The 913240-nt window shown below is 62.8% G+C and carries 862 protein-coding genes, 6 tRNA genes, 3 other RNA genes, 5 pseudogenes, 1 riboswitch and 1 other annotated feature (2 of these 878 running past the window's edge); of the genes and pseudogenes, 420 read left to right on the forward strand and 456 right to left on the reverse strand.

Features of this window, described 5'->3' with window-relative positions; translation table 11 throughout:
• Positions 1–203: the 3' portion of a hypothetical protein gene (locus tag ELX51_RS09370; RefSeq protein ID WP_127753262.1), read on the forward strand. The gene continues 16 nt to the left of window position 1, outside the view; the window shows 203 of its 219 coding nt (coding positions 17–219); the start codon falls outside the window, past its left edge; it ends in the stop codon at positions 201–203.
• A 605-nt stretch (positions 204–808) separates the two neighbouring features.
• On the opposite strand, the gene ELX51_RS09375 is transcribed toward ELX51_RS09370, so the two are convergent.
• Entirely contained in the window at positions 809–1114 is a 306-nt protein-coding gene (locus ELX51_RS09375; protein WP_127753263.1) for a hypothetical protein, read from the reverse strand.
• Between the two features lie 238 nt (positions 1115–1352).
• On the opposite strand from ELX51_RS09375, the gene ELX51_RS09380 reads away from it, so the two are divergent.
• On the forward strand, positions 1353–1592 hold the full coding sequence (locus ELX51_RS09380; RefSeq protein ID WP_127753264.1) for a hypothetical protein: 240 nt from the start codon (positions 1353–1355) through the stop codon (positions 1590–1592).
• Here ELX51_RS09380 and ELX51_RS09385 read toward each other — a convergent pair.
• A complete protein-coding gene (locus tag ELX51_RS09385; protein WP_127753265.1) occupies positions 1513–2313 on the reverse strand; it encodes a Crp/Fnr family transcriptional regulator in 801 nt (266 codons plus the stop codon). The genes ELX51_RS09380 and ELX51_RS09385 overlap by 80 nt on opposite strands.
• A 490-nt stretch (positions 2314–2803) precedes the next feature.
• Here ELX51_RS09385 and ELX51_RS09390 point away from each other — a divergent pair, with 490 nt between their 5' ends.
• The 4 genes from ELX51_RS09390 (at position 2804) to ELX51_RS09405 (ending at position 5639) form a co-directional block, all read left to right on the forward strand.
• The gene (locus tag ELX51_RS09390) at positions 2804–3172 is read left to right on the forward strand and encodes a response regulator (protein ID WP_127753266.1); all 369 of its coding nucleotides are present in this window, start codon (positions 2804–2806) and stop codon (positions 3170–3172) included.
• An 831-nt stretch (positions 3173–4003) separates the two neighbouring features.
• Entirely contained in the window at positions 4004–4405 is a 402-nt protein-coding gene (locus ELX51_RS09395; protein ID WP_127753267.1) for a host attachment protein, read from the forward strand.
• Positions 4402–4767, forward strand: coding sequence for a cytochrome c (locus tag ELX51_RS09400; protein ID WP_127753268.1), 366 nt, complete (start codon positions 4402–4404; stop codon positions 4765–4767). The genes ELX51_RS09395 and ELX51_RS09400 overlap by 4 nt, the downstream gene beginning before the upstream one ends.
• A gap of 641 nt (positions 4768–5408) precedes the next feature.
• Positions 5409–5639, forward strand: coding sequence for a hypothetical protein (locus ELX51_RS09405; protein ID WP_127753269.1), 231 nt, complete (start codon positions 5409–5411; stop codon positions 5637–5639).
• A gap of 73 nt (positions 5640–5712) precedes the next feature.
• Here ELX51_RS09405 and ELX51_RS09410 read toward each other — a convergent pair whose 3' ends face one another.
• Positions 5713–6471, reverse strand: a complete 759-nt coding sequence (locus ELX51_RS09410) for a BTAD domain-containing putative transcriptional regulator (protein ID WP_127753270.1) — start codon at positions 6469–6471, stop codon at positions 5713–5715.
• 364 nt (positions 6472–6835) lie between these two features.
• The gene (locus ELX51_RS09415; protein WP_127753271.1) at positions 6836–7084 is read right to left on the reverse strand and encodes a hypothetical protein; all 249 of its coding nucleotides are present in this window, start codon (positions 7082–7084) and stop codon (positions 6836–6838) included.
• A gap of 137 nt (positions 7085–7221) precedes the next feature.
• On the opposite strand from ELX51_RS09415, the gene ELX51_RS09420 reads away from it, so the two are divergent.
• Positions 7222–7572, forward strand: a complete 351-nt coding sequence (locus ELX51_RS09420) for a hypothetical protein (RefSeq protein ID WP_127753272.1) — start codon at positions 7222–7224, stop codon at positions 7570–7572.
• Here the strand turns inward: ELX51_RS09420 and ELX51_RS09425 are convergent.
• From ELX51_RS09425 to ELX51_RS09455, 7 genes are all read right to left on the reverse strand, one after another.
• Complete coding sequence (locus tag ELX51_RS09425) at positions 7556–9019, reverse strand: hypothetical protein (protein ID WP_164854818.1); 1464 nt, start codon at positions 9017–9019, stop codon at positions 7556–7558. The genes ELX51_RS09420 and ELX51_RS09425 overlap by 17 nt on opposite strands.
• Entirely contained in the window at positions 9016–9480 is a 465-nt protein-coding gene (locus tag ELX51_RS09430; RefSeq protein WP_127753274.1) for a hypothetical protein, read from the reverse strand. Before ELX51_RS09430 ends, ELX51_RS09425 begins: the two co-directional genes overlap by 4 nt.
• A 133-nt stretch (positions 9481–9613) precedes the next feature.
• Complete coding sequence (locus tag ELX51_RS09435) at positions 9614–10840, reverse strand: helix-turn-helix transcriptional regulator (RefSeq protein ID WP_127753275.1); 1227 nt, start codon at positions 10838–10840, stop codon at positions 9614–9616.
• Positions 10841–11247: 407 nt separating this feature from the next.
• Complete coding sequence (locus ELX51_RS09440; RefSeq protein WP_164854819.1) at positions 11248–12282, reverse strand: glycoside hydrolase family 43 protein; 1035 nt, start codon at positions 12280–12282, stop codon at positions 11248–11250.
• Positions 12283–13117: 835 nt separating this feature from the next.
• Positions 13118–14194 (reverse strand): helix-turn-helix transcriptional regulator, encoded by a 1077-nt coding sequence (locus ELX51_RS09445; protein ID WP_164854820.1) that lies wholly within the window; start codon positions 14192–14194, stop codon positions 13118–13120.
• Between the two features lie 189 nt (positions 14195–14383).
• Positions 14384–15472, reverse strand: coding sequence for a helix-turn-helix transcriptional regulator (locus tag ELX51_RS09450; RefSeq protein ID WP_127753278.1), 1089 nt, complete (start codon positions 15470–15472; stop codon positions 14384–14386).
• Between the two features lie 192 nt (positions 15473–15664).
• Positions 15665–16030 carry a LuxR C-terminal-related transcriptional regulator gene (locus ELX51_RS09455; RefSeq protein ID WP_127753279.1) on the reverse strand — a complete coding sequence of 122 codons (366 nt, stop codon included), beginning with the start codon at positions 16028–16030 and terminating at the stop codon, positions 15665–15667.
• Positions 16031–16250: 220 nt separating this feature from the next.
• Between ELX51_RS09455 and ELX51_RS09460 the strand changes: the two genes are divergently transcribed.
• Positions 16251–16616, forward strand: a complete 366-nt coding sequence (locus ELX51_RS09460) for a type ISP restriction/modification enzyme (RefSeq protein ID WP_127753280.1) — start codon at positions 16251–16253, stop codon at positions 16614–16616.
• Between the two features lie 677 nt (positions 16617–17293).
• On the opposite strand, the gene ELX51_RS20140 is transcribed toward ELX51_RS09460, so the two are convergent.
• The 3 genes from ELX51_RS20140 to ELX51_RS09470 all read right to left on the reverse strand — a co-directional run bounded on the left by ELX51_RS20140 (position 17294) and on the right by ELX51_RS09470 (position 19071).
• Positions 17294–17695 (reverse strand): EamA family transporter, encoded by a 402-nt coding sequence (locus ELX51_RS20140; protein ID WP_206524717.1) that lies wholly within the window; start codon positions 17693–17695, stop codon positions 17294–17296.
• 61 nt (positions 17696–17756) lie between these two features.
• Entirely contained in the window at positions 17757–18137 is a 381-nt protein-coding gene (locus ELX51_RS20145) for a hypothetical protein (protein WP_206524718.1), read from the reverse strand.
• A 49-nt stretch (positions 18138–18186) separates the two neighbouring features.
• Positions 18187–19071, reverse strand: a complete 885-nt coding sequence (locus tag ELX51_RS09470) for an aminoglycoside phosphotransferase family protein (protein WP_127753281.1) — start codon at positions 19069–19071, stop codon at positions 18187–18189.
• Positions 19072–19485: 414 nt separating this feature from the next.
• Here ELX51_RS09470 and ELX51_RS09475 point away from each other — a divergent pair, with 414 nt between their 5' ends.
• The 6 genes from ELX51_RS09475 (at position 19486) to ELX51_RS09500 (ending at position 23730) form a co-directional block, all read left to right on the forward strand.
• Positions 19486–20238 carry a FadR/GntR family transcriptional regulator gene (locus ELX51_RS09475; protein ID WP_127755233.1) on the forward strand — a complete coding sequence of 251 codons (753 nt, stop codon included), beginning with the start codon at positions 19486–19488 and terminating at the stop codon, positions 20236–20238.
• 10 nt (positions 20239–20248) lie between these two features.
• On the forward strand, positions 20249–20695 hold the full coding sequence (rpiB, locus tag ELX51_RS09480; protein WP_127753282.1) for a ribose 5-phosphate isomerase B: 447 nt from the start codon (positions 20249–20251) through the stop codon (positions 20693–20695).
• Positions 20696–20795: 100 nt separating this feature from the next.
• A complete protein-coding gene (locus ELX51_RS09485; RefSeq protein WP_127753283.1) occupies positions 20796–21473 on the forward strand; it encodes an amino acid ABC transporter permease in 678 nt (225 codons plus the stop codon).
• Between the two features lie 13 nt (positions 21474–21486).
• Entirely contained in the window at positions 21487–22128 is a 642-nt protein-coding gene (locus tag ELX51_RS09490) for an amino acid ABC transporter permease (protein WP_127753284.1), read from the forward strand.
• A 46-nt stretch (positions 22129–22174) separates the two neighbouring features.
• Positions 22175–22900: an amino acid ABC transporter ATP-binding protein gene (locus ELX51_RS09495; RefSeq protein ID WP_127753285.1), complete on the forward strand. Its 726-nt coding sequence runs from the start codon at positions 22175–22177 to the stop codon at positions 22898–22900.
• Positions 22901–22932: 32 nt separating this feature from the next.
• Positions 22933–23730: a transporter substrate-binding domain-containing protein gene (locus tag ELX51_RS09500; protein WP_127753286.1), complete on the forward strand. Its 798-nt coding sequence runs from the start codon at positions 22933–22935 to the stop codon at positions 23728–23730.
• A gap of 310 nt (positions 23731–24040) precedes the next feature.
• Here ELX51_RS09500 and ELX51_RS09505 read toward each other — a convergent pair whose 3' ends face one another.
• From ELX51_RS09505 to ELX51_RS09510, 3 genes are all read right to left on the reverse strand, one after another.
• Complete coding sequence (locus tag ELX51_RS09505) at positions 24041–24292, reverse strand: hypothetical protein (protein ID WP_127753287.1); 252 nt, start codon at positions 24290–24292, stop codon at positions 24041–24043.
• 86 nt (positions 24293–24378) lie between these two features.
• A complete protein-coding gene (locus ELX51_RS20405; protein WP_282567576.1) occupies positions 24379–24504 on the reverse strand; it encodes a hypothetical protein in 126 nt (41 codons plus the stop codon).
• Positions 24505–24513: 9 nt separating this feature from the next.
• Positions 24514–24873: a DUF4238 domain-containing protein gene (locus tag ELX51_RS09510; RefSeq protein WP_282567577.1), complete on the reverse strand. Its 360-nt coding sequence runs from the start codon at positions 24871–24873 to the stop codon at positions 24514–24516.
• Between ELX51_RS09510 and ELX51_RS09515 the strand changes: the two genes are divergently transcribed.
• Entirely contained in the window at positions 24814–25050 is a 237-nt protein-coding gene (locus tag ELX51_RS09515; RefSeq protein WP_127753289.1) for a hypothetical protein, read from the forward strand. The genes ELX51_RS09510 and ELX51_RS09515 overlap by 60 nt on opposite strands.
• Complete coding sequence (locus ELX51_RS09520) at positions 25047–25985, forward strand: hypothetical protein (protein WP_127753290.1); 939 nt, start codon at positions 25047–25049, stop codon at positions 25983–25985. Before ELX51_RS09515 ends, ELX51_RS09520 begins: the two co-directional genes overlap by 4 nt.
• 229 nt (positions 25986–26214) lie before the next feature.
• On the opposite strand, the gene ELX51_RS09525 is transcribed toward ELX51_RS09520, so the two are convergent.
• A complete protein-coding gene (locus ELX51_RS09525; protein ID WP_127753291.1) occupies positions 26215–27129 on the reverse strand; it encodes a LysR family transcriptional regulator in 915 nt (304 codons plus the stop codon).
• On the opposite strand from ELX51_RS09525, the gene atzF reads away from it, so the two are divergent.
• From atzF to ELX51_RS09560, 7 genes are read left to right on the forward strand one after another with little or no spacing between them, the layout of a single operon-like run.
• Positions 27116–29119, forward strand: a complete 2004-nt coding sequence (atzF, locus tag ELX51_RS09530) for an allophanate hydrolase (RefSeq protein ID WP_248305299.1) — start codon at positions 27116–27118, stop codon at positions 29117–29119. The two genes, ELX51_RS09525 and atzF, sit on opposite strands and share 14 nt — an antisense overlap.
• On the forward strand, positions 29116–30078 hold the full coding sequence (locus tag ELX51_RS09535) for an NrtA/SsuA/CpmA family ABC transporter substrate-binding protein (RefSeq protein ID WP_127753293.1): 963 nt from the start codon (positions 29116–29118) through the stop codon (positions 30076–30078). Before atzF ends, ELX51_RS09535 begins: the two co-directional genes overlap by 4 nt.
• A gap of 3 nt (positions 30079–30081) precedes the next feature.
• Positions 30082–30933: an ABC transporter permease gene (locus ELX51_RS09540; protein ID WP_127753294.1), complete on the forward strand. Its 852-nt coding sequence runs from the start codon at positions 30082–30084 to the stop codon at positions 30931–30933.
• Entirely contained in the window at positions 30926–31705 is a 780-nt protein-coding gene (locus tag ELX51_RS09545; RefSeq protein WP_127753295.1) for an ABC transporter ATP-binding protein, read from the forward strand. The genes ELX51_RS09540 and ELX51_RS09545 overlap by 8 nt, the downstream gene beginning before the upstream one ends.
• 47 nt (positions 31706–31752) lie before the next feature.
• On the forward strand, positions 31753–32565 hold the full coding sequence (locus ELX51_RS09550; protein WP_127753296.1) for an alpha/beta hydrolase: 813 nt from the start codon (positions 31753–31755) through the stop codon (positions 32563–32565).
• Between the two features lie 35 nt (positions 32566–32600).
• The gene (locus ELX51_RS09555; protein WP_248305300.1) at positions 32601–33590 is read left to right on the forward strand and encodes an asparaginase; all 990 of its coding nucleotides are present in this window, start codon (positions 32601–32603) and stop codon (positions 33588–33590) included.
• Between the two features lie 10 nt (positions 33591–33600).
• Positions 33601–34509 (forward strand): polysaccharide deacetylase family protein, encoded by a 909-nt coding sequence (locus ELX51_RS09560; RefSeq protein ID WP_127753297.1) that lies wholly within the window; start codon positions 33601–33603, stop codon positions 34507–34509.
• Between the two features lie 533 nt (positions 34510–35042).
• On the opposite strand, the gene ELX51_RS20015 is transcribed toward ELX51_RS09560, so the two are convergent.
• The gene (locus ELX51_RS20015; RefSeq protein ID WP_164854821.1) at positions 35043–35180 is read right to left on the reverse strand and encodes a hypothetical protein; all 138 of its coding nucleotides are present in this window, start codon (positions 35178–35180) and stop codon (positions 35043–35045) included.
• A 178-nt stretch (positions 35181–35358) separates the two neighbouring features.
• On the opposite strand from ELX51_RS20015, the gene ELX51_RS09565 reads away from it, so the two are divergent.
• Both ELX51_RS09565 and ELX51_RS09570 read left to right on the forward strand, forming a co-directional pair.
• Positions 35359–35919 (forward strand): hypothetical protein, encoded by a 561-nt coding sequence (locus ELX51_RS09565; RefSeq protein WP_127753298.1) that lies wholly within the window; start codon positions 35359–35361, stop codon positions 35917–35919.
• A 501-nt stretch (positions 35920–36420) separates the two neighbouring features.
• A complete protein-coding gene (locus ELX51_RS09570) occupies positions 36421–36999 on the forward strand; it encodes an alkylhydroperoxidase (RefSeq protein ID WP_127753299.1) in 579 nt (192 codons plus the stop codon).
• A 161-nt stretch (positions 37000–37160) separates the two neighbouring features.
• Here the strand turns inward: ELX51_RS09570 and ELX51_RS20020 are convergent, their stop codons facing one another.
• Complete coding sequence (locus ELX51_RS20020; protein ID WP_164854822.1) at positions 37161–37304, reverse strand: hypothetical protein; 144 nt, start codon at positions 37302–37304, stop codon at positions 37161–37163.
• Between the two features lie 1164 nt (positions 37305–38468).
• Here ELX51_RS20020 and ELX51_RS09580 point away from each other — a divergent pair.
• Both ELX51_RS09580 and ELX51_RS09585 read left to right on the forward strand, forming a co-directional pair.
• Positions 38469–38756, forward strand: coding sequence for a GIY-YIG nuclease family protein (locus ELX51_RS09580; protein ID WP_127753301.1), 288 nt, complete (start codon positions 38469–38471; stop codon positions 38754–38756).
• A 1004-nt stretch (positions 38757–39760) separates the two neighbouring features.
• Positions 39761–41002 carry an MFS transporter gene (locus ELX51_RS09585; protein ID WP_127753302.1) on the forward strand — a complete coding sequence of 414 codons (1242 nt, stop codon included), beginning with the start codon at positions 39761–39763 and terminating at the stop codon, positions 41000–41002.
• Between the two features lie 49 nt (positions 41003–41051).
• Here the strand turns inward: ELX51_RS09585 and ELX51_RS09590 are convergent, their stop codons facing one another.
• The 4 genes from ELX51_RS09590 to ELX51_RS09605 form a co-directional block, all read right to left on the reverse strand.
• Positions 41052–43553 (reverse strand): FtsX-like permease family protein, encoded by a 2502-nt coding sequence (locus ELX51_RS09590; protein WP_164854823.1) that lies wholly within the window; start codon positions 43551–43553, stop codon positions 41052–41054.
• Positions 43554–43591: 38 nt separating this feature from the next.
• Positions 43592–44323 (reverse strand): ABC transporter ATP-binding protein, encoded by a 732-nt coding sequence (locus tag ELX51_RS09595; RefSeq protein ID WP_206524719.1) that lies wholly within the window; start codon positions 44321–44323, stop codon positions 43592–43594.
• 100 nt (positions 44324–44423) lie between these two features.
• Positions 44424–44942 carry a hypothetical protein gene (locus ELX51_RS09600; protein WP_127753304.1) on the reverse strand — a complete coding sequence of 173 codons (519 nt, stop codon included), beginning with the start codon at positions 44940–44942 and terminating at the stop codon, positions 44424–44426.
• 197 nt (positions 44943–45139) lie between these two features.
• The gene (locus ELX51_RS09605) at positions 45140–46618 is read right to left on the reverse strand and encodes an alanine/glycine:cation symporter family protein (RefSeq protein ID WP_127753305.1); all 1479 of its coding nucleotides are present in this window, start codon (positions 46616–46618) and stop codon (positions 45140–45142) included.
• 404 nt (positions 46619–47022) lie between these two features.
• On the opposite strand from ELX51_RS09605, the gene ELX51_RS09610 reads away from it, so the two are divergent.
• Complete coding sequence (locus tag ELX51_RS09610) at positions 47023–47448, forward strand: heme-binding protein (protein ID WP_127753306.1); 426 nt, start codon at positions 47023–47025, stop codon at positions 47446–47448.
• A 40-nt stretch (positions 47449–47488) separates the two neighbouring features.
• On the opposite strand, the gene ELX51_RS09615 is transcribed toward ELX51_RS09610, so the two are convergent.
• Positions 47489–48490, reverse strand: coding sequence for a helix-turn-helix domain-containing protein (locus ELX51_RS09615; RefSeq protein WP_127753307.1), 1002 nt, complete (start codon positions 48488–48490; stop codon positions 47489–47491).
• Between the two features lie 83 nt (positions 48491–48573).
• Between ELX51_RS09615 and ELX51_RS09620 the strand changes: the two genes are divergently transcribed.
• From ELX51_RS09620 to ELX51_RS09640, 5 genes are all read left to right on the forward strand, one after another.
• The gene (locus tag ELX51_RS09620; protein ID WP_127753308.1) at positions 48574–50667 is read left to right on the forward strand and encodes an ABC transporter substrate-binding protein; all 2094 of its coding nucleotides are present in this window, start codon (positions 48574–48576) and stop codon (positions 50665–50667) included.
• A gap of 67 nt (positions 50668–50734) precedes the next feature.
• Complete coding sequence (locus tag ELX51_RS09625; protein ID WP_127753309.1) at positions 50735–51739, forward strand: ABC transporter permease; 1005 nt, start codon at positions 50735–50737, stop codon at positions 51737–51739.
• Positions 51739–52929, forward strand: coding sequence for an ABC transporter permease (locus ELX51_RS09630; protein WP_127753310.1), 1191 nt, complete (start codon positions 51739–51741; stop codon positions 52927–52929). Before ELX51_RS09625 ends, ELX51_RS09630 begins: the two co-directional genes overlap by 1 nt.
• 10 nt (positions 52930–52939) lie before the next feature.
• A complete protein-coding gene (locus ELX51_RS09635; RefSeq protein ID WP_127753311.1) occupies positions 52940–54607 on the forward strand; it encodes an ABC transporter ATP-binding protein in 1668 nt (555 codons plus the stop codon).
• A 12-nt stretch (positions 54608–54619) separates the two neighbouring features.
• The gene (locus ELX51_RS09640; protein ID WP_127753312.1) at positions 54620–55990 is read left to right on the forward strand and encodes an alpha-glucosidase/alpha-galactosidase; all 1371 of its coding nucleotides are present in this window, start codon (positions 54620–54622) and stop codon (positions 55988–55990) included.
• 76 nt (positions 55991–56066) lie between these two features.
• Here the strand turns inward: ELX51_RS09640 and ELX51_RS09645 are convergent, their stop codons facing one another.
• A complete protein-coding gene (locus ELX51_RS09645; protein ID WP_127753313.1) occupies positions 56067–57521 on the reverse strand; it encodes an alpha-glucosidase/alpha-galactosidase in 1455 nt (484 codons plus the stop codon).
• A 103-nt stretch (positions 57522–57624) separates the two neighbouring features.
• On the opposite strand from ELX51_RS09645, the gene ELX51_RS09650 reads away from it, so the two are divergent.
• Positions 57625–58497, forward strand: a complete 873-nt coding sequence (locus ELX51_RS09650) for an AraC family transcriptional regulator (protein WP_164854825.1) — start codon at positions 57625–57627, stop codon at positions 58495–58497.
• Here the strand turns inward: ELX51_RS09650 and ugpC (ELX51_RS09655) are convergent.
• From ugpC (ELX51_RS09655) to ELX51_RS09675, 5 genes are all read right to left on the reverse strand, one after another.
• On the reverse strand, positions 58494–59549 hold the full coding sequence (gene ugpC, locus ELX51_RS09655; RefSeq protein WP_127753315.1) for a sn-glycerol-3-phosphate ABC transporter ATP-binding protein UgpC: 1056 nt from the start codon (positions 59547–59549) through the stop codon (positions 58494–58496). The two genes, ELX51_RS09650 and ugpC (ELX51_RS09655), sit on opposite strands and share 4 nt — an antisense overlap.
• Positions 59550–59609: 60 nt before the next feature.
• On the reverse strand, positions 59610–62810 hold the full coding sequence (locus tag ELX51_RS09660; RefSeq protein ID WP_127753316.1) for a glycoside hydrolase family 38 C-terminal domain-containing protein: 3201 nt from the start codon (positions 62808–62810) through the stop codon (positions 59610–59612).
• The gene (locus ELX51_RS09665; protein ID WP_127753317.1) at positions 62807–63622 is read right to left on the reverse strand and encodes a carbohydrate ABC transporter permease; all 816 of its coding nucleotides are present in this window, start codon (positions 63620–63622) and stop codon (positions 62807–62809) included. The genes ELX51_RS09660 and ELX51_RS09665 overlap by 4 nt, the downstream gene beginning before the upstream one ends.
• A complete protein-coding gene (locus ELX51_RS09670; protein WP_127753318.1) occupies positions 63622–64512 on the reverse strand; it encodes a sugar ABC transporter permease in 891 nt (296 codons plus the stop codon). The genes ELX51_RS09665 and ELX51_RS09670 overlap by 1 nt, the downstream gene beginning before the upstream one ends.
• A 105-nt stretch (positions 64513–64617) precedes the next feature.
• Positions 64618–65934, reverse strand: a complete 1317-nt coding sequence (locus tag ELX51_RS09675; RefSeq protein WP_127753319.1) for an extracellular solute-binding protein — start codon at positions 65932–65934, stop codon at positions 64618–64620.
• Between the two features lie 279 nt (positions 65935–66213).
• On the opposite strand from ELX51_RS09675, the gene ELX51_RS09680 reads away from it, so the two are divergent.
• Entirely contained in the window at positions 66214–67290 is a 1077-nt protein-coding gene (locus ELX51_RS09680; protein WP_127753320.1) for a LacI family transcriptional regulator, read from the forward strand.
• Here the strand turns inward: ELX51_RS09680 and ELX51_RS09685 are convergent.
• The gene (locus ELX51_RS09685; RefSeq protein ID WP_127753321.1) at positions 67285–68079 is read right to left on the reverse strand and encodes a helix-turn-helix transcriptional regulator; all 795 of its coding nucleotides are present in this window, start codon (positions 68077–68079) and stop codon (positions 67285–67287) included. The two genes, ELX51_RS09680 and ELX51_RS09685, sit on opposite strands and share 6 nt — an antisense overlap.
• Before the next feature lie 129 nt (positions 68080–68208).
• Here ELX51_RS09685 and ELX51_RS09690 point away from each other — a divergent pair, with 129 nt between their 5' ends.
• Both ELX51_RS09690 and ELX51_RS09695 read left to right on the forward strand, forming a co-directional pair.
• Entirely contained in the window at positions 68209–68598 is a 390-nt protein-coding gene (locus tag ELX51_RS09690; RefSeq protein WP_127753322.1) for a hypothetical protein, read from the forward strand.
• A 184-nt stretch (positions 68599–68782) separates the two neighbouring features.
• Positions 68783–69133, forward strand: a complete 351-nt coding sequence (locus ELX51_RS09695; RefSeq protein ID WP_127753323.1) for a hypothetical protein — start codon at positions 68783–68785, stop codon at positions 69131–69133.
• A 12-nt stretch (positions 69134–69145) separates the two neighbouring features.
• Here ELX51_RS09695 and ELX51_RS09700 read toward each other — a convergent pair whose 3' ends face one another.
• On the reverse strand, positions 69146–69637 hold the full coding sequence (locus tag ELX51_RS09700) for a hypothetical protein (protein ID WP_127753324.1): 492 nt from the start codon (positions 69635–69637) through the stop codon (positions 69146–69148).
• Positions 69638–70250: 613 nt separating this feature from the next.
• Positions 70251–70733: a transcription elongation factor GreA gene (greA, locus tag ELX51_RS09705; RefSeq protein WP_127753325.1), complete on the reverse strand. Its 483-nt coding sequence runs from the start codon at positions 70731–70733 to the stop codon at positions 70251–70253.
• A gap of 280 nt (positions 70734–71013) precedes the next feature.
• On the opposite strand from greA (ELX51_RS09705), the gene ELX51_RS09710 reads away from it, so the two are divergent.
• Together ELX51_RS09710 and ELX51_RS09715 are read left to right on the forward strand one after the other, a co-directional pair.
• Complete coding sequence (locus tag ELX51_RS09710; protein ID WP_127753326.1) at positions 71014–71955, forward strand: LysR family transcriptional regulator; 942 nt, start codon at positions 71014–71016, stop codon at positions 71953–71955.
• A 131-nt stretch (positions 71956–72086) separates the two neighbouring features.
• Positions 72087–72449 carry a hypothetical protein gene (locus tag ELX51_RS09715; RefSeq protein ID WP_127753327.1) on the forward strand — a complete coding sequence of 121 codons (363 nt, stop codon included), beginning with the start codon at positions 72087–72089 and terminating at the stop codon, positions 72447–72449.
• 244 nt (positions 72450–72693) lie between these two features.
• Here ELX51_RS09715 and ELX51_RS09720 read toward each other — a convergent pair whose 3' ends face one another.
• Positions 72694–73812 carry a Gfo/Idh/MocA family oxidoreductase gene (locus ELX51_RS09720; protein ID WP_127753328.1) on the reverse strand — a complete coding sequence of 373 codons (1119 nt, stop codon included), beginning with the start codon at positions 73810–73812 and terminating at the stop codon, positions 72694–72696.
• Between the two features lie 116 nt (positions 73813–73928).
• On the opposite strand from ELX51_RS09720, the gene ELX51_RS09725 reads away from it, so the two are divergent.
• The 6 genes from ELX51_RS09725 (at position 73929) to iolB (ending at position 80912) form a co-directional block, all read left to right on the forward strand.
• Positions 73929–74771 (forward strand): MurR/RpiR family transcriptional regulator, encoded by an 843-nt coding sequence (locus tag ELX51_RS09725; protein WP_127753329.1) that lies wholly within the window; start codon positions 73929–73931, stop codon positions 74769–74771.
• Between the two features lie 150 nt (positions 74772–74921).
• The gene (iolC, locus tag ELX51_RS09730; protein ID WP_164854826.1) at positions 74922–76859 is read left to right on the forward strand and encodes a 5-dehydro-2-deoxygluconokinase; all 1938 of its coding nucleotides are present in this window, start codon (positions 74922–74924) and stop codon (positions 76857–76859) included.
• A gap of 81 nt (positions 76860–76940) precedes the next feature.
• Positions 76941–78788: a 3D-(3,5/4)-trihydroxycyclohexane-1,2-dione acylhydrolase (decyclizing) gene (iolD, locus tag ELX51_RS09735; RefSeq protein ID WP_127753330.1), complete on the forward strand. Its 1848-nt coding sequence runs from the start codon at positions 76941–76943 to the stop codon at positions 78786–78788.
• 161 nt (positions 78789–78949) lie between these two features.
• The gene (gene iolE / locus ELX51_RS09740) at positions 78950–79879 is read left to right on the forward strand and encodes a myo-inosose-2 dehydratase (protein ID WP_127753331.1); all 930 of its coding nucleotides are present in this window, start codon (positions 78950–78952) and stop codon (positions 79877–79879) included.
• A 36-nt stretch (positions 79880–79915) separates the two neighbouring features.
• Positions 79916–80167 (forward strand): hypothetical protein, encoded by a 252-nt coding sequence (locus ELX51_RS09745; RefSeq protein WP_127753332.1) that lies wholly within the window; start codon positions 79916–79918, stop codon positions 80165–80167.
• Positions 80112–80912 (forward strand): 5-deoxy-glucuronate isomerase, encoded by an 801-nt coding sequence (iolB, locus tag ELX51_RS09750; protein WP_127753333.1) that lies wholly within the window; start codon positions 80112–80114, stop codon positions 80910–80912. Before ELX51_RS09745 ends, iolB begins: the two co-directional genes overlap by 56 nt.
• 3 nt (positions 80913–80915) lie before the next feature.
• On the opposite strand, the gene iolG is transcribed toward iolB, so the two are convergent.
• The 12 genes from iolG to ELX51_RS09810 form a co-directional block, all read right to left on the reverse strand.
• Positions 80916–81926 carry an inositol 2-dehydrogenase gene (iolG, locus tag ELX51_RS09755; protein WP_127753334.1) on the reverse strand — a complete coding sequence of 337 codons (1011 nt, stop codon included), beginning with the start codon at positions 81924–81926 and terminating at the stop codon, positions 80916–80918.
• A gap of 162 nt (positions 81927–82088) precedes the next feature.
• A complete protein-coding gene (locus tag ELX51_RS09760) occupies positions 82089–83105 on the reverse strand; it encodes an ABC transporter permease (protein ID WP_127753335.1) in 1017 nt (338 codons plus the stop codon).
• A 38-nt stretch (positions 83106–83143) separates the two neighbouring features.
• Positions 83144–84682, reverse strand: coding sequence for a sugar ABC transporter ATP-binding protein (locus ELX51_RS09765; protein ID WP_127753336.1), 1539 nt, complete (start codon positions 84680–84682; stop codon positions 83144–83146).
• A gap of 51 nt (positions 84683–84733) precedes the next feature.
• Positions 84734–85672 (reverse strand): sugar ABC transporter substrate-binding protein, encoded by a 939-nt coding sequence (locus ELX51_RS09770; RefSeq protein ID WP_127755237.1) that lies wholly within the window; start codon positions 85670–85672, stop codon positions 84734–84736.
• Positions 85673–85729: 57 nt separating this feature from the next.
• Positions 85730–86683, reverse strand: a complete 954-nt coding sequence (locus ELX51_RS09775; protein ID WP_127753337.1) for a sugar ABC transporter substrate-binding protein — start codon at positions 86681–86683, stop codon at positions 85730–85732.
• A gap of 391 nt (positions 86684–87074) precedes the next feature.
• Entirely contained in the window at positions 87075–88145 is a 1071-nt protein-coding gene (locus ELX51_RS09780; protein ID WP_127753338.1) for a Gfo/Idh/MocA family oxidoreductase, read from the reverse strand.
• Positions 88142–88996, reverse strand: a complete 855-nt coding sequence (locus ELX51_RS09785) for a sugar phosphate isomerase/epimerase (RefSeq protein ID WP_127753339.1) — start codon at positions 88994–88996, stop codon at positions 88142–88144. The genes ELX51_RS09780 and ELX51_RS09785 overlap by 4 nt, the downstream gene beginning before the upstream one ends.
• A gap of 5 nt (positions 88997–89001) precedes the next feature.
• Positions 89002–90408: a CehA/McbA family metallohydrolase gene (locus ELX51_RS09790; RefSeq protein ID WP_248305301.1), complete on the reverse strand. Its 1407-nt coding sequence runs from the start codon at positions 90406–90408 to the stop codon at positions 89002–89004.
• A complete protein-coding gene (locus tag ELX51_RS09795; protein WP_127753340.1) occupies positions 90405–91517 on the reverse strand; it encodes an ABC transporter ATP-binding protein in 1113 nt (370 codons plus the stop codon). Before ELX51_RS09795 ends, ELX51_RS09790 begins: the two co-directional genes overlap by 4 nt.
• Positions 91518–91522: 5 nt before the next feature.
• The gene (locus tag ELX51_RS09800) at positions 91523–92353 is read right to left on the reverse strand and encodes a carbohydrate ABC transporter permease (RefSeq protein WP_127753341.1); all 831 of its coding nucleotides are present in this window, start codon (positions 92351–92353) and stop codon (positions 91523–91525) included.
• Between the two features lie 2 nt (positions 92354–92355).
• On the reverse strand, positions 92356–93297 hold the full coding sequence (locus ELX51_RS09805) for a sugar ABC transporter permease (protein ID WP_127753342.1): 942 nt from the start codon (positions 93295–93297) through the stop codon (positions 92356–92358).
• 178 nt (positions 93298–93475) lie between these two features.
• Positions 93476–94825 carry an extracellular solute-binding protein gene (locus ELX51_RS09810; protein ID WP_127753343.1) on the reverse strand — a complete coding sequence of 450 codons (1350 nt, stop codon included), beginning with the start codon at positions 94823–94825 and terminating at the stop codon, positions 93476–93478.
• Positions 94826–95139: 314 nt separating this feature from the next.
• Between ELX51_RS09810 and ELX51_RS09815 the strand changes: the two genes are divergently transcribed.
• The 9 genes from ELX51_RS09815 to ELX51_RS09855 all read left to right on the forward strand — a co-directional run bounded on the left by ELX51_RS09815 (position 95140) and on the right by ELX51_RS09855 (position 105093).
• Positions 95140–96180 carry a LacI family DNA-binding transcriptional regulator gene (locus ELX51_RS09815; protein ID WP_248305302.1) on the forward strand — a complete coding sequence of 347 codons (1041 nt, stop codon included), beginning with the start codon at positions 95140–95142 and terminating at the stop codon, positions 96178–96180.
• Between the two features lie 5 nt (positions 96181–96185).
• The gene (locus tag ELX51_RS09820; RefSeq protein WP_127753344.1) at positions 96186–98108 is read left to right on the forward strand and encodes a DUF5054 domain-containing protein; all 1923 of its coding nucleotides are present in this window, start codon (positions 96186–96188) and stop codon (positions 98106–98108) included.
• 104 nt (positions 98109–98212) lie between these two features.
• Positions 98213–99223: a substrate-binding domain-containing protein gene (locus ELX51_RS09825; protein WP_127753345.1), complete on the forward strand. Its 1011-nt coding sequence runs from the start codon at positions 98213–98215 to the stop codon at positions 99221–99223.
• A gap of 329 nt (positions 99224–99552) precedes the next feature.
• Positions 99553–100704, forward strand: a complete 1152-nt coding sequence (locus ELX51_RS09830; RefSeq protein WP_127753346.1) for an extracellular solute-binding protein — start codon at positions 99553–99555, stop codon at positions 100702–100704.
• Positions 100705–100730: 26 nt separating this feature from the next.
• On the forward strand, positions 100731–101579 hold the full coding sequence (locus tag ELX51_RS09835; RefSeq protein ID WP_127755240.1) for an ABC transporter permease subunit: 849 nt from the start codon (positions 100731–100733) through the stop codon (positions 101577–101579).
• Between the two features lies 1 nt (position 101580).
• Positions 101581–102399 carry an ABC transporter permease subunit gene (locus ELX51_RS09840; protein ID WP_127753347.1) on the forward strand — a complete coding sequence of 273 codons (819 nt, stop codon included), beginning with the start codon at positions 101581–101583 and terminating at the stop codon, positions 102397–102399.
• A 9-nt stretch (positions 102400–102408) separates the two neighbouring features.
• On the forward strand, positions 102409–103443 hold the full coding sequence (locus ELX51_RS09845; protein ID WP_127753348.1) for an ABC transporter ATP-binding protein: 1035 nt from the start codon (positions 102409–102411) through the stop codon (positions 103441–103443).
• Position 103444: 1 nt separating this feature from the next.
• Positions 103445–104281, forward strand: a complete 837-nt coding sequence (locus ELX51_RS09850) for a glycerophosphodiester phosphodiesterase family protein (RefSeq protein WP_127753349.1) — start codon at positions 103445–103447, stop codon at positions 104279–104281.
• Positions 104278–105093 carry an inositol monophosphatase family protein gene (locus tag ELX51_RS09855; protein ID WP_127753350.1) on the forward strand — a complete coding sequence of 272 codons (816 nt, stop codon included), beginning with the start codon at positions 104278–104280 and terminating at the stop codon, positions 105091–105093. The genes ELX51_RS09850 and ELX51_RS09855 overlap by 4 nt, the downstream gene beginning before the upstream one ends.
• Before the next feature lie 94 nt (positions 105094–105187).
• On the opposite strand, the gene ELX51_RS09860 is transcribed toward ELX51_RS09855, so the two are convergent.
• Positions 105188–106774, reverse strand: a complete 1587-nt coding sequence (locus ELX51_RS09860; protein WP_127753351.1) for a GMC family oxidoreductase — start codon at positions 106772–106774, stop codon at positions 105188–105190.
• Between the two features lie 219 nt (positions 106775–106993).
• Between ELX51_RS09860 and ELX51_RS09865 the strand changes: the two genes are divergently transcribed.
• On the forward strand, positions 106994–107902 hold the full coding sequence (locus ELX51_RS09865; protein ID WP_127753352.1) for a glycosyltransferase: 909 nt from the start codon (positions 106994–106996) through the stop codon (positions 107900–107902).
• A 156-nt stretch (positions 107903–108058) separates the two neighbouring features.
• Complete coding sequence (locus tag ELX51_RS09870) at positions 108059–109267, forward strand: hypothetical protein (RefSeq protein WP_127753353.1); 1209 nt, start codon at positions 108059–108061, stop codon at positions 109265–109267.
• Between the two features lie 17 nt (positions 109268–109284).
• Here the strand turns inward: ELX51_RS09870 and ELX51_RS09875 are convergent, their stop codons facing one another.
• Genes ELX51_RS09875 through ELX51_RS09890 form a run of 4 tightly spaced genes read right to left on the reverse strand, consistent with a single transcriptional unit; the run spans position 109285 to position 118526 of the window.
• Entirely contained in the window at positions 109285–110679 is a 1395-nt protein-coding gene (locus tag ELX51_RS09875; protein ID WP_127753354.1) for an HlyD family type I secretion periplasmic adaptor subunit, read from the reverse strand.
• Entirely contained in the window at positions 110676–112826 is a 2151-nt protein-coding gene (locus ELX51_RS09880) for a peptidase domain-containing ABC transporter (protein WP_127753355.1), read from the reverse strand. The genes ELX51_RS09875 and ELX51_RS09880 overlap by 4 nt, the downstream gene beginning before the upstream one ends.
• 15 nt (positions 112827–112841) lie before the next feature.
• Entirely contained in the window at positions 112842–113153 is a 312-nt protein-coding gene (locus tag ELX51_RS09885) for a hypothetical protein (RefSeq protein WP_206524720.1), read from the reverse strand.
• 27 nt (positions 113154–113180) lie between these two features.
• Complete coding sequence (locus ELX51_RS09890) at positions 113181–118526, reverse strand: DUF4082 domain-containing protein (RefSeq protein WP_164854827.1); 5346 nt, start codon at positions 118524–118526, stop codon at positions 113181–113183.
• Between the two features lie 618 nt (positions 118527–119144).
• Between ELX51_RS09890 and ELX51_RS09895 the strand changes: the two genes are divergently transcribed.
• Positions 119145–120452, forward strand: coding sequence for a glycosyltransferase family 4 protein (locus ELX51_RS09895; protein ID WP_127753357.1), 1308 nt, complete (start codon positions 119145–119147; stop codon positions 120450–120452).
• Here the strand turns inward: ELX51_RS09895 and ELX51_RS09900 are convergent.
• Complete coding sequence (locus tag ELX51_RS09900) at positions 120409–121341, reverse strand: glycosyltransferase family 2 protein (RefSeq protein WP_127753358.1); 933 nt, start codon at positions 121339–121341, stop codon at positions 120409–120411. The genes ELX51_RS09895 and ELX51_RS09900 overlap by 44 nt on opposite strands.
• A 285-nt stretch (positions 121342–121626) precedes the next feature.
• On the opposite strand from ELX51_RS09900, the gene ELX51_RS09905 reads away from it, so the two are divergent.
• Positions 121627–122517, forward strand: a complete 891-nt coding sequence (locus ELX51_RS09905; RefSeq protein WP_127753359.1) for a glycosyltransferase family 2 protein — start codon at positions 121627–121629, stop codon at positions 122515–122517.
• On the opposite strand, the gene ELX51_RS09910 is transcribed toward ELX51_RS09905, so the two are convergent.
• Both ELX51_RS09910 and ELX51_RS09915 read right to left on the reverse strand, forming a co-directional pair.
• A complete protein-coding gene (locus ELX51_RS09910) occupies positions 122514–123752 on the reverse strand; it encodes a glycosyltransferase family 4 protein (RefSeq protein ID WP_127753360.1) in 1239 nt (412 codons plus the stop codon). The genes ELX51_RS09905 and ELX51_RS09910 overlap by 4 nt on opposite strands.
• The gene (locus tag ELX51_RS09915) at positions 123752–125119 is read right to left on the reverse strand and encodes an O-antigen ligase family protein (RefSeq protein WP_164854828.1); all 1368 of its coding nucleotides are present in this window, start codon (positions 125117–125119) and stop codon (positions 123752–123754) included. Before ELX51_RS09915 ends, ELX51_RS09910 begins: the two co-directional genes overlap by 1 nt.
• A 361-nt stretch (positions 125120–125480) precedes the next feature.
• On the opposite strand from ELX51_RS09915, the gene ELX51_RS09920 reads away from it, so the two are divergent.
• From ELX51_RS09920 to wecC, 4 genes are all read left to right on the forward strand, one after another.
• Positions 125481–126386 carry an FkbM family methyltransferase gene (locus ELX51_RS09920; RefSeq protein WP_164854829.1) on the forward strand — a complete coding sequence of 302 codons (906 nt, stop codon included), beginning with the start codon at positions 125481–125483 and terminating at the stop codon, positions 126384–126386.
• Between the two features lie 360 nt (positions 126387–126746).
• Positions 126747–128588: a M10 family metallopeptidase C-terminal domain-containing protein gene (locus ELX51_RS09925; RefSeq protein ID WP_164854830.1), complete on the forward strand. Its 1842-nt coding sequence runs from the start codon at positions 126747–126749 to the stop codon at positions 128586–128588.
• A gap of 268 nt (positions 128589–128856) precedes the next feature.
• Complete coding sequence (locus ELX51_RS09930) at positions 128857–129708, forward strand: WecB/TagA/CpsF family glycosyltransferase (RefSeq protein WP_127753364.1); 852 nt, start codon at positions 128857–128859, stop codon at positions 129706–129708.
• A gap of 26 nt (positions 129709–129734) precedes the next feature.
• Positions 129735–130994, forward strand: coding sequence for a UDP-N-acetyl-D-mannosamine dehydrogenase (wecC, locus tag ELX51_RS09935; RefSeq protein WP_164854831.1), 1260 nt, complete (start codon positions 129735–129737; stop codon positions 130992–130994).
• Here wecC and wecB read toward each other — a convergent pair.
• The gene (gene wecB, locus ELX51_RS09940) at positions 130967–132145 is read right to left on the reverse strand and encodes a UDP-N-acetylglucosamine 2-epimerase (non-hydrolyzing) (protein ID WP_127753365.1); all 1179 of its coding nucleotides are present in this window, start codon (positions 132143–132145) and stop codon (positions 130967–130969) included. The two genes, wecC and wecB, sit on opposite strands and share 28 nt — an antisense overlap.
• A gap of 460 nt (positions 132146–132605) precedes the next feature.
• Here wecB and ELX51_RS09945 point away from each other — a divergent pair, with 460 nt between their 5' ends.
• Positions 132606–133289, forward strand: a complete 684-nt coding sequence (locus tag ELX51_RS09945) for a sugar transferase (RefSeq protein WP_206524721.1) — start codon at positions 132606–132608, stop codon at positions 133287–133289.
• A gap of 13 nt (positions 133290–133302) precedes the next feature.
• Here ELX51_RS09945 and ELX51_RS09950 read toward each other — a convergent pair whose 3' ends face one another.
• Positions 133303–134613 carry an SLBB domain-containing protein gene (locus ELX51_RS09950; RefSeq protein ID WP_127753367.1) on the reverse strand — a complete coding sequence of 437 codons (1311 nt, stop codon included), beginning with the start codon at positions 134611–134613 and terminating at the stop codon, positions 133303–133305.
• 193 nt (positions 134614–134806) lie between these two features.
• Between ELX51_RS09950 and ELX51_RS09955 the strand changes: the two genes are divergently transcribed.
• The 8 genes from ELX51_RS09955 to ELX51_RS09990 all read left to right on the forward strand — a co-directional run bounded on the left by ELX51_RS09955 (position 134807) and on the right by ELX51_RS09990 (position 143015).
• Positions 134807–136357, forward strand: coding sequence for a Wzz/FepE/Etk N-terminal domain-containing protein (locus ELX51_RS09955; protein WP_127753368.1), 1551 nt, complete (start codon positions 134807–134809; stop codon positions 136355–136357).
• The gene (locus ELX51_RS09960; protein ID WP_127753369.1) at positions 136354–137133 is read left to right on the forward strand and encodes a CpsD/CapB family tyrosine-protein kinase; all 780 of its coding nucleotides are present in this window, start codon (positions 136354–136356) and stop codon (positions 137131–137133) included. The genes ELX51_RS09955 and ELX51_RS09960 overlap by 4 nt, the downstream gene beginning before the upstream one ends.
• A 386-nt stretch (positions 137134–137519) precedes the next feature.
• Entirely contained in the window at positions 137520–138020 is a 501-nt protein-coding gene (locus ELX51_RS09965) for an acyltransferase (RefSeq protein ID WP_127753370.1), read from the forward strand.
• Positions 138017–139054, forward strand: a complete 1038-nt coding sequence (locus tag ELX51_RS09970; protein ID WP_127753371.1) for a Gfo/Idh/MocA family oxidoreductase — start codon at positions 138017–138019, stop codon at positions 139052–139054. Before ELX51_RS09965 ends, ELX51_RS09970 begins: the two co-directional genes overlap by 4 nt.
• Positions 139051–140154, forward strand: coding sequence for a DegT/DnrJ/EryC1/StrS family aminotransferase (locus ELX51_RS09975; RefSeq protein WP_127753372.1), 1104 nt, complete (start codon positions 139051–139053; stop codon positions 140152–140154). Before ELX51_RS09970 ends, ELX51_RS09975 begins: the two co-directional genes overlap by 4 nt.
• Positions 140144–140860, forward strand: a complete 717-nt coding sequence (locus tag ELX51_RS09980; RefSeq protein WP_127755242.1) for an acyltransferase — start codon at positions 140144–140146, stop codon at positions 140858–140860. Before ELX51_RS09975 ends, ELX51_RS09980 begins: the two co-directional genes overlap by 11 nt.
• Positions 140860–141834, forward strand: a complete 975-nt coding sequence (locus ELX51_RS09985; protein WP_127753373.1) for an NAD-dependent epimerase/dehydratase family protein — start codon at positions 140860–140862, stop codon at positions 141832–141834. Before ELX51_RS09980 ends, ELX51_RS09985 begins: the two co-directional genes overlap by 1 nt.
• Positions 141831–143015 carry a DegT/DnrJ/EryC1/StrS family aminotransferase gene (locus ELX51_RS09990; RefSeq protein ID WP_127753374.1) on the forward strand — a complete coding sequence of 395 codons (1185 nt, stop codon included), beginning with the start codon at positions 141831–141833 and terminating at the stop codon, positions 143013–143015. Before ELX51_RS09985 ends, ELX51_RS09990 begins: the two co-directional genes overlap by 4 nt.
• Here the strand turns inward: ELX51_RS09990 and ELX51_RS09995 are convergent.
• Positions 143012–144565 (reverse strand): O-antigen translocase, encoded by a 1554-nt coding sequence (locus ELX51_RS09995; protein ID WP_127753375.1) that lies wholly within the window; start codon positions 144563–144565, stop codon positions 143012–143014. The genes ELX51_RS09990 and ELX51_RS09995 overlap by 4 nt on opposite strands.
• A 900-nt stretch (positions 144566–145465) precedes the next feature.
• Between ELX51_RS09995 and ELX51_RS10000 the strand changes: the two genes are divergently transcribed.
• Both ELX51_RS10000 and ELX51_RS10005 read left to right on the forward strand, forming a co-directional pair.
• Positions 145466–146260, forward strand: coding sequence for a response regulator transcription factor (locus ELX51_RS10000; protein ID WP_127753376.1), 795 nt, complete (start codon positions 145466–145468; stop codon positions 146258–146260).
• A gap of 359 nt (positions 146261–146619) precedes the next feature.
• Complete coding sequence (locus ELX51_RS10005; protein ID WP_164854832.1) at positions 146620–147228, forward strand: BTAD domain-containing putative transcriptional regulator; 609 nt, start codon at positions 146620–146622, stop codon at positions 147226–147228.
• On the opposite strand, the gene lhgO is transcribed toward ELX51_RS10005, so the two are convergent.
• Positions 147225–148421, reverse strand: a complete 1197-nt coding sequence (gene lhgO, locus ELX51_RS10010) for an L-2-hydroxyglutarate oxidase (RefSeq protein ID WP_127753378.1) — start codon at positions 148419–148421, stop codon at positions 147225–147227. The genes ELX51_RS10005 and lhgO overlap by 4 nt on opposite strands.
• A gap of 221 nt (positions 148422–148642) precedes the next feature.
• Here lhgO and ELX51_RS10015 point away from each other — a divergent pair, with 221 nt between their 5' ends.
• On the forward strand, positions 148643–149239 hold the full coding sequence (locus ELX51_RS10015; protein ID WP_127753379.1) for an NAD(P)-binding domain-containing protein: 597 nt from the start codon (positions 148643–148645) through the stop codon (positions 149237–149239).
• 8 nt (positions 149240–149247) lie between these two features.
• On the opposite strand, the gene ELX51_RS10020 is transcribed toward ELX51_RS10015, so the two are convergent.
• On the reverse strand, positions 149248–149835 hold the full coding sequence (locus ELX51_RS10020) for an SOS response-associated peptidase (protein ID WP_127755243.1): 588 nt from the start codon (positions 149833–149835) through the stop codon (positions 149248–149250).
• 132 nt (positions 149836–149967) lie between these two features.
• On the opposite strand from ELX51_RS10020, the gene ELX51_RS10025 reads away from it, so the two are divergent.
• Together ELX51_RS10025 and ELX51_RS10030 are read left to right on the forward strand one after the other, a co-directional pair.
• On the forward strand, positions 149968–150273 hold the full coding sequence (locus tag ELX51_RS10025) for a hypothetical protein (RefSeq protein WP_127753380.1): 306 nt from the start codon (positions 149968–149970) through the stop codon (positions 150271–150273).
• Between the two features lie 483 nt (positions 150274–150756).
• Positions 150757–151974: an MFS transporter gene (locus tag ELX51_RS10030; RefSeq protein WP_127753381.1), complete on the forward strand. Its 1218-nt coding sequence runs from the start codon at positions 150757–150759 to the stop codon at positions 151972–151974.
• 5 nt (positions 151975–151979) lie between these two features.
• Here the strand turns inward: ELX51_RS10030 and ELX51_RS10035 are convergent, their stop codons facing one another.
• From ELX51_RS10035 to ELX51_RS10045, 3 genes are all read right to left on the reverse strand, one after another.
• The gene (locus ELX51_RS10035; protein WP_127753382.1) at positions 151980–152543 is read right to left on the reverse strand and encodes an NAD(P)H-dependent oxidoreductase; all 564 of its coding nucleotides are present in this window, start codon (positions 152541–152543) and stop codon (positions 151980–151982) included.
• Between the two features lie 85 nt (positions 152544–152628).
• Positions 152629–153138, reverse strand: coding sequence for a transcriptional regulator (locus tag ELX51_RS10040; RefSeq protein ID WP_127753383.1), 510 nt, complete (start codon positions 153136–153138; stop codon positions 152629–152631).
• A 3-nt stretch (positions 153139–153141) separates the two neighbouring features.
• The gene (locus tag ELX51_RS10045; RefSeq protein WP_127753384.1) at positions 153142–154440 is read right to left on the reverse strand and encodes a mechanosensitive ion channel domain-containing protein; all 1299 of its coding nucleotides are present in this window, start codon (positions 154438–154440) and stop codon (positions 153142–153144) included.
• A 108-nt stretch (positions 154441–154548) separates the two neighbouring features.
• On the opposite strand from ELX51_RS10045, the gene uvsE reads away from it, so the two are divergent.
• Positions 154549–155586 carry a UV DNA damage repair endonuclease UvsE gene (uvsE, locus tag ELX51_RS10050; protein WP_127753385.1) on the forward strand — a complete coding sequence of 346 codons (1038 nt, stop codon included), beginning with the start codon at positions 154549–154551 and terminating at the stop codon, positions 155584–155586.
• Positions 155587–155603: 17 nt separating this feature from the next.
• On the opposite strand, the gene ELX51_RS10055 is transcribed toward uvsE, so the two are convergent.
• Both ELX51_RS10055 and ELX51_RS10060 read right to left on the reverse strand, forming a co-directional pair.
• Positions 155604–155900 carry a hypothetical protein gene (locus ELX51_RS10055; RefSeq protein WP_127753386.1) on the reverse strand — a complete coding sequence of 99 codons (297 nt, stop codon included), beginning with the start codon at positions 155898–155900 and terminating at the stop codon, positions 155604–155606.
• Between the two features lie 88 nt (positions 155901–155988).
• Positions 155989–156333 carry a hypothetical protein gene (locus ELX51_RS10060; RefSeq protein WP_127753387.1) on the reverse strand — a complete coding sequence of 115 codons (345 nt, stop codon included), beginning with the start codon at positions 156331–156333 and terminating at the stop codon, positions 155989–155991.
• A gap of 162 nt (positions 156334–156495) precedes the next feature.
• On the opposite strand from ELX51_RS10060, the gene ELX51_RS10065 reads away from it, so the two are divergent.
• Both ELX51_RS10065 and ELX51_RS10070 read left to right on the forward strand, forming a co-directional pair.
• Entirely contained in the window at positions 156496–156807 is a 312-nt protein-coding gene (locus tag ELX51_RS10065) for a hypothetical protein (RefSeq protein ID WP_127753388.1), read from the forward strand.
• Positions 156808–157019: 212 nt separating this feature from the next.
• Positions 157020–157373 (forward strand): annotated as a pseudogene (locus ELX51_RS10070) (cell wall hydrolase); the annotation flags it as partial.
• A 9-nt stretch (positions 157374–157382) separates the two neighbouring features.
• On the opposite strand, the gene ELX51_RS10075 reads toward ELX51_RS10070, so the two are convergent.
• From ELX51_RS10075 to ELX51_RS10085, 3 genes are all read right to left on the reverse strand, one after another.
• Positions 157383–157970 carry a DUF2076 domain-containing protein gene (locus ELX51_RS10075; protein WP_127753390.1) on the reverse strand — a complete coding sequence of 196 codons (588 nt, stop codon included), beginning with the start codon at positions 157968–157970 and terminating at the stop codon, positions 157383–157385.
• A gap of 80 nt (positions 157971–158050) precedes the next feature.
• Positions 158051–158716 carry an exopolysaccharide biosynthesis protein gene (locus tag ELX51_RS10080; protein ID WP_127753391.1) on the reverse strand — a complete coding sequence of 222 codons (666 nt, stop codon included), beginning with the start codon at positions 158714–158716 and terminating at the stop codon, positions 158051–158053.
• Positions 158717–158816: 100 nt separating this feature from the next.
• Positions 158817–159557, reverse strand: coding sequence for a glycosyltransferase family 2 protein (locus tag ELX51_RS10085; protein ID WP_127753392.1), 741 nt, complete (start codon positions 159555–159557; stop codon positions 158817–158819).
• 130 nt (positions 159558–159687) lie between these two features.
• On the opposite strand from ELX51_RS10085, the gene ELX51_RS10090 reads away from it, so the two are divergent.
• The gene (locus ELX51_RS10090) at positions 159688–160224 is read left to right on the forward strand and encodes a hypothetical protein (RefSeq protein ID WP_127753393.1); all 537 of its coding nucleotides are present in this window, start codon (positions 159688–159690) and stop codon (positions 160222–160224) included.
• A 106-nt stretch (positions 160225–160330) separates the two neighbouring features.
• Positions 160331–160951, forward strand: coding sequence for a transglutaminase-like cysteine peptidase (locus ELX51_RS10095; protein ID WP_248305087.1), 621 nt, complete (start codon positions 160331–160333; stop codon positions 160949–160951).
• Between the two features lie 73 nt (positions 160952–161024).
• Here the strand turns inward: ELX51_RS10095 and ELX51_RS10100 are convergent, their stop codons facing one another.
• On the reverse strand, positions 161025–161342 hold the full coding sequence (locus ELX51_RS10100; RefSeq protein WP_127753394.1) for a hypothetical protein: 318 nt from the start codon (positions 161340–161342) through the stop codon (positions 161025–161027).
• 141 nt (positions 161343–161483) lie between these two features.
• On the opposite strand from ELX51_RS10100, the gene ELX51_RS10105 reads away from it, so the two are divergent.
• Positions 161484–162140 (forward strand): hypothetical protein, encoded by a 657-nt coding sequence (locus tag ELX51_RS10105; protein WP_206524609.1) that lies wholly within the window; start codon positions 161484–161486, stop codon positions 162138–162140.
• 5 nt (positions 162141–162145) lie between these two features.
• On the opposite strand, the gene ELX51_RS10110 is transcribed toward ELX51_RS10105, so the two are convergent.
• The 3 genes from ELX51_RS10110 to ELX51_RS10120 form a co-directional block, all read right to left on the reverse strand.
• Positions 162146–162364 (reverse strand): DUF3126 family protein, encoded by a 219-nt coding sequence (locus ELX51_RS10110; protein ID WP_127753396.1) that lies wholly within the window; start codon positions 162362–162364, stop codon positions 162146–162148.
• Between the two features lie 98 nt (positions 162365–162462).
• Entirely contained in the window at positions 162463–163290 is an 828-nt protein-coding gene (gene cysE, locus ELX51_RS10115; RefSeq protein WP_248305088.1) for a serine O-acetyltransferase, read from the reverse strand.
• Between the two features lie 79 nt (positions 163291–163369).
• Positions 163370–164140 (reverse strand): alpha/beta hydrolase, encoded by a 771-nt coding sequence (locus ELX51_RS10120; RefSeq protein WP_127753398.1) that lies wholly within the window; start codon positions 164138–164140, stop codon positions 163370–163372.
• Between the two features lie 143 nt (positions 164141–164283).
• Here ELX51_RS10120 and ELX51_RS10125 point away from each other — a divergent pair, with 143 nt between their 5' ends.
• From ELX51_RS10125 to ELX51_RS10140, 4 genes are all read left to right on the forward strand, one after another.
• On the forward strand, positions 164284–164529 hold the full coding sequence (locus tag ELX51_RS10125; RefSeq protein ID WP_127753399.1) for a zinc-finger domain-containing protein: 246 nt from the start codon (positions 164284–164286) through the stop codon (positions 164527–164529).
• A 21-nt stretch (positions 164530–164550) separates the two neighbouring features.
• A complete protein-coding gene (locus ELX51_RS10130; RefSeq protein ID WP_127753400.1) occupies positions 164551–165744 on the forward strand; it encodes an FAD-dependent monooxygenase in 1194 nt (397 codons plus the stop codon).
• Between the two features lie 125 nt (positions 165745–165869).
• Positions 165870–167180, forward strand: coding sequence for a TCR/Tet family MFS transporter (locus tag ELX51_RS10135; RefSeq protein ID WP_127753401.1), 1311 nt, complete (start codon positions 165870–165872; stop codon positions 167178–167180).
• 3 nt (positions 167181–167183) lie between these two features.
• Positions 167184–167666 carry a GNAT family N-acetyltransferase gene (locus ELX51_RS10140; RefSeq protein WP_127753402.1) on the forward strand — a complete coding sequence of 161 codons (483 nt, stop codon included), beginning with the start codon at positions 167184–167186 and terminating at the stop codon, positions 167664–167666.
• Between the two features lie 56 nt (positions 167667–167722).
• Here ELX51_RS10140 and gndA read toward each other — a convergent pair whose 3' ends face one another.
• A complete protein-coding gene (gene gndA / locus ELX51_RS10145) occupies positions 167723–169168 on the reverse strand; it encodes an NADP-dependent phosphogluconate dehydrogenase (RefSeq protein WP_127753403.1) in 1446 nt (481 codons plus the stop codon).
• 201 nt (positions 169169–169369) lie between these two features.
• On the opposite strand from gndA, the gene ELX51_RS10150 reads away from it, so the two are divergent.
• Both ELX51_RS10150 and ELX51_RS10155 read left to right on the forward strand, forming a co-directional pair.
• Positions 169370–170140, forward strand: a complete 771-nt coding sequence (locus ELX51_RS10150) for an SDR family oxidoreductase (RefSeq protein ID WP_248305089.1) — start codon at positions 169370–169372, stop codon at positions 170138–170140.
• Positions 170109–170669, forward strand: a complete 561-nt coding sequence (locus ELX51_RS10155; protein WP_127753404.1) for a gluconokinase — start codon at positions 170109–170111, stop codon at positions 170667–170669. Before ELX51_RS10150 ends, ELX51_RS10155 begins: the two co-directional genes overlap by 32 nt.
• A gap of 51 nt (positions 170670–170720) precedes the next feature.
• Here ELX51_RS10155 and ELX51_RS10160 read toward each other — a convergent pair whose 3' ends face one another.
• The 4 genes from ELX51_RS10160 to ELX51_RS10175 form a co-directional block, all read right to left on the reverse strand.
• Entirely contained in the window at positions 170721–172205 is a 1485-nt protein-coding gene (locus ELX51_RS10160; RefSeq protein ID WP_127753405.1) for a SulP family inorganic anion transporter, read from the reverse strand.
• Positions 172206–172264: 59 nt separating this feature from the next.
• Positions 172265–172320 (reverse strand) — a sequence feature (sul1 is cis-regulatory element that is thought to sense ions involved in sulfur or methionine metabolism; They are found in Alphaproteobacteria).
• Between the two features lie 104 nt (positions 172321–172424).
• Positions 172425–172877, reverse strand: a complete 453-nt coding sequence (locus ELX51_RS10165; protein WP_127753406.1) for a CYTH domain-containing protein — start codon at positions 172875–172877, stop codon at positions 172425–172427.
• 1 nt (position 172878) lies between these two features.
• Positions 172879–173751, reverse strand: a complete 873-nt coding sequence (locus ELX51_RS10170) for a CHAD domain-containing protein (protein WP_164854833.1) — start codon at positions 173749–173751, stop codon at positions 172879–172881.
• A gap of 165 nt (positions 173752–173916) precedes the next feature.
• Positions 173917–174099 (reverse strand): CsbD family protein, encoded by a 183-nt coding sequence (locus tag ELX51_RS10175; RefSeq protein ID WP_127753408.1) that lies wholly within the window; start codon positions 174097–174099, stop codon positions 173917–173919.
• Between the two features lie 123 nt (positions 174100–174222).
• On the opposite strand from ELX51_RS10175, the gene ELX51_RS10180 reads away from it, so the two are divergent.
• A complete protein-coding gene (locus tag ELX51_RS10180) occupies positions 174223–174882 on the forward strand; it encodes an RluA family pseudouridine synthase (protein WP_206524740.1) in 660 nt (219 codons plus the stop codon).
• On the opposite strand, the gene ELX51_RS10185 is transcribed toward ELX51_RS10180, so the two are convergent.
• The 5 genes from ELX51_RS10185 to ELX51_RS10205 all read right to left on the reverse strand — a co-directional run bounded on the left by ELX51_RS10185 (position 174861) and on the right by ELX51_RS10205 (position 177019).
• The gene (locus tag ELX51_RS10185; RefSeq protein ID WP_127753410.1) at positions 174861–175163 is read right to left on the reverse strand and encodes a hypothetical protein; all 303 of its coding nucleotides are present in this window, start codon (positions 175161–175163) and stop codon (positions 174861–174863) included. The genes ELX51_RS10180 and ELX51_RS10185 overlap by 22 nt on opposite strands.
• A gap of 2 nt (positions 175164–175165) precedes the next feature.
• Positions 175166–175543 carry a Rid family hydrolase gene (locus ELX51_RS10190; RefSeq protein WP_127753411.1) on the reverse strand — a complete coding sequence of 126 codons (378 nt, stop codon included), beginning with the start codon at positions 175541–175543 and terminating at the stop codon, positions 175166–175168.
• A 13-nt stretch (positions 175544–175556) separates the two neighbouring features.
• Positions 175557–175642: transfer RNA gene (locus tag ELX51_RS10195), tRNA-Leu, on the reverse strand.
• Positions 175643–175673: 31 nt separating this feature from the next.
• The gene (gpt, locus tag ELX51_RS10200; RefSeq protein WP_127753412.1) at positions 175674–176171 is read right to left on the reverse strand and encodes a xanthine phosphoribosyltransferase; all 498 of its coding nucleotides are present in this window, start codon (positions 176169–176171) and stop codon (positions 175674–175676) included.
• An 80-nt stretch (positions 176172–176251) separates the two neighbouring features.
• The gene (locus ELX51_RS10205) at positions 176252–177019 is read right to left on the reverse strand and encodes a molybdopterin-binding protein (RefSeq protein ID WP_127753413.1); all 768 of its coding nucleotides are present in this window, start codon (positions 177017–177019) and stop codon (positions 176252–176254) included.
• Between the two features lie 132 nt (positions 177020–177151).
• Here ELX51_RS10205 and map point away from each other — a divergent pair, with 132 nt between their 5' ends.
• Together map and radC are read left to right on the forward strand one after the other, a co-directional pair.
• Positions 177152–177988, forward strand: coding sequence for a type I methionyl aminopeptidase (gene map / locus ELX51_RS10210; protein ID WP_127755246.1), 837 nt, complete (start codon positions 177152–177154; stop codon positions 177986–177988).
• Positions 177985–178767, forward strand: a complete 783-nt coding sequence (gene radC, locus ELX51_RS10215; protein ID WP_127753414.1) for a DNA repair protein RadC — start codon at positions 177985–177987, stop codon at positions 178765–178767. The genes map and radC overlap by 4 nt, the downstream gene beginning before the upstream one ends.
• A 2-nt stretch (positions 178768–178769) precedes the next feature.
• On the opposite strand, the gene ELX51_RS10220 is transcribed toward radC, so the two are convergent.
• On the reverse strand, positions 178770–179504 hold the full coding sequence (locus ELX51_RS10220; RefSeq protein WP_348983113.1) for a cytochrome c biogenesis protein CcdA: 735 nt from the start codon (positions 179502–179504) through the stop codon (positions 178770–178772).
• 170 nt (positions 179505–179674) lie between these two features.
• On the opposite strand from ELX51_RS10220, the gene rpe reads away from it, so the two are divergent.
• From rpe to ELX51_RS10240, 4 genes are read left to right on the forward strand one after another with little or no spacing between them, the layout of a single operon-like run.
• Positions 179675–180352 (forward strand): ribulose-phosphate 3-epimerase, encoded by a 678-nt coding sequence (rpe, locus tag ELX51_RS10225; protein ID WP_127753415.1) that lies wholly within the window; start codon positions 179675–179677, stop codon positions 180350–180352.
• The gene (gene fosX, locus ELX51_RS10230) at positions 180345–180797 is read left to right on the forward strand and encodes a FosX/FosE/FosI family fosfomycin resistance hydrolase (protein ID WP_282567552.1); all 453 of its coding nucleotides are present in this window, start codon (positions 180345–180347) and stop codon (positions 180795–180797) included. Before rpe ends, fosX begins: the two co-directional genes overlap by 8 nt.
• The gene (purB, locus tag ELX51_RS10235; RefSeq protein WP_127753417.1) at positions 180794–182131 is read left to right on the forward strand and encodes an adenylosuccinate lyase; all 1338 of its coding nucleotides are present in this window, start codon (positions 180794–180796) and stop codon (positions 182129–182131) included. The genes fosX and purB overlap by 4 nt, the downstream gene beginning before the upstream one ends.
• Positions 182128–182685, forward strand: a complete 558-nt coding sequence (locus ELX51_RS10240; RefSeq protein ID WP_127753418.1) for an alpha/beta fold hydrolase — start codon at positions 182128–182130, stop codon at positions 182683–182685. The genes purB and ELX51_RS10240 overlap by 4 nt, the downstream gene beginning before the upstream one ends.
• A gap of 50 nt (positions 182686–182735) precedes the next feature.
• Here the strand turns inward: ELX51_RS10240 and ELX51_RS10245 are convergent, their stop codons facing one another.
• Positions 182736–183059: a DUF1476 domain-containing protein gene (locus ELX51_RS10245; protein ID WP_127753419.1), complete on the reverse strand. Its 324-nt coding sequence runs from the start codon at positions 183057–183059 to the stop codon at positions 182736–182738.
• A 231-nt stretch (positions 183060–183290) separates the two neighbouring features.
• Between ELX51_RS10245 and purC the strand changes: the two genes are divergently transcribed.
• The 8 genes from purC (at position 183291) to grxD (ending at position 189781) form a co-directional block, all read left to right on the forward strand.
• On the forward strand, positions 183291–184055 hold the full coding sequence (purC, locus tag ELX51_RS10250) for a phosphoribosylaminoimidazolesuccinocarboxamide synthase (RefSeq protein ID WP_127753420.1): 765 nt from the start codon (positions 183291–183293) through the stop codon (positions 184053–184055).
• Between the two features lie 21 nt (positions 184056–184076).
• Positions 184077–184319, forward strand: coding sequence for a phosphoribosylformylglycinamidine synthase subunit PurS (gene purS, locus ELX51_RS10255; RefSeq protein WP_127753421.1), 243 nt, complete (start codon positions 184077–184079; stop codon positions 184317–184319).
• A gap of 276 nt (positions 184320–184595) precedes the next feature.
• Positions 184596–185675: an acyltransferase family protein gene (locus ELX51_RS10260; RefSeq protein WP_127753422.1), complete on the forward strand. Its 1080-nt coding sequence runs from the start codon at positions 184596–184598 to the stop codon at positions 185673–185675.
• An 86-nt stretch (positions 185676–185761) separates the two neighbouring features.
• Positions 185762–186430 carry a phosphoribosylformylglycinamidine synthase subunit PurQ gene (gene purQ, locus ELX51_RS10265; protein ID WP_127753423.1) on the forward strand — a complete coding sequence of 223 codons (669 nt, stop codon included), beginning with the start codon at positions 185762–185764 and terminating at the stop codon, positions 186428–186430.
• 31 nt (positions 186431–186461) lie between these two features.
• Positions 186462–188711 (forward strand): phosphoribosylformylglycinamidine synthase subunit PurL, encoded by a 2250-nt coding sequence (purL, locus tag ELX51_RS10270; RefSeq protein ID WP_127753424.1) that lies wholly within the window; start codon positions 186462–186464, stop codon positions 188709–188711.
• Between the two features lie 70 nt (positions 188712–188781).
• A complete protein-coding gene (locus tag ELX51_RS10275) occupies positions 188782–189018 on the forward strand; it encodes a BolA family transcriptional regulator (protein WP_127753425.1) in 237 nt (78 codons plus the stop codon).
• Positions 189019–189023: 5 nt separating this feature from the next.
• Positions 189024–189341, forward strand: a complete 318-nt coding sequence (locus ELX51_RS10280) for a DUF6665 family protein (protein WP_127753426.1) — start codon at positions 189024–189026, stop codon at positions 189339–189341.
• Positions 189342–189445: 104 nt separating this feature from the next.
• Positions 189446–189781 carry a Grx4 family monothiol glutaredoxin gene (gene grxD, locus ELX51_RS10285; protein WP_127753427.1) on the forward strand — a complete coding sequence of 112 codons (336 nt, stop codon included), beginning with the start codon at positions 189446–189448 and terminating at the stop codon, positions 189779–189781.
• Positions 189782–189831: 50 nt separating this feature from the next.
• Here grxD and ELX51_RS10290 read toward each other — a convergent pair whose 3' ends face one another.
• Positions 189832–190116: a Dabb family protein gene (locus ELX51_RS10290; RefSeq protein WP_127753428.1), complete on the reverse strand. Its 285-nt coding sequence runs from the start codon at positions 190114–190116 to the stop codon at positions 189832–189834.
• 151 nt (positions 190117–190267) lie between these two features.
• Between ELX51_RS10290 and ELX51_RS10295 the strand changes: the two genes are divergently transcribed.
• The gene (locus tag ELX51_RS10295) at positions 190268–191482 is read left to right on the forward strand and encodes an MFS transporter (RefSeq protein WP_127753429.1); all 1215 of its coding nucleotides are present in this window, start codon (positions 190268–190270) and stop codon (positions 191480–191482) included.
• Positions 191483–191608: 126 nt separating this feature from the next.
• Positions 191609–192856, forward strand: coding sequence for a multidrug effflux MFS transporter (locus ELX51_RS10300; protein WP_127753430.1), 1248 nt, complete (start codon positions 191609–191611; stop codon positions 192854–192856).
• Positions 192857–192872: 16 nt separating this feature from the next.
• On the opposite strand, the gene ELX51_RS10305 is transcribed toward ELX51_RS10300, so the two are convergent.
• Together ELX51_RS10305 and ttcA are read right to left on the reverse strand one after the other, a co-directional pair.
• Entirely contained in the window at positions 192873–193691 is an 819-nt protein-coding gene (locus ELX51_RS10305) for an inositol monophosphatase family protein (RefSeq protein WP_248305090.1), read from the reverse strand.
• 2 nt (positions 193692–193693) lie between these two features.
• Positions 193694–194560, reverse strand: a complete 867-nt coding sequence (gene ttcA / locus ELX51_RS10310) for a tRNA 2-thiocytidine(32) synthetase TtcA (protein WP_127755248.1) — start codon at positions 194558–194560, stop codon at positions 193694–193696.
• A gap of 167 nt (positions 194561–194727) precedes the next feature.
• Here ttcA and ELX51_RS10315 point away from each other — a divergent pair, with 167 nt between their 5' ends.
• Positions 194728–196110, forward strand: coding sequence for an SbmA/BacA-like family transporter (locus tag ELX51_RS10315; RefSeq protein ID WP_127753432.1), 1383 nt, complete (start codon positions 194728–194730; stop codon positions 196108–196110).
• 186 nt (positions 196111–196296) lie between these two features.
• On the opposite strand, the gene rpsD is transcribed toward ELX51_RS10315, so the two are convergent.
• From rpsD to ELX51_RS10340, 5 genes are all read right to left on the reverse strand, one after another.
• Positions 196297–196914: a 30S ribosomal protein S4 gene (gene rpsD / locus ELX51_RS10320; RefSeq protein WP_127753433.1), complete on the reverse strand. Its 618-nt coding sequence runs from the start codon at positions 196912–196914 to the stop codon at positions 196297–196299.
• Positions 196915–197090: 176 nt separating this feature from the next.
• Positions 197091–198362, reverse strand: a complete 1272-nt coding sequence (locus tag ELX51_RS10325; protein ID WP_127753434.1) for an MFS transporter — start codon at positions 198360–198362, stop codon at positions 197091–197093.
• A gap of 74 nt (positions 198363–198436) precedes the next feature.
• Positions 198437–199240, reverse strand: a complete 804-nt coding sequence (locus ELX51_RS10330) for an RNA methyltransferase (protein ID WP_127753435.1) — start codon at positions 199238–199240, stop codon at positions 198437–198439.
• A 103-nt stretch (positions 199241–199343) separates the two neighbouring features.
• Entirely contained in the window at positions 199344–199940 is a 597-nt protein-coding gene (locus ELX51_RS10335; protein WP_164854834.1) for a GNAT family protein, read from the reverse strand.
• Between the two features lie 96 nt (positions 199941–200036).
• Positions 200037–200612: a GNAT family protein gene (locus ELX51_RS10340; RefSeq protein WP_127753437.1), complete on the reverse strand. Its 576-nt coding sequence runs from the start codon at positions 200610–200612 to the stop codon at positions 200037–200039.
• Positions 200613–200711: 99 nt separating this feature from the next.
• Here ELX51_RS10340 and ELX51_RS10345 point away from each other — a divergent pair, with 99 nt between their 5' ends.
• The 5 genes from ELX51_RS10345 (at position 200712) to ELX51_RS10365 (ending at position 206103) form a co-directional block, all read left to right on the forward strand.
• Positions 200712–201152, forward strand: a complete 441-nt coding sequence (locus ELX51_RS10345) for a GFA family protein (protein ID WP_127753438.1) — start codon at positions 200712–200714, stop codon at positions 201150–201152.
• A gap of 120 nt (positions 201153–201272) precedes the next feature.
• On the forward strand, positions 201273–202484 hold the full coding sequence (locus ELX51_RS10350; RefSeq protein ID WP_127753439.1) for an NADP-dependent isocitrate dehydrogenase: 1212 nt from the start codon (positions 201273–201275) through the stop codon (positions 202482–202484).
• 79 nt (positions 202485–202563) lie between these two features.
• Positions 202564–203199: an exopolysaccharide biosynthesis protein gene (locus ELX51_RS10355; protein WP_127753440.1), complete on the forward strand. Its 636-nt coding sequence runs from the start codon at positions 202564–202566 to the stop codon at positions 203197–203199.
• Positions 203200–203255: 56 nt separating this feature from the next.
• Positions 203256–205007 (forward strand): alpha/beta-hydrolase family protein, encoded by a 1752-nt coding sequence (locus tag ELX51_RS10360; protein ID WP_248305091.1) that lies wholly within the window; start codon positions 203256–203258, stop codon positions 205005–205007.
• A gap of 112 nt (positions 205008–205119) precedes the next feature.
• Positions 205120–206103 carry a Tim44 domain-containing protein gene (locus ELX51_RS10365; RefSeq protein WP_127753441.1) on the forward strand — a complete coding sequence of 328 codons (984 nt, stop codon included), beginning with the start codon at positions 205120–205122 and terminating at the stop codon, positions 206101–206103.
• A 77-nt stretch (positions 206104–206180) separates the two neighbouring features.
• Here the strand turns inward: ELX51_RS10365 and alaS are convergent, their stop codons facing one another.
• On the reverse strand, positions 206181–208820 hold the full coding sequence (gene alaS, locus ELX51_RS10370; RefSeq protein ID WP_127753442.1) for an alanine--tRNA ligase: 2640 nt from the start codon (positions 208818–208820) through the stop codon (positions 206181–206183).
• A 289-nt stretch (positions 208821–209109) separates the two neighbouring features.
• Positions 209110–210183: a recombinase RecA gene (recA, locus tag ELX51_RS10375; protein WP_127753443.1), complete on the reverse strand. Its 1074-nt coding sequence runs from the start codon at positions 210181–210183 to the stop codon at positions 209110–209112.
• Positions 210184–210465: 282 nt separating this feature from the next.
• Between recA and araD1 the strand changes: the two genes are divergently transcribed.
• The gene (gene araD1 / locus ELX51_RS10380) at positions 210466–211461 is read left to right on the forward strand and encodes an AraD1 family protein (protein ID WP_127753444.1); all 996 of its coding nucleotides are present in this window, start codon (positions 210466–210468) and stop codon (positions 211459–211461) included.
• Positions 211462–211471: 10 nt separating this feature from the next.
• Here the strand turns inward: araD1 and ELX51_RS10385 are convergent, their stop codons facing one another.
• The 8 genes from ELX51_RS10385 to flgB all read right to left on the reverse strand — a co-directional run bounded on the left by ELX51_RS10385 (position 211472) and on the right by flgB (position 218047).
• The gene (locus tag ELX51_RS10385; RefSeq protein ID WP_127753445.1) at positions 211472–211867 is read right to left on the reverse strand and encodes a DUF2237 domain-containing protein; all 396 of its coding nucleotides are present in this window, start codon (positions 211865–211867) and stop codon (positions 211472–211474) included.
• Complete coding sequence (locus tag ELX51_RS10390; RefSeq protein ID WP_127753446.1) at positions 211864–214437, reverse strand: PAS domain-containing sensor histidine kinase; 2574 nt, start codon at positions 214435–214437, stop codon at positions 211864–211866. Before ELX51_RS10390 ends, ELX51_RS10385 begins: the two co-directional genes overlap by 4 nt.
• Positions 214438–214644: 207 nt before the next feature.
• Entirely contained in the window at positions 214645–215730 is a 1086-nt protein-coding gene (gene flhB / locus ELX51_RS10395) for a flagellar biosynthesis protein FlhB (protein WP_127753447.1), read from the reverse strand.
• Positions 215731–215740: 10 nt separating this feature from the next.
• On the reverse strand, positions 215741–216508 hold the full coding sequence (gene fliR / locus ELX51_RS10400) for a flagellar biosynthetic protein FliR (RefSeq protein WP_248305092.1): 768 nt from the start codon (positions 216506–216508) through the stop codon (positions 215741–215743).
• 1 nt (position 216509) lies between these two features.
• A complete protein-coding gene (gene fliQ / locus ELX51_RS10405; RefSeq protein ID WP_127753448.1) occupies positions 216510–216776 on the reverse strand; it encodes a flagellar biosynthesis protein FliQ in 267 nt (88 codons plus the stop codon).
• A gap of 91 nt (positions 216777–216867) precedes the next feature.
• Complete coding sequence (gene fliE / locus ELX51_RS10410; protein ID WP_127753449.1) at positions 216868–217191, reverse strand: flagellar hook-basal body complex protein FliE; 324 nt, start codon at positions 217189–217191, stop codon at positions 216868–216870.
• Positions 217192–217220: 29 nt separating this feature from the next.
• Positions 217221–217631 (reverse strand): flagellar basal body rod protein FlgC, encoded by a 411-nt coding sequence (flgC, locus tag ELX51_RS10415; protein ID WP_127753450.1) that lies wholly within the window; start codon positions 217629–217631, stop codon positions 217221–217223.
• A 14-nt stretch (positions 217632–217645) separates the two neighbouring features.
• Entirely contained in the window at positions 217646–218047 is a 402-nt protein-coding gene (gene flgB, locus ELX51_RS10420; RefSeq protein WP_127753451.1) for a flagellar basal body rod protein FlgB, read from the reverse strand.
• Positions 218048–218216: 169 nt separating this feature from the next.
• Between flgB and ELX51_RS20305 the strand changes: the two genes are divergently transcribed.
• The gene (locus tag ELX51_RS20305) at positions 218217–218882 is read left to right on the forward strand and encodes a flagellar biosynthetic protein FliO (protein WP_164854835.1); all 666 of its coding nucleotides are present in this window, start codon (positions 218217–218219) and stop codon (positions 218880–218882) included.
• 67 nt (positions 218883–218949) lie between these two features.
• Positions 218950–219642 (forward strand): flagellar type III secretion system pore protein FliP, encoded by a 693-nt coding sequence (gene fliP, locus ELX51_RS20310; protein ID WP_248305336.1) that lies wholly within the window; start codon positions 218950–218952, stop codon positions 219640–219642.
• A 3-nt stretch (positions 219643–219645) separates the two neighbouring features.
• Here fliP and ELX51_RS10435 read toward each other — a convergent pair whose 3' ends face one another.
• From ELX51_RS10435 to ELX51_RS10455, 5 genes are all read right to left on the reverse strand, one after another.
• Positions 219646–222936, reverse strand: coding sequence for a hypothetical protein (locus ELX51_RS10435; RefSeq protein ID WP_127753453.1), 3291 nt, complete (start codon positions 222934–222936; stop codon positions 219646–219648).
• A gap of 180 nt (positions 222937–223116) precedes the next feature.
• Positions 223117–224154, reverse strand: coding sequence for a hypothetical protein (locus ELX51_RS10440; RefSeq protein WP_127753454.1), 1038 nt, complete (start codon positions 224152–224154; stop codon positions 223117–223119).
• Positions 224151–224600, reverse strand: coding sequence for a DUF6468 domain-containing protein (locus ELX51_RS10445; protein WP_206524612.1), 450 nt, complete (start codon positions 224598–224600; stop codon positions 224151–224153). The genes ELX51_RS10440 and ELX51_RS10445 overlap by 4 nt, the downstream gene beginning before the upstream one ends.
• Positions 224597–225682 (reverse strand): flagellar motor switch protein FliM, encoded by a 1086-nt coding sequence (gene fliM, locus ELX51_RS10450; RefSeq protein WP_127753456.1) that lies wholly within the window; start codon positions 225680–225682, stop codon positions 224597–224599. The genes ELX51_RS10445 and fliM overlap by 4 nt, the downstream gene beginning before the upstream one ends.
• Positions 225682–226176 carry a flagellar basal body-associated FliL family protein gene (locus ELX51_RS10455; RefSeq protein ID WP_127753457.1) on the reverse strand — a complete coding sequence of 165 codons (495 nt, stop codon included), beginning with the start codon at positions 226174–226176 and terminating at the stop codon, positions 225682–225684. Before ELX51_RS10455 ends, fliM begins: the two co-directional genes overlap by 1 nt.
• Before the next feature lie 281 nt (positions 226177–226457).
• Between ELX51_RS10455 and flgF the strand changes: the two genes are divergently transcribed.
• From flgF to ELX51_RS10485, 6 genes are all read left to right on the forward strand, one after another.
• Entirely contained in the window at positions 226458–227195 is a 738-nt protein-coding gene (gene flgF / locus ELX51_RS10460) for a flagellar basal-body rod protein FlgF (protein WP_127755252.1), read from the forward strand.
• 16 nt (positions 227196–227211) lie between these two features.
• Positions 227212–227997, forward strand: coding sequence for a flagellar basal-body rod protein FlgG (gene flgG / locus ELX51_RS10465; protein ID WP_127753458.1), 786 nt, complete (start codon positions 227212–227214; stop codon positions 227995–227997).
• An 11-nt stretch (positions 227998–228008) separates the two neighbouring features.
• On the forward strand, positions 228009–228950 hold the full coding sequence (gene flgA / locus ELX51_RS20410; RefSeq protein WP_127753459.1) for a flagellar basal body P-ring formation chaperone FlgA: 942 nt from the start codon (positions 228009–228011) through the stop codon (positions 228948–228950).
• Positions 228951–228973: 23 nt separating this feature from the next.
• Positions 228974–229711 carry a flagellar basal body L-ring protein FlgH gene (gene flgH / locus ELX51_RS10475; protein ID WP_127753460.1) on the forward strand — a complete coding sequence of 246 codons (738 nt, stop codon included), beginning with the start codon at positions 228974–228976 and terminating at the stop codon, positions 229709–229711.
• A 221-nt stretch (positions 229712–229932) separates the two neighbouring features.
• On the forward strand, positions 229933–230616 hold the full coding sequence (locus tag ELX51_RS10480) for an HAD family hydrolase (RefSeq protein WP_127753461.1): 684 nt from the start codon (positions 229933–229935) through the stop codon (positions 230614–230616).
• A gap of 42 nt (positions 230617–230658) precedes the next feature.
• Complete coding sequence (locus tag ELX51_RS10485) at positions 230659–232143, forward strand: cation:proton antiporter (RefSeq protein ID WP_127753462.1); 1485 nt, start codon at positions 230659–230661, stop codon at positions 232141–232143.
• 99 nt (positions 232144–232242) lie between these two features.
• Here the strand turns inward: ELX51_RS10485 and ELX51_RS10490 are convergent, their stop codons facing one another.
• Positions 232243–232863 (reverse strand): methyltransferase domain-containing protein, encoded by a 621-nt coding sequence (locus tag ELX51_RS10490; RefSeq protein ID WP_127753463.1) that lies wholly within the window; start codon positions 232861–232863, stop codon positions 232243–232245.
• A gap of 291 nt (positions 232864–233154) precedes the next feature.
• Between ELX51_RS10490 and ELX51_RS10495 the strand changes: the two genes are divergently transcribed.
• Positions 233155–233634, forward strand: a complete 480-nt coding sequence (locus ELX51_RS10495) for a VOC family protein (protein WP_127753464.1) — start codon at positions 233155–233157, stop codon at positions 233632–233634.
• A gap of 144 nt (positions 233635–233778) precedes the next feature.
• On the opposite strand, the gene ELX51_RS10500 is transcribed toward ELX51_RS10495, so the two are convergent.
• Entirely contained in the window at positions 233779–234081 is a 303-nt protein-coding gene (locus ELX51_RS10500; RefSeq protein ID WP_127753465.1) for a hypothetical protein, read from the reverse strand.
• 196 nt (positions 234082–234277) lie between these two features.
• On the opposite strand from ELX51_RS10500, the gene ELX51_RS10505 reads away from it, so the two are divergent.
• The gene (locus ELX51_RS10505; protein ID WP_127753466.1) at positions 234278–235768 is read left to right on the forward strand and encodes a carboxypeptidase M32; all 1491 of its coding nucleotides are present in this window, start codon (positions 234278–234280) and stop codon (positions 235766–235768) included.
• A gap of 72 nt (positions 235769–235840) precedes the next feature.
• Here the strand turns inward: ELX51_RS10505 and dksA are convergent, their stop codons facing one another.
• A complete protein-coding gene (gene dksA / locus ELX51_RS10510; protein ID WP_127753467.1) occupies positions 235841–236260 on the reverse strand; it encodes an RNA polymerase-binding protein DksA in 420 nt (139 codons plus the stop codon).
• A 159-nt stretch (positions 236261–236419) separates the two neighbouring features.
• Positions 236420–236833: a flagellar assembly protein FliX gene (locus ELX51_RS10515; RefSeq protein ID WP_127753468.1), complete on the reverse strand. Its 414-nt coding sequence runs from the start codon at positions 236831–236833 to the stop codon at positions 236420–236422.
• A gap of 268 nt (positions 236834–237101) precedes the next feature.
• On the opposite strand from ELX51_RS10515, the gene ELX51_RS10520 reads away from it, so the two are divergent.
• The 7 genes from ELX51_RS10520 to flaF all read left to right on the forward strand — a co-directional run bounded on the left by ELX51_RS10520 (position 237102) and on the right by flaF (position 243121).
• Positions 237102–238178 (forward strand): flagellar basal body P-ring protein FlgI, encoded by a 1077-nt coding sequence (locus ELX51_RS10520; protein WP_127755253.1) that lies wholly within the window; start codon positions 237102–237104, stop codon positions 238176–238178.
• Positions 238178–238498, forward strand: coding sequence for a rod-binding protein (locus tag ELX51_RS10525; protein WP_127753469.1), 321 nt, complete (start codon positions 238178–238180; stop codon positions 238496–238498). Before ELX51_RS10520 ends, ELX51_RS10525 begins: the two co-directional genes overlap by 1 nt.
• Positions 238495–238962 carry a flagellar protein FlgN gene (locus ELX51_RS10530; protein ID WP_127753470.1) on the forward strand — a complete coding sequence of 156 codons (468 nt, stop codon included), beginning with the start codon at positions 238495–238497 and terminating at the stop codon, positions 238960–238962. The genes ELX51_RS10525 and ELX51_RS10530 overlap by 4 nt, the downstream gene beginning before the upstream one ends.
• A gap of 246 nt (positions 238963–239208) precedes the next feature.
• Entirely contained in the window at positions 239209–240363 is a 1155-nt protein-coding gene (locus tag ELX51_RS10535) for a flagellin hook IN motif-containing protein (protein WP_127753471.1), read from the forward strand.
• Positions 240364–241090: 727 nt separating this feature from the next.
• On the forward strand, positions 241091–242266 hold the full coding sequence (locus ELX51_RS10540; RefSeq protein ID WP_127753472.1) for a flagellin: 1176 nt from the start codon (positions 241091–241093) through the stop codon (positions 242264–242266).
• A 113-nt stretch (positions 242267–242379) separates the two neighbouring features.
• The gene (flbT, locus tag ELX51_RS10545) at positions 242380–242805 is read left to right on the forward strand and encodes a flagellar biosynthesis repressor FlbT (protein WP_127753473.1); all 426 of its coding nucleotides are present in this window, start codon (positions 242380–242382) and stop codon (positions 242803–242805) included.
• A complete protein-coding gene (gene flaF / locus ELX51_RS10550) occupies positions 242756–243121 on the forward strand; it encodes a flagellar biosynthesis regulator FlaF (protein WP_127753474.1) in 366 nt (121 codons plus the stop codon). Before flbT ends, flaF begins: the two co-directional genes overlap by 50 nt.
• Before the next feature lie 68 nt (positions 243122–243189).
• On the opposite strand, the gene ELX51_RS10555 is transcribed toward flaF, so the two are convergent.
• From ELX51_RS10555 to ELX51_RS10565, 3 genes are all read right to left on the reverse strand, one after another.
• Positions 243190–244800, reverse strand: coding sequence for a hypothetical protein (locus ELX51_RS10555; protein WP_127753475.1), 1611 nt, complete (start codon positions 244798–244800; stop codon positions 243190–243192).
• A gap of 12 nt (positions 244801–244812) precedes the next feature.
• Positions 244813–246657 carry a flagellar hook-associated protein FlgK gene (gene flgK / locus ELX51_RS10560; RefSeq protein WP_127753476.1) on the reverse strand — a complete coding sequence of 615 codons (1845 nt, stop codon included), beginning with the start codon at positions 246655–246657 and terminating at the stop codon, positions 244813–244815.
• A gap of 63 nt (positions 246658–246720) precedes the next feature.
• The gene (locus tag ELX51_RS10565) at positions 246721–248043 is read right to left on the reverse strand and encodes a flagellar hook-basal body complex protein (RefSeq protein ID WP_127753477.1); all 1323 of its coding nucleotides are present in this window, start codon (positions 248041–248043) and stop codon (positions 246721–246723) included.
• A 242-nt stretch (positions 248044–248285) separates the two neighbouring features.
• On the opposite strand from ELX51_RS10565, the gene ELX51_RS10570 reads away from it, so the two are divergent.
• Positions 248286–249152, forward strand: coding sequence for an ATPase (locus ELX51_RS10570; protein ID WP_127753478.1), 867 nt, complete (start codon positions 248286–248288; stop codon positions 249150–249152).
• Between the two features lie 67 nt (positions 249153–249219).
• A complete protein-coding gene (gene metA, locus ELX51_RS10575; RefSeq protein ID WP_127753479.1) occupies positions 249220–250140 on the forward strand; it encodes a homoserine O-succinyltransferase in 921 nt (306 codons plus the stop codon).
• 41 nt (positions 250141–250181) lie between these two features.
• On the opposite strand, the gene ELX51_RS10580 is transcribed toward metA, so the two are convergent.
• Positions 250182–252161, reverse strand: coding sequence for a PhoX family phosphatase (locus tag ELX51_RS10580; RefSeq protein ID WP_127753480.1), 1980 nt, complete (start codon positions 252159–252161; stop codon positions 250182–250184).
• Between the two features lie 191 nt (positions 252162–252352).
• On the opposite strand from ELX51_RS10580, the gene ELX51_RS10585 reads away from it, so the two are divergent.
• Both ELX51_RS10585 and ELX51_RS10590 read left to right on the forward strand, forming a co-directional pair.
• A complete protein-coding gene (locus tag ELX51_RS10585) occupies positions 252353–253801 on the forward strand; it encodes a YcjX family protein (RefSeq protein ID WP_127753481.1) in 1449 nt (482 codons plus the stop codon).
• Positions 253798–254808 (forward strand): TIGR01620 family protein, encoded by a 1011-nt coding sequence (locus ELX51_RS10590; RefSeq protein ID WP_127753482.1) that lies wholly within the window; start codon positions 253798–253800, stop codon positions 254806–254808. Before ELX51_RS10585 ends, ELX51_RS10590 begins: the two co-directional genes overlap by 4 nt.
• Position 254809: 1 nt before the next feature.
• Here ELX51_RS10590 and ELX51_RS10595 read toward each other — a convergent pair whose 3' ends face one another.
• The 11 genes from ELX51_RS10595 to ELX51_RS10645 form a co-directional block, all read right to left on the reverse strand.
• Positions 254810–255574, reverse strand: a complete 765-nt coding sequence (locus ELX51_RS10595; protein ID WP_127753483.1) for an EAL domain-containing protein — start codon at positions 255572–255574, stop codon at positions 254810–254812.
• 81 nt (positions 255575–255655) lie between these two features.
• Positions 255656–255976, reverse strand: a complete 321-nt coding sequence (locus ELX51_RS10600) for a 2Fe-2S iron-sulfur cluster-binding protein (protein ID WP_127753484.1) — start codon at positions 255974–255976, stop codon at positions 255656–255658.
• A complete protein-coding gene (locus ELX51_RS10605; protein ID WP_127753485.1) occupies positions 255976–257004 on the reverse strand; it encodes an NAD(P)/FAD-dependent oxidoreductase in 1029 nt (342 codons plus the stop codon). The genes ELX51_RS10600 and ELX51_RS10605 overlap by 1 nt, the downstream gene beginning before the upstream one ends.
• Before the next feature lie 143 nt (positions 257005–257147).
• Positions 257148–258422, reverse strand: a complete 1275-nt coding sequence (locus tag ELX51_RS10610; protein WP_127753486.1) for a phosphoadenylyl-sulfate reductase — start codon at positions 258420–258422, stop codon at positions 257148–257150.
• The gene (locus ELX51_RS10615) at positions 258409–260067 is read right to left on the reverse strand and encodes a nitrite/sulfite reductase (RefSeq protein WP_127753487.1); all 1659 of its coding nucleotides are present in this window, start codon (positions 260065–260067) and stop codon (positions 258409–258411) included. Before ELX51_RS10615 ends, ELX51_RS10610 begins: the two co-directional genes overlap by 14 nt.
• Positions 260054–260377, reverse strand: a complete 324-nt coding sequence (locus ELX51_RS10620) for a DUF2849 domain-containing protein (RefSeq protein WP_164854836.1) — start codon at positions 260375–260377, stop codon at positions 260054–260056. The genes ELX51_RS10615 and ELX51_RS10620 overlap by 14 nt, the downstream gene beginning before the upstream one ends.
• A gap of 2 nt (positions 260378–260379) precedes the next feature.
• The gene (gene cysG / locus ELX51_RS10625; RefSeq protein WP_127753489.1) at positions 260380–261774 is read right to left on the reverse strand and encodes a siroheme synthase CysG; all 1395 of its coding nucleotides are present in this window, start codon (positions 261772–261774) and stop codon (positions 260380–260382) included.
• Positions 261775–261961: 187 nt separating this feature from the next.
• Positions 261962–262282, reverse strand: coding sequence for a 2Fe-2S iron-sulfur cluster-binding protein (locus ELX51_RS10630; RefSeq protein WP_127753490.1), 321 nt, complete (start codon positions 262280–262282; stop codon positions 261962–261964).
• Positions 262279–263484 (reverse strand): SAM-dependent methyltransferase, encoded by a 1206-nt coding sequence (locus tag ELX51_RS10635; RefSeq protein ID WP_127753491.1) that lies wholly within the window; start codon positions 263482–263484, stop codon positions 262279–262281. The genes ELX51_RS10630 and ELX51_RS10635 overlap by 4 nt, the downstream gene beginning before the upstream one ends.
• Positions 263481–265088: a peptide chain release factor 3 gene (locus tag ELX51_RS10640; RefSeq protein ID WP_127753492.1), complete on the reverse strand. Its 1608-nt coding sequence runs from the start codon at positions 265086–265088 to the stop codon at positions 263481–263483. Before ELX51_RS10640 ends, ELX51_RS10635 begins: the two co-directional genes overlap by 4 nt.
• 182 nt (positions 265089–265270) lie before the next feature.
• A complete protein-coding gene (locus tag ELX51_RS10645; protein ID WP_127753493.1) occupies positions 265271–265663 on the reverse strand; it encodes an Hpt domain-containing protein in 393 nt (130 codons plus the stop codon).
• Positions 265664–266007: 344 nt separating this feature from the next.
• Here ELX51_RS10645 and ELX51_RS10650 point away from each other — a divergent pair, with 344 nt between their 5' ends.
• Positions 266008–272694: a hypothetical protein gene (locus ELX51_RS10650; RefSeq protein WP_127753494.1), complete on the forward strand. Its 6687-nt coding sequence runs from the start codon at positions 266008–266010 to the stop codon at positions 272692–272694.
• A gap of 231 nt (positions 272695–272925) precedes the next feature.
• Here the strand turns inward: ELX51_RS10650 and ELX51_RS10655 are convergent, their stop codons facing one another.
• The 4 genes from ELX51_RS10655 to acs form a co-directional block, all read right to left on the reverse strand.
• Positions 272926–274116, reverse strand: coding sequence for an MFS transporter (locus ELX51_RS10655; RefSeq protein WP_127753495.1), 1191 nt, complete (start codon positions 274114–274116; stop codon positions 272926–272928).
• Between the two features lie 113 nt (positions 274117–274229).
• A complete protein-coding gene (locus ELX51_RS10660; RefSeq protein WP_127753496.1) occupies positions 274230–275024 on the reverse strand; it encodes a UDP-2,3-diacylglucosamine diphosphatase in 795 nt (264 codons plus the stop codon).
• A gap of 76 nt (positions 275025–275100) precedes the next feature.
• Complete coding sequence (locus ELX51_RS10665) at positions 275101–276198, reverse strand: glycoside hydrolase family 3 N-terminal domain-containing protein (protein WP_127753497.1); 1098 nt, start codon at positions 276196–276198, stop codon at positions 275101–275103.
• A gap of 185 nt (positions 276199–276383) precedes the next feature.
• Positions 276384–278339, reverse strand: a complete 1956-nt coding sequence (acs, locus tag ELX51_RS10670; RefSeq protein WP_127753498.1) for an acetate--CoA ligase — start codon at positions 278337–278339, stop codon at positions 276384–276386.
• A gap of 147 nt (positions 278340–278486) precedes the next feature.
• On the opposite strand from acs, the gene ELX51_RS10675 reads away from it, so the two are divergent.
• A complete protein-coding gene (locus ELX51_RS10675; RefSeq protein WP_127753499.1) occupies positions 278487–279101 on the forward strand; it encodes a GNAT family N-acetyltransferase in 615 nt (204 codons plus the stop codon).
• 11 nt (positions 279102–279112) lie between these two features.
• Here the strand turns inward: ELX51_RS10675 and ELX51_RS10680 are convergent, their stop codons facing one another.
• From ELX51_RS10680 to ELX51_RS20025, 6 genes are all read right to left on the reverse strand, one after another.
• Positions 279113–280438 carry a polysaccharide biosynthesis C-terminal domain-containing protein gene (locus ELX51_RS10680; RefSeq protein WP_127753500.1) on the reverse strand — a complete coding sequence of 442 codons (1326 nt, stop codon included), beginning with the start codon at positions 280436–280438 and terminating at the stop codon, positions 279113–279115.
• Positions 280435–281613 (reverse strand): GNAT family N-acetyltransferase, encoded by a 1179-nt coding sequence (locus ELX51_RS10685; RefSeq protein ID WP_127753501.1) that lies wholly within the window; start codon positions 281611–281613, stop codon positions 280435–280437. The genes ELX51_RS10680 and ELX51_RS10685 overlap by 4 nt, the downstream gene beginning before the upstream one ends.
• Before the next feature lie 109 nt (positions 281614–281722).
• The gene (locus ELX51_RS10690) at positions 281723–282412 is read right to left on the reverse strand and encodes a YjbE family putative metal transport protein (RefSeq protein WP_127753502.1); all 690 of its coding nucleotides are present in this window, start codon (positions 282410–282412) and stop codon (positions 281723–281725) included.
• A 109-nt stretch (positions 282413–282521) separates the two neighbouring features.
• Positions 282522–284006, reverse strand: a complete 1485-nt coding sequence (locus ELX51_RS10695) for a PAS domain-containing protein (RefSeq protein WP_164854837.1) — start codon at positions 284004–284006, stop codon at positions 282522–282524.
• Between the two features lie 213 nt (positions 284007–284219).
• The gene (locus ELX51_RS10700; RefSeq protein ID WP_127753504.1) at positions 284220–285110 is read right to left on the reverse strand and encodes an NAD(P)-dependent oxidoreductase; all 891 of its coding nucleotides are present in this window, start codon (positions 285108–285110) and stop codon (positions 284220–284222) included.
• A gap of 347 nt (positions 285111–285457) precedes the next feature.
• On the reverse strand, positions 285458–285604 hold the full coding sequence (locus ELX51_RS20025) for a hypothetical protein (RefSeq protein WP_164854838.1): 147 nt from the start codon (positions 285602–285604) through the stop codon (positions 285458–285460).
• A 247-nt stretch (positions 285605–285851) separates the two neighbouring features.
• Here ELX51_RS20025 and ELX51_RS20030 point away from each other — a divergent pair, with 247 nt between their 5' ends.
• On the forward strand, positions 285852–286007 hold the full coding sequence (locus ELX51_RS20030; protein WP_164854676.1) for a hypothetical protein: 156 nt from the start codon (positions 285852–285854) through the stop codon (positions 286005–286007).
• A 68-nt stretch (positions 286008–286075) separates the two neighbouring features.
• Here the strand turns inward: ELX51_RS20030 and ELX51_RS10705 are convergent, their stop codons facing one another.
• Both ELX51_RS10705 and ELX51_RS10710 read right to left on the reverse strand, forming a co-directional pair.
• Complete coding sequence (locus tag ELX51_RS10705; RefSeq protein WP_127753505.1) at positions 286076–287062, reverse strand: SDR family oxidoreductase; 987 nt, start codon at positions 287060–287062, stop codon at positions 286076–286078.
• Positions 287063–287214: 152 nt separating this feature from the next.
• A tRNA-Lys gene (locus tag ELX51_RS10710) sits at positions 287215–287290 on the reverse strand.
• Positions 287291–287474: 184 nt separating this feature from the next.
• Between ELX51_RS10710 and ELX51_RS10715 the strand changes: the two genes are divergently transcribed.
• Positions 287475–288263, forward strand: a complete 789-nt coding sequence (locus ELX51_RS10715) for a mechanosensitive ion channel domain-containing protein (RefSeq protein WP_127753506.1) — start codon at positions 287475–287477, stop codon at positions 288261–288263.
• Positions 288264–288278: 15 nt separating this feature from the next.
• On the opposite strand, the gene ELX51_RS10720 is transcribed toward ELX51_RS10715, so the two are convergent.
• The 14 genes from ELX51_RS10720 to ELX51_RS10780 all read right to left on the reverse strand — a co-directional run bounded on the left by ELX51_RS10720 (position 288279) and on the right by ELX51_RS10780 (position 299732).
• Entirely contained in the window at positions 288279–288479 is a 201-nt protein-coding gene (locus ELX51_RS10720; RefSeq protein WP_127753507.1) for a hypothetical protein, read from the reverse strand.
• A 228-nt stretch (positions 288480–288707) separates the two neighbouring features.
• On the reverse strand, positions 288708–289706 hold the full coding sequence (locus tag ELX51_RS10725) for an endonuclease/exonuclease/phosphatase family protein (protein ID WP_127753508.1): 999 nt from the start codon (positions 289704–289706) through the stop codon (positions 288708–288710).
• 61 nt (positions 289707–289767) lie between these two features.
• Positions 289768–291330, reverse strand: coding sequence for a 2-isopropylmalate synthase (locus ELX51_RS10730; protein WP_127753509.1), 1563 nt, complete (start codon positions 291328–291330; stop codon positions 289768–289770).
• A gap of 113 nt (positions 291331–291443) precedes the next feature.
• Positions 291444–291566: a hypothetical protein gene (locus tag ELX51_RS20415; protein ID WP_282567553.1), complete on the reverse strand. Its 123-nt coding sequence runs from the start codon at positions 291564–291566 to the stop codon at positions 291444–291446.
• Positions 291567–291660: 94 nt separating this feature from the next.
• Complete coding sequence (locus ELX51_RS10735; RefSeq protein ID WP_127753510.1) at positions 291661–292554, reverse strand: PhzF family phenazine biosynthesis protein; 894 nt, start codon at positions 292552–292554, stop codon at positions 291661–291663.
• A gap of 60 nt (positions 292555–292614) precedes the next feature.
• The gene (locus tag ELX51_RS10740) at positions 292615–293106 is read right to left on the reverse strand and encodes a heme-degrading domain-containing protein (protein WP_127753511.1); all 492 of its coding nucleotides are present in this window, start codon (positions 293104–293106) and stop codon (positions 292615–292617) included.
• A 3-nt stretch (positions 293107–293109) separates the two neighbouring features.
• Entirely contained in the window at positions 293110–293574 is a 465-nt protein-coding gene (locus ELX51_RS10745) for a GFA family protein (RefSeq protein WP_127753512.1), read from the reverse strand.
• A 99-nt stretch (positions 293575–293673) separates the two neighbouring features.
• On the reverse strand, positions 293674–294693 hold the full coding sequence (gene ilvC, locus ELX51_RS10750; RefSeq protein WP_127753513.1) for a ketol-acid reductoisomerase: 1020 nt from the start codon (positions 294691–294693) through the stop codon (positions 293674–293676).
• Between the two features lie 14 nt (positions 294694–294707).
• On the reverse strand, positions 294708–295355 hold the full coding sequence (locus ELX51_RS10755) for a TetR/AcrR family transcriptional regulator (protein ID WP_127753514.1): 648 nt from the start codon (positions 295353–295355) through the stop codon (positions 294708–294710).
• A 325-nt stretch (positions 295356–295680) separates the two neighbouring features.
• The gene (locus ELX51_RS10760) at positions 295681–296436 is read right to left on the reverse strand and encodes an amino acid ABC transporter ATP-binding protein (RefSeq protein WP_127753515.1); all 756 of its coding nucleotides are present in this window, start codon (positions 296434–296436) and stop codon (positions 295681–295683) included.
• Between the two features lie 34 nt (positions 296437–296470).
• Positions 296471–297271, reverse strand: coding sequence for a transporter substrate-binding domain-containing protein (locus tag ELX51_RS10765; protein WP_127753516.1), 801 nt, complete (start codon positions 297269–297271; stop codon positions 296471–296473).
• 32 nt (positions 297272–297303) lie between these two features.
• Complete coding sequence (locus ELX51_RS10770; RefSeq protein ID WP_127753517.1) at positions 297304–297960, reverse strand: amino acid ABC transporter permease; 657 nt, start codon at positions 297958–297960, stop codon at positions 297304–297306.
• A 9-nt stretch (positions 297961–297969) separates the two neighbouring features.
• Positions 297970–298641, reverse strand: a complete 672-nt coding sequence (locus tag ELX51_RS10775; RefSeq protein WP_127753518.1) for an amino acid ABC transporter permease — start codon at positions 298639–298641, stop codon at positions 297970–297972.
• 68 nt (positions 298642–298709) lie between these two features.
• Positions 298710–299732 (reverse strand): LacI family DNA-binding transcriptional regulator, encoded by a 1023-nt coding sequence (locus ELX51_RS10780; protein WP_248305093.1) that lies wholly within the window; start codon positions 299730–299732, stop codon positions 298710–298712.
• 236 nt (positions 299733–299968) lie between these two features.
• Between ELX51_RS10780 and ELX51_RS10785 the strand changes: the two genes are divergently transcribed.
• Together ELX51_RS10785 and ELX51_RS10790 are read left to right on the forward strand one after the other, a co-directional pair.
• A complete protein-coding gene (locus tag ELX51_RS10785; protein WP_127753520.1) occupies positions 299969–301108 on the forward strand; it encodes an NADH:flavin oxidoreductase/NADH oxidase in 1140 nt (379 codons plus the stop codon).
• A gap of 76 nt (positions 301109–301184) precedes the next feature.
• Entirely contained in the window at positions 301185–301619 is a 435-nt protein-coding gene (locus ELX51_RS10790) for a hypothetical protein (protein WP_127753521.1), read from the forward strand.
• Between the two features lie 3 nt (positions 301620–301622).
• On the opposite strand, the gene ELX51_RS10795 is transcribed toward ELX51_RS10790, so the two are convergent.
• The 9 genes from ELX51_RS10795 to ELX51_RS10835 all read right to left on the reverse strand — a co-directional run bounded on the left by ELX51_RS10795 (position 301623) and on the right by ELX51_RS10835 (position 309905).
• The gene (locus ELX51_RS10795) at positions 301623–303464 is read right to left on the reverse strand and encodes a potassium transporter Kup (RefSeq protein ID WP_248305338.1); all 1842 of its coding nucleotides are present in this window, start codon (positions 303462–303464) and stop codon (positions 301623–301625) included.
• Between the two features lie 241 nt (positions 303465–303705).
• Positions 303706–304323 (reverse strand): NADPH-dependent FMN reductase, encoded by a 618-nt coding sequence (locus ELX51_RS10800; protein WP_127753523.1) that lies wholly within the window; start codon positions 304321–304323, stop codon positions 303706–303708.
• 236 nt (positions 304324–304559) lie between these two features.
• A complete protein-coding gene (locus tag ELX51_RS10805) occupies positions 304560–305303 on the reverse strand; it encodes a pyridoxine 5'-phosphate synthase (RefSeq protein WP_127753524.1) in 744 nt (247 codons plus the stop codon).
• 85 nt (positions 305304–305388) lie between these two features.
• Positions 305389–305943 carry an acetolactate synthase small subunit gene (gene ilvN / locus ELX51_RS10810; RefSeq protein WP_127753525.1) on the reverse strand — a complete coding sequence of 185 codons (555 nt, stop codon included), beginning with the start codon at positions 305941–305943 and terminating at the stop codon, positions 305389–305391.
• A gap of 147 nt (positions 305944–306090) precedes the next feature.
• Positions 306091–307860 carry an acetolactate synthase 3 large subunit gene (locus ELX51_RS10815; RefSeq protein ID WP_127753526.1) on the reverse strand — a complete coding sequence of 590 codons (1770 nt, stop codon included), beginning with the start codon at positions 307858–307860 and terminating at the stop codon, positions 306091–306093.
• A 318-nt stretch (positions 307861–308178) separates the two neighbouring features.
• Positions 308179–308391, reverse strand: coding sequence for a cold-shock protein (locus ELX51_RS10820; RefSeq protein WP_127753527.1), 213 nt, complete (start codon positions 308389–308391; stop codon positions 308179–308181).
• 285 nt (positions 308392–308676) lie between these two features.
• Complete coding sequence (locus ELX51_RS10825) at positions 308677–308892, reverse strand: cold-shock protein (RefSeq protein WP_127753528.1); 216 nt, start codon at positions 308890–308892, stop codon at positions 308677–308679.
• Positions 308893–309176: 284 nt separating this feature from the next.
• Positions 309177–309449: a glycine zipper domain-containing protein gene (locus ELX51_RS10830; RefSeq protein WP_127753529.1), complete on the reverse strand. Its 273-nt coding sequence runs from the start codon at positions 309447–309449 to the stop codon at positions 309177–309179.
• Positions 309450–309521: 72 nt separating this feature from the next.
• Positions 309522–309905: a DUF423 domain-containing protein gene (locus ELX51_RS10835; RefSeq protein ID WP_248305094.1), complete on the reverse strand. Its 384-nt coding sequence runs from the start codon at positions 309903–309905 to the stop codon at positions 309522–309524.
• A gap of 70 nt (positions 309906–309975) precedes the next feature.
• Between ELX51_RS10835 and ELX51_RS10840 the strand changes: the two genes are divergently transcribed.
• A complete protein-coding gene (locus tag ELX51_RS10840; protein WP_127753530.1) occupies positions 309976–311388 on the forward strand; it encodes an MATE family efflux transporter in 1413 nt (470 codons plus the stop codon).
• 58 nt (positions 311389–311446) lie between these two features.
• Here the strand turns inward: ELX51_RS10840 and miaA are convergent, their stop codons facing one another.
• On the reverse strand, positions 311447–312331 hold the full coding sequence (gene miaA, locus ELX51_RS10845) for a tRNA (adenosine(37)-N6)-dimethylallyltransferase MiaA (protein WP_127753531.1): 885 nt from the start codon (positions 312329–312331) through the stop codon (positions 311447–311449).
• A gap of 24 nt (positions 312332–312355) precedes the next feature.
• On the opposite strand from miaA, the gene serB reads away from it, so the two are divergent.
• Complete coding sequence (serB, locus tag ELX51_RS10850; RefSeq protein WP_127753532.1) at positions 312356–313228, forward strand: phosphoserine phosphatase SerB; 873 nt, start codon at positions 312356–312358, stop codon at positions 313226–313228.
• A gap of 71 nt (positions 313229–313299) precedes the next feature.
• On the opposite strand, the gene ELX51_RS10855 is transcribed toward serB, so the two are convergent.
• The 6 genes from ELX51_RS10855 to ELX51_RS10880 all read right to left on the reverse strand — a co-directional run bounded on the left by ELX51_RS10855 (position 313300) and on the right by ELX51_RS10880 (position 318523).
• Complete coding sequence (locus ELX51_RS10855) at positions 313300–314439, reverse strand: protease modulator HflC (RefSeq protein ID WP_127753533.1); 1140 nt, start codon at positions 314437–314439, stop codon at positions 313300–313302.
• 3 nt (positions 314440–314442) lie between these two features.
• The gene (gene hflK / locus ELX51_RS10860) at positions 314443–315576 is read right to left on the reverse strand and encodes an FtsH protease activity modulator HflK (protein ID WP_127755255.1); all 1134 of its coding nucleotides are present in this window, start codon (positions 315574–315576) and stop codon (positions 314443–314445) included.
• 77 nt (positions 315577–315653) lie between these two features.
• Positions 315654–316163, reverse strand: coding sequence for a dihydrofolate reductase (locus ELX51_RS10865; RefSeq protein ID WP_127753534.1), 510 nt, complete (start codon positions 316161–316163; stop codon positions 315654–315656).
• Positions 316160–316639, reverse strand: coding sequence for a GNAT family N-acetyltransferase (locus tag ELX51_RS10870; RefSeq protein ID WP_127753535.1), 480 nt, complete (start codon positions 316637–316639; stop codon positions 316160–316162). The genes ELX51_RS10865 and ELX51_RS10870 overlap by 4 nt, the downstream gene beginning before the upstream one ends.
• The gene (locus ELX51_RS10875; RefSeq protein WP_127753536.1) at positions 316636–317640 is read right to left on the reverse strand and encodes a DUF4424 domain-containing protein; all 1005 of its coding nucleotides are present in this window, start codon (positions 317638–317640) and stop codon (positions 316636–316638) included. The genes ELX51_RS10870 and ELX51_RS10875 overlap by 4 nt, the downstream gene beginning before the upstream one ends.
• A gap of 88 nt (positions 317641–317728) precedes the next feature.
• Entirely contained in the window at positions 317729–318523 is a 795-nt protein-coding gene (locus tag ELX51_RS10880) for a thymidylate synthase (protein ID WP_127753537.1), read from the reverse strand.
• Positions 318524–318811: 288 nt separating this feature from the next.
• Here ELX51_RS10880 and ELX51_RS10885 point away from each other — a divergent pair, with 288 nt between their 5' ends.
• On the forward strand, positions 318812–319012 hold the full coding sequence (locus ELX51_RS10885; protein WP_127753538.1) for a YdeI/OmpD-associated family protein: 201 nt from the start codon (positions 318812–318814) through the stop codon (positions 319010–319012).
• Here ELX51_RS10885 and ELX51_RS10890 read toward each other — a convergent pair.
• Complete coding sequence (locus ELX51_RS10890; RefSeq protein WP_127753539.1) at positions 319009–319824, reverse strand: transglutaminase family protein; 816 nt, start codon at positions 319822–319824, stop codon at positions 319009–319011. The genes ELX51_RS10885 and ELX51_RS10890 overlap by 4 nt on opposite strands.
• A 90-nt stretch (positions 319825–319914) precedes the next feature.
• Between ELX51_RS10890 and ssrA the strand changes: the two genes are divergently transcribed.
• The 3 genes from ssrA (at position 319915) to ELX51_RS10905 (ending at position 321095) form a co-directional block, all read left to right on the forward strand.
• Positions 319915–320273: a transfer-messenger RNA gene (ssrA, locus tag ELX51_RS10895) on the forward strand.
• 106 nt (positions 320274–320379) lie between these two features.
• Positions 320380–320868: an SspB family protein gene (locus ELX51_RS10900; RefSeq protein WP_127753540.1), complete on the forward strand. Its 489-nt coding sequence runs from the start codon at positions 320380–320382 to the stop codon at positions 320866–320868.
• A gap of 8 nt (positions 320869–320876) precedes the next feature.
• Entirely contained in the window at positions 320877–321095 is a 219-nt protein-coding gene (locus ELX51_RS10905) for a ribbon-helix-helix domain-containing protein (RefSeq protein WP_206524614.1), read from the forward strand.
• Here the strand turns inward: ELX51_RS10905 and ELX51_RS10910 are convergent.
• Positions 321092–324742, reverse strand: coding sequence for an AsmA-like C-terminal region-containing protein (locus ELX51_RS10910; protein ID WP_127753542.1), 3651 nt, complete (start codon positions 324740–324742; stop codon positions 321092–321094). The genes ELX51_RS10905 and ELX51_RS10910 overlap by 4 nt on opposite strands.
• Positions 324743–325052: 310 nt before the next feature.
• On the opposite strand from ELX51_RS10910, the gene ELX51_RS10915 reads away from it, so the two are divergent.
• Positions 325053–327389: a UvrD-helicase domain-containing protein gene (locus tag ELX51_RS10915; RefSeq protein WP_248305095.1), complete on the forward strand. Its 2337-nt coding sequence runs from the start codon at positions 325053–325055 to the stop codon at positions 327387–327389.
• A 5-nt stretch (positions 327390–327394) separates the two neighbouring features.
• Complete coding sequence (locus ELX51_RS10920) at positions 327395–327712, forward strand: heavy metal-binding domain-containing protein (RefSeq protein WP_127753544.1); 318 nt, start codon at positions 327395–327397, stop codon at positions 327710–327712.
• Here ELX51_RS10920 and ELX51_RS10925 read toward each other — a convergent pair.
• Complete coding sequence (locus ELX51_RS10925) at positions 327709–328026, reverse strand: putative quinol monooxygenase (RefSeq protein ID WP_127753545.1); 318 nt, start codon at positions 328024–328026, stop codon at positions 327709–327711. The two genes, ELX51_RS10920 and ELX51_RS10925, sit on opposite strands and share 4 nt — an antisense overlap.
• A gap of 63 nt (positions 328027–328089) precedes the next feature.
• Between ELX51_RS10925 and ELX51_RS10930 the strand changes: the two genes are divergently transcribed.
• A complete protein-coding gene (locus ELX51_RS10930; protein ID WP_127753546.1) occupies positions 328090–328959 on the forward strand; it encodes a 50S ribosomal protein L11 methyltransferase in 870 nt (289 codons plus the stop codon).
• A 95-nt stretch (positions 328960–329054) separates the two neighbouring features.
• On the opposite strand, the gene ELX51_RS20420 is transcribed toward ELX51_RS10930, so the two are convergent.
• The gene (locus ELX51_RS20420; RefSeq protein WP_282567554.1) at positions 329055–329186 is read right to left on the reverse strand and encodes a hypothetical protein; all 132 of its coding nucleotides are present in this window, start codon (positions 329184–329186) and stop codon (positions 329055–329057) included.
• A gap of 216 nt (positions 329187–329402) precedes the next feature.
• On the opposite strand from ELX51_RS20420, the gene ELX51_RS10935 reads away from it, so the two are divergent.
• On the forward strand, positions 329403–331235 hold the full coding sequence (locus ELX51_RS10935; protein WP_127753547.1) for an aminopeptidase P family protein: 1833 nt from the start codon (positions 329403–329405) through the stop codon (positions 331233–331235).
• A 482-nt stretch (positions 331236–331717) separates the two neighbouring features.
• On the opposite strand, the gene ELX51_RS10940 is transcribed toward ELX51_RS10935, so the two are convergent.
• The 3 genes from ELX51_RS10940 to ELX51_RS10950 all read right to left on the reverse strand — a co-directional run bounded on the left by ELX51_RS10940 (position 331718) and on the right by ELX51_RS10950 (position 335490).
• Positions 331718–332179, reverse strand: coding sequence for a DUF3828 domain-containing protein (locus tag ELX51_RS10940; RefSeq protein ID WP_164854839.1), 462 nt, complete (start codon positions 332177–332179; stop codon positions 331718–331720).
• 85 nt (positions 332180–332264) lie between these two features.
• The gene (gene ligA / locus ELX51_RS10945) at positions 332265–334424 is read right to left on the reverse strand and encodes an NAD-dependent DNA ligase LigA (protein ID WP_127753549.1); all 2160 of its coding nucleotides are present in this window, start codon (positions 334422–334424) and stop codon (positions 332265–332267) included.
• Positions 334425–334482: 58 nt separating this feature from the next.
• A complete protein-coding gene (locus tag ELX51_RS10950; protein ID WP_127753550.1) occupies positions 334483–335490 on the reverse strand; it encodes a LacI family DNA-binding transcriptional regulator in 1008 nt (335 codons plus the stop codon).
• A gap of 172 nt (positions 335491–335662) precedes the next feature.
• Between ELX51_RS10950 and ELX51_RS10955 the strand changes: the two genes are divergently transcribed.
• From ELX51_RS10955 to ELX51_RS10990, 8 genes are all read left to right on the forward strand, one after another.
• Positions 335663–337591, forward strand: coding sequence for an ABC transporter substrate-binding protein (locus ELX51_RS10955; protein ID WP_127753551.1), 1929 nt, complete (start codon positions 335663–335665; stop codon positions 337589–337591).
• 80 nt (positions 337592–337671) lie between these two features.
• Positions 337672–339780, forward strand: coding sequence for a family 10 glycosylhydrolase (locus ELX51_RS10960; protein ID WP_127753552.1), 2109 nt, complete (start codon positions 337672–337674; stop codon positions 339778–339780).
• A gap of 13 nt (positions 339781–339793) precedes the next feature.
• The gene (locus tag ELX51_RS10965) at positions 339794–340780 is read left to right on the forward strand and encodes an ABC transporter permease (RefSeq protein ID WP_127753553.1); all 987 of its coding nucleotides are present in this window, start codon (positions 339794–339796) and stop codon (positions 340778–340780) included.
• Positions 340780–341952: an ABC transporter permease gene (locus ELX51_RS10970; RefSeq protein ID WP_127753554.1), complete on the forward strand. Its 1173-nt coding sequence runs from the start codon at positions 340780–340782 to the stop codon at positions 341950–341952. The genes ELX51_RS10965 and ELX51_RS10970 overlap by 1 nt, the downstream gene beginning before the upstream one ends.
• A gap of 3 nt (positions 341953–341955) precedes the next feature.
• Complete coding sequence (locus ELX51_RS10975) at positions 341956–343695, forward strand: ABC transporter ATP-binding protein (protein ID WP_127753555.1); 1740 nt, start codon at positions 341956–341958, stop codon at positions 343693–343695.
• A 12-nt stretch (positions 343696–343707) separates the two neighbouring features.
• Positions 343708–344484, forward strand: coding sequence for a hydroxypyruvate isomerase (hyi, locus tag ELX51_RS10980; RefSeq protein ID WP_127753556.1), 777 nt, complete (start codon positions 343708–343710; stop codon positions 344482–344484).
• Between the two features lie 10 nt (positions 344485–344494).
• Entirely contained in the window at positions 344495–345370 is an 876-nt protein-coding gene (locus ELX51_RS10985) for a 2-hydroxy-3-oxopropionate reductase (protein WP_127753557.1), read from the forward strand.
• Between the two features lie 78 nt (positions 345371–345448).
• On the forward strand, positions 345449–347578 hold the full coding sequence (locus tag ELX51_RS10990) for a beta-galactosidase (RefSeq protein ID WP_127753558.1): 2130 nt from the start codon (positions 345449–345451) through the stop codon (positions 347576–347578).
• Between the two features lie 60 nt (positions 347579–347638).
• Here the strand turns inward: ELX51_RS10990 and recN are convergent, their stop codons facing one another.
• The 16 genes from recN to rsmH form a co-directional block, all read right to left on the reverse strand.
• Entirely contained in the window at positions 347639–349309 is a 1671-nt protein-coding gene (recN, locus tag ELX51_RS10995; protein WP_127753559.1) for a DNA repair protein RecN, read from the reverse strand.
• Between the two features lie 117 nt (positions 349310–349426).
• A complete protein-coding gene (locus tag ELX51_RS11000; RefSeq protein WP_127753560.1) occupies positions 349427–350272 on the reverse strand; it encodes an outer membrane protein assembly factor BamD in 846 nt (281 codons plus the stop codon).
• Positions 350273–350355: 83 nt separating this feature from the next.
• Complete coding sequence (gene lpxC / locus ELX51_RS11005) at positions 350356–351312, reverse strand: UDP-3-O-acyl-N-acetylglucosamine deacetylase (protein WP_127753561.1); 957 nt, start codon at positions 351310–351312, stop codon at positions 350356–350358.
• Positions 351313–351418: 106 nt separating this feature from the next.
• Positions 351419–353080, reverse strand: a complete 1662-nt coding sequence (gene ftsZ, locus ELX51_RS11010; RefSeq protein ID WP_127753562.1) for a cell division protein FtsZ — start codon at positions 353078–353080, stop codon at positions 351419–351421.
• Positions 353081–353649: 569 nt separating this feature from the next.
• The gene (gene ftsA, locus ELX51_RS11015; protein ID WP_127753563.1) at positions 353650–354963 is read right to left on the reverse strand and encodes a cell division protein FtsA; all 1314 of its coding nucleotides are present in this window, start codon (positions 354961–354963) and stop codon (positions 353650–353652) included.
• Complete coding sequence (locus ELX51_RS11020) at positions 354960–355847, reverse strand: cell division protein FtsQ/DivIB (protein WP_127753564.1); 888 nt, start codon at positions 355845–355847, stop codon at positions 354960–354962. The genes ftsA and ELX51_RS11020 overlap by 4 nt, the downstream gene beginning before the upstream one ends.
• Positions 355835–356758, reverse strand: coding sequence for a D-alanine--D-alanine ligase (locus ELX51_RS11025; protein WP_164854840.1), 924 nt, complete (start codon positions 356756–356758; stop codon positions 355835–355837). Before ELX51_RS11025 ends, ELX51_RS11020 begins: the two co-directional genes overlap by 13 nt.
• 34 nt (positions 356759–356792) lie before the next feature.
• Positions 356793–358211, reverse strand: a complete 1419-nt coding sequence (gene murC, locus ELX51_RS11030; protein ID WP_127753566.1) for a UDP-N-acetylmuramate--L-alanine ligase — start codon at positions 358209–358211, stop codon at positions 356793–356795.
• Complete coding sequence (gene murG, locus ELX51_RS11035) at positions 358208–359323, reverse strand: undecaprenyldiphospho-muramoylpentapeptide beta-N-acetylglucosaminyltransferase (RefSeq protein ID WP_127753567.1); 1116 nt, start codon at positions 359321–359323, stop codon at positions 358208–358210. The genes murC and murG overlap by 4 nt, the downstream gene beginning before the upstream one ends.
• Positions 359320–360480: a putative peptidoglycan glycosyltransferase FtsW gene (locus tag ELX51_RS11040; protein ID WP_127755256.1), complete on the reverse strand. Its 1161-nt coding sequence runs from the start codon at positions 360478–360480 to the stop codon at positions 359320–359322. The genes murG and ELX51_RS11040 overlap by 4 nt, the downstream gene beginning before the upstream one ends.
• Positions 360481–360608: 128 nt before the next feature.
• Positions 360609–361694, reverse strand: coding sequence for a phospho-N-acetylmuramoyl-pentapeptide-transferase (gene mraY, locus ELX51_RS11045; protein ID WP_127753568.1), 1086 nt, complete (start codon positions 361692–361694; stop codon positions 360609–360611).
• 28 nt (positions 361695–361722) lie between these two features.
• The gene (gene murF, locus ELX51_RS11050) at positions 361723–363117 is read right to left on the reverse strand and encodes a UDP-N-acetylmuramoyl-tripeptide--D-alanyl-D-alanine ligase (RefSeq protein WP_206524615.1); all 1395 of its coding nucleotides are present in this window, start codon (positions 363115–363117) and stop codon (positions 361723–361725) included.
• Positions 363117–364565, reverse strand: coding sequence for a UDP-N-acetylmuramoyl-L-alanyl-D-glutamate--2,6-diaminopimelate ligase (locus ELX51_RS11055; RefSeq protein WP_248305096.1), 1449 nt, complete (start codon positions 364563–364565; stop codon positions 363117–363119). Before ELX51_RS11055 ends, murF begins: the two co-directional genes overlap by 1 nt.
• A 24-nt stretch (positions 364566–364589) precedes the next feature.
• Positions 364590–366299: a penicillin-binding protein 2 gene (locus ELX51_RS11060; RefSeq protein WP_127753570.1), complete on the reverse strand. Its 1710-nt coding sequence runs from the start codon at positions 366297–366299 to the stop codon at positions 364590–364592.
• Entirely contained in the window at positions 366299–366682 is a 384-nt protein-coding gene (locus ELX51_RS11065) for a hypothetical protein (protein ID WP_127753571.1), read from the reverse strand. Before ELX51_RS11065 ends, ELX51_RS11060 begins: the two co-directional genes overlap by 1 nt.
• Entirely contained in the window at positions 366679–367680 is a 1002-nt protein-coding gene (rsmH, locus tag ELX51_RS11070; protein WP_248305097.1) for a 16S rRNA (cytosine(1402)-N(4))-methyltransferase RsmH, read from the reverse strand. The genes ELX51_RS11065 and rsmH overlap by 4 nt, the downstream gene beginning before the upstream one ends.
• A gap of 219 nt (positions 367681–367899) precedes the next feature.
• Here rsmH and ELX51_RS11075 point away from each other — a divergent pair, with 219 nt between their 5' ends.
• Genes ELX51_RS11075 through ELX51_RS11085 form a run of 3 tightly spaced genes read left to right on the forward strand, consistent with a single transcriptional unit; the run spans position 367900 to position 370874 of the window.
• The gene (locus tag ELX51_RS11075) at positions 367900–369393 is read left to right on the forward strand and encodes a CHASE3 domain-containing protein (protein WP_127753572.1); all 1494 of its coding nucleotides are present in this window, start codon (positions 367900–367902) and stop codon (positions 369391–369393) included.
• The gene (locus tag ELX51_RS11080; protein ID WP_127753573.1) at positions 369390–369833 is read left to right on the forward strand and encodes a response regulator; all 444 of its coding nucleotides are present in this window, start codon (positions 369390–369392) and stop codon (positions 369831–369833) included. The genes ELX51_RS11075 and ELX51_RS11080 overlap by 4 nt, the downstream gene beginning before the upstream one ends.
• 3 nt (positions 369834–369836) lie before the next feature.
• Positions 369837–370874 carry a histidine kinase dimerization/phosphoacceptor domain -containing protein gene (locus ELX51_RS11085; RefSeq protein WP_127753574.1) on the forward strand — a complete coding sequence of 346 codons (1038 nt, stop codon included), beginning with the start codon at positions 369837–369839 and terminating at the stop codon, positions 370872–370874.
• 2 nt (positions 370875–370876) lie between these two features.
• On the opposite strand, the gene rnpB is transcribed toward ELX51_RS11085, so the two are convergent.
• From rnpB to ELX51_RS11120, 7 genes are all read right to left on the reverse strand, one after another.
• Positions 370877–371269, reverse strand: an RNA gene (rnpB, locus tag ELX51_RS11090) — RNase P RNA component class A.
• A gap of 33 nt (positions 371270–371302) precedes the next feature.
• Positions 371303–372058, reverse strand: a complete 756-nt coding sequence (locus ELX51_RS11095) for a DnaJ family molecular chaperone (protein ID WP_127753575.1) — start codon at positions 372056–372058, stop codon at positions 371303–371305.
• A gap of 107 nt (positions 372059–372165) precedes the next feature.
• Complete coding sequence (locus ELX51_RS11100; RefSeq protein ID WP_127753576.1) at positions 372166–373011, reverse strand: hypothetical protein; 846 nt, start codon at positions 373009–373011, stop codon at positions 372166–372168.
• 157 nt (positions 373012–373168) lie between these two features.
• A complete protein-coding gene (metF, locus tag ELX51_RS11105) occupies positions 373169–374065 on the reverse strand; it encodes a methylenetetrahydrofolate reductase [NAD(P)H] (protein ID WP_127753577.1) in 897 nt (298 codons plus the stop codon).
• 17 nt (positions 374066–374082) lie between these two features.
• Complete coding sequence (locus ELX51_RS11110) at positions 374083–375027, reverse strand: metalloregulator ArsR/SmtB family transcription factor (RefSeq protein ID WP_127753578.1); 945 nt, start codon at positions 375025–375027, stop codon at positions 374083–374085.
• A 64-nt stretch (positions 375028–375091) separates the two neighbouring features.
• Positions 375092–376216 carry a DUF2336 domain-containing protein gene (locus ELX51_RS11115; protein ID WP_127753579.1) on the reverse strand — a complete coding sequence of 375 codons (1125 nt, stop codon included), beginning with the start codon at positions 376214–376216 and terminating at the stop codon, positions 375092–375094.
• Between the two features lie 149 nt (positions 376217–376365).
• A complete protein-coding gene (locus ELX51_RS11120; RefSeq protein WP_127753580.1) occupies positions 376366–377886 on the reverse strand; it encodes a catalase in 1521 nt (506 codons plus the stop codon).
• Positions 377887–378008: 122 nt separating this feature from the next.
• On the opposite strand from ELX51_RS11120, the gene ELX51_RS11125 reads away from it, so the two are divergent.
• On the forward strand, positions 378009–378965 hold the full coding sequence (locus tag ELX51_RS11125; protein ID WP_127753581.1) for a hydrogen peroxide-inducible genes activator: 957 nt from the start codon (positions 378009–378011) through the stop codon (positions 378963–378965).
• On the opposite strand, the gene rarD is transcribed toward ELX51_RS11125, so the two are convergent.
• The 3 genes from rarD to ettA form a co-directional block, all read right to left on the reverse strand.
• Positions 378907–379854, reverse strand: coding sequence for an EamA family transporter RarD (gene rarD / locus ELX51_RS11130; protein WP_127753582.1), 948 nt, complete (start codon positions 379852–379854; stop codon positions 378907–378909). The genes ELX51_RS11125 and rarD overlap by 59 nt on opposite strands.
• Positions 379855–379935: 81 nt before the next feature.
• Positions 379936–380775 (reverse strand): alpha/beta hydrolase, encoded by an 840-nt coding sequence (locus ELX51_RS11135; protein WP_127753583.1) that lies wholly within the window; start codon positions 380773–380775, stop codon positions 379936–379938.
• Between the two features lie 8 nt (positions 380776–380783).
• Positions 380784–382439 (reverse strand): energy-dependent translational throttle protein EttA, encoded by a 1656-nt coding sequence (gene ettA / locus ELX51_RS11140; protein ID WP_127753584.1) that lies wholly within the window; start codon positions 382437–382439, stop codon positions 380784–380786.
• Positions 382440–382635: 196 nt separating this feature from the next.
• Between ettA and ELX51_RS11145 the strand changes: the two genes are divergently transcribed.
• Positions 382636–384270 (forward strand): alpha-amylase family protein, encoded by a 1635-nt coding sequence (locus tag ELX51_RS11145; protein ID WP_127753585.1) that lies wholly within the window; start codon positions 382636–382638, stop codon positions 384268–384270.
• Positions 384271–384328: 58 nt separating this feature from the next.
• The gene (locus ELX51_RS11150; protein WP_127753586.1) at positions 384329–384859 is read left to right on the forward strand and encodes a superoxide dismutase family protein; all 531 of its coding nucleotides are present in this window, start codon (positions 384329–384331) and stop codon (positions 384857–384859) included.
• Positions 384860–384894: 35 nt separating this feature from the next.
• On the opposite strand, the gene ELX51_RS11155 is transcribed toward ELX51_RS11150, so the two are convergent.
• The 3 genes from ELX51_RS11155 to ELX51_RS11165 form a co-directional block, all read right to left on the reverse strand.
• Positions 384895–385713, reverse strand: a complete 819-nt coding sequence (locus tag ELX51_RS11155) for an ABC transporter permease (RefSeq protein ID WP_127753587.1) — start codon at positions 385711–385713, stop codon at positions 384895–384897.
• The gene (locus tag ELX51_RS11160) at positions 385710–386465 is read right to left on the reverse strand and encodes an ABC transporter ATP-binding protein (RefSeq protein ID WP_127755259.1); all 756 of its coding nucleotides are present in this window, start codon (positions 386463–386465) and stop codon (positions 385710–385712) included. Before ELX51_RS11160 ends, ELX51_RS11155 begins: the two co-directional genes overlap by 4 nt.
• Positions 386466–386555: 90 nt before the next feature.
• Positions 386556–387590 carry an ABC transporter substrate-binding protein gene (locus tag ELX51_RS11165; protein WP_127753588.1) on the reverse strand — a complete coding sequence of 345 codons (1035 nt, stop codon included), beginning with the start codon at positions 387588–387590 and terminating at the stop codon, positions 386556–386558.
• Between the two features lie 577 nt (positions 387591–388167).
• On the opposite strand from ELX51_RS11165, the gene urtA reads away from it, so the two are divergent.
• From urtA to urtE, 5 genes are all read left to right on the forward strand, one after another.
• Complete coding sequence (gene urtA / locus ELX51_RS11170; RefSeq protein ID WP_127753589.1) at positions 388168–389472, forward strand: urea ABC transporter substrate-binding protein; 1305 nt, start codon at positions 388168–388170, stop codon at positions 389470–389472.
• A 65-nt stretch (positions 389473–389537) separates the two neighbouring features.
• Positions 389538–391250, forward strand: coding sequence for an urea ABC transporter permease subunit UrtB (gene urtB, locus ELX51_RS11175; RefSeq protein WP_248305098.1), 1713 nt, complete (start codon positions 389538–389540; stop codon positions 391248–391250).
• A 196-nt stretch (positions 391251–391446) separates the two neighbouring features.
• Complete coding sequence (gene urtC, locus ELX51_RS11180; protein WP_127753590.1) at positions 391447–392622, forward strand: urea ABC transporter permease subunit UrtC; 1176 nt, start codon at positions 391447–391449, stop codon at positions 392620–392622.
• A 3-nt stretch (positions 392623–392625) separates the two neighbouring features.
• Positions 392626–393375, forward strand: a complete 750-nt coding sequence (gene urtD, locus ELX51_RS11185; RefSeq protein ID WP_127753591.1) for an urea ABC transporter ATP-binding protein UrtD — start codon at positions 392626–392628, stop codon at positions 393373–393375.
• A gap of 2 nt (positions 393376–393377) precedes the next feature.
• A complete protein-coding gene (gene urtE, locus ELX51_RS11190) occupies positions 393378–394079 on the forward strand; it encodes an urea ABC transporter ATP-binding subunit UrtE (protein ID WP_127753592.1) in 702 nt (233 codons plus the stop codon).
• A gap of 48 nt (positions 394080–394127) precedes the next feature.
• Here the strand turns inward: urtE and ELX51_RS11195 are convergent, their stop codons facing one another.
• A complete protein-coding gene (locus ELX51_RS11195; protein ID WP_127753593.1) occupies positions 394128–394481 on the reverse strand; it encodes a hypothetical protein in 354 nt (117 codons plus the stop codon).
• Between the two features lie 97 nt (positions 394482–394578).
• Between ELX51_RS11195 and ELX51_RS11200 the strand changes: the two genes are divergently transcribed.
• From ELX51_RS11200 to ELX51_RS11255, 12 genes are all read left to right on the forward strand, one after another.
• On the forward strand, positions 394579–395424 hold the full coding sequence (locus tag ELX51_RS11200; protein WP_127753594.1) for an urease accessory protein UreD: 846 nt from the start codon (positions 394579–394581) through the stop codon (positions 395422–395424).
• Positions 395425–395432: 8 nt separating this feature from the next.
• Positions 395433–395735 carry an urease subunit gamma gene (locus ELX51_RS11205; RefSeq protein WP_127753595.1) on the forward strand — a complete coding sequence of 101 codons (303 nt, stop codon included), beginning with the start codon at positions 395433–395435 and terminating at the stop codon, positions 395733–395735.
• A 42-nt stretch (positions 395736–395777) separates the two neighbouring features.
• Positions 395778–396083, forward strand: coding sequence for an urease subunit beta (locus ELX51_RS11210; RefSeq protein ID WP_127753596.1), 306 nt, complete (start codon positions 395778–395780; stop codon positions 396081–396083).
• Complete coding sequence (locus tag ELX51_RS11215) at positions 396080–396490, forward strand: hypothetical protein (RefSeq protein ID WP_127753597.1); 411 nt, start codon at positions 396080–396082, stop codon at positions 396488–396490. Before ELX51_RS11210 ends, ELX51_RS11215 begins: the two co-directional genes overlap by 4 nt.
• 43 nt (positions 396491–396533) lie before the next feature.
• Positions 396534–398243, forward strand: a complete 1710-nt coding sequence (gene ureC, locus ELX51_RS11220) for an urease subunit alpha (protein WP_127753598.1) — start codon at positions 396534–396536, stop codon at positions 398241–398243.
• 85 nt (positions 398244–398328) lie between these two features.
• Positions 398329–398787, forward strand: a complete 459-nt coding sequence (locus ELX51_RS11225; RefSeq protein WP_127753599.1) for a DUF4126 family protein — start codon at positions 398329–398331, stop codon at positions 398785–398787.
• Between the two features lie 66 nt (positions 398788–398853).
• The gene (locus tag ELX51_RS11230) at positions 398854–399240 is read left to right on the forward strand and encodes an MliC family protein (RefSeq protein ID WP_127753600.1); all 387 of its coding nucleotides are present in this window, start codon (positions 398854–398856) and stop codon (positions 399238–399240) included.
• Positions 399241–399268: 28 nt separating this feature from the next.
• Positions 399269–399733, forward strand: coding sequence for an urease accessory protein UreE (locus ELX51_RS11235; protein WP_127753601.1), 465 nt, complete (start codon positions 399269–399271; stop codon positions 399731–399733).
• Entirely contained in the window at positions 399730–400389 is a 660-nt protein-coding gene (locus tag ELX51_RS11240; protein ID WP_127753602.1) for an urease accessory UreF family protein, read from the forward strand. Before ELX51_RS11235 ends, ELX51_RS11240 begins: the two co-directional genes overlap by 4 nt.
• Entirely contained in the window at positions 400386–400817 is a 432-nt protein-coding gene (locus tag ELX51_RS11245) for a DUF3995 domain-containing protein (RefSeq protein ID WP_127753603.1), read from the forward strand. The genes ELX51_RS11240 and ELX51_RS11245 overlap by 4 nt, the downstream gene beginning before the upstream one ends.
• Positions 400814–401449: an urease accessory protein UreG gene (gene ureG / locus ELX51_RS11250; protein WP_127753604.1), complete on the forward strand. Its 636-nt coding sequence runs from the start codon at positions 400814–400816 to the stop codon at positions 401447–401449. The genes ELX51_RS11245 and ureG overlap by 4 nt, the downstream gene beginning before the upstream one ends.
• A 2-nt stretch (positions 401450–401451) precedes the next feature.
• Positions 401452–401916, forward strand: a complete 465-nt coding sequence (locus tag ELX51_RS11255) for a GNAT family N-acetyltransferase (protein WP_127753605.1) — start codon at positions 401452–401454, stop codon at positions 401914–401916.
• On the opposite strand, the gene ELX51_RS11260 is transcribed toward ELX51_RS11255, so the two are convergent.
• The 8 genes from ELX51_RS11260 to ELX51_RS11295 all read right to left on the reverse strand — a co-directional run bounded on the left by ELX51_RS11260 (position 401913) and on the right by ELX51_RS11295 (position 415732).
• Positions 401913–402644: a metallophosphoesterase gene (locus tag ELX51_RS11260; protein WP_127753606.1), complete on the reverse strand. Its 732-nt coding sequence runs from the start codon at positions 402642–402644 to the stop codon at positions 401913–401915. The genes ELX51_RS11255 and ELX51_RS11260 overlap by 4 nt on opposite strands.
• Positions 402622–404658, reverse strand: a complete 2037-nt coding sequence (gene glgX, locus ELX51_RS11265) for a glycogen debranching protein GlgX (protein ID WP_248305099.1) — start codon at positions 404656–404658, stop codon at positions 402622–402624. Before glgX ends, ELX51_RS11260 begins: the two co-directional genes overlap by 23 nt.
• Positions 404645–406282: an alpha-D-glucose phosphate-specific phosphoglucomutase gene (locus ELX51_RS11270; protein WP_206524616.1), complete on the reverse strand. Its 1638-nt coding sequence runs from the start codon at positions 406280–406282 to the stop codon at positions 404645–404647. The genes glgX and ELX51_RS11270 overlap by 14 nt, the downstream gene beginning before the upstream one ends.
• The gene (gene glgA / locus ELX51_RS11275) at positions 406260–407717 is read right to left on the reverse strand and encodes a glycogen synthase GlgA (RefSeq protein ID WP_164854955.1); all 1458 of its coding nucleotides are present in this window, start codon (positions 407715–407717) and stop codon (positions 406260–406262) included. Before glgA ends, ELX51_RS11270 begins: the two co-directional genes overlap by 23 nt.
• A complete protein-coding gene (glgC, locus tag ELX51_RS11280) occupies positions 407717–408988 on the reverse strand; it encodes a glucose-1-phosphate adenylyltransferase (protein ID WP_127753609.1) in 1272 nt (423 codons plus the stop codon). The genes glgA and glgC overlap by 1 nt, the downstream gene beginning before the upstream one ends.
• 56 nt (positions 408989–409044) lie before the next feature.
• The gene (gene glgB, locus ELX51_RS11285) at positions 409045–411240 is read right to left on the reverse strand and encodes a 1,4-alpha-glucan branching protein GlgB (protein ID WP_248305100.1); all 2196 of its coding nucleotides are present in this window, start codon (positions 411238–411240) and stop codon (positions 409045–409047) included.
• Positions 411241–411327: 87 nt separating this feature from the next.
• A complete protein-coding gene (locus tag ELX51_RS11290) occupies positions 411328–413805 on the reverse strand; it encodes a glycogen/starch/alpha-glucan phosphorylase (RefSeq protein ID WP_127753610.1) in 2478 nt (825 codons plus the stop codon).
• 91 nt (positions 413806–413896) lie between these two features.
• Positions 413897–415732 carry a monovalent cation:proton antiporter-2 (CPA2) family protein gene (locus tag ELX51_RS11295; RefSeq protein ID WP_127755263.1) on the reverse strand — a complete coding sequence of 612 codons (1836 nt, stop codon included), beginning with the start codon at positions 415730–415732 and terminating at the stop codon, positions 413897–413899.
• A 190-nt stretch (positions 415733–415922) separates the two neighbouring features.
• Between ELX51_RS11295 and ELX51_RS11300 the strand changes: the two genes are divergently transcribed.
• From ELX51_RS11300 to ELX51_RS11310, 3 genes are all read left to right on the forward strand, one after another.
• Positions 415923–416864 carry a nucleoside hydrolase gene (locus tag ELX51_RS11300; RefSeq protein ID WP_127753611.1) on the forward strand — a complete coding sequence of 314 codons (942 nt, stop codon included), beginning with the start codon at positions 415923–415925 and terminating at the stop codon, positions 416862–416864.
• A gap of 90 nt (positions 416865–416954) precedes the next feature.
• Entirely contained in the window at positions 416955–417161 is a 207-nt protein-coding gene (locus ELX51_RS11305) for a hypothetical protein (protein ID WP_127753612.1), read from the forward strand.
• A 100-nt stretch (positions 417162–417261) separates the two neighbouring features.
• Positions 417262–417337, forward strand: a tRNA-Ile gene (locus ELX51_RS11310).
• A gap of 20 nt (positions 417338–417357) precedes the next feature.
• Here ELX51_RS11310 and ELX51_RS11315 read toward each other — a convergent pair.
• The 4 genes from ELX51_RS11315 to ELX51_RS11330 all read right to left on the reverse strand — a co-directional run bounded on the left by ELX51_RS11315 (position 417358) and on the right by ELX51_RS11330 (position 420847).
• Positions 417358–418434, reverse strand: coding sequence for an AI-2E family transporter (locus ELX51_RS11315; RefSeq protein WP_127753613.1), 1077 nt, complete (start codon positions 418432–418434; stop codon positions 417358–417360).
• A gap of 248 nt (positions 418435–418682) precedes the next feature.
• The gene (locus tag ELX51_RS11320) at positions 418683–419696 is read right to left on the reverse strand and encodes a bile acid:sodium symporter family protein (protein WP_127753614.1); all 1014 of its coding nucleotides are present in this window, start codon (positions 419694–419696) and stop codon (positions 418683–418685) included.
• A gap of 61 nt (positions 419697–419757) precedes the next feature.
• Complete coding sequence (locus ELX51_RS11325) at positions 419758–420147, reverse strand: nuclear transport factor 2 family protein (protein ID WP_127753615.1); 390 nt, start codon at positions 420145–420147, stop codon at positions 419758–419760.
• Between the two features lie 13 nt (positions 420148–420160).
• Positions 420161–420847 (reverse strand): GntR family transcriptional regulator, encoded by a 687-nt coding sequence (locus tag ELX51_RS11330; RefSeq protein WP_127753616.1) that lies wholly within the window; start codon positions 420845–420847, stop codon positions 420161–420163.
• A gap of 214 nt (positions 420848–421061) precedes the next feature.
• Here ELX51_RS11330 and ELX51_RS11335 point away from each other — a divergent pair, with 214 nt between their 5' ends.
• The 10 genes and pseudogenes from ELX51_RS11335 to ELX51_RS11370 all read left to right on the forward strand — a co-directional run bounded on the left by ELX51_RS11335 (position 421062) and on the right by ELX51_RS11370 (position 431656).
• Positions 421062–422894, forward strand: a complete 1833-nt coding sequence (locus ELX51_RS11335; protein ID WP_127753617.1) for a gamma-glutamyltransferase family protein — start codon at positions 421062–421064, stop codon at positions 422892–422894.
• Between the two features lie 33 nt (positions 422895–422927).
• Complete coding sequence (locus ELX51_RS11340) at positions 422928–424448, forward strand: ABC transporter substrate-binding protein (RefSeq protein ID WP_127753618.1); 1521 nt, start codon at positions 422928–422930, stop codon at positions 424446–424448.
• A gap of 21 nt (positions 424449–424469) precedes the next feature.
• Positions 424470–425510 carry an ABC transporter ATP-binding protein gene (locus tag ELX51_RS11345; RefSeq protein ID WP_127753619.1) on the forward strand — a complete coding sequence of 347 codons (1041 nt, stop codon included), beginning with the start codon at positions 424470–424472 and terminating at the stop codon, positions 425508–425510.
• Complete coding sequence (locus ELX51_RS11350; protein WP_127753620.1) at positions 425507–426625, forward strand: oligopeptide/dipeptide ABC transporter ATP-binding protein; 1119 nt, start codon at positions 425507–425509, stop codon at positions 426623–426625. The genes ELX51_RS11345 and ELX51_RS11350 overlap by 4 nt, the downstream gene beginning before the upstream one ends.
• Before the next feature lie 3 nt (positions 426626–426628).
• A complete protein-coding gene (locus tag ELX51_RS11355) occupies positions 426629–427570 on the forward strand; it encodes an ABC transporter permease (RefSeq protein WP_127753621.1) in 942 nt (313 codons plus the stop codon).
• Positions 427571–427581: 11 nt separating this feature from the next.
• On the forward strand, positions 427582–428454 hold the full coding sequence (locus ELX51_RS11360) for an ABC transporter permease (protein WP_127755264.1): 873 nt from the start codon (positions 427582–427584) through the stop codon (positions 428452–428454).
• A 71-nt stretch (positions 428455–428525) separates the two neighbouring features.
• Positions 428526–428672 carry a hypothetical protein gene (locus ELX51_RS20035; protein WP_164854843.1) on the forward strand — a complete coding sequence of 49 codons (147 nt, stop codon included), beginning with the start codon at positions 428526–428528 and terminating at the stop codon, positions 428670–428672.
• A 59-nt stretch (positions 428673–428731) separates the two neighbouring features.
• Positions 428732–429744, forward strand: a pseudogene (gene rsgA / locus ELX51_RS11365) (ribosome small subunit-dependent GTPase A); the annotation flags it as partial.
• A gap of 139 nt (positions 429745–429883) precedes the next feature.
• Positions 429884–430045 (forward strand): hypothetical protein, encoded by a 162-nt coding sequence (locus ELX51_RS20040; protein WP_164854844.1) that lies wholly within the window; start codon positions 429884–429886, stop codon positions 430043–430045.
• 165 nt (positions 430046–430210) lie between these two features.
• Positions 430211–431656, forward strand: coding sequence for a hypothetical protein (locus ELX51_RS11370; protein ID WP_127753623.1), 1446 nt, complete (start codon positions 430211–430213; stop codon positions 431654–431656).
• A 72-nt stretch (positions 431657–431728) separates the two neighbouring features.
• Here the strand turns inward: ELX51_RS11370 and ELX51_RS11375 are convergent, their stop codons facing one another.
• The 8 genes from ELX51_RS11375 to ELX51_RS11410 form a co-directional block, all read right to left on the reverse strand.
• Positions 431729–432685 (reverse strand): nucleoside hydrolase, encoded by a 957-nt coding sequence (locus ELX51_RS11375; protein ID WP_127753624.1) that lies wholly within the window; start codon positions 432683–432685, stop codon positions 431729–431731.
• A 217-nt stretch (positions 432686–432902) separates the two neighbouring features.
• Complete coding sequence (locus ELX51_RS11380) at positions 432903–433847, reverse strand: isoaspartyl peptidase/L-asparaginase (protein ID WP_127753625.1); 945 nt, start codon at positions 433845–433847, stop codon at positions 432903–432905.
• Between the two features lie 3 nt (positions 433848–433850).
• Positions 433851–435371 carry a carboxypeptidase M32 gene (locus ELX51_RS11385; protein ID WP_127753626.1) on the reverse strand — a complete coding sequence of 507 codons (1521 nt, stop codon included), beginning with the start codon at positions 435369–435371 and terminating at the stop codon, positions 433851–433853.
• 5 nt (positions 435372–435376) lie between these two features.
• Positions 435377–436387, reverse strand: coding sequence for an ABC transporter ATP-binding protein (locus ELX51_RS11390; RefSeq protein ID WP_127753627.1), 1011 nt, complete (start codon positions 436385–436387; stop codon positions 435377–435379).
• Complete coding sequence (locus tag ELX51_RS11395; protein ID WP_127753628.1) at positions 436384–437358, reverse strand: ABC transporter ATP-binding protein; 975 nt, start codon at positions 437356–437358, stop codon at positions 436384–436386. The genes ELX51_RS11390 and ELX51_RS11395 overlap by 4 nt, the downstream gene beginning before the upstream one ends.
• On the reverse strand, positions 437355–438254 hold the full coding sequence (locus ELX51_RS11400; protein ID WP_206524744.1) for an ABC transporter permease: 900 nt from the start codon (positions 438252–438254) through the stop codon (positions 437355–437357). Before ELX51_RS11400 ends, ELX51_RS11395 begins: the two co-directional genes overlap by 4 nt.
• Before the next feature lie 2 nt (positions 438255–438256).
• Positions 438257–439228: an ABC transporter permease gene (locus tag ELX51_RS11405; RefSeq protein WP_282567555.1), complete on the reverse strand. Its 972-nt coding sequence runs from the start codon at positions 439226–439228 to the stop codon at positions 438257–438259.
• A 93-nt stretch (positions 439229–439321) separates the two neighbouring features.
• The gene (locus tag ELX51_RS11410; RefSeq protein WP_127753630.1) at positions 439322–440902 is read right to left on the reverse strand and encodes an ABC transporter substrate-binding protein; all 1581 of its coding nucleotides are present in this window, start codon (positions 440900–440902) and stop codon (positions 439322–439324) included.
• A gap of 89 nt (positions 440903–440991) precedes the next feature.
• Between ELX51_RS11410 and ELX51_RS11415 the strand changes: the two genes are divergently transcribed.
• The 4 genes from ELX51_RS11415 to ELX51_RS11430 are packed head-to-tail and all read left to right on the forward strand — an operon-like array spanning position 440992 to position 444513.
• A complete protein-coding gene (locus tag ELX51_RS11415; RefSeq protein ID WP_127753631.1) occupies positions 440992–442056 on the forward strand; it encodes a GntR family transcriptional regulator in 1065 nt (354 codons plus the stop codon).
• Positions 442053–442754 (forward strand): creatininase family protein, encoded by a 702-nt coding sequence (locus ELX51_RS11420; protein WP_127753632.1) that lies wholly within the window; start codon positions 442053–442055, stop codon positions 442752–442754. Before ELX51_RS11415 ends, ELX51_RS11420 begins: the two co-directional genes overlap by 4 nt.
• Positions 442751–443767, forward strand: a complete 1017-nt coding sequence (locus ELX51_RS11425; protein WP_127753633.1) for a 2-dehydropantoate 2-reductase — start codon at positions 442751–442753, stop codon at positions 443765–443767. Before ELX51_RS11420 ends, ELX51_RS11425 begins: the two co-directional genes overlap by 4 nt.
• On the forward strand, positions 443758–444513 hold the full coding sequence (locus tag ELX51_RS11430; protein WP_127753634.1) for an SDR family NAD(P)-dependent oxidoreductase: 756 nt from the start codon (positions 443758–443760) through the stop codon (positions 444511–444513). The genes ELX51_RS11425 and ELX51_RS11430 overlap by 10 nt, the downstream gene beginning before the upstream one ends.
• Positions 444514–444576: 63 nt before the next feature.
• Here the strand turns inward: ELX51_RS11430 and ELX51_RS20045 are convergent, their stop codons facing one another.
• Positions 444577–444720, reverse strand: a complete 144-nt coding sequence (locus tag ELX51_RS20045) for a hypothetical protein (RefSeq protein ID WP_164854846.1) — start codon at positions 444718–444720, stop codon at positions 444577–444579.
• A gap of 317 nt (positions 444721–445037) precedes the next feature.
• Here ELX51_RS20045 and ELX51_RS11435 point away from each other — a divergent pair, with 317 nt between their 5' ends.
• From ELX51_RS11435 to ELX51_RS11465, 7 genes are all read left to right on the forward strand, one after another.
• Positions 445038–446060, forward strand: coding sequence for a substrate-binding domain-containing protein (locus ELX51_RS11435; RefSeq protein WP_127753635.1), 1023 nt, complete (start codon positions 445038–445040; stop codon positions 446058–446060).
• 57 nt (positions 446061–446117) lie between these two features.
• Positions 446118–447494 carry a phosphate ABC transporter permease subunit PstC gene (pstC, locus tag ELX51_RS11440; protein WP_127753636.1) on the forward strand — a complete coding sequence of 459 codons (1377 nt, stop codon included), beginning with the start codon at positions 446118–446120 and terminating at the stop codon, positions 447492–447494.
• A gap of 1 nt (position 447495) precedes the next feature.
• A complete protein-coding gene (pstA, locus tag ELX51_RS11445) occupies positions 447496–448863 on the forward strand; it encodes a phosphate ABC transporter permease PstA (protein ID WP_127753637.1) in 1368 nt (455 codons plus the stop codon).
• An 82-nt stretch (positions 448864–448945) separates the two neighbouring features.
• On the forward strand, positions 448946–449728 hold the full coding sequence (pstB, locus tag ELX51_RS11450) for a phosphate ABC transporter ATP-binding protein PstB (protein ID WP_127755266.1): 783 nt from the start codon (positions 448946–448948) through the stop codon (positions 449726–449728).
• 28 nt (positions 449729–449756) lie between these two features.
• A complete protein-coding gene (gene phoU, locus ELX51_RS11455; protein WP_127753638.1) occupies positions 449757–450464 on the forward strand; it encodes a phosphate signaling complex protein PhoU in 708 nt (235 codons plus the stop codon).
• 96 nt (positions 450465–450560) lie between these two features.
• Positions 450561–451262, forward strand: coding sequence for a phosphate regulon transcriptional regulator PhoB (phoB, locus tag ELX51_RS11460; protein ID WP_127753639.1), 702 nt, complete (start codon positions 450561–450563; stop codon positions 451260–451262).
• 105 nt (positions 451263–451367) lie between these two features.
• Complete coding sequence (locus ELX51_RS11465) at positions 451368–452558, forward strand: GNAT family N-acetyltransferase (protein ID WP_127753640.1); 1191 nt, start codon at positions 451368–451370, stop codon at positions 452556–452558.
• 6 nt (positions 452559–452564) lie between these two features.
• Here ELX51_RS11465 and ELX51_RS11470 read toward each other — a convergent pair whose 3' ends face one another.
• A complete protein-coding gene (locus ELX51_RS11470; RefSeq protein ID WP_164854847.1) occupies positions 452565–453887 on the reverse strand; it encodes a Wzz/FepE/Etk N-terminal domain-containing protein in 1323 nt (440 codons plus the stop codon).
• Positions 453888–454099: 212 nt separating this feature from the next.
• On the opposite strand from ELX51_RS11470, the gene ELX51_RS11475 reads away from it, so the two are divergent.
• On the forward strand, positions 454100–455335 hold the full coding sequence (locus ELX51_RS11475) for a hypothetical protein (protein ID WP_127753642.1): 1236 nt from the start codon (positions 454100–454102) through the stop codon (positions 455333–455335).
• A 21-nt stretch (positions 455336–455356) separates the two neighbouring features.
• Here the strand turns inward: ELX51_RS11475 and ELX51_RS11480 are convergent, their stop codons facing one another.
• Positions 455357–456646 carry an O-antigen ligase family protein gene (locus tag ELX51_RS11480; RefSeq protein WP_127753643.1) on the reverse strand — a complete coding sequence of 430 codons (1290 nt, stop codon included), beginning with the start codon at positions 456644–456646 and terminating at the stop codon, positions 455357–455359.
• Positions 456647–456814: 168 nt separating this feature from the next.
• Between ELX51_RS11480 and ELX51_RS11485 the strand changes: the two genes are divergently transcribed.
• Positions 456815–458143 (forward strand): TIGR03808 family TAT-translocated repetitive protein, encoded by a 1329-nt coding sequence (locus tag ELX51_RS11485; protein WP_127753644.1) that lies wholly within the window; start codon positions 456815–456817, stop codon positions 458141–458143.
• Between the two features lie 6 nt (positions 458144–458149).
• On the opposite strand, the gene ELX51_RS11490 is transcribed toward ELX51_RS11485, so the two are convergent.
• From ELX51_RS11490 to ELX51_RS11500, 3 genes are read right to left on the reverse strand one after another with little or no spacing between them, the layout of a single operon-like run.
• On the reverse strand, positions 458150–458638 hold the full coding sequence (locus tag ELX51_RS11490) for a cupin domain-containing protein (RefSeq protein ID WP_127753645.1): 489 nt from the start codon (positions 458636–458638) through the stop codon (positions 458150–458152).
• A 20-nt stretch (positions 458639–458658) separates the two neighbouring features.
• On the reverse strand, positions 458659–460098 hold the full coding sequence (locus ELX51_RS11495; RefSeq protein ID WP_127753646.1) for an aldehyde dehydrogenase family protein: 1440 nt from the start codon (positions 460096–460098) through the stop codon (positions 458659–458661).
• A gap of 24 nt (positions 460099–460122) precedes the next feature.
• A complete protein-coding gene (locus ELX51_RS11500; protein WP_127753647.1) occupies positions 460123–461274 on the reverse strand; it encodes a fumarylacetoacetate hydrolase family protein in 1152 nt (383 codons plus the stop codon).
• A 186-nt stretch (positions 461275–461460) separates the two neighbouring features.
• On the opposite strand from ELX51_RS11500, the gene ELX51_RS11505 reads away from it, so the two are divergent.
• On the forward strand, positions 461461–462177 hold the full coding sequence (locus tag ELX51_RS11505) for an SIMPL domain-containing protein (RefSeq protein WP_127753648.1): 717 nt from the start codon (positions 461461–461463) through the stop codon (positions 462175–462177).
• A 73-nt stretch (positions 462178–462250) separates the two neighbouring features.
• Here ELX51_RS11505 and ELX51_RS11510 read toward each other — a convergent pair whose 3' ends face one another.
• Both ELX51_RS11510 and ELX51_RS11515 read right to left on the reverse strand, forming a co-directional pair.
• Positions 462251–463081 carry a sulfite exporter TauE/SafE family protein gene (locus ELX51_RS11510; protein ID WP_127753649.1) on the reverse strand — a complete coding sequence of 277 codons (831 nt, stop codon included), beginning with the start codon at positions 463079–463081 and terminating at the stop codon, positions 462251–462253.
• Positions 463081–463503: a secondary thiamine-phosphate synthase enzyme YjbQ gene (locus ELX51_RS11515; RefSeq protein ID WP_127753650.1), complete on the reverse strand. Its 423-nt coding sequence runs from the start codon at positions 463501–463503 to the stop codon at positions 463081–463083. The genes ELX51_RS11510 and ELX51_RS11515 overlap by 1 nt, the downstream gene beginning before the upstream one ends.
• Positions 463504–463755: 252 nt before the next feature.
• Here ELX51_RS11515 and ELX51_RS11520 point away from each other — a divergent pair, with 252 nt between their 5' ends.
• From ELX51_RS11520 to ELX51_RS11530, 3 genes are all read left to right on the forward strand, one after another.
• Positions 463756–465780, forward strand: a complete 2025-nt coding sequence (locus ELX51_RS11520) for an OmpA family protein (protein WP_127753651.1) — start codon at positions 463756–463758, stop codon at positions 465778–465780.
• A 165-nt stretch (positions 465781–465945) separates the two neighbouring features.
• On the forward strand, positions 465946–466278 hold the full coding sequence (locus ELX51_RS20320) for a hypothetical protein (RefSeq protein ID WP_127753652.1): 333 nt from the start codon (positions 465946–465948) through the stop codon (positions 466276–466278).
• 177 nt (positions 466279–466455) lie between these two features.
• Positions 466456–467505, forward strand: coding sequence for an LLM class flavin-dependent oxidoreductase (locus ELX51_RS11530; protein ID WP_127753653.1), 1050 nt, complete (start codon positions 466456–466458; stop codon positions 467503–467505).
• Positions 467506–467516: 11 nt separating this feature from the next.
• On the opposite strand, the gene ELX51_RS11535 is transcribed toward ELX51_RS11530, so the two are convergent.
• The 6 genes from ELX51_RS11535 to ELX51_RS11560 all read right to left on the reverse strand — a co-directional run bounded on the left by ELX51_RS11535 (position 467517) and on the right by ELX51_RS11560 (position 473295).
• Entirely contained in the window at positions 467517–467738 is a 222-nt protein-coding gene (locus ELX51_RS11535) for a hypothetical protein (RefSeq protein WP_127753654.1), read from the reverse strand.
• Between the two features lie 78 nt (positions 467739–467816).
• Positions 467817–468110 carry an HlyU family transcriptional regulator gene (locus ELX51_RS11540; protein WP_127753655.1) on the reverse strand — a complete coding sequence of 98 codons (294 nt, stop codon included), beginning with the start codon at positions 468108–468110 and terminating at the stop codon, positions 467817–467819.
• An 11-nt stretch (positions 468111–468121) separates the two neighbouring features.
• On the reverse strand, positions 468122–468415 hold the full coding sequence (locus ELX51_RS11545) for a DUF2442 domain-containing protein (RefSeq protein ID WP_127753656.1): 294 nt from the start codon (positions 468413–468415) through the stop codon (positions 468122–468124).
• 60 nt (positions 468416–468475) lie between these two features.
• Positions 468476–470551, reverse strand: a complete 2076-nt coding sequence (rpoD, locus tag ELX51_RS11550; protein WP_127753657.1) for an RNA polymerase sigma factor RpoD — start codon at positions 470549–470551, stop codon at positions 468476–468478.
• 178 nt (positions 470552–470729) lie between these two features.
• Positions 470730–472673 (reverse strand): DNA primase, encoded by a 1944-nt coding sequence (gene dnaG / locus ELX51_RS11555; RefSeq protein ID WP_127753658.1) that lies wholly within the window; start codon positions 472671–472673, stop codon positions 470730–470732.
• Positions 472674–472731: 58 nt separating this feature from the next.
• Positions 472732–473295, reverse strand: a complete 564-nt coding sequence (locus tag ELX51_RS11560) for a DUF308 domain-containing protein (protein WP_164854848.1) — start codon at positions 473293–473295, stop codon at positions 472732–472734.
• Between the two features lie 170 nt (positions 473296–473465).
• Between ELX51_RS11560 and ELX51_RS11565 the strand changes: the two genes are divergently transcribed.
• Positions 473466–474650, forward strand: a complete 1185-nt coding sequence (locus ELX51_RS11565) for an MFS transporter (RefSeq protein WP_127753660.1) — start codon at positions 473466–473468, stop codon at positions 474648–474650.
• Between the two features lie 117 nt (positions 474651–474767).
• On the opposite strand, the gene ELX51_RS11570 is transcribed toward ELX51_RS11565, so the two are convergent.
• The gene (locus ELX51_RS11570; protein WP_127753661.1) at positions 474768–475220 is read right to left on the reverse strand and encodes a GatB/YqeY domain-containing protein; all 453 of its coding nucleotides are present in this window, start codon (positions 475218–475220) and stop codon (positions 474768–474770) included.
• 135 nt (positions 475221–475355) lie between these two features.
• Between ELX51_RS11570 and carA the strand changes: the two genes are divergently transcribed.
• The 3 genes from carA to ELX51_RS11585 are packed head-to-tail and all read left to right on the forward strand — an operon-like array spanning position 475356 to position 477623.
• Positions 475356–476561 carry a glutamine-hydrolyzing carbamoyl-phosphate synthase small subunit gene (carA, locus tag ELX51_RS11575; protein ID WP_127753662.1) on the forward strand — a complete coding sequence of 402 codons (1206 nt, stop codon included), beginning with the start codon at positions 475356–475358 and terminating at the stop codon, positions 476559–476561.
• Between the two features lie 37 nt (positions 476562–476598).
• Positions 476599–477315 (forward strand): AzlC family ABC transporter permease, encoded by a 717-nt coding sequence (locus tag ELX51_RS11580; RefSeq protein ID WP_127753663.1) that lies wholly within the window; start codon positions 476599–476601, stop codon positions 477313–477315.
• On the forward strand, positions 477315–477623 hold the full coding sequence (locus tag ELX51_RS11585) for an AzlD family protein (protein ID WP_127753664.1): 309 nt from the start codon (positions 477315–477317) through the stop codon (positions 477621–477623). The genes ELX51_RS11580 and ELX51_RS11585 overlap by 1 nt, the downstream gene beginning before the upstream one ends.
• 13 nt (positions 477624–477636) lie before the next feature.
• Here ELX51_RS11585 and ELX51_RS11590 read toward each other — a convergent pair whose 3' ends face one another.
• Positions 477637–478164 (reverse strand): cupin domain-containing protein, encoded by a 528-nt coding sequence (locus ELX51_RS11590; RefSeq protein WP_248305102.1) that lies wholly within the window; start codon positions 478162–478164, stop codon positions 477637–477639.
• Positions 478137–479066: a neutral zinc metallopeptidase gene (locus tag ELX51_RS11595; protein ID WP_127753665.1), complete on the reverse strand. Its 930-nt coding sequence runs from the start codon at positions 479064–479066 to the stop codon at positions 478137–478139. The genes ELX51_RS11590 and ELX51_RS11595 overlap by 28 nt, the downstream gene beginning before the upstream one ends.
• Before the next feature lie 224 nt (positions 479067–479290).
• Between ELX51_RS11595 and ELX51_RS11600 the strand changes: the two are divergent.
• Positions 479291–481269: pseudogene (locus ELX51_RS11600) on the forward strand (bifunctional 2',3'-cyclic-nucleotide 2'-phosphodiesterase/3'-nucleotidase).
• A 58-nt stretch (positions 481270–481327) separates the two neighbouring features.
• Here ELX51_RS11600 and ELX51_RS11605 read toward each other — a convergent pair.
• A complete protein-coding gene (locus ELX51_RS11605; RefSeq protein WP_127753666.1) occupies positions 481328–481531 on the reverse strand; it encodes a hypothetical protein in 204 nt (67 codons plus the stop codon).
• A gap of 60 nt (positions 481532–481591) precedes the next feature.
• Positions 481592–481984, reverse strand: a complete 393-nt coding sequence (locus ELX51_RS20485) for a hypothetical protein (RefSeq protein WP_348983114.1) — start codon at positions 481982–481984, stop codon at positions 481592–481594.
• 153 nt (positions 481985–482137) lie between these two features.
• Here ELX51_RS20485 and ELX51_RS11615 point away from each other — a divergent pair, with 153 nt between their 5' ends.
• A complete protein-coding gene (locus tag ELX51_RS11615; RefSeq protein WP_127753667.1) occupies positions 482138–482896 on the forward strand; it encodes an ABC transporter ATP-binding protein in 759 nt (252 codons plus the stop codon).
• Positions 482893–484425: a permease gene (locus tag ELX51_RS11620; protein ID WP_127753668.1), complete on the forward strand. Its 1533-nt coding sequence runs from the start codon at positions 482893–482895 to the stop codon at positions 484423–484425. The genes ELX51_RS11615 and ELX51_RS11620 overlap by 4 nt, the downstream gene beginning before the upstream one ends.
• 3 nt (positions 484426–484428) lie before the next feature.
• Here the strand turns inward: ELX51_RS11620 and ELX51_RS11625 are convergent, their stop codons facing one another.
• On the reverse strand, positions 484429–485265 hold the full coding sequence (locus ELX51_RS11625) for an aldo/keto reductase (RefSeq protein ID WP_127753669.1): 837 nt from the start codon (positions 485263–485265) through the stop codon (positions 484429–484431).
• 97 nt (positions 485266–485362) lie between these two features.
• On the reverse strand, positions 485363–485656 hold the full coding sequence (locus ELX51_RS11630) for a hypothetical protein (protein WP_127753670.1): 294 nt from the start codon (positions 485654–485656) through the stop codon (positions 485363–485365).
• Between the two features lie 144 nt (positions 485657–485800).
• Between ELX51_RS11630 and ELX51_RS11635 the strand changes: the two genes are divergently transcribed.
• The gene (locus ELX51_RS11635) at positions 485801–486199 is read left to right on the forward strand and encodes a DUF2382 domain-containing protein (protein ID WP_127753671.1); all 399 of its coding nucleotides are present in this window, start codon (positions 485801–485803) and stop codon (positions 486197–486199) included.
• Positions 486200–487216 (forward strand): YsnF/AvaK domain-containing protein, encoded by a 1017-nt coding sequence (locus ELX51_RS11640; RefSeq protein WP_127753672.1) that lies wholly within the window; start codon positions 486200–486202, stop codon positions 487214–487216.
• A gap of 101 nt (positions 487217–487317) precedes the next feature.
• Here ELX51_RS11640 and ELX51_RS11645 read toward each other — a convergent pair whose 3' ends face one another.
• A complete protein-coding gene (locus tag ELX51_RS11645) occupies positions 487318–487563 on the reverse strand; it encodes a hypothetical protein (protein WP_127753673.1) in 246 nt (81 codons plus the stop codon).
• 300 nt (positions 487564–487863) lie between these two features.
• Here ELX51_RS11645 and clpS point away from each other — a divergent pair, with 300 nt between their 5' ends.
• Positions 487864–488175, forward strand: a complete 312-nt coding sequence (gene clpS, locus ELX51_RS11650) for an ATP-dependent Clp protease adapter ClpS (protein WP_127753674.1) — start codon at positions 487864–487866, stop codon at positions 488173–488175.
• Positions 488176–488177: 2 nt separating this feature from the next.
• Positions 488178–488459 (forward strand): DUF2277 domain-containing protein, encoded by a 282-nt coding sequence (locus tag ELX51_RS11655; protein WP_127753675.1) that lies wholly within the window; start codon positions 488178–488180, stop codon positions 488457–488459.
• On the opposite strand, the gene ELX51_RS11660 is transcribed toward ELX51_RS11655, so the two are convergent.
• A complete protein-coding gene (locus tag ELX51_RS11660) occupies positions 488456–489370 on the reverse strand; it encodes a flagellar motor protein MotB (RefSeq protein WP_127753676.1) in 915 nt (304 codons plus the stop codon). The genes ELX51_RS11655 and ELX51_RS11660 overlap by 4 nt on opposite strands.
• Before the next feature lie 12 nt (positions 489371–489382).
• Positions 489383–490243 (reverse strand): flagellar motor stator protein MotA, encoded by an 861-nt coding sequence (gene motA, locus ELX51_RS11665; RefSeq protein ID WP_127753677.1) that lies wholly within the window; start codon positions 490241–490243, stop codon positions 489383–489385.
• A 472-nt stretch (positions 490244–490715) separates the two neighbouring features.
• On the opposite strand from motA, the gene carB reads away from it, so the two are divergent.
• The 3 genes from carB to ELX51_RS11680 all read left to right on the forward strand — a co-directional run bounded on the left by carB (position 490716) and on the right by ELX51_RS11680 (position 495836).
• Positions 490716–494027, forward strand: a complete 3312-nt coding sequence (carB, locus tag ELX51_RS11670) for a carbamoyl-phosphate synthase large subunit (RefSeq protein WP_127753678.1) — start codon at positions 490716–490718, stop codon at positions 494025–494027.
• A 75-nt stretch (positions 494028–494102) separates the two neighbouring features.
• A complete protein-coding gene (locus ELX51_RS11675) occupies positions 494103–494870 on the forward strand; it encodes an AAA family ATPase (protein WP_127753679.1) in 768 nt (255 codons plus the stop codon).
• A gap of 177 nt (positions 494871–495047) precedes the next feature.
• The gene (locus ELX51_RS11680; RefSeq protein WP_127753680.1) at positions 495048–495836 is read left to right on the forward strand and encodes a phytanoyl-CoA dioxygenase family protein; all 789 of its coding nucleotides are present in this window, start codon (positions 495048–495050) and stop codon (positions 495834–495836) included.
• 40 nt (positions 495837–495876) lie between these two features.
• Here the strand turns inward: ELX51_RS11680 and ltaE are convergent, their stop codons facing one another.
• Together ltaE and ELX51_RS11690 are read right to left on the reverse strand one after the other, a co-directional pair.
• Positions 495877–496896, reverse strand: coding sequence for a low-specificity L-threonine aldolase (gene ltaE, locus ELX51_RS11685; protein WP_127753681.1), 1020 nt, complete (start codon positions 496894–496896; stop codon positions 495877–495879).
• Positions 496893–497843, reverse strand: a complete 951-nt coding sequence (locus ELX51_RS11690; RefSeq protein ID WP_248305103.1) for a methyltransferase — start codon at positions 497841–497843, stop codon at positions 496893–496895. Before ELX51_RS11690 ends, ltaE begins: the two co-directional genes overlap by 4 nt.
• Positions 497844–498310: 467 nt before the next feature.
• Here ELX51_RS11690 and ELX51_RS11695 point away from each other — a divergent pair, with 467 nt between their 5' ends.
• From ELX51_RS11695 to ELX51_RS11710, 4 genes are all read left to right on the forward strand, one after another.
• Positions 498311–498520: a cold-shock protein gene (locus ELX51_RS11695; RefSeq protein ID WP_127753682.1), complete on the forward strand. Its 210-nt coding sequence runs from the start codon at positions 498311–498313 to the stop codon at positions 498518–498520.
• Between the two features lie 443 nt (positions 498521–498963).
• The gene (gene greA, locus ELX51_RS11700) at positions 498964–499437 is read left to right on the forward strand and encodes a transcription elongation factor GreA (RefSeq protein WP_127753683.1); all 474 of its coding nucleotides are present in this window, start codon (positions 498964–498966) and stop codon (positions 499435–499437) included.
• A gap of 155 nt (positions 499438–499592) precedes the next feature.
• Entirely contained in the window at positions 499593–500543 is a 951-nt protein-coding gene (gene trxB, locus ELX51_RS11705) for a thioredoxin-disulfide reductase (RefSeq protein ID WP_127753684.1), read from the forward strand.
• Between the two features lie 29 nt (positions 500544–500572).
• Positions 500573–501469, forward strand: coding sequence for a LysR family transcriptional regulator (locus ELX51_RS11710; RefSeq protein WP_127753685.1), 897 nt, complete (start codon positions 500573–500575; stop codon positions 501467–501469).
• An 874-nt stretch (positions 501470–502343) separates the two neighbouring features.
• Here ELX51_RS11710 and ELX51_RS11715 read toward each other — a convergent pair.
• The 3 genes from ELX51_RS11715 to ELX51_RS11725 all read right to left on the reverse strand — a co-directional run bounded on the left by ELX51_RS11715 (position 502344) and on the right by ELX51_RS11725 (position 505667).
• Positions 502344–503546 carry a pyridoxal phosphate-dependent aminotransferase gene (locus ELX51_RS11715; protein ID WP_127753686.1) on the reverse strand — a complete coding sequence of 401 codons (1203 nt, stop codon included), beginning with the start codon at positions 503544–503546 and terminating at the stop codon, positions 502344–502346.
• A 56-nt stretch (positions 503547–503602) separates the two neighbouring features.
• Entirely contained in the window at positions 503603–504661 is a 1059-nt protein-coding gene (locus ELX51_RS11720; protein WP_127753687.1) for a LacI family DNA-binding transcriptional regulator, read from the reverse strand.
• Positions 504662–505085: 424 nt separating this feature from the next.
• A complete protein-coding gene (locus ELX51_RS11725) occupies positions 505086–505667 on the reverse strand; it encodes an NAD(P)H-dependent oxidoreductase (protein ID WP_127753688.1) in 582 nt (193 codons plus the stop codon).
• A 188-nt stretch (positions 505668–505855) separates the two neighbouring features.
• Here ELX51_RS11725 and ELX51_RS11730 point away from each other — a divergent pair, with 188 nt between their 5' ends.
• The 9 genes from ELX51_RS11730 (at position 505856) to ELX51_RS11770 (ending at position 512113) form a co-directional block, all read left to right on the forward strand.
• Positions 505856–506230 carry a helix-turn-helix domain-containing protein gene (locus tag ELX51_RS11730; RefSeq protein ID WP_127753689.1) on the forward strand — a complete coding sequence of 125 codons (375 nt, stop codon included), beginning with the start codon at positions 505856–505858 and terminating at the stop codon, positions 506228–506230.
• 58 nt (positions 506231–506288) lie between these two features.
• A complete protein-coding gene (locus ELX51_RS11735) occupies positions 506289–506666 on the forward strand; it encodes a hypothetical protein (RefSeq protein WP_127753690.1) in 378 nt (125 codons plus the stop codon).
• Between the two features lie 176 nt (positions 506667–506842).
• Complete coding sequence (locus ELX51_RS11740; RefSeq protein WP_127753691.1) at positions 506843–507703, forward strand: Spy/CpxP family protein refolding chaperone; 861 nt, start codon at positions 506843–506845, stop codon at positions 507701–507703.
• Between the two features lie 131 nt (positions 507704–507834).
• Entirely contained in the window at positions 507835–508740 is a 906-nt protein-coding gene (locus ELX51_RS11745) for a DMT family transporter (protein ID WP_127753692.1), read from the forward strand.
• A gap of 113 nt (positions 508741–508853) precedes the next feature.
• Positions 508854–509453: a thymidine kinase gene (locus ELX51_RS11750; RefSeq protein WP_127753693.1), complete on the forward strand. Its 600-nt coding sequence runs from the start codon at positions 508854–508856 to the stop codon at positions 509451–509453.
• A complete protein-coding gene (locus ELX51_RS11755; RefSeq protein ID WP_127753694.1) occupies positions 509450–509845 on the forward strand; it encodes an acyl-CoA thioesterase in 396 nt (131 codons plus the stop codon). The genes ELX51_RS11750 and ELX51_RS11755 overlap by 4 nt, the downstream gene beginning before the upstream one ends.
• A gap of 96 nt (positions 509846–509941) precedes the next feature.
• Positions 509942–510589, forward strand: a complete 648-nt coding sequence (locus ELX51_RS11760; RefSeq protein ID WP_127753695.1) for an SH3 domain-containing protein — start codon at positions 509942–509944, stop codon at positions 510587–510589.
• Positions 510590–510725: 136 nt separating this feature from the next.
• Positions 510726–511397 carry an SH3 domain-containing protein gene (locus tag ELX51_RS11765; protein ID WP_127753696.1) on the forward strand — a complete coding sequence of 224 codons (672 nt, stop codon included), beginning with the start codon at positions 510726–510728 and terminating at the stop codon, positions 511395–511397.
• A 134-nt stretch (positions 511398–511531) separates the two neighbouring features.
• A complete protein-coding gene (locus ELX51_RS11770; protein ID WP_127753697.1) occupies positions 511532–512113 on the forward strand; it encodes an SH3 domain-containing protein in 582 nt (193 codons plus the stop codon).
• A gap of 240 nt (positions 512114–512353) precedes the next feature.
• On the opposite strand, the gene ELX51_RS11775 is transcribed toward ELX51_RS11770, so the two are convergent.
• Positions 512354–512911, reverse strand: a complete 558-nt coding sequence (locus tag ELX51_RS11775) for a DUF1003 domain-containing protein (RefSeq protein ID WP_127753698.1) — start codon at positions 512909–512911, stop codon at positions 512354–512356.
• Between the two features lie 456 nt (positions 512912–513367).
• Between ELX51_RS11775 and uvrB the strand changes: the two genes are divergently transcribed.
• Together uvrB and ELX51_RS11785 are read left to right on the forward strand one after the other, a co-directional pair.
• A complete protein-coding gene (gene uvrB, locus ELX51_RS11780; protein ID WP_127755269.1) occupies positions 513368–515782 on the forward strand; it encodes an excinuclease ABC subunit UvrB in 2415 nt (804 codons plus the stop codon).
• Positions 515783–516405: 623 nt separating this feature from the next.
• Positions 516406–516762 (forward strand): DUF1801 domain-containing protein, encoded by a 357-nt coding sequence (locus ELX51_RS11785; protein WP_127753699.1) that lies wholly within the window; start codon positions 516406–516408, stop codon positions 516760–516762.
• 21 nt (positions 516763–516783) lie between these two features.
• Here ELX51_RS11785 and ELX51_RS11790 read toward each other — a convergent pair whose 3' ends face one another.
• Positions 516784–517725, reverse strand: coding sequence for a hypothetical protein (locus ELX51_RS11790; protein WP_127753700.1), 942 nt, complete (start codon positions 517723–517725; stop codon positions 516784–516786).
• Complete coding sequence (locus ELX51_RS11795; protein WP_127753701.1) at positions 517691–518626, reverse strand: HD domain-containing protein; 936 nt, start codon at positions 518624–518626, stop codon at positions 517691–517693. Before ELX51_RS11795 ends, ELX51_RS11790 begins: the two co-directional genes overlap by 35 nt.
• Positions 518627–518993: 367 nt before the next feature.
• Here ELX51_RS11795 and ELX51_RS11800 point away from each other — a divergent pair, with 367 nt between their 5' ends.
• Entirely contained in the window at positions 518994–519341 is a 348-nt protein-coding gene (locus ELX51_RS11800) for a hypothetical protein (RefSeq protein ID WP_127753702.1), read from the forward strand.
• Between the two features lie 506 nt (positions 519342–519847).
• A complete protein-coding gene (locus ELX51_RS11805) occupies positions 519848–520354 on the forward strand; it encodes a pyridoxamine 5'-phosphate oxidase family protein (RefSeq protein WP_127753703.1) in 507 nt (168 codons plus the stop codon).
• Positions 520355–520548: 194 nt separating this feature from the next.
• Here the strand turns inward: ELX51_RS11805 and hemH are convergent, their stop codons facing one another.
• From hemH to ELX51_RS11820, 3 genes are all read right to left on the reverse strand, one after another.
• Positions 520549–521571, reverse strand: a complete 1023-nt coding sequence (gene hemH / locus ELX51_RS11810) for a ferrochelatase (protein WP_127753704.1) — start codon at positions 521569–521571, stop codon at positions 520549–520551.
• A gap of 78 nt (positions 521572–521649) precedes the next feature.
• On the reverse strand, positions 521650–523302 hold the full coding sequence (locus ELX51_RS11815) for a DUF1007 family protein (protein ID WP_127753705.1): 1653 nt from the start codon (positions 523300–523302) through the stop codon (positions 521650–521652).
• Complete coding sequence (locus tag ELX51_RS11820; RefSeq protein ID WP_127753706.1) at positions 523295–524194, reverse strand: LysR family transcriptional regulator; 900 nt, start codon at positions 524192–524194, stop codon at positions 523295–523297. The genes ELX51_RS11815 and ELX51_RS11820 overlap by 8 nt, the downstream gene beginning before the upstream one ends.
• 146 nt (positions 524195–524340) lie before the next feature.
• On the opposite strand from ELX51_RS11820, the gene ELX51_RS11825 reads away from it, so the two are divergent.
• On the forward strand, positions 524341–524763 hold the full coding sequence (locus tag ELX51_RS11825; RefSeq protein ID WP_127753707.1) for a MarR family winged helix-turn-helix transcriptional regulator: 423 nt from the start codon (positions 524341–524343) through the stop codon (positions 524761–524763).
• Positions 524764–524861: 98 nt separating this feature from the next.
• On the forward strand, positions 524862–525317 hold the full coding sequence (locus tag ELX51_RS11830; RefSeq protein WP_164854849.1) for an SH3 domain-containing protein: 456 nt from the start codon (positions 524862–524864) through the stop codon (positions 525315–525317).
• Between the two features lie 34 nt (positions 525318–525351).
• Here ELX51_RS11830 and ELX51_RS11835 read toward each other — a convergent pair whose 3' ends face one another.
• The 3 genes from ELX51_RS11835 to ELX51_RS11845 are packed head-to-tail and all read right to left on the reverse strand — an operon-like array spanning position 525352 to position 526731.
• Entirely contained in the window at positions 525352–525534 is a 183-nt protein-coding gene (locus ELX51_RS11835) for a hypothetical protein (protein WP_127753709.1), read from the reverse strand.
• A complete protein-coding gene (locus tag ELX51_RS11840; RefSeq protein WP_127753710.1) occupies positions 525522–525794 on the reverse strand; it encodes a hypothetical protein in 273 nt (90 codons plus the stop codon). Before ELX51_RS11840 ends, ELX51_RS11835 begins: the two co-directional genes overlap by 13 nt.
• A 16-nt stretch (positions 525795–525810) precedes the next feature.
• Positions 525811–526731, reverse strand: a complete 921-nt coding sequence (locus ELX51_RS11845) for a DMT family transporter (RefSeq protein ID WP_164854850.1) — start codon at positions 526729–526731, stop codon at positions 525811–525813.
• Positions 526732–526943: 212 nt separating this feature from the next.
• Between ELX51_RS11845 and ELX51_RS11850 the strand changes: the two genes are divergently transcribed.
• The 6 genes from ELX51_RS11850 (at position 526944) to ELX51_RS11875 (ending at position 532307) form a co-directional block, all read left to right on the forward strand.
• Positions 526944–527723, forward strand: coding sequence for an SDR family oxidoreductase (locus tag ELX51_RS11850; RefSeq protein WP_127753712.1), 780 nt, complete (start codon positions 526944–526946; stop codon positions 527721–527723).
• Positions 527720–529615, forward strand: a complete 1896-nt coding sequence (gene uvrC, locus ELX51_RS11855; protein WP_127753713.1) for an excinuclease ABC subunit UvrC — start codon at positions 527720–527722, stop codon at positions 529613–529615. The genes ELX51_RS11850 and uvrC overlap by 4 nt, the downstream gene beginning before the upstream one ends.
• A 246-nt stretch (positions 529616–529861) precedes the next feature.
• Entirely contained in the window at positions 529862–530935 is a 1074-nt protein-coding gene (locus ELX51_RS11860; RefSeq protein WP_127753714.1) for a 3-deoxy-7-phosphoheptulonate synthase, read from the forward strand.
• 99 nt (positions 530936–531034) lie between these two features.
• Positions 531035–531601: a CDP-diacylglycerol--glycerol-3-phosphate 3-phosphatidyltransferase gene (gene pgsA, locus ELX51_RS11865; protein WP_127753715.1), complete on the forward strand. Its 567-nt coding sequence runs from the start codon at positions 531035–531037 to the stop codon at positions 531599–531601.
• Positions 531598–531849, forward strand: a complete 252-nt coding sequence (locus ELX51_RS11870) for a MoaD/ThiS family protein (RefSeq protein ID WP_127753716.1) — start codon at positions 531598–531600, stop codon at positions 531847–531849. The genes pgsA and ELX51_RS11870 overlap by 4 nt, the downstream gene beginning before the upstream one ends.
• 2 nt (positions 531850–531851) lie before the next feature.
• Positions 531852–532307 (forward strand): molybdenum cofactor biosynthesis protein MoaE, encoded by a 456-nt coding sequence (locus tag ELX51_RS11875; protein ID WP_127753717.1) that lies wholly within the window; start codon positions 531852–531854, stop codon positions 532305–532307.
• Between the two features lie 42 nt (positions 532308–532349).
• Here the strand turns inward: ELX51_RS11875 and ELX51_RS11880 are convergent, their stop codons facing one another.
• Positions 532350–533240 carry a branched-chain amino acid aminotransferase gene (locus ELX51_RS11880; RefSeq protein WP_127753718.1) on the reverse strand — a complete coding sequence of 297 codons (891 nt, stop codon included), beginning with the start codon at positions 533238–533240 and terminating at the stop codon, positions 532350–532352.
• A 220-nt stretch (positions 533241–533460) separates the two neighbouring features.
• On the opposite strand from ELX51_RS11880, the gene ELX51_RS11885 reads away from it, so the two are divergent.
• Positions 533461–533898 (forward strand): MarR family transcriptional regulator, encoded by a 438-nt coding sequence (locus tag ELX51_RS11885; protein WP_127755270.1) that lies wholly within the window; start codon positions 533461–533463, stop codon positions 533896–533898.
• 22 nt (positions 533899–533920) lie between these two features.
• On the opposite strand, the gene proC is transcribed toward ELX51_RS11885, so the two are convergent.
• The 3 genes from proC to ELX51_RS11900 form a co-directional block, all read right to left on the reverse strand.
• Positions 533921–534745, reverse strand: coding sequence for a pyrroline-5-carboxylate reductase (proC, locus tag ELX51_RS11890; RefSeq protein WP_127753719.1), 825 nt, complete (start codon positions 534743–534745; stop codon positions 533921–533923).
• Positions 534742–535242: a YbjN domain-containing protein gene (locus ELX51_RS11895; protein WP_127753720.1), complete on the reverse strand. Its 501-nt coding sequence runs from the start codon at positions 535240–535242 to the stop codon at positions 534742–534744. Before ELX51_RS11895 ends, proC begins: the two co-directional genes overlap by 4 nt.
• Positions 535243–535531: 289 nt before the next feature.
• Positions 535532–535792, reverse strand: a complete 261-nt coding sequence (locus ELX51_RS11900) for an accessory factor UbiK family protein (protein ID WP_127753721.1) — start codon at positions 535790–535792, stop codon at positions 535532–535534.
• An 89-nt stretch (positions 535793–535881) separates the two neighbouring features.
• On the opposite strand from ELX51_RS11900, the gene lgt reads away from it, so the two are divergent.
• From lgt to pth, 6 genes are all read left to right on the forward strand, one after another.
• Complete coding sequence (gene lgt, locus ELX51_RS11905; RefSeq protein ID WP_248305341.1) at positions 535882–536727, forward strand: prolipoprotein diacylglyceryl transferase; 846 nt, start codon at positions 535882–535884, stop codon at positions 536725–536727.
• Complete coding sequence (locus ELX51_RS11910; protein ID WP_127753722.1) at positions 536717–537799, forward strand: SAM-dependent methyltransferase; 1083 nt, start codon at positions 536717–536719, stop codon at positions 537797–537799. The genes lgt and ELX51_RS11910 overlap by 11 nt, the downstream gene beginning before the upstream one ends.
• Positions 537796–538560 carry a peptidoglycan editing factor PgeF gene (gene pgeF / locus ELX51_RS11915; RefSeq protein WP_127753723.1) on the forward strand — a complete coding sequence of 255 codons (765 nt, stop codon included), beginning with the start codon at positions 537796–537798 and terminating at the stop codon, positions 538558–538560. Before ELX51_RS11910 ends, pgeF begins: the two co-directional genes overlap by 4 nt.
• A gap of 116 nt (positions 538561–538676) precedes the next feature.
• Entirely contained in the window at positions 538677–539609 is a 933-nt protein-coding gene (locus ELX51_RS11920; RefSeq protein ID WP_127753724.1) for a ribose-phosphate pyrophosphokinase, read from the forward strand.
• Positions 539610–539920: 311 nt separating this feature from the next.
• Positions 539921–540541: a 50S ribosomal protein L25/general stress protein Ctc gene (locus tag ELX51_RS11925; RefSeq protein ID WP_127753725.1), complete on the forward strand. Its 621-nt coding sequence runs from the start codon at positions 539921–539923 to the stop codon at positions 540539–540541.
• Positions 540542–540612: 71 nt separating this feature from the next.
• The gene (pth, locus tag ELX51_RS11930) at positions 540613–541326 is read left to right on the forward strand and encodes an aminoacyl-tRNA hydrolase (protein WP_127753726.1); all 714 of its coding nucleotides are present in this window, start codon (positions 540613–540615) and stop codon (positions 541324–541326) included.
• 13 nt (positions 541327–541339) lie between these two features.
• On the opposite strand, the gene ELX51_RS11935 is transcribed toward pth, so the two are convergent.
• On the reverse strand, positions 541340–542032 hold the full coding sequence (locus ELX51_RS11935; RefSeq protein WP_127753727.1) for an alpha/beta fold hydrolase: 693 nt from the start codon (positions 542030–542032) through the stop codon (positions 541340–541342).
• Between the two features lie 146 nt (positions 542033–542178).
• Here ELX51_RS11935 and ychF point away from each other — a divergent pair, with 146 nt between their 5' ends.
• The 7 genes from ychF to ELX51_RS11970 all read left to right on the forward strand — a co-directional run bounded on the left by ychF (position 542179) and on the right by ELX51_RS11970 (position 546927).
• Complete coding sequence (gene ychF / locus ELX51_RS11940) at positions 542179–543276, forward strand: redox-regulated ATPase YchF (protein ID WP_127753728.1); 1098 nt, start codon at positions 542179–542181, stop codon at positions 543274–543276.
• Between the two features lie 125 nt (positions 543277–543401).
• Positions 543402–543881, forward strand: coding sequence for a MaoC/PaaZ C-terminal domain-containing protein (locus ELX51_RS11945; protein ID WP_206524617.1), 480 nt, complete (start codon positions 543402–543404; stop codon positions 543879–543881).
• Positions 543878–544435: a MaoC/PaaZ C-terminal domain-containing protein gene (locus ELX51_RS11950; RefSeq protein ID WP_127753729.1), complete on the forward strand. Its 558-nt coding sequence runs from the start codon at positions 543878–543880 to the stop codon at positions 544433–544435. Before ELX51_RS11945 ends, ELX51_RS11950 begins: the two co-directional genes overlap by 4 nt.
• Before the next feature lie 31 nt (positions 544436–544466).
• Positions 544467–544811 (forward strand): hypothetical protein, encoded by a 345-nt coding sequence (locus ELX51_RS11955; protein ID WP_127753730.1) that lies wholly within the window; start codon positions 544467–544469, stop codon positions 544809–544811.
• A gap of 145 nt (positions 544812–544956) precedes the next feature.
• On the forward strand, positions 544957–545976 hold the full coding sequence (locus ELX51_RS11960) for a TerC family protein (RefSeq protein ID WP_127753731.1): 1020 nt from the start codon (positions 544957–544959) through the stop codon (positions 545974–545976).
• Between the two features lie 92 nt (positions 545977–546068).
• The gene (locus tag ELX51_RS11965) at positions 546069–546461 is read left to right on the forward strand and encodes a VOC family protein (protein ID WP_127753732.1); all 393 of its coding nucleotides are present in this window, start codon (positions 546069–546071) and stop codon (positions 546459–546461) included.
• Positions 546462–546528: 67 nt separating this feature from the next.
• Positions 546529–546927 carry an aldehyde-activating protein gene (locus ELX51_RS11970; protein ID WP_127753733.1) on the forward strand — a complete coding sequence of 133 codons (399 nt, stop codon included), beginning with the start codon at positions 546529–546531 and terminating at the stop codon, positions 546925–546927.
• On the opposite strand, the gene ELX51_RS11975 is transcribed toward ELX51_RS11970, so the two are convergent.
• The 5 genes from ELX51_RS11975 to petA form a co-directional block, all read right to left on the reverse strand.
• Positions 546928–547461, reverse strand: a complete 534-nt coding sequence (locus tag ELX51_RS11975; protein ID WP_127753734.1) for an adenine phosphoribosyltransferase — start codon at positions 547459–547461, stop codon at positions 546928–546930.
• A gap of 24 nt (positions 547462–547485) precedes the next feature.
• Positions 547486–547680, reverse strand: coding sequence for a hypothetical protein (locus ELX51_RS11980; protein ID WP_127753735.1), 195 nt, complete (start codon positions 547678–547680; stop codon positions 547486–547488).
• 138 nt (positions 547681–547818) lie between these two features.
• Positions 547819–548670: a cytochrome c1 gene (locus ELX51_RS11985; RefSeq protein WP_127753736.1), complete on the reverse strand. Its 852-nt coding sequence runs from the start codon at positions 548668–548670 to the stop codon at positions 547819–547821.
• 17 nt (positions 548671–548687) lie between these two features.
• Positions 548688–549938 (reverse strand): cytochrome b/b6, encoded by a 1251-nt coding sequence (locus tag ELX51_RS11990; protein ID WP_127753737.1) that lies wholly within the window; start codon positions 549936–549938, stop codon positions 548688–548690.
• A 14-nt stretch (positions 549939–549952) separates the two neighbouring features.
• Positions 549953–550477 carry a ubiquinol-cytochrome c reductase iron-sulfur subunit gene (petA, locus tag ELX51_RS11995; protein ID WP_127753738.1) on the reverse strand — a complete coding sequence of 175 codons (525 nt, stop codon included), beginning with the start codon at positions 550475–550477 and terminating at the stop codon, positions 549953–549955.
• A 204-nt stretch (positions 550478–550681) separates the two neighbouring features.
• On the opposite strand from petA, the gene ELX51_RS12000 reads away from it, so the two are divergent.
• Positions 550682–551185 (forward strand): tRNA (cytidine(34)-2'-O)-methyltransferase, encoded by a 504-nt coding sequence (locus ELX51_RS12000; RefSeq protein WP_248305104.1) that lies wholly within the window; start codon positions 550682–550684, stop codon positions 551183–551185.
• A complete protein-coding gene (gene hemF / locus ELX51_RS12005) occupies positions 551182–552075 on the forward strand; it encodes an oxygen-dependent coproporphyrinogen oxidase (protein WP_127753739.1) in 894 nt (297 codons plus the stop codon). The genes ELX51_RS12000 and hemF overlap by 4 nt, the downstream gene beginning before the upstream one ends.
• 33 nt (positions 552076–552108) lie before the next feature.
• On the opposite strand, the gene ELX51_RS12010 is transcribed toward hemF, so the two are convergent.
• The 3 genes from ELX51_RS12010 to ELX51_RS12020 form a co-directional block, all read right to left on the reverse strand.
• Positions 552109–553296, reverse strand: coding sequence for a CCA tRNA nucleotidyltransferase (locus ELX51_RS12010; protein WP_127753740.1), 1188 nt, complete (start codon positions 553294–553296; stop codon positions 552109–552111).
• Positions 553293–553913 (reverse strand): CoA pyrophosphatase, encoded by a 621-nt coding sequence (locus ELX51_RS12015; protein ID WP_127753741.1) that lies wholly within the window; start codon positions 553911–553913, stop codon positions 553293–553295. Before ELX51_RS12015 ends, ELX51_RS12010 begins: the two co-directional genes overlap by 4 nt.
• 89 nt (positions 553914–554002) lie before the next feature.
• Complete coding sequence (locus tag ELX51_RS12020; protein ID WP_127753742.1) at positions 554003–554545, reverse strand: N-acetyltransferase; 543 nt, start codon at positions 554543–554545, stop codon at positions 554003–554005.
• Positions 554546–554898: 353 nt separating this feature from the next.
• On the opposite strand from ELX51_RS12020, the gene ELX51_RS12025 reads away from it, so the two are divergent.
• Positions 554899–555858: a glutathione S-transferase family protein gene (locus ELX51_RS12025; protein ID WP_127753743.1), complete on the forward strand. Its 960-nt coding sequence runs from the start codon at positions 554899–554901 to the stop codon at positions 555856–555858.
• A 3-nt stretch (positions 555859–555861) separates the two neighbouring features.
• On the opposite strand, the gene ELX51_RS12030 is transcribed toward ELX51_RS12025, so the two are convergent.
• The gene (locus tag ELX51_RS12030; RefSeq protein ID WP_127753744.1) at positions 555862–556338 is read right to left on the reverse strand and encodes an NUDIX domain-containing protein; all 477 of its coding nucleotides are present in this window, start codon (positions 556336–556338) and stop codon (positions 555862–555864) included.
• A 110-nt stretch (positions 556339–556448) separates the two neighbouring features.
• Between ELX51_RS12030 and ELX51_RS12035 the strand changes: the two genes are divergently transcribed.
• The 3 genes from ELX51_RS12035 to murD all read left to right on the forward strand — a co-directional run bounded on the left by ELX51_RS12035 (position 556449) and on the right by murD (position 560039).
• Entirely contained in the window at positions 556449–557339 is an 891-nt protein-coding gene (locus tag ELX51_RS12035) for a metallophosphoesterase (RefSeq protein WP_127753745.1), read from the forward strand.
• An 80-nt stretch (positions 557340–557419) separates the two neighbouring features.
• Entirely contained in the window at positions 557420–558754 is a 1335-nt protein-coding gene (locus ELX51_RS12040; RefSeq protein WP_127753746.1) for an endonuclease domain-containing protein, read from the forward strand.
• On the forward strand, positions 558744–560039 hold the full coding sequence (gene murD / locus ELX51_RS12045; protein WP_127753747.1) for a UDP-N-acetylmuramoyl-L-alanine--D-glutamate ligase: 1296 nt from the start codon (positions 558744–558746) through the stop codon (positions 560037–560039). The genes ELX51_RS12040 and murD overlap by 11 nt, the downstream gene beginning before the upstream one ends.
• Before the next feature lie 10 nt (positions 560040–560049).
• On the opposite strand, the gene ELX51_RS12050 is transcribed toward murD, so the two are convergent.
• From ELX51_RS12050 to ELX51_RS20050, 4 genes are all read right to left on the reverse strand, one after another.
• A complete protein-coding gene (locus ELX51_RS12050; protein ID WP_127753748.1) occupies positions 560050–560586 on the reverse strand; it encodes an MgtC/SapB family protein in 537 nt (178 codons plus the stop codon).
• Positions 560587–560629: 43 nt separating this feature from the next.
• Entirely contained in the window at positions 560630–561682 is a 1053-nt protein-coding gene (locus tag ELX51_RS12055; protein WP_127753749.1) for an NAD(P)-dependent alcohol dehydrogenase, read from the reverse strand.
• Positions 561683–561760: 78 nt separating this feature from the next.
• Positions 561761–562759 carry a DNA topoisomerase IB gene (locus ELX51_RS12060; RefSeq protein ID WP_127753750.1) on the reverse strand — a complete coding sequence of 333 codons (999 nt, stop codon included), beginning with the start codon at positions 562757–562759 and terminating at the stop codon, positions 561761–561763.
• A 7-nt stretch (positions 562760–562766) separates the two neighbouring features.
• Entirely contained in the window at positions 562767–562925 is a 159-nt protein-coding gene (locus tag ELX51_RS20050; RefSeq protein WP_164854851.1) for a hypothetical protein, read from the reverse strand.
• A gap of 129 nt (positions 562926–563054) precedes the next feature.
• On the opposite strand from ELX51_RS20050, the gene ade reads away from it, so the two are divergent.
• Both ade and ELX51_RS12070 read left to right on the forward strand, forming a co-directional pair.
• Positions 563055–564764: an adenine deaminase gene (gene ade / locus ELX51_RS12065; protein WP_127753751.1), complete on the forward strand. Its 1710-nt coding sequence runs from the start codon at positions 563055–563057 to the stop codon at positions 564762–564764.
• 2 nt (positions 564765–564766) lie between these two features.
• Positions 564767–566401, forward strand: coding sequence for a CocE/NonD family hydrolase (locus tag ELX51_RS12070; protein WP_127753752.1), 1635 nt, complete (start codon positions 564767–564769; stop codon positions 566399–566401).
• A 1-nt stretch (position 566402) separates the two neighbouring features.
• Here the strand turns inward: ELX51_RS12070 and ELX51_RS12075 are convergent, their stop codons facing one another.
• The 11 genes from ELX51_RS12075 to uraH all read right to left on the reverse strand — a co-directional run bounded on the left by ELX51_RS12075 (position 566403) and on the right by uraH (position 581184).
• The gene (locus tag ELX51_RS12075; RefSeq protein ID WP_127753753.1) at positions 566403–568574 is read right to left on the reverse strand and encodes a malate synthase G; all 2172 of its coding nucleotides are present in this window, start codon (positions 568572–568574) and stop codon (positions 566403–566405) included.
• A 35-nt stretch (positions 568575–568609) separates the two neighbouring features.
• The gene (gene guaD, locus ELX51_RS12080) at positions 568610–569926 is read right to left on the reverse strand and encodes a guanine deaminase (RefSeq protein WP_127753754.1); all 1317 of its coding nucleotides are present in this window, start codon (positions 569924–569926) and stop codon (positions 568610–568612) included.
• A complete protein-coding gene (locus tag ELX51_RS12085) occupies positions 569923–571149 on the reverse strand; it encodes a urate hydroxylase PuuD (RefSeq protein WP_127753755.1) in 1227 nt (408 codons plus the stop codon). The genes guaD and ELX51_RS12085 overlap by 4 nt, the downstream gene beginning before the upstream one ends.
• Before the next feature lie 248 nt (positions 571150–571397).
• A complete protein-coding gene (locus tag ELX51_RS12090) occupies positions 571398–572483 on the reverse strand; it encodes a BMP family ABC transporter substrate-binding protein (protein WP_127753756.1) in 1086 nt (361 codons plus the stop codon).
• A gap of 49 nt (positions 572484–572532) precedes the next feature.
• Positions 572533–573456 carry an ABC transporter permease gene (locus ELX51_RS12095; RefSeq protein ID WP_127753757.1) on the reverse strand — a complete coding sequence of 308 codons (924 nt, stop codon included), beginning with the start codon at positions 573454–573456 and terminating at the stop codon, positions 572533–572535.
• Positions 573456–574538: an ABC transporter permease gene (locus ELX51_RS12100; protein WP_127753758.1), complete on the reverse strand. Its 1083-nt coding sequence runs from the start codon at positions 574536–574538 to the stop codon at positions 573456–573458. The genes ELX51_RS12095 and ELX51_RS12100 overlap by 1 nt, the downstream gene beginning before the upstream one ends.
• On the reverse strand, positions 574522–576054 hold the full coding sequence (locus tag ELX51_RS12105; protein ID WP_127753759.1) for an ABC transporter ATP-binding protein: 1533 nt from the start codon (positions 576052–576054) through the stop codon (positions 574522–574524). Before ELX51_RS12105 ends, ELX51_RS12100 begins: the two co-directional genes overlap by 17 nt.
• A gap of 1 nt (position 576055) precedes the next feature.
• A complete protein-coding gene (gene xdhC, locus ELX51_RS12110) occupies positions 576056–576919 on the reverse strand; it encodes a xanthine dehydrogenase accessory protein XdhC (RefSeq protein WP_127753760.1) in 864 nt (287 codons plus the stop codon).
• A 115-nt stretch (positions 576920–577034) separates the two neighbouring features.
• Positions 577035–579362 carry a xanthine dehydrogenase molybdopterin binding subunit gene (gene xdhB / locus ELX51_RS12115; protein ID WP_127753761.1) on the reverse strand — a complete coding sequence of 776 codons (2328 nt, stop codon included), beginning with the start codon at positions 579360–579362 and terminating at the stop codon, positions 577035–577037.
• Positions 579362–580828 (reverse strand): xanthine dehydrogenase small subunit, encoded by a 1467-nt coding sequence (xdhA, locus tag ELX51_RS12120; protein ID WP_127753762.1) that lies wholly within the window; start codon positions 580826–580828, stop codon positions 579362–579364. Before xdhA ends, xdhB begins: the two co-directional genes overlap by 1 nt.
• Positions 580828–581184 carry a hydroxyisourate hydrolase gene (uraH, locus tag ELX51_RS12125; protein ID WP_127753763.1) on the reverse strand — a complete coding sequence of 119 codons (357 nt, stop codon included), beginning with the start codon at positions 581182–581184 and terminating at the stop codon, positions 580828–580830. Before uraH ends, xdhA begins: the two co-directional genes overlap by 1 nt.
• A gap of 155 nt (positions 581185–581339) precedes the next feature.
• Here uraH and puuE point away from each other — a divergent pair, with 155 nt between their 5' ends.
• Positions 581340–582758, forward strand: a complete 1419-nt coding sequence (puuE, locus tag ELX51_RS12130; protein ID WP_127753764.1) for an allantoinase PuuE — start codon at positions 581340–581342, stop codon at positions 582756–582758.
• Positions 582759–582977: 219 nt separating this feature from the next.
• Here the strand turns inward: puuE and ELX51_RS12135 are convergent, their stop codons facing one another.
• Positions 582978–583745 carry an FkbM family methyltransferase gene (locus tag ELX51_RS12135; RefSeq protein WP_164854852.1) on the reverse strand — a complete coding sequence of 256 codons (768 nt, stop codon included), beginning with the start codon at positions 583743–583745 and terminating at the stop codon, positions 582978–582980.
• 449 nt (positions 583746–584194) lie between these two features.
• Here ELX51_RS12135 and ELX51_RS12140 point away from each other — a divergent pair, with 449 nt between their 5' ends.
• The 5 genes from ELX51_RS12140 (at position 584195) to ELX51_RS12160 (ending at position 588512) form a co-directional block, all read left to right on the forward strand.
• On the forward strand, positions 584195–585013 hold the full coding sequence (locus ELX51_RS12140; protein WP_127753766.1) for a bifunctional allantoicase/(S)-ureidoglycine aminohydrolase: 819 nt from the start codon (positions 584195–584197) through the stop codon (positions 585011–585013).
• Positions 585014–585017: 4 nt separating this feature from the next.
• Positions 585018–585518 carry an ureidoglycolate lyase gene (locus ELX51_RS12145; protein ID WP_127753767.1) on the forward strand — a complete coding sequence of 167 codons (501 nt, stop codon included), beginning with the start codon at positions 585018–585020 and terminating at the stop codon, positions 585516–585518.
• Between the two features lie 78 nt (positions 585519–585596).
• Complete coding sequence (locus ELX51_RS12150) at positions 585597–586115, forward strand: hypothetical protein (RefSeq protein ID WP_127753768.1); 519 nt, start codon at positions 585597–585599, stop codon at positions 586113–586115.
• A 185-nt stretch (positions 586116–586300) separates the two neighbouring features.
• The gene (gene otsB, locus ELX51_RS12155) at positions 586301–587077 is read left to right on the forward strand and encodes a trehalose-phosphatase (protein WP_206524618.1); all 777 of its coding nucleotides are present in this window, start codon (positions 586301–586303) and stop codon (positions 587075–587077) included.
• Positions 587078–587105: 28 nt separating this feature from the next.
• A complete protein-coding gene (locus ELX51_RS12160; RefSeq protein ID WP_127753769.1) occupies positions 587106–588512 on the forward strand; it encodes a trehalose-6-phosphate synthase in 1407 nt (468 codons plus the stop codon).
• A 63-nt stretch (positions 588513–588575) separates the two neighbouring features.
• Here ELX51_RS12160 and ELX51_RS12165 read toward each other — a convergent pair whose 3' ends face one another.
• The 4 genes from ELX51_RS12165 to ELX51_RS12180 all read right to left on the reverse strand — a co-directional run bounded on the left by ELX51_RS12165 (position 588576) and on the right by ELX51_RS12180 (position 592766).
• On the reverse strand, positions 588576–590066 hold the full coding sequence (locus tag ELX51_RS12165) for a DEAD/DEAH box helicase (protein ID WP_248305105.1): 1491 nt from the start codon (positions 590064–590066) through the stop codon (positions 588576–588578).
• Positions 590067–590390: 324 nt separating this feature from the next.
• Entirely contained in the window at positions 590391–591182 is a 792-nt protein-coding gene (locus tag ELX51_RS12170; RefSeq protein WP_127753771.1) for a molybdopterin-dependent oxidoreductase, read from the reverse strand.
• A complete protein-coding gene (locus ELX51_RS12175) occupies positions 591179–591997 on the reverse strand; it encodes a cytochrome b/b6 domain-containing protein (protein ID WP_206524746.1) in 819 nt (272 codons plus the stop codon). Before ELX51_RS12175 ends, ELX51_RS12170 begins: the two co-directional genes overlap by 4 nt.
• A gap of 118 nt (positions 591998–592115) precedes the next feature.
• Positions 592116–592766, reverse strand: coding sequence for a ThuA domain-containing protein (locus ELX51_RS12180; protein ID WP_127753773.1), 651 nt, complete (start codon positions 592764–592766; stop codon positions 592116–592118).
• A 364-nt stretch (positions 592767–593130) separates the two neighbouring features.
• Between ELX51_RS12180 and ELX51_RS12185 the strand changes: the two genes are divergently transcribed.
• Positions 593131–594741, forward strand: a complete 1611-nt coding sequence (locus tag ELX51_RS12185) for a bifunctional metallophosphatase/5'-nucleotidase (protein ID WP_127753774.1) — start codon at positions 593131–593133, stop codon at positions 594739–594741.
• Between the two features lie 61 nt (positions 594742–594802).
• Here ELX51_RS12185 and ELX51_RS12190 read toward each other — a convergent pair whose 3' ends face one another.
• From ELX51_RS12190 to ELX51_RS12215, 6 genes are all read right to left on the reverse strand, one after another.
• Entirely contained in the window at positions 594803–595054 is a 252-nt protein-coding gene (locus ELX51_RS12190; protein WP_127753775.1) for a GlsB/YeaQ/YmgE family stress response membrane protein, read from the reverse strand.
• Positions 595055–595141: 87 nt separating this feature from the next.
• A complete protein-coding gene (locus ELX51_RS12195) occupies positions 595142–595924 on the reverse strand; it encodes a ThuA domain-containing protein (RefSeq protein WP_127753776.1) in 783 nt (260 codons plus the stop codon).
• Between the two features lie 185 nt (positions 595925–596109).
• Positions 596110–597117, reverse strand: coding sequence for an ABC transporter ATP-binding protein (locus ELX51_RS12200; RefSeq protein WP_127753777.1), 1008 nt, complete (start codon positions 597115–597117; stop codon positions 596110–596112).
• Positions 597118–597129: 12 nt separating this feature from the next.
• A complete protein-coding gene (locus ELX51_RS12205; RefSeq protein WP_127753778.1) occupies positions 597130–597978 on the reverse strand; it encodes a carbohydrate ABC transporter permease in 849 nt (282 codons plus the stop codon).
• Positions 597978–598895, reverse strand: coding sequence for a sugar ABC transporter permease (locus ELX51_RS12210; RefSeq protein ID WP_248305342.1), 918 nt, complete (start codon positions 598893–598895; stop codon positions 597978–597980). Before ELX51_RS12210 ends, ELX51_RS12205 begins: the two co-directional genes overlap by 1 nt.
• Positions 598896–599047: 152 nt before the next feature.
• Complete coding sequence (locus ELX51_RS12215; protein WP_127755275.1) at positions 599048–600298, reverse strand: ABC transporter substrate-binding protein; 1251 nt, start codon at positions 600296–600298, stop codon at positions 599048–599050.
• Positions 600299–600671: 373 nt separating this feature from the next.
• Here ELX51_RS12215 and sseA point away from each other — a divergent pair, with 373 nt between their 5' ends.
• From sseA to ELX51_RS12230, 3 genes are all read left to right on the forward strand, one after another.
• Positions 600672–601502 (forward strand): 3-mercaptopyruvate sulfurtransferase, encoded by an 831-nt coding sequence (gene sseA / locus ELX51_RS12220; RefSeq protein WP_127753780.1) that lies wholly within the window; start codon positions 600672–600674, stop codon positions 601500–601502.
• 122 nt (positions 601503–601624) lie between these two features.
• Positions 601625–602884 (forward strand): efflux RND transporter periplasmic adaptor subunit, encoded by a 1260-nt coding sequence (locus tag ELX51_RS12225; RefSeq protein WP_248305106.1) that lies wholly within the window; start codon positions 601625–601627, stop codon positions 602882–602884.
• Positions 602885–602897: 13 nt separating this feature from the next.
• Positions 602898–606032: an efflux RND transporter permease subunit gene (locus ELX51_RS12230; protein WP_127753782.1), complete on the forward strand. Its 3135-nt coding sequence runs from the start codon at positions 602898–602900 to the stop codon at positions 606030–606032.
• 440 nt (positions 606033–606472) lie between these two features.
• On the opposite strand, the gene mmsB is transcribed toward ELX51_RS12230, so the two are convergent.
• The 4 genes from mmsB to chvE (ELX51_RS12250) all read right to left on the reverse strand — a co-directional run bounded on the left by mmsB (position 606473) and on the right by chvE (ELX51_RS12250) (position 611601).
• Positions 606473–607699: a multiple monosaccharide ABC transporter permease gene (mmsB, locus tag ELX51_RS12235; protein ID WP_127753783.1), complete on the reverse strand. Its 1227-nt coding sequence runs from the start codon at positions 607697–607699 to the stop codon at positions 606473–606475.
• Complete coding sequence (gene mmsA / locus ELX51_RS12240) at positions 607696–609228, reverse strand: multiple monosaccharide ABC transporter ATP-binding protein (RefSeq protein ID WP_127753784.1); 1533 nt, start codon at positions 609226–609228, stop codon at positions 607696–607698. Before mmsA ends, mmsB begins: the two co-directional genes overlap by 4 nt.
• A 123-nt stretch (positions 609229–609351) precedes the next feature.
• Positions 609352–610416 (reverse strand): multiple monosaccharide ABC transporter substrate-binding protein, encoded by a 1065-nt coding sequence (gene chvE, locus ELX51_RS12245; protein ID WP_164854956.1) that lies wholly within the window; start codon positions 610414–610416, stop codon positions 609352–609354.
• Between the two features lie 111 nt (positions 610417–610527).
• Positions 610528–611601, reverse strand: a complete 1074-nt coding sequence (gene chvE / locus ELX51_RS12250) for a multiple monosaccharide ABC transporter substrate-binding protein (protein WP_172123906.1) — start codon at positions 611599–611601, stop codon at positions 610528–610530.
• A gap of 409 nt (positions 611602–612010) precedes the next feature.
• Here chvE (ELX51_RS12250) and ELX51_RS12255 point away from each other — a divergent pair, with 409 nt between their 5' ends.
• The 6 genes from ELX51_RS12255 to ELX51_RS12275 all read left to right on the forward strand — a co-directional run bounded on the left by ELX51_RS12255 (position 612011) and on the right by ELX51_RS12275 (position 617862).
• Positions 612011–612778, forward strand: coding sequence for a FadR/GntR family transcriptional regulator (locus ELX51_RS12255; RefSeq protein WP_127753787.1), 768 nt, complete (start codon positions 612011–612013; stop codon positions 612776–612778).
• A 113-nt stretch (positions 612779–612891) separates the two neighbouring features.
• Complete coding sequence (locus tag ELX51_RS12260) at positions 612892–616245, forward strand: transglutaminase family protein (protein ID WP_127753788.1); 3354 nt, start codon at positions 612892–612894, stop codon at positions 616243–616245.
• Between the two features lie 219 nt (positions 616246–616464).
• Positions 616465–616632 carry a hypothetical protein gene (locus ELX51_RS20055; protein WP_164854853.1) on the forward strand — a complete coding sequence of 56 codons (168 nt, stop codon included), beginning with the start codon at positions 616465–616467 and terminating at the stop codon, positions 616630–616632.
• 47 nt (positions 616633–616679) lie between these two features.
• Positions 616680–616838, forward strand: coding sequence for a DUF3309 family protein (locus ELX51_RS12265; protein ID WP_127753789.1), 159 nt, complete (start codon positions 616680–616682; stop codon positions 616836–616838).
• Between the two features lie 201 nt (positions 616839–617039).
• Positions 617040–617417, forward strand: a complete 378-nt coding sequence (locus tag ELX51_RS12270; RefSeq protein ID WP_164854854.1) for a DUF883 family protein — start codon at positions 617040–617042, stop codon at positions 617415–617417.
• A gap of 4 nt (positions 617418–617421) precedes the next feature.
• Positions 617422–617862, forward strand: a complete 441-nt coding sequence (locus ELX51_RS12275; protein WP_127753791.1) for a hypothetical protein — start codon at positions 617422–617424, stop codon at positions 617860–617862.
• Between the two features lie 31 nt (positions 617863–617893).
• Here ELX51_RS12275 and ELX51_RS12280 read toward each other — a convergent pair whose 3' ends face one another.
• The 4 genes from ELX51_RS12280 to ELX51_RS12295 form a co-directional block, all read right to left on the reverse strand.
• The gene (locus ELX51_RS12280) at positions 617894–619342 is read right to left on the reverse strand and encodes an HWE histidine kinase domain-containing protein (protein ID WP_164854855.1); all 1449 of its coding nucleotides are present in this window, start codon (positions 619340–619342) and stop codon (positions 617894–617896) included.
• Between the two features lie 174 nt (positions 619343–619516).
• The gene (locus ELX51_RS12285; protein ID WP_127753793.1) at positions 619517–620434 is read right to left on the reverse strand and encodes a diacylglycerol kinase family protein; all 918 of its coding nucleotides are present in this window, start codon (positions 620432–620434) and stop codon (positions 619517–619519) included.
• An 11-nt stretch (positions 620435–620445) separates the two neighbouring features.
• Positions 620446–621840 carry a CHASE3 domain-containing protein gene (locus ELX51_RS12290; protein WP_127753794.1) on the reverse strand — a complete coding sequence of 465 codons (1395 nt, stop codon included), beginning with the start codon at positions 621838–621840 and terminating at the stop codon, positions 620446–620448.
• Positions 621841–621920: 80 nt separating this feature from the next.
• Entirely contained in the window at positions 621921–622613 is a 693-nt protein-coding gene (locus ELX51_RS12295) for a Crp/Fnr family transcriptional regulator (protein WP_127755276.1), read from the reverse strand.
• Positions 622614–622802: 189 nt separating this feature from the next.
• On the opposite strand from ELX51_RS12295, the gene ELX51_RS12300 reads away from it, so the two are divergent.
• The gene (locus ELX51_RS12300) at positions 622803–623171 is read left to right on the forward strand and encodes a hypothetical protein (protein ID WP_127753795.1); all 369 of its coding nucleotides are present in this window, start codon (positions 622803–622805) and stop codon (positions 623169–623171) included.
• Here ELX51_RS12300 and ELX51_RS12305 read toward each other — a convergent pair.
• Together ELX51_RS12305 and ELX51_RS12310 are read right to left on the reverse strand one after the other, a co-directional pair.
• Positions 623168–623722 (reverse strand): RNA polymerase sigma factor, encoded by a 555-nt coding sequence (locus tag ELX51_RS12305; protein WP_127755277.1) that lies wholly within the window; start codon positions 623720–623722, stop codon positions 623168–623170. The genes ELX51_RS12300 and ELX51_RS12305 overlap by 4 nt on opposite strands.
• Positions 623723–623726: 4 nt before the next feature.
• A complete protein-coding gene (locus tag ELX51_RS12310) occupies positions 623727–623927 on the reverse strand; it encodes a NepR family anti-sigma factor (protein WP_348983115.1) in 201 nt (66 codons plus the stop codon).
• A gap of 165 nt (positions 623928–624092) precedes the next feature.
• Here ELX51_RS12310 and ELX51_RS12315 point away from each other — a divergent pair, with 165 nt between their 5' ends.
• The 8 genes from ELX51_RS12315 (at position 624093) to ELX51_RS12350 (ending at position 630723) form a co-directional block, all read left to right on the forward strand.
• A complete protein-coding gene (locus ELX51_RS12315) occupies positions 624093–624887 on the forward strand; it encodes a response regulator (protein WP_127753797.1) in 795 nt (264 codons plus the stop codon).
• Between the two features lie 114 nt (positions 624888–625001).
• Positions 625002–625166 (forward strand): DUF1328 family protein, encoded by a 165-nt coding sequence (locus ELX51_RS12320; protein WP_127753798.1) that lies wholly within the window; start codon positions 625002–625004, stop codon positions 625164–625166.
• A 92-nt stretch (positions 625167–625258) separates the two neighbouring features.
• Positions 625259–626236 (forward strand): PAS domain-containing sensor histidine kinase, encoded by a 978-nt coding sequence (locus ELX51_RS12325; RefSeq protein WP_127753799.1) that lies wholly within the window; start codon positions 625259–625261, stop codon positions 626234–626236.
• 141 nt (positions 626237–626377) lie between these two features.
• Positions 626378–627172 (forward strand): amino acid ABC transporter ATP-binding protein, encoded by a 795-nt coding sequence (locus tag ELX51_RS12330; RefSeq protein ID WP_127753800.1) that lies wholly within the window; start codon positions 626378–626380, stop codon positions 627170–627172.
• Between the two features lie 29 nt (positions 627173–627201).
• Entirely contained in the window at positions 627202–627954 is a 753-nt protein-coding gene (locus ELX51_RS12335; protein ID WP_127753801.1) for a transporter substrate-binding domain-containing protein, read from the forward strand.
• Between the two features lie 75 nt (positions 627955–628029).
• Complete coding sequence (locus ELX51_RS12340; RefSeq protein WP_127753802.1) at positions 628030–628842, forward strand: ABC transporter permease subunit; 813 nt, start codon at positions 628030–628032, stop codon at positions 628840–628842.
• Positions 628842–629576 carry an ABC transporter permease subunit gene (locus tag ELX51_RS12345; RefSeq protein ID WP_127753803.1) on the forward strand — a complete coding sequence of 245 codons (735 nt, stop codon included), beginning with the start codon at positions 628842–628844 and terminating at the stop codon, positions 629574–629576. The genes ELX51_RS12340 and ELX51_RS12345 overlap by 1 nt, the downstream gene beginning before the upstream one ends.
• 4 nt (positions 629577–629580) lie before the next feature.
• Entirely contained in the window at positions 629581–630723 is a 1143-nt protein-coding gene (locus tag ELX51_RS12350; RefSeq protein WP_127753804.1) for a succinylglutamate desuccinylase/aspartoacylase family protein, read from the forward strand.
• On the opposite strand, the gene uxuA is transcribed toward ELX51_RS12350, so the two are convergent.
• From uxuA to ELX51_RS12415, 13 genes are all read right to left on the reverse strand, one after another.
• Positions 630720–631940 (reverse strand): mannonate dehydratase, encoded by a 1221-nt coding sequence (gene uxuA, locus ELX51_RS12355; protein ID WP_127753805.1) that lies wholly within the window; start codon positions 631938–631940, stop codon positions 630720–630722. The two genes, ELX51_RS12350 and uxuA, sit on opposite strands and share 4 nt — an antisense overlap.
• A 65-nt stretch (positions 631941–632005) precedes the next feature.
• Entirely contained in the window at positions 632006–632620 is a 615-nt protein-coding gene (locus ELX51_RS12360) for a trimeric intracellular cation channel family protein (protein ID WP_127753806.1), read from the reverse strand.
• 90 nt (positions 632621–632710) lie between these two features.
• Positions 632711–634117 (reverse strand): dihydrolipoyl dehydrogenase, encoded by a 1407-nt coding sequence (gene lpdA / locus ELX51_RS12365; RefSeq protein WP_127753807.1) that lies wholly within the window; start codon positions 634115–634117, stop codon positions 632711–632713.
• A gap of 197 nt (positions 634118–634314) precedes the next feature.
• Positions 634315–634779, reverse strand: coding sequence for a hypothetical protein (locus tag ELX51_RS12370; RefSeq protein WP_127753808.1), 465 nt, complete (start codon positions 634777–634779; stop codon positions 634315–634317).
• Between the two features lie 154 nt (positions 634780–634933).
• Entirely contained in the window at positions 634934–636214 is a 1281-nt protein-coding gene (odhB, locus tag ELX51_RS12375) for a 2-oxoglutarate dehydrogenase complex dihydrolipoyllysine-residue succinyltransferase (protein ID WP_127753809.1), read from the reverse strand.
• Positions 636215–636224: 10 nt separating this feature from the next.
• Entirely contained in the window at positions 636225–639227 is a 3003-nt protein-coding gene (locus ELX51_RS12380; RefSeq protein ID WP_127753810.1) for a 2-oxoglutarate dehydrogenase E1 component, read from the reverse strand.
• 210 nt (positions 639228–639437) lie between these two features.
• A complete protein-coding gene (sucD, locus tag ELX51_RS12385; RefSeq protein ID WP_127753811.1) occupies positions 639438–640346 on the reverse strand; it encodes a succinate--CoA ligase subunit alpha in 909 nt (302 codons plus the stop codon).
• A gap of 33 nt (positions 640347–640379) precedes the next feature.
• Positions 640380–641576 (reverse strand): ADP-forming succinate--CoA ligase subunit beta, encoded by a 1197-nt coding sequence (sucC, locus tag ELX51_RS12390; RefSeq protein ID WP_127753812.1) that lies wholly within the window; start codon positions 641574–641576, stop codon positions 640380–640382.
• 162 nt (positions 641577–641738) lie between these two features.
• Positions 641739–642701: a malate dehydrogenase gene (gene mdh / locus ELX51_RS12395; RefSeq protein ID WP_127753813.1), complete on the reverse strand. Its 963-nt coding sequence runs from the start codon at positions 642699–642701 to the stop codon at positions 641739–641741.
• An 88-nt stretch (positions 642702–642789) separates the two neighbouring features.
• Positions 642790–643269: a hypothetical protein gene (locus tag ELX51_RS12400; RefSeq protein ID WP_127753814.1), complete on the reverse strand. Its 480-nt coding sequence runs from the start codon at positions 643267–643269 to the stop codon at positions 642790–642792.
• 13 nt (positions 643270–643282) lie between these two features.
• The gene (gene zapE, locus ELX51_RS12405) at positions 643283–644395 is read right to left on the reverse strand and encodes a cell division protein ZapE (RefSeq protein WP_164854856.1); all 1113 of its coding nucleotides are present in this window, start codon (positions 644393–644395) and stop codon (positions 643283–643285) included.
• A gap of 56 nt (positions 644396–644451) precedes the next feature.
• Positions 644452–645096, reverse strand: a complete 645-nt coding sequence (locus ELX51_RS12410) for an AprI/Inh family metalloprotease inhibitor (RefSeq protein ID WP_127753816.1) — start codon at positions 645094–645096, stop codon at positions 644452–644454.
• A gap of 119 nt (positions 645097–645215) precedes the next feature.
• Positions 645216–645443, reverse strand: a complete 228-nt coding sequence (locus tag ELX51_RS12415; RefSeq protein WP_127753817.1) for a hypothetical protein — start codon at positions 645441–645443, stop codon at positions 645216–645218.
• 214 nt (positions 645444–645657) lie between these two features.
• Between ELX51_RS12415 and ELX51_RS12420 the strand changes: the two genes are divergently transcribed.
• The 4 genes from ELX51_RS12420 to ELX51_RS12435 all read left to right on the forward strand — a co-directional run bounded on the left by ELX51_RS12420 (position 645658) and on the right by ELX51_RS12435 (position 651688).
• Positions 645658–646761: a microcin C ABC transporter permease YejB gene (locus ELX51_RS12420; protein WP_127753818.1), complete on the forward strand. Its 1104-nt coding sequence runs from the start codon at positions 645658–645660 to the stop codon at positions 646759–646761.
• 5 nt (positions 646762–646766) lie between these two features.
• A complete protein-coding gene (locus ELX51_RS12425) occupies positions 646767–647900 on the forward strand; it encodes an ABC transporter permease (RefSeq protein ID WP_348983116.1) in 1134 nt (377 codons plus the stop codon).
• Positions 647901–648159: 259 nt separating this feature from the next.
• Positions 648160–649785, forward strand: a complete 1626-nt coding sequence (locus ELX51_RS12430; RefSeq protein WP_127753820.1) for an ABC transporter ATP-binding protein — start codon at positions 648160–648162, stop codon at positions 649783–649785.
• 52 nt (positions 649786–649837) lie between these two features.
• The gene (locus ELX51_RS12435) at positions 649838–651688 is read left to right on the forward strand and encodes an extracellular solute-binding protein (protein WP_127753821.1); all 1851 of its coding nucleotides are present in this window, start codon (positions 649838–649840) and stop codon (positions 651686–651688) included.
• Between the two features lie 291 nt (positions 651689–651979).
• Here ELX51_RS12435 and ELX51_RS12440 read toward each other — a convergent pair whose 3' ends face one another.
• Both ELX51_RS12440 and ELX51_RS12445 read right to left on the reverse strand, forming a co-directional pair.
• Positions 651980–656311, reverse strand: a complete 4332-nt coding sequence (locus ELX51_RS12440) for a translocation/assembly module TamB domain-containing protein (protein WP_127753822.1) — start codon at positions 656309–656311, stop codon at positions 651980–651982.
• Positions 656311–658296 (reverse strand): autotransporter assembly complex family protein, encoded by a 1986-nt coding sequence (locus ELX51_RS12445; RefSeq protein ID WP_127753823.1) that lies wholly within the window; start codon positions 658294–658296, stop codon positions 656311–656313. The genes ELX51_RS12440 and ELX51_RS12445 overlap by 1 nt, the downstream gene beginning before the upstream one ends.
• Before the next feature lie 243 nt (positions 658297–658539).
• Here ELX51_RS12445 and ELX51_RS12450 point away from each other — a divergent pair, with 243 nt between their 5' ends.
• The 5 genes from ELX51_RS12450 to ELX51_RS12470 all read left to right on the forward strand — a co-directional run bounded on the left by ELX51_RS12450 (position 658540) and on the right by ELX51_RS12470 (position 663901).
• Positions 658540–659316 (forward strand): SDR family NAD(P)-dependent oxidoreductase, encoded by a 777-nt coding sequence (locus ELX51_RS12450; RefSeq protein ID WP_127753824.1) that lies wholly within the window; start codon positions 658540–658542, stop codon positions 659314–659316.
• A gap of 71 nt (positions 659317–659387) precedes the next feature.
• Positions 659388–660284 (forward strand): aromatic ring-hydroxylating dioxygenase subunit alpha, encoded by an 897-nt coding sequence (locus tag ELX51_RS12455; protein ID WP_127753825.1) that lies wholly within the window; start codon positions 659388–659390, stop codon positions 660282–660284.
• A 47-nt stretch (positions 660285–660331) separates the two neighbouring features.
• A complete protein-coding gene (locus ELX51_RS12460) occupies positions 660332–660826 on the forward strand; it encodes a DUF1801 domain-containing protein (protein WP_127753826.1) in 495 nt (164 codons plus the stop codon).
• Positions 660827–661321: 495 nt separating this feature from the next.
• Positions 661322–663085 carry a Rieske 2Fe-2S domain-containing protein gene (locus tag ELX51_RS12465; RefSeq protein ID WP_127753827.1) on the forward strand — a complete coding sequence of 588 codons (1764 nt, stop codon included), beginning with the start codon at positions 661322–661324 and terminating at the stop codon, positions 663083–663085.
• A 159-nt stretch (positions 663086–663244) separates the two neighbouring features.
• On the forward strand, positions 663245–663901 hold the full coding sequence (locus ELX51_RS12470) for a glutathione S-transferase family protein (RefSeq protein ID WP_127753828.1): 657 nt from the start codon (positions 663245–663247) through the stop codon (positions 663899–663901).
• 103 nt (positions 663902–664004) lie between these two features.
• On the opposite strand, the gene ELX51_RS12475 is transcribed toward ELX51_RS12470, so the two are convergent.
• Genes ELX51_RS12475 through epmA form a run of 3 tightly spaced genes read right to left on the reverse strand, consistent with a single transcriptional unit; the run spans position 664005 to position 666407 of the window.
• On the reverse strand, positions 664005–664286 hold the full coding sequence (locus ELX51_RS12475; RefSeq protein ID WP_127753829.1) for a hypothetical protein: 282 nt from the start codon (positions 664284–664286) through the stop codon (positions 664005–664007).
• Positions 664287–664305: 19 nt separating this feature from the next.
• On the reverse strand, positions 664306–665355 hold the full coding sequence (locus ELX51_RS12480; RefSeq protein WP_127753830.1) for a lysine-2,3-aminomutase-like protein: 1050 nt from the start codon (positions 665353–665355) through the stop codon (positions 664306–664308).
• Complete coding sequence (gene epmA / locus ELX51_RS12485) at positions 665352–666407, reverse strand: EF-P lysine aminoacylase EpmA (RefSeq protein ID WP_206524748.1); 1056 nt, start codon at positions 666405–666407, stop codon at positions 665352–665354. Before epmA ends, ELX51_RS12480 begins: the two co-directional genes overlap by 4 nt.
• 155 nt (positions 666408–666562) lie before the next feature.
• Here epmA and efp (ELX51_RS12490) point away from each other — a divergent pair, with 155 nt between their 5' ends.
• Positions 666563–667132, forward strand: a complete 570-nt coding sequence (gene efp / locus ELX51_RS12490; RefSeq protein WP_127753832.1) for an elongation factor P — start codon at positions 666563–666565, stop codon at positions 667130–667132.
• A 53-nt stretch (positions 667133–667185) separates the two neighbouring features.
• Here efp (ELX51_RS12490) and ELX51_RS12495 read toward each other — a convergent pair whose 3' ends face one another.
• Together ELX51_RS12495 and ELX51_RS12500 are read right to left on the reverse strand one after the other, a co-directional pair.
• Positions 667186–667413: a DUF2934 domain-containing protein gene (locus ELX51_RS12495; protein WP_127753833.1), complete on the reverse strand. Its 228-nt coding sequence runs from the start codon at positions 667411–667413 to the stop codon at positions 667186–667188.
• A gap of 179 nt (positions 667414–667592) precedes the next feature.
• Positions 667593–668318 carry a Crp/Fnr family transcriptional regulator gene (locus ELX51_RS12500; protein ID WP_127753834.1) on the reverse strand — a complete coding sequence of 242 codons (726 nt, stop codon included), beginning with the start codon at positions 668316–668318 and terminating at the stop codon, positions 667593–667595.
• Positions 668319–668424: 106 nt separating this feature from the next.
• Here ELX51_RS12500 and ELX51_RS12505 point away from each other — a divergent pair, with 106 nt between their 5' ends.
• From ELX51_RS12505 to ELX51_RS12530, 6 genes are all read left to right on the forward strand, one after another.
• Positions 668425–669204 carry an SDR family oxidoreductase gene (locus tag ELX51_RS12505; RefSeq protein WP_127753835.1) on the forward strand — a complete coding sequence of 260 codons (780 nt, stop codon included), beginning with the start codon at positions 668425–668427 and terminating at the stop codon, positions 669202–669204.
• A 290-nt stretch (positions 669205–669494) separates the two neighbouring features.
• Positions 669495–670805, forward strand: coding sequence for a sugar ABC transporter substrate-binding protein (locus ELX51_RS12510; RefSeq protein ID WP_127753836.1), 1311 nt, complete (start codon positions 669495–669497; stop codon positions 670803–670805).
• Positions 670806–671004: 199 nt separating this feature from the next.
• Positions 671005–671877 carry a sugar ABC transporter permease gene (locus ELX51_RS12515; RefSeq protein ID WP_127753837.1) on the forward strand — a complete coding sequence of 291 codons (873 nt, stop codon included), beginning with the start codon at positions 671005–671007 and terminating at the stop codon, positions 671875–671877.
• A 179-nt stretch (positions 671878–672056) separates the two neighbouring features.
• Positions 672057–672887: a carbohydrate ABC transporter permease gene (locus ELX51_RS12520; protein WP_127753838.1), complete on the forward strand. Its 831-nt coding sequence runs from the start codon at positions 672057–672059 to the stop codon at positions 672885–672887.
• 176 nt (positions 672888–673063) lie between these two features.
• Entirely contained in the window at positions 673064–674068 is a 1005-nt protein-coding gene (locus tag ELX51_RS12525) for an ABC transporter ATP-binding protein (protein WP_127753839.1), read from the forward strand.
• Between the two features lie 143 nt (positions 674069–674211).
• A complete protein-coding gene (locus ELX51_RS12530) occupies positions 674212–675687 on the forward strand; it encodes a mannitol dehydrogenase family protein (protein ID WP_127753840.1) in 1476 nt (491 codons plus the stop codon).
• Between the two features lie 67 nt (positions 675688–675754).
• Here ELX51_RS12530 and ELX51_RS20060 read toward each other — a convergent pair whose 3' ends face one another.
• Positions 675755–676243: a DUF4142 domain-containing protein gene (locus ELX51_RS20060; RefSeq protein ID WP_164854857.1), complete on the reverse strand. Its 489-nt coding sequence runs from the start codon at positions 676241–676243 to the stop codon at positions 675755–675757.
• Between the two features lie 300 nt (positions 676244–676543).
• Here ELX51_RS20060 and ELX51_RS12540 point away from each other — a divergent pair, with 300 nt between their 5' ends.
• The gene (locus tag ELX51_RS12540; protein WP_127753842.1) at positions 676544–676984 is read left to right on the forward strand and encodes a potassium channel family protein; all 441 of its coding nucleotides are present in this window, start codon (positions 676544–676546) and stop codon (positions 676982–676984) included.
• Between the two features lie 31 nt (positions 676985–677015).
• On the opposite strand, the gene ELX51_RS12545 is transcribed toward ELX51_RS12540, so the two are convergent.
• The 9 genes from ELX51_RS12545 to ELX51_RS12585 form a co-directional block, all read right to left on the reverse strand.
• The gene (locus ELX51_RS12545; RefSeq protein ID WP_127753843.1) at positions 677016–678254 is read right to left on the reverse strand and encodes an amidohydrolase family protein; all 1239 of its coding nucleotides are present in this window, start codon (positions 678252–678254) and stop codon (positions 677016–677018) included.
• Positions 678255–678269: 15 nt separating this feature from the next.
• On the reverse strand, positions 678270–679244 hold the full coding sequence (locus ELX51_RS12550) for an oligopeptide/dipeptide ABC transporter ATP-binding protein (protein WP_127753844.1): 975 nt from the start codon (positions 679242–679244) through the stop codon (positions 678270–678272).
• Positions 679237–680241, reverse strand: coding sequence for an ABC transporter ATP-binding protein (locus tag ELX51_RS12555; RefSeq protein ID WP_127753845.1), 1005 nt, complete (start codon positions 680239–680241; stop codon positions 679237–679239). Before ELX51_RS12555 ends, ELX51_RS12550 begins: the two co-directional genes overlap by 8 nt.
• Before the next feature lie 37 nt (positions 680242–680278).
• Complete coding sequence (locus tag ELX51_RS12560; protein WP_127753846.1) at positions 680279–681223, reverse strand: succinylglutamate desuccinylase/aspartoacylase family protein; 945 nt, start codon at positions 681221–681223, stop codon at positions 680279–680281.
• A 30-nt stretch (positions 681224–681253) separates the two neighbouring features.
• A complete protein-coding gene (locus tag ELX51_RS12565; protein ID WP_127753847.1) occupies positions 681254–682096 on the reverse strand; it encodes an ABC transporter permease in 843 nt (280 codons plus the stop codon).
• A gap of 4 nt (positions 682097–682100) precedes the next feature.
• Positions 682101–683081, reverse strand: a complete 981-nt coding sequence (locus ELX51_RS12570) for an ABC transporter permease (protein ID WP_127753848.1) — start codon at positions 683079–683081, stop codon at positions 682101–682103.
• 11 nt (positions 683082–683092) lie between these two features.
• A complete protein-coding gene (locus ELX51_RS12575; RefSeq protein WP_127753849.1) occupies positions 683093–684265 on the reverse strand; it encodes a Xaa-Pro peptidase family protein in 1173 nt (390 codons plus the stop codon).
• A gap of 64 nt (positions 684266–684329) precedes the next feature.
• Complete coding sequence (locus tag ELX51_RS12580; protein ID WP_127753850.1) at positions 684330–685868, reverse strand: ABC transporter substrate-binding protein; 1539 nt, start codon at positions 685866–685868, stop codon at positions 684330–684332.
• A gap of 42 nt (positions 685869–685910) precedes the next feature.
• Positions 685911–686945 (reverse strand): GntR family transcriptional regulator, encoded by a 1035-nt coding sequence (locus ELX51_RS12585; protein ID WP_127753851.1) that lies wholly within the window; start codon positions 686943–686945, stop codon positions 685911–685913.
• A 215-nt stretch (positions 686946–687160) separates the two neighbouring features.
• Between ELX51_RS12585 and ELX51_RS12590 the strand changes: the two genes are divergently transcribed.
• Positions 687161–688141 carry an aldo/keto reductase gene (locus ELX51_RS12590; RefSeq protein WP_127753852.1) on the forward strand — a complete coding sequence of 327 codons (981 nt, stop codon included), beginning with the start codon at positions 687161–687163 and terminating at the stop codon, positions 688139–688141.
• Between the two features lie 29 nt (positions 688142–688170).
• Positions 688171–689337 (forward strand): hypothetical protein, encoded by a 1167-nt coding sequence (locus tag ELX51_RS12595; RefSeq protein ID WP_127753853.1) that lies wholly within the window; start codon positions 688171–688173, stop codon positions 689335–689337.
• A gap of 120 nt (positions 689338–689457) precedes the next feature.
• Here the strand turns inward: ELX51_RS12595 and ELX51_RS12600 are convergent, their stop codons facing one another.
• The gene (locus tag ELX51_RS12600) at positions 689458–689925 is read right to left on the reverse strand and encodes an Lrp/AsnC ligand binding domain-containing protein (RefSeq protein ID WP_248305107.1); all 468 of its coding nucleotides are present in this window, start codon (positions 689923–689925) and stop codon (positions 689458–689460) included.
• 151 nt (positions 689926–690076) lie between these two features.
• Between ELX51_RS12600 and putA the strand changes: the two genes are divergently transcribed.
• Positions 690077–693469: a bifunctional proline dehydrogenase/L-glutamate gamma-semialdehyde dehydrogenase PutA gene (gene putA / locus ELX51_RS12605; RefSeq protein WP_127753854.1), complete on the forward strand. Its 3393-nt coding sequence runs from the start codon at positions 690077–690079 to the stop codon at positions 693467–693469.
• 65 nt (positions 693470–693534) lie between these two features.
• Here the strand turns inward: putA and ELX51_RS12610 are convergent, their stop codons facing one another.
• The 8 genes from ELX51_RS12610 to ELX51_RS12645 form a co-directional block, all read right to left on the reverse strand.
• Positions 693535–693882, reverse strand: a complete 348-nt coding sequence (locus ELX51_RS12610; RefSeq protein ID WP_127753855.1) for a RidA family protein — start codon at positions 693880–693882, stop codon at positions 693535–693537.
• The gene (locus ELX51_RS12615; protein WP_127753856.1) at positions 693879–694847 is read right to left on the reverse strand and encodes an ornithine cyclodeaminase family protein; all 969 of its coding nucleotides are present in this window, start codon (positions 694845–694847) and stop codon (positions 693879–693881) included. The genes ELX51_RS12610 and ELX51_RS12615 overlap by 4 nt, the downstream gene beginning before the upstream one ends.
• The gene (ugpC, locus tag ELX51_RS12620; protein ID WP_127753857.1) at positions 694847–695941 is read right to left on the reverse strand and encodes a sn-glycerol-3-phosphate ABC transporter ATP-binding protein UgpC; all 1095 of its coding nucleotides are present in this window, start codon (positions 695939–695941) and stop codon (positions 694847–694849) included. Before ugpC (ELX51_RS12620) ends, ELX51_RS12615 begins: the two co-directional genes overlap by 1 nt.
• A 22-nt stretch (positions 695942–695963) precedes the next feature.
• On the reverse strand, positions 695964–697322 hold the full coding sequence (locus ELX51_RS12625; protein ID WP_127753858.1) for a M24 family metallopeptidase: 1359 nt from the start codon (positions 697320–697322) through the stop codon (positions 695964–695966).
• Positions 697323–697336: 14 nt separating this feature from the next.
• Entirely contained in the window at positions 697337–698545 is a 1209-nt protein-coding gene (locus ELX51_RS12630) for an ROK family transcriptional regulator (RefSeq protein WP_127753859.1), read from the reverse strand.
• A 50-nt stretch (positions 698546–698595) separates the two neighbouring features.
• The gene (locus ELX51_RS12635; RefSeq protein WP_127753860.1) at positions 698596–699423 is read right to left on the reverse strand and encodes a carbohydrate ABC transporter permease; all 828 of its coding nucleotides are present in this window, start codon (positions 699421–699423) and stop codon (positions 698596–698598) included.
• On the reverse strand, positions 699420–700319 hold the full coding sequence (locus ELX51_RS12640) for a sugar ABC transporter permease (protein ID WP_127753861.1): 900 nt from the start codon (positions 700317–700319) through the stop codon (positions 699420–699422). The genes ELX51_RS12635 and ELX51_RS12640 overlap by 4 nt, the downstream gene beginning before the upstream one ends.
• 82 nt (positions 700320–700401) lie before the next feature.
• Positions 700402–701667, reverse strand: coding sequence for an ABC transporter substrate-binding protein (locus tag ELX51_RS12645; RefSeq protein ID WP_127753862.1), 1266 nt, complete (start codon positions 701665–701667; stop codon positions 700402–700404).
• Positions 701668–702034: 367 nt separating this feature from the next.
• On the opposite strand from ELX51_RS12645, the gene ELX51_RS12650 reads away from it, so the two are divergent.
• The 4 genes from ELX51_RS12650 to ELX51_RS12665 all read left to right on the forward strand — a co-directional run bounded on the left by ELX51_RS12650 (position 702035) and on the right by ELX51_RS12665 (position 707659).
• Positions 702035–704380, forward strand: coding sequence for a molybdopterin-dependent oxidoreductase (locus tag ELX51_RS12650; RefSeq protein ID WP_248305108.1), 2346 nt, complete (start codon positions 702035–702037; stop codon positions 704378–704380).
• Between the two features lie 3 nt (positions 704381–704383).
• Positions 704384–705142: a TIM barrel protein gene (locus ELX51_RS12655; protein ID WP_127753863.1), complete on the forward strand. Its 759-nt coding sequence runs from the start codon at positions 704384–704386 to the stop codon at positions 705140–705142.
• A 30-nt stretch (positions 705143–705172) separates the two neighbouring features.
• The gene (locus ELX51_RS12660) at positions 705173–706303 is read left to right on the forward strand and encodes a M20/M25/M40 family metallo-hydrolase (protein ID WP_127753864.1); all 1131 of its coding nucleotides are present in this window, start codon (positions 705173–705175) and stop codon (positions 706301–706303) included.
• 174 nt (positions 706304–706477) lie between these two features.
• Positions 706478–707659, forward strand: a complete 1182-nt coding sequence (locus ELX51_RS12665; protein WP_127753865.1) for a GAF domain-containing sensor histidine kinase — start codon at positions 706478–706480, stop codon at positions 707657–707659.
• Between the two features lie 14 nt (positions 707660–707673).
• Here ELX51_RS12665 and ELX51_RS12670 read toward each other — a convergent pair whose 3' ends face one another.
• The 3 genes from ELX51_RS12670 to ELX51_RS12680 all read right to left on the reverse strand — a co-directional run bounded on the left by ELX51_RS12670 (position 707674) and on the right by ELX51_RS12680 (position 710150).
• Positions 707674–708447, reverse strand: coding sequence for an SDR family NAD(P)-dependent oxidoreductase (locus ELX51_RS12670; protein WP_127753866.1), 774 nt, complete (start codon positions 708445–708447; stop codon positions 707674–707676).
• Positions 708425–708922 carry a 2,4'-dihydroxyacetophenone dioxygenase family protein gene (locus ELX51_RS12675; RefSeq protein WP_164854858.1) on the reverse strand — a complete coding sequence of 166 codons (498 nt, stop codon included), beginning with the start codon at positions 708920–708922 and terminating at the stop codon, positions 708425–708427. The genes ELX51_RS12670 and ELX51_RS12675 overlap by 23 nt, the downstream gene beginning before the upstream one ends.
• A gap of 76 nt (positions 708923–708998) precedes the next feature.
• On the reverse strand, positions 708999–710150 hold the full coding sequence (locus ELX51_RS12680; RefSeq protein WP_127753867.1) for an iron-containing alcohol dehydrogenase: 1152 nt from the start codon (positions 710148–710150) through the stop codon (positions 708999–709001).
• 304 nt (positions 710151–710454) lie between these two features.
• On the opposite strand from ELX51_RS12680, the gene ELX51_RS12685 reads away from it, so the two are divergent.
• The gene (locus ELX51_RS12685) at positions 710455–711453 is read left to right on the forward strand and encodes a Gfo/Idh/MocA family oxidoreductase (RefSeq protein ID WP_248305109.1); all 999 of its coding nucleotides are present in this window, start codon (positions 710455–710457) and stop codon (positions 711451–711453) included.
• Positions 711454–711517: 64 nt separating this feature from the next.
• On the opposite strand, the gene ELX51_RS12690 is transcribed toward ELX51_RS12685, so the two are convergent.
• The 9 genes from ELX51_RS12690 to ELX51_RS12730 all read right to left on the reverse strand — a co-directional run bounded on the left by ELX51_RS12690 (position 711518) and on the right by ELX51_RS12730 (position 721246).
• Positions 711518–711892 carry a VOC family protein gene (locus ELX51_RS12690; protein ID WP_127753869.1) on the reverse strand — a complete coding sequence of 125 codons (375 nt, stop codon included), beginning with the start codon at positions 711890–711892 and terminating at the stop codon, positions 711518–711520.
• Between the two features lie 46 nt (positions 711893–711938).
• On the reverse strand, positions 711939–712643 hold the full coding sequence (locus tag ELX51_RS12695) for a YafY family protein (RefSeq protein WP_127753870.1): 705 nt from the start codon (positions 712641–712643) through the stop codon (positions 711939–711941).
• An 87-nt stretch (positions 712644–712730) separates the two neighbouring features.
• Positions 712731–713657 carry an ABC transporter ATP-binding protein gene (locus ELX51_RS12700; RefSeq protein WP_127753871.1) on the reverse strand — a complete coding sequence of 309 codons (927 nt, stop codon included), beginning with the start codon at positions 713655–713657 and terminating at the stop codon, positions 712731–712733.
• The gene (locus ELX51_RS12705) at positions 713654–714682 is read right to left on the reverse strand and encodes an ABC transporter ATP-binding protein (protein WP_127753872.1); all 1029 of its coding nucleotides are present in this window, start codon (positions 714680–714682) and stop codon (positions 713654–713656) included. Before ELX51_RS12705 ends, ELX51_RS12700 begins: the two co-directional genes overlap by 4 nt.
• 2 nt (positions 714683–714684) lie before the next feature.
• On the reverse strand, positions 714685–715542 hold the full coding sequence (locus ELX51_RS12710; RefSeq protein WP_127753873.1) for an ABC transporter permease: 858 nt from the start codon (positions 715540–715542) through the stop codon (positions 714685–714687).
• A gap of 6 nt (positions 715543–715548) precedes the next feature.
• Positions 715549–716553, reverse strand: coding sequence for an ABC transporter permease (locus ELX51_RS12715; RefSeq protein WP_127753874.1), 1005 nt, complete (start codon positions 716551–716553; stop codon positions 715549–715551).
• A 142-nt stretch (positions 716554–716695) separates the two neighbouring features.
• Complete coding sequence (locus ELX51_RS12720) at positions 716696–718603, reverse strand: ABC transporter substrate-binding protein (protein WP_127753875.1); 1908 nt, start codon at positions 718601–718603, stop codon at positions 716696–716698.
• 103 nt (positions 718604–718706) lie between these two features.
• On the reverse strand, positions 718707–720227 hold the full coding sequence (locus ELX51_RS12725; RefSeq protein WP_127753876.1) for an alpha-N-arabinofuranosidase: 1521 nt from the start codon (positions 720225–720227) through the stop codon (positions 718707–718709).
• A gap of 95 nt (positions 720228–720322) precedes the next feature.
• Complete coding sequence (locus tag ELX51_RS12730) at positions 720323–721246, reverse strand: helix-turn-helix domain-containing protein (protein WP_127753877.1); 924 nt, start codon at positions 721244–721246, stop codon at positions 720323–720325.
• 313 nt (positions 721247–721559) lie between these two features.
• Here ELX51_RS12730 and ELX51_RS12740 point away from each other — a divergent pair.
• The 3 genes and pseudogenes from ELX51_RS12740 to ELX51_RS12750 all read left to right on the forward strand — a co-directional run.
• Positions 721560–721895, forward strand: a pseudogene (locus tag ELX51_RS12740) (L,D-transpeptidase); the annotation flags it as partial.
• A gap of 72 nt (positions 721896–721967) precedes the next feature.
• On the forward strand, positions 721968–722519 hold the full coding sequence (locus tag ELX51_RS12745) for a recombinase family protein (RefSeq protein ID WP_127753879.1): 552 nt from the start codon (positions 721968–721970) through the stop codon (positions 722517–722519).
• Positions 722520–722607: 88 nt separating this feature from the next.
• On the forward strand, positions 722608–723651 hold the full coding sequence (locus ELX51_RS12750) for a PAS domain-containing protein (RefSeq protein WP_127753880.1): 1044 nt from the start codon (positions 722608–722610) through the stop codon (positions 723649–723651).
• 418 nt (positions 723652–724069) lie between these two features.
• Here ELX51_RS12750 and ELX51_RS12755 read toward each other — a convergent pair whose 3' ends face one another.
• A complete protein-coding gene (locus ELX51_RS12755; protein ID WP_282567556.1) occupies positions 724070–724990 on the reverse strand; it encodes a LysR family transcriptional regulator in 921 nt (306 codons plus the stop codon).
• Positions 724991–725156: 166 nt separating this feature from the next.
• Between ELX51_RS12755 and ELX51_RS12760 the strand changes: the two genes are divergently transcribed.
• From ELX51_RS12760 to ELX51_RS12800, 9 genes are all read left to right on the forward strand, one after another.
• A complete protein-coding gene (locus tag ELX51_RS12760) occupies positions 725157–726725 on the forward strand; it encodes an ABC transporter substrate-binding protein (RefSeq protein ID WP_127753882.1) in 1569 nt (522 codons plus the stop codon).
• Between the two features lie 26 nt (positions 726726–726751).
• The gene (locus ELX51_RS12765; RefSeq protein ID WP_127753883.1) at positions 726752–727723 is read left to right on the forward strand and encodes an ABC transporter permease; all 972 of its coding nucleotides are present in this window, start codon (positions 726752–726754) and stop codon (positions 727721–727723) included.
• Positions 727724–727770: 47 nt separating this feature from the next.
• Positions 727771–728628, forward strand: coding sequence for an ABC transporter permease (locus tag ELX51_RS12770; protein WP_248305111.1), 858 nt, complete (start codon positions 727771–727773; stop codon positions 728626–728628).
• Entirely contained in the window at positions 728625–730331 is a 1707-nt protein-coding gene (locus ELX51_RS12775; RefSeq protein ID WP_127753885.1) for an ABC transporter ATP-binding protein, read from the forward strand. The genes ELX51_RS12770 and ELX51_RS12775 overlap by 4 nt, the downstream gene beginning before the upstream one ends.
• A gap of 4 nt (positions 730332–730335) precedes the next feature.
• The gene (locus ELX51_RS12780; protein ID WP_127753886.1) at positions 730336–731784 is read left to right on the forward strand and encodes an amidohydrolase family protein; all 1449 of its coding nucleotides are present in this window, start codon (positions 730336–730338) and stop codon (positions 731782–731784) included.
• Between the two features lie 150 nt (positions 731785–731934).
• The gene (locus ELX51_RS12785) at positions 731935–732597 is read left to right on the forward strand and encodes an aspartate/glutamate racemase family protein (protein WP_127753887.1); all 663 of its coding nucleotides are present in this window, start codon (positions 731935–731937) and stop codon (positions 732595–732597) included.
• A gap of 1 nt (position 732598) precedes the next feature.
• Positions 732599–733954 (forward strand): amidohydrolase family protein, encoded by a 1356-nt coding sequence (locus ELX51_RS12790; RefSeq protein ID WP_127753888.1) that lies wholly within the window; start codon positions 732599–732601, stop codon positions 733952–733954.
• A 12-nt stretch (positions 733955–733966) separates the two neighbouring features.
• Positions 733967–734893, forward strand: coding sequence for a dihydrodipicolinate synthase family protein (locus ELX51_RS12795; protein ID WP_127753889.1), 927 nt, complete (start codon positions 733967–733969; stop codon positions 734891–734893).
• Positions 734893–735621 carry an SDR family oxidoreductase gene (locus ELX51_RS12800; RefSeq protein WP_127753890.1) on the forward strand — a complete coding sequence of 243 codons (729 nt, stop codon included), beginning with the start codon at positions 734893–734895 and terminating at the stop codon, positions 735619–735621. Before ELX51_RS12795 ends, ELX51_RS12800 begins: the two co-directional genes overlap by 1 nt.
• Before the next feature lie 826 nt (positions 735622–736447).
• Here the strand turns inward: ELX51_RS12800 and ELX51_RS12805 are convergent.
• Both ELX51_RS12805 and ELX51_RS12810 read right to left on the reverse strand, forming a co-directional pair.
• On the reverse strand, positions 736448–737122 hold the full coding sequence (locus ELX51_RS12805; RefSeq protein WP_127753891.1) for a hemolysin III family protein: 675 nt from the start codon (positions 737120–737122) through the stop codon (positions 736448–736450).
• Positions 737123–737205: 83 nt separating this feature from the next.
• Positions 737206–738216 carry a sensor histidine kinase gene (locus ELX51_RS12810; RefSeq protein WP_127753892.1) on the reverse strand — a complete coding sequence of 337 codons (1011 nt, stop codon included), beginning with the start codon at positions 738214–738216 and terminating at the stop codon, positions 737206–737208.
• Positions 738217–738850: 634 nt separating this feature from the next.
• Between ELX51_RS12810 and ELX51_RS12815 the strand changes: the two genes are divergently transcribed.
• Positions 738851–739105: a hypothetical protein gene (locus tag ELX51_RS12815; RefSeq protein WP_127753893.1), complete on the forward strand. Its 255-nt coding sequence runs from the start codon at positions 738851–738853 to the stop codon at positions 739103–739105.
• A gap of 527 nt (positions 739106–739632) precedes the next feature.
• On the opposite strand, the gene ELX51_RS12820 is transcribed toward ELX51_RS12815, so the two are convergent.
• The 3 genes from ELX51_RS12820 to ELX51_RS12830 form a co-directional block, all read right to left on the reverse strand.
• Positions 739633–741309, reverse strand: coding sequence for a PAS domain-containing hybrid sensor histidine kinase/response regulator (locus tag ELX51_RS12820; RefSeq protein WP_248305113.1), 1677 nt, complete (start codon positions 741307–741309; stop codon positions 739633–739635).
• Positions 741302–742090 (reverse strand): alpha/beta hydrolase, encoded by a 789-nt coding sequence (locus ELX51_RS12825; protein WP_127753894.1) that lies wholly within the window; start codon positions 742088–742090, stop codon positions 741302–741304. Before ELX51_RS12825 ends, ELX51_RS12820 begins: the two co-directional genes overlap by 8 nt.
• 813 nt (positions 742091–742903) lie before the next feature.
• The gene (locus ELX51_RS12830; protein ID WP_248305114.1) at positions 742904–743542 is read right to left on the reverse strand and encodes a hypothetical protein; all 639 of its coding nucleotides are present in this window, start codon (positions 743540–743542) and stop codon (positions 742904–742906) included.
• A gap of 662 nt (positions 743543–744204) precedes the next feature.
• On the opposite strand from ELX51_RS12830, the gene ELX51_RS12835 reads away from it, so the two are divergent.
• Entirely contained in the window at positions 744205–745188 is a 984-nt protein-coding gene (locus ELX51_RS12835; RefSeq protein ID WP_248305345.1) for an MBL fold metallo-hydrolase, read from the forward strand.
• Positions 745189–745434: 246 nt separating this feature from the next.
• Here the strand turns inward: ELX51_RS12835 and ELX51_RS12840 are convergent, their stop codons facing one another.
• Positions 745435–745818: a nuclear transport factor 2 family protein gene (locus ELX51_RS12840; RefSeq protein WP_127753896.1), complete on the reverse strand. Its 384-nt coding sequence runs from the start codon at positions 745816–745818 to the stop codon at positions 745435–745437.
• Positions 745819–745937: 119 nt separating this feature from the next.
• On the opposite strand from ELX51_RS12840, the gene ELX51_RS12845 reads away from it, so the two are divergent.
• The 9 genes and pseudogenes from ELX51_RS12845 to ELX51_RS12885 all read left to right on the forward strand — a co-directional run bounded on the left by ELX51_RS12845 (position 745938) and on the right by ELX51_RS12885 (position 751729).
• On the forward strand, positions 745938–746282 hold the full coding sequence (locus ELX51_RS12845) for a helix-turn-helix domain-containing protein (RefSeq protein ID WP_127755232.1): 345 nt from the start codon (positions 745938–745940) through the stop codon (positions 746280–746282).
• A gap of 626 nt (positions 746283–746908) precedes the next feature.
• Positions 746909–747700 (forward strand): annotated as a pseudogene (locus ELX51_RS12850) (transposase); the annotation flags it as partial.
• A 17-nt stretch (positions 747701–747717) separates the two neighbouring features.
• A complete protein-coding gene (locus tag ELX51_RS12855) occupies positions 747718–748014 on the forward strand; it encodes a hypothetical protein (RefSeq protein ID WP_127753898.1) in 297 nt (98 codons plus the stop codon).
• Positions 748015–748062: 48 nt separating this feature from the next.
• The gene (locus ELX51_RS12860) at positions 748063–748431 is read left to right on the forward strand and encodes a hypothetical protein (protein ID WP_127753899.1); all 369 of its coding nucleotides are present in this window, start codon (positions 748063–748065) and stop codon (positions 748429–748431) included.
• Between the two features lie 102 nt (positions 748432–748533).
• Entirely contained in the window at positions 748534–750108 is a 1575-nt protein-coding gene (locus ELX51_RS12865) for an AAA family ATPase (RefSeq protein ID WP_127753900.1), read from the forward strand.
• Positions 750108–750320 (forward strand): hypothetical protein, encoded by a 213-nt coding sequence (locus tag ELX51_RS12870; protein ID WP_127753901.1) that lies wholly within the window; start codon positions 750108–750110, stop codon positions 750318–750320. Before ELX51_RS12865 ends, ELX51_RS12870 begins: the two co-directional genes overlap by 1 nt.
• Positions 750320–750559: a hypothetical protein gene (locus ELX51_RS12875; protein WP_127753902.1), complete on the forward strand. Its 240-nt coding sequence runs from the start codon at positions 750320–750322 to the stop codon at positions 750557–750559. Before ELX51_RS12870 ends, ELX51_RS12875 begins: the two co-directional genes overlap by 1 nt.
• Positions 750552–751151 carry a hypothetical protein gene (locus ELX51_RS12880; protein WP_127753903.1) on the forward strand — a complete coding sequence of 200 codons (600 nt, stop codon included), beginning with the start codon at positions 750552–750554 and terminating at the stop codon, positions 751149–751151. The genes ELX51_RS12875 and ELX51_RS12880 overlap by 8 nt, the downstream gene beginning before the upstream one ends.
• The gene (locus tag ELX51_RS12885; RefSeq protein ID WP_127753904.1) at positions 751148–751729 is read left to right on the forward strand and encodes a hypothetical protein; all 582 of its coding nucleotides are present in this window, start codon (positions 751148–751150) and stop codon (positions 751727–751729) included. Before ELX51_RS12880 ends, ELX51_RS12885 begins: the two co-directional genes overlap by 4 nt.
• 47 nt (positions 751730–751776) lie before the next feature.
• Here the strand turns inward: ELX51_RS12885 and ELX51_RS12890 are convergent, their stop codons facing one another.
• The 4 genes from ELX51_RS12890 to ELX51_RS20065 are packed head-to-tail and all read right to left on the reverse strand — an operon-like array spanning position 751777 to position 752833.
• Positions 751777–751971 carry a hypothetical protein gene (locus tag ELX51_RS12890; RefSeq protein WP_127753905.1) on the reverse strand — a complete coding sequence of 65 codons (195 nt, stop codon included), beginning with the start codon at positions 751969–751971 and terminating at the stop codon, positions 751777–751779.
• 2 nt (positions 751972–751973) lie between these two features.
• The gene (locus ELX51_RS12895; RefSeq protein WP_206524620.1) at positions 751974–752267 is read right to left on the reverse strand and encodes a hypothetical protein; all 294 of its coding nucleotides are present in this window, start codon (positions 752265–752267) and stop codon (positions 751974–751976) included.
• On the reverse strand, positions 752264–752653 hold the full coding sequence (locus ELX51_RS12900; protein WP_127753906.1) for a hypothetical protein: 390 nt from the start codon (positions 752651–752653) through the stop codon (positions 752264–752266). The genes ELX51_RS12895 and ELX51_RS12900 overlap by 4 nt, the downstream gene beginning before the upstream one ends.
• 3 nt (positions 752654–752656) lie before the next feature.
• Positions 752657–752833 carry a hypothetical protein gene (locus ELX51_RS20065; protein WP_164854861.1) on the reverse strand — a complete coding sequence of 59 codons (177 nt, stop codon included), beginning with the start codon at positions 752831–752833 and terminating at the stop codon, positions 752657–752659.
• A gap of 158 nt (positions 752834–752991) precedes the next feature.
• On the opposite strand from ELX51_RS20065, the gene ELX51_RS12905 reads away from it, so the two are divergent.
• The 3 genes from ELX51_RS12905 to ELX51_RS12915 are packed head-to-tail and all read left to right on the forward strand — an operon-like array spanning position 752992 to position 754404.
• Positions 752992–753216, forward strand: a complete 225-nt coding sequence (locus ELX51_RS12905; RefSeq protein ID WP_127753907.1) for a hypothetical protein — start codon at positions 752992–752994, stop codon at positions 753214–753216.
• Between the two features lie 49 nt (positions 753217–753265).
• Positions 753266–754093 (forward strand): metallophosphoesterase, encoded by an 828-nt coding sequence (locus ELX51_RS12910; protein ID WP_127753908.1) that lies wholly within the window; start codon positions 753266–753268, stop codon positions 754091–754093.
• The gene (locus ELX51_RS12915; RefSeq protein WP_127753909.1) at positions 754093–754404 is read left to right on the forward strand and encodes a hypothetical protein; all 312 of its coding nucleotides are present in this window, start codon (positions 754093–754095) and stop codon (positions 754402–754404) included. The genes ELX51_RS12910 and ELX51_RS12915 overlap by 1 nt, the downstream gene beginning before the upstream one ends.
• 1745 nt (positions 754405–756149) lie before the next feature.
• On the opposite strand, the gene ELX51_RS12925 is transcribed toward ELX51_RS12915, so the two are convergent.
• The 3 genes from ELX51_RS12925 to ELX51_RS12935 form a co-directional block, all read right to left on the reverse strand.
• A tRNA-Met gene (locus ELX51_RS12925) sits at positions 756150–756226 on the reverse strand.
• 59 nt (positions 756227–756285) lie between these two features.
• A complete protein-coding gene (locus ELX51_RS12930) occupies positions 756286–757761 on the reverse strand; it encodes a UdgX family uracil-DNA binding protein (protein WP_127753910.1) in 1476 nt (491 codons plus the stop codon).
• The gene (locus ELX51_RS12935; RefSeq protein ID WP_127753911.1) at positions 757758–758996 is read right to left on the reverse strand and encodes a putative DNA modification/repair radical SAM protein; all 1239 of its coding nucleotides are present in this window, start codon (positions 758994–758996) and stop codon (positions 757758–757760) included. The genes ELX51_RS12930 and ELX51_RS12935 overlap by 4 nt, the downstream gene beginning before the upstream one ends.
• A gap of 244 nt (positions 758997–759240) precedes the next feature.
• Here ELX51_RS12935 and ELX51_RS12940 point away from each other — a divergent pair, with 244 nt between their 5' ends.
• Together ELX51_RS12940 and ELX51_RS12945 are read left to right on the forward strand one after the other, a co-directional pair.
• The gene (locus ELX51_RS12940) at positions 759241–760191 is read left to right on the forward strand and encodes a ring-cleaving dioxygenase (RefSeq protein ID WP_127753912.1); all 951 of its coding nucleotides are present in this window, start codon (positions 759241–759243) and stop codon (positions 760189–760191) included.
• Between the two features lie 157 nt (positions 760192–760348).
• Positions 760349–760555, forward strand: coding sequence for a hypothetical protein (locus ELX51_RS12945; RefSeq protein WP_127753913.1), 207 nt, complete (start codon positions 760349–760351; stop codon positions 760553–760555).
• Here ELX51_RS12945 and mnmA read toward each other — a convergent pair.
• Complete coding sequence (gene mnmA, locus ELX51_RS12950) at positions 760552–761703, reverse strand: tRNA 2-thiouridine(34) synthase MnmA (RefSeq protein ID WP_127753914.1); 1152 nt, start codon at positions 761701–761703, stop codon at positions 760552–760554. The genes ELX51_RS12945 and mnmA overlap by 4 nt on opposite strands.
• 249 nt (positions 761704–761952) lie before the next feature.
• Here mnmA and ELX51_RS12955 point away from each other — a divergent pair, with 249 nt between their 5' ends.
• The 3 genes from ELX51_RS12955 to ELX51_RS12965 all read left to right on the forward strand — a co-directional run bounded on the left by ELX51_RS12955 (position 761953) and on the right by ELX51_RS12965 (position 764454).
• Entirely contained in the window at positions 761953–763359 is a 1407-nt protein-coding gene (locus tag ELX51_RS12955; RefSeq protein ID WP_127753915.1) for a flagellar hook-length control protein FliK, read from the forward strand.
• A 9-nt stretch (positions 763360–763368) separates the two neighbouring features.
• The gene (locus tag ELX51_RS12960; protein ID WP_127753916.1) at positions 763369–764037 is read left to right on the forward strand and encodes a flagellar hook assembly protein FlgD; all 669 of its coding nucleotides are present in this window, start codon (positions 763369–763371) and stop codon (positions 764035–764037) included.
• 138 nt (positions 764038–764175) lie between these two features.
• Positions 764176–764454 (forward strand): DUF1153 domain-containing protein, encoded by a 279-nt coding sequence (locus ELX51_RS12965; protein ID WP_035102845.1) that lies wholly within the window; start codon positions 764176–764178, stop codon positions 764452–764454.
• Positions 764455–764649: 195 nt separating this feature from the next.
• On the opposite strand, the gene ELX51_RS12970 is transcribed toward ELX51_RS12965, so the two are convergent.
• Positions 764650–765078 carry a glutathione S-transferase N-terminal domain-containing protein gene (locus tag ELX51_RS12970; protein WP_206524621.1) on the reverse strand — a complete coding sequence of 143 codons (429 nt, stop codon included), beginning with the start codon at positions 765076–765078 and terminating at the stop codon, positions 764650–764652.
• 137 nt (positions 765079–765215) lie between these two features.
• Here ELX51_RS12970 and fliF point away from each other — a divergent pair, with 137 nt between their 5' ends.
• The 11 genes from fliF (at position 765216) to ELX51_RS13025 (ending at position 776231) form a co-directional block, all read left to right on the forward strand.
• The gene (fliF, locus tag ELX51_RS12975) at positions 765216–766844 is read left to right on the forward strand and encodes a flagellar basal-body MS-ring/collar protein FliF (RefSeq protein ID WP_127753917.1); all 1629 of its coding nucleotides are present in this window, start codon (positions 765216–765218) and stop codon (positions 766842–766844) included.
• Positions 766845–766895: 51 nt separating this feature from the next.
• Positions 766896–767930 carry a flagellar motor switch protein FliG gene (gene fliG, locus ELX51_RS12980; protein ID WP_127755283.1) on the forward strand — a complete coding sequence of 345 codons (1035 nt, stop codon included), beginning with the start codon at positions 766896–766898 and terminating at the stop codon, positions 767928–767930.
• 4 nt (positions 767931–767934) lie between these two features.
• A complete protein-coding gene (locus ELX51_RS12985) occupies positions 767935–768591 on the forward strand; it encodes a FliH/SctL family protein (RefSeq protein ID WP_127753918.1) in 657 nt (218 codons plus the stop codon).
• Positions 768592–768629: 38 nt separating this feature from the next.
• Positions 768630–768923, forward strand: a complete 294-nt coding sequence (gene fliN / locus ELX51_RS12990; RefSeq protein ID WP_248305347.1) for a flagellar motor switch protein FliN — start codon at positions 768630–768632, stop codon at positions 768921–768923.
• A gap of 12 nt (positions 768924–768935) precedes the next feature.
• On the forward strand, positions 768936–770303 hold the full coding sequence (locus ELX51_RS12995; RefSeq protein ID WP_127753920.1) for a sigma-54 dependent transcriptional regulator: 1368 nt from the start codon (positions 768936–768938) through the stop codon (positions 770301–770303).
• 8 nt (positions 770304–770311) lie between these two features.
• Positions 770312–770506: a hypothetical protein gene (locus ELX51_RS13000; RefSeq protein WP_127753921.1), complete on the forward strand. Its 195-nt coding sequence runs from the start codon at positions 770312–770314 to the stop codon at positions 770504–770506.
• Positions 770503–772641 carry a flagellar biosynthesis protein FlhA gene (flhA, locus tag ELX51_RS13005; protein WP_127753922.1) on the forward strand — a complete coding sequence of 713 codons (2139 nt, stop codon included), beginning with the start codon at positions 770503–770505 and terminating at the stop codon, positions 772639–772641. The genes ELX51_RS13000 and flhA overlap by 4 nt, the downstream gene beginning before the upstream one ends.
• A gap of 85 nt (positions 772642–772726) precedes the next feature.
• Positions 772727–773791 carry a putative zinc-binding peptidase gene (locus tag ELX51_RS13010; RefSeq protein WP_127753923.1) on the forward strand — a complete coding sequence of 355 codons (1065 nt, stop codon included), beginning with the start codon at positions 772727–772729 and terminating at the stop codon, positions 773789–773791.
• A gap of 44 nt (positions 773792–773835) precedes the next feature.
• Positions 773836–774297: a GNAT family N-acetyltransferase gene (locus tag ELX51_RS13015; RefSeq protein WP_127753924.1), complete on the forward strand. Its 462-nt coding sequence runs from the start codon at positions 773836–773838 to the stop codon at positions 774295–774297.
• Between the two features lie 275 nt (positions 774298–774572).
• Positions 774573–775220, forward strand: a complete 648-nt coding sequence (locus ELX51_RS13020) for a PRC-barrel domain-containing protein (RefSeq protein ID WP_164854862.1) — start codon at positions 774573–774575, stop codon at positions 775218–775220.
• A gap of 75 nt (positions 775221–775295) precedes the next feature.
• Positions 775296–776231, forward strand: coding sequence for a PRC-barrel domain-containing protein (locus tag ELX51_RS13025; protein WP_127753926.1), 936 nt, complete (start codon positions 775296–775298; stop codon positions 776229–776231).
• A 9-nt stretch (positions 776232–776240) separates the two neighbouring features.
• Here ELX51_RS13025 and fliJ read toward each other — a convergent pair whose 3' ends face one another.
• Together fliJ and fliI are read right to left on the reverse strand one after the other, a co-directional pair.
• Complete coding sequence (gene fliJ / locus ELX51_RS13030) at positions 776241–776651, reverse strand: flagellar export protein FliJ (protein ID WP_127753927.1); 411 nt, start codon at positions 776649–776651, stop codon at positions 776241–776243.
• Positions 776652–776699: 48 nt separating this feature from the next.
• Positions 776700–778028 (reverse strand): flagellar protein export ATPase FliI, encoded by a 1329-nt coding sequence (gene fliI / locus ELX51_RS13035; RefSeq protein ID WP_127753928.1) that lies wholly within the window; start codon positions 778026–778028, stop codon positions 776700–776702.
• Between the two features lie 431 nt (positions 778029–778459).
• On the opposite strand from fliI, the gene ctrA reads away from it, so the two are divergent.
• Both ctrA and ELX51_RS13045 read left to right on the forward strand, forming a co-directional pair.
• Positions 778460–779164 (forward strand): response regulator transcription factor CtrA, encoded by a 705-nt coding sequence (gene ctrA / locus ELX51_RS13040; RefSeq protein WP_127753929.1) that lies wholly within the window; start codon positions 778460–778462, stop codon positions 779162–779164.
• 110 nt (positions 779165–779274) lie between these two features.
• A complete protein-coding gene (locus ELX51_RS13045) occupies positions 779275–780435 on the forward strand; it encodes a hypothetical protein (protein ID WP_127753930.1) in 1161 nt (386 codons plus the stop codon).
• A 62-nt stretch (positions 780436–780497) separates the two neighbouring features.
• Here the strand turns inward: ELX51_RS13045 and ELX51_RS13050 are convergent, their stop codons facing one another.
• The 3 genes from ELX51_RS13050 to ELX51_RS13060 all read right to left on the reverse strand — a co-directional run bounded on the left by ELX51_RS13050 (position 780498) and on the right by ELX51_RS13060 (position 782163).
• Entirely contained in the window at positions 780498–780881 is a 384-nt protein-coding gene (locus ELX51_RS13050; protein WP_127753931.1) for a response regulator, read from the reverse strand.
• Between the two features lie 51 nt (positions 780882–780932).
• Positions 780933–781637 (reverse strand): histidine phosphotransferase family protein, encoded by a 705-nt coding sequence (locus ELX51_RS13055; protein ID WP_127753932.1) that lies wholly within the window; start codon positions 781635–781637, stop codon positions 780933–780935.
• 67 nt (positions 781638–781704) lie between these two features.
• A complete protein-coding gene (locus ELX51_RS13060) occupies positions 781705–782163 on the reverse strand; it encodes a YHS domain-containing (seleno)protein (RefSeq protein ID WP_248305115.1) in 459 nt (152 codons plus the stop codon).
• A gap of 136 nt (positions 782164–782299) precedes the next feature.
• Here ELX51_RS13060 and ELX51_RS13065 point away from each other — a divergent pair, with 136 nt between their 5' ends.
• Both ELX51_RS13065 and ELX51_RS13070 read left to right on the forward strand, forming a co-directional pair.
• Positions 782300–782866: a DUF1134 domain-containing protein gene (locus ELX51_RS13065; protein ID WP_127753934.1), complete on the forward strand. Its 567-nt coding sequence runs from the start codon at positions 782300–782302 to the stop codon at positions 782864–782866.
• A gap of 167 nt (positions 782867–783033) precedes the next feature.
• Positions 783034–784017, forward strand: a complete 984-nt coding sequence (locus ELX51_RS13070) for a hypothetical protein (RefSeq protein ID WP_127753935.1) — start codon at positions 783034–783036, stop codon at positions 784015–784017.
• Here the strand turns inward: ELX51_RS13070 and ELX51_RS13075 are convergent.
• Positions 784014–784379 (reverse strand): DUF6476 family protein, encoded by a 366-nt coding sequence (locus tag ELX51_RS13075; RefSeq protein ID WP_127753936.1) that lies wholly within the window; start codon positions 784377–784379, stop codon positions 784014–784016. The genes ELX51_RS13070 and ELX51_RS13075 overlap by 4 nt on opposite strands.
• Here ELX51_RS13075 and ELX51_RS13080 point away from each other — a divergent pair.
• Positions 784378–785406, forward strand: a complete 1029-nt coding sequence (locus tag ELX51_RS13080; protein ID WP_127753937.1) for an RluA family pseudouridine synthase — start codon at positions 784378–784380, stop codon at positions 785404–785406. The two genes, ELX51_RS13075 and ELX51_RS13080, sit on opposite strands and share 2 nt — an antisense overlap.
• A 222-nt stretch (positions 785407–785628) precedes the next feature.
• A complete protein-coding gene (gene rpoH / locus ELX51_RS13085) occupies positions 785629–786504 on the forward strand; it encodes an RNA polymerase sigma factor RpoH (protein WP_127753938.1) in 876 nt (291 codons plus the stop codon).
• A 582-nt stretch (positions 786505–787086) separates the two neighbouring features.
• Here the strand turns inward: rpoH and ELX51_RS13090 are convergent.
• On the reverse strand, positions 787087–787788 hold the full coding sequence (locus ELX51_RS13090) for a thiamine diphosphokinase (protein WP_127753939.1): 702 nt from the start codon (positions 787786–787788) through the stop codon (positions 787087–787089).
• Positions 787789–787813: 25 nt separating this feature from the next.
• A riboswitch (TPP riboswitch) is annotated at positions 787814–787914 on the forward strand.
• A 57-nt stretch (positions 787915–787971) separates the two neighbouring features.
• Here ELX51_RS13090 and thiB point away from each other — a divergent pair.
• From thiB to ELX51_RS13105, 3 genes are all read left to right on the forward strand, one after another.
• Positions 787972–788988: a thiamine ABC transporter substrate binding subunit gene (gene thiB, locus ELX51_RS13095; RefSeq protein ID WP_127753940.1), complete on the forward strand. Its 1017-nt coding sequence runs from the start codon at positions 787972–787974 to the stop codon at positions 788986–788988.
• A gap of 226 nt (positions 788989–789214) precedes the next feature.
• On the forward strand, positions 789215–790801 hold the full coding sequence (locus ELX51_RS13100; protein WP_127753941.1) for a hypothetical protein: 1587 nt from the start codon (positions 789215–789217) through the stop codon (positions 790799–790801).
• Positions 790788–791426 carry an ATP-binding cassette domain-containing protein gene (locus ELX51_RS13105; RefSeq protein ID WP_206524623.1) on the forward strand — a complete coding sequence of 213 codons (639 nt, stop codon included), beginning with the start codon at positions 790788–790790 and terminating at the stop codon, positions 791424–791426. The genes ELX51_RS13100 and ELX51_RS13105 overlap by 14 nt, the downstream gene beginning before the upstream one ends.
• A gap of 22 nt (positions 791427–791448) precedes the next feature.
• On the opposite strand, the gene ELX51_RS13110 is transcribed toward ELX51_RS13105, so the two are convergent.
• The 3 genes from ELX51_RS13110 to ELX51_RS13120 all read right to left on the reverse strand — a co-directional run bounded on the left by ELX51_RS13110 (position 791449) and on the right by ELX51_RS13120 (position 795583).
• Complete coding sequence (locus tag ELX51_RS13110; RefSeq protein WP_127753943.1) at positions 791449–791874, reverse strand: VOC family protein; 426 nt, start codon at positions 791872–791874, stop codon at positions 791449–791451.
• 203 nt (positions 791875–792077) lie between these two features.
• Positions 792078–794246, reverse strand: coding sequence for a hypothetical protein (locus ELX51_RS20070; protein ID WP_164854863.1), 2169 nt, complete (start codon positions 794244–794246; stop codon positions 792078–792080).
• Positions 794247–794293: 47 nt separating this feature from the next.
• Complete coding sequence (locus ELX51_RS13120; protein WP_127753944.1) at positions 794294–795583, reverse strand: adenylosuccinate synthase; 1290 nt, start codon at positions 795581–795583, stop codon at positions 794294–794296.
• Between the two features lie 133 nt (positions 795584–795716).
• On the opposite strand from ELX51_RS13120, the gene ELX51_RS13125 reads away from it, so the two are divergent.
• Positions 795717–796667: a DMT family transporter gene (locus tag ELX51_RS13125; protein WP_127753945.1), complete on the forward strand. Its 951-nt coding sequence runs from the start codon at positions 795717–795719 to the stop codon at positions 796665–796667.
• Between the two features lie 61 nt (positions 796668–796728).
• Here ELX51_RS13125 and serA read toward each other — a convergent pair whose 3' ends face one another.
• Positions 796729–798312, reverse strand: a complete 1584-nt coding sequence (gene serA, locus ELX51_RS13130) for a phosphoglycerate dehydrogenase (protein ID WP_127753946.1) — start codon at positions 798310–798312, stop codon at positions 796729–796731.
• 154 nt (positions 798313–798466) lie between these two features.
• A complete protein-coding gene (locus ELX51_RS13135) occupies positions 798467–799642 on the reverse strand; it encodes a phosphoserine transaminase (RefSeq protein ID WP_127755284.1) in 1176 nt (391 codons plus the stop codon).
• A 340-nt stretch (positions 799643–799982) separates the two neighbouring features.
• On the opposite strand from ELX51_RS13135, the gene ELX51_RS13140 reads away from it, so the two are divergent.
• Positions 799983–801329, forward strand: a complete 1347-nt coding sequence (locus ELX51_RS13140; RefSeq protein ID WP_127753947.1) for an MFS transporter — start codon at positions 799983–799985, stop codon at positions 801327–801329.
• A 178-nt stretch (positions 801330–801507) separates the two neighbouring features.
• Here ELX51_RS13140 and ELX51_RS13145 read toward each other — a convergent pair whose 3' ends face one another.
• The 14 genes from ELX51_RS13145 to ruvC all read right to left on the reverse strand — a co-directional run bounded on the left by ELX51_RS13145 (position 801508) and on the right by ruvC (position 815851).
• Complete coding sequence (locus tag ELX51_RS13145; protein WP_127753948.1) at positions 801508–802251, reverse strand: hypothetical protein; 744 nt, start codon at positions 802249–802251, stop codon at positions 801508–801510.
• Between the two features lie 175 nt (positions 802252–802426).
• Positions 802427–803770 carry a phosphoglucosamine mutase gene (gene glmM, locus ELX51_RS13150; RefSeq protein WP_127753949.1) on the reverse strand — a complete coding sequence of 448 codons (1344 nt, stop codon included), beginning with the start codon at positions 803768–803770 and terminating at the stop codon, positions 802427–802429.
• Positions 803771–803899: 129 nt separating this feature from the next.
• Positions 803900–805831 carry an ATP-dependent zinc metalloprotease FtsH gene (gene ftsH, locus ELX51_RS13155; protein ID WP_127753950.1) on the reverse strand — a complete coding sequence of 644 codons (1932 nt, stop codon included), beginning with the start codon at positions 805829–805831 and terminating at the stop codon, positions 803900–803902.
• Between the two features lie 170 nt (positions 805832–806001).
• On the reverse strand, positions 806002–807279 hold the full coding sequence (tilS, locus tag ELX51_RS13160) for a tRNA lysidine(34) synthetase TilS (protein ID WP_127753951.1): 1278 nt from the start codon (positions 807277–807279) through the stop codon (positions 806002–806004).
• On the reverse strand, positions 807264–808229 hold the full coding sequence (gene ybgF, locus ELX51_RS13165; RefSeq protein WP_127753952.1) for a tol-pal system protein YbgF: 966 nt from the start codon (positions 808227–808229) through the stop codon (positions 807264–807266). The genes tilS and ybgF overlap by 16 nt, the downstream gene beginning before the upstream one ends.
• 174 nt (positions 808230–808403) lie before the next feature.
• The gene (pal, locus tag ELX51_RS13170) at positions 808404–808901 is read right to left on the reverse strand and encodes a peptidoglycan-associated lipoprotein Pal (RefSeq protein WP_127753953.1); all 498 of its coding nucleotides are present in this window, start codon (positions 808899–808901) and stop codon (positions 808404–808406) included.
• 229 nt (positions 808902–809130) lie between these two features.
• Positions 809131–810441 carry a Tol-Pal system beta propeller repeat protein TolB gene (gene tolB, locus ELX51_RS13175; protein WP_248305116.1) on the reverse strand — a complete coding sequence of 437 codons (1311 nt, stop codon included), beginning with the start codon at positions 810439–810441 and terminating at the stop codon, positions 809131–809133.
• A 61-nt stretch (positions 810442–810502) separates the two neighbouring features.
• Positions 810503–811804, reverse strand: coding sequence for a hypothetical protein (locus ELX51_RS20155; protein WP_206524624.1), 1302 nt, complete (start codon positions 811802–811804; stop codon positions 810503–810505).
• A gap of 8 nt (positions 811805–811812) precedes the next feature.
• Positions 811813–812253: a protein TolR gene (gene tolR, locus ELX51_RS13185; RefSeq protein WP_127753955.1), complete on the reverse strand. Its 441-nt coding sequence runs from the start codon at positions 812251–812253 to the stop codon at positions 811813–811815.
• A gap of 1 nt (position 812254) precedes the next feature.
• Positions 812255–812956, reverse strand: coding sequence for a protein TolQ (tolQ, locus tag ELX51_RS13190; protein ID WP_127755285.1), 702 nt, complete (start codon positions 812954–812956; stop codon positions 812255–812257).
• A gap of 210 nt (positions 812957–813166) precedes the next feature.
• Positions 813167–813559, reverse strand: coding sequence for a tol-pal system-associated acyl-CoA thioesterase (gene ybgC / locus ELX51_RS13195; RefSeq protein ID WP_127753956.1), 393 nt, complete (start codon positions 813557–813559; stop codon positions 813167–813169).
• A gap of 33 nt (positions 813560–813592) precedes the next feature.
• On the reverse strand, positions 813593–814591 hold the full coding sequence (ruvB, locus tag ELX51_RS13200; RefSeq protein WP_248305348.1) for a Holliday junction branch migration DNA helicase RuvB: 999 nt from the start codon (positions 814589–814591) through the stop codon (positions 813593–813595).
• A gap of 139 nt (positions 814592–814730) precedes the next feature.
• Positions 814731–815348: a Holliday junction branch migration protein RuvA gene (ruvA, locus tag ELX51_RS13205; protein WP_127753958.1), complete on the reverse strand. Its 618-nt coding sequence runs from the start codon at positions 815346–815348 to the stop codon at positions 814731–814733.
• Positions 815345–815851, reverse strand: coding sequence for a crossover junction endodeoxyribonuclease RuvC (gene ruvC, locus ELX51_RS13210; RefSeq protein ID WP_127753959.1), 507 nt, complete (start codon positions 815849–815851; stop codon positions 815345–815347). Before ruvC ends, ruvA begins: the two co-directional genes overlap by 4 nt.
• A gap of 311 nt (positions 815852–816162) precedes the next feature.
• Here ruvC and ELX51_RS13215 point away from each other — a divergent pair, with 311 nt between their 5' ends.
• A complete protein-coding gene (locus ELX51_RS13215) occupies positions 816163–816954 on the forward strand; it encodes a GGDEF domain-containing protein (protein ID WP_127753960.1) in 792 nt (263 codons plus the stop codon).
• Positions 816955–816970: 16 nt separating this feature from the next.
• Here ELX51_RS13215 and ELX51_RS13220 read toward each other — a convergent pair whose 3' ends face one another.
• From ELX51_RS13220 to ssrS, 4 genes are all read right to left on the reverse strand, one after another.
• Positions 816971–817717, reverse strand: a complete 747-nt coding sequence (locus ELX51_RS13220) for a YebC/PmpR family DNA-binding transcriptional regulator (protein ID WP_127753961.1) — start codon at positions 817715–817717, stop codon at positions 816971–816973.
• 72 nt (positions 817718–817789) lie between these two features.
• A complete protein-coding gene (locus ELX51_RS13225; protein WP_127753962.1) occupies positions 817790–818605 on the reverse strand; it encodes a TIGR00282 family metallophosphoesterase in 816 nt (271 codons plus the stop codon).
• On the reverse strand, positions 818605–819189 hold the full coding sequence (locus ELX51_RS13230) for a 5-formyltetrahydrofolate cyclo-ligase (protein ID WP_127753963.1): 585 nt from the start codon (positions 819187–819189) through the stop codon (positions 818605–818607). Before ELX51_RS13230 ends, ELX51_RS13225 begins: the two co-directional genes overlap by 1 nt.
• 27 nt (positions 819190–819216) lie before the next feature.
• Positions 819217–819375: non-coding RNA, 6S RNA (gene ssrS / locus ELX51_RS13235), on the reverse strand.
• Between the two features lie 192 nt (positions 819376–819567).
• Here ssrS and ELX51_RS13240 point away from each other — a divergent pair.
• A complete protein-coding gene (locus ELX51_RS13240) occupies positions 819568–820533 on the forward strand; it encodes a lytic transglycosylase domain-containing protein (protein WP_164854864.1) in 966 nt (321 codons plus the stop codon).
• A 2-nt stretch (positions 820534–820535) separates the two neighbouring features.
• On the opposite strand, the gene ELX51_RS20425 is transcribed toward ELX51_RS13240, so the two are convergent.
• Positions 820536–820913: a cell division protein ZapA gene (locus tag ELX51_RS20425; RefSeq protein ID WP_127753965.1), complete on the reverse strand. Its 378-nt coding sequence runs from the start codon at positions 820911–820913 to the stop codon at positions 820536–820538.
• A 3-nt stretch (positions 820914–820916) separates the two neighbouring features.
• A complete protein-coding gene (locus ELX51_RS13250) occupies positions 820917–821204 on the reverse strand; it encodes a DUF4164 family protein (RefSeq protein ID WP_127753966.1) in 288 nt (95 codons plus the stop codon).
• Between the two features lie 191 nt (positions 821205–821395).
• Here ELX51_RS13250 and tkt point away from each other — a divergent pair, with 191 nt between their 5' ends.
• The 9 genes from tkt to ELX51_RS13295 all read left to right on the forward strand — a co-directional run bounded on the left by tkt (position 821396) and on the right by ELX51_RS13295 (position 831102).
• On the forward strand, positions 821396–823375 hold the full coding sequence (tkt, locus tag ELX51_RS13255) for a transketolase (protein WP_127753967.1): 1980 nt from the start codon (positions 821396–821398) through the stop codon (positions 823373–823375).
• Between the two features lie 45 nt (positions 823376–823420).
• A complete protein-coding gene (gene gap / locus ELX51_RS13260; protein ID WP_127753968.1) occupies positions 823421–824428 on the forward strand; it encodes a type I glyceraldehyde-3-phosphate dehydrogenase in 1008 nt (335 codons plus the stop codon).
• A gap of 132 nt (positions 824429–824560) precedes the next feature.
• Positions 824561–825097 carry a putative glycolipid-binding domain-containing protein gene (locus ELX51_RS13265; RefSeq protein WP_164854865.1) on the forward strand — a complete coding sequence of 179 codons (537 nt, stop codon included), beginning with the start codon at positions 824561–824563 and terminating at the stop codon, positions 825095–825097.
• Between the two features lie 73 nt (positions 825098–825170).
• A complete protein-coding gene (locus ELX51_RS13270; RefSeq protein ID WP_127753970.1) occupies positions 825171–826373 on the forward strand; it encodes a phosphoglycerate kinase in 1203 nt (400 codons plus the stop codon).
• 123 nt (positions 826374–826496) lie between these two features.
• The gene (locus tag ELX51_RS13275; protein ID WP_127755286.1) at positions 826497–827522 is read left to right on the forward strand and encodes a class I fructose-bisphosphate aldolase; all 1026 of its coding nucleotides are present in this window, start codon (positions 826497–826499) and stop codon (positions 827520–827522) included.
• Positions 827523–827688: 166 nt separating this feature from the next.
• Entirely contained in the window at positions 827689–828291 is a 603-nt protein-coding gene (locus ELX51_RS13280; protein ID WP_164854866.1) for a thiamine phosphate synthase, read from the forward strand.
• On the forward strand, positions 828288–829622 hold the full coding sequence (locus ELX51_RS13285; protein ID WP_164854867.1) for a tetratricopeptide repeat protein: 1335 nt from the start codon (positions 828288–828290) through the stop codon (positions 829620–829622). Before ELX51_RS13280 ends, ELX51_RS13285 begins: the two co-directional genes overlap by 4 nt.
• 115 nt (positions 829623–829737) lie before the next feature.
• Entirely contained in the window at positions 829738–830304 is a 567-nt protein-coding gene (gene efp, locus ELX51_RS13290; protein ID WP_127753973.1) for an elongation factor P, read from the forward strand.
• 3 nt (positions 830305–830307) lie between these two features.
• On the forward strand, positions 830308–831102 hold the full coding sequence (locus tag ELX51_RS13295) for an inositol monophosphatase family protein (protein ID WP_127753974.1): 795 nt from the start codon (positions 830308–830310) through the stop codon (positions 831100–831102).
• A gap of 11 nt (positions 831103–831113) precedes the next feature.
• Here ELX51_RS13295 and ELX51_RS13300 read toward each other — a convergent pair whose 3' ends face one another.
• Positions 831114–832178, reverse strand: a complete 1065-nt coding sequence (locus ELX51_RS13300) for a sensor histidine kinase (RefSeq protein WP_127753975.1) — start codon at positions 832176–832178, stop codon at positions 831114–831116.
• The gene (locus ELX51_RS13305) at positions 832162–833664 is read right to left on the reverse strand and encodes an ATPase domain-containing protein (protein WP_127753976.1); all 1503 of its coding nucleotides are present in this window, start codon (positions 833662–833664) and stop codon (positions 832162–832164) included. Before ELX51_RS13305 ends, ELX51_RS13300 begins: the two co-directional genes overlap by 17 nt.
• A gap of 251 nt (positions 833665–833915) precedes the next feature.
• On the opposite strand from ELX51_RS13305, the gene ELX51_RS13310 reads away from it, so the two are divergent.
• The 3 genes from ELX51_RS13310 to ELX51_RS13320 all read left to right on the forward strand — a co-directional run bounded on the left by ELX51_RS13310 (position 833916) and on the right by ELX51_RS13320 (position 837402).
• A complete protein-coding gene (locus ELX51_RS13310; RefSeq protein ID WP_127753977.1) occupies positions 833916–835220 on the forward strand; it encodes a cation:proton antiporter in 1305 nt (434 codons plus the stop codon).
• A gap of 160 nt (positions 835221–835380) precedes the next feature.
• Positions 835381–836373 (forward strand): flagellar motor protein MotA, encoded by a 993-nt coding sequence (locus tag ELX51_RS13315; protein WP_127753978.1) that lies wholly within the window; start codon positions 835381–835383, stop codon positions 836371–836373.
• Between the two features lie 3 nt (positions 836374–836376).
• Positions 836377–837402, forward strand: a complete 1026-nt coding sequence (locus tag ELX51_RS13320) for a peptidoglycan -binding protein (RefSeq protein ID WP_127753979.1) — start codon at positions 836377–836379, stop codon at positions 837400–837402.
• A 156-nt stretch (positions 837403–837558) separates the two neighbouring features.
• Here the strand turns inward: ELX51_RS13320 and ELX51_RS13325 are convergent, their stop codons facing one another.
• Both ELX51_RS13325 and ELX51_RS13330 read right to left on the reverse strand, forming a co-directional pair.
• On the reverse strand, positions 837559–837819 hold the full coding sequence (locus tag ELX51_RS13325) for a PilZ domain-containing protein (RefSeq protein WP_127753980.1): 261 nt from the start codon (positions 837817–837819) through the stop codon (positions 837559–837561).
• A 127-nt stretch (positions 837820–837946) separates the two neighbouring features.
• Positions 837947–839749: an ABC transporter transmembrane domain-containing protein gene (locus tag ELX51_RS13330; RefSeq protein ID WP_127753981.1), complete on the reverse strand. Its 1803-nt coding sequence runs from the start codon at positions 839747–839749 to the stop codon at positions 837947–837949.
• A gap of 214 nt (positions 839750–839963) precedes the next feature.
• Between ELX51_RS13330 and rpmE the strand changes: the two genes are divergently transcribed.
• Both rpmE and ELX51_RS13340 read left to right on the forward strand, forming a co-directional pair.
• Complete coding sequence (rpmE, locus tag ELX51_RS13335; RefSeq protein ID WP_127753982.1) at positions 839964–840185, forward strand: 50S ribosomal protein L31; 222 nt, start codon at positions 839964–839966, stop codon at positions 840183–840185.
• Between the two features lie 78 nt (positions 840186–840263).
• Positions 840264–840581, forward strand: coding sequence for a YnfA family protein (locus ELX51_RS13340; protein WP_127753983.1), 318 nt, complete (start codon positions 840264–840266; stop codon positions 840579–840581).
• A gap of 3 nt (positions 840582–840584) precedes the next feature.
• Here the strand turns inward: ELX51_RS13340 and ELX51_RS13345 are convergent, their stop codons facing one another.
• Both ELX51_RS13345 and ELX51_RS13350 read right to left on the reverse strand, forming a co-directional pair.
• Positions 840585–841103 (reverse strand): DUF1465 family protein, encoded by a 519-nt coding sequence (locus tag ELX51_RS13345; protein ID WP_127753984.1) that lies wholly within the window; start codon positions 841101–841103, stop codon positions 840585–840587.
• 277 nt (positions 841104–841380) lie between these two features.
• Entirely contained in the window at positions 841381–841563 is a 183-nt protein-coding gene (locus ELX51_RS13350; protein WP_127753985.1) for a DUF1192 domain-containing protein, read from the reverse strand.
• A 79-nt stretch (positions 841564–841642) separates the two neighbouring features.
• On the opposite strand from ELX51_RS13350, the gene ELX51_RS13355 reads away from it, so the two are divergent.
• The 3 genes from ELX51_RS13355 to ELX51_RS13365 all read left to right on the forward strand — a co-directional run bounded on the left by ELX51_RS13355 (position 841643) and on the right by ELX51_RS13365 (position 844297).
• Positions 841643–842665, forward strand: a complete 1023-nt coding sequence (locus ELX51_RS13355; RefSeq protein ID WP_127753986.1) for an NAD(P)H-quinone oxidoreductase — start codon at positions 841643–841645, stop codon at positions 842663–842665.
• Positions 842666–842779: 114 nt separating this feature from the next.
• Positions 842780–843508, forward strand: coding sequence for a cell cycle transcriptional regulator TrcR (locus ELX51_RS13360; RefSeq protein ID WP_127753987.1), 729 nt, complete (start codon positions 842780–842782; stop codon positions 843506–843508).
• A 27-nt stretch (positions 843509–843535) separates the two neighbouring features.
• Entirely contained in the window at positions 843536–844297 is a 762-nt protein-coding gene (locus ELX51_RS13365) for a sulfite exporter TauE/SafE family protein (protein ID WP_127753988.1), read from the forward strand.
• A 66-nt stretch (positions 844298–844363) separates the two neighbouring features.
• Here ELX51_RS13365 and ELX51_RS13370 read toward each other — a convergent pair whose 3' ends face one another.
• The gene (locus ELX51_RS13370; RefSeq protein WP_127753989.1) at positions 844364–844537 is read right to left on the reverse strand and encodes a YdcH family protein; all 174 of its coding nucleotides are present in this window, start codon (positions 844535–844537) and stop codon (positions 844364–844366) included.
• Between the two features lie 154 nt (positions 844538–844691).
• Between ELX51_RS13370 and ELX51_RS13375 the strand changes: the two genes are divergently transcribed.
• The 4 genes from ELX51_RS13375 to rpsU all read left to right on the forward strand — a co-directional run bounded on the left by ELX51_RS13375 (position 844692) and on the right by rpsU (position 847007).
• Complete coding sequence (locus ELX51_RS13375; protein WP_127753990.1) at positions 844692–844907, forward strand: DUF465 domain-containing protein; 216 nt, start codon at positions 844692–844694, stop codon at positions 844905–844907.
• 75 nt (positions 844908–844982) lie between these two features.
• A complete protein-coding gene (purE, locus tag ELX51_RS13380; protein ID WP_127753991.1) occupies positions 844983–845477 on the forward strand; it encodes a 5-(carboxyamino)imidazole ribonucleotide mutase in 495 nt (164 codons plus the stop codon).
• Between the two features lie 3 nt (positions 845478–845480).
• The gene (locus ELX51_RS13385) at positions 845481–846575 is read left to right on the forward strand and encodes a 5-(carboxyamino)imidazole ribonucleotide synthase (RefSeq protein ID WP_127753992.1); all 1095 of its coding nucleotides are present in this window, start codon (positions 845481–845483) and stop codon (positions 846573–846575) included.
• 156 nt (positions 846576–846731) lie between these two features.
• Positions 846732–847007: a 30S ribosomal protein S21 gene (rpsU, locus tag ELX51_RS13390; protein ID WP_127753993.1), complete on the forward strand. Its 276-nt coding sequence runs from the start codon at positions 846732–846734 to the stop codon at positions 847005–847007.
• A gap of 71 nt (positions 847008–847078) precedes the next feature.
• On the opposite strand, the gene ELX51_RS13395 is transcribed toward rpsU, so the two are convergent.
• The 3 genes from ELX51_RS13395 to ELX51_RS13405 form a co-directional block, all read right to left on the reverse strand.
• The gene (locus tag ELX51_RS13395; RefSeq protein WP_127753994.1) at positions 847079–847900 is read right to left on the reverse strand and encodes an alpha/beta hydrolase; all 822 of its coding nucleotides are present in this window, start codon (positions 847898–847900) and stop codon (positions 847079–847081) included.
• Positions 847901–848539 carry a DsbA family oxidoreductase gene (locus ELX51_RS13400; protein ID WP_127753995.1) on the reverse strand — a complete coding sequence of 213 codons (639 nt, stop codon included), beginning with the start codon at positions 848537–848539 and terminating at the stop codon, positions 847901–847903.
• A gap of 82 nt (positions 848540–848621) precedes the next feature.
• Entirely contained in the window at positions 848622–849164 is a 543-nt protein-coding gene (locus ELX51_RS13405) for a tryptophan-rich sensory protein (protein ID WP_127753996.1), read from the reverse strand.
• A 143-nt stretch (positions 849165–849307) separates the two neighbouring features.
• Here ELX51_RS13405 and ELX51_RS13410 point away from each other — a divergent pair, with 143 nt between their 5' ends.
• A complete protein-coding gene (locus ELX51_RS13410; RefSeq protein ID WP_127753997.1) occupies positions 849308–849523 on the forward strand; it encodes a SlyX family protein in 216 nt (71 codons plus the stop codon).
• A gap of 13 nt (positions 849524–849536) precedes the next feature.
• Here the strand turns inward: ELX51_RS13410 and ELX51_RS13415 are convergent, their stop codons facing one another.
• Positions 849537–849713 (reverse strand): aa3-type cytochrome c oxidase subunit IV, encoded by a 177-nt coding sequence (locus ELX51_RS13415; protein WP_127753998.1) that lies wholly within the window; start codon positions 849711–849713, stop codon positions 849537–849539.
• Between the two features lie 41 nt (positions 849714–849754).
• A complete protein-coding gene (locus tag ELX51_RS13420; RefSeq protein WP_127753999.1) occupies positions 849755–851563 on the reverse strand; it encodes a M3 family oligoendopeptidase in 1809 nt (602 codons plus the stop codon).
• A gap of 204 nt (positions 851564–851767) precedes the next feature.
• On the opposite strand from ELX51_RS13420, the gene ELX51_RS13425 reads away from it, so the two are divergent.
• From ELX51_RS13425 to dxs, 4 genes are all read left to right on the forward strand, one after another.
• Positions 851768–853252 (forward strand): sigma-54 dependent transcriptional regulator, encoded by a 1485-nt coding sequence (locus ELX51_RS13425; RefSeq protein ID WP_127754000.1) that lies wholly within the window; start codon positions 851768–851770, stop codon positions 853250–853252.
• Between the two features lie 220 nt (positions 853253–853472).
• On the forward strand, positions 853473–855158 hold the full coding sequence (locus ELX51_RS13430) for a L,D-transpeptidase family protein (RefSeq protein WP_127754001.1): 1686 nt from the start codon (positions 853473–853475) through the stop codon (positions 855156–855158).
• A 264-nt stretch (positions 855159–855422) separates the two neighbouring features.
• A complete protein-coding gene (locus ELX51_RS13435; RefSeq protein ID WP_248305117.1) occupies positions 855423–857108 on the forward strand; it encodes a DUF882 domain-containing protein in 1686 nt (561 codons plus the stop codon).
• Between the two features lie 123 nt (positions 857109–857231).
• Positions 857232–859169, forward strand: a complete 1938-nt coding sequence (gene dxs / locus ELX51_RS13440) for a 1-deoxy-D-xylulose-5-phosphate synthase (RefSeq protein ID WP_127754003.1) — start codon at positions 857232–857234, stop codon at positions 859167–859169.
• A 49-nt stretch (positions 859170–859218) separates the two neighbouring features.
• Here the strand turns inward: dxs and ELX51_RS13445 are convergent, their stop codons facing one another.
• The gene (locus ELX51_RS13445; RefSeq protein ID WP_127754004.1) at positions 859219–859479 is read right to left on the reverse strand and encodes a DUF2312 domain-containing protein; all 261 of its coding nucleotides are present in this window, start codon (positions 859477–859479) and stop codon (positions 859219–859221) included.
• Positions 859480–859702: 223 nt separating this feature from the next.
• Between ELX51_RS13445 and ELX51_RS13450 the strand changes: the two genes are divergently transcribed.
• Both ELX51_RS13450 and pyk read left to right on the forward strand, forming a co-directional pair.
• Positions 859703–860323, forward strand: coding sequence for a DUF1036 domain-containing protein (locus ELX51_RS13450; protein ID WP_248305118.1), 621 nt, complete (start codon positions 859703–859705; stop codon positions 860321–860323).
• Between the two features lie 20 nt (positions 860324–860343).
• Positions 860344–861780, forward strand: coding sequence for a pyruvate kinase (pyk, locus tag ELX51_RS13455; protein ID WP_127754006.1), 1437 nt, complete (start codon positions 860344–860346; stop codon positions 861778–861780).
• Between the two features lie 218 nt (positions 861781–861998).
• Here pyk and corA read toward each other — a convergent pair whose 3' ends face one another.
• Positions 861999–862970, reverse strand: coding sequence for a magnesium/cobalt transporter CorA (gene corA / locus ELX51_RS13460; protein WP_127754007.1), 972 nt, complete (start codon positions 862968–862970; stop codon positions 861999–862001).
• A gap of 231 nt (positions 862971–863201) precedes the next feature.
• Here corA and ELX51_RS13465 point away from each other — a divergent pair, with 231 nt between their 5' ends.
• Entirely contained in the window at positions 863202–863858 is a 657-nt protein-coding gene (locus tag ELX51_RS13465; protein ID WP_127754008.1) for a glutathione S-transferase family protein, read from the forward strand.
• Between the two features lie 88 nt (positions 863859–863946).
• On the opposite strand, the gene ykgO is transcribed toward ELX51_RS13465, so the two are convergent.
• The 10 genes from ykgO to ELX51_RS13510 form a co-directional block, all read right to left on the reverse strand.
• Complete coding sequence (ykgO, locus tag ELX51_RS13470; protein WP_046139985.1) at positions 863947–864072, reverse strand: type B 50S ribosomal protein L36; 126 nt, start codon at positions 864070–864072, stop codon at positions 863947–863949.
• A gap of 172 nt (positions 864073–864244) precedes the next feature.
• Complete coding sequence (locus ELX51_RS13475) at positions 864245–865264, reverse strand: dipeptide ABC transporter ATP-binding protein (protein WP_127754009.1); 1020 nt, start codon at positions 865262–865264, stop codon at positions 864245–864247.
• Positions 865264–866247, reverse strand: coding sequence for an ABC transporter ATP-binding protein (locus ELX51_RS13480; RefSeq protein WP_127754010.1), 984 nt, complete (start codon positions 866245–866247; stop codon positions 865264–865266). Before ELX51_RS13480 ends, ELX51_RS13475 begins: the two co-directional genes overlap by 1 nt.
• Before the next feature lie 48 nt (positions 866248–866295).
• On the reverse strand, positions 866296–867210 hold the full coding sequence (locus tag ELX51_RS13485; RefSeq protein WP_127754011.1) for an ABC transporter permease subunit: 915 nt from the start codon (positions 867208–867210) through the stop codon (positions 866296–866298).
• A complete protein-coding gene (locus ELX51_RS13490) occupies positions 867210–868133 on the reverse strand; it encodes an ABC transporter permease subunit (RefSeq protein ID WP_127754012.1) in 924 nt (307 codons plus the stop codon). Before ELX51_RS13490 ends, ELX51_RS13485 begins: the two co-directional genes overlap by 1 nt.
• 91 nt (positions 868134–868224) lie before the next feature.
• Positions 868225–869841, reverse strand: a complete 1617-nt coding sequence (locus ELX51_RS13495) for a peptide ABC transporter substrate-binding protein (protein WP_127754013.1) — start codon at positions 869839–869841, stop codon at positions 868225–868227.
• A gap of 255 nt (positions 869842–870096) precedes the next feature.
• Positions 870097–870255, reverse strand: coding sequence for a hypothetical protein (locus tag ELX51_RS20075; RefSeq protein ID WP_164854869.1), 159 nt, complete (start codon positions 870253–870255; stop codon positions 870097–870099).
• Positions 870252–871535 (reverse strand): acetyl-CoA C-acetyltransferase, encoded by a 1284-nt coding sequence (locus ELX51_RS13500; protein WP_127754014.1) that lies wholly within the window; start codon positions 871533–871535, stop codon positions 870252–870254. The genes ELX51_RS20075 and ELX51_RS13500 overlap by 4 nt, the downstream gene beginning before the upstream one ends.
• 21 nt (positions 871536–871556) lie before the next feature.
• The gene (locus tag ELX51_RS13505; protein ID WP_248305119.1) at positions 871557–873539 is read right to left on the reverse strand and encodes a 3-hydroxyacyl-CoA dehydrogenase NAD-binding domain-containing protein; all 1983 of its coding nucleotides are present in this window, start codon (positions 873537–873539) and stop codon (positions 871557–871559) included.
• Positions 873536–875995: an acyl-CoA dehydrogenase gene (locus ELX51_RS13510; protein WP_127754015.1), complete on the reverse strand. Its 2460-nt coding sequence runs from the start codon at positions 875993–875995 to the stop codon at positions 873536–873538. Before ELX51_RS13510 ends, ELX51_RS13505 begins: the two co-directional genes overlap by 4 nt.
• A gap of 244 nt (positions 875996–876239) precedes the next feature.
• Between ELX51_RS13510 and ELX51_RS13515 the strand changes: the two genes are divergently transcribed.
• Genes ELX51_RS13515 through ELX51_RS13530 form a run of 4 tightly spaced genes read left to right on the forward strand, consistent with a single transcriptional unit; the run spans position 876240 to position 878911 of the window.
• Complete coding sequence (locus tag ELX51_RS13515) at positions 876240–877961, forward strand: long-chain fatty acid--CoA ligase (RefSeq protein WP_127754016.1); 1722 nt, start codon at positions 876240–876242, stop codon at positions 877959–877961.
• Positions 877958–878347 (forward strand): MerR family transcriptional regulator, encoded by a 390-nt coding sequence (locus tag ELX51_RS13520; protein ID WP_127754017.1) that lies wholly within the window; start codon positions 877958–877960, stop codon positions 878345–878347. The genes ELX51_RS13515 and ELX51_RS13520 overlap by 4 nt, the downstream gene beginning before the upstream one ends.
• 49 nt (positions 878348–878396) lie before the next feature.
• Complete coding sequence (locus ELX51_RS13525; protein WP_127754018.1) at positions 878397–878651, forward strand: type II toxin-antitoxin system Phd/YefM family antitoxin; 255 nt, start codon at positions 878397–878399, stop codon at positions 878649–878651.
• The gene (locus ELX51_RS13530; RefSeq protein ID WP_127754019.1) at positions 878648–878911 is read left to right on the forward strand and encodes a Txe/YoeB family addiction module toxin; all 264 of its coding nucleotides are present in this window, start codon (positions 878648–878650) and stop codon (positions 878909–878911) included. The genes ELX51_RS13525 and ELX51_RS13530 overlap by 4 nt, the downstream gene beginning before the upstream one ends.
• 13 nt (positions 878912–878924) lie before the next feature.
• On the opposite strand, the gene ELX51_RS13535 is transcribed toward ELX51_RS13530, so the two are convergent.
• The 7 genes from ELX51_RS13535 to ELX51_RS13565 form a co-directional block, all read right to left on the reverse strand.
• Positions 878925–879221, reverse strand: coding sequence for a UvrB/UvrC motif-containing protein (locus ELX51_RS13535; protein WP_127754020.1), 297 nt, complete (start codon positions 879219–879221; stop codon positions 878925–878927).
• Positions 879222–879307: 86 nt separating this feature from the next.
• Positions 879308–880885, reverse strand: a complete 1578-nt coding sequence (locus tag ELX51_RS13540) for a cisplatin damage response ATP-dependent DNA ligase (RefSeq protein ID WP_127754021.1) — start codon at positions 880883–880885, stop codon at positions 879308–879310.
• Positions 880882–881883, reverse strand: a complete 1002-nt coding sequence (locus tag ELX51_RS13545) for a ligase-associated DNA damage response exonuclease (protein WP_127754022.1) — start codon at positions 881881–881883, stop codon at positions 880882–880884. Before ELX51_RS13545 ends, ELX51_RS13540 begins: the two co-directional genes overlap by 4 nt.
• Positions 881884–881916: 33 nt before the next feature.
• A complete protein-coding gene (locus ELX51_RS13550; protein ID WP_127754023.1) occupies positions 881917–882618 on the reverse strand; it encodes an exopolysaccharide biosynthesis protein in 702 nt (233 codons plus the stop codon).
• A 35-nt stretch (positions 882619–882653) separates the two neighbouring features.
• Entirely contained in the window at positions 882654–885563 is a 2910-nt protein-coding gene (locus tag ELX51_RS13555; protein WP_127754024.1) for an insulinase family protein, read from the reverse strand.
• Positions 885564–885712: 149 nt separating this feature from the next.
• Entirely contained in the window at positions 885713–886687 is a 975-nt protein-coding gene (locus tag ELX51_RS13560) for an aldo/keto reductase (RefSeq protein ID WP_127754025.1), read from the reverse strand.
• Positions 886688–886788: 101 nt separating this feature from the next.
• Positions 886789–887469, reverse strand: coding sequence for a GntR family transcriptional regulator (locus tag ELX51_RS13565; RefSeq protein ID WP_206524627.1), 681 nt, complete (start codon positions 887467–887469; stop codon positions 886789–886791).
• A 176-nt stretch (positions 887470–887645) separates the two neighbouring features.
• Between ELX51_RS13565 and ELX51_RS13570 the strand changes: the two genes are divergently transcribed.
• Both ELX51_RS13570 and ELX51_RS13575 read left to right on the forward strand, forming a co-directional pair.
• On the forward strand, positions 887646–888926 hold the full coding sequence (locus ELX51_RS13570) for a Gfo/Idh/MocA family oxidoreductase (RefSeq protein WP_127754027.1): 1281 nt from the start codon (positions 887646–887648) through the stop codon (positions 888924–888926).
• Between the two features lie 133 nt (positions 888927–889059).
• Positions 889060–890574: an ATP-binding protein gene (locus ELX51_RS13575; protein WP_127754028.1), complete on the forward strand. Its 1515-nt coding sequence runs from the start codon at positions 889060–889062 to the stop codon at positions 890572–890574.
• 430 nt (positions 890575–891004) lie between these two features.
• On the opposite strand, the gene ELX51_RS13580 is transcribed toward ELX51_RS13575, so the two are convergent.
• The 3 genes from ELX51_RS13580 to ELX51_RS13590 form a co-directional block, all read right to left on the reverse strand.
• Positions 891005–891877 (reverse strand): aldose 1-epimerase family protein, encoded by an 873-nt coding sequence (locus ELX51_RS13580; RefSeq protein WP_127754029.1) that lies wholly within the window; start codon positions 891875–891877, stop codon positions 891005–891007.
• Between the two features lie 12 nt (positions 891878–891889).
• Entirely contained in the window at positions 891890–892837 is a 948-nt protein-coding gene (locus ELX51_RS13585) for a DUF72 domain-containing protein (protein ID WP_127754030.1), read from the reverse strand.
• A gap of 137 nt (positions 892838–892974) precedes the next feature.
• Positions 892975–893343 (reverse strand): DoxX family protein, encoded by a 369-nt coding sequence (locus tag ELX51_RS13590; RefSeq protein WP_127754031.1) that lies wholly within the window; start codon positions 893341–893343, stop codon positions 892975–892977.
• A 132-nt stretch (positions 893344–893475) separates the two neighbouring features.
• Here ELX51_RS13590 and hrpB point away from each other — a divergent pair, with 132 nt between their 5' ends.
• Positions 893476–895935 (forward strand): ATP-dependent helicase HrpB, encoded by a 2460-nt coding sequence (gene hrpB / locus ELX51_RS13595; RefSeq protein WP_127754032.1) that lies wholly within the window; start codon positions 893476–893478, stop codon positions 895933–895935.
• A gap of 180 nt (positions 895936–896115) precedes the next feature.
• Here the strand turns inward: hrpB and msrB are convergent, their stop codons facing one another.
• The 5 genes from msrB to ELX51_RS13620 form a co-directional block, all read right to left on the reverse strand.
• The gene (msrB, locus tag ELX51_RS13600; protein WP_127754033.1) at positions 896116–896520 is read right to left on the reverse strand and encodes a peptide-methionine (R)-S-oxide reductase MsrB; all 405 of its coding nucleotides are present in this window, start codon (positions 896518–896520) and stop codon (positions 896116–896118) included.
• 89 nt (positions 896521–896609) lie between these two features.
• The gene (locus tag ELX51_RS13605; RefSeq protein WP_127754034.1) at positions 896610–897179 is read right to left on the reverse strand and encodes a pyridoxamine 5'-phosphate oxidase family protein; all 570 of its coding nucleotides are present in this window, start codon (positions 897177–897179) and stop codon (positions 896610–896612) included.
• A 460-nt stretch (positions 897180–897639) separates the two neighbouring features.
• Positions 897640–897714: transfer RNA gene (locus ELX51_RS13610), tRNA-Val, on the reverse strand.
• A gap of 28 nt (positions 897715–897742) precedes the next feature.
• Positions 897743–897817: transfer RNA gene (locus ELX51_RS13615), tRNA-Val, on the reverse strand.
• 210 nt (positions 897818–898027) lie between these two features.
• Positions 898028–898387 (reverse strand): response regulator, encoded by a 360-nt coding sequence (locus tag ELX51_RS13620; protein ID WP_127754035.1) that lies wholly within the window; start codon positions 898385–898387, stop codon positions 898028–898030.
• A 196-nt stretch (positions 898388–898583) separates the two neighbouring features.
• Between ELX51_RS13620 and ELX51_RS13625 the strand changes: the two genes are divergently transcribed.
• Positions 898584–899480: an N-formylglutamate amidohydrolase gene (locus ELX51_RS13625; RefSeq protein ID WP_127754036.1), complete on the forward strand. Its 897-nt coding sequence runs from the start codon at positions 898584–898586 to the stop codon at positions 899478–899480.
• 29 nt (positions 899481–899509) lie between these two features.
• Here the strand turns inward: ELX51_RS13625 and ELX51_RS13630 are convergent, their stop codons facing one another.
• The 3 genes from ELX51_RS13630 to ELX51_RS13640 all read right to left on the reverse strand — a co-directional run bounded on the left by ELX51_RS13630 (position 899510) and on the right by ELX51_RS13640 (position 902010).
• Positions 899510–900442 carry a DMT family transporter gene (locus tag ELX51_RS13630; RefSeq protein WP_127754037.1) on the reverse strand — a complete coding sequence of 311 codons (933 nt, stop codon included), beginning with the start codon at positions 900440–900442 and terminating at the stop codon, positions 899510–899512.
• Positions 900443–900548: 106 nt separating this feature from the next.
• Entirely contained in the window at positions 900549–901394 is an 846-nt protein-coding gene (locus tag ELX51_RS13635; RefSeq protein ID WP_127754038.1) for an AraC family transcriptional regulator, read from the reverse strand.
• A 127-nt stretch (positions 901395–901521) separates the two neighbouring features.
• Positions 901522–902010, reverse strand: coding sequence for an MgtC/SapB family protein (locus ELX51_RS13640; RefSeq protein ID WP_127754039.1), 489 nt, complete (start codon positions 902008–902010; stop codon positions 901522–901524).
• Positions 902011–902281: 271 nt separating this feature from the next.
• Between ELX51_RS13640 and ELX51_RS13645 the strand changes: the two genes are divergently transcribed.
• Complete coding sequence (locus tag ELX51_RS13645) at positions 902282–903193, forward strand: GNAT family N-acetyltransferase (RefSeq protein ID WP_127754040.1); 912 nt, start codon at positions 902282–902284, stop codon at positions 903191–903193.
• Positions 903194–903368: 175 nt separating this feature from the next.
• Here the strand turns inward: ELX51_RS13645 and ELX51_RS13650 are convergent, their stop codons facing one another.
• Complete coding sequence (locus ELX51_RS13650; RefSeq protein WP_164854870.1) at positions 903369–904283, reverse strand: LysR family transcriptional regulator; 915 nt, start codon at positions 904281–904283, stop codon at positions 903369–903371.
• A 141-nt stretch (positions 904284–904424) separates the two neighbouring features.
• Between ELX51_RS13650 and ELX51_RS13655 the strand changes: the two genes are divergently transcribed.
• From ELX51_RS13655 to hisN, 3 genes are all read left to right on the forward strand, one after another.
• Positions 904425–905174, forward strand: a complete 750-nt coding sequence (locus tag ELX51_RS13655; protein WP_127755289.1) for a glucose 1-dehydrogenase — start codon at positions 904425–904427, stop codon at positions 905172–905174.
• Between the two features lie 56 nt (positions 905175–905230).
• Complete coding sequence (locus ELX51_RS13660; protein ID WP_127754041.1) at positions 905231–905902, forward strand: glutathione S-transferase family protein; 672 nt, start codon at positions 905231–905233, stop codon at positions 905900–905902.
• Between the two features lie 187 nt (positions 905903–906089).
• Positions 906090–906878: a histidinol-phosphatase gene (gene hisN, locus ELX51_RS13665; protein WP_127754042.1), complete on the forward strand. Its 789-nt coding sequence runs from the start codon at positions 906090–906092 to the stop codon at positions 906876–906878.
• Positions 906879–906896: 18 nt separating this feature from the next.
• On the opposite strand, the gene ELX51_RS13670 is transcribed toward hisN, so the two are convergent.
• The gene (locus ELX51_RS13670; RefSeq protein WP_164854871.1) at positions 906897–907868 is read right to left on the reverse strand and encodes an alpha/beta hydrolase; all 972 of its coding nucleotides are present in this window, start codon (positions 907866–907868) and stop codon (positions 906897–906899) included.
• A gap of 444 nt (positions 907869–908312) precedes the next feature.
• On the opposite strand from ELX51_RS13670, the gene ELX51_RS13675 reads away from it, so the two are divergent.
• The 3 genes from ELX51_RS13675 to gltB all read left to right on the forward strand — a co-directional run.
• Positions 908313–908774 (forward strand): Hsp20 family protein, encoded by a 462-nt coding sequence (locus ELX51_RS13675; protein WP_127754044.1) that lies wholly within the window; start codon positions 908313–908315, stop codon positions 908772–908774.
• 144 nt (positions 908775–908918) lie between these two features.
• Positions 908919–909392, forward strand: coding sequence for a DNA starvation/stationary phase protection protein Dps (gene dps, locus ELX51_RS13680; protein WP_127754045.1), 474 nt, complete (start codon positions 908919–908921; stop codon positions 909390–909392).
• A gap of 579 nt (positions 909393–909971) precedes the next feature.
• Positions 909972–913240, forward strand: the 5' portion of a protein-coding gene (gltB, locus tag ELX51_RS13685; RefSeq protein WP_348983132.1) for a glutamate synthase large subunit. The gene runs 1417 nt beyond the window's last position; the window shows 3269 of its 4686 coding nt (coding positions 1–3269); its start codon is at positions 909972–909974; its stop codon lies beyond the right edge, outside the window.

Here is a 913240-nt window from a genome sequence, read left to right on the forward strand (position 1 = left end):
CGGATCAAGACGTCGTCTCGAAGCTGGAAAAACTGCGTGAAGCGTTGCCCACCTGGGTGATCAGCACAGTAGAACTAGTCGAGCTAGCGGAAAATGCAGAGCGCGCTGCCGTGCACTCCAACCCCGAAACACTGGACCGCTCGCGTAAGCTCATCGTTGAAGTTGCTGAGTGGCAGCAAAAATTGATTGATTGGCAGGGCTGAACCTGTCCCCTCGGCTCAAGGCTGAGCTGCGCATCCTCAAGGCGACGCTGGATGCCTCTATGGATGAGGCCAATGCGGCTGCCGCTGAGTTGAACGTGTAGGCCCCAAGGCACTACTTGGACTCAGCAGTGATCTCGCCAATGGCGCGGCCTGCTGCGGTGATGGACAGCACACCGAAGCGACGAGCCGGGCACAGTTTTCAATGTCTGTCAGGCTGACCACCAAGGTTGCCTGCTGTCATCAGCAAGCGAGAGTGCTCGCTATGTGGTTCAGGATGGCGCATGATTTTCCATCTGCCGGCATTCCGAACACAGCTTTGGCTAGCTGCATCAAAGCCAGATAGAGGTGCTCCTTGCATTCGACCTACCGCGGCCACGCTGTCGTGCTTACCAAGGATGCCGGCTTCACAGCCCACATCATCGAGCAGTCGAGCTTAAACCCCTTTCCGACAAGTGTGTGGGCCAGCGAGATAGAGGGCAAAGAGGTCTGTCATGCGCGCGCAAGAGCTCTGGTTGACCTCTATCTGGATCAGCCCACCTGATAGATCTTCGGCGCAGGCGCAGTATGGTCAAACTGCGCTCACCGCCTTTCAGTTGAGTGGCCCTTCACCCCACCTCAGGCGAGCTAACCCCGCCTGGAAACCCCAGCTGAGCCTGCAGGGACCGGATCAGGCGCTCGGCCTCTGAGGCGACGAACTGACGCTCGGCATCGCTGTGCAAGCCCGCCGTGAACAGCTCCTCCTGGTAGCCCAGGGCCATTTCCTTGCGCCCCACTTCAACGACCTGGGCCAGCTCCTCCGGGCGAAGTCTCAACGCTAACTCGAGGGCCGCCATCGAGGCCCGCTCCAGCACGGCGATGCGGGCCCGCAAGCGCAACAGCTCCATACGCTCGGCAGATATGTCTTGGTTCATTCGGTTTCTCTTTCGTGTGGCCGCGATCGCTCGGGACCAAAAAAGTCGGCGCATGAGCGCGTAACCTGGATCAATTCAAGGCGTGTGAGCCCGGTTAGATGGCGGCGCAACACTACAAACCAGTTAGTGCTCGAACTCAGCAGTGGGCTTAGGCATTATGCGGGCATCGCCGACCTGTTGAACCGCGCGTCGGCGGCCGAGAGACACATGCGCTCCCGCCTAGGAAGGAGAGCGCGCCATGCCGATGTATTTTTTCGATATCGCCAACGGTGAAACCCGGATCAGGGACGACCTCGGCTCTGAACTTACCGACGATCAGGCGGCCCGCAACGAAGCCTCGTTGACTTTGGCAGAGCTGGCCAAGGACTATATCCCGGGCGGCGCCCCGCAAAAGAACATCACCATGTGGGTAAGGAACGAGCAGGACAAAGCCGTGTTACAGCTCTCTCTAAGCTTCGCCATGCAAGCGCTCGACTGAGGATGCGCCAAACGCAAAGTGCGTTTGCCCGCCTATATTCCTTTTCAGGCAAGCCATAGGCAGCCGACGCGAACTCCTCCATGGCCTCACGGCGGCGTATCGTGACGTAGCCGCGTTCGGCACAAATGAAGCCATTGCCTTCGAGCACATGCAGCGCGGTAGTGACGCTGGGCCGGCGGACGGCCAGCGTCGTGGCCATGATGTCGTGAGTGAGCGCCATCTCGTAGCTGTCGGAACGGTCGTGGCACATCAACAGCCACCGAGCGAGCCGCTCATCAATTTGATGGACGGCGTTGGAGAGAGCCGTAAATGCGGTCTGCACACGCAACGCTTGAACGTAGCGTAGCAGCGGCAGCTGAATGGCCGGGCGCTCGGCAATCGCCGCCAGCAAGTCCTGCTGCTTTATTCTGTGCCCGGCACCCGGGTTCTGCATGAACACCTCGTGATTTTTGTGGTCAGAGCCGAGCACCGCTTCCAACGGGCTAAAGCCGTCCCGGCCAAAAAGCCCGATCTCGGCTTGATGCCCTTCTGATGACACGACCACCGAGCCGATCCCGGAAGACGGGAAATAAACGAAGTCTATGGCTTGGTCGGCCTGCGCAATGCCGAACCGCACGGGCAGATCGACAGGCTCCAGGTGCGGACTGAGCCGTGCAAAATCGTCGGCAGCTAAAAGCGCGAGGAGGTGATTGGACGTGTTGGATTGGTTGAGGCGGGACATAGCTCTCCTCCCATTCAGGGGCAAGAGCAATTGAGTCTCCCAGCCGTCCGCGCCCGGAAACCCGGCGAACGATGAGCCAGCAATAGCATGCTTTGCCACCTGGCCGAACTTGGTACGATGGCAGACGGAAGCGCATCACGCGCTGGGTTGGTTTCCGGATCGATAACATTTCGCCAAGAACAGGCATTCCGCTCTCGCTCACGATCTGAAGAAGGTGCGCATATCGGTATCGGCATAAAACCGGCCGATCCTCGGGCCCCAACCGAACTGTTTGAGAGTGTTAGCTACCTGCTGATCCGAGCAAAGAGGCTGGTCGACAATTATCTGACCTGAATGCTTCAGCATCAGGATTATGCCTAGCAGCCCGCCACAAGGATTTATCGCTGCATAAGTACTCAGCCGCAGGAGGAGGCCTCAAATCAAATTGGATCGATCGGCAAGGCCGGGACGTTCAGCCTTGAAGCACCATTGAGGTGCAAGGATTTCCTAAATGAATGGCCCGATTACCCGCATGAATATAGTGGACGCTCTGCAGGACGACGGGTTCAAGATTCATGAGGTGCCGAATGCAGAAGAGGCTCTGAAGGCCTTGGACGTGCAATTAGGTGTCGACTGCCTGCTGACGGATGTAGACCTGGGCGCGGGGTTGAACGGACTGCGCTTGGCTAGCGAGGTTCGCACCCGGTATCCGTCGGTTGAGATCGTCGTCGTGTCGGGGCAATTGCGGTCGATGCCGCCTGGCGTGCCCGACGGCCGATTCTTCATCAAGCCTTACGACCCTGCAGCGATCGCTAAAACGCTTCGTGAAATGGTTCTAGCTAGACGCAATCGCGCGCGTGGCAATTCGCGATGTTCCTAGCCATGTGACTAGGGACCTGCCGCGATGTCGGCGGTTACTCGGCCACCTGCGATAATCGAGAGAATGCCGTCCAGCATTGAGGGTTATGGGAGTCGAGGATCAGCACCGATCCGCCGTCTTGGAACCGGTGTGCAGGCGCAGGACATATACGGGATAGCCTAACGTCCGCGGGGTGTTTTCTTAATTCAGCAGGTCGCCTGCGGTAATCCAGTCACCTATAGTATAGGCAGGATGAAGGATGCTGCCCATGTACAACGACGCACTTTATGCGGGGAACTGGCGAGACATCCCCGTCGATGCGACGGAGATGTCTGTTTGGTCGGCATCAATGCTCCAAAGCAGCGGGTTCCTAACGATAGGCAAAGTAGCCGACGCTTCGGACGAGGCGCTCCTGTCGATCTCACCGCTTGTCCGGGTACACCTGGCTGAGATCAGGGAAGTAATCCGTGAGTGTCAGAGTGGAGGCTACATTCCGCCGCAATGGATGGTTGAATAGTTCAGGGCCGGGCACGGGAAACCAAACTGCTGTTTGCTTGCATTTCAATGGGGTAGAGCTGCAACTTCAAGAGTTCCGTTACCTCAAGCCGATTTGGTTGTTGAGCCCACCTATCCGCATCACGTCCAGGTATGACTTGGTCGCGGGGGCACTTACCCTACCAACCAACCAGGCGCATTGGTTTCCACATAAGGGGGCGTTTCTTGATGTATGGAAGCCCCCCACCTTAATGGCGCCGTGCTTCGAGCGCTTATTGGCGAGGGTGCGACCCAAGGCAGTACTCTGGTGTGCCTCGGGCCCGATCTTTCCCTTCCCTGCCATTTCGGAGAATTCCAATGATACTACCCAAGGGTACGACGATTGCTGTTGCAGACGGGGAGAAGCTGAACCTGTTCCGCAACTCGGGGGATGAGGCCGAACTGAAGCTCACCCGCTCCGAGCACTCGCAGGTGGACGACGATGCACAAGGGAGCGGCTCGCGCCAGAACAGCTCTGGCAATCCGGATCAAAGCCAAGCCAGCGAAGACGGCTTTTCGGCCGGCATCGTAGCGCTGCTCAACAAAGCCGTGCTCGGCGGCCAGATTGACGGCCTCGTTGTCATCGCAGCGCCGCGGGCACTGGGAGAGATGCGCAAGCACTACCACAAGGCGCTTAGTGCCAAGCTTCTTGGCGAGATCTCCAAAGATCTGACGGGCCACTCGATGGGCGACGTCGAAACTGCGATTCAAGCGGCATGAATATCCCCACACGCTTGAGGCCGGGCCTAGCAGCCCTGATCATTCTCGGTTGCGCGGCCAGCGCCATAGCTGCCCAGGAATATGACCCAGTCGAGGAGGGTCATGCGCTGGCAACGATGTACTGCATGGATTGTCATGCCACCGAGACCGCCGGCGAAAGCCCCTTTGCCACCGCCCCACGATTCCGGGACCTGCATCTGCGCTATGACGTTGAGCTTCTCAGCGAAGCGCTGGTGGAGGGCATCGTAACTGCGCACCCCGAGATGCCACAGTTCGAGTTCGATCCTGCTCAAGCAGCGGCAATTGTTGCGTACTTGAAGTCTTTGAAACCAGGAACACCGCCTGGCGCAATCAGGCGTTGAGGTTGGATACAGTCCAGAACGTGCGTGCGCAGGACGATGCCGTGACAGCCCGATCCCGCTCCCGCGCTGACTAGGCTAAGGTGTGCAATAATCCTCTGTTTTGATGATGGCTCAGCGCAGCACACCTTCAGTGTCCTCACAGAAGTATGTTCCGGTTGAAAGGACTGACACGCTGATCGGTTCGAGCGCGGTGTATGCCACCGTCTTGAATGCTGCGGCCGGGTCAATGTCGTCTGCTTCGTCATAGGCGGAATATGGCGAATACAAGCGGGAAAGCGGTAACCAGTGCGAACATTGCCAGGTCGTGTAACGGCAATAGCCTGATTGCTGCCGGACCGTGGCGCGAATAGCCTACGTCGTCACATCGTCCGGGCCGTATCCCACTCTGCGAATGTTGATACGACCAACTACTGAACGAACACGTCCATTGGCAGCTTTCAAGCGCCGCGCCTTCTGTAACGAACGTCCGGCAAGCCGTGTTCGGGGTTTTATCCATGTGTGGGGTGAGCGGCGTCCAATATGGCCCCCAAAGGATTGTTTGAGCAGACTGCCCGTCCCGGAGTGAGGATGGGTGGCATCTACATGGCCCCCGGAGCGCTCCACTCGTTTGGGGCCGGAACAACCAAGTTTGAGGACCAATCATGGCAACCAAAATGATCGACAAGGTAGCTTTGGCACTTTTCGCCAGTGACGGCTTGAAGCTCGCATCTGGAGAAATTACTCTTCAGCAATCTTGGGACATGTCACCCCAACTGCATGTGACTTATCGGGAGCGGGCCATCGTTTTTCTGAAGGTGATGGGCGAACAGATGCTGGAGCTGGCTGAAGCCGAGATCTCGGCACTGGACAAGCAAAGGAGGGCCGCGACCTAGTCGAGGGCACATGGCGAGTTTTTCGAAAACTCGCCTTCTCCACACCGCAGACGGTCCACGAGTTGGAATAGGTTCAGTCGTTCAGGCTCCGGCCGGTCAGTTCCTGATAGAGCCGCACGGTTGCGTCATCGGGACCTACCCCGAGTTCGTCGTGGAGCTGCTTGCTGCAGGCGTTGTAGAGCTGCTTGACGAGCGAGAATTGCCCTTTCGCAGCCGCGTCAGACATCAGGGACCGGTGGGCGCCTTCATGACAGGGGTCCAGCCGCAGCAACCTGGACGCGCAATAGCGGCGTTCCTGCGGGGTGAGTCCGGTCTCGTCCTGCAGGGCCTGTGACAACGCCTTGTTGAAGTCCCCGAACAACGCGGCGCGCTGGAGCGCCAGCCACTCCTCAAACCCGCTGCCGGCCGATCCGGGCGAAACCAGCAGTTCGGCATGATAGATCTCGCACATCCGCAAGCACCCTTTCGGGCTGGGACTGGCCGCGAGATCCAGAAACTCGGCAAGATCGATATAGATGTTCTGGCCGGGGTTGAGCCAGACCGTTTGGGTATCAGCCGAGAGCAACTCAAAGTCGTAGTCTTGCTGGAACTTGCGAATGCGCCCCATATTTTGGCGGATGTCCGCGTTGGCGCGCTCGGAGCCGTTGTCGGACCAGATCAGATCACGGATACGCCCCCTCGACACGGGATTACCCCGCCCCTCGAGCAACACATAAACCAATACCCGCAGCAGATTGAGCGGTGGGGTCGCCAACTTTCCGGACGATCGGACATGGTAATCGCCGAAGACAAAAATCGATACCGGTGCGGTCGCGTCGTATAGCGCCGACATGCTTCCCCTTTCAAAGTCCCGCGTGCGGTCCGGGTAAAGTCTGTGGAACGAAGCCGTTGGCGCGGCAATTGACCGTCGTCACTACGCTTGTCCTCGCGACCAACAGCACTGCCGCCGACTCGACGTGCATTGGTCTCATTGCCTCGCTCGAACAAAGCAGATGCATTCACCGCTGTCACCATTCCATGCGGCAACGCAGCAATGCAGTCTTGATCGGCAGGCGAGCCACCACCGAGCCACACGCGCCCGAAAGATATGATTTCATCAGCAATGATCGCGGGTAAGTCGCTACTCGACGCAGGGGCGTCGGCAACTATATGCATGGCATGTCTTTGCCGGCTCGAGCAGGAATGCCAACAACGGCTCAGTGGGCTTCCTTCAGTCGCGAGATCGAAACCGACAGCGTCAGCCTGGCAACCTCCCTGCCGCTCTCCTCCCGGAGCGTCAGGGCCAATGTGGCCGGAGGCGTTATTCCGGGCAGGAAATCGCGCCCACTTTCGGCCAGAAACAGCAATGCCTCATTGACCGCCTCCTGGTCGTTCGGCAACTCGCTTCCTTCAGTATCCTCGAAAGGTGCACCGCCATTGGCGAGATCGAAGTGGTATCGCGGCATAGGAGCACCAGGGTTGGCAAAGAAGGGCAATGCGCCAGTGCACAGGTAGTTTGGCCGGCCTGATTTATGTATGGCGAGCGCCGGGTAGAGCGCGTCCGCTTGCCGGGAACTAAGCTTTCCCGCTCGGCGGACCTTCGATGCGTAACCGATTGCATCTGTGCGGCGAGCATGGTGGCAGTCTCGGTCTTGAGGCCGCGTCATCGGAATTTGTCGAGTTGATCGCGCAGTTCATTGTACTGCGTGGCCAAGTCGGCGCGGACTGCATTGCCCTTGATCACGGCATTGCTGATCGAGGAGCCGGCGCCGCTCTCCATCGCCAAAGGCTGCGTCGAGATGTTCTCGATTCGCAGCTTGCCATTATCGTTGGTTGCGCGGACAGCGCCTTCGAGCGCACCGCCGGTTTCCGCCGCCTTGTTGATCGCTGCCGTGTTTCAGCGGTGGCTCTGCAGACATTGATCCTGACGGCAGGGCTTATCGGCCGGGGTTGAGTTTGTCCGTGACCGTGAACGCAAAATGAAAGGCTGGCAGATCTTCGCCTGGGTGATCAGCAGCAAAAGTGAGTTGGGGAACGCGATAGTTGTTGGGCTGAGTTTCGGTGCCTTTGTAGATGCCGGGATAGACGTCGATGTAGTGAGGTCCGGGCTCGCCTGACGCTGTCAGGTAGATGGTCAGATCGCCGCTGCTGTTGAATGCGCACACGTAGCCCAGGTACGTATTGTCGTAGGTCACATGATAGATGTTGGCCGTTTCGCTCCAGCCGCCGCCCTTGATGTGCACCTTGAATGTCGTTCCAGCGGGCCCGCTTGCAACATCGAGAGGGAGGGCCGTGGGCGTGATCCAGTGCCGGCCGGTCTGCCGATCTGCTCCTGTGGCTAGTACCAATTCGTGTGCACCACCAAGATCATCCGGGGTGTCGAACGCAAATGACGCCCTGCCCTTCTCATCCGCTATGGCAGTGCCGATGGGTTTGAACTCAGTGGTCCAGCCGTTTTGCACCACTCGATTTCCGACCAGGGTTCCCCACTCAAGTTGGTAGCTTTTCCCGGGCTGCAGTGACGTAGCCTGAACGCTCACCGGCTGGCCCACACCGGTAAAGGCCGGCGTGACTGTGAAATCGCCGGGCTCAGGTAAACCCCGCACCGCTGCGAGGGTTTGCTGATCCAGAGGAGGTGGCAGAACCGGTTTCCCACGCGTGAGCTCGAACTCAGCACGCGGGCGCACCCGGTCCGGATAAGGGTTTTGTTCGGGATTAAGATAGGGGTAGGTGAACCCAGCATGCACCAGCCGAAGCACTTGTGTGCCAACAGCGCCGGTTGCAGGAATGGTGAAGTTGGCGGTTCCCGAAGTGGTTACGGAGGATAGCCAGCCTGTGAAGCTGTTTCCATAGACGAGGGTCCAGCTGTTTTCGAGGTAACGCCAACCCAGACCATGAACTTCGACATTGATGGGTGTCCCGAGGGGTCCACTTTCCGGAGAAAGCGTCATCGTGAGATCCACGCTGTAACCAGTCTGGTTGATCAGCCGGCGATCCTGCTGCAGCGTGATGTCATGAAGAAATCCGAAATCATCCGGAGTGATAAAGCTTTTCGAGAAGCGTCCGTCAGCATCGCTCGTGACAGCTGCTATAAGGTAGCCTTTGGGTGTAAACTCACGTCCCTTGTAGAGCCCCTCCTCGACCATCCACGATCCCTCTACTGTGTTCCAGACCAGGTCAAAGTTCTCGCCCGGGGGCAATCCTTCGCCATAGACCGTCACAACAGTTCCGGCAGGTCCATGGGTAGGCACCGAAGACATCGCCCCGATGAACCCGTGCGAGGCTTCTGCGATCGGTCGTTCCGCTCCAAGCTCAATCGCTGCCGGCGCAGGTGCTGCAATGGAACCGGTCGTCAGGATTATTGCGGCGGAGATCGCCGTGATCCAACCGCGGAACATCATTGCGCTGCAACAATGGTGAGCTGGGAAGGTGGTGCCTCGAACGGGGTAAATGTGACGACTTCGCCATCAAGGCTGGTCGCTACGACCTTGTAGGGATGACTGCCCGTGGGATAATCGGCAGGGATGGTCCAGGCGTAAGTCCAGTAGTAACCGGCAGCTTGCTTGGGAGGGTGCGGGCCGAACTTCGGCGCAAATTCGGAACCGTCTGGCATGACGACAACCAGCCTCTCAAGGCCACCATCCACTATCGGCTCCCCGGTTTCGGTGTCCGTGACGCGGACGCGAAAGATTACCTTGTCCTCTGGCTTGAACCGGCTCATCAGGACGCAAGGGCCACTGAGGACCGTATCTGCCTGGATAGCCAATGGAAGCGGGCCGGCGTGAACTGTGCCGGGGTAAACGGCTGCCATCACACCTGTTGCAGCAAGGACGGCGACTGGAAGTTTATCGGAAATTCTCACGGCAGCGTCCTTACCTGAGTGGTTTCAGCGGAGGCGTAGAGAAGGCGGGCGGGTCGCAAATGGGCGACCAACCAAGCTGAGTTTGCACATCGTCGATGATCTGGCGTCGGTCGAATGACCGATGAGCCCATTCTTAGTTGCTATGGTGCAAGGGGCTTTGGTGCCCTGCAACCAGCTTGACCAAGTCGGCCTGTCGCTTGCTGCCCGTTTTCTCGAACAAATGTTCCAGATGCGTTTGCACCGTGCGGCGGGTGACACCCAGCCTTGTAGCGATATGCTCCAGCCCACCATGATCAACAATCTCGGCCAGCACGCGGCACTCTGCCGGGGTGAATTTATAGAGCTTGGTGGCTGCCGATATTGCCGATCCTACATCGATGCTTGTCTCCCGAACGAAGACAGCGGCTACCGCGGCGGTACTCATGCCAACCTGTCGACGGGCGCCAGACGTGAGAGGAAGCAGGTGCGTAGCGTATGGCTCGCCGTTCGCGCCCGAAATAGATAAGGCAACCCGCTCAACGCTGCTTTCCAGCTTGGAATTCAGAACAGCGTTGAGCGCACGCCGCAGTTCGATCTGGGAAGGCTGATGAGTTGCTGCCAAGCTCTTTCCAATAAGGCCCAGCGGCTGCCCGGCAGCCAGAATCTCGCGACCACTCTGGTTGGAATGAACCAGCTCACCTGCCGCATTGAGGAAGAACACGCTGGTAGACAACGCATCCATGGCTTCCACAAAGGCGTCGGGCCGAAGATCGTGCTGATCAAGCAGTTTGCTGATCAATAGAGCGCGGCGAAAGTGTGGAAGGATGAGCCTCATCCGCCACGCACAGCTATCGTCCGCAAGCCCATCTTCGTGCCGGCGAATGCATGTCAGAGCCGCAACTCCAGAGGCGGATTTGTCTAACGTAGCACCAATCAGATCGATAAAGCCCTGCGGCGCCACCCACTCTCGGTAGTAGGTCGATGCGAGTACCTCCGGCCACAAGACGGAGTGGGAACCAATGAAGACACCACCGATCCTGGACCGAAAGACCCAACTGTTTAGTGGGTCCAGATGGAAATAGCGGTCCCTGTAGCTTTCCCAGCACCCAGGACCATACCCCCAGTGAACACTCAGACCAAAGGTTCCGAGCAGATCGGCGCTCAGCACCGCCCCAGCAGAGCATCGAAGAAACCGGCACGCCTGCTGCAGCGCTTCTATCCATGTTGCCCGCTCGATGGCGGCATCATAGACTGTATCAAGAAGTGCCGAGAGTTCTTCGGCATCGGAGTTGGACAGCGACATCGCATCGCCGGCGCCGTCCATTCCGGCCGACAGCGGACGTCTCTCAGCCGAATCCGCAGCTACAAATTTGGCAGTCATGAGCTTTCCTTCAGGTCGGGCATTCTCCAACTATGAAAAGCGATAAACGCGCCTGAACTCGGATCGGCTGAACCAGTATTTGCCTGCTTGTCACCGGTGGCAAGTGATTACCTGGGTAGCAGCTCCGATACGGCTAGTGGGCTCGGAACCTGGCATTCAAGTTCGCCGCCACCTTTTCATGCAGAGACCAGCAGGTACAATCGGGAACGCAAGCTGCTCAACCATGATGACAGTCCACGGACCGTCAGGTGAGTATTTACGTCCGCTCTTGGCGGTTGATCTTGCCCCCTTCTTACGTCCGAGATGGGATCGGTTGCTGCCGCTGGTGACCTCGCCTCAATCGTTCCTCTCACGGCCGCTTCGGCCGAAGAAAAAATTTCCCGAGGGCCAGCTGCGCGCCCTCGATCTTACTGGGACCGTTCGGAGAAGCTGAGGCTCCAACCGGGGTCGGCACCGTAGGAGACGTTGGGTACCCAGCGGAAGGTGCCGACGAACCATTCGCGGGCGGCCCAGAAGTTGTCCGGGGTCTTCATCGCGGGGACGCCGTGGTAGAGGAATGCGACAGCGGCACTTGCGTTGGTGGCCCCCAAAGGGCTGCCATGGGGCAGGACAAAGGTGTGGTGACCGACGCCCTTTGCTTCTCTGGCCAGGGTTCCGTTTTCGGCGAGGGTCTCCGGGTTTGCGCCGAACAGGCACCCGGCGGGCTCTTCCCAACTGTGGGGGTCAAGTGGGTCGCCGTGGGCCTTGAGGCGCAGATCGGAAATACAGTAATCGGCTCCCCAAGAGCCGTTGGCCGAATAGACGATGTGCAGCTGACCCGCCGGATCAATGATGGGTTGTGGGCCTTCGTTGATCGAGGGAGTGTCGCCGGCAATGTTCTCGTAAGCTCGATCTGGTGAGGAGATCGTTGCTCGAGGGGATTGCACTTGGCCCCGTTCACTCATCGGCGCCAGAAAGATGTCTTGCTGCACATCGGTGTCACCTTGCCAGCCCGACCAGACGTAGTAATTGGTGCCCTCATAGGTGAACGGCAGGCCGTCAATCGACCATCTATCCTCCGGGAGCGCGATCTCGACCGCATGGCTGTAGCCAGCGAGGGGGTCGCTAGATCGGATGACAAACATGCGATGGTCGCTGCCGATCCCGGCGGCGAAGTGCACTTCGTATTGGCCGCCCCGGAAGACCATTTCGGGAGCCCAGACTTCACCGAGGCGTTCACGATCGCTCCAGATGCGCACTGGTTTGGCTTCCGCGAGTGCGGCAAGACTGGGCGCGCTGCGCACCAGCAAGGTGCGGCCAGCGCGCGACTCGACCGAGACGAAACCGTCTTCGGTCTGAATGACGCTGGGGTCGGCGCCATTGATGCCCAAGGGATATGAAGATACGGGTGCGGTAAGGCCCAACACCATGACCGATGCCGTTAGGGATAGCTTGAGTGTCATTATAAGCTCCAACCGCCCGGGTAGCAGGGTTGTTTGGACCAAACCTGAGCTGATCACGATTATAGCTATTCGCTGGCCGCAGCCTATTCCCTTTAACCCTGGAAGGATCCTTTGGGCTGCGGCTGCTTCCGGCCAATCGCAGATCCGCGGCAAACGTCTGACATGGGGCGGGAGCCGCCGGTCAGCATCGCGCCCCATTCTTGCCGTTCCGAAGAGAGCAGCTATGCCCTAAAAGCCGCCGGCCATAAGCGGGGGGAGTAGGGCGCCTGCAATTTCCCCTCGGCAACGGCAAGCGCCCGCCTCAAAGGAGTGCGGTCCCGAGGCCACACCAGCACAGCCTATCCCGACCCACTTCGGCGGGCTTTTCTTTGGTCAACATCTAGGGTCGTGCCGAAAAAGAGCCCCAGCGAGGGAGTCACCGGGGCTCAAGGGGATACAGGGGACAATCTGCACCTGCACGATGGCAGGGCACACGCGACGGTCCGCGGATTAACGCAGCTGCTCAAGGCTCGATGGCGAGGCACTTTCTACCCGCCAGGCTGCACAGCGAATAACCGTTACGCCTAACTTCGGCCCGCACCCTTCTAGAGCTGCCACCGAGTATCCCTTCACGCGCAGGGACAGTGGCGATCTGCTGCCAGGGGGCGCCTTGCAGGTGTGGAGGGATGATGTGTCTTTGCCCCCTGGGCACGACAAGCAGCGTGGGCGGATCGCCTGGCTGACCTCGAAATACGAGCACGTCTAGTTGCATTTGAAGCCCCCGCCTCGTTGACGCTACCAGCACGCGCTTCCCTGCACGCGCACCGCGGTGCCTGAGCTGCTCGACCTGCAATGCTCAGTCTGCTGAACTGCTTGGATAGCCACTAACGCCCTTGAGCAAGGCGATCAGTTGCCCCTGCTGATTGGTCCCGGTCTTTCTAAAGATCTGCGCCAGATGAGTGCGCACGGTCGAAAGTGAAACACGGCGCTGAGATGCGACTTCGTTGAGCGTCAGCCCCGATGACAAGTCGGTTGCCACACCAGCTTCGGCGGCCGACAGATCAAATAGCCCTCGCAGGACCGCGTTGGACGGCACATTGCCTGTCACTGAATACCCCGTGACTGCAACCATTGCCGCGCCGCTATCGAATATGTCGCTGGCCGAGCGTTGCAGGGGAATGACATGGATCACCAGTGCTGACCCCGTGTGCTGGCGCCTCATTGGGAACGACCGCACCTCTGGATGGACGTGATCAAACGGGCCAGGCAGGGCTGCTTGCAGCAATCGGTCGGTCTGGCGGTCCTTAGCAACGAGGCGGCCGAACGCGGCGGCTCGCAACACATCGCCAAGCTCCTCAAACAGCGCATTGGACGCCAGGACGACGCCCGAAGACGTAACCACGCTGGCCGGAATGCCTAGAGCGTTCATGCCTATGACATTGGTCTGAGCTCGCTCGAGCTTCAGCCGCGTCGCCAGGAAGCTCGCCCGTGCCAGGTGGGGGCGGAAGCTGTCAAGTAGAGCGATTTCTTCCGCACTGAAGTCAGCCAAGCCGCTGCGGCGCTCGAAGGTAAACAGCGCCATTTCGCCGTCGGGCATGTCGACCACGCTTCCAACCTGCCAGTCAGCGCCAATCTTGATCAAATGGGGGTCGCCATTGCGTTCGTCATCGTACAAAAAAGGGGTACGCTCAAGGAAGCCGGCATGATTAAGGTTGCGCAGACGTTGTACGGGACGGTTGTCGTACCAGAGCGGGCTAGAGGCGAACTCTGCCACAGTATCCACAATGTTGGGCGTCGCCGCGAACAGTGGTGGCAGGCTTTTATCGATCAGCAACAGCGCGCCTGAATGGGCACCGCTGACACTGGCAATTTCGCCTAATACCTCGGACCACAGTTCGGGCACGAAGGCCGCCTCGTAGATTTTATCGATCACGCGTACGGGTCCCCCCTCAGGCAAGCGCATGCCGTCTACTGGCACCATCATTCTTCGCCATTCTCCTGTGCGTAACCAACCTCAAGCGATGAGATGCTGCGGCAGAGTGACCGGACAGAACTGGGGGCGCATCATCCATATAGATGAGATTTTGGCACCGCGGTGCCTGGGCTGCTCGACCTGCAATGCTCAGTCTGCTGAACTGCTTGGATAGCCACTAACGCCCTTGAGCAAGGCGATCAGTTGCCCCTGCTGATTGGTCCCGGTCTTTCTAAAGATCTGCGCCAGATGAGTGCGCACGGTCGAAAGTGAAACACGGCGCTGAGATGCGACTTCGTTGAGCGTCAGCCCCGATGATAAGTCGGTTGCCACACCAGCTTCGGCGGCCGACAGATCAAATAGCCCTCGCAGGACCGAGTTGGACGGCACATTGCCTGTCACTGAATACCCCGTGACTGCAACCATTGCCGCGCCGCTATCGAATATGTCGCTGGCCGAGCGTTGCAGGGGAATGACATGGATCACCAGTGCTGACCCCGTGTGCTGGCGCCTCATTGGGAACGACCGCACCTCTGGATGGACGTGATCAAACGGGCCAGGCAGGGCTGCTTGCAGCAATCGGTCGGTCTGGCGGTCCTTAGCAACGAGGCGGCCGAACGCGGCGGGTCGCAACACATCGCCAAGCTCCTCAAACAGCGCATTGGACGCCAGGACGACGCCCGAAGACGTAACCACGCTGGCCGGAATGCCTAGAGCGTTCATGCCTATGACATTGGTCTGAGCTCGCTCGAGCTTCAGCCGCGTCGCCAGGAAGCTCGCCCGTGCCAGGTGGGGGCGGAAGCTGTCAAGTAGAGCGATTTCTTCCGCACTGAAGTCAGCCAAGCCGCTGCGGCGCTCGAAGGTAAACAGCGCCATTTCGCCGTCCGGCATGTCGACCACGCTTCCAACCTGCCAGTCAGCGCCAATCTTGATCATGTTGGTGTGGTGAGGGTTGTCGCCATTGCGTTCGTCATCGTGCCAAAAATGGGCACGCTCAAGGAAGCCGGCATGATTAAGGCTGCGCAGACGTTGTGCGGGACGGTTGTCGTACCAGAGCGGGTTAGAGGCGAACTCTGCCACAGTATCCACAATGTTGGGCGTCGCCGCGAACAGTGGTGGCAGCTTTTTATCGATCAGCAACAGCGCGCCTGAATGGGCACCGCTGACACTGGCAATTTCGCCTAACACCTTGGACCACAGTTCGGGCACGAAGGCCGCTTCGTAGATTTTATCGATCACGCGCACGGGTCCTACCCCTCAAAGCAAGCGCAGGGCCGTCACTGGCACCACCATTCTTCGCCATTCTCCTGTTCGTAGCCAACCTCAAGCGATGAGATGCTGCGGCAGAGTGACCGGACAGAACTGGGGGCGCATCATCCATATAGATGAGATTTTGGCACCGCGGTGCCTGGGCTGCTCGACCTGCAATGCTCAGTCTGCTGAACTGCTTGGATAGCCACTAACGCCCTTGAGCAAGGCGATCAGTTGCCCCTGCTGATTGGTCCCGGTCTTTCTAAAGATCTGCGCCAGATGAGTGCGCACGGTCGAAAGTGAAACACGGCGCTGAGATGCGACTTCGTTGAGCGGCAGCCCCGATGACAAGTCGGTTGCCACACCAGCTTCGGCGGCCGACAGATCAAATAGCCCTCGCAGGACCGCGTTGGACGGCACATTGCCTGTCACTGAATACCCCGTGACTGCAACCATTGCCGCGCCGCTATCGAATATGTCGCTGGCCGAGCGTTGCAGGGGAATGACATGGATCACCAGTGCTGACCCCGTGTGCTGGTGCCTCATTGGGAACGACCGCACCTCTGGATGGACGTGATCAAACGGGCCAGGCAGGGCTGCTTGCAGCAATCGGTCGGTCTGGCGGTCCCTAGCAACGAGGCGGCCGAACGCGGCGGGTCGGACCGACACCCGGAGAAAGGTATTCCCAGATCGCGGCAAATGGAAGATCCGTGACTGGACAGCCACGGAAGCCGCAGCGCTGTCGACCGGTTACACCACGGTTGGCATGAGCGACGAGCGTGGCGCGGAAGTTCTCGGTCGTGCCGTGGACGTGTATCTGAACGATGCTACGTTCTGGCGGGGCGTACCTGAGGCCGTGTGGAATTACCACATCGGCGGCTATCAAATCCTCAAAAAATGGCTGTCCTACCGCGAAGAAACAATCTTGGGCCGGCCATTGGTGAAAGACGAAGCGCGTGAATTCACAGCGATGGTGAGGAGGATTAGCGCCATCGTCCTGATGACTGACGTGTTGGATTCCAACTACATGGCGGTCCGCGACGCTTCTATCGCACTGTCCACCGCCAATCCGGTGTCTGTGCCTCAGATTGAAGATCCTCAGGCGACCGGCGCTGAGAGCGCGCCAATATAAATCGGCGAACAACCAGACGCCAGCGCTCAAGCAACAGCGGGCGGCATTACATCACTTGCCATCTTCCTCGCCGGTACGGACACTGAGATTTCGCGGGCTGGCTTGTACCCAGCATTAATCTTGCGTGGCCCCAGATTATCGAGTTAAGAATGGTTTACGATGTACTGATTGGCCCGTGAGCTGTCAGTGCTTCGCCGCGCTGTCCCGAACGTTCCCTGTTCGAAGGCCCGCGCGCAACGCGGCAGGGTGATGTTCCCCCCGATGCACTCAGAATGCCGGACCAGTCGGCGCGGTCTTACAGGATCGCTTGTATCACGGCAGTTGTGCTGAGAAGTTAGAGACCGCTGTCCATGCTTCCGATTTATAAGCTGTCGGTCCGCTAACGGCCCCTACCCTGCTCTTCGGAACGCGAACCCCGCTTAGCGGCAATGGGGTGGAGAGCAGCCCTCCCGCCATCGCGCACTTCGGCAACTCGTCTTCTGAGGCATTGGCTTTAAGTGGCTGTTGTGGCTTGGCCCAACAAGCAGTCCGTCCTCGTCGCCTACGACAGTGGATGCCTTCTCTTTCTCTGAAGCCCGGCGGACAACAGCGTGTCCCTTTGCTACCGGATCCGGCAAGGTGCCAGCTCGAAGGCGGAAAGCACGCTACTGATAGTGATTACTCACAACCGGCCGAGCTCAAAGTTTGTAGCGGGTCAGCCAAACGCCGCAGGCGATCATGCCGGCGGAAACGAAACGCCAGGCACCGTAGCCCTCCTTCAGCACGAATGTCGAAATCAGGGCTGCGAACAGCACGCTCGTTTCCCGAAGCGCCGACACCGCGCCGATGGGCGCCAGTGCCATTGCCCATATGATCATCCAATAGGATACGACCTGCATGCTGCCCGCCAGCATTGAGGACTTCCACTGGTGTTTCAGGACTGCCGTGATTTCCCTGGATTTCCGGGGCCAGGCAATCGGGAAGGTCAGCAATCCATCGCCGATGGTAAGCCAGACCGCGAAGCCCATCACCGAACCTACTTGCCGGGCCCCAAGGCCGTCCACCAGGGTGTAGGACGCAATGCAGAGCCCGGTGAGCAAGGCCAGGGAACCGCCCGGCGGTCCGGGGTCGAGCCATCGTTGCGATCGAGGGAAAGGGCCATCACCCCCGCCGAGAGAAAAGCACGCCGAACAGGGCAGGTGTGGCGAGAGCTTCTCCGGCAAATACCGCGGCACCCAGCGTGACCAAAAGCGGAGCCGAGCCGCGCGAGATCGGGTACACCTTCCCCAAGTCCCCATGCTGATAGGCAAAGGGGAGCGCAAAATGATAGGCGGCGTGGAGTACGATCGCCAGGCCCAACAAAGGCCAGCTCGCCGGGTCGGGAAGGGCGACGAACGGAACGACCAGTGCAGAGACGAGTGCCCCCATGAGGGTGACCGTGGCCATCGAAGCGATCTTGTCGCCGCTGACCTTGATCAGCGCATTCCAGCCGGCGTTGAGGGCGGCTGCGAAGATCACGACGAGGGCGATTTCCGTGCTCATGAGAATATATGTACATGGCCGACGGGCGTGTCACTCCTTGAGCGCGGACCTAGACCAGCAACCCCAGCCTTGAAAGCGTCAGTCGTGATTGACGGCAGAGTGCTTCATTCTTGCCACCCCGATAGTAACTCAGGGCAATAACCGCGCCATATAGGGCCCAGCCCTGCGACCGCAGCCAATCGCTCTCATCAAGATTGAGCCTGTTCCGGAACACGTCACGAGCCGAAGGGTCGACCCAGAACCATGCTGTCGCATAGTCGGCGGCAGGATCGCCCACGGCGGATAGTCCCCAATCGATCACGCCCCGCAAAACACCATCTCGGACGATCAGGTTGTCAGCCTTCAGATCACCGTGTAGCCAAACTGCCTTTCCCAGTAACTCTGCGGTGCAGGCCTCGTCCCAAAGAGCATGGGCGCGACGAGCCGCTATCTCGTCGGCAACGATGTCAATTGCTGGCCGGATAGCCTCGGTCAGCTCGCCAAGCACGATCCCCCGCCTGCTGTTACGCTCGCCAGCCGGTGGCGCGCCGTTGGTGTCCTTCAAGTGCAGTGCCTGGAGGAAATCGGCCAGGCTGGTAGCCGCCCCCTGCCAGTCAGCCACACAATCGGGGGACGCCACCTCACCTTCCATCCAGTTGAAGTTGCCGAAGTCGAAACCACGTTCTGACCAGCCGCGAAATTGCAGCACCGGCACTTCGAGGGGTAAGCCTTGAAGATGCGGAAGCCAGTCAAGTTCCTTTGAAAGAATGGCCACCGCAGAAGGTCGCCGCGGCAACCTGATCGCCAGGTTGTCGCCAAGCCGGAAGATGGCGTTGTCCGTTCCGGACGAGGCGATGCGGCGAACCGGCAGGTTCGCCCATTGGGGCGCCTGTGCTCTGAGCAAGCCACACACAAATGCATCGTCAATGGAGATTTCGTCGGGATGTGGTGTCATTCGCCCCCTCTTGACGCTCACCCCAAGGACCCTACCGATGAGCACGCCAGGACAAGCTAACGCAACTGCAAAACCGGGTCACCGAATTGCTACTGAGGCTGGCGCGCCTGACCGGCCCGTAGGATCGTGTAACGGGCTTGCTTCCTCAATGGACTGCGTCACTTAGGGGGAACGGACGCGAGTCAATCTTGGGCGGTGGACAGACCAGGTTTAGGTCCATTTACGCCGGTTCTTGTAGGAATGCTTCCGCATGAAACACCACAGTGCGCGATAGCTGCCATTCGACCCCCATCAGTAAGGACCCACATTGGGTTAGTTCCTGCCTTCGTGGAAAGCTGCAAGTACTGGCCGTTGACGAACATGGCCGCATTCTGTAACGGTGGTCATACCACGGTATGGACAAAACTCGCGGCGATGTCGATTACGAGAGAAGCGCCTGAGCAGACCAGCGGCTATGATCGCATTGTGGGCTTTTTGCGGGAGCAACTGCTCTCCGGGGAGCTCAAGACCGGCGACATTCTTTTGCCCGAGCGGGAGCTCGCGGTGCGGCTTGGTGTCAGTCGTCCGGTGCTGCGCGAGGCATTGCGCGCGCTCGCTATGATTGGGGCCGTGGAGATCCGGCACGGCGTCGGCACGGTGGTCAGAAAGCCCGACGTGTCCACGCTGGGCGATTTCTTCACCTTCGCCCTGGCCCAGCAGGCCGATGTCATCGATGACATCATGGAGGCGCGCGTCGCCATAGAGCATCACGCCATTCGCCTGGCCTGTGATCGCGCGACTCAGAACGATCTCGATCGCATTGCGCAGTGCCTGACGCAGATCGTGGAAACCATCAACGATCCCGAGGCCGGTGGGCAGGCGGACTTCGATTTCCACGAGGCCATTGTCCGGGCCGCGCGCTCGCCCACCCTGACCAGTCTTTATACATCCATCGCGACGCTGATGCGGCGCTCGCATCTGGATCGCCGCAAGCAGATTACTTCGGTGGATGGGTTCGAGAGCTTCCTCGTTGATCATCACCGTCTGATCTACGAGGCAATCGTTCAGCGCGACCCTGCCAAGGCCGACGATTTGCTCCGTCGCCATTTTCAAATCGGCGGCGAGTTCCGTCGCCGCGCCGCAGACGCGCAGATCTCCGCGCTGCCGTCTTTTAACCGACCTGTCTAAGGGGCACCGAGTGCATATTATTATTGGTAGTGACCACGCTGGCTTTCGTCTCAAGCAAGAGCTTCTCCCCGAGCTCAACAAGTCGGGTATCGAGATCGAAGACGTCGGCAGCTTTGATCCTGACCCCGTCGATTTTCCCGATATTGCCTGGGCGGTTTGCCAGAAGGTGCGCTCCACGCCGGGTAGCCGTGGCCTTCTGGTGTGCGGCACCGGTGTTGGCGCCGTGATCGCAGCCAACAAGATCAAGGGAATCCGTGCCGCGGTCTGCCATGATGCCCATTCGGCCCACCAGTCGGTCGAGCACGACGATGTCAACGTCATGTGCCTGGGCGCCCAGATCGTCGGCCCCTGGTTGGCGATCGATCTGATCAACGCCTTCCTTGCGGCAGAATTTGTCACCGACCCCGATTTCGTGCGTCGCGTCGACAAGCTTGCGGCACTCGAACAGACCGAGTGAGCGCTTAACCACGCGCACCAGGCGGTGCACGGCACAGAGGCTGGTTTGCCAATGCGCGCCAGACCCCGGCTGGCGCCGCCTGATCAGCCCAGGAATTCTAATGTCGATCAACTTTCTCCCGATCTTTGCAAGCTGGCAGATGCTGCTCGACGGTGCCTGGCTGACAGTGCAATTGGCTGTGGCGACCACGATCACCGGTTTTCTCATTGGAACGCTGTGCGCCATTGCGCGCCGGTCGAGCTACAAAGCAGCGGCTACCATCGCAGCCATCTATGTTGAGGCCATCCGCAACACGCCCTTCGTGGTGCAGATTTTCCTCGTTTATTTCGGGCTGTCGACTCTCGGCTTCAAGTTCTCCGCAGTCACCGTCGCCATCGTGGCCCTGACGATCAATGTTGGCGCCTACACCGCCGAGATCATGCGCGCCGGCTTTGAATCCATCCACAAGGGTCAGTGGGAAGCTGCCGAAACGCTGGGGCTCAACAAGGCACAGCAATATTGGCATGTCGCGCTGCGCCCCGCGATGGAGCGGGTTTATCCCTCGCTCTCGAGCCAGTTCATTCTGCTGATGCTGGCTTCATCGGTGACCTCCCAGATTTCGGCCGAGGAGCTGACTGCGGCCGCCAATTTCATCCAGTCCGAGACCTATCGGCCCTTTGAAGCCTATGTGACCATCGCAGTGATCTATGTCGCGCTCTCGCTCGTAATGCGCGTCGCCTTCCTCTTCGTCGGCAAAGCCCTGTTCCCGCGCCAGCGCCGGCTTGGCACCCATCTTTAGGAGGAAGATCCGCATGACGTCCTCTTTCAATCCTGGCCACTTCAAGTTTCTGCTCGATGGCGCGTTCTGGACCCTGGTCCTGTCGCTGATGGCGTTTGTCGGCGGGGGGCTGATCGGGTTTGCCGTAGCGCTGGCCCGCATCTCGCCGCTCAAGACGGTCAGATACCTGGCCACCGGCTATGTGCAGCTGGTTCAGGGCACGCCGCTGCTGGTGATCATGTTCGTCACCTATTTCGGCCTGCCCCAGCTCGGCATTTCGGTGGCGCCCATGGTGGCAGCCGGCTTGTCGATGACCATCTATGTTAGCGCCTATCTTGGCGAAATCTGGCGCGGCTCGATCCAGTCCGTTCCCAAGGCGCAGTGGGAAGCCGCGGAGTGCCTGGCACTCAACCGGACCGAACGCATGTTCAAGGTTATCCTGCCACAAGCCGTGCGCATCGCCATTCCACCGACGGTCGGCTTTTCCGTGCAGATCGTCAAGAACACCTCCCTGGCCTATGTGGTTGGCTTTGTTGAGCTCACCCGCGCCGGCCAGTTGATCAACAACTCCATTTTCCAGCCGCTGCCCGTCTATCTGAGTGTGGCAGCACTCTATTTCTGCCTGTGCTTCCCGATTTCGGCGCTGAGCCGCCGATTGGAAAAGCGCCTGGCCTAAACAATCTGGCGTCGGCCGAGAGGTCGCAAAAGCCATGGAGGCAAACATGCCGATCGTCATTCTGGACGATGTGAAGAAAAGTTTCGGCTCGGTGGACGTCCTGCGTGGCGTTTCTTTTGCGGTCGAGAAGGGGCAGGTCCTTGCGCTGATTGGCGCCAGCGGCTCGGGCAAGAGCACGGCCTTGCGCTGCATTGACCGGCTCGAGACCATCGATTCGGGCCGCATCGAGGTGTGCGGGCACCGTTTGGAAAACCCCAAGCTCAGCCTGCGCGACCTGCGCCTCGACGTTGGGATCGTCTTTCAGAGCTACAACCTCTTCCCGCATTTGACCATCGAGCAGAACATCATGCTTGGGCCCACCACGGTCAAGAAGCTCAAAAAGGCCGATGCCCGCGAGATCGCTCGCGACGTGCTCACCAAGGTCGGCCTCGAGCATAAGGCCAATGACTTTCCCGAACAGCTCTCAGGGGGGCAGCAGCAGCGTGCCGCCATCGCCCGCTCCCTGGCCATGCAACCGCAGGTCATGTTGTTCGACGAAGTCACCTCCGCGCTCGACCCAAAATTGACCGGTGAGGTGCTGCGCGTGATCGAAAGCCTCGCCGACAGTGGCATGACCATGATCATGGTCACCCACGAGATGAACTTCGCCCGCAAGATCGCGGACAAGGTGGTGTTCATGCACCAGGGCCTTGTTCACGAGCAAGGCGACGCGTCGATCCTGTCCAAGCCCGAAACCGCTGCGCTCCAGGACTTCGTCTCCAACGAGCTTTGAGTGCGGCGTCAACAACTACCAGGAGGAAAACTATGTTGAATTTGAAGACCTTTACTGTCTCGGCCATGATGGTCGGCGCGTTTTTGGCCGGCGCCATGCCCGCGCATGCCGACTTGCTCGAGGACATCATGGCGGCGGGCAATATCCGCATTTCGACCGATCTGGCCATGGTCCCATCGGGCATGCTCGACGGCGCGATGACCCCGATCGGCTCGGACGTGGAGACCGCCCAGCTGCTCGCCGCCGACTGGGGGCTCGAGCTGGAGATCATCTCCACCACCGGCGCCACGCGCATCCCCAATCTGCAGACTAACAAGGCCGATATCGTGATTTCGACCTTGTCGGTGACCGATCAGCGCAAGGAAGTCATCGACTTCTCGCGGCCATATGCGGCCGTGATCTCGGTTGTCGGCGCGCCTGCCGCAACCGAAATCACCGACTGGGAAGATCTGCGTGGCACCCCCATCAGCGTCGTGCGCGGCACCACCCAAGACAGTGAGCTGACGGCGATGGCCGGGGAAAAGGGCATCGAGGTCGTTCGCTACGAAGACGACGCCACGCTTGTGACCGCAGCGATCAGCGGCCAGGCTGCCGCTGTGGCGACCTCAGCGACCGTGGTCAACCAGATCAAGCAACGCAATACCGAGCTCTCCTTTGAGCCAAAGGTGACGATCCGTACCCTCGACGTGGCGATTGGCGTACGCAAGGGCGAAGAGGCGCTCGTGGCCAAGCTCAACGAGTGGATTTCCGCCAACATGGCCAATGGCAAGCTCAACGAAATCTACCTCAAGTACCACGGCTCTCCGCTGCCTGAAGAACTCCAGCAGTAGAAGACGCAGTTGCGGTGGCATCCCATTGCCACCGCAACTGCAGCAAAGATTGGTACACAACCCAGCCAGCACGAACTGAAACGCTCTGGGCTTCCATCCGCATCGTTGGACTTTTTTCCGTAGCCCGATAATTACGGAGGCCGGTGTGCTGGGCGGCCAGATGGAGCACCTGGCAGTCGCCGAACCGGCATTCGACCAGATCCTCGTCTGTCCTGGCCCGATTGGGAAGGCAGCTATAGAAGATGGCGAGCCACCACAGGGTGGGACAGACAGTGCTAGCGTATTCGCGCGCCCCGTACGCAAGTGACAATCAGAACGAAGCTTGCTCCGGCCCTAAAGAGCCCAAGAGTTCAGAAACCCCGCGGCAGAAGCGCCCCATTTCAGCCATTTTGGATACCTTTTCCATTTCCTGAAAGCGGTCGTCCGGCCACATCGTGGCAACGTCACAACGGTGGTGGGAAGCTGCGGTAGGCGGCAAAAGCAATGCTTCCAGCTCTCTGAACAACTCGCTCGCGTACTGCGGTGAGATTGTGCGCCCAAAAATGTCGGTCAAACGCATCATGAGTGAGGACGGCACCAGGATGCCCGCCGACTCAGCATCACCTCGCGCGCATTCGGCCTAACCATCCACCTCAGCACGCCAAACGGTCACTTCGCAGCCGCCAACCCGGCAACGTAGGCGTTCTCCTGCTTCGCCACCATATCGGCAGTGATCCGGGGCTGCGGCGTCTTGCCGAACCGGTTCTCGACGAAGCGGATGTTGGCATCGTTCACGCCGTAGACTTATTTAACCGCGCTCTCGACCGTGTTCTTGTTGACCTCGGCCGCAAGCACCCTCGGCGCTGATGCCCAGAGGCCGTTGATGACGTCCGGATCATGGCTGGCGACGAATAGCCGCCTAGGTCCGATCGGCAGCGCTAGGTGCCCGCCCTTCTGCGCCAGCCCGTTAGTGCGGATCACAGGCCGGTCCGACGTCAGGAGCGGGTAGAAATGCGGTGGGAAAGTGTATATCCGCCAGATCATGCTGTTGATCCTCTCCCCGACGGCCGGGTGATCGACTAGGGAAAAGAAGATCTCAAACAGGTGCTGCTCGACCTCAACCTCGGGATGAACGTCGGCATGTCGATGTCGGGGCCGTCGCATGACTTTATCCTGGGCCGAATGTTTGAGTTCATCACCAGCGATGCCTTCGACGACATCGCCAAGGAAGACCCTTCCGGCGTGCCGCGAGACATCGCGGACTGGATCACCGACGACGAACTGCTCAAGGTCTATGCCGAGATGAAATACCGGGCATCGAACTGCGGGCTTCTTTCATGACGGACTACGAATACGACCTTGCCTTTAGCTTCACTTTTCAGGACGAAGGCGTCGCCACCCAGCTGAACGACCTGCTGGCGCCGAAGATGAAAACCTTCATCTATTACGATCGCCAGAAGGAACTTGCCGGCACAGACGGGCAGGAAACCTTCAGCGCCGTCTATGGCGCCAAGGCGCGCTGCGTTGCCATCCTCTACCGGCCGGAATGGGGCACCACGCGCTGGACCCGCGTCGAGATGGACGCGATCAAGCACCGCTACCTGAACGACGGGTGGAATTTCGCGACGTTCATCGCCACGGTCGACAACCCGGTCATGCCACCATGGTTGCCACAGCAGCGGCTCTACGCCAGCTTGCCGCGGTTCGGCGTCGCTTCTGCCGCGGCCGTCCTCGAGGCCCGGGTGACGGAGCAAGGCGGGCAGCCCAATGAGGAGTCAGTCATCGATCGGGCGGCCCGGTTCAAGCGCGAGCAGGAATTCCGTGACGAGGCGGGGCAGTTTCAGAGAAGCGAGCGAGGAGTGCAGGCTGCCAGGGTAGCGTTCGCCGAGTTCTCGGAGGCGCTGGAGGCCGCCGTGGCAGCCTTGAAACCGTCGATCCCCCAGATCGCTTTCCAGGAGTCGCAAGGCTACCGGATCGTCCAGGGACTCTATCCGACGAACATGATCGCGAACTTCCGCACTCGCTACGCGAACGCCCTCGACGAAGCCAATATGGAAATCAAGCTCTACAAGGGCTTTCCCGACATTCCCGGCTATCGAGGCTCGATCAGCCAGGCCAGCACGCTTAGAAGCATGAAGCTGCAGTATCGGCTCGTCGGGCCCGGTAGGATGGCCTACGTCACGGCTGACGCCAAGGCCCTGGAATTCTCCCCGACGCAGCTCGCCGAGGTGGCGTTAAAGTTCTACATGGACGTGGCAGAAAAGCAGAAGGCCTAGAGGCCGTAGCCGGTTCTTAATGGGCGAAGCCGAAACATTTGTCCGCTTTGGACCCGACTCAGCCACCGTCCCATTTGGACGTCGAACGCCCGCTCTGGATAGACGACCACTAAGCTGTCGGTCCGGAGGCAGCCCAAACTCGTCACCGGCCACTTAGGTGGCCAGTGTCTGCTTTTGACCGCTTCGAATAAAAGCGGACAGACTGCTGTCGGCCCCGCTTTAGACAAGCTTAGTCAGGTCGTCTCCTGCCGCCGTATCGCGTGTGCAGGCTACCTGAAATCTGGTCGACGAACTTGGAGGCAGCGACGGACAGCGATCGTCCCCGCAACTGGCCCAGCACCAATTGGGTCAGCGGCATGTCCCGGTGATCGATCTCGCGCGCCACAAGGTTGCTGTTTCCCTGAGGGATGCCCGGCCGTATCTGAAAGGAAATGACCTGCTCGCTTCCAGCATAGCTGCGCAGGACCTCGAATGAGTCGGACTCGACCACGGTATTGACCGGCAAGGCGGCGCGAACAATGGCGCCCTGCAACAGGTGCCGGATGGCCAGCGAAGGGCCGGGCATTGCGATTGGATATTGGAGGCATTCCCGCAATCGCAGGGTCCGGGCCGCGGCCAGGGGATGGTCCTTACTCATCAGGGCGCATAGCGGCTGGTGGATAACCAGCAGCGGCTGGAACTCTGGCGCCGGCGGCGGGGCGATCACCAGCGCGACATCGGCCTCGAAGGCGGTAACCGCTTCGACGGCGTGGATATGGTCGCGTACCAGCACCGAAAAAGAGACGAGCGCGTGCTGCGCCCGATAGACCGCAATTTCGTGGGGGATGAGATCGTGGGCGAAGGCCTGGCTGGAAGCGATGGTCACATGACCGCGGCGGATCCCTGAAAGATCAGCGATCTGCGAGCGCAACCGCTCGAAATCGGAGAGCTGCGCCCGGATGTGGCGCACGACCAGTTCGCCGGCCGCATTGAGCCGCATGCCTTGCGGCATGCGCTCGAAAACGGGCGTGCCCAGTTCGGCCTCGAAGTCCTGGATACGGCGGGTCAAAGCCGATGGCGTGATTGACAGGCGCTCGGCGCTTCGGCGGATCGAGCCGCTGCCGGCCACATCGTCAATGCATTGCAGTGTCTTGAGGTGCTTCATCTGGATTCGCCTTTGGCGTCGTGTTGACGATTACGCAACATGGCGGTCGGAAAATAGCAATAGACGGCAACGGCATGGGCGCTACGGTAGGGTCAGCAAACCGACAGGGACCGCCGCCTTGACCAGTCTCGCAACATCTTCACTTGCGGCTTTTTCTGAAATCTCTGAACAGGTTGCCGCGTACCGCGCCGGTCGCGACGTCTTCCGCGATCTCGATGCCACCCTTGACGCCGTAGAAGTCGAAGGGCTTCCCGTTTGGATTTCCGTGATGCCGCGCCACCAGGCGCATACATTGCTGGCAGCGGCAAAGGCTCGGCTCGATGCCGGCGCGTACATGCCGCTGTTCGGCATCCCGTTCGGGGTCAAGGACAACATTGATGTTGCGGGTCTCGAGACCACCGCCGGGTGCCCGCAGTTCGCCTATAAGCCCCAGGCATCCGCTTTCGTGGTCGACCGCCTGATCGAGGCCGGGGCGATCCCCGTTGGCAAGACCAATCTCGACCAATTCGCGACCGGGCTGAATGGGACGCGGTCGCCTTTTGGCATTCCGTCCTGCGCCTTCGACGCAGGCTATGTATCCGGCGGCTCGAGCTCAGGTTCGGCAGTCGCGGTTGCCAAAGGCTTGGTGCCCTTTGCGCTGGGTACCGATACGGCCGGATCAGGGCGGGTGCCGGCCGGTTTCAACAATATTGTGGGCCTGAAGCCGAGCAAGGGTCTGATCAGCACCCGGGGTGTGCTGCCGGCATGCCGCACGGTGGACTGCGTATCGATCCTGGCCTGCACGGCGCAAGATGCACTGAGCGTCCTGCACGTGGTAGCGGTGCCCGATGGCCAGGATGCCTATTCCCGGACGAGCAGCCAAGCCCTGACGGCCACCAGCGTGAACGGCTTCCGCTTTGGTATATTGAACATGACCGTTCGGGCGCGATGCGCGCAGGATGTGGTGGCGCGATATGAGGCCGCCATCGCCAGCCTTGAAGGTCTGGGCGGGGCGCCGGTCATGATCGACTACGCGCCATTCGAGGAAGCCGCCTCGCTGCTCTATGCCGGCCCTTGGGTCGCCGAGCGCTACGCTGCGATCAGCGACTTTGCCCAGAGCCAGCCTGAGAGCATTCATCCCGTCGTACGCGAGATCGTGACATCGGGCACCCAGTATTCCGCAGTCGATGCCTTCACCGCGCAATACCGCCTGGCGGACCTGGCGCTGAAGGTCCGCACGGCGCTGGATAATGTCGATTTTCTGCTGGTCCCCACGGCGCCCGAGCACCCGACGATCGATGACATGCTGGCTGCCCCGGTGGCCCTGAATTCCAAACTAGGCCTATTCACCAATTTCGTGAACCTGCTGGACATGGCGGCAATCTCCGTTCCGTTCGGCCGGGGCGACAAGGGGCTGCCTGTCGGCGTCACCCTTATTGGCCCGCAGTTCAGCGACGGCATGCTTGCCACAATGGGCGACCGTCTCCAGCGCACCGATCCCGCGGCAAGGCTCGGCGCCGGCTCGACCGCTCTCACGCAGTCCAGCGCTGTCGTTCCTGTGATCAACGAGCAGGAAAGCATTCGCCTGGCGGTTGTGGGCGCGCATCTGCAGGGCCAGCCGCTCAACAAGCAGCTGACCGAGCGCGGCGCGAGACTGATCCTCACCACGCGCACGGCAAACGGCTACAGCCTCTATGCGCTGCCAAATTCGACGCCCGCCAAGCCAGGCCTGTCGCGCGATGGCGGGCCTGGCGGTATTGAAATCGAGCTCTGGGACGTGCCGGCGCGGGAATTCGGCAGCTTCGTTGCCGCCATTCCCAGCCCGCTCGGCATCGGCTCGGTGGAGACCGAGGACGGCGAGGTGGTCAAGGGCTTCATCTGTGAACACTACGCCCTCGCCGGTGCCGAGAACATTACTGCATATGGCGGCTGGCGAGGCTATCTCGCAGCCAGCTCGGCCAGTCAGAACAACCCCACAACCGCCTTTGCCGCCCAGGAGTACAGGCTATGATGAACAGACGCAAATTTCTCGCGACTACCGCCGCCAGTGCCGTTGCCACCGCCCTCATGCCCATGCCCTTCGTGCGGGCACAATCGGAGACGGTGATCAAGATGGGCGCGCTCAAGCTCATCCATTCCATCGCGCCGCACTTCTACGACCAGTTCACCCCAGCCGGCTACAAGGTCGAGGTCATTCCCTTCGAAAGCCCAACCGAGGGCAAGAACGCCGTCGTCACCAAGTCGGTCGATTTCGGCATGTTCGGCATTGCGGCCGCAACGCTGGGTGCAGCGGCAGGCGAGCCGATCGTCGTCATCGGCGGCGCCTGCAACAAGGGTATGGGTGTGGTGGCTGGCAAGGACAGCCCCATTGCGAGCATCGCCGACCTCAAGGGCATGCGGGTGGCGATCTGGCCCGGCTCGACACAGGAGGTTTTCATCCTCGAGCGCCTGCGCATGGAGGGGCTCTCGATCACCGACATTACCCCGGTGCGCATCTCGTTCAGCGAAATGCACCTGGCGCTGGCGCGTGGCGACATCGACGCCTATGTCGGCGCCGAGCCGGCGCCGGGCGTCAGCCTGGCCTCGGGCGTTGGCAAGATCGTCGAATATCCCTATGGCACCGAGATGGGCGCGCTCAACATGATCTTCGGCGCCCATAGCGATACGCTCGCCGAACGCCCCGAATTGGCCAGTGTCATTCTCGACATTCATCGTCAGGCCTCCGAATACGCCATGGCCAACCCCGAGGCGATGGTCGAAATGGCGGTCATGAAGCTGGGGCAGCAGCGCGACGCCATCGAGCTGTCGGCACCCAATGTCGAGCTGACCTGGTATTTTGGCGAGACCGAACTGAACCAGTCCAAGATCTACGCCCAGCACATGGTCGAACTTAACCAGATACAGGCGCTCCCCGATTTTGAGACGCTTTTTGACACTCGCTTCGTCGAGGAACTCAAGCAGAAGGTCTAAGCCATGAGCATTGCGGCCGACCGGACCACCACCCCGCCCGCCGCTGCGGCTCCTCGGAGGCAATCTGCCTTCGAGGGGTCCCGGCTCCGCGGACCCGCTTTGGCGTTGATCCTGCCACTGCTGCTGCTGGCGGCCTGGCACCTGGCAACGACAGGCGAGGGCTATAGTCTCATTCCCCCGCCCTCGGCGGTGGCGATCGCCTTCTATGACCTGGCCGTCGGGGGCGTGCGCAATGACCTGTTCAGCGGCACGCTGCTGAATCACGTCATTGCCTCGGTGTCCCGTGTCTATGGTGGCTTCTTCCTCGCCGTCATCGTCGCGCTGCCGCTTGGGCTGATGATCGGCCGCATCCCGACGGTACGGCAGATGTTCGACCCCATGCTGCAGATCCTGCGGCCAATACCAGTGACAGCTTGGCTGCCCCTAGCCATGATCATTTTCGGTATCGGGCCGACCTCGGCAATCTTCCTCGTCTTCCTAGGCGCCTTCTATCCGATCCTGATCAATACCGTGTTCGGCGTGCGCTCCGTCGAGTTGCGGCTGTTCGAGGCGGCCAGCATGCTCGGCTGCACCCCATCGGCCCAATTCACCAAGGTGGTGCTGCCGGCGGCTCTGCCGGCGATCTTCACCGGCCTGCGCCTGGGGCTCGGCTTTGCCTGGATGATCATCGTCATCGGCGAAATGACCGGTGTCTCGGTCGGACTGGGCGCCATCATCATGGAAGCGCGCCAGCTGTCGCGCACTGAGATCGTCATCTGCGGCATGATTGCGATCGGCGTGGCCGGTTTTATTTCCGACCGCATCATCCTGATGATCGGCCGCAAGCTTTTGTCCTGGAGTCCCAACCATGTCTAGCGCGACCCCTCCCATTCTTTCGCTGCGCAATGTCGGCAAGACCTTTGACGTGCAGGGCCGTCGCATCGAGGCGCTGCGGGACGCCAATCTGGACGTGATGCGCGGCGAGTTCGTCTGCCTCATCGGGGCCTCGGGCTGCGGCAAGTCGACCCTGCTGCGCATCGTGGCCGGCTTTGAGAGCGCCACCAGCGGCGAGGCGCTGATGTGGGGCAGGCCGATCAAGGGGCCGGACCCCACGCGCGGCATGGTGTTCCAGGATTATGGGCTGTTTCCCTGGCTCACGGTGCGGGACAATATCGGCTTCGGTCCCGCCTCGCGCGGCCGGCCCAGAAAGGAAATCAAGGAGACTGTCGATCATTTCATCGATCTGGTCGGGCTCGCCCGCTTTGCCGATGTCTATCCGCACCAGTTGTCGGGTGGCATGAAGCAGCGCGTGGCCATCGCCCGCGTGCTGGCCAATCAGGCCGAAATGGTGCTGATGGACGAGCCCTTCGGGGCGCTGGACGCCATGACGCGTGAACGGCTGCAGGACGAACTGCTTGAGCTGTGGGAGCGCACCAAGCTGACGGTGCTGTTCGTGACCCACTCCATCGAGGAGGCCATCGTGCTGTCCAACCGGGTCATCGTTATGAGCGCCGGGCCAGGCCGCATCGACAGCGACATCGCCATAGACCTGCAACGCCCCCGCGACGTTGCCGGAGCCGAGTTCAACGCCTTGCGCCGCTCGCTGGCGGGCAACCTGCATAGCCACCACGCCAAGGTTGCGGCGTGACCTCGAGCAGAACGGCATTGCAGGCGGCGCCACCGCTATGGCGGGACATGGACAGAGCCGAACTGGACCGCGCCTATGACAATACCGGCGCGGTCAGCACCAGTGCGGCGATGCTGGCGGACTGGACCCGGCGGAGTGTAGCGCTTCAGGCCCGGCTGCCCGAGCTGATTGGCCTGCCCTACGGTCCGCGCCAGCGCAATAGAATGGACGTCTTCCGCTCCGGCGCTGCCCATGCGCCGCTGCTGGTCTTCATCCATGGCGGCTATTGGCAGCGCAATTCCAAGGATGTGTTTTCCTGTATGGCCGAAGGCGTATTGGCGGCGGGCATCGATGTGGCGGTGCCCGGCTATACGCTGGCGCCGGCCGCGGGCCTCGGCCAGATCATGGACGAAATTGCCGCGGCGCTTGCCTGGCTGCGCCAGGAAGGCCCGGCCCGGGGCCTTGCGACCGGACGGTTGATCGTCTCGGGATGGTCGGCCGGCGGGCAACTGGCAGCGAGCGCCATGGCGCTGCCGCAGGTCGATGCGGGACTGGCCATTTCGGGCATATTCGATCTGGAGCCGATCCGGCTGGGCACGCTCAATGACAAACTGGGCCTGACCCCTGCCGAGGTGCAGCAGCTGAGCCCCGTCCACACCATCCCGTCGCGGGCAGGGCGGCTGGTGATGGCCTATGGCACGGCTGAATTGCCCGAGCTGCAGCGCCAATCGGTTGATTACGCGCAGGCCTGGCATTCGGCGGGCCATAACGGCACTCTGCTGCCCGTGGCAGGGGACGACCACTTCTCCATACTGGAGCAACTGGCGCAACCTGGTGGCGCCCTTGCCAAACAGGTGGTCAAGTTGGTTAGACGGGCCTGATAGGGCGCGGACTGCATGAAACGAAGGACGGAACTTTGACTAATGCCAGTTTGCCGCGCGTCCATGTGATCGTCCTGGGCGGCACCATCACCATGATGCCCGAGCCACAGGGCGGGATCGTGCCGGCGCTGGACGGGGCCATGCTGATCGCCGCGGTGCCGCGGCTGGCCGATATTGCCGCGATCACCGTGGAGACGCCGTTTCTGGTGCCGGGCGCGTCGCTGAGCTTTGCCCAGCTGCGGCAGGTGTCGCAGCTCATTGCTGGGGCCATTGCCTCGGGCGCGCAGGGCGTGGTGGTGGTCCAGGGCACCGACACGATCGATGAAACCGCCTTTTTGCTGGGTCTGGCACATTCCGCAGACGCGCCGCTAGTAATCACGGGGGCCATGCGCGGCGCCTCTGCGCCGGGTGCTGACGGCCCGGCAAACCTGCTCGCCGCCATCAGCGTTGCCGCCGCCGAGACGGCCCGGAGACTGGGCGCCCTGGTGGTGCTCAACGACGAAATCCACGCCGCCGCGCTGGTTGAAAAATCGCACAAGGGCCTGCCATCGGCCTTTACCAGCCCCTCGGCTGGACCGCTCGGCGCGGTGATCGAAGAGCACGTGCGCATCCTGCTCCGACCGCAGCGCCCTGATGCGCTCGGCGTGATGCCGGAATTGGCGCGGGTCGCGATGCTCAAGCCGGGCCTGGGCGATGAGGGCGATCTCATCGAGGCGATCGCCGCGCTTGGCTATGGCGGCCTCGTTGTCGAGGGCATGGGCGCTGGGCATGTGCCGGCGGCGCTGCTGCCAGGCTTGGCAGTGCTACCAGCGACCCTGCCCATCGTACTGGCGTCGCGCGTGCCGGCCGGTCCGGTTTTCGAGAACACCTATGGCTTTGCCGGTTCCGAGCGCGACCTGATCGCCCGGGGGCTCATTCCCGCCGGCCTGCTCAGTGCCCCCAAGGCGCGACTGTTGTTGGCTTTCCTTGTGGCGCAGGGGCGCGACCGCGCCGCCGTCGCCCAAATTTTCCGCCACTATGCCTGAGACCAAAGCCATGACCGAACCTGTCATCGACCCCGCCATCATCCGTGGCCGCCTCGACTATTCCCCCATCGTAGACCGGCCCAAGTTGCGCCTGCCCAGGGGGGAGCGCATCGCCGTCTGGACCATTGTCAATGTCGAGAACTGGTCGCCCGCCGGCCCCATGCCGCGGGCGGTGCTGCCGCCACCCATGGGACAGCCGCTGCTGCCCGATGTGCCGAACTGGGCCTGGCATGAATATGGCATGCGGGTGGGCTTCTGGCGGCTTCTTGAGGTGCTGGGCAGGCGCAATCTGCGCGCCAGCTTTGCCGTCAACGGTTCGGCCTGCACTGTCTACGAAGCAGCCTGCCGCGCCGCGCATGCAGCGGGCTGGGATTTCATCGGCCACGGCTTCGTGCAGCGGCCGATGCACCGCGTCGAAGACCAGGCCAAGGCCATCAGCGACACCATTGCGGCGATCACGGCCTTGACCGGCGCGCCGCCGCGCGGTTGGGAAAGTCCGGGGCTGACCGAAACCCTCGACACGCTCGATCTGCTGGCGGACGCGGGCATCGAATATGTCTGTGACTGGTGCCTCGATGATCAGCCCGTGACGCTCAAGACCACATCGGGCCCAATTACCTCGGTGCCCTACACAGTCGAGATCAACGATGTGGTTATGTCCGCGGTGCAGGGGCACCGCTCCGACGAGATCTACAAACGCGGCGTCGACCAGTTCGACCGGCTCTATCTCGAGGGAAGCGAGAATCCAAGGGTGATGGCCATTTCCATCCACCCCTATCTGACCGGGGCGCCGCACCGCATCAAATATCTCGAGATGCTCTACGACTATATTCTGGGCCACGAGGGGGTGGCGATGCTGACGGGCTCAGAAATTCTCGACTGGTTCAAGACCCAAAATACAAGCGACCAATTACCTTAGGGTTCACAGGCAGGTACCTCGCGCACTTAGCGCTATCGCCCGCAGTTCGACGCCGGAGTAACTGACGTGACTGTCAGATATTCCCTCAGTTGAGACGAAAGCAGCCATTCCGCTTCCGGCCCCCATTCGAGCCGCTAGTTGCCGCGCCTACGGAATGGCTGCTTTCGACAATCCAGTCACAATAGCCGACGGTCAGCATACGGCCCCTACCCTGCCCTTCGATATAGCCACCTGTAGTCAGTTTCGGAGCCATCACAGCGACCTTGGATCGTTGGTTCTGGATGGCCCCTCCAGACCAAGCGGCAGCGGGCACTGCGATCTGGGCGTGAATGGCAAAATCATCATCCTCGCCCTAGACAAGCGGCTTCAACACAGCCGCGCCGTCCTCACCAGTTGGATGATCTTGGGAAAAGCCTCTGTGACGACCGGCCAACCGTTCGACGCCGATCACAACCCCGCGTGGACGGCCTGGAGATAGCACCGAGCCCGCAACATTTGGAGGATGCCGCCTTTGAGAATGGAGGCGATTGGGCTCATCCCGGCACGGTGCCTTTGTTGTGCAATCCGGGCCAGCGATCCGCCATGTCATGGGCGATCAACAGATGAAGCCCCTTGTAGATGCCGAGCATTGCGGAGACCCGGGTGACTTGATCCTGCCTGAGGGCTTGCACTTACCCTCCTGCTTCATGCGCTCCCAGGTGCCCCTTTGACACGTCGAGAAGCGCCGCGGCCTGCAGAGCCGTAGGCCCCCATTGTGTCAATCAGCCGCTTGAAGGCTTTCAAGCAACCCTCGGCAGCCTCGCGCGATTAAACTCGCTCGAAATTTCTGCCGGTCCATTGCCGCAGGTATTGGAAAAGATCGATCTCGAGCGTTGCACGCCTCGCTCAGTGGCGACCTCTCCACCAAACAACCTCAGGCGCTTCGCAGATATCATTACGGGAATGCTGGCTTCTGATAAGGTGCCCATGCTCGTGGAACACCCGGCGCTTAGTAGGCAGCTCAGAGTGTCAATAAGGCACATTAATCTTGTTACTTTCTTTTTTCCGAGCGATGCTTCTGCACTAGTATTTTCAGTGAGTGAAGCGATGCCGAAGGACAAACAACTGCCAATCTCCAGATTCGCGCGTCCGAACAAGGCGGTTTGGCTTGATGGCTGCCTGCCGGGCGTCATCCTCAAAGTGGATGGCGAGTTTTGCTTGGTAAGGTCAAAGACAATGAACGAAGAGGGTTTGGAGTCGTGGGGCGAGCCATTTTGGGTGGAAGCCTACACCGGCCCCCTCTTGGGCACTCCACCCCGAGGTGAAGCCGAGACATGGCTGTCCGAAGTCGCTGCCCTCGCGCCAGCGCCTCATCCACCACGGCCGGCCAGCAAAAGAGCTAAAGAAGCGCAGGCCGACATGTTCTGGTAGTCTTTCTTGAGCGCCACGGTATGACGAGAGGTGCTCTTGATTGACATTCCGAGGCCGCGGACTGATCCCGATACATGCTGCATCGAGTGGACCACGAACCTGCAGAAGGAAAGAGGAAACCACGGCTACTCTGCCTCCCGGCGCCGCGGCGTCAGCCTTGCCGCCCTTTGTGCCTCGCGCGCCATCATCACGCCCCCGGGGTAGAGGACATCGGTGCGCGCAGGGCTGGAGGTGGAGATTCCGCAAGAGGACGCCTTTAACGATGGGCTCGTACTCGACGCTCTGCGTGACAGCTTTATCAAGCGCACCGCATGCTGATCGCGACTACGGCCCTTCTGCTCACTTCTTTGCCCGCCTGCGCTCAGCCGAAGCCCGTGCGTCAGCAGCCGGCATCCTACAACGAACAGCTGAGGCAACTTTCGACAACCCCTTTGCCACATCGTCCCAGGAGAACTCATCCACGAGAGAATACAGCAGCATACACTAGCCAAGGAGGAGACGATGTTTATACGGACTGTGGAGCCGGACGAGGCCGAGGGCGAAGTGGCATCGATCTATGCGAACGAAGTCGCGTCAACTGGACGCGTTATGCAGGCAACCCAATGTTGGTCGGCCAGACCTGACATTCTGCCGCCGGTTGAGCATTTGCTGCACCAGATCCGGGACGGGTTCTCTCTGGGGCTGATCAACTTCCGCCTTATCACCTTGATAACGGCCAAGCACGTGCCTTCGAGCTATTGCTCTCACGTCTATTTCAAAGCGCTCTCGGCGATGATCGGGCGCGAGCAGACGCTGGCGGTGCATCGCGACTACCGAAACGCCGGGCTGACAGAACAAGAAGTAGCCATGTTGGCCTATGCCGAGCAGATCACGATCAATGCTTCGCACATAACCCAAAGCAATATTGACGCGCTGCGCGCCGTCGGTCTGAGCGACCTCAACATCGCCGACATCGCCCTGGCCGCCTCGTTCCGGAACTTCGTAAGCCGCTACTTCGACGCTGTTGGGGCCAAAGCCGAGCCAGAGTTTCTGGACGGGGACTCCAACGTTCGCAACGAGTTGTCGGTCGGCGGTCGCTGACGGAGACGCCTAACCGCCCCGTTGCCGCCGTTCAGCAAGTCCGATCAAGCTCCTGAAAGCGGCTGTTCTGGTTCGGCGCCCGGGAACGGCTTCTTGCTGGGAAAGCGGACTGGCTGCTGGCGGTGCGCAGTCGCGGAAACCGGACACCGCTTTTCTCGCCATTATCTCAGCGGTTCGGCCACCTTTGTCGCAAGCAGTTCAATACCCTTTGTGACCATGCCAAAGGGCTGGCCCCCAATTTCGATCTGGCCGACATAGCGTGAAGCGCCGGTGACTTCAGCGAGCGCCGAAAACTTGTCGAGCACCTTTTGAATCGAGCCACCAACGTGAGTGCCTTCGGGCGTGAGTATCTAGGATAGGTGGGGTGGTATCTGCCCCCTCAACATCGGATCCTAGGGCAGAACTTTGTGCGACTCCGGACCAGAACTTTGTGCGACAGATTTCTGCGGTGCAGAAAGCGATCAACATTCAAAGGGATGCCAGGACCCTAGGGCAGAACTTTGCGACATTCACCAATTGGCCCGACCTCCTCCGGTCGGGCCAATCTCGTAAGGAGAACAAAACGAGACTCATTTCCTAAGAATCAAAAAGGCCGAGGCGGCAACCTCGACCTTTGATCCGCGCAACCACCTGTGCGGCTCGCGTGGAGGCAATCTGAGTTGGAATCCAAACTGCAGGTTCACCCTGCACGGTTAGCTCGGATCTGTCGATAGAGCCGGACAACATTTGGCACATAAGGATTGTCCTCATGCCTAAACGTGTAACCGTAACCAGTGAGACCCCTTCTGGTCGCAACCAACGCTTCCATGATCCACAACGCCGCGTGGAGATGACTCGCCCCCAGTTCGTGCGCGAGATCAAACAGGGGCACTATCCAGATTATCACGTGCGAAGAGTGAATGGGACATCGACACCAGCGTCGAACCCTGATCGCAGTTCCAAGAACAACTTGGGGTAGAAGGAGCGGGAGGGGTAACCCTCCCGTATCCTTGCGTTGGAAAACACGTTTAATATCCGTTTCTAATAAGCGCTATTCTCTCCCAGCCCTCATGGTGAGGTGCGAAGCGCAGCGCAGCCTCGAACCACGAGGGCGCGGCCCCGATGCCGTCCACAGCACCCACCGCGATTCCAGCAAGCCGCCCTGTCCCTCGAGGCCGCTACGCGGCACCTCAGGATGAGGGCTGCCGCAAGGGCGGGGAAAACCGACGCCCCCAGAACCGATCTCCCACCCAGCATTACCGCCCCCTAGCCCTCATGGTGAGGCGCGAAGCGCAGCGCAGCCTCGAACCACGAGGGCGCAGCCCCCATGCCGTCCATAGCACCACCGCGATTTCAGCAAGCCGCCCCCGTCCTTCGAGGCCGCTGCGCGGCACCTCAGGATGAGGGCTCCCAACACGCCTTGGTAATGGCCGCGCAAGCCCCTTGCACCCACCCCGTTTCCGCCCCAGCATCAGGCTCCGGAGGGCATCATGGAAGTCACCGTTTACCTGCTGCGCTGCTCGGATGGCTCCTTTTACACCCGCCTCACCAAAAAGCCGGTCGAACAGCGGGTTTGGGAACACAATGAGGGGCTCACTGAAGGCTACACCAAAAGCCGCCGCCCCGTGGAACTGGTGTTCACCGAAACCTATGAGCGGATCGTCGATGCCATCGAGCGCGAGCGGCAGATCAAGGGCTGGAGCCGGCGCAAGAAGGAAGCGCTGATCAGGTATGATTATGAGGCACTGCCTGCTCTGGCCAGCCGCAAGGAGCGGTGATTGCGGTCCTCGCCCTTCGAGGCTGCTGCGCGGCACCTCAGGATGAGGGCTCATCGAGATCCCGCAACCGACCAGATCCATCCGGAGCCCTCATGGTGAGGTGCGCAGCGCAGCGCAGCCTCGAACCACGAGGGCGGCCATCACCACCCCCACAAACTTATCCCCGCCCCCGAAAACCTCAGGCACAATCCCCTTGTTCCCGGGCAAGCTGCGCGGTCGCGACGAACGGTCGGTGCGGGAATATCGGATGAGTTTGGGGTCGCCCAAGCTCCTTCGGGACGAGGATGATCCGGGACCGATTTCATCGCACGGTCCATGAAGCCTCAGGGCTTCTGGCGTTTGGCACGGGTCTAGCCACGGACGGTCCTCACCGAAGAGTCTCCGATGGAGCATGGGGCGAAGCTTGCTTCACCTTCTACCCTTTTGCCGGACGACCGGCACCGAGGCGAACTTCGCCCCATGTCGCAGTTCTTGCTGCGATGCCCGCCTGCCCATACCCGCACGGCCCAAGGCCGGTGCGGCTTCAGGCGCATCCAGCAGCCGATGGGGCCTGCGAGGCCTTTGGCTCAACCCCCTGGCAGATGCCGATCGAGGTCCAGCCGCCCTCGCACTGCGTACCGTCACGGCCCGGCTCAACCAAACACTGATGCTGGCGCCCTCCAGGGTCGTCATCACCTCCATGATCGCGATCGGGGGTGCGGCCGCTGGTTTCCCGGTCAACCGCATTGTGCCGGTTGCCAATAGCAGCTTCCTTGCCGATAACCTCGCTGCCGCAAAGCTGCTGGAAATCGCTGCTATCGCGCTCCCTGCGGTGAAACAATGGTGCCGGCAGCACCAAGGCCATCGAACAGCAGGATGCCGGTTGGATTGCGAATAATCCTCACCTGGTTCCGCTTACTCGGGCGAGGCCGCACGGCATCAACCAACTGGTCGCGAGCCGGTCTGGCTTGGGACCGCTTCTGCGGTTCCGGGTTTTCACATTGGCACAAGGGCCGGAGAAACACATGCTGCGATCCATTCGCCCAATCCTGCCGGTGCTGGCCAGCGTCGCCATCCTCATGCTGGGCAATGGGGCGCTCAGCACCCTGATTGGCCTGCGCATGACCAATACCGGGGCAAGCTCGCTCGCTGTGGGCGCCGTGACGGCCGCGTTCTTTGCCGGCCTGACCTTTGGCTCGCTGCAGTGCTTCCGCTTCATCAAGCAGGCGGGCCATATCCGCGCCTTCGCGGCATTCGCCTCGGTCTATTCCGCCGCCTCGCTCGGCCACGCCCTCTCGGACAATCTCATCCTGTGGGCGGCCTTGCGCTTTGCCGAAGGCGTGTGCCTTGCCGGCATCTATATGTGCATCGAGAGTTGGCTCAATGCCGAAGCCAGCAACAAGACGCGCGGCCTGATCGTGTCGTCCTACATGGTCACGCTCTACGCGGCGATGGCTGCAGGCCAGCAATTACTGAACCTCAATGCGGCCGGCAGCCCACTCTTGTTCATGATCATCTCGATCCTGCTTTCGCTGTCGCTGGTGCCGGTCTGCCTGACCCGCTCGGCGCCCCCGTCGCTGCCTGATGTCAGCTCCTTCAGCCTGCGCGCCCTCTACCAAGCCTCTCCACTGGGGTTGGTTGGCGTGTTCCTCAGCGGCGGCGTGATCGGGGCCATCTATGGCCTCGCGCCCGTCTATGCGGCCTCGACGGGCCTCGGCATGACGGGGACGGCAACCTTCATGACCGTGCTGATCGCCGGGGGCGTGCTGTTGCAATTTCCCTTGGGCAAACTCTCCGACGCCTTCGACCGACGCACCATCATCATCGGTGTATGCGGGGCCCTGGCGCTCTTGAGCATTGCGATGCTCACCTCCGGCTATGGCAGCTGGATGTTCCTGCTTTCTACCCTGTTGTTTGGCGGCATTTCCTTCAGCATCTATCCGCTCTGCCTCGCCCACGCCAACGACCACGTCGCCAGTGCCGATCTGGTGGCGGCGAGCGGCGGGCTGATCCTGCTCAATTCCGTGGGTTCGATCCTCGGTCCGCTGATCGCATCGTTCAGCATGTCGCTATTCGGACCCGATGGGCTCTTCATCTTTTCCGCTGCCATGGGTCTCGCAGCTGGCGGCTTTGGCATCTGGCGCACCCGGATCCGACCGTCCCCGCAAGCCAGCGACCAGGCCATATTCCGACCCATCCCCCAGACTACCCCGGTGGTCGCACCCCTCCATGCCGACGCTGAGGCGCCGGGAAAACCGGCAAACTAGAAAAACCCATCAGGAGATCGAGTAGGTCCCGCCCCAAGGGCGACGCCGGCTACAACTCGCGCAGCAGCCGGGCCGGTGCAGCCGTGGTGGCGCGCAGCAAGGTTGCTGCCCCCAATGCGCCGGTAAGCGCAATGCTGGCGATCACGACGCTGAACAGCGTGGCCGCCTCGGCGGTAAATTCCACATCAGTCAACAGCCGGCTGACGAGCCAGCCCAGGCCAAGTCCCACCACCATTGCGGGGATTGCCGCCAGCAGCCCCAGCACAAGATACTGCACCAGCGCCGTGGTCAGGATGGTTGGCCGGGCCTTGCCCAGCATCTTGTTGATCACGGCATCAGCCTCCCGCTGCTTGAGGCCGGTCGCAATGCTGCCCAGCACTACCAGCAGCCCATTACCGACCGCCAATCCACCCACCAGCAAGGCGGCAAAGGAAAGTTGCTGCAGCGCGTCCGTCACCTGCTTGAGCGTTTCACCCACTGGGATGAAGTTCACGTCCGGCAAGGTGCTGGCAAGCGCGCGCTCCACTGGCTCCTCGGCGCCGGGTGCCGCCGTCACCGCGGCAAACAGCGTCGTTGGATACTCCTCCAGCACCCCGGGCGAGAAGGTGGCGAGAAAGTCGATGCCGCCCTGCCAGGAATAATCGCGGAAGCTCGCGACCGTAACAGTGATCGGTTCGCCGAATATGCTGAAGGTCAGCTCGTCGCCAATGTCGACACCAAGCCCCTCCCGCAGGCTCCGGTGCAGCGAAACCAGGCCGGGCCCTTCATAGTTCGCCGGCCACCACTCGCCCGCCGTCACCACCGAGGAGGTCGGCAAGGCATCGCGATAGGTCAGGGGCACTTCGCCCGACAGCAGGAACGTGGCTTCGGGGCCGCGCGGCCGCAGCGTGTCCACGGGCTCACCAGCCACCTCGGCCAGTGCGCCGCGGAGCATGGGGGTCGCCACGACAGCTTCGATCCCAGCCGTGGTTGCCCGCATGACCTCGAGATCTTCCATCTCGTCAGGGAACAGGTCTGAGGCCACCAGCGTGGGGACATCAAAGGCCGAAGCGCCGAGGAACTCCTGGCGCAGATTGCCCTGCAGCACGAGGACGATGATCAGCATGGTCAGCGTCATGCCTACCGCCGTCACGATCGAGGCGGCCGCCGTTTGCGACACTCCAATGGACCGCACGGCATGGCGCAGCACCTGCCCCGGGATTTCGGGCAGCCCGGCAATCGTCGCCCGTACCGCGCGGACAAAGAGCTGGAACAGCACCACCGAGAGCGCACTCGCCACGGCGAAGGCCGCGACCAGCAGTGCATCGCCGGTGATCAGATAAGCCAGCCAGAAGAGGCCGATACCGGCGATGATCATCGGCAGGCCCTGCGGCATGCGCAACAGATCGGTCCACTTGGCGCTGCCAACGTCCAGGCCCTTGGCGCGGAACAGCAGGATGGGCCGGATCGCCTGCGTGCGCTGCAGCGGCTGGTAGGAAAACGCGAAGGCCGTCAAGATACCGGCCGCCGCCGCAACCAGCAGCGGTTGCGGATTGATGCTCGGCCGCAGGCCGATACCCATGGCTTCGCCCACATAAGGCAGCACGAAATAAGCAACACTGCCGCCAATGGCGATGCCAGCCAACACGCCAACCAGCGCCAGCGCGCCCACTTGGGACAGGAAGTGCACCAACACCCGGTTGTGCGTCGCCCCAATACTGCGCAGCACCGCAATCACCTGGGTGCGCTCGGCGATATAAGCCTGCATGCTGGTCCAGACGCTGACGCCCCCGATCAGCAGCGAACCCAACCCGACAATCATCAGGAAGCGCATGAACTGGTCGTAATAGCGCACCATGTCGCCCAGCCCGTCGCGCGCCGTACGAATGGTCCAGCCGGTATCAGCCAGTGCCGTAGCGATCTCCCCCTGCACCGCTTCGGCGTCACCCTCATTGAGCAGCAGCTTGTAGCGATACCATACGCCCAAACCCGGCAGCGGCGAGGTCCGATCCGATACGGTGGCAAAAGCATCGGTCGAGATCAGCGTCGTCAGGCCCAGCTTAAAGCCGCGCACCGCCGCATCGGGCAATCTCGACAAGGTGCCGCGCGCCTCGAACTCGGTGCCCCCGAGCTGGAAGCGATCACCGACGCCGATCCCCAATTGGTCCAGCATCACCGCGTCAACCAGCGCGCCGAACGCACCGTCCTGCTCGCTCAAAAATTCGTTGGCGGCGGCATTCCCCAACTCCGGGCTGACCACATGCCCCACCAGCGGATACCCCTCGCCAGCCGCCACCAGGTCGACAAAGGCGTCGGCTTCAGCCCCCTTGGCGCGCAGATTGGTGTCAACAATCGGCGCAATCCGGCCGAACTGGCGCATCGCGTCAAGTTCCTCGGGGGTAGCGGGGCGATCGGCCCGCGACAACTCCAGATCACCGCCCATTAGTTCGGCGGCGCTGCGGTCCATCGCCTCGGTGATGCTGGCGCCGATCGAGCCAACCCCGCCAATCAGCGCGGTACCGATAGCAAGGCACGCGACCAGCAGCACGAAGCGGCGAAGATCGCCGCGCATATCCAGCAACCCAACCCGGATGGCTCGCAACAAAGAGGTCATCGAGCCGCCGTGGTTTCGGTAAGGTGTCCCTGGCTCATGGTCAGCACCCGGTCGGCGCGCGCCGCGAGTTTGGGATCATGGGTGACCAGCACCACGGCGGTTTGATTCTTGCGGGCGAGACCGAACATCAGCTCGATCACCACTTCGCCGGTCTTCTCGTCAAGATTGCCAGTGGGCTCATCGGCCAGCAACAGGGGCGGATTGGCGATCATAGCGCGAGCAAGGCCAACGCGCTGCTGTTCGCCCCCCGAAAGTGCGGACGGCCGATGATCCGCCCGCCCGCCCAAGCCAACCGCTTCAAGCGCCTCAGCGGCGCGACGGCGCACCTCTGGCAGGGCCAGTTCAGGCGCGGCGATTTCCAGCGCCAGTCCGACATTCTCGATCGCGGTCAGCGATGGAATAAGATGGAAGCTCTGGAATACGATACCCAGGGAGCCCCTGCGGAACCGGGCAAGCTCGTCCTCGCCCATCGTGCCAAGGTCGGTGCCGCGCACCAGGATCTTGCCTGAAGTTGCCCGGTCCAGCCCCGCCAGCAGCATCAGCAGCGAAGTCTTGCCGCTGCCTGACGCGCCGACAATGGCGACCACCTCGGCGGGCCGGACCACCAGGTTAACATCGTGCAAAATGCTGAGCGGCCGGGACGCGACATTGAGCGTGTAACCAACGTCATGCCCCTCGATGACGTTTTGGTCCTGTCGGGCCAGGGCATTGCTCCCCATCTCATTCATTGATTCAATCCAACTCTGGCCATCACGAGGCCAGGCCAGACTGCCACGGATCTGTTCCGAGGAACAGAGCCGCAGCGTCGCGTCACCTGTCTGTCTTGAACTAGCGGTTGAAGGGGACCTGGGCGGTAAGCACCTCGCCCGAATTGTTGAATTCGACCTCGAAGTCCACCCTCACCTGATCATTCTTCAAGATGATCGTAGCGCCGATTCGCACGTCGCTGCCGCCGCGATCCTTCTGCTGCTCACGCAGGTTGAAGGTGATGTCGCTGCCCCGCTGCTGGCCAACAGCCGTGCCGGTAAAGCCGGCATTGGAGCTCATCGCCGCTTCGTAGCGGTCGGCCTGCCCGTTATAGGCGATGGTGCCGCTCACCGACAGCGTCGAGCGCGCCAGATTGCAGCGGCCCGAATAGTTGATCTTGCCGGCATTGCCTCTGGTGATGTTCAGCCGGCAGCGCAGCGCCTCGGGCTCGTCCCCGCCCACCAAAGCACCGTTGCCGCGCCAGTCACCCGTGTAGGATGCAAGCAGTGCCATGTTGGATTCGGCCGCGCTGGCCGGCGCGAGCATGGAGCCAATTTGCAACAAAGCGGCCAGGGCTGCGGTCACTACGTATTTTTTCATCGTCCAGATCATCTCTCAAAGGAACGCATGCAAACGCATGGTTTCGCGCTCGGATGCACTATGCCTATCAATTCATAAGATAAGCAATGAAACAGCGTTAAGGGTTCCCCCGCAGGTACACGAATCCGACACCGCGACAACGCGCCCCACCCTTGAAGCCGCTGTGGCGCCCTCCAGCAACAATGCCAATTTTGCCCCTAGGCCCCCAAGGCAGGCGGGTTGGCCGCCGGCTGCGCCCTGCCCTGTGATTCCTCTTTGGCATAGGGCCAGGCCGTGGGGTCGATATCGAGATCGCTGAAATTTTCGGGCCGGAATACTGGACGCTCGACCCCTTGCTTTAGCTGGGCGCGGAAGTCGTTGAGAATGCGCAGCGCCACCGGGAACAGCATCATGATTGCCATGAGATTGACCAGAGCCAGGACCCCCATCAACGGGTCCGAAAAAAAGAACACGGCCGTGGCCGCCGGTGCCGAGGCGCCCAGAAACACGACAAGAACAATGCCAACCCGAAGAGCGTGCAGTGCCGCATCGTTCCCCGTGATCACCTTGAGGGCGGTTTCACCCAGATAGTAATTGTAGATGATCGAGCTGAACGCAAACAGCAGGATCGCAAAGGTCAGCAGATATTGCGACCATCCACCCAGCTGACTGACGAGCGACTGCTGCGTCAGCACCACCCCGTCCACTCCCTCGACGCCGGGCACATAAACCGGGCTCAGCAGAATGATGAAGGCGGTGCAGGAACAAACGATGATGGTGTCGATGAACACCGAAAAGGACTGCGTGATCCCCTGGCTGATCGGGTGCCTGACATCCGCGGTTGCCGCGACATTGGGCGCCGAACCGAGGCCCGCCTCGTTGGAAAACAAGCCCCGACGCAGCCCCTGCGCCAGCGCCGCGCCGACGCCACCACCCACAACCTCCTCCAAGCCGAAGGCATTGGCAAAGATCGACCACAGCACCCCCGGCAGCGCCGTGATGTTGAGGGCGATCACCAATAGGGCCATCCCGATATAGGCAACGGCCATGATCGGGATGATCACATCGGCGACCTTGGCGATGCGGCGAATGCCGCCATAAACGATAAGCCCGGTCACCACGGCGAGGAAGGCGCCGGTCCAGATCCGGTCGATGCCAAGGCTGTCATTGGCCGCGCCGGCAAAGGTATTGCCCTGGAATGCATTGAACCCGAGCCCAAACGCCGCCAGGAGGCAAACGGCATACACCACTGCCAACCACCGGTACTGCGCCCCCAGCCCATGAATGATGTAAGCGGCCGGGCCACCCCGATAGGTGCCATCGCCATTGGCGCGCTTATAGAGCTGCGCCAGTGAGGATTCGACGAGACTCGTCGCCATTCCCAGCAGGGCCACGGCCCACATCCAGAATACCGCCCCCGGGCCGCCCAGTGTGATCGCCACCGCCACCCCGGCAATATTTCCGCCGCCGACCCGGCCGCCCACCGAAACCAGCAGGGCTTCCCGCGCACTGATCGCATTAGGATCCCCGCTCTGGTTCTTGGACGACAGCACCCGGAACATGCGCCCGAAATACTCGATCTGCACAAACCCGCTCATGACGGTGATGAAGCCGCCAAAGATGATGAGGATGGGGATCAGCGACCACCCCCAGGTGAACTCTTCGATGAGACTGAACAGCTGATTGAGAAGGTCCACGATTCCTATCCTCCACTGGGTTGGTCGAGGTGCTGGCCTTCAGCCCAGGTCCAAGCTGGGCAAACGGGTGAGACCCTAAGGTTTACGCGCGGCGGGCGGAAACGAAGCCGAAACCGGCGCAAGTTTGTCCAACCATGGTTTCCGCTTCCATTCGTGCACCGGTTGGGAATGGTGCCAACCGGCTCGGCAGGCCGGCCCCTTATTTCTCCCCGCGCCGAAAACCTCAGGCACAATCCCCCTTGCTCCCGCACAAGCTGCGCCGTCGCAACGAACGGTGGGCAGAGGATATCGGATGAGTTTGGGGAAACATCGACACGTCGCCGGCTCTCTCGCGCTACAGGGGTGCGCGCGCAACACCGCCGTGCTAGGCCACAGCCGCTTGTGAACCCGACACTGGAACCGCCATGCTGACCATCACCCGCCTCGATATCACCGACGCCCACACCATCCTCGCCGGCGCCCGCGCCAAGGCTGAATCGATCGGCGTGCCGATGTGCATTGCCGTTACCGATGAAAGCGGCAATCTGATCGCCTTTGAGCGAATGGATGGCGGCAAGATCACCAGCATCACCATTGCCATCGATAAATCCTTCACCGCCTCGGCGGCCAAGAAGGCGACGCACGAATATGGCGCGGCCAGCCAGCCCGGCGCTCCCGCCTATGGCATCGGTTCAGCTATCGGTGGCCGCTTGATGGTGGTCGGCGGTGGCCTGCCCGTCCTCGTTGATGGCGCTGTGGTGGGCGGCATTGGCGTCAGCTCCGGCACCCCCGCGCAGGACACCGAGGTCGCCCAGGCCGGCATCGACCACTTCACCGCCTCGCTGCAATAACTAACGCTTCGGGGCGGCTGCTTGCGGCCGCCCTCCTCGTTCAGCCCGCGATAGTGTGCCGGCGCAACTGACTTGGTGTCATGCCATAGGCCTTGCGGAAATGCTCATAGAACTGGGTTTGGCTGCTGAAGCCGGATTGAAAGGCGACATTGGCCACCGATAGACTGCCCGCGAACAACAGCGAGCGGGCGCGGATCAGGCGCATGCGGATGACAAATTTCTGCACCGAGATGTGCATCACCTTGCTGAAGAGATTGGTCGCATAGTTCGGGTGCAGCCCTACCACCTCGGCAATATCTTCGGCGCTGAGCGGATCGGTGATATTTTCAACGATGTGGCGCACCATGCGGACCACATAGCGCACCGGCGAGCCGGTTCGCGTCCGGGTGCCTGATGCCTCGACCCAGGCTGGCAGCAACGTTTCCCAACCCGTGATCGCTGCGCGGCGGAACATGGTGCCGATTTCCGACCGCACAATATCGCTGCGCAGCGCGTTGCCGCTCCGATAATCCTGGTGCCAGCGCTCAAGGGTTTCGAGCCCGATGCAATCGGGCAGCAGCTGAATGACACCGCCCCCCATCAAGGTTTCCGTCAAACGCCCGAGTCGCGGCATTTCCAGGAAAGTATCCATTGGCAGGTAGATGTTGAGTTGCCGCCCTCTGAGCGCGGCTGCACTCAAACCAATCGTGCGGTGGGGAATACCCGCCCAGAACGCTGCCAGTCGTCCCGCACCCAAGGTCACGGGCCCGCCGTCGAACTGGTACTCCATGGTGCCGTTGGTCAGCCAGTTGAACTCGATATGCCCATGGCTATGCGGTTGCGCCATCAGCTGCGGGGCGAACGAGCGGATGCCGAAGCGGCCAAAGGCCTTGCCAGAGGAGTAGAAATTTCGATCCGGCCGAGGCGTCGGACGCGGCGCGCGTTCGCGCGCCACCACAGTTCCGATCCCGTCTACCTCAGCCATCTTATCCATGGATATCTTAGAAACCCGGAATAGGTCTCTATCATTCCGGATTGCATGGACGCTGGCAAGGCGTACCATTTCAGCCCGAGGGTAGGATTGAAACCGGAAGGGAGTGTCCGGCTTCGGCAATCAAAGCCGACCTACTGCTCTGGGAGGTTTCGATGAGAACACACGCAAGGGCCCTTGGCGGGGCCGGATTGCTGCTGGGCGTTTCGGTGCTGGCAGCGCAGGCTCAAACTGTTGCACCCACAACGCCGCCCGAGCCACCAAAGTTCGATGCTCAGCAGGTCCCCACCTTTGTCGGCATCAAGGACATTCTCGAATTCCGGGCCTTGCCCGAATACCATGAGCCCGACTTCGTCAAGGACTTCGTAGACGCCGGCAAGCTGCCGCCGGTGGCCGAGCGTCTGCCCAAGGAGCCGCTGGTCTACAAAACCGCCAACATGCCCGATGGTGTAGGGGTCTATGGCGATGTGATCCGCCATGTCGTGGGCGGCCGACCCGAGGGCTGGAACTACAGCGCCGGCCAGACGCAGGGCTGGGGCGGCATTGATATCGCTCTGTCGGAATGCCTCACTCGGACCGGCCCGCTGTTCCAGGTCCGGGCTGAAGAACTCGAGCCCTTGCCGAACCTCGCGAAAAGCTGGGAATGGTCCGAAAACGGACACGAGCTGACCATGCACCTTATCGAAGGGGCGAAATGGTCCGACGGCGACCCCTTCGATGCGGAAGACATCATGTTCTACTGGAACGACGTTTTGGCGGACCCCCAGGTCACCCCGCTCAACGGCGCTTCGCCCGAAACCTTTGGCGTCGGCACCACACTGGAGAAAGTGGACGACTACACGGTCAAATGGACCTTCAAGGCCGAGCGCCCCACGCAATATCTCTACTCCATGGCTTACGGCAATTTCTGCCCCGGCCCGAGCCACATTCTGAAGGCCGAACATCCCGCCCACAAGGACGGCCCCACCTATAACGAGTTCGAAAATGCCTTCCCGCCCGAATATCTCAACATGCCTACGATGGGCGGCTGGGTGCCGGTGGAATATCGCGCGGACGACATCATCGTCCTGCGCCGCAACCCTTACTACTGGAAGGTCGACGAGAACGGCAATCAGCTGCCCTATCTCGATGAGATGCAGTATCGCCTGTCCACCTGGGCCGATCGCGACGTTCAGGCCGTGGCCGGTTCGGGCGACCTTTCCAATCTCGAGCAGCCCGAAAGCTTTGTGGAAGCGCTGCGCCGCTCCGCCGAGGAAACCGCGCCCGCCCGCCTAGCTTTCGGTGCCCGCACCATCTCCTATTCGATTTATCCCAACCTCTCGGGCAATGGCTGGGGCGAACCAGATGCCCGCAGCCAGGCCGTCCGCGAGCTCAATCGCAATCTCGACTTCCGCAAGGCCGTCACCTATGCGCTGGATCGCTCGGCGTTGGGCGAAGCGCTGGTCAAGGGCCCCTTCACCTCGCCTTATCCGGGCGGGCTGATGGTGCCGACCAGCTATTACGACAAGGACTCCACAGTCTACTATCCGTACTCGCTGGAAGACGCCAAGGCGCTGCTGGAAAAGATTGGGCTCGCCGACACCGACGGCAATGGCTTTGTCAACTTCCCCGCCGATGTGCTGGGCGGTGCCGATGTCGAGATCACCATGCTCTCGACGGTCGACTACCAGACCGACAAGAGCCTAGCCGAAGGCGTCATCGCCCAGATGGAACGGCTGGGACTCCGCGTCATCTCGATGGCGCAGGCCGGCAATCAGCGCGACGCCAATGAACCAGCCGGCAAGTTCGACTGGACCCTGCGCCGCAACGAGTCCGAGCTGATCACGGTGGTGCAGAACACCCAGGATCTGGCGCCGACGGGCCCCCAGATCAGCACCGGTCACCGCGCCGGGCCCGACGGAACGCTCGACCTCCTGCCGTTCGAACAGGAGATGGTCGACACCATCAACGCCTTTGTCGGGACGGCCGATCCGGCCGAGCGCATCGAGCTGATGAAGACCTATCAGCGCCTTTACACCGAGAACGTGTTTGGCATTGGCCTGACCCAGTATCCGGGTGCGCTGATCATCAACAAGCGCTTCGCCAATGTGCCGGCGGGCACCCCCATCCTCCAGTTCAACTGGGCCGAGGACGGGCTGATCCGCGAGCGTCTCTATGTGCCGGCAGACCGGCAGTCGGACGCCCAGCTGCATCCCGACACGCTTCCGGGTGCACCTGGCCAGGGCAATGGCCCCATCACCAGCAACTAAGCTGGTCGCATAGGCGAGGGGCTTGGGCCCCTCGTCATCCCCGGACCAAAGAATAAAGGCGGCCCAGATGATCCGTTTCCTCTTGTCGCGTATCCTGTCGGCCATCCCGATCCTGCTCCTCTTGAGCATCGTGACTTTCGCCATCATCCAGGCGCCGCCCGGCGACTATGGTGACTATATCCGCTCCATGGCCATGAATCAGGGTGGTGCATCCTTTGAGGCCGCCAATGCCCAGGCCGAAGCGTATCGGGCCGCCAATGGCCTGAACGACCCCCTCCACATCCAATATTTCCGCTGGCTCTACGGCATCCTGACCCGTTTCGATTTCGGCCATTCGCTCTACTTCAACAAGCCCGTGGGCGCGGTTGTCGCCGAGCGCCTGCCCGCCACCATCCTTCTGGCCCTGACCTGCCACATCCTCGCATCGGTGATCGGCATCAGCCTCGGCATCGTGGCCGCGACCCGTCAGTATTCCTGGATCGACACCCTTTTCGGCTTCATCTCGTTTCTCGGCATGACGATCCCGCGTTTCCTGCTGGCGATCATCATTCTCTACCTCCTCGTCTTCCGCATGGGCGTGCAGGATGTCGGCAACTTCTTCTCGCCGCGTTATGGCGGTGCACCCTGGAGCTGGGACAAGTTCGTCGACTTGATCAAGCATGTCTGGCCGGTGATCGCGATCGCGACTTTTGGCGGCCTCGCCTACAATATGCGAGTAATGCGGGCCAATCTCTTGGACGTGCTCAACGCCCAATATGTGGAAACCGCACGCGCCAAGGGCCTCAGCCACGGCGCCGTGGTGATGAAGCATGCAGTCCCCAATGCCCTCCATCCCCTCGTTGCTTATCAGGGCGTGGTGCTGCCCTATATGCTGACCGGCGAGATCGAAGTCGCCATCGTCTTCGGGCTCGCGACCGTGGGCCCCGCCATCACCGGCTCGATGGCCGTGGGCGATGTCTGGGTCACCGCCACCTTCATGCTGGTGCTGGCCACCACGCTGATCATCGGCAACATCATCTCCGACATGCTGCTGGCCCTGCTTGATCCGCGCATCCGGCTGGGAGGCGCCTGATGGAACGCGAACTCGTGGCCCAATCCATCCCCCTGCCCGCCCAGCCCGGCACCGCTGCGCCAACCCCCGCCACCGAAGCTGTGGCCGACGGCGGCGCGATTCCCCAGCGTTACGCCAAGAGTGAGAGCTATCGCAGCCTCGTATGGCGGCGCTTCCGCCGTTCGGTCATGGGCATGATCGGGCTCGTCCTCGTCGTACTGCTGCTGCTGGTGGCGGTGTTTGCCGATTTCTTTGCGCCGCTCGATCCAAAGCAGGCCAATATCGGTTTCGCCCCGCCCGATACGCTCAGCTTCATGCGTGCCGATGGCAGCTTCTCGCTGCTACCGGTCGTTTATCAGCTGAGCGAAGGCGAAGAGCTCGACCCCATCACCTTCCAGCCCATCATCGGGCCCGACTACGACAATCCCATCGAGCTCGGCTTTTTCGTCAAGGGCTATCCCTACCATCTGCTTTGGGTCATCCCCGCCGATATCCACTTCTTTGGCGCCACCGATCCAACGCGGACCGTCCACCTGCTCGGCACCGACAAGTTCGGCCGCGACATCCTCTCGCGCGGCATTGTCGGCTCGCGCATTTCGCTCACCATCGCTCTTGTCGTCACTGCCCTGACGACGGTGATCGGCACGCTGGTCGGCATCACCTCGGGCTATCTTGGCGGGCGGTTTGATAGCTGGACGCAAAAGTTCGTCGAGTTCGTCCTCGCCTTCCCCCAGCTGCCACTCTACCTCGCGCTCACCTCGCTCATCCCCATTACCGCCCCGTCCAATGTGTTCATCGCCTTCGTCATCGGCGTCATGGCCGTGCTGGGTTGGGCGCAACTGAGCCGCGAAGTGCGCTCCAAGACGCTCTCCCTCGCGCGGATTGATTATGTGCGGGCCGCCATCGCGGTCGGCGCCGGCGACGGGCGGATCATCACCCGCCATATCCTGCCCAACGTGCTCAGCCACGTCATCGTCGCCGTGACCCTTTCGGTGCCGACCGTGGTGCTGCTCGAAAGCTTCCTTGGCTTCCTCGGCTTTGCGGTCAAGCCGCCCCTGATCTCCTGGGGCCTCATGCTGCAGGACACCGGCTCATTTTCGGTCATCGGCTCCTATCCATGGATCCTGTCGCCCGTGATCTTCGTGCTGATCACCGTTTTTGCCTTCAACGCGCTGGGCGATGGCCTGCGCGATGCCGTCGACCCCTATTGAGAGCCAAGCCATGACCAACACCACTCAAGGGCCTGTCTCCCTCACCCGCCACGACCATGGCAACCATGAGCGCGAACTGATCCTCGATGCGCGCAATATCGGGGTCGATTTCAAGGTCGAAGGCGGCGTCGTCCATGCGGTCAAGGATGTATCCTTCCAGCTCCACAAGGGCGAAACCATCGCCCTTGTCGGGGAGTCCGGCTCGGGCAAATCGGTCACCGCCCGCACCTTGATGAAGCTCTTGACCAAGCGGGCGACCATCCTGCCCGCAACCCGCATTACCCTGGCGGGCAAGGATGTGGTCGCCATGAGCGAGCACGCCATGCGCAAGCTGCGCGGCAACGACGTCGCCATGATCTTTCAGGAGCCGATGAGCTCGCTCAATCCGGTTTATACGATCGGCCAGCAGCTGTGCGAGGTGCTGCACTTGCACAACTGGATATCCCGGGCCGAGGCGATGCAGCGCGCCGAAAAGCTGCTCGAGGAAGTGCAGATCCCCGAGCCGCGCGCGCGCCTCAACAACTATCCGCACCAGCTTTCTGGCGGACAGCGCCAGCGCGTGATGATCGCCATGGCGCTCGCCAACCGGCCCGAGGTGCTCATCGCCGATGAGCCCACGACCGCCCTTGATGTGACGGTGCAGGCGCAGATCCTTAACCTGCTCAAGGACCTCAAGGACAAGTACGGCATGGCGGTGATCCTGATCACCCATGACCTGACCGTGGTCCGCCAGTTCAGCGACTATGTCTATGTGATGCAGAACGGCCGGGTGCAGGAGCACAACACCACCGAAGCGCTGTTCGCCGATCCGCAGCACCCCTATACCCGGCACCTCCTCGCCTCCGAGCCCAAGGGCACCGCCCTGCCCCTTGCCGAAGGCCGCCAGACGCTGCTCGAGGGCCGCGACGTCAAGGTCAGCTTCACGCTCAAGCGTGGCGGCTTCTTCAAGCCCGATTTCTTCGAGCTCAAGGCCGTCGACAACCTCGACATCCGCCTCGCCCGCCACGAAACCCTGGGCATCGTTGGAGAATCGGGTTCAGGCAAAACCACTTTCGGACAGGCCTTGATCCGGCTCATCAACAACCAGGGCGGCGAGATCTACTTTGACGGCCAGCCCATCCACGACAAGGACCGTACCGCCATGCGGCCGCTGCGCAGCCGCATGCAGATCGTCTTCCAGGACCCGTTCGCCAGCCTCAATCCGCGCATGTCGATCCGGCAGATCATCGAGGAAGGGCTGATCGTCAACAAGATCGGCGCCAATGGCGCCGAGCGGCTCGATCGCGTGCGCCAGGCGCTGCAGGATGCGGGCATGCCCGATGGCATTCTCAACCGCTTCCCCCACGAGTTCTCGGGCGGCCAGCGCCAGCGCATCGCCATCGCCCGCGCCATCGCGCTCGAGCCCGAGTTCATCCTCCTCGACGAGCCGACCTCGGCGCTTGACCTATCGGTGCAGGCCCAGATCATCGACCTCCTCCGCAAACTGCAGGACGAAAAGGGCCTCTCCTATCTCTTCATCAGCCACGACCTCAAAGTCGTGCGGGCCCTCTGCCACCGCGTCCTGGTCATGCAGCATGGCAAGATCATTGAGCAAGGCCCCGTCGCCGAAGTTCTTTCCAATCCTCAAACCGAATACACGGCCCGCCTGTTGCGCGCCGCGTTCGACATTGCCGCCTAGGAGCATTCAGTTATGGCAAATCCCAAGATCACCTTTATCGGCGCGGGCTCATCGGTGTTCATGAAGAACATCGTGGGCGATATTCTCCAGCGCCCCGCCCTTGCCGGCGCCACCATCCGGCTGATGGACATCAATCCCACGCGCCTCACCGAAAGCGAGATCATCGCCAGCAAGCTGATCGCGACCCTTGGCGTGCCCGCAACCGTCGAGACCTATTCCAACCAGCGCCAGGCGCTTGATGGCACCAATTTCGTGGTGGTCTGCTTCCAAATCGGCGGCTACGAACCCTCCACCGTCATCGATTTCGACGTGCCCAAGAAGTACAATCTGCGCCAGACCATCGCCGACACGCTCGGGGTCGGCGGCATCATGCGCGGCCTGCGTACCGTGCCCCATCTCTGGAGCATCTGCGAGGACATGCTGCAGGTCGCGCCCGACGCGGTGATGCTTCAATACGTCAACCCCATGGCCATCAACACCTGGGCCATCGCCGAGAAATACCCGGCCATCAAGCAGGTCGGCTTGTGCCATTCCGTACAAGGCACCGCCATGGAACTGGCCCACGACCTCGACATCCCCTACGAGGAAATCCGCTACCGCTCGGCCGGCATCAACCACATGGCCTTCTTCCTCAACTTCGAGCACCGCCTGCCCGACGGCTCCTACCAGGACCTTTATCCCGCGCTGCTCAAAGCCTATGCCGAAGGCCGTGCGCCCAAGCCCAGCAGCTGGAACCCGCGCCAGAACAACAAGGTGCGCTATGAGATGCTGACCCGGCTCGGCTATTTCGTCACCGAAAGCAGCGAGCACTTTGCCGAATACACCCCCTATTTCATCAAAGAGGGCCGCGAGGACCTGATCGAGAAGTTCGGTGTGCCGCTCGATGAATATCCCAAGCGCTGCATCGAGCAGATCGCGCGCTGGAAGAAGACCTCGGAGGATTACAAGAAGGCCGACCGCATCGAGGTCAAGCCGTCCAAGGAATATGCTTCCTCCATCGTCAACTCGGTTTGGACCGGCGAGCCTTCGGTGATCTACGGCAATCTGCGCAACAATGGCGTCATCACCAACCTGCCCAACAATGCGGCGGTAGAAGTGCCGTGCCTCGTCGACGACAATGGCCTGCAGCCCACCTATATCGGCGATCTGCCCCCGCAGCTCACCGCGCTCATCCGCACCAACATCAACGTGCAGGAGCTGACCGTCGCCGCCCTGATGACCGAAAACCGCGAGCACATCTACCATGCGGCCATGATGGATCCCCACACCGCGGCCGAGCTCGACCTCGACCAGATCTGGAACCTCGTCGATGATCTGACCGAAGCTCATGGCGACATGCTGCCCCAATGGGCCCGCGGCCCTCGCAAGCAGCGCGTGGCCTAGCCGCGCGCGTTCCAAGCTCCCAAGCAAAAACGGGGCGCCCCAGGCGCCCCGTTTTCTTGTCTTCGGCTATTTCTGCCTAGTGGTGTCCACCCACCACTTCACGCAGCTCTTCCACTGAGCGCACCTGCTTGCGCGCCGCGCCATTCCAGTCTCGCGTCTTGACCGTGGACTTCGCCGCCCGCTCGGCCGCCGCCGGCACCGCATCGGCATATTGCGGCAGCCACCGCGCCTGGGCCACAACCATCTCGTCGACCATGGCCCAGACTTCGTCGGGCGTGCAGATTGCGCCCACCAGCGGGTCGTGCAGCACCGCCAGCTTGAGCGTATCGATATTCCCGGTCATCGCCGCTTCCACCGACAAGCGCTGCACCGAAATCGACACTGAACAGGTCGCCGCGCAGGCCGTTGGCAGCGTGATGCCCTCGATCATGTTGATGCCGAACCGATCGACATAGCCGGGGCTCTCGATGATCGCGTCGGCCGGCAGATTGGTGATGATGCCATTGTTGCGCCGGTTGAAGTGCCCGCGATAAGCGCGGCCGGTTTCTTTGGCCTCGATGATATAGCTGGCATGTTCGCTGGTGCGCTTGTGCTCGGATAGGGGCTTGTTGGCCTGCTCCTTGAACATCGGGAAGTCCGTTTCAAACCAGTTCCGGCGCTCGGTGGAATAGCGCAGATAGCCGCCGGTTTCCCCGTGAATCCAGTCGCTCATGTCGATCCAGCGGCCGATCTCCTCGGGGCGCTTGCGATACCAGGGCAGGTATTCGCTCAGATGCCCGTTGCTCTCGGTGGAATACACCCCGAAGCGCTTGAGCACGTCGATGCGCACCTTTTCCTGCTTGGAATACACCGGATGCGCCTCGAACCCGGCGATCAGCTCATCCGCCTCGATCTTGCGCCCCTTGGCACGGATGTCGATGTACCAGGTCTGGTGATTGATGCCCGAGCAGACATAGTCGAGCTCGTCGTCGCGCACCCCCAGCACCTTAGCGATCTGGTGCGCCCCATGCTGCACGCCGTGGCAGAGCCCCACCACGTCGACGCCGCCGTACAGATCTGCCGCCCAGGTGTTCATTGCCATCGGGTTGGCATAGTTGAGGAACAGCGCGCCGGGCTCGGCCACTTCCCGGATGTCCTTGCAGAAGTCAAGGATCACCGGGATGTTGCGCTGCCCGTAAAGAATGCCGCCGGCGCAAATCGTATCGCCGACGCACTGATCCACCCCGTATTTGAGCGGAATGGAGATATCGGTCGAAAAGGCCTCGAGCCCGCCCACGCGCACGCAGCTCATCACATAGCGCGCACCGCTGATCGCTTCGCGACGATCGGTTGTGGCCGTGACCTTAGCGGGCATCCGGTTGACCGCAACGATCGTCTCGATCACCTGCCTGACCATGTCGAGATTGTGCGGGTTGATGTCAGTGAGCGCGAACTCGCAATCCACGAATTCAGGCACCTTGAGCAGGTCCGAGATCAAGGTCTTGGTAAAGCCGATCGAGCCGGCCCCGATAACGGTGACTTTAAACGACAAACTGGTTCTCCCCACGCCTGTTGCGGCAATTGCCTTGGTCCTAGTGCTAGCCTCGGCTGCCGCGCCGATGCTAGAGAAAGGTTGTGCCGAACAGGGTAATTTTGTGCTCACCGACCTCGTCTCTCACGGCTTTGACATCCGCCTGCTGCGCCTGCCGAAGAGCTCGGTGCCATTGCATTGCATGGCCGTCAGCGCAGGCTATGAACAGCGGCGCAACGAGGTGTATTCCTGGGACGGTTTACAGCGTGGCACCGCGCCGTTCCTCGTCATTCAGCACACGCTTGTGGGCGAAGGCCGGCTCGATTTTGCCGGCGTGCAGCACCGGCTGGTGCCGGGGCAAACCATGGTTCTGTCCATGCCCCATGCCCACCGCTATTGGCTCGAGCGCGGCGGCCACTGGGAGTATTTCTGGATGGTGCTCAACGGGCGCGAGGCGCTGCGTCTCGTGCGGCAGGTGATCGATGCCCGCGGCCCCGTCGTCACCCTCCCCGACATCATCATCGATCGCCTGGCCGGCGCCTGCCTCGCCTTGATGGCCCAGCCCGACCTCACCCCCGGCGAAGCCTCGAGCGCCGCCTATGCCGGCCTTGCCGCTCTTCATGACGGCGTCTTTGGCGCCAGCGCGGCACCGGAGGAAACCCTGCCGCTGGCGCTGGCGCGGGTCGTCGCTTATGTGGAAACCCATCTCGCCGACCCGCTCAATGTCGGGCGCCTCGCGGCTATCGCCGAAATGAGCCGCAGCCATTTCGTGCGCCAGTTCAGCGCTGTCGTCGGCATCGCCCCGGCCGACTTCGTGCTGCAGCGGCGCCTCGAGCGCATCGAGCGGCTGCTGCTTGCCACCGATATGAGCGTGGTCAGCATTGCCCGGGCCCATGGCTTTGCCGATGCCAATTACCTGGCCAAAGTGTTCCGCAAGAAGCGCGGGGTCTCGCCCCTGCAGTATCGCGCCGACGGCCGGGCCGCGGCCGGCACCTAGCTCCGCAGCGCTCGCCCGGTTTCATCGAACAGATGCAGCGAGCCTGGCGGCACGGCCATGTGGATGGGCTGGTTGGGTGCAAGCTCGGGCGCCCCCTCGAGCTTTATGGTGATGAGGTCCCCACTGGGCAGCTCGACATAAGCCAGCGCATATTCACCGAACTGCTCGATCAGCGACAGAGTGCCACTGAGGTCCGCGTCTCCGGCACTCGCCAGCGCCAGATGCTCGGGCCGGATTCCGATGGTGCGGATATTGGCTTGGCCTTCGAGCCGCTGCCGCAGCCGCGGCGAGCTGGCCAGCAAAGCATTGGCGCCGTCCTTGAGGTCGATGAAGTTCATGCGCTGGTTGGCAATAAAGCCGGCCACGAAGGTGTTGACCGGATTGCGATAGAGCTCAAGCGGCGTGCCTACCTGCTCGATCCGCCCGGCATTGAGCACGACGATCCGATCAGCCAGCGTCATCGCCTCGACCTGGTCGTGGGTGACGTAGATCATCGTGGCATCGAGCGCCCCATGGAGCTTGGCGATCTCGATGCGGGTCTGGGCCCGCAACGAGGCGTCGAGATTGGAGAGCGGTTCGTCAAAGAGGAACACCTGCGGCGCCCGCACAATCGCCCGGCCGATCGCCACGCGCTGGCGCTGCCCGCCCGACAGGGCCTTGGGCATGCGGTCGAGATAGGTCTCGATCTGGAGAATGCGCGCGGCCTCACGTACGCGCCGATCCATTTCCTCCTTGGGCGTCTTGGCCAGCCGCAGTCCGAAGGCCATGTTGTCATAGACATTCATATGCGGATAAAGCGCGTAGCTCTGGAACACCATGGCGATGCCGCGCTGGGGCGAGGGAACGTTGTTGACCACCCTGCCCCCAATCGAAATTTCCCCGCCCGAGATCGGCTCGAGCCCGGCGATCATGCGCAGAAGCGTAGACTTGCCGCAGCCGGAGGGCCCGACAAACACCACGAACTCTCCCGAACCGATCTCGAGGTCAACGCCGTGGATGACCTCGACAGCGCCATAGGACTTGCGGATGCCACGCAGGGAAACCTCGGCCATTTTCCTCTCCAATGTCTGGTTGGCCGCCCCTCAGCGAGAGGAGGAGCGGCACGGCTTGGTTCAGGTCTCGATCAAAAGAGTTGCGACTTCGAAGGGGCGTAGCGAGAGGCTCACGCTGCTGCCGTTCACTTCAAGCGGGGTGACATCGCCTTCCTCCATCAGATTGACCATCCGCACCGATTTCACCGCCACCCCGAAGGTGATCTTGGCCTCGGCGCGCATATTGGCGTGCTCGAACACCCGCAGCACGATGGCATCAGATTTTTCCGCCTTCTTGACCGTTTCGAGCGTGACATTGGCCTGGTCTACAGTGGCAAAGCTGAAGCTGTTCAGCGACCCTGCAGCGGCTGCCGCCGGCGTGAGGTCGCCCACCACCGCCACCGGATTGTTGAAGCGCTCGGCCGCCCGATGCACATCCGCCAGATCGGCGACGCCATCATGGATGAACAGCGCATAGCGTAGCCGGTGCTCGCCCAGATCCGCCCCGGGATCGGGGAAGGTCGAACCGCGCACTAGCGTCAGCCGGACCGATTGCTCAAGGCAATCATAGGCATATTTGCAGTCATTGAGCAGCGCGACGCCCCAGTCGGCTTCGCTCAAGTCCACCCAACGATGCATGGAGGCCTCGAACCGCGCCTTGTCCCAAGAGGTGTTGCGGTGGGTCGGCCGCTTGACATGGCCAAACTGGATTTCCGAGCGGATCTCCGAGGTGTTGAGATCGAACGGGAATTGCGCCTTGAGAACGGTCTGGCGTTCCTGCCAGTCGATGAAGGTATCGAACTCGATCTGGCGCGCCCCGGCCGCAAGCGAGATCACCTGTATCACCCTGGACGCTTGATATTGCCGCTCCACCCGGATGGCGGCGCGGTGCGGCCCGGTTTCCACCACGCTGATCGTGCAGGGGTCATCGGCGAGCGGCCAGAACTGTTCCTCGAAATAGCGGTCTATGTCCCAGGCGTCCCATTCCATGGGCTTGTCTTCATAAGCAATGAGCCGATTGGCCGATTGCCCCGGTGCCAGCGCTTCCCGGTTGCGCGTCTTGTCGAAGACCGAGGTGATTTCGCCTCGTCTGTCGAAGCTTACGCGCAGCACTTCGTTTTCGAGATGGGTTTCAGAGACTGAGACGGCCGAACTGGTGTCCGCCGCCCCGCCCCCGACCAGTTGGGCATCCGCCCAGCCCAGTGACGGCAGCGCTGCCGCCGGAGCAATCGCTTCGCTGCTGCCATCGGCGCGGGTGATGGCCTGCACCGGGTGCGCGCCACCCGCCGTGGCCAGCGCCAGTCCGTCGAGCCCCGCGCCGGAGCCCAGATTGACGAGGCCCGAGCGCGTTTGTCCGGTGAAGTTGAATAACCGCAGCTGCCCGGCACCGCCGCCCCCCAGCGCATTGGCCGCGGCGTGCCACGGGCCGTTGCGCGAGCCAAGCGTGGAAAAGATCTGGCCGTATTCATTGTCGCTGTCGACATAGACCTCGGGAATCGACGTCCCCGGCAGGATGTCGTGGAACTGGTTGATCAGCACCAGTTCCCAGAACTCGGCGAGCGTTTCCGCCGGATAGGCAGCGCCGGTGTGCAGCATGGCCATGGCACCGAGGAATTCCAGCTCGCGCAGCATGCGCTCGGCGCGGCGGTTATTGGCCTTGTTCTTGGCGACCGAGGTCAGCGTGCCGCGGTGATATTGCAGGTAAAGCTCGCCATTCCAGGTCGGAAAGCGGGAGCCAACCGCGTCCATGCGCTGCCCCAGTCGCTCGAGAAACGGCACGATGCCTTCGAGCTTGACCCTAGGTGCGCCGGGAATACCGCGCTGCAGGCGAATACCGCGTTCGATCATCGCCCGGGTGGGGCCGCCCCCGCCATCGCCATAGCCATAGGACATCACGACTTCATTGTGGACCGCCTTGGGCTCATAGCGCTTCCAGGCGCCCATGGTCTCGCTGACCGACAAATCGCCATTATAGGTGGTGTAGATCGCCTCGGACTCAAAGCGCTGCGCCGTGATCAGCTGCGCCTTGGTCACCGTCCCGTCGATCCCGCGCCAGAAAAAGCTATCATAGGGGTGCCGGTCGGTGTCGTTCCAGCTGAGCTTGGAGGTGACGAAATATTTCAGCCCCGACTTGTCCATGATCTGGGGCAGGTTCGCCGAATAGCCGAAGGTGTCGGGCAGCCAGACGGTCTTCGGGTCGACGCCGAAATGGTCGAGGTGAAAACGGCGCCCGCGCATGATCTGGCGCACCAGGCTTTCGCCCGAAACGATGTTGACGTCGGGCTCCACCCACATGGCGCCTTCGATCTCGAACTGTCCCGATTTCACCTTGGCGAGCATCCGCTCCCACAGCTCGGGATAATCGCGCTTGAGGAAGTCGAAGAGCACCGACTGGTTATACATGAAGACGAATTCAGGATATTCCTCCATCAGGTTGAGCACCGTCGCGAAGGACCGCCCCGTCTTGTCGCGGGTGTGCATGACGCGCCACAGCCAGCCCACATCGAGATGGGTCGAGCCCACCGCCGTGATCTGCGGCTGCACTTCGGTATCGACGATATCGTAGATCTCGGCCGCGATCTTTTCCGCATCACCCAGGGATGCCGCAAAGGCTTCTGTGTGCGCGCCGCGACGGTCCAGCACCCTTAGGGCCCGGTCCACGGTCGCGAGGATCGCGTGACGGCGTGGATCGGACTGCGGCAGCCGGATGGCGACGTCGAGCGGCGTTTGCAGGTCGTAGTAGAGCTTTTCGGCGCGCTCGTTGCGCAGGAAGAACTCCACGCCAAGGCCCACCAGCGGCCGATCGAAAAAAGTGAAGGCATTGACGAGGAGCGTGTGTACGCTGCCTCGCCGCGCGTTACGCTCGATCACCAACTCGGTGTGGTTGCCATCGAGCGCCTGGGCAATCCTGCCATCGAGATAGGCGAGGCATTGCGGATCGGTGGAACCGGGCCGGCTCTGCCATTGCGAGGTGAAGGCAAGCACGAGCGTTTGCCCCGCCGCCGCCTCGGGTACGACCACTTCGGCAGCAAACCAGGTGTGGCCCTGCTTTTTTGCCCAGACCGAGCGCGGCCCGAACGGCTCCCAGGCCCGCCAGTCTGCAGTGAACGCCTGCTCAGCGGCCATGTCGGCATGCTGCACATGCCACTGAAACGGCGCGTCGGGGATCGGGGTCAGGATCTTTTGCTGCAGGTCGGCGCACAGCCGCAGCAGCTTACCCTCCATCTTGAGATCATCGTCGCCCAGGCCGAGCTTTGATGCGAGGGGATTGGAATAGGTCATCCTTTAACTCCGACACCGGCGAACCCTGTGTTCATGTTCCGCCGCAACAGGAAATACACGCCGACCGCCGGCGCCGCGTAGATGATGGAAAAGGCCGTGAGGAACCCGTAATTGATTGCCCCCTGCTGGCCGAACGCCGCATACAGCCCGACCGACATGGGGAAGGCGTCCTGCACGCGGGCAAAGATCAGGGGCAGCAAGAACTCGTTCCAGGCGCCCGTGAAGCTATAGAACCACACCACCGCGATCCCGGCCCTCGACATGGGCAGGACGACCTTGCTGACGATCTGCAACAGCGAGGCGCCTTCGACATAGGCGGCCTCCTCAAGCTCGATGGGTACGGTGTCAAAGAAGTTCTTGAGCAGCAGCAGCGTGAACGGCAGGTTGAGGATGGTCAGCGCGATGATCACCCCGAGCTGGTTGAGCAGCCCGCTCCGCTGCGCCGCAAAATAGAGCGGCACCAGCACGCCAGCCGAAGGCAGCATACGCAGCAGCACCAAGGTCCACAAAAAGGCATTCCGCCCCGGAATGCGCAGCCGCGACAGCGGGTAAGCCGCGGCGATGCCGACCAGCACGCTCAGCGTAGCCGTCCCGGCGGCGATCAGCATCGAATTCAGGAACTGCTTGCCCGCATTGCCGCTGACCGCCTGGGCAAAGTTCTCGAGCCCCACGGAGCGGGGTATTTCGAGCTGGCCCGTCGACAGTGGGTTGAAAGCATTGAGTACGAGCCAGGAAAATGGGCTGACCCAGATCACCGCCACAAAGGCCAGGGCGATCGCGGTCAGGCGGGACTGGGCGAGGTTGCCTTCCATCACTTCGGCTCCCGCAACAGCCGCAGATAGAACAGCGACAGCACACCCACGATCACCAGCATTGCCACGGAAATGGCGCTGCCAAAGCCCAGATTACCGCGCGAAAAACTCTGGTTGTAAAGGAAGATCGCCAGCGTCTGGGTTTGTGTGCCCGGCCCGCCCCCGGTCATGGCGAAGATCAGCGGGAAGTAAGTGAAGGTCCAGATGGTGATGAACAGCATATTGGTGGCGATATGGGGCCGGATGATCGGCAGCATGACGAGCCAGATACGCTGGAACGGCGTGGCCCCATCGACCTTGGCTGCCTCCACCACTTCGCGCGACACCGAATCCAGCGCGGCCGAAAACAGCAGGTAGGACCACGCCGTGCCCTTCCAGATATTGGCGATGATCACCACGGGCAGCGCATACTGATTGATGAAGTTGACCGGTGGGAAGCCCAGCGGCACGATGATGAGCTGGTTGATGAGCCCGGTCTGCGAAGTCGTGGCCGACCACAGGAATGCCGCGACGATATCGGGCAAAAGCCAGCCCAGCATGATGCAGGCTTCCACCACGCTGCGCAGCGTCGAGCGTGAGCCGCGTAAGCTGGCCGCCAGCAGAAAGCCGAGGACGGACTGGCCAACAATGGCGGAAAAAAACACGAAGATCACCGTGGTCCAGAGCGACTCCAGAAACCCCCGGCGCGTGAACAGGCGCTCATAATTTTCCCAACCGACCCAACTCCATTCCACGGCCTTGCGGCCCACCAGAGCGAGGTCGGTAAAACTGAAGGCAAACGCCCAGGCGGTGAAATACAGCAGCGCCCCGATCAGGACCGCAGCTGGCAGCAGTCCCAGGGCCAGGACAAAGAGATTGCTGGTGAGCCAGGGATTGGCCTGGTTTTTCATGGATGGGTTCTCACTCGCTGGTCGAGTGTTCCAATGGCCGCGGCAAGCCTTCCCGGCCGGCGACACCCGGAAAGATCCTGGGTGCCGCCGCTCCGGGAGGAAAGCCTACTCGTAGGTGATGACGTTTTCTTCGCCGAACTCGTCCACCAGCGCGTCGTGATATTCCGCGATCACATCTTCCACCGCAGCACCATCGAGAATATCGGCCGTCGCCTGCTGCACCAAAGCAGAGACGGTCTGGTAGCCCGGCACTGTGTCGCGACCGGTCGTGTCAGCGGCCAGCTGGGTCGCCGCCGCCAGGAACGCATCTTCCTTGTATTCGGGGGAATCCGAAATGTCGGTGCGCACCGCCATGCGGTGGTTGGCCAGCGTCCAGGCCTTGAAATTCTCTTCGTCGAAGATCGCCGTGACCAGCTGGAAGGCCATATCCTTGTCGGCGGCATTGGCGTTGATCCCGAGCGTCCAGCCGCCAGAAATATTAGTGGTCGCCTTCGTGCCGGGCTCGCCCGAGCCGGGCCAGGGCGTCCAGCCGACCTGCGCGTCCCGCTCCTCGCGGCTGGGGGGATTGTTGCAGTCCCAGAGGCACGCATCCTCCCACGAGCCCGACGCGTGAATCCCGAGCTTGTCGTCCGCCAGCGCCTGGCGAACCGCCGCCGAGATATCGGTTGCATAGTTGAGATCGGCCGGGTTCAGCTCGTCCTCGACATAGACCCGGTGGTAAAGATCGAAGGTGCGGCGCAGGCCGGGGCTGTCGCCGATCCACTGATTGGTTTCGCGGTTCAGCAGCCGGTTGCGATCCCCCTCGGGCACATCGGCGCCCAGCAGCGCCATGTAAACGCCCTGCATGGTGGCAGCTTCCGCCTGTTTCGTGCCTGCGGGCAGTTGGAACGGATACTGCACGCCCGCATCTTTGAGCTTTTGCGCGGCTTCAAGGACCTCTGCCCAGCTCTTTGGCTGCCACGGCACGGGTATGCCCGCCTTTTCGAAATTGGACTTGTCGTACCAAAGCATGCGCACATCGGTATCGGTGGGCAGCGCATAAAGCTCGCCCTGATAGGATGCGACTTCCAGCAGCCCCGGCAGGTAATACTGGAACTGGTCCCAGCCGGCCGCGAGCGGGCCAAGCGGCGCGAGATAGCCCGCCGAAGCCAGCTCGCTGACCATGAAGCTGTCGATCAGGTTGACGTCGGCCGCCGTGCCCGCGCTCAGGTCCAGTGCAATGCGCTGGTCATAGCCCTGCCCCGGCAGCTTGATGGCATTCACCGTTTCCCCGGTTTCCGCCTCGAAATCCTTGATCCCTTCCTCGATGAGGGACGCAAAGGATTCCATATACATGATGGAGATTTCGGCATGCGCCGGGATTGCAGCGCTCGTCAGCAGCGACAGCGTTATCGCCGTGGTCAGATAACCTCGTTTGAGCATCAACTCCTCCTCATCTGCTCGCGCCACCTCTTGCGGGCGGCTCGTGCCAGAACCTCCATTCCGGCAGGGTTACCAAGCCATAGTTTCTGCAACGTTGCAAACGGATTTACCGAATCGAGCGGGCCAGCTGCGAACAACCGCTGCAATCCCCCGTAAGCACAATGATTTAGGTTCAGACTGATCTTCCGCCCGCCGGAGCAACAATCCCTGCATCGTTGCAATGTGAAGAATTGGCTTCCCGAGAGCGCTGGTGTAGAACAGCGCCTCGGGAAGAGATCGATGAGCAGCAAAAAGAGCTTGGACAGTGCCCGGAGCACTGGCACGGGCCAGCGTGTAACCCTCCGCACCATCGCCGAAGTCACGGGGCTGAGCCTGTCAACCGTGTCGCTGTCGCTGCGCGGCGGCACAACGCTGCGGCCGGAAACGCGCGACAAGGTCAATGAAGTCGCCCGCTCGCTCGGCTACATCCCCGACCGCGCCGGCGTGCGCCTGCGCACCGGCAAGACCAATGTGATTGCCCTCGTGCTCGACGGGGCGGAAGACGCGATCGATTTCGCCCGCCAGATGATCCAGGGTATCGGCCAGTCTATCAAGGGCACGCGCTACCACCTGACGGTGATCCCCGAGTTCGACCGGCACTCGTCGGCCGACACCATCCGCTATGTGCTCGACAACCGCACTGCCGACGGCGTGATCCTGACCCATACCGGCCCGCGCGACCCGCGCGTGCAGATGCTGATGGATGCAGGTTTTCCCTTTGTCAGCCACGGGCGGACCGAGTTCCACACGCCCCACCCCTATCACGATTTCCATTCCGAAGTGTTCGCCGCCATGGCAGTGGAGCGTCTGGCGCAAAAGGGCTGTCGGCGCATCATGCTGGCGGCCGGCGACGATAGTACGATGAACCACCACAACATCGTCACGGCGTTCAACAAGGCCGCTGGCCGAGCTGGGCTCGAAACCAGCCTGCTGGAAAACACGCAAGGGTTGCCGCCATCCGCGTTGCGGCGCTTGGCGCTGGATCTGGCACAAGGCCCGGAGCGCCCCCATGGCATCATCTGCGACAGCGAGTTGCGCACGATTTCTCTGGTGGCCGGTTTGCAGGATGGTGGCCTTCTTCCTGGCCGGGACATCCACCTGGTTTACAAGCAAACCTCTGGGATCCTGCCCACCCTGTTCCCGGCCATCGACAGCATCCGCGAGGACGTGTTTTCGGCCGGCGAGGAGCTTACCCGACTGCTGCTGCAGCGTATTGCGGGCGCCGAGATCAACACCCTGCAAACGCTGGCCGAACCGGTCCCGCATTGGCGCAGCCAAGAACCTTCGTCGGCGCTTACTGCACCGCAGGACCTATAGATCGGCGAGCCGCATCACCTCCGCCGTGTGCGGGTCAGCCGGGAAAAAGGTCTCGATCGTCAGTTCTGACAGGGTGATATCGAGCGCCGACCCGAAGATCGTGGTGGTCGAAAGGAACGACAACACGCCCTGTGGGCTGGCAAGCCGAAGCGGAACCGCTATGGGGTGACCACCTGCGAGCTTCCCCGAGTGGGGCTCCGCCTTGGCGGGCACCGGAAAGGATTGGATCTCGTCCAGCAATGCCACCAGCTCTTGGTCGCCGGTGAGTTCGATCTGCTGGATCAGCCGTTGGACGATATGGGCTTTCCAATGCCGATAATTGATGATCCGCGCTGCTAGACCCAGCGGATGCAGGCTCAGCCGCAACACATTGACTGGTGCTTGCGCTAGACTAGCGTCGGCGCCGTCCATGAGCCGCAACGCCGGCTCGTTTGCCAGCAGCAGGTTCCAGTGTCGGTCAAGGGCAAGCGCCGGGTGCGGGCGGTGGCCATCGAGGATGGATTGCACCGCCTGGCGGGCCGCCGCCATCTCGATGTGGTCGATGCTTTGCTCCCGATAGCTCGGCGCATGGCCTGCCGCCACGAGGAGAGCATTGCGCTCGCGCAAAGGCACGCTCATCTGCTCGGAAAGCCGCAGCACCATGTCGCTGCTGGGGCGCGAACGACCCGATTCGAGAAAGCTGAGATGCCGTTGTGAGATCCCCGCTTCCAGGGCCAGTTCAAGCTGGCTCATCCTGCGGCGGCGGCGCCAGCCCGCAATAAGTTCACCAATGCTGAGGGTATCGGTCATACTCATGCGCCCTGAGTAGCGGTGCGGTCATCTTGTGCCGATTACCTGGCACGTAATCGACCTCAGCACACATCAATAGCAGATTTTCCTCACCGGCCGTGCTGGCCGGCTCAACCGAGGACCAATCCGATGCCAAATCTATCGCTTCGTCGTCTGCTGTTCATTGATGCGGCAACTTGCACCGCAATGGCTTTGCTGTTGCTCGCTGGCTCAGGGCCGTTATCGAGGCTGACCGCCATCCCGTCCGGCTTCCTGTTCTATGCCGGCATGCTGCTGCTTCCCATCGCCATCTTCATGGCCATCACCGCCCGCCGCCAGCACCCGGCGAACTGGGCAACCAACTTCATCATCTTGGGCAACATTGCTTGGGTAGTCGCCAGCATCGCCCTGCCCTTCGCTGGTCTCTTCACCCCCAGCGCATTGGGCTGGACTTTTCTCCTCGTCCAGGCCGCGATCGTTCTCATGCTGGCGCTGCTGGAACGTCGCGCCGCAGCGGAAATCCCCGTTTTTGCCGCGTGACGGGGGAATGGACGATCGAACCGAGGAAAATGCTGGCCGCCCGGACCAACCTGAAACCACGTCCGGGTGGCCACTGCTCGGGGTGCCAGGAAAGGCCGGACCCAAGCCCCGCATCGCCGCTAGCGACACGCGCGCGCCGAACGGCTAAGCTAACCCGTGTAACGCCAGAACCAGGAGCCTCCCGATGCCCCGCTTTCTCGCCCTTTACACCATGCAGCCCGATAACGTCGTCCGCTTCCGCGCCCTCCCGAGGGCCGAACAGGACGCCATTGATGCCAAAGGCGTCGCGCAATGGACGGAATGGGAGAGCCGCAACGCCGCTCATATCCCCGACCGCGGCGGCATGGTCGGCAAGACCCTGCGCGTTTCCAGCTCAGGAACCGCGCCCGCCACCAACGCGGTCTGCGGCTATCTCACGGTGGAAGCACCAACCATCGAGGACGCTGCGCGCCTCTTTGAAAACCATCCCCATTTTAGCGTGTTTCCCGGCGATAGCGTCGATATCATGCCCTTCGTGACTGAGCCGCCTGCATAGGATCGCCCGGCCTTAGCTACATTTAGCCAGCACCTTGGCGATGGCGCCCGAGGAACCCTTGGCGCCAAAGACATTGGTGTCGAATACGTCGAGCCCACTGCCGGCCGGCCGCACATAGGCGACCCGGATACGATCGCGCGCGCCTTGCGCGATCTTGGCCCACTGGCGCGCTACGGGGCCGCGGACGATCACTGAGGAGCCATCGGAATGCACCAGCGGCATGTCCTGGGCAAAGCTGGTGCCGGCCCCACCAGTAACTTTGCTGCCCTCGGCCGGGTCCGGAGTAATGGCGAGGCTTAGGGCCGTGCTGCCGGCAACCGCCGCGTCGGGCTTGCGCACCCAAAAGCCCATGGCTAGCTGGCCGCCACGGCAGGCGAACTGGAACTGGGCATCGCCATTATCGAACCAGGCAATGGGAACATTGCCCCCTTCATATTTCCATTCGGCAGCACCAGCGGAGGTCACCAGCAACAGGCCGAGGACGGCGAAAAGGGCTTTGCGCATGCGTTATTCCTGGTGGGACAATTGCCACCACTCCTCCCCGAAACTGGCTAATTTTCCCTTTCACCCGCGCCTCGCAGCGCTCGGGCACGCTCACAAGCCTGAAACGGGATGACAAACCGAGCGCGCGCAAGCGGCCGAGTAAACACGGAGCCGGAGCCCTCATGGTGAGGTGCGTAGCGAAGCGCAGCCTCGAACCACGAGGGCGGCCATCACCGCCCCCCATAAACTTATCCCCGCCCCCGAAAACCTCAGGCACAATCCCCCTTGTTCCCGGGCAAGCTGCGCGGTCGCGACGAACGGTCGGTGCGGGAATATCGGATGGGTTTGGGGTCGCCCAAGCTCCTTCGGGACGAGGATGATCCGGGACCGATTTCATCCCCCGGTCCATGAAGCCTCAGGGCTTCTGGCGTTTGGCACGGGTCTAGCCACGGACGGTCCTCACCGAAGAGTCTCCGATAGAGCATGGGGCGAAGCTTGCTTCACCTTCCATTTCCCGCCGGACGACCGGCACCGAGGCGAACTTCGCCCCATGTCGCAGCCCTCGCTGCGACGCCCGCCTGCCCCATACCCGCACGGCCCAAGGCCGGTGCGGCTTCAGCTGCAGCTTGCCGGCTTATGCGATGTCCACGATCTCGAGTTCTTGCGCGCCCAGGTTAGCCGCATCGCCTACGGCCTTGCCCATCAGCGCCGCGGCGATCGGCGAAGCGTAGGAGATGGAGCCGGCCTTCGGGTCGGCCTCGTCTTCCCCCACGATGCGATAAGTCTGCACCCGCCCGTCATCGCGCTGAAAGGTCACCGTGCTGCCAAACAGCACCCTATCGGTGCCTGCCGGCTCGGGCATCACCTGCGCAGTGCGCACCCGTTCGGTGAAATAACGCAGGTCTCGCAGGGGGCCGGCCCCTTCGCGCCGCTTTTCATCGGTGTCCTCGATCGCCATGGCAGCTTCATAGGCGGCGCGCGCTGCCTCCAGCTGCGCCTGCAGCGCCGTCAATCCCGCTTCGGTCACGAGATTGGGCCCAGCCGGGATCGGGCGATCCGGCAGCATGGTTTCCGCCGCCGTTTGCGCACTGTCTTCCTTGGTAAAGGCTACGCTCACTCGCATTCCTCCCTGCGGCGTTGGCTCTCTGCATCCCTAAGGCCATAACGCCGATCGCCGGCGCTTGGCAATCAACCCGCCGGGGTCCAGCCGCTGCCACCGCGGCTAACAGCATATTGGCAACAATTGTTGCGCGGAAGAAATCCACGTGGCACCCAAACCGTGACACACTGCGCCCTCGCGGCCGAACCTGCCTCCACCTGGCTCCGCGAGCCGCCCGGCCGCCCGGCCGCCGGGCAGGCGGTTTAGAGAGTCTCGGCGAGATGGACACATGCATACAATGCTCGATCTGAACGATCTCTACTTCTTCCACTCCGTTGCCACCCATGGCGGCTTCACCGCTGCCGGCCGAGCTACGGGCACGCCCAAGGCAACGTTGAGCAAGCGCGTAGCCCAGCTCGAAGCCCAGCTCGGCGTACGCCTGCTGGAGCGCACCACGCGTCACTTACGGCTCACCGAAGTCGGCCGCGCCGTCTTCGAGCAGGCGGAAACCATGTTGGCCGGTGCCGAAGGCGCCCAGGCCGTCGCCGCGCAAGCTCAGACCGAGCCCAACGGCATCGTCCGTCTCAGCTGTCCCCAGGCCCTGCTTGATGAACTGATCAACGAGCTCCTCCCCGAATTCCTCGCCCGTTATTCGCGGGTTCGCGTGCAGGTCAAGGTCATCGACCGGGCTGCCGATCTGGTCGAGGACGGCGTCGATGTCGCCATTCGGGCCCGTTCGAGCCTGGATTCCGACCCCAACTTGATCGTGCGCCGTCTTGGGCAGGCCCGGGGCGTCCTTGTCGCCAGCCCCGCCTTGGTAGAAGCGGTGCGTCACCCCATCACTATCGATACCCTGTCGCAGCTGCCCACCTTATCCTCTCTCAACGTCCACGAGGAGGTAGACTGGCTTTTAACCGGGCCCGATGGCGAAACCCGCCAGATCCGCAGTCGACCGCGCTTGATGTGCAGCAGCTTTGTTGTTCTGCGCACCAGCGCCATTGCCGGCCTGGGCGTCACTGTCTTGCCTGAATATGCCGCGGCCCCCGCCTTTGCCCGCGGCGAATTGGTGCATTTGCTTCCCGGCTGGTACACGCCGGATGGCATCGTTCATGCCGTTTTTTCGTCACGCAAAGGTCTTGTTCCGGCTGTAAGGGTCTTGCTGGATTACCTCGCCGGCGCAGTACCCGAGCGGCTCGCCACCTGCGAGCGATTGGCCGATCAGGCCAACGCGGCAGCCTGACAGGAGCCCCCGGCTCCCACCAGCTGATTGTCTCTGTAGAGAAACAAAGCTTCTACATTCCACGTCTTATTCGGGGACCATGGTCGACCTAGCTATCAGTCACACGGAAATTCAAACGAAAGGATTCTTCCATGTCACTGAAAATCAGCCTCGTCGCCCTCGCTCTCCTCGCTACAGCACCCGTCACCATGGCCGCTGAAAGCCTGGTTGAGACCCGCGAAATCAACGGCCGCACCATCAACGAGATCACCTCGGTTCTGGCGCACCGCGACATCGACGCCACCAGCGTCGAGCAGTGGGGCGACGCCATCCGCGTGCAGGCAGTCAACCCTGATGGCAGCCACTATGTCGTGCTCGTTGATCGCTATACGCTCAGCCCACTCGGCAGCACCAACGCTGTTGGCACCAATCTCGATGTAGGCGCTAGCGCACCAGCGGCCCGCACCTCTTCGACTTTCGCTCCCGCATCGCTGTCGCTCAACACCGACGACTAAGTGGCGACTGACTAACGCTTCGACCCGGGGCGACCAAGCCCTGGGCCCTAGCTGCGTTCAACCATCCCGACCTTGCGCTCCGACCGATTTTCGGCCAGAGCGCTGACCCTCTTCCCCCTCAGCCCATCGTCAGCCGCTGGAATCCAGCGCCATCCTTGCGGCACCTCCGCCGCGTGGCGGCGACCGCAGCTTCCTCGCCGAAATCGTGGAACGCGAACGCGCCGCCTTCTGACCGGCCCCGTCTCTAGTCGATCTCCACCCAGCGCTGCTCGCGATGCGACTGACCCATCGCATGCACCGCCTGCTCGATCTGCAGCCCACTCTCGAAATCGATCACCCGCGCCGGCTCGCCGGCAATCGCCCGCAGCAATTCGTGGCATTCGATGATCTTGAGATCGTTGAATCCCAATGTATGCCCTGCCGCCGGCACGAAGCGGTCATAAGGCGGATGCCGCGGTCCCGACAGGATGGTGCGGAACCCCTGCTCGCTTGGCTTGTCGCTCGTCACATAAAGCTGCAGCTCGTTGAGCCGCTCCTGGTCATAGGCGATGCTGCCCTTGCTGCCAAAGATCTGCAGCGCGATCCGCCCCTTGCGCCCCCACGCGGTGCGGCTCAGCGCCATGAGGCCGCTGATCTCGGGCCCGAGTTCAAACAGAATACTGCTGACATCCCAGTTCTCGACACTGCGCCGCCCGCCCTCGCGGTTGGGCCGGTCAGGATAGGGCTTGCTGAGATTGGCGAACACCCGGCTGGGCAGGCCGAACAGCACCTGCAGGAGGCTGAGCGGATGCACCCCGAAATCGTCGATCGCGCCATAGCCCGCCGCCAGCTCGTTCTTCCAGAAGAACGGCGCCTCGGGATCAGCCATGAAATCCTCGTCCATCTCCAGCCGGACATGATTGACCGTGCCAATCGTGCCCTCGGCGAGGATCGCCCCGATCTGCCGGATCATGGGATTTTGAATATAGTTGTAGCCCAGCACCGCTGTCTTGCCTGAGGCCCGGGCCGCCGCGGTCATCCGCTCGGCATCGGCCAGCGTCACCGCCATCGGCTTTTCGCACCACACATGCTTGCCCGCTTCGAGCGCCGCCACCGCCATCTCCGCGTGAAACGCATTGGGCGTGGTGATCGACACCACCTCGACATCGGGGTCGGTCACGAGTACGCGCCAATCCACGGTTGAGCGCTCGAACCCGAACTCCTCGGCCCGGCGCGCCGCCAATCCCGCATCCACCTCTGCCAGATGCACCAGGCGCGGCCGCGGCCGATCGCCGAACACCGCCTTGACGCCGGTCCATGCCAGCGCATGGCATTTGCCCATATAGCCGGTGCCGATCAGGCCCACACCAATCGAATTATCCATCACGTCCTCCCTCGTGTTAAAATGGATAATCGAGCTTGGGGTGATCGGGAATAGGGCTCGCGCCTTGTGCCGTCCGGGGCTTTGAGGATTATGGGAGGGGAACCGGGATTTCGCCGATGACTGACGCCGCTGCCAAGCCCCTCACCCCTGCCGACTACGATGCCCTGCGCGCCACCATTCTCGAGCGCAAGAACGAGCTGCCCAAGCGGCTGACCCAGGTAGCCGCCTATGCCCTCGACAATCCCGACGAGATCGCCTTCGGTACCGCCGCCAGCATCGCCCTCTCGGCCGATGTCCAACCCTCGACCCTGGTGCGCTTCGCCCAGCATTTCGGCTTTGACGGCTTTTCCGGCCTGCAACAGCTCTTTCGCGCCCGCCTGCGCGAACGCACCTCATCCTATGAGGAGCGCCTGCGCACCCTCGAGCAGGACGGGACGGCGCGGGCGGAGAGCACCAATATCTTCAACGGCTTTTTGGCGGCGGCACACCGCTCCATTGATGCCATCGGCGCCGCTGTCGATCCGGACAGCTTTGAGCGGGCGGTAACGCTGCTGGCCAGGGCCGACACCATCTACCTCATCGCCAAGCGCCGCTCCTACCCCATCAGCAGCTACATGGCCTATGCCTTCGGCAAGCTGCGCGTAAGCTGCCAACTCGTGGGCACCGCCAATGGGATGGATGACGACCTTCTCGCCATGGCCACCCCCCGCGACGCCGCTTTTGCGGTGAGTTTTTCGCCCTACGCGCCCGAAAGCGCCGCCCAGGCGCGCACCCTCGCGGCGCGAGATATCCCCGTTGTTTCCCTCACCGACTCCGCCTTTTCGCCCCTCGCGGAATGCTCGCGCGAATGGTTCGAAGTGGTGGAAGCCGACCATGCCGGGTTCCGCTCCCTTTCCGCGAGCATGGCCTTTGCCATGGCCCTGACCGTCAGCATCGCCGAACAGCGCCGCCGCGCCTAACCACCGCGATCTTGGGCATCCGCATGGAGGCCCCAGCCCCCTCGATTGGAACGGCAGTTCCATGTTGACGCAGCGCAGAACCCATGTTTCAAAAGGTCAAGCAGCACGCTGCATGACTGCAAATCGGCCAAGCCGAATGGGAGGATCGCTGTGAGGAGTTCAAACCCCAGCACCGGGGATAAGCCCCTCGACGTCATCACCATTGGGCGCGCCTCCGTTGACCTCTATGGCCAGCAGATCGGCACCCGCCTCGAAGACATTGGCAGCTTCGCTAAATCCGTCGGCGGCTGCCCCGCCAATATCGCCGTCGGCACCGCGCGGCTGGGGCTTAAATCGGCGCTGATCACCCGCGTCGGCAACGAACAGATGGGCCGCTTCATCCGCGAACAGCTCGAACGCGAAGGCGTGCAGACCGCCGGCGTTCATACCGATCCCGAGCGCCTCACCGCTCTGGTGCTGCTGTCGGTGGAAGCCGAGGGCGTCTCGCCCATGATCTTTTACCGCACCGATTGCGCGGACATGGCGCTGTCCGAGGACGATATCGACGAAAGCTTCATCGCTTCGGCTGGCGCCGTGATCGTCACCGGCACCCATTTCTCCCGCCCCCACAGCGAAGCGGCCCAGAAAAAGGCCATCCGCCTCGCCAAGGCCCATGGCGCCCGCGTCGGCTTCGATATCGATTACCGCCCCAATCTCTGGGGCCTGGCCGGGCATGAAGCGGGCTTCTCGCGCTATGTCGCCTCGGATGTTGTCAGCGAAAAATACAAGAGCGTCTTGCCCGATTGCGACCTGATCGTGGGCACCGAGGAAGAAGTGCTGATCGCCTCGGGCGAGGCCGATCTGCCGGCGGCCCTACGCACCATCCGCACCCTTTCGGATGCCACGATCGTCCTCAAGCGCGGCCCCATGGGCTGCATCGTTTATGACGGCCCCATCCCCGACAACCTCGAGGATGGCATTGTCGGCAAGGGCTTCCCCATCGAGGTCTACAATGTCCTGGGGGCCGGCGATGCCTTCATGAGCGGCTGGCTCCGCGGCTGGCTGCGCGGCGAGGATCATGCCACCAGCGCCACCTGGGCCAATGCCTGCGGCGCATTTGCGGTGTCGCGCCTCCTCTGCTCGCCCGAATATCCCAGCTGGGCCGAGCTCAACCACTTCCTCGCCAAGGGCAGCAGCGAACGCGCCCTGCGCAAGGATGCCGAGCTCAACCACATCCATTGGGCCACGACCGGCCGCCGCCAGATCCCCAGCCTCATGGCCCTGGCCATCGATCACCGCAGCCAGCTCGAGGATCTTGCCGGCGGCGATCCGCAAAAACTGGCCCGCATCCCCGCCTTCAAGGCCCTGGCCGTCAAGGCCGCTGCCGCAATCGCTGGGGGTCGCCCGGGCTTTGGCATGCTGCTCGACGACAAATATGGCCGCGATGCCCTGTTCGCCGCAGCCGCCCTGCCCGACTTCTGGATTGGCCGCCCCGTCGAGCTGCCCGGCTCCCGGCCCCTGCGCTTCGAGTTCAGCCAGGACCTTGGCTCGCGCCTCGTGGATTGGCCAGTCGACCACTGCCTCAAGGTGCTCTGCTTTTATCACCCCGACGACCCCGCCGATCTCAAGCGTGACCAGATCGACAAGCTGCGCACCGCCTACGAGGCCGCCCGCAAGGTCGGACGCGACATTCTGGTTGAGATCATTGCCGGCAAGCACGGCCCCATCGCCGACGACACGATCAGCCGCGCCATGAGCGAGATCTATGCCGCCGGCGTCAAGCCCGACTGGTGGAAGCTCGAAACCCAGAAGAGCACCGTGGCCTGGTCTGCCATCGACGCAGTGATCGAGGGCAATGACCCTTATTGTCGAGGCGTGGTGCTGCTGGGCCTTGAAGCGCCGCACGATGTGCTGGAAGCTGGCTTCTCGACGGCTCGCAATTCGCGCTGGGTCAAAGGCTTTGCGGTGGGCCGCACCATCTTCGCCGACGCCGCCAGACAATGGCTCGCCGGCACCATGAGCGACGAGGAGGCAGTCGCCGACATGGCTCAGCGGTTCGGCGCGCTGGTAGAGGTATGGGAGCGGCTGGGCGAAAGCCGGGCGGCTTGAGGTGGCCGGCTGAAGGCATCAGGCTGCCGAGTTGACCCCAAGGGGCACCACATTGCAGACGCAAGAACCGAGACAAAGATCATGAGCCAGCAAACTGTTCGACTAACCATGGCCCAGGCCGTGGCCCGGTTCCTGACCAAGCAGATGACGGTGGTCGACGGGGAAACCGTGCCCATCTTCGGCGGTGTGTTCGCCATTTTCGGACACGGCAATGTCGCCGGGATCGGCGAGGCGCTCTATGGCGTCCGCGACACCTTGCCGACCTATCGCGGCCAGAACGAGCAGGGCATGGCTCATGCCGCCATTGGCTTTGCCAAGGCGAGTTTTCGCCGCCGCTTCATGGCTGTCACGAGCTCCATCGGCCCGGGCGCGCTCAACATGGTCACGGCTGCCGCCCTTGCCCATGTCAATCGTCTGCCGCTGCTGCTCCTGCCCGGCGATGTCTTTGCCAATCGCCTCCCCGATCCCGTGCTGCAGCAGGTCGAAAACTGGGGCGACGGCACGACTTCGGCCAATGACTGCTTCCGCCCGGTGAGCCGCTATTTCGATCGCATCACCCGCCCCGAGCAGATCATTCCCGCCCTGCGCCGCGCCATGCAGGTGCTGACCGATCCGGCCGAATGCGGCCCGGTGACTCTCAGCCTCTGCCAGGATGTGCAGGCCGAGGCCTACGATTACCCAGAGAGCTTTTTTGCCGAAAAGATCTGGACCATCCGCCGCATCATGCCCGATGGCGACGAGTTCGCCCAGGCCGCCACGGCGCTGCTGCACGCAAAAAAGCCGGTGATCATCTCGGGCGGCGGCACGCTCTATTCGCTAGCCACCGACACCCTGCGCAACTTCGCCGAACGCTATGGCGTGCCGGTGATGGAAACCCAGTCAGGCAAATCGAGCCTCCCCCACGATCATCCCCTCAACATGGGCTCGGTCGGCGTCACCGGCAGTTCCGCGTCCAACAAGCTCGCCGAAGAAGCCGATGTGGTGCTTGCCGTCGGCACGCGGCTGCAGGATTTCACCACCGGCTCCTGGGCCCTGTTCAAGAACCCCGATCTCAAGATCATCGGCCTCAATGTGCAGCCCTTCGATGCGCAAAAGCACGCCGCTCTGCCGCTCGTCGCCGATGCCCGAGCGGGCCTCGAGGCGCTCAATGCCGCCCTTACCGGCTGGCAGGCCGATCCCGAATGGACCGACAGGGCCCACGCCGAAAAGGACGAATGGCTCACGGCCGCCGACGCCGTTACCGCCGTGACCAATGCCGAGCTGCCCTCCGACGCCCAGGTGATCGGCGCCGTGCAGCGGGCTCGCCCCGGCGCCACCCTGGTCTGTGCCTCGGGCGGCCTGCCCGGCGAATTGCACAAGCTCTGGAAGGCCGAAGGCCCCGGCAGCTACCACATGGAATATGGCTTTTCGACCATGGGCTACGAGATCGCCGGCGGCCTCGGCGTGAAGCTCGCCCGCCCGAAGGACGACGTGGTCGTCATGCTGGGCGATGGCAGCTACATGATGCTCAATTCCGAGATCGTCAGCGCCATTATGCTGGGCGCCAAGCTTACGATCGTGCTGCTCGACAATGCCGGCTTTGGCTGCATCAATCGGCTGCAGATGGCCACCGGCGGCGCCAACTTCAACAATCTCCTCAAGGACACCCGGCACACCACCCTGCCCAATATCGACTTTGCCGCTCATGCCGCTGCGATGGGGGCCGTCTCGCGCAAGGTGGCCTCGATCAGCGAGTTGGAAGCGGCGCTGCAGGAAACCGAAACCTCCACCCAGACCACGGTGATCGTCATCGACACCGATCCCCTGATCGCCACCGAAGCGGGCGGGCACTGGTGGGACGTGGCCGTGCCCGAAGTTAGCGATCGCCCCCAGGTCAACGCCGCCCGCGAAGCCTATGTGGTAGCGCTCAAAGCCCAGCAGGTGGGCTAGGTGCCACGTCGTCGCGGTTCGAGGCTCGCGAAGAGTTCGCCCCGTACAACGAGGACCATCGGAAGCTCGTACCAACTCCGCGCCCCAGTAGCCCTCATGGTGAGGCGGGAGCGCAGCGACCCTCGAACCACGAGGGCGTGGCAGCAAAGAAGGCAAAAACCATGAAAGCCAAGCTTGGCATGTCCCCCATCGCCTGGTGGAACGACGACCTCGCCGAACTCAGCGATGACGTGTCGCTAGAGGAATGCCTGCGCCAGTCGCGTTCGGCGGGCTTTACCGGCATGGAAAAAGGCCGCCGCTTCCCCGAAGACCCCGCCACCATGCTGCCCATCCTGCGGGCCGCCGATGTCACGCTCTGCGGCGGCTGGTTTTCCGGCACCCTCGTCGACGAGGAACTGGCCGCCAACCAGGATCGCATCGCCCCCATGATCGAGCTCTTCAAGGCGGTGGGCGCACCCTGCATTGTTTATGGCGAAGTCGGACGCTCCATCCAGGGCGACCGCTCCAAGCCGCTCGCCGCCAAGCCCCGCCTGTCCGATGATGAAATGAGGGCCTATGCCGCCCGGGTCACCCGCTTTGGCGAATGGTGCGCCGACCAGGGCATGCCCCTGAGCTACCATCACCACATGGCCGCGGTGGTTGAAACGGAGGCCGAACTCGACGCCTTCATGCGCCATTCCGGCCCCGGCATTCCGCTGCTGCTCGATGCCGGCCATCTGGCCTTTGCCGGCGGCGATGTGCTGCGCGCCATCGAAAACCACCACGCCCGCATCAATCATGTCCACGTCAAGGATGTCCGCCTCGACGTCATCAATTCGCTTGATCGCTCGCGCCAGTCCTTCCTCGATGCCGTAGCCCTTGGCGCCTTCACCGTGCCGGGCGATGGCTCGCTCGACTTCGGCGCCATCGTGCAGCGCTTGGCCGATTACGGTTATGAAGGCTGGTTCGTGGTCGAAGCCGAGCAGGACCCGCGCCAGAACCCGCCACTGCGGATGGCGCAAATTGGTCATGCCGAACTTATGCGCGTCATGACCGCCGCGGGTTACACTGTAGAAACACAAGGCTTTCCCAACGGGCAGGCTTTTTCGTAAGAAAAAGGGGGGAGTTCCCCCGCAGGAGGCTCGCGCGTGGCGCTTAAATCCAACGACATTTCCTGGTTCCAGCCCCTCTGGCGCCGCGTGGCCGTCGCGGTCTTTCTGGTGATCTGGTGCGTCTGGGAATGGTTTTGGAACCAGGAGCCGTTCTGGGGTGTGCTGGTCGGTGCCGCCTTGGCCTACTTCCTCTACAATTACTTCTACGCCTTCCCCAAGCAGGAGCCCGGCAATGAGCCAGAGCAGTCTACGCGTCCGCCCGATGGCCAAGACGGGCCTGGTGCATGATGTAACCCCCGCTTCGGCGGGCTGGAGCCATGTCGGTTTCGCCCTCCACAAGCTCGAGGTCGGCCAGGTGGCGGGCGGCGAGGCGGGCATCAACGAACTCTGCCTCGTCTTCGTCAGCGGCAAGGCCCGCGTTTCGGTGGATGGGGTCGATCTGGGGGAACTCGGCGAGCGCATGTCGCCCTTCGAGGGCGCACCCTGGGCCGTTTACCTGCCGATGGGCAGCGAATGGGTGGTGGACGCGACCACCCCGCTCGAACTGGCGGTCTGCTCGGCCCCCGGCGGCGGCGCTTACACCGCCCAGGTGATCGAGCCGGGCCGGCATCCCCGCATCACCCGCGGCAAGGGCGCCAATGTCCGGCATGTCTACAACATCATGCCCGAGGATGACGGCGCGGCTAACGCGCTGCTGGTGGTCGAAGTGATCACCCCACAGGGCAACACCTCGTCCTACCCGCCCCACAAGCATGACACGGACAATCTCCCTCATGAAAGCCAGCTGGAGGAGACCTATTTCCACCGGCTCAACCCGCCCCAGGGCTTTGCCATGCAGCGGGTTTACACCGACGATCGCAGCCTTGATGAAGCGCTGGTGATCGAGGATGGCGACGTCACGCTCGTGCCGCGCGGCTACCATCCTGTGGCGACCACCGCTGGCTACGACCTTTATTATCTCAACGTCATGGCCGGGCCCAAGCGCATCTGGAAATTCCACAATGCGCCTGAGCATGAGTGGCTGCTGAAATAGCGCTTAGCTGTTGGGCATAATTTCAGTGAGCTTGACCGTGCGGCCCTCCCGCACGGATCGGAGCGCCGCATCGGCCAGCGCCAGCGCGATCAGCCCATCGAGTCCGCTTGGCGACGCCGGTGCCTTGGCTTGCACCGCATCGATAAAGGCCTCGATTTCGCGCGCATAGGCTTCGGTATAGCGCGTCATGAAGAAGTCGTGCAGCGGCGGGCGGGTATAGCCCGAGGCATTGGCGACCTCGATCGACACTGGACGCTGGTTCTCAGCCGCCACCGACCCCTTGGAGCCATGCACCTCAATGCGCTGGTCATAGCCATAGGTGGCGCGCCGGGAGTTGGAGATCGTGGCGTGCTTGCCCGTGGCGGTCTGCAGCATCACCGAAACGCTGTCGAAATCACCGGCCTCTCCGATAGCCGGATCGACCAGCACGGAGGCCTGCGCGGTAACGCTCTCGATCTCTTCGCCCAGCAGGAACCGCGCCATGTCGAAATCATGGATCGTCATGTCGCGGAAAATGCCGCCAGAGCGCTTGATGTAATCGACCGGCGGCGCCCCGGGATCGCGCGACACGATAGTGACCATCTCCACCTGCCCGATCTCGTGCCGGTCGATCACCTCCTTGACCGCGGTGAAGTGCGGGTCGAACCTGCGGTTGAAGCCCACCATCAGCGTCGCGCCTTCCGCATCCACCACGGATAGGCATGCCCGCACCCGAGCCACATCGAGATCGATCGGCTTCTCGCAAAAGATCGCCTTGCCCGCACGAGCAAACTGCTCGATCAGATCGGCATGAGTGTCGGTGGGCGTGCAGATCACCACCGCATCGATATCGGCGGCGTTGAGGATCTGCTCGGTGCTGCGGATCTCGGCGCCATAAACCCCCGCCAGATCGGTGGCAGCCTGCGGGAAGGCGTCGGCCACCGCCACCAGTTGCGCCTGGGAATTGGCAGTGATCGCCTTGGCATGCACCTTGCCAATGCGGCCAGCACCCAGCAGGCCGAAACGAACCGTCATGTGTAGTCTCCGAAATATGCGCCAGGCTCCTGGCGCGGCTGGTTCAACTCTGCTCGACGCGTCCCCCGGCCATGCGCCGCGGTCGATGCCGAGATTTCAGGATGCCACCGGATGAAACCAGCGGCATCGTGATGGAAGTGGAGCTGGCGCGCTGCGCCAATCCTAGACTTTCTTGCGCTTGCGCTGGCGATATTGGTCGGCCACCACGGCCGCAACGATGATCATGCCCTTGATGATCTCCTGGTAGTAGGCGTCGATGCGCAAAAAGGTGAATCCCGACGTCATCGTCCCGAGGATAATCGTACCGATCACCGTGCCGGTGATCCGCCCCTGCCCGCCCGCCAGCGACGTGCCGCCGATCACGGCGGCAGCGATGGCATCGAGTTCATACATCACCCCCATGCCCGACTGCGCTGTTTGCGCCCGGGCCGCGGTGACAAGGCCCGCGAGCCCCGCCAGCATGCCGGCAATGGCATAAACCTTGATGAGGTGGCGCTCGATATCGATGCCGGATACGCGCGCCGCCTGCGGGTTGGCGCCAATGGCATAGGTGAACTTGCCGTAGCGCGTATAGCGCAGCGCGATGTGGAAGATCAGCGCCACCCCCAAAAAGATCAGCACCGGCCAGATCCCGAAGCCGATCGAGGTGAACTCTGGCGTAAGCCCCGAAACCGGCTGCCCCTTGGTGTACCATTTGGCGACACCCCGCGCCGAAACCATCATACCAAGCGTGGCAATAAAGGGCGGGATCTTGGTGAAGGCGATCAGCGAGCCATTGATCACCCCGGCCAGCGTGCCGATCGCCAGCCCGATCAGGATCGGCACCACGACGGGAAGGCTGACCAGCCCCGGATAAACTGGCCGCGCCCAATCGGCGCTCTGGGCAAAGCTCGCGGCAATCATCGCTGTCATGCCCACCACCGAGCCAGAGCTCAAATCGATGCCGCCGGTGATGATCACCTGGGTGACGCCCACCGCGATGATCCCCACCACCGAAACCTGCAGGATCATGATGGTGAGGCGCTGCTGATTGAGCAGGAAGGATTGGCCGATAAATATCCAGCCCAAGGCTTCAAAGGTGAGGGCAATGCCCAGAAGAACCAGCAGGATCGAGAGTTCCGTTGGCAAGCGGCGCCGGCGGACCCGCGGCGGGGCCATGGTATCGGATGTGATGGTCATGGCTCAGGTCCTCCCTGCGGCCGTGTTGCAGTAATCACTCATCGCGCGGCCAGGTCCATGATCTTGACCTGATCGGCCTCGGCGCGATCGAGGATCCCGGTGACGCGCCCCTGATGCATCACCATGATGCGGTCGCTCATGCCCAGTACCTCCGGCAGCTCGGAGGAAATCATGATCACGGCCACGCCCTGCCGCGCTAGTTGCGTCACGAGCCGGTGGATCTCGGCCTTGGCCCCCACATCGATGCCGCGGGTCGGCTCATCGAGGATCAGGATCTTGGGTCCGGTCAACAGCCAACGCCCGATCAGCACTTTTTGCTGGTTGCCTCCCGACAGATTCTCCACCTGCTCCTCAAGGCTCGGCGCCTTGATCCGCAACTTGGCACTCATCTCCTCGCAGGCGCGGCTGAGCGGCCCTTGCTGCACAAAGCCTGCGCGGGTGAACCTGTCTTGGATCACCGCCAGCTGCATGTTCTCCTGAATGTCGAGCATTAGCAGGCAGCCCGTCTCCTTGCGATCCTCGGTGATCAGCGCCATGCCATGATGGATCGCGACCGTGGGCGAGGTGACATCCAGTTGCTCTCCCCGCACCTCGATCGTGCCCGCAGTGGCCGGCGTGATGCCAAAGATCGTTTCGGCGACATTGGAGCGCCCCGAACCCACAAGGCCCGCAATGCCCAGGATTTCCCCGGCATGCACGTCGAACGAAATGTCGGCGAACACCCCCTCGAGCGCGAGGTCCTTGACCGAAATCACCACCTCCCCGATCGGCACCTCCTCCTTGGGGAAGAGCTGGGTGATCTCGCGGCCCACCATCATGCGGATGATCTCGTCGCGCGTGACCTCTGCCGCAGGATGGGTGCCGATATAGCGTCCGTCCCGGAACACCGAAACCTCGTCGGCGATCTCGAAAAGCTCGCTCATCTTGTGGGTGATGTAGACAATGCCCTTTCCGTCGCGGCGGAGGTCGCGTATGATCGCAAACAGATGCGCCACTTCCGTTTCGGTCAGGGCCGAAGTGGGCTCGTCCATGATCAGAACATCGCTCTCATAGGAGACTGCCTTGGCGATCTCGACCATCTGGCGGCTGGCCACGGTGAGGCTCGAAACCTGCACTTCTGGGTCGATGTCGATATGGAGCCGATCAAACAGCTCCTGCGTCCGCCGGTTGAGTACGCGATGGTCAACCAGCCCGAAGCGGTTGAGCGGCTCGCGCCGGATCCAGATATTCTCGGCCACCGTCATATAGGGCATCAGGTTGAGTTCCTGATGGATCATGGCAATGCCGTTCTCTAGCGCATCGAGCGGGGACTTGAGCCGGATCTCTTGCCCCCGCAGCCGCACCGAGCCACTATCGGGCGTGTAGATCCCGGCAATGATTTTCATCAGCGTCGACTTGCCCGCCCCATTCTCCCCCATCAGCGCATGCACCGTGCCGCGCCGCAGGTGCAACGACACGTCGTCCAGCGCCACCACCCCCGGGAACTCCTTGCGGGCATGGGCAATCTCCAGAAGGAACGGCGAATTGGGCACCGCCCCGCTCTCGCGAACGGCGCGCATCGTCTGCGGACTAACCATCGCCCCGCCTCCCTTGCTCAGGGTCGCTTCCCCTCCGACGGGAAGCTAAGCCTAGTTTTTGTTCTGGTACTCGGCCATGTTTTCGGGCGTGACGAGTTCAAACGGCACCCAAATTTTCTGTTCAGTCGCCTCACCGCGTGCCAAGGCAATGGCCGCGTCCACGGAGGCGGCCCCTTGCGCCTGGGCGTTCTGGAACACGGTCACATCAAGATCGCCCGCCGCCATCGCGGCCAATCCATCTGGCGTCGCGTCCACGCCCGCAACTACAACTCCATCCATGTCACGACCTACTGACTTCAGCGCCTGGATCGCGCCGATCGCCATCTCGTCATTGTTGGCGATAACCGCATCGAACTCCATGGAGGAGGATAGCCAGTTGGTCATCAGATTGGCCGCTTCCAGGCGATCCCAATTGGCGGTTTGCTCCTCGAGCACGCTCATCCCCTTGCAGTCGTCCGTTGCGATGACGTCGTGCACGTCCTTAGTGCGCTGAAGGGCGGAGTGGTTATTAAGCGGCCCCATAAGGATCAGCACATTGCCGCTGCCCCCCAAGAGTTGGCACACTTCGCGGGTCTGCAGGGTGCCCGAGTCCACCTCATTTGAGCCTACGAAGGCGCCCTTCTCCGGCAGGGCATCAATGTCGGCTGGTGGGTGGTTGGCATAGACAATGGGGATGCCGGCGGCGTCCGCCAGGGCACTCATACCCGGCGTACTCTCAGCGTCCACCGCCGCGATGATGATGGCATCAACCCCCGATGCAATGAAATTGCTAACCTGGTTAAGCTGGGTGCTGGGATCATTGACGGCATCTTCCACCTGGAGCGTGACGTCACCCAGTTCGGCGGCACGCGCTTCCATGCCGTTGCGAAGCAGGGTCAAGAAGGTGCTATCAAACCTCGCCATGGACACGCCAATATTCTCGGCATGGGCGGGTAGCACCAAGGACAAGGGCAGCGCGCTCAGAGCCAGAAGTACAGAATTCAGTTTCATCATGATGTCCCGAACCAATGATGTTAATGGCGCACCGAAGCGGTGCGCCAAGGAGGATCAGTTCTTGTTCTGGTACTCGGCCAGATTGTCAGGCGTCACGAGTTCAAACGGAATCCAGACCTCCCGCTCAACCTCTTCGCCCCGGGCCAAAGCGAGGGCCGCATCGAGCGCCCCCTGGCCCTGTCCGGCGGCGTTCTGGAACACGGTGACATCGAGATCCCCGGCCTCCATAGCGGCCAGGCCATCCTGGGTCGCGTCCACCCCGCCCACGATCATGGCGTCCATGTCGGTACCGGCGGCTTTGAGGGCCTGGATTGCGCCAATGGCCATCTCGTCATTATTGGCGATGACCGCGTCGAACTGGATGCCCGCCGAAAGCCAGTTCGTCATGAGATCGGCCCCCTGCTGGCGTGACCAGTTGGCAGTCTGCTCTTCCACAACCGTCATGAACGAGCATTCGTCCGCGGCAATCACATCATGCACATCCTGCGTGCGCTGCCGGGCCGCCTGGTTGGACAGCTCGCCCATCATCACCACGACATTGGCCTCCGTTTTGCCGGCCTCCTTGAGCAACCGGCAAACTTCCTTGGTCTCGAGGGTCCCGGAATCCACCTCGTTGGACGCAACGAAAGCCTGGTTCTCGGGCAGCGCATCGAGGTTCACCGGCTGCCGGTTCACATAAACCAGCGGAATGCCCGCATCGACTGCGAGCTGGGACATGGGAGCCGTCGCATCCGTATCCACCGCATTGACGATGATGGCGTCGACGCCTGATGCGATGAAATTCTGGATCTGGCTCATCTGCTTGGAAACGTCGCTCTGGGCGTCCTCCACTTGCAGTTCAACCCCCTCCAGCGTCGTTGCATAATCAGCCATGCCATTGCGCAGCACGGTCAGGAAATTGTCGTCGAAAGCAGCCATGCTGACACCCACGGTTTCAGCATGGGCAGCACCGGCAAATCCGGTCGACAGCATGGTCGTGGCCAGTGCGGCCAGCGCGATCTTGTTCATGTCCTCGTCTCCTCCACAGAGCAGGCGTCCGGTCTCGCCCCTTTGTTCCGGATGTCCCTTTGCGGGAATTGAAATCCCCGACGTTCACGACCTCGAGCCGGCCCGCCCCTCCATCATGGAAACCTGCGAGGCGCCCGGGGAACAGCAGGCATCGAGCCGCGCCTCCACGGCACTAGCCCAAAGCCCTGCAAGCCGCGGCCGCGGCACAAATATGTGGTTGATTGCGAACTGGGACGCCACAACGGAACTCCCCCTCAACCGGGGCTCTTCGTGGCCCATTCATCCGGCTGAGTTGAGGAAATCCCGGTTCTGCTGCTTTGTCAACGCGGAACATACATTCCAAACTACCCAGCGGCCCCCGGGTGCCGCTGGCGGCAAGCCGCCGCGTCGTCTAGCGCCGGAAGTGCTGCCCGACTTCCCGGAACAGCCTGAGATCTTCGAGCGAATCCTCCAGTCCGGTGCGCGGAGGCTGGCCGGTGCGGACGCTATCAAGAAACGCATTGAGCTCGATCCGGAACGGATCCTCATAAACGGGGCCGATGATCTCCGTCGCCGTTTCCGTGTCCGAGGAAGTGGTGATCTCGAGCCGCGTGGGCAAGTTGCGGATATAGGGCGTGTCGTAGTTGAGCTTGAAGTGCTGAGTCTGTGTCAGCACCTCAATGCCGGCATCAAAGCGCGAGACATCATCGATCACGGCCTCATAAAGCGCGGTGAAGTGGCCATAGTCAAACAGGGCGATCACCGTTTCGCCCTTGTGCTGGGTGGCATAACGCACGCCCTTGGGCGGGCCCAACAGATCTCGCATGGCGGAAAAGCTGTGTGAAGAAAGGCCAGTCAGCACCTGATAGGCGCGCAGAGCTTCGGGCGGGCACTCTTCGCCCATAACCGATCGGAGCATGGCTTGCGTGCTAGCCCGACCTTGCGCGATCACCTCGGCCGGAACGTCACTGGGCCGGAACACATTGCGGGTCTGGCCCACAAAGAACGGTGCCTCGCGGATGATATCGCGCACCCGCACATGCCGGATGGCCGCCAGGGGCGGACGGCGCCGTTTGAGTTCGAGAAACGGACGCGAGAACCGGCGCATGTAACCGACAAAGACGATCTGCCCGTCGCGGCGCGGCACCGACAGGATCGGCTCCAACTGTTCCACCGTCAGGCAGGCCGGCTTTTCCACAAAGACATGCTTGCCCGACCGAATGGATTTTTCCAGCAGCTCGGCATGGAGATGATCGGGCGTGAGGATAAAGACGGCATCGACAGACGGATCGGCAATCAGCGCGTCAGCCGTGCTGTGTCGCGAGGGGACACCGTAGCGGGTGGCAATATAGTCGAGAAGGCTCAGCGAAACATCGCTGATTGCAGTGATGGCGAAGCGCTGGTCATCGGCGAGGAGCGGCAGGTGCATAAGCTGGGCGACTTCCCCCAACCCGATCAGCCCGACCTTGAGTGGAGTGGTCATTCCCCAATCCCTTTCACAAACGCAAGATTGCGCGCGGCTAGCTGCACTGGCGTTTCGGCGGCGTTAGCGGCAACATCCTGTTCCACCACAACGGGTCCGGCGAAATTGCCCGCTTGGAGGAAAGCCATCACGCCGGCGATATCGACAACGCCATCGGGCAGCGGACACATGATGCCGGCGCCGTAGGAATCCGCGATCGAAAGCTCTCCAGCAAGCATCCAGCCCCGCACGACGGGGTCGACGTTCTTGAGATGCATATAGGCGATGCGGGGGAAGACCTTTTCCATATAGGCGAGCGGGTCCTGCGCCCAAAAGGCGTGATGGCCGGTGTCGAAGCAAAGGTCAATCTCGGTGTCGTGCAGCAGCCGGTCGATTTGATCCTCCCGCTCCACTGCGGTGCCGACATGTGGATGAAAGCTGAGCTTGAGGCCGAACTCACCCTCGACCAGCTGTTGGGCATCCCGGACCATGCCAATCAGCCCGTGCCAAGCCGGCGCATCAAGCACACCCTCCTGCCCTTCAGGATACCAATTGCTTTCATCCATGATCACGAGGTGCCGTGCGCCAAGCTTGGCAAGCAGGTCCGACAATTCGCGCAGGGTTTGGGTGAACTGCGCAGCAGTCGTGGCATCGCCAAAAGTGTGCACATGGGTGGCGCCGATCAGCGTCAGCTGGCGTTTGGCCAACTCATCGTTGAGCAGGGCGGCGTCCTTTGGCAAAAAGCCAAACGGCCCCAGCTCGGTCCCGGCATAGCCAGCCTCTGCCACTTCATCGAGATATTGCTGCCAGGTGTAGCGGTTGCCGGTGGGATAGTTGATGCCCCAGGAACAAGGGGCGTTGCCGATAAGCATGGTGTTCAAGACCTGAGATAGATGGGATTGCTGAGGGCACGACGAATGGGTTGATCGAGCAGATCCGCCCCCTTGAGCTGCCAGGGCAGTTCGCGGCCCTCGAGCGCGGCGGTGAACTGGTCAACAAGGGCCGCACGGCTCGCCCCGGCGATGATTTCCGCCCGAACGAATTTTTGTGGCGCAGACAGTGCGACAGTGGTGCGCCAGTCGTCGCTGGTGATCTCGGTGCGGGCGACACGGCCGGCGGCGTCGATCAGCACCAGTTCATCGCCCGCGGCGCCACTGACGCGGACGTCGATGGCAGCAAGGCTGGCGGCGGTGCCACCCATCGCGACGGGGCCGGCGCTGATCTCAAGATGCGGGCCGCTCGGGCTTTCAGTGACATAGCCGTGGCCCGACCTCATCGCGGCCAGAACAGCGTCTTCGCTGAGTTGGGGCAGCCAAAGCACCGTGGTCGGACGCGCCAGCACTAGGGGACCCTCCGGCAGCAGGCGGTCCGGCTGGTGGAAGTCCGACCCGCCTATAGCCGAGAGCTTGAGGCCGGAGGCGAGCCGCTGCTGGTAGCGCTCCAGCGCGATCCAGTTCCAGGCCAGCCAGGTCGATTGCCACACTTCCTGGCAATCGGCGGCGGGAAATTCGTAGTCCCAGGGAATGGTGGGCTTGTCGTGGTTGATCGACAACAGCCCGCCACGTCGGTGCACCAGGTCAGCCAGCACATGCGCGTCGGCTGGCGCCGTCATGCGAAAGTCGATCCAGTCATCCACGCCAAAAACATTGGCGTGCCCCACGGCGGTGGTCACCTCCATGGCGCGCACAAAGATGAGGTCTGTCGAGGATTGCGGGTGAAAATAGCGGCGCTGGCTGATCGTGTTGTGGTCGGCAACCGCGAGGAAGTCGAGCCCGGCCTGCCGGGCGGCTGCATGGAGCAGTTCGGGCGCGCCGCGGGCGTCGGAATGGAAGGTGTGGCAATGCAGATCCCCCTTGTACCATCCGGCCCCTTCCCGCACGGGCGAGGTTCGGGCGGGCTGCGGCGCGAGCTTACGGGGCGTAGCATCGAGACTGATCGTGACGCTGACCTGCGCACCTTCGGGCGGAACCTTGTAGAGCCCAAGGACGATGTTCCAGGTGCCGGGCTGGATCTCGCCGTGGATATAACCGGGCGTGGCATCATCGGTGGCGATGAAGAAGCTCTCACGCGCCCCGCCGCTCCAGCCGCGAAAGCCCTCTTGGGTGGGATAGCCAGTGTCACGCGGATCAAAGGCGCCGAGATCAATGACGCAGTCCTCGGCCTTGGGGTAAACCAGGGTCACGTCGATGCGCGTTATTCCCTCGGGTACTTCAAAGGGAAGATAGAAATAGGGGTTCCGAGCCTGCTCGGCCGGGGTGACCCGGGCAATGATGGTCTGGCTCACGCCGGATTCTCCCCCGCAGCGGGAATACGGTTCTGGGCGCCGTCGAACAAATGCACATGCTCCAGCGAGAAGCCGAGGGTGACCATTTCATCAAGGTTCAGGTGCTCGTCGGTGAAGATGCGAGCCGTAGCACGCACCCCTTGCCCGCGATCAACGGTGACGAGGCTTTCCGGACCCATATTCTCGTTGGCGAACAAGGGCGCCGTGATGGTGTTGGCGCTGCCAGGAGTTGCAATGCCGAGATGCTCAGGGCGAACGCCCAAGGTGAGCTTGGGACCCTGTGCCAGCGCCTTGCCAATGGCGTCGCTCATCGGCAAGGCGGCGATCGTCAGACCATCGGCCGAGAGGCGCAGCATGCCGTCGCCGTGCATGCTCTCGACCTCGATCAGGTTCATCGGCGGATTGCCGACGAAGTTGGCCACGAAAGTGGTGGCAGGCCGCCGGTAGATCTCGATCGGTGGGGCGTATTGCACGATACGGCCGGCGTCCATGACGGCGATACGGGTGGCCAGCGCCATCGCCTCGGCCTGGTCGTGGGTCACGTAAACGGCGGTGATGCCCATGTCGCGCTGCAGGTGATTGAGAAAGCCACGGGCTTCGAGGCGCAGCTTGGCGTCGAGGTTGGAAAGCGGCTCGTCGAACAGATAAACCTTGGCCGGATACACCAGCGCCCGCGCGAGCGAAGTGCGCTGCTGCTGTCCGCCGGAAATCTGGCTCGGCAGCCGGTCGAGCAGCTGGCCGATCTTGAGCACATCGGCCACTTCCTTGGCGCGCCCGTGCCGGTTGGCAACGGACTCGCCGCGCACCTTGAGTGGATAGGCGATGTTGTCGGCCAAGTTCATATGCGGATAAAGCGCGTAGTCCTGGAACACCATGGCGATGTTGCGGTCCTTGGGGTGGAGGCCCGTTACCTCCTCGCCACCGATCAGGATCTGGCCGGAGCTCGGGGTTTCAAGTCCCGCAATCATGCGCAGCGAAGTTGTTTTACCGCAGCCGGACGGCCCGAGCAGGCAGACGAACTCGCCATCCCCGATATCGAAGCTGACATCGCTCACGGCATTGAACTCGCCGAAGCGCTTGGTGATGTTCTTGAACTGGACTGATGCCATGTAACCTAAGCCTTGATGCCGCCAAAGAACCGGAAGCCGAACCTCCAGCTGACAAAGAGATAAAGCGCGATCACCGGCAGCGAGTAGATCAGCGAATAGGCCGCCAACAGCGTCACGATGGGCGTGCCGGCCTCCGAATAGAACGAATAGATCGCGACCGATGCGGGCATGTTGCTGTCACTGCGCAAGAGGATGAAGGGGATCAGAAACGAGCCCCAGATATTGACGAAGCTCCACACCACAATGACCACAATCCCCGGCCGGATCACCGGCAGCGCCACATCGAAAAAGGCCTGCACGGGGGATGCGCCCGCCACCATCGCGCTTTCCTCATAGGACTTGGGGATGGAGTCGATGAAGTCGCGCAGGATGAACATCGCGGTCGGCAGCAAGCCACCGGCAAAAGTCAGGATGACAGCCAGATGCGTGTCCATGAGCCCGGCGGCCGAGATGATGAGGAAGATGGGCACCATCGCTGCCGATCCCGACACCACCGAGGAGAACAGCAGCAAAATATAGGTGACAGCGCCCTTGCCCGGGATGGATGAGCGGCTCAGGGCATAAGCGGCAAGCGTTGCCGCGGCACCCACCAGGATCACGCCACCGACTGCCTGGATGAAACTGTTCCAGAGCGCCTGCACCGCATAGGAATTGCCGAACACCGTGAAGAAGTTCGACAGTGTCCAGGGGGCCGGCACGGCCAGCCCCAGCTCGGCCCGGGCATTGAAGGGCGCAAACAGGAACCAGAGCAGCGGCAGCGCGAAGATGACGCCGATCAGCGCGGCCAACGCCGAAAACGCGATGCGACCGACAAAGGCGGGAATGGTGAGGCCCATGCTCAGCGCACCTTTTTCTTGCGGCCGATGCTGAGATAGATCAGCGCAAAAGCCAGGTTGATCAGCATCATGATCACGCCGACGGCCGCACCCTTGCCGAACTGGAAGTCCTGGAAGGCGACCCGGTAATTGTAGATGGACACCAGCTCCGTCCGATAACTCGGCCCGCCATTGGTGAGCAGAAATGGCGTGAAGGTATTGAACGTCCACATGGTGATGAGGATGAGATCGGTGACAATATGACCGTGGATCAGCGGCAGCCCGATATCGCGGAACTTTTGCCAGCTCGAAGCACCCGCCACATCGGCCGCCTGGAAGTAGCTGGGCGGGATCGATGAAAAGGCCGAGCTGAACAGCATCATCGAGAAGGCCGCGCCGCGCCAGGTATTGAAGGCAACGATCACCCAGAACGGCTGCTGAAGGAGGAAGTCGCCCGGCGGCAGGCCAACGCCTTCAAGGATCATGTTCAGCGTGCCCTGGTCGCGATCGAGAAACGCGAACCAGGCAAAGCCGATGACAACCTCGGGCAATATCCAGGCGGCAATGACGAAGGTTTCGGTGATGCGCTTGACCCAGGGCGGCACGGTCTGGATCAGCCAGGCCAGCAGCAGGCCAAGCAAAGCCTGGCCGAGCAGCGCCGAGGCGAGCACGAACTGCGTCGTCAGGATCAGCGAGAAACCGAACTGCCCGCGCTGAAAGAAGGTCGCCGGATCAAACAGGGTGAGATAGTTGCCGAGACCAACAAACTCCGGGTTGAGCGCCGTGCGCCCCAGGAGCGTTCGGTTGGTGAATGAAACAAAGATCACCCAGAAGAAGGGCACGATCACGAACACCGACACCAGGATCCCTGCCGGCGTAAGGAACGCCGCTCCCGCCCAGTTCGACAAAAGGGCGAAATTGCGGGGCTTGCGCTTGCGGGGAGCTGCGGTGGTCTCGGTGGTCATGCTGGCCCCGCGTAGTCAGAAGTCAAACTAGAGCTCGGCCGCTCTGGCCTGAGGATGAGAGGCTGGCACAAACCCTGTTGCGCTGACCGGCTGGTTCGAGGCTTTGCCCGGGCAAAGCACCTCACGGTGTGAGAGCAGGCGCGCCGGATTGCTCCCGCGCGCCCAGCGCCTGGGAGGGCTAGAGCAGACTGACGGTGTTTTCCTCGCCGACGATCGCAATGACCGCCGACCCGTATTGAGCCATTGCATCCTCGGGCGAGAGTTCGCCCGAAACCACCGCTTCGGTCATGCGCTGGATCTCAGCCGACACCGCATTGTAGTTGGGATCGTTTGGGCGTGCGGTGGTCAGCGGCAGGAGCGCCTGGCTGGTTTCCGTCAGGAATGGATTATTGGGAATCTCAACATCGGTACGCGCGGTGATCCGCGGCTGTATCGCCTGGAAGGCGGCTAGCTGCTCGGGCTCGTTCATGAACGACAGGAACGCCCATGCCTCGGCGGGTGCATCAGTTGCCGGGTTGATGACAAACCCGGTACCGCCTGAGATGGTGACAAAATCCTGCCCGCGAATGCCAGCGCCGGGCGCCTTGGCCGGGATCTTGGCCCACCCGAGGACGGCATCACGATCAGGCACTGCGAACTCGGAGCCCTCGGGGGTCACGGAGCGATAGAAATAGTCGCCCTCAAACAACAGCGCCGTTACGCCGTCGCGGAAATTGGCAAAGGAGCGGTTCCGCCCATCGGCCAGGAGTTGGGCGCGCTGCTCACCCAATTGCTCATCGACATAGATGGTCTTGTAAAGGTTGAGCGTATCGAGAATGCCCTGGCTGGCAACAATGAACTTGCCGCTCTCGTCGGTAACACCCTCGCCGGTGCCGAGCAGCGCCAGCCAATAGCCCTGCATCGTGGTGGCCTCGCCCATGGCAACGCCGGCGTTGAGTTGAATGGGGAAGCTATCCGGCTTGACCTGCTTGATAGCTCGTGCTGCCGCCAGAATGTCGTCCCAGGAGGCGGGCTGCCAGTTCTCTGCATCGATCCCCGCTTCGCTCAGGATATCCTTTCGCGTATAAAGCATACGCACATCGGTCCCCAGCGGGATGCCGTAATAATCGCCCTGATATGCCATCAGCGCACGCGATCCCTCCGAAAGCGCCGCCCAGCCCGTCCAACTATCGACCGCTTCACCGGCGACCGCGTTCAATGGCTTGAGCAAGCCGCCTTCCACAAAGGAGGGGATCAGGAAGCCATCGAAGGCAGAGACATCGGGACCTGCGCCGGTCGAGAAATCCAGCGCCAGCTGCTGGGTGAGCTGCGCGTCCTCGCCGCCGAACTGATTGAGCCGGACATCGACGTCGGGATGCGCCGCTTCAAAAGCCGGGATGACGCTGTTTTCGATCCACTCGGCCGTGCCGCTGTTAACGCCACCAATCACGCAACGGCAGGTGACATCGAGATCAACGGCAAAAGCCGGAATAGCCGTGGCTGCTGCCCCGGCCACACCAAGCGCAACTGCACGCCAACGATTGCTCATTGCAAAACCTCCCATGTGGTGGCTCCGAATTCTCCGGTAGCCCTATATTGGCCGGGGCGTCGGACAGTACCTGTGCTCTACCAGCCCAGCGAGAATGAACACGTTATCACAGAACGTCAATGCGGAGATTCGCAGCCCCGTTTGCGGCCCCATTGAGCCCCGGCAGCCCAGATGGCATGTATTGGTGACGTTCCAGTGACGATTACCGACGAAAAGCCAGCTCGTGCTCAATGGGCTATTCTTGACAGATCGACGCGCTGCGCCCAGAGGTTTGTACACGCTTTCATCTTTTTGGCAGATGACGGGAGGCGCGTTTGAACGAATTAGGTGGGGCCCTTCGCGGCAGGGCGACTGCGGAAATGGTCGCAGCGCGCGCCAATGTTTCGCGGGTTGCCGTGTCCCGCGCCTTTAATCCCCATGCGTCGCTTAAGCCCGCCAAGCGCGAACTGATCCTGCGCATCGCCAAGGAGTTGGACTACACTCCCGACCGAGCTGCCCGTGCGCTGGTCAGCGGGCGCTCCCACCTAGTTGGCATCATCGTGCCCGACGTCTACGCCTATTGGGAAAGCCAGGAGATTGACGCGCTGACCACTGCACTGCAGCACGAGGGTTTTGCCACCCTCCTGTTCAAGACGCGCACCGACTACTCCATGGACGAGCAGCTGCTGGCCACGATGCGGGGCCACAACCCAGATTCCGTGATTGCCTTCGTCGAGAATGTCAAGCCGAGCACCTTGGCCCGGTTCATGGGCCGCGCGGTGCCCATTTATGTGCACTATCCCGCGCCCGGTGCCGCCGACCAGCCCAGCAGCGGCCCTATGCATGACCGGCTCAACGTGTTGCACTGGGATGGGATCGATCAGGCGGTTGCCCTGCTGCAGGGTTATGGTGCGCGGCGCATCGCCTATCTTTCGGGAGCGCGCGGATCTCGCGCCAACGCGTCGCGGCAGCACACCCTCGAACAGGTGATGGCGCGACGCGGCCTGCCTCCACCAGTCGTGATCAAGGGCGACTATAGCTATGACACCGCCTACCAGGCCACGGTGAACTTCTTTCGCGTTCGCGACAGCGCGGATGCGATTTTCGCCGCCAACGATGTCGGCGCCTTCGGGGTTATCGATGCGCTGCGTCATGAACTCGGTTTGCGCGTGCCTCAGGACGTCAAGGTCGTAGGCTTTGACGACATCGCCCAGTCCCATTGGAAAAGCTACAACCTGACCACGGTCAAGTTCGACCTAGACGAGCGGGTCAGTGCCCTGGTGCGTCTGATTCTGCGCCGCCTTAACGAGCCCGACGCTGCGGGGTTTCACGAAACCCTAAACACCAGGCTCATCGTGCGCGGCACGGTTGGCTGAACTCCATGGCCAAACATATCCACCTGATCTTCAAGACCCATCTCGATATCGGCTTTACCGACCACGCCGCGCGGGTTCGCGAGCAATATCATGAGCAGTTCATTCCGCAGGCGATCCGGACGAGCGAGCACTTTTTTGCCGAAAATCCCGTCCATCCCACATTTATTTGGACCACGGGCGCCTGGCTTATCTGGGATCACCTCCATTCTCAGGACGCCGAGCGTGTCAGGCGCTTGGAGCGAGCCATCGGGCGCGGGTTGATCACCTGGCACGCCCTGCCCTTCACTACCCATACCGAGCTCATGTCGCCAGCCTTGTTCCAAGCCGGGCTATCCTATTCCGAGGAACTGGACCGCCGCTTCGGCCGCACCACCACGGCGGCCAAGATGACCGATGTGCCGGGACATACGCTGGGCATGGTCCCGCTGCTCGCGGCCGCCGGGGTGCGCTTCCTGCATCTCGGGGTTAATACCGCGAGCCCCGTTCCCGACGTGCCGCCGATTTTCCGCTGGCGCGCCTCAAGCGGCGCGGAAATCGTCGTGATGTATCAAGGCTCCTATGGCGCCACCGACTTTCCCGCCGGAGAAGAGGTCGGGCTCAGCTTTGCCCACACCGCCGACAATATCGGGCCCCAAAGCGTGCCGCAGACGGTAGAAGCGCTCCGCCACATCCAGCACGCCAATCCAGGTGCAGCCATTGCCGCCTCGACCCTGGATGCCTTTGGCGAGTTGATGTGGGACCGGCGAGACAGCTTTCCCGTAGTGACCGAGGAGATCGGCGATAGCTGGATCCATGGCACGGCGAGCGACCCGCATAAGCTGGCGCGTTTTCGCGCTCTGCAGCGGCTTCATGACGGCTGGATTGGCGAACCGACGACCGAGCGCCGCGCCTTTGGCCGCGGCCTCGCCATGGTGGCGGAACATACCTGGGGCGTCGACATCAAGACCTATCTGCGCAACGAAACGGCCTGGGACCGGGTCGACTTCGAGCGCGCACGCGCAACTGACTATCGCTTCAGCTATACCGAGCAATCCTGGGCCGAGCAGCGCGCTTATCTCGATGCCGCACTGGCAGAGCTCCAGCCCATCGATCGGGAGATCGCCGAAGCGGCACTTGCAGAAACATTGCCGGTCACTGCGCCGGTGCCAGATGCAACAGGCGACCGCATCAGCGATGCCGGCTGGGTCGCGGATCTAGATCCAGTCACCGGCGGGATTCGAGCGCTGCTATCGCCCGCTGGCTCGCGCATTGAGGGGCAAAACGGGCTCCTGCTCGGCTATAGCCACGAAAGCTATGACTGGGCGGCGTTGCAGGAGCACCTCGACAGCTATCTTCAGCATCGCGAAATCTGGGCCATTCTCGACCACGACAAGCCCGGCCTGCAAACCGCCAGGACTGCGCGCACCGCCAGCTTCGTCCCAAGCCTGGTTGGGGTAGCGGGCGTCAGCACGGCCATGGCCACCCTGCCCCCCCAAGCTCATGCCGAACTCGGCGCGCCGGGTCAGTGCGAAATTGCGCTACATGGTCTCGGCGAGCGGCAGGTTGAGATCCGCCTCATCTTGCGCAACAAGCCGGCCAACCGCATGCCCGAAGCTGGCTTCCTCCAGTTCAGCCCTGCAGGCCTCAGCAACTGGTACCTGTGCAAGCTGGGACTCTGGCACGACTCGAAGGCCATCGTCCGCAGGGGCGGCGGTCAGCTTCAAGCGGCGGAGGCGGTTCGGGCCAAGGGTGCAATTGGCGAGATTACGTTTGACCTGCTCGACGCCGCCCTCGTCGCCCCGGTCGGCTCGCCCTTCTTGCCGTTCCAGCCAGCTGTGCCAGATTTTTCTGCCGGACTGCGGGTCAATCTCTATAACAACAAATGGGGCACCAATTTCCCAATGTGGTGGGAAGGCGATGCGCTCTTCCGCTTCGTGCTGACCCTCTGAGCGGCTTGCCCGCCGCGATCGCAGCACTGCGGAACACCCTCCCATCTTGACGTCCATTGTGTTCTCCCGGCTAATCGCGCCGCCCGAGCAGGATGGCGCACACCATGAGCGACAGACCCAGAACCTTCGTCACAGCCCAGATGGTGGCGGAGCGCGCCGGCGTCTCCCGTTCGGCGGTGTCGCGCACCTTCACGGACGGCGCCAGCGTATCGGAAGCCACCCGCCGCAAGGTGCTCGATGCAGCGAGCGCCCTTGGCTACCACGTCAACCACCTTGCCCGCGGCCTGCGCGAAAACAGCAATATCGTCTGCTTGGTCGTCGCCAATCTCACCACCCCTATCCGCGCCCGCCTCGTCGATGTGCTGACCCGCAGGCTGCAGGCGGTGGGCAAGATCATCATGATCATCAACACCGAAACCGATCAGGAAAGCGCGGCGCAAGCCTTGCGCCAAACGCTCAACTACCGCGCCGATGCTACGGTGGTGCTATCCGGCACGCCCCCCGCGAGCCTGATCGAGACTTGCCTTGCCAACGGCCAGCAGGTGATTCTGATCAACCGCGACGAGCGGCTGGTTGGTAGCTCCAATCTGGGCGTCGACAACGCCATGGCGGGCGCCGAGGCGCAGTACCTGCTGCAGCGCGCGGGCTGCCTGCGCCTTGCGGTTGTCACCTCCAACACCCGCACGGCGAGTCTGGTGGAACGGCAGCGTGCATTTGTTGCGGCCGCGACAGCTGCCGGCATGGCCGTAGCCGCCACCGAGGTCGGCCCTTCCAGCTATGCCGAAGGACAGCTGGCAGCCCGGCGGCTGTTTGGCCGCTCCCAGGCTCCGGACGGTGTTTTTTGCGTAACCGACCTCTTTGCGCTGGGGTTCATGGACGCCGCACGCCAGGAATTTGCCTTGCGCATTCCGCAAGACCTGTGTGTCATCGGTTTCGACGATATCGAGCAGGCCGGTTGGGCATCCTACAACCTGACCACCTTCTCCCAGCCGCTAGAGCTGATCGCCGATGAAGTCGTGGCACTGCTGCAGCAGCCCGACAATGCGGACTCGACGCGAAGGGTGATCGAGCCGATGCCGATCTGGCGCCGCTCGGTTCGTCCGGGCGCGCCCTAGCGGCATCCTTGCACACGTGCGCAACGCGCATGTTTGTCATTAAAGCGTTATGCAACCGCGCTAGACACACCGACGAAAAATGTTCGCTGCTGCACTTGTGTGCAGTCGTATTTCGGTGTTGTCTTGGCCCCAGCATATGTCTCGCCGGCCGGCAAAACCCAGCACCAGATTGGGTCGGCCTCGTCGATGCGCATGCGCGGGAGGAGCCCATGGGGCGAACGAGCCGGCGCCGATCCGGTTCGTTGTTTGGCCAAGAGCCGCCATCCGCCTCCGCGATCGGCACGGAAAGCGCGGCGATCCGCCCCGGATCGCCTCATGGGAGAAGCACAATGAAACGCCGCACCTTCATGATCTCAGCTGCCGGCGCCGCAGCCGGAATGGCCGTCCTGCCCCGCATGTCCTTCGCCGCCGAAGGCACGATCGACTGGTACACGAGCTCGGATCAGAACATTCTCGACTTCTGGACCAATGTAGTGAAGCCCGCTTTCGAAGCGGCCAATCCGGGCACCACGCTCAACCTGGTGGACGGCGGGGACAATGCGGGCCTCCAGTCCATCGCCGAGCGCGGCCTCGCTGCCATGAGCTCGAACGCCGACCCCCAGGCAGATTTCTTCGAAGGTTTTGACTCGCGGCAACCGGTCGGCGCCTTGGAACAAGGTCTGTGGGTCGACTTCGAGCAGGCGGGGCTGTCCAACTACTCCAAGCTTAATCCGCTCGGCATCGACATCCCCACCAATTTGCCCTACCGCGGCTCGCAGGTGCTGCTGGCCTACGACACCACCAAGCTTGATCCCGCCAACGCGCCCAAGACCTGGCCGGACCTGATGGCTTGGATCAAAGCCAATCCGGGCCAGTTCATCTATAATCGCCCCAACAAGGGCGGTTCGGGTCTTAATTTCGTGCGGCGGGCTGTGCTCGAGGCCAATGGCCAGGATCTCAGCAAGTTTACGGTCGATAATGCCACGCCCGAAAACACCGCGGCCATGCTGCCCGCGGCATGGGAAATCCTCAAGGATATTGCCCCGTCGCTGTTCGACCAGGGTGCGTATACATCCGGCAATACCCAATCGCTGCAGCTGCTCGGGCAGGCTGCCGTAACCATGATCCCGGCGTGGTCCGATCAGGTGCTCAAGGCCATCGAACAAGGGGTGCTCCCAGAAACCACGGGCCTGGTGCAGTTGCAGGATCTTGGACTGCCCGGCGGCTTCTCGCGCATCACCATTCTCTCCAATGGCGTCAACAAGGATGCGGCGATCAAGCTGGCTGATTTCGTTCTGAGCGAAGAAATCCAGTCGGCAGTTCTGACCGAACTCGGCGGCTTTCCCGGCGTATCTTGGGACTATGTAGCGTCTGATCTGCGCGAGCGCTTCGCCGACATCATCCCCAGCTCCATCCCGGTTTTCCCCAGCGGCCCCTGGGAAGTTGCTATCAATGATGGCTGGTATCGCACGGTGGCGCCAAACGTGGACCCCGCCTCGTGACCGCAATCGACGCGGGCCGACCGGTTATGCCCGCTTCGCCAGAACGCAGGAGGCCGGTCGGCCTCCTGCTCGTCGCCGTGCCGGTGCTGCTGGTTCTCTGGCTCGTGATCTGGCCCATCATCTCGGCCGTGATCACCACCATCTGGTTGAGGACACCCGAGGGGACCCAGTTCTCGCTCGAGACCTACCGCTTCTTTTTTTCAGACGGCTACAGCCTATCAAACCTGTCGGTCACGCTGTGGACCACTGGCGTCTGCGCCATTTTGCTGCTCGTCATCTGCCTGCCGATCGCGCTCTACCTGCGCTTCTCCGACAGCAAGGTAGCGGCCTATGTGCAGGGCCTCGCCATCTTTCCCATGTTCGTGCCCTCGATCATCCTGAGCTTCGCGCTGATCCGCGTTCTTGGCCCCAATGGCACCGTAGACTTGCTGCTTAATGCGATTAGCCTGCCCAAAATCCGCTCCCCCTATCTAACGCCATGGGGACCCGTGATCGGCCTCGTCTGGGACAATATCCCGCTGACCGTTCTGATCCTGCTATCGGGTCTCGGCAATGTGTCCAATCAATCGATCGAGGCCGCAAGAGACGTCGGCGCCGGCCGCTTCGCGCTGCTTTGGCATATCATTCTGCCGCGTATCACCAATTCCATCCTGGTCGCCATCTCCTTTGCCGTGCTGGGCATCTTCTCGGCCTTCACCCTGCCCTACATCCTGGGCCCAGCGGCGCCCGAAATGATGGGCCCCTTCATGCAGCGCACCTTCCGCGACCTTTATGATCCAACCAGTGCCATTACCCAGGCCGTCGTGACCTTCGGGTTCTGCATCGTGTTCGGTCTTTTCTATGTGCGCTCGGTCGCCAAGAACAGGACGCCCTAGCATGGCCACTCTTGTGCATCGCCGCGTCGACTGGACCGGCATCATCCTGGCCGTTGTTTTAACGCTAGCTATCGTGTTCCCGCTGCTCGTGGTGGGCACCTGGGCCTTCACCAATGTGTGGCGCTATCCTTCGGTGATCCCGCAGGAGTTCGGTCTCCGCTTCTGGGGGCAGACCTTGGGCCGCGCCGATGTCTGGACCTCCATCACGATGAGCCTGACCCTGGCGACCACGGTCACGCTGATCTCGGCTGCCATCTGCCTGCCGGCCGCCTTTGCCTTCGCCCGGTTGGAGTTTCCCGGCCGGGACCTCCTGTTCTTCTCGTTTCTCGCCGGCCACGCCTTCCCCAAATTTGGCCTCCTCGTCGCCATTGCCGGCATTTTCCTGCAGCTCAATCTTATCGGCACCTTTTGGGGCGTGGTGCTGATCCAGCTCGTGGGCACCTTGTTGTTCATGATCTGGATTCCGGTGGCGGCATTCCAATCCGTGGACCGGCGCATGGAAGAAGCGGCGCGCGACGTCGGTGCCGGGCCGTTCCGGGTGTTCTGGTCTATCACCCTGCCCCAGGCCGGCCCGACCATCGCAGCGGCAATCCTCCTCAGCTTTGTAGGCACCTTCTATGAAACCGAAGGCGCCTGGCTGATCGGCGCGCCGCAGGTGCGCACCCTGCCGGTGCTGATGATCTCCTTCATCAACAACCAGCCGGTGATCCAATTTGGCGCGGTGCTGTCCGTGCTGCTTTGGGTGCCAAGTTTCATTGCCCTGCTGTTTGCCCGCCGGGTTGTCAATTCCGGTTCGTTCGCCCGCGGCTTCGGCGGCTAGGAAAAACTGATGTCCGTTCTCGAGATCAAAGACGTATCCAAAATTTTTGGCGGCGCCGTCAGCGCCGTGGACAGCTTCTCGCTTGATGTGGCCGATGGCGAACTTGTGTGCCTGCTCGGCCCCTCCGGCTCCGGCAAATCCACCCTGCTGCGCATGGTGGGCGGGTTCGAGCGCCCCACCAGCGGCCACATGACCATTGATGGCGAAGACATCACCCATGTGCCCGCCGAAAAGCGCCCCACCGGCATGGTATTCCAGAGCCACGCGCTTTGGACCCATATGAACGTGTTCAAGAACCTCGCCTTCGGACTAAAGCTGCGCAAAGTGGCTCCGGATGAGATCAAGCGGCGTGTCGAGGCCGTGCTCGATCTCGTGGGCCTCTCCGGCTACGGCACCCGCCATGTCGCCAAGCTTTCGGGCGGACAGCAGCAACGCGTAGCGCTGGCCCGCTCGCTGGTACTTGAACCCAAGATCCTGCTGCTGGACGAGCCTTTTGCCAGCCTCGACCAGCACTTGCGCGAACGCCTTCGCGAGGAGGTGCGCGACATCCAGCAGCGCCTCAAGATTACGACGCTGTTCGTCACCCACGGCCAGGACGAGGCGCTCTCCATGGCCGACCGCATCGTAGTAATGCGCGATGGTCGCACCGAACAGATCGACCGGCCGGATGTGGTTTATCGTGATCCGCAGACGCCCTTCGTCGCTGGTTTCATCGGCACCATGAATTTGGTGGAAGGCGAGGTGCGCAACGGCAGTTTCAGCCATGCCGGTCTGACAGTGCCGCTGCCTATCTCTGACGGTGCGGCAATCCTCGCCGTACGGCCTGAAGCACTCGACTTGGAAGCTTCAGAGGATGCTCCAGCCAAGGTGCACCGCGTCACTGATTTTGGCACCCACGGCCTGGTGGACCTGGCGCTGCCTGACGGCACTCGCCTCAAAGCGATGGTGTCCCACCCCGACCTGTTCAAGACCGGACAAGGCGCTCATCTCCGGCCGCGGGCCATAATGGCCTATCGCGACGATCGGCAGGTCTTTCGGAGCTGAAATGACTGATCCACTCTATATCGAGCGGAACGGCCACCGCACTTGGCTGAAGTGGCATAGGGCACGCCGCCGGGTTTCCGACCCGGTGTTTACCGGCCCCCGCATTCTCGAAGCCATGCGGCTGGGCGCCAGCGTGGAGGTTGACCTGGTCGTTCACGCCGACCACGGCTTTGCCATCCTCCACAACGCAACTCTCGAAGCGGAAACAACTGGCGCCGGACGGGTGCGCGAAACCGGTGCCGCGATGTTGCGCGGTCTGCACTTGCGGGACAATCAGGGCACACCATTACCTGACCGGGTGATGCTGCTGGAGGACCTCTGCCAGCTGTTGCAGCGCAATCCTCCCCACCCCGACGGTCTGCTGCAGCTGGACTTCAAGGAAGATTTTTCGGCACTGCATCCGCAGACGGTGGCAAACTTTGCTGCAGGCGTTGCGCCGGTAGCCGGTTCATTGATCCTTTCGGGGGGCGACGCGGCGGCGATCGAGGTCCTCGCCCAAGCGGCGCCGGGTCTCCGCACCGGCTACGACCCCTGCTACGGGGAGTCGCTGGCACGACTGCGCGCTACCGGCGACTACCGGAGCTTCATTGCCGACGCGTTCGCGGCCGCTCCGAAAGCCGAGATGATCTACTTGGCCTATGAGATCGTCTTGTCCGCGCGAGCCGCGGGCTTTGACATCATCGCGCCCATCCACGCCGCGGGGCGCCGGATCGATGCCTGGACCATTCGCCAGATCACCCCCGAAACCCTCACCCAGGTTGACAAGCTCCTTGAGCTCAAGGTTGACCAGATCACAACCGACGACCCGGAGGGGCTGCTCGCGGCTCTCGCACGATGATCACGGATTACAGCAAGATACTCGACGAAATGGTTGCCACAGCCCGCGAAGCGGGAGCCTTGACCCTGGAGCACTTCAAGAATTTTCGCGACCTTGAGGTCGGCATCAAGGGTCCGGGTGACTTCGTTTCCGATGCGGATCGAGAGTCCGAGCAACTGATCCGCAAGCGCCTTTTTGCCATCAATCCCGATTGGAGCCTGACGGGAGAAGAGTTTGCCCCGGTCGAAGGCGCGGACCCCGAGCACCGCTGGCTGGTTGACCCCATCGATGGCACCACCAACTTCATTTTCGGCCAGCACTACACCATCACCATCGCCTTGCGGCGGGGCAACGAGACCGTCTGTGGCCTCGTCTATAATCCGGTCTCGGACGAGATGTTCACGGCCACCAAGGGTGGCGGCGCCTGGCTCAATGGCGAACGCCTCTATGTCAGCCGCTCCACTGACATAGGCCTTATGTGCGTCGGCACCGGCCTGCCCACCCCAGGGCTGCAGCTTTACCCTGGGGCCTACGAGCGGCTCGATGCCATCCGCGCCGAGATCGGCGCCGTACGCGTTGTCGGCAGCGCGGCCAATTCCTGCGCCTATGTGGCGTGCGGGCGCCTCACCGGTTATTTCGAGGAAACCGGCTTTGTCGATACGGCGGCCGGTATTCTCCTTGTGGAGGAAGCGGGTGGTGTCGTCACCGACTGGTGGGGTCGCGGCCCCGACCTATTCGAGCGCACCGGCGCGCTTATCGTTGCGAACGCTGCAACCCACGCCCACCTGCTCCAGCACCTCAGCGCCGTGCCAACAAAGAATCCAGTTGTGTGAGGATCCGGTCGCCTCCGCAGCAAGCTCTTACGCGGTACTGCTGATCCGTTAGACAAGCCGAACCACCCGGACCTGCCTCGTCTCTTGTCGACATCTAAGCGCCGATCAACAGGTAGGAATCGGCAAGCCATAGCGCTAATTGCATGATGGTGAAGGTTGGATTGGCGCTGCCCGCGGTTGGAAACACCGAGGCGCTGGCAACCGCAACATTGGGCACGTGGTGGCAGCGAAGATCGGGGCCAACCACCGAGGTCGCTGGGTTGGTTCCCATGCGCGTAGAGCCAGACGGGTGGGCGCAGGCTTCGACAGTTTCGATGATCTGGCCATCCGGGCTGTTGACGCCGGGAGCCCAGATCAATGGGCAGAGATTATCCAGACCCGCTCGGGACCAATAGGTCCTGAGCCTGCGCGCGGCCGAGCGGAAGGTCCGTTCGTCTGTAGGTAGCACCTTCCAGTGCAGCAAAGCTTTGCGCACCCCCAACTGGTCGGTTTTCTCCGATAGGGAGATGCGGTTCCCGGGGTCGGGCAGTTGCTCGACCAGCGCCATGAGGCGCAAATCCACCGCGGGCGGCACATAAAGCTGCTTGTGCCAGAAGCGCCAGAACCCGCTTTTGGCGATCAGGCCGACATCCCGAACTGCCGTGCCGATCTGGCGTGGTTCCACTTGCTGTCGTTGCACGCCCTTGGCGATACTCTTGATCGCCGCCATGCCACTATTGCCCATATCCATGGCAACATAGATGAAACCGCTTGAAACCTGGTCTTCGCGCTGGGCGCTGCCGGATAGCTCAAGATGCAAGTCGCGGCGGATACCCCGAACGAAGCGGCAACTCAGCAGATGATTGGTAAGGTCGGCACGCGTACGATCCACCAACGCAACTTCCGCTTTCAAATGATCCTGGAAGTAGCGCCCCAAGGCGTCAGTTCGCTCGAAGGCGCGATTGCCGCTGGCCGCGTCAAGCAGCAGCAGCAGTCGTGTGGACTCGATGGTGCCGGCTGCGAGGGCGAATTCCTCGGCGCGCACGGTAAGCTCGTGCCCGTAAAGGCTCTTGGCGGTGATAGCGCGCAGCTTCCCAGCCTCGGTATCCAGATCGAAACCACACACCGTCGCGTTAAGCCAGACCGTAATGTTGGGATTGGATCGGATCTCCCGTCCCAGGATCGAGATGATGTTGCAGCGCTTGAACGTGGGGCATTTCGCCCAACGGGTCATGAAATCCTCACCAGTATCGATAAGCAGGCCCGCCGAACCCGGCGCTCTCGTATCGAGCTCATCAAAAGAATCGTGGCCGACACCAAACAACGCTTCCAGCTCTTGCTGGTAGCGTCTCAGGATGTGCGGGGCCACCGGCCACTCGGGCTGGTCGACATGTTCGCGAGCGCCCTGATCGAACCCCGCAATGGGGATCATCCGCCCGCCCCAGCGTGACGACGAGCCTCCAAGGCCGCGGTAGCGGCCCGTCATGGCACGGCCATACCCCCCACCCGCGTCATCAATGTCGTTGAGCTCGTGGATAGCGGGATCAAACGCGACGGTGCCGCTTTCAACGACAATGACTTTCCTGTTGTGCTGGGCAAGTCGTGTGGCCAGCAGCAATCCCGCAATGCCGGCTCCGACCACGCAAAACGGTGCGCTATGGCTTTGGCCACTGAGCTCCCTTGCGAGGTCCCGGATTGGCATGACGTTGATCCTCCCGCCCAGTATTACATTTGACCCAAATCCTATCGGTGGCTCGCGCTTCTGTGATCTGAACACATCGGGGCGTCAGGCCAGCCTTCTTAGTTAGCCAGGCCCGCGATGGGATTATTGCTGCACAAATCTGGTCGGACCACAGTGAGTGCCTAGGGGCAATCGAGGCGAAGCAACAACGCTTCCCCCGCTTGGTGAGGGGGCATCAAGATGGCTAATCCACCGCTCGTCAGCATCATCATTCCACATCTCAACGAACCCGATCTGCCGGCATGCCTGCATTCCTTGGCCCGGCAGGCAGGCAGGGGCATTACGTTCGAGATCATCGTGGTCGATAATGGCTCGCGCGACCTGCCGCGTGCTGCGGTCTCTGCCGTTCCGCAAGCCCGTCTAGTGGTCCAACCTATCCCGGGACCAGGCCCGGCCCGCAATCTGGGTGTGGCGGAAGCCGCCGGTGAGATCCTGGCCTTCATCGATGCGGACTGCGTCGCCGCGCCAAACTGGCTGGCGGCAATCGTAGCCTGGTTTCAGCACCACCCCGAAACTGACATTGTGGGGGGTGACATCCGGATCAGGCCGACCGATCCCGACCAACTCACGGCGATCGAAGCCTACGAGAATATCTTCAGCTACCGCGCTCGCGAATATGTCGAACGGCATGGCTTCGCGGCCACCGGCAATATGGCCGTGCGCGCCAAGATATTCCCCAAGGTCGGGCTCTTTGGGGGCATCGGCACCATGGAAGACACCGAGTGGGGTCAGCGCGCCACCGCCATGGGCCACGGCATCGCCTTTGTCGGGGATGCTCGCGTCTATACCCCCTCCTGCAAGTGCTTCAGCGAGCTGGCTCGCCGCTGGGACCGCCATGTGGCCCATGAATTCAAAGCGGCCAGCGGAACCCAGGGTCGGATCAAATGGCTGGCCAGGAGTGCCATGATTGCCGCCTCGCCTGCCTTGGAGGTGGTACGAATCTGGCGCTCCGATCGTGCCGGCAGTTTGCGCGAACGTGTCCTGGCGCTCAGATGCGTGACCCAGGTCCGGCTTTATCGCGCCGGCCGGATGCTGCGCCTGATCTGGAACGACAACGCCGCAAGCATGGTGAACATGTGGAATCGCTAGGGCGAAGCTCCCTCAGCACCGCGGGGCGCTAGTCCGCCCGGGTGATCCTGCCCTCTTCAAACTGCACCATAAGAGCGAAGTGCGCACCACCACCCCCCATGCAAGATTCAGATTCTGGCGGACCCCATGCAAAGCGCGCGCAGGGAAATCAAGGGTATGAACATGTTGCAGGATTTCGGCTCCAACCCTAGTTCCAAGCGAGTGCGAGGACCTGAGTTCGATCGCATTCTACAGCTCGAAGAAGAATATCCCCGGGCGCGCGAACGCCTGCCCAGGCTGTGCAGCCTGGCGGTTGACGGCCTGCGGCACATGGCGCTGCCAAACATGCGGTTTCCCCACACGATGCGCAGCACCGACGCGAGGAAGGCTGCCGCACCCCGCCCCGAGGGCGACAATCTGCGCTACACGATCAATGTTGCCCAAGGTCTGGCCTGGATGCCCGAAACGGTGCAGCGGGGCGTGCTGCATGGGCATAGCGCGAGGGAACTCGCGCAGTCCTGCATTGACCGTGCCGCCCAATCGCGCGAGCCCGGAGCCGTCGCACTGGCTGCGTGGGCTGCAGCGGAAACTGCGGGGATCTTTGCCCGGAACCTCTACGATATCCTTGTCGAGATCCTTGCTGAAAGCGAGAGCGTCGAGTTGGTGCCATGTGCCTGGGCGCTCACCGCCGCAATTGCTGGCCAGCACTTGGGAGATACGAGGCGCGTCAAGGACTTGGCCTGGATCATGTTGCGTGACGCCCAGTCGCCCAGCGGAGTGTTTCCCCATGTTACCCCGGTCTCGGCCGGTGGCTGGGTGCGTGGCCATGTGGGCTCTTTCGCCGATCAGGTGTATCCCATCCAGGCCATGGCCCGCCTCGGCTATGCCGACGACAACATAGCCGCTCTACGGGCCGCTGATGCCTGCGCTGCTAGGATTGTCGAGTTGCAAGGCAGCGCCGGCCAATGGTGGTGGCACTACGATACGCGTGATGGCAGCGTAGTTGAGGGCTATCCGGTGTATAGTGTGCACCAGCATGCCATGGCCCCAATGGCCCTGCTCGATCTGCTGGATGCCGGCGGACAGGATCACCGCGCCGCCATCGTCAAGGGCCTGGGTTGGCTGGATGATCATCCCGAAACGGACCAGCCGATGATCTCGGAACAGCACAGCGTGATCTGGCGCAAGGTTGCCAGGACCGAGCCCCCTAAGCTGGCCCGTCGGATCGCCGCCGGCACCACGGCGCTCAAAAAGGGTTGGCACCTACCTGGCCTCGACGCAGTGCTGCGGCCCGGCAAGATCGATTACGAATGCCGGCCATATGAATTTGGCTGGTTGCTTTACGCTTGGCGCTCGCGGGCTGTGGTGCAGGACTTGCACCCCTGAACTGACGCGCCCGCCGCTTAGGGTTCATGCAGGCTTTCATCGATGCCGCGCATCAGGGGATAAAGGAAATAGGAGATCACGCTCCGCTCCCCCGCGTGGATCTCGGCTGAAACCGTCATGCCCGGGAGCAAGCGGAAATCGGCCGGCGTCTGCCGCAGCTTTTCTTGGCTCAGACCGATGCGCACCCGATAAAACGCCGTGCCGCCCGCCGGATCCTCGCCGGGCTGCTTGGCAAAAGAGTTTTCGCTGATCGAGGTCACTGTGCCCGCAACTGTCCCATGTTCCTGGAAGGGGAAGGCATCGAACTTGATCCGTGCCGCATCGCCAAGGGCCAGATGCCCGATGTCATTGCTGGGCACAGCCACTTCAACCTCAAGCGCAACATTGAGCGGCACCAGGGTAACCAGCGGCTCGGCGGCTTGCACCACTGAAGCCTGGGAGCGTTGCGCCACCTCCAGCACCGCGGCATCCGCTGGCGCCAGCAGATGGGACATGGCAGCGCGTAAGGTCACTTTGCGCACTTCCTCGTTGATTCCCGCCTGCTTCTCCTCTAGCTCAACCAGCGCTTCCAAGGTCTGGCGCCGGTAATCCTCGACGAAGTTCTGCCGCTCGGCCTGCACCTGCTGAAGCCCGTGCAGAGCTTCGGCATATTGCCCTTGCACCTGAGTGAGCGTTACTTCGAGCTCCAGCCCGAGATCACGGCTCTGCAGAAATGCCAGCCGCGAACCATTCCCGCTATCCGCCAGCGTAGAATGCATATCTTGGATTTCGCGCAAACCGCCCAGGCGCCTGCGCAGCGTTACTTCCTGCGCCTTTGCCGCCTGCATCAGCGCCTCGCCATGGGCAATCTGCGCGTCAAAATCGGCCAACCTGGCTTCGAAGGCGGCCCGCCGCTGCCGGGCCAATTCCGCCTGCATCTGCGCCTCGGGAGAAGCGTGGAGCGGTGGCGCATAAACCGCTCCTGACAGCTCAGCCTCCATGCGGGCGATTTGGGCCACAAAGCCCGCGAGCTTGGCTTGCAATTGACTGGCATCGGCATCGGCAAAGGTCGGATCAAGGGTAGCGAGCAGTTGACCTTTGCGCACCACATCGCCAGGCTTGACCGCGATCGACTGGACAATGGAGGTTTCAAAGGGTTGCACTACCAGGGTCGGTTGGCTGGTGGTCAGCTTGCCCGGCGCGACAACAATCTGGTCGATCCGCGACACGCTGGCCCAGAAAACACCAGCACCAATCGCGGTGGCGACGAGGTAAAGCGTCAGCCGGGCCGTGATCGGCGGACGGCGTTCTTCGAGCGCAATCGCGTCGGTTTGGAAATCCCGGATCGCCGGCGCGGTTCCTGGCTCCACGAGTTTGAGTTCGGGCCTGCCGGTGGGCCTGAGCCGCGCGGGGTCCTTTTCAACGGCACTCATCCGACGAGCTTCATCTGCTGGTTCCACAAATGGCGATAGGTGGTGCAGCGCGAAACCAATTGGCTATGGGGTCCCACATCCACCAGCCGCCCGCGGTCGATAACAAGGATTGCATCGGCATCGGTGAGCATGGAGAGCCGGTGCGAAACGATGATCACGGTGCGCCCCGCGGCGATGCCCTTGATGCTCTGCTTGACGATCGCCTCGCTTTCAGGATCCAACGCGCTGGTCGCCTCGTCGAGGATCAGGATACGCGGATTGGTGACGAGGGCTCGTGCGATCGAGAGCCGCTGGCGCTGGCCGCCCGAAAGATTCTCTGCCCCCTCCTCGATCAAGGTGTCGTAACCGCGCGAGAGCTGCTCGATGAACTCGACGGCGCCTGCGAGTCTGGCTGCATCCACCACCTCCTCAAAGGTCGCATCCGGCTTGGCTGCCGCGATGTTGTCGCGCACCGTGCCACGGAACAGGAAATTGTCCTGCAGCACCACACCGACGCTGCGGCGGAGATGGTTGAGGTCCAGTTCGCGCAAGTCATGGCCGCCGATGCGGATCACCCCTTGCTGAGCCGGATAGAGGCCCTGGATCAGTCGGGTGACGGTGCTCTTGCCACTGCCGCTGCGCCCCACCACCCCCATGATCGTATTGCCCGGCACGGCAAAGCTGATTTCGTTGAGCGCAAAGGGCCCGTCGTCACGATAACGGAACGAGACATCCTGGAATTCCACCGCGCCCTCTAATTCGGGGCGCAGTCCTTCCGTGCTGCCGCTGCGCTCCACCTTCTCGTTCATCACCTCGCCCAGCATGCGCACCGACAGCGCCACCTCCTGGTACTCGTGCACCATGGTGACGATCTGCACTAAGGGTCCTGAAACGCGGCCAGCCAGCATGTTAAAAGCGATCAGCGCGCCCACGCTCATCGCGCCATCAAACACCAGAAGCGCGCCAACACTGATGATCGCGACCGCCATCAGCTTTTCCAGCAGCCCGGTGACGGCCTGCGCCGAGATCGAGATAGTCTCGACTTTAAAACGGGTGTTGATGGTCTGGGCTGACCGGTCATCCCAAACCCGCCGCTGTAGCGGCTCCATGGCGAGGGACTTGAGAGTTCGCATGCCGTGCATGGTCTCCACCAAGAGGCCCTGGCGTTCACCCTCCGCGGCGTAAAGCGCTGCCAGCCGCTTGCGAAAGGGCGCCACCAGCAGCGCCACCACCAGCGCGATCAGGGCACTGAATCCGAGCACGATCAGGGAAAGTTGCACGCTATACATCAGCAGAACGGGGATGAAGACCAACAGCGACAGCGTGTCGAGCATGGTCAGAAACAGCCTGCCGGTGAGAAATTCCCGAATGCGGCTGGATTGCTGCATGTGCTTGACCAGAACGCCTGCCGAGGAGCGTTCGAAGAAGTTGATTGGCAGATCGAGCATGTGCCGGAAGGTGCGGGTTGCCACCCGAATATCGATCCGGTTGGTGGCGTAGATCAGCAGGTAGCGGCGCAGGAACACGAACACCGCCTCAAACACCAGCGCCACACCAATCCCGATGGCGAGCACGATCAGCGTTGAATAGCTCTGGTGCACCAGCACCTTGTCGATCACGAGCTGGAAAAAGACCGGCGTGGCCAGTCCCAGCGCATAAAGAAACAAGGCGGCGATCGCGACATCGATGAACAACCGTTTCTGATGCAAAATTTCAGGGACGAACCACGCAAAGCCAAAGGGTTGCTCAGGATCGGCAATGGCATAGCTGCGCTTGACCAGCAGCAACTCGCCATTCCACCGCCTAGCGAACTGCTCGAGCTTGACCACGATCATCCCGCCCGGAGTATTCGCTAGGGGGTCGAATATGCGCAGCACCACGGCGCCGGTTTCATCCTGCTGGGCCCCCAGGATCGACACCCAATTGCCGTTCCCGAGCCGAGCCAGCGCCGGGTAAGCCTGCCCCAAGCGCAAGATGGTGGCGGGCTTGGCCTTGATGCGGCGCGCCCGCAGCCCTGACTCCCGCGCCATGCGCAGCATCAGGTCAAAGCCTATGCCTTCGGCGCCGATCGCATGCTCGGCCACCAGCCGCCCACCGTTGCCATCGAGGCCATGGTGGCGCAAAGCCGCGGCAAGGCATTCCGGGCCAGTTTGAACAAACGCCTGCATGGCAACGGGAACCGGCTAGGAGTCGAAATTGGGTGAGGCGCTTTGCTGGCTGTTGCCGTTTGCCCTGGGCGGATTCACCGGAATGACATTGCTCGGTTCATTGCGTCGAATGGCGCCGGCCTCGATCAGTCCGTTCATGGCGTTTTGCAGCACCTCGAAACTGTTGGCAAACCCCTCTAACGACATGACGATGCGCTGCCGGTGTTCTGGTATCGGCTGGCCGCCCGTATCGCGCATGGTTGCGGAAAGGCTGACCAAATCGATCCGCACCACCGTCCCCGTGACGGTGATCTCCCCGATGGCATCTGCATAGAGTTCGCCTTGCATGACTGCTTCCCTGACTTTAGTTCTGGCTCATGAGGCCAGTGCGTTGAAGATCACATCGACATGGTAGTTTGTGGCGTTGTAGCTGCCGTTGGGGAAGGCGCTGGTCCCGCCATAGGCGAACAGACCATTGCCGCCGCTGGAGGCGCTTGACGGTGCAGTCAGCGGCCCGGAGGTTACCGGGGAGGCGAGGCCAAATGGCGTGGCCGAGTAGTTGCCATTGGTGTGGTAGGAAACGACATAGGTGGTGTTCGCCTCAATGGCGATCGGGGTGGCAAAGGAGGCTGTCTGCCAGCCGCTGGCGGTCTCGTTCTGGAAGATCACGCTGCCCTTTGACTGGCCGTCGGCAGTCCAAAGCGCGCCCGTGTGCAGCCCGGTATTTTGGGGCCCCTTGTAGAACTTGATCCCGCTCACCACGCCGGCCACCGAACTGGTGAACTTCATTCCAAGTTGAACCGGACTAGGATCATTGACGGTCACCGTTACGGGCGTCGCCGTTTCGGGGAACAGCGAGATCCCCGTCGCCGCCGGAGCTACCGTTACCGCCACGTGGGCCGAAGCCGTCCCGCCACGCCCGTCAGCCACAGTATACGAGAACCCTGCCGGACCTGCGTAATCCGCTGCTGGTGTAAAGGTGACCAGCTTGGTCTGTGGATCGAATACCACCGTGCCATTGCTGGCGCCGCTCACGCCGGTGATCGTGAGCGTATCGCCATCGCTATCGCTGTCATTGGCCAACAAGGACGCGGCCGTGACCTGCATCGCAGCATTGAGCTGCGTGGTGAGGCCAGCATCGTTGACTGCAACCGGCGCGGTGTTGGCGCCCTGCTGATAAAACACGTCCACCCAGTAATTGGTCGCGTTCAGGCTACGGTCGGGTGGGGTATTTGTGTTCTCATAGGAGAACAGCCCGTTGAGACTCCCCGGACTGCTCTGCGGCGCAGTGAGCAGCCCATTTGTTGTAGCAGTGTTGAAGTAACCGGGGCTGGCCGAGTAATGGCCGTTCGGTGCGCGATAGGAAACGATGTAGCTGGCGCCGGCGGAGATCGCGATGGGCGTGCTGAAATTGGCCGATTGCCACCCAGATGCCGTCTCGTTTTCAAAGACGACAGTGCCCATCACGGCACCAGTGCTGGACCATAAAGTGCCGGTATGGGTCCCCGTATTCTGTGGGCCCTTGTAGAAGCGCATCCCCGAAATAAAGCCGCTGGATGCAGCGGTGAACCGCATGCCCAATTCCACTGATCGCGCCTCATTTACGCTGACCGTTGCCGGCGTGACGTTATCGGCAAAGACGTTGCTGCCTACCACTGGCTCGGTGACGGCCACGCCCACGGAAGCTGACGCGGTTCCCCCACGGCCGTCCGAGACTGCATAATTGAAACTCGCCTGCCCGGCATACCCGGCATTGGGTGTGAAGGTCACGACATTGGTCTGTGCATTAAAGCCCACGGCACCGTTCACCGCACCACTGACGCCCGTGATGGTCAGCGGGTCTCCGTCCGGGTCATTGTCATTGGCAAGGAGGGTCGGGGCGGCGATCTGGAGCACCTGCCCCCGCCCCGTGACCATCCCCGTGTCATTGGCGGCCACGGGAGCACGATTGACGGGTGGCGTTACGGTCACGGCCACACTTGCGCTGGCTGTCCCGCCCTCCCCATCCGCTACCGTGTAGCTAAAGGACGCCGCGCCGGAAAAGCCGCTGGTGGGGGTAAAGACGATCGTGTTGGTCTGGACGTTGAACACGGCCGTGCCATTGTTGGACCCGCTAATGCCCGTAACGGTCAGCGGGTCACCGTCGGGATCGGTGTCATTGGCGAGGAGGGTCGCGGCATTGATCGTTAGCGCCGTATTGACGACCGTGTTGAAGCCGCTATCGTCGCCCGGGACAGGGTCCCGGTTGAGCTGAACGGCTGACTCGAACAGCACGTCCACCCAGTAGTTCGTTCCCTTGAAGCTACTGGTCGGTATGAGGTTGTCGGCGCCGTAAGTGAAAACGCCGTTGCCTGCTGCTGGCGCCGTAAGCGGGCCGTTGCTCTGGGGCGCGGTGAAATAATTCGACGTCGTGGCGTAGCCTCCATTGCTTTGGAAGCTGGCGACATAGGTCGTGCCGGCGGTGATCTGAACCGGATTGCTGAAGAGAACCGTCTGCCAGCCACTGGCCGTTTCGTTCACAAAGGTTGCCGTGGCCAGTTGCTTGCCGGTGCTGCTCCAAAGCGTGCCGGTATGCGTGCCGGTATCGGTAGCGCTCTTGTAGTACTTGATCCCGGTGATTGCCCCGGCCGCGGAAGCCACGAACTTGATGCCCAGATTGACCTCTGACTGGTCCGTTCCGCTCACAACGGCCGGGGCCGCCCCTGGCGCAAACAGCGAGGTAGTGGAAAGTGTCGGCACCACCACCATGTTGACCTGCGCCGAACCGGTGCCACCGCGCCCATCCGACACCGAATACCCAAACGAGGCTTCACCGACAAAGCCTGGCGTGGGGGTGAAAGTCAGGGTCTGCGCGTTAGCGTCGAAGACCACCGAACCGCCTGAGGCCGCCCCAGCCCCGATAATGGTGAGTGGATCATTGTTGGGGTCGGCATCGTTCGCCAGCAGTGTCGAGGCGAGAAACGTAATCGGCCGATCACGGAGCACCGGGAAGCCGTCGTCGTTCTGTGGCGCGGGCGGATCATTGGGCGTGGGAACACCGCTATAAACGACATCTACCCAGTAATTGGTGTTGGACTGCGTAACTGGAGCTACGTCTGAGTTGCCGTAGCTGAAGACCCCGCTGGTCGATGTCAGCCCTCCACGCGTTTTGGGCGTGGCAAAATGGTTGGTGGTTGCCGCATAGCCCCCGCGGGTGGACAAGCTCGCCACATAGGTGGTCCCCGCCGTGATGGAAACGGGCGAGTCGAAGATCACCGTTTGCCAGCCGCTCGCTGTCTCCGCCGTGAAAGTAGCCTTAGCCAACCGAACGTCGCCGGGACCCCACAAAGTGCCGATATGCTCGCCGGCATTGCCCATGCCCTTGTAATAGCGGATTCCCACTATGCTGCCCGAAGTGGCAGCGCTGAAGCGCACGCCGACATTGACCGGGTTAGGATCGCGGTTGAGCGGGTTGGCCGGAAGATCATTGGGCCCGAACAGGTGACCGGTGCCACCCTGGTCGACATTGACGGTCACCCCGGCAGTTGGCGTTTCCAGATTGATGCTGTCATCCACCGCGCGCGTACGGATGGTATAGTTGCCTCCCGAAATGGGCGTCCAGCTATAGGTCCAGTTTGTGGTGCCGCTGGCCCGGTGCCACGAGGTGCCGCCATTGGTCGAAACCTCGACCACGGCCACACTCCCCCCGCCGGCATCACTTGCCGTGCCGGTGATCGTCACTGTTTGGGCAGCAGTCAGCTGGCCCGTTGCCGTTGGCGACGTGATCGTTGTCGTGGGCGCCAGATCATCTTCGCTCTCGGAAGCGGCAACCAGGCTTTCCATCAGGGTGGCCGGTTGCACCCCCATCTCGGCGAACAGGTTGACCATGGCCTGTTGCACATTGGGGTCGGTCGGGGTCGCTTCGTTGTCGTGGTGGCTGTCGAGGCCCCAGGACCAGTAAACCGTGCCGGCACTAAACACCAAGGCCCCGCTGGGCGCCCGATACATGGTCAGGCTGTGGGACGCCGTTCCCGAGCCAACCGCACTGCCATAGTCCAGCAGCAGGCTTTCGACGTCCACAGTAGTGGATGACAGCGGCACCAAGCCCGCTGGCCGGAAACCGTTGTCGAGATCGGAATTCCACTCATAACCGAGCAGGTTCTTGGTGAGCGTATAAACCTCGCCCGGCTCCAGATCGGCAACCTCCGTATTGCTCCAAAAGCGCAGGTTGGACATGTCATAGGGTATGTCGATGGCGTCCAGCCGATAGGAATCGACGGTGAAGATCGTGCCCGTTAGCGCGTTCTCGGGCTTGCCGGAGCCAAGCACCGGGTCCCGCCAGGTGGACGTGGTTCCCTCTGCGTCCGTATTAGCGTTGTCCCAGCGCTCTTTATAGGAGACCAGCGTCTTGTATGGCGTATTGGTGCCATCGATGCTGTTTTCCCAGCGGGTCTCCCAATAAACGTCATTGCCGCTCCAGAACGACAGATTGACGCCCGCATCGCGTGCCGCCTCGACATTGGCCCGCTGCTCGCTCGACCAATATTCGTCGTGGCCGACGGTGAGGAAGATCTCGCCATTAAGCAGCTGGGCTGCGTCCGAGGCGGTGTCGATCCCAGAAATGTAATCGACGTCATAGCCGTTCTGCTCGAGAAAGCGGATCGCGGCATATTCCGCGCCAAACACATAGTTCTGCGGGCCGGACGAGAAACCACCATCGCGTGAAATAATCGGCCGGTTATAGCTGACCGCACTCGCACGACCCGCCCGGCCGCCGGCTTCAATGCCGCCATAAAGGTTGTAGCCGCCCCACCAGTTGTAGGCCTGCCAGGTCGTGTCAGAAGTCTGGAAGGTTATGTCGCTCGGAGCATCATCATCGCGCACGATGAAGGGGATCATGTTTTCCCCGCCTGAGCCGTCAAACCGCGTCAGCTTGGCGAAATACACGCCTGAAACGGCGTCGTCCGGGATTTCCCACGAGGCTGATACTGACCAGTTGCCCGCATCAACCAGCTTGGTTTCCTCATCCTTGTAGGGGATCGGCTGCATCACCGGGGCGGCCAAGTCCCGGTCGATGCTGTCCATCAGCCGGGCACCCGCCCCGCCATAATAGCCAAGCCGGTAGATATCGATCCGGTAGTCAGTCGAATCGGTGTTGATCTTGAAGTCGACGGTTTCGCCATGATTGCTGGTGAACTGCGCCGCAAAACCCTCGATCGAGGCATCGGCCTTGCCAATCATCCACTCGCTCTCGGGCGTACCCTCTTCCAGGTTTTCCAGCACAATGGCGTTGGGCGGGGGCGCGCCAGGGAGATCGGAAGGAGCCGCCGACGGATCCAGCCCAATTCCGGGCGATCCCCGCGGCGGCGTAGGGGCGGCAATCTCATCGGATGGCTCAAGCAGGATCAGCGTATTGGGCGAATAACCGGTCGGCAGCCCACTGCTGGCCGTCGGCCCACCGGTGCGCACCGAACACATGGTGCAGGCCCGTCCGGTACAGGATCCGCAGGGGGTCGTCGCAGCAGCGTTCAGCCAGCTGCCGCGCCAGTCGGGGCTGGCCGCTCCCGCCGGCGTCAATGTGGGGGTCGCTGCAACAGTCGCCGTTTCGGCGCTGACCTTGAGGGCTGCAGGTGTCGCTGCGCTCGACTTGTCTTCCCGGCCCAAGTTGGCACTGGCTGCAGTTGCCTGGGCAAGATCGGGCGCGCTGCCCGTCGGCAGTTCCACCGAGCCGGCTGCAGCCATGGCCACTGCTGCCGGCGGCAACATAGGTGTTGGCTTACTCGCGGAACTGTCCCGGGCGGACGGAGCTAAGTTGGACGGGGACACCTCGGCACTTGGCAGCAGAATGGGCTTTCCCGCTTGGGAAAAATACGTTTCCTTATCGGTATTTGCACCGAGGTTTTGAAGTCTGTTCGGTCGATGCTGCATCGCGCCGGACGCGGCAGTTCCGACGGAGCTCGCGGCATTGCCCGCCCGGTAGCTGGTGCTTGCGCGTTCGCCTGCCTTGAATCGGGAAACCGGGCTGCCGAACATTGCGCTGCCGCCCGACGCACCCTGGTAACGGGCCGTCGACTGGCTGCCGCCGTTGCTGCGATAGGATTTCATGTCAGCCCGCCAAATGCTTGAAGACCATGAAAATTGCATGCGTGGCCGTAAGCCGAAATCAACCGAAGGATTGCTCGCGCCTAGCTCACATTGCAGCCTGATCCGGAAAGATACGCAGGTTGCACCACGCAGGTCCGCTCGGAGCGGCGCCACTACTCCTAGCCCGTTCCGGTGATTGCATCGCCGCCCGCACTATTCCTAGCATCGGCTGTTCGACCGAGCTCCGCTTGAGGGGCCGTTAGCAGGAGCACCGCCTTGAAGATTCTGGTCTTTGCGCACAAGCTCGAGGTCGGCGGCACCCAGGTTAACGCCATCGAGTTAGCCGCCCAGATGCGCGATGCGCATGGCCACGATGTCGTGCTTTTCGCCGTGCCCGGTCCCATGGTCGCGCTCGTCGAGGACAAGGGGCTTCGCTATATCCCCGCCCCGACCGGCGCCGGTTATTCCCCTAGGCGGATGCGAGCGTTATATCGGCTAGCCCAAGCCGAGCACCTCGACCTCATCCATGTCTGGGATGCACCGCAATACCTGGAAGCGATGTTTGCCGTCCACCTTTGGACGCGGGTGCCCATGGTGGTCACCTCCATGGCCATGGTGGTGAACAACGAGTTCCCCCGGCACATCCGGACTACTTTCGGGACGCCCGACCTCGTGGCCCAGGCTGTGCGCTCCGGCCGCCGGGCAAGCCCGCTCTTGCCGCCGGTGGATACCGACTTCAACCAGCCCGACCCCGCGCAAGGCCAGGACTTTCGCGAACGCCACTCCTTCTCGGAGAGCGACATTGTTCTCGTCACCGTCAGCCGTCTTGTGCACTGGATGAAAGCCGAAAGTCTGCGGGATACGATCGAGGCCGTCCGCAGCCTAGGTCACGATCTGCCCCTGCACTTCGTGATCGTTGGTGACGGCACCGCCCGCCCCGAGATCGAAGCGCTATCCGAAGAGGTCAACCGCGAACTCGGCCGCACCGCCGTGCATGTGATCGGCCCGATGCTCGATCCCCGTCCCGCCTATGCTGCGGCTGACATCGTCATCGGCATGGGCGGATCCGCTTTGCGTGGCATGGCTTTCGCCAAGCCGGTTATCGTAGTGGGCGAACAGGGGTTCTCCGGCGCTTTCACGCCCGAAACGGCACCGAGTTTCCTCCAGATGGGCATCTATGGCCTTGGCGACGGCCAGTCCGGCCGCGCGCAACTAACCCGGCATATCGCCGAGCTTGCGGCCGCCCCCGAACGTCTTGCCGAACTGGGCGCGTTCGGCCGAGCCTTTGTCACCCGCAATTTCAGCCTGGCCCAGGTCGCGAGCGATCTGCACCAACTCATGGCCGATTGCGTCGTCGCACAGCCGAGCTTTGGGCAATTTGCGGCCGACATGACGCGCACAACCGCGCTGTTCGTCGCGCATCGGCTTCTTCCCTATCAATGGCGCGCCCGGCTCAGCTGGGCCAAGTCCAGGCACCGCCAGCAACTGCTAACCTCCGTCCAGTTCCGGGGGCAGGCTTCGGCGACCCTCGACTTGCCGACTAACCCGACTGCACCAAGCCAAGGCGCTGGCCCGCCAGCGTAACCCCGCCGCGGAGTTTCCGGCTCAAGCTTTCAAGAACCGTCATCGTGCTGGGCGGATAATGAGCAATGCTGGCCAGCAACAGGCGCCGCGCCATTCTGGGTTTGCCGGTCTTGAACAGGACGCGGGCCGCGTTACGCATGATGGCAGCCTTTTGCCGCGGATAACGCTGCAGCAGTTGCTTGTTGTTCTTGGCGATCAGCAACTCGCCCAGCATCTGGCGGCGCGAGTTCATCGAGATGCTGTCACCCGACACAAACCCTAGCACTGCGGCGTCTGTATGCTCGAAAATCTTGGTGTGCTGCGCCAGCCGAACCGCAAATTCCCAATCCTCATTGGCCCGGGCCCGCTCATCGAACCAAGGGCCTGGCGGCATGCAGTCGGCCCGGAACAGCGCGCACTGAACGCTTAGCCGGTTCTCATCGAGCAGGCGGCCCACCTGGTCACCAACTGCGGGCAATCGCCCCTTGGGCGAGGGCGTCACCGAAACATAGCCCGGCCCGTAACGGAGCCGGTCATCCCGTCCATAATAGATCTTGGGGCCCGTAACCGCACCGAACTCGGCTTCAAGCCCTGCCAACAGCACAAGCTGCCCCTCGAGTTTGCCCGGCAGCCACAGATCATCGCTATCCTGAAAGGCGATGAACGCGCCGCGCGCTTCGGCAATCCCGCTATTGCGCGCCGCTCCGGCGCCGCCATTGACCGGCCGGCGAACCAGCCGCACCCGTGGGTCATCGATCTGCTGCACCAGCGCCGCGATATCCTGGGTAGAGGCGTCGTCTACGACGATGACTTCGAGATCCTGGAACGACTGGGTCAACACCGAACCCATCGCGCTGGGCAAACTATGGGCTCGATTGAAGGTCGGCAGGATAACCGAGATGAGTGGCATGAATGCGCTCTGCTTGATCTTCGGCGCGACCCAACTCGGCCGCGCGTCTCCGTGCTGGCGACAGTAAGGAGTTCACCCCCGCTAGGGAGGCTACCCAAAGGACAGCTGACCCAAACCATTGGGCGTAACCCACGGTGCCGCCTACATCGAACCACGGATCGATGTTGACGCTTCACCCTGATTGCTGAGGTGAAAAACCGTTGGAGACCAACAAGGATAACAACCAGTTCCGACCCTTGCTGTCATGGCGCGGACACTGGACTTGCGTTTAACGGAGACACTGAATTGAACGCGATCGCTGAACCGGCCGAGCGGCTGGCCATCATCATAGTGGCCTACAACAGTGCCGATGCCCTGCCCGGCTTGCTCGACTCGATCCAGCAGCACCGCACCGAAGTCGCACGACTGGACGTTGTTGTGATCGACAACGATTCCCACGATGACTCCGTCGCCATTTCCCAGGCCCATCCTGTGGGTGCTATTGTCGTGCCAACCCGCCGCAATGGCGGCTATGCGGCCGGCATCAATATCGGTGCGGCCCTGGCCGGACCTGAGGCGCACCTGCTGATCCTCAACCCGGACACCAGGCTCCAGCCTGGCACCATGCGCCTCTTGCTCGAGCGTATCGCCGATCCGCGGATTGGGGTTGCCGTGCCCAAGCTGCTCCACGACGACGGCACCCTCGCCGCTTCGCTGCGGCGCGAGCCCTCGGTGATCACCGCCTGGTCCGACGCTTTGGTCGGCACCGCCGTTGCTGCCCGCATGGGCTTGGGTGAAATCGTCGCCAGCAAGGACCTTTATGAAAAGGGCGGGGAAATCGAATGGGCCAGCGGCGCCGCCTTGCTGGTCTCGGCCGAGGCGCGCCGCGCCGTCGGTGAATGGGACGAGTCCTTCTTTCTTTACAGCGAAGAGGTCGATTATCTCCGCCGCGTCCGGGTCGCAGGCTTTACCCCGGCCTATGTCGCGCAAGCCCATGTCACCCATAAGGGCGGCGCCTATCATGAGAGCACCTATCTCTCGGCGCTGATGACCACGAACCGCATCCGCTACTTCCGCCGCCATCATGGTCCGCTGGCCACTTGGGCCTTCCGGATGGCGCTGATTGTGGGCTCCACCATGCGCACGCCCCTTGGCCGCGGCCACCGTGCCGCCCTGCGTGCCGCCCTAGCCGGCTAGCTGGAACCGGCCAGCCGCACGCTTAACTGCCCGGCCTCGAGCTCGTCATAGATCGCCTCGATCCGCGCGATACGGGCGGACCACAGGCCAGTTGCCTTGACGTGGTGGTAGGCCGCCTGCCCCATCCGCGCGCGCTGCTCGGGATCGCCGGCCAGCTGCCGAATCGCAGCGGCAACTTCCCGGGCCAGGTTCTCGGGCGTGCTCGCCTGCAGCCGGATCGCACATTGGGGCGAGACCGCGTTCCCCGGCCCTCCTCGGTCCACCACGATCAAGGGCAGCGAATAGGACATGGCTTCCAACGCCACATTGCCACCAGGTTCGCGATAGCTTGGAAATACGAACAGATCAGCATTGCGATAGAAGGCGTCGAGCTCGGCCCTGGCCTGCCAGCCATGAAAGGTAATGCGGCTGGACACACCCATCTCCCCCGCCAGTGCCTCGCAAATCGGCTGCTCGGGGCCCGTGCCCACCACGTCTAGCGTCACCGCAACGTCACTCAGCAACTGCATGGCCCGGACAATGTCGCGCACGCCTTTGGTGCGCACCAGCCGCCCCACAAACAGCAGCTTGACGGTGGACCCCCGGTCCGTCCGGACAATTGGTTCGGGCACCTGCTCAAGGGCCGTTTCGCTCATGAACTCGAGCCGCTTCAACGACAACTCCGCCAGCGTCTCGCCCACATAGGGTGCAATGCCCAGCACGCAATCGGCACTTTCATAAGAGGCGCGCAGCAACGGATCGAACTGCAGGCGATACCGGTCCATCCCCCGCAGTCGCATGAACCAGGGATTGCTGCCTTCTTCCTCCGCAAAGCCAGGCGGCGACGCCAGCGCACCCCCAACGGGGCCGATCACCAGCGGAATGCCCAGCCCCGCCGCTGGCGACGGATAGCGCATGGCCACCGGCGTTGGCTGATGGGCGACATCGAACTGCTCCCCCCGTGCCAGTGCCGTTTTGATCCAGCGGCGCGCGCGAAAATAGAACGGTACATAACTCGGCTTGAGCATGCTGTTGAGCCGCTCGGCACGGGTGAACAGCGCCATTTCCGGCCACTCGATCACCCGCAGCCCCGGCAACTGCTCGGCCGCAGGGCGAGCATTGCGCTTGTGATAGGTCAGCAGCGTCACCTCTGCCCGCTCCGCTAGCCGTGACGCCCACTGGAACGCAACCCAGGCTTCACCGACATCCGCGCCATCGCAAGTTGGCGCAACCAGCAACAATTTGCGACGACCCATCACGCTCTCCCGACCCCTCGCTGGGGAGGCGGCTCCGGACGGCCGTCTCTTGTTATCGACGGGCGAGCCGGCCGGGGATCACGCGGTGCCCGGCCCTCGCGAGCCGGCGCCACCGCCTCGACGCGGCTTCCCTCAGGCACATCCATCAGCCACAGCCCGCTGCCCATCAAAAACATGAACAAGACATAGGTCGCGTTCCAGTAGTGAACGGTCCACCCGACCACAAAGAACCCGGCCATGCAGATGAGGTATCCCATCCGATAGGAATACTCCCTGGGCGGCAAATTGCGCTTGCGGCCAACACCGATCGTGCTGCCCAGGAAAGCCATGAACATCATCAAGCTGGCGGGGATTCCGAACACGATGGCGGGATAGAGCCAGAACATGTCGATGCTCTGCGTCATCCAGGACGGGTGGTCCCACATCCCATAGCCGACGCCGAACCAGGGATGGTTCAGGGCCGATTCCGAGCCGAAATTCCAGATCAGGACGCGGTAATAGGCGGACTCCCCATCGAGCGCGATGGTGGACAGCAGCACATTGGGCAGCGGCCGCTTGGCGAAAAGCTCGATGGCGAGGAGCGCAAGGCCGATCATTACAAGCAAAATCGTCCAGCGTGCCTTGAAGGGCCGCAACACCCACCCCCACAACAGCAACAAGATTTGCGCAACGAGCCCACTCATCGGCCCGGCTGACAGCGAGGTGAAGGAGGTGAGCGCCACAAGGAAGGCGGTGCCCCAGCGGCGCCAAACCGGCCGCTCGTAACCCAAGACTGTAAAGCTGAGGGCCAGCGCGCTTCCGGTGCAGACACCAAAAAGGATCGGGTGATCAAGAACCGACTGCACCCGCTCCAGCCCCAGCCGCCCCGGCATCCTGAACTCGTTGATCGACGACATCACGGAAGAAAAGGTCCGCAACAGGATGTTCTGGCCTGTCACCGTTTCAATCAAAGCAAAGGGCAGCAGGAGGAGAATGGCGGTAACCAGTACCGCGCACATGCGGCGAAATTCCTCGGCAGTCCGGATCAGGGTTCGGGCAAGGAAATAGCTGCCCACCGTTTCCATGCCCTGCACGCCGCCGGACTGGAATCCCACATCGCCACCATGATTGACCCCAAGGCTGATCGCGCCCCAAAGCGCATATCCAAGCACGGCAAAATCGGGGAGACGTACCGGCCCCGCCCTGCCGCTCGCCCACAGCCACAAACAAGGAATGGCCGTCAGCAGCAGCAGGAGCCGGTAAGGGCTGATAACCAGCGCCCCCACATGGAACAGCCAGGGCACGAACAAGGAGAATAGCAGCACCGGAACCAGTGGGTTCAGACCCTTGACGCGATCTGCCAACGGGGGTGCTTCCCTCGCGCTCATGCGCGCGCCCTGATTTCGGGTTGCAGTGGACCGAAGCCCACTTGCGGTTCGCCCGGCCCCGGCAATTGCGACTTGTTCCATCAACCCTACCAGCAAGTCCCGGTCAGCCCCCGTCTTGCTGCAGACTAGAGAACCGCGTGACGCTCTCAACTACATCCTTCGGATCAGGCCCTCCTCCCGTGACAGCCTTGATTGGCTAATGCGGGCCGCCTTGTCCTCCTGAATGCTCGCACCTGGGACGCCTAGCATCTGCCGGCGCCGAACAAACTCGAGCAAGCGGAGGAACAAAGTGAACGTAAACAACCGTCTTGCATCGATGCTGGCTAGCTCCCGGTCGCACGCCCACAAGCTTGGCTGGGGCATGCGTTCGGTAGGGATCACGGCCACGCTCCGGGGGGCTGTGCGCTCCACCCTTCTCCATCTGCAGCGCCCGCAACACGCCCAGATCAAGCTCGCCTCCGGCCCCGTCATTGAGTTCGATTATCCCAGCCAGGTTCCCACGGCGCTCGTCATGTTCGGTGACCTGATCGATCCCGAATTCGCATTCCTGCGCCGCATTGCCCGGACAGACTGGATCGTCGCCGATATCGGCGCCGCTATCGGGCAGTTCGCGTTGTTTGCCGGCTGTCTGCCAGTTGCTTGCGTCCATGCCTTTGAGCCGAGCGGGGCCAATATCCGCACCCTGCAGCGCAACATCGAGCGCAATCGGCTCGCTGACCGCGTCCATATCCATCAGCTGGCGCTCGGTGAAGCCGAATATGAGGCGGTATTCGAAACCACTGACCACACCTGGGTCAGCCGTCTGGCCCAAAGCTCCGGCCATTCGGGGGCCGTAGAGCAAACCGAGACGGTGCAGGTGCGCACCCTCGCGGGAGAGCTCGAGCACCTCGGCGTTGACCATCTCTCCCTACTTAAGATCAACGTGGCTGGCTTTGAAACCGCTGTTCTAGCCGGCGCCGAACCGCTGCTCAGGCGCGGCGGCGCCGACATTCTGGTGCTGCTCCTCGGTCTCGCATCGCTGCCAGAATATGCCAAACTTGCGGGCTGGGGTTACCGCTTTTTCTACTTCCATCCGCGCGAAGCGGCCCTCTATGAGGTCACCCAGTTCGATGCTGCTGCCGTTCTCGATCATCGTCCCTGGCCAGCTCGCCACATCATCGCCATCCATAATGCGGCTCTGGCACGTGGCCTGATCGGCGACTTGGCCGTCAGAAAGCCCCATGCTGCCCCGGCAGCTCCCGAACCACGTGAGTTGGAGCTTTCATAATCCTTGCCTGTACTTAGATAGTACTCGGCAAGAAACAGAACGAATCAGGATCAACAAGCCCCTTCCACCATCAAATCTCACGGAAGATGTTGCATACCTGCATCATCTCAGTTGAATCCATATACTTTCCCGCCAACAACCTGGCCGAGTATTCCTCCAAATGGGGCAGCTCTTCGACCACCGCCAGTTCGAGAAAACGGAATGTCGATCAACGGATTGCCTGGAAAAACGTGACGCCGGCGCGTTTGGCATGTGGCAGCACTATGGCGGATCATCCCGATGGGAACACCAACTGGTCCCATTCCGCCGTCACCTAATACCGCGCATCCAAACGGGGGTGCGGTAATTCAGGAGACGTACATGCCCTTGGATCTCACAAGGACGCTGCAAGGCTTCCCTGACGCGGACAGCACCGGCGTTCGGTCAGGCGTGAATCTTAAACAGGTCGGCGGGTTCACCGTCACCGAGGACAACGCGGTGATCAGTGGGCTCGATATTCGCGGCACTCTGACCATCGAAGCAAAGAACGTCACCATCGTAGACTGCCGCATTGTCGGCAACAGCTACAACGGCATCATCTCGCAGCGAAACGACGTAACCGTCGAGCACTGTGACATTGTGGGCGGCACCAACGGGATCTCCGGGTCGGGGACCTTCCGCTACAACGACATTTCCCAAGTTGACAACGGCATCAACGTTTATTCGCCCAGCGTGATCGAGCACAACTACATCCACGATCTGGAGGGCGGTCCCGACGCTCACTACGATGGGATCGAGATCAATGGTGGCGGCGGTTCAGCCGAGCAGACCATCATCCGCCACAACACGATCATCAATGATCACGGCCAAACCTCCGCGATCATGATCGACAACTACTTTGGCGGTGTCGGCAATATCCTTATCGACAACAACTACCTGACTGGTGGTGGCTACACCATCTACTCCGATGGCCGGTTCACCGACGAGCAGATCAGCGGCGTGCAGATCACCAACAACGTTCTCGGCGAAGGTCAATGGGGCTACTACGCCTTCTTCGAGAACCGCCCCCAAGTGTCCGGCAATACCGAGATCGGCGACCTTTGGCCACTGCCCGACTCTGGCGGAGCTCCCAACGAGCCGGCTCCTCAGCCACAGCCACAGCCGCAGCCTGATCCACAGCCCGATCCTGATCCTCAGCCCCAGCAGCCCGGTGGAACCGGCACTGATGCCGCCGACACCATCACGGGGGATGGCGCTGCCAATGTGCTGGATGGCAGGGCCGGCAATGACGTCATCAATGGCGCCGGTGGCAACGACACCATCATCGGTGGTCTGGGCCGTGACACTCTGACCGGCGGCGCTGGCAATGATCTCTTCGTCTTCAAGAACGTCGCCGAAATGGGCCGTAGTGCCTTTAGCCGGGACGTCATTACCGACTTCACTCTGGGGCAGGACAAGATCGATCTGTCAGCCCTAGACGGCAATAATCAGTTGGCAGGCAAGCAGGGCTTCACCTGGCTTGCCCAGGACAATGCCAGCTTCACCGGTCGTGCCGGTGAATTGGCCTGGCACACAGAGGCGGGCGCGAACCGAACGGTGATCCAGGGCGACACCAATGGCGACCGTATTCATGACTTCGAAATCCAGCTCAGCGGCATCGTCAAGCTTAGCGCCAGCGATATTGCCGGGCTGGCCAGCGGGACCACCCCTTCCCCCGCTCCTGAAGTGCCACCCGCCACTGTTATTTCCGGCACCTCCCGCAGCGACAATCTGGTTGGCGACGACGGCGCCAATTCTATCGACGGGCGCGGCGGCAATGACACGATAGATGCTCGGGGTGGTGCCGACACCATCATCGGTGGCTGGGGCTGGGATACCATGACTGGGCGCGGAGGAGATGACACCTTCGTCTTCCGCACCGCGGCGGAGACGGGCTCCTATGTCGGCTCGCGTGACGTCATCACCGACTTCGAGGCCGGTCGGGACACGATCGACCTGTCCAGCCTGGACGCTGACCCCAATGTCGATGGCATCCAGAGCTTCTCCTTTCTGGCCCGGAATGGCGCCAGCTTCACCGGCACACGCGGGGAAATCGCCTGGCACACCGAGCCGGGGCAGAACCGCACCGTTGTCCAGGGCGATGTAAACGGAGATGGACGGCATGATTTCGAAATCGAACTCAGCGGCACCGTCCAGCTGACCGCAAACGACTTCCTGTTCTAGTCCCTGCATCACCCCGTGAGGGCCGGCGTCAACCTCGTCGGCCCTCAGGCTTAGCAACTATGGTTATCGCTGCACTGCGCGGTCTGCCCGAGCCCTCAAAAGCTAGCGAGAACGAACTATCGACAAGCCCCGGCTACCTCCGCCCTCCGTCCGACCGCTCCCCGCCTAGGCCCACTAGCTTAAACTCCCGCAAAATGGGTTTATTGCGACCCCGTCAGCGACGCACCTAGGCTCCCTGCAGCAGAAGAAATCTGCCAGAGGAGCCTCCATGCACCAGGGAGTTCATTCACCCCATGGGCGGCCAGATGGCCCCTCACAGGGGCGAGCCGTCCCGGATCGCCGCCTGCTGTTTGGCGTGCAGCTTGATGCCGTGTGCATGGAGCAGGCGGTGGATCGTTGCCGCGAAGCAATGCTCACCGGCAAGCCCCTGCTGATCGGCGTCGTCAATGCCGCCAAGATCGTCAACATGCAGCGCGACCCGCAGCTCCAGGAAGCCGTGCTCGATTGCGACATGGTGCTGGCCGATGGCCAGTCCGTCGTCTGGGCCAGCAAGCTGCTGCGCCGGCCCCTGCCCGAGCGCGTCGCCGGCATCGATCTCTTCGAACAATTGCTCGATATGGCCCACCGTGAAAGCCGCAGCGTTTACCTGCTAGGCGCCAAGCCGCAGGTACTCGCCGCCCTCGTTCGCCAGATCGTCACGCGTTGGCCAGGATTGCGGATCGCTGGAAGCCAGCATGGCTATTACGCCGAGGCGCAGGTCGAGGATGTAGCAGCCCAGATCAGCGCCTCGGGAGCCGATATGCTGTTTTTGGGCATGGCCTCGCCGCGCAAGGAAATCTTCCTCAAGCGCTTCCGGCACGAGCTGGGCGTGCCGATCCTGCACGGGGTCGGCGGTTCTTTCGACGTAATGGCCGGCCTCACCAAGCGCGCTCCGCGCAGCTGGCAGCGGCTCGGCCTCGAATGGGCCTACCGCCTGCTCCAGGAGCCCGGCCGCATGTGGAAGCGCTATCTCGTCACCAACACTGCCTTTGTCGCCCTGACCCTGCGCGAAGCTTTGCGCCCGGCCGGCGCCCTTTCCCCCACACCGCCAGCTGCGCCGCCGCCGCGCACCCCGGCTTGATGTCTGCGGCTCACAGGATCGAACTCATGTTGAACGAAGTCTTCAGCGGCACGCTGGCCGTAATCGGGATGGGCTATATCGGCCTGCCCACCGCTACCGTTCTCGCCACCCGGGGCATCCAGGTCATCGGCGTGGACGTCAATCCGCGCATCGCGGAAGCGATTTCGCGCGGTGAAACCCCCTTTATCGAGCCCGACCTGGCCGTCGCGGTAAGCGGCGCGGTCGCGATGGGTCGCCTGTCCATGTCGCGCGAGATCCCTGAGGCGGATGCCTTCATCATCGCCGTGCCCACCCCCTTCAACCCCGATCACACCGCCGATCTTTCCTATGTCCAGGCGGCGGCCGAGCAGGTCGCGCTCAAGCTGCGCCCCGGCAATATTGTGGTGCTCGAATCCACCAGCCCGCCCGGCACCACCGAAAAGGTCAGCCGTTGGATCGGTGCGGTCCGGCCCGATCTCAAGATGCCCCATATTGTTGGGGGCAGCGCCGATGTTTACGTCGCCCACTGCCCCGAGCGGGTGCTGCCGGGCCGCATCATGATCGAGATGATCACCAATAATCGCGTTGTTGGCGGACTAACCACCACTTGTGCCATCAAGGCGGCCAGCATCTACCGGATCTTTTCCCAAGGTGAGATCCTCCTCACCGACGCCGCCAGTGCTGAAATGGCCAAGCTGGTGGAAAACGCCTACCGCGACGTCAACATCGCCTTTGCCAATGAGCTCTCCCTGATCACCGAGCACCTGCGGCTCGATGTGTGGGAGGTCATTCGCCTTGCCAACCAGCATCCCCGGGTCAACGTCCTGTCACCCGGACCCGGTGTTGGCGGCCACTGCATCCCGGTTGATCCCTGGTTCATCGTCGCGGCTGCACCGGATACCGCCAGACTTATCCGCACGGCGCGCGAAGTGAACGACCACAAGCCCCACCATGTCGCCAATCAGGTCATCGCCAAGGCCCAGCGCTTCCGCACGCCCTCCATTGCCTGCCTTGGGCTCACCTTCAAAGCCAACGTGGATGACGTCAGGGAAAGCCCGGCCATCGATGTGGTGGGCTTGATCGCCAACGCCCTGCCGGAGGTCGAGATCATGGTGGCCGATCCCTATGTCAGCGATCTCCCACCCAAACTGCACAGCAATGCCAATCTGCGGCTGGTGCCCGCCGGGCAGGCGGTGGACGAGGCCGATATCATCGTGCTTCTCGTCGAGCACGATGCCTTCAAGGCGCTACGTCACAACCGGCACAACGGCAAGGTGGTTTACGACACCCGCGGTGCCTGGGCCTGAGCGGCATCGAGGCTGGGAGCGAAATCGACCGGCCGCTCAGCCACGAGGCCGAAATAATGCGCAATGGCCTTCACGCAACGATCTGAGGCATGGCCGTCGCCGTAAGGGTTGACGGCCTTTGCCATCGCATCATAGGCGGCCCGGTCGGTGAGCAACCGGCTCACCTCGTCAAAGATGCGGTTCTCATTGGTGCCAACCAGCTTGACCGTTCCCGCCAGCACAGCTTCAGGTCGCTCGGTGGTTGCCCGCATCACCAGCACCGGCTTGCCAAGGCTGGGCGCCTCCTCCTGCACGCCCCCGCTATCGGTCAACACAATATCCGAGGCCTGCATCGCGCCCACGAAGTCGCTATAGCCTAGCGGCTCGGTGATGAGCACGTTCTCCAGATGCTGCAGGTGCGGCAGCAGGATCTCGCGCACAGCCGGGTTCAAATGCACCGGCAGCAACAGCTGGATGTCGGGGAACGCCTGCGCGAGGCGCGCCATGGCGCGTGCTGCCTGCGCCATTGGTTCCCCCCAGGACTCGCGCCGATGGGCGGTGATCAGCACGGTGCGGCGCCCTTGTAGCTTGAGCAGGTCCGGATTTGCCGGAGGCAGCTGGAGCGCCGCCACTTCCAGCAGCGCATCAATCACCGTATTGCCCGTCACGGCAACCGCGCTCGGCGAAATCGCCTCTGCTACGAGGTTCTGCCGCGATGTCGCCGTGGGTGCCAGATGCAGCTCGGCGATCCGGGACACCATGGTCCGGTTCACCTCCTCGGGGAACGGATTGTAGTTGTTGTGCGTCCGCAGGCCCGCCTCCAGATGGATCACCGGCACCCGCTGGTAGAATGCCGCAAGCGCAGCGGCAAAGCAGGTGGTGGTATCTCCCTGCACCAGCACTGCGTCTGGTTGCTCCTCGGCAATAATGGCAGAAACCCCTTCCAGGGCTCGGCAGGTGATTCCCGTCAGCAACTGGCGCTCCGTGATGATGTTGAGATCATGCTTGGGGACGATGCCGAACAAGGCATTGACCTGGTCGAGCATCTGCCGATGCTGCCCCGTTACCGCAACCACCGGCTCGACCAGCCCCGACTCCGCCAGCGCCGCCACCAGCGGGGCCATCTTTATCGCCTCGGGTCGGGTTCCATAGGCCACCAGTATCTTGGGCATGATCTTGTCCTCGTCCACGCCCCGGTCGGGCGCGGAAAGACGCTAGGGCGCGGCTGCCACGATCGGCATAATCACATCAACCTAGTGGGCGGCTCGGCAAGCACGCTTGCTCCCTCCACGGTATGTCGCGGCAATCAATTAGATAGGTCGGCCGCCAGCGGCAGGCGGAAATGGCCTAGGCCGAGCCGCACCCGTAACTCCTTGAGGGTACTTAAACCTACGGAAACCCTCGCAATTATTGATACGCGGCCGACTTCACCTAAGGCGCTCGGAGCTTGGTGGGGTTCCTCTCTGCGACAGCTTAATCCCCTCGGCGAGTTTTGCCCCCGTGTGGGAGGTCCTAACGTCGCAACACGCAGGAACTGCATCCGCATGAGCTTTGGCGGCAACAACTGCCCCGGCTGCCGCCACTCGCCAACATCGGCATCTGGCGCCTGCCATGCAACAAGCGAGGCCTATGATGTTTGACAGTTTCGTCGGCAAGCCGGCCAAGCCCGGTGCCGGTGTCGCCCCCAGCAAGCGCCGGCTCGCCCTCGCCCGCCGCTTCTATCAACCGACCAAGCGCCTAAGCGATCTGGTGTTGGTGCTGGTGTTTGGACCACTGTTCTTGCCGCTTATCGCGATGCTCGCCCTGCTGGTGCGCCTTGATGGAGGGCCGTCAATTTATCGCCAGCCGCGCCTGGGGCGCCACGGTCGCGTGTTTCGGCTCGTCAAGCTTCGCACCATGGTGGTGGATGCCGATGCCGCGCTGGCCCGGCATCTCGAGAGCGATCCAGCAGCACGCGCCGAATGGGCGGCAACGCAAAAACTGCGCCGCGATCCGCGGCTGACACCCATTGGCGGCTTCCTCCGCCGCTATTCGCTCGATGAGCTGCCCCAGCTCTGGAATGTGCTGATCGGGGAAATGAGTCTTGTCGGCCCGCGTCCCATGCTGCCCTCCCAACGCCCACTTTATCACGGCACCGCTTATTTCGACATGCTGCCGGGCCTGACCGGCCTTTGGCAGATCAGCGAGCGCAATGACTGCTCCTTTGCCGCCCGGGCCGATTACGACACGCGCTACGGGCAAATAGCCTCAATCGGCACTGATTTCCGCATCCTTTGGCGCACGGTTGAAGTCGTGTTCCGCGGCACCGGTTGCTAGGCTGCCGCCTTTCCTAGGGAATGATGGCGAGGTCCACCGGGGCCGCCGTGCCGCCGGGCGTCTGCGCTGGTGATCGTCCCGGTAGTTGCACCTCCAGCGCTACCCGCACCAGGTCTCCCGGCACCAACACGCTGGCTTCACTGGCGTCCAGCGACACTGTTTGCTCCCCTTCCTGGCGCAATATGGAATAGCTGATCCCCGTTTTCGCCGTCTGGGCCAGCGTGGCGTTGGCGTCGAAATCCATCGATTGGCGCAGCATGCGCATCGTTGCTGTTTGGTTGAGCATCAGCTTTTCCAGCGTCGCCTGCTGTTCTTGCAATTGCGCCGCAGCATAGGATTGCTGCTCGTCCTGCAGCTTGGCCAAGTCCCGCTCGGATCGGTTGAGATTTTCCCGCGCCGACATCGTGGCAATGACATTGTCGAGCTTGTCCGAGCGCAGATCATCAAGGATACGCTCCGCATCGGTCAGCCGCGCCACCGTGGAAGCACCTGCGGCCAGCAGCGTCTTGAGCGAATCCACCTGCTGTTGCGCCCGCTCGATCTGCTGATCGATTGCGCCCGACTTTTGCTCCAGCGCATCGATTTCGGCTTTGTAAAGTACGGCCAGCTGCTCCAGCCCGATCTGCTGTCGCAACAACTCGTTGGTGTGCGCATCAAAGATGCGCCGCTCCTGCTCCATGATCTCGGCCACCACCGGGTCGGCAGAGTTGAGCATGGGGTCGAACGTGATCTCAGGCTCGCGGGCAAATTCGGCCTTGAGCCGCGCCAACCGCGTCGTGGTGCGCAGGATATCCCGGTTGTAACCCTCAAGGTCCCATTGCAGCTTGATGGTTTCGGACAAACCCGAGGCCCCTTCGATCCGCTGCTCGCCCCCTGCCAGCGCCATGGCCTGGATCACCGTCATGCCGGGGCGATAGCTGTATGCGCCCGGCGCTTCGACATTGCCCACCACATAAACCGGCGGATATTCCAGCACCTGCACCGACGCATTGGGGGCATCGAGGAGCCCCAGCTCGGTTTGCAGCAACTCGCCGATGCGCGTGCCAAGATCCTCCGCGCTCAGGCCCGAGACATCCATGGAGCCCAGCGTAGGGACCGCTAGCGAGCCATCGGGCCCGATCACGAACTCTCCGCTCACTGCGTCCCAGCGCTTGTAGTCGCCCGTTGCCGCAACAAACTGCACCACACTGATCCTGAGCTTGGTCAGCGGGGCAAGTGGCGCCGGCGCCGCCATCGCGGCGGAGGCGAGCGAAACGCCCGCCAGCAACACCGCCAGGCGCATCCTGCGCCGTATCACCAGCGAGAAATCGTGCAAGTTCAACATGGTGGGCCCCGCTCCAGCAGCATTGCCTGATCGTATCGCGAGGCGGGGGCAAAAGAACCAGCTAGAGCGGCTTAGCTCCAGCGGCCTATCTTATTCCCGGTCTCACCCGTGTTGGCGATGGAGCCGCTGATGAGTCGCGCTCTAGGTTCGTCGCCAGACAATTTTGGCTGAGGCGCCGCTGCAGACCGGTCGGGTGAGTGACGTGAATGCACTGAGCAATATCGACTTCAGATTTTATCTATCCCTCTTTATGCGGCGCTTGCCGCTTTTCCTGATCGTCCTGGTGATCGCGACAAGCGCCGGCGTGATCGCCACCGTGTTGCGCCCCATCGTCTTTCAGGCGACCGCTCGCATTCTTGTTGAATCCCCGCAGATCCCGGCAGAACTCGCCAAGTCCACCGTGCCTACCGGCGCGGCCGAGCAGTTCCAGATCATTCAGCAGCACGTGCTTTCGCGCGACAATCTGCTCGCGCTCGCCGACCGACTGGCGCTCTATCAGGGCCGCCCACCAATGTCGCGCGCCGAAACCTATGACGATCTGATCCGGCGCCTCGAAATCGCGCCCACCCATATTGAAAGCGGTACCGGAGCTGTTGCCACCGTATTCCGGATAGCCTTCAAGGCGGGTGACCCTGATAGCGCCGCGAACTTCGTCAATACACTCGTGACCCAGATCCTCGACAAGGACATCCAGCTGCGCACCGGTCGCGCCACCGACACCGTCACCTTTTTCGATGGCGAAGCGGCCCGGCTTGATCAGGCCCTGCGCGAAGCGGACAGCAGGATACTTGCCTTTAAGAACGAGCACATCGACGCGCTGCCCGACAGCCTCGACTTCCGCCGCGAGCAGCAAACCGTTGAGCAGCGACGCCTTTTGGTTTTGGCGCAGGAGGAATCAATGCTGCGCAAGCAGCGAACAGACCTCGAATCCCGCCCGCTGGAACTTGGCGTGATGCCGACTTCCCCGGTAGAGCAGAACCTCCAGGCGCTACGCCAATCGCTGGTGCAGCAGCAGGCGCTGTTTGCCGAAGACAGCCCGACCATCAAGGGACTGCGTGGCCGTATCGCCGCCATCGAGGGCGATCTTGCCGGAGCCAGCTCTCAACCCGGCTCCGACCGCCCCACCAACGCGCGCCAGTTCCAGATCGCTGACATTACCGACCGGCTCGCCGCCATCGCTCAGGAGCGCGAGCAGGTCCAGCGCAAGATCGCCGATCTCAGCGCCTCCATCGCCCGCACCCCGAGCAATGAAACCCGGCTCAATTCGCTCCTGCGCGATCATCATAACCTGCAGGCGCAATACGACCTGGCTGTAGCGCGCCTCGCCGAAGCATCCACGGGCAAGCAGATCGAACTGCTGCTAAAGGGCGAACGGCTTTCCTTGATCGAAAGCGCGGTCCCGCCGCGTAACTTCCAAGGATTTGGCACCCGCATGCTGCTGTTCGCCAGCCTCATTGTCGGCGTGCTGGCCGGTCTTGTCGCCGTGGTCGTGCCGGAGTTCTTCAACCGTCGCATCCGCCGCCCAGCCGAGCTAACATCCCGCTTGCAGATCGTGCCCTATATCACTGTTCCGTATATCGAACGGCGTATTTTTGATCATCGGCGCCTTGCAATCAGCGTCGCGGCGACTCTCACCATTCCCGTGGTGCTCCTGGTTGCCGGCATCTATCTTTCTCCGCACAAGAACATCATTGGCCAGACCCAGGCCGCGACTGCCTCACCCTTGCCGGGAGTTCAGCCATGACCATCGAAGCCGAACCCCACGCCGCCGCCGCGACGACTTTCCCGCTAAAGCCCACGGGCGCCAGTTCCCTTGCCTGGTCGCAACTGACCGATCTGCCAGTGGACCCGCGCTGGCTCACCAAGCAGAAGATCGTTTCCTTCCAGCGCCGGCACAAGGCTGCTCTCGCCTTTGACATCTTGCGCACCAAACTGCTCAAGGCCGCCCGCGAGCAGGGCTGGAAAACCCTGGGCATCACCTCGCCCGATGCTGGCTGCGGCAAGGCGACCATTGCGGCCAACTTGGCGATCAGCCTGACTAAGCACGAGCAGGTCCGCGTCGCACTTGTGGATCTCGACCTGCGCCGGCCAGGCATCGCCCAGATCTTTGCCCATAAGAGCCGCTACAGCACTGAGGAGTTCCTCCGCGGCGAATGCCTGCCCGAAGACTTCCTGGTCCGCGTCGGCGACAATCTGGCCATTGGCGCCAGCTCGGACCAAACGGGCTACCCCGCCGAACTGCTGCACGGCCCCGGTGCAGCCCAAATGCTCGAACGCTTGCGCCTGGGACTGGGCGCCGACATGCTCATCTTCAACCTGCCTTCGATGCTGGAAAGCGATGACTGCCTGGGGCTCTTGCCCCAAGTGGAAGCCGCACTGCTGGTGGTTGGCGCCGACCACAGTACCGTCGATGATATTGATGTATGCGAGCGGGAGCTGCGCGCCCAAACCCGCATGCTCGGCGTCGTGCTCAACAAGTGCCGCTACGCCTTCGACCAGAACGTCAACTTCCAGCTTTAGCGCAGTCCCGGCCCTGCCGGACCGCGGCCCCGCGCCCCGCCGCGGCTCGTTTGACGCGCCCCCCCCATCGTTTCCCATCCACATCTCGAACAAGGTGCGGCTTGCTACGTCCACGGCAGGGTTCCACGGCGACCCATAACTATCCCGACGGGAGTGCCCCGCTCAAAGGACGGGTGCGGACCTCGGCAATAAATCCTTAAGCTTACGGGGCACGCGCCTACGAATAGCCCCGGCGGCGATTTTAGCTCGCTGCCCGGAAAGGCAGCTAACTCGCTAGCTCGATTAGCAAATTGCCCATCGTTCGGGGATCGCTAGCTTGGCAGAAAGTCGAGCACTGCGGCCAGCAAACACTGCCTTCACCCGCTCGCCATCTCAGGGGTAACCACATGCTGACGCGCGTCCAGCTCGAAGACGGGGTAATCATCCGACAACCCGATCTGGTCAATCTTTACGACTGCTCCATTGGTGCCGGCACCCGCATCGGCGCTTTTGTCGAGATTCAGAAAAACGCGGTCGTGGGCCGCAACTGCAAGATCTCGAGCCACAGCTTCCTCTGCGAAGGCGTCACCATCGATGACGGCGTGTTCATCGGCCACGGCGTGATGTTCACCAATGATCTCTTCCCCCGGGCCACCACCGCCACCGGCGAGCCGCAGGAAGGCGATGACTGGACGGTCGTACCCACCTTCGTGCGGCGCAACGCCTCCATCGGCAGCAATGCCACCATTCTCGCCGGCATCACCATTGGGGAAGGCGCCATGGTCGGCGCCGGCGCCGTGGTGACCCGCGATGTTCCCGGCGGAGCGGTGGTGGCGGGCGTGCCTGCGCGCCCCCTCGCCGCCTCCGCCCAACCGGCCCAACAGGATAACGGAAGGCTGCAACAATGATCGGCGTCGGCGTTATTGGCTATGGCTATTGGGGTCCCAACCTCGTTCGCAACTTCTCGGATATCCCCAGTGTCGATCTGCGCTGGGTATGCGACCTGCAGACCGAGAGGCTGGCCCGCCTGCGCCTGCGCTATCCGGCGGTCAGCATCACGGAAGATCTCAACGATGTGCTCTCCGATCCCAAGGTGGATGCCGTAGCTATCGCCACCCCCGTTTCCACCCATTTCGATCTGGCCATGCGTGCCCTGCGCGCCGGCAAGAGCGTCTTTGTCGAAAAGCCGATCACCGCCACCGCCGAACAGGCGGAGCGCCTCATCGAGGAAGCCGACCGGCGCGGCCTCGTCGTCGCGGTCGATCACACCTTCATCCACACCGGCGCCGTCAAGAAGCTTCGCGAGGTCATCCAGAAGGACCTGGGCCAAGTCTACTACTACGACTCCGTCCGCGTGAATCTTGGGCTCTTCCAGCACGATGTCAGCGTGGTCTGGGACCTCGCGGTCCACGATCTCTCGATCATGGATTACGTGCTGGGCGTACAGCCCCGTGCCGTTTCAGCCACTGGCATCGCCCATATCGCCGGCTCACCCGAAAACATGGCCTATCTCAACCTGCATTTCGACACGACGCTGATGGCCCATATCCACGTTAACTGGTTGGCCCCGGTCAAGGTGCGCCGAACCCTGGTGGGCGGCAGCAACAAGATGGTGGTCTACGACGATCTCGAGCCCAGCGAGAAGATCAAGGTCTATGACAGCGGCATCACGCTCGACCCCATGGCCCCTCGCGCCGGCGAGCAAAAGCAGCAGATGCGCATTGGCTACCGCGCGGGCGACATGTTCGCCCCCAAGCTCGACATCACCGAGGCGCTTGGCTCCGAACTCGCCGAATTCATCGCCTGCGTACAGCGCGGCACCAGCCCTACTGCGGATGGTGTCGCGGGCCTGCGCGTCGTCCGCATTCTTGAAGCTGCAACCCGCTCCATGGCGCAAGGCGGGACTGTGATCGAACTTGCCCCCCAACGAGTGCTGGCATGATCCCTTTTCTCAACCTGCGCGCGCAATACGCCGCCATTCAGCCCCAGATCGAAGCCGCCGCTCTTGGCGTCCTGCGCTCCACCCATTATGTGCTGGGCGCCGAGGTGGAGGCGTTCGAGGAAGAGTTCGCCGCCTATTGCGGCACCCGCCACGCCATCGCGGTCAATACCGGCACCAGCGCTCTGCAGTTGGCGCTGCTCGCCGCCGGCATCAAGGCCGGCGACGAAGTGATCACCACCCCGTTCACCTTCGTGGCCACCGCCGCCGCCATCCGCTATATCGGCGCCCGCCCGGTCTTTGTGGATATCGATCCACGCACCTTCTGCATCGATCCCAATCTCATCGAGCGGGCGATTACGCCCCGCACCCGCGCGATCATGCCGGTCCATCTCTACGGCCAGATGGCCGATATGGACGCCATCGGCATGGTCGCCGCCAAGCATGGCCTCGCGGTCATCGAGGACGCTTGTCAGGCCCACGGCGCCACCACCGAGGGACAACGCGCCGGCAGCTTTGGCCTTTCCGGCTGCTTCAGCTTTTATCCTGGCAAGAACCTTGGCGCCTGCGGCGAAGGCGGCATCGTTGTCACCAGCAATGACCAGCAGGCCCGTCTCATCCGGATGCTGCGCGACTGGGGCCAGGACCGGCGCTATCACCACGTGCTCGAAGGCTACAACTTCCGCATGGATTCCATTCAGGGCGCGGTGCTGCGCGTAAAACTGCGCGAGCTCGAGAACTGGACCGAAGCGCGCCGGGCCTGCGCCGGCGAATACAAGCAGCTGCTGGCCGGCGGGCCGGTAGAGCTCCCCTACGAAGCGCCGGGCCGCCGCCATGTCTGGCACATCTTCGCCATCCGCACGCGCGACCGCGATGGCCTGCGCGAGATGCTGGCCCGCGATGGCGTGGAAACCGGGCTGCATTACCCCGTCCCGGTGCATCTGCAGCCCAGCTATGTCGATCTGGGCCACGCGCCCGGCGACTTCCCCCAGGCCGAGGCGGCCGCCGCCACCGTCCTGTCCTTGCCCATCTACCCCGAACTCAGCACCCAGGAAGTCGAGATCATCTCCGATCTGGTGCGTCAGGATGCCTATGTCCATTGAAATGGTGGATACCCCGCGCATCGCCCGCTCGGTGCATGGCCGCCGCGAGATTGAGCCCGGTCCCACCTTTGAAGACGGCATGGTCGGCTGGCTGCGCCAGCACTACCCGGCCTCAGCCGTACGCGACCTTTATGGCCGCTTCGCCGTTGGCGATGGCGACCTCGACGCCTTGATGCGCCAATTTGTCTGGCGCAGCGCTGCCAGGCGCTGCGGGCCGGGGCTGCAGGTCGGCAGTCAGGCCGGCTTCAAGCATATCGAGACCTTCGAGATTGGCGCCAATGTCTTCATCGGCGCTGGCGCCTACATCCAGGGCCGGTTCGATGGCACCTGCATCATTGGCGACAAGGTCTGGATCGGCCCCCAGGCCTATTTCGACGCTCGCAATCTCGTCATCGGCGATTATGTCGGCTGGGGCCCCGGCGCCAAGCTGCTGGGTTCCCAACATACCGGCCTGCCCGTTTCCGAGCCCATCATCGCCACCGATCTCGACATCCGCCCCGTGCGCGTCGGCGCCGGCGCCGATATCGGCACCAATGCCACCATATTGCCCGGTGTCACCATCGGCGAAGGCGCCATCATCGGCGCCGGTGCCGTGGTCACCCACGATATTCCCGCCTATGCGGTCGCCGCCGGTGTCCCCGCGCGCGTGCTGCGCTGGCGCAAGGACGACGACATCGTCCAAAACCCCAATCAAGGAGCGTCCTGATGCAAGGCAAACGGGTTCTGATCACGGGCGGAGCCGGCCTTATCGGCTCCCATATTGCCGATCTGGTCGCCGACCAATCTCCCGCCGAGATCGTCATCCTCGACAATTTCGTGCGCGGCCGTATGGAAAACCTTGCTGCAGCGCAAGCCAAGGCGCCCATCCGGATCATCGAGGGCGACATCCGCGACATCGCCCTGGTCCATGCCAGCATGGCGGGGATCGACACGCTCTTTCACCAGTCCGCCATCCGCATCACCCAATGCGCCGAAGACCCGCGGCTCGCCCATGATGTGCTGGCGACCGGTACCTTCAACGTCCTCGAAGCCGCCGTCGCCGCCAAGGTGAGCAAGGTCGTCGCCGCCTCCTCCGCCTCGGTGCTCGGCGCAGCCGATCAGTTCCCCACCACCGAGCTGCACCACCCCTACAACAACCGCACCATCTATGGCGCCGCCAAAACCTACAACGAAGCGCTGCTGCGCAGCTTCAACGAGATGTATGGCCTGCCCTATGTCGCGCTGCGCTATTTCAACGTCTACGGCCCGCGCATGGATGTCTATGGCGCCTATACCGAGGTGCTGATCCGCTGGATGGAGCGCATCGCCAATGGCCTGCCGCCCATCATCATGGGCGATGGCACCCAGACCATGGATTTCGTACATGTGCGCGATATCGCCCGCGCCAATGTTCTGGCCGCCGCAGCGCCCGCCAGCGATACCGTCTACAACGTAGCGAGCGGCACTGAAACGAGCCTCGCCGAGCTGGCCCGCACCCTCCTCGATGTCATGGGCTCGTCCTTGGCGCCAATCCATGAACCCGCCCGCAAGGTCAATCCCGTGGCCCGCCGCCTCGCTTCAACCGAGAAAGCGGCCCGCGAGCTGGGCTTCACCGCCGAAATCTCGATGAAGGAAGGCCTGCGCGATCTCGTCGCCTGGTGGCAGGCGAGCCGCGGCCTTGTCAGGAGCGATGTAGCATGACCGCCATTCGCCCCCAGCTTCCCGTCGCCAAGCCCGTGCTCGATGAACGCGAGGTCGAAGCCGCCCGCCGCGTGATCCTGTCCGGCTGGGTGACCCAGGGCCCCGAAGTCGCCCAGTTCGAACAGGAGTTCGCCGCCTATGTTGGCGCCCCCCATGCCTGTGCCCTCTCCAACTGCACCACGGCGCTGCACCTGGCGCTCATGGCCGTTGGCGTCGCCGCCGGCGACGAGGTGATCACCGTCAGCCATTCATTCATCGCCACCGCCAACGCCGTCCGCTATTGCGGCGCGACCCCGGTCTTTGTCGACATCGCGCCCGGCACCTTCAACATCGATCCCGATCGCATCGCCGCCGCCATCACGCCGCGCACCCGCGCCATCCTCGTCGTGCACCAGCTCGGCATGCCTTGCGATCTCGCTGCGATCCTCGCCATTGCCCGTGAGCATAATCTCAAGGTGGTCGAAGACGCCGCCTGCGCCACCGGTAGCGAAATCCTCTGGAACGGATCTTGGGAGCGGATCGGCCGCCCGCATGGCGACGTCGCCTGCTTTTCCTTCCATCCCCGCAAGGTGGTGACCACCGGCGACGGCGGCATGCTGACATCAGCCAACCCCGACTATGACCGGGCCTTCCGCCATTTGCGCCAACATGCCATGTCGGTGCCCGACACCGTCCGCCACGGCGCCCGCCAGGTGATCTTCGAGAGCTATACCGAGGTCGGATACAACTACCGCATGACGGACCTGCAGGCCGCAATTGGCCGCGTCCAGCTCGAGCGTCTCCCAGGCATCATCGCTGATCGCCGGCGTCTTGCGGCTCTCTACACAAGCTTGCTCTCGCCCATCCCCGGTCTGCAACCACCGGTTGAACCAGCCTGGACGCGCAGTAACTGGCAGAGCTATTGCGTCACCCTGCCCACCCATGCCGATCAGTTGGCTGTTATGCAGGCCCTGCTCGATCGCGGCATCTCTGCCCGGCGCGCCGTGATGAACTCCCATCTCGAGCCCGCCTATGCCGGCAAGAACCTCCATCGGCAGGCCGGCTCGCTCGAGCACTCCGAGCAGGCCCAGCGCACCGGGATCATGCTGCCGCTCTTTGCGCAGATGAGTGAAGACGATGTTCGCTTCGTTGTTGCGGAACTCGCCCAGGTTCTCGAGCAGGTTCCCGAACTCGCGTCCTAAACTCCATCAACAGCCGACGCGACCCGCGTCGGCTTCATCCCCAGAGCCAGCCGCACCACTTGGGGCAGCCAGTCGGGAACCCAGCGTTGCGGCACCAGCGCGATTAACTGGCTGAGCGCATACCAACTGGCCCCAGCCGTTGCGACCACCGCCACGGCAAAGCCGGCCCAGAACGGCAGCAGCTCTACGGCCGCCAGCACCAGCCCTGTGAGCCCGACAAAAACCGCCCCCAGCACCAGGTTCTCGCGCGACCAGCGAAAGCCGTAGAGTCCCTGCACCAACCCATAGATCAGCAGGCCGTGCCAGAGATAAAGCCCAACAAAGGCGATGCCGGCACCCGCCAAGCCAACCAGATCCAGCAACAGCCAGGTCAACCCGACCTGCACCGTTGCCGCCGCGAGCTCCGTCCAGAAGAAGATCTGCTGCTTGCCCTTGGCGAGGATAATGAACCCCATCGGCCAGGCTACCACGCGCAACAGCATCCCGAGACAAAACCAGCGTAGCAACGGCACCGCGCCTGCAAACTCTGCTGAGTAAAACACCGCCATCACCAGCGGAGCCAGCGCCAGCGTTGCTAGCAGTCCAGGTCCCGCGAGGAGGAGACTAACCCGCGCCTGCTCGTTGACCATGCGTGTGCTGGCGACCTGGTCATCGGCAACCGCCGACAGGCGCGGGTAAAAGTCGGTGCCCATCGCCTGAAGGATGAAGCCCACATAAATGCCCCCCAGCGCCCAGGCCGCCTGGTAGTTGCCGGCGGCATCCACGCCCAGTTCCTGCACCACAAGGATCCGGATAAGAAAGGCCGATCCGGCCATCAGCAACCCGCTAGCCATGAAGGCAAAGCCCAGCATCAACAGCCCCCGGGCCTCGGCACTAAACTCAGGCAGCGAAAGGCTGACCTTAGGCAGAGTGATTTTGCGGCAATACCACAGCGCCGCAATCCAGGTGGTCGCCGCCACCGCAATCAGCGACGGCACAATGCCGGCCTCCCCGAGCCAATATACCAGCGGAACCGCCACGACCGTGTTGAGCACCGCACCCACCACCGTCATCCTCGCTAGATCCCCGATGCGGCGACTGCCTTGGATGATCGCCATCGGTGCGCCCGCGAGGATCCGCAGCAGCACCGCTACACTCACCAGCATCACCGCGCCCGCATGCGCCGCCGTTCCAAAGGACAAGGTGGCGATCGGAACCGCAAAACCGATCAGCAAAACCATCCCGAGTACACCCAGCAGCAACGAAGCGCGGGCCAGCACTTTGGCCACGCGTGCAACCTTGAGTGCGTCCCCGGTCCCGCTGGCGAGTGCCACCTGCCGCACCCCGCTGGCCTGGATGCCCAACCCGGCAATGCTCGAGCCGAGGTCAATGATCACGTTGAACAGCCCGAACAGCCCCACGCCTGCAGGGCCCAGAAGCACAGCAAGCACTTTGAGACGCACTACGGACATGAGGATATTGATGACCGATGACCCTCCAATGAGGGAGGTTGATTTCAGAATCGCTCCATATCGGGTTTGCGCCCGATCATCCTCACTTGTATCGCTCACCACGGTTCCTGAAATATGCTGCCTTGTCCCATCAGGATTGCCGCCGCCAAGGCCAATGGGCAATCGCCCGAACTTGTGGTGTCGCGGCAATCGCTAGCCCAGAGGATCGGCCGTGCGCCGGTCTGCTAAAACATGTGGACTAGTGGGCCTGCTTCCATACCACCCGCGAGCGAACACTGCGTCGCATCAACTGTCAGTAGCCGCGCAGCCGGCCGCCACATGCCGTCCCAAACTGAGACACTCCCCGCCACATGCGAAGCAGCGGTCCGTCAGTCATCCTGACCTTTCTAGAGAGTTCAATCCATAATTTACTTGCTCATTGATCGCCCAAATCCAGCGGAAGCAAGCAATTTACAAGAAAAGCAGAGATATGATGATTCTTGTCGCCAATATTTTTCCTGTGGCAATTCAGCCGCATCTTGCGCGCAATCTCGCCGACCGCGACGGGGAGACGGGCCGAAAAGCGCCCGCCCAGTAGGAGGTTGTAACAAGCCTTTAACCCTATGGCTCCTCGCCTACCAAGATAACGGCCCACTGGGGAGTTGCCGGAACTCGGCTGCCCGAGCAAACTACTCCGCTTCACGGAACCAGCCTAATTATCTGAAAATGCAAGGGATTGTTCAAGAACGCCAGTTCGGCCCCGCCCCGTGCACAAGAAAATCTCACCCAGTTTGACTCGCTTCGAAGAACTCCCGCCGGAACCCAATGCAACTCCCCGGAGCGTTTTTCGGCTACTATTTGGGCCTACTGGCCTTACCGCACCCAAAATAATCAACTGCCGAGATACTTGCGCTCGTCTGGCTGAAGATCCGAGCTTTGTCACGGCTGTGTCACGACGGGTATGTTCCTTGGGAGCGTCCTAAGTTAAATAGGACTAAAAAATCATCAGTTGGGGCAATCATGTTGGAAGTCATCAACCACAAGGAAGAAGGCATCTATGCCTTCTGGCACACGACCCCGTCGCGCGATGCAGAGGGCCGGGACGGAATTCTCATCCTGGCGAACACTGGCGTGACATTCCAGAGTCTGCTCAAGGCCGCTCAGCAGTGCTTCTTGCGCGTCGGGGTAACCCTATCGAGTCAGCTGCCTGAGGACGCCACGGTTCCATACAAGCCGCGGCTGATCCTGCTGGACGCTCTCGCCTTTCGCAATATACCGGGCATGATCTCGCAATGCCGCGAGCGCTACCCGGACTCGCCCATAGCGCTTTTGGTCGAGAATGGCTGGAGCGAGGATCCGGCGCTGCGTGCTGTTGTGGCCGAACGCGCGATCCAGGGCCTCGTGCCCTTCAACCTCCAGATCAATGTCTGGCTAGCTGCAATCTGGCTCCTGCTTAATGGTGGCGAGTATTTTCCGAGCGTCGCCTCCCCTCGCTCAGCCGCGCGCGGCTTTCTGACCCGCCGCAGTCCCTCGAGTGGCCCGGAAGGAGCCACGGGCAGCGACACCGTTGGGGTACTGTCCAACCGGGAAGCCGAAGTGCTTGAGCTGATGTCCGACGGCTATCAGAACAAGATCATCGCGGCCAAGATGGAGCTGTCCGAGCACACGGTGAAAGTGCACGTGCACAACATCATCCGTAAGCTAAAGGTGCATAACCGCACCCAGGCAGCGGCTGTGTTTCGCTCGTTTGATCGACGACCGGGCTATGACACCCCACCAGCCGGCACCATGCCCGCTATCGTACGGACGCTATGAAGGGGCGTTAAAAACCCCTAGCGTGAGTAAATTGAAGTCCAGGCGGCCACGGACAGCAACACCAGTCAATCCGCGCAAACCACTACAATAATAGACTGACTGTTGCCGCGACCCATCCGCTACGATCACCGTCGTAAGGAGGGCCGACGAGTTAGGCGTGTCATACTTGCTAAACTACAGATCGTAAGCCGGAACCCGGGGGGGATATCATGTATGTGATAGACGGCCGAACGGCACAGGTGTCGATTTTTACCTTCGGGAATTGCCATGTGCAATCTTCGGGCAGGTTGATCAATCCACCGTTCAACTTGCTGCGAATTTTGGTCTACATCCTGCTTGAAGGACACGGAAAACCGGTTGTGCGACGGCGTATCGGCGATCTGATCTGGTCGGACAATGGCTCCGAACAGGCCAATGCCGATATCCGCCAAACGGTGGCGCGTATCCGCAAGTTCCAGGACGACAACAACTTCGAGTTGTTTTCTGCCGATCAACAGATGGCCTGGCTTAATCTGGACCAGAACATCTATATCGACTTGGCCGAATTCTTGGATATCGCCGCCAATCCCACCTCCAAGGGCTGCGTGCGGATGTGCGAGATCTATCGGGGGGAACTGCTGGAATCCCTGCGCTCGGCGGGCGAAGGGTTCGAGGAGTGGCTGGCCTTTCAGCGAACTGCCCTGCGTTACGAATTCATCAGTGCGGTCTCCCAGGCCATCGAGCTCGACACCGATCTAACGGCTCAGGAGCGCCATGCCTGTGCCACCCGCTTGCTACAGATCGACCCATATCATGAGGGCGCCCACCGCGCCTTGATGTATGACGCGGCTGCCAAGGGCCAGTTCTCGTTCGTCAAGCAACTCTTCAATGATTGCAGCAAGCGGCTGCGGGAGGAGCTGGGTGTAGGGCCCGATGACGAAACAGTACGGCTTTACCGCGAACTGATCAGCAGAAGCCCTACCGCCTAGTTCGCCGCTTCGAGCACTTCGCGCGCGATGTGATCGCCGATCGGCAGGGCCGATGTTGCCGCGGGAGATGGTGCATTGCACACATGCAGCATGCGCTCCCCCCGCAGCAGCAGGAAATCCTGCACCATGGTCCCGTCGCGCCGCACCGCCTGCGCCCTGATGCCCGCCGGCATCGGGGTCAGGTCTTGGAGGGTGAGCGACGGGCAGTACTTGCGGCACGCCTCCAGATAGCGCCGCCGGAACAGGCTATTGGCCATTTCCTCGGCGCCCGCCCGAAAATGGCGGCCCATCGTGCGCCAGAACCCCGGAAACCCCACCGCTGCCGCGATGTCGGGCAGGGAGACCGCGCCCTTGTTGTAGCCCTCGCGCGCCAGGCCCAGCACCGCATTGGGCCCTACGCTCACCCCACCGCCGATCATCGGCGTCAGGTGAATGCCCAGAAACGGCAAATCGGGGTCGGGCACTGGATAGATCATGGCCCTCACCACCTGGTCGCGCTGGCTGGCGAGCCGGTAGTATTCCCCGCGAAACGGCACGATGGCAAAGTCTACCTCAAGGCCCGCCATGCGCGCCACCCGGTCCGATTGCAGCCCGGCGCAGGCGACCAACTGCCCGGCCGTGAACGGCACGCCTTCCGCTGACAACTCCACCCAGCGGCCGCGCGCCTGAATATAGTCCGCCGTTGTCGATAACCGGATCTCGGCCCCCGCTTCCGCCAGCTCGACCGCCAGCGCCGCAAGGATCTGCTTGTAGTCGACAATGGCCGAACTCCTGACCAGCAGGGCGCTCAGGCCGGTGATATTGGGCTCGATCGCCTCAATGCCAGCGCGGTCGAGCAGCTCCACCGCAATCCCGTTTTCCTCCGCCCGCTGGTGCAGCTTGGCCAGCCGCTCCACCTCAAGTGCATTGGTCGCCACGATCAGCTTTCCGCGTTCCTCAAAGGCAATGCCCTGCTCGCGGCAATATTGCTTGGTCCGCGCCATACCCTCCTTGCACAGCCGGGCCTTGAGGCTCCCCGGCGCATAATAAATGCCCGAATGGATCACCCCCGAATTGCGACCTGTCTGGTGCTGCCCGAGGCTGGCTTCCTTTTCCAGCAACACCAGCGTAGCGCCTGGCCGCTTGGCCAACAGCGCCTTGGCCGTCGCCAGGCCGACAATGCCGCCCCCGATCACACAGAAATCGTAATGCATGCTGCTCGGTCCGCTTTGGCGCGCGATCGCTCGAGGAGGGATGCTCACCACTACGCTCATCCTCGCTTGCCCGCCAAGCCAATCATAGTGATTGCCCGGTTAATCCCGAGCCGGCGCCGCGATGAACCCATCGCGCCGGCTCCGCGTTTATCGCCCTTGCCGACCGCTCACGCCGATCCCATTGTCGGTGCTATCCGGCTCATGCCCCCTGGAGGTTGCCCATGCGTATCGCCGTATTTGGAACTGGTGAGGTCGGTTCGGCCGTTGCCGGCAAGCTCAAATCCCTCGGCCATGACGTCGTGTTCGGTTCGCGCCATCCTCGCGCCGCTCAGCATGGCATCCCCGTCCTCAGCCATTCGGAGGCGGCCGCACACGGCGAATGGGTGGTCAATGCCCTTCACGGCGAAGACGCCATGGCGATCCTGCCGCCCCTGCCCCTTGCCGGCAAGCTCCTAATCGATATCGGCAACTTCCAATCCGTCATCACGGGCCCCCTCACCCATACGCTGGGCGAAAGCTTGCAGGAGGCGCTGCCCGACACCCGTGTGGTCAAGACGCTCAACTTCGTCAGCGCCCAACTGATGGGGGCCCCCGAACGCCTGTCGGCGCCCCACACTATGTTTATTGCGGCCAATGACGCAGGAGCCCGCGCCGCAGTCACCGAACTGCTGCAGGATTTCGGCTGGCGCGACATCCTGGCTCTGGGCGACTTGACGGCCTGCCGGGCCATGGAAAGCCTCGCGCCCATGTGGATCCGGCTCTACGAGACCCTTGGCCATGTTTATTTCAATATCGCCATAGTCCGCGATCCCGTCTGAACGGGGCGCTACTCCGCCCCTTTTCGCACCACCTCTACCTGGAGCGAGCCTGCGGGCAACGGCGCCAGCAGTTCCGCTTCCGGCCGTGTCAGGAACAGCCAGGCTGCCCAGTCCTTGGGCCGCAACACGCAAATTTGCCGGTCATGGATCGGTGCGATGTCGGGGCCGGGCTCTGTGGTGAGCATGGTAAAGCTCAGCGCCCCGTCTTCCGCCTCGCTCCACAACCCGGCAATTCCCATCACGGGCGAGTCGCGCAGCGCAAAACGGTACTTGGTCTTGGGATATTTGCTGCCGGTGAATTCAAAGAACCCCGACAGTACCACCACGCAGCGCCGCGAATCCGCAAAATGCCGGCCATCGGATTTGAAGTTGAACACGGGCCCCGCCTTGGGCCGCGGCGGCGGAAAGCCGAAGCGCATCAGCACCAGTTCCACCCCGTTGCCTGCGGCGCGCAGCACCGGCCCCTCATCGCCGATGCGGATATCATCGGCCCGGATCAGCGCCGCTTCGGGCTCCCCCGCTACGCCCACCTCCAGCGCCGCAATCGCCCGCGCATAGTCCGCCTGGCTGACATGTTGTTCATAGTCGTTGCACATGGCCATGAGCAAACCACGCCGCCTTAACGGGTTCAACTTTTCTGCGCGGCCGTGCTGCCCCTCAAGGGCTGAAACCCTTCAAAACCGGGCCCTCCATCACCATATAAGTGGCTGAAAACCGGAGCTAAAAGGATGTTTAACGAAACCACGTTTCGGCGCCATGCCGAAGAAACCTTGGCCTTGTCAGCCAGGCTCAAGCAGGTCCGGCGCCTGTTCAAGACGGAAGGTGGTCACCTCACCAATGCCGGCCGCGCCATTGTCGCCGAGGGCCTCAAGCAGGGCATGACCACCGCCGATCTGGCCGAACTGCTCGAGGTCAATCCAGCCGTGGTGCGTTACCATGCCCGCCAGCTCGGCCACGCCCTCCAGGGTGAACTGCGCCTGCGCCCGGCCCGCCGCGATCCCGCCCAACCCCAGCGCCTGCTCCAAGCAAGCTGACCCGTTCGCTCGATCTGGGCTGGCCCGTCGGCTCCCGGCAAGCGGGGCCGCCCGCTCAACTTATCCCCGGTGCCAAAAGCTCGGTTATTGTTGCCCCATCTTCATGCGCAACTGCGCGGTCGCGACGAACGGTCGGCATGGGGAGGCCGGATGGCATGGGGGTCGCTCCATGTCCTGTGGTTTAAAGGATGATCTGTGACCCGATTTGAGCCCCCGGGTTTTTCTTTCGGCACGGGCTTAAGCCGAGGACGGTCCTTTCCATAGAGTCTCCGGGATAGCATGGGGCAAGGCTTGCTTCACCTATACCTTTTGCCGGACGACCGGCACCGAGGCGATCCTTGCCCCATGTCGCAGCCGCTGGCCCTTGGCCGAGCGGAGATTTGGCACGTCCGCATTCCCGCCCCGCAAATAAATTGATCGCCATTGTCGCGCCCCCGCGGCCCCAATCGTCTATAATCAGGCAAAAGCTTGGAGGAGCAGGCGATGGAGCGTGGTTATGGTTGGGTGATCGTCGGCGCCGGCGCCGTGATCACCTGTGTGGCGGCGGGCTCGATGTTTGCCCTGCCCGTTTATCTGCAGCCCATTGCCGATGACACCGGCTGGAGCCGCGCCGGCATCTCGCTGGCCATGACCATGGGCTTTCTCGTCATGGGTGTAGCCGGCTTTGCCTGGGGCACGGTCACCGACCGCATCGGGGCCCGTCCGGTTGTGCTGCTCGCCTCCTGCATCCTGGGCTTCGGGCTCCTCGTCGCCAGCCGCGCCCCCAATCTCCTGGTCTTCCAGCTGGCCTATGGCGGGGTCATGGGCGCCTCGATCGGCGCCTTCTTCGCGCCCATCATGGCCACGACGATCGGCTGGTTCAATCAGAACCGCGGCCTTGCCGTCGCGCTGGTGTCGATCGGCGGCGGCGTGGCGCCCATGGTCGTCACCCCGCTCGCCAGCGTGCTCATCACCGCCTATGGCTGGCGCTCGGCCATGCTGCTCACCGCCATTGTTGCCTGGGCCATTCTCCTGCCCACAGCCCTGCTGATCCGCCGCGCTCCGGCCGAAGCCCCCGCTTCCGAGCCAACTCAAAACGCTACCAGCACAGCGCCCAAGGGCTCGATCGGCACCGTCCTGCGCACCCCGCAATTCGTCGTCCTCGCCGGCACCTTCTTCCTCTGCTGTGCCGCCCATTCCGGCCCCATCTTCCACACCGTCTCCTACGCCATGCTCTGCGGCGCCTCCTCCCTCGCTGCCGCCAGCATCTATAGCGTAGAGGGTCTGGCGGGCCTCTTTGGGCGCCTCATCTTCGGTCTCCTCGCCGACCGGCTCGGCGTCAAGCGCATCATCATCGGCGGCCTCTTGCTTCAGGCAGCCGGCATCTACACCTATATCTATGTGACGCAGATCACCGATTTCTACATGCTCGCCGCCGTGCTCGGCCTCGCCTATGGCGGCGTCATGCCTCTCTATGCCGTGCTGGCCCGCGACTACTTCCCCGCCCATGTCATGGGCACGGTTCTGGGCGGCATCACCATGACCTCCAGCATCGGCATGGCCTTCGGGCCCATTGGCGGCGGCTGGATCTTCGATACCTTCGGCGATTACCACTGGCTCTATATCGCCTCCGCCCTGATCGGGCTTGCAGCGGCAGCCGTCGCCCTCGCCTTCCCGCGACCGAGCCAACCCTCCGGGCGCCTCGAGCCGATGCCGGCCTGAGGGAGCTAAACGGCGCGGCGCACCTGCTCGAGATATTTCTCCCGCTGCGCCGCGCTCGACGTCTTGATGCCGCCGAATCGGGTGACCTTGACCGGCCTGATCCCGCAAAACTGCAGCACCGCGTTCTTGACCGTCGCCACATCGCTGTTGCGATAAGCCAGCAGCAGATAGATCGAGGGCCCGTCCGAAGTGGTGAAGAGCTGCGCGTCGCGCCCCTTCAGCAGCTTGTCCCAGAAAGGGTCATTCTCGTGGTAGCTGAAGGCCTGCCCCGGCAGGATCGCTCGGTCGAAAAAGCCCTTGAGCAGCGCCGGCACCGATCCCCACCACACCGGATAAAACAGCACGATCCGTTCGCACCATTCGATATTCTCTTGCGCGGCCTTGAGGTCGGGCTCCAGCTCCTGGATCACTTCATAGCCATGCCAGAGAACGGGGTCGAACTTGAGCTCGCCCAAATTATGCCGGCGCACCTCATGCCCCTTGGCCTCGGCGGCAGCTTGGTAGGCATCGGCGAGCGCTCCATTGAAACTCTCCGCATCGGGGTGTCCGAGAACAAGATAGATGCGCATGGCGGCCCTCCGATCTTTGGCACTGCCCGATCCTGCCGGGCCGTCTGCTTCCAGTGTTGACCAGCCAACTCCCTCACGCAACCGCTCAGGCCTCGCCCAGCACCTTGCGCCATATCTGCCATTCGCGCCGGGCATCCTCCTGCGCCCGGTGGGCCACTGGCTGACTGGCCGCTTCCGCCCGCGCCGCTTCGATCACCGCCTGTGCCTCATCGGGCCCCAGTCCTCGACTTGCCGCGGCCTCAGCAAAGGCCAGGTCCGTTGCTTCCAGCCGCACCAGATGCCGTGGATGCCCTGCCGCTCGCAGCAACATGCTTAGCCAATGCCCATCCCAGGATGGGGCGCTGGCAAACACGCGGTTGCCATCCCAAAGCTGCAGCACCCGCTCGCAGGCTTCCGTCGCCTCAACACCCTTATCCACCAGCTCTTCCCGCGTGATATGATGGATAGCCTCGGCACCCGGATCCCAATCGGTCCATCCCGGTGCCGGTTTGATCAGGAGGCTTTCGCCGCTGCCGTCTTCCCGCACCCAGCCCACTTCGATCGGATAGCTCTGTTTTTCCAGCGATGATGCCTCGAAGTCGAGAAATACGAGCACGAGTTACACTTCCTTTTCGAGGCGCAACGGGGTTTTGAACCGCACATCCTGCTGCGGGAACGGGATCTCGATCCCTTCCACCTTGAACGCGTCCCACAGCGCCAGCAGCACTTGCCCGCGCACATTGGTCAGCCCGTTTTGTGGGTCGTTGATCCAGAACCGCAATTTGAAGTCCAGCGACGATGCTCCGAATGCGGTCATCCAGCACACCGGCTCCTTGAAGGCGCTCACCCGCTCGACCCCCCGGGCAGCGGCAATGGCCACGGCCGTGACATGATGGGGATCGGATTCGTAACTGACGCCGAACTCCACATCGATGCGCACATTCTGGTCCGAATAGCTCCAGTTGATCACCTGCTGGGTAATGAAATCCTCGTTCGGGATCAGGTATTTGCGCCCATCCCGCGTCACCACCGACACAAAGCGTGCCCGCAATTCGGTGATCCAGCCAAAGGTCTCGCCCACCTCGATCGTGTCGCCCGGCTTCACCGAGCGATCAAGGAGGATCAGGATGCCAGAGATGAAGTTGGACACGACCTTCTGCAGGCCAAAGCCGATGCCAACACCGACAGCGCCCGAAATCACGGTCAGGGCCGTCAGGTCCACCCCGGTCGCTGTGAGCGCAAAGGCGCCCGCCCCGATCACCAGCACAATGCGGATCAGCTTGGACAACAGCACCTTGCCCGAAGCCGACATATCATCGGCGCGCGCAATCCGGCCCTCGATCACATGGCTGATAAACAGCGCCAGCCACACGACCCCCGTGACCACCAGTGCCGCGCGGATCACCAGCAGCGCCGAAATGCGCACCTCGCCGATGCTGAACGCCAGATGGTCGAGCGCTTGAGCCACGGGCGTGCCGATCCCTAGCACCAGCACGGCCACATAGATCCAGCCGATCGCCGCCACCACCTGGGCCAAACTCCGATTGCGGATCAGCCGCGTGAGCACCGAAAGCACCAGCCAGGCCGCCGACAGCAGCAGCACGCTCGCTAGCAGTGCATCGGGAACATCGGCGGCGATCATGCTGAGGCGCATCACGAACAGGGCGACCACAAACACCACCCAGCGCGAGCGCCGGATCGTGGCAATCACCAGTCGCAGCAAGTCGGGGTTGCCCTTTATGCTCCGGCCCCAGCGCTCCAGCCGCCGCTCCAGCGCCTTGCCGGCAAACCTCGCGATCACCCAAGCCAGGGCGATGAGCACCGCCTGCAGCAGCGTCCACTCGTTCCAGTAGAGCCCAAGGAAATCGCGCACCCAGCGCTCAACTGCGTTTCCCCACTGCGCCCATTGCTGCGGCATCGTGCCTGGTCCCTCGCCTGCCAGCTTAACGAGGCAGCCGGTGAATGGTTGTCATCCGTCAAGGGAACGCGCCGCCGGGCGCGGCATTCCCTTCTCCGGAGGTACCGGATGGACAATTTCCCGATGCGCTTGGGCGTACCCGTCAAGATCATGGGCAAGCCCGATCTTAAGAGCAACGATGCCCGGCGCGCCCAGAACGCCCCGCATCTCAAAGTCTCGCTGGGGTACCTCGACGCCATCTTCGATTATCTGGTGGGTCACGGCATTCACATGTACCGCATGAGTTCGGACCTGGCCCCCTATGCCACCCACCCCGACATGCCGCTCTTTCATTCCATGGTGGCCGACAGCCGCGCCGAGCTTGGCGCCACCGGCGCCAAGGCCCGCCAGCTGGGGCTGCGCCTGTCCTTCCATCCCAGTCAGTTCGTGGTCCTCAACAGCCCCGATCCGGAGCTCGTGCGCAAAAGCGTCTGGGACCTGACCTCCCAGGCCGAAATGCTCGATGCCATGGAGCTTGGTCCCGAGGCCGTGCTGGTGATCCATGTCGGCGGCGTTTACGACGACAAGGAGGCCGCCCGCACCCGTTGGGTGGAAACCTGGAAGAGCCTGCCCGAGCCGGTGCAGCGCCGCCTCGTGCTCGAACACGACGACCTGCGTTTCTCGGCGGCCGACGTCTTATGGATCCACCAGCATACCGGCGTGCGGCTGATCTTTGACCACCAGCATTTCTGGTGCCTCAATCCCGAACATGCCGGCCTGCGCGAAACGCTCACTGCCATTCTGCGCACCTGGCCAGATGGCGTGCGCCCAAAGGTGCACTTCTCCTCCCCCCGCACCGAGATGCGACAATTGCCGCGCAAGGACAAGAAAACGGGGAAAACCACCATGGTCAATGCCGCGCCGGTCTGGACGGGTCACGCCGATTTCGTCAACCCCTTTGAGTTCGCCACCTTTATGCGCACGGCGGCCGGGCTCGACTTTGACGTAATGCTGGAAGCCAAGGTCAAGGACCTCGCGCTGATCCGCCTCCGCCCGGACTTGATCCGCTACGCGCCCGATGTGGCCGAGCGCTTCGGTCTCGTCCAAGCCCTCCAGGCACAACTCGACAGCGAGCAGTCAAGCCTGCTCGAACTCGATCCAGCCTAACAAGGGACTCGAAGGCTTCAGCGCCAGTGCTGGGGCCAATACACGTCATCCCGATAGTCGGCCGGGATCGGCGCCAGCCGGCAGATCGCTGCGGTGGCCAGGTTGATCTGGTCTTCTATCTGCCGGATCTCGGGTGGCATCTGCCGTCCGGTCACAAATGCCCGCCGGCGCCATTCATCGATCCGCAAGAGGCGCAAGCGGCGCTCGGCTTCTGCCTCGACATCCTCGGCAAACACCGCATCGCTTGCCACCGGCCGCCGGGCCTTGGCAGGTCTTGTCCAGGCTGCTTCGAACACTGCTTCCGAATTGCGCATCACGACCTTCAGTCTGGCAGCGTTCCAGTGCTGCCCGTCCCGCAGATTGCGATGCGAAGGTTACAAATCTGCAAACGCTGGGCGGTAACTATTGGGGCGGGGTCTCGTGGTTCTGCGCCGCCTTGCGGTCGCGCCGCTTGCGCCGCCAAGTCGTCCATTTACGCGTGCCAGTCACAATCACGGCGTTCACCGGCCCCCGCAAAAACGGCAGATCGATCGCCAGCAGCAGCAAGCCCAGCGGCAGCATCCAGGCCCCCAGCACCGGCAGAAAGCTGAAGACGCCGCCAAGGATCAACAACACCCCAAGGGGGATCCGCACCAGTCGCGCTCCGGGCCGTCGAAGCCATTCCAGAGCCCTTGCGGCAAAATTGGGCACGCGCCGCTCCAACTTGTCGAACTGGCGAAACAGGCGAGCCTTGCTCTTGCCGGACATTGGGGCGTTCCTCTGATGTAAACGCCATATCGTGACGCCGCTCACGCAATCCAAGGGCAGCCCCTGCGGTTCCCTCCTCAGGGTCTGCAAAAAGCGCTGGCGGAACCCCAATCTTTCCCCGGTGTTGTGCAATCAGTTAAAACCACGGCGGAGCGTCACCCCATGGCCAATGTAACCGAGCATGCCCTGTCCCGCATCGAAGACCTTACCCGCCAACTGGCGCATCTGCGCAAGGAGCTTTCCGGTCGTGTCGCCCCTGCCCGCAAGGCGGGCTCGCATGCTTTGCACGATGCGCAGCATCAGGCGGCCGAACTGGCGCAGGATCTGGGTGAGTATGGTTCTGCAGCCGCCCATCTGCTTGGCCGCCAGGCCCGCCACGCCGGCAAAGCGATCAAGAATGACCCTGTACCACTGGTGGTGGCGCTTGGCACCTTCGTGCTGCTGTCGTCCCTCTTTGCGCGGCGTCGCCGCTGAGGAGGGCACGGTTAACCGGCACTTAACCGCGTTTGGCAGACTTTCCTTAAATATGTTCCGGCATTTTCGGTCTGGCATGCTTTTGTGCCACACACCGGAGTCCGCCGATGCGCGCTGCCACCAGAACCATTCTGCGCCTCGTCGCCGTAACCGTAGCCGCCTCAACTCTGGGCGGCTGCAGTTTTTTGGGCATGAGCTTCGGCACTGCCCGGCTCAGCGAAAAAGAATGCCTGATGCGCGCGATGTATTTCGAGTCCAACCGCTCGAGCTCTGAAGGCATGCTGGCGGTTGGTACCGTGGTAATGAACCGGGTCAATGACCCCCGCTATCCCAAGTCGGTCTGTGGCGTCGTCGGCCAACCCAAGCAATTCGCCCAGGGCGTGCTCAGCCGGAAGATGACGGACTCCGGCGCGATCCTGGCCGCCCAAACGGCCGACCAGGTCATGCGGGGAGCCCGCCACCCCGGGGTGCGGGGCGCCAAGCACTTCCACACCGCCGGGCTGCGCTTCCCCTACAACAACATGCACTATGTGCTCGAAGCGGGCGGCAACGAGTTCTACGAGAAGTACTGACTCCTAGAATTCGCCGCCAATATCGAAGTCGGAGTCGTCACCGCCTCCAAAATCCTGCTCAGCATCTTGCTCGCTGCCGTTATCCCCGCCCGGCTCATCGGCGTTAAGCTCTCCGGCGTGAGCATCGCCCGAAAACATCCCGGCAATCGCACTGCCCAGCAAAACGCCACCGGTTATGCCAAGCGCCGTTTGCGCGGCGCCGGCCAGAAAGCCGCCGCCCCCGCCCATCCCTGGGCTGCGGCGCTCCTGGTAGTCACCACTGTCGCGTCGGCCCCAAGGCCCCTGCCGATTGTTTTGCGGCCCACTAGGTCGGTTTGCGTCGCCAAACACGCCGCCGAGAAACCCGCCGCCCGAACCGCGCTGCGCCTGTGCCAATTCAGCTTCCAGTTGCTCGATGCGCTCCTGGGCGCCTTCCAGGGCGCGCTCCTGCACGATGATGGTTTGCGCCATGTAGTAGGGCGAAGCCGGCGCTTCGGTCAGCCGCTGCCGGATCAGCATTTCGGCTTCCCGGTCCCGGGGCGGGCTGTTGCGCGCCACCTGCTCGATGCGCTCGAACAAGCCGTCAATCGCGTAGCGGTCTTCGGAGTTCATGCTGACTCTCCCTTTCTGGATCAACAGGGAGGAAATGGTCACGCCGGGCAAGCGTTGCAACCATGCGACAAAGCGATGCCTCAGGCGCCGAAGCTGAACCCGAACACATGGCCGAGCACGAACAAGGCGCTCCACAGCAATGCCAGCGTAACGCCCCAAACAATCACCACCGCCGCGACGGCGCAGAACATGCCGATGAGGATCCACACCCCATCCCGTTGCAACACGCCCAGCGACAACACACAAATGGTGAAAGCCGGCAGCATATTTCCCAGTGGGATGGGCAAGAAGAGGATGATGGACAACAATAGGCACACAGCACCAACCACATATTCCGCCGGTGGTCGGGCCAGCATCTGCAGCCGTGGTCGCATCAGGCGTTCCGCCTTGCCGAGCCACGGCGCCGCCAGATTGGCCACCTTCTCGAACTCGGTGCGGGACAAGGAGCGATTGGTGATCACCTTGGGCAGCCATGGCCGCTGGCCGAGCATGAGCTGGAACGCCAGGAAAATCAGCGGAGCCCCGAGCACCGCGGAGACACCGGGAGGCACCGGGATGGCATTGGGAACCGCGAACAGGAACATCAGTGCCCCGCTCGCCCGATGCTGCAGAGCTTGCAGCAGATCCCCGATGGAGATCCGCTCACGTTCCGCATTCTGGGCGATGCCAAGCAGGATTGCAGATAATGGTTCCGGCGCGTCGGGCGCGGGATCTGCAGCTATTTCGATGGTCCGATCCTGGGTTATGGCATTCGCCTTTCGCTTGGGTCCGAACCCATACTGTCCCGCCCAAAATCAAAACGCCAGTGGCTTGTCAGCCGTAGGCCGATTTCTGCTTGGGTGGCAGTTAATTGCGGCGAATGTCGTTGTAGTCCTTGGTCACCGGCTTGCCCCGGAAGGTCACCCAGAAAAAGTTCAGCGTATAGGTGCCCGCGGTGCGGAACACGCCTTCCTTTTCCAGCCGCCGGCCCGATGTCTTCATCTTGAGGGCGAAGGTCCATTTCACGCCACCAACCTTGGACAAGCGCACCGCCACGTCGGTATCCTCGCCAAAGAACTGGATCGAGCGGTCATAACCGCCGACCTGGGCCCAGGCAGCCCGCTTAAACACGAAATTGCCGCCCTGCACCACCGATCCAACGCGCAGGATGAAGCGATTAACGATGTAGATGAGGTAGGTCAGCCCATAAAAGGCATTCACGAGTGCGCGGTTGAACCAGCTCATGTCGTAATAGATATAGGGCCCACTAAGGCAGACAAGCTTGGGGTCTTTGCCGAATTCGCGCAGCACCGTATCGATCCAGCCCTCGGGCACCATCGTATCGCTGTCGATATTGGCAATCAGTTCGGCGTTCGTGGCGTTGAAGCCAGCATCGCGTGCATTGACAAGACCCTTTTTGGGCTCATCCACCACGCGCACCGTGGGGAAGCTGCGCGCGATCTCGCCGGTGCGGTCGGTCGAGGCATTATTGACCACGATGATTTCGGCATCGGCACCGGAGCGGGCAATCTCCGCCACCACCGATTCCAGGCACTTACCGATCAGCGCTTCTTCGTTATAGGCCGGAATAACAAAGGCCAACTTCATGGACATGCCCCTTTTTGCGCACTGGCGCCGGGCCTTGGATTAGCCGCTGCCGTGCGCCAGAGCAACAAGCACCGCTGCCGCAGCAATGCTCGCTGCTGGTTTGCCCACCAAAAGCGGCTATGTTGACCTCATGACCCGCTTCGCGCCCGCCATTGCCCTCCTGCTTGTTACCGGCAGCACGATCCTGATCTCCGGCGCCCTTGCCGATGGCCGGGGTGATTGGCACGGCTATGCGTGGCAGAGCATCAAGGTGGCCGACTGCGTTCCGCAGCCCACCGGCACTCTCGCCTGCCCGCACTTTCACGAAAAGTGGGATTGGAAACGCGACCAATGGGTCGATATCACCATCACGCTTGATCGGGACCGCCAAACCCTGCATCTGCGCCAGCAGCTGAGCGACAATGACCGGCGCGACACCGACTATGTCTGCGTCACCGCCGTGGTGGTCGACGCCGAAGGCCACAACCTGGCTGTGCATCACCAGAACTGGCTGATACACGGTGGACAAAGCCGCGCAGCCGATTTCACCTATGCCAGCCCGCGTCTGCCGACGGCCACCAGCATCCAGATCGGCTCCAAGCAATGCCGCGACGGGGCCGGCCAGGACGACGATGCTTATGCCACCGTGCTGGCCCGCCTGGCCGAAGCACCAGGCCCTCATGGTTAACCAGTCCCTGCTTCAATCGATAAAACTCGCATAAAAACTACTCGGCAGTTTTCGGACCGGTGCAAGCGGCGCCTTCTAGTTTGGTCTCCATCGAGGAGATCACGCAATGCACCGCACCAAAATGGCTCTAGTTTCAGCCTTGCTCACCCTGGCCTTCGGCCTGGGAGCGGTGCCCGCCCAGGCGCTCGATCTCACCAATGTTGCTTATGTGCAAACCGCCACCGCTCCAACGAGCATCCCGGTCGGCCATGCCGAGTTCTGTGCCTCACGCCCCGCCGAGTGCAGGCCCAACACCGAAGTGGTCGCTGCCATGCCGTTGACCCCGGCGCGCTGGCAGCAGCTGCTCGATGTGAACACCAACATCAACACCACGATTGTTCCGGTCACTGACGAGATCCTCTACCAAGTCAGCGAATTCTGGACCTACCCCAATGGCTATGGTGACTGCGAAGACTTCGCCCTCGCCAAGCGCCGCGACCTGATCAAGGCCGGCTGGCCCGCCAGCACGCTGCTGATCACTGTGGTTCGGGAAGCCAACGGCAACGGCCATGCCGTTCTCACCGTCCGCACCGATCGTGGTGACCTTGTGCTGGACAATCAGGACGGCGATGTGCGGCTGTGGAGCGAAACGCCCTATCAGTTCATCAAGCGCCAGGCGCAGGACAATCCGGGTCAGTGGGTGGACATGATCGACAGCCGCGAAATGATCATCGCCGCCGTCAACTAGCCCCGGCAACAGCCAACAAAAGGGCCCGCTTCAGCCGTGAAGCGGGCCTTCGTAATTCAATCTACTTGTCCCGTCAGAACCGGACGGCGACGTAGATGCTCATGAACAACAACCCCGTCACGAACGCCCAACCAAAGGCAACCATCGCCCCTACCAGCGCCGAGCCGACAGAGATATGGCCGCTGTCGCGCTCAAGGCCCATCTGCAACATGATATAGGGGCCGCACACAAAGCTCATCACCAGATGTCCCAGCGACACCGGCAATGTTGGGCCATCGACGCGAAGCAGCGCCTGCTCCCGCGCCAGCCATTGATAAAGGTGGGTACCGGCGCCGGCCACGCACAGCCCCACCCCAATTATGAACCCTGCCAGCAGCAATTCACTCGACATGTTTCGTGTCCCGCCCGGACCGGGCCAAGCCCCGGTCATTAACCTTCCATTAAGCATATTGCGCGTCCAATGCGCTGTCACCCCGATCCTTAACACCTGGTTAATGCTGTCCACATGCAAACACGCTCAGCCTCGACCGCCATGTCCCAGGCCCCCTCGGTGGCCTATAATCTTGCCGGGATCGCGGTTCTGGTCTTGTTGCTGGCGGTAGGCGCGGCCTATCTGCTCGACGGCTTCACCAGGGCTTCTGCACCCGCCCAGCCGAGCCTTGCTGACGGGAATACGATTCGTCAGACCATTTCAGGACGTGAACTCACCATACCGGCGTCATGGTTCCGTTACGGGGAGCCAGTTCACGGTGGCTTTACCGACCAGATCGATCTGCGGGTGATGTTTGCGCCCCAAGGCGCGGGCAAAGCCTTGCCCGTCGACATTTCTCTGGTGCCCCGCAGTCGCGCTCGCACCAGCAGCACCTTGCTGGACGCAGTCTATCTGCACCAGTTCGGGGATGACACACTAGCGGGGGTTCCGGGTCTTGTCGGCAAGCCCCTGGGGATGGGTCAGGGCTATATGGGGGAAAGCGTCTGGTATGACGCGCTCTCGCCCAACCCATTCGTAGCCAAATGCGCCGAGCCGGTGGAAGCGGGTACACCGCCCCGCTGCCTGCGCACGGTTTATCTCGGGTCCGGCATCGCTGCCGTCTATGCATTTGACGCCACGATCCTTGGATCGTGGCGCCTGTTCGATGCGGAAATGCGGCGCTGGCTCGAGCCGATCGGCGCCTGGCAGAACGGCTAAAAAACCTAGTTCACTTCATCCAGGTCGATATCGAGGATCGACATGTTGAAGATATAGGATTTGTCGCCGTCTTCGTCGTCGGCATGGATCAGCCCGATCGACTCATCGCCGATAAACACCTCAACGGAGTCGTTGAGCTTGGGACGCGGGCGCACGTCGATATTCTTGTTGCCGAACTTGGTTTGCAGGAACTTCTGCAGCTTGATGATCTCGGGATGGTTCACGGGCGTGGTGTCCTGCTGATTGGTGTTGGCCGCAATCTAGTCAGGAGACAAACGCGCACAACCCCGCCTGGTGGCATTTTAGCGGTAACAATCGCCACTCAGGCGTTGAGGTCGTGGACCAGCACCACCTGATCCATCACCAGCGCCGGCTGAGCGCACCCCGCTTCTCCAATGATCTTTGCCGGCACTCCGGCCACGGTGACGCGCGGCGGCACTTCCTTGAGCACCACAGATCCGGCGCCGATTCGCGAACAATCGCCGATCTTGATATTGCCCAACACCTTGGCGCCGGCGCCAATCAGCACACCATTGCCAATCTTGGGGTGTCGGTCTTGGTCCGACTTGCCCGTGCCGCCCAGCGTCACGTTCTGCAGCATTGAGACATTGTCGCCGATGACCGCGGTCTCCCCGATCACGAGGCCCGTACCGTGGTCCAGCATAATCCCCTGCCCAATCACCACGGCTGGGTTGATGTCCACCTGGAACACCTGGCTCGCCCGGCTCTGCAGATAAAGCGCGAAATCGCGCCGCCCGGATTCGAACATCGCATGGGCAAAGCGATGGGTCTGAATCGCTTGGTAGCCCTTGAAGAACAATAGGGGCTCCACCGCCCGATGGCAGGCTGGATCGCGCTCGAGCGTGGCGGCAAGGTCCACGCGCGCCGCTTGTCCTATTTCAGGATGGTCAGCCAGAACTTCGCCAAAGGCCTGCCGGATCAGGTCGGCCGAAACATCATCATGGTCGAGCCGCGCCGCCAGCCGATGCGCCAGCGCCTGCTCGAAGCTATCGTGGTTGAGCACAGCGGAGAGCGCCAGGTTTGCCAGCGAGGGTTCATTGGCTGCAATCTGCCGGGCACCGGCGCGCACCGCTTCCCAAACGGGATCGACGATTTGCAGGTCAGCAGACTTCTTGGCGTTGCTGGTCACGGCCGCAGCTCCGTTCATCGGGAAGTGCCGATATAGGTCATTTCATTCTACAAGACAAAGCCCCAGCCGCGCTTTTGGTTCACGAACCTTGCTGAGCCGGGAAAGTCCTCCCCAGAAATTCTAGCGCGGCGGCCTTGAACTTGGTGTCACCCGTCGCTCGCATATGGTCGCGTCGGGGAATCACGAAGGCCTCGCCCTGCGGCAGCAACGCCGCCAGCTCATCGGGGGAACCCGCCATCTCATCGGCCTCCCCCACCGCCACTAGCACCGGCACCGGAATCCGTCGCACATCGGCACGCGCCATCGGTTGCCGCGAGGTTTCCATGCAGGCGGCCAATGCCTCGCGATCGGACTTGGTGTGGTCGGCAAAGATGCGGAACTGGCGCGCAGTCGGATGCGTCAGCCCGGTAAGGCTCGGCGCTGTCAGGCCCGCGATGATGTCACTGCTATCGGTCAGCCCATTGATGAGGTTCATTCCCATGCCCCCGAGCACTAGCGCAGCCACCCGCTCTTCATGCTCAAACGCCATGAACGCTGCCACCCGCGCACCCATCGAGTAGCCCAGCACCGCCGCCTGTCCGATGCCGAGATGGTCCAGCAGCGCCACAGCATCGCGCACCATCGCGGTGGGATAGTAAGCCTCCGGATCATGCGGCCGGTCCGACTCGCCATGCCCGCGATTATCGATGGTGATGGCTTGGTATCCGGCTCCGGTCAGGGTCTCGACCCAGCCGGTGTCCACCCAGTTCACCTTGCCGCTCGAGGCAAAGCCATGGATGCACAATATGGGGGGACCTTCTCCATAGCTGGCATAGGCAAGGCTCAGGCCATCCGATTCAAAGCGTGGCAAGTTCGCATCCTCTTGAGCTGATTGCCGTCCGGTTTTGCGGCATCGGCGCGTTAAAGCAAGCCCAAAGGCGGGCCGCCGTCGCCCTTTTCTTGTTGCTTGCCTTGCACTATGGTCCGGCCACTCCAATCACTCCGGGTCTGACCATGGCACACGGCACCACGCCTCACTTCCACAACACTGATGGCCTTGCCCAGATTGAGATAGGTGCCAAGGAGTTCCAGTGCATCGGCGCCCTGCCCCCGTTTGACCATCCCCATATCTACCTCGATATGGGCAAGGACGACGACGTTGTCTGCCCCTATTGCTCAACGCACTATGTGTACAGCGCGACCCTGCCCGCCGGCACTGCCATCCCTCCCACTGCCGTTTATCGGACCGATGTGATCTGAGGCATCGGCACGTTACCGATCATGCCAGCTTCTGGCCGCACATTCTTCATCGCCGGTGCCGGCATCGCCGGGCTGACCCTGGCACTCGCTCTCGCCAAGTTCGGTGCCCATGTGGTGATGCTGGAGCGCAGCGCTCGGCTGTCGGAATTTGGCGCGGGCCTCCAGATCAGCCCAAATGCGCGGCGCGTGCTCGACCGGCTCGGTCTGAAGGAAGCCATCGGGGCGCGCAGCTTCGAGCCCGCCGGGATCGATGTTTACCCCTTTGGTCGCCTCGATCCGCTCGTCACCATGGAGCTCGGGCCCCAGATGGAAGAGCGGTTCGACGCCGCCTATAGCGTGATGCACCGTGCCGATCTCGCCGAAACGCTCTATGAAGCCTCCCGCCGCTTCGCCAATATCGATGTGATGTTCGGTGTCGGCAACTGGAGCGCTCAGGCCACCCAAGCTGGCGTCACCGTCACGATCGAGGAAGCCGGCGGCCAAACCAGAACCTTGCGCGGCGCCGCTCTGGTTGGCGCCGATGGCGTTCATTCGCGCACCCGCACGCAACTCCTCGATGGTCCACCCGCAGCCTTCTCGGGCCGCATTGCCTGGCGCACGCTCCTGCCGCTCGACGCCCTTGCCGGGCAAATTGCGCGGGACCGGGTCTCCGTCCTCTTCGGGCCTCGCTTGCATCTGGTGTGTTATCCGCTGCCCCATCGTGGCGTCATCAATCTGGCGCTCTTCACCCAGCATCGCAATGACCAGGACGCCCCCCACCCGACGCTCTCGTTCAAGCCGTCGCGCAGTCCTCGGCTGCAGGCCATAGTTGACCGTGCGGGGGATAGCTGGACCCCGTGGCCGCTCTATACTGTCTCGACGGATAGCTGGCACCGTGGACCCATCGGACTGCTAGGTGATGCCGCTCACGCCATGGTCCCCTTCCAGGCGCAGGGCGCGGCCATGGGTATCGAGGACGCAGCAACGCTCGCGCCCCTACTCATGGAGAGCAGTGATTCCGCGCAGGCCTTTGCGCGCTACGAGGCGGTTCGCCAGCCCCGCGTCGAACGCGTGGCCGACCTGTCCCGCAGCAATGGGCGTATCTTTCACCTACCCTGGCCGTTATCGACCGCCCGCAATCTCGGCATTCGCCTGCAGGGACGCCGCGGTCACCTTCGGCGCCTGGCTTGGCTTTATGATTATGATACCGATGCGCCACAGCCTCGCCGCAGATAGCGCGCTATTGACCGCCATGGTGCGATTTCTTCGCTCCACTTCTGCTGCCCTGCCCTTGCGTTGGGGAGCCTGCCTGTGTCAACTGCAAGCCGTTTCTACAATAATTTCAATGGGAGCGCCCGCTCATGCAAACCGCGATCCGCTCCCGCCTGACCCTTACCTGCATCCTCGTTACCATCCTTCTGGATATGATCGGCGTCGGCATCATCGTGCCCGTGCTGCCCGAGCTGCTTGAGGAACTGACAGGCGGCGGTGTCGCGCAGGCGGCGGTCATCGGCGGCTATCTTGTGTTCGCTTATGCGTTCATGCAGTTCGTGTTTTCGCCCGTGCTCGGCAATCTGTCCGACCGCTACGGGCGCCGACCAGTCTTGCTGTGTTCCCTGCTCGGCCTCACCTTCGATTACCTGATGATGAGCATCGCGCCGTTCGTCTGGTATTTGTTTATCGGCCGGATCATTGCCGGTATCGCGGGAGCAGCGCTTGCCACCGCAACCGCCTATATGGCCGACATCACTCCGCCCCATAAACGGACCCAGCGCTTCGGCTTGATCGGCGCAGCCTTCGGCCTCGGCTTTATTATCGGCCCGGTGATTGGCGGCGAATTGGGTGAAATCGGGCCCCGCGTTCCTTTCTACGCTGCAGCCGGCCTGGCCTTTGCCAATTTCCTGTTCGGCCTGCTGGTCCTCCCCGAAAGCCTGCCCAAGGCTTCGCGCCGCAAGTTCGACATTCGCCGCGCCAACCCATTCGGCGCGGTTGCTGCTCTGCGCAAATACCCCGCCGTGCTGTGGCTGCTGGCCGTTCTCTTCTTCCTGCAGCTGACCACCCAGGCGCTGCCCAATGTGTTCCCCTATTACGCTGTGGATATGTTCAACTTCACATCGTCTTCTATCGGCCGCACGCTGGGCGCATTCGGGGTCGGTTTCGCTATCAGCCAGGCTGTCCTGGCAGCGCCTTTGTCGAAACGCATCGGTGAACCTGCGGTCGGTATTATCGGGCTATTGGCAGCAGCAACGGCCTTTGCCGGCATCGCTTTTTCAGCGGATGTCTACCAGCTCTATCTGTTCATCGCCGTCGGAACGATCAGCGGGCTCGCCCCACCTGCCATCAACGGCGTGCTGTCGCGGCAGGTCCCAGACAATTCCCAGGGTGAACTACAAGGTGCGGTCAATGCCGCCAGCTCCCTCGCCACGATTATCGGTCCTCTGGCCGCCACGCAGATCTTTTCCTACTACACCAGCGCACCGGAATCCGGACACTACTTCCCCGGCGCTCCGTTCGTCGCCAGCGGCATCGCCGTGCTCGTAGCCTTGGTGCTTTTTGGCGTTGCCGCGTGGCGTTTCGAACTCAGCCATCGCCCGAGCGTGGCTAACCACCCCGTTGTTCCCGAAATGGCGCCGCCCGGCCAGCTGCGCACCCCGCCTCTGGACGAGAAATAACCAATGCGGATTCGCCCGGCCGTTGAGGGTGACCGTTCGGCGGTCCTCGCCATCGTTGCGCCGGTCCTCCGGGCCGGCGAAACCTACGCCATGCCTCGTGACCTCGATGACGAGCAGGTGCTGGCATATTGGTTCAGCCCCGCCCATCATGTCTTCGTGGCTGAGGACAACAATGCCCTGCTGGGCACCTATTACCTTAAACCCAACCAGCTCGGCCCCGGCGCCCATGTCGCCAACTGCGGTTACATGACCGCCGCTGCCGCCCAGGGGCGCGGCGTTGCGAGGGCAATGGGCACGCACTCGATTGAGCAGGCGGGCGCCCGCGGCTTCCGGGCCATCCAGTTCAATCATGTGGTCTCCACCAACCAGCGCGCTGTGGCCCTCTGGCAGTCACTCGGCTTCGCCATAGTCGGCACACTGCCGAAAGCGTTCAACCATCCCGTCCACGGCTTTGTGGACAGCTACGTAATGTTCAGGACGCTCTAGGCAACGAAAAAGGGCCCCGCCTCAGCGGAGCCCGGTGCCTGCTGTGTCTTTGGGTCTCAGCCGCCGATCACCGGCTTGAGCGCTGCGATCTCGAGGGTTGACGGCCACTTGGCATGCAGGTTCGAGCCACGTCCCTCGATCTCGAACCCATGCGCACCAAAGAAATCGCGCTGCCCCTGAATCAAATTGGCCGTGCCCTGAGCCTGGCGATAGCTGTCGAAATAGCTCAGCGCCGCCGAAAGGCAGACCAGCGGGAATTCTCCCACAGCGCCCGCCGCCACCACCTTGCGCAGCGACGGATGGGCTTCCTTCATCAACTCGACAAAGTCTGGCACCACCAGCAGATTGGTGTTGCCCCCTTTGGCATAGGCCGCCGACATCTGGTCGAGGAAGCGAGAACGAATGATGCAGCCGGCGCGCCAGATCTTGGCGATAGTCGCCAGCGGCAGCGCCCAGCCATTTTCCTCGGAAGCCTTGGCGATCACCGCAAAGCCCTGCGCATAGGAGACGATCTTGCCTGCCAGCAGCGCCTGCTCCAGCTCGGCCAGCGTCACCTCGGTCTTGGTGCGGTTCGGCTTGCCGTAGATCGCTTCGGCCGCGACGCGCTCATCTTTGCGCGCCGAAATCGAGCGGGCTGCCACGGCGCCCTCGATGGCGGTTGCCGGCACGCCCATCTGCTGGGCGGCAATGGCCGACCAAACACCGGTGCCCTTCTGCCCCGCCTTGTCGAGAATCAACTCGACCAGCGGCTGCCCGGTCTGCTCGTCAATGGCGGCCAGCACATGCCCGGTGATCTCGATCAGGTAGGAATTGAGCGGACCCTTGTTCCACTCCTTGAACACATCGGCGCATTCACCGGGGCTCATGCCTAGCCCATCGCGCATCACGCCATAGACTTCGGCGATCATCTGCATGTCGCCATATTCGATGCCGTTGTGGATGGTCTTGACGAAGTGGCCCGCGCCGCCTTCACCCAGATAGGCGCAGCAGCTTTCGCCGTTGAACTGGGCAGCGATCGCCGTCAGCACCGCCTCGGCATTATGCCACTGCTGCTCGGAACCACCCACCATGATCGAAGGACCATGGCGCGCGCCCTCTTCACCGCCCGAAACGCCAACGCCGAGATAGCCGATATTCTTGGGCTTGAGATAATCGAATCGCCGTTGGGTATCGGTGAACAGCGAATTGCCGCATTCGATGATCGCATCGCCCTCTTCGAGATAAGGCAGCAGGTGTTCGATCATCTCGTCCACCGGCGCACCGGCCTTGACCATGATGATGATCGAGCGCGGCCGCTTGATGGAGGCGATGAACTCGGCAATATCGGCCTTGGCGATCACATTGCCGACCAGACCCTGCTCAGTTGCCATGGCAACAAAGTTATCGATTCGAGACGCAGTGCGATTGTGAACGGCAACGGTATAGCCTTTTTCGGCGATGTTGAGCGCCAGGTTCGAGCCCATCACTGCCAGCCCGATAAGGCCGATATCCGCTGTCGACATGCAAACAGTCCTTCTAAGAAAATGCGTCGCCATTCATGCGCGGGAATGCTTGCCCCGCGCGGCGGCGAACCTGACCACAAACGGACCATCGACGGAAGGCCCTGTCGGGGCATATTTTACGCCTAAAAGCCTCATGTATGGAAGGCGCCATTGCCTCGCGCCGTTCGCCCCCTTAGGTTTGCGCAAGTTTAGGGGATCACCGTGCCATCTTCGTCTCTGTTCAGCCTTGCGGGAAAGCGGGCTCTTGTCACTGGCTCAAGTCGCGGCCTTGGGCTCGCCATGGCCACCGCCCTGGCCCAGGCTGGCGCCGCCGTGATCCTCAACGCCCGCGACGCGACGGCGCTCGGCCAGGCTGCCGCTGACCTGGCGGCGACCGGCGCCACCGTCAACGCCGTGGCCTTCGATGTCACTAGCATCGAGAGCGTCCAGGAGGCCGTGGCCTACTGCGAAGCCGAGCTCGGCCCCATCGACATCCTCATCAACAATGCCGGCATCCAGATTCGCGGCCCGCTGGATGATTTCCCGCTCGACGGGTTCGAAGCCATGCTGGCCACCCATGTCACCGCGACCTTTGCAGTCAGCAAGACGGTGGCCAAGCATATGATTGCGCGCCGCCAGGGCAAGATCATCAATATCTGCTCGATCCTGACCAATGTCGCCCGGCCCAATGTTGCCCCTTATGGCGCCGCCAAGGCGGCCATTGCCAATTTGACTCGCGGCATGGCGGCAGACTGGGCTCGCCATGGTCTCAATATCAACGCCATTGCCCCGGGCTACTTCATGACCGAACTCAACGAGGCGCTGATAGCCGATCCTCAGTTCAATCGCTGGGTCGAAACCCGCACCCCCATGGGCCGTTGGGGCGAAGTTGCCGAACTTGGACCGCCCGCGGTATTTCTCGCTTCCGACGCAGCCAGCTTCATCAATGGACACATTCTCTATGTCGACGGCGCCTTCTCAGCCACGGTCTAACGCCCGCATCATCATCGTTATGGGGGTCAGTTCCTCGGGCAAGTCCACCACGGGCCAGTCCATCGCCCGGCGCCTCCATACGCCATTCCTCGATGGCGACGGCTATCATCCGCCCGCCAATGTGGAAAAAATGCGCGCCGGCATTCCGCTTGTCGATGAGGATCGCTGGCCCTGGCTTCAGCGGCTCGCTCAAGCCCTGCACGAGGCCGCGGACAAGAAGGGTGCAGCAGTCGGCGCCTGCTCCTCGCTCAAGCGGGCCTATCGCGACTACCTGCTCGAGCAGGCGGGCGAGCCGATCCTGTTCGTCTACCTCCAGGGCGACCGACAGGTGATCGGCGAACGCATGGCGCGGCGCCAGCACGAATACATGCCGGCCACCCTGCTCGACAGCCAGTTCGCCACCCTGGAAGAGCCCGATCCCGCCACCGAGAACGTGCTCGTCGTGCCTGTTACCGACAGTGTGGAAAAGATCACCACCACGGTGACCAAGACGCTCGAACACCTCAAGACCTTCAAGCGCTGGCAATAAGCCGCGTTCGGCTAAAAGGAATGCCCCGCTGCAAGGCGGGGCACCGAACCGTCAATGGCCCAGCATGCGTTCCATCGCACCGGGCTGGTCATGCTCGGCGAACTTGTCCATGATCGTGGCGCTCGCCTCATTCATGCCGACCAGTTCGACTTCTGCTCCATTCCGGCGCAGCTTCAGCACCGCCATGTCGATCGCCCCAACTCCGGTCAGGTCCCAGATATGAGCGCGGCTGACATCGATTCGCGCCCGCGCGAGCTTCTCCTTGAAGTCGAACGCGGCGAGGAAATCGTCAGCTGACGCAAAGAAGAGCTGCCCCTCAACGAGATAGCGGCGTTCCTGCCCGTCAGGCGACAGGGTCGAGCTCACCCGGAAAAATTGCGCGACCTTCCAGGCGAAAAAGATCCCCGACAGCAGCACGCCCACCCCCACCCCGAAGGCTAGGTTGTGAGTCCAGAGCACCGTTATCACCGTCGCCAGCATCACGATGCTCGACCGCCGCGGATGGGAGCGCAGATTGTTGAGCGAGGCCCAGCTGAACGTGCCGACCGAAACCATGATCATGATGGCCACGAGCGCCGGCATGGGGATGAGCCCCACCACATCGCCCAGCACCAGCAGCAAGAACAGCAGGAACGCACCGGCCACGAAGGTCGACAGCCGCCCGCGTCCACCCGAGCGGACATTGATCACTGACTGCCCGATCATCGCGCAACCCGCCATGCCGCCAAATAGGCCCGAAGCAATATTGGCGAGGCCCTGCCCCACCGACTCGCGGTTCTTGTCGCTGGTGGTGTCGGTCATCCCATCAACGATGGAGGCGGTCAGCAGGCTTTCCAGCAGCCCCACAGCAGCTACCCCGGCCGAGTACGGCAGGATGATCCACAAGGTCTCGAGCGTCAGCGGCACATTGGGCAGCAACAGGCTGGGCAGTGCGGACGGCAACTCGCCAAGATTGGCGACGGTGCGTACATCAACTCCCAGCGCCAGCGACACCGCCGTCAGCACGAGGATGCACACTAGCGGCGATGGAATGGCTTTGGTCACCCGCGGAAACAGGTAAATGATCGCCAGCCCCGCCGCAATCATCGCATAGGTCTGCCACGACACCCCCATCAGCTCGGGTAGCTGTGCCATGAAGATCAGGATTGCCAGCGCATTGACGAAGCCCGTCATCACCGAGCGCGACACGAACTTCATCAGATACCCGACCCGGGCGTAGCCCGCGAGGATCTGGAGCATGCCGGCCAGCAGCGTGGCCGCCAGCAGATAGTCCAGCCCGTGCTCGCGTACCAGCGTTCCCATGAGCACGGCTGTTGCGGCCGTGGCGGCGGAGATCATGGCGGGTCGCCCCCCGGCAAAGGAGATGACGATGGCGATCACCACGGAGGCATAAAGCCCAACCTTGGGGTCTACCCCCGCGATGATCGAAAAGCCGATCGCCTCGGGAATAAGGGCAAGAGCGACAACAATGCCCGCAAGCACATCGCCACGGATGTTGGAAAGCCAGTCACGGCGCAGAGTTTGGGTAAAAGTCATGATGGTCCAGGCTGCGCTGGCCCTGTCGCAAGGCGAACAAGGCAAAGCAGTTCTTGCTGGATTGTCTGGCGGATCGGCGGCCAGAAGAGCCACCCGGATTTGCACCGGGTCCGATGAATGCTGCGCTTGTGCAGAAGTCGCCAGCAAAAATCAAGCCGCCGGCAGCACCCGCTCTGCGCTTAAGCGAGCACCCGCCAACAACGCCCGTCCACCATTGAGCTAGCTGCGTGCCAGTGTCGCATTATAGTAGCGCTCGTCATCGCTGACTTCTTTGCCAACCCAGCCCGGCAGGGCAATCTTCTGGTCGTCGCTGTCGAGCTCGATCTCGGCCAACACCAGCCCCTGGTGTCGCCCCTCGAACACGTCAACTTCCCAGGTCAGCCCGTCATGGGGCACGTGGTAGCGTCGCTTTTCCAGCACCTGCGGCTGCGCCATCAGCAGCAGCTCGCGCGCGTCCTCGATCGGGATGGGGTACTCATATTCCGGCCGCACGAGGCCCGCGACCTTGCCCTTGAGCGTGATGACCGCCTCGCGGTCGTCGAAACTGCGCACCCGCACCGTGGCCTTGGCATTGGTCGACAAATAACCCTGCCGGATAAGTCGCCCCTCGTCGGCCAGGCTGCGCCACTCGTCCGATCGCACGAGGAACTTGCGTTCGATCTCTTGCCCCACCTCAATGCCCCTTCTTGGCCAACGCCCAATATTGCCCCAGCCGGCCCACCAGCGCACCCGGCTTTTCCGCGCCCAGTTGGCGGCCAAGGGCAATCGCTTCCTGCCCAAGATGATCGCGCCGTTGCCGGATCGTGATCAGGATCGAGGGCACGCTTGGATCCGAAAGCCCGCCGACAAAGTCCTCGAGAACCGTGAGGTCATGGTGGCTCCCCAAGGTGGTTTCGAGCTCGGCAACCCCTGCCCGATAGGGCTTGGTCATGGCTGGGGCACAGGCACTGAGCAGGCTCAGATGATGCCAGAAATACTTGGCCGCCTTGCGCCATTCGTGAAACTGCACGGGATCGTCGCTGGTAGCAGCCGCTTCCATGCCCTGGCGCATCCGCCGGTAGTTGTCATGCAGACCCTGGGCCAGACTATCGAAGCCATGCCCGCGCACGCTCCAATTGGGAATGCGCTCGCGTAAAGCCACGAACCGCGCACTGAACTCATCGGCAAGGGCTTCCGGGTCGCCCTGCTCGCCAGCCGCCTCATTATTGGCCTGCAGCAAGGCCCGCACCGCGCTGATCGGTAGATTAATGTCGTCTTCCCGCAGGCTTTCCAGCGTCTTGATCATCACCGCCGCATCGCGGTTCCCCGCCAGACCATTAGCGGCCTCGCGCACTGCGGCATTCTCCTGGGCGAAATGCTTGAACCTGGGCTTGATCAGGCGCAGCAGCCCACGCAGCTTCTTGCAGCGCTTGCGCAGCGAGTGAATCGTCTCGTCAGGATCGGAAAGGTCCTTGGCCTCCGCGAGCGCAGCTTCCACCTGCTCCAGTGCAATACGGCGAACGCCGGCACCGGCTCCCTCTTCGCGTGGTTGAAACTTGAAACCCAAGACTGCGCTCCTTTGCTTGATTGCAGGATCAAGCACGACCCCACTGTCATAGTTCCACAGCCGGCAATGCCGCGAGCAGACCCTTTGACGACCTCTCACCGCGTGCCGCAAAACAGTAGAGGCCGCCCAATGGGCGGCCTCTGAAATTCGTTACGGCAAAACGTGCTACTTTTTAAGCATGTCCCGGGCGGCTTCTTTCACCTCGCCGACCTTCTGCTGGACTTTGCCCTGCGTCTTGTCAGCCTTGCCTTCGGCCTGGAGACGTTCGTCGCCAGTCAGCCCGCCAACGGCGTCCTTGATCGCGCCCTTGGCCTGGTTACCGGCGCCCTTTGCTTCGTCTTTATGCATCGAAAGCTCCTTTGGTTGGTGTTGTTTAATAAACGGTACGCCGCCCACATGGTTCCGCAATGCGCTGTCCTGTCGGCTATGCCTGCACCTCAGGACCTGCTAGATCGCGCCATGCCCGGTCCAATGCCCACCCTCCTCAACTACCACCCGCCCGTCGAGCCCTATCTGTCGGTTATCCATGTGGATGACGACATCTTGGTGCTCGATAAACCGAGCGGCTTGCTCAGCGTGCCGGGCAAAGACCCATCCTTGTGGGACTGCCTAGAGTACCGGGCGCGTCAAACCTGGCCGACCGCCGGCATGTGCCATCGCCTCGACAAGGACACGTCCGGCGTTCTCGTGATGGCGCTCAACAAGCGCGCCCATGGCCGTATCGGCTCGCAGTTTGAGCACCGGCAAACCAAGAAGAGCTATGTTGCGCGCGTGAGCGGCTTCATCGAAGCCGATACCGGCCTGGTTGACCTGCCGCTCGCCACGGATTGGGACAACAAGCCGCGCCAGCGTGTCGACCATGAGAATGGCCGGCCGGCGCAAACCGAATGGACCGTGCTGGAGCGCGAAGCCGCGGCCACCCGGGTGCGCCTGCATCCACTGACCGGCCGCACCCACCAGCTGCGGGTTCACATGATGGCCGTCGGCCACGTAATCTTGGGAGATGCGTTCTACGCCGGCCCGGAAGATTTCGCCGCCGCCGATCGCCTGCAACTGCACGCCGCGGAACTGGGCTTCACCCATCCCACCACCGGCGAGTTCATTCTGTTTCAGGCACCCGTGCCGTTCTGATCCCCACCCAGATAGCGCAGCTGGATGCGGTGAAACAGATGGCCCGGCTTCATGCTGTCGAGCCAGCGCCGGAACGCATCGAGATCGGCAAAGCCCGCCCGCTGCGCATCGGCGAGGGTCACGTTGGCCGGGTCCATCTCATCCATCGCGTCGATGGAAAGGATGCCAATCTTGGTCTTGAGCGTGCCGCCGGCCCGGACGGTCGGCCGGCTCCAGCGCCGAAACACCAAGTCGACCTTGCCAGCCTTGATGTCCTCGAGCAGTTCGCGTTTGAGCAGCACGGCTAGCTCAGCACTGCAGTAGCAAGGAGCTCGACGCGCAAGCCCTCGGCGAGCAGTTCCTTGACCACCACCGTCGCGCGCACGGGATAAGGCGGCTGGAAGTGCCGGACATAGGCGTGGTTCATGCCTGCCGCATCGGCCTTGTCGATCAGAAACACCTGCACCTGCACGATATCGGCCAGTGTGCCCCCTGCCGCTCGCATGGCGATCTCGAGATTGCCGATGGCGCGCTCGGTTTGCACCTCGATATCGCCGCTGACGATTTCACCGGTTGCCGGGTCTTCAGCCACGGCCACAAGCCAAATCTGTTTGCCGGCGCGTACCGCATCGTTCACGGGAGCCGAAGAAGGCGCAATGCCGGTTTCAATTCGTTCAAACATGACTGTCCAGTTCTGGTGCGGGCGGCGGGACTCGAACCCGCACGGGGATACCCCCTCCGGATTTTAAGTCCGGTGTGTCTACCATTCCACCACGCCCGCGTTCGGGTTCCAGCAGTGCCGAAACTCGTGCTTAGTCGGTGCCGCCGCTGATCGGGGCGACATAGGCCACGTCCAGATCCCACGGGAAGAAGATCCAGGTGTCCTGGCTGACTTCAGTGATGAAAGTATCAACCAGCTCGCGGCCCATCGGCTTGGCATAAACGGTCGCAAAATGCGCCCCTGGCAGCATGTCGCGCACGGCGCGCGCCGTATTGCCGGTATCCACCAGGTCGTCCACAATCAGCACCTTGCCGCCGCCCTGCGCCATCTCGATGATCTGCGGCGCAATGGGCTTGAGCACCTTCACCGAACCCTTGTTCTGGTGATCGTAGGATTTCACCGAAACCGATTCCACCACACGGATATTGAGTTCGCGCGCCGCAATGGTCGCTGGCACCAGCCCGCCACGAGCGATGGCCACCACCGCGTCGAAATTCCCCATCCCCATCAGGCGCCATGCCAGGGCGCGACTATCCCGATGGAACTGGTCCCAGGTGACGGGGAAATTCTTCTGGTAAGGGTTGCTCAAATCGATCTCCATACGCATCCGAGGCCAGGGAGGCGCTCGAAAGCCGTCGCTTCCTTAGCAAACCTGGGGTGCAACGCCAATCAGTCTTGCGGCGCGTCCACACCCGCGGCGCGATGTGCCGCATCCACCATGGCGCGCACTTTCTCGGTCGCCTCAGCCAGCCTTTGCGCATCCGACGAGCGCAGCACCAGCTCGGTCATCACCCGGCCATGCCCCATCTGCGGATAGGAGCCCATCTTCACATCGGGATACTGCGCCTGCAATTCGCCCAAGGGTCCACCAACCGTACCCTCGCCCACCGCCGCCCGCACCGTCTCCGACAAGACGCGCTTGCCGCCCTGGAGCGTCGGCGCCAAAGCCTCGAGCATGGCGCGCATGATGATCGGCACCCCTGCCATCACATGCACATTGCCGATGCGGAATCCTGGCGCGGCGCTCACGCTGTTGACGATGAGGTCGGCGCCCTCGGGAATGCGCGCCATGCGCAGCCGCGCTTCGTTGACCTCGGTCCCGGTTTCGCGCCAGCGCGCTTCGAGCATCGCTCGGGCATCGGGGTTGATCGGCAGCGCGACCCCGAAAGCCTTGGCGATGGCATCGGCGGTGATATCGTCATGCGTCGGCCCGATGCCGCCGGTCGTGAACACGTAGGTGTAGCGCGAGCGCAGCGCGTTCACCGCCGCAATGATGTCGTCGGTGTCATCGCTGACCACCCGCACTTCCTTGAGCTCGATCCCCAGATCGGTGCAGAAATCGGCGGTCGCGCCGATATTGACGTCCTTGGTGCGGCCCGAAAGAATCTCATCGCCAATCACCAGAAGCCCGGCGGTCACGGAAGCTGCGCTCGACATGGGAAATCAACCTGTTATTGCCCCCCAGCAATGCCCCGCGCCATCAGGTGCGTCAAGCCAACACGCAGTGAGCGTTGGCTCTTCCAATCACCCGATTGGACGATTATCTTTGCCCCTTAGCCGGAGAGCATGATGATTACCTATGTCGATGCCGAAACCAAGGGCCGCCGCACGCCAGGCGTTATTCCGCTGCACGGACCGGAAGGCTTTGAGGGCATGCGCAAGGCCGGCCAGCTGACCGCGCGCGCCCTCGACATTCTCACCGAATATGTCGAGCCGGGCGTGCCCACCGCCACGCTCGACCGCATTGCCTATGAGTTCGCGCGCGACAATGGCGCGATGCCCGCAACCCTGTTCTACAAGGGCTTCCGCCACTCGCTGTGCACCTCCATCAACCATGTCGTGTGCCACGGCATTCCCGATGAGCGCCCGCTCAAGGAAGGCGACATCGTCAATATTGACCTGACGCTGATTGTGGACGGTTGGTACGGCGATTCCAGCCGCATGTATCCGGTGGGCGAAATTTCGCGCAAGGCCGAGCGGCTAATCGAAGTCACCTATCAAAGCCTTGAAGCTGGCCTTGCGGCCGCCAAGCCGGGCAACACCACCGGCGATATCGGCGCTGCCATCCAGACCCTGGCAGAAGGCGAGCGCACCAGCGTGGTGCGCGACTTCGTGGGGCATGGCGTTGGCAAGCTCTTTCACGACGAGCCCAATATCCTCCATTTCGGCCAGCCCGGCACCGGTGTGCCCCTCAAGCCCGGCATGATCTTCACCATCGAGCCGATGCTCAATCTGGGCCGGCCGCACGTCAAGATTCTCTCCGATGGCTGGACCGCGGTCACCCGCGACCGCACCCTGTCCTCGCAATGCGAGCACTCCATTGGCATCACCGAAACCGGACATGAGATTTTCACGACCTCCCCGGCCGGCCTGTTCAATCCTCTGGCCGCACGACAAGCCGCATGACCAAGAGGCGGGGCGAGGAGTTCGACGAAGCCAGTTTCCTAGTCGCCGACACTCCTGCCCCCAACGATCAGGCTTCGGTGGCTCCTGCCAAAAGTGGCGCGCCCACGTCCGATCACTCTGGTCATCGCAAACGACTGAGGGACCGTTTTCTCAAAGTCGGGGGCGATGCCTTCGAGGACTACGAACTGCTGGAGCTGGCCCTGCACCTGGTCATCCCGCAAAAGGACACCAAGCCGCTGGCAAAGCAGTTGCTGAAGGAGTTCGGGTCTTTTTCGGGCGTGTTCGCTGCCAGCGAAGCGCGCCTGCGCAACATTGACGGGCTTGGAGAAACCTCGGTGGCCAATCTCAAGGTCATCCAGGCCGTCGCCGCCCGTTTCGGCCGCGACCGGATCGCCGTGGAAAAGCCGATCCTGTCCTCTTGGTCCCAGCTGATCGACTACTGCACCACCCAGATGGCCTTCGAGAGCATCGAGCAGTTCCGCATCCTCTTCCTCGACAAAAAGAACCGGCTGATTGCCGACGAGGTGCAGCAAACCGGCACCGTCGATCACACTCCGGTCTACCCGCGCGAAGTGATCAAGCGCTCGCTCGAACTAGGCGCCACGGCGCTGATCTTGCTCCACAACCACCCGTCGGGCGACCCGTCGCCCTCTTCGGCCGATGTGCGCATGACCCGCGAAATCGCGGATATAGCCAAGCCGCTCGGCATCACGCTGCACGACCATCTCGTGATCGGCAAGAACGGCCACGCCTCGCTGCGCGCGCTCAAGCTGATCTGAGCCTAGCCGAAGGTCGCCAGCACCGGGAAGGTCTCGAGAAACCAGAACGAGATGCGGGTGAAATTGCCCGTGAGGAACAGCACCCCGGTCACGATCAGCAAAGCGCCCATCACCCGCTCCACTGTGTGCAGGTGCTTCTTGAAGCCGTTAAAGAACGTCAGGAACGGCCCGATAGCAATGCCGGCCAGGAAAAACGGCACACCGAGTCCAAGAGAATATAGCCCGAGCAGCGATGCGCCCTCCCAGGCCGTGTCCCGGCTCGCCGCCACAGACAGCACTGCAGCCAGCACCGGCCCAATACACGGGGTCCATCCGATCGCAAAGGCTAGGCCCAACAGGAACCCGCCCAGCGGACCGCTGGCAACGCCCGGCCCCTGATGGCGCACCTGCCGATCCAGCAAGGCGATCCGGTACACGCCCAGGAAATGCAGCCCCATGGCGATGATCAGGAGGCCGGCCAGCGGCGTGAGGATCGGCAACGCCTGCCGGAACACCTGCCCAAACGCCGTGGCGGTGGCGCCCAGCGCAATGAACACGACGCTAAACCCAAGGATGAAAAACACCGAAGTGCCCATCACCCGCCGCTGCAGCGCCCCCGCGCCACCCTCTTCGGCCCGCAGCTGGTCGAAACTGGCGCCGCTCATATAGGTCAGATAGGGCGGAACAAGCGGCAGCACGCATGGACTGAGAAAACTCAGCACCCCGGCGCCAAACACCATCGGCAGCGAAAACTCCACAACACAGCTCCGTTGATCGCGACCCTGTGTAGCGCGTCACCCGCACAAAGCAACCGCCACACCGCCGCATCGCCCCCTTGTGAAACCCGCGCCCGCACCACGCACTGCCTTGTCGGCGTCGTGCCCCTTATGTAGAGCAAAGGCTTCTCCTGCGGCAAAAGGCCAGCCTCATGACCCAACCCATCCGCATCGCTCCGTCCATCCTCTCGGCAGACTTTGCCCGGCTGGGCGAGGAAATCAGCGCCATCGATACGGCGGGGGCGGACTATATCCATGTGGATGTGATGGACGGCCATTTCGTGCCCAACATCTCCTTTGGCCCCACCGTCATGGCTGCCATGCGTGCCCGCACCAAAAAGCCCTTCGACGTGCATCTGATGATCTCGCCGGTGGATGTTTATCTGCCCGCCTTTGCTGCGGCCGGAGCCGATATCATCACCGTCCATGCCGAAGCGGGCCCGCATCTTCATCGCACGCTCCAGGCCATTCGTGGCCTTGGTGTAAAAGCAGGGGTTGCGATCAATCCCGGCACTCCGGTATCAGCCATTGAGCCCGTGCTCGACGATGTCGACCTGGTTCTTGTGATGAGCGTCAATCCCGGCTTTGGCGGGCAAAGCTTTATTCCCTCCACGCTTTCCCGCCTGCGCCAGGCCCGTGCCCTTATCGCCGGCCGCCCGATTGATTTGGAAGTGGATGGCGGCATTTCCGCCAACAATGCCCGCGCCGTGGCCGAAGCGGGCGCCAATGTCTTTGTTGCCGGTTCCTCCATCTATGGCGGCAACGATCCCTCCACCTATGCCGCGCGCATTGCCGCCATCCGCGACGCGGCCACAACACTCAGTGTCTGATCCGCGGCCCCAGGGCCTGAGCCATCTGACCTTCATCGTGGCCGACCTGGACCGGATGGAAACCGTTCTCACCCAGGTGCTCGGGGCGAGAAAGATCTACGACAGCGGCAGCACGACGTTTTCACTCTCGCCCGAGCGCTTCTTCCTGCTGGGCGATGACGAACTCTGGATCGCCATCATGCAGGGCGAGCCCCTGCCCGCCCGCAGTTACAATCATGTCGCCTTCAAGATCGCGGAAGCCGACCTCGAGCTTTACCGCGAGCGCATCCTCTCACTTGGCCTCGAGCTGCGCGAGAGTCGCCCCCGCCTTGCTGAAGAAGGCCGATCGCTTTATTTCCACGATCACGACAATCACCTGTTCGAACTTCATACCGGAACGCTGTCGGAACGCCTGACGCGCTACCGGGCCGTGCCGCCCGCTCAAACTCAAGGTCCAGATCAATGATCCCTCGCTATTCCCGTCCCGAAATGGTCGCCATCTGGTCCGCCGAAACGCGCTTTTCCATCTGGTTTGAGATCGAGGCGCACGCGACCACCAAGCTCGCTGAACTTGGCGTCGTGCCCAAGGAAGCCGCCCAGCGCATCTGGGACGTGATGAATGCCCGCAAGGCCGAGCATGGCGATTACGCCTTCGACGTCGCCCGGATCGATGAAATCGAGCGCACCACCAAGCACGACGTCATCGCTTTCCTCACCCACCTCTCCGAGATTGTCGGCCCCGAAGCCCGCTTCGTGCATCAGGGTATGACCTCGTCCGATATCCTCGACACAACGCTCTCGGTCCAGCTTGCCCGCGCCGCCGACCTGCTGATCGCCGATGTCGACGCGCTTTTGGCCGCCCTCAAGCGCCGCGCCCTTGAGCACAAGCACACCATAACCATCGGCCGCTCGCACGGCATCCACGCCGAACCCACGACCTTCGGCGTCAAGCTGGCCGAAGCTTATGCCGAATTCACCCGTAACCGGCAGCGTCTCGTTCACGCCCGCGAGGAGATCGCCACGGCCGCCATTTCGGGCGCGATCGGCACCTTCGCCAATATCGATCCCTCGGTTGAGCAATATGTCGCCGACAAACTCGGCCTCGCTATCGAGCCGGTGTCCACCCAGGTGATTCCGCGTGACCGCCACGCCATGTTCTTCGCGACCTTGGGCGTCGTCGCCTCCTCGATCGAACGGGTCGCCGTCGAGATCCGGCATCTCCAGCGCACCGAAGTGCTCGAGGCAGAGGAATATTTCTCGCCGGGCCAGAAGGGCTCCTCGGCCATGCCGCACAAGCGCAATCCGGTGCTGACCGAGAACCTGACCGGTCTTGCCCGACTGGTGCGCGGCATGGTCACCCCCGCGCTCGAAAACGTCGCCCTCTGGCATGAGCGCGACATTTCGCACTCCTCGGTCGAGCGCATGATTGGCCCTGACGCTACCGTCACCCTCGATTTTGCCCTCGCACGCCTCACCGGCGTCATCGACAAGCTTGTGGTCTATCCCGAGAATATGCGCCGCAATCTCGACCTGCTCGGCGGCCTGCATAACTCCCAGCGCGTGCTGCTGGCCCTCACCCAGGCCGGCTACTCGCGCGAGGACAGCTATGCCGCCGTCCAGCGCAACGCCATGCAGGTCTGGGAAATGCGGGGCGACCGCACCGGGCAGTTTGCACGCAACCTAAAGGCCGACCCGGCCGTCTCCCTGTCTGACGAGCAGATCGACGCCATGTTTGACGATGCCTATCACCTCAAGCATGTCGACACGATCTTTGCCCGGGTATTTGGGGAAACGGCATGAAGCTGTCCGAAGCTGACATTCTGATCATTCCGGGCCTGGGCGGCTCCCCGTCCGGTCACTGGCAGCAACGCTGGGCCGAGCGCATGGCCAATGCCGCCATTGTCGAGCAAGCCGATTGGGACGAGCCTGACCCCGACGACTGGATTTCGACGATCGAGCAGGCCGTGTTGATGGCGACCCGGCCCGTTGTGCTGGTTGCCCATTCCCTGGGCGTGCTTGCCGCCGTGGGCGCTGCCGGCCGCTTGACCGACACCAAGGTGCGCGGCGCCTTCCTCGTAGCGCCGCCCGATGTCGAACTGCATCCCGATGCGCCCGAAGCGGCGATTGCCTTCCGCCCGATCCCGCGCGACCCGCTGCCCTTCCCCTCGCTGATGGTTGCGTCCACCAACGACCCCTATTGCACGGTCGAGCGCGCCGTGGAGTTCTCGACCTGCTGGGGCTCGGAATTTCACGAAGCAGGCGAAGCGGGTCACATCAACCTCGACTCGGGGCATGGCCCCTGGCCTGAGGGGCTTTTGATGTTCACCCGCCTGATGCAGCGCATCCGCCAATAAAAAGCCCGCGGACATGATCCGCGGGTTCTCCGTTAAACAGCTAAGCCAGTTCAGCCCTCGGCTGCAATCTGCTCGCTGGCCGTCTGCTTGAGCTGGGCCATCTTCTGGCGAATCACGTCGTCACCAATGTTCAGCCCCTTGGCCTTGAGGTCGCCCGACACTTTGCGGAACACGTCCTCGTCGCCCGCTTCGGCGAAATCGGCCGCGACCACTTCCGCCGCATAGCTCTTGGCTTCATCCGCGGGCAGACTCATCAGTTCCGCCGCCCAGATACCCAGCAACTTGTTGCGGCGCGCTTCTGCCTTGAACTGCTTTTCAGCGTCAAAGGCGAACTTGGTTTCCTCGCCCCGCCGACGATCTTCGAATCCGCTCATGCAACACTCCGATTGCTTGGCCGGCCCTCCCTTTGGGGCGGCTTTCCGCCCCGACATAGGGCGTCGGCGCGGTCAAATCAACGCTTGCCCCCATGCTGCACCAATCCACCTGCGGCCTGCCGACACCGCAGCCCACAGGTGGCTGACTCGAAATAGCTTGCATTTTTGCGCGGTTCTGGCGCATGAAGCGGCCCATTCCTCCCCTTCCCCTTCATCGCTATTGGACCCCTCATGACCCGTCGGCGCAGAATCTATGAAGGCAAGGCCAAGATTCTTTTCGAAGGCCCCGAGCCCGGGACCCTGGTTCAGTATTTCAAGGACGATGCCACCGCTGGCAATGGCGCCAAGCACGACGTCATTGACGGCAAGGGCGTGCTGAACAACCGCATCAGCGAGTTCATCTTCACCAAGCTCAATGGCCTTGGCATTCCCACGCACTTCCTTCGCCGCATCAACATGCGCGAACAGCTGATCAAGGAAGTCGAGATCATCCCGCTCGAGATCATCGTGCGCAACTACGCCGCTGGCTCGCTGGTCAAGCGTCTCGGCCTTGAGCCCGGCACGCAGCTGCCCCGTTCCATCATCGAGTTCTGCTACAAGGACGACGCCCTGGGCGACCCCATGGTCTCTGAAGAGCACATCACGGCTTTTGGCTGGGCCACCCCCGCCGAGCTCGACGACATCATGTCGCTCGCGATCCGCGTCAACGACTTCCTGACCGGTCTTTTCATGGGCGTCGGCATCCAGCTGGTCGATTTCAAGATCGAGTGCGGTCGTCTCTATGAAGGCGACATGATGCGCATCGTTCTGGCCGACGAGATTTCGCCCGATAGCTGCCGTCTCTGGGACATCAAGACCCGCAACAAGCTCGACAAGGATCGCTTCCGCGAAGACCTTGGCGGCCTCGTCGAGTCGTACCGGGAAGTAGCGCAGCGTCTCGGCATCTTGGTGGAAACCGAGAATGCGCTGACCACCGGCCCTCGGCTGGTCCAGTAACTACTCGTTTAGGACAACACCATGAAAGCCCGCGTCACCGTTACGCTCAAGCCAGGCGTCCTCGACCCGCAAGGTCAGGCAATTGAAGGATCTTTGGCCAGCCTGGGCTTTGCAGGTGTTGCATCTGTGCGACAGGGCAAGGTGTTTGATATCGAGCTGCACGGAACCGAGGAGTCGGACGTGCGTTTTCAGATCAACAGCATGTGTGAACGCCTGCTGGCGAACACCGTGATCGAAAACTACGCCGTCGAAATTCTCGATTAACGCCTTTGTTGTATTTTTATATTCGCGCCGTTCTTGGGGGCGCAGGACCATATTGCCATGCTTAAAACCGTTTCCCTCTCGGTCATGTTCTTCGCCACTCTCGGCCTGATGTTTGCGGCCTACGCTTCGGTTCCGGTCTGAAGCTCCCAAGCGTCCCGGCCCGTTCACCTGCCCTTCACCGGAGCAGCTGACAGCGCGTTAATCTTGTTCCAAGCTCAAGCGTCACTTCACCTCCGTTCAACCCTATAAGGGGCTCGAACTGGCGCGGAGTGAACCATGAGCGAGAGCAAGCAACGCCTGGATTGGGTCGATACTGCCAAAGGCATTTCGATCCTTTTGGTGGTGATGATGCACTCGGCGATCGGGGTCGGTGAAGTCACCAACCAGGTCAGCTATCTGCATTGGATCATTGCTTGGGCCTCGCCATTCCGTATGCCCGAGTTCTTCTTGATCTCGGGCCTATTCCTTTCTCAGGTCATTGATCGCGACTGGCGGCGCTATGCCGACCGGCGTGTGGTCCATTATCTTTACTTTTACGCGCTCTGGGCCGTGATCCACCTCCTGTTCAAGGAAGCGGTTGGCGCCGGCCATCCGGTTACGGCCATGACCCATATGCTCTGGGCCATTGTCGAGCCCTATGGCGTGCTGTGGTTCATTTACATGCTCGCCGCCTTCAGCGCCGTGGCCAAGCTACTCCACAACGCCAGGGCGCCCCATTGGCTTGTGCTCATCGGCGCCGCTCTGCTCCAACTCGTCCATGTTCAGACCGGCTGGTATCTGCTCGACCAGTTCGCTGAGCACTTCATCTATTTCTATTCCGGCTACGTCTTCGCACCGGTCGTGTTCCGGCTGGTTGCCTGGGCGCAGGACCATGTCGTCCAGACCTTGGCTGGCCTCTCGCTTTGGGCACTGCTCGAAACACTGCTGGTGTTCTCGCCAGGTTATCGGGTTCTGCCCATGACCATCCATATGGGCCTGTCGACTGCCCCGGGCATTCACCTGGCGCTGGCGCTTGCCGGCTCTGTCGCCCTTTGCGTTGTTGCGGGCCTGGTGTCCAAGCTTGCGTTCATGGATTGGCTGCGCTGGCTCGGAGCTCAGTCCATAGTGGTCTACCTGGCCTTCGCCCTGCCCATGGCCGCGACCCGCATCTTGCTTGTCAGAGTCGGATTCACCAATGCTGATCTGATCAGCACCCTGGTGATGGCCAGTGCCGTCCTTACGCCCTTGGTCCTGTTCTGGCTGATCCAGCGGGCCGGACGCGGCCGCTGGCTATTCGAACGCCCGGCTTGGGCGCGTCTGCCCGGCACGCCGGGTGCGCGAATCGGCACAACTGCCGTGCGGACGCCAGCGGAATAGGCGCTCACCGGCTCTTGCCCCTTGCCTTTTGCGACAAGAGACACGACAAGGTCCCGCATAATCCCTAGCTCGCGAGGACCCCGCCGATGAAGGCCGCTGTCATCATCTTTCCAGGGCTTAACCGCGACCGAGATATGGTTGCTGCGCTCACCAAGATTTCCGGCCGCGCGCCAACGACGGTCTGGCACGGAGAACGTGACCTTCCCGAAGCCGACCTGATCGTCATTCCCGGCGGTTTCTCCTACGGCGACTATTTGCGTTGTGGCGCTATTGCTGCCCGCTCCCCCATCATGGACGCAGTGCGCGAACGCGCCGCCGATGGCGTTCGCATCCTGGGCGTCTGCAACGGCTTTCAGATCCTGACCGAAGCCGGTCTCCTGCCCGGCGCCCTCATGCGCAACACCTCGCTCAAATTCGTCTGCCGTGAGGTGAAGCTGCAGGTGGCTAACGCCGACACGCCCTTTACCCGGCTGTACGAGCAAGGTCAGGTCGTCCGTTGCCCCGTGGCGCATCACGATGGCAACTACTTCGCCGATGCTCAGACCATCGAGCGGCTCGAGGGCGAAGGCCGGGTGGCCTTCCGCTATGCCGACGGCACCAACCCCAATGGCTCGATCAACGACATCGCCGGCATCCTCAGCGAGAACAAGAATGTTCTCGGGCTGATGCCGCATCCGGAAAACCTTATCGAGCTCGCCCATGGCGGCGATGATGGCCGCGCGCTCTTTGCCAGCGCCCTTGATCTCGTCGCCTGACCACCGCCGCTCCCAGCCGGACAGTTCACCCATGCCCTACGACAATCACATCGCCATTACGCCAGAACTCGTCGCCGACCATGGCCTCAAGCCTGACGAGTTCGACAAGATTGTCGGCCTGATTGGCCGGCAGCCGACCTACACTGAACTGGGCATCTTCTCGGCCATGTGGAACGAGCACTGCTCCTACAAATCCTCGAAGAAGTGGCTCAAGACCCTGCCCACCACCGGCGCCCGCGTCATCCAGGGTCCGGGCGAGAACGCTGGCGTGGTTGATATCGGCGACGGCCAGGCGGTCGTCTTCAAAATGGAGTCGCACAACCATCCGAGCTTCATCGAGCCCTATCAGGGTGCCGGCACCGGCATGGGCGGCATCTTGCGTGACGTCTTCACCATGGGTGCCCGTCCTGTTGCCGCCATGAACGCGCTGCGCTTCGGCGCGCCCGACCACGAAAAAACCCGCCATTTGGTGTCCGGCGTCGTCGCCGGCATCGGCGGTTACGGCAATGCCTTTGGCGTGCCCACCGTGGGGGGCGAGGTCGAGTTCGACCAGCGCTACAACGGCAATATCCTCGTCAACGCCTTCGCCGCTGGCCTGGCCGATACCGACAAGATCTTCTACTCCAAGGCGGAAGGCGTCGGCCTTCCCGTGGTTTATCTCGGCGCCAAGACGGGCCGCGATGGTGTTGGCGGCGCCACCATGGCTTCCGCCGAGTTCGGGGACGACATCGAGCAGAAGCGCCCCACCGTCCAGGTCGGCGACCCCTTTACCGAAAAGCGGCTGCTGGAAGCCTGCCTCGAGCTCATGGCCACCGGCGCCGTCATCGCCATTCAAGACATGGGTGCGGCCGGGCTGACCTGCTCGGCCGTGGAAATGGGCGCCAAGGGCGATCTCGGAATCGAGCTGAACCTCGATATGGTTCCGGTCCGCGAAACCGAAATGACGCCCTATGAGATGATGCTCTCCGAGTCCCAGGAGCGCATGCTGATGGTGCTGCATCCGGCCAAGGAAGCCGAAGCACGCGCCGTGTTCCAGAAATGGGAACTCGATTTCGCGACCGTGGGCAAGACCACCGACGATCTGCGCTTCCGCGTCATGTGGCGCGGCGAGGAAGTCGCCAATCTCCCCATCAAGGATCTCGGCGACGAAGCTCCCGAATATGATCGCCCCTGGATCGAGCCGGCCCGGTCCGCACCGCTCGCTGCAAACGACGTCCCGCAGATGGATGTCGCCGACGCTCTCCTCAAGCTGATGGGCGGCCACCAGATCGCCTCGCGCCGCTGGGTCTATGAGCAATATGACACTCTCATTGGCGGCAACTCGCTCCAGCGTCCCGGCGGCGATGCCGGCGTCATCCGCGTCGATGGCCATCCTGCCAAGGCGCTCGCCTTCTCGTCCGACGTCACCCCCCGCTATTGCGAGGCCGATCCCTTTGAAGGCGGCAAGCAGGCTGTGGCCGAGTGCTGGCGCAACCTGACCGCTACCGGCGCCGAGCCCCTGGCCGCCACCGACAACCTCAATTTCGGCAATCCCGAACGCCCTGAAATCATGGGCCAGCTGGTCGGCGCCATCAAGGGCATCGGTGAGGCCTGCCGCGTGCTCGAATTTCCGATCGTCTCGGGCAATGTCTCGCTTTACAACGAAACCAATGGCCGAGGCATCCTTCCCACCCCCACCATCGGCGGCGTCGGCCTGATCGATGATTGGTCGAAGATGGCCCGCACCGGCTTTGCGGCCGCTGGCGAGGTCATCCTCCTCGTGGGCGCCCCGCCGCAGCGTGGCACCCATCTCGGGCAGTCCATCTATCTGCGCGATCTCTTTGGCCGTGCCGATGGCGCTCCGCCGCCGGTCGACCTCGCCCACGAGAAGCGCACCGGAGATTTCGTGCGCAAGCTCATCCGCTCGGGCATCGCCACTGCCGTGCATGACCTCTCCGACGGCGGCCTTGCCGTGGGGCTAGCGGAAATGGCCGTAGCCTCCGGCATCGGCGCTACAGTCGTCGACCTCGAGGACCAGGACCCCATTCTGCAATACTTTGCCGAAGATCAGGGGCGCTACCTTGTCACCGTGAACCTGGACCCGCAGGGCGAGGACCTGGCCGATCTCTGGGCCGAGGCCCAGGCGCTCGGCATTTTTGCACCCTGGATCGGCTCGACCGGCGGCACGGACCTTGTCCTCGGCGCCGCCCGCCCCCTTCCCGTGGCGCAGCTGAAGTCGGCGCATGACGACTGGTTCCCCAGCTTCATGTCGGGCATGGCTGCCGACAATGCCGGCCATTGAAGCGCCTCGGCGACCATGCAATATCAAAGTGACCGGCCACGTCGCCGGCGACCTATGACGGAGTAGCGCTATGCCAATGGACGCAATCGAGATCGAGCGCCGAATCAAGGCCGCGCTGCCCGATGCCGAAATCGACATTCGCGATCTGGCCGGCGACGGCGATCACTACGCCGCCACTGTCGTGTCCACCGCGTTTAAGGGCAAATCGCGCGTGCAGCAGCACCAGATCGTTTATCAGGCGATTGGCGGCGACATGGGCGGTGCCCTCCACGCTTTGGCGCTGCAAACCAGCGCCCCGCCCGAGTAAGCACCATGTCGCTGCGCGACTCGCTCGATCTCATCCGCATGGTCCGCCCGGAAGCGGGCACATCGGCAATCGAGCACGAGATTGTTGCCGAGCGCGCGTCATCGCTCGGCAGCGCCGAAGCCCGGGTGATAGCGGCAATGGCAGCGCTCGCCGAGCCCGACTCGAACCGCCAGCAATGTCTTGAAACTGCCCGCCAGGCGGTCTGGGCCTACTTCGTTCAGCGTGAACTCATCGGCTTCCGTAGTCACAATGATGTCATCCGCGAACTCAAGATCACGCCCGAAGTGCTCGTCGGACTGGGCGCGGCGCCCTCTCGCCGCTAGAGCCGCGTGATTTCGCTGCCACTGTTCTCGACACCGCTGGGACGATGACCTATTTATCTACCAACAATGTCCGCTTTTCGGAGCGTGCAAGCGAGAGAGCAGCCATGACCGACATCAACGCCTTCATCACCGACAAGGTAACCAACAACGACGTGTTCCTCTTCATGAAGGGGTCGCCCGATTTCCCGCAATGCGGTTTTTCTGGCCAGGTCGTTCAGATTCTCAACTATCTCGGCGTTGAATATGGCAGCGCCAATGTGCTGGAAAGCGCCGAACTGCGCGACGGCATCAAGGCCTTCACCAACTGGCCGACCATTCCCCAGCTCTATGTAAAGGGCGAGTTTGTCGGCGGCGCCGACATCGTGCGCGAGATGTTCCAGGCTGGTGAACTGCAGTCCCATTTCGAACAGGCCGGCATCCCGGTCAAGCAAACCGCCTGATCGCGACCACTCAGACAACGACGCCGGCCCTTGCGGCCGGCGTTTTTGTTTCAAACCTCAATATCGGCCGAAAAGCGCAACTCGCGCATCGGCTGCACCTTGCGGGTTGTTTCCGCATAGGTCGGATGCGCCTTGTAGGCTGCCAGTGCAGCGGCATCGGCGAACTCGGCATAAACCACGACGTCGATCTCATTGGAGATTTGGTCGACCTTGCTGTTGCGGCGCACCTCGAAATGGGACGAGTGCGGGATAGTGCCCAGCAGCTCAAGGCCCTGGCAGATCGCCTCGACCTTGTCGGGTGATGGGGCGGTGAAGAATATGATGTGGCGGATCAAGGCAAACGGCTCCTGCGCGAAGCGCGTGTTGTTCCCGCCAGCGCGGCAGCGGTCAACCCCATCACCCAAATTCATCGAAGTCATTCCGCATTATCGCTTTGCGACATAGGACCGCAGGCGTAGACAGGATTGTCTTTCTTGGATTCCTGCCATGCCCAGCAGCCTTCGCCCCGCCGTACCTCTGCTTGCGCTGATCATCTGCGGCTGCCTCATCGCCGCGATTGGCAACGGCGTTCGCACCAGCTTCGGGCTTTTTACGCTGCCCATCTCCACCGATCTGGGCCTCACCCGCGAAGGCTATGGCATGGCCATGGCGATCCAGAACCTGGCCTGGGGCATAGCCCAACCCTTTGCGGGCGCTTGGGCCGATCGCTACGGCACCGGTCGCACCCTGGCCGGCGGCGCCGCCATCTACGCCTTGGGCGTAATTCTCATGGCCTTCTCTCCCACGGCCAGTCTGCTCACCGTCACCGGCGGCGTCATCACCGGAGTTGGCATTGCCGTATCATCCTTCAGCGTCGTCATGGTCGCCTTCGGCCGGTCCGTCCCGCAGGAAAAGCGCACCCTGATCTTCGGCGTCGCCACTGCCGCCTCGTCCTTCGGCCAGTTTATCTTTGCCCCGATCAGCCAGGGCTTCATCAACAGCTTTGGCTGGCACACCGCCCTTATCTATCTCGGCATGATGCTCGTGCTCATCATCCCCTTGAGCTACGCCCTGCGCGGTCGCACCGAGAACCCGGTCGGCCATGCCGACCTGCGATTCATGCAGGCGCTGGCGCGCGCTTGGGGACATGGCTCATACCGCCTTCTCGTCATCGGCTTCTTTGTCTGCGGCTTTCATCTGGCGTTCATCAACGTTCATATGCCCGCCTATTTGGTGCAATGCGGCCTCTCTCCCGAGGTCGGCAGCTGGACCATTGCCGTTATCGGCCTCTTCAACATCGTCGGCTCGCTCCTCTCCGGCTATCTCGGTAGCCGCCTGCCCAAACAGATGCTGCTCGCCAGCATCTACTTCCTGCGCGCAGTGGCTATCGCCGTGTTCCTGCTAGTCCCCGTCTCCGAATGGACCGCTTATGCCTTCGCCGCCACCATGGGCGTCCTCTGGCTCTCCACCGTCCCGCTGACCGCCGGGCTCGTGACCCTGTTCTTTGGCGCCCGCTACATGGGCATGCTCTACGGAGTCGCCTTTTTCAGCCATCAGGTCGGCTCCTTCGTGGGCGTCTGGCTGGGCGGCTATGTCTATGACGTGACCGGCTCCTACAGCCTGGTCTGGTATCTGGGCATAGTTCTCGGCCTGGCATCGGCCGCCATTCACCTTCCCATCAACGAAAAAGTCGACGTAAAATTCGCCCCGCAACCCGCCTGACCTGACCTGACCTAAAAGGCGCTGCCACCATCGCCTTTTAACGATATAGCCGGTTGCCAAATTGGGCTTCCGGGTTCATGGTCCGACACATCGTGTCGCGTCCGGCGGCAGCTCGAGATCCAGAACATGTCCAAACATTTGACCCGGGTGCTTTCCCGTCCGGAATTTATTGCGCTGATGGCAGCGATGATGTCGCTCAATGCCCTCGCTATCGATGTCATGCTCCCCGCTCTGCCGTATATGGGCGAAGCCCTTGGCATCAGCAGCGAAAACGAGCGTCAATTCGTCGTCTCGGTTTACATGTTCGGCTTCGGTGCCGCGCAGCTGGCTTTCGGCCCGCTGTCTGATCGATTCGGCCGTCGCGCGCCGCTCCTGCTCGGCATTATCCTTTATATCGTTGCGGTGGTCGCCGCAGCCTTCTCGCCCAATTTCGCCACCCTGCTGATTCTGCGCTTCGTGCAGGGAATTGGCGCCGCCGGCACCCGCGTCATCACCACCTCCCTGGTGCGCGACCTTTATTCCGGCCGCGCCATGGCCGAGGTCATGTCCCTGACTTTTATGGTCTTCATGGCCATCCCGGTTATCGCGCCCGGCATCGGGCAGATCCTGCTGCTGACCGGCCCCTGGCAGACCATCTTCATCTTCATGGGCGTGCTGGCCACGATCTTCGGCATTTGGGGCTATTTCCGCCTGCCCGAAACCCTACCGCTCGACAAGCGCCGCCCGCTGACCTTCGGCTCGGTGGTGGATGGCTTTCGCATCGTGTTCACGAACCGCGTGGCGTTCTCCTATGGCCTTGCCGGCATGTTCCTGTTTGCGGCGCTGTTTGGCTTCATCAGCTCCTCCCAGCAGATCTATGTCGACATCTATGGCCTGGGCGTCTACTTCCCCGTCGCCTTTGCCGCTATTGCCGGCCTGATGGCCGTGTCGTCCTTCACCAATTCCAAGATCGTGCGCCGCTTCGGCATGCGCCGGCTCTCTCACGGCGCGGTGCTGGTCTACACCCTGGTGAGCGGCGTCTGGGTTGTCCTCGCGGTCACCGGCAACCTGCCGCTCTGGCTGTTCCTCACCTGCCTCGCCATCATCATGTTCTGCTTTGGCTGGGCCGCCTCCAACATGAACTCGCTGTCCATGGAGCCGCTCGGCGCCGTCGCGGGTACCGCTTCCTCGGTCTTTGGCTTCATCCAGACCGTGGGTGGCGTGATCATCGGCGGCTATATCGGCCAGCACTTCGATGGCACCGTCGTGCCGGTGGCCGTCGGCTACTTCACCATGGGCTGCCTCGCCATCGCCTGCATCCTCGTGGCCGAACGCGGCAAGCTGTTCCGCACCGAGAACGGCCCCATTGCGGCCGATCTCTCCGCCGCCCACTAGGCCCCGCTGCTGCGGCTCAGAACGTGAAAACGTTGCGCCGCAGCTGCTCCCAGCTTTCCTTGTCGATGGCGGCCAAGAGCCCGCCCTCGATATGGTGCGGACGGTAGGCCGAGCCATCCATCCGCGCCACATAGCCGCCGGCCTCCTGCGCCATCAGCGCACCCCCTAGGTGGTCCCAGGGCATCAGCTTGTTGTAGCTCACGAACTGCGAATGCCCCGACACAAAGGTGCGGTATTCATGCCCAGCCACGCGGTAATGCGAGACGAGCCGCACCTTGGCGAAGTTCTGCAAGATCTCGACCTTCTTGCCCGGCGGCACAAAGGCAATGGAAGCGGTGCCCACCATCTCGGGCAACGGCAAGGGTGGGGCAACATGCAGGCGTCTGCCGCTGCCGTCGGGCCGGCGCAGCCAGGTGCCGCCGCCCTGTTCCGCCAGCATCCAGTCATCCCCCATCGGGTCGTAGATGATCCCGGCAACCGTTTCGCCGCCCACGACCACCGCCACCATCACGGCAAACAGCGGCAAGCCAGCTGCGTAGTTGGCAGTCCCATCAATCGGGTCAACAACCACAGCCAGCTCCGCATCGGCGAGCGCCCTGAGCAGTTGCGGGTCGGCGGCCACCGATTCTTCGCCGACAAACAGCGCCGATGGCATTTTCCGGCTGATCTCGGCCTTGATGAACTGCTCGGCAGCCAGATCGGCCGCGGTCACCAGGTCGATGGCCTCGGTCTTGACCTGAATGTCGATATCCTCAAGCCGCCGGAACCGGGGGAGGATCTCAGCCTTGGCCGCCCCGCGCAGCACGCCGGCAAGCCACTCGATATCGATGTTCACGATTAGCTTCTCCGTTCGGCCAGACCGGCAAAGTCAAACAACCGCGGATCGAGCATATGACTGGGATTGATGTTGCCTAGCGCACGGATCATCACGTCCTTGCGCCCCGGCATGCGTTTTTCGATATCGGCAAGCATGGCCTTCATCGCATTGCGCTCCAGCCCATCCTGCGACCCGCAAAGGTCACAGGGAATGATGGGAAACTGCATCTGCTCGGCAAAGCGCGCTAAGTCGTCCTCGGCGCAATAAATCAGCGGCCGCAGCACTTCCACATTGCCGTCATCGTTCAACAGGCGCGGCGGCATGGCCGCGAGCTTGCCGCCATGGAAGAGATTCATGAAGAAGGTTTCGAGGCTATCGTCGCGGTGGTGCCCCAGCACCAGCGCCGAACAGCCCTCCTCGCGCGCAATGCGATAAAGATTGCCGCGTCGCAGCCGCGAACAAAGCGAACAATAGGTCGCGCCCGCCGGCAGCTTGTCGGTGACAATTGAATAGGTGTCTTTGTATTCGATCCGGTGCTCGATCCCGAGCCCACTGAGAAACTCAGGCAGGATGTGCTTGGGAAAATTGGGCTGTCCCTGGTCGAGATTGCACGCCAGCAGCTCCACCGGCAGCAGCCCGCGCCATTTCAGATCCAGCAGCAACGCCAGCAAGCCATAGCTGTCCTTGCCGCCCGACAGCGCCACCAGCCAACGCTCGCCCGGCCGCACCATCGCGAACTTCTCGAGCGCCTCGCGCGTATTGCGGATCAGCCGCTTGCGCAGCTTGTTGAATTCCACGCTGCGCGGGGCATCGGCATAGATGGGATGCGCGCCGCTTTCCGCCGCATCTGTCTCGGGCGTGGCAAGATCGTCCATCACCGCACTCATGGTGTAACTCTCGTTGAACAACGTGTCCTGCTGATAGCCCTATGGGACGCGGAGGGGAAGGAAAACCGGACTTCGCTATCCTTACCAAAGCTTAATTTCGCTTTCTTGCATTCGCCCAAACTCGGCGGCTAGATGCGGCGATATTCTCGGCACCAAGGAGTCGCGCGGTGTTTCGGTCCTTTTTCCCCGTTCCAAAAATCTTCTTCAGTTCAGCGGCCTTATGGCTGCTGGCATCAGTGCTGTTGTGGTTCTCCATCGGGGAACCATTGCGCGCCGTGATCAGCATTGACCGGTTCACCCATCCAGTGATGGCGGCCACCGTCTCCGATCAGCCCACCACCACCGACCAGCCGGTGCCTGATCCTGCCGCGGGAGCCGAGCAAACCAATCCTAATGCTCCCGCTTCCACCGAGAGCGAAGCTCCGGTCACTCCCAATCCAGCGGCAGCTGCCGCCGAAGGTGCCAGCCTCAATTTCCTGACGGCCGAGCGGGTATGGCTCTACCAATACGTTGTTATGGTGGCGCTGGTTTTCTGCGTCTTCTGGTACTTCTACAAGCGCAATGAGTGGTACTGGTGGTCGGTGGTTTCTTCCGCTGTCATCCTGCTGGTCATCTACTTCCAGGTGCAGGTGCAGGCCTTCGTCAATGAATGGTCGGGCTCGTTCTTCAACACCATCCAGCTGGCATTGACGCAGCCGGGATCAGTAACACCCGACCAGCTTTACGGACTGACCTGGACCATCATCCTCGTCACCATCCCCAATGTGCTCGTCGCCGTCGCGCTGGCCTTCTACACGTCCCATTACGTGTTCCGCTGGCGCAAGGCCATGAACTTCTACTACATGACTTACTGGCCCGAGATCCGGCACACCGAAGGGGCGGCACAGCGCGTTCAGGAAGATACAATGCGCTTCGCCTCGATCATGGAGGATCTGGGCACCGCGTTCTTCGATTCACTGATTACGCTAGTCGTCTTTCTGCCACTGCTCTGGAGCCTTTCTGCCAATATCAGCGAGCTGCCGATCTTTGGCGCCGCGCCAGGTGGCCTAGTCTGGGTGGCTCTGCTGGGTGCTGCAGCGGGCACGGCGCTGCTGGCGCTCGTCGGAATAAAGTTGCCGGGCCTCAACTTCGCCAACCAGCGTGTCGAAGCAGCCTACCGCAAAGAGCTGGTCTTCGGCGAAGACCATGCTGATCGTGCCCAACCCCCGACGATCCGTCACCTCTTCGCCGATGTGCAGAGGAACTACTTCCGCCTGTATTTTCACTACACCTACTTCAACCTTGCCAGGTACGGGTACACCAACATGGTCGGCTATGTGCCGCTCCTCGTCATGGCGCCTTCCATCCTTGCCGGCACACTCACGATGGGCCTCTACCAGCAGATCCAGATCGCCTTCGGACAGGTTTTCAGCTCCTTCCAGTTCTTCGCGCGCGCCTGGACGGTAATTGTGGAGCTACAATCGGTTGTCATGCGACTGCGCAAGTTCGAAAGCTACATCCCCCAGGATCAGGAACCGATAAAGGTTAGCCTCAGCGGCGCCTCCGCCTAGCAACCGCCTCGCCGGACGCAATGAAGGGCCGCTCATGGAGCGGCCCTTCTTCTTTGGTACGAGTTCCGATCACCACATCAAGACGCGCCGCTCTGCCCGGTGACCATCCCCCACGCCCCCGCAGCCCACAAACAAAAAAGGGCCGCTCCGAAGAGCGGCCCTTTCACATTCAAAACTCTGGTTCGCTTAGCGCGAGTAGAATTCCACCACCAGATTTGGCTCCATCTGCACCGGATAGGGCACATCCGACAGGGCCGGCACGCGAACATAGGTCGCGGTCATCTTGTTGTGGTCGACTTCCACATAGTCGGGCACATCACGCTCAGCCAACTGGATGGCTTCGAGCAGAACGGTGAGCTGCTTGGAGCGCTCGCGCACTTCGATCTTGTCGCCAACCTTGACCTGGTAGGATGGGATGTTGACGCGCTTGCCATTGACCATCACATGGCCATGGTTGACGAACTGGCGGGCAGCAAACGGGGTTGCCACGAACTTGGCACGATAGACGATCGCGTCCAGGCGCGACTCGAGCAGGCCAATGAGGTTCTCGCCGGTGTCGCCCTTGACGCGGGCAGCTTCGTTGTAGAGCTTCTTGAACGACTTCTCGGTGATCGAGGCATAGTAGCCCTTCAGCTTCTGCTTGGCGCGCAGCTGCAGACCATAATCGCTCAGCTTGCCCTTGCGGCGTTGGCCGTGCTGGCCGGGGCCATAGGCACGGGCATTAAGCGGGCTCGACGGACGACCCCAGATATTTTCGCCAAGACGGCGGTCAATCTTGTGCTTGGCAGAAATGCGCTTCGACATCGCGTATCCTTTCATGAAACGTCGAAATGGATCGCGCCCTCCTCTGCCTGCCGGTGAACCGACAGGCTGACAGACCTCTGATGAAAGAAGATCCCGGGTGCGCCTAGGGGCCCGAAGGCCGCAATAGGTGGCCGGTTGATAAAAGGGGCCAGCGGCAAAGTCAAGCCGGCCGGCCTCTAAGGGGTCGACAGCGGCTCGGCCACGCCATCCCTGACCATCTTGCGGTCAAGTGTATCCTGCTTGCGCAGCCCGGGAAACACCCGGCTCCAGATCGCCGCGACCGCCATGGCGCCCACGCCACCCACCACCACCGCGCAAACCGGCCCAATGAAATGGGCGACTGTTCCGGCTCGAAATTCGCCAAGCTCGTTGGACGCACCGATAAACACGGAATTGACCGCATTAACGCGTCCGCGCACCTCTTCAGGCGTCCAGAGCTGCATGATGGTCTCGCGGATGGTCACGCTCACCATATCCGAGGCGCCCACCAGCATCAGTGCTCCAATCGACAGCCACACATTGCTCGATAGCCCGAACACCGTCGTGAACAAACCAAACAGCGCCACGAACACGAACAGCATCTTGCCGGCATGATGCCGGATGGGGAATCGCGTCAGCGTCAACGCCATCAACAGCGCGCCAACGCCGGGCGACGCCCGCAAAATGCCGAACTCCACCGGCCCACCATGCAGTATCTCTTCAGTGAAGGCCGGCAGCAAGGCCACTGCCCCGCCCATCAGCACGGCGAACATGTCGAGCGAAATGGCGCCCAGTACCACCTTGTTGCTCAGGATATAACGGAACCCGCCAAAGATCGTCTCAAGGCTGGTCGCCTGCTGCGATTGGCGCTGCTGCGGCTTGGGGATCAGCAGCACACAACCGCTGGCTACCAGCAACAGCACGCCCGCGGTGCCAAACGCAACGACCGGACTCAGGGCATACAGCACACCACCAATCGAGGGTCCCATGATCGCCGCAAACTGCCAAGCCGAAGCATTGACCGTAATCGCATTGCTCAGGGCTTCAGGGGGCACCAGGTTTGGGGCCAGCGACTGGGCTGCCGGGCTCCAGAAGGCGCGGGCGGTGCCCAGCACTACTAGGATGGCAAAGATCGGCCAAACCTCATGCTCCTGCGCATTCACCAGCATGAGAAAACCGAGCGCGCAACCCAGCTCCACGGCCAGACACACTGCCATGATCATCCGGCGGTTGAACCGGTCCGCCGCTAGGCCCGTCACCAGCATCAACACCAGAGCCGGCATAAACAAGCAAAGGCCCACCAGCCCGAGCAGGAAATAATCGCCGGTGATCGCAAAGATCTGCCAGGCGATGGATACAGACATGATCTGGACAGCAAAGCTAACCAGCAGCGTGGTCAGCCAAAAGAAGCGGAAGCCGGTGTAACTGAAAGCGAGGCGGGATTTATCATGCGGTGCGGGCGTGCTCATCATTTGCCCATGGCATGCCGATAAACGCTCGTCAAAGCCTCAAACACACCCGAACTCAGACCGACCCCCGATTTCTAGCTTTTGTCACTTTCGCGCGGCTGTCGGTTTGGATTGGGACGCTGATGACGCCGGTCGATCGAGGAGATCACGCCGCGTAGCGTGCGAATTTCCTGGCTGGTGAACTTGCCACGCTCGAGCATGGTGCGCAGATTGTTGACCACTGTGGGCCGCTTGTCCGGTGCGGTAAAGAACCCCGATTGGTCGAGCGTCGCTTCCAGGTGCCCGAACAAGCCAACCAACTCTTCGCGCGGCGCAACCTGCGCCAGGTTATCATCGAATGGCAACGTGGTTCCGGCGGCGCTGTGGCGGCGCCATTCATAGGCCAGCAGCAACACGGCCTGCGCGATGTTAAGCGAAGCAAAGGCAGGCTCCACCGGCAAGGTCACGATGGCATCGGCCAAGGCCACCTCGTCATTGAGCAACCCCCAGCGCTCACGCCCGAACAGAAGGCCGGCACCACGACCACCACCGATATGGCTGGCCATCCGTTGCGCTGCCTCGTCGGGGCCGATCACCGCCTTCTGCAAGTCGCGCGAGCGGGCCGTCGTGGCATAAACCAGGGTGAGGTCGCTGATCGCCGCTTCAAGCGTATCGAACACCCGCACCCGTTCGAGCACATGATCGGCACGGGAAGCAGCGTTCACCGCCTTCTCATTAGGCCAGCCGTCGCGCGGCCGCACCAGCCGCAGGTCCCACAGCCCGAAATTAGCCATGGCCCGAGCGGCCGTGCCAATGTTCTCGCCCAGCTGCGGCTCGCACAGGATAATGGCCGGTGAGGGCGCCAGGGTGATGGGAATGGATGAATCGGTGCCGGCCATGATGCCCCTTCTCGCTATTAGCCGCACTTAGCCGAGCGCCACCACAAACGCAAACGGCGCCCCGCTGGAGCGCCGTCCTGAATTCGAGATATCCAAGTGCGGTTTAGGCAACGCGATGGCGGATCGGCAGTTCCTTGACCTTGCTGGAGCGGTTCCATTCCCGGTCGAGAATGGCGAAATGCAGTTCTTCGTCCCACTCGCCCTGGAACAGCGCATGCTCGCGGTAATGCGCTTCGAGGCGCAGGCCGAGCTTTTGCATCAGCTTGATGGAATTGTGGTTGCGCCCGTCACACCGGACAAATACCCGGTGGATGTGGAACCGCTCGAAAGCGAGATCGAACATGGCGCCCAGCGCTTCGGCGGCATAGCCCTGTCCCGAATAGCTGGGATTGATGCAGAAGCGAACTTCGCCCTGCCCCGATGTTGCGTCCTGCCAATTCAGCGAAACATGGCCGATGACCTTCTTGTCGCCCTTGCGCACCATGGCCAGGGTCAGCGTGTCGCCAGGCCGCTGCAGGCTCACATGTCCCCGCAGGACGTTAAGCGCATCGGCAACATCGGCCTCATCGCGCGTTCGGCTGAACACATAGCGCTGCATGGATGGAAGGGTATGATAGGCCGCGAGATCCGCAAGGTCGGCGCGCTCGAAGGTCCGCAGCATCAACCGATCTGTTTGCAAGGGCAAAGATGGTGACGACATGATGGCGAACCTCCCCAATAGATACTGACCGATCATGAACGGATCACGTCAGCGGGAAGTTCCAGCACTAGCGCAAGTTAGTTGAAGATGCTGGGACTAGGTCTGGGGCGTGTTCCGGCTCAGCCACTCGCCCTGCAAAATAGCGTAAATGAACTCTTCATCCCACACACCTTTGGTGACGGCGTGCTCGCGGAAATGCGCTTCCCGCCGCATGCCCAGGCGCTCCATGAGATGGAACGATGGCGCATTCTCGGCTGCGCAGCGGGCAATCACCCGATGCAGATTTGCCTGCCTGAACGCCAGGTCCAGCATCGCGCCCGCCGCTTCCGTGCCATAGCCCTGCCCGTGATAGTCCGGGTGCAGGATCCAGCCCACTTCCCCTTGTTGGCTGTCGACGCTCCGCCAGATCAGCGAAACTTCGCCGATCAGTTCGCCGGTGCCGGGCAGTTCCACCCCGAGAACGATTTTGTCGCCCTCGTCGATCAGCGTGGTTTGCGCGATCCGCTGCTGCACCGCCAGTGCGCATTCCTCCCGGCTGAGTGCCGAGTCGAACAGAAACCGCGCCACGTCATCGCGCTGCCGATAGGCAAACACGGCATCAACATCGCCGCGTGTAAACGGGCGCAAACGCAGCCGCTTGGTTTCCATCGGATAGGTCGGATAAAGCGCCATGCGTCCTCCTGGCGGAAGCCACTCATTGTTGCGGTTCGGGAGAATCAAGGCAAGGCCATTGCTCTTGTTCCTCGCCAACCTGCATGGCAGCCTGCCTCCATGAGCAAACAAGACCGAGTGTCGGTGAACGTGAACGCCAATTGCGCCTGCGGGGCGCTGACCATGGCCATCGCCGGTCCGGTCGGCTCCATGTTCATGTGCGCTTGCCTACATTGCCAGCAGGCGAGCGGCACGGGTCATTCGACCGTGGCCCTCGTGTCTGAGCAACACCTGATCGTCTCCGGGCAAGCCGGCAGTTTCTCGCGGCCAAGTGCGTCGGGCGCAACCTTCACCCGTCACTTCTGTCCCCATTGCGGCACGCCGCTTTATGGCCAGTCCTCCCGCGCTCCATCCGTGCGCTTGGTCGCGGCAGGCTTTTTCGTCGGCGACAACGCTTGGTTTGTGCCCAATCAACTGATCTTCGCCCGCACCCACCAGGGCTGGGACGCGGTTGCCGATCACCTTCCACAGCACAAGACCTACCGCCCTTCGCCCGCCTGAACCTGCCCGCCTTGGGCAAGAGGCCTTGCCGAGCCAGTCTTTGCGCTTTTCCCCTGCAATGCTATAGGGGCGCCAACACGGCTGTGGGCCGACAGGCAGGACACCAAGGGAGAACTCTTCATGAGCAAGATCAAAGTCGCCAATCCGGTCGTCGATCTCGACGGCGATGAGATGACGCGCATCATCTGGCAGGCGATCAAGGACAAGCTCATCCACCCCTATCTCGATCTGCCGATCGAATATTACGATCTCAGCGTCGAAAGCCGCGACGCCACCAACGACCAGATCACGATCGATGCCGCCAAGGCGATCCAGAAGTACGGCGTCGGCATCAAATGCGCCACCATCACCCCCGATGAGCAGCGCGTCGAGGAATTCAAGCTCAAGAAGATGTGGAAGTCGCCCAACGGCACCATCCGCAACATCCTGGGCGGCGTGATCTTCCGCGAGCCGATCATCTGCCAGAACGTGCCGCGCCTCGTCCCCGGCTGGACCCAGCCGATCATCGTGGGCCGCCACGCCTTTGGCGATCAGTACCGCGCCACCGACTTCACCTTCCCCGGCAAGGGCACGCTGACCATCAAGTTCACTGGCGAAGACGGCCAGGTGATCGAGCACGAAGTGTTCCAGTCGCCCGGCGCTGGCGTTGCCATGGCCATGTACAACCTGGACGATTCCATCCGCGACTTCGCTTATTCCAGCTTCAACTACGCGCTGGCCCGCGGCGTGCCGTGCTATCTCTCGACCAAGAACACCATCCTCAAGGCCTATGACGGCCGCTTCAAGGACATCTTCCAGGAAATCTACGAAGCCGAGTTCAAGGAAAAGTTCGAAGCCGCCAAGATCTGGTACGAGCACCGCCTGATCGACGACATGGTCGCCTCGGCACTCAAGTGGTCCGGCGGCTATGTCTGGGCGTGCAAGAACTATGACGGCGATGTGCAGTCCGACATCGTGGCCCAGGGCTTTGGCTCGCTCGGTCTGATGACCTCGGTTCTGGCCACCCCCGATGGCAAGATCGTCGAAGCCGAAGCTGCCCACGGGACCGTGACGCGTCACTACCGCCAGCATCAGCAGGGCAAGGAAACCTCAACCAACTCCACCGCCTCCATCTTTGCCTGGACGCGTGGCCTGGCTCATCGCGCCAAGCTCGATGACAACGAAGCCCTCGCCAAGTTCGCCGCGACCCTCGAAAAGGTCACCGTCGACACCATCGAAGAAGGCAAGATGACCAAGGACCTTTCCCTGCTCGTCGGCCCGGATCAGCCATGGCTGTCGACCATCGGCTTCCTCGATGCCATCGATCAGAACCTGCAGAAGGCCATGGCCTGAGCGACCTCGAGAGAGTAATGCGAGCGGCGCCCCTGGGCGCCGTTTTGCTTTTGCGCCTTTCGCGCCGGCCTGAATAGCAATGCCCCTTTCTCCGCACGCCAGCCCGGTTGAACTCCAGCTCGATGCCATGCGGCAGGCCCTGCACCTGTCTGCCAGCGGCCAAGCGCCGGAACTGACCTTTTCGGGCCTCATCCAGGTTCTTGGCGTCAACAGCCACACTCTCATCATCTTCGTTTTCAGCCTGCTCAACATGATCCCGGGTGCCCCAGGCTATGGCGGGTTGGTGGCACTGGCCATGTTTGGGTTTGCCATGGCCATGCTGCTGGGCCGCCCCGTGCGCCTGCCGCGTTTTGTGGGTGACCGGCGCGTCCCTGTTAAGCTCCTGCTCAAACTGCTGGCCGGTTTGCTGCGCTATTCGCGCGCATTGGCGCGCATCTCCTTTCCCCGCTTCCGAGCCCTGGTTGGAACAGGAACGGGTCGCCCCTTCGCCCTCATCGTCATGGTGCTGTGCCTGCCCATGGTGGTCCCTATCCCCTTTATGAACGCCATCCCCAATGTCGGGGTCGCGGTAATGTGCCTGTCCCGGTTGAACCGCGACGGTTTGGGCCTCATCATCGGCGTCCTCATCGGGGCAGTCGGCTTCCTGGTCGATGCGTGGGTGATCTGGACGGTGATTTCGCTCGGTTTTTCTGCCGGCGGTTTTCTGAGGGGGTAGTGCATTGGGCGCCTGGTTGTTGGCATTTCGGGCTCCAGCGCTCCCGTGGAATGGCCATGCGCGCACCTGCCGCTAGCGCCTGGCGCATGCAGCGTCTCCTGCCGCGCCTCCTCCTGGCGCTGGATCGCTTGCCCACGGGCGGCGTGCTAGTCGGAGTGTTGTTCTTTGCCCTTTCCCTCACGCCTTCGCTGCTGCCTCGTCACTTCGTGCTGCAGGGTATTCTGAGCGGCTGCGTCTTTGCTGCCGGCTACGGCATCGGCGTGTTTGGCGAGTGGCTGTGGACCTTCATGGAACTGAGCATCCCGGGTCGCGCCCGCGCGCGCCGGATCAAGCTGATCGCCCTTTTGGTCTGCACGCTCACGGCCATTGTTTTTCTGTGGCTATCCACCGGTTGGCAAAACTCCATCCGCGAGGTCATGGGCATGGCCCCCGTTCATTCCACCCAGCCCGTACGCGTTGCCGCGATTGCGGCTCTTCCCGCGGCCCTGCTGATCGGCATCGGCACCGCCATCGTGCGCTTCGTGCGGGCCGTGGCCAATTGGCTGGCCCGCATCCTGCCGCGCCGGGTGGCGCTGGTTGGCGGCATGCTCATCGTCGGCGTCGTGACCAGCCTCTTTGTCAACGGCATCGTGGTGCGCGGCGTTCTTTATGCTGCCGATCAGTTCTATGGCGAACTGGATGCCCTCGCGGGCCAATATGAAGAGCCCCCGGCCGATCCCCTGCGTTCGGGCAGCGCCGGCTCCCTCATTGACTGGGACACGATCGGGCTCGACGCCCGGGTTTACGTCCAGTCCGGTCCCACGGCCGCCGATATCCAAGCCCTGATCGGGCGCCCAGCCAAGAGCCCGCTTCGGGTTTATGTTGGGCTCCGTTCGGCCGAAACGGTGGACCAGCGGGCCCAGCTTGCCCTTGCAGAAATGGAGCGGATCGGCGCCTTTGATCGCTCGGTGCTGGTGCTGATCATGCCCGTGGGCACGGGCTGGGTTGATCCCCCCGCAATCGACACGCTCGAAATTTTGCATGCCGGGGACGTCGCGAGCGTGGCGCTGCAATATTCATATCTCACCAGTTGGCTCTCGCTCCTTGCCGAACCTGATGTTGGCACGGCTTCGGCCCAGGCGCTGTTCAACGCGGTTTACGATTACTGGACCGAGTTGCCCCCCGACACCCGGCCCAGGCTTTATCTGCATGGTCTGAGCCTGGGTGCCTATGCGTCACAAGCCTCCGCCACCCTTTACGACGTGCTGGCCGATCCGTTCCAGGGCGCGCTTTGGGCCGGCCCGCCCTTCGCCAGCCCCTCCTGGCGCAATGCCACCGCGAACCGCCAGGCCGGCACTCCGGAATGGCTGCCGCGCTTCAACGACAGTTCCATCATCCGCTTTACCAACCAGAGCAATGCCCTCGACATTCCCGGTGCCAGCTGGGGTCCCATGCGCCTGGTTTACCTGCAATATGCCAGCGACCCCATTGTCTTCTTCGAACCCCAGGTGCTGTATCGTCCGCCCGAATGGCTGACCAGCAATCGGCCGCCCGACGTCTCGCGCCAGCTCACCTGGTACCCAGTCGTCACCTTCCTGCAGCTCGCGCTCGACATGGCCCTGGCCCAAACCTCGCCCGTTGGGTTCGGCCATGTTTACGCGCCCCAGCATTATCTTGATGCCTGGCTCGCCATCACCGATCCCCCAAATTGGGACGCTCCAAATCTGCAGCGACTGCGCGACCGGCTCACGCGCTCCGGCGGGGCACAGGATATCGGCCCCGGCTGGTTCCGGGATAAAGCGCCTGTTGTAACATCCGCTGTGCCTTGAGCGACGTAGCCGCCTAAGGCAACTTTCCCGCACTCTCATGGCTTTCAGGGGATGCAATTGCCTGGCCCTGCCCCCATATAGGCCTCAAGTTCAGTCCGAGGAGATTTTCCTGATGTTCATCGCCCGCCGCTTCCGGCTAGCCAGCGCGTTTGCCGCACTTGTTGTCGCATTCTCGATGGCCGCTGTGGATACCGCGGACGCGCGCGCCCGTGGCAGCTTTGGCAGCCGCGGCACCCGCACCTTCCAGTCGGCGCCTCCAACCAACACGGCACCCAACACCGTAGCCCCTATCCAGCGCTCCACCACGCCCGCACAGCAGGCACGACCCAACGCTAACGCCCAGAACCCTGCCGCCGCCCAGCAGCGTGGCGGATTCCTGGGCGGCCTTGGTGGCTCCCTGTTCCGTGGCTTGATGCTTGGCGGCTTGCTCGGTTTGCTCTTTGGCGCTGGCTTTGGCGGCATTGGCGGCTTGTTCAGCCTGCTCTTCCAGGTTCTCCTGATCGGCGGCGTCGTCTGGCTTGTAATGCGCCTGGTCCGCGGCGGCGGCGCGCGCCGTCCGGCCATGGCCGGCGGGCCCGACAACACCAACCGCACGGGCTTTGAGAACTTCGGCCGCAATCTTGGCGGCCTGGGTGGCTCGGGTGCCGGCAATGCCACCCGCCCCTCGCGCGCTCGCCCGGCCAATCCGGACGAGCTGGGCGTTGGCCAGCGGGACCTCGATAGCTTCGAGCAGATGCTGGGTCAGGTTCAGACTGCCTATGGCGCCGAGGACTATGAAACCCTGCGTCGCCTGACCACGCCCGAAATGATGGGCTACCTGGCCGAACAAATGGCTGCCAACGCCACCCGCGGCCTGCACAACCAGCTTGCCGACATCAAGCTGCTCCAGGGTGACATTGCCGAAAGCTGGCGCGAGGATAACAGCGATTACGCCACCGCTGCCTTGCGCTACAGCCTGCGCGACTGGACCGTGGAACGCGCCACTGATCGGGTCGTCGAGGGCAACCCTGCCGAACCCACCGAGGCCACCGAGCTCTGGACCTTTATCCGCCCGCGGGGCGGCGACTGGAAGCTCTCGGCGATCCAGGAAGCTTAAACGCCTCGCTACAACCAAACAAAAAGGCCCGCCTCCAGCTCAGGAGGCGGGCCTTTCCTTTTGTCTCTAGCCTTGGTCTAGAGCAGCGCGCGGATAGCGGCCAGTGCTTCTTCGGCCTTGCTGCCATCCGGACCACCGGCCTGCGCCATGTCGGGACGACCGCCGCCGCCCTGCCCGCCCATGGCAGCGGATCCCGCCCGTACCAGATCCACGGCCGAAGCCTTGCCGATCAGATCCTCGGTGATTCCGACCGCCAGTCCGGCTTTGCCGTCTTCGGCCAAGCCGATGATCGCAACAACGCCCGAGCCAACCTGCTTTTTGGTCTGGTCAACCAACCCGCGCAGATCCTTTGGCTGCAAGCCGTCGACGATCCGGCCGATAAAGGGCGTGCCGTTGATCGCTTCCACCTCACTGCCCCCGGCGGCGCCGCCGCCCATGGCCAGCTTCTGCTTGGCATCGCTGAGCGCCCGCTCGGAGCGCTTGAGCTGCTCCTGCAGCGCCGCGATACGCTCAAGCACATCCTGGCTGCCGGCACGCAGCATTCCCGCTGCAGTCTCAACAATGGCAACATGGGTATTGCCCCGATGGCGCGCCGCATTGCCTGTCAGCGCCTCGATGCGACGCACGCCGGCGCCCACGGCACTTTCAGCCACCACCGACACGAGCCCAATATCGCCGGTGCGCCTGACATGGGTGCCCCCGCACAGCTCCACCGACCACCCGAGGCTGTTGCCCGTCGGCTCGCCCATCGAGACCACGCGCACTTCGTCGCCATATTTCTCGCCGAACAGCGCGCGGGCGCCCGAATCCTTGGCTTCCTCGACTCCCATCAGCCGCGTTTCGACCGGCGTGTTTTGCAGGATAATGGCATTGGCCAGGTCCTCGACCTCCGCTAACTCCAGCGGGCTCATGGCCTTGGTATGCACAAAGTCGAAGCGCAGCCGATCCGGCGAAACCAGCGAGCCCTTTTGAGCAACATGGTCGCCCAGCACGATCCGCAGTGCTTCATGCAGCAGATGGGTCGCGGAGTGATTGGCACGAATGGCCGAACGGCGAGCGTGGTCAACCACGAGTTCGAGGGCCTGCCCCACGCGCAGCGCTCCAGTCTCGACCTTCACCTTGTGCGCGAACACACCATGGTACTTTTGCGTGTCGGTGACCACAACGCTGACGCCATCACCATGCATGGAGCCGGCATCGCCAACCTGCCCGCCGCTCTCGCCATAGAACGGGGTTTGGTTGAGTACCACATAACCTTCTTGCCCGGCCTCAAGCCGATCGATCTCGGCCCCGTCGCGCAGCAATGCGGTGACTTCCCCTTCGGCCGTTTCGGTTTCGTAGCCCAGAAACTCCGTGGGCCCAAGCCGATCAGCCAGCCCGTACCAGACCGCGCCGGTGGCCGCCTCGCCCGAGCCTGACCAGCTCCGGCGCGCTTCTGCCTTTTGCTGGGCCATTGCGGCATCAAAGCCGGCTTGGTCCACAGCAATGCCGCGCGCTCGCAACGCATCCTGGGTAAGATCGAGCGGGAACCCATAGGTGTCATAAAGCTTGAACGCGGTGGCGCCGTTCAGCGTATCGCCTTCGGCGAGAGTGCTCGTTTCATCCGAGAGAATCTGCAGGCCCCGTCCAAGGGTCTTAAGGAAGCGCCCCTCCTCCAGCCGAACCGTTTCGCTGATCATGGCCTCCCCGCGCGACAGCTCGGGATAAGCTTGGCCCATTTCGCGCACCAGCGCTGGAACGAGCTTATGGATCACCGGCTCTTCAGCACCGAGCAGCGTGGCATGGCGCATTGCGCGCCGCATGATCCGGCGCAGCACATAGCCACGTCCTTCATTAGACGGCAGCACGCCTTCGGCGATCAGGAACGACATCGAGCGCAGGTGATCGGCGATCACCCGCAGGCTGCGGTTACCCTCGCCCTCGACCTCGGTGCCGATCGCCGAGGCAGCAGCCCCGATCAGCGCCTTGAACAGGTCGATATCATAATTGTCGTGCACACCCTGCATCACGGCGGCAATACGCTCAAGGCCCATGCCAGTGTCGATTGACGGGCGTGGCAATGGTGTGCGCGAGCCGTCGGCATGCTGCTCGAACTGCATGAACACGAGGTTCCAGATCTCGATCCAGCGATCGCCATCTTCATCCGGCGAGCCGGGAGGGCCGCCCCAGACCTTGTCGCCATGGTCGTAGAAGATCTCCGAGCACGGCCCGCACGGGCCTGTGTCGCCCATCTGCCAAAAGTTGGACTTGGCGCCCAGCCGCACAATCCGGTCCTCCCCGATCCCGGCGATCTTCTTCCATAGCTCCATGGCCTGGTCGTCGTCCTCGTAGACGGTAACCATCAGCCGGTCCTTGGGAAGACCCCAGTCCTTGGTCAGCAAGGTCCAGGCCAGTTCGATGGCGTGGTCCTTGAAGTAATCGCCAAAGGAGAAATTCCCCAGCATCTCAAAAAAGGTGTGGTGCCGGGCGGTAAAGCCGACATTGTCCAGATCGTTGTGCTTGCCGCCGGCGCGCACGCACTTTTGCGCCGAAGTAGCGGTCGTATAGGGGCGCTTCTCGAGACCGGTGAAGACGTTCTTGAACTGCACCATGCCGGCATTGGTGAACATCAATGTGGGATCATTGCGCGGTACTAACGGGCTCGACGGAACCGCCTCGTGACCATTCCGGGCAAAAAAGTCGATAAAACTCGAGCGGAGATCGTTTACGCTGGTCATAGAATGGCTTTCATGGCGGATTGGCGCCCCGTGGACGCCGCAAGACTTTGGCTGGCTTTCTAGCCCGTGCGGCGCAGCGCTGTCCAGCATCGGTGCGCCCCGCTTGCGGCTAGGTATGGGGACGCCGGCCAGAGGGCTCCATGAGCATAGCCATGCCCGATATAAACGATTCTAGATTGCGTTGGCGGCGGCTGTGTCTCGCCTGCTTGCAGCCGGGCGTCTGCCGTTCAGACTCAAAAGAAAAGGCACCGCTCTCGCGATGCCTTTCTTCACCCTGCATGGGAACTGCTTATTCGTCGCTGTCGGCAGCGTCGTCACCGCCCGATACCAGCAGTACTTCTCCGAGCAGGCCCGAGCTTTCGCGCACGCCCTGCTCGATAGTTGCCGCAGCCGCCGGATTGTCCTTGAGGAATTGGCGCGCATTCTCACGCCCCTGCCCCATGCGTTGGCTGTCATAGGAGAACCAGGCGCCCGACTTTTCCACCACGCCGCTCTTGACCCCAAGATCGAGCAACTCGCCAGTCTTGGAGATACCTTCGCCATACATGATGTCGAATTCAACCTGGCGGAACGGCGGGGCCAGCTTGTTCTTGACCACCTTGACGCGGGTCTGGTTGCCCACGATCTCCTCGCGGTCCTTGATGGCGCCGATCCGGCGAATGTCGAGCCGCACCGAGGCATAGAATTTGAGCGCATTGCCGCCGGTCGTGGTTTCGGGCGAACCATACATCACGCCAATCTTCATGCGGATCTGGTTGATGAAGATCACCAGGCACTTGGATTTGGAAATCGACGAGGTCAGCTTGCGCATGGCCTGGCTCATCAACCGGGCCTGCAGCCCCGGCAGCGAGTCGCCCATTTCGCCTTCAAGCTCGGCCCGCGGCGTCAATGCCGCTACCGAATCAACCACCAGCACATCGATCGCGCCCGAGCGTACCAGCGTGTCGGTGATTTCGAGCGCCTGTTCGCCAGCGTCAGGCTGGGAGATCAGCAGATCATCCACATTGACGCCCAGCTTGCGGGCATAGATCGGATCGAGCGCGTGCTCGGCATCCACAAAAGCGCAAACACCACCCTTGCGCTGCGCCTCGGCAATCACATGCAGCGCCAACGTGGTCTTGCCTGAGCTTTCCGGCCCGAAAATTTCAACGATGCGGCCCTTGGGCAGGCCACCAATTCCGAGGGCGATATCAAGGCCGAGCGAGCCGGTCGATATTGCCTCAACCTCGATCGAGGCAGCCTCGCCAAGGCGCATGATCGAGCCCTTGCCGAAATTGCGCTCGATTTGGCTCAGCGCCGCGGCGAGAGCCTTGTCCTTGTCCATTGATCCACCTTCAACGATCCGAAGCGGGGTATTTGCCATACGAGTCTCTCCTTATTCCACGCTCCGGGACCGGGCGCAACGCGCTGCTTTCCGGAAGATCAATCCACGAGAAGTGCCCTCTTGTTCTCATTTTGTTCCGATCCTGTCAAGGCGATTTCTGGCGCCCCTTGCAACAAAAGAACCGCAGTCCCTGGACCGCAGCCCTTCTGTGCCCAGATGGAACTCTGACCGGCACGCGGCGCGCAAAAGAGCTTGCCGGGCCGGCCCGGGTTGCGCTTTATGCACGGGACGACCGCAACGGGCAATTGAGGAGCAAACCCCGTGAATCTCATCCAGTTTTTCGATCAATCGGGCGCCCGCGCCGTGGCCGCAGTAGAGGGTGACATCGCCCGCCGGGTCAACACCACCACCAGCGTTTATGAGCTCGCCACAACCGCCCTCGCCCAAGGCACGGGTCTTGCGGCGCTCGTTGCCCAGCGTGGGCTTGGCGACGCCGTCAATCGGCACGACATCCTGGCTGAAGGGCGCATGCTCGCGCCAATCGATCATCCCGATCCGGCCCATCTTTATATCACCGGCACCGGGCTGACCCATCTGGGCTCGGCCGCCACGCGCGATGCCATGCACAAGGGCAACGCCGCCAAGCAAGCCGAACAGCTGACCGATTCCATGAAGATGTTCCAGATGGGCCTTGAAGGGGGCAAGCCTGAAGGCGGCGCCCGGGGCGTCCAGCCGGAATGGTTCTACAAGGGCAATGGCACGACCGTGGTCAATCCCGGTCACCCCATTCCGTCCCCGTCCTTTGCCCGCGATGCTGGCGAAGAGCCCGAGATCGCCGGCATCTACCTGATCGACGCCAATGGCCAGCCCCGCCGCCTCGGTTTCGCGCTGGCCAATGAATTTTCGGATCATGTGACGGAACGGGTCAACTATCTCTATCTCGCCCATTCCAAGCTGCGAGCCTGCGCCTTTGGTCCCGAGCTGCGGGTGGGTGATCTACCCGACCATATCGAAGGCATGTCGCGCATTTATCGCGATGGTGCGGTGATCTGGGAAAAGCCGTTCCTGTCGGGCGAGGCCAATATGAGCCACACCATCGCCAATCTGGAATATCACCACTTCAAATATGGCCTGTTCCGCCAGCCTGGCGACGTGCATGTGCATATGTTCGGCACGGCGACGCTCAGCTTTGCGGACAACATCGTCACTCAGCACAATGACGTATTCGAGATCGAGGAAAGCCAGTTCGGCGCTCCCCTGCGCAATCCCGTCCGGATCGAGGACGAGCATCCGCTGATCATCGGCGATCTCTACTAGGGGGAGCCGCTCAATTCAAATCGCGTGCATGAGCCTTGAGATCAGCAAGGCTCAGCCCGTCCAGCACCGCTTCATTGGTTGAGTGCATGAAGACGCGGGGCGCCTGCCCTGCTTCCAGCGCCTGTGCCCACCGCTCGGCCAGAAGGCACCAGCGGTCTCCCGCCTTGAGGCCGGGAAAGCCCCATTCGGGGCGGGGCGTGGACAGATCATTGCCCGCGCCTTTGGAGTAGGCGAGAAAGGCTTCGCTCGCCTCGATGCAGACCAGATGCCGGGCCACGCCGTCTGGGCCCGCGGCACAATAGCCGCTGCGGAAGAACCCCGTCAGCGGACTGGTGGAGCAGGGCTCGAGCGGTTCGCCGAGCACATTGCGCTCCCCCGCCCCTTCACCGAAATTGCGCGCGTTCACTGCGCCTGGCCTTCGTCCAGCTTTTGCAGCACCTCTTTGACCTTGGAATTGATCTGGTCAAGCGAATAAGGCTTGGGCAGGAACTCGACGCTCTGGTCATCCTCGATATCGCGGCGCACGCTTTCCTCGGCATAACCCGACACAAAGATCACCTTGAGCCGCGGCATGGTCTTGCGCACATGCTTGAGCAGCGTCGGCCCATCCATCTCGGGCATCACCACGTCCGAAATCATCAGATCGATCTTGAACTCGAGCTCTTCGAGCACTTCAAGGGCTTCTTCGCCGCCATCGGCCTCGAACACCTCGTAGCCGGTCGCTCGCAATGCGCGCGCGGAGAATGCCCGCACGCTTTCCTCGTCCTCAACCAACAGGATACGCTCTTCGCCGGTCAGGTCCCGCACCGGCGCCGCCGCCGCGGCCACCTTCGCCGTTGCCTCGATCTCGGAGGGCACATAGCGCGGCAGGAAGATTTTGAACGTGGTGCCAACCCCGACGGTCGAGACCGGATAGATGTAACCTTCGGTCTGCTTGATAATGCCGTAGACCGTCGACAACCCCAGCCCCGTGCCCTTGCCCAGCTCCTTGGTGGTGAAAAAGGGCTCGAAGATCTTGGTGAGCACTTCCTGGGTCATCCCGGTGCCGGTGTCCTGCACTTCGATCAACACATAATCGGCCGCCACCATGCCATCGAACTGCATGGCCTCGGCCTCGGCGCGGCTGACATTGCTGGTGCGAATGGTGATCGAACCACCATCGGGCATGGCGTCGCGCGCATTGACCACAAGGTTGATCACCACCTGTTCGAGCTGGACGACATCGGCGCGCACCGGCCAGATATTGCGGCCGTGATCAACGCCCAGCGTGTTCTTGTCCCCGATCATCCGCTTGAGCAGCACGGTCAGATCGTCAACAATCAGCGGCAGCTCAAGCACTTGCGGCCGCAGAGTTTGCCGTCGCGAGAACGCCAGCAACTGCCGTGTCAGCCCCGCTGCACGGTTGGCGTTCTGCTTGATCTGCATCAGTTCGCTGAACGATGGATCGCCCGGCTTATGCTTGAGCAGCAGCAGATCGGAAAAGCCGATGATTGCGGTCAGCAAGTTGTTGAAATCATGCGCAACGCCGCCGGCGAGCTGTCCCACGGCCTGCATCTTCTGGCTTTGGGCAAACTGCGCCTCAAGCTTGCGCTGGTCGGTCATGTCGAGGGCATAGACATTGACCTGCTCGGGCGAGCCCGACAGGGTTTCAGAGCCCGATAGATAAAGCCGCACGGCGTGCTCGCCTTCCGCGCTCAGCAACGCATCCACCGGCTCCACTGCCGAGCGATGCGCCGAAGCATCGGCGATGGCGCGCGCAAAACGGTCGCGGCTGCCTTGGCCGATCAGGTCGATCAGCGGCTGCATTTCAAGGCTCTTTTCCTCACCCGACCAATGGAAGATGCGCCCAAATGGGGCATTGGTGCGGATAATCCGCCCTTCGCTGTCGAGCGTCGCGATTGCAAATGGCGTATCGTTGAAAAAGCGCGAGAACCGGATTTCCGCCGCCCGCAACGCTTCCTCGGTATCGGGCGCGCTGGTCATGTCGAGCACCAGGGTGCGCGTTTCGCCCAGTTCACCGTCGGCCATGCGAGCCGCGCGATGCAGGAGACGCACCGGCAATGTTGTGCCGTTGCGGCGCACCAGGTCGATATCGATGATCTCGGTGCGGATTTCCCCGTCACCGCGACCACGCATCAACAACGTCGCGCCATCGCCATGCACCACGTCGCGCAGACTGAGCTGGCCGGCATTGAATTCAGCCAGATCGTAACCCAGCCAGTCGGCAAGGGTTGAGTTCAGATACTGGATCCGCCCACGCGCATCAGCCGAGAAAAAGCCCGCCGGCGAATGATCGAGATAATCGATCGCGCGCTGCAGATCGCGGAAAGCGCTTTCATTATTGTCGCGGTCGCGGGTGATGTCCTCGACCGTCCAGATCACCTTGGGCTTGGATTCGCCTTCGGTGACCGGCAATGGCCGCACTCCAACCCGGTACCAGAAGGCGCGATTGCTTTCGGCCTGGGACCCCCCCAGCCCCCCGATCAGGCGGATATCCTCCACCGCGCTGCGCCCGTCCTTGGCCGCGCGCGACAGGCGGTAAATCGCTTCGCTGGCATCGGATTGTCCGGCAAACAAGCGCGGCACGCCCACCGGAACCCCATTGTTGAGCGCCCCCGCAAAGCTGCCATAGTGCGCATTCACATAGGAAATGCGCCCATCCCGATCCGCCACCACCGCGCCAAAGGGCAGGCTGTCGACGATCGCGTGGGACGTGGTGCGCCGCTCCTCATTACCGGCAAAGCGGAACAGGCCCGCAGCCAGTCCAAACAGGCAGAACACGCCGACCACTGCCAGCATGCCCACAAAGGTCATCACCAGATCAAGCGGCACGTGATCACCGAACATCGCGTAGCCCACCGCCAGCGCCACCAGCGCCAGTCCCAGTGCCACAACGCGCCAGAGCCCGTATCCGCCCCGCCCCGAATCCACCAGCGGCTCGGGATAATTGTCATCCCGGATCGGCGTGACGGCCATGTTCAAGCTCCTAGGTCTTCGGTCGCAAGGCTTTCGGACCGCTTCGCATGGTCTGGCACAGAGCCAGCTTACCAAGGCAATGCTTGGCTTTCGTTCGCAACGCAAGCGCGTACACCATCTGGCCGCCCGAATCAGGTGCCCAGAAAGGTTTAGCAAATGGTCTGCCGCGGGGGGAGATATTGCTTGTTATCAACAGGCTTGCCAGCCTCAGCGTGTTGGCCGCCACCCTGTGCTGGGGCGCAATCGCATCACGAAGCCGATCACCTCCGCGACGGCCTTGAAGTGCTCGGCCGGAATGGGCTCATCGACTTCGACGCTCGCGAACAATGCCCGAGCTAGCGGCGGGTTCTCTACAATCGGCACATTGTGCTCGCCGGCCAGCGTGCGGATGCGCAGGGCCACCGCGTCAGCGCCCTTGGCAACGCAAAGCGGCGCTCGCATCGAGCGATCATATTTCAGCGCTACTGCAAAGTGCGTCGGATTGGTGACCACCACCGTGGCGTCAGGCACCGCGGCCATCATGCGCTTGCGCGAGCGCTCCTGGCGCAGTTGGCGGATGCGGCCCTTGACGTGCGGGTCGCCTTCCATCTGCTTGTATTCGTCCTTGGTTTCCTGGAGCGTCATCATCTGGCGCGTCCACCATTTGCGGCGCACATAAACATAATCCGCCATGGCGATCAGCGTCACTACGGCCAGCGTCGCACCGAACACCTTGAGCCCGATATCCTGGAAGAATTGCAGGATCAGCAGCGGGTCGGCCGTCATCATCGTGTCGAGCCGGTCGCGCTCGGGCCAAACGACACCCACCAGCACCGCTCCCACCAGTCCCAGCTTGACCAGCCCCTTGAGGAAGTTGACCAGCGCTTCCCCCGAAAACAGCCGCTTGAACCCCGCCAGCGGCGAAATCTTGGACAGTTTGGGCGTGATTGGCTCGGCCGAAAACAGGAACCGATGCTGCACCAGATTGGCCACAACAGCGCAGAACGACAAGATCAGCAGCGGCACCATGATCGTGCCGACAAGCGCCAGCGCCAGCCCGTTGAAGAACGAGCCGAATGCGGGACCACCCAGCTCGTACCGATCGGCATTGGTGAGCAGCGTTTTGAGCGACCCCATCAAGCTGGCGCTGGTGGATGGCCCAAGCAGCGCAAACACCGCCGCCGAGCCCGCCAGCATGAACCAGGTGGTCACCTCCTGGCTCTTGGCCACGTCACCCTTTTTGTGCGCGTCCTCGAGCTTTTTGGCGGAAGGGTCTTCGGTTTTGCTGGATTTTTCGGGCGCCTCGTCCGACATCTGCCCGGCCCTAGCCCCGCCACATCGCCAGATGCTGCTCGAAGGCGCTGATATACCAGCCCATCATCATGGTCAGCAGCAAGGCAAAGAGGATCAATCCGACCATCACATTGGCGGGCATCAATACGAAAAACACCTGCAGCGCCGGCATCAAGCGCGCCAGGATCCCCGCCCCCAGGTTGAACACGAGCCCAAATACAATAAACGGCGCCGACATCTGCACCCCGACCGTGAACGCCCCGCTCACCGTGCGGATCGCCAGTTGCGCCGCATCCTCCCACATCAGCGGATCGGTCGGGCTGAACAGGGTGTAGCTGTCATAGGTCGCGGCCAGCGCCACATGATGCAAATCGGTGGCAAAGATCAGCGCCACGCCCACAAAAGAGAGAAAGGTGCCGAACACCGCGCCCTGGATGCCGCCCTGGGTAGGGTCGGCCGTCTGCGCCATGCTCATACCGGCATTGAAAGCCACGATCGCGCCCGCCACCTGCGTCGCCATCACCGTGATCCGGGCGATCGCGCCCAGGATAAGCCCAACCGCCAGTTCATGAAACAGCAACGGCACGATGCCCATGATCCCTGTCGGCAGCGGCGGCATCTGCCCGGCCAGGAGCGGGTACAGCACCAGCGTAAACGCCAGCGCAAAACTGAGCCGCATCCGCGCCGGGATGGTTTGCTCCCCCAGCCCCGGCATCAGCATCAGAATGGCCCCGATCCGGGCAAACAGCAGCAGGTACACAAAGGCCATGTTGGGCAGCCAGTTGAGCGCGAGAGACACCTCAACCGCCCACGATGATCATGTCGACGACCCGAGACATATAGGCCCCCATCTGCGCGCCCGCGAATGGCAGGGTCAGCAGCATGGTGATGAAGATCGCAATGATCTTGGGCACGAACACCAGGGTCTGCTCCTGGATCTGCGTCAGCGCCTGGAACAACGCGATCACCACGCCCACCAGAAGCCCGACGATCATCATCGGCGCCGAAACAATGATCAGCGTCCAGATCCCATCGGTGGCAATGTCGAGAACTTCAGCGCCGGTCATCGCTCTCTCGGGTCAGCGGCGAATCATGGCTCGCCCAAGCTGATCATAAGCCAGCTCGGTCGCTTCTGCTCAGCTTACCCTTGGTGCCGGCCTAGATCGGCATCCGCATGATTTCTTCATAAGCCGAAATCACCCGGTCACGTACCGCTACCATGCTTTCGATCGCGATTTCCGTCTGCGAGATGGCTGTCACCATGTCCACCGGATTGGCTTTGCCATTGACCATGTCGATGGCCATCTGGTCCGAGGCTCGGCCGGTCTCCACCACGCCCTGGACGCTTTGCGCCAGCATCTGCGCAAAGTCCGGCGCGCCCGCCCCCTTGGCGAGCAGGTCGGTGCCGGGCTTGGCGGCCTGGCTGATCAGGCGCGAAGCATTGCCGTAGGCGGCGGTGGCGGCATTGAACGGGATGGCCATGGGTGAACTTCTTGCTGAAGGGAAAAGAACTAGCCGCGCAGGATGTCGAGCGTGCGCCCGAGCATCTGGCGGGTCACGGAAACGACGTTCAGATTGGCTTCATAGGTGCGCTGGGCCTCGCGCATATCCATGCTTTCGATCAACGGGTCGACATTGGGATATTGCACATAGCCGCTCTCGTCGGCGGCCGGATGGCCTGGCTCATAGCGGCTGTTGAAATCGCTCATGTCATAGGCAAGCTTGCCCACTTCCACGATGCGTGCCCCCGTCTCGTTGTCGAGCCCCACTTCAAAGGTGGGCACTCGCCGACGATAAGGCTCGTCCCCCGGCGCCTTGCCAGCCGAATCGGTGTTGGCAAGGTTTTCCGCGATGACGCGCATCCGCGCGGTCTGGGCATGCAGCCCCGTGGCGGCAATGCGGAGCGAGGCGTTGAAATCCATGAACCCTGATACTCCTAAGCCGATTTGCCGAGCGCGGTGCGAATGATCTTGATGCTCTTCTGGTAGAGCGAGGTGGCTGCCTGGTAATCCATCAGATTGGTGGTCACCTTCATCATCTCGTCTTCCAGCGTCACCCCGTTGCCTTCCGGCGTGATCTCGAAATTGGCCATGCGCTGGGCGCCAAAGCCCCCATTGCTGCTTGAAACGCTGAAATGGGTGGGCTGCGTCGCCGAAGTGACAATGCTGGCGGATGAGCTGGGACCCTGCGCCCCGAATTCGAACTGCGCTAAATCGCGGCCGCGATAGCCCGGCGTTTCCGCATTGGCAACGTTCTCGGCCAATAAGCCTTGACGGGCTTGGTGCCAGCGCATTTTGTCGGTCAAGGCATTAAAGACCGGCAGATCCATCAGGCCCATGGCCAGCAAACCCTTTAGGTGGGAGCGATGGGCAATTCTTGCCGGGTCTATGGTTAACGTCGCGTTAATCTGATTGTCGTCATAGCTCGTGCGGCCTCGTATTCGCTGCGATTGCAGCGTTTACTCGGCAAGAATTACCGCCGGCATAGCGGTTTGGAGGAGAATGATCATGGGTTTCATCACCAGCATACTGGGCGACTCGGGAGCAACGCTCCTTACCGCCCTGTTCGCCCTGGGCGCGGTGCTGGTCCTGATCGTGCTTGCGGTATGGCTGCTCAAGTTCGTGTTTACCGCCACCGGCAAGCCTGCGCGCGCCGGCCGCGGCCCACGTCTGGGTGTGGTGGAAACCCTGCAGCTCGATGGCCGGCGCCAATTGCTCCTCGTTCGCCGCGACAATGTCGAACATCTCGTGCTGACCGGCGGCACCCAGGACCTGCTGCTTGAAGCGGATATCCCGGTTGATGACCTTCCGACGCCGACGCGTCGTCCGGTCCCCGTGGTCCCCTCCCGCCGCACCCGGCCCGCGCCGGCGCCGCAGGCGGCCGCACCGGCAGTTGCTTCCCCCCCGGCGGCACCTGCTCCGGTGGCTCCTGTTGCAGCACCGCCCCCTTCCGCCATCGAGCGTTTGCGCGATTTCGGCCGGGGCACTCAGCCCAAGCCAGTTTCCTTGCGCCACACCGGCCTGCTCAAGCCCGGCAGCAACGGCGACAATCACCCGGCGCATAACCCCGACAATTCGGCTGCGCACCCGCTCGACTCAGCTAAAGAGAACACTGGGGCGAAGAGCAGGGAAAACGCGGAGAGTGTCGGCGGCACCACCAAAGGCGATCGATAACCCGCAGCCAGGCCGGCGGCGGTTGCGCGCCGCTCATCTTCTTCCCCTCGCCAGCATCATCTTGCTGCTGGCGCCAAGCCTGGCATTTGGCCAGGACGTCAACATTGATTTCGGCGACGATGCCAGCCTGACCGAGCGTGCCGTTCAGCTGATCGGCCTCGTCACGATTCTCGCGCTGGCGCCCTCTATCCTCGTCATGGTGACGAGCTTCACCCGCATCGTCGTAGTGCTGTCGCTGCTGCGGACAGCCATTGGCCTGCAAACCGCTCCACCCAATTCGGTGATGGTGTCGCTAGCCCTGTTCCTCACCATCTTTGTCATGCAGCCAACGCTGCAGCAGACCTATGACCTGGGTATTGCTCCCCTCATTGCCGGGGAGATTGAAGCCCCCGAGGCCTTTGAGCTGGGCAGCGCCCCCATCCATGCGTTCATGCGCGCCAATGTGCGCGACAAGGATCTCGAGCTCTTCTACGACCTGACCGAAGCCGAACCTCCTGCTGATCCCGAAGCGATCTCGCTCCAGCTCCTGATCCCCGCCTTCATGATCTCCGAGTTGCGGCGCGCCTTCGAGATCGGCTTTCTGCTTTTCCTGCCCTTTGTCATCATCGACATGGTCGTAGCGTCGGTGCTGATGTCCATGGGCATGATGATGCTGCCGCCCGTGGTGATCTCGCTGCCCTTCAAGCTGATCTTTTTCGTTTTGGTGGACGGTTGGTATCTGGTCGCCGGATCGCTGGTGCGCAGCTTTGTCAGCGGCTAGTGCCTAGTTCGCCGATGCAAGATCCCCATCGGCCTTGCTTGCCGCCAGCGGCGTCAAGGCGCCGTCCTTGCCATAGAATTCACGATAGGACGCAAGAAACGCATTAAGGCCATCGAGACCGGCCACCTCATTGGCCACGCTCTTGAACTCAAGGCTCGAGGCGGTGATCGGCCCGGTGACGAAGTCGAACATCGGCCATTCCGGGGTCTTGACCAGCCGCTCGGCAAACTTCTCGCGCAAGCGCAACAGGCCGCTATTGTCATTGGCCAGCACAAAGCCCACGGCCGCCTTGATCAGGTCCATCCGCGCCGGCTGGCTCAGCGGCTCGCTAACGCCTGCCTGCCCGTACATGGTTTCCAGCAACCCGCTGGCCTGGCTGTAGCGCTTGGCCCGCCATTGGGCATCCACCCGCAACAGGTCGGCATCGCGCCCATCCATGTCGCTCAGCAATTGCAGCGCCAGCTCGTTGCGTCCGCCGTCGATCATCGCCCGAGCTTCGAGCAGCCGTCGCTGCCGCGCCAGCCCGGCCGGCAGGTCCGGTAAGCGTGAGGCGTTGAGCACGCGCAAGGCGTCCTGCGGCCGCCGGTCCGCCAGGTAGATTACCGCCAGGTCAGCGGCCACCTGCGTCTGCGCCACCCCACGGAGGCGGTTCTCCAGCTGATACTGCAACAGCTCGGCGGCCTGGGCTAGAAGATCAACCCCCACCAGCCGGCGCGCCAGCTTGCGGATCATCTCGTCACCGCGCGCGCCCGGCGGCGTCAACTGCGGGAAGTCGTAAAACAATCCCAGCGCATCCACCGGCCCGAGCTTGTCGGCCTGTCCATCCAGGAACAATTCCTCGAATACCTGCTGCGCCCGATCGCCCAGCGCATTGATCGAGGAATCAGCGCCATGCTGGGCCACCGCCTGCTTTACCGCTTCAAACCCCGAGCGATATTCGCCCGACCGGAAGTAAAGGTCGGCCAGCAGCTTTTGCATTTCCGCTTCCAGCGCATTGCCGCGCCACATCAGCGCCTCAGCGGCCAAAGTGTGCGTTGCCTTTTCGAGGTTGAGTGTCCCCTTTCCATCCAACAGCAGCAAGGTGCGGTAAACCGCCTCGGCCCGGGTAGGCCGGAAATCGGCAGCAATCACCTGGCCATAGGCATCGATCGCTTCTTCCACCGCCCCGCCTTCTTCCAGGAGGCGCGCCGTCAGCAGATGGTAGCGGCTCGACTCCTCCGCGCTCAACTCGGCCGGGGTAACCTTGTCCAGCAACTGTTCTGCGAATGTGCGATCGCCGGTTTGCAAGCTCGCCCCGCTGGCGGCGAGCAGGAATCGATTGCGCGCCCATTGCGGGTAGCTCGCAAGCACGCCCTGCGCCTCCCGCGCATCCTGCCGAGCGCCCTGATAGTCGGCGAGATCAGCCCGCGCAATGGTGCGCCAAAACAGGGCATCCACATCCCCGTTGAACGCCGGCGCATTGAGCACCTTCAGCGCATCCGCCGATCGCGAGGCCACCGTATTGGCGATGACCTCTGTCATGCCGATCCGGCGGGTCAGTTCTTCCGCACTGGCTTTACCCGCCACGGTGCGCAACACGCCGAGCGCCTCATGGGCAAACCGGTTGGCGACAAGATATTGCGCCAGATCCAGCCGCGCTGCGTCGCGCTGCTGCCCTTCGGCCGCCGCGGCCGCGCGCATCAGCTCTTGGCGCCGCTCGATGAAGCCGTTCGGATCGCTTTGTTCCAGCGCCGCCAAATCGATGAACCGGTTCCGCGCGCCATCTCCCGCGCCCTGGCCTGCACCCCGTGGGGCATCATAGGCGGAAACACTCAGCCCACGCGCCGCCGAGATCACCGCCAGCTGCTCTTCGATCTTGACGCCCAGATCGCCGGCTTCGGGCTTGATCACCAGCCCATGCACGCTGCGCAGCGCCGAAAATTCCACGTAATCGAGCAGCCGGGTGATGCCGCGGGCCGGCGGATAAGCTGTCACCACCTGTAGGGTATCGCCCACCAGCGGGTCGCGGAACTCGTGCACGCGAGCGGGCCGCAACACATCGGCCACCATCTCGAACGAACCGGCATTATCACGCCGTCTCGTCAGCTGCATCGGCTGGGTCGGGGTCAAAACCACATCGCCCAGCGAGAGCACCCAGGCCATGCCTTCCGAGCCAAGCGTTGCCAGCCGATCCTGCGCCAGATCGATCCGCACCACCTGCGTATCCGCAGCCGGCACCACGCTGAACTCTTGGGCGATGGTGTCGAGTTCGGGCGACTGGGTTGGCGCAGCAATGCCAGCCACCGTGTCAAACATTAGCCAGACAGTGTCGCCGCGCCGAAACACTGCTGCCGGCGTTTCCTGCTCAAACGGAAACACCACCCGCACCGTGGAGCCCAGCACGCTGGCAAACGGCGTCACGACCGCTGCGGGATTTGCCGGATAGCGGGTTTGCTCGCTGCCGGCTGCGGCATGTTCCGTCCCATGCGCCTCCGCCTCGGCATGTGTTACCTCAGCGACAACATCTTCAGCATCAAGGCTGGGCAGCCCCTGCCCCGCCAGATCCACATCAAGCACATATTGCCGGTCCGAGTTCTGGTAAAAGCGCGGTACGACGCCCTTGGCAAACTGCATTTGCACCGACGACCCATCAGGCGTGACCACGTTATCTGCTGCTACGATCTCGGCCGGCAGGTCGACCAGCAGATCGCGCAGATCCACCGGCACCGGCCATTCAAAGGCGATCAGCCCGTGCTCGCCCTCGGGCAGGTATTGGCCAGAGGTGGGCACGTTCCAGTCGAACTGCAGGCGCAGAAAGGTCGGGTTGCGCCCCACCCGAACGCTGGGCGTGGCTCCAAGCTCGGCCGCCTGCCGCGCCTTGCGCTCCTGCTCGGTCTCGATGGCTTCGAGGCGAGCACGCTCCGCCAGTTCATCGAGCACCTCCTGCGGCAGCGCCGGCGGCATGCCCTGCCAATCGGCCGGCAACAGATCGATAAACAGCTTTTCGCCCGCTTCAGTGCGATTGAAATTGAAGCTCGACCTCAACCCGACCCGCAAGCCGCGCCCATTGGCATCGAGCCGGGCAATGGACAGATATTGCGGCAGCGTCGTGCCTACATCGGGCAGCACGAGTTGCACCGCTTCATCGAACTCAACCGACAGGACGCCATTTTCAACGCGCAGCTTGTGCCCTGGCAGATCGTCACGGCCAGGAAAGCTCAGCACCAGCCGGGCATAGCCCTCTTCGGCGGTGGCAAAGAGCTGCCCCTGCTCCTGGGCCGCCGCGGGGATGGCCAGCGTGGCTAGCCACAACACGCCGACCAACCCGCACAAAATCTTCTGTTTGCCGCTCTTCACCAACTGCCTACCGCACCCAGCCGCGCGGTTCCGGCAAGGCTTGCAACCACCGAACCCACGCAGGCGACACATCAGAGCGCCACCCTAGCTCCTTCGGCTTAACACCCGCTTACGCAACCGCCGCGCAGTGTGCAGGCGCTACTGCCCCACAATCTGCGGCAGTTGCGACAGGTCATTGGCTGTCATCTGCCCGGCAGGCTGGTCCGCCAGATCGGCCATGCGGACGGTGAGCTCCTGCGCTCGCGCCGGCTCCATTGCCGCCAGGATGGGCGCCATCTTGCGTGGGCTCATGATCTTGGCGACCCGCAGCAGCACTTCCATCTCGAGCGTATTGAAGATCTTGGCGGCGTCCTTGGGCTTCATGGCCTCATACATCGCCACGATCCCGGCAAACTGCCCGGTTTCCAGCTTCTCGCGCTGGTCGACCAGAGCCGTGATCTGCGCTTCCATGGCCTGGAGCGTTCCCTGGCGTTCTTCAAGTCGCTTTTCGGCGGCATCCACCAGCGCCTGCCGCATCGCCAGCTCTTCGGCATAGGCATCAAGCTCGCCGCGCCGCCCCGACAGGCGCTCCAGCAGCGCGGCTTGAGCGGCAGATGCGCCGTCGGGGCCCGTGAGAGGTACCTTGTTGCCCTGCGCGTCGAACTGCATGGGAACAGCGTCCCCGCCCGTGTCGCATTCGGTGCTGAGCAGGCTCTCGGCGAGCGGATTGGCAGTGCCATGCCCGTCACCAGCAGTTTCCGCCGGCTCACTTTCTCCATGCGTCGCTGTGGTCACCGCTTCTGCGCAACTGGTTTCCGCCGCCACTGTGGCACCATGCTCGGCTTCAACAGCATGCTCGGCTTCGGCAGCGTGCTCGGCAGGCGCACCATGCTCGGCCGCAGGTGCCGACGGCGCACCGTGGCCCCCAGCCGCGCCCGAAGATCCGAGCACGGGTGCGGGATCAGCCATGGTGGGGCTGGCATCGCTCATTGTGGGTTCGCTCAGCATTGCGCCGGCCTCCCCCGCTCCGGAGGTCTCTGCAGGAGCGCCATGCCCGCCCGAACTGCCACCACCGGCAGCAAGCGCTGGCATCGGCCCAAGCACATATGAACCGTTGAACACCAGTCCAGCGGTCTTGAGCACCAGCAGCGACGAAATCGCTACCACGAGGACGGGCAGCAGGCGGATCGATTTCACGCCGCGTTCTCCCGCTCGCGCTGCCGCGCTTGCAGCTGCGCCAATGCTGATTGCAGCTTGCTTGGCTGCTCGGCCATCTGGACGGATGCCGCCGGCTCTGCAGGACTTGCCGCCCGGGCCGCCGTGGTGATCTTGACGATGCGCTCCATCAGCGCCGTACCGGCACTTACATGATTGGCGAGTTCGATCCCGAAGCGCTCGGCTTCCTCGAGCCGGGTGTTCAGCGTCACATCGGCCTCGACCGCGGTGGCTTTGAGCTCCTTGATCGCCTGGTTGGCCAGATTGGTCGCCCCCACCAGGTCCGAAATCATCTGCCGCAATACATCGCGATCGGCATGGAGCCGCTTCAGGCGGCCGTTCAGTACGACGCAATAACCGATGGTTAGCGCCAGCAGCACCGCCACGGCGCCTTCGATCACCAGCCCCAAAGAAAATCCAGCCATCATCGCCCTTCCCCCACTTCGCCCAGCGCTTCAAATTCTGCCATCGTCACCTTGGGCGGGTTGAGCGGCCGGGTCACCCGCACCGAAACATGGCTGCCAATATGGCCCATGATCGCTTCGGTCAGCTCCACCCCGCCGCACCGCAGCAAAATAGGATCGGTAGGCGCACGCTCGAACATCACCGTGTCTCCCGCCTTGAGCGCCAGCATGCGCGACAGCGGCAGCTGCTGTTCATGCAGAACGGCATCGATCTCGACTTCGGCGGCATAGATTTCCGTCGCCAGATGCCCTTCCCAGATCGGGTCGCGGCCGAATTTTTCGCCCATGAACATCTGCAGCAATTGCTCGCGGATCGGCTCGATCGTGGCATAGGGCAACAGGATCTCGATCTTGCCGCCCCGCTCCTCCATTTCGATGCTGAGCTCGATCAGGATCGCCGCATTGGCGGGGCGCGAGATTGCAGCAAAGCGCGGATTGGTTTCCATCCGCTCCAGCTTGAAATTGACCTGGGTCAGCGGCTCAAACGCGCGGTGGGTATCATCAAGGATCACCTCGATCATGCGCCGCGCCAGCGCCAGCTCAATTGTCGTATAGGGTCGCCCGTCGACCCGTACCGGGCTGGTCACGCGGCGGCCACCCAGCAGCACATCGATCATGGAATAGATGAGGCCCGAGTCCACGGTCAGCAGGCCATAATTCTCCCATTCCTCAGCCTTGATCACCGAAAGGATCGCCGGCAGGGGAATGGAATTGATGTAGTCCCCGAACCGCACCGAGGAAATGGCGTCCAGCGTCACTTCCACATTGTCGGACGTAAAATTGCGCAGCGACGTCGTCATCAACCGCACGAGACGGTCGAACACGATTTCGAGCATCGGCAAGCGTTCATAGCTCACCAGCGCCGAATTGATCAGCGCCTGAACGCCCGTGACTTCCACGTCACCCTTGGCGGCTGGCTCAAAGCCAGGGCCCGCTACGGCGGAGCCCCCGTTTCGAGATGCTTCCCTGACCCCGTTTGCCATCACCGCAGTTTCGAGTTCATCGAGCGGCCATTCTTCAGCGAGTTTGTCGTCGTCGCTCGCCATCACTGCACCAGGATTTCTTTGAACAGCACGCTGTCCACCTGGGCGGGATAGATCGCAACATTGACCCGCCGCAGCAATTCTTCCTTCAGCCGGTAAATTCCCGCCGATCCTTCAAGATCGCTGCGCCGCAACTCACGCAGATAAACTTGAAAGGCATCGACCACCTTGGCCATGCGAGGCTGGATCTCGACCATCACCGCTTCGCTCGCCACTTCCAGCGCCACGCTCAGCTTCATGAAGGCGGGAGCAGCCTCGCCTTCGGAGTTGAGGTTCACCGTCATCGGGGGCAAGTTGAAGATGAAACTTGGGGCAGCCGCTTCGGCATGCGCGGTCTCGCCGTGCCCCGCGGCACTGGCGCTCGCGCTGCCAGCCGACAGGAACATGTAGAGCCCGGCGCCTGCGAGCAGCACCACGGCTGCTGCTGCGCCAATAATCATCAGCTTGCGCGATTTCTTGGGGGCCACGGCCTCACCGGCTTCTGCTTCTGCGGCCATGCTTGTTCTGTGCTCGGACTCGGAAAAAACCGGAGGAATCCGGCTCCGCTCCAGCTAAGGGCGAGATGGTTAACGAGCCGTTACCATTAGCGCTCGGGCGGCAGATTTTGCCGGGCAGCTTTTGCCGCACGCCCTGCGCTTCCCGCAAGCATTGCCGGACATCCGTTCTTCTACCTTTTTGAATTCTAACGACAAACTGGAATGGCATGGTTCTCGCAAGGTAAACAACGAGACCAAGGCTTGGGGAAGCGGCGGTCTCGTAACCGATGGGGATCGGAATGATCGAGAATGCGCAACTGATCAGCCTGTCACGGCAGATCGCCTTGCAGCGGCAGATGAATGTGGTGGCCAACAACATGGCCAACATCAACACCACAGGCTTCAAGGCCGAGAACATCCTGTTCGAGCAATACAAGATGCCGGTGGCCAGCAACCGCGACTTTCCGCGGGGCGACCAGACCCTCTCCTATGTGCAGGATTGGGCCACCATGCACGATCTGTCCGCCGGTGCCACGGTGCAGACCGGCAACGAACTCGATCTCGCCCTTAGTGGCGACGGCTTTTTTGCCGTGCAAACCCCGGCCGGCGAACGCTGGACCCGCTCGGGCTCCTTTGCCATCGACAACACCGGCACTCTCGTTGATCTGAACGGCAACCCCGTCCTCGGTGAAGGCGGTCCCATCCAGTTCGGCCCCGAGGAAACCGGCGTCTCGGTGGCCACCGATGGCTCGGTCACCTCCAGCGCTGGCGCCAAGGGTCAGCTCCGTCTCGTGGAATTCGCCAATGCCCAGCAGCTGACGCGGGACGGCGCCAATCTGTTCAACGGTGGCACACCCGTTCCCGCCACCGGCACCAGGGTAATGCAAGGCTTTATCGAACGCTCCAATGTCTCGGGCGTAGCCGAAATGGCCGAAATGATCCGCGTCACCCGCGCCTATGAATCCGTCGTGTCCTTGACCCAGAAGCAGGATGAGCTGCGCCGCTCCGCCATCCAGCGCCTGGGCGACACCAACGCTTGAACCTGAGGAACCCGCCATGAAAGCGCTTTATATCGCATCCACCGGCATGAGTGCCCAGGAACGCAACGTCGAAGTCATCTCCAACAACATCGCCAATATGCGCACCACCGGCTACAAGCGCGCGCGTGCCGAGTTCCAGGATCTGCTCTACCAGCAGTATAACCGCGCCGGCTCGCAGACCTCCGCTCAGGGCACCATGATCCCGGCCGGCCTTGAGATCGGCTCGGGCGTGCGGACTGTCGCCACCCCCCGCGTCATGAGCCAGGGCACCGTCACGCCGACCGATCGCGAGTTGGACCTGGCCGTGCGCGGCGAAGGCTTCTTCATGGTCCAGCTACCCGATGGCCGCATGGGCTATACCCGCGACGGCTCGTTTGAGCGCAGCCCCGATGGCACCCTGGTCAACTCGAGCGGCTACCAGCTCGAGCCGGGCATCGCCATTCCCGACAACGCCAATTCGGTATCCATCTCTGCCGATGGTACGGTCGAAGCCTTTATCGGCACCGCCGCCACCCCCACCCAGCTGGGCCAGCTCCAGCTCGCCCGCTTCGTCAACAAGTCGGGCCTGGAATCAGCCGGCGACAACCTGTTCACCGAAACCGCCGCCAGCGGCCCGGCCCAGATCGGCACTGCCAACAGCGAAGGCATGGGCAATCTGCTCCAGGGCAATCTGGAAATGGCCAACGTCAATTCCGTCACTGAAATCGCCGACCTGATCGCCGCTCAGCGCGCCTATGAGATGAACGCCCGCGTCATCTCCGGCGCCGATGAGATGATGCAGGCCACGAGCCAGCTGCGTTAAGGAGCCGCCCCATGATCCGTCCCATCCTCGCCCTCATGGCCACCGCCCTCCTTGCCACTACGGCTTTTGCCGCCCCGGTGCTGCGCAACGAGGTTGTGGTCGCGGCCCCCATCGTCACCGTGGGCGACATGTTCGCCGATGCCGGTTCAGTTGCCGAACAGCCTCTGTTCCGCGCCCCCCAGCCCGGCACCAGCGGCCAGGTTTCCCTCGCCGAAGTCACCGCCGCCGCAACCCGCGCCGGCCTTGTCGCCTTCCAGAACAATGGCGCCCTCTCTGTCCGCGTCAGCCGCGCCGCCGCCACGGTCGACGAAGCCGTCTTGACCGACCTGCTCACCCGCGAACTGCAGACCCGCGGCATCGCCGCTGCGGGCACCTCAGCCGAAATCCTTTTCAGCACCCCCGCCCCCACCCTCGCCGCTGAAGCGGTGGATGAGCCGGCCCGCATCGAAAGCCTGCGCTACCTGCCCGCAAGCGGCGCCTTTACCGCCCGCTTCGCCATTGCCGGCCACCCCGCTCCCCTCGATCTGGCCGGCTCGATCGAACTTCTGGTCGAGGCTCCCCACCTCGCCGCCAATCTCGCCGCCGGCACGGTCCTCACCTCAGCCGATATCGTGATGCGCCCGATCCCCGCCCATTACGCCGTAAGCCTCGGGGTGGCGCAGCCCGATCAACTCGTGGGCATGCAGCTCAATCGGCAAAGCCGCCAGGGCATGATCCTCAAGCCTGCCGATGTAACCAAGCCACTGACCGTCGCGCGCAACGATCTCGTCACCATCTATTTCCGCCGCGGCGCCATGACCCTGACCGTCAAGGGCCAGGCCGTCACCGGTGCCGCCGCCGGCGCACCCCTCCAGGTGCTCAACCTCATGTCCAACCGCGTGCTGAGCGCCACCGTGCTGTCCCCCGGCGCGGTGGAAGTGAGCGCCGACCCCCTTACCCTTGCCGGCCTTTGATCCGCCGCTTCAGGAACCCTGCTATGAACCGCTTCAAACTCACTGCCATCCTGATGCTGGCTGCCGCCCTTGCCGGCTGCAACACCACCGACCGGCTCGCCAATATCGGCAATCCCCCGCCGCTGACCGCCATCGAGGACCCCACCACCGTCGCTGGCTACCAACCCGTGCGCATGCCCATGCCCGCGGCGATCGCCGATACCTACCAGGCCAATTCGCTCTACCGCACCTCGGCCAAGGGCTTTTTCAAGGATGAGCGCGCCCACCGCATCGGCGACATCCTCACTGTCATCGTCACCATTGATGACAGCGCCAAGATCGCCAACAACACCCAGCGCAGCCGCAATTCCACCAACACCGCAGGCATGGGCGGCATCTTCGGCACGGCCGTCACCTCTGTCACGGGGGGCGCCATCGACCCATCGGCCGCGGTGGACTTCACCTCGGGCCTCAAGGATGCCGGCAATGGCTCGGTCAACCGGTCGGAATCGCTCGAAACCTCGGTCGCGGCTGTGGTCACGCAGGTGCTCCCCAACGGCAATCTTGTGATCGAGGGTCGCCAAGAAGTGCGCGTCAATTTCGAAGTGCGGGACCTCGTCGTTGCCGGCATCGTGCGCCCCTCCGATATCCAGGCCAACAACACCATCCCCTCCACCAAGATCGCCGAAGCGCGCATCGCTTATGGCGGCCGCGGCCAGATCACCGACGTCCAGCAGCCCCGCTATGGCCAGCAGGTGATGGACGCCATCCTGCCCTTCTAAAGCCACTCCGCGGCCAAGCAGCGCGCGGACCAGCAAACCCCTGCCGCAATCCCCCTTTTTGTGCGGCCGGGGCTTCCCCAAGGCGCAGCCCTCCCCAGGCTGCGCCTTTCGCTTGCCCGCCGGCTCAGCCGCCCCGATCACATCACCTGGGTTGCCGGCGTTAATAAAGGGGCAACCTTAGCGGCCAGCCTCCGTTGGATGTCTCCCCCTGGAGCACCCCAATGCCCAAAGCCGTGATCTTCGACGTCGATGGCACTTTGATCGATTCCAACGACCTGCATACCGAATGCTGGCTTGAAGCCTTCCGGCATTTCGGTCTCCATTTCACCTTCGACCAGGTCCGCGGCCAGATCGGCAAAGGGGGCGACCAGCTCCTGCCAGCCCTGCTCCCGCCCCAAACCTTTCAACAACAAGGGGAGGCCATCTCCGAGTTTCGAAACGACCTGTTCAAGCGCAACTACCTGGCGCAGGTCCGTCCATTTCCCGGCGTCAAGGCGCTGTTCGAGCGCATTCACGGGGACGGCGCGGTGATCGTGCTCGCATCCTCCGGCCTCAAGGTCGAGGTGGACCAGCATGTCGAGATGCTCGGCATCGGCGCCCTCATTTCTTCCGCCACCACCGCCGATGATGCCCAAAGCTCCAAGCCCTCGCCCGACATCTTTGAGGCAGCGCTCAAGCGTCTCCCGGCAGACGCTCGCAATGACGTCTGGGTGGTCGGTGACACGCCCTATGATGCGCAGGCCGCTGGCAAGGCCGGGTTGCGCACCATCGGTCTGATGTGCGGCGGTTTTCCCGAAGCCGTCCTCCGGGACGCCGGGTGCCTCGCTATCTTCGAGAGCCCCGAACATCTGCTCGCCAACTACGACACTTCGCCCCTCGCCAAGCTCGCTCCTGCCTACGCCTGACCTGACCTGACCTGACCACCAATAACCAGCAAGGGGGCGCCGTTGAACGTCTATCAATTCGCCGCTCTCATCCTCGCCGCAATCGGCCCGGTGCTGGCGTTGAGCGGTTATCTCAAGGCGCCCGCCTCGGTGGTTCTCTTCGCTCTTGGTGTTGCTTCCGCCTTTCTGCCCGGCCTGCCCCAGGTCAATCTCGATGCCGATCTGGCGCTGACCTTATTCCTGCCGCTGCTGGTTTACGCCTCTACCCTGCGTGTTTCCTGGCATTTGCTGCGCTTCACCTTTGTGCCAGGCGTCCTGCTCGGCGGCGCGCAGATCCTCGTCACAGTTGTGCTGGTGGTCGGCGCCGCCAAGCTGCTGCTGCCCGGCCTGTCCTGGCCCGCCGCGCTGTTCTTGGGGGTCATTGCCTCGATATTTGATACCCAGCTGTTTCACGAAGCCAAGGGGCGTCCTCGCGTGCCGCGCGCCATCGCCGACGTCCTCAAGGCGCGCGAACTCGTTTCGCGCGTCTTCATCCTCGGCACCCTCGCGCTGGCCGGAGAAGCATTGAACGCCGGGGAGATCACGGCTTCGGGCATCGCCTTCAACTATCTCTTCGACATCCCCGCCGGCATTGTGCTCGGCTGCGCTATTGGCTACGCCATTGTCTGGCTCCGCCGCCGCGTCGACCCTGCCCCGGTGGAAATTGCCGTTTCCATCGCCGCCCCATACATCGCCGCTCTCTTGGCCGAACTCCTCGGCATCTCCGGCGTAGCGGCAATCACCGCTACGGCCCTCGTGATCTCGGCTGAACGGATCAATCGCCACACCGGCGCGACGGTATCATCGGCGGAGTCGCGCATCAGTTCGGTCGCCTTTTGGGAACAGGCGAGCCTGATGGTCTCGAGCGTCCTGTTCTTTCTCGCCGGCAGAGCCCTCCCCGAAGCGCTTGCAAGCCTGGAAAGCTGGTCCATCTCCATGCTGGTTCTGGTCACCAGCGTCCTTCTCGCGATTACCCTCGCCGTTCAGTTCGCCGCATCGCTCCCCGCCGTGCTGATCGAACCCATCGCTGGGGCCTTGCAGGCCCGCAAAGGCCGGCCCGCACTGGGGCTGCAGACCGCCGGCGTCATGGCCTGGGCCTCGACGCGCTCGGTGATCGCCCTGATCATCGCACTCTCCATCCCCGCCCAAACCGAAGCGGGCGCCCCGTTCCCCGAGCGCAATCTGATTGTCGTGATCGCCGCCTTCCTGGTGATCGGCTCCCTTGTCCTTCAGGGCCTCACCCTCAAGCCGGTCGTGGTGCGTGCCGACCTCGTGGATGAGGGCGAGGAAGAAGGCGAGGTAGACCTCGCTCGCGCCACCATCCGCCGGGCTGCAGAATCCGGCGATCCCGACGAGCCGCACCGGCCGGCCCGCCAGGCGCTTCTGGCCCTGCGCGTTGACAACCGCATCGGCGACGAGGTTCTCACCCGCATGCTGCGCGAAACCGATCTCGACGCTCGCGCTTCCGAAGAAAACGTTCTCCCCGGCGCTGGCCCGCCGAACCCCTGATAGGGGCGAGCCACCACCCATCGCACGCGCCAGCTTCCATGGGGCGCTCGGCGGGGGAACAATCTCGGAACCCTGCGCCCGAACGCCTTGGCGGGTCCCCTACGCAGCCCGCTTGCGCATCACCACCACATTGTCGAGCACCTCAGCGGTTTCCCCATGCGGGCCCTTCGCCTGACGCGCCGGCGCGCCAATAAAAATTGGCTCCCAGTTCTCATCCAGTTCGAGCGACGCGAGCGTTTCCTCAACCGTGCTGAAGGGTGTGGTGCTTTTGAACGACCACGGCGCGGCGGTGGAATGCTCGACAAGGAGGAACACTCCCCTCGGGGCGACGGCCGCGGCCGCTCGCCGTAGCACCTCGGCGCGCGGAAAGGCGATCGGCGACTGGAAGTAAAGCGCCGTCACCAGCTCGAACTCCCCGGCCGGAAAGCTCTCGGCCAAGTCATGCCGCTCCCAGCGCACTCGGTCGCTCACCCCGGCACCCTTGGCCCGCTCCGCCGCAACGCCCAAAGCTGTGGCCGAAATATCCACTCCCGTGGCCTGCCAGCCTCGACTGGCAAGCCAGATCACGTCATCCCCGCGTGAGCAACCCAGGTCCAGTGCTCGCCCGGCCGGCAGATCGGCGGCATATTCCACGAGCTTGGCTGTTGGCCGCCCGTTCGGTGTCCCGGTCATGTTCTGATAGCGCTGTTCCCAGAACTGTTCGGAAGTTTGGTTTGTCATGGTTCATGTCCTCGGTTGACCCAGGCGGTGCTCGGCAGCTAGCCACAAGCTCGTCCGCAGCTGCAGCTCACGCAACTATACTGGTTGCATAATTCTCGCAACAATGAAAGTTGCAGACTGGGTAAAGCTGCGCCTGCCCGGATCTGGGCACAAATCGAGCAGCGGATGTCGGCAGGGCCGCGGGTCGGCCGTCAAGTGACCGCCACCCGGTTGCGCCTTGAGCCTTAGGGCTGCAAGCTAATGCTCTTGAGCAGACCAACCGACAAAAGCTGAACTTCAGGAGGAACTGCCATGGCCACGGCCAAGAACACTCTTTGCCTTTGGTACAACAACGACGCGGAAGACGCCGCACGCTTCTATGCAGCGACCTTCCCCGATAGCGAGGTCACCGCTGTCCACCGGGCCCCGAGCGACTATCCTTCAGGCAAGGCCGGGGACGTGCTCACCGTGCAATTCACCGTCTGCGGCATCCCCTGCATCGGGCTCAATGGCGGGGACATCTTCACCCACAGCGAAGCCTTCTCGTTCCAGATCGCTACCGACGATCAGGAAGAAACTGATCGTTACTGGAACGCCATCGTCGGCAATGGCGGCGAGGAAAGCCAATGCGGCTGGTGCAGGGACAAATGGGGCCTCTCCTGGCAGATCACCCCGCGCATTCTCACCGACGCAATGGCGCGCGGCGGTGGGGAAGCCAAGCGCGCCTTCGAGGCGATGATGCCGATGCGCAAGATCGATATCGCCGGGATCGAAGCCGCCATCCGCGGCTAAGCACCGGATAGTCGCCACCTCGCGCCCGCCGCGCAGTTCTGCTTCCCCTCCCCCTCAGGGGGAGGGGTAAGGGGTGGGCTCCCTCACCTCGTCAGCGGACCCTGACATACGAAAATCTGGTGCTCCGAGGCTGACCCTATGCCCCTACCTCGCGCATCGTCGCATGGCGCGCGTGGCATTTCCCGCAGCCGTCACATAAGCCTCCAGCGACTTTTCAAGCTCCGCTCGTGCCGCGTCCAGTTCCACCATTGCCTGCCGCTCTACGCCCCTGAACCGGGTCAGCACGTTAAGATTCTCTGTCCGCTGCAGCCCCTCCAGCAGCACGCCCATCTGCGTGGTCATCGCGGCCAGCGGCTCCTGCATGGCCCGGCAATTGGTTTTGCTGGACTGGGCGGCCGCAGCCGAATTCATCGCGAGAACCAGAAGCAAGCTGATCCACATCCGCATGGCTTTTCCTTTCAGATCGCGTGGCGCCGCTGGCAGTCGAGCTGGGACGCCGGTGAAGTGAATCTAGGCTAGCACAGCCCCGGGCGCCAACCATGCAGTGGCACGGCTCGGCTCGATCCTATTCTGTGTTCCAGCACAGGCGCTTGCCCGCGCTTCTGGCTTGTGAAACATCTGGTTGCGACCTTGGGGAGCCATCATGTCCTTTGAAAAACTCGATCAACTCGGCCGCCGTCTGGAAGCGCTTGAGCATGCCCTGTCCATTCTTGGCGCCGATGAAGCGACGCATATGGCCGTCGGCGGCGGCGAAAAACGCGCCGAAGCCATGGCAAACCTTGCCGGCATGTACCACGCCCAATCCACCGCTCCAGAGATCGCCGAGTGGATCGAGGCCGCGCAGCCCCATACCGAGGACCAGCAACTCGCCTTGGCCGAATTCAGGCGGCAATATCTCAACGCCACCTGCCTGCCCACCGAGTTTGTTGAGCGCAAGACTGCCGCGACCATGCGCTCCGAACAGCTCTGGCGCGAACTGCGCGCGGTGGGGGACTGGGACAGCTACCTGCCAGCCCTGGAAGGCGTTGTGGAACTGGTGCGCGAAGAAGCGCGGCTGCGTGCCGATGCCCTGAAGCTCGCCCCCTATGACGCCCTGATGGAACAATATGACCCGGGCAACCGCACCGCGACTCTCAATCCGGTCTTTGCCGACCTCAAGACCTTCCTCAAGGAGTTCGTGCCCGAAGCTCTGGAAGTGCAGGAGCGGCGCCACCAGCGCCGCCCACGCAGGGACCTGAACGGCCCCTACCCCATCGAGCATCAGCGCGAACTTGGCCTCGCCGCCATGCGCGCGGTCGGCTTTGATTTCACCCATGGCTCGCTTGCCGTTTCGCACCACCCCTTCTGCGGCGGCGTACCCACCGATGTGCGCATGACCACCCGCTACCGCACGGACGATTTCCTGTCCTCGCTGATGGGCGTGCTGCACGAAACCGGCCATGCCCTTTACGAACAAGGCCTGCCAAAGGAATGGTCGCATTGGCCCCTCGGCAAGGCGCGCGGCATGGGCATCCACGAAAGCCAATCGCTCTTTGTGGAGATGCAACTGGCCCGTAGTCCCGAGTTCTGGCATTTCATGCTGCCCCTGGTGCAACTGCATCTGGGGCGGAATGCGCTGCCCGGCTGGGACATCGAGGACGTGCTGAGCGAGGTCAACCATGTCGAGCGCGGCTATATCCGCGTCGACGCCGATGAGGTGACCTACCCCCTCCACGTCATCCTCCGCTACGAGTTGGAGCAGGATCTTGTGGCGGGCAAACTCGAGGTCAGCCAGATCCCCGAGGCCTGGGACGCCAAGATGACCGAATATCTCGGCATCTCCACCATCAACGATCCCAAGGACGGCCCCATGCAGGATGTGCATTGGCCAGGCGGCGCCTTTGGCTATTTCCCCAGTTATACCTTGGGGGCCATGATCGCCGCCCAGCAATGGGCGGCTCTCGAGAAGGCCCAGCCCAATCTGCGTGACAGCGTGCGCAAGGGCGATTTCACCGGCATCAATGCCTGGCGCGCCGAGCAGATCTGGAGTCAGGGCTCGCGCTGGTCCACGCCCGACCTGATTACCCGCGCCACCGGCGAGCCCCTGAACCCGGCTTATTTCAAGGCCCATCTGCGCCGCCGCTACGGCGACTGATCGTCTTCCCCAAGAACAGAAACAACAAAGCCCGCATCGCTGCGGGCTTCTTGTTGTCTCTTGGCTCTTTGCTTACTCGTCGCGATAAACCTTTTCGCGCCGCTCATGCATTTCCTGGGCTTCCAGGCTCAGCGTCGCGATCGGGCGCGCGTCAAGTCGGGCGAGCCCGATCGGATCCCCGGTTTCCTCGCAATAGCCGTAGGTGCCATCATCGATCCGCTTGAGCGCCGCATCGATCTTGGCGATCAGCTTGCGCTGCCGGTCCCGCGTCCGCAACTCCAGCGAGCGATCGCTTTCGGAAGAGGCACGGTCGGCCATGTCGGGATGGTTCTGGCTTTCCTCCTGGAGATTCTCCAGGGTTTCGCGGCTTTCGCGAAGAATATCTTCCTTCCAGGCATTAAGCTTGGCTCGAAAGTAATCCCGTTGGCGTGGGTTCATGAACGGCTCATCGTCACTGGGCCGGTATGCGATTACGTCAACCCCCGAGTTCATCAGCAGACTCAACTCCAATGCGCCCTTTATTTGCGCCTCTATAGTGCAGCTATTTAAACCCTGCAAGATGGACACGGCGCAGTGATTGACTGGGGCAATGATTGTTGAACCGCCGCTTTCATCAATGCCGCACGGGGTTTTACTGATCTCAGCTTGCGCTCAAGGGAAGCGGCCGAACTTCGCCAATTCCACCCGCACTCGAAGTTCGATGTCGTCCAGCACCCCCTCCAGCCCCGGCTCGGACTGGCCACGCTCTTCCGCGATCATGCTCATCAATTGGTCCAGCCGGTTGGCGCTCACTTGCCCGACGAGGAGATCGGCCTTGATCGCCTCCATCTGGTCCAGCATGGAAGCGCCGCGCCGCACCGCCTTGCGTCGTCCCTGGGTCGGATCTTCCACCGCCTGCAACGCCAGCAACGCACTCAGGCTCGCCGTGGGCGCCGTGCCGGCAACTTGTCCGGCCTGCCGCGGCGCCTCTGTACCGGCCGGAACAAAGGCCGGTCCGCCCGCCGCACGCTGGGCCGAACCGCGCCCGGCAAGGCCGGCGGCGCGAGAATTGCTGTCGATGCGCATGGGCGGACTCAGCTGGGAAAGGAACACCTCGGCAAAATCTGCCCGCTTTGGTTAACGGCAGCTTAACGCGCCCGGCAAGAATTGCTCACCCCCATCCCGGCGACAAGAAAAGAGAGACCCACAATGGTGAATAAAGCTGCTGGAACAGCGCACTAAGCCCTCGACCCGAGCTTGGCACGCTTCTGGCAAAGCACTGGGCAGACCATCCCGCGGGAGCCCATCAGTGCACAGTTTCGTCCGAACCATCTTCGCATCGCTGCTGACGCCCATGCTTTTGCTCGCCCCTACGCTGCCCGCCGTCGCCGCCTCTGCCCGCATTAAGGATGTCGTCGACATCGAAGGCGTGCGTGAAAACCAGCTCGTGGGTTACGGCCTCGTGGTCGGCCTCAATGGCACCGGCGACAGCCTCAACAACGCGCCCTTCACCAAGCAATCGCTGCAATCCATGCTGGAGCGCCTCGGCGTCAACACGGCCGGCGAGAATGTGCGCACCGCCAATGTGGCCGCCGTCATGGTCACCGCCAATTTGCCCCCGTTTGCTACCCAGGGCTCGCGCATGGATGTCACCGTCTCGGCGCTGGGCGATGCCGACAGCCTCCAGGGTGGCACGCTCCTTGTTACCCCCCTGCTCGGCGCCGATGGCGAAGTCTATGCCATCGCCCAGGGCTCGGTTTCCATCAATGGCTTCAAGGCCGAGGGCGACGCCGCCACAATCATCTCGGGCGTGCCCACCACCGGCCGCATTTCCTCGGGCGCCCTTATTGAACGCGAGATCGAGTTCGCCCTAGGGGCCCAGCACTCGCTGCGCCTCGCCTTGCGCAACCCCGATCTCACCACCTCGCGCCGCATTGCGCTGGCCATCAACGACTTCATCGGCGTGCCCACCGCCACGCCGGAAAATCCCGCCACTGTCCGCATCACCCTGCCCAAGGGCTTTAACGGCAACATCGTCGATCTCCTGACCGATATCGAGCAGTTGATGGTCCAAACCGATCAGACCGCCAAGATCGTCATCGACGAGAATTCCGGCATCATTGTCATGGGCAAGGATGTCCGCGTTTCGAGCGTCGCCGTTGCCCAATCCAATCTCACTGTGACGATCGCCGAAACCCCCGAAGTGGTTCAACCCGAGCCCTTCAGCAATGGCGTCACCGCGGTGGAGCCAAACACTGACCTTGATGTGATGCAGTCCGATACCGCCCTCGCCGTGGTCAACGAGTCCGTCACGCTGCAGGAGCTCGTCGATGGCCTCAATGCCCTGGGCATCGCCCCGCGCGATCTCATCGCCATTCTCCAGGCCATCAAGGCCACCGGCGCCCTCCAGGCCGAAATCGAGGTTCTGTGATGCTCGCTCACCAGCTTCAAGCCAAGCCTGGCGCCAGTCTCACCCCTGCCCAGGTGGCCAAGGTGCGCAGCCAGGCCGAGGAATTCGAAGGCGTGTTCCTCAATACCCTCGTCAAGGAAATGTTTGCCACCCTCAAAGGCGACGGCGGCTTTGGCGAGGAAACCTGGCGCTCCATGCAGTCCGAGCAGCTCGCCGCCAGCATGGCCGGCAATGGCGGACTTGGCATTGCCGACCAGATGTTGGGCGACCTGCTAGCCATGCAGGAAGCCGCCAACAACCAGATCAACCAACCCGTCCTTATGGGAGTTTCCACCCGATGACCGCTGCCGCCCGCCTCGCCGCCCGTGATGCCCTTTCCGCGCACGAGCTGTGCCGAAATGCCGAAGCGGCCCTGACGGCGCTGGTTGATGTGATGAACCAGGAAACCACGCTCCTGCGCGCCGGCCGCTTGCGCGACGCTGGAACCCTCACTGCTGACAAGGCCCGCCTGGCGCAGGATTATGTGGAATTTGCCCGCTCCATCCAGCGCGAAAACCTGCGCCTCAAAGCCGAAGCACCTGATGCCCTCGATCGGCTCCGCCTCGGCCACGAGCAACTTGCCACCCAGATGGCCGAAAACCTGCGCGTACTCGCCACGGCGCGCACCGTCACCGAGGACCTCCTCTCCGACGTCGCCACGGTCGTGGGCAAGCAGAACCGCGCTCAAACCTACGGCCGTGCTGGCACCCTCGCTACCGACCCCGCCCACGCCGCCCGGGGCATCGCAGTAAACCGGGCTCTGTGACGGTTCCACTGCTCCCGCAGAATTGCCCGTCGTGGTTAACCGAAGCTTTCGCTGCGAAAACAGCTAAACACCCGCAAAGGCCCGCAGCGCGGGCCTTCGCGCCAACGCCGCATCAACTGCGGCACCCCAAGCAACGAAGCCTTAAGGCCCTCACTTAACTGTTCTTTATGCGCTGCTGCGCCAGGATCGACCGTGCCTCAGGAAGAGGCGCGTTAGTAATGCGTATCCCAGAAAAGGACTACTACTTTGGGTGATATCTCCCTCTCGAAAGCCGTTCGCTCGAACCTGCTTTCCCTCCAGAACACCTCCGCCATGATGGGCAAGACCCAGGACCGCTTGGCGACCGGCAACAAGGTGAACTCGGCGCTCGACAACCCAACCAACTTCTTTACCGCTTCCTCGCTGAACAGCCGCGCCGGCGACCTGAACCAGCTCATGGACTCCATGGCAAATGGTATCCAGACCATCGAAGCGGCCAACAACGGCCTGACCTCGATCACCAAGACCCTGGAATCGATGCAGTCGACGCTGCGCCAAGCCCGTCAGGACAAGTCGTTCCAGACCGGCTCCTTCGAGGTAGCGAAGGACACTGACGCCGCCGCAGAACCGGGGAGCATCAAGGCGGGCAGCATAACATTCGAGGGTGGTTCAACTGGTGGCACCGCCACTACTGCGAAGACCGTAACTGTCGCTGCCGGTGACACCCTTGACGATGTTGTCGCAAAGATCAACAAAGGCGACGTAGTGTCGGGGGTAAGAGCCTCGAACGATAACGGCAAGCTGCGTATAGAGAATCTTTCGACGTCCGAACTTAAAATCGGCGCTACCGACTCTGTAACCGTTCCTACGGATGGCGGCACGATCGATGGCAACTCTGTTCGTGCAGACTTGGCAGAACAGTATAACGATCTGCGCGATCAGCTCGACAAGCTCGCAGACGACGCTTCGTTCAACGGCATCAACTTGCTGCGTGGCGACAAGCTAAAGCTCACCTTTAACGAAACCGGCACTTCCGAACTGGACATCCAGTCCCGTATTGGCGGCACAGACGGCGCGACGGTAAACGCCGCGACCCTCGGTATCGAGACGCAGCTTCAGAAGCAGAACCTTGATACCGATTCAGACATCGATGGCTTCATCGCAAATGTTAAGACGGCACTGAACACGGTCCGTTCGCAGGCTTCGGCCTTCGGCTCGTCCTTGTCCATCGTGCAGAACCGCCAGGACTTCTCCAAGAGCATGATCAACACGCTTCAGACTGGCGCTGCCAATTTGACCCTGGCTGACATGAACGAGGAAGCCGCCAACCTTCTGGCCCTGCAGACCCGCCAGTCACTATCCTCGAACTCGCTGTCGCTGGCTTCGCAGGCCGACCAGTCGGTTCTCCAGCTGATCCGTTAATCGGTAACAGCAGCACCAATCAGAAGGCGGGCTCCGGCCTGCCTTCTTTGTCAGCTGGGCACCGCAGCCTTCTGGTGCAAACCTGAGCACCGGAGCCCCCTGGCGCACGATGTCACCCCGGCCTTGAGCCGGGGCCGATCTCGACATCTTTCCCCACGCCACCAGCTCGCAATTATGCCCCACCACCTCATCCCGGGCTCACCGCACCACAATGCTTCCTCAGCCCGCATCCTGGGGTGCCGCGCAGCGGCCTCGGAAGGCGATCGCGTCCCACCTCAGCACCACGAACCTTATCCCCGCTCTCAAAAGCTCCGCTATACTCCCTCTCATTCCCCCGCAGGAGCGGCGCTGCAGCGACCAGAGGGCGGGTGTGAACCACGGGACTTCGGGGAGATCGCCCCCGAAGTGGGTCCGAGCGGTGTTGGACAGTTATCTCCTGCCTGCTTTGGAGATCGCAACACGGGCTGGTCCGGTAAATCCCGGCAACCCCGAGGCGGCGCCGTCTCATCAAATCAAACTTCAGGGGCGGCTGCCGCCTCGGGGTCCGCTCCACTTTCATCAGCCGAGGGTCACAAGCCCGCGGCACGAAGCTGCTCGCCTTTGACAAACATGCTTACCGCCGCCCCAACAAGCATGGTTAACGCCCTTTTAGGAGTCGGCGCGCTATAGGTGATTCAACCTCAAGGAGAGGATCTGCCGAGTCTCGGCGCGTACTGAAGGAAGCATCATGTCCGATATCTCTCTTTCGAAAGCTGTGCGGTCAAACCTGCTTTCGCTCCAGAACACCGCGGACCTCATGGCGACCACCCAGGGGCGCCTGTCGACCGGCAACAAGGTCAACACTGCTCTCGATAACCCCACCAACTTCTTCACGGCCTCGTCGCTCAACAGCCGCGCGGGCGATCTGAACCAGCTGATGGACTCCATGGCCAATGGAATCCAGACCATCGAAGCGGCCAATAATGGCCTGACCTCCATCACCAAGACCCTGGAGTCGATGCAGTCCACCCTGCGCCAGGCGCGACAGGACAAGTCGTTCCACACTGAGTCCTTTGCGGTCTCGACCACCGACGGCAAGTTCGCCGGCACAGCCACTGCTGGAGCTGGCGACGCCACCACAACCCTGGTCTTCGGCGACACAACTGATGGGCTTGGCGCATTGGCCGCGCCTGTCACCGTCAATGTGGGCGGCCTGAGCCTGGACGAAACCGTGGCAGCGATCAACAAGGCGGCGGAAACCGGCGGTGCCCTCGCAGGCGCGGTCCGCGCAACCAACGATAACGGCAAGCTGCGAATCGAGAACATCTCAACCCAGCCTTTGGCGATGGAGAGCGGCGCTGGCTCCTCGATCAGCAATGCCGTGATCAAGGGCAATGCAGTCCGTGCCGACTTGGCGACGCAGTACAATGAACTGCGCGATCAACTCGACAAATTCTCCGATGACGCCTCATTCAACGGCATTAACTTGCTACGCGGCGATAAGCTGAAGATCACCTTCAACGAGACCGGCACCTCCGAAATGGAACTCCAGTCCAACATCAACGGGACTAAGGGCGCCACGATCAACACAGCCACCCTCAAGCTCGACACCAGCATGACAGCGTCTGAACTCGACGCAGATGGTGACATCGATGAGTACTTGGCGGGAGTAAAGGCCGCGCTGGCAACCGTGCGGTCTCAGGCGTCCTCCTTTGGCTCTTCGCTGTCCATCGTGCAGAACCGCCAGGACTTCACCAAGAACATGATCAACACCCTGGAAACCGGTGCGTCCAACCTGACCCTTGCTGACATGAATGAGGAAGCCGCCAACCTCCTCGCGCTCCAGACCCGCCAGTCGCTGTCCTCCTCCTCGCTGTCGCTCGCTTCGCAGGCTGACCAGTCGGTCCTGCAACTGCTCCAGTAAGGGGGCGACAGGCAACTTCAGATCGCCAAGGCGGGCCGCGGCCCGCCTTCGTTGTTTTTGCGCTCACCGCGGGCTAAAACAGCCCCTGCTCTGCCCCGATCGGAACCAGCACCATGGCGCTAAAAGTCGAACTGAAACCCGGCGAAAAGCTCCTGGTGGGCCAATGCATCATCACCAATTCCGACCAGCGCACCCGCCTCTTTATTGATGGCCACGTCCCGATCCTCCGGGAAAAGGACATTTTGACCGCTGAAACGGCCAACACCCCCGCCAAGCGCATCTATCTGGCGGTACAGCTCATGTATATCGCCGAGGATATTGAAACCCCGCGCGAAGCTTACTTCGCTCTGGTCGATGAGTTCCTTGAAGCGGTTCCCTCGGCGGCCGAACTGATCGGCGAAATCAACAACGAGATATTAACTGGGGCTTTATATAAAGCTCTGAAGGCCGCTCAAAGGCTGATCGACTACGAACAGGACCTTCTTTCCCATGTATCAGCAAGGCGCCCGGGCCTACCAGCAGACGGCGAAAGTCGTTGAGAACCCACGCGAGCGTGAATCAGCACTCCTGATGAAGGCTGCAGCCAATCTGCAGCGCGTCAAGGACGAGTGGCCGGCAAGCTTTGACGACCTCGCCCCCGCCCTGACCTTCAACCGCAAGCTCTGGACCATTTTCATGAGCTCGGTGACCCGGCCCGACAATCCGCTGCCCCAGGATGTGCGCCAGAACATCGCCAATCTTGGTCTCTACATTCTCAACGAGACCCGCGAGATGATGATGCAGCCCCAGCCGCAAAAACTTGATGCCCTGGTGCGCCTCAACCGCCAGATCGCCGCCGGCCTGCGCGGCGCCTGACCCACCTGACGCTGCCCGTAAAAATAAACCCCCGCCTCGCAGCGGGGGTTTTATATTGAGAAGCCTAGCTAGACGAAGTTGACGAGGCTGAGCTGGCTCACCATGGAGGTCACCTGGTAGCTCGCCTGCAACCGCGTCTGCAGCGCGAGGATCTCCATGGCGACGTCTTCCTTGGAAACGGTTTCCACATCGCTCAGGATGTTCTCCAACTGGGCTTTGTAGTCCGTGTGGCGCTTGGAAGCATTGTTGGCCGCATTGCGGGCAATCGCCAGATCCATGGTGATCCGCTCGACCGAGCCGGGCGATGAGTTGTGGCTTTCCGACAGCGCGCTCTGCTGACGATCCGCCATGCCGTCGAACAAACCGCGCGATTGCTGATACTGCGAGCCGACGACCCGTTCATATTCAGCCAGCGCTGCATCGCGCGCCGAGCCCGCCGGCAGCGCGTGTGCATCAACCCGCATTTGTTCGTTTTCGGGCTTGGCGCGGATATCGGCTTCCGACGAATACTTCGTTACGGCCAGCGCCGCCTGGGACTGCACCAGCTTGAGGATCCCGCTTTCCGTCGCCCGCAACCCATACTGGATTGTGGTGGAATCATCCACCTTAGCGGCGACGCCGGATCTGGCGTCTCCCTCCTTTTCACCCCGGTACCAGAACACCACTTCAGCGGGGTCCGCGTCCGCCAGCGTCGTAGCCGGGGGTCCGCCAGCTGGACGCTGGGGCACGCCGCTCTCGCTGAAAAAATCTGCCGCCGCTGCAAAGGTCGATGCTGCCTTGAGCGTCGAACCAGCCGCCTCCGCGAGTGCACCCTGCAGCGCCGATCGAAAGTTTTGCGCCATCACATCAGGATCGGCATCAATGCTGAACGCACCCCGCCCTGGGTTATCTTCGGCGCTGGCAACCAGTGTAACCTGCGTTTCCGTACCGTCAGGCAGCGTCAGGCCTATGGTTACGCTCTGCCCCGGGGTCGGCTGGGCAGTGAAACTGACGCTCACCTGCCCCGTCGCTCCGGGTTGAGTGACTGCAATAGCGGGAGCACCCGTTGTGGATGTCGTCGAGAGCTTGAAACCAAAGGGATGCGTACCGTCTTGAGCGACCACGACCTCCCCGCTGCCGGCGGCAACGGCGGGCAAGTCGAGGCGGCCGAGTCCGTTTCCAAGATCCGCACTCTGTCGCTCGGCGAGCATCTGCTTGAAGCCCAGCCTGCCGCCTTCCCCCTCCAGCAACACCTTTGCGTCAGGCAGTGGAGGAGTGTCCGTCACATTGCCGCCAAACAGATACCGACCGGCAATATCCTGGTTGAGCATGGTGACGATCTCGTCGAACCGCGCCGCTGCCTGGCCCGGAAGCGTGGCCATGCTGATATCGTTGGTGCCGTATTGCCCCTGGATTGCGGAATTTCGCGCCTCCCCTTCCATAGTGTCGAAGCGGGACATGGTCTTGTCGAGAAAGCTCAGGCGCAGGTTCACGGTCTGGATATTGGCGGCATAGCCTTCGATCTTGTCCAAGCGGGAGCGCACGGACAAGGACATCGGCAAGTCGCGCCCCATTTCAGCCAGGCTGCCCGCCTTCATCCCTGTGCCAAGCTGTGTCTGCAGGTTCCCCATCTTGCTCTGCATCTTGGAGATTACCGAGAAGCCTGTCTGCAGCGGGTACATCGACTTGTTGACGATCATCTATTGTCTCCCTCAGGTCGCGGCCAGGAGCTGGTCGAGCAGTTCCTTGACCACCGAAACCACCCGTGCATTGGCGGAATAGGCGTTCTGCAGTTCCAGCAGCCGCGCCATTTCCTCGTCGACATTGACCCCATACTCGCCCTGCATCTGATCCATGACGGTATCAAGGGTCAGCTGCTTGTCGCTGCTGCGCGTCATCGTGGCGGCAATATTGCTGCCCTGAAAGCCGATGGTCTGGGCGATCAGTTCGCCTACATTGCCGTTGAGCGGAAAGCGAGCATTGCTGCCAGTGCCGCCGCCAGACACGAAATCCATGGTGCCGAGCTGCCCCAGGATATAATTAGCCCGCTCGGCGCTCCCGAGCGATTGTCCCGGCGTGCTTTGCACCAGGAGGCGGTTGTCCGCGAGCACGGCGGCATTGATCGAGATGCGGGCAGCAAAACCCGCCTTCTGGGGCGGCTTGCCATCAATGCTGTTGGTAAAGGGCGCCCGCGCTCCGTCGGTGAACAAGGACAGCCCGGGCCCATCGTCCTGAAGCTCACTGGAGGTTGCCCTCTTGGTGACACCCGCAACCGCGGTGGTAGATCCAGGAATGGTGGTGAATGTCAGTTCACCGGCAGTATCGCCCACTGCAACATCCACGATCGGGCCAGGCGCGGAGCTGCCGAACTTTGCCTGCAATTGCACCGCCGCATCAGCGCTCCCCGCCGACAAGTTAATGCCGATAACGCGCGCACCCGAAGCATCGCGGTAATCGACATCAGCCTTTGTCGTGTTGACGATCTTGATCGACTGCGAAGTGCTACCGGTCTCGAGTTTCAGCAGCAGGTCGTTGCCTGGCTGCAACCCGCTGACATCGATAACAAAGCCCCCTGCCACCGCCGTCCCCGGCGTCTGCACCGTCGAAAATGCCTGGGCGAGACCGGCCGCAATCTCGTCCAGCTGACTTTGCGCCTCCGGGAGGGTCTTGTCACGGAGCGTCAGCAAACCGCCAAGCTCTCCACCCCGGATTCCGCCCGACCGTTGCACGTCGATTTCCAATCCCGACGCGGTCACGAGGGTCAACTTGCCCACGCCAGACAGCGCGGAGTCGCTATTGAACGCCGAGGAAGCCGTGAGCCTTCCGGGTGTATCGAACCGGAAGCTTGCCGCCCGGCCATCAACCAACCCAACGCCGGAGCCGGTCATCAGGGAAACGGTCCCGTCGGCCTTGTAGTCCGCCTTCACGTCGATGAGTTCAGCCACCGAGGAAACCAGGCGATCGCGCTGGTCCAGCAACGAAGCCCGGGCCGCATCATCGCCGCCGCGATCGAGCAAGCGGGTATTGACCTCGTGCAGGGAAGCCAACATGCCGTTGAGGTTCTGAACATTGGCCCCGATCTGACCTTCTGTCTGAGAACGCATCGTCTGGACATCGCCAGAAAGCCGGTTCAGTGCTTCAGCCATGGCCTGGGCCTGGCTAAGCGCCTGCGCGCGCACCGTATAGTCGTCGGGGCTGGTGGCGAGACTCTGCATGGCGTTCTGTAGTTGGCCGTAAAGCGTGTCGAGCGAACCCGCGCTACCCGGCTTGCCGAGAAAGCCCCCCAGCCGCTCCAGATAGCTTGCCTGAACCCCGGCGTTCGCGGTGTCAGAGACCTGGCGGGTGTAATAGGTCTGCAGACTGGTGTTGAACGCCCGGGTAGTCCCGAGCGTACGCGCATAGCTGCTGTTCTCGTTGTTGTAGTCGCCAACGGAGAGCGACTGCCGGTGATAGCCTGGCGTGCCTTGGTTGGCCACATTGCGGCTCAGAATGGCCAGGGAATCCTGGTTCACCCGCAGTCCGGAAACCGCGTTGTTCAAGGAGGTGGTCAGACCCATGGCGCATGCTCCTGTTCAAACAGGCGAGGTCGAATCCATCGTCCTCGCCGCCCCGATCCTCGGCTATCGGATCATGTTCAAGGCTTCTTGCAGCATCTCGTCAGCGGTGCTGACGATGCGCGTACCGGCGGCATAGGCCTGCTGGGTGACGATCAGCTTGGTGAACTCGTCCGAGATATCGGTGTTGGACGCCTCGAGGGCCCCGCCGATGATGCCGCCGCCGGAAAGATCGAGAATGGCCTCGCCCGATTCCGAAGTGGTGGCATAGACGCCACCATCGAGGCGCTTGAGCTTGTTGATGGCGTTAAACTCAGCGGTCACGACCTGCGCCACGTCGATGCGCTTGCCGTTCGAGTACGTGGCAACCACCCGGCCGCTGTCGCTGATCGCCACCGACACGAACTCACCCGCGGCATAGCCATCCTGGCTAAGCGTCGACACGTCAGCAGTGCCATTCACGTCATCGAACTGGGTCAAGCCGCCCTTGCCGAACTGCAGCTTCACATCACCGATAGGCGTGCCATTGACGTTGAGCCCCGTGATAGTGATCTCGCCGTTTGTCGGCTCGGTCATCGCCCCATCAGACCCGAACGAGAACTCGCCGGCCTCAGCCCAGTCACCCCCGTTGCCCAGATAGTACAGCTGCCAGGTATCCTCGCTCCCGGGCGTTGCCGGATCAGCATGCGAAACCTTACCCCAGCGCAACTGCACGTCGGCGGGAGCACCGTTCTTGGCGTAAAGCGTGACCGAGCCGCCTTCGATGGATTCCGAGACGAACTGATCAGCATCCGCAACCGGATATGTGATCAGCGCCGTGGCTGGATCGGTGCCATCATAAGCCGCCGGACGCGGCATCTGCGGCAGGTTGGCCTCATATTTGATGACGCTGGACTGCCGGGCGCCCAGAAAGCCGTTGGAGATCTGGATCGGCGCCGGCACCGAACCCGAGACGTTCCCAGTGGCCCGATCAACCGGCAGGCCCTTGAGGTAATAGCCGGCGCCATTGACGAGACGCCCGTCCTTGTCGAGTTCGAAGTCGCCCCGCCGGGTGTAGAAATTGGTCCCCGAGAACACGGCATTGCCGTCGGACTGCCCAACCTTGGGCTCGACAACGAAAAAGCCATTGCTGTTCAGCGCCACGAAGGTCTCACTCGAAACCGTCTTGATATCGCCGCGAACCTCGTTGGTGCCGCGCGACTGCGCCAGTACCGCACCCGGAACCTGCCGTTTGGTGGGAGCATCCGGGATCAGATCCACGAAATCGGTCTCGATGCGCTTATACGCCGTGGTCTGCGAGTTCGCGATATTGCCCGAGATATTCTCCAGCGCGTGCGCTTGTGCCCGCAGCCCGGTGACCGCGCTGGAAAGAGCCCCGTAAATTCCCATTCTAAACTCCAACACACCTTGCGCCTGCGCGCTTCACCCTTGGTAATGCAAGCAGAGTGCCAAAACACAGAAGCTTGGAAAGCAAGGAGATTTGCTCAAGATGCGCGGCTTTCGGGCGCCAGGCCCGGCATGATCAACCCACGACCCGGCAGGAATTGCCGCGTGCTTGTGGAGCGGACGCCGTTGCAGTAAACGCGGGCAACCACCACCATCGCCTTAATTCTTTCGGACTGCCGGTACCCATGCTGTTCAAATCCGCCGACGATTTTATCCGGGCACCGCGCCGTGCGGTCACCGTGTTTGGCATGGCAGGGGTCGGCAAGACCCGGCTGGCCTCGATGCTGCGCGCCTCGAACTGGTTTCATTATTCAGCCGATTATCGCATCGGCACCCGCTATATGGGCGAGGCCATCGTCGACAACTTCAAGCGCGAGGCCATGAAGGTGCCGTTCCTGGCGGAACTGCTGCGCTCGGACTCGATCTATATCTCGTCCAACATCACCTTCGACAATCTCGATCCGCTCTCGACCTATCTGGGCACGCCCGGCAATCCCGAGGCGGGCGGGCTGCCGCTGCACGAATACCAGCGTCGGCAGGAGCAGCATCGCGTGGCCGAGATTGCCGCGCTCCTCGATGTGCCCCATTTCATTGAGCGCGCACATGCCCTTTATGGCTACAACGACTTCATCGCCGATACCGGCGGCTCGCTGATCGAGGTGATCGATCCCGCCGACCCGGCCGATCCGGTGGTCAACACCCTGGCCGCGAGCACCGCGCTGCTCTATATCAGAGGCACCGACAAGGACGCAGCCGAACTGGTGCGTCGCTTCAAGCAGAACCCCAAGCCGATGTATTATCGTCCGCACTTTCTGGTTGAGAAATGGGCCGAGTACAAAGCCTTGAACGGCATCACCGAGGATCGTGACGTGGACCCCGCCGGCTTTGGCGCCTGGGGCTTTGAGGCCCTGTTGCATGACCGGCTGCCGCGTTACCAGCAGCTGGCCGACAATCACGGCTATGTCGTTGAGGCGTCTGACCTCGCCATGGTGCGCGACGGCCAGGGGTTTGTGGATCTGATGGCCGCGGCCATCGAGCAGCGAATGCGCTAGCGCGCCTCCCCCCGGGAGACGCGCATTGCCGACATCGCCATGATCTCCTGCCCCTACGAGGCTCGCTATGCCTATTCGCATTCCCGACAATCTACCTGCCCGCAAGACGCTCGAAGACGAGGGCGTCAACGTCATGGATTCCTCGCGCGCCGCGCGCCAGGATATCCGGCCGCTCGAAATCGGCCTCCTCAACCTGATGCCCAACAAGGAGCGCACCGAAACCCAGTTCACCCGGCTGATCGGCTCGACCCCGCTCCAGGTCAACCTGTCGCTGGTGCGGATCACCGATCACCGCTCCAAGAACACCTCCGAAGAATATCTCAACAGCTTCTACCAGACCTGGGAAGAGGTGCGCGAACGCAAGTTCGACGGCTTTATCGTGACGGGGGCGCCGATCGCCAATATCCCGTTCGAGGACGTGCGCTATTGGCGCGAGATGGTCGAGATCATGAACTGGACGCAAACCAACGTCCATCACACCATGTTTATCTGCTGGGGTGCGCAGGCGGCGCTACACCATTTCCATGGCGCCCGGCGCTATCGCATGGACAGCAAGGCGTTCGGCGTGTTCCGGCACCGGGTGGTCAACCCGCGCTCGCCGTTCCTGCGCGGTTTCTCCGATAGCCCGATGATACCGGTGTCGCGCTACAACGACATCGATCGTACTACGCTGGGCAGCAATCTCGAGATCCTGATCGACAATCCCGAGATCGGGGTCAGCATGCTGGGCGACCGGCAGCACCGGGCCGTCTATTTCCTCAATCACCTGGAATACGACAACCGCTCGCTGGCCGACGAGTTCGAGCGCGACCGCAAGGCGGGCCTCGACACCCTGCCTCCAGCCAACTTGTTCCCTAACGGCGACACATCTGCCGAACCCGAAAACCGTTGGCGCAGTCACGCCCATCTGTTGTTCCAGAACTGGATCAACGAGATCTACCAGACGACGCCCTATGATCTCAGCAACATCGGCACGCCGGAGGACTAAATAAATGCGGGGAAGGCTACGGCGCTTTCCCCGCATTTTGCCTATACGGCGATCTTGCCGCCACCCTGCTTGGTGATCACCACCACAGATGGGCGCACGGGCATGGCGTCGTCAAAGTCCGGCCACCGCGTGGACAGATCCTCGTAGTACGAGACGCGGCCAAAGCCCTCCCAGTCCTCACCACCATCTGCGGGGTGCTGCACGGCGACAAAGGCGGTTTCGTCGTCCGGAGTGAACAATGGCCCACACATCTCGGCGCCTACCGGGACGCGGAAGAACAGCTTGGAGGTCGCCCGAGCATCGCCTTCGGTGTCTACGGCCCACAAGCCGTCGGTGCGACCGGTGTCCGACGGATTATTGCCGTCGGTGGAAACCCAGAGGCGCCCTGCAGCATCGACCGCACAGTTGTCGGGCATGCCAAACCAGCCATTTGCAGTGGTCGCAGTCGAGAATGTTGCGCCAACTTCAGCGACGGAGGGGTCTCCGCACTTGAGCATGACATCCCAAGTCCCGCTAGTCGCCGCAAAGTCGCCGTCTGTCTCGCCAATCTCGATGATGTGGCCGAAAGCGTTCTTGGCTCGCGGATTGGCGGCGTCTTCCTGTCCAGCCTCACGCCTCGTGTTGTTGGTCAACATCACGTATACTTTGCCATTGACGCCATTGGGCTGAATGTCCTCAGGACGATCCATCTTGGTAGCCCCGAGCAGATCGGCAGCAAGCCGCGTCGCGATCACCACATCCGCTTGGCTGGCAAAGCCATTCTCGGGCGTGAGGGGGCCTTCGCCCTGCACGAGCGGCATCCAGACAAGAGTGCCATCTTCAGCGAACTTGGCGACATAAAGCGTGCCCTCGTTGAGCAGGTCCATATTTGCCGTCCGGTCATCCGGATTGAATTTTCCGGCGGTTACGAACTTGTAAACATAGTCGAAGCGCTCGTCGTCGCCGAGGTAAAACACTACCCGGCCATCCCTGGCTATGATGGACTCTGCACCCTCGTGCTTGAAGCGGCCCAGCGCGGTACGCTTCTTGGGAATGGAGCTGGGATCCATGACGTCGACTTCAACAACATAGCCAAAGCGATTGGGCTCGTTGGGCTCCTTGGACAGATCGAACCGGTCATAATAGTTGGCCCACTCATAAGAGCCTTCGGGGATGCCGAGGCGCTTGTAGTTCGCCGCTTCCGGGTGGTCGGGAGCGAGTTCTCCGGCAAAGTAGCCGTGGATGTTCTCCTCGGCCATGATGTAGGTGCCCCAGGGGGTTACGCCGCCGGCACAGTTGTTGATGGTGCCAAAGACTTTAGTGCCTGTGGGGTCCGCATTGGTCTTGAGGCGATCGTGGCCAGCGGCGGGACCAGTGACTTCCATTTCCGTGTTGACGGTGATGCGACGATTGAGTGCTCCGTCCTTAACCACGGCCCACTTGCCATCCGTTTTGCGGATTTCCACCACTGTGCCGCCATGCGCCATCAGCTCGATGTCGACCTGATCCTTGGTGAGCGGCTTGGTCGTGATCTCGCCCTCCACGATTTCCACGATGCCGGGAAACATCAAGTGCGGGTTGGTGTACTCGTGATTGACCACAAGCAAACCGTGCTCGGATGAGTCGTCGAATGGGATATAACCGACATAGTCGTTGTTGTAGCCGAATTGGCGGCTCTGAGCGTCCGCCGTCTGGGCGGCGGGATTGAACTCGGGCGCGTCCGCGAACAAGGCGTCGCCCCAGCGCAGCAGAATATCGGCGTCGTAGCCCTCGGCTACGTGGTGTGTCTCGTCGATACCAGCTTCAACCTCGGTGAAGTTGAATGCTGACCCTCCCGCGGCCTTCGCCTTCCCCGCCGTCATCAAGGCAAGGGGGCTGATGGTTGCGGCAATAGCGGACACCGCCAGCGAGCCCTGCAGGAAGCCACGACGCGAGAAACGGGCGCTGATCAACTCCCCCATAGTGGGGTTGGTTGTCGGGTTGCGTGGCGCTGTGTCGACGGCCTCAAGCTGCGAAGTTCGGAAAGGGGATTGATCGTTCATGGATGAGCTCCTCAACAAGCCTGGAACGCGGATAGATTTGAACCATTCCAAGCTGTAAGCAGCCATCCTGAAAGTTGCGCGACGGCCGAACGACAGTTCGGTGACAGCTGCGGCTCGCCAGGTGATCTGCCCAGCGGCTTGAACGGGCCGCACAACACCCTATGTTCGCAGCCGAACCGGAGAAAAGCCGCGTGGCAGGATCGCCCACTACCCTTGTCGACGAACTGGGCATCGCTCTCGCCAATCTGGCCGATTCCGCGACGGGGGCCTTCACTCCAACGCTGCGGCTGGGGGTGACGGGCCTCAGCCGCGCCGGCAAGACTATCTTCATCACCGCCCTCGTGCATAACCTCCTCACCGGCGGGCGCCTTCCCGGTTTTGCGGTCATGGCCGAGGGGCGCTTCATCGGTGCTCGGCTGGCCGAATATCCTGAAGCCACCATCCCGCGCTTTGCCTATGAGCAGCATCTGGAAGCCCTCACCAGCCGCGAACCTTTCTGGCCCGAAGGGACCCGGCGTATTTCGCAACTGCGGCTAGTGCTGAAATACCAGTCGTCCGGCTGGCTGTCGGGAATGCGGGGCGCGCGCACGCTCAATCTCGATATTGTCGATTATCCCGGCGAATGGCTGCTGGACCTGCCGCTGCTGGCGCTCAGCTTTGAGGACTGGAGCCGGGAAGCGCTCGAGCGCGCGCAGCGGCCTGTTTCGCTCCGGCAGGCCGGCCCGTTCCTGGAACTGCTGGCCGCAACTGATCCCATGGCGGCGGCCAACGACCTCGAGGCTGAACGGCTGGCCGCGGCCTTCACCGATTATCTGCGCCGCAGCCGGGAAGACGACGCCCTCTCGACCTTGCCGCCGGGCCGGTTCCTGCTGCCGGGCGATCTTGAGGGCTCGCCCGCCCTGACCTTTGCGCCGCTACCGCTGACTGCTGGAGCGCGCAGCTCGAGCCTTTACGCCATGCTGGCGGGCCGCTACGAGGCCTATAAGGACCAGGTGGTACGCCCGTTCTTTCGCGAGCACTTTGCCCGGCTCGATCGCCAGATCGTCCTCGTTGATACCTTGCGCGCCCTCAATGCTGGACCCGCTGCCGTTGCCGACCTCGAAACGGCACTGACTGCCGTGCTGTCCTGCTTCCGGCAAGGCGAAACCAACCCGCTCCTGCGCCCCTTTACGCGCAAGATCGATCGCATCCTCTTTGCGGCCACCAAAGCCGATCACGTCCATCACACCAGCCACGATCGGCTCGAAGCCATCCTCAACCGCTTGGTTGCCGATGCCAGCAAGCGCGCGCGCTTTGCCGGGGCGCAATCGCGCTCCATTGCCCTCGCAGCCATTCGGGCCACTCGCGAAGGCACGATCACCGAAGGCGAAGAAACCCTGCCTACCATCATCGGCACCCCCATGGCCGGCGAGGAGCTCGATGGCACCCGCTACGATGGCAAGACCGAGATCGCGCTGTTTCCCGGCGATCTGCCGGCCCGCCCAGACTCCCTCTTTGCCGATGGCGTGCCGGTGTCGCTAAACTTCCTACGCTTCACCCCGCCGCGCAACCTCGAGCACAATTCGAGCGGGGACGTGGTGCTCCCCCATATCCGGTCCGACCGGGCTCTCGACTTCCTGCTGGGAGATCGTCTGGCATGAAACGCCCCGTCGCCTATCCCACCAATCAACCGACCCAGGCGCCCGAACTCAGCCGCGCGCCGCGCGCCTTTGCCCCCACCGACGTCGTCATCGCCGAGCCCCAGTTCGATCCGAGCCTCGAAGAAGATCTTGTTGCCCCGCCGATCAAGAAGATGGGTTTTTGGGGCAAGCTCGCCTGGGGCGCCGGCAGCATCCTGGTGTCAGCGGGGCTGGGCCTGGCCGCAGATCGGTTGATCCGCGACCTCTTCGCCAGCAATCTTTGGCTGGGTTATGCGGGCCTGGTTGTCCTCGCGATTTTCGTTGTGGCCGTCATCGCCCTTGCGGCCCGCGAAGTCTTCGCCCTGCGCCGCCTGCGCGTCCTCGATGCCCTCCGGCATGACGCCGACAGCGCCTTTACGGGCAATGATGCCGATGCGGCCAAGCGCACATTGCAGCGGCTCGAAGCCGTTTATGCCGATCGAGCCGATCTGGCGCGCTCCCGTCAAACCGTGGCGGAGAACCTGCCGCATCTGTTTGACGGCCACGAGATGATCGCGCTCGGCGAGCGGAGCTTGATGGCACCGCTCGACGCGCGCGCCAAGGCGCTCACTGCCGCTTCCGCGCGACGGGTCGCGCTGGTCACCGCCGTATCCCCCCGGGCGCTGGTCGATGTCGCCTTCGTTGTCTACGAGAGCTTCCGGCTGGCCGGGGCGATCGCCCGGCTCTACGGCGCTCGCCCGGGCTTCTTTGGCTCCTGGCGCCTGCTAGGCGCCGTTCTCACCCATCTAGCAGTGACGGGTGGCCTAGTGCTGACCGACGGGCTAGTTGAGCAACTGATCGGCCAGGGCCTGGCCGCCAAACTCTCCGCCCGGCTGGGTGAGGGCGTGGTGAATGGCTTGATGACGGTTCGCGTCGGCATTGCAGCCATCCGCGTCGTCCGCCCCCTGCCCTTCAAGACCCAGGCTCAGCCCATGGTGCGCGACTTCATCCCCGAGCTTACCAAGCTGGCCGGGGACGCCGCCAAATAGCTTAAGCAGCCTTGGCCAACTCGTTGAAGCCCTGGAAGCTTTCCACCTGCGGGCGAGCGAAATAGTAGCCCTGGAACAGCCGAATTCCCATCCCGCGCAACACCGCAAGTTCCTCCGCGCTCTCAACGCCTTCAGCCAGCAAGGTAATGTCGAGTTCGGCGGCGATACCCGCAAGACCGCGCACAATGGCCTGCTTGACCTTCGAACTGCCAATGCCGCGCAGCAATTCCATGTCGAGCTTGATCAGATCGGTCTGGAACTGCGCCAGTAGCGACAGCCCGGCATAGCCCGCTCCGAAATCGTCCAGCGCCGTGGTGAAACCCATGCGATGGTATTCGGCCACGATGTGGCTGACATGAGCGACATTGTCCATGCGCTCGTTCTCGGTGAACTCGAACATCAGCCGGGAAGGATCGAACTGCGTCCGGGCAGCCGCCGCCAGGGTGGCCCGAATGCACGCCTTGGGCTCGTAGACTGCATTGGGCATGAAATTGATGCTGAGCTTGGCGTCACTGCCGCGCAAACGCGGTCCGGCCAATTCGATGGCCTTGACGCGGCAGGCTTGGTCGAAGGCGTAGCGGTTCTGCTCGTTGACCTGGCTCAGGACCTGGAACGCCCCTTCCCCGCCCACGCCGCGTACCAGGGCTTCATAGCCCCAGATCTTGCCAGCAGGAACATCGACGATGGGCTGGAACGCCATGGTGAACGGGATCGAAAATGCATTGGCGTCGGCATTGCGACAGCCCTCGCATGAAGTTGCGCTCATCGGGACACTCGTGGGGAAAGACAGTATCAACTTGCCACTACTGTCCACGGCGGGAGTTAAACAACCGCCAACACCAGCGATTTATTCCTTGGCCGCACTTGGCGCGAGCGTAACCTTGAGCCCGTCGAGGCCCTCGTCCATCAGGATCTGGCACGACAGGCGCGAATTGGGACGAACATCCCCGACGCTGTCGAGTATATCTTCTTCTTCATCGCTCGGCGGACCGACAGTTTCGAGCCAATCGGCGTCAACATAGACATGGCAGGTGGCGCAGCTGAGCGCGCCCCCGCACTCGGCCTTGATGTTGAGCCCCCAGTCGCGAATGACTTCCATCACCCGCCACCCTTCGAGCCCTTCGAGCGTATGGGTTTCCCCGGCCTGGTCCGTCACGTGAATTTCCATCAGGCGACGCCCAGCTTCTTTTGCAGCTTGGTGGAGCTGGTGGTGTACTGGAAGATCACGCGCTCGCCGGGCGAGACAATGGCCTTGGCCGCCTGCGCCATCAACGCAGCCTCATGGAAGCCCGACAGGATCAGCTTGAGCTTTCCGGGATAGGAGTTGATGTCGCCAATGGCGAAGATGCCCGGCACCGAGGTCTCGAACTTTTCGGTATCGACCACGATGGTGTTGTCGTTGAGCTCGAGCCCCCAGTCGGCCACCGGGCCCAGCTTCATGGTCAGCCCGAAGAACGGCAGCAGGCGGGTCGCCGGCACCGACAGATCGCCGGCGCTGGTGGTCAAGTGCACATGGTTTATTTGGCCATTCTCGCCATCGAGCTTCGCGATCTGGCCGGTTAGGAAGTTGATCTTACCCTCGGCCACCAACTCCTGCATCTTGTTGACCGAAGCGGGCGCTGCCTTGAAGACCGGGCGGCGGTGCACCAGGGTCAGGGAATTGACGATGGGCTGCAGATTAAGCGTCCAATCGAGTGCGGAGTCGCCGCCCCCGACAATCACCACATCCTGGCCGCGGAAATCGTCCATGCGGCGCACGGAGTAGAACACCGACTTGTTCTCGAACGCTTCGATACCTTCGACGGGCGGGCGCTTGGGCTGGAACGAGCCACCGCCCGCGGCGATCACCACCACCTTGGTGTTGAAGACCTCGTCAGCATCGGTCACCAGACGGAACGAGCCATCGGCTTGCTTGTCGATGGAAGTGACCATGCGGTTGAAGTGGAACTCAGGCGAGAACGGCGCGATCTGCGCCATCAGATTGTCGGTGAGCTGCTGGCCCGTGATCACCGGGAAGCCGGGGATGTCGTAGATCGGCTTTTCCGGATACAGCTCGGCGCACTGCCCGCCCGGCCTATCCAGAATGTCGATGAAGTGGCATTTGAGATCCAGCAAACCGAGCTCAAAGGCGGCAAAGAGCCCGCAAGGGCCCGCGCCGATCACAACAACATCGGTGGTGATTTCAGTTCCGCTCATACTGTTCTCAAGTCCGCTTCGGCTTGGCGCCTGCTCTCAAATTTCGGATCGCCTGCAGGCACATGGGCGCTCACAGGTCATGACGCATGGGGTCAGGATCGGCCGCTTGTGCCGCCTATCCTGATAAGCATGCTCGACTTACCTCAGGAGACGCGGCGAAGATAGGGCCGAGTGCCAATCGGCACTTCGGCCTGCCCCACCGGCTGATAGAAGATATCCATCTCGGGCAGCCGGTTCTCCAGCAGAGCTTGCCGGGTTGGCTCATGGGTTACAACGAGGGCATTGACCCCGCAACGACGCATCAGCGGGATTTGGTCCTGCAGCACATCGCCCACGGCACGGATCTCACCGGCAAAACCGTAGCGCTCGGTGAGTAGGCGTACCGTGGAATAGCCCCGCCCGTCGGTGAAGGCGGGGAACTGCACGGCAACGGAAGCAAAGCGCCCCAGATCGCCGGCGACGTCTTCGACCTTGTCGCCCGCCACAATCAGCAGCCCCAAGGGGTGAGGGTTGGCGAGGAATGCGGCCCGGTTCGCCACAAGAGTGGCAAACGGAACATGCTTGTAGCGGGCGGTGGATGGCTCATCGCCTTCGCCCCAGGCCCTGAATGGATCCGCAATAAACGCACCATCCTTGAACAGCGTCAGCGGGGCAGCAGGAGGGGTCATGGGATTGGCAATGGCTCCGTTGAAGTCGAAATGGATGCCGCATTCCTTCTTGTTGAGCCCACGCCAGCGTCCTGCGCGCGGATCCTCCCCTTCGGCAACCGCCGAGGTGCAGGGTGCGCATCCGATCGACTTGTAGCCCTTAGCGAACAGCGGGTGCTCGGGCAAGCCATGCTCGATCTTGTACTGGTTCACATCCGCATCGCTGAAATAGGCGAGCGGATTGACCTTGATGCGGTTGTCGCTGGTGAGCTCGAAATGCGGCAGCACGCCGCGCTCGACCGTCTGGAAGCGCTTGCGGCCCGTAACCCAGCCGCCGAAGCGTTCGGTGATGGGCTCGAGCGGCTCGGTTTTGCGGATGTGGCAGCAGGAGTCCGGATCACTCTCCCACAAGGTCCCATCCGGATCAAAGCGGGCAAGATCGCTGGGGTCAGGCAGCACGGCCGAAACATTGATCAGGCCGAGATGGCGCTTGAGCGTTTCAACGTATTCGAGGGTTTCGGCGAAGTGCTTGCCGGTTTCGAGAAAGAACACCGGGATGGAGGGGTCGACCTGCGCCGCCACATGCAGCAGCACGGCCGAATCCGCGCCAAAGGAGGACACGATGGCCAGGTCCCCCGGCAGCACTTCACTCGCCGCATAACGCAGCACGCCAAGCGCATCCATGTCGTCGAACATGCCGTTGAGGGCGACAATGCCCAGCGCGCGCAGCTTGTCGGGCTTGGGTTCTACCAGGATCTCAGGCAGCGCCATAAAGGGCCTCCTTGAACGGGGCTTCCCCCAAGCGCCGCACGGCGGTGATGAAGCTTTCATCGGCGCCCTGGCGGTTGGCGAGATAGGTGTCGACCAGGGTTTCGATGGCGCCGGGCACCTCGTCGGCCTCAAAGCCCGGGCCCAGGATCTTCCCGATGGCGGCGGACTCGGTGGCGTCGCCGCCCAGCGTGATCTGGTAGAGTTCGCCGCCTTTTTTCTCGACGCCCAGAATGCCGATATGGCCCACATGGTGGTGCCCGCAGGCATTGATGCAGCCTGAAATCTTGATCTTGAGCTCGCCGATATCGCGCTGCCGCTCGGGCGCCGCGAAGCGATGCGAGATCGCCTGTGCGATGGGGATAGAGCGGGCATTGGCCAGGGCGCAGAAATCAAGGCCCGGGCAGCAGATCATGTCGGTGATGAGCCCGATATTACCGTCGGCCAACTCGGCCTCCACCAGCCCATCATAGACCACGCGCAGATCGGCTACCGCGACATGGGGCAGAACGAGGTTCTGCTCGTGAGTGACGCGCAGTTCGTCAAAGGAATAGCGCTCGGCCAGATCGGCAACGGCCTCCATCTGCGCATCGGTGGCGTCGCCGGGCGCTCCGCCCACGGGCTTGAGCGACACGGTCACGCAGGCATAACCGGGCTGTTTGTGGGAATGGATGTTGTTTTCGAGCCAGCGGCCAAAAGCGAGATCGAGGATCTTTTCGCGTTCAACATCGATGCGCACGGCGCCCTGCTCGCGAAAGGCCGGTGGCGAGAAGTAAGCGGTGATGCGATCGAGCTCCTCCAGTGGCAGGGTCAGAACGCCACCGCGCACTTCGGCGAACTCGGTTTCCACCTGGCCCTTGATGGATTCAAGACCCTCTTCATGAACGAGGATCTTGAAGCGCGCCTTGTACTTGTTGTCCCGCCGGCCATAGCGATTGTAAACGCGCATGATGGATTCCAGATAGGCCAGCAGGTGCTCGTTGGGCACGAAGCTGTTGATCAGCTTGCCGGTGATCGGCGTGCGCCCGAGCCCGCCCCCGATCCAGACTTCCCAGCCCGTTTCGCCGGCAGCATTGGCCGCCGCCTGGAGGCCGATATCGTGAAAGCGAATGGCGGCACGGTCTTCCCGCGCCCCGGTGATCGCGATCTTGAACTTGCGCGGCAGATAGGAGAATTCTGGGTGCAGGCTCGACCATTGCCGGATGATTTCGGCGACCGGGCGGGGATCGATGATCTCATCGGCGGCGGCGCCGGCGAACTGGTCCGTGGTAACATTGCGGATGCAATTGCCCGAAGTCTGGATCGCGTGCATCTCGACCGAGGCCAGCTCGGCCAGGATCTGCGGAATGTCGCGGAGCTTGGGCCAGTTGAACTGGATGTTCTGCCGTGTGGTGAAGTGCCCGTAGCCGCGGTCGTAGGTGCGCGCGATATGGGCGAGCTTGCGCAGCTGCCGCGATGACAGCGTGCCATACGGCACAGCGACGCGCAGCATATAGGCGTGCAGCTGCAGATAGAGCCCGTTCATCAGCCGCAGCGGTCGGAACTGGTCTTCACTGAGTTCACCGGAAATGCGGCGCTTCACCTGATCGGCAAACTGAGCGGTACGGCCCTGCACAAAGGCCGCGTCGAATTCGTCATATCGATACATGACCGTCCTCACTCAGATGCTGGCGATCATAGATCTCGCCCTTCAAGGTCAGCGGTGCCGTCGGCCCCGCCGCACGGATACGCTCGCGTAGGCGCTTGGGCACGATCTGCCCCGCTTCCACGCTGACGTCCTCGACTTCAATGCTGACGATCCGGCCCGTTGCCTTGCTCGCGGCGATGGCTGCGTCGCGCGCTTCGCTCTCGCTCTTGTCAAAGAGGCGCGCCGCTTGCAGCTGCTCAACCCAGTGGCCTTGCGCGTCCAGATAAACCGTGCCGCCCGAAAGCAGCTCGTTGCCCGTAATGATTTCCATTGTCATGCCACCTTGAAGCTTGAAGCGGCCATCTGGGCGGCTTCCGCCCAGTCGCCTTCAGCCACAGCCTCACCCACCAGAATAACCGCAGGCCCATCCGCAAAATCGAGCTGGTTGCTCGCCAGGGCGCCGAGCGTGCAGGAATAGAGCGTGCGGTTCGCCCGACCGGCATTGACCACAATACCCACCGGCAGCGTCTCGCTCGCGCCATGCGCCACCAGCCGGGCTGCGACCTGGGCCGAAATCGACTTGCCCATGTAAAGGCCCAGCGTCATGCCGGCCCCCGCCAGCAAAGCCCAATGCTGCAATTCGTCATCCTCGGCGCCGTGGGCCGTTGCCATGATGAAGCCGCTCGACACCTTGCGCAGGGTCACTGGCGTTGCCGTATCGGCCGCAGCGGCCAGCGCCGCGCTGACGCCGGGCACCACCTGATAGGCGATCCCCGCCTTGCGGAGTGCCGCGATCTCTTCGCCAGCCCGGCCAAACACCATGGGGTCGCCGGACTTGAGGCGCGCCACGCGCTTGCCTTCGCTGGCTAGCCGCACCAGCAGCGTGTTGATTTGTGCCTGCGAAAAGGAATGATGCCCCTTGGCCTTGCCAACGGCGATCTGCTCGGCATCGCGGCGCGCCATCTGCACCACCCCATCGGGCACGAGCTGGTCATGCACGATCACATCGGCATCCTGCAGCAGCCGCTGGGCGCGCAAGGTCAGCAGATCTTCCGATCCGGGCCCGGCTCCGATCAGCCAGACCACGCCCGCCCCGCTGCCACCCTCGACATGCGCCGCCAGCAGGCTCTCGGCCGCTTCATGGCCACGCCCAGCCGCTTCCGCCCGCTCGATCTCGGGAGAGGTCACCAGAGCCTGGTAGAACCGGCGCCGGGCGCCGCCATCCTGAATCAAGCTCTCAACGCGGTGCCGTAAACCACCGGCAAGACTCGCCAAATCGCCCAACCGCGGCGACAGCACGGCCTCGATGCGCGCCCGCACCAAGCGTGCAAGCACGGGCGCTCGCCCTTCGCTGGAGATGGCGATGGTCAGCGGCGCCCGATCGATGATCGCCGGCGTGAAGAAGTCGCATTCGCCCGGAACGTCAACGACATTGAGAGGAATATTGCGAGCCCGAGCCGCATCCTTTGCAACCGAAGCGTCAGGCCCCTCGTCCGCCACAAACACCATCGCGGCGTTATCGAGATCCGACGGCTGGAACCGGCGCTCAAGAACCTCCACCGGCAGCGCTGAAAAGTCTGCTTCCAGATGAGGAGAGACAATCACGACTAGCGCGGTAGTCTTAACAGCGAGCCGGGCTTTGTTGAGGGCTTCTTCGCCACCGCCAACAATGACGATGCGACGACCCTGCACTTTCAAGCTCAACGGAAATGTGTTGAGGCGACCCATTTCAACCCTGACTGTAGACGCCCGGAAATTAGCCCATCCCGGCCAGCGGAAACAGGCCCCGGGGTGCAGTTAAGCCGGGTTTTTCCCTGCGGCGCCTACGCTTGGAACAGGGAAAGAGGCCCGACCAGAGCCGGGCCAAAATAATGCGTCGAAACGCTCTCGCGCGAAAATTGCGCGGCGGGAAATCCTAGCCTTGGCGGCTCGGAACATGCACGACCAGGCCATCAAGGGCATCGCGCACCTTGATCTGGCAGCTCAGCCGACTCGAGGGCTTCACGTCAAAGGCGAAGTCCAGCATGTCTTCTTCCATGGCCGAGGGCCCGCCAACGGTTTCTTCCCAGGCCGGGTCGACATAGACATGGCAGGTGGCGCAGGTGCAGGCGCCCCCGCATTCGGCCACAATCCCCGGCACGCCATTCATGATGGCCGCCTCCATCACCGTCGCGCCGTTCTGGGCTTCGGTTTCGATGCGTTCCCCGTCCTTCTGAACGAATGTGATCTTGGTCATGGCGATCCAGGCTGTTGTGTTTGGGCGTCGGAGTGAAGCAGGGTTTCGAGATAATGCTGGCGAATGCCGAACATGGCTTTGGTGTCGGCAATCTGGCGCAAGATCGTGTCGCGGTCGCGTCCAGCGCGACCATCTTTTTCGGCCACGATCAAATTGTTCTTGGGCGTGTGGGCATCCGAAACGAACTCGAAGACCTTGGTGCGGTATCCGCTCAGCTCCAGCAGCAGGGCCCTGAGCGTATCGGTGACCATCTCGGCCTGCCGCTCGAGGAACGTGCCATGCCGCAGCAGCACGCCCAGCCGATCGTCCGCCTGCCCGGCCTCCATCTCGCGCCGAATCTGCTTGTGGCAGCAAGGGGCCACCGCGATCAGCGCGGCCCCCGCCTTGATGCCCTTGTAGATTGCGTCATCGGTCGCGGTGTCGCAGGCATGCAGCGCGATAACGGCATCGGCGCCACCAGCGTTATAGTCCATGATCGTTCCGGGCACGAAGCTGAGGCCGGTAAAACCCGATTCTGCCGCGGTCGCATTGCCGTCTTCAACCAGCTTGGGCCGCATTTCAACGCCGACGATCTCGGCCGGACGCCCCTGCCCGGCAAGAAAGTCGTAGAGCGCAAAATCGAGATAGCCCTTCCCCGCGCCCATATCGACGATGCGGGGTGCGTCGGCCTTGATCCCCTGAATCAGTGGAGCAAAGATCTCCACCATCTTGTTGATCTGCCTGAACTTGTCCTGCGCATCATTGCGCACGGTCCCGTCCTTGCCGGCAATCCCGAGTGCCTTGAGATAAGGCTTGTCGGTCTGGGTCAGCGGACGGTTCTTGGCGCGGTTGTGCTCGGTTGGAGCCGCTTCCCGCCCCTCGACCTCGGTGCGCTTGAGACGCACCTTGTCGCCATTGCGTTCAAAGCTCAGGTCGAACTCGGTGGTGGCGAGCTGGGCGCTGCGGAATTCGGCCTTGAGGCCGGCGCGCAGCGTTGCGAGCGCTTCGGGCTGAATCTGGTTCTTGATGATGTCGCGCGTCTTGTAGTGGAAGGTGAAGCTGAACTTCTCCACCCCCTTGGCGACGATCTTCTTGACGTCGACCGATTTGAGCTCGGGCTCGCTGCCATGGTAGCCACCAAGCTTGAGGCGCAACAACGTACCGGTGTTGAACGCGGTCTTGACGGCCAGAAGAAACTCTTCGATGCGCTCGGAAGTGGTCAATGCCGTTCCTTGGTGGTGAGGAAGCGGATCTTGGGCCAATCCTGCTTGGCGCGATCGGCCCACCAGGCGTTTTGCGCCAGGAACACCGGCGCTTCCGTGCGATCCTCGGCCATGTTGACCTTCTGGGCGGCGATGAAGCGCTTGAGCTCTTCGGGATCGTCGCTTTCAACCCAGCGCGCCACTTCATAGCCCAGCGATTCAAAGGTGATCGGCACGCCATATTCCTTGGCGACCCGGGCGGACAGCACTTCGAGCTGCAGCTGGCCGACGACACCCACGATCCAGTCCGCGCCGACCATGCGACGGAACACCTGGGTGACGCCTTCTTCGGCAAGGTCCGACAGGGCCTTGCTCATCTGCTTGGTCTTCATGTGATCGGTGAGGCGGACGCGGCGGATAATTTCGGGCGCGAAATTGGGTATGCCGGTAACGTTGATCGTCGCGCCTTCGGTCAGCGTATCGCCGACCGAGAGGGTGCCATGGTTGGGGATGCCGACGATATCGCCCGCCACCGCTTCTTCGGCCAATTCGCGGTTATTGCCGAAAAAGAACATCGGGTTGGAAACGGCCATGTCCTTGCCCGAGCGAACATTCTTGAGGCGCATGCCGCGCTCGAACTTACCTGAGCACAGGCGCACAAAGGCGATGCGGTCGCGGTGATTGGCGTCCATATTCGCCTGCACCTTGAACACAAAGCCGGTGACCTTTTTATCGGCCGGGGCGATGGGCGCGGGCAGAGCCGGCTGGGGCCGCGGCTCGGGGCCCCAGTCACCGAGCGTGCGCAGCAGTTCGGCAACGCTGACGCCCTTGAGTGCCGAGCCAAAGAGGACCGGGCTGAGGTGGCCCTGGTGGAAGGTGTCGAGATCGAAGGCGGGCAACATGGCGCGCGCCATTTCGAGCGTTTCCAGCGCCGCCATGAACACAGGATTGTCGACCAGGGCATCGTTGTCGAGCAGGTCTTCGAGTTCGTCGAACTCGGCAATGGTCTTGCCCTGCGGGTTGACCACCCGCTTTTCAACCAAGTCGATATAGCCGCCGAAATCCACCCCCTGTCCGATCGGCCACAGCACGGGGGTAAGGTCGAGCGCCAGCTTGCTCTGGATTTCATCGATCAGATCGAGCGGGCTTTGCCCTTCGCGGTCGACCTTGTTGATAAAGGTGATGATCGGGATATCGCGCAGTCGGCACACTTCAAAGAGCTTGAGCGTCTGCGATTCGATACCTTTCGCCGCGTCGATCACCATGATCGCGGCATCCACCGCCGTCAGGGTGCGGTAGGTGTCTTCCGAAAAGTCGGAGTGGCCTGGCGTATCGAGCAGGTTGAGCGTCAGCCCGTCATATTCAAAGGTCATCACCGAGGAGGTGATGGAAATGCCGCGCTGCTGCTCCATTTCCATCCAGTCCGAACGGGTGGAGCGCTGCCCCGCCTTGCCGCGCACGGCACCGGCCTGCTGAATGGCACCGGCAGCCGCCAACAGGCGCTCGGTGAGCGTCGTCTTGCCGGCGTCAGGGTGCGAAATGATCGCAAAGGTCCGGCGCGTACGGTAAGCTTCGGTGGAAACGGCGCGCGGCGAAAGCTCGGGCGCCAGGGTCGGCATAGTCATCGGGGTGGGGCCTTGTCTTGGTGGCCATCAACCATGGGCGGCGATGCACCTGAAAGCGCATTAGATATCGGGCGCTCTATAGGCGTTGGCAAGGCAAGCCGTCAAATTCCTGCGTTGTGCACAGCGCAAAGCGGCCGGGAGGTCCTCGCAGGCCTCACCGGCAGCGGTGCGCGGCGCACCTGCTAATTTAAGTCGTCGGTCAGCATGCCGGCGATGAAGACGCTCACTTCTTCCACAGCCATGGCGAGGTCGGCAAAGCGCTCCGGCCCGACCACCGCAGCATCGGCCAGTTCCTCCTCGGCAGCCTGCGCCTGATCGGCAACCGTCCAGGCCCCTACTCCGCGTGCAGCGCCCTTGAGCGTGTGCAGGGCAATCCGCGTTTCCGCCCCATCTTCGGCCCGCTGCAGCCGAGCCATATAGCTCTTGATCGTGTCGTGGAACAGCCGCAGCACTTCTTGCTCCAGTCCCTCGTCACCCAGGCACTGGCGAGCCAGGTGCAAGCGATCGATCGGGCCCCCTTTGTTGGCCTCGCTAGGCGAGAACTGCTGGGGGAGCGATGCTGAGGGATTGGCCATGGTTTTCCACTTGAACAACTACGGCCAAGAACGCGACCGGTTGTCCAAGCCTAAGGGGCTGGCGTGAATACCCTATTAAATCGACGGCGCAGTTTGCGCGCATCGAGCGGTCCGTGTTACCCACTGCAAAAATTAACCTTTGGGTAAGAAACCGTTCGGTTTGAGTTAAATTGCATGTACTACTTAACGATGAACCAGCGCGCGGCGGCGATGGTAGAGGACCGATGCAGGGCCATTTGCATCGAATTGAACCAATTTGGCGACAAGCCCGGCAACGGCTTGGCGTTAGATCACCCTCTTAAAACCGCCCCCGCTGCCAGGCCGATGCGAGAGTTGTAAAGAGTATGGCGAAAAACCCGACCCCCCCAGCAAACGATCCTGCGGCCCTAGCGTTTTCAGCGGTGGAAGACGCGCTGAAGGACTCGGTGTTCAATCTCGACAGCTCGGGCGACAAGCCCGCCGAAAAGCGCAACGATCCTGCCAAGTCAGAGCGCCTTTTGGCGGCCGACAAGATCGCGGCGCAGGCGGGACCGGTCGCCAATGACGATCGGTTCGGCACTTCCAAAATCCTTTACGGCCTGCAGACCCGCTCGTCAGCGACGCCAGTCTGGATGGCGGTGATCCTGTCGGTGCTGTGGCTGGGCGCCACCGGCGCGGCCGGCGCCATGCGCTATCGCGACCAGTTCGCCGATTTCGGCAGCTTTGTCGGCACCATCGATTTCATCTTCCTTGCCGCGCTGATGCTCTTGCCCGTGCTGGGCTTTTTTGCCGTCGCTACCTTGTTCCGTCGCGCGCAGGATCTGCGCAACGCGGCTTCCACCATCACCCAGGCTGCCATTCGCCTGGCCGAGCCCGAAGTCACCGCCGCCGACAAGGTTGCCTCGGTGGGCCAAGCCGTGCGCCGCGAGGTCAATGCGCTGGGCGACGGGCTGGAGCGCGCCCTGTCGCGCGCCGGTGAACTCGAAGTGATGATCCACAACGAGGTCACGGCACTCGAGCGCACCTATTCCGACAACGAGTCGCGCATGCGCGCGCTGATCGCCGAACTCGCCAGCCAGCGCGAAAGCGTTCTGACCAATACCGAGCGGGTGCGCGAAGCCATTACCGAAAGCCATACCGGGCTGGTCTTTGATCTCGATGCCATCTCGCAGCGCATCGCCGGCACCTTGGTGGAAAGCGGTGGCACCCTGACCCGCGCCCTTGAGACTGCCGGCAATACGCTCAACAGCAGCTTTGGCGAGCGCACCGAAAACTTCGTTGCCCTGGTCGACAACCGCACCACCGACTTCATCTCCGCGCTCGACAACAGCGCTGGCCGGGTGTCTCAGAACTTTGACGAGCAAACCGCCGCCATGGCGCGCACGCTCGAGGCTCGCACGGGTGAGCTCGACTCCACCATCGAAACCCGCATGCGTGCGCTGACCGAGGCGCTCGATAGCCGCGTCGGCGATATCGCCAGTGCCATCGACGACCGCACCGCCCGGCTCGATGAGCGCAGCCGCGAACTGGCTGGCTCGTTTGAAGAACGCACCGGCAATCTGGCCGGCCTGATTGCCGACCGCAGCGCTACCCTGGCCGACACGCTTGAGCAGCGAAGCAACGCCCTGGCCGGCATACTGGAAGACCGCACCAGCGTGCTCTCGGCCGTGCTGGAGCAGCGCGCCGGTGACCTGTCCGGAGCCCTGGGCGACCGCACCAGCGAAATCGCGACCCTGTTGTCGGAGGGCGGCAACAATCTTCTGGAACAGCTGCGCGAACGCGGCGACTCCGTCACCACAGCGCTCGACACCATCGGCAGCCGCATTGCCGAGGAGATCGCTAACCGGTCGCGCGAAGCCGAGGGCATTCTGAACTCGGCCAGCCGCCAGATCGACGAAACCGTTTCCATCCAGCTAAATGGCATCGAGAGCCGCCTGCAAACGGCCCTGATCGAGCTCAATGGCGCTTTGGAAGATTCCTCCGAACGCGCCCGTTTGACCCTTTCCACGGCCGGACAGGATTCGCTGGGCCAGTTCGATGCCCGCCTCGCCGAGGTCACCGGTGCGCTCGATAGCCGCCTGCACAGCCTTGACGATGTGATTGGCGACAAGGGCGAGCAACTGCTGCGTCGCCTTGAAGCGCAAAGCAGCAGCTTTGCCGCGCGCGCCAATGTTCTGGAAATGGCGCTGAACGAAGAATCGGGTCGCTTCAACGCCGTGGTTGCCGAGCGCACCCGGGAATTGGGCGAAGTGCTTGGTTCGCGCACCCAGGCCATCACCGATAGCCTCACCACCACCTCGCGTGAACTCGGTGAAAAGCTGGATGGCCATGCCGGCATCATCGCCGAAGCCATTGATGGCCGCACCCAGCGTCTCGACGAAATCCTCACCGCCCGCAGCGGCGAAATCCGCGGCGCCTTTGAAAATCGCTTCACCGAAATCGATGAAGCGCTGGGCGCCCGCACCGGCGAACTCGACCAGGTGCTGAGCACCCGCGCCGGTGAGATCAACCGCGTCATGGGTGCCCATGCCGCCCGCGTCGAGCAGGTCCTGGGCAGCCGCGCCGGCGAAATCGACCAGACGCTGAGCGCCCGCACGGGGGAACTTGAGCAGGTACTCACCGCCCGCGCCGATCAGATCGATCAGGTACTCGGTACACGCGCCAGCGAAATCACCGCGGCCATAACCATCCACACCGATGAGCTCACCGCGACGCTTGATGGCCGTGGCAACGAGTTCAGCGAGGCCATCCGCCTGCGCTCGCAGGAACTGGGCGAAACCCTACTCACCGGCACCGAGGCTTTCGACCAGGCCATTGCCGGCCGCACCCAGCGCCTTGCCGATACACTGCAGGACCGCACCGCGGCCCTTTCGACGCAGATCGAGGAAAGCGCTACGGGCCTCGCCGCATCCATCGACCAGCATACCGGCGCGATTTCGGCCCGCTTCCATCAGCACACCAACCGCTTCGCCAACGAAGTTGATCAGCGGGCAGCTGGCCTCGCCGCCATGCTCGACGAACGGGCGGCCGGCTTTACCGGCACAATCGAAAGCCAGACTGCCGATCTGACCGAAGCGCTCGACAGCCGCACCGGCGCATTTATCAATGCGCTCGATACGCGTGCTGCCGACCTCACCGGCGCGCTGGACAGCCGCCTGACGGATATCACCGGGTCGATGGACAGCCGCGTCGCCGATATCACCGGCGCCCTCGATACCCGCGTTACCGATTTGACCGGGGCACTCGACACCCGTTTGAGCGGCATCACCGGGGCTCTGGATCGCAGCGTTGCCGAACTGTCTGGTGCGTTCGACAGCCGCGTTGGCGGGATCACTGGCGCCCTGGACCAGGGCGTATCGCAGATCACGCAAGCGCTGGAAGGTCGTCTGGAAGGCATCAGCGGTGTGCTTGATCACGGCGTTTCCCAGCTCGGCGACACCCTCGATAGCCGCCTTGGCGGTATTGCTGGCACGCTGGATCAGGGCGTGTCGCAGCTGGCTGGCGCCCTCGACAGCCGCGTCGGCGGCATTGCCGTCACCCTCGATCAGGGCGTGTCGCGCCTGACCGGTGCGCTTGACAGCCGCCGCGCTGGGTTCACCGAAGCCCTGGATAGCCGCACGGCCGAGCTCACCGAAGCACTCGACACCCGCACCGCAGAACTGACCCAGGCGCTCGACAGCCGCAGCTCGGGCCTTACCGGCGCGCTCGATGCCCGCCTGACGGAGCTGACCGGGGCCCTTGACGGCCGCGTCAGCGACTTTACCGAGGCCCTCGACGGCCGCGCCTATAGCCTCAACGCAGCACTTGGCGCGCGCACTGACGAGCTCGCTTCCGCGCTCGACGAGCGCACGGCGAACCTTTCGGGCCAGATCGCTGCCGGCACGGAAAAGCTCAGCACCGAGCTCACCACGCAGGCTGCGGCACTCACCGGTGCGCTTGATGCGCGCACCAATGAGCTGGCCGGCACGATCGGCATGCGCACCCACCAGCTCAACGACGCACTGGGTGCCCGCACCCAGGCGCTGTCCGACACGCTGGCGACGCACACCACCTCCATCGGCGAAACCATGGGCCTGCGCACGGCCGAGCTGGCCGACACCATCGCCCAGCAGAGCGAAGACGCCCGCACCCGCATCGATGCCTCGCTGCGCGAAGTCACCGACACCATGGCCGAACGCGTCAATGGCATGTCGGACGTGATCGCCAGCAAGGTTGCCGAGGTGAACACCCATCTGGGCGTTGGGCTCGACAGCGCCGTGGCCAAGATCTCGGATGCCGAAAATGGCGTTGCCGCCCGTCTCGACGCGGTCAGCGCCACTGTGGGCGAAAGCGCGCGCAAGGCCGCCGATCTCATCGAGACCGGCGTCAACATGGCGCGTCGCGCCATCACCGACATGGTGGACCAGCGCTTGGGCACCCTGCCCGAAGCCATCACCGCCCGCGCCGATATCACGGCCGAGCGCCTGGCTGCGCTCAACGCCTCGATCAACACCTCGATCACCCAGTCCATGGCGGATCTGGAAGCGGGCGCTGATCGCATCGAGGAAACCATTTCGACGCGCATCATCGCGGCAACCCACAATATTGCCGAGGATATCAGCGCCACCGCCAATAGCATGGACGCAGCGGTTCGCGCGGCGATGAACCAGATCCGCTCGGCTGCGGCTGGCATCGACGAGGTCGTTTCGGTCAAGGCCGTTGGTGCGGTCGATGCGATCGGCAATCAGATCGCCGATCTCAACCGCTCGGTGGAAGAGCAGACCAATGCCTTTGCGGCGCTGGTGACCGAGCGCTCCGACCAGTTGCAGGGCGCCCTGCTCAGCCATGGCAATGTGCTGCGCGACGCCTTGGCCGACAATGCCCGCGAAGCCGAAACCATCATGTCGGCCTCGACCTCGCGCATCCTGTCCGATGTCACCGCGGCACTGGGCAAGCTCAACGACTCCAACCTGCTGCTGCAGCGGGTGCTCGATGCCTCGACCGCCAATCTGGCGAGCCTCGAGAGCAGCGTTGCCCAGCAGACTGCGACCTATTCGGCCACCGTTCGCGAAGCGATCGGCCAGACCGAAGAAGCCGGCCAGATGGTCAGCCAACATGTCGGTGCGCTGCAGAGCACCATCCGCACCATGGTGGACGAGTTCTCCTCCATGCTCGGCAAGCTGGACGCGGAAGCGGCCAATATGGACCGCGCCTCCTCGGCCCTTGCAACCACGGGCGACTTCGCGGTGGAAACGCTGGAAGAACGCCGCAACGCCATGGACGCTCTGGCGGCCAGCTTCACCTCGCGTGCCGACGACATCGACAACCGCATGCGCATGTTCGCGCAGTCGATTGCCGAAACCGTCAACGACACCGAACGCCGCCTGATCGGTGCGCGTCGGGCCATGGACGAGGCCCTGGGTGAAACCACTCATACCGTTGCCGATACGCTGGCCAGCACCACTTCGGCGGTGACCGAAGCGCTCAGCCAGACTTCGGCCCAGGTCGCCGAGGTGATCCAGGCCAATACCAGCAGCGTCAATGATGCGATCTACGCAACCAATGAGCGCCTCAACTCGACGCTCAATGCCAGCACCGAACGCTTCGCGGCGACGCTGAATTCCAGTGCGGCCCAGGTCGATGGCGCCCTTTCCCGCGCCAGCGACGCGGCGACCGGTGCGCTCAACGAAACCACAAGCACCATCCGCTCGGCCCTTTCCGAACAAACCGCGCAGGTCAATTCGGCGCTGGAAGAAAATGCCAACCGCGTGGCCGACATCCTGACGTCGGCCGCCGGCAGCGTCACCGATGTGCTCAGCGCCACCACCAGCACGCTGGCAGAAACCATCAGTGATAGCGCCGTTTCGGTGCGCAATGCGGTTTCGAGCAATACCGGAGTGTTGCGCCAGGCAATCGACCAGAGCACGGGCACGTTCCGTGAGGCTCTGGAGCAAACCAGCGGCGATGTGGCATCGCGCCTGGGTGATTTCCGCAGCACCGCGGAAACCGAAAGCGGGCGCGCCAGCGCCGCGCTCCAGGAAGCCCAGCAGCAGATGATCGGCGAAATGCAGCGGGCTCTGGAAGAAGCAACGCGCCGGTTCAACGACACCGCCCGCGCCATGCGCGACACCGCCCGCGAAGTGGGCTCCGAGCTCGAAGCGACCCGTTCCGAGCTGGCCCGCGGCGTTGCCGAACTGCCCGAGGAAACCCGCGCCAGTGCAGCCGCCATGCGACGCGTGGTTGCCGAGCAGATCGAGGCCCTGAGCGAGCTCAACGCCATTGTGCGCGCGCAGCCGGCCACCCATGACCTGCACGACCGCCGTCCGGCCCAGCGCGCCAACCGTTATGAGGCACCGCGCGCCGAAGCCAGCTATCCGCAGCCGCGCGAAGCTGCGCCCGAGCCCGTGCGTCAGGCCCGGATGGAGCCCGCCCGGCCCGCCCAGCCAGAGCCACAGCGCCAGCCGGCACCCGAGCCGGTCCGCCAAACCCTGGTGGATCCGATCCGTGCGCCCGAGCCCGCTCGTCAGCCGCTGGTCGATCCGATCCGCGCCCCTGAGCCGGCTCGTCCGGCGGCAGTCCAGCCGGCCGCACCAGTCCAGCCAGCTGCACCGGTTCAGCCCGCAGCACCTGCGGAAGCTGAAGCAAGCCCGGCCGCGCAGGATACCGGTGGCTGGCTGCGTGATGTGCTGCGCAATGCATCGGCCAAGCAGGCCAGCACCCAGCAGCAAGCGCCGCAGCAGGGTCTTTCGGGGCTGACCGAGGATATCGCCCGCGCCATCGACGATGCCGCTCTGGGCGAAGCCTGGGCTCGCTACCAAGCCGGGGAATCCAACGTGTTCTCGCGCCGAATCTATACGCTGACCGGCCAGGGCACCTATGACGATGTCCGCAAGCGCGTGCAGCGCGACGCCGATTTCGCCCGTACGGCCCAAGCTTACATGGGTGAGTTCGAGCAGCTGCTGAAGCGTGCGGCTGCCGGTCCCCGTGCCGCTGCCGAAACGCGCGAATATCTGCTGTCCGATCGCGGCAAGGTCTACACCATGCTGGCCCATGCCAGCGGGCGCCTGAACTAGTCGGAACTGCAACAAACGAACAAAGGCCCCGGTAAAAACCGGGGCCTTTTTGTTGGGCGTGGCCACTGTGAATTCCCGTCAACGGCCGAGCCCAGACGCGGAGCTCAAGCAGCCCCGGGTCGGTGCTCGCTGGCAGCCCCCTCTGCTCACGAGGATGCGGCTGAGGCGACCAGGCAAGCTGACGGCAACCTGTCTCGAAAAAACCAGCCCCTCCGCCGACGCGCGCCGGGCTCAGGGCAGCACCGCATCCTTGGGTGGCCGCAGGCGCAACGACAGCAGCACGCAGCCGATGCCGAGCAGCGACAGCACTGAAATGGCGAAATATGAGGCGACGCCCACATGGGCGACAAGCCAGCCGAACCCCGCTAGGGTAATCACCAAGGTGGCCTGCTGCAGCATGGTCGCAAAGCCTTGAGCTTCAGCGGCAATGTCCTCGCCAGTCCAATTGGCGATGAAATGCACGACGCCGAAATAGCCGACGCCATAGGTTACGGCATGGAGCGTCTGCAGGCCGAACAACACCGCGACCGGCGGATCGAAGGCCATGGCAGTGAACCGGATCAGCGCCGCAATACAGGCAGCAAGGATCATGCTGCGCGCCGTGACCCGGCCGCCAAAGCGCTGCCACAAGAACATCATCACCGCCTCGGCCAGCGCCGAAGTGGCGATCAGCGGCCCGATGTAATAATCGGGAACGCCGTGCTGATGCCAAAGCAGGGCCGCAAAGCTGCCCAGCACGCCATGCCCGGCATTGACGAGGGCAAAGGCGACGAGTGGTAGCACGAACCAGGGCTTGAGGGCAGCGCTCAGCTTGGCGGGCTCCGGGCTGAGCGCAGCCAGGGTCGGCACCGCCTCGGGGGCACGGAAGCGCGGCAGTTGCAGCGACACCAGTGCGCGCAACAGGGAGACGGCGAAAAACAGCGGCACAAAGGCCGCCGTGCCAAAGGCGGTGACGGCAAAACCGACTCCGGAAGCGGCAACGACATAGCCCACCGTGCCCCAGGCCCGGATGGTGCCGAAATCGCCCCCCGTGCGTTGCACCAGCCGCATCGTGGCCGCGTCGATTACCGGGGCGATGGAACCCGAGGACATGGCGCAGAAGGCCCAGACAAGGACGATGCTCCAGAACTCACTGACGAAAAACAGCCCCAGCGGAAAGGCACCGCCCAGCAGCGCCAGGATCACGATCACCGTGCGCCAGTCCTTGGCCTTATCGGCCAATCGCCCGATGAAGAGATTGAGGATCAGCAGGCCCGCCACGGGCACGGCACCCACAATGCCAATCTGGTCGGCTTGAATGCCTTTTTCACTGAGCCAAATAGCCAGATACACGGAACTGACCGCCATGGGGGCGAAGACGGTCAAGTGAAACAAGGAAGCGCGCAGGCTGGGACTGTCCCAGCGCGCAGATACCGACGGCATGAAAGAAAAACTCCGGGCAAATCGCCCGGAAGCAAGTTTTGCTGGCTATGCCGTGGAGTTCAAGAGCAGATTCGCTGGAGCCGGGCTAAATTGTGCTGAATGCAGCACGTTCCTCAGGATGCGCGCCGCAAGCGGAACTTGCGCGGCTCTGTGGCTGACATATCAGTCCACTTGATCAGCTCGAAGCCGCCCTCTGGCGTTTCGACGATGGCGGTGCAGCTTTCCACCCAGTCGCCGGTATTGATGTAATGAATGCCGAGGCGGTCATGCATATCGGCGAAGTGGATGTGACCGCAGATCACCCCATCGACGCCCGACTGCTTGGCTTCGTAGACGAGGGCCTCCTCGAAGCGCCCGATTACAGAAACGGCGTTCTTGACCTTTTGCTTGGCCCAGGCCGACAGCGACCAATATTGCAGCCCGAGGCGCCGGCGCACCCAATTGATGGCGATATTGACGCGCAGGGCAGCATTATAGGCCCAGTCGCCCACATGGGCGAGCCACTTGGCATTCATCACCACGACGTCGAACTGATCGCCATGGATGACGAGATAGGTTTTCCCCAGCGCACTGGTATGAACCGTACGATCGACGAATTCGATTTCGCCGAAATAGGTTCCAAGATATTCGCGCAGGAATTCGTCGTGGTTGCCGGGCAGATAAACCACGCGTGTACCGGCCGTAGCCTTGTCCAGCAGCACCTGCACCAGCACATTGTATTCGCTGGGCCAGTGCCAGCCTTTGGCGAGCCGCCAGCCATCGATGATGTCGCCGACGAGGTAAATCGTCTCGGCGTCATGGGCGCGCAGGAACTCGATCAGCTGTCCCACCCGGATGGGCTTCATGCCCAGGTGGACATCCGAGATAAAGATCGCCCGGACCTGTCTGGTTTCGCGGCTTTCCGCCATGCGCTAACGACTCCTCTGCCCCATGGGGGAGGCGCACTTTAACCTCCAGCGTGCCCGGAGGAAAGCGCAAGCGCCGTCACGGAGCGATGCGAGCCTTGAGGCGAGCGATACGATTGTAGCTTTGCTCTATGCGCCGAGCAAAAGCGGGGTCTTTCTCGGCTTCTGACACGAGAATTTCGAGAACTTCGCGCCCCAGGCCCGGCCGATATTTGGCGGTGTTGGAAAGCAACAGCACATCCATTCCGGCCCGCACCGCGCGGGTGACGGTGTCGGCGAGACCGAAATGAGCGCGAATCGCTCCCATCTCCAGATCGTCGCTGATCACGACGCCATCAAAGCCCAAATCGCCCCGTAACACGCCTTCGATCCAGTCGGGCGAAAGGGAAGCTGGCAAGCGTGTGTCGCCGCCAGAATAAGCGGCATGATAGAGATGGCCCACCATGATCATGTCGGCATCGTCAGCCTCGATCAGGGTGCGATAGGGCTCCAGTTCGCTCGCGTCCCAGGTCTTGGTGATATCGACAAAGCCCGCATGGCTGTCGCGGGTGGACGAGCCGTGGCCCGGGAAATGCTTGATCGCGGTCAACACGCCCGCGGCGCGATGGGCGGCGATAAAGGCCGCGTCATAGGCGGCCACGTCCTCGGCATCAGCGCCATAGGCGCGGCCGAACTTGGCGATGATCGGGTTCTTGGGATTGACCTCCATATCGGCCACAGGGCCGAAATTGAGCGTAAAACCCAGCTCGGCAATGGAGGCGGCCATGCGGGCGTAGATTGACTTGGCTTCGGCCGGGCTGTTGCGGGCCGCGACCGAGCGCGCCGAAGGCACCTCACGAAAGCCGACCTGTTTGGTGAGGCGCTCGACGGAGCCGCCTTCCTGGTCCAGCGTGATCAGCGGGGGCAGATCGGGAGCAGCGGCCCGGAACTGCCGGTTCATTTCGGTAACGGCGGCAAGGCTCTTCACATTGCTCTTGAGGAACATGACGCCACCGAGGTGGCCCGCGGCCAGCTCCTCGCGCAAGGCGACGACGGAAGCATCGTCGGCATCATTGCCCTGAAAGCCGACGACGATCATCTGTCCGGCCATGGTTTCCAGCGTTGCCGCGGCCGCAGGAAGGCTCAGTGCGAGAGCAAACACCGCACTGGCGGCGAAACGAGGAAGAGCTTTGATCAAGGAATAGTCCGGAAGTTGAGGAAGCGAGCGGACCTAGACGGCCCAAAGCCGCCCAAACGATGGCCAAGGGCACAACGACAGGCCGCGGCGCCCAAATAGCGGCGGCGCCGGCGGAAACTGCGTCAAAGGGTCCGGTGCAGATGAAGGTGGGAGCGGGCGGAGAGCTGGCCCTCCGCCCCTACGGACTAGCTCGAGGGCCGATTTTGCCGGTTGGCGATGAGGTCATCGACCACGGCGGGATCGGCCAGGGTCGAGGTGTCGCCAAGCGAGGCGAAGTCGTTCTCGGCGACCTTGCGCAGGATGCGCCGCATGATCTTGCCCGAACGTGTCTTGGGCAGGCCGGGGGCCCACTGGATGAGGTCAGGCGTCGCGATCGGGCCGATTTCCTTGCGCACCCAGCTGCGAAGTTCGGTGCGCAGCGCGTCGTCGCTGGTTTCGCCCTCCATAAGGGTGACATAGCAATAAATGCCCTGCCCCTTGAGATCATGCGGATAACCGACGACTGCGGCTTCGGAAACCTTAGGATGGGCAACCAGCGCGCTTTCGATCTCAGCCGTGCCGAGGCGGTGGCCGGAAATGTTGAGCACATCATCGACCCGGCCGGTGATCCAGTAATAGCCGTCCTCGTCGCGGCGGCAGCCGTCGCCGGTGAAGTAGTAGCCCTTATAGGTCTCGAAATAGGTCGAAACGAACCGGCTGTGATCGCCGTGGATGGTGCGCGCCTGCCCCGGCCAGCTGTCCTTGATGGCGAGCACGCCCTGTGCCTTGGTCTCTTCCTGCACGCGCCCTTCGGGCGAGAGCACCACCGGCTGGACCCCAAAGAACGGCAAGGTGGCCGAGCCGGGCTTGGCCGCAACGGCGCCGGGTAGCGGGGTAATCATGATGCCCCCGGTTTCGGTCTGCCACCAGGTGTCGATCACGGCGCAACGCTCGCGGCCCACATGCTTGTGGTACCAGAGCCAGGCTTCGGGATTGATGGGCTCGCCCACCGAACCGATGAGGCGCAGCGAGGAGAGATCGGCCTTATCAACCCATTCCGCGCCCGCGCCCATCAGCGCGCGGATGGCGGTGGGAGCGGTATAGAAGATGTTGACCTTGTGCTTGTCGATCACCTCCCAGAAGCGGGCGGGATTGGGATAGCTCGGAATACCCTCGAACATCACCGTGGTCGCGCCATTGGCGAGCGGGCCATAGACGAGATAGCTGTGGCCGGTGACCCAACCGATATCGGCGGTGCACCAGTACACCTCGCCCGGCTGGTAGTCGAAGGCGTATTGATGCGTGATCGAAGCCCAGACGGCATAACCGCCCGTGGTGTGGAGCACACCCTTGGGCTTGCCGGTGGAGCCGGAGGTATAAAGGATAAACAGCGGATCCTCGGCGCCCATCGGCACGGGATCGTGGAAGGGCTCAACGCCGGCAGCCGCCTCGTGCCACCAGATATCGCGGCTGCCCTTCATGGTGACGGCCGCGCCGGTGTTGTGCACCACCAGCACCTTGTCGACGCCCGGCGCGTCCGCCAGGGCCTTGTCGACATTGGCCTTGAGCGGCACTGTCTTGCCGCCGCGGCGGCCTTCATCGGCGGTGATGACGATGCGGCTGTCGCAATCGTTGATGCGGCCGGCCAGGGCGTCGGGCGAAAAGCCGCCGAAGACGACCGAATGGACCGCTCCGATGCGCGCGCAGGCCAGCATGGCATAGGCGGCCTGCGGAATCATGGGCAGGTAGATGGTGACGCGGTCGCCCTTCTTGACCCCGAGCGAAAGCAGCACATTGGCGCAGCGGCAAACCTTTTCGTGCAGCTTGCGATAGGTAATGTGTTCGGCTTCGGTGTTGGGATCATCGGGCTCCCAGATGATCGCGACCTGATCGCCACGTTCTTCCAGATGCCGGTCGATGCAGTTGGCGGCAAGGTTCAGCACCCCGTCTTCGAACCATTTGATCGAGACATCGGGGTAAGCAAAGCTCGTGTTCTTGATCTTGGTGGGGGCCTTGATCCAGGAGATGCGCCCGGCCTCGTCGGCCCAGAATCCATCGGGGTCGCTGACGGAGCGGGCATACATCTGCTCATACTGCTCCTTGGTAGCATGGGTATGAGCGGTTGCGGCTGCATCTGGCTGGAATACGAGCTCTTGGCTCACACTGGTTCTCCCCTTTTTTGCCTTGCGCTGTTGTACCGCCGGGGCTGCGCATGGGCAAGGCTGTGCTCCATTAACCCCAGCAAACGAGCGCACTTAGGCCCAGGATGAACTGGTGGTACTGTGCAGGGGTCAAGCCGGGTGAACCATATGAGCGACATTGCACTGACGCCAGCGAGTGCCGTGAGCACAGCCGCCCCCAAGGCACCGCTGTTCCGCGCCGCCAGTTACGCCGATATCGGGCTGGTCCATGCCCGACTGCAGGAAGCCATCGTGACCTCGCCCTTTTACTCGAGCGAGTTCAAGGCCTACGAATCGGCCCGGCTGACCAAGCCCTACCTCGCCTCGCTGATCGATGCCGATCCGCACCACGTGATGATGTTCATCCTCAAGGGCGAACCCGCTGGTTTCATGATCTCCGGTCCTGAACTGGGCACGCTCTGGCTTTATTGGTCCTATGTGTTCCCCGACAAGCGCCGCAGCACGCTTGGGGTCCAGGGCATGCGCGCCTTTATCGACCATTGGGACAATGGACGCTTCCACAAGATCGCCACCTATACCAAGGCCGGCAATGATCCCGCGGCGGCGATCATGACCCGCATGGGCTTCAAGCAGATCGCGGTGCTCGAGAACCATATCTTTGGCGAAGACTACCTGCTTTATGAGCGCCCGCTCACCAAGGTGATCCCCGGTTATGACCGTGGTGTCAGCGGCGGCATCGCCAATCGGCTGCGCCGTTCAGCCCGACTGGCGCTGACCCGGTGAGGCGACTGCGGCTAGCCAGCCGCCAGGATAGCGGCCCGCCGGGCGCGAAACCATTGCAGAATGGAGACATCGAGCCCGGCCAGCTTATAAGCCGTCAGCCACAAACCCGCTGACCAAGCGGTAATGGCGATCAGCGCCGACAGCGACGCGCCCATCAGCCCGAATGGGGGCACCAGCAGGGCATTGCCAGCCACCAGCATGACAATGCCCAGCCCTACCGCAGGCAGACTGGCATAGGGGCGATCATGGATCGAGAGCACCAGCGATGCCGGCCCCGCGACCGAGCGCACCACGAGGGACAGGCACAACACGGCAAGCGGCAATGCTCCGGCGGTAAAGGCCGGCCCGAACAGGAGCAGGCCGAACGGCGCGCCTACGGCCATGACCACGAAGAGCAGGACCGATAAGCCACTGGCGACCACATTGGCCTCGCCCACCTTGCGCAGAAAGGCGCTGCGGTCAGAATTGGCCTGGCTTTCAAAAATCTCGGGGAGTGTCACGGCATACACCGCGCCGACCCCGAAGGCGGCCAGCGCAAAGATGCGCGTGCATACGCCAAAGATGGCCAATTGCTCGCGATCGAGCAGATGGCTGAGCAGCAGCAGGTCGATATCGAAAAAGAAGTCGGTGGCGAGCCCGATCAGCACCCAGGGCACGGCGAAGCGCCACCAGCGGGCGAGCTCACGCGGCTGAGCCGGCGCTTCGTTTTGAACGGAGCGGAACACCCGCACGACATAGGCGAAGTGCATCAGCGACACCAGGGCACAGCCGACGCCGATTACCCACAGCATATTGGAGAATGCCTCGGCTGGCGGAGCCAGGCTCGCAGTCACCAAGAAGGCGCCTACGACAATCAGCGGGCGGAACACGGAATCAACCACATAGCCGGCCAACGGGTGCTTGAGCCCAACCAGCAGCGCGCCATTGACGTAAAACATCGCGGTGGCAAAGGCGAGCAGCGCGGCGGGCACCAGATGCTGCGCCAGCACACTGCCGCCCTGCCCGATCGCCTGCAGCAGTGGGTAACCAATCACCAGCAGCAGCGCCAGCGTGCCCAGGACATGACCATAGGCCCAGAGCATAAAAATCAGCAGCTGCCGCTGCTGCGCACGCGCCCGGTATTCGGCGGCGAAATAAGCGCCCACGGTCTGGAAGCCGAAAGGCATGGCGACGCTGATCAGGTTCACCGCGGCCACGATCAATAGATATTCGCCGAGCAGGCCCGGCCCCCACCAGCGGGCGATCAGCGCCTGGACGACAAAGATCAGCCCCGCACCGAACAGGCGGGCGCCAAAGATGATGGTGGACTGGGAAGCCAGCCGACGCGCCAAACTCATGGGGCGCGGCCCTGCCCGCTGTCGCGGGCCTGGTCGGGCCGTGCAGCGGGGTTGAACAGCCCGGCGACATAGCGGCGCAGCGCGTTAGCGGTGTCGCGGGCCATGAAGGCACCATTGCCAACAAGAAACGGCCAGGGGCGCGAAGCGTAGTTGGCAACGGGCGGCACGGGGCGGATCACGCCCCGGTCGCCTGCCATGCCCTTCTTGAACTGGTGCAGACCGTGATTGCCATCAGTGCCGCCCAAATCATACCAACGCGCCTCTGTATTGTCGCGCAGCCAGCGAATGATGTGCCAGTGGATGAAGTAGCCGGCGCGCAGTGGCAGCGCCTTGTCGGCAGTGGCCCCATAGAGATAAACGGCCCGATCGCCCGCCTTGAAGATCAGGGCCCCGGCGATCACCTCGCCCTCGTGGCGCACGAAGAACAGCTCGGGCCGCAGCGCAGCGATCTCGGTGTTCATCAGCGCAGGCACGGTTTCATAGGCGGAATGATCGGGGAAATTCTTGCGGTCGAGCATCGCCTCATAAAGCGCGGTGAACTCACCCAGCCGCCCGGGCTCGGCATGCTCGAAACTCAAGCCTGCTTTTTCGGACTTGTTGAGGTGGTAGCGCCATTTCTGCGCAAAGCTCTTGCGCTGCTCGGCATCGGAAAGCCTGAGATCGATGATGTAGCGGTTGGGATAAAGCAGCTGCGAGCCCTGCTGAAAACCGCGGGCGCGCAGTTGAGCATAGCTGGCGTTGTCGGGCTCGATCGACGCGCGCGGCAACACGGAGAGCATCATGCCGCGATGGTCGGCATATTCAGCCACCAGCGCCTCGATCATGCCGGCATGAATGGCTGACGCCTGGGGGTGATCGGCATGTTTGAGCATCGGCGCCCATTTTAAAACCGCCAGGGCACCCAGCCGCAGCGGCAGGGGTTGGATCATCACCAGGGCACCGCCGACGATTTCCCGATCCAGCCGGAACACCATTGGTTCCTGCCGCACCGAGGGCCAACGAGTGGTGCTGAAAAGGTGGAGCTGTTCCTGGCAGACTTCATCGAATTCCGCGATGATCCGATCCCATTGCGCCCCGGAAACCAGTTCGGGAGCGAGGGACAATGCCGGAGCCTGGGCTTTCGCCGGTGCCCGGTGGTCCAGGCGTGGAACGGTTTGATCCAGGATTGCGGGCATGGGCAGCTTTCGGCTCCGACTAACAAGCCGAAAGCTACTGCGTCGGGATGAGCAAAACCCTAGCCGAGCGCGGCAAATGCCACAAAACTCGGCCACTGGTTACCAAAGGCTAATGCGAGCCGGGACCACCATAGAACAGCGGAATGTGCGGCAGGGTGTGGTCCAGCAGGGCGTCGGCGCCTTCATAGACCATCTTGGCCGCGACATAGAGGATGATCACCAGGCCGACCCAGGCAATCCAGCGATGCTTGGTCAACAGGCCGGCGATAAAGGTGGCGGCAACGCCCATCATCACGACGGAAAGACCCAGGCCGAAGATCAGGGCTTCGGTGTGGTGCTGGGCCGCACCGGCCACGGCCAGCACGTTGTCGAGCGACATGGAGACGTCGGCAATGATGATCTGCAGCACGGCCTGGCGCAGCGTCTTCTTGGGCGCGCGCCCGGCAACTGAACCGTCGGCGTTGAGATCGGCGTCGCCCAAGGCTTCGAGCGCTTCATGTTCCTCATGGGCCGGCTGGCTGAGTTCGCGATACATCTTCCAGCACACATAAAGCAGCAAGATGCCGCCGGCGATCAGCAAGCCACCGCCCAGCGAGAGCAACTGGGTCGTGATCAGCGCAAAGCAGATGCGCATGATGGTGGCCGCGATGATGCCGATCAGAATGGCGCGCTTGCGCAGATCCGATGGAAGGCCGGCCGCTGCCAGGCCGATCACCACGGCATTGTCGCCGGCCAGCACCAGGTCGATCATGATGACCTGCAGCAGCGAAGAAAAGAAACTCGGATCAATGCCGAACATGAGGGTGGTCCTGTGGGGGAGAAAAGGCGGTGGCTGGGCTATAGCCGCGATGATGGCCGCTGGAAAGCATTTGGCTGAGAAATTTCAGCAAAACCTGGCGGGCAATACTTTACCGCTCCAGCTGAAAGCTCTCCAGATCGGCCGAAATCGTGCAGCGCACACCTAGCGGCGCAAACTCGAGGGCGACCTTGCCGTCGATGGTCCCGGCCAGCCCGGCGCGGATCAACCGCGAGCCCGAACCAAGCGTTCGCGGTACACTCACCGGGGGACCGCCAACTTCCTCCCAGTCGAGCACAAAGCGCTCGCCTTCGGGACTGTCCTGCCGGCCCCAGTTCACCTTCACATAGCCCTCGCCGCCTGAAAGGGCGCCATATTTGACTGCGTTGGTGGAGAGTTCATGCAAGATCAGTGAAAGGGAAAGCGCCGGTCGCGACGCCACCTCGATGGTTTCGCCCGATAAGCGGAACCGTGTTTGGGGGCCATCGTCATGCAGCCGCACCAGCTTGCGCACGATCTCCCCGACGGTGGCGGATCCGGTTTCCCCGGCGATCAGCAAGTCATGGGCGCCGGCCAGCACCTGGACGCGATCGCCCAGTGACTTGGCCGCCGTCGGGATATCGGGAGCTGTGCGCAGCGTCTGGTTGACGATTGCCTGCACCAGCGCCAGCTGGTTTTTCATGCGATGGCCAAGTTCGCTGCGCAGCAGCGACTGCTGCTGGTCGGCTTCGATGCGTTCGGTGACATCGATCGCGTGGACAAAGATCGCGTCCACCTTCCCGTGCAGGTCGCGCAGCGGCTGATAAAGGAAATCGATGATGCGCTGCTCGATGGCGCCGCCGGGCTTACGCTGCAGCTTTACTGGCGTTCCCCTGCCCAAATGGGCAACGCCGCTCCGGTACACCTCGTCGAGCAGTTCCACAAAACCCTGGTTGACAACCTCGGGCAGCGCTTCACTCACCGGCTTGCCGACAATGTCGCGGCGGCCCACCAGCATCTGGTAATCGGCATTGGCAACGGTGATCACATGATCAGGCCCGCTCAGCACGGCTATAGCCCCCAGCGTAAGCTCGAAGACCTGCAGGAAGCGCTCGCGTTCCTGCAGTTCGCGCCGTCGCATCAGCACTTCGGATGTGGTTTCCTGGCAGGCGCAAAAGATGCCGACAATGCGCCCCTCGCTGTTGCGCACCGGGGTATAGGAAAAAGCGAAGTGGGTTTCCTCGGGATAGCCCTTGCGGTGCATGGTAAACTCGATGTCATCCATCGAGGTCCCGCGCCCCGCATATGCAGCGTCGATGATGGGCAGCACCTCGTTCCAGATATCGAACCATAATTGCTGGAACGGCCGGCCCAGGGCCTCCGGGTGGCGGTCGCCGCACATTGCGGCATAGCTATCATTATAAAGGACGGTGTGTTGGGGCCCCCAGAGGATCAGCATAGGCTGCACCGAGCCCAGCATCACCCCGACAAGGGTGCGCAACTCGGGTGGCCACGCGCTGGGGACGCCTAGTGGATGAACTGTCCAGTCTATGGCGCGCAGCAGCGCTCCGCATTCGCCGCCATCCTTAAGGATTGTGTCGTTGGTGGATAAGGGCATCGGGACCGGAAATGAACTGAACAAGGCAGACCGCCGCAATGCCCTCCCCATTTGAAAATTCAGGGCGAGCCCAGCGGCAACTCGCTTCATTGCAGGTCTGGGCCCGATTGGGAAGCGCTCTGCCGGAGCCTAGATCACGGTTACGCGATCCGCTCCCTGCTGCGGCTTTCGTGGTTATGGCAGTGCTAACTCTGCCGGATAATCTCGCCCGATCTAGCGGACATATTGGCGCCAGTTGTGCTCCTCGCGAAAGCCCAGCACCTCGCGCGCCTTGCGATTCGACAGCGGCGCCTCAAAGCCCTCGAGCGGGCGCCGGATCGGCGTGTTAGGCGCCCATTTGGCCAGGAACTCCTCGGTGGGCTCGTCGGCAGTGATCTCGTCATTGACGGCGTTGAACACCGAAAAGCCCAGGCCATCCTTTTGCACGCAAAGATCGACGATCTGCCCGAGATCGCGCGCATCGATATAGCTCCAGGCATTGCGCTTGCGTGACAGGGGGTCGGCGAGAAAGGCCGGGAACTTGTCGTATTCGTGCGGCTCGATCACATTGCCGATGCGCAGCGCATAAATATCGGCGCCCGAGCGCATCGCAAAGGCGCGCGCGGTCTTCTCGTTGACGACCTTGGACAGGCCATAGCTGTCCATCGGATCGACGTCATAAGCCTCGTCGAGGGGGAAGCTGTGATAGTCCTTGTCGCCTTCGGCAAAGCACACGCCATAGGTGGTTTCACTCGACGCGATGATGATCTTGCGGATCCCGAGCTTCACCGCCGCTTCGATCACATTATAGGTCGAGACCACATTGGCTTCGAATGTAGCGTTGTCGGGTCGCAGCAGGATGCGCGGTATGGCGGCAAAATGCACCACTGCATCCACTGGCGCCGGGCCGGTGCCGGTTTCAAGGCCGGCAAAATCAAAATGCATGGAGAGGGCATTGAATGCCTCCCCGCTCTGCGTGAGGTCGGTTGTCAGGGTGTTGACCCCTGCCATGGCCAAAGGCGCCAGATCAACATTGAGCACTTGATGGCCGCGCCCCAGGAGATAGGCGATCACATGCCGGCCAGCCTTGCCGCTCCCGCCGGTAAAAACGATACGCTTGCCCACCGCATTCTCCTTTGCGCTACCCACCAGCAACGGCTCAGGCCGCAAGGCGTTCAACCCACGATCGCAATAATCACCCGCGCTGCAGCGGCTGCAACAAACTGCGCCGGAACGGCTGCGGCCGGCGCTGCACGGCGGCGCGCGGTGGTGGATTGGGGCCTTCGCAGTTCATGGCTGCGGCAAGGTTCGGCAGGCATCGGGCGTGGGGATGTTTGGGCACCATGATAGTGCTCCGTGTTGATCTCTGTGCCCGCCAACGCCGCCCCAGTCCAGCCGATCCATGTGCCTGCCGCGCAGCAGCATTGCCGCGGCCGAGGTCACGGTGCGATACGGTCTGATCGAGCGCGCTGCTAGCGGATGCTCGCGACCTGGGTGGTCCCGCCCACGGGCTGCTGGATGTCGAACTTGGGCGTGAAGATCACGATGCCAAGCCCCAGATATAGCATGATTTTTGCCGCCCGCCTGCGTCGCTGCCGGGCACGATAAGTCAGTCTCATGGCAAAACCCGGCGGGATGGGCGGAACATTAATGAAGCCTCAAGGGAGAGGTCTTCATTGCAGGCTTCTGGGTCCGCGCCAAGCTTTGCCTCGCAAGAAGGTGAACGGGAGCGCTTAACGCCGCAGCCCCTGTGAATAGGGGGGATTACCGGGCGTTGTTCCAGGCTGGAGCGACTGACCCCCCTGCACGGCCGGGAACAAGTGCGCCCCTCTGCAGTTGACCTTGCCTAACACCATGGAGAACACGATGAGCAAGGACGATCGTCAAAAAGAACAGCTCAAGCACGTGGATGCAGGCGGCCATCTCGGCGGGACCGATTTCGGTCAGCAAGGCGGCGAAGCCAAGACCAAGGACACCAAGGAAGGCGGCGACAAGCAGCGCCCGAACGACGGCTCAAACTAGCTGTCTGATCTTCTCTCCAACGCAAGGGGCCTCGCTGATCAGCGGGGCCCTTTTTCGTGATTCGACTGCTACTGGCCGAGCGCCGACTGAGCGGCCGCAATCTGGCCGATCAATTGGTCGAACCCGGCGTCCACCTTCAATCCGGCGGCCATGCGCCGCCGCAAATGGGCCAGCGGCTCCTCGAGCACTGTTTCGAGCACTTCGGCGCACTCGAACTCCCCAACGACGCTCTTGATCTTGGTATTGTCGAACAGCGCCGACCAGCTCTTGTCGCCCCGCAATGGCCCCTCCCATTCCGGGTTGAACCGCACCAGCGTGTCGGTTGGTACATGCACGATCTGCGCCTGAACGCCCAGGCCCGCAGCAATCGCGGTGTGGATTGCGTCCCAGCTATAGCCGCGATCTGAAGTGATATGGAAAATCTCGCCCAGCGCATCCGGATGGGCGAACAGCCGCACAAAGGGAACGGCAAAATCGGCCGAGCGAGTCAGTGTCCAAGGGGTCGCGCCATCGCCCGCAACAATGATCGGCTTACCATCGAGCAGGCGCTGCACGGTGGTATCGGCCGGCCCCATCATGGTCGGCAAGCCCGTCCGCACTGTGTGGCTGGGCCGCACAATGGTCCAGGGCAGGCCGGTGCTGGCCTGGAGCATGGTTTCGCAGGCGATCTTGTCCTGGCTGTATTTCCAGAACGGATTGATCGCCGGGGTTTGCTCGGTGATCACGTAATGGCGGGCTGGCTTTTCATAAACGGACGCCGAGGAGATGAAGACGTACTGCCCCACCCGGCCCGTAAACACCGCGATGTCCTGCGCCATCTGCTCGGGCGTGAACACCATGAACTGGCACACCACGTCCCATTGCTGTTCGCCGAGTTGGCGATAGCTGGCTGGATCCTTCATGTCGCCGGCGATCACGCTAACGCCGGGTGGCAGCGCCACGTCGGACTTGCCGCGGTTGAACAACGTGACCTCGTGCCCCGCCTCCACCGCTTCTGCCACGCAGGGGAGCGAAATCTGCCCCGTCCCGCCCACAAACAGCACCTTGGTTGCCATCGCCCGTTTCCTCCTCGGCTGGTTCAGCGCACGGCACACCATGCCGCGACCCAGCGATTCGCGCACCGGGCACGCCTTTTGGGGCACCAACGCCGTGACGGGTCAAGGCGACTGCCTTGCCGATCACCACAAATACGGGGAAAGAAGAACCTTGGTGGGTGCGCACGGACTCGAACCGTGGACCCGCTGATTAAGAGTCAGCTGCTCTACCATCTGAGCTACGCACCCGGTTGAAAAACCCGGTACCAAGGTTGGCGCCTCTCTAGCAAAGGGATCGGGGACTGTCCAGCGCCCGCTGTCACTTTCCACAAGGGCTTGATTAGCTAGATTAACAAGTCCATCCCCCGAAGAACAACCGGCGCAACCATCGGCCACCCATCGTCTTTGGCTGGCGCAAGCCTTGGAGACCTCTATGCTCGATTCCGATTTCCTCGCCCTTTCCACCACCTGGATCATCGCCAATGTCTGGTCGGGGCTGGTCGCCCTGGTCGTGCTGGTCGGCGGCTGGATGTTGGCGGGGCTCCTGTCGCGCTACGTCGTGCAGCTCCTGCCCGGGCGCTTACACCGCGACCCCACCATCGTACCGCTCCTGTCGCAAGTGGTGCGTTATGGCGTGCTGCTGGTGACCATTATTATCGTGCTGGGCCAGTTCGGGGTGCAGACCGCTTCCATCCTTGCCGTGCTTGGTGCTGCCGGTCTGGCGGTCGCCCTGGCCTTGCAAGGCACCCTTTCCAATATTGCTGCGGGCATCCTGCTGGTGCTGCTGCGCCCCTTCAATGTGGGCGATCAGATCGATGCCGACGGCATTGCCGGCACCGTGGTGGAAGTGGGCTTGTTTGCAACGCAGATGCGCACGGCTGAAGGGGTCTTCATGTTCGCCCCCAATTCCAAGCTCTCCAACGCCAAGATCATCAACTATACCCGCGAAGCGTCGCGCGTTCTCGAGCTCAAGTTCAATGTGCCCCGCACGGCCGATATCGGGGCGGTGCGCCAGGCGGTGCTGGCGGGCCTTACAAGCGGGCAACCCGAAGCTGCCGGCCAGCCGGAAATCCTGGTTGATGCCCTGGGTGATTCGACTGTGACCCTCGCGGTGCGGGTTGCGGTGTCCAGCCGCAACTGGATGCAGGCGCGGGCTGATATGCAGGAGCGGCTGAAATCCGTCTTGGATACTGCCAATGGTTTTGCCCAGCCCGCTGCATAGGCCTGCCGTTAAGTCCTAAAGTCCACGCCGCTCCTTAAAGGACTGCAAGTCCAGCACGTTTCCCTGCCAAGCGGGCGCATCTTCGGTCAGATCATCGATCAGGGTGATGGTTCGCTCGACGATGTTACGCAACTGCCGCGACTGGTTGTCGCCACCCTGCAGCATGGCCGCGGCGCGTCGAAGATGCTCGCGCGCAAGATCGTAGGTTGGCTTCATGGCAATGGCTCCTGTCGGAAGATTCTGGTGAGTCGGTGCACTCGGCACGCCCGCAGAAGATGGGACCGCATGCCTTCGCGGTCCTTGCGGGAACCGGGGGCATTTGCATCAAATGCAATCGAAAGGACAACGAGGCGCAAAGGCCTGCACACAATGGGAAACTGCGCCGTCCAGCCCCTTTTTGGCTGTGCACAACAGCGGTAAAGCGGGTTCGGGGTGGGCGAGGCCTTAAGGCGCGGTGATGCCGATGCGGGCGCGCAGGCCCCGGTGGTTGGAGCCGAAGGTTTCGGGCAGCGCTGCCAGGCTTTCCACCACCGCATTGCCGAGGGTGAAGACATTGTCGATCGGCACGCCAAGCAGTCCGAACTCGGGCGGCCAAGTCGAGGGATAGAATGGCGCCACCTGCAATTGGCTGCCCCGCACCAGCCGATTGATCGCATAGGACCAGGGCGCAGCATTGAAATCTCCCGCAATGATCGCGGGCTCCTCGACCGCTTCCAGGATGTCGCGCAGCCGGCTCAGTTCCGCTTCCGACTGCATGTCGAAATACGGCTTGGTCAGGTGCACGGCCACGAGGGTTACCGCTTCCCCACCGATCCGCGTGCGCGCGGTGATCACCCGCTGCTGGGAGAAGTTCGACAGGCTGAGGGTTTGCACATCTTCGAGCGCGGTGCGCGAGAACATGGTGAGGTCGCAGGTCAGCTCCTGCTCGCAGCCGATGCGATAGGGGTAAACGGCAGCAAGCGCGCCCAGCTCGGGAAACAAGGGGGCCGATTCGAGGGTAAACACCACATCCGCCGACGAGGCGGCGAGCATCCCGGCAATAGCCGGCCCATTCTCGGTATTGTTGTTGAGGATGTTGAAGCTGACCAGCTCAACCGTCCGCGTCACCGGGCGGGCAGCAGCCGCCAGGCGCGCTTGTTGTTGCCCGTAGATAATCCAGCCACCCTGCCCCACGCTCAGCAGCGCGAGCAGCGCCAGCAGCCCGGCGCGCCAGCGTGAGCCGGCAATGGCCAGGGCTATCGCCAGGGCAAGGCAAAGCAGTGCCGAGTGGAAGCGCAGCGTCTGCAGCAGTGGCTGACCAGGCAGCAATGGCCAGACTGTGCCCCCGACCAGCAGGACGAGGGCCGTGACGGCCAGCCCGGTTAGAACGCCCCTGATTTCGCTCCGGCTGATCATGGCAAGCACCTCGCCCGCCTTGATGCCCGATGGCAGGCGTTTACGCAACGCGCGGCTAAGCCTGCCGCACAACTTGGCGCGACAGGCTTGCGGGTGTTGTCAGCGTGTCTTAGCCGGCCATGGCGCCCTGGGCGGCGGCGCCGCGCTCGATCATCAAGCGGTTAAAGGCATTGAGGTAAGCGCGGGCGGAAGCCACCAGCGTATCGGGCTCGGCGGCATTGCCCGAGGCAATGCGGCCGTTCATTTCGAGGCGCACATGAGCACTGGCCTGCGCATCGGTGCCGCCGGTCACGCCGTCCACCGCATAAAGCACCAGGTGCGGCTGCTGGCCCACGGCCTCCTTGATGGCATTGAAGATCGCATCGACCGAACCGGTGCCATCAAAGCTCACCGAGCTTTCATCGCCATCGATCGACAGGGTAATATTGGCGCGGTGCGTGCCGCCGGTCTTGGAAATGACTTCCATATCAACAAGGCGGATGCGATCGCCGACCGAGCCGACTTCATCGTCCACCAGCGCCACGATATCGGCGTCATAGACGTGCTTTTTGCGGTCAGCCAGATCCTTGAAGCGCTGGAAGGCTTCCTGGAAGGCATTCTCGCCCAGCTCATAGCCAAGTTCCTTGAGCTTGTCCTTGAAGGCGGCGCGGCCGGAATGCTTGCCCATCACCAGGGTCGTTTCCTTGATGCCGACGCTGGCTGGCGTCATGATCTCATAGGTCTCGGCATTCTTGAGCATGCCATCCTGGTGGATGCCGCTTTCATGGGCGAAGGCATTCTTGCCCACGATGGCCTTGTTGTATTGCACCGGGAAATTGGCCGCGGCCGCAACGATGCGGCTGGCGCGAGCGAGATGGGTGGTTTCAATTCCGGTGTGGTAGGGCATGGCATCGGCGCGGGTGCGCAGCGCCATCACCACTTCCTCGAGCGCCGCATTGCCGGCGCGTTCGCCCAGGCCATTGATCGTGCATTCGATCTGGCGGGCGCCGGCGGCAACACCGGCCAGCGAATTGGCGACAGCCAAGCCCAGGTCGTTGTGGCAATGCACCGAAAAGATTGCCTTGTCGGCATCGGGCACGGTCTCGATGATGGTCTTGAACATGCGGAAATGCTCTTCGGGCACCGCATAACCCACCGTATCGGGCAGGTTGATCGTGGTGGCACCGGCCCGAATCGCGGTTTCGACGCAGCGCTTGAGGAATTCGAGCGGCGTGCGGGTCGCGTCCATAGCTGACCATTCCACGTCGTCCACCAGGTTGCGCGCCTGGGCAACGGTGCGCGCGATGATCTCGATCACCTCGTCTTCGGTCTTCTTCATCTGGTGCGCCAGATGGATCGGCGAGGTCGAAACGAACGTATGGATGCGCCCCTTGCGGGCATGACGCACCGCTTCGCCGGCCCGGTCGATATCGGCGGTGATGGCGCGCGCCAGCCCAGCCACCGTGGCGTTCTTGACCTGCTTGGCCACAGCCACCACGGCTTCAAAGTCGCCATTAGAGGCGATGGGGAAACCGGCCTCGATGATATCGACGCCCATTTCGTCGAGCGTTTCGGCGACCTGCAGCTTTTCTTCCAGCGTCATCGTGGCGCCGGGCGATTGCTCGCCGTCGCGCAGCGTGGTGTCGAAGATGAAGACGCGGTCTTTGTTGGTGTCGGTAGCGGGGGAAGTCATGCGGATGATCCTATCAAACGGCCCAAAGCCAAGGCTCTGCAGGCCGGACATTTACTGTTCGGCTGGTGGCGTAATCCCCTGACGACCCGCTCGCTTGATCGAGCTGCCGGTGATCAGGGGCTGATAAGAAGAAGCACTAGCGCTGGAAGCAGCAACAAAGCGGCGGCAACGAAAAGGCGGGCCTGAAGGGCCTGGCGCTGTTCGACGGCAATGGCAATGGCGCGCTTGCGCTGCATAACATTCATCCGGTTGCGTGGCGATAATGGCCCACATCAGCCTGGGTTGCAACCCTGGAGGACAGGCTGGGCGCAAGGAACTGTGCTGATAAGCTCAGTCCCCCAGATCCAGGGCCCCTTCCCCAACGATGACGGCATGCCCGCCAATGCCCCCATGCACCAGCCGGTCGCGCTCCTTGCGCAACTGGATGGTGATGCGGCAGGGCCGCCCCATCTCCACCCCCTGCCGGATCACAAGGTCGATCTGGCCGGTGCCGATATTAACATGTTCGGAGAGGAGCCCAATCAGCGCCGCCGCGGCCGAACCGGTGCCCGGATCCTCGGCAAGGCCAAGCCCGGGCGCAAACATGCGGGCGGCAATATCATTGCCGGGCTCATCGGGAGTGAGCGTAAACAGATAGACCGAGTGCCGCCCGTGGGGGAAAACCTCGTTCCATGCCGCCATGTTCGGCCGTGCCCGCTTCAGCACCGCAGCGTCCCGCACCGGCACGAGGTGGAACACCACCCCGGCTGAATACACGGTGGGGCGATAAGGACCGCACCCGATCTCCTCGGGATCAATGCCCAGAGCCTGGGCGATTGCCAGCATGTTGTCGAGCTTGCCCACCTGCTCGGGCAGTTGCGGCAGCGCAAAACGCGCCTCGCCCGAGCTCTTGTCGGTTTTTTCGAACAGCGCCGTGATCAGCCCGATCTTTTCCTCTAGCCGGACGGCGCTGACCTTGTTTTGCAGCCCCAGCACCACCGCCGCCCCGACAGTCGGATGGCCGGCAAAGGGCAACTCGGTCATCGGCGTAAAGATGCGCACGCCAGCCGAATTGCGCTCGGTCTGTGGCTTGAGCAGAAACACCGTTTCGCTGAGGTTGAACTCGCGGGCAATGGTTTGCATCTCGTCGTCGAGCAAGCCATCGGCCTTGCAAACCACCGCCAGTGGATTGCCGGCAAAGCGCTCCTGCGTGAAGACGTCCAGCAGCAGATAATTCAGTTTCATGACAGGCCCCCTGCCCTCAGCAATGGAGTTGCTGGGGAGACCTGTCAAGCCGCGGGACGACTACTGCGCCGCCAAGGCGTAACTCGCGCGCTCGAGCCCGAGATGCTCACAAAGCGCCGCGACGCCAACATTATGATCTTCCCGCCCCGGCAGGCCTGAAATGGTCAGGCACCCGATAATGCCCGCGCCCGGCACCCGCAGGGGAAAACCGCCACCGGCAAAGACATAGTCCACCGGGTCCACCCCGGCCTGTGGCGGAAGCGGCGCTTCGCCCCGCTCCAGCACCAGCCGGTAGCTGGCCCGCTGGAAGCGCCTGACCGAATTGATCTTGCGCCGCACCCATTCGGCATTGTCCGGGCCCGTGCCTCCGGTTGCCGCAAAAAACAACCGCCGATCCCAGGTGCAGATATCCACCACGAGAGACAAACCTTCCACCAGCGCGCGTGCCCGCACCGATGAGCCGATGCTGAACGCCACATCCTCATCGAGGCGCGGCAAGGCGAGTTCGAGTTCCTGTCGCTTGATCAGCGCGATATCGTCGTGAGTTGTCATGTTTCAGTCCTGATGAAGCCGGGTCCAGGCGTCGAACAGCGGCGTGCGATCCACGGCGCCTTGGGGAAAATTGACGAGGTCAGGATCGATGCTGGCCCAGGCGGCCTTGCTGTTCGTCCAGATATTGCCCACCGGGACCGCCCAGTCGATGTCATCGAGCGTGCCAGCCCGCATCACGCGGATACCTGGCATTGGGGGCAGGTTCCACACCCAGCCATGGCAATGGGCACAAAAATGCATGGCAATGACATTGCCGCTATCCGCGCGCCGGTCGTAGCGCACCGTGTCACCCGAAAGCTTCTCGATATCCTCTTCGCGGGCGATCATCGACATCGACCAGCCCGCCCCCGAAAAGCGCTGGCAATCCTTGCAGTGGCAATTATAGACCGAAAGCGGGGCAGCCTTGAGCCGGTAGCGCACGGCGCCACACTGGCATCCGCCCTCCTGGGGAAACTCTGGTAAGCGCATGGGTCACTCCTCCCGATCTAGTTACCGGGTTTGGCGGCGGCGCGGAAGATGGAGGACGGCAAAAGAAAACGGGGGCCGAAGCCCCCGTCTGAAAGCGAATTAGTTCTTGGCCTTGTCGACCAGCGCGCCGGCCTTGATCCAGGGCATCATGTCGCGCAGCTTGGTGCCGACTTCCTCGATCTGGTGCTCGTCATGCAGGCGGCGGGTGGCCTTGAAGCGCGAACCGCCGGCCTTGATTTCCTGCATCCACTCGGCGGTGAACTTGCCCGACTGGATGTCGTGCAGCACGCGCTTCATCTCGGCCTTGGTTTCCGAGGTAATGATGCGCGGACCGGTGACGTACTCGCCCCACTCGGCCGTGTTGGAGATCGAGTAGTTCATGTTGGCGATGCCGCCCTGGTAGATCAGGTCGACGATCAGCTTCACTTCGTGCAGGCACTCGAAATAGGCCATTTCGGGTGCATAGCCGGCTTCCACCAGCGTTTCGAAACCGGCGCGGATCAGCTCAACCAGACCACCGCAGAGCACGGCCTGCTCGCCGAACAGGTCGGTCTCGCATTCCTCGCGGAAATTGGTTTCGATCACGCCCGAACGGCCGCCACCAACACCCGAAGCATAGGCGAGCGCGATGTCATGGGCATTGCCCGAAGCGTCCTGGTGCACGGCGATCAGGCATGGCACGCCGCCACCCTTCTGGTATTCGCCACGCACGGTGTGACCGGGACCCTTGGGGGCGATCATGATCACGTCCACGGTCGACTTGGGCTCGATCAGGTTGAAGTGCACGTTGAGGCCATGGGCGAAGGCGAGCGCGGCGCCATCACGGATATTGGGCTCGATATGCTCTTTATAGATATCGGCCTGCAATTCGTCGGGGGTCAGCATCATGATCACATCGGCCCAGGCGGAGGCCTCGGCAACCGACATGACCTTCAGGCCTTCGCCCTCGGCCTTCTTGGCCGACGGGGAGCCGGGGCGCAGCGCCACCACCACATCGGTGACCCCGGAGTCGCGCAAGTTCAGCACATGCGCATGGCCCTGCGAGCCATAACCGACAATGGCGACCTTCTTGGACTTGATGATGTTGAGATCGGCGTCACGATCATAATAAACGCGCATGGAGCACTCCCCTGTTATGGCGCTGTATCCGCCCCGTAGAGGGCGAAGAATTGGTTGGTCGCGGCCGTGGCATCGGCCTCGATATTGGCTTCGACATTGGACTGGGTGAGCTTCTTGTCACCCAGCAGCAGCCGAATCTGGACATCGCGCACGACGAGTCCGAAAAAGGTGCGATACGCGTCTTCGCTGTTGTCGAACCGCAGCAGGCGCGCATCGCGCCCTGCCTCCAGAATTGGCTTGAGGCGCCGGCGGATCGCCAGCGGTCCATTTTCGAGCACGATGATCCCGAGCCGATCCTTTTCCTGGGCGGCATGGGTCACGGCGGTGCGGTTGAGCGTGATCGAGACTTCCCCCACGATCGTGGTGAGGAGGTCGCGCGCAAACTGCTCGATCGAGGAGCGCAGCGTTTGCGCATTAAGGCCGGTGCGATCCACCTGCGGCATGCGCACCTTGGCCGCCTGCCACTGCACGGTGGCGGTCAGCAGTCCGTCGCGATCGCCAAACCACTTGTAGAGCGTTTCCTTGGAACAGCTGGCCCGCCGCGCCACCGCGGTCATGGTCAGCCCTTCCCCATTCTCAACCAACAGATCGAGCGCCGCGGTCAGCACGGCCTGCTGACGCGGGGTAAAACTCTCTTCATTGACCTTGATGGTCACCGGCACGCACGAACTCCCCTGGCAGGCTGATCTGCCGCAAATTTCATCGGCATGCCGTACCGTACGGTACGGTTCTGCGCAACTGTTTCTTTGCCTGTGTGTATGAGGACGGAGATGATCACCTGTAGGTCTCCGTCATGACCTGCGGCGAGCGGGAGTATCTCTGAGGATCGGCCCGATTCCTAAAATGGGCCTTACCTACCAGACCGAGGCGTGCACACGCCGACCAATAGCGGGCTCAGCATCGAAGGCGGGACGATCAGTCTCACACGTCAGTGTTGAACTTCCGTCAGCCGGCTTGATCATCTCATTGCGACGCAGGAAGCACGCATCAGTGGGAGATCTGGCCCAGGAACGTCTTGGTCCGCTCGTTCTGCGGGTTGGAAAAGAAGCTTTCGGGTTCGCCGATCTCGACGATTTCGCCCTTGTCCATGAAGATCACCCGATCGGCCACCTTGCGGGCAAAGCCCATTTCGTGGGTCACCACCAGCATGGTCATGCCTTCGCGGGCGAGGTCGATCATGGTGTCGAGCACTTCGTTGACCATCTCGGGGTCAAGCGCCGAGGTGGGCTCATCGAACAGCATGATCTTGGGGTTCATGCAGAGCGCCCGGGCAATGGCGACGCGCTGCTGCTGACCGCCTGAAAGCTGGGCGGGGTATTTGTCGGCCTGTTCAGGGATGCGCACGCGCTCGAGATAGCGCCGCGCCGTCGCCTCGGCTTCCGCCTTGCTCACCCCGCGCACCAGGGTGGGGGCGAGCATGCAGTTTTCCAGCACAGTCATGTGCGGGAAGAGGTTAAACTGCTGGAACACCATGCCGACATCGCGGCGGATCTTTTCCACATTACTGCCCGAGGTCAACTCGATGCCATCAACGGTGATGGTGCCGGACTGGATGGTTTCGAGCTGGTTGATGCAGCGAATAAGGGTGGATTTGCCGGATCCGGAGGGGCCGCACACGACGATCTTCTCGCCGCGTGCGACGGACAGGTTGATGGCATTGAGGGCGTGGTAGCTGTCATACCATTTATCGACGTCGCGCATGGCGACGGCGATATCGGCAGTTTCGGGTGCAGCCTTGGTCATTGCAGTTTCTGCCCTCAAGTCCTGATCTGTCGGTTTATTCGCCTGCCACCACGAATTCGGGCAGCGGTCCGCCAACCCATTCCTGGTGCAGTGCATTCAACTTGCCGTCTGCCTTCACGCTGGCGATGAAATCGTTGATATAGGCAAGCAGCTCATCGCTGCCCGGGCGCACGGCAATGCCCTGGCTCTGCTGGCGCAGCGAGAACTTGGTGTTGAAGCGATCGGGCGCCATGGTGTTGATCTGCGCGATCACGACGTTGGACGCGCCCATGAGCGGGGTCTGGCCCGAAAGCAGGGCCTGCACGGCCGAGGCATCGTCGTCGAAGCGCTGGATATTGGCGTCAGCGGGCGCAATCTCGGTGATGGCCGTGTCCTGGGTGGAAGCGCGGGCCACCGCGATGTTCTTGCCCGACAGCCCCTCGGGCCCGGTTACGTCGAGATTGGCATCGCCAAACACAAAGATTTCGATACCGGCATAGGGGTCGGAGAAATTGACCTGCTGGGCGCGCTCGGGCGTGATGCCGAGGGAAGCGACCAGAATATCGACCTGGTTGGACAAGAGATACGGGATGCGATTGGGACCGGTGACCGGCACGAGGTTGACTTCAACGCCCATATGCTCGGCCAACAGGCGAGCCACGTCCGCATCATAGCCGTCGGGGTTGCCCGACTGATCAAGAATGCCGAATGGGGGGAAATCAACCAGCATCCCCACATTGATGGTGCCGCGCTGCTGAATTTCCTCGACCGTCTGCGCGACGGCGGGGGCGCTCACAAGGCCCGCGGCGAACAATGCCGCACCGGCCAGCCCGATCAGTTTTTTGCTCAGTTTCATTTCAAGCTCACTCCCAGTGTGATGACGTCCGGTCAGCGCGTGGTGGCCACGGCAAACCGACCCTCCAGATGCCGGGCCCACATCGACAGCGGCCAGCACAGGATGAAATACAGCGCCCCTACCAGCGAGAACACGAGCAAAGGCTGGAAGGTGGCATTGTTGATGATCTGGCCAGCGCGGGTCAGTTCCACAAAGCCGATGATCGAGGCCAGTGAGGTCCCCTTGATCAACTGCACGAGGAAGCCAACCGTTGGCGCGACCGAAATCTTGGCGGCCTGGGGCAGGATAACATAGCGCATGCTGTCCCAGTAGTTGAGGCCCAGCACATAGCTGGCCTCGCCCTGACCCGAGGGCACCGCCTCGATGCAGCCGCGCCAGATCTCGCCCAGATACGCGCTGGCATGCAGCGTCAGCGCCACCGCGGCCGCGATCCATGGATTGATGCCCACGCCCATGATCGACAGGCCGAAATAAACGAGGAACAGCTGCATGAGCAGCGGTGTGCCCTGGAACACCCGGATAAAGGCCAGTGCCAGATAGCGCAGCCATGGCTTTTTGGAGACGCGCCCCAGTGCAACGGCTATGCCCCCAAGGGCGCCGCCGGCAAAGGCAATGGCGGACAGCAGCAGCGTCCACTGCACTGCGCTGACGATATAAAGGATTTCATTGGGGCCAAAGGGGCGAAACATGGCTTGATCCTATCGCGCCAGCGGATAGCGGAACGCGGCGCGTCCGATCGCGGAAAACAGGCCGGAAAAGCCCAGCGACAGAATGAAATACATGATGGTGATCACCAGATAGACCTCGAAGGCTGCAAAGGTCGAGGACTGGATGTTGTTGCCGGCCGCCGCCAGGTCGGTCGCGGAAATGGCCGACACCACCGACGAGGTCAGCATTAGATAGATGAACTGGCTGGTGAGCGCCGGATAGATGGTGCGCAGCGCCGGCTTGAGGATGATGTAGCGAAAGATCTGATGCCCTTTGAGGCCAAGCGCCTTACCCGCCTCGACCTGCCCGCGGTTGATCGACTCGATCCCGGCGCGCACGATCTCGGTGGCGTAGGCGCCCACATTGACCGACAGCGCGACGAGTGCAGCGGTGTTCGGATCAAACCGGATGCCGAGTGCCGGAAGCGAGAAATAGATAAAGAAGATCTGGATCAGGAACGGGGTGTTGCGGATCACCTCGATATAAAGGTTCACCAGCCAGCGCAGGGGCTTGGGCCCGGTCGTTTTTGCCAGCGCGCAGGGGATCGCGATCAGCGTGCCAATCAGGATGGCGCCCAGGCTGAGCTGGATGGTGATCAAGGCGCCGTAGATCAACTGATCGAAATTGTTGAACACCGGCGCAAAATTGAACTGGTAACCCACGGGTTCTGCCCCAGACCTTGCTCGCGATTAGATCGATCTAAATAGCACCGCGCCGCGAAGGTCAACCCTTAGGCGAGCGCTCCAACAGGTCCAATCGAGCCGCGCTCAACCAGGTGGCTGGGCACGGTGCGCCGCTCCGGGGGGGCATCGGGATTGTCGATCCGGTGCAGCAGTTGTTGGGCGGCGTGCAGGCCGATGGCGAAGGGCTCGGTGGCGACCGAGGCCAGTCCGGGTCGCACCAGATCGGCTTCCGCGACATTGTCATAGCCGATCAAGGACACGTCACGCCCTGGCACCAGCCCGCTGTCGCTGAAGCCCTTGTGCATACCCAAGGCGATCACGTCGTTGTGACAAATCCAGGCAGTTGGCGCGGAAGTTTGTGCTGCCATGCTCTGGGCCAGTGCAATGGCTGCGGCATGCGTGGATTCGATGACGGTTTCGATGGGCTGAAGCGCCTTGTGCCGGCGCATGGCGGAGCGGAACGCCCCGAGCCTTTCGTCCCGGGCCGAATGGTTGAGATTGCCGGCGACAAAGCCGATAAGGCTATGTCCCAGCTCTGCAAGAAGGCTGACGGCGCTCTCCATTCCCCCGGCCTGGTCCATCCCGGTATAATCGACCTCGCCGGCAGCCGATGTCCGCAGCACCTCGCCCACAGGCATGCCCCAATCCCTGAGGCGGGCGATGAAGCCGGGCTCGGTGCCCGCTGCCGGGCAAACGATCAGCCCGTCCACCCCATGCTCGCGCATCCGGTTGACGAAGACGTCCTGCTTAGCCGGCGACTCCCCGGAATGGGCGATAAAGGTGGCCAATCCGGCCCCATCGATGACCTCATCGATCCCGGCGAGAAGCTCGCCGAAGAAGGTGTTTGAAAGATTGGGGATAATCACCCCGATCGTGCGGCTCCGCGCGGCCCGCATCCCAGCAGCGCCGACATTATAGACATAGCCGATCTCGGCCATGGCCGCTTCGACGAGCGCCCGGGTATCCTCACTCACCAACGGGCTCTTGCGCACGACCAGCGAGGCCGTCGCTCGGGACACGCCGGCCTTCTGGGCAACGTCCACCAATGTTGGCCGCACACGCGGCGACATCCTTTTGTTCATCATCCCCCCGAACTGCCCGTATTAGATCGATCCAGAATCATTGCTGTCAACAACGGAGGAGCACATAGCGAAGCGGACTGGGCAGGCGGGGATTGTTACAAACATAAGGGCCGGCGCAACCCGGCCCTGGTTTCTGCGCACTCGAACTCTCTTCATCGGCACTTGCCGATGGATGCGCTTGTGTGCAATCTGCAGGTTCTGTTTTCCCCAGCGGTTTTTCCCTCATGTCCTTGCTGTTTACCCCCACTGCCTTGCGCCGCCTCAAGCTGCGCAATCGCACCGTGATTGCCCCAATGTGCCAGTATTCGGCTCGCGATGGCTTTGCCAATGACTGGCACCTGGTGCATCTCGGCCGCTTTGCCATGGGTGGGTTCGGGCTGGTCATCACCGAGGCAACGGGCGTTACCCCCGAGGGCCGCATTTCCTATGCCGATCTCGGCATCTGGAAGGACGAGCACATTCCCGGGCTAACCCGCATCGTCGATTTCCTTCACGCCCAGGGTGCCGCTGCCGGCATCCAGCTGGCCCATGCCGGGCGCAAGGCCTCGACGCCCATTCCCTGGCGCAAGGGCTTTGACGAAACCGAGGAGGAAAAGCCTGGCGTCGGCTTCCAAAGCTGGACGCCCGTCGGTCCTACCGACGAGATTCATGCCGAGGGCAAGAACTTCACCAAGCCGACGGCCCTTGATGCCGCTGGCATTCGCAATGTCATCGAAGCCTTCGTCGCCGGCGCGCTGCGCGCCAATGAGGCAGGCTTTGACCTCGTCGAGATCCACGCCGCCCACGGTTATCTGCTCAACCAGTTCCTGTCGCCACTCGCCAACAAGCGCACCGACAACTATGGCGGCAGCCGCGAAAATCGCATGCGCCTGGTGCTGGAAGTCACGCAAGCCGTACGCGCCGTGTGGCCGGCCGACAAACCTGTCATCGTGCGCCTGTCGGTCAGCGACAATGATCCCGCCGGCTGGCAGGTGGAAGACAGCATCGTGCTCGCCCGCGAACTCAAGGCGCTGGGCGTCGACGCGATAGACTGCAGCAGCGGCGGCTTTGATTCAGGCGCCATCCGTTCCACCCCTGGCTATCAGGTGCCCTTCAGCGCCGCCGTGCGCAAAGGGGCTGATATCCCCACCATGGCGGTTGGCCTGCTCGGGGGTGATCCGGCGGCCGACGAAGCCGTGCTGGCCAATGGCGATGCCGATTTCGTTGCGCTGGCCCGGGCGGCATTGGATGACCCCAATTGGGCTGTCCATGCCCGCCACGCGCTGGGAGAACCGGGCTACGAGTTGTGGCCCAACCAGGCGGCCCGGGTGCGCGAACGCGACCGCTGGCTCAAGCAGCGCGAGTTTGCCGAACAGGATTCGTAAGCGCACCCATCCTATTTCTGCCGCTTTGCCGGCGGCAGATCGCTCTTGGCCAGCCGGTCAACCAGGGAGAAGCTCGGTGGATACCAAAGCCGCTGTTATTGCACTGCTCAGTGTCTGGGGTGTGGGCGCCTGCCCCACCCTGCCCGCCACGGCTCAGGAAGCCGAAGGCAGCATGGAGGAGGAGGAGCGCGAGACCGGCAATCCGCTGCTTAACAAGGTCTGGGTGCGCTCCGATGCCGACGAGAACCTGCCCGGACCCATGCAGATCTTTCTGGAGGACGGCACGCTGGTCAGCGATAGCTGCTGGGAAACCTATCGGCTGTCCAAATGGCAGCAGGTCTCGTCCACGGCCATCAGCTGGGACGAAGATGGCATGACCATCGACGCCGATATCGCTACCCTCACCGAAACCGAACTGGTGCTGCGCCTGCACCTGGGCACGGAAACCCAGGAACAGCGCTTCGTCACGGCAACCGTGCCCTATGTCTGCCCGGATATAATCAAGGGCTAAGGGCTATAGCACCACCTGCGTGCCGATCTCGACGACGCGGCCCGTTGGTATGTGGAAATACTCCGTGGCGTCGCTGGCATTGCGCGCCAACCGCGTGAACAACCGGTCTTGCCAATAGCGCACCAGCCCTTGGCGCGGCCCGGGCTTGAGCGAGCGGCGCGACAGGAAGAACGAGGTCGACATGATGTCGAACTTCCAGCCCAGCTTGCGCCCCAGGATCAAGGCCTTTGGAATATTGGGGCTTTCCATATAGCCAAAGGTCACGACCACGCGGCTGAACAGCTCGTTATAGGCGTCGATCGTCACCTTCTCGTCGTCCGGCACGCGCGGGGACGCCGATGTGCGCACCGTCAGAATCACGTTTTGCTCGTGCAGCACCTTGTAGTGCTTGAGGCTATGGAGCAGCGCCGTTGGGGCGCCTTCGATATCGCTGGTCAGGAACACGGCGGTGCCGGGCACCAATGTCGGGCGTTTCTTGGAGAGATTATCCACGAGGAACTGCAACGGCACTTCATCGCGCCGGGTCTTTTCCGCCAGGCGCCGTCGGCCGCCAATCCAGCTTGCCATGATGACCGCGACTGTCAGCGCCACCGCAGCGGGGACCCAGCCGCCCTGGAACAGTTTGGAGACATTGGCGGCGAAGAACCCGCCATCGATCACAACGAACACAACGCCGAACAGCACCACGACCGCCGGGTTCCACTTCCAATTGCGCCACATCACCACCAGCAGCAGCGCCAGGGTAACGATCATCACGCCCGAAACCGCGATACCATAGGCGTTCGACAACGCCTCGGAACTGCCGAACGCAATCACCAGCATCAGCACGCCGAGCATCAGCATCGTATTGATCTGAGGCATGTAGATCTGACCGCTTTGGGTAGCGGAGGTGTGCTGCACCACCATGCGCGGCAGCATGTTGAGCGCGATAGCCTGCTGCGCCAGGCTGTAGGTGCCCGAGATAACCGCCTGGCTGGCGATGATTGTCGCCATGGTCGCAAGTGCCACAAACGGCCCCAAGGCCCATTCCGGCTGCATTTCAAAAAACGGGCTTTCGACATTCTCGACGCCCATCTGCAACACAAAGGCGCCCTGCCCGAAATAGTTGAGCAAGAGGCACGGAAACACCAGGGCGAACCAGGCAATCACAATGGGCCGACGCCCGAAATGCCCCAAATCCACATACAGCGCCTCGGCCCCGGTCACCGCCAGGAACACAGCGCCGATCACCACAAAGGCAATGCCGAAATGCGTGGCCAGAAACTCGACGCCCAGGAAAGGATTGATCGCCAGCAGCACCGCTGGGTACTGCACAATATGCACCAGCCCGGAAATGCCCAGGGTCAGGAACCAGATCCCGGTTACGGGACCAAACACGATCGAGACCTTGGCAGTGCCAAAGCGCTGCACCATGAAGATGCCGACAATGATCACCAGCGTGATCGGCACCACCCAGCGGCGCATATTGGGGGCTACGAGTTCAATACCCTCAACCGCCGACAACACCGAGATAGCGGGAGTGATGATCGCGTCGCCAAAAAACAGCGAGGCTCCCAGCACGCCGAGTACGGTGATCCACATCGGCGGATTGGTGAAGGTCTTGCGCGCCAAGGCCATCAGCGAAAGCGTACCGCCCTCGCCCTTGTTGTCCGCGCGCGTAACGAAGAACACATATTTGACCGCGACGGTCAGCGTCAGCGCCCAAACAATCAGCGACAGCAGTCCCAGGATTTCGCTGCTGCTCGAAGCGGCACCGGGACGAATGCTCATCGCCTGCCGGAAGGCATAGATCGGGCTCGTGCCAATATCGCCATAGACCACCCCAAGCGCGCCGAGCAGCAGCATGGGCAGGTCTTTGTTGTGAGAGTGGTCGTGAAGATCGCTCGCATCGGCACCGGTGCTGGCACCGGCCGTATTCGTCTGCGTCATAAACCTGTGCTCTCATGGGTAACGGCGGGCGCCGCTATACACCTCGGATATCTCACATACAACACAACTTCTATTCAAGCGCCCAAACGCACAGGGGCCGCTCACACCGAGCGGCCCCTGACGTCAACGAAAGCTGGAGGTCTGGCTTTCGAAATACCTATTCGGCCGCGACGGCAGCCCGGGCATTATCCTGGGCGCGAGCGGCCTTGGTGGCAGTGCCCCACCAGATCAGCTGGTCTAGCATGTCCTTGGCGCTAGGGCCGATCGAGCCTTCGATATCGCTGAAGCTCTTGTTCTGGCCGCCGAGCGGATGCACGGCAAAGAAGTCGCTGCCCCCGATATGGACGGCCGAGCGGGTCGAGACCATCTGCATCTCGACGCCGATGCCGCGCAGATGTTCGGCCGCACGGGTGCCGCCAACGCTGCCATAGGCGACGATGCCGAAGGGCTTGCGATTCCACTCGACATAGGACTGGTCGATCGCGTTCTTAAGCGCGCCGGTGATGGACCGGTTGTATTCGGCGACGACGAAGATGAAGCCGTCAAACTCTGCGACCTTCTTTTGCCAGGCGACAGCACGGGGGTCGCTTGAAGGCATCCACATATTGGACGCCACTTCGTTGAAGAAGGGCAGGTCGAAATCGCGCAGGTCGACCAGTTCAGCCTCGATCTCGTCACGGGCATTGGCCTTGTCGAGAATCCACTGCGCCGGCTTGTCGCCGAAGCGGCTTTCGCGGGTGGACGAGATAATGACGCCAATCTTGAGTTTGGACATTGCGTGCCCTCCTTGGTAACAAAACGTAACTGAGGCGATATATGTGCCTGTACGATTTCCACGCAAGTGGGCACGCTCATGTCCGTGGGTTCCCCGAAGGGAGCTAAGGCACATGGGTGTAAGTATCTGACTGCCTTAAGTTGCCGGATTTCTGGGCTTTTGAGGGCTGCGCACCAACAGCTGCACTCGGTGTGTTCAACGCAGCGTTCGTCAAACCTGACCGACGGGCTGTTGGCTCAACCGCCCAGCACGGCACGATAGCGGCGTACTGCTTCGGCAAACCCCATCAGCAGCGCATCGGCCGTGATACCATGGCCGATGGAGACTTCGGCTACGCCAGGCACCGCATCCTGAAACGCGGGCAAATTGTCCAGGGTCAAATCGTGCCCGGCATTGACCCCAAGGCCAAGCGCCATGGCGTCGGCCGTGGTGCCAGCAAGCTTGGACAACTCAACCGCCGCCCGCTCGGGATCATCAAAGCAGGCGCCATAGGGGCCGGTATAAAGCTCGATCCGGTCCGCGCCCAAATCGCGCGCCGCTTCCGTGCCATAAAGCCCCGCATCGGGATCGCAAAACAGCGACACGCGGCTGCCCATCTCCTTGAGCTGCTTGATCACCGGCCACAGCATCGCCGCCGAAGCAGCAAAATCCCAGCCATGATCGGAGGTCGCCTGTGCCGGATCGTCGGGCACCAGCGTCACCTGCTGGGGCCGCACCGCATCGATCAGCGCCAGGAAATCGTCGCTCGGATAGCCTTCGATGTTGAACTCGGCTCCGGGATAGTCCTCCCGCAGCAAGGCCGCGAGTTCGAACACATCCGTGCGCCTAATATGGCGCTGATCCGGGCGGGGATGGATGGTGATCCCGCTTGCCCCGGCATCCAGCACCACCCGGGCGATGCCGGTTACGCTGGGCCAGGGCAGATCGCGTCGATTGCGCAGCTGCGCCACGGCATTGAGATTGACGGAAAGCAGGGTCATCGCGAAAAACTCGGCGTTGCGGTGCGGTTTAGGAACTGACTGCCATCAGCAGTACTGATCCTGCGCGCCCGGCACAACACCGCGATCACATCCCCTCGGGACCCCGGGAGATCGCCGCCAACCCAGTGCGCACCACTTCCACCAGGCCGAGCGGCGCCATCAAGGCGATGAAGCTGTCTATCTTGCTCGACTTGCCCGTCACTTCGAACACGAAGCTTTCGACGGTTGCGTCAACGATTTGCGCCCGAAACGCATCGGCCAACCGCAAGGTCTCGGCGCGGTGGTCGCCCGAACCCGCCACCTTGATCAGCGCCAGCTCGCGCTCCACCGAGCCCCCTTCGCTGGTCAGGTCATGCACCTTGTGCACCGGCACCAGGCGCTCAAGCTGCAGCTTGATTTGCACCAGCACCTTGGGCGTCGCCACCACCACCACAGTGATGCGGCTAAGTCGCTTGTCGTGTTCGGTCTCGCTGACGGTCAGGCTCTCGATATTATAGCCCCGGGCCGAAAACAGCCCCACCACGCGTGCAAGAATACCCGGCTCATTGTCCACCAGCACCGACAGCGTATGCCGCTCGATCTCCTGGTTTTCCTTGGTCATGAAATAAGCCGAACCGGTCGGCTGCAGATGTGCGTTCATTTTTTTGGTCCTCAACTGCTGGGCTCTGAAACGGTGCCTCCCGCCCCGGTATCATCCCGACCTTGAGCCGGGATCCATCTCGAGATCTCAAGATGGGCCCCGGCTCAAGGCGGGGGTAGACACGGAGCGCGGGAGAAATCGCGCCTCCTAAACCAGCGCCCTTCCCTTTTCATCGATGATCGAGCCGATATTGGCGGTATCGGGCAAGATGATCTCATTATGCGGCTTGCCCGATGGGATCATCGGCAGCGCATTCTCGTCCTTCTCCACCACGCAGTCGAACAGCACCGGACCATCATAATCGAGCATCTCGGCAATCGCCGCATCGAGCTCGGCCGGGTTCTCGCACCGGATACCCTTGCCGCCATAAGCCTCTGCCAGCTTGACGAAATCGGGCAGCGATTCCGAATAGGAATGCGCATAGCGCGAGCCATGCAGCAGGTCCTGCCACTGGCGCACCATGCCCATGCGCTCATTGTTGAGGATGAAGATCTTGACCGGCAAGCGGTACTGCACCGCCGTGGACATTTCCTGCATCGTCATCTGCACGCTGGCTTCGCCGGCGATGTCGATCACGAGAGCGTCGGGATGCGCCACCTGCACGCCGACCGCCGCTGGCAGGCCATAGCCCATGGTCCCCAAACCGCCCGAGGTCATCCAGCGATTGGGCTTTTGGAAATGGAAGTGCTGCGCGGCCCACATCTGGTGCTGCCCAACCTCGGTCGTGATGTAGACATCCCGGTCCTTGGTCGCCTCATAAAGGCGCTGGATCGCGTATTGCGGCTTGATCGTCGTGTCCGAGTTCTGGAAGCCCAGCGAGTTGACCGAGCGCCACTTGCCGATCTGCCCCCACCATGGCGCCAGCGCTTCGGTACGCGGCTGGTTGGTCTTGGAGCGCCAGATTCGCACCATTTCGGCCAAAACCCGCCCGCAATCGCCGATGATGGGCAGGTCCACGGGGATGATCTTGTTGATCGAGCTTGGGTCGATATCCACATGGATCTTGCGGCTGCCAGGCGAAAACGCGTCGATCCGGCCGGTGATGCGGTCATCGAACCGCGCCCCGATATTGATCATCAGATCGCAGCCATGCATGGCGAGGTTCGCTTCATAAGTGCCGTGCATGCCCAGCATTCCCAACCACTGCGGATTGGCCGCCGGAAACGCGCCCAGCCCCATCAGCGTCGAGGTCACCGGAAAGCCGGTCAGCTCAGCCAGTTCACGCAGATGCTCAGAGGCCTGCGGCCCGGCATTGATCACGCCGCCACCGGTATAAAACACCGGGCGCTCGGCCTTGAGCATCATGTCGACAGCAGCCTCGATCGCGGCGATGTCCCCATCCACCTGCGGGCGATAGCTGCGCTGGCGCAGGCTCTGCGCGTCCGGCTTGTAGTAGGTGCCTAGTGCAAACTGCACATCCTTGGGAATATCGATCACCACCGGGCCGGGCCGGCCGGTCGTCGCGATCAGGAACGCTTCATGCAGCACCCGCGGCAGGTCCTCGATGCGCTTCACCAGATAATTGTGCTTGGTGCAGGAGCGGGTGATCCCCACCGTGTCGCATTCCTGGAACGCGTCGGTGCCGATCAGCGAGGTCGGCACCTGGGCGGTGATGCACACCAGCGGAATGGAATCGAGCAGCGCATCGGTCAATCCGGTGATCGCGTTGGTCACCCCCGGGCCCGAGGTCACCAGCACCACGCCCGGCTTGCCGGTCGAGCGGGCATAGCCCTCGGCCATATGGGTCGCGCCCTGTTCGTGGCGCACGAGGATATGCTGGATCACATCCTGCTGGAACATCGCGTCATAGATCGGCAGCGCCGCGCCACCGGGATAGCCAAAGATATGCTCGACACCCTGATCGGTTAGCGCCTGGATCACCATCTCGGCGCCCGTCATCTTCTCGTGTTCCGCCATCTTGCTTGCTCCTTGGTTGCCCCACCGGGCCGTTCGGTTCCGCCCCTCCGCCCCGGCGGAAAATGGGCAATAAAAAAGGCCCCGTTTGGGACCTGTTTTCGGCGCATCAGCATTCGCGCGGGATGTTATCCCACGTCGCCGATGCGCCAGCCTACTACGAGAATGAGTGCCCGCACGGGACCTCTCCATAAAAAAGTTGGTTTGTTTCTAGCCCCTCGCCCGAAATCGGTCAAGCGGGCAAATGCCATCGCCCGAGCCGGGCACAAAAACAAAAAAGGCTCCCCGGAGGGAGCCTTTCCAGATCCGATAAGGGATCGCTTAGTTGTCGAGCAGGGTCAGGTTCGTTGCTGAAACCTTGCCATCGCGGCCGGTCTCGAGCTCGTAGGTGACCTTGTCGCCTTCATACAGGCCCTGCAGGCCCGAACGCTGAACGGCGGAGATGTGCACGAATGCGTCCTGGCCGCCATTCTCAGGCGAAATGAAGCCGAAGCCCTTGGTGGTGTTGAAAAACTTAACGGTACCGGTGATCATGGCTGACCCTTTTCTGTGTGCTCTCGCCGCGGCGAACGAGCCGTTGCCCATGACAACATGTCGGTGGGCGCATACACGTTCGCAAGTTGAGCAGGTAGCCAGGCCGAAATTCGGCAGATCAGGCAGCCGACGTAGGCTGTAAAACGTATGCCTGCCTTATGCACGGAACTGAAGAAAAAGTAAAGCCCCCGGGGCGCTAGCGGTATCGGCATGGCGAACGGCGCTCTGCGGCGGGACAAAAAAGGCCCCGCTACCGGGGCCTTCCGAAACTCGAACCTGTTGAGTTTAGCTCAGCAGGGTCAGGTTGGTGGCGGAAACCTTGCCGTCACGGCCGGTCTCGAGTTCATAGGTCACCTTGTCGCCTTCATACAGGCCCTGCAGGCCCGAACGCTGGACGGCGGAGATGTGGACAAACGCGTCCTTCTCACCATTTTCTGGCGAGATGAAGCCGAAGCCCTTGGTGGTGTTGAAGAATTTCACGGTACCGGTGATTGCGGCCATGGAATTTGATCCTCGTAACAAGTGGTCGCCGCCGCGGCGGCTAAGGGTTGAATACGGGCGGGAAAGCCCGGTCTAACGATTCACAGTCAGGAGGTAGCCAAGTTTCCGGCACGCCGGTGATTGGATTAGCGCAAGACGAGTGTAACGTATGTTGTGAAATATGCCGCGCCCGCAAACAAATTTCAAGTCCTTCATAAACAAAGACACTCGGCCCGGGAGGGACTCCGGACCGAGTGTTGGCGCCCCGAGGGGCGCGCGCCGCATGGGGCGATGCGGCGACCTGTTTAGCCGCGTGGGCAAACGTCCTTGTACCGGCCGCCATTGCGGTTTTCGTACCAGCACATATTGTTGTCGCCGTCGACACGACCGAGGACATTGCCGGCGGCTGCGCCGACCACGCCGCCAATGCCTGCGCCGACAGCCGCACCGGCAACGCTACCGGTGGCAACAGCGCCGGTAACAGCGCCTACGCCTGCGCCGACAGCAGCACCCTCTTGTGTGGCAGTGCACGCAGCCAGCGACAGGGTGGTAGCGGCGATGATCAGAAACTTATGCATGGAAAACCCTCCAGGTACTATCGGAGGAGCAAATGCACGATTGAGTGATTGGTTCCGCACAAATCTGCATTCCTAGATTTTTTCTTCCGGCGCCCTACGCGCCAGTGCGGCAAGGCTGATCGCGACCCAGCCGCCGATCATTCCGATCCCGCCCATCGGTGCCGCGCCGGGAAAGGCGCCCTGCCCCAGCCATTCCCGCACGCCCAGGTCCAGCACAAACAGGCCCGTGCCCATGGCCAGCAATGCTCCCGCCGCACCCAGGATTCGCCCGCGCCCCGCCAGCCCAAGCGCCAGCAGCGCGGGGCCATGGGCGAGGCACACCGCAGCGATTGCCTCGATGTTGCGGGACCCGCCAGCATGCGAGGCACCCGCAGCCGCAGCAACGCCAATCGCTCCTACAACTCCAGCCCCCGCCAACAATAACCGCGCCAGAACGCCACCTTGCACCATCGTCATTTCCCTCTCCGCTCTTTCACCTCATCCTGTGATGGGCTAGAGCATGCGCCCGCGAGTAGGACGAAATCACATGAGCGAGCAAATCACGGTTGTGGCCAACGCCACCGCTGCACCTGAGCCCGTGCGCGTCAGCTGGATTGCCGAACTGCGCGCCACCTTTGCCCTCGCCTGGCCGCTGGTGATCGCACAGCTGGCGCAAAACGCGCTTGCGACCACCGATGTCATCATGCTGGGCTGGCTGGGTCCGAGCCAGCTGGCGGCTGGTACCCTTGCGACGACTTTCCTGATGCCTTTTCTCGTTGGCGGTATCGGTCTGGTTGGCGCGGTAGCGCCCCTCGTGGCCCAGGCGCGCGGCGCCCGTGACACCCGCTCCATCCGCCATATCGTGCGCCAGGGCCTGTGGGCCGCGGCTATTCTGGCCCTCGTGCTCACGCCCATTATCTGGCAGATCCGGCCGGTCTTTGCCTTGTTGGGGCAAGATCCCGCGGCAACGCTTCTTGCCGAAGAATACATCCATGTGGCCATCTGGCTGCTGTTTCCCGCCCTTGGCATTGTCGCGTTCCGCTCGCTGCTCGCCGCGTTTGATGCCACGCGCGTCGTGCTGCTGATCACCGTTGGCGGGGTCGTGGTCAACGCCCTCGCCAACTATGGCCTGATCTTTGGCAATTGGGGCTTGCCGCGGCTGGAGCTGCGCGGCGCTGCCCTTGCAACCCTTTTGACCAATATCGTCATGTTCACCGCCATGGCGATCTTTGTGCTGCGCCACCGCCGCTTCCGCCGCCTGCATCTGCTGCATCGCCTTTGGGCCGCGGACTGGAAGCGCCTCGGGCAGATTTTCCGCGTCGGCACGCCGATCGGCATCACCGTCCTGGCCGAAGTGGGCCTCTTCACGGCCAGCGCCTTGCTGATGGGCCGGCTCGGCACTGATGAAGTCGCCGCCCACGCCATTGCCCTGCAATGCGCTTCCACGGCTTTCATGGTGCCGCTGGGCCTCGGCACCGCCGCCACCGTCCGGGTCGGTCATGCCTTCGGTCGCGGCGACCCCATTGGCATCGCTCGCTCAGGCTGGACTGCCTTTGGCCTTGGCACCGGCTTCATGGCCTGCTCGGCCCTCGTTTTCCTGGCGTTTGGCCCCGCTATTGTCACCATCTTCCTCGACCCTGACCAGCCGGCCAACCACAATGCGCTTGCCCTTGCCGCCAGCTTCGTCGCGGTCGCCGGCTTGTTCCAGATCGTCGATGGCGCCCAGGTCGTGGCGGCGCACGCACTGCGTGGCCTTAGCGACACCAAAATCCCCATGGTTGTGGCCATCATCGGCTATTGGCTGGTCGGCATGCCAGTGGCCTATCTTCTTGGTTTCACCTTTGACATGCGCGGGGTCGGCATCTGGATCGGCTTGGCCGTGGGGCTTGGCTTTGTGGCGGTGGTTCTGGTTGCCCGCTTTGCCATGCGCGAACGACTAGGGCTCTTGCGTCCCCGCTAGATCCGCTGCACGCGCAGCGTGCTGGCGCCCCGCCCCACGCTCCGGCGTGCTGGCGACCTTAACTGGCGCGACGCGGCCAATCGGCGAAGCGGTTGCGAAACCAGGTCCGTTGCCGCTTGGCATATTGCTGGGTGGCGATCGTCGCCAGCCGCACCGCCTCTTCCTTGCTGCTGCGGCCCTCGAGCCAGTCGCCGATCTCGGGCACCCCGATAGCCTTCATCACCGGCAAGGAAGGGTCGAGCTCCTGGGCACGCAGCGCCTGCACTTCTTCCACTGCCCCGCTCTCGAACATCGCCGCAAACCGGCGCGCAATGCGCTCGCGCAACACCTGCCGGTCCGGATCAAGCACCATGCGCTCCACTTCAAACCCACCGAGCAGCGCCGCCTGCGGCGCATCCTGAAAGCTCGACAAGGTCCGCCCCGTCGCGCGCTTGACCGCCAGCGCCCGCGTCAGCCGCTGCGGATCGGCCACCCCGAGCCGGGCCGCACTCACCGGATCCTCTGCCTCCAGCAAAGCGAGCCTTCCGGCGGCGTCGAGCGCTTGAATCTCTTGTTGAACTTGAAGCACCAGTTCGGCCGCAATCGGGGGAATATCGGCGAATCCATTCAGCAGCGCATCGAAGTAAAGCCCTGTGCCGCCCACAAAAAACAGCGCCCGCTCCGGATCGATTTCCTCTGTCACTTGCCGCACCGCTCCCAGCCACTGGCCGGTGGAAAACCGGACCCGCGCCGGCACCACGCCATAGAGCCGATGCTCCGCCAGTGCCTCCTCATCGGCGCTCGGACGGGCCGTCACCACCCGCAAGGTGTCATAGACCTGCATGGCATCGGTATTGATGATCACGCCCCCCTGCGCCCGGGCAAGCTCGAGCGCCAAGGCCGACTTGCCGCTCGCGGTTGGACCCGCTATCAAAACGGCGCGCCTACGGCCCTTCACTCCCATCCCTCCCCGAGTTCGATACCAGCCATGCCGGTTCTTTGCCTTATCGCCAATCCCGCCGACTCCGAACTCGATCCAAGCTTGGCAGAAGCCGTCCTGCGTCAAACCGGAGGCGAGCTCAACTGGCTCAATCACGGCATTGCCTGCGAGATCATCGAGCCAAAGTCAACCGAAGCGCTGGAAGTCGCTCGCGCCGTCATCGGCACCCACGCCGTCGATGCCGCCCTCGTCCCCACCCAAGGCCGCCGCAAGCAGATCCTTCTCGCCGACATGGATTCCACCATGATCAACGAGGAATGCATCGACGAGCTCGCAGCCGCCCTCGGCATCAAGCCCCAGGTCGCCGAAATCACCGAGCGCGCCATGCGCGGCGAACTCGATTTTGCCCAGGCGCTCGACACCCGCGTCGCCTTGCTGAAGGGGCTCGAGCGCAAGGTCATCGAAGAGGTCCGGCGCGAAGCCATCACCCTCGCCCCCGGCGGCCGCGCCCTTGTGCAAACCATGAAAGCCTATGGCGCCTATACCGCCCTTGTCTCAGGCGGCTTCACCATCTTTGCCGATCATTTCGGCAAGCGCATCGGCTTCAATGAAGTGCTCGCCAATGTCCTGGAGTTCGATGGCGACCGCCTCACCGGCACGGTGCAAAAGCCCATTGTCGACAAGGACACCAAGCGCACCAAGCTCGAAGCCCTCGCCGCCGAGCGTGGGCTCTCCCTCAGCCAGACCATGGCTGTCGGCGATGGCGCCAATGATCTCGACATGATCCGCGCCGCTGGCATGGGCGTCGCCATCCACGCCAAGCCCGCCGTTGCGGCCGAAGCGGGCGTGCGGATCGATCATGGCGATCTCACCGCCCTCCTCTATCTGCAGGGCTATACCGACGAGGACATCGTACGCTAACCCGCCCGCCACCTGCCCAACAAAAAACCCCCGCCGCTGGCGGGGGTTTTCGTTTCGCTATCCGGTGCCGCTTAGGGCGTCGGAGCCGCAGCGGGAGCCGGAGCCGGAGCCGCCGGTGCTTCGGGGGCGGGCGCTGCCGCAGGGGCGGTCTCGCCTTCCACTGGCGGCGGCACATCCGTGCCCACGGTCGGTGCCAGCTCGGAGCCATCGTCCAGCGTCAGGCTGGGCGTAGTGGCATCCTCGATCCCGAGGCCATCAAGGGCTGGGCCCTCGCTGGTCGGCACGGCCGGAACCGGTACCGGTGCAATCGGGGGCGCAAGGTTCGGATTGGCTGCCGGCAATTCGCCATTCGAGCCGAAATACCGGAAGAACTCGCTTTCGGGCGACAGCACCATCGTCGTGCCCGTATTGGACAGCGCCGTCCGGTACGATTCCATCGAGCGATAGAACTCGAAGAACTCGGGATCCTGCCCATAGGCGGCAGCAAAGATCCGGTTCCGGTCGGCGTCACCCGTACCACGGATGATCTCGGCGTCACGCGTTGCAGCGGCCACGATTTCCACGGCCTGACGATCGGCAATGGCGCGCAGCGACTGGGCCTGCTCCTGGCCGCGAGCCCGCAGCAATGCGGCCTCCGCCAAACGCTCGGCGCGCATCCGCTCATAGGTCCGCTCGGACACTTCAGCGGCAAGGTCGGTGCGCAGGATACGCACATCAACCACTTCGATGCCCAGCTCCGCCATATCGGGACGGATCAGGTCACGGGCTTCCCGCATCATCTGCGGGCGCTGTTCGGACAGCGCCGCATTGAATTCACGCAAGCCATAAACCTGGCGCAGCGCTGCATCGAAGCGGGTGGCGATACGGCTTTCGGCAACCTGCAACTGGCCCAGCGCACGTTCACGGAACAGGCGCGGATCGGTGATCCGGTAGGTCAGGAACGCATCCACCTCGTAAAAGGCGCCGCCCGAAACCTGCACGGTCATGTCAGCAATATCCTGGCGCAGCAGCCGATCTTCGATGATCTGCACGCTATCCACGATATCGGTCGGGATCTTGAAATAGATGCCCGGTTCGGTGCGGATATCGGTGATCTGGCCAAAGCGCATCACGATAGCCTGGTCGCGCTCATTGACCACATAGATCGACGAGAACAACACATAAAGCGCGAGAACGACGGCAACGCCGATGACAATCAAACGGTTTTGCATGGCTTAGTTCCCGCTCGTCGTGGTGGGAGGAGTGGTCGGTGCAGTGCTGCGCGTACGCAGCTCAGGCAATGGCAGATATGGCACCACGCCCTGGCCGCCGGCCCCGCTTTCCATCAGCACCTTGTCGGAGCCGCCCAGCACTTCTTCCATGGTTTCAAGGAACAGGCGCTTGCGCGTCACTTCGGGCGCATTGACATATTCGGCGTAGATCGCGTTGAAGCGCTGTGCCTCACCGGTTGCTTCCTGCACCACGCGGTTGGTGTACGCGGCCGCATCTTCCCGCAGCGCCGCGGCCCGGCCTCGGGCATCGCCGAGAAGGGTGTTGGCATAGGAACGGGCTTCTTCCTGCAGGCGGTCTTCGTCCTGCTCGGCACGCTGCACTTCGTTGAAGGCATCGGCCACTTCGGCCGGCGGCGCGGCATTCTCGATCGAGATCCGGCCGACGCGAACGCCAATGCCGTAGCTGTCGAGAATGGCTTGGGTGATCTCCTGCACTTCAATGGCAATACCGGCACGGTCGTCGCGGAAAATGTCCTGGGCCGGACGACGGCCCACCACTTCGCGCATCGCGCTTTCGCCGGCATTGCGGACCATGTCTTCGGGGTCACGCACATTGAACAGATAGTCGATCGGGCTCGAAACCGACCACAGCACTGAAAAGCGCACATCGACGATGTTCTGGTCGCCCGAAAGCATCAGCCCATCATCGCCGCCCGTGCGTGAGCCCGAACCGCTAGCACCCGAGCCGCTGGCGCTGCCAATATCGGTCTGGTTCTCGGTAACCGTGACGCGTTCAACGGTTTCGATCGGCCACAGATGGAAATGCAGCCCTGGATTGGACAATTCTGGCTTGGGGGCACCGAACCGTAGTTCAACGCCCACTTCCTGCGGATCAACAGTATAGATGGAGTTCAGCGCCCAAAAGCCGATCACCAGCACAACACCGCCGATAATTGCCCAGCGTCCGCCGGGCAAACCACCCTGGAACCGGTCACGTCCGCGGTTGAGTATATCTTCAAGGTTTGGCGTGTTGCCTGGCCGACGTGGACCGCCGCCACCACCACCGCCACCGGGGGCTTGTCCCCACGGGCCGCCATTATTGCGGCCACCCCCGCCTCCATTACTCTCCCAGGGCATCATAATCCTTTCAGCCATCGTCGTTTACTTGCCGACCTATATAGGCAGGCACAGGGAACCGATCAATGAGCGCGCCCTTAACGACGGGCGTACACTTTGACGCGGTAGGCGGCCTCGTCATCGGCCGATGGGGCGATATCGGGTTCATCCACCACCACCCAAACATCGGGATCGATCGGGGGAAACAATATATCCCCCTCCGGCTCCAGCTCGACATGGCTGATGTAAAGCCGATCGGCGCGGTCCATCAGCTGGCGATAGATTTCCCCGCCTCCGATCACCATGATCTCATCGACGTCGTCGGCGCCAGCAATCTCGGCTGCCTTGGTCAACGCGGCTTCAAGAGTTGGCACCACAATCACGCCGGGTGGCCCAAAGTCCTGCCGGCGCGTGATGACAATATTGGTCCGCCCCGGCAGCGGCCGGCCCACTGTGTCATATTGCTTGCGGCCCATCACGATCGGCTTGCCCATCGTGCTGTCGCGGAAATAGGCAAAGTCCGATGGAATGCGCCAGGGAATGGTCTGGGCGCTGCCGATCACCCCATTGCGCGCCACGGCGGCAATCATTGCGATCTGGGCGCTCATGGCTGGCCCAACCTGGCCAAAGCCTCGCCATCCACCCGCACCTTGGTCCATTCATCCTGCATCACGCCACCCTGCCCCAGGTAAAAATCAATCGAAGGCTGGTTCCAGTCCAGCACCCACCATTCCAGCCGGCCTAGCTTCTCGGCGACACAGCGCTGCGCCAGGTGGCGCAACAGCGCCTTGCCAAGACCCTTCCCCCGCAACGCCGGATCCACGAACAGATCTTCGAGCCAGATGCCGTGTCGGCCCTGGAAGGTCGAATAAGTGTAAAACCAGAGCGCGAACCCCGCCGGCTTGCCGTCCCATTCGGCAACCTCGCAGAACACCCGCGGATTGGCACCAAAAAGGTCGCGCGCAATGTCCGCTTCGGTGGCAACCACCTCGTGCTCGAGCTTTTCGTAGCGCGCCAGATCCTTGATGAACCCGAGCACCAATGCTGCATCAGCCGGGGCGGCCGGCCGGATGCGCAGGCTCACGGCTGCGCCTCATGGCGCTGCAGGATCAGGATATCAAGCTCGCGCTGCGGCCAGTAATTGCTTGCTTCCATCTCGAAGGTGGTTGGCCCGATCTTGCGCACATCGGTGCCGCAGAACGACACCAGGTTTTCGGGCGCGCCCTTGTCGACCACAAGCCGGAACCGCTCGATCGCTCCGCCGGCCCAGTTGGAACCGGTCGAAACAATGTAGGAAATCCACCTTTCGGTGAAGGGTGCCGTCCAGGGCTCGCCGGGCTTGGCGGTCTTGAGCACCGCATTGCGGAAGGCCTCGTCTACACAATATTTGCGCTCATATTCCGCGGCAGGGTTGTAGTTGCCACCCGCCTCGTTGAGAAAGCTGATCCCTGCCGTCCCGCCGACGCTAGGCTTGTAGCGATGCACGACCTCAACGGTCGCCCGCGCGGGGAAAGTGGCTTCCCAGGTATAAGCCGCCCGCCAGGTCCAGTATGGCCGATGATGCAGCTCCCACCCTTTGCCCGCATCGAACTCGTCCGGGACCAGGAGCCCGAGATGCAACATTTCGGCAGTCGTCGCCTCGTCGAGCTCGTCTACCGCTTCGGTAGCCGTCTCCCCGAAGGGCAGCAAGGGAATTCCCCGCTTGCGCAAATAGTCGGTACGATCCACCCCCGCCGCAAAGGCATATTCATGCAGCTCCGCCTCGACCGGCACCCCATCGAACGTCGTTTCGAAGCGGAACGGGTTGTCTTCGGGACCATCGGGAAAGGCTACCGGCGACCACGGGTCAGCCGCAATATCGGGCATGGGAAAGGCCACCAGCACATCCTGGTCGACATCCCCATCATTGCGGAACTGGTAAACGACCCGAATCTCCTCGGCCGAGATGAACAGCTCTTCGCTCGCCATGGCGATGGAATTGTTGGACACGAACTCCAGCCCACCCGCGCCGATCACCGCCGAGGTGTCATTGGCCAGCGCCGGGGCCGTCGCCGCCACCCAACAAACAATGCCAATCCAGCGCATCGCAGACCCCTCTTTGCCGGGGACGGCCACGCCCCCGCACCCCGATAAACGCACCCTAGCCCGTCACGCGCAGCGGGGGAAGGAGCCCCTATACGGCAACGGCCGCTTTGATATGCGGATGCGGATCGTAGCCACTGATCGTCACATCCTCGAAGCGGAAGTCCTCGATCCGGGTCACCGCCGGGTTCAGCGTCAGGGTCGGCAATGGCCGCGGCTCACGCGTCAGCTGTAGCTGCGCCTGCTCCAAATGGTTGGAATAAAGATGCACATCGCCAAAGGTGTGCACGAAATCTCCCACCTCGAGCCCCGTAACCTGCGCCACCATATGGGTCAGCAAGGCATAGGAGGCGATGTTGAACGGCACGCCCAAAAACGTGTCCGCCGAGCGCTGATACAGCTGGCAGCTCAATTTGCCATTGGCCACATAGAACTGGAACAAGCAGTGGCAGGGCGGCAAGGCCATCTCATCCACTTCAGCCGGGTTCCAGGCCGAAACGATATGGCGCCGGGAATCGGGCTTGGTGCGGATGGATTCGATGACGGCGCCGAGCTGGTCGATCTTGCGCCCATCGGGCGCCGGCCAGCTGCGCCATTGCGAGCCGTAAACCGGACCGAGATCGCCGTTCTCGTCGGCCCACTCGTCCCAAATCTTGACCCCGTGCTCCTGCAGCCAGCGTACATTGGTATCGCCGCGGATGAACCACAGCAGCTCATAGATGATGGATTTGAGATGCAGCTTCTTGGTGGTGACGAGCGGAAAGCCCTCCGCCAGGTTGAACCGCATCTGGTAGCCGAACAGCGAGCGCGTGCCAGTGCCGGTCCGGTCGCCCTTGTCGACGCCGTGCTCGAGGATGTCGGATAAAAGCTTGAGATAAGGCTGCATGCCCCCAGCCTAGCCGATTCCGGGGCGGCGCGCCTGCCCGTCGCCTCACTTTTCCCCGGGAGCTTCTGCCCTTTGGCGGAGCGGCGGGAGTAGCCTAGTACCGCCGCTGCTGCTGTCTTTGCGTGTCAGCAGTCTCGGTCTAGCATTGGCTGAAAGGAGCAGCGCCATGGCCATCCCTGTTATCGCTTCAAGCCTGCGCCTCCCCGCGCCTTTTCAAAGGCCAGCGGGCGAGCAGAAGGAAATGGCACGGTGAGCCCAAGGCTGCGTCCTTTACGGGCGCGCGAGGAGATGCCCGAGTTTGTCCGCGAAGCTCTGGAGCAACGGGGCTTGCGGGACAAATACGACGCCCGCCCGCCCTATCAGCGGAACGACTACCTGCTGTGGATCAACAAGGTGAAGCGTCCCGAAACCAAGCAAAAGCACCTCGAGCAGATGCTCGACGAACTCGAACGCGGCGGCGTTTACATGGGGATGCGCTGGAATGGCTAGACCGCCGGCTGCACCTGTTCGGTCACCACCTCGAAGCCCGACAGGGTGCCCGGCCCGAACTGGGTCGACAGCGCCACATCGGTGGCATCGCGGCCGATCCCCATCAGCACGCGCCCGATCCGGGGCGTATTGTGCCGCGCATCGGCGGTGTACCAGTGCCCGCCCAGGTACACCTCGAACCACGCGGAAAAATCCATCGGCGCCGGATTGGGCGGAACCCCGATATCGCCCAGATAGCCCGTGCAATAGCGCGCCGGTATATTCATGCAGCGGCAAAGAGTGAGCGCCAGATGCGCAAAATCGCGGCACACGCCCACATGCCCCTGATACGCGCCGAAAGCGCTGCGCGTGCGGTCGGCCTGCCCGTAATCAAACCGGATATGGTTGTGCACCCAATCCAGGATTGCCTGCACCCGCGGCCAGCCTGGCTCGGTAGCGCCGAACAACTCCCAAGCCACCGGCGTCAGCAAATCGGTTTCGCAATAGCGCGAACCCAAGAGGTAGACGAGCGCTTCGTCCGGCAATTCCTCGATTGCGTGCTGATGTGCAGTGGCAGGCACCACATCGGGCAAGCCGGTATCGAACACCCAGAACTCGGTTGAAATGGTCAGCTGCCCCGCCGGGGCAACGATCCTGGTGCAGGAATTGCCAAAGCCATCAAGGTAGTCCCATGCGTCCACCGGCCGTGAAAACACCAGAATCTGCTCGCTCAGCAAATCGGCCCGGCGTGATGGATGCACATGCAGGCAAAGCAGCATGGGCGTAGGTTGGGGACACTGGTAGCTGAGGGTGAAGCCGGCCTTGATCTGCATCGTCTGCACTCCGGGCTTTTGCCGCACCAGTGTGACACAGGCCCGCGCAAACACCAAGGCCTGCGGATGTTGCAGCCTTTTTCCATCAAGCCATTTGCATCGGGCGGGAGCGCGTCCTATATATGTCGTGCTCGCAAGAGCTATGGCGATAAACTGCCATCGTAATAAACCTTTCGGACCCGGGGGCAGTACCCGGCGCCTCCACCATCTACCCTCCCCGCGAGAGTAGCCAATGGGGGCGAAACAGGATCGACGAGGGCGTAAAGGGTGTGTTTTCGCTCGGTGAGGTACCACCGTTATCGGTCCAAAACTTATAGTTGCAAATGACAACCATAAGGCTCCAGTCGCTCTCGCTGCGTAAGCAGCGCTAGTACTGGGAATCTAAGTCCTCCAGCCCTAGCCGGCTGACAGGCGGGGTCCGCAGGCACCTGGCAACAGAAGCCTGCACTTCCCTCCCCGCTTATCGCCGCAGCTTTTGCCTTTGTCCTTGAATTCTCAGGGAACGTGAGGCTGATATGGGCCGTTCTGAATCGACACCAGCCGGAAACTATCGATATGGCCGAAGATCACCTGCGCTACGACATTCTCGCCCAGGAGGCACTGCGCGGCGTCGTGCGCAAAGTCCTGGCAGAAGTGGCCAAGACCGGCCTGCCAGGCGATCATCACTTCTTTATCTCCTTTGTCACTCGCGCCCCCGGCGTGCGCCTGAGCGAAAAGCTCCTGGCGCAGTACGACAAGGAAATGACCATCGTCATCCAGAACCAGTATTGGGACCTCAAGGTCACCGAAACCGGCTTCGAGGTCGGCCTGAGTTTTGATGGCCAGCCCGAACTGCTCGTCATTCCCTTTGCCGCGATAAAGGGGTTCTTCGACCCCTCCGTGCAGTTTGGCCTCAACTTCGATCCCACGACGGCACCCGCCGGTGCCACGGCCGACGAGATTGCCGAGGCGCGGGAAACGGCTGCCACTGATCAGCCCGCCGCCGACGGCGAAGCCACGGGCGAAAAGGTCATCAGCCTCGACGCCTTCCGCAAGAAGCCCTGATTGGGGCGGTGCAGAAGCGCTCCCTGTCCATTGCCGGCCACCGCACCAGCATCGCGCTTGAACCCGAGTTCTGGGCGGTGCTCGAGCAGATGGCCGCACAATCCGGGCAAAGCCTTGCCGGGCTCGTCAAATCGGTCGACGAAACCCGCCACACCACCAATTTGTCTTCGGCCTTGCGTCTCGCCGCCCTGGCGTGGCTGCAGGAGCGCATTCCGGCTACCGATTAGCGGCCGAAACTCGCGCCCGGCAGCACCTGCAGCGGCGTAAACTCGAGATTGAGCGGCCCTTGCGGCAAAGCCGGTGGCTCCTCCTCAACAGGCTCCTGCGCCGCCTCTGCCTCTGCCTCTGCTTCGGCTTTAAGGCGCTGCCGCTCGGCCTCTTCTTCAGCCAGCCGCTCCGCTTCCGCTGCTTCCTCGGCCAGGCGCGCCGCTTCCTCGGCGGCCCGTTGCTGGCGCTGCTGCTCGATCAGCCTGTTGCGCGCTTCTGCCGCCGCACGCTGCCGCTCGGCATCCTCGATGCGCAAGGCTTCGAGCCGGTCCACCTCGATCTCATTGGCCCGCACCTGGATCGCGCCTACCATCGGCTCGAGGTCAAGCCGCACTTCCGGCGCCCCGATTGTCCCCGCGATCGCGGTAAAGATCTGGCTGGTGTCGTCGCGCACCAGCCCCTGCGGATCAACAAAGCCCTTCGGCGTGAGTGCAAACCGCCCCTGCAGCGCCAGCGTGCGCAGATCAAGGTCAACGCTGCCCGCCAGCCGCGCCGTCGGGTTTTCCGCGAGGAGATTGCCCAGCCGGACCACCCCGCCCGCAATGGTGAATGCGCCAGTGACGCTGGGCGCCCGGAACGGCCCCTCGCCCAGCGCGATCCCCATCAGCGTCGTCAGCGTTTCGGGCGGCGTCTCCAGCACATCCTCGAGCCCTGCCACAGTGCCGAACACATCGGGGTCGAGTCCGGCCGCAGTGAAATCGGCAAGGGTGAAATTGCCCTCGCCCGCCAGGCTTTCCGCAACCCCGGCCAGGCTCGCACCCGTGCCCTCGAACTGCACGCCGCCATCGAGCCTGCCACCGAGCACTGATGCCAGCCCGGCCGGCGCCAGGCCAGCCAGGTCAACCCCCGCCACCGACAATCGCCCGGTGACGGTCTTGTCGGCCAGCGCCCCCGAGCAACACACCGCGCCATCGAGCCGCACTTCGCCATTCCCCGCGCGCGCCGTAAAGCCCGCCAGGCGCAAACGGTTGTCGTCCCAGGCCAGCTCCCAGCCCGCATCGCGCAGCAACGGGGCACCCCCGGCAGAAATGGCCTCCGCGGTGACCCGCACCGAGCCCCGCGTCCCGCGCCCACCAGAGCCCGCACTGATCGGCCCTTCGGGCCAGGCGCTATCCGCCCCCACCAGCGCCGCCGGTCCAAACACCGTCGCCGCAATCCCCTCAACGCTCGCCGCCTCGAGGGTCAGCTCCCCCTCCAGCGCCGCCGCATCGCCTGTTCGTGTCCGCGTCAGCGTGCCCGAAAAGCCGGCGTTCCCAGCCTGGCCGCCGATGTCGCTCAGGGCCACCACGCGCTCGCCTTCGAACCGCAATTGCGCCCCGACACTTACGCCCGGCAGACTCACCGCATCGGCGCCCACCACCTGCGCCAGCCCACTGGCATCCTCGAGCGCGAGCTCGATGCGCCCATCGCCCAGCAACTCGCCCGTGTCGCCCAGCGCGACATCACCGTTGAAGCTCACGCGTTCCTCGCCCAGGCTCGCATTGAGCCCAAGGGTAAAGCCGTTCTCGGCGTTGCCCTGCAGCCCTGCCACCACCAGTGCCGAGCCGCTGCCGCTGAACACCACCGCATCACCGAGCCCCAGCTGCCGCGTCAGCGCCTCGGTATCCGTGCTTTCGAGATTGGCTTGCAGGCGCACTGGCGCCGACAGCGCCCCGTTGAGCCCACCCGACAATTCCGCCCGCCCATGCAGCGCCGCCGTCCCGAGCGTGCCGTCCAGGGTCAGCGATTGCGCGCCCCCTTCGACGGGCTCCGCCAGATCGAAGCGCAGATCAGCGGGGGCCGAACCCGCCAGCCATTGCCGCCAACCCTCCGGCACCGCCAGCAGGTCGTAAACGGCACGCAGCGCCGGCGCATCGGCCGCCGCAATCTGCACGCTGCCATTCCCGCTGATCATCGGTTCCGTCAAACTCCCTGCCAGCTGCAATTGGGCATCCAGCCCCACGCCCCCCAGGTCAGCTGCCGCGAGCCGCTCCAGCCGCAATTGCCCTGGCGACCACTCGCCTTGCGCCTGCAGATCGCGTCCCGCCTGCCCCAGCACTTCGGCGCTGCGGGCATTCACGGCAAAACTGCCTTCGGGAAAGCTGTTGCCGAATTGCGGTTCATTGCCGATGCCCGGCAGCAGCGCCGCCAAAATCGCGCTGCCCTGGCCACCGAGCTCACCCAGCTGCGCCACCACGTCGAGCCGCGGTTCCTCGCCGAACCCGATCCGCATTTCGAGCCCATGCACCTGCCCGTCCAGGGTCAGCCGCCCTCCGGTCAGCCCCAACGCGTCGGGACCCAGGATCACCCGGGCCGCGAGCGAGCCCGGCTGGTTGAACAGCGGATTGTCTTCGGCTGGCTTGCGCCACAGCCGCGCCAGCGCATCGAGCCTTTGGCTGGTCAGTGCCAGCTCGCCCGTGAACACGGGCTGGTCCCCTTCGCCCGTCACCATTCCCTGCGCGCGCAACTCGGTTTCCCCCGGCAGGCGCGCGATCAGTTGCTCGATGCGCCATTCGCTGCCATCGCTGCGCGCATCGAGCCGCAAATTGCGTAAGGCGAAGCCGCGCAAGCCCACCTCTGCCAGATCAACCCCGATCCGACCAGGCAGCTGCGGCACCGGTGCCGCGGGCAATTCCCCCAGTATCCGCACCAGTTCATAAGGCAGATCAGCAGTGTTTTCGGAAGCGTCGCGCGGGGGCAGTGCAAATACGCCCCCCGAAATCACAGCATCGAAACTGCGCTGCGCGCCCAGCTGGATGCTGGCCGCGCCAGTCAGCCGCGTTCCCGCCCGCGTCTCGTCAGGCTGCAAGGTGTAACCGGACAAGACGATCCGGTCGGCAGACCCGCTGACGGGGCTTTCAAACACCAGATCGCCATGGATCGCATCGGCGTTTTCGCCCGCTGGCGGGGTCTGTCGATATACCAGCCGGCCATCCAGCTTGGGCGCCATGCCACCGAGCAGCACGCCCTCAAGGCTCAGCGAGGAGGTGCGATCCACCGGCTCGAGATAAAAGCTCACCCGGCTGCTGCCATCGCTTTCGGGCACCGCAGCGTTGAACCGCAAGGCATAGCGGCGATCAGCGTAATCGGCATTGCCCTGAAACTGGAACGGCCCTGAAAAACTCGCCAGGCGCAATTCGCCATCAAGATCGTCGAGCACGAAGTTGTCGCCGGCGCGCCGGTCAGCCAGGCGAATCGTTGCATCCACGATGCTCGCCTGCTGCAACGCCACGGCCGAGCGATCACCCGAAACATCGACGCCGCTGCCAAACAACCCGCTTTCATCCACGGTGAAGTCGATCACCGGTTCGCGCAGCACCAGCCGGGTGACATTGTAGTTGTCCCGCAGGAAATCCATCAGCGAGAATTCAGCTTCGACCGAGCCAACCGTCGCGGCCGGCTCCTCGGGGGAACCCACCAGCACATCGGAAAATTCGAGGCGCGGATTGGGCAACAGGCTGAAGGCGATGTCGCCACGCACCGTCACAGGAGTGCCGAGCACGCTTGTGGCCAACTCTTCCATCCGCCCGCGATAATCGCTCCAGCGGATGAAATAGGGTGCGATGAATGCGCCGGCGAGCACGATGATCGCCAGGGTACCGATGATGATATAGATGCGATTCAGCACGGCGCGTGTTCACCCGGTGTTCGCAGCGGAGTTTAGGCAAGCCCGCGCCTCGCGCAACCCCGCCTGCCCCCGCATATCAGCGCATTCGCGCCTTTGGCGAGCCTTGCTTGTCGCTGAGGCGGTAAAAGGGCTGAAGGATGGCCCGCGAAAGGGCAAATCGGCCCCAATAAGGCCGTGCTGCCCGGCGATGGACAATGCCGCGTTCTATACACCGGCGCCCTGCGCACCTATATTGCGGTGAGAACAAATCAAGATTCGTCAATCCTCGCGCCGCGCCGCACGATGGCGCCCGGCGATGGAAAGCAACTCGATGCCCGCTGAAGCTCACGACCATGACCGCCCCGCCCCCGGGCCGATCACCAGCCAGCTGCGCCGCGCCGCCGCGCCAGATTATCTGTCCGGGCTCAATCCCGAACAGCGCGAAGCGGTGGTCTCGACCGAAGGCCCGCTTCTCGTGCTCGCGGGCGCCGGCACCGGCAAGACGCGCGTTCTGACCACGCGCATCGCCCATATCCTCAACCAGCGCATGGCCTGGGGCAGCCAAATCCTCGCGGTGACCTTCACCAACAAGGCCGCCGCGGAAATGAAGCGGCGCATCCACGACATTGTCCCCAGCCTGGATGGACTGCCCTGGATGGGCACGTTCCACTCGGTCTCGGCGCGAATCCTGCGCGCCCATGCCGAACTGGTGGACCTCAAGCCCCAATTCACCATTCTCGATACCGATGATCAGATCCGGCTGATCAAGCAGTTGCTGGCCGCAGAGAATATCGATGAGAAGCGCTGGCCCGCCCGCCAGTTTGCCGGCATGCTCGACGCCTGGAAAAATCGCGGCTGGCTGCCCAAGGACGTGCCGGCTGCCGAAAGCGGCTTTTACGCCAATGGCAAGGGCGGCAAGCTCTACTATGACTATCAGTCCCGGTTGAAGACGCTCAACGCGGCCGATTTCGGCGATCTGCTGCTCGAATGCATTCGCCTGTTCCGCGAAAACCCTGAAGTGCTGGCCGAGTACCATCGCAAGTTCAAATACATGCTGGTGGACGAATACCAGGACAGCAACACCGCCCAATATCTCTGGCTGCGCCTGCTGGCCCAAGGCAAGCCGGCGCCCGAAGCCAATATCTGTGTCGTGGGTGACGACGACCAGTCCATCTATGGCTGGCGTGGCGCCGAGGTGGACAACATCCTGCGCTTTGAAAGCGATTTCCCCGGCGCCAAGGTGATCAAGCTTGAGCGCAATTATCGCTCCACCGCCAATATCCTCAAGGCCGCGTCGACCCTGATCGCCTTCAACGAAGGCCGCCTGGGCAAGACGCTCCACACCGATATTGCCGAAGGCGGCGAGCTCGTGTCCTTCACTCAGGTCTACGACAGCGAGGAAGAAGCGCGCACGGTCGGCGAGGAGATCGAGCAGTACCAGCGCGCCGGTGAGCCGCTCAATTCAATGGCGATCCTCGTGCGCGCCTCCTTCCAGATGCGCGAGTTCGAAGAGCGCTTCATCACCCTCGGGCTCAACTATCGCGTCGTGGGCGGTCCGCGCTTTTACGAGCGCAAGGAAATCCGCGACGCCCTCGCTTATCTCAGGCTCGTCGCGCAACCCGCCGACGACCTCGCCTTCGAGCGCATCATCAACGTGCCCAAGCGTGGCCTTGGGGATTCCACGGTCAACATGCTGACCGCGGCGGCCCGCCACCAGCGCATCCCGCTGCTCCAGGCAACACGCATGATGGTGCAAACCGAGGAACTCAAGCCCAAGCAGCGCACCACGTTGCGCAGCCTTGTCACCCAGTTCGAGGATTGGGCCTATCGCTCCCAAAGCCTGCCGCCCTACCAGCTGGTCGAGCAGATCCTCGAGGAAAGCGGCTATATGGACATGCTCGCGGCCGACCGGTCGGCCGAATCCGACGGGCGCAAGGAAAACCTCAAGGAACTCAGCCGCTCCATGGAAGAGTTCGAAACCCTGGGCGGTTTTCTCGAACACATCTCGCTCGTCATGGAGCGCGACAGCGTTGAGGCGACCGATGCGGTCACCATCATGACCCTCCATTCCGCCAAGGGGCTCGAATTCGACACTGTGTTCCTGCCCGGCTGGGAGGATGGCACCTTCCCCAGCCAGCGCTCCATGGACGAATCCGGTCGCGCCGGGCTCGAGGAAGAACGGCGCCTGGGCTATGTCGGCATTACCCGCGGCCGCAAGCGCGTGCGCATTTCGGCCGCCCAGAACCGGCGCATCCACGGCCTCTGGCAATCGGCCATCCCGTCGCGCTTCATCGACGAACTGCCTGCCGACGCCGTTGAAGTCACCGACCGCGGCTCCGCTTATGGCGGCTATGGCTATGGCGGGGGCGCGAGCTCGCGCTTCAACAAGGCCGACCCGTTCGAAAGCGTCTATCAGACCCCCGGCTGGCAGCGCGCCCGCGCCCAGCAGGCCAGTCGCAAGGGCGGCGGCCCCACCACCATCGAGGGTGAACTGGTCGCCCGCTCGGTGGATCTGGGCTCAAGCTCGGCCTATGCCGCCGGCGAGCGCGTCTTCCACCTTAAGTTCGGCTACGGCCTCATCACCGATATCGAGGGCAACAAGCTGACCATCGAGTTCGAAAAAGCGGGCCGCAAGAAAGTGCTCGATAGCTTCATCAAAAAGGGCTGACCGTCATGATCGTTTCCACCACCCCCACGCTCGAAGGCCGCCCGATCCGCGAATATCGCGGCATTGTCACCGGCGAGGTGATCGTGGGCGCCAATGTGTTCAAGGACCTTTTTGCCGGCATCCGCGACTTTGTCGGCGGCCGCTCGGGCGCTTATGAATCCACCCTCCGCCAGGCGCGCGAACAGGCCTTCGAGGAACTGCGCGACGAAGCCCGCCGCCTCGGCGCCGATGCCGTGGTGGGCGTCGATATCGACTATGAAGTTGTCGGCGACAGCGGCTCGATGCTGATGGTCTCGGTCTCGGGCACCGCGGTCAAGCTCTAGTCCTCGGCCGCCACCGTCTGCGGCAGCAGCCCCACGCCCCCGAGCGGCTCGGTTTCGAACCGCTCGCCAAACCCCGCAATGATCGGCCGCGCCCGCGCAATCATCTGTTGCACGCGCGGCAGCTGCAGCGAAGCGGCGTGGCTATCCTTGTTATCCCACACCTCGGTGACCCAGATCCCGTCCGTGCTCGCCGGATCGATGGCGACCACATAGCTCAGGCACCCCGGCATCCGCGCATTGCCCTCCATCAGGATTTCCAGCAAGTCCACCCGCTTGCCCGGTGCCGCCAGAAGCTTTCCGATCAACCCGTACATGGTATTTTCCTCCCCAACCCCCTAGAAGGGCACCATCGCCCTGCTCTCTTTTGGAAGCCCTGCATGTCTGTCGATCAACTCTCCACCCCGCTCTCCAAGGATGACGCCTATAAGCTGGTCGATGCCGTGATGGAGCGCGACGACCTCGCGCTCACCGCCTCTGCCCATGAGAACGAAGCGACGGGCGAATGGTTCTTCGAAGCCGTCTGCGATTCCCCGCCCGATCTCGAAGCCTTCTCCACCCTCGCCCAGCAAACCCTCGGCGGCGCCGTACAATGGAGCGTCACGACGCTCGATCCCGAAGTGAACTGGGTGGCCAAATCCCTTGAAGGCCTGCCCCCCGTGATCGCCGGCGGCTTTTATGTCTATGGCAGCCACCATGAAGGCGCGATCCCGCATGGCTATACCGCCATGAAGATCGACGCTGCCCAGGCCTTCGGCACCGGCCACCACGAAACCACCACCGGCTGCCTTGAAGCCATTGATCGCGTCCTCAAGCGCGGCCGCCCCCAGCGCCTGCTCGATGTCGGCACCGGCACGGGCGTCCTCGCCATTGCGCTGGCCAAGCGCCTCAAGACCCCGGTGATCGCCAGCGACATCGACCCCATCGCCGTCACCACCACCGCCGAAAATGCCGCCATCAATGGCGTGTCGCGCTTCATCGTGCCCATCGAGGCCACCGGCCTCAACCACCCCACGATCCAGGCCGGCGCGCCCTATGACCTGATCGTCGCCAATATCCTCGCGGGCCCGCTCACCGCGCTCGCGCCGGCCATGGGCCGCATTGCCGAACCCGGCGCCTCCATCATCCTGTCAGGCATTTTGGAGCATCAGTCGCGCGGCGTCATCGTCGCCTATGCCCGCCAGGGCATGGTGCTGGTGCAAAAGCTGCAGCGCAAGGAATGGACCACCCTGATGCTGCAAAAGCGCTGAGGCGCAGCCCCCTAAAAAGCAAAATCCCCGAACGCAGGTTCGGGGATCCTCGGATCAGCTCGTGATCAGGTCCGGCAAAAAACCAAACAGCGGCTTCAGGGGCGCTTGGTGAAGGCGCCGATCAGCTGGTGCTGCATGTGGTAGTTGCCCGGACGGCTGGTTTCGCGACCGCGCGCATCCACGACGGAACCCAGCGCTTTGCGGAAGTCGATCTTGTTCTCGGCCATTGCAGCAAACTCCATGCACGGTGACGACAAATCTTATCGTCGCGTTCCATCTAGGCCGAACCGCCCACCGGGGTAAGGCCAGCGGGCACAGACCAGCCATGCCAGTCCTGCAACCCAGGTTACCGAGACTTTAATCTACCGGCCCGCCCCGGTTTTCCATCCGCCTCTTCCCCCGCTACAATGGGGTCAAACCTCCCCTGCTTCCGAGGACTTCCCATGCCCGCCACCTTCCCGCCCGCCATCTTCCAGAGCTTTGCCGAAAAGTCCGACCCGGCCAATGTCGCGCCCCGGCTCCAGGCCTTGCGGGCCCAAATGTCGCAGGCCGGTGTCGATGGCTTCCTCATCCCGCGGGCCGATGCCCATCGCGGCGAATCGGTGCCCCCAAGCGAAGCGCGCCTCGCCTATGTCACCGGCTTTACCGGCTCTGCCGGCGTCGCCGTGATCGGCCCCGAGCGCGCCGCCCTTTTCATCGATAGCCGCTATACCCTCCAGGCTCCCGCCCAGACCGACACCACCCTTGTCGATGTCATCGAAATCGGCCAGGGCACCACCCTCGGCACCGAAATCGGCAACTACGTGCCGGCCAATGGCGTGCTGGCCTATGATCCCTGGCTCCATACCCCCGCCGAGATCCGCGAGCTGACCGAGCGCCTGGCGGGCCGCGTCACCCTGCGCCCGGTTGCCAACCTCGTCGACGCCATCTGGACCGACCGTCCCGCTCCGCCCAACGCCCCCATCACCCTGCGCTCGGACAATCTCACCGGCAAATCCAGCGCCGGCAAGCTCGAGGACCTCGCGACGGCGCTTCAGGCCGAAGGCGCCGATGCCGTCGTTCTGAACCTGCCCGAATCCATCTGCTGGCTGCTCAATATCCGCGGCAGCGACGTGCCCAACGCGCCCTTCGTGCTGGGCTATGCCACGGTCGACAAGGACCGCAATGTCGCCCTTTACGTCGATGGCGCCAAGCTCACGCCCGAGCGCCTGGCTGCCATCCGCCCGCTCGCCGACCTCGTCCATCCCGTAGCCGAATTCCCCGCCGCGCTCGAGGCGCTTGGCGGTGCCGGCAAGCGCGTGCTGGTAGATCCCGCCACCGCGCCCGAAGCGGTCGCAGCCGCCCTTAAAGCCGCTGGCGCCACGCTCGTCGAAAAACGTGACCCGGTGCTGCTGCCCAAGTCCCGTAAGAACGAGGCGGAACTGGCCGGCATGCGCGAAGCCCACAAGCTCGATGGCATCGCTCTCGCCAAATTCCTCGCCTGGTTCGCCCAGAGTGCACCCACCGGCACCCTGACCGAGATCGCCATCGTTACCGCCCTTGAAGCCTTCCGCCGCGAGGAGCCCACCTGCCTGGACGCCAGCTTCGACACCATTTCAGGCGCCGGCCCCAATGGGGCCATCGTGCACTACCGCGTGACCGAAAAAACCAACCGCACCCTCGCACCGGGCGAGCTCATGCTGGTGGATTCGGGCGCACAATATCTCTCGGGCACTACCGACATTACCCGCACCATGGCCAGCGGCCCCGCCACCGATGAACAGCGCGACCGCTTCACCCGCGTCCTCAAGGGGATGATCGCCATTTCCATGGCCCGCTTCCCCAAGGGCACGTCGGGTGCCCAGATCGATGTGCTCGCCCGCCAGTTCCTGTGGCAGGCCGGGGTCACCTATAATCACGGCACCGGCCACGGCGTGGGCGCCGCCCTCAGTGTGCACGAGGGCCCCATCGGCATCTCCTCGCGCTACACCCTGCCGCTCGAGCCGGGCATGGTGCTGTCCAATGAGCCCGGCTACTACAAATCAGGAGAATACGGCATCCGCATCGAAAACCTCCTCGCAGTCCGCGACAGCGACGTAGCTCCCGGCTTTCTCGAATTCGAAACCCTGACCCTCGTCCCGATCGATCGCCAGCTGATCGACGAGACCCTTCTCCTGCCCCCAGAATGCGCCTGGCTCAACACCTACCACGCCCGCGTCCGCACCGAGATCAGCCCCCACCTCACCGGCGAAGTCAAAACCTGGCTCGAAGCCGCCACAGCGCCGCTCACAGAGTAATTCTCTGCCTTCGGCCAAACCAGCTCATCAGTCGACACCCTCCCCCTAGCGGGGAGGAATTAAGGGAAAGGGGTCATCCAGCCCCGATCTACGAACGATCAACCCCAACCGATCTGGGCGCCCCCACCAGCCCCGCAGTCGGCCTTCCCTCCCCCTTGAGGGGAGGGACCGAGGGAGGGGGTCGCGGCACGAAACACCGCGGCCGCCCCACGCAAGGACCGTCTCACCGCTAAGCAAGTGTCGGGTGAAGTGAGCGGCGAAGGTGATCAGCGTTCCTCCCATCGACCCACTCCCCAACCCTCCCTCCAAGGGGAGGGAGGCCCACGCCCGAGATCGTGCGTCCTAGGTCCACAGCCCCTTAGTCAGCCTTCCCTCCCCCTTGAAGGGAGGGATCGAGGGTGGGGGTTCAGGCGGCCCCACATGCTCGGAGTCTGCCGAGGCGCGCCCCCCTCAAGAGCGAGAAGACGAGGGAGCCAGCCTCCTCACTCCCCCTGCGCCTCGGCAAAAATCTCGCTCAGCCGATACGGGTTCTCGGGATCATTGGACGCCACATCGTCGATCTTCCAGCCGCCGTCTTCCAGCACCAGCTCATAGGTCAGCTCGGTCGGCTCGCCGAAGTTCTCAAAGCTCACTTCCACCACGGCCGTGTCGCCGGTCACCGCCGCTTCACCGATGGCAAGGTCAGTGATCTCGAAATCCTGCCCATTGATGAAGGGGTCGAACGACAAGGCCCCCATCTCGCCCTCCGGCGTATTTTGCGCATCGGCGTCGTAAAGCGCCTGTAACGCCGCCGAGCGGAACTGGGACTCGTCCTCGGCGAACTCACCCGAGAAATAAGGCGCGTAGAACGCCTCCAGCAGCGCCTCGGGGGTTGGGAATGGCTGCGCCATCGCCCATCCACTCAAGCCCAAAACCGCCGTGGCGGCCAGCATCATCACGCGCATCTCGCTCTCCATCCCATCCGGGCGGGAGCCCTGCCCCGCCTGCCGTCCCAAACCCATGCTCGCGACCACCCGTCAGCGAAGCGGCTCACGGCGTGACCCGCTCGAACCACTCTTCTTCGCTGATCACCTCGACCCCAAGCTCCTCGGCCTTTTTGAGCTTGGAGCCGGCGCCGGGCCCCGCCACCAGAATATCGGTTTGCGCCGAAACCGAGGCGGCAACCTTCGCGCCCAGCCGTTCGGCCATCGCCTTGGCTTCCGACCGGGTCATCTTTTCGAGCGATCCGGTAAACACCACGGTCTTGCCCGCCACCACGCTATCGGCTGCAATGGTCACCACATAGGGTTTCGGCTTGACCTCCTTGAGCAGGTCATCGAGGGCCTGGATGTTGCGCTCATTGCCGAAGAACGCCAGCACCGACGAGCGCACGGTTTCCCCGATGCCGTTGATCTGGGGAAAGACCGGGCTGATCTCGCCTTCATGGTTGGCCGAATCCACCGCCGAGTCGCGCAACGCCTCGATTGTCCCGAAGGTTTTGGCCAGCAGCGCCGCCGTGGTTTCCCCGACATGGCGAATCCCCAGCGCAAAGATGAAGCGATCGAGCTCCGGCTCGCGCCGGGCATCGATGGCGTCAAACAGCTTGCGGACGGATACGGCGCCGAACCCCTCCACCTCCTTCAATTTCTTGACCGATCGCTCGTCGCGCGCCCGCAGGGTGAAGATGTCGGCCGCCCGCGCGATCCGCCCTTCGGCATAGAACTGCGCTACCTGCTTGTCGCCCAGCCCATCGATATCCATCGCGTTGCGGCCCACAAAGTGCTTGAGGCTTTCCACCGCTTGGGCCGGGCAGATCAACTCGCCGGTGCAGCGGCGCACCGAATCGAGCTTGCCGGTTTTTTCGTTGATCTCGCGCACCGCGTCGGACCCGCAGGCCGGGCATTGATGGGGATACACAAAGGGCTGCGCATCGACGGGGCGCTGCTCCATCACCACATCGACGATCTGCGGGATCACGTCCCCGGCGCGCTGCACCACCACCGTGTCGCCAATGCGCAGATCGACGCCATTGCGGATCGGCTCGCCATTGCTGCCCTTGCCCGCAATGTAATCTTCATTGTGCAAGGTGGCGTTCTCAACCACCACGCCACCCACCGTCACCGGCTGCAGCCGCGCCACCGGGGTCAGCGCTCCGGTGCGCCCCACCTGGATGTCGATCCCCAGCAGCACGGTGGTCGCCTGCTCGGCCGGAAATTTATGCGCGATCGCCCAGCGCGGCGCGCGCGACACGAACCCCCAGCGCTCGCGCAGGTCCAGCCGGTCGAGCTTGTAGACCACGCCATCGATGTCGTAGCCGAGGCTCGCCCGCTGTGCCTCGATCTTGCGGTACTGCTCCAGCAACTCGCTGACCGAAGCCGTGCGGATCAGCAGCGGATTGACCACAAAGCCCCACTCGCGGAACTTCTGCATTGCGTCCCACTGCGTCGCCGCCGGTGGCGCACTCGCCTCGCCCCAGGCATAGGCAAAAAAGTTGAGCTTGCGGCTGGCGGTGATTTTGGGATCCTTCTGGCGCAGCGACCCGGCCGCAGTGTTGCGCGGATTGACGAACTCCTGCCCGCCATACTTGGCCGAATGATCCTTGAGCCGCTTGAACTCGGCATGGGTCATATAAACCTCGCCGCGGATCTCGATCAGATCGGGCCAACCCTCCCCCTCAAGCTTTGCCGGAATATCGGCGATCGTCCGGAGGTTCTCGGTGATGTCCTCCCCCACCGTCCCATCGCCGCGCGTGGCGCCACGCACAAACACGCCTTTCTCGTAGCGCAATGATGCTGAAAGCCCGTCGATCTTGGGTTCAGCCGTAAACTCGAGCTGCATGGCCGGATCGCGCGCCAGGTCCTTCTCGAAGAACTTGCGCCCCCGCTGCACGAACTCGGCCACCTCCTCATCGGCAAACGCATTGCCCAGGCTGAGCATCGGCACGCCATGCCGAACCTTGGCGAAGGCTTCGGCTGGCGCCGCACCCACCGTTTCGGTCGGGCTGTCTGCCCGCACCAGTTGCGGAAAGCGCTCCTCGATTGCCGCATTGCGCTGCCGCAACGCATCGTATTCCGCGTCAGTCATCACCGGCGCATCCTGCTGATGATAGGCGAGATCAGCCTCGCGGATCAGCATGGCCAGCCGGGCCAGCTCCTGCTGCGCCTCCGCTTCGTTCAGATCGCGTTCATCTTTGTGGCTGAAATCGGACATGGGAGCACTCTGACTGGGTGGTCGCCTGCGGCGCGGCACGCAAGAATACTCCAGCAAGCTACTCCACAGCCAGCCTTTCCGCCCCCCGAACCCTGGCTTTCCCCGCCGATTCACGCACCACCAGATGCGCTGCAAACGAGATTCGAACCGCCACGTCAGGCGCTATCCGCCCTTTGATCCGGTCATCCAGCACCCGCACCAACCCTGCCCCGATCTGGCGCCCATGCACCCTAACTGTCGTTAGGTGCGGCGTGATCTGGGTAGCGGCTGAATAGTCGCCAAACCCCACCACCGAGACATCTTCCGGGATCCGATAGCCCAGCGTCAGCAGCTCGGTCACCACCGTCAGCGCCATCCCGTCATGGGCGCAAAAGAAGGCCGTCGGCTCGAAACCATCTGCCTTCGCTTCCTTCAGATGCGCGGTGAAGCGCTTCTCGCTGTGGAACTTGATCTCCCGAAACTCCACGTCCTCGCGGGCTTCCAGCACTTCGCGCATGCCATAGAACCGCTCGGTGCGACCGCGATAGCCGGGCGTACCATGCACATAGGCGATGTTACGGTGACCCAGTTCAATCAGGTAATTAGCCACCGCGGCGCCGCCCTCATGATCGGTGCCTGACACGAGATCAAATGGTGCCAGAGGGTCCACCCACCCATTGCGCGCCATGGGAATGCCGAGTTCCTTGATGCGCGTCATGCTTTCCAGCGAATGTGGGCCAACCAGAGCAACACCCTGACATTGCAAGGAAAACTCCTCCACTTCATCCAGCAAATGAGTGGAAGCCATGCGCACCTGATAGCCGTATTTCTGTGCTTCGGTGTGAAAGCCACTTTGCACCAGCAGGTGGAGTTCCGAGTTCACGAGATCGGTGTCGTGGAACACGATCCCCAGTGCCGGCACGCCGCTGTCGCTGCCCCCGCGCTCATAGCCGAGCTTGTCGGCCACCTGCTGCACCCGCTGGCGCGTTGCCTCACTGACACCGTCCTTGCCGGACAGCGCCCGCGAAACCGCAAATTTGGAAAGCCCCATATGCTGGGCGATAGTGGACAAGGTAACGCGTGCCATCGAAGCTCCTTGCAAGGCTCAGTTCGAGGTACTGCCGCAGCCTTGCATCCACCTACCCTGCCCAACAATCCACATCAATAACAACATAACGCTTTACCTAACGATTTTGTAGTCGCAAGCTCCCCGGCAGCTGACAACGCCATAGGCGGTTAGTTTTTTGGAGGAGATATTCATGGTATCCATCAGCCGCAGGGCTTTCATCGTCGCCAGCTCCGCACTTGCCGGCGCTGCTGCCATGCCGGGCTGGGCCTGGGCTCAGACCACCGGAGAATCAGCCTTCCTTAAGGCGCGTGTCGATAGCGGCGAACTGCCCCCCGTTGCCGAGCGCCTGCCCGCCAATCCGCTGGTCATCACCCCGCTCGAACGCGTCGGCCAGCAAGGCGGCGACTGGAACCACGCCCTGGTCGGCGGCGGCTCCCTTTCCATGCTGGTGCGCTACCAAGGGTACGAGCCACTGGTGCGTTACAATCAGGACTGGTCGGGACTCGTTGAAAACGTTGCTGAATCCTGGTCGGTGAACGACGCCGCGACCGAGTACACCTTCACCCTGCGCAAAGGTCACAAGTGGTCCGACGGCCATCCCTTCACCACCGCTGACGTCCAGTTCTGGTACGACGCCTACTTCATGGACCCCGAAACCTCCCATGGCAGCAATGCGTGGTGGATGGTCGATGGGGAACCTGCCAAGCTCGAAGTGGTCGACGAGCAGACCTTCAAAGTCATCTTCCCCGGCCCCAACGGCTTTTTCGTGCAGCAGCTCGCCTGGGCCAACCAGGACCAGCTGACCCGCACCCCCAAGCACTATCTCGAAAAATTCCACATCCGCTACAATCCTGAGGCGAACACCCTCGCCAAGGAAGCAGGTCTCGAGAGCTGGATTGCGCTGTTCCAGCGCGAAATCGGCATGTTGGACGACAACACCTTCTACCAGAACGGCAACCGGCCCACGCTCAATGCTTGGGTGTTCGACCGCGCCCCTGGCTCCAGCACCGAACAGGCCATCGCCACCCGTAATCCCTACTACTACAAGGTCGACACCGCGGGCACCCAGCTGCCCTATTTCGATCGCGTTGTTTACCAGATGGTCGCCGATCCCGAAGTGCTGCTGCTCAAGACGCTGCAGGGCGAGGTCGACATCATGGACCAGTATATCGCCACGCCAGCCAACAAACCGGTGCTGTTCGACAGCCAGGAAACGGGCGACTACAGCTTCTATACGCTCAAGGAAACGGCCGCTAACGTCATGGCCTTCCAGCTCAACCTTAACCACAACGATCCCGTCAAGAACGCCCTGTTCAACAACAAGGCGTTCCGGCAGGCGCTTTCGGTCGCTATCGACCGGCAGGCCATGATCGATGCGGTCTTTGTGGGTCAGGGTTCCCCTGCCCAGCCTTCTATGCGCGAGGGTGATCCGCTCTACAACGAGCAGTTGGCCAAGCAATTCACCGAATACGATCCAGCCAAGGCTAACGAGATGCTCGACGCCATCATCCCCAACAAGGATGGCGAGGGTTATCGGCTGGACGAGCAAGGCCGTCGCGTCACGATAATCTTCGAGATCGACCAGACCCGTACGACCTTCCTCGACATGTTCGAGCTGGCTATCCCGATGTTCCAGGCGGTCGGCATTGATGCGCAGATGCGCACCATGGACCGCTCGCTCTGGGAAGAACGCGTGCGGCGCGGTCGTGAATACGATGCCACCGCGCACCAGTTCGGAGCCAATTCCGGCATTGCCGCCATGCTCGACGCGCGCTTCTACGTGCCCATCAACAACAACTGCTTCTATGCCCCCGGCTGGGCGCTCTACTACACCCAACCCGACAATGAAGCGGCGGTTGAGCCTCCCCCGGAGGTTAAGGCGCAGCAGGAGCTCTACCGCGATCTCGTCGCCACTGCCGACCCGGCTGGCCAGAACGAGCGCATGGCGCAGGTCCTACAGAACGCGGCCGATCTGTTCCTCACCTTCGGCGTCAGCCTCCCCCCCGATGGCTATGGGATCGTCAAGAACAACGTGGTGAACCTGATGAAGGAGATGCCCAACTCCTTCGGCTGGCCCACCCCTGGCCCGGCCCGCCCCGAGCAGTTCTTCAAGAGCTAACTGCCGCTAGCCACTCGCCCTTTTCCACTCCGCCGGCCCTACCGGGCCGGCGATAGCGAACCCATGCCCAGGGACATCCCATGCTCGACAGCAAGTCGCAGACCACCGATCACCTCCGCACTCATGACTGGTACAAGTCAGCGACCCGCTGGACGCAGCTCACCCTGGCCGAAGACGACCCCATTAAGTACGACCCGGCCTTCTGGGTGGAAGTGTTCAAGCGCACGCGCTCCAACGCCACCTGCCTGAGCGCGGGCGGCTATATCGCCTATTATCCCTCCAAGGTGCCGCTGCACTACGTGTCCAAGTTCATCGGCGACAGCGATCCGTTCGGTGAGCTGGTCGCCGGCGCCCGCAAGCTCGGGATGCACGTTATGGCGCGCGTCGATCCGCACGCCATCCACCAGGATGCCGCCGACGCCCATCCCGAATGGATCGCGGTGGACAAGGACGGCAACAAGCGTCGCCACTGGGCTTTCCCCGAAGTGTGGGTGACCTGCGCCTATTCAGACTACAACTTCAAGTTCATGCCCGAGGTGCTCCGCGAGCTGACGGCCAACTATGATATCGACGCCATCTTCGCCAATCGCTGGCAGGGCCATGGCGTCTGCTACTGCGATGCCTGCAAGAGCAATTTCCGCGAAGCAACCGGACATGAGCTGCCGCTCGACCAGAAGCTTGAGAACCCCGCCTGGCTGGCCTGGACCGCTTGGCGCCGGGGCGTGCTGAGCCGCCTGGTGGTGGAATGGGACGAGGTGATGAAGGCCATCAAGCCGCATACCAGCTTCATCCCCAATATGGGCTCGGTATCGCTGACCGAGTTCGACCTCGAGATCATCGAGAAATACTGCCCCTTCCTGTGCGTCGACGATCAGGGGCGCCGGGGGACCGAACCCGTGTGGATGAGCGGTCGCAATGGCAAGCGCATGCGCGCGACCTTCCGCGACCGGCCTGCAATCCTGATCACCTCCATCGGTCCCGAAGAGGAATATCGCTGGAAGGATTCGGTCACCACCGGCCCCGAGATCCAGGCCTGGATGGATGACGGCACTGCCCAGGGGCTCCTGCCCTGGTTCACAAAGTTCAATGGCGTGGTGCCCGACACCCGCTGGGTCGAGCCGGTGGTCGATAGCTTCAACCTGCATGCCGATCTCGAGCCGGTGCTATCGCAAACGACGCCAACCGCCGAGATCGCAATCCTCGACCCCGCCACGACCCTGCGCCACCACGGCCTCGACACCCGCAGGGCAGCCGAAGCCGACGATCTCGGCTTTTATCTGGCTCTGGTGGAAGCGCGCATTCCATTCGAGATGGTTTCAGACCAGGCGATGACCCCGGAGGCATTGGACAAGTTCAAAGTCCTGATCCTCGCCAATGCTACGTGCCTTTCCGACGAGCAGATCGCGGCGCTAGAGGCTTATGTCGCCCGTGGCGGCAGCATCGTCGCGGCGCACGAAAGCTCCACACGTACGCCGGACAACAAGCTCCGCCACGCCATTGGTCTGGGCCAGCTGCTGGGTGTGACCATGACCGGGTCCGTCCGTGGACCGGTCAAGAACACCTATGTCGCCATCAACGGGGAACACCCGATCTCCGGCGGCTTTGAGGGCGCCAACCGTATTATTGGCGGCACCAGGCTTCTAGCCGTAGATGCGGCGCCCGACACCAGCCAGCCCTTCCTTTACGTCCCCGACTTCCCTGACCTTCCCATGGAAGAGGTTTACCCGCGCGAAGAGCCCAAGGGCGCGGCGGTGGTGACCCGCGAGCATGCCGGCGGCGGTCGCACCGTCTACATCCCGTGGAATATCGGCGCCATTCTGTGGGAGGTTCTCGCGGCCGACCACTCCCGCCTTATCGGCAATGCCGTACGCTGGGCTCTGGGCAAACGCCCTGACGTCGAGATCGGCGGCCGCGCGGTGCTCGACCTCGCAGTGCGCGAGAACGAAGCCGGCATGGCTGTCGTGCTCAACAACATCTCCAACCCCATGATGATGAAGGGCCCGATCCGCGAAGTCTATCCAACCGGCGAGATCACGGTCTCCATCGCGGTGCCAGCTGGCAAGACTGTGGGCAAAGTCGACTTGCTGGTCGCCGGCCAGCGCTTGGAGACGAGCCTTGTGGACGGACGGCTTAATGTCGTTGTGCCCAGCATCGAGACACTCGAAGTTGTCCACCTGACCTGGAGCTAGAGGGGGCGGCGCCATGTTGAACTATGTGATCAAGCGGCTGATCTACATGATCCCGACATTGTTCGGCATGTCGCTCATCGCCTTCATGATTATCCAGCTACCGCCAGGGGATTATCTCACCTCCATGCTGGCGACCATGGCCGAGAGCGGCCAGAACGTCGATCCCGCGCAGCTCGAAGCCATGCGCCGCGCCTATGGTTTTGATGACCCGATCTGGCTGCAGTATTGGAAGTGGATCAGCGGCATCATCTTCCGCGGCGATTTTGGCTATTCCTTTGAATGGAACCGCCCAGTCGCCGACCTGATCTGGGAGCGGATGGGCTCGACGCTCGCCATCTCGATTGCCGCCCTGCTCTTTGTCTGGGCTGTGTCCCTGCCGATCGGCATTTATTCGGCCATGCGACGCCACTCGTTCGGCGATTACGCGTTCACGTTCCTCGGCTTTATCGGCCTCGCCGTGCCCAACTTCATCATGGCGCTGGCGCTGATGTATTTCAGCTACAAGGTTCTGGGCCAGAGCGTGGGCGGCCTGTTCTCGCCTGAATATGTCGAGGCGCCCTGGAGCTGGGGCAAGTTCGTCGATCTCCTGGCTCACCTCTGGATCCCGATCATCGTCATCGGCACCAGCGGCACGGCAGCACTGATCCGCATCCTGCGTGCCAATCTCACCGACGAGTTGAACAAGCCCTATGTGGTGACGGCTAAGGCCAAGGGCCTGCCCGAATACAAGGCCGTGTTGAAGTATCCGGTCCGGATCGCGCTGAACCCCTTCGTTTCGGCGATCGGCTGGGTCCTGCCCGAGCTTGTTTCTGGCGTCACCATCACCGCCATTGTCCTCAACCTGCCCACGGCCGGCCCGCTGCTGCTGCGGGCCCTGATCAGCCAGGACATGTATCTGGCCGGCAGCTTTATCCTGCTGATGGGCGTGCTGACGCTCTTTGGCATGCTGATCTCCGACATTCTGCTCGCCCTTCTTGACCCACGGATCAGGTTCAACTGATGCTTGCGCACACTTTCATCGAGGGAACGCCCGAAACCGGCCCTGCCGTCTCTTCCCTGCAGGTCGGCAAGCCGATCGAAACTGCGGTCGCGGGTCCATGGCGGCTGATGTGGGCCAAGTTCTCGCGCAACAAGGTCGCGCTCGTCGCCGGCGTGATCATCCTCATGCTCTATCTCATCGGCATCTTTGCCGAGTTCCTGGCACCCACCCTGCCCGACGCGGCCCGCCCGCAATTCACCAATGCGCCGCCCCAGGAACTAAGGCTTTTCGTGACCGAGCAGGATGGTAGCCAACACTTCCAACTGCACGTCACTGGCTACACTATGAGTGTGGATCAGGCATCGCTGCGCCGTAGCTACGTGATCGATGAGAACGCCGTCGTGCCCATCGGTCTCTTGGTCAAGGGCGCGCCCTATAAGCTCTGGGGCCTGTTCCCTTCCGACGTACATCTGCTCGGGCCCCTCAAGTCGACCGATACCATGTATCTGCTGGGCACCGATAAGCTCGGCCGCGACCTGCTGAGCCGGTTGATCCACGGCACAAGGGTGTCCATGTCCATCGGCCTGATCGGCGTCGCCATTAGCCTCTGTCTCGGCGTGACGCTCGGTGCGATCTCTGGGTTCTACGGCGGCGTGGTTGATCTGGTGATCCAGCGCATCATCGAGGTGATTTCCTCAATGCCGACTATCCCGCTTTGGCTGGGCCTTGCCGCGGCCATTCCGCTGAGCTGGTCACCCCTGACGGTGTATTTCCTCATCACCCTTATCGTCTCGCTGTTCGGCTGGACCGGACTGGCGCGGGAAGTGCGGGGCCGCTTCTTTGCCCTGCGCGGCGAGGATTTCGTTACCGCCGCCCGTCTGGATGGCTCAAGCGAACGCCGGCTGATCTTCCGGCACATCATGCCCTCGCTGACGAGCCACATCCTCGCGGTCGTGACCCTCGCCCTGCCCACGATGATCGTTGCTGAAACGGCGCTGAGCTTTCTCGGCATTGGGCTCAAGGCACCGGTCGTGTCCTGGGGGGTGCTGCTGCAGGACGCGCAAAATGTGCGCACCATTGCGGGCGCGCCCTGGCTGCTGATCTGGCCGGCAGGCGCTGTGGTTCTGACCGTGCTGGCCTACAACTTCCTTGGCGATGGTCTGCGCGACGCGGCCGACCCCTATGAAAGCTGAGCCATGACTGTCCATCCCCTCTCTACCGGCACGCAACCAGCAGGCGATGAGGCGCCGATTGTCCTCAGTGTCGAGCATCTCAGCCTCGATTTCCGCCTGCGCACCGAGATCCTGCATGCGGTGCGTGATGTCAGCTTCGTGCTGCGGCGCGGCGAGACCCTGTGCCTTGTGGGTGAAAGCGGCTCGGGCAAATCGGTGACCGCCCGTGCCCTGCTTCGTATCCTTGATCGCAATGGGACCATTACCGGCGGCCGCATCCTCCTGGGCAGTGAGGGCGAAGAGATCGACGTCGCAGCGCTCTCGGACCGCGATCCCAAGCTGCTGCAAATCCGCGGCGGACGCATTGGGCTGATCTTTCAGGAGCCGATGAGTTCGCTCTCGCCAGTGCACACGATCGGCAGCCAGATCATCGAAGCCCTGCGTCTGCATCGGCGCATGGACAAGAAGCAGGCGCGTGCCGAAACCATCGAGCTCTTGCGGCAGGTCGAGATCCCCAATCCCGACAAGATGGTCGACCGCTATACCTTCGAATTCTCCGGCGGCATGCGCCAGCGCGCCATGATCGCCATGGCGCTGGCGGCTGATCCGGACATCCTGATCGCCGACGAGCCCACCACCGCGCTCGATGTCACAACCCAGGCGGAGATCCTCGATCTCATCAAGCGCCTCCAGGTGAGCCGTGGCATGGCGATGTTGCTGATCACCCATGACATGGGCGTGGTCGCCGAGGTTGCCGACGCCGTTGCGGTGATGCGCTATGGCCGTATTGTCGAGGCGGGCAGCGCTGAGGACATTTTCCATGATGCCCGTCATCCCTACACGGTGCGCCTGCTCAACTCGACGGTGAAGCTCGAGCAGAACCAGCGCACCGCCGCGCGTGCCGAGACCAGCACGCAGGCGCGCCAGCCGGTCCTTAGCGTGCGCAACCTGTCCAAGGTTTATGGTGCCTCGAGCGCGTGGTTCGGTGGCAACAGCCATGCGCTCAAAGCCGTCGATGATGTGAGCCTCGATCTTTATCCCGGCGAGAACCTCGGCATTGTGGGCGAGAGCGGCTCGGGCAAGACCACGCTTGGCCGCCTGATCCTGCGCACCCTCGAGCCCAGCGCCGGCACGGTCACCTATCATGGTGCCGGCGCGCCCATGGATGTCACCGCTCTGAGCAAGCAGGGTCTCAAGGCGTTTCATCGCGATGTGCGGCTGGTGTTCCAGGACCCATTCGCGTCTCTGAACCCGCGCATGACCGTCAAGGAGATCATCGGCGATCCGCTTTATGTCTCGGGCAAGATGCGCGGGGCGGCAATCGAAGCGCGTGTCGCCGAATTGCTGACGCTGGTAGGGCTCGACCCCATGGCGATGGAGCGCTATCCGCATGCGTTCTCCGGTGGCCAGCGCCAGCGCATCGGCATCGCCCGCGCCCTGGCGCTCGATCCCAAGATCATTATCGCCGACGAGGCCACGGCAGCGCTCGACGTGTCGATCCGCGCCCAGATCCTCGATCTGCTGCTCGACATCCAGCAAAAGCTGGGCCTGAGCTTCATCTTCATCTCCCACGACATCTCCGTGGTCCGCTATTTCTGCGACCGGGTTGCGGTGATGCGCCTGGGCAAGCTGGTGGAGGTCGGCACCGCCGAGCAGATCTGCACCCAGCCGCAACACCCCTACACCCAGAGCCTGATTTCGGCTGTTCCCAACCCCGATCCCCGCAACAAACGGATGCTGCACCGCACCCGCTATGTGGCCTGAAGGAAAACCGCCTTGCCCAAATTCTCCGCCAATCTCTCCTTCCTCTATGCCGACCAGCCATTCCTTGAGCGCTTTGCCGCGGCGGCGGCCGATGGGTTCAGCGCCGTCGAATATGTTGCCCCCTATGCCTTTGGCGCCGACCAGGTCGCCGGGCGCCTGAAGGACAATGGTCTTGAGCAGGCGCTGTTCAACCTGCCCCCCGGAGACTGGGACGCTGGCGAGCGCGGCATTGGCTGCCTGCCCGACCGGGTCGAGGACTTCCGGAGCGGGGTGACGACGGCAGTCGCCTATGCACAGGCCCTGGCTTGCACCAAGGTGAACTGCCTTGCCGGCATCGCCCCTGCGGGCAGCAGCGTGGAAGAGCGCGATGCAATTCTGATCGACAATCTGCGCTATGCGGCACCGCGTCTGGCCGATGCCGGCATCAAGCTGCTGCTCGAGCCCATCAATCTGCGCGACATTCCAGGATTTCATGTCTCGACCACTCACCATGCCGAGCGCATCCTTGATGCGGTGGGGTCCGACAACCTCTTCATCCAATTCGACGTCTACCATACCCAGGTGATGCAGGGAGATCTCATGCCCACCTATGCCCGGCTGCGCGAGCGCATCGCCCATGTGCAGATCGCCGATAATCCCGGCCGCAACGAGCCGGGCACCGGCGAGATCAACTATCCCTTCGTCCTAAGCGAACTCGATCGGCTCGGCTACACGGGCTGGGTGGGCTGCGAGTACAAGCCCAAGGCCGGCACCAGCGCCGGGCTCGGCTGGATGAAACCCTATCTCTAAGGAGCGCAACATGAATATCGGTTTCATCGGCCTCGGCGTCATGGGGCGCCCCATGGCTGGCCATCTGATCGCTGCCGGGCACCAGGTCGCCTTGCACCGGGTCAAGGAAGCGTCCCAGGCCTTGGTCGAGCAAGGCGGCAAGGCGCTGTCGAGCGCGCAGGCTGTGGCTAAGGCCTCCGACATCGTTATCCTGATGCTACCCGACACGCCCGATGTCGAAGCGGTGCTGTTTGGACCTGACGGCGTGGCTGCGGGCCTTGCCCCCGGCAAGCTCGTGATCGACATGAGCTCCATCTCGCCCATCGCCACCAAGGACTTCGCGAAGCGCATTGAGGCCCTCGGCGCTGATTATCTGGATGCGCCGGTTTCGGGCGGCGAAGTGGGCGCCAAGAACGCCGCTCTCACCATCATGGTAGGTGGCAAGGAGGCGGTGTTCGAGCGCGCCCTGCCGCTGTTTCAGACCATGGGCAAAAACATCACGCTCGTTGGTGGTGTCGGGGATGGGCAAACCGCCAAGGTCGCCAACCAGATCATTGTCGGGCTCAACATCCAGGCAGTCGCCGAGGCCTTGCTGTTTGCCCGGAAGGCCGGCGCCGATCCCGCCAAGGTGCGCGAAGCGCTGATGGGCGGCTTTGCCGCGTCCCGCGTGCTTGAGCTGCATGGCGAACGCATGATCAAGCAGACCTTCGATCCGGGCTTCCGCATCCGGCTGCACCGCAAGGATCTGGCGCTGGCGGTGGATGCGGCGCGCGCCCTTGACCTTGCCCTGCCCAACGCCGCAGCCACCCAGCAACTGATGAATGCGGCTGTCGCCAGAGGTGACGGCGACAAGGACCATTCCGCCCTGATCCGCACCCTTGAGGCGCTGGCGGGCGGCGGCAACTAGACCCGCGCACCAGCACAAGCTTGCCAGCAGCGGCGCCGAGGTGCCGCTGAACGAACCTTCATGCCCAGGAACCAAGCCATGCCACTCGACAAGCTGCCGCAGACGCCATTCGGAGCCGTGTATTTCCGCAAGTCCAACCCGCCGCGCGAGGACTGGGAGCGCGATTATGCCGTTGCTGCCAAGGACGGCATGAATGTGTTCCGTCACTGGTTCATGTGGTCCGCCATCGAGCGGCGCCCCGGCTTTTATGACTGGGAGGATTATGACCGGCAGATGGACCTTGCCGCCAAGAACGGGATCAAGACCATCATCGCCGAGCTGACCCATACGGTGCCGGACTGGGCCTATCGTCAATTCGCCCACGCCCGTCAGTTGCGGGCGGATGGTCGGCCGATGACTTCTAATATGGGGGTGAGCGCCGCCACCGGCGGCTTTTCTAATAATGGCGGTGGCGCCGGTGCCTTGAGCATGAACGCGCCCGAGGTCAAGGAAGCCGTCGGCCATTTCCTTTCCGCCCTCGCCAAACGCTACAAGGGCCATCCCGGTCTGCTCGGCTATGACGTGTGGAACGAGGTCAACTATGCCGCAGATGTCGATTATTCCGAGTTCATGAAGGCCGATTTCCGCCTCTGGCTGCAGGCGAAATATGGCAACCTCGATACGCTCGCCAATGCCTGGTATCGTTATTCCTACGCCGAGTGGGACGATATCGAACCGCCCCACGAGGTGGCCGCTTATCCCGAAAATCTCGACTGGCTCGCCTTCAAGCGCGAGAACTACTACGACCAGATGCAGTTCAAGATCGACACCATCCGCGGGATCGATCCGGACTGCCTGATTGCCGCCCATGGCGTGGGCGGCGCGATCCCCAACATGGCCGCCAATGGCTCGGATGACTGGCTCGCCGCGTCCAAGGTCGAGCTTTATGGCCTGACCTGGGTGCCCAGCCGGCGCGGCTTTGCGCCCTGGCAGAACTTCTTCGGGCCCGACCTTACCCGGGCGGCTGCCCGCGGCAAACCCTGGTGGCATGCCGAACGGCCTGGCGGCCCGCTGTGGCTGCAGCCGCAAGTGCTGGGCCGCGACAAGGAAGATGGCCGGGTCATGGACCCCGAAGATATCCGCACCCTCACCATGACCTCCTTTGCGGCCGGCGCCACGGGTGTGCTCAATCTGCGCTTCCGGCCGCTGCTGGACGGTCCGCTGTTCGGCGCCTTTGGCTCCTATGGCATGGATGGTTCGCGCACACCGCGCTCGGACATGGCGAGCGAAATCGGCAAATGGGCCAATGCACTCGAGCAGAAGTCGCTCTTTGCGGCCAAGCCGGTCAAGGGCGATATCGCGCTGCTGGTGATCCCGGAGGCGCAGGCCTGGGACTACCTGCTCAACCACAACCACAAGCCCGAGACTTATCGTGAGGCGATGTGGGGTGCCTATCGCGGCTTTTTCGACAATGGCATCCAGGCCGACTGGGTCCATATCGATCACATCAACGATTACGACACCATCTATGCGCCCTACCCGATCATGCTGACGGCCGAACACGCTCAGAAGCTGGGCGCCTGGGTGGAGGCAGGCGGTACACTGATATCGGAGGCGACGCCTGGCTATTTCGGCGATCGCGGCAAGGTTGGAACGGTGCAGCCCCACAACGGGCTCGACCGGGTGTTCGGGGCGCGCGAAAGCGAGGTCGAGTTCATGCCCGATATCGGCGACCGCATTCGGTTCGATTTCGATGGCAAGCCAGTTGGCGGCGGCGGGTTCCTGCAGTCCTATGCTCCGACGACGGGCACTGCGCGCGGCGCTTTCACGGACGGACGCACCGCGGTGGTGGAGAACAGCTTTGGTGAGGGCCGGACATTGCTGGTCGGCACCCATCCCGGGGTCGCATATTTCCGCACCAGCAGCGCGGAAAACCTGGCTTACTTTGCTGATGTGCTCGCCTGGACCGGCAATAAACCGCGCGTCACCCTTTCAAACCCCCAACTGCATGCCCGCCTGCATGAAGGACCGGAAGGAGCTGTGCTTTGGGTGATCAATCCTACGCGCGAGGCGCAAAAGGCGGAAGTCATGGTGGACCAGCAAATCGCCTCCCTGGGTGAGCCTTACTGGTCATCATACAACGCTGCGGATGGTGCGGGGACAATTACCGTGCCGGCCCGCGATGTGCTGATCGTACGGCTGAACAAGAGCGGCGGCGAAGCGGCTTAGATTGTAGCCCTGCAGCAGCGGGAAATCCGCTGCTGCCAATGCTCCGCGCTTCCAGATCCGTCAGTGCACTTCGCTTAGAAGCTTGCTGGCAGCGGCCCTGGCTTCCTCGGTAACCTTGGCGCCGGCGAGCATGCGCGCTACTTCCTCGCGTCGCGCCGGAGTATCCAGCGGTTTGACATGCGTGCGGACAAAGGCGCCCTCTTCTACCGCCTGCTTCTCGATCAGAAGATGCCGTTGAGCACGGGCGGCAACCTGGGGAGCGTGGGTCACGGCCAGGACCTGCACCTTGTTGGCCAGGCGCGCCAAGCGCCGCCCAATGGCGTCTGCCACCGCGCCGCCAACGCCGGTGTCGATTTCGTCAAAGATCAGCACCGGCGCCGAACCACGATCGGCCAGCACCACTTTGAGCGCCAGAAGGAAGCGGCTGAGCTCGCCCCCTGAGGCAACCTTGAGCAGCGGCCCGGGCATGGTGCCCGGATTGGTTTGCACATGAAAGGCGATCTGGTCGTAGCCAGACGCCATGAGCCGGCTTTCATCGATCTGGTGATCGACGATGAAGCGTGCCGAACCCAGCTTCAAATCCGGCAACTCGGCGCCCACGGCCGCGCCCAGTGCCCCGGCAGCCTCGGCCCGGCTGGCACTGAGAGCCTTGGCATGGTTGCGGTAGAGCGCTTCAGCCTGCACCGCCGCGGCTTCAAGGGAGGCCAATCGGCTTTCCCCACTTTGCAGGGTCTCCAGGTCAGCGGAGAACCGAGCCAGCACGGCTGGCAGGTCATCGCAGTTGGTCTGGTGCTTTCGTGCTGCAGCGCGCAGGGCAAACAAGCGCTCTTCCACGCCCTCCAACTCGGCCGGATCAAACGCCATCTCACGCTTCAGATCCTCCAGCGCATCGGCGGTACGATCAAGCGCAATTAACGAGTTGTCGAGCGCATCAACAATGGGCTGGAACAGGTCTGCCCCGCCGTCGATCTTGCGGAGCAAGCGGCGCATCAGCCCGGCAAGGGCTGGCGCCGGAGCCATGGGTCCGTTGATCAACTCGTCAATTTCCCCGACCTCGGCGGCCGAACGCTCAAGCTGCTGCAGATGTTGCCGGCGCTCGGACAACTCTTCTTCCTCGCCGACCTGCGGTGCGAGCTTGGAGAGCTCTTCGACAGTGTGACGGGCGAAGTCCTCCTCCGCCAACGCCGCCGCAACCAAGGCTTTCTGCTCCTTGACCGCAGCTTGTGCATCGGCGAGTTCCTGCCAGGCGTCCCGGACCAGAGCCGCTTGGGTGTCCAATTCCCCAAAGGCGTCGAGCGCCGCGCGGTGGGTTGCGACATCCACCAGAGCGCGGTCATCGTGCTGGCCATGGATTTCCACGATCTGCGAGCCAACGCGTTGCAGGAGCGCAGCCGACACCGGCTGATCATTGATAAAGGCTCGGGTGCGGCCATCGGCATATTGCACCCGCCGCAGGATCACATCTTCGTCGTCGGGAATGGCATTGTCGCGCAGCGCCGCACGAGCGGGGTGATCGGCCGCAAGTTGCAGGACGGCGACAACCTGACCGTTCTCGCTGCCGCGGCGCACCAGCGAAGCGTCCCCTCGCCCACCGAGAGCAAGCGTAAGCGCATCAAGCAGGATCGACTTGCCGGCGCCGGTCTCGCCGGTAAGAACCGTCATGCCGGCGCCCAGCGCCAGATCAAGCTGATCGATAAGGACAATGTTGCGAACCGAAAGCGCGTTCAGCATTCCCGGAAATCCCAAGCTCCACCCAGACCGGCACCGCTGCGCGGCATGGCCGGCAAATAATCGGGGCACGCCAGCAAACTAGCGCGCCCCGGAACAAACAAGCAACACTTTAGTTCGTTACTTGCGCAGCGAACTCATCCAGCTGCCGCTTCCCATGGCGGGAGCTAGACCCTGCTGGCCCAGTTTCTTGAAGGCTTCCTGGTACCAGGTGCTGGACGGATAGTTGTGCCCAAGCACGGCCGCTGCGGTCTTGGCCTCGTTAACGAGACCGAGCAACAGATAGGCTTCGGTCAGGCGATAAAGCGCCTCCTCGATATGGGTCGAGGTCTGGTGTTCTTCCACGACCACCCGGAAGCGATTGATCGCGGCCGTGTACTGGCCGTTGCCGAGATAATAGCGGCCAACCGACATTTCCTTGCCAGCGAGTTGGTCATAACCAACCAGCAGCTTTTCCTTAGCGTCCTCGGCGTAAGGCGACTTGGGATAGTTGGCGATCAGCAGATTATAGGTGTCGATGGCATCGCGCGACAATTGCTGGTCGCGAGTGATGTCCTTGATCTGCCCGTAATAGGAGTTGCCCTTGAGATAGAGCACGTAAGGAACGTCCTTGCCGTTCGGATAAAGCGCAAGGAAGCGGTCGGCGGCGAGGATCGCTTCGGCGAACTTGCCGATGCGGTAATGCGCATAGACCTGCATCAGCTTGCCTTTTTCCGCCAGGGGCGAATTGGGGTGCTGGCGCTCGAGGCGCTCGAGCTGGGTCACAGCCGTGTTGTAGCGCTGCGCGTCCATATTATCGAGAGCCTGCTGATACAGCGACTCCGCCGGGATGATCGGCTCTTCCTTGGCCTTAGGGGGCCCGAACAGGTTCATGCCCGAGCAGCCCGTAAGCGCCACGACCATGACGCCAACCGAAAGCAACCGGACTGTCCGGCTAGCGCGACCACCAAAAGCAACAACTGTCACGAACTGTCCCGTCCTTACACGTACCGCTGCTGCGGCGTAGATAGAAAATGGATCAAAACTGTGGCCGTGCCGGCCACGAAGAATTAACGCACCGAACGCAGGTAATGATTGACAGCCAGCCCATCAGGTTGATCGTCAAACGCCTCGAATTCGAGCGGCAATGCCTCGGCGCCCACTATTTCATAGTTGGCTTCACTCGAAAATAGCCCAGCCAGAACATGGGCGTTCAAGGCGTGGCCACCCTTATAGGAGCGGAACCGGCCCCAGATCGGCAAGCCACCGAGTGACAGGTCGCCGATGGCATCGAGCAGCTTGTGACGGACAAATTCGTCCTCGTAGCGCAAGCCGCCGGGGTTGAGGATCTTGTCCTCATGGACGGTGATGGAATTGTCGAGGCTCGAGCCCATGGCGTAGCCGGCCTGGCGCAGGATCTTGGCGTCGCGAACGAAACCGAAGGTACGGGCACGCGAAACGTCGTCGTAGTACCGCCGCGGCGTCCAGTCGAAGATCATGCGCTGCCGGCCGATGACCTTGCTGTCAAAATCAATCTCGAGATCAAGGGCGCGGCCGTTATAGGGCTCGAGCGCGGCAAAGGAGTCGTTGTTGCGCACGGTAACAGCGCGCATGACCTTGAGGAACTTCCGCTGGGCCGGCTGGATTTCGAGCCCTGCTTCCAGAATCGCCTGGGCGAACGGGAATGCACTGCCATCAAGAATGGGGCATTCCGGGCCGTCCAGAGTGATCAAGGCATTGTCGACGCCCATGCCCGACAGAGCCGAGGTCACATGCTCGATGGTGGCGACGCTGACGCTGTCGCCCAGATCGAGCGTGGTGCAAAGCGTGGTGCGGGTAATGCGTGAGAAATGCACCGGTACGGGCTTGGTGACCCTTCCGTCGCTCATTTCGCGGCAAATCAGGAAGCCGCTATCGACGGGCGCGGGGCCCAGGGTAAGCGTAACGGGCTGTGCCCCGTGAACACCATATCCAGCAAAGGACAGGGTGGATGACAGGGTGCGCTGGCGCGTGGACAGTTTATTCATACTCGGGATCACTCCACCCCAGCGGGGTACGCGGAAACTGTTAGCCAAAAAAAACTCGGTGCGGAAGCCGCACCGAGTGATGTTGGATGCTCGCTACAAGGAACCGTTAACCGTGCTTGCGCAGGAAAGCGGGGATCTCAAGATGCTCTTTCTGGGGCGCAGGAGCGGGCTGGCGACCATGCGGATCAAGAGCGCCGCGCGCACCTTCAGCAGCAGCCGGAACCCGCGAAGCCCTTGGGCCGCCTGCCTCAATCGCGCTGCGAGCAGCGGCATCATCGGCTCCAGAATAGACCGCTTCGTCGCGTCCGCCTTCAGCGGTTTGACCCAGGCTCAGGCCCACATTGGAGGCCAAACGCTTGAACAAGGCACGGGCATTGCGAGGCTCGGCGTCCTGCCTTTCCTGCGGCTCCTGTGACCGGCGCGCAACAATTGGAAGCTCCTCAGTGCGGGGCATCCGGCGCTGACCTTCGGGGCGAGCGGCGTGCGAAGGCACATAAACGCTCGGCACCGGCGATTCTTCGGGCATTGCGGGCTCGTCCATCTCGTCGATGGCCTGGGCCGAAGGGATATAGGGCTCCACCATCACACCATCATCGTCATGGCCGCTATAGGCGGGGGCTGGCGCTTCATGGGAGATAGCCTCGGCCACCGCGGCTTCGACCTGATGCTCGATCTGCTGCTGAACAACGCCCTGGGCGCTACGCTCGGCGGCAATACGGGTCGGCTCGACGGGAACATGACGCTTTACCGAAAGCGGCGTGCGCGAAGCATGCGGCTTTGCGGGCTCGAGCGCCTGCACCATGGTTGCATCGGTGCCGGTCGCCACGACGGACACGCGGATCGTGCCGGTCAGATCTGGATCATAGGTTGCACCCAGGATGATGTTAGCATCCGAGTCGACTTCCTCGCGGATGCGGCTGGCAGCCTCGTCCACTTCGTAAAGGGTCAGGTCAGGGCCGCCGGTGATCGAGATCAGCAGGCCACGTGCACCCTGCATGGACACATCGTCCAGCAGCGGATTGGCAATGGCAGCTTCGGCAGCGTGACGCGCACGGTCTTCGCCCGATGCTTCGCCGGTACCCATCATCGCCTTGCCCATGCCGCGCATCACGGCGCGAACGTCGGCGAAGTCGAGGTTGATGAGGCCTTCCTTGACCATCAGATCGGTGATGCAGGCGACGCCCGAGAACAGCACCTGATCTGCCATCGCGAAGGCGTCGGCGAAGGTGGTCTTTTCGTTGGCAACCCGGAACAGGTTCTGGTTGGGGATAACGATCAGGGTGTCGACATGGCGGTGCAGCTCATCGATGCCGTCTTCAGCCAGACGAGCGCGACGATTGCCTTCGAACGAGAACGGCTTGGTGACCACGCCAACCGTCAGGATGCCCTGCTCACGAGCGGCCCGAGCCACAACCGGGGCCGCACCGGTGCCGGTACCGCCGCCCATGCCCGCGGTGATAAACACCATGTGCGAGCCCGAGAGGTGATCGTTGATCTCGTCCCAGCTTTCTTCGGCTGCGGCGCGACCGACTTCCGGGTGCGAGCCAGCACCCAAGCCCTCGGTAACGCCGACACCCAACTGGATGATGCGCTGTGCCTTGCTGAGGGCGAGAGCCTGTGCGTCGGTGTTGGCAACGACGAAGTCGACGCCATCGAGCCCAGACTCGATCATGTTGTTAACGGCGTTGCCGCCGGCGCCACCACATCCGAATACGGTGATGCGGGGCTTAAGTTCCTGAATATCTGGGATCGTGAGGTTGATGGTCATTAGGGGCCCCATAGTGGCTTGGTTGGTAAAGATTTACCTCCCAAATCGTTAACGGGCACCTAACAACTGTCCCATTGCCGTTAACCCTCATGCAAAATGCAACACTTCCCCGCTCTCTGGGGTCCAGGGGACATGCGGCGTTTCAGGCCGGCTTTCAGCTTCACGAAAACGAGATGGTAAACGGCGCCAGGGCGGCTGAGGCGTGCCGAATCTCCGCTCGACCAAAGGTCAGCGGCTGCGACATGGGGCAAGGATCGCCTCGGTGCCGGTCGTCCGGCGAAGGATATAGGTGAAGCAAGCCTTGCCCCATGCTATCCCGGAGACTCTATGGAAAGGACCGTCCTCGGCTTAAGCCCGTGCCGAAAGACAAACCCGGGGGCTCAAATCGGGTCACAGATCATCCTTTAAACCACAGGACATGGAGCGACCCCCATGCCATCCGGCCTCCCCATGCCGACCGTTCGTCGCGACCGCGCAGTTACGCATGAAGATGGGGCAACAATAACCGAGCTTTTGGCACCGGGGATAAATTGAGTCGCCGGGCAGCGGAGGCTGCCCGGCCAACCACGCTAAAAGCTGGCCTTCAGCCAGTGCCCGACCCGCGCCAGGTAACCATCGGTGCCGGTCAGCTTGCTGGCGCCGCGCGGCTCGGCATATTCATGCGAGCACACCTGCGGGTAAATCAGCATGCCGGCAACGGTCGCGAAGGCTGCGCCCTTGGCCATCTCCGGCAGCCCCGCGATTCCCATCGGCCGGCCATTGCGCACATTGCGTGCGAGCACGCGGCGGGCGACTTCGGGCAGGCCCGTCATTTCGCTGGCGCCGCCAGTCATCACGAAACGCCGCCCGCACATATCCATCATCCCCGTGGCTTGCATGCGATCGCGGATGGCCGTCAGGATTTCTTCGATTCGCGGCCGCATGATCCGGGTCAGCACGGAACGAGCCACCTGCCCCGGCGCCTCATCGTGAGTCGCGCCCACCGGCTGGATGGGAATCATGTCGCGTTCGTCGGCCTGGCCGGGCAGCACCGAGCCATAAAGCGTCTTCAGGCGCTCGGCATCGGCAACGCTGACCGAGAGCTGGCGCGCAATGTCCAGAGTCAGGTGATGCCCGCCAATTGCGATCGCGTCGGCATAGCAAAGATGGCCTTCGTTGAAGACCGAAACGGTCGTGGTAGCGCCGCCGAAATCCAGGCAGGCGACACCGAGCTGGGCTTCATCATCAACCAGGGTCGCCAGACCCGAGGCATAAGGCGTGGCGACCAGCGCTTCGATCTGCAGATGGCAGCGATGCAGCACCAATTCGAGATTGCGCATGGCAAGGGTTTCCGAGCTCACCACCGCCACGTCGACGCCGAGCTTGTCGCCGACCATGCCCTTGGGATCCTGGATGCCCTTTTGGCCATCGAGCGAATAGCCGATGGGCAAGGCATGGATGATCGACCGCTCGGGGCGAACGCTGCGCTCGTTAACGGCGCGCAGCACGCGCTGCAGATCGGCCTTTTCGACTTCCTGGCCATCAAGCGAGACGGCCGCGGAAAAGGTTTCCGAGCCGAGTCGGCCTGCGGTGACATTGACGAGCACCGACTCCAGGGTCAGCCCGGCGGCGCGCTCGGCCATGCCCACGACCGAGCGAATAGCCTGCTCGGCCTTCTCTATATCGGTGACGACCCCGCTCTTGACCCCCGAGGATGGGCCATAACCAAAGCCGATGACCTCGGCCTTGTGCGAGCGGCCCTTGAGCGACTTGCCTTCCGGCCGGGGCGACAAACGCGCAATCACGCAACAAATCTTGGTGGAGCCGATGTCGAGCACCGCCACAAGCGTGGTGCGCCCGGGCTGAAGGGGACGAAGCCGCGAAGTCATGGCATCGGTCATCATGGTTTCTTGGTTTCTTTTTCTTCTTCGATCTCGGCCGGCCGGACTGCCACGAGGCTATCCACGCGCAAATCGATGACGGTGACGTCGCGGTCAAGGAGCTGGTATTCAGTTTGATACATATCGAGCTTGCGCAGCGCCTGGGCGACGCCAAGCTCGGGCAATTGCACGCGCAAGCCGGTTTCGAAGATCATGTCCCAGCGGCGGTCGGCGATGCGCGACAGGGCCACCAGACCCTCCTGCAGCACCGGATATTGCTGCAGCGCCCGGATCATCACGAGGGCATCATCCGCCGCGCCATCGCCCACGACGAGGGGCAGATCGCCATAAGCACCGGCATCTTCGCCGATCTGGTCGCCCTGGGCATCCACCACAAAGGTCACGCCATCCACGCGCCAACGCGCCACCGGTACCTTTTCAGTGATGGTGACGACGATGTCACCGGGCAGGCCCTTACGGACGCTGACGGCCTCTACCGAAGGCAGCTCGGCAATGCGCAGGCGGGCCGCTTCGACGTCAAACGCAACGGTCGAGGTGTAGGGCTGCACGCCAAGGGCATCGAAGATGTCCTGCTCGCGCGTCAGGGCTTGGCCCGTGATCGAGATTTCGCCAATGGCAAAGCCAGCAGCGGCAGCCTGCCCTTGCGCCAGTTCGCCAAGGGTGGCCATCCCCAGCCCGATCGGCTCCCGGACCTGCCACACACCCAGCCCAACGGCGAGCAGCGCCATAGCGCTGGCGGCCCGCACGAGGGCGAGGCGGTGCAGCACCCAGGCACGGCCCACAATATTGGCCAGCTTGCGCCGGGGCGGTCGCATGCGAACAGGCAGCTGGCGCGGATTAACCACCCGCGCTCCGGCGAAAAACGCCTCGCTTTTTACCTGTTGCAACTCGCGTCCTCCACCAACCAGGTGACCAGTTCTTCGAAGGAATGCCCGGCGTGAGCCGCTTGTTCGGGCGCCAGCGAAGTGGGGGTCATTCCCGGCTGGGTGTTGATTTCAAGGCAGACCAATTCACCATCTTCGCCTGCCGCGTCGTTGAAGCGGAAGTCGCTTCGGGTAATCCCGCGACACCCCAACGCCGCATGGGCAAGCAGGCTCATCTTCTGCACTTTGTCGTAAATTTTCGGTGAAATTTGCGCCGGCAGCACATGATGTGATCCGCCGGCGGAGTATTTCGCCTCGTAGTTGTAGAAGGCCAGATCGGTGACGATCTCGGTGACGCCCAGGGCTACATCGCCCATCACGGCACAGGTCAGCTCCCGTCCAGGGATATAGCGCTCGACCATCAGCTCTTCGCCGCCCTTCCAGTCTTCGCCCAGGATTTCCTGGGGTGGATGGGACTGGTCAGCCTTGACGATCAGGATGCCAAAGCTCGAGCCGTCGGCGACCGGCTTGACCACATAGGGGGCGGGCATGACATGGGCGCGCCCGACTTCAGCCCGGCTGGCCACCACATGGTCGGTCACCGGCACGCCGGCGGCCTTGAGCATGATCTTGGTCTGGTGCTTGTCCATGGCGAGCGCCGACGCCAAAACGCCGGAATGGGTATAGGGAATGCGCAGGAATTCGAGCACCCCCTGGATGGTGCCATCCTCCCCGTAGCGGCCATGCAGGGCATTGAAGGCGACATCGGGCGCGATCTCGCGGAGCTGTTCGGCGACGTCATAGCCGACATCGACCTCGGTTACCCGATAGCCGGCCGTGCGCAGCGCTTCGGCACAACCCTTGCCGGAGCTAAGGGAAACCGGGCGCTCATTGGACAATCCGCCCATAAGGACGGCGACGTGCTTGGCCATCAAAATGCTCCTGCAACGGCAATCACGAGGAGGTGGCTCACTGGGGATCCTCCCCCATAAGCGCGCCGAGTTCCGCCGGCAGCGCGGCGGCCCATTGCGTAATGTTGCCGGCACCCAGGCACACCACATAGTCGCCCTTGGCCACGCGGCTGGCGAGCAGCGGCGCAAGGGCTTCGGCCCGGTCGATCACGCGAGCATCGCGGTGGCCGCGGGCGCGGATACGGTTGACCAGCTCGTCGTGCGTAACGCCGGGGATGGGCTGCTCGCCCGCGGCGTAAACCGGAGCGACGATCACGGTATCGGCGTCGTTGAAGCAGGCAGAGAAATCGTCGAACAGATCCTGCAGGCGCGAATAGCGATGCGGTTGGACCACGGCGATAACGTCGCGCTTGGTGGATTGCCGGGCCGCGCGCAGCACCGAGGCGATCTCGACGGGATGGTGGCCGTAATCATCGATCACGGTGACGCCGCCAACGACGCCGGTCTTGGTGAAGCGGCGCTTGACCCCCGAAAAGCCCTTGAGGCCTTTGCGGATGGCTTCGGCCGGAACATGCAGCTGGTCGGCCACGGCGATAGCGGCGGTAGCGTTGAGGGCGTTGTGTTCGCCCGGCATGGGCAGCTCGAGCCCATCAATGCGCAACTGGGTCAGCCGGATGCGGTCGCGGATCTCGACGGAGAACTTGCTGACGCCATCCACGGTTTCCAGGTCCACGAGACGCACATCGGCCTGGGGATTGGTGCCATAGGTGATGACGCGGCGGTCGCGGATTTCGCCGACCAGCGCCTGCACTTCGGGGTGATCGAGGCACATCACCGCAAAGCCATAAAAAGGGACGTTCTCGACGAAGTTGTGGAAGGCGCGCTTGACGCCTTCAAAGTCGCGGTAATGGTCGAGATGCTCGGGATCGATATTGGTGACGACGACGACGTCGGCCGGCAGCTTGACGAAGGTGCCGTCGCTCTCGTCGGCCTCCACCACCATCCATTCGCCCGCGCCCAGCCGGGCATTAGTGCCATAGGCATTGATGATGCCGCCATTGATGACGGTGGGATCGAGATCGCCGGCATCGAGCAGCGTCGCCACCAGGGTCGTGGTCGTGGTCTTGCCATGGGTGCCGCCGATGGCGATGGCGTTCTTGAAGCGCATGATCTCGGCCAGCATCTCGGCACGCCGCACCACCGGCAGCGCCCGGGCACGGGCGGCCACCAGCTCGGGGTTGTCCTTCTTGATGGCGGAAGAGACGACGACAACAGCGGCTTCACCGAGATTTTCGGCGCGCTGGCCGATCTCGATGCGGATGCCCATGTCGCGCAGGCGCTGCACATTGGGGTTGGCAGCGGCGTCCGAGCCCTGCACCACATAGCCCTGATTGTGCAGGATTTCGGCGATGCCACTCATGCCGATGCCGCCGATGCCGACAAAGTGGACCGGCCCGATATTGCGCGGCATTTTCATGGGGTATGTTCCAGTTCTTGAAAGTCTTTGCCCGCCAGCATTTCGGCGAGGTCAGCGAGTTTTTCCACGGCATGGGGCGCGCCCAGCCCCTTGGCCCGGGCCGCTGCGGTGGCAAGAGCCGAAGGGTCGGTCAACAAGGTGGCAAGGCGTGTCGCAAGCGATTGCGGTGAGAGCGTGGCCTGCTCGGCCACCCAGCCGCCCCCGGCCGCTTCGACCGTGAGGGCGTTGTTTTTCTGATCGGCATCAATCGAGCCAGGCAGCGGCACAAGGATTGCGGGGCGCCCGAGGACGCAGAGTTCCGCCACCGTCGATGCACCCGAGCGGGCGATCACCAGATGGGAGGCGGCGATGCGCTCCGGCAGGTCGCCGAAAAAGGCCGCCAGTTCAACATTGACTCGAGCCTTGCGGTAAATTTCGGCCACCCGGTCGAGGTCTTCGGCGCGGCACTGCTGCAGCACCTCAAGGCGCTGGCGCAGGGCTTCGGGCAACTCGGCAATGGCGGCGGGGACAATGTCGGACAGCGCCTTGGCGCCCTGGCTGCCCCCGAACACGACGAGGTGCAACGGCCCCTCGGAATCAGGCGCCGCGTAGGGGCGATCAGCAACGGCGCGCACCCGATCACGCACCGGATTGCCGGTGAGCACGGTTTCGATCTGCAGCGCCTCGGCATATTTGGTGCTGGCAAAGCTCAGGGCAAGCAGATCGGCGAAACGCACCAGCGCGCGGTTCGCGCGACCCATTACGGCATTCTGCTCATGCAGGATGCCGGGAATGCCCAGAAGGCTTGCTGCGACGAATGGTGGAAAGGTGGGATAGCCGCCAAAGCCAATAACGGCATCAGGTCGGCTGCGCCGCAGCTTGCGCAAGGCGACGGCAACGCCGCCGCTCAGCTTGACCGCCGCCGCGGCAAACTTGACCGGGTTGCGCGTCGAGGGCGTGGCGGAGGGCACGATGTGGATTTCGCGCGCGGGGAATTCGCTGCCATAGCTTTCCACTCGATGGTCGGTCATCAACTCGATGACGTGACCACGACGGCGCAGTTCCTGGGCCAGAGCCATGGCGGGAAACAGGTGCCCGCCCGTGCCGCCGGCCATCAACATGAACTTTTTCATTCTGCGGGCACCAATGCGCTCTTGTAACTGGGCAGCCCGGTGGCCAGGCGTTCTTCGGGCTTGGTGCGGGTGAAAGCGAGCATCAGCCCCATGCCAAAGGCAATCGCAATCATGGAGGTGCCACCATAGGACACGAAGGGCAAGGTCATGCCCTTGGGTGGAACGAGGTTGAGGTTCACGGCGAGGTTGATGCCCGACTGCATGGCGAACTGGATTGCGAGTGTCGAGGCAGCAAGGCGGGCGAACAGGCTGCTCTGGCGCTGCGCCCCGAGCATGGCGCGGATAACGATAAAGCCGATCAATCCCACCAAAACCATGCAGAAGAGAATGCCGAACTCACCGGCGGCGGCGGAGAACACATAGTCGGCATGGGCGTCAGGGATGAGCTTTTTGGCAATGGATTCGCCCGGGCCCCGCCCGAACCAGCCGCCTTCCAGCAAGGACTGGAGGGCGCGGTCGATCTGGTAGGTATTGCCACCACCATCGGGGTTGAGGAAGGTATCGATGCGGCGTGAAAAGTGCGGGAAGAACATATAGGCGCCGAACAGCAGCACGGCTGCTACACCGGCCAGGCCAAAGATGATGAACCAGGAAATGCCGGACAGGAACAGCAGCACGGCCCAGGTCGCCAGTACCAGCGCGGTCTGCCCGATATCGGGCTGCAGCAAGAGGCCACAAACGATCACCAGCATGATCAGGGTGGCAAGGATCTTGCCCGGCACATTGCGGTGGATCATCGATTCCGAGAACAACCAGGCACCCAGCACGGCAAAGGCCGGCTTGACGAATTCGGAAGGCTGAATGGATTGGCCCGCCAGGGTGATCCAGCGCCGAGCGCCCTTCACTTCCGTGCCTAGCTTCAGGGTCGCCCAGAGCAGGACAACGCTGACACCCAGCGCAATGAGAGCGCCAACCCGCGCCTGCCGGTGGCTCAACAAGGAGGTTGCGACTAGCACGGGCAGCGCCAGCCCACAAAACATGGCGTGGCGAATGATGAAGAACCAAGGGGAAAGCCCGATGCGCTCGGCCACCGGCGGACTGGCGGCAAAGCTCAGCACCATGCCGCAGGTCAGCAACAGGATCAGCGCCCCAAGCAGTTCGCGATCGATCGACCACCACCATTCGGCGATGGGTGTTTTTTCGGCACGGGAAAACATCATGGGCAGTCGGCCTCACGGCCTCCAGACGGAACACTAGTCCCCATATCTAACCCAGGGATGGTTACCGATTTCCAACTTGCATCGCATTTTGCAACAACTTGCACGCTGCGGCGCGGCGCCGCCAATTAGCGCAGCTTGAGCGAACTCAACCCGATTAGCGCCAGCACGAAGGAAATGATCCAGAACCGGATCACGACCTGGCTCTCCGTCCAGCCCATATGCTCGAAATGGTGGTGGATGGGCGCCATGCGGAACACCCGCTTGCCGGTGAGACGGAACGAGGCGACCTGAACGATCACCGACACGGTTTCCAGCACGAAGAGGCCCCCAATAATGGCAAGGACGATTTCGTGCTTGGTGGCGACGGCGATTGAGCCGAGCGCGCCGCCCAAGGCGAGCGAGCCGGTGTCGCCCATGAAGATCTGGGCTGGCGGGGCGTTGAACCACAAAAAGCCGAGGCCGGCCCCGATCAGGGCGCCGCAAACCACCGACAGTTCGGCTGTGCCGGGGACATGGTTGAGCAGCAGGTAATCCGAGAAGACCTGGTTACCCACGAGATAGGCGATCAGGGCAAAGCAGGCCGAGGCAACCATCACCGGCACAATGGCGAGGCCATCCAGCCCGTCGGTGAGGTTCACCGAGTTACCGGCGGCCATGATCACGAAGCCGCCGAACAGCACAAAGAAGATGCCAAGATCAACCGCCAATCCCTTGGCAAAGGGGAACAAAAGCGCATTGGAGAACGCGCCCGGCGAGAGTTGCGAGATGGCATAACAAGCCACAACGCCAATGAGCGCTTCAAGGGCGAGGCGCTGCTTGCCCCCAAAACCCTTGTGGCTCATGCGCTTGACCTTGAGATAGTCATCGTAAAAGCCGATGGCGCCAAAGCCGACCGTCACGAACAAGACTACCCAGACATAGCCATTGGTGAGGTTTGACCAAAGCAGGGTCGATATAACCGCGCCCGACAGGATCATCAGCCCGCCCATGGTGGGCGTGCCCTTCTTGGTCAGCAGGTGGCCTTGGGGGCCATCTTCGCGGATCGGCTGACCCTTGCCCTGCTTGAGGCGCAACAGGGAGATCATCCCCGGCCCGAACAGGAACACGAAGAACAGGGCGGTAACCACCGCCCCCGCGGTGCGGAAGGTGATGTAGCGGAAGACGTTGAACGCCGCGAGCGTGTCCCCCAACTGGGCAAGAAAGTACAGCATTTTTGGGAGGTGTCCTCGCGTGGGTGGGCTATTTCTGGTGGAAATGGCCCCGGATTTTTTCAACGACGCCCGCTAGCCCCACGCCGTTGGACCCTTTGATCATAACTGCATCGCCCGAAGCAAGATCGTTGAGCACGATCATCCCCATCTCTGCTGCCGTTTGTGTGTGGCAAGCCACACGCCCGGCGCCCAGTGTAGTGGCAAGGGCGGCCATTTCGGGGCCGACCAGGTAGATACGCTCAGCGCCCGAGCGCAGAACTGGTTCGGCGAGGCTGGCATGGAGTGCAGCGCTTTGAGCCCCGAGCTCACGCATGTCGCCCAGCACCAGCAGTTTGCGGCCGCCGGGTGCCGGCTGGGCCGCGAAGACGTCGAGCGCCGCGGTCATCGAGGCGGTGTTGGCATTGTAGCTTTCATCAATCAGCAGCAGCGGGCGCTCGGGATCGCCCAGGAGCAGGCGCTGCCCCCTGCCCGGCTGTGCGCCAAAGCTGGCCAATGCTGCCACGGCAGCCTCCCGGCCCATTCCGGCGAGGTCAGCGACAATCAGCGCTGCAACGGCATTGACCACCATATGGCGGCCCGGAGTGTTGAGATGGAGCGAGATGCGCTCGCCGGCATGCTCAAGCGTGGCGGTGCTGCCCTCGGCCTGCAGATCCGCTTCGAGAATGCGCCAGTCACAGCCCTCGGTGAAGCCATAGGTGATCACCCGTTGAACGCCCGCCTTGCGTGCCGCCTCGAGCAGCAGCTCGATCTGGGGGTGATCGGCATTGAGCACCGCGGTGCCGCCAGGCTCGAGACCCTCGAAGATCTCCGCTTTGGCCGCGGCGATAGCTTCCAAAGAACCGAGATTTTCCAAATGTGCGGCGGCCACATTGGTGATGACGGCGATATGCGGCCGCACCAGTTGCGACAAGGGCGCGATCTCGCGGGCGGCGTTCATGCCCATTTCGAAGACGCCAAACTGCGCTTCCGCTGGCATACGGGCCAGCATCAGCGGCACGCCCCAGTGATTGTTGAAGCTCTTGATCGATGCGTGGGTCGGACCTGCCGCCTCGAGCACGGTGCGGATCGCCTCCTTGGTGGTGGTCTTTCCAACGCTGCCGGTGACGCCAACCACCAGCGCCTTGCTCCTGGCACGGGCGGCGCGAGCGAGATCGCGCAGTCCCTCCAGCGCATCGGGGACGACGATGCAGCCGTCTTGTTCGCCCCGACCCTCGCTCACCAATGCAGCAGCGGCGCCATTGGCCAGGGCTTGAGCCACAAAGTCATGACCGTCGAAGCGATCACCCTTGATGGCGACGAACAAGGCATCGGGACCCAGGTCACGCGAGTCGATGGAGACCGAGCCGATGCTCGCCCCAACCGTTCCCACCATCCGCCCCCCTGTGGCTTGCAACAGGGCGTCTCGGGTCCAGAGTGCGGGCATCAGAGTCTCTTGATTGCCTCGGCCACGGCTTGGTGGTCCGAGAAGTGGTGCTTGGTCGTGCCGATGATCTGGTAATCCTCATGCCCCTTGCCGGCAACGAGCAAAACGTCGCCGGGCTGGAGCGCGGCAACGGCGGTGCTGATGGCTTCGCCGCGATCGCCGATCTCTGCGGCGCGGGGTACCGCATGCATGATCTCGGCGCGGATCGTGGCGGCAACTTCGGTGCGGGGATTGTCGTCAGTGACGATGATCTTGTCCGCCAGCTCAGCGGCAACGGCGCCCATCTGCGGACGCTTGCCCTTGTCCCGGTCGCCGCCGGCGCCGAAGACCACACGCAGATCACGCGTCACATAGGGGCGTAAAGCCACGAGCGCGGTCTTCAAGGCGCCGGGCGTGTGGGAATAATCCACAAACACCGCCGCGCCATTGTGCTCAGCTATGAGTTCCAGGCGCCCCTTGGCGCCACGCAGCTGCTCCAGCGCGGCGAAAGCCTGCGCCTTGGGGACACCACTCGCTATCGCCAACCCAGTGGCGACCAGGGCATTGCCGACCTGGAATTCGCCGGTGAGCGGGAGGTGAAAGCTCACGGTTTCGCCTTCGAAGCGGACCTCGACGCGCTGCCCGTAGCCCTGCGTTGTCACCGAAAGGATCTGGATGGCAGCCCCGGGGGCATGGCCAACGCCCAGCAGCTTTGCGCCCCGGTCGACCGCGGCCGCGAGGAAAGCCGCGTGCCCGGGATCATCCATATAGACCACCGCCGTGCCGCCATCGGCCAGCAGATCGCTAAAGAGCCGCAGTTTAGCCGCGCGATACTCATCCATATCGGCGTGGTAATCGAGATGATCGCGCGTCAGGTTGGTGAAGGCGACAGCGGCAAAGCGCATACCTTCGAGACGCCGCTGGTCAAGACCATGGCTGGAGGCTTCGAGCGCGACATGGTCGATGCCCTGCCCCTTGAGCGCGCGCATGTTCTGGTGGATCGATCGCGCGTCGGGGGTGGTGAGACTGCCCTCGATGTGGCGCGTGGCGGTTTGCACCCCGAGCGTGCCGATGCTGGCGCCAGCAATTCCGGCCTGCTGCCAGATCTGCCGCACGAAAGACGCGACGGACGTCTTGCCATTGGTGCCGGTGACCGCCACCACGGTTTGCGGCTGGGGCGCAAAGATGCGCGCGGCGGCGCGGGCATAGGCGGCGCGGACATCGGGAACCACGATCACTGGCACGCCGGGATCTTGGGCGGGCACGAGGTCGGTGACCACTGCCAAGGCCCCGCGCCCCACCGCATCGGCGATAAAGGCATTGCCATGCACCGCTGCGCCGGGGAGCGCAAAGAACAGCTCGCCCAGCTCGATCCGCCGGCTGTCCGAGTTGAGGCCGAACACCGCACCCAGATCCTTGACCGGCGCGGCGCCTGATCCTTCCAGCAACTGGGATACGCTCAGTGACACTGCAACAGGTCCTTGTGGTTGGCCTTAGTAAACGCCAGCGGGCTTCAGCGCCTGATCAAGCGCTTCGGAGAAATCGGGCGCGATGCCCAGCATGGGCGCAACGCGCTGCACGATGCGGCCGGTGACGGTGCCGGCATTCCAGCCCGCGGTGGTGCCGGACTGCGGGTTTTCGGCCTTGGGCTCGTCAACCATGATCACCATTGCATAGCGTGGATTGTCCAGCGGGAAAGCCGACGCAAAGAAGTTGGTGACTTTGCTGGAAGAATAGCGGCCGTCAACCACCTTTTCGGCCGTGCCGGTCTTGCCGCCGACGCGATAACCCAGCGCTTCCTTGTTCATCTGCGAGCCCGAACCTTCAAGGGCATTAAGCCGCATGAGATAGCGCAGGGCATCACTGGTGGATGGCTGCAGGACGCGCCGGTACAGGGACTCGGCCTCTCCCAGGTCACGCTTGTACAGCGTGGGAGGCACGTAATTGCCGCCATTGACGAATGCTGCATAGGCTACCGCCATGTGCAGAGGGGAGACCGATAAGCCGTGACCGAAAGACGCGGTGGCCGCGCCAACTTCGGACAGTTGCTTGGGAACCGTTGGCAAGCGCATCTCGGGCAGCTCGAAGGGTACCCGCTGGTCAAAGCCCATCGTGCTCAGGAACTGCCGATAGGGCTCCTTGCCCATGGCCTGCATGATGCGGATCGTGCCGATATTGGACGAGTATTTATAAACTTCGGGCAGGCTGAGAATGCGGTGCTTGCCGTGGAAGTCATCGATGGTGAAGCGGCCAAAGCGAACGCCGAAGCGCGCATCGAACTGATCGCTCACCGATACTGCACCGCTATCGAGTGCACCGGCAATGGTCACGGTCTTGAAGATGGAGCCGGGCTCGAAAATGCCGGCGGTGATACGGTTGAAGCTGTCCTTGACCAGGGCCGATGCGGGATCATTCGGGTTGAAATCGGGCACCGAGGCGAGCGCAATGACCTCCCCGGTATGCACATCGAGCATGATGCCGGCGGCAGCGATCGCCTGGTAGCGCGTCATCGCGTCAATCAGCTGCTCGTGCATCACATGCTGGGCGCGCATGTCGATGGAAAGCTCAACCGGGGCCAGCGCATTGCCGCGGGCCAGGCCAAGCTCCTGCAGGAGCGCGACGTTCTCGCCATCCATGTGCCGCTCGATGCCGGCGATGCCCTGGTTGTCGATGTTGGTTGAACCCAGGATGTGGGATGCTTCCGTCATCCCGGGGTAAAAGCGCTTGGATTCGGTGATGAAGTCGATGCCCGGGATGCCAAGCCGCATCACCCGCTCCTGGATGGAGGGCGACAGCTCGCGCTTGAGCCAAACAAAGCCCTTGTCGCCGGTGAGCCGGTCGCGCAGCCACTTCTCGTCGAGATCCGGGATGACCGTGCGCAGTTTTTGCACGGCTTCTTCCACATCGATGATGCGGCGCGGCTCGGCAAACAGCGAGGGAACACGAATATCGACCGCCATTTCGAGCCCATTGCGGTCAAGAATTGGTGGGCGAGTCGCGGTGATCAGGTCGCGTGCCTGCCCTTCGATCGTGGAGTCGGGCACGACCATGCCCAACTGCACCAGCCGCGCGCTCACCAGGGCAAAACCCAGCACGATCGCGAAGATCATCCAGCGAATGCGCGCCTGGGTGAGATTGCCGCGGACCTTGCGTGCGCCGTCGAGCGAAATGGGCGGGGCAAAATTCTCGTGCGCCAAGGCCATTACTCAATACCCTCAAGTTCGAGAATAGCGTCGATGGGGTCGATGCCGGCGTCCAGCGATTGGAACAGCGCGTTAAGCGCGGCGCTGTTGGGCTTGACTGGCCGCATGGGGAGACTCGCAAACGAGCCAAACTGCTCCTGCTTGACCGGCACAATGCCTAGCGCCGCCTGGTGCCGACGAACGATCGGATCGATATGGCCGGGCTGGTTGAGCACCGCCCAATCGGCCTTGAGCAGAGAAAGGTCACCCTCCTGCTGGTCGATGCGGGCGATCAGCGCCGTACGCTCGCTGGCGGTGTGCTCGATGGAGAATTTCAGCGCGTAAACGCCCGAAAGCATCAGCACGCTGGAAAACAGCAGCAGAATGTTGAGGTTGCGGATCATGCATTTCCCCGGATTGTTGGCACGCCAAGGCCCTCCATTCGCACCGGACGGGCGGGCGCAGCGCCCCGGACCGCCCAGCGCAGAATGGCCGACCGCGAGCGGCTGTTGCGCTCAAGCTCGACGCTGCCGGGCTTTTTCGCCTTGGCAACTTCGACCCAGCGCCGTTCTTCGCCCACCACCTGCGGCAGGTGCCGTGACTGAGTTGGCGCGCCCTTATCGGGATCAAAGAAGCGTTTGACGATGCGGTCTTCAAGGGAGTGGAAGGTAATGATGGCGAGCCGCCCGCCTTCACCTAGCAGGCGCTCGGCCGCGAACAGGCCCTGGACCAACTGCTCGAACTCGGCATTGACGGCAATACGCAGCGCCTGGAACGAGCGGGTGGCCGGATGGGCATCGCCGGGTTTGCGGCCGATGGCTTTCTCAATGATGCGGGCCAGCTGCAGAGTTGTTTCGATTGGCGCCTCCTGGCGGGCCGCCACGATGAACTGGGCGATACGCCGCGACTTGCGTTCTTCGCCGAAGGCATAAAGCAGATTAGCAAGCGCTTCGGCCTCGAGGCCATTGACGAGATCAGCAGCGCTTTCGCCTGCCCCGCTCATGCGCATGTCGAGTGGACCCTCGCGCATGAAGGAAAAACCGCGCTCGGCCTCGTCCAGCTGCATTGAGCTGACGCCGATATCGAGCACCACCCCGTCAACCGGGCCCTGCTCGCCCGCCAAATCGTCAAGCTGGGAAAATGTGCCCGGCAGAAAGGTAAACCGGTCGGGGTAGTCGGCCTTCAGTGCATTGGCAAAGGGCAGCACGCTTGGATCGCGATCAATGCCCACGACCTCGGCTCCAGCAACCAAGAGCGCGCGGGAATAGCCGCCGGCACCAAAAGTGCCATCAACGATTCGCTTGCCATGAACAGGCGCAAACACCGCCAGCACCTCATCGAGGAGCACGGGGATATGCGACATATTCTCTTGGCTGGCTTCGGGCATCTTACTCTTGCCCATGCGACCATAACTCCACGCCCGCATCGATGCGGGTCACTCAAACCAAGCTCACTCTTGGACCAGTGTGTTTAAGATTCTGTTTCCCATGTCGCGCGCACGGCAAGTTGCCGATCACACCCGACGCATCGCGCGCGATGCCTGCCCACCTGGAGGGCGGAATTCAAGGTTGCCCCCTCCAGCGGATTAGGCCATGAACAACCGTCACTTCAGGGTAATTTGATGCCGATATCGAACAATGCCTTTGTTCGCGCGACCACCATTCTCTTGTTGGTAGGCTTTTTCGCACTGGTCGGCATTGTCGGCACGACGATCTGGCTGGTTGAGCGCACCCAGGGCTATTTCAACGAGGTGGTCGTATCGCGCGAGATCCGCAGCGCCGCTACCGATCTGCGCAACGCATTGGTGGATGCCGAAACAGGGCAGCGCGGTTTTCTGCTGACAGGCAACGAAGCCTATCTGGAACCCTATACCGGGGCCGTTCAACGACTGCCCGTGTTGCAGCAGCGGCTCGTCACCGTGCTGGCGCCCTATCCCCAGCTTCGCGAAGGCCTTGTCGAACTCCAATCTGCTATCGACATCAAGCTGCAAGAACTTGCCCGAACTATTGATCTGATGCGCGCTGGCGATCGCGATGCCGCCCTGGCGATCGTCAACAGCGACACCGGCAATGAGAACATGGGGCGCACCCGCGACTTCCTCGTGGCGCTGGTGGCAAGCGCACAGGAGCGCCTCGATACCGGCGTGGTCGACCAGCGCAATGCCGCCACCGCGCTGCGTTGGGTCGCCATTTTTGGCGCGCTGGTGATCGTTGCTGTGGTGGGGGGCTCAGTCTGGACAGCGTTGGCCTATACCAGGGAAATTGCCCGGGCCCGCCGCGAAGTGGAAGAAGCCAATCAAAGCCTTGAGGAGCGGGTGCAGGAACGCACCGCGGACCTGGGCAAGGCCAATGAGGAAATCCAACGCTTCGCCTACATCGTGACCCATGATCTGCGCGCGCCTCTCGTCAACATCATGGGGTTTACCAGCGAACTGGAAACCAGCGTCGCTACCCTGCGTGACTATATGAGCGAGCGCGAAGAATCGGGCGATCCGAAATTCGCCGAGGCGCGCCTGGCCGCCACCGAGGACCTGCCGGAGGCGATCGGCTTTATCCGCTCTTCGACCCGCAAGATGGATGCACTGATCAACGCCATCCTCAAGATTTCCCGCGAAGGCCGGCGCCAGCTCAAGCCCGAAGCACTGAACCTCGCCGAAATCATCGACGCTTCGGTCAGCGCCATCCAGCATCAGGTGACGGAAAATGGCGGCTCGGTTACAACCGAGGTCAAGGTCGCACGCCTCGTCACTGACCGGCTTTCGCTGGAACAGGTGCTCGGCAATCTCCTAGACAATGCGGTCAAGTACCAGGAACCTGGCCGACCGCTGACCGTGGCCATCCGGGCCCTGCCCGCGGAGCGCAACCGACTCAACATCGAAGTGATCGATAACGGCCGCGGCATTGCGTCTACTGACCATGAGCGCGTCTTTGAACTTTTCCGCCGCTCTGGTAGCCAGAGCCAACCGGGCGAAGGCATCGGCCTGGCGCATGTGCGCACCATGGTGCGCAGCCTGGGTGGCGAAATTACCCTCTCCTCGGAGCTGGGCAAAGGAACGACCTTTAGAATCAATCTGCCGCGCGATCTGCGCAGCTATCTCGGGAGCAATGCAAAATGAACTCCGGCACACCCGTCACCATTGTCATGATCGAGGACGACGAGGGGCACGCGCGGCTGATCGAGAAGAACATCCGGCGGGCCGGCGTCAGCAACCAGATCATCCCCTTCACCGACGGCACCTCGGCGCTGAACTATCTGATGGGCAATGATGGCAGCGGCGAAGTCAGCAGCGGACGGCAATTGCTGATCCTGCTCGATCTGAACCTGCCCGACATGACCGGCGTCGACATCCTCGAGAAGGTCAAGAGCAACGAACATACCCGCCGCTCGCCGGTCGTGGTGCTGACCACCACTGATGACCAGCGCGAAATCCAGCGTTGCTATGATCTAGGCGCCAATGTCTATATCACCAAACCGGTCGACTATGACGGGTTTGCCAACGCGATTCGCCAGTTGGGATTGTTTTTCTCGGTGATTCAGGTTCCGGAAGCCGACTGACCCATGCCTAACCGCACGCCCTATGTGCTCTATATCGATGACGATGCCGGCCTTGCACGCCTTGTGCAGAAGGCAATAGAGCGACGCGGCTATATCTTCGAGCATGCAACGACGGGCGAACAAGGCCTGGCGCGCATTGCGCAAGGCGGCATCGACGTGGTGGCGCTGGATCATAATCTGCCCACCGGCACCGGGCTCGATGTTCTGGCTCAACTGGCCGATATGCCTGACCGGCCGGCGGTGGTTTATGTCACTGGCACGGTGGAAACGGCCGTGGCGGTGGCGGCGCTCAAGGCGGGCGCGGCCGATTACGTCCTTAAAACCGTCGACATGGACTTCCTGGAACTCCTGACCAGCGCGATCGGCCATGCCGTGGACCTGCAACGCCTCAACCGCGCCAAGGCCAAGGCGGAGCAGGAAATGCGCGAGGCCAAAGACCGCGCCGAAACGCTGCTGGGCGAGGTCAACCACCGCGTGGCCAATAGCCTGGCGATGGTGGCGGCGTTGGTGGGCCTGCAGGCCAATGCCATCACCAATGAGGAAGCTCGCAGCGCGCTGGCCGAAACCCAGGCCCGCATCCAGGCTATCGCGGGCGTGCACCGGCATCTCTACACCACTGACGATGTGCGCTCGGTCCATATTGGCGAATATCTGCAAAGCCTTGCCGCCGAACTTGAAACCTCGATGCAGGCGGCGGGCAGCCTTTCGCGCATCCTCGTTGCGGTCGAGAACATCTCCATTCCCACGGAAAAGGCCGCTTCGGTGGGTGTTATCGTGACCGAGCTCGTCACCAACGCCATCAAATACGCCTATGGCGCCGATGCCGGGGGCGAAGTGCGCATCAGCGTTGCCCGCAAGGGCGAACTGATCGACCTGGTGGTGGAAGACGATGGCATCGGCTGGAATGGCACCGGCAAGCCCCAGGGCACGGGCCTGGGCAGCCGTATTGTCAAGGCAATGGCCCACGGCCTTGGGGGCACTGTCGCCTATCAGGCCGAGGGACGCGGCACCCGCGTGTCGCTCCAGTTCTCTGCCTCTTAAAAGGCGCCAGTTGACCTGTAAGCCGGGTTCTGTAGGGCACCGCGCTTGCGCGCGGTACGTGGTGACCATTCATCTAGGACGCCTGTTGCCAGGCGCCTCGTGCAACCAACCCGGATGATCTGGCCTCAAAACCGGCTGGGGCATGAAGCCCCGCGTCATCCCTATTTGGTCTTGCTCCCGGTGGGGTTTACCGTGCGGTTCCCATTGCTGGGTCCCCGGTGCGCTCTTACCGCACCCTTTCATCCTTACTCCGGCGCGCCGGAGCGGTTTGCTTTCTGTGGCACTTTCCCTGAGGTCGCCCTCGCCGGGCGTTACCCGGCACCGTGTTTCGAAGGAGCCCGGACTTTCCTCTCCCGGATGGTTACCCATCCGGCAGCGGCCACCCGGTCAACTGGCATGGGCCTTGTAGAAACGGATCGTTGGTGCCGTCAAGCACTGCTGGGCAGCAGCGGCTGGACGCGTGGCTTGGTAATCGCCTGATAGGCCAGATTAATCGCCGCCATGCGCGCTGTAGCAACCTCGATCAGCTCCTCGGGCACGCCCTTGGCGATGAGACGATCAGGGTGGTGTTCGGCAACAAGAAGGCGATAAACGCGACGCACTTCTTCGGGTGGCGCGCCGGGAGTCAGGCCAAGCACGAGATAGGGGTCAAGATCGCTGTCCAGCATGACATGCTGGGCCGAGATCTGCTCGAAGCGCGCTTCATCAAAGCCGAAGATGTTGCTGACGGAGTGGAGATATTCCAGTTCGGCCTCATGCACCATGCCGTCGGCGGTCGCGATAAAGAACAGGCTATCGAGCACATGCTCGAGCGTGTCGGGACTGTCGGCGAAAAAGCGGCCGATCTTGCGGGCATAGCTTTCAAAACCCGCTACATCCTGCTTGGCCAGGTTGAACAAGCGCTCAACCTGAGGCTCCTGCTCCTGGGAGACTTCGACCGTCGCGTTGAAGGCACGCACTTCCGAGGCGGTCACCGCCCCATCGGCCACCGCCATCTTGGCCGATAGCGCAATCAACGCGAGGGTAAAGGCCGCGTCGCGTCCGCCCGGCAGCCAGGTGTCGGGATCAAGGATATTGGCAACAGAGCCGGCCAGTCCAGTGCGACGCGTGAACGAGCCGAGAAAGGCCGAGAGTTTCTCCCAGCGATCCTTGTTCTCTTCCACTTTGCGCACACAGCACAGCATTGCGGCTCCTTTCGGCAGCGTCCGGCGAACGACTCGTTCGTCAGTTGGGTTGGGAAAATACCGGCGGCGCGAGGCGGCGTCCACCACTCCCCGCGCATGCCAGCCCATCAGCGGAAGGGGACGATATAAACTTCCTCGACGGGCCCGATCAGGCGATCCCGGCCCCGGCGAACCGGTTCCTCGGGATAGAATTCTTCCTCAAAGCCAGCGGTCCTTCCGGATCCGCCCTGGCGCCGGTTGAGGAATTCGGAGAGCGGGCCGGACTCCCAGTCCTCCAGATCGTCGGCGTCGATCCGGCCACGGTCGGCACTGACAACATCGGGCGGAATGATCACGGGCTCATCCCGGATCGGTGCCACGGGAATCTGCGCCGGGGGACGCATGGACAGTGGCATCGGCACGGGTGCCACCTTCTGGGGCGGCAGCGAAGCGACTTCCACGGGGTCAACTCCAGGAGCCGCAGGCTCGAGGGGCGCAGCGGCAACGGCCGGAGCGGGAGCCGGAGCCACAACGGGAGCTGGAGCCGTCGGTTGAGCGGGGGCAGCCTGGGGCGCAGCATTGGCCTCGGTGATATAGGAAGGCATCGCCTTGCCGGACTCGAGGAACGAGTTCACCGGATCGCCGGGCTTGTTGCCGGTTTTTGCGGGCTCGGCCACGGGCTTGACCGGCTCTGCTGCCTTGGCCGGCGCCGCCGACTCAGCCTTGACGGGGGCGATCGCGGCTTGCTTGGCGGCGACCGGAGTTGTTGGTGCGCTGGCGACAGCTTCCTTTACCGGCTTGGCTGTGGGCCGTTCGCCCGCTGGCGCGGGGATCGGCGCCTGGGGCGAGATGACGGCCACGCGCTCGGGCTCGCCCAGCAGCTGGGCTGACAGCAGATCGGCGACGGGTACGCCGACAACAACAAACAGACCGGCCCATGCCAGGCCATTGGTGAGACGACGATCGAATTTCATGTTCTCAAACCCTGTTGTCCCGCCCTCAAAACCGGGAGAAAGACGGTTTTCATGGCCATTTCAAGGAGACCATGTCAGCCCGCCACATAGCGGCCACGCGCCTGAACAGAACCTGAACGGCATCTGGCCATGCCACCAGAACATGGTTAAGGCGGAATTAATTGGCGCGCCGACCCAGCAGCCGGGCAAGCGCCAGCACCAGGTTGGAGCGGTTGAGCGTATAGAAGTGGAAGGCGGTGACGCCTTCGTCGAGTAGCTCGGTGACCTGCTCTGCAGCCACGGCGGAGGCCACGAGCGCATGGGTTTCCGGATCATCGTCCAGGCCCTCGAATCGCTCGGCCATCCAGGGTGGGATGGAAGCGCCGCAGCGAGCGGCAAAGCCCGAGATCTGCTTGAAGCTGTGGATGGGCTGGATGCCGGGGATGATCGGCGCGGTGATGCCGGCGGCGCGAGCACGTTCCAGGAACCGCAGGTAGTCGGCGTTGTTGAAGAACATCTGCGTGATCGCGCGGGTGGCGCCGGCGTCGAGCTTGCTCTTCAAATTATCGATATCGCTCTGCCAATCGGGGCTTTGCGGGTGCCGCTCGGGATAGGCCGCGACGGAAATGTCGAAATCACCGATGCGGCGGATACCGGCGACGAGGTCCGCGGCGTTGCGGTAGCCTTCGGGATGGGGCGTGAAGGGCTGCCCTACCCCTTCCGGCGGATCGCCGCGCAGGGCAACGATGCGGTTGACCCCGGCGGCTTGATAAGCGCGCACGACGGCATCAACCTCGTCGCGCGTGGCGCCGACGCAGGTCAGGTGCGCGGCACCCGATAGCCCGGTCTGGTCGGTGATGCTCGACACCATGCGCAAGGTGCGTTCGCGCGTCGTGCCCCCGGCGCCATAGGTGACGGAAACGAATTCGGGGTGGAGCGGCGCGAGCTTGTGCAGGCTTTCCCAGAAGCGCTCCTCGGTAGCGTCGTTCTTGGGGGGGAAAAACTCAAAGGAAAGGTGAAGCGGCGGGCGCTTTTCCGCAAGTTGCCGGCTGGTGCGGTCGCTGTCTTCGATCATGGCTGTTCCATTCAAGTTTATGCGCAGAGGCGCCACAGGCAGACGGTCAGCCCGCGTTCGCCATTGTCACTGGGGAATTCCCGCACGGTCTGAACCTGCAGCCCGGCACTCGCGGCCCAACCGCTCATCTGCGCCTGGGACAAGCCCAGCCGACGATGCGCGTGCTCGGTGCGCAGGAATTCCAGTTCATGAGGGGCAAAATCGACAATCACCATCTGCCCGCCTGGCTTGAGCAATTCGCGCGCGCCCATCAGCATGCGGCCCGGATCATCGAAATAATGCAGGACCTGGTGGATCACGATGGCATCGGCGGGTCCGAGTGCCGGGTCGAGCTCGGCTATGTCTCCGAGCCGCACCTGCGCATGGGTTACGCCGGCCGAGCCAAGCCGCGCGCGCGCCACGCTCAACATTTCGCGGCTGGAATCAACGCCGATGCCGCGCTTGTAGCGATCGGCCAGCAGCTGGAGCATGCGCCCGGTGCCGGTACCCAGATCAACCAGCAACTCCACCGGCCCTGCCTGGAAGCCTTCAAGCACAGCCGATTCGACGGCGTCTTCAGGAACATGGAGCGTTTTGAGCAGGTCCCAGCTGCCGGCGACCTTGGCGAAGTAATGCGCCGCCTGCGCCTGCTGGGCGGCACGCACCTCGGCCTGCCGTTCGCAGTCGCGCACCCGCTCCGGGTCGGTGTGATCCACCCGCCCCACCAGCCATTGCGCAACCGCTCCCGCTTCGCCGTCCTGGGCGAGGCCGTAATAAGCCCAGGCGCCCTCGGCATTGCGTTGCACGAGGCCAGCATCGGCTAGGAGCTTGAGATGGCGCGAAACGCGCGGCTGGCTTTGATCAAGGATTTCGGTCAGGTCCTTGACGGAATGATCCCCGCCAGCGAGTAAAGCCAGAAGGCGCAGGCGAGTCCCCTCACCTGCCGCCTTGAGCACTCCCACCAATTCCGCCAACTCAGCCATCAGCCCTCACGAGATATAAAGATATCTTTATATCCCTTTGGGACGGAGGTCCAGAGGCTTGGGCCTAGGCGGAGGCGCGTTCGTCGGTCGCGGTGCGCTTGCGGAAGGAATGGGCCCGCCACAGCGCAAATATCTCGTCGGCTTCCTCGCGATCCATGCCAACGAAACGCTGCTGGATCAATGCCTTGTCTTCGGCACTGGGCAGATCGCGCCAGGGCAGCACGGCAAAAAGGGCTGCAAACAGGTCGGGCGCAACGCCCGCGGCCTTGAGCGCGACGCTTACCGCGACATAGTCCTGGCTCGCGAGCCACTTCACCACCACTTCGGGGGTGATGCGCAGCATTACGCTAATGGCAGCGGCCGCGTGGTGGCCATAGCCAAAGCGAGCAAAGCGCGCGAGCGCGCGGTCGTCCAACTGCTTGCGATCGGACAGCGCCTTGACCTGGTTATAGGCCAGCTTCCACTCGGAGGCGGCAAAGCCGACGCCATTGCGGATGCGGTTGAACACCACCGCGTTGACCTTGCCAGCGGCCACCGGATCCAGCGTGCTTTCGGCCCGCGAGAGATCTTCCAGCACCTTATCCGACAGCTGGTGGATCTCGCCGCGCAGCGACTGCCAATCCAGATCGTGCCGGCCGCGCAGGTCATGGGCGATCTCGGCGTCCTGGGTGGCGCGGGCGACCAGCTTTTGCAACGTCGCCCGGTCGAACTCGGCATGGGAATTGCGCACCAGCCGCACCAGCGAGGAAGTCTCGCCATGCTCGATAATGGCCTCGCCCACCCGTTCGGGCACGCTGGGGCGACTAGCAATGGCGACACGATGCGCTTCGCTCTGCTTGCTGATGATGTCGATCAGATCGTCGTCACTGAGGACATTGGAGAATTCGAGCAGCGGACGCGCTACTTCGATATCATCATTGGCGAGCTTGACCACGACAGTGCCCGGAGCGCGTTCCAGTGGCGCCAGCAACTTGGCGACATGGGCGCGCGCTTCCACCTCGACCAGCTCGGCCAGGTGGCAAAGCACCTCGTCATACTGGGCAACCTGCTCGTCGTCGCAGCGGTCGGAAACATAGCTGAACAATTGCGCCATGTTGCGGAACAGCTGTTCGCGCTCGGAGTGATTGTCCTCGCCATTCAAGACCCGGAAGCTGGAGAATGCGCGTTGGCCTTGATCGAGTTCGTTCATCGGTGGTCTCCACGACTATGCGTAGAACCACCCTGCGCCCGCACTCGCTTGCGCCCGGTCAAACGGATGCGGAGCAATTGACTAAAATTGTACGCAACCAGATAGAAGAAGGGGCGCAACCAGTGCGCCCCTTCCATCATCTCTGCGACTTAGTGCGAGCCGACTTCGCTGCTGTGGCTGGTGCTGATGCTCGAGGTCTTCTCGGCATCGGTTTCGCCCTTCACCTTGACCAAAGCCGCCCGGACGCCGGCGCCATAGGCCGGGTCCACCTGATCGAACAACGCCAGCTGGCGATCTTCGATGAACTGGGGGATGCCGTTCATGGCTTCGGCAATGTTGGAGAACAGCCGCTGGCGCTGGCCTTCGTCAAAAAGGGCAAACAGTGCCCGCGGCTGGCTAAAGTGATCGGCCGTGCCACGGAAGTCATAGCGGCCCACAACGCCTTCATAGCGGTGCGGTGGTTCGGCAAAGCTTGGATCTTCCACCGGGCCGCCAAAGCTGTTGGGCTCGTAATAAGCGTCCGCATTGGTGCGCATACCGAGCGTGGCTTCGCCGTCGCGATGATAGTGATGCACCGGGCAGCGGGGCTTGTTGACCTCGATCGACTGATAGTGGACGCCGATACGGTAGCGCTGCGCATCGGGATAGGAGAACAAGCGGCCCTGCAGCATCTTGTCAGGCGAAAAGCCAATGCCTGGGACGACGTTGGACGGGTTGAACGCAGCCTGCTCGATGTGCTGGAAGTAGTTCTCGGGGTTCTTGTTGAGCTCGATCTCGCCGACCTTGATCAGCGGATAGTCGGCATGGGGCCAGACCTTGGTCAGGTCGAACGCGCTCCAGCCGGTGCGGCTCTCAAACTCGTCTTCTTCGCCTTCCGGCATGACCTGGATGAAGAAGGTCCACTTGGGGAACTGACCGTTCTCGATCGTGGTGTAAAGCTCTTCCTGGTAGCTCTCGCGCGACTTGGCAATGACGCCCTCAGCTTCACGATTGGTGAAGGTGCGGTGGCCCTGCTGGGTCTTGAAGTGGAACTTCACCCAGAATCGCTCGCCATTGGCATTCCACATTGAGAAAGTGTGGGAGCCGTAGCCGTTCATATACATCGGCGCCTGGGGGATGCCGCGGTCGGACATCAGGATGGTGACCTGGTGCAGCGATTCCGGGCACAGCGACCAGAAATCCCACATGGCGGTACCCGAGCGCAGATTGGTGCGCGGATGGCGCTTTTGAGTGTGGATGAAGTCAGGGAACTTGTAGGGATCCGCGACAAAGAACACGGGCGTGTTGTTGCCCACGATGTCCCAGTTGCCCTCTTCGGTATAAAATTTGAGCGAGAAGCCGCGCACGTCGCGTTCTGCGTCGGCGGCACCCTGCTCGCCGGCCACGGTCGAGAAGCGGAGCAGCATTTCGGTTTGCTTGCCAACATGCGAGAACAAGGCGGCACGGCTATAACGCGTGATGTCCTCGGTGACGGTCAGGGTGCCATAGGCGCCCCAGCCCTTGGCATGCACCACGCGCTCGGGAACGCGCTCGCGATTCTGGTGCGCGAGCTTTTCAATCAGCTGGTAGTCCTCGAGCAGCACCGGGCCACGCGGGCCGACGGTCTTGGCATTCTGGTTATCGGTAACCGGCGCACCGGCGGTGGTGGTCAGTCTTGGTCTGTCGCTCACGAGAAACTCCTTGCGCCAACGAGTCAGCAAGCTGGACCCGTTCTAATCTGGCAGCTTTGTGCCCAATCAATCTTCATCAGGCAAATTGATTGATCTTCTTAATGCGATAAGATGAACCTATCATGAGCTTTACCCTCAAACAGCTTCGCTACGCCATCGCGGTCGCCGATCTCGGCCATTTCGGCCGAGCGGCCGCCGCCTGCAACGTTACTCAACCCGCACTTTCCCAGCAAATTCAGTCACTTGAAGCCTGGTGCGGAATCCCGATCTTCGATAGACTGGTGCGGGAAGTGCGCCTGACGCCCTTTGGGCGCGAGTTCGTTGGGCGGGCCCGCCCGCTGCTATCGGGAGCCGAGGCGCTGGCGAGTTTTGCCGCCGGGCCCGCCACCGCGCCCGACCGACCGCTCAGGTTCGGGCTGATTCCAACTGTGGCGCCCTATCTGCTGCCCGATGTTTTCCCGGCCCTGGCGCAGCGGCTGCCCGAAATGCGCTTTGCCATCAGCGAGGACCGCACGGGCGCCTTGCTGGCGGCGCTGGGCGACGGGAGCCTTGATCTGGCGCTGATCGGCTCCGAGCTGCCAAGGGGCGGCCCCAAGCTGAGCAGCCTCCCCTTGTTCGAGGATCCCTTTGTGCTGGCCACGAGTTTGGCGGAAGCGCGCCAGGGTCCGGTATCGCTGGCCGGCGTGCCGCCTGAGCGCATCTTGTTGCTCGATGAAGGCCATTGCTTTCGTGACCAGGCCATTGCGGCTTGCGATCTCGGCAGCGAGCTATCGAGCCGTACCTTTGCCGCCACTTCGCTGTCGACCATTGTGGAATTTGTTGCCGCCGGCCAGGGCGTGACGCTGTTACCCCGGATCGCTTTGCGCAAGGAAGCGGGCGACCGCATCGCCATCCACCCCTTGGCGCCGCCCCGCCCAGGCCGGCGCCTATCGCTCGTATGGCGAGATGGCTCGCCATTTGCCGGGGTGTTTGAACAAGTGGCCGAGCTGATCCGCGAAACCGGGATGGGCGAGGCCAAGGCTAGCCCGCCGGGATGGGCTCCGCGGGCAGCCGGCGATTGCGGAAGCTGTCATAGCTGAACACGGCAAGGGACAGCCAAATCAGCCCAAAGCTGAGGAGCCGCACACCGTTGAGCTCCTCGTGGAACACGAAGACGGCGACCATGAACTGCAGGGACGGCGAAATATATTGCAGCATGCCGATCGTGGTCAGGCGCAGCCGCTGCACGCCATAGGCGAACAGCAGCAGCGGCACCGCCGTGGCGGGGCCGGTCAGCATGAGCAGCACCATCGTGCCCGGATCAGCATGGGCGCCCCAGCCATAGGTCGCGATGTTGAAGACGACATAAGCCAGGGCCGCCGGAGCCAGCAGCACCGTTTCCCCGAACAGGCCCGACACCGGGCCGGCCATCACCGTTTTGCGGAAGTAGCCGTAAAAACCGAAGGTCAGCGCCAGGCCGAGCGCGATGAAGGGAAAGCTGCCCATGCCGATGGCCTGGAGCAGGATGGCGAAGGCCGCGATGGCGATGGCAATGGTTTGCAGCCGGTTCTGCCGTTCCCCCAACAGCACCATGCCCATGGCGACATTGACCAGTGGGTTGATGAAATAGCCAAAGCTGGCCTCGATTACCTGACCGGTTTCCACCGCCCAGATATAAAGCAGCCAGTTGCCGCCCAGCAGCACCGCGGACACCAGCATGATGATGGCCTTGCGCCGATCGGCAAAGAGAGCGCGAACTTCGCCGAACTTGCGCGTGACGAGCAGGATAACGCCCAGGAGCAGCAACGACCACAGCGTGCGCTCGGCCACGATCATCACCGATCCCACCGCATCGAGCTGCCGGAACAGGAGCGGCAGGAAACCCCAGCACAGGAACGTGCCAATGGCGGCAAGAACGCCGGTGCGCGCGTCGCCGCTTTGCGGGCGCGTCGTGGATGGGGACGTAGCGGGGGAAGTTGGCGCGGACATGGGATGCTCCGCCCCGGAACCGGGGCTCGGGTGTCCTTAGCAGGGGCGTGACAGCGGCGCCAAGACTCTTGTGGTCACCGGCTAGTCGAGCTCAGGCGAGCCGCCGCCTTCGATGGCGTGGAGGAACTGCAGCAGCAGCGTGTTGACCAGATCAGGCCGCTCGATGCTGGGCAGGTGGGCGACGCCTTCGAGCACCGCGGCAAAGGCGTTGGGCATTTCTTCGGAGAGATGGTCGTGCCGCTCGATCAGGGCACCGAAGTCCTCGTCGCCCACCAGCAGCAAGGTCGGGGCGGCAACCTCCCCTACCCGGCTCCAGGCTTCGGGCGCGCGCTCCCCTTGCGTGAGTTCGGGCTTGCGCAAAGCAATGCCGTTCATGTCGAGGAACAGCTCGCGCACGGCCCCGCCAACGCGGCCGCTTGGGGCGCGCGGACCATCGAGCCACTGATGGGCCTGCACCTTGTTGAGCATGTCGAGATCGCCGCGCTCATAGGCGTCTTCCTCGGCCGCTTCCACCGCCGCTTCCATGTCCGAAGTGCTCCAGGGCGCGCCGGTCACCGAGGTGCCGAGCAATGCGAGACCGATGATGCGGCCGGGATGGCGCAGGGCAAAATCGATGGCAAGACCACCCCCGAGCGAGCAGCCCACGAGCACGGCGGCGTGGATGTCGAGGGCATCGAGCAGCGCTTCGAGATCATCGAGATGGCTGAAGGGCTCGTCGGGGCTTTGGGTTTCGCCAAAGCCGCGACGGTCATAGGTGATGGCGTGCCAGCCCGCAGCGGCAACCGCCTGCATCTGGCTGGCCCACATGCGGCTGTCGGCAACGCCGGCATGCAGGAAGACGACGGGCAGGCCCTCGCCCAGTTCGGAGCCGGCCAGGATTGCCTGGCCGATCTCGATGTCGAAGGGCTCGCCCATCATCATTGGTCCGATCAGCGCGTCAGCGGCTTATAGGTGGCGCGCTTGGGATTGACCGCATCCGCGCCGAGGCGCCGGACCTTGTCGGCTTCGTAGTCGGCGAAGTTGCCCTCGAACCATTCCACATGGCTGTCGCCTTCAAAGGCCAGCATATGGGTCGCGAGCCGATCGAGGAACATGCGATCGTGGCTGATGATCACGGCGCAGCCGGCGAATTCCTCGAGCGCTTCTTCGAGCGCCGCAAGGGTTTCGGTATCCAGATCGTTGGTCGGCTCATCGAGGAGGAGGACGTTAGCGCCCGACTTGAGCATCTTGGCCAGGTGCACGCGGTTGCGCTGCCCGCCCGAAAGATTGCCCACCTTTTGCTGCTGATCGCCGCCCTTGAAGTTGAAGGACGAGGTATAGGCGCGCGAATTGACCTCGCGCTTGCCCAGCATGAGGATTTCGTCGCCCTCCGAGATCTCTTCCCACACAGTCTTGTTGGGGTTGAGGCTGTCCCGGCTCTGGTCGACATAGCCCATATGGACATTTTCGGCGACCTTGATGGTGCCGGAGTCAGGCTGCTCCTGGCCGGTCAGCATCTTGAATAGCGTGGTCTTGCCCGCGCCATTGGGGCCGATAATGCCCACGATGCCGCCCGGGGGCAGCTTAAAGGTGAGATTGTCGATGAGGAGGCGATCACCAAAGGATTTGGAGAGGCCTTCCACGTCAATGACGTTTTGGCCCAGGCGCTCGCCCACCGGAATGATGATCTGGGCGGTCGAGGACTGCGTCCGCGCCTCATTGATCTTGACCAGTTCGTCATAGGCCTTGAGGCGGGCCTTGCTCTTGGACTGGCGCGCCTGCGGGGACTGCCCCATCCATTCGCGTTCCCGCTCGAGCACCTTGGCGCGGGCCTGGTCTTCGCTCTTTTCCTGGGCGAAGCGCTTGGCTTTGGCGGCGAGATAAGCCGAGTAATTACCTTCATAGGGCACGCCGCGACCACGATCGAGTTCGAGGATCCAGCCGGTGACATTGTCGAGGAAGTAGCGATCGTGGGTGATGATCAAAACGGCGCCGGCGAATTCGCGCAGATGGCGCTCCAGCCAGGCGGTCGTTTCGGCATCGAGATGGTTGGTGGGCTCGTCGAGCAGCAGCAGGTCGGGCTTGCTCAGCAACAGGGCGCACAGGGCCACGCGGCGGCGTTCGCCGCCTGAAAGCTTGGTCACGTCGGCTTCGCCCGGAGGGCAACCCAGGGCTTCCATCGCCACCTCCACCTGGGACTCGAGGTCCCACAGGTTTTCGGCGTCGATCTGGTCCTGCAACTTGGCCGCTTCATCGGCGGTCTCGTCGGAATAGTTCATCATCAGCTCGTTATAGCGATCGATGACGGCCTTCTTTTCCTTGACCCCGGTCATGACATTGCCGAGCACGTTGAGCGCCGGATCAAGCTCGGGCTCCTGCGAGAGGTAACCGAGCTTGGCGCCCTGGGCCAACCAGGCTTCGCCGGTGAACTCGGTATCGATGCCCGCCATGATCTTGAGCAGGGTCGACTTACCCGAGCCGTTCGGACCCAGCACGCCGATCTTAGCATCGGGGTAGAATGACAGGTGGATGTTGTCCAACACCTTCTTGCCACCGGCATAGGCTTTGGACATTCCGCTCATGTGATAGATAAACTGGCGAGCCATAGGCTTGCGACCTCGTAGGAACCTTGGTTTGGGCTGCTATGTAGGCCAAGCCGAGCGCTACGGCAATGCGCCCGTAGGTAGCGGAGCCGCCGGCGAGTGCCGCCACGCCTGTGTCACCACCGCGCCCTTGCGTAACCAGCTTGGGAACGCCGAGCCCACTCGCCCCGTTGCGCCCCCTGTTGTTCAGGGAGCCGCCATGACTGCCAATCTTTGGTACAAGAACGCCGTAATCTATTGTCTTGACGTCGAAACCTTCATGGATGGAGACGGCGACGGCGTTGGGGATTTCGCCGGGCTGGCGCACCGGCTCGATCACCTGGAGCGGCTGGGGGTCAACTGCATCTGGCTAAACCCATTCTACCCCTCGCCCAATCGCGACAACGGCTATGACATAACCGATTACTACGGGGTCGATCCGCGCTACGGCAATCTGGGTGATTTCGTCGAGTTCATGCAGGCAGCCCAGGACAGGGGCATGCGCGTGATCATCGACCTGGTGGTGAACCACACGTCCATTGATCATCCCTGGTTTCAATCGGCGCGACAAAGCGAGGACTCGCCCTTTCGCGACTGGTATGTGTGGAGCAAGGAAAAGCCCGACAACATCACCGAGGGCGTGGTGTTTCCGGGCGTGCAGGAAGCGATCTGGAGCTTTGATCGCAAGGCGGGCGCCTGGTATCTGCACCGCTTCTACAAGCATCAACCCGATCTCAATGTTGCCAATCCGCAGGTTCGCGCGGAGATCCTCAAGATCATGGGTTTCTGGCTGGCGCTTGGCGTATCGGGTTTCCGGGTCGACGCTGTCCCGTTCCTGATCGAGGATATGGGCCTACCCAATGGGGGCACGCAGGACCCGTTCTCGCTGCTCAACGACATGAAGGATTTCATGACTTGGCGCCGGGCCGGCTCGGTGCTGCTGGCGGAAGCCAATATTGAATACGAGCTGGCTGAAGATTATTTCGACGGCGGCAACCGGATGAGCATGATCTTTGACTTTCCGGTCAACCAGACGCTGTTCCTGTCGCTGGCCCGCCACACAGCCGCGCCGGTGCGCCAAGCGCTGATGCACCGGCCCGATCCGAATGGCATGGGGCAATGGGCCAGTTTCCTGCGTAATCATGACGAGCTGGACTTGGCGCGGCTGACCAAAGCCGAGCGTGGCGAAGTGTTCGCTGCCTTTGCGCCCGACACCAATATGCAGCTCTATGGTCGCGGTATCCGCCGACGCCTGGCGCCAATGCTCAGCAACGATCAGGCGCTGATCCGCATGGCGCAATCGCTGATGTTCGCGCTGCCGGGCACGCCGGTGATGTGGTATGGCGAGGAGATCGGCATGGGCGAGGACTTGTCCCTCAAAGAGCGCGAAGCGGTGCGCACGCCCATGCAGTGGAGCGACCAGCGCAATGGCGGTTTCTCGACGGCCGAGGCGGCTGCCTTGTTTCGGCATGTGCCCGAGAAGGGACCCAATGGCTGCGAGCGGATCAACGTAGCCGAGCAGATCAGCAACCCCGATTCCCTCCTGCACGCTGTAACCGGCATGATCGCGGCTCGCCGCTCGGCCCCGGAAATTGGCTGGGGTGAGTTCGAGGTGGTTGACCTCGGCACCGACGAGGTGCTGGCGATGAGCTATCGCTGGCGCGGCGGGCACGTGGTGACACTGCACAATTTCACCGACAAGCCAGTGAGCTTCCCGCTCGAGATCGAAGGCATCGAGCACTTTGTGCCCCTGCTTTCGGACGCGGATAATCGCACACCTTTCAACAGCGGCGCCAAACTCACCTTGCCTCGTTTCGGCTATTGCTGGCTGCGCTGCGGGGGCGAGCGGCACTGAAAGCGGAACAGAGCCACGCGAGTGCCGTTATGCCTCAACGCAAAAATGGAGAAACACCATGCGACGCTTAGTTCTGATCAGCGCCTTCGCTCTCGCCGCCGCCCTGCCCGCCCAGGCGCAGGACACCGCTACGGCTGCAGCCACATTCATCGATGCCTCGGGCAATGAAGTGGGCTCGGTGACGCTCACCCAGGACGGCGATGCCGTCAGCATTGTTGGGCATGTGATGGACATCACCCCGGGCGAGCACGGCCTCCACTTCCACGAAACGGGCGATTGCGATGCCTCGACCGCTTTTGAATCGGCGGGTTCGCACTTCAACCCAACCGAGCATCAGCACGGCACCGAGAATCCCGAAGGGCCGCATGCCGGTGACCTGCCCAACATCACGGCGGATGCCGATGGCATGGCGGACATCGAGCTTTCCACCGAGATGATTTCGCTGGAGGAAGGTGACGACGCCTACGTGTTCGATGACGATGGCACCGCCCTGGTGATCCATGCCAGCGCCGACGACTACAAGACCGATCCATCGGGCAATTCGGGTGATCGCGTCGCTTGCGCCGTGATCGAAGCGGCAGCGGAATAAAGCAACGGGCGCCGCGGCGCCCGTTTTCTTTGTCGCTATTGCGCCATGGTGGAGCGGTGCGCCCAACCGGTCATGCGCCGTTCCAGCCACGCCATCAGCGCATACATAGCGATGCCTTCAACGGCGAGCATCAAGAGCCCGGCGAACACCAGCGGCACGTTGAAGTTGGACTGCGCCGAAGCCATCATATTACCCAGACCATTGTTGGAGGCGACGGTTTCGCTGACCACCGAGCCGACAAAAGCCAGGGTGATGGCGATCTTGAGCGAGCCGAAGAAGTACGGCATTGAGCGCGGAATACCGACCTTGAGCATGATGTCGAGCTTCTTGGCACCCAGTGCGCGCAACACGTCCTCGGTTTCCGGCTCGATGGTGGCAAGCCCCGTCGCGACATTGACGACGATGGGAAAGAACGAGATCAGGAAGGCGGTCAGCACGGCGGGCACCGTGCCGATGCCAAACCAGATCACCAACACGGGCACCAGCGCCACTTTCGGGATGGCGTTGAAGCCAATCATGATCGGGTACAGCCCGGCATAGATGGTCTTGGACCAGCCGATGAAGAGGCCAATGCCGAGCCCCGCCACCACCGCGATCAGGAAGCCCAGCGTCGTGGTGTAAAGCGTCTGCAGCGAGTTCTTCCAGATCGGCGACCAATACTGCACGATCGCTTCGAATACGCGCGAGGGCGCGGGCAGAATGGTGTGCGGCAGGCCGGACAGGCGCACCCCGATCTCCCACAGCACGAAGAGCCCGATGGTGTAGAGCAGCGGCGCGAGGCGGATCCAGTTGATGCGGAAGGCCGGACGCGGCGGGGTGCCGGCAACGGCGGTGTTCTGGGTGATGACGCTCATGCCGCCACCCGCGCACTGGCAATCTCGCCATGGAGCGATTGCACCATCTCGTTGAACTCCGGCTGGTACATGATGTCGAGCTCGCGCGGCCGGGCAAACGGCACATGATGTTCGGCAACAACGCGCCCTGGCCGGGCGCTCATCACCACAACCTTGTCGGCGAGGAACACCGATTCCCGCAGATCGTGCGTCACCAGCACGATGGTGACGCCCTGCGCGGCATGCAGGTCGCGGATTACGCACCAGAGCTCTTCGCGGGTAAAGGCATCCAGCGCGCCGAAAGGTTCGTCCAGCATCAGCAATTCAGGCCGGTGGATGAGCGCGCGGCAGAGATTGGCGCGCTGCTGCATGCCGCCCGACAATTGCCAGGGAAACTTCGAGCCAAAGCCCTTGAGCCCGACGGTTTCAAGCAATTGCTCGGCCTGCTCGACATAGTCGCGCTTGTGGCTGCGCAGGCGATGGCGGTGGCGCTCGACGATTTCGAGCGGCAAGAGGATGTTCTCGAGCGTGGTGCGCCAGGGCAGCATGGTTGGGTTCTGGAAGGCCATGCCCACGATGGAGACGGGCTTGGTCACTGGCGAGCCGGCCACGACCACATCTCCGGCTTGAGGAATATGGAGCCCCGTCACGAGCTTCATCAGCGTGGACTTGCCGCAGCCCGAGGGCCCGACCACGGCCACGAACTCGCCCTTTTGGATGTTCATGGACAGGCCGGATACGGCGAGCGTGCCGTCGGGGCCGCCATAGCGCATATCCACGTTTTCAATGCTGACCAGCGCCATGCATTCTCCCCCGTCGGTGGTGATGGCCCGGCGCGCCGGACCACCCCGTGGTTGTTGTTATCAGGGCAGCATACGCTCGGCCGCGGGCGGCAGATAGCTGGGGTCGAACACATCGGCAGCGGTGACGGCACCCTTGAGATCCATGGAGATCTTGAGGGTTTCGATGGAAGCGGCAAGGCGCGCCTCATCGATGCCGCCAAAGCCGTTCTCGACCACGTAAGGGGTCTTGATGTTCATCTCATTGGCCATTTCGAGGCGGGCGGTTTCGGTATCGATGTTGAGCGTTTCGTTGCGGGCCAGAACGGCCGCGGCGCCAGCAGCGGGATCAGCCACGGCATCGGCAAAGCCCTTGGCGAGAGCGCGCAGGAAGCCAGTCACCAGCTCTGGGTTTTCTTCGGCGAAGGTTTCATTGACGAGGATGGCATTGCCGTAAAGCTCAAGGCCGTGATCGGCAAAGAGGATGGTGGAGATATCGTCTTCCGGCACGCCATTGGCGAGAAGGTTCAGGATCACCGAAAAGGCAAAGCCGAAGACGCCATCCACATCGCCCGAAGCCAGCATCGGCTCGCGCACGGGAAAGCCGATGCTTTCGATAGTGATGGAGGAGGTGTCGAGATCGGCGGCTTCCACAAAGGCGGGCCACTGCGCGAAAGCGCCATCAGGCGGCGGGGCGCCGAGCTTTTTGCCTTCCAGCGACTTGGGGTCGTCGGTAACGCCCAGCGACTTACGGCCGACCACTGAAAACACAGGCTTGTCATAGATCATCATCACGGATTTGACCGGCTGGGCCGGGTCTTCGTCGAGGAACTTGATCAGGGAGTTGATGTCGCCAAAGCCGAACTGGTAGGCGCCAGTGGCAACGCGCGGAATGGCTTCCACCGAGCCGTTGCCGGTGTCAATGGTGACGTCGAGCCCTTCGGCGGCGAAGTGGCCATTGTCCTGCGCCAAAAGGAAGCCGGCAGCAGGGCCTTCGAAGCGCCAGTCGAGCGTTAGCTTGACGGCAGTTTGCGCCATGGCAGGCAGGCTGCCAAAGCCAGTGACGGCCAGTGTGGCGGCTAGAGCTGCGCAAGCAGTGAAATGTCGGCGATTGAACATGCGTTTGTCCCTCAACAATGTTGGAGGAAGTCAAGCGCACGGCACCGCGAGGCGCAAGCAGAAACTGCATCATTTCGCGCCAACGAGCTCCGTTGCCCAAAATCGCGGCGCAATGCCTACCGGAACGAGGCAGCGAACATCAAAAAGGGGCGCGAGACCAAAGCCTCACGCCCCCACCGGAGGCACTGCAAAGGAGCGTCAGCCTTTGCAGCGCCCGCCGATCATTTGGCGCGGCACCAAGCCAATCGCCAATTCCTGCCGGCCACCAGGTTTGCGGGGCTGCAGCTTGCTGGAAGAACGGGTTGCCCGAGGAAATGTTCCCGCGTTTTGCGCCAGCTGAAATTTCGCGAACAGCGACACTAATGCGCAATTCAGCAGCAGTCACGCCCAACGCCTAAATTATAGCCAGACCATTATGGGACTGCTTACATATGCATCACGTGCCCACCGCACCTGGGCAGAGAGCGGCGAGTATTTGCTGACTAGCCTGTATTTGAATCAGTCTCTTAGCCGCCGCCGCTAGCTGCTGGCACAGGCTTTGCAATTACCTCGCTGCAATCATCTGCCGGAGGTAAGCATGACAAAAGTAAACCGCCTGATCGCGGGACTGGGCCTGGGCGCGAGCATTACACTGGGCGCGGCGTTGGTCCCCGCTTTCGCTCAAGACGACACCATCAAGGTCGGTATCCTCCATTCGCTCTCGGGCACGATGGCGATCTCCGAAACCACGCTCAAGGACACCATGCTGTTCCTGATCGAGCAGCAGAACGCCAATGGTGGCCTGCTGGGCAAGCAGATCGAGCCGGTCGTAGTCGATATCGCGTCGGACTGGCCGCTGGCTGCCGAAAAGGCCCGCGAACTGCTGACCGTCAATGAAGTGGATGCCGTATTCGGTTGCTGGACCTCGGTATGCCGCAAGTCGGTGCTGCCGGTGTTCGAGGAGCTCAACGGGCTGCTCTTCTATCCCGTGCAGTATGAAGGCGAAGAGTCCCAGCGCAACGTGTTCTACACCGGCGCTTCCCCCAACCAGCAAGCGATCCCGGCTGTCGATTACCTCATGAACGACGAAGGCGTGGAGCGCTGGGTGCTGGCCGGCACCGACTATGTCTATCCGCAGACCACCAACAAGATCCTTGAACAATACCTGCTCGACAAGGGCGTCGCGCAGGAAGACATCATGATCAACTACACGCCTTTCGGTCATTCCGACTGGCAGACCATTGTCTCCGACATCGTCGCCTTCGGCTCGGAGGGCAAGAAGACCGCTGTGGTCTCGACCATCAATGGCGACGCCAATGTCCCCTTCTATCGCGAACTGGGCAACCAGGGCGTCGCGGCTGAAGACATCCCGGTCGTGGCCTTCTCAGTGGGCGAGGAAGAGCTTTCGGGCTTCGACACCACGCCGCTGGTCGGGCACCTGGCGGCCTGGAACTACTTCATGTCGGTCGATACGCCCGAGAACGAGGAGTTCATCACCGCCTGGCACGAGTTCATCGGCAGCGAGGATCGCGTCACCAATGACCCGATGGAAGCGCACTATATCGGCTTCAATCTTTGGGTGAAGGCGGTCGAAGCGGCCGAGAGCACCGAGGCTGATGCGGTGATCGAAGCCATTGTCGGGCTCGAAACGCCCAACCTCACCGGCGGCGTCGCCAAGATGCTTCCCAACCACCACATCACCAAGCCGGTGCTGATCGGCGAAATCCAGGACGACGGCCAGTTCGACGTCGTGTGGGAAACCGAAGACCTGGTCCCGGGCGATGCCTGGTCGGACTTCCTGCCCGAGTCGGCGGTGCTGGAAGCCGATTGGACCGCGCCCATCAACTGCGGCAACTACAACACCCAGACCAAGAGTTGCGGCGCGGCTGTCGCCGCCCAGTAACACCCCAACCTGAGCTGGCGAAGGCGGTCTGCCGCCTTCGCTCCTGTCTAGGCGGAGCAAAGCATATGAGCATGATCGAGGGCAGCCTAATCGGCGAGCGGTCTGGCAGCAAGACGGCCAGCCTCGGCTTGCGGTTAAACCGTCAGTGGAACTGGCGCTCCTTGGCCGCTCGTTTGACTCTGCTTTTGGCGCTCCTCGTCTCCTTCTCCTCACCCGGCTTCGCCCAGGCACCCGACGAGCAACTCTCCGCGCTGGTGGATGCCCTTTATCCCGGTGACTATGGTGACCGGCAAGCGGCTATCGCCGCGCTGGTGGCCACCGGCGACCCGCGCGCCGTGCCGGTGCTGCAAGTCCTGGGGGAAGGCGATCTTTACGCGGTGGAAGCCACCGGCAAGGTGGCCTTTGTCGAGCGCAACGGCAGCAATTATGCCCTGACCGATCCGGTGAGCGGTGCCGCGCTCGGCGAGGTTGCGCGCAGCGACACCGAAAAGGTGCGCGTCAACAATTCGCTTCGGCGCACCATCCGTACGGCTATCGGGCAGATGACGCTGCTGAGCGACAACCCGGGCACGCGCTTGTCAGCTGCCCAATCCATTTTACGCGATGCCGATCCAGCCAATCTGGACCTGCTCGACACCGCGCTCGCCAGCGAAGCCGATCCCAAGATCCGCACCACGATGGAGCTGGCCCGCGCGGTGATCCTGCTCAAATCCGACGATGTGAGCTTTGAGGACCAGCAGCAGGCCGCAGCCACCGTCGCGGCTTCCGGCAGCCGCGATGCGATCACCATCCTCACATCGGCATTGGCCAGTGCCCCAGACGACCTCAAGCCCGCCATCCAATCGAGCCTTGATGGGCTCCAGCGCGACCGGGCCGCCTGGGCGGCGCTGCAAAATGTCTGGTTCGGCGTGTCGCTGGGCTCGGTGCTGCTGCTCGCCGCGATCGGGCTCGCCATCACCTTTGGCGTCATGGGCGTCATCAACATGGCCCATGGCGAGATGGTGATGCTGGGCGCCTACACCACCTTTGCGGTGCAGGAGGTGATCCGCCAGAACGCGCCGCATCTGTTCGACTATTCCCTGACCATCGCCCTGCCCCTTGCCTTTCTCCTGACCGCCCTTATCGGCATTGCCATCGAGCGAGGCGTGATCCGCTGGCTTTATGGCCGCGCTCTCGAAACGCTGCTCGCGACCTGGGGCCTGTCGCTGATCCTGCAGCAAACCGTCCGCTCGATCTTTGGCCCCACCAACCGGCAGGTCGGCAATCCGAGCTGGATGTCGGGCTCGGTGGATTTCTACGGGCTGTCGCTGACCTGGACCCGAGTCTGGATCGTCGTCTTTGCCATTGTCGTGTTCGTCGCCCTTCTGGTGGTGCTCAATCGCACGGCGCTGGGCCTGCAGATGCGCGCAGTAACCCAGAACCGGCGCATGGCTTCGGCCATGGGCATCCGCACCCCCTTTGTCGATGCCATGACCTTTGGCCTCGGCTCGGGCATTGCCGGGCTCGCGGGGGTGGCGCTCAGCCAGATCGACAATGTCTCGCCCAATCTGGGGCAAGGCTACATCATCGACAGCTTCATGGTCGTGGTGTTCGGCGGCGTCGGCAATCTATGGGGCACGCTCGTCGGCGCCATGACGCTCGGGATCGCCAACAAATTCCTCGAACCCTATGCCGGGGCCGTGTTGGGCAAAATCCTGATCCTAGTGCTGATCATCCTCTTCATCCAGCGCCGCCCGCGTGGGCTGTTCGCGCTCAAGGGAAGGTCGGTAGAGGCGTGATTATGCGGTTGCTTGTGGAACTTCGAGCATGCGCCTCCCTCCCCCTTGAGGGGAGGGATCGAGGGTGGGGGTTCAGGCGCGACCACCATCATCGAGCCAACGGAATGGCCCGAACCCCCTGCCCCTCCCCTCAAGGGGGAGGAGTGCTAAAGCCTCGTAGGCGGCGCCAGATCAACCACTTCCGGAGTGCCGCCCCATGCTGACCCAGGCCTTGTTTCGCGCGCTGGATCGCAAGGCGATCTGGTTGATTGGCATCTTGGTGACGCTGGCCGTGCTGGTGCCGGCCGCCAACCTGCTGATCCCGCCGGGCCAGTTCGGCCACGTGCCCAACTATGCCGTGACCCTCTTCGGCAAATATCTGAGCTACGCCATGCTGGCGCTCGCCCTTGATCTGGTCTGGGGCTATTGCGGCATTCTTTCGCTCGGGCACGGCGCCTTTTTCGCGCTGGGTGGCTATGCCATGGGCATGTATCTGATGCGCCAGATCGGCAATCGCGGCGTTTATGCCAATGCGCAGCTGCCTGACTTCATGGTGTTCCTCAACTGGAAGGAACTGCCCTGGTATTGGCAGGGCTTCGATAATTTCGCCTTCGCCATGCTGATGGTGATGCTGGTGCCCGGCATCCTCGCCTTCGTCTTCGGCTTTCTGGCCTTCCGCAGCCGGGTCACGGGCGTTTATCTCTCCATTATCACCCAGGCCATGACCTATGCGCTGCTGCTGGCCTTTTTCCGCAATGACATGGGCTTTGGCGGCAATAACGGGCTGACCGATTTCAAGGACATCCTGGGCCAGCCGATCGCCGCGCCCACGACACGGGCCTCCCTGTTCGCCGCCACGGCCCTGGCGCTGGCCCTATCGGTGCTGGTCTGCTCCACCATCGTGCGCTCCAAGCTCGGCAAGGTCATGGTGGCAGTGCGCGACGCAGAAAGCCGCACGCGCTTCCTCGGCTACAGGGTTGAGTATGTGAAACTCTTTGCCTTTGTGGTTTCCGCGGTGATGGCGGGCATTGCCGGCGCGCTTTATGTGCCCCAGGTCGGGATCATCAATCCCGGCGAGTTCGATCCTGCCAATTCCATCGAGGTGGTGATCTGGACCGCTGTTGGCGGGCGCGGCACCATTGTCGGGCCGATCATCGGGGCAATCCTCGTCAATATGGGCAAGTCCTATTTCACCGGGGCCCTGCCCGAGTTGTGGCTGTTTGCGCTGGGCGCACTGTTTGTTGGCGTCACGCTCTTCCTGCCCAAGGGTATCGTAGGCCTGCTCGGGCAATATCGCAGCCTCACCACGAAGCGCGAGCAGCACCAGGCGCAGACGCCCAGCCCGACCCAGTTGGAAGCCGGCCTTGATCCTCAACCCAAGGCGGCGGAGTAAGCCATGACCGATAAAACCGGCACCATGCTGTATCTCGACGGCGTTTCGGTCGCCTTTGATGGCTTCAAGGCGATCAACAATCTGTCGCTGATCGTTTATCCCGCCGAGATGCTGGCCATTATCGGCCCCAATGGCGCGGGCAAGACCACGATGATGGATATCATCACGGGCAAGACTCGGCCTGATGATGGCGAAGTGCTGTTTGATGGGCGCACCGACCTGACGCGCCTCGATGAAGCAGCGATCGCCAATCTGGGCATTGGCCGCAAGTTCCAGAAGCCCACCGTCTTCGAAAGCCAGACCGTCTGGGACAATCTGGAAATGGCGCTGCGCAAGCCGCGCGGCATCTTTGCGACGCTGTTTTATACCGCCGACGCCGGGGACATCGCCCGGATCGAGGACATCCTTGAGACGGTGCGGCTCGGTCATCGCAAGAATGATCTGGCCGCCAATCTCAGCCATGGGCAAAAGCAGTGGCTCGAAATCGGCATGCTGCTGGCACAGGACCCCAAGCTGCTGCTGGTGGATGAGCCTGTTGCCGGGATGACCGACAGCGAAACGGCCGAAACCGCCAAGCTCCTGCGCGAGATCGCCACGACCCGCTCGGTCGTAGTGGTGGAACACGATATGAGCTTTGTGCGCGATCTGGGCTCACGCGTGACGTGCCTCGCCGAAGGCGCGGTGCTGGCCGAAGGCAGCCTCGAACAGGTCAGCGCCAATCCCCTCGTCATCGAACGCTATCTGGGACGCTGAGCATGACCGCCCTCTCCATCGACGCCATCGACCTGCATTACGGCGCCGCCCAGGCGCTGCGCGGCGTGTCCATCACCTGCCAGCCCGGCCGCATCACCGCCGTGCTCGGGCGCAATGGGGTCGGTAAATCCTCGACCCTGCGGGCCATCTCGGGGATCAACAATATTACCGCAGGCTCCATCACCCTCGGGGACGAACTGCTGCGCAAATCCCCGCCCTATAAGCGCGCGCGGCTGGGGCTCGGCTATGTGCCGCAAGGACGGGAGATCTTTCCCCTGCTCACCGTGCGGGAAAACCTTGAAACTGGGTTCGCGAGCGTTCCCCGCGCGGAGCGCACCATTCCCGATTACATCTTCGAGCTGTTCCCGGTACTCAAATCCATGCTCAACCGGCGGGGCGGGGATTTGTCAGGTGGCCAGCAGCAGCAACTGGCCATCGGGCGGGCGCTGGTAACCCGGCCCAAAGTGCTGGTGCTCGATGAACCAACGGAAGGCATTCAGCCTTCGATCATCAAGGATATCGGCCGCGCCCTGCAGTTCCTGCGTGACGAAAAGGGCATGACCATCCTGCTGGTGGAGCAGTTCTTGGATTTCTGCCGGGAGATCGCCGATGATATCTATGTCATGGATCGAGGAGAGATCCAGCATGCGGGGCCTGCCAGCGATCTGGATCGGCCGGAGGTGCGCAGGCACCTCATGGTTTAAACAAAAACGCCCGGCAAGGCCGGGCGTTAAAGCAGAAGCTTGGAGTGCTTACTCGCCGAGACCGGCAGCTTCGCACTGTTCCAGCGTGATCGTATCGAGGTCGATATTGATGCCGGCATTTTCGACTTCATTGGCGGCCGGAGGATTCTCGACCTGGGGGGTAGAATCCGCACCGGCACCAGGAGTGGATTCCGTAGCACCGTCGCCGTCGTCGGAAGCACTATCTTCGGTCAGCGACTCGGTGGTGGCAGCGGTTGCCAGCTGCGTGCAGCGCTGCTGGACAGCATCAAGCTCGGATCCGGTCAGCTCAACACCGTTGAACATGGTCTGTGCAAAGGCGGAGCCAGAAAACGTCATGGCGGAGACAAGTGCAACGGCTGAAAGCAGAGACTTTGTACGCATGCAAGGTTCCTCTTTATTTTTTGTGCTGTAAGAGCATGTGCTCGCAGAAAGAACGCCGGTTCGCGCAAATCGTTGCTCGCCCCATTCAACTGTCGCAATGAAGCATTCACTTACCATAGAGCACTCATTCCCCGTTTTGCAGCGCGCCCGCGGGGCCGGTGAACTCCGCACCAAGGAGCGTGCCGGGGCGACGCGGATCGACACGCTGTGTCAGGAAGGCTGCGCCAAGATCCGCCTGCCGAATACCCATGGGCCGCATCTGGAAGCGGTGTTGATCAACACCGCGGGGGGCCTCACCGGGGGCGACCAGATGGCGTGGACGGCGCAGGTGGCCCCCGAGGGCAAGCTGCTGCTAACCACCCAGGCCTGCGAGCGTATCTATCGCTCCATCGGCGGCGCGGCGCAGGTGCAAACCCGGCTCGAAGTGGGCGCGGGTGCGCATCTCGACTGGATGCCCCAGGAAACCATTCTGTTCGAGCACAGCGTCCTGCAGCGCCGCATCGATATCGACCTCGCGCCCGGCGCCACGCTGACGGCGGTGGAAGCGGTGCTGCTTGGGCGCGATGCCATGGGGGAAACCGCGGCCCATGCCACCCTCAACGATCAGTGGCGCGTGCGGCGCGAGGGTCGGCTCATCCATGCCGAAGCCAACCGGCTGACCGCCGAAGCCTTGCCACGTGAGGGCTTGTCGCTGCTCGCGGGCAATCGCGCCTTTGCCACCATTCTCCATGTTGCAACCAGCGCCGATGCCGCCGAAGCCCAGCTTGCCCGCATCCGCCCGTCCTTGGCCGATCTCGGCGGCACCATTGCGGCGAGCGTCGTGGGCGAGCGGCTGGTGATCCGCGCGCTCGCTCCAGGCGGGCTTGCGCTGCGACGCCAAATTGTTCCACTTCTGGCCCAGCTTTCCGGCACCGGCAGCGTGCCGCGCCTGTGGCACCTATAGGACAACAGATGAACCTGACCCCGCGTGAAAAAGACAAGTTGCTGATCTCCATGGCCGCAACCGTCGCCCGTCGGCGGCTGGAGCGCGGCGTCAAGCTCAACCATCCCGAAGCCATCGCGCTGATCACCGACTTCGTCGTGGAAGGCGCGCGCGACGGGCGGCCGGTGGCCGAACTGATGGAAGCCGGGGCCCATGTGGTCAACCGCGACCAGGTCATGGAAGGGATTGCCGAGATGATCCATGACATCCAGGTGGAAGCAACCTTTCCCGACGGCACCAAGCTGGTTACCGTCCACCAACCGATCCGCTGAGCCGAGTCTGCTCGGCAGCCCAAGAACCAACAGGTCCCGTCCATGATTCCAGGTGAAGTCATCACCGTTCCCGGCGATGTTGAACTAAACGCCGGCGCTGCTGTGACCGTGCTCGAAGTGGCCAATACCGGCGATCGCCCGGTGCAAGTCGGCTCGCACTATCACTTCTATGAAGCCAATGCGGGGCTGCGCTTTGAGCGCGAGCAAGCCCGCGGCATGCGGCTCGATATCGCAGCGGGAACTGCCGTGCGCTTCGAGCCCGGGCAAACCCGAGAGATCAGGCTGATCCCGCTTGGCGGCGACCGGCAAGTCTATGGGTTTCGCGGGCAGATCGGCGGGGCACTATGAGCGAGACCGAAGTGGGACAGCGCGAAGAGTTCAAGCGGCGCCTGGCAGCAGTGATGGCAGACCTCAACGGGGATGGCATCCGCAGCGCGCCTGCCATGCTGACGCTGGGCCATCTGGCGCAGGGCATCGCCGACCAGCTCAGGGTTGCAACCTGGCCCGATGCCAAATCCGCCATGAACATGACCTTTGTGCGCGCGGTGCTTGGGGAATTCGGCACCCAGATGGACACCCATCAGCGCGCCGGGCGGATCAACCAGGCCTATGCCATCCAGGCCCTTTCCATGTCGATCCTGGCGCGCAGCCATGCCGATGATCCCGTCGTGGCTCAAGGCGAGCAACTGATCGACACGCTGATCGAACGCGCCATCGCCTTTTACCGCCAGCAGCGCCCCGCCAAGTCGAACTGATCGCCGGACCAACCCTCAGCCGCCCACCACCGGAGCCGTTTCAATGCCCGCCCGCATTTCCCGCGCCACCTATGCCGACATGTATGGCCCGACCACCGGCGACCGGGTGCGCCTGGCCGATACGGAACTCTTTATCGAGGTGGAAAAGGACTTCACCACCTATGGCGAAGAGGTCAAGTTCGGCGGCGGCAAGGTGATCCGCGACGGCATGGGCCAGTCCCAGCGGACCCGGGCAGAAGGCGCCGTGGATACGGTGATCACGAATGCCTTGGTTGTCGACGTAACAGGGATCTACAAGGCCGATATCGGCTTGAAGGACGGCCGGATCTTTGCCATCGGCAAGGCGGGCAATCCCGATACGCAGTCGGGCGTCAACATCATCATCGGCCCCTCCACGGAGGCCATAGCCGGGGAAGGCAAGATCCTGACGGCGGGCGGCATGGATGCCCATATTCACTTCATCTGCCCCCAGCAGATCGAGGAAGCGCTGATGAGCGGGGTGACAACCATGCTGGGGGGCGGCTCGGGCCCGGCGCACGGCACTTTGGCGACCACCTGCACCGGCGCCTGGCATATCGGGCGGATGATCGAGAGCTTTGATGCCTTTCCGATGAACCTGGCGCTAGCGGGCAAGGGCAATGCTTCGCGCCCTGCCCCCTTAGTCGAAATGATCCTGGCCGGTGCATCATGCCTCAAGCTGCACGAGGACTGGGGCACCACACCCTCGGCCATCGACAACTGCCTCTCTGTCGCTGACGAGTTTGACGTGCAGGTGATGATCCACACCGATACGCTCAATGAATCGGGCTTTGTGGAAGACACGATCGGCGCCTTCAAGGGCCGCACTATCCACGCCTTCCACACCGAAGGCGCCGGTGGCGGGCACGCACCCGACATTCTGAAGGTGGCGGGGCTGCCCAATGTGATCCCCTCTTCCACCAATCCGACCCGGCCCTATACGGTCAACACCATCGCCGAGCATCTCGACATGCTGATGGTGTGCCACCACCTCGACCAGAACATTCCCGAGGATGTGGCTTTTGCCGAGTCGCGCATTCGCAAGGAAACCATTGCGGCCGAAGACATCCTGCACGACATGGGCGCGCTCTCGATCATCTCGTCGGACAGCCAGGCGATGGGCCGGGTCGGCGAGGTGCTGATCCGAACCTGGCAGACCGCCGACAAGATGAAGCGGCAGCGCGGACAATTGCCGCAAGAAACGGGCAGCAATGACAATTTCCGCGTCAAGCGCTACATCGCCAAATACACCATCAACCCCGCGATCGCCCATGGCATGAGCCAGCATATCGGCTCGATTGAAGTGGGCAAACGGGCGGACCTCGTGCTGTGGAGCCCGGCTTTTTTCGGCGTCAAACCCGAAATGGTGCTGCTTGGCGGCTCGATTGCCGCTGCCCCCATGGGTGACCCCAATGCCTCCATCCCGACGCCCCAGCCCATGCATTACCGGCCGATGTTCGCCGCCTTTGGCAAGCTCGTGACCAACTCATCGGTCACCTTCATTTCGCAAGCGGCCTATGAAGACGGCTTGCGCGGCAAGCTGGGCGTCGACAAGCAATTGTTGCCCGTCACCAATACCCGTGGTGGTATTGGCAAAGCAGCGATGATCCACAACACGGCAACCCCGGTTATCGATGTTGATCCCGAAACCTATGAAGTGCGAGCCGATGGAGAGTTGCTGACCTGCGAACCGGCAACCGTGCTGCCGATGGCGCAACGCTATTTCCTGTTTTGACTGGGATCGGCCTAGATACAAGCCTTCCCGGCTGCCCTAATCTTGCAGGGCGGCAGTCTGCCGCGGATCGTTGCTGGAGGCGTTGATGATCTACCTTCTCGCACTTCTTATTGGCGTTGTTGCCGGCTTGCGCGCCGTGACCCCGCTGGCGGCCGTCAGTTGGGCGGCGGCTCTGGGCTGGATCGACCTCAGCAACAGCTGGGCGTCGTTCATGGGGTCGGCGATCACACCCTGGATCTTCACCATTCTTGCGGTGTTGGAGCTGGTGACCGACCAACTGCCGCAAACACCCAGCCGCAAGGTGCCGATGCAATTTGGCGCCCGCATCGTGACCGGCGCCTTTTCTGGAGCCGTGCTTGGCATTTCGGGCGACGGCCTGATCGGCGGATTGATCGCCGGCGCCATAGGGGCGGTTCTGGGCACCCTAGGCGGTGCTGAATTGCGCGCCCGCATGGCCGCCGCGTTCGGCAGCGATCGACCCGCGGGGCTGGTGGAAGACGTTATCGCGATTGTTCTGGCTTTCGCTATAGTGGCGCTGGTCTGAGCGCCATCCAACTTCCGCCGCTTGTTGGTGCAAGTCTTTGGGCTGAGGTCGATAGGGAGAGCCACGATGATCACGAAACGAGTTCTGGCCGCGCTTGCGGTGCTCACCGGCACGGCGGTGCCAGCCATGGCAGCGCAGACCAGCGTTTCCATAACGCTGGGCAACGAAGGTGGCGATCTGGAGCGCCGAGTGACCGTCTATGATTGCGAAGTGGGTGATCCCATCAGCGTGCAATACATCAATGCCGCCCCCAACTTCCTCGCCATCCTGCCCGTGCCCGACCAAACCGAACCGCTGGTGTTTGCCGCGGTGCTCTCCGCTTCGGGTGTGCGCTATGCCGCGGGGCAATTCATCTGGTCCACCAAGGGTGTCGACGCGACGCTGATCGACATCACCGAAGGCGAGGATGCCGACCCGATCAATACCTGTAGTGAAGTCAACAACACCCCCTGAGCCCTCGTTCAGGCAACAGAGTGAACCCATGCTGCGTGCCTCCACCCACCTGCCCCCCGGCCATGGCCGTGGGGATGCCTTTGACGTCATCAGTCTTGCCCATGACGAGCGGCGCCTACGCCGCAAGCTCCTGACCCTGCGCGGCGGCACCGAAGTGCTGGTGGATTTTCCCCAAACCCTGACCCTTGAGCATGACGGGGCCTTGCTACTCGAGGACGGGCGCCTTGCAGGGATCATTGCTGCGGACGAATTGCTCTATGAGATTCGGGCCGACGATCGCGCCCATCTGGTGCGGCTCGCCTGGCATATCGGCAATCGCCACACTTCAGCGCAGCTGGAGGCGGATCGCATCCTGATCAAGCGCGATCACGTGCTCAAAACCATGTTGGAAGGGCTCGGTGCGCGCATCACCAATATCTCCGAACCGTTTTTCGCCGAGCACGGCGCCTATCACAGCCATGGCGATGCCGGGCACGCCTTGCTTAACCGATGAGCGGCGGCGACCTGCAAAAGCTGCTGACCTGGCTGTCACCCGCCTTTCCCGTCGGGGCTTTCGCGTGGTCGGCGGGGCTCGAAACCGCCATCCAGACCCGTGTGGTGCATGACCGCGCCACGACGCAGGACTGGATCGAGGGCAGCCTGCATCATGGTGGGCTGCGCACCGACGCCATCCTCCTGGCCGCCGCCCATCGCGTGGCCGATGACGCGGCAGCATTAAGTGAGCTTGCCGACTTGTGCCTCGCACTGACGCCGGCGCGAGAACGACACACGGAAACCGTCACTACCGGCGATGCCTTTGCTGCGGCAGCGCAGGCCTGGTCCCGGACGGGGACCCTGGTGCTGCCCCAGCCCTGCCCCTACCCCATCGCCGTAGGCGCCATTGCCGGCAAGCACGGGCTTGAGCCCGGCGCCACACTCCTGGCCTTCATCACTGCGGCCGTGCATGCGCAGGTCTCGGTGGCTGTGCGGCTCGTGCCCATCGGTCAAACCGATGGCTTGCGGATCATGGCTGCGCTGGAGCCGGCGGTCGCGCAAGTGGCGACGTTGTGCGGGAGCGCTGGCCTCAACGAGATCGGGGGCATTGCCTATGCCGCCGATATCGCGCAAATGGCCCACGAGACCCTCCATACGAGAATCTTCCGCTCATGAGCATGTTCATTGCCGCCTTCATGTTCATTCCCTTGCTGGCGGTTTCGTTTGCCCACCTACTCTGGTCGGTGGGCACGACCTGGCCGATCCGCAACGAGCAATTGCTCGCCCAAACCGTTGTGGGCACCCCGGGCGTCACGCGGATGCCGCCTCGGCTGGTTTCGCTGGCCGTAGCAATCGGCACGCTGGCCGCCGGCATCGTCGCCCTGGCACTCGCGGACCATGACAGCGGCGGCGCCACCCTGACACTGGTCGGCGCGCTGTGTGCGATCCCATTTTTGGCGCGAGGAGGCCTGGGCTATACCGCCCGCTGGGCGGAACGGACCCCTGAACCAAGCTTCCGGTTCAACGACCGGCGGGTTTATTCACCGCTTTGCCTGTTTATCGGGCTGGGCTTTCTGGCACTTGTTCTCTTGAGGCTCCTATGAAGTCGCTCAACGGTCCCCTCCGCATCGGCATTGGCGGTCCCGTCGGTTCGGGCAAGACCACGCTATGTGAAATGCTGCTCAAATCCATGCGCGAGCGCTATTCCATGGCCGTGGTGACCAACGACATCTACACTCAGGAGGATGCCCTGATCCTCGCGCGGGTGCAGGCGATTTCGGAAGATCGCATCGTTGGCGTTGAAACCGGTGGCTGCCCGCATACGGCGATCCGCGAGGATGCCTCGCTGAACCTTGCGGCCATCGACGCGCTCAACCGCAAGTTCCCCGATCTCGACATCATCCTGATCGAAAGCGGCGGCGATAATCTGGCCGCAACCTTCTCGCCCGACCTGGCTGACCTCACCATCTATGTGATTTCGGTGGCCCAGGGCGAAAAGATCCCGCGCAAGGGCGGCCCGGCGATCTCGCGCTCGGACCTGCTGGTGATCACCCATACCGATCTTGCGCCACATGTGCGCGCCAGCCTTGAAGTGATGGAAAGCGATACGCAAAAGGTGCGCGAGGGCCGCCCCTATGTGTTCACCGACCTGCTGCGCCGCGAAAGCCTCGATCAGATCATCGCCTTCATCGAAAAGGCCGGCGGGCTGGCCGAGGTGACCGCGGCCGCGGAATAGCAGTGAGCGGATTTTTGCGCTTGCGGGCTAGCCTTACGGGCTTGCCGCCGGCGCCGGTCTGGCCCCAAGGCACATACCGGATGCCGCTGGCGGAGGCCGGACCGCGAGACCTGCACGATCTGCTGGTGCTGGCTTACTGCGATGGCGGCGGCAGTGTCCCGCCCTTTGAGACCTGGTGGACAGGGCTTGTCGAGGATGACGAGTTTCATCCCGAGCTCGTCATCATCGCCGCGGACGCGAATGACCGGCCCATCGGCATTGCCCAGTGCTGGACTAGTGGCTTCATCAAGGATCTGGCTGTTGCGCCAGCGTGGCGCCATCGTGGCATTGGCGCAGCCTTGCTGCGCACCGCGTTGGCCGTCTTTGCCGCCGAGGGGCTGACCCAGGTTGACCTCAAGGTCGAGGCCGACAACATTGCGGCGCAACGCTTTTACCGCCGCATGGGCATGGTCGAGGCGACGGACTAGGATGCGATCATCACCACATGGCTGACCAGACGACCATCGGCGAAATGATGGATCATCAGCCCGGGCGGGTCGACGCGTTGAGCCTCCTTGCCATCGAGGCGCAGCTTGTTGGAGCGCGCCACCGACGGCGCCATCGTGGCGGGGCGGCCGGCAAAGCTCGTGAACAATGGTCGGTGCACATGCCCGCAGGTAAGGCCCAGCACCGGCGAGGCAGCCGCAGCGATCGTGTCCGCCAAGGCGGCGCCGTTAAGGCAAATATTGCGATCCTTGTTGTCGATCCCGCAGCGAAAAGGATGCTGGTGCTGGAACAGGAGCGCTGGCGGGCCCTGCTCCGCCAGCTGCTCCGCGAGCCACCCTAGCACGGGTGCAGCGTCACCATGGTGCTGACCGGCCACGGTCACATCCAGCCCGATCAATCGCAGCGACCCCAGATCCCTGATGCTGTGAAGCGCGCCCTGCAGCCCCCAACTGTGCTCGGCGCCGAAGACGCGCCGCATGGGGCCGTGGTGATCCATATTGCCGGGCACCACCTGAACCGGCGCCTTGAGCGATCCCAGCCGTTCGGCAACATCAGCATAGCTTTGCAGTGCGCCATCTTCCGCCAGGTCCCCGCTCACGATTACCGCGTCGGGCGCGAGAGGGCGCAGCCAGGTCAGCACGGCATCGAGCCGGGCCAGCGCCTCTCGGGTTCCGTTGGCGTGGATATCACTGAGCTGGGCGATGATCATTGTCTGCCTTTCCCCGAACCAGAGCCACTACCGAACGGGGCCCCAAAGTAACCGTTCCACCGCCGATCACCGGGTGCAGATCGGAAGCGAGGCCAACACTCCAGTCACCAGCGGGCAGTTGCGCCGCGAGGCTATCGTGCCGGCGGTTGAACCAGATCAGCACGTCATCGGAGCCGTAGCAGAGATGCATGCCCAGAACCGAAGCATTGGGATGCTCCCATTCGACGCTGTTCATCTCGTGCCCCGATGGGTGCAGCCAGGTCACGTCGCGCTGACCGGCGGCTCCGGTCCCGTTGAGGAAGCGATCAGTATGCACCGCCGGATGCCCCTGGCGAAAAGCGCAAAGGGCGGCAACAAGGGCCGCTAGCTCCCGATCGCCGTTGGACCAGTCCAGCCAGGTGATCTCGTTATCCTGCGCATAGGCATTATTGTTGCCTCCTTGCGTGCGGAACAACTCGTCGCCCTGTTGCAGGAGGATGCCGCCGCGCGACAGCAACAGCGTGGCGAGCAGCGCGCGCACATCGCGGCGGCGGGCTAGATTGATCTGCGCATCCTCGGTTTCCCCTTCCACGCCGCAATTCCAGGAGAGATTGTGATTGTGCCCGTCGCGGTTGTCTTCGCCATTGGCCTGGTTGTGCTTGTGCGCATAGCTCACCAGATCGCGCAGGGTGAAGCCGTCATGCACCGCCAGCAGATTGATCACTGAAGCGGGCGTGCGCCCATCGCGATCAAACAACTCGGCGCTGCCGGCAAGCTTGGCTGCAAACCGGCCAATGGAGCCGGGCTCGCCCCGCCAGAAGGCCCGCACCCCATCACGATAAGTGTCATTGTGCTCCCGGAATGGCGGCCCGAACTGGCCCAGCTGATAGCCGCCACGACCCGGATCCCAGGGTTCCGCGGCAAGGATGCACCGGCTCAGCAGTGGATCGGCCTTGATCCGCTCGAGCAGTTCGGCGCGGGGATTGAACTCGGGCTCGCGCCCCAGCACCGGCGCCAGGTCGAAGCGAAAGCCCGATACACCGCCCTCCTCCACCCAAAAGCGCAGGCTATCGATGACGAGGCGCTGCGTCGCTGGATGATTGCAGCGCAGCGTATTGCCAGTGCCGGTGTAATTGACGAGTTCCTGGCGGTCTTCGCGATCGGCAAACCAGAAATAAGCTTGCGGATCGAGACCCATGAGGCTCAGGATCGGGCCTTGCGCATCGCTTTCGCCGGTGTGGTTGAACACCACATCCAGGATCACCGCTATCCCCGCTTCCCGATAGCGGTCTGTGAGCTGACGTAGATCGGCGATACCGCCGGGTGCAAGGCGCGGATCAATGGCGCCATAGGCAATAGGATTATAGCCCCAGGCATTGCTCAGCCCCAGCGCCGGCAGGTGCCGCTCGTCAATCCAGGCGGTCACCGGCATCAACTGCAGGGTGTCGACGCCAAGCTGTTGGAAGTGCTCGATCACGGCCGGCGCACCCAAGCCCTTCAGCGTACCGCGCTCGGCCGGTGGGACCTGGGGGTGGCGCATGGTGAAACCACGCACATTGAGCTCGTAGAAGAACTTAGGAGTCGTCAGGAGCGGCCCAGTCGCAGCCGTAAGCTTTTCGACGACAACGGCCTTGGGCACCAGTGGCGCAGTATCGAAGGAAGGGTCTCGTGGGCAACGCAAATCGGGCGAATAGGCGAAGGCCCGATCCAGTTGCCGGGCATAGGGATCAACGAGGAGTCGCGCAGGATCGAAAAACAAGCCGCTATCGGGCGCATATGGACCGTCGACACGCAGCCCGTAGCGCGTGCCGACGCCCAGACCGGCGATCAGAGCGGCATGGATACCGTCGTGATGCACATCGAATGGAAAACGATGAACCTCGCTGTCATGCTCATCGAAGATCGATACCCAAAGCGCTGTTGCAGCAGAGGAAAAAACCGCGAAGTTGACCCCCTCAGGGGTGATCGTCGCGCCCAGATCATGGGTGTTGCCGCGGCCGGGGAGCAGCCGCGGCACCATCTCAGGTGATAACACTCGGTGCCTCACGGCCGGTGCGTTGCCGAACTCCGGCAAGTTGGTCGGCAATGGCGATCAAAGGCTCCAGAGCCACTTGCGTTTCCAGATCGTGACGTCCGTCGGCCGCCTCGTAACGCTCAAGATACAGCCGCAAGGTGGCACCAACGGTACCCGTGCCGCTCAGGCGCAGGACGATGCGCGAGCCGTCGGTAAAACCGATGCGAATGCCCTGCTTGGCGCTCGTGGAGCCATCCACCGGATCATGGTAGGTGAAGTCATCGGCATAGGCGATCTGCAGGTCCTCGCCGAAGGTCTGGCCCGCAAGGCTCGGCAGTCGGGCACGCAAATCATCGACCAGCGCATTGGCAATAGCGGCATCGACCTCCTCATAATCGTGCCGCGTATAGTAGTTGCGCCCGTAAGTGGCCCAATGTTCGCGCACAATCTCGTCCACGCTCTGCCCGCGCGCGGCGATGATGTTGAGCCACAACAGCACGGCCCAGAGCCCATCCTTTTCGCGCACGTGATTGGAGCCCGTGCCCGCGCTTTCCTCGCCGCAGATGGTGACGCGGCCAGCATCGAGAAGATTGCCGAAGAACTTCCAGCCGGTGGGCGTCTCGTGCATCTCGATGCCCAGCTTTTCCGCGACCCGGTCTGCCGCGGCGCTGGTGGGCATGGAACGAGCGATCCCGGCAATGCCGTTGCGATAGCCGGGCGCGAGATGCGCGTTAGCGGCGAGCAGCGCGAGGGAATCGGAAGGGGTAACGAAGCGGTTCTTGCCGATAATAAGGTTCCGGTCCCCGTCGCCATCAGAGGCGGCGCCGAAATCAGGACCCTCAGGCGTCATCAGCAGGTCGTGCATATCCTTGCAGTAGACGAGGTTCGGATCGGGGTGGCCGTTGCCGAAATCAGGCGACGGTGTGCCGTTCACCACAGTACCATGAGGCGCACCCAGTCGGTCCTCGATGATATTCTTGGCGTAGGGCCCGGTAACCGCATGCATCGCATCAAAGGTCATGCGGAAACCACCGGCAAACAATGCGCGGATGGCGTCGAAGTCGAAGAGAGTTTCCATCAAGGCAGCGTAATCAGCCACGGGGTCGATCACCTCGACCACCATGTCGCCGACGCGCTGGCTACCCACCTGCCCTAGCGCCACATCGGGCGCATCGACGGTTTTGTAGCTCTCGATCACCTTGGTGCGCGCGAACACCGCATCGGTGATCTTTTCGGGCGCCGGCCCGCCATTGCCGATATTGTACTTGATGCCGAAATCGCCGTCCGGTCCGCCCGGATTGTGGCTGGCCGAGAGCACGAGGCCGCCAAAGGCGCCGTAATGGCGAATGATGTGGCTGGCGGCGGGCGTCGAGAGCAGGCCGTTCTGCCCCACCATCACCTTGCCAAAGCCATTGGCGGCCGCGATGCGGATCGCTTTCTGGATGGCCACATCATTGTAGAACCGGCCATCGCCGCCGATCACGAGGGTCTGGCCCGCAAACCCTTCAAGCGAGTCGAAGATCGCCTGGATGTAGTTCTCGACATAGTTGGGCTGCTGATAAACGGTTACGCGTTTGCGCAGCCCGGATGTGCCCGGCTTCTGGTCGGGGTAAGGCGTGGTTTCAATCGTCTTGATCATCGTCATTCTTGAGCCGGAGGAGAGAGGCGTAAAGGTCTGCATAAAGGCCGGCGCTGGTTTCCCAGGACACATCAGCCTTCATGCCGCGGCGCTGCATTTTCTTCCAAACCTTGTCCTGGCCGTAAAGCCTGACGGCTTTGCGCAGGGCTTCAGCAAGGGCCTCGACACTGTTGGGCGCAAACTGGAATCCGGTGGCAACTTCCGCCTGCAGCGCGGCGGGATTGGCGTCGATCACCGTATCGGCCAAACCGCCGATGCGGCTGACGATGGGCACGCAGCCATAGCGCAGTCCATAAAGCTGGGTCAGCCCGCAGGGCTCGAACCGGGAGGGGATCACAATAGCGTCGCACCCGCCCTGCATGAGGTGAGACAGGTTCTCGTTATAGCCCACGACGAGGCCAACCTTGCCGGGGTAAGCCGCGGCCATGTGGCGGAAGCCATCCTCAAGATAAGCTTCTCCCGAGCCCAGGACCGCGAGCCGGCCGCCGGCCCCGATCAGGTCGGGCACAGCTTGCAGCAGCAGGTCCATACCCTTCTGGTCGGTCAAGCGGCTGACGACACAGAACAGCGGACCGTCGACCCCCTCGAGGCCGAACTGCTCAACCACCGCGGCCTTGTTGACGCGACGCATATGCACAGTGCTGGAGGTATATTTCTGTGCCAGCGCCGGATCGGTCGCGGGGTTCCAGGTCTGGGTGTCAATGCCATTCAGAATGCCCGCGACGGTACTCTGGCGGGCATTCAGCAGCCCTTCGAGGCCGAGGCCGAACTCGGGCGTGCGGATTTCCTCGGCATAGGTGGGGCTGACCGTGGTGACAAAGTCAGCGCATTCCAGCCCCGATTTCAGGTAAGAAATGCCGCCGTAATACTCGACACCGTGCACGCTGAAGGCCTGTGGCGGCAAGCGCAACTGGCCAAAAATCTCGGCGCCAAAAAAGCCCTTGAATGCCATGTTGTGGATGGTCATCACGGTCTTGATCCGGTCCGAGCGGCCGAACTTGATATAGGCCGGCGCGAGGCCCGCCTGCCAATCATGGGCATGAATGATCTGGGGGTGATAGCCCCCGACCATGCCCATACCCAGCTCGGCCCCGACCCAGCCCAGCGCGGCAAAGCGCTGCCAGTTATCCGGCCAGTCCCCTTCGGGGCCGACATAGATGTTGCCGTGGCGATTATAGAGATGCGGCGCATCGATGATGATCACGTCGAGGCCAGCCGTCCGGCCGGCCAGCAGCCGTGCGGGCCCGCCAAAGAGATCGTCGAGCTCCTTGACCACCCGACCGCCTTCCATCTGCCCAAGCACGCTTGGATAGCCGGGGACAAGGGTGCGCATATTGACGCCGCGGCCAGCCAGCGCGGCGGGCAAGGCGCCCGTCACATCGGCCAGGCCGCCGGTCTTGATCAGCGGGTAAACCTCTGACGCGACCGAGAGAACTTCAATCATCGGCTCGCCAGGTATTTGTTGATCATGGGCTGGGTGATCAGCGTCACGCCATCATCGCTGCGGCGGAACCACTTGGCGTCGAACTCGGGATCCTCGCCGACTACCAAGCCCTCGGGGATGTTGACGCCGCGATCGATCACCACTTTGCGCAACCTGGCGCTGCGACCGATGTCGCAATAGGGCAGCACCACCGCTTCGTTGAGTTCCGAATAGGAGTGGACGCGCGACCCGGTCGAGAGCAGCGTGCGCTGCAGCGAGCCGCCCGAGATGATGCAATCGCCCGAGACCAGCGAGTTCACCGCCGCACCGCGCCGCCCGTCGTAATCATGCACGAATTTGGCCGGCGGGGTGATCTCGGCATAGGTCCAGATCGGCCAGTCGCGGTCGTAGAGATCGAGTTGGGGCTGGATGTCGGTGAGGTCGATCGAGGCCTTCCAATAGGCGTCGATCGTGCCGACGTCGCGCCAATAAGAAACTTCTTCCTTGGACGAGCGCACGCAGGAGCGTGGGAAGCGGTGCGCCCAGGCGGTGCCGTTCTTGACGATATAGGGGATGATGTCCTTGCCGAAGTCCCGATTGGAGCCTTCGGTGGCCGCATCGCGCCGCAGCTGCTCCATCAGGAACCGCGTGTCGAACACGTAAATGCCCATGGACGCGAGCGCCATGTCCGGCTTGTCGGGGATCCCCGGCGGGTCCTTGGGTTTTTCGACGAAATTGACGACACGGTCGCGGCCATCCACATGCATCACGCCAAAGCCGGTGGCTTCCATCCGCGGCACTTCAAGGCAGCCAATGGTCACGTCGGCGCCGGTGTCCACATGCTGGCGCAGCATGATTTCGTAGTCCATCTTGTAGATGTGGTCGCCCGCGAGGATGACGATATAGCGGGCGCCGGAATCCTCGATGATGTCCATGTTCTGGTACACGGCATCGGCGGTGCCGGCGTACCACATATCCTCGCGCACCCGCTGGCTGGCGGGCAAGACGTCGAAGCTTTCGTTACGCTCGGGGCGCAGGAAGTTCCAGCCGCGCGACAAGTGCCGGATCAGGCTGTGCGCCTGGTATTGCGTCGCCACGGAAATGCGGCGAATGCCCGAATTGATGGCGTTCGAGAGCGCAAAATCGATGATGCGCGACTTGCCGCCGAAATACACTGCGGGCTTGGCGCGGCGGTCGGTCAGTTCCATCAAACGCGTGCCGCGACCACCGGCCAACACATATGCCATCGCCTCGCGTGCCAGCGGCGACGGCGCCCGATAATCAGCCATTTAATCCCTCCAAAATAGCCCGGTTTGACCCGGAGCGTTCTTCGGCCCCCGCCGGTTCACGCAGGTTCGAATTTCAAGAACAGTGTCGAAAGCGGCGGCAAATAGATCTCGGCTTCCGCCGGCCAATGCATGCCCTCGACGGGATAGGCGGTAACAGCACCCTGGTTGCCCGTGTTGCTGCCGGAATACCAACCCGCATCGGTGTTGATACGCTCGACCCACTTGCCGGCAATCGGCATCGGGATCTTGTAGTTGCTGCGCGGCACGGGAGTCATGTTGGAGACCACCAGCACCGGATCGGCGCCCGGGGCCTTGCGCAACCAGGCAAAGACGGAATTGGCGTGGTCGTTGCCAATGACCCACTCAAAGCCCTCCGGCTCGCAATCACGCTCGTGCAGGGCGGGAAGCTGGCGATAGGCAGCATTGAGGTCGGCAACGAGCCGCCGCAGTCCCTCATGCATGCCTGCTTCCAGCAGCCACCAATCCAGCGAATGGGCCTCGGTCCATTCTTCGCGCTGGCCAAACTCCTGCCCCATGAACAAGAGCTTCTTGCCGGGATGCCCCCACATGAAGGCGTAGTAAGCGCGCAGATTGGCAAACTTCTGCCAGTCATCGCCCGGCATTTTCTCGATCAGTGACTTCTTGCCATGCACCACCTCGTCATGGCTGAGCGGCAACACAAAGTTTTCCGTGAACGCGTAGACCGTGCCGAAGGTCATGTCGTTGTGGTGATAGCGACGGTGGATGGTTTCGCGGCTCATGTAACGCAGGGTGTCGTTCATGAACCCCATGTTCCACTTGAACCCGAAGCCCAGCCCGCCCGCATCAACGGGGCGGCTCACCCCGGGCCAGGACGTGGACTCTTCGGCGATCATGAATGTGCCCGGATGAAGCCGATAAGCTTCAGTGTTTACCCGCTGCAGGAACTCGACCGCTTCCAGGTTTTCGTTGCCGCCATGCTGGTTGGGCACCCACTCGCCGGGCTGGCGGGAGTAGTCGAGATAAAGCATCGAGGCGACGGCATCGACGCGCAAGCCGTCAAGGTGGAACTGCTCGAGCCAATAAAGAGCGTTGTTGACCAGGAAGGACACAACCTCGCGCCGGCCAAAATTGTAGATCGCCGTGTTCCAGTCGGGGTGGAAACCCTGACGGGGATCGGCATGCTCGTAGAGCGCGGTGCCGTCGAAATGAGCGAGCCCATGCGCATCGGTGGGGAAGTGCGCGGGCACCCAGTCGAGAATAACACCGATGCCGGCTTCATGAGCGGCATCAACAAAGCGCGCGAAGCCTGCGGGATCGCCGAACCTTGCCGTCGGCGCATAAAGCCCGGTGGGCTGGTAGCCCCAGCTCGGATCGTAGGGATGCTCGGTGATCGGCATCAGCTCGATATGGGTGTAGCCCATATCGGCGGCATAGGGGACAAGCTGCTCGGCAAGCTGTTCATAGGACATGAAGCCGCCATCGGGCTTGCGCCGCCATGAGCCCAGATGCACCTCATAGATGGACATAGGCATGCGCCGCCAATCCTTGGAGCGGCGCTCTTCCATGTATTGGGCATCCGTCCACACGAAGGGCGAGGGATCGGGGACCACGGAAGCGGTGCGCGGGCGCATTTCCGCCTGGCGGGCGTAAGGATCGGCCTTGAGCGGCTGGGTGACGCCGTCGGGACCGACGATCTCGTATTTGTAGAGCGTGCCCGTTCCGAGCACGGGGATGAAGACTTCCCAGACCCCGGTATCTAGCCGCTTGCGCATGGGATGGCGCCGGCCGTCCCATTCGTTGAACGAGCCAACGACGCTCACGCGCTGCGCATTGGGCGCCCAGACAGCAAAGTGAGTGCCATGGATGCCTTCGAATTCCATCTCATGCGCGCCAAGCTTGTCGTAAAGCCTGAGATGGCTGCCTTCGCCGATATAGTAGTCATCGAGCGGGCCGAGTACGGGACCAAAGGAATAGGGATCATAGACATCCCACTCCCCGCCCGCATTGCTTGCCTTATAGCGGATCGGCTGGCGGGCAGCTAGCGGGACCGGGCCTTCAAAGAAACCAGCCGGATGGCTCTGCAACAGTTCACCAAGGAACTCGCCGCCCAGCGTCCAAGCGCTCAGTTTCTCGGCGTGCGGCACGAATGCGCGCAGCACCATCTGTCCGTTACTCTCGTGCAAGCCCAGAAAGGCGAACGGGTCGGCATGACGCCCACCGACGATCGCTTCCACTTCCCGGGCATCTGCCTGCCAGTCCTGCCTGTCCACCCGCGCATCCTTTGTCCGATCACAGCCGGTCAAAGCCGGCTGGACCTCATTGTCTTATTGCATTCATCGGACGCGCTCCGCTGCAACCTAGGTTGCAGCGACGGGCACGCCCCAGATTTCTTCGGCATATTGCTTAATCGTGCGATCCGAAGAGAAAAAGCCTACGCGCGCCGTGTTGCGAATGCCCATGGCATTCCAGCGCGCCTTATCGAGCCACAAGCCATCCACCCGGGCTTGGGCCGCCACATAGGAGTCAAAATCTCTCGCGACCATGAACCAGTCGCGGTCATAAAGCCCGCCGATCAGATCGCCATAGCGATGCGGATCGTCGGGCGAAAACACGCCCGACGCGATCGCTTCGAGGGCTTCCTTGAGTGCTGGCGAACTATCGATGGCCTGGATGGGCGCCTCGTGCCGCGCTCGCTTGTCGTTGACCTCTTCAGTGGACAAGCCAAAGATGACGATGTTTTCCGCGCCAACTTCCTTGTGCATCTCCACATTGGCGCCATCCATGGTGCCAATGGTGATGGCGCCATTGGCCATGAACTTCATGTTGCCGGTGCCCGATGCCTCCATCCCCGCTGTCGAGATCTGCTCAGACAAATCGGCTGCTGGCATGATCACCTCGGCGAGGCTGACATTATAGTTGGGCAGGAAGACCACCTTGAGAAGACCGCGCACCGCCGGATCATTATTGATGACCTTGGCGACGTCGTTGATGAGTTTGATGATGAGCTTGGCGTTCCAGTACCCTGGCGCTGCCTTGCCCGCGAAAATCTTAACGCGGGGCACCCATTCGCGTTCCGGGTGAGCGCGAATTTCCTGATAAGCGGCAACGGCTTGGATGATGTTGAGCAACTGTCGCTTGTACTCGTGGATGCGCTTTACCTGGACGTCGAACACGGCATCCGGTGAGACTACGATGTTCATGCGATCCTTGATCAGGCGGGTCAGCCGATCCTTGTTCCCGCGCTTGACTGCGGCAAACTTATTCTGAAAGCCCCTATCCTCGGCGTGATCAGCGAGCGCCTGGAGCGCATTCACATCATCCAGAAATGCGGGCCCAATGGTTTCGGTGATGAGCTTGGTGAGTTCGGGATTACACTGCATCAGCCAGCGGCGCGGCGTAATGCCATTGGTCTTGTTTGTGATCCGGTCGGGATAAAGCTTGTGCAGATCAGAAAACACCGTCTGCTTCATCAACTCGGTGTGGAGCGCCGACACACCATTGGTGGCATGCGAGCCGACGAAAGCCAACTGGCCCATGCGCACTCGCCGCCCGCTATTCTCATCGATCAACGACAGATTGGCCACCTGCGCATCGCTGAACTCGGCGCTGCGCCGCGCTTCGCCCAGAACTTGGCTGTTGATCTGGTAGATGATCTGCATGTGCCGCGGCAGCATGCGCTCGAGCAAGGCCACCGGCCAGCTTTCCAGCGCTTCGGGCAGCAGGGTGTGGTTGGTGTAGCTGAAGGTTGCCTTGCAGATCGGCCAGGCGACGGACCATTCCAGACCATGCAAATCCACGAGGATGCGCATCATTTCGGCAATCGAAATGGCCGGGTGCGTGTCGTTGAGCTGGATGGCAACCTTGTCCGGCAGGGAATGCAGATCGCCATATTGCTGCAAGTGCCGGCGCACGATGTCCTGCAGGGAAGCCGAGGAGAAGAAAAACTCCTGACGCAGCCGCAACTCCTGCCCGGCGGCGGTCGAGTCAGCGGGGTAGAGCACCCGGGTGATCGCCTCGGCACGTGAGCTTTCCTCGAGCGCCCCGAGATGGTCGCCCGAATTGAACTTGTCGAGGAGGATCGGATCGATCGGCTGGGCGCTCCACAGGCGCAGCGTATTCACCCGCGCTCCGCGCCAGCCTACAATGGGTGTGTCGAAGGCGACGGCAAGGAAATGATCGTTGGGGCGCCATTCCTGGCGCACCGTGCCATCGGGCCCTTCAACCGGCTCAACGATGCCGCCGAAGCCAATTTCATAGGAGCTTTCGCGCCGCTCGAATTCCCAGGGATTGCCGTGGGCGAGCCATTCTTCGGGCAGCTCCACCTGCCAGCCTTCGCTCATTTCCTGGCGGAACAGCCCGTGCACATAGCGGATGCCATAGCCATAGGCAGGGATCTTGAGCGAGGACATCGACTCAAGAAAACACGCGGCAAGCCGGCCCAGGCCACCATTGCCGAGCGCGGCATCGGGCTCCAGATCGATAAGGTCGCCCAAATCGACATTGAGGTTCTTGAGGGCTTCTCGCACCGGCTCAAGCAGGCCCACATTGCTCATGGCGTCGCGCATCAGGCGGCCGATCAGGAACTCGAGGCTGAGATAATAGACCCGCTTGTGGGAGGTGCGCCAGGTTTCGCGCGAGGACTCCATCCAGCGGTCCATCACCCGATCGCGCACCGCCAGAATCGTCGCCGCCAGCCAGTCATGAGGCCGCGCGACAATGGGGTCCTTGCCGACCGAATAGATCAGCCGTTCAAGGATCTCGGCTTCCAATGCCTCCACTGTAGTGGCACGAGGCTGGGGGGTGGGAGCGTCGTAGACGATTGGCTTCTGGGGCATATCGCGATCCGGAATACGTGACGAACAGGTCCCTCTTAGACTTTAGTCTGGCATTTAACCAGTGTTGGTTAAAGCCCTCACTTCGGCGGCACTAACGGGCTCCTCCCACCGAAGACGCTTCTTTAGCGTCTTCGTCGATGTCCTCCTCACGCACGGCAACACCGCTTTCACGCGCCTGATCGACCGCATTGCTGAGCAGCAAGTGGCGCCCTGCCATTTGCGCGCCGCCCACCATCTGCAACTCGAACCGCTGGCTGTCGCGCTCGCGAACGCCCGCCACGACCTGGTCGGCTTCTTCCTGGCTGGCGCCAAGCAGCGTGATCGCCTTGCCGCCAAGGATCAACGAGGACTCGAACAGTTCGCGCTGCTGATACTCGACCCCCGCTTTGACCAGTTCAATGGCGTGCCCGCGGTCGAATGCACGGGCCATGACCTTGGCAAGGGGAAACTCGTCACGCACCAATTCGGCGATGCGCGTTGCACTGGCCTTGTCATTGACGCAAATCAGGATGATCTCGGCATTGTCAGCCCCTGCGGCATGCAGGATATCGAGCCGCGTTCCATCCCCGTAATACACCTTGAAGCCGATCTGCGAGGCAGCCCGGATCATGTCGGTATCATTGTCGATGATCGAGACGGAATGATGCATCGCCAGCAGCGGCTGGCTGGCGATCTGGCCAAAGCGCCCGAAGCCGATGATGAGCACCCTGCCCCGCAGATTGCTCACCCTATCCACCCCGTCCATGGACTGGGTGGTCTTTGGCGTCACAAAACGCAGGCCCGCGATCGCAAAGGGGGTCAGCACCATCGAGATCACGACTGTCGCGGTGAAGATGGAGTTGGTGGGTGCGTCGATGATGCCGGCGGCTGTCGCCGTCGTGTACAACACAAAGGCAAATTCGCCGCCCTGTGACATGAGCACGGCGCGCTCCAGCGCTTCGCCATGGGAGGACCGCAACAGGCGGGCAATCGCATAGATGCCGATGCCCTTGACCAGCATGTAGCAGGCAACGCTGAGCGCAATGATTGCCCAGTTGTCCGCGACAATGCGCAGGTCCAGCGACATCCCGACGGCAAGGAAGAAGAGCCCGAGCAGGATGCCCCGGAACGGCTCCACATCCGCTTCCAGCTGATGCCGGAAGGTCGAGGTCGAGAGCAGCACGCCAGCCAGGAAGGCTCCCATGGCCATGGAAAGCCCGCTCAGCTGAAACAACAAGGCCGCGCCCAGTACCACCAGCAATGCGGCGGCTGTCATGACCTCACGCTGCTTGGTGGAGGCCAGCGCCGCAAAGAGCGGGTTCATGATGCGGCGCCCGAGAAAAATCAGCAGCAGCACGGCGCCAAGCGCGATGGCAATGCTCACCAGGCGGGTACCGAAGCTGTCCGATCCGCCGGAATGGCCGAGCAGCGCCACGATGGCCAGGAGCGGCACGATGGCAAGGTCTTCGAGCAGCAGAACGGAGACCATTTTCTGGCCGCTATCGGTGGCAAGTTCGCCGCGCTCGCCGAGAATTTGCATGACGATGGCCGTCGAGGTCAAAACGAAGCCCATGCCGGCGACAAAGGCCACCGCCGGCGCAAAGCCGAGGAGAATGCCCACCCCCGTCAGCAGCGCGCCGCAGACCAGTACCTGGGCGACCCCCAGGCCAAAGATCTGCTTGCGCAGTGCCCACAACCGCGTCGGCTCCATTTCGAGGCCGATGATGAACAAAAAGAGGACGACGCCGAGCTCGGCGGCCGAAAGCACGGCTTCGGGCTCATGGATGACGCCCAGCACGGACGGGCCAAGCAACAACCCAGCGGCGAGATAGCCCAGCACTGAGCCGAGCCCGATGCGTTTGAACAATGGTACGGCAAACACACCTGCCGCCAGCAGCACCACGATGGGTATCAGGTCCACCCCGTGGCCTGCCGCTTCCGTTACCACGTGTTCCACACTCGATTCCTTGTCTTCGATGAACCCGGACTGTTCGGCAGCAAAGCGACATCCGTCAAGCACATGACGGCATGGCAGCTATTCGGCTATCGCGCCGGGCGCCAGCCGATGTAAGGTTTGGCGCGCCAGGCCCTTGGCGCCACTCAGCTATTCTTCGATCCAACAAAATTCAGGTTCTTCCATGACCCGCAAGATCATCATCGACACCGATCCCGGCCAGGATGATGCTGTCGCCATGCTGCTGGCGCTGGCATCACCTGAGGAACTTGAGGTTGTGGGGGTGGTCGCTGTTGCAGGCAATGTCGGTGTTGCGCAAAACGCCCGCAACGCGCTCAAGGTGGTCGAGCTTTCCGGCCGCAAGGACATTCCCGTGTTCGCCGGCTGCGGCCGCCCCATCCGGCGCCCGCTGATCACGGCCGAGCATGTGCATGGCGAAACCGGCCTCGATGGCCCCGACCTGCCGGCCCCCAAGCTCCTGCTCGAGCGGATGCATGGGGTGGACTTCATCGTAAATACCCTGCTCGCTTCCGAGCCGGGCACGGTAACCCTCTGTGCGCTGGGGCCTCTCACCAATATTGCGATGGCGCTCATCAAGGAGCCGCGGATCGCCGAGCGCATTGCCGAGATCGTCTTGATGGGCGGCGCTTACTTCGAAGTCGGCAACATCACGCCAGCGGCCGAATTCAACATCTATGTTGATCCCGAAGCCGCGGATGTTGTGCTGCGTTGTGGGGCGCCAATCACCATGATGCCGCTCGACGTTACGCATGGCGTACAGTCCACACCGGAGCGGCTCGCCGCCATCCGTGCCCTGGGCAATCGCGCCGGCACGGCGGTGTACGAGATGCTGAGCTTTTCCCAGGATTTCGATTTGCAGAAATATGGCTGGTCAGGCGCGCCGCTGCATGATCCCACGGTGATCGCCTATCTGCTCAAGCCCACCCTGTTCACCGGCCGTCACTGCCATGTTGCGGTTGAAATGGGGAGCGAGCTGACGCGCGGCATGAGCGTGGCCGACTATTGGCACGTCACCGGCAAGCCAGCCAATGTGCAGTTCATGCGCCACGCCGATGCCGATGGCTTTTATGCCTTGCTGGCCGAACGGCTGGCCCGGCTACCCTGATCCTTGCCGGTCATGCAGAATTGAGCGGACTCCTGCGCGCTTCTTGCGCATCGCGCTTGCCTTGCCGACGGCTTATGCCTAGCTGGCATCATGCAGTTTGAAGTGACCCATGCCCGCTATTCGGCCGAGCACCGGCGGCTGCATTTCACCGCGTCGGGCATCCGCAACGGCGTGAGTTTCACCGTTGTCAGCGATGTGCTTTGCCTGCGTGATCCCTCCACCCCCGAGAACGTGCATCTGGCGGCGCTGCTCAAGCTCACCGAACTGTTCAGCCGCCCCAGTGCCTCTGGGCGCTGAGCCCCAGCTCCAGCACCCAACGTCAGACCCTGACGGAAGTGTCACTTCCTTGGCAGTTGACCCTTTCGGCCCTCCCGACACTTTGCTACACACCCAGCCGGGGCCTATAGCTCAATGGTTAGAGCCGACCGCTCATAACGGTCTGGTTCCAGGTTCGAGTCCTGGTGGGCCCACCATTCTATTCAAGTACTTAGAGTTAGGCCCTTCGGGTCGGTCTGGCTCGGATACGGTCGGACCTTGCGCTTTCGCGCGGCTCCCCCAACACATCGATGATATAGAGTTCGCGCAGGGCAACGAGCAGCACCACCGTCAGCGGCACGCCCAGGACAATTCCCAGTGGTCCGAACAGCAGTGCCAAACCTACCACCGAAAATAGCGCGACGACTGGCGGCACCTCCACCGTCCGTTTCTGGAGGAGCGGCATGAGAATATTGCCCTCGCTTTGCTGGATGAGGACGTAAGCCGCTAAGACCCACCAGAAGGTGCTGACGCCCTGAGTAATGGCGGCCAACCCAAGTGGAACATAGGCGACGATGGCGCCGACATAAGGCACGAACTCCAGCAGACCTGCAATCAGCCCCAGGGCCAGCGCGGAGGGAACTCCGAACATGGCGAGAACCGCAGCGGTTGCACCGCCGATAATCACCATGGCAATCACCTGCCCCGCCAGCCAATGTTGCAGTGACCGTGCCGCCAGATTGAGCGTTTGGCGCAGCCGCTCGCGTCGGGACCGGGGCACCAGCAAGAGGGCCCCTTCCCGATGACCCTGTGGATCAAGTGCCAGAAAGACGCCGCCGGCCACGACAAGGATGCTGGATGATACCGTGCTGAACACACTCGGCACATAGCCCAGAGCGTCCTGGAGCCAACTGGTGTAGTCAGCATGGGCGACCCATTGCTGCACATCCAGGCCAAATCGGGTTTTCAGTTCAGATGCCACCAAGGGAACTGCGTCATGCAGGGTCGAGACTTGCTCGACCACCTGAGCGCCCATCAGCCAGACCAGGCCGACAACGAGGGCGACAATGATCAGGCAAGCGACTGCCACCGACCCTTTGAGACGGAGCGGCAGGATTTTGCGCACCAGTTCGGCCACGCTCCAGATGATCACTGCCAACAGGATCGCCGCGAAAAACAGCAGCAAGATCTGGCGCAGGAACCATGCGATGAGCATCAGGCCAACAACCGCGCCGATCACCAGAGCATAGAGCGCGACCTGGGCTGGACCGGTCTGGATCGGCGCGGGAGTGGGGGTGGTTTGCTGGTCGCTCATGGCTGAACCCTGCAAACGAAAGTCAAACGCTGCGACGAGCGGTTTGTATCCGGGCGGGAAAGCAGCGCTTTTTAGCGGTCCTGGAAAGCGACACCTGCAGGCGAAGCGCAGTTGGCCCACTATTGGCCGAACCGAACGTCAGCTGATTCCCAAGCGCATGGTCATTGCTGATCAAGACCGGAGATCAACAATGACCGCCTCCAGGCCGCGAGCGGCGAAAGCCGCCAGCACGCCGCCTTTGAAGCCTGCTAAGCCGCCGAGGCCTTTGGCTCGACTCGGGCCACCATCGCCTTGCGGCCATTGGCGATGCGTTGGGCGATAACGGCGCAGACCAGAAGCTGGATCTGGTGGAAGATCATCACGGGAAGGATGATCAGGCTCACGGCTTGCCCGGCAAACAGGATATTGGCCATGGGCAACCCGCTCGCGAGGCTTTTCTTGGAGCCGCAGAACAGCAGCACCAAGCGGTCCTCCTGCGACAAGCCGCAGGCCTTCCCGACATAGACTGTGCCGATCATCACCACGGCAAGAAGAAGGGAGCTGATCAGCATGAGAATGAGGATCGCCACCCAATCCACCTGACTCCAGATGCCGGCCACCATGCCCGCGCTGAAGGCGGAATAAACGATCAACAGGATCGAGCCACGATCAACGATCGAAGTCAGCAGCTTATGCTTTTGCACCCAAGGTCCAATCAGCGGACGGGCCATTTGCCCAAGAAAGAAGGGCAGCAGAATCTGCACGCCGATGCTCAGCATGGCGCTGGCATCAACCCCATGCCCGCCGGTGTGCAGGAGTAGCGCTGTGAGCGCCGGGGTGATGAAGACACCCAACAGGTTCGACACCGATGCCGCGCAGACTGCAGCGGGCACATTGCCACCGGCGATGGACGTAAAGGCGATGGAAGACTGCACCGTTGACGGCAGGAGGCTGAGATAAAGCAGCCCCATTACGATTTCCGGCTGCAGCACCGAGCCCAGCGCGGTCGACGCAAGAAGGCCCAGCAACGGGAAAGCGATGAAGGTGAACGCAAACACCAGCAGCTGCAGCCGCCAATTGGAGATGCCCGCCACAATGGCCGAGGTATTGAGCTTGGCACCATACAAAAAGAACAGCAGCATTACGGCGAAATAGGAGGCCTTCGAAACCACCTCCGCCCCAAAACCACGCGCCGGCAACAGCGACGCGAGGACCACCATGCCGATCAGCAGCACCATGTAAATATCAATGCCGAGGCTTTTGAGTCGCGTGGAAAATGCCATTGAAGTCGCCGAATTGGTTGGGCCGCAGAAGCGCGCCGGAAGGAATGAGAAGAAAGAGAGGTTAGTCTGGCTCGAAGCTCGAAACGTGATTCAGCGCGATCACCCACCGCCCGTTCCGCTTACGCATCAGCCTTGTATTAATGCCCTGCTGTGCCTCGCGCGGCCGCGACAGGCGGTAGGAACTGATGAGTTGGGCCGCATCGGGTGCAAGCATCTCGATGCGAATATTGGAGAACTCAAGCTCGCCACGCATCTCGGGGGCCGCGCCATAATCGCGGATATAATGGTCGAGCGTTGCCTGCCAGTCGCGCTGCATGCGCCCGCGGGAGACGAAGACCACGTCAGGGTTGGCGAAGCCAGCCATGTAGCCGTGGAAATCACCGTGATTCCAAGCAGCTTGCATGTCGGCAATTACGGTGCGGATGGCGGCTTCGTCTTTGGAATGGGACATTGTGGGGTCTTGTTCAAGCGGGTGAAAGGGTGGAATGGCTGGCGCCGCTGTCCTGGACCTGCCGGCGGATCAGCACTTCCTGGGCCGCCGAAACAAGATGGCGCCGCAGGGCGGTTTCGGCCGCACGCGCGTCCTGATCGAGGATCGCATCGACAATCTGCTGATGCTCGATGCAGGACCGCTTGAGCCGGCCGGTATCCTTGAGCTGATACTTGCGGAACGGAGCAAGTTTGACGCGCAGGGCCTGGGCTATCCCAGCCAGATCGCTGTTGTGACTGCCCTGGAATAACAGCTCGTGGAACGCGGCGTTGGCGGTGTCGTAGCCGCCGTGATCGCCCGCTTCAGCCAGGGCATTCATCTGCTGATGCAGGCGCTCGAGTTCGGCGCGCTCGCTCATGGTCATGCGCTGGGACGAGAGGCGGCCGCAGGTGGCCTCCATCTCGGCCATGGCCTCGAACATCTGGTCGATGCGCTCGGCCGAAATCTGCACCACCAGAACGCCCTTGTAGGGGACGCGCTCGGCAAGCGAGCGGCCACACAAGATATGGAGGGCCTCGCGAACGGGGGTGCGCGAAATGCCGAATCGCTCCGCAATGGAGCTCTCATCCAGACGAGATCCCGCCGGGATGATCCCGGCGATAATTTCCTCTTCGAGTTCCTCCGCAACCACATGGCTGTGGACCTTGCGCGTCTCCAGCATCGTGCTCCTCCTTCGCGGACCCTCTTGGCACCGCGGCATTCTTGCATTGGTGAATTATGCAACAGCCTTGCAATGTGCGCAAACAATATACAGTATGCGGCTTTGTCCCCCCCGGGGTTGGGGCTGCACAGCTGTATCGTATACAATACTCACAGCTGAGACGAGTTTTGTCCACAGCGCCTCAAGGGCGTATCCGAGAAGCTGAAGGGAAAAGATGAGCTTTACAACACGTCCGGAACTGCGCGGTACGTTTGGGGGGGTGTCCACCACCCACTGGCTCGCATCAGCGACGGGAATGGCGATTCTCGAAAAAGGTCACACAGCCTTTGACGCCGCTGTTGCGGCGGGCTTTGTGCTGCAGATCGTGGAGCCGCATCTGAACGGCCCCGCGGGCGAAGTTCCAATTCTGGTAACGCCCGCCGGCGCCTCCGAGCCGATCGTGATTTCCGGGCAAGGCCCCTCTCCCGCCAAGGCAACGCTGGACTATTTTCGCGAGCTTGGCCTGACCGTTGTTCCGGGCACTGGCATGCTGCCGGCCTGCGTGCCGGGTGCGTTCGGTGCCTGGCTGACGCTGCTGCGCGATTTCGGCACCGCCGAGCTCGAGGATGTGCTGGCGCCCGCCATTTATTACGCCGCCAATGGCCACCCGCTGGTGCCGCGCATCGCCAATACCATCGCCTCCATGCGCGAACTGTTCACCACCCATTGGCCGACCTCGGCGGAACTCTACCTGCCGGATGGCGTGGCGCCCCAGGCGGGCAAACTGTTCCGCAATCCACAAGTGGCGGCGCTTTATACCCGCATCCTGGAGAACTCCAGCAAGGCGCCCACGCGAGAGGCGCGCATCAATGCGGCCCTCGATTTCTGGTACAAGGGACCGGTGGCCGAGCAGATCGACCAGTTCTGTGCCAGCCAAAGCGTTTGGGACGTTTCGGGCACCACCCATAAGGGCCTGCTGACCGCCGATGACATGGCCAACTGGGCGCCGCAGATCGAAAAGCCCGTTTCAGTCACCTATGGCGATTATGAAGTCTTCAAATGCGGAGCCTGGTCGCAGGGGCCAGTGCTGCTGCAGATGCTGCAGCTGCTCAAGGGCACGGGCATCGACAAAGTCGACACGCTCGGCCCCGACTTCGTGCACCTGGTGGTGGAAAGCGCCAAGCTCGCCATGGCCGACCGCGAAGCCTGGTATGGCGACAGCCCCGATGTGCCACTGACCGCGCTGCTCTCCGATGCTTATGCCGATGAGCGCCGCCAGCTGATCGGCGACACGGCCTCGATGGAGGTCCGTCCGGGCTCCCCCGAGGGACGCAATTCCGCCCTGCCGCCGCTGCGCCCTGTGGGCACGATCCCCCAGCCGGGCATCGGCGGTGGCGAGCCGACCGTTGCGCGCGATGTGCTGTTGCCCACCGATAAGCAGGGCGAACCCGCCCTCACCCGCGATGGCGCCCAGCGCGGCGACACCGTGCAGGTGAGCGCGGTGGATCGCTGGGGCAACATGGTTTCCGCCACGCCGTCGGGCGGCTGGCTGCAGTCGAGCCCGGTTATTCCAGGTCTCGGCTTTGGGCTCACGACGCGCGGACAGATGTTCTGGCTCGATGAGGGTCTCAATTCCAGCATGGCGCCGGGTGTGCGGCCGCGCACGACACTGACGCCCTCCATGGTGTTCCGCGACGGCGTTCCTTATCTCGCCTTCGGCACTCCTGGCGGCGACCAGCAGGATCAGTGGCAGCTCATCATGCTGCTGCGCCACATCCATGGCGGCATGAACCTGCAGGAAGCTATCGACGCGCCCAGCTTCCATACCGACCATCTGCCCAGCTCCTTCTGGCCACGCGAGATCAGCCTTGGCGCCGTGACCCTCGAGTCGCGCTATTCGGCGGAAACGCAGGCGGAACTGGAACGGCGCGGTCACAAGATCACCTTGGGCGACGCCTGGTCAGAAGGCCGGCTCAGCGCCGTGGCCCGGGAGATGGACGGCACGACGCAACTCATCAAGGCGGCAGCCAATCCGAGGGGAATGCAGGGCTACGCAATCGCCCGCTAGCCGCCAATTGCAACCAGTGGAGAGAAGACACCAATGACACTAAAGCCCTTACACATCGCCGTGATGGCGAGCCTTGCCCTGACGGGCATCGCTGCCGCGCCGGCTCAGGCACAGTCAGTGCTCAATATCGGCCTGCAGGATGATCCCGATACCCTCGATCCGGCAACCAACTGGAGCTTTGTGGGCCGCCACGTGCTGCAGTCGCTGTGCGACAAGATCGTCGACATCGACGCGCAGGGCCAGATCGCGCCTATGCTGGCCACCAGCTGGGAATGGAATGCCGACAGCACCGCGCTGACCCTTACCATCCGCGAAGACGCCACCTTCCATGATGGCGAGAAGGTCGATGCCGAAGCGATCAAGTACAATCTCGATCGCGCACTGACCATGGAAGCCTCGCGCCGCAAGTCCGAGATCAGCAGCATCGCCAATATCGAGGTGCTCGGCCCCTATCAGCTCCAGATCAATCTGAGCGAGCCTTCAGTGCCGCTGCTCGCCGCGCTGACCGATCGTGCCGGCATGATCATCAGCCCCAAGGCCGGCGAAGAGCTGGGTGAGAACTTCACCAACAGCCCCGTCTGCTCGGGCCCCTACAAGTTCGTGGAGCACATCGCCCAGGACCGCATCGTCCTCGAAAAATTCGCCGAATACCACGACGCCGACAACTACCACTTCGATCGCCTGGTCTATCGTGGCATGCCCGATGGCAATGTGCGCCTGCTCAACCTGCGCTCGGGCCAGATGGACCTGATCGAGCGCCTTGCGGCGACCGACGTTCCGGCGGTTCAGGGCGAAAGCAACCTCGCGGTCGCTCCCGTCGTGGGCCTGGGCTACTATGGGGTGACCTTCAATATTACTGGTTCGGGCGCCGACCTCGACGCCGGCAAGCAGGCCGCTGTGCGCGAAGCCTTCAGCCTCGCCATTGACCGCGACGCTATCAATCAGGTGGTGTTTGAAGGCCAGTTCACCACGGGCAATCAGCCCTTCCCGCCCAGCAGCCCGTACTACGACCAGAACTACCCCATCCCCGCTCGCGACCTTGACGCTGCCCGCGCCAAGATGGCCGAAGCCGGCGTGAGCTCGGTTGATGTGGAACTGCTGGTGCCCACCGACGCCGAGCGTCAGCAGGTCGCCCAGATCATCCAGGCCATGGTTGGTGAAGTCGGCATCAATGTCGAAATCAAGCCGACCGAGCTGATGACCCTGCTCGACATCGCCCGCGAAGGCGCCTTTGAAGCTCACCTTGTGGGCTGGAGCGGCCGCGTCGATCCGGACCTCAACATCACGCCCATGCTCGCTTGCGGTGCAGCCGGCAATGATGCGCACTACTGCAACGAGGAACTGGACGCGATCATGACCGAAGCGCGCGCTGTCGGGGACACCGAAACGCGCAAGGCCAAATACGCCCAGGCCATCGAGATCCTGCTGCGCGATCTGCCGATCGTTTATCTCTACCACTCGCAGTGGATCTTCGCCCACAACGCCAATCTGTCCGGCTTCCAGCCCTTCCCCGACGGCATCATCCGTCTGGGTGGCGTCAGCCGGCAGGACTAAGCAACAGGCATTACCGCTGCAATGAGCACGCCCACTCCGCTACAGACGCTGTCAGCCCGCCCAGAAGAACGGGCTGACCCTGCCACCAACCCGGTTCTCGAGGTCAACGATCTGCACGTCGTATTTGCCGGCGAAGATCGCACCGTAACCGCGGTGGATGGCGTGAGCTTTGTTGTCCGAAAGGGCCGCACGCTCGCCATCGTGGGTGAGTCAGGCAGCGGCAAGAGCGTGACCTCGCTAGCGGTAATGCGCCTCCTGCCCCAAGACAGCGCCCGCATCTCGGGCGCTGTCAATTTCGCCGGCCGCGAACTCCTGGGGGAACCGCACGGGACCATTCGCGACCTGCGCGGCAATCGCATCGCCATGATCTTCCAGGAGCCGATGACCTCGCTGAACCCCTCCTATACCGTCGGGGACCAGATCAGCGAAGCCATCCTACGCCACCGTAAAGTATCCAAACAGGCGGCTGCGGAACGCACGATTGAGATGCTGCGCCTTGTGCGCATCCCCTCGCCCGAAACCCGCTACCACCAATATCCGCATAATCTGTCGGGCGGCATGCGCCAGCGCGTGATGATCGCCATGGCCCTCGCCTGCGATCCCGAACTGCTGATTGCCGACGAACCCACCACGGCGCTAGACGTCACCATCCAGGCGCAGGTGCTCGAACTGATGGGCGAGCTGCAGGAGAAAACCGGCACCGCCATCATCCTCATCACCCATGATCTGGGCGTTGTGGCCGAAGCCTGCGACGACGTGATCGTCATGTATGCCGGCCAGGTGGTCGAGCAATGCTCGGTTGAGCAGCTCTTCGCCTTTCCCGAACACCCTTATACCGTTGGCCTGCTCGGCTCCCTTCCCCGGCTTGATGGTAAGCGCGAGCGCCTGACGGCGATCAGCGGGACCGTGCCCGACATGGCCAATCCGCCGAGCGGCTGCCGCTTCCGCGCCCGGTGCCCCTTCAGCATCGACAAATGCGCCGAGATGCCGGACCTGCTGGAAGTCTCGCCGGGCCATTTCAGCCGCTGCTGGCGCACTCCGCTGGAGAACCTCGTCCCATGACCGCCTCCACCCTTTCAGCCCAGACTGCGCCGGCCGTTCACCCGATTGTCGAAATCCGCGGCATCGAAAAGCAGTTCGTCGCCAAGCGCAGCTTCCTGGGTCGCCCGCTGGCCAGCGTCAAAGCCGTTGACGACGTGTCGTTGGCGCTGATGCCGGGCGAAATCCTCGCCATTGTCGGCGAATCCGGTTGCGGCAAATCCACGGTCGGGCGCCTGCTGATGCGCCTGATCGAGCCGACCGCCGGGCAGGTCTGGATCGACGGGGAAGATGTCACCAAGCTCGGCCACGCCGCCATGCGCCGCCGCCGGCACAAGGTGCAGCTGATCTTCCAGGATCCCTATGCCTCGCTCAATCCGCGCATGACCATCGGCCAGACCATTGCCGAACCGCTGATGCTGCACAATGTGGTGCCTGCCAATCAGCGCCGCCAGCGCGTCGCCGAACTGCTGGAAATGGTTGGCCTTCGTCCCGAACAGGCCAACCGTTATCCGCACGAGTTCTCCGGCGGCCAGCGCCAGCGCGTCGTGATTGCCCGCGCCCTCGCCTCCGAGCCGCGCGCCATCATCTGCGACGAAGCCGTCTCAGCCCTCGACGTCTCCATCCAGGCCCAGATTCTCAATTTGCTCAAGGATTTGCAGAAGCGACTTGGACTGGCGCTGGTGTTCATTTCCCACGATCTGGGCGTGGTCAAGCACATCGCCGATCGCGTTGCCGTCATGTATTTGGGCAAGCTCGTGGAGATCGGGACCGCCGACATGATCTTTGGCGCCCCGCGCCACCCTTATACTCGTGCGCTGCTGGCCGCGATCCCCGTCGCCGCGCCCACCAAGCGCGAAACCAGTGCCGCGACCCTGCAGGGCGATCTGCCCAGCCCGCTGGCGCCCCCGCAGGGCTGCCGCTTGCACACCCGCTGCCCCCATGCCCGCCCCGCTTGCAAGGAGGTGGACATGCGCCTTGATGTTGAGCCCAATGGCCACGCCAATGCCTGTGCCTTCTGGCGTGAACTGCCCGATCCCGGCCCGTTGACCCGGACTGACGCCAGCCGCAATCCCAAGCTCGAGCAGCTCTTTGCTGCCTTCGAGACGGCCGCGCTTGCCGCAGCCGGGAGGAACTAGAACATGTGGAGCCTATTTGCCCGCCGCCTCCTGCAGCTGGTCCCCACCGTATTCCTGCTGTCGCTGATCATCTTCTCGCTCCAGCATCTCCTGCCTGGCGATCCAGCGCTGATCCTCGCCGGCGAGAACCCGGATGCCGAAACGGTGGCCGCCATCCGCGCACAGTACCATCTCGATCAGCCTATTTTCGTGCAGTATCTCTACTGGGTGCGGGGCGTGTTCTCGGGCGATCTGGGCATGTCCATGCGCCATGGCCAGCCCGTCGCCTCACTGATCCTGCTCAAACTGCCGGTGACGCTGCAGCTCGCCGTGATGGGCATCGTCATCGCCCTGCTGCTCGGCATCGCCGGGGGCGTTATCTCCGCCCTCAAGCGCAACACCCCCGTCGACTATGTGACGAACGTCGTGTCGCTGGCCGGCATCTCGATCCCCAATTTCTGGCTCGGGATCATGATGATCCTGTTCTTCTCCATCTATCTGCGCTGGCTGCCGGCCTCGGGATATGTCAGCCCCGGCGAGAACTGGCAGATGAATCTGGCCACCACGATCATGCCGGCCTTCGTTCTCGGCTGCAGCATTGCCGGCGTCATCATGCGCCACACGCGTGGTGCCATGATCCAGGCGCTGCAGAGCGACTACGTCCGCACCGCCCGCGCTAAGGGCCTAAGCGAATGGGTCGTGCTGTTCAAGCACGCCATGCGCAATGCCCTAACGCCGATCATCACCCTCGGTGCGCTAGAATTTGGTGCGCTCCTGTCCGGCGCGGTGCTGACCGAGCAGATCTTCACCATTCCCGGCTTCGGCAAGCTGATCGTGGATGCCGTGTTCACCCGGGATTACCCGGTGGTGCAGGGCGTCGTCCTCGTGACGGCCCTCTTTTACATCATCCTCAATCTCCTGGCCGATATCGGCTATATCCTTGTTAATCCTCGTCTGAGGAGCTGATCTTGGCCGCAATCTCTTCTTCTGCGCCGCGCACCAACCCACGGACCGCCTGGACCCAACATCGCGTCTGGCGCCGCCTCGTGCGGCACAAAAGCGCCATGTTCGGCCTGATCATCGTAGTGTTCATGGTGCTGGTCGCGATCTTCGCGCCCCTTATCGCACCCTATGATCCCACGGCCCAAAGCTGGACGGCCGTCCGCAAGCCGCCAAGCGCGGAATTCTGGATGGGCACCGACGAGGCCGGGCGCGACATCCTTTCGCGCATCATCTATGGCGCCCGCGCTTCGCTGATGGCGGGCCTGACCTCGGTCGCCATTGCTATCGCCATCGGCGTCCCGCTTGGGCTCGCCGCCGGCTTCATCGGCGGCTTTGTCGATGGCCTCATCAGCCGTTTTACCGACGCGATGCTGGCCTGCCCCTTCCTGATCCTTGCCATTGCACTTGCCGCTTTTCTCGGGCCCAGCCTGACCAATGCCATGCTCGCCATCGGCATCACCGCCATGCCGCTCTTTATCCGCCTGACGCGCGGCCAGGTGCTGCAGATCAAGAGCGAAGAATATGTGGAAGCGGCAAGCGCCGTCGGCAATCCGCGCTGGCGCATCGCCTTCCGGCATATCCTACCCAATATCCTGCCCCAGCTGATGGTGCAGAGCACGCTGACCATTGCTGCGGCCATCATTGCAGAGGCCAGCATGTCCTTCCTCGGACTGGGGCTGCAGCCCCCGGCACCGTCCTGGGGCTCGATGCTCAACACGGCGCAGCGCTTCATGGGCAACGCACCCTGGATGGCACTGTGGCCCGGCATGGCCATTTTCATCACCGTGCTGTCCTTCAACCTGCTGGGCGACGGTTTGCGTGATGCGCTCGATCCACGCTCCAAGTAGGAAAGCGCGCGGACGGGTTGCAATCTGAGCGCCAAAGCCTCACCTACGCAGACATACAGAAAGAGGCATCCATGGCGCGCAAACCCAATTACGACTTCGAACGGCGGGAACGCGAGCGGCTGCAAAAGCAGAAAAAGGCTGAACGAGCTGAAGCCAAGCTCAAACCCGCCGGCGAAACCGAGAACACCGATCCCGACCAGACCTCCAGCGAGCAGTAGATGGCTTCGCAGGGATCGACCTTCGGGCTGCAAACACTGCTTCTTGTCAGGGCCGGAGCGTGAAGTCGCCCCCACCCCCGGACCAGGCAGATTCGTTGCGCCAGCTGGGTTGGGGAACATTTCTCCAGGACCAGCTTTCGGCCGGGGAGGCAGAGTTTACCCCAGCCAGGATCGATGCCGTGCACCGTGCGAGGCTCACCGCGCTCTCGGTAACTGGCCAGATCGACATCGATCTACCGGTGCGTACCGACACGGCTGACTTCGCCGTTGGGGACTGGGTCCTCGCAGATCCCCTGACAGGGCTCCTGCACCGACGGCTGGAGCGCAAAACGCTGTTGCAGCGTCCCGGCGAGGGCCGAAGGCCCGCCCAGCTCGTCGCGGCCAATGTCGACACCCTGCTGGTTGTCGTTTCCTGCAATGCCGACTTCAACACCGCTCGCCTCGAGCGCTACCTCGCTTTCGCCAATGATGCAGGAACCGAACCCGTTATCGTCTTGACCAAAGCCGACATGGCCAGCGACCCAGCCGATTACCTGCGCCAGGCCAAGGGCCTGCAGCGCGACCTGGTTGCGCTTACACTGAACGCTCGCTCGCCTGATGCCGCGTTAGCGCTGCAGCCCTGGTGCGGGGCTGGCTCCACAGTAGCCGTGGTCGGCTCATCGGGCGTTGGCAAATCTACCTTGGTCAATACGCTGGTGGGTGAAACCGGAGAGCCGCCACAGCAAACCGGAAGGGTCCGGGAGACTGACTCAAAAGGGCGCCACACAACGACGTCGCGCTCTCTTCACGCCGTTCAAGCTGGCGGCTGGGTAATCGACACACCCGGGGTGCGCAGCCTGCATTTAAGGGATGTCGGCCAAGGCATCGACATGCTGTTTGCCGAAATCACTGAGCTTGCCCCCGCTTGCAAGTTCCGCAACTGCAGCCACGATCACGAGCCAGGATGCGCCGTTCGCGCAGCTGTGGCGGCAGGCACGCTCGACCCGGAGCGCTTGGCCCGCTGGCGAAAGCTGCAGCTGGAAAGCGGCGGCAAAGGCCACTAGGCAAGCCCCAAGCTGGACCATTAAGGGGTGGTTCGCTGACTTGCGGGCGAGCTATTCGCGGAATGCATCACCGCCAGATCACAGTCCCGCGATGTAACAGATTTGATCGACCTTCTTCACACATCGCTAACCATCAGCGGCGCACCGTCTATGCAGGAGAACACCCTCATGAACGCTGAACTGCATCCCGATACCAAGCCGACGCGCCATTTGATCATGAAGGAAGACAAGGTGGACCCGATGTGGGCTGCCGACGAGGACGATCGACGTGCCGCCATTATTCGCCGCGCCGCGGCCGGAGCCCGCAAGGCCCTGCGCGAGCGGAAGTGAGGTTCAGCTTCAACCCTCTTGATCGTTGCTGAGGCCAAGATCCACTGAGTTCATCCACGGTGGGCGCCACTCCGCTCTGGACCAATTGATGTGTCCATGCCAGGAGGAACCCCGTCCGGCCCGAACCATTTGGCTCGCAGCTTGAGTTAAATATCAGGAGTTTGGATGAGTAAGGCTGTTGGCGCGGACGGCTCGCTTCTTTCCGCTGCGACCCCATCCCTCTCCTGGATCTCGGTGGCGCGTCACGCGCCATACTTTGTCGATGAAACCGGCTCCCCCTGGACGCCCATCGGGCAGAACGACGCTATCAGCTGGCCCGAGCTGAATGGCCTCTTTCGCCGCCGCGACGTGGAAAGTGTCGAAAAACACCTGCTGTGGCTCAAGGACAGCGGGGTTACCTGTCTGCGGCTGATGCTGGAATATGCCCAAGTCCGGCACCGCTATTTCGAACGCCCCGCTGGCCGCTACGTGCCTTCCATGGTGCAGTTCTGGGACGACCTATTTGCCCTTTGCGAGCGCATCGGCCTGCGCCTGCTCCTGACCCCGGTTGATACGTTCTGGACCTGGCTGCATTGGCGCTGGCACCCTTGGAACACGGCCAATGGCGGTCCGCTCCGCTCGCCCTCGGAGATCCTCACCTGCCCCGAAACCCGGCAGCTGATTAAGGCAAGGCTGGGCTTTGCCGCCCGCCGCTGGGGTGGATCAGGCGCGCTCTTTGCTTGGGATCTGTGGAACGAAATTCACCCCGCTCAAGCCGGCGACAGCGCCGACAACTTTTCTGAATTCATCCATGACCTCTCCAGCTATGTCCGTGAACTGGAAACCGAACTCTACGGCCGCGCCCATCCCCAGACCGTTTCCGTATTTGGGCCGGAGCTGACGTGGAAGCCGCATATGGCTCTGCACGAGCATATCTTCCGCCATCCGGATCTCGATTTCGCGACCATCCATATCTATGGCTCGGGGCCGATCGACAATCCCAAGGACACGGTGCAGCCGGCCGTCCTGTTTGGCCAGATCGTTCGCGACAGTCTCGCCGAGATCCGCGACCACCGTCCCTTTCTCGATACCGAGCACGGCCCGATCCACAGCTTCAAGGATAAGAAGAAAACGCTGCCCGAAGCGTTCGACGACGAGTATTTCCGCCATATCGCCTGGGCCCATCTCGCCTCGGGTGCGGCGGGCGGCGGCATGCGCTGGCCCAATCGCCATCCCCATGTGCTGACGCCCGGCATGCGCCGCGCGCAAAAATCCATGGCCGATTTCCTGCCGCTCCTGAACTGGACCGAGTTCAGGCGCCGCAACCTCAATGCCGAGATCACCGCCGAAGGCTTTCACGCCTTTGGCTGCGGCGACGCCCAGCAGGCACTGGTCTGGCTGTTGCGCGGCGATGAACTGGCGGCCGATGGGCGGGTGCGAACCGACGTTTCCCCCCGCTCAACCATGGTCCGCGTTCCTGGCCTTGCCGACGGCACTTACCAGGTGACGGGCTGGAACACTTCGGATGGGCGGGCCGTCGATCAGCAGGTCGCCAGTGGCCGCAACGGAGCGCTTGAATTCACGCTGCAGCCAATCGTGGCTGATCGCGCTTTCGCCATCACGCCGCTTTAGCCGGGGCGTGACCCTGGAGACGACCGCTCATAACGGTCTGGCTCCAGGTTCGTCGGCAGCGGCGCCCCGCCCTTAGCTGGCAGCGGGACGATACGCGACCGAGCGCTGATACAGCGCCACCAAACGCTCGATCTTGGCTTCCTCGATCACGGTCACCTTGGGCGTGCCAAGCCGGCCCGAGGGGTCCACCACGGTCATGCCGCGGGTGATGCCGGGTGCCAGCGCCACATCGATCGATGCTTCGATCGTCTTGGTCACGATGCCGGGCTCGATCACGGCCGCAGCGGCTAGCGGGTCCACGAAGCGGAAATGGTCTTCCCCGCCATAGCCGATATTGGTCTGCCGGGCATGGTGGGCCAGGGCCAGCGAGAACTGCTTTTCGAAGCACTCGGGGAGCGCAGCGAACATCGCATCCACTTCCGCCCCCGTCATGTAATGGGTAACGCAGGGCTCCCAGGGGGCCACGAGGGTCTCGATCTCGGCCCCGAACACGATCGCGGCCGCCTCCGGGTCGGCATAGATATTGAACTCTGCCGCGGGCGTGGTGTTGCCGCGGCCGTAAACCGTAGCGCCCATGATCGTGAGCTGCCCGATGCCGCCCACAATGTCGGGGGCCAGGCGCAAGGCCAGCGCCAGATTGGTCAAAGGCCCGATCATCAGGATATCGATTTTGTCGCCGGCAGCGGCCGCTGCGCGTAGGCTCGAAACGAGGAAGCCAACCGCATCTTCGCTGGCGGGCTGCGCCGTTTGCGTGGGCCGCGGTGCACCGCCAAGGCCATCTTCGCCATGGATATATTTGGCATCGATAATGGGCTGGGTCAGCGGCCGTGCCGCCCCCTTGTGCACGGGCACATCACCCGCCCCACCCACGGCAAGAACCGCCAGAATGTTCCGCGTGGCGGCATCAAGCCCCACATTGCCAAACACGGTGGTGATGGCATCCGGCGTGCGCCCCGCTGCGATCAGCATCAGCAGCGCCTGCGCGTCGTCGACGCCACCATCGGTATCGAGAATAAACTTGCGAACCATAAAACTACCCTTTGCGCCGCTGGGTAGCTGGCCCGCACTTTGGTCCGGGCCAGCCAAACGGCATTAAAAACGCCTACGCCGCCGCGCCCCGGAGGGGCGTTGCGACGCTCGGCTTCCGCTTAACCCGGGAGCGCGGCGATGTCAGGGCTTAGGCGCACAAGAGGGGTGTTAATTTTCGCGCGAGTGGCGGGCGCGGTCACCGCGCCCGCCGTGTGGTTTACAGCGGCACGGCGCTGAAATCGTCGGCATAAACGCCAACCGAAGCGGTGCCATCGGCTGTCACCGAGCCGCGATACATGCCTTCGGTGTTGTGCGGCATGGCGATCCGGCCCTCGAAATCAACCGCAATGAGCCCGGCGCCGCACTGGTCTTCCGTCAGATCGGCAATGGCAGCCTGTGCAGCATCCGCCACAGCTTCCCCGCGATAGCGGATGCGCGCGGCAATGTCATGGGCCGTGCCACGGCGGATGAAATACTCGCCCAGGCCCGTGCAGGACACCGCCACCACGCCATTGCAGGCATAGGTGCCGGCCCCGATCACCGGTGTGTCGCCAACGCGGCCAACGCGCTTATAGGTATAGCCGCCGGTCGAGGTCGCCGCGGCCAGATTGCCCTGATCGTCCAACGCCACCGCACCCACGGTGCCGTGCTTTTCGGCTTCGCTGCGCGGCCGCATCAGCAGGCCCGCCTTTTCTTCCTGGGCCCGCAGCCAGTGCTGCTGGCGCAGCGGCGTCGTGAAATAGGACTGCTCCACCATTTCGAGCCCCTGCTCGCGCGCAAAGGCATCGGCACCGCCGGCCGACAAGAGCACGCAATCACTGTCATCCATCACCCGGCGCGCCGCACGCACCGGGTTGCGGATGGCACGGGCGGAGGCGACGGCCCCTGCTGCACGGGTGCGGCCGTCCATGATGGCGGCATCCAGCTCATGGTCGCCGGCGGCATTGAGCACCGCGCCATGGCCGGCATTGAAGCTCGGGTGGTTCTCGAGCGCCACCACGGCCGCTTCCACTGCATCAACCGCCAACCCACCACGGGAGAGGATGTCCCAGCCGGCGCGCAGCGCATCACGCAGGCCATCCCGGGCGGCCTGGTAGGTCTCGGGCGTGAAGTTGGCGCGCGGAATGGTGCCGGCGCCGCCGTGGATCACAAGACTTGCCATGCTTTATGCCTCTTCCGAATAACGGGCTTGGAGATAGTTGAGATAGGGCGCGATCTCGAGCGAGCGCCCGGTCACGCGCTGGAGCAGTTCATCGCGCGAGAAGCGGCGGCCGTGCTGCCAGATATTGTCGCGCAGCCAGCCGGCGAGCGGCACATAATCGCCCGCTTCAGTCGCCCCGATGACTTCGGGCACGCTATTGCGCGCCGTTTCCATCAGCTGCGCTGCCGTGATGTTGCCAATCGTATAGGTCGGGAACGAGCCGAGGTAACCCACCGACCAGTGAATATCCTGCAGGCACCCCTGCAGGTCATCGGGCACATCGAGCCCGAGATCGCGCTTGATTGCCTTGTTCCACTCGCCCGGCACATCCGCGACAGCCACGCTGCCATCGAGCATGGCTTGCTCGAGTTCCACCCGCAGCATGATGTGGAAGTCGTAGCTCATCTCGTCGGACTCGACGCGGGTCAGGCCCGGCGAAACCCGGGTCACGCCCTTGTAGAACTCCTCGGCGGTGACATCGTCATAAACGCCTGGCACATCGCTGCGCAGATCGTCCATATGCCGCTGCCAGAAGGACCGACTGCGCCCGACATGGTTCTCCCACAGCCGCGACTGCGACTCATGGGCGCCAAAGCTCGTGCCGCCCACGGCATAAAGCCCGATGAGGTCGGTCGCGAGTACAGAGCGGGTCAGCTCGGGCGCAATGTTCTGCTCGTAGAGCCCGTGGCCGGTTTCATGCAGCGTGCCGAACAAGGCCATCGGCATGTAGTTGGGACGATAGCGCGTGGTCAGGCGCACATCGTTGCGCGTGAACGACACCTCGAACGGATGCACCGAAATATCGAGCCGCCCACGGTTCTGGTCGAAGGTGAATGCCTCCGCCATCCGGGCAGCGAACTTGCGCTGCAGGGCCGGATCCACTGTGCGGAACAAGAAGTCGCTGCGCGGCGCCGGGCGCGCCACGGCCGCGTCGTAGATCGGCTTAAGACCGGTCCGCAGGGCGCTGAAAAGACTCGTCAAACTGGCGGCGGTCTCGCCGGGTTCATAAAGCCCCACAAGTGCATCATAGGGGTGCTCCTGCCAGCCTATGGCATCGGCATAGAGCTTGGAGAGGCGCAGCATTTCGGCCAGATGAGGCGCAAAAATCGAAAAATCATTGGCCTGCCGGGCGGCAATCCAGGCGTCATTGGCCACCGAGTGCTGAGCCGCCCGCTCCCGCACCAACTCACCAGGCACGCGTAGGTGGAACTCGATGGCTTGCTTGGCCTGCACCACGCTGCGCCGCTCGATGGAATCTTCGGGCAGGCCAGCGGTTTCCGCGTCGGCGGCCGCGGTCAGGTCGCGCGTCTTGTTGTCGACGATCAGATCGCGGGCGAGGCCCGTTAGCGTGCCCACCTGTTCGGAGCGCGTGACGCTGGCCTGCGCCGGCATCATCGTGCGCGCATCCCAGTTGAGGATGTTCACGGCATTGAGCACGTCGTTGACCGCGCCGAAGCGCGCGACGAAATCTTGGTAAGCAGTCATGTCAATCAGGCTCCTGTGCCACCATCATAAAGGTGGCAGGCAACATCGCCGGGGGCACCGGCGGCAGGCTTGAGAACGGGACGGTCGACCTTGCAGCGCGGTCCGGCATGAGGGCAACGCGGATGGAACGGGCATCCTGGCGGCGGATTGAGCGGCGAGGGAATTTCCCCGACCACGGCCGAAAACGCACCGCGCCCGGCACCCAGCTTGGGCACGCTGTCGAGCAGAGCACGCGTATAGGGATGGGCCGGCGCATCGAACAGCGGCACGGCATCGGCCAGTTCCACGATCCGCCCCAGATACATGATGGCGACGCGGTCCGATACGTGGCGCACAACGCTGAGGTCGTGGCTAATGAAGACGGCGGTAAGCCCCAGCGTCTGCCGCAGATCGAGGAAGAGGTTGAGCACCTGCGCCTGGATCGACACGTCGAGCGACGCTACCGGCTCGTCCAGCACCAGCAGTTCGGGCTGCATGGCAAGGGCGCGCGCAATGGCCACGCGCTGGCGCTGGCCGCCCGAGAACTGGTGCGGAAAGCGGCGGCGCGTGCTGGGATCGAGACCCACCCGGCGCAGCATGTCGGCCACATAGCTGTCCGCGCCGCTGGCCGGCACGAGCTTGTGGTGCACGGGGCCTTCGGCCACCGTGTCGCCCACGCGCATGCGTGGATCAAGGCTCGAAAACGGGTCCTGATGCACCATCTGCACACGGGTCGTCAGCTTGCGCGGGCGCCCGCCGGTGCTGGTGGCCACGGGCTTGCCGTCAAGGGTGATGGCCCCGTCGCTCGGGTCATAAATGCCGGCAATCATCCGCCCAAGGGTGGATTTCCCGCAGCCCGACTCCCCGACGAGGCCGACCACCTCGCCCTTTTGCACGCCCAGACTGACGTCCGTTACCGCATGCACGGTCTGCGTGCGGTCTTTGCCGCCCAGCTTATGGGCGATCTTGTCGGTCAGGGCCGGGCGGCGCACGAAGCGCTTGGAGGCGTTGGTGATGGCAAGGATCGGCTGGTTCATGCCGCGCCCTCCAGAATGGGGTGGTAACAACGCACCATGGTGTCGCCGACCGGCGCCAATGGCGGCATGGTTCGGCAGATCTCGGTGGCGCGCGGGCAGCGCGGCTGGAAAGGGCAGCCCGGCGGCAAATTGGCCAGCGAAGGGGTCGAACCCTTGATCTGCGCCAGCTTCTCGCCGCGCTTGGCTTGGCTCGGCACCGAAGCGATCAGGCCGGCCGTATAGGGGTGCTTGGGGTGAGCCAGCACCGCCGCGCTTTCCCCCGACTCCACGATGCGGCCCGCATACATCACCGCAATATCGTCCGCTAGGCTCGACACCACCGACAGATCGTGGGTCACCCAGACAAACGCCGTGCCGGTGCTGTCGGCGAGCCGGCGCACCTCGGCCAGGATCTGGCTCTGGATCGACACGTCGAGCGCCGTGGTCGGCTCGTCGGCAATGATCACCGCGGGCTTGTGCAGCAGCGCAATAGCGATCGCCACGCGCTGGCGCATCCCGCCGGACAAATGATGCGGGTAGACATCGAGCCGCTCATCGGGAGCAGGGATACCCACCAGCGCCAGGGCATCCCGGGCGCGCTTGCGCGCGTCGGCGGTGGAGATGTTGAGATGCGCCTTGAGCGCCGCCACCATCTGCGTGCCGATCTTGAGCACGGGATTGAGCGTCATCATCGGATCCTGGAAGATCATCGAGATGACGGCCCCACGCGTCTTGCGCATGGCCTCGTTGTCGAGGCTCGCCAGATCGGTGCCATTCAGCAGGATGCGGCCACCGACGATCTTGCCCGGTGCATCCACCAGCCGCAGGATCGAATAGCCGGTGACCGACTTGCCCGAACCGGACTCGCCAACCAGCCCCAGGATGCGACCCTTGCCGACGGAGAAGGATACCCCATCCACGGCCTTGAGTACGCCCTTGCGGGTAAAGAAATGGGTCTGCAGTTCTTCCACAGACAGAACGGCATCACTCATTGGCCGCGCCTCGGATTAAGCACATGCCGAACCTGATCGCCGACAAGATTGATGGAAACGATGGTGATCACCAGCGCGACGCCGGGATAAACCGAGATCCAGAAGCGGCCCGACAGTAGATACTGGAAGCCGTTGGAAATCAGCGCGCCCAGAGAGGGCTCGGTGAGCGGCAGCCCAAGGCCGAGGAACGACAATGTCGCTTCCAGCGCAATGGCGCTTGCGACCTGCACGGTCGCCACCACGATGAGCGGGGGCAGCGAATTGGGCAACAGGTGCCGCAGGAGGATGATGTGCGCCGGCAAGGGCGTGGCAATGGCCGCCTCGATATAGTCCTTGTCGCGTTCGGCGCTCGCCGAGCCGTGGATGGTGCGCGCAAAATAGGCGTATTGCGCCACGACCAGAGCCGTCACCAGCTGCCACAGCCCCTGCCCCAGCATGGCTGTCAGCACCAGCGCCAGCAGGATGGCCGGCATCGAGAGCTGCAGATCGACCACGCGCATGATCAGCGCCTCGACCCGGCCGCCCTTGAAGGCGGCGACGAGTCCGATGGTCATGCCAACGAGCAATGCCAGGGCACCCGACATCAGCCCGATCAGCAGCGATATCCGCAAGCCGTAAAAGATCGCCGACAGCAGATCGCGACCCGCCGCATCGGTGCCCAGCACATGCACATAGCCGCCCGAGCCAACGCTGCCTGGCGGCAGGCGTGAGTCGAAGAGGTCGAGCTTGGCCAGGTCATAGGGGTTCTGCGGCGACAGCCAGGGGGCAAAGATGGCGATCAGCACGATGGCGACGATGACCACCAGCGAAACCAGCGCCACCTTGCTTTCGGAGAACTCGCTCCAGAAGTCGCGCAGCCGCGTGCGCCAGGTTTCAACCTGAAGATCTTCAACCATGCTCATGCCGACCGCCTCGCGCGAATACGCGGATCGAGAATGCCGTACAGCAGATCGACCACCAGATTGATGAGAACAAAAAGAAGCACCACCAGTATGAGGTAAGCCACCATGACGGGGCGATCGAGCACCATGATGGAGTCGATGATCAGCTTGCCGACGCCGGGCCAGTTGAAGATTGTCTCGGTCACGACCGCAAAGGCTAGGGTCGAACCGAATTCAAGGCCGAACACGGTCACGATCGGGATCGAGATGTTCTTGAGCACATGCAGGCCCACGACCTTGCTTTCCTTGAGGCCCTGAGCGCGCGCAAAGCGCACATAGTCTGAGCTCATCGCCTCAAGCGTGCCCGCGCGGGCGAGCCGGATCAGCAGGCCCATATTGAACAGCGCGAGGTTAAAGGCTGGCAGGATGATGTAGCTCCAGCCCTCGGGCGTGAAGAACGAGAAGGGCACGCCGAGAAGGTCGCTGGTCGGTCCGCGCCCGCCTGAAGGCAGCCAATGCAGCTGCACGGCGAAGGTCAGCACCAGCAACAAGCCCACCCAGAAGGTCGGCAGCGAAAAGCCGAGGATCGACAGCGCCATGATGGCCTTGGACGAAAACGCCCGTGGCCGGTAGCCGGCCCAGATCCCGAGGGGTACACCGACTACGGCGGCCATCAAAATGGCGCCCAGCGCCAACTCAAAAGTCGCTGGCAAGCGCGAAAAGATCAGATCAAGTACGGGTACGCGGTACACGAATGACTGGCCGAACTCGCCCTGCAGCACATTGCCTACGAACACGAAATACTGCTCGTACAGCGGCCGGTCGAAGCCGTACTGCCGGATGAGGTTTTCTCGAATTTCCTGGGTTGAGGCCGGATCGATCATCACATCGATAGGATTGCCGATGGCGTAAACGCCAATAAACACCAGGATCGACATGACCACCACGACGATGGCTGCCTGAAAAATGCGTTGGATGAAGAATCCCAAGAACAGGAAATCCGCTAGCGTGAAGCCCCACCGGGCTCAACAGGTTGATGGGAACCGCCCGGCTGTCAGCTGAACAGCCGGGCGTCGAGAGCTTTACTGAGCGACAGGCTGGATCAGGTGGGCGAGTGTTTCCTGGTCAACACGCGGCTCGAAGGTCAGCGTGTCGGCCTTGGCAGCCCAAACAGTCTGGATGATCACGGTCGGGATCAGCACACGGTCGTTCATCGAGAGCTCGGTAGCCTGCTTGTAGAGCCCACGGCGCTTTTCATCATCCAGCGTGCGCGAGCCTTCCTCGAGCAGAGCATCGATCTCTGGGTTGGAATAGCCCGACTTGTTGAACGCGCCGAGACCATTTTCCGGATCAGCGGTGTGCACCAGCGAACCATAGGTGTAGGAGGCTTCGCCCGTCAGCGTACCCCAGCCCGAAAGCCAGAGGCTGAACTCGCCAGCCTGCTGGGCCGGGAAGAACACTGTGCCGTTGAGCGCATTGGCGTTGATCTTGAGACCAGCACGCGCCCACATCTGCGACAGGGCCTCGCACACAGCAGCATCGCCGGGGAGACGGTTGTTGGTGCAGGCAAAGTCGAGCTCGAAGCCGTTGGGGTAGCCAGCTTCCGCCAGCAGCGCCTTGGCACGTTCGAGGTCGTACTCACGAACCGGCAGATCGGTGGAGCCGCCAAAGAAGGTGGCTGGCATCAGCTGGTTGGCGGGCTTGCCCAGGCCTTCCAGCACGACTTCCGAGAGGATGTCGCGGTTGATGGCGAGGTCCATGGCCTCACGAACGCGCAGGTCCTTGAGCGGGTTTTCAGCGATCTCGGCGCCGTTCACCTTGGCCTTGACCGGCAACTCGTCCTTCACGTTCGGCGTGATGTTGAGGATGTAGACGCTGTCAGCAATGAAGGTGTCGAGACGCGAGTCATTCTGCATGGCAGCATAATCGGTCGCCGGCACGTAGTTGATCAGGTCAACTTCACCGGACTGGAGAGCCGCAACGCGCGATGCGTCATTGGGGATTTCCTTGCGGACGACATTTTCCCAATGGGCTGGCTCGCCCCAGTATTCCTCATTGCGCACGAGGACGAGGTCGCCCTTGGGCTGCCAGGACACGAACTTGTAGGGGCCGGTGCCGATAGCGGCCTTGCCCGAGTTGAACTCTTCATTGCCCACTTCCCCGATCTCGGAGGACACAACGAACAGGCGAATGAAGTCGTTGGGGAGCGTGGCGGCCGTGCCCTTGGTGTGGACATGCACGGTGTAGTCGTCGATGACCTCAACCGAATCCACCGACTTGGTGTAGATGGTCATGCTCATCGGGCCAGTAACCTGGGGAATGCGGTCGATCGAGAACTTGACGTCCTCGGCGGTCAGGTCGGAGCCGTCATGAAACTTGACGCCTTCCCGGATCTTGAATTCCCAGGTGTCGTCATCGACTGGCGTCCACGAAGTGGCGATCGCCGGCTGCAGCTGCAGGTCCTTGTCGACGCCGATCAGCGTATCGAAGATGTGGCGCAGCGACTCTGCCTGGCTACCCAGGGTCGACCAATGCGGATCGATGGAGTCAGGACCGGCGCGCACGCCGATCGTCAGGTCGTCAGCCATGACCTGGGCGGACAGAGTTGTGGAGCCGATCAGGGCTAAGGTGAGGGCGAGGACGGCATTCTTCCGGAAAAGCATTTGAACCCCTTGATTACGTGGCGCCACTGTTCAATCCTGTACTGACTGACTAGAACGCTTGCGCCCAAACGGAACCAGATCGGCCCTTGATGTCAAGCTCTCCTCGCACTAATCTGCCGGAAAAACGATCAAATCGTTCTGACCGCCTAGGACATGCGCAGGCTGAGCTAATCCTGGCCACATTTGCTGCGAAACTCGACCGCTCCCTGCCCGTCCCACTCGGCGTGCAGCTCCAGGGCCTTATCCAATATGGCGTTGCGCTCGGCGACCTGCCGTCCGGAATGCGGCTACCCTCTGTACGCGAGCTGGCGGAAAGCGCCGGCGTAGCCCCCATGACCATTGTAGGCGTCTACAACGAACTCAAGCAGCAAAAACTGATCGAAACGCGCGGCAGTTCGGGCACATTCGTAGCCAAGACCGAGAGCTTGCCCGACCCCACGGTGTTCCAGCGGCTTAACCCCGCCATCGACGCCCTGCTGCAACTGGGGCAAAGCCTGGGCGTGGACGCTGGCAGGATCACCGCCATGATTGCCGGTCGCGCTGGCCATCTGCGGTTCCAGCAAGCAAACGGGCTCAATCTCGTGCTGGTGGGCTTGTTTGCCGATGCGACCCAGGCCTATGCCGACCACATTCGCCCGAACTTGCCCGCAACTGACACTCTTGTGGCAGTAACCGTCGATGCCTTGCGCAATGGATCGCCCCTGCCCCCTGCCGACCTGATCCTAACCTTCGCCAACCGGCGGGCTGAAGTCGAGCAGATCGTTGGCACCAATATCCCGGTGCTCGGCCTTCAGTTTATTGCCTCGGAGGCCACCCGAACCCGCCTCGCCGGCCTCGATCCAAGCATGCGGGTCGGCATCGTCTCCATCTTCCCCCAGTTCATGGCGATGATGAAGTCCGGCGTCATGCGCTTTTGCCCTCATGTGACCAGCACGGCGATCACCATGGCCGACGATCCCGAGCTCGAACGCTTTATCGAGCAGGTCGACGTCGTGGTTTATGCCACCGGCCTCGACTGGATGGCCGGCAAGGTCGCCCCCCATCAGCAGGCATTCGAATACCGGCACGCGCCGGACCGCACCTTCGTGCAGCAACACGTCCTGCCGCTGCTTGATACCCTGAGAAACAATACCACTGCCAAGGAGACAGCATGAAAATCGCCGACATGAATTGGTTTCAGGTTGAAACTTACCTGAAATCGGATGACCGGGCGATCGTGCCTCTCGGCTCTACCGAACAGCACGCCTATCTGAGCAATGCGGTGGACTCGATTCTTGCCGAGAAGATCTCGGTGGAAGCTGCTGAACCTTATGGCATTCCGGTGTTCCCGGCCCTGGCTTTTGGCATCACCCCCTATTTCGCCACCTATCCCGGCAGCATCACGCTGCGCATGGATACCTATGGGCGCATCATCACCGATATTCTCGATAGCCTCGCGAGCACTGGCTTCAAGCGGGTGCTGTTCGTGAACGGGCATGGCGGCAACACGCCCGGCCAGACGGCCGCGCTCGAATGGCTCAACAGCAACCCCGATTGCCGCATTCGCTGGCACAACTGGTGGAACGCGCCCAAGACGCTTGCCAAGGTGCACGCCATCGATCCCGTGGCTTCGCACGCTTCCTGGATGGAGAACTTCCCCTGGACGCGCCTGCCCAATATCGGCATGCCCGACGAGCAAAAGCCGATGGCCGACCTCGACAAGCTCAAGACCATGGACGCCGGCAAGGTCAAGGAATACCTGGGCGACGGCAATTTCGGCGGCCGCTACCAGCGCTCGGACGAAGACATGCAGGCGATCTGGGACGTTGCCGTTGCGGAAACCCGCGCGCTGATCGAGGATGGCTGGGCATGACCGACACCATCTTGATCTGGGGCGGCGGCGCCATTGGCGGCACGCTCGGCGCCTTCATGGCCCGCGCCGGCGAGGATGTGCTGCTGGTGGACATCGTCCCCGAGCACGTCGCTGCCATCAACGAAAATGGCCTGCTCATCGAAGGGCCGGTGGAAACCTTCACTCAGCCCATGAAGGCGGCGCTGCCCGCTGAGGTCACCGGAAAGTTCAAAACCGTGATCCTGGCGGTCAAGGCGCAGCACACTGAAGCGGCCATCGAGGCTCTTCGTCCGCTCCTGGCTGAAGACGGCTATGTCGTATCGGCCCAGAATGGCCTTAACGAACTCACCATCGGCAAGCTGATCGGCCCCGAGCGCACCATTGGCTGCTTTGTCAATTTCGGCGCCGATTGGCTCGAAGCGGGCAAAATCCTCCTCGGCAATCGCGGCAAGGTGGCGATCGGCGAGCTCGACGGCTCGGTCACCGACCGGATGCGCGAAGTGCACCGCCTGTTCTCGCTCTACGAGCCCGACGCCGAGCTCACCACCAATATCTGGGGCTATCTCTGGGGCAAGATGGGCTATGGCGGCATGCTGTTCGCCACCGCCCTCACCCCAGCCTCGATGTCGGACAACTTCGCCAGCGCCAAGCACGCCGCCGTCTTTGAAGGCCTTGGCCGTGAAGTGATGGCAGTTGCCCGCGCCCGTGGCGTGACGCCCTTGGGCTTCAACGGCTTTGATCCCGCCGCCTTCATGCCGGGCTCCTCAACCGAGGACGCCAAGCGCTCCATTGCCGCCATGGAAGAACACAACCGCCACACCGCCAAGACCCATTCGGGCGTATGGCGCGACATCGCCGTGCGCAAGCGCAAGACCGAGGTGGACGCGCAATTCGCCATTATCATCGATCTGGCCAAGGAAGCGGGCGTCGAGGCCCCGATCACCAAGCGCTTGGTTGAGCTGGTGCACGAAGTGGAAAATGGCCGCCCCCAGTCCTGGGACGTTCTGGACGAGTTGTTGGCAGCATGCAGCTAGATTTCACCGGTAAACGCGCGGTCGTCACGGGCGCCGCCCAAGGCATTGGCCGCTACATCGTTGCGGCTCTCGCTGACGCCGGCGCCCGCGTCGTGGCTCTTGACCTGGACCCACAAGGCCTCGTCGAAGCCAAGGCCGCAGGTGCTGAACACACCATGACCCTTGATCTGTCCGACCGCAGTCAGGTGCAGGCAAGGTTCAGCGAAATCAATGCCCTGCTCGGGGGCATTGACGTTCTGGCTCTGGCGGCCGGGGGCGTGCGGGGCCAGGTGGCCCAACCGCTCGAGGACGTGTCCGAGCAGGCTTGGCATCAGCTTTTCGCCGCCAATGTCGATGCTGCCTTCTGGTGCGCCCAGGCCGCAGCGCCCGGCATGAAAGCACAAAAAGGCGGACGCATTGTCACCATCGCGTCGGGCGCTGGCTTGCGCCCGAGCCTGACCGGCATCCAGGCCTATAGCTCAGCCAAGCACGCCCTTGTGGGCCTGACCAAGCAGCTCGCGTTGGAACTTGGGCCCCACGGCATCACGGTCAACAGTGTCGCCCCTGGCTTTGTGCTGTCCAATCCCGCCACCCAGCGGCAATGGGAAAGCTATGGCGAAGCCGGGCAAAAGGCGCTGGTGGACTCCATCCATCTGCGGCGACTGGGCGATCCTGCCGATATCGCCAAGGCCGTGCTGTTCCTCGCGTCCGAGCACGCCAGCTGGATCACCGGCCAGATCCTGAGCGTCGACGGCGGCCGCGCCTGACCAAGGAAGCCGCCCCAGGGCGGCTCCACCTCCATCGGATCAACGCTGATCCGGTAGACTCGGCTACTGGGAGGCTTCGGCGCCGCCTTCCAGAGACTCTGGTGCCGTGACGTCACGCTGCGGACCTGCGGCATTGAACGAGCTGACCACGACGGCCCCGATGCCGAGAACCAGAAAAATTGCGAGAGCGATAAGAACGTTTCTCATAGGGCCTCCTGTCCCTGAGCTAACGGTCAGATCTCGCCTGCGGTTCAATTCTGCCCGTGTAATCCCGCAGCGGATCGCCCGAGGCACTCCGTGGCATGCCTACTCACCTATGCCGCCTGGGAAAGCCCGTCCTTTGGCAAGCGTGGCGTTGTCATTGAAATTCGCCCGTAGCGGCAATGACTTGCACCGTCACACAGGTGTTGCACTTCCGTAATAAAACCGTCGCCACGGCTTCATAGGTTGGCCGGGTCACAGCGCGGGCCCGGACTTGCCGGATCGGCTAACACGATAAAGACGAACTCCGAAAAGGGAACCACATGAAAACTGCACTTCTTGCCAGTGCTGCAGCCGTTGCGCTTGTTGCCGGCTCCACTGCTGCGTTCGCCCAGACCCGCGATACCATCCAGATCGCCGGCTCCTCCACCGTTCTACCTTTCGCGTCGATCGTCGCTGAAGAATTCGGCGCAGCTTTCCCTGAATTCAATACGCCAGTGGTTGGCTCGGGCGGCACGGGCGGTGGCTTGTCCCAGTTCTGCGCTGGCGTTGGCGACAACACCATCGACATTGCCAATGCATCCCGCCAGATCCGCGACGGCGAGCGCGAAGCCTGCACCGCCGCCGGCGTGACTGACATCCGCGAAATCCAGTTCGGCTTTGATGGCATCGTCTTTGCCTCTGCCGCATCGGGCCCCGACTTTGCCCTCACCCCTGTTCATGTCTACAAGGCAATCGCAGACAAGGTAGTTGTGGACGGCGAACTCGTGGACAATCCCTACACCAACTGGTCCGAAATCGATCCCTCGCTGCCCGACCAGCCGATCATGTTGGCGGTTCCCGCTTCGAACCACGGCACGCGTGAAGTGTTCCAGGAACGCGTTGTGGACGCCGGTTGCGAGGAAGCCGGTCTGCCTGAAGGGCTGAGCGAGGACGAAGCGGAAGCCGCTTGCACCACTTACCGTCAGGACGTGGTCACCGAGATCTCGGGTGACTACACCGAAACTCTGGCGCGTCTTAATTCTGACCCCAACACCGTCGGCGTTTTCGGCCTCTCCTTTTACGAGCAGAACACAGATACCCTGAAGGTCGCCACCGTTGACGGTGTAACGCCCTCCAAGGAAACCGTAGCAGCAGGTGAATACCCTGTCAGCCGTCCGCTGTTCTTTTACGTCAAGGGCCAGCATATCGGCGTCATCCCGGGCCTTGAAGATTATGTCGCCTTCTTCCTGTCAGAGGCCGTTTCCGGCGAAGGCGGCGTGCTTGAAGCTGCCGGCCTGATCCCCCAGCCCGCCGAAAAAACCGAAGAAGTTATGGCCGCTTTCGAAGCTGGCCCGACCCAGTAATCGATCCAGCGGGCCACCCTCCAAGGTGGCCCGCTCCCTTATGTGCGGGAGCATCGCATGAATTCCCTTGCTGTTGCCGGCCTCTTGCTGGTGTTGCTCGGCTTGTCCTACCAGACGGGTTGGTCGCGCAGCCGCGCTCTTGCAACAACCAGTGGCCAGAAGGTCCATTCGCGCCCACAATACCACGGTGCCTATACCGCCATCTGGACCATGATCCCCGCCCTGCTGGTTCTGCTGCTCTGGGCCTGGTTCGGTGGCCAGATCACCCACAACTACATCGTCGGGCAGATTCCCCTCGAAACCCTCCAGTCGCTCGACCAGACCGGCCTGAACGCCACCATCGGCCGCATCCAGGCTATCGCCTCGGGCTTTGGCGTTGCTGGCGAAGTCGCCCCCTATGAGCAAGCCGCCGGGGAACACCTGCGCTGGTTCCAAATGCTCACCAGTGCCGGCGTGCTGCTGGTCGCCGCCCTATGTGGTGGTGCCGCGCTTCTTTACGCCCGCAAGCGCATCACTGCCCGTCTTCGCGCCCGCAACGCAGTGGAGCGGGTCATCAACATCGGTTTGCTGCTCTGCTCGGCGGTCGCAATCCTCACCACCCTTGGGATTGTTGCGTCGCTGCTGACCGAAGCCATCCGCTTCTTCACCTTCATCCATCCGCTCGATTTCTTCTTCGGTACAGTTTGGGCCCCCAATAATGCCCCCGCTGCCGGCAATTACGGGCGTTACGGGCTGCTCCCGCTCCTCGCCGGCACGCTGATGATCACCGCCATCGCGATGCTGGTGGCCGTACCTTTAGGTCTGATGGCCGCCATTTATCTCAGCCAATATGCGCCGCGCCGGCTGCGGGCCGTCGCCAAGCCCTTGATCGAGGTGCTGGCCGGCATTCCGACCATCGTCTTCGGGTTTTTCGCACTCGTGACCGTCGGGCCATTCCTGCGCGACTTCGGCCGTCTGGTCGGGCTCAACATCAATGCCACCAGCGCCCTCACCGCCGGCATTGTCATGGGCATCATGATCATCCCCTTCGTCTCCTCGCTCAGCGACGACATTCTCAACCAAGTGCCACGCACTCTGCGCGATGGTTCATACGGGCTTGGGGCCACCCAGAGCGAAACCATCCGAAAAGTGCTGCTGCCCGCCGCGCTGCCGGGCATCGTTGGCGCCTTTTTGCTGGCCGTCAGCCGCGCCATTGGCGAAACCATGATCGTGGTGCTTGCCGCGGGCAATGCACCCGTGCTGCGCGGCAACCCCTTCGAGCCCGTTGCGACAATCACCGTGTCCATCGTCAACCAGCTCACCGGCGATACCGATTTCTCCGGCCCTCAGTCCCTCGTCGGCTTTGCCCTGGGGCTCACCCTCTTCGTGATTACCCTCTGCCTCAACATCTTCGCGCTTTATATCGTCCGCCGCTTCCGGGAGCAGTACGAGTAACATGGCCACCACCCTCACCACTGCCCCCCGCGAAATCTCCCAGCAGCGCACGCGCCTGGTCCGGTCGGGCTTGCGCCGCCGGCACCGGAACGAAGCTATCTTTCGAGGGCTGGGCATCGGCGCCATTGTTCTGGCGCTGGGCTTTGTCGCCCTCCTGTTCGTGGATGTGACCCGCAAGGGGATCCCGGCTTTCGTCCAGTCCAACCTGCATCTGGAGGTGTTCTTCGATCCCGCCATCATCGATGTCGGCCCTGCGCCCTTGGCGACCGCATTCGCCTCGCCCGCGGAATATCAGGCGGCGGATTTGCGCTGGCGGCGTGAACTGGCTTTGTTGAACTGGAACCGCATCCTTGAGGCCGCGCTCCTCGCCAAGCTGCCGCCGGGGACCGAGATCACCTCGCGCGAACTCCTCTCGATTCCGGAAACCAATGCCCGCCATCAACTCCGGGAGATGTTCGTTGCCGATCCAGCGCTGCTTGGCCGCACTGTGCCGGTGGACGTTCTCGCCTCGGCCAACGCCGACAATTGGATCAAGGGCAACATCAACCGTTCGCTCGGCGACGCGCAGCAGCAGCTGTCACCGGCCGCCCGTAGCGTGATCGATGCCTTTGAGGCGAACGGCACCGTCACCAATGGCTTTGCCTGGTCACTGTTCACCAATGCCGATAGCCGCGCCGCGCCGGCCTCCGCGGGCCTGCTGGGTGCCTTTGTGGGCTCCCTTTACATGATGCTGATCGTGATCGTCCTGGCCGTTCCCATCGGTGTTGCCGCGGCGATCTATCTCGAGGAATTTGCCCCCAAGTCGCGGTTGACCGACTTCATCGAGGTCAACATCAACAATCTGGCCGCCGTGCCCTCCATCGTCTTCGGCCTGCTCGGCGCCGCGGTCTTCATCAACTACATGCACCTGCCCATCTCCGCGCCCCTCGTCGGTGGCCTCGTGCTCACGCTGATGACGCTTCCCACCATCATCATCGCGACCCGTGGCGCGCTGCTGGGCGTTTCCCCCGCCCTGCGCCAGGCTGCCTTGGGGATGGGGGCCAGCAAGACGCAAATGGTGTTCCACCATGTGCTGCCGGTCACCCTTCCCTCCATCCTGACCGCCACCATTTTGGGCGTCGCCCACGCCCTTGGCGAAACCGCCCCGCTCCTGCTGATCGGCATGAAGGCCTTTGTGGCCCAGGTGCCCGCTACCCCGCTCGATCAGGCCACCGCCCTGCCCGTCCAGATCTATCTCTGGCAGGGCAACGAGAACCGCAACTTCTTTGAACCGCGGACGGCAGCGGCCATCATGGTGCTGCTCGGCGTCATGATCGTGCTGAACGGCACGGCCATCTATCTGCGCTCGCGCCTCGAAAAGCGCGTCTGATCGACCTCACGCAACAAGGACATCGAAAATGGACATGCTTGCCGGTAAGGTGAAGTTGACCCAACAATCAGTGACTAGCGCCATGAACCCGTCTGCCGCCTTGGATCGTCCTATCCGGATCGAAGCCCGGGACGTAACCGTCCATTACGGCGCCAAGCAGGCTTTGTTCGGCATCTCCATCGACATCCCCGATCGCGCGGTGACCTCGTTTATCGGCCCCTCGGGATGCGGCAAGTCGACTTTCCTGCGCTGCATCAACCGCATGAACGACACCATCGAAGGCGCTCGAGTCGGCGGCACCATCAAGCTCGACGGCGAAGACATCTACGATCCCGCGCTCGACGTGGTGGAACTGCGCGCCCGGATCGGCATGGTGTTCCAAAAGCCCAACCCGTTCCCCAAATCCATCTACGAGAACGTCGCCTACGGACCGCGCATTCACGGCTTAGCGCGCAACAAGTCCGATCTCGACGAGATCGTTGTCTCCTCGCTCCGCAAGGCCGGTCTGTTCGAGGAGGTCAAGGATCGCCTCAACGAGCCCGGCACCGGTCTGTCGGGCGGCCAGCAGCAGCGTCTCTGCATTGCTCGCGCCATCGCGGTCGGCCCCGAGGTCATCCTGATGGACGAGCCCTGCTCGGCCCTTGATCCGATCGCCACCGCAATCATCGAAGAACTTATCGATGAGTTGCGCGAGAACTACACGATCGTGATCGTCACCCACTCCATGCAACAGGCAGCGCGTGTGTCCCAGAAAACCGCGTTCTTCCACCTGGGCAAGCTGATCGAGGAAGGGGTGACCGAAGACATCTTCACCAACCCGGTCCACAAGCAGACGCAAGACTATATCATGGGCCGCATCGGCTGATTTGCCCGGCACCAACGGAGGAAACGCCATGCCCGCCACTAAAGACCACATCGTAACGTCCTACAGCGACGAACTGGTCGCGCTTGCCCAGGCCATCGCGGAAATGGGCGGCATGGTGGAACTCGCCATCGAGAACGGCACCAAGTCGCTGCTCAAGCTTGACCGCGAACTGGCCGACCTCACCATCATCGCCGACCAGCGCATCGACGACATGCAGCGCCGCATCGACGACATGGCTGTGTCCATGATCGCCCGGCGCCAGCCCATGGCTTCGGACCTGCGCGCCATCATCACCGCGATCCACGTCGCTCAGGACCTGGAGCGCGTTGGCGACATGGCCAAGCAACTGGCCCGCCGCTCGCTCAAACTCGAAGGCATGAACCTGCAGCCCACCTTCTATAACGGCGTCAAGAACATGACGGCGCTGGTGCTGGGCCAGATCAAGAACGCACTCGATGCCTATTCGAACCGCGACGCTGCCGCTGCCATCGAGGTTTGCAATCGCGACGACGAGGTCGATGCCATGCACACATCGCTCTTCCGCGAACTTCTGACCTATATGATGGAAGATCCGCGCAACATTACCACCTGCACCCACCTCCTGTTCTGCGCCAAAAGCCTGGAGCGGATCGGCGATCACGCCACCAACATTGCCGAGCGGGCCTACTACCTGCAAACCGGCCGGCAGCTTACGGGCGACGTTCAGGAACTGCACCGCACGCAAATCAAAGCATAGCACGCACCAAGGTTTATTTTGGCGCCACCCTGCCCCTAGGGAAAGGGAGTGCGCAGTTGAACAATCGGGCCAATGAGCCCGACTGGAGGGTAACCCATGCCAGCCACAATTCTTGTTGTCGAAGACGAAGAAGACCTCTCGATCCTCCTGCGCTACAATCTCGAGGCAGAGGGCTTTGCGGTGCTCACGGCCGAAACCGGCAATGATGCGCTCGAGCATATCAAGGACAAGGTTCCCGATCTGATCCTGCTCGATTGGATGCTGCCTGAAATTTCCGGCATCGAGTTGTGCCGGCGCCTCCGTGCCCGCCAGGAAACCGCATTGATCCCCATCATCATGCTGACCGCCCGTGGCGAGGAAGAAGAGCGCATCCGGGGTTTGGCGACCGGCGCCGATGACTACATGGTCAAGCCCTTCTCGGTGCCTGAACTGGTTGCCAGGGTGCGGGCCCTGCTGCGCCGCGCCAGCCCAAATCTCGTCACCGCCTCGCTCAAGCTGGGTGACCTGGAACTCGATCGCACCACTCACCGGGTGCGCCGGGGCAGCCGCGACGTCCATCTTGGCCCTACTGAATACCGCCTGCTGGAATATTTGATGCGCCATCCCGGCCGGGTTTATTCGCGCGAGCAGTTGCTCGACGGCGTTTGGGGCAACGAGGTTTATGTCGATGAACGCACCGTTGATGTGCACATCGGCCGCCTGCGCCGCGCGATCAACCGGGGCCGCGATGCCGATCCGATCCGCACGGTGCGGGGCGCTGGTTATGCCTTTGACGAGCGTTTCGCCCAGCCCGCCTGAGCGATCCTGCTCTCGCCTGTTGATGATTTTGTAACGATCTGCTCAAGCGGTTTGTTAAAAGCCGGCTGCTAACGCTGTTTTCTTGAGGGAACGGCGGGGCAGTGCATGACCACCACGGATCAACGCCTGATCAACGAGCTTGCCAACCAGCCGGCTCCGGGTTCCACGACGTCCGGCGGCGGCATCACCCTGCAGCGCGGCCTCGCCGCTGCCGAGCCGGCGTGGCGCGCTCTTGAGCGCGAGGCGATCTTCACGCCCTACCAGCGCTTCGACTGGATTGCCGAGATTGCCCGCGCCCAGCAGCTCGAAGATGCGGACTTCGTCACCCTACAGATCGAATTCGATGGCAGCCCCGCCGCCCTGCTTCCCTTGCATCTTCATCGCAAGGCCGGCTGCACCTTTGCGGCCATTCCCGGCTCCTCCTTTGGCAACAGCGACTGGATGCCTGTTCGGCGCGATGCTGCGGCGCTTCTTACCCGACCCGTGCTGAACCGGGCCTTTGCCCAATTGCGAGACGAGGCCGGCGTCGATGTGCTCAGCTTCGAGCACCTGCCTCCCCAATGGCGAGGCATAGACAATCCCCTGCTCAGCTTTCCCCATCAGCCTTCGCCAGACCATTTCTATTATGCCGACATTGCGCCCACCATGCTCGAAACGCTCCCCAAAAAGAGGCGGGTCGATATCCTGCGCGGGCGTCGCCGGCTCGAGGAAACGCTGGGTCCCGTCACCTTGCGCCGCGCCACAACGCTCGAGCACATCGACCAAGTCCATGCTGCCTTCCTTGAGCATCGCTCCGTGCGATTCCGGCAAATGGGCGTGCCAAATGTCTTTGCCGAGCCTCACTTCCGCGCCTTGTTCCGGGATGGGGCCATTGCCGGCGCCAGCGAGGACAAGCCGGCCGTAGCGCTCCATGCGCTTTATGTCGGCGAAGAAATCGTGGCGACGGCGGTAGGCACCTATTCCCCCTGCCATTATTCGCAATACATCAACTCCAACACGGACGGGCCGGCCTCCAAATACAGCCTTGTGGGCCTCCTGATGTTCCTGCTGGTGGAAGATCTTATCGCCGCCGGGATCAGCAGCATCGATATGGGCGTGGGCGATTTCGCCTACAAAACCTCCTGGACCCAGAAGACGCCGATCAACGACGCGGCGATTGCGCTAAGCGCCAAGGGCACTGCCGCCGCCGCCCTCCTTAATGGCAAGCGCGCGCTTAAGCGGCACATCAAGCAGAACGACAAGCTTTGGAGCTTTGCCAAGCAGCTGCGCCAGTGGCGCCAGCCAAAACCCGACTGATCGACCCTATCCTGCAGCCGGACGACGGGCCACAAGGCTCGTGACGATCAGATAGGTCAACACCAGCGCTCCCGCCGTGATCATCACCGCCAGCAGTACCAGCCCGGTCTTGGGCGAAACCGGTGCACTCGACACCACCGGATGCGACACCAGGCGCATATCAGGGAATGCAGCGCCCCCGTCTACCTGAGCCCGCGCCGCTTCCGCCTGCTGCAGGTAACGCTCGAGGACGCTACGTTGCGCCGCCGCATCGCGCTGCAGCGCCGCGAGGGCCACGCTGTCGCGCTCTTCCCCGCCGACGGATTGTTGCAAGATCTGCTGGTCGGCCGCCAGTGCCGCAGCCAGAGCCGCTTCAGTCTCGGCCTGCCGATCCATCTGGTCAGCAATGTGCCGCGCCGCGGTAGCGAGTTGCGCATCGACGTCCGCAATCTGCGCCCGCGATCCCAGAACATTCGGATGGTTGAACGATAAACTGCTGGCTTGCTGCGCCAGCTGTCCCTGCAGACTGGCCCGGAGCTGAATGAGACTTCTGCCCCTTGCATCCGCCGCCAGTTCCGTGCTGCCCACCAGCGAACCTCCTAGCGCCAGGCGCTGCCGCAGCACCGCCGCACGCGCCCTGAAGCTCGAACTGCGCTCCTCAGCCGCAAGCCGTCGCCCCGCCATGTCGCTCAATTGGCTGCCAACCATGCTGCCCTCCGGCAGGTCCCCAATCGTCCCCCGCGCAATGCGGAACTTAGCCACAGCGTCCTCGGCTTGAAACACTCGCTGCCGCAACTCCGGTATCGTGCTCTCAAGCCACGCTAATGCCTGCCGGGCATCGTCGAGCCCCTGCTGCGCCCGCCGGGCGATCGCGGTTTCGGCGATGCTCAGCGCCAATTGGCGTGCCACTTCGGGCGCATGGGCCCGGGTCTTCAGCCAGATTATCGCGGTTCCCAGTTCGCTCGTTACCAGCGTACGCTCATCGAGCGCCAGCACCGCCGCGTCAAACGCCGCTTGCCCCGTTTCGCCGCCGTTGAACTCGGCTTGCTGCGCCAGCCCGAGCTGCGCCACCACATCCATCAAAGTGTCGCGTGAGCGCAGCAATTGCACATTGCTAGAAATGGTCGCGCGGTCCGGAACTGATACGGACGCTGGCTGACCCGCCCCGAAGTAGTTGGGTCGTGGCTCCACCAAGATCGTGGCCGAAGATTCATAAAGCCGGGGAACGCGTGACACGGCAATATATGCCAGCACGGGCACCACAAGGAGCACCAGCAGCGCGGCCCACCGGCGCGCCCAGATAATTCCGAGCAGCTGATAAAGGTCGATCTGGGAGTCAAACGCGCGCAAGCAACTGGCCTCTACCGGCAGGAACGGGGGCAGCCTAGTGCCTTTCCATGTTCACGCCGTTAACCGCGGGTGGAAATGCTTGGGAAAGCATAGAAACAGCAACACGACTGGCGCTCAGCCCCAATCATCTTCCCTCACAATTGTTGCTAATTGCAGCGAGATTTTCTTCATTCTTTGCTGGCTAGGTTTTTGCCCAATAATTGGGGGCAGAAGTGAACAGCAAGCGTCTTGTTATCTCAGTGGTGCTGGGCGGGCTCGTCCTCGCCTTCCTCGCCGTCATGGCAGTTTCGATTTTGCGCGAAGTGCCCGGCACCAACAGCTACGCGCTGCTCGCCCAATCCTGGCTCGAAGGGCGGCTCGATACCACGGGGCCCTGCTTTGACGGCGACTGCGCGCTTTATAACGGCCGCACCTATGTGGTGTTTCCGCCCGCGCCCGGGCTGGTCATCCTGCCCTTCGTAGCCCTGTTCGGCAGCAGCTTTCACTTCTTCTTGCCGCTGACGATCCTTGCTTTTGGCCTCACCGGCTGGCTTTGGTGGCGCATCGCCAACGCGTCGATACAGCTCAACCGCGATCTGGCCGTCCTGCTCGTTTTTCTGGTGCTGTTCGCGACGCCGCTCGCCTTTGTCACCATTCGGGGCGACCGGGTCTGGTTTTTCGCCCAGAGCTGGGGGACCTTGTTCAGTACGGCAGCGATCTACTTCGCGCTGGTGCGCCGCAACGGTTTGCTCGCGGGGCTTTTCATCACGCTCGCCTTCCTGTCGCGGCAGATGACGATCCTTTACCTGCCCTTCCTCTACATCCTCCTGCTCGAAGATGGCGTGCCCCTGTTCCGCATCGATCGGGCCGCATGGCGGCGAGCCTTTACCCTTGCTGCCTTCCCCGTTCTCGGGGTGCTGATCTACCTCGCCTACAACTATGTCCGCTTCGATTCCTTCGCCGAAACGGGCTACAACTATATCTTCCCACCCCAGTTCGACACGGGGGAGACAGCGGGCAACTTCCTTGTCTCGCGGGTACGCGAAATCGGGATCTTTGCCCCCGCTTACTTCATCTTCAACTTCATCTACATGTTCATCGCCGGCCCGCATGTGGATTTCACCGGCCCTTATCTGACCGAGATGGGCGGCTTTGACACCAATGGCGCGTCCCTATTCCTCGTCACGCCAGTGCTGTTGTGGGTGTTTCTGGGTAACTGGAACCGCAGCTTCTGGTGGGGTCTGGGCACCTGCGCCGCCATTCTTGGCTTGACGCTGCTCTACCATTCCAACGGCTTCTCGCAATATGCCGCCCAGCGCTTCACCCTAGATTGGCTGCCCATCCTGCTGCTGCTGCTGGCGCGGGCCCTTAAGCCCGAACACGCACCGCCGCTCGCCATTCTGCTGGCCTATTCCATGCTCGTTACGCTGGCGATGATCGTGCTGGGGGGCCTGCTCGCAATGGGCTGACGCTTCCCGTCCGCCTGAGGGTCATAGCCCTCGGGCGGCCTGCTTGCGCAAAGCGGGCAGCCGCAGGTCTGGATCGGCCCGGACAGTCACGCCCCAGATCAACCCTACGACCAGGAAATAATGCCGCCAGTGATCGGTATCGATCACGCCCGATTGCAGCGCCAACGGGATAAACACGGCCAGCGCCGGGATCAGCAGCTTGCGGCGGCTCCGGTCGGCCAGGCCGCGGAAACCGCGCCACAACGTCGCCAGCACCAGCAGGTAATAACAGGCGCCACCACCCCAACCATAGGCCTGAATCACAGTGACATAGGTGTTGTGCGGCTGCTCGATGATGCGCAGATTGTGGAACTCGGTCGGTCCAAGTCCCAGCGGATGCGACAGCGCAAGGTCGAACGCATAGCCCTGCCGCCCGAACCGCCCGGTATCGCCGGTATCATAATCCTGCGTGACGCTGGCCCGCTCCTCAAAGAGGCTCCCCACTGCCGGGATACTCAGCAGTCCGGCGAACGCGATCATGATCACGAACAAGCCCGCCAGCGCTAGGAGCAACATCCGCACCTTGTCGCGGGCATAAGCCTCAAGAAAAAAGCACAAGCCGAACACCAGCAGCGACGACAGGGCAAAATGCCCCCATGCCGCCCGCGAAAAGCTCATGAACACGCCGATCATCACCAGCATGAACAAGATGGCGGGGATCAAGAGCTTGCCGCCGCGCAGGAAAAACACGTCGCGCAGCACATACATGGCCGGCAAGATCAGGAAGGGCCCATACACATTGGGGTCCTTGAACAGCCCCTTGGCGCGACCATACAGCACAAAGGCATCAGCGCCGGGCATGAGGCCGAGATACGCCAAGACGCCGAGCACCGCCGACAACACGGCGATAGCCATATACGCGCGCACGATCAGCCGGACCCGCCGTTCCGGAGCTTCACCCACGAAGTTCGCGACGAAATAGCTGGTGATGAACAGGAATATCGTCACCGCGACGAAGGTGAATGCCTCCGTCAGCGGCGTGTAGCGCACCTGGAATGCCGCGATAAGCCCGAACGGGATAAAGGCCGTCGTCAGCAGCAGCAACGGGATAGTCGAACTAAAAAGGCTCATCCCCGCAGCCAGTGCCATGGCAAGCACCAGCACGAAGCTGAACTCGTAAGGCGATGGCTCGAACAGAACGACGCCACCCGAGAACACCCATATCGCCACCGTTGCGTGTAACAGCCAGAGCGCGCGGTCGCGCAGGAAGCTGCGCCCTAGCCGAGTGCCGGTACCTGTGTGAGGCGCAAAGGCGCCCGCCAATTCAGCCATGAGCCGGCCCTGCAGCGCTGCGGCGCCGCCTGACGCCTATCGCGGCAACACTACGGAGTTGCGCGTGAAGGAAGTGCTAAGCACACGGAGGGATTTTGGTCCCGCCCCGCCGCGCTTTAACCCCGCTCTCGCCGCAACTCGCTAGCCTTGAACAAAGGAGTATCGGCAATGATCCAGCGACGCAGCATCTTGGCCTTGGGTGTGATGGCGAGCGCCGCAGCACTAGCTTCCCCCCTGCGCGCCGAACCAGCCGTTGACGCATCAGCCTTTGGCCTCGATGGCACGTCGAGCGCCAACCAGTCCGGCGCCCTGCAGGCCGCCATCGACGCCGCCACCGGCCTGGGGCAGCCGCTCGCCCTCCCCTCCGGTACCTACACGGTCACCGATATCCGCATCACGGCTCCCCTCCGCCTGCAGGGCTCCGGCCAGACCATCCTGGCGCTCGCCGCCGGAGGCGACAGCATCCTTTCCATCGAGAACACCGCCGACGTCATCCTCGATGGCCTCACCTTCGCCGGCAACGGCAATGGCACCGGCCGCAGCGATACCGGCCTCGTCCAACTGGTGGACGCCACTGACACCACGCTGCGCGATTGCCGCTTCACCGATGCCCCGGCCCAGGGCCTCCTCCTTGCGCGCAGTGCCGCTTCCATCACCGGCTGCAGCTTTTCGCGCAGCGCCGACGCCGCCATCTATTCCATCGACAGCTTGGGCCTGCTCATCTCTGGCAACCGCATCACCGGTTGCGGCAATGGCGGCATTCTGATCTGGCGCAGCGAACCGGGCTGGGATCGCTCCATCATCACCAACAATGCGGTCAGCAGCATCGACTGGCGCGACGGCGGCAATGGCCAGAACGGCAATGGCATCAACATTTTCCGCGCTGACGGCGTGATCGTTTCCGACAACCAGATCAGCGACTGCGCCTTTTCGGCGATCCGCCTCAACACGGCCAACGACACCCAGATCACCGGCAATACCTGCACCAATGGCGGCGAGATCGCGATCTATTCCGAGTTTGCCTTTGCCGGCTCGATCATCGCCAACAATCTGGTGGATGGCGCCGCCGGCGGTATTTCCATGACCAATTGGGATAATGGCGGGCGCCTCGCCATGTGCTCGGGCAATATTGTGCGCAACATCACCGCGACCTCGCGCACCAATCCCGACGTCAACCCCTATGGCATCGCCGCCGAAGCCGACGCCGTCATCTCAGGCAACATCATCGATACCGTGCCCGGCATCGGCATCGGCGTGGGCTGGGGGCCGTTCCTGCGGGATGTGCTCGTGAGTGACAATTTGATCCGCGGCACCGAGCGCGGCATCGTCGTCAGCGTCGCCGAGGGGGCCGGAGCCGCCCGGATCACCGGCAACTTGATCTCCGAAACCCTGCATCCACTCGTGGGCGCGCGCTGGAGCGAGATCGCCTCGACGCGCCTCCAGGACGATGCGGAGCAGTTCCCGACCCTCACCGTGTCCGGCAATACGCTGCGCTAAGCCGCCTCAGTACGGCGTGCCGTCCTTGTGGGTAAAACGCCAGCCCTCGGGCGTGTGGTTGGCGACGAGGTCGTCATCGGGATAGCTGCCGACATCGCCTGGGCTGCGATCGCCGATCTCGAGATAGATCGCGGGCTCCCAGGAGCGGTTTTCCAGATGGTGGCTGATGCCGCCGGCGGCAAAGCCGGCGCACATCCCCGCCTCGAGCCGCATCTCGGTCTCGCCCGAAACTAGCCACAGCTCGCCTTCGAGCACGTAAACGAACTCGTCCTGGCGGCTGTGCCGGTGCTGGAGGGCGCTGACCGCGCCCGGATGGAGCGTCGTGCGATTGACGCCGAAATTGCGCAACCCGAACAGATCGCCCAGCGGTTGCTTGACCCGCCCTTCCATCCGCGCCGCGAACACCGGGGGATAGTTGGAGGGCTTGGTGCGAACCGGGGCCTCGGCGGCAATGATGGCCAATGGGGTCGCCGCTCGCGGGTCTGCCTTGTCCATCATTGCCCTCCTGGGTAGGCCTAGCCGGCCGCGGTATAGGCGGTCTTGACCACGGTGAAGAACTCGGCCGCATACTTGCCCTGCTCGCGCGGGCCGTAGCTCGAGCCCTTGCGGCCACCAAACGGCACGTGGAAGTCGACGCCCGCCGTCGGCACATTGACCATCACCATGCCCGCTTCGGCATTGCGCTTGAAGTGGGTGGCATATTTCAGCGAGGTCGTGACGATACCCGCCGACAGGCCAAACGGGGTGTCGTTGGAAACGGCGAGCGCTTCCTCATAATCCTTGACCCGGATCACCGAAGCGACCGGCCCGAAGATTTCCTCGCGCGAAATGCGCATCTGGTTGGTGGTTTCGGTAAAGAGCGTCGGCTGGAGAAAGTAGCCCTCGGTGTCCTTCTGGACGCGCTCGCCGCCGGCCACCAGCTTGGCGCCTTCCTGCTTGCCGATCGCGATATAGTCGGTGTCCTGCTTGAGCTGGTTGGGATCAACCACCGGTCCGATTTCGGTGTTCTTGTCCAGCGCATGGCCGACGCGCAGATTGCGGGCGCGCTCCGCCAGACCCTCGACGAACGCATCATGGATGCCTTCGGTCACGATCACGCGCGAAGAGGCCGTGCAGCGCTGGCCGGTCGAGAAGAACGCCGACTGCGCCACGCTTTCGATCGCGACCTTGAGGTCGGCATCGTCCAGCACCACGACCGGGTTCTTGCCGCCCATTTCGAGCTGGAACTTGCGGTTGTGCTCGATGGAAGCCGCAGCCACACGCTTGCCGGTGCCGACCGAGCCGGTGAAGCTGATGGCAGTCACATCGGGGCTGTCGAGCAGAGTCTGGCCCACGACCGAACCCTTGCCCATGACGAGGTTGAGCACGCCCTTGGGCAGCCCCGCGCGCTGCAGGATATCGACAATGGCCCAGGTCGAACCGGGCACGAGGTCTGCCGGCTTGATCACGACGGTATTGCCATAGCAAAGCGCCGGCGCGATCTTCCAGCTCGGGATGGCAATGGGGAAGTTCCAGGGCGTGATGATGCCGATCACCCCGATGGGCTCGCGGGTGATCTCGACACCGACGCCGGGGCGCACGCTCTGGACCACTTCGCCCGTCAGGCGCAGCACTTCGCCGGCAAAAAAGTCAAAGATCTGCCCCGCGCGGGTCACTTCGCCGATGGCTTCGGGCAGGGTCTTGCCTTCTTCCCGGCTCAGCAATTCGCCCAGTTCGGCCTTGCGGGCAAGGATCTCGTCGGCGGCCTTGCGCAAGATGGCATGGCGCTCGAGAATGCCCGAGCGCGACCAGGCGGGAAATGCCGCCTTGGCCGCAGCAATGGCCTGCTTGGTGTCTTCGGCCGAGGCGCGTGCATAAACACCCACAACTTCGGCCGTGTTGGATGGATTGATGTTCTCGGCGCCATCCGAGCCGACCCATTCGCCGTCGATCAGGTTCTGGTAGAGGTCAGTCATGGTTTCGTGCCTTTCCGAAAAGCCTTAAAGCAGGTTCGCGTTGGCCAGATCGCGCAGCAGGTGGCTGGCGCCATAGGTCCAGGGCGGACATTGGGTGGACAATTGCACCCGGTTGGTGAGCTTCCCCAGCGAAGGGGTCGAGATCGACACCACATCGCCCAGCTTGTGGGTAAAACCCTTGCCGGCGCCGCCGCGATCCTTAACCGGGGCGAACATGGTGCCGAGATAGAGCACCAGGCCGTCGGGATATTGATGGTGATCCCCGATCGTGGCTGCAACCAGCGATTCCGGCGTACGCGAGATCTGGCTCATGGACGAATGGCCATCGAGTTCGAAGCCATCCTCACCTTCCACCCGCAGCGTAATCTCGGCATTGCTGACCGTTTCGAGCGTGAAGTCGCCGCTGAAGAGGCGGATGAACGGGCCGAGCGAAGCCGAGGCATTGTTGTCCTTGGCCTTGCCCAGCAGCAGCGCCGAACGGCCTTCCACGTCGCGCAGATTGACGTCATTGCCCAGCGTCGCGCCGATGATCGCGCCCTTGCTGGTGACCACCAGCGCCACCTCGGGCTCGGGATTATTCCAGCTCGATACGGGGTGCAGACCCACATCGGCGCCATACCCCACCGAGCTCATCGGCTGGCCCTTGGTGAAGATCTCGGCGTCAGGTCCAATGCCGACTTCCAGGTACTGGCTCCACACGCCCCGCTCGATCAGCGCTGCCTTGACGCGTGCGGCCGTTTCCGAGCCCGGCACCAGTTCGGACAAGTCCGTGCCGATGAGGTCGAGAATTTCTGTGCGAAGGGAATCGGCGCGGCTTTTGTCGCCGCGTGCCTGCTCCTCGATCACGCGCTCGAGCAGGGACACCACGAAAGTGACGCCCGAAGCCTTGATCGCCTGCAGATCGATGGGTGACAACAGGCTTGCCTGGCTGGCATCGAGTTGGGGGGCATGGCTGTTGCGCAGCACCGGCTCCACGGGACCGATCGGCGTGCCACGCGCTGAACTGACATATCCCGCCGCATCTTCGCTTTCGGCAATGTCGCGCACTGTGGCAAAACCGGGCGCCGTGATGTCCAGCAGCACGTCGTCCCGCACCGTCACCACGCGTGGATGGTTGTGTCCCGGCACTCGTGCCCGCCCCAGCAACACGCCCTCGGGATAATCCTGCCCGCTCATATAATGCTCCCTCCGCTTATGGGGTTTGACTACTCTCGAGCGCCCGCTCGCGCAAGACCTCGCGGCGCCCGAAGCGTTCGGCTGCGCTAAACGATTACCCACAGCCTTGTTCAACTTCGGTTCAGCTGTGCCGCAATACTGACGCATTGACTGGGGAAGTCTCCCCGCCCCTGATGGAGTGTTCAGATGCGTCACCTTGCTGCTCTTTTGCCCCTCGCCCTCGTGGCCGGTTTTGCCCTGCCGGCCTATGCCGGAACCATCTCCATCGAAGGCCGTGGCGAAGTCACCGCCGCCCCCGATACCGCCTTCATTACCTCGGGTGTGACCACGCAGGGCGCCACCGCCCGCGAAGCGCTCGACCTAAACACCAAGGCCATGGCCGAGCTGATCACCGAGCTCAAGGCTTCGGGCATCGAGGCCCGCGACATCCAGACCTCGGGTTTCTCAGTCAGCCCCAATTATGTTTATTCCGACGAGCGCGACACCAACGGCTATACCCTGCCGCCTCGCATCGCCGGCTACCAGGTGGCCAATGTCGTGACTGTCAAGGTTCGCGCGCTCGACCAGCTCGGCGCCATTCTCGACAAGTCGGTGACCATCGGCGCCAACACCATCAATGGCGTGTCCTTCAGCGTCGAGGATCCAAGCGAATTGTTGGACGAGGCCCGTAAGGCAGCCTTTGCCGATGCCCGCACCAAGGCCGAGCTTTATGCTACTGCCGCCGGCGGTTCACTCGAGGAGATTGTCTCCATCAACGAAAGCCAGAACTTCACTGGGCCGCAGCCATTCGAGGCGCGCAGCATGGCCGCCGCAGCCCCGCAAAAGGATGTTCCTGTCGAGGCTGGCGAGCTCAGCTTCGCCATCAATGTCTCGGTGCAATGGGAACTCGACACCGACAAATAAGAATCCCACTCTCCTCTCGCGAGGGGTATGGGCGATGGGGGCGGACCACCGTAGTCAAACCGCCCCCATCAACCTATCCAGCCAACACCTTCCAGAGCATGTTGAGCCCGACCAGCACCAGGAACGCCGCGAACAGATAGCGCAGCGTTTTTTGGTCCAGCCGATGCGCCAGCGCCGCCCCATAGGGCGCGAACACTGCTGCAAGCGTTCCCACCAGCACCAGCGCGACCAGGTTGATGTAGCCCAGGCTGAGTGGGGGCAGGCCCGGCACGCCCCAGCCCGAAATGATAAAGCCCAGCGTTCCCGAGACGGCGATGGCCACCCCGATCGCCGCTGAGGTCCCGACCGCGGCATGCATGGTGGCACCAAAGGCGACCAGCGTTGGCACGGTGAGCGAGCCGCCCCCGATCCCCATTAGCGCGGAATTATAGCCAACAATGCTGGCCGCGATCCGGTGCACCAAGCGCGAGCCGTTCAGGTGCCCCATCAAGCGGGTCTGCCAGCTGGACACAATATTGGCGGCGATCAGAAAGGCCATCACCGCAAAAACGATCCGCAAGGCATCGCCGGAAAATAACCCCGCCATCAAACCACCCAGGAATGTCCCCGCGACAATGAATGGCACCCAAAGCTTGAGCGTCGGCACATCCAGCGCCCCACGCGCCAGATGCGCCCGTGCGCTCATCAGGCCGGTGGGAATAATGATGGCGAGCGAGGTACCCACCGCGGCGTGCTGCACCACATCGGCATCGAACCCTAGCAGGAGCAGCGCATTGCTCAATGCCGGCACGATGATGGCACCACCCCCGATCCCCAGCAGACCCGCGGCAAGGCCGGAGAACACCCCGGTCACCATGAGGCCCAGTACGAAGGGCCAGTACCCGACCAGTTCAGTCCAGGCCATCAGCGCTCTCCTGACAGGTGCAGCACGACCTCCCGCCAATGCGGGCGGCGGCGGTGCTCGAACAAAAACAAGCCCTGCCAGGTCCCGAATACCGGGGCGCCGCCCATCACCGGAATACCGATCGAGGTCTGGGTAAGGGCAGTGCGCAGATGCGCCGGCATATCGTCGGGACCCTCGGCGGTATGCACCAGCCAATCCATGCCCTCGGGCACCAGCCGCTCAAAATAGCCCTGCATGTCGGTTTGCACATCCGGATCGGCATTTTCCCCGATCAGCAGCGAGCATGAAGTATGCCGGCAAAACACGGTCAGCAGCCCCGTGCCGACCTCAGCGCGCGTGACCACGTCCCGAGCCTTGGCGGTGAACTCGTAAAGCCCCTGCCCCTGGGTCGGGATCGTCAGCGTTTCAATGATCTGGTGCATGCAAGGTCCACGAGCCTGTTCCCGCCCTAGCATGGCGCCCGTCGCGCCGCCACTGGCCTACGCCGCAATCGCGCCATCTTTGGCTTCAAGACAGTAAGCCGCAGCGCTCTGGTGGAACCACCCCTAAGCCCCGGCGTTGCGGGCCTTGCGGGGATAAGAGCATCATCCAGCCAGCTGTCGTTTCGTTCAGAAGCCGTTCATCTGAGATGCTGATGCTTGATGCCAACATTAAAAATTAAAGGAAAAACAGCAATGCGCATCCGAAACTGGCTCCTGACCAGCACGAGCCTGGGCCTTCTGGCCGTTGCCCCATTGAGCGTCTCGGCGCAGGAAAGCGTCGCACCAGCCGAGCTGCCCCAGGCTTGCGTTGACGCCGGGTTCAGCACGCTAGAATCTTGCATCGCCGCGCAGCCCGCCGGCGCCGATGCCGAAGCCGCCCCGGACGAAGAGGAAGCCACCGAGGAAGCTCCGGCCGAAGAACCCGCCGTAGACGACGCCCCCGCTGACGACGAGGAAACCGAAGAAGCCCCCGCCGAAGAACCTGCAGCTAATGAGGAAACCACGGCCGCCGAGCCTGAAGCCACCACGGCCGAAGAGCCTGAAGCCACCACGGACGAAGAGCCGATCCGCGAAGAAGAAGTGACCTCCGACGAAGAAACGGCGCCCGCCGAAGACGCAGAAGCTATCGAGGAGAGCGAGGCTCTTCGGACTCCCGCCCCTGCAGAAGAAGCCGCACCGACCGAGGATCCCGATAGCTTCACCACCCTCGAAGCCCCCGCTGCTGACGAGGATGTAGATCAAACCGAGCAGGACGATGTTCCCGCTGACGAGCCGACCACGGATGAGTCGACCGAAACGGTTGATGAACCCGCAACCGAGCTGACCGACGAGCCGGTCCCCGAGACCACGATCGAACAAACTGACTCGGATGCAATCACCGCCGATCAGCCTGCCGAAGCCCAATCGATCGAGACCCTGTCGGCGGAAGAACCTGCCGAAGTCATCGAAGATCTGCCCGAAGGCGTCACCCAGGAACAGGTCGCCCCGGTTCTGGACAGCGCCAAGGACGCCGAAACGGCTCCCGTGGAAGGCCAGGCTGCCCCCGAAACTGCAGCACAGCCCGCAGTTGCTGAAGAGCCTGCCGCGCCCCCGCCAACCAGCGATGCGGACGCCCAGGCTCGCCTGGCGGTTCCTGAAGAAGCTGCCGTCCTTGCCGTTCGCGAGGAGCAGGGTCAGGTTATCGAGGCTCAGGCTTTGCCTGCCCAGCAGGTGCCGCAGAACGTCACCGTTGTTAACCAAACCAATGTGGTCAACAACGTCACGAACAACACCACCAACAATACGGCCATCGACAACTCGACCAATATCGGTCAGCAGAACAACGTTCAGCAAAACAACGTTCAGCAGAACAATGTCCAGCAGACCAATTATGGCGATACCTTGACCCAGGTCGTCGTGGAGCTTGGCAACCAGCTTTATGTCAACACTCCCGGCCAGGACACTTCGCGCTTCTACAATGCCAATGAGGACGAGGTCTTCTACGAAGAGCTCCGCAACGGCCGCATCCGCGAAACCGTGACGCGTCCCGACGGCACCCAGATCGTAACCGTGCGCAACCGCAATGGTGACGTGCTACAGCGCACCCGCATCCGGCCAGACGGGCAGGAAGTCGTGCTCGCTTATTTCGACGAGCAGTATGATGACGAACTCCTGGAATGGCGCGACCCGGGTCAGGACCTCCCACCGCTGCGTCTCAACATTCCGGTGCAGGAATATGTGCTGGATGCCGCCGATGCTGACGAGGAACAGGTTGAAGTGTTCTTCCGCCAGCCACCAGTGGAACAGGTTGCGCGCCTTTACTCCATCGACGAGGTCAAGCGTTCGGCCCGCGTTCGCGACAGCGTGCGCAAGCTCGAAGTGGGCGGTCTGACCTTCGACACCGGTGCTGCCACGATCAGCCAGGACCAGGTTGGCTCGCTGTCCAAGGTCGCGGCCGCGATGCTCGACCTGCTGGAAAGCAACCCGGCTGAAACCTTCCTGATCGAAGGCCACACCGACGCGGTTGGCTCGGACATCTCGAACCTGCAGCTCTCCGATCTTCGCGCCGCCACGGTCGCTCGTATCCTGACCGACTTCTACGACGTGCCTCCTGAGAACCTTGCGACGCAGGGCTATGGCGAACGCTATCTCAAGATCCGCACCGAAGCTCCCGAGCGGGAAAACCGTCGCGTGACGATCCGCCGGATCACGCCGCTCATCACGGTCGCCAACAAGTAATCGGCGTCAGAACCACTGACTTTGGAAAGGCCGGGCAATGTGCCCGGCCTTTTTCTTTGTCCCGAAGACTCCCGGAACGGCATGATCCTTGTGATCACTTAATCGGGAACGAAAGTAAAAACCTCGCGTTTCTGGACTACGGAACAGCATAGAGGAGTGAGTACTATGGCAAATCCAGAACGCGACACCGTGTATGATACAGACACAACTCGGACCACCTATGTGCGCGAAAGTAGCGGCACTGGCTGGTTCGTAGGCATTATCGTAGCTCTCGCCCTGCTGGCGATTGGCTACCTGGTATTTTCTGCAAACTCCGGCACGTCAACTGCAGTTGATGGCGCAGCGGCGCCCGCAGCTGTCACCGAGCCCGCGGCTGAACCCGCAATGACGGCTCCAGCTCCGGCCATCGAATCGGCTCCCCCCGTTGAAGCTACCCCCGCCCCAGCCGCCCCGGCGACTGATGCTGCCCCTGCTGCTGGCGCTCCAGTGGCTCCATAATAAACTTCAGATACGGTGCCCTTGCACTCCCAAGGCAGGCATCTTCAGGGCCCTGGCATTCGCCGGGGCCCTTCTGTTTGGGCAACAGGAATGCCCCTATAGGGCAGTTACAACCATGTGCGTTCTTGATTGCGCCAGGCAGCAGGGTCATCTCCGGGCGGACGGAAAGGACATCGCATGGAACTTGGACTTTATTCCTTCGCCGAGAACACCCCGGATCTGTTGAACAATGGTCATCTGCAAAGCCCGGCAGAACGGCTGCGTGACCTCCTGGAAGAGATCGAGCTGGCTGATCAGTTGGGCCTCGGCTTTTTCGGCTTGGGCGAACATCACCGGCCTGACTATGTGGCTTCCGCACCCGTAACGATCCTGGCCGCAGCGGCCGCGCGCACCAAATCCATTCGCCTCTCCAGCGCCGTTACCGTGCTGAGTTCGGATGATCCGATCCGCGTCTACCAGCAGTTTGCGACCCTGGATTTGCTCTCGAACGGCCGTGCCGAGATCATGGCCGGGCGAGGCTCGTTCATCGAGAGCTTTCCGCTCTTCGGCTATGATCTCAACAATTACGACGAACTATTTGAGGAAAAGCTTGAACTGCTGCTCAAGCTGCGCGAGGGCGGCAAGGTCGTTTGGCCCGGCAGCAAGCACACGCACGCCATCCCCGGCATAACCGTCTACCCGCAACCTGTGCAGCAGCCGCTGCCGCTCTGGATCGCGGTGGGTGGCACTCCAAACTCGGTCGCTCGCGCCGCCTATTACGGCCTGCCCTTGATGATCGCCATCATTGGCGGACAGCCCAGGCAGTTCGCGCCTCTGGTGCAGTTTTATCGCGACACTCTGGCGCAAGTTGGCCGAGAGACCACCCTACCCGTTGGCATCAGCTCGCATGGCTTCATCGCGCAAGACAGCCAGGACGCCCGTGACATCGCCTTTCCCGCCCATAGCGATGCCATGAGCCGGATCGGCAAGGAGCGGGGCTGGTCACCAACCACCCGCGCACAGTTCGAGGCTGGAGCGAGCCCACAGGGAGCCTATGTGATGGGTTCGCCGCAGGAGGTCATCGACAAGATCCTGCAGCAGCATGAATGGTTCAAGCACGACCGTTTCGGGCTGCAGATGAGCGTCGGCACCCTCCCCCATGACAAGGTCATGAAGGCCATCGAGCTTTATGGAACGGTGGTTAAGCCTGCGGTGGACAAAGCCTTGGGCGCGCCTGCCGCGCCTTAAAACGCAAGCGCCTACTTGCCGCTGCGGCGGATCGACTTGATCTGCAGCGGCGGCAGGCCCGACTTCTCGGAAATGGCGCGATCTTGCTCCATGATGGCGGCACGCGCCGGCTCATCGCCGTCAAGGCCACCCAACAAGGCGGCGTCGACCTTGCGGTTAGAGCGCTGGCTTCCATCTTCATAGATGACGTCAAACATCACGAATTCACTGCGGGCGGTTGGCTTCCTGGCCATGATAGGTTCTCCTAAACAGCAGCAACCGCCAGGCGCACGACTGCGCGCCCGGTCCGGTTGCAAAGATTGAAAAAAGGGCTAGCTGAAAATATTCTCGCCCTGTTCGTCGATGATCTGCCGGCCCTTGTTCAAGGCCATCGCAATCAGATCATCCTTGGAGCTCATGCGGTCTGCCCGAACGAACCGATAGGTCTTGAGCGCGCCGCCGATATCCTTGTCGATGGTCCCGGCCAGCTGGTATTCGCTTCCCGCCCGCATCTCGATGGCCCGGATGGTGAAGTCCTTGTAGCTTTCTTCGCCCAAGACCTTGTCCCCCGCCGGCTCAGCCGATGTCTTGGCCCCGCCACCGAAAAGCTTGCTCAAAAACGACATCGCCATCCTCCTTATGGGCGCTGCCGCGCCGGGCGCGGCACAATTAACTCACCGCGCCGCTCCATTTCTTCGCGGAGCCAGCTAGGCGACAGGTCGAAATAGTTCGGCCAGGTCGGCACGCCATTAGCCAGGGCTACGCTGCCGAAATAACGCCGATCGCGCAGGGGCTCCACCCCCTCGCCGCGCTCGCTCAGCATCTGAGCAGCATCGAAGGTCCCGCTCGAGCCATCCGAGAACGTGACCACCAGCTTGAATGGCACTATGGCGCGGATCGCCGTAACCTTCAGGCGCTGCACAGCGGACATGGGAAAGCTTGCCTTGCCGACATCAGCATCCCCGCCACCGGCGAGGATGCCCTGTTACACTTAGTTATCAAGGAAGCTGCGCAGCTTGCGGCTGCGGCTGGGATGCTTGAGCTTGCGCAAGGCCTTGGCCTCGATCTGACGGATACGTTCGCGCGTAACCGAGAACTGCTGGCCCACTTCCTCGAGCGTGTGGTCGGTGTTCATGCCAATACCAAAGCGCATGCGCAGCACGCGCTCTTCACGTGGCGTCAGTGACGCCAGCACGCGCGTCGTCGTCTCTCGCAGATTGCTCTGGATAGCCGCGTCGATCGGCTGGATCGCATTCACGTCCTGGATGAAATCGCCCAGGTTTGAGTCTTCCTCGTCCCCGATCGGGGTTTCAAGCGAGATCGGCTCCTTGGCAATCTTGAGCACCTTGCGCACCTTGTCCAAAGGCATCTGCAGCTTCTCGCTGAGCTCCTCCGGCGTCGGTTCGCGCCCGATCTCGTGCAGCATCTGGCGCGAGGTGCGCACGATCTTGTTGATCGTTTCGATCATGTGCACCGGGATTCGGATGGTGCGCGCCTGGTCGGCGATCGAGCGGGTAATGGCCTGCCGGATCCACCAGGTCGCATAGGTCGAGAACTTGTAGCCGCGCCGATATTCGAACTTATCGACGGCCTTCATCAGCCCGATATTGCCCTCCTGGATCAGATCCAGGAACTGCAACCCGCGATTGGTGTACTTCTTGGCAATCGAGATCACGAGGCGAAGATTGGCTTCCACCATCTCCTTCTTGGCGATGGCAGCTTCGCGCTCGCCCTTTTGCACCTTGTGCACGATGCGGCGATATTCGCCTATATTGAGGCCAGCTTCGGTTGCGAGCGTCGCCACGTCACCCCGGATCTCGCGGATCGTGTCGGCTTCGCGCTTGGCGAACTCAGCCCACCCCTTGCCATCGAAACTCGCGAGGTTTTCTTCCCAGGCCGGGTTCACTTCCTGGCCGTAATAGCTTTCAAGGAACTTCTCGCGCTTGACGCCATAGCTTTCCGCCAGGCGTAGCAAACGACCCTCGAGCTTCACCAACCGCTTGTTGATGTCATAAAGCTGCTCGACCAGGTTCTCGATGCGGCCGGCATTGAGCGACAGCGACTTAACGTCGGCGATCACCTCGCCACGCAACTCATCGAGCTGCTTGCGATCGGCATCGCTGATATCGGCGCTGCGATCCTCGGCATGCCGGTCCTGCATCTCGCGCATCTTGCCATAGGCTTCGGCGATGCGGTCAAAGGTCTCCACGACCTGCGGCTTGAGCTCGGCTTCCATCGCCGAGAGCGACAGCGCGTTCTCGAACTCGTCGTCGTCATCGTCGACCGGGTCCTGCGGGGCCTGCGGCTCCTCGGGCACATAGTCGTCATCCTCGCCCGAACCGGCGCGACGCGAGGCCGGCGCAGCCTTGGGCTTTTCAGCGACGCTCTCCATGCGCGGGGCAGCGTTGAGGTTGACGAGGTCGGGCGCGGGAGCGGCCTGCTTGGCATCGGGGCCTGCATAGGTTGCTTCCAGGTCGATGATGTCGCGCAGCAGGATTTCACCGTCGGCGAGCTGATCGCGCCAGATGATGATGGCCTGGAAAGTGAGCGGCGATTCGCACAAGCCTTCGATCATGGTCTCGCGACCAGCCTCGATGCGCTTGGCGATGGCGATTTCGCCCTCGCGGCTCAGCAGCTCGACCGAACCCATTTCGCGCAGATACATGCGCACGGGATCGTCGGTCCGGTCTGAACCGGCCTTGGCATTGGATGTGGTCGCAACCGCGCTGCCGGTGCTGCTGGCAGGCGCGATTTCACCGCCGCCGCCCTCGTCCTCGTCCTTTTCGACTTCGGTTTCTTCGACCTCGTCCTCATCAACGACATTAATGCCCATGTCCGAGAACATCGACATAATGTCCTCGATCTGCTCGGAGGAAACTTCCTCCGAAGGCATCACCGCATTGAGTTCTTCGTAAGTCACATAGCCGCGCTTCTTGGCGACCTTGATGAGCTTTTTGACGGCGGCATCGGATAGGTCGAGTAGCGGGCTGTCATTCGTCGCCTCGGGGGCGCCGGCTTCCGGCTTCTCGGTTTCCTTGGTGGTCTTGGTAGCTGCCTTAGTGGCCATCTGGTACTCCTCGGGACCCGCTGCAGGCGAGTGCCGGTAAGGTCTTTAAGTGGTGACACCTCAAAGCGCGGTAAAGGTGCGGTAGCTCAAGCGTTAACGCCGCGGCGCGCTACCGGGTTCGCTTCGGGTTCTTCACATATGCAAAATCGCGCGTACCCGCGGCATTTAGGGAGAAACCCTAAAAACTGCGTGTCGCGCGTCCCGATAGCGAACCAAATCCTTCTATCAGTGCCTCTGTGCCATCGACAGTGGTTATCTGGTTCTTGATGTCGCGCAGCCTTTCAAAGGTCTCTTCGCTCGGGTCATCGCCCAGCGCCGCTTCGGCTGCCTTGAGTTCCTTATTTAGCTGAACTTTCTTGTTATGCAAGGCCAGCGCGTGACTCAATCCAGTTTCCGCGTCAATAAGGGCAATCTCCAGCCCGATCTGCCAGACGCCCTGCCCCTGCAGGACTTGCTCCATTCGCTCCAAGGCTGGCCCAAATCCGCGAATGCTCAGTGCCGATTTAAGATCGGCCGCCGAAATATCGTGGTGCCGTACCACCAGCCGTAAGATTTCGCTCAGCGCATTGCGAGCCGAAGGAGTCTCAAAGTCGAGCGCCGCCAGCGCTTCGAACTTGTCTTCCACCAATGCGGGATGATTGACCAGACTAAGGATGATCGCTGCCTCGCGCGGCGTTGCCTCGGCGGCAAGACCTGGCTTCAGCAACCGCGAGTTGCGCAACGTATCGGACACGACCACCCGCGGTGAGCCGCGACCCGACCGAGCATACCCGCCAGCACCGTAGGGCGACCGCTTCTCGCCTCCGCCACCCCGCCGTTCATAGCCTCCCGAGCGCACAGGCGAGAAGAACGCCTTCAAACGCTCATCAAACGCCTGCGCGTAATGAAAGCGCACCGAGCTGTCGCCGATGGAATTGGCGCGCTCGCGCAGTCGCGCCTGCAAGGCTGCCCGCTCCTCGGGCGCTTCGGGCACCAACCCACCCGTTTCCAGGCTCCAGATCACATCCGATAAGCTGCGCGCTCGCTCGATCACATCGGCAAAGGCCGCCCTGCCCTGCGCCTTGATCAGGTCATCGGGATCCTGCCCTTCCGGGAGCGTCGCGATCTTCACGGTTTGACCGGGCTTGAGATGCGGCAGCACCATTTCGGCCGCGCGCTGCGCTGCTTTCTGGCCCGCCGCATCGCCGTCAAAACACAGCACCGGCGTATCGCTCAGGCGCCAAAGCAGCTGCAGATGCTCCTCGGTCAGAGCCGTCCCTAAGGGCGCCACCGTCCCTTCAAAGCCGGCGCTGACCGCGGCAATCACATCGAGATAACCCTCGACCACGATCACCGTCGCTCCGTCATGGGCGGCCTGTCGGGCCGTGTGGCCGTTGTAAAGCGTCTGGCGCTTCTTGAAGAGCTCCGTTTCGGGCGAATTGAGGTACTTTGCCGGCACATCCGCCGACAGCGCCCGCCCGCCAAAGGCGATGATCCGCCCGCGAGAATCGGTGATCGGGAACATCAGCCGATTGCGGAAGCGATCATAGGGCATGGGATCATTGTCGCGCGTCGCCACGAGCCCCGTTTCGAGCATCTGCTGGGCCGAAACGCCATTGGCCGCCAGATGCTCCTTGAGCCCGTTGCGGCTATCGGGGGCAAAGCCGAGGCGGAACCGCGTCTGGCTGGCGGCAGAAACACCCCGCTCGTGCAGATAGCCCCGCGCCCGCGCTCCGATATTGTGATGCAGCGCCGCCTCGAAATACTTGGCGGCCAGCTCCATCACATCCATCAGCGTGCGCTGCTGCGCGGCCCGCTTCTCCTGGCGCTCGTCGCGCGCCGGCATCGGCACGCCAGCCATCCCAGCCAGCCGCTCCACCGCTTCGGGAAAGCTCAACCCGGCTTTTTCCACGAGGAAGCGAAAATGGTCCCCGCTCACCCCGCAGCCAAAGCAATGATAGATGCCGCGCCGGTCATCAGCGTGAAAGCTGGGCGATTTTTCGCCATGAAACGGGCAACAGGCCCACATGTCGCCCTTGCCCGGCTGCGACTTGCGCTTATCCCAGATGACGTGCTCGCCCACCACCTGCGTTATCGGCAGGCGCTGACGGATTTCATCCAGGAACTGATCGGAAAAGCGCATAGCCGCTAGGTAAGCACTGGCTTGACCGATGTCACGTCCTCAGCGGTTTTCCACAGCCTCAGGCGCGCTTGCTGCGCTGATACAGCCGCCAGGCCCAGCCAAACAGGCCACAGGCGAATAGCACCAGCATGATGCCGCCCAACACCACCATCACGCTTGAACTGACGAGGGGAAAAACCAGAAACACCAGACCAAGCACCACATAGGCGATGCCCGACAGCAGCACCGGCCAGATGCGCGCGTAGATTTCACGCTCGCGAATGATGACGACGATTTGCATGATCCCCACCAGCAGCGCCGCCAGCCCGACAAGGCTCGCGAGGAACGTCGCCGTTAAAATCGTGGCGACCAGCGGGCTGAGCAGAATCAACACACCAAGAAGCAGCGACAAGGCATTGGAAATAACGTCGAACCAGTAATTGCCGCTCTTGCCGCCACCAAACGTGAGGCTCCACAAACCCAGGGCTCCGTCGACGATCAGAATAATGCCGCCGGCCAGCACCAGCACCGTCAGCGCATCGCCCGGCGCCAGGATCGCATAAAGCCCCGCCAGCAACATGATGAGGCCGCGCAAGGCGGTAATCGCCGCAAAGCGCCGCTTGATTTCTCCATTAATCGCCATCAAAAGATCTCCCGGCCGGCGCCGCTGCCAGCACCCCACTCTAGCGCGGCGCAAGCCATCGGTCACCCTTGCCCCGGTTGCCGCCGAGCCACTGCGACCCTGATGTGGATTGCCCTGCCGCTTAGGGCATGGTTTGTCGCCCCGCCCCATCCATGCCGAGGTTTGCTTTGATGTCGTTGCCGCTGCTCGCCCTGTTCCTTGCGGCATTTGCCTTCGGCACCGCCGAATTCGTCATCGCCGGCATTCTGCCTGATGTCGCCACCGATCTCGGCGTTTCGGTTCCGGTCGCCGGCTACCTCATCTCGGGCTACGCCATCGGCATCGCCATAGGTGGCCCCCTCCTTGCGCTCCTGACCAATCGCATGTCGCGCAAGACCCTGATCCTTCTTCTAGGCGCCGTGTTCACCCTGGGACAGGCGCTCTGCGCCATCGCGCCCAACTTCGAGCTCTTGATGGCGGCGCGGGTGATCGTCTCGGTCGTGCATGGCGCCTATTTCGGCATCGCCGCCGTGGTCGCAGTGACCTTGGTCGCGCCCGAACGGCGCGGCTTTGCCGTCGCCCTGATCCTGTCGGGCCTCACCGTCTCCAATATTCTTGGCGTGCCCGGCGGGACCGCGATCGGCAATGCCCTGGGCTGGCGCGCCACCTTCTGGACCGTGGGCGCTATCGGCTTTGTCGCCACGTTGGCGACCGCCTTTTTCCTGCCCGCCGCCCCCGGCGTTCAGGCCGCTGCGGGCAGTTTCAAGCGCGAGTTCCGGGCCCTCGGTCGGCAAGCCATTATCTGCTCGCTGCTGATCGTCGTTCTGGTGATGATCGGCCAATACAGCCTCTTCACCTTCATCGCCCCGCTCCTGCTCGAAGTTACCCAACTCGAACCTGGCGTCGTGCCGTGGGTGCTGCTGCTCTTCGGCATCGGCTCCACCATTGGCGTTTTCATCGGCGGCCGCCTCGCCGACTGGAAACTCATGCCATCGCTGATCGGCATCATGGTGCTGCAGGCCAGCGTTTATGCAGCCCTCTATCTCGCCAGCCCCGTCCCCTGGTTGATGGCCATCACGGTAATCGCTTGGGGCGGCGTCAACTTCGCCTTCGGCTCACCCGTGCAGTCCCGTATTCTCGCCTGGGCCGGCGATGCGCCCAATCTGGCCTCGGCGCTGGTGCCCACCGGCTTCAATATCGGCATTGCGATCGGCGCGGTGCTGGGCGGCACCTTGCTCGAGCACGACTTTGGCTACCGCAACCTCCCCCTGATCGGAGTCGCGGCGCTGCTGCTGGCGCTCGCCATTGCAGTTCTCTCCTATGCGTGGGAGCGCCACAGCGGTGACGTGCCACCCGGCGCGCCTGCCGCCGCCTAGGGAGTGCCGGGCGGACCTTTTTGAAGGGCTGCGGAACGCTGACGATGCTCTTTATTAGTCCGAAGCGGGCGGGCCGGACTGCGTCTAAGACCCCGCTGCCCGACACCGGCTGGTGGCCTAGGCCGACAGCGCAGCCTTGACCTTGCCGCTGGCTTTGCCGAAATCGATCCGGCCGGGATAGTCAGCCTTCAGCTGGGCGATGACCTTGCCCATGTCCTTGGGTCCCTCGGCGCCCGTAGCCGCAATCGCCGCCTTGATGGCGCTGTCCACCTCATCCTCCGTGAGTCCTTTGGGCAGGAACTCATTGAGAATATCGATTTCTTCCTTCTCCACCGTGGCCAAGTCCGCGCGTCCCGCCTGCGCATAGATGGCAAAGCTTTCTTCGCGCTGCTTGACCATCTTCTGAATGATGGCGAGCACTTCCTCATTGGTGGCCGGTCCGCGATTGTCCTGGCGGATCGCGATATCCTTGTCCTTGATCGCCGCACTGATCGCCCGGAGCGTGGCCGTACGGCGCTGGTCCCGGGCCTTGAGCGCAGTTTTCAGGGCTTCGCTGATGGTCTCGCGCACACTCGATCTCCTCTTGCCATGCAATTCTGCCGGCCCATATAGGCGTAAACAAAGCCGTGCGCCACTTGCGCGGTCCCGTGGCTCCTTCTAGAAGGAGACCTCAATCGACATTGCCAAGAACCCTGGAGGCCCACCGTGACCGGCTGGCAGCAATCCCCCGCGACCGCCCTTTTGATCCTTGCGGATGGTACCCGTCTTGAGGGGCGCGGAATCGGAGCCACGGGCCAGGCCGCCGGCGAAGTGTGCTTCAACACCGCCATGACCGGCTACCAGGAAGTGCTGACCGATCCCTCTTATGCCGGGCAGATCATCACCTTCACCTTCCCCCATATCGGCAATGTCGGCACCAACGACGAAGATATCGAGATGGTCAACCAGGCCGCCCTGTCGGGCGTGCGGGGCGTCGTGCTCAAGGCCGATATCACCAATCCTTCCAACTACCGGGCCGCTGAAAAGCTCGACGCCTGGCTCAAGAAGCGCAACATCATCGGCATTGCCGGTATCGACACGCGCGCCCTGACCGCCAAGATCCGCGAAGGCGGCATGCCCAATGGCGTGATCGCCCACCAGCCCGACGGCGCCTTTGACGATGCGGCCATTACCGCCGAACTCAATGCCTTCCCCGGCCTTGAAGGGCTCGACCTTGCCAAGGAAGTCACCACCGCCCAGACCTATCATTGGTCCGAGACCGGCTGGAAATGGGGCGAAGGCTATGCCGAAGTCACCGATCCATCCTTCCACATCGTCGCCATCGACTACGGCGCCAAGCGCAACATTCTGCGTTGCCTGGCCGATCAGGGTGCGCGCGTCACTGTCCTGCCTGCGACTGCAACGGCCGAGGATGTGATGGCTTACCAGCCGGACGGCATCTTCCTGTCCAACGGCCCCGGCGATCCCGCGGCGACCGGCGAATATGCCGTGCCCACCATCCAGAAGCTGATGGATACCGGCAAGCCGGTCTTTGGCATCTGCCTCGGCCACCAACTGCTTGGCCTGGCGCTTGGCGGCAAGACCTCCAAGATGCACCAGGGTCATCACGGCGCCAATCACCCGGTCAAGGACCTGACCACCGGCAAGGTCGAGATCACCTCGATGAACCACGGCTTTGCCGTGGATTCCGCGAGCCTGCCCGCCGGCGTGACCCAGACCCATATTTCCCTGTTCGATGGCTCCAATGCCGGCCTGGCGGTCGAGGGCAAGCCGATCTTTTCGGTACAATACCACCCCGAAGCCAGCCCCGGCCCGCGCGACAGCCATTACCTGTTCACGCGCTTTCTCAACCATGTGCGCGAGCAAAAAGGTGTGGCCCCCGAGCCCGAACACAAGCAGCCCGGCGTCTAAGGGTACCTAAGTCTCACGCGAGGAAGCGTTTCGCCTCATGAACCGTAGCGATTTCCTCGCGGGCCTGCGCAGTGGCTTTGTGGTGGCCGTCTCCTCGGCGCCGTTCGCGGTGCTGTTTGGCGCGGTAGCGGTCGACAATGGCCTGAGCGTTCTCGATGTCGGCTTGATGAGCGCCCTCGTTTTTGCGGGCGCCAGCCAGCTCGTTGGCATCGAGCTCTTCGGCAGCCACGTTCCAGCCTGGCTGATCGTCCTCTCCATCCTCGCGGTGAACTTTCGGCACGTGCTCTATTCGGCGGCGCTGGCGCCGATGTTCAGCCGCTACAGCCCCATGCAGCGGCTACTCGCTTTCTTTCTCCTCACCGATCCGCAATATGCCGACGCCATCCGGCGCTCCGAGACAAACCAGTCGCTCAGCTTCACCTGGTATCTCACCTTCGGCCTTGTGGTCTGGCTGCAATGGGTGGTGTTCTCCGTCCTTGGCGCCTGGTTCGGCGGCCTGCTCGGCGACCCCCGCACCTTCGCCATCGACGTGCTGCTGCCCATCTATTTCCTTGGTCTCGTGGTCACTTTTCGCCGGCGGACCGGCTTTTATCCGGTTGTGCTCGCCAGCATGACTGGTGCCGTGCTCGCCTATCACTTCGTCGGCTCCCCCTGGCATGTCAGCATCGGCGCAGTCCTCGGCATCCTAGTTGCCGTGCTGCTGCCCGCTCCGCTGGCGCAGGCCAGGTCTTCCGTAGCGCCGGAGGCTCACTGATGGGGGTCGATGCTGGAATGCTGGCGCTGATTGCAGCGGCGGCAGTGGCCACTTACCTGACCCGGATTGGCGGCTATGTGCTGATCACCCGGCTCCACACCATCCCGCCCCGCCTTCAGGCAGCGCTGGATGCCGTTCCGGCGGCCGTGCTGACAACCCTGTTCGCTCCGGCCTTCTTCAATGGCGGCTGGGACGTCAAACTCGCCCTGCTGGTCGCGGGCCTCGTGTCGCTGCGCTATCCCGGCCTCATCATGCTGTTTGCCGGCTGGGCTACCGCCATGGTCGCCCGGCACCTGCTCGGCCTTTAAGCACGCCCGGCGACTAGCGCCACCGGTCTACCAGTGCTCCAGTCTTGCCGGTCACCGGATCGCTTTCCGGCAGCGGCAGCTTGGCGATGGTTTCATCGGCCTTGGGTCGATCATCGGGCCGCCCGCGCAGCGTATCCCATTGCTCTTCGCCTGGTGGATAGGCGCCCACCACCATGAAGTCAGTGCTCGCCAGCATCCGCTGGTGCGCCACCCCCGCGGGGATCACCACCACGTCGCCCGCCTCCACCTTCACTTCGGCCCCGCTCGGTCCCCCCAGGCGCAGGGTTGCGTTGCCTTCAGCCACGCCAAGGCATTCATGCGCGTTGGAATGATAATGGTGGAACGTGAACACCGTGTCGCGCCATTTGGGCGGCCAGCCATTACGCTCGAACAGGCGCTCCAGCGCCGGCGCGCCGTCTTCGGGCTTGACCGCGCCACGATACACCAGCACCGGCAGCCGGCTATTGGGAAACACGCCATCGTCGGCCAGCAACAACTCTTCCAGTTCGCGCATCAGATGCGCGCCGAGAAAGTGTCGCAATCGGCCGGATCCCCCGAACGGTAACCGCGGTCAAACCAGTTGCGGCGCTGCTCGGATGTGCCGTGATTGAAGGTCTTGGGCACGACGAACCCCTGCGAGCGCATCTGCAGCGTATCATCCCCGATCTGCTCGGCCGCATTGAGCGCTTCTTCAAAGTCGCCCGTTTCCAGCAGGTTTTGCTGCCCCGCATAGTTTGCCCACACCCCGGCATAGCAATCGGCCTGCAATTCGATGCGCACCGAATAAGCATTGGCATCTTCCTGGCTCATGCTCTGCCGGCGCTGGTTGAATTCGGGGAGGATGCCGGTCAGGTTCTGCACATGGTGGCCAACTTCATGGGCCAGCACATAGGCCTGCGCAAAGTCGCCGGGCGCGCCAAACTGCCGGTGCAGCTGATCATAAAAGCTCAGATCGATATACACCCGTTGGTCGCCGGGACAATAAAACGGACCCGTGCTCGAATCGGCTGTGCCACAGGCGGTGTTGACCACATCGGTGAACAGGACGACGCGTGGCTCCACATATTCCGCGCCTTGGGCGGTGAACACCTCGGTCCAGAGATCCTCGGTTTCCTTGACCACCACGCCGACGAAATCGGCGAGTTCATCCTCGCCCTGCGTGGGCAGACTGCGCGACGAGCTTTGCGCCGGAACCCCGCCGGTGCTCGACCCGCCCGTGAGCATATCGAGCGGATTCTGCCCAGTCGCAAACCAGAGGATGCCCAGCACGACGATGGTGCCAAACAGCCCCAGGCCACCGCCCGTGCGGCCGCCCATGGGAATGCGAATACCACCGCCCCGTCCAAGCCCGCCCAGCCCGCCGCCACGACGGCCGCCAAAACCGCCGCCCTGCCCGCGCCGGTCCTCGATATTGGAGCTACGATTTCTTCCTTGCCACTTCATGCTGGATCCTTGCGCGAGGCGTAACAATGCCTGCCACCATAAGCCTTGGAGGAGGATGTGAGTTCCCCCGCGGCCCTGATGCGCCAAATTGACCCGCCCCGAGAGAAGGCCTAGCCTGCTCCTGCCGCTGTCATCGCAGCGTCACGGCGACACGGCAGACCACCCGAGTTCGACACCGCCCCCACGGGGGCACTCACTCCCAGAGCCGCAGTTCGGAGAACGCGATGAAGTTCAATCCCAGCATGTCCCGGCGTCATTTTCTCGCCGGCTCGGTTAGCATCGGCGCCCTCGCCGCCATGCACCCCTTTTCCAGCTTCGCCCAGGCCAATCAGGCCCATCTGCGCATTCTCCAGACCACGGACCTGCACGTAGCGGTGTTCCCCTACGACTATTATGCCGATGCGCCCAACGACACGATGGGCCTGGCCCGCACCGCGGCGATCATCGAGCAGATCCGTGCCGAGGCGGGTAACTCCATGCTGGTCGACAACGGCGACATTATCCAGGGCACGCCTATGGGCGATTACATCGCCTATGAAAAAGGCCTTGAGGGCAATGTGCACCCGATGATCGCGGCCATGAACACGCTGGGTTACGAAGCCGCCACCCTCGGCAACCACGAATTCAACTACGGCCTCGACTATCTCGACGCCGCCCTTTCGGGCGCCAACTTCCCCTTTGTATCAGCCAATCTGGTGCGCGGCACCACGCTGGGCGACGACCCCACAGCCGACGACACCTATATCGCGCCCTACCGCATCATCGAAAAACAGCTGACCGATGGCTCGGGCGCGGGCAAGACCATCCGCGTCGGCATCATCGGCTTCCTGCCGCCTCAGATCATGACCTGGGACTCGAGCCACCTCACCGGCAAGGTCGCCACGCGCGACATCGTGGAAACCGCCAAGGCCTATGTGCCGCGCATGCGCGCCGAAGGCGCCGACCTCATTGTGGCCCTCTCCCACTCCGGCATCGCCGAGGACAAGGGTCCGGGCTCGGAAAACGCTTCCCTGCAGTTGGCTGGTGTCGAGGGCATCGACGTGGTCCTCACCGGCCACCAGCACCTGGTGTTCCCCGGCCCCGACTTTGCCGACCTCCAAGGCGCCGACATCGAGGCCGGCACCCTCAACGGCAAGCCCGCCGTGATGCCGGGCTTCTGGGGCTCGCATATGGGTCTGATCGACCTGCTCCTCGAGCAGGACGCCGAGGGCAAATGGTCCGTCGTTTCCCACACCGCCGAAGCTCGACCGATCTTCGAACGCGTCGATGGCAAGGTCACCCCTCTGGTCGAGGACGAAGCGGAAGTCACCGCCGCTGCCCAGCAAGAGCATGAGGAAACCCTCGATTATATCCGCCGCCCTGTGGGCGAAACCTCAGCGCCCCTCCACTCCTATTTCGCCCTCGTGGCCGATGATCCATCCGTGCAGATCGTCTCCCAGCCCAGACCTGGTACATCGCCCAGATGATGAAGGGCACCGAATGGGAGGATTTGCCGATCCTCTCTGCCGCCGCCCCCTTCAAGTCTGGCGGTCGCGGCGGCCCCGACTACTATACCGACGTGCCGGTTGGCCCCGTCGCCATCAAGAACGTCGCCGATCTCTACCTTTATCCCAACACCATCCAGGCGCTCGTCATCACCGGCGCCGACGTCAAGAACTGGCTGGAGCGCTCCGCCGGCATCTTCAACCATGTGGAAAAGGGCGCGCAGGACGCCGAACTCATCAATCTCGATTTCCCCGCCTATAATTTCGACGTCATCGATGGCGTGACTTACAAGATCGACATCACCCAGCCCTCGCGCTTTTCCGCCGATGGCAAGCAGGAGCTCAATCCCGACGCCAACCGCATTGTCGACCTGCAGTTCAATGGCGCGCCCATCGATCCCGCGGCGCGCTTCGTGGTCGCCTCCAACAATTACCGCGCCGGCGGCGGCGGTACCTTCCCCGGCATTGGCGCCGACAAGATCGTCTTCAAGGGCCCCGACACCAATCGCGACCTCATCGTGCGCTACATCGTCGAAAACGGCACGATTGACCCTAAGGCGGACAGCAACTGGTCGCTCGCCCCGATCGGCGACACCACCGTCCTGTTTGCCACCGGCCCCAAGGCCGCCGAGCACGTCGCCGATGTCACCGCCGTCAAGGTCGAGCCCACCGGCGACAACAACGAAGACGGCTTCGGGCTGTACCGCATCACGCTCTGAACAAAACAAAGCGGGCGCCCCTGAAGGCGCCCGCTGCTGCATCTGGTGGTAACGGGGCTTACTGCCCGTCGGGAACCACATCGACGCTGACTGCTGGAACGTCCACATCGACTGTCCCGCCGCCACCGCCATTATTGTTGAAGAACACGAGGTAACCGATGGCGAGCAGCGCGAGCGCCACGATGATGCCGATCAACAAGCCGCTGCCACCGCCGCGGCTCCCGCGATCGACCACAACGGTTTCACGTTCGCGAATATCCATTTGTAACTCCTGCACTATGTTGTCGCCACAATGCGCGCGGCGCCAACTTGGTTCCGGAAGCTAGCTCTGCCGCTCGTTCGGTGAGGCCAGGGGCGCACGGCCCTTGTAACTCTCATCACGGCTATGCGCCTTACCCTCGACAACGGTGGTGCCGACCACGAAGTCACCCTCACCGGCGTTTTCTTCAGCGGCAACCGGCTCCTGATCCACCAGCGCATCTTCGATCTCGGTTTGCGGCCGGTCTTCGCCCGTGGCGAGTTCCTCGTGCCATTCGCCCTTGGCGTCCTGGTAAAGAATGGCCGCGGTGTCGCCGGCCAGTTGCTGCCGGTCGGCCGCAGCCACGGCCGCATCGAGCGCCAGCTCGTGGGTAGGATAAGCCTCGGAGAACACGTCCCCTACCTTGTAGGCGAACCCGCCATCATGCTCCACAACTTCATACTTCACTTCAGCCATTATAGAACCTCCTGGGTTGGGGTTTGAACACCCCTAGGGCCGGGTTGGTTGCCCGGCTCCAGCAAATGCCGCTTTGCCGAACATTAACTGCCCCCCTTCACGCCACCGCAACGCTCCCGGCGTTAAACCTGGCTTTGTCAGCCGGAGTTCGCCATGACCGCCGCCCCTGCCCTCGCCATTTCCGATCTGTCCAAATCCTTTGATCGTCCTGTGATCCAGCAGCTCGATCTCACCGTGCGGCCCGGCGAGTTCTACGCCCTGCTCGGTCCCAATGGCGCGGGCAAGACCACGATCCTGCGCATGGTGGCGGGACTGCTGCAGCCCGATAGCGGCGCCATTTCCATCTTCGGCATCGATGCGCGGCGAGACCCGGTGGCAGCCAAGCGCATCCTAGCCTGGGTCTCGGACGAGCCCATGGTTTATGACCGCCTCACCCCGCTGGAATATCTCGAATTCGTGGCCGGCCTTTGGCAGATCAACGCCTCCACCGCCCGTCGCAAGGCCCATGACCTGATCGACTGGCTCGGCCTCGCGCCCCACGCCAATCAGCTCTGCGGCAGCTTCTCCAAAGGCATGCTGCAAAAAGTCGCCCTTGCCGGCGCCCTCGTCCACGACCCGCGCCTCATCATCCTCGACGAACCGCTCACCGGACTCGACGCCGGCTCGGCACGCCAGGTCAAGGACGTGCTGCTGGGCAAGGTGCGCGAAGGCGTCACCGTCATCATGACTACCCACATTCTCGACGTCGCCGAACGCATGGCCGAGCGCATCGGGGTGATCAGCGGTGGCCGGCTCATTGCCGAAGGCACGCTTGCCGAGCTGCGCAGCCGGATCGGCGGAGCCAACCAAAGCCTCGAGGATATTTTCCTCGATCTGGTCGCGCGCAACGAACCGGATACCGCCGCTGCATGACCACAGCGCCCACATCCCTTTTCTGGTTTGCCCGCCACGAGCTCAAGCTCGCCTGGCGCGACTGGCTGGTCATGATGACCGGGGGCCAGACGGGTCGCCGGGTAGCGATTGTACTGTTCGGTATTTTTGCCGCCGTCCTCTTCCACCTCCTTGCTTATGGGCTGGTGCGCCCCTGGGTCGCGGCGGGCATCGTCCCCGACAAGCCAACGCTGGTGTTGCTGACCGGCACCGGCCTGCTGTTCTGGTCCGTCACGCTTTCCCAGGCCCTTGAGTCGATCACCCGCGTTTATTACGCGCGCTCCGACCTCGATCTGATCCTGTCCTCCCCCGCCTCCTCACGCCGCCTCTTTGCCGTTCGCACCGGCGCCGTTGCCATCACCACCGTGGCCCTCTCCGCCTTGCTCGCCAGCCCGCTCATCAACATGCTGGCCATGCTAGATGGCCCCCGCTGGCTCGCTGCCTATGGCCTTCTTCTCGCCGCGGGCGCGCTTTCCACCGCCATTGCCGTCGCCATCACCATGGCCTTGTTCCGCCTTGTGGGCGCTAAGCGAACCCGGCTGATCGCCCAGATCGTCGCCGCCATTATCGGCGCCGGCTTCATCATTGGCATCCAGGCGGTCGCGATCATTCACTACGGCAGTTTCTCGCGCTTCACCCTGTTCCAGTCTGCCGATCTGGTGAACGCCGCTCCGGCTCTCAACAGCCCCGTTTGGCTTCCCGCCCGCGCAGCCCTGGGGGACTGGGCGGCCGTGGCGCTGGCCGCAGCGATCAGCTTTGGTGCCCTCGCTGGCATGATCGCGCTTTCCGCCTCGAGCTTTGGGCGCCACGCCATTGCCGCGGCAGGTCTGGCCCATGTCCGCGCCGGCAGTGAGCCATCCCCGCCGCGTTTTCGCCCGATGACGCAAGCCCAGGCGCTGCGCCGCAAGGAATGGCGCCTTCTCAAGCGCGACCCCTGGCTCTTGTCGCAAACGCTGATGCAGATCCTTTACCTGCTGCCGCCAGCTCTTTTGCTCTGGATCAACTATGGCGACAGCGCCGGCGCCTATGTCGTGGCCGTGCCCGTTCTCGTGATGGCCGCGGGCCAGCTTGCCGGCGGGCTTGCCTGGCTCGCCATCTCGGGTGAGGACGCCCCTGACCTTGTGGCCACCGCGCCCATCGCGGCGCGCACGGTGCTGATCAGCAAGATCGAGGCCGTGCTCGCCGTCATTGCGATCATCCTCCTGCCACTGCTCGCCTTGCTGGCTTTGTCCTCGCCAGCCATGGCGGCCGTCACGGCGCTTTGCGCGGCCCTGTCCGCCGGCTCCGCCACGGCCATCCAGCTCTGGTTCCGCGTCACCGCCAAGCGCTCCATGTTCCGCCGCCGCCAGGTCGCCTCCCGCGCCGCCACCCTGTCGGAAGCCTTTGCTTCCATCATGTGGGCCGGCACGGGCGCGCTCATGGCGGCGGGCTCGCTCCTCGCAATTGGTCCCGCGCTCGTCGCCGTTTTTGTGCTGGGGCTGGCCAAGCTGCTCAGCCCCAGGCACGGCTAGTTCCTACCAGATCGCGTTATTGGTCGCCGGGTGGCCACCCGTCTTGCCATCTGGCCGGTCGAGCCCCGCAATCCGCTGCAGGTCTTCCCCGTCCAATTCGAAATCGAACACGTCGATATTGGCCCGGATGCGCTCCGGATGGGTAGACTTGGGAATGACGATAAAACCTTCCTGGATGTGCCAGCGTAAAATGGCCTGGGCTGGGCTCTTGCCGTGCTTCTCGGCAATCTCGGCGATTGTGGGGTTCTTGAGCGCCGCCCCGCTGCCCAGCGGGCTATAGCTCTCGATCGCAATGCGGTTCTTCACATGGAAATCCAGTACGTCGCGCTGCTGGTACTCGGGATGCACCTCGATCTGGTTGACCGCCGGGGTCACGCCCGTTTCCCCGATGATCCGCTCCAGATGCTCGGGCAGGAAGTTGGAAACCCCGATGCTCTTGATCAGGCCTTCTTTTTGCAGCTGCACAAAGGCCTTCCAGGCTTCGGGATACTTGTCCTGCCCCGGTACCGGCCAGTGGATCAAAAACAGATCGAGATAATCGAGCCCGAGCTTTTCGAGAGACCCATGGAAGCTCTTGATCGCTTTATCATAAGCCTGGTCCCGGGTGCGCAGCTTGGAAGTGATAAACAGCTCTTCGCGTCCGATGCCACTGTCCTTGATGGCGCGTCCCACGCCTTCCTCATTATTATAGCCCTGGGCCGTATCGATGGAGCGATACCCCGCCTGCAAGGCTTCGCTGACCGCTGCCTGCACTTCATTATTGGGCACCTGCCAGACCCCGAAGCCAAGCTGGGGAATGGAATTGCCATCATTGAGGGGAACATTGGGGACGCCGGCCATGCGAAAGCTCCTTGCGCAGGTTCAAACTCCCTGCCCAACGGCTCTCCGCTCCAAGAGTTCAGCGCCTGGGGATGATCTATCACCCAGGAGGCACCAGCTAGCCCTTAGCCTGCGTCGGCACGAGCTTGAGTTGCGGCCGGCGGGATGCATGGAACAACGTGATTTCGGCTTCGGCTTGCTCGTCGCTTTCGCCGCCAACCAGGCGGTACCCGAACCGCTCGGCCAGGGGGCGCAGTTGCTCGACGCACTCAGCCCGCACCCGCCGCTCGATCACCGGCTCGCCAAGAGCCATCAACACAACCGCCGCACCGATCTCTACACCCAGGTCGAACTCATCGTCCCGGCCCGGAAACCGTACCCGCACTCCATCTAGCACCTCGATCTGGCGCATCCACGAACTCCTACTAACACTCGATCATCACTCTGACGTGGTGAAAGCCATGTTAACAAAACCGTGCCCGCCCGGCACTTCACAATTGGGAACCAAGCCTGAATCCGCCCGTTCCCTTGGCCTCGACACAGCGGCGGAACAGCAATGACAGACGCCCAAGATACCCTGCAGGTCGTTGACGAGTTTTCGACCATTCGTAAGCAGGACGTGGTCACCGGCAAGGTCCGGGTTAGCACCAAGACTGAGCTCGTGGAGGACGTGGTTTCGGCCATGCTCGACCGCCAGGATGTTGAAGTGACCCGCGTCCCGCGTGGGATCGAGATCGCCGAGGCCCCCCCAATCCGAACCGAAGGGGATACCACCATCATCCCCGTCGTTGAGGAGGTTCTCGTGGTCGAAAAGCGCCTGGTGCTCAAGGAGGAGCTTCATCTGCGCCGTTCTGTATCGCGTGAGCACGTCGAATTACCGATCACCCTGCGCAAGCAGCACGCGGTGGTTGAAAGAAGTGAAACGGACCAACCCAACATCGAAGAGGAACAATAAATGAGCCAGTTTTCCGCAACCGGCGCCGAGCGCACGCTTTCGGCATTTTTCGACTCCCGCAGCGAAGCTGATCGCGCTGTCGAGCGGCTGATTGACGCGGGCATCTCGCGCGACAATGTTCGCCTTGTGCCTGGCTACGAGAATGACGAACCTGTGCAGAATCGCGAAGAAACCCACCGCGGCTTCTTTGCCTCGTTGGCTGATTTCTTCATGCCCGACGAGGACCGCTACACCTATGCCGAGGGCCTGAGCCGCGGCGGTTATCTGGTGACCGTCAGCGATCTGGATTCAACGAACCACGATACCGCTCTCGACATCCTGGATGACGAAGGGGCCATCGATCTGGACGAGCGCGAGGAAAGCTGGCGCACGGAAGGCTGGACCGGTTACACGACCGATTATTCCGGCACTGCCCGCCGCGCCGCCGACTCCACCAATAGCTCCGGCGGCACTCTGGGTGCAGGCACCACCAGCGGCAGCACGCTGGGCGCGAGCGGCGTAGGCGCCACCACCACCTCGGACATTGCCGGCTCGACTGGCAGCGCGGGCTACGCCTCGACTAGCCAGGGCCAGACAACCTCCACCTCGGGTGCCGGTTATACCGATCGCACGACCTCCGAGTTCGGTACTGATGAAGTGATCCCGGTGGTTGAGGAAGAACTGCGCGTTGGCAAGCGTGACGTCAATCTGGGTCGGGTCCGCGTCCGCTCCTATGTTCGCGAGGAACCCGTCAGCGCCAATGTGAACCTCTATGAGGAGCGCGTGACCATCGAGCGTCGCCCCGTGGATCGTGCTTTGGGCGCCGGCGACGCCGCCTTCCAGGATCGCACCATCGAGGCCGAGGAGCACGCCGAAGAAGCTGTGGTCGACAAGCAGGCTCGCGTTACCGAGGAAATCTCCCTGCGCAAGGAGGGAGCCAGCCGCGAGGAAACCATCAGCGACACCGTGCGCAAGACCGAAGTGGAAGTCGAGGACGACCGCAATACCGGCCTTGGCGACCGCAAGACCAGCATCTAGCCCAAGGCTTGATGCCATACCGGCCCCGCTCTTTGGAGCGGGGCTTTTTCATGCCTGCGCTCTCCGGGCCGCTCCGCCACCGGCGGCAGCCCGGTCGTCGGTTAGCCCTGCGCGCGCGCCAGTGGATAACCTTCCGCATAATACAGATCACGAATATCGCTGCCTTCGAAGCGCTGCTCGTCGACTTCGAGCAACGAGCCACGCAGCAATTCCGCTGGCATCTCTTCGATGGCGTAGCGGAGCGCCTCGGCGGCCGAAGTGAAGCGCTGGTAACGCACCTGGCGAGATTTGTAGAAGCTCTTGCTAGGGTAAAGTTCGGCCGCGGCATTGTAGTTGAAACTGGACATGGGCACCTGCCTGGGGATCAAGATGGACGGGCAGCACGGGCTCAAAAGCGCGGCGCTGCGGGGAGTCGCAAGTCTCGGGGATCGCCAAGCAACCGGCAGGACCGGGAGGATCAGGTAGCCAATTGGCCGAAAACATACCGCTCATATATGCTCTTCCGCAGGGCTAATTACAAGGCGCCGCCCTGGCCGCGCCTTCGCCTTAGCTCTGCAGCCCTTGCCCAGCGCCCCTCCTGCTCCGCCAGCAGATGTGCTAGAATTTGGCGGCGCTCCAGGCACCATCACCACCAGGGAGGCTTGCTCATGGCTGGAACCAACACCGACTCAAAGCCTCGCGTCGAGACGCGCCAGAAAACTGCCCGCCCGCCCTTGCACAAGGTCATCCTCGTCAATGACGATTTCACGCCGCGCGAATTCGTCGTGCGGCTGCTCAAGGCCGAATTCCGCGTGCCCGAAGCCCAGGCCCTTGGCATCATGCTGACGGCCCACACCAAGGGGTCGTGCGTGGTTGCCGTGTTCACCAAGGAGATCGCGGAGGAAAAGGCCAACCGGGCCACCGAAACGGCCCGCAGCAAGGGCTACCCGCTGCTGTTCACCACCGAGCCGGAGGAATAAACATGTGCCGCAACATCAAGCCGCTGTTCAATTTCGAGCCGCCCGCGAGCGGCAACGAGATCCACGACGCCGCGCTCCAGTTCGTGCGCAAGGTTTCGGGCTTTACGGCGCCATCAAAGGCTAACGAGGCCGCTTTCCATGAGGCCGTCGAAGCCATCGAGCGCAATCTGCGCCACCTGCTGCAGTCGCTCGAGACCGCAGCCCCGCCCAAGGATCGGGAGATCGAAGCCGCCAAGGCGCGGGCTCGCAATCGCGAGCGCTACGGCAGCGCTTCAGCCAACTAGAAGCTTAAGCCGGCCGGCACCGGCGGGGCTTGGTTGAGCACGACGATTTTGATCCGCTCATTGGCCGCCTGATAGGGGTCGTTGGGAAAGAACGGATCGGCACTCGCCCTGCCGCTCACAGCGCTCACCCGGTCATCGGAGAGCCCGAACTCGCCCAACAGCCCCCGCACCACATTGGCCCGATCGCTCGAAAGCTCCCAGGAGCCATAGCGCGGATTGACATATGTGCCACCCGCCGCCGTGTGGCCCGAGATCGTGATCTGGCTCGAAAGCTTCTGCAAAATCGGCCCTAGCGCAGCAATCGCCTGGCGCGCCGGCTCGGTGGGGTATTTCGATCCTTCGGGGAACATGGGCGTCCCTTCCTGGTCGATGATCTGGATGTCGAGGCCGTCCTCGGTCGCTTCCACCAGCAGATTATCGGCGATCTCCGTGATATCGGGCAGCGCCTGCCAGGCCTGGCGGATGCTGGCCGCAGCGCTGTGAAAGGCCTGGACTGTGTTCAAGTCCTTGGGCGCAACGCCAGTGGTAGTTTCGGTTGCGCCGGTCTCGCCCTTGATCCCCTCGGTTCCCGCTTCCTGGCTGCCCGCGCGCGTGCTTGCGGGGGAAGTAGCCGCCTCCTGCTGGTCCTTGAGCGAAGTGCCGGCCATCTTGGCGCCAGCGGCGTCAAGCGCCGTGCCCCCCAGTAAGCCCCCCGCCCCGCTCGTCGTCGGCGCAATGCTCGGCGGGGCGAAATAATCCGCCAGGCCTTCCTTCTGCTCCGGCGTCGTCATGCTGATCAGCCAGAGCAGCAAGAAGAACGCCATCATTGCCGTCACGAAATCGGCATAGGCGATCTTCCAAGCCCCGCCATGATGGGCGTGGGCCGCCTTCTTGACCTTCTTGATGATGATGGGCTGATTATACTGGGCCATGGCGTTCTACTCTTATGCCGCGGCCAGGTTTGCCGTTGCCGCATCGACCTCTTCAAAACTCGGGCGGTCTTCCGACAGCAGCGCCTTGCGCGCAAATTCGATCGCCATCACCGGCACCTGCCCCGATATATGGGCGAGCAGGCCGACCTTGAGCGACAGGAAGTATTTCGATTCCGCCTGGTAGATATTGTTGAGCGACTGGGCGAAGGGCGCAAAGAACCCATAGGCGACGAACACGCCAAAGAACGTGCCCACCAGCGCGCCGCCGATCATGTGGCCCAAAACTTCGGGCGGCTCGCTGATCGCGCCCATCGTGTGGATCACGCCCAGCACCGCCGCCACGATCCCGAGCGCCGGCGTACCATCGGCCAGCGCCTGCATGGCGCCCACGATCCGATATTGCTCCTGATGGTGGGTCTCCAGCTCCTCATCCATCAGGGCTTCCATCTCATGGACATTATTGGACCCGAGCGTCACCATGCGCAGATAGTCGCACACGAACTCCACCGCATGGTGGTTGTTGGCAAAGGTCGGGAAACGCTTGAACAGCTCCGATTCATGCGGGTTTTCGATATGCGGCTCGAGCGCCAGGATGCCCTTGGCCTGCACCAGCTTGAACAGCGTGAACTGCATGCCCAGCAGCTCGACATAAGCGGCCTTGTTGTATTTTGGGCCTTTGAACAGCGTCGCAAAAGCCCCCAGCGTGCCCTTGATCACCGGCCCGGTATTGCCGATCACGAAGGCCCCGATCGCGGCCCCCAGGATGATGATGAATTCAAAGGGCTGCCACAGCACCGCAAAATGCCCGCCCACGCCGGCATAGCCGCCCATGACGCAGCCGACCACGATCAGAATACCGACAAGAAGGCGCATGCAGCATACACTCGCTTTGAAGGCCGCCCTCGCGCCGCGAACTTTGCCGCTGCTGCCGGATCTGCCCACTTGAACTCACGGGCGCCGCGATCCTGGCTCCCCAGCCGCACTATTGGCCAAGTCCACTTAACATGCCGTGTATTTGCCGCATTTGCGCAACACCGCAGCCAAACCCCAGCGGCAGCGCGGTTTTTACCCCGCCCGGGCAAGGCGCCCCGCGTCAGTTCCCCGCGTTATGCAGAGCTGCCACCCCCTTCCCTTTCCCCACCATCTCGGCTAGACAGCCCACCTAACCACCATGTCTGGAATCTGACCCCGCGCGCGCAGCGCTGCCGCCGCGCGAGTTTGCCACGACAGGTGCTGTCCGGGCGATTCCCTCCTTCTCGCCGGGCTCTCGGAGCGTTGCCGGAAAAGTGGTTCTCACTTTTGCTCGGCAGCGCGCCACTACGACGTGAACAGTTGAGCGAGCACCATGCCAAAACGTACCGATATCAAATCGATCCTCATCATCGGTGCCGGCCCGATCATCATCGGCCAGGCCTGCGAGTTCGACTATTCAGGCACCCAGGCCTGCAAGGCGCTGAAGGAAGAGGGCTACCGGATCATTCTGGTCAATTCCAATCCGGCCACGATCATGACCGACCCGGACCTGGCCGACGCGACCTATATGGAGCCGATCACCCCCGAAGTGGTCGCCAAGATCATCGAAAAAGAGCGCCCCGATGCGCTCCTGCCCACCATGGGCGGCCAGACCGCCCTCAATTGCGCGCTTTCGCTGCGCAAGATGGGCGTGCTCGAAAAGTTCGGCGTCGAGATGATCGGCGCCACCGCCGAGGCCATCGACAAGGCCGAGGACCGTGAACTCTTCCGCGACGCCATGAAGAAGATCGGGCTGGAAACCCCACGCTCCATGCTGGCGCACAACACCATCGAAGCGCTCCAGGCGCTTGAAGTGATTGGCCTGCCCGCCATCATCCGCCCGTCCTTCACCCTGGGCGGCACCGGCGGCGGCATCGCCTATAACCGCGAAGAATATCTTGCCATCGTCGAGTCCGGCGTCGACGCCTCGCCCACCAACGAAGTGCTGGTCGAAGAATCGGTGCTGGGCTGGAAAGAATACGAGATGGAGGTTGTCCGCGACAAAAAGGACAACTGCATCATCATCTGCTCGATCGAGAACATTGATCCCATGGGCGTGCATACCGGCGACTCCATCACTGTCGCCCCGGCCCTGACCCTGACCGACAAGGAATACCAGATCATGCGCGACGCCTCGCTGGCGGTGCTGCGCGAGATCGGCGTCGAAACCGGCGGCTCCAACGTTCAGTTCGGCATCAACCCGGCTGACGGCCGCATGGTTGTCATCGAGATGAACCCGCGCGTGTCGCGCTCCTCCGCCCTCGCCTCCAAGGCGACCGGCTTCCCCATCGCCAAGGTCGCGGCGCGCCTCGCCGTCGGCTACACGCTCGATGAGCTCGACAACGACATCACCGGCGGCGCGACCCCGGCGTCCTTTGAGCCCACCATCGACTATGTCGTCACCAAGATCCCGCGCTTTGCCTTTGAGAAATTCCCCGGCGCCGACAACCGCCTGACCACCTCGATGAAGTCGGTTGGCGAGGCCATGGCCATCGGCCGCACCTTCCAGGAATCGCTGCAAAAGGCGCTGCGCTCGCTCGAAACCGGCCTCACGGGCCTCAACGAGATCGGCATTCCCGGTCTTGGCGAAGGCGAAGACAAGAACGCCATCAAGGCCGCTCTCGGCACGCCAACGCCCAACCGGCTCCTCCATGTCGCCGAAGCCATGCGGCTGGGCACCAGCCTTGAGGACATTCACGCCGCCTGCAAGATCGATCCCTGGTTCCTCGAGCAGATGCAGGGGATCGTGGATACCGAAGCCAAGGTCAAGCAGTTCGGCCTACCCCAGGACGCCGCGACCCTGCGCTCGCTCAAGGCGATGGGCTTTTCCGATGCGCGGCTGGCTCAACTCGCCGGCGTAAAAACCACGGATGTGCGCAAGCTGCGCCAGTCACTTGCCGTGCGCCCGGTCTACAAGCGCATCGACACTTCGGCCGCCGAGTTCGCGTCCCCAACCGCCTATATGTACTCGACCTATGAGGCACCTTTTGCCGGTGAGCCCGCCGACGAAGCCCGTCCCACCGATCGCAAGAAGGTCGTCATCCTCGGCGGCGGCCCCAACCGCATCGGCCAAGGCATCGAGTTCGATTATTGCTGCTGCCATGCCGCCTTCGCGCTCGGTGAGGCCGGCTACGAGACCATCATGGTCAACTGCAATCCCGAAACCGTCTCGACCGACTACGACACCTCCGACCGCCTCTATTTCGAGCCGCTGACCGAAGAAGACGTCATCGAGATCCTGCTCACCGAAAAGCAGAACGGCACGCTCCATGGCGTGATCGTGCAGTTCGGCGGCCAGACCCCGCTCAACCTCGCTGAAGCCGTGCTCAAGGCTGGTGTGCCCATCCTCGGCACTCAGCCCGACGCCATCGATCTGGCCGAAGACCGTGACCTCTTCTCCAAGCTCCTCAACAAGCTCGAATTGACTCAACCCAAGAACGGCATCGCCTATAGCCTTGAACAGGCTCGCCTTGTTGCCGAGCGCCTGGGCTATCCGCTGGTGATCCGCCCTTCCTATGTGCTGGGTGGCCGCGCCATGGCGATCGTTCACTCTGCCAGCGAATTCGAGCGCTATGTGCAGGATACCCTGACCGGTCTCGTGCCGCCCGATATCCTGCAGCGCTACCCCAATGACCGCACCGGCCAGATCAATTCTGTCCTGTCCGACAACCCGCTGCTGTTTGATGCCTACCTGTCCGGCGCCACCGAAATCGACGTCGACGCCCTTTGCGATGGCAAGGACGTCTTCGTCGCCGGCATCATGGAGCATATCGAGGAAGCGGGCATCCACTCGGGCGACTCTGCCTGCTCGCTGCCGCCGCAAAATCTCTCCCCCGAGATCATGGACGAGCTCAAGCGGCAGACCCGCGAACTCGCCTTTGCCCTCAAGGTGGGTGGCCTGATGAACGTGCAATATGCCCTCAAGGACGGTGTCATCTACCTCCTCGAAGTCAATCCGCGCGCTTCGCGCACCGTGCCCTTCGTGGCCAAGGTGATTGGCCAGCCCATCGCCAAGATCGCCTCGCGCATCATGGCCGGTGAAAGCCTGGCGAGCTTCAATCTCAAGGAAAAGACCTTCAAGCACATCGCCGTCAAGGAAGCCGTGTTCCCCTTCAGCCGCTTCCCGGGCGTCGATACCGTGCTCGGGCCGGAGATGAAGTCGACCGGCGAAGTGATTGGCCTCGACTACGATTTCGCCATGGCTTTCGCCAAGTCGCAGATGGGTGCGGGCTCCAAGGTCCCCACCAGTGGCGCCGCCTTCATCTCGGTGCGCGATGACGACAAGGAGTTGATCATCGACACCGCCCGCCATCTCGAGCAGGCTGGTTTCACCATCCTCGCCACCGGCGGCACCCAGCGTTATCTGGTGGAAAACGGCATTGCCGCCACCAAGATCAACAAGGTGCTCGAAGGGCGCCCGCATATTGTGGATCTGATGAAGAATGGCGGCGTGCAGCTGGTGATCAACACCACCGACGGCATGAAGTCGATCTCCGACAGCCGCGACATCCGCCGCACCGCGCTCTACGCCAAGATCCCCTATTACACCACGATCGATGGGGCGATGGCGGCTGTGCAGGGTATCCTCGCTTATCGCGACGGCAACCTTCAGGTCCGCCCGCTGCAGGACTACTTCGCCCACTAGATTGGTCAGGAGCCAAAGTTTCGCCATCTGGCGAAGCTTTCCTGCCCATCCAACCAAAGCTCAAGGGAGGCGGTCTTGGCCCGTCAAAGCCGGCAAACCCGCCTCCCCGCTCCCTTCCTCAAGCGCCTCTGGCGCCTCCCCGATTGGGGTACCCGCTCCGGCTATCCCTTCAACCTCCCCTGGTTGCAGGATCCCGACTGGAGCCTTGAGTTCACCACCCCCATCACCATCATCGTGGGCGAAAACGGCACCGGCAAATCCACCCTGGTGGAGGCCATCGCGGCGATGAGCGGCTATGACGAAGCCGGCGGCGGCAAGGGCTATATGCCGGTCGATCACTCCGCCGCGCTCGACCGCAGCGGCGCCCTACTCACCGACGTGCTCCGCGCCTCCTGGCTGCCCAAGGTCACCAATGGCTGGTTCTTTCGCGCCGAGTCGTTTTATTCCGTCGCCCGCTATCTCGATGCCGCAGCCATCGACGCCGGTGGCGCGGCCCCGGACTACCTGTCGCAAAGCCATGGCGAGGGCTTTGTTGATTTCTTTGAAAGCCGCATGACCCGCCAGGGCATCTATTTCCTCGACGAGCCCGAAAGCGCCCTCTCGCCCCAGCGCCAGCGCGAATTGCTGCGGCTACTCCATCGCCTGGGCCAGAACGCCACGGCCCAGATCATCATGGCCACCCACTCGCCCCTGCTGATGGCGCTCCCCGGCGCCACCCTTCTCGAAATCACTCGCGATGGCCTTGCCCCGGTGCGGCTCAGGGATACGCGCCACTTCCGGCTTTACCGTGATTTCACCGCCGACCCCAAGGGTTGGATCGCCGAAGTGCTGGAAGACCTCTAGCCTGGCGCCCGCTTGCACTCGGCGCCGCTTTTGCTATCCTTCGCCCATCATGATGATGATCCGGTCCAACAAGTTCGCCGTGTTCCTCCGCGCCTGATCGGCGCCTCCTGAGGCACACACTGGCGGCCCAGCCGCCTCCAGGCCGCCGTGCGGCCACGCGAACTCATGGACATCTCAATGCCCGAAACTTCCAACGCGCTCACACCAGCGCAGATCACGGCTTTCATCACCGACGGCTTTGTGCGGATCGATAATGCCTTTCCCGCCGACCTCGCCGCCGGGGCCCGAGCCATCCTCTGGGCCGCCACCGGCTGCAATCCCGATGATCCCGCTACCTGGACCAAACCGGTAATCCGGCTCGGCGAGTTCTCCCAGCCGCCGTTCCGCGAAGCCGTCAACACGCCAACACTGAGGGCCGCCTATAACCAGCTCGTCGGCCCCGGTCGCTGGTTGCCACGGGGCGGCCTCGGCACCTTCCCGGTCCGCTTCCCCAATCCCCAGGATGAGGGCGACACCGGCTGGCACATCGATGCGAGCTTTGGCGACGACAACCCGGACTTCCTCGAATGGCGCGCCAACATCAACTCGCGCGGCCGTGCGCTCTTGATGTTGTTCCTGTTCTCCGATGTCGGGGCGGACGATGCCCCCACCCGCATTCGCCCGGGCTCGCATCTCGAAGTCGCCCGTTATCTGGCTCCGGCTGGGGAAGACGGACGCAGCTTGCGCGACATGCTGACGGACCGGCCTGACTGGTTCGACACCGGTCGCGAGGCCCTCGCCACAGGTCCCGCGGGCACGGTTTATCTGTGCCACCCGTTCCTCGTCCACGCCGCCCAGATCCACCGCGGCAAAACGGTCAAGTTCATGGCCCAGCCGCCACTCCTGCCCGCCGAACCCCTCCAGCTCGAGCGGGCAGACAACAACTACTCCCCGGTGGAAAGGGCCATCCGCCTGGCCTTGGGGTGAAAATCAAAGGGGCGGCGGCTCGTGCTCCCGCCCCTACGTCTCAGCCCCCGAAAAACTCGCGCACCCCCGCCAAAGCGCCGTCCACGGCTTCGTCGTCGACATCCAAATGCGTCACCCAGCGTTGCTGCCCATATTGCCCACCGACCGCAATGCCGCGCTCCCCCAGGAACTGCGTCATCGCCTTTTCGAGCTCGGCATCAGCCTTCACGAAGACGATATTGGTGTCCGGCATCGGAACACTGAGATCGGCAAAACTCGCAAGCCCCTCTGACAGCTGCTTGGCCCGGCGATGATCCTCGGCCAATCGCTCCACATTGTGCTCCAGCGCATAAAGCCCCGCCGCCGCCAGAATGCCCGCCTGCCGCATCCCGCCACCCAGCATCTTGCGATCGCGCCGCGCTTTTTCGATCAGCGTGCCGGCTCCCACCAGCACTGACCCAACCGGCGTGCCCAACCCTTTGGATAGGCAAATCGACACCGTATCGAACGGTGCGGCAAACTCCGAGATCTCGATCCCCAGCGCCACGCAGGCATTGAACGCCCGCGCGCCATCAAGATGCAACCCGAGCTCACGCTCGCGCGCCAGCTCGGCCACCTCATCGATATAAGCGAGCGGCAGCACCCGGCCGCCAAAGGTGTTTTCGAGCGCAATCACCCGGGTGCGGGCAAAATGCATGTCGTCAGCCTTGATGGCTGCCGCGATGTCATGGAGCGCCATCGTCCCATCAGGCTGGTGGGCAATGGGCTGGGGCTGGATTGAGCCCAGCACGGCCGCCCCGCCCGCTTCGAACATGTAGCAATGCGCGTTTTGCCCCGCGATGAACTCGTCGCCGCGCCCGCAATGGCTCATCAGGGCAAGCAGGTTAGACATTGTCCCCGACGGCACGAACAGCGCCGCTTCCTTGCCCAGCAGCATCGCCATGCGCTGCTCAAGCTGGCGCACCGTCGGATCATCGCCATAAACATCGTCCCCCACCTCCGCCGCCGCCATCGCCGCCCTCATGCCGGGGGAAGGACGGGTCACCGTGTCGGAGCGGAAATCATAACGCAGCGTATTCATGCTTCATCCTCAAGCTGGGCAGGATCGGGCTTTTGCGCCACTACCAGCATACCGGCAATTGGCGCGCCGCGGTCTTGGCGCAGAGTCGCGGTTTCGAACTGACACACATGCAGGCCCGCATCGGCGAGCGCCACCCGCGTCGCCGCAACCCCATGCGCATAGCGGAGCGACGGGCGCAAGAACATCGGCTCCTCGCCCTCATGCGCCTCGAGCGAAAAGGCCAGCAGCCCACCCGGCTTGAGTGCTCCCAACATGGCGTTGAGCACCGGGGGCAGCGCGCCGCAATAAATCAGCACATCGGCCGCGGTGATCAGATCGGCTTCGATTGGTCGGCGCTGGAGGAACCGGACAAGCTCGTCCTTTTCCAGCTGATCATAAATGTTCTTGCGCCGGGCTGTCGCGACCATCGCGGCGGAAAGATCGACCCCGTCGAGCCGCTCGACCTTGCCTCGCAGCCGCTCGCCCATCAGGCCCGTGCCACAGCCAAGGTCCAGCGCCAGGGCCCAGCGCCCGATCCCCTGCCGCGCCATTTCACGTTCGATCATTGCGTCGAGCAGTTCGGGCACCTGGTAGCCGAGTTTGCCCACCAGCGACGCCTCGAACCGCGGCGCATATTGATCAAACAGCGCTTCCACATAGCTCACTGCAGTCCCCGCGGCCGCGACCGCGGCACCATGGGCCGAAAGCTTGAGGGCGGTGCCGAACACCCCCTCGTCGTCCAGCGCTTCGAGGTGCCGCCAGGCCGAAATGGCCCCGCTCACATCGCCCGCCTTCTCACAGTAGGTGCCCAGCAGGTCCCAGCCCCCGGCCCAATCGGGCGCCAGTTCCAGGGTTTGCGCCATCACCTCGGCTGCTGCGTGGTGATCGCCTTCTTCGGATAGGAGTCGTGCGAAACCGGCACGTCGGTCGGCGATCATGTCGCCCGAACTCTGGAACGCCTTGGTCAAGCGTATACGATCTCTGAATGGAGGTGATGGAGGGCGGATGTGACGGATTTCTTGACGAAAAGCAAGAACACGCTTTGCGCAAAAGGGTTACATTGGGATGCATTTAAGCTAACATCTTTTCATCGCCTGCAGCTTTTTGCTGCTGTCGAGCATTGGGTCCCTTACGGAGCCGTCTTCAGTTCCCACCTTGGCAGCGCGCAAGTCTATGCCAAGCACTAGAGCCATGTTGCTCTTGCCCTAGCCAAAACGAATGTTTGGCCGGGTGCTTTGGCACGATCATTCGCTGTATTGAACCCCCCATTGTTTAGAGCTAAGCTCCCCGCATCGAATAAAGCGGCCGACTGATCTGATCATGCGAATACCATTCGCTCCTGCTGACGTCATTATCCGACAATTCGATTCAACCAAGTCTTGGTCGCTGTGACCAAGGCCGCCTACAGCAGCGACTGCACGAGGGAACGCGCATCATGGCAACTGGCACCGTAAAGTGGTTCAACGGTCAAAAGGGCTACGGCTTCATCCAGCCCGACGAAGGCGGGACCGATGTCTTCGTCCATATCTCGGCGGTTCAGCGCTCCGGCCTGAACGGTCTGGATGAGGGCCAGAAGATTACCTACGAGATCGTCAAGGACAAACGCACCGGCAAATCCGCCGCCGACAATCTCGTCGCCTCCTGACCTCAACAATCCCCCAACCGATAGGAAGCGCATCCCACCGGATGCGCTTTTTTGTTGCGGCTTTGCGCTGAGACCCAAACCCAACAGCCGCCATCCCTGGGCGCTGGGCTTTTTGCCGACGGGCGCAAGCCGGGGCTTATCCGCCCCTTCCACGAGCGGCGCGCGCGAATGCTAGCCGGCAGCGCGACGCCCAAGTGCAAACAGCCCAATAATGACGGAAGAACATCGTGTTGCGAAAAGACGGCGCATTGGCAAACCTCCTCTTGACACTAGGGCGGAGCTTGAACGCACGTGTGGACACCCCATGTTCTTGAGCGTCACCCGCTTGACCGCAACGCGTCTGGCGGGCAATTTGAACCATCTTCCCCGAAAACTAGTCGTGAAGCGGATGCCGAACGGGTTTTGGCTGGAAGACACCTGCATTTGCCCTGGAGGCGATACGAATGGACAAGATCCCGATGACGGTGGCTGGTCACAAGGCCCTCACCGTTGAATATGAGCACCGCACTGCCAATGAGCGCCGTCGCATCATCGACGCCATCTCCGAAGCGCGCGCCCATGGCGATCTCTCCGAAAACGCCGAATATTCGGCTGCCAAGGAACAGCAGAGCCTGAACGAAGGGCGCATCCAGGAACTTGAATCGATCCTGGCGCTGGCCGACATCATCGATGTCTCCAAGCTCTCGGGCTCCACCGTCAAGTTTGGTGCCACCGTCACCTATGTCGACGAGGACACCGAAGAGGAAAAGACCTATCAGATCGTTGGCGATCCAGAGGCCGATGCCTCGGGTGGCCGCATCTCCATTTCCTCGCCCATCGCCAAGGCGATGATCGGCAAATCCGTCGGCGATTCGTTTGAAGTGGCGGCCCCTGGTGGCTCGCGCTCCTATGAAATCCTGAAAATCCGCTACAGCTAAGCCTGTTTAGCGAGCAAAGGCTGGTGCAGGCTGTGCTTTTTCGGTGCACAGCCCCAGCTGAATTGCCCCCGCCGTGTTGGCGGCCTTGAAACCGCCCGCACTTCGGCCTTTAACTGAGGCCAAGGGAGGCCTCGTACTCTGGGGAGAGCGTTGCGATGCACGCCAAAGTCATCATCATCGGTTCGGGTCCGGCCGGCTACACCGCTGCAATCTACGCGGCGCGCGCCATGCTGGAGCCCGTGATGATCCAGGGCATCCAGCCCGGTGGCCAGCTCACCATCACCACTGATGTTGAAAACTATCCCGGCTTTGCCGACGTCATCCAGGGCCCCTGGCTCATGGACCAGATGCGCTCGCAGGCCGAACATGTCGGCACCCGCATCGTCAACGACGTGATCACCTCCGTCGATTTCGACCGCCGACCCTTTGTGCTCCACAGCGACAGCGGCACCACCTACACCGCCGACAGCATCATCATCTGCACCGGTGCCCAGGCCAAGTGGCTGGGCCTGCCCTCCGAGCAGAAGTTCCAGGGCTTTGGCGTTTCCGCCTGCGCCACCTGCGATGGCTTTTTCTATCGCAACAAGGAAGTGGTCGTGGTCGGGGGCGGCAACACCGCAGTCGAGGAAGCGCTCTTCCTCACCAACTTCGCCTCCAAGGTCATTCTCGTGCATCGCCGCAGCGAGTTCCGGGCCGAGCGGATCCTGCAGGATCGCCTGTTCAAGAACCCCAAGATCGAAGTGCGCTGGAACACCGAGATCGACGAAGTCCATGGCAGCGCCATGCCCCCTTCGGTCAACGCAGTGACCCTGCGCGACCTCAAGACCGGCCGCACCTATTCCCAGCCGATCGACGGCGTATTCGTCGCCATCGGTCACTCGCCCGCGACCTCGATCTTTGCCGGCAAGCTCGACATGAAGCCGGGCGGCTATCTGCAGGTCCAGCCCGGCACGACCCAGACCAACATCCCGGGCGTGTTTGCCGCCGGTGATGTCACCGACGACGTTTATCGCCAGGCCATCACTGCAGCGGGGATGGGCTGCATGGCCGCGCTCGATGCCGAACGGTTCCTGGCCGAACACGAACTCGCCGAAGCGGCGGAGTAGACCACCCACTAAGAAGAAAGCACTGTGTAATGCTCGACTGGGACAAGCTCCGGATTTTTCACACCGCCGCAGAGTCGGGCAGTTTCACCCACGCCGCCGAAAAACTGGGAATGAGCCAATCGGCCGTCAGCCGCCAGATTTCGGCGCTTGAAGACGATCTTGGGCTTAAACTCTTTATCCGCCATGCCCGGGGCCTCGTCCTGACTGAGGTCGGCGAGCAGCTGTTCCGCACCGCCCACCGCATGCACTGGGAACTCCAGCAGGTGGAAACCCAGATGTCCGAATCCCAGGACGAGCCCACCGGCCCGCTGATCGTCACCACTACCGTGGGCATCGGCTCCACCTGGCTGTCCTCGCGCATCAACGAGTTCATCCGCCTGTATCCGCTGATCCAGCTCGAGATTCGTCTAAATGACGCCGAACTCGATCTGGCCATGCGCGAAGCCGACGTCGCCATTCGCCTGCATCGTCCCAACCAGTCCGAGATGATCCAGCGCAAGCTGTTTACCGTGCATAACCACTTCTATGCCACGCCGGAATATCTCAGCGAGTTCGGCTCTCCCAACAGCCCCGAGCAACTCGACGATCATCGCATCATCAGCTTTGGCGAGCCGGTGCCTTCCTACCTGCCCGAGCTCAATTTCCTCGAGCGCATGGGCCGCAGCGATTCCAGCCCGCGCCGCGCTGTGCTCAAGGTCAATTCGATCTACGGCATGCTCCAGGCTTGCCAGGCCAGCATCGGCATCGCCATGCTGCCTGACTATGTCACCGAGCAGGAAGACGGCGGCCTCGTCCAGGTTCTGCCCGAAATCGAGCTGCCGGCCTATGAAGCATACTTTGTTTACCCTCCCGCGCTGAAGAATTCCAAGCGCGTTGGCGTCTTCCGCGACTTCATCGTCGGCAAGGCGCGCGAGTGGAGCTTTTAGCGGGCGAACGCGTTCGTTGTTGGATGCGCCTTCCAAATACCCATCGCTGGGCGGACCTGCCCCGCCAGCGACACCGTCGGGGCCCCTACCCAGCTAACGCCCTGTCAGTCCCAAATATTTACGCGGAATGACGCTGCGCGCCCAGCGCAAGAATCGCGAATCTTTCTGCAGCACGCCGAGGGCCGCCGGCTCCAAGACCCACATTTGTGATCGCGTAGCGCCTGCATGTGGCGCATGGCTGGCATGACCGATCGCGCATTGCTGGCGGGACAGGTCTCCCTCATATTGAACCCGTCGCTGAGGCGCGCTCCGAATCCTCCTCCCTCGGACCCCGCATCGCGACGCCGGATTTGGATCGATTCTCCTCCCTCGATCCCGGTCCATCGGTGAAGCGCTTTCCTCCTCCCTTGCGCTTCGCCATCACTATCGATTTGGCTTCGGCCCTATCATCAGCCCCATCTTCGGATGGGGCTTTTTTTTCGCCTGTTGCGGCGGGTTGCAACGCGGAGCAATGCGCCTGCTTATTTAGTGGACACATTGTCGCTGTGCCTAACGCATAGCTCCTATTCGCTCTTCCGCGTTGCACTAACTGATCGGGCTATCTATATACGTCCTTGTCGCTGCGACGCCGTCCGTTTCCTCCTCCCTCGGACCTGCGTTGCCCGACACCGGGTTCAAGCCGTATCCTCCTCCCTCGGCTTGGGTCCACCCGGTCCGGCGCATCTCCTCCTCCCTTGCGCGGGACCATTACTAGCGATTTGGCTTCGGCCCTATCCATGGCCCCATCTTCGGATGGGGCCCTTTTTTTTGCCCCACCCGCTTCGTTGATCGCTAGGGCGCCAGCACTAGCCGGCACCCCCACAACTCTTTTGGTCTAGCGTACTGCGGCGCAGAACTGCTGCACGCGCGCCACCGCTTCGCGCAGTTGCGCATCCGCCGCCGCATAGCTCAGCCGGAAATGCCCGGGCAGCCCGAACGCGGCCCCATGCACCAGCGCCACCCCCGTTTCGGCCAGGAGCGCCAAGACGAAGTCCTCGTCCGTTTCGAGCTTGGTGCCGCCGCCGCTGGTGCGCCCCAGCAATTCAGCGCAGGAGGGGAAGACGTAAAACGCGCCTTCGGGCACCAGGCACTCGACCCCCGCGGCCGCGTTCAGCCCCTCGACCACAAGGTCGCGCCGCGCCTGGAACGCCGCCCGCCAGTCCTTGAGGAACTCCTGCGGCCCGTTCAGCGCCGCCACCGCCGCCCATTGCGAAATCGAGCAGGCATTGGTGGTGGATTGGCTTTGCAGCTTGGTCATCGCCGCCAGCAGCGGCTTGGGCCCGGTGCAATAGCCGATGCGCCAGCCCGTCATCGCATGCGATTTGCTGACGCCATTCATGGTCAGCGTGCGCTCCCGTAGTGCCGGCTCCACCTGGGCAATGGTCGCGAACTGGCGCCCGTCATAAACCAGCGGCTCATAGATGTCGTCGGTCAGGATCATCACCTGGGGATGGCGCAGCAGCACCTGCGCGAGCGCCCGCAATTCTTCGGCCGAATAGGCTGCGCCCGTCGGGTTGGACGGGGTATTGAGGATCAACCATTTCGTGCGCGGCGAAATCGCCTGTTCCAGCACTTCGGGCTTGAGCTTGAACCCGGTCGAGGCGTCCGCCCGCGCCAGCACGGGCTCGGCGCCGCAAAGCCGGGTGATTTCGGGATAGCTCACCCAGAACGGCACCGGCACCACCACTTCGTCGCCGGGGTTCAGCGTCGCCATCAGCGCATTGAAAATGATCTGCTTGCCGCCTGAGCCCACAAAGCACTCATCGGCCCGAACATCGAGCCCGTTGTCGCGCCGGAATTTTGCCGCCACTGCTTCCTTGAGCTCGGCGATCCCATCCACATTGGTGTAGCGCGTCTTGCCCTCATTGATGGCGCGGATCCCGGCTTCGCGCACGTGCAGCGGGGTGTCGAAATCAGGCTCCCCCGCCGAAAGGGCAATCACGTCCTTGCCCGCGGCCACCATGTCGCGCGCTTTTTGCGTGATGGCCACCGTGGCCGAAGGCGCCACTCGGTCCAATGCATCCGACAACAGTTTCATCGATCATCTCCACATCTGTGGGATGTGATACTGGCCCGTTCGGGCACCGGCAAGCGCTATGGCGGCGGCGCTCCCGTGGAGCCGCGGACCACCAGCGACAGCGGAACCACCTGGCGCTCCACCGGCCCGTCGAGGATCGCCGCCACGGCCCGATGGGCAATATCCGCCAGCGGTTGCTGCACCGTGGTCAGCGGCGGCTGCGCCGCGGCGCTTTCAGGCACGCCATCAAAACCCACCACCGAAACATCCTCAGGCACGCGCAGCCCGCGCTCGCGCAGCCAGTCCAAAGCGAGAATGGCAATCCGGTCCGACATGCACAGCAAGGCCGTTGGTTTGGTCGCCCCGGTGAACACCGCCACCAGCGCCGCCCTTACGCTGGCCGGCTCATTGCGGGTTTCATGCACCGGCACGTCAGCGCGGGCAATGCCGGCACCGTCCAGCACCTGCCAATAGCCCAGCATGCGGTCGCGCGAGGTGGAATAAATTGCCGCGGCGATCTCCGCCTCCCCTACCGGGCCCGCATGCCCCTCTTTAAGCTCGGTGCTCAGCACCGCAAAGCGCCGGTGACCCAGTTCCACCAGGTGCTGCGCCGCCCTCGCCGCGCCGGCAATATTGTCGATCCCGATCGCAGGGATGGAGTCGTCGCCTGTTCCCAGCGCCAGCGCCACGAAAGGCAGGTCCCGCTTGCGCGTCAGCGCCACCAGTTCGTGCCCGCCTTCCACGCACAGCAGCACAAACCCGTCCACTAAAGCTGTTTCGATGTTCCAGGCCAGCTTTTCCCGGTTCACCGCCGAGACCAGCGCCATGCCGGCGCCCCGCCGATCGCAGATTTCGGACATCTCCGCGAGCAGGCTGCGGGCCCACGGATCCTCAAAGAAATAGGACAGCGGCTCAACCGCAGCGACCCCGATGGCATTGACCTTGCCCGCCCGCAGCAGCCGCCCCTTCAGGCTCGGCCCGCCATAGCCCAACTCCTTGGCAACCGCTTGCACGCGCTCGCGCACCTCTTGCCGAACGAGTTCAGGTCGGCTGAACACATTGGATGCCGTGCCCTGCGACACACCGGCCGCCGCCGCTACATCCCTCAGTTTTATGGTGACCGGCGGTTTGACCACGAAGAACTCCTTCCCTCCACCACTAGCAAAAAAGATGTATCGGTTCAAATCGGGTTGACGCTGGCAATCGCAATGCTAGTTTGAACCGATTCAACCCGCACTCACATCCTCGGGTTGAACCGATTCAAGGAGTAGTGCGATAATGATCCCTCCAAGCTATCTCTTGAAATCAGTTTACTTCGATGAATGGGAACGCCCCGCCCCGGTCGCGGCGGCTACGCCGGCGCATTTGGGCGGTGGTAATGGCTGGCACCGGCGGGCAACAACCTGGCTCGCCAGTGCGGGTCGCCTTGCCCTGGGTTTCCGCCCTCCGCCGGTCACGCGGGGCCGCCCCTGCGTCGAAGGACCGGCCTTCGGTCACTAGCCACAGGCTTGGGGAGCGACGCGCCCCCCAAGCCCCATGCCTTGGTCCAGCGCGCCCGGCTTATGCCTGCGCCTGTGCCTCGCGCATATTCTTGAGCCCCACGGCCCATTTATGCAGCTCATTGAACATCAGGCCGGCGCCTTGCACCATGGGCTCATTGGGTCGGAACACGCCGTCCTCGCCCAGGAAATTGGCGGTAAACGGGATCGGCACGGACTGGCTGAGCGCCACGACATTGAGATTGCTCAACAGCTGGCGCAGCACCTGGCTGGCCCGCAGGCCGGCCGACACGCCGCCATAGCTGACAATGCCTGCGGGCTTTCCCGTCCATTCCTTTGACAGGTACTGGATGGCATTGACCACCGAAGCTGGGGGGAAATAATCATATTCCGGGGTCACGAACACAAAGGCGTCGCCCTCCCCGACGGTCTTGCTCCAGCGCTTGGTGTGCTCATGCTCGTATTGCTGCAGCATGGGGTGCTTGGGTTCATCAAACAGCGGCAGTCCCACCTCGGCCAGATCAACCAGTTCGATGTCGAACTTGCCCTGCTCCCTGGCAAAGTCCTCCACCCAGCGGGCAACGGTCGGGCCGACGCGGCCGGGCCGGGTGCTGGCAATTATGATCTTGAGTTGGAGAGCCATTCGGAGTTTCTTTCATGAAGCAAAAAGCAGGATCGGGCCCGCCATGCTGGCGTTCCGGCTCCGACCGCTGTTGTGGTCAATTGGATGTATCTTTTGGAAACCCAGGTTTCCTTGGGATACCAACCTGTCGTATATGAGAGTGAGCAGCCGACACAAGACGGCACCTGCAAGATACCGAGGTCACTTCCATGAGACCGTCCTACCTCAGTCACAGCCATCCCCACTGCGCCGCCACCCGCGACATCCTCACCATCATTGGCAGCAAATGGGCGGTACTCGTCGTGGCCCTGCTGCAGGAGCGGCCCAAGCGCTTTTCCGAACTCAAGCGCGAGATCGGCGACATCACCCAGAAGTCGCTCACCTCGGTGCTGCGCGAACTGGAAAAGAACGGCATCGTCGAGCGGGTCGTGACCCCCACCGTGCCCCCGCGGGTTGACTACAGCCTGACTCGATTGGGTCAGTCTTTGCTCGGTCCAATCGGCGCCTTGGGACTGTGGGCCGCCGAGCATCACGAAACCGTGTTGCACGCCCGCGCCCGCTACGAAGCGCCCACTGCCGCCTAAGCTCGCAGCCCTGCGGTCCCGCCAATCCGGCCTGTAGGGATCCCGTTGGCAGCGCTTCGTGACGCTGCCCGCCACAATCGAACCGCATTGGGGTGACACTTCTGCGCTGCTCGATAGCTTCAAGGAAGATGCGACCCCCATGCGTGAATCTACACCTGCCCCGCGCAAACGCTTCAGGCTCTACGCTTTCGCCTCCGGCATGTTTCTGGTTCTGGGAGGCGCAGCTGCGGTCCTTGCCGGCATCACCCCTGCCACTGCCGCCACTCTCGCCCAGGAACCCGACACCCAGATCGCCGTCTTCATGGTGCCGCTGACGCTCCTGGTTCTCGCCATTCTGGTTGAAGTTACCCGCGTTGCCCTGCGGGGCAATCTCCCCGCCGAAGCCCCGGCGCGGATCAAGCCCAGCCGCCTGCCTCCCGCGCCGCCCCGGCGCTGAACCACCTCAGATTTGCTGCCAAATTGCCGGCCCCCGTGGCCGGCTTTTTGTTGCCCAGGCTCCGCCTACCTTACCAACCTTGCCAAGCTTTCACCTTCCCGCAAGGTTCTGCCCACGGCACTTGCTCTATCATCTGGCCAGCCGAAACCTCCGGCCAGACACCAGGGAGCAATCCGATGAACAAGATTTCCGCCGCGGCTCTCGCGGTCCTTCTCACCGCGACCACGGGCCTTGCGGCCACCGGCCCCGCCTTGGCCCAGCCTGGCAAGCCTCCGATGGGTTACCAGTCCGGCGGCGATGACGACTGCAACTGGCAGCGGGGCGACCGCTACAGCCGCGGCGGCTGGCACGGCCAGCGCAACAGCGGCTGGGACGGTCAGCATGGCGGTCGCCGCGGCGGCGGCATGGGTGGCGACATGAACGGCCCTTCCGACCGCAACGACGGCCCCGGCATGCGCCAGAACGGCCGCCAGTTGGGCAACAGCATGACGGGCCTGTTCAACTTCCAAAGGGGCGCCGAAGCCATCGAACTGGCGCTTGTGCGGATTAGCCACCGGCTCAATCTCACCGCCGAACAGCGCCCATTGTTCGAGCAAATGCGCACCGCGGTCATGGACGCCGTCCGCAAATATGTCGATGACACTGCGCAGGTTCGCGCCGAGCGCTCCACCCCCACGGCTCCCCTCACCATCCCCGACCTGCTGCAGCGCCGGATCGTGCTCGACAATGCCCAGCTCGAGGCGCTCACCAGCGTTGTTCCTTCGGTCACTGCATTTTACGAAAGCCTCACCCCCGAGCAGCAGGCGCTGCTGACGCCGCCCCAACGCGGCCAGCGCGGCGGCGGCAATTGGGGTGGGCAAGGCAACAATCAGCCGGACCAATCGGACTCGCAGCCGCCCGCTGATCAACCAGCCCAGCCGCCCGTTGATCAGCCCGCCGCACCGCCTCCAGCCGATCAGCCGGGCGCCGCACCCGCCGCCCCGCCCAGCCAGCCGCCCGCCCCGCCGTCCAGCCCGGCTCCCGCCATCCGGGGCTAACCACACCCGCGGTGCCGCGCCTTTCTCCTCGGGGAGGCGCGGCGCCGCATTGGCCGCCCGGCCCCGAGTGGCCGGGGTTTAATTTCGACCGGCCTTGCTCTAGCTATAGCTGGCAGCTGACCGGAACCACCATGACCCGCGCCACCGCCACCCTCTGCCTTCTGCTCGCCACTGCTCTTTGGGGCTTTGGCTTCATCGCCCAAAAGCACGCCATGCTCTCCATGGGCCCGCTCAGCTTCACCGGCGTGCGTTTCATCATCGGCGGCGCCCTCCTCCTGCCGCTCGCCCTGCGCGAGCGCCGCACCAAATCCGCAACTCTTTCGCGCCGCGACTGGCTCTTTGTCGCCGCCATGACCCTCGTCTTTTTCATCGGCAGCTGGCTGCAACAGGTGGGCCTGGCCAGCACCACCGTCACCAATGGCGGCTTTCTCACCGGGCTTTACGTGCTCTTTGTGCCGCTGATCGCCTTCCTCGTCTTTCGCACTCAGCCCCATCCGCTGGTGCTGATCGGCGTCGCTCTCGCCCTTGTCGGCATCTACCTGCTCAACGGCGCCCGCCTCGACCGGCTCAATATCGGCGATGCGCTGATCGTGCTCTGCGCTGTGTTCTGGGCCATCCATGTGCTCATGCTCGGCGCCATCGCCAGCCGCACCGGCCTGCCCCTCGCCATCACCTGCGGCACCTTCATCCTTGCCGGCTTCGGCGCGATCCTGCTCGCCTTCGTCTTTGAAGCCCCCACCCTCGCCCAGATCAGCGAGCAGTGGCTCGCCGTTGCCTATGCCGGCATCGGCTCCACCGCCATCGGCTTCACCCTCCAGGCCGTCGCCCAGCAATATGTCCCCGCCACCAATGCCGCGCTGGTGCTGTCCTCCGAAGCCCTGTTCGCCGCCCTCGGCGCCGCGCTGCTCCTTGGCGAGCGCCTGCTGCCCATCGGCTATCTCGGCGCCCTCGTCATCTTCCTCGCCATTCTCCTCGGCGAAGTGTTGCCGCCCATCCTCCTGCGCCGCCGCACCCGCGCCGAGACCGTGACGACCTAGCCCGCCCCCCGCCCAACCTGCCCCGCGCAACCCCTCCCGCCCGCCAGCAGTTTGTTGTGGACCACCCGGTGTTTCCCCTCGCACCCCCGGGCCCGCTCCGGCACAACCAGCCCATGGCCAAGCTTTACTTCTCCTATTCCGCAATGAATGCGGGCAAATCCACGCTCCTGCTTCAGGCGGCCTATAACTATCGCGAGCGCGGCATGAATGCGCTGCTGTTCACCTCCGGGCTTTACGCCAGTGATGGCGTCGGCCGGATCAGTTCGCGCATCGGCATCTCCGAAGCTGCCGCGCTTTATACCGACGCCGACGATCTCTATCTCGCCATCCACGACGCCACCGAGATCGCCAAGGTCGATTGCGTCTTTGTCGATGAAGCCCAGTTCCTCTCCCCCGAACAGGTCTGGCAACTCGCCCGCGTCGCCGATCGCCTGCGCATTCCGGTGATGTGCTTTGGCCTGCGCACCGATTTCCAGGGCAAGCTCTTTCCCGGCTCGGCCGAACTGCTGGCGATCGCCGATATTCTGCGCGAAATCCGCACCATCTGCTCCTGCGGCCGCAAGGCCACCATGGTGGTGCGTCAGGACCCCTCCGGCCGGGTGCTCACCGCCGGCGACCAGGTCGCCATCGAAAAGTCCGTTTATCTCTCCCTCTGCCGCATGCACTGGGAAGAAGCCGTTGGCCGCTGGCCCGTGAAAGGACCCTCCTCATGATCCCTGTCCAACCCACCCCCGCCACCGAACCCTCGGGCGCCCTCACCATCCGCACCCTGGCCATGCCGGCCGATGCCAATCCCGCTGGCGACATTTTCGGCGGTTGGGTGATGAGCCAGATGGATATCGCCGGCGCCATCGCCGCAGTTGAGCGAGTTGGCGGCCGCGTTGTTACCGTGGCGGTTGAAGCCATGACCTTTATCGCCCCGGTCAAGGTCGGGGATATCCTGTGCGTCTACACCGCCGTTGACCGCGTCGGCACCACTTCGGTCGCCATCGCCATCGAAGCCTGGGCCCGGCGCGAGCGGCGCGATGATCGCGTCAAAGTCACCCAGGGCCACTTTGTTTACGTCGCCATGGGTGAAGACGGCCGCAAACGCACCATTACCTGACTTTTTTCGAACCGGATCGTTCAGCCAGCATTCAGTTGCCATCGGGTCTTATGGACCACGCCGGCCCCAAGCGCCGGCAAGCAAGGGGAGCCCTCGATGAAGTCTGTTCGCCTCGGATTGATCACCACCTTCGCCGCCGTGCTGGCCGGCACTATTGCAGCTGCCGCCGCCCCGGCCAGCGTTTCAACCAATGTCAATGTGCGCTCTGGCCCCAGCACGCAGCATCCCGTAGTCGGCTCGCTCTTTGCCAACAACACCGTTGATGTTGGCCAGTGCAGCGCTGGCTGGTGCCAGATCTCGGCCGGGCATGTTGCCGGCTGGGTCTCGAGCGACTTCGTCGTTATTGGCCGGCAGGCCCAGGCGCAGGTCGCGCCGCGTGGCAACGGCTTTGGCGAACCCGGCTTTGACCTCGAATTCAACTTCGGCGGTCCTGGCCGTCCCTTCCCGCCCCCACCGCCAGCGCCGCCGGCACCCCCGGTCTACGATGATGAGGAAGCCGGCGCCTGCTTTTATACCCGCCCCGATTTCCGCGGTGAGCAGTTCTGCGTCACCGAAGGCGAAACCTATGACTACCTGCCGGGCCTGTGGGACGACAGCTTCCGCTCGGTAGAAATTTATGGCGGCGCCCGGGTGGATGTGTGCCGTGACGAAGAGCTTTCAGGCGCTTGCGCCACCCTGCGGCGCGACACTGCCCGGCTGCCGCGCGAACTCGACCGCCGCATCTCCTCTCTGGACGTTTACTAGGGTCTAAAGAGCAACAGAGTCTTCGTGCTGGGCCGGAACCGTTTGTTTCCATCATCGTTTGATCAACAACAACAACAGCGTCACTGCCGATCGGCCTAATACGGTTGTCGGCCAAGAATATAACAGGAGTTCAAGGATGAACCGCTACAACCGCAAGCTGCTGAAAACCGCGGCTACGGGTATTGCCGTCGCAGCCACCGCCGTGATCGTGTTCCTGCCCGCAGCTGCCCAGGCAGCTCCCGGTACCGTGACGAGCAACATCAATGTGCGTTCCGGCCCTGGCGGCAATTATGGGGTAGTGGACACCGTGCGCGCCGGCACCAATGTGGATGTGCAGCAGTGCGAAGGCTCCTGGTGCTATATCGCCAAGCCCGGCCCGGATGGTTGGGTTTCGGCTCAGTATCTGAGCGCAGGTGGTCGTCCCGTCAATTCCGGCCAGCCCGGCCTGTCCTTCGGCTTCTCCACCGGCCCCGGTGGCCCGCAGATCAATATCGGCGTTGGCAATGAAGGGCGCAATCCTCCCGGCCGTCCGCGCCCACCTGCCCCGCCCGTTTATGATGAAGAGATCGCCGAGGTCTGCTTCTATGACCGCACCCGCTTCCGCGGCGAAAGCCAGTGCCTTGAGGAAGGCGAAAGCGTGCGCAATTTGGGCGGCTTTGCCGACCGCATCTCTTCGATCGACAATCCCGATGGCCTGCGGGTTCAGGTTTGCGCCGAAGTGAACTTCCGCAATTGCCGCACCTATACCACCAGCGCTTCTTCGCTCGGTGACTACGACGACTATATCGCCTCGATCCGCGTCCGCTGATCCCAGGCTGCAGCCATTCCCGGGCGCCATCCAACGATGGCGCCCTTTTTCACACCCAGGATTCCGATAAACCTTGGCCTTGGCCCAGTGCCGCGCTAGTGTCCCCCCGCCCAGCCTTGTTGTGGAACAGCGTCATGCCTTATCTTCTTCGCACTCTCGTTTTCCTCGCCATTGCTGGCGTCTCGCTGGTCACGGGCGCTCTGCCCACGCTCGCCACCTCCGAATCGGGCAGCCTTGCCTGGACCACCAAGCCCGCAACCCTCCACCAGGGTCCCGGCCGCGAATATCCCATTCTGGGGCAGATCCCGGCCGAACAGCGCATCAAGGTTCTGCGCTGCCAGAAGGTGTGGTGCATGATCGATGGCCCTGGCGGGCGCGGCTGGACCTCGATCCACGCTGTCGATTTCGGCAAGGATCCCCGCGGCATCGAGTGGAACGAATGGACCTTTGAGCGCCCCGCGCCCAAGCAGGTCTGCTTTTACGAGGGCGAGAATTATACCGGCGGCGCGCTTTGCCTCGACCCCGGCACCAAGATCGAAGACCTGCTGCTGATCGGCGCCGACAACCGCTATTCCTCCGTGCGCATCGAAGGCAAAGTCGCCGTCGCCGCCTGCCGCGACCGCTTCTTCCAGAGCTATTGCGAACGCATCACCCACAGCCAGCCCCGCCTTGACCAATATCTCAACAAGGCCCTCTCCTCGATCGAAGTCTACTAACCGCGCGGCTGCCTGCCTCCAGGCACAACACATCGGACTGTGCCCTCCCTCCCCCTTGAGGGGAGGGCTGGGGTGGGGGTCCTTCGGTCCTATCACCGACGTCCGACCCTCCACTAGAAGTCTCAGCGCACCGGCCCAACCGTGCCCCACCCGACGACCCCCTCCCTCAATCCCTCCCCTCAAGGGGGAGGGAAGCCCCAGCCGACGTCCTGCACAAGCTGACAAAAACCCCAAAACCCCTCACGCCTCCGCTTTCGCCTCCGCATCGGCAATCCGGTCCATCACCGCTTCGGGGGACACATCCCGCTCGAGTTCACCCAATTCCTCATCCGCTTCGGTGTGGATATCGAGCTTTCGGGCAATCGCACTCACCAGCTCGATTAGCCGGGTGGTTTCATGCTCGTTGAGCAGACTCACCTGCAGGTCGAGATCGGCCCGGATATTGTCCTCCGCCGCCATCCGGTTCTGGTTGATCAGCACAAAGGTGCTGAGGAAAATCGCTTCCACCGACGCTTCCATCGCCAGCACCACCAGCGATGGGTCCCAGGGCTCCATGATCGGCAGCCAGCCCAGATTGATGCTGATCCACAGCCCGAAGAACACGATGTGGATGTAAACAAACATCATCGAGCCAGCGAATTTGCTGATCGCCGCCGCGGCCCGTTCCTCGAGCGAGGCCGAGCGCGCGCTTTCGCGCCGCCGCTCCATGATGGCATCGATATTGCGCGTCAGCGCGGGGTTTAATCCCTCGGCGGCCTTTTTGGTCGGGCTATTCGCCTCGGGCTGGTTTTGGCTCATCTGCTCGAACTCCGTTGTCGCCCCCACAACGGCCAGCCCTGCCCTTTGTTCATCGGGGCAACCGGCATCAACACTGCGTGCTCCTGCCACCTGCTGTCAGCACCCCCGTTCCGTCTCCGTTCGCGACCTGCTAAGACGGGGAACGTTGCAATTTGCGGCACCGTTTCCCACATCAGGTGCCTTCCCGAGCATTGGTGTCTTATGGCCGACAAGTCCGCACGTCCCGGCAAAGCCGAATTTTCCATCGACGATTTCCTGGGCGAGATCGAAAAGGCCGAGGACCTCGCCGCGAGCAAACCCCTTTACGCCGAGCGCATGCGCAACAAGCGCGCGCTGGATCGTGCCGATCAGGCCGCCGCCGCTGCCGCTGAGGACGCCGCCAGGGAAGCGGCTAAGCCCAAGACGGCGCTCGAAAAGCGCCGCACGACCAAGTCCTCGCACGACACCGTCACCGGCATGTCGCCCAAGACGGGCAAGACCAAAATCAATTCCGTGGTCCGCCCCGATTTCTCCGGCATGGGCGAAGCCCCCCAGGCCGGCTTTGGCCACGTCCCCTCCGCCAAAGCGCTGAGCGCCCGCAAGCTCACCGGCGCCCCTCATCCTGAGGAGGCGCAAAGCGCCGTCTCGAAGGACGCCGATCCCGAGGCCACCGCCGAAATCCGCGCGGCCCTGACCGCCGCCACCAAGAAGGCCAAGGCCAAAAAGAACGAGGACGTCTCCAACGCCCAGACCGTGGGCGTCACCGCCACCGTCAAGGCGCTCGAACAGATCATCCTGCATGGCCGCAAGGAAGTGGAAGGCTCCTCCCCCTGGATGCCCCACAAGGCGCAGAACCGCCTCGAAAAACGCGCGCCCCGCCGCCCCTTCCGCATGGTCACCGACTACCAGCCCGCCGGCGACCAGCCCACCGCCATTGCCGAACTGGTGGAAGGCATCGAGAATGGCGAAACCGACCAGGTCCTCCTCGGCGTCACCGGCAGTGGGAAAACCTTCACCGCCGCCCAGGTGATCGCGCGCACCAATCGCCCCGCGCTGATCCTTGCGCCCAACAAGACCCTTGCCGCCCAGCTTTACGGCGAGTTCAAGAGCTTCTTCCCCGACAACGCCGTCGAATATTTCGTGTCCTATTACGACTACTACCAGCCCGAGGCCTATGTGCCGCGCACGGACACCTATATCGAAAAGGAATCCACCATCAACGAGCAGATCGACCGCATGCGCCACTCGGCGACCCGGGCGATCCTCGAGCGCGACGACGTCATCATCATCTCCTCAGTTTCGTGCATCTACGGCATCGGCTCGGTGGAAGACTACACCGCCATGACCATCGATGTGCAAAAGGGCGAAAAGATCGACCAGCGCGAGCTGCTCGCCAAGCTCGTCGCCCTGCAATACAAGCGCGGCGACACCGGCTTTGTGCGCGGCACCTTCCGGGTGCGCGGCGACACGGTCGAGCTGTTCCCCGCCCACTATGAAGCCGCCGCCTGGCGCATCACCCTCTTTGGCAACGAAATCGAGTCCATCACCGAATTCGATCCGCTGACCGGCAAGAAGTCCGCCGACCTCACCTTCATCCGCGTCTTCGCCAATTCCCACCACGTGACGCCGCGCACCACCATGAACCAGGCGATCAAGCTGATCCGCGCCGAGCTCAATGCGCGCCTCCAAGAACTCAACGGCGCCGGCCGGTTCCTCGAAGCCCAGCGCCTCGAGCAGCGCACGCTCTTTGACCTGGAAATGATGGAAGCCACCGGCTCCTGCGCCGGCATCGAGAACTATTCGCGCTATTTCTCGGGCCGCAAGCCCGGCGAGCCGCCTCCGACCCTCTTCGAATACCTGCCCGACAACGCCCTCGTCTTTGTCGACGAATCCCACGTCACCATCGGCCAGCTGGGCGCCATGTATCGCGGCGACCTCCGGCGCAAGGCGACGCTGGCCGAATACGGCTTCCGCCTGCCCTCCTGCATGGACAATCGCCCGCTCCGCTTCGAGGAGTGGAACGCCATGCGCCCGCAGTCGATCTATGTTTCGGCCACGCCCGGCTCCTGGGAAATGGACCAGACCGGGGGCGTTTTTGCCGAACAGGTGATCCGCCCCACCGGCCTCATCGATCCGCCCGTCGAAATCCGCCCGGCCAAAACGCAGGTCGATGACGTCATCGACGAAATCCGCCAGGTCAGCAAAACCGGCTACCGTACGCTCTGCACCGTCCTCACCAAGAAAATGGCCGAGGACCTCACCGAATACATGCACGAACAGGGCATCCGCGTGCGCTACATGCACTCGGACATCGACACCATCGAGCGCATCGAGATCATCCGCGACCTGCGCCTGGGCGCCTTCGACGTCCTTGTCGGCATCAACCTCCTCCGCGAAGGCCTCGACATTCCCGAATGCGGCCTTGTCACCATTCTCGATGCGGACAAGGAAGGCTTTCTGCGCTCGGAGACCTCCTTGATCCAGACCATCGGCCGCGCCGCGCGCAATGTCGACGGGCGGGTGATCCTGTATGCCGACAACATCACCGGCTCCATGGAACGCGCGCTCGCCGAAACCAATCGCCGCCGCGAAAAGCAGATCGCCTATAACGAGGAACACGGCATCACGCCGCAATCGGTGCGCTCCAACATCCACGACATCGTCGACAGCGTCTACGAGCGCGACCACGTCACCGTCTCGATCGGCAAGGGCCGCGACGGCAAGGAACAGCTCGCCGTGGGCGAAAACCTCGCCGCCGTGCTCAAGGACCTCGAACGCGCCATGCGCGAAGCCGCCACCAACCTCGAATTCGAAAAGGCCGCAAGGCTCAGGGACGAGATCAAGCGCCTCAAGGAAATGGAACTGGATACTTTATCCGGCGAGGTTTCTTAGTCACCTACCGCGCGGTCTAGCTCCAGCCCCTCGGCTCCTGCCCTCCCTCCCCCTTGAGGGGAGGGCCGGGGTGGGGGTCCGTCGGCGCCTTCACCAAACTCCGAGCAGCCACCGCCAAAGAGCCCACAGCCCCCGGCACCGCCAGTGCCCTCCTCCACGACCCCCTCCCTCAATCCCTCCCCTCAAGGGGGAGGAAGCCCCAACTCATCCGCTCCTGCCCGCAACGAGAGCCCCAAACCCGTCGGCCCTTGCCCTCCCTCCCCCTTGAGGGGCTTCGAGCCGTCCGCCAAAGCGGCGAGAAGGCCATGAGAGCTATGCTCGAATGGCCAAGGGGTGGGGGTCCGGCGCGCCTTCACCGAACTTAGAGCAGCCCCACTGCCAAGAGATCACAGTCCCCGGCACCACCGTGCCCTCCTCCACGACCCCCTCCCTCAATCCCTCCCCTCAAGGGGGAGGGAAGCCCCAACTCATCCGCTCGTGCCAACAAGGAGAGCCCCAGACCCTCGAATGGCGAAGGGTCGGGTCCCTCGCCTGCCCCGATCCCTCCCCCAAAAACCCACCCAAAAACTGTCGGCCCCCGACACCCCCGCGCGTCCTATGCTGCCGAACCCGGAGCCAGGTTTATGCCCCAACCCGTCCCCGCCAGCGTCGATCTCTACCTTGCCGCCCAGCCGCCCGAGGCGTGCGCCATCCTCGAGCGCCTGCGCGCGATCATCCACCGCGCCGCGCCTGATGTGGCGGAATCGATCAAATACGGCATGCCGCTGTTCCGGTGGAACGAGCGCTATCTCTATCTGGGCGCCTGGAAGCATCATATCGGCCTTTACCCGATCCCGCCCCTCCCCCCGGAGCTGGAAACCGCCCTCGCCCCCTTCCGCGCCCACAAGGACACGGTGCAGTTCAGATACACAGACCCGGTGCCGTATGAGCTGTTTGAGGGGTTGGTGCTCGGTGCAGACCACAGGAGGGGCCAGGCGTGATCTCTCCGCGATGCTTGAAGTCTACACTATAAGAGCTTCCCGCACGGGGTGGGTAACGTCATACCTGTCACGAATAACCTCGACCAGATGCGTCGAGTACCTGTGCCCACTTGCCTTAACGTCCTTGAAGAGAGGGGAATGGGTCGCCCTTAGCATCTCTACTTTCGAGAGATCCTCTCGGGAAGTCCTGTCGTCCAAGAGACCCAAGAACCTGTCATACTCGGACAGCGCCGGGAGTATTGTAGGTCCAAGGATGCTGAGCAAACGGTCAATAGGTGGTAGCCTGATCTTCTCCAGAAGATATGAACGCTTTTGCGACGCTGGAAGCCCGGCAAGCTCCGCGCACATCATAAGCCCAGAGAAATAAATCAACTTTCTGGAGAAGATCAACTTAGTATAGCGAATCCCCCACGGCTTAGTCTGCTCCACCGTCTTGAATTCAAAGTCGACGCACATCTGACGATAGAAACGAATGATGTCGTTCAGGAGAAAGCGACCAATTTGCTTGTCCGTTATGTCGTCGTTTATATACCTAGCGACTACCCCGGACAAAGTGTCTCGATAAACATCATCATTTCCGATGGGCGTGGATTCAAGGATCAGCAACATTCTGCGGGTAAAGCGCCGGTTGTCGTCGCCCTGCCCACCAATTTTCTTCTTCATAGTGGAAGCCGGAATGGCAAACCCAAAGGCGCCTTCAGCAGCGAACTCCTTTAAGTTCGCCACCTGCTTAATGTCCTCGAACAGCTTTTCTGCACGGGCTTTAGCCCCGGCGGTGTAGAGCGGATAGGCGTCGAAATCAGACTGGGAAGTCACCTCACCACGGGCAAGAGAACCATTGGCCACCACACTGACCCCCTGCACCCTAGGCATCTCAAGCCGAAGCCTCTGCAGTACTTGTTGTGACGTTTCCCTCGCTTTCACGATATTAGGATGCGTAGACCTTAGCTGCTCTAATCTCATGTCTAATCCGAATGTATCGCTTGTAGACCGTCTCTCGATCTACACTCCCTACTCGAGGATTTATTCGGAACTCTTGTGCGCCTGCAATCGCTTCCGGCCCGGTTTCGGCCCCAAACTCGTACATTATTTGTGGATAGCGGTGGACGAACTCCTGATCAGTCATCCGGAAGTGAGTTCTCTCAAGTCGCGGCAAGTGGTTCCGTACTATTCGTTGGAAGCGCCTCTCCGCCAGCGACAGCGGGTTTTCTGAAGATAAGACCTTGTAGAACAAGTTTTTCTGGTCCCAAAACTTGTCCATGTCCGCCAGCGACTTGTGATCTTCAACTTTTTGGCCATCGTAGAGGTCGGCCACGGCCTGAGTGAGCGAATGCACATCATAGGTTGAGAAGAAACCGAACGACCTCATACTTCGGCTGATGCCATCCAAGGTGTCGATGTTGATGGGAGACAGAAAGAAAAAGGATAGATCGTCCTCGCCGTCCACTATCCGGAAGACCCGCTCTGGTGAGATGCCGTGATCTAGTAGGATTCTGGCGACCTGCCGCTCTGCACCACGAGGTTGAAGCAATATCTCCCTTAGGACCTCGTGATGATTTATAGTTCTTTGGCCCTTCTTGAACGCATATTCCAAGCTATGTGAAAAAGGTGGATGTCCTAGGTCATGAACCATGCAGGCCGCCAACAAGTAGGCGGACTCCACTTCATCCATGTTTATGTGCTTCGCTGCGGCCAGACCAAGATCAAGTACACCAAACGAGTGTTCGGCTCTGCTGAAGGCTGGCCGGACCCCTTTCAACTGTTGGTTGATTTGATCCACGATACCAAGGAACGAGATGCGGCGAATCCGATTGAAGGCCCTGGTCTCGCTGAGTTCCTTCAATAACTCTGGGATGTTTGGCATCGTAGCGAACCGCAGTATTTTGAAATCTGGCAGGGCGCCGCAAGCTCGGCTTTCACACCCTTCATGCAACAGTACGCTGGTTCTGGCATGAAGAGTACGCAAAAGAAGTGGGACAACAAGTTTAAAAGCGGACGCACCTTGTAGCCCAGCCGCCTCAGAGAGTTAGGTTGTTGATAGCGAGGATACTCATACTTTTGTCACTCGCCCCCAAGGCTTGACCGCGGTCAGCTAACGATAAAGCTGCGAGAGGCACAGCGATCAAGTGGCGCCGCTACAAGCCGCCGAACCGAAGATCTTGCGGGGTGCTCTTATCCCCGCCCCCTGCCCCTCCGCCAAACTCGCGGCTCCATCACCCCCGGAGCCGCCCATGCCCATTTCAGACAAAACCATCCCCTTTGCCAATCTCGCCCGCTACGAGGCCGTGCGCCCGCGCCTGCACAACTTCGTCGCGCGGCTCAAAACCCTGGGTGAACCCGACCAGCCCGCCGCCCCGGTGGAAAAAGCCCTCGCGGCCGAGCTGATCCGGGAAACCAGGCGCACCACGTCGCGCGACGGCTTTGGCCGCGCCCTCCCCCTGCTGCAGCCCTGCGCGCCGCACACCCGGGCGGCGCTGCTCGAAAAACTGGCGGAAGCGGAGACGGCGCTCGAGGCGTTTGCGGCTCTCTATTGCCGGGGCGAAGGCGAGGACGCGCCGCGCTGGCGCCTCGACCCCTGATTTTTCGCATTTTAAGGGTCGTTCAGGGCGCGGCGAAAGCCGTTCACAACGCGTTCAGAACCCGTTCAGTTTGGGCCCCCGGCCGTTCACTTATCCCCGCCCCTGCCGCGCCATGCGATAGTGCCGCCATTCCCGCCGAAAACACGCGGCGCCGACGAAGCGCCGGGCGGGATGTGTGGACTGTGCGGGGTCGCCCGGACAGCCGTGGTTGTGCCGACTACCGGCCGGTTCCTGGCCCGTTTGCCCCCAAAAGATCGGGAGCGGCGGGCCGGCAAACCCCTCCCTCCGGGGAAGCCGCTCGAGGCGCTACGGTCCAAAAATCCACGCGTGCAGTGCGGTTTTGGCCTCACTCTTTTGACCACCCCGATGAGGCGAAAGCCGCACCGTGCCGTGCCTGCCCCGCTCCCAAAATCCCGCGCGGCGTCCGGCCGGGCGGCGTCCCCGCTTGCCTGCAACCCAAGCCCCCTCCGCCCCGTTCGGTTGGCAACGCAACAAGGGAGCCAAATATGGCCAACGACCAGCAGCACACCGACAAAACCCCGGACGAAGTTGAAGATCGCATCTGGGATCTGATGAAAAAGATCGATTTTTGCATGTTCACCACCTGGAACGGCACCGAACAGCGCTCGCGGCCCCTGTCGGCGCGCGTGTTCCGCGACGAGCATGCCGTGTATTTCCTCGTGGATGCCAATGGGCACAAGAATATCGAGATCGAGCAATATCCGCAGGTGTCCTGCGCCTTTGCCGATAACTCCGGCCACAAATATGTGGCGATGAATGGCCTTGCCTCGCTCAGCAATGATCGCGCCAAGATCAAGGACCTCTGGAGCGACATGGACAAGGCCTGGTGGGACGACGAGAACGATCCCGATATCCGCCTGCTGACCGTGCGCCCCGACGGCGCCGAGCTCTGGGACAGCCCCAACCAGCTGGTCGCCACCGCCAAAATGCTGACCGCCGCCGTCACCGGCGCCAAGCCCAGCTTTGGCGACAACGCCAAGGTGGATCTTTAATCGTAGGGGTCTGGTTCCAGGTTTAACTTGGCACTGGCCACCCAGTCGACACCCTCCCCCATGTGGGGCTTCGAAGCGTCCCGACGGGCTGATCGCGCCAGTGGCGCGATCAGAGCAGAGAAGGCCAGGAGAGCTATGCTCGACTGGCTGATCAAGGGAGGGGGACGAGAGCCCCCGCCCCCAGGCTCAGGCCCCTACAGCCATCCAGCCAGCTCCCGTCGCACCATGGCCTCGATCATGTCCATGCCACCCGGCGAGTCATTAAGGCACGGGATATAGGCAAATTCCTCGCCCCCCGCCTCCATGAAGGTTTCGCGCCCCTGCATGCTGATTTCTTCCAGCGTTTCGATGCAGTCCGCGGAAAACGCCGGCGCGAGGATGGCGATTTTTTTAATCCCCTTGCCCGGCAGCGCCGCTAAAGTCACATCCGTATAGGGCTCGAGCCACTTGGTCGGCCCGAACCGGCTTTGGAAGGTGACCATCAGCTTTTCTTTGGGCCAACCCAGATATTCGCGCACCAGCCGCGTCGTCTTGTAGCACTGGCAGTGATAGGGGTCGCCGCGCTCCAGGTACTCCACCGGCATGCCGTGGTAGGAGGTGATCACCAGGTCCGGCTCGAACGGCAAGGCGGCAACGCCGTCGCGGATCGAATTTCCCAATGTTTCAATATACTTAGCGTCTTCGAAATAGGCCGGAGCCGTGCGCACGGCCGGCTGCCAGCGCATCTCGCCCAGCGCATCGAACGCCTTGTCATTGGCGGTCGCCGTGGTGGTCGCCGAATATTGCGGATACAGCGGCACCAGCAAGATCTTGGTGCAGCCCTGCGCCTGCAGCTTTTCGAGCACGCTCTTGGTGGAAGGATTGCCATAGCGCATGGCATAATCCACCACCACGCCCTCGCCCGACATCCGGTCGGCCAGCGCCTCGGTCTGGTTGCGCGTGATCACCCGCAGCGGGCTTTCATTGGTGCGCTGGTCCCAGATCTGGGCATAGGCATGCCCGCTTTTCTGCGGCCGAAATGAGAGGATCACGAGGTTGAGGATCGGCCACCACAACCACTTCGGCGTCTCGATCACCCGCGGATCGCTCAAGAATTCCTTGAGATAGCGCCGTACGCTCCAGTAATCGGTCGCGTCGGGCGTGCCGAGATTGAGCAGCAGGACGCCGATCTTTTGCTCTGGCACAGGCGGATGGTTGGGCGGCAGGTGATCGGACATGTCAGCCAGTTTGGAAGGATTCTAGGCTGGCGCACCATAGTTCTTCCTGCCGCGCGCGCAAGGCGGCGATGGGTCGCGCTAAAGGCTCGCCAGCAACAAAACCACCCCAAATCCCAGCACCGCAAAGGCGCCGAGCAGCTCGGCCCACCACACAATACTCACAGTAACGGGATTCTCAGCACCCCCGAGGCGTCTGGCGAGGCCTTTTGCGCCTACCGCGACGCTGGCCAATGCCGCAACCGTGATCGCCGTACCCAGCCCCATCAGGAACACAGCCGCTATGCCGGCCGCCAGCACGCCTTGCGATAGGGCAAACACCATCACCACCAGCGCCCCCGAACAGGGCCGCAACCCTACCGCCAGCACCACGGCAAGCTGTTCACGCCAGCCACCGCTCGTTGCCTGCGGCGCTACGATATGCGCGTGCCTGTGAGCAACATTGCTAGGCGCGTGTGCATGCCCGCGCTCGTGCGCATGATCATGATGATGATCCTGATCGTGATCGTGATCGTGATCGTGATCGTGCCCCCAGCCCAGCAGCTTGCGCAACACCAACCACAAGCCCAGCAGGGCAATCAGCGCATAGGAGCCGATGCCGATCCAGTTGGCGGCATTGCCCATGGCGAGGCTCGTCATCCCCAGCGCACCGGCAGCCACGAGCACCAATGCGACGGCGACAACGGATTGCAGCATTGCCGAAACCACGCTCAAACGGATGCCGCGGCGCAGCTGGGTCTCGTTGGCCAGCATATAGGATGAAATCACCACCTTGCCATGCCCCGGCCCGGCTGCATGAAACACTCCATAAAGGAAACTGAGACCACCCAGCAGCCAGAATGCCGTCCAGTCGCTGCGCACGGCATCAAGCGAGGCCGTCATCGCTTGGTAGAAGTTCCTTTGCTGCTGCTGCAGCCAGCCGAAAAAGCCGGACCGCGGCAGCGACAAGCTCGGCTCTGCGGGTGGGCCTCCAAATGGCGTCGCCGGCCGGGCCTGCGCCATGGCCTCAGCCGCTTCGGCAGCATTGGCGGGCTCACCCCCCGTGTCACCTGCTGGGCAGGTGATCCGGATCAACCCTTGCGTGCCGCGCATCGCGGCCGCGAGATCCGGTGGCAGTTCGAGCACATCGGGCCCGAGGGCATAGAGGCGCTCCTCGACTGCCCGATCCATCGGCCGAGGCGGCTCCACCACGGCACTACAACCGGCTGGAGCGTTCTCCAGGTGCACACTGCCGGCATCGGGGACGGTGATCGCGACGTAATATTCTGGATCATAGATGCCCAGTTCAAATCCGTCGCGGACCTCCTCTGGGGTTTCCGCCAGGACGGAATAGCTGAGGGTCGTTTTTCCGTCCGCATAAACCATGCGCTGGTCGCCCGCGGCCTCCCAGGCCATGGGCGCATCCTGCGCGCCGGCAAAGGTGTAAAAGCCGAATTCCGCGAGCCCAGCCAGGTTCTCGTCGGCAAGCTCCTGCAACTCCTCAGGACTGGTAATTCCATCACCATCGGTGTCGAGGCCCTGAACCACCCAGCTGGAGAAAGCGGCATCAAAGGTCCAGCCGTGGCGCAAACCCGACACCGCGCCATTGCCATCAAAGACAATGGTGACTTGGGCGTCGATGAAAATATGGGGATGCGCGACCACCGGTATTGCGCCGATCAGCACCAGGCTGGCTGAGGCCAGAAGGCGTTTGACGGTGCGGCGAATGGTGGGCACGTTCATTAGATCAGGCAATGGGGTGAACCGCAAACCAGTCCACCAAGTGGTCGATAAGGGCGCGCACCTTACCCGCCAAATGCCGGCGATGCGGGTATACGGCTTGCAGTGTTTGCCCGGTGGGCAGAAATTCAGTTAGTACGGGCGTCAATTCCCCTTTGGCCACCACTGGGTCTGCGAGGTAAGAGGGCAGCACGACAAAGCCGAGGCCCATCGTGGCCGCTCGTCGCGCCGCCAAGGGTGAGTTGACCCGCAGCGGCCCGGTCACTGGCACCGATATGGTCCGCCCCTCTTCGGTGAAGCGCCAGTTCGATTGCCCCTGCAGGTTTACGTCAACGATGCAGGGCAGCTTGCGCAGATCCTCGGGATGTTGTGGCGTGCCGTGGCTCTTGAGCAGCGCCGGAGCGGCGCCCACCACCACATGCATGTCAGCAATCTTGCGGGCGATCAGCGAGCTATCGGCCATAGTTGAGATGCGCAGTGCAACGTCGATGCCTTCGTCAACAAGGTCGACATAGCGGTCCTCCAGCCGCAAATCGAGCGTCACCTTGGGGAACTTGAGGAGATAGGAAAAGATCGCGGGAGCCAGCGTATCTTCGCCGAAGTTGCGCGGCGCCGACACGCGCAGCATCCCGCGGGGCTCAGCGGTCTGGTCGGTGATGGTTGCGTCGAGCTCGTCCAGCTGTTGCAGCAGCGCGCTGGCTTCCCGGTAATAAGCTTCGCCAGCTTCGGTGAGGCTCAACTTGCGGGTGGTCCGGTTCATCAGCCGGACGCCGAGGTAATCCTCAAGATCAGTGACATATTTGGACAGCAGTGCCTTGGAGCGTCCATGCTCTCGCGCTGCCGAAGAGAAGCCGCCGGCGTCGAACACCTGCACGAAGGCACGAATGCGGGCGAGATCTTGGGTCATGGGCTCCGAACGCACACAGCAGGCTCGGGTGTCGGCATAAACTATCCGGTACAAGCGAACAACAAGCCGTCTTGGCCGTTGCACGATTAACGATAGGATGCTTGCTTGTTCGACGTATCCAAGGAGTTCGGACTATTTTCCCACTCATGGCCAAACCTACATCCAGTTCCACGCTGTACCGGCTCATCGAAGCGGGTCAGTTGGCGCATAAAGCCTTGCTGACTCCGTTGCTGGAACGCGGATTGGAGCCGGGGGATGACGCCGTGCTCTTTATTCTCGGACGGGCAGCGACGCTTGAAAGCGATCTTGCCAGCGAACTAGGGTTGGACGAAGCCAGCCTGGCTCCTCGCCTGCGCCGGTTGATCGAGCGCGAGCTTGTCGGCCAGCAGGCGGTCGGGCCGGAGCTGGCAGTTGGGATCGCCTTGACCGAGCGTGGGATCCGGATCCGCAACAATCTCGCCGACCACTGGGCCCAACTCGAGGAAGCGCTGATCGGTGAGCTCAAGCCCAAGCAGCGCAAGAAGCTGGCCAACACACTTAAGCGCTTCGTTGAGCTGCTGACCCTCTAAGCTACCAAGATGACTGCGGTATTCAGCTTGGGTTCATCGGCAATGGTGTTCTCTGCCGCCATCGGCAGGTGATGCCGGACGACAAGAGGAGTGGAGCAATGGCCTTAAACAAGAAGCTCTTGGCTAGCGGTTTCGCTGCTTTGGCGCTGCTGGGAACCACGGTAGCAGCTTCCGCAGCCCCCGCATTTGCCAGCGCCAATGTGAATGTGCGCTCGGGCCCTGGCACCGGCTATGCCGCAGTAGACAGCCTGCAGCGCGGTCAGCCGGTGGATATCGATTACTGCCGAGGTAGCTGGTGCTATGTAACCAAGCCCGGTCCAGATGGGTGGGTTTCCGCCAGCTACCTGGAACGCGGCCGCGATCGGGGCCCTCGCTGGGATGATCGTGGCTGGGACCGCCCGCGCGGGTGGAATCCTCCCCCGCCGCCCCGCTGGCACCCGCCCCGTCCGCCGCGTCACTATGACGACTATCGGCCCTATCGGGTGTACCCAGCCGAGCCAGACGCAAGCTTCTGCTTTAACGGCCCCAACGGTTACTTCTGCGCCGGCAGCTAGCCCGGCTGGGCGCCGCCCCTAGGCGGCGCTCCTTTTACTCGACTCGCAAGCGCTCCACATCGATCCCATGCCGCTCCAGCGGCTCGCGCATGCGTCGCGACAGGAACTCGTTGAGACCATAGACGGCGAGCGCGCCGACGACGATGGCGATGGCAAAGCCGCGCAGTCCGTCCTGGCTCGCCGCAACGATGGCGCAAAACAGCGCTACCGCCGCCACACCCAGCAGCGTCCAGCCCTTGCGCTCACGGCAATCCCCAGATTGCGCGCCCCGGAGTGCAGCAGATCGCGCAACTCGCTGTCGCTCATCGCCGCCAGCGCCGGATTGCTGCGTTCGCGCCGTATGATCTCGAGATAGCCTTCTACTCGCCGCAGCGTCAGCGCTTCGCGCTTGTCGGTGCCTTTGCCGCGCGCCAGGAGCTTGAAGCCGCCGCCGACCAGCAACAATACCAGCGCCAGCTCGATCAACCAGATCATCATCTGTTCTCCTCAGCCCTTAGTCTTTGCCCGGCAAGATAGGCGCGACTGCCGTTCGCTTGCGCCAGCTTTCACGCGCCATCACCACCAAGCCCGCGGCAACAATGATGGCGGCGCCCAGCAGCGAGATGAAGTCAATCATGTGCCCGAACACAAGCACCGAAAGCACAATGGCCCAGGGCAGCGCAAAATAGTTGAACGGCTGCAAGACGCTGGCAGGAGCAAGGCTCAGCGCCTGGACCATCAGCCCATGCCCGATGCAGGTCGTTGCAATGATGACGAGGATTAGCGCAACATCAGGCCAGGCCATGGGCTGCCAGAAAAACACGCCGACCACGGTCGACAACACGAGCCCGACAAAGCTGGCATAGGCCATGCTGGTCGCCGGGGTATCGTGGCGGCTCACCTTTCGAGTGATGACGATGTAGAGCGAGTACAGCGACGCCGAAGCCATGGCATGGAACACGCCCCAATCGAGCGGCAGTCCGCCCGGGCGCACAATGATCATCGCTCCCGCAAAACCAACGCCAACCGCGACCAATCGGAACACTCCGACCTTTTCACCCAGGATCGGTATGGCAAACAGGGTTACGAGCAGCGGGTAAACCAGCGATATAGCCTGCAGTTCGGCGAGCGGCACCGTACGCAGGGCCAGGGCAAAGAACCAGATCTCCACGATCAGCAAGGTGCCGCGCAGCAGCTGCCACCCCGGGACCTTGGACGACAGCGCCTGCCTCAACGGCGCCTGACGCAGTACCAGCACGAGTGAGAAGGCAGCAAAGCCCCAGAAGCGCAGCATCGTCGTCTGGAACGGCGAGTAGTTCTGCACCAGCACCTTGGAAATGGCATCCTGCACCCCGAACACCGAAATGGTGATCAGCGTCAGCATCATCGCCCGGCCGATCTGGTCAGGCTTGGACTGGGCTATTACAGCGGACATGAAGACGGCTCGCGCATGGATGAAAGCACCACCGGCCGGCGCCGGCCGGGCTGAGCCATAGCGCAAGCAGTGCCTGCACGCCACCTGCCAGCGCCGATTCAGCCCGCCACGACAGCTTGCAAAATCAGGACGGCTCACCATCTTGTTGGGAGGTTGAAGCAGGCAGTGGAAGCGGCCTATGGTCCCTTCCCGTCTCCCCTAGCCCCGCACCGATGACGAATCACCCCGTTCTGCCGCACTCCCATCCTGTCGCTCTGGTGACGGGCGCCAGCGATCGCATTGGCGCCGCCATAGCGCGCACGCTGGTGCAGGCGAACTACAAGGTAGTGGTACACTATCGCACCGGCGCGGAAAAAGCCGAGCAACTCTGCCGCGAGCTTAACCGCGTTGGCTCGGCCATTGCCGTGCAGGCGGACCTAACAGTCCGTGCCGAACGCGCGAAGCTGGTGATGGAGGCAAGCGCTGCCTTCGGGCCAGTGACCGTGCTCGTCAACAATGCATCCGTGTTCGAGCCGGATAGCGCTTGGGACGTCGATGAAGCGCTGTGGGACACCCACTTCGCTATTCATGCGGAAGCGCCCGTGTTCCTCGCCCGCGATTTCGCGGCGCAACTGCCCGAGGGAGTGGCGGGCAACATCGTCAACATCATCGATGAGCGCGTGCTGCACCCCTCGCCGGCTTATTTCAGTTACACCCTCTCCAAATCCGTGCTGTGGACCGCGACCCGCACCATGGCGCAAACTTTTGCACCGGCCATCCGTGTCAACGCCATCGGCCCCGGCCCCGTCATGCCCCATGCCAGCCAAAGCGCCCGGGACTTCGAGCAGGAGATCGAGGATTTGCCGCTCCAGGTGCATGCCGGCGCACAGGGCATTGCCGACGGTGTGTTGACCCTGCTCAACAACCCGTCCATGACCGGCCAGATGCTGTTGCTCGATGGTGGCGAGCATCTCCAATTTCTGCCCCGAAACGCTGCTACGCCACGAAGATGACCGACGATACCCGAACCGGCGCACCGCAGGCTTGCGGCCCTGATGTAATTCGCGCCTTTGTGCGCACGCTCCCGGCCGCGCCTGGCGTTTACCGCATGCTCGATTCGAGCGGCGAGGTGATCTATGTCGGCAAGGCGCGCAGCCTCAAGGCACGCGTCTCTAACTATACCCGACCTGAGGCCCTGCCCGTGCGCATCCAGCGCATGGTTGCGGCTACCTGCTCCATGGAGTTCGTGCGCACTGAAACCGAGAGCGAGGCCCTGCTGCTTGAGGCCAACCTCATCAAGCGGCTCAAGCCCCGGTTCAACGTGCTGCTGCGCGACGACAAGAGCTTCCCCTATATCCTCATCGCCACCGATCACGAGGCGCCCGAGCTGATGAAGCACCGCGGCACCCGGCGGCGCCAGGGGCACTATTTCGGCCCCTTCGCCTCCGTTACAGCGGTCAATCGCACCATCGCCAGCCTGCAGAAGGCGTTTCTGCTGCGCAACTGCTCGGACAGCTTCTATGCCGCCCGGACGCGCCCATGCCTCATGCACCAGATCAAGCGCTGCTCCGGGCCGTGCACGCGTGAGATTTCGCTCCAGGACTATGGCGAGCTGGTGCACGAGGCCAAGGAATTCCTCAGCGGCCGCTCGCAAAGCGTCCGCGACCATCTGCAAAAGGACATGAATGAGGCGGCCGAAGCGCTTGATTTCGAACGGGCTGCATTGCTGCGCGATCGCCTCTCGGCTTTGGCGCTGATCCAGTCGCAGGGCGATGCCACCGCCAAGAGCGTCGAGGAAGCCGACGTGTTTGCCATCCACCATGAAGGTGGCCAGTTCTGCGTTCAGGTGTTCTTTTTCCGCGCCTTCCAGAACTGGGGCAATCACGCATTCCGCCCCCGCGCCGACGCCAGCATGTCCGATGCCGAGGTGCTCGAAGCCTTTGTCAGCCAGTTCTACGAGTCACGGACGCCGCCCAAGCTGGTGCTGCTGAGCCACGAGCTCAGCGAACCCCAACTCATGGAAGAGGCCCTGTCCTCTCGCGCCGACTACCGGGTCCGCGTGCAGACGCCACAGCGCGGCGAAAAACGCGACCTCGTCAATCACGCCCTCAACAATGCCCGCGAGGCACTTGGTCGCCAACTGGCGGAGGGCGCCACCAACCGCACCTTGCTTGAAGGCGTTGGCGAGATCTTTGGCCTCCAGGAAGTGCCGCGCCGCATCGAGGTCTACGACAACTCCCACATCTCGGGCACCAATGCCGTAGGCGCCATGATCGTGGCGGGCGAAGAGGGCTTTTCCAAAAAGCACTACCGTACCTACAACATCCGCTCCACCGACATCACCCCCGGCGACGATTTCGGCATGATGCGCGAAGTTCTCACCCGCCGCTTCAGCCGGCTTGCCGCCGAAAGCCCCGACGACGCGGAGGACGAAGCGACCGGCATGCCCGATTGGCCCGATGTCGTATTCATTGACGGTGGTGCCGGCCAGCTTAATGCGGTGCGCGAGGTCATCGCCAAGCTGAACCTGCCCAAGGACGTGACCTTTATCGGCATTGCCAAGGGCGAGGAGCGCGATGCCGGCCGCGAAAAATTCTTCATGGAAGGCCGGGATGCCTTCATGCTCCCTCACCGCGATCCGGTGCTGTATTATGTGCAGCGCCTGCGCGACGAAGCCCACCGCTTCGCCATCGGTACTCACCGGGCCCGCCGCAAGAAGGACGTGGTCAAGAACCCCCTCGACGAGATCGAGGGTATCGGGCCCACCCGCAAGCGGGCCCTGCTCAATCATTTCGGTTCAGCCAAGGCGGTGGGCCGGGCTTCCTTGCAGGACTTGGCAGCAGTGCCGGGAATCTCCGATCAAATGGCGCAGATGATCTACGACCATTTCAACCGCGTGGAGTGAGAGCTCCGGGATGCAGCCTTAGCCATAAGACTGAGCTCAAGGCCCTCGACTCCTCTGGAAACCCGCGCTAAGCTTCGGTTCATGATCAGCGCCGCCACCTTCTCGTTTTGGTATTTTAGCTATCCGCTCCCGGCGGAGGCTACCGCGCGCTTGCACTGATCCCGACACGATCCAGTCAACCCGAAGCCAGCCGCCCCCAACAGGCGGCTTTTTTGTTGGCCGCCTTCCCCTACCGAGGACCAACAATTGCTCAAATCAACTGACGACCTGCGCATCACTGCCATCACCGAGATCGCGACCCCCATCGACGTGATGCGCCAGCATCCCCGCACCGATGCCGCGACCCGTACCGTGCTGAGCGCCCGGCACGAATTCAGCAACATCCTCAAGGGCAGCGACGACCGCCTCGCCGTTGTCGTTGGCCCCTGCTCCATCCACGATCCTCTGGCCGCCATGGACTACGCGCGCAGGCTGGCGGCGCTGCGGGACCAGTTCGGCGATCGCCTGCAGCTGATCATGCGCGTCTACTTCGAAAAGCCCCGCACCACCGTGGGCTGGAAGGGTCTGATCAACGATCCCAATCTTGATGGCTCCTTCGACATCGATACTGGCCTGCGCACCGCCCGCAACCTGTTGCTCGAGATCAACAATCTGGGCCTACCGGCGGCCTGCGAATTCCTCGACCTGACCACCCCGCAATACATCGCTGACCTTGTGTCCTGGGCGGCCATCGGCGCCCGCACCACCGAGTCGCAGATCCATCGCGAACTCGCCTCTGGCCTGTCCTGCCCAGTAGGGTTCAAGAATGGCACCGATGGCAACACCAAGATCGCCTTCGACGCGGTCAGTTCCGGCCGCGAACCCCACCACTTCCTCGCTGTTACTAAATCGGGTCGCTCCGCCGTCGCTACCACCACCGGCAATCCGGACTGCCACATCATCCTCCGTGGCGGCAAAGCCCCGAATTATGACGCCGCCAGCGTGGCGCTCGCCGCCGGGCAGGCCGGAAAATCCGGCCTGCCCGCGACCATCATGATCGATTCCAGTCACGCCAACTCGTCCAAGAAGCCCGAAAAGCAGCCCGAAGTGCTGCGCGATGTCGGCCTGCAGGTCGCCAGCGGTGATCGCCGCATCATCGGCGTCATGGTCGAATCCAACCTGGTTGCCGGCCGTCAGGACCTCGTGCCCGGCCAGGACCTCGTTTATGGCCAGTCGATCACTGATGGCTGCATAGATTGGGACACGACGGTCGCCGCACTCAGCCATCTGGCCGATGCTGTCACCGCCCGCCGCCAGGCGACCAACCAGCAGGTCGCCTGAACCTGCCGCGCTGCGCCTGGGGCCACCGGGCCGCAGCTGCATCAACTGGCACGCGCCTCGACCCTTGACCGGTCGGGCGCCTTCCTGTCTTGTTCGCCCATGGCCAAGTCCCAGATCACCTCCATCCCGAACCTCATCACCATCGCGCGCATCTTTGCGATTGTGCCGATCGCCTGGCTGGTGATGACCGGCGACCAAAACTTGCGTACCGTGGCGCTGGTGCTGTTCATCGTTGCGGCGGCCAGCGACTGGGTGGATGGCTATCTCGCCCGCAAATGGCAGCAGGTCTCGCCCCTTGGGCGTATGCTCGATCCCATCGCCGACAAGATGCTGGTCGGCATCATGATCGCCGTGCTCGCCTGGGATGGCAGCTTTTCGGGGTGGGACATGATCCCGGTGATCGCCATCCTCTTTCGCGAGTTCTTCATCTCGGGGCTGCGCGAGTTTCTCGGCAATGTGAAGGTCGTCCTCCCCGTCAGCCAGCTCGCCAAGTGGAAAACCACCGTGCAGCTGGTCGCCCTGACCCTGGTGCTGCTGGAGCGTCTCGTGCCTGGCCTTGGCCTGATCAGCGACCTCTTGCTCTGGCTCGCCGGCATCCTGACCCTCTGGACTGGCCTGCAATATTTCCGGGCCAGCTGGCCGCACCTGTCGGGCGAAGCGCCGTGAAAATCCTTTATTTCGCCTGGCTGCGCGAGCGCCTCAACCGCAGCGAAGACAACGTCACCTTGCCGCCTGAGGTTGAGACCGCCGCCGATCTGCTGGCCTGGCTGGCTCAGCAGGACGAGGCGTTGGCACTCGCTCTTGAAAAACCCGAGCAGTTCAAGGTTTCACGCGACGCCCATATCATCGCCCATGATGCGTCCATCATCGGCGCCAGCACAGTGGCGATCCTGCCGCCCATGACCGGCGGCTGAAAATGTCCGTACGCATCACCGACCAGCCTTTTGATCCCGGCTTGCTCAGCAATGCCTTTTTGGCCGGTGACAATGGCGCTGGAGCCGCGGTGACCTTTACCGGCATTGTCCGCTCCACCCCCGAGCACCCCATCAACGCGCTCATTCTCGAATGCTATCCCGAGCTCGCGGAAAACGAGATCGGCGCTATCCTTCAGCGGGCCAAACAGCGCTTCGCCCTCAACGCCGCGTCCGTGCTGCACCGCTATGGCCGCCTCGTGCCGGGCGAGCCCATCATGCACGTGATGACGCTGGCGCGGCATCGGCAGGCGGCCTTCGATGGCGCGCAATATCTGATGGATTATCTCAAGACCGACGCACCCTTCTGGAAGCAGGAAGAAACGCCTGCGGGCACACGCTGGGTCGAAGCCAAGCCTGCCGACGACGCCGCGCGCGAGCGCTGGCTGGCAGACCGGTAACAAAAAGGCCGGGCCTGATACCCGGCCTCCAACTCTCATTATTTATTCGGCTGCAGCCCGCTTGGGCTGCACTTCGGCGCCATAAGCGTCGATCAAGGTGCGGCAGCCCTGCCCCGGCGTAAACCGGAACTCGCCGATCTGCGACACGGGCGTCACTTCCGCGGCCGTGCCAGTGAGGAAGCACTCGTCGAACTGGCTCAGCTCCTCGGGCATGATGTGCCGCTCGGTCACGGTGTAGCCATTGCGCTTGGCCAGATCGATCAGGGTCTGGCGGGTGATGCCGTTGAGGAAGCAGTCGGGCGTTGGAGTGGTGATTTCCTGACCCTTGATGAAGAACACATTGGCGCCGGTCGCCTCGGCCACATAGCCGCGATAATCCAGCATCAGCGCATCGGCATAGCCATTAGCCATCGCCGCGTCCTTTGACAGCGTGCAGATCATGTAAAGACCCGCGGCCTTGGCCGAAGAAGGGATGGTCTCTGGCGATGGGCGCTTCCACTTGCTCCACTCGAGGCGAATGCCCTTGAGCTTTTCTTCCACCGAAAAATAGCTCGGCCACACCCAGGCAGCGATCGCCAGATGCACAGTGTTGTTACGCGCCGGCACGCTCAGCTCTTCCGAGCCGCGCCAGGCGACGGGACGGACATAGGCGTCGATCAGGCCATTGCGCTCGAGCACGAGGCGCTTGGCTGCCTCGATCTGGTCGGCAGAATAAGGAATGGTGAAGTCCAGCGTCTTGCCGGAGCGGATCAAGCGCTCTGTATGCTCGCGCGACTTGAAGATCTCGCCGCCATAAGCGCGCTCGCCCTCAAATACCGAGCTGGCGTAATGCAAGCCATGGGTCAGGACGTGGATGTTCGCGTCCTTCCACGGCACCATTTCACCATCAAACCAAATCCAGCCATCGCGCTGGTCCATGGGCAAGCCTGCCATGATCCTCTCCAAAATCGTTTATTGATCGGTGCTGCATCCTGGCAGACCCGCCTGGCCGGGGATCATGCCCGAGGCCCATACCCTTGGCAAACGGCAAAGGCTTTGGGATAAGAATGATCGGCGGTCGATAAGGAAGACAATGTCAGCGCAGCAGAGAAATGTCAACATAGCTGACATAAACTTGGGCGACCAAGGCCCCCCTGATCTGCCCCTCGACATCATGGGCCTGTTCTTCTTCGCCTACCGGGATTTCACCGGCGACGCCGACGCCTTGCTTGAACGCCAGGGCTTTGGCCGGGCCCATCACCGCGTGCTCTATTTCGTTAATCTCAAGCCCGGCATGCCGGTCGCCGACCTGCTCGATATCCTCAAGATCACCAAGCAAAGCCTTGCCCGCGTGCTGCGCCAGCTAATCGACAATGGCTATATCGAACAGGAAACCGGGCAGGCTGATCGCCGCCAGCGCCTGCTGTTTGCGACGGATAAGGGGCGCGCACTCTTCGCCAGTCTCTCAGCCAGCCAGGCCAGCCGCATCGAAGCGGCCATCAGCGGCCTGCCTGAACAAGCCGGTCACATCGTGCGCCAATTCCTCGCCGGTATGGTCGAACCCGGCGACCGGCCCGTCCTCGATGGCTTGAAGCTGACTGAAAAGCTGTAATCCGCTACCTGAACGAGCCAGATTAGGTTCGCCCGAGTTCTTCCGAGCGCTGCCGCGCCGCGGCCACGGCCCGAGCCACCAGCGGGGTCAAGCCATCGGCCGCCATCAGCACGGCAAGGGCCTCAGCAGTCACCCCTTTGGGTGAGGTCACATTCTGGCGCAAGACGCTGGCCGGCGCCGGATCGGCCTCCAGCAGCGCCGCAGCACCGATCACTGTCTGGCGCGCTAGCTGCATCGCGATGGCAGGGGGCAAGCCCTGCTCTTCCCCAGCCACTGCCAAGGCTTCAACCAGGTTGAACACATAAGCGGGACCCGACCCTGACACTGCCGTCAGGGCATCAATATCGCCCTCCCTCTCGAGCCAGACCACCTTGCCCGAAGCGCGCAGCAGCGCATCGACCGAAGCCTTGTCCGATGCACTGACCTCGGGGCCCGCAACGGCACCGGTGATGCCTTTGCCAACCTGCGCCGGGGTATTCGGCATACAGCGAACCACGCGACCAGTTTGCAGGGCTGCCGTCAGCTGCGCCAGCTGGATACCGGCCACGATCGAAAGTACCACCGTATGCGAACCCACCACGGGCAGCAGGCTTTCCATCACGGGACCCACAACCTGCGGCTTGACGGCCAGCACCAGCACATTGGGTTGCAGCCCGACCGCCTCGACGTTGATCGGCAATTCATAATCCTGCGCCAGCTCCTGCGCGGCTTGGCTGGGCGACGGATCCACCAACACCAGATTGTGGGCCGGCAGCCCAGCTTCGAGCCAGCCGCGCGCCAAGGCCAGGCCCATCTTGCCTGCCCCGATCAACATCACCGGACCGATAGTCTGAAGGGCTGCACTCATGCTTCACCTACCGTTTCGAACATCACATGGCTCAGGGCATCGGCAGCGGTTTTGCCGGCCCAGACCACGAACTGGAAAGCCTGATAATACAGATCGCAGGCATCGGTTGCCGAACGCAGCAGCGCCTCGCATTGCTGGGGTGACACCTCGGCGCCACCGGTCAGGAGGTGCGAATTGCGAAACAGCACCACCCCTTCCCGGTTCCAGCTGTCGAAATGCCCAATCCAGAGCTGCTCATTGATGAGGGCAATCAGCTGCTTGATCTCATTGCGCCGCCCTTCGGGCACTTTGAGATCGAACGCGCTCGCGACATGGAGCGACTCGAGGTCTTCCATCCAGTTGAAGGAAACGTGATAATCGCACCACCCGCCGCGCACCGAGATCGAGATTTCGTCGGCGTCCTGCCGCTCGAAATTCCAGTCGTTGATCGCCGCGATCTGTTCGATGATATCAACGGGGTGGATGGTACGGTCAGCTTCGACCTGAAAAAGCGACATGGCAGCTTGGTCCTGCAACGATGATCGATGCCACGGCCACAGGCCGCAGGTTCGGGTACGCAAGGGAACTGGCCGCACGCGGGATTGCCTACGAATCGTTCTTAACGAGAACCCTACACGCCATCGGCGATTCCGGGGACGAGGCCGGGGCTCAGAACAGCAATCTCTTGTGGAAGATTGGTGGCCCCGTATTAAGACTGCGTTAACAACGCTGTTTGCGTCCAGCGGAAACAAAAAGGCGCCGCAACAATGCAGCGCCTCTTCGGAGATGTTGTTCGTCTAGCCTGATTTACAGCACGATCGGGCCGGTATCGACCTCCCGCAAGGCCGCAATTTCCTTGCGCAAAGCATCGATCTCTTCACCCTGCACCTGGACCAGCTCACGCAGCGCGTCGAAATCCTCGCGCTTGACCAAATCCATGTCCGTCACGAAGCGCTGGGCCTGGCCCCGAACCACCGTTTCCACTTCCCGGCGCACGCCATCGGCAACGCCGGCAGCTTCGTTCATCACGCGACCCAGATCGTCGAATATTCTCTTGCCTTGGCTCATCAGGACACCTGTTGGGTTGGCGCCAGCTGGCGCATTTGCCCCAAATGTAGGGGAGCGCTGCCGACTTGACCAGAGCGGGCGAAGCGGCAATGGTCCACGCGACCTCCATGGAGCGCTCATTGCCCTTCCCAGATATCGACCCCATCGCCTTTGCCATCGGCCCCTTTGCCATTCGCTGGTATGCCCTCGCATACCTGTTTGGCGTTGGCCTCGGCGCCGCCTATGGCTATCTTTTGCTGCGCAAAACGCGGCTCTGGCCCAATGGACGCCCGCCCTTCAAGGCCGAGGAGATCTGGGACTTCGCCTTCTGGACCATGCTCGCCATCGTGGTGGGCGGACGTGTCGGTTACGTCCTGTTTTATAATGTGCCCTTCTACCTGCAAAATCCCCTGCAGGCCTTCAACACGCTCGATGGCGGCATGTCCTATCACGGGGGCATGTTGGGCCTGATGCTCGCCGGCATCCTGTTCACCCGCTCCAAGGGCGGCAACTGGCTGTCTGCGCTCGATCTCCTAGGCGCCGGTGCCACCATCGGCATCATGCTGGGGCGCATCGCCAATTTCATCAATGCCGAATTGTATGGCGCACCCACCACCCTGCCCTGGGGCGTCATCTTTCCCACCGATCCGCTGCAAACCCCGCGTCATCCCAGCCAGCTTTATGAAGCCGCGCTCGAAGGCTTGCTCCTCTTCCTCGTGATCCGCTTCGTCACCCACATTGCCTATGGGCTGCGTCGCCCGGGCCTCACCGCGGGCATTTTTGCCATCGGCTATTCGCTCGCCCGCATTGCTGTGGAATTCGTGCGCCTGCCGGACGAGCAGATCGGCTATCTTTATGGCGGCTGGCTCACCATGGGCCAGGTGCTCAGCCTGCCGATGCTGATCGGCGGCATCATCCTTGTTGTTTACGCTTCGCGAGGCCGCCATGTCCGCTGACAAGCCGAGCCTGTCCGAAGTCATCGCCATGCAGATCCGCGAAACTGGCCCCATGTCGGTCGCGACCTATATGGGCCTTTGCCTCAGCCATCCGCGCGAAGGCTATTACAAGGGCGCCGATCCGCTGGGCGCCGCGGGCGACTTCATCACCGCCCCCGAGATCAGCCAGATGTTCGGCGAGCTGATCGGGTTCTTCTGCGTCAATCTCTGGCAGCAACTTGGCCAGCCCAAGAGCTTCACCCTGCTTGAGCTCGGCCCCGGCCGGGGCACGCTGATGGCCGATATGCTGCGCGTCGCCTGCCGCGCTGAAGGCTTCCGCGACGCTCTCCAGCTGCGCCTGTTTGAAACCAGCCCCGGCCTCATTGCCGAACAGCACCGCCGGCTCGAGCCCTATGAGCCGCAATGGATCAACAGCTTCGACAAGGTCGGCTCCGGGCCGCTCCTCGTCGTTGCCAACGAGTTCTTTGACGCCATGCCGATCCGGCAATTCGTGCGCACCGATCAGGGCTGGAACGAACGCCTGGTCGGACTTTCCGACGACAAGCTCGCCTTTGGCCTTTCGCCCACTCCTATTCCCCCCACCACCATGCCCGCGGCCCTCGCCGACGCGCCGCCCAATGCCGTATTCGAGGTCGGGTTTGCCGCCGGCGAGGTGATGTCACGCCTCTCCCGCCTCGTGGCAGCGCAAGGCGGCGCCATCCTCGCCATCGACTATGGCTATGGGCGCACCCAAACCGGCGAAACCCTGCAGGGTGTGCGCCGCCATGCCTTTGCCGATGTGCTCGATGCCCCCGGTGAAACCGATCTTTCCGCCCATGTGGATTTTGAGGCCCTGGGCAATGTGGCGCGCAATGCCGGCCTTGCGGTTCAGCCGCTCGCAACGCAGGGCGAATTCCTGTCCCGCCTTGGCATTAACGAGCGCACCCGCGCCCTCAGCGCCGCCAATCCGGGCTCGGCCAAGGATCTGGAAGCGGCCCGTAACCGCCTCGTCGCCCCCGATCAGATGGGTGATCTGTTCAAGGTCTTTTGCGCCGCCAGCCCCGGCCTGCAGCCGCCAGGATTGAGCGCATGAACGTTCCCCACGAACAAAGCCCCGGCCTGATCGCCATTCCCAATGTCCGGCACGCCTTTTTCGGCCGCGAGGGTGGTCTATCGGAAGGGCCGTTCGCCAGCCTCAATCTCTCCGACACCAATGGCGACGACCCCGCTGTGGCTGATAACCGCAAGCTGGTGACGGCCGCCTTGGGCTTTGACCCCCACCGCCTGGCGCTGCTCAAGCAGACCCATTCCGCCCGCGTGGTGACGATCACCGGGCCCCATTCCGGCCCCCGGGTCGAGGCCGATGCGATGGTCAGCGCCCGCAACGGCATGGCGCTGGGCATTCTCACCGCCGATTGCGCTCCCATTCTGCTCGCCGACCCGGTGGCCGGCGTTGTCGGAGCGGCCCATGCCGGCTGGCGCGGCGCAGCCGACAACATCATCAGCGCCACCCTCGAGGCCATGGCGGAACTCGGGGCCGATCCAGCCCGGATCATCGCCGCCATCGGCCCCACCATCAGCGGGGCCAATTACGAAGTCGGCGAACAGTTCAAGACCGACTTCCTTGCCCTTCACCCCGGCAGCGAGCACCGCTTCAGCCAGCCACCCGAAGGCCAGGCGCATTTCGACCTTCCCGGCTTTGTCGCCGATCAGCTGGCCGCCGCGGGGGTCAGCACCGTTGATAAGGTCGGGGGCTGCACCTATGCCGATCCAGCCCGCTATTTCTCCCATCGCTACGCCACGCATGCCGGCACCACGACGGGCCGGCAGATCGCCATTATCGGTCTTGGATAAATCTTCTTATCTATCCTGTGTTAGGAGCGTTGCTAGTCAGGGCTTCAGCCGTTAATGCTCCGCCCGAAACTGATAGCCCCGCCTTCCCCGGGGTCGTTGAGACAGGATCACCCCATATGAAGCTGGTCACCGGCAACTCCAACCGTGCCCTCGCTGAAGCCGTCGCCTCCTATCTGGAACTCCCTTTGACCGATTGCACGGTCAAGCGGTTCGCCGATAAGGAAGTCTATGTCGAGGTGCATGAAAACGTGCGCGGCGAAGATGCCTTCATCCTGCAGTCGACGAGCTTTCCGGCCAACGACAACCTGATGGAATTGCTTATCCTGACCGATGCGCTGCGCCGCTCCTCGGCCCGCCGCATCACCGCGGTTCTCCCCTATTTCGGCTATGCCCGGCAGGACCGCAAATCGGCGCCCCGCACACCCATCTCGGCCAAGCTCGTGGCCAACCTCATTGCTGGCGCTGGCGTCAATCGCGTGATCACGCTTGATCTGCACGCCGCCCAGATCCAGGGCTTTTTCGACATCCCGACCGACAACCTTTATTCGGCTCCGGTGATGACGCGCGACATCGAGCAGAATTACGACACCAACAACCTGATGATCGTGTCGCCCGACGTTGGCGGCGTTGCCCGTGCCCGGGCCATTGCCCAGCGCATCGGCGCCGACCTCGCCATTGTCGACAAGCGCCGCCCCCGCGCCGGCGTGTCGGAAGTGATGAACATCATCGGCGATGTGTCCGGCCATTCCTGCCTGTTGATCGACGACATCGTCGATAGCGGCGGCACCCTGGTGAACGCCGCTGAGGCCCTGATCAAGGCCGGTGCCAAGGAAGTCTCCGCCTACATTACCCATGGCGTGCTGTCCGAAGGCGCTTCCGCCCGCATCGCCGGCTCCAAGCTCAAGGAACTGGTGATCACCGATTCCATCGAGCAGACCGAAGCTCAGCGCAATGCCGGCAATATCCGGCGCGTTTCCATTGCCCCTCTCATTGGCGAGGCCATCGCCCGCACCGCCAGCGAACAAAGCGTTTCGAGCCTCTTCGACTGATCCAGCCCCGCACTGCGGGATGCGCCCCCGCCCGCCGGGGGCGCCAATGCTCCACGAGAGCAAAGCCGGCCAAGCCCTTGGGATGACTCACAGTCGCCCTGCCGAGCACCTGCTGCGCCAGGCCGGCCAGCGCTCCGGCGGTCCGCAAATCCCCGCCAAAACTGACCCGCACGCTGCCGGGCGCCGAGCATTCCCTTGCTCCTCCCTCGGCTTTGGGCTATAGCCCGCCCATGAAGCGCTCGTCACCCCTGGAGGACGGGCGCGTATGCTGTTGTAAGGACGCATACACTAACCCCATGAATGGAAATTCCATGGCTGAGACCAAGGTGCTCAAGGCACAGGCGCGTGAGGGAGTGGGCAAGGGGGCCGCTCGTGAGCTGCGTCGTCAGGGACTCGTTCCCGCTGTTATCTACGGTGACAAACAACCCCCAGTCACCATCTCGCTCGCCTACAAGGACGCGATGAAGCACATCTATGCCGGCGGCTTTCTGAGCCACGTCATCGATCTGGACGTCGACGGCACCGTCCACCGCGTGATCCCGCGCGACTACCAGCTCGATCCGGTCAAGGACTTCGCCCTGCACGTGGATTTCCTCCGCGTCGGCGCCAATTCCAAGCTCCAGGTGGAAGTGCATGTCACCTTCATCAACGAAGAGCAGAGCCCCGGTCTCAAGCGCGGCGGCACCCTCAATGTGGTGCGTCACACTGTTGAAGTGCTGGCTCCCAACGATGCCATCCCCGAAGAGATCGTTGTCGATCTCACCGGTTCGGAAATCGGCGATTCGATCCACATTTCGGCTGTCCAGCTGCCAGCCGGCGTGACCCCGACCATCACCGATCGCGATTTCACCATTGCGACCATCGTTGCTCCTTCGGCGCTCAAGTCGTCTGAAGGCGGCGAGGCTGAGCCCGGCGAAGAAGCCACCGCCTAATCGGCCTGGTGTTCTGTTGCTGAATTTCGAGGCGGCCTCCGGGTCGCCTCGTTTTGTTTCGGGAGTTCCTCATGTACCTGCTGGTCGGCCTCGGCAATCCTGGCAACCAATATGCCGGAAACCGCCACAATATTGGCTTCATGGCCATCGACGCCATCGCTCGGCGCCACAATGCCGGTCCCTGGAAAAGCAAGCATGCCGGCCTGATTTCGGAAGCCACGATCAATGGCGAGCGCGTGTTGCTGCTCAAGCCGCAGACCTTCATGAACAAATCCGGCGACAGCGTGCAGCAGGTCGCCCGCTTCTACAAGATCGACCCCGCCGAAATCATCGTGCTCTATGACGAACTCGACCTCGCCCCCGGCAAGGTGCGGGTCAAGATCGGTGGCGGCAATGGTGGCCATAACGGGCTCCGCTCAATCGACCCGCAGATTGGCCTCAACTACAAGCGCGTTCGCCTCGGCATCGGCCATCCCGGCTCCAAGGACCTGGTCACCCACCATGTGCTCGGCGATTTCAGCAAGGCCGATGCCACCTGGCTCGAGCCCCTGCTCGATGCCATCGCCGCCAATATCGGCATGCTGCTTGCGGGCGACGACAGCGGTTTCATGAACAAGCTCGCCTTGGCCACGAAGAGCGAGGGAGCCGCCTTGGCTGCGCCCAAGCCAGCCGCCAAGGCCCAGTCCCATATCCGCCAGGCTCGCCCCGCCGAGCCACAAGCCAAGCTGCCCGCCACCGGCCCAATGGCCGACATGCTCAAGCGCCTGCTAGGCAACAAGGACTAGGCCGCGCTCGGCTTCAGGCCGTGATCCACCGGATCAGCGCCGCATTGACCGCTTCGGGCTGCTCGATCGTGGAGGCATGTCCGCAATCGGGCACCACCACGAGCTCGGCCTCCGCGATCCCTTCGGCAATTTCGCGCGCCCGCTCGGGTGGCGTCAGTGGATCGCTATCCCCCACCAGCACCAGCGTCGGCACCGTGATGGCGCCAAGGCTTGGCCGCGAGTCCACCCGCGCAATGATTGCCTCCTGCTGGCGCACCATGCCCTCGAGGCCTACCGCTAGAGCCATGCGCAGGTTCACCGCCTGCAGCTCCGGGTCATCCTGCCTGTCGGGATGCAGCGTGGCACCGGTCGCCTCGATCACAACGGCCTCGAACTCGCCCGCTTTGGCGCGCGCCAGCCGCTCGCGCCGTACGGCTGTTTGCTCAGCCGTGTCCGGCCGCGCCGAGGTGTCGAGCAAAGCGAGCTTGATCACCCGTTGGGGCGCCTGCCGCATGATCTCGAGGGCGATATAGCCACCCATGGAAATGCCGGCCAAGGCAAAGCGCGGTGGTGCGGCCGCAAGTATTGCTGCCGCCATTTCCGCCATGGTCTTGCCCTGCATCGTCGAAGCAATCGTCACCGGCCCATAGGGCCACAACGCAAGTGCCTGGGGCGCAAAGATCTCCGCCGAGCACAGCAGCCCGGGCACCAGCACGATTGGGGTCATGTCACATCCTTCGCCTCTATTTGGCCCGAGGCTATATGCCCATTCCCATTCTGGGCAAGGCTGCTTCCCGCTCAGTTGGGTACCGCTGCATTGACTTCCCCGCCATTCCGACCCAAGTGGGGGCCAACAAATTTCCGGAGTTTCCCATGGGTTTCAAGATGGGCATTGTCGGCCTGCCCAATGTCGGCAAGTCGACCCTTTTCAATGCGCTCACGCGCACCGCTGCGGCTGCCGCCGCCAATTTCCCGTTCTGCACCATCGAGCCCAATGTGGGCGACGTCCCCGTGCCCGATGAACGCCTGCAAAAGCTTGCCGCCATCGGCAAGTCCGTCAACGTACTGCCCGCGCGCATGAGCTTTGTCGACATCGCCGGTCTCGTGAAGGGTGCCTCCAAGGGCGAAGGCTTGGGCAACCAGTTCCTGGCCAATATCCGCGAATGCGACGCCATCGCCTATGTGCTGCGCTGCTTTGAAGACGGCAACATCATCCATGTCGCCAACAAGGTCGACCCGCTCGCCGATGCCGAAGTGGTGGAAACCGAGCTGATGCTGGCCGATCTCGAAAGCCTCGAAAAGCGCCGTGCCGGCGTTGAGAAAAAGGCCAAGGGCAATGACAAGGAAGCCAAGACCACGCTCGATCTGATCGACCGCGCGCTGGTGCTGCTGCGCGAGGGCAAGTCGGCCCGTTTCGTCGAGCGTTCGCCTGAGGAAGAAAAGGCGTTCGGGGAACTGCAGCTCCTCACCTCCAAGCCCGTGCTCTATGTGTGCAATGTGGACGAAGGCTCGGCCGAAAGCGGCAACGCCATGAGCAAGGCCGTCGAGGATTACGCCCATGCCAATGGCGCCGGCGTCGTCATCATCTCGGCCGAAATCGAAAGCCAGCTGGCCCAGTTGCCCGATGAGGAACAGGCCGAATATCTGGAATCGCTCGGTCTTCACGAACCCGGCCTCAACCGGCTGATCCGTGAAGCCTATCACCTGTTAGGCCTCCAAACCTATTTCACCGTCGGCCCCAAGGAAACGCGCGCCTGGACCATCCACAAGGGCGACAAGGCCCCGGCGGCGGCCGGCGTCATCCACTCCGATTTTGAGCGCGGCTTCATCCGCGCCCAGACCATTGGCTACGACGACTTCGTCACCCTCGGCGGCGAAGTTCCCGCCAAGGAAGCCGGCAAGGCACGCGACGAAGGCAAGGAATATGTGGTCAAGGACGGCGACGTGATGCTGTTCAAGTTCAACACCTGACCTCGTCTGAACGGCACCGGATCGGACGAGTACCACTCGCCCGTCCGCCTGCCCTCCCCGCTCGCATCCATCTTGCCCGCCACGTCTGAAGCGTGCACAACCGCCTTGACGTAAGGGGCAACTGCATGACCGAACCGGTAATTACCTCTCCGCGCTTCTGGGAGGATCTGCAGCTCGGCGAAGTGATCGAGCTTGGTCGCACCACCGTAACGCGGGACATGATCACGAGCTTTGCGCGTGAGTTCGACCCCTTCCCGTTTCACCTCGACGAAAGCGCAGCCCAAGCCTCGCTGCTTGGCGGCCTGGCCGCCAGCGGCTGGCAGACTGGCGCGCTATGCCTGCGCATGCTGGGCGATAGCTTCCTTGCCACTACCAAGTCCGCAGGAATCGCCAGCGTTCGGGATCTGAAGTGGAAAAATCCGGTCATGGTTGGTGACGATATCGGCGGCACCGCTACCATTGCGGAATTGACGAGTCTGCCGAGCCAACCCGAACTCGGCATCGTCGCTCTAAACTTTGATGTCGGCAATCAGAAGCGCCAGCCGGTGCTGCAGATGCGCCTGTCCCTGCGGATACCCACCCAAGCATCGGGAGTGTCCGTATGACCCGTTGGTTTGAAGACATCGTCATCGATGAAGTGTTCGATCTGGGTGCCCATGGCTTTGCGACCGAAGACATGGTCCGCTTCGCCAGCCTCTATGATCCCCAGCCCGTGCACACCAATTCAGAGATGGCTCAAGCAAGCTATCTAGGGGGGCTGGTTGCCAGCGGCTGGCACATTGCGAGCGTCGGTCACCGCAAGATGGTCGACGCGCTGTTCGCCGAGGAAGAGCGTCTGCGCGCCCTTGGCCGTGAGCCTGGCGTGTCCGGCCCCTCCCCCGGTGTCAACAGCATGGATTTCCCCACGCCAGTCCGGCCCGACGATGTGGTCAGCTTTCAGCTTGTCGTCACCGGCAAGCGCCCCTCCAATTCCCTGCCGGGTTGGGGCTTGCTGTTCAACCGGCTGACCGGCACCAATCAGCACGGCGATCTTGTTTATAGCGCCGAACTGGTCGCGTTCTCGAAATTGCGCGATTACCGGATGCCCTGGTGGCAAAAACTGTTGCAGGCACTCACCAACCTCCCGCTCATCGGCCCGCTCATCGCCCGACGCAGTTGAACAGCGCACCGAGGCGATTCACACTAACGCCATGCGCCGAATCACCCTTGCCTCCGCCTTCATCGCCCTGCTCGTTCTGCCCGCTTCAGCGCAAAGCTTTGAGGGCAACTGGAGCTGCCGCGACGAGACCGGCGGCAAGGCGGGCATTCTGACCATCTATGGTGCGGTCTATGGCTTTGCTTCCACAGCCCTTGCGGATGCAGCTTCGGGAACCGGAAGCATCACCGGCTACCAGGATGGAGTGGGCTTCAACGACGGAGGCCTCAAGTCAGCGCGCGGCATTCAGGCCGGTCGGATCGTGCCCGACCCAACCCGTGGCACTGTGATCCAGCTCGAAACAAACGACGCCGTCGTCATGCTCTGCGCTCCCCGCTGAATTAACTGGGCGGCATCCTGCCGCACCGGGTTGAACTTTTCGCCGCATTTGCGCATTCTTGCTGTGCGGCGCCGGGCCCCTCTGGTCATAGTTCCCTATGGCGATGTCGGAGCTGCTCCAATGTTCACATGGAGATGGTCCGGCGATGGAATCGCTTCTTGCCGCCCTTTCGGGCGATTTTCTGGGTACCCCCGTTTATTTTTGGGCCGCGTTTATCACGGTCGTTATCGCATTGCTGGTGTTCGACCTTGGCATTCTGCACAAGGACGAACACGAAATTTCGGCGCGCGAAAGCCTGACGCTTTATGGCTTTTACGTCGCCATTGCTCTGGCCTTTGGCGGCTGGGTCTGGTGGGCCCGCGGCGCCGAAGCCGGGCTTGAATTCTATACGGGCTATTTGATCGAGCAGAGCCTGGCGATGGACAACATGTTCGTCATCGCCACGATCTTCGGTTTTCTTGGCATTCCCCGCCTCTACCAGCACCGCGTGCTGTTCTGGGGCATTCTGGGCGTGATCGCCTTCCGCGCCATTCTGATCGGCCTTGGCGCTGCTTTGGTGCACTCCTTCAGTTGGATTCTGTTCGGCTTCGGCGCCTTCCTGATCTTCACCGGCTTCCGGATGTTCAAGCATCAGGATGAAACGCCCGACATCGAGCACAACCCGATATTTCGCTTCCTGCGCAAGCACTTCCGCATCACCGACCGCCTGCATGGCCGTGCCTTCACCGTGCGTGAGCCAGACCCCAAGACGGGTAAGGTAGTGATGTTCCTGACCCCGCTCGCCGTGGCGCTGATCATGGTGGAAGCGGTCGACCTGATCTTTGCCGTCGACTCCGTGCCCGCCGTCTTCGCGGTGACGCAGGACACCTTCATCGTCTACACCTCCAACATCTTCGCCATCCTTGGTCTGCGCGCGCTCTACTTCGCCCTGGCTGCCGCCATGAACCGCTTCCGCTATCTGCAGACGGCCTTGGCGATTGTGCTGGTGCTGGTGGGTATCAAGATCTTCCTCGTGCCACTTGAGATCAAGATCGACACCCTGCTCTCGCTGGTTGTGACCGTTGGTATCCTGGCTGGTGGCGTACTCTTCTCCTTGTGGAAGACCCGCAACGAGCCCGATATCAGCGCTGAAGAGGCCCCCAAAACCGGTCAGCTGGAGCCCTAACCGGCCCCGCCTGACGCCCCTTGGAGCACCCCTGCCTAGTCTTGCCGCAATTCCTTTCTAAGCAATGCGGGAATTGGAACAGGAGATCGGGCATGGGTGCCATCCACGAGATCGTCTTTGACTGCGAACAGCCAACCGAGCTCGCCTGGTTCTGGGTCAATCTGCTGGACGGCTATGCACTGCGCCAACAGGACGAGGCGGAACTTGCCCGCCTCGCCGCCCTGGGTCTGGCTCCCGAAGCCGACCAGATGGTGATGCTCGACGGGCGCGGACCCAGCATCTGCTTTCAAAACATCGACGGCCGCCGCCCCGACAACAACCGCGTCCACTTCGACATCCTCGCTTCGGATCGCCCGAGCGAAGTGGAAAAGCTGACCCAGGCGGGTGCTGAGATCGTGCGCGTGCTACCCACTTGCACCATTCTGCGCGACCCCGAGGGCAACCAGTTCTGCCTCCTCGATAACCGGCAATCAATCGCCGCCTGAAGCCTGCTGACAGGCTCTGTCATCCCGTTCTGGCAGGTTGCTCCCACAACCCCAAGGGAGAATCACGATGACACTTGTTGCGACCTGCCACTGCGGCTCCACCCGGATCGAGATGCTGCAAGCCCCCACCGAGGCCCATGAGTGCAATTGCACCTTGTGCAATCGCGTGGGGGCCGTCTGGGCCAGCTTTGCCCCCGAAGAGGTTCGCATCACCTCGGCCAATGACCAGGTCTACTCGGCCAGCGAAGGGGTGAACCTGCATCATTTCTGTGCCAAGTGCGGCGGCAACACGCACAGCGACTGCCCGGACTGGGGCTCACTCTACAACCTTGACGGCACGCTCAAGCCCGGCATGACCGACGGCATCCCTGCCAACCGGATCATCACCGTCAACTTGCGCATGATCCCCGACTTCGACCTGAGCTCCCTGCCCGTTTCCCAGGTGGATGGCCGCAATAACTGGTAGTCAGTGCCCGTTGAACGCCATCAGCGAATAAATCTCGACCTGCTCGTGACGCAGCTTTTCGGCGCCGCCAAGGTCGGGCAGGTCGATGGCAAAGGCCGCATGGTCGCAGATGGCACCCGTGCGCCGCAGCAGCCCCACAGCCGCCAAGGCCGTCCCACCGGTGGCGATCAAGTCGTCCACCAGCAGCACCTTGTGCACGTCGGTCAGCACGTCGGCGTGGATCTCGATCGTGTCGACGCCATATTCCAGCACATAGTTCTGGCCGATGGTCTGGCCCGGCAGCTTGCCGCGCTTTCGAATCGGCACGAAACCCACGCCGAGCGCGATCGCCACCCCTGCCCCGAATATAAAGCCGCGCGCCTCTATTCCCGCCACATGGGTAATGCCGAGGTCGCGATGGGCCGCAGCAATACGCTCGATGCTTTCTCTGAACCCTTCGGGGTGCTCGATCAGCGTTGTGATATCGCGGAACAGGATCCCCTTCTTGGGGTAGTCCGGAATGGTGCGAACCAGCGATTGCAGGTCAAGCGGCATGAAACACTCGCAATATTGGGAAGCTTAGCGCAGCCGGCGCCGAACGATCATCCGTGCCACCACTCCGGCCTGGTAGGCGGCACCTCGGGTAACGGTCACGGCTGCATCGCGCGCCTTGGGATTGTTGGCCACCGCCCGCATGCCCGCCCGCACCACGGGATGGCGGCTGGCGGCCACGGCTGCACTCACCACGGTAACGGCAATGCGGATCGCGGACATGACGGCTCCTCGGCGAAGATTCGAGACCCATAATGCGGTCTCGCGCGAGAATAACAAGGGGATAGGCCCGAACTGGGGCATGGCGTGAAAAAAGGGTCCCGTAGGACCCTTAACTCAACGCAGTTCGGCGGCGAGCACTCAGTGCTCGACGCTCTTCCAGATGCGGTTCTTGGTGAACCACAGCAGGCCCGCGAACACGAACAGGAACAGCAGAACCACAAAGCCGGTCTGCTTGCGCGCCACAAGGCCAGGTTCGGCCAGCCACATCATGAACGCACTCACATCCTGCGAGTACTGCTCGACTGTCTGTGGAACAGTCTGGCCGTCTTCACCGGGTTCATAGGTGATCTGGTCGTCCGCCAGGGGCGGTGCCATGCCGATGGCGTGCCCTGGGAAGTACTCGTTGTAGTACTTGCCTTCCGGTAGCTCGAAGCCTTCAGGTGGTTCGACATAGCCGTTGAGCAGCGCGTGGATATAATCCGGGCCGCCTTCAGCGTAACCGGTAAAGTAGTTGAAGATCCAGGTGGGGAACGGATCGCTGACGCCACGTGCCTTGGCCAGAACGGAGAAGTCCGGCGGCACGGAGCCGCCGTTGGCATCGCGAGCTTCCTGATCGGAGGCAAAAGGCGCCGGCCACCGGTCTGCTGGTACGGCCGGCCGAACGCCGCCCTCGGCTGCCGGATCGGCAACCTCATATTCGGCCGCCAGCGCCTTGACCTGTTCCTCCGAGAAGTGCGGGCCACCGGGCTCGGCCAGATTGCGGAAAGCAAGCAGATTGGCGCTGTGGCAGTTGGCACAAACTTCCCGGAACACCTGGAAGCCGCGCTGCAGCTGGTTCTGGTCATAGGTGCCGAAAATGCCGGCGAAGCTCCAGTCCTGCCGCTCGATATGCGGAGTGGCGTGGGTATCGGCTTCCTGGGCGACAGTCGGGACTGCGATCAGAGCGGCCGACACTGCTGCGGCGGAGATGAGTGTCTTGATATTGAACATTGACCTGATCCCAACCGTCACGGCAGTGCCTTGCCCAGTACGCTTTCCGAGATGCTGGTCGGCAAGGGCCGGGGCTTCTCGAACATCGGCAGGAAGGGCAACACAACAAGGAAGTAGAAGAAGTAGTAGAACGTCGTGATCTTGGCGAGCACCACATAGATGCCTTCAGCCGGCGCCGCGCCCAGATAGGCCAGAGCCAGGAAGTTGATGATGAACAGCCAGTAGAACCACTTGAACAGCGGGCGGAAGGTGCCCGAGCGAACCGGCGACCGATCGAGCCACGGCACGAACAGCAGGATCACGATGGAGCCGGCAAAGAAGATGACGCCGCCAAGACGCGAGTCGATGAACAGGATGTTGAAGTCGATGGCGCGCAGGATCGCGTAGAAGGGCAGGAAGTACCATTCGGGAACGATATGCGCCGGCGTCACCTGGCTGTTGGCCATGACATAGTTGTCGGGGTGGCCAAGGATATCGGGAATGAAGAACACGAACCACGCGAAAGGAATGGCGAAGACCACGACCGCGAACAGGTCCTTCATCGTATAGTACGGATGGAAAGGCACGGTATCGCGGCTCGACTTCACATCGACCCCGGTCGGGTTGTTGTTGCCCGGCACGTGCAGCGCCCAGATGTGGAGCGCAACGAGTGCTGCGACCACGAATGGCAGCAGGTAATGCAAGGAGAAGAAGCGGTTCAGCGTCGGATTGTCGACAGCAAAGCCGCCACGCAGCAGCTCGAGGATCGGATTACCGACAATCGGAATTGCCGCAAAGATATTGGTGATAACGGTAGCGGCCCAGAAGCTCATCTGGCCCCATGGCAGCACATAGCCCATGAAGGCCGTTGCCATCACCATGATGAAGATCAGCACGCCGATGATGTACAGGATCTCGCGCGGAGCCTTGTAGGACCCGAAATACAGGTTACGGCCCATATGGATGTAAAGGGCAGCAAAGAACATGGAAGCGCCCACGGCGTGGGTGGCCTGGATGATGCGCCCGCCATTTACGTCACGGCGGATATGCTCAACCGAGTTGAACGCCATGGCGATATTTGGGGTGTAGTGCATCGCCAGAATGATGCCGGTTACGATCTGCACCACCAGCATGATCGCCAGAATGGCCCCGAAGGTCCAGAAATAGTTGAGATTCTTGGGCGTCGGGAAGTCCATCAGGTGCTCTTTGGCAAACCTGACAACGGGCAACCGCTCGTCGAGCCACTTTTCTACGCCGGTACCCGGCTGGTAAGTTGAATGTTCTGACATCGGCGAAGCCCCCACTAACCGATCTGGACCAGCGTATCGCTGACGAAATTATAAGGCGGCAGCACCAGGTTCTTTGGTGCGGGACCTTTGCGAATACGTCCGGCCGTATCGTAGTGCGAGCCATGGCACGGGCAGAACCAGCCATCGAAGTCGCCGGACTGACCCACCGGCACGCAACCGAGATGGGTGCAGTTCGCGATCATGATCAGCCACTGCTCGTGGCCTTCCTGGGTGCGCTGCTCGTCCGTCTCGGGATCCTTGAGGTCTGCCAGCGGCACAGCGCGGGCTTCCTCGATCTCGGCCGGAGTGCGATGACGCACAAACACCGGCAGGCCGCGCCACATGATGGTGACCGCCTGGCCTTCTTCGATGCCGGTAAGGTTGAATTCGATGCTGGCCAGCGCCAACGTAGACGCATCCGGGTTCAGCTGATTGATCAGCGGCCAGGCCACGGCAGCGGCGCCTACAGCCCCTACGGCCCCGGTTGCCACAAACAGGAAATCCCGTCGCGTGGATGAATGTTCAGCTTGCGTAGCCAAGGTCACGATCCCCGTACAATACACTTCGACGCGGCCGGCAAGCGCAGCCAGCTCCCACCTACGCAGAATCGGCCGCCGTCCGCCCTCAAGCGGCCCGTCAGGTGCGCTCTTTTTGCACTGTCCCCGGCGCTTGTCCAGAGCGCGCGGGAATGAACGAGGCTGGCTGCGACACTATACCCGGCGCCTTTCGCCAGCTATTGGACTATGCCTGCGCGCTCCCTTGCCACGATCAAGCTCATGCCGGTCGATCTCGCCCTTTATCAACCCGATATCGCCAACAACACCGGCACCCTGATCCGGCTCTGCGCCTGCGTGGGCACGACCATCCACATCATCCATCCCACCGGCTTCCCCTTTTCACCAAAGAACCTGGCCCGTGCGGGGCTCGACTATGTGGATCGCGCCAGCGTAGTGGAGCATACCGGGTTCAGCCAGTTCGATGCCTGGCGGCAATCGGCCGGGCGCCGCTTGGTGCTGCTTACGACCAAGGCCACGACTTCCGCCTATGCTGCGAGCTACCAAGAGAACGACATTCTGCTGATGGGCCGCGAAAGCGCTGGCGTACCTGATGCGGTCGCCGAAATCGCGGATCTCAAGATTCGCATTCCGATGCAGCCCGGTTTGCGCTCGATCAATGTCGCCGTCGCGGCAGCGCTTATTCTGGGGGAAGCCAAACGACAAACTGACGGGTGGACGAGCCTGCAATGACGGTACATATCCCAAGCATGAATATCCCAGACGATATCGAGACCAAGAAAACCCGCGCCACCACCTGGTTCCGGCAGCTGCGGGATCGCATTTGCGCCGAGTTCGAGGCCATCGAGCGCGAACATCAAGGCAGCCATGCTCACCTGCCCGCCGGTCAGTTCGAGCGCTCGCCTTGGGATCGTGCGGCGGGCGGTGGCGGCGAAATGTCGATGCTGCATGGCCGCGTGTTCGAAAAGGCTGGTGTGCATATCTCGACCGTGCACGGCAATTTCTCGGGGGAATTCGCCAAGCAGATCGCCGGCACCGAGGCAGGCGCCAGCTTTTGGAGCTCGGGCATTTCCCTCATCGTGCACCCCTGGAGCCCACATGTTCCAGCCGTGCACATGAACACGCGCATGATCGTCACCGGCAAGCAATGGTTCGGCGGCGGTGCTGACCTCACCCCCGTGCTCGACCGCCGGCGCACCCAGACCGATCCAGACACCGTTGATTTCCACGCCGCCATGCGCGCAGCCTGCGACAACCGCCCCGGCGTTGATTACGAGCGCTTCAAGCAATGGTGCGACGAGTACTTTTTCCTGCCCCATCGTAACGAGCATCGCGGCGTTGGCGGCATTTTCTATGACCACCACAATACCGGTGACTGGGAAGCCGACTTCGCCTTCACCCAGGCCGTGGGCGAGGCCTTCCTCGACATCTACCCCCGTCTGGTGCGCCGCAATTTCGAACAGGCCTGGACCGAAGCCGACCGCCATGAGCAGCTGGTGCGTCGCGGCCGCTATGTCGAGTTCAACCTGCTTTACGACCGCGGCACTACCTTCGGCCTCAAGACCGGCGGCAATGTGAATTCGATTCTATCGTCCATGCCGCCCGAAGTGCGCTTCCCCTGACCCATCTGGACTGCTGCAGGCGCTCGGCTCCGCTCATACCTGGGCGGCTGCCAGCAGCGCCTGCCGGTCCAGCGCAAAATCGCTGGCCAGCCACAACGCTTCCAGTCGCCCCAGCTCCTGGCCCAATGCCGGGCCTGGCTTCATGCCCAGCTTAAGCAGATCGGCGCCACCAATGGGCAAGGGCGGCACGACGATTTCCCCGACCCGCCGCTGCATCTCGACGGTTGCTTCGGCACTCCAGCCACCCAATGCCGCCGCGACCAGCACCCCTTCCCCGCACCCTGCTCCAAAGCGATAAAGCGCTTCACTCAACTGGCGCTGCAACAACAGCCTTGCCGCCGCGAGCACCTCTACGGCTTCGCGGACGGTTTCATTGGCCAATCGCCAGCTGTGCTGCAGCTGTTCTGGATTGCTCTCTCCCAGCAGCAGCGCCAGCCGCCCGCTCACCGCCACCCCACCCAGTTCTTCATACCGCTCCAGCGCCGCCAGGCCTGGCACCTCAAGCTCGAGCAACCCGATACCGGCCATCACCCGCAAGGTCGCCGCGATCTGCGGCAAGGCCAGCATCCGCAGCATTTCTCCGCCCACCCGCTCGGCGGAAAGATGATCGAGCGCACCAACCGCCGCCGCACAGGCCGCCAGCGCTGCGGCATCTAGGCTCTGCCCGGCAAACCGCGCCGAAAAGCGGAAGAACCGATAAACCCGCAAACCGTCTTCGGCGATTCGCTGTGCCGGATCGCCAATGAACCGCACCCGGCCATTGAGCGCATCGTCCAATCCGCTCAGCGGGTCAAAAAGCGTCCCATCGGCAAAGGCATAGAGGGCATTGAGAGTGAAATCGCGCCGCGCCGCATCTTCCGCCCAGTCGGACCCAAACGCCACCACCGCATGCCGCCCATCGGTTTCCACATCCCGCCGCAGCGTGGTGACCTCGACCAGCGTTTCACCCAGCCGCAGCGTCACGGTACCGTGCTCAATTCCGGTCGGATAAGACGCAATCCCCGCCTCTTCCGCGCGCCGTACCACCTCGGCTGGCAACAACTCGGTTGCCATGTCGATATCAACGTCACTGCGTCCCAAAATGGTGTCGCGCACCACCCCACCCACTGCGCGGGTGCGCCCTCTCGCGCCATCCAGCGCCGCAAAGATTGCCTGGGTTTCGGCGCGCTGCCGCCATTCGGCATCGCGCAAGCGCTGCTGCGCTTCGGCTGCCTCCGTCATGGCCGTGCCCCCGTCACCAGGTCGCGAAACAGCCGCGTCAGATTGGCGGTGATGCCCCAGATTCGGTGGCCGTCATGGTCGATCTGCCAGGTGCGGTGCACTGTTCCGCCCCGCTCCACCTTGACCTCGCCATAGCTTTGCGGATCGAGCACGCGGCTCAGCGGCACCTCGAAGACCGAATGCACTTCCCCGGGATTGGGCACAAAGGGGCCGCTCGGCTCCACTGCGGCGACCACCGGGGTAATGAGATAATTGGTGCCGGTGAAATAGGTCGGCATGAAGCCCAGCACCCGCGCATCGCTGCGCACCATGCCTACTTCCTCGAAGGCCTCGCGCAGCGCCGCTGCCGCCACATCGGCGTCTTGCGGGTCAACCTTGCCGCCGGGAAACGCCACCTGCCCCGAATGCGAGCGCAGGTCGGGCGAGCGCTCGGTATAAAGCACCGTGTGCCCTTCGGGCCGCCGGATCAGCCCGATCAACACCGCCGCCGGCACGGGCGGCCGATTGAACGGGCGCGCCGGCGCCCAATCGGGAACCAGCAGGTGCCGCTCAGGCAATTCGGGAGGTTGCGCCAGCAGTCGTGCTGCCAGCGCATCAAGGTCTAGTTCTGCAATCAAGCGTCACCGGCGCGAACAATCATCGCCCCTATCTATGACACAGCGCCCGTCCCTGCACGCGCCTTCTGCAAGCCGGGTGCAGGCAGTACTCAGGCCCCGAAGGCGCCGATCACGCCGCTCAGCGACTTGGCCAGCGCCGGATCTTCGGCCAGCAGCAGCACGCGGTTGGGGTCGACCGGCCCGGGGAACTGGATGGCACCAGGCACGGTCGGGACCCACCCCAGCGGGCAATAATAATCCTGGTCACCCACCAGCAGCACGAATTTACCCTCGTTGCGGGCCAGGGCGCGCTTGCTGACCTCAAGCGCCAGCAGCTTGCCGGCGCCGCGCTTCCGGAAATTGGGGTGCGTTGCCAGCGGGCCCAGCAGATAGCCATTGCTGCCGCCCACGCTGATCGGGGTCATCCACACCGAACCGCATGGCACGCCATCCACTTCGGCAACAAGGCTCAGGCTCTTGTCGATGGGAAAACGCTCGCGGATGCGAAAGGCCGTCCGCGCAAACCGGCCCGGGCCAAAGGCAATGGCCTGCAGCTCATCGATGAAGGTGTCATCGGCAGGAGTTGCTGGGCGAACGGAAAGCACACCGGCATGAGGAGCAGCCGAAACGGCTGTGGACGCGGCAATGGTCATGGCAAAATCCAAAATGGAAGCAGCAGGCAGAAACCCGGCGCCACAAAAAGCGCGCCGCTCAAAAACCCTCTAGGGTCGTCGTGTTGCCAGCAAAACCTTTACCATCCTGGGCGCCTCCACGCCTGAAATCCGCATTAGCACCACCATGGCCCTGCGTAAACAAAAAGGTCGTACCGGGTGCCGGCAAAAACAAGAGCGAGCGGTCCGTGTTTCTTTTGCACAACGATTTGTTGCCGATTTGGCTGCTTATCCGGGCGGGCATTCTCCCCTATTTCCCCGTTCAATCCTGCAACAACCCGACGCTTGCGGGACTTTACCTCGCATGCGCAACAAACTCGTGAAAGAGCCTCATCATGGGACAGCTGATCGACGGAAAATGGTCCGACCAATGGTATGATACCAAGAAGACCGGCGGAAAGTTCGAGCGCTCCCAATCGGGCTTTCGCAACTGGATCACCGCCGATGGCAGCCCCGGCCTCTCTGGCGAAGGCGGCTTCAAGGCCGAAGCGGGCCGCTACCACCTCTATGTGTCCCTCGCCTGCCCCTGGGCACATCGCACCTTGATCTTCCGGCGCCTCAAGGAGCTCGATGACCTGATCTCGGTTTCGGTCGTTTCCCCCAAAATGCCCGATGAAACCGGCTGGACCTTCAAGACCGATGAAGGCTCCACTGGCGACGCCCTCTTTGGCAAGGACATGCTCTGGCAGGTCTATACCGAGGCCGACCCGCATTATACCGGCCGCGTCACCGTGCCGGTGCTCTGGGACAAGCAGCGCGGCACCATCGTGTCCAATGAAAGTGCCGAGATCATCCGCATGTTCAACTCGGCCTTCAACGAGCTGACCGGCAACACCGAGGACTTCTATCCGGCCGAGCTGCGCGAGCGCATCGATGAGCTCAACCCGCGCATCTATGACGACATCAACAATGGCGTCTACAAGGCCGGCTTTGCCACCACCCAGGCCGCCTATGACGAGGCCGTGGTCAAGCTCTTCTCAGCCCTCGACTGGGTGGAGGACCTCCTCGGCCAAACCGCCTACCTCACCGGCGAGACCGTCACCGAGGCCGATTGGCGTCTCTTTACCACGCTGGTGCGGTTCGACGCGGTTTATGTCGGCCACTTCAAGTGCAACCGCCGCCGCATCGCCGATTATCCCAACCTCTCGCATTATCTCAAGGCGCTCTATGAGGTGCCCGGCGTCAAGGAAACGGTCGATCTCGACCATATCCGCACCCACTATTACTGGAGCCACGTCACCATCAATCCGACGCGGATCATTCCGATCGGCCCCGAACTTCCTTTTCTGAGCTAAGGCTCAGTAGCCCCAGGTCTCGCGGCGTGGCGCCCCGTCGAACACTTCGTCGACGCGCTGCGAGGTCGCGGGGGTAACCTTTTCGGGCAGTTGCGTGCGATCGAACCAGCCTACCTCGGCGATCTCGTAATTGGGCTTGAACTCAAAGGCCTGCTCGAACTCCCGCCCAACGAAGAATGCCACATGGTCCCGGTTCGTCACTGGGCCCGTATTGTGGTAAAGCCCGAACAGCTCCAGTCGTCCCGTGCTGCGAAAGCCGGTTTCCTCGACCAGTTCGCGCTGGGCGGCCAGTTCGGCCGTTTCCCCTGGCTTCACCCCGCCGCCGGGAAACTGCCAGCCCGGCACATAAGTGTGCCGAATCAACAGCACCTTGTCGCCATCCACCAGCATCACGCGCGCGCCGATGGTCATGCGATGGGTCAGCCCCATGACGTTGAGGAATACCTTGGCCCGAATTTGCTGAAAGCGATTCATCTGCATGGCTTCACTCCGTTGGCTTAGGCGTAGCAGAGAGTGTTGCCGACCACAAAATCGTGCCTAGAGTGAGTTCGTCATTTTCTTGCGGCAGTGCTTCTGGCATTACAGCGACAATGATCACCCTCGCCCACATTTCCGACATTCACCTGTCCCCCATGCCTCAGGTTGCCGTCCGCGACCTGGTCGGCAAACGGCTCACGGGCTACCTCAACTGGAAGCTGCGCCGCCATGGCGAGCTCAACAGCGGCACGCTGGCGAGCCTGGTTGCTCACCTGCAGAGCCAGAATGCCGATTTCACCGCCGTGACGGGCGACCTCACCAACCTGGCGCTGAAATCCGAAATCACCCGGGCTGGCGAATGGCTGCAAGCCTTGGGCAGCCCGGAAAAGATCTGTGTTTGCCCGGGCAATCACGACGCCTATGTTCCGGGCGCGCTGGAAGCGGCCGAGGACATCTGGGGCGACTACATGAAGGGCGAGACCGTCGACGACGCGATCTATCCCTTCGTGCGCCGCCAGGGTGAACTGGCCGTGGTCTCCTGCTCCAGCGCCGTGCCGACCCGCCCCTTCGTGGCTCTCGGCCGCTTCGACGAAAAGCAGGCCAGCCGCCTCGCGCGCATTCTCAAGGTTCTGGGCGAAGGCGGCTACTATCGCGCAGTCCTCATCCATCACCCGCCCTGCCAGGAACTGCAGCACCCCTCCTTCGGGCTCAAGGGGCATCGCCTCTTCCGTCAGGTCATCGCCGAATGCGGGGCCGAGCTGATCCTGCACGGTCACACCCATCGCTCCTCCATCCACACCATCCCCGGTGTTGGCCGCGAAGTGCCGGTGGTTGGCGTTGCCGCTGCCAGCGCCGCCCAGGGCGGCACGCTCGACGATCCCGCCCGCTACAACCTCTTCCGCATCGAAAAGAACGGGGATACCTGGTCCTGCACCATGCGCGAATTTGGCTTCCAGCGCTTGGGCAACGACATCGTCATGCGCCTGCAGATGCGGCTGTACTAAGCGCCTCTCCCGCATCGGGCAGAAATCAACTATATCAGGGCAAAGCCGGCGACCACGCCGGCACGGAGATGCGATAGACCGTGCAGTCCCAGTTCCTTATCGAGCGGCCGATCTTTGATGCCGCCAATGCCACCGCCCGCTTCAGCTATGGGCTGGATGGCCGCCACTTCATCGAAGTGCTGGAATTCCCCGCCATCACCGACCCGGCGGCACTCACCTCGCCAGCCTTCCTCAAGCTGCTCGACCTGACCGCGATAGTCCTCGGCGTCAGCTACTTCAAGCTCAAGGCCCCGCTCGAAATCTGCGCGCCCAATATCGCGCTGGCCCAGAGCGAAACCGCCTTCGTGCTCGACGTCTACGAGAACGGCTTGGGCGAGTTCTACGCGCGCAACAACCTGTCGCGCTTCGGCAAGCTCGTCGTCTCGACGCCCCATGACGTGACCACATCAGCCGACCGCAAGCTTGAACTACCCAACCGCGCCCTGCTGCCCATCGGGGGTGGCAAGGATTCGCTGGTCAGCGTCGAACTCCTGTCCGCCGCCGCCATCCCCTTCACGCCCTTTGCCGTCAACCCCAAGGGCCCCATCCTGACCTCGGTCGACAAGATCGGCGTACCCCCGATCTATGTCCGGCGCATCCTCGACAAGGAAATGATCCGGCTGGGCAAGGAGCCGGGCTTTTACAATGGCCACGTCCCCTCGACTGCCATCAATTCCATGATCGCCTCGCTCTGCGCGCTGCTCTTTGGCTTCAACCGCATCGTGCTGTCGAACGAGCGCTCCGCCAGCGAAGGCAATGTGGTGTTCGATGGCCGCGAGGCCAATCACCAATATTCCAAGTCGCTCGGCTTTGAGCGCACCATCGCCACCATTCTCGCCGAAGCCACCGGCGGCGCGCTGGAATATTTCTCGCTTCTGCGCCCCTATTCGGAAGCGCGCATCGCCGCGCTCTTTGCCCGCGAAACCCGCTATGACCGGGTCTTTTCCAGCTGCAACCAGAACTTCAAGCTGGCCGGCCACGATGGCCCGCTCTGGTGCGGCCACTGCCCCAAATGCCACTTCGTCTTCCTGATCTTCGCCCCGGTCATGGACAAGGCGCGCCTGCTGTCCATCTTTGGCCAGAACCTGCTCGACAATGGCGAAAACGAAGCCTCCTTCCGCGAACTGACCGGCCTTGCCGGCCAAAAGCCCTGGGAATGCGTCGGCGAGATCCTGGAAGCTGCCGCCTGCCTTTACGCTTTGGCCCAGCGCCCCGAATGGTCAAGCGATACCATTGTCGCGCGCCTCAAGCCCGATCTCGAAGCGCAATATGGCGCTCCGGCCCTGGCTGCTGCTCTCGACGACCTGATGGCCGATAGTCCCGATCACCTGATCCCCGCCCCGGTTCTTGCCGCAGTGTCCCCCCATGCCGTTTGATGCCCCCGTGCTGCTCTACGGCGCCGGCCGCGAAGCGCTCTCCACCCGCGCCTTTCTCGCCGCCCGCCACCCCGACCTGCCCGTTTTCGTGACCACCGACAGCGGCACCGCTGACCTGCCCGGCACGACCTTCATTGCCCCGGCCGAACTGCCCGCCGCCTTTGCCGAGCGCCGCTTCGGCCTCATCGTCAAAAGCCCCGGCGTATCCCTTTACAAGCCCGTGTTCGAGCTCGCCCGGCAAGCCGGCATCCCCGTTACCTCCAATCTCAACCTTTGGGCGCAGACCTACCGCAACGGCCGCCAGGTGATCGCCATCACCGGCACAAAGGGCAAATCCACCACCGCGACCCTCACCCATCTGATGCTCACCCATTCGGGCGTTGATGCCGGCCTTGCCGGCAATGTGGGCCTCGCCCCGCTCGAAATCGCGGATCGCCACCAAACGGTGATCCTCGAGCTTTCGAGCTACCAGACCGCCGACATGGCCTTCGCCCCGGACATTGCCGCGCTCACCAATCTTTATCCCGAGCATGTGGATTGGCACGGCTCGGTCGAGCGCTACTACGCCGACAAGCTCCATCTGCTCGCCCAGCCCGGCGAATTCAGCATTGCGCTGGGCACCCCCGCCCAAACCAATCCGCGCGTCCTCGCCGCCTTGCGCGACCCTGCCCAACTGCTGCCGCCGCTTGCTGCCGATACTGTCGCGGCCATCACCGCCGCATCCTCCACTTCGCGCCTCAAGGGCGCCCACAATCTCGATAACGCCAAGCTCGCCGCCCAGATCGCGCTGGCGGCAGGCGGCACTCTCGACGGTATCCTCGCCGGCATTGCCGCCTTCCAGCCCCTGCCCCATCGGCTCGAGGAACATCGCATCGGCGACCTCGTCTTTGTCGACGACTCCATCTCCACCACGCCCGAAGCCACCAAGGCGGCGCTCGCCGCCTATCGCGGGCACCGCATCGCCCTGATCGCTGGTGGCCATGAGCGCGAGCAGGACTACGGAGAACTCGCCGGCCTCCTCGCCGGCGCGGGCGTCACGACCCTTGCTTGCCTGCCCGTCACCGGCGCCCGCTTGGCCGAGGCAACGCGCAAGGCCGCGCCCCAGATCACCGTGTTGACCCCACCCGATCTCGACAGCGCCATGCGCGCCCTCGTCGAACACCGGGCGCAGTTCGACGCCGTGCTCCTCTCGCCCGGCGCGCCGTCCTATAATCAGTTCAAGAATTTCGAGGAACGCGGCCGCCGCTTCATCGAACTGGCGCAGGCGCTGTTCACCCCCGCCTGATCGCCCGCCGCTACCGCTCCAGGTCTTGGCTTGCCTGCGCCGCCTCGCGTGGGTCCTTCACATGGCGCAGCACATTGTGCGACCAGGCCCGCAGCAGCGCCAGCACGATCACCGCGAGCACCGCAACCCCCGCCGCCATCGGATAATAGCCCAGCGCACAGGCAATGCCCACGGCGCCCGCCAGCCACATGCCGGCGCCGGTGGTCAGCCCCTGCACATTCCGGCCACTGCGAAAAATAGCACCGGCCCCTAGGAACGCGATTCCGGCGGTCACCGCCTCGATGACACGGATCGGATCGGCCCTCGAGACATTGCCGGCTGCACCGCCCCCAACATCGATCGTGTGATAAATCTCGAAGGTCAGGATAGTGAACAGCGCCGCCGCCACGGCAACGAGAATATGGGTGCGCAGCCCCGCTTCGGCGGTGTTGACCTGCCGCTCAAAGCCGATCATCCCGCCCAGTACCGCGGCCATCAGCAGCCGGATCGCGATGATGTGGGTGGGCAGATAGGTATGCACCCAGCCCCATTCATTGCCCACATCCATCGCGTACTCCTTGGCAAGACAAGTCCGGCCGCCGGTGCTGCGATCAGGCGGTCTCCGCCACCCTGATCTGCAGCTTCACGTCGTCGGGCCGCGCTTCCACCGCCCGGTCAAACGCCTTGATCGCGTCCTCAAACGCAAAGGTCTCCGAGATTAGCGGTTTGAGATCCACCCGCCCCGAAGCAAACAGCGCAATCGCCCGGTCATACTGGTGGGCATAGCGGAACACGTTTTCGATCCGCACTTCCTTGGTGGAAGCGGCCGCGATGTCGACCTTGACCGGCTCCACCGGCAAGCCCACCACCACGATCGTGCCCGCTGGCCGCGGCAAGTCCATGATGGTTTCCCAGGCCTTGGGCGAGCCCGAGCATTCGAAGACCACATCGGCGCCCCAGCCATCGGTGAGGCGCTTCACCTCTTCGACAAGGTTTTGTTCGCGGATATTGACCGGAATGACGCCTTGGTACTTGGCGGCGATATCGAGCTTGGGCTGGGCCAGATCGGCAACGATCACCCGCGCACAACCGCCAGCGAGAGCTGCAATCGCCACCATGGTCCCGATTGGCCCGGCGCCCAGCACCACAGCCGTATCGCCCGGCTTGATCCCGGCCTTGGTCGCCGCCTGCATGCCCACGGCAAATGGCTCAACCATCGCCCCTTCGGCAAAGCTCACATTGTCGGGCAGCTTGAAGGTGTAATTGGCGGGATGCACGACTTCCGAGGTCAAAACCCCATGCACCGGCGGCGTCGCCCAAAAACTCACCGCGGGATCGACATTGTATAGCCCCAGCCGCGACGCCCGCGAATTGGGATCAGGGATACCGGGTTCCATACAGACCCGGTCGCCGACCTTGAGATGGGTGACGCCCTCCCCCACTTCGATGACAGTGCCCGCCGCCTCATGGCCCAGCACCATGGGATCATTGACCACGAACGGCCCGATCTTGCCATGGGTGTAGTAATGCACGTCCGAGCCACACACGCCCACCGTGTGGATCGCGATCTTGATCATGCCCGGCCCAACCTCGAGTGGCAGCTCGATCTCGCGCAGCTTGAGCTCGTGCTGCCGCTCCAGCACCAGTGCCCGCACTTTTGTCATTGCTCTTCCCTATTCAAGACGCTTGCGATCGTCTTGCCTAACGCGTCCCCTCCCGCTGTGCAATCAGCCAGACGGCCATCAGCTGACGCTGGCGAGCACCGCGGCCAACCGCTTCTCACGCTGCAGCAAACCCGCCCGCCCAGGCCCCGCCGAGGACCACAGATCCTGCAGCTTGCCCTCGTCGAACAACTTGAACAGGCACGGGGTGATATAGGACTTGCGGCAGATCGCCGGCGTGTTCTTGAGCACTTCGGATACTTCGCGCGCCACCTGCGCCATCTGCCGTTTGCGCGCTGATGCCGATTTCCCGGTATCGAGCTTGGCCAGCGACTCTGCCGCGAGCGAACTGGCCCGCAGGGTGCGGAAATCCTTGGCGGAAATCTCGATCCCCGTGACCTCGCGCATATAGGCATTGAGTGCGCTGGTCTTGATCGGCTTGATCACGCCCTCGGCATTGCGGAACACCAGCAGCCGCTTGCCGGGAATGGTCTTGATCCGCGCTATGGCCTGCGCCAGCCCGGCATCGGTAAAGCCATATTCGGCCCGCTTGCCGCCCTTGGCATCAAAGGCGATCACCACATCATCGCCCGAAACCCGCACATCGCGCGAAAACAGCGTTCCCGCCCCGCGCGTGCCATTGGCTTCGAGATATTTTTCGCGCCCCACGCGCATGGCGGTGCGGTCGATCAGCGCCACGCCGATGGCGAGCGCCAGCTCCGGGCTCCCGGCCGGCGCCTGCAGATCCTGCTGCACCTGCTTGCGCAGCCGCGGCAACACCGCCGTCATCAGCGACAGCCGCTTGACCTTCTTGCCCTCGCGCCTGAGTTCCCAATCGGCATGGTAGACATATTGCTCGCGCCCGGCCTCATCCTTGCCCAGCGCCTGGATATGCCCATTGGGCTTGGCTGAAATGCGCACATCCTTCCAGGCCGGAGGAATCCCCAGCGCCTGCACGCGCGCCTTGATGGCCGGGTCGGCAACAAGGGCCCCCGTGCTATCGAAATAGCAAAAGCCCTTGCCGCGACGCTGGCGGATGATGGTGAGATCGCTGCGCGCGACCTTAACGAGCCGAACCATGTTGGTCTCAGGTTGGGTTGGGCTGCGCTCCGGCAAAGACCATGTAGACGATGGCAAACAGCACGATCACGGCCACCAGCGACATGATCAGCACGCGCAGGTTCATCTTGCGAGGGCTGGCCTGCGTAGTTTCGGTCGTGTTCTTGTGCGGATCGTAGGTTTCCATAAAGCTCTCCCAGAGTGTGCATTGGCAACGTGTGCCATGCCGTCGCGGTTCCCCCTTGCAACCGCACGAGGGCTTGACCGCTGAGCCGCCCCGGCCGACCCTCACACCCAATTGCTTTCGGAAGGCCCCATGACCAGCTCGTCTCAACTCGCCCGCATGATCCTCGTTGGCCAGGGCAAGGCCCCAGCCGATCTGGTTATCAAGAATGTCCAGCTGCTTGATGTGATCACCGGCGCCGTTACCCCCACCGATATCGCCATCGTCGAAGACCGGATCGTGGGCACGCTGGCCCAGTATGATGGCTTACAAACCATTGATGGCGCCGGCCGCTTCGCCGTGCCCGGTTTCATCGACACCCATCTGCACATCGAATCCTCGCTGGTCACCCCGTTCGAGTTCGACCGCTGCGTGCTGCCCCATGGTGTCACCACCGCCCTTTGCGATCCCCACGAGATCGCCAATGTGCTGGGCGCCGAGGGCATCCGCTACTTCCTCGATTGCGCCGAGCGCACGATCATGGACATCCGCGTCAATCTCTCATCCTGCGTGCCCGCCACCGGCTTTGAAACCAATGGCGCTACGCTCGAGATCGAAGATCTCGCCCCCTTCCGCGACCACCCCAAAGTCGTGGGGCTCGCCGAAATGATGAACTTTCCGGGCGTGCTGGCCGGGGACCCTGGCCTGCTCGCCAAGCTCGCCGCCTTCCAGGGCGGCCATATCGATGGCCATGCGCCCTTGCTGCTGGGCATGGGGCTCAACGGCTATCTCGCCGCCGCCATCCGCACCGATCACGAAGCCACTTCCGCCGCCGAAGCGCGCGAAAAGCTCGCCAAGGGCATGGCCATCCTGATCCGCGAAGGCTCGGTCTCCAAGGACCTCGAAGCGCTCGCCGAAATCCTTGATGCGAATACCTCGAGCTTTGTTGCCCTTTGCACGGATGACCGCAACCCGCTCGATATCGCCGAGGAAGGCCATCTCGACAGCTCCATTCGCCGTCTCATCGGCCGCGGCTGCCCGCTCCATCACGTCTATCGCGCCGCCTCGCACTCGGCCGCCCGCATCTTCAACCTGCGCGATCGGGGCCTGCTGGCCTCGGGCTGGCGCGCCGATATCGCGCTCCTCGACAATCTCGAGGAATGCCGCGTTTCCGATGTGATCGCCGGCGGCCGCCTGGTCACACCAGATCGCTTTGCTGCCCGCAGCTCGGTCGAGCCGGTGGGCCTCAACTCGGTCAAGCTCCAGCCGGTAACCCCCGCCACCTTCAACACCCCCGCCAACCCGGCGCGCAACCAGACGCCGGTGATCGGGGTCAAGCCGGGCCTTATCCTCACTTTCCGCGAAACCGCTACCCTCGCCTCCACCGACGAAGGGCTCCAGCCCGATCTCGCAGCCGATGTGATCAAGGTCGCCGTGGTCGAGCGCCATGGGCGCAACGGCAATATCGGCCGCGGCTTTGTTACCGGTTTTGGCCTCAAGCGCGGCGCCATCGCCTCTTCGGTCGGCCATGACAGCCACAACATCACCGTGGTCGGCACCAACAACGAAGACATGGCGCTGTCCGTCAACCGCCTGATCGAGCTGCGCGGCGGCTTTGCCGTGGCCGATAACGGCGCGATCACCGCCGAGCTGGCGCTACCCATCGCCGGCCTCATGAGCCTTGAACCCTTCGAGACCGTTGCGGCCACGCTCCACGAGCTGCGCGATGCCGCCCGTGCCATTGGCTGCGTCCTGCCCGAGCCGTTCCTCCAGGTCTCCTTCCTCGCCCTCCCCGTCATCCCGCATCTCAAGATGACCGACCGCGGCCTCTTTGACGTCGACGCCTTTGATTTCGTGGACTGACGATGAGCCTGAGCAGCCTCTTTCTGGCTTATGTCGAGGACCTGCCGCCCCGCCGCAATGGCGTGCGGAAACACCGCAACATCCCCGTCACCATGCCCGACGGTGTGGTGCTGATGACCGATCATTTCGCGCCGCGCGCCACCGGTGACTTCCCCACCATCCTGATGCGCCTGCCCTATGGCCGCCGCGGCTTTGGCACCATCGCCCAGGTCTATGCCGAGCGCGGCTTCCACGTCGTGCTGCAGGCCTGCCGCGGCACCGAGAAATCGGGCGGCGAATTCGATCCCCTAACCAATGAGCGTGCCGATGGCCTCGCCACCCTCGACTGGCTCAAGGCCCAGCCCTGGTTCGATGGCCGGCTCGGCCTGTCCGGGCCCAGCTATCTCGGTTATGCACAATGGGCCATCTGCGATGCGCTCCCGCCCATCTCGGCCATGGCCACCAAGGTCACCACAGCCAATTTCCGCCCCGTCGTTTTCCCCTCAGGCGCCTTTCACCTCGGGCTTTGGCTCTCCTGGCTGCAGGTGATCGAGGGCCTGCGCCAGCGCCCACTCCACACCGCCACCCGCATGTTTTCCGGCCGCATCGAGCGCACCACCGCCCAAGCCGGCATGACCCTCCCGCTCATTGAGGCCGACCGCGCCGCCTCAGGCCATGCCGTGCCGTTCTGGCGCCACTGGTTCGAGCATTCCGTGGGCAATGACCGCTTCTGGGACGCCATCGACCACCGCCACCGCCTGACCGCAACCACGCCCCCCGTGCACTTCATTTCGGGCTGGTACGACTTCATGCTCGACCCGCTCCTGGCCGATTACGCCCGCCTCGTCGAACTCGGCCATCGCCCTTACCTCACGGTCGGCACCTGGTTCCACATCGCCGAGGAACTGCAGCGCGACAATCTGCGCGAAACCATCTTTTGGATGCGCGCCCACCTCGAAGGCGACAGCTCCGGCCTGCGAACCAAGCCCGTCCGCATCCACATTTCGGGCCTCGACCAATGGCGCGAGTTCGAGCACTACCCGCCCGGCCCGCCCGATCTGGAGCAATGGTTCTTGGGCAGCGACGCGGCGCTCACACCCACCGCACCTACCTCCTCCGGCGTTGATCGCTACCGCTACGATCCCGCCGACCCCACCCCTAATCTGGGCGGCGCCATCTTCGCCTTCACCGGAGCCGGTGCCGTCGACAACGCGCTCCTCGAGGCCCGCAGCGATGTTCTGGTGTATTCCTCGGCGCCCCTCACCGAAACGCTGACCATAATCGGCCAAACGAGCGTGACCCTCCACGCCTGCGCCGCCCTCGCGCATGCCGATTTCTTTGTGCGCTTATGCGACGTGTCGCCCGAGGGCCGGTCGATCAATATCTGCGACGGGCTTTATCGCGTCACGCCCGCGACGCCCCGAGAGCCGAATGGCTCCTGGCGGCTGGAGTTCCCCCTCCATGCCACCGCCCATGCCTTCCGGCCAGGCCATCGCCTGCGTCTCCTGATCGCGTCAGGCGCCCATCCGCGCTATGCCCGGAATCTCGGTACCGACGAGCCGATCGGCACCGCCACCACCATGCTCGCCAACACGATCGAGATCTTGCACGGCACGGGGCAGGCGACCGCAATCACCCTGCCCCGCTACGGGCTTTAGCTTACGCCTTGGCGCGCTCGCGCGCCTTCACCTGCAGGCGCCGCGCATGCAGCACCGGCTCGGTATAGCCGCTTGGTTGGTCCGCACCATGCAGCGCCAGATCGAGCGCCGCCTGGAACGCCACCGACTGCAGATTGGGCGACATCGGCCGGTACAGCGGATCGCCCGCATTCTGCTCGTCCACCACGGCAGCCATGCGCTCAAAGATCGAGGTCACCTCGTCCCGGCTCACCAGCCCATGGCGCAGCCAGTTGGCAATATGCTGGCTCGAAATCCGGCAGGTCGCCCGGTCTTCCATCAGCCCCACATTGTTGATGTCGGGCACCTTGGAGCAGCCAACGCCCTGCTGCACCCAGCGCACCACATAGCCCAGGATCCCCTGCGCATTGTTCTCGGTCTCGCGGGTGATTTCCTCGCGGCTGAGCGAATAGGGCGCCTGCACCGGCATGGAAAACAGCTCGGCCAAAGCCGGCGTCGCTTCGTTGTGCCGCCGGCGCTGCGCCTCGAACACATTGATCTGGTGGTAGTGCAGCGCATGCAGCGTCGCCGCCGTCGGCGATGGCACCCAAGCCGTATTGGCGCCCGATTGCGGATGGCCGATCTTGGCGGCCATCATCGCCGCCATGTCGTCGGGCCGCGCCCACATGCCCTTGCCGATCTGCGCCCGGCCCGACAGCCCGCAGGCCAGCCCGATCAGCACATTGCGGTCCTCATAGGACGCGATCCAGCGCTCGAGCTTGATCTCGTCCTTGCGCAGCACCGGACCCGCTTCCATCGAGGTATGGATCTCGTCGCCCGTGCGGTCGAGGAACCCGGTATTGATGAAAAACAGCCGGTCGCGCGCGGCATGGATCGCCGCCTTGAGATTGGCGGAGGTGCGGCGCTCTTCGTCCATGATGCCGATCTTGACCGTCAGCGGTGCCAGCCCCAGCATCTTTTCGACGGACGCAAAGATCGCGCAGGCAAAGGCCACTTCCTCGGGCCCGTGCATTTTGGGCTTGACGATATAGATCGCACCCGTCGTGCTGTTGCCGCCCTTGTCATGCATGGCGCACAGCACGGTCACCGCCGCATCCAGCAGCCCTTCGCCAATCGGCTTGCCATCAGCGGTCTTTACCGCATCGGTGGTCATCAGGTGCCCGACATTGCGCACCAGCAGCAACGAGCGCCCCTTGAGCACCAGCTCCCCGCCGGAACGCGAGGTGTAAACCCGATCGTCCTTGAGGCGGCGGGTCACCTGCTTGCCACCCTTTTCGAACGTGTCTTCCAGCGTGCCCTGCATCAGGCCGAGCCAGTTGCGATACACCCCGATCTTGTCCTCGGCGTCGACAGCCGCCACGGAATCCTCGCAGTCCTGGATCGTGGTCAGCGCCGCTTCCACCACCACATCGGCCAGCCCCGCCGCGTGCTCGGCGCCGATGGCGCTCGCCTTGTCGATGACGAGGATCACATGCAGCCCATTATGGCGCAAAACGATCTCGGCGCTGGCGCCCTCGCCGCGATAGCCGACAAAGGCCTCGGGATCGCGCAAGGTGGTCGGGCCCGCCGCGGTGTCGATCACGAGAGTGGCGGTGCCACCCTGCTCGGCCACCACATAGGCCGTCACGTCGGCATGGCTGCCGCGGCTGAGGGGCAGTGCCTCGTCAAGGAACGCGGCGGCGCGCGCCACCACGGCCTGGCCGCGCGCGGCGTTGTAGCCCTTGCCCGGCGCCAGCTCGCCATCGCGCGCAATGACGTCGGTGCCATAAAGCGCATCGTACAGGCTGCCCCAGCGGGCATTGGCGGCGTTGAGTGCATAACGAGCATTGGAAACCGGCACCACCAGCTGCGGCCCGCAGAGGCTGGTGATCTCCGGGTCGAGCCCCGTGGTCTCGATGGTGAAATCCTCGGGCTCGGCCACAAGATAGCCGATATCCCTGAGGAAAAATTCGTAACCCTGCGGGTTGTTGGCGACTGGACCATAGCGGCGGTGCCAGTCATCGATCTTGCCCTGCAGCTCATCACGGCGCGCCAGGAACTGGGCATTGGCCGGCGCGTGTTGCGCCACCACTTCGGCAAAACCGCTCCAGAACTGATCGGCGGAAACCGGCAGGCCCGGCAGGACCTCCCGCTCGACAAAGTCCACTAGTCCCGAGTCAACGGAAAGCCCGGACTTGGTCAAATATTGGCTCATGCTTACTTCCTCTTCAGGCGCGGCACAGCTTTAGGTCAAGCAGATGCCCCTGCCAACCCAACTAAGGTCGATTTAGCTCGTCTGCCTGCCACATAAACTTCGGCAATGGCGCGATCATCGCCCATGGTTTGCAGCAGGAAAAGTTCTTCGCTGAGGTGGTTCACCGTCGCCTGCCGCAGCCGCATGGCCGGGGTAGCGCCGGCATCGAGCACGACGAAATCGGCATCGCACCCCGGCGCAATGGTGCCGATCACGCCCTCCAGCGACAGCGCTTGCGCATTGCCCAGCGTGGCCATGAAGAACGAGTGCAGCGGGCTCAGCCTTTGCCCGCGCAACTGCCCCACCTTGAAGCCCTCGTCGAGCGTGCGCAGCATGCCAAAACACGTGCCCCCGCCAATATCGGTGGCAATTGCCATCCGCACCCCTGCCCGCGCCAGCCGCTCGCGATCAAACAGGCCACTGCCCAAAAAGAGGTTGGAGGTCGGGCAGAATACCGCCACGGCGCCCGTTTCCGCCAGGACCGCGGTTTCGCGATGGTTGAGGTGGATGCAGTGACCCAGCAGCGTGCGCGGCCCCAGCAACCCATACTGCTCATAAATCCCCGCATAGTCCGGCGCGTCCGGATACAGCTCCATCGAAAAGCGGATCTCGTCGGTGTTTTCGCTCAGATGGGTTTGCACATGGCAATCGGGATGCTCGCGCGCCAGCGCCTGCGCCGCCTCCATCTGGGCCGGCGTCGAGGTTATCGCGAAGCGGGGCGTGATCGCATAATGCGCCCGGCCGCGCCCATGCCAGCGCGCAAGGAGCGCCTTGCTGTCGTCATAGCTCGACTGGGCGGTGTCGCAGAGCGCCTCGGGCGCATTGCGGTCCATCATCACCTTGCCCGCGACCATCAGCATGTCGCGCCGTTCCGCCTCGGCGAAGAACGCGTCCACCGATTGCGGATGGCTCGAACAATAAACAGCCGCCGTGGTCGTGCCATTGCGCACCAGCTCGTCGAGGAACCCCGTCGCCACGGCGTCGGCATGGCCCTGCTGCCCGAATTTCTGTTCTTCCACGAACGTGTACGTGTTGAGCCATTCCAGCAGCGAGCCGGCATAGGAGGCGATCATCTGGCTCTGCACATAATGCAGATGCGTATCGATGAAGCCGGGCAGGATCAGATGCGGCCGGTGATCGATGATCTCGCTGTCGCGGCTGTCGATCGCGCCGAAGTCGCCGACCTCGACCACCTTGCCACCGGCAATTGCTATCGCGCCATCTTCCCAGAAGCGGTAGCTCTCGGCGTCATCGGCCCCTTGTGGCTCGCGCACAAAGCTCAGCACCCGCCCGCGCAGTATTGTGCGGCTCACTGCCCCGAGCCTTCGCGGAACCAGGCCACCAGCAACGCCCGCTCCTCGGGCGTGATTTCGGTCACATTGCCTGGCGGCATGGCGTGGGAATAGCCGGCCTGCATGGCGACGTCGCGGGCGTGGTTGGCAATCGCCGCATCGCTGTCGAGAATGACGTTCTTGGGCGCCTCATAGATCCCGGGCCAGACCGGCTCGGCGGTGTGGCACATCGAACAGCGCGTTTGCACGGCAAGGCTGGCCTCGGCAAACAGGCTCGCAGCCATGAACGGCTCGGCCGCGCGCGACGCCACCGCCTCCTCGCCCACCCCCGGCAGCTTGGGTCCGCTCGAGAGCCAGGCGATGATGACGAACAAGATCACCGCCACCGCCCAGGTCCAGTGTGGGTTGCCCTTCCGGGCATGGCGCGTGTTGAAATAATGTCGGATCACCACGCCCACAAGGAAGATCAGCGAGGCGATGATCCAGTTCCACTGCGTCGCGAAGGCCAGCGGGTAATGGCTTGAAAGCATGAAGAAGATGACGGGCAGCGTCAGGTAGTTGTTGTGCAGGCTGCGCTGCTTGGCGATCTTGCCATATTTGGCATCGGGCACCCGCCCGGCCTTGAGATCGGCCACCACGATCTTCTGGTTGGGGATGATGATCATCGCGACATTGGCGGCCATGATCGAGGCGGTGAACGCGCCCATATGCAGCATCGCCGCCCGGCCGGTGAAGATCTGCGTATAGCCCCAGGCCATGGCGGTGAGGATCGCAAACAGCACCAGCATCAGCCCGTTCTGCGATTCACCCAGTGGCGATTTGCAGAGCCGGTTATAGACCACAAAGCCCAGCACGATGGAGCCCATGGAAAGGAGGATTGCCCCCCAGGCCGGCACATCGAGCACATTGCGATCAACCAGATACAGGTCGGCACCAACATAATAGATCAGCACCAGCAGCATGAAGCCGGACAGCCACGTCCAGTAGCTCTCCCATTTGAACCAGGTCAGGTGCTCGGGCAGAAATTCGGGCGCCACCAGATATTTCTGGATGTGATAAAAGCCCCCGCCATGCACCTGCCATTCCTCGCCATGCGCCAGCGGCGGCAGGCTCGGCGTCTTGCGCAGCCCAAGGTCGAGCGCAATGAAATAGAACGACGAGCCGATCCAGGCGATTGCCGTGACCACGTGCAGCCAGCGCACCGCAAACATTAGCCATTCATAGGCAATCGCATAATCCGGCATTTTTCGTCCCTTACTCAACCTTAGCCGGCGCGTTGACCCGCAAGGTCCCGCCCGCGCTGACCCTGCCGACCCGCCGCAAAACCTGGGCTCTTGCCCTCCCCTCCCCCTTGAGGGGAGGGGTCGGGGGTGGGGGTCCCTCAGTGACCAACCACCATCACCAGCTCTCCTCAACAGGCGAAAGACCCAACCCCGCTCAGCAAAAGGGGCAGGCCGAAACCCGCCCCTTCCAATCCGATTCGAACCCCAGCTTATGCCGGCTGTTCGACGCCTTCCACATACCAGTCCATGCTGAGCAACTCGGCATCCGTCATGGTCACGCCGGCGGCCACACGCTCGGTGCCGGTATTGTCCTTGATGGGGCCGGTGAAGATGTGGAACGAGCCATCGATCTGCCCGGTCCGCACCGCTTCGGCTGCAGCCTTGACCTCTTCGGTGACCTTGGGACCATAGGGCCCGATCTGCACCACGTCTTCCTTGAGGCCTTCCCAGGTGTCGCCGGCGGTCCAGGTGCCGTCAATCAAGGCCTGGGCCGAAGCCACATAGCGCGGGCCCCAGTGGTCGATAATCGAGGTCAGCTGCGTTTCGGGCGCAAAGGCGCTCATATCGGCGCCCTGGCCAAACCCGCCGATAATGCCGCGTTCCTGGGCCACCTGCAGCGCTGCCGGGCCATCGGTATGCTGGGCAATGATGTCCACGCCCTGGTCGATCAGCGCGCGGGCCGCATCGGCTTCCTTGGCCGGATCGTTCCAGGTCGAGATGTAAACCGGCTTGACCGTAATGGCGGGGTTCACCTTGCGGGCCGACAGCGCCAGCGCATTGATACCCATCACGACTTCAGGGATCGGGAAAGAGCCGATATAGGCGAGCTTGCCGGTCTTGGAGAGGTGCCCGGCAATGGTGCCGCAAACGGCGCGGCCTTCATAAAAGCGCGCATTGTAGAGGCCGACATTGTCCGCCTTCTGGTAGCCGGTGGCATGCTCGAACTTCACGTCGGGGAACTGCTGGGCAACCTTCATCACGGAGTCGCCAAAGCCAAAGCTCGTCGCAAAGATCAGCTTGTTGCCCTGCTGGGCCAGTTCGCGCAGCACGCGCTCGCAGTCCGGACCTTCCGGCACGTTCTCGACATAGGTGGTCTCGACCAGATCACCCAGCTGCTCTTCGAGGAAGATACGGCCCTGATTGTGGGCATAGTTGTAGCCATTGTCGTTGATCGTGCCGACATAGATGAAGCCCACCTTGAGCGGTTCGCCCTGGGCGAAGGCGCGGGAGCCCAGCAGCGGCAGCGCAGCGGCGGCGGCGCCTGCCTTGAGGATAGTGCGGCGGTTAAGGGTCATGTGTCTCTCCTGATGGTCGTGGTTGCTTGAAACGGTCGTTGGCGCCGGCTCAATTCGTGGGCAGGAACGGCTTGCCGAGGCAGGCCGGAGCATTGGTGGACGCATCGCGCTTGATCGAAATCAGCACGAGCACGATGATGGTCGCGAGGTAAGGCAAGGCGGCCCAAAGTTCGGACGGAATAACCGACAGCACTCCGCCGCCCGCCTTGGCATAAAGCTCCATGGTCATCACGAGACCAAAGAGGTAAGCCCCCGCGAGCAGGCGGAACGGGCGCCAGGAGGCGAACACCACCAGCGCCACGGCAATCCAGCCGCGCCCTGCGGTCATCCGCTCGGCCCATTGCGGGGTCAGCAACAGCGGGAAGCACGCCCCGGCAATACCCGCCATCGCCCCGCCGAACAATACGGCGAGATAGCGCACGAGCTTGACGCTGTAGCCGATGGAATGGGCCGAAAGGTCGTTCTCGCCCACCGCCCGCAGGATCAGCCCGGGCCGGGTTTTCTCGAGGAAATACCAGACCGCAAACACCATGAAGAACGAGAAATACACCGGCGCCGAATAGCCGAACACCACCCGCAACGCCGGATGGCTGGCGAGCTCGGCGGGAAACAGCGGCCCCATCAGCTGAATGGGGCGGGCGGAAAACGGCGCGCCGGCCAGCGCCGAAAAGCCCGTGCCGAAAATGGTCAGCGCCAGCCCGGTCGCGGTCTGGTTGGCCGAGAGGCTCAACGTCAAAAAGCCAAAGATGATCGCGGTCGCCGCCCCGGCCATCGCCCCGCAGAGCAGCGCGAAATAGGGGTTGCCCGTATAGAACTGGCCCGCAAAGCCGGCGATGGCGCCGACCAGCATCATGCCTTCGACGCCGAGATTGAGCACCCCCGATTTTTCCACCACGAGCTCGCCGAGCGCAGCCAAGAGGATCGGGGTCGCCGCAAACACCAGCGTGACGATGATAGGAATGATGATTTCCATTACGCCGTCCCCGGCGCCGCGGCGCTATGAACCCGGCGCACGCGATAGCGCACCAGCAGGTCACCACCGAGGAGGAAGAACAGCACCATGGCCTGGAAAATGCCCGTGGCGGCATTGGGCAGCCCAATCGTGGTCTGCGCCACTTCCCCGCCAACAAAGGTGATCGCCATCACGAGCCCGGCAAAGATCACCCCGAGCGGGTTGAGCCGGCCAAGGAACGCCACGATGATCGCGGTAAACCCGTAATTGGTGGGAAAGCCCGGCACCATGCGCTGGAATGGCCCAGCCACTTCCAACACGCCCGCCAGCCCCGCAAGGCCCCCCGACACCAGCATGGCCAGCCAGATGGTCTTGTTCTCGGAAAAACCGCCATAGCGCGCCGCATGAGGCGCCGTGCCCACGACGCGCATCTGGTAGCCGAACACCGAGCGGGACATGATGAACCACGCGACGAGCGCCACCAGCACCGCGATCGGCACACCCAGATGCACGATCGTGCCCGGCAGGATGGTGGGCAGCCGCGCCGCCTCGGCAAACAGCCGCGTCTGAGGGAAACCCATGCCCATCGGGTCCTTCCAGGGAGCGCGGATCAGGTAATAGATTAGCTGCACCGAGGCATAGGTCAGCATCAGCGAGGTCAGGATCTCGTTGACGTTGAGGCGCGTGCGCAGCAGCGCCGGAATGGCCGCGTAAGCCATGCCCCCGAGTACCCCAGCGAGCACCATCAGCGGCAAGATCCAGGGCCCGTTCAGGCCATGGGTCGCCAGCGCCACCCAGGTGCCGGCCAGCCCGCCCACCACATATTGCCCTTCGGCACCGATATTCCAGACATTGGCACGGTAGGCGATGGAAAGCCCCACCCCGATAATGATCAGGGGCGCGGCCTTCACCCCCAAATCCTGCCATTTGTAGGAATTGGTCAGCGGCGTGAGGAAGATCTCGCGCACCGCCCCGATCCCGTCATAGCCGATCAGCGAAAAGATGATCGCGCCCACCACCATGGTCAGCACCACGGCCGCCACCGGCGTCAGATAGCGCATGAGCTGACTGGGCTCGCGCCGTTTTTCAAGCCGGAACAGCATTGCTTGCCTCCGTGGCGCCATGGACCCCGCCCATCAGCAAGCCGATTTCTTCCACACTCACCTCGCCCACCGGCCGCGCCGCCGAGAGGCGGCCCAGATTGATCACCGCCAGCGTGTCGCACAGCGCCAGCAGTTCATCGAGATCCTGGCTGATCACGACGATGGCCGAGCCTTCCGCCGCCAGATCCACCAGCGCCTGGTGGATGGCCGCCGCTGCGCCGGCATCGACGCCCCAGGTCGGCTGGCTCACCACCAGCACGCTTGGGCGCTGCAGGATTTCGCGCCCCATGATGTATTTCTGCAGATTGCCGCCCGAGAGCGATCCCGCCATCGAGCCCGGGCCTAGCGCCTTGACGGCAAAATCGGCGATCACCTTGCCCGTATAGGTCTTGGCCGCGCCGGAATTGATCAGGCCCAGCATCACCATGCCAAGCCGATCGCGCGCCGTCAGCACCGAATTGTCCGCCAGCGAGAACTCGCCCACCGCCGCATGGCCATTGCGCTCTTCGGGCACGGCACAGAGCCCGCGTTTGCGCCGGCCGGTCGTATTGAGCAGCCCCAGCGGATAGCCATCGAGCGTGATGGCTTCCTTGTTATCGCCCAGGATTTCCCCGCTCAGCGCATCGAGCAGCGCGTTCTGCCCATTGCCCGCCACCCCGGCAATGCCGAAGATTTCGCCCGCTCGGACGGTAAAGCTCACATCATTGACCGGCACGTCAAAATGGCCGGTCTTGTGCGTCGAAAGCCGCGACACGACGAGCTTGGGCGCGCCCAGCTGCCGCCCCTTGGCCCGCACGATGTCGCGCAGGCCCGTGCCGATCATCTTTTCGGCCATGGAGCGCGACGTTTCCTGCTTGGGATCGCAGGTATCCACGAGCTTGCCGCCCCGCAGGATCGTCGCCGTATCGCACAACGCCTTGATCTCATCGAGCTTGTGGGAAATGTAGAGGATCGAACAGCCCTGCGCCGCCAGCTTGCGCAGCACTTCAAAAAGCTGCTCCACTTCCTGCGGCGTCAAAACCGAAGTGGGCTCGTCCATGATCAAGAGCTTGGGGTCGAGCAAGAGCGCGCGCACGATCTCGATGCGCTGCCGCTCCCCCACCGACAAGGTCGCGACCGTCCGGTGCGGATCGAGCAGCAGCCCATAGGTGTGCATCACCTCGCGAATGCGGGCCTCGAGCTCGCGCGACTTGAGCGAGCCATCCATGCCCAGCGCAATGTTTTCGAGGACGGTCAGCGCTTCAAACAGGGAAAAATGCTGGAACACCATGCCGATGCCCAGCTTGCGGGCGGCCTTGGGATTGGTGATCACCACCGGCTCGCCATTCCAGCGGATTTCGCCGGCATCGGGCTGCATGATCCCATAGATCATTTTGACCAGCGTCGACTTGCCGGCCCCGTTCTCGCCCAGCAGCGCATGGATTTCGCCGGGCTTGACGCCAAAGGAGATATTGTCATTGGCAAGAACGCCGGGAAACTGCTTGGTGATCCCGGTCAATTGCAGTCGCAACGGCATGCTAGCGTCCATCCACGGCCCTCAGTTCCCTGGCGCCCTGTACATGCCCAATGTCAGCTTCCCGCCGACCAATCTGAACCATAATTTCTGCCGCCGCTAGTGCCGCAATGACTTCGGGGCGCTTATCCCCAAGCCCTTGGCGGCCAATAGGTGAAACGAGCCGCTGGAGGGCCGCAGGGTCCCCTCCTTCGGCGCGAAACCAGCTGCTGAACCTGGCGCGCTTGGTCGCCGATCCCACCATGCCGATATAAGGACTGTCCGCCCGCTCCAGCGCTTCCTTGGCGAGCAGGAAATCGAGCGCATGGTCATGGGTCAGAATCACAAAACTGCTGCCCGGCGGCGCCGACCGGATCGCCGCTTCCGGCAGTGGCGTGAGCCGCGCCTCGACGCCTGCCGGCAAGCCAACCAGCTCGCTTGCCCGCGTATCCACCACATGTGCCTGCACCGGCAACAGCGCCAGCGCCTGGGCCAATGCCCGCCCTACATGACCGGCACCAAACACGAAGACATGCGGCAACGCCCGATCTTCCGCCGCCACCCGTTCGAGCAGGGCTTCGCGCAGGGCGGCATCGGCATGGCGCAACTGCACCCCGACACGGCCGCCGCAACATTGCCCGATCTCGGGCCCCAGCGGCACATCCATGGCCGCTTCCGCCTGCCCCGAGGCTAGCAGGCGCCGCGCATGGTCGATCACCATATGCTCGAGCGCCCCGCCCCCGATCGTACCGAAAATCCCCTGCGCTCCCACCAGCATGAACGTGCCCTGCTCGCGCGGGCTCGACCCGCGCACCCGCGTCAGCTCACAGGCAATTGCCTCGCTGTTGGCGCGAAGGAAAGATTGCAGCTGGGGCAGGCTCAAGGTCATGACAGCCGTCCCTGCAAGGAGGCGTGCAGGCTGATCGCCCTGCTTTGGGCTCGCGCCCTCCCTCCCCCTTGAGGGGAGGGCCGGGGTGGGGGTCCAACCGTCGGGCGCAAAACCATCACCCCCGCGCTTCCTGCTTCAACCGCTCGCACCCCATCAGCACCCGCTCGGGGGTCACTGGCGTGTCGAGCCGCGGCGGCAGCTTGTAATCGGCCATCGCAGCCACTGCCATCGAGAGCGCTTCCACCACGCTCATCGCCAGCATCAGCGGCGGCTCGCCCACCGCCTTGGAGCGCCCGATCGTGGGCTCGCTGTTCTCGGACCATTCCGCCAGCCGCACATTGAACACCGGCGGCACGTCGCTTGCGAGCGGGATCTTGTAGGTCGAAGGCGCCTTGGTGCGCAGCTGCCCCTTGGCGTCCCACCACAATTCTTCGCTCGTCAGCCACCCCATGCCCTGGATGAACCCGCCCTCGATCTGCCCGAGGTCAAGCGCCGGATTGAGCGACTTGCCGACATCATGCAGGATATCGACCCGATCCACCTGGTATTCGCCGGTGAGCGTATCGATGGTGACCTCCGAAACCGAGGCGCCATAGGAATAATAGTAGAACGGTTGCCCGCGTCCGGTGGCCCGATCCCAATGAATCTTGGGGGTCTTGTAGAAGCCCGCCGCCCAGAGCTGCACGCGGTTGAGATAAGCCGAGGCCACCAGTTCCGTGAATGGCACGAACTCGTCGCCCGCCATGATGCCCTGGGGCACCCAGACGATCTCGGCCTCATCGCACTGGTAGAGCTTGGCGGCATGGGTGGCGAGGCGCTCCTTGATCTGCCGAGCCGCATCCCAGGCGGCCATGCCATTGAGGTCCGAACCCGAAGAGGCTGCCGTGGCCGACGTGTTGGGCACTTTGGCGGTCGAGGTCGTCATGATCTTGATGCGGTCGAGCCCGACGCAGAAGGCTTCCGCCAGCACCTGCGCCACCTTGGTATGGAGCCCCTGCCCCATTTCCGTGCCGCCGTGATTAAGCTGGATCGTGCCGTCCTTGTAGACATGCACCAGCGCCCCGCCCTGGTTGTACCAGGTCGCGGTGAACGAGATCCCGAACTTGACCGGCGTCAGCGCAATCCCTTTTTTCAGCACCGGGCTCGTGGCATTGAACGCCAGCACTGCCCGGCGCCGCGCCTGATAGTCCGAACTGGCCTCCAGCTCGCTCACCACCCTGTGGATCACATTGTCGGTGATCGTTTGGTGGTAGGGCGTCACATTGTTGCTGTCGGTGCCATAGAAATTGGCCTTGCGGATCTCCAGCGGATCCTTGCCGAGGCTATAGGCGATTTCCTCTATCCAGCGTTCCGCCGCCAGCATCCCCTGCGGCCCGCCAAAGCCGCGAAACGCGGTGTTGGATACAGTGTTGGTGTAAAGCGGCTCCGAGCGCGCCCGCACCGCGGGATACCAATAGGCATTGTCGCAGTGAAACAGCGCCCGGTCCGTCACCGGTCCCGAAAGGTCCGAGGAGAACCCGGCCCGCGCGCCATACACGGCATCCACCGCCTCGATGCGGCCGGCTTCATCATAGCCCACATCATAGTCGACGACGAAATCGTGCCGCTTGCCGGTCGCCGTCATGTCGTCATCGCGGTCGGGCCGGATCTTGCAGGCGCGGTTCCATTTCTTGGCCGCCAGCGCCGCCACAGCGGCAAAGAGGTTCCCCTGCGTTTCCTTGCCACCAAAGCCGCCGCCCATCCGGCGCACATTGATCGTCACCGCGTGGTGCCCGATCCCGAGCACCTGCGCCACCATCAGCTGCACTTCACTGGGGTGTTGGGTCGAGGCATAGATCGTCACATCCTCGTCTTCGCCCGGAATGGCAAAGGCGATCTGCCCCTCAAGATAGAAGTGATCCTGCCCGCCGATAACGACGCTGCCCTTGACCCGCTTGGGCGCAGCCTTGAGCCCCGCCTCCACATCGCCACGCTGCAAGGTCAAGGGATCGACCACGAGCTTGCCGCCCGCCGCCTGCGCCGCGCGCACATCGCCGATAAAGGGCAGTTCTTTGTAATCGACCACGGCGAGATGCGCCGCGCGCCGCGCCTGGTCGCGCGTTTCGGCCAGTACCGCAAACAGCGGCTGCCCCCAGAACTGCACCTTGCCTTCCGCAAAGATCGGCTCGTCATGCCGGTGGCTGGGGCTGATGTCGTTTTCGCCCGAAATATCGGCCGATGTCAGCACGCCGATCACCCCGGGCGCGGCCAGCACCGGGGCAAAATCGATGCCGAGGATTTCCGCATGCGCCCGCGTCGACAGCGCCAGATAGGCATGCATCGTGCCCCGCGGCTCGATCATATCGTCGATATATTCGGCCGTGCCCGCCACATGCTTAGGGCCGCTATCATGGCGGGTGGGCTGATGCAGGGTCGAACGCAGCAGGGTCGGATGCTTGTTCATCACGCCACCTCTCGTTTCAGCCGCACCTGACCGCCCGTGCTTTCATGGAAAAACCGGCGCAACAAATTCTGCGCCACCAGCAGCCGGTATTCGGCCGAAGCGCGCATATCGCTGATCGGCTGATAATCCTGCGCGAAAGCTTCCACGGCCCCCTCGATCGTCTCGAGGCTCCAGGGCTTGCCGACCAGCGCCGCTTCCACCGCCCGAGCCCGCTTTGGCGTCGCCGCCATGCCGCCAAAGGCGATCCGCGCCATTCCCACGCTCCTGGCATCGTTGACGAACACCCGGAACGCCCCGCAGACCGAGGAAATATCCTCCTCGCGGCGCTTGGAGACCTTATAAACCGCGAACCGCTCGCCCGCCGGCAGATGCGGCACGGTCACGCTTTCCACGAACTCTCCGGGCTCGCGATCCTGCTTGCCATAGGCAAGGAAATAGTTCTCGAGCTTGATCTCGCGCCGGTGCTCGCCACGCCGCAGCGTCAGCTTGGCCCCGAGCGCAATCAGCGCCGGCGGCGTATCCCCGATGGGCGAGCCATTGGCGATATTGCCCCCGATCGTGCCCATATTGCGCACCTGCTCGCCCGCCAGCCGGCTCCACAGCTCCTCCATGGCGGGGAAATAGCTCTGCAGGATCGGCAGCGCCTCGGAATAGCTCACCCCGGCGTAAAACCGCACTTCGCTGTCGTTCTCGGCGATGCGCTTGAGCTCCGGCAAATGGTTGATGAAAATGGCCGGCCCGATCGGGCGCAGGAACTTGGTGACCCAAAGCCCCACATCGGTGGACCCAGCGACAATCGTCGCCTCCGGGTTCTGCTCATAAACCTCGGCGAAATCATCCAGGCTGGCCGGCACGATGATCCGCTCCGCCCCTTCCCCGATCTCCACCCGCCTGCCGTCATTGAGCGCGAGGATCCGCCCCTTGAGCGCGATCCGCTCCGCCCGCAGCGGATCGGCCTCGGGGGCGCCATAGGTCGAGATCGCCTGCGCGGCCCGGATGATCGGCGCGTAGCCCGTGCAGCGGCACAGGTTCCCCTGCAGCGCCTTTTCCACCGCGCGCTGGCTCGGCTGCGGGTCGCGCATCCACAGACCATAGAGCGACATCACGAACCCGGGCGTGCAGAACCCGCATTGCGAGCCATGGTGATCCACCATCGCCTGCTGCACCGGATGCAGCGTGCCATCCTTGGCCGCCAGGTGCTCGATCGTCACCACATGCGTGCCATGCAGGCTCGCGACGAACCGGATACAGGCCGTGACGCTGTCATAGATGATCTCGTCGCCGATCACCCGCCCCACCAGCACGGTGCAGGCCCCGCAGTCGCCCTCGGCGCAGCCTTCCTTGGAGCCGCGCAAGCCGCGCTCGAGCCGCAGGAAATCGAGCAGCGTCTGCTCGGGCCGCACCTGGTCCAGCACTACGTCCTGGTCGTTGAGGATAAAGCGGATTGCATTTGCAGTGTCGGCCATCAGCTGCCCCGATAAGTGGAATAGGCAAAAGGGCTCACCAGCAGCGGCACATGGTAATGCTTGTCTTCGCTGATCGTAAACCGCACCGGCACCACGTCCAGAAATGCCGCTTCGGGCTCCATCCCCAGCCGGGCGAAATATTGCCCCACATGGAAATGGATCTCGAACTCGCCATGCTGGAACTGCTCGCCTTCGAGCAGCGGCTGGTCCACCCGGCCGTCGGCATTGGTATAGCTTTCGGCAATATGGTGATTATGGTCGCCATGCACAAACAACAGGTCGAGGCGCATGCCCCGCGCCGGCGTGCCGTTCATGGTATCGAGTACATGCGTCGTCAGGCGTCCTGAACCCGCCATTATTCTTCTACTTCCCTAGTCCCCGGCCCGCGAGATTAAACCAATAGCGCCAGCGGGCAACGCCTAATTTTTACCAGCTGGTCCAAATTTGTGCATCTTGGTGCGACGCCCGCGACTCATTAGTCTCGCCCCGACACTTGCCCGGAACTTCTCTCATGAATCGTTACCCCCGCGACATGCATGGTTATGGCCCCACCCCGCCCCACGCCAACTGGCCCGGCGGCGCCCATATCGCAGTGCAGTTCGTGCTGAACTACGAGGAAGGGGGCGAAAACAACATCCTGCATGGTGACGCGGGCTCGGAAGCCTTTCTCGCCGATGTGGTGGGCGCCGCTCCCTGGCCCGGCCTTCGCCACTGGAACATCGAGTCCATGTATGAATATGGTGCTCGCGCCGGCTTCTGGCGGCTCCATCGCCTGTTCACCGAAGCCCGGCTGCCCGTCACAATCTATGGCGTCGCCACCGCCCTCATGCGCGCCCCCGCTCAGCTTGCCGCCATGCAGGATGCAGGGTGGGAAATCGCCAGCCACGGCCTCAAATGGGTCGAGCACAAGGACATGCCCGCCGAACTCGAGCGCGAGCAGATCCGCGAGGCCATCCGCCTGCACACCATCGCCACCGGCAGCCGCCCCTTGGGCTGGTATACCGGCCGCTGCTCGCTCAACACCGTCGATCTCGTGTCAGAAGAAGGCGGCTTTGCCTATGTCTCGGACACCTATGATGACGACCTGCCCTATTGGCGCGTCCACCAGAACCGGCCGCAGCTCATCCTTCCCTATACGCTCTCGGCCAATGACATGCGCTTTGTCACCGCCTCGGGCTTTGACAATGGCGAGGAATATTTCCAGTTCCTCAAGGACAGCTTTGATTGCCTTTATGCCGAAGGCCAGGCCGGCTCACCCAAGATGATGTCGATTGGCCTGCATTGCCGGCTCGTCGGCCAGCCCGGCCGGTTCCAGGGCCTCAAGAAGTTCATCGACTACATCAAGAGCTTCCCCCAAGTCTGGGTCCCGACTCGCCTCCAGATCGCCGAGCACTGGACGCGCGAGCACCCCTACCAGGCCCCGGCGCTGGTTCCGAGCCGGCTGCCCAAGCCCGAATTCGTCGAGCGTTTCGGCTCGATCTTCGAGCACTCCCCCTGGATCGCCGAGCGCGCCTGGGATGGCGAACTCGCCCCCGCCAACGACACCGCCATCGGCCTGCATTTCGCTTTGCGCACCCAGTTCCGCCTCGCCAGCGATGAAGAACGCCTCGCCGTGCTGCGCGCCCACCCCGATCTGGCCGGCAAGCTCGCCACCGCCAGGCGCCTCACCGAGGCCTCCACCGCCGAACAGGCTTCCGCGGGCCTCGATGCCCTCACCGACGACGAACGCGCCGAATTCACCCGTCTCAACACCGCCTACGTGGAAAAATTCGGTTTTCCCTTCATCATCGCCGTGCGCGACAACACCAAGGCCACCATCCTCGCCGCCTTCCGCCAGCGCCTCGACAACAGCCCTCAGGCCGAGTTCACCACGGCCTGCCGCCAAGTCGAACGGATCGCCCAACTCCGCCTCCAGGCCATCCTGCCCTAGCCACTCTTTCTTCACCTCCCCCTCGACGGGGGAGGCCGGGTGGGGGTGCGAAAGCCCCAAAGCTCTTAGCTTATCCAAGCCACTCCCAAACCCTCAGCTCCTGCCCTCCCTCCCCCTTGAGGGGAGGGATCGAGGGTGGGGGTTCCGGCGCCCGGGCTGACCCAGGATCCACCGCAGAGACGCGACGCAAACCCCGCCACGCAGCGGTGACCAAAAGCCTCAATCCTCCACCCGCAACCAGCACTCCACCGTCAGAATCGTCTCGCGCCGCTCCAGCCCCGCCGAAGCCAGCATCAGATATAATTCCCCCAGCCGCGCTTCCCCGAACGCCAGCGGATGGAACTCGATGATCGCCACGTCGATCTGGCGCAGCAGCATTGGATTTTCGCGGCAGAACTCGTATTCGCCCCCCTCAATGTCCATGATGAGGGCGCTGAACGCCTCTCCCGCTACAGCTTCCAGCGCTTCCACCGTCGTGGTGGGCACGGGCGTGCCGCTCGCCACCACCTGGTTGCTGTCCATATCTGCATCGGTGCTGATCATGGCGCTGGGCTGCCGCGTCACCACGGCATTAACCGCGTGGAATCGGGCTCCATTGGCCATCCTGTTGGCTTCGAGCGTCGGCATCAGCAGCGGATTGGCTTCCACCGCGACATGCAGGTCCCGATTGTCCAGCATGCTGTTGATGACGCAGGACACCACCCCGATACAGGCCCCCAGCTCCAGCACGCAGGCATTGTGCGGCAGATAGCGCTTGATCAGCGTCCTTTCGGGATACTCATAGGTATCGACAGTGAATTTCCCGCGCATTTCGCGCGAGGTGTAGGCAGCGGGAATGGTGAACACCATGCCTTCGCTGCGATAGGTGCGCACAAACAGATCGAAGTATAATCCGGCCGCATATTTCGCCGTCCGGTTGAGGCGATAGCCGATCCCCGATCGTGTCGCCCCCTTTAAACCATAGACCACCGTCTGAGCCAGTTTCATGGCTACCCCCCGCAGGTGTGTTCCACTGCCCGGCCCCCGCCCAACGTGGAAAATGCATACGCAAGGAAGGTGACTTGCCCAATCCATCCCGGCAAACCAGCCAGATGAGCCTACTGGAATACCGCCTTTGATCTAGATCGTGACAATGGATCGGCTGAGGGTCCGGAACGAAAAAGCCTAGCGAAGCCGGAAGCTTAGCTCTTGGTCGGGGCTCAACTCAGCGCGCCACGGGCCTCTGCAGCGCTAGGAACAACCCCATCAGGGAAAGGCCACCGCGAGAACTGCGTAAGCCGCACGCCTTACGCGGGCCTCTGCCCGCACCAACCGCCAGGCGCCAACCACGGCAAAGCGAGCGTGACAATTGCCGCTCCTCACCGCCGCTTCCCCATGGCCGAGCGGCAAAACACGCTCTAGTGTTTGCCCAGCGTTCACCATCGGCACCCGAGTCCATGCCCCCATCCTATGCCAGCCCCGCTGCGGGCCTTCCGCCCCAGACTGCCCTTCACACCGGCCGCGCCGTTTTCACCGAGGCCTATGCGCTGATCCCGCAAGGCGTGATGCGCGACATCGTCACCAGCTTCCTGCCTCATTGGCACAACACCCGCTGCTGGATCATCGCTCGGCCCCTCTCGGGCTTTGCCGAAACCTTCTCGCAATACATTGTTGAAGTGGCGCCCGGCGGCGGCAGTGAGCAACCCGAGCCCAATCCGGAAGCCGAAGGCGTGCTGTTCGTGGTTGCCGGCGAGGCGAGCCTCACCATCGAAGGTCAGGCCCACACGCTCGTCGCTGGCGGCTACGCCTTCCTGCCCCCAGGCTGTCGCTGGACCCTCGGCAATTCGGGTTCAGCCCCCCTGCGCTTTCATTGGGTGCGCAAGCGCTACGAGGCTGCCGCCGGCGTCGAAGCGCCCACCGCCTTTGTCACCAACGAAACCGAGCAGCCCATCCACTGGATGCCCGGAACTTCGGAGCGCTGGGGCACCACCCGCTTTGTCGAGCCCACCGATCTTCGGCACGACATGCATGTCAACATCGTCACGCTCGAGCCCGGCGCCGTTATTCCCTTCGAGGAAACCCATGTCATGGAGCACGGCCTTTATGTGCTCGAAGGCAAGGCCGTGTATCGGCTCAACCGCGATTGGGTTGAGGTGGAAGCAGGCGACTTCATGTGGCTGCGCGCCTTTTGCCCCCAGGCCTGTTACGCCGGCCCCGAGCGCTTCCGCTACCTGCTCTACAAAGACGTCAACCGCCACGCCAAGCTGAGCTTTTAAGCCCATGAGCGACAACACCATCTTCATCGAGCCGCTGACGGCGGAGGCCTTCGCGCCCTTTGGTCAGGTGATCCAGACCGAGGGCGCCCAGCACTTTCCCATCAACAACGGCAAGACGGAGCGCTTCCATGATCTGGCGCAGGTGCAATTGGCCGGACCCAGTTCGCGCCCCATCATCTCCATCGCCCGCGGCCAGCCCTATAGCCTGCCCCTAACCCTGGCCATGGTCGAGCGCCATCCCTTTGGCAGCCAGGCCTTTCATCCGCTGTCGAACCGCCCATTCCTTGTGATCGTCGCGCCTGACGAAAACGGCACCCCCGGCCGCCCCCGGGCCTTCCTCACCGCGCCCGGTCAAGGCATCAACTACGCCATTAACACCTGGCATGGCGTGCTGACCCCGCTGGACGTGCCTGCCGATTTCCTCCTGGTCGATCGCGCCGGCGACGGCCCCAATCTCGAGGAATATTTCTATCCCACCCCCTGGCAGGTTGTGGCGGCGAGCTGAACGGCACTGATCTTGGCTAGGCGGGAACAGGCCGGGCGGTCACCGCGTTGGTGAATGCTTGGTTAAGAGGATCCCGCAATGCACAAGACCTCCCTCCCCGCCGCGCTACTCACTGCCACCTTCCTGGCTCTTGCCGGCCCCGTCGCCGCCCAGTCGGGTCTCGGCTGGACGCGCTTTGAGGATCCCGCTCTGGGCTACCGCATCGAGGTCCCGCTCGATCATTATGGTCAGGACGGTGCGGCCGATGCTTCGGGCATCCGCACATTTGATGCGCTCGATGGCTCGGGCCAGCTCAGCATTTTCGGCGCCCCCAACACTGACGACCTTAGCATCGCTCAGTTGCAGGAAGCCGTCGCCTCGAGCGGGCAGATCGACAATGTCACCTACCGGGCCAGCGGCAATAGCTGGTTTGTCCTTTCCGGCTACGACACCGACGAGAACGGCCGGGAACTCGTGGTCTATACCAAGTTCCTGTTCAACCGCGACCGCTCCGCCTTCGCAGCGTTCGAGATCAGCTACCCCGAAGACGAGCGCAGCCGCTACAACCCCATTGTCACCCGGATCGAAAAGAGCCTGCGCGCGCCAGCCCCGGTTTGAGCTGGCGCGGCAGGCGCACCTTGCCCCCGCGCACCCGAAGAAATTGATCGCAGGGTTGATGAACACGTTCACGATCCGTTAAGACTGCGTTCATCTTCGTGGTTTTCGCATGGCGGCCTTGCCCGAGCGAACCATTCCCCTGCCACCGCGTTGGCCTTGCATCCACAGCTCGGAAGGCTTCTGGCATGTCCATGATCGATCATTCAGCGCCCCATACGACGCAGCGCCTCGCCATCTTCACCGATTTCGACGGCACTCTGGTGGAGATTGCGCCAACCCCTGATTCCATTGATGTTCCAGCGTCTCTGCCCGATCAATTGCAGCGCGCCGCACGCGAACTCGACAGCGCCTTTGCCGTGATCACCGGTCGCGAGATCGAGGACATCGACAAGTTCCTCTCTCCCCTGCAACTCCCGGTTGCCGGCGCTCATGGCACCCAGCGCCGCCGCGCCGATGGCACGATGGAAGAGATTGATTCAGAACTCCTTTCGGGCGCCGAACACATCGCGCAAGCCGTCACGCCGCTCGTTATGGCGCACCCTGAACTGCTGATCGAAGCCAAGGACGGCGCCGTCGCCCTCCACTTCCGCCAGGCCCCGGAGCTCGAAGAACTCTGCCGACAGGCCCTGCAAGAAGCAGTCAACAGCTATACCGATTTCGCGCTGATCGCCGGCAAAATGGTCTTTGAAGCCCGCCCCAAGGGCATCAGCAAGGGTACCGCCTTGCGCGCCTTCATGCAGGAAGAGCCCTTTGTCGGCCGCACCCCGATCTTTATCGGCGATGACGTCACCGACGAGGACGGCTTCATCGCGGCCCAGGAACTGGGCGGCGTCGGCATCAAGTTGGGCGAAGGCGACACCCATGCGCGGATGCGCATTTCCAATGTTGCATCGGTGCATGCATTGATCCGTGGGCTGGGAGACATCGTCGCGCGCGAGCGTGACGCCCTGCCCCCACACTGAGACCAGACGAAGGGGGGCACCCGTCGCAATGAGCCGCTTGATTGTAGTTTCCAACCGGACCCCGGGCAAATCAGCCGCCGCGGGCGGACTTGCTGTCGCCTTGCGCAAAACCCTGTCCGAGCGCGAAGGCTTTTGGTTCGGCTGGTCTGGCAAATTGACCGACGCCCCCTCGGTTCAAGCGCGCTTCGAGGATGTTGAAGGGCTCTCGGTTGCGACTATCGATCTGACCCGGGACGACCATCAGGCCTATTATGCCGGGTTCTCCAACTCCATCCTGTGGCCCAGCTTCCATCTGCGCCTCGACTTGGCGCATATCGATTCCACCTGGTACGAGGGCTATCGCCGGGTAAACCAGCAATTCGCCCGGGCGCTGCTGCCCTTGCTGCAGCCAGACGACGTGATTTGGGTGCACGACTACCACCTGATCCCGCTCGCCAGCGAGTTGCGTAGCCTTGGCGCCACCAACCGCATGGGCTTTTATCTGCACATCCCCTTCCCCACTGCCGACGCGCTTTATGCCATTCCCCATCATCTCGATTTGATGCGGGACGTCTCCCGCTACGACCTAGTGGGCATGCAGGCCAATCGCGACGTCGCCGCCTTTACCGAGGCGGTGGAGAACATGACCCACACCAATCTTTCGGGCGACCCGCTGCAGCTGTTTGATTTCGCCCGCACCGAGGTTGCCGCCTTCCCCATCGGCTCCGATCCCGCCGCTTTTTCGCGCATGGCCGTAAGCCCCGCCGCCAACAAGATGGTCAAGCGCATGGACCGCGTCCTTGTCGGACAGCAATTGATCCTGGGCGTCGATCGGCTTGATTATTCCAAGGGCTTGCCGCAGCGGGTCGAGGCCTATGAAAAGCTACTCGAGAACAATAATCGCTTCCGCCGACGCGTCCATATGCTCCAGATCGCGCCCCCTTCCCGGGACTCCATCAAGGAATACCAGGAAACCAGCGACACGCTCGACGCCATCTGCGGCCGCGTCATGGGCCGCTTTGCCGAACCCGACTGGGCGCCGCTGACCTATGTCAAACGCGCCTATGGCCAAGCCAGCCTTGCCGGCTTCTACCGCTTGGCGCGGGTGGGTCTGGTCACGCCCCTGCGCGACGGCATGAACCTTGTCGCCCACGAGTTCATTGGCTCGCAAAACCCAGCCGACCCTGGCGTCCTGGTGTTATCGCGCTTTGCCGGCGCGGCCGAGATCTTCGAGGACGCCATCCTCGTCAACCCCTTTGATACGGATGAAACGGCCGAAGCGCTGCGCCTCGCCCTCGACATGCCGCTGGAGGAGCGTCAGACCCGTTGGCGCTCATTGATGGCTGCCGCTCAGAAACACAATGTGGATGACTGGTCCAAGGCATTCCTTGAGCGCCTCTCCCCCGCGGGAGCTTCCTCGGGCACGCCCAAGCGCGACATCCTTTATCTCGCCTGAAGTGGCGAACCGACCCCGTAAGCAAAAAGGGCGGCTCCGAGGAGCCGCCCTTTTCTGTTCCATTTAGCCGTTGGCGCGACGCGCCCGCCCGGCTTCCTTCTGGGGCTTGCCCCAGCGCTGCTTGGGCTTGCCATCCACCTTGGCACCGATCAGCTTGCCGGTATCGCCATCACGACGCACGCGGTTGACCTGCCCTTCCGGGCGGGTGCGTGGTGCAGCTTCAGCAGGCGGCCGGGTCCGTGCGGCAGGCTTGCCTTCTTCCGCAAAGGCCGCGAATGGCCGGCGCTCGGCTGGCGAGCGACGATCCTGCTGCGCCGGCTTGGGGTTGCGTGCCGTGCGCGGTCCGGGGCGATTACCGGCTGGCTTATAAGCCGAGCGCGGTGCTTCCACGACGCCGGTGTCATTGGCCAAGTGCAGGTCGCCCGAAACCGGCAGCGTGCGCCGGATCAGCCGTTCAACGTCGCGCAGCTTGCCGCGCTCGGTGCCGTCACACAGGGTAATGGCAATGCCTGAAGCGCCATTCCGGCCCGTCCGGCCGATGCGGTGAACATAGTTCTCCGGATCGTCGGGCAGTTCGTAATTGACCACATGGGTGATGCCGGGCACGTCGATGCCGCGGGCCGCGATGTCGGTTGCGACCAGGATACGCACTTCGCCGGTGGCAAAACCCTTGAGGGCTGCCTGACGCGCATTCTGCGACTTGTTGCCGTGGATCGCCGCGGCCTTGTGGCCGTCGATCTCGAGGCTCTTTGCCACCCGATCGGCACCATGCTTGGTGCGCGAGAAGATGATCACGCGCTCCATATTCTCGGTTTCGCTGGCGAGCAGTTCGTTGAGCACGCCACGCTTGGCCTTGGAGCCCGACATGATCACGCGCTGGTCGATCTTGACCACGGTCGAGCCGGCGACCTGCGCATCAACACGCACTGGATCGTTCAGCAGGCCCTTGGCCAGCTCTGCAACTTCAGGCGCCATGGTCGCCGAAAACAGCATGGTCTGGCGGCGCGTGCCAATGGCCTTGGCGATGTGCTTGACCGGGGCGATAAAGCCCATGTCGAGCATCCGGTCGGCCTCGTCGAGCACCAGCCAACGCGTTTCGTTGAGCTTGATCTTGCCGTCGTCCATCAGGTCCTTGAGGCGACCGGGAGTGGCGACAACCACGTCCACGCCCTTGGCGAGCTTCTGGACCTGGTGGTAACGCGACACCCCGCCCAGCACCAGAACGGTGGAGAGCTGCATCTTGGAGCCCGCAAACTTGCGGATGTTTTCTTCGATCTGCACCGCCAATTCGCGGGTCGGCGCCAGGATCAGCGCGCGGGCGGTCAACGGCCGCGCCTTGCCGGTCAGCGTCAACAGCCCCGCCAGGATCGGCAGGCCAAAGGCTGCGGTCTTGCCCGAACCGGTCTGGGCAATGCCGACCATGTCCCGGCCAGCCAGCAGCTTGGGAATGGCCTGGAGTTGGATCTTGGTGGGCTCGGTGAAGCCGCCGGCGGTCAGACTGTCAGTCAGGACTGCGGGCAGGCCGAGGGAAATAAAATCGTTCAATTCAATCATACTTTCTGCGCCGATGAAGCGCATCGGGCGCGCAGAACAATGCAGCGCGCCGGTCGCCAGCCGCAAAGTGCAGGTGGCGCGTCAACAGGTGCAATCGGGCGATAAAAGGAAAGTATCGCGCGGGTGCTGGCTCGAACCCGAACAAACTGTTTCCGGGCTGACTTCGCCGCTCACCGCAAGGATAAGAAGAGAAGTCCGTCACCACTGATAGCTGCCCGGTCCAAGACCGTGCGGGTGACGATGCATCCTATGTGGAGGAGCCGGGGGCAAATAGCAAGCTTCGATTGTTTTCCCCGGCTGCATGGCCGCCCTGCGCCGCCGGGGTTAGATGCCGCCATACCAGTCATAGCCATAGTCTTCCCAATACCCACCATTGCCCCGGCCAAAGGATTGCAGGTCCGCCACCAATTCGATCGTGTGCAGATATTTGGGCTGTTTATAACCCAGCGCCCGCTCGATCCGCAGCCGCACCGGGGCGCCGTTTGCTACCGGCAGCGCCTGGTCATTGAGGCCGTAAGCCAGGATCGATTGCGGATGATGGGCGTCCACCAGGTCCGAACTCTCGTAATAAAAGACATCGCCCGAAAGGCCCCGCTCGATATTGTCAAAGCAGTGATAAACGCAGAACCGCGCGTCAGGATGGACGCGCGCGGCGTCAAGGATCGGCCCCAGCGGCGTACCGGTCCATTTGGCGATGCAGCTCCAGCCCTCGACGCAATCATGCCGGGTAATCTGCGACCGGGCTGGCATATTGCGCAGCTCGTTGAGCGAGAAGCTCAAGGGCTGCTCGACCATCCCGGTGACCTGCAGCCGGTAATCGGCGAAATTACCCTCCTGCAACGCTTTGTATTCGGGCGTCGTCGGCTGGGTCGATCCATTGGGCTTCTGCCCCTGTCGGATTTCGCTGGCGGCATATTCGCGCGCTAGCGTCTGCTCGCCAACAAGGCGGCGCTGCGCCCGATAGGTCAGCACATTAGCTTGTTCGACGAAGTTGCGGGCCGGATGGTTTTGCTGCCCGAGGAAATCGAACTGGTCGCACCCCGCTAGGATCAACCCTGAGGCAGCACCCGCCGAACCCTGCAGGAACCGGCGGCGGGAAAGCAGCAGGCGGCTCACGGTCGATCTCCTTTGAGCTTTGGATTACCCGCGCTGATCCGGTACCAGCCGGTAACCATGGAGCGCAGTTCGTTGAACGGCCCCGCCGCAATCACCATCACGAGGTGAACCACAAAGAACAGCACCAGCAGCACCATGGCGCCAAAATGGATCGTGCGCGCCGTTTGCCTCCCGCCAAACAGATCGAGCATCCAGGGCCAGGCAGCGTTGAGTCCGGGGCTCATGGTCAGCCCGGTCAGCACGATCAGGGGAAACAGCACGAACAGCACGACAAAATAGGTGATCTTTTGCACCGGCCCATAACTGCGATTGTGGTGGAGGCGAAAGCGGGCATGATCGACGAGATCGCCCGGCGCCGCCTTGAGGTCGGCAATCCCGGGCACGATGTTGCGGCGTAAATGCCCCTGGACGAGGCTGGCGACGAACCAGACCAGCATCGTGCCCAAAAACAGCCAGCCGAAAAAGAAATGCACCACCCGGCCGGTCCCCAAATCCCGATAGCTGGGAATGGTCACGGCGCCCGGGAAGGCGGTTAACACAGGACTTTCCGCCGAACCCGACGCGCCCAACACGCCCGTCGTATCAAAGGTCTGGCCAAAAATCCGCGTTTGCCCGCGCGGCCCCTCAGGGCTGTTCACCGCCCCGATCGCCAGCACCGAATTGTCGAACTCAAAGCCCGACTGCTCGCCGATGTAAAGCGTGGGATGCGCGTTGAAGATCTGCAGCCCACTCAGCAGCAGGAAGAACAGGCACACTGCCCATACCCAATGGGTGACGCGGGTGGCCAGCGACTGCCGGTAAACCAGCGGCCCCACGGCCTTCCTGCGGCGTCCTGTGTCTGCCTCACTCACTTGCCGCTCCACTTGTGACCCCATCAAGATACGAAGCGAACGGCACCGCAGTTTCAAGTCAACTCACGGCGATGAGGCCCAGCTATTCTTCGTCGCGAGCCGCCCAGTTGAGGCCCCGGCGCATGATTGTCGCCATGTCGCTGTTCTCGAATTCCTTGGCCCGATGCCCCAGCGTCATGTGGAACACCCGGCCCTGCCCATGGTGCCGCTTCCACACCACCGGCATGGTGACGCCTTCGATCCAGGGCGCGTGTTCGCCGCTGAACGTTGTGGTCGCGAGCACCTCGTTGGAGGGGTCCACATGCATGTAATACTGCTCGGACGTATAGGGGAACGACTTGATCCCGGCCATCACCGGGTCATCGGGCTTGGTCACGTCAACCGTATAGTCGATGATGTTCCCGGGATGGGCGACCCACTGCCCGCCCACCATGAATTGGTACTCCACCGCCTCCCGAAAGGCATCGCTCATGCCCCCGTGATGGCCCGCCAGGCCCACCCCACCTTCCACTGCCTTGGTGAGGTTCTCCACCTCCTCTTTTTCGATCTTGCTCATGGTGAAGATCGGCACGATCAAGGACAGATCGTGGATGGACGGATCGGCAAAGGCGCTCGTCTCGGTCGCCATGCGCACCGAAAATCCATCTTCATGCAGCCACCGGCGGTAAATGGCAGCACATTCCTCAGGATCGTGCCCAGCCCAACCGCCATAAACAATCAATGCGCTTCGCATGGCATTCCCCCGCAAATCAATGGGCGCGGAGATTACCGCATAAACCGGTGAATGGAACCCCGGCCCGAACGCCCTTCATGATCGATTTGGCCTCGCCATCGCTCAGAAACCACCAGCTATGCTGTTGAAGACGGATGGGCAAAGCACAACGCCACCCCTCGAAAAAGCTGCCCTGCTGTTCCAGTGTCTCGGCCCAGTTTGGGGGCGGAAAACGAGAAATCACGGCAATACAGGCCATGATGAGGGAGAGTGAAGCGAACCACTTCCACCTGTCATAAAGACCTGATTAACTTCCCCGAGGTGGTCCGGCCTCGCTTGAGGCGCCATTGCAACAGCACGGTCGAAAGCATCAAGGATGACAGGGATGAAGAAACTGCTCTTGGGCGCCAGCGCGCTCACCCTCTGCGCCACATTTTCTGGCGCAGCCTACGCCGATTGGACGCTAAACATCCTGCATATCAACGATTTCCACTCGCGCTTCGAGCCGATCACGGGTTCGGACTCCGACTGCGACGCCGAAACCGATGCGGCCGGCGAGTGCTTTGGCGGTATCGCTCGCCTGAAGTCCATCATCGATACCACTCGCGCCGACATCGACGCGGCCGGTGGCAACTCGCTGCTGCTTTCGGCTGGCGACAACTTCCAGGGCTCGGTCTACTACACCACCTACAAATCCAAGGTCGTTTCTGACTTCTTCAATCAGATGAATTTCGACGTGGTTGCTACCGGCAACCATGAGTTCGACGATGGCCCCGAAGAGTTTTCCACCTTCATCGCCGCCGCCGAATTTCCCATCATCGGCGGCAATTTCGACGTGACCCGGTCCGAGGATCTGCGCGGCAAGATCAAGGGCTCCATCGTTCTCGATGTTGGCGGCGAGCGCATCGGCATCATTGGCGCCACCACCGAAGACACGCCCGAGATTGCGTCGCCCGGCGCTGATGTCGAGTTCACCGACGTGATTCAGTATGTGCGGGGCGCCTCCGAAGCCCTTGATGCGGCTGGGGTAAACAAGATCATCCTTCTCAGCCATATTGGCTATACGCTGGACCAGCAGGTTGCCGCCGCCCTGCCCCTCGTCGACGTCATTGTCGGGGGCCACTCCCACACCCTGCTGTCCAACACCGCCGAAGGCGCGGCCGGCCCCTACCCCACCCTGGTCAACAACCCCATGGGCGTGGAAGTACCCGTGGTCCAGGCCAATCAATACGGCAAATATCTGGGCAACATCGCTGTTACCTGGAACGACCAGGGCGAGGTGATATCAGCCGAAGGCGAGCCCTTCCTGATCGATGCTTCCGTCGATGGGAACGAGGACTTCGCCACCCAGCTGACCGCGCTGGCCGGCCCGATCGACGAAGCCATGGGCGAGGTGATCGGCACCGCCACCGCGCCCATCGAAGGCTCGCGTGAAGTGTGCCGCGCCATGGAGTGCGCCATGGGCAATCTGCTGGCTGACGCCATTCTCGACCGCGTCGCCGATCAGGGCGCCACCATCGCCTTCCAGAATGGCGGCGGCGTGCGCGCCTCGATCGACGTCGGCGAGATCACCATGGGCGAGGTGATCACCGTCCTGCCCTTCTCCAACACGCTCGCCACGGTCGACATCAGCGGCGCCGATGTGATCGAGGCTCTCGAAAACGGGGTCAGTGACGTCGAGAACGGCGCGGGCCGCTTCGCTCAGGTCGCCGGGCTCAAATACGCCTTCGATATCTCCCAGCCCGTTGGCAGCCGCGTCAGCGAGGTCATGGTCAAGAACGGCGAGAACTGGGCCCCGATCGATGAAGCCGCGACCTACAAGATCGTCACCAACAACTATGTGCGTGGCGGCGGCGACGGCTTTGCCAGCTTTGCCGGCGGCGACAACGCCTATGATTTCGGTCCCCCGCTCGAGCAGGTCGTAGCTGAATACATTGCCAATCTCGGCGGCGAATACACGCCCTATACCGATGGCCGCATCACCGTCATCAAATAGTGGCCGCCCCGAAACACGAAAGGCGCCCCGAGGGGCGCCTTTTTTTGTTGGTTGCAACGGATTAAGCCCGCCGGGCCAACTGGCTCCAAACCAGCAGCACGATCACCGCGCCAACCACCGCCCCGATAAACCCCGCCCCATCATTAGCGTCGTAGAGCCCGATCTGCTGCCCCAGGAATGTCGCCACCAGTGAGCCGACAATGCCCAGCACCGTAGTGAGGATAAAGCCGGATGGCTTGTGATCGCCCGGCGTGATCCAGCGCGCGATCAGCCCCGCAAAGAACCCGACGAAAATACTCCAGATAATGCCCATTTCGGTCCCCCTGTTCGCGCCACTAGATGCGCAATGGAAGCCGCACTTGCAAGATCGGGAATGTTCACTGCGCTGGGCTTACCGGGCCTAGCGAAACCCTTCTTCGCGCCCATGATGCAGCTTGGGCCCGCGCTCCTCGATCTGTTCGGGCGCTTCATCCACCGGTCGGTTGGGCGCGGTGAGCAACTGCGGATAGCTGTTGGCATTATAGGCCCAGTTCACCGCATTGCGCAGCACCAGCCCCACCGTATCGTCGTGATAGGTCGGATAGGTTTCGTGGCCCGGGCGGAAATAGAAGATATTGCCCGCGCCACGCCGATAGGTCAGCCCCGAGCGGAACACTTCCCCACCCTGGAACCAAGACACGAACACCGTTTCGAGCGGCTCGGGCACCGAGAACGGCTCGCCATACATTTCTTCCATTTCGAGCTCGAAATAGGGCGGCAGGCCCTTGGCGATAGGGTGGCCGGGATTGGTAACCCACAGCCGCTCGCGCTCGCCCGCTTCGCGCCAGGAAAGGCCGCAGGGCGACCCCATCAGCCGCTTGAAGATTTTTGAGAAATGCCCGGAATGGAGCACGATCAGCCCCATGCCTTCCCAGACGCGCTGGGCGATCCGCTCGACCACCTCGTCCTCGACCTGCCCATGGGCGGCGTGTCCCCACCAGATCAGCACATCGGTCTCGGCCAATGCCGCTTCGCTGCACCCATGCTCGGGGTCCTGCAGGGTCGCGGTCTTGGTCGAGATATTGCTGTCGCTGCTCAGGAGCCTGGCAATCTGGTTGTGCATGCCCTGGGGGTAGTTGTCCGCCACGATCTTGTTTTTCTGCTCGTGGACATTCTCGCCCCAGACCAGGGTTCGGATCGGCATTGTCGTCTCCTATAAATTGCCGGCCGGCGGGTCATTGCTTCCGCAAGGCCATTGAACCAAGGCGCTTGGCAGCTCCGCGGCGAGGCGCGCGGAAAGGCGCCAGACCCAAGAGGTGTTCTCAAAACGCTAACGCTGGGAGGCAGCGCCGCGTTGCGGTCCCTGCCCCTTGCCGTCGAGCGGCGCACTCACCGGATCGGCTTGCCCGCGCCATCGAAGCGGTGAATCTTGTCGTCCATCGGACTGATATGCACCGTTTCGCCCGAATGGTAGCTGTTGCTGCCATCGAGCCGCACCACTACGGGCTCTTCGGTGCCCATTTCGAGATAAACATAGCTGTCGGCACCCAGGTTTTCCGTATGGATCACCTTGCCGGTCCACAGCCCCTCGCTGGGCTTGATGATGATGTGTTCGCCCCGGATGCCCACTGTCTTAGCGCCAAAGGGCGCCGCCAGTTCCCCGGAGAGGAAGTTCATCTTGGGCGAACCGATAAACCCGGCGACGAACATGGAATCGGGCCGCTCATAAAGCTCCATCGGCGTGCCCACCTGCTCGATCATCCCGTCGCGCAGCACGCAGATACGATCAGCCAGCGTCATCGCTTCCACCTGATCATGTGTCACATAGATCATGGTGACGTCGTTCATCTCTTCATGCAGCTTGGCGATCTCGATGCGCGTCGCCACGCGCAGCGCCGCATCGAGGTTCGAGAGCGGTTCATCGAACAAAAACACGCGCGGATCGCGCGTGATCGCCCGCCCGATCGCCACGCGCTGGCGCTGCCCGCCCGACAGCTGCTTGGGCAGCCGGTCGAGATAGGGCCGGATCTGCAGCATATCGGCGGCGCGCTCCACCCGCTGGCGGATTTCTTCCTTGCCCTTGCCCTTTTCCAGCGTCAGCCCGAAGGCCATGTTCTCGTAGACCGTCATATGCGGATAAAGCGCATAGGACTGGAACACCATGGCGATGCCGCGCTTCGATGGGGCCAGCGCGTTGACCACCTCGCCATCAAACAGCATCTCGCCCGAGGTAATGTCCTCGAGCCCACAGATCAGACGCAACAAGGTGGATTTGCCGCAGCCCGAGGGCCCGACAAACACCATGAACTCGCCCGAGCGCACCTGCAGGTCGACGCCCTTGATCACCTCCACCACGCCAAAGGCCTTGCGGATATTGCGAAGCTCGATGCTAGCCATCTGGGAACACTCCTAGCCTTTGACGCCGCCGGCGGTGAGCCCGCTGACGATCTTGCGCTGGAAAATCAACACCAGCACCACCAGCGGCACCGTCACGATCACCGAAGCGGCCATGATCAGCCCCCAGGGCGTTTCGAACTGCGAACCACCCGAGAGCAGCGCAATGGCGACCGGAACAGTGCGGGTATTGTTGGATGAGGTGAAGGTCAACGCGAACAGGAACTCGTTCCAGGCGCTGATGAAGGCCAGGAGCCCCGTCGTCACCAGCGCCGGCCACATCAGCGGCAGGAAGACGCGGGTGATGATCACCCAGGGCGTTGCACCATCCACGATCGCGGCTTCCTCGATCTCCACCGGCAAGTCGCGCATGAAGGTCGTCAGTACCCAGACGGTAAAGGGCAGCGTGAAGATCGTGTAGGAAAAGATCAGCGCCCAGGGCGTGTTGTAGATCCCAAGGCTCCGGATCACCTCGAACAGCCCGGCGAGCACCGCGATCTGGGGAAACATCGAGACGGCGAGAATCGTCATCAGCAATAAGCTACGGCCCCGGAACCGCACGCGGCTCAGCGCATAGGCCGCCGTCACGGCCAGAAACAGCGCCAGCAACACGGTGACGGTCGCGACAAAGATCGAGTTGAGCAGATTGCGCGGAAAGCTGCCCGAAGTGAGCACCGATTGGTAGTTCTGCAGGCTGAACGAGGTCGGCCAATAGCTGACCCGGAAAATATCGGTGCCCGATTTGAAGCTGGTCAGGATCGCGTAATAGAACGGGAACACCGAGACGACGACGATCACGAGGACCAGCAGGTAGAACAGCACCCGCTTGATCAGCTTCCAGGGGTGAATGGTGGCGGCGGCCATCAGCGGTCTCCCCCATCGAAATTGACCCGTCCCAGCCAAATATAAAGGATGGTGAACAGCACGATCAGCACGAACAGGAATGTCGACTGCGCCGAGCCATAGGCAAAATTGTCGAAGTCGAAGAGGTTTTCGCGCGCCAGCACCGACATGGTCTTGGTAGCCGCGCTATTGGGCGTCAGCACATAGATCAGATCGAAGATGCGCAGCGCATCGAGAATGCGGAAGATGATGGCCACCATCAGCGCCGGCCGGACCAGCGGCAGCGTGATGCGGAAGAATTGCTTGACCGGATGCACGCCGTCAATTTCGGCAGCCTCATAGATGTCGCGCGGAATCATCTGCAAGCCCGCCAGGATCAGCAGCGCCATGAATGGCGTCGTTTTCCAGATATCGACGATCAGCACCGCGGTCATCGCCGTTTCGGGTGACGCGGTCCAGGCCACTTTCTGGCTCAACAGGCCCAACTTCATGCCGAGATCGTTGATGATGCCGAACTGGTCGTTCAACATCCAGCCCCACATGCGGGCCGAAACAATGGTCGGGATCGCCCAGGGAATCAGGATGGCCGCGCGGACAATGCCGCGGCCCTTGAACTCAGCATTGAGCACCAGCGCCACCAGCATGCCCAGCACCGCCTCGGCGGACACTGATATGACGGCGAAGCGGACGGTGTTCCAGACGGCATTCCACCAGGCCGGATCCACCAGCAGGCCACGGTAAATCGTGCGCCCGCTTTCGAGCGTGCGGATCTGCAGATAATTGCTGAACCCCGCCCATTCGGCCCCATAAAGGTCATTGAGCGAAGCGTCGGTGAAGGAAAAATAGATCGAGCGCAGCAGCGGCCAGCCGGCCACCACCGCCAGCGCCGCCATCATCGGCAACAGGAACCAACGCGCCGCCCGCAGGCGCTGCTGCATCAGCTGGGACTGGACCTTGGGTCTGGCTGCGGGGACTGGCGCCGCCAGGGTTTCGGTAGCCATTTGCTGCTCCTCCCCCGTTATTTGCCCCCGGCTGGAGGCGGGCGGCTAGCGTGCCGTCCGCCCGAGCTGAACAGGGCCCGACTTCTGGCTTACCAGCCGCTGCCCTTGAGGTCGGTCAGATCGAGTTCCAGTACTTCGAGGTTCTCTGCGGCCGAGCCATTGCCCGAAAGCGTGTCATGCACAGCGCTCCAGAACAGCGAGGAGACCTGGTTGTAATCCGCCTTGGTCGGGGCCGATGGACGCGGCACCGCATTCTGGAAGATTTCCTTCCAGTTCGGCACGATCGGCGCGGCCTCGGCGATTTCGGCATCGTCATAAAGGGCTTCGATCGTGGGTAATTGCGTCTGGTTGATCGCCCGCGCTTTTTGCACTTCGGGCGAGCTCAGGAACAAGGCCAGCTCGATGGCCGCATCGGGATCCTGGGAATATTTGGATACGGCATAATTCCAGCCACCCAGCGTTGCGGCCGACCGCGCCTCGGCGCCATCGCCTGCTGGCAGGGGAGCCACGTCGAACTTGCCGGCAATGCTGGAGTCCGAGCCATTGCCCAGCGCATAAGCATAGGGCCAGTTGCGCATGAACACTGCATTGCCCAGCTGCCAGACGCCGCGGCTTTCTTCTTCGCCATAAGCGAGATTGCCTTCGGGCGAGATCGTGCTGATCCAGCTGGCCGCTTCCTCGAGCGCCGCGACCGCCTGCTCGTTGTTGATGGAAATGGTGCCGTCGGCCTCAACCACCTGCCCGCCGCCATAGGATTTGACCCATTCCAGCGCGTTGCAGGTCAGCCCTTCATAGGCATTGCCCTGGAAGACGAAGCCGAACATGTCGGGGTTCCCCGCCGCACGCTCGCCATCCATCACTTCTTGGGCGGTCGCCTTGAGCTCGGCCCAGGTGCCGGGCACTTCCTTGCCGTATTTTTCCAGCAGGTCGGTGCGGTAATACAGGGCTGGCGCGTCGGTATAGCCGGGCATGGCTACGAGCTTGCCGTCCACGGTCTGGGATTCGATGATGGAGGGGAAATGCGCCCCGATCACATCGGCAGCCGCTTCGCTGAGGTCGAGGAACTGGTCGGCCAGCTGCGGCGCCCAGATCACGTCGGTGGTATACACATCGATATCGGCATTGCCGGCCGCCAGCCACAGCCGATACTGGCCGAACTGGTCCGAGGTCGAAGACGGCATGGGCACGATGGTGACGGCGTGCCCGGTCTGCTCGGCAAACAGGTCCAACTGGGTCTGCAGGAATGCCAGCCCCGTGCCGGTGTCCCCCGAAACAATGGACAGCTCGGCCGCTTGCGCGGCGCTCGCCACCAGGGTGACGCTCGCCAGCAGACCGGCCATCAGCTTGTTGATCTTCATTGGTATCCTCCCGAATGAAACACGTGATCGAGGAAGAACCCGGCCAACAAGCGCGCCTTTTCCGGGCGGCGCTGGCAGCATTCCCCCTCTTAGGCTTTGGTTGGCTGGTTGCCCCAACACTCTTCCAAAGCGCCTTCCTCAGGAGACAACCAGAGGCCCCCTATACTGTCAAGCAGCGGCCACCTGAATTCGCCCGCCGCCTGCCTTTTGGCAAGAACAGGGACAAATCCGCGTGTATTGCCGGACGCTTGCGCCGGCTATCGTCGAGCACTTGCCAGCCCGGATAGGGCGCTGCGCGTTTGACGCGCGCGGGCGCCCGCGCCATGGTGGCGCGCAATGCGCAAGGAGTCGGATCATGGATAATCACTTTGTTTCAACCGACTGGCTGGCCGACCGTCTCGGCGATCCCGATCTGGTGATCGTGGATGGCTCCTGGCACATGCCCGGCTCCGTGCGCGATCCGCACGCCGAGTATCTGGAGTCCCATCTGCCGGGCGCGGTGTTCTTCGACATCGACGCGATCGCCGACAAGGACACCGACCTGCCCCATATGCTGCCCGCCCCTGCCGCCTTTGCCGGCGCCGTGGGTGAGCTCGGCATCGCCGATACCATGACCATCGTGGTCTACGACCAGTTCGGCATGGCCACTGCCCCCCGCGTCTGGTGGACCTTCAAGGTCATGGGCGCGCCCAACGTGCTCCTGCTCGAGGGCGGCTCGCCCAAATGGCGCGCCGAGGGCCGCCCCACCGAGTCAGGTCCCGTGCAGCGCGAGCCGCAATGGTTCGAAGTGCGGCTCGATCCCGACCGCGTCACCGATTTCGGCACCGTGCTCGCCCGCAGCCGCGACCGTGAAGCGCAGATCCTTGATGCCCGCCCCGCCGCTCGCTTCAACGCCGAAGTGCCCGAGCCGCGCCCGGGCCTGCGCGGTGGCCGCATTCCCGGCAGCATCAATGTGCCCGCGAGCCTTTTGACCGAAGCGGGTGCCATGCGCTCGCCTGACGAGCTGCGACAGCTTTTCGCCGAGCGCCGCATCGATCTCAGCCGCCCCATCATCACCACCTGTGGCTCGGGCATCACCGCCTCTGCCCTTGCGCTCGCGCTTGAGGTCGCCGGCGCCAAGGATGTGTCGGTTTATGACGGCTCCTGGACCGAATGGGGCGCCAATCCCGATGCTCCGATCGCCTGAAACGGCGGTGCATGGTTAATTAACGGCATTGTAACGTGCGCAGGGGGGACCAAGGCTGATATGCTGCAACCGACAGCGCTGCGGCTCCTTCGCGCGCATTAGGTGAATGGGATAAAATCAGCTTGATACGGCAACTTCTGGCATCGGTGATCATTTTAGCCGCTGCGGCCCTGGCATGGGTCTTTTTCGCCCCCGGCGCCACACAAACCCTGGCCTCCTACGGCATCGCCCTGCCCTTTGGCTCCACCCAGGAAGTTGCCAATGCCCCTCCAGCCGGGCGCCCGGGCGGCGCTCCTGGCGCCCCTGATGGCGCTCCCCGTGGACCCGCGGCCGGCCCTGGCGCAAACTCTGGTTCAGGTCCGGGCGGGCGCGGCCCAGGTGGCCCGCGCGGCGCCAGTCGCCAAACCAATGTCGTGACCACCGGGGTCACCCTCGCCACCATTAACGACACGCTCAGCGCCATCGGCGAAGGCACCGCCGTGCGCTCCGTCACCGTGGTTTCCTCCGCCGGCGGCACGCTGACCGAAGTTCTGGTCGCGCCCGGCCAGGAAGTGGCAGCCGGCGACGTCATCGCCCGCCTCGAAGCCGATGCCGAACAGCTTGCCCTCGACCGCGCCCGCCTCGCGGCCGATGATGCCGATGCGACCCTTGCCCGCACCGAAGGGCTCGCCAGCTCCAATGTCGTGGCCAACACCGCCCTCACCGCCGCCCAGCTCGCCGCCGCCAATGCCGATCTCGAGGTGCGCAATGCCGAACTGGCCCTCGCCCGCCGCACCATCACCAGCCCTATCAGCGGCACGGTCGGATTGATCCAGGTCACCCCCGGCAATTATGTCGGCGCGCAAACCACCGTCACCACCATTGATGACATCGCGTCGGTGCGCGTCGATTTCTGGGTGCCCGAGCGCTACACCAGCATCGTCCAGCCAGGAACGCCGATCACCGTATCCGCGCTTGCCGTCCCCGGCCGCACTTTTGAAGGCGAGATCAGCGCCCTCGACAATCGCGTCGATCCCGCCAGCCGTACGCTCCAGGTCCAAGCTGAAATTCCCAATGAGGACGGCACCCTCCGCCCCGGCATGTCTTTCCAGGTGGCCCTGCGCTTCCCCGGCGAAACCTATCCAGCCGTCAATCCGCTGGCGATCCTGTGGTCCACCGAGGGCTCCTATGTCTGGAAATATGTCGAGGGCCGCGCCGTGCGTGTGTCTGCCGAAATCGTCCAGCGCAACAGTGACGGCGTTTTGGTCCGGGCCGATCTGGAGCCGGGCGACGCCATCATCACCGAAGGCGTGCTGCAGCTGAGCGAAGGCGCTCAGGTGACGCTCCTTGAAGGGCCCGACGGCACCGGGGGCGAACAGCCCCAGGCCGCGTCGGCCAGCTAGCCCGCAAAGGATTATGCCCATGTCGATTGCAGCAAAAAACCAGCGCGGCGGCACCCTCGCCGGCCTCTTTGTGCGCCGCCCGGTCATGGCGATGGTGATCAATGCCCTCATCGTCGTGGCCGGCCTTGCCGCGCTGCTAGGCGCCGAAGTGCGCGAACTGCCCAGCGTCGAGCAGCCCGTCCTGTCCATCTCCACCCGCTTCGAAGGCGCCGCCGCCGAAACGGTGGATCGCGAGGTGACCGCGGTTGTAGAAGGCGCCGTGGCGCGCGTTCAGGGCGTCACCGCCATTTCCTCGAGTTCCTCCACCAATACCAGCCGCGTTACCCTGGAATTTACCGACGGCACCAATCTCGATGTCGCGACCTCCGATGTTCGCGATGCCCTGAGCCGCGTCACGCGCTCCCTGCCCGACGGGGTAGATGACCCCACCATCTTCAAGGCAGACTCCGATGCCCAGGCCGTTATCCAGCTTGCGGTCACGTCCGATATCGTCCCGGTAGGCGAGCTCAGCCAGTTGGTCGAGGACGTGATTTCCGAGCGCCTCGCTGCCGTCAACGGCGTGGCCGAAGTGCAGGTCTATGGCACGCGCGAAACCGCGTTCGAGATTGATGTCGATCCCGTCAAGCTCGCCAGCCTTGGGCTCACCGTCGCCGATATCCGCAACGCCGTTTCCACCATTGCCTTCGATACGCCCGCCGGCTCGATAAACGGCCCCAACCAGAATATTTCCGTGCGCGCCCTCTCCGAAGTCACCCAGCCGGAGGACTTCGAGAACATCATCATCTCGGGCAAGACGACGCTGGGCGATGTCGCGACTGTCGTCTTCGACGCCGCCGCCAGCACTTCGTCGCTCCGCTCCGATGGCAAGCCCGGCATTGGCCTCGGCATCGTGCGCCAGGCCCAGTCCAACACCATCGAGATTTCGGAAGGCGTTCATGCCGCCGTCGAGGTGCTCAACCAGACCCTGCCCGAAGGCGTCAACGTCAAGATTTCCAGCGACGATGCGGTCTTCATCGAAGGCGCGTTGCATGAGGTGCAGATTGCCCTCATCGTCTCCCTACTGGTGGTCGTCGCCATCATCTATCTGTTCCTGCTCGATTGGCGCGCCACCATCGTGCCGGCCCTCTCCATGCCCATCGCCCTTCTGGGCGCCGTCGCGGGCATTTACCTCGCCGGCTTCTCGCTCAACATCATCACGCTCCTCGCCCTTGTGCTCGCCACCGGGCTGGTGGTCGACGATGCCATCGTCGTGCTGGAAAATATCGTGCGCCGCAAAGCCATGGGCGCCGGACCGCGCGCTGCCGCAGTCCTGGGTACCCAGGAAGTGTTCTTTGCGGTGGTCGCCACCACCCTCACCCTCGCCGCCGTGTTCATCCCGCTCTCCTTCCTTGCGGGTCAAACGGGGCGCCTGTTCCGCGAATTCGGCTTCACTCTCGCGATTGCCGTGTTGCTGTCTTCGGTAGTGGCACTGTCGCTTGGCCCCATGATCGCCTCGCGCCTGCTCAAGGCCGAGCTGCATACCGATCAACCCCGCAAGGGTCTGATCGGGGGCATCGGGCGCTTCTTTGCCCGTCTTTATAGCCGCACCCTCAAGCTCGCCCTTGCCAACCCCTTTGTGGTGGTGCTCGTCGCGCTGCTCTTTGCCGCCTCGTCCTATTACGTCTATGGTAATCTGCGTCAGGAGATCACCCCGCCCGAGGACCGCTCGCAGATTTCCCTGCGCGTGCAGGCCCCCAGCACCGCTAGCCTCGATTATGTGCGCAGCCAGATGACGACCATCGAGTCCATGCTGCAGCCCTTTGTCGACAATGGCGAAATCCGCTCGATCTTTGTGCTCTCCGGCTGGGGCAATGGCGGCTCGCTCACTCTTTCCCTTGCCCCCTGGGGTGAACGGGAACGTAGCCAGGCCGAGATCGCGGCCGACATCAATGCCCTGATGGCCCAGGTTCCCGGCGTGCGCGCTTCGGTCGGTCAGGGCAACAGCCTTGGCATCCGCGGCGGCGGCTCGGGCCTGCAATTTGCCGTGGTCGGCTCCAACTATGATGTGCTGGCCGACACGGCCGAAACCATCAGCGACAGGCTCGAGGAAGACGGGCGCTTCGGTCGCGTTACCGTCAATTTCGATACGACCCAGCCCCAGCTCACCTTGTCGGTCAACCGTGAACGGGCTGACGCGCTCGGCATCGATATCAACGGCCTTGCCACCACCATGCAGGCCATGATCGACGGCACCGATGTGGGCACAGTCTTCATTGAGGACACCAGCTACACCGTGCGGATGCTCTCCACCAGCAATCCGGTCAATGACCCGCGCGACCTCGAAACCCTCTTCGTCAAGACCGGCCAGGGCCGCTATGTGCCCATGTCGACCATCGCCACCATCACCGAGTCTGCCGTGCCGCCGACCTTGCGGCGCGAGCAGCAGCGGCGCGCCGTGACGGTCACCGCCAGCCTTGAAGATGGCGGCCTGGCGCTCGGCGACGCCTACACCCGGCTGCTTGAAATTGCTCGCCCGATCATGCCCGAGGGCACCGCCATTCTGCCGCTGGCTGAAGCCAAGACGCTGGGTGAAGCCAATAACGGCCTGTTCCTCACTTTCGGCTTTGCGCTTGTCATCATCCTTCTGGTGCTGGCGGCGCAGTTCGAAAGCTTGTGGAGCGCCATCATCGTGATGACCACCGTGCCCTTCGGCGTTGCGGCGGCGCTTTATGCGCTGCTGGTCACGGGAGGCAGCCTCAACATCTTCAGCCAGATCGGGCTCGTCCTCGTGGTCGGCATCATGGCCAAGAACGGCATTCTGATTGTTGAATTTGCCAATCAGTTGCGCGACGAAGGCCGCTCGGTGGGCGAAGCGATCGAGGAAGCCTCCAATATTCGGCTGCGCCCGGTGATGATGACCATGATCGCCACCATCATCGGCGGCCTGCCATTGGTGCTGGCCAGCGGCGCGGGCGCCGAAGCGCGGACGGCGCTTGGCTGGGTGATGGTGGGCGGCCTCAGCTTCGCCGCCATCTCGACGCTCTACCTGACGCCGGTGGCCTATTTGCTGCTCGCCCGCTTCAGCAAGCCCAAGGCCGAACAGGAAGCGCGCCTCGAGCGCGAACTCGACGCCGCCAACGCCCCGGCCGCATCGGTCCCGGCAGAGTAAGCCGGCACCGGACCGGTCGGTCGCCCCGTGGCGGCCGACCAACTTATCCCCGGTGCCAAAAGCTCGGTTATTGTTGCCCCATCTTCATGCGCAACTGCGCGGTCGCGACGAACGGTCGGCATGGGGAGGCCGGATGGCATGGGGGTCGCTCCATGTCCTGTGGTTTAAAGGATGATCTGTGACCCGATTTGAGCCCCCGGGTTTGTCTTTCGGCACGGGCTTAAGCCGAGGACGGTCCTTTCCATAGAGTCTCCGGGATAGCATGGGGCAAGGCTTGCTTCACCTATACCTTTTGCCGGACGACCGGCACCGAGGCGATCCTTGCCCCATGTCGCAGCCGCTGGCCCTTGGTCGAGCGGAGATTTGGCACATCCCCGCCCTTGTAAACAAAAGGCCGCCGGATTGCTCCGGCGGCCAGATTTGAATCTGCGAACAGGCGCTTAAGCTTTGTTCTTGTTGTAAACGTCGAACACCACGGCGCCCAACAGCACCAGGCCCTTGATCACCTGCTGCCAGTCGATATTGACGCCCATGATCGACATGCCATTGTTCATCACGCCCATAATGAAGGCGCCGATCACGGCCCCTGCCACCTGCCCCACGCCACCCAGGGCCGAGGCACCGCCGATGAACACGGCCGCGATCACGTCGAGCTCGAAGCCCTGCCCTGCCTTGGGGGTCGCGGTATTGAGGCGCGCCGCAAAGATCAGCCCGGCAAGAGCCGCCAGCATGCCCATGATCACGAACACATAAAAGGTCAGCCGCTCGGTCTTGATGCCCGAAAGCTGCGCCGCCTTGCTGTTGCCGCCCAGCGCATAGATGCGCCGGCCCAGCGTCGTGCGCTTGGTCACGAACACAAAGATCGCGATCAGGATCGACATTACGATCAGCACATTGGGCAGGCCGCGATAGGACGCCAGCAGGTATGAGAAGAACAGGATCAGCGCACCCAGCACCGCGGTCTTGACCGCGAATACGGCAAAAGGCTCGGCTTCATAGCCATGCTCCTGCCGGCGCTTGCGGCTGCGCAGGCTGGTGAACACATAGGCCAGCGTCACGAGGATGCCGATCACCAGCGTCGTGGTGTGCAGCACCAGCGGCGGGCCATCGCCCTGCGGAATGGTGATGGGACCGATGATATCGGGCACAAAACCGGCGCTCAGCAGCTGGAATTCCACCGGGAACGGGCCCACCGAAGCCCCGCCCAGCAGCGCCAGCACCAGGCCCTTGAACACCAGCATGCCCGCCAGCGTCACGATAAAGGACGGGATCTTGAGATAAGCGATCCAATAGCCCTGTGCGGCGCCGATGGCAGCACCAACCGCCAGGCACAGCACCATGGTGGCGAGTGGCGGAATGCCCCAGCGCACCATCATGATCGCGGCGAGACCGCCGACAAAGCCTGAGACCGAGCCCACCGACAGATCGATATGGCCAGCGACGATCACCAGCAGCATGCCCAGCGACATGATCACGATATAGGAGTTCTGCAGGATCACATTGGTCAGGTTCAATGGCCGGAACATCGTGCCATTGGTGGTGATCTGGAAGAACACCATGATGGCCAGCAACGCGACGACCAGCCCGTAGTCGCGAAGATTGGCCTGGAGTACGGAGCGCGCCGAAGAAGTGGTGCTCGGTACCTGCGGTACGGTTTCGGTGGTCATGCGATTTTTCCTTCTGCACGCACGATAGAGCGCATGATTCGTTCCTGGCTTGCCTCGCTCCCGGCGAGCTCGCCAACGATGCGGCCTTCATTCATCACATAGATGCGGTCACAGATCCCCAGCAGCTCGGGCATTTCCGAGGAGATGACCAGAATGCCCTTCCCCTCGTCAGCCAGCTTGTTGATGATCGTGTAGATTTCATACTTGGCGCCAACATCGATGCCGCGGGTGGGCTCGTCGAGGATCAGCAGGTCAGGGTTGGCGAACAGCCACTTGCTGAGCACGACCTTCTGCTGGTTGCCGCCTGAAAGATTGCCCACGATCTGATACACGCTCGAGGAGCGGATATTGGTCATCTTGCGATAATCGTTGGCGACCTTCATCTCGGCCATGTCGTCGATCACCCCGCCATGCGAGATGCCCGGCAAATTGGCCAGCGTCGTATTGTGCTTGATGTGGTCGATTAGGTTCAGCCCATAGGTCTTGCGATCCTCGGTGGCATAGGCAATCCCGGCATCCACTGCCCGGCGGACGGTGGAGGTATCCACCTTCTTGCCATGCATGAACACTTCGCCCGAAATGTTGCGCCCATAGGTCTTGCCAAAAAGGCTCATGGCGAATTCGGTCCGCCCGGCCCCCATCAGCCCGGCAATGCCCACCACTTCGCCCTTGCGCACATTGAGGTTGACCCCCTTGATCACCTGCCGCTCGCTGTGGAGCGGGTGGTAAACCGACCAATTCTTGACCTCGAGCAGCACCTCACCGATCTTCGGTTCGCGCTTGGGATAACGATCCTCGAGCGAGCGGCCCACCATGGACGCGATGATCCGGTCTTCCGACATATCGGCGCGGTCCATCGTCTCGATGGTGCGCCCATCCCGGATCACCGTGACCCGGTCGGCGACACGGGCGATCTCGTTGAGCTTGTGCGAGATGATGATCGAAGTAATCCCCTGCGCCTTGAACTCCAGTAGAAGATCAAGCAGTGCCGCGCTGTCCTTCTCGGACAGGCTCGCCGTGGGTTCATCAAGGATCAGCAGTTTGACTTCTTTGGACAGCGCCTTGGCAATTTCCACCAGCTGCTGCTTGCCCACCCCGATATGGGTGACCAACGTATCGGGATCTTCCTTGAGCCCGACCATGGACAACAGCTTGCGCGCGCCATTGCGCGTCTCATCCCAGTCGATCACCCCCGCTTTTGCCTGCTCATTGCCCAGAAAGATGTTTTCGGCAATCGAGAGCAACGGCACCAGCGCCAGCTCCTGATGGATGATGACAATACCCACATGTTCGCTGTCGCGGATGGTTTTGAAGGCAACCGGTTTGTCTTGATAAATGATCTCCCCTTCGTAGCTGCCGGCAGGATAAACCCCGCTCAGCACCTTCATCAGGGTGGATTTGCCCGCGCCGTTTTCCCCCACAATGGCGTGGATCTCGGCTTCGCGCACATCCAGGTTCACATCCTGCAGCGCCTTGACCCCCGGAAAGGTCTTGGTGATGCCGCGCATTTCCAGAATGGTCTTGGTCATCGTCTTGTCTCTAACGCTCCGTAGCGCGGCGCTTAGCTTGGTTCTACCGGGTCCGGCAAGCAACGCCTTTGTGACGGGAAGGCCCCGCAAACAAATGCGGGGCCCAGTCCTTGGTTTGCAGGATTACTGGACGTCTTCGGCCTTGATATAGCCCGAGTCGATCAGCAGTTCCTGGTAGTTGGTCTTGTCCACTTCATATGGCGTCAGCAGGATCGAGGGCACGACCTTGACACCATTGTCGTAAGTGGTGGTGTCGAGGCCTTCAGGCGTGTCGCCCGAAACAACCGTTTCCACGAGGTCCGCGGTAACGCGGGCCAATTCACGGGTGTCCTTGTAAACGGTCGAGTACTGCTCGCCCGCAACGATCGCCTTGACCGACGGAGCCTCGGCGTCCTGGCCCGAAATGATCGGCCAGGCGAGGTCGGACGAACCATAACCAACGCCGCGCAGCGACGAGATGATGCCGCGAGCCAGCCCGTCATTGGGTGCCAGCACGGCATCGACGCGGGTGCCGTCCGAATAAGCGCTGGACAGCAAGTTATCCATGCGAGACTGGGCGGTGGCACCATCCCAGCGCAGGGTACCAACCGTCTGCATGCCGGTCTGCCCGGACTTGACGACGAGGTCCCCCTTGTCGATCAGCGGCTGGAACACGCTCATCGCGCCGTCGTAGAAGAAGAAAGCATTGTTGTCGTCGGGCGAGCCGCCGAACAGCTCGATATTGAACGGGCCGGGCTTCCCGGGATAGCCGAGGCCCTTGAGGATCGAATTGGCCTGCAGCACGCCCACCTGGAAGTTGTCGAAAGTGGTGTAGTAATCCACATTCCCGGTGTCGCGGATCAGGCGGTCATAGGCGAACACTTCCACTTCGGACTCGCCCGCCTGCTGCAGCACGGCCGACAGCGTCGTGCCATCGAGCGCGGCGATCACCAGGGCATCAACACCCGTGGTGAGCATGTTTTCGATCTGGGCGAGCTGGTTGGGAATATCGTCGCCGGCATATTGCAGGTCGACCGTATAGCCCTTTTCCTCAAGCGCGGCCTTGAGCTCGGCGCCATCGGAAATCCAGCGCAGCGTGGTCTGCTCGGGCATCGAAATGCCGATCGTGCCCTTGTCCTGGGCCAAGGCCGCGCTCGAGGCCGTCATTGCCACGGCGCTCACCGCCAGAACACTGGCGAAGGTCTTCAAAAATGTCATGTATCGCATCCCTGTGGAGCAAAGAACTTTTGCAAGAACGCCGGCGGATTGCTCCGCCAGCGCAGTCATTCCTCGTCCGGGCGAGAACGAAAAGCCCGGCCGTTACTGGAGATCTTCAGCCTTGAGGTAGCCGGAATCCACCACCAGTTCCTGGTAGTTGGACTTGTCGACTTCATAGGGGGTGAGCAGGATCGAGGGCACGACCTTGACGCCATTTTCATAGGTCGTGGTGTCGAGACCTTCGGGCGTGCCGCCAGTCAGCACGGTTTCCACCAGGTCCGCAGTCACGCGCGCCAGCTCACGGGTGTCCTTGTAGACAGTAGAATACTGCTCGCCGGCAATGATCGCCTTGACCGAGGGAGCCTCGGCGTCCTGGCCCGAAATGATCGGCCATGGCTGATCGGCCGAGCCATAGCCCACGCCGCGCAGCGAGGAGATGATGCCGCGCGACAAGCCATCATAGGGCGAAAGGACGGCGTCGACGCGCGAGCCATCCGAATAGGTGCTCGACAGCAGATTATCCATGCGAGCCTGCGCCACCGCACCGTCCCAGCGCAACGTGCCAACGGTTTCCATGCCCTGCTGGCCGGACTTGACCACCAGGTCACCCTTGTCGATCAGCGGCTGGAACACGCTCATCGCGCCGTCATAGAAGAAGAAGGCATTGTTGTCGTCGGGCGAGCCGCCAAACAGCTCGATATTGAACGGGCCAGGATTCTCGGGATAGCCGAGACCCTTGAGGATCGAATTGGCCTGCAGCACGCCAACCTGGAAGTTGTCGAAAGTGGTGTAGTAATCCACATTGCCCGTGTCGCGGATTAACCGGTCATAGGCAACGACCGGGATGCCCGAGTCGGCCGCCTGCTGCAGCACGCTCGACAGCGTCGTGCCGTCGATCGACGCGACAACCAGCGCCTCGACCCCGGTGGTCACCATGTTCTCGACTTGGGCGAGCTGGTTGGGGATGTCGTCTTCGGCATATTGCAGATTGACGGTATAGCCCTTGGCCTCGAGCGCGGCCTTGAGTTCATTGCCGTCCGAGATCCAGCGCAAGGACGACTGGGTTGGCATGGCGATACCGATGGCACCCTTGTCCTGGGCAAAAACCGCTGCCGAACTGACCAGCGCCACGGCGCTGACCGTCAACAAGGTTGCAAGAGATTTGGCAAGCTTCACGTCTCGACTCCCTATGATCTTCAGTATGCAAGAATAAGCATTGGTGCTTGGGGGCGGGCGGCGCCCCATGGATGCGGGCTGCTCAAGGCATGCCGAACCGGAGCGAACCAGGCATCGGCGGCGCCCCGGCGCAGCAGCAATTTGCGTTGCATTGATTCCTCTCCCGGCAGCCGCTGTTGCAGCCGCGGCCCTCCCAAGCCCACGTCGCGGAAGCTAGTTTAATCAGATAAGACTGTAAAGCGACTTTGCTTCCCGCGCGCTCCCCCTACCCTGCCAAAGTTCAACAAGCCTCCCGGTTGCGGCCGCTCTTGCTTGACGATACCGTCCGCCCGCCCGCCAGTGCGCCGAGGCCAAAAAGCATTCGAAGCAATGCAATCTATGTTGACCTATCAGATAGGCAGGAGGAAAGTTGAGCATCGCAACGGATGGGACCTCCCCTGAGGGGGGCAGCGCCGCCAGTGTCGTGGCCGATCACCTCGCACGCCAGATCCTGACCGAGATGATCCCGGGCACAAGCCTGCCCAGCGAAGCCGAACTCGCATTGCGCTACCAGGTGAGCCGCTTGACCATTCGCGAGTCAGTCAAGCTGCTCGAAGGCCGGGGTCTGCTCGAGATCGCCAAGGGCCGCCGCGCCGTTGTGCGCGAGCCGGACGGCGCCGCCTTCACCGATTTCCTCACCTCGGTGTTGCGCTACGATCCCAAGGGCCTGTTTGACCTCATGGAAGTGCGCATGTCCCTTGAGGTGCAATCAGCAACCCTGGCGGCCAAGCGCGCTTCCCGGGCCGGCGCCGCGGCCATCGAGCACGCCCTGCAAGGAATGCGCGACGCGGCGGGGGAGTCGGAAACCGCAGCGGAGACCCACGAGGTCTGCTTCAACGACCATGACCTGGCCTTCCACGAAGCCGTTGCGCTGGCCAGCGGCAATCGCGTGCTCGGCTATCTGTTCGAGGGCATGGCCCCGGCATTGCGCGAAGGCTTCACCGTCAGCCAGCGCGGCCATCAACGGCGCGGCCACACCGTTTGGAACACCATTGCCGACCATGAGCGTATCTTTGAATGCATCAAGTCAGGCAATGGCCGCGCCGCGGGGGAGGCCATGCGCCTGCACCTCAAGGACACCGAGCGCGACATGCGTGCGGCTCTGACAATGGCCCTGCCACAAACTCCACGTTTGTAAAGAGGAGCTTGCGTCTCCCAACCGCGTTATCGGCAGTGCTGGCGGCTGCGGTCAAAGGGGACTAGGCTGCCGCCAGGCGAACCGGATTTCACCCAAGCGAGCGACGCAACCGCATGTCGATCAAAGCTGCCGTCTATCACCTCACGCACTACAAATATGACCGCCCAGTTTATTTGCAGCCCCAGATCATCCGGCTCCAGCCAGCGCCGCATTCCAAGACCAAGGTGCTCAGCCACGCACTCAAGGTGTCGCCCGCGAACCACTTCGTCAATGTGCAACAGGACCCCTACGGCAACTTCCTCGCCCGCTTCGTCTTCCCCGAACCCGTAACTGAGCTCAAGATTGAGGTGGATCTTGTGGCCGACATGACGGTCTACAATCCGTTCGACTTCTTCGTGGAAGAGCGCGCCGAAACCTGGCCCTTCCTGTATCCCGAAGACATCAGCGACGACCTCGCCATCTACATGAAGGCCGAACCTGTCGGCCCGCTGGTTGAACAGTTCCTCGCCGGCATCGATCGATCGCCCACCAATACGGTGACCTTCGTCACCGGGCTAAACGCCCGCCTCCAGCAACACGTCGCTTACATCGTGCGCATGGAGCCCGGCGTCTGGAGTCCTGAGGAAACGCTGGGCAATGCCCGCGGCTCTTGCCGCGATTCCAGCTGGCTCCTGGTCAACATCCTGCGCCATTTGGGCTTTGCTGCCCGTTTCGTTTCGGGCTACCTGATCCAGCTCAAGCCCGATCTCGTGTCCCTTGATGGCCCTGCCGGTACGGACCGCGACTTCACCGATCTGCATGCTTGGTGCGAGGTCTATTTGCCCGGTGCGGGCTGGGTCGGTCTTGACCCCACTTCGGGCCTGCTCACGGGCGAAAGTCACGTCCCCCTGGCGGCCACGCCGCACTACCGCAACGCCGCCCCTATTTCAGGTCTTGCCTCTTATGCCGAGGTCGACTTTGCTTTTGACATGCGCGTTGACCGCGTCGCCGAGCATCCCCGCGTCACCAAGCCGTTCTCGGATGCCGCTTGGGACGAGCTCAATGCGCTGGGCCATCAAGTCGACGCCGTTCTGGCGGCAAATGACGTCCGCCTCACCATGGGTGGCGAGCCCACCTTTGTCTCGATTGACGACTTCGAGGCCGAGGAATGGAACACGGGAGCGGTTGGGCCGACTAAGCGCGCCCTGGCCGATGACCTGATCCGGCGCCTGCGCCAGCGCTTCGCCCCAACGGGCCTGCTGCATTATGGTCAGGGCAAATGGTATCCCGGCGAGACCCTGCCCCGCTGGACCTTCTCGCTTTACTGGCGCACCGACGGCCAGCCGGTCTGGAAGGATGAGAACCTAATCGCTCGCGAGGGAGTGGCCACCACCGCCAAGCTGGGCGACGCCGAAGCCTTCCTTGCGGCCTTCGCCCGCCATCTGGGGCTATCCGGGGATACCATTGCGCCGGCTTACGAGGACCCCGGCGAATGGCTGCTCAAGGAAGCCAATCTGCCGCCCAATGTCGACCCGGCCAATTCCGAGCTCGCGGACCCCGAAGCGCGCTCCCGCATTGCCACCGTGTTCGAGCGCGGCCTGACCAATCCCACGGGCTATGTGCTGCCGGTGCAGCGCTGGAATGCACAGGCTTCCAGCCCCTGGCTGACCGAGAAATGGCAGACGCGGCGCGGCAAGCTGTTCCTGGCTCCAGGGGACAGCCCCGCTGGCTATCGCCTGCCCTTGTCTTCGCTGCCCCATCTCAAGCCAGCCGATTATCCCCATGTGGTGGCGCAGGACCCCGGCGCCCCCCGTGGGCCACTGCCGCCAGCCCACGCTATCCTGCCCCACGCCGCCCATCCCGGCCTTTCCGCCGATCCGCGCGCCCAAACGGCCGCCGAGTTCACCGCCGCCGGCGAGCAGCAGGATCGCACCGAGCAGGTGATCAGCGAAATCAAGGGGGAGGTGCGCACTGCAGTCACCGCCGAAATCCGCGACAACAGGCTTTGCGTCTTCCTGCCGCCGGTGGAAACCCTCGAGGACTATCTGGAACTCGTTGCCGCCACTGAAGCCGCAGCCCGCGAAGTCGGCCAACCCGTGCACCTCGAGGGCTACGGGCCACCAACCGACCCGCGTCTCAACGTCATCCGCGTTGCCCCCGATCCCGGCGTGATCGAGGTCAACATCCATCCCGCCAATAACTGGGATGAGTGCGTCGCCACCACGACTGCCGTGTACGAGGAAGCCCGCCATTCCCGCCTGGGCGCAGACAAGTTCATGATCGACGGTCGCCACACCGGCACCGGCGGCGGCAACCACGTTGTTGTGGGCGGCGCTACGCCCGAGGACAGCCCCTTCCTGCGGCGTCCGGATCTGCTCAAGAGCCTCGTGCTCCATTGGCAGCGCCATCCTGCGATGTCCTACCTGTTCTCGGGCCTCTTCATTGGACCAACCAGCCAAGCGCCCCGGTTCGACGAGGCGCGCCATGACAGCCTCTATGAACTCGAAATCGCCATGGCGCAGGTGCCGAACCCGGCATCGGGCGAGCCGGCGCCACGGCCTTGGCTGGTGGATCGCCTGTTCCGCAATCTCTTGACCGACGTCACCGGCAACACCCACCGCTCGGAGATCTGCATCGACAAGCTGTTCTCTCCCGATGGTCCGACCGGCCGGCTAGGCCTTGTGGAATTCCGCGGCTTCGAAATGCCCCCCAATGCCCGCATGTCCCTCGCGCAGCAGGTGCTGATCCGCGCGTTGATCGCCCGGTTCTGGACCGATCCGCTAGAGGGCAAGTTTGTACGCTGGGGCACGACGCTTCATGACCGCTTTATGCTGCCCCACTTCATCTGGCAGGACTTCCTTGATGTTCTGGCCGACCTTGAGCACCACGGCTTCCGGCTTGATCCCGCCTGGTTCGCCGCTCAACTGGAGTTCCGCTTTCCTTTCTGCGGCGAGGTGGAATACGAGGGCCTGCGCCTTGAACTTCGCCAAGCGCTGGAACCCTGGCACGTCATGGGCGAACAGGGTGCAATTGGCGGCACGGTGCGCTTTGTTGATTCATCGGTCGAACGGCTTCAGGTGAAACTTGAAGGTACCAATCCTGACCGCTACGCCGTGTGCTGCAACGGGCGCCCCCTGCCCCTGCGCAAAACCGACGCCGCCGGCACGGCGGTTGCGGGGGTACGCTTCAAGGCCTGGCAACCTGCCTCGGGGCTCCACCCGACACTGGAGCCAAACGCCCCCCTCGTGTTCGACATCTATGATCGCTGGACCGGACGTCCCGTCGGCGGCTGCGTTTATCACGTCGCTCATCCCGGCGGGCGCAACTACGACACTTTCCCCGTCAACGGCAACGAGGCTGAAGCGCGCCGCCTCGCCCGGTTCGTGCCCGGCAACTACACTGCTGGCGGCTTTGCACTGCACGAGGAACAACCAGCCGACGAATTTCCGCTGACACTGGACTTGCGCCGCCCCGCCAATCTGAACTGAGCACCGCTCTGGGACGCTGAACGACAACAGGGCTGCTCGCTAGCTGGTTATCATTAGCCATCTGAGGCGCCAGCTGAACCGCACTTAGATCCTTCTGGCTAGGGCGGAGAGGAGATCACCGGAACCAAGTCGTTCCATCGCCGTTATTTGATCACGCACAACAAAGCGTGATTGCCGGTCGATCCTGTTGGAAAACCTGGCTTTCACATGGAGGGCATCGTGAACAATTCTGTCCGCAACTTGAGCGAGCATGCACGCCACAGGGCACCGGCATGGTCACTCGAGGGCTATGATGGGGAGACTCACTATTCCGACGTGCTTAAAGCTTTGTCGCCTGCGTTCTTTATCTTGACCGTCGCTGCCGCTTTGATGCTCGCCATTCTTTAGCGGCCAGCGGCGATCGGAACTTTAGCGTCACTTAAAGGAGAGTTCCCATGACGTTAGGCACTATTCTCATCATCATCCTCATCTTGTTGCTGATCGGCGCGCTGCCCAATTGGGGCTATTCGCGCGGCTTTGGCTACTTCCCCTCCGGCATCCTCGGCGTGATCCTCGTGATCGTTCTGATCCTGGTGCTGATGGGACGGGTCTAACCCTCCCAGCTCAACCAATATGGCGCAGCCAATTAAATTGGCCTCTGCTCAAGCAGGACGCGCCTTGCGAGCCGGGAAGCCCCCTCCCGCGCTTGCCCTGTCACCCCGATGCCTTGTCGCGTCGGGGTGTCTTTCCCATTTCAGCGGGCCGCACACCGGATCAACCCGCAATCGTCAACTCCAGAGAAGGACCGCCTCATCATGGCCAACACTACCAGCACTGATCTTCCCCCGGGCGTCCGCAAAGTCGGCGCGGCCTCAGCAGCAGAAGACGCAATCCCCGCGGCCTCCAAGGAGCAACAGCTCGAGCAGCAGGTCAGCCAGCTCCAGAACGATATTCGCGATATTGCCGCAACATTGGCCCAGCTGACCGGAGAAAAGGTCACCGAAGCGCGCGGCATCGCCGAAACCGAGATGCACCGCCTCAAGCGCCACGGCCAGAACGCTCTGGACGAAGTGCAGGATCAGGCCGGGGCGCTTGAGGAAAGCCTCAAGCAGACCATCCGTGAAAAGCCCTTCACCGCCGTGGCAAGCGCCTTGGGTGTAGGCTTCATCCTGGCGCTGCTGAGCCGGCACTAACAGCATGAACATGCTCGTGCCGCTTGCGGCCCTGCTCGGCATCGAGCTTGAGGCAATAACCGGTCGTGTCCGGCAGGCCATTATTGCTTACGCGATAATGGGCCTTTTCGGGCTGATCGCTTTCGGCTTCCTGCTGATCGCGGGTTATCTGGCCCTGGCCGATTGGCTGGGCGCCGTGCCCGCAGCCTTGATCTGCGCCGGGGTAGCGATCGTGCTGGCTTTCGCCACCTTCATCGTGATCCAGGTTAGCGCCGCCCGCCGCGAGCGCGAACAGGCGGAAAAGCGGCGGGCTGCCGAGGCCAGCGCCTTTGTCACCACCGCGACGGTGACGGCCTTGCCTGCCTTGTGGAGGTCCTCGGCCCTACGCAACATCGCCCTGCCGGCGGCAGCCGCTGCCGCAACCTTCCTGTTCAGCCGCCGGCGCGGCAAGCGCACCGACGAATAAGCACCAAGCGCGACGCTCCTGGCGTCGCGCTTCAGACTTCCTCGGGCAGCGGCATCCAGATGCTGGCTTCCACGCCAGCCGGGTTGAACTTGAGATCGACCTTGCTGTCGAGCACCTTGGCAAGGCTCCGTTCGATCAGTCGGGCCCCCAGGCCATATTCTGTGGGCTTGCTGACTTTGGGGCCGCCCCGCTCACGCCAGTTCAGCGACAAGCCGCGCACCGGCGTATCGGTGATCTCCCAAACAATGTCGACAACCCCGTTCTCGCTCGCCCAGGCGCCATAGCGATGGGTATTGGTGGTTAGCTCATGCAGGATCAGCCCCAGACCCAGGGCATGGTCGGCCGGCAACATGATGTTCTCACCCTCGACCTTGGCCCGGTCCGGCTCCTCCAGAAAATGTGGACCGAACTGCGAGCCGATCACCTCATACATGGTCACGCCCGACCAATCACGATTGGCGAGCAGCACATGGGCATCCGAGATGGTTTTCAGCCGGCCCGAAAATGCCTCGATGAAACTTTGCGGATCCGGGTTCTGCCGGATGGTCTGGCGCGCTACCGATTGGATCATCGCCAGCGTATTCTTGACCCGGTGATTGAGCTCACGCAGCAGCAGCCTGGTATTGTCGGCACTGAGCTTGTTTTCCGAGATGTCGGTGCTCGCACCCATCAGCACCAAGGGCCGCCCATCGGCGTCGCGCTGGTAAACCCGACCGCGCATCGCCAGCCAGCGCGTCGCATCCGCTGAGCGCGCTTCGACATTGAAGTCAGCGCCTTCCTCGAGGCTACCCTTGATCTCCTCGCGCAAGCGCTCCTGATCATTGGCATGAAGAGCGTCCAACACCTGCTGCGCATCGATTGCCTCGTTATCGGGCAATCCATACATGCGCCGGAATGTATCGTTGCAGGTGATCTCCCCGCTCGGCACATCCCAAACCCAGCTGCCCACCTTGCCGGCTTCCAGCGTCAAGGCGTGGCGCCATTCCTCCCGGATCAATGCTGCAGCCGTGCGCGCCCGCACCCGCGCCTCATCCTTGAGCGACAAAAGGCTGGAGACCACGCCCGCCAGATCGACCAGTTGCGCGAGTTGATCGGGGTCAACCTCGGAGCGTGGCTGGGTGTCTAGGACGCAAAGCGAACCCAGGCGCTGCCCCCGCACCACCACCGGCGCGCCAGCGTAAAAGCGCACCTTGGGCGAACCCACAACGAAGCGATTATTCTCGAAACGCGGATCGACCGCGGTGTCGAGCACGACGAGCGGCTCGGATCCTGGCTCGGCTATCGTATAGGCGCAAAAGGAGGCCTCCACCTCGCTGCCTTGCAGGTCATTCACGCCAAAACAGGAGCGAAACCATTGCCGCTCAGCGTCAAGAAGCGGCAGGAGCGCGAACTTGGCTCCAAACACTCTGGCAGCAATGCGGGTGAGGCGATCGAAATCGGCGTCGGGTTCGCCATACAGCAACTCAAGGCTTTCGAGCACTGCAAGTCGTTCAGGCTCTTCGAGAACTTGCCGAACGTGAGAAGGAAGAGAGCGTTGATTATCTGCCAATGTTTGTCCCGTTACCGGTTGCGGCAAATGGTGCAACGACAAGGCCGCCCATCCATCAACCCAACCAAACGACCAGGGTGGTATTTGGTTGCCAATATTCTGCAATCATTCGGGAACCTGCATCGCCGGCTGCGGCAGCAGCACCGGCAGGCCGCCGGGATGAACCCGCAGTTTTACCAGTTTATCCAGCCGGATCAACTCGCCATCGATCACAGCATGGGCACCGCGCTTGCGCTTGGGAAAATGCAGCACCGCTTCCTCGACCAGGGTTGAGGTAACCAGCGGACTTGATTGCCAGGTGCCGCGAAAAACATCGACTACCAGCTTGAGCAGGGCCCAGCTCGACATGGGTTCGGCGACATAAACGGCCAACAGGCCGGCATCCAATTGATCCGGATGCGGCAGCGGGCCGGAGCCGATGGGATTGTTGGAAACGACAATGCCCGACGCGCGCCGCCGCTGGCTGCCGGTGGGCGTATGCAGATCCACTTCGAAGTTGGGGGGCCGCACCACCGTCGCGGCCACGGCCCGGAGACTGGCGAAAATCTTGCCCAGCCGGCTCCGGTAAACCATGTCTTCGCGAATGCGCACCAGCCTGGCATGGACGCCCACATTGAACTGGTAGACAAAGGCGCGATCATTGGCGCTGCAAACATCGACCTGCCCGATAGTGCCCGCGGCAAGTGCCTCAAGCGCTTCATGCAGGTCCTGCGGCACTTTGAGAGACCGGGCAAACAAGTTCATGGTTCCAGCGGGAAGTACCGCCAGTGGCACCTTGGTGGCAAAGGCCACCCCCGCCGCTGCAGAAACCGTGCCGTCCCCACCAGCGGCCATAATGACGTCGACCCCCGGCGTTTCCGCCACGCGCCAAAGCTCACCCTGGACAGCTTTGCCACCAACCACCCGGCACTCGAGGGAATGACCGTGCTCCGCAAAAATCGAGATTGCCTCAGTGCTGAAGGCATCAAGGTCCATGGTGCGCAGCGTACCGCCATCCCGGTTCAGCACGGCAATGATGCGCATCCCCAGCCCTCTCAGCTGTGTGTCGGGTTTTCGGCAGAGTCTATCGTCGGCAGCGGCACCGAGATCTTCATACCGCCTTCTTCGCGCCGCTCGTAAACCGGCACGCCGCCAAACTGTGCGGCCAGTTGCTTGACGATAACACTGCCGAGCCCACCCTCGCCCATGTCTTGATCCGGCGCAATGCCCACCCCGTCATCAGCCACCGCGAGCGTGGGCACGCCATCCTCCGAGCGCCGCAGCCGCACCGAGATTGTGCCACCCTGCCCGTCCGGAAAAGCATGCTTGAGGGCATTGGTGACCAGTTCGCCGACCAGGATGCCGATCGTGGTGGCATCCCTCGCTCCAATTACGAAGGGCTCCACATCCCCTTCGATATGGACCACCCCTGCATTGGCGGCAGTCAGCTTGAGATCATCAAGCACCGCTTCCATGAACTCATCGGCCCGGGCGGTTTCCAGATCGTCGCCCAAGCGCAGCCGCCGATGCGCCGACGCAATGGCGTGCACCCGGGAACGAGCCGACTCCAGCGCTCGTTGCACCTCGGGCGATTTCGAGCGCAGCATCTGCAGCCCCAGCATGGACGACACCGTCGCTAGGGAATTGCCGATGCGGTGATTGGTGTCCTGCAGCAGCGCTTCCACGCGTTGCCGTTCATGTTCGGCATGGGCGCGCGCTTCCTCCAGCGCCTGGGTGCGTTCGCGCACATGCCCTTCGAGCACCTCGTTCTGGGATTGCAGCGCCGACTGCCCATGGGCCAGCGACACGACCATGCGCTGGGAGCGGCTAAACAGCGAATAAGCCAGGATCGCCGCTGCCGCCAAGGCGGTAATCACCGCACCCACCAGCCAGCGCCGCGACGTATCGATGGCACGGTTACGCTCGCCCAGCCGCTGGTTTTCCTCGCGGATAAACTGCTCGAGCGACTCGCGAACCGAATCCATCAGCCGTGCCCCCATGCCGGTTTGCGTGAGCGCTTGCGCCTGATCGGCCCGCATGGTCCGCACCAGTTGCACATTGCGTTCCATTTCAGCGGTGCGCATCGCGATCTCGGAGGCGATTAGCGCCATCCGCTCGGCCTGGTTCGGGCGATCCTTGGTCAGCGCAGCCAGCGAGAGCATTCGGGTTTGAATTGCAGCACTCGCCCGGCGATAAGGATCAACGAAGCTTTCATCGCCCGTGAGCAGATAGCCGCGCTGGCTGCTTTCCGCTTCAGCCAGGGCGTTGGTGAGCTCACGTGCCTGGTTGCGCACCTCATAGGTGTCGATCACGTCGCGCAGTTGCCGATCAATGCCCTGCATCATCACGAGGGCAGCCGCCGCGGCCAACAAGACCAGAGCCAGCGAGGCAAACACGGCCAGCCTTTGTATTGATCCGCGCGACGATACGACCGTTCCGGTCTGACTCAACCTGCCCTCACTTCAACATGCGCTTGGCGCGGCCCCGGCACGCTCTTGGGTAATGGGGGTGGCGGTTTTGAGGCCGATCCTCAGATAAACGGCCGATTCAACTCCACTGTCCCGTCCCAATCAGCCAATGCCATCAGCCCATCGGGGTCCAGCACGTCGCACGCCCGGTCGAGCCATCGAATCAGCATGCGGTCGGCCAGCCGGCGTAGCGTCTTGTTGGTATGCACGATGGACAAGCCCAGCGTATCGGCAACATGGCTTTGCGTTATCGGGATATGCAGCGTGCGCGACGGCGCAAGGCCCACCGAAGCCGCGCGATGATAAAGGAACGCAATAAGATAGGCCGCCCGCTCCGTGGCACTGCGCCGGCCTACGCTGAGCAGGTGCTCATCGAGCATCCGCTCTTCGCGTGCCGCAAGCCAGGTGACGTCAAAGCCCAGCCCCGGATGATTGCGGAACACCTCGTCCAGCCGATTGCGCTGGAACACGCAGAGCACCATCGGCGACAGCGCTTCTACGGAATGCTGCATTTCCCCCAGCACGGAGCCCTGCAGCCCCACCAGGTCCCCCGGCAGCACATAGTTGAGGATTTGCCGCCGCCCGTCCGGCAGGGACTTGTAGCGGAATGCCCAGCCCGACAGCACCGTATAAAGGTGCGCGTTGTTGACGCCTTCCGACAACACGGTGGTGCCGGTCTCGGCGATCAGCTCGCCCGTCTTGAAGGTGGAAATGAATTGCAGCTCGCCAGGGGAGAATTCGCGAAAGCGCGGCATCGCCCGCAATGGGCATTGCTGACAAGGCACCCGTCGACCGGAACTGGGCAGAACGAGACTCAAACAACACCGCGAAAAGCAAAGGGGCCCCTTGGCGGGCTAGCTAAGGGTCGGCCCCCTCACATGTCAAACTTTAATGACAGGATTCGCGCCGGGAGCCATTAGAGTGGCTCACATTATCGGATCGCCATGCTCACCGGCCAAACTGTTCTCGTTGTCGAAGAAGAACTGCTCATCGCGCTGGACATCCAGCGTGTGCTGGAAGCTTTTAATGTTGGTCAAACAACCCTGGCGCATTCCGTCGATGAAGCCCTCGCGCTCCAGGACCAGTGGAGTTCATGCGCCTTGGCAATTGTGGATCTCAAGCGCGCCTCCCCCGATGAACTGGCGCTGTGCGAGGGGTTGCGCGGGGCCGGAGTCCCCTTGGTGTTCACCACAGCCGACTACATCACTGCTCGCGGCGTTCCTGGCATGAAGGATGTCTCGGTGGTGCTCAAGCCCGTCCCCGAGCAGAAATTGACGAGCGCCATTACAGGGGCGCTCGCCGGTCGTTCCTAGAACGAGTGGTTGGACGTGGTTACCTGTGTTGAAACCGCGTCGGGACCGAAATCGGCTTCGCCACTGATCTTGAGGATGTCCTGCAGGCGCGTGCGCGCACGGCTGACCCGGCTCTTCATGGTCCCGACGGCGCAATCGCAGATTTCTGCGGCTTCCTCATAGGAAAAGCCTGAAGCACCGATCAGGATCACCGCTTCGCGCTGGTCATCGGGCAATTGTGCCAGAGCCTTCTTGAAGTCCTGCAGGTCCATGGAGCCATATTGCGAGGGATGGACGGACAGGCGCTCGGTGAAGGCGCCATCGCTGTCCTGAACCTCACGGCCGCGCTTGCGCATCTGGCTGTAGAACTCATTGCGCAGGATGGTGAACAACCAGGCCTTGATATTGGTGCCCATCTCAAAGCTGGATTGCTTCGCCCAGGCCTTCATGACGGTATCTTGCACCAGGTCGTCGGCCTTGTCGTGCTTGCCCGTCAGCGATACGGCGAATGCACGCAGGCTCGGCAAGGTCGACAGCATCTCTCGCTTGAAAGAAGGAGCCTCAACTTCCATGCCGTTACTCTCCGCCATGTTGAGGATTCTTGCGTGATTGTGCCTGCTCAGCGCTGTCGAGTTTCTCAAGAAGATCGAGCAGTTGCTCGGGTACGCCCTCGTCTTGAACCGCGCCATAGAGCGCGCGCAGACGCGAGCCGATGTCCGAATTCGGACCCAAGCCGTCCTCCGCCCGCCCCTGCATACGCATACGTTGCTGGGACACAAAATTATCCTTTATCATGCCTATAAAACTGATCCGATTTGCCCACTAGGTCGGTAGAATGCACCGTCCTCAAAAAAGTTCCAAGCCATTGGAACTTTCATTTCACCGGTTCGTTTATTCGGATCGTGGCCACCACAAGCTTCAAGCGTCATTTGGGAGTTGTTAATGACTTTGTCCACGCGGATCGCTCCGCACTTGCCGTATCTGCGGCGGTTTTCCCGTGCAACCACGGGTTCTCAAACCTCGGGCGACGCCTATGTTGCCGCCACCCTGGAAGCTCTGATCGCGGACATCTCATTGTTCCCTGAAGCGTCAAACGACCGGATTGCGCTTTATAAGCTCTTCTCTGCCCTGTTCTCGTCTTCGGCCGTCAAGGTTCCCGAGCCTGCCTCCACCTTCGCCTGGGAGCAGCGCGCTGCCAGCAACCTCGCCAACCTTGCCCCTCGCCCCCGCCAGGCCTTCCTGCTCGTGGCTGTCGAAGGCTTCACCCATCCGCAAGCGGCGGAAATTCTGTCCGTCTCGGACGCCGAATTCGCCGCGCTCCTCGACGAAGCTTCGGTCGAAATCTCCCGCCAGGTTGCCACCGAGATCATGATCATCGAGGATGAGCCGCTGATCGCGATGGACATCGAGCAGTTGGTGGAAAGCCTTGGCCATAAAGTGGTCAGCGTTGCCCGCACCCACAAGGAAGCGGTCAATCTCTTCAACCAGACCAATCCCCGCATGATCCTGGCCGATATTCAGCTCGCCGATGGCAGCTCGGGTATCGACGCGGTCAATGACATTCTCAACACCCATTCGGTCCCCGTGATTTTCATCACTGCCTTCCCCGAGCGGCTGCTGACGGGCGAGCGTCCCGAACCAACTTTCCTCGTGACCAAGCCCTTCAACCCCGACATGGTCAAAGCCCTTATCAGCCAGGCTTTGTTCTTTGACGAAGGTTCGCGCGCTGCAGCCTGAGGGTACTGCAAACCATTGATCGGGCCGGGTTTTCCCGGCCCTTTTTTGTGCCTTGCAGGAACCGCGCTATCGGCCACCCGTTACCATTGCATTGGCAGGTCCGGGAGCAAACCCATGCTGTATTACGCGCTTGTCTTCCTTGTCATTGCGGCGTTGGCCTTCATAATCGGCTTCGGCGGGTTCGCTGGCGCGATGGCCGGGGCCGCGCAACTTCTGTTCTTTTTGTTCCTGGCGCTGGTCGCCAGTTCTGTCGTCGTCGGCCTTATGCGGCGTGTCTGAAGCATCCTAGGCGATCCTTGCAAGCCAAAGGCGTACGCTGTTTCAGCGCCTTTGGCTTGCGAGGCAGCCGCAAATAGTGAGCAGTTAACGCCATGCCGAGCACCTCTACCGAGCCCCCCGAAGCTCTGCGGCTGCGCGCCTTGTCTGCCGGACTGGCGGGGCAAGGGATCACCATCTTGCACCACAACTCTCAGGGCCGTTTCGATCTGGCCGAAAATCTTCCCTCCGCTTGGGCCAACTGCCCGATCATTGGCAGCACCGAACGGGAGCTATTGCCCGAATCCGTCGCGTCAAGCTTTGCCGAGGCCGTTGCCGATTGCCGCGCCACCGGCCAAGTGCAAACCAACACCTTCGAGCTGCCCGACGGCTCCCGCCGCCGACAGTTCGAGGGTCGGTTCCTGCCCGACAGCGATGGGGTTATCATCGTCCTCAATGATATCACCGACGAGCGCAGCCGCGAGGCGGCCATCGCGGCGCTGCTGCGTGAAGTCAGTCACCGCTCCAAGAACCTCCTTGCGATCGTGCAAAGCGTCGCGATGCAGACCGCCCACCACAGCGGGGGCATCAAGGACTTCCTCGACAAGTTCCGCGGCCGCCTGCACGCCCTTTCCAGCACGCAGGACCTTGTGACCGAAAGCAATTGGCAGGGCACGCACTTCCAGTCGCTTGTGACCTCGCAGCTCACCCGGGTGAGTTCGGGCATGCTCAAGGAGATGCGCCTGACCGGAGACAATCCCCTACTCGGGCCCAACGCTGCCCTGCATATCGGTCTCGCCATCCATGAACTTGCCGCTAATGCCGTCTTTCACGGTGCGCTTTCGGATGGCCAGATGGGGCATGTCTGGATCGACGCGCAGGTAAGCCAGGAGGACGAGCAGCCCCCATCCCTCCTCATTGAGTGGCAGGAAACGGGCATCGACACCGAAAAAACCCGCCAGGCGCCCCGCTTCGGCACCATGGTGCTCGAGCGCATCGTGCCGCTTTCTGTCGGGGGCACCGCCAGCTTCACCATCGACGAGGACCGGCTGAGCTACCGACTGCGCGTCCCGGCCGACCAGTTCGGCGCTTGAACGCAGTCATGCAGCCGCAAACACGCGTTTTCCCTTGCTTATTGCCGTAGATTTGCATTTCTTGATTGCGAATTGAGGAGCGAGCCTCAAAAACGAGCACATGACCAGAGCGGCTGCCGGCCGCCACGGACCAAGGTAAGTATGACGCAAACTCAGCCCGCTGGGGCTCGATCCCCGGTGGTGCAACTCCAGGACCTGCATAAATCCTTCGGCGCACTAGAAGTGCTCAAGGGCATTTCCTTTGCCGCTTATGAAGGCGAGGTCATCTCGCTGATCGGCTCGTCTGGTTCGGGCAAGTCGACGCTGCTGCGCTGCATCAACATGCTCGAAGTGCCCGAGCGCGGCACTGTTTGCATCGACGGCGAACCCATTGCCCTGCGCGGCGAGGGCTCGCATCGCCGCATCGCCAATGAAGAGCAGATCCGCCGCATCCGCTCGGAGCTCGGCATGGTGTTCCAGTCCTTCAATCTCTGGGCGCATATGACGATCCTCCAGAACGTCATGGAAGCGCCGCTCGTGGTGCAAAAACGAGGCCGCGCCGAAGTGGAGCGTGAAGCTCTCGCCATGCTGGATAAAGTAGGCATCGCCGACAAGGCCATGAGCTACCCGGCCCAGCTTTCGGGCGGCCAGCAGCAGCGCGCCGCCATCGCCCGCGCCCTCTGCATCAATCCGCGTGTCATGTTGTTTGATGAACCGACCTCGGCACTCGACCCTGAATTGCAGGTAGAGGTTCTGCGCGTCATCAAGGTCTTGGCTGATGAAGGCCGCACCATGATCCTTGTGACCCATGACATGGAATTTGCCCGCTCGGTCTCGGACCGCGTTATCTTCCTGCATCAGGGCTGCATCGAGGAAGAAGGCACGCCCGAGGAGGTCTTCAACTTCACCAAGTCCGCTCGGCTCAGGCAATTCTTCAACGCTGCCCAGCACAGCTAGGCAGCACATCAGCGAAAACGGAGACGACAATGAAAAAATTACTGCTGGCGGCGCTCGCGACCCTGTCGCTGTCCGGAGCCGTTCAAGCCCAGGAAACCCTGCGCATCGCCACCGAGGGTGCTTATGCCCCTTGGAACTACCTCGATGACTCCGGCGCTCCTGCTGGCTATGAGATCGAGTTGGGCAACGCCATCTGCGAACAGGCGGGCCTCACCTGCGAATGGGTTATCAATGATTGGGACTCCATCATCCCCAACCTGCTTGCCGGTAACTACGACCTGATCATGGCGGGCATGTCGATCACCGATGAGCGCCGAGAGTCGATCGGCTTCACCGACAACTACTTCCCGCCCGATCCGTCGCGCTTCGCTGCCCCTGCCGGCGCTGATCTGGATTTCGCCAACCTCAGCGGCGTGCGCATCGGCGTTCAGGGCGGCACCATCCAGGCCGCTTACGCCGAGCAGAACATGGCTGAAGGCAATACCATCCTGTCCTTCACCACCGCCGATCAGGCGATGGCCGATTTGGCTGGTGGCAATCTCGACGTCATCTTTGCCGATGGCGCCTATCTCGAGCCAGTCGTGAATGCCTCGGGCGGCGGGATCGAGTTCGTTGGCGAAGATGTCCTCATCGGCGAGGGCATCGGCGGTGGCATCCGCAAGGAAGATACCGAACTCAAGGCAACGCTTGATGGCGCCCTTGCGGCTCTCAAGGCCGACGGCACCGTTGACGAGCTGATCGCCAAATGGTTCGAAGGCCGCGGTCCCTACTTCGCCCAATAAACCATTGCTCCGGGGCAGGCACCCTGCCCCGGCCTCTCGCCAAGTCTCCTCCTCTTGCCCGGTCAGCCCTTATCTATGAGCGAAGACATCGCCTTCTGGCTGGCCTATCTGACCAATGGCAAGCACCTCACCTGGTATGCGAGCTTCCAGTTCACGATCTTTGCCGCCCTGGCCGGCGGCACTCTCGCCGTGATCTTTGGATTGCTCGGGGCCACATTCCGCAATTCGCGCTTCCTGCCACTGCGGCTTGTCGGTGGTTTTTACGCCAACATCGTGCGCGGCGTTCCCGATGTGCTGTTCTTCCTGTTCTTCCCGCTCGCCTTCGAGCAGGGCGTGGAATGGCTCTGGTCCACTCGCGCCTGTTCGCCCGAAGCCATTGCCGCCCAGGCCGCAGCCTGGCCGCCCTGCCCTGCGGCCAACTGGCTCCTGGGGACGCCCGAATATCTCGTCCTCGCTTCCGTCTCACTCGGGCTTGTTTACGGCGCATTCGCCAGCACGGTGATCCACGGCGCCCTGCGCTCTGTGCCCAAGGGCCAGCTCGAAGCCGCTGAGGCCTTCGGCTTTTCGGCCCGCCAGGTACTCTGGCGCTTCCAGATCCGCCAGATGTGGGTTTATGCCCTGCCCGGCCTTTCCAATGTCTGGATGCTGATCATCAAGGCGACATCCCTGCTGTCCTTGCTACAGATCGCCGACATCGTCCTGTGGGCGGATCGGCTCGGCGCCCCCAATTTCCTGCCCACCGTCGGGCTGGTGCATGACGATTGGCGATGGCGCTATTACCTCGTTCTCTTCGTCTTCTATATCCTCGTGACCTTCCTGTCCGAAAAGGCCTTTGCCGCCATTACCCGGCGCGTCGGCCGCGGCATCATCAGCGAAGGTCACAGCTGATGGAGCGCTTTTTCGCTGAACTGGCGCTGTTCCTGCCGGCCGTCTGGTTCAACATCTATTTTGCCGCCGCCTCCATCCCCATCGGCTTTGGCATGGCGATCCTGCTGGCGCTGGGGAAGAACTCGCGCAATGCGCTGCTGTCCCGCCTTTGCCGCGGCTATATCTACGCCTTCCGCGGCTCCCCGCTCTTTATCCAGTTCTTCATGTTCTATTCGCTGGCGCTGTCGCTCAATATCAGCGTGTGGAAGCCATGGGGCATTTCCTGGCTGGTGCTCCACCCCCTCTTCATCGGCCCGGTGGTGCTGACCCTCAACACCGCCGCGTATACGGCCGAAATCTTCTATGGTGCCCTGCGCGCCGTGCCGCGCGGCGCGGTTGAGGCCGCCCGCGCTTTTGGCATGAGCCGCTGGCAACAGTTTCGCTCCGTCGTCTGGCCCAGCCTCATCCGCCTGGCCTGGCCGGCCTATACCAACGAGGTCGTCTTCCTCTTTCACGCCACGGCCATCGTGTATTTTGCGCTGCCGGTGATCGGCCAGCAAAAAGACCTGATGATCACCGCCAAGGAGCTGTTCGAGCGCGACTACAACGTCTTCCTCCACTTCTCGGTGGCGGCGCTGTACTTCCTCGCGGTCTCTCTCATGGTCTTTTTCGTGTTCGACCTCGTTTACCGTCGGCTGATGCGGCACATGCCCAACCAGCCCAAGCTGCGCTTTGCCCCCAAATGGATGCGCTGACCCCATGACCTTCGAGCTCCATCGCACCACCCTTTCCGGCGACATCCCGGGCACCAGCACCGAGCTCTTCTGGTACACGGCCGGCCCCGCCGACGCGCCGCGCGCCGTGCACCTGCAGGCCGCCCTCCATGCCGATGAACAGCCCGGCACCATGGCGCTGCATCACCTTTTGCCCATGCTGCGCGACGCCGATGCCGATAGCGCCCTGCGTGCCCGCTTCACCATTTTTCCCTCGGTCAACCCGCTCGGGCTCGCCAACCGGTCGCTGCGCCACCATATCGGGCGCTACGACACCGAAACCGGGGTCAACTACAACCGCCGCTGGCCCGATCTCTACCCGCTGGTCGCCCATGCCCTCGCCGGCCGGCTGAGCGACGACCCCACCGCCAATATCGCCGCCATCCGCTCAGCGGTTATTGCTTGGATCGACGAGCAGGTCCCCAGCTCTGCCGCCCAACAACTGCGCCTCCAGGTGCTGCGCTCCGCCGCGGCGGCCGATCTGGTGCTCGACCTGCATTGCGACGACGACAGCCTCAAGCACATCTTCACTTCGCCCGAACTGATGCCGGGCTTGCAGGACCTCGCCGACTGGATGGGCGTTGCCGCGACCCTTACGGCCGAGGACAGTGGCGGTGGCTCCTTTGATGAGGTCTTCCCCTCGCTCTACCGCAAGGCGGCGGCGGCAAATCCCGACCACCCCGTTCCGGTGGCCGCCGAGGCCGCAACCCTTGAATATCGCGGCCGCGCCGACAGCTTCGACCATTTCGGCCGCCAGGACGCTCTGGCGCTGTTCAATTTTTTTGCTGGCCGCGGCTTGATCGACGCAGCGCCCGCGGCAGCACCCGTCCCCGCTCCTGGCCCCACGCCCTTTGAAGCCACCGAGGTGCTGCGCGTCGATGCGCCCGGGCTCCTCGCCTACCGAGTCGAGCTGGGTGACCATGTCGAGGCCGGCCAGCCCGTGGCCGATCTCATCGCCATGGATGGCCCGGAGGCCTTCATGGCCCGCCGCCCGATCCTGGCCGGAACGAGCGGCATCGTGCTCTCGCGCGTTTCGGCCAAATATGTCCGGCGCGGCGCGGGTATCGCCAAGATCGTGGGCTCCACCATCCTGCCCACCCGCGCCGGCGCCTATCTGCTGGAAGACTAGCGCGCCGCTAGTCCCAGTTCCCGATGCTCGAACGCGGTCATCACCCCGCGCAGTTCCGCCAACCCCTTCATGCGGCCAATCGTCGGGTAACCCGGCTGCGCCCGCCGGTTGAGGTCATCGAGAATGTCCTGCCCATGATCGGGGCGCATGGGAATGGTGTGGTCGCTCCGCCCGGCAATGCGCCGCCGGTTTTCCTCGCGCACAATGGCCGCGATGAGGGCCACCATGTCCACATCCCCACCCAGATGCTCGCTCTCGAAAAACGAGCCCATGACGTCGTCGGTGTCCCGCTTGACGTTGCGCAGATGCAGGAAGTGCACCCGGCTTCCCAGCCGCTCCATCATGCCCGGCAGGTCGTTGTCCGGCCGTGCCCCCAGCGAACCCGAGCACAGCGTCATGCCATTGGCGTGGCTGTCCACCGCCTGCAGAATGGTGGTGTAATCCGCTTCGGTCGACATCACCCGCGGCAAACCCAGCAGCGCGAACGGGGGATCGTCGGGATGGCAGCAGAGCCGCACGCCCCACTCCTCGGCCGTCGGCACCACTTCCTCGAGGAAGTCGATGAAGTGGGCCCGCAACTGTTCTGCGCTGATCTGGCCATATTCCGCCAGGTGGGCGCGCACATCGTCGAGCGTCATCGACTCCGTTGAGCCCGGCAGCCCCATGGTCACATTGCGCGCCAGCTGCTTCTTGCCATCTTCGTCCAGCTCGGCAAAGCGCCGCCCGGCCTCATCGGCAATGGCATTGCTGTAGTCGGCGCCAGCGCCCGGCCGCTCGAGAATATGAATGTCGAAGGCCGCAAAATCATTGATATCAAAGCGCATGCAGGAAGCGCCATTGGCGACGGTGAAGCGCAGATCGGTCCGCGTCCAATCCAGCACCGGCATGAAATTGTAGCACACCACCTCGATGCCGCTTTCCGCCAGGTGCCGGAGCGAAATCTTGTAATTGGCGATATGCTCGCGCCAGTCGTTCTTCTGTTTCTTGATGTCCTCGGAAACCGGCAGGCTTTCCACCACGTCCCAGGTGAGACCCGAAGGCGTGCCATCCTTGCGGGTGCCGATTTCCTGTTGCCGCTTGCGGATCTCCTCGGGCGTCCACACCACCCCATTGGGTACGTGATGCAGCGCGCTGACGACACCTTGCGCGCCAGCCTGGGTGATATCGTCAATGCTGGTCAGATCCTGGGGACCGAACCACCGCCAAGTTTGTCGCATTCCACACTCCCACTTGTATGGTAGCTCAATGCCATAAGGGGGTTAGGGACGGAAGTCCCTATGCGTCAGCGCAAATCTTTATCATAGACAAACTTGGGCATGTTCCAGTGCCAAATCAGCGCGGCAACGCGAAACGCAAAGCCGAAGGAAGCCGCCGCGACACTGACCAGTTCCGCGTTCAGGCCTGCCTTGAGCCCCAGGTAATATACCGCAGCTGTCGCCAAAGACACGGTCGCATAAAGCTCACTGCGGAAGACCAGCGGAACGTCGTTGCACAACACGTCCCGCAGGACGCCGCCGACGATGCCGGTCACCATGCCCGAAACCAGCACGATGATGGGATGGCTGCCCGATTGCATCGCCACATTGCAGCCGATGATGGTGAACACCACGAGACCCAGCGCATCCAGCAAGAGGAACGGCCAGCGCAGCCGGTCGACAAATTGCGCCAGGGCAATGGTAAGGAGTGCCGCTCCGCAGGCCAACAACAAGACATAGGGGTTGGCCACCCAGTACAGGGGATAGTGTCCCAACACGATGTCGCGCACCGTACCGCCGCCAAGCGCCGTCACGCAGGCCAACACGCAAACGCCGAACCAATCCATGCTGCGCTGCCCAGCCGTCAACGCAGCCGTCATCGCCTGCGCGGCGATCGCGACATAAGAAAGCAGGGTCAGCATGAACGGGCTCCGAAGCGCAAGATGCGCTCCGGCACGTTACAGAACCTAGTCCTCATGTCCAATGCGGCGGGACGCCCGCCGCCTCGGGACCTAGATATGGATGGCGCCATCACCCAGCGACAACGCCGCTTCGCGTACCGCTTCCGATAGCGTCGGGTGCGCATGGGTGGTTCGGGCGAGGTCTTCCGCCGCCCCAGAGAATTCCATCAGCGTCACCAGTTCGTGGATCATCTCGCCGGCATTCTTGCCCACGATATGAGCGCCCAGCACGCGATCTGTTTCCACATCGGCCAGGATCTTGACGAAGCCTTGGGTCGCCAGCATCGCCTTGGCACGACCATTGGCCGTGAAGGGGAATTTGCCGATCTTGTATTCGATACCCTCGGCCTTGAGCTCGTCCTCGGTCTTGCCGACGCTCGCCACTTCAGGATTGGTGTAAACCACGGCTGGGATGGCGCCGTAATTGACGTGGCCCGCCTGCCCCGCCAGGATCTCGGCCACGGCAATGCCCTCGTCCTCGGCCTTGTGCGCCAGCATCGGCCCTTCGATCACATCGCCAATGGCATAGATGCCCTCGACCGAAGTCTTGTAATGCGCATCGACGCGCACGCGCCCGCGTTCATCGAGCGCCACGCCCGCTTCTTCGAGCCCGAGCCCTTCGGTGAACGGCTTGCGCCCAATCGCCACCAGCGCCACATCGGCTTCCAGCACCTCGGCCTCGCCACCCTGCGCCGGTTCCACCCGCACCTGCAGCGCAGCGCCTGATTTGTCGACACCAGCAACCTTGCTCGACAGCTTGAACTCAATGCCCTGCTTGGCGAGGATCCGCTGGAACTGGCGCGCCACTTCGCTGTCCATGCCCGGCAGGATGCGGTCGAGATATTCCACCACGGTCACCTTGGCGCCAAGGCGCGCCCAGACCGAGCCAAGCTCCAGCCCGATCACCCCTGCCCCGATCACCAGCAGCTTGCCTGGCACCTTGTCGAGCGTCAGCGCCCCGGTCGAGGTGACCACGCGCTTTTCGTCGATCTCGATCCCCGGCAGGTTGGCAGAAACCGAACCCGTGGCGATCACAATGGCCTTGGCCTCGACCTCGCTGGCCTCGCCGCTTTCCGGCGTTACGCGCACCTTGCCCTGGCCGACGATTGAGCCGGTGCCGCGCAGCACGGTGACCTTGTTCTTCTTGAACAGATAATCCACCCCGCCGACATTGCTCGCCACCGTATCGGTCTTGTGCTTCATCATCTGCGGCAGGTTGAGCTTGGGCGCAGGAATGTCGATCCCCAGTTGCGCAAAGCCATGCGCGGCTTCATCGAACAGCTCGGACGCATGCAGCAGGGCCTTGGAGGGAATGCAGCCGATATTGAGGCAGGTGCCGCCCAGCGTCGGCCACTTCTCCACCACGCCGACCTTCATGCCCAGCTGTGCTGCCCGAATGGCCGCTACATAGCCGCCCGGACCCGAGCCGATGATGATGAGGTCGAATATATCTGCCATGGTGATAGCCCCAAAAATCCTGCAACTGCTGTTCAGCCCCAGTCACGCTGGCGGCCTGCGGCTAGATGTAATGTCGGTCAGGAGATTTAACCACCGCTAGAGCGCGGAAAAGCCTCGCCGGACACTGTCGTCTACTAGCGGGAGTCGCGGCAAAAGCGAATTGGCAAAACGCAGCACTCCCGCTGCCCACGCCAGCCTCAACGCGAGGCAATTTCCTGGGCCCGCTTGAGCGGCTCGGGCAATTGCTTGTCGATATCGAGCTCGCCGCTTTCCACCCGCTCGAGAAAGCTTTGGCAAAAGGCCCGTTTGTCGTCGGCGCTGTTATAGGCGCTCATGATCTGGGTGCCGCCATAGGTCTCGGCCGCCTCGAGCTGACCCGGCTCCCCGCCCCCCAGCCGCGCGATCACCCGGTCGGCAAGGTCGAGAAAGCCGATATTGCGCAAATACCAGTTGTCGCGCGCCGTCTCATAGGCGCTGTCTAGCCCGGTATTTTCATAGCAATGGGTCGTCATCGCCGTAACGATCGCTTCCGAGCCGTGGAACGCCATCAACTCGCCCACAAGGGCCGGATCGGGAACAGCAGTCGCTGGTTCGATGGCCTCCTGCGCCCAGGCAGAAACGGGCAGCAACAGGCACAAGGCAATGACAGGGATCTTCTTCAAACACTCAACTCCACACTGCAACGCCCCAGCCCCTGTAGAAACCGGTTAGAGCTTAGCAAAGCGTTACCCGCCACCCGCCCCACGCCAACGTGACCACATAGAACAAAGGCCCGCCGAAGCGGGCCTCCATGCGAGCCTGTGATTTGTGGCTCAATCAGAGATCGAGAACGAGGCGCTCGGGAGCCTCCAGGCTTTCCTTGACGCGCACAAGGAAGGTCACCGCTTCCTTGCCATCCACGATCCGGTGATCGTAGCTCAGCGCCAGATACATCATCGGACGCACCACGATCTGCCCACCCACGACAACCGGGCGCTCCTGGATCTTGTGCATGCCCAGAATGCCCGACTGCGGTGCATTGAGGATCGGGGTCGACATCAGCGAGCCGTACACGCCACCATTGGAGATGGTGAAGGTGCCGCCCTGCATGTCGGCCATCGACAACTGCCCGTCGCGGGCCTTCTTGCCCAGCGCGTTGATCGACTTCTCGATCTCGGCAATGCTCATCTGGTCGGCATCGCGCACCACCGGCACGACGAGGCCCTTATCGGTGCCCACGGCGACGCCGATATGGGCGTACTGCTTGTAGATCAGCTCATCGCCATCGATCTCGGCATTGATCGAGGGGATCTCCTTGAGCGCATGCACCACGGCCTTGGTGAAGAAGCCCATGAAGCCAAGCTTGACGCCGTGCTTCTTCTCGAACAGCTCCTTGTAGGAGGCGCGCAGGTCCATCACCGGCTTCATGTCCACCTCGTTGAAGGTGGTCAGCATGGCCGCGGTGTTCTGGGCATCCTTGAGGCGACGCGCAATGGTCTGGCGCAGCCGGGTCATTTTGACCCGCTCTTCGCGGGCGGCATCGTCTGCCGCGACGGGCGCCCGCGCAGCCGCTGGCGCTTTGGCTTCGGCGGCAGGAGCCGCGCCGACACGGCTGACCGCCGCCAGCACGTCTTCCTTGAGCACTTGCCCGCGCTTGCCCGAACCGTTGAGATCGCCCGTGCCCAGATTGTTCTCGGTCATGAGCTTTTGGGCCGAAGGGCTGGCCGTCGCCGAACCGCTGCTGGCGGCCGGAGCCGGAGCTTCGCGGCTGGTCTGGTGACCAAGCGCCGGATCGGCCTGACCGGCAGCAGGCGCTGCGGCCGGCTTTGGCGCCTCGGCCGCCTTGGCGGCGGGAGCTGGCTTGGCGGTTGCCGTCGCACCGGCAGCGCCGATCGCACCCAGCAGCGCACCCACATCGACGGTATCGCCAGGCTGGGCTGCAATCGCTTCGAGCACGCCGGCCGCAGGCGCCGGCACTTCAATGGTCACCTTGTCGGTTTCCAGTTCCACCACGGGTTCATCGGCGGCGATCGCATCGCCCACCTTCTTGAACCATTGCCCGATAGTGGCTTCGGTAACGCTTTCGCCGAGCGTCGGCACGCGGATTTCTGTCGACATTGTCAGTCCCTTATTGTGCGAAAGCTTCGTCGAGGAAGGCTTGCAGCTGTGCCAGATGCGTACGCATCAGGCCCGTGGCCGTGGAGGCGGAAGCCGGGCGGCCGGTATAGCGCACCCGCTGGCCATTGCGGCCCATCTGGTCGAACACCCATTCCACATAGGGCTGGATGAACGCCCAGGCCCCCATGTTCTTGGGCTCTTCCTGGCACCAGATGATCTCGGCATTACCAAAGCGGCCCAGTTCATCCAGCAGCGCCTTGGCCGGGAACGGATAAAGCTGCTCGATGCGCAACAAATACACATCATCGATGCCGCGCTTCTCGCGCTCTTCCAGGAGGTCGTAATACACCTTGCCGGTGCACAGCACGACGCGCCGGATCTTGTCGTCCGCCACCAGCTTGATGCTGGTCTTGGGTGCACCGGGCGCTTCGGCATCGTCCCAAAGCAGGCGATGGAAGCAGGAGTCGGCGCCCATCTCAGCCAGGCCCGAAGTTGCCCGCTTATGCCGCAGCAGCGACTTGGGGGTCATCAGGATCAGCGGCTTGCGGAAGTCACGGGTCACCTGCCGGCGCAGCGCATGGAAATAGTTGGCCGGCGTCGTGCAGTTGGCGACCTGCATATTGTCTTCGGCACACAGCTGCAGGAAGCGCTCGGGACGCGCCGAGGAGTGCTCGGGGCCCTGCCCTTCATAGCCATGGGGCAACAGCATCACGAGGCCCGACATGCGGAACCACTTGCGCTCGCCCGAGGAGATGAACTGGTCGATCACCACCTGAGCGCCGTTCACGAAGTCGCCGAACTGGGCTTCCCAGATCGTCAGCGCCCGGGGCTCGGACAGCGAATAGCCATATTCAAAGCCCAGCACCGCTTCTTCCGAGAGCATCGAGTTGATGACTTCGTAGCGGCTCTGATCGGGAGCCAGGTTGTTGAGCGGCGTAAAGGTCTTGCCGTCAACCATCTGGTCGTTGAGCACGGAATGGCGCTGGCTGAACGTGCCACGCTCCACATCCTGACCCGACAGGCGCACCGGATGACCCTCGGTCACCAGCGTGCCAAAGGCCAATGCCTCGGCAGTCGCCCAGTCGATCCCCTCGCCCGATTCGATCGCGGCGAGCCGGTTATCGAGGAACCGCTTGACGGTCTTGTGGACGTTGAAGCCTTCCGGCACCTTGGTCAGCGCGGTGCCGATCTGGTGCAGGCAATCCACTTCGACGCCGGAATGGCCGCGACGCGGACCTTCCTGCTCGGCCGGCTTGAAGTTCTTCCAGGCGCCATCGAGCCAGTCGGCCTTGTTGGGCCGATAGTCCTGCCCGGCCTCGAACTCGGCTTCGAGCTTGCTGCGCCATTCCGCCTTGAGCGCGTCGATCTCCTCGGCGGTGACGAGGCCTTCCCCGATCAGCTTTTCGCCATAGATTTCGAGCGTGGTCTTGTGCCCGCGGATCTTGGTGTACATCAGCGGCTGGGTGAAGCTTGGCTCATCGCCTTCGTTGTGACCGAAGCGGCGATAGCAGAACATGTCGATGACGACCGGCCGGCCAAAGCGCTGGCGGAACTCGATCGCGACCTTGGTGGCAAACACCACCGCTTCCGGATCATCGCCGTTCACATGCAGCACCGGCGCCTCGATCATCTTGGCGACATCGGTCGGATAGGGCGAGGAGCGCGAAAATTTCGGGCTCGTGGTGAACCCGATCTGGTTGTTGATGACGAAATGCACCGAACCGCCGGTGCGGTGCCCTTTGAGACCCGAAAGCCCCAGGCATTCGGCAATCACGCCCTGCCCGGCAAAGGCGGCATCGCCATGCAGCAGCAGCGGCAGCACCATGGAGCGATCGGGCTTGCCCTCGGTCGCGATGTTGATGAGCTTGCCATCGGGCGAGATATGCTGGTCCTGCTTGGCGCGGGCTTTGCCCAGCACCACGGGATCGACGATCTCAAGATGGCTTGGATTGGCGGTCAGCGACAGGTGCACCTTGTTGCCATCGAACTCGCGGTCCGACGAAGCGCCCAGGTGATACTTGACGTCGCCCGAGCCTTCCACGTCCTCGGGGTAGAACGCGCCACCCTTGAACTCGTGGAATAGCGCGCGATGCGGCTTGCCCATGACTTGGGTCAGCACATTGAGGCGCCCGCGGTGGGCCATGCCCAGCACGATGTCCTTGATGCCGAGCGCGCCGCCGCGCTTGATGATCTGCTCAAGCGCCGGGATCAGCGCTTCCGAGCCATCAAGGCCGAAGCGCTTGGTGCCGGTATATTTCACATCGATGAACTTCTCGAAGCCCTCGGCCTCGATCAGCTTGTTGAGGATGGCCTTCTTGCCCTCGGGGGTGAAGGTGATTTCCTTGTCCGGCCCTTCGATGCGCTCCTGGATCCAGGCCTTGGCCTCGGGATCGGAGATGTGCATGAATTCGATGCCGAGCGTGCCGCAATAGGTGCGCTGCAGAATGGCCAGCATCTCGGGGATGGTGGCGTATTCCAGCCCCAGATAGTTGTCGATGAAGATCTTGCGGCTGTAATCGGCCTCGGTGAAGCCATAGCTCTTGGGATCGAGCTCGGGCGCGGGTTCGCGCACCTGCAGCTTGAGCGGATCCAGATCGGCATGCAGATGCCCGCGCATGCGATAAGCGCGGATCATCATGATGGCGCGAATGGAATCCTGGGTCGCCTGCACCACATCCGCAGCGCTAGCCGCCGGAACGCCAGCAGCTTCGGCCTTCTTGGTGACAGCCTTTTCGGTCTTGACGGCGATCTCGCCCCAGTTGCCATCAAGCGCGCTGACCAGCTCGCTACGGGGGCTCTGCGGCCAGTCGGTGCGGCCCCAGCTCGGGCCCTCGGCGCTCTTTATGGCGTCGGCGTCACTGTCTTCGAGTTTGCCGAAAAAGCTCTTCCAGGTCTCGTCGACACTGTTTGGATCGGCCTTGAAGCGGGAATACAGCTGTTCGATATAGTCGGCATTGCCCCCGTAAAGAAACGAGGTCAGCAAGAACGTGTCGTTCTTTTCCTGTCGTGTCATCGCTTTTATGCGAGGCCCACGCCCCGCCATCCTTCTCAACAAGCCGGCCAGCCCGGCTTACCTGTAGTCCGAATACGAAGCCTTAACCGAGTTTCGTGAGCATCTTGTTAAGCGAGACGGCGCCCTGGAGCGCCGCCGCCCGGCCCACTTGCTGGTCCCTAGCATCACTCAATGGCGAAAACGGGACCGAGTTGGGGTTCTATTGCCCCATCAGCCCTTAAGCACTTCCGCCAAGGTCTTGCCGATCCGCGCCGGGGACTTGGATACTTTGATCCCCGCCGCTTCCATGGCCGCAATCTTGTCCTGCGCGCCGCCCTTGCCGCCCGAGATCACCGCGCCGGCATGGCCCATCGTGCGCCCGGCCGGAGCGGTCAGGCCCGCGATAAAGCCGGCCATCGGCTTCTTGCGGCCGCGCTTGGCTTCATCGATCAGGAACTGCGCCGCGTCTTCTTCGGCCGAACCACCGATTTCGCCGATCATGATGATCGACTTGGTCGCTTCGTCGGCCAGGAACATTTCGAGCATGTCGATGAATTCGGTGCCCTTGACCGGATCACCGCCGATACCGACTGCCGTGGTCTGCCCCAGGCCCTCATTGGTGGTCTGGAACACTGCCTCATAGGTAAGCGTGCCCGACCGCGAAACAATACCCACCGAGCCCTTGGAGAAGATCGAGCCGGGCATGATGCCGATCTTGCATTCCTCTGGCGTCAAAACGCCGGGGCAGTTGGGGCCCAGGAGGCGCGACTTGCTCTTTTCGAGCTTGGCCTTGACCCGCACCATGTCGAGCACCGGAATGCCCTCGGTGATGCACACGATCAGCGGGATTTCCGCATCGATGGCTTCCTCGATGGCCGCGGCAGCGCCCGGAGGGGGCACATAGATCACCGATGCGGTGGCACCGGTGCGCTCCTTGCCTTCGGCAACCGAGGCGAACACGGGCAGCGACGCCGAAGCATCAAGCCCGCTGGTCCAGGTTTCCCCGGCCTTTTTGGGGTTAACGCCACCCACCATCTTGGTGCCGTAATAGGCCAGCGCCTGTTCGGTATGGAACGTGCCGGTCTTGCCGGTCAGCCCCTGCACGAGGACCTTGGTGTCTTTGTTGACGAGAATGGACATGGTTTGGGCCTACGCTTTAATCGTGTGGGGGGATCAGGCGGCCTTGACCGCGGCGACGATCTTCTGGGCAGCGTCGTCGAGGTCATCGGCGGAGATGACGTTGAGACCCGACTGGTTGAGGATCTCCTTGCCTTCCTTGACCCGGGTGCCCTCGAGGCGCACCACCAGCGGCACCTGCAGGCCCACTTCCTTGACCGCAGCGATCACGCCCTCGGCGATCACATCGCAGCGCATGATGCCGCCAAAGATGTTGACGAGGATGCCTTCCACTGCCGGATCGGCGGTGATGATCTTGAACGCTGCCGTGACCTTTTCCTTGGTCGCGCCACCGCCCACATCGAGGAAGTTCGCCGGCTCGGCGCCATAGAGCTTGATGATGTCCATGGTGGCCATGGCAAGGCCGGCCCCGTTCACCATGCAGCCGATATTGCCATCGAGCGCCACATAAGCCAGATCGTACTTGGACGCCTCGATTTCCTTTTCGTCTTCTTCCGAAAGGTCGCGCAGCTCCTTGAGCTCGGGGTGGCGGAAGGCGGCGTTGTTATCGAAGCTCACCTTGGCGTCGAGCACCCGCAGATGACCATCGGTCATCACGATCAGCGGATTGACCTCGAGCAGGCTCATATCCGTCTCGACAAACGCCTTGTAGAGAATGGGGAACAGCTTGGCGGCGTCCGCCTTGGCGTCGCCTTCGAGCGCCAGTGCGTCGGCGATCTTGGCCACATCGGCTTCGGTCACACCCGTCTGCGGGTCGATCGCCACCGAGATGATCTTTTCGGGCGTGTGCTCGGCAACCGCTTCAATATCCATGCCGCCTTCGGTGGACACAACGAAAGCCACGCGGCTGCTGCTGCGATCCACCAGCAGCGAGCAATACAGCTCGCGTGCGATGTCGGCACCGTCTTCGATATAAAGGCGATTAACCTGCTTGCCCGCATCGCCGGTCTGCTTGGTCACGAGCGTGTTGCCCAGCATCTCCTTGGCGAATGCCTTCACCTCGTCAATGGAGCGTGCCAGCCGCACGCCGCCCTTGGCATCGGGCCCAAGTTCCTTGAACTTGCCCTTGCCGCGTCCGCCGGCATGGATCTGCGACTTGACCACATAAAGCGGCCCGGGCAGCCTCTTGGCCGCGGCTTCCGCCTCGTCAGCCGAATAAATCACAACGCCTTCAGCCACGGGCGCACCGTAGGACTTCAGCAGCTCTTTGGCCTGGTGTTCGTGAATGTTCATTTGCTTGAACCCTGTGTGGGGCACCTGATGGTGCTCTGGGGGCTATCCGCCGCGGCGGATAGCGTGGATGTCGAGAACCGGAGCGCAGCGTACGTTGAGTACGTGAGCACCGGAAGCGCAGAAATCTGCGCTAGGCGCCCGGCGGGAGCGCTCGGAGTACCATCAGGCCAGCTTGGGTGCGATCTTCTTACAGGCCTCGATCAAGCCTTCGACGGCGTCCACCGAGCTGTCGAATGCCTTCTGCTCGGCGCCATTGAGTGCGATCTCGATGATCTTTTCGGCGCCATTGGCCCCGATCACCACGGGGACGCCGACATAGGTGCCCTTGACGCCATATTCGCCATTGAGGAACGCGGCAGCAGGCAGCACGCGCTTCTTGTCCTTGAGATAGCTCTCGGCCATCGCAATGGCCGAGGTTGCCGGCGCATAAAAGGCCGACCCGGTCTTGAGCAGGCCCACGATCTCGGCGCCGCCATCCCGGGTGCGCTGGATGATGGCGTCGAGCTTTTCGCGGCTCATCCAGCCCATCTTGACGATATCGGTCAGCGGAATGCCGGCCACGGTGGAATAGCGCGCCAGCGGCACCATCGTGTCGCCATGCCCGCCCAGCACGAACGCATTGACGTCTTCGACCGAGACATTGAGCTCATCGGCGATGAAATGCACAAAGCGCGAGCTGTCGAGCACGCCGGCCATGCCGATCACCTTGTTGGTGGGCAGGCCCGAGAACTTCTGCAGCGCCCAGACCATGGCGTCGAGCGGGTTGGTGATGCAGATCACAAAAGCGTCGGGTGCATATTTGGCGATACCCGCGCCCACCTGCTCCATCACCTTGAGGTTGATTTCGAGCAGATCGTCGCGGCTCATGCCGGGCTTGCGCGGCACGCCGGCGGTGACGATCACCACATCGGCTCCTGCGAGGTCCTTGTATTCGGAGGTGCCGGTGATCTTGGCGTCATAGCCTTCAACCGGTGCAGACTGGGAAATGTCCAGCGCCTTGCCCTGGGGCACGCCATCGACGATGTCGAACAGCACGATGTCGCCCAGATCCTTGAGCGCTGCCAGATGCGCCAGCGTTCCGCCGATCTGTCCCGAGCCGATAAGAGCGATCTTTTTGCGCGCCATAAGCCTCAATCCCCACTGCGTTGAATTGGCGCACCTCTTAACCCTGTCGCGCCACAGGGGCAAGTGAACCCTTCGTCTAAACTCCCCCTCATCCCTTGCCCATGGGGGAAGCCCCCATGCCGAGCGGGCATGGAAGGATGCGCAGAAAACCCCGGACCGCAGCCGCTGATCGAAGATCATATACCGGGGTGCCAACGGCCGCGCTAAGCACCGCTTCGTCTCTGTCTCCGAGCACGCGCTCATAGCTCCAGGCGCCGCGCCACAGGCCAAGGTTAACGCCCTCACGGCGCCACAGCCGCCACAGCCGCAGCAATCGCGGCAGCTTGAGGCGGACCACGCAGTCCGCACGGGCAACTCTGTCCCCATAGGTTCGGGTATTACCGCCCTCGATAATCCAGCGCGGCAGCTCTGCCGCAGCCCGGACATCTTGGTCAATGGTGTCAGCAGGCCGAAGCTTGCCACCCCTGTCATGCACAAACTGGTCAACCGAGATCACCGGCAACCCGAGCTTGGCCGAAACTTGGCCAGCCAACCATGTCTTTCCCGCACCCGGCGCACCAATGATCATGATGCGCTCCATCTCAGTGCTCGGCCACCCCGACGCCGCGCAGCGCCTTGCCTAGGTATTCTTCCGACTGCATCTCGACCAGCCGCGAGACCGTGCGCTCGAACTCGAAGGCGGTGCGATCGTCGCGCCCCAGTTCCGCCAGCGGCACGGCAAAACTGGCGCCGAGCTTGACGCCGCGGTCATAAAGATTGTCGATCAGCAGGATGAAACGCTTGGCGGCATCGCTCTTGGTGCGATCCATCTGCGGCACGCCATCGATGATCATCGCTTCAAAACTCTGTGCGATCAGCACGAAGTCGCGCGAGCCCAGCGGCTTTTCGCAAAGGTCGGCAAAGCCGAACCGGGCCGCGCCCCGAGCCGCCAGCGGCACGGCGATCTCCCGCCCGATGCTGTGAATGGTCGTCGGCCGCCCCGGTTCGCCCCCAGTCAGGCGCAGCCACAACCGATCCATCGCTGCCCGGGTTTCGGGTCCGACACCAAAGGCAAACACCTGTTGCCCGGCAAATTTGAGCCGCCGGTAATCCTGCTCCGCATCGAGCGAAGCCACCAGCGTGTACTGCTTGAGCAGCGCAATAAAGGGCAGGAACAGCTCACGGTTAAGCCCGTTCTCGTACAGCCGGTCGGGCACCACATTGGAGGTCGCCACCAGCGTCACCCCGCCGGCAAACAGCTTTTCGAACAGCCGGTTGAGCAGCATGGCATTGGTGATATCGTGCACATGAAATTCATCGAGGCACAACAGCCGCAACCCACCCTTTAGGATGGGCCGCACCACCGCTTCCACCGGATCGCTATCATCACCCTTGGCCTTGGCGCGCTTGCGGAACGCGGCAATGCCCGCGTGGATCTCGTCCATGAAGGCATGGAAATGCACCCGCCGCTTCTGCGGGATTTCCACCGCCTCGTAGAACAGATCCATCAGCATGGTCTTGCCGCGTCCCACCTCGCCATAAAGGTAGAGCCCCTTGACGGGCTGCGGCTTGTCGAGCCACCGGGCCAGAAAGCCTCCGGAAGCCGAAGCGTCGAGCGCAGTGGCAATACCGTCCAGTAATCCCGCCGCCTGTTCCTGGGCGGGATCGCGGCTCAAACCGCCACGCGCGACAAGCGCCGCATAAGCAGCGCTCACCGGCCCCGACTGGGACGATGCGGATGGGTCAGGCTGGCTTGGCAAGTCAGGCGCGATCAGCGCTGCATGGAAATGGCTTGGCCGCCGCCCAGCGTACCGATATAGCGCCCGCCGCTCGGTGCAAGGAACGCTGCGATATTACCATTCTCATCATAGAGCTGCAGCTGCGAGCCGACCTGCTGCCAGCCGCCTACCGAAGCAAGGCCCGGCACGCCGCAGCCCGGCGCCGATGCGCGGTAATAGCTGGTGCCAGTCTTGGCGGTCATGGGCAGGTTGAGCCGGCACTGCGTCGGCCCGGCCTGCACGGTCCAAACGCCCTCGGGGCCGGCAGTAAAGCCGCCCGACGCAGCAGGCGCCGCGCCATTGGGCCCAAGTGTTACAAACGAGCTGTTGGAAGCCGTCTGGGTGGACGCACCAACCGGCGGCAGCGATGAAACGCCCCCAGCCATGCCTGGAGGGGTGCTGGGAACGCCGCCCAACACGGGCTGACCCGACAGCCCGGGAGCGGGCGCGCCAGTAGCGCCGCCCAGTGCCGGCAGCGTGCTTTGCTGCACGCTCGAAGGCTGCACCGGCTGCAACTGCGCCGGGGCGCCGATCGTGTTGAGATTTGCGGTGTTGGAGGTTGAAGAGCAACCGGCCATCAAAAGGGCCACCGCTGCCAAACCCGCTGCCGATACCGATCCGCGCATCCAAGCCGCCATGAAGTCGCTCCTGCCCGAAGGCCTGCCTAAAGGTTAACAATGGGCGCGCTTATAGCCAAACCACTGGTGTGACACAATCGCCCGCTTCGCGTGGACCACCATTCACTGATGTGGCAGTTTTAAGGCCCCTGCATTTCCTTCAACAACTCGCGCGCCAGAAGGGTTGCGTCCCCCGCCTCCTCTTCTGGCACCTGCACCGGCACGCCGCGGGGCCCAAACAGCCCCCGCACGCCCGGCAGTCCGCCTTCCCCGCCCTCGAGCGGATGAAAGCCATGCGCGCGCAGCGCCACCACCAGCACCCGCGCCATGGACAGGTCCTCGACTTGGGCAATTGTTTCGAACGCCATCGCCGGCTCCTTGTTGCTGCCCCGATTGTGCCGTTCATCCCCCTTTGCCGCAACCCCGCCCCGCCGAAGCGGCACCGAACCCAAAGCACCGCCTCGGCACTTGCCATCTTGCGGGGGAAGTGTTGCTGTGGTCGGTAAGCCATTTCACCTGCTGGTGATTTGCACATGGGCAGCTTCGGCGCTTTGCTCGGGCACAGCCAGCCATGGAGATCTGATGGGCGCCTATATTCTTCGCCGCCTCCTGCTGATGATACCGACCGTGTTCGGCATCATGGCGATCTCGTTTCTGGTGATCCAGTTCGCCCCCGGCGGCCCGGTCGAGCAGGCGCTCGCCAATCTGAGCGGGCAGAACAGCTCCATCGCTGAGCGCGTCACCGGCAGCGCAGGTGGCGATTTCGCCGCCCAGCCCAGCGCCAACAACGCCAACGCCAATTCGGTTTATCGCGGCTCGCGCGGCCTGCCGCCCGAGCTGGTCGCCCGGATCGAGCAGCAATTCGGCTTCGACAAGCCCCCGCTTGAGCGCTTCGGCACCATGCTGTGGAACTACCTGCGCTTCGATTTCGGCGAGAGCTATTTCCGCGACATCTCCGTGATCGACCTCATCCGCGAAAAAATGCCCGTCTCCATTTCACTGGGGCTCTGGATGACGCTGATCTCCTACGGCATCTCCATTCCCCTGGGCATCCGCAAAGCCATCAGCGACGGCTCGCGCTTCGATGTCTGGACCTCGACGGTCATCATCGTGGGCTATGCCATTCCCGGCTTTCTCATCGCCATCGCGCTCATTGTCCTCTTTGCCGGCGGCAGCTTCTGGTCGCTGTTTCCCCTGCGCGGCCTGACCTCGCCCGGCTTTGAGAACTTCCCCTGGTGGCGCCAGATTCTTGATTACGCCTGGCACCTCGTCTTGCCCATCACCGCCATGGCTCTGGGAGCCTTTGCGACGACGACCCTCCTCACCAAGAACTCGTTTCTCGATGAGATCGGCAAGCAATATGTCACTACCGCCCGCGCCAAGGGGCTGACCGAACGGCAGGTGCTGTATGGCCATGTCTTCCGCAACGCCATGATGCTGATTATCGCGAGCTTCCCCGGGGCCTTTGTTGGCGCTTTCTTTGGTGGCTCGCTCCTCATCGAAACCATCTTCTCGCTCGATGGGCTGGGCCTGCTCGGCTTCCAGTCCGTCGCCAACCGCGATTATCCTGTGGTTTTTGCCACCCTTTATATCTTCTCCCTGCTCGGCCTCGTGATCAGCCTCCTCTCCGACCTCGCCTATATGTGGGTCGATCCCCGCATTGATTTCGAAAGCCGCGGCCTATGAGCGAAATGGCCGAACAAGCTGCCGTGCTCGAAGCCCCACGCAATGGCTGGCTGTCCCCAATCAACCAGCGGCGCCTCGCCAATTTTCGCGCCAACCGGCGGGGCTTCTGGTCGCTTTGGATCTTCCTTGTCCTCTTCATCCTCACGCTGGGATCTGAATTCATCGCCAATGACCGGCCCATCCTCGTCTCCTACAAGGGCGAACTGCTCTTTCCCGCCTTTGTGGATTATCCCGAATCCCAGTTCGGCGGCTTTCTTGCCGTCACCAATTACCGCGATCCCTTCATCGCTGACGAGATCAAGGCGAACGGCTGGGCAATCTGGCCGCCCGTGCACTTCAGCTACGCCACTGTCGACAGCTACCTACCCTATTCCGGCGCCGTTGCGCCCAGCTGGACCATGGACCGCGCCGAAAACTGCGCCCGCTATCCCCTGGGGGTCGATGATCCCGAGTGCAATCTCGGCAATTACCACTGGCTGGGCACCGACGACCGCGGCCGTGACGTCCTCGCCCGCCTGCTCTATGGCTTCCGCATCTCCATCCTCTTCGGTCTCGTGCTGACCATTGCTTCCTCCATCATCGGCGTCGCCGCCGGTGCGGTGCAGGGCTATTTCGGCGGCTGGACCGATCTACTGATGCAGCGCTTCATCGAGATCTGGACCTCGATCCCCGCCCTGTATCTGCTGCTGATCATCTCGAGCTTCATTGCCCCAAGCTTCTGGGTGCTGCTTGGCATTCTCTTGCTGTTTTCTTGGGTCGCGCTCGTTGGCATCGTGCGCGCCGAATTCCTGCGCGGCCGCAATTTTGAATATATCGCCGCCGCCCGCGCCCTTGGCGTCGGCAACTGGACCATCATGATCCGCCACCTCCTTCCCAATGCCATGGTCGCCACGCTGACCTTCATGCCCTTTATTCTTTCGGGCTCCGTCGCCACCCTGACCTCGCTGGACTTCCTTGGCTTCGGCCTGCCCCCCGGCTCCCCTTCGCTTGGTGAACTCCTCGCCCAGGGCAAGAACAACCTCCAAGCGCCCTGGCTCGGCCTCACCGGCTTTTTCACCATCGCCCTGATGATGACCCTCCTCGTCTTCATCGGCGAAGCCGTCCGCGACGCCTTCGACCCCCGCCGGACCCTGGCATGATAGTCATTGTCCCCACCGATATCCGTGAGCTTCGCTCCACCCCCTCCCCCTTGAGGGGAGGGCCGGGGTGGGGGTTGAGGCCCCGCCGCAAACTCGGCGTGTGTGCTGATACGCCGGTGCCCAAACGAGCGGTCCCCTCCCCCTTGAGGGGAGGGCTAGGGAGGGGGTCCATCAACGAAACACGGCGGCCGCAACCAGCACCGGCATCCCGCCATCCGACCACTCAAGCCACCAATCACCACCATGAGGAGGCCACCCCATGACCCCTCTCCTCTCCGTGCGCGACCTCACCATCAGCTTCGGCCCTGCCGATGCTGCCCACAACATCGCCTTTGATATCGCGCCAGGCGAAACCCTGGCGCTTGTGGGTGAAAGCGGCTCGGGCAAATCCGTCACCGCCCTGTCCATCCTCAAGCTCCTGCCGCCCACCGCCACCGTTGCGGGGGAAATCCAGCTCGGCGCCACCAACCTCGTTTCCGCCTCCGCCGCCGAACTGCGCGCCGTGCGCGGCAACCGCATTTCCATGATCTTCCAGGAGCCCATGAGCTCCCTCAATCCTGTCCACACCGTTGAGCGCCAGATCGGTGAAGTGCTTGCGGTCCATCGTGGCCTGCGCCCCAACGCCGCCCGCGCCCGCACCCTGGAACTGCTCGATCAGGTCGGCATCCCCGATCCCGCCAGTCGCCTCGCCTCCTATCCGCATCAGCTTTCGGGCGGCCAGCGCCAGCGCGTGATGATCGCCATGGCGCTCGCCAACGAGCCGGACCTCCTGATCGCCGACGAGCCCACCACCGCGCTCGACGTTACCGTCCAGGCGCAGATCCTGACCCTCCTCAAGCAGTTGCAGGCGCGGCTGGGCATGGCCATGCTCTTTATCACCCATGACCTCGGCATCGTCCGCCGCATCGCCGACCGGGTCTGCGTCATGCAGGCCGGCGAGATTGTTGAAACCGGCGCGGTCAAAGCCCTCTTTGCCGCGCCCCAACACCCCTATACCCAGCGCCTCCTCGCCGCCGAGCCCAAGGGCGCCCCGCCGCCGGCCCGCCCCGATGCACCGATCGCGCTAGAAGCCAAGGACCTGCGCGTCTGGTTTCCGATCAAGCGTGGCTTGCTGCGCCGCACTGTCGGCCACATCAAGGCAGTGGACGGGATCGACCTGGCCATCCGCCAGGGCGAAACCCTTGGTGTTGTCGGTGAAAGCGGCTCGGGCAAATCCACCCTGGGTCTGGCCCTCCTCCGCCTCATCGCCTCGCAGGGCCGCATCGTCGTGCTTGGCAACGAGGTGCACGAACGCTCTTGGCGCGCCATGCGCCCGCTGCGCGCCGATCTGCAGATCGTCTTTCAGGATCCTTTCGGCTCGCTCAGCCCGCGCCTTTCGGTTGACCGCATCATCGGCGAAGGGCTCGAAGTTCACGCCCCAAAACTCGACGCCGCCGAGCGCGACCGCCGCGTCGTCCGAGCGCTTGAGGAGGTCGGCCTCTCGCCCGCCACCCGCTTCCGCTATCCCCACGAATTCTCGGGCGGCCAGCGCCAGCGCATTGCCATTGCCCGCGCGATCGTGCTCGAGCCGCGCTTCTTGGTGCTCGACGAGCCGACCTCGGCGCTCGATGTCTCCATCCAGGCCCAGATCGTCGATCTCCTGCGCGACATTCAGGCCCGGCGCGGCCTCACCTATCTGTTCATCTCCCACGATCTTAAAGTCGTGCGCGCCCTCGCCAATACCCTCCTCGTCATGCGCAATGGCAAGGTGGTGGAAAGTGGAGCCGCCGTCGATGTCTTTGCCGCGCCCCAGACGGACTATACCCGCGCGCTTATGGCCGCCGCCTTCGACATTGCCACCACCGACACGCGTGATCTTGATCCGCCTGCCCCTGTCGGCCCATGACAAACCAGCCTAGATTCCAACCACAGTTTCTGCCCATGTTCGGAGCCAGCCGATGAAGTTTGCGCCCCTTGTTGCCACCGCCCTGGCCCTGTTCTGCCTTGCCCTGCCCGCCGGGGCCCAGACCCCGACTGGCGTTTGGACCTCATCCTTCATCATGGAAGGCGAGCCCAAATACCCCGATGGATTCCCCCATTTCGATTACGTCAATGTCGATGCGCCCAAGGCCGGCACGGTGCGGCTGGGCAGCCTGGGCGGCTTCGATACCTTCAACCCAATCCTTCCCAAGGGTGAGCCCGCCGACGGCGTCGGCCTGCTGTTCGAAACCCTGCTGACCCCCTCCCTTGATGAGGTCAGCGCCTATTACGGCCTGCTCGCCGAAAGCCTGCAGATCGCCCCGGACTACGGTGCAGTCACCTTCCGGATGAACCCCAAGGCGCGCTGGCACGATGGCCAGCCGGTCACAGCCGAAGACGTGGTCTGGACCTTCGAAAAGAACATCGAACTCAATCCCGACCGCATGCAGTACTATGCCAATATCGAAAGCGCCGAAGTCACCGCGCCCGGCGAGGTGACCTTCACCTTCAACCAGACCGGCAACCGCGAATTGCCGCTGATCCTCGGGCAATTACAGGTGTTTCCCAAGCACTGGTGGGAGGGCACCGACGCCAATGGCAAGCAGCGCGACATCGCCCAGTCTACCCTTGAGCCGCCCTTGGGCTCGGGCCCCTATCGCCTCGCCAGCTTCGATGCGGGCCGCACCATCACCTATACCCGCGTCGAGGATTACTGGGGCGCCGACCACCCAACCCAGATCGGTCAGAACAATTTCAGCGAATACCGCATCGAGTACTTCCTCGATCTGACCGTGCAGTTCGAGGCCTTCAAGGGCGACCAGTTCGATTGGTGGAACGAGAATTCCGCGCGCCGCTGGGCCACCGCCTATGATTTCCCTGCCGTCGCTCAAGGCCGCATCATCCAGGAACTCTTCCCCCAGGATTATGCCAATTCCGGCCTCATGATCGGCTTTGTGCCCAATCTGCGTCGCGAAAAATTCCAGGATCAGCGCGTGCGCCAAGCCCTCAACTACGCTTTCAACTTCGAGGAGCTGAGCAACACCCTGTTTTATGGCCAGTATGAGCGCGTCGACAGCTACTTCTTCGGCCTGCCCTTCCGCTCCACCGGCTTGCCCGAGGGCGAGGAACTGGAAGTGCTCGAATCCGTGCGTGACCTCGTGCCCGCCAGCGTCTTCACCGAGCCCTACACCAATCCAGTCGGCGGCGATCCAACCAAGCTGCGCGCCAATCTGCGTACCGCGCTCGGCCTCCTCACCGAAGCCGGCTACCGCCTCGAGGGCAACCGTCTCATCGATGCCAATGGTCAGCAGCTGAGCTTTGAAATCCTGCTCAACGGCCCCACCATCGAGCCTGTCGCCGCCAACCTCGTCACCAACCTCGCCCAGATCGGCGTCGCCGTCTCGCTGCGCACCGTCGACAGCCCGCAATACATCAACCGCCTGCGCTCCTTCGACTACGACGTAACCTATGCCGGCTGGCCGCAATCCTTCTCGCCGGGCAACGAGCAGCGCTACTTCTTCGGCTCCTCAACGGTCAACGAAGAGGGCTCGCAGAACTATGCCGGCATTGCCGATCCCGGCATCGACGCCCTGATCGACAAGCTTGTGGTCGCCGATGACCGCGCCACCCAGGAAGCCGTCACCAAGGCGCTCGACCGGGTGCTGCTTGCCCATCATTTCGTGGTGCCGTCCTATTCCCTGCGCACCTCGCGCATCGCGCACTGGGACCGCTTCAGCCACCCCGAGCCCCTGCCCGAATTCTCCAGCGGCTTCCCCACCATCTGGTGGTGGGACGAAGCCAAGGCCGCCAAAACCGGTGGCGCTCGCTAGCAAAAAAACTGGGCCGGCAACAGCCGGCCCTCGCCTCACAGCAATCGGTCAAGGGCTTGAACCCGCCCGCGACCGCGATTGTCACCCCCGGCCTTGAGCCAGGGCCCATCCTGATCTTGCAGAGGGCGCCCCTATACAACGCCCTCCACGGCACCAAAGCTAAGGGCGAACCCTCCCCTCCCCCTTAAGGGGACGGGGGTGCGGGTCCCTCAGCAACGCTCCTTCCCGGCCCCGGCACTGAGCCGGAGCCCATCACGAGATCGCTCGGCCAACCAACACAGGCAAGCCCCCTCAATAATCCTTCTCGTAATACACCCCGAGCGCGGATTCGCCGTTCTGTCCAGCAGCGCCCGTCACCTTGAGGTCGTCAGTCACATCGAGATTGATCGTCACCCGGCTCTGCCCGCCGGCACCAGCCTGCACGCCCAGATACACATTGTCCTGGATATAAGTGCCGGCTTGCACGGCCACATTGCCTTCCGCGTCGGTGACCACATCGAGATCATCGAGCCCGGCAGCACCGCGCAAGGAGTCCACGAGGCCTCCACCGCCGCCGCCCATCAGTTCGGCCGCCGCGCCCGCCAGCCGCGCCAGCTGCAGCGGCGACAGTTCACCCATAGAGCGTTTGAAGATTAGCCGCGCCAGCACTTCATCCTGCGGCAACACCGGATTGGAGGTGAAGGTCACCTCGACATCCGACACCCGGCCTGCGACCGTAACGAACACCGTAATGTCGTCGCCCTCGGTGCTCGCGACAAAATTGATCACGGGATCCAGATCGCCCACCAGCGTGACAATGCCGCTATCAAACACGATGCGTTGACCCAAAAGGCTCAACCGCCCGCGATTGAGCTCGAACGCCCCCACCGGCTGGATATCGTTGAGCGGTCCGGTGAGCCGCACCGTGCCCCCCACTTCCGCATCAAGCCCGCGGCCGCGCACAAAGATCTGGTTGGGTGCGTTGACATTGACATCAAGCACGACGCCGGCTGGCCGCGTACGCGGCACCGGTACCCCGCCGCGGGTGGTCACCTCCGCCCGGGCAAGGGTTTGCGCCACATCGCGCGGCGGGCGCACATGCTCCACCTCGACCAGCGCCGCACCGCCACCGAAATTCTCGGGCACGGTGATATTGGCTTCCTCGACGAGGAGATTGCCGCTCAGCAGGGGCGAACCGGTCAGATTGCCCGTCAGTGCCAGATCGCCCGATGCGGTCGCCACGAACAGGTCGCCATCGGCGTAACGGGCCGAACGCAGCGCCAGCCGCAAATCGGCCGGGAAACCACCGGTCAGTCCCACCGTACCGGAGGCCGAAACCGTACCCCCCGTGGCGAGCTGCGCCCCAAGGCTATTGATCGCCAGCTGCGTGCCCGAAAGGCTCGCCGAGCCGGTGATCCCCACCAGCCGCAGATTGAGCTCGGGATCGACATAGCCCGCATTGCTGGTGGAAACTGAGCCGCCAAATTGCGGCGCCTGCAGGCTCCCCCTCACTTGGGCGTCAAGTTGCACCGTGCCGCTCAACTGCGCGCCGCGATCGGCGACGAAGCGGTTGGCCAGGGTCAGCGGCGCCGCGCCCTGCAAGCGCAGATCGAGCCCCTCGCCCGCCAGCGGCACGCTGCCGCTGCCCGAAACGGTCAACCCGCCCGCGCCATTGGCCTGCACCGACCCAAGCCGCACCACGCCCCCGCCAAAACTGCCTTCGGCGGTCAGCGCCAGCGGGGCCACCCCATAATCGCGGATCGCGGCTGCATTGATCCCCGCCCCGCGTGCGGTAAACTGCACCTGCGGATCGCTGCCGCTGCCGGTAATGCGGGCCTGCCCATCGAGCGTTCCCGCCAGGCCCAAATCCGGGGCCACCGCATTGGCAATCGACAGCGGCAGGGAATTGACCTCGAGCGCAATGTCGAGCACGTCCCCGGCCGAGCCGGTCGCTGTGATCGAGCCCGAACCCACATCGAAGCGCACGGCCTGCAACGCAACATTGTTGCCGCTCACCTGCAGCACGGTTGGCTGCGCCAGGCGCGCCGAAAGTTCCCCTTGCGCCAGTTGCGCCCGATCGAGCGCCAGCCGATAGCCGCCCTCCACCGGAGCCAGCGATCCCGCCACGTCCACATCGGTGCCCGTCGCCAGCCGCGCCTGTGCGTCAAACGCGGTGGTGTCGCCGGTCTGGTTCGCCGTCGCCTCAAGGGTCTGGATCGTCACCCCCGCGGCCGCGACCGTGCTCGCATTAACCCGGCCATCAACCGCCGGCACCCCAAAGAGATCACCCATCTCGGCGGTAAAATCAGCGGCGCCTACCTGAATATCGTTGATCCGAAGGCCGGAGACATCGCCATTGACGCTGGCATTCTGCTTGCCATCAACACCCGACAACACTGCCCGAGCATTGATCGCGCCGCGCGCTTCCACCAGCGCCAGCGCTGCCGCCACCGAAATATCGGGCGCCGCAACCACGAGATCACCATCGATCAGCCCGCTGGCCACATTGCGCACCAGCCCGCCAGTGATTTCCGCGCCCACAGTCTGGAACGCAATGTTGCGTAGAGCCTGGGTATCGGCATTCACATCCACATCGGCCCCGAGGCTCGAGCGGTGTCCGTCAACGAAAGCGGTGCCGGTAACGGCGCCCGCGAGCCGCGCGTCCTGGTATTGCCCGGCAAAGCCCAGCGCCGCTTCGCGCAAGGGCCGTCCGGCCAGCGTGCCGCTCGGAATGGTGGCGTCAAGATCAAGCGCAATCACGCCCTCCTGGCCCTTGGCGGTGCCCACGACACTGAGCGCGCCGGTTGCTTCGGGCGAGAGCAGCGCCAGGTCGGCCAAGCCGAGATTGAAGGTGAAATCGGCCGCGCTGGACGAGAAGGTGCCGTCCGCCAGTACCTGCACCTGCTGGTTGGCGATGCGGAATTCCTTGGCGGTCAGCCCCGCCTCGGTGCGCGCCACCAGGCCGGACAGGGCAACCTCGCCCTGCAACAGATTGTCTGCCAACTCGTCATCGATCTTCAGATCGCGCCCGGTGCCGTCGAGTTCGAGCGTGAACACCCCGGTCACCGGCATGACGCTGCCGGTCGCCCGCAGCGTCAGCCCGCCATCGAGCTCCCGCCCAGCCAGTCCCGAGAACGGCGCAATGCTGGCCGTTTCGATCGCGATGTCGCCGGTAAAATCGAGGCCCGAAATGGTGCCCGACAGCGCCGCTGTCAGGGCTTCCCCGACAACGCGCAACTCGGCCAGCTCAACGGGCTGGCCGGCATTCCATAGGCCCGCAATGCCAACGCCGATCCCGTTGCCCAGCGCCGCTTCCACCTCGGGCGATGCTGCAATGCCGCCCAGCGTGCCATCGCCATTAAAGGTCAGGCGGCGAGTGGCCGGGTCGGACAGATTGGCCGCAACGCCACCTAGATTGAACGCCAGCGTATCCGCTGCAAAGCCCTCGGTCGCGTATTGCGTTACCGAAAAGCTCGAACTCCAGTCCTCGCTGTCGCCCACCCCGTAATCCACTGCGAGCACGGCCGATTGCACCGTAGTTGCGGCGCCCGGCACCGGCAGCGTCACCGGCGCGCCTGTGCTGTCCGCGATATTGGCGCGCAGCACCAACTCACGCAGGAAATTGTCCGGCGTGGTTTGCGCCGAAGCTTCCAGCGCCAGTTGCCCGCCGCTCAGCCGCAAGCCACTGATGCTCAACCCGCCTTCCGAGCGCACCAGCGCATCGGCCGACAGCACCGATTCAGCGCCAAAGAAGGGCCGGTAGGGCTCGGCCACCAGCATCGCGAGCGGCCCGCGCACATCCAGGTCGATATTGTGGCCCTCGCCCGTCTGCGTGATCTGGGCGCCGCCCGACAGCGCGGTTTGCCCATTGGCCACCAGCGTCAGCTGCGTTTGCAGCCCGGCCACCGGGCCCGATCCCGTCAGCCGCAGTTCCACCGCCGGCCGCCCATCGATGCGCAACAGATTGGCCAACACGCCGTTTTCGGGCTCCACCAGCGCGAGCGCCAGCTCGATGCTGCTGGTTTCATTGCTGTAGGCAACATCGAGATCGAGCGTTCCGCCCGGCCCGTCGAGCCGGATAATATCGAGCTGCGCATCAAGATTGCCGTCGGCCAGCGTAAACCCGCCGGCCAGCGAAATCTCGGAGGCGAGACCAAACACGTCCTCGCCAAAGCTCACCCGCGGAACGGCCAGTTCCTCGATGGTGATGGCCACAGGGAACTCGGGCACGCTGAACGGCACGGCCTCGGGGGCCGGCAGGTCGAGCTGGTCATTGGGTATGGCATTGCGCAGGTATTCGATGGAATCGGCTGCAAGCGAACGCACTTCCAGGCGCCCCAGCAGCAGCGCGCCTTGGTTCCAGTTCAGCCGCGCATTGTTGACGCGCAGCCATACGCCCTCCGCGTCGGCTATGGTGATCTCGCGGATCACCACATTGGAGCCGAGCGCCCCTTCGATATTGGACAGCTGGATCTGCCGTTCAGGGGTCGATAGCCGGTCCTGCACGAAATTGGTGATCCAGTTCTTCTGCTCTTCTTCGCCCCCGTCCTGGGACAGCGACAGCGCCGTGGCGCCAAACAGGAGCGCGAGCGCCAGAACCACAAGCGCCGCAAACCGCCGCCGAAAGAACGGGAAAAGTGCCATCAAAAGCTTTGTCCTATGCCGACATAAATGGCGTAGTCAGGGTCTTCGTCCCGCTTGTTGAGCGGCACCGCCACGTCGAGCCGCAGCGGCCCAAGGCCCGTGTAATAGCGCAGCCCGAGCCCCGCGCCCAATTGCAGGTCATCAATGCCCGGGAATTCGTCTGCGGCCACATAGCCCCCGTCGAGAAACGCCACGGCACCGATCGTGTCGGTAATCTTGGCGCGCGCTTCGATCGAGCCTTCCAGCAGATAGCGACCACCGGTGACAATCCCATCGGGGCCTTCAACGCCGATGGACTTGAACCCATAGCCACGCACCGAGCCGCCACCGCCGGCAAAGAACAGCCGGTCAGGCGGAATTTCCGCCAGGTCCGGGCCTGCCAGCAATCCGCCCTTGAGTCGCCCGGCCAAAACGAACCGCTCGTCCTCGCCAAAACCCCAATAAGCGCGCCCTTCAACCGTCAGCTGTGCCGCCGCATTGCCATAGCTCAGCTCGTAGAACGGCTCGACATTGCCCGCGAGGTAAAAGCCCCCGGTCGGATCGACCTTGTCGTCGCGCGCATCGTAAACGGCGCCCGCATAAACACCGAGCAGCGAGAAATCGCGCGTGCCGAAATCATCCTCGTAGCGGCCCCGCTCATAGAACGTGCCGCCTTCAACGGTCAGCTGATCCGAGAAGATATGGGTCAGCCCGACCCGCCCGGTTGCCGATGTCTCGATATAGGCTGGATTGACCGTCCGCTCGGCGGAAATTACCGCCACCAGATCCGTATCGGGCGTCCAGATCCCGGGCTTGGTGAAGGTGCCGCCAAAGAAATAGTCGAACTCTTCGGTTTCCACCGGATAAGCAATGCTCGCGACGCGCGCATCGAGCCGCAGCCGCTCGGCCTGCCCGAAGAGGTTGCGCCAAAGGTGATACCCTTCCACTCCCAGCCCATCGATGCTGGAATAGCTGGCGCCCACGCCAAAGCGGCGCCCCGGCAACTCCTGCACCAGCAATTGATAAGGCAGCAAACCATCCGCGCCCACCGCTTCGGCCGCTTCAAACCGGGCCGAACGGAACACTTCGAGCCGGTCGAGGCGCTTTTGCGCCCGGTCCAGTGTATCCGGATCGTATTCCTCACCCACTTCGATGCCGGTCTGGCGGCGCACGAACTCGGGGTCCATCCGCTCGGTACCCGATACGGTGATGTCACCAAACCCGGCATGCTGGCCCGGATCCACCGTGATCGCCACATCTACCGTGCGTGTCGCGTGATCGGCCACGACCTCGCGGCTGCGAATCTGCGCCTTGGGGTAGCCTTGCTCCTGCCAAGCCTCGATAGCTAGTTTTTCAGCCGCGAGAATGACGCTCGACTTGGCCACCTCACCGGACCCAAAGCCGCGCTCCTCGGGCAGCTCCACCAGATCCGCGGGATCGCTGGTCAAGGGCGCTTCGTTGACCACTGCGACGCGGTTGAAGTTGAACAACGGGCCGGGATCCACGGTAATAACGACCCCGACGGGGTCAGGCAGCGACACGTCAGGCGCAAGATCGCTCGCTTCGCGTCCCGCCACGAGGACATGGACCGTGCCGCCGTAATAACCTTCATTATAAAGCGCGGCGATGATCCGTCGGTAATCGCCCCGCGCCTTGGCCAGCAACCCGGCTGCACCTGAAGCAGGCTCGTCCGCATCGGCCACGAGAGCCGAGGCATTGCGTACCGCGCTTTCCACCTCCCCTTCGCCCGCGACGGTGACCTCGACCGTATAGGGCTGCGGATCGGCAATCACCGCCTCGGCATCCGCCTCCGTCTGGTCTTCAAACAGCTTGATGCCGAAAATCTCGAACGCGGCAGCCGCCGGCACAAACACCGGCCCGGCTAAGGCCGCAGCAAGACAAAGGGCGCTTAAACTCGTTACAATCCGCGCGTTTTGCAGTGAACCCGCCCCCAGTTCGCCTGCGCCGCCACCAAGATTGGTCGCCCGCGCCAGGCCTTCGCTCATCGTCCCGCACCGGCCAGACAGGCCTGCAGCAAGCCTGTTTACCTTACCGGGCAGTGTAGAGCGACCCCAGCGCCGGAACAACCGGTCCGCGCAATTTGTTCCTAATTGTGACCACCGGAGTTGCCGATTCGCCGCACCCCCTGAAGACATGGTTAGCACCGGGTTAACGCCGCCCGCCCGCTTGACCCCTGCCGCGGCCCAGTCCACGTTCCCGGCTCGCCCACACCATTTGTAGGACCCCTCATGTACCAGATGCTCGACCCCACGCGCTTTGTTGTCTTCATCACCGGCGCGACCTCGGGCTTTGGCGCGGCAGCTGCCCGCCGCTATGTCGCTGCGGGCGCCAAGGTCATTGCCACCGGCCGCCGCACTGAGCGCCTCAAAGCCCTGCGCGACGAATTGGGTGCAGAGAACTGCCACATTATCACCCTCGACATTCGCGACCGCGCTGCGCTTGAGGCCGCCATTGCCGCCCTGCCCGCGCCCTTTGCCGGCATCAACATCGTCATCGCCAATGCCGGCCTTGCCCTCGGGCTCCAGCCCGCCGCCCAAACCGATATCGCCGACTGGGACACCATGGTCGCGACCAATATCAACGGCCTGATGTATACGGTCCGCGCCCTCCTGCCCGGCCTCATCGCGCGCGGGGGCGGCCACATCGTCACCCTGGGCTCGGTCGCCGGCGATTACCCATATCCCGGCGGCAGCGTTTATGGCGCGACCAAGGCCTTCGTGAAACAATTCGCCCTCAACCTGCGCTCCGATGTGCAGGGCAAGCAGGTGCGCGTCACCAATATCGAGCCGGGCCTGACCGCAACCGAGTTTTCCCTCGTGCGCTTCAAGGGCGACGAAGCCCAGGCCGGCAAGCCCTACCAGGGCACCCAGCCCATGACCGCCGAGGACATCGCCGAGTCCATCTTCTGGACCACGACCCTGCCCGCCCATGTCAACGTCAACCGCCTCCAGCTCATGGCCACCACCCAGGCCTTTGCGCCCTTCGACATCTACCGCGAAAGCTGATCGCCCCGCCCCAACTTGGCACCGCGCCAGCCAGCGCTTATGCTGGCGCGGTCTTCCCCCTGGATCTGCCCATGTCTTCGCCCATCGATCGCACGACCCTCGACCTCTGGCACGTCATTGCCGCCACCGATGAAGTGCCCCAGGGCCTTGTGGAAACCACCATGCTCCTTGGCCAAAAGCTCGCGCTCACCCGCGATGCCGCGGGCAATCCCGTGGTCTGGCGCCGCACCGATGAAGAGCAAGGCGACGAGATCGATCCCGCCGAAATCACCGAGCGCCTGCCCGTGCGCACCGGCTATGGCTATACCTGGACCAGCCTTGGCACCCCGTCCGCCGAGCTCTTCCCCATCCCCGAATACAGCGAGCCTGACCGCGTCAACATGAGCTGCGGCTCCATCGGCATCCATGTCTCGGCCCCGCGCGCCGTCGAGAACTTCCTCGATATGGGCCACTTCCCCTATGTCCACACCGATATCCTCGGCTCCGAGCCCCATACCGAGGTCAAGGAATACGACGTGGAAGTGTCCGAAGAACGCGACGAGGTGCTCGCCACCCGCTGCCGCTTCTTCCAGCCCCGCGCCGCCCTCTCGGCGACCGAAGGCATCGAGGTCGAGTATGTCTATCGCGTCCCCCACCCCTTCTGCTCGGTGCTCTACAAATCCTGCCCCGAGGATGAATCGCGCCGCGACGTGATCGGCATTTTCCTGCAGCCCGTGACCGAGGAAAGCTGCCGCGCCCATCTGTTGCAATCGATGATCGACTCGACCTCCACCATCACCGATCTGCGCCGCTTCCAGCAGACCATTTTCGGCCAGGACAAGCCGATCCTCGAAAACCAGTTCCCCAAGCGCCTGCCGCTCGATCCCCGCGCCGAAACCCCCATCCGCGCCGATAAATCCGCCATCGCCTATCGCCGCTGGCTCAGCCAAAAAGGCATCACCTACGGCACCATTCCCGTCGCGGGATAAGTGGGGAACACCGAAGGCGAGACGGCGCACGCTAAGAGGAGACAACAATGTCACCAGTCAAGCAGTCGTCTCCCTCCCCCCTGAGGGGAGGGATCAAGGGTGGGGGTTCAGGCCCGTCCGCAACTCCTCAAGCAACGGGCGAACCAAAACTCCTCTCCGGCGGTAATCCCCAAATCCCCAAAGGCCACGGCAACGAGCCAATCCAGGCCTACCTCGCCGCCATGCCCGGCTGGAAGCGCGCCGTCGGCGAGCAACTCGATAGCCTGATCACGGCCGCCCTTCCCGGCGTCTACAAGGCCGTCAAATGGAACTCCCCCCTTTACGGCGCCGCCGAAGGTCGCTGGTTCCTCTCGCTCCATTGCTTCAACAAATACGTCAAGGTGACCTTCTTTGACGGCCACGCCCTGACCCCGCCCCCGCCGGTCGTCTCCACCCAACCCAAGGTCCGCGCCTACCATATCGGCGAACACGACCCCATCGACCCCGCCCAGTTCACCGCCTGGATCCACCAGGCCGCCCAACTCCCCGGCGAAAAGATGTAATCGGGCTGAGCCCCTTCTTCACCCTCCCCCTCCCGGGGAGGGCCGGGGTGGGGGACGCGAGCCCCGGACCTCAGTGCTCGACCGAAACCATCCGTCCGAGAGCCATCGGCCCCATCGCCTCCCTCCCCCTTGAGGGGAGGGATCGAGGGTGGGGGTTCAGGCCCCTCCGCGGTCCGGATTTCGAAGCAAAGCACATATTCAGCACTTCCAGCTCCCCCAACGCCATCCGCTTCTGCCCTTCCCTCCCCCTTGAGGGGAGGGACCGAGGGAGGGGGTCCCTCAGTCACTCACCGCGCCACCCCCTCCCGACCCCCTCTCCTCAATCGGGATCACAGCCCCGCCGACAACCGCCCCTGCGACCCTCTTTCTTCACCCGCCCCCTTGTGAACAGCCCCGCCCTAAGGGTAACCCTCACCAAGGTCTCCCGTACGCCAGGAGAGCCCCGCCTGTTTGCCCCCGATCGTGGCGCGATCCCCACTTGCCCTGGGTTGACCCATGCCCCTAGACCTCGACGACACCACCTGGCATCCCATCGCCTCGAGCGATGACCTGCCCTTCCGCCATGTCTATCAGGGCCAGCTGCTGGGCCGCGAACTGGCCGTCTGGCGGGCCGATGACGGCAATGTCAATGTCTGGGAAAACCGCTGCCTACACCGTGGCGTACGCCTCTCGATCGGCATCAACGAGGGCGCCGAACTGAAATGCCAGTATCATGGCTGGCGCTATGCCAATCGCTCGGCCGGCTGCACCTATATCCCCGCCCATCCGGCCGACGCGCCGGCCCGCCGCATCACCAACCGCACCTATCCCGCCCATGAGGCCTTTGGCCTCGTCTGGTCCGCCGCGGCCGACGCCCAGCCCTTTGCCCCATTTGCCGGCAGCGATGGCGCCGACTGGGTCGCGCTGCGCCCCGTCCCTCTGAACGCCGCCCCCCAAGACGTAGCGATCGCTTTGGAAAAATACCGCTTCCAGCCAGCCGAGGCGCTGGATGGCGAAGCCGCCCGCACCATGATCGAGCGCCTGTCGCCCCTTTCGATCCGCCTCACCGCCCAGTCGGGTGAGGTCATCGAGCGCGCCGTGTTCTTTGTGCAGCCCGTCGACGCCGGCCGCGCCGTGATCCGGGGCCTTATCGAAGGCTCGCCCGCCCACCCTCTTGCCGTGCTGCGCCACCACAACGAGCGCCTCACCCAGCTGCGCGACCGCGTCGAGCGCGCCGCCCGCCGCAAGCCCGCGCCCGAGCCGCTGCAGCCCGCCTTCGCCCCGGTCTCGGCCGAGCTTTCCACCATGCCCGATATCGCCGTGCCGCGCGGCAACACCCTGCGCGTCGTGGTCAAGCGCAAGTGGGACAGCGCCGATGGCATCGTCGCCTTTGAGCTCGCGGCGCTCGATGGCGGCCACCTGCCAACCTTCCAGCCCGGCGCCCATATCGATCTGCACCTCCCCAACGGCCTCGTCCGGCAATACTCCATCACCAATGGCCCGGGCGACCTGCTCAGCTACACCATCGGCGTCAAGCGCGAGAGCGCCTCCAAGGGTGGCTCGCAGATCCTCATCGAAAGCGTCAGGGAGGGTGACGTGCTGGCCATCAGCGAGCCGCGCAACAACTTCCCGCTGCGCCGCGACGCCACCCGCACCGTCCTCATCGCCGGCGGCGTCGGCATCACGCCGATCCTCTCCATGGCGCGTTTCCTCGACAAGTCCCACCTGCCCTATGAGCTGCATTACTTCGTGCGCCAGGGCGAACATGCCGCCTTCCGCGAGGAGCTGGGGCAGTTGGCGGGCAAGATCACCACTCACATCGGTCTTTCGCGCGAAGACAGTGGCCGCACTATTGCCGGGGCGCTCGGCCACTGGAGCCGCGCCCAGCATGTTTACATCTGCGGCCCCGCATCCATGCTCGAAACCGTGCGCACCACCGCCGCGGCCCAGGGCTGGCCCGACGAGTCCGTGCATTTCGAATATTTCAAGAACGACAAGGTCATCGACCAGTCCTCGGCCTTCGAGGTGGAACTCGCCCGCTCGGCCATGACCCTGCAGATCCCAGCCGGCAAGACCATTCTCGAAGTGATGCGCGAAGCGGGTCTGCAAACCCCCAGCTCGTGCGAACAAGGCGCCTGCGGCACTTGCCTCACCGGTGTGATCGAAGGCGAGGTCGACCACCAGGACGTCTATCTCAACGAAACCGAAAAACGCTCCAACCGCGCCATCCTCACCTGCGTCAGCCGCGCCAAGGGCAAGCGGCTGGTGCTGGATATCTGATGTGAACACCAAAGCGGCAGCCTGCGTCTCCCTCCCCCTTGAGGGGAGGGATCAAGGGTGGGGGTTCCGGCCCTGCAACCGCCTCGATGCCTGCGGACCTGCCCGAAGCCCCACCCTAACCCTCCCCTCAAGGGGGAGGGAAAAGACCGAGCCCCAGCCATGACCATCACGCTTTACGATTTCGAGCTCTCCGGCAATTGTTACAAGCTGCGCTTGCTGATGAGCATTCTTGGCCTACGCTATGACATCGTGCCGGTGGACTTCTTCCCCGGCCGCCAGCACAAATCCGAATGGTTCTTGCGCCTCAACCCTTTCGGCCAGCTGCCCGTGCTGGTCGATGACGGCCTCACGCTTTCCGACTCCGGCGCCATCCTCGCCTATCTCGCCAAAAAGTATGACGCCTCCGGCCAGTGGTTCCCCGAGGACCCTGCGCTCACTGCCGAAATCCTGCGTTGGCACGCCGTGGCCGATGACATCACCGCCACCAGTTCCGCCGCCCGCCTGGCGCTCGGCTACGGCTATGATTTCGACATCGAGAAATCCCAGGCCGGCGCCCACCGCATCTTCCGCATCATGGACGAGCATCTCTGGTTCGGCGAACGCGAAGGGCGCGACTGGCTGTGCTCGCCCGCCCACCCGACCACCGCCGACATCGCCTGCTTTCCTTATGTGATGCTGTCCGAGGAAGGGGGCATCAGCCGCGCCGATTACCCAGCCCTGCGCCGCTGGAGCGACCGCGTCCGCCGCATCCCCGGTTTCGTGGTCATGTCCGGCATCTTCCCCGCCGGCCGCCCGCTTGAAACGGTCCAGCAGTAAGCCCCTTTCTTCACCTCCCCCTCAACGGGGGAGGCCAGAAGCGGGGGAGGCGAGTCTCCGACCGCCTTGACTGGGTAAGCCGAAGGTGGCCATGCGCCTTCCCTCAATAGCGCACGCCCCGCTTGGCCTTGATCTGCGCAATCCGTTCGGCGTCGCTCGCCTGCAAAAACCGCCCGCGCTCGAGCAGTTCAAGCGTATATTCTTCATAGGTCAGCCCGAGCAGCGCCGCCCGTTCCGCCCGCATCCGCGCGATTTCCATCGGCACGCCGTAAAAGGCCTGCTGCTTGGCCGCCTTCCATTCGAAATAGGTGCCGATGGAGCCATTGCCCCATTCATGCTCGAGCTCGTCCAGCGGCGGCCCGCCATTGCCCTCTTTGCCAGCCAATTACGCCTCGCGCCGTGATCTATCCGGCAGGCGGATAGCGATGCTCCTGCCCCTGCCAGTCCCGCACCGTAAAGCATCCATCACCGCCGGCAATCGCCGCTTTACCGATATCAGCCTTGCCATGGCCGCCGGGCAGGTCGAGCACATAGGTGGGCTGCGCCAGCCCGGAAATGCGCCCGCGCAACGCTGCCACCAGCGCCTGCCCCTCCTCGATGCCGACCCGGAAGTGGCTCGTCCCTGGCGCGAGGTCCGGGTGGTGCAGATAATAGGGCTTGATCCGGTTCTCGACAAAACAGCGCATCAGCGCGGCCAGTGTTTCCACGTCGTCGTTCACGCCCTTGAGCAGCACCGATTGGCTGACGAGCACAATGCCGCCATCGGCCATCCGCGCCACCGCCGCGCGCGCTCCTGGGGTGAACTCCCGGGAATGATTGGCATGCACGGCAAGATACGTGGTCTTGCCGCTCGCCTTGAGCGCCGCGATCAGTTCAGCATCCACCCGCCCCGGCTCCACCACCGGCACCCGCGTATGAAACCGCACCACCCGCACATGGGCGATCTCGGCCAGCTTCTCGGTGATCGCCCGCAGCCGCCGGGGCGACAGCACCAGCGGATCGCCCCCGGTCAGGATCACTTCCCAGATCTCGTCATGCGCGCGGATATAATCGAGCGCCCGCTCCAGCGCTTCGGGCGCGAGCGTCCCCAGCCCCTGCGGCCCCACCATTTCGCGCCGGAAGCAGAACCGGCAATATACCGGGCACACATGCACGGCCTTGAGCAAGACCCGGTCTGGATAGCGATGCACGATCCCCTCGACCGGCGAATGGCTGAGATCCCCGATCGGGTCGGCCCGCTCCTCGGGCGTCGTGTGCAACTCCGACAGCTGGGGGACGAACTGCGCCGCGATCGGGTCCGCCGCATCCGCCGGATCGATCAGTTCCACGAGCTCAGGCGTCAGGGCAATGGCATAGCGCGCCGCCACCGCCTCGAGCCCCGCCACCGCGCCCGGCGCCACCAGCCCCGCCACCGCGAGTTCGCCCGCCGTCCGGATCGCCCGCCCTTCGCTCATGCGCCAAACTCCGCCACCGGCACCCATTGCACCAGATCGATCCGCGGCGCCCCCGTCGCCAGCATCACCAGCCGGTCGAACCCCAGGGCAATCCCGCTCGCCGCCGGCATCAGCGCCAGCGCGGCCAGAAACTCCTCGTCGATCGGGTAACGCTCCCCATAAAGGCGCTGCTTTTCATTCATCTCGGCCTCGAAGCGCTGCCGCTGCTCCTCTGGATTGGTCAATTCGCCGAACCCGTTGGCCAGCTCCACCCCACAGGCATAAAGCTCGAACCGTTCCGCCACCCGCGCATCATCCGCGCAGCGCCGCGCCAGCGCCGCTTCCGCCGCTGGATAGCGATCCAGGATCGTCACCCGCCCCAGCCCCAGATTGGGCTCGACCTTTTCGGTCAACACGAGGCTGAAGAGATAGCTCCAGCTATGCTCCGCCGGCACCTGCAGCCCCTGCCCCCGCATCTGCGCGGCCAGCGCTGCCGCATCCGTCTCACCCTCAGCGTCCATCGTCGCCAAAAGATCAATCCCGGCAAAGCGCGCAAACGCGTCCACCACGCTCAACCGCTCCGGCTCGGCGACTGGATCGGCTTCCCGCCCGCGAAACCGCAGCCGCTCTGCCCCTGTCGCCGCGACCGCCAAACGCAACAGCGCCATGCAGTCAGCCATCAGCGCGGTATAGTCCTCGCCCACCCGATACCATTCGAGCATGGTGAACTCCGGGGCATGCAGCGCCCCCCGCTCGCGATTACGCCAGACATGCCCGAGGCTGGCGATCCTGTGCTCGCCTGCCGCCAGCAGCTTTTTCATCGCAAATTCGGGCGAGGTATGCAGGAACGCGCGATGCCCCACCCCGTCATTGCCAATGGCAGTGGTCTCGAACGCATGCAGATGGGTTTCATTGCCCGGCGAGCGCTGCAAGCCCGGCGGATCCACGAGGAGAAAGTCGTGCTCGGCCAGGTATCCCCGCACCCCCGCCTCGATCCTGTTGCGCGCCAGCAGCACGGGCCGACGGTCCCGATGCAGCTCGGGCGTCCACCATGGTGATGCGGCAACTGGCAAGGATTGGCGGGGCAACTGCGCCTCTTTCATGCTCGGGGCTGGTGAATTTGCCGGATTTGGGGTATCGGGCGGCACCGAACAACCCATCCACGTCCCGGCCGGCGCTCTGTGCCAACGCTTTAGGCCGCCCGGTCGGCGTGAACAAGGAAGAAATAATGGTCAAGGTCATCGCCTCTTCGCTGCGCAAGGGCAACGTCGTCGAGCAGGACGGCAATCTGCACGTCGTCCTGACGGCTGAGAACGTGCATCCCGGCAAGGGCAACTCCATCACCAACGTCAACATGCGTCGCATCAGCGATGGCGTGAAGGTCGTTGGCCGCTGGCGCACCGTCGAAATGGTCGAAAAGGCCGACGTCGATGACCGCGAATACGACTATCTCTACTCCGATGGTGAAGGCCACCACTTCATGAACCCGGAGAACTACGAGCAGATCACGGTGGCCGATGACGTGATCGGCGACCAGAAGGCTTATCTCATCGATGGCATGAAGGTTCACCTCAAGACCTTTGAGGGTACTGCCCTTTCCATGGAATTGCCCCAGCGCCTGACCTTCGAAATCGTCGAGACCGAGCCGGTGGTGAAGGGCCAGACGGCGTCCTCCTCCTATAAGCCCGCCGTTCTCAACAATGGCCTGCGCGTCATGGTCCCGCCCCATATTGGCGCCGGCACCCGCATCGTCATCCTGACCGAAGACAATTCCTATGTGGAACGCGCCAAGGACTGATCCCTGCCGCCACTCCAGCTTACGCAGCGGGCCCCTGTTCGGGGCCCGTTTGCTTATGCGTCGTCGTCTTCGATTTCCTCGGCCACATCGCGCCAGATCTCTTCGGCGCGGCCAATGGGCGTGCCTTCCGCCAGCCAGCGGTCATAGGCCATCTGGCGCAAATGCATTTCCTTGGCCTTGACCCAGTACTCAAAGCTTCGCCCTTCCGGGCGGCCATCCTGTTCCCACAGAAAATAGGCCGTGTTCCTGACCGCCTCGGCCAGCTCGGTATTCTTCAGCATCTGATTAGTCAGTCACCCTGTGACGTTGCGAACAACCGCCAGCTCCCGCTGCCAGCGACTTGCCATATGTTAGCTTGCCACGAGCCGCTCGCGAAAGCCTTCACCTAGGTTGGTTATCGCCGATTTGATGGCGCCATGCGTCACCCTAGCTTGGTCCGGCCGCTTCGGCCCGCGCAAGCTCAGCCGCAAAGCGCCTGCAGACGCTTGAGATCGGGCACTTCGACTTGCCGGTTATGGGTCACCTCAATCACCCCGAGCTGGCGCAATTTGCTGATCTGCCGGGACACGGTTTCAAGGGTCAGCCCCAGAAAATCCCCGATATCGGCCCGCGTCAGCGGTAGCTCGAACCGGGCGCCCGCCTTGAGGTCCGCCACTGGGTCCGAGTGCGTGGCCAGCAGGTAAAGAAAGCTCGCGAGCTTTTCCTGGGCGCTCTTGCGCCCCAGCGTCACCATCCAATCTCGCGCTTCGTCCAGTTCGCGCAGCGTTTGCTGCATCAACCGATGCTCGAGCGCCGGGTTCTCCGCGATCAAGCCTTCCAGCGCCCGCTTGGGCACCACGCAAAGCTCCACCGTCGACGCCGCTTCTGCCGCCACTGCATTTTCGTATCCGAACAAGCGCCCCAGGAAATCGGGAGCAAACTGCAGCCCCACCACCTGCTGGCGACCGTCCTCCAGCACCTTGGTGAGCTTGACCACGCCGCGCATCACATTGGCATAGGACTGGATCTTGGTGCTTTCCCCGATCAGCTCGGTTCCGGGCTCGTGGCGCGCCTTGTGCGTCGCCTTGGCCAGCGCCACCAATTGCTCGGGCTCCAGCACGCCGCACATGCCCCGGTGCCGCGCTTCGCAGCTGCGGCACAGCACTGGCACGTCCGAATTGTGGATATCCTTGCGATCCGCAGCCATGCGCACTCCTGCTAAACGCTGTGTTTAGCGGCGATGCGCCCTAAAAACCAGTGGACAAGCCGTGATCCAGTCGCAACGCTGGGCTCCACTTCTGGAGGACCACAAAGTGCCCGCATCGACCCTCACCATTCCCGATCTCGCCGGCAAGGCTGTTCTGATCACCGGCGCCTCGACCGGGATCGGCGCCGCCCTCGCCCAGGCCTTTGCCCAGCAGGGCGCCCTTGTGGGCCTGCACTACAACAGCAGCGCCGACCAGGCCACCACCCTGGCCCAGTCCATCGAAGCCGCCGGCGGCACCGTCTTCCTGGTTCAGGCCGATGCGTCGCGCCAGGGTGAACTGGCTCGGGCCGTCGAAGACACCGCCGCACGATTCGGCCGCTTGGACGGGCTCATCAACAATGCCGGCGGCATGGTCGCACGCCAGCCTTATGCGGAATGGACCGACGAGCTTTATGACGCCGTCATGGACCTCAACGCCCGGTCGGTGCTCTCGGCCACCCGCGCGGCCATTCCGCACCTCAAGCGCAATGGTGGTTTCATCATTAACACCACCTCGATCGCAGCGCGCAACGGCGCCAGCAATGGCGCGGGGCTTTACGGTTCCTCCAAGGCCTTTATCGGCAATGTCACCCGCGGCATGGCCAAGGAGCTGATCCCCTTCGGCATCCGGGTCAATGCCGTGGCCCCGGGGGTGATCACCACCCCTTTCCACGAGCGCTATTCCACCCAGGCGCAGCTCGACGCCGCGCTCGCCACCATCCCGCAGGGCCGGCTGGGCGTTGCCGAGGACTGCGTCGGCGCTTATCTGTTTCTGGCCTCCGACGCCCTGTCGTCTTACATCATCGGCCAGACCATCGAGGTCAATGGCGGCCAGCTGATGCCCTGATCGACCCACCCTGCCGCACCGCATTTTTCCCGGCCGATCGCCCCCAAAGCGGTCCGCGGCGTTCATTCCAGCGCCCCAATCGAAATGCTTAGCCGCCCTCCGGAGGGCGGCGCCCAATGCATCATCAGCATTACCACAGATAAATCTGCGGATCGGCGCAATTTGCCGTAGTTTATCTCAGGCGGAAGCCATCCCTTGCCAAGCATAGCAGGCTTGACAACTAGCCACGGAAGGCGAGTACTTGCCCCATCGCCGCAGCAACAAAATTGTTGCGGCTTTGGGAGGAAACAATGCAACTCACACCCCTTTTCGTGGGCGCTTTCACACTTGCGCTCGCCGCTTCTGCATCAGCCCAAACGCTCACCATCGCGACGGTCAACAATGGCGACATGGTGCGCATGCAGGGCCTGTCGCCCGCCTTCACTGAAGAAACCGGCATTCAGCTCAATTGGGTGATCCTGGAGGAGAACACCCTGCGCCAGAACGTCACCACCGACATCGCCACCAATGGCGGGCAGTATGACGTGATGACCATCGGCACCTATGAAGCGCCGATCTGGGCGCGCCAGGGCTGGCTGGTGCCCCTCGACGTGCTGAGCGCCGATCCCGAATATGATGTCGACGACATTCTTCCCCCGGTGCGCGCGGGCCTCTCCTACGAGAACAAGCTATATGCCGCCCCGTTCTACGCGGAATCCTCCTTCATCATGTACCGCAAGGACCTGATGGAAAAAGCCGGGCTCACCATGCCCGATGCGCCCACCTGGGAGTTCGTGGGCCAGGCCGCCCGCGCCATGACCGACCGGGCCAACGACATCAACGGCATCTGCCTCCGCGGCAAGGCGGGCTGGGGCGAAAACGTCGCCTTCATCACCGCCATGGCCAATAGCTTTGGTGCCAGTTGGTTTGACGAAAACTGGCAGCCCCAATTCGATTCCCCCGAATGGAAGGAAACGCTCGACACCTATCTGGCTCTCATGGCCGATGCTGGGCCGTCCGGTGCATCCTCCAATGGCTTCAACGAAAACCTGACCTTGTTCCAGCAGGGCAAGTGCGGCATGTGGATCGACGCCACGGTCGCGGGCTCGTTCGTCACCAATCCCGACGATTCCACCGTCGCCGATCAGGTCGCCTTCGCCCTGGCGCCCGATGCCGGCCTCGGCAAACGCTCCAACTGGCTCTGGGCCTGGTCGCTGGCCATTCCCAATTCCAGCCAGCAAAAGGAAGCGGCCGAGCAGTTCATCAACTGGGCGACCAGCAAGGACTATCTCAATACCGTCGCCGCACAGGACGGCTGGGCCAACGTGCCTCCGGGCACCCGCACCTCGCTCTATGAAAACGCGGAATACTTGGAAACCGCGCCCTTTGCGCAGATGACCATCGACTCCATCAACGCCGCCGATCCGAGCAAGCCCACGGTCAATCCGGTGCCCTATACCGGCATCCAGTTCGTCGCCATTCCCGAGTTCGCTGGCATCGGCACCAATGTCGGCCAACTCTTCTCGGCCGCCCTTGCCGGCCAGATGAGCGCCGACGACGCCCTCGCCCAAGCCCAGGACGCCACCCTGCGCGACATGACCCGCGCCGGCTACATCAAGTAGGCCGGCGGCCGCCCGCTCTTCATTTCCCGCGCCCGGGCGGTTGCAAGCAAACAGCAGGGCCCCTGCGCCTCCCTCCCCCTTGAGGGGAGGGATCGAGGGTGGGGGTCCCTCGGTGGTTCACTGCACCGCCCTCAACCCACTCCTTCCCAAAGGGGAGGAAGCCAAACCGCCGACCCGCCGGGCAAAACGGACAAAAAGCATGGCCACAGCCCAGACCCGCACCCTATCGCGCCTGATGATGGCCCCGGCCGTGATTGTCCTTTTGATCTGGATGATCGTGCCGCTGGTGATGACCCTGTGGTTCTCGTTCCAGAACTACAATCTGCTCAATCCGATGATGACCGGTTTCGCCGGTTGGGCGAACTATGTCTATGTCATTGGCGATCCCAGCTTCACCCAGGCTCTCGTCAATACGCTGCTGCTGGTCGGGGGCGTGCTGCTGATCACCGTCATTGGTGGCACCTTCCTCGCGCTCCTGCTCGATCAGCCCATCTGGGGCCAGGGCATTTTGCGCATCATCGTCATCTCGCCCTTTTTCGTCATGCCGCCCGTGGCGGCGCTGGTGTGGAAAAACGGCTTCATGCACCCCGGCTACGGGATGCTCAGCCATCTCTGGCGCGCCTTGGGGCTGCAGCCCATCGACTGGTTCAACCAGTTTCCCCTGCAATCGATCATCGTCATCGTCGCCTGGCAGTGGCTCCCCTTTGCCACCCTGATCCTGCTAACCGCCTTGCAATCCCTGTCCGAAGAACAGCGCGAAGCCGCCGAAATGGATGGCGCCAAGGCGGTCAACCGCTTCCGCTACATCATCCTGCCCCATATGGCCCGCGCGATCACCATCGTGATCCTGATCCAGACCATTTTCCTCCTGGGCATCTTCGCCGAAATCCGCGTCACCACCGGCGGCGGCCCGGGCTACGCCTCCACCAACCTGACCTTCCTCGTTTTCCGCACCGGCATCCTCTCCAACGACATCGGCGCCGGCTCCGCGGGCGGCGTGGTCGCGGTGATCCTCGCCAACATCGTCGCCATCTTCCTGATGCGCGCGGTGGGAAAGAACCTCGATGAGTAGCTGGTCCGCCCCAACGCTCCTACCATGCCCTCCCTCCCCCTTGAGGGGAGGGCCGGGGTGGGGGTCTGCGACTGGTGGCATGGCGAAGGGGCCGCAAGCGCGATGCAGCACCTCCCCCCTTGTGGGGGAGGATGGGTGGGGGGTGTTCCCACGCCAAAACTCCGGAGGAACCCGCTGACATGGCCCGCAACGCCTCCACCGGCACCCGCATCGGCTTCACCCTCCTCGCCTGGGTGATCGCGCTCCTCTTGTTCTCCCCCATTCTCTGGACACTGCTCACCGCCTTCAAGACCGAGGCGGAGGCCATCGCCGCCCGCCCGACCTTTTTCCCGCAAACCTTCACCCTCGAAAACTTTGCCGCCGTCCAGCAGCGCAGCGACTACATCAAGCACGCCACCAATTCGGTGATCGTCTCGCTCGGCTCAACCCTGCTCGGCCTCCTGATCGGCATCCCCGCCGCCTGGGCCATGGCCTTCGCCCCCACGCGCCGCACCAAGGACGTGCTGATGTGGATGCTCTCCACCAAGATGATGCCCGCCGTCGGCGTCCTCATCCCGATCTACCTGATCTTTCGTGACCTGCGCCTGCTCGACACCGTGCATGGGCTCACGATCATCATGACCCTGATCAACTTGCCCATCATCATCTGGATGCTCTACACCTACTTCAAGGAAATCCCGGTCGACATCCTCGAAGCCTCGCGCATGGATGGCGCCGAGCTCTGGAACGAGATCGTCCATGTCCTTGTGCCCATGGCCGTGCCCGGCATTGCCTCGACGCTCCTGCTCAACGTTATCCTCGCCTGGAACGAAGCCTTCTGGAGCATCACCCTGACTTCGGGCCGCGCCGGCACGCTCACCGCCTTTATCTCCTCCTTCTCCTCGCCGCAGGGCCTCTTCCTCGCCAAACTCTCCGCCGCCTCGCTCCTTGCCATCGCCCCCATCCTGCTCCTGGGCTGGTTCAGCCAAAAACAACTCGTCCGCGGCCTCACCTTCGGAGCGGTGAAATGATGTTTGTCCTCCTCACGAATCCATCGGCTCCTGCCCTTCCCTCCCCCCTGAGGGGAGGGATCGAGGGAGGGGGTCCCTCAGTGCCCCACCGAACCACCCCCCACCCCAACCCTCCCCCTCAAGGGGGGAGGGAGCAAACATCCCGAAACACTGCGCAGGCGAAGGACCACTGAGAAATGGGCTCCATCACCCTCGAACACGTCCAGAAATCCTTCGGCGATGTGCATGTCATCCCCGATATCTCCCTCGATATCCGCGAAGGCGAGTTCGTGGTCTTTGTCGGCCCCTCCGGCTGCGGCAAGTCTACCCTGCTGCGCCTGATCGCGGGGCTCGAGGACACGACGGGCGGCCGCATCCTGCTCGACGGGCAGGACATGACCAAAGCGCCCCCGGCCCGCCGCGGCCTCGCCATGGTGTTCCAGAGCTACGCGCTTTATCCGCACATGACCGTGCGCGACAACATCGCCTTCCCGCTCAAAATGGCCAAGGCGTCCAAGGAGGTGATCGAGCAAAAGGTCGAATACGCCGCGCGGACCCTCAACCTTTCCTCCTATCTCGATCGCCGCCCCCGCGCCCTCTCAGGCGGCCAGCGCCAGCGCGTCGCCATTGGCCGCGCCATCGTGCGCGAGCCCAAGGCCTTCTTGTTCGACGAACCGCTTTCCAATCTCGACGCCGCCCTGCGCGTCAACATGCGCCTCGAGATCACCGAACTGCACCAGCAGCTCAAGACCACCATGGTTTACGTCACCCACGACCAGGTCGAGGCGATGACCATGGCCGACCGCATTGTCGTGCTTAATGCCGGCAAAGTCGAACAGTTCGGCTCCCCGCTCGAGCTCTACAAGCGCCCCGCCAACCGCTTTGTCGCCGGCTTCATCGGCTCGCCCAAGATGAACTTCATCGACGGCCCGGAAGCGGGCAAGCACGACGCCCATTCCATCGGCATCCGCCCCGAACACTTCGCCATCAGCACCACCCCCCTGCCCGGCGGCTGGCGCGGCGTTGTCGGGGTCGCCGAACAGCTGGGCTCCGACACGTTCCTCCATGTCCATCTCGAAGGCATGGGCCTCATGACCGTGCGCACTGACGGCGAGCAGATCTTCAGCCACGGCGACGAGGTTTATCTTGCCCCCGATCCGACCCGCATCTACCGCTTCGATGCGGGTGGTGTGGCGATCTAGTCAGTCGCGCAATGGCGGGGCCATCGACGCCCTCCTCTCGCGGGAGGGATTGAGGGTGGGGTCGGCCAATGCTACGCGACATCAGCGCGACACCGGCCCCTCTTTGCCGGAGGAACCGCCCGCCGAGGCATCGAGGACCAGATATGACCACCAAGCTTTCCGCCGCCACCCTCTCCACCCTCTCCACGGCGTCTGTCCCCGCCTATGATCGCGCGGCCCTCACCCCCGGCATCGTGCATTTCGGCGTCGGCAACTTCCACCGCGCCCACCAGGCGGTTTATCTCGATGATCTCTTTGCCACCGGCCGCGACCATGATTGGGCGCTGATCGGCGCTAGCGTGCGCGAGGCCGATGAAGCCGTCCGGCAAAAGCTCGGGGCCCAGGATTGGCTGACCACCGTGGTGGAGCAGGAAGCCGACCACAGTTCCGCCCGCGTCACCGTCGCCATGATCGACTACATCCAGCCTGGCGACAGCGCCGCGATCCTCGCGCGCCTCGCCAATCCGGCCACGCGCATCGTCTCCCTCACCATCACGGAGGGCGGCTATTATATCGATCCGGCGTCCCAGCGCTTCGATCCGACCCACCCCGATATCGTCTATGACGCCGCCCATATGGACGCGCCGCGCACGACGTTCGGGCTGATCCTTGCCGGCCTCCTCGCCCGCCGCAACACCGGCATCGCCCCCTTCACCGTGATGAGCTGCGACAACATCCCGGGCAACGGCCATGTCACCCAAAATGCCGTGGCGGGCCTTGCCGAACTCGTCGACCCGGCCCTGGCCCAATGGGTGCGCACCGCCGTTGCCTTCCCCAATAGCATGGTCGATCGCATCACCCCCGCCACCTCCGAGCGCGAACGCGCGCTCCTGCTCGAGCAGTTCGGCATCGAGGATAACTGGCCCGTCTTTTGCGAAAGCTTCCGCCAATGGGTGCTGGAGGATAATTTCCCTGCCGGCCGCCCGGCGCTCGAAACGGTCGGCGTGCAGTTCGTCGACGATGTCGCGCCCTACGAGCACATGAAGATTCGCATCCTCAATGGCGGCCACGCCACCATCGCCTATCCTGCGGGCCTGCTCGACGTGCATTTCGTGCACGAAGCCATGGAATATCCCCTGGTCTCGGCTTTTCTCGCCAAGGTCGAGCAGGACGAAATCATCCCCGTCGTCCCCCCGGTGCCCGACACCGATCTGGGTGACTATTCCGCACTCTGCCAGCGCCGCTTCGCCAATCCCAAGATCGGCGACACCATTCGCCGCCTCGCGCTCGATGGCTCCAACCGCCAGCCCAAATTCATCATCCCGACCGCCATGGATCGGGTGGCCGCCGGCCAATCCGTTACCGGGCTCGCGCTGGTGTCGGCCCTTTGGTGCCGCTATTGCTTTGGCACCACCGATAGCGGCGCCACCATCGCGCCCAACGATCCATCCTGGGATCGCCTCACCCAACAGGCTGCCGTCGCCAAAACCGACCCACAAGCCTGGCTCGGAATGACCGATATCTATGGCGATCTCGGCCGCAACCCGGCTTTCGCCACCGCCTTCGGCACGGCGCTCAACAGCCTCTGGCAGCACGGCACCGCCGCAACGCTCGAGCGCTATCTGGCCGGAACGCTCTAGCCTGCTTGAAAAAGAAAGGCTCCGTCCAACAAGCGGAGCCCTTCGACAAAACTCGGCAATCGGGAGCTTATGTGAGCGAATTGCGGATCGAGTTCAGCATCACCAGATGCGTCTGGATGCCGGTAACCCCGACCATGGACGCGCCACGCGCCATTGGATCATCGCCATTCTTGGCATAGGTCTGGTGGATCTTGAGCAGCTCTTCATGGCCCTCAATCTGGCCATCGATATACATCGCGTCGAACTCGGCGCCATCGGCAGCTTCAAGTGCTGCCAGCTTTGCCGCGTGCTCTTCGCTGAGGCCCGCAGCACCGGGCTCGGAGCCAAAGGCTTCGGCAACAGCCGCCTGCTCGGCGATTTCAAGCTCGGCAAAGGTCTTGACCGAACGGTTGGTAGCCTTTTGCGCCGCCAGCTTGCTGGTGGCGGTCGCATAGTCGCCGCCCATCAGCGCCGGCAGCTTGGCCTGGTCGACACTCGAGGTCTGGGCAAAGGCAATGCCGGCCATTGGCAACAAAGCAAGGGCGGCAGTGCCGGCCATAATGGTACGTCTGTGCATGTGTTCTCCTTTCGGGAAGATGATGCCCAAACAACCCCGCCCTATACTGGCTGTTCCGCCCCTATAACTTGCGGCAGCAAAGATCGTCTGCCACAATTTCCAGCGTGCACAGCAAAACAGTACTGACACCATCACCGCCGCGGAGAAGTCGGTGTAAAGGCGGTCGCAAATAGTCAAAACTGTTTTGTTACCACCTCCAACAGGAACCAATTCACCCGCCCATGTCTCGCGGCGATTGACTAAGGTCGGCCCAGCCCTGCCTAGTGCGGCCGACATCGACCAACACACCGAACCCCCACCATGCCAGCTTCGATCTCTATTCTCGCGCTCGGAACCGGGCTGATCGCCGCCACGGTCTTGATCCACGTCCTGGGGTTGATCTCCATCACCCGGACCGCAACGGGGCTCGCCAAGCGCTTCCGGCTGGCCCGCTCACACCACCGCATCGGGCTCATGGTTGGCGTCGTGCTCGGTCTCTTCGCCGTCGCGACGGTGGAAATCTGGCTCTGGGCCTTTTGCTTCTGGGCGGTTGGCGTTGCGCCCGATTTCGACACCTCGCTCTATCTCTCCACCATCACCTATTCCACCGTCGGCTTTGGCGATGTTGTCCCCGCCCCTTCCTGGCGCCTGCTCGCGGCCCTCGAAGGCGTCACCGGCTTTTTGATGATCGGCTGGTCCACCGCCTTCCTCGTCACCGCTGGCACCCGCTTCGGCCCCTTCCGCCCGGGCGAACACTTCTAGCGGCCGCAGTCTCGCGACCTGCCTGGACTGCTCAAGCCGTAGCGAAGTCGTCCTTGAATACAGCGCCATCGCGCATGATCAGCGCCAGGTTCTCGGGCTTGCCCAGCACTCCGATGTCGCTGAGCGGATCACCATTCACCACCAGCAGATCGGCGAGAGCTCCCGGTGAAATTGTGCCCAGTTCGCCTGCCATGCCGCAAAGTCGCGCTCCAATCAGCGTGGCCGACTGGATGATCTCGGCCGGGGTAAGCGCCTCGGCCAAGAGCCCGAACTCGCGGGCATGATATGCCCGCAACTGCCCCAACAGATCCGAGCCAAAGGCCATCGGCAAGCCGGCATCGCGCATGATGGCGAGGGACGCGAGCCCACCCTGGCGCACCGTATCGATCTTGGCGAACTCCGCCTCTCCCAGCCCGAGCGCCTGGCCCTCCAGCCACAGCGCCTCATAGGCCACCAACGTTGGGACCGCGATGCACCCGCGCTTCGCGGCCATCTCGGCGGTTTCGCGCGTGATCAGATTGCAGTGCTCGAGCGAATGCACCCCCAGTTCCACGCAGCGCCGGATTGCAGCATCGGTGTAAACATGGGCAGAGACATAAAGCCCGGCATTCTCGGCCTCCTCCACCATCGCGGCGATCTCGTCGCGCGAATACTGGATGGAGTGAATGGGATCGTTGGGCGAAGACACCCCGCCATTGGCCATCACCTTGATGAACCGGGCGCCTTCCTTGATCATGGTCCGGCAGGCCGCCCGCACCTCGTCAACGCCATCGGCGATCAGGCCCATCGAGCCCAGCCGGTCCGACATCATCCCCGGCCGGGCATCGGTGCGCGGACGCAGATCGGCATGCCCGCCGGTCGTGGTCAGCCCCTTGCCGCAAATAACGAGGCGCGGGCCGTCGATCAGCCCCTCCTCGACGCCGCGAACCAGGCCATGATCAGCGCCACCAAGGTCGCGCAGGGTGGTGAAGCCGCGTTGCAGCGCTTCTTCCATCACCCGTGCCGAGCGCAGCCCGGCCAGCGAGGACGGGGCCACCATATTGGACCAGAGATCGAGGCTTTCCGCCACCACATGCACATGGCAGTCGATGAGCCCCGGCATCAGCGTGGCGCCATTGAGCTCCACCCGCCGCGCCTGCGACGGCGCCTCGATGCTCTCCCCCACCGCAACGATCCGCTTGCCGACAACCAGCACTTGCAGGTTGTCACGCAAGGCGCCGGCCTCGGTATCGAGCACGCGCCCGCCGGTCAAAAGAATGGGCTGGTTCATCGAATTACTCTCGCTCTAGCGGTGGTGGCAGGCGGCGAAGCGATCCTCGCCCCGCGGCGTGAGCGCCGGCTCCTGCGTCTTGCAGATTTCGGTCGCAAGCGGGCAGCGCGTACGGAACGGGCAGCCCGAAGGCTTGTTGATGGCGCTCGGCATGTCATCGCTGCTGGCGCTGAACCGATGCCGCTGGCGCGGATCAAGGCTTGGCGCCGAGCGCATCAGCAATTCAGTATAAGGGTGCACCGGCGCGGCAAAGATGGGTGCCTTGGGCGCGAGCTCGACGATCTTGCCCAAATACATCACCGCCACCCGGTGGGAGATATGCTCCACCACGCCCAGATCGTGCGAGATGAACAGAAACGACACGCCCAGGTCCTTTTGCAGATCACCCAACAGGTTGAGGATCTGCGCCTGCACCGACACGTCGAGCGCCGACACCGGCTCGTCGCACACGATGATATCGGGCTTGAGCGCCAAGGCGCGCGCAATGCCGATGCGCTGGCGTTGCCCGCCGGAAAACTGGTGCGGGAAATTGTCGGCCTGATCGGGCCGCAGCCCAACCCGGTCCATCAGCCGCCGCACTTCGGCATCTCGTTCGGCCGGCGTGCCAATGCCGTGGATATCGAGCGGCGCCCGGATCGCCTGCCGGATGCGCTGGCGCGGATTAAGCGAGGAGAAGGGGTCCTGGAACACGATCTGCATGCGCCGGCGATAATCGCGCAGCGTGCGGCGGTTAAAGGTCGTGATCTCCTGGCCATCAAAGGACACGCGCCCGCCGGTGGGGGATACCAGCCCCATCAGCGCGAGGCCGGTCGTCGACTTGCCACAGCCCGATTCCCCCACCAGCGACAGCGTTTCGCCCCGGCCAATCGCAAAGCTCACCCCATCCACGGCTTTGACGGCGCCCACCTGGCGCTGGAGGATCCCGGCGCGAACCGGAAAATGCACTTCGAGATTTTCAACGGCGAGGAGCGGCGAAGCGTTATCAAGCATCAACATGTTCCCAACAAGCGGCCAGGTGACCGGGGCGCTTCTCGACCAGGGGGGGACGTTCTTCGAAGCACCGCTGCGAAGCGCGCGGACAGCGCGGCGCAAAGGCACAGCCCTTCGGCAAGTCCCAGAGCGGAGGCACCGTGCCGGCAATATCCACCAGCCGCTCGCCGATCTGCTGGCCCGGCACCGAGCGTGGAATGGCCCCCATCAGGCCCAGCGTATAGGGGTGGATGGGTCGATCGAAGAGGTCATAAACACTGGCCTCCTCCACCCGGCGCCCCGCATACATCACCACCACCCGGTCGGCGACCTCGGCCACTACGCCCAGGTCATGGGTGATCAGCACCAGCGCCGTGCCCAGTCGCTCCTGCAGGTCCGAGATCAAACCCAGGATCTGTGCCTGGATGGTCACGTCCAGCGCCGTGGTCGGCTCGTCGGCCACGATGATGCGCGGATCGCAGGCCAGCGCCAAAGCGATCATGGCGCGCTGCCGCATGCCGCCCGAAAGCTGGTGCGGATATTGCCGGGCCCGCCGCTTGGGGTCGGGCATCTGCACCAGTTGCAAGGTCTCGATCGCCCGCGCCATGGCATCGCGATGGCTGATCTTGCGGTGCTGCCGCACGGCCTCGGCGATCTGCTCGCCGATGGTCAGCACCGGATTGAGCGCGGTCAGCGGCTCCTGGAAGATCATGGCGATCTGCTCGCCCCGGAAATCCTCCACGCGCCGCTCACCCATAGCGAGGAAATCCTCGCCATTGATGTGGATCTGCCCCGAGGCGACATAAGCCGCCTCGGGCAGGAGGCGCAGCAACGACAGCGCCGTCATCGACTTGCCGCACCCTGATTCACCCACGATGCAAACGGTTTCGCCGGGCGACACCGTCAGCGCCATTTCCGAAACAACAGCGAATGAGCCATGCTCGCCGCGAATGCGCACTTCGAGGTCCGCAACGGCCAGCACGGGCTCGGCAGCAATCGGGGCGGGTGTTGGGCTCATAGGCGTTGTTCCTTTTGCGGGGCGCGGCGCGAACTGGCTATTGCTCGGCGCCGTCGAGATTGCCGACCATGAAGCCATAGTCACCCGCTTCCACGAGATTGCGCGTCAGGTGCTGCATGACCATGATGCCGTTCTCGAACGGTGTGACGATCTCTTCGATGGTCTCGAAGTCATAAGGGCTGACCACGCGACCCAGCAGGCTGCCGCCCTTGATGATCTCGCCATTGGCCGGCGCCAGGGGCTCGAGCCAGCCGCCATGCTTTGGCCGGATGCCGGCGAGTTCGGTCACCACCACCTGCTGGGGATTGGGCATCACCTCGCCCTCGATAGAGCCGATCACGCGCAGCTGGTTGAGGAGCCCCGCGACGGTGCGCTCCACATAGGGGGTCTGGTCGACAATGCCGCCACCCAACTCGATGGTGACGACCTTGGTGCCATGCCGGTCCATCGAGACGCTCTTGCTGGTACCCGCGTAAACCGTGCCCGCCTTGCCGCTCACCGGGCGATACAGGATCTTGGAGCCGAAGGCGCGCGAGAGCGGCTCGTCGTTCCAGATATAAACATAGTCAACCGTCGGACGGTCAGTGCCCGAATGCAGGTCGAGATTGAAGTCGAGCTTGGCAAAGAACTCCTCTGCCAGCGCATGGGCCAGCTGCTGCGAATAAGGGCCGCGCGGATCGCCGGGGAACTCACGGTTCAGGTTCAGCTGGTCCAGCGGGTTGTGACGGTGATTGACCGCAAAGGAGCGCGGATTGGCCACCGGCAGCAGGATGATGCGGCCCTTGAGCTTGACGTCCTTGATCTGCCGGTAAAGCTCGAGAATGGCCTGCGAGCCGGTGTTTTCATTGCCATGAATTGAAGCGCAGATGCCAACGGTTGGCCCGTCCTCTTCGCCCACGAGTTCGTGCATGAACAGCACGGCGTCGCTGCCATCGGCATGGGTGGTGAATTTGGGGCGGAGCTTGTTGATCGCCTTGACCATTGGGTAGTCCTTTGTTCGCAGAAAGATTGGTTACTTGTTGCCAGCCGAGCGGCTGAGCTGGCGTGGGTCGAGAATGTCGCGCAACCCGTCGCCAAGCAGATTGAAGCCCAGCACCGTGACCATGATGGTCGCGCCCGCGATGATGGAGAGCCAGGGCTCGTCGCGGATGAAGCGGGTGCCATAAGAGAGCGTCCAGCCCCAGGTTGGAGTTGGGGGCGGCAGCCCGAAACCGAGAAACGAGAGCGCCGATTCGGCAATGATCGCGGTGCCCAACCCCAGGGAGGCCAGCACGATGATTGGCCCCAGCGCATTGGGCAGGATTTCCCGGAAAATGATGCGGAGCGGCGAAGCCCCGAGTGCGCGGGCTGCCTGCACATAGTTCTGCTCGCGCAGCACCAGCGTCGTTGCCCGCACTACCCGCGCATATTCGGTCCAGAACACGATCACCAGCGCCAGCGAGATATTATAGATACCCGGCCCCAGCACCGCGATGATCGCCAGCGCCAGGACAATGGCGGGGAAGCCAAGAAAGATGTCGGTGATCCGCATCAACAGCAGGTCGACCCAGCCGCCGAAATAGCCCGCAACCAGCCCAACCGTGGTACCGATCACCACGGCCCCGCCAACCGACATCAATGCTACTGACAGCGACACCTGCGCCCCGAACACGAGGCGCGACCACAGGTCCCGCCCGAAATTGTCCGTGCCTAGCCAGTGCTCGGCCGTTGGCCCGGCAAAGCGGTTGCGCATATCCATCTGCTCAACGCCATGCGTGGCCATATAGGGCGCGAGGACAGCGCAAAGCACGATGAACAGCGTAATCAGCGCGCCCACGACAAGCGAAGTGTTGCGGAAGATCTTGGGAATACGCATCGGATCACCCCAACCGGATCCGCGGATCAACCGCGGCGTAAAGCAGGTCAACCACGAGGTTCACCAGCGCATAGATGATGGCAAAGGTCAGCACGATGCCCTGGATCAGCGGCAGGTCGCGTTGCGCGATTGCCCCGATCGTCAGCTGCCCGAGCCCCGGCCAGGCAAAGATGGATTCCACCAGCACCGCTCCGCCCAGCAAGGCGCCGAAGCGCAGCCCGATCACCGAGATCACCGGCAGCAGCGCGTTGCGCAGCGCATGGCGCACGACCACGCGGCCTCGCCGCAAACCCTTGGCATAGGCGGTGCGCACGAAATCCTCGCGCAGCACTTCGAGCATGGAGGTCCGCACCAGCCGGGAGATGATCGCCGACGTATTGGCGGCAAGCGCCAATGCGGGCAGCAGGATGTGAGACAACGAGTCGAGCAGCACGCCCGGACGCCCGCTCAACGCTGCAACCAGCGCCATCGGCAAGGGCTCGCCCCGGCCCACTGCGGGCAACCAGCCCAGCACTACCGCAAAGGCCAGCATCAAGAGCAGCCCCAGCCAGTAGATCGGCATGGAAACGCCCAGCTGTGCAAACAGCATCGCCGCGGTGTCGATGATCGAGCCCTGCCGCATGGCCGCAACCACGCCCAGCGTCATCCCGATGATGATGGACAATACCAGCGCCACCACCGCCAATTCCAGCGTTGCGCCGAGACGGCCCGCAATGATGGTGCTGACAGGCTGGGTCTGGAAGATCGACTGCCCCATGTCGCCATGCAGCAGCGCCACGAAGTAATCCCACAGCCGGATAAACCAGGGATCATCCAGCCCCATGGCCGTGCGCAGGCTCGCCACTGTTTCAGGCGTCGCGTTCTGCCCCAGCAGCACCGAGGCGGGATCGCCCGGCACCAGCAAGAGCAGGCCAAAAGTCAGAATGACGATGCCGATTGCGGTTGGGATCAACAACAGCAATCGCCGGGTGATATAAGCCAGCACCTGCCCTGCCCTCAGCCGATAACGATTTGCGCGAGCTCGCGCGGATAATGCGTCAAGCTATCGGGCCCGGCTTCGGTGACGAGCACTGTGTCGGAGATGCGAAAGCCCCCCAGGCCCTGCACGTAAAGCGCCGGCTCGGAGGAAAACACCATGCCGGGCTGCATGATCGTGTCGTCCCCGCCCTCCACCCAAGGCGGCTCGTGGAACATCACGCCCATGCCGTGCCCAACCCGATGCAGGCAGTATTCGCCGACGCCCTCGCCTTTGATGTAACCCAGCGCCGCATCGTCGGCCGAGGCGCAGGTAGCGCCCGCGACAAGGCCCTCGCGGCCAATCTGCTGGGCTTTTTGCGCGATGGTGTAATAGCGCTCCTGCTCGGGGCTCGGCTCGCCTAGGATGAAGGTGCGCTCGCTTTCGGCCGCGCGTCCCCCGACCCGGCAGCCCAGCGACAGGATGATGCTTTCCCCGCGCTGCGGCCGGTGCCCCGATGGCATGCCATGGGGAAAGGCCGAGCGGGCGCCCGAATAAACGAGCCCGCCGGCAATGCCCTGCACCAGCATCACATTGTCATGCTCGCGATACATGGTGTCGAGCGCATGGCGAATAACATGGGCTTCGAGCTCGATCTCGGTGGGCATCTCGCAATTGCCGCGCAGGGCCTCAGCGATCAGTTCCACCCCGGCCGCCACCATGGAATCGGAGATACGCCCCGCCTCACGCATCAACGCCACTTCTTCAGGGCGCTTGAGGATGCGCATCTGGCTGACGATGTTGGAAGCGAGCACGCGCGCATTGGGGAAGGCAGCAGCGATCTGGGGCACCCGCGCCAGCGAAATGCCGCCGGAATGGCCAACGACGCCACCGATATTGCCAATGGCGCGGCCAAGCACATCGAAGGGACGGTCACGGCCCGGAAATTCGAAATAAACGACGAGCTCCGCCGCCGCCTGCTGGTCGAGCGCATGATGACGCTCCAGCTCTGGCACCAGCAGATAGGCGCTGTCTTGTGTCAGCGCGAACACCACCGGCCGCTCGGTCGTATAATGGGAAAAGCCGGTGGTATAGATGATGTCGTCATTGGCATCGAGCAGCAGCAGGTCGATCCCGTCCGCCGCCATGCGGGCACGCATATCGCGGTGCAGATCGGCGTAATACTGGGCGCTCAGGCGCTGCGAAAAACCCATGACATTTCCCTCGGTGGCAGAATGCGGCCGGCACGGGAGCGCCGGCCGCGGGAACAAATCCGACTTAGCTTGGCATGCCGATCAGGCCGCGCAGATTGCCACGCGGCGTCGCTTCAACCGTGCCGGGCAGGTCCTTGGCATAGAACAGCTGATAGCCCTGGTGGGAAACGATGTAGTACGGCACCTCTTCGGCAAGGATCGTGGCCGCTTCCTGGTAAGCCTGAGTGCGGGCCGCCTGGTCCAGCGACGAGCGCCCGGCCTGGAGCAGTTCATCCACCTTGGGATTGCTGTAGCCGCCCCAGTTATTGCCGCCACCCGTGGTCAGCTGCGCAAACAACAGCCGGTCGGGATCAACGATGTTGACCCAGCCCAGCAGCGCGATCTGGTGCTGGCTCTTTTGCACATAATTGGTCGAAAAGGTCGGCCAATCGCTGATCTGCGCCTGCGCATCCACGCCCGCCTGGGCAAAGATCGCCTGCATATATTCAATGGTCTGCACGCGATTGGGGTCTTCGCTGTGGGTCGAGAGCGTCACCGTCAGCGGCTGGCCATCCTTGTCGAGGAACCCGTCCGAATTGCTGTCGGTCCAGCCCAGTTCAGCAAACAGCGCCTTGGCGCCATCGGGATCAAACTGCGGCTGCTGCACTTCAGCCGAATACGCCCAGGACGAGGGCAGGATCACCGAATTGGCGACGGCATCAGCGCCCTGGTAGATGTCATTGACGATGGTCTGCTGGTCGATCAGCATCGAAAACGCGCGGCGCATCTTGGGATCGGCGAGCAGCGGGTCATTGGCGTTGAAGTTCACATAGGTCACGGCCAGGCCCGGGATAACCACATTGCCGAACCGGTCATCGGCGGCAAGGCGGGTAATATCCTGCGGCGAGAGCGGCGACTGGATCACGTCCAGATCCCCCGCTTCGAACGCCTGCGCCCGCGAGGAATTGTCCGCGATCAGCCGCATCGTGACATTCTCGACTGCCGGAGCGCCGGCCCAGTATTCCGGATTGGCCTCGAGCACGATCTCGGCGCCACGGTTCCAGCTGACGAGCTTCATCGGGCCCGCGCCAATGGGCTCGGCCGCAATATCGCGCCCCGCTTCCACCAATTCCTGCGGCACAATGCCGACATCGAGATAGGACAACAGCGGCGCATAAGGCGCGCTCAGCACGAACTTGACCGTGCGGTCATCGACCTTCTCGACACTTGCGATCGGCGTATAAAGCGCGCGCATCGGCGAGTTGAAGTCGGGATTGATCAGCGACTGGTAGGTGAACACCACATCGTCGGCCGTGAGCGGCGTGCCGTCCGAGAACTTGAGGCCCTCGCGCAGGTGGAAAATAAAGGTCTGCGGATCAGGCGTTTCCCAGCTTTCCGCCAGGTCGGGCTCGGCTTGCAGGCTGGGCGTGATGGTCACGAGGCCCGAATAGATCAGGTCGGCGGCACGGAATGCTGTGGTATCGCGGGTCAGGCGCGCATCAAGCGTGCCGGCATCCACATCCACGCCCACCACCAGCGTGTCGGCGTCCTGCGCGACCGCCACACCCAGCGGCATAAAGCTCAGTGCCACAATGGCGCTGGTCGTCAATAAAAACTGCTTCATTCTTTTCTCCCTCAGTCGTGTCTAATCTGTTGGCGGTACGATCTATTTGGCGCGCGCAACGGGCTGCCGCTCCGGCGCCCCATGGGGCTCGTTTCCGGCGATTTTGTTCTGGCGCAACTCGGCCAGGCACGGCACGAGCACGCTTTCCAACGCTCCCTGGTCGGGCGCATGCCGGAATTCGAAACACGGCTTGCCCGGTCCCACCAAATCGATCACGTGATCGGCCCCCGAGGCATAAATCACCGCATCGCACTGCGCGATTGTCTCGGAAATGTCCGCCGCTGCCGACCAGGTCACCTTGATGTCGGCAATGTGGGGCGCAAACTCGCGCACGCTGGGCCGCATGATCGCGATATATTCGGGGAAATAGGTGACCGCAGCCACCCGCATGCGCGGATCGAGCCCGGCCAGCGCCTGCCGCGTTTTCTCCGATGGAATGAACCGCAACCCCAGCAGGCGCGCCGCCGGAACCAGCGCACGCACTTCGGCTTCGCGATTAACGAAGGTCAGCACCAGGTCGGCATCGAGCGCAACGCGGCGCGCGTCCTCGGACACTTTGAGCGTATCCAGCGTCAGGATCTGCACCTGGTCGGTGGCGCCCAGCACCGGCTTGATCTGGGCCACATAGTCCCGCCCCGGCTCTTCAAAGATCGCCACGAACACCAGCCGCAACCCTGTCTTGGGCTTACGCAGCTGCGATTGCGCATTGATCATCGACACCAGTGCCATGGGGGAAACGCCAAGCTTTTCGGCCTTGCTGATCAGGATCTCGATATCGGCGCGCAGCGCGCTTACCGGCAGGTCACCGCCCGCACTGGTCTTTTTCGGATCACGAGCAGAAAACGCCCCGAGCCCCTGGCGCATCTCGACAAGCCCTGCGTCGCGGAGCCGCTGATACACCTGGCTCACTGTCATCGGGGCAATGCCCAGTTCCGCAGCGAGCTGGCGCACCGACTGCAGCTTGCTGCCATAGGGGATCCCGCCAAAGGCCAGCGCATAGGTCAAAAGCCCATGCAGCTGCGTGCCGACCGGGACTGGCAGCGACTTGTCTATGCTGGATGCGTCGATACGGAACATGTGTACTATCCAAGCGATACACCCAGACCGTATCAACTCTCTCCCGAAACACAATGGGGCCGCACGTTTTTTATCCACAGCAACTTAATGCCTAGTCGCTAAGCAAAGCTTTGCGCTTGCACCGGCTGATTTTCGGTGTTCTCTAAGCTTCAACGCGCGCCGCCAGTCGGCTGCGTGTTGGACTCCGAACCCGCGGGCGCGAAAAGGGTGTACTAATGGAATATGTCAATCTCGGCCGATCCGGCCTCAAAATCTCTCGTCTGGCCTTGGGCTGCATGACCTTTGGCTCCCCCAGCTGGGCCCCTTGGGTCCTCGACGAGGAGAATTCCCGCCCCATCATCGCCCGTGCACTCGAACTCGGGATCAATTTCTTCGATACCGCCGACATGTATTCCCTGGGCGCCAGCGAGGAAGTGCTGGGCCGCGCCCTCGCCGATCACCCCCGCCACAAGCTGGTGCTCGCGAGCAAGCTCTACAATCCCATGAGCCAGGACCCCAATGACCGGGGCCTGTCGCGCAAGCACATCTTCGAATCGGTGGATGGGAGCCTGCGCCGCCTCGGCACCGATTACATCGACCTCTACCAGTTGCACCGCTTCGACTACGAAACGCCGCTCGAGGAAACGCTCGACGCCCTCAACGATCTCGTCCGCGTCGGCAAGGTGCGCTATCTCGGCGCCTCCTCCATGCATGCCTGGCAGTTCATGAAGGCCCTGGGCCTGCAGCGCCAGCACGGCTGGGCGCAGTTCATCTCCATGCAGCCGCACTACAATCTGATCTATCGCGAGGAAGAGCGCGAAATGCTGCCCCTCTGCCGCTCCGAAGGGGTCGGCGTCATTCCCTGGAGCCCGCTGGCCCGCGGCGTTCTGGCCGGCAAGCGCGGCGAAGACGGCAAGGGCAGCACCCGCGCCCAAACCGACCGCACCGCCACCGCACTCTATGAGGCGACCAAGGCGCAGGACGATCAGGTCGCGGCTGCCGTCAAGGCCGTCGCCGAACGGCACAACTGCCCCATGGCGCAGGTTGCCTATGCCTGGGTGGCGAGCCGCCCCGGCATCACGGCTCCGATCATCGGCGTGTCGCGCCTCACCCAGTTCGACGATGCGGTGGCCGCGCTCAGCCTCAAGCTGACCGACCAGGATATTGCCGAACTCGAAGCGCCCTACCGGCCCAAGCCCGTGGCCGGCCACCAGTAGCGCCATCCTATTTGCCGAGGACTGACCCAATGAAACTTGGACGCGAACTGGCCGAACTGACCGCCGGCCTTGATGCGCTTTACCGCAGCCACAACACCGCTGCTGGCTTTCTGGATCGCGAGGGGCTGATCCCGGTTGCGGTCGCCGATGTGGCGCCCCGCCCCTTGCGCGATTACGCCGAAGCGCGCGCCGCGCTCGAAGCGCTGCAGGCGCGCATTCCCGCCCAGGCAGAAAGCGATCTGCGCCGCGACTACCTGCTGGAAATGATCGATTCGCTCCTCGCCCTGGTGACCACCTTCGAGGGGGCGCCCATTTCCTTTGCGGATCGGGTGCGCCGCCAGATCCGGGTCGAAACCACCAAGGTGCCACCCGCGATCATCGAGGCCTATCGGGACACGATCCGCGACAAGCTGATCGAGATTGGTCAGTGGACCGGCGACATTTCAGCCGATGTGCGTCGCTGGGAAGCCTCGGTTCGCGTCCCGGCCGACCAGGTCATCGACACCATGCGCGAGCTGACCAAGGTGGTGCGCGAGCGGGTCAGCGCCCGCATGTATGATTTCCGCCATGAATGGATCGAGCCCCAGGAGCTGCGCGATGTGCCCTTCTCGGCCTATTGCGACTTTCCCGCGCGCAAGCAGTATCTCAACCTCGACCATCCCTACACGACCTATGCGCTCAAGCACCTGGCCTGCCACGAAGCCTTTCCCGGACATCTCGTGCACCTCGCCCTGCGCCAGCAATATGTGGCCGAAGGCACCATGCCGCTCGATGGAGCGCAGGTCGTTACCAGCTCGGCCAGCAGCGCGCTCTTCGAGGGCATCGCCGACAACGGCCTCTTCTTCATCGATTGGGTGGAAACCCCCGAGGACGAACTGGCCGTCGCCCTCCAGCGCATGCGCGCCGCCCTGCGCTGCAATGCCGCCTGGATGCTGCACAACGACAACATGTCGGCCGATCTGATCGCGCCGATTATGGCCGAACAGAGCTTTGAGGAGCTTCACGCCATCAAGTCCAAATTGCGCTTCCTGCGCCATGGACTGCGCGCACCCTTTGTTTATTCCTATTGGTGCGGCGACATGGCGGTGCACGACCTTTGGAAGACTGTCCCGAAGGAACGCCACGCCGAGTTCTGGGCCTATCTCTACGGCAACATGCATACGCCAACCACACTGGCGCGGTACTGGAAGTCCTGAACCACCCGATCCTGACCACCGGCAAGCCTCCCATTGCCGATGGTCATCACCGCTGCATTTATTCCAACCTGACCGAGGCCGGTCCGGTCTCGGTCACCAGGCGCTCCGCCCCTCCGTGCCCTATTCCGCCTGGTCCTTCACCGCCTCCATCGACACATGCGTGCTGGTATGGGCCACATGGGGCAGGCTGCTGATGCGCTCGCCCAGCACTTCGCGATAATCGGCGATATCCTTGGTGCGCACCTTGAGCAGGTAATCAAAGCTCGAGGCGATCATATGCGCCTGCTCCACTTCGGGAATGGCGCGCACTGCCTTGTTGAAGGCGTTGAGCGCCGCCTTGCGCGTATCACTGAGCTTGACCTCCACAAAAGCCACATGCGGCAAGCCCATCCGGTCCGGATTGATCACCGCGCGATAGCCCAGGATGTACTTGGCATCCTCCAGCCGCTTGATCCGCGCCTGGCACGGCGTCTTGCTCAAATTCACCCGCCGGCTCAACTCGGCCACGCTGATCCGGCCGTTCTGCGCCAGCTCGTGCAGGATGCGACGGTCGATCGGGTCCAATGCGTCGTGATCGGCAAGGTTCACAGGCGTTTCTCCTAGAAGCTGCTCCAACTATATTGCATTAGGCCGGATCCAGCCACCATATCGGGCGAAATGCCTTTAGGCGCAGCATTATCTTCTACCTGCCTTCCGGCCGAGATACTCGACCGGGAAGGGTTGCCCTGGAGCCCCCCAATTGTCTGAAATCGCTGCTGCCCGCCAAACTCTTCACGCCCGTAATCTGGCCGACGAGACTGCTCTCGTTGGGCAGCTGATTGCCGATACCGGCCTGTCCCCTGCCGAGCGCAGCGCGATCTCGGCGCAGGCCGAAAAGCTGGTGACGACCGTGCGCACCGGCAATCGCCTTGGCCTCATGGAATCCTTCCTCGCCGAATATGGTCTCGCCACCGACGAGGGCGTGGCCCTGATGTCGCTGGCCGAAGCGCTGCTGCGCGTCCCCGACGCCGAAACCGTTGATGCCCTCATCCACGACAAGGTAGGCGGCTCCGACTGGGCCAGCCATTTCGGCGGCTCCTCCAACCAGCTCGTCAACTTCTCCTCCTGGGCCCTCAGCCTCACCGCCGATGTGCTGGGCGACCCGGAAGTCGGGCCCAAGAATGCGCTCCATCGTGCCGTCGCGCGCCTGGGCGAACCGGTGATCCGTACTGCCGTCGGCCAGGCCATGCGGCTCCTCGGCTCCCAGTTCGTCTTTGGCCGCACCATCGACGAAGCCATCACCAATGCCCGCAAGCCCGAGGCGCTGGGCTACCGCTATTCCTATGACATGCTGGGCGAAGCCGCCCGCACCTCCGCCGATGCCGAGCGGTATGCGGAAGCGTATAGCCGCGCCATCGCCACCCTCGCCCCCCGCTGCACCGCCCCGTCCGTGCGCGACAATCCCGGCATTTCGGTCAAGCTTTCGGCCCTTCACCCCCGCTACGAGTTCGCGCAGCGCGAGAGGGTGATGAGCGAACTGGTTGCCACGACTCGGCAATTGGCGCTCGCCGCCCGGGCCGCCAATATGGGCTTCAACATCGATGCCGAGGAAGCCGACCGGCTCGATCTGTCGCTCGACATCATCGCCGAAGTGCTCGCCACGCCCGAATTGGCCGGCTGGGACGGCTTTGGCGTCGTGGTCCAGGCCTATGGCAAGCGCGTCCTGCCCCTCATCGATTGGCTCGATGCCACCGCCCGTTCGCTCGATCGCCGCATCATGGTGCGCCTCGTAAAGGGCGCCTATTGGGACGCCGAAATCAAGCGCGCCCAGGTGCTGGGGCTCGATGGCTATCCCGTCTTCACCCGCAAGGCCGCGACCGATGTCAGCTACATCGCCGCCGCCCGCAAGCTCCTTGCGGCCGAGGCGATCTACCCGCAATTTGCCACCCACAACGCCCACACGGCCGCCGCGGTCCTCCATCTCGCCGCACAAGCCGGCAAGCCCAAGGACAGCTTCGAGTTCCAGCGCCTTCATGGCATGGGCGAGCGCCTCCACGAAGTGCTGCGCACCGCCCACGGCACCCGCACCCGCATCTATGCCCCGGTCGGCGCCCACAAGGACCTGCTCGCCTATCTCGTCCGCCGCCTGCTCGAAAACGGCGCCAACGGCTCCTTTGTCTACCAGATCGCCGACGAGAACATCCCGGCCGCTGTGGTCGCCGAGGACCCCATCGCCAAGCTTCTCGCTTTGGGCGACGCCATCCCCAATCCGGCCATCCCCGCCCCGGCCAATATCTTTGCGCCCCGCCGCAACTCGGCCGGGCTCGATCTCACCGACCCCGTCGCCTTCCCGGCCGCCGAGGCCGCGCGCAACGCCTTTGCCACCACCCAATGGCACGCCCACGCCCTGACCGCGCTCGCCAACGATCCCGCCTCGGGCGCGCAGGCGCAAACCCTCACCAACCCCGCCAAGCCAGCCGACATTCTGGGCACCGTGGTCGACGCCCTCCCGCACGAGATCGAAGGCGCTATCGCCGCAGCCACCCACTCCGGCTGGTCCAAGGAGCCCGTCGCCCGCCGCGCCGACCTCTTGCGCGCCGTTGCCGATCTCTACGAAGCCAACCGCGCCGAGTTCTTCGCCCTCCTTACCCGTGAAGCCGGCAAGACCTGGGCCGACGCCGTGGCGGAGGTCCGCGAAGCCGTCGACTTCCTGCGCTACTATGCCCGCGGCGCCGAACGGCAAACCCTTGGCGCGCCGTGCGGCCCCTTCACCGCCATCTCGCCCTGGAACTTCCCCCTCGCCATCTTCACCGGCCAGATCGCGGCCGCGCTGGTGGCCGGCAATCCGGTGCTGGCCAAGCCCGCGCCCCAGACCCCGCTGATCGCCTTCCGCGCGGTCCAGCTGATGCACGAAGCCGGCATTCCCCGCGACGCCATCCAGCTCCTCACCGGCGCCGGTGAAGTCGGCACCGCGCTCACCTCCCACCCCGCCATTGCCGGCGTCGTCTTCACCGGCTCCATCGCCACCGCCCGCCGGATCGATGGGGCCATGGCCGCCAATCTGGCGCCCACCGCACCCCTCATCGCCGAAACCGGCGGCCTTAACGCCATGATCGTCGACTCCACCGCCCTGCCCGAACAGGCCGTGCGCGACATCATCGCGTCCGCCTTCCAGTCCGCCGGCCAGCGCTGCTCGGCCCTGCGCGTGCTTTACGTGCAGGAAGAAGCGGCCGAGCGGACCCTCGAAATGCTCAAGGGCGCCATGGACGAGCTGACTCTCGGCGATCCCTGGCACCTCAGCACCGATATCGGCCCCGTCATCGATGAGGCCGCCCGCAGCAAGATCGAGGCACATATCGAGAGCTTTGCGCGCTCGGGCAATCTCATCCACCGCCTGCCGACCCCAGCGGGCGGCACCTTTGTCGCCCCCGCCGTGCTGCGCGTGTCCGGCATCGAGGCGCTGGCCGAAGAGATCTTTGGCCCCGTGCTCCATGTCGCGACCTTCAAGGCCACTGAGCTCGACGCCGTCATCGCCGCCATCAACCGCTCGGGCTATGGCCTCACCTTTGGCCTCCACACCCGCATTTCCTCGCGGGTGCGTCTCGTGTCCAGCGCCGTCCAGGCCGGCAATATCTATGTCAACCGCAACCAGATCGGCGCCGTAGTCGGCTCGCAGCCCTTTGGCGGCGAGGGCCTTTCGGGCACCGGCCCCAAGGCGGGCGGCCCGCATTATCTGCCCCGCTTCACCATCGGTGCTCCCGAGGGCAAGACCATGCCCCTCCCCCTGCCCGGCCCCACCGGGGAGTCCAACGTCATGCATGTGAGCCCGCGCGGCACCGTGCTCTGCCTTGGCCCCACCCCGGCCGATCAGCAGGCCCAGGCCAATCTGGCCGCCACGCTCGGCAACACCGCCCTTCTGGCCGAACTCGACCTCGACGTGCTCCAGCACGCCCAGACCTTTGATGCGGTGGCTTATTTCGGCGCGGACAGCCAGCTCGGCGCCATCCGCCAGGCCCTGAGCCAGCGCAGCGGCCCCATCCTGCCGCTCGTAACCAGCAAGGACGACGCCCTGCGCCTCGTCGTGGAACGCCATGTCTGCATCGACACCACAGCCGCCGGCGGCAACGCCACCCTGATGGCCCAGGCCGGCTAGCCAAGCCGGCTAACCGCCCCAACAAAAAAAACCCGCTGGCAGCACCAGCGGGCTTTTCTTTAGCCTTATGCGACCGCCGCGGTCGCCACGAACTCGACCTTGTAGCCGGGGTCCGCCAACAGCGCCTGCACGCAGGCCCGCGTCGGCTTCTGCTCGGGGTCGATCCAGCTGTCGTAGACGCTGTTCATCCCAGCGAAGTCACCGATATCGGCCAGATACACCGCCATGGTCAGCAGCTGCGCCTTGCTGCTCCCCGCCTCCGCCAGCAACCGCTCCACTGCCGCCAGCGCCTGCTGCGTTTGCCCCAGGATATCGAGGCTCGTATCCTCGGCCACCTGCCCCGCCAGATACACGACGCCGCCATGCACCACGGCCTGGCTCATGCGCTTGCCCATTTCCATTCGCTTGATCATGCGATCTCCTCGGCGCCCAGGCGCTCCATCACCAATTCCGCCCCCGCCAGATCTTCGAGGGCATGCCCCGCCGATTTGAACAGGGTGATATCCTCCGGCGCCCGCCGCCAGCGCGGCGCTTCGCCCAGCAGTTCGGCCAGCTCGGTTACGTCAGCTGCATCCAGCACACCAGCCGCGAGCGGCTGGGCGATGTCGCCGGTTTCGGTTTTTGTGTGCGGCACGTCGACCACCACCCGCGCCTTGCGCACCAGGGCATCATCGCTTTCGCGCATGTCGCGGCGGAACCCGCCGACGAGGTCGATATGCGTGCCCGGCCGCACCTGGTCGCCCAAAATGATGGGCTCGCGCGCCAGCGTCGCCGCTGAAACGATCTGCGCCTGCCCCACGGCCTCGGCCAGTTCCCCGGCCGCGCTCGCGGCAATCCCGCGCGCATGGAGGCTCGCGGCCAGCGCCTCGGCCTTTTCCACATTGCGCCCCCAGATCAGCACCCGCTTGGGCCGCAACACCGCCCAATAGGCCTCCGCCAGTGCTTCGGCGACGCTCCCCGTCCCCACCACAAGGAGGGTTTCGGGCTCGGGACTAGCCAGCACCGAAGCGGCCAGCACCGATGCTGCGGCCGTGCGCCGCGTGGTCAGCGCGTGCCCGTCGATCGTGCCCAGCGGCTCGCCGCTCGCGGCATCGAGCACCATATAGATCGCCCGCAGCGCCCCGCCCGGCCGGTTGCCCAGCTCGGGCAAGACCGTCACGAGCTTGACCCCGATCAGCTTTCCCGGCCGCACGGCCGGCATCACCAGCAGCGTGCCCGCAGTTTGCCCCGGCGCCGCCTCGATCGGCACGGCCTGCCGGCTCGGCGCCGTGGGTGGCGCTAAAAACGCCTCGCGCAGTTTTGCCACCAGCGATGGATAATCCAGCAACCGCTCGACCGTAGCCGCGTCGATCACCTTGAGTGCGGTTGTCCCCGCCATCAGTAGATGACCTTGTCGGTCGCAGGATCGATCAGGTGCATGCTGTCCATGTCGACGGTGAGGGCAATCGTTTGCTTGGGCGCGGCCTGAAAGGAAGGCGCCACCCGCGCGCAGACATTGTCCGTGCCCACCCGCATATAGAGGAGCGTCTCGGCCCCCAGCGGCTCCACCAGATCCACGGTCCCGCTGAGCGCGGCGGTGTTCGGGCGGTCATGCACATTGCTGAAGGCTTCGGGCCGCAGCCCCAGCACCACGTCGCGCCCGGCAAATGGCGCATAGGCATCCCGTCGCGAAGCGGGCACGGCGAGCCGCTGCTCGCCCGGCAGCTGCACGAACAGCCCGTCGCCCTCGCCCACCAGCCGGCCATTGAGGAAGTTCATTGCCGGCGAGCCGATAAAGCCCGCCACGAACCGGCTCACCGGCTTGTTGTAGAGTTCCTGGGGCGGCCCCGCCTGCTCGATGATGCCATTATTCATCACCACCACCCGGTCGGCCATGGTCATGGCCTCGATCTGGTCATGGGTCACATAAACCGTGGTGGTCGGGATCTGCTGGTGCAGCCGCTTGATCTCGGTACGCATCTGCACGCGCAGCTTGGCGTCGAGGTTGCTCAGCGGCTCGTCGAACAGAAACACTTTGGGGTTGCGCACAATGGCGCGTCCCATGGCCACGCGCTGGCGCTGCCCGCCCGACAGCATGCGCGGCTTGCGTTTGAGCAGTGGCTCGATCTCGAGCACCCGCGCGGCTTCCGCCACTCGCGCCGCCACTTCCGCCTTGGGCATGCGTCGTTGTCGCAAGCCAAAGGCGATGTTGTCGTAAACCGTCATATGCGGATAAAGCGCATAGTTCTGGAACACCATGGCGATGTCGCGTCGCCCCGGCTCGACATCGTTGATGGTCTTGTCGTCGATGCGGATCTCGCCACCCGAAATGGTTTCGAGCCCCGCGATCATGCGCAGTGTCGTGGATTTACCGCAACCCGAGGGTCCCACCAGCGCCACGAACTCGCTGTCGGCGATTTCGAGATCGATGCCCCGGACGGCCTGAAAGGTCTGGTATGACTTGGTCAGGTTGCGGATCGAAAGATGGGCCATGTCGGCTCCTTCCTGTGAGAGCTTAGGCGCGAGCCAGCAGCATGTTGGACGCCAGCCAGAAGGGCGGCAGGCAGAGCGGGGTCGAGGACATCGGCAGGATGGCATCGTGAATGGCGACCCCGAGCTCGTCGCGCATAAAGGCGCGGCGCTGCTCGATGCGCGTATAAACCTGCGGATGGCGCGTCCGGAGCTCTTCGCGCAGCTTGGCATCGGCAAAGGTCACCGCATCTTCGCAGTTGAGCGCCCAGCCATTGGGCATCGGCACCGGGATCACGTCGATCTGGAAGGGCATGCCCGAAGCGATACGGCTTTGCGAGCCCGGCCGCACCGGCGAGTTCAGCCATTCGTCATGGCCCGTCAGGTGCCCGGGATTGAGCGCTGAACCCAGGCCGCCGCGCGCCAGCGCGCCGGTCACCGCATCGTGGATTTCGCCACCGGTGACCCCGAGATCGGCTGTTTCATACCAGGTGATCAGGCCTTCGAAATAGCTCTTGGCAGTGGCGAGGAACGCCTCGTCATGGTCGGTCACGAGCCCGGCGCGCGACGCGAGCCCACCCCAAAAGCTCACCGCGGCCGAAATGCCGTTGCCCTTGCCGATGATGCGCCCGGTTGGGCTCGAGAGACCGATCACCGGCCCCGAAGCATCGCTGGTGGTCAGCATTGGGTGGCAGTTCATCGGCTCGCCGGCATAGCCCATGCGGCTCGCCGCCAGCAATTCGCTGTCCCCGGCCTGGATGCCGGTCACCATGCGCCACACTGCCGCCGAAGCGCGCGCCGCGCCCCATTCATAGGCGGCGATCTGGTCGGCATCCACCACCGAGCGCAGGCCTTCGGTTTCATGCATCAGCACCGGGGTGGCTTCTGCCGGGCTCTGCCCGGTGATGCGCTTGAGCAGGATCGGCAGGTAAGCGGGCACGAACAGGCCCGGCTCCTCGCCGTCCCATTCCGCCCCTTCGAAATACTTCCAGCCGACAACCCCCACGCTGTCACCGCTCTTGATCCCGCATTCGCGCAGCACCGCCTCGACACTCGGACGGCGCGAGCGGTCCTGGGCCAAGAGGCTCATCGACTGGGCCAGCATCACCTGCTTGCCCGGCAGCGGGGAAATGGCGGTATAGCTTTCATCCTCATTGCCCACGACGAAGATGCGCTGCTCCCCCGGGCCGAGGAGCAAGAGGGCCTCCTCGAAGCGCGGATCAAAGCCCGACATGAACATGATGTTGGCGTTGTGCTCGCGGTCGGCATAGATCACGAGCCAATCATGGCCGGCACGCCGATAGGCCTCGTTGCACCGCGCCGCATAGGTCGTGCCCGGAATGGCGGGCTGCTGCAGGGGAACCTCAATGGCCGGCGCGGCAATGGAACGAAGGGCAATGGTCATCAATAAAGGTCCTTTCAGCTCGCCGCAGATTCTGCGGCAGATGGGTCGGCAGCGCTGGGCGCATGCCAGAGCGGCGCCTTGGCGCCCGAAAAATTGGTGCAGCCTTCCAGCGCCAGGGCGACCCCGCCCAGCGGCACATTGTTGGTGCTGAGGCTCGAGAATTCGATCCGGCAATCCTGCAGCGCTGCGGGCAGCGCCAGCTCCTCGACGGCGTGGATCATCGAGTTGCGGATAAAGGGCGCCAGCCGCGCCAGACTCCCCCCGAGGATCACCCGCGGCGGATCGAAGATATTGATGAGGTTGGACACCCCGATCCCGAGATAACTGCCCATTTCAGCCAGCACATGCAGCGCCAGCTCGTTGCCCGCTTCGGCGAGGTTGAGCAGCTCGGCGGTCGAGGACACCTGCACCCCGTCCTGCTGCAGCCGCTGCGCCAGCGCGAAATCCGACACATAGGCCGACAGGCACCCGGTATTGCCGCAGCGGCACAGCCGCCCATTGGGCACGATCTTGGTGTGGCCGAACTCGCCGGCATAGCCGCCATGGCCCCGAAACAGCGCGCCATCGAGAAACAGGCCCGCGCCCACGCCCGAGGAGCTGTCGAGATAGATGAAGGTCTCGTCCTCGGCGGCGCTGCCGAACAGATATTCGGCCATCGCATCGGCATTGCAGTTGTTGTCGATGTAGAGCGACGCCTCGACGGCATTGTCGAGCAGGCTGCGCAATTCGAGGTCGCGCCATCCCAGGTTGGGCGAATGGGCGAGGTGCCCGTCGCGCCCCACCAGGCCCGGCACCGACACCCCCACGGCGCGCACTTCGTTCATGCTGCGACCGATGCTGGCCACCAGCTCGCCAATTCCGGCGCGCAATTCGGCGGCGAGTTCGGAGCGATGCGGCAGCGTGCGCGTCACCTGTCCCAGCGGCGCCCCGTCGAGCCCCGTTACCACATAGCTGATCTCACCGGGCACGGGATGCACCCCGACCAGCAGGCCCCCATTGGCCGAGATCGAAATGCGCTCCCCAGGCCGCCCGCGCCCCTTGCCCGCGACCTTGGTGGCGCGCTCGATCAGACCAATGGCCTCGAAATCCTTGAGGATCGCCGACACTGTCGACTTGTCCGTCTCGGCCTTGTCGGCGATCTCGCGCTGCGAGGCATTGGGATTGAGCCGGATCGCATGGAAGATGCGCGAGGCATGGATCTGGCGAACAACAGATGGATGCATGAGCTAGTCCCTCTCGGGCGGGCGTGGCGAGGCAGCCGGGCAATGGGTCATCATTTCGACGAGCCACCCAACAGGCCCCGCGTGAATGCCTTCTGGAACAGCAGGAACGCAATCATCATGGGAACGATCGAAATGATCGTCGCCGCCATCATCGGGCCGTCATCCACGTCGAGCCCGCCGATCATGGCATAAAGGCTGACCGGCGCCGGGCTGTTCTGCCCGCTGGTGAGGGTCAGCCCGAAGAACAGATCGTTCCAGGCCGACCGGCTCTGCACGATGGCGATCGCCGCCAGCCCCGACACCGATGCCGGCAGCAGGATCTTGAAGAAATACCCCGCCGGCCCGCAGCCATCGAGCTGCGCCGCCTCGAACATCGAGCGGGGCACCGTCGCAAAATAGTTGCGCATGAAAAAGGTCACGAAGGGCAGCCCATAGGCGGTGTGGACCAGCCACATCCCCGGAATGGTGTTGTAGAGCCCGAGCGAACGCATGATCATGAACAGCGGGATCTGCACGGCCTGATAGGGCACGAGCATCCCGGCGAGGATCAGCAGGTAAACGACGCGCCCGCCCGGAATATTGACCTGCGACAGGGGATACGCCGCGAGCGAGCCCACAAACACCGACAGCACGACCGAGGGGATGGTGATCAGGAAACTGTTCCACACCGAGCGCCCGATCCGCTCCCAGCCCTCGGCATAGTTCTGCCAATAGATTTCGCTGGGCAATTGCAGCGAATAGGGGATTTCGGCCGGGCTCTTGAGGCTGGCATTGAACGCCATCAAGAGCGGCGTCAGATAGAGGATCGCCAGCACGACGAGGATGAAATAGCGCAGCCCGGTGGAAAGCGCAGGGCGACGGACGGCAAAGGCGCTCATTCGCGCACCTCCTCGACCTGGGTGGACATGTAATAAACATAGGGCATCACCACGATGGCCGCGAGCACCAGCAGCAGCACCGCGATCGCCGCGCCCTGCCCCATCTGGAAGCGCGAGAACGAGGTCTCGTACATATCGACGGCCAGCACATAGCTCGATTCAAACGGCCCGCCCTGGGTCATCGACCAGACGATATCGAAGACGCGCATGGAATCGACGCCCGCAATCCCCAGCACCACGACGGTCGAGGGCAGCAGCAGCGGCAGCTTGATCTTGGTGAGGATCGTCCAGGGCGACGCCCCATCGATCCGCGCCGCCTCGATATATTCGGTGGGCAGGTTCCGCAGCCCGGCAAAGTAGATGAGGAAGGTGAACCCGCTCCACGCCCAAAGCGAGGCCGCCATGATCGAATAGGTCACGATCTGCGGGTCGCCGAGCCAGTTCTGATTCCACTCCGACAGTCCCAGACTGTTGAGTATGGTCGAGAACAGCCCCGTCGTCGGCCGATACAGCCACCGCCAGGCCGACGCCACCGCCACGGTCGTGATGGTGAAGGGCAAAAAGAAGATGGTCCGGAAAATATAGGCGCCCTTGACGTCGCTATCGAGCAAAAGCGCCAGCCCGAGCCCCACGATCGTGGGCAACACCAGGAAATAGATCAGCCACTGGAAATTGTTGAACAGCGCATGCATGGTACGCGGCTGGTTGAGGATCTGCTGGAAGTTCGCCAGCCCAACCCATTGCCGCTCCACCGACATTCCGTCCCACGAATGCAGCGACAGCCAGATCGTATCGATCACCGGGTAAATGAAGGCGGCGATAAACAACGCGATCGGACCCAGCAAGAACAGCGCATAAACCAGGTTGCGCCTGGCTCTGAAATCAAGTCCGCCCATGACTGGCCCCTTCCTGCATTCCCAACCCGGCGCCCGCGCGCGCCGGACGATCGGCCCCCGCCGCGGCGGGGGCCTTGTGTCATCACCAGGCGTAGAACAGCTTCTGGTCGGCCATGGAGAGGCGCATCTGCTCGAGCATCGCGAGTGAAGTCTCGAGCCCTTCGGGGGTCGGATTGGCCGCGTATTTCTCGATCTCGGTGCCAATCGCCATGCGGTAATCCACCGGCAACAGGATCATGAGGCTCGGCAGTGCCATGGTGGCGAACCGCTCCGCTTCGCGCTTGCCGATCACGTCATAGATGTCGGTGGACACTTCCACATTGGGCGCGAGCGAGCCCTTGGGCTGGTTGAACGCGGTTTGCGCTTCCACCGACACCACCGAGCGCACGAACTGCTTGCCCTGCTCCTGCAGGTCGCCCTTGAGCACCACCACCGTATCGGTCTGGAAGATCGACTGGTCCTCGGTGCCCGGCGCAACAAAGAAGTCGTAATCCTCGCCCGGCGTCCAGCCGCGGCCCTTCATATAGCCAGAAATCCAGTTGCCGGCCTGATACATGCCGATCTCGCCGCGCATCAGCTGGTCCGACGAGTCAGCCCAGGCCGCTGCCGTCCAGTTGGGCGCATAATGCTCGGCATAATTCTCGCGGAAGATCTCGAAGGCTTCGCGCATTTCGGGACCGGTCCAGGACAGCTCCCCGCGGGCAAACTGCCAATAGCCCTCTTCGCCCACAACGCTCAGCAGCGGCGCATAGAAGTTGTAAAAGCTCCAGGGCCAGCCCGCCGAATTGCCCAGGCACGCCACATTGTTGGCCTCGAGCGTTTCGCAGACCGTGTTCCACTCTTCCCAGGTCGTGGGCGGGGTCAGGTTGAGTTTTTCGAACACCGCCTTGTTGTAGAACACGTCATTGACGATGCTCAGCGAAATCGGCAGCGCCGTATGCACGCCACCAAAGGTGATGATGCGGCGCAGCCCTTCGGGGAAAATCTCGTCGCCCCGGATATCCTGCCACACATCCTCGATGTCGAGAATGCGGCCCGAATTGGCCACCTGGGTTAGGTCGTAACCCGAGTTGAATTGGTAGGCCATGGGCGGGGTGCCCCCCATCAGCGACACCTGCACCTGCTGGCGCAAGCCCTGGGTATGGCCCGGGATCACCCGCTCGGTGACCGGGGCGTCCGGGTTCTGCTTGTTGATCTCGGCGATCATGGCTTTGACGCCATCATACTCGCCGCCAACGCCCATATAGTGCCAGAACTCGGGCACCTGCTGGGCCGAAGCGGGCGCGCTGCCGGCCGCGACCGACAGCGCGAGGAGGGATACGGCAAGAAACTTGGATCTGCTGGACATGGGTTAAACCTTTTGCTGGCCGGTCGTGACATCCAAAAACTGCGCACCCCATAATTTGTTGGAGTGTAGGATTATTGATTGACCGGCTAAGCGTGGCTGTCAATCGGGCCTGCTTGCTTTTAGTGCAATTTTTCTGCTGCTACAAAACTAGCCACCGCCAGAGCACCAGAGTCGGTATCGCGTGGAAACCGGCCAAAACGCCCGCTGATCCTGGTAAAAACCAGTAAATCTCGCCTCCATCGCTGGGGTAAATCCGCCCCGCCTGCACCTGAACCCTCGCCTGCCCTGTGGAAAATCCGTGCCGGGAAACCTCAAAGAACGGTTTGACATCTCCCTAAAATAGGTTTGATTATCAAAAGAAATAAACTTGGAGCTGCGGAACGCTGATCCGCAGCAGCGCGGAGAGTACGGCATGGCCTATACCTCGACCCATTGGGGCGTGTACGAGGCAAAGAACACCGGCGGCACGGTGGAACTGACCCCGGCTCCCTGGGACCGCGACCCCTCCCCCCTCAGCCGCTCCCTCACCTCCGGCCGCGATGCGGCCGCCCGCATCCGCCGTCCCGCCATCCGCGCCGGCTTCCTCAAATCGGGCGCCGCTTCGCGCGAGGGCCGCGGGCGCGAGCCCTTTGTGGAAGTGCCCTGGGACGAAGCCTTCGACATCACGGCGCACCACATCGCCCGCGTGCGCGAGCAATATGGCAATGAGAGTTTTTACGGCGGCTCCTATGGCTGGTCGAGCGCCGGCCGCTTCCACCACGCCCAAAGCCAGTTCAACCGCTTCTTTCGCCTCACCGGCGGCTATGTCGACAGCGTCGACAGCTATTCCCTCGCCGCCGCGCGCGTGATCCTGCCCCATGTGGTCGCGCCTTGGGGCGAGCTGTCCCAGGGCCATACCGATTGGAACAATCTGGCCGAGCATACCGAACTCTTCATCGCCTTCGGTGGCCTGCCCGCCAAGAACACCCAGGTCAATCCGGGTGGCGCGAGCGACCATGTGGTGCGCGAAGCGCTGCGCCGCATGGCGGCCGGCAAAACCCAGTTCGTCAATGTCAGCCCCAGCCGCTCCGACCTGACCGATGCCGAGGGCTGCGAATGGCTGCCGATCCGGCCTGGCTCCGACACTGCCCTGATGCTCGCGCTCGCCTATGTGCTGATCGCCGAAGACCTGCACGACCGGGCTTTCATCGAAAGCCACAGCGTCGGCTTCGAGCAGCTGCGCGATTACCTCTTTGGCGCCGCCGACAACCAGCACAAGACCCCCGCCTGGGCCGCCCCGCTCTGCGACATCCCTGCCGACACCATCACCGCGCTCGCCCGCCGCATGGCCAAGGGGCGCACCATGATCAATGTCGCCTGGTCGCTCCAGCGCGCCGAAAATGGTGAATTGCCCTATTGGATGGCCGTCAACCTTGCCGTGCTGCTGGGCCAGATCGGCCTGCCCGGCGGCGGCTTTGGCGTTGGCTATGCCTGCATGCAAAGCGTCGGCTCAGGCCGCTTCCCCTTTTCGGGCCCCCGCCTGCCCCAGGGCACCAACCCGGTCACCACCTTCATCCCCGTGGCCCGCGTCTCCGACATGCTGCTCAATCCCGGTGGGTCCTTCACCTATGATGGCGGCAGCTTCACCTATCCCGATATCAAGCTGGTTTACTGGTGCGGCGGCAACATCTTCCACCACCACCAGGACCTCAACAAGCTGATCGAGGCCTGGCGCCGCCCCGAAGTGACCATCATCAATGAGAGCTTCTGGACACCGCACGCCAAGTTCTCCGATATCGTCTTGCCCGCCACGACGACGCTTGAGCGCAACGATATCGGCAGCGCCTCGCTCGACCGCTTCATGGTCGCCATGAAGCGCGTTGCCGATCCCGTCGGCGAAGCCAGGGACGACTACGATATCTTCAGCGGCATTGCCGAGCGCCTCGGCTTTGCCGAGCAACTGCGCGAAGGCCGCACCGCCGAGCAATGGCTCGAAGTGCTCTACGAGGAATGCCGCCCCCGCGCCGAGGTCTTCGGCATCACCCTGCCGCCCTTCGATCAGTTCTGGGAAGAGGGGCTCTTTGATCTGCCCGCCCCCGAGCAGGATACGATCATGCTCGAAAGCTTCCGCAAGGATCCCGAGGATTTCCCCCTCAACACGCCCTCGGGCCTCATCGAGCTGACCTCGACCAAGATCGCGGGCTTCCACCTGCCCGATTTTCCGGCCACCCCGGAATGGCGTGAACCGCGCGAATGGCTTGGCGCCCCGCGCGCCGAGACCTATCCCCTCCATCTCCTCTCCAACCAGCCCAGCACACGCCTCCATAGCCAGTACGATCATGGCGTCGTCAGCCGCGAATCCAAGATCAACGGCCGCGAACCTCTCACCATGAACCTCGCCGATGCCACCACGCGCGGCCTTGCCCATGGTGATGTGGTGCGCGTCTTCAATGATCGCGGCGCTTTCCTTGCCGGTCTCGTCGTCAGCGACGCCATCCGCCCCGGCGTCGTCCAGATCGCCACCGGCGCCTGGTATGATCCGCTGGTTCCCGGCGAGATCGGCACCCTCGACAAGCATGGCAACCCCAATGCCGTCACCCAGGATATCGGCGCCTCGAGCTTGAGCCAGGGCTGCGCCGCCCAAAGCGCGCTGGTGCAGGTAGAGCGCTTTACGGGCGAGTTGCCGCCCATTACCGCTTTCCAGCCCCCGCAATTCGTCGCCAAGGAGCCTTAGCCCATGCGCTTTTCCGCCTGCCTCGAAATGCTGTTTGTTCCCGAAACCGCCGATTTCACCGCCCGCATCGCCCTGGCCCGGTCAGCCGGCTTTGATCTGGTGGAATTCTGGCGCTGGACCAACAAGGATCTCGATGCGGTGGAAGCGGCGCTGCGCAAGCATGGGGTTGCGCTCTCGGGCATCGTCGCCGAACCCATGATCCCGCTGACCGATCCCACGCGCCACGCCGAGTTTCTCCTCGGGCTCGAGGACAGCATCGCCACCGCCCAGCGCTTGGGCGCGCCGCTTCTCATTGCCCAGGCCGGCAACGAGATCGATAGCCTCACTCGGGCCGAACAGCACGACGCCATCGTCACTGTGCTACGCCGCGCCGCTCCCCTGCTGGAGCGCGCCAACATCATTCTGGCGCTCGAGCCGCTCAACACCTTGGTGGATCACGCCGGCTATTTCCTCCATTCCACGGTTGAAGGGCTCGATATCGTCGATGCCGTTGGCAGCCGCCATGTGCGCCTCCTCTATGACATCTACCATTCGGCCGTGATGGGCGAGAACATCGCCAGTGTGCTCGACGGCCGGCTCGATCGCATCGCTCACGTCCACCTCGCCGACGCCCCCGGCCGCAACGAGCCCGGCAGCGGCGAGATGGATTGGCAGGGCAAGCTCGATTGGCTGGGGCGCGCCGGCTACGATGGCCCCGTCGGCCTCGAGTTCCGCCCTACCGGTCCGACGGTCGACGCGCTCGAACTCGTGCTTTCCCGCTAACCCTCCCTCATCTCGGACCCTTCTTTACCCATGGACTACACCACCCTCCCCCTCGACGCCGGAGCCATCCTTGCAGGCGTGCGCCCATGGGTCGAATGCGAAAGCCCCTCCTGGGATGCCGCCGCCGTCAATCGCATGATGGATCTGGCCGCCACGCACATGCAGAGCATGGGCGCGACCCTCGAGCGCTTCCCCGGCGACAAGGGCTTTGGCGATTGCCTTTATGCTGATTTCAATCCCGAGGACCCGCGCCCGGGCATCCTCCTCCTCGGCCATCTCGATACCGTCCATCCTATCGGCACCCTCGCCGGCCCGCTCAGCTGGCGCCAGGACGGCAACAAGGCCTATGGCCCCGGCCTTTACGACATGAAGAGCGGCAACTATCTCGCCCTCGAAGTGCTGCGCCTGCTGCGCGAAGGCGGCGCCAATTCCCACCTGCCCGTCCGCATGCTCCTCGTGTCGGACGAAGAATCGGGCAGCCCTTTCAGCCGCCCGCTGATCGAGCACATCGCCCGCGACCAGCGCTTTGTGCTCGTTGTTGAAGGCGGTGACACCAGCGGCAACCTCGCCGTCGGCCGCTATCCCGTCGCGCGCTTCCGCATCCGCACCTATGGCAAATCTAGCCATGCCCTGATCGAACCCGGCATCGGCGTTTCTGCCCTCTCTGGCCTCGCCCGCATCGTGCCGCGCGTCGAAGCCCTGGCCCAGCCCGGCCGCTCGCTCACCGTCAACTATATCCAGGCCGGCCAGCACGTCGCCATCATCCCCACCGAAGGCACGATCGGCCTCGTCTCCACCGCCAAGACCCTCGACCTGCTTGAAGACGTCTACCACCAGCTCGTGCGCATCGTTCAAGAAGAGATGGGCGAGCGCGGCGAAGTCATCCGCTTCTCCAACCGCCCGCTCTGGACCCCGACCGCCGCCGACCACGCGCTTTGGCAGCAAGCCCGCACCCTCGCCGACCCGCTCGACCTTCCATTCGGTCACGACATGATGTTCGGCGGCTCGGATGGCAACATCACCGGCGCGCTCGGTGTCCCCACCCTCGATTGTCTCGGACCACTGGGAGCCGATGCGCACCAATTGACCGAGCACATCCTGCTCGATTCCGTTGTCCCGCGCGGCCGCCTGCTCGCCGGCCTGCTGCTCACCCTCCAATAGCAGTCTAGGCCGTTCAGAACCCGTTCATCTTCATGGCAATAACGTGACTAGGAGCCCCTTTCGCCGACTCTCGACACTGGCAAGTTTCGCGCTAATATAGTTTCTGACCATGTTGCGACGACACGATCGAGCGTCATGCGACACCGTGTTGTCCAAAACTAGCCGCGAGTAAACATGGCCCACGACTTCCAGCAAGACGTTGATGCTGTTCAAAGAATTGGCGCCGTCCCCACCATCCTCGACGTCGTTTGCCGCGCCACCGGCATGGGCTTTGCCGCCGTCGCCCGCGTTACGGAAGACCGCTGGGTTGCTTGCCAGGTCCTTGACAATATTGGCTTTGGCCTTCCCGCGGGTGGTGAACTCAAGGTAGAAACGACGCTCTGCCACGAAATCCGCCAGCACCGGCAAGTCATAGCGATCGACAATGTTGCGGAAGATCCGGTTTATTCTTCCCACCACACACCGCAGATCTATGGCCTCAAGAGCTATATCTCTGTGCCCATTACCATGGCTGATGGCCGGTTCTTCGGAACACTTTGCGCCATCCATCCTGAACCGGCGCAGGTCAACAACCCCCAGGTGATCGGCACGCTCACCCTTTTTGCCGAGCTTCTCGCCTATCACCTTGAAGCCGAAGACAAACTCGCCGCCGCCGAAACCCGCGCCACCGATCAGCAAGCCAACTCCGACCTGCGCGAACAATTCATCGCCGTGCTCGGCCACGACCTGCGCAACCCCCTCGCCGCCATCGACGGCGGCGCCAATATCCTGCTGCGCGAAGGCGCCTGGACCGAAAAAACCCCGGTCATCCTCCGCCTGATGAAAAACAGCGTCACCCGCATGAGTGGCCTGATCGACAATGTTCTCGACCTCGCCCGCAGCCGTTTGGGCGGGGGAATCTCGCTTGATCTCGATGCCGATCGGCCGCTAAAACCGACGCTGGAACAAGTAGTTGACGAAATCCGCGCCGCCAATCCGGCTCGCGTCATCGAAGCCGAAATCGACCTGCCCCGGTCAGCCAAGGTCGACCACAGCCGCATCGCCCAGATGTTCTCCAACCTGCTCGGCAACGCCATTACCCACGGCGCCGACGACCAGCCGATCCACGTTCAGGTCAAACTGGAAGACGAAGCCACCCTCGCGCTATCGGTCATCAACGCCAGCGAACCCATCCCTCCCGAGATGATGGAGCACTTGTTCAAGGCCTTCCACCGCGGCCAGGTGCGCAGCAATGCCGAGGGCCTCGGCTTGGGGCTCTACATCGCCGCCCAGATCGCCGAAGCCCATGGCGGCAAGATCGACGTCCATTCCGATGCAGAAGCCACCCGCTTCACCTTCCGCATGCCCCTGAACTAAGGCCTTGAATCGCTTCAGCTAATGGAATAACCGCCATCGACCACCAGGGTTGAGCCGGTGACAAAGCCCGCCGCCGGCGAGCACAGATACAGCACCGCATTGGCCACGTCCTCGGGCCGGCCCCACCGCCCCATCGGCGTGCGCGCGAGGATCGGGTCCGAACGTGCAGGATCATCGCGCAGCGCCTGCGTCAGGGGCGTCGCGATCCAGCCCGGCGCTACGGCATTGACGCGGATGCCATCCTTGGCAAAGGCGATGGCGAGCGACTTGGTCAGCTGATTGACGCCACCCTTGCTCGCCGCATAGCCCGGCACCAATCCCCCGCCGAAAAACGACAGCATGGAAGCAAGGTTGACGATGCTCCCCTGCCCCGATGCTTGGAGCAGAGGCTGGGCGGCCGAGCACATGCGCATGGTGCCGTTGAGATTAACGTCCAGCACCTGCTCGAACACGGCCGGATCCAGCTCCTCGCCCCGCCGGATCATCCCGGCGCAATTGACCAGAATGTCGAGCGCCGGCAGCTTGCCCACCAGTTCTCCGATCGCCGCGGCATCGCGCACATCGAGCAGGCCCAGTTCCGCTGCGGCAAAATCCACGTCGCCCCCCAGCGCATCGATCTCGCGCTGCGCCACGCCCGTCGCAGTGACGTGGGCACCCGAAAGCACAAACGCCCGCGCCACGGCGGCGCCGATCCCCGAAGTGCCGCCAGTCACCAGCACCCGCTTGCCCGCGTACCAGCCGCGGGCCCAGTCGTAATTCACGGTCTCAGCGGACGAACTGATCGACATAGTCCGCTCCCAACCCGATTTTCTCGTAATGGGCGCGGCACATGTCGATCTTGGTGAACACGTCCTCGTAGCCGACATGCTGGTTGTTCTCGTCGAGATACACCATCGAGCCAGTGATGTTGAAGAAGGTGATCATCTCCTCCACATCCTCGGGCACCAAGAGCGTGTGGATCTCGCCGGGCGGCTCAAACACATAAGAGCCGGTCTCGGCCACCCAGTCATGCTCGCGATAATGCCAGCGCCCCTTGATCACATAGCCATGCACCGGGTTGGGATGCAGGTGCCGCGACAGTACCCCTGAGCGGCGCACCCGCAACAGATTGCACCACTGCCCCACCAAGGTATTGAGCATCAGCGGCCGAAACCACACGCCTTGCGCCTGCGGCACCCACACCCGCTCATCATCGGGCACCGCCTTGACCGCAATCTCGGGCGGCGCTAGGGGATGGGCTGAACCGTTCATGACGCTGTACATTGCTAGGCTTTCCTCCACGCAGGCGCGTTTGGCGCCCGCAAAAACTTGGGTGTTGTCTAGACCCGATCCCGGGGCCTTAAGCGGATTGGGTGACTGCACCATCGGCCATGGCCGCTTCCAGAATGGCGCGATAGTCCTCGGCCGACGCCTCCCGTGGATTGGTGGGATGGCTGTGATCGGCGAGTGCCCGCTCGATGACCCAATCAAACTGGTCACGGCTAAGCCCCATCTGCGCGAGCCCCGTCGGCAGACCAAATGAGCGATTTAGCGTCTCGAGCGTATCGGCAAGATCTTCATCTGGGCCGAGCCCCATTGCCGCTTTGAGCCGCTCGAGCTTGTCGGCCACAGCAGGCGCGTTGAACCGGACCACGAGCGGCATCAGGATGGCATTCAGTGTGCCATGATGAAGTTTGAGATCCTTCAATCCGCCTAGAGCGTGGCTCAGTGAATGCACTGCCCCCAAGCCCTTCTGGAACGAGAGCCCGCCATGCAGCGCCCCAAGCATCATCTCGGTGCGCGCCCCGATATCTGCCCCATTGGCAAAGGCCAGCGGCAGATTGCGCCATACCCGCCCCGCCCCGTCGAGCGCGATGGCCTCGGCTGTTGGATTGAAGCGCGGAGAAAAGAACGTTTCGATGCAGTGGGACAATGCATCGAGCCCCGTCGCCGCCGTCAGGTAAGGCGGCAGCCCCAGCGTCAGCTCGGGGTCGCAAATGGCGCGACGCGGGATCAGATGCGGGCTGATGATCCCGAGCTTGCGGCCATCCTCCAGCGTCAGCAGCGCCGCGCGCCCCACTTCAGCGCCTGTGCCGGCGGTGGTGGGAATGGCGATGGTTGGCGCCACCGCGGGGGTGATCCGCTCCAGCCCGCCATAAATCGCCGCATATTGCTCCAGACTACCTGGATGGGTCGCGAGCAGCGCCACGCCCTTGGCCAGATCGATGGGCGACCCCCCGCCCAGCGCCACCACGCCGTTGCAATTGCCGGCGCGGTACGCCACCAGCGCCGCATCGACTGCGCCTTCGGTGGGGTTGGACGGCGTATCAAGAAACACTGCGCTCCCCTCTGGCAGTAAGCTCTCCACTCGCGCCAGCAGCCCGGACGCGGCGATACCGCGATCCGACACGAGCAGCGGCCGGGTGATCTTGAGATCGGCCAAAGCGGCTGGCAGCGAAGCCAGCTCCCCCGCCCCGAAATCAATCGTCGTCAGATAAGCAATACGTGCCATGCTAGTGTCCTACTCTGCCGGCAGGGTCTTGCCCACGCATGCTCTTAACGGTGTCGCGCCAGCTCTGCCAAACCTTCATCCACAGTCCTCCCATGGCGACGTTGCGCCCTCTCGAACCGCTTGGCGGCCGAACCTCGCTAATGGTCGATCTCGAAGGCCTTTTGTCAACCACGCAGCGCCTGCTTCAACAGCGCTTGGCGGCGGCGCGGCCTGCCGCTATCACTGGCACCACGTTGCAGGCGCGACGGGCCGGTCGCAGCCCTCGCTTCGCGCCAGCCCGGAACCAAGGCCAAGGAGAGAGCCGTTGAAGAAGATTCGTTGGGGCATTTTGTCGACGGCTAATATCGGCATGGAAAAGGTGACGCCCGCCATCATGCGCTCGGCCCATTCGGAAGTGGTGGCCATCGCTTCGCGTGACCTCGGCAAGGCGCAGGCTGCCGCGGCAAAGCTGGGTATTCCCACGGCTTATGGCTCTTACGAGGAGCTTTTTGCCGATCCCGACATCGACGCGATCTACAACCCGCTGCCCAATCACCTCCATGTCCCTATGACCCTGGCTGCCGCCCAGGCGGGCAAGCATGTGCTCTGCGAAAAGCCCATTGCTCTCTCGGCTGCCGAGGCCGAACAGCTGCGCCAGATCCCATCCGACCGCATCGTGCTCGAAGCCTTCATGATCCGCTTTCATCCGCAATGGCTGCGGGCACGCGAGATCATCCGCTCGGGCGAACTGGGCGAGGTGCGCGCCATCAATGCAGTTTTCACCTACTTCAACGCCGACCCCGCCAATGTGCGCAACCAGGCCGATATCGGCGGCGGCGGCATCATGGATATCGGCTGCTATCCAGTCACGACCGGCCGCTTCCTGTTTGAGGCCGAACCGCAGCGGGTCGTGTCCCTCGTCGAGCGCGATCCGCAATTCGGCACCGACCGCCTGGCCAGCGTCCTGATGGATTTCGGCGGTGGCCGGCAGCTCAACTTCATCTGCTCGACCCAGCTCACCGGTGAGCAGAGCGTTCAGGTGCTGGGCACGAAGGCAAAGCTCGAGATCATCATCCCCTATAACGCTCCCGCCAATGAGCGGACCGCAATCACGGTCGACACTGGCGCGCCATTTGATGGCTCCCTCGCCCGGCGTGAAATCCTGCCCGCCTGCGATCAATATACCGAGCAGGCCGAAGCCTTCGCCCTTGCCGTGCTTGGCGAACAGCCCCTGCCCTGGGGAGTTGAGGACGCAATCAGCTCGATGAAAGTGCTCGATGCCATTTTTGCCAGCGAGAAATCGGGCGGCTGGGCCACGGTCTAACCCCTTGCCCTTGCCCTTGCCCTTGCTCTGGCGCCGCCCACCGGCGCCAGAGCATGCTTACACCTCAGCTTGGCCTGGCAGCCGGCACAAACGGGCGGAGCCGGTGCCCATCGGGATCTTCGGCGACAAAGGTGAAGCCGAACGGCATCTCGACGGGCTCCTGAAGGATCGTCAGGCCCAGCGCCTGCCAATCGCGGTAGGTTGCCAGCATGGTTTCCCGGCTTTCCTCGGTGAAGGATATCTCGCTGCCGCCCACCGGCTTTGGCGCCGGCTGGATCTGGTCTTTGGCCCAAAGCCCGATCTTCATGCCGTTGGGCAGCACAAACAACGCAAATCCCGGCCGGTTCTGCACCGGCGCGACGCCCAGCAGCTTCTGGTACAGCTCGGCGCTCGCTTCGGTGTCGGCAACCGCCAGCAACAGATAATTCAACACACGCATCGTCTAGCTCCTTTGTGGCTGGAGCCAGACCTACGGCACCGGACTGTCAGTTTGCGGCAGGGTCGGGGTGGCGGATTCCTTCGCGCTCTCGCCACTGCTTGAGAAGCGCCGCGCGCCGGGCCGCGTATCGCTCGGGCAGCACGTCGAGCCGCGTGATCCGATCCAGCCGGAATGCCCGGAAATCCTGCCGCAACTCGCACCAGGCCAGCACCACCCGCACATGCTCGAAGAAGGCCACGGCGAAGGGCCAAACGACGCGCTCGGAGCCCGCGCCATCGCCTTTGTCATAGGCAAGTGCGAGCTTGTTCTGGCCCCGAATAGCGGCACGGATCGCTCCCAGATCCACAATAGTAGGCACCACATCGCTGCGCGCGACGAGGAGGCTCGTCGCTTCCACAGTATCGCGGATGGAGTCAGGCAAGACGGCGCTGACTTTACTTAAAAGGCTCGCCGCCGCCGCGCTCAGCCTCGGGTCCTCGCGACGCTGCTCCACCCAGCGCGACCCGAGCACCAGCGCCTCGATCTCCTCCACCGAAAACATCAGCGGCGGCAAGGTAAAGCCGGGCCGCAGCACATAACCGAGCCCGGGCTCACCACGGATATCGGCCCCCTGCGCCTGCAGTGTCGCGATATCACGATACAGAGTGCGGATCGAAATACGGAGTTCCTGTGCCAACTGCTCACCCGCAACGGGGCTGCGCCGATTGCGCAGCAATTGCAGCAGATCAAGCAGGCGTTCGGTGCGGGACATCGGCATCCGGACTTGGGTTCAACCAGGACCACTTCCTAGCATATCCCGCCCTCACTGACAGCAGCACCGCGCCCCTGCTCCGCAGGGCTAACCCGCTACCAGTCCGGGGCTGCGCACCAGCCGCCCATCGGGACGCTCGAGCAACTTGCCCCTGTCGCTGAGAGCCTTCTGGCTTAGCTCCATTAAGTCCCGGGCCGGTTCGAGCTGCCCGTCACCCGCATCGGCGGGATCGAGCACCGAGGCCTTGAGCAGCCGTGAATAGGGATGCTCGGGTGCATCCAGCACCACTCGGGCTGGCCCCATTTCGACCACCATGCCCTTTTGCATGATGATCAGGCGGTCCGAAATATAATAGGCCGTTGCAAGGTCGTGGGTGATGTAGATCACCGACACCCGCAAGTCGTCCCGCAAGGAGCGCAGCAGGTTGACGATCGACATGCGCAGCGACGCGTCCACCATGCTGACGGGCTCGTCGGCGATCAGCAGTGCCGGATTGGGGATCAGCGCCCGCGCGATTGCCGCCCGCTGCAACTGTCCCCCGCTCAACTCATGGGGGAACCGGCCTCGCACTTCCGCAAGGCTCAGCCCGACCTTTTGCAGCGCCTCGTCCATAGCGGCATCGATCTCCCCACGCTGCCTCAACCCAAGGAACTGCCGCGCCGTGGACTCGAGGTAACGATCGACCCGCTTGAGCGGGTTAAACGCTTCGAACGGGTTTTGGAACACGGGCTGCACCTTGGCCATGAAGGCCTGCCGCTCGGCCCGGCTCACATGATGGCTGATCGTCTTGCCGCGAAAGCGGATTTCCCCGCTCGTGGGGGTTTCCAGCCCCAGGATCATGCGAGCCAGCGTGGTTTTGCCCGATCCGCTTTCCCCGATCACGGTAAAGATCTCGGGCGTGTCGAGCGCGAGCGAAAAACTGGCATCCTGAACCGCATCGACCATTTTGCGGCCAAACAGTCCGCCCATCGCATAGCGCTTGCTGACATGGCTGACGTCGAGAAGATCGCTCATGCCGGCTCCCTTAGCTTGACGGCTGGCGCGACGAGCGGCTCCACATCGCGCCAGCGCCAGCAAGCTGTGCGGTGGTCGGGCGCGACCGTTTCCAGGGGTGGCGCCTCCTGCCGGCATTTGTCCACCGCCAAAGGACAGCGCGGATTGAACCGGCACCCAGACGGCGGCTCCGCCAGATTGGGCGGCCTCCCCTCGAGCGCTGGCCGCTGCACCGTGTCGCCGATGCGTGGCAGGCTTGCCACCAGATGGGCGGTATAGGGGTGCTTGGGTTGGAAGAACATCTCCCGGGTCGGCCCCTCTTCCACGAGCCGCCCGGCATAGATGATCCCGACACGATCAGCGACATTGGCATGAACGCTCATGTCATGCGTCACGAACACCACGGAAGAGCCCATCTCCTGCTGGATTTCCCGGATCAGCCCGAGCACTTCCTTTTGCACAACCACATCGAGTGCCGTGGTCGGCTCGTCGGCGATGATGAACTGCGGGTGGCACACTGTCGCCAACCCGATGGTAACCCGCTGGCGCATCCCGCCCGATAATTCATGTGGGTAAGCATTGAGCACCTCGGGCCCGAGCTTCAGGCGCCCCAGATGCGTCACCACCCGCTCGCGCAACTCGTCGCCCTTGAGGCCCAGCGGACGGGCGGCGTAATCATCGAAGATCTTGCCGATCCGGCGCACTGGGTTAAGCACGCTCATCGAGCCCTGCATGATATAGGACAGATACCGCCAGCGGATCGCCTCAATCTGCGCCTTATCGGCACTCGCCACATCTACGGTGAGCCCATCGAAGTCATAGCGCACCACCCCCTCGATGATGCGCAGCGGCGGCCGGATCGCCGCCGCCAGCACCTTGATGAAGCTGGTCTTGCCCGAAGAGCTTTCCCCCGCAATGCCATAAACCTCGTTGCGGCGTACGCTCATGGTGATGTCGTCCACCGCCCGGACCTCCCGGCGCACGCCGAAATAGTTCATCTGGTAATAGGCCTTGAGCCCCCGAACGGTGAGCAGGTCCTCGCTCATGGCTAAGCTCCCATCCGCCGCAGCCGGCTGCGCGGATCGATATATTCGTTGAGGGACACGGCTAGCAGGAAGAGCCCAATGAAGGTGATGACGATCAGCACCACCGGGATCACCAGCCACCACCAGGTGCCCACCACCATCGCCGAATGGTTGTTGGCCCAATACAGCGTCGTGCCAACGGTGGGGATGTTGATATTAGTGAACCCCAGCACCGCCAGCGTCACCTCCATTCCGATCGACCAGATCATGTTGGCCATCGCAGTCGCAAAGATGATCGGCATGACATAAGGCAGGTGTTCCTGCAGCAAGATCTTGGGTGTCGACATCCCTGAATAGCGGGCATGGCGGGTAAATTCGCGATGTTTGAGGCTCAGCGTCACCGAGCGGATCAGCCGCGCATCATAGGCCCAGCCCAGCACCGCCATGACGGCGGCCAGGGTGTAGGTATTGAGCCCCGAGCGCATCACGAAGTAAAACAGCACCAGCACCGGAAAGGACGGCACCGCCACGAAGATGTCGTTGATGAACATCAGCACGCGGTCGACCCACCCCCCAAGATAGCCTGACAGCAGCCCCACGGTAATCGAGATCACTCGCGAGATCGCCGCCACGATCAACCCGAAAGTCAGCGTGTTGCGAAAGGCGAAGCTGAGGTTCCAGAACATGTCCTGCCCGCGCGAATTGGTGCCGAACCAATATTGGGCCGAAGGCGGCTGGTCCGGGATAGCCAGATAGATCTGGGTGGGATCGACCGGGGAGAAAAAGCTCAGGCAGGCATAAAGAACGATGATCCCCACCAGCACCAGACCAATGGCAAATTCGATGTTGTAGCGGATGAGGTCGCGCAGCACGGCAAACATGGCTGGCTACTCCGCTTTTACGCGTGGATCGAGCACGGGATACAAGAGATCGACAGCAAGGATCGCGATCCCCACCGCCGCGATCGACACCGACGATACCGCCAGCACCAGGCCATAGTCGCCGCCATTGACCGCATCGATCAGCAGCGAGCCCAGCCCGGGATAATTGAACACCTCCTCGGTGATCACAGTGCCCGAAAATATTCCGCCCAGGCTCATCGCCAACCCCGTCAACTGCGGGATCATGGCATTGCGCAGAACATAGGAGCTCACGATACGTCCCGGCCGCACGCCGGCGAGTTCGGCATAGGTGACATAGTCCTCGGTCACCACATTGGACACCAGCGCCCGCATGCCCAAAAACCAGGTACCAATTCCCACCAGGACCAGCGAGGTCGCGGGCAAGATGGCATGCTGGAGCACCGAAAAGGCGAATTCCCAGCTCCAGCCCATCCGGACATTCATGGCAAAGCCGCCTGAAATGGGCAGCACCGGCCACACGAACCCGAAGATGATGAGGAGGATAAACGCCACGATATAATACGGGATCGGCTGCAGCCCCATGGTCAGGATACCGAACGCCTTGAGGAAGCGGTTGTTCTGATAGTAACCAGCCAGGCCCCCTAGCAGATTGCCTACGACCCAGGTGATGATCACCGTTACGGCCAGCAGGCCCGCCGTCCAGGGCAAGGCGCGCATAACCAGGTCCATGGCGGGCGTAGGAAAGGCGATCAGCGAAGGCCCCAGATCACCCTGGAGCAGGCGCCCCCAGAAGCTGAAAAACTGCGTTATCAGCGGCGCGTCGGTGCCGTAAAGCTCCGTCAGCGCCGCCCGGAGTTCGGCAATGGCATCAGGCCGGAAACCCGAGCGCGCCGTGATGCGATCAACTGCCTGGTCCACCGGATTGACCGGCGACAAATGGGTGATAAAAAAACTCGCCGAAATGCCGGCCGCGATCACCCCGATCAGCTGCAAAATGCGTTTAAGCACGAAGGATAGGTAGCCGGTCATAGGCGGATCTCTTGCTGAAGGTCCCGCCGCTCCCTCCAATTAATGGAAGCAAGGTTTGGCACGGTCCCGGTTCAAGCCGACAATTCGCTGCGGGCCGGACGGCGGGCGTAAACCCGCCGTCGGCATGGTTGAGCGCAGGGTGTCAGTTGCCCGCCACGGGCTTTAACTGGGTCAGGATGTAGCGCGAGTTCGCCCAGTTGTTGACCGGGTTGGCATAGGGGTTCTCCGAATTGGGATAGCCCGTCCAATAGCGCTCCGACACCACCGAGAACACGTTGTAACTCATCAGCGGGATGATGGGCATTTCGTCCACCATCAGCCGGACGAACTCCTGTCCGTATTCCACATTCTTGGGATCGTTGAAGTCGATGACGCGGATCTTTTCGATGATCTCATCGAGCCGCGGATCGCTCCAGCGCTGCCAGTTGCGGGCGGGCTGCACTTCGCCCGGGGGCGCAACGAACTGTGAGTGCCAGCTGTCAAGGAAGTAAGACAGGTCGGGGTGGCCGCCCCAGCTTTCCACGCTCCACCAGATATAGCTGTCGTAGCGGCCAGCATTGCGCAGATCAGCATGGTCGGACGCCACCTGCAGTTCCACCTGCACCCCATTCTGGTTCCAGTTTTGGGCGACCATGGTGCCGGCGCGATTGATCACGCCATCGGACGGGATCAGCAGGGTAAAGGCAAAGGGTTGCCCATCCGGCATCATCCACTGGTTGCCGTTGCGGGTGAACCCGGCTGCTTCCAGCAGCTCGGTTGCCGCCTGCACATCCTGCTTCCACCAGCCATAGCCAAAGGCGTTGCGGATGGCCCCCTCATCGGTCGGCACCTGGTCACCATATTGCGGGCGAACCATTTCAGCGATCTGCAAGCCGACATTGGGATCATAGGGCTGGATGGTACGGCTGCCGGTATCGAGCTGATAATCGATCAGCCATTGCTGCATCGGCCCATGATAGTCCTGCGGATGGGTGCCGGTGGGCGGAATGGCGATCGGCGACAGCGTTGCTGCGCCCCGATAGCTGGCCATGGAGATTGCCCGTGCGTCCAGCAACAGTGCCAGGGCCCAGCGCACGCGTTTGTCCTGGAACTTCTCGTTTTGCGTGTTGAAGATCACGCTGGGCAGCGTCGGGTCTGGATGGGCATAGGGGAAGCCCGGGAACCAGCCCTTGGCATACTGGTCTTCGGCGATGATGGAGAAGGTGCCTTCGGGCGAAAGATCGTGGATCATGTCGAGATTGCCATTTCGCATCTCGATCAGCCGGTTATCGATATTGATATTGTTGCGGTACACGACGTGTTCGGGCGTGGGTTCGCCCACGAGGCCCAGCGTTGTGTTCTGCCAATCCTCGCGCTTGTCCCAGATATACCAGGTGCCATTGGGATCAAAGCTGTTGAGGGTATAAGCACCTAGCGTCACGGGTGGGTTGAAGTCGAATTCGAGCACATTGTCGACTTGGCTGAACACATGCTCGGGCATGATCCAGGCCCCGTTCCATCGCACTGAAAAGACAGAGTGGAAGCGCGAATTGGGTGCTTTGAGCGTGAACTTGACGGTGTAGGGGTCAATCGCCTCGACTGTTTCCACCTGGGTGGAGAATGCGCCGCTCCACACCATGCCGGGCGTGTTCTTCTGCGTCTCGACCGTGAACACCACGTCGTCGGCGTTGAAATCCTCGCCGTCGCTCCATTTGATGCCCTCGCGCAGCCGCACGGTCATCTCGGTGAAGTCGTCATTATATTCGGCCGGCCCGGTAGCGAGCGTGTTGTAGATGGCACCATCCAGACCCGTATCCGGATCGATGAACCACAACGTGTCCATTGCCAGCTGCTGTAGACCCGTGCTGAGCCCGCCTCCGGCATTCACCCAGATGTTGAACCAACCGGGATTCCGGATAGTTGCTTCCGGGTTTTGCAGGATCAAGGTCTCGTTACGCGGAAAGTCGTTGAGCGGTGGCGCGGCGGGCGCTGCGTCCTGCGCCGTGGCTAAACTGCCCACCGCAAGGGACGCAAAAGCAACCGACGCCAGAAGCGTCTTCCAGTTTCGCATAATCTCCTCCCAAAGGGGCGTTCCTCAACAGCCCCAACCTTCATGCTATATTAAGAGTAACTCCTGTCAACCATTTGCCCGATACATACCCGCAAACCTGATACTAACCGCGGGCGACGCTGACCCGCACCATCTGATAGGAATGCGGCGGAAGGCTCACACTCAACTTGTCCTCCCCCGCAACTGCGCCCTGCCCTTGTCTTGGGGCTACATTATCCGGGTTTGCTGCAGTGTTGACGGCGTTGAGATCGTCGTGGGTCATCACCTGGTGCTCGAGCACCCTTGCATCGCGGTAGCCTTGCAAGGACAGCTCGACGTCGAGTTCCTCCTCGCCGTTGCGGTTGACGATGAAGAAAGTGAGCGTGCCCTCGGCCTCGTTTTCCACCCCGGCCACATCGAGATAGGGGATTTCCCCAATCAGTTCGACTTCGTAGCTGGGGCAGCGAGCGACGAGGTTAAGCGCCCGGCCCCGTCCGAACATGGATGCGAAATAGAGCGGATAATAGGTGGTCTGCTTCCAGGATCTGCCGCCCGGCTCAGTCATGATCGGAGCAATAACATTGACCAGCTGGGCAATGCAGGCGAGCTTGACCACGTCGGACTTGCGGATAAAAGTGTTGAGGCAACACCCGACCTGCAGCACATCCTCAAAATTATAGATGTCTTCCAGCAGCGCTGGCGCATGCGGCCAGCCATGCTTGCCGTCAAGGATCGCCCGGTCCTGCTTGCGCGAATGATACCAGACATTCCACTCATCAAACGCGATCGTCACCTGGCGCTTGCTGCGCTTCTTGGCCTTCACATAGTCGATCGTGGCGGCAACCGTGCTGATATAGGCCTCGAGCTTGACATTGTGCGCGAGGTAGCCCGGCGTGTGCTTGTCGTAATTGGACGAATACATATGCAACGAGATGTGGTCGACCGTTTCATAGGTGTGCTCCAGCACTACCCGTTCCCACTCGGGATAAGTCGGCATGTTGGAGTGCGATGAACCGCAGGCGATGAGTTCGAGCGAACTGTCAAAAGCGCGGAGCGCCTTGGCCGTTTCACTGGCCAGCCGCCCATATTCGTCCGCTGTTTTGTGGCCGATCTGCCAAGGCCCGTCCATCTCATTGCCCAGGCACCACATCTTGACGTCCCAAGGGTCCGCCCGTCCGTTCTTCTTGCGCAGATCCCCCCAATAGCTGCCCGTCGGCCCGTTCACGTATTCAACGAAATTACGCGCTTCCTCGAGCCCGCGCGAACCCAGATTGACTGCCAGCATCATCTGGGTGCCAACCGTCTCGCACCAGTCGGCAAATTCGTGAATGCCGACCTGGTTACTCTCCGAAGTGTGCCAGGCCAAGTCCAGCCGCGTGGGTCGTTGCTCCCGAGGGCCGATCCCGTCTTCCCAGTTATAGGCGGAAACGAAATTACCCCCGGGATAGCGCACCATCGGCACATCGAGCGCCCGGACCAGCTCGGCCACATCGGCCCGCATGCCGTTCTTGTCAGCGGTTGGATGATCGGGCTCATAGATGCCCGAATAAATGGCCCGGCCAAGATGCTCGAGAAACGCTCCGTAGATTCGATTGTCGATTTCGGAAATCACATAGTCCCGGTTGGCAATAACGCTGGCGCGCACAACTCTCTCCCTCTTGTGCCGATTGTCTGATTTGTATCAGAACTTTCGGTTACTAGAGCCAAGAAGCGGTCCCGCGTCAACCGGGAAGCGGCGCGCTAGCGCAAAATCAACCGCAGCACGATGTCCTGGTCATAATTGCCAAAGCCGCGCCCGAAGATATTCATGCCACCGGGATGATGGGCGCTTTCCTCGACGCCAATCCGCACGCGAATGGAATGGTGCGAAGTCAGGTCGAGGTCATCCAGCGTTACTGGCGAGATCCGCAGCCCATCGACAAACGTGCCTTCCGCCGAGGTTCGCCAGGTCTTGAGCTTGCCGTATTGGCTGCCCTTGAGCTTCCACCATTGCGGCGTATAAACCCCGCGCTTGTCGCCGAAATCGCCGGGACTGGTCCAGGTGCCCACCGCCTTGCCGTTAAGCGCTAAGGTAATGTCGGAGGGCCAATCGGCCGACGTGCCAGGCACTTCCGAGGACAGCTCAAGCGAAATCTCGATCGCTTCAACTTCTCCTCGCGTCAGCTTGGAATTGTTGGGAAACTGGTATTCCACATACCCGCGCGTCAGCCACAACAGCCCCGCTTTCATCCGGTCTGGATCAAGAAATGTATCGGGTACATCGAGGAGCCCGATCACCCCCTCGCTTGAGCAAATTCCACAAGGCGCGGTCACCTCGAACCCCGTATAAAGCCCCAGCGGCATGGATACTTCGATGGTCTTGTCGCTGATCTGCGCCGAGGGCTCCTTGAAGCGGATCAGCACTTCCTCAAAGGTCGAACGGCAAATCTTCTGGCTGCCCTTGCGCGCCTTTTGCGCCTCGGTTGCGATCAACCCCGCTTCCTCGAGGATCTGCACATTGGTCGACACCGTTGATTGCGGCAGCTCCAGCCGGGCCGCAATTTCGTTGACGTTGAGCGCTCCCCCTTGCAAGATCTTGAGGATCTGCGCCCGCACCGGCGAAGCCAGCCCCCGGATCACGGCCATATCCTCCTGGGGATCAACGACGAGGAAATTTCCGGCCATGGCAGGCGCTCACTGTAGCAACGATATCAAGAATGTTGATATAGCCTAGCCGCGCCAACCGTAAAGCCAAATCCTTCCCGCGCCCCCCTCTAGCGCGTCGCCCAAAGCAGCCCTCGCCGCAGGAAACCGCCGCCTTTATCTGGAATGACATTGCTGCGGTGGAAATGCTCGAGGGCCTTTACGGGCCCGGAAGCCCGCTCCCACCCGGCTTTTCCATTATCGGCTTCGATGATCTGCCCATCGCCGGCATGGCTACCCCCCGCCTGAGCACCGCGCGGGTGGATCGCGAAGCGATCGGTCGGGGCGCGGTACGGCTTACCCTGCAACCATTGGTAATGAAGAAAACCCCTCGCCGACCGGCACTTATGTGGTCGAAAACGCCACAGCCATGCCGGGCTACACCTACAACCCGAAGATCAACTTTCAGCAGGGCGAGAATACCGAAGTTCTGACGATACCCCCCGGACCAAATGGGCCAGTAGGATCGGTGTGGATCGGCCTATCAAAGCCATCCTTCGGTATCCATGGCACCCCTGAGCCGTCGATGATCGACAAGACCGGCTCGCATGGTTGCATTCGCCTGACCAACTGGGATGCTGAGGAACTTGCAGCGATGATCGCTCCGGGTGTGACCGTGGACTTCCTGTAAGCTCCGACAACTGCATGTTGACACCGACTATTCGCGCCATGCGAGCCTCAGGTATAAACCTCGAGGTGACACATGGCCCGCATCGGGTACGCTCGCGTTAGCAGCATTGACCAAGACTTAGATATTCAACTCGCCAAGCTCACAGCGGAAGGCTGCGAAATCATTCGGTCCGAGAAGGCGTCAGGTGGCAGTCGGGAGGGGCGGGCTGAACTTGAAACGGTCATTCAGTTCCTGCGCCCCGGCGATGAACTGGTCGTTGCTCGCCTTGACCGACTGGGCCGCGACACCCGTGACGTGCTGAACCTGATCCACGAGTGTGAGCAGCGGCACGCGTTCGTTACTGTGCTGGACCCGCACGTTTCCACTCGTGGCGAGATGGGGCACCTTGTACTTACCGTGCTCGGCATGGTCGCGCAAATGGAGCGACGCTTCATCAAAGAACGTCAGCGCGAGGGCATTCAACAGGCAAAAGCGTTGGGTCGTTATACCGGGGGCAAGCGTCGGCTCGACCGTGCATTGGTTCTGCGCCTTCGCGCTGAGGGGCTTGGGCCATCCGACATAGCGCAGCGCGTTGGCTGCTCCCGAATGCAGGTTTACCGGATAATGGAAGCGGACGAGAGCTGATCGCACGGAGAATAATCAAAGTTGATCGAGCACTTGGGAAACATGGTGGGTTCGCGGCGTTACCGCAGGACCTAACCCGAGGTGCCTAGTGGCCGAGCACGATGTAGCTGAACTTGAAGGGGACTTGCCGTCTGCTGCCGCTGGCACCGCCCTACCTGACCGAAAAGAACTTGCCTCAGTGGCGTTTGAACGAACACGCACGCCGATGGTGATCACCGATGCGCGGCAGCCAGACTACCCCATAGTTTTGGCAAACAAGGCATTTCTGGAGCTAACGGGGTACAGCGCGGACGAGGTGTTAGGACGCAACTGCCGATTTTTGCAGGGTGAAGGTTCGTCACCAGCGGCTGTTGCTGAAATCCGCTCTGCCTTGCGAGCTGGCCGCGAGGTGGACGTTGAGATTCTGAACTACCGCAAAGATGGATCTTCGTTCTGGAACCAACTTAACCTCAGCCCTGTGTACGACGAGGCTGGTCAACTACTTTATCACTTCGGGTCTCAGATCGACCAAACCAAGTACCGTCAGGTGCAAGCTCTGGAAGCCTCTGAGCATCGGCTGTTGATGGAAGTGGACCACCGCGCCAAAAACGTACTGGCTCTGGTGGATAGCATAGTCCGGCTAAGCCGCTGCGATGACGCTGTTCGGTATTCCGCCGCCATCCAGCAGCGGGTGCAATCCCTCTCACGCACTCACGCCCTGCTTGCTGAGCACAATTGGCGGGCGATGCGTCTTGGGGAGGTCATCAAACGGCAATTGCAGACACTTGCCGAGCGGCAAGTCAGCCTAGAAGGCCCCGAGCTCGAAATTGATCCGCTTACAGTGCAGCCGCTTGGCCTTGTGGTTCATGAGCTAGCCATGAACGCGGCTCAGCACGGCTCCCTTACTAATCCGAAGGGCCATGTATCTGTTCATTGGAAGCATATGCCCAACGAGCACGGCTTTTCGATCCAGTGGGCGGAGTCGGGTGGACCTCCTGTGCATGAACCAGCGGGCTCGGGGTTCGGCCTCGTTATCGCCGACGGAATAGTTCGACGGCAGCTTTTAGGTAAAATCAGGCGTAGCTGGAAGCCTGCGGGACTAGTGGCAACCATTCAAGTGCCTGAGCTGCAAAGCACATGTAATCGTCGGTGAACAAGGTACTTGCCACGTGCCTTCTGGCGATCACGACCGGCGCGGCCACAGGCGGCGGCGGGCCTCGCGCGCAAGTTGCCGAGTGGCTTTCCCCGAAGTCTGAGCGCACCTGACCTCTGTATCATCAGGGTTTAGGCGTGAGAAATCTTCGTAACATGCAAGCGGACACCGCGCTGATGTTACTGCTTCATCAACGTGGCTGTTACGTCACCTGACGGTATACCTTGTGGTGACAGGTAGCCACAGTGCCCCCTACCCTTTCGACCGAATCGGGGCCGTGAGCAGACTGACAGCTTTGAAGACATGCGGGCAGGTAGTGCCGCTGCACCTGCCCGGCCATCATGGCATCGCTGCGCTCACCCACCCGGTTTTTGCGGGTGTCCAGCTCAAATCATCCGTTATCCTCAAGTTGCAAAGTTCAAAAGAAACCGTTGCCATCGTTGGCAGCTGCCTTTTTCACTTCAACTAAGAATGCCTTAACTAAGCGTTTGAGCGGTTCATGGCGCGTATAAAGCGTTGCAGCTTTTACCGTTACGCTGGGTGTTAGTGGTCTGAAGTCCAAATCATATCGCTGACGGCCTATTGCTGTCAGACTATCAACTATAGCCACGCCGATCCCCGCTTCAGCAAGCACGCAAGCGACACTGCTATAAGCTACTTCTGCCACTATATTATATTGGTGCTCGGGCGTTAAAAAATACTCCTCCAGAAGTAGGCTGAAACGACTAGCAGGTTCGTAAGCAATAACTGGGTGTTTCAGAAGATCTCTTGCGCTGACCGACAGGTGGTTCGAGAACGGATGCCCTGGGGCAAAGGTGCAAACCATTTGCCCCACGCCAAGGGTTTCTATGACTAGTTCGTCCATTATCGGTGGCGCCAATGCAAACCCGATATCGGCCGTCCGCGTCTGGAGTCCCTCGATGACACTGCTGACATCCTTTGTTTCAAGGGAAATACGAACACCTGGCCGATCAACAAGGAACGTTTTGAGGGCCATCGGCAGAAGGGCACTAGTGAATGGCGGGGTTGCCATGATCCGAATTTCTCCGGATTCGGTGCGTTCCAATGCTCGAATTTTTTGAGAGAAAACTCGATACAGAGAGAAAATCGCTTCCGAGTCGTCGAAGATTTCCTCCGCCTCAGATGTCGGGACCAGTCGGTTCCCGAGTCGCTGAAACAGCGCAAACCCCACCTGAGTTTCCATCTGCTTGATAGCGTTACTGACCGCGGGTTGGGATATGCGAAGCGTCCTAGCTGCGCCTAAGGTTGTTCTTTGCCGCATAACTTCACGAAAAGTCTCGAGCTGCCTCAATGTGAGCAATCCAAAGTTCCTTTGCACATAAGATAGGCGGGATAGCTTCGCCTTATAGCAGGCTGCTTATTTTTTATAACAGGTTATATTGCCAGGCTGTTGTGGTCGGTGCTCAACTCGCGAAATGGCGTCGGATGAGAGCTGGCAATGACGCGCTCTAACCCACTGCCAACACAACTGCCGGAGTGGCGCTATGCAGAAACGCTTCCTATTACCTGTACTTGTAACTTCGCTGCTATGCAGTGTCACACCAGCATTCGCCGAAACTCTACGATGGTCCTCGCAGGGAGATATCGTAACATTCGATCCGTATGCACATACGGAAAGCTTTACTTCGAATGTTCAGCATCATGTCTACGACCCCTTGGTGCGCCGCTCCGACACCTTGTCGATCGAGCCGGCTCTGGCGGTTTCCTGGGAAGTGCTGGAGCCTACGCGCTGGCAGTTCAAGCTGCGCGAAGGCGTAAGCTTTCACAACGGCAACCCATTCAACGCCGACGACGTCGTGGCATCGGTCGAGCGGCTGCTGCATCCTGACGCACGGGCCCGCGGCAATCTGAGTGCCGTCGTGTCGATTGAAAAGGTCGACGACTACACGGTCGATTTCATTCTTGCCGGGCCCTACCCGCTGCTGCTCAACGATCTGTCGGGCATCTTCATGATGGACAAGGAATGGCTCGAGGAAAACGACGCCATGACACCGGGCAATATCACCACCGGCGTCACCAATTTTGCCACAACGCATGCGAACGGCACAGGCCCGTTCATTCTTGAAAGCTATAGCCCCGATGTCGGCACCGACATGGTGGTCAACGAAAACTGGTGGGACGAGCCGCGCCATAATCTGACGCGCATCGAGTTCCGGCCCATTACCTCGGACGCGACGCGCGTTGCGGCACTGCTTTCGGGCGAGCTCGACATGATCGCGCCGGTTCCACTGCAGGACGTCGGCCGCATCGAAGCATCCGAGGGCTTCAAGGTGATCGAAGAGCCATCATTGCGGCTGATCTTCTTGGGCCTGAACCATACTGACGAACTGCACGCCATGCCAGGAGAGCCCAACCCGCTCAAGGATGTGCGCGTGCGCCAGGCCCTGTGGCATGCCATGGACCTCGACAGCATCCAGCAGCGCATCATGCGGGGCAAGTCACGCACGGTCGGGCTCTTGGTTGCCCCACCCGTAACGGGATATGCCGAGGACCTCGACGTTCCATTGGCCTTCGATGTCGACAAGGCCAAGGCTCTGCTCGCGGAAGCCGGTTACGCCGAGGGCTTTTCCACAAACCTCGATTGCTCCAACGACCGATACATTAATGATGAGCAGATCTGCATCGCCATTGCCTCGATGTGGGAGCGCGCTGGCATAACGGTCAACCTGAACACGGAAAGCCGTTCAACCTACTTCCCCAAGGTCGATAACGGCGAAACCGATATCTACATCATCGGCTGGGCGACGCTTCCGGCAATGGATGGGTTTAGCATTTTGCGCGCCATGTTTGAAACGCGCAGCGATGTTGGCGGCGGGAACAACCCTAATGGTCTGTCCGATCCGAAGTTGGACGAGTTGACAGCCTCTGCTGCTATCGAACTGGACGAGCCAACTCGCGTTGGCATGCTTACGGAAGCGCTTAAGATTGCTCATGATGAGGCCTACTTCCTGCCCATTCACCAGCAGCCGGTGTCCTGGGCAATGAAGGCCAATGTTGATGTGCCCCAGTTCCCGGATGAATACGTCCGGCTCTGGTTCGCGACCGTTAACTAGTTGCACAAGCCTAGAAAGGCCCCCTCATGATCAGGATCCTGATGTCTCGCCTGTTTCAGGCTCTCCTGGTCATGCTGGCCGTAACAGCAATTGCCTTCTTGATGTTTCGATACGTCGGCGATCCGGTGTCGATCATGTCGCGCGAAGATGCGACGCAGGCTGAAGAAGAGCAGTTGCGTGTCGCCCTAGGCCTCGATCAGCCGGTTCTGGTGCAATACGGCCAGTTTCTAGGGCGGGTCGTCAGCGGTGATCTGGGCGTCAGCTATCGCAATCAGCGCGAAGTCTCCGCGCTGATCGCCGAAAAGGCCTCGGCGACACTCGAACTGGTGTTGATCGCCACGACCCTGTCGCTGATCGTGGGCATACCGCTTGGCGTGTTGTGCGCTTTGCGGCCCAACGGGCTAATTTCTCGGCTGGTGCAGAGTGTCTCGCTGGTGGGCATTTCCATGCCTACTTTCGTCACCGGCATCATGCTGATCCTGATCTTCTCGGTGACACTACGCTGGCTGCCTTCGTTCGGGCGCGGCGAAACTGTCGCCATTGGCTGGTGGACCACGGGTTTCCTCACAGCCAGCGGTTGGCGCGCGCTGGTTTTGCCGGCCATCACCCTGGCGCTGTATTCCGTGACCTTGATCATGCGGCTGGTTCGCTCCGAGATGATCGACGTGCTGGCGACGGACTATATTCGCTATGCCCGCGCCCGGGGCCTGCCGAAATACTACACCAATTTCAAATTGGCCCTGCGCAACGCGCTCATGCCCGTCATTACGGTCACCGGCCTGCAAATCGGCTCACTGATCGCCTTCGCCATCGTCACGGAAACCGTTTTCCAATGGCCAGGCTTGGGGCTGTTGTTCATGCAGGCCATCACCTTCGTCGATATTCCGGTGATGACGGCCTACCTCCTTCTGGTTGGCGCGATGTTCGTCGGCATCAACACCATCGTCGACCTGCTCTACGCCATCGTTGACCCGCGCTTGCGCACGAGGAGAGCCTAATCATGGCATCACTTGCGACGAGGCTTCGCCGAGCGGTTCCCGCTCATGTGCTGATCGCCATGGCCGTAGCCATTATCGTTATACTCGCCGCTCTGCTGGCGCCCTGGATGTCGCCCAGCGACCCGACCGATACCGCAAGCTATAATCTGATGGACTCTGAAATTCCGCCGCTGTTCACCGGCCAGGGCGACCCGCGCTTCGTTCTGGGAACGGACAATCAGGGCCGCGATCTGCTGTCGGCCATTCTGTACGGCGCCCGCACCTCGATAGCGATTGGCATAGGAGCGGTTGTACTGTCGGCCTCTGTCGGGGTCACTCTGGGGCTGATAGCCGGGTTCGTCGGTGGCCGCGTTGATGCCGCCATCATGCGCGTCGCCGATGTCTTCCTGAGTTTGCCCACGATTTTGCTGGCGTTGTTGGTTGCCGGTATCGCGCGGGCGATTATTCCAGCATCCCAAAGCGATACCTGGGCGCCGCTCGTGTTGATCGTCGCCATCGGCATTAACGAATGGGTGCAGTATGCGCGCACCGTGCGCGCAGCAACGATGGTCGAGTCGTCGCGCGATTATGTGCGGGCGGTCAAGGTTATCGGCCTGCCGACGCGGACGATCCTGTTTCGTCATATCCTGCCCAATGTCATCGGGCCGATCCTCGTGATCTCCACGATCAACCTGGCTGCGGCCGTCCTGACGGAAGCGACTTTGTCATTCCTGGGCGTCGGCATGCCGCCCTCCTACCCATCGCTTGGGACACTGATCCGGATCGGCAATGAGTTTGTCTTCTCGGGCATCTGGTGGATCACGGTGTTTCCGGCATTGACCCTGGTCAGTCTGGTTCTCGCAACCAACGTCGTCGGCGATTGGCTGCGTGACTTGTTCAATCCCAAACTGGGAGGCCGCTCATGACCGCGCCGGCGCTAGCGATCGAAGGGCTCACGGTTCAATACCCCGCGCTGGACCAACCGCACTTTATCGCGGTCAAGAATCTGTCGCTGACCATCGCTCCGGGAGAAATCCATGCCCTCGTCGGCGAGTCGGGCGCCGGCAAGTCCACGGTCGGCAATGCTGTGATGGGTTTGATCGATGCGCCAGGCGAGATTGCCGCTGGCACGATCTGGGTGGCGGGCAAACAGATAGACGCTAAGACCGGCCGCGCCGAGGGCATTCAGCGGGGCCGCGATATCGGGGCGATCTTTCAAGATCCGATGACAAGCCTCAACCCGCTTTTCACGATCGAAAGCCAGTTAACCGAAACGATGCGCTTTCATCTGGGCCTGAGCCAGAACGCGGCTCGCGATAGAGCGCTCGAATTGATGCGCGCCGTCGAGATTCCCGATCCTGAACGACGTCTGCGCCATTATCCCCACCAGCTATCGGGTGGACAGCGCCAGCGCATCGTCATCGCGGCGGCCTTGTCCTGCAATCCCAGTTTGCTGGTCGCCGATGAGCCGACGACCGCTCTCGATGTTTCGGTGCAGGCAACGATTCTCAAGTTGATCCGCAACCTAGCAACCGTGCGCCAGTTGGGCGTGCTGCTAGTCACGCACAACATGGGCGTCGTCGCTCAAATCGCGGACCGGGTGACGATCATGTATCGCGGCGAGGTTGTGGAAACCGGTCCGGTGCCCGATGTCCTTTCCGCACCCAAGGCCGAATACGCGCGCGCCTTGATCAGCGCTGTGCCCAGGCTCGACCGGCGCCTCGAGCGGTTTCATGTTACCAATGAGCAATCCGACATCGAGCGGACCGCGCAGGCCAAAATCACGCGCGTCCGAGCCGCTACGACGACGGCGACCAGGCGCAAGGACCTCATCGAGGTCAATCATCTATCCGTTCACTTCCGCGGCGGCGGCTGGCGACGAACCCCGGCCTTCAAGGCCGTCGACGATGTCAGTTTTACCGTTCGCCGCGGCGAAATATTCGGCATTGTCGGCGAGTCAGGCAGCGGGAAGTCCACTCTAGCCAACGTATTGTCCGGCCTGTTGCAGCAGACTGACGGCACTGTTGCCTATAATGGCGACGCCATCCTGCAACTGCGCAGCACCGCCGTGCGCCGGGCGATCCAGATGATCTTTCAGGACCCCTACTCCTCGCTCAATTCACGCATGCGCGTCAGTTCAGCCATTAGCGAGCCGATCCTTTTCCACAAACTGGCTCCGGGACAACGTGAAGCCAATGCCGATGCCGAAACACTGATCGAAGCCGTGGGGCTTCCGGTAAAGATGGGCGAGCGGTTCCCTCACGCTTTTTCCGGCGGTCAGCGTCAACGCATCTCGATCGCCCGGGCCCTGGCCAGCCAACCCCAACTGCTGGTGTGCGACGAGCCCACCTCGGCGCTCGACGTATCAGTGCAGGCACGCGTCTTGAACCTGCTCAAGGACCTGCGCGAAACCGCAGATCTCACCATTTTGTTCATCAGCCACGATCTGTCGGTGGTGCGCCAGATGTGTGATCGGGTCGCCGTCATGCAAGCGGGTAAGATTGTCGAGCTTGCCGATAGCGAAACCCTGTTCACCGATCCCCAGCATGCCTACACCCGCCAGCTTTTGTCGCTGATCCCATCTCTCGACATTTTGACGCCTGCCCAGTTTGAAACTGCCGGAGTATAATTTCATGGCCGATCTTATTATCACCAACGCCGTCATCGTCACCGTCGATCCAGATCGACGGGTCATCAGCGATGGCGCCATTGCGATCAAAGGGGACCGGATCATCGATATAGGCACTGCTGATGAAATCGCCGCGCGCCATACGGCGGGCGAGATTATCGATGGCGCCGGCATGGCCGTCATTCCCGGTCTCATCGACGTGCATGCCCATGCAGGCCACGGCTTGATCAAAACCATGGCCAGCGGCAATTCTGCCGAATGGTACAATGCCTGCTTGCAGGCCTACACCGTTGGGTCAACGCCCGAATTCTGGCGTGCTGAAGCTCAACTGGCGGCGCTCGAGCGCGTGCGGTTTGGGGTGACGACCGGCGTATCGCTGCTCGGGGGTGGAGATTCAATCATGCGGACCGACGAAGCGGCTTACGGAGACGCCCACTGCGACGGGGTCCTCGAGGTCGGGACGCGCTCTGTGGTTGCCGTGGGTACCACGCGCCCACCCCATCCGCTCACCTATGGGCGCTGGTCCGACATGGAGCAGGAACAGTTTCCAATCGAGTTCGACCAGCAGTTGCAAACATCCACGGCGCTGATCGACCGTTGGCATGGCACGCATGGCCGTCGCATCAATATAGCGCTTCTGACCCCGACGCTGCGGGCGGAGCATGTCGATACGCTGGGTGCCGAAAATATCGAACGCGCGCGTGAACAGGCGAAAATCGTGCGCCAACTCAGCCGTGACCGTGGGCTCGTCTTCACCCAGGATGGCCACAAGCGCGGCAGCGTTGCCTATGCACATGAACTCGGGCTCCTGGGCCCAGACGCGTTGCTGTCGCACTCGACGGGGCTGACGGAAGAAGAGATCCGCATCTGTGCGGACACGGATACGCGCATTGCCCATAACCCGAGCGCCATTGCGTCGGTTTATGATCGCTGTCCAGCGACTGAATTGATGGAAGCAGGCGTCATCGTGGCTCTGGGTTCGGATGCCACAGCCCCGGATCGGTCAGGCGACATGTTCCGTCACATGCAGCAGGCGATGCATTATCATCGCACGTTCCACAAGGATCCCAGCTGGCTGCCGCCCGGGAAGACTTTGGAAATGTGCACCATCGACGGCGCGACGGCGCTCGGCATGGCCGACGATCTCGGTTCCATCGAAGTGGGGAAGAAAGCAGATCTGACTTTAGTCGATCTACGCCGACCCCACCTCTATCCGGCCAATATGCCCGTGTCGCGGATCGTCTGCTTTGCCAACGGCAATGACGTGCACACGGTCATTGTCGACGGCAAGATCCTAATGCGAGATCGCAAGGTGACCACCGTCGATGAAGACAAGGTGCTGGATGCAGCTCAACGCGAAACCGATCTGATGCTGAAGCGCACCGGGTTAGAGCATCTCCTCGATACGCCCGATACTTTTTGGAGGTCGTTGCGCATGAACGCCGACGCCTGAACGAGCCGAAAGCTCGAAATTCTATCCGTTAACCAGCAGTAGGCCATGGGCGAACGGGGCACATTAATCCGCTCGCGCCACTCCTCTAAGTTGTAGTGTACGAGTTCGCTCGCACCACTCTTTCACGCGTTCCACCCCCGAAGGCGCATCTTGGCATCCATACTGGTTATCAATCCGAACAGCTCCTCGTCTGTGACGCGCTCGATGGAAAACGGCCTCGGTCTTGTGACGAGCTGCACGGATCATTCCATTGACTGCGTCGAACTCCACAAGTCGCCGCCTGGCATCGAGACCGATGAGCATGTGGACATGGTCGTGCCCAACATTCTCGAAAGGGTTGCCCGGAGCGACGCAGACGCCTACGTGCTGAGCTGCTTTTCAGATCCGGGCATCGCCGCAGTTCGAGCGGCTACTAGCAAGCCCGTGATTGGCATCGCCGAAGCCGCCTATCTTGCCGCTCTCGGTCTCGGCCAGCGCTTTGGCATCGTCTCGCTCGGCCCGTCGTCCATAGGCAGGCACCTGCGCTATTTGCAGCATCTACAACTCGATGGGCGCCTGGCCGGCGACCGCTCCATCGATATGACCATTCCCCAACTCATGGCCAGCGATGTTGTCGACATTGTCGTGCGCACCGGCATCAAGTTGCGCGACCAAGACGGCGCTCAAGTCGTGATCCTCGGGTGCGCGGGGTTGGGCAACTACCGCGCCAGCCTGGAAGATGCGCTGGGCCTTCCGGTTGTCGATCCGGTGCAGGCTGGCGTCGCGCTCGCCGTCACGACCCTCGATCTTCAATATCGCACAAAGGCCCGCTGACATGGACGAGGTGATCCAAGGCACAATTGTTACTCCGACTGGTCCGATCGAGCACGGCTGGCTGGCCATTGCCGGCGGCAAGATCGCCGCGATCGGCGAGGGCAAGGCTCCAGTGGCAGACCGCGTGCATGATGCGGGCACCGCTCTGGTTATCCCCGGGGTCATTGACGGCCAGACCCATGCCGGCAGCTATGGTGGGCTGCCCGGTATCGCCTCGACCACCCGCTCGGCCGTAGCAGGTGGCGTCACCACCATCGTCGACATGCCCTATGACAATCCGACCCCGCTCAACACCATGGAGCGGCTGGAGCAGAAAAAAGCGGCGATTGCCGAGCATGCGCACGCCAACGTGGCGCTCTATGGCACGGTGATGCCCGGCCAGGACATGGCTCAGGTTCTGCCGCTGATCGAAGGGGGTGTCGTCGCCTTCAAGATTTCAGGCTTCGAGTCGAGCCCGACGCGCTTTCCCCGCATTGCCGCCGATCAATTGCTCGATCTGTTCGAAGCCCTCGCGTCCACCAATGTGCCACTCGGGATTCACAACGAAGACCAGGAAATCGTCCATGCCCGCATCGCTAAGGCGCGGGCAGCGGGCGAAAACGGCATCGAAGCGCATTCATCGAGCCGTCCTTTGGCTGCGGAGCAGGCGTCCACAGCGCATTTTCTCGAACTGGGCGCCCTAAGCAACGCCCATGCGCATATCGTGCATCTCACTTCCTCGCGCGGCTTTCAACTTGTGGAGAACTATCGTCGAGATGGATTCCGTTCTACGGGCGAGCTCTGTGTCCACTACCTCTGGTTCGACCCATCGATCGACAGCGCTCTCGGTGCCCGCATGAAGGTCAATCCACCCATCCGTCCGGGCCAGATAGAGGCGCTTTGGGACGATGTGGTTGCTGGCCGTGTCGCCTTTGTCAGTTCCGATCATTCCAGCTGGCCGATCGACAACAAGTTCACGCCCTCGATCTTCGACGCTGGTGCCGGCGTGCCTGGTCTTGAAACCCTTCTGCACGCCTTTTACACCGGCGCCGCCACTCGCCAGCTCGATGCCCTGCGGCTGACCGTCGAGCAACTGGCCGAGCGACCGGCAAAATTCTTTGGCCTCTGGCCGCAAAAGGGCGTTCTGCAACCCGGTTCCGATGCCGATATTGCCATCCTCGCCCTTGAGCCGCAGGTATGGGATGAAACCATAGCCCATGACGCGCTCAACTGGAGCCCCTTCCATGGCCGGCAATTCGATTGCCGCGTCGCCCGCACCTATGTGGGCGGCAGGCTGGCTTGGGATGGTTCTGCCATTGTCAACACACCCGGCGACGGCAAATACGCGCCTCGTCTGGCTTCCCATTGGTTCCAATAACAGGCTTATCCAATGCCTCTGATTAACACCGACACCAACGGCGTATTCGTTATTGCCGTCACGCCGTTCACCGAGACCATGGCGATCGACCATGCAAGCATCGATAGCGTCACCGATTTTTACTTCGAAAAGGGCGCCGGCGGGCTGACCATTCTGGGCATCATGGGCGAAGCTCCCAAGCTGACCCAGAGCGAGGCGCTCGATGTGACGCGCCGCACCCTGGCCCGCGCTGCAGGCAAGCCCATCATCGTCGGCGTCTCGGCGCCCGGTTTGGCGGCCATTGAGGAATTGACCAAGGCCGTCATGGATTTGGGCGCTTCCGGTGTCATGGTCGCTCCGCCCGGATCGCTCAAGACCGACGATCAGATCTTTGGCTATTACCAGAACGTGGTTGCCGCCATCGGCACCGACGTGCCGCTCGTGCTGCAGGATTTCCCACTGGTCACTGGCATTCACGTCAGCTCGTCCCTGTTGGGCCGCATCGTCGAGGACATGCCCTCCATCGTCATGCTCAAGCACGAGGACTGGCCCGGCCTTGCCAAGATTTCCGATATCCGCAATGCCGAGGCCAAGGGACGCCGGCGCCTGTCGATCCTGTGCGGGAATGGCGGCGTGTTCCTGCCCGAAGAAATGGAGCGCGGCGCTGATGGCGCGATGACCGGATTCGCCTACCCCGAGATGATGGTCGACGTGGTTCGTCTGGTCCGCAACGGCGAGATGGAACGCGCACAGGACATTTTCGACGCCTATTTACCGCTGGTACGCTACGAACAGCAGCCGGGCCTCGGTCTTGCAGTTCGCAAGCATACTCTGGCCCAGCGCGGCGCTATCGCCAGCGCCACGCAACGACGCCCAGGCGCAGTGCTCGCACCCAAGGCCGTAGCTGAAGTCGAACGCCTCGCCCTGCGCCAGGCGCGCAAACTGAAGGAACTTGCCTGATGGATTTTGGTCTTAACGGAAAACGCGCACTGGTTTTGGGTGGCAGTCGCGGCCTTGGCGCTGCCAGCGCTGCAGCGCTTGCCGCCGAAGGCGTCACCGTCCTGGTGGCAGCGCGCTCTGGCGACTATGCGGTGGATCTCGCCGACGTCAGCTCAGTGCAGCAGCTGATCGAGCGGGTCAAGGTCGAAGGTGGCGTCGACATCCTCGTCAACAACAGCGGCGGTCCCAAGGCTGGCCCCGCCCAGGGCCAAGCCAGCCAGGATTGGCTCGCGGCCTTCCAGTCGATGGCCACTTCGCTCTACGCCATTACCGATGCCCTGCTGCCGCAGATGATCGAGCGGCAGTGGGGCCGCGTCATCACCGTGGGCTCGTCGGGCGTTGTTGCTCCCATCGCGGGGCTGGCACTGTCCAACGCCGTGCGTGGAGCAATCGCCGGCTGGTCCAAGACCCTGGCAAGCGAGGTCGCCAAGCACGGCGTCACCGTCAACATGGTGCTGCCCGGCCGCATCGATACCGATCGCTTGCGTGAACTCGACGAGGGCAAAGCCAGCCGCACCGGCGCAAGCCTAAGCGCCGTGCAGCAAGCCTCGCGCAACGAAATCCCCGTTGGCCGGTATGGCGAAGCCAGTGAGTTTGGGGCCGTGGTTGCGTTCCTCGCCAGCCAGCAGGCCAGCTACATCACCGGCAGCATGCTCCGCGTCGATGGCGGCATGATCAAGGGCCTCTAAGGTTGGACTACGAATTCGACGCCATCCCCGATCTTCCCAGCGGCCGCAGCAAACGACGCTAAGCCCCGGACGTGCTACCGATGTAGGTTGGGGCATGGATTGCTCAGCAGCTGTTAGTAGTGTCCAGTCGCAACGAGATATCCAAGGCTGCTAGGACGCAGCGACGATTCTTTCGTCCTCACGCGAACCATGGGCTTGAGGTGCCGGTGGCTATCTCTTGATGACAGCCGCTCGGTCCGCCCGCTGCCCCGCGGCAGAATGGCAGCTTTCAGGGAACCGTAGAGGCTACCGAAACGTCTGGGATGGGGCGCGTTCCTGCCGGACTGCTTGCGACCCCATTCTGCCGTTCACGCTCTTCGTTCCGCGGCCTGAAAGCCGACGTCAGTGCCTTGCCGAGAAGTAGCGCGTTGCTGCAGCTCAGCCGCGATCCAGCCACCAGTCATTTTGCTGATCGTCCGAGATGACGGCGGTACGCCATGGTCTGGACCGACGGACGATACCTCTTCAGCTCCGACATGAGGGCCTATAGGCTCTTTTATCGCCAGGTAGACCGATGAAGGGGTGGGCGCCGTGCGTCGCCCAGCGCCCTAGAAACAAGCGGTGGGAGTAGCGCTTCATTGTGGTCGACCTTTGTGGTTCCGCCAGTCGTATATCTGGGTGAATGGAATTAGGCCGTTCGCTTTGCTTTGTTCCAGAGCTAGCAGCGTACGGTCTTCCCGCCCCGTTATCGACATCTGGACCCGGAGCGGACCTGCAGCGCTTATAATACTGCCAAAGCCCAGCGTCCGTTCCTCAACGCTGCGCCAGTCGGATTGGGCCACTGCTATCAGGAGTGTACCACAAACAGTCCCACCAGCACGGCTGCCCAGTGCGTCGCGGCCGCGGCCACGACGTGGCCGTGCCAGATGGCTTTGGCGAACTGCAGGCGCTTGTTGGCGTAAAAGAGAACACCGGCTGAATAGAAAGCGCCGCCAAGTGCCAGGAGCCACAGCACCACCGCGGAGGTTATCTCCGCAAGGGGGACCGCTGCGATGGCGCCGATCCAGGCCAGGCCCAGGTAGATGGGCACCCAGACCTTCTGGCTGATCGGCGGCAGGAAGATCTTGCCGGCAATTCCCACGCCGGCCAGCACCCACAGGGTCGTGGTCAGCGACCAGGCCCAGGCTCCGGACAGCAAATACGCGGTGAACGGCGTATAAGTGGCTGCGATCATCAGGAAGATGCCGACATGGTCGAGCCGGCGCAGCACGGGCTTCCATTCAGCCGGCGCGAAGTTGTACGCTGTGGAGAACCCGAACATGCATACCGCGCTAAGCGAATAGATCGCGATGACCGCAAGCCTGCCAGGGGCTGGATCCTGGATGCCCATGCAAAGCAGGATGGCGCCGCCAAGGAGGGCGAGGCCGAGACCCAGCAAATGTACAAACAGATCCGCGGAGCGCGCCTGAACGCTGGGATAATGCGGGCGGGCTTCCGGACGGCCTCGGTTTGTGTTTTCCATTTGCCGTATATAGGAGGCGGGGCACGCGGGTGCTACAGAATGCGTAACAAAACGATCGCACCTTTTAACCAACTGACCGACGCTCAGTCTGCCAGGCGGGCGGGATCGATTCTTAGGGTGACGATGAGACCATCTTCCTCCCATGCATAGTGGATGGACCCGCGTAGCGCATTGGTGATGCTGCGCTCGACGAGTTTGGTGCCGTACCCTTTTGGGACGCTGGTCGGTACCACCTCGGGACCTCCTCGCTCCGTCCAGACCACCGTTACCGCTTCGTCTCTGGCCGAGCAGGAAACATCGATCATACCGGTCGATGATGAGAGCGCGCCGTACTTGAGGGAGTTCGTTGCCAGTTCGTGCACGATCAATGCGAGTGTGGTCGTTGCACTTTCGCCCACGATCATGCGAGGCACCGAGACTCGGATGCGCCCACTGAAGGCCCCTAGGTCGTCGTAGGGCGCGAGCAGCACGGAAAGCAGATCGCCGAGCAAAGCTGCCGCGGCGTCGGTCTGACCGGGCAATGGACGAACAAGATCATGGGCTCGGTCCAGGGCTGTCAGTCGCTGCGTCAGCTCACGCGCCATGTCGGTGACGGTGGACGTGGATCGGGAGGTGATCGCAGTCAGACCGGTGGCAATGGCCAGCAGGTTCTTGACGCGATGACTCATTTCGCCGGCAAGGAGTTCTCGTCCTTCTTCGGCCTGTTTGCGGCCCGTCACATCCAGAAAAACACCGAACATGAGGCGCTCGACGATACCCTCATCGTCCCCCTTGCCACGGGCCGAGATCCAGCGAAGCTCCTCACCAACCATGATGCGGAAATCGATCTCATAGGGGCCGAGTATTGCCCGTGTAGCGGTGAAGGCAGCTCGGACCCGATCCCGGTCAGCAGGGTGGATATGGGCGGATAGATCCTCGAACGTGACCTGGGCGCCCCGCCCCAAACCCCATAGATCGTAGGCCTGATCGTCCATGGTGAGCGCGTCGCTATCAACGTTCCACGACCAGAGGGCAATTCCAGCAGCGTCTACAGCGCGTGCGAGATTCTTAGCATTCCGCAGGAGCGAACTCGACTTCTCGACGGCTTCACTCATATTGCTTCTGACACCTTCAGGGCCCAACTCAGTTCGCGCGTTCTAAGGGATAGGCAGCATCATCGTAAAGAGCTCGAATCGGAGCGCCCCCGAAACGCTGCTCATTGACCTCGAGACGCGATCCAGCCCGTGCGCCTGAAATGGAAGCGTGGCGTATGCCCAACCGGGTGGCGTATGCCCAACTGGAATGTCAAAAGCGCGAAGGTGCCGGGTGCCTCGAGCAGTGGAGGGCACGATAGGGTCAAATTGGCCCGACGGGGAACTAAACCAGGTTTGAATTGGTCGCAGAAACCTTGCCGTCGCGCCGGCGTCCGGCTCATAGTGACCCAGGGAACGAACTACCTCCAGCGCGGATTGGTTCTGTTTCAGATGAGGTCAGCCATGCCCAATTCTCCGAAGGACACAGAGAAGAAGAAACCCGATCCCGCCCTCGCCGACGTCGAGCCTGGTAGCGATGCCGATGCGACCCCGGTTGAGGAGCCAGCCAAGCCGCCTCCCAATCCAAACAAGAAACCCTCGGATCCGTAGCTAGGGCTGGCGCCTGGCCACGTGCACCCGAGCACCGCGTTCGCGTACGCTGTTGAGAATGTCCTGTTCTTCGCTACTTCGCAGCGGTTTCACGATAGAACGCCTCATGGATACGAAGAAATTCACCTCGTCAAAGCTGGTTTTGCTACAGGCTTTCCGTCTAGACGAGGCGGGCAAGATGGTGCCGGCGTTCGCGCCACGTAAGATGCGGGATGAATCAGCAGCGTACAACGCCGCCGAGCAGCTGGTGCGATCCTATCTGGCGGTGATTGCGTGGACACAACCGACACACGCTGCCGGTGGTGAGGTGGCGGAGCGAACCATCGTATTCCGCCACGGCGACCTGCCAGAAGTGAACTAATTGAGCCCTAACCCCCACAGCTGGTGGCTGACTTAGATTTTGTGACGAGGGAGAAATAGGCCCTTGAGCCGGAAGTACCGAGTTGTGGATTGTGCCCCGGCTGAGGGTGCCGCCACGGAGTTCATCCAGAGTGTGGGCTCACCTGAGGAAGCAGCTCGGCTGTCCCTTGGCCTGGATCTGCGCCGGAACGGCGTCCCGGCGCAAAACGTTCATCGGAACTTTAGCGGGGGTTCGTGTTGGATGAACACCCTGCGGCAAGTGAAGCTCCCGCTTCACAGTAGCCGTGGCCGCACCAGAGGCGCTCAGGCGGCAGGTGGTTACCATGTACGCCGCACCCTGCGGTAAGCAGACTGATCCGACGTGCAATTGGTCACTTGCTGATGGTAAGCCGCCAGTCCGCAGGCCACCGCGTAGCAGCCAAGCCAGGTTCAACAAACAGATTGTCCGGAGCAGCGCTGCGCAAGTCAGCAACAGCTTGAGGCAGGCGAGAGAAAAGCCCACAGGCGGTCAGATTTGTTATGTCGCAACTAGCTGTCCAGCGTCGATCGGACTTTAGCCAGCATCGCCTGCACTGTGTATGGCTTGGAAAGCAGGACCACTCCCGGATCAAGCCGACCGTGGTGAACAATGGCGTTTCGGGTGTATCCGGTGGTGAAAAGAACCCTGATACCTGGGACAGCTTCGCGCGCTGCGTTGGCCAAGTGGCGACCGTTCATCCCATTGGGCAACACAACGTCGGTGAAAAGCAGACCGGTTGTGGGGTGAGCGCGAAGGCGTTCAAGCGCTTCATGTCCGTCACCCGCTTCGATCACGTGGTACCCGTGGTCTCTCAACGCTTCGACGCAAAACGCCCTTAGGGCCGGCTCGTCCTCGCAGACCAGGATGGACTCATGTCCACCCAGATTGATAGCCGTATCCATCACTGGACGAGCATCTTCCGATACTTGAGCGCGCGGGAGGTAGAGCTTGACCGTCGTGCCGTTGCCTAACTCGCTGTAAATGCGGATGTGCCCGCCTGACTGGCGCGCGAAGCCATAGACCTGGCTGAGTCCCAAGCCCGTTCCCTTGCCCACTTCCTTGGTCGTGAAGAACGGCTCGAAGACCCTGGACAGTGTGTCCTTGTCCATTCCCGTACCGGTGTCGGAGACCGCGACTAAAACGTACTGGCCTGGCGGGATCGGCTCATCAAACGGTGCTAGGTAGCTCTCATCGAGATAGATGTTGCTGGTCTCAATAGTCAGCCTCCCACCAGAAGGCATAGCATCGCGAGCGTTCACCGCCAGGTTGACAAGGGCGTTGGAGAGCTCCGACACATCAACCAGTGCCGGCCACAAACCAGCATATTCAACCGACTCCAATGCGATTGTTTCACCGAGGGTTCGCTGGAGCAGGTCTGACGTCTCTCGAATGAGCTGTGTGATGTTGAGAGGCTTTGGGTCCAGGGGCTGCCGCCGCGAGAATGCGAGGAGGCGTGCTGTAAGCGATGCCGCTCGTTGCGCTCCGAGCATCGCCATCTTTTGTGCGCGTTCGATCCTTCTACGTGGTTCGTCTTCGGCGAGCTGCAAAGCATACCGTCCGACGGTATCCAGCCCGCCCATGATGACCGTCAAAAGATTGTTGAAGTCGTGCGCCACGCCCCCGGTGAGCTGGCCAATGGCTTCCATCTTCTGCGCCTGCCGAAGCTTTTCTTCCGCTTCGATCCTTTGGGCGAGTGCTTCTGCTACTCGATGCTCGAGATCGCGATTGAGATCTGCAAGAGCAGCGTTGGCTCGCTCCAGATCGCCTCTGGCCTGGAGCAGTTCACGCTCATATCGACGCCTATCAGTAGCATTGAACAGCGAAATTCGCAGGGATTGGACATTGCCGTCAACGTCTCGACTTTCCCTGGCGTTCACCAGCACAGGCATGATGCCCCCGCTTGGTATGGCCAGATCAAGCGCCACCTCGTTGAAGTACCCTTGCATGCGCAGCAACGGCGCAAAGTGCGTTTCGTAATAGATCTTGCCTGCGATATTGAGCAGGTCCTGGAAGCGTCTGCCGATTAGCTCATCGGCAGGCGTGCCAATCCATTCTGCCAACGTCGTATTGACCCGCTCGATACGGCCGCCCTCTCCAGCCACGATATATCCGCACGGAGCATGGTCGAAGAAGTCGATATATTCGGCAAGCTGACGCTCATCCGGATAGTGCAGGATTTCAGACAAAGGCGCGGATCGCCTTTATGGTCTCTGCAGGAGCACTCAGATTTGGACAGTGACCCGTTGCCTTGAGAACCACCAGTTGGCTGTTCGGGATTTTGGCGTGCACGTACTCTCCCACTTCCTGCGGCGCAATCACGTCTTCGCTGCACTGGAGTATCAGCGTACGAGTGGTCAGGCCGTCGAGATCAGCGCGGTTGTCGGAAGTAAATGTGGTACGGGCGAAGTGCTTGGCGATTTCTGGATCTGTACGGCAGAAGCTGTTGGTCAACTCTTCACCAAGTTCGGGCCTTTCGGAGTTCCCCATAATGGTGGGTGCCATCGCTTGGGACCAGCCCATGTGGTTGGAATCGAGAAATGCTAGGAGTTCTTCGATTTGTTCGGCTGCAAAGCCACCAACGTATCCATCGTCGTTAATGTATCGCGGGGACGGCCCCACCATCACCAGATTAGCAAACAGCTCAGGCCGCTGCTTGGCCGCGAGTGCGCCGATCATGCTGCTTACGGAGTGACCAACGAAAGTTACGTCTTCAAGGTCAAGTTCGTCGCAGATGTCCAGAACGTCCTGAGCATACCCGCTGAGGTGAGCGTACTTGTCGCGGGAATAGGCCGAGAGATCGGAACCACCGGCACCCACATGATCGAATAGGACGATTCTAAAATCGTTTTCGAACTCGGGAGCCACGAACCGCCACATGTTCTGATCACAGCCGAAGCCATGTGCGAACATGATGGGCCGCTTACCTGACCCTCTAACCGACACGTTGTTTCGAGTGAGTGCGGACACGTGCAACCTCCAGCACCTCTACTGATGCATCGTCCTGATAACAGGTAGGAGCTCCGTCGTCACCTGAGTGCTTCATGCACTTCTTTTGCTCCCAAGCAATCATCCGAACTGACCGAGGCGGGCTAAAGTAAACGGGGGAAGATCCGGTTGGGACGGCTCCAAAGCTCGCAATGCTGCGCTGACACGAAGCTGATGCTGGTTCGACACCTTAATATGCAAGCCGATGTGACTCAGGGCCGATCAAGACTGCACCGCAAGGGCTCCAATGGCAGAACCTCAGCGGTATGAAGCTTCAATGTTGCCATGCAACGGGCGCACCGAACGTCCGCTAACCCGAGCTATACGTCCTAAAGCCGCCGGTCTGAAACCCACCCCCGACGCCGCCGGTATCCTGGCGCCCAGAACCGTCAGTCTGGTGCCGAGCCCATCTCGGTCGTTCGACGGCCTGACATTATTCGTTGGAAGCGGACGTTCCCTCCCAGCAATTCAGCTGGTGAGTAGGCTAGTGCAACGCACGATCAGCTACTCAGGCGGTCAGTGCGTCAATCGCTGGTATGGGACTTTGACTCGTCAAAATGCTGGTTTCTGCCGGTGACGACGCATAACATCGACGGAGCGCTCCCAGACAGCATACATGTCTCCGGGTCTGAACAGAGTACCATCAAACGGGCCTGTTTTCTCTCGCAGGGGCCATAAGCCGGGCAAGGTCGGCGGGCAGTTCCACTAAAGAAAGCCACGTGTGCTCAAAGAGCAACGGGGCTTTCTCTACGACAGGGCGCAACTATCTTTCACTTGCGACCAGAACGATTGCAATCAGGGTGCGAGGTATTCGTTGACCGTCTCCCACGCCACCGTCTGCAGGAACTCCGCAACGTCTGGCTCGAAACCAGCGGTGTAAGTCACGCCAACTGGATTCTTCTTAAAAATTGCTGCGTAGGTAGTGAGGGCTGCTAGATAGGTTCCTTCCATTGTTGGGTGGCGGTTGTCAGCAGTGTACAGCGTTATGTCGGGTCGCTCTGCAACCGACCTGGCAAATGCCAACCCCGCCGGGATGACTAGCGCGTTATTTTCGTTCCCTATGCGGGTGTAGGCTTCGGCAAGTTGTTCTGTCATCTCCGGCTTGTCTAGATAGGCCCATGACATGAAAAATACGGGTTCAGCGTCGTTTTCTCGAACCGTTTCGGAGTGTTTTTTCGCGTACTCGTAGAATATGTCCTTTAGCTGCGGATGAACCGCACACTGGCTACAATCCATCATGACCGCCAAGTCGAACAGACGGCCCGGTTCGTTGAAAGTCACGACGTTGTCGCCACCGATTGTGTACCGGCCGATCGCATCAGGACGGAAGTAAGACTCGACGTCATGCCAGTCGAATCCGGAGCCACTGATTGTAACAAGTGACGATCGCAAATTATAATCAGGATCTGCGGATGCCATGATCCGCGAGATCATCCCGCTTACTCCATTGTTGAAGTAGAAAAAGCTGTTGCCGATATAAATTATCGACTCTGGACGCTCTACGCTCGAGCTTTGAACTGTCGGTTTGGTCTGAGCCGCACTCGGAAAAATGCCAATTGACAGGACAACTAGGGACGACAGGCCCGCCGCGACTAATTTCAGCATCCTATTCATAAGGTGAATTCTCTTCCCGTTAGGTTGAATATATTTTGCATCGGGTCGGCCCCCAAATCTGAATGACGATCAGGCAGAGGTTCCTCCTCCCAGTGGGGGCTTACATAGGAAGTGTCAGCGTTGAGTATTTGCTTCATTCGTCAAGTGGCCGTCGGCCAGCCCAAAGCCGCTCCCTAACGTAAATGGTGTACGAACTGGTTAGTTAAGTCAATGAGGGTTCCGGTCAGTCCTTGTGATGTCCAATCGAGCGGTATCGGTGGGCCGGACCAGAGGCTGGAAGACCTCTCTCTGGTGCAGTGCTTCGGGTGGACCTCCGATTTCACCAAGAAGCACAAGAGCAGATTGACATAAACTAACTAGTTCGTACATTCGAGTGCGGTCAGATCCTCTGCATCGCTCACCAGCGTCGCTAAGAGCTCAATGAACTATGAAGAGCAAAGAAACGGCCCGCTGGATTTCCTGAGGAGACGAAATTGAAATCGATGTCGACCCTATCAGTCTTTGCGGCTGCCTCGCTGGCCTTCATGGCTTCAGGTGCGGTGTTCGCGCAAGATGAGGGCAACGTTGCAGACCATTTCCGCGACGCTTATGCAGCGGCAGGAACTGACCACTACAACCTTTTCAACATGATCTGTCCCCGGATCGAAAACTCGAGCGCGGGCAAGATTGCAACGCCTGAAAATGCACGTTCGGAGTCTATCGAGCGCGCCATTCCGATGCAGGTTTTTGACAACCTCTATTACGTTGGCGAATATTCTTTTTGGGAAAGCTCAGCATCGGCCTGGGTGGTGGATACGGGCGAAGGGCTTGTCCTTATCGATGCGCTCTATCCGGACTCGGGGCACTTGATTGAAAGCGGCCTAGAGACGCTTGGCCTCGATCCCAAGGACATCAAATACATCGTCATCGGCCATGGTCACGCCGACCATTACGGCGCTGCGCGCGAGTTGCAGGACAAGTACGGCGCTGAGGTTTTGATGGCGGAGCCCGAGTGGGAGTTTATGAGTAACGGTCGCGGGGAGCCTGACACCAAGCCCGTCAAGGACCAGGTCATTGAAGACGGCCAAGAACTGACCTTGGGCAACACGACGTTCCGCTTCTACATCACCCCTGGTCATACACCGGGCACGGTGTCGACCATTTTCAACGTCCAGGGTGACGATGGCGAACACGTTGTTGCTCAGTGGGGCGGTACGGGCTTTGGCTTCGGCGGTGCTGAAGGGGATGAAAAGATCGAATGGTTCCGCACCTACGCAGCGTCCGCAGAACGTTTTGAATCTCTCGTGCGGGATCAAGGCGCGGACGTGATGATTGCCAACCACCCGGGCCTCGACAACACTTACGAAAAGCATGCCTTAAGCGAGACGAGCTCATCCAACCCATGGGTGATCGGCGTAGAGAAGGTGGCCAATTACATTCAGACCGCGCAGTCTTGTGCACTTGCCGGCGTTGCTGCCTATAAGTAGTCGACAACCTTAGATCGCGGCTTCCGCAATGTTGCCGCGATCCATGTTCGCCAATGGAAGTTCTGAACCTCGCACGACGTGAGCTACATCCGGCGCGGGACATGATGCGGTCATCCAAGGTCGGCAGATTCCTGCGCGACCGCATTCCTGGGCCGCAATGTCGAATTTTCCCAGACGTCTTCTTAAAGCCGACTGACAGCATACCACCCCAAAGGGGCGGTCCGGAGCCGAGCCGGAATGCCGCTCTCATCGCCGCAGGCGCTTGGCTGCGGCACCGTCGTCGCAAATGTGCAAGCGAACCTCCACCAGCTTGCTTCCAGCAAACAGAAACTGCTCGGCCAAATGGATTGTCCCGGCAGAACCGACCAGACCTGCGCGAATGGTGGCGAACACGATATCCCCATCACCGTACACTCCAAGCAGCTCAAAGCGATCGAAGTCATAGAACGCCCGCACCGCGGGATAGAACTTCTGAAACTCACCTAATCCCCGATATGTCCCCCCGAAGGGCAGGGACGCTGGTTCATGCATGATCAGGTCATCGTCGAAACGATCGGGGTAGTCCTCGAGGCGCCTCTTTGAACTGATCATTTCCTGGATGAACGCCTTGTTCTCGTCGGTTAAGCTCATATGGCAGCACTCCCGATTTCCGCCATCTCTGGCCGCTGTGTCGGCAAACTGAGTGATGCGGCGGGCACAAACAAGTACGCACAAGTTTGGCTGCGAGTACCATTCTTGAAAGTAATGCGATGCGCTGGAAGCGGTCTGAGCAGAGAACGGGATGCCCGATAGAGGCAACCCTTTCCGTTGTGGGCGGGGTGTGGAAGCCACTGATTTTCTATGCACTGCTGAGCGGACGACGTCGCTTTGGCGCACTTCACCATCTAGTCCCCGGATCGACACCGAGGATGCTGACGCTGCAGCTGCGAGAGTTGGAGCAGGACGGAGTCGTCGTCAGGACCGTCTTCGCCGAAGTTCCTTCCAGGGTCGAATACGAACTAAGCCCGCTGGGCCATTCCCTGGAGCCCGTCCTCGCCGGGCTGCATGAATGGGGGATCCTGTATCGTCGGCAACTGCAACCCCCGGAGGAGTAGCATCCATTTGCCAGGACCTGGCCGCCCGTTGTGCGGCTGGTCGGCTTATTGGGCTCGTGTGGGCACAGCAATGAGCTGTACCAGCGCCGCCGACAGTGACAGGAAAGTGCGTCTGAGCATTATGCCCTCCTCTTGCCTGATGAACGACTATCCGTGTCGTGAGCTGACCATGCGCGCCATGACGCCGGCGAAGCGAGGGTCAGCGTCCGCCCGGTCCATGCACGGGGGCGAACAGCAAGCCGGCCATGAATGTGAGATGGTTGATGAAAAACCCCACCTGCATCGGGTTCCCCTGCCAAGAGGGGCCCGTAGAATGCAAAGCCGAGGAACAGAACATAAAGGCCTGCCAACGCCGCCGCCTCCCGGAAAAAGGCACCTGTCAAGAAACCGAGGACAAGACCAAGCTGACGAGCAGGGCTTTTCCAAGCAGGGACAAAAATGGAGTGCAGAGCAGAGACTTCCGCCTGTGCCAGCGCACGTCTCACAAGGCCCGAGTATGCCGGGCCTTCTCATAGAGCGGCAGCTTCTGAAACGTGGCCCCCGGAATCTGCCAGTCCGCTACCCACCCGAGGCTGTGTGAAAACTCCTGATGATGCTATGATCTGGCACTGCTTCGGGGGCGCCGGATGGGACGTTTCGTTGAAGCTGTAGACCGTGACCAGGCGAGCTTTTTGCCGGCCTGCCTTGAGGATTATGTGGATCCAGACAATCCGGTTCGCATCATCGATGCTTTCGTCGATGAACTCGATCTTGCCGAACTCGGCTTCGCCCGCGTGCAGCCGGCGTCGACCGGCAGGCCCGGCTACGCACCGGGCACGATGCTCAAGCTCTATGTCTATGGCTATCTGCACCAGCTGACCTCGAGCCGGAAACTCGAGCGCGAGGCTGGCCGCAATATCGAGGTGATGTGGTTGACCGGCAAGCTGGCGCCGGACTTCAAGACCATAGCCGACTTCCGCCATGACAATGCCGGCACGATCCAGATCGCGTGTCAGCGCTTTGTTGCCATCTGCCGTGCTCTTGGTCTGATGGGTGGCAGCATGGTGGCCATTGACGGGTCACGCCTGCGGGCGGTGAACACCCACGAGAAGAACTACACCAAGGGCAAGCTGGCGCGCCGGAAGGGCCATGTCGAGGAGAGCATCGCACGCTATCTCGCCGAGCTTGAGCAAGCCGACAGTGTAGAAACTGGCCCGGCGACGCCACGCGTCGACCATCTGACCGAACGATTGGCCTCGCTGCGCGGGCGACTTGGGGAACTCGAGGAGATTGGCCGGCAACTGCAAGCCGCTCCCGATGAGCAGATCTCGCTTACCGATCCGGACGCGCGGGCCATGGCGACCGGCAGCGACCATCGTGGCGTCGTTGGCTACAACGTCCAGGCGGCAGTCGATACCAAACACCATATCGTCGTCGCCAATGTGGGGGTAGCCGCATGACCCGCGCCCACCCCCTTCACCGGATCGGCCTCGCCATTTTGGTGGCCGAACTGGCGCACGTGGTCCGAATGGACCGCGACGCAAATGTCCGGCGCCTCGCGACCTACCGTCTTCGCCTGCTGTACCCCGCTGTCAGGATGACGGACGAGAAGCTCGAGACCCACTTCGATAAGATCAACCGCGAGCTGCCGTCGCCGGATTTCCGTCTCGCGCATGCGCAGTGCGTCGACATCCTCCAGCACGCGCTGGAAAGCTATCCCGGGCCAGAGCTCGACGACGATGTTGCGGCATAGGGTTCAAGCCGGTAATGCTCCAGGGAATGATTTCCCGGGAGCGGACGGATGGCAGAACCCAAAGGCTTCGGCGGCATGAAGCCGCAACCTGTAGACGACGGCGGGCCGTCCCCGGAGAAGGAACGCTTCAGGGACGCCGTCTTCTACATATTCCCGGATAGCCAATCGTCGAGGCTGGCCCGGGCCTGCGGCGGTGTCGCCCAGCGCACGGCGCAGAAATGGATCTCGTGGTCGGTGGTGCCGCCCGACGACGTGCTGGAATATGTCTACTCCCAGGAAGAACGCCTGCGGCTGAACCAGTTCCCGCAGGCCTTCGAGCGGCTGATCGAGGAGCACGGCAAGGGCCTCGACGGCGAAGTGATCGCGGCGCAGGTATCGCGCTTCTACGAGCAGATGATGGCGTACAAGATCAGGTAATGGTTGGTTAAGGATCACGAGGGCCATCCGTAGACATCTGACGTAAGCCGTGCTTCATGGCGTGTCTCGCAATAACCGTTTGGCGGTAATTGCAACGCTTGAATGGGCGTTCAGATGACACCACCCAGCGCCCCTGCGGCGATCCCTCCCCTATTTCTGGCTGACCAGCGTACCTGGCTCAAGCGCGAGTCCGACATCCTGTCCGGCGCGGTGATCCCGCACGCGGGCGACCGCTGTGCGGGACACGGTTGCTTCCAGGACAGCGCGCTGCTTGATCTGCGCCAAGTCATTACGATCGAGCTGGCGCGCGACATGCTGCCCCGCGTCGCGCGCCAGGCGCTGGACATCGCGCATGACGTGCCGACGGCTGATAACTGCTGGACGGCATACCGGGAGACCTTGTTGACCGGTGATTTCAGCCGGCACCTGTTATTTCATGCGGCGATCAGGGGGCTGTCGGATGCGATCTCCACCTTGGCGATGGAGACGCTCGGATCGCGGCGGCCACACGAGCAGGTCGCATGGATACATCAAGCCGCGCTGGTCGTCGGGCTGATGTCGCTGCATCGCAATTTCCGCACGGACGACGGGCTCGAGGCGGAGGATACGGACGATGCACGGGGGCAAGGCTTCGCACGACTGCGGCAGCTTGGAACGCTGGCGAACAACCACGAGCTAGTTCGCGAGTGGCTGGAAAGCGAGCAAGAGGCGGGCAAGCAAGCGGCGACCGGCCTGGAAGCCGTGTTTGCGGAGATCGCCAAGCCGGTCCCGGAACCGGAGATTGCCGACGAGATCCCGTATGAGCGGGAGCCCGAGCGCGGGCTTGTCGTCATCGGCGACATGCCGACGAAGGACCCGAACAAGTTCCGCCAGGAATTGTTGACGCGGGTGAAGTCCATCGTCGGCAAGTCCTTGCCGCTTGTCGGCACGGAGCGGCTAGCGGAGGTACGGAACGCGGTGCTGGAAAGCCATCCGCATTGCGCGGACGTGATCGACCGCGTGCTGAATCCGCAAGTCGGGAAGCCATACTTTCATGGCAACTACTTGCTCGTGGGAAACCGTGGATCAGGCAAGTCGTCTTTGGCGCGGGCGATCGCGTCTGCCGTGGGTCTGCCGATCACTGTCATCAACGGCGCGACGGAGGCCGACGCCTCGTTCGGCGGCACCCCTTTCGCTTACGGGACTGCCGGCATCAGCAAGTCGCTGCAGCTCATCGCCCGGGGCGGCGTCGCCAATCCTGTCGTCGGCATCGACGAGCTGGAGAAGGCGGCGACGGGACGGACGAACGGCAATTTCTTGGACGCCTTGCTGTCGTTCACGGAACCCGGCACCGCTGCCGCTTATGAGGACCCCGCCCTGCAGGTGCCGGTAAACCTGTCGGCGGTCTCCTATTTCTGCACTGCAAATTCACTGGAGGGAATCCCGGAACCACTCCTGGACCGGCTTACCGTGATCCGCGTCCCCGATCCGACATGGCAGCACATCGGTTCGCTAACGCAGCGGATACTCGCCGACATCGCGACGAACCAAGGCCGCGATCCCAGGTGGGTGGCGGGACTAAGCCGGGACGAGTTGGAGATCATCAAGCAGGCGTGGCCGGGGGGATCGCTCCGAAGGCTACGGAAGGTCTTGGAGGTCTTCGTGGAAAACCGTGAACGCGCGATGGGGATGAACTGATGTATTTCGAAACCTGCGAATCCTTCCGTGACGTGCTTCTCCAGATCTCCGTGCACGACGACGACAGGCAGCTCCGGCATGCCGCCGATCGTTGCCGCCGTACCATGACGCATGCCGACCTGGCCGAGGTCGTCGCCCTGGCCGACGCGTCCCGCTACCGGCCAAGCTTGATGTCGGCCTATGCCGCGGTCATCGTGATGGAGGCCGCGTGATGGCCGACGATCTGGACCGGGCGCTTGCCCGCAGCGGCTACGTCTACGCAGTCGGGCAGGTGGTCCGCCTGGGCACCGATGCCGAGCGCCAGCTGGCTACCGCCGCCCTGGATAAGGCCGATCCGGAAACGATCCGTGCCCTGCTGGCGGTCGCTCCTGGCACTCCATGGCGGGACAATGTGATCGACGCGCTGGCGCAGATCGGCGTGATCGCTGCCGAGGAGATCATGCATGGCTGACGATATGGAATACCTCGCATTCGCGGCTGGCCTGGTCGACGAGTTCTCCGCGCAGGGCAAGCGCGTCCTGCCCGAGGGCACTCCCTTCCTCGTGCGTGGGGCGACACATTCCGATGCCGGCATCCGAATGCTCTACGACGTCGAACCCGGCGTCCTCGTGGGCGGCAAGCACGGACCGCCGGCGGAAGCCGTCCTTGAGCTGCTGGCGCGCACGTACCGCGTCCGCAGCCGCCGCGTGGACCGGATGACCTGGACGGTGCCGGCGCTGACGGACGCGTGGTGGGAGGCTGCCGCCACTCATTTTCCGATCCTGCGCGGCGGCGGCATGGAGTTCGATGCCGGCTGGGGCGACCTGTGCATTGCAATGGCTGACTGGCTGGCGGAGGCGGCACCGGAGCTCGAGCCCTTCAGGCAGACGAAGGAAAAGTTCGGCGAGTTGCGCTTGTATTACGGCCCCGGCGAGGGCCTGGCACAGCAGATCGTCGACAGCGCGGAGCTACTGTCGACGCGCATATGTGAAGTCTGCGGCGCGCCCGGGAAGCTGGGGAGTGTACGTGATTGGTATAAGACGACGTGTGAGGCGCACCGATGAGCAACCTACGCAAGGCTCGCCCAGGCGAGATCGACGCCATGCTACCCGACGACTTCGCCGGCGAAGTTCTCGGGATGTGCGATATCGCGTGGAGCGGGTGGGAAGCTGATTTCGCCGTCCTCCTCGTCCGCCATCCGGATGGCCGGAAAGAACTCGTCCGGCTCGGCGAGACTGGCATGATAAGTGGTCGGACAGAAGATATCCTGGCTGAACGTATCTCGGAATACCGGCGGCTGATCCTGCAGACAGAAGCGTTGCTTGACGCCTGGAACGGAGGCAAAGGTGAAATCCATGCGATGCTGGCGATGCAGGAGCTCGCCGCCGACCTGAGCCGCGCCACCGACGCCGTAGCGGTCCTCGCCGGCATCACGGCGTCCGAGATCGAGGCGCTCCTCGCCGGCATCCAGCTGATCGAGTCGCCGGCCAGGGGAACCGCGTACGAAATGGACTACAGGAGATCGCTGGTCGTCGGCCTCGAGGCGTTCAATCGCAAGGCGGTGGTCGGCCTTCTGGACGCTATCGACAGGATGGATATCGCCCGGCATCGACTACTGGAAGCGTTGTCGGCACCTCGCTGACAACTCACCTGCAGGTTGCGGGCGCGTCACGATAACACGCCCGCAACTTACCTTTTGCAGTCAGGTTTTCTCCCGGCGCTCCAGCAGCTTCCGGCCCGCCCGCGCTTGTAGAGCGTGCGCGGTTCGACGTGGTGCCATCGCTCCGCCGCGGCGTCGATGCCATGGCTCGTCACCAGCTTGGCCACGGCGATGGCTTTCGGGAGCGGGAATACGTGGGTCTGCCAGCCGTCGCGCGCGGGCATGGTCAGCGCTTCGGTGGTGGTGGCGGAGAGCCATCGCCACGACATGTCCGTGGCTGACCCGGGACCATCGCCTCGATCGGGACGATGTAGTCCTCGAGCTTGGCATCCCGCCAGAACGTGTAGCTGCCTTGGTCCCATACGTCGGACTTGGAGCCCGGAGGCGGCGGTGGATTGGGGTAGCGCGGCTTGGGCGAGATCACCTCGACCTGAGGGACGAGACCGAACCAACCCTTGCGGACACGGGTGCGACCGGTCAGGTGCTGGGCTGCGAGTTCGCGGTATGAGTGTGCAGTCATGGTCGTTTCCCTCTGGTTGCCCGGTAGCCCTTAAGCAGGCCGGCATGGATGTGCTGGATCGAGTAGGCCTCGAACTCGCTGGACGGCTCGCGCTCGCCGATGTGGTGGCACAGGTAGCGGAAGGCATGGACGGCCTCGTGCACCAGCATGCCGGGGTGATCGTACGGGCCCTCGCCCTCGGGGCTATCGTCCAGGGTAATCAGGATATGGTAGCCGGATTCCGCGTCCACCCAGCTGCAGCCGCCGGCAGTGGTCGGGTACGCCAGGTCGCACTTCATCTTCGACATGAAGCGATCCCATGCGGCTTTCGACGGGCAGAACCCAATCCGGCCCGGGAACCAGCTCGGAGGCAGCCACTGGATCTGGTCGGCGAGCTTGTCGGCCATGGGTCAGCTCCCGCTCTTGGTCGGTCCACGGACGCGGCGGGGCGGCACGGGGTTCGGGCTGTCGGGATAGAGCCTGGCGGCGATGGTGATGACGGTATCGCGGGCGTCGTTCATGCTGCCGATGGCCTCGCGCACGTCGGCGCGCAGTTCCCCGATCATGTCATGAGTGCTTGTGCGCACCTTCTCCAATTCCACGACACGGCGTCCGATCCCCCCGGCGATCCAGCTGGCGATCGGCGTCAAGCGAGTGAAGCAGCCGGAGCGGTACGAAGAAATCTAGATGGATGTATGCATCCCCCCGGGGGACACTGCAGTCACACACATCGTTGGAGAGACCGATGCAGCTGTTTACCCGTACCGCGAAAGCCCGTTGGGCCCTTGCCCGCAAGAATGCCGCCGAGATGATCGAGATCGGCCACACCATCGACGAGGCCAACCGGCACCTGGGTGCCGAGCGCGACTACGTTATCTGGTATGACCAGGCGTTGCTCGACGAAATGGCCCTTATGGCTTTCGAGCAGGGCAACATAGTCCACGGCATCCTTGAGGACCTGGTGGCCTAGCCGCACGCAATCCTGCACATCCTGCGTTCCGTGAAGAAATAGGTACATCATGCGCATCTGGACCATCAGCGACTTGCACACCGAATTCGGCCCCTGGCAGCCGCCTGCCATCCCGGACGCGGACGTGTGGGTCATCGCCGGCGACATCGCCAAAGGCGGCGTTCGCGCCGTCGAGTGGGCCCGCTACTACATCCGCCCGCACATGCCTGTCGTCACAGTCCTCGGGAATCATGAATTTTATGGCAGCAGCATCGAGCGCGAGGAGCGCCTGGCTGGCCAGTATGCCCCTCGCGCCGGCGTCACGCTGCTCGACGACGATGTGGAGGTCATCGACGGCACCAGGTTCGTCGGCTGCACGTTGTGGACTGATTTCGATCTCTATTCGAAGGGCAACGAGCAGCTGTTGGGCCGCTACATGGATATCGCCGAGCGCGGCATGAACGACTTCGCCCGCATCAAGCTGAAGGATTTCTCGACAATTCCTTTCGAGCCACAGCATGCGCGGGCGATGCACCAGCGCAGCCTCGAGTGGCTGGAGAGCACGCTGGCAACGCCGCACGACGGCGATACGGTGGTTGTGACCCACCACTGTCCCTCGCCCAAGTCCGTGCCGTCCAGGTTCTTCCAGGAGACGCTCACGCCGCCGTACGCCAGCGATCTCGACTGGCTGATCCAGAAATACCAGCCGTCGGCTTGGATCCATGGGCACACCCACGACAGCTTCGACTACACGATCGGCGAGACGCGGATCGTATGCAATCCGAAGGGGTATCCCGAGAAGCTGCCGAATAGGCAGTTCCGGAACGAGAACGCAGCGTTCGACCCGGCACTCGTGGTCGAGATCGGCGGGTACACGCCCAAGCCAGGAGGGCCGTGATGAAGCTTCAGATCGCAATCGCATGGGACGGCGACATCCACATCTGGCTCGGCCACGACATGCCCCCGGCTGTGAACATCGTCGACCTCGAGCTGGAGCGGGGCGACGGCATGTACGTCATCCCCGCTGATCGGGCCGGGCCGCTCCGCGAGCTGCTCGGCACCGGCGAAGTCGTCGGCCAGTCCGGCGCCCGCGACACCCGCCGGCTCGAGCGGATACTGGCGATGGCCGAGCGCCTGGCCGACGAGATCAGGGCGGAAGTCGACGGCGATCTGGACGATGACGACCAGCCCAAGCCGCCGGGGATGTGAGCCGTGTTAATTTCTGCAGCCACAATTGTGGAGCGAAAAATTAACAGCCCCCACTTGTGGTTCTCGCGGGGATCCGCGATCCTAAAAGCCTAGTCGCCAAGGTACGCCCGACAGTGAGCTCGACGAGGCGGCTTTACATAGACCGGATCTAGGCGGGTAAGCTGTCGGATAACTCGCCGACGCGATGGCCAACCGTAGACGCGGTGGACCGGTGGAAGCCCGGTCAGAGGTGGACATCCGCCGTTGTGCTGTCCACCTCACACATCATCCCTGCGGGGACGGGAAAAGGGTCGCTTCGGCGGCCCTTTTTGCTGCCTATAAGCGATGGCGCTGAACTGTTTCCATTTTGGAAATAGTTGGTGGAGCCTTCTCTCAGCGAAATCGGCCTGTTTCCCGGCCAAACCCCCGGCCTGCCTGGGAAAAATCAGTCAGCGAAGGTGGAGCCCTAGCAATCGGTAGCGTTCACCGCTCCAGTCAGAAAACTCCAGGGCAGCCGCCTTCAGCGCTCCGGGAGGAATGCCGTGCGCCGCCGCGAAGGCAAGCTGGCTATCGAGTGGGACCTCTCCGAAAAATGACGACACTTGCCCTGAGTACTGCTTGCCAGGCCGAGGTCGGTCAAGGCGTGCGCCAGTTCCGGCCCGGTCAGCTGCCGGGCGTAGGGCGCGTTCACTATCGACAGAACGTAGGCGAGATCGGACATGAGGATAGCCTAGCACGGGTGCCACTACGTGTTAACGATCAGGTAACGCGTAGTGGTTTCAGGCTCCGGCAATCGGTACATGGAAAGCGAAGCTAAGGGCAGTTAACTTCCAAACCTGCCGCCGTGGACCGCTCCGCCGTGCATGCACTTATTTATACCAGCTTCGGGACCCTGGTATAAATAAGTCCGCATGGCCGGTGGACTAAAATATACCCGGATCGCCGGATCGGGCGTGTTTCCGTCCATGAACATTTCTGCACCCAATCCGCCGAAGTGTGTGCAGAAATGTTCATGTCATCCCTTCGTCGGCGGCGCGCTGTAGAGCTCGTCCGCCAGAGCGGTGTCGTCCTCACACCCGCCAGCCGGCGCACCGTCAGCATCCCGACGTCGCTGTTGGTGGCATGCCGCTCCCGGGCACGCCAGAAGTCCGCAGACTGGCACCTGGGGCAACGCCCGCCGAACAGGTCGCGCACGAATGTCTCGGAGTGGTAGATCTCCAGCAGGTCGCTCGCCAGGTAGATGCGCGACCGCTTGCACAGCTGGCAGCTGCAGACGACGAACATGCCGTCGGGTTTTTTCCCATGCGGCAATGTAGAACACAACAGGAACATCGTTCAACGCCCCAGAGGGCACATCAGCTACTATTCACAGGAACCCGTTGATAACGAGCACGCAAGGGGAGGCGCGCGGATGATTCGGGCTTTATAGATAGGGGTGCCGACGAAGGGTGTGGCCGCCGGCAAGCAATGCCACACCCGCTCGCAGTAGTCTCGGCTGGCTGGGGCGACGGGCGGTTCGGACACATAATGGCCGGGCCGCCCACCCCGCGACAACACCATCGCGCAGCCCGACGCGAAAGCCAAGACCCTACGAAATAATGTCCACTGTCGATCCGTCCGCCGGCTCCGGCGGGCTGTGGAAAATCGTTAACCGTCGCACGTGATTGCTGTGGTTTGTCCCAGGTTTGTCCCAGCAGGTCCCCGGAACGAAAAAATCGCCGGTGTTTCCGACCCCATAAAGGGCGAAAACACCAACGATTTCAATGTGGTAGCGAAGCCCAGATTTGAACTGGGGACACACGGATTATGATTCCGCTGCTCTAACCAACTGAGCTACTCCGCCTCACGGCTCAGCCTCGATAAGGCCGATGCGCGAATACCTAGTTTTGGCGAGCGGCGCTGTCAAGTGTGTGACGCAACTGAGTTCTGCGCTGTTCTGACCCGCTCGATCGCGTCGCGCACCAAAACGAGGTCCGCCTCGAACTTGGCCCGCTTTTCTTCCTGGCGCTCCCGCTCGGGAATGCGCAGCAAATAGGAGGGATGATTGGTCACAAACAGCATCGTGCCATCATCCATGGTGATCGGCGCACCGCGCAGCCGTGAAATCGTTGCCGCTTTCCCCAACAGGCTCGACGCCGCCGTGGCGCCCAGCGCCACGATCACCTTGGGCTTAACGAACGCCCGCTCCAGATTGAGCCAGAATCGGCACGCCTCCACCTCGCCCCCATTGGGCTTTTGGTGGATGCGCCGCTTGCCGCGCGGCTCGAACTTGAAATGCTTGACTGCATTGGTGACATAGACCTGCTCGCGGTCGATCCCCACCTTTTCAATCGCGGCATCCAGCACCTTGCCCGCTGGCCCCACGAAGGGCTGCCCCGCCAGATCCTCCTGGTCGCCCGGCTGCTCGCCAACAAACATCACGTCGGCGGCTTCGGGTCCTTCCCCGAACACCGCTTGCGTTGCAAATTCGAACAGCGGGCAGCGCCGGCATTCCTGCACGGCCGCGCGTGCCTCGGCGAGCGAGGCGACCTCGCGCTCGCCATCCTGCACTGCCGGCACCTCGCTCGGGCGCCGCAGATGCCGCGCCGGTGGTTGGCTCGAAACGCGCTCGATCATTTCCCGCTCCGCTTCTCTGGCGCCCCGGATCAGGGGAGCAATGAGTTCGGCCTCCGGCAGGTTGCGCCAGTATTTCATGGGCATCTCCCCTTTCATCGCGCCGATCTTGAGCCGGGCAGGATTGAAGATGGAGGCGAAATAGGTCTTCCAGTCGCCCTCGACCGCATCGTCCTCGGGCACATCGCTTTTCTGCCCGCCCGGCCCGAACAACAGCTCCTGCCCGTCCCAAAAGGCGGAGCGGTAGGGCGTGATGATCGCCCAGATCATGCCGGCAAAGCGGCGCTCGAAAAACGGCGCCGTGCGTTCAAGGATAAAATGCTCGGGCTCAAACCAGGCGGCAAAGCGCTCGAGCCCGCTATCGTCGATAACAGCCTTGAAGCGCACAAAGGCCTTCATCTTGTGGCTGTCGCGCCGGACCGCCGAAGCCATCCCCGTCAGCCGCAGCAAATCGGGGTCGGAGGCCGCCGTCATCAGCCCGCGATCCTCCAGCAGGCGCCACAAGAAGCGATACAGCAGAGCAAACCGCTCGGGATCATTGTTGCAGATGGCCAACTGCCCCAGCTCGATAAAGGCGGGCGGCACGCTCCCGACCGCCCCTTCCCCGCTTGGCAGCATGGAATCGCCCGCTTCGAACAGCCCGTTCTCTTCCCCCGGCCCCCGCCAGATCACCTGCTCGGGCCGCACGCCCGCCAGCAACAACTGCCGCGCCTTGCCGCGCCATTCGGCAAAGTCGTTGCGCTCCTCCAGCCGCACCGAAATCATGCAAACAGGCTCAGCTGTTCGGGCTGCGGCGTCAGCTTGGCCTTGAGCTTTGCATCATCGGTCATGCCGCCCGGCGTCCAGTCCACCGCTTCGATGAACGGGCGCACCGCATCGATCGAGCCGACAATGCGCGCCACATCTTCAAGGCGCAAACTGTGGTGGCGCCGCGTCGTGATGATCCGCTCGATGCTCTTGGTCCCCAGCCCCGGCACCCGCAACAGCAGTTCGCGGTCGGCGCGGTTCACATTGACGGGAAAGCGCTCGCGATGCTTGAGCGCCCAGGCGAGCTTCGGGTCGATCGCCAGGTCCAGCAACCCACCCTCCCCGCCCGCCACGATCTCGGGCACGTCAAAGCCATAGAACCGGATTAGCCAATCGGCCTGGTAGAGCCGGTGCTCGCGCAGGAGCGGCGGCGCCTTGAGAGGCAGCTTGGCGCTGGAGTCGGGAATGGGCGAAAAGGCCGAGTAATAAACCCGCTTAAGCTTGTAGCCCGAATACAGCCCTGCCGCGCGCGTCAGGATGGCTTCGTCATTGGCGGCGTCGGCGCCCACGATCATCTGCGTGGATTGCCCCGCCGGCGCATATTTGGGCTTTTCGGCTTTGGTCTTTGGCTCAGGCGCGGCTTCCGCCAGCTTGCCGCGGATGCGCGCCATGGCCGTGCGGATCTCGCTCGGCTTTTTCTCCGGCGCCAGTGCCTCCAGCCCCAGATCGGTCGGCAGCTCGATATTGGTCGATAGCCGATCCGCCCAGCGCCCGGCCTCCGCCAGCAGTTCAGGTGCGGCATTGGGAATAACCTTGAGATGGATATAGCCGGCGAAGTGATGGTCCTCGCGCAGGCTGCGCGCCACCCGCACCATTTCTTCCATCGTGTAGTCGGGCGAGCGGATGATTCCCGAGGACAGGAACAGCCCCTCGATATAGTTGCGCTTGTAGAAGTCGAGGGTCAGTCCCACCACTTCCTCGACGGAAAAGCGCGCCCGCTGCACATTGGACGAGGAGCGGTTGATGCAGTAGCTGCATTCATAAATGCAGAAATTGGTGAGCAGCAGCTTGAGCAGCGAAATGCAGCGCCCGTCCGGCGCATAGGAGTGGCAAATGCCGTTTCCCTCGGTGGAGCCAATGCCGCCGCTGGCCTTGCTGTTGCGTTTCTCGGTGCCGCTGGAAGCGCAGGAGGCATCATATTTGGCGGCGTCCGACAACACGGCCAGCTTGCGCCGAAGGGTTAAAGCCGCCATCCACGTTCCTCATCTGTTCACGCCAGTCTTAACGCGCGAACCGAATAAAAGCACCGGCGAAAACCTGTTCTAGCCAGCTTGTGATCGCCTCCTCGCCCTGGAAACGATGGGGTTCCATTGTTCGCTCAGGCGCAACAACCCGTTATGGCGCCATGGGCTGACGGGATCGGGCAACTTCACCTATCTTGAGGGCAACGGCACCAAGGCTCGGCTGACGAGCATGTGCACTCCAAGGAGAACACCAATGGACCTTCAGCTTGGCGGCATCCACCACCTGACCGCAGTCACCGCCCAGGCGGCCAAGAACCTGCAGTTCTATACCCAGACGCTGGGCATGCGGCTGATCAAGAAGACCGTCAACCAGGACGACACCACTGCTTACCACCTGTTCTATGGTGACGGCGTGGCCTCGCCTGGCGCAGACCTGACCTTCTTTGATTTCGACGCCGCCCGCGAGCAGCGCGGCAACCACACTGTCAGCCGCACTGGCCTGCGCGTCGATAGCGAGGACAGCCTGCAATGGTGGAAAGAGCACCTGCAGGCGCAGGGCGTCGGCACCTCGGCCATCAAGGAACGCAACGGTCATACCTCGCTCGATTTCGAGGATTTCGAAGGCCAGCGCTTCCGCCTGGTGCTCGATCCCGCCAACAAGGTCGTGCCCTGGGCCAAGTCGCCCGTTCCTGCCGAGCGGCAGATCATCGGCCTTGGGCCGATCAGCCTTGCCGTGCCGCGCCTCGATCGCACCGAAGTGGTCCTGACGCAGGTGATGAACATGCGCAAGGTGCGCACCTATCCCGCTCGCGGGCGCAATGGGGAAACCCATGTGTTCGAGATGGGACCCGGAGGCCCCGCCGCCGAACTGCACGTGGTGGTTGACCCAAGTCTGCTCCCCGCACGGCCCGGTGCCGGCGGCGTGCACCATGTGGCCTTCCGCACGCCCGACCAGGACACGCTCCGGCAGTGGATCGCCCATGTCAACTCGTTCGGCATCCGCTCGAGCGGGGAAGTCGAGCGCTTCTACTTCACCTCGCTTTATTTCCGCGAGCCCAATGGCATTCTGTTCGAGATCGCGACGGACGTGCCCGGCTTTGCTGCTGACGAGCCCATGGAAACCTTGGGTGAAAGCCTGGCGCTCCCGCCCTTCCTCGAAAGCCGGCGGGCGAGCATCGAAGCGGGTCTCAAGCCCCTGGCCTAAGCCAACTGCAGCCCACAAGCTCTTCTCCCCGACTGGGGAGGAGAGCCTATCGGCGCGGCGCGTCACCAGGGCCTTAGCCAAAGCGCAGCGAAGGTGCTAAACCCGGCGCGCATCCCATGGGGTGCGCCCCCGTTGACCACTTTCAAAGGCAACTGCCATGCCCGTGCGAAAACTCAATTCCAGCCAGTGGGTGCTCGCCATTTTCATCGGGCTGGCCGTAATCACGGTGGCAGCGACGGTGTTCACCAATCTCGTGCAATGGCGCAACTACGACACGATCGAGGCCGAACAGAACATCGCCCCCGAAGACGCGATCCCCCTGCAAAAGGGCTTCACTGAGCCAGCGCCTGCCCCCGCCAACTAGGCGGCAAACACCGCCGGCACCGCTTCCGCGATGAACCCACCGCCCAGCACTTCGGACGTGGCGCTGTCATCGGCGTAGAACACGCAGGCCTGGCCGGGTGAAATGCCATATTCGCCGGCCACCAGCGTCACATAAACCGCGCCATCGCGCATCTGGATCACGGCCGGCTGCGGCCCGCGCGTCGAGCGCACCTTGACCTCAACCGGTGCACCATTGCCGGCTGCAGCTTCGGCCAGCGGCCGCGCCCCCAGCCAATTCACATCGCGCAACCGCACCGTATGGGTCTTGAGCGCCTCGCGCGGCCCCACAATGACGCGCCCGGTCTTGTGCTCGAGCTTGATCACATAAAGCGGCTCGGCGGCTGCCACGCCGAGGCCCTTGCGCTGCCCCACCGTATAATTGACGATTCCCGCATGGCGCCCCAGCACCCGGCCATCGAGATGGACGATCTCGCCTTGCGCCACCGCTTCGGGATGCATCTTGCGGATGATATCGGCATATTTGCCTTGCGGCACAAAGCAGATGTCCTGCGAATCGTGCTTGTCGGCAATCTCGAGCCCCATTTCGCGCGCGAGCTCGCGCACCGCAGCCTTGCTCATTCCCCCCAGCGGGAAGCGCAAAAAGTCGAGCTGCGCCTGGGTGGTCGCAAACAGGAAATAGGTCTGGTCACGGTCGCCATCGACCGGGCGGAACAGCTGCCGCCGCCCATCCTCGCCCAGCCGCGACTGCACATAATGGCCCGTCGCCAGCACATCGGCGCCAAGATCCTTGGCTACTTCCAGCAGGTCGACGAACTTGACCGACTGGTTGCAGGCAATGCAGGGCACCGGGGTTTCCCCCTGCTGATAGGCATTGGCGAACGGCGCAATCACCGAGCGCTGGAAGCGCTCTTCATAATCCAGCACGTAATGGGGAATATCGAGTGCCGCCGCCACCCGGCGGGCATCATGGATGTCCTGCCCGGCGCAGCACGCGCCTTTGCGATGGGTGGCCTCGCCATGATCATAAAGCTGGAGCGTCACCCCAACCACATCATAGCCCTGCCGAGCCAACAGGCCCGCCACAACCGAGGAATCCACGCCCCCCGACATCGCGACAACAACGCGCGTATCTTGCGGACGCTTGGCGATATCAAGCGAATTCAGCATCTTTCTTGCATCCGGTTGGGTTCAAGGGCCAGCGGACAACTGTCCCGCGCCTCTTAGCCCTTTCAGCAATGCGCTGCAACGCCGCCCGGCAGTTTTTGCCGCCCACCCAGCGCAATGCACCCTCCCGTCTCGAGCCATGCCTGCGCCTTCTGCGACACAGCTCAGCGCAAACAAGCACTTAGCCCAGCCCGGTCACTGGCAAGCTCCTTGCATGGCTGAGGGAGAGTAGTTGCAGGATTTTTCGGCAAAGTGGCATCCCATCTTACCCTTTCGGTCGCAACCGGTGCAGGCAACATCACGCGAAGCTTTGGCTCGCCCGCCGATGCCGACGCTGCACCCGCTTCGCCCTTTGACGCCTTTGCCAGCCTGCTCACCGGCGCGAATGCCGGCACCACGCCAGGCACCACATCGGCCTCGAGCTTCAACCTGAGCCTGGGCAAGGCGCTCGAAATCGGGCTCGAAACTGCGGGCGAAGCCGACATCGAAGCCGAAGATCTTGGGCTGGCTGTGGGAGCTGAAGCCGCTCTCGCTCCGGAACCGCCCGCCCTGCCGCAGCTGCTCGACAGCCTCGCCAATATCGCCCAAAGCCTTGCCGCCGGCCAGTCTCCCTCAGGCGACGACCTCGGTGCGGCCAGCACCGCTCTCAGCCGGCTCGCCGACCAGCTCGGCATCTCCCTCTCTACCCCCGCCCAGCCAGCGACCAGTGGCGAACCGGCCAGTGATTTTGCGCAACAGCTAGCCAATGCCCTCGCCCCGCTGGCCGACCAGCTTCTTGGCACCGATGCCGCCGAGGGCGGCCCCGAGCTGGGTCAAAAGCTCGCCGCACTGCTCGCCGGCCTCAAGCAAGCCGGTCCCGGCCTTGATCAGCAGGCCCTTGCCGCCGGCGCCGCCGCGCTCGAAGACGCCCTCGCCAAGCTGACCCGCGCCACCCCGGCCGCCCCTCCCGCCGATCCGGCTGCCCCGAGCACCAGCACTGCCGCGCCCCTCACCCCCACCGGCCCCACGGCACCGACGCTCGCGCAGCCCAGCATCGAGCCTGACCCGGCTCTCGGCACCGACACCCAGCCAACTGCCGAAACCGACGCCAAGCCCGTTCCCGCAACCGCCGAGCCCCCGCTCGATGCGGCTGCGGCCAAAAGCCTGCCCAGCGCGCTCAACCGGGCCGAAGTCGCCGCCGCCGCCCTCCGTCCCGTGCAGCCTGGCTACCAGACCACCCAGCAACAGCTCAACCTGCCCCAGCTCGCCTTTGAGCTGGTGCACCAGGCCAATGCCGGAAATTCGCGTTTCCAGATCCGCCTTGATCCGCCCGAGCTCGGCCGCATCGAGGTCAAGCTCGAATTCGATGCAGCGGGGCAGGTCAATGCCCGCCTCATCGTCGACAAGAGCGAAACCCTTGACCTGATGCAGCGCGATCAGCGCGGGCTGGAACGCGCCCTGCAGCAGGCCGGGCTCGATGCCAGCAAGACCAACCTCGAATTCTCCCTCCGGCAAAACCCATCCCCAGGCGACGGGCGCCAGGGCAATGGGCAGGAGCAGGAACGCCGAGGCTCGTTCGGTGGCGGCCCGAGCGGCGGCGATGCCGACCCGCTACCCCTTCCCAGCGTCAATCTTTACCGCGGCAGCCTTGCGGCTGGCGGCGTCAACATCATCGCCTGAGGAACAATCATGGCTGTTAATGGCATATCCGCAACCTCTGCCGCCGGTGCGATCAGCAACTCGCGCAACACCATTGCCGATAATTTCGACACCTTCCTCAACATCCTGACCACCCAGCTCAAGAACCAGAACCCGCTCGAGCCGCTGGATACCAACCAGTTCACCCAGCAACTGGTGCAGTTCACTGGCGTGGAACAGCAGCTCAAGACCAACGACTTCCTTGAAGCCATGATGATGGCCAGCCAAAGCGCCGGCAAAACCGACGCGGTCAACTATATCGGCAAGGAAGTCACCGTCGCCGGCACCTCCTCCGAGCTCAAGGGCGGCAAGGCTCTGTGGGGCTATGTCGCCTCGGGGGCCGTGCAGAACGCCAAGGTGAACATCAAGAACGCCGCCGGCAGCATCGTTTACTCCGAGAACGGCTCGCTTCCCGCGGGCAACGGCCAGTTCGCTTGGGACGGCAAGGGCTCCAACGGGCTAGCTCAACCTGCTGGGTTGTATTCCATCGAGATCACCGGTACCGATCTGAGCGGAAATACTGTCGGCATCACCACGGCGGCGGTCGGGATCGTGAACGCAGTGGACTTTTCGGGCACGGAGCCGCTGCTGACCATCGGCACCTCCAAATACCCCCTTTCTCAGGTCCGGGATGTGCGCACCCCCACGCCGGGCACCTGACCCGTCGCGACACGCTTTGCGTCCCGAATACCTTGATTTTCCTTCTAATTCTTAACCTGTTGTTCGTTTCCCCTTAGCTGAATTTTAAGTCAGCATCGCTACTCTGCCTTCCTATGGTCAGGTTGAGTAGAGAGTAAAATGACCGTACAGATGCGTCCTCGCGTTAAGTACGTTATCGGACCGGACGGAAGTCCGCTCACGATCGCAGATCTTCCCCCCGCCAATACGCGGAGGTGGGTCATTCGGCGAAAAGCCGAAGTTGTTGCTGCGGTGCGCGGTGGTCTGCTCAGCCTCGAAGAGGCCTGCGACCGCTACACACTCAGCGTCGACGAGTTCCTGAACTGGCAGGCTGCCATCGACAAGCATGGACTTGCCGGCCTGCGGACCACCTGGATCCAGCATTACCGCGAGGGCTGATCCGGTCCAAACCGATAACGAGCACCAAAGCCCGCCGGGTCCGCCCTGCGGGTTTTTTGTTTTCTTGGCACAAGGCCCGCAACCCGTCCCCCTAGGGCGTCTCCGCCCCCATCCATCTTGCCCCCGCCTCCCGGCCCAGCAACCGTTCATAATACTCTCGCACTGCTGCAAACACGGGCTTGTCCGCCTGCACGCTCATCCAGCGATGCACCGAAAGGCCCAGGCTCGCAGTGACGCAGTAATCTGCTCGGGATCATCATAGCCGGGCGTCTTGCGGATCAGCGCATTCACGGCATAGCCCCAGGGCGGATTAAGCTCGCTCGCCTGCCAGCCCAGCCATTGCAGCACCCGCGCCCGCTCCTGCAGCCTACTCGGTAGCAAGCGCCCGTCACCTGCCTTTTCCGCCAGATAGATCAGGATCGCGTTGCTTTCCCACAGCACGAATCCATCATCGATCAACACCGGGATCTGTCCATTAGGATTGAGCGCCAGGAACTCGGGCACCTTGGGATCGCGCAAGGGCAGGCCCCAATCCTCCCGCTCATAGGGGAGTCCCAACTCATCGGCCGCCCACAGGACCTTGCGCACATTGATGGACGTGACCCGCCCCAGCACTTTCAACACACTTGCTCTCCCGTCCGGCAATTTTTGCCCGCGCAACGGCTGGGCACCCACAAGTTAAGACAATGTTTACCAAACACTAGGTAATTTTTGCCGGGCGGCAGCTTTCATCGCCGGTGACGTGAACCTCGAGTACCGACTTGAATAACCTGACCCAGCTCATCAACCGCATTGGCCTGCCGCGCCTTGCTGCCATGGCCACCGTAGCGGTGCTGATGTTGGGCTTCTTCGCCTTCCTGATGATGCGCGCTTCAGCCCCCAACCTGGCGCCGCTTTACACCGGGCTGACGCTGGAAGATTCGTCCGCGATCACTACCGAACTGCAAACCCTCAATATCCCATTCGAGCTGCGTGGCGAAGGCGATACCATCCTCGTGCCGCGCGAGCAGATCACCAAGCTGCGCATGGATCTCGCCGGGGCCGGGCTGCCCACTCGCGGCCAGGTTGGCTACGAGATTTTCGACGAGCAGAACACGCTTGGCGCTACGAGCTTTGTGCAGAACATCAACAATGTTCGCGCGCTTGAAGGTGAACTCGCCCGCACCATCTCTTCGCTGGCCCGCATCAAGTCCGCCCGGGTTCACCTGGTTCTGCCCGAGCGCGAATTGTTCCGGCGCGAGCGCAAGGATCCTTCCGCCTCGATCGTCCTGTCCGTGCGCGGCGAACTGGCTGCCGGCGAAATCCGCGCCATCCAGCACCTCGTCGCCTCCGCCATCGAGGGTCTCTCGCCGACCCGCGTCTCCATTGTCGATGATGCCGGCACCCTCCTCGCCTCCGGCACCGGTGACAGCGCTCAGGGCGCCCTCGCCGGCGAAGCGGCCGAAAAAACCCTTGGCTACGAAAACCGCCTCCGTACGCGCCTCGAAGACATGCTCGCCAACATCGTTGGCGTTGGCCGTGCCCGCGTCGAAGTTGCGGCCGAGATGGACTTCAACCGCTCCACCACCACTTCGGAGACCTTTGACCCCGAAGGCCAGGTCGTCCGCTCCACCCAGCTGCGCGAGCAGGAGAACCAGTCCGGCGCCAATCAGAACCAGGTGACCATCGCCAACGAGTTGCCCGGCGCTTCCCAAACTGCCGCCGATGGCACGCTCGAGCAGGGCACCACGTCCGAAGAAGTCACCAACTACGAAATCTCCAAGACCACCCAGACTGCCGTCACCGAAGCGGGCAGCATCAAGCGCCTTTCCGTCGCTGTGGTGGTGGATGGCGTTTATGCCGATGATGGCGCGGGCAATCTGACCTACAGCCCCCGTTCGGCTGAAGAGATTGCCCAGGTGCTCACCCTAGTACGCTCCGCCGTGGGTTATTCGGAAAGCCGCGGCGACAGCGTCGACGTGGTCAACATGCAGTTTTCCGAACGGCCCGAGCTCAACCTGCCGGGCACCGACAGCGCCGCGGGTCTCCTCGACTTCACGCGCGACGACCTGATGAATGCAGCCGAAATGGCCGTGACCCTGCTGATCGCCCTGGCCCTCGTGTTCTTCGTGCTGCGCCCCCTGCTCAAGCGCGCCTTGGTCCCTGAACCCCAGCCTCTCGCCCTCCCCTCCGGTGCCGAACTGGGCGCACCCGTCGCGCTGGGCCCCGAAGGTCAGCTCGTGCCCATCGAAGCGCCCGAATCGGTTACCGGCGCGCCCGATTGGATGGCCAATGCCCGCACCTTGGGCGAAAGCCAGCTCCAGACGCTAAAGACCGTGGGTAGTCTGGTTCAAGAAAATCCCAAGCAGGCCGCACTGATCGTGCGCGACTGGCTGAGCAGCGCGGCATAACCCATGGCTCTGGTCTCCCAATCCCTCGACACCACCGACGCCATAGGTTCCATGGGCAAGCAGCTGGTGGTTGGCAACGATGCGCCACACCGCTCGCTGAGGGGCGACGAAAAGGCTGCAGCGCTTCTCCTCGCGCTCGGCCCCGATCACGGCAAGCCCATCTTCGATGAGCTCGACGAGGTCGAGATCCGCCAGCTCAGCCGCGCCATGGTGCGCCTCGGCCCGATCACCCAGGCCATGTTGGACGAGTTGATGGTGGAGTTTGTCACCAGCGTGTCGGCCAATGGCTCGCTATCGGGCAACACCGAAACCACCGAGCGCCTGCTGCTGTCCTTCCTCCCCTCCGATCGTGTCAGCTCCATCATGGAGGAAATCCGCGGTCCCGCCGGCCGCAATATGTGGGAAAAGCTCTCCAACGTTCAGGAAGACGTGCTCGCCGCCTATCTCAAGAACGAATATCCCCAGACCATCGCCGTGGTGCTGTCCAAGATCGCGCCTGAGCACGCCAGCAAGGTGCTCGCCGTTCTGCCCGAAGCACTCGCTATGGACGTGATCCAGCGCATGCTCGGGCTTGATCCCGTGCAAAAGGACATTCTCGAAAAGATCGAGAACACGCTGCGCACCGAATTCATGTCGACCCTGTCGCATACCAAGCGCCGCGACAGCCACGAGCAGATGGCCGAGATCTTCAATTCCTTCGACCGCCAGACCGAAGCCCGCTTCATCACCGGCCTCGAGGAAAACAGCCGCGAAGACGCCGAGCGCATCAAGTCACTGATGTTCACCTTCGAGGACCTGGCCAAGCTCGATGCTTCGGCGGCTCAAACTCTGCTGGCGCGCATGGACAAGGCCGAGCTGGCGCTCGCCCTCAAGGGCGCCAACGAAACGATGAAGGAATTTTTCTTCAAGAACATGTCCGCCCGCAGCGGCAAGCTCCTCAAGGATGACATGGAAGCGCTTGGCCCCGTGCGCCTCAAGGATGTCGATGAAGCCCAGGGCCGCATGGTCGCCACAGCCAAGGATTTGGCCGCTCAGGGTGAGATCATCATCCTCAAGGGCAAGTCCGACGAGCAGATGATCGCTTAGCACCATGGCCAGTCACGCTCGCTTCACCTTCGATCTCGACCTCGGCAAGCGCCCCAGTGCTGCCGCGGTCTCACCGCGCGCCGGAATGGCCGAAGACCTCGTGGCCCGCCTGGTCGCCGAAGCGCGCGAAGAGGGCTATGCCGAAGGCTTTGCCGCCGGCGCCCAGAACGCCGCCGCCATGGCCGCGCAAACCATCGCCGCTGCTGCCGCGACCCTTGCTACCCGCAGCGCCGAAATGGCCGCGGCCCTTGACGATGCGACCGCCAATAGCCGCCGCGAAGCGGTGGAACTGGCCGCCAGCATCGGCCGCAAGCTCGCCTTGCAACTCTTGGCCCGCGAACCCACCGCGGAGCTCGAGGGCCTCATCGCCGAATGCATGGCCAACCTCGAAGGCGTGCCGCACCTTGTGATCCGTTGCCACCCCGATATTGCTGATGGCGTGCGCGACATTGCCACCGCTCATATGACCACCTCCGGCTTTAGCGGCCGCCTGATCGTCATGGGCGATCCCGAACAGCGCTTGGGCGACGGCCGGCTCGAATGGGTCGATGGCGGCCTCGTGCGCGATCTTGATTCCATTTCCACCGACATCGACCGGCGCATCGCTGCCTATCTCGAGGGCGGCCACCCGCAGATCAGCCATGAGGAACCCCATTCATGAGCGCCCCCAACGACGGCGACAACATGAACTTTGAGGAAATGGCCGCCGCCAGCGGCATGGCTCGTGGTCCCGAAGCTCATCTCGAGCGCACCGCGGCCGACCTCGAAGCCGTCTTTGATGTTCCCGTGCGCATCTCGGTCGTCCTGGGCCGCACCAAGATGCCGGTGTCCCAATTGCTGCGCATGGATGTCGGCACCGTCATCGAACTCGACCGTCAGGTCGGCGAAGCCGTCGAGATCCTCGTCAATGACCGCCTCGTCGCTCGCGGCGAAATCGTGCTGGTCGAAAACCGGCTCGGCGTCACCATGACCGAAGTCATCAAGCCACAATAAGGGAGCACCGCCATGCGTCTACTCATCGTCGGAGCTCTCGAAGGCCAGCTCAGCACCGCCACCAAGATGGCCATGGATGGCGGCGCCAAGGTCGCACATGCCCCCTCGGTCGATATTGCCCTCGCGACGCTGCGCGCCGGCCGCGGAGCCGATCTGCTGCTGGTCGATGTGATGATGGACATCGCTCGGCTCATCGGCGGGCTGGAAGCCGAGCGCATCGCCGTGCCCGTTGTTGCCTGTGGCGTGGAAACCAATGCCGCGGCCGCGGTCAACGCCATCCGTGCCGGCGCCAAGGAATACATCCCCCTGCCCCCCGATGCCGAGCTGATTGCCGCCGTGATCGCCGCCGTCGCTCGGGATTCCTCCGAATTCCTGTTCCGCGACCCCGCCATGGCCCGCATCGTGAAAATGGCCGACCAGATCGCGGGCTCCGACGCTTCCATCCTCATCACCGGCGAGTCCGGCACCGGCAAGGAAGTGATCGCCAAATATGTTCATTCCCGCTCCAAGCGCGCTGGAAAACCCTTCATCTCGGTCAACTGCGCCGCCATCCCTGAGGCGCTCCTCGAAAGCGAGCTCTTTGGTCACGAGAAAGGCGCCTTTACCGGCGCCGTCGCCCGCCGCATCGGCAAGTTCGAGGAAGCCTCGGGCGGCACGCTCCTGCTCGATGAAATCTCCGAAATGGATGTGCGGCTGCAGGCCAAGCTGCTGCGCGCCATTCAGGAGCGCCTGATCGATCGCGTCGGCGGCGGCAAGCCGGTGGCCGTGGATATCCGCATCCTCGCCACCTCCAACCGCAACCTCGCCGACGCCGTGCGGGAAGGCTCCTTCCGCGAAGACCTACTGTTCCGCCTCAACGTGGTCAATCTCAAGCTCCCCGCCCTGCGGGACCGGCCGGGCGACATCATCGCCTTGTCCGAGCATTTTGTGGCCAAATACAGCAAGGCCAATGGCCTGCCGCCGCGCAGCCTCGCCGAGGATGCGCGCGACGCCCTGGTCCGCGCTCCTTGGCCGGGCAATGTCCGCGAACTCGAAAATACGCTGCACCGCGCTGTGCTGTTGTCCTCGGGCGAAAGCATCACCGCCGACGCCATCGTCCTGCCCGACGGCATGGGCCTGCATGAAGTGGCATCCGCGGGCTCCCTTTCGTCCCAGTTGGCGCAAACCGCCGAAGCCATGTCCCGTGCCCTTGTGGGCCGCACCGTGGCCGATGTGGAACGCGACCTGATCCTCGACACCCTCGATCACACGCTGGGCAACCGGACCCACGCCGCCAATATCCTTGGCATCTCCATCCGCACTCTGCGCAACAAGCTCAACCAATATTCCGATGAAGGCACTTTGGTGCCCGATCCCGGTGAACGCAGGGCCGTGGCATGATGGGCCCCGTGAGCCCCCTTGCGGGCAAGCCCGAACTCGCCTCGCGCGAGCCGTCGGCCTTGGCCCTGGCCATCATTGCCGCCCTGACCCTTGCTGTCAGCACCGATCAGCTCGGCACGGCGTCGGCGGCAGCCCAGGCCTGGGAAACTGCCCAAGCTTTTCCCGCTGAGCACGACACCATCCCGGACCAGGCCACCGCATGAGTGAGCTGCCCACCCTGCGCACCCGCCCGGCCTTCAAGCTGCCGACTGGCGCGGCCGTGCTCGATACTCTGCGCTCAGGCGATATTGCCCTTGCGACAGGGGTCATGGGCCTCATCGTCATTCTCATCGTGCCTATGCCGCCGCTCCTGCTCGATGGGCTGCTGGCAGTCTCGATCGTCTTTTCCGTGATGATCCTGATGACGGCACTCTTTATCCAGAAGCCGCTGGAATTCTCGTCTTTCCCGACGGTTCTGCTGATCGCCACCATGCTGCGGCTCGGCCTCAACCTTGCCACCACCCGCCTCATCCTGTCGGAAGGTCACACCGGCACCCACGCCGCCGGCCATGTCATCGAAGCCTTCGGCAACTTCGTGATGCGCGGCAATTTTATCATCGGCGTCGTGGTCTTTGCCATTCTGGTGCTGGTCAACTTCATTGTCATTACCAAGGGCTCGGGCCGCATCGCCGAAGTGGCGGCCCGCTTCAGCCTCGACGCCATGCCGGGCAAGCAAATGGCCATTGATGCCGATCTGTCGGCTGGCCTGATCGATGAAGCTACCGCCAAGGTGCGCCGCGCCGAACTCGAAGGCGAAAGCGCCTTTTTCGGCAACATGGACGGCGCCAGCAAATTCGTGCGCGGCGACGCCATTGCCGGCCTCATCATCACCTTCATCAACGTCGTTGCCGGCATGGTAATTGGCATGATGCAGGAAGGCCTTACCGTCCAGGAAGCGGGCAATGTTTATACCCTGCTGACCATCGGCGACGGTCTTGTCTCGCAGATCCCCGCCCTCATCGTGTCCACCGCCGCCGGCATTCTCGTGTCCAAATCTGGCGTCACGGGTTCCGCCGACAAAGCCCTTTCCGCCCAGTTCACCGGCTATCCGCGCGCCCTGGGCATGTCCGCCGCCGTGATGGGGCTCCTGGCCTTTCTGCCTGGCATGCCGGTCATTCCGTTCCTCGCCATCGCCGCGGGCGTCGGCTACCTGGCTTGGCGCTCCGCTGCGACCAAGAGCGAAAAGCAGGCCGATGCCACGCGCCTCGCCGCGCTGGCAAACCCGCCCCAGATCGGTAGCCCCGGCGGCCCCGCTCCTGAAGTGCCGATCACCGATAGCCTCAAGATCGACGAACTCAAGCTTGAGCTCGGCTATGGCCTGCTGTCGCTGGTCAAGGAAGACGAAAACGGCTCCGACCGTCTCACCGAACAGATCAAGGCGCTGCGTCGTCAGCTCGCGACCGAGCTGGGCTTTGTCATGCCGCCCGTGCGCATCCTCGACAACATGCAGCTCGAGCCCAATGACTACAAAGTGCGCATCAAGGAAGTGGAAGCTGGCCACGGCCAGATCTGGGCCAGCCAACTGATGGTGATGGACCCGATGGGCCGCTCTATCGACCTGCCCGGTCACCACACCACCGAGCCCACTTTCGGTCTGCCCGCCACCTGGATCGAGCCAGCTCTGCGCGACGAGGCCGAACTGCGCGGCCTGTCGATTATCGATCCCTCGACGGTGATCTCCACCCACCTGACCGAAGTGCTCAAGGCCAATGTCGCGGACCTGCTGAGCTACGCCAATGTGCAGTCACTCCTGTCCGGCCTGCCCAAGGAGCAGCAAAAGCTCGTCGAGGACATCGTCCCCGGCCTCATCACCGTGTCGGGCATCCAGCGCGTGCTACAGACTCTCCTCAACGAGCGCATCTCCATCCGCGACCTCTCGACCATCCTCGAAGGTGTCGCCGAAATCGCCGGCCCGGGTCGTTCCATGCAGATGATCGTCGAGCATGTCCGCTCGCGCCTCGCCCGTCAGCTCTGTGCCGCCAATCTCGGCCCCGATGGCAACCTGCCGCTCCTGACCCTGTCGCCCACCTGGGAGCGCGACTTTGCCGAAGCCATGATCGGCGAAGGCGACAACCGCCACCTCGCCATGGCCCCCTCGCGGCTGCAGCAGTTCATTGGCGCAATTCAAACCGCCTTCGAACGCGCCGCCCAGCAAGGGGAACTGCCAGTGCTGATCACCTCTCCCGGCATCCGCCCCCATGTGCGCTCCATCATCGAGCGTTTCCGCCCGCAGACCGTGGTGATGAGCCAGAACGAGGTGCATCCCCGCATCCGCCTTAAAACCATTGGCAGCGTTTGACCGGCCCCCTCCTCCAGCCTGCGGCAAGTGGTGGAACTGGCCACCCCGTTGATCATTGAGACCTGGCATATCTCCGGGGCATTCCATGAAGCTGTTCAACTGCGACCATTGCGGCAACACCATCTATTTCGAAAATGCCGTTTGCGAAGTTTGTGGCCATCAACTTGGCTATATCCCCGGCAAGAATGCCCTGGTCTCCCTGGTGCAGAACGACGGCGGCAACTGGACCTCGCCCGCCTTTCCCGATCAGCCCTATGTCTTCTGCACCAATGCCCAGCACGGCGCCTGCAACTGGCTGATCGAGGCCGCGCCCGGCGGGGATGTGTTCTGCGCCGCCTGCCGCCACAACGAAACCATCCCGCCGATTGAACAGCCGGAAAATCTGAGCCGCTGGCAAACCATCGAGCGGGCCAAAAAGCGCCTCTTCTATTCCCTGATCGAACTCGGCCTGCCGCTGCAAACGCGCGGGGAAGATCCCCAGCACGGCCTCGCCTTCCGCTTCCTGGCCGACGAGCCCGCCGGCAGCGCGCCCGTGATGACCGGCCACGAAAACGGCATCATCACCATCGCCCTCCTCGAAGCCGACGACGCTGAGCGCGAAAAGCGCCGTACCCAGATGGGCGAGCCCTATCGCACCCTGCTGGGCCATTTCCGTCACGAAATCGGCCACCACTATTGGGACCTGTTAGTCGACAACACCCCTGCCATCGAGCCCTTCCGCGCCCTCTTTGGTGACGACCGGGCCGATTATGGCGCGGCGCTGCAAACCTATTACGCCAATGGTGCCCCGCTCGGCTGGCCCCAGACCCATATTTCAGCCTATGCCACCTCCCATCCTTGGGAGGATTTTGCCGAAACCTGGGCTCATTATCTCCACATCACCGATACCGTGGAAATGGCCGCCGCCTTTGGTGTGCACGCCCGCCCCAAGGGTCAGGGCGAAAGCCTTGCCGTGGACGCCGATTTCAACCCGTATCGCCAGCAGGATTTCGCCACCATTGCCGATCACTGGGTGCCGCTCGCCCTGCTGCTCAACAATCTCAATCGCGCCATGGGCCACCCCGACGCCTATCCCTTCGTGCTCACCCCCGCCGTGGTCGAAAAGCTCGGCTTCGTGCATGATCTGGTGCATGGCCGCTTTGCGCAGTGACGCAGCCAGTTCCCAGCGGGGCCGACATGAGCTATGGCCCTGCTATGCAATCGCCTCTCACCATCCTGCCCGTCCCGGTCTTTTCCACCCTCTGCAACGCAGCCTTCGCGCTGCGGCGCGAAGTTTTCGTCTGGGAGCAGAAAGTGCCCGAGGAAGAAGAGCACGATAGCTACGACCTGACCGCGACCCATCTTGCCGCCATCGCGGAAGGAGAAGTTGTGGGCACGCTCCGGCTCATTGCCTTGCCCGAACACACCAAGATCGGCCGTGTTGCCGTGCGCCAGCATTGGCGCGGCCGCGGCATCGCCAAGGCGATGATGGCCGAAGCCACCCGCCTGGCTGCCGCCGCGGGAGAGCACCGCCTTTATCTGACCGCGCAGTCCGATAAGCTGGGCATGTACGAAAAGCTTGGCTTTGTCGCCTTCGGCCCTGAATTGATGGATGGTGGCATGCCTCATCGGGCCATGCGCAACTACGACCGCGACACCGCCGCCCTCGCCGATTGAGGATCGCGCGCGGCCCGATTATCGGCGCCGCCCACATTCACTCCCCTCGCAACAGCCCCTCGGCCTGTGGGTCCCGCCAGCACCCGGCGCGGCCTCGCCTTAACCCATGTATCGGCCAAAGCGCGGGCTCGGCTTGCGACGCAATGTCGGCAAATCCGGGAACCCCTCGCACACAGCTGCGTTACCACAGCATCAAGGGCCGCACGGTGCGCCACCTCGCAAGTTTAGCACCGCACGGCCCTGTTCATAACAACAATGAACCTATGGAGCCTATAATGATCCGCACCCTTTTGGCCACTACGGCATTCGCAGCACTGATGACTGCAGGCGCCATCGCTCAGGACGCAACTCCAGTACAGAGCACCGACGCACCTGCCAACAACGAAACCACCACGACCACCACCGAAACCGCACCGGCGACCACTTCGGCCCCTACGGCTCCGGCACCGGCTGCCAATGCTCCGGCTCCTGTTGAAGCTGAGCCAGGCGCTGCGGTTGAAACCTTTGAAATGTCGTCTGGTTATGTTGCCGTCGACAGCGACAACCTGGGCTCCCAGCTGATCGACCAGGCCGTTTATTCGTCCGCTGGCGATGACGCCGAGGAAATTGGCAACATCACCGACATCGTGTTCAATCAGGATGGCCAGATCACTGCCGTCGTGATCGGCGTGGGCGGCTTCCTTGGCATCGGCGAAAAGTCGGTGGCCGTTCCCTTCGACGTTCTCGAATTTGTCATCGCTGCCGACAACACTGAACGTTGGGTTGTTCCCACCACGGCTGATGCCCTGACCAGCGCTCCTGAATTCGTCTGGGAAGAAGACGAGCCAGCTGACGCAGACACCGATGCCACCACGGCTCCTGCCGATGGCACCGCTCCTGCTGCCGGTGGCGCCATGGCTCCGGCTGCTCCCACCACCAACTAATCCCCTGTGGATTAGCGCTTCAGGGCCGGCCTTTGGGTCGGCCCTTTCTGTTTGAGCCTCTTTCTGGAGACCGCCATGCTACGACCCCTGACCCTGGCTTCGACTTTCGCGCTCTTGCTCGCGGCCCCGGCCCTCGCGCAGTCCCCCGCTGCAACGCCGCGCAGCGGAACGCCAAGCCAGCTTCAGCAAAGCGGCCTTACACCTCCCACGATCCTGTCGGAGGGATATTCCAGCCGGGGTGAGGACATTCTGGTAACGGTGCTGCTGGGCGAAACGGTTTATGCCGGGCCCGAGGACGACGCCGAACAGATCGGCACCGTCAAGGACATGGTGGTCACCTCCGGCCAGGGCGTTTCTGCCGTGGTGCTCGGCGTAGGCGGCTTTCTGGGCGTCGGCGAGAAAGACGTCGCCGTTGACTTCACCCAGCTCCAGCAGATCGAGCGCGAAGACGGCAGCCGCCGTTGGGTCCTGCCCACCACCGCCGAAGCATTGACCGCGGCACCCGCCTTTATCTGGAGCGAAAGCGAAGCGGCCACGGGTCCCGAGATGACGCCGGACGAAGAACAGGAGCAGATGGTCGATGGCGACCCCAATGCCGCGCCCATCGATCCCGAACTCACCACCGATCAGCCCGATGCGCCCGCCGAGGCAGCCGCGCCGCTCGATCGCACCGGCTTCAGCGAAGTCGACCAGTCCGGCCTAACGGCCGATCAGCTGCGCGGTATTGCGGTTTACGGCATCAATGACGAGCAGATTGGCACCATCGGTAATGTCGTCGAAACGCCCGAAGGCGCCATCGATGCCGTGGTTGTCGATGTCGGGGGGTTTCTGGGCCTGGGTGCCAAGCCGGTCGCCGTAGGCTTTGATAATCTGGTGTTTTCCGCCGATACGGCGGGCATGCGCTATCTCTTCATCAACGCCTCGCGCGAACAGCTCGAAGCGCAACCGGCCTATGATCCCGCCACCTATTCCACCGCTCGCAACGAGCAGCGCATGGTGATCGTGCCCTAGCCCCTCGTGCTAGCGGCGAAACCGCAGCCGGCCGATTTCATCATAATCGGATTGCTCTTGCTTGAGCTGTTCGACCGCGTCGCGCTGATGCTCGCGCTGCTCCAGCAGCTCGACCTTTTTGAGGTCTTCGAGCGCTTCAGCCAATGCGTCCTGCGCGCTTTCAAGCTTGCCACGCATGTCATTGGCGGAAGCCAGCAGGTTGTCGCGCCGGATCTGGGCGGCCTTGGCGAAGGTCGAATAAGCGAAATGGGCCACATCCGAGATGCCGGTCTTGCTGTGCTCGATCTCGATCTGCTGGTCGAGCTCGCTCGCCATGCGCTCGAAGTCGTTGACCATCATTTCGATCTGCGTCACCTGGCGGCGCTTCTCGTCGACCTGGAACTTCTTGAGCCGAATGAGGCTCTCGCTACGCGATTTCAAGACCTGTACTCCTTACACACCAAGTCAAACCTCCGAGCAGCGGGCCTTTCAGCCCGGTGCACCCGCCTCCGCAACAATGGCCTCGAGCATATGGTAGCCCTCGGCAATCGTGGTCGTTTCTTCCCGCTCCTGGCTCAAGAACGCCTCGAGTGCAGGAAAAACGGCGATGGCGCGGTCCACTTTCGGATCTGATCCCTTCCGGTAAGCTCCCAGCCGGATCAGCTCCTCCATGTCCGAATAGATGGACATGAGTTCACGCGCCTTTGCCAGGACCGGCCTGAACGAGGCCGGAACGCACCCTGGCATGGTGCGCGAGATGGACCGGAGCACGTTGACCGCCGGATAACGCCCCCGTTCGGCAATCCCGCGCTCCATTACGATGTGCCCATCAAGAATGCCGCGTACGGCATCCGCTATGGGCTCATTGTGATCATCACCTTCAACCAGAACGGTAAAGAGTCCGGTAACGGAGCCCGTAAAAGCTGTCCCAGGACCCGCACGTTCCAACAATCGTGGCAATTCTGTGAAAACCGTGGGCGGATATCCCTTGGCCGTTGGCGGCTCGCCGATCGCCAGCCCGATCTCGCGCTGTGCCATGGCAAACCGGGTCAGGCTATCCATCATGCACAAGACCCGCTTGCCCTGGTCGCGGAAGAACTCGCTCAGGGCCAGCGTCAGATAAGCTGCCTGCCGCCGCATCAGCGCCGCCTCATCGGACGTGGCAACCACCACCACCGCCTGCTCGATCCCCACCTCCCCCAGATACTCCTGGATGAACTCGTGCACTTCGCGCCCGCGCTCGCCGATCAGCCCGATCACGGCAACATCCACATTGGTGTTGCGCGCCAGCATGCTCATCAGCACCGACTTGCCCACGCCTGAGCCAGCAAAGATCCCCAGCCGCTGCCCCTCGCAGACGGTGGTGAAGGTGTTGAGCGCCCGCACCCCTAGATCAAGCGGCTCGCCCACGCGCACCCGGTCATGGGCCGCCAGGGGTGACTGGCGCAGCGGATAGGCCTGCGCCCCGCGCCCGAGCGGCCCCTTGCCATCGATCGGCTCGCCATTGGCATTGATCACCCGCCCCAGCCAGTCATGGGCAGGAAACACCGCCCCGTCGCTGCGCTGGAACACGGCCTTGCACCCCAGCCGAACCCCGGCGAGTTGCCCGAAAGGCAGGCACAGTGCGTGGCCATCCTTGAACCCGATGATTTCGGCGGCCAGTTGCCCGTCATTGCTGGTTTCGATCTGCACGCGTCCGCCCACCCGCAACTCGCGGACAGGGCCAACAATTTCCACCAGCAGTCCCTGAACGGACTTGACGCGGCCAAAGACCTCAATCTCGTCGATTGCCTCGATGGCTGAAATCAGCGCCTTCATGCCGGATCTCCCGTCGCCTTAACCGCTCCCGAAAACGTGTTCACGTCGGGATGCCGGTGGCTAAAAACTCGAATCAAACAGTAACCCCGCGTTAAGCAAAAAGCTCTATCGCTACCGCAAGGGCCCCTTCATGCGGGATTTTCCGCCACGCGCCCCTGCTCCCCTTGCCATCGCCGCAATGCTTGAATCCGCCGAGTCACTTGGCCGGGCTACTTAAACCATTTTCTTAAGAAAAACGCAGCCACTTTTTCGTTTAGTTTCAGACAGTTAGATATAATTCACCTTACCAGCTTTTGCGTATTGCGTGATGGAATTAAACTTTGTTAACTATTTGGGCTTAGGGTTCAGTCATATCCAGTACGGGTGACGTGGGGCGAGCATTGGCCGCTGGCTTCACTGTTCCAGCAGGAACGAATCACAAGGGGAATATAATGCGGGTACTCCTTATCGAGGACGATAGCGCGACAGCGCAGAGCATCGAGTTGATGCTCAAGTCCGAAAGTTTCAACGTCTACACCACCGATCTGGGTGAGGAAGGCGTCGATCTGGGCAAATTATACGACTACGATATCATCCTGCTCGATCTGAACCTGCCCGACATGAGCGGCTATGAAGTGCTGCGCACCTTGCGCGTGGCCAAGGTGCAGACGCCCATCCTGATCCTGTCGGGTCTTGCCGGTATCGAGGACAAGGTTCGTGGCCTCGGCTTTGGTGCCGATGACTACATGACCAAGCCCTTCCACAAGGACGAGCTCGTGGCCCGCATCCACGCCATTGTCCGCCGCTCCAAGGGCCATGCGCAGTCGGTGATCTCGACGGGTGAACTCACCGTCAATCTCGACACCAAGACCGTGGAAGTGCAAAGCCAGCGCGTGCACCTCACCGGCAAGGAATACCAGATGCTGGAGCTGCTTTCGCTCCGCAAGGGCACGACACTCACCAAGGAAATGTTCCTCAACCACCTCTACGGCGGCATGGACGAGCCCGAGCTCAAGATCATCGACGTCTTCATCTGCAAGCTGCGCAAGAAGCTCAGCGTTGCGACGGGCGGCAAGAACTACATCGAAACCGTCTGGGGCCGCGGGTATGTGCTGCGCGAGCCCGACGAGAACGAGCTTTATTCCGAAAGCGCCTAAGCTTTCCCCTTCCCTTGTGCAAGGCCCGGCGCAGTGATGTGCCGGGCCTTTGCTCTTGCGGAACTCCCCAACCCAGTTATCGTTAGCTCCCAATCAAGGGGGCCCACGACATGGACAGTTCACTCGCGCAGCGTCTTCGCGAACCGCTCGTTCTTACCATTCTCATTATTGCCATTGTCGGCTGGATTGCCTTTCTGGCGACCTGGATCAGCTCGAGCTCAACCAATGGCGACCTGCAAGGCCAGGTGTCCGCGCTGACCGACGAGCGTAGCGCGCTGCAGATGCAGTTGGCGGACCTCGAAACCGCAAGTGGCGATCTCGAAGCGGTCCAGGAGCAAACCACCGCCGCCCAGGCCCAACTGGACGAACTGACCACCCAGCGCGACACCGCTCAGGGCGAACTGGATGGCGTCAGTGCTGAGCTGGCCAGCACCACTGAAACCCTCAATTCCCGCCGCGCTGAAATTGCCGCGATCCAGGAAGAGTTCGCCCAAAGCGATCAGCGCCGCGCCGAAGCAGAAGCCGCCCGCGAAGAAGCGCAGAACCAGGTTACTGCCCTTAACGAGCAGATGACCGCAATTGGCCAGCGGCTTGAACAGGCCCGCGCCCAGGAAGCCGAAACCCGCGCCGCCGTCGCTCAGCTGACCGAGGAAGCCGCTGCGGTGACCAGTCAGCTCGCCCAGGGCGAACAGCAACTGCAGGCCGCCCGCGGACAGGAAACCGAGATCCAGACCCGCCTGGCCGATATTGCCGCCCAGACCGAAACCAGCGGCACCCAGCTGGCGGACCTGCAGACCCAGATCGCCGATCTCCAGTCCCAGCGCGACCAGCTCTCCAAGGATGTCGCCGGCTACCAGACCCAGCGCGATCAGCTGCAGCCGCAGGTGACGGACTTGACCAATACGCTGGCTGCCCGCGGCAAGGAGCTCTCGGACCTTGAAGCCCAGATCGCCTCGGCTACCGCCCAGCGCGACGCCGCCAATGCCGCCCTGGTGGGTCGCTACGAGGCCAATGCCGAAGGCCCCGCCGGCGGAATTGCCGTGGTGCTCAATGACGACGACAGCTTTACCATGACCGATCGCCGCGGCCGCTCGGTATCGGGCCGCTACACCGCTACCGCCGAGGCGCTGACCTTCACCGACGCCACCGGCAATATCGGCTCGGCGACCTTCCCGATGACCTGCCCCATCCAGGGCTCTGGCCCGGCCTTCACCATCGGCGAAGCACCCGATTGCGTCCTTGCCGGCGCAAGCTTCACCCGCACCCCTTAGGCGCGGCTGGCTCACTCAAGACGGCAAAAGGCCCGGGCGGTTCTCGCCCGGGCCTTTTGCTGTTAGGCGATTTCGGCTGACGGAAGCGCGCGGTCCAGGTCGAACTTGGCTTCCAGCAAGGCCCGGTCAAAGGGCTTCATCATATAGTCGCTGGCGCCGGCCTTGAGCGCCATGGCAATGGCGCCAATATCGTTCTCGACCGTGCAATAAACGACATGCGGCCGCTCGCCCCCCACATAGCCGCGCAGATGCTTTAGGAATTCGAGCCCACCCATGATGGGCATGCTCCAGTCGAGCAGGATCGCGTCGGGCATTTCGAGGCGGCATTTGTCGATAGCCTCCTGCCCGTCCTCGGCCTCCTCGACAATATAGTCCATGTCTTCGAGAATGCGGCGCGCCACTTTGCGCACCACACTCGAGTCATCGACGATCAGGCACGACTTCATGAATGTGTTTCCCCGGCCAAAGGCTCGGAAACAACTATGAATGGCAACTGCCTACGGAATGGTTAGCGCCTCGGGTGCCGCTTCTTCCTGGATGGGCGGCTTGGGCAGCGCACGCAGGTAGAACTTGCCGTCCTCAAGCCCGATGCTGATCTCCATATCGGTCATCCGAGCCAAGAGGCCCGTATAAAAGGGCTGGATGCCGCGCGCATCCACGGCGCCCTCTTCGGGCATGCCCGAGAGCAATCCCGCCGCGCCTGACGGCACCAGCGTCTTTTGCCGCTTCTCGGGATCACTGTACGAGGTGAACTCGAACACCTCCGCTCCGGCCGGTCCAGTGATACTGGCCCTAACCGTGCCGCCGCGCGGCACCGAGCCCGCCGCGATCAGCAGCATGTTCATGAACAGCTTGGCCTTGTGCTTGGGAAGCAGGATCAGCGGCACCTGCCACTCCAGATCGGCCTTCTCGATCTCGAAATAGATTCGCGCCACCCGCTCGCATTCGCGCGTGTCGATATCGGTGCCCGCCGTCGAGGAGGCACCATAAGCCAGGCGCGCAAATTCGAGCTTGGCCCGGCTTTGATTGGCCGCGCTGGCGATCAGGTCGCGGGCGCCTTCAGCCATGTCACCCTGCGTGGGGTCGGCCAGAACCTCAAGCCCGTTGCCAATCGCCCCAATCGGGTTGATCAGGTCGTGACAGACCCGGCTGCACAACATTGCCGCAAGGTCGGTTGCCTTGAGCTCGATGATATCGGCCATGGGTTTTCTCCATCAGGGGCGCGTTCGAATCACTTGCGCCGACCTTAGTGGGGGTTGCGCTTCTGCACTATTGCCAGACCAGAGATTTGGACAAAACCGCCCAATTGGCTTGTGCCTCGCGGGCCGCGGCATTGGGCGCCAGCAAAAAAGCTTCCCGGCTCGCCGCCGAATAGAACAGATAAAGACGCTGCTTGAAGACCGTGTAGATTGCCGGGTCGCCGTCTGACAAAAATCCGCGCGCCATGCTCATCGCCGAATGGCCCCCAAACTGCGGCGCATAGATCTGCGGCGCCCGCGCAAAGGCGTCCCGATTGGCTGCGCTGCTGAACTGCCAGGGCGCCCCGCCCCACTCATATTCGAATTCGCTGCGTCCCGGCACCGGCTGGCCTTCCACGAAATAGGAGACGGGATCCATGCCCCCGAGCGCCAGCCCCGTCAGGGGGTCGCTCACCACTGCCGTGTTGATTGACTGGCTCAATGCCGGTGCCGCACCGCCCGCCAAAAGCGGCAGAACAAAGGCAAGCATGGTTAAGATTTGTTTACGGGTTTGCGTCATCATTGATCCACGGGCCAGCCCTTGTCCAGCGCTGGCCCGACCAACCATGACCGAGAAACTTTAAAGTCTTGCGAAGTCCCGGCTCGCCTGTTTTAGGGGGAACACCATGTTCAAACGCCTGCTTTGCACCCTGACCCTGCTCCTCGCCCTCGCTGGCGCCGCTCCTGCCTTTGCCCAAGGCTCGCTCAGCGACAGCTATTCCGGCGATGAGTTGGTCGACAAGGGCCACCAGTTTTTCGGCTCCGCTGCCCAGGGCCTCGCATCCCTCGTTGAGCGCGCCGTTTCCGAGTTTGGCCTGCCCAACGGCTACATCCTGGGCGAAGACGCTGGCGGCGCGCTGTTTGCCGGCGCCCGTTACGGCGAAGGCCGGCTTTACACCCGCAATGCCGGCGAGTTGCCCCTTTATTGGCAAGGCCCCAGCCTAGGCTTTGACGTTGGCGGCGACGGCTCCAAGGTCATGATGCTGGTCTACAATCTCTCCAGCACCAATGACGTGTTCGGCCGCTTTGCCGGCGTTGATGGCTCCGCCTATGTGGTGGGTGGCTTCGGCATGACCGTGATCAAATACGGCAATGCGATCATGGTCCCGATCCGCTCGGGCGTGGGCGCGCGGCTGGGCGTTAATATCGGCTATCTCAAGTTCACCCAGCAGCCCACCTGGAACCCTTTCTGATATCAGCGATTTGGTAGATGCCGCGAGCCGGAGGCGTGCACCCTCCGGCTTTTTCGTGACGTAGACCATCGGAACCGCTAAGCAATGGCCCAACCACTACCCTTTGCGGCGCTTAAGTCAGCTTCCTGTCGACCGCATCTGGACGGCCTGGTTCCGGAGTTCGCACGATGATGATCGAAAACATCATGTATTTCGCCCTCGGCCTGCTGTTTGCCGGGCTGTTGGCCGTGATCATCCTGCCCGCGGTGTGGAAACGCGCTGTCCGCCTCACCAAAAAGCGCATCGAGGCCGCGACCCCCATCACCCTCGCCGAATTCCGTGCCGACAAGGATCAACTGCGCGCCGAATTCGCCCTCCAAACCCGCCGGCTCGAAACCACAATCGAGGGGCTGCGCGCCCGCCTCGCCGAACAGGTGGGCGAATACAATGACCGACGCGCAGAATTTGGCGCCATGCGGGCCGAGCGCGACAGCGCCGTCGGCAAGATGACCGAGCTCGAAGCCCGCGAAGCGGCCTTGCGTGATCGCGTGCTCGAACTCGAGCGCGAAACCACCGATCTTGCCCAGCAACTGCGCATGCGTGAGCGCGACCTTGAAAACCGCACGGCCGAGATCCAGGCGCTGCGCGACGAATACGCGCAGGCCGCGCTTGAGCAGGCCGCACTGGAAGAAGCCGCGCTCGAAGAGGCCGAAAGCATCGAGATCGCCCAGGCGCGCATTGCCGAAGCCGGCTCCAGCCTGGACGCCATGGCCGGGCAAACCGCCGCCCAGGCCGATGGCACCATGCCCCCGGCGCTTGCCGAAGAGCTCAACCTCGAAGACCAGCTCGGCCAGTTGCATCGTCGCATCAACCATGTGGAAACCACCATCATGGCCGATTGGGATACCGAGCGGCTCGACGAAACCGCCTTGCGCGCCCAGCTCGACGCCATTGCCGCCGATACCAGCCGCATCGTTTACGCCGCCGATACCGAGCCGCCCCAGCAGCCCCCGCCAGCCGAAGAAAGCCTGTTTGATCGCATCCAGCGCTTTGCCGACGGGCGCGAGGAAACTCCTGCGGCGCCACCACCACCTAGGCCTATTGCCACAGCCAGGCGCGGCGGCAGCGTCACCGACCGTATGGCAGCGCTGCGCGAAATCCAGGGGCGCTAAAGCCGGGGCGCACCGTCCGCAACGATCTGCACCGAACTGATATGTTCGCCCGTGCCCCGATCGAACAGTGCCAGCACCATCGCCCCATCAAGACGATACAGCACATTGATCGCGCCATCGCCCGTGGTAGCCGAAACCACTTCGGCCCCGGCGGGCACGCTCAGCGTTTGGGCCATGCTGGGCGGCGGTGCGTCGCGCATCACCCGATAGACAATGGCAAAGCCAATCGCCATAAAGCCCAGCAGCAGAATGCCGATGGAGATGCCGAACGACCGGCGCGCCTTTCCCAGCACGGCTTGTGCTTCGGGCGACAACGGCTCGGCATCTTGGCCTACCGGGCCGGTATTTGAAGGATCGCTCATGGAACACCTAACCGCTGACGACTTCGAGGGCGACGAAGTCCAATTCACTATCACTGCCGAACAGGCCGGCGGCCGGCTCGATGCCGTTCTGGCCAAGGCACACCCGGCGCTCAGCCGCAGCCGCCTCAAGGACCTGATCCTGGGCGGGGCCGTTTCCCTTAACGGCCAGCCGATCAGCGAGCCCAAATATCGCGTAACGGCCGGCGAAACAATCACCCTCCTCGCCCCGCCGCCCGAAGATCCCGAGCCCAAGCCCGAAAACATCCCCCTCGATATCCTCTATGAGGATGATCAGCTGATCGTGGTCAACAAGCCCGTCGGCATGGTGGTCCACCCCGCTCCCGGCAGCCCCTCGGGCACCCTGGTCAACGCGCTGATCTACCATTGCGGCGCGAGCCTGCAGGGCATTGGTGGCGTGCGCCGGCCCGGCATCGTTCATCGCCTCGATCGCGACACCTCAGGGGTCATGGTCGCGGCCAAGACCGATCTGGCCCACCAGCATCTGTCCGCGCAATTTGCCGATCATGGTCGCACCGGTCCCCTCCATCGCGCCTATCTCGCCTATGTCTGGGGCTCCACCGAAACCGCCAAGGGCACGGTTGAAGCGCCCCTCGGGCGCGACGCCAATAATCGGCTCAAGCAGGCGGTGCGCAAGGACGGCCGCGAAGCCATCACGCATTACATGGTCGAGCAGCGCTTTGGCGGCGATGGCTGGGACATCACCCGCATCCAATGTCAGCTCGAAACCGGCCGCACCCACCAGATCCGCGTCCACATGGCTCATATCGGCCACCCCCTTGTTTCCGACACCGTTTATGCCTCGGGCTACGCCACCAAGATCAACCGCCTGCCTCCCGAGGTCGCCGCACCCATTGTTGCGCTTGGCCGGCAGGCCCTCCATGCCGCCGAGCTCGGCTTTGAGCATCCCGTGACCGGAGAGGAAATGTTCTTTGAAGCCCCGCTCCCGCCCGACCTTGTGGCGCTCGAGGAAGCGCTCGAGCCCTATGACAAGGCCTTCGCCCGCTAGGATTTGCGGGGGCCGGTAACCGAGAAGTGCGGGCGGGCCCTCCCCTAATGCCCGCACCACGGGCAACCCTTGCGCTGCCTGCACCGTTCGTCTGCATTCGGCGGCCTTACAATAGCGGCAATACGCCATATATTATGACCTGACTTCTTCCGCCGGGCCGCCAGGACGGCCGAAGATCGATCCGCCCGCCTGTGCGGGGGAATAAGTAAAAGGGGTGCATAAATGGCCCAGACCAATCTGCCTGTCCTTTCTGCCGAAGGAGGCTTGAGCCGCTATCTTCAGGAAATTCGCAAGTTCCCCATGCTGGAACCCGATGAAGAATTCATGCTGGCCAAGCGCTACAAGGAGCACGCCGATCCCGCCGCTGCTCAACGGCTTATTACGTCCCACCTGCGCCTGGTTGCCAAGATCGCCATGGGCTATCGCGGCTATGGCCTGCCCATTGCCGAGGTGATCTCGGAAGGCAATGTCGGGCTCATGCATGCGGTCAAGCGCTTCGAGCCTGACAAGGGCTTCCGCCTTGCGACCTATGCGATGTGGTGGATTCGTGCTGCGATCCAGGAATATGTCCTGCGTTCCTGGTCGCTGGTGAAAATCGGCACCACCGCTGCCCAGAAGCGGCTGTTCTTCAACCTGCGCAAGGTGAAGGGTCAGATCGCCGCGCTCGACGATGGCTCGCTCCATCCCGACCAGATCAAGCAGATCGCGACCACCCTCAACGTCACCGAGGATGACGTCGTCTCGATGAATGCGCGCTTGTCGGGCGATGCTTCGCTCAATTCGCCGATGCGCGCCGATGAAGGCTCCTCCGAATGGCAGGACTGGCTCGTCGACGACACGCCCAGCCAGGAAACTGCCCTTGGTGAAAGCGAGGAATATTCCGAACGCATGGGTCTGTTGACCAATGCCATGGATGTTCTCAACGATCGTGAGCGCGCCATCTTCCAGGCTCGCCGCCTGCAGGAAGATCCGCTGACGCTCGAAGAGCTGGCCCAACAATACGATGTCAGCCGCGAGCGCATCCGCCAGATCGAAGTGCGCGCCTTCGAAAAAGTGCAAGACGCCGTTCGCGAAGCTGCCCGCTCCAACGCCGCATAAGGCTGGACCGCCGCAAGCAACCAATGCAGCCCTCGGTTTCCCCCGAGGGCTTTTTTACGCCTGCGAGCCCGCCGCCGATGCCAACCTGGCCTTGAGCCCGGGGCCCATCGAGCCTCCGGCATACTCATGCCCCCCAAAAGCCCTTACCCCCCGGAAGTGCGGAATGAGCGGGAATGTGCCGGAGCCCTCATGGTGAGGTGCGCAGCGTAGCGCAGCCTCGAACCACGAGGGCGGCCATCACCACCCCACAAACTTATCCCCGCCCCCGAAAACCTCAGGCACAATCCCCCTTGTTCCCGGGCAAGCTGCGCGGTCGCGACGAACGGTCGGTGCGGGGATATCGGATGGGTTTGGGGTCGCCCAAGCTCCTTCGGGACGAGGATGATCCGGGACCGATTTCATCCCCCGGTCCATGAAGCCCCAGGGCTTCTGGCGTTTGGCACGGGTCTAGCCACGGACGGTCCTCACCGAAGAGTCTCCGATAGAGCATGGGGCGAAGCTTGCTTCACCTTCTACCCTTTTGCCGGACGACCGGCACCGAGGCGACCTTCGCCCCATGTCGCAGCACCAACCGCAGGGTCATCAGACCCGGGCGGAATTTTGGCACGCCTGGACGAGATCCCAGAGCCGGGCCTTGGGCAGGATCAGCAGCCACGGCACCCGCTCAGCCGGCACGATCTCGATCCGACCCCCAAGGCCCGCATTGGAGGTGCCGATCAGCCCGCCCGGCGCCAGCTGCAGGCCATCCATCGGATAGAGCAGCCCCTGCGAGCGCTCGAACCCGATCGGCACCAGCGGATGGATCGACACCCGCTCCCCGGCCGCCGCCTCAAAGGTAATCGGCCCCACCACTGCCAGCGCCACATCGATCTCGTCCACCAGCAGCAAGTGCCGCTCGGGGGCATATTGCAGCACCGCGCTCAGTGCCGCGAGCGTATGGTCGAGCCGCTTGCCCGTCATGCCCAGCGCCAGCGTCACCGGCGCCTGCGTCGAGCGCAGTGCCTTCTGGAAATCGGTGGTCACCTGCTCGGGCAGGTGCAACACGCGGGTGCGCCGCTCCCAGCCGGCGCGATCCTGCAGGGAATCGAGATCCCCGATGATCGCCGCTGGCACCAGCCCTGCCGCCCCGATCGCATCCGCCCCGCCATCGGCCCCGATCAGCGTCACCCCCGCTGCCGCGAGGTCACGCAGGGTTTGGCTCTCCACCGCCCCGCCGCCCACAATGGCGATCGGTCCGGCAAAGCGCAGGGGCGCGTCGGCAGCTGGGCTGAAATTCTCTTGCACTTGGGGGGCGCTCTTATAAGATCACGGCGTCTCGCTGGGGTGTTCCGGGTCAAGCCGGAGCTGAGAATTACCCATTGAACCTGAACCAGGTCATGCTGGCGGAGGAAGTTCGAGATGGCAAGGGCATCTCGTGCCCGCCATTGACACCCATCCCTTCACTCATGGCCGCACACCAATGAAGGGATGACCATCTTGGTCCACACCACTCACCTGGCGCTTGCGGTCCTTTTCGGACTGGCCGCCTCGCCCGCCTTGGCCCAAACCGCACCCGCGCTCACCATCTATACCTATGATGGCTTTGCCGCCGAATGGGGCCCCGGCCCCCAGCTCGCCGAAGGCTTTGAAGCCCAATGCGGCGGCTGCACTGTCGAATTCATCGCCGCCGATTCCTCCATCGGCGCCCTGCGCCGCGTCCAGCTCGAAGGGGCTACCACCCCGGCCGATCTGGTGGTAGGCCTCGATGTCGCCACTGCCGGGGAAGCCCGCGCCACCGGCCTCTTTGCCGATCACACCCTGGAGCTGGCCAATCTCGCCCTCCCCGAGCCCTGGACCGATCCGCAATTCGTGCCGGTCGACTACGCCCATTTCGCCTTTGTCTACGATACCGACCGCACCGCCACCCCGCCCGCCTCCTTCGAGGAGTTGATCGCGCTTCCCGACGACTTCAAGATCGTCATCCAGGACCCGCGCTCGGCCACGCCGGGCCTTGGACTCGTGCTCTGGATCAAGGCCGCCTATGGCGACCGTGCCCCCGAAATCTGGGCCGGCCTCAAGCCCCATATCCTCGCCGTCACCCGCGACTGGTCGGAAAGCTATAATCTCTTCCTGACCGGGGAAGCCGATATGGCGCTCTCCTACACCACCTCGCCCGCCTACCACATCGTCGATGAAGACGATCACACCATCAAGGCGGCGCTGTTTGATGAGGGCCATATCGTGCAGGTCGAGGTCGCCGGCATGCTCGCCTCCACCGACCAGCCCGAGCTCGCCCGTCAGTTCCTGGCCTACCTCGCCTCCCCCGCCGCCCAGGCGATCATCCCCACCACCAACTGGATGTTCCCCGTGGTCGATCTCGGTGCCGACCTCAACCCGGCCTTCGGCACCCTCCCGCAACCCGCCAAGACTTTGACGATCAGCGACACCGACCTCGAAGCCAACCGCGCCGCCTGGATCGACGAAATGCTCGCCGCCATCCAGTAGGAATCAGGACAGCCACAAGCTTCGAACCCCTCAGTGTGCCTCCCCTCCCCCTTGAGCGGAGGCACACTGAGGGGGGCGATCAAGGGAACACAGTCCCTGATAGCCACACCACGACTCTCCGCCATCCCAGCTCCATCAGCCGACGTCCCCTCCCCCTTAAGGGGAGGGACAGGGTGGGGGTTCAGGCCCATCAACCCGCTCCAAGGCTAGCGCCAACCACCGGACCATGACCCTCCCACCCCGCCCCTTGCGCATCGCCACCGCTTGCCTCCTCGCGCTTGCCATTGCCGGGCTGATTGCTCTCGTCCTCTGGTCCATTCTCGCCGCCGCCACCGATGCCGCCGCCACCAGCCGCATCGATATTCCCCACCTCCTGCGCATGACCTCGATCCAGGCCGGGCTCACCACCGTCCTGTCGCTCCTGGTCGGCACCGCCGTCGCCTGGTCGCTCAATCGTCTGCGCTTCCCCGGACGCGATCTCCTCGTCGCCTTCTTTGCCTCCGCCATCGTCACCCCCGGCATGGTCGTGGCCTTCGGGCTCCTCGCCATCTGGGGCCGCAATGGCTGGATCAATCGCGGCGCGGAAGCCGTGCTGGGCTTCCCCTTGGGCAATCCTGCCTACGGGCTCGGGGGCATTCTCTTTGCCCATGTCATTCTCGATGGCGCCTTCGCCGCCCGCATCATCCTCGCCCGCCTCGACGCCATTCCCGCCGCCCGCCTCAAAACCGGCCAGTCCCTGGCCCTCTCTGCCTGGCAACGCTTCACCCTTATCGACTGGCCTGCCCTGCGCGGCACCCTGCCAGGGCTCGGCGCCATCATATTTCTCCTCGCCTTCACCAGCTTCCCTATAGTGCTGCTGCTGGGCGGTGGCCCCGCCAACCAGACGCTGGAGGTCGCCATTTACGCCGCTGTCCGCCAGGATTTCGATCTCGCCGGCGCCGTGCGCCTCGCGCTGACGCAAATCGCTGTTTGCTCGGCCGTGATCCTCGCCGCCTCGGCCCTTGCGCCCGTACCCACCGCCTTTGGTTCTTCCCCCGCTACCACCTGGCACGACGGCTCCGCCAGCCGCCTGCTGCAATGGCTGGTGCTCGCCACCGCCACCCTCTGCTTCGGCCTGCCCCTGCTCTCCGTGCTGATGGATGGCCTCGGCGCCGGTCTCGGCAGCCTCCTGGCCCAGCCGAGCTTCTGGTGGTCGCTCCTCACCAGCCTCCTTATCGGCAGCGCCTCCGCACTCCTCACGCTGCTTTTGGCGCTTGCCCTGGCCCTTGGCCGCGGCGCCACCGGCAGCCCGCCGCTGCGCACGCTCCTGGGCATCCCGGCCTATGCTTATCTCGCCGTGCCCGCCGTAGTGCTGTCGCTGGGATTCTTCCTGCTCGTTCGCGACCTCGGCCTTGCGCCGGCCGCCGCCGCGCCCGCTGTCGTCATCCTTGCCAATAGCCTCCTCGCCCTGCCCTTTGCCATGGCTACGCTTGCGCCGCCGCTCGAAGCCATCGCGAAAACCAGGGGCAAGCTCATCCGCTCGCTCGGGCTGGGCGGCTGGCGGCAGTTCTTCCTCGTGGAACTGCCCCTGATCGGCAAGGATCTGGGCGTCATGCTCGCCCTCGCCTTTTGCTTTTCGCTGGGGGATCTGGGCGTCATCGCCCTATTTGGCACCCAGGATTTCCAAACCTTGCCGCTGCTGATGTTCCGCTCGCTCGGCGCCTATCGCAACAATGATGCAGGGGCCATTGCCGCCATTCTCCTCATCGGCACCATCATTGCCTTTGTTGGCCTGCCTCGCCTTGCCGAAAGGATCGCCCGTGCTGCGCGTTGACGAGCTTTGTTTTGCTTATCCCAACACGGCCGAGCCCTATGGTTTTTCCCTCGCCGCTGCGCCCGGCGAGATCACCGCCGTGTCGGGCGCCAGCGGTTCGGGCAAGTCCACCCTGCTTGATCTCCTCGCTGGCTTTCTCACGCCGACCTCGGGCAGCATCGTGCTCGATGGCCAGCAACTCGTGCCCCTGCCACCCGAGCAGCGCCCGGTATCGCTTCTGTTGCAAAGCGAAAGCCTCTTCGAGCACTTGAGCGCCGGCCGCAACATCGCCCTCGGCTTGCCCGCCCGTATCCCCAAGGCAAGCGTTCACCAGCAAGTGGAAGCCGCTCTCGCCGAAGTTGGTTTGTCTGGCATTGGCGCCCAGCCCGCCGCGACCCTATCGGGCGGGCAAAAGCAGCGCGTCGCTCTCGCCCGCACCCTGCTACGCGCCCGTCCGGTTTTGCTGCTCGACGAGCCCTTTTCGGCGCTCGACGATCAAACCCGCGCCGTGATCCGCGATCTCGTCAGGACGCTGACGGTCCGGCATGGCTGGCACACCATCCTCGTCAGCCACCACAATGATGATATCCTCGCCCTCGCCAGCCGGCGCTATCATCTGGCGGATCGGAAACTGGTGGCGGACTAAGCTGCCACCGCGAGCAGGCGCTTTATTCGCCCGCAGGCAGCAATTGCGGGTTCCAGACCACTTCCCAGAGGTGCCCCTCGGGGTCGCGGAAATACCCAGCATACCCGCCCCAGAACGTGTCTTGCGCGGGCTTGATGATCGCGGCGCCCGCGCCCTCGGCGCTCGCCATGATCGCGTCGACCTCTTCGCGTTCCCTTACATTGTGCCCGAGCGTCATTGCGGTGGACGACACCGGCTCCCGGGTAAGGCCCGTATCGAACGCAATATCGTCCTGCGCCCAGATCGCGAGCTTCAATCCGCCCGCCAGATCAAAGAACGCGACGGCGCCGTGCTCGAACTCCTGCCCGATAATGCCTTGCGTCGGCAGGCCCAGTCCATCGCGATAAAAGCGCAGCGCCCGCTCGAGATCGCCAACGCCCAGGGTGATAACGGAAATCCTTGGTTTCATGTCCATGCCCTTTCGATCGGCGCCCGCCCGATGCTGGCGCCGTGATCGTCATGGGCCGCTGCAGCAGCGGAAGGACCCGCAAGCGGGGCCGGGCCAACCTTCCCGACCTAACCTGTTTTAGACACGCCAAGGCTAAGCCAGCCCCGCCGGAGCGTCAATCCGCGAGGCCTCTGTCCGGCCAAACGCGGATGCAAAAAGGGGGGCTAATTGCCCCCCTGTCCCCAAGCCGCAAAGACCTTGTCGAACAGCGCCTGCGCTTGCTCATCCTTTTCAAGGGTGATGATCGCATTGCGCCCGGTGCCATACACCACTGCCAGATCCATCCACTTTCGGCTGCGCAGTAGGTCCTGGTTGGTGTTGGCATCCTGCTCGGCCGCACTCAGCGCAAACAGGTAGGAATTACCGACGACGCGGGCCGAAGCCCCCACCAGCGGCGTTCCGGGCACCAGTTCCTGGTCCTTGAGCAACACGCCCGGCAGCCCCGCAATCGTGCCCCCGATAAAGGTGTCGCTCACATCGAAATCCACCTCCATCAGGTGGCTCGCGGGCAGGCTCGGATCGGAATTCTTGCGAATGGTCATCTCGACCCCGAGATTGCGCGCCGGAATATTGGCCTGGCCGATCAGCGTGGGCTGGCCGATCTCGTCGACCCCTTCGCGCCACTCTATCGTGCCCGAGAACGGTACCGCACCGGTGCGGCCATCCTGGGAGGCTTCCAGCAGCAGCGACTGGCTGCCCGACAGCACGGCCGGGTCGACCGATGCCGCCGGATCATTGAGCGCCACGGCCGCACTAGGGTCTTCCCCGGGCAGCCGCTCTTCGCCCTTGTCGTCCGCACCACCACCCAGTTCGGGCAGGCTGGTCTGCGTCCCATCGGGAACCACCGGCTCGGGCGTCGGCTCCAGCCGGTCCTCGGTTTCCAGCGCCTCGAGCGCCGTAGTCGGCTCGGCCGCTGTCTGGGTCGCCGTATTGCCGGGCACTGCCGGTTGGTCGGTCGCGGAAATGTCGCCATTGGGCGGCACCGGGTCGAGCGTTGGGGTCGTAAGATCAGGTTCTGGCTCGGGCGCTTCGGCAACCGCCGTGCTGGCCTGCCCGAACATCTGGTTGAGGTCCACATAGCCTTCGCGCCAGGCCCAAAAGCCTGCGCCACCCACGCCAACCAGAAGCACTGCAAAAACGATCAGGAAAATGCTCAGGCCCGTGCCGCTGCGCGGCTCGCTCACTGGCACGAAGTTGTCGGAATTGTCCTCGCCTGCCCCGCCCGGCAATTCGGCGCGCTCGGGCATGGCAAACATATTGGGCACCGCCGGCCGGGCCGGGCCCACAGCCACCGGCTCCGTGGGCTCTGCCGGAGTAGCCTGGCTTTCGCCGCGTGCTTCGCGATCCAGGGTCTCGATCGCTCGCTCGATGGCGCCCTCGGCTTCGCTGGTGTCGGGCTGCGCCGCCTCGACTTCGACTTCGCGCACACTCGACAGTGCCGCTTCAACGGGGCTTGGACCAATGCTGCTGACGGGTTCGGTGCGGCGGGCAAAATTGAGCAGCGCTCCCCGGCGGGCACCCTCCTCAGCGGCAGGCTTGTCGTCGGCAAACGATTCCGGCTGGTCCTGAGGCTCCTGCACCGGCGCATCGAGCGGCGCGTCGCTCGGCAACTCGCTCGCGCCTACCGTTTCGGCCTCGGCCTTGCGCGCTCCCTTGGCTCGCCCGAACGACGGCAACCAACGCGCCCGTGGCTTGCTGACCTTCTCGGCCGGCTCGGGCTCGCTCTCGCTCTCGGCCACTGGCGTAACCACCGCCTGGGCCTCGTTTTCGTTGGGAACGGCCACGGGCACGTCGACCGGGCCCTCCTCGCGCACCAACTCTGCCCCGCTCGCCTCAGCGGCATCGGCGATGATGTCTTCGATCGAGGTGCCGGAGCGCGCTGGGCCATCCGCTTGCGCCTGGGGATAGGCGGGCTGTACCGGCTCAAACGCTGGATAGTTTGGTTGTGCCGGCTCAAAGCGTGGCCTCAGCTCGAACCGGGGTTGCGGTTCGGGCTCAGGTTCGGGTTCCGGCTCAGGCTGGGGTTCCGGTTCCGGCTCCGGCTCGGGTGCTGCTACCGTTGGCTCAACCGGTTGCGCCATGGGACGCCCGAACACCGAATCACGCCGCAGCGAAATCACGGCTTCGCTGGCTTCCTGCTCAACCTGCCGGATACAATCTTCCAGCTGCAGCCGATGCTGCGTTATGTCGCGCGCCGGCAGCGGTGGCTGAATGGCCCGCAACTGGCCCACAAGTGCCGAACGCGCCTTTTCGTAAACCGCACGGCGAGCCGCGCCATTATTCTCGGGCAATGCCGAGATGGCCCGGCGCAGCAGCTCCTTGTAGTCGGCCATAGCTTACTTGGTACTCACAATTGCCGCAGGTGTTGTATCAAAAACACTCAATCTTGGAACGGGTCAACCACAAGGATAGTATCGGCGCGCTCCGGGCTCGTCGACAACATGGCGACCGGCGCCCCGATCAGTTCCTCGATATAGCGCACATACTTGACCGCCTGGGCCGGCAGTTCCGCCCAGCTGCGCGCCCCGGCCGTGGTTTGCGACCATCCTTCGAGGGTTTCGTAGATGGGCGTAACCCGCGCCTGTGCCTCCATCAAGGCAGGCAAGTAATCGATCCGTGATCCATCCAGCTCATAGCCGACGCAGATCTTGATTTCCTTGAGCCCGTCCAGCACGTCCAGCTTGGTCAGCGCAATTCCCGAAATGCCGGAAGTCTTGACGGTTTGACGCACCAGCACCGCATCGAACCAGCCGCAGCGGCGCGGCCGCCCGGTATTGACGCCGACCTCGCGACCGACCGTGGCCAGATGCTCGCCGATCTCGTCATCCAGCTCGCAAGGGAACGGGCCCTCGCCGACGCGGGTCGTATAAGCCTTGGTAATTCCCAGCACATAGCCGATTGCCGTTGGCCCCAGCCCGGAACCGGCCGCAGCCTGCCCTGCCACCGTGTTGGACGAGGTCACGAAGGGATAAGTGCCGTGGTCATTATCGAGCAGCGCACCCTGCGCTCCCTCAAACAGAATGCGTGCGCCAGCTTTGCGCTTTTCGTCGAGCACCTGCCAGACCTGGTCCATGAAGGGCAGGATCTGGTCGGCTACCGAGATCAGCTCCTGCCGGATCGTTTCGGCCTCGATCTCGGGCAGACCCATGCCGCGGCGCAGCGCATTGTGGTGCGTCAGCAGTCGCTCGATCTTGGGCATCAGCGTTTCGGGCTGGCTCAAATCGATCAGCCTGATCGCCCGACGACCCACCTTGTCCTCATAGGCCGGGCCGATGCCACGCTTGGTGGTACCGATCTTGAGCCCGGACGTGCTGTCTTCGCGGATGGCGTCGAGTTCGCGATGCAGCGACAGGATCAGCGGCGCGTTGTCGGCAATGCGCAGCACATCGGGAGTGATCGTGACGCCTTGCGCCCGCAGCTTGGCCATCTCGGCCACAAAATGGTGGGGATCCACCACCACCCCGTTGCCGATCACCGACAGCTTGCCCTGCACCAGGCCAGATGGCAGCAGCGCCAGCTTGTAGCTGACGCCATCGATCACCAGCGTATGGCCGGCATTGTGGCCGCCATGATAGCGCACCACCACATCGGCACGCTCGGAGAGCCAGTCCACGATCTTGCCCTTGCCCTCGTCGCCCCACTGCGAGCCGACGACAACCACATTCGCCATGAAAACTTCACTCCACCAATCATGCCGGCGCGGGGGCAACCCAAACCCGGGGGCCCGCGCAACTGTCCGGCGCCGGGTTTGACCATACCCGAATACCTGCTAAGTCCGATTGTCCTTACATCACCGAGCGCCGATGACAAAGCCGCCAATAACCCAAAGTCGCGGCATTTCCGCCCGCCTGCTGGACCGCCCCTATCTGCTGCTGGTTCTGACCACCATGTTTTGGGGCGGCAATGTCATCGCCGGCAAGCTTGCCGTCGGACATATCGACCCCTTCACCCTCACCGTGCTGCGCTGGGGCGGCGCCCTGCTGCTGATTCTGCCCTTCGCCCGAACGTCGCTTAAACGCGACTGGCCGGTGATCCGCTCACGTTGGCCCCTCTACTTATTCTACGGCGCGGTGGGCTATGTTACATTCAATATCCTGGTTTATATGGCGTCCTACCATGCGAGCGGCATCAACATTGCCCTCGAGCAGGTGACAATCAACCTTTTCGTCATGCTGGCGAACTTCGCCCTCTTCCGCACCCGCGTGCGCCCACTGCAGATCCTGGGCGCGGTACTGACCATTCTTGGCGTGCTGGTCACCGCCACCCATGGCGAGATTGGCCGGCTCCTCGCACTCGACATCGGCTTTGGCGACAGTCTGGTCCTGCTCGCCTGCGCCGCTTACGCCGCTTACTCGGTGTCGCTGCGCTACAAGCCCCCCACTGGATGGATCAGCTTTCTCGTGGCGACCTGTACCGGTGCCTTTGTCGCCGCCATCGCCTACCAGATCGGTTTGGGCGGCGGCATGGGCGCACTGTTTGCCGCCCTTCCTGCGGTGACGCCCCAGGGGTGGGCCATCGCCCTTTACACCATGGTGCTGCCCTCGATCGTTTCGCAGATGTTCTATGTGCGCGGCGTCGAGTTGATCGGCGCCAACCGCGCCAGCCTCTTTATCAACCTGATCCCCATCTTTGCCGCCACCTTTGCCGTGCTGGTGCTGGGCGAACGGCTCGAACTCTACCACATGGCTGCCGCTGCCCTCGTCATCGTCGGCATTGCGCTGGCCGAATGGGGCGCCCTGCGCGCCTTGCGATAGCACCAACAAAAAAGGCGGGACACGCTGTCCCGCCTTTTCAACCGTTGAACCCTTAGGGTCCTTAGAACCGCAGTGCCTTGGCCTGCTTGACGCCTTCGAGCTGGGCGATTTCGGCCAGCTGCGGCTCGGACAACGTGCCATCGATCGAAACCAGCGCAATGGCATCGGCACCCGGATCGGTACGGCCCAGGTTGAAGTTGGCGATGTTGATGCCAAGCTTGCCCAGCAGCGTGCCCAGCCGGCCGATATGGCCCGGCTTGTCCTCATTGGTCACATAAAGCATGGACGGGGTCAGTTCCGCTTCCATGTTGATGCCCTTGACCTGGATCACCCGCGGCTTGCCATTGGCGAATACGGTGCCTGCAAGGCTGCGTTCCTGCTTTTCGGTCGCGACCGTCAGCCGGATATAGTTCTCATAGGCGCCCTGCTGCTCGCGGGTCGTCACCTGCACGGCAATGCCGCGATCCTTGGCGATCTGCGGGGCCGAAACCATGTTGACCTCGCCCATCATTGGCTTGAGCACGCCATTGAGTGCCGCCGCCACCATCGGCCGCGTATTCATAGCAGCCACATCGCCTTCGAACTCGATGGTGATCGACTTGATCGCGGTTTCCGTCAGCTGCCCGGCAAACGAGCCCAGCACTTCGGCCAGCTTGATGAACGGGGTCAGCCGCGGCGCTTCCTCGGCCGAGATCGAAGGGAAGTTGAGCGCATTGGTGATTTCGCCGGTCATCAGATAGGCCGAAATCTGCTCGGCCACCTGCAGCGCTACATTCTCCTGCGCTTCGGTGGTCGATGCACCCAAATGGGGCGTGCAGATCACATTGGGCAGCTCGAACAGCGGATTGTTCTGCGCCGGCTCCTCCAGGAACACGTCGAGCGCTGCGCCGGCCACCTGGCCGGACTTCAGCGCATCATAAAGCGCGGTTTCATCGATGAGACCGCCACGGGCGCAGTTGATGATCCGCACGCCCTTCTTGGTCTTGGCCAGCGTCTCGGCATTGAGAATGTTGCGGGTGGCTTCGATCAGCGGCGTGTGCAGTGTGATGAAGTCGGCGCGCGCCAGCAAGTCGTCCAGCTCGACCTTTTCGACGCCCATATCCTGCGCCCGCTCGGGGGTCAGGAACGGATCATAGGCGATGACCTTCATCTTGAGGCCCTGCGCCCGATCGGCAACGATCGAGCCGATATTGCCCGCCCCGATCAGGCCAAGAGTCTTGTTGGTGACCTCAACGCCCATGAAGCGGTTCTTTTCCCACTTGGAAGCGCGGGTGGACGCGTCAGCCTCGGGCAACTGGCGGGCGAGCGCCATCATCATGGCAATGGCGTGCTCGGCGGTGGTGATCGAGTTCCCAAAGGGCGTGTTCATCACGATGATGCCCTTCTTGGTCGCAGCCGGGATGTCGACATTGTCGACCCCGATGCCAGCCCGCCCGATCACCTTGAGGTTGGTGGCGGCGGCGATGACCTTCTCGGTGACCTTGGTGGCCGAACGGATGGCGAGGCCATCATATTGCCCGATCACCTCGAGCAGCTTTTCCTTGTCCTTGCCCAGATCGGGCAAATAGTCGACCTCGACGCCGTTATCCTTGAAGATTTGCACGGCTGTAGGGCTGAGTTTGTCGGAAACGAGAACCTTGGGCATTTTTGTAGTCCTGAATGGGGTGCGGCCAGCGGCCGGCAAAAAACTGATCGACCCGCCCGTCCCCAGCCTGAACTTGTCCGGCACCGGCCTGTGAGCCGGGTCTTCCCTCCCCTTTGAGGGGAGGGATCGAGGGAGGGGTCGCGCTATTGAGCGACTAAGCCGCGGCGGCCTTGAGCGCGTTGAGCTCTTCTGCAAAGGCCCAATCGAGCCAGGGCGTCAGTGCCCGCAGGTTCTCGGCATCGATGGTCGAGCCGGCCCAGATACGCAGACCCGAGGGAGCGTCCTTGTAAGCGCCGATGTCATAAGCCGCGCCAATCTTGTCGAGCCGCGCGACAAGGGCCTTGGCAAACGCCGCCTGCCCCGCATCGTCGAGCGCCGTAACCGCCGGATCGACGATGGAGAAACACACCGAAGTGTTGGAGCGCGTCGCTTCATCCTTGGCGAGGAACTCGACCCAGGGGGTCTTGGCCACCCAATCGGCCAGCACGGTATAGTTGGCATCGGCCCGGGCTTGCATGGCCTTGAGCCCACCCTGGGCGAGACCCCATTCCATCGCGTCGATCGCGTCCTCGATGCACAGCATCGAGGGCGTATTGATGGTGGCAGCCTCAAAGATCTCGCCGATCAGCTTGCCGTTCTTGGTCAGACGGAAGATCTTGGGCAGCGGGCGCTCGGGCTTGAAGCTCTCGAGTCGCTCGACGGCGCGCGGCGACAGGATCAGCACGCCATGCGCACCCTCACCGCCCAGCGCCTTCTGCCAGGAAAAGGTCACCACATCGAGCTTGGCGAAATCGAGCTTCTGGGCAAAGGCCGCCGAAGTGGCGTCGCAGATGGTCAGGCCTTCACGGTCCGCGGCGATCCAGTCGCCATCAGGCACCCGCACACCCGAAGTCGTGCCATTCCAGGTGAAAACCACGTCACGGGCGAAATCCACCTGCCCAAGGTCGGGCAGCTCGCCATAAGGCGCCTTGATGATCCGCACATCTTCGAGCTTGAGCTGCTTGGACACGTCAGTGACCCAGCCCTCGCCAAAGCTTTCCCAGGCGAGCATGTCGACGCCGCGCGCGCCCAGCATCGACCACATTGCCATCTCTACGGCGCCGGTATCGGAAGCCGGCACGATGCCGATGCGGTAGTCGGCGGGGACTTCCAGCAGTTCGCGGGTGAGGTCGATCGCGCGCTGGATGCGCGCCTTGCCGGGCTTGGAGCGGTGCGAGCGGCCCACCAGCGCATTGACCAGCGCTTCAACCGTCCATCCCGGACGCTTGGCACAAGGGCCCGACGAAAAATTCGGATTAGCCGGTTTCACCGCCGGCGCGGTCAGGGGCATTGCAGCCATCTTCAGCGACCCTCCCAGGTCTATGCGTCTTGCGTTAGGGCAAGATGTCCTGAGGCCGCAGATATGCCTGATACCGCTCCGCGTCAATGCCGTTTTGGGAAAAGTGCTGTTCGGGAACCATGTCGAATTCAGCTAGGTCCACCATCGATCCCCTCCATCGAGTGATCTTGTTGGGTTCAAAGCGCCGCAGGTTGCGCTCTGGTCTTGCATGCGGGCCTGCACTGGCAGTAAGGCGTGGCTAGTTTTTGCTGTCCCTCGCCCTGCTCCAACGGCAAGCCGAGCGAGAGACAACTGGGCAGGGCGCGTCGCCTTGCGCATTTTGGATTCGATCATGACCCAGACTTCCGCGGCTGCTTCTCCTCAACCAGCCAATTCGCGCTCCCGCGTTCTGCTCGCGAGCCTGGTCGGCACCACGATCGAGTTCTACGACTTCTACGTCTACGCGACGGCGGCCGTTTTGGTGTTCCCGCACCTGTTCTTTCCTGCCGGCAATGAGACCACAGCCCTTCTGGCGTCCTTCGCCGTATTCGGCGCCGCCATGGTTGCCCGGCCGCTCGGCGCTATATTCTTTGGCCATCTCGGGGACAGGAAGGGCCGCAAAACCACATTGGTTGCGGCCCTGCTGACCATGGGGCTAGCGACCTTCCTGATCGGGGTCTTGCCGACCTATGCAATGGTCGGCTGGCTCGCGCCGGCATTGCTGGTGGTCCTCCGGCTGGCGCAGGGCTTTGCGCTGGGCGGGGAATGGAGCGGCGCTGCCTTGGTCGCCACTGAAAACGCACCCAAGGGCAAGCGCGCGCTCTTTGGCACCTTCCCACAGCTGGGCGCCCCGCTTGGCTTCATCATCGCCAACGGCCTCTTCCTGATCATCGCGGCCATGCTGCCCTCCGATGATCCATCCCGCCCGTCGCTCGCCTTCCTTGACTGGGGCTGGCGCATTCCCTTCCTGTTTTCAGCCGTGATGGTGGTGGTCGGCCTCTGGGTCCGGCTCAACCTGGTGGAAAGCAGTGCCTTCGAGAAAACGGTCAAGACCGGCCAGGTCCGCAAGATGCCGCTCGTCACCGTCCTGCAGCAGAATATGCGCGAGCTGGTGCTCGGCACCTTCTACATGCTGGCGACCTATGTGCTGTTCTACCTGATGACGACCTTCTCGCTGAGCTATGGTCGCGCCGCCATCGACGCCGCCGTGCCGGGGCTTGGCTACCAATATTCGACCTTTGTGCTGATGATGATCGTTGGCGTCGTGTTCTTCGGCATCTTCACCCTGGTGTCCGGCCCCTGGGCCGATCGCTTTGGCCGCCGCAAGACGCTGATCTGGGTGACGCTCGCCATCGCCGTCTTTGGTTTGCTCTGGGTGCCCTTGCTCAACGCCGGCTTTGTCGGCGTCATGGCCTGGCTCATCATCGGCTTTACACTGATGGGGCTGACCTTCGGCCCGATGGGCGCGCTGCTGCCGGAGCTGTTTCCCGCCAATGTGCGCTATACCGGCTCTGGCATTTCCTACAATGTCTCCTCGATCCTCGGCGCCGCCCTCGCCCCCTTTGTGGCTGTGGCCCTGTGGAGTGCCGGCGACGGCAGCCCGTTCTGGGTCGGCGTTTATCTCACCGCCATGGCGGCCCTGACCTTGATCGCCCTGCTGCTCGGGCGCGAAACCAAGGATATCGATATCGAGGCTTAAGCCCGCAGCCACTACCCGCGGCCATCCTGGCCGCGGCTCCCGACCGGTTTGCGCTGCACGCCGCTGCAAGGCACAACAGAGGATCGAGGACAGGTGACCCGCCAAATGCAATCGGCGCCCCCAGGGGAGCGCCGAAGCCAAGAGCTGATCTGTCAAGCGCCTGTGGCGCCCTGAACGATCAGTTGAAGCGGTAGCGCAGCGTCCCGCGCACTTCGTGCAGCCAGTTGTTCTCAGAATGAACATTGGCGGGGAAGTCGGCGCCATTGTCGAGATCGGCAATGTAAACGCCGCGATAGCCCACATCGGCAACGACGGCACCGAAGTCATAGCCGACGCCGACCATACCGGCCGCCGCAAAGCTGGTGTTCTCGCCCGATGGAACCGGGAAGCCGTTGGAAGCCTCGATCGAGGATTCGTTGAAGGCCGCACCGGCACCAGCGCCGACATAACCAAAGGCGCCACCGGCAGCGTTGTAGCCAAAGCCGTCGCCGCCCAGCGAGAAGTCGTAGTAAACGTTGGCCAGCGCGATGGTGGAGCGCAGCCCCAATTCGTAATCGCCGGCGTCGCCGGTGGCGATCAGGCCATCATTGGAAACATAGTCGACAGTCGCGTCAAAGCGCAGTCCGGTGCCCGTCTCGAAGCCGAGACCGGCGCCGACGCTGTAGCCGTAGCCGGCTTCATCAACGGAGAAGGTTTCTTCTTCGGGAGTGACACCGCAGATCACGCAGTCGATGCCATAGGCTTCCTTCGTCCAGAAGGCATTTCCCGCCGCGCTGCCGCGCAGATAGAACGAGCCCTGCACGCCGTAATCAACGTCCGGGATTTCGACAACAGGCGGGTATTCGGGGAAGTCGGCCGCCAGTGCGGGGCCGGCGATTGCAGTGGCTGCTGCCACCAGCACCGCAGCGGAAAGCATGCGCATGATCAAGAAGTCCTTCGGTTGCCACGACACCAGTCGATTGACGCCCAATATCGAACAACATTCTTAAAAGGCGCTTAACCCTGCGGCTTAACCCTAACGATTGGTGATTATCTATCGAAACAAGAACGCCGGCACGGAGCCGGCGTTCTCAACTCGGTTGCGACTGGCGTGTGGCCTAGGCGACTGCCTGAATGGCGGCCTCGATTTGCCCCACTGCCGAGGTGACCAGGGCAGCATCGTCAGCCTCGCCCATCACCCGGATCACCGGCTCGGTACCCGACTCACGGATCACCAACCGGCCCCCGCTCCCCAGCATTGCCTTAGCGTCGGCCACGGCCTGCATCACCTGCTTGTCCTCGAGCGGCTTGCCGGTCTTGAAGCGCACGCTGCGCAGCAGCTGCGGCACCTTCTCAAAGCGCGTGCACACTTCCGAAATCGGCAAGGAGCGCTGCTTGAGCACCGCGAGCAGCTGCAGGGCCGCGACCAGCCCATCGCCCGTGGTGGTGAAATCGGAAAGAATGATATGGCCGGACTGTTCACCGCCCACATTGAAGCCCTTCGTGCGCATGGCTTCAAGCACATATCGGTCACCCACCTGGGTGCGCTCGAGCGTCAGCCCCAGGGAGGTGAGATAACGTTCAAGTCCAAGATTGGACATCACAGTGGCGACGATCCCGCCGCCCGCCAGCATTTCCCGTTCCATCCAGCTCTGCGCGATCACCGCCATGAATTGGTCGCCATCCACCACCTGACCCTTTTCGTCGATGATGATGACTCGGTCCGCGTCGCCGTCCAGCGCAATGCCGATATCGGCGCGCACTTCGCGCACCTTGGCTGCCACCGCTTCCGGTGCCGTGGAGCCCACCTTGTAGTTGATGTTGAAGCCATCAGGCTCGGCGCCAATGGTGAACACCTCAGCACCCAATTCCCAAAGGGCAATCGGCGCTACCTTGTAGGCCGCACCATTGGCGCAATCGAGCACGACGCGCAGGCCCGTCAGGTCGATATTCCGTGGCAGGGTGCGCTTGGCGTATTCGATATAGCGGGTGCGCGCTTCCTCATCGCGATGCGCCCGACCGATGTCGCGGCCATGGGCGAGGAACTGGCTCATGTCTCCGTCGATGAGGCTCTCGATCTCCGCTTCGACCTCGTCGCTGAGCTTATAGCCATCGGGCCGGAACAGCTTAATGCCGTTGTCGTCATAGGGATTGTGCGAGGCCGAGATCATCACGCCGAGATCGGCGCGGAGCGAGCGCGTCAGCATGGCAACGGCGGGTGTTGGCATTGGGCCCAGCAGATACACATCCATGCCCACGGCGGTGAAACCTGCGGTCAGGGCGTTCTCGATCATGTAGCCAGAGCGCCTGGTGTCCTTGCCGATCACCACGCGATTGCGGTGTTCCCCGCGCACGAATTTCTGGCCCGCTGCCATGCCCACCTTGAGCGCCAGCTCCGGAGTGAGCTTGCTGCCATTGGCCAAACCGCGAATGCCATCAGTGCCGAAATATTTTCTGGCCATTGCTTTGCCCTGTCTGCGCGCTGTCATGCGCATAATTTATCGCACAACCGTTAAGGACGCTTTTCGGCGGAAAAGCGGTGACCGGCAATACATAAAAGGGCCGCCTCGCGGCGACCCTTGGTGTCAGTGTCAGCTATTGGGCTGAGGCTCCAGCCCGCCCTCGGGCGGCGCATCGGGCCGCTTCTTGGGGGACTTGCCCGCGGCGGGGACGCCCGACGCCTTGGGCGCCGATGGGCCGCTGTCGTCCGGACGAACTGGCTGGTGCCCATCCATCAGGGCCCGCAGTTCATCGCCCGTCAGCGTTTCATATTCGAGCAGGGCCTGGGCCACCGCTTCAAACTGATCCACATGGTTGCGGATGATATCGCGGGCAGCCTGCTCGCCATCCTCGATCAGCTTGCGCACTTCCTGGTCGATCAGCTTCGCCGTGTCGTCCGACATATTGTTGGACTGGGTCATGGAGTGACCGATGAACACTTCCTGCTCGCTCGACTTGTAACGCACGCGGCCAAGCTTTTCGCTCATCCCCCATTCCATTACCATGGAACGAGCCAGGCTCGTCGCCATCTGGATGTCGCCCGAAGCACCCGAGGTCACTTTCTCGGGGCCGAACTTGTAGATTTCGGCTTCCCGGCCGCCAAACAGCATGGTGAGGCGCGCCAGGGCTTTTTCCCGGCTGAACGAATAGCTGTCGCTCTCGGGCAGGGTCATCACCATGCCCAAGGCACGGCCACGCGGAATGATCGTCGCCTTGTGGATGGGGTCGATCCCCGCCACCTTGAGCGCAATGATCGCATGGCCCGCTTCGTGGTAAGCCGTAAGCTTTTTTTCGTCCTCGGACATGGCCATGGTGCGGCGCTCGGCGCCCATCATGATCTTGTCCTTGGCGTCTTCGAACTCGGCATGGGTGACAAAGCGTTTGTTGCGCCGTGCCGCCATCAAAGCCGCCTCGTTGACGAGGTTCATCAGATCCGCACCCGAAAAGCCGGGCGTACCACGGGCCAACACCTTGAGGTCCACATCGGGAGCCAGCGGCACCTTACGCACATGGACCTTGAGCACCTTCTCGCGGCCCGCAACATCGGGATTGGGCACAACGACCTGGCGGTCAAAGCGACCGGGACGCAGCAGGGCCGGATCAAGCACGTCGGGGCGGTTGGTCGCCGCGATCAGGATGATGCCTTCATTGGCTTCAAAGCCGTCCATCTCCACCAGCAACTGGTTGAGGGTCTGCTCGCGCTCGTCGTTACCACCGCCGAGACCGGCGCCACGCTGGCGGCCGACGGCGTCGATTTCGTCGATGAAGATAATGCAAGGAGCGTTCTTCTTGGCCTGCTCGAACATGTCGCGCACGCGGCTGGCGCCAACGCCCACGAACATTTCCACGAAGTCGGAACCCGAAATGGTGAAGAAGGGCACATTGGCTTCGCCGGCGACCGAACGGGCCAGCAAGGTCTTACCAGTACCGGGAGGGCCGACCAGCAGCACGCCGCGCGGGATACGGCCACCCAGGCGCTGGAATTTGCCAGGGTCGCGCAGGAATTCGACGATTTCTTCTAGGTCCTGCTTGGCTTCATCAACGCCAGCCACGTCCTCGAAGGTCACCTTGCCATGCGACTCGGTCAGCAGCTTGGCGCGCGACTTGCCAAAGCCCATCGCGCCACCACGGCCACCGCCCTGCATCTGCCGGATAAAGAAGAACCACACGCCGATGATGACGATGAAGGGGAGCCAGGAGCTCAGCAGCACCGACCAGAACGGGCTCGATTCGGGAGCGCGCGCTGTGATCGATACGCCCCGATCCTCGAGGCGGCTGATCACATCGGCGCCAGCCGGCATCACGGTTTCAAAGCGGGTGCCATCATTGAGCACGCCCGAAACGACGTCATTGGTGATGGTCACGCTTTGCACGCGCCCGCCTTCAACGTCGGATACGAACTGGCTGTAGCTCTTGTCGGCGACCGAAATGGAGCGGGTGGAAGACTGGAAGACCTGGAACAGGCCCATCAGCATAAAAAGAATAACTAGCCAAATGGCAAAGTTGCGGAAGTTTCCGTTCATCAAACCTGTCCCGGAGAGACCGACGCAACCAAGCTGCCGGTGTTAGCGCCGAATGTATGATCGGCATTGGGGCGTTACAAGGGCACTGCTGCTAGCCTTGCGCCTCGTCGTCTAGTCATTTTGTCGCGACGGGTTAACGCCTCCCTCACGACAAAAGCCGGCAAACTTGCTCAGTCCACCAGCAGTTGCACGCGAATTCGCTCATCGAACGACCACCCTCCCAACGACAACACGCCACCCTGTGCATCCCTGACAATGGGTGCTGTGCGAATGGCTTCGGCGGGCGCGGTCACCTTGAAGCCCAGGAATTCCTCGAGCCGGTGCCGCGGCAGGTAATCGGACACCCCTGCGGTGAGGCCCGGCTCATCCGAACCATTGGTGATCAGGAACCGCTCGTCCCAGACGAGTTCGGTGCCGGGCGGCAGCGCCAGATCGGGCGGCAATACCCGCCCCGGCTCGCGTGCCACTGCGACCGCACCGTCCTTTTCGCGCACCACGCAGCCCAACAATGTCGTCGCCTTGCCCTGGGTGCCAGATGCCAGCGCCTGCTGCAGCCGCTCCACCTGCCCGAGAGCCCGCGGCTTCTGCCGTCCGCCCACAATGTTGAGTACCCGTCCCAGCACCCGTACAGCGAGGGCGGGGCTCAGCGCCAGCAGCGGCTCGCGCTCGATCCGCGCGGAGCCAAAACCATCGAGGCGCACCATGGTTTGAAAGGCGCCATCGGCCATCTGGGCCAGCGCCCGATCGGCTTCCCCCATCCGCTCGGCAAACAAGGCGAGGGTTTCGCTATCGAGGCCCAGCGCTTCGAACTGCGGCATGGCCTTGCGCCAGCGCACCCGCTCATAATGCTCGTCCTGGTTGGAGGGGTCTTGGGCGGGCACCAAACCGGCTTCGCCCACCACTTGGTGCAGCGCCTTGGGATCGAGCCCCAGAAAGGGCCGATGCACCCGCACCCCCTCCACAACCGCCATGTCGGCCATCCCGCGCAGCCCTTCAAGCCCGCTGCGATGGGCCAATCGCATCAGCACGGTTTCGGCTTGATCCAGCCGATGATGCGCCGTCAGCAGCACCTCAACGCCGTCTGCAGCCATTGCCTGGCCCATCAAGCGATAGCGCGCTGCCCGCGCCGCTTCCTGCAAGGCGGTGCGTGGCTTGTCGCCCGTCCAAACCAGACCGCGAGCCCGAACACCCAGTTGTTCGGCGACCCCGAGCACCATCGCGACCTCCGCCCCCGCTTCGGGGCGCAAGCCGTGATTAACGGAATAAACCTGCAAGCGCGGCGCCGCGGCACCGAGGCTTGCCGCCCAGCGCTGCGCCAGCAGCAGCAGCGCCAAACTGTCGGCACCGCCCGAAACCGCCAAACCAATGGCCTGCTCCCCGGCAACCGCCCCAAACAAGGCCTGCAATGTTGCTGGATCGTCCAGCGGCGGAATTACGCGGGTGGGCATTCGGCCTTAGTCTTTTCGGCCGCGAGCCGCGCCGCAAAGGCGGGGGTCAGCGTCGTGTAGCGCCGCTCGATTTCCGCATAGGTCCGGCAGGCAGTCTCCCGCTCGTCGGCCCCGGCAAGCGAAACGCCGAGGCGCAGCAACAGGTCGGGCGAACGCGGGCTGTCGGGCGCTTTCTGGAACGCGTCCAGCAACACTTCTGCGGCCTCGTCATAAGCCTCACGCTGGATCAGCGCTTCCCCCAGCCAGTTGGCGGCGTCCGTCGCCTGGGCATTGTCAGGGTAAAGCTCGATGAACTGGCTGAACTGGTCTTCGGCAAAGGCATAATCGCCGCGAACAATGGCTTCATAGCCCGCGGTGAACTGCGCATCCGCATCGGAATCCCCGGTGGCGGTGGCCTCCGGATCATAGCTCAAATCCAGCGGCTGGCCGGTGGCGAGGTCCACACTGCCCCCCTGCCCCGTGCCGGCCAGCGGATCATCGGAGGTGCCAACGCTGCCATCATCAAAGGTGGGGTCGAACTCGGCCTCTCCCGGCAGCGGCCGCACGCCCTGTGGCGGAATTTCGGTCGAGGGAGCCGCGCTGTTTTGGGCAGGTGCTGAGGGCGCAGCGCCGCCAGTGCCAAGGCCCTGCAAGCGTGCATTGGTTTCTTCCGCCTGCCGCTCGATCAGGGTTTGCATCTGCGTCAGCTGAAAAGTCAGCCCTTCGATCTGTCCGTTGAGCGAGCGCACCTGCTCTTCCAACTGCTGCACCCGTACTGCCAATTGGGCGGTATCGGCCGCTTGCGCCACATGCACCCGGGTTGGCTGCGCATTGGTGAGCGTCAGCCCGCCAAGTTCAGCCGGTGGAAAGGCTTGCGCCTCGGCCCGGCTCTGCAGGCTCGTGCCCAGCAGCAGCGCACAGGCCGCTGCCAGGGCAGTGCGGCCCTTGGATTGCAACAGGGGGATCTTCAATGGGGAGCCTCCGGTGTGTTCTCTGCGTCGCTTGGTGCCGACATGGTGATCGAGGCAAAGCGATTAAAGGCCAACTTTGGTGAAAACAAAGCGCCGGAGCCACAAAGGGCGTCCGGCGCTTCTGGATGCCGGCCGGGGCCGGGTCATTTGGGCCTGGTGAACCAGGCCCGCTACTTATTGAACGACGGTGACCGCGCGGCGGTTCTGGCTCCAGCAGGAGATGTCGTTACAGATCGCGACGGGGCGCTCCTTGCCGAACGACTTGGAGGTGATGCGCTGGGCATTGACGCCACGCGACACGAGATAGTTCACCACCACCGAAGCGCGGCGTGCGCCCAGGGCGATGTTGTATTCGCGGGTACCGCGCTCGTCGGCATGGCCTTCGATCATGATGCGGTAGTTGCTGTACTGGTTGAGCCAGGCGGCCTGCTTGTCGAGGGTCGCGGCAGCTTCGGTGGTCAGCGACGAAGAGTCGGTTTCAAAGAACACGCGGTCGCCAACCGAAACAAGGAATTCCTGCTGGCTGCCCGGCGCGCCGCCGCCCGGGCCGAGATTGCCCACGCCGGTCATCATTGCGTTATCGGGCGTACGCGAACACGCCGCTATCGCGACGACGAAAAGCAGCATTGCGGCGGCGCGCAACGCGGTGGTGATCGGTGCAAGGGACAGCATCCGGAAAAAGCTCCTGAAAGGCAATAATTCTAGGTACGGCATTTACCGTGCTTATTCTTAAGGCCGGGTTCCAAGTCGTGGTTAATTGAAGCTTAACGGGGCGCGAATGTGGCAGAAACGCGGGCTTTTTCCGGCTGCGTCATTCCTGCCACAGCGCTTGGTGAACTGGTCGTATGGTTAAACGCGCCGGGGCTCTACTGCCCCGGCCGCGGAGTAGAAAGCTTGCGCCTTAGCTGCGCAGCCCGGACCAGGCAGGATCGGACGCATAGCTTTCGGTGGGGATGGTCTGGAGGTTGCGGCCCCAGATATCGACGCTCTGCAGCTTGGGGCCGTCATTGCCACCGGGATCTTGGAAGAACATGATCACGCGGCCATTGGGCGCCCAGGTCGGACCTTCCGCATGGAAGGTTGAATGCAGCATGCGCTCGCCCGAACCATCGGGGTTCATGATGCCGATATTGAACTGCCCGCCCGACTGGCGCGTAAAGGCGATCAGATCGCCCTTGGGTGACCAGACGGGCGTCGAGTACAAGCCTTGGCCATAGGAAATGCGCTGCGGGTTACCCCCGCCCGAGCTCATCATATAGATCTGGGGCGAACCGCCACGATCGCTTTCAAACACGATCCGGCTGCCATCGGGCGAATAGGATGGACCCGTATCGATCGCAGCGCCCGAGGTGAGCTGCACCGGCTGGCCGCCACTCGTGCTCACGGCATAGATATTGGTCGCTCCACCCTGCTCCACGGAAAACGCCACCGTGCCGCCATCGGGTGAGAACCGGGGCGCAAAGGTCATGGCGCCTAGCGAAGCCAGCCGCTGCTGCCGCCCGCTCGACAGCTGCAGCAGATAGACCTGCGGATTGCCGTCCTCGAAGTTGAGGTAAGTGATCAGGTCATTATTGGCCGAGATGCGCGGCGTCAGCGCCAGCGTGCGCCCATCGGTCAGGTACTGCGGATTGGCGCCATCCTGGTCCATGATCGCGAGGCGCTTGACCCTGTTCGCCTTGGGACCGCTTTCGGCCACATAAACCACGCGGGTATCGAAATAGCCGCTGCCACCGGTCAGCGCCTCATAGATGGCGTCCGAAATGATATGGGCGACGCGTCGCGCGCTGTTGGGATCGGTGTTGTAGCTCTTGCCCACCACCTGGGCGCCCTGCTGGGTGTCCCACACGCGCACCGAAGACGCGATCTGGCCGCCGCGGTCCACCGCACCCATGACGAGCGCGGTCACATTGGCCGTGCGCCAGGTGTTGAAATCGGGCGTGGCATTGACGTCCCCGACCTGTACCGGCAACGACGCCGGATCGAGCGGCAGGAACAAGCCCGAGCGGCGCAGATTGGCGCGCACGATCTCGGCCGTTTCGCGCCCAAAGCTTGGGTCCGAGGAGGCAAAATCGGGGATGGCGATCGGCAGTGGCTGGAAATTGGCGCCCTCGACCGTGATGTTGAGCTGTGCCTGGGCAGTGCTGGCGGTGGCGAGGGCCAGCCCGCCGGCAACGCCGAGCTTGAGGGCGCTGCGCCGGGTTAAACGGGTCATTTCAGTCTCCATTCATGCCATTCACCGGCATCTTGCCGGGGAAAGGCGCGCTTCAAGGACGTCACGGACGCAACGTGACATTGATATTCTGCCATTGGTCATAGGAAGCCGCCGACAACATGCTGTAGGGCCCGCAGCCTGCCACGGCGCTCACGGCCTTCTGGGCAATGGTGATCGCTTCAGGCTGCTCGCTAACCGAAACAATTCGAGGCACATCCGCCAGCGAGCCATCCTGATTCAACCGCATATTGACCACCACCTGCGCGCTGCTGATCTGCTCATTGGGGAGCAGGTTCCAGCATTGCTTGATCTTGGCGACCAGCGCACCGATTTCGGTCTGGCTCAGCGTCGCCGAGGTTCCACTAGTGTCGCCCAGCGTCGGTGAACCGCCGCTACCGGTGGTGGCGCCGGTGGAAGTATCCTTGTTGATGATGGCCGAAATATCGTCGGCCAGCGAAGCATCGAGTTGCTCGCCCGCTTGCTGCTTTTCGGCTGCCTGTGCCGCAGCTTGGCGTTTGCGTTCCGCATCGGCCTCAGCCTTGGCATCCGCAGCCGCTTTGGCATCGGCCACGGCCTTGGCTTCCGCCGCGGCCTGCCGCTTGCGTTCTTCGTCTTCGCGCTTCTTGCGCTCGGCTTGGGCAGCAGCAAACTGCTGCCGCTTTTGCTCAAGATTGGTCGGACGAGACACAGGAACTGGCGCCGTAACCGCGGGCTCGGCGGGCTCGGGCGTGGGTTCAGGTTCCGGCGTCGGTTCGGGCGTCGGCTCCGGCGCGGGCTCCGGCTCGGGAGCTGGCTCTGGCGTTGGCGCGGGTTCTGGCTCCGGCGCGGGTTCCGGCGTCGGCTCTGGCTCAGGCGTTGGCACCGGCTCGGGCGGCGTCGGCCGCGTCGCGGGCGTCGGCGGCACCGGCGCTGGCGTTGGCTCGGGCTCCGGCAGCGGTTCGGGCTCCGGCTCAGGCAGAGGTTCTGGCTCGGGCTCTGGTGCGGGCGCCGGGGTCGGTTCGGGCACGGGCTCGGGTTCAGGCTCCGGTTCCGGTGCAGTCTCGGGTTGAGGCGCCGAATTGGTCACCGGCATCGGCACCGGCCGATCAGCCTCTTGCGGCGTCGGCTGGTCTTCTTGCGTATTCCCAGTTGGCTGCGCGACCTCGGCAGGTTCATCGGATTCCACCACGGCTGGCGTGTCGGTTTCCACCACCGTGCTGTTGAGCGAGCCCATGCGGATCGCCGCAAAATCGCTGATGGGGACGAGGTCCACGGCGATGGCGTCTTCCACCACGGTCATAGGCTCGGCCATGCCGAGATTGACCAGGCCAATCGTCAGCACGGCAAGGTGGGCAGCGATGGAAGCGACAAGACCGGTGCGCATTGGCCCGACTAATTTTCCTGTTGCGTGATAAGGCCGATCTTGGTGTAGCCACCAGCCGACAGCAGCCCCATGACCCGCATCACCGCGCCGTAGTTGGCGGTGGTGTCCCCCCGAAGAAAGATACGATCCTCGGTGCCATTGACGGCCTGCTGCGACACCGTCGCGACGAGATCGGCTTCACTGACGGGATCCTCACCCACAAAGATGGCGCCCTCGGGCGTGACTGCCACGGTGATAGGCTGGGTCTGGCTCGACAGCTCGCCGGCAGCCGTACGCGGCAGGTCGATCGGTACGCCAGCCGTCATCATCGGTGCTGCCACCATGAAGATGATCAGCAGCACCAGCATCACGTCCACCATCGGCGTGATGTTGATTTCGCTCATTACCGCTTTCTTGCGGCCGCGCCGACGGCGCCCGCCGCCACCACCAGAAGCTACGCCCATGCCCATGTCAGCGGCTCCGCGCTTCGAGTTGGCGGCTCAGAATGGTGGAGAACTCGTCGGCAAAGCCTTCGAGCCGCCCGATCATCTTGCCCGCATCAGCGGAAAGCTTGTTGTAGGCGATAACCGCGGGGATAGCGGCCACGAGGCCAATGGCCGTTGCAAACAGCGCCTCGGCAATGGGGCCGGCCACAACAGCCAGATTGGTGTTTGACGACGCGGCAATGGCGGTGAACGCATTCATGATGCCCCACACCGTGCCGAACAGGCCGATAAAGGGGCCGGCGGAGCCAACAGTGGCCAAAAAGCCGAGCCGCTTTTCGAGGTTCTCGCTTTCGCGCGAAATGGCGACGTCGAGCACCTTGTCGAGTCGCTGCTGCATGCCGACAAACGAAGCGGCGTTCTGCTCGTGGCTGCGCTTCCATTCCTTCATGGCGGCAACAAACACGGCGCCCAGCCCACCCGAGGTGCGCTCGGACTGCTGCTGATAGAGCTCCTCCAGCGATTGCCCCGACCAGAAAGTGCGCTCGAAGCGGTTCATCTCCGCCTGCATGCGGCGATAAGTGAGGGTCTTGTCGATGATAATGGCCCAGCACCAGACCGAGGCCGCAAGCAAGCCCAGCATCACTGACTTCACGATCCAGTCGGCCGCCCAGAACAGGCCCCAAATAGATAAGTCCGTGTGCGGCGCTACTGCGCCCACCGCATCCATGGCTTCCATGTCGTGATCCTTCTGGCTGGCCTCTTGCTGCCGGCCCGTGCACCCGTGGCGATGGGGCCCAAATCTGTCAAAATTAAGAGAAAAGCCTTGCCTAACGGAGCGTTGAGAGCACCGGTGCAAGTACTACTCTTTCTGTGACTCGATTATGGTCAAGAAGAGGTTAACAAACCGCCCACCGCCGACATGCGACGCCACGCCGCGCTAATCGGCCAGGGCGCGCAGTGCTGCCGGCAGCCGTGTCGGCTTGCCGCCCATGTTGATCGCCACCACGACGACCTGGGCGTCGACCAGCAGTTCGGCGTCGCGCCACACGCCTTGGCTCAACTGCAGGCGCGCGCCGCTTGCCCCTGCCACCAGCGTTTCCACCCGCAGCACATCATCGATGTGCGCGGCCGCCCGGAAGTCGAGCTGCATGCTGCGTACGGCAAAGGCCAGCCCTTCCCGGCCCAGTTCGGCATGGTGGATGCCTTGCGCCCGCAGCAACTCGGTGCGCGCCCGCTCCATGAACTTGAGGTAAGCGGCATGGTACACATTGCCGGAGAAATCGGTGTCCTCATAATAGACCCGAACAGCAAAAACATGCGGCTCAGCCATGGCGCAACCGGCTGATCTGGCGGATCTTCCGGCTCACGGCTCCTCGGGCTCCTCGAACAAGGTTGCTTGCGTCCCGATAAAGCCCTGCGGCACGCTCTTGCCCAGGTGCTGGAAGGCTGTGCCCGTCAGCATTCGCCCCCGAGAAGTGCGCTGTATGAAACCTTGCTGGATCAGATAAGGCTCGACAATCTCCTCGATCGCGTCACGCGGCTCGCTCAGCGCAGCCGCAATGGTCTCGATCCCTACGGGCCCCCCGCCATAGAAATCGGCAATCATCGTCAGATAGCGCCGATCCAGTTGATCGAGCCCGCGGGCATCCACGTCGAGCCGCAACAAGGCCTTGTCGGCAATGGCCCGCGTGATCTCGCTCGAGCCCTCGACCAGCGCAAAATCCGTTACCCGCCGCAACAGCCGGCCGGCAATGCGGGGTGTCCCGCGCGAACGGCGCGCGATTTCCAACGCCCCATCAGGCGCCATTGGCGTGCCCAACAGCCGGGCGCCGCGCTGCACGATCTGCACCAACTCTTCGGGCGTATAGAAATTAAGGCGCACGGGAATGCCGAAGCGATCCCGCAGCGGCGTGGTCAACAAGCCCGCGCGCGTCGTCGCGCCCACCAGCGTAAACCGCGCCAGATCGATCCGCACCGAGCGTGCCGCCGGCCCCTCCCCGATGATCAGGTCAAGCTGAAAATCCTCCATGGCAGGATACAGCACTTCCTCAATCGCGGGATTGAGCCGATGGATCTCGTCGATAAACAGCACATCGCGATCTTCGAGATTGGTCAGCAGTGCCGCCAGATCCCCGGCCTTGGCGATCACCGGGCCAGAAGTCGCGCGAAAGCCCACGCCGAGCTCGCGCGAAATGATCTGCGCCAATGTGGTCTTGCCCAGGCCAGGCGGCCCCACAAACAACACATGATCGAGCGCCGCACCGCGCTTCTTGGCGGCCTCGATGAACACCTCAAGATTGGCACGCGCCGCCGCCTGCCCGACAAATTCCGAAAAGCCGGACGGGCGCAGTGCCACATCCAGTGGCTCATCGCGCCCGGCAACGGGAGAAGTAAGATCGGTCAAACGGATGCCCTGACTTGCGTTAGCGGGAGCACCATGGCTGTCTCCAACATCATGTTCGCCGGCTCAGCGCTGGCGGCGGAGCGGCTCGGAAAGACCATCACTGGCTCAACTCGCGCAGGCCCAGCCGGATCAGCTTTTCGGTCGCGGTATCATCCCCCTCACGGGCCACAACCCGCGCCAGGGCGGCGGAAGCTTGCGCCCCCGAATACCCCAGATTGACCAAAGCGGAAACTGCATCGGCTACATTCCCGCTAGCTGTTCCCTCGCCTAAGGCGGTCTGCAGCCCGAGCGTGCCCGCGTCAATGCCCCCGCCCTGCGGCGCCTTGCCCTTGAGCTCGGTCACCAATCGCAACGCCAGCTTGGGCCCAACCCCATTGGCCCGCCCGATCATCGCCTTGTCACCTAGTGCAATAGCGCTCGACAATTCCGATGGTGACAGGGCGGACAGGATCCCAAGCGCCACCCGCGCGCCAACGCCCTGCACGGTCATGAGGAGGTTGAACCAGCCCTTTTCGGCTTCGCTGCCAAAGCCATAAAGCCGGATCATGTCTTCGCGCACCACGGTTTCGATGAATACCACGGTTGCTTCCCCGACCCGGGGCAATCCCTGCAAAGTGCGCGACGAGCAAAAGGCCTCGTAGCAGACCCCTCCCACATCGATGAGCACATGATCATCGCCAAAGCTGTCGACGGCACCCTTGAGCTTGCCGATCATGCGCTCATCCGTGCCCGTTGCGCCGCAACCCGGTGATGGGCATGGCAGATCGCGATCGCAAGTGCGTCGGCCGCGTCGGCGCCCTTGATCTTGGCCGTGGGCAGCAAGGTCTTGACCATCAGCGCCACCTGTTCCTTTTCCGCGTGCCCGGTGCCCACGATCGATTTCTTGACGAGATTGGTGGCATATTCCGCCACCGGAATGCCGCGATGGGCCGGCGTCATCAGCGCCACCCCCCTCGCCTGTCCCAGGATCAGCGCCGAGCGTGGTCCCGAGTTCACGAAGGTTTCTTCCACCGCCGCCTCATCGGGCGCAAACCGCTCCAGCAGGTCCAGCAACTCCGTAAAAAGGATCGCGAGGCGCTGCGCCAATTCGCCTTCCGTGGGCGGAGTGACCGTGCCGCAGGCGATGAATTGCAGCTTGTTGCCCTGGGTTTCGATTACCCCCCAACCGCAGCGCCGCAGTCCTGGATCGATGCCGATGATTCGCACTGGTGGTGTCATGTTTCACCCATACCTGAAGGCGCTTCTCCTACCAAGCAGAAGTGAACAAAGCAGCAACGGAGCCCTGTGGAAGAAGCGACACGCGTAAAATTCCACCCATTGCACAAACCCCATTTTCAAGAAGCACCTTCTAGGTTCGGCAATGTTCATGAAGGGGCATTAACTTATGAGCTGTGACCTGGTTTGCTGCGCCCCTTTGGCGCCGCGACGCTTCTGTGCATTGCCGCGCCTGACCGCGCTGTCCCGCCCTGGGCACTCGCTCGCTTCTGCGCTCACCACCTATCGGCAGCGCTCGGAAAGGTGGGTAGCCAATGGCTAGCCCTTGTCAGGATAGCATCGGGGGGAGCGGCTCACGTACCTGGTCGAGCGTCACCCGTTGGACCGTGTTCGGCACCTTGGGCTGCCTCCTGGTTTCCGTCGGGTTCAATGCCCTGCTATTTGAAAATCTAGGTGGTGCAGCGCTGCAACGGGCGATGATCAGCGCCACGGTGCTACCCATCTTCCTGGGCGTGCCGCTGCTTTTTCTCCTAAGCTTGCGGCTGCGGCGCCTTGCCATTGCCAATCGCCGGCTCGGCATGGTTGCCCGCACGGACAGCCTCACCTCTTGTCTTAATCGCGGCGCCTTCACCGCCCAGGTGACGACGCAGTTGGCGCGCGCCGGCAGCACCCCGGGCGGTGCCTTGCTGGTGATCGACGCCGACAACTTCAAATCCATCAACGATCGGTTCGGCCACGATGCCGGCGACCTTGCCCTGACGGTGATCGCCCGGGCGATCCGCTCGGTGCTGCGGGCGGGAGATCTGGTGGGAAGGATGGGCGGCGAGGAATTTGGCGTGTTCCTGCCCGGCGTCGATGCCGACATTACGCGCGCTATTGCCGAACGCATCCGCAGCGCGGTCAATGAAGCAGAATTTGTGCCGCGCGGCACCGTACAAGCCCTGTCCGTCAGCATTGGTGGCGCTGTGTTCGGCAGCGCCATCGGTTTTTCCGAATTGTTCCGGATTGCCGATCAGCGCCTTTATGACGCCAAGCAAACCGGCCGCAATCGCGTGACGATCGTCGCGGCCGATCAGTTCTTTCCCCAGGCCCTGCAACGCGCCTGAGGAACCTTGTCGAGGCTTAGTCGGCCAGCTTGGCCATGTCCTCGTCGCTCATCTCGAAGTTGGAATAAACATTCTGCACGTCATCGTCTTCTTCGAGCGTAGCGATCAGCTTCATCAGCGTCGCGCCCTTGTCGGCATCGATGGGGGTATTGGTCTGCGGCTTCCACACGGCCTTGACTGATTCTGCTTCGCCCAGTGCCTTTTCCAGCGCGGCGGCCACTTCGACCATCGCCTCAAAGCTCGTGTAGATATAGTGGCCCTCTTCGTCGCTCTCGACATCATCGGCGCCTGCCTCGATGGCGGCTTCCATGATCTCGTCGGCACTGCCGGCGCTTGCCGGATAGGTGATCTCGCCAACCTTGTCGAACATGAACCCGACCGAGTTGGTTTCCCCCATCGCGCCACCATTCTTGGAGAAGTAGGAGCGCACATTGGAGGCGGTGCGATTGCGATTGTCGGTCAGCGTTTCCACGATGATCGCGACGCCACCTGGGCCATAGCCCTCATAGCGGATTTCGTCATAGTTCTCGCCGTCGCTGCCGATCGCCTTCTTGATAGCGCGATCGATATTGTCCTTGGGCATGGACTGGGCGCGCGCATTGGTCACCGCCAGGCGCAACCGGGAATTGAACGCCGGGTCGGGCATGCCCATCTTGGCTGCCACCGTGATTTCGCGCGCCAGCTTGGAAAAGACCTTGGAACGCACCGCATCGCTTTTGCCTTTGCGGTGCATGATGTTCTTGGCGTGTGAATGGCCGGCCATCGGTCAGTCCTTGGGGTCTGGTGTTGTTGTGGTGGCGCGTTATAGGCAAGCCCGGCGCGAATGTGAAGCGGGCTAGAACTCGGGCAGCGCCTGCGCCAAGACCCCGCCCACCCGTACGGGCAGCACCTTGACCGCCAGTCCCGTGCGCGGATCGGTTTCCACCGCCACGCCGCACAAGGTCGCTTCCCCTTCGGCTGGCGTGAACCGGCCATTGGCAATGCCGGTGAGGAACCGGTTCAGCGGCTCGTCGGGGTCCACCCCGATCACCGAGTCGTAGTCCCCGCACATGCCCGCATCCGCCAGCAGCGCCGTGCCGCCCTTGAGAATGCGCAAGTCAGCCGTCGGGATATGGGTGTGGGTGCCGACGACGAGGCTCGCCCGCCCATCGAGAAAGTGCCCCATGCCCTGGATTTCGGAAGTGGCTTCCGTGTGAAAATCCACAATAATTGCGTCGGCCTGCTCGCCCAGCGGACAGGCGGCAATCGCCGCTTCCACCGCTCGGAACGGATCATCGGCCGGCCCCATGAACACGCGCCCCAGCGCGTTGACCACGAGCACCCGATGCCCGTTGCGGCCCTCGACAAACATCGCCCCGCGACCAGGGGTGCCTGGCGCCATGTTGATGGGCCGCACCAGCGTCGTTTCTCGCTCGATAAACGAGATGGTGTCGCGCTGGTCGAACGCATGATCGCCCAGGGTCACGATATCGGCGCCCGCCGCCCGGATGCCGTTGAAATGCGGCTCGGTCAGCCCGCGCCCATGGCTGGCATTTTCCCCGTTCACCACCACAAAATCAAAGCCGTAGCGCTCGATCAATCCGGGCAGGCGATCGGCAATTCCCTCGCGGCCTGCACGGCCCACGACGTCGCCCAAGAATAGAAATTTCATTATCTGCCGCCGAACTGTCGAATGCCGGTTTCCGTTATCACAGCGTCCAGCGCAATGTCATGCTCGTCCCGGGGAATGGCGTCAAACTCTTGCACGCTGTAAGCCACGCCTACCATCAGTGGCCGCCCTTCCCGCTCGGCAAAGCTGCGGTCATAATAACCACCGCCATAGCCCAGCCGGGTGCCCAGCCCGTCAAAGCCCAGAAGAGGCACCAGCACCAGGTCCGGGTGGGCGTGAGGCGCAAGTTCGGAGGGAGCGAGCGTGCCGAACCCCGCCGGGTAAAGCGGTGCGTCCGGCTCCCACACTCGCATCTGCAGCGGGCCGTGTGGCCGGACGATCGCCGGCAACACCACGGTGCGGCCATCATCGAGCAAGCGCAGCAAAATTGGCCGACAGTCCAGCTCATCCACCAGCGGCCAATAGCCCGCGATCACTTGGGCGAGCCCGAACCGAGGCTCGGAAAAAAATAGCTGGGTAACACTCTCGGCCGCCTGGGCCCGCTCGCCGGCGGGGAGCGCCGCCCGGCGGGCCTTTGCCGCTTGTCGCAAGCTCGCCTTGGTGTCTTCGTTACGCTCAACAACCATAAGGCGCTTTGTTGCCTGTCGCGAAAATAAGGTGCCACCCTGGCCGTGGGATAGGCGATCCCGGGAACCTACTTACGTAGGTGGGCGCCGTATGTCCGAGCCCACGGGCCCGGTCAGGGACAGCTCCCTTTAGGATCGATAAGGCCCCGGGGATATTGGTATCCAACACGCACCGGGCAGCGCTCGACATATAGGCCTTTCGCAGGCGGGTGCAAAGGGCCACACAGCACAAAATCTGGCAAATCGCGGCGGGCCAATTAACCCGCTATATGTCGACCAATCCGATGGCGTCTTGGATCCTGCCGCCCTTTAACTCATTCTAGCCCTGCGCAGCCCTCTGGCGGTTTGCATTCTGGGGCCGCTCGGGACATGAACTTGGTGAAGTCTTTGCCGACATGGCGATCGAAATCCCTGGCGTGGCTGACAGCGCTGCTCCTGATGGTGCTCGCGCAGCCCGCCGCCCTTGGCGTGGAAACCCAGTCCGCCGCGGCGTCCGCCAATCCAGAGGAGCCCGAGGAGCCCGCCCGCTCCTGCTTTACCCTCAATGACGAGCCGGTTTGCATCGCCGAAACCAGCTATGTCGCCGATGTCTGCAGCGCCATCTCCCGCTTTTCCAACCATTACGAGATCCCTGAAGCGTTCCTTGCCCGGCTGATCTGGCAGGAAAGCCGCTTCGATCCCCAGGCCATCAGCCCCGCCGGCGCGCAGGGCATTGCCCAGTTCATGCCCGGCACCGCGCGTCTGCGCGCGCTCGACAATCCCTTCGACCCCGCCCAGGCGCTGGCCCGTTCGGCTGAATATCTGGGCTTCCTGCAGGAAAAATTCGGCAATCTTGGCCTTGCCGCTGCGGCTTACAACGGTGGCGAAGCCCGCCTCTCACGCTATCTGGCTGGCACCGGCGGCCTTCCGGCCGAAACGCGCAACTATGTCTCGGTGATCACCGGCCGCCCCGCCGATTATTGGCGCAACGATGCGCCCGAGCCGGTCGACTTCACCCTCGAGCCCGAAAGCCCCTTCCTCGATTCCTGCCTCGATATGGCCTCGGCGGTCAAAATACCCAACCTGGATACCACCAATGCTGCCTGGCAGCCTTGGGGCGTGCTGATTGCCCAGCACAACACCAGCGAAGTCGCCCGCAACCGCTTCGATACCGCTCAAAGCCAGTTTTCCAAGGTGCTGGGTGAGGAAAAGCTGCTACTGATCACCGTCCGTAATCCCAATTTCGGGCGTCAATTGCGCTTTTCGGCCATGGTGGGCCGCCCTACCCGGCAGGAAGCCAACGCCCTATGCGAGCGCTTGATGGCTGCCGGAGGCAACTGCATCGTCCAGAAAAACGGCTCCTGAACTTATTTCTGGGGGCCGACCGCCGTTTCGTCCAACACCCCGGCGACAATTTCGAGCGAGCGCGCGGCCTGCTCGAGCTTGCCGGCAAAGCGCTGCTCGAGCGCATCCATTTCCCCGGCGATCTGCTGGCCCGCAGCGCTCAATTGCTCGATTTCAGCCTGCAACGCCGCTATGCGCTTTTCGGCTTCCGCCAGTTCATCGACCACGGCGATCCCGGCCATTACCGTCAGGCGCGTATCCCCGATTTCCCCGACCACTCCCTTGATCGCATCCACCTCCCCATCAAAGCGCTTGGCCAAGCCAATCAGGTGTTTTTGCTGGCCTTCTTCGCACGCCATTCGATAGCGGCGGCCGTTGATCTCGACATTGACTTCAGGCATCGCCTACTCCGCTTTGGCCAGCACTTCGCGCACGGTTTCCATGGCCGCCACAAGCCGACGCGACACCTCATGGGCACTGTCGTCGAGGCGCTTGGCCTTGGCCGCAGTCTTGTCCAGCTCGCTGGCCAGCCGCGCGCGCTCGGTCACCAGGCGCTGCGTATCGACCTCGATGCGGTTGAGCCGCTGCATGCGCTGCTGCAGATTGGCCGAACTGGTTTCGAGTCGCGCCAAGGCACGATCAAATCGCGCTACTGCCGCGCTGATCCCGTCTTGAAGTTCGCTCTCACTCATCGCCAACAACACTTTCTGCGACCGATCATTCCAGCCCCTGCAGGGTGCCCCAGCGCCCTGTCTAATGCAACGGCCTTCCCACCCACGGCAATTGACAGGGTGGTCGAACCTGTTATGCCTCGAACCCGCCTCGGGACGCTGGCAAAAGCGGTCTTGCGTCCCGCCTTTTGTGCCACCGAAACGAGCGGACAATGACCAATACACCCCAGCAGAACGATCTGGCTAACGCCATCCGCTCCCTTTCGATGGATGCGGTGGAAAAAGCCAATTCCGGCCATCCCGGCCTGCCCATGGGCTGCGCGGATATTGCCACCGTGCTGTTCACCAAGATCATGAAGTTCGATCCCACCGATCACAAATGGCCTGATCGTGACCGTTTTGTGTTGTCGGCCGGTCACGGCTCCATGCTGCTCTACTCGGTGCTGTACCTGACCGGTTATCCGGACATGACCATCGAGGAAATCAAGAATTTCCGCCAGTTGGGCTCCAAGACCGCTGGCCACCCCGAATATCATTTCGCCCCAGGCATCGAGACCACCACCGGCCCGCTCGGCCAGGGCGTGGGCAATGCCGTCGGCATGGCCATCGCCGAGGCCAAGCTCGCTGCCGAGTTCGGCGGAAGCGTGATGAACCACTACACCTATGTGCTTGCTGGTGACGGTTGCCTGATGGAAGGCATCTCCCAGGAAGCCATTACCCTCGCCGGTCACCTCAAGCTCAACAAGCTGGTGTTGATCTGGGACAACAACGGCATCACCATTGACGGCAAGGTTTCCAACGCCGACTCCACCGACCAGCTGGCCCGCTTCCAGGCCTCGGGCTGGAACACGGTGGCCGTTGATGGCCACGATCAGGACGCCATAGAAGCGGCGCTGCGCGACGCGCGCAACAGCGACAAGCCCACCATGATCGCGGCCAAGACCACGATCGGCTTTGGCGCGCCCAGAAAGGCGGGCTCGGAAAAGGTGCACGGCTCCCCGCTGGGCGCCGAGGAACTGGCCGGTGCCAAGGCCGCGCTGGGCATTGACTACCCCGCATTCGAAATCCCCGCCGCCACCCTCGACGCCTGGCGCGCCGCCGGCGCTCGCGGTGCCCAGGCCCGCGCCGCCTGGGCCGAGCAGTTCGCGGCTCTGCCTGCTGACCAGCGCTCGGAGTTCGACCGCCGCTTCCGTGGCGATCTGCCCGAGGGCTATGCCAAGGTCGTCAGCGACTACAAGCGCAAGCTCACCGAAGAAAAACCCAAGGTTGCAACCCGCAAGTCGAGCCAGATGGCGCTCGAAGTCATCAACGGCGTCGTTCCCGAAACCCTGGGCGGCTCGGCCGATCTCACCGGCTCCAACCTCACCAACACCACCCAGACTCTGCCCTTCACCGACACCGACCGCCTCGGCCGCTACATGCGCTATGGCATTCGCGAGCACGGCATGGCGGCGGCCATGAACGGCATTGCGCTGCATGGGGGCCTCATCCCTTATGGGGGCACCTTCCTCGTCTTCAGCGATTACGCCCGTCCATCCATTCGCCTGTCGGCGCTGATGACCCAGCGCGTCATCTATGTGATGACCCACGACTCCATCGGCCTGGGTGAAGACGGCCCCACCCACCAGCCCATCGAGCATCTCGCCGCCCTGCGTGCCATTCCGAACCTCCTCGTCTTCCGTCCGGCCGATGCCGTGGAAGCGCTGGAATGCTGGCAGCTCGCGGTGGAAACCAAGGACGCGCCGTCGCTCCTGGCCCTGTCGCGTCAAAATCTGCCCACGGTGCGCACCGAGTTCACCGAGGAAAACCGCTCCGCCAAGGGCGCCTATACCCTCGCCGGCGATGCCGACGCGCAGGCCGTGATCTTCGCCACCGGCTCGGAAGTCGAAATAGCGCTGGCCGGCAAGAAGCTGCTCGACGAGCAGGGCATTTCCGCTCGCGTCGTGTCCGTGCCCTGCATGGAGCTCTTTGCCGCCCAGGATGAAGCCTACCAGAACGAGATCATCGGCTCGGCCAAAGCCCGCGTCGCGGTGGAAGCGGGCATCAGCCTCTCCTGGGGCACCTTGCTTGGTCCTAAGGGCAAGTTCATTGGCCTGCATGCCTTTGGCGCCTCGGGTCCGATCGACAAACTCTACGAATACTTCGGCATCACGCCGCAGGGTATTGTTGAAGCGGTAACCGCGCAGCTGTAAGAGAACCCACCTCCCTTTTCCCTTCCTCCTTAAGGAGTGCCTCCCATGGCAGTTCGCGTCGCCATCAATGGCTTTGGTCGTATTGGCCGCAACATCCTGCGCGCCATCATCGAGTCGGGCCGCACCGATATCGAAGTGGTCGCCATCAACGATCTGGGTCCGGTGGAAACCAATGCCCACCTCATCCGCTTCGACAGCGTACATGGCCGCTTTCCCGGCACCGTGACCGTGGCCGGCGACACCATCGATGTGGGCCGCGGCCCCATCAAGGTGACCGCGGTCAAGAACCCGGCCGAACTGCCCCACCGGGAGATGAACATCGACATCGTGCTCGAATGCACGGGCATCTTCACCTCCAAGGAAAAGGCTTCGGCCCACCTGCAGGCCGGCGCCAAGAAGGTTCTGGTGTCCGCCCCGGCCGAAGGCGCTGACCTGACCGTGGTTTACGGCATCAACCATCAGCAGCTGACCAAGGATCACGTGGTCGTTTCCAACGCCTCGTGCACCACCAACTGCCTCGCGCCGCTCGCCTATGTGCTGCACAAGGAATTTGGCATCGAAAAGGGGATGATGACCACCATTCACTCCTATACCGGTGACCAGCCGACCCTCGACACCATGCACAAGGATCTCTATCGCGGCCGCGCTGCGGCCTTGTCGCAGATCCCGACCTCGACCGGCGCGGCCAAGGCCATTGGCCTTGTCCTGCCCGAACTCAAGGGCAAGCTCGACGGCGTCTCCATCCGCGTGCCGACTCCCAATGTGTCTTGCGTGGACTTCAAGTTCATTTCCAAGCGCAACGTCACGGCCCAGGAAGTCAACGACGCGATCAAGCGCTATGCCGATGGCGAGCTCAAGAACGTGCTGGGCTATACCGACCAGCCCAATGTCTCGATCGACTTCAACCACGACCCCCACTCCTCCACCATGGCGCTCGAGCAGACCAAGGTGATGGACGGCAATTTCGTCTCGGTCCTGTCCTGGTACGACAATGAATGGGGCTTCTCGAACCGCATGTGCGACACCACCGTCGCCCTCGCCAAGACCCTCTAACCTTCCGCCCTTAGTCACTGATAGTTCAGTCGACACCCTCCCCCTAGCGGGGAGGGATCAAGGGGGGGGCGGCTAGCCCGAATATCTTCTGCTGGCTAGTATCGCCCGAGCGGCATGCAACAGGGGCTAGCGATGTTAAACAAGTCCATGCGCTGGCGCGGCCTCGACCCCGTCACCCTCGAGCACTGCCACATCATCCCCGCCAGCTCGGGCACCCGCATTCGCGGGACGGTCATCACCCCCGATTACGGCCTCTTCTACCGCCTCAAGCTCGATGAAGCCGGCCTCGTGCGCAGCATTCGCGTCGAACGCACCGATGGCGCGGTGCTGGAACTGTTCAGCAACGGCGCCGGCAGCTGGTCCGACGATCGCGCCGAACCCCTGCCCGCCCTCAACGGCTGCCTCGACATCGATCTCTGGCCCACCCCGCTGACCAATTCGCTCCCGATCTGGCGCAGCACCTGGATCGACAACCAGCCGCAGCGCTTTGCCATGGCCTGGATCGACGGCGACGACATGACCGTTCGGCGCGAAGAACAGCTCTACACCCGGCTCGATCCCACCCACTTCCGCTTTCAAAGCAACAATGGCAGCTTTGACCGCGTTCTCGAAGTCGATAGCAACGGCCTCGTGCTCAACTATCCCGGCCTGTTCGAACGGGCCGACTGAAGCCCCACACAAGGCGGCTTCCCCGTTTCCCCCGTCTCTGCTACGCCCCCAGCAACACAGATCCGGAGCCAGCATGACCGCCTCCTTCAAGACCCTTGATGACTTTGATCTCGCCGGCAAGCGCGTCCTGGTTCGCGCCGACCTCAACGTACCCGTTGCTGACGGCAAGGTCACCGATGCCACCCGCATCGAGCGCCTGGTACCCACCATTCGCCGCATCACTGAGGCCGGTGGCAAGGCCATCCTGCTCTCCCATTTCGGCCGCCCCAAGGGCGTGGTGAACCACGACTATTCGCTCGAACAGGTCGTCCCCGCCATTGTGGAAGCCGTGGGCGTACCCGTTGGCTTCATCCTCACCGATTGGAATGACGTCTCCAACGCCCAATGCGGCATCGACACCGGCCCCGACGGCGCGGTTTACGTGCTGGAAAACACCCGCTTCCACCCCGGCGAGGAAAAGAACGATCCCGAACTCGCCACCCGCATGGCCAGCCTCGGCGATCTTTATGTCAACGACGCCTTTTCGGCCGCCCACCGCGCCCACGCTTCCACCGAAGCTATCGCCCACCTGCTGCCCGCCGCGGCTGGCCTTGCCATGCAGGCCGAGCTCGAAGCCTTGGAAGCTGGACTCGGCAAGCCCAAAAAGCCGGTTATTGCCCTGGTTGGTGGCGCCAAGGTCTCCTCCAAAATCGACCTCCTCGAAAACCTCGTCACCCGCGTCGACACCCTGGTGATCGGCGGCGGCATGGCCAACACCTTCCTTTTTGCCCAAGGCCACGACGTCGGCAAATCGCTCTGCGAAAAGGACCTCGCCGACACCGCCCGCCGCATCCTCGACGCCGCCAAATCCGCCGGCTGCACCATCATCCTGCCCGTTGATGGCGTCGTCGCCACCGAGTTCAAGGCCAATGCCGCCAACCAAACCGTCGCCGCCGACGCGGTCCCGGCCGATGCCATGATCCTCGATGTCGGCCCCCGTTCGGTCGAGCAGATCAACGCTGCCATCGATGCCGCCCAGACCCTTGTGTGGAATGGCCCGCTTGGCGCCTTCGAGATGACGCCGTTCGACGCCGGCACGGTCGCGGTCGCCCAGCACGCCGCCGAGCGCACCCGCGCCAATGGCCTCGTTTCGGTTGCTGGCGGCGGCGACACTGTCGCGGCCCTCGCGCATGCCGGGGTCAAGGACAGCTTCACCTATGTTTCGACCGCCGGCGGCGCTTTCCTTGAATGGATGGAAGGCAAGCCCCTGCCCGGTGTCCAGGCACTCACCCGCTGAACCTGAGGAGGGGTCCATCAACTCGGACCCCTCCACCTTGGTTGCATAACCATTGGTCTAATCGACTTTCTAAGGCAGAAGTCTAACTTCCTCCTCAAAGAAACTGAGGGGACTGCCATGCCAATGTCGCTCAATGCCGTCGCGCAAAAATTGATGGAGCCGGGGAAAGGCATCCTTGCCGCCGACGAGTCCGAGCCCACCATCGCCAAGCGCTTTGCCAAGATCAACCTGCCCAACTCGCTCGATCTGCGCCGTGATTACCGCGAAATGCTCTTCCGCTCCGAAGAAGCCATGCGCAACTATATCTCGGGCGTGATCCTGACCGAGGAAACCCTCGAACAGCACGCTGCCGACGGCACCTCGTTCCGTGCCATCATGGCCGATGCCGATGTGATCCCCGGCATCAAGGTCGATCGCGGCGCCTTCCCCATGCCCGGCGACACCGGCGAAAAAATCACTGAAGGTCTCGATGGCCTGCGCCAGCGCCTCGAGCAGTACGCCCGCCTCGGCGCCGGCTTTGCCAAGTGGCGCGCTGTCATCACCATCAATGACATTGCCCCCACCCGCAACAATATCCGCGCCAATGCCCACGCGCTCGCCCGCTACGCCATTCTCTGCCAGGAAGCCGGTATCGTGCCGGTCGTCGAGCCCGAAGTCGTCGGCGATGGCGAGCCCGGCAACCATTCGCTGGAGCGAAACGCTCAGGTCACCGGGGATGTGCTCGAGAACGTCTTCAAAGAACTGCGCCTCGCTGGCGTTGACCTTGGCGGCATGCTACTCAAGCCAAATATGGTGCTCCCGGGCGTCAATTCGCGCGATCGGCCGACCGTGGATGATGTTGCCCGCCGCACCGTGGAAGTGCTGCGCGAGCATGTGCCAGCCGCCGTTCCCGGCATCGCCTTTCTTTCGGGCGGCCAAACCGACGAGGAAGCCACCTCCCACCTTTCGGCGATGAACAAGATCGGGGGCCTGCCCTGGCCGCTGACCTTCTCTTATGGCCGCGCGCTCCAAAACGTTGCCCTGCGCACCTGGGCCGGCCGCCGCGAGAACTTCCCCCAGGCTCAGGCCGCCTTTACCCATCGCGCCCGCATGAACTCGCTGGCCGCGCTGGGCCAGTGGACCCACGAACAGGATCGCATCGCCGCCTAGGCGCCTCATCCTCCTTTTCGGCCGGCGACAGCGCTTTCGAGCGCTGCCGCCGGCCTTTGCTTGCCGCCATTGCGCATGAGGCGCGTTTGCCCTTATGGGAGAGCGACCCTTTTGTCGCCCCAATGGCGCGCCACAACCCCGGTGCGTCCCCTCGTTCCGGAATCCCATGGCTCCTCAGCTTTTGCTTCTCACGCCCGCCGCTGCAACGCCCGAGTTGGCTCCAGCCGCACTGATGGGTGTGCTGAGCGCGGCGCCCGTTGCGGCGCTGCTTGTGCGTCGCGGCCAACGCAACGACGCCGATTATGCCACGCTGGCCAAGAACTTCATCAATATCGGCCAAGGCGCCGGCTGCGCCGTGCTGCTCGAGGATGACTGGGCCCTGGCCAAGCGCCTCGGTGCCGATGGCGTGCACATCACCGGCGACGAGGACGATGTTCGCGCCGCTCTGAAGGCCCTAAAGCCCGCCATGATCGTGGGGGCCGGCCCCGTATCCACCCGGCACGATGCCATGGTCCGGGGCGAACTCGATGTGGATTACCTCTGGTTCGGTGCCCTTGATGGCGAGCCCGACGCCGCCGCACCCGATCTGGCGCAATGGTGGGCCGAAACCTTCGAAATCCCTGCTGTGCTGCACGATCCCGCTGCGATCGAAGGCCATGCGGATGCCCATGGCGCCGAGTTCCTGGCCCTCGGCAACAGCATCTGGTCCGCCCCCTCTCCGGCTCAGGCACTGGCGCAATTCGCTCAAAGCTTAGGGGTGACCGCATGATCAGGGGCCTCCTGCTACTCGCCATAGCGCTCCTGCCCCTTTCGGCCGGCGCGCAGGAACTGCCGCCCCAGCCCAGGCCACGCCCCGCGCAGCCTTCGAGCGAAGCTCCAGCGACCAGCCAACCCACAACCCCGACCGAAGCGCCATTGCCTGGCGAGCCCGCGCCTGTGCCGGACGCCCCACCAGCCGACGAGCCGGCCGCGACCCCCGATATGCCGCCCGCCGGCGAACCCGGTGACAGCACCCAAGCGCCACCCGCGCCAGATGCCGCGCCGCCGGAAACCGAAACCGCTCCCGACGCAAACGCCGGTCCTCGCCTGCCGGTGGACGAAGCCTTTGGCGCCTTTCAGCGCGGCTACTTCCTCACCGCCCTCGAATACGCGCTGCCGCGCGCCGAAAAAGGCGATGCCGCGGCTCAAACCTTGATTGCCGAGATCTTCGCCAAGGGCTTGGGCGTCGCCCAGAACGAGCAGCGTGCGGCCGGTTGGTACCGGCTTGCCTCCAACAATGGCGACATCCTCGCGACCTTCGAACTCGCACTGCTTTATCAGGACGGTGTTGGCGTCGAGCGCGACCGCAAGCGTGCCGCCGAGCTTTTCGCCAAGGCGGCTGAAGGCGGCTATATTCCCGCCAAATACAACATGGCGCTGCTGCATGTGGAAGGCATCTACGCGACCCCCAGCCTTGTCACAGCGGCAACGCTGATGAAGGAAGCCGCCGACGCCGAATTGCCTGAAGCCCGGTATGACTACGGCTCCATGTTGATCGAAGGAGCGGGCAGCCCGCCCAATCCGGTCGAGGGTGCCCGCTATATCGCCCTTGCGGCCGAACAAGGCCTCGTCCCCGCCCAGATCGACTACGCCACCCTGCTTTATCTTGGCCAGGGCGTGGAAAAGAACGTCGAGGAAGCCGCGCGCTGGTATCGTACTGCCGCTGAAGCGGGCAATCCGGTGGCGCAGAACCGCTTTGCCAAGCTCTTGGCCGTTGGCGAGGGCATTGAGCTCAACCTTGAGGACGCGGCCATGTACCGCGCCCTCGCCCGACGCCAGGGCTTGAGCGATCCCTCCCTTGATCGTCTCCTGGTCTCGCTTTCACCCGAAGGGCTTGCTCGAGCCGAGGAGCGCGCCCGTTTTTGGCCGTCCACGCCCCCAGCTCCTGCTGAGCCTGCCGGTGCCGAGCCGGCGCCCGAAACGCCGCCACCAGCCGACGCGCCATCCTTGCCAGGCCCGCTGGACGAAGGCCAGGCCCCGGCCGCGGCGGCCCCCTCCTCGCCGCTGCCCGAACCGGACCCGGTTCCCGAGCTGGTCGCGCCTCCACCGCAAAGCCCTTGAACCGCGTCCCGTTCTAAGGCAAAAAGCTGCCCACGCCCGACCCTCCCGTTCTTTGGCCAATCGCATAACCTGCGCTCGGCCCAAGCCGACAATTGCGCACCGAAAGCATCTGTTTATGGCCAAGATCAATGGCAACGAAGTCCGCCCCGGTTTCGTCATCAACCACCAGGACCGCCTCTGGGTCGCCGTCAAGGTAGACCACGTCAAGCCCGGCAAGGGCGGCGCCTATGCCCAGGTAGAGCTCAAGGCCATCCTTGGCGGCACCAAGCTCAACGAGCGTTTCCGCTCCGCTGAAACCGTCGAACAGGTCGAACTGGAATTTCGCGATTTCACCTATCTCTATGAGCAGGGTGACAATCTGGTTTTCATGGATCAGGACAGTTTCGAGCAGGTTGAGCTGCCGCGCGAATTCGTCGGCGAGCGCGCAGCCTTCCTGCAGGACGGCATGAAGATCACGCTCGAAATGCACGAAGACACCCCCTTGGGCATCCGCTTCCCCGCCAATGTGGTGCTCGAAGTCACCGAGGCCGATCCGGTGCAAAAGGGCCAGACCGCGTCCAACCAGTTCAAGCCTGCTATCGTGTCCAATGGCCTGCGCGTCATGGTGCCGCCCTTTATTGCGGTGGGCGAACGCATCGTGGTGGATACCACCGAGGCCACCTATATGCGCCGGGCGGATTGATCCATGTCTCGTTCAGCTCTCCTCAATGTCATGGTTTCGGCCGCCATCAAGGCCGGCAAGTCGCTCACCAAGGATTTTGGCGAAGTCGAGTCGCTGCAGGTTTCCCGCAAGGGTCCCGCCGATTTCGTGTCCAAGGCCGATCTGCGCGCCGAACAGATCGTCTTTGATGAACTGCGCAAGGCCCGCCCGACCTATGCGTTCCTGATGGAAGAAGGCGGCGAAGTGGCCGGCACCGACGGCCAGCACCGCTGGATCGTCGATCCGCTCGATGGCACCACCAATTTCCTCCATTCCATTCCCCTCTTTGCCTGCGCCATCGCGCTTGAGCGGGGCGGCGAGATCGTTGCGTCGGTGATTTTCAATCCCGTGATGGACGAACTCTATACCGCCGAAAAGGGCGGCGGCGCCTGGCTCAATGATCGCCGGCGCCTGCGTGTAGCGTCGCGTCGCCATCTGGCCGATGCGGTGGTTTCCACCGGCATCAAGACCCAGGGTACGGCCAATGATGCGCTGCAGCTGCGCCAGGTGGCCGCCATCAATCCCGCCATCGCCGGGCTTCGCCGGTCGGGCTCCATCTCGGTGGATATGGCTTGGCTGGCTTCAGGGCGCTTCGATGCGCTGTGGGAAGCCGGTCTGGCACCGTGGGATGTGGCGCCTGGCCTGCTGATGGTCAAGGAAGCTGGCGGCTTTGTTTCCGATTATGCCGGCAGCACCGGCTCTGTTGCCAACGGCCAGATCGTGGCAGGCAACGAAGCGCTCCAGCCCGCTCTGCTCAAGCAGTTGCAGGCTATCCGGTAAGGCGCTCCAATCTAGAGCGCCTCGGCGACGAAATCCGGCACCACCGAATAGGTCAGCCCCGCCATGGGGCCGACAAACCGCACATCCAGCCCGTCGGGCAGGTACGCTACGGTCACCTGCCCTAGGCCCGCCAGCGTCGTGCGGATCAGGCGCGAGCCAAACCCCTTGACCGCCGGCTCAGCCACGGGCGGGCCGCCCTGTTCGCGCCAGGTCAGCTCGAGCTGTTCCCCGCTCGTGACTTCCCAGCTGACCCTCACATGGCCTGCCCCGGTCGATAGCGCGCCGTACTTGACAGCATTGGTCGCCAGTTCATGGAACACCAAGGCAAACGACAGCGCCGCCTGTGGCGATATCTCGAAGTCGGGCCCGTCCAGGGTGAAATGCGTGCCGTCCCCATCATGCACGCTGACCGACGCCACGACCAGCTGGCGGAACATCGCGCTATGAAAATCGGTGGTCAGCAACAGATCATGCGCGCGCGCCAAGGCCGCAAACCGCTCCACCAATCGATCCTTGACCGGCCCCATTTCAGGGAATGGCCGCATGGTCTGGGACACGATCGATTGCAGCACCGCGATAGTGTTCTTGACCCGGTGCGCCAGCTCGCGCGTCATCAGCCGCTGCCGCGCAGCACTTTGTTCGAGTTCGCGCAGATGATCGCGCGTCTGGAACTGCCGGCGCCGCCCGCCCAGTGCCCAGGCCACCGCGCTCAGCAGCGTCGCCGATCCCATCGGCTTTTCGAGCATCATCACATTGCTCAGCTCGGGCGGCAGCAGGGCATGCGCCGCATTGGGCGACAACTCGGCATTGCGCCGCCCGATGATGAAGATGAACGGATAGGACGACCAACTCGGCTGATCTTCCAGCGCCTTGACCAACACCGACCAATCGCGCCCGACCATGGCATCTTCGGTCAGCACCACCGCGCCCGTATCGTCGCCCAGCGCCTCGGCCAGCTCGTTGAGCGAATGAACCACATTGGTCTCGAACTTGCGGGTCGCAAGGATCGAGCACACGCTTTGGGCATCACGTCCGAGCGGGGCCAGGACGTGGACCACCTCACTCCGGTTGTGCATCGGTGCGGCTCTCGATCAGCCGGCCTTCGGCGCCGATATATTCGGGCGTGCCCGTCATCACCCCCTTGAAGTCCGTCAGGCGTTCCCCGATCCGCACGCCATGGGAATCCACCGCCAATTCACGAATGGAGTCTTCGTGATAGCCCCCGCGGTTCTTGATCACCGATACGGCCTTGCGCAACCGCCCTTCGGCTTCAAAGAACCGGAACAACAGCACCACATCGGCGAGATAGGAGATGTTGACCTGGCTGGTGCTCATCGTCCCCATCAACCCCGATTGAGGGTTGATCAGCAGCGTCAGCACGCCCTGCTGGCTGAGATAAGCGAGCAACTCGTGCAGCTGCAGCAGCAGCTGCTTTTCCTCGGGCATGGACACCAGATAACCGTTCATGCTGTCGATGATCAGCACCCTTACCTGGCGCTGTTCCACTTCCTGGCGCACGCGCCAGGCAAACTCACCCGGGGCAATTTCGGCCGGTTCGACCTGCTCGATCTTGAGCAGACCGCTTTGGATATATTTGCCGGGATCGAGCCCCATGCTCCTGGCCCGGGCCATCAGCGTGCCGATCCGCTCGTCGAACTGGTACATGGTGACCGCCTCGCCCCGCGCGCAGGCAGCCATCGCGTACTGGATCGAGACGGTGGATTTGCCCGCCCCCGCCGGGCCGGTCAGCAGCGTACAAGTGCCGCGCAAAGGCCCCCCGCCCAGCAAGGCGTCGAGCTCAGGCACCCCGCTTGGCACCGCGGTACCGGAAAATTCAGTATGGTGATGGGAGGCGATGAGGCGCGGATACACCTTCATGCCCCCGCGCTGGATGGTGACATCGTGAAAGCCGCCGATGAAGTCGATGCCGCGCATCTTTTGCACTTCGATCCGCCGCCGCGCCGCGCCAAACTCGAGCGTATTGCGCTCAAGCGTAATCACCCCATGCGCCAACGAATGCAGATGCGCGTCGCGCACGCCATTCCCGCCGGTAAGGTCATCGACCAGGATCACGGTGATGTTCTTGCCCGCAAAATACTGTTTCAGCGCCAGCACCTGCCGGCGGTAGCGCAGCGAATCCTGGCTCAGCAGCCGCAACTCCGACAGGCTGTCGAACACCACGCGCTTGGGCGACACTTCCTCGACCCGCTTGATCAGCAGCTCGACTGTCGCCGTCAGTTCCACTTCCCAGGGATGGATCAGCGTTTGCTCGCGCCCGCCGCCCAGCACATCGGCGGCCGAGGACAGCTCGAACAGGTCGATCTTGTCCAGCGTCCAACCGTGTGAATCCGCCACCGCTGCGATTTCCTCGCTGGTTTCGGACAAGGTGATGTAAAGGCATTTCTCGTTCTGGCGCACGCCCTCGAACAGGAACTGCAGGCCCATCGTGGTCTTGCCCGAACCCGGCGCCCCTTCCAGCAGATACAGCCGCCCAGGCGTCAGCCCACCCCGCAGAACGATATCAAGTCCAGCGGTGCCAGTCAGAATACGAGGGTCGGCCATTAGTGTTGTGTTCCACCGGGGATTTGATGTCGGCTGCAGCCATTGCGCCGATCTTCTTACTTATTCCCCTCAATTCCGTCGACGTGCTGCGCAAAATCAGCGGCAGTGAGGTGAACAAGGCACACAACCCTCTTGGCAGCCCCAAGGTTGCGCTCCTGCACGACCGGTATATTTGCTCAAAGCCCCTCCAGCCTTGCGACTCAAGGGCACTATCATGCGTTGACGCTACGCCAGGACGGGAGCGATCCACCATGAATGACTGGGCCCCCGACCTTTACATCGTCGCCATGACTGGCGCCGGGCTCCTGATCGCCCTTGTGGCCTGGTTGCCGCTAGCGCTCCGCCGCATGCCCTTGTCGCTGCCGGTCGTGTGCCTGGCGATTGGCGCCGCCCTTGTCGGCTTGCTGCGGCTGCCCATCGACACCTCGCCAATCGCCCACCCCTATATCACCGAGCGGCTTACCGAGTTCGTCGTGATCATCGCGCTGATGGGGGCCGGCCTCAAGATCGACCGCGTCTTTCGCTTCCGCGACTGGGCCATCACCTGGCGCCTGCTGCTGATCACCATGCCTCTCGGCATCCTCGCCATTGTTGGAGTCGGCACCGGCCTGCTGGGCCTACACTGGATCCCGGCCCTGCTGCTCGCGGCCGCGCTTGCGCCCACCGACCCGGTGCTGGCCGCCGATGTGCAGGTTGGCCCGCCCCACGAGGGCGGCGAGGACACCGTGCGCTTCGCGCTCACCTCCGAGGCCGGGCTCAACGATGGCTTTGCCTTCCCCTTCGTGCATCTGGCCATTGCGCTTAGCATCGCCACCGCCACCGGCGAGCCCTGGCTCGTCAACTGGCTGACCTACAATGTGCTCTGGGAGATCGTGGCGGGCCTTGGCTGCGGCTGGCTCGTTGGCCACATCTTTGGCTGGCTGACCTTCAAGGTCCCTGGCGAACCGCTGGCCAAGACGGGCGATGGCCTCATTGCCATTGCCGCGACCTTTGTGTCCTATGGCGTGTCCGAGCTCATCCATTGCTACGGCTTTTTTGCCGTCTTCGTCACCGCCCTGACCCTGCGTAACGCCCACCGCAATCACGATTTCCAGCGCGACATGCACGACATCACCGAGCAGATCGAGCGCATTTCCATGATGGTGCTGCTGCTTTGCTTTGGCGGCGCCATCATGGGCGGCCTGCTCTCGCGCATCGGCTGGATCGAGATCGGTGCCGCTGTCGTCATCCTGTTTGTCGTGCGACCGCTCACCGGTCTTATCGGGCTCATCGGCTACAAGGCCACGCGTGGCGAAAAGCTCACCATCGCCTTCTTCGGCATTCGTGGCGTCGGCTCGATCTATTACATGGCCTATGGGCTCAATCACGGCCAGTTTGCCGGCGGCGAGCAGCTCTGGGCCATTGTCTCCCTCGTGGTCTTGCTCTCGATCATCTTGCATGGCCTGACCGTCACGCCCGTCATGCGCACGCTCGACCGCTTCCACGGCCGCGATCCGGACGCCGAAACAGCCACCCCGCCGCCGGGCCTGCAGGGCCCCGCCGACACCACGGCCTGAACCAAGCCGCCCAGCCGGGTCCTCCGCGCGCAGAAAAGCCCGGCAAACCTGCTACACCGCCCCCATTGCAGCACTCGCAGGGTTGTCACACCCCTTGGCGCTCTTTACTGTCCACAGCAGATGATTTGTGGCGTGCACGGGTGAGGCGACGGAAACCGAGATGACGCAAGGATACGATCCCTACCATCTTTCCAGTCCCACCGTTTACCTGGTCAAGATCCTCATCTTCCTGGTGATCGTGGCGCTGGTCGGCGCCATTCTTTATTCCACCATCGTCGCATTCTTCTGGGCCAACCCGTTCATCAACTCGATGATCTTTTTCGCCCTGGCAGTCGGCATCTTCTTGTCCTTCCGGCAGGTAATCCGGCTGTTCCCCGAAGTGAAATGGGTCAACTCGCTGCAGGACGGCACGGTCACGACGGTGCGGCCGCCCATCCTGCTGGCCCCTGTTGCCGGCATTCTGCGCGAGCGCATCGGCGAGGCGATCATCACGCCCTCCTCCATGCGCTCCATCCTGGATTCAGTGGGCAACCGGCTCGATGAAGCCAAGGATACCTCGCGCTACCTTACGGGCCTCCTCGTCTTTCTGGGCCTGATGGGCACCTTTTATGGTCTGCTGGAAACCGTGACCTCGGTGGCGGGCGTCATCAATGCGCTTGATGTCACCTCAGGCGACAGCGCGTCCCTGTTCGGCAATCTCAAGGAAGGCCTGTCGGCCCCACTATCGGGCATGGGTACGGCGTTTTCCTCGTCCCTCTTTGGCCTTGCCGGCTCGCTCGTCCTGGGATTCCTGGATCTGCAGACCAGCCAGGCGCAGAATGCCTTTTATACCGATCTCGAGGACTGGATGACCTCGATGACCGAGCTTGATCATCCCGTCACGGCCATGCAGGCCAATGCGGGGGTTGGCGGCGCGGAGGTCCAGGCCATGATCGATCGGCTCGGCACCTCCATGCAAAGCCAAAACTCCTCGCAGAACGCCATTCGCGCCATGGCCGAACTCGCCCGCGGCATCGATAGCCTCGTCAAGCACATCCGCACCGAACAGGATGACCTGCGCCGCCACATCAACGAGCAGGGTGAAACCAACAAGAAGCTGCGCGAACTGATCGAAGCCGTCCTGTCGCAGGGCGACACCGAACGGCGGAACTAGCCAATGCCGGGAGCCCGCTCGCGCCGCCGGCAGGAAGCCAATTACTGGCCCGGCTTTGTGGACGCCCTGTCGAGCCTGTTGCTCGTCATCATTTTCATGCTGTCGCTGTTCATGCTGACTCAGTTCTTCCTGGGCACCGAACTGCAGGGCCGCGACACCGCGCTCGCCCGCCTCAACAGCCAGATTGCCGAGCTCACCGATCTGCTGCAGTTGGAACGCGCCAACTCCGAGGATCTTGACGCCCAGATCGCCAATCTCACCGCCACTCTTTCGGGTGCCGAGGCCGAAAACCAGCAGCTTTCCGGCCAGCTGGCCGGCATCGGTAGCGGGATTGCCGGGCGCGACCAGACCATAGCCGGACTGCAGACCGAATTGAGCGAGGCGCAGGAGCTATCCGACGAAGCCAACGCCCAGGTTGCCTTGCTGAACCAGCAACTCGCGGCCTTGCGCACCCAGATCGGCGCGCTCGAAACCGCGCTCGAGGCGTCGGAAACTCGCGACACCGAATCGCGCACCCAGATCGCCGATCTTGGCCGGCGCCTTAACGTTGCGCTGGCGCAACGCGTTCAGGACCTGGCGCGCTACCGATCCGATTTCTTTGGCCGCCTGCGTGAAATTCTTGAAGGTCGCGCCGATGTGCGCGTGGTCGGCGACCGCTTCGTGTTCCAGTCTGAAGTGCTGTTTGATCCCGGTCAGGCCAATGTCCAAGCCGAAGGCACGCCCGACCTGGACGCCCTTGCCGATGCCATCCTGCAGCTCGAAACGGAAATCCCGCCCGACATCAACTGGGTGCTGCGCATCGATGGGCACACCGACCGGCGCCCGATCTCGAACCTGCAATTCCCCTCCAACTGGGAGCTCTCGGCGTCGCGCGCCATTTCTGTGGCCAAGTATCTCGTCACCCGCGGCGTCTCGCCCAATCGGCTTGTTGCCGCCGGCTTTGGCGAATTCACCCCGCTCGATCCCGGCGACACAGAAGAAGCCTATCGTCGCAACCGCCGCATCGAGTTCAAGCTCACCGAAGGCTAACCGGCGCAAACCGCAGGTTTGTCGCCCCGGCGCACCCGCTGGGTGTCGCGCTCAGCAAGCCCAGCGCACGCGCAGCCTGTCGCACCCAGCGCACGCGCAGCCTGTCGCACCCAGCGCAGGCGCAGCCTGTCGGGCCGAACACGCGCCCAACGCCCCTCACCCATAAGCTTGGAACGCCACGCCCATTTCGTTGTCGTTGCGCCACACCACCTTGCACACTTCAAGACGGTGCCCCGGCATCAGCAGGTAGAAAATTTCAGGTAAGGCTTGGGCCGCCTGGACGGCAATCTTGGCGCCCATGGTCGAGATATTGTGGACGTCGCCGTCCTCGCGGGCCACCCCGCCACCGTGAACAATGGTGACAGCCAGCCTGGTTTCCGTGCGCGGCACGGCACGGCGATCATTCTGTGACGCCATAGGATCAATCTTCTCGACGTGGAACCGCCATACTAGATAGGAACCAGCAAACACCGGGTGCAACGGATGGGTCAAATGCAATCAAAAGGCGCATAAAGCTGGTCCGAGGCAGACGGCCCGTCGCACCTCAGTCCACGCGGAACTGCAGCTTGGCCAGCTCGGCATAACGGCCGCCCTTGAGGACCAGCTCGTCATGAGTGCCCTGATCGATGATGCGTCCGCTATCGAGCACGAGGATCGTGTCGGCATCCCGAATGGTCGCCAGTCGGTGGGCAATCACGAGGGTGGTGCGCCCGCGCATCAGGTATTCCAGCGCCTGCTGCACCAATTGCTCGCTTTGTGCGTCGAGCGCGCTCGTGGCCTCGTCGAGCAGCAGGATGGGCGCATTCTTGAGGATCGCCCGGGCAATGGCGAGCCGCTGCTTCTGCCCGCCCGAAAGCATCACACCCCGTTCGCCCACCACCGCATTATAGCCAAGCGGCAGATCGAGCACGAAATCGTGCACTAGCGCTGCCCGGGCAGCGGCCTCGACTTCCGCCATGCTGGCTTCTGGTTTACCGAAGCGGATATTGTCCGCCACGGTGCCGGCAAAGATGGTGGGCTCCTGCTCCACATAGGCAAAATGCTGGCGCAGATCATAAACGGCGACGTCGCGCACATCGATGCCGTCCACGAGGATGGCGCCGCCCGTCACATCATAAAACCGCTGCAACAGCGACAGGATGGTCGACTTGCCCGAACCGGACGAGCCAACCAGGGCCACCGTTTCGCCCGCGTCGACCTTGAAGCTAAGGTCATGCAGCACGGGCTCGCCACCTTCGGGGTCATAGGAAAACGCCACATTGCGGAACTCCACCGTCCCGAGCGGCGGCTGCGGCAGTTTGGCCGGATTGGCCTTCTCGCGGACCTCCGATTTGGTGGAGAGAATTTCAGTTAACCGCTCGGTTGCACCGGCAACCGTTTGCAGCGTGCCCAGCACTTCCGAAACATTGGTCAAAGCCCCCGACGCCATCAGCGCATAAACCAGGAACTGCGCCAACTGCCCGGCCGTGACCGTACCCTCGAACACCGAGCGGGCACCCCACCAGACCAGGAACACGATGGCCGAGGTGCCCAGAAAGATCACCATGCCCACCAGCACCGAGCGCGCCGTCAGGCGGGCGACTTCAGCGGCAAAGCTTTCCTCGCTGCGCGCATCATAGGCCCGCGCCTGCACCCCTTCCTGGGTGAAGGATTTGACCGTTCTCGTCGCGCCCAGCATCTCGGTCGCCATGGCCGAAAGATCGGCCAACCGGTCCTGGGTCGAGCGCGACATGCGCCGCAAGCGCCGTGAATAAGCGATCACCGGGAGCAGGATTGCTGGCGCCGCCACCACCACCCCCAGCGTCAGCATAGGGCTGGTCAGCAGCATCATCGCCACCGCGCCCACAATGGTCACGATTGAACGCAGGGCCAGCGAAAAGCTTGAGCCGATCGCGCCGCGGATCGTCGCCACATCGCCATTGAGGCGGCTGGTCAGCTCACCAACCCGGTGGGTATCGAAATAGCGGGCATCAAGGCTGAGCAAATGCCGGAACGAAGCCTGCCGCAGATCGGCCAGCACCCGCTCGCCCAACACGGATATGAAGTAAAACCGCGCCCCGCTCGCGATCGCCATAACGGCGGCAATCGCGATGATCAGCCAGCTATAGCGCCCCACATTGGCAAGGTTCTGCTCCAGAAAGCCCTCATCGATCGCCCCGCCCAGCGCCGCCGGAATCGCCAGCGAGGAGATCGCCGAAATCAACAGGAACAGCACGGTCAGCGCCAGCCGGGTTGGATAGCGCAGCACAAAAGGCAGCAATTGCCGCAAGGGGTTCAGTTGCTTTGGCTTGAGCACGGAAGGCGTGGCCTGGGTTGGCGCTTTTGCCGGAACGGCTTGATCTGTCATCGCTCGGCTTCAGCCACTTCTTTTGGCGGCGCCTCCGACGGTGGCGCGGCGGGCCTTACATATGCACTGGGCCACGCGCTCGCAACGGCTTTGTGCTTGGACAAAAAGCCCCGCCCCTGCCCTTGCGGATTGCCCCGGCTTTGGCTATGAAGCCGCCAACACCAGTTCAATGCTCTCCGGGCGCCACGGCGCCCGTTTGATTTGAGGCACCGCGATGAAGTCCGAAATCCACCCCGACTACCACACCATCAACGTGGTGATGACCGACGGCACCACCTACCAGACCCGTTCGACCTACGGCAAGGAAGGCGACACGCTGCAGCTCGACATCGATCCCAACACCCACCCGGCCTGGACCGGCGGCACGGGCCAGCTGCTCGACCGCGGCGGCCGTGTTTCGCGCTTCAAGGAGCGCTTCAAGGGTTTCGGCATCTAAGCCACTCCCCTTATCAAGTGATTCGCCCGGCCTTTGCGCCGGGCTTTTCGTTTCTGCGCCCGGCAGCGGAACACCACCATGCGCCTTTCGCTCTTTGCCCTGGCCTCTTTGTTTGAGATCGGCGGCTGCTATCTGGTGTGGCAGGCCTGGCGCCATGGGCAAGCCTGGCTCTGGCTCCCCGCCATCCTGGCACTCGCCAGCTTTGCCTGGCTGCTGGCCCTTGCCGGCACCGACAGCGCTGGCCGCGCCTTTGCCATCTATGGCGGGGTCTATATCGCCGCCTCGCTGGTCTTCATGGCTTCGGTAGAACAAATCCGCCCCGATCGCTGGGACCTGCTGGGCGCTGCAATCTGCCTGCTGGGCGCGGCCGTGATCCTCTGGGCGCCGCGTGCCTGAGCGTCAGGGCCGCCCGAACGCTGCCTTGAGGCGCGACAACTGGTCGGCAATGTCATTGGCCACGCTGCCATCGAGCTGCGGCATCCGCCCGCGCTCCATCTGGTCAAACTGCATCACCCGGTCAAACAGCCGGTCGCCCTTGTCGATATAAAGCCGCAGGGCTTCGGGCAGCAGCTCATAGCCCGGCCCCCCGCGCTGCGACGGTGTCGCCGAAAACTTGACCTTCTCCTTTTCGGAGCGGGCATTTTCCTTGCTGATCTCGCCTTCATTTACGGCGCGCTGCAGCAAGAGCCACGATGCCAGCTGCATCAGCCGGGTCGTCAGCCGCATGGATTCGGTGGCGTATAAAAACGAGGCCTCGCGCCCCAGCAACTGGCTTTCCGCCCGCCCATGCCCGTCGAGATAGCCCGCGACCTCTTCGATCAGCGCCATGCCCTCGCGATACAGCAGGTCGAAACCGCCCGAAGCCACAATGCGCGGACCAATCGATATTGCCTGCCCGGATTCGCCAGCCTCAGCCATCTCGTTCCTCGCTCTCGCACTGCGTCATGATAGGACGAAACACCCTGCCCGTCACGCTTGCCGCTGCGCGAGCATGAAAGCAGCCTTAATGGGCCAAATGGTGGCCGCCAAAAAGAAAAAGAGCCGCGAAGGGCGGCTCTCGAAGTTTACAGGGAGGGGTCAAACAGAGGAAGAAATCTCTGATCCAAAAACCATCTGGATAACAACACCCTAACCCGTCCGGATTAATTGCCCGTTAATGGCGCAAGATTTTTTAACCCTGCTCCTTTGCAGGTTCTTAGAGCTTGAAGGCCGCCTCCGCTGCCTTGCGGGTTGCCCCGCGTGCGGCGATGGCCGCCCTTAGCCGCTCGATTTCAGCCTCCAGCAAAACGATGCGCCCCTCGAGCTCCGTCACTGAAAGAGCGTCCAGCACGCTGCCGATCTCGTGGCTCTTGGGCTTGCCGCTTACCTCGTCTTCCATCTTGCCGTCCTTTCCTGTCGCCGGGGCAGCTTAACCGCTCCCCCTTGCCGGGCAAGGCCACATGGGCCAGCATGGCCCCATGACCATTCCAGCTACCATGACCGCCATCGCTATCACCGAGCCGGGCGGCCCCGAAATGCTTGCGCCCATCCAAATGCCACTGCCTGCCTGTGGCAACGGCGACGTGCTGATCCGGGTTGCTGCGGCCGGCGTCAACGGGCCCGACCTCGCCCAGCGCCGTGGAGTTTATGATCCACCCCCCGGCGCGTCGCCCCTGCTCGGCCTCGAAGTGGCCGGGGAAATCGCGGCCCTTGGCGCCGACGTGTCGGGCTGGCAGGTCGGTGACCGCGTCATGGCCCTGACCAATGGCGGCGGTTACGCCCAATATGTCGCGGTCCCCGCCGGCCAGGTCTTGCCCGTTCCAAATGGTTGGAGCCTGCCCGAGGCGGCAGCCCTGCCCGAAACCTGGTTCACCGTCACCCAGACCCTCGTCATGCGTTCGGGGCTCGAAGCGGGCATGAGCGTTCTGGTGCATGGCGCTGCCGGTGGCATTGGCGGCGCCGCCGTCGCCATCTCCGCCATTCTTGGCGCTCGCCCCATCGGTGTCGTGTCCTCGCCGGAAAAGGCGGCCTATGCCGAAAAATTGGGGGCCGTAGCCACCATTGACCGCATGCGCGACGATATCGCTGAACGCGCGCTGGCGCTCACTGAGGGGCGCGGGGTTGATCGGGTGGTTGATCTCCTGGGCGGCGCCATGGCGGCCGTCAGCATTGCCGCCAGCGCTCGTGGAGGCCACATCGTCCAGATCGCAACCCTTGCTGGCAGCAGCGCCAAGATTTCCTTGGGCACGCTCATGGCCAAGCAACTGACCATCTCTGGCTCCACCCTGCGCCCGCAAAGCGCGGCCACCAAGGCGGCCATTGCCGCCCGGATCCGCGCCGATCTGCTGCCCGCGCTTGAGCGTCCCGGCTTCGTCCGTCCGGCGCTGACCACCTTTCGGCTTGAGGAGGCGGCCGAGGCGCATCAGGCCATGGAACAGCGCGCCCATGCCGGTAAAATCGTGCTGCTCACGGCCTTTGGCGCTGGGGAAGCGCAGTTATAACCATTGCGGATCGGGCGTTAACGCCATATATTGGCACCATTCCCCCTCAGCATGAAGCAAAGAGGCGGAGCGGCCCGGAGGAATACCGGCCGCGCCACCAGGAGTGATTTGACGATGACCCAACCCTTGTTGATGCCCAAGGCAACAGCTGTCTGGCTCGTCGACAACACGGCGTTGTCCTTCGAGCAGATCGCAGCTTTCTGCACGCTTCATCCGCTCGAAGTGCAGGGCATCGCCGATGGCGACGTCGCCGGCGGCATCATGGGCGTGAACCCCATTCAGAATGGCCAGCTGACCCGCGAGGAGATCGAAAAGGCCGAGGCTGATCCCAATTACCGCCTCAAGCTCTCCGATCCCAAGGTCCGTGTTGCCGCTGCCAAGCGCAAGGGCCCGCGCTATACCCCCATTTCGCGTCGCAACGAGCGGCCCAATGCCATCAAGTGGCTGGTGCGCAATCATCCCGAGCTCAAGGACGCCCAGATCATGCGTCTGGTCGGCACCACCAAGTCGACCATCGATTCGGTGCGCGAATCCACCCACTGGAATTCGGCCAACCTGACCCCGATGGATCCGGTGACGCTGGGCCTGTGCAGCCAGATCGATCTCGATCTCGAAGTTGGCCGCGCATCCAAGGGCGTTGTGGGCTCCGAAGTTGCCGAGGAAGGCACCATGCTGATGACGGCCGAGGAAGCGCTCGCGCGTTCCGGTGCGCGCGGTCATTCCGATGCCGAAGGCTACAATGACGAGGAAAGCACGCGTCGCTCTTCTGACCAGCACAACGAGTTCGATGCCGACTCTGTGTTCTCCAAGCTCAAGTCCCTCAAGAGCAACAGCGACAACTAATCCTCTAGCCCCGAACAGCTCCGCTCCATGGTCGACCTCTACTTTGTTTCAGTGGCCGGCCTGGCGGTTCTGATCGTTGGCCTGTCCAAGGCCGGTCTGCTGGGCGGCCTGGGCGTTGTCGGCGTCCCCCTCCTCACCCTCATCATGCCGGCCCGCGATGCCGCCGGCATGATGCTGCCAGTGCTGCTGGCCATGGACGCCATCGCCATCTACGCCTATCGCCAGCAGTTCAGCTGGCACATTCTCAAGATCATGCTGCCCGGCGCCGCGGTCGGCACGCTGATCGGCTGGGCGCTTTGGTCTGTGGTTTCCGACGCCATGGTGCTGCTCTTTGTCGGCATCATCACCCTGCTTTTTGTGCTCGACGCTGTTTTGCCACTGCGCAAAAAGCTCGAGGGGCTACCACCCTCCACGCCGTGGGGCAGGTTCTGGGGCGGCTTTGCCGGATTTACCAGCTTTGTGTCCCACACGGGCGGCCCACCTTTCCAGATCTATGTTCTGCCCCAGCGCCTGCCGCCGCCAATTTATTCGGGCACCAATGCCATCTTCTTTGGCGCCGTGAACTCGGCCAAGCTGATCCCCTATTTCTTCCTGGGCCAGCTCTCCGTCCAGAATCTCACCCTGTCCGCCGCGCTGATCCCGGTGGGCGTTGCCGGCGTGCTGATCGGCATCTGGCTGGTGCGGCGCATCTCCGTTACCCTCTTCTACCAGATCGCCTATGGGCTCGTGTTCTTCCTGGCGCTCAAGCTGATCTGGGATGGCGTGCGGGCGGTGTTCCTCGGTCTCTGACCGCAACAAAAAAGGCCACAGCTCCCGCCATGGCCTTCCCGGTCCAACTGTGTTGGAGCGCAGTGCTTACTGCATGCCGCTATTGAATTTGTAGAGTTCGTCCTTGATTTCGAGCTTCTTTCGCTTCAACGCGCTCACCGTGAGATCATCGAGCGGCTTGTTCTGCAGCTCCGCCTGGATCTGACGATCCAACTCCTGATGACGGCGCTCCAACGCCGCGATGTGGCCTTCAGTCGTCATGACAACTCCTTACGCCTGACTGGACGACGCTAAGGTTCCAGATAAAATGTGACTTGTCGATGACAATAGGTCCGCCGATCAAATCCATGTGCAAAACGGCGCCGGATCGGGTAATGGGGAACAATGTTGCGTGCCTTGGGGGAACCGCCGTTCGATGCTGCCGCTGACCAAGGAACAGGAAGCCGGCCTCGGGCTTGAACTGGCCACGAAACGCCAGGAACACGCCGATCTTGACGCTGCCATCCACACCCTGACCGGCTCGGCCTTTGCCGACCGAATGCTGATTCAACGGCTCAAGAAGCGCAAGCTCGCGCTCAAGGATCGCATCGTCCAACTCGAAAACATTCTCCTGCCCGACATCATCGCCTGACCCCTCCCCCGCTTGAGTTGTGGCAACAATTGGGCTAGGAGCGGCCTTTGTGCAGCCCGCGGGGGGACCGAGGCCATGCTCACCAAACCAGCCGTTGCGATTGTCATGGGCAGCCAGTCCGATTGGCCCACCATGCGCCTTGCCGCCGAAACGCTTGAAGCGCTCGATGTGGAATATGAGGCGCGCATCGTTTCCGCGCACCGCACGCCCGAACGCCTGGTCGAGTTCGCCACCACAGCCCGCGCGGATGGCTTCCAGATCATCATTGCCGGCGCCGGCGGCGCCGCCCACCTGCCCGGCATGATCGCCGCCATGACCCCGCTGCCGGTGTTTGGCGTGCCGGTGCGCTCCAAGGCGCTTTCGGGCCAGGATAGCCTCCTGTCCATTGTGCAGATGCCCGGCGGCATCCCGGTCGGCACCCTCGCCATCGGTGAGCCCGGCGCCATCAACGCCGCCCTCCTCGCCGCTGCCGTATTGGCGTTGCATGACGACGAGCTTGCTGAACGGCTCGATGCCTATCGCGCCAACCAGACCGCTTCCGTTCCGCTTTTCCCCACCGACACCGAGTAGATCATGCCCGACACCACGCCCCTGCCGCCCGGGACCACCATTGGCATCCTTGGCGGTGGTCAGCTCGGCCGGATGCTGTCGCTTGCCGCCAGTCGCCTGGGCATGCGCACCCACATCTACTGCCCCGACCCCGATAGTCCCGCCTTCGAGGTAACCCCCCACAAGACCGTCGCCGCCTATGACGATGAAGTGGCGCTCGCGGCCTTCGCCGATGCCGTCGATGTGATCACCTACGAGTTCGAGAACGTCCCCGCCGCTACTGCCGCCTTTCTCGCCGAGCGGAGGCCTCTGCGCCCGGGCGCTCAGGCATTGGCCGTGTCGCAGGACCGCCTGGCCGAAAAAGCCTTCCTTGCCTCCAAGAACATCCCGGTAGCCCCTTACCGCGCGGTGGAATCAATCGATCAACTGCAAACCGCCATCGCCGAGCTCGGTTTACCCGCCGTGCTCAAGACCACCCGCCTCGGCTACGACGGCAAGGGGCAGCGGGTGCTGCGTGATCGCACCGAAGCTGCCGAGGATTATGCTGCGCTCGCCCCCAAGCCGCTCGTGCTCGAAGCCTTCATCCCCTTCAGCCAGGAGATCTCTGTCGTCGTCGCCCGCAGCCTTTCCGGCGAGGTGCGCAGCTACGATCCGGCCGAGAATGTGCACCGCAACCACATCCTCGCGACCAGCACCGTACCGGCGGCGATTCCCCCCGCGCTCGCCAAGCATGCCGGCATGATCGCCAAAGCGATTGTCGTCGCCCTCGATTATGTCGGCGTGCTGGGCGTCGAGTTCTTTGTTGTCCCAGGCGAGTCGCGCCCTACCCTGCTGGTGAACGAAATCGCGCCGCGCGTACATAATTCCGGTCACTGGACCGAGGCGGTCTGCCCCACCGATCAGTTCGAGCAGCACATCCGGGCGATTCTCGGCTGGCCGCTCGGCGATCCCGCCCGACTCGCCGATGTCGTCATGGAGAATCTGGTGGGTGACGAGGTCGGCCGGGTTCCCACTTCGCTCCAAGGCTTCACCCAGCCTCACCTTTATGGCAAACTGGAAACGCGGCCCGGTCGCAAGATGGGCCATATCAATCGCCTGTTGCAGCCGGACCGGCCCTAAACTTGGGCTTTTTCGCTTGCAAAGGTGGACAAGTCCGCGGGGTTGGGCTATAGAGCCCCCACGGTGACCGGCCCTGCTGGTCGGCGACGTGGCTTTATTTGGTCGCGGCGCTTCCATCCAATCATATTTCACCAGGCTTTAAGGGGCGGTTGACCTTTGCAAGTAGTCGTTCGCGATAACAACGTTGATCAGGCGCTGCGCGCGCTCAAGAAGAAGCTGCAGCGCGAAGGCGTCTTCCGCGAGATGAAGCTGCGCAACTACTACGAGAAGCCCTCCGAGAAGAAGGCGCGTCAGAAGGCTGAGGCGGTGCGCCGCGCTCGCAAGCTGGCTCGTAAGCGCGCCCAGCGTGAAGGCGGTCTGCCCGCTCCAACTCCAACGGCACGTCCCGGTCAGCCCGCTCGCCCGAGCGCAAGCACGCTGCCCCGCACCTAAGCCGTTCAGAATTCATTCATTATGCGTTCATAACGCCGCTCCTTTCGGGGCGGCGTTATGCTTTTGGCCCTTTAGCCTCCGGCTGCCGGCACCACCCGCTCAAAGAACGGCCGCGCATGCTCGGGCCAGATACCTCGCTCCCACAGATCGACATGGGTCCCGCCGGGCTCGATCCACAGCTCATCCTTGTTGGGAACAAGCTCGTATAACCTCTCGCCGTTACTGACATCGATCGTCGTGTCCGCAGTCCCATGCGCCACCAGCACCGGCTCGGCCACATCCACGATCCACTCATTGACGGGGAACTGGTCCTGCATCACCCAGTACACCGGCAGCATTGGATAGCGCTCCCCGGCCACCGTCACCGCCGACAGGAACGGCGTTTCCAGCAGCAACGCCGCCGCATCCCGCTCGCTCGCGACATAGGTCGACGGCCCTGACCCCAGAGATCTCCCCCAGATTACAACGGGATAGCCTTTGCCCGCGGCCCAGTCGAACGCGGCCAAGGCGTCGGTTAGAATGCCATCCTGGCTCACCGAACCAGGGGAAGCGGGGAAGCCGCGATAATCAAATGCTAGGAACCCAAAGCCTTCCGACGCCCATTGTGCGAAGCGCTCATTCTCGGCCGAAAAGCTGCCGCTATTGCCCTTGTAATAAACGATCAGCGGCTTGCCCGGCTCAGGCGCCTTGTACCAGCCATTGACCACACCATCGCCTGAGGGAATCGCCACCACTTCGGCCCCAGCGATCCCCGCCGCCTCAAGTGGCGTCACCTCCCCCTCAAGGAAGTACTGCAGGCTGCGCTGGTTGAAATACATATACCCAACAACCGCGGCATAGCCGAGCACCACCAGCACCGCCAGCCCGGCAACCAATCTCCCAACAATCCGCATCTAGAACTCCGAAATGGTCTTGTCCAAGGCCTGGGCGAACACCTCAGGGGGCTGCGCACCGGACAGGGCATATTTCTCGCCGAACACAAAGAAGGGCACCCCGGTAATGCCCTGGGCTGCCGCCTGCTCAGCCAACTGCTGGGTGATTGCCAGCTCGTGCTCATCATTCATGGCATCAAGCGCATCGCCCCGGTCAAACCCGAACGAGGCCGCAATGTCGGCCAGCACATTGTCATCGAAGATCTGCCGGTGCTCGAGAAAATAGGCCTCGGCTATGGCATTGGCCACTTCGTGCTGAATGCCGAGCGGCTTGCTCAGCCGGGTGATAGTGTGGGCCTTTGCCGTCGGATACATCCGCGGCTGGCGGGAGAGATCAAGCTCGATCCCTGCCTTGAGCGCTTCGCTTTCCACTCGCTCCCACATCTCGGCGGGGTCACGGCCATAACGCTGGCGCAGCATTTCGCCAACATCCACGCCCTCGGCGGGCGTATTGGCATCGAGGTAAAAGGGGTGATTTTCAATGATGACGTCGATGTCGTCGGGCAGTGCCGCCACGGCCTGATCGAGCCGAGCGGAGCCGACAAGGCACCAGGGGCAAACGACATCGGTGAACACATCAATTTTGAGGATAGGGGACATGGCAAATCCTTGAGCCAACGCGGCCCGTTGTTTGCCATCATGTCGCGCGAAATGGAGCGGGGGACAATCCCACTGCCATCAATTACGCGTCGCCACCCTGGGTGACCGCAAATGGCGGCGACCAGCCGCCGGCGACAACGCCAAAGCCAAGCACGGCGCCAAAGCCCAGCCACGCAAGGCCGGGCAGCACCAGCAGCGTGGCGCGCCCCGATACGCTTGCGGCACGCCCGGCGGCGGCCAGACCGATCAGCATCAGCACCATGGAAACAACCGTGCTCATGAAGGGATCGGCCACGGTCAGCAGGAATGGTGCAAGGATCGCGCCGACCATCAACGCAACAATCCAGCGCGCCGCTGAGCGCCCTTCATAGCCACGCCCGGCCACCAGCCACCGGGCAGCGCCCCAAAGCGGCAGGCTGATGGCGAGCGCCAAAGCACCCGTCCACTCCGGTAGTCCCAATGGCGCATGCAGTACCGGCTGGACACCAAGCGCTTCGGCAGCACCATAGGCAGCAACCAGACCCAGCAGCGGGAGGGCAGCGCTCAGTCCCGCGCCAATCCCGTCATGCCGATCGGCATCGAGCAGCGAAGGAAAGTTGTGGGTAACTGCCGTGAAGGTGGCCATTTTGGCTCTCACTGGTTGCTAAATTCTTGCAAACCAATGGCCGCGGGGCCTTAGGAGTTCCTTTTTGGGAAACACGCCCTCGTGAAGGGACCGTTAACGCCCGCCCAAACCATGCCCTGCTGGTACACTTCTGGGAGAATATCGTGACGACTGAACTCGATTCGTCAGCGCGTCTGGAGGCACTGGAAACGCGCGTCGCTTTCCAGGATCAGACCATCGAAGACTTGAATGCCACCATTACCGAGCAGTGGCGCGTGATTGACGGGCTCACCCGTCGGCTCACCGTGCTGGAGGAGCAAGTCCGGTCGGGTGGCTTTATCGCTGATCCCCGCACCGAACCCCCTCCTCCGCACTACTAGAGCAGGTTGCCGCTTACGGCCTCACGAAGATGTAGAGCAGAACGATCACTGCCGCGATCGAGATCGTCGTCCACTTCACCAGCGTCACAAAGCGCGCATAGGTCGACTCATGCTGGGAATAGTCCATCGCCGATTCATGCTGAAGCGGTGGATGCAGGTGGGAATGGGCTGGGTGGTCTTCTGCGGCCATTTGGTCCTCGAAATTCGTCGTGTTCATCTGCCCGGAGGCGTTCAGGGGCTCGTGCTTTCCAGCTCGTCGATCAGTCGCTCGATCATGCCAAGTCCCAGCGACCAGAACTGCGGATCCTTGGCATCAAGCCCGAATGGCGCCAGCAGTTCCGTATGGTGCTTGGATCCACCAGCCTTCAACAGCTCGAAATACCGCTCCGCAAAGCCCTCGTCGGCCTTCTCATACTGCGCGTAAAGCGAGTTCACAAGGCAGTCACCGAAGGCATAAGCATAGACATAAAAGGGCGAGTGGATGAAGTGCGGGACATAGGTCCAGAAGATGTCATAGCCCTCGTTGGGAATGATCCCCTCGCCAAGCGATTCCGCCTGAACTTCCAACCATATGGCGTTGATTTCCTCAGTGCGCAACTCGCCCTGCCGACGTGCCGTGTGCACCCGCCGCTCGAACGTGTAAAAGGCAATCTGCCGCACCACCGTATTGAGCATGTCCTCCACCTTGGAGGCTAAGAGGGCAAAGCGCTGCTTGGGATCGGTGGTCTTTTCCAGCAGGTACCGGAACGTCAGCATCTCACCGAAGACACTCGCCGTCTCGGCCAGGGTCAGCGGCGTATTGCTCAGGATCGGCCCCTGCGCCGCCGCCAGCCTTTGATGGACACCGTGACCCAACTCATGGGCCAGCGTCATCACGTCGCGCGAGCGACCCATATAGTTGAGCATCAGATAAGGATGCGCACTCGGCACCGTGGGATGGGCAAAGGCGCCCGACAGCTTGCCATTGCCCACTGGAGCGTCGATCCATCCACTATCGAAAAACGGCGCTGCGACTTCCGCCAGGTCAGGCGAAAACCGGCCATAGGCCTCCAGCACGGTCGATTTGGCGGTTTCCCAATCAAAGGTCCGCTCGTCGCTCGTCGGCAAGGGCGCATTGCGGTCCCAGGCATTGAGCTGGTCCTTGCCGAACCACTTGGCCTTCATCTTGTAGTAGCGGTGCGACAGCCGTGGATAGGCCTCCTGCACGGCGGATTGCAGCGCATCCACCACTTCGCGCTCCACCGAATTGGCCATGTGCCGGCTGTCGGCAATGTCCTCAAAGCCGCGCCAGCGGTCCGAGATCTCTTTGTCCTTGGCCAGCACATTGGTGATGTGGGTGAACAAGCGTCCATTCTCGCGCAAGGTCTTGGCCAAGGCATGGAACGCGCTTTCGCGCCGCTTCTCCTCGGGCTCGGACAGCAGATGCAGCGTTTCCTCGAGCTTGAGCACTTCCCCATCGACCTCGAATTCGAGGCTGGCCATGGTCTCGTCGAACAAGCGGTTCCAGGCTGAAAAGGCCGTGACCGACTTGTCGTGGAACAGCTCCTCGAGCTTTTCGTCCAACTGATAGGGCTTGGCCTTGCGCAACTCGGCGAACCAGGTGCGGTAACGCGCCAGTTCCGGATCGCGCTCGAACGCCGCGTCAAGATCGGCATCCTCGATCCGGTTCAACTCGAGCTCAAAAAACAGAATGCGCGTGGAGAGATCCGTCAGCGCCTGGTTGGTGTCGCCCATGAACTTGGCCCGGTCCGGATCGGTGGATCGCTGCGCATATTGCAAAAAGGCGAACGAGCCGATGCGCCCGCTCAGATCCGCCAGCGCTTCGCTGCGCTTGATCACATCGGTGAGCTTGCCCGCCCGGGTTAGCTCCGCGAGCTTGCCCTTGTAGTCGCTCTCAAAGCGCGCGGCATCATCCTTGGCCTGCTGCAAGGCGGCGGCAAACTCAGAGCTCTCGCGTCCCGGGTAAAGATCGTTGAGATCCCAGACCGGCAAGGTGCCCAATTGATTGTGCCCCTTCTGGCTCGCGGCTTGTTCGGTCATCGGGGTTCTCCAGCGCGGTTCTTGGTGAGGGGCGGACCATAGCCAGCACGTCATGGGATGAAAAGGGGGCCCTCGCCGCCTATCGTGCCAGCCGCAATATGGCGCCCCGCCATTATGATTAATGCTGTCTTAATTTGCCGGCCGCATACTTCCACAAAACCGCACAGCGCGATTCGAGCGCCTGGCAAGAGAAGTGGATTTTGCATGACGCGTGTTCTGGTGGTCGACGATGACCCGGTGCAATTGCGGCTGACGGCCGAAGTCGCCAATCAGGCCGGCTTCAAGCCACTCACCGCAACCAGCGGCGAACAAGCCCTGCAGATCTTGCGCGAAGACCCCAATCTGGGTGCGATGATTCTTGACCTGGTAATGCCTGACCTCGACGGCATGGCCGTGATGGAAACCATGCGCCGGGAAGCTCTTTCCACGCCGGTGATCGTCCAAACCGCCAACCCGTCGCTGGAAACCGTGGTCAGCGCCATGCGCCACGGGGCCGTGGACTATTTCGTCAAGCCGGTCGCCCCCGAGCGGCTGGTGATCTCCTTGCGCAACGCCATGAAGCTGGGTGCGCTGGAAGCGGCGATCCGTGCCGAACAAAGCCGCCGCGCCGGGACCTTCTCGGCTGCCGACCTGATCGGCCGCGCTCCCGCCATGACCCGCGTCCTGACGCTTTGCGGCAAGGCCGCCCGCAATCCCATACCCGTGCTGATCGAAGGCGAAACCGGCGTCGGCAAGGAATTGATCGCCCGCATCATCGGGGGCAGCGGGGATCGGGCCGGCAAGCCATTCATCAGCGTCAACTGCGGCAGCATTTCCCCTTCCCAACTCGACGCCGTGCTTTTCGGCTTCAAGAAAGGCGCCTTCGCCGGTGCCCTGGCCGATACCCCAGGCAAGTTCGCCGAAGCCCATACCGGCACCATCTTCATCGATGAAGTGGGCGAACTGCCTCCCGCCACCCAGGAGCGGCTGCTGCGCGTTCTCGCCGATGGCGAAATCGTGCCGCTGGGCGCCACCCGCCCCGAGCGCGTCAATGTGCGGGTGATCTCGGCGACCAATCGCCGCCTGCTCAATCTGGCTAAATCGGGCGAGTTCCGAGAGGACCTTTATTATCGGCTCAACGTGCTACCCATCTACGTGCCCCCGCTCCGGCAGCGGCTCGAGGACATCCCGGCTCTGGTCAACCATTTCCTTGCGCGCTTTGCCGCTGAAGCTGGCAAACGCATCCTCGGCATTTCCCCTGAAGCTTTGGAACTGCTGGCCAGCTATCCTTGGCCCGGCAATATTCGCCAGCTGGAAAACGTCGTTTATCGCGCGACCGTGCTTTGCGAGGAAGCCTTCCTCGAGCCCGCCGATTTCCCCCAGATCATGGCCCATGCTCAAGGGCGCGACGCCGCCATTCTTTCACTCGCGGCCATGCCGGTGCCTGCCGCGCCGGTTCACATCGATAACGCTCCGCCGCGCCAGCGCGAAATGCTCGAAACCAGCCCTGTCGAAGACCGCTTCCTCGATGAGTCGGGCAATGTGGCGGCTCTGGCCGAGATCGAACGCGCCTTGATCGTTTTTGCCATCGAGCACCATGGCGGGCGCATGTCTCGTGTTGCCCGCGCACTCAAGATTGGCCGCTCGACCCTTTATCGCAAATTGCATGAATATGGCCTCGCGGAGCAGTTGATTAACGACGCCGCTTAACCGCATAGATTCGGCAGAATGGCGGATCGCCGGGCAAATTGCGGGCCTTTCCACAAGGCCTTGCAGACCGTTGCACCATAGCCACATCGCTCGCTCACAACATTGCGAGTGATTGTTCCTGTTAACATTTGATGCTTATGCTTTCGATGTATGGGGCGGCCCGCCGGACCTTGGGTTGAGGCACGGTTGGGCTGCGTAACGCCTCGTACACGGAGCACAAATGCACAAGATCCTGGTTTGTTTTCTCGCCGTTGCTGCCGCCAACGCCCCTCTTCCCATCCTGGCGCAGGATGTAGCGAGTATCACCCCAACCCGGATTGTCATCGCTCCCGCGCAAAGCGCGTTGGCGCGAACCATCAAGGCCAGCCTGTCCGCCGCCTATACAGCCAATGGCCGCGGTACCGCGGCCTATGCCGAAGCGCAGAAGCTCTACTTTCTTTATGGCGAGCGCTATTTCGAGCCAATCTGGCTGAGCGAACAGGCCAATGGGCAGGTCGTGTTCTCACCTGCTGCCCAGCAGATACTCGATCTGTTTGCCCGGGCCGAGTCCGAAGGGCTCAATCCCGCCGATTACCTCACTCCTGACCTGCAGCTTCCAGCAACGGGCGGGGATCCTGCCGCCATGGCGGCGCTCGAAACCGCGTTTTCTGCCGCGACCCTGCGCTATGCGACCCACATCTATACCGGACGCGTCGCTCCTCGCTCCGTCGATGCCAACCTCGATATCGAGCCCAAGACCCTTGATGCCGGCGCACTCCTTGTGGAACTGGCGGCCAGCAAGGATCCGGCCAAGGTGCTGGCCAAGCTCGAGCCAACCCATCCCGAATTCCTGGCGCTTAAAGCGGCACTGGCCAAGTTCAGCGACAATGCCACTGATCGTCCCGCCCCCATTCCGACCGGGGTCGTGCTCAAGGCTGGCATGACCGATGAGCGCCTGCCCCTGATCCGCCAGCGGCTCGGCCTCGTGGCCGATGCGTCCCTGGTTTACGACCAAGGTGTGGTGCAGGCGGTCAAGGATTTCCAGCAGGGCCTGGGTCTTGAACCTGATGGCGTCGCTGGCCCTGCCACGGTCGCCGCCCTCAACGGCGGCAACGCCGCCACCCGCGAGCAGATCATCGCCAATATGGAGCGCTGGCGCTGGATGCCGCGCGAGCTCGGCAATTTCCATGTCCTGGTCAACATTCCCGAGTTCCGCCTGTCCATCAACCGGAACGGGGCGGAAACCTATACGACCCGCGTCGTCGTCGGCACGGTCAAGAACCAGACGCCGGTATTTTCCGACAACATCCGCCACATCGTGGTCAATCCCTATTGGAATGTCCCCAGTTCCATCGTCAAAGGCGAGATTGCGCCCAAGACCTGGCGGAACCCGGGCTATATCGACGCCCAGAACATGGACCTGATCTATAACGGCGACGTCGTTAGCCCCTGGCAGGTGAACTGGTCCGCGGTCGGCAACACGTTCCCCTTCAAGGTGCGTCAGCGCCCCGGCCCCAGCAATGCCCTGGGCCAGATCAAGTTCTTGTTCCCCAACAAGCACGATGTGTATCTGCACGATACCCCGTCAAAGGCTCTGTTCAGCCGCTCGCAGCGCGCTCTCAGCCATGGTTGCGTGCGGGTGCAGAACCCGATGGAGTTTGCCGACGCGCTGATGGCCAACGAAACCAAGATCAGCCGGGCCTCGCTCGAAGCCATGTTTGGCTCCAGCGAGCGCTGGGTGAACCCCGAGCAACAGATCCCTGTCCATCTCAGCTATTTTACCCTACGGCCCCAAGCCGATGGCAACCTGCAATCCTATGGCGACATCTACGGCCACGACACCAAGCTGATCCAGGCGCTCGGCTTGTCGCCCGCAGCGCTCCCTCAACCGGTGATGGCCGAAACCATTGCCGATGTCGGCCCCTGAGCCGCACAACACCATCTCTGATCAGGCGCTGGCAGTTTCTGCCGGCGCCTTTTTTTTCGGCTGGTTTCTACCCTGTTCCCCGTGGAGCCGAGCGCCCCTTAACCGCTCGTCAACATTTTCGCCTTGGTTCGGCCCGGATTTTGTCCTTAAACATTGGCGTGAGTGGCCGCCATCGTGTTCGAGTTTTGTTAGCGTTAATCAAACTCTAGTCACTTGGCCGGTACGATCCGAAATGCAGATAGCTTCAACCGGGCAGTGTTTAGTGTGGCGGTAAAATCGGATAACCTGGCCCTTCGTGGCACTCGACTCCTGGCAGCAGCGCTGCTGAGTTTTTCGCTCCTGATCGGCCAGGCCGCCGTGGTTCCGGCCAATGCCGCCTCCGAGCGCAGCCTTTATCTCTACTACACCCACACCAAGGAAACGGCCCGCATCGTTTTCAAGCGCAACGGGCAGTATGTGCAGTCCGGGCTCAACGAGCTCAACCGCTTCCTGCGCGATTGGCGTCGTAACGAACCAGCCAAGATGGACCCACGGCTGTTTGACCTGGTTTGGGAAGTCTACCAGGAAGTGGGGGCTACCCAGCCCATCAACATCGTTTCCGCTTATCGCTCGCCCGCGACCAACAAGATGTTGCGCCAGACCTCCTCCGGTGTTGCCGAAAACTCCCAGCACACCAAGGGCCATGCCATGGACTTCTTTATCCCAGGCATTTCGCTGTCCAAGCTGCGCGCCGTCGCGATGCGCAAGCAGGTCGGCGGCGTTGGCTATTATCCCAGCTCGGGCAGCCCCTTTGTTCACCTTGATACTGGTTCGGTCCGCGCCTGGCCACGCATGACCCGTGCGCAGCTCAAGGACGTGTTCCCCGATGGGCGGACCATGCACTTGCCTGCCGATGGCAAGCCACTGTCGCAGGAAGGCTATCGCCTCGCCCAGGCCGAATGGCAACGTTGCCGCGCCGTGCCCTGCGGCAATGGCGGCTCGGGCACTCAGGTGGCCAGCGCCGGCAATTCTTTGGTCGACATGTTCTTTGGCGGCAACAAAGGCAACAACCAGCCCGCGCCCAGGCCCGCCCCCGCTCCGGTGCAGGTTGCATCAGTAGCTGCGGCCGCTCAGTCCCCGCAAGCGGCTGCCCGCGTTGCCGTTGCTCCCCCCATTCCAATGATGCGGCCGGCGAGCATGTCCGCGCCTGCCTCGAGCACGGTCGCCGTCGCCGAACAGGATGTGCCGGTGCCCTTCTCCACGGTTGGCAGCGCCCCGTTGGCAGAGGCAGAACTTGTCACCGCCTCGAACGCACCAGTGCCGGCCACCAAATCGCCTACCCTCATGATGGCGACCGCCTCCACTCTACCGGCCGGCAATGGCGAAACCGCTGTGGTCGCCCTGGCAGCGCTGAGCCAGCCTTTCCCGCATCCGCCGCTCCAGGCCGGCCGCTCGTCTGAGCCTGACATGATGACGGCTTACCTGCCGCCCCTCGGCCAGAACGGCCAGGCACAGGACATGCTCCAGCAACTCATCGAGCAGGAAACCGCAGCCCAGGTTGCCGCCGCCCCCGTGGCCCCGGTTCCCAACCTGCCCCCTCTGGGCGCTGCCGGTGTGAAGACCGCCTCGCTGGGTGGCGAGCCCGCCCGAGACTCCACGGCATCGCTTTTTGCCTCAACCTTCAACTCGGTTCAGGGGCAAAGCGAACCTGTCGCCAAGGCGCTCGCCGCCATGATCGCCAAGGACGAGGCTTCTGCCGCGCCAACGCCTGCCGCATTGACCGCCCCCGATCTGGAGCATGCCGCAGCCCTTCTGGTCGCGCCCGCGCCGCTGTCTTCCGATCACTTCGCCTTGATTGAAGCCCAGTCCCGCGATGTCGATACGGCCACGGCTCTGGCCCCTGCGGTGGCGCTATCCCCCAGCAATGCGCCGCTGGCCGTGACCCATACGCGCTTTACCGCGTCCAATTAGCCTCACCCGCCAGCCTCTCCACAACCAGGGAGAGGCTGGCTGAGGCACGCCGGCTTGTTGCAAAGCCTCTCGGCGCCCCGTAAAACCTTGAGCTATCTTTTAGTTCGGCAAAGGAAGCCAGCATTGGCCGATAAGCCATCGACGCCCCTGCTCGATACCGTTCAAACCCCCGCCGAACTCCGCGCCCTACCCCGCGAGGATTTGCGTCAGCTTGCCGATGAGTTGCGCGCCGAAGTCATCGACGCCGTTTCGGTGACTGGTGGTCATCTGGGCTCCGCCCTTGGTGTCATCGAACTCACAGTCGCCCTCCATGCCGTGTTCGACACGCCCCATGATCGACTGATCTGGGATGTCGGCCACCAGGCTTATCCTCATAAGGTTCTGACCGGTCGCCGCGATCGCATCCGCACCCTGCGCCAGCGCAGTGGCCTGTCCGGGTTCACCCGCCGCGCCGAAAGCCCCTATGATCCCTTTGGGGCCGGGCATTCCTCCACCTCGATTTCTGCCGGCCTCGGCATGGCTGTCGCCAGCGATCTTCAGGGCACCAAGCGCAATGTCGTGGCCGTGATCGGTGATGGCTCGATGTCCGCGGGCATGGCTTATGAAGCCATGAACAATGCGGGCGCCATGGATGCCCGCCTGATCGTCATCCTCAACGACAACGACATGTCGATCGCCCCGCCCACCGGGGCCATGAGCGCCTATCTCGCCCGCCTCGTGTCCGGCCCGCTTTATCGCGGCGCACGCGAAGCGGCCAAGACCATCGCCAAAAAGCTCCCCTCATTCCTGCACGAGCCCGCGCGCCGCACCGAGGAATTTGCGCGCGGCATGCTGACTGGCGGCACGCTCTTTGAGGAACTCGGCTTTTACTATGTGGGCCCGATCGACGGGCATAATCTCGATCACCTCCTACCCGTCCTCGAAAATGTGCGCGATGCCGATGAAGGCCCGATCCTCATTCACGTCGTCACCAAAAAGGGCAAAGGCTATGCCCCCGCCGAGGACGCGGCCGATAAATATCACGGCGTCTCCAAGTTCAACGTGATCACCGGCGCCCAGGCCAAGGCGCCATCCAATGCGCCCTCTTACACCAATGTCTTTGCCCAATCCCTGATCCAGGAGGCAGCCGAAGACCCCAGCATCGTGGCGGTCACCGCCGCCATGCCTTCGGGCACTGGGCTCGACAAGTTCGCCGAGATTTATCCCAGCCGCATCTTTGATGTGGGCATTGCCGAGCAGCACGCGGTCACCTTCGCGGCGGGCCTCGCCACCGAAGGCATGCGCCCGTTCTGCGCGATCTATTCGACCTTCCTGCAGCGCGCCTATGACCAGGTGGTCCATGACGTCGCCATCCAGGGCCTGCCGGTGCGCTTCGCTATCGATCGTGCCGGCTATGTCGGCGCCGATGGTCCCACCCATGCCGGCAACTACGACGCCGCCTATCTCGGCGCCATTCCTGGAATCGTGCAGATGGCCGCCGCCGACGAAGCCGAACTCAAGCACATGGTCGCGACGGCGGTGGCTTATGACTCCGGCCCGATTGCTTTCCGCTATCCGCGCGGCGATGGGGTGGGCGTCGATATGCCCGAGCGCGGCATCATCCTGCCCATTGGCAAGGGTCGTATTGTTCGCCCCGGCAGCACCATCGCCATTCTCTCTTGGGGCACGCGCCTGGCTGAAGCTCTGGCCGCTGCCGACCGGCTCGCGGCCCTGGGGCTCAACCCGACCGTTGCCGATGCGCGGTTCATGAAGCCGCTAGACGAGGAACTCGTCACGCAGCTCGCTCAAAGCCATGATGTGATGCTGACGCTGGAAGAAGGCTCGATCGGCGGCTTTGGCAGCCATGTCGCCACCTTCCTCGCCAGCAATGGCCTGCTCGATGGCAAGCTGCGTTTCCGCCCGCTGATGATCCCCGATCGTTTCGTGGAACACGCCACTCAGGCTGATATGTATGCCGATGCCGGCCTTGACCGCACCGGCATCGTCACTGCAGCACTTCGGGCTCTTGGATACGACGAAGCCGCCATGGCGGCGGCTATCGGGTCGATGGCAATTCGGTAATGGATCGGGCCCTGCCGCCGACAAGCTCGGCGGCGGGCCGGTTCTGGCCTCAGTCTTCCGGCGGTGCCGCCACCATGCCCAGCGCGCTCATGTAAAGCTCCAGCAGGGCTTCCTGCTCCATGCGCTCATTGGCATCCTGTTTGCGGATACGAACGATCTGCCGCAGTATCTTGACGTCAAAGCCGTTGCCCTTGGCCTCGGCGTAGATTTCCTTGATGTCGGCGGCGATGGCTGCCTTCTCTTCTTCCATGCGTTCGATGCGCTCGACGAACGCCCGGAGCTGGTCCTGGGCAACACTATCTTCGGCCATAAAAACATCCTTCTCGCTTTAACCCTGCTTCAAACAGCAGCACAGGTTCGGGTTCAAGCGCTTTCGCCGCCAATCCACACCTGCGTCCCTGGGCCGCACGCCGCTGCGGGGCCGAGCATTGCTTTGCAATACCCGGCCTATTTCCGCCCAAAGGCTTGTTTATGCATTGACCTATTGGTCACCATACGCTCAAACACCAACGGTCCTCCCGATGTATTCCGGCATGCTCCTGTACCTCTTTCGCCTTAGCTTGACGCTTGTCGGCGCGCTGGTTTCCAGCTTCCTGCTGTTTTCCGCACCGGCTCGCGCCGATCTGCGCATCTGCAACGAAACCGCCAATCTGGTGTCTGTGGCGATCGGCTACCGGGCTGAGCGCGGCTGGATGAGCGAAGGCTGGTGGCAGGCCCCGTCCGGTGATTGCCGGGTGCTTTACCAAGGCGATCTCGAGCGGCGCTTTTATTACATCTATGCTGTTGATGATATTGGCGGCGGCGCCTGGGACGGCGCGGTCTTCATGTGCACGCGTGACGAAACCTTCACGATATTCGGGGTTGAGGATTGCCTCGCCCGGGGCTATGAGCGCACCGGGTTCTTTGAAATCGATACCCAGAACCAGACGGACTGGACCTTGCAGCTGACTGAAAACATGGGCGCTCCCGATGTGGTGGGCCCGGACAGCCAGGAAAATCTGGAAGACCCGGCCCTTGTGGTTGATCCGGATGACGTGACCATCGAAGCGCCGGCGGCCTCCCCGGGTTCACCTGCCGCCAATTCGGTCCCGCCCCCGGATGCGCCCCCGGCTTCGGACCCGGCGCCGGCGGATCCTCCGCCGGCGAACCAGTAGTTTAACCGAACGGACACGCTATGAGACGTATGCGACGTGTGAAGATCGTGGCGACCCTCGGGCCCGCCAGCCACGACGAAAAGATGATCGAGGAACTGGCGCGCGCCGGCGCCGATGTGTTCCGCATCAATATGAGCCACGCCAGCCACGAAGTGCTGCACCAGACCGTGGCGCGCATTCGCAACGTCGAAAAAACCCTGAACCACCCGCTTGGTGTTTTGGTCGACCTGCAAGGTCCCAAGCTGCGCGTGTGGAAGTTCGCTGAAGGCAGCATCCAGCTAACCGCCGGCCAGAAATTCATCCTTGATAGCTCCGATACGCCCGGCACCGTCGAGCGCGTTTACCTGCCCCACCCGGAAATCATCGAAAGCGTATCGGTGGGCGACCGCCTGCTGCTCGATGATGGCAAGCTGCAGCTGCGCGCGACCAAGGTCGGTGACGGCGCCATCGAGACCGAAGTGGTCTATGGCGGCAAGCTCTCGGACAAAAAGGGCGTGTCCTTGCCCGATACGCTCCTGCCCACTGGCGCCCTGACCGAGAAGGACCACAAGGACCTGCTCGAAGGCCTCAAGGCCGAGGCCGACTGGATCGCTCTGTCCTTTGTGCAGCGCCCCGAGGACATCATCGATGTCCGCAAGATCGTCCAGGGCCGCGCGGGCGTCATGGCCAAGATCGAAAAGCCCCAGGCCATCGATCGCCTCGAGGAAATCATCAAGCTGTGCGACGCCATCATGGTCGCGCGCGGCGATCTGGGCGTCGAGCTGCCGCTTGAAACCGTACCGGGCCTGCAAAAGCGCATGATCCGCATGTGCCGTCGCTACGGCAAGCCCGTGGTGGTCGCCACGCAGATGCTGGAATCGATGATCACCTCGCCCGTGCCGACCCGCGCCGAAGTCTCGGACGTGTCGATTGCCGTGTTCGAGGGCGCCGACGCCATTATGCTGTCGGCCGAATCTGCCTCGGGCCAGTACCCGGTGGAAGCGGTCGCGACCATGAACAAGGTCGCCGTGGCAGTGGAAAGCGACGCCAATTACCGCGGCATCATCCGCGCCGCCCAGACCGAACCGGAGGCAACCGCCGCCGACGCGATCTCGGCTGCTACCCGCCAGGTCGCCGAAACCCTCGATCTCGCGGCGATCGTCACCTACACCGCCTCGGGCTCCACCGGCATCCGGGCGGCCCGCGAGCGGCCCTCCAAGCCCATCATCCTTCTCTCGCCCAATCAGCGCACCATCCGGCGCATGTCCATCTGTTGGGGCGTACATTGCGTGCAAACCGAAGACGCCGCGAGCCTTGAAGACATGGTCGATCGCGCCTGCATCATCGCCTACCAGGAAGGCTTTGCCCGCCCTGGCGACCGTATCGCCATCACCGCCGGCATTCCCCTGGGCACGCCCGGCGCCACCAATATGCTGCGCATCGCCTTTGTCCGCCAGGACGGCGCCGGCTCCAGCTAAGCGCGCGACACGGCACCACAACAAAGCCCGCCCTTTGGCGGGCTTTTCTTATGAGGTCGACGGCATCGGCACCAAGCTCGTGCACCACCGGGTGCCACCCAAGGTCGAATACGGGCTGACAGCGTGGAGCTAGTCGCTTTGCCCCGCCCTCGACGCGCTGCTGCAATGGGCCGAAGCCAGGCGCCCTGAACTCTGGCGTCCCCTAAAACCCTAAAACCCTAAAGCCAACCCTTGCGCTTGAAATACAGGAACGGCAGCAAGGCCGACAGCACCATCAGCCCAATCGCCCAGGGATAGCCCAGCTGCCAATGGAGTTCGGGCATATGCTCGTAGTTCATGCCATAGATCGACGCCACCAGGGTTGGCGGCAGGAACACCACGGCAGCCACCGAGAAGATCTTGATGATCTGGTTCTGCTCGAGATTGATCATGCCCAGCGTCGCATTGAGCAAAAAGTCCAGCCGGGCCGACGATGCCCGTGCATGCTCGCCCAGCGAAGTGGCATCGCGTTGGATCAGCCGCACCAGATAGCGGCTTTCCTTGTCGTCGGACGTGTCCTCGACTGCCGAATAATAGGTCACGAGCCGCGACATGCTCACCAGGCTCTCCTGGATCATCGTCAGCAGCTCAGCCTTCTGCCCGATCTGGGAAATAACCTTTTCGAGGCTGCGCGTCTTCTTGTTGGCCTTGGCTTTGGTGGTGTTGAACACCTCATGGGACAAATTGTCGGTTTCGTTGCCAATCCGCTCCAGCGCGTCCGCCGTGCGGTCAATCATCGCTTCGATAAGCCCGAGCATGATTTCCTCGCCCGAGCCGTGCACTGCCCCCTTCGCCCGCTGCGCCCGGTTGGTGTAGGCCAGGAAAGGTGTGGGCTCGGCATAGCGGACAGTGACCAGGGAATTGTTCTTGAGGATGAAGGTGATCGGCGTCTTGATCGGCGTTTCCGTGTCCAGATGAGCCAGACCCGTAAGGGTCATGAAAATCGCGCCATCTTCCATATAAAGCCGGGCCGAGAGCTCAATTTCCTCCATCTCGGCACGGCTGGGCACGTCGACGGCCAGCAGCCGCTCGACTTCCCGGACGTCCTCGTCACTGGGGCTGATCAGGTCGAGCCAGATCGGCACGGCACCGGTGTGGCCGCTTTCAAAGGGCACGAGCCGATCCTGGGTCCGGGTATAGATGCGCAGCATGGCAGCTCCTCGTTCTGGGTGGCGAGCTTCATGGACAAACCAGTGCCTGCTCAAGGGGTGAAACGAACGGCGCCGCGAAGCGCTCCTGCCGCGCGAGCATCATTGTCGTCTGGCAGGCGCCTGCTGCGTCCTTGGAGGCCACCAGCAAGGGAGAGGCATGTTGTCCCCATCCGTGCCGCCAATTACGCTCTGTACTGAGCTCACGCGTCCTGAACCCGGTCCCGGCCTGCCATGATCCCCACCATCACCGCCTTTGCCGATTCTCCTGATCAAGGTGCGGGCCTCGCCCGCGACATGCGCGTGCGCTGGGCGCTCGAGGAAGTGGGGCAGCCCTACCATGTGCGCCTCGTGTCCTTTGCCCAGATGCGCCAGCCCGCCCATCTGGCCCTCCATCCCTTCGGACAAATCCCGACCTACGAGGAGGGCACGCTCACCCTGTTCGAATCGGGCGCCATCGTCCTGCACGTCGCCCAGCAGCATCCCGGCCTCCTCTTGCCCGAGGAACCCGACGCCCGCGCCCGCGCCATGACCTGGATGTTCGCGGCTCTATCAACGGTCGAGCCGCCCATTGTCGAGCTCGAAATCGCCGAACTCCTTGAACGCAACGAGAGCTGGTCGCAGCAGCGCCTACCGCTGGTGAAGGATCGCATCCACCACCGGCTGCGCCAGCTTGCTGCCTTTCTGGGCACCAAGGACTGGCTTGATGGCGCCTTCAGCGCCGCCGATCTGATGCTGGTGCATGTGCTGCTGCGCTTGAGCGGCGCCGGCATCCTCGAGCATTATCCCGATCTCTGCCGCTATCTCGCCCGCGCTCAGGAGCGCCCGGCTTATCGGCGCGCCTTTGCCGCCCAGCTCGCCGTCTTCACCGCCACCCGGCCCTCAGCTTGAGGCCGGGCGTTTCTCAGTTTCCACACCCCAGATACGACAAAGCCCGCACAAGGCGGGCTTTGCAGAAACTTGCATGAGCAAGCAGATCTTAGCCCTGGCGGGCCTTGAAGCGCTTGTCCACCTTGTTGATGATGTAAACGCGGCCGCGACGGCGGACGAGCTTGTTCGCGCGGTGGCGAGTCATCAACGCCTTCAGCGAGTTGCGGACTTTCATCTTGATATCCTCGGGTCAAACAAAAGGGGCGCCTAGGCGCCCGGAACTTGCGGGCATTCATAGGGATTTCCCCCTGCCCTGTCAACGCGGCACAAGCGGAGTTTTCACCCTCTTTTCACCGCTTTGCGCACCCCGGCAGGCTCGGCAAGCCGGGGCGCCGATTCCCTTGAGCCTAGTGCCCCAGCACCGCGTCCTCAGGCACGCCGATCTCGCGCCAGCGATGGCAGGCAACGAGCCGCCCATCTTCGATGGTTTCGAGCACTGGCCGCTTTTCCGCGCAATAAGGCTTGGCGAAGCGACAGCGGGTGCGGAACGGGCACCCTGAAGGCGGATTGATCGGCGAGGGGATTTCCCCCCGCAGCGCATCCACATTGCGTTGCCGCGCCAATCTGGGGTCGGGAATGGGCACGGCCGTCAGCAGCGCCCGTGTATAGGGGTGCTTGGGGTCCTCATAGATCTCGTCCCCCGTTGCCAGCTCCACGATTCGCCCGAGATAGAGCACGAGGATGCGGTCGGACACATGCCGCACGACGCTCAGATTGTGCGAGATGAAGATCAGCGTCAGCCCGAACTCTTCCTTGAGTTCGGCGAGCAGGTTGAGGATCTGCGCCTGGATCGACACGTCGAGCGCCGAAACCGGCTCGTCGCAGACAATGAGCTTGGGCTCGGTGATCAGCGCCCGGGCAATGCCGATGCGCTGCGCCTGCCCGCCCGAAAACTCGTGCGGATAGCGGTTGATCATCTCGGGCAAGAGGCCCACCGCCGCCATGATCTTGAGTACGCGGGCCCGCCGCTCGGCCTTGTTGAGCTCGGGCCGCAGCGTGCGCAAGGGGTCGGCGATGATGTCGCCCACGGTCATGCGCGGATTGAGCGAGGCCAGCGGGTCCTGGAAGATGATCTGCAAGTCCTGCCGGCGCTTGCGCATTTCCTCGGCCGGCACCCGGGTCAGATCCTGCCCTAGCCACAGCACCTGCCCCTCGTCTGGCGCGATCAGCTGCAGGATGCAGCGCCCGAGCGTTGACTTGCCGCAGCCGCTTTCCCCCACAATGCCAAGGGTCTCGCCCTTGCGGATGGAAAAGTTGATGTTCTCGAGCGCCGTCAGCGTCAGCTTGCGGCTGAATAGGCCGACGGAAATGGAGAAGGTCTTTTTGAGATCCTTGATCTCGAGCAGGTTGATCGGGGTCTGGTCCATCAGGCGACCTTTCCATAGGCCATCGGGCCCTCATAAAAGCAGGCTTTTTCGCGCCCATTGCCGGTGTCCATCAGCGGCGGGCGCTCTTCGAGGCACCGGTCAAAGCAGAACGCGCAGCGCGGATTGAACGAGCAGCCCTTGGGCAGGTTCTCCAGGCTTGGCGGCAGCCCCTGGATCGGGTCGAGCCGCTCGGCCCGCTTGGCGATATGGGGCGTCGAATGCAGCAGCCCCAGCGTATAGGGATGGCGCGGATGGTAGAACAAATCGTCCACCGTGCCCTTTTCCACCGCCCGGCCGCCATACATCACCATCATGCGGTCGGCGACGCCGGCAACGACCCCCAGATCATGAGTGATCAGCACCAGCGAAGTGCCGAAGTCCTCGGTCAGCGTCTTGAACAGCTCCAGCATCTGCGCCTGCACCGTCACGTCCAGCGCCGTGGTCGGCTCATCGGCGATCAGGATCTTGGGCTGGCACAGCAGCGCCATGGCGATCATGACGCGCTGCCGCATCCCGCCCGAAAGCTCATGGGGAAAGCTGTTGGCGCGCTTGGCCGGTTCAGGAATCCCGACGCGCTCAAGCATGTCGACGGTGGCGCGGGTGGCGGCCTTCTGCTCGAACCCGCGATGCTTGACCAACACCTCGGCCAGCTGCGTGCGGATGCGCAGCGTCGGGTTGAGCGAAGTCATGGGATCCTGAAAGATCATCGCGATGTCCCGGCCGCGATAGCGGTCGAGCTCATTGGGTCCCAGCGCCAGCAGGTCCACATCACCCATTATAGCGCGCCCCGAAGCGCGCCCGTTCTTGGCCAACAGGCCCATGATCGACAGAAAGGCCTGGCTCTTGCCCGAGCCGCTTTCCCCCACCACAGCCAGCGTTTCACCCCGCGCGAGCGTAAAATTCATCTCGCGCACCGCCTGCACTTCGCTTTCGTGCAGCGCGAAGGTGACCGACATATCCTGGACGTCAAGTACGTGCTTCATTTCAATACAGGGCCTTTCTGGCGCGCCGGGCACGAAGCCGGGCAGCGCTTAGCGATCCTTGGGATCCAGCGCATCGCGCAGGCCATCCCCGATATAGGTGAGGCAAAGCAGGAGGGTGACTAGCACCACCGCCGGGCCGATCAGCATCCAGGGCAGCGTTTCCGCCACGGGCGAGCCGAACGAGATCAGCGTTCCAAGCGAGGTCTGCGGCTCTTGCACCCCTAGCCCCAGATAGGAAAGGAAACTCTCTGTGAGGATGATCTCCGGGACAGTTAGCGTCGCATAGATCACTACTGGCCCGGTCAGATTGGGCACGATATGGCGCATGATGATGGTCCAGGGCTTGGCCCCGCCAGCCCGCGCCGCCTCGACGAACTCCCGCTCCTTGATCGACATGGTCTGCCCGCGCACGATCCGCGCCATTGTCAGCCATTCCAGGCACCCGATGCCCACGAACAGCAGCACGGGATTGCGCCCGAAGATCACCACGAGAATGATGACGAAGAGGATATAGGGCAGCGCGTACATGATATCGACAAAGCGCATCATTACCGCGTCGACCTTGCCGCCGAAATAGCCGGCGACCGCGCCATAGATCACCCCGATCACCACCGAAACCAGCGTAGCAACGCCGGCCACGATCAGGCTCATCTGCGTACCCTGCATGATGCGGGCGAGCATGTCGCGCCCGTTCTGGTCGGTGCCTGCAAAGTGCCCGTTCTCGAAATTAGGGGGCTTCCTGATCGCGCTCCAGTCGATCTTGTCATAGGTCCAGGGCAGCAGATACGGGCCGACAAAGGCGAAGAGGATGATGAAGCCGATCAAGAAGATCGACACCACCGCCGCCTTGTTGCGCACGAGGCGCCGCATCGCATCCTGCGTCAGCGACCGCCCCTTGGGGCCGTCCTCCAGTGCCTTGGCATAGTCGGAAAGAATGGCGTCCTTGCCTGTGATGCCGGCCATCAGCGCAACCTCACCTTGGGGTCGAGCCAGGCATAAAGCAGGTCAACCACGAGGTTCACGGCCAGAATAATAAACATGTACAAAATGGTCGTTCCCAGCACGAGGCCGTAGTCGCGGTTGAGCGCGGCGCTGATGAAATACTTGCCGATCCCCGGCAGTGCGAAGATCTGTTCCACAACGAGCGAGCCGGTCAGCAGATAGCTCAACCCCGGCCCCAGATAGGACACGACGGGCAGGAGCGCCGGCTTGATGGCGTGCCGCGCAAGGATCAGCCGCGTGCCGAGGCCCTGGGAACGGGCGGTGCGCACATAATTGGTGCCCAGCACTTCGATCATCGAGCCGCGCATCAGCCGCGCCGTGCGCCCCGCATGGGGCAGCACCAGCACCGCCACGGGCAGCACCAGATGGACGATCGAGCCGTTCTGCCAGCCGCCCGCCGGCAACCAGCCCAGATACACCCCGAACACCAACTGCAAGATGCTGCCGATCAGGAAATTGGGCACGACGAGCCCGATCATCACCAGCATGACGAGCAGGTAGTCAGGCCACTTGTTCTGGTTTACCGCCGAAATGGCACCGGCAATCAGCCCCACCACCGTGCCGATGATGAAGGCGGTGAAACCCAGCATCAGCGTGAAGGGCAAGCCGATCCACAGCATCTGGGACACGGTGAAGTCGTTGTAGACCATCGAGGGTCCGAAATCGCCCTGCAGCAGCCGGCCGATATAGATGAAATACTGGCTGATCAGCGGCTGGTCGAGGTTGTAGTGGGCCCGCAGATTGGCCAGCGTTTGCGGCGGCAACGCGCGTTCGCCGTCAAAAGGACCGCCCGGGGCCAGCCGCAAAATGAAAAAACACGCCGTCACGGCGATCAGCGCCACCGGCAAAGCCGACAGCACGCGCCGCAAAGCAAATCCGAACATGGGTGAACCTTTCTGGTCCCCCGCAGCAGCACCGCGGTGCGCTCGAGGCGGAGGATGCCGGCGCCACTCGTGGGCGGCGCCGGCGCTAGTGTTATTCGGCCTTGGTCAGCCAGCGTGTACGGTGGATGTCCTTGGCATTGTTGACAAAGCCGGTGATCGAGGGCGTCACGACGTTCTGGGCGATATACCAGTAGATCGGGATCGCGCCGGTTTCATCCATGGCGATCTTTTCGGCATCGCCCAGCATCTTGGCCCGAACGGCCAAGTCAGACTCGGCAGCGGCCGACTTCACCAGCGCATCGAACTCGGGGTTGGAATAACGGCCATAGTTGTTGCCCCAGTTCATCTGGCCATCCTGCATGATGCCGGTGGTCAGGAGCTCCAGCGTGTTGGACGGATCGGAATAATCGAGCAGCCAGCCGGCACGGCCGACCTGGAAGTCCCCGGCGCGCAGCGCGTCATAGTGCACGGCGGTTTCGGAGTTGAAGAGCTCGGTCTTGATCCCGATCTGCTCCCACATGGAGGAGATGGCGACGGCCACGCGCTGGTGGTTGTCATTGGTGTTGTACTTGAGCTGCACGGGCAGCGGGTTGGAGGCATTATAGCCCAGCCCTTCCATGATCGCCTTGGCTTGCGCCACGCGCTCTTCATAGGAGAGACCGATCCATTCGGGCTGATAGGGCTCGACGCCCTCATAGTTGGCAGTGCCTTCGGGCACCCAGCCATAAGCGGGCAATTCGCCCGTGCCCAGCACATCGGGGCCGATCACGTCGCGATTGATCGCCATCGACATGGCCTTGCGCACCTCGGCATTGTCGAAGGGGGCTTTTTCCTGGTTGATCACATAGTAATAAACGCCCAGGAACGGGGCGAAGAAATCCTGCCCGGGCAGGTTGGTCTTGATCCACTCGGCCTGGTCAGCCGGGATATCAACGAGGATGTCGTATTCGCCGGCACGATAGCGCGCGAGGGCCGCGGCCAGGTCATCCTGCACGAAATAGTTGACCTCATCGATCTGCACATTGGCAGCATCGTAATAGGTCTCCGACTTGACCGACTTCACATAGGAGCCGGGCACCCATTCGGTGATCTTGTAGGGACCATTGCCCACGATGTTCTCGGGCGCCGTCCAGGCATCGCCGACCTTGTCGACCACATGCTTGGGAATGGGATAAGCGGTGTAGTGGGTCAGCGCCTGGAGGAAATAGGGCGTCGGGCCTTCAAGCGTGATCTCGACGGTCTTGTCGTCCAGCGCCTTGACGCCCAGTTCATTGAAATCGGTGAGGGCCCCTTCCGCCAGTTCCGAGCCATTCTTGATGGGGAACTGCAGATAGGCATATTCCGACGCGGTGGCGGGATTGAACAAGCGCTGGAAGGCAAACACAAAGTCTTCTGCCGTTACCGGCTCGCCGTCGCTCCACTGAATGCCGTCGCGCAGCTTGAAGGTATAAACCAGCCCGTCTTCGGAAACGGTATAGCTTTCGGCCTGGCCCGGAATGGCATCGGCATTGGCGTCTTCAGCCATCAGGCCTTCGATATAGTCGCCGATGATCCGGTTTTCCCAGTCGCCCGAGGCCTTGTGCGGGTCGAGCGAGCCGGGCTCGGAGCCGTTCATCATGTTGAGCGTAACAGCGGAGGCCGCGCTGCTCATCAGCAGCGCCATGGCGCTCGCTACTGACACAGCCCTAAGAGTTTGCGCGAATTTCATGCTCGTCCCATCTCCTTGTGGAAGTCCTGATGTCGATTCTTGTGTGCCCGCTTTGCCGCGGTTGCCTTGTTTACCGGCAGTTTTGACCTGCCGGTCAATTTCTGGACGGTAAACCGCCTTTCCGCCCACTGACAAGCAAAACCTTGACCTATGCGTCAACGTAACCACGGCTCGCACAATATAGGCGGCAGTAGACGTCCCTCCCGGCCATGCAGAGGCGCTGCAACATTACAATTTTCGCAAAATAGTGCAGAACTAGCCGCCGAGAATACCTGAGCGTTGCACTCCATATATGGCGAGCGCCACCACGATCAGCAGTGCAAAAGGCAGCCAGGCTGGTGGCTCGCGCCGTTTGCGCGGGGGCTGTTCCGGCTTTTTCTCGATCCGGCGAAACTTGACCACATTGTCCTTCACGCCGCCCGCTCCACAATCGCCGCCACGCCCTGTCCACCTGCCGTGCAGACCGACAGCAGGGCCCGCTGCCCCTGCCCTTCGGCCAACATCTTGGCCGTCAGCCCCAGAATGCGCGCGCCCGTTGCCGCAAAGGGATGCCCATAAGCGATGCTCGATCCCTTGCGGTTGATCCGCTCGGGATCGATCGGCCCCAGCACCTCCTCTCGGCCCAGCTCGCGCCGGCAATAATCGGGATCGTTCCAGGCCTTGAGCGTGCACAGCACCTGCGCGGCAAAGGCCTCGTGCAGCTCGAACAGGTCGAAATCGGCAAAGCCCAGTCCCTTGCGCGCCAGCATCTCGGAAACGGCAATCGTGGGAGCCATCAACAAGCCCTCACCATGGGCGAAGTCATTGCCCGCCACCCGCCCGGCCGTGAGATACGCCAGCACCGGCAGCCCGCGCTCGCGGGCCCAATCCTCGCTCGCCAGCAGCACCGCTGCCGCCCCGTCGGTGAGCGGGGTCGAGTTCGCCGCCGTCAGCGTGCCATGGCCCGAACTCTTGTCGAATGCCGGCTTGAGATCCGCCATCTTGGCCAGATTGGCATCCGCCCGCACATTGTTGTCGCGGTCGAGCCCCGCGCAGGGCACCAGCAGATCGTCGTGGAAACCTTCGTCATAGGCAGCCGCGGCCTTGCGGTGGCTGTCTACCGCCCACTCATCCTGCGCCCGCCGGGTAATGCCCCATTCGCGCGCCATCAGCTCGCAATGCTGCCCCATCGACAGCCCCGTACGCGGCTCCTGGGTAGAGGGCGCCACCGGCGTCAGCTCCCCGAGCGAGAACCCCTTGAACACACCAAGCTTGTCGCGCGTGGTGCGCGCCTTGTTGAGATCGATCATTCGGTGCTGGAACTTGTCGCCAAATACCACCGGGCTGTCGCTGACGCTGTCGGCACCGGCCGCAATGGCGCTGTCGATCTCGCCCGTCGCGATCTTGGCCCCAAGGCTCAGCGCTGCCTGCAGGCTCGTGCCGCAGGCAATCTGCATTGTCGTGCCGGGCGTGCGCGGTGACAGGCCCGCATCGAGCAGGGCTTCGCGCGCCAGGTTGAAATCGCGGCTATGGCTGATCACCGCCCCCCCGATCACCTCGTCGATCTTTTGCCCCTTGAGCCCGAACTTGTCAGCCAGCCCGCCCAGCGCCGCCGCCAGCATCGAAAGATTGGTTTGCTCGCTATAGGCCGTGTTCCCCCGCGCAAACGGGATCCGCGCCGACCCCACAATCGCGACTTTGCGCAGTTCAGTCATCTTGCTCTCCAAACAGCGCCATCACGCCTTTCCATCCCGGCGCGCCTGCAGCGGCCCGCCCAGGAACGGCGCAAAGCCGGTGCCCAAAATCACCCCGATATCGGCCAGATCCGCATTGGCGACCACGCCCTCAGCCAGCACAACTTCGGTAGTATCGACCAGCGGGCGGACCAGTTCACGCCCCAAACCTGCGAGATCGGCATGGGCCGGGGTTTCACCCTTTTGCGCCTTGCCGTCGCTCCACTTGTAAAAACCCTGCCCGCTTTTGCGCCCAAGCTTGCCACGCCGCACCAGTTCGGCAAAGCGCGACCCCTCGGGCACGGCATGCCCCAGCTCCGTCGCCACCGACTGGCCGACATCGAGCCCCACCGTATCCATGAGTTCGATCGGCCCCATCGGCATGCCGAAGGCCACGGCCGCTGCATCGAGCAGTTCGGGGCTTTCCCCCGCTTCCACCCGCTCCACCGCGCCGAGCATATAAGGCATCAGCACCCGGTTCACGAGAAAGCCCGGCGCCGATTTCACCACCACCGGCGACTTGCCGATGGCCACGGCAAAAGCCGCGCCCTTGCCGATCTCCTCGTCGCTATTGAAGCGCGAGCGGATCACCTCGACCAGCGGCAACTGGGCCACCGGGTTGAAGAAATGCAGCCCGATCAGCCGGGATGGATCGCTCAGCCCCTCCGCAATCCGCTCCAGCTCGATGGAGGACGTATTGGTCGCCAGGATCGCCCCCGGCTTGATCTCGGTCTCGAGCTCGGCAAAAATCTGGCGCTTGATCGCCAGATCCTCCACCACCGCCTCGATCACCACATCGGCCCGCGCCACGCCCTTGCCATCGGGATCGGCCTGCAGCCGCAACATGGCGGTATCCACCTCAAAGCGTTTCTTCAGCCGCTTCTTGAACAGCGCCTTGCCCCGCTCCAGCGCCGGCTTGATCCGGTTCATGTCGAGATCCTGCAGCGTCACGCTCATGCCGCGCAGCGCGCACCAGGCGGCAATATCCCCGCCCATCACCCCCGCCCCGATCACATGCACGCGCCGGAACTGCTGCCCCTTGGCTGCCTGCTTCTTGAGCCCCTCGGACAAAAAGAACACCCGGCGCAGATTGGTCGCCGCGGTCGAACCCATCAGCGGCACAAAGGCCGGCACCTCGCCCGCAATCATCGCGCGCCAGTCATTGCCGTGTTCTTCAAACAGCTCGATCAGCCCATAAGGCGCCGGGTAATGCTCGCGCTTGGCCTTCTTGCCGACCTTTTGGCGCATCTTGTCGGCCACATAGCCGCGCAGCGGCCCCATCGCCATGATCGTCTTGGTGATTGGCGCCACGGTGGACCGGCGCTTTTGCAGCACGGCCTTGCGCCCTTCCCAGCGCAGATTGTCGCGATGGCGCACCAGCTTGTCGACGAGCCCCAGCCCGCGCGCCGGGCCCGCCCGCAGCATCTTGCCGGTGAGCATCAGGTTCATGGCATCTACCGGCCCGGCCTGGCGGATGGATCGGCCGGTGCCACCAAAACCCGGAAAGATCCCCAGATTGACCTCGGGAAAGCCGAGCTTGGTTTTCTCGTCCTTGACCGCGATCCGGTAGTGGCAGGCCAGCGCCAGCTCCAGCCCGCCGCCAAGGCAAAAGCCGTGAATGCCCGCAACCACCGGGATCTTGAGGTTCTCGATCCGGTCAAACAGTTTATGAGCCTGCCGCAGCGCGTCTGGCAGCAGCGCCAGGTCCATCTTGTCGAATTCGCGCACATCGGCGCCGGCGATAAAGCCGCTATCCTTGCCCGACAGCAGCACCACCCCCACGAGTTCGCGCCTGTCGGCCATCCCCTCGATGCGCCCGATCAGCTCTTCAAGCTCGAGGATCGCCGCGGTGCTGAGCGTATTGACCGGCGCATCGGGGCTATCGATGGTCAGCCAGCCGATATCTTCCACATCCTTGTGGAAGCGCCACGAACCCGTCACGCCCTCAAAGGGCAGGATGGGGGTGTCCATCAGCTCTTCGATCATTCCGCTGCCCTCCGCGCCGGTTCAGCCGCCAATTTGTCGGGATCGAAATCATCAACCCGCACCGCGCGTTCCGTCGCCGCGTCGGCTGCACGCATGATACCCGCTTCATTGTCGTTGAGAACGCCCGCCGCTACCGCATCGGCAATGGCGTCGCGGTCGAGCCGGCGCTCAATCACCCCCTTGCGGGCGGCCTTGACGAACCGCGCCTCGATCTCCTCGGCCTCGGTGACCTTAAGCAGCGCATCTTCCAGCACGCCCGTGACATCATCGGGGTCCATCGACACATAGGCGCCCGTGGTCATGCGGTCGCGGAACTGGCCGGGCTGCAGCACGGCGCGGGCATACCGGTTGTTCACCCGATCCGCTGCCGGGCGGGCATGCCGCCCCAGCGGAAAGCACAATACCCGCAGCGCATTAGCCATGACCCGATTGGGGAAATTGGCGAATACCTCGCCGAACTTGCCCTCAAGGGCAGCAATGCGATCCGCCATGATCGCATCCACCAGTCCCCGATCTTCGGCCAGCCGCCCCTCATCCTCGAAGCGCTTGAGCACCGCTGACATCAGGTAAAGCTCGCTCAAAATATCGGCCATGCGGCCCGACAGCTGCTGCTTGGCCTTGAGCGCGCCACCCAGCGACACCGTGGTCCAGTCCGCCACCAGCGCAAAGCACTGGCTGTAGCGATGCAGCTGCCGATACCAGCGACCCGCCTCATGCTCGGCCGGGCTCGAAGCAAAGGCCCCGTTCGTCATCCCATGGAGGAAACTCGCCACAATATTGCGCAGCATGAAGCTGGTATGCCCGCCAAAAGCCCGGTCGAACTGCCCGAGCCCCTGCGGCCGATCGGGGTTCTGCACCGCCTGGATTTCGCGATACAGGAACGGATGCGCCCGTAGCACGCCTTGTGCGAACGTCATCAGCGTGCGGGTCAGGATATTGGCCCCTTCGACGGTGATGGCGACCGGCGTCGCCATATAGGCGCCAAACAAATAGTTGCTCGGCCCGTCCTGGATCGCCCGGCCCCCGTGAATATCGAAGGCATCATCGATGGTGTCGCGCATCGCCTCGGTGGTCCGATATTTCAGCAGCGCCGAAATCACCGCCGGCCGCTGGCCTTCATCCACCATGGAGGCTGTCAGCCGCCGCGAGGCTTCATAGGTATAGGCGTTCTTGACCATCCGCCCCAGCGGCTCGGCCACCCCTTCCATCGCGCCCACCGGCATGCCGAACTGGCGCCGAATGCGCGCATAGGCGGAGGTCACCCGCAGGCTTTGCTTGATCGAGATCGTGCCAATGGCCGGCAGCGAGATCGCCCGCCCCGTGGACAGGCATTCCATCAGCATGCGCCAGCCTTGCCCGGCATAGGCCGTGCCCCCGATCAGGAAATCGAGCGGAATAAACACGTCCTTGCCCGTGGTCGGCCCGTTCATGAAGGCCTGCCGCGAGGGATAATGGCGCCGCCCGATCTCCACCCCGAGGTGGTCCGAAGGCACCAGCGCCAGCGTGATGCCGATATGCTCGCCCTTCCCTAGCAGGTTCTCGGGATCCTTGAGGATGAAAGCGAGGCCCAGCAGCGTTGCTACGGGCGCGAGCGTAATATAGCGCTTGTCCCAGGACAGGCGCACCCCCAACACTTCGCGCCCCTCATGCATGCCCTTGGTGACGACGCCGATATCGCGCATCCCCCCGGCATCGGAGCCCGAATGCACGCCCGTCAGCGCAAAGCACGGCACTTCGAGCCCCGTCGCCAGCCGCCGGAGATAGCGCTCCTTCTGCTCAGGCGTGCCATATTTTTCCAGCAACTCGCCCGGCCCCAGCGAATTGGGCACCATCACCGTGATCCCCGCCGCCACCGAGCGGCTGGCGATCTTGGACACGATCATGGATTGCGCCTGCGCCGAAAACCCAAGGCCACCATGCTCCTTGGCGATCAGCATGCCAAAGAACCGGTTGTCCTTGAGGAACTGCCACACCTCGGGCGACAGATCCGCTAGATTGTGCCGCGCTTCCCAGTCATTGATCATCGAGCACACCTGCTCGGTGGGCCCATCCAGAAATGCCTGCTCTTCCACGCTCAGGGTCAGTGGGCGGATGGCGGTCAGCTTGTTCCAGTCCGGCCGCCCCGAAAACAGCTCCGCATCCCACCCGACAGTGCCGGCATCGAGCGCTTCCTGCTCGGTACGCGAGACGCGCGGCAACATGGATTTGACCAGCCCATAAAGCGGGCGCATCACCACGGCCTTGCGGATCGGCGCCAGGCTCAACAGCAGCAGCACGATCCCGGGCAGCAGCGCCAGCACCAGCCCCGCGCCCGTCAGCCGATAACCGACTTCGAGATCGATGCCCGACATCAGCCCGATCACGAGGGCCGCCACGCCCCATTGCCAGAGCGGCGCTTCGCGGATGGCCAGCACGGCGATGGCGACCAGGGACAGCACAATCAGCAACAACGCCACGGCAACATCTCCTTGAGGCACACCCGCAACCATCGGGCACCTAACCACTCTAACCAGCCTTACGTAAACGTCAACTCCGCGCCCCATGCGTAGAGCGCCTGCGCTGCAGCGTTCAAAAACCCGGGCAATTGTTTGACGCTAACGTAAACCCATGGGATAAACTGCCGGGCAAACAGGCGCCCTAAGCGGGCTCGCCTACCCGCAAGCGGGCACGCACCCGCGGGACGGCAGGAGGAAAACAGCAATGGATATGGTCAATCCCGAGCCGGGACCGCTTCGCCCCTGGATTGCCAATTATCCCGAGGGCATCCGCTGGGATATCACCATCGATACCCGCCCCGTCCATGAACAGGTGCTGGCCGGCTGCGCCAAGAACCCTTCCGCCGTCGCGCTCGACTTCCTGGGGGGCACCACCAGTTTCGGCGAACTGGCCAAAAGCATCATCGCCCTGGCTGGCGCCTTGCAGCACCAGTTCGGCATCGGCAAGGGCAGTCGCGTCGCGCTGATGCTGCCCAACACGCCCTTTTATCCCATCGCCTATTACGCCGTGCTGCGCGCCGGCGGCACCGTGGTCAACTGCAACCCGCTTTATACGGTCCCCGAGCTCAGCCACATCATGGCCAATGCCGGCGCCGAGCTGATGATCACGCTCGATCTCAAGCAGATCTTTGACAAGGCCGAGGCCCTCGCCGCATCGGGCCACGTCAAATCGCTGGTCGTCTGCCACTTCCCCGAAGCGCTGCCGCTCGCCAAGCGCGTCCTCTATTCGATCGCCAAGCGCAAGGACCTGGCCGACCTCAAGCGCTCCCCTGCGCGCGATCGCATCACCACGCTCAACAAACTGCTTGCCCGCCGCGAAACCCCGGACGCGGTGGTCATCGACCCCGAGCGCGACATTGCCGTCCAGCAATATACCGGCGGCACCACCGGCCTGCCCAAGGGCGCACTCCTGACCCACGCCAATATCTCGGCCAATATGAGCCAGATCGACAAATGGGGCTGCGAGCTGTTCTACCCGCCCTCCAAGGTCGTAGCCGTCCTGCCCTTTTTCCACATCTTCGCCATGACGGCCTGCATGAACGTGCCCCTCTGCAACGGCACCCCAGTCATCATGCTGCCCCGCTTCGAGCTCAAGGCGCTGCTGGACCTCTTCACCCGCACCAAGGCCAATGTCCTGCCCGCGGTACCGACGCTGCTGGCGGCCCTCGGGCGCTCCTCTCCCGTCAAGCCCGAACAGCTGGCAAGCCTGCAGGTCGCCATTTCCGGCGGCGCCCCGCTCAGCAACGAAGTGCGCGCGCAATTTTCCACCAAGTCCAAGGCCCTCCTGGCCGAAGGCTACGGTCTCACGGAGGCCTCGCCCGTCGTGTGCTGCGCCGCGCTGCGCGTTCCCTCCAAGCCCATGAGCATCGGCATGCCGCTGCCCGCCACCGATATCCGCTTTGTCGATGTCGATAGCGGCGAGCTCGTGGGCCCCGGGGTCGATGGTGAATTGCAGGTCAAGGGCCCCCAGGTCATGGTCGGCTATTACAATGACCCCGAAGCGGACGCGCAGGCCTTCAGCGATGGCTGGCTGCGCACCGGCGATGTCGGCCATATCGATGAAGACGGCTATGTGTTCCTCGTGGACCGCATCAAGGACCTCGTCATCTGCTCGGGCTTCAATGTGTATCCGCGGGTCATCGAGGAAGCCCTGCTCACTCATCCCGCGGTCGAGGAAACCAGCGTCATCGGCGCCCCGGACCCTTATCGCGGCGAGGCCCCTGTCGCCTTCGTCAAGCTCCAGTCCGGCCAAACCGCGACCGAAGCCGAGCTCAAGCACTTCCTCACCGATCGCCTCAACAAGATCGAGCTGCCGCGCGAGATCATCTTCAAGGATGAATTGCCCAAAACCCTGATCGGCAAGCTTTCCAAGAAGGAACTGCGCGCCGAATACGCCAAAAGCCATCCCGGGTCGGCGAGCAAATGAACCGCGCCGAACCAGAAAACCGCGATCTCTTCGCCATCGCCGATCTCGCGCGCGAATTCGGCATTTCCACGCGCGCCATCCGCTTCTACGAAGCCAAGGGCCTGCTCGCGCCCGAACGCGTCGGCGCCGCTCGCATCTTCCGCCGTCGCGACCGGGCCCGCCTGATCCTGATCCTGCGCGGCAAGCGCCTCGGCTTTTCCCTGCGCGATATCTCTGACTATCTCAGCCTCTACGATGCCGACCGCAACGAGCAGCTGCATCTGCTCGCCGGCAAGGTCGAGCAACGCCTCGCCTCCCTCGAACAACAGCGCGCCGACCTCGAACTCACCATCGCCGAACTGCGCGAAATCAAGCAGCTCGCCGAGGAGCGGCTGCACAAGCGCTGAGTTGAATTTTTGTACGTAAGTGCGTACATTAAGGGCAAGGAGAAGTCCCATGCGCGCCAAATCCATTTCCGATTTCCGCAAAAACATCGCCGCCGACATTGATGCAGTGGTGACCGACCTCGAGCCCTTGATCGTCACCCGCAACGGCGGCAAGCCGCCGGTCGTGGTCATGTCACTGGAGGAATTTGAATCCTGGAAGGAAACTATTCACCTTTCCAGCACCCAGGCTAATGCCGATCGGCTGGCCCAGGGGAATGCCGATTTCGAAGCGGGCCGCGGCATCAGTACCGACTGGCCTGAATGAGGCTCCTCTTCACCGAGCCGGGTTGGGATGACTATCAGTATTGGCAGGCCAATGATCCAGATACGCTGGCCAAGGTCAACGAGCTGATCAAAGATTGCCGCCGCTCGCCATTTTCAGGCATCGGCAAACCCGAGCCCCTAAAGGGCAACTACAAGGGCTGGTGGTCACGCCGCGTCACCCAGGAGCACCGACTGGTCTACCGCGTCGAGGCCGACGTCTTGTGGATCAACCAGTGCCGCTTCCACTACGACCGGCGCTGACGATCTGGCGCCGCTAACTCCCGCCCCGCGGCTTGACGTTCTTGGTCAACAGATCCGGCTTTTTCGGCTTCACCCAGCCTTTGGGTGGCTGGCGCACCGGCACATGCGTCCCCAGGCCCATCGCGCCCGGCGGCGGCTGTCCCACGGTAACCGTGCCCTCGCCCTCCTCGCCCGGAGCACCACCCTCTCCCTTGAGCCGGGCAATCTCATTGCGCAGCCGAGCGGCTTCCTCGAAGTCCATCGCTTCCGCTGCCGCCTGCATCTGCGCTTCCAGCGCCAACAGCCGCTGGTGATTGGATCGTGATGACATGTTTTTCCGCCCTTTTCTCCCACGCACTGCTGTCACCCCGGCCTTGAGCCGGGGTCCATCCGTAGATGCCAGCATTATACAACCGCTCAAGTCGCCTCGATAAACACCGCCATATCTTCAAGTGTCGCCGCTTCGCTTGCCGGCTTGTCCCAGCGAATGCGGTTGATGCGCGGAAACCGCAGCGCCACCCCCGATTTGTGCCGCGTCGATTCCTGCGCCGAGTCGAACGCCACCTCGAACACCAGCTCCTTACGCACCTCGCGCACTGGCCCGAAGCTTTGCAGCGTATTGGTGCGGATCCACTTGTCGAGTTGTTTGAGTTCCTCGTCGGTGAACCCGAAATAGGCCTTGCCGATCGGCACGATCTCATTGCCTTTCCACACCCCGAATGTGTAGTCCGAATAAAACGAAGAGCGCTTGCCGTGCCCGCGCTGGGCGTACATCAGAATGGCATCGACCACATTGGGATCGCGCTTCCACTTGAACCAATAGCCCTTTGGTCGCCCCGGCAGATAGGGCGAGGTCCTGAGCTTGAGCATCACGCCTTCATGGCCGTGCTGGTCCGCCCCTTCGCGCCTTTGCTGCGCCAGGTCCTCCCAGTCGGTGAACGGCAGCACCGGCGACAAATCCAGCCGCGTTTGCGGGTTGGCCTCGAGCCACCGCTCCAGCCGTGCCCGCCGCTCGGTCCAGGGCAGCCCCCTAATGTCCTCGCGCCCATCGAACAGGATATCGTAGACGCGGATAAAGGCCGGCGATTCCTTGAGGTGCTTGGCGCTCGCCACTTTCTTGTTGAGCCGCTGCTGCAAATCGTTGAACGAGCCCGCCTCGAAATCGCGCCCCACCAGCAATTCCCCGTCCAGCACCGCCTGCCCGTTCACATTCTCCACGATGTCGGGAAAGGCGGCCGCAATATCGTCGCCAGTGCGCGAAAACAGCGATGCCGTGCCCGGGCCCAGCACCAGTTGCACGCGGATGCCGTCCCACTTCCACTCCGCCGAAAAATCCTCGGGCTGGAAGCGGGTCAGATCCTTTTCCTCATCGATCGGATTGCTCAGCATCAGCGGGTGGAACCGCGCGGCATGATCGATATCGGGCCGTTCGGCCTCCCCGCTCAGCCAGGCAAAGAGCTCGGTATAGGGCACCTGCAGCCCGTGCCAGACTTCCTCGATTTCCTGCAGCGGCACCCCGCTCATTTCGGCAAGAGCTGTCTTGGCCAGCCGCGCCGACACCCCGATCCGCAGCGCTCCCGTCGCAAGCTTCACCACCGCCCAGCGCTCATTGATCCCCGCCCGCGTCAGCAGCGCCGCGATCAGCTTGGGCAATTCGCTCTTGGAGGTGGTGTTGAACAATTCGATCAGGTCGGTGAGCGACGGCAACTCGCCCTCGCCGCCATGATGGGGCCAGATCAGCGCGATGGTTTCCCCCAGATCCCCGACATAATCGTAGCTCATGGCGAACAGCACGGGATCGACTTCGCGCAGCACGATGTCCTTGAGCAGCGCCGGCTTCACATTGCGAAAGGTCAGCGCCCCCGTCAGCACTGCCAGCGCAAAGCCGCGATCAGGGTCGGGGGTTTCCCGGAAATACTGCGTCAGCGCCTCGATCTTGCGATTGCGCGAGGGCGTCAGCGCCAGCAGTTCCAGCAATTGGGCAAAGCGCTTCATTCCTCGCCCTCCCCGCCATCATCCTCAAAGCCCTGGATGTTGAGCGGCTCGGCCTCCAGCCCCTGCTGGCGGCACCAATACACCAGCGCATCCTCGCGACCATGCGTCACCCACACGGTCTGCGCTTCGGTCTCGTGGATGGTCTGACCCAGCTCGCCCCAGTCGCAATGGTCCGAAATCACCAGCGGCAATTCCACCAGCGCCTGACGCGCCCGCTGCTTGACGCTCATCCAGCCTGAAGCCTGGCAGGTCACAGGATCGGGAAAGCGCCGGCTCCAGCGGTCGCGAATGGCCGAAGGCGGCGCAATCACGATCGCGCCGGCCAGCTCCGCCTTGGCCACGCCCGTTGCCGGGCGCAGATCCCCCAGTGGCACGCCAAGCTCTTCATAGAGTGCACAAAGCCGGATCATCGCCCCATGCAGATAGATCGGCGCGTCATAGCCAGCATCGCGCAGCAGCCCGATCACCCGCTGCGCCTTGCCCAAGGCATAGCAGCCGATCAGATGCGCCCGCTCGGGGTTCTTGCGCACCGAATTGAGCAGCCGCCCGATCTCGGTTTGCGGCTTGGGATGCTGGAACACCGGCAGCCCGAAGGTCGCCTCCGTCACCAGCAGGTCGCAGGGCACCAACTCATAAGGCTGCGCCGTCCGATCGGCGAGCCGCTTATAGTCCCCCGTCACCACCACGCGCTGTCCATCCTGCTCGATCAGCACCTGCGCGCTCCCCAGGATGTGCCCTGCCGGATAAAAGGTGATCCTGATGTCGTCGACCACAAGCGGCTCGCCAAAAGGCAGCGCCTGGAACTGGTCCGCGCAATCCTCGCCATAGCGCACCTTCATGATGGCGATCGTGTCGGGCGTGGCCAGCACCGCTCCATGCCCCGCTCGCGCATGGTCGGCATGGCCATGGGTAATGATCGCCCGCGCCTTGGGCGTGGACGGATCGATAAAGGCATCGATGGCCCGAAGATGGAGGTTCTTGTCGAGGATCTGCGGCATGGTAGCTGCCTAACGCCCCAACCCTCGCGAGGTTCAGGGCGTCTCCGAGCCGTCTCCCCCCGGCAGCAGCGGATCGAGGATCTCGAGCGGTGTGCCTTCGAGCGGCGGTACAAGATCGGGCACGTCCACCCCGAACACCAGCCCGATCGCCTGTGGCGCGAGCCACAGCCCCAGCGCCACCAGCACGGCAAGGCACCCCCACCAGACCAGCGTCAGCAAACCGTCGCGCGCCGACAGCGCCAGCGCAAAGATGGCGATCACCGAAGCGGCGATGGTCGAGGACAGCGGGATGAACTCCAGCAGCGGCATGATCGCGCCCATCAGCACGCACACCCCCGCCCCCAGTCGTCGGGCCCAGGTACCGGTCAACACCAGCCAGCGCCGCCGCACCACCCCGTCCGCCATCCGGCTCACCGGATACAAAAAGCTCAGCAGCTTGCCCACATGCTTGGGCGCCAGCGAACGCCGCGCCAGCCAGCCCGGCAGCCAGATACGGTTGCGCCCCAGCATCAGCTGCCCCGCGACCAGCACCGTGTTGAGCCCTACCAGCGAGGGCACGCCCGGAATGATGCTGAGCGGCGAGACCACGATCAGCGCCGGCAGCAGCAGCATCGGCCCCGCCGCCTGCGCTCCAGCGACATTGCGCAAGGCGCCGATCGACACCGCTTCACCGGCGGCGGCCCGCGCTTCCACCTTGCGCACCAGCCGCTCCAGCGAGCCTTCAGCCTGCGACATGCAGCATTCCCTTTCCGGCGCCCGAGCGCTGTCCCCTAGAGGACCTTGCTCACGTCGAGCAGTCCCGGCCGCTGCGCATTGGCGGCAGTGATAGCGGCTTCCCCGCCCAGCACCACCACATGCCCATGGCTCGCCACCGCCGCAACGGCTTCCGCCAGTTCAGCGAAATCCTTGCTGCTGGCATTGAGCACTTCGTCGCGCCGCTGCTGGCGGATCGCATCGGTCGTGCCGGTCAGCTGCCGCCACATCGAGCCATAGCCCTTGGCATCGGGGAACTGGTAACCGTCCATATCCCCGATCACCCCGATGATGGAACGCGTCAAATCGTTCTCGCCCACCCCAGCCGCCAGCGCCTTGGCCGCGCCGTCATAGACATCGACCGTCTTGAGCAGATTGGGATCGCGATAGCTCAAAAACGAGAAATTGCCCGAGGTCAGGTCAAACCGGCTCGAGCCGCCATAAGCGCCGCCCTGCACCCGCACCTTGTCCCAGAGATAGGTGGTGTTGAGATATTTGAGCGCCACGCTCGCGGCGGCCGAAACCTCGAACCCCAAGGCCTTGAGGTTGGCGCCCTTGCCGACATAATTGACCTGCGCCGGGATCACGAGCCCTTCCGAGCGCGCCGCCAGCGGCCCCGGCCATTGCTGTAGTGGCTGTTCCACCGCCGGCAGCCGTTCGGTGAACGCGCCGATCTCGCCCTGCGCCTGGTTCCACAAAGCGCCGTCAGTGGTCACATTGACCACCATATGCGGGCGGTTAAACAGCGTGTCGCGGATGGTTTCGAGCACCTGCTGCACGCCGGCCCAGTCGCTGTCGATCCGCCCGACCAGTTCGCGCAGGAACTGCAGATAGCTGATCCCGCCCATGCGCTCGGACAGGGCGCCCGCCTGCGTCAGGCCGGCCTTGAGCCTGGTATCGACAATGGCATTGCCGCTCGGCACCAGCCGCGCTTCAAAGCCTGCCTTTTCCTCGAGCGCCATCTGCCGGAACCGCTCGCGGTTATCCAGCCGCGCATCGAGCAGCACATCGCCCATGATGGCGAGCAATTCCTCGACCTTGTCGGCCACCGCCTTGCCCGAAAGGAAGAACCACGCCGCCGTCTCGGCGCTCCCTTGCATCGCCGAAAGCCCGCGATGCTGGTTTATCCCGCCCGTGCTGCGCCCGATGCGCTGCGTCAGCGCCACGAAATCTTGCTTGCTCGTGCCGGTTTGCAGCAGCGCCCGCCCAAACAGCGGCAAATAGGGCAGCAGCTCGTCAGGCAACACATGCAGGTCGAACCCCAGATCGAGATACACGATCCCGAGCGTTGGCAGGTCGTGGTAGAACAGCCGCGCGCCCCCGATTTCGCCGGTTTCCACCGGCACCTTGCGGATCTCGCGATCGAGGTCACCCAGCGTCAGTGTGGGGATCTTGGCGAGATCAGCCGGATCATCGGCGGTTTCCTGCAGGCGCTTGAGCTTTTCGGTTTCGCTGATCGTCGCTGCGATAGCCGCCTCGTCCATGCCGGCGCGCACCTGAGCGAGCTTGTCGGCTTCCGCCGCCGCTTCACGCGCCCCCTGCTCCGGATCGGCCTCGAGCGTCACCGTGGTGCGGTGAGTATTGTCGAGGAACAGCCGGCGGATTTCGCCTTCGAAATGGCCCCCTTGCGCCTTCTCCTTGAGCGCCGCCAATGCCGTCTCGAAATGCAGCGGCGCCAGTGGATCCCCACCATGCAGCCAGGTCGCGAGCGCGGTGAACATATAGGTCATCCCGCGCGGATAAGAGCCCGTATTGTTTTCGCGCAGCGAGAACTCGAAAGTGTTGATCGCCGCCTCGAGCTGATCGCCCGGAAAGCCGCGCTCCGCGATCGCGGCCAGCGTATCGAGGATCAGCGTTTCGACCTTGGGCGCATTGGCCGGGTCGATCCCCTTCATGCCAAAGCTCGCCATCGGCTGGCGCAGCCCCGAGCCGATCCCCCCGCCTGTCATGCCCTCGCCCAGCCCGGATTCGGTCAGCGCCTTGCGCAGCGGCGCCGCCGGATTGCCGGCCAGCAAATAGCTCAGCAGCCCGTGCGACAGCGCTTCCTCGCGATCAGCGGGCGGATCGATCATCCAGTTGACCGAGATCATCCCGTCGCGCGGCTTGTCGGCGTCCTTAGTGCCCGCATAGGTGCCGTGGAGCTGGCGCGGCGCATTAAAGCGCGGCTGCAGCCCGACTTCCGCGTCGACCTCCGCCCGCTCGAACTGCGAGAAATAGGCGTCGAGAATATCGAGCCGCTGCGCCGGATCGTCGTCGCCCGAAAAGAACGCCCGCGTATTGGAGGGATGGTAGAACTTCTCGTGGAAGCGCTTGAACTGCGCGAAGGTCAGGTCGGGAATGGCCTTGGGATCGCCGCCCGAAGACTTGCCATAGGTCACATCGGGATAAAGCGAGCGCTGCGACAAGTCGCGCATCACCGCATCGGGAGAAGAAAACACCCCCTTCATCTCGTTGAAGACCACGCCCTTGTAGACCAGCGGCGCCTTGGCATCCTCGAGCTCGTAATGCCAGCCCTCCTGGTGGAAGGTGTCTTCGGTCAGGAGCGGGAAAAACACCGCATCGAGATACACATCCACAAGGTTGTAGAAGTCCTTGAGGTTCTGGCTCGCCACCGGATAAGCCGTTTTGTCCGGAAAGGTCATGGCGTTGAGGAACGTGTTGAGCGACCCCTTGATCAGCTCCACGAACGGCTTCTTGACCGGATATTTCCGGCTCCCGCACAGCACTGAATGCTCGAGAATATGCGCGATCCCGGTGGAATCGGTGGGCGGCGTCTTGAAGGTGACGCCAAACACCTTGTTCTCATCGCTGTTGACGAGGCTCAGAACCTCCGCCCCGGTCTTTTTGTGGCGATACAACAGCGCTTGGGAATCCACGTCAGCGATGCGTTCGTCGCGGACCAGTTCAAAGGCGGGATGGGAAAACATGACTACTCGACTGCCTGACAATTGCCCCCAAGGTAAGCAGCCCAAGCCTGATCCGCTAGGGGCAAGCCCTCCCTCCCCCTTGAGGGGAGGGATCGGGGGTGGGGGTTCGGGCGGTTCAACCCACTCGCAACTTGCGAGCTTCGCCCCCGCTAGACCCCGCCGCGAATGGCCGGCTTCACGTCCTTTTCATACCATTCCTTGAGCCGCGTATTGAGCGCGGGAAAGAGGCTCCGCTGCTCGCTTGCGGCCACATTGTCGGCCAGCTGCTCGGGCTTGCTCACCCCCGCAATGATCGTCGACACCTCCGGGTGATCAAGGATCCAGCGCAGTGCAAACTGGCTCAGCGGCATGCTTTCGGGCGCGAGTCCCTTCAGTTCCTGCACCAGTTCCAGCCCCCGCTCATAGGGGATGCCCGAAAAGGTCTCGCCCACCGAAAAGGCTTCCCCGTCCCGGTTGAAGTTGCGGTGGTCGGTCGCCTCGAACTGCGTATCGCGGCTGAACTTGCCCGACAGCAGCCCGCTCGCCAGAGGCAGCCGCACGATGAGGCCGACATCGCGTTCCGCCGCCTTGGGCAACAGCTGCTCGGCGGCGTCCTGGCGCAACACATTGAAGATAATCTGCAAGGTCGCGAGCCCCGGCTGTTCGAGGCAGAGCAGCCCTTCCTCGATCGTTTCAACGCTCGCGCCCCAGTGGCGCACCAGCCCTTCGGCCTGCAACCGGTCCATCCAGCCAAAGATCGAGCCTTCGCGCAACACCGCGGTGGGCACGCAATGCAGCTGCGCCAGGTCCAGCGTCGCTACGCCCAGCCGCCGCGCCGAACCCTCAAGGCTCGCCCGCACGCCCTCAAAACTGTAATTGTTGGGGAACAACCCGCCCCCGCGCCCGAGCTTGGTGGCCACCCGCACCTGCGCGTTCTTGGGGTGCGCGCCGATCCGGCTTTCGCTGAGGCCCCCACCATAAACATCGGCCGTGTCCCAGAAATTGACGCCAGCCGCATCGGCCGCATCCAGAATGGCATTGGCGGTCTCGTCGCCCACCGGCCCGAACCCGCCACCCAATTGCCAGCAGCCCAGGCCGATCTCGGAAACCTGGTACCCCGTCTTGCCCAATCGCCGCTGTTTCATCGCCACTCTCCCTTGCCTTGACCCCGGCTTAACCCGCTGGGGAGAAAGGGGCAACTGCACGAGCCGGTTCCGCCCCCAGCCCCAATCGGCTGGGGCTCGGTTCAGCCTTCGTCGAAATATTCGGGAAAATCGGCAATGGTCTGGGCCAGCAGCACTTCGGCCCGGGCCAGATGCGCCCGCATCGCCGCTTCGGCCGCCACCGGATCGGCGGCCGCCACCGCATCCACAATCTGCCGATGCTCGGCAATGGCGCGCTGGCTCGAGGACACGCCCAGCGTCAGATAGCGCACCCGGTCGAGCTGCATCTTGTGATCGTCGATCAGCTGCCAGGCATATTCCACCCCCGCCAGCCGCGCGAGCACTCGGTGAAACAACTCGTCGAGCTCGTGGAAGCGCCGATGGTCGTCGGCCAGTGAAGCCTGCTCCTGCTCCGCGAGCAGCGCCTCGAGCTCGGCGCGCACGCCCGGCGCGGGCTGCGCCGCCAGGCGCCGCACGATCTCGACTTCGATCGATTCGCGGATGAACCGGGATTGGCGCACCCCATCGGGCGAGATTTTCTTGACCACCGTCGCGCGCTTGGGCCGGATCAGCAGCAGCCCCAGCTGCGCCAGCCGGATAAAAGCTTCGCGCACCGGCTGACGCGACACGCCATATTTAGCGGCGATATCGCTTTCCGAAATCACATCGCCCGGCTTGAGGGCCATGGTGATGATGTCGTCGCGCAAAGCCCGCACGACGCGCAGCGCCATGGTTTCTTCGCCGGTTTGGGTCACATCGGCCACCACTTGCTTTGCTCAACTCCGGGCAGGATCGAATGCACGCCAGCGCCGGGGCCTGCCTGCCCGGGCTTTCCCAGTGCATATCGCGCGGCGCATCATAAAAGAAGTAGTGCCACAGCCCAATCTTGTATGGTAGATGCGAAAGCAGCCTCGTTACCTCAAGACCGGAGTTTTCCCCTATGGCCAAGACTTACGCGCTGGTGGGCACCGGCGGTCGTGCCCGCATGTTCTATGAAGCGATCTTCGGGCCCCATCGCGAGCATTCCCGCCTGCTGGCGCTCTGCGACACCAATCAGGTGCGCATGGATTTCACCAACCGCGTGATCGAAACCGAGCTGGGCGGCCAGGCCGTGCCCACCTTCAAGGCCAGCGATTTCGGCGCCATGCTCAAACAGCACCAGCCCGATACGGTGATCGTCACCTCAATCGATCGCACCCACCACCACTACATCATCGCGGCGCTGGAAGCCGGTTGCGACGTCATCACCGAAAAGCCGATGACCACCGACCCCGAAAAGTGCCAGGCCATCCTCGACGCCGTCGAGCGCACCGGCAAGCAGGTCCGCGTCACCTTCAATTATCGCTACGCCCCGCATAATTCCGCTTTACGCGAACTGATCGCCGAAGGCGCCATCGGCACCCCCACTTCCGTGCATTTCGAATGGCTGCTCGATACCCGCCACGGCGCCGATTACTTCCGCCGCTGGCACCGCGACAAGCGCAATTCGGGCGGCCTCATGGTGCACAAGTCCACCCACCATTTCGACCTCGTCAATTTCTGGCTGGGCTCCCAGCCCGATACCGTCTTTGGCATGGGCGACCTCAAATTCTACGGCCGCGCCAATGCCGAAGAGCGCGGCATCTTCACCCCCTATACCCGCACCACCGGCGTGGAGGCCGCGAAGAACGACCCCTTCGCCATCGATCTCACCAGCAACCCGGTGCAAAAGGGCCTTTATTGGGACGCTGAGAAGGAAGATGGGTATCAGCGCGATCAGAACGTCTTTGGTGACGGCATCTCCATCGAAGACACGATGAATGTCATGGTCCGCTACCGCAACAAGGCGGTGATGACCTATTCCCTCTATGCCTATGCGCCCTGGGAAGGCTTCAACGTCGCCATCAACGGCACCGGTGGGCGCCTCGAGCTCACCGTGCACGAAACCTCCTACATCAATGCCGGGTCCACCTCGGACACCGAAGGGGCCGCCAAGGGCGTCACGCTCTACCACTTCCCCTTGGGCGGCGAAGCGCGCCAGGTCCCGGTCAAGCATGGCGAAGGCGGCCATGGCGGCGGCGACAAGATCATGCTTGAGGAAATTTTTGGCAATGCGACGCCAAAACCCGGCTATGGCGCCAATCACCGCGACGGCGCCCTCTCCATCCTCACCGGCATTGCCGCCAACCAGTCCTTTGCCACCGGCCTGCCGGTCAAGGTCGACACCCTCGTGCGGCTCTGACGGCGACAAAGTAAACTGTGACTCAACGGCTCGGCCCGGCTTTCATCGCCGGGCCGATATGCTAGGGAAGCCCTTCGTCCCCCTATGCGCGAGTCCCGCCACCGGCACGAACCCGCGCCTACCCGGAGCAGGAATGAAGGTTCAGATCGACATGGGCGCTACCGGCGCCGGCGTTTCCAAGGGAAGTGCCTTGCTCGATCTCGAGGAACTCCTTGCCACCCGTCTCCTCGTGCAAGGCAATTCCGGCTCGGGCAAATCCCACCTCCTGCGCCGCCTGCTCGAGCAAAGCGCGCCCTGGGTGCAGCAATGCATCATCGATCCCGAGGGCGATTTCGTCACCCTTGCCGACAAGTTCGGCCATGTCGTGGTTGATGCCGCCCGCACCGAGGCCGAGCTCACCCGCATTGCCGGCCGCATCCGCCAGCACCGCGTCTCGGTCGTGCTCAACCTCGAAGGCCTCGATGTCGAGCAGCAGATGCGCGCCGCCGCCGCCTTTCTCGGCGGCATGTTCGATGCCGATCGCGACCACTGGTATCCCGTGCTCGTCGTCGTCGACGAAGCCCAGCTCTTTGCCCCCGCCGTTGGCGGTGAAGTGTCCGACGAAGCGCGCAAGCTTTCGCTCGGCGCCATGACCAACCTCATGTGCCGCGGCCGCAAGCGCGGCCTCGCCGGTGTCATCGCCACGCAGCGCCTCGCCAAGCTCGCCAAAAACGTGGCGGCCGAAGCCTCCAATTTCCTCATGGGCCGCACTTTTCTCGATATCGACATGGCTCGCGCCGCCGATCTGCTGGGCATGGAAAAGCGTCAGGCCGAGCAATTCCGCGACCTCGCGCGCGGCCATTTCATCGCTCTGGGCCCCGCCATTTCGCGCCGACCGCTGCCCGTTGTTATCGGCACAGTGGAAACCTCGGCCCGCTCCACGAGCCCCAAGCTCACCCCCTTTGAAGCCCCGGTGGATGCCGCCGAGCTGATCTTCACCGCCGAGCCCGAGCTCGCCCGTCCCGTGGTGCGCCGCCCCGCTCCGCCCCCGCCGCCCTCGACCAATGAACTACTCGCCCAGGTCGCCCGCGCGCGCCCGGAAGCCGAGCCGACGCCGCAATCGCTGTTCCCCGAGATCGACGAAGCCGAGCGCGATTCGCAGATCGACGCCATCATGGTCGAACTCTTGAGCGACCCCGACGCCGCCTTCCGCACCACGGCGGTGCTCTATCAGGATTTCCTCGTGCGCTGCCGCATCCGGCGCGTCCCCGGCGAACCGCCCGAACTGCCGGCCTTCAAGCGCCGCCTCGCCGTCGCCCGCGTTGCGCCCGAAAAGGAACTGGCCGACAGCGATGGCTGGCAGGCCGCGCTCGCCATGTCGGAAACCCTCACCGACGACGTGCAGGGCGTCTTTCTGGTCTTGGCCCAAGCCGCCCTTGCCGGCGAACCCTGCCCTTCCGACGCCACGGTGGCGCGCCTTTACGGCACCCACTCCACCAGCCGCGCCCGGCGCCTCCTCACCTGGTTCGAGGAACGCGGCCTCCTCGTTGTCCGCCTCGACTTCCGCAACAACCGGGTCGTCGCCTTCCCCGACCTCAACTGCGAAACCGCCCCCGGCGACCCCAACGGCCCCGACGCCCTCATCGACGAACGCCCCGCCGCCGAATAATTCTTGTCCGGCAGTCCACGGGCGCCGCCCAGCACACGATTGTCACCCCGGCCTTGAGCCGGGGCCCATCTCGAGATCTCACCCCAGCCCCCAGAAGTGCGAACGACCGCGGCCCTCCCTCCCTTTGAGGGGAGGGATCGAGGGTGGGGGTTCAGGCCTCTCCGAAAACTGAAAGCCGGCGCCTCTTGCGAGCGCCGGGCATCGGCCCTTTCGCCTCCCTCCCCCTTGAGGGGAGGGACCGAGGGAGGGGGTCCCTCAACACTGCACCGGCGCTGCCCAGCACGCGATTGTCACCCCGGGCCTGACCCGGGGCCCATCCCGAGATCCCACCCCAGCCGCCAGAAATGCGAACAACCGCTGCCTTCCCTCCCCCTTGAGGGATCGAGGGTGGGGCTTCAGGCCCCGCCGCAAACCGGAAAGGCGGCTGCCCCTACCCCAACACCTCAACCGCAAACCCGAACCGCGCCACCCCGCCCGGCACCAGCGTTAGCGTCAACGGCCGCTCCTCGAGCGCCGGACCCGCCCCCACCCGTGCCGCCATGCCGTGCCAGGGCTCTAGGCACAAGAACGGCGCCTCCATCTTGGGTTTGCTCCACAAGGCAAAGGCCGGCAGATTGCTCCAGGTGAAGTGCAAACCCTTGCCGCTTTCCGCCACGAACCGGATGCCGCTGCCGGCTCCTTGCGGAAACACCAGCGCATCCTCATCAAACAGCCCATGCTCCAGCACCAGTTCACCCGCCTTGAACGGCGACGGCAGCATGTCGGGGCCGAGCAGACCCCCTTCGAGCTTGGCCCGCGCCGGCTCGGCCCCATTATCGAGCACGGCGCGATGCTCCTCGCCCGCGCAGCCCGGCAGCGGCCAGGCAAAGGCGGGGTGAAATCCGAGCCCAAACGGAATCGGCCGCCCATCGGCATTGGTGACTTCCGCTTCCACCACGACCTTGCGCCCCTCGAGCCGGTAACTCACGGCCAGGACGAACTCGAACGGATAAACCTCGTGCGTTACCTCTGACGCCCTGAGCTCGAAGCGGCAGTGATCCTCCCCCTGCTCAGCCAGCGTGAAAATGCTCCGCCGCGCAAAGCCGTGCTGGCTCATCGCGAACATCTGCCCCTCGATGCTCACCTGATCGTCCGGCGCCTTGCCCACAATGGGAAACAGGACCGGCGCCCGCCCATTCCAGAATTGCGGATCGCCATGCCACAGCCATTCCCCGCCATCCGCGGTGGTGATCGACTGCATTTCCGCCCCCATCGGCGCAAGGGCGACGCGCAGATCTGCATTGGCGATGGTGATCAGATCCATGGGATTTGCCTTTCAAATTTGTGGAAGGGTTCGACGCGAACGGGCCGCTATGCGCACCGCCTTGGCCTCGTCAGCATTGGGCGGCGCCCATTGCACTCCGAGTCGCGCCATCAAGCCTAGCGCATCTCCGGGTGCCATCAGCTTGTCGGTATTGTCGAAAAACAGGTAAACATCGCGCTTTACGCCATCCGCAGTCGGACCGGTGACAAAGTTCCCATCGGTCGCCTGCCCGGTGGACCACCGCCGCACCCGCTCGGCCCAGCTATCGAGCTGGGCGGGGGAATAGCCTGACTTATAGAGCTCCTCCGAGCCATGCAGGCGGCAATAAACAAAGTCCGCCGTCACATCCATCAGCAGCGGCCAGCTCACCGTGTCGGCGCAGACCAGCGCAATCTCGTAGCGCCGCAGCAGCTCGATAAACACCGGGTCGCAAAAGCTCTGATGCCGGATTTCCATGGCGTGCCGGATCGGTCGCACCACCCCGTCGCCGAAATGCGGCGGCGCCCGCAACCGCCCGTCATGCCGCCGCGCCAGCTCTGCCGCCTGCGCGGTGTCGCGCGGCAGCAGCCGAAAAAACGCCTCGAGCCGCTCCGGGTTGAAGGCAAACCGCTCGGGAAACTGCCACAGCACCGGCCCCAGCCGCTCCCCCAGCGCCAACGGCCCCGAAGCAAAGAAATTGGCCAGCGGCGGCTCGGGATTGGTGAGCTTGAGCATATGGGTCAGATAGCGCGGCCCCTTGAGCGCAAACACAAACCCTTCCGGAACCGCATCGCGCCATTGCTCGAACGACTTGGGCGTCTGCATCCCATAAAACGTGCCATTGATCTCGAGCGCATTGAAATGAACCGCGGCAAAGGCCAGTTCGCGCTTTTGCGGCAGCCCTTCAGGATAGAAATTGCCGCGCCAGGGCGTGTAGGTCCACCCCGAAAGCCCGATCCTGATCTCCCCGCACTGCGCCAATCGCTGCCCCGTTCACACCTGCTCGCGTCTCAACGCCAGCATGCCAACGACGTTGCAGGGCACTTTCTGCACCCTCCCCCTTGAGGGGAGGGCCGGGGTGGGGGTTCAGGCCCCTCCACCAACTGGATCCCGCCCCCTCACGTCAACGGAAACACGCCCCTGATCCGCGGCTCGCGCAGCCACAGCGCCACCCAGGCGAACACCCCCAGATAGAGGCTAAACAGCGTATGGCTGAACAGCGGATTATCCACCCGCAGATTGGCCGCCAGCGCCGCCCCCAGCAGCCCGGTCAACAACACCGCCCCCAGCAGCGAAGTGCGTGGGATCACAAACAGGACGGTGCACACCGCCTCGATCACCCCAATCAGCAGCAGATATTTAGGCGGCCATCCCACCGCCTGCAGCGGCTCCAGCGCCAGCGTCGAGCCCAGCAGTTTTGGCGCCACCGACGCACCCAGCATGAACAGCGCCAAGAGCCCCGTCATGATCCAGCCAGCAATAATCATTCTTCGTCCCCACAACCCCGGCAGCCTCACGCTGCCCCCTCCCTCTGACGCTCGCCAGCCGCCCTTGCCGACACGCCCCCCATCTTTTCGCGGCGCTTGCCCCCGGCCCCGCCATGCGCCACAACCCCGGCCATGTCCCTGCCGCCCCTCCCCATCGACCAAGCCCTCCCAGCCCTTCACGACGCGCTGGCCGCCGGCCCCTATGCCGTGCTGGTCGCGCCGCCCGGCGCGGGCAAGACTACCCGCGTGCCCCTCGCCCTGCTGGAGGCGCCCTGGCGCGCCGATAGCCGCATCATCGTGCTCGAGCCGCGCCGCCTTGCCGCCCGCGCCGCCGCCACCCAGATGGCGCGCCTGCTTGGTGAGGATGTCGGCGCCACCGTGGGTTATCGCGTCCGCATGGATAGCCGGGTTGGCCCCAGGACCCGCATCGAAGTGGTCACCGAAGGCGTCTTCACCCGCATGCTGGTGGATGATCCCGAACTGACCGGCATCGCCGCCGTCCTCTTCGACGAATTCCACGAGCGCAGCCTCGATGGCGATCTCGGCCTCGCCCTCACCCTCGATGCCGCCGCGCTCCGCCCCGATCTGCGCGTCCTCGTCATGTCCGCCACCGTCGATGGCGCTGCCGTCGCGCGCCTCCTCAACGATGCACCCGTCATCGAAAGCCTTGGCCGCACTTTCCCGGTCACGACCGAATATCGCGAGCCCGATCCCCTCGCCCGCCTCGAAGACGCCGTGGCCACGGCCGTCCTTGCCGCCCTGCGCGAGCATGAGGGCTCGGCGCTCGTTTTCCTGCCCGGCCAGGGCGAAATCGCCCGCACCGCCGAACGCCTCGCCGAACGCCTGCCGCCCCACATCAGTCTCGCCCCGCTTTACGGGCAGCTCACCCCGGCCGAGCAGGACCGCGCCATCCAGCCCGCCCCGCCCGGCCAGCGCAAGATCGTGCTCGCCACCTCGATTGCCGAAACCTCGCTCACCATCGAAGGCATCCGCATTGTCGTCGACAGCGGCTTTCGCCGCGTCCCCGTTTACGAGCCCGCCACCGGCCTCTCGACCCTGCAAACCCGCCGGGTGTCCCGCGCCGGGGCCGATCAGCGCCGTGGCCGCGCCGGCCGCACCGCCCCCGGCCACTGCATTCGCCTCTGGAACGAAGGCCAGAACGCCGCGCTCCAGCCCTTCGATACCCCCGAAATCCTCGCGGCTGACCTCGCCGGCTTTGCTCTCGATCTCGCCGCCTGGGGCGTCGCCGATCCCAGCCAGCTCCCCTTTCTCGATCCCCCGCCCGCCCCGGCCTGGAGCGAGGCCGTCGCCCTGCTGCAAAGCCTCGATGCCCTCGATGCGGCAGGCCGCCTTACCGCCGCGGGAAAGGCCCTGGCCCGCCTGCCGCTCCATCCCCGGCTCGCCCATATGGTGGTCGAAGGTGCCGCCGATGGCGACGCGCAAACCGCCGCGGAACTGGCCGTGCTGCTTGCCGAACGCGGCCTTGGCGGCGACGGCATCGATCTAGCCCATCGCCTCGATCGCTTTCGCCTCGATCGCTCACCCCGCGCCCGCGATGCCCGCGCCCTTGCCACCCGCTGGGCCAAAGCCGCTGGCGGCAGCGCCGCCGACAACACCGAACCGCAATTGGTCGGCCATCATCTCGCCCGCGCTTTCCCGGACCGCGTCGCCCAATCCGCCGGTGCGCGCGGGCGCTTCCGCCTCGCCAATGGCCGGCAAGCCAGCATGGAAGCCACCGAAGCCCTCGCCGCCGTGCCCTTTCTCGTCGTCACCGATCTGACCGGCGCTGCCGCCACCGCCCGCATCCGCGCCGCCGCTGCGCTGGAGCGTGCCGAGCTCGAAACCCTCTTTGCCGACAAGATCACCACCGAAACGAGCCTCAGCTTTGACGAGGCCAGCGCCAGCATCCGCGCGCGCCGCACCCGGCGCCTCGGTGCGCTGCGCCTTGCCGATGAACCCGTGCCCGTTGATGATCCGGAAGCCGCCGCTGCCCTGCTGGCCGAAGCGGCGGCGCGGCGTGGCGTCGATGCCCTTCCCTGGAGCCGCGAGCAAAAGGCCTGGCGCGCCCGCGCCAATTACCTGCACGCCACGTTGGGCGACGACTGGCCCGACCTCAGCGCCGAGGCCCTTGCCGACAGCACCGCCACCTGGCTCGCCCCCGCCCTTTACGGGTTGACCAAACTCTCCGAAATCACCGGCGAACAGCTGCGCACCGCGCTGGATCTCCTGCTTCCCTTCGCGCGGCGCCAGGAAATCGAAGCCCTGCTGCCCAGCCATTTCACCGCCCCGACCGGCAATGCCGTGCCCATCGACTACACCGCCGAAGGCGGCCCTGCGATCGAGATTCGCGCGCAGGAACTGTTTGGCCTCACCCGCCATCCCACCATCGCCAATGGCCGCATTCGGCTGGTTCTCGTGCTGCTATCGCCCGCCCACCGCCCGATCCAGACCACGCGCGATCTGCCGGGCTTTTGGGCCGGCTCCTGGCGCGATGTCGCCAAGGAGCTCAAGGGCCGCTATCCCCGCCACCCCTGGCCCGACGATCCCGCCGGGGCGCGCCCCACCGCCCGCGCCAAACCAAGGGGAACTTAGGGCCACGCCCTCTTGGGTTCGAGGCGCCAAAAGCGCACCTCTCCATGAGGCCTGTTGATGCATCGAGTTCCCAGTAGCCCTCATGGTGAGGTGCGAGCTCTTCGCGAGCCTCGAACCACGAGGGCGTGCCCCCGAGGCCGGGCACAAAAAAGCCCCGGATCACTCCAGGGCTCTTATGTCTTATTCGGCAGGCGAAAAATTCAGCGCCACACCATTGATGCAATAGCGTAGCCCCGTGGGCGGGGGACCATCGGGGAACACATGCCCCAGATGGCTGCCGCAGCGCGAGCAATGGCACTCCGTGCGTACCATCCCGTAGGAGCGATCCTCGGAGGTCTCGACCGAACCGGGCAGCGGATCGTTGAAGCTCGGCCAGCCCGTGCCGCTCTCGAACTTCAGCGTCGATTCGAACAACGGCTGGTCGCAACCGGCGCAGGTGAACGCACCCGCCCGCGTTTCATGCAGCAGCGCGCAGGACCCCGGCCGCTCGGTGCCGTGGTTGCGCATCACCTGGTATTGCTCGGGCGTCAGCCGCTTGCGCCATTCCTCATCGGTCCGCGTGACCGGAAATGCATGAGCATCCATGCCATTCTCCCGCTTGTTCCAAAATTTCAACATGGCTTTCATATAGTGCTGCACCCGCCCTGGCGACAGGCCCAACCCCTCCGAGCCGTTCAAGCCGAGGTGACCGGCGCCTCGAACAGCCCCGTGGGAAAGCCATCCTGGCTCACCTGGTTCTTTTCGCGCCAATAATCCTCGATGCCATCGACGCCCTTGGCCCGCGCCCAGCTATCCATCTGCGGGCGCTCCTCGCGATAATCGAACAGCGGCACGCCATAGCCGCACGAGCTCTGCACCAGCTCGACCTCGAGCCGCACCATCTGTCGCGCCCCAAGCGGCGCCTCGCCCCCGAACTGCTCGGCCAACAGGGTGGCATATTCCTCGCTCTCGCGATGGATCACCCGCCCCTGCCCATACAGCCGCAGAATCAGCGGCGGCCCGTCCACAGCGCAAAACATGATGGTCAGCCGCGGATCGATCCGCAGATGCGCCGCCGTTTCATTGCCGCTGCCGGTGCGGTCGAGATAAAGCACGTCATTGTCCCCGAGCACCCGGAACATGTCGGTGCTCCGCGGCGACATGTTCACATGCCCCGTCGGCGCGGCAGAAGCCGTGAAGAACATGTGCTGGGCCGCAATGAACTTGTGATGGTGGGATTCGAGCTGGGGAAATCGCTTTGCCATCCCCCATTTCTGCTCCCGCCCCAGCTACCCGCGCAAGCTCTTTTCATCAGCCGCTAGAACCTGCCGCCAAGTTCTTTCTCTTCCCCCAAAACATGCCGGAACCGAGGCTCCCGCCCTCCCTCCCCCCTGAGGGGAGGGCTGGGGTGGGGGTCAGCGTCGTGGCCGCATTGTGCCCGCCACGACGACCCCCTCCCTCAATCCCTCCCCTCAAGGGGGAGGGAAGAAAGTGCCCCGGCAAGCGCGTTATGCCATCCCCTTTGCAGGGCAGGCGCAGACAGCAGTCATCGAGAAACCGGCGAATCAATGCTCGTCGTCACGCACCATCCGCCCCAGCTTCGGGTCGGGGCGAGTCGAAAACAGTAATGTCCGAGAACCGGCGCGCAACGTAGATTACTACGTGAGCACCGGAAGCGCAGGTCATTGCTGTTTGCAGGCCGCCCCGGCGCGAGGAAGGGGCGGATGGTGGGAGTAACAAGGATTGAACTTGTGACCCTTCGCGTGTGAAGCGAATGCTCTCCCGCTGAGCTATACTCCCATCGCCATCGGCGAATAGACTAGAGAGATGGTGGGCGTAACAAGGATCGAACTTGTGACCCCCTCGATGTCAACGAGGTGCTCTCCCGCTGAGCTATACGCCCATCTCTCCGGGAAGGAACCGCCGCTAGGCCGTCCCAATGGCGCGGATAGACCACAAAACTTGCTTTGTGGTCAAGGGGCCTCGCGCGCGCCGCTGGGGAGAAAATGCTCCCCCGCTTTTCCGCCTCCACCTGCGCCCAGATCTGCGCGCAGCGATGGCAATTCCAGCACCCCATTCAAAGGCGGCTCAGGCGCCGCCCCAGCGTGTTTGATCACGCGGCCAGCAGCCGCTCCACTTCATTCACCAGATCCTTGAGGTGAAACGGCTTGCTCAGAACCGAAGCATCCTTGGGCGCGTCACTGTCGGGGTTGAGCGCCACCGCGGCAAAGCCGGTGATGAACATCACCTTCAGGTCTGGATCGAGTTCGGTGGCGCGCCGCGCCAGCTCGATCCCGTCCATTTCCGGCATCACGATATCGCTCAGCAGCAGCGAAAACGGCTCCTCGCGCAGCCGCTCATAGGCAGAAAGGCCATTATCGAAGGAAACCACCTCATAGCCGGCGTTTTTCAACGCCCGCGTCAGAAACTGGCGCATGTCATTATCGTCTTCCGCCAGCAGAATTCGTCTCATCACTCTCTCCGGCCAATTCGCCACTGAGTCGCAAATTATCCCACGGATGTTTATGCCAGGTTAGCCATAACGCAAACCGGGCAGCTGGCCCTTACAATTATCTTGATCAACTGGACAAGCCGCGTGCCACGGGCCACATTGCGGGGGTAAACGGCGCCGCGTCGCAGAACGGCGCCCAAGCCTATCGGGAGGGACTGTGCGGTCCGACTATTGGGATCAGCCAGCGTTTGAAACGATCCGGCCGCGCCGCCTCGTGGCGCCCCTGGTGTTCAACTCGGCCCATTCGGGCCGCAATTATCCCGAACGCTTCCTTGCCATGACCCGGCTCGATAATCTCTCGATCCGCCAGTCCGAGGATGCTTTTGTCGACGAACTCTTTGCCCGCGCACCCCATCTCGGGGCTCCCCTGCTACGCGCGCATTTCCCCCGGGCCTATCTCGACGTCAATCGTGAGCCGTGGGAACTGGACCCCTCCATGTTCGACGAGCCCCTTGGGCCAAGGTTCAACACCACCTCGCCGCGCGTGGCTGCCGGCCTTGGCACGCTCGCGCGCGTCGTGGCTGAAAACAAGCCCATCTATCGCGACCGGCTGACCCTTGAGGACGCGCGCATGCGTATCGAGGGCATTTATCAGCCCTACCATGCCGCACTGCAAAAGCTGCTCAACGAAGCCGTCGGCACCTTCGGCGTCGCGGTGCTGATCGATTGCCATTCCATGCCGCGCATCAACCGTCCGAGCGACCGCTCCGGCCCCGATATTGTGCTTGGCGACCGCTATGGCACCACCTGCACCCCGGCCCTGATCGACATGGTGGAAACCATCTTCAGCGCGGCGGGCCTGCGCGTTGCGCGTAACCGCCCCTATGCCGGGGGCTTTTCCACCCGCGCCTATGGCCGCCCCCAGCAAGGGGTGCACGCCCTCCAGATCGAAATCAGCCGCCACCTCTACATGAACGAAGCGACCCTGGATCGAAACAGCGGCTTTGACACCATGCGCTCCCTCATGGACCACCTGATCACCGCCCTCATCACTCTGGACCTCCCCACCCTCCTCACCCCCCACACCGCCGCCCAAAAACTCGCCGCCGAATAGCGGACCGGCCGGCGCCTCACCCGCACCCGTCACCCTGCCCGGGCATCCTGCTGCATCAATTCCCGGCGTTCGCCTGCCATGCCGAGGAATGTCCCAGCCACGATCAGGGCTGCACCAACAAGCGTCGATGCGGTTACAGGCTCAGCTAAAAGGAGATGCGCTAACGCAAAACCGAACAGCGGCTCGGTTCCCATCAGAAAGCCAACCCTGGTCGGGCTCGTTCGGCGGACCGCAGCATTCTGGACGTAAAAGGCCGCGATCGTACAAAACAGCGACAGAAAGGCGACGCTGGCCCAAAAGCTCGGGCCGGCCGCCACAACAAGCGCGCCAAGCCCCTGAGTGCTCCAAAGCATCGCCAGCGCGACTGCGCTGACGATGACAGCTTGCGTGGCAGTCAGCGCCACGGACGACAATGCGCGTCCCGCCATCAATCGCTTGGTGGCAACCACCATGACCGCCCGAAGCATGGCGGCAAGGAGAATAAGCCCATCCCCGGGCGACCATGCGGTCAGTCCACCCACAAGGCAGCCAACGCCAGCGCAGGCGATAACCGCGCCAACAATGACGATGGGGGGCGGCACGCGCCGCGCCAGCGCATAGTCCAGAAACGGAGTAAAGAGCGTGCTCAAGGAAATGATCAAAGCCGCATTGGTTGCGCTCGTCTGGGCAAGGCCTGCGATCTCGGCAATAAAGATCACTGCTAGAATAACGCCGAGCACAGCAGCCCGCACCAGGTCCGCCCGCGCAGCAGATGCCAGTTCGCGCCGCGCCAGCATGGACATGATGCAGGCAGTGGCGAAAAACCGGTAGAAAATCAGGACCAGAACCGGCGCATAGGCCAATGCGCCTTTGCTGACCGGGTAGCTCGCCCCCCAAACCACCGCGACGCCCAGCACGGCCAGGTCGGCCAAACCGGTGGAGCGGCGATCATGTGTTGCCGCCGCATGGACCCTGTCCGTCATGGTCTTTACCCTCGTTCAACTCAGACCCGCCACTGTGGCTCACGGTCTAGCTGTCAGTGGGTAGGCGATGGCGCAGGCGAGCTATAGAACAAAAGTGCAGCCCCGGTCAGGCCTGCGCATAAGCTGCCGGTGTGGTGCCGACTATGGCGGTAAAGTGCCGCGTCATGTGGCTCTGGTCGGCAAAGCCCGCCTGGGCCGCCGCCGCAGCCAGCGAGTGCCTTTCGCGAAGCAGGTTCTGCACCAGGCGCACCTTCAAGCCGATATGGTAGGCATGGGGCGGCAGTCCGGTGCGGCGCTTGAACAAGTCGATCGTCTGCCGCCGACCCAATTCGGCCAGCGAGGACAGCACGTCGAGCCCGACATCCTCTTCAACATGGGCATGGAGGTAGTCGACGAGGTTTCGGGCGCGGTGATCCGGAAGAATAATCGCCACTTCTGTTTGGGCAGTGTTACCGGCAAGCCTGGCCACCACATCCCCCAGGGCATCAAGGGCCGTGTCCCGGGACAGCGCCAGCCGTGACCCATGCACAACCTGGTGGATGCGTTCCAGCCGCTCTGCCAGGGACGGATCCCGGCGGTTGGAGAGCTTGAAGTCCGGCAGGGGCACGCCCTCGCGGCCTTCCCGATTTCCCAGGATGTCCCCCATGGTTTGCTCGGAGACATAGAACATCCGTTGCCCCCAACCACCCTCGACCGCCGCATTGCCGTGGTGCACGTCGCCTGGCCGCATGGTCATGACGGTTCCCGCGCTCACGCTGAGCTGCTCACCCCGGCACCAAACCGAATGCACGCCGGCTGTGATCACCCCAATCAGGTATTGCGGGTGAAAATGGGGTTTGAACGATTGGCGCACATAGTGAGCGGCGAGGGTTTCGAGGCCCCCATGGACCAGTGGGCGCCGGAAGGAAACGCGCTCCGATCCTCCCTTCGCCCGCGCTGGCCTATCGTTCACCGCTTTCGCCTACTCGTTTGTGCCGCAAGGATCCTGCCACCACCGCAGATAAACCGCAGGGAGCGGCGAGTAAATAAAATCCGCAGACCACACCTGCCCTCGTGTCCCCTCCGGGCCTGGAGCTTGCCTATTGGCTATCGCCGTTATCGGCTTTTGACGGCAAGATCAGTGGCACCGCCGCCAGGATGATGAGGATAACAGCCGCCGACAGCACCGCGGTAGCTTCGAGGCCCAAACCGGCAATGACACCAATGCCCGCAGTGGCCCAGATATTGGCGGCGGTGGTCAGGCCCTCCACCTGGTTCTTTGCCGTGCGCACGATAATCGCGCCGGCGCCGAGGAAGCCGATCCCCTGCACAATGCCCTGCAAGACCCGCGACATATCCTCGATCGGCATGCCACTCTGGGTCGGTCCGATGACAAACAGTGCCGCCCCCACGGCAACCAGCATATGGGTGCGCACCCCAGCGCTTCTGCCTTTGCGTTCACGCTCATAGCCAAGGATCCCGCCAAGCATGGCAGCGAGCAGCAACCGCATGGCAATGCGTGTAATGGTCGAAACGTCTGGAACATCCGAAAATTCGTTGACGGCGGTGGACCAGATTTCGTCGAGCACGGTTGGTTTCCTCATCATGATGCGGGGGCACGGCGCGCCGCTGCACCTATAAGGCAACAGGCCCCACATGGATGCCAGGGCCATGCAAATGCGCGTCCCTGGGTCGCAGCCCGGGGCCTGACCCCGGCACGTCCACGTGAGCACCCCGGCGCTGGCCTTGGCGGGTACATCCTTGCTATGGTGTGCTTTCCTGTTTTTCAGCTCTGACCCGAAAGAACCAGCACGGCCATGACCGTGACAGGCTTTCATTCTTGCGACCAAGGTGGCGAAGATGAACAAGCCTTTTGTGGCGCTGCGTCCGGAAATCACGCGGACCCACGCCCAGATCCTGATGCGTTGGTTGGAAGATGAACGCGTCACGCGCTATCTCAGTGATTCAAGCAACGTGTCCCGCTTCATCGCCCAGGCCGTCGATCGAACGCAGCTGCCGATCCTGACCCATTTGTTTAACCAGGGCGGACGCTTCTTCATGGCCCATGATCGCACTGATCGGCCCGTGGGCTTCGTCCGCCTGGTCAAGACCGGCCCTGATTGCGAAATCGTCCTGGTGATCGGCGATCACGACAACTGGGGTCGCCGGCTCGGCACCAGCACCATCCGCGAAGGGCTGAAGCTCGCCTTTCTCGATATGCGCGCCCGCACCGTCATCGCCAAGATCCATCCGGACAACACCCGCTCACTCAAGGCCTTTGAGCGCTGCGGCTTTGTGGTCGATCGGGAAACACCAGGGCTCACCGCCCTGTCCATGACCTCTGCCCGCTATCTGCAGCGCCTGCGTGACGGAGCCATGGCCGAAGCCGCCGAGATTTACATCACCGAGATGGACAAAGCCCGCCTCCAGGACCTGATGGCCTACGAGCAAGGACCGGCCATTGTGGACCTCGAACACGAGATCGAACGAGCCATTGTGGTCGATCCCCTGCGCGTCGCGCGCGATGTCGTCACCATGAATTCCAGGCTCGTGCTGCAGCTGGACGACGAGCAGCGCGACGTGACGCTGGTTTATCCGCAAGACGCGGACAAAAACTCGGGCAAGCTTTCGGTGCTCTCCGACCTCGGCGCCGCAATCCTGGGTTATGGTGAAGGCCATGCCATCGACTGGCTGGTGTCCGATCGTCCACAGCAGATCCGCATCGAACGGGTACTTTACCAACCCGAATCCGCCGGTCACTTTCATCTCTAGCGGCAGTATCGGGCCGCTACCCCCTACCCCAGCAGCCACCCAAGCCACCAATCCGGCTCAGCGACCCGGAACGGCCACCATGGGGGTGGGAAGCTGAATGCCGGCTTTCAGCAACGGAGCCGAAGAAGAAGCAGGCCACACGCTGTGCTAGAGCTTTGCTTTAGGTTCCAGACCGCTACCCAGTCACGGTGTTCTCGAGCAATTGTGGCGCGTTCAGAGCTGGCTCGTGGGAGAATTTATCGGCAATAAAGTCCATGACCACGCTAACACGCCGCGGCAGGAGCCGTGTCGCGGAGTAAAGGATGTTGATCGGCGTGGGCTCGCCCAGATGATCTGCGAGAACCACCCGCACAGATCCGCTCCGTATGGCATCTTCGAAAAGCCAGAACGGGCCATAACCAATCCCGAGCCCGTCACGCACTGCCCGATACACGGCGTCGATAGAATTCACCTTTAAGCGTCCAGTGACCGGGATGTCTCCGCTTCTGAACGACCACGCTCCTGTGGTCAGCAACGTATAGACAATGCAGGTGTGATCTTTGAGGTCGTCCGGGACTTTCGGCTCGCCGCGTCTCTCAAGATAAGTGGCGCTGGCGACGCAAACTCTTACAGAACTGCCGATCCGCCTGGCACGCATGGCGCTATCACGGAGGGTCCCGATACGGATGGCTATGTCGACACCTTCGCCGATAAGGTCGACGTACTGGTCGCCGATCTGGAGGTCCATCTGCAACTCGGTATAGCGTTCCAACAACTCGCCCAACCAGGGAAGCAGGACCTGACTGCCGAGTGAGGTCGCGCAGGCCACACGCACAAGTCCACTGGGGCGGTCTTCGCCGCGGGCATTCGCCTCCGCCTCGTTTAGTCCGTCGAGTACGGCACGGGCTTCCTGGTAAAAACGTTCGCCTTCGGGCGTCAGACTGAGTTTGCGCGTCGACCTCTGCATGAGGCGTGCACCGAGATGCTTTTCCAGTGCCGCGATGTTTCGGCTGACGGCCGGCTGCCCAACGCCCATTTCACGGGCCACAGCTGTGAAACTGCCGGTCTCGACAGCCCGTGTGAACGAAAGCATCAGGGTAAAGCGATCCACGCGAATTCATTCCTCAAAAGCATGAATGATATACAAAAGCGCCGACTAATCCAGGCTTCGCAGAAGTCTATATCCAGACAACGGTCGAACGAACGCTCCGTTTGGAAGTGTCTTGTGCCGATTTAATTCTGGATGACGATGATGGGTAGGCTTCAAGGAAAGGTTGCCGTCGTGACTGGCGGTACGAGCGGTATCGGGCTGGCAACAGCTCTGCGGTTCGTGCAGGAAGGCGCTTCGGTCTTCATCACGGCTCGCAAGCAGGTGGACCTGGACAGGGCGGCAGCGGCAATCGGTGGTGACATCACTGCCATCCGCGCGGACTCCACCAATCTCTCGGATCTCGACACGCTTTTCCGTGCCGTAAAGTCGGCAAAGGGGAGGCTTGATATCCTGGTGGCAAGTGCCGGTCTCGTGGACCCGGTGACATTCGGCGATATCAGCGAGGCGAGCTTCGACAAGACGTTCAATCTCAATGTGCGCGGCACGATGTTCACTGCGCAAAAGGCGCTGCCTCTGATGGCAGCTGGCGGGTCCATCATCCTCGTCGGGTCTGCGGCCAGCTATATGGGGCTTCCTGGCTACAGCACCTATAGCGCTACCAAGGCGTCGCTGCGCTCCTTCGCCCGAACTTGGACCGCAGAACTCAAGGCAAGCGGGGTTCGAGTCAACACATTGAGCCCTGGCCCGATCGACACTCCGATCATCGATAGCCAAGCCGATTCCAAGGAAGGCGCGGACGCCATCCGGACGGCATTCGCATCCATGATTCCGTTGGGTCGGATGGGACGTGCCGAGGAAGTGGCCAACGCGGTTCTTTTCCTCGCCTCAGATGAAAGCAGTTTCGTTGCCGGAACCGAGCTTAGTGTCGATGGCGGCATGGGGCAGGTCTGACCCCACACGGCCACGCCCTGGTGTGGCCCACTACTCAAACAACCAAAGGAGCAGTTATGACAATCAAGATTTACGGCGATCCCGGTTCGGGCAGTTTGCGTCGCGTGACCACCGCCGCAAAGATCATGGGCATTGAAATAGAACGCGTGAAGGTCGATCTGTTTAAGGGCGAAAGCCAAACCGACGAGTTCAAGTCGCGCTTCAATCCACATGGCTTGACGCCGGTTTTGGAAGACGGAGATTTCATTCTCTATGAAGCCGCCGCCATCAATTTGTACCTGGCTAACAAGGTAAACTCACCGCTGGTCGGAGCTACGGAGAGAGAACGCTTCGAGGTTCTTCAGTGGATGTTCTGGTCGGGCGAGCAATGGCGTATCTTTGCAACCACCCTATTCGATGAACGGGTCGGCAAGACGGTCATGGGCGCACCAAAGAACGAGCCGGTGATCACGTTCGCTGAGGGCAAGATGCGCGCCGCAGCGAAGGTGCTCGACCAGCATCTTGAAGGGCGCAAGTTCATGGTAGGCCAAGCTCTGACCCTTGCTGACTTCGATATTGCGGGCCCCTTCTCCCAGATTGATCGTTCGAAGCCTCCTCTCCGGGACTATCCTAACCTTATGGCGTGGCACGACAATCTTCTTCAGTCGGTCCCAGAGTGGGCTGAAACAAAAGAGGAAGTCGACAACCGTATCGACAGCTTCCTGGGGAGCGTCGGCGTAAAGCTGTAAATTGCAGCCTTTCCTTCTGGCCAGCGCGCATCTGGAATGGTGCTCGCTGGCAAGAGGGGGCCTGCAGTGGGTGGAGTTCGGGGAGCCCACCCAGTTCCTCCCCTCACCTCTTCATGCTACCACCACCGCGTCTCCCCCAGACCTCCTGGTGAGCCCCAGCCACGAGGTCGTGCCCCGGACCTCCTGCATGACGCCTGATTTCGCTGCCATCCAAGCCACCCTGCTCCGCGCCGCCGATGCCGCCGCGGCCTGCACCCTGCCCTTGTTCCGCACGCCCCTGCTGGTCGACAACAAGCTCGCCGGCGGTTTTGACCCGGTTACCGAGGCCGACAAATCAGCGGAAACCGCCATTCGCGCGGTGATCGCTGAAGCCTTTCCCGATCATGCCGTCATTGGCGAGGAATGGGGCAACACGGGCGAGCACCGCTTTTCCTGGATCATCGATCCCGTGGATGGCACCCGGGCCTTTATTTCGGGTGCCCCCGTCTGGGGCACGCTGATCGGCTTTGCCGTGGACGGCGTGGCGGTCGCCGGGATCATGACGCAACCCTTTATCGGGGAAACATTTTTGGCGGTGCCTGGCCAGGCCAGCTATCGCCGCGGCCAGACCCAGGCACCCCTGCGCAGCTCAGGGCAAACCGAGCTTGCCGCCTGCCGCGTGTTCACCACCACGCCCGAGCTTTTCCGCACGCCCGAGCTGCAAGCCAAATGGCAGGCTGTGGCCGGCGCCACCCGTCTGCAGCGCTTCGGCATGGATTGCTATGGTTATGCCCTGCTCGCGGCCGGCCATGCCGATCTGGTGGTCGAGCCTTTCCTTAACACCTATGACATCGCCGCCCTGGTGCCGATCATCCGCGAAGCGGGCGGCGCCATTGCCTGCTGGGACGGCAGCGAGCCCACCAGTGGGGGCAATGTGGTGGCCGCGGCTTCCCCCCGGCTGCTGGATGCTGCGCTCGAACTGGTGAATCGCGCCTGAGCGGACGGAGCCCTGCGGTCAGCTCTGCTCGGTGATGAACGCGTCAAACGCGGCGAACACCTGCGCGCGAATCGCATCGGTTTCCATGAACAGCTCATGCTGGGCTCCGGGCACCACCATATGCCGGCCGGTGCGCAGGCGCAGGCCCAACTCCTCGGTCGCCGGTGTCCAGACCACCCGGTCCCGCGCTGCCGCCAGGATCAGGAGGGGCACCCGCAGCTTTTCGGGAAAGTCATCGCGCTGTGCCGCAGCCATCGCCGCCAGCGCCGCCCCCGTCCACTGGATCGTTGGCGCCCCGATCTCAAGTTCGGGATGGGCCTTGAGCACCGCGATGCTCCGGGCAAAGCGCTCGGGATCCCCGGTCAGCGGGTTGTCGGCAAACGCCATTTTCGAGGCAGCCTTGTCCTGCGGCCGCCGCAACGGCAGCCGTCCGAGCCCAAGAAAGCTCATTGCGCTCAGGATCCGTGCGGCGCCCGCGGTGCCGAAAGGCGGCGATTCCAGCCCCACCATGGGCGAGGACAAAAAGATGCGCTCGAACATCAGCCGGTCATTGACCCCGGCAAACAGCGCCGCGAGCCCGCCCATCGAATGGGCCACGAGGTAATAGGGCGGCGGGCAATCGGGCAGCAGGATTTCGCTGTGAAAGCTTTTAAGGTCACTCCAGTAATCGGAGAACTTGTCGACATATCCCAGCTTGGGATTGCCGATCAGCCGTTCCGATCCACCCTGCCCGCGCCAGTCAAAGGTCGCGACGCCAAAGCCGCGCGAGCGGAAATCGGCGATGGTCTCGAAATACTTCTCGATGAATTCGGTTCGCCCCTGCAGCAGGCACACCGTGCCCCGATGCGGCCCCACGCCCTTGGGCCAGATCGCATAGCGCAACCGCACCCCGTCGGCGGACCGGAAGAACCCGACGCGCCCCCCTTCGGGAACCGGATTGTTCGGGTCGCTGGCCAGTTTGGGCCCATTGGGATCCACAACAATGGTCATGCCACAAACCTTCATGCCGGATGGGCCGGTGCTGAAGGCAAGCCGGCCGGAGGGGTGGGCTTATATAGGCGCTGGACAAAAGAAAGCCAGCACCTCTTGCGAGATGCTGGCTCCCTTACGCTGCGGGCCCGTGCGGGGGGCGGGTGACAAGCCCGCAGTTGCGTAGCGCCGGCTTTGGCCAGCACATGCCCCCTTATGCGCCCCCCATCCTGAACGGGGATGCAAAACCGCGTTCAGAATGCGTTCATCTACATGGCCATTGCAGGGCAAAAAAATTTGCAGCGCCCGCTTTGCAAGGCTCTTGAACCCCCAAACGGGGCGCCTAGATATAGCTCGTCCGCCGGTTATCCGGGGACCTCACCCGAGCAAAATCAACGGCTTGCCTCTTTTGGGAGCCCCATAGCGAGGGTCGAGAACACCACGTTGCTTTCAGGAGAATGTGCTATGCAGACCATCGATTTTTCCCCCTTCTACCGCTCCACCGTCGGCTTCGACCGCCTCTTCAACCGCCTCGATACCCTGAGCGGGCAGGAAGCAAAAACTTATCCTCCCTACAATATCGAGCGTACTGGCGATGATGCCTACCGCATCTCCATCGCCGTGGCTGGCTTCTCCAATGGCGATATCGCCATCGAGACCAAGGAAAACAGCCTGGTTGTGAAGGGTGCCAAGCCCGCCGAGAGCACTGAAAAGGCTCGTGAATTCCTCCATCGCGGCATTGCCGAGCGCGCTTTCGAGCTCCGCTTCCAGCTGGCCGACTATGTCGAGGTTCAGGGTGCCACGCTCGAAAACGGCTTGCTCCATCTGGAACTGAAGCGCGAACTGCCCGAAAGCAAGAAGCCGCGCACCATCCAGATCAGCGGCGGCACCAGCCAGCCTACGATCGAGGACCAGTCGGTCAACTAATCCGACCCGTTCGCAACGATCCAAGAGGCGCAGTCCACCCGGGCTGCGCTTTTTCATTTACCCCCAGCCGGAACTTCACCGCGTCACTCCGGTTTCCCTTTGAACACACGGCAGCCATCTGCCCCTCACCTCAAGGACAAACCTATGGCCATCCCCTCGGTAGAATTGAAGTCTAACTCCAAATCCGCGGTGATCGAGCTGCTCAATGCCCGCCTCGCCGACTCTATCGATCTGGCGCTGCTGACCAAGCAGGCGCACTGGAATCTCAAAGGCTTGCAGTTCATCGCGGTACACGAAATGCTCGATCCATTCCGCGCCGCCATCGACACCCATACTGACGTGATCGCCGAACGGGTGGCGCAGCTGGATGGCATTGCCTTGGGCACCAGCCAAGTGGTTGCCGCCTCCACGAGCCTGCCGCCCTATCCCACCGAGATTCGCAAAGTCCCAGACCATCTTGCGGCACTGACTGAGCGCTACGCCCAACTCGCCAACCAGATTCGCGACGATATCGACACCGTCGAAGAGGCCGGGGACCCGACCTCGGCCGACATCCTGACCGCCTTTTCACGCGAGCTCGACAAGGATCTGTGGTTCCTTAAATCGCATCTCGAATAGCTATTTCTGGACTTCAGGCTGGTGGGGCTCCCCGTATTAAGGGAGACCCAGGCGCAAAAATTCTGCTTTCCTATCCCCAAGTTGGCAATTTCCTACTTGGCTGTCCCAAGCCGCTCATATCCCGCTTGACCCCCGGTTTCGATTTATGCAATTGTGACCGCGATAGGGCAGCACGTCTGTCCTTTCTGACGCGTCGCCCCGGTCTCCCCGGCCAGCACGCACGCCGATCCGGCTGGCCCGCTATGCCATTAGCGGAAACGGACAGGCGGGGATAAATCCGAGACGCCGAACGCCCGTTCAGGCCAGTCTCGAAGCCCGAATGAGCGGCCATTTGGATGCAGCGCCGCTCCCACGCATGGACGTATTTGCTCTTCCGAGCCGTACCCGGTACGACCCGCTCGAGCAGCGCGCCCACCAGAGGACGACAATGCATCCGCCCCGCCGCCCGCCGGCACACTCAGGATGCACACGACATAGCGACATGCCCGCTTGGGCCGACAGAGCAAGGATACGACCATGGCACCCCACCGGAACGGACCCACTTTTCCCGTCACGATCCCCGCCAGCACTCGTAAAACTCTGATCGAGAATGGTCGCCCTGTCGCTCTCAACACCGGCCGCCCCGCTGCTCAGGGTCTTTACGATCCGGCCAATGAGCACGATGCCTGCGGCATCGGCATGATCGCCAACATCAAGAACAAGCCCAGCCACGAAGTGGTCGAAAAGGGTCTCGAGATCCTCGAGAACCTCGAACACCGCGGCGCCGTAGGTGCCGATCCGCTGATGGGTGATGGCGCGGGCATCCTGGTGCAAACGCCGCATGCCTTTTTTAGCAAGGTCCTGCCGTTCCCCCTGCCCGAAAAGCAGTTCTACGCGGTGGCCATGCTGTTTTATCCCAACGATCCCGCCCTTCGGGATCGCTGCGCCCAGACGGTGCGGGCGTGCCTCGCGAGCGAAGGGCTGACCCTGCTCGGCGAGCGCCTCGTGCCCTTCGATAACTCTGCCCTTTCGGCCGGCGTTATCGCCACCCAGCCCATCATCGAGCAGATGGTGATCGGCCGCCCCGTTGGCCTTACCATCGATGAGTTCGAGCGCAAGCTCCTGATCGTGCGCAAGGTGATCTCCAACACGGTTTATCGCGAGATCCCCGAAAGCGACACGGACAACGGCTTTTACGTCGTCTCCATGTCGGCGCGCACCATTGTCTACAAGGGCATGTTCCTCGCCTACCAGCTTAAGGCCTTTTACCCGGACCTGCATGACGAGGACTTCGAGTCCGCCATTGCCTTGGTGCACCAGCGCTTTTCCACCAACACCTTCCCGTCTTGGAAGCTGGCGCATCCCTATCGCATGACCACCCATAATGGTGAGATCAACACCATCCGGGGCAACGTCAACTGGATGGCGGCGCGCCAGGCCTCCGTGTCGTCGCCCCTGTTTGGCGAAGACATCACCAAGATCTGGCCCATCTCCTATGAGGGCCAGTCCGATACCGCCTGCTTCGATAACGCGCTGGAATTCCTCGTGCGCGGCGGCTATTCGCTGCCCCATGCAGCCATGATGCTGATCCCCGAAGCCTGGGCCGGCAACCCGCTGATGGACGACACCCGCCGCGCCTTTTACGAATATCATGCTGCCCTGATGGAGCCCTGGGACGGCCCCGCCGCCATGTCGCTGTCCGATGGCCGCTATGTAGTCGCAACGCTGGACCGCAATGGACTTCGCCCCGCCCGCTATCTCGTCACCAAGGAAGGCCATGTCGTGCTGGCCTCCGAATCGGGTGTGCTCGACATCCCCGAGGAAGATGTTGTCGAGCGCTGGCGCCTGCAGCCCGGCCGCATGCTGCTGATCGACCTTGAAGAAGGCCGCATCATCTCTGATGACGAGATCAAGCAGAGCCTTGCCGTTCGCAATCCCTATTCGGCCTGGCTCGCCCGCACCCAGATCGTGCTCGAAGACCTGCCCGAAACCCAGCCCAAGGCGCCGACCACCTCGGAGTCGCTGCTCGACCGCATGCAGGCCTTTGGCTACACCCAGGAAGACATCAAGCTGCTGATGACGCCCATGGCGACGACCGGTCAGGAAGCCGTTGGCTCCATGGGCACCGATACGCCCATCTCGGCGCTCTCGGACAAGAGCAAGCTGCTTTACACCTACTTCAAGCAGAACTTCGCCCAGGTCACCAATCCGCCCATCGATCCGATCCGCGAGGAATCGGTGATGAGCCTCGTCTCGTTCATCGGGCCGCGGCCGAACCTGTTCGACCTTGAAGGCGCCTCGCATCACAAGCGCCTTGAAGTGCGTCAGCCCATTTTGACCAATGAGGATCTCGAAAAGATCCGCGCCATTGGCGACATGGCCGACAACGAGTTCCGCACGCAGACCCTCGATATCACCTACCCGGCTGCTGAGGGCGCGGCGGGCATGGAAGCGGCGCTCGCCACCATCTGCGAGGCTGCCGAAACCGCGGTGCGGGGCGAATTCAACATCATCATCCTTTCGGACCGCCTGGTTTCGGCCGAACGCATCGCCATTCCGGCGCTGCTGGCGACCGCTGCTGTGCACCATCACCTGATCCGCAAGGGTCTGCGCACCTCTTCGGGGCTCGTGGTGGAAACCGGCGAAGCGCGCGAAATGCACCACTTCGCCATGCTGGCTGGCTATGGCGCTGAAGCCATCAACCCCTATCTGGCCTTCGAAGCGCTGGCGGCCCTGCATGCTGAAGGCGAGTTCCCGGCCGAAGTCGACGCCCATGAAGTGGTTTACCGCTACATCAAGAGCGTCGGTAAGGGCCTGCTCAAGGTCATGAGCAAGATGGGCATCTCGACCTATCAGAGCTATTGCGGCGCCCAGATCTTTGACGCCGTGGGCCTCAGCACCGAATTCGTGCAGCGCTTCTTTTTTGGCACTGCCACGACCATCGAAGGCGTGGGCCTGCTCGAGATCGCCGAGGAAACCGTCAGCCGCCACGCCGGCGCCTTTGGCAACGACATCGTGCTGCAAAAGTCGCTCGATGTGGGCGGCGAATATATGTACCGCATCCGCGGCGAAAAGCATGCCTGGTCGCCCGATGTGGTGGCCGACCTGCAGCACGCCGTGCGTACCCGCGAAGACAGCCCCGAAACGGCCCAGGACCGTTACAACAGCTTCGCGCAGCGCGTGAACACGGCCGAAAACGGCTATCTTGCCATTCGCCATCTCCTTGACTTCAAGCCGCTCGGCCCCGCCGTTGCGCTTGAGGAAGTCGAGCCAGCCGTCGATCTGGTCAAGCGCTTCGTCACCGGCGCCATGAGCTTTGGCTCGATCAGCCGCGAAGCCCATACCACGCTTGCCATTGCCATGAACCGCATCGGCGGCAAGTCCAACACGGGCGAAGGCGGCGAAGAGCCCGACCGTTACAAGCCGCTCCAGGATGGCTCGTCCAACCCGCTGCGCTCGGCAATCAAGCAGGTTGCGTCCGGCCGCTTCGGTGTCACCACCGAATATCTGGTCAATGCCGACCAGCTCCAGATCAAGGTCGCGCAGGGTGCCAAGCCCGGCGAAGGCGGCCAGTTGCCTGGCCATAAGGTGGACTGGATCGTCGCCAAGACGCGCCACTCGACCCCTGGCGTCGGGCTGATCTCGCCCCCGCCGCACCACGACATCTATTCGATCGAAGATCTGGCGCAGCTGATCTACGATCTCAAGAACGTCAATGAGACCGCCGATATTTCGGTCAAGCTCGTCTCGGAAGTCGGCGTCGGCACCGTCGCCGCCGGCGTTGCCAAGGCGCGCGCAGACCACATCACCATCTCGGGCTATGATGGCGGCACCGGCGCGTCACCGCTGACTTCGCTCAAGCATGCCGG

Source organism: Devosia sp. 1566, from assembly GCF_004005995.1.
Lineage (GTDB): Bacteria > Pseudomonadota > Alphaproteobacteria > Rhizobiales > Devosiaceae > Devosia.

Excerpts from the sequence above, each read along its gene's own strand:
- ELX51_RS09375 (WP_127753263.1), bottom strand. The coding sequence starts at position 1,114 with ATGAACCAAGACATATCTGCCGAGCGTATGGAGCTGTTGCGCTTGCGG.
- ELX51_RS09380 (WP_127753264.1), top strand. The coding sequence starts at position 1,353 with ATGCCGATGTATTTTTTCGATATCGCCAACGGTGAAACCCGGATCAGG.
- ELX51_RS09385 (WP_127753265.1), bottom strand. The coding sequence starts at position 2,313 with ATGTCCCGCCTCAACCAATCCAACACGTCCAATCACCTCCTCGCGCTT.
- ELX51_RS09390 (WP_127753266.1), top strand. The coding sequence starts at position 2,804 with ATGAATGGCCCGATTACCCGCATGAATATAGTGGACGCTCTGCAGGAC.
- ELX51_RS09395 (WP_127753267.1), top strand. The coding sequence starts at position 4,004 with ATGATACTACCCAAGGGTACGACGATTGCTGTTGCAGACGGGGAGAAG.
- ELX51_RS09400 (WP_127753268.1), top strand. The coding sequence starts at position 4,402 with ATGAATATCCCCACACGCTTGAGGCCGGGCCTAGCAGCCCTGATCATT.
- ELX51_RS09405 (WP_127753269.1), top strand. The coding sequence starts at position 5,409 with ATGGCAACCAAAATGATCGACAAGGTAGCTTTGGCACTTTTCGCCAGT.
- ELX51_RS09410 (WP_127753270.1), bottom strand. The coding sequence starts at position 6,471 with ATGTCGGCGCTATACGACGCGACCGCACCGGTATCGATTTTTGTCTTC.
- ELX51_RS09415 (WP_127753271.1), bottom strand. The coding sequence starts at position 7,084 with ATGCCGCGATACCACTTCGATCTCGCCAATGGCGGTGCACCTTTCGAG.
- ELX51_RS09420 (WP_127753272.1), top strand. The coding sequence starts at position 7,222 with ATGCGTAACCGATTGCATCTGTGCGGCGAGCATGGTGGCAGTCTCGGT.
- ELX51_RS09425 (WP_164854818.1), bottom strand. The coding sequence starts at position 9,019 with ATGATGTTCCGCGGTTGGATCACGGCGATCTCCGCCGCAATAATCCTG.
- ELX51_RS09435 (WP_127753275.1), bottom strand. The coding sequence starts at position 10,840 with ATGACTGCCAAATTTGTAGCTGCGGATTCGGCTGAGAGACGTCCGCTG.
- ELX51_RS09440 (WP_164854819.1), bottom strand. The coding sequence starts at position 12,282 with ATGACACTCAAGCTATCCCTAACGGCATCGGTCATGGTGTTGGGCCTT.
- ELX51_RS09455 (WP_127753279.1), bottom strand. The coding sequence starts at position 16,030 with ATGAGGCACCAGCACACGGGGTCAGCACTGGTGATCCATGTCATTCCC.
- ELX51_RS09460 (WP_127753280.1), top strand. The coding sequence starts at position 16,251 with ATGAGCGACGAGCGTGGCGCGGAAGTTCTCGGTCGTGCCGTGGACGTG.
- ELX51_RS20145 (WP_206524718.1), bottom strand. The coding sequence starts at position 18,137 with ATGAGCACGGAAATCGCCCTCGTCGTGATCTTCGCAGCCGCCCTCAAC.
- ELX51_RS09470 (WP_127753281.1), bottom strand. The coding sequence starts at position 19,071 with ATGACACCACATCCCGACGAAATCTCCATTGACGATGCATTTGTGTGT.
- ELX51_RS09475 (WP_127755233.1), top strand. The coding sequence starts at position 19,486 with ATGTCGATTACGAGAGAAGCGCCTGAGCAGACCAGCGGCTATGATCGC.
- ELX51_RS09485 (WP_127753283.1), top strand. The coding sequence starts at position 20,796 with ATGTCGATCAACTTTCTCCCGATCTTTGCAAGCTGGCAGATGCTGCTC.
- ELX51_RS09490 (WP_127753284.1), top strand. The coding sequence starts at position 21,487 with ATGACGTCCTCTTTCAATCCTGGCCACTTCAAGTTTCTGCTCGATGGC.
- ELX51_RS09495 (WP_127753285.1), top strand. The coding sequence starts at position 22,175 with ATGCCGATCGTCATTCTGGACGATGTGAAGAAAAGTTTCGGCTCGGTG.
- ELX51_RS09500 (WP_127753286.1), top strand. The coding sequence starts at position 22,933 with ATGTTGAATTTGAAGACCTTTACTGTCTCGGCCATGATGGTCGGCGCG.
- ELX51_RS09505 (WP_127753287.1), bottom strand. The coding sequence starts at position 24,292 with ATGATGCGTTTGACCGACATTTTTGGGCGCACAATCTCACCGCAGTAC.
- ELX51_RS09510 (WP_282567577.1), bottom strand. The coding sequence starts at position 24,873 with ATGCGACGGCCCCGACATCGACATGCCGACGTTCATCCCGAGGTTGAG.
- ELX51_RS09520 (WP_127753290.1), top strand. The coding sequence starts at position 25,047 with ATGACGGACTACGAATACGACCTTGCCTTTAGCTTCACTTTTCAGGAC.
- ELX51_RS09525 (WP_127753291.1), bottom strand. The coding sequence starts at position 27,129 with ATGAAGCACCTCAAGACACTGCAATGCATTGACGATGTGGCCGGCAGC.
- ELX51_RS09535 (WP_127753293.1), top strand. The coding sequence starts at position 29,116 with ATGATGAACAGACGCAAATTTCTCGCGACTACCGCCGCCAGTGCCGTT.
- ELX51_RS09540 (WP_127753294.1), top strand. The coding sequence starts at position 30,082 with ATGAGCATTGCGGCCGACCGGACCACCACCCCGCCCGCCGCTGCGGCT.
- ELX51_RS09545 (WP_127753295.1), top strand. The coding sequence starts at position 30,926 with ATGTCTAGCGCGACCCCTCCCATTCTTTCGCTGCGCAATGTCGGCAAG.
- ELX51_RS09550 (WP_127753296.1), top strand. The coding sequence starts at position 31,753 with ATGGACAGAGCCGAACTGGACCGCGCCTATGACAATACCGGCGCGGTC.
- ELX51_RS09560 (WP_127753297.1), top strand. The coding sequence starts at position 33,601 with ATGACCGAACCTGTCATCGACCCCGCCATCATCCGTGGCCGCCTCGAC.
- ELX51_RS09570 (WP_127753299.1), top strand. The coding sequence starts at position 36,421 with ATGTTTATACGGACTGTGGAGCCGGACGAGGCCGAGGGCGAAGTGGCA.
- ELX51_RS09580 (WP_127753301.1), top strand. The coding sequence starts at position 38,469 with ATGGAAGTCACCGTTTACCTGCTGCGCTGCTCGGATGGCTCCTTTTAC.
- ELX51_RS09585 (WP_127753302.1), top strand. The coding sequence starts at position 39,761 with ATGCTGCGATCCATTCGCCCAATCCTGCCGGTGCTGGCCAGCGTCGCC.
- ELX51_RS09590 (WP_164854823.1), bottom strand. The coding sequence starts at position 43,553 with ATGCGCGGCGATCTTCGCCGCTTCGTGCTGCTGGTCGCGTGCCTTGCT.
- ELX51_RS09595 (WP_206524719.1), bottom strand. The coding sequence starts at position 44,323 with ATGAATGAGATGGGGAGCAATGCCCTGGCCCGACAGGACCAAAACGTC.
- ELX51_RS09600 (WP_127753304.1), bottom strand. The coding sequence starts at position 44,942 with ATGAAAAAATACGTAGTGACCGCAGCCCTGGCCGCTTTGTTGCAAATT.
- ELX51_RS09610 (WP_127753306.1), top strand. The coding sequence starts at position 47,023 with ATGCTGACCATCACCCGCCTCGATATCACCGACGCCCACACCATCCTC.
- ELX51_RS09615 (WP_127753307.1), bottom strand. The coding sequence starts at position 48,490 with ATGGTACGCCTTGCCAGCGTCCATGCAATCCGGAATGATAGAGACCTA.
- ELX51_RS09620 (WP_127753308.1), top strand. The coding sequence starts at position 48,574 with ATGAGAACACACGCAAGGGCCCTTGGCGGGGCCGGATTGCTGCTGGGC.
- ELX51_RS09625 (WP_127753309.1), top strand. The coding sequence starts at position 50,735 with ATGATCCGTTTCCTCTTGTCGCGTATCCTGTCGGCCATCCCGATCCTG.
- ELX51_RS09630 (WP_127753310.1), top strand. The coding sequence starts at position 51,739 with ATGGAACGCGAACTCGTGGCCCAATCCATCCCCCTGCCCGCCCAGCCC.
- ELX51_RS09635 (WP_127753311.1), top strand. The coding sequence starts at position 52,940 with ATGACCAACACCACTCAAGGGCCTGTCTCCCTCACCCGCCACGACCAT.
- ELX51_RS09640 (WP_127753312.1), top strand. The coding sequence starts at position 54,620 with ATGGCAAATCCCAAGATCACCTTTATCGGCGCGGGCTCATCGGTGTTC.
- ugpC (WP_127753315.1), bottom strand. The coding sequence starts at position 59,549 with ATGGCCGAGGTTTCCCTGCGTGGCATCCGCAAGTCCTATGGCGCTGTC.
- ELX51_RS09660 (WP_127753316.1), bottom strand. The coding sequence starts at position 62,810 with ATGACCTATTCCAATCCCCTCGCATCAAAGCTCGGCCTGGGCGACGAT.
- ELX51_RS09665 (WP_127753317.1), bottom strand. The coding sequence starts at position 63,622 with ATGGAAGGCAACCTCGCCCAGTCCCGCCTGACCGCGATCGCCCTGGCC.
- ELX51_RS09670 (WP_127753318.1), bottom strand. The coding sequence starts at position 64,512 with ATGAAAAACCAGGCCAATCCCTGGCTCACCAGCAATCTCTTTGTCCTG.
- ELX51_RS09675 (WP_127753319.1), bottom strand. The coding sequence starts at position 65,934 with ATGCTCAAACGAGGTTATCTGACCACGGCGATAACGCTGTCGCTGCTG.
- ELX51_RS09680 (WP_127753320.1), top strand. The coding sequence starts at position 66,214 with ATGAGCAGCAAAAAGAGCTTGGACAGTGCCCGGAGCACTGGCACGGGC.
- ELX51_RS09685 (WP_127753321.1), bottom strand. The coding sequence starts at position 68,079 with ATGACCGATACCCTCAGCATTGGTGAACTTATTGCGGGCTGGCGCCGC.
- ELX51_RS09690 (WP_127753322.1), top strand. The coding sequence starts at position 68,209 with ATGCCAAATCTATCGCTTCGTCGTCTGCTGTTCATTGATGCGGCAACT.
- ELX51_RS09695 (WP_127753323.1), top strand. The coding sequence starts at position 68,783 with ATGCCCCGCTTTCTCGCCCTTTACACCATGCAGCCCGATAACGTCGTC.
- ELX51_RS09700 (WP_127753324.1), bottom strand. The coding sequence starts at position 69,637 with ATGCGCAAAGCCCTTTTCGCCGTCCTCGGCCTGTTGCTGGTGACCTCC.
- ELX51_RS09710 (WP_127753326.1), top strand. The coding sequence starts at position 71,014 with ATGCTCGATCTGAACGATCTCTACTTCTTCCACTCCGTTGCCACCCAT.
- ELX51_RS09715 (WP_127753327.1), top strand. The coding sequence starts at position 72,087 with ATGTCACTGAAAATCAGCCTCGTCGCCCTCGCTCTCCTCGCTACAGCA.
- ELX51_RS09720 (WP_127753328.1), bottom strand. The coding sequence starts at position 73,812 with ATGGATAATTCGATTGGTGTGGGCCTGATCGGCACCGGCTATATGGGC.
- ELX51_RS09725 (WP_127753329.1), top strand. The coding sequence starts at position 73,929 with ATGACTGACGCCGCTGCCAAGCCCCTCACCCCTGCCGACTACGATGCC.
- iolD (WP_127753330.1), top strand. The coding sequence starts at position 76,941 with ATGAGCCAGCAAACTGTTCGACTAACCATGGCCCAGGCCGTGGCCCGG.
- iolE (WP_127753331.1), top strand. The coding sequence starts at position 78,950 with ATGAAAGCCAAGCTTGGCATGTCCCCCATCGCCTGGTGGAACGACGAC.
- iolB (WP_127753333.1), top strand. The coding sequence starts at position 80,112 with ATGAGCCAGAGCAGTCTACGCGTCCGCCCGATGGCCAAGACGGGCCTG.
- iolG (WP_127753334.1), bottom strand. The coding sequence starts at position 81,926 with ATGACGGTTCGTTTCGGCCTGCTGGGTGCTGGCCGCATTGGCAAGGTG.
- ELX51_RS09760 (WP_127753335.1), bottom strand. The coding sequence starts at position 83,105 with ATGACCATCACATCCGATACCATGGCCCCGCCGCGGGTCCGCCGGCGC.
- ELX51_RS09765 (WP_127753336.1), bottom strand. The coding sequence starts at position 84,682 with ATGGTTAGTCCGCAGACGATGCGCGCCGTTCGCGAGAGCGGGGCGGTG.
- ELX51_RS09770 (WP_127755237.1), bottom strand. The coding sequence starts at position 85,672 with ATGAAACTGAATTCTGTACTTCTGGCTCTGAGCGCGCTGCCCTTGTCC.
- ELX51_RS09775 (WP_127753337.1), bottom strand. The coding sequence starts at position 86,683 with ATGAACAAGATCGCGCTGGCCGCACTGGCCACGACCATGCTGTCGACC.
- ELX51_RS09780 (WP_127753338.1), bottom strand. The coding sequence starts at position 88,145 with ATGACCACTCCACTCAAGGTCGGGCTGATCGGGTTGGGGGAAGTCGCC.
- ELX51_RS09785 (WP_127753339.1), bottom strand. The coding sequence starts at position 88,996 with ATGCTTATCGGCAACGCCCCTTGTTCCTGGGGCATCAACTATCCCACC.
- ELX51_RS09795 (WP_127753340.1), bottom strand. The coding sequence starts at position 91,517 with ATGGCATCAGTCCAGTTCAAGAACATCACCAAGCGCTTCGGCGAGTTC.
- ELX51_RS09800 (WP_127753341.1), bottom strand. The coding sequence starts at position 92,353 with ATGGGCCTCACCATTCCCGCCTTTGTCGGTCGCATCGCGTTTTCGGCG.
- ELX51_RS09805 (WP_127753342.1), bottom strand. The coding sequence starts at position 93,297 with ATGACCACCGAGACCACCGCAGCTCCCCGCAAGCGCAAGCCCCGCAAT.
- ELX51_RS09810 (WP_127753343.1), bottom strand. The coding sequence starts at position 94,825 with ATGAGCAATCGTTGGCGTGCAGTTGCGCTTGGTGTGGCCGGGGCAGCA.
- ELX51_RS09820 (WP_127753344.1), top strand. The coding sequence starts at position 96,186 with ATGGCCAAACATATCCACCTGATCTTCAAGACCCATCTCGATATCGGC.
- ELX51_RS09825 (WP_127753345.1), top strand. The coding sequence starts at position 98,213 with ATGAGCGACAGACCCAGAACCTTCGTCACAGCCCAGATGGTGGCGGAG.
- ELX51_RS09830 (WP_127753346.1), top strand. The coding sequence starts at position 99,553 with ATGAAACGCCGCACCTTCATGATCTCAGCTGCCGGCGCCGCAGCCGGA.
- ELX51_RS09835 (WP_127755240.1), top strand. The coding sequence starts at position 100,731 with ATGCCCGCTTCGCCAGAACGCAGGAGGCCGGTCGGCCTCCTGCTCGTC.
- ELX51_RS09840 (WP_127753347.1), top strand. The coding sequence starts at position 101,581 with ATGGCCACTCTTGTGCATCGCCGCGTCGACTGGACCGGCATCATCCTG.
- ELX51_RS09845 (WP_127753348.1), top strand. The coding sequence starts at position 102,409 with ATGTCCGTTCTCGAGATCAAAGACGTATCCAAAATTTTTGGCGGCGCC.
- ELX51_RS09850 (WP_127753349.1), top strand. The coding sequence starts at position 103,445 with ATGACTGATCCACTCTATATCGAGCGGAACGGCCACCGCACTTGGCTG.
- ELX51_RS09855 (WP_127753350.1), top strand. The coding sequence starts at position 104,278 with ATGATCACGGATTACAGCAAGATACTCGACGAAATGGTTGCCACAGCC.
- ELX51_RS09860 (WP_127753351.1), bottom strand. The coding sequence starts at position 106,774 with ATGCCAATCCGGGACCTCGCAAGGGAGCTCAGTGGCCAAAGCCATAGC.
- ELX51_RS09865 (WP_127753352.1), top strand. The coding sequence starts at position 106,994 with ATGGCTAATCCACCGCTCGTCAGCATCATCATTCCACATCTCAACGAA.
- ELX51_RS09870 (WP_127753353.1), top strand. The coding sequence starts at position 108,059 with ATGAACATGTTGCAGGATTTCGGCTCCAACCCTAGTTCCAAGCGAGTG.
- ELX51_RS09875 (WP_127753354.1), bottom strand. The coding sequence starts at position 110,679 with ATGAGTGCCGTTGAAAAGGACCCCGCGCGGCTCAGGCCCACCGGCAGG.
- ELX51_RS09880 (WP_127753355.1), bottom strand. The coding sequence starts at position 112,826 with ATGCAGGCGTTTGTTCAAACTGGCCCGGAATGCCTTGCCGCGGCTTTG.
- ELX51_RS09885 (WP_206524720.1), bottom strand. The coding sequence starts at position 113,153 with ATGCAAGGCGAACTCTATGCAGATGCCATCGGGGAGATCACCGTCACG.
- ELX51_RS09890 (WP_164854827.1), bottom strand. The coding sequence starts at position 118,526 with ATGGCTGCAGCCGGCTCGGTGGAACTGCCGACGGGCAGCGCGCCCGAT.
- ELX51_RS09900 (WP_127753358.1), bottom strand. The coding sequence starts at position 121,341 with ATGCCACTCATCTCGGTTATCCTGCCGACCTTCAATCGAGCCCATAGT.
- ELX51_RS09910 (WP_127753360.1), bottom strand. The coding sequence starts at position 123,752 with ATGGGTCGTCGCAAATTGTTGCTGGTTGCGCCAACTTGCGATGGCGCG.
- ELX51_RS09915 (WP_164854828.1), bottom strand. The coding sequence starts at position 125,119 with ATGAGCGCGAGGGAAGCACCCCCGTTGGCAGATCGCGTCAAGGGTCTG.
- ELX51_RS09920 (WP_164854829.1), top strand. The coding sequence starts at position 125,481 with ATGCGTTCGGTAGGGATCACGGCCACGCTCCGGGGGGCTGTGCGCTCC.
- ELX51_RS09925 (WP_164854830.1), top strand. The coding sequence starts at position 126,747 with ATGCCCTTGGATCTCACAAGGACGCTGCAAGGCTTCCCTGACGCGGAC.
- ELX51_RS09930 (WP_127753364.1), top strand. The coding sequence starts at position 128,857 with ATGCACCAGGGAGTTCATTCACCCCATGGGCGGCCAGATGGCCCCTCA.
- wecC (WP_164854831.1), top strand. The coding sequence starts at position 129,735 with ATGTTGAACGAAGTCTTCAGCGGCACGCTGGCCGTAATCGGGATGGGC.
- wecB (WP_127753365.1), bottom strand. The coding sequence starts at position 132,145 with ATGCCCAAGATACTGGTGGCCTATGGAACCCGACCCGAGGCGATAAAG.
- ELX51_RS09945 (WP_206524721.1), top strand. The coding sequence starts at position 132,606 with ATGTTTGACAGTTTCGTCGGCAAGCCGGCCAAGCCCGGTGCCGGTGTC.
- ELX51_RS09950 (WP_127753367.1), bottom strand. The coding sequence starts at position 134,613 with ATGTTGAACTTGCACGATTTCTCGCTGGTGATACGGCGCAGGATGCGC.
- ELX51_RS09960 (WP_127753369.1), top strand. The coding sequence starts at position 136,354 with ATGACCATCGAAGCCGAACCCCACGCCGCCGCCGCGACGACTTTCCCG.
- ELX51_RS09965 (WP_127753370.1), top strand. The coding sequence starts at position 137,520 with ATGCTGACGCGCGTCCAGCTCGAAGACGGGGTAATCATCCGACAACCC.
- ELX51_RS09970 (WP_127753371.1), top strand. The coding sequence starts at position 138,017 with ATGATCGGCGTCGGCGTTATTGGCTATGGCTATTGGGGTCCCAACCTC.
- ELX51_RS09975 (WP_127753372.1), top strand. The coding sequence starts at position 139,051 with ATGATCCCTTTTCTCAACCTGCGCGCGCAATACGCCGCCATTCAGCCC.
- ELX51_RS09980 (WP_127755242.1), top strand. The coding sequence starts at position 140,144 with ATGTCCATTGAAATGGTGGATACCCCGCGCATCGCCCGCTCGGTGCAT.
- ELX51_RS09985 (WP_127753373.1), top strand. The coding sequence starts at position 140,860 with ATGCAAGGCAAACGGGTTCTGATCACGGGCGGAGCCGGCCTTATCGGC.
- ELX51_RS09990 (WP_127753374.1), top strand. The coding sequence starts at position 141,831 with ATGACCGCCATTCGCCCCCAGCTTCCCGTCGCCAAGCCCGTGCTCGAT.
- ELX51_RS10000 (WP_127753376.1), top strand. The coding sequence starts at position 145,466 with ATGTTGGAAGTCATCAACCACAAGGAAGAAGGCATCTATGCCTTCTGG.
- lhgO (WP_127753378.1), bottom strand. The coding sequence starts at position 148,421 with ATGCATTACGATTTCTGTGTGATCGGGGGCGGCATTGTCGGCCTGGCG.
- ELX51_RS10015 (WP_127753379.1), top strand. The coding sequence starts at position 148,643 with ATGCGTATCGCCGTATTTGGAACTGGTGAGGTCGGTTCGGCCGTTGCC.
- ELX51_RS10020 (WP_127755243.1), bottom strand. The coding sequence starts at position 149,835 with ATGTGCAACGACTATGAACAACATGTCAGCCAGGCGGACTATGCGCGG.
- ELX51_RS10025 (WP_127753380.1), top strand. The coding sequence starts at position 149,968 with ATGTTTAACGAAACCACGTTTCGGCGCCATGCCGAAGAAACCTTGGCC.
- ELX51_RS10030 (WP_127753381.1), top strand. The coding sequence starts at position 150,757 with ATGGAGCGTGGTTATGGTTGGGTGATCGTCGGCGCCGGCGCCGTGATC.
- ELX51_RS10035 (WP_127753382.1), bottom strand. The coding sequence starts at position 152,543 with ATGCGCATCTATCTTGTTCTCGGACACCCCGATGCGGAGAGTTTCAAT.
- ELX51_RS10045 (WP_127753384.1), bottom strand. The coding sequence starts at position 154,440 with ATGCCGCAGCAATGGGCGCAGTGGGGAAACGCAGTTGAGCGCTGGGTG.
- uvsE (WP_127753385.1), top strand. The coding sequence starts at position 154,549 with ATGGACAATTTCCCGATGCGCTTGGGCGTACCCGTCAAGATCATGGGC.
- ELX51_RS10055 (WP_127753386.1), bottom strand. The coding sequence starts at position 155,900 with ATGCGCAATTCGGAAGCAGTGTTCGAAGCAGCCTGGACAAGACCTGCC.
- ELX51_RS10060 (WP_127753387.1), bottom strand. The coding sequence starts at position 156,333 with ATGTCCGGCAAGAGCAAGGCTCGCCTGTTTCGCCAGTTCGACAAGTTG.
- ELX51_RS10065 (WP_127753388.1), top strand. The coding sequence starts at position 156,496 with ATGGCCAATGTAACCGAGCATGCCCTGTCCCGCATCGAAGACCTTACC.
- ELX51_RS10075 (WP_127753390.1), bottom strand. The coding sequence starts at position 157,970 with ATGAACTCCGAAGACCGCTACGCGATTGACGGCTTGTTCGAGCGCATC.
- ELX51_RS10085 (WP_127753392.1), bottom strand. The coding sequence starts at position 159,557 with ATGAAGTTGGCCTTTGTTATTCCGGCCTATAACGAAGAAGCGCTGATC.
- ELX51_RS10090 (WP_127753393.1), top strand. The coding sequence starts at position 159,688 with ATGACCCGCTTCGCGCCCGCCATTGCCCTCCTGCTTGTTACCGGCAGC.
- ELX51_RS10095 (WP_248305087.1), top strand. The coding sequence starts at position 160,331 with ATGCACCGCACCAAAATGGCTCTAGTTTCAGCCTTGCTCACCCTGGCC.
- ELX51_RS10100 (WP_127753394.1), bottom strand. The coding sequence starts at position 161,342 with ATGTCGAGTGAATTGCTGCTGGCAGGGTTCATAATTGGGGTGGGGCTG.
- ELX51_RS10105 (WP_206524609.1), top strand. The coding sequence starts at position 161,484 with ATGTCCCAGGCCCCCTCGGTGGCCTATAATCTTGCCGGGATCGCGGTT.
- ELX51_RS10125 (WP_127753399.1), top strand. The coding sequence starts at position 164,284 with ATGGCACACGGCACCACGCCTCACTTCCACAACACTGATGGCCTTGCC.
- ELX51_RS10130 (WP_127753400.1), top strand. The coding sequence starts at position 164,551 with ATGCCAGCTTCTGGCCGCACATTCTTCATCGCCGGTGCCGGCATCGCC.
- ELX51_RS10135 (WP_127753401.1), top strand. The coding sequence starts at position 165,870 with ATGCAAACCGCGATCCGCTCCCGCCTGACCCTTACCTGCATCCTCGTT.
- ELX51_RS10140 (WP_127753402.1), top strand. The coding sequence starts at position 167,184 with ATGCGGATTCGCCCGGCCGTTGAGGGTGACCGTTCGGCGGTCCTCGCC.
- gndA (WP_127753403.1), bottom strand. The coding sequence starts at position 169,168 with ATGTCGACAGCGGATATCGGCCTTATCGGGCTGGCAGTGATGGGCTCG.
- ELX51_RS10155 (WP_127753404.1), top strand. The coding sequence starts at position 170,109 with ATGTCGACGGCGCCTTCTCAGCCACGGTCTAACGCCCGCATCATCATC.
- ELX51_RS10160 (WP_127753405.1), bottom strand. The coding sequence starts at position 172,205 with ATGACTTTTACCCAAACTCTGCGCCGTGACTGGCTTTCCAACATCCGT.
- ELX51_RS10175 (WP_127753408.1), bottom strand. The coding sequence starts at position 174,099 with ATGCATAAAGACGAAGCAAAGGGCGCCGGTAACCAGGCCAAGGGCGCG.
- ELX51_RS10180 (WP_206524740.1), top strand. The coding sequence starts at position 174,223 with ATGCCCACCCTCCTCAACTACCACCCGCCCGTCGAGCCCTATCTGTCG.
- ELX51_RS10190 (WP_127753411.1), bottom strand. The coding sequence starts at position 175,543 with ATGTTTGAACGAATTGAAACCGGCATTGCGCCTTCTTCGGCTCCCGTG.
- ELX51_RS10205 (WP_127753413.1), bottom strand. The coding sequence starts at position 177,019 with ATGTCGAGCGCAGCTTCCGTGACCGCCGGGCTTCTGGTGATTGGCGAT.
- map (WP_127755246.1), top strand. The coding sequence starts at position 177,152 with ATGATTACCTATGTCGATGCCGAAACCAAGGGCCGCCGCACGCCAGGC.
- radC (WP_127753414.1), top strand. The coding sequence starts at position 177,985 with ATGACCAAGAGGCGGGGCGAGGAGTTCGACGAAGCCAGTTTCCTAGTC.
- rpe (WP_127753415.1), top strand. The coding sequence starts at position 179,675 with ATGACCCAACCCATCCGCATCGCTCCGTCCATCCTCTCGGCAGACTTT.
- purB (WP_127753417.1), top strand. The coding sequence starts at position 180,794 with ATGATCCCTCGCTATTCCCGTCCCGAAATGGTCGCCATCTGGTCCGCC.
- ELX51_RS10240 (WP_127753418.1), top strand. The coding sequence starts at position 182,128 with ATGAAGCTGTCCGAAGCTGACATTCTGATCATTCCGGGCCTGGGCGGC.
- ELX51_RS10245 (WP_127753419.1), bottom strand. The coding sequence starts at position 183,059 with ATGAGCGGATTCGAAGATCGTCGGCGGGGCGAGGAAACCAAGTTCGCC.
- purC (WP_127753420.1), top strand. The coding sequence starts at position 183,291 with ATGACCCGTCGGCGCAGAATCTATGAAGGCAAGGCCAAGATTCTTTTC.
- purS (WP_127753421.1), top strand. The coding sequence starts at position 184,077 with ATGAAAGCCCGCGTCACCGTTACGCTCAAGCCAGGCGTCCTCGACCCG.
- ELX51_RS10260 (WP_127753422.1), top strand. The coding sequence starts at position 184,596 with ATGAGCGAGAGCAAGCAACGCCTGGATTGGGTCGATACTGCCAAAGGC.
- purQ (WP_127753423.1), top strand. The coding sequence starts at position 185,762 with ATGAAGGCCGCTGTCATCATCTTTCCAGGGCTTAACCGCGACCGAGAT.
- purL (WP_127753424.1), top strand. The coding sequence starts at position 186,462 with ATGCCCTACGACAATCACATCGCCATTACGCCAGAACTCGTCGCCGAC.
- ELX51_RS10275 (WP_127753425.1), top strand. The coding sequence starts at position 188,782 with ATGCCAATGGACGCAATCGAGATCGAGCGCCGAATCAAGGCCGCGCTG.
- ELX51_RS10280 (WP_127753426.1), top strand. The coding sequence starts at position 189,024 with ATGTCGCTGCGCGACTCGCTCGATCTCATCCGCATGGTCCGCCCGGAA.
- grxD (WP_127753427.1), top strand. The coding sequence starts at position 189,446 with ATGACCGACATCAACGCCTTCATCACCGACAAGGTAACCAACAACGAC.
- ELX51_RS10295 (WP_127753429.1), top strand. The coding sequence starts at position 190,268 with ATGCCCAGCAGCCTTCGCCCCGCCGTACCTCTGCTTGCGCTGATCATC.
- ELX51_RS10300 (WP_127753430.1), top strand. The coding sequence starts at position 191,609 with ATGTCCAAACATTTGACCCGGGTGCTTTCCCGTCCGGAATTTATTGCG.
- ttcA (WP_127755248.1), bottom strand. The coding sequence starts at position 194,560 with ATGAGTGCGGTGATGGACGATCTTGCCACGCCCGAGACAGATGCGGCG.
- rpsD (WP_127753433.1), bottom strand. The coding sequence starts at position 196,914 with ATGTCGAAGCGCATTTCTGCCAAGCACAAGATTGACCGCCGTCTTGGC.
- ELX51_RS10325 (WP_127753434.1), bottom strand. The coding sequence starts at position 198,362 with ATGAGCACGCCCGCACCGCATGATAAATCCCGCCTCGCTTTCAGTTAC.
- ELX51_RS10330 (WP_127753435.1), bottom strand. The coding sequence starts at position 199,240 with ATGGCCGGCACCGATTCATCCATTCCCATCACCCTGGCGCCCTCACCG.
- ELX51_RS10335 (WP_164854834.1), bottom strand. The coding sequence starts at position 199,940 with ATGTCGTCACCATCTTTGCCCTTGCAAACAGATCGGTTGATGCTGCGG.
- ELX51_RS10340 (WP_127753437.1), bottom strand. The coding sequence starts at position 200,612 with ATGGCGCTTTATCCGACCTATCCGATGGAAACCAAGCGGCTGCGTTTG.
- ELX51_RS10345 (WP_127753438.1), top strand. The coding sequence starts at position 200,712 with ATGAGCAAACAAGACCGAGTGTCGGTGAACGTGAACGCCAATTGCGCC.
- ELX51_RS10350 (WP_127753439.1), top strand. The coding sequence starts at position 201,273 with ATGAGCAAGATCAAAGTCGCCAATCCGGTCGTCGATCTCGACGGCGAT.
- ELX51_RS10355 (WP_127753440.1), top strand. The coding sequence starts at position 202,564 with ATGCCCCTTTCTCCGCACGCCAGCCCGGTTGAACTCCAGCTCGATGCC.
- ELX51_RS10360 (WP_248305091.1), top strand. The coding sequence starts at position 203,256 with ATGCGCGCACCTGCCGCTAGCGCCTGGCGCATGCAGCGTCTCCTGCCG.
- ELX51_RS10365 (WP_127753441.1), top strand. The coding sequence starts at position 205,120 with ATGTTCATCGCCCGCCGCTTCCGGCTAGCCAGCGCGTTTGCCGCACTT.
- alaS (WP_127753442.1), bottom strand. The coding sequence starts at position 208,820 with ATGACCAGCGTAAACGATCTCCGCTCGAGTTTTATCGACTTTTTTGCC.
- recA (WP_127753443.1), bottom strand. The coding sequence starts at position 210,183 with ATGGCAAATACCCCGCTTCGGATCGTTGAAGGTGGATCAATGGACAAG.
- ELX51_RS10390 (WP_127753446.1), bottom strand. The coding sequence starts at position 214,437 with ATGGCCGTCACGCCGATCCGGGATGACAATTATCCCGAGCCGCTGGTG.
- flhB (WP_127753447.1), bottom strand. The coding sequence starts at position 215,730 with ATGTCGGACGAGGCGCCCGAAAAATCCAGCAAAACCGAAGACCCTTCC.
- fliQ (WP_127753448.1), bottom strand. The coding sequence starts at position 216,776 with ATGACCGGCGCTGAAGTTCTCGACATTGCCACCGATGGGATCTGGACG.
- fliE (WP_127753449.1), bottom strand. The coding sequence starts at position 217,191 with ATGGCCATCCCGTTCAATGCCGCCACCGCCGCCTACGGCAATGCTTCG.
- flgC (WP_127753450.1), bottom strand. The coding sequence starts at position 217,631 with ATGGATTTCAACGCCTCGCTCCGCATTGCCGCCACGGGGCTGCATGCC.
- flgB (WP_127753451.1), bottom strand. The coding sequence starts at position 218,047 with ATGGGCCTGATGGATCTGCCGGTCTTTAATGCCTTGACCGACAAAATG.
- ELX51_RS20305 (WP_164854835.1), top strand. The coding sequence starts at position 218,217 with ATGGGTTTCATCACCAGCATACTGGGCGACTCGGGAGCAACGCTCCTT.
- ELX51_RS10445 (WP_206524612.1), bottom strand. The coding sequence starts at position 224,600 with ATGATGGCTGGATTTTCTTTGGGGCTGGTGATCGAAGGCGCCGTGGCG.
- fliM (WP_127753456.1), bottom strand. The coding sequence starts at position 225,682 with ATGGCGAGCGACGACGACAAACTCGCTGAAGAATGGCCGCTCGATGAA.
- ELX51_RS10455 (WP_127753457.1), bottom strand. The coding sequence starts at position 226,176 with ATGGCCGCAGAAGCAGAAGCCGGTGAGGCCGTGGCCCCCAAGAAATCG.
- flgG (WP_127753458.1), top strand. The coding sequence starts at position 227,212 with ATGAAAGCGCTTTATATCGCATCCACCGGCATGAGTGCCCAGGAACGC.
- flgA (WP_127753459.1), top strand. The coding sequence starts at position 228,009 with ATGATCCGTCCCATCCTCGCCCTCATGGCCACCGCCCTCCTTGCCACT.
- flgH (WP_127753460.1), top strand. The coding sequence starts at position 228,974 with ATGAACCGCTTCAAACTCACTGCCATCCTGATGCTGGCTGCCGCCCTT.
- ELX51_RS10480 (WP_127753461.1), top strand. The coding sequence starts at position 229,933 with ATGCCCAAAGCCGTGATCTTCGACGTCGATGGCACTTTGATCGATTCC.
- ELX51_RS10490 (WP_127753463.1), bottom strand. The coding sequence starts at position 232,863 with ATGACAAACCAAACTTCCGAACAGTTCTGGGAACAGCGCTATCAGAAC.
- ELX51_RS10495 (WP_127753464.1), top strand. The coding sequence starts at position 233,155 with ATGGCCACGGCCAAGAACACTCTTTGCCTTTGGTACAACAACGACGCG.
- ELX51_RS10500 (WP_127753465.1), bottom strand. The coding sequence starts at position 234,081 with ATGCGGATGTGGATCAGCTTGCTTCTGGTTCTCGCGATGAATTCGGCT.
- ELX51_RS10505 (WP_127753466.1), top strand. The coding sequence starts at position 234,278 with ATGTCCTTTGAAAAACTCGATCAACTCGGCCGCCGTCTGGAAGCGCTT.
- dksA (WP_127753467.1), bottom strand. The coding sequence starts at position 236,260 with ATGAACTCGGGGGTTGACGTAATCGCATACCGGCCCAGTGACGATGAG.
- ELX51_RS10515 (WP_127753468.1), bottom strand. The coding sequence starts at position 236,833 with ATGCGCATCGACAGCAATTCTCGCGCCGCCGGCCTTGCCGGGCGCGGT.
- ELX51_RS10520 (WP_127755253.1), top strand. The coding sequence starts at position 237,102 with ATGCTTTTGCTCGCCCCTACGCTGCCCGCCGTCGCCGCCTCTGCCCGC.
- ELX51_RS10525 (WP_127753469.1), top strand. The coding sequence starts at position 238,178 with ATGCTCGCTCACCAGCTTCAAGCCAAGCCTGGCGCCAGTCTCACCCCT.
- ELX51_RS10530 (WP_127753470.1), top strand. The coding sequence starts at position 238,495 with ATGACCGCTGCCGCCCGCCTCGCCGCCCGTGATGCCCTTTCCGCGCAC.
- ELX51_RS10540 (WP_127753472.1), top strand. The coding sequence starts at position 241,091 with ATGTCCGATATCTCTCTTTCGAAAGCTGTGCGGTCAAACCTGCTTTCG.
- flbT (WP_127753473.1), top strand. The coding sequence starts at position 242,380 with ATGGCGCTAAAAGTCGAACTGAAACCCGGCGAAAAGCTCCTGGTGGGC.
- flaF (WP_127753474.1), top strand. The coding sequence starts at position 242,756 with ATGTATCAGCAAGGCGCCCGGGCCTACCAGCAGACGGCGAAAGTCGTT.
- ELX51_RS10555 (WP_127753475.1), bottom strand. The coding sequence starts at position 244,800 with ATGATCGTCAACAAGTCGATGTACCCGCTGCAGACAGGCTTCTCGGTA.
- flgK (WP_127753476.1), bottom strand. The coding sequence starts at position 246,657 with ATGGGTCTGACCACCTCCTTGAACAACGCGGTTTCCGGACTGCGGGTG.
- ELX51_RS10565 (WP_127753477.1), bottom strand. The coding sequence starts at position 248,043 with ATGGGAATTTACGGGGCTCTTTCCAGCGCGGTCACCGGGCTGCGGGCA.
- ELX51_RS10570 (WP_127753478.1), top strand. The coding sequence starts at position 248,286 with ATGCTGTTCAAATCCGCCGACGATTTTATCCGGGCACCGCGCCGTGCG.
- metA (WP_127753479.1), top strand. The coding sequence starts at position 249,220 with ATGCCTATTCGCATTCCCGACAATCTACCTGCCCGCAAGACGCTCGAA.
- ELX51_RS10580 (WP_127753480.1), bottom strand. The coding sequence starts at position 252,161 with ATGAACGATCAATCCCCTTTCCGAACTTCGCAGCTTGAGGCCGTCGAC.
- ELX51_RS10590 (WP_127753482.1), top strand. The coding sequence starts at position 253,798 with ATGAAACGCCCCGTCGCCTATCCCACCAATCAACCGACCCAGGCGCCC.
- ELX51_RS10595 (WP_127753483.1), bottom strand. The coding sequence starts at position 255,574 with ATGAGCGCAACTTCATGCGAGGGCTGTCGCAATGCCGACGCCAATGCA.
- ELX51_RS10600 (WP_127753484.1), bottom strand. The coding sequence starts at position 255,976 with ATGGAAATTCACGTGACGGACCAGGCCGGGGAAACCCATACGCTCGAA.
- ELX51_RS10605 (WP_127753485.1), bottom strand. The coding sequence starts at position 257,004 with ATGAGCGGAACTGAAATCACCACCGATGTTGTTGTGATCGGCGCGGGC.
- ELX51_RS10610 (WP_127753486.1), bottom strand. The coding sequence starts at position 258,422 with ATGGCGCTGCCTGAGATCCTGGTAGAACCCAAGCCCGACAAGCTGCGC.
- ELX51_RS10615 (WP_127753487.1), bottom strand. The coding sequence starts at position 260,067 with ATGTATCGATATGACGAATTCGACGCGGCCTTTGTGCAGGGCCGTACC.
- ELX51_RS10620 (WP_164854836.1), bottom strand. The coding sequence starts at position 260,377 with ATGGAAATCATTACGGGCAACGAGCTGCTTTCGGGCGGCACGGTTTAT.
- cysG (WP_127753489.1), bottom strand. The coding sequence starts at position 261,774 with ATGGGTCGCCTCAACACATTTCCGTTGAGCTTGAAAGTGCAGGGTCGT.
- ELX51_RS10630 (WP_127753490.1), bottom strand. The coding sequence starts at position 262,282 with ATGACCAAGATCACATTCGTTCAGAAGGACGGGGAACGCATCGAAACC.
- ELX51_RS10640 (WP_127753492.1), bottom strand. The coding sequence starts at position 265,088 with ATGACTATGCCGACCCTGGCGCCCGAGCTTTCGCCGCGCGCCGTTTCC.
- ELX51_RS10645 (WP_127753493.1), bottom strand. The coding sequence starts at position 265,663 with ATGGCCAATCCCTCAGCATCGCTCCCCCAGCAGTTCTCGCCTAGCGAG.
- ELX51_RS10650 (WP_127753494.1), top strand. The coding sequence starts at position 266,008 with ATGGCGAAAAACCCGACCCCCCCAGCAAACGATCCTGCGGCCCTAGCG.
- ELX51_RS10655 (WP_127753495.1), bottom strand. The coding sequence starts at position 274,116 with ATGCCGTCGGTATCTGCGCGCTGGGACAGTCCCAGCCTGCGCGCTTCC.
- ELX51_RS10660 (WP_127753496.1), bottom strand. The coding sequence starts at position 275,024 with ATGGCGGAAAGCCGCGAAACCAGACAGGTCCGGGCGATCTTTATCTCG.
- ELX51_RS10675 (WP_127753499.1), top strand. The coding sequence starts at position 278,487 with ATGAGCGACATTGCACTGACGCCAGCGAGTGCCGTGAGCACAGCCGCC.
- ELX51_RS10680 (WP_127753500.1), bottom strand. The coding sequence starts at position 280,438 with ATGAGTTTGGCGCGTCGGCTGGCTTCCCAGTCCACCATCATCTTTGGC.
- ELX51_RS10685 (WP_127753501.1), bottom strand. The coding sequence starts at position 281,613 with ATGCCCGCAATCCTGGATCAAACCGTTCCACGCCTGGACCACCGGGCA.
- ELX51_RS10690 (WP_127753502.1), bottom strand. The coding sequence starts at position 282,412 with ATGTTCGGCATTGATCCGAGTTTCTTTTCTTCGCTGCTGCAGGTCATC.
- ELX51_RS10695 (WP_164854837.1), bottom strand. The coding sequence starts at position 284,006 with ATGCCCTTATCCACCAACGACACAATCCTTAAGGATGGCGGCGAATGC.
- ELX51_RS20025 (WP_164854838.1), bottom strand. The coding sequence starts at position 285,604 with ATGAGACTGACTTATCGTGCCCGGCAGCGACGCAGGCGGGCGGCAAAA.
- ELX51_RS20030 (WP_164854676.1), top strand. The coding sequence starts at position 285,852 with ATGAGCAAGGACGATCGTCAAAAAGAACAGCTCAAGCACGTGGATGCA.
- ELX51_RS10705 (WP_127753505.1), bottom strand. The coding sequence starts at position 287,062 with ATGGCAACCAAGGTGCTGTTTGTGGGCGGGACGGGGCAGATTTCGCTC.
- ELX51_RS10715 (WP_127753506.1), top strand. The coding sequence starts at position 287,475 with ATGCTCGATTCCGATTTCCTCGCCCTTTCCACCACCTGGATCATCGCC.
- ELX51_RS10720 (WP_127753507.1), bottom strand. The coding sequence starts at position 288,479 with ATGAAGCCAACCTACGATCTTGCGCGCGAGCATCTTCGACGCGCCGCG.
- ELX51_RS10730 (WP_127753509.1), bottom strand. The coding sequence starts at position 291,330 with ATGACTTCCCCCGCTACCGACACCAACAAAGACCGCGTCTTCATCTTC.
- ELX51_RS20415 (WP_282567553.1), bottom strand. The coding sequence starts at position 291,566 with ATGCAGCGCAAGCGCGCCATTGCCATTGCCGTCGAACAGCGCCAGGCC.
- ELX51_RS10735 (WP_127753510.1), bottom strand. The coding sequence starts at position 292,554 with ATGAAACTGAATTATCTGCTGCTGGACGTCTTCACGCAGGAGCGCTTT.
- ELX51_RS10740 (WP_127753511.1), bottom strand. The coding sequence starts at position 293,106 with ATGACAACTCACGACGATATCGCGCTGATCAAGCGACAGGAACTCGAA.
- ELX51_RS10745 (WP_127753512.1), bottom strand. The coding sequence starts at position 293,574 with ATGCGCTTACCAGAGTTTCCCCAGGAGGGCGGATGCCAGTGTGGCGCC.
- ilvC (WP_127753513.1), bottom strand. The coding sequence starts at position 294,693 with ATGCGCGTTTATTATGATCGTGACGCCGATCTCAACATCATCAAGTCC.
- ELX51_RS10760 (WP_127753515.1), bottom strand. The coding sequence starts at position 296,436 with ATGACCAAGGCTGCACCCGAAACTGCCGATATCGCCGTCGCCATGCGC.
- ELX51_RS10765 (WP_127753516.1), bottom strand. The coding sequence starts at position 297,271 with ATGAAACTGAGCAAAAAACTGATCGGGCTGGCCGGTGCGGCATTGTTC.
- ELX51_RS10770 (WP_127753517.1), bottom strand. The coding sequence starts at position 297,960 with ATGTTTCGCCCCTTTGGCCCCAATGAAATCCTTTATATCGTCAGCGCA.
- ELX51_RS10780 (WP_248305093.1), bottom strand. The coding sequence starts at position 299,732 with ATGTCGCCGCGTGTGCGGCCAACATTGGTGGACGTTGCCCAGAAGGCC.
- ELX51_RS10785 (WP_127753520.1), top strand. The coding sequence starts at position 299,969 with ATGTCCTTGCTGTTTACCCCCACTGCCTTGCGCCGCCTCAAGCTGCGC.
- ELX51_RS10795 (WP_248305338.1), bottom strand. The coding sequence starts at position 303,464 with ATGCTGCTGCTCGGCGCGCTTGGGGTGGTCTATGGCGATATTGGCACG.
- ELX51_RS10800 (WP_127753523.1), bottom strand. The coding sequence starts at position 304,323 with ATGTCCAAACTCAAGATTGGCGTCATTATCTCGTCCACCCGCGAAAGC.
- ELX51_RS10805 (WP_127753524.1), bottom strand. The coding sequence starts at position 305,303 with ATGACCCTGCTTTCCGTCAATCTCAATGCCGTGGCGCAGCTGCGCAAT.
- ilvN (WP_127753525.1), bottom strand. The coding sequence starts at position 305,943 with ATGAACGCACATCTGCAGCCGACCGGTTCGGCTTATTTCATGACCAAG.
- ELX51_RS10815 (WP_127753526.1), bottom strand. The coding sequence starts at position 307,860 with ATGGCGGAACACGAGAAGATGACGGGCGCCGAGATGGTGATCCAGGCG.
- ELX51_RS10820 (WP_127753527.1), bottom strand. The coding sequence starts at position 308,391 with ATGATCACCGGTACCGTTAAGTTTTTCAACACCACCAAGGGCTTCGGC.
- ELX51_RS10825 (WP_127753528.1), bottom strand. The coding sequence starts at position 308,892 with ATGGCCGCAATCACCGGTACCGTGAAATTCTTCAACACCACCAAGGGC.
- ELX51_RS10830 (WP_127753529.1), bottom strand. The coding sequence starts at position 309,449 with ATGCATAAGTTTCTGATCATCGCCGCTACCACCCTGTCGCTGGCTGCG.
- ELX51_RS10835 (WP_248305094.1), bottom strand. The coding sequence starts at position 309,905 with ATGACGATGGTGCAAGGTGGCGTTCTGGCGCGGTTATTGTTGGCGGGG.
- ELX51_RS10840 (WP_127753530.1), top strand. The coding sequence starts at position 309,976 with ATGAGCGAGCAAATCACGGTTGTGGCCAACGCCACCGCTGCACCTGAG.
- miaA (WP_127753531.1), bottom strand. The coding sequence starts at position 312,331 with ATGGGAGTGAAGGGCCGTAGGCGCGCCGTTTTGATAGCGGGTCCAACC.
- serB (WP_127753532.1), top strand. The coding sequence starts at position 312,356 with ATGCCGGTTCTTTGCCTTATCGCCAATCCCGCCGACTCCGAACTCGAT.
- ELX51_RS10855 (WP_127753533.1), bottom strand. The coding sequence starts at position 314,439 with ATGCAAAACCGTTTGATTGTCATCGGCGTTGCCGTCGTTCTCGCGCTT.
- hflK (WP_127755255.1), bottom strand. The coding sequence starts at position 315,576 with ATGCCCTGGGAGAGTAATGGAGGCGGGGGTGGCCGCAATAATGGCGGC.
- ELX51_RS10865 (WP_127753534.1), bottom strand. The coding sequence starts at position 316,163 with ATGAGCGCCCAGATCGCAATGATTGCCGCCGTGGCGCGCAATGGGGTG.
- ELX51_RS10875 (WP_127753536.1), bottom strand. The coding sequence starts at position 317,640 with ATGCGCTGGATTGGCATTGTTTGTTGGGTGGCGGCGACGGCCCCGGCG.
- ELX51_RS10880 (WP_127753537.1), bottom strand. The coding sequence starts at position 318,523 with ATGCAGCCTTATCTCAAGCTTTTATCCGACATCCTCGAGCACGGCGTC.
- ELX51_RS10885 (WP_127753538.1), top strand. The coding sequence starts at position 318,812 with ATGCCCGAGTTTGTCCGCGAAGCTCTGGAGCAACGGGGCTTGCGGGAC.
- ELX51_RS10890 (WP_127753539.1), bottom strand. The coding sequence starts at position 319,824 with ATGCAGATCAAGGCCGGCTTCACCCTCAGCTACCAGTGTCCCCAACCT.
- ELX51_RS10900 (WP_127753540.1), top strand. The coding sequence starts at position 320,380 with ATGGCCGAAGATCACCTGCGCTACGACATTCTCGCCCAGGAGGCACTG.
- ELX51_RS10915 (WP_248305095.1), top strand. The coding sequence starts at position 325,053 with ATGCCCGCTGAAGCTCACGACCATGACCGCCCCGCCCCCGGGCCGATC.
- ELX51_RS10920 (WP_127753544.1), top strand. The coding sequence starts at position 327,395 with ATGATCGTTTCCACCACCCCCACGCTCGAAGGCCGCCCGATCCGCGAA.
- ELX51_RS10925 (WP_127753545.1), bottom strand. The coding sequence starts at position 328,026 with ATGTACGGGTTGATCGGAAAGCTTCTGGCGGCACCGGGCAAGCGGGTG.
- ELX51_RS10930 (WP_127753546.1), top strand. The coding sequence starts at position 328,090 with ATGTCTGTCGATCAACTCTCCACCCCGCTCTCCAAGGATGACGCCTAT.
- ELX51_RS20420 (WP_282567554.1), bottom strand. The coding sequence starts at position 329,186 with ATGGCCGAGAACAAGATCGACTTCCGCAAAGCGCTGGGTTCCGTCGTG.
- ELX51_RS10935 (WP_127753547.1), top strand. The coding sequence starts at position 329,403 with ATGCCCGCCACCTTCCCGCCCGCCATCTTCCAGAGCTTTGCCGAAAAG.
- ELX51_RS10940 (WP_164854839.1), bottom strand. The coding sequence starts at position 332,179 with ATGCGCGTGATGATGCTGGCCGCCACGGCGGTTTTGGGCTTGAGTGGA.
- ligA (WP_127753549.1), bottom strand. The coding sequence starts at position 334,424 with ATGTCCGATTTCAGCCACAAAGATGAACGCGATCTGAACGAAGCGGAG.
- ELX51_RS10950 (WP_127753550.1), bottom strand. The coding sequence starts at position 335,490 with ATGGCACGCGTTACCTTGTCCACTATCGCCCAGCATATGGGGCTTTCC.
- ELX51_RS10955 (WP_127753551.1), top strand. The coding sequence starts at position 335,663 with ATGGTATCCATCAGCCGCAGGGCTTTCATCGTCGCCAGCTCCGCACTT.
- ELX51_RS10960 (WP_127753552.1), top strand. The coding sequence starts at position 337,672 with ATGCTCGACAGCAAGTCGCAGACCACCGATCACCTCCGCACTCATGAC.
- ELX51_RS10965 (WP_127753553.1), top strand. The coding sequence starts at position 339,794 with ATGTTGAACTATGTGATCAAGCGGCTGATCTACATGATCCCGACATTG.
- ELX51_RS10970 (WP_127753554.1), top strand. The coding sequence starts at position 340,780 with ATGCTTGCGCACACTTTCATCGAGGGAACGCCCGAAACCGGCCCTGCC.
- ELX51_RS10975 (WP_127753555.1), top strand. The coding sequence starts at position 341,956 with ATGACTGTCCATCCCCTCTCTACCGGCACGCAACCAGCAGGCGATGAG.
- ELX51_RS10985 (WP_127753557.1), top strand. The coding sequence starts at position 344,495 with ATGAATATCGGTTTCATCGGCCTCGGCGTCATGGGGCGCCCCATGGCT.
- ELX51_RS10990 (WP_127753558.1), top strand. The coding sequence starts at position 345,449 with ATGCCACTCGACAAGCTGCCGCAGACGCCATTCGGAGCCGTGTATTTC.
- recN (WP_127753559.1), bottom strand. The coding sequence starts at position 349,309 with ATGCTGAACGCGCTTTCGGTTCGCAACATTGTCCTTATCGATCAGCTT.
- lpxC (WP_127753561.1), bottom strand. The coding sequence starts at position 351,312 with ATGAATAAACTGTCCACGCGCCAGCGCACCCTGTCATCCACCCTGTCC.
- ftsZ (WP_127753562.1), bottom strand. The coding sequence starts at position 353,080 with ATGACCATCAACCTCACGATCCCAGATATTCAGGAACTTAAGCCCCGC.
- ftsA (WP_127753563.1), bottom strand. The coding sequence starts at position 354,963 with ATGATGACCGATGCCATGACTTCGCGGCTTCGTCCCCTTCAGCCCGGG.
- murC (WP_127753566.1), bottom strand. The coding sequence starts at position 358,211 with ATGAAAATGCCGCGCAATATCGGGCCGGTCCACTTTGTCGGCATCGGC.
- murG (WP_127753567.1), bottom strand. The coding sequence starts at position 359,323 with ATGAAAAAGTTCATGTTGATGGCCGGCGGCACGGGCGGGCACCTGTTT.
- ELX51_RS11040 (WP_127755256.1), bottom strand. The coding sequence starts at position 360,480 with ATGTTTTCCCGTGCCGAAAAAACACCCATCGCCGAATGGTGGTGGTCG.
- mraY (WP_127753568.1), bottom strand. The coding sequence starts at position 361,694 with ATGCTGTACTTTCTTGCCCAGTTGGGGGACACGCTCGCGGCGTTCAAC.
- murF (WP_206524615.1), bottom strand. The coding sequence starts at position 363,117 with ATGCCCGCACTCTGGACCCGAGACGCCCTGTTGCAAGCCACAGGGGGG.
- ELX51_RS11060 (WP_127753570.1), bottom strand. The coding sequence starts at position 366,299 with ATGGCCTTGGCGCACGAGAATTTTGCCCCGCCCATTTCGCTCGACGGC.
- ELX51_RS11065 (WP_127753571.1), bottom strand. The coding sequence starts at position 366,682 with ATGATCCGCAACCTCAACATTCTGCTGCTGTTTTCCAGCGTGCTGATG.
- rsmH (WP_248305097.1), bottom strand. The coding sequence starts at position 367,680 with ATGGGCAAGAGTAAGATGCCCGAAGCCAGCCAAGAGAATATGTCGCAT.
- ELX51_RS11075 (WP_127753572.1), top strand. The coding sequence starts at position 367,900 with ATGCCGATATCGAACAATGCCTTTGTTCGCGCGACCACCATTCTCTTG.
- ELX51_RS11080 (WP_127753573.1), top strand. The coding sequence starts at position 369,390 with ATGAACTCCGGCACACCCGTCACCATTGTCATGATCGAGGACGACGAG.
- ELX51_RS11085 (WP_127753574.1), top strand. The coding sequence starts at position 369,837 with ATGCCTAACCGCACGCCCTATGTGCTCTATATCGATGACGATGCCGGC.
- ELX51_RS11095 (WP_127753575.1), bottom strand. The coding sequence starts at position 372,058 with ATGCTGTGCTGTGTGCGCAAAGTGGAAGAGAACAAGGATCGCTGGGAG.
- ELX51_RS11100 (WP_127753576.1), bottom strand. The coding sequence starts at position 373,011 with ATGAAATTCGATCGTCGTCTCACCAATGGCCTGGCATGGGCCGGTCTG.
- metF (WP_127753577.1), bottom strand. The coding sequence starts at position 374,065 with ATGATCGAAGACAGCGACCGCACCAGCCGGCAACTTGCGGAAAAGCGC.
- ELX51_RS11110 (WP_127753578.1), bottom strand. The coding sequence starts at position 375,027 with ATGGCTGAGTTGGCGGAATTGGTGGGAGTGCTCAAGGCGGCAGGTGAG.
- ELX51_RS11115 (WP_127753579.1), bottom strand. The coding sequence starts at position 376,216 with ATGAACGAACTCGATCAAGGCCAACGCGCATTCTCCAGCTTCCGGGTC.
- ELX51_RS11125 (WP_127753581.1), top strand. The coding sequence starts at position 378,009 with ATGAGCTTTACCCTCAAACAGCTTCGCTACGCCATCGCGGTCGCCGAT.
- rarD (WP_127753582.1), bottom strand. The coding sequence starts at position 379,854 with ATGTCCGCGCCAACTTCCCCCGCTACGTCCCCATCCACGACGCGCCCG.
- ELX51_RS11135 (WP_127753583.1), bottom strand. The coding sequence starts at position 380,775 with ATGATGATGGGCGAGCCCTTCGACATCGAGATCGGCCAGGCAATCCTG.
- ettA (WP_127753584.1), bottom strand. The coding sequence starts at position 382,439 with ATGGCTCGCCAGTTTATCTATCACATGAGCGGAATGTCCAAAGCCTAT.
- ELX51_RS11145 (WP_127753585.1), top strand. The coding sequence starts at position 382,636 with ATGACTGCCAATCTTTGGTACAAGAACGCCGTAATCTATTGTCTTGAC.
- ELX51_RS11150 (WP_127753586.1), top strand. The coding sequence starts at position 384,329 with ATGCGACGCTTAGTTCTGATCAGCGCCTTCGCTCTCGCCGCCGCCCTG.
- ELX51_RS11155 (WP_127753587.1), bottom strand. The coding sequence starts at position 385,713 with ATGAGCGTCATCACCCAGAACACCGCCGTTGCCGGCACCCCGCCGCGT.
- ELX51_RS11160 (WP_127755259.1), bottom strand. The coding sequence starts at position 386,465 with ATGCGCTATGGCGGCCCCGACGGCACGCTCGCCGTATCCGGCCTGTCC.
- ELX51_RS11165 (WP_127753588.1), bottom strand. The coding sequence starts at position 387,590 with ATGTTCAATCGCCGACATTTCACTGCTTGCGCAGCTCTAGCCGCCACA.
- urtA (WP_127753589.1), top strand. The coding sequence starts at position 388,168 with ATGACAAAAGTAAACCGCCTGATCGCGGGACTGGGCCTGGGCGCGAGC.
- urtB (WP_248305098.1), top strand. The coding sequence starts at position 389,538 with ATGAGCATGATCGAGGGCAGCCTAATCGGCGAGCGGTCTGGCAGCAAG.
- urtC (WP_127753590.1), top strand. The coding sequence starts at position 391,447 with ATGCTGACCCAGGCCTTGTTTCGCGCGCTGGATCGCAAGGCGATCTGG.
- urtD (WP_127753591.1), top strand. The coding sequence starts at position 392,626 with ATGACCGATAAAACCGGCACCATGCTGTATCTCGACGGCGTTTCGGTC.
- urtE (WP_127753592.1), top strand. The coding sequence starts at position 393,378 with ATGACCGCCCTCTCCATCGACGCCATCGACCTGCATTACGGCGCCGCC.
- ELX51_RS11195 (WP_127753593.1), bottom strand. The coding sequence starts at position 394,481 with ATGCGTACAAAGTCTCTGCTTTCAGCCGTTGCACTTGTCTCCGCCATG.
- ELX51_RS11200 (WP_127753594.1), top strand. The coding sequence starts at position 394,579 with ATGAAGCATTCACTTACCATAGAGCACTCATTCCCCGTTTTGCAGCGC.
- ELX51_RS11205 (WP_127753595.1), top strand. The coding sequence starts at position 395,433 with ATGAACCTGACCCCGCGTGAAAAAGACAAGTTGCTGATCTCCATGGCC.
- ELX51_RS11210 (WP_127753596.1), top strand. The coding sequence starts at position 395,778 with ATGATTCCAGGTGAAGTCATCACCGTTCCCGGCGATGTTGAACTAAAC.
- ELX51_RS11215 (WP_127753597.1), top strand. The coding sequence starts at position 396,080 with ATGAGCGAGACCGAAGTGGGACAGCGCGAAGAGTTCAAGCGGCGCCTG.
- ureC (WP_127753598.1), top strand. The coding sequence starts at position 396,534 with ATGCCCGCCCGCATTTCCCGCGCCACCTATGCCGACATGTATGGCCCG.
- ELX51_RS11225 (WP_127753599.1), top strand. The coding sequence starts at position 398,329 with ATGATCTACCTTCTCGCACTTCTTATTGGCGTTGTTGCCGGCTTGCGC.
- ELX51_RS11230 (WP_127753600.1), top strand. The coding sequence starts at position 398,854 with ATGATCACGAAACGAGTTCTGGCCGCGCTTGCGGTGCTCACCGGCACG.
- ELX51_RS11235 (WP_127753601.1), top strand. The coding sequence starts at position 399,269 with ATGCTGCGTGCCTCCACCCACCTGCCCCCCGGCCATGGCCGTGGGGAT.
- ELX51_RS11240 (WP_127753602.1), top strand. The coding sequence starts at position 399,730 with ATGAGCGGCGGCGACCTGCAAAAGCTGCTGACCTGGCTGTCACCCGCC.
- ELX51_RS11245 (WP_127753603.1), top strand. The coding sequence starts at position 400,386 with ATGAGCATGTTCATTGCCGCCTTCATGTTCATTCCCTTGCTGGCGGTT.
- ureG (WP_127753604.1), top strand. The coding sequence starts at position 400,814 with ATGAAGTCGCTCAACGGTCCCCTCCGCATCGGCATTGGCGGTCCCGTC.
- ELX51_RS11260 (WP_127753606.1), bottom strand. The coding sequence starts at position 402,644 with ATGATCATCGCCCAGCTCAGTGATATCCACGCCAACGGAACCCGAGAG.
- ELX51_RS11270 (WP_206524616.1), bottom strand. The coding sequence starts at position 406,282 with ATGACGATGATCAAGACGATTGAAACCACGCCTTACCCCGACCAGAAG.
- glgC (WP_127753609.1), bottom strand. The coding sequence starts at position 408,988 with ATGGCTGATTATCGGGCGCCGTCGCCGCTGGCACGCGAGGCGATGGCA.
- ELX51_RS11290 (WP_127753610.1), bottom strand. The coding sequence starts at position 413,805 with ATGCCCCAGAAGCCAATCGTCTACGACGCTCCCACCCCCCAGCCTCGT.
- ELX51_RS11300 (WP_127753611.1), top strand. The coding sequence starts at position 415,923 with ATGACCCGCAAGATCATCATCGACACCGATCCCGGCCAGGATGATGCT.
- ELX51_RS11305 (WP_127753612.1), top strand. The coding sequence starts at position 416,955 with ATGCAGTTTGAAGTGACCCATGCCCGCTATTCGGCCGAGCACCGGCGG.
- ELX51_RS11315 (WP_127753613.1), bottom strand. The coding sequence starts at position 418,434 with ATGAGCGACCAGCAAACCACCCCCACTCCCGCGCCGATCCAGACCGGT.
- ELX51_RS11320 (WP_127753614.1), bottom strand. The coding sequence starts at position 419,696 with ATGGCATTTTCCACGCGACTCAAAAGCCTCGGCATTGATATTTACATG.
- ELX51_RS11325 (WP_127753615.1), bottom strand. The coding sequence starts at position 420,147 with ATGTCCCATTCCAAAGACGAAGCCGCCATCCGCACCGTAATTGCCGAC.
- ELX51_RS11330 (WP_127753616.1), bottom strand. The coding sequence starts at position 420,847 with ATGCTGGAGACGCGCAAGGTCCACAGCCATGTGGTTGCGGAGGAACTC.
- ELX51_RS11335 (WP_127753617.1), top strand. The coding sequence starts at position 421,062 with ATGAGCTTTACAACACGTCCGGAACTGCGCGGTACGTTTGGGGGGGTG.
- ELX51_RS11340 (WP_127753618.1), top strand. The coding sequence starts at position 422,928 with ATGACACTAAAGCCCTTACACATCGCCGTGATGGCGAGCCTTGCCCTG.
- ELX51_RS11345 (WP_127753619.1), top strand. The coding sequence starts at position 424,470 with ATGAGCACGCCCACTCCGCTACAGACGCTGTCAGCCCGCCCAGAAGAA.
- ELX51_RS11350 (WP_127753620.1), top strand. The coding sequence starts at position 425,507 with ATGACCGCCTCCACCCTTTCAGCCCAGACTGCGCCGGCCGTTCACCCG.
- ELX51_RS11355 (WP_127753621.1), top strand. The coding sequence starts at position 426,629 with ATGTGGAGCCTATTTGCCCGCCGCCTCCTGCAGCTGGTCCCCACCGTA.
- ELX51_RS20035 (WP_164854843.1), top strand. The coding sequence starts at position 428,526 with ATGGCGCGCAAACCCAATTACGACTTCGAACGGCGGGAACGCGAGCGG.
- ELX51_RS20040 (WP_164854844.1), top strand. The coding sequence starts at position 429,884 with ATGAACGCTGAACTGCATCCCGATACCAAGCCGACGCGCCATTTGATC.
- ELX51_RS11370 (WP_127753623.1), top strand. The coding sequence starts at position 430,211 with ATGAGTAAGGCTGTTGGCGCGGACGGCTCGCTTCTTTCCGCTGCGACC.
- ELX51_RS11375 (WP_127753624.1), bottom strand. The coding sequence starts at position 432,685 with ATGGTTCGCAAGTTTATTCTCGATACCGATGGTGGCGTCGACGACGCG.
- ELX51_RS11380 (WP_127753625.1), bottom strand. The coding sequence starts at position 433,847 with ATGGCAAGTCTTGTGATCCACGGCGGCGCCGGCACCATTCCGCGCGCC.
- ELX51_RS11385 (WP_127753626.1), bottom strand. The coding sequence starts at position 435,371 with ATGACTGCTTACCAAGATTTCGTCGCGCGCTTCGGCGCGGTCAACGAC.
- ELX51_RS11390 (WP_127753627.1), bottom strand. The coding sequence starts at position 436,387 with ATGAACCAGCCGATCCTTGCCATCACCAACGCCTCCAAGCGCTTCGTG.
- ELX51_RS11395 (WP_127753628.1), bottom strand. The coding sequence starts at position 437,358 with ATGAGTGATGCCGTTCTGTCTGTGGAAGAACTGCAGACCCATTTCTTT.
- ELX51_RS11400 (WP_206524744.1), bottom strand. The coding sequence starts at position 438,254 with ATGGTTGAAGATCTTCAGGTTGAAACCTGGCGCACGCGGCTGCGCGAC.
- ELX51_RS11410 (WP_127753630.1), bottom strand. The coding sequence starts at position 440,902 with ATGCTTTTCCGGAAGAATGCCGTCCTCGCCCTCACCTTAGCCCTGATC.
- ELX51_RS11415 (WP_127753631.1), top strand. The coding sequence starts at position 440,992 with ATGTCAAGCTCTCCTCGCACTAATCTGCCGGAAAAACGATCAAATCGT.
- ELX51_RS11420 (WP_127753632.1), top strand. The coding sequence starts at position 442,053 with ATGAAAATCGCCGACATGAATTGGTTTCAGGTTGAAACTTACCTGAAA.
- ELX51_RS11425 (WP_127753633.1), top strand. The coding sequence starts at position 442,751 with ATGACCGACACCATCTTGATCTGGGGCGGCGGCGCCATTGGCGGCACG.
- ELX51_RS11430 (WP_127753634.1), top strand. The coding sequence starts at position 443,758 with ATGCAGCTAGATTTCACCGGTAAACGCGCGGTCGTCACGGGCGCCGCC.
- ELX51_RS20045 (WP_164854846.1), bottom strand. The coding sequence starts at position 444,720 with ATGAGAAACGTTCTTATCGCTCTCGCAATTTTTCTGGTTCTCGGCATC.
- ELX51_RS11435 (WP_127753635.1), top strand. The coding sequence starts at position 445,038 with ATGAAAACTGCACTTCTTGCCAGTGCTGCAGCCGTTGCGCTTGTTGCC.
- pstC (WP_127753636.1), top strand. The coding sequence starts at position 446,118 with ATGAATTCCCTTGCTGTTGCCGGCCTCTTGCTGGTGTTGCTCGGCTTG.
- pstA (WP_127753637.1), top strand. The coding sequence starts at position 447,496 with ATGGCCACCACCCTCACCACTGCCCCCCGCGAAATCTCCCAGCAGCGC.
- pstB (WP_127755266.1), top strand. The coding sequence starts at position 448,946 with ATGAACCCGTCTGCCGCCTTGGATCGTCCTATCCGGATCGAAGCCCGG.
- phoU (WP_127753638.1), top strand. The coding sequence starts at position 449,757 with ATGCCCGCCACTAAAGACCACATCGTAACGTCCTACAGCGACGAACTG.
- phoB (WP_127753639.1), top strand. The coding sequence starts at position 450,561 with ATGCCAGCCACAATTCTTGTTGTCGAAGACGAAGAAGACCTCTCGATC.
- ELX51_RS11465 (WP_127753640.1), top strand. The coding sequence starts at position 451,368 with ATGACCACCACGGATCAACGCCTGATCAACGAGCTTGCCAACCAGCCG.
- ELX51_RS11480 (WP_127753643.1), bottom strand. The coding sequence starts at position 456,646 with ATGGCTGAATTGGCGGGCGCCTTTGCGCCTCACACAGGTACCGGCACT.
- ELX51_RS11485 (WP_127753644.1), top strand. The coding sequence starts at position 456,815 with ATGATCCAGCGACGCAGCATCTTGGCCTTGGGTGTGATGGCGAGCGCC.
- ELX51_RS11490 (WP_127753645.1), bottom strand. The coding sequence starts at position 458,638 with ATGGACAAGGCAGACCCGCGAGCGGCGACCCCATTGGCCATCATTGCC.
- ELX51_RS11495 (WP_127753646.1), bottom strand. The coding sequence starts at position 460,098 with ATGACTGACCTCTACCAGAACCTGATCGACGGCGAATGGGTCGGCTCG.
- ELX51_RS11500 (WP_127753647.1), bottom strand. The coding sequence starts at position 461,274 with ATGAGCGGGCAGGATTATCCCGAGGGCGTGTTGCTGGGGCGGGCACGA.
- ELX51_RS11505 (WP_127753648.1), top strand. The coding sequence starts at position 461,461 with ATGCGTCACCTTGCTGCTCTTTTGCCCCTCGCCCTCGTGGCCGGTTTT.
- ELX51_RS11510 (WP_127753649.1), bottom strand. The coding sequence starts at position 463,081 with ATGGCCTGGACTGAACTGGTCGGGTACTGGCCCTTCGTACTGGGCCTC.
- ELX51_RS11515 (WP_127753650.1), bottom strand. The coding sequence starts at position 463,503 with ATGCACCAGATCATTGAAACGCTGACGATCCCGACCCAGGGGCAGGGG.
- ELX51_RS11520 (WP_127753651.1), top strand. The coding sequence starts at position 463,756 with ATGCGCATCCGAAACTGGCTCCTGACCAGCACGAGCCTGGGCCTTCTG.
- ELX51_RS20320 (WP_127753652.1), top strand. The coding sequence starts at position 465,946 with ATGGCAAATCCAGAACGCGACACCGTGTATGATACAGACACAACTCGG.
- ELX51_RS11530 (WP_127753653.1), top strand. The coding sequence starts at position 466,456 with ATGGAACTTGGACTTTATTCCTTCGCCGAGAACACCCCGGATCTGTTG.
- ELX51_RS11535 (WP_127753654.1), bottom strand. The coding sequence starts at position 467,738 with ATGGCCAGGAAGCCAACCGCCCGCAGTGAATTCGTGATGTTTGACGTC.
- ELX51_RS11540 (WP_127753655.1), bottom strand. The coding sequence starts at position 468,110 with ATGTCGTTTTTGAGCAAGCTTTTCGGTGGCGGGGCCAAGACATCGGCT.
- ELX51_RS11545 (WP_127753656.1), bottom strand. The coding sequence starts at position 468,415 with ATGTCCGCTGTGCAGCGCCTGAAGGTTACGGCGATCCGCGCCATAGTG.
- rpoD (WP_127753657.1), bottom strand. The coding sequence starts at position 470,551 with ATGGCCACTAAGGCAGCTACCAAGACCACCAAGGAAACCGAGAAGCCG.
- dnaG (WP_127753658.1), bottom strand. The coding sequence starts at position 472,673 with ATGCGCTTTTCCGATCAGTTCCTGGATGAAATCCGTCAGCGCCTGCCG.
- ELX51_RS11560 (WP_164854848.1), bottom strand. The coding sequence starts at position 473,295 with ATGGCGATTAATGGAGAAATCAAGCGGCGCTTTGCGGCGATTACCGCC.
- ELX51_RS11565 (WP_127753660.1), top strand. The coding sequence starts at position 473,466 with ATGTCGTTGCCGCTGCTCGCCCTGTTCCTTGCGGCATTTGCCTTCGGC.
- ELX51_RS11580 (WP_127753663.1), top strand. The coding sequence starts at position 476,599 with ATGAACCGTAGCGATTTCCTCGCGGGCCTGCGCAGTGGCTTTGTGGTG.
- ELX51_RS11585 (WP_127753664.1), top strand. The coding sequence starts at position 477,315 with ATGGGGGTCGATGCTGGAATGCTGGCGCTGATTGCAGCGGCGGCAGTG.
- ELX51_RS11595 (WP_127753665.1), bottom strand. The coding sequence starts at position 479,066 with ATGAAGTGGCAAGGAAGAAATCGTAGCTCCAATATCGAGGACCGGCGC.
- ELX51_RS11605 (WP_127753666.1), bottom strand. The coding sequence starts at position 481,531 with ATGGATATTCGCGAACGTGAAACCGTTGTGGTCGATCGCGGGAGCCGC.
- ELX51_RS20485 (WP_348983114.1), bottom strand. The coding sequence starts at position 481,984 with ATGGCTGAAGTGAAGTATGAAGTTGTGGAGCATGATGGCGGGTTCGCC.
- ELX51_RS11615 (WP_127753667.1), top strand. The coding sequence starts at position 482,138 with ATGACCGCCGCCCCTGCCCTCGCCATTTCCGATCTGTCCAAATCCTTT.
- ELX51_RS11620 (WP_127753668.1), top strand. The coding sequence starts at position 482,893 with ATGACCACAGCGCCCACATCCCTTTTCTGGTTTGCCCGCCACGAGCTC.
- ELX51_RS11625 (WP_127753669.1), bottom strand. The coding sequence starts at position 485,265 with ATGGCCGGCGTCCCCAATGTTCCCCTCAATGATGGCAATTCCATTCCC.
- ELX51_RS11630 (WP_127753670.1), bottom strand. The coding sequence starts at position 485,656 with ATGCGCCAGATCGAGGTGCTAGATGGAGTGCGGGTACGGTTTCCGGGC.
- ELX51_RS11635 (WP_127753671.1), top strand. The coding sequence starts at position 485,801 with ATGACAGACGCCCAAGATACCCTGCAGGTCGTTGACGAGTTTTCGACC.
- ELX51_RS11640 (WP_127753672.1), top strand. The coding sequence starts at position 486,200 with ATGAGCCAGTTTTCCGCAACCGGCGCCGAGCGCACGCTTTCGGCATTT.
- ELX51_RS11645 (WP_127753673.1), bottom strand. The coding sequence starts at position 487,563 with ATGTCCAGTTTCAACTACAATGCCGCGGCCGAACTTTACCCTAGCAAG.
- clpS (WP_127753674.1), top strand. The coding sequence starts at position 487,864 with ATGGCTGGAACCAACACCGACTCAAAGCCTCGCGTCGAGACGCGCCAG.
- ELX51_RS11655 (WP_127753675.1), top strand. The coding sequence starts at position 488,178 with ATGTGCCGCAACATCAAGCCGCTGTTCAATTTCGAGCCGCCCGCGAGC.
- ELX51_RS11660 (WP_127753676.1), bottom strand. The coding sequence starts at position 489,370 with ATGGCCCAGTATAATCAGCCCATCATCATCAAGAAGGTCAAGAAGGCG.
- motA (WP_127753677.1), bottom strand. The coding sequence starts at position 490,243 with ATGCGCCTTCTTGTCGGTATTCTGATCGTGGTCGGCTGCGTCATGGGC.
- carB (WP_127753678.1), top strand. The coding sequence starts at position 490,716 with ATGCCAAAACGTACCGATATCAAATCGATCCTCATCATCGGTGCCGGC.
- ELX51_RS11680 (WP_127753680.1), top strand. The coding sequence starts at position 495,048 with ATGCCCGAAACTTCCAACGCGCTCACACCAGCGCAGATCACGGCTTTC.
- ltaE (WP_127753681.1), bottom strand. The coding sequence starts at position 496,896 with ATGAATACGCTGCGTTATGATTTCCGCTCCGACACGGTGACCCGTCCT.
- ELX51_RS11695 (WP_127753682.1), top strand. The coding sequence starts at position 498,311 with ATGGCAACTGGCACCGTAAAGTGGTTCAACGGTCAAAAGGGCTACGGC.
- greA (WP_127753683.1), top strand. The coding sequence starts at position 498,964 with ATGGACAAGATCCCGATGACGGTGGCTGGTCACAAGGCCCTCACCGTT.
- trxB (WP_127753684.1), top strand. The coding sequence starts at position 499,593 with ATGCACGCCAAAGTCATCATCATCGGTTCGGGTCCGGCCGGCTACACC.
- ELX51_RS11710 (WP_127753685.1), top strand. The coding sequence starts at position 500,573 with ATGCTCGACTGGGACAAGCTCCGGATTTTTCACACCGCCGCAGAGTCG.
- ELX51_RS11715 (WP_127753686.1), bottom strand. The coding sequence starts at position 503,546 with ATGAAACTGTTGTCGGATGCATTGGACCGAGTGGCGCCTTCGGCCACG.
- ELX51_RS11725 (WP_127753688.1), bottom strand. The coding sequence starts at position 505,667 with ATGGCTCTCCAACTCAAGATCATAATTGCCAGCACCCGGCCCGGCCGC.
- ELX51_RS11730 (WP_127753689.1), top strand. The coding sequence starts at position 505,856 with ATGAGACCGTCCTACCTCAGTCACAGCCATCCCCACTGCGCCGCCACC.
- ELX51_RS11740 (WP_127753691.1), top strand. The coding sequence starts at position 506,843 with ATGAACAAGATTTCCGCCGCGGCTCTCGCGGTCCTTCTCACCGCGACC.
- ELX51_RS11745 (WP_127753692.1), top strand. The coding sequence starts at position 507,835 with ATGACCCGCGCCACCGCCACCCTCTGCCTTCTGCTCGCCACTGCTCTT.
- ELX51_RS11750 (WP_127753693.1), top strand. The coding sequence starts at position 508,854 with ATGGCCAAGCTTTACTTCTCCTATTCCGCAATGAATGCGGGCAAATCC.
- ELX51_RS11755 (WP_127753694.1), top strand. The coding sequence starts at position 509,450 with ATGATCCCTGTCCAACCCACCCCCGCCACCGAACCCTCGGGCGCCCTC.
- ELX51_RS11760 (WP_127753695.1), top strand. The coding sequence starts at position 509,942 with ATGAAGTCTGTTCGCCTCGGATTGATCACCACCTTCGCCGCCGTGCTG.
- ELX51_RS11765 (WP_127753696.1), top strand. The coding sequence starts at position 510,726 with ATGAACCGCTACAACCGCAAGCTGCTGAAAACCGCGGCTACGGGTATT.
- ELX51_RS11770 (WP_127753697.1), top strand. The coding sequence starts at position 511,532 with ATGCCTTATCTTCTTCGCACTCTCGTTTTCCTCGCCATTGCTGGCGTC.
- ELX51_RS11775 (WP_127753698.1), bottom strand. The coding sequence starts at position 512,911 with ATGAGCCAAAACCAGCCCGAGGCGAATAGCCCGACCAAAAAGGCCGCC.
- uvrB (WP_127755269.1), top strand. The coding sequence starts at position 513,368 with ATGTCGCCCAAGACGGGCAAGACCAAAATCAATTCCGTGGTCCGCCCC.
- ELX51_RS11785 (WP_127753699.1), top strand. The coding sequence starts at position 516,406 with ATGCCCCAACCCGTCCCCGCCAGCGTCGATCTCTACCTTGCCGCCCAG.
- ELX51_RS11790 (WP_127753700.1), bottom strand. The coding sequence starts at position 517,725 with ATGAGATTAGAGCAGCTAAGGTCTACGCATCCTAATATCGTGAAAGCG.
- ELX51_RS11795 (WP_127753701.1), bottom strand. The coding sequence starts at position 518,626 with ATGCCAAACATCCCAGAGTTATTGAAGGAACTCAGCGAGACCAGGGCC.
- ELX51_RS11800 (WP_127753702.1), top strand. The coding sequence starts at position 518,994 with ATGCCCATTTCAGACAAAACCATCCCCTTTGCCAATCTCGCCCGCTAC.
- ELX51_RS11805 (WP_127753703.1), top strand. The coding sequence starts at position 519,848 with ATGGCCAACGACCAGCAGCACACCGACAAAACCCCGGACGAAGTTGAA.
- hemH (WP_127753704.1), bottom strand. The coding sequence starts at position 521,571 with ATGTCCGATCACCTGCCGCCCAACCATCCGCCTGTGCCAGAGCAAAAG.
- ELX51_RS11820 (WP_127753706.1), bottom strand. The coding sequence starts at position 524,194 with ATGACCCAAGATCTCGCCCGCATTCGTGCCTTCGTGCAGGTGTTCGAC.
- ELX51_RS11825 (WP_127753707.1), top strand. The coding sequence starts at position 524,341 with ATGGCCAAACCTACATCCAGTTCCACGCTGTACCGGCTCATCGAAGCG.
- ELX51_RS11830 (WP_164854849.1), top strand. The coding sequence starts at position 524,862 with ATGGCCTTAAACAAGAAGCTCTTGGCTAGCGGTTTCGCTGCTTTGGCG.
- ELX51_RS11840 (WP_127753710.1), bottom strand. The coding sequence starts at position 525,794 with ATGATGATCTGGTTGATCGAGCTGGCGCTGGTATTGTTGCTGGTCGGC.
- ELX51_RS11845 (WP_164854850.1), bottom strand. The coding sequence starts at position 526,731 with ATGTCCGCTGTAATAGCCCAGTCCAAGCCTGACCAGATCGGCCGGGCG.
- ELX51_RS11850 (WP_127753712.1), top strand. The coding sequence starts at position 526,944 with ATGACGAATCACCCCGTTCTGCCGCACTCCCATCCTGTCGCTCTGGTG.
- uvrC (WP_127753713.1), top strand. The coding sequence starts at position 527,720 with ATGACCGACGATACCCGAACCGGCGCACCGCAGGCTTGCGGCCCTGAT.
- pgsA (WP_127753715.1), top strand. The coding sequence starts at position 531,035 with ATGGCCAAGTCCCAGATCACCTCCATCCCGAACCTCATCACCATCGCG.
- ELX51_RS11875 (WP_127753717.1), top strand. The coding sequence starts at position 531,852 with ATGTCCGTACGCATCACCGACCAGCCTTTTGATCCCGGCTTGCTCAGC.
- ELX51_RS11880 (WP_127753718.1), bottom strand. The coding sequence starts at position 533,240 with ATGGCAGGCTTGCCCATGGACCAGCGCGATGGCTGGATTTGGTTTGAT.
- ELX51_RS11885 (WP_127755270.1), top strand. The coding sequence starts at position 533,461 with ATGGGCCTGTTCTTCTTCGCCTACCGGGATTTCACCGGCGACGCCGAC.
- proC (WP_127753719.1), bottom strand. The coding sequence starts at position 534,745 with ATGAGTGCAGCCCTTCAGACTATCGGTCCGGTGATGTTGATCGGGGCA.
- ELX51_RS11895 (WP_127753720.1), bottom strand. The coding sequence starts at position 535,242 with ATGTCGCTTTTTCAGGTCGAAGCTGACCGTACCATCCACCCCGTTGAT.
- ELX51_RS11900 (WP_127753721.1), bottom strand. The coding sequence starts at position 535,792 with ATGAGCCAAGGCAAGAGAATATTCGACGATCTGGGTCGCGTGATGAAC.
- lgt (WP_248305341.1), top strand. The coding sequence starts at position 535,882 with ATGGTCCACGCGACCTCCATGGAGCGCTCATTGCCCTTCCCAGATATC.
- ELX51_RS11910 (WP_127753722.1), top strand. The coding sequence starts at position 536,717 with ATGTCCGCTGACAAGCCGAGCCTGTCCGAAGTCATCGCCATGCAGATC.
- pgeF (WP_127753723.1), top strand. The coding sequence starts at position 537,796 with ATGAACGTTCCCCACGAACAAAGCCCCGGCCTGATCGCCATTCCCAAT.
- ELX51_RS11920 (WP_127753724.1), top strand. The coding sequence starts at position 538,677 with ATGAAGCTGGTCACCGGCAACTCCAACCGTGCCCTCGCTGAAGCCGTC.
- ELX51_RS11925 (WP_127753725.1), top strand. The coding sequence starts at position 539,921 with ATGGCTGAGACCAAGGTGCTCAAGGCACAGGCGCGTGAGGGAGTGGGC.
- pth (WP_127753726.1), top strand. The coding sequence starts at position 540,613 with ATGTACCTGCTGGTCGGCCTCGGCAATCCTGGCAACCAATATGCCGGA.
- ELX51_RS11935 (WP_127753727.1), bottom strand. The coding sequence starts at position 542,032 with ATGACCCCAATCGTGCTGGTGCCCGGGCTGCTGTGCTCGGCGGAGATC.
- ychF (WP_127753728.1), top strand. The coding sequence starts at position 542,179 with ATGGGTTTCAAGATGGGCATTGTCGGCCTGCCCAATGTCGGCAAGTCG.
- ELX51_RS11945 (WP_206524617.1), top strand. The coding sequence starts at position 543,402 with ATGACCGAACCGGTAATTACCTCTCCGCGCTTCTGGGAGGATCTGCAG.
- ELX51_RS11950 (WP_127753729.1), top strand. The coding sequence starts at position 543,878 with ATGACCCGTTGGTTTGAAGACATCGTCATCGATGAAGTGTTCGATCTG.
- ELX51_RS11955 (WP_127753730.1), top strand. The coding sequence starts at position 544,467 with ATGCGCCGAATCACCCTTGCCTCCGCCTTCATCGCCCTGCTCGTTCTG.
- ELX51_RS11960 (WP_127753731.1), top strand. The coding sequence starts at position 544,957 with ATGGAATCGCTTCTTGCCGCCCTTTCGGGCGATTTTCTGGGTACCCCC.
- ELX51_RS11965 (WP_127753732.1), top strand. The coding sequence starts at position 546,069 with ATGGGTGCCATCCACGAGATCGTCTTTGACTGCGAACAGCCAACCGAG.
- ELX51_RS11970 (WP_127753733.1), top strand. The coding sequence starts at position 546,529 with ATGACACTTGTTGCGACCTGCCACTGCGGCTCCACCCGGATCGAGATG.
- ELX51_RS11975 (WP_127753734.1), bottom strand. The coding sequence starts at position 547,461 with ATGCCGCTTGACCTGCAATCGCTGGTTCGCACCATTCCGGACTACCCC.
- ELX51_RS11980 (WP_127753735.1), bottom strand. The coding sequence starts at position 547,680 with ATGTCCGCGATCCGCATTGCCGTTACCGTGGTGAGTGCAGCCGTGGCC.
- ELX51_RS11985 (WP_127753736.1), bottom strand. The coding sequence starts at position 548,670 with ATGTTCAATATCAAGACACTCATCTCCGCCGCAGCAGTGTCGGCCGCT.
- ELX51_RS11990 (WP_127753737.1), bottom strand. The coding sequence starts at position 549,938 with ATGTCAGAACATTCAACTTACCAGCCGGGTACCGGCGTAGAAAAGTGG.
- ELX51_RS12000 (WP_248305104.1), top strand. The coding sequence starts at position 550,682 with ATGCCTGCGCGCTCCCTTGCCACGATCAAGCTCATGCCGGTCGATCTC.
- hemF (WP_127753739.1), top strand. The coding sequence starts at position 551,182 with ATGACGGTACATATCCCAAGCATGAATATCCCAGACGATATCGAGACC.
- ELX51_RS12010 (WP_127753740.1), bottom strand. The coding sequence starts at position 553,296 with ATGACGGAGGCAGCCGAAGCGCAGCAGCGCTTGCGCGATGCCGAATGG.
- ELX51_RS12020 (WP_127753742.1), bottom strand. The coding sequence starts at position 554,545 with ATGACCATTGCCGCGTCCACAGCCGTTTCGGCTGCTCCTCATGCCGGT.
- ELX51_RS12025 (WP_127753743.1), top strand. The coding sequence starts at position 554,899 with ATGGGACAGCTGATCGACGGAAAATGGTCCGACCAATGGTATGATACC.
- ELX51_RS12030 (WP_127753744.1), bottom strand. The coding sequence starts at position 556,338 with ATGCAGATGAATCGCTTTCAGCAAATTCGGGCCAAGGTATTCCTCAAC.
- ELX51_RS12035 (WP_127753745.1), top strand. The coding sequence starts at position 556,449 with ATGATCACCCTCGCCCACATTTCCGACATTCACCTGTCCCCCATGCCT.
- murD (WP_127753747.1), top strand. The coding sequence starts at position 558,744 with ATGCCGTTTGATGCCCCCGTGCTGCTCTACGGCGCCGGCCGCGAAGCG.
- ELX51_RS12050 (WP_127753748.1), bottom strand. The coding sequence starts at position 560,586 with ATGGATGTGGGCAATGAATGGGGCTGGGTGCATACCTATCTGCCCACC.
- ELX51_RS12055 (WP_127753749.1), bottom strand. The coding sequence starts at position 561,682 with ATGACAAAAGTGCGGGCACTGGTGCTGGAGCGGCAGCACGAGCTCAAG.
- ELX51_RS12060 (WP_127753750.1), bottom strand. The coding sequence starts at position 562,759 with ATGGTTCGGCTCGTTAAGGTCGCGCGCAGCGATCTCACCATCATCCGC.
- ELX51_RS20050 (WP_164854851.1), bottom strand. The coding sequence starts at position 562,925 with ATGGAAACCTACGATCCGCACAAGAACACGACCGAAACTACGCAGGCC.
- ade (WP_127753751.1), top strand. The coding sequence starts at position 563,055 with ATGACCAGCTCGTCTCAACTCGCCCGCATGATCCTCGTTGGCCAGGGC.
- ELX51_RS12070 (WP_127753752.1), top strand. The coding sequence starts at position 564,767 with ATGAGCCTGAGCAGCCTCTTTCTGGCTTATGTCGAGGACCTGCCGCCC.
- ELX51_RS12075 (WP_127753753.1), bottom strand. The coding sequence starts at position 568,574 with ATGAGCCAATATTTGACCAAGTCCGGGCTTTCCGTTGACTCGGGACTA.
- ELX51_RS12085 (WP_127753755.1), bottom strand. The coding sequence starts at position 571,149 with ATGCCGGATTATGCGATTGCCTATGAATGGCTAATGTTTGCGGTGCGC.
- ELX51_RS12090 (WP_127753756.1), bottom strand. The coding sequence starts at position 572,483 with ATGACCCTTAACCGCCGCACTATCCTCAAGGCAGGCGCCGCCGCCGCT.
- ELX51_RS12095 (WP_127753757.1), bottom strand. The coding sequence starts at position 573,456 with ATGGAAATCATCATTCCTATCATCGTCACGCTGGTGTTTGCGGCGACC.
- ELX51_RS12100 (WP_127753758.1), bottom strand. The coding sequence starts at position 574,538 with ATGCTGTTCCGGCTTGAAAAACGGCGCGAGCCCAGTCAGCTCATGCGC.
- ELX51_RS12105 (WP_127753759.1), bottom strand. The coding sequence starts at position 576,054 with ATGCCGTTGCGACTGCAATTGACCGGGATCACCAAGCAGTTTCCCGGC.
- xdhC (WP_127753760.1), bottom strand. The coding sequence starts at position 576,919 with ATGACCTTGAGCCTGCCCCAGCTGCAATCTTTCCTTCGCGCCAACAGC.
- xdhB (WP_127753761.1), bottom strand. The coding sequence starts at position 579,362 with ATGAACAAGCATCCGACCCTGCTGCGTTCGACCCTGCATCAGCCCACC.
- xdhA (WP_127753762.1), bottom strand. The coding sequence starts at position 580,828 with ATGGCCGACACTGCAAATGCAATCCGCTTTATCCTCAACGACCAGGAC.
- uraH (WP_127753763.1), bottom strand. The coding sequence starts at position 581,184 with ATGGCGGGTTCAGGACGCCTGACGACGCATGTACTCGATACCATGAAC.
- puuE (WP_127753764.1), top strand. The coding sequence starts at position 581,340 with ATGAATCGTTACCCCCGCGACATGCATGGTTATGGCCCCACCCCGCCC.
- ELX51_RS12135 (WP_164854852.1), bottom strand. The coding sequence starts at position 583,745 with ATGAAACTGGCTCAGACGGTGGTCTATGGTTTAAAGGGGGCGACACGA.
- ELX51_RS12140 (WP_127753766.1), top strand. The coding sequence starts at position 584,195 with ATGCCCCCATCCTATGCCAGCCCCGCTGCGGGCCTTCCGCCCCAGACT.
- ELX51_RS12145 (WP_127753767.1), top strand. The coding sequence starts at position 585,018 with ATGAGCGACAACACCATCTTCATCGAGCCGCTGACGGCGGAGGCCTTC.
- ELX51_RS12150 (WP_127753768.1), top strand. The coding sequence starts at position 585,597 with ATGCACAAGACCTCCCTCCCCGCCGCGCTACTCACTGCCACCTTCCTG.
- otsB (WP_206524618.1), top strand. The coding sequence starts at position 586,301 with ATGTCCATGATCGATCATTCAGCGCCCCATACGACGCAGCGCCTCGCC.
- ELX51_RS12160 (WP_127753769.1), top strand. The coding sequence starts at position 587,106 with ATGAGCCGCTTGATTGTAGTTTCCAACCGGACCCCGGGCAAATCAGCC.
- ELX51_RS12165 (WP_248305105.1), bottom strand. The coding sequence starts at position 590,066 with ATGATTGAATTGAACGATTTTATTTCCCTCGGCCTGCCCGCAGTCCTG.
- ELX51_RS12180 (WP_127753773.1), bottom strand. The coding sequence starts at position 592,766 with ATGCGAAGCGCATTGATTGTTTATGGCGGTTGGGCTGGGCACGATCCT.
- ELX51_RS12185 (WP_127753774.1), top strand. The coding sequence starts at position 593,131 with ATGAAGAAACTGCTCTTGGGCGCCAGCGCGCTCACCCTCTGCGCCACA.
- ELX51_RS12190 (WP_127753775.1), bottom strand. The coding sequence starts at position 595,054 with ATGGGCATTATCTGGAGTATTTTCGTCGGGTTCTTTGCGGGGCTGATC.
- ELX51_RS12195 (WP_127753776.1), bottom strand. The coding sequence starts at position 595,924 with ATGCCGATCCGAACCCTGGTCTGGGGCGAGAATGTCCACGAGCAGAAA.
- ELX51_RS12200 (WP_127753777.1), bottom strand. The coding sequence starts at position 597,117 with ATGGCTAGCATCGAGCTTCGCAATATCCGCAAGGCCTTTGGCGTGGTG.
- ELX51_RS12205 (WP_127753778.1), bottom strand. The coding sequence starts at position 597,978 with ATGGCCGCCGCCACCATTCACCCCTGGAAGCTGATCAAGCGGGTGCTG.
- ELX51_RS12210 (WP_248305342.1), bottom strand. The coding sequence starts at position 598,895 with ATGCAGCAGCGCCTGCGGGCGGCGCGTTGGTTCCTGTTGCCGATGATG.
- ELX51_RS12215 (WP_127755275.1), bottom strand. The coding sequence starts at position 600,298 with ATGGCCGGTCTGCTGGCGAGCGTCACCCTGGTGGCGAGCGCCGCGCAA.
- sseA (WP_127753780.1), top strand. The coding sequence starts at position 600,672 with ATGGATAATCACTTTGTTTCAACCGACTGGCTGGCCGACCGTCTCGGC.
- ELX51_RS12230 (WP_127753782.1), top strand. The coding sequence starts at position 602,898 with ATGCCCATGTCGATTGCAGCAAAAAACCAGCGCGGCGGCACCCTCGCC.
- mmsB (WP_127753783.1), bottom strand. The coding sequence starts at position 607,699 with ATGACCACCGAAACCGTACCGCAGGTACCGAGCACCACTTCTTCGGCG.
- mmsA (WP_127753784.1), bottom strand. The coding sequence starts at position 609,228 with ATGACCAAGACCATTCTGGAAATGCGCGGCATCACCAAGACCTTTCCG.
- ELX51_RS12260 (WP_127753788.1), top strand. The coding sequence starts at position 612,892 with ATGTCGATCAAAGCTGCCGTCTATCACCTCACGCACTACAAATATGAC.
- ELX51_RS12265 (WP_127753789.1), top strand. The coding sequence starts at position 616,680 with ATGACGTTAGGCACTATTCTCATCATCATCCTCATCTTGTTGCTGATC.
- ELX51_RS12270 (WP_164854854.1), top strand. The coding sequence starts at position 617,040 with ATGGCCAACACTACCAGCACTGATCTTCCCCCGGGCGTCCGCAAAGTC.
- ELX51_RS12275 (WP_127753791.1), top strand. The coding sequence starts at position 617,422 with ATGAACATGCTCGTGCCGCTTGCGGCCCTGCTCGGCATCGAGCTTGAG.
- ELX51_RS12285 (WP_127753793.1), bottom strand. The coding sequence starts at position 620,434 with ATGCGCATCATTGCCGTGCTGAACCGGGATGGCGGTACGCTGCGCACC.
- ELX51_RS12295 (WP_127755276.1), bottom strand. The coding sequence starts at position 622,613 with ATGCCGCGCTTTCGCGAATTCTCCCCTGGCGAGCTGCAATTCATTTCC.
- ELX51_RS12300 (WP_127753795.1), top strand. The coding sequence starts at position 622,803 with ATGCTCACCGGCCAAACTGTTCTCGTTGTCGAAGAAGAACTGCTCATC.
- ELX51_RS12305 (WP_127755277.1), bottom strand. The coding sequence starts at position 623,722 with ATGGAAGTTGAGGCTCCTTCTTTCAAGCGAGAGATGCTGTCGACCTTG.
- ELX51_RS12315 (WP_127753797.1), top strand. The coding sequence starts at position 624,093 with ATGACTTTGTCCACGCGGATCGCTCCGCACTTGCCGTATCTGCGGCGG.
- ELX51_RS12320 (WP_127753798.1), top strand. The coding sequence starts at position 625,002 with ATGCTGTATTACGCGCTTGTCTTCCTTGTCATTGCGGCGTTGGCCTTC.
- ELX51_RS12325 (WP_127753799.1), top strand. The coding sequence starts at position 625,259 with ATGCCGAGCACCTCTACCGAGCCCCCCGAAGCTCTGCGGCTGCGCGCC.
- ELX51_RS12330 (WP_127753800.1), top strand. The coding sequence starts at position 626,378 with ATGACGCAAACTCAGCCCGCTGGGGCTCGATCCCCGGTGGTGCAACTC.
- ELX51_RS12335 (WP_127753801.1), top strand. The coding sequence starts at position 627,202 with ATGAAAAAATTACTGCTGGCGGCGCTCGCGACCCTGTCGCTGTCCGGA.
- ELX51_RS12340 (WP_127753802.1), top strand. The coding sequence starts at position 628,030 with ATGAGCGAAGACATCGCCTTCTGGCTGGCCTATCTGACCAATGGCAAG.
- ELX51_RS12345 (WP_127753803.1), top strand. The coding sequence starts at position 628,842 with ATGGAGCGCTTTTTCGCTGAACTGGCGCTGTTCCTGCCGGCCGTCTGG.
- ELX51_RS12350 (WP_127753804.1), top strand. The coding sequence starts at position 629,581 with ATGACCTTCGAGCTCCATCGCACCACCCTTTCCGGCGACATCCCGGGC.
- uxuA (WP_127753805.1), bottom strand. The coding sequence starts at position 631,940 with ATGCGACAAACTTGGCGGTGGTTCGGTCCCCAGGATCTGACCAGCATT.
- ELX51_RS12360 (WP_127753806.1), bottom strand. The coding sequence starts at position 632,620 with ATGCTGACCCTGCTTTCTTATGTCGCGATCGCCGCGCAGGCGATGACG.
- lpdA (WP_127753807.1), bottom strand. The coding sequence starts at position 634,117 with ATGGCAGATATATTCGACCTCATCATCATCGGCTCGGGTCCGGGCGGC.
- odhB (WP_127753809.1), bottom strand. The coding sequence starts at position 636,214 with ATGTCGACAGAAATCCGCGTGCCGACGCTCGGCGAAAGCGTTACCGAA.
- ELX51_RS12380 (WP_127753810.1), bottom strand. The coding sequence starts at position 639,227 with ATGACACGACAGGAAAAGAACGACACGTTCTTGCTGACCTCGTTTCTT.
- sucD (WP_127753811.1), bottom strand. The coding sequence starts at position 640,346 with ATGTCCATTCTCGTCAACAAAGACACCAAGGTCCTCGTGCAGGGGCTG.
- sucC (WP_127753812.1), bottom strand. The coding sequence starts at position 641,576 with ATGAACATTCACGAACACCAGGCCAAAGAGCTGCTGAAGTCCTACGGT.
- mdh (WP_127753813.1), bottom strand. The coding sequence starts at position 642,701 with ATGGCGCGCAAAAAGATCGCTCTTATCGGCTCGGGACAGATCGGCGGA.
- ELX51_RS12400 (WP_127753814.1), bottom strand. The coding sequence starts at position 643,269 with ATGATCATTGGTGCGCCGGGTGCGGGAAAGACATGGTTGGCTGGCCAA.
- ELX51_RS12410 (WP_127753816.1), bottom strand. The coding sequence starts at position 645,096 with ATGGCGGCTTGGATGCGCGGATCGGTATCGGCAGCGGGTTTGGCAGCG.
- ELX51_RS12415 (WP_127753817.1), bottom strand. The coding sequence starts at position 645,443 with ATGGCGTTCGAAACAATTGCCCAAGTCGAGGACCTGTCCATGGCGCGG.
- ELX51_RS12420 (WP_127753818.1), top strand. The coding sequence starts at position 645,658 with ATGGGCGCCTATATTCTTCGCCGCCTCCTGCTGATGATACCGACCGTG.
- ELX51_RS12425 (WP_348983116.1), top strand. The coding sequence starts at position 646,767 with ATGGCCGAACAAGCTGCCGTGCTCGAAGCCCCACGCAATGGCTGGCTG.
- ELX51_RS12430 (WP_127753820.1), top strand. The coding sequence starts at position 648,160 with ATGACCCCTCTCCTCTCCGTGCGCGACCTCACCATCAGCTTCGGCCCT.
- ELX51_RS12435 (WP_127753821.1), top strand. The coding sequence starts at position 649,838 with ATGAAGTTTGCGCCCCTTGTTGCCACCGCCCTGGCCCTGTTCTGCCTT.
- ELX51_RS12440 (WP_127753822.1), bottom strand. The coding sequence starts at position 656,311 with ATGGCACTTTTCCCGTTCTTTCGGCGGCGGTTTGCGGCGCTTGTGGTT.
- ELX51_RS12445 (WP_127753823.1), bottom strand. The coding sequence starts at position 658,296 with ATGAGCGAAGGCCTGGCGCGGGCGACCAATCTTGGTGGCGGCGCAGGC.
- ELX51_RS12450 (WP_127753824.1), top strand. The coding sequence starts at position 658,540 with ATGTACCAGATGCTCGACCCCACGCGCTTTGTTGTCTTCATCACCGGC.
- ELX51_RS12455 (WP_127753825.1), top strand. The coding sequence starts at position 659,388 with ATGTCTTCGCCCATCGATCGCACGACCCTCGACCTCTGGCACGTCATT.
- ELX51_RS12460 (WP_127753826.1), top strand. The coding sequence starts at position 660,332 with ATGTCACCAGTCAAGCAGTCGTCTCCCTCCCCCCTGAGGGGAGGGATC.
- ELX51_RS12465 (WP_127753827.1), top strand. The coding sequence starts at position 661,322 with ATGCCCCTAGACCTCGACGACACCACCTGGCATCCCATCGCCTCGAGC.
- ELX51_RS12470 (WP_127753828.1), top strand. The coding sequence starts at position 663,245 with ATGACCATCACGCTTTACGATTTCGAGCTCTCCGGCAATTGTTACAAG.
- ELX51_RS12480 (WP_127753830.1), bottom strand. The coding sequence starts at position 665,355 with ATGAGCGAAGGGCGGGCGATCCGGACGGCGGGCGAACTCGCGGTGGCG.
- efp (WP_127753832.1), top strand. The coding sequence starts at position 666,563 with ATGGTCAAGGTCATCGCCTCTTCGCTGCGCAAGGGCAACGTCGTCGAG.
- ELX51_RS12495 (WP_127753833.1), bottom strand. The coding sequence starts at position 667,413 with ATGCTGAAGAATACCGAGCTGGCCGAGGCGGTCAGGAACACGGCCTAT.
- ELX51_RS12500 (WP_127753834.1), bottom strand. The coding sequence starts at position 668,318 with ATGGCTGCGGATCGCAAGGATATCCACAATTCGGACGTGCCAGTGCTG.
- ELX51_RS12510 (WP_127753836.1), top strand. The coding sequence starts at position 669,495 with ATGCAACTCACACCCCTTTTCGTGGGCGCTTTCACACTTGCGCTCGCC.
- ELX51_RS12515 (WP_127753837.1), top strand. The coding sequence starts at position 671,005 with ATGGCCACAGCCCAGACCCGCACCCTATCGCGCCTGATGATGGCCCCG.
- ELX51_RS12520 (WP_127753838.1), top strand. The coding sequence starts at position 672,057 with ATGGCCCGCAACGCCTCCACCGGCACCCGCATCGGCTTCACCCTCCTC.
- ELX51_RS12525 (WP_127753839.1), top strand. The coding sequence starts at position 673,064 with ATGGGCTCCATCACCCTCGAACACGTCCAGAAATCCTTCGGCGATGTG.
- ELX51_RS12530 (WP_127753840.1), top strand. The coding sequence starts at position 674,212 with ATGACCACCAAGCTTTCCGCCGCCACCCTCTCCACCCTCTCCACGGCG.
- ELX51_RS20060 (WP_164854857.1), bottom strand. The coding sequence starts at position 676,243 with ATGCACAGACGTACCATTATGGCCGGCACTGCCGCCCTTGCTTTGTTG.
- ELX51_RS12540 (WP_127753842.1), top strand. The coding sequence starts at position 676,544 with ATGCCAGCTTCGATCTCTATTCTCGCGCTCGGAACCGGGCTGATCGCC.
- ELX51_RS12545 (WP_127753843.1), bottom strand. The coding sequence starts at position 678,254 with ATGAACCAGCCCATTCTTTTGACCGGCGGGCGCGTGCTCGATACCGAG.
- ELX51_RS12550 (WP_127753844.1), bottom strand. The coding sequence starts at position 679,244 with ATGCTTGATAACGCTTCGCCGCTCCTCGCCGTTGAAAATCTCGAAGTG.
- ELX51_RS12555 (WP_127753845.1), bottom strand. The coding sequence starts at position 680,241 with ATGAGCCCAACACCCGCCCCGATTGCTGCCGAGCCCGTGCTGGCCGTT.
- ELX51_RS12560 (WP_127753846.1), bottom strand. The coding sequence starts at position 681,223 with ATGGTCAAGGCGATCAACAAGCTCCGCCCCAAATTCACCACCCATGCC.
- ELX51_RS12565 (WP_127753847.1), bottom strand. The coding sequence starts at position 682,096 with ATGCGTATTCCCAAGATCTTCCGCAACACTTCGCTTGTCGTGGGCGCG.
- ELX51_RS12575 (WP_127753849.1), bottom strand. The coding sequence starts at position 684,265 with ATGGGTTTTTCGCAGCGCCTGAGCGCCCAGTATTACGCCGATCTGCAC.
- ELX51_RS12580 (WP_127753850.1), bottom strand. The coding sequence starts at position 685,868 with ATGAAGCAGTTTTTATTGACGACCAGCGCCATTGTGGCACTGAGCTTT.
- ELX51_RS12585 (WP_127753851.1), bottom strand. The coding sequence starts at position 686,945 with ATGTTCCGTATCGACGCATCCAGCATAGACAAGTCGCTGCCAGTCCCG.
- ELX51_RS12590 (WP_127753852.1), top strand. The coding sequence starts at position 687,161 with ATGGAATATGTCAATCTCGGCCGATCCGGCCTCAAAATCTCTCGTCTG.
- ELX51_RS12595 (WP_127753853.1), top strand. The coding sequence starts at position 688,171 with ATGAAACTTGGACGCGAACTGGCCGAACTGACCGCCGGCCTTGATGCG.
- ELX51_RS12610 (WP_127753855.1), bottom strand. The coding sequence starts at position 693,882 with ATGATCAAGCGAATGGAAATGGGCAAGCGCATGAGCCAGGCCGTGGTG.
- ELX51_RS12615 (WP_127753856.1), bottom strand. The coding sequence starts at position 694,847 with ATGGCGGGGACAACCGCACTCAAGGTGATCGACGCGGCTACGGTCGAG.
- ugpC (WP_127753857.1), bottom strand. The coding sequence starts at position 695,941 with ATGGCCCATCTTTCGATCCGCAACCTGACCAAGTCATACCAGACCTTT.
- ELX51_RS12625 (WP_127753858.1), bottom strand. The coding sequence starts at position 697,322 with ATGACCATTGCCCTTCGTTCCATTGCCGCGCCGGCCATTGAGGTTCCC.
- ELX51_RS12630 (WP_127753859.1), bottom strand. The coding sequence starts at position 698,545 with ATGCATCCATCTGTTGTTCGCCAGATCCATGCCTCGCGCATCTTCCAT.
- ELX51_RS12635 (WP_127753860.1), bottom strand. The coding sequence starts at position 699,423 with ATGAGCGCCTTTGCCGTCCGTCGCCCTGCGCTTTCCACCGGGCTGCGC.
- ELX51_RS12640 (WP_127753861.1), bottom strand. The coding sequence starts at position 700,319 with ATGGGCGGACTTGATTTCAGAGCCAGGCGCAACCTGGTTTATGCGCTG.
- ELX51_RS12645 (WP_127753862.1), bottom strand. The coding sequence starts at position 701,667 with ATGTCCAGCAGATCCAAGTTTCTTGCCGTATCCCTCCTCGCGCTGTCG.
- ELX51_RS12655 (WP_127753863.1), top strand. The coding sequence starts at position 704,384 with ATGCGCTTTTCCGCCTGCCTCGAAATGCTGTTTGTTCCCGAAACCGCC.
- ELX51_RS12660 (WP_127753864.1), top strand. The coding sequence starts at position 705,173 with ATGGACTACACCACCCTCCCCCTCGACGCCGGAGCCATCCTTGCAGGC.
- ELX51_RS12665 (WP_127753865.1), top strand. The coding sequence starts at position 706,478 with ATGGCCCACGACTTCCAGCAAGACGTTGATGCTGTTCAAAGAATTGGC.
- ELX51_RS12670 (WP_127753866.1), bottom strand. The coding sequence starts at position 708,447 with ATGTCGATCAGTTCGTCCGCTGAGACCGTGAATTACGACTGGGCCCGC.
- ELX51_RS12675 (WP_164854858.1), bottom strand. The coding sequence starts at position 708,922 with ATGTACAGCGTCATGAACGGTTCAGCCCATCCCCTAGCGCCGCCCGAG.
- ELX51_RS12680 (WP_127753867.1), bottom strand. The coding sequence starts at position 710,150 with ATGGCACGTATTGCTTATCTGACGACGATTGATTTCGGGGCGGGGGAG.
- ELX51_RS12690 (WP_127753869.1), bottom strand. The coding sequence starts at position 711,892 with ATGCGTGTGTTGAATTATCTGTTGCTGGCGGTTGCCGACACCGAAGCG.
- ELX51_RS12695 (WP_127753870.1), bottom strand. The coding sequence starts at position 712,643 with ATGTCCCGCACCGAACGCCTGCTTGATCTGCTGCAATTGCTGCGCAAT.
- ELX51_RS12700 (WP_127753871.1), bottom strand. The coding sequence starts at position 713,657 with ATGAGCGATCTTCTCGACGTCAGCCATGTCAGCAAGCGCTATGCGATG.
- ELX51_RS12705 (WP_127753872.1), bottom strand. The coding sequence starts at position 714,682 with ATGAGCGAGGACCTGCTCACCGTTCGGGGGCTCAAGGCCTATTACCAG.
- ELX51_RS12710 (WP_127753873.1), bottom strand. The coding sequence starts at position 715,542 with ATGTTTGCCGTGCTGCGCGACCTCATCCGCTACAACATCGAATTTGCC.
- ELX51_RS12715 (WP_127753874.1), bottom strand. The coding sequence starts at position 716,553 with ATGACCGGCTACCTATCCTTCGTGCTTAAACGCATTTTGCAGCTGATC.
- ELX51_RS12720 (WP_127753875.1), bottom strand. The coding sequence starts at position 718,603 with ATGCGAAACTGGAAGACGCTTCTGGCGTCGGTTGCTTTTGCGTCCCTT.
- ELX51_RS12730 (WP_127753877.1), bottom strand. The coding sequence starts at position 721,246 with ATGGCCGGAAATTTCCTCGTCGTTGATCCCCAGGAGGATATGGCCGTG.
- ELX51_RS12745 (WP_127753879.1), top strand. The coding sequence starts at position 721,968 with ATGGCCCGCATCGGGTACGCTCGCGTTAGCAGCATTGACCAAGACTTA.
- ELX51_RS12760 (WP_127753882.1), top strand. The coding sequence starts at position 725,157 with ATGCAGAAACGCTTCCTATTACCTGTACTTGTAACTTCGCTGCTATGC.
- ELX51_RS12765 (WP_127753883.1), top strand. The coding sequence starts at position 726,752 with ATGATCAGGATCCTGATGTCTCGCCTGTTTCAGGCTCTCCTGGTCATG.
- ELX51_RS12775 (WP_127753885.1), top strand. The coding sequence starts at position 728,625 with ATGACCGCGCCGGCGCTAGCGATCGAAGGGCTCACGGTTCAATACCCC.
- ELX51_RS12780 (WP_127753886.1), top strand. The coding sequence starts at position 730,336 with ATGGCCGATCTTATTATCACCAACGCCGTCATCGTCACCGTCGATCCA.
- ELX51_RS12790 (WP_127753888.1), top strand. The coding sequence starts at position 732,599 with ATGGACGAGGTGATCCAAGGCACAATTGTTACTCCGACTGGTCCGATC.
- ELX51_RS12795 (WP_127753889.1), top strand. The coding sequence starts at position 733,967 with ATGCCTCTGATTAACACCGACACCAACGGCGTATTCGTTATTGCCGTC.
- ELX51_RS12800 (WP_127753890.1), top strand. The coding sequence starts at position 734,893 with ATGGATTTTGGTCTTAACGGAAAACGCGCACTGGTTTTGGGTGGCAGT.
- ELX51_RS12805 (WP_127753891.1), bottom strand. The coding sequence starts at position 737,122 with ATGGAAAACACAAACCGAGGCCGTCCGGAAGCCCGCCCGCATTATCCC.
- ELX51_RS12810 (WP_127753892.1), bottom strand. The coding sequence starts at position 738,216 with ATGAGTGAAGCCGTCGAGAAGTCGAGTTCGCTCCTGCGGAATGCTAAG.
- ELX51_RS12815 (WP_127753893.1), top strand. The coding sequence starts at position 738,851 with ATGGATACGAAGAAATTCACCTCGTCAAAGCTGGTTTTGCTACAGGCT.
- ELX51_RS12830 (WP_248305114.1), bottom strand. The coding sequence starts at position 743,542 with ATGATCTCGCGGATCATGGCATCCGCAGATCCTGATTATAATTTGCGA.
- ELX51_RS12835 (WP_248305345.1), top strand. The coding sequence starts at position 744,205 with ATGTCGACCCTATCAGTCTTTGCGGCTGCCTCGCTGGCCTTCATGGCT.
- ELX51_RS12840 (WP_127753896.1), bottom strand. The coding sequence starts at position 745,818 with ATGAGCTTAACCGACGAGAACAAGGCGTTCATCCAGGAAATGATCAGT.
- ELX51_RS12845 (WP_127755232.1), top strand. The coding sequence starts at position 745,938 with ATGCGCTGGAAGCGGTCTGAGCAGAGAACGGGATGCCCGATAGAGGCA.
- ELX51_RS12855 (WP_127753898.1), top strand. The coding sequence starts at position 747,718 with ATGACCCGCGCCCACCCCCTTCACCGGATCGGCCTCGCCATTTTGGTG.
- ELX51_RS12860 (WP_127753899.1), top strand. The coding sequence starts at position 748,063 with ATGGCAGAACCCAAAGGCTTCGGCGGCATGAAGCCGCAACCTGTAGAC.
- ELX51_RS12865 (WP_127753900.1), top strand. The coding sequence starts at position 748,534 with ATGGGCGTTCAGATGACACCACCCAGCGCCCCTGCGGCGATCCCTCCC.
- ELX51_RS12870 (WP_127753901.1), top strand. The coding sequence starts at position 750,108 with ATGTATTTCGAAACCTGCGAATCCTTCCGTGACGTGCTTCTCCAGATC.
- ELX51_RS12875 (WP_127753902.1), top strand. The coding sequence starts at position 750,320 with ATGGCCGACGATCTGGACCGGGCGCTTGCCCGCAGCGGCTACGTCTAC.
- ELX51_RS12880 (WP_127753903.1), top strand. The coding sequence starts at position 750,552 with ATGGCTGACGATATGGAATACCTCGCATTCGCGGCTGGCCTGGTCGAC.
- ELX51_RS12885 (WP_127753904.1), top strand. The coding sequence starts at position 751,148 with ATGAGCAACCTACGCAAGGCTCGCCCAGGCGAGATCGACGCCATGCTA.
- ELX51_RS12890 (WP_127753905.1), bottom strand. The coding sequence starts at position 751,971 with ATGCCCGCGCGCGACGGCTGGCAGACCCACGTATTCCCGCTCCCGAAA.
- ELX51_RS12895 (WP_206524620.1), bottom strand. The coding sequence starts at position 752,267 with ATGACTGCACACTCATACCGCGAACTCGCAGCCCAGCACCTGACCGGT.
- ELX51_RS12900 (WP_127753906.1), bottom strand. The coding sequence starts at position 752,653 with ATGGCCGACAAGCTCGCCGACCAGATCCAGTGGCTGCCTCCGAGCTGG.
- ELX51_RS12905 (WP_127753907.1), top strand. The coding sequence starts at position 752,992 with ATGCAGCTGTTTACCCGTACCGCGAAAGCCCGTTGGGCCCTTGCCCGC.
- ELX51_RS12910 (WP_127753908.1), top strand. The coding sequence starts at position 753,266 with ATGCGCATCTGGACCATCAGCGACTTGCACACCGAATTCGGCCCCTGG.
- ELX51_RS12915 (WP_127753909.1), top strand. The coding sequence starts at position 754,093 with ATGAAGCTTCAGATCGCAATCGCATGGGACGGCGACATCCACATCTGG.
- ELX51_RS12930 (WP_127753910.1), bottom strand. The coding sequence starts at position 757,761 with ATGATTTCGGTGCGGCTGGAGGAGCGCAACGACTTTGCCGAATGGCGC.
- ELX51_RS12935 (WP_127753911.1), bottom strand. The coding sequence starts at position 758,996 with ATGGCGGCTTTAACCCTTCGGCGCAAGCTGGCCGTGTTGTCGGACGCC.
- ELX51_RS12940 (WP_127753912.1), top strand. The coding sequence starts at position 759,241 with ATGGACCTTCAGCTTGGCGGCATCCACCACCTGACCGCAGTCACCGCC.
- ELX51_RS12945 (WP_127753913.1), top strand. The coding sequence starts at position 760,349 with ATGCCCGTGCGAAAACTCAATTCCAGCCAGTGGGTGCTCGCCATTTTC.
- mnmA (WP_127753914.1), bottom strand. The coding sequence starts at position 761,703 with ATGCTGAATTCGCTTGATATCGCCAAGCGTCCGCAAGATACGCGCGTT.
- ELX51_RS12960 (WP_127753916.1), top strand. The coding sequence starts at position 763,369 with ATGGCTGTTAATGGCATATCCGCAACCTCTGCCGCCGGTGCGATCAGC.
- ELX51_RS12965 (WP_035102845.1), top strand. The coding sequence starts at position 764,176 with ATGACCGTACAGATGCGTCCTCGCGTTAAGTACGTTATCGGACCGGAC.
- fliG (WP_127755283.1), top strand. The coding sequence starts at position 766,896 with ATGGGCAAGCAGCTGGTGGTTGGCAACGATGCGCCACACCGCTCGCTG.
- ELX51_RS12985 (WP_127753918.1), top strand. The coding sequence starts at position 767,935 with ATGGCCAGTCACGCTCGCTTCACCTTCGATCTCGACCTCGGCAAGCGC.
- fliN (WP_248305347.1), top strand. The coding sequence starts at position 768,630 with ATGGCCGCCGCCAGCGGCATGGCTCGTGGTCCCGAAGCTCATCTCGAG.
- ELX51_RS12995 (WP_127753920.1), top strand. The coding sequence starts at position 768,936 with ATGCGTCTACTCATCGTCGGAGCTCTCGAAGGCCAGCTCAGCACCGCC.
- flhA (WP_127753922.1), top strand. The coding sequence starts at position 770,503 with ATGAGTGAGCTGCCCACCCTGCGCACCCGCCCGGCCTTCAAGCTGCCG.
- ELX51_RS13010 (WP_127753923.1), top strand. The coding sequence starts at position 772,727 with ATGAAGCTGTTCAACTGCGACCATTGCGGCAACACCATCTATTTCGAA.
- ELX51_RS13015 (WP_127753924.1), top strand. The coding sequence starts at position 773,836 with ATGCAATCGCCTCTCACCATCCTGCCCGTCCCGGTCTTTTCCACCCTC.
- ELX51_RS13020 (WP_164854862.1), top strand. The coding sequence starts at position 774,573 with ATGATCCGCACCCTTTTGGCCACTACGGCATTCGCAGCACTGATGACT.
- ELX51_RS13025 (WP_127753926.1), top strand. The coding sequence starts at position 775,296 with ATGCTACGACCCCTGACCCTGGCTTCGACTTTCGCGCTCTTGCTCGCG.
- fliI (WP_127753928.1), bottom strand. The coding sequence starts at position 778,028 with ATGAAGGCGCTGATTTCAGCCATCGAGGCAATCGACGAGATTGAGGTC.
- ctrA (WP_127753929.1), top strand. The coding sequence starts at position 778,460 with ATGCGGGTACTCCTTATCGAGGACGATAGCGCGACAGCGCAGAGCATC.
- ELX51_RS13045 (WP_127753930.1), top strand. The coding sequence starts at position 779,275 with ATGGACAGTTCACTCGCGCAGCGTCTTCGCGAACCGCTCGTTCTTACC.
- ELX51_RS13050 (WP_127753931.1), bottom strand. The coding sequence starts at position 780,881 with ATGAAGTCGTGCCTGATCGTCGATGACTCGAGTGTGGTGCGCAAAGTG.
- ELX51_RS13055 (WP_127753932.1), bottom strand. The coding sequence starts at position 781,637 with ATGGCCGATATCATCGAGCTCAAGGCAACCGACCTTGCGGCAATGTTG.
- ELX51_RS13060 (WP_248305115.1), bottom strand. The coding sequence starts at position 782,163 with ATGCTTGCCTTTGTTCTGCCGCTTTTGGCGGGCGGTGCGGCACCGGCA.
- ELX51_RS13065 (WP_127753934.1), top strand. The coding sequence starts at position 782,300 with ATGTTCAAACGCCTGCTTTGCACCCTGACCCTGCTCCTCGCCCTCGCT.
- ELX51_RS13070 (WP_127753935.1), top strand. The coding sequence starts at position 783,034 with ATGATGATCGAAAACATCATGTATTTCGCCCTCGGCCTGCTGTTTGCC.
- ELX51_RS13080 (WP_127753937.1), top strand. The coding sequence starts at position 784,378 with ATGGAACACCTAACCGCTGACGACTTCGAGGGCGACGAAGTCCAATTC.
- ELX51_RS13075 (WP_127753936.1), bottom strand. The coding sequence starts at position 784,379 with ATGAGCGATCCTTCAAATACCGGCCCGGTAGGCCAAGATGCCGAGCCG.
- rpoH (WP_127753938.1), top strand. The coding sequence starts at position 785,629 with ATGGCCCAGACCAATCTGCCTGTCCTTTCTGCCGAAGGAGGCTTGAGC.
- thiB (WP_127753940.1), top strand. The coding sequence starts at position 787,972 with ATGACCATCTTGGTCCACACCACTCACCTGGCGCTTGCGGTCCTTTTC.
- ELX51_RS13100 (WP_127753941.1), top strand. The coding sequence starts at position 789,215 with ATGACCCTCCCACCCCGCCCCTTGCGCATCGCCACCGCTTGCCTCCTC.
- ELX51_RS13110 (WP_127753943.1), bottom strand. The coding sequence starts at position 791,874 with ATGAAACCAAGGATTTCCGTTATCACCCTGGGCGTTGGCGATCTCGAG.
- ELX51_RS20070 (WP_164854863.1), bottom strand. The coding sequence starts at position 794,246 with ATGGCCGACTACAAGGAGCTGCTGCGCCGGGCCATCTCGGCATTGCCC.
- ELX51_RS13120 (WP_127753944.1), bottom strand. The coding sequence starts at position 795,583 with ATGGCGAATGTGGTTGTCGTCGGCTCGCAGTGGGGCGACGAGGGCAAG.
- ELX51_RS13125 (WP_127753945.1), top strand. The coding sequence starts at position 795,717 with ATGACAAAGCCGCCAATAACCCAAAGTCGCGGCATTTCCGCCCGCCTG.
- serA (WP_127753946.1), bottom strand. The coding sequence starts at position 798,312 with ATGCCCAAGGTTCTCGTTTCCGACAAACTCAGCCCTACAGCCGTGCAA.
- ELX51_RS13135 (WP_127755284.1), bottom strand. The coding sequence starts at position 799,642 with ATGCCCCTGACCGCGCCGGCGGTGAAACCGGCTAATCCGAATTTTTCG.
- ELX51_RS13140 (WP_127753947.1), top strand. The coding sequence starts at position 799,983 with ATGACCCAGACTTCCGCGGCTGCTTCTCCTCAACCAGCCAATTCGCGC.
- ELX51_RS13145 (WP_127753948.1), bottom strand. The coding sequence starts at position 802,251 with ATGCGCATGCTTTCCGCTGCGGTGCTGGTGGCAGCAGCCACTGCAATC.
- glmM (WP_127753949.1), bottom strand. The coding sequence starts at position 803,770 with ATGGCCAGAAAATATTTCGGCACTGATGGCATTCGCGGTTTGGCCAAT.
- ftsH (WP_127753950.1), bottom strand. The coding sequence starts at position 805,831 with ATGAACGGAAACTTCCGCAACTTTGCCATTTGGCTAGTTATTCTTTTT.
- tilS (WP_127753951.1), bottom strand. The coding sequence starts at position 807,279 with ATGCCCACCCGCGTAATTCCGCCGCTGGACGATCCAGCAACATTGCAG.
- pal (WP_127753953.1), bottom strand. The coding sequence starts at position 808,901 with ATGCTGTCCCTTGCACCGATCACCACCGCGTTGCGCGCCGCCGCAATG.
- tolB (WP_248305116.1), bottom strand. The coding sequence starts at position 810,441 with ATGACCCGTTTAACCCGGCGCAGCGCCCTCAAGCTCGGCGTTGCCGGC.
- ELX51_RS20155 (WP_206524624.1), bottom strand. The coding sequence starts at position 811,804 with ATGCGCACCGGTCTTGTCGCTTCCATCGCTGCCCACCTTGCCGTGCTG.
- tolR (WP_127753955.1), bottom strand. The coding sequence starts at position 812,253 with ATGGGCATGGGCGTAGCTTCTGGTGGTGGCGGCGGGCGCCGTCGGCGC.
- tolQ (WP_127755285.1), bottom strand. The coding sequence starts at position 812,956 with ATGGATGCGGTGGGCGCAGTAGCGCCGCACACGGACTTATCTATTTGG.
- ybgC (WP_127753956.1), bottom strand. The coding sequence starts at position 813,559 with ATGGCTGAGCCGCATGTTTTTGCTGTTCGGGTCTATTATGAGGACACC.
- ruvA (WP_127753958.1), bottom strand. The coding sequence starts at position 815,348 with ATGATCGGCAAGCTCAAGGGTGCCGTCGACAGCTTTGGCGATGATCAT.
- ruvC (WP_127753959.1), bottom strand. The coding sequence starts at position 815,851 with ATGACACCACCAGTGCGAATCATCGGCATCGATCCAGGACTGCGGCGC.
- ELX51_RS13215 (WP_127753960.1), top strand. The coding sequence starts at position 816,163 with ATGGCTAGCCCTTGTCAGGATAGCATCGGGGGGAGCGGCTCACGTACC.
- ELX51_RS13220 (WP_127753961.1), bottom strand. The coding sequence starts at position 817,717 with ATGGCCGGCCATTCACACGCCAAGAACATCATGCACCGCAAAGGCAAA.
- ELX51_RS13225 (WP_127753962.1), bottom strand. The coding sequence starts at position 818,605 with ATGAAATTTCTATTCTTGGGCGACGTCGTGGGCCGTGCAGGCCGCGAG.
- ELX51_RS13230 (WP_127753963.1), bottom strand. The coding sequence starts at position 819,189 with ATGGTTGTTGAGCGTAACGAAGACACCAAGGCGAGCTTGCGACAAGCG.
- ELX51_RS20425 (WP_127753965.1), bottom strand. The coding sequence starts at position 820,913 with ATGCCTGAAGTCAATGTCGAGATCAACGGCCGCCGCTATCGAATGGCG.
- ELX51_RS13250 (WP_127753966.1), bottom strand. The coding sequence starts at position 821,204 with ATGAGTGAGAGCGAACTTCAAGACGGGATCAGCGCGGCAGTAGCGCGA.
- tkt (WP_127753967.1), top strand. The coding sequence starts at position 821,396 with ATGACCAATACACCCCAGCAGAACGATCTGGCTAACGCCATCCGCTCC.
- gap (WP_127753968.1), top strand. The coding sequence starts at position 823,421 with ATGGCAGTTCGCGTCGCCATCAATGGCTTTGGTCGTATTGGCCGCAAC.
- ELX51_RS13265 (WP_164854865.1), top strand. The coding sequence starts at position 824,561 with ATGTTAAACAAGTCCATGCGCTGGCGCGGCCTCGACCCCGTCACCCTC.
- ELX51_RS13270 (WP_127753970.1), top strand. The coding sequence starts at position 825,171 with ATGACCGCCTCCTTCAAGACCCTTGATGACTTTGATCTCGCCGGCAAG.
- ELX51_RS13275 (WP_127755286.1), top strand. The coding sequence starts at position 826,497 with ATGTCGCTCAATGCCGTCGCGCAAAAATTGATGGAGCCGGGGAAAGGC.
- ELX51_RS13280 (WP_164854866.1), top strand. The coding sequence starts at position 827,689 with ATGGCTCCTCAGCTTTTGCTTCTCACGCCCGCCGCTGCAACGCCCGAG.
- ELX51_RS13285 (WP_164854867.1), top strand. The coding sequence starts at position 828,288 with ATGATCAGGGGCCTCCTGCTACTCGCCATAGCGCTCCTGCCCCTTTCG.
- efp (WP_127753973.1), top strand. The coding sequence starts at position 829,738 with ATGGCCAAGATCAATGGCAACGAAGTCCGCCCCGGTTTCGTCATCAAC.
- ELX51_RS13295 (WP_127753974.1), top strand. The coding sequence starts at position 830,308 with ATGTCTCGTTCAGCTCTCCTCAATGTCATGGTTTCGGCCGCCATCAAG.
- ELX51_RS13300 (WP_127753975.1), bottom strand. The coding sequence starts at position 832,178 with ATGCACAACCGGAGTGAGGTGGTCCACGTCCTGGCCCCGCTCGGACGT.
- ELX51_RS13305 (WP_127753976.1), bottom strand. The coding sequence starts at position 833,664 with ATGGCCGACCCTCGTATTCTGACTGGCACCGCTGGACTTGATATCGTT.
- ELX51_RS13310 (WP_127753977.1), top strand. The coding sequence starts at position 833,916 with ATGAATGACTGGGCCCCCGACCTTTACATCGTCGCCATGACTGGCGCC.
- ELX51_RS13315 (WP_127753978.1), top strand. The coding sequence starts at position 835,381 with ATGACGCAAGGATACGATCCCTACCATCTTTCCAGTCCCACCGTTTAC.
- ELX51_RS13320 (WP_127753979.1), top strand. The coding sequence starts at position 836,377 with ATGCCGGGAGCCCGCTCGCGCCGCCGGCAGGAAGCCAATTACTGGCCC.
- ELX51_RS13325 (WP_127753980.1), bottom strand. The coding sequence starts at position 837,819 with ATGGCGTCACAGAATGATCGCCGTGCCGTGCCGCGCACGGAAACCAGG.
- ELX51_RS13330 (WP_127753981.1), bottom strand. The coding sequence starts at position 839,749 with ATGACAGATCAAGCCGTTCCGGCAAAAGCGCCAACCCAGGCCACGCCT.
- rpmE (WP_127753982.1), top strand. The coding sequence starts at position 839,964 with ATGAAGTCCGAAATCCACCCCGACTACCACACCATCAACGTGGTGATG.
- ELX51_RS13340 (WP_127753983.1), top strand. The coding sequence starts at position 840,264 with ATGCGCCTTTCGCTCTTTGCCCTGGCCTCTTTGTTTGAGATCGGCGGC.
- ELX51_RS13345 (WP_127753984.1), bottom strand. The coding sequence starts at position 841,103 with ATGGCTGAGGCTGGCGAATCCGGGCAGGCAATATCGATTGGTCCGCGC.
- ELX51_RS13350 (WP_127753985.1), bottom strand. The coding sequence starts at position 841,563 with ATGGAAGACGAGGTAAGCGGCAAGCCCAAGAGCCACGAGATCGGCAGC.
- ELX51_RS13355 (WP_127753986.1), top strand. The coding sequence starts at position 841,643 with ATGACCATTCCAGCTACCATGACCGCCATCGCTATCACCGAGCCGGGC.
- ELX51_RS13360 (WP_127753987.1), top strand. The coding sequence starts at position 842,780 with ATGACCCAACCCTTGTTGATGCCCAAGGCAACAGCTGTCTGGCTCGTC.
- ELX51_RS13365 (WP_127753988.1), top strand. The coding sequence starts at position 843,536 with ATGGTCGACCTCTACTTTGTTTCAGTGGCCGGCCTGGCGGTTCTGATC.
- ELX51_RS13370 (WP_127753989.1), bottom strand. The coding sequence starts at position 844,537 with ATGACGACTGAAGGCCACATCGCGGCGTTGGAGCGCCGTCATCAGGAG.
- ELX51_RS13375 (WP_127753990.1), top strand. The coding sequence starts at position 844,692 with ATGCTGCCGCTGACCAAGGAACAGGAAGCCGGCCTCGGGCTTGAACTG.
- purE (WP_127753991.1), top strand. The coding sequence starts at position 844,983 with ATGCTCACCAAACCAGCCGTTGCGATTGTCATGGGCAGCCAGTCCGAT.
- ELX51_RS13385 (WP_127753992.1), top strand. The coding sequence starts at position 845,481 with ATGCCCGACACCACGCCCCTGCCGCCCGGGACCACCATTGGCATCCTT.
- ELX51_RS13395 (WP_127753994.1), bottom strand. The coding sequence starts at position 847,900 with ATGCGGATTGTTGGGAGATTGGTTGCCGGGCTGGCGGTGCTGGTGGTG.
- ELX51_RS13400 (WP_127753995.1), bottom strand. The coding sequence starts at position 848,539 with ATGTCCCCTATCCTCAAAATTGATGTGTTCACCGATGTCGTTTGCCCC.
- ELX51_RS13405 (WP_127753996.1), bottom strand. The coding sequence starts at position 849,164 with ATGGCCACCTTCACGGCAGTTACCCACAACTTTCCTTCGCTGCTCGAT.
- ELX51_RS13415 (WP_127753998.1), bottom strand. The coding sequence starts at position 849,713 with ATGGCCGCAGAAGACCACCCAGCCCATTCCCACCTGCATCCACCGCTT.
- ELX51_RS13420 (WP_127753999.1), bottom strand. The coding sequence starts at position 851,563 with ATGACCGAACAAGCCGCGAGCCAGAAGGGGCACAATCAATTGGGCACC.
- ELX51_RS13425 (WP_127754000.1), top strand. The coding sequence starts at position 851,768 with ATGACGCGTGTTCTGGTGGTCGACGATGACCCGGTGCAATTGCGGCTG.
- ELX51_RS13430 (WP_127754001.1), top strand. The coding sequence starts at position 853,473 with ATGCACAAGATCCTGGTTTGTTTTCTCGCCGTTGCTGCCGCCAACGCC.
- ELX51_RS13445 (WP_127754004.1), bottom strand. The coding sequence starts at position 859,479 with ATGGCCGAAGATAGTGTTGCCCAGGACCAGCTCCGGGCGTTCGTCGAG.
- ELX51_RS13450 (WP_248305118.1), top strand. The coding sequence starts at position 859,703 with ATGCTCCTGTACCTCTTTCGCCTTAGCTTGACGCTTGTCGGCGCGCTG.
- pyk (WP_127754006.1), top strand. The coding sequence starts at position 860,344 with ATGAGACGTATGCGACGTGTGAAGATCGTGGCGACCCTCGGGCCCGCC.
- corA (WP_127754007.1), bottom strand. The coding sequence starts at position 862,970 with ATGCTGCGCATCTATACCCGGACCCAGGATCGGCTCGTGCCCTTTGAA.
- ELX51_RS13465 (WP_127754008.1), top strand. The coding sequence starts at position 863,202 with ATGATCCCCACCATCACCGCCTTTGCCGATTCTCCTGATCAAGGTGCG.
- ykgO (WP_046139985.1), bottom strand. The coding sequence starts at position 864,072 with ATGAAAGTCCGCAACTCGCTGAAGGCGTTGATGACTCGCCACCGCGCG.
- ELX51_RS13475 (WP_127754009.1), bottom strand. The coding sequence starts at position 865,264 with ATGGACCAGACCCCGATCAACCTGCTCGAGATCAAGGATCTCAAAAAG.
- ELX51_RS13480 (WP_127754010.1), bottom strand. The coding sequence starts at position 866,247 with ATGAAGCACGTACTTGACGTCCAGGATATGTCGGTCACCTTCGCGCTG.
- ELX51_RS13485 (WP_127754011.1), bottom strand. The coding sequence starts at position 867,210 with ATGGCCGGCATCACAGGCAAGGACGCCATTCTTTCCGACTATGCCAAG.
- ELX51_RS13490 (WP_127754012.1), bottom strand. The coding sequence starts at position 868,133 with ATGTTCGGATTTGCTTTGCGGCGCGTGCTGTCGGCTTTGCCGGTGGCG.
- ELX51_RS13495 (WP_127754013.1), bottom strand. The coding sequence starts at position 869,841 with ATGAAATTCGCGCAAACTCTTAGGGCTGTGTCAGTAGCGAGCGCCATG.
- ELX51_RS13500 (WP_127754014.1), bottom strand. The coding sequence starts at position 871,535 with ATGACTGAACTGCGCAAAGTCGCGATTGTGGGGTCGGCGCGGATCCCG.
- ELX51_RS13505 (WP_248305119.1), bottom strand. The coding sequence starts at position 873,539 with ATGATCGAAGAGCTGATGGACACCCCCATCCTGCCCTTTGAGGGCGTG.
- ELX51_RS13515 (WP_127754016.1), top strand. The coding sequence starts at position 876,240 with ATGGATATGGTCAATCCCGAGCCGGGACCGCTTCGCCCCTGGATTGCC.
- ELX51_RS13520 (WP_127754017.1), top strand. The coding sequence starts at position 877,958 with ATGAACCGCGCCGAACCAGAAAACCGCGATCTCTTCGCCATCGCCGAT.
- ELX51_RS13525 (WP_127754018.1), top strand. The coding sequence starts at position 878,397 with ATGCGCGCCAAATCCATTTCCGATTTCCGCAAAAACATCGCCGCCGAC.
- ELX51_RS13530 (WP_127754019.1), top strand. The coding sequence starts at position 878,648 with ATGAGGCTCCTCTTCACCGAGCCGGGTTGGGATGACTATCAGTATTGG.
- ELX51_RS13535 (WP_127754020.1), bottom strand. The coding sequence starts at position 879,221 with ATGTCATCACGATCCAATCACCAGCGGCTGTTGGCGCTGGAAGCGCAG.
- ELX51_RS13540 (WP_127754021.1), bottom strand. The coding sequence starts at position 880,885 with ATGAAGCGCTTTGCCCAATTGCTGGAACTGCTGGCGCTGACGCCCTCG.
- ELX51_RS13545 (WP_127754022.1), bottom strand. The coding sequence starts at position 881,883 with ATGCCGCAGATCCTCGACAAGAACCTCCATCTTCGGGCCATCGATGCC.
- ELX51_RS13550 (WP_127754023.1), bottom strand. The coding sequence starts at position 882,618 with ATGTCGCAGGCTGAAGGCTCGCTGGAGCGGCTGGTGCGCAAGGTGGAA.
- ELX51_RS13555 (WP_127754024.1), bottom strand. The coding sequence starts at position 885,563 with ATGTTTTCCCATCCCGCCTTTGAACTGGTCCGCGACGAACGCATCGCT.
- ELX51_RS13560 (WP_127754025.1), bottom strand. The coding sequence starts at position 886,687 with ATGAAACAGCGGCGATTGGGCAAGACGGGGTACCAGGTTTCCGAGATC.
- ELX51_RS13570 (WP_127754027.1), top strand. The coding sequence starts at position 887,646 with ATGGCCAAGACTTACGCGCTGGTGGGCACCGGCGGTCGTGCCCGCATG.
- ELX51_RS13575 (WP_127754028.1), top strand. The coding sequence starts at position 889,060 with ATGAAGGTTCAGATCGACATGGGCGCTACCGGCGCCGGCGTTTCCAAG.
- ELX51_RS13580 (WP_127754029.1), bottom strand. The coding sequence starts at position 891,877 with ATGGATCTGATCACCATCGCCAATGCAGATCTGCGCGTCGCCCTTGCG.
- ELX51_RS13590 (WP_127754031.1), bottom strand. The coding sequence starts at position 893,343 with ATGATTATTGCTGGCTGGATCATGACGGGGCTCTTGGCGCTGTTCATG.
- hrpB (WP_127754032.1), top strand. The coding sequence starts at position 893,476 with ATGTCCCTGCCGCCCCTCCCCATCGACCAAGCCCTCCCAGCCCTTCAC.
- msrB (WP_127754033.1), bottom strand. The coding sequence starts at position 896,520 with ATGGATGCTCATGCATTTCCGGTCACGCGGACCGATGAGGAATGGCGC.
- ELX51_RS13605 (WP_127754034.1), bottom strand. The coding sequence starts at position 897,179 with ATGGCAAAGCGATTTCCCCAGCTCGAATCCCACCATCACAAGTTCATT.
- ELX51_RS13620 (WP_127754035.1), bottom strand. The coding sequence starts at position 898,387 with ATGAGACGAATTCTGCTGGCGGAAGACGATAATGACATGCGCCAGTTT.
- ELX51_RS13630 (WP_127754037.1), bottom strand. The coding sequence starts at position 900,442 with ATGACGGACAGGGTCCATGCGGCGGCAACACATGATCGCCGCTCCACC.
- ELX51_RS13645 (WP_127754040.1), top strand. The coding sequence starts at position 902,282 with ATGAACAAGCCTTTTGTGGCGCTGCGTCCGGAAATCACGCGGACCCAC.
- ELX51_RS13655 (WP_127755289.1), top strand. The coding sequence starts at position 904,425 with ATGGGTAGGCTTCAAGGAAAGGTTGCCGTCGTGACTGGCGGTACGAGC.
- ELX51_RS13660 (WP_127754041.1), top strand. The coding sequence starts at position 905,231 with ATGACAATCAAGATTTACGGCGATCCCGGTTCGGGCAGTTTGCGTCGC.
- hisN (WP_127754042.1), top strand. The coding sequence starts at position 906,090 with ATGACGCCTGATTTCGCTGCCATCCAAGCCACCCTGCTCCGCGCCGCC.
- ELX51_RS13670 (WP_164854871.1), bottom strand. The coding sequence starts at position 907,868 with ATGACCATTGTTGTGGATCCCAATGGGCCCAAACTGGCCAGCGACCCG.
- ELX51_RS13675 (WP_127754044.1), top strand. The coding sequence starts at position 908,313 with ATGCAGACCATCGATTTTTCCCCCTTCTACCGCTCCACCGTCGGCTTC.
- dps (WP_127754045.1), top strand. The coding sequence starts at position 908,919 with ATGGCCATCCCCTCGGTAGAATTGAAGTCTAACTCCAAATCCGCGGTG.